Genomic DNA, 922,746 nt, shown 5'->3' with positions numbered 1-922,746 from the left:
CGGCACGATGCTGGCCGTGCAACTGCTGCGCCTGCCCGGGCAACGGCACATTTTAGTGATCGAACCGCGCGCCGAACTCGGCCGTGGCGAGGCCTACAGCGCGGTCGAGCTGGGCCATACCTTGAACGGCAATGCGGCGCGCATGAGTGTCGACCCGGATAACGCCGACGACCTGACTCAATGGCTTACCGATTACATCGGCGCTGGTGGCTGGCCGGAGTCGGACCAGCAGCACGTGCCGATCAGCGAGCTGTTCCCGCCGCGCGGGATTTTCGGGTTGTACGCGCAGCAGCGCTTGGCCGAGGCCAAGGCGCTGTCGACGTCCACCGTCGAGCATCTCCGCGCCGAAGTGGTCGACCTGCAAGTGGAGCCCGCCGCGACGCTGCTGACCCTGGATAACGGCCAGCAACTGCGTGGCGCCCAGGCGGTATTGGCCACCGGGATGTTCCCGGCGGCGCGCACGCCACAGACCGAATCCAGCGGCTTGAACGCCGCCGCGCTAGACCCGTGGGACGTGCAGGCCATGACCCAACTCGACCCCCGGTCGACGGTGCTGATCATCGGTTCCGGGCTGACCATGGTCGATGCCGTGGTGTCCCTGGAACAGGCCGGGCACCGGGGGCCGATCGAGGTGTTCTCGCGCCACGGTCTGCTGCCCCATGTGCGTCGACAGCCACCGGTCTGGGACGATTTTCTCGCCGCCGACCACTGCCTGCGCAGCCCTCGGCAGTTGCTGCGCGAGGTGCGTCGGCAATGCCGCATCGCGACGGCGCGGGGCATCGATTGGCAGGCGCCGCTGGACACCGTGCGCGCGCATATCGGCCGGTTGTGGAGCCAGGCCAGCGAACGCGAGAAGCGCCAGTTCGTGCGGCATGTGCGGCCGTGGTGGGAAAGTCATCACCACCGTTCGCCGCCGCTGAGCGCGCAGTTGGTGGCGCGCCTGCATGAAGAGGGGCGCCTGCGCATTCGCGCGGCGTCGTTCAAGGGCTTGGCGCCTGCGGTCAACGGGGTCAGCATCCGCTTGCGTCAGCGTGGCGAGCAAACGATCACCCAGGTCGCGGGCGCGGCGCTGATCAATTCCAGCGGCATCGAATACGACTGGCGCCGCGTGGCCCGGCCGTTGCCCCAGCAGTTGCTCAAGCGCGGGTTGATCCAGCCGGGGCCGTTGGCGCTGGGGATTGCGGCGGATGCGTCGGGTGCGGTGCTGGATGCCCAGGGCCAGGCCAGCCCGCGACTGTTCGCCATGGGCCCGCCGTTGCGCGGGATGTGGTGGGAGAGCACGGCGGTGACGGATGTGGCGCTTCAGGCCAAGGCGCTGGCGTTGAAACTGACAACAATCTAAAGGTGGGATGGGGCTTGCTCCTGATGGCGGTGGTTCAGTTAAAAACCTGTGTCTGATACACCGCTATCGGGAGCAAGCCCCCTCCCACCTTTTTGACCGCGCTCGGCTTCCAGTACCAGGTCAGCTATAGGGCCGCCTCGCCAATATCAAAAGCCAAATGAGATCTATCTGATCCATGGAGATCCAAATGTGGGAGGGGGCTTGAACTGGCCTAATGATTTTGGACACTTCAATCGGGCGCTATGATGGCGCCCAAATCTGAGGTGTTTGGATATGCGTAAATCTTATTCGAGTGAGTTCAAACTCAAGGCGGCCAGCATGGTGCTGGACGAGGGGCAGTCGGTTCCCGACGTCTGTGCCAGTCTGGATATTGGCCCGACTGCGTTGCGCCGCTGGGTCGATCAGGTTCGCAAAGAGCGGCTGGGCTCGACTCCGATTGGCGCCAAGGCTATTACCGCCGATCAACGAGAGATTCAGCAGCTCAAAGCGTTACTCAGGCAAAAAGACCTGGACATCGAAATCCTAAAAAAGGCCAGTGCTCTCTTGCTGTTGGACGCCAAAGATCATTCACGTTGATCTGTGAGCTGGACGAGCAGTACGGCGTTAACAATTGCTGTCGGGCGTTCGGTGTTAACCGCAGCAGCTTTTACGCCTGGCGTCAGCGCCAAGGCAAGGTGAAACCTGAGCGGGAAAAGCTCAAAGCCGCCCTGGTCGAGCATCACAAGGAGTCCAGAGCATCTGCTGGATCGCGCACTTTAGCTAAGGAACTGCAAGCCAAGGGGCATCGCGTCGGGCGGTACATGGCGCGCAGCCTGATGCGTGAAGCGGGCGTCATCAGTCGTCAACGCCGGCGGCATAAGTACAAATCATCCGGCGTGGAAGCGCTGGTAGCGCCGCATGTGCTCAAGCGCCAGTTTGATGTCACAGCGATCAACCAGGTGTGGTGTGGCGATGTGACGTATATCAAAGTCGGCAAGCGCTGGATGTATTTCGCGGCAGTTCTGGATCTGTTCGCTCGCCGGATTGTGGGGTGGTCGTTTTCGATGATTTCCGATGCCACGCTGACCTGCGAAGCGTTGCGAATGGCGGTCGAGTTGCGAGGCCGTCCAAAAGAGGTGCTGTTTCACTCCGACCAAGGCTGTCAGTACACCAGCCACAAATTCAGGAATGAAATGCGCAAGCATGGACTCCTGCAAAGCATGAGTCGCAAAGGTGAGTGCTGGGACAACGCCCCGATGGAGCGTTTCTTTGGGAGCCTTAAATCAGAATGGGTACCAGAAGATGGCTACAGCTCAGAGCATGAAGCCCGAGTGGATTTGCAGCGTTATTTGATGCGTTACAACAACGTCAGGCTCCACAGCTACAACGGCTACCGGTCGCCGGTAGCTATGGAGAAACTGGCGGCGTGAAACCTTAACTGGTGTCCAAAATTAGTTGACCAGTTCAAGCCCCCTCCCACATTAGGTTCGGTGGTGTGGAGTAGGCTGCGTTGCAGCGCCCTGGTTTCGGGGATGAGCAGGGCTGATTCGTGGCTGAATAAACGCGCTTCAAACTGTGGGAGGGGGCTTGCTCCCGATAGCGGTGTGTCAGCCAACGGCGATGTTGAATATGCCATTGCCATCGGGGGCAAGCCCCCTCCCACATTGGGTTCGGTGGTGTGGACTAGGCTGCGTTGCAGCGCCCTGGTTTCGACGATGAGCAGGGCTGATTCGTGGCTGAATAAACGCGCTTCAAACTGTGGGAGGGGGCTTGCTCCCGATAGCGGTGTGTCAGCCAACGACGATGTTGAATATGCCATTGCCATCGGGGGCAAGCCCCCTCCCACATTGGGTTCGGTGGTGTGGACTAGGCTGCGTTGCAGCGCCCTGGTTTCGACGATGAGCAGGGCTGATTCGTGGCTGAATAAACGCGCTTCAAACTGTGGGAGGGGGCTTGCTCCCGATAGCGGTGTGTCAGCCAACGACGATGTTGAATGTGCCATTGCCATCGGGGGCAAGCCCCCTCCCACATTGGGTTCGGTGGTGTGGAGTAGGCTGCGTTGCAGCGCCCTGGTTTCGACGATGAGCAGGGCTGATTCGTGGCTGAATAAACGCGCTTCAAACTGTGGGAGGGGGCTTGCTCCCGATAGCGGTGTGTCAGCCAACGACGATGTTGAATGTGCCATTGCCATCGGGGGCAAGCCCCCTCCCACATTGGGTTCGGTGGTGTGGACTAGGCTGCGTTGCAGCGCCCTGGTTTCGGGGATGAGCAGGGCTGATTCGTGGCTGAATAAACGCGCTTCAAACTGTGGGAGGGGGCTTGCTCCCGATAGCGGTGTGTCAGCCAACGACGATGTTGAATGTGCCATTGCCATCGGGGGCAAGCCCCCTCCCACATTGGGTTCGGTGGTGTGGAGTAGGCTGCGTTGCAGCGCCCTGGTTTCGACGATGAGCAGGGCTGATTCGTGGCTGAATAAACGCGCTTCAAACTGTGGGAGGGGGCTTGCTCCCGATAGCGGTGTGTCAGCCAACGACGATGTTGAATGTGCCATTGCCATCGGGGGCAAGCCCCCTCCCACATTGGGTTCGGTGGTGTGGACTAGGCTGCGTTGCAGCGCCCTGGTTTCGACGATGAGCAGGGCTGATTCGTGGCTGAATAAACGCGCTTCAAACTGTGGGAGGGGGCTTGCTCCCGATGGCGGTGTGTCAGTCAACGACGATGTTGAATGTGCCACTGCCATCGGGGGCAAGCCCCCTCCCACCGTTTGAACCGAGTTCAGTTTGAATATCAGCGGATGAAATGGATCTTGCCGCTGTCGTCATTGCCGATGTAGATGCCATACACCCCGGCCTGGCGTTCCTCGATATAGCGTTCGAGGATCTGCCGGATCGCCGGGTAGTAGATGCTGTCCCAGGGAATGTCCTCGGGCGCGAAGAACTGATAGTCGAGGGTTTCCGGCCCGAACTGGCCGGTGATCTCCAGCGCAATGGCGCGGAAGATGATGTACACCTCGCTGATCTTCGGCACGCTGAAGATCGAGTAGGGCGAGAGGATCTCCGCGCGCACGCCGCTTTCTTCCCAGACTTCGCGCAACGCCGCTTGTTCAGTGGTCTCGCCACCTTCCATGAAACCGGCCGGCAGCGTCCAGGTGCCGGGGCGCGGTGGGATCGCCCGTTGGCACAGCAGGTACTTGCCGTCCTGCTCGATGATGCAGCCGGCGATGATCTTGGGATTGATGTAGTGGATATAGCCGCAACCGCGGCACATCAGGCGCTCATGCGTATCGCCCGGTGGCAGCTGGTGACCGAGGTCACTGCCGCCGCATGTGGGGCAAAAGCTTGGCCTGAACACGGTCAGTGACCTATACGCGGTTCTTTGAGGGCGATGGGCAGGGTGATCTCGGGGATCTTGCCGGTCTCTTCCTGTTTGCGCTTGAGGTAGTCCAGGGCCACGGCGGCTGCCGCGCGCACGTGGTCGACGCAGGCCTGGTGGGCGGCGAGCGGGTCGCCGCTCTTGATCGCCTGGACCATGCGTTCCATTTCCTGATTGCTGGTGCCGCGACGGTTTGCCTGGGACACCGACGTGGCGCGCAGGTAGCTGATGCGCGCCTGCAATTGACGCAACTGGGTGGCGGCCACGTGGTTGCCGGAGCCTTCAAGCAACACGTCGTAGAAACCCTGCACCGAATCGATGACCTGTTGCAGTTCGCCGTCCTTGAGGGCCTTGCGGTTTTCCTCCAGGGCTTTTTCCAGGGCCTTGATGTCCTTGGCCTTGGCGCGCAGGGTGAACAGCTGCACGATCAAGCCTTCGAGCACGCAGCGCAGCTCATAGATGTCGACGGCGTCGGCCAGGGTAATGATCGCCACCTGGGGGCCCTTGGCATCGGCGAATTCCACCAGGCCTTCGGACTCCAGGTGACGCAAGGCTTCGCGCACCGAGGTGCGGCTGACGCCGAGGCGGTCGCACAGGTCGCGCTCCACCAGGCGGTCACCCGGCAGCAGCTGGAAGTTCATGATGGCGCTGCGCAGTTTCTCCAGCACGATTTCGCGCAGGGTGATCGGGTTGTGATTGACCTTGAAGCTGTCGTCGAGTGGCAGGCGTTTCATGGGGGCTGCTCTGAATGGGACGGTTAACGGGAGGCCTCGGCATCGGCTTCGGCGAAGGCTTCCCGGGCCAGCCGGAAGCTGTCCACGGCGGCGGGAACCCCGCAATAGATGCCGACCTGAAGCAGAATTTCGCGTATTTGTTCACGACTTAGCCCGTTACGCAAGGCGCCGCGCACATGCAGCTTGAGCTCATGGGGCCGATTGAGGGCCGAAATCATCGCCAAGTTTATCATGCTGCGTTCTTTAAGCGACAAACCCTCCCGGCCCCACACATGGCCCCAGCAGTATTCGGTGACCATCTCCTGCAGGGGGCGGGTGAAGTCGTCGGCGTTCTCGATCGAACGCTGCACGTAGGCCTCGCCCAGCACCTGGGTGCGGATCTTCAGCCCCTGCTCATACTTTGCGTTGCTCATTGCACACAGCTCCTCAGGCCAGGGTGGGCAGCGGGCCCAGCTTGCCTTTGTGATAGATCATCGGCGTGACCGGTTGCGCGGGCAGGATCAGGTTCTTCACGGCGCCGACGATGATCGCGTGATCGCCGCCGTCGTACTCGCGCCACAGCTCGCACTCGATGATCGCCGTGGCGTTGACCAGCAGCGGGTTGCCCAGCTCGCTCAAGTGCCACTTGATGCCCTTGGCTTTTTCCTTGCCTTTGCTGGCGAAGGCGTAGGCTTCGGCGGTCTGGTCGGCGGACAGCAAGTGAATCGCAAAGCGCTTGCTGTCACGCAGGATCGGGTAGGTGTCCGACGCATAGTTGGGGCAGAACAGCACCAGGGCCGGGTCGATCGACAGCGCGCTGAACGCGCTGGCGGTGATGCCGACGATGCCGCCGTCCGGGTCGAGGGTGGTGACCACCGTGACCCCGGACGGGAACGAGCTCATGACGTCTTTGTATATGCCGGGTTCGATCATGGTTGTGGACTCTTAACGCATCACAAAGGGATCAGGCATGGGCGCCTGGGAGAGGTTGATCCACACCGTCTTCAGCTCGGTGTAGGCCAGCACCGAATCGATGCCGCTTTCGCGTCCGTAGCCGCTGTTCTTGAAACCGCCGATGGGGGCCATGGCCGAGACCGCGCGGTAGGTATTGACCCAGATGATCCCCGAACGCACATCGCGCGCCAGGCGGTGGGCGCGCCCGAGGTCGCGGGTCCAGATGCCGGCAGCGAGGCCGAACTGCGAGTCGTTGGCGATGGCCAGTGCTTCGGCTTCGTCCTTGAAACGGATGACCGAGGCCACCGGCCCGAACACTTCCTCTTGCATGATCTTCATCGAGTTGCGGTCGCACTCGAACAGCGTCGGCTCATAGAACCAGCCTTCGCCAAGGTTCTGCGGGCGTTTGCCACCGGTGCGCAGGCGCGCGCCTTCGGCGATGGCGTCCGCCACCAGGCCTTCGACCACGGCCAGTTGCTGCGCGGTGGCCATGGGGCCCATTTCGCTGGCGTCGTCTTGCGGGTTGCCGATGCGAATGCGTTGGGCGCGCGCTACCAGGCGCTCAACGAATTCGTCGTAGATAGCGTCCTGCACCAGCAGGCGCGAACCGGAGACGCAACTCTGCCCGGATGCCGCGTAGATGCCGGCGATTGCACCATTGATGGCGCTGTCGAGGTCGGCGTCGGCAAAAATGATATTCGGCGACTTGCCGCCCAGTTCCAGGGAGAGTTTGGCGAAGTTCTCCGCGCTGCTGCGCACCACATGCCTTGCCGTGGCCGCGCCGCCGGTAAAGGCGATCTTGCGCACCAGCGGGTGGCGGGTGAGGGCGGCGCCGGTGCTGGGGCCAAAGCCTGTGACCACGTTGACCACGCCCGCTGGAATGCCGGCTTCGAGGGCCAGGCGCGCCAGTTCCAGGACGGTCGCCGAGGCATGTTCCGAGGGCTTGATCACGATGGTATTGCCCGCCGCCAGGGCCGGCGCGAGCTTGATCGCCGTCAGGTACAGCGGGCTGTTCCACGGAATGATCGCGGCAACTACACCCATGGGTTCATGCACGGTGTAGGCGAACAGGTCTGGCTTGTCCAACGGCAGGGTGCCGCCTTCGAGCTTGTCGGCCAGGCCGGCGGTATAGTGGAAAAACTCCGGCAGGTAGCTGACCTGACCACGGGTTTCGCGGATCAGCTTGCCGTTGTCGCGGCTTTCCAACTGGGCCAGTTGTTCCTTGTTCTCCGCGATCAGGTCACCCAGGCGGCGCAGCAGTTTGCCCCGCGCGGTAGCCGTGAGGCCACGCCAGGCGGGGCTGTCGAAGGCGCTTTGCGCGGCCTGTACGGCGCGCTCCACGTCGGCTTCGTCGGCGTCGGGCAGTTGCGCCCAGGGTTCGGCCAGGGCTGGGTTGAGGCTGTCGAAGGTCTTGCCGGACAGGGCATCGACCCATTCACCGCCGATGCACATCTGGAAGCGTGCGAGTGTCATGCAACGATCCCCTTAATGGGAGTGTTTTGGGCGTACACCGTGTCGAGGAACCCCAGCAGCAACTGGTTGACCAGGCGCGGTGACTCTACCGGCATCATATGCCGTTGCTCGGCCAGCACCGCTACGGTTGCGCCGGGAATACGATCGGCCAGTTGCCGGGCCATGTCCGGGGTCGAGCCAGGGTCGAGTTCGCCGGTGGCGACCAGGGTCGGTGCGCGCAACCCCGCGAGGTCGTCGGCACGGTACATGTCCTGGGTCGCAAACAGTTCATAGGTGGTCAGGTAACCCTGGGGGTCGTTGCCCGCCAGGGTTTCCCGCAGCGCGGCGATCTGCGCCGGGTTGGCCGCCTGGTATTCGCGGCTGAACCAGCGCGACAGTGCGGCTTCGGCATTCGCGTCCGGGCCGTGTTCGGCGGCCTGGGCGGTACGTGCGATCACGCCGGCACGCTGTTCAGGGCTGCGGTTGAACACACTGTTGAGTACTACCAGGCCCCGCAGGCGCTCGGGGTAATGCAAGGCAAACGCCCGCGCGACCAGGCCGCCCATGGAAAACCCGATCACGCTGGCCTGGGGCAGTTGCAGGTGATCGAGCAGTTCCAGCAACTGGTCGGCATAGCCGAGCAGCGGGGTGTCGGCGGCCGGGCGCGGGCTGGCGCCATGGCCGAGCATGTCATAGGTGATCACGCGGTAATTCGTGGCCAGGCCAACGACTTGCCCGCCCCACATTTCTTTATTCAGGCCCACGCCGTGGATCAAAACCACAGGCTGGCCTTGGCCGGTCGCCAGATAACTGGTGCCAGCCGGGGTGCGTTCAGCGGTGAGCCGAATCATGGAGCGCTCCTGCATGCTTTTTGTTGGGGTGGCCGGTCTTGCTTACTGGGCTTTTTCAGCCGCCAGCTCTTCCAGGTCGATATAACGGTTGCCGATGCGCGGATGCAGGCGGCCGCCATCGGCGCAACCGAGTACCACGACGATTTCGTCGGCACGCGGCGCATCTTCGATCTGCATTTCCAGGGTGATGTAGTGCGAACGCAGGCCTTCGTCGTCCTTGTGCATCATCGGGATCTGGATCGACGTGCCCGGGCCGCCGCGCTTGTTGGTAAAGCTCAGGTAGCTCTTGGCCTTGACCGCCTCACGGTAATGGTTGCCGAAGCGCAGGGTATGGATGATCGCGCTGGCATGTTCGATCTCGCCGTCGGCACCGACCACTGCCGCCTTGCCGTAGGCCTCGATTTTTTCCGCACCGCCGATGATGCCCACCAGGCGCTCGACCATCAGCGCGCCGAGGTCGGAGCAGTTGGCACGGATCTCAGGCTTGAGGTCTTCGACGAAACCACGACCCAGCCAAGGGTTTTTCAGCACCACGGCCAGGCCGACCATGGTCACCGGAGTGTCCGAGGCTTTGCCGCCTTCGATAAAGGTTTCTTCTACGTAGCTGACGATCTTGCGGATTTCGAAACTCATGGGCTGCTCCGTCTGGTGTGAGAGGTCTGCGTATGATGGTATACCATAATACGAGAATCGCAATAGACGTCAGCGCGTTCGAATGATCAGCGGTTGTGCGCCGGCCTCATCTGCGGATGCGGACAGTGACGCCAAGGTGGCGGGGTGTGCTGGAGTGTGCAGATGTACCTCAAGGCGACCGGCTGCGCGGCTGAGCTCAAGGTGGAGGCTGGCGTGGGGTAAGCGGCAGAGGCGGTGAGTGGCTCACCGCCTTGCATTGGCGGGGGTTAGAACTTGAAGCGGCCTACCAGGCCCTTGAGCTGACCGGAAATATCCGTCAGGCGGCCAGAGCCGGTCTGCGCCGAGTGGGCAAAGTCTTCCACTAGCTGGGCATCGGCATGGATCTGCGCGATGTGCCGGTTGATCTGTTCGGCGACCTGATGCTGTTCCTCGGCGGCGGTGGCGATTTGGGTGTTCTGGTCGCGGATCGAGTCCACCGAGCCTTGGATCTTGTCGAAGCTGTCGCGGGCCTGTTGGATGCGTTCCACACTGGTTTGCGACACCTGCAGGCTGCCCTGCATCTGCAGGGTGACTTCCTGGGTGCGGCGCGCGAGGTTGCCGAGCAGGCTGTCGATTTCGCCGGTGGAGTCGGCGGTGCGGCGGGCCAGGGCGCGGACTTCGTCGGCGACCACCGCAAAACCTCGGCCCTGGTCACCGGCGCGCGCGGCTTCAATCGCCGCGTTGAGCGCCAGCAGGTTGGTCTGTTCCGCGATCGAGCGGATGGTGTCGAGGATGGTGTTGATGTTCTTGCTGTCCTGCTCCAGCAACTGCATGGTCTGGGTCGATCTTTGCAGTTCTTCGCTCAATTTGAGCACGCTGCCGGTGGCTTCGCCGATATGCTGCTGGCCGTCATGCACGTCGCGGTAGCCTTCGTCGGCACTCGACGCGGCGGCGCTGCAGGAGCGTGCGACTTCGTTAGCGGTGGCGAGCATTTCGTTGAACGCGGTGCTCACCAGTTCCACGGCTTCACGCTGGCGGCCTGCGGCCTGGTTCAAGTTGTTGGCGACTTCGCGGGTGTCGGCGGCAGCGGTTTGCAGGTCGGATGAAGCACTGCCGATGCGTTGCACCAACTGGGCGATCATGCCCAGGAACTGGTTGAACCAACCGGCCAGGCTGGCGGTTTCGTCCTTGCCTTGCACCTTGAGTTGACGCGTGAGGTCGCCTTCACCTTCGGCGATTTCTTGCAGGCCGTCGGCGACGCCGCGAATCGGGCGCACGATCATGCTGGCGAAGCTGGCGCCGACAATCGCGAAGACCACGGCGAGTGCCGCTGCAATGGCCGCGATCAGCCAGGTCAGACGCGTGGCGTCGGCCATCACTTCGTCGCGCTTGATCAGGCCGATAAAGCGCCAGCCCAAGTCTTTGGAACTGACCACGTTGGCCATGTAGGCCACGCCATCGATATCGACTTGGGTCACCCCGTCACCGCGCTTGGCCAGTTCGGCGTAGTTGGTGCCGAGTTCGGCCATCGGCTTGAAGTTGTGCTTGGCATCACTGGGGTCCACCAGCACGTTGCCGTTGGCTTCCACCAGCATCAGGTAGCCGCTGTCGCCCAGCTTGATGTTGCGCACCAGCTCGGTGAGCTGCTTGAGCGAGACGTCCAGGCCGACCACGCCGAGCAGGGTGCCGCCGGCGTCGACCACGGTGTGGACCGTGCCGATCAGCACCACATCGTCCGGCGCCCAGTAGTAGGCCCCGGTCCGCACGGTGGTGCCCGGTGCGGCCACGGCGGCTTTGTACCAGGGGCGCACGCGCGGGTCGTAGTTGTTCAGTTTGGTGTCGTCAGGCCAGCTCGCATACCCGCCGTCGCTCAGGCCCAGGGACAGGTAGGCGGTGCTCGGATGGCTTTTGGCGAACTGCTCGAATATCGCCAGCAGCTCTTTATTGGTCGGTGTCAGCGCGATTTGCGCGGCGTCGGCACCGGCGTAGCTCTTCAGCTCCTTGGCCGCGACAATGCGCGGGTCCTTGGCCACGTACTCGACGTTTTGGCTGATGCCGTCAAAGAACTGCTTCATGCCGTTATCGATCTGACGGATCTCGCGGCCACTGCTGTCGAGGAAATTGGCCAAAGCCGCCTCGCGCAGGTTCAGCACCACCAGCACCGCCACCAAAATAACTGGCAGGCACGCGATGGCCGCAAACGCCCAGGTCAGCTTTTGCTTGATATTCATGACTTCTCCCGCGGGTATTTATAGTTTTGGCAAGGGGAAAACAGTAGCGTCGCATGTGTTTTTATGAGGGGTGCGGCCATGCGTACCCCTTATATCGACCGCCGGGGCACGCACTTGAGGCCCTGGGTGCGTTCAGCCGATACGGTCGCCGCCCAGCGCATCGCGCTGCATCGACTGCAGGTTCTTCTCGATGGTCTCGCAGATGGATTCCATCTGGATCTGATGTTCGCTGGAGTGAAACGGGCTTTGCAGGTCGGTGCCGATGCGTTCGATGGCCAGCAGCATGAAGCCCACCACCGTGGACGCCAGCGGGGTGAACCAGCCCAGGGCTTCCACCAGGCCCACCGGTACGATCAGGCAAAATAGCGAAATGAACAGGCGCGGGAAATACACGTAAGGGTAGGGCAGCGGGGTATTGGCGATGCGTTCCATGCCGCCCTGAGCGTTGGACAAATCCACCAAGGTCGACTCCAGCCGCGCCAGGCGAATACTGTCCAGGCGCCCGGCCTTGTACTCCTTGGCCAGCAGCGCCGCCGAGCCGGTGAGGATGTCATTGGCAAAGTTGTTGGTGGCGCCGTTGCGCGCAAATTCCTCGGCCGGGATAAACGCCCGCACCTCATCGGGGCACGGCAGGCCCTTGAGATGGGAGGCCAGGCAGTTCACGTAGGCCACATGGCGGCGCAGCAGGGTGGCCTTGACCGGGTTCGCGTCGCTGCCAAGGTCATCCAGCAGCGTCAGCACCTGCCGCGCGAAGCTGCGGGAATTGTTAACCATGGCGCCCCATAAGGTGCGCGCTTCCCACCAGCGGTTGTAGGCACTGCTGTTACGAAAACTGATCAGCACCACCAGCGCTGAGCCGAGCAAGGTCAGGGGCATCAGCGGCAGGTTGATCTTGGCGGTGAGAAACAGCATGAAGTCCACGGTGACGGCGACGTCCCACAGCAACAGCCAGAACAGGGCCCAGCCGACATACCCCATGGTTTTGATGATCAGGCGGTATTTTTCGATGATGGCGGCTTTCAAACGGAGACCTCGCGTCGAGCGATAAGCAACAGTGCCTAAGCTCGGACGGTGGTTTGCGGTGAAAGGTTCGCGGTCAAGGATGGTGCAGGCTGAATCGTTTCTCAGTGCTGAGCCAAAATGCTCGCCAGCAACCCAGGAAAGCGCGCCTCAAGCACGTCCGCGCGCAACGAATTCAGATGAGTGGTGCCGACGCTGCGGGTGTGGACCAGCCCGGCATCGCGCAACACGCGAAAGTGGTGGGACATGCTGGATTTCGGCCGCCCGCCGTCCAGTTCGCCGCAGGTGGCTTCGGGTACGCCGGCCAGGCAGCGCACGATTTCCAGGCGCACCGAGTCGCTCAAGGCGTAGAGCACGCGTTCGAGGGTCAGGTCTTGTTGGGCGGGGTGTTTGAAGGCTCGCATAAAACAAATGATAACAGGGCTGGCGTTGAATACCATAGTTCGAATACCATCGAACTATCGAATCACGCACTTGCCCCTGGAGGTTCCCGATGGCTGCTTTGTTTGAACCCTACACACTTAAAGACGTGACCTTGCGTAACCGCATCGCGATCCCGCCGATGTGCCAGTACATGGCCAACGACGGTATCGTCAACGACTGGCACCACGTTCACCTGGCCAGCATGGCCCGTGGCGGCGCCGGTTTGCTGGTGGTTGAAGCCACCGCAGTGTCCCCTGAAGGCCGTATCACCCCCGGTTGCGCGGGTATCTGGAGCGACGCCCACGCCCAGGCGTTCGTGCCGATGGTCAAGGCCATCAAGGCTGCAGGCGCGGTGCCGGGCATTCAGATCGCCCATGCCGGTCGTAAGGCCAGTGCCAACCGCCCGTGGGAAGGCGACGACCATATGCCGGCTTCCGATGCGCGCAGTTGGGAAACCCTCGCGCCGTCGGCCATTGCGTTCGGCGCCAACCTGCCTAACGTGCCGCGCGCCATGACCCTGGATGACATCGCCCGCGTGCGCCAGGATTTCGTCGACGCCGCCCGCCGTGCCCGCGACGCCGGTTTTGAATGGATCGAACTGCACTTTGCCCACGGCTACCTGGCCCAGAGCTTTTTCTCCGAGCATTCCAACCAGCGTACCGATGCCTACGGCGGCAGCTTCGATAATCGCAGCCGTTTCCTCCTGGAAACCCTGGCCGCTGTGCGTGAAGTCTGGCCGGAAAACCTGCCGTTGACCGCGCGTTTCGGCGTGATCGAATACGACGGCCGTGACGAGCAGACCCTGACCGAATCCATCGAGTTGGCCCGTCGCTTCAAGGCCGGTGGCCTGGACCTGCTGAGCGTCAGCGTCGGCTTCACCATTGCCGACACCCAGATCCCGTGGGGCCCGGCGTTCCTGGGGCCGATCGCTGAGCGCGTGCGCCGCGAAGCCGGTATTCCGGTCACCTCGGCGTGGGGGTTTGGCACGCCGCAACTGGCGGAAGGTGCGTTGCAGGCCGGGCAGGTGGACTTGGTCTCGGTGGGGCGTGCGCATCTGGCTGATCCGCATTGGGCGTACTTTGCCGCCAAGGAGCTGGGGGTAGAGAAAGCGTCCTGGACCTTGCCTGCGCCGTATGCCCATTGGTTGGAACGCTATCGCTGAGGCAGCCGCTCAGCAGGGCCTGTGGGAGATGTTGAGCCCCGGCGAGGCCGCGATAGTGGTGGGTCAGGCAGCAACAATGCTGGCAGAACCACCGTCATCGAAGCCTCGCTGGGGCTCGACATCTCCCACATTTGATCTCCAGGGCTGACAGAAAGTGTTCCTGCGCCCCCACCTTGCGGGCACCGTCGAGCCCCACATTTGATCTTCATGGCTGTCGAACGAGGGTGGGGCTTACAACGGCGTCAGCACATTCATCACCGTATCCAGCGCTACCCGCGTGTCGTCCAGTTGCACCAGCGAAGCATGCCGGGCGCCGAGGGCGTCGCGGTTCTGGATCGCGGTGAGGATCGCCTTGTGGCGGGGCAGGCTCAGGCCCTGGATATCCGGGCGGCGGTTGGTGATGTTGATCGACTCGCGCAGCGGCAGCGACAGCATGTTGCACATATAGGCCAACAGGTCGTTGCGCGTGGCGTCGGCAATTGCGCGGTGAAAGTCCAGGTCGGCCTGTAGCAGCGCGTCGTGGGTCTGCGCGGTTTCCATGCCGAGGTAGGCTTTTTCGATGGTGGTGATGTCTTCGTCGGTGGCCGTGGTCGCGGCCATGGCGGCGATTTCCGGCTCGAGGATGCGCCGCACACCGGCCAGGGTGTTGAAAAACTCGCTATGGGGCGTGGACTGCATCAACCAGGACAGTACGTCCGGGTCGAGCAGGTGCCATTTCAGCCGTGGCCGCACCACTGCGCCCACCCGTGGCTTGGAGTACACCAGGCCCTTGGCGCTGAGCACTCGCGTGGCCTCACGCAACACTGAGCGGCTGACCTTGTACTCCTCGCAGAGCGTGGCCTCCATGGGCAGTCTTTCTTCCGGCTTGAAGCGGCCGGAAACGATGTGCATGCCCAAGTCCTGGACGATCTGGGCATGCATGCTCTTGCGCGGCTTGGACGGCTGGTGATCCATAACGACAGGGATGCTCTGGCTAAATAGGCGGCATCATAGCATCCCAATTAGTGGGAATGACGTGGGACTTCGGCCCCACGGCAACCCACCAGGAAATCGAAGTCGCAGCCCTGGTCCGCCTGCAGCACATGGTCGATGTACAGCTGGCGATAGCCGCCGACGATCAGCTTCTGCGGGGGTTTCAGGTCGGCCATGCGCGCCGCCAGCTCGGCGTCGGGGATGTCCAGGTGCAAGCGCCCGTTGGCGCAGTCGAGTTCGATCCAGTCACCTTCCTGCACCGTGGCCAACGGCCCGCCGGCAGCGGCTTCCGGTGCCACGTGCAAAACTACCGTGCCATACGCCGTGCCGCTCATGCGCGCATCGGAAATCCGCACCATGTCGGTCACGCCCTGGGCCAGCAGCTTGGCCGGCAGGCCCATGTTGCCGACTTCGGCCATGCCCGGGTAACCCTTGGGTCCGCAGTTCTTCATGACCAGGATCGAGTTGGCGTCCACGTCCAGGTCCGGGTCGTTGATGCGCGCCTTGTACATGTCGAAATCCTCGAACACCACGGCGCGGCCACGGTGCTGCATCAGCGTCGGGCTGGCGGCCGACGGCTTGAGCACCGCGCCCAGCGGGGCGAGGTTGCCGCGCAGCACACAGATGCCGCCGTCGGCGCGGATCGGGTTGTCGAGGGTGCGGATCACTTCGTCTTGGCCATAGATCGGCGAATCCTTGGTGTTCTCGCCCAGCGACTTGCCGTTGACGGTCAACGCATTCGGGTGCGGGATCAGGTTGGCTTCGCCGAGACGGCGCAGTACCGCCGGCAGGCCGCCAGCGTAGTAAAACTCTTCCATCAAGAAACGCCCGGACGGTTGCAGGTCGACGATGGTCGGCATGCCGCGCCCCATGCGCGTCCAGTCGTCCAGATCGAGCTCGACACCGATGCGTCCGGCGATGGCTTTGAGGTGGATCACCGCATTGGTCGAACCGCCGATGGCCGCATTCACGCGGATCGCGTTTTCAAAGGCTTCCTTGGTGAGGATCTTCGACAGCTTCAAATCTTCGCGCACCATCTCTACCGCACGCATGCCGGACATATGCGCCAGCACATAGCGCCGTGCATCCACCGCCGGGATCGCCGCGTTGTGCGGCAGCGACGTGCCGAGTGCCTCGGCCATGCAGGCCATGGTCGACGCGGTGCCCATGGTGTTGCAGGTGCCCGCCGAACGCGACATGCCGCCCTCGGCCGCGAGGAAGTCATCCAGGCTGATGGTGCCGGCCTTGACCTGTTCGCTGAGCTGCCACACCACCGTGCCCGAGCCGATGTCCTGGCCCTTGTGTTTGCCGTTGAGCATCGGCCCGCCGGTGACCACGATGGCCGGCACGTCGCAACTGGCCGCGCCCATCAGCAGCGCCGGGGTGGTCTTGTCGCAGCCGGTCAGCAGCACCACGCCGTCGATGGGGTTGCCGCGAATCGCTTCCTCCACGTCCATGCTCGCCAGGTTGCGCGTGAGCATGGCGGTGGGGCGCAGGTTCGATTCGCCATTGGAGAACACCGGGAATTCCACGGGGAAGCCGCCGGCCTCGATCACGCCGCGCTTGACGTGCTCGGCGATCTGGCGGAAGTGGGCGTTACACGGGGTCAGCTCGGACCAGGTGTTGCAGATACCGATGATCGGTTTGCCGTGGAACTGATGGTCGGCGATGCCCTGGTTCTTCATCCAGCTGCGGTACATGAAGCCGTTCTTGTCGGCGGTACCAAACCACTGGGCGGAGCGCAGGCCAGGTTTTTTATCAGACATGATGGTTTCTCTTATTGTATGACTATATGTTCTCTATGAAGCTAAACATAAGCGCAAAATGTTAGGTTTGGAAGTGTTGTTTCGTAAATAGTACTACTATATAGTCAATCTCAACTGAGGTATTGCCCTGGCGGATTTTCGCGAGAGGCGTCCCCCGAGCTTCTATAAAAACAACAATCGGAGATCGACTCCCATGAGCCAGGAACTGCGGCTTATACGGCGCATCACGCTGAAACTGATTCCCTTCCTCGTCCTGCTGTACCTGATCGCCTACGTGGACCGCTCCGCCGTGGGGTTCGCCAAGCTGCACATGGGCGCCGACGTCGGCATCGGTGATGCGGCCTACGGCTTTGGCGCAGGCCTGTTCTTTATTGGCTACTTCCTGTTCGAGATCCCCAGCAACCTGATGCTCGATCGCTTCGGCGCACGGCGCTGGTTCGCACGGATCATGATCACCTGGGGCACCATCACCATCGGCATGGCGTTCGTGCAGGGGCCGCAGAGCTTCTATGTGATGCGCTTTCTGCTCGGCGCGGCGGAGGCGGGGTTCTTCCCCGGCGTTCTGTACTACATCACCCAGTGGTTCCCGGTGCGCCATCGCGGCAAGATCCTTGGGCTGTTCATCCTCTCGCAACCGATCGCAATGATGATCACCGGCCCGGTCTCCGGCGGCCTGTTGGGCATGGACGGCACCCTCGGGCTGCACGGCTGGCAATGGCTGTTCATCGTCATCGGCACCCCGGCGATCCTGCTCACCTGGCCGGTGCTGCGCTACCTGCCGGACGGCCCCAAGCAGGTCAACTGGATGAGCGAAGACGAAAAAGCCTGGCTCACCGGCGAACTGGCCAAGGACCTGCAAACATACGGCCAGACCCGCCACGGCAATCCGCTGCACGCCCTCAAGGACAAGCGCGTGTTGCTGCTGGCGCTGTTCTACTTGCCGGTGACCCTGAGCATCTACGGGTTGGGCCTGTGGCTGCCGACGCTGATCAAGCAGTTCGGCGGCACCGACCTGGTCACCGGCTTTGTGTCGGCGGTGCCGTATATCTTCGGGATCATCGGGCTGTTGATCATCCCGCGCAGTTCCGACCGTTTGAACGATCGCTACGGCCACCTGGCGGTGCTTTACGTACTGGGTGCCATCGGCCTGTTCTTCAGTGCCTGGCTGAGTGTGCCGGTGCTGCAAATGGCGGCGCTGTGCCTGGCGGCGTTCGCGATGTTTTCTTGCACTGCGGTGTTCTGGACCCTGCCCGGGCGGTTTTTTGCCGGGGCGAGCGCGGCAGCGGGGATTGCCTTGATCAATTCGGTGGGCAACCTCGGCGGCTATATCGGCCCGTTCGTGATCGGCGCGCTCAAGGAATACACCGGCAACCTGGCCTCGGGCTTGTACTTCCTGTCCGCAGTGATGGTGTTCGGCTTGCTACTGACCGGCGTGGTCTACCGTCTGCTGGAGCGCAAGCATGTGCTGCCGGCTGACCAATTCGCTGCGAGCGCCCGTGGCGCCACGCGTACTTAATCGATTATCAGGAGAAGCGGCATGCGTTTAGTTCAGTTCGAGTTGCGCAACGGTGAGCGTCGGGTCGGCGTGGTGGAGGGTAGCCAGGTGCGCGAAGTGCTCAGCGCGCACAGCGTGCGCGAGTTGGCGCTGGCCGCGATCGAAGCGGGCGTGGGCCTCGCTCAGCAGGTGCAGAGCCTCGGCCTGGGCGACAGTCACACCTACGCCGAGCTGCTCGCCGACCTGAAGATCCTGCCACCGCTGGACCACCCGGACCCGGCCCATATGCTGATCAGTGGCACCGGCCTGACCCACCTGGGCAGCGCGTCGGCGCGGGACAAGATGCACCAGCAGGGCGGTGACGACAGCGCGCTGACCGACACCATGCGCATCTTCAAATGGGGCGTGGAGGGCGGCAAACCGGCGGCGGGCCAGGCGGGCGTGCAACCGGAGTGGTTCTACAAGGGCGACGGCAGCATCGTCGTGCGCCCCGGCGCGGCGTTCCCGGTGCCGCCTTTTGCCGAAGACGCCGGCGAAGAGCCGGAGATCGGCGGGCTGTATGTGATCGGCCACGACCGCAAGCCCTATCGCGTGGGTTTTGCGGTGGGCAACGAATTCTCCGACCACGTGATGGAACGCAAGAACTACCTGTACCTGGCCCATTCCAAACTGCGCAGTTGCAGCTACGGCCCGGAGTTGCGCGTGGGCGAGTTACCGCAACATCTGGCCGGCACCAGCCGCATCCTGCGCAACGGCGAAGTGATCTGGCAGAACGAATTCCTCAGTGGCGAGGCCAATATGTGCCACAGCCTGGAAAACCTTGAGTACCACCACTTCAAATACAGCCAGTTCCTCAAACCTGGCGATGTCCACATTCATTTCTTCGGCACCGCGACCCTGTCATTCGCCGACGGTATACGTACCCAACCGGGCGATGTGTTCGAGATCAGCCAGGCCGAGTTCGGCGCGCCGCTGGTCAATCGTGTCGGCAGTGCTAACGCCGTCTTCGCACCCGGCGACGTCATCACCCTTTAAAGGAGAGCCACATGTCCCAGTTCCTTGGCCACAACTTCATCGGCGGCCAGCGCAGCGCCAACGGCAACCTCAAGCTGCAGAGCATCGATGCAGCGACCGGCGAAGCCTTGCCCCAGGCTTTCTACCAGGCGACCCCGCAGGAAGTCGACGCCGCTGCCAAGGCAGCGGCGGCGGCTTACCCGGCGTACCGCGCCTTGAGTGCAGCGCGCCGCGCGCAGTTCCTGGAGGCGATCGCCGATGAGCTGGACGCGCTGGACGATGATTTTGTCGAGCGGGTCTGCCGTGAAACCGCGCTGCCCGCTGCCCGTATCAAAGGCGAGCGCGGCCGCACCAGCGGGCAGATGCGTCTGTTCGCGACGGTGTTGCGCCGTGGTGATTTCTATGGCGCGCGCATCGACAAGGCACTGCCGGATCGCCAGCCGCTGCCGCGCCCAGACCTGCGCCAGTACCGCATCGGCCTGGGCCCCGTCGCCGTGTTTGGCGCGAGCAACTTCCCCCTGGCGTTTTCCACGGCGGGCGGGGATACCGCCGCCGCGCTGGCGGCCGGTTGCCCGGTGGTGTTCAAGGCCCACAGCGGGCATATGGCCACGGCCGAGTGCGTCGCCGATGCGATCATTCGTGCGGCCGAGGCCACCGAAATGCCGGCGGGCGTGTTCAACATGATCTTCGGTGGCGGCGTCGGTGAGGCGCTGGTCAAGCATCCGGCGATCCAGGCGGTCGGCTTTACCGGCTCGCTCAAGGGCGGGCGCGCCTTGTGCGACATGGCGGCGGCACGCCCGCAGCCGATCCCGGTGTTCGCCGAGATGTCGAGCATCAACCCGGTCATCGTGCTGCCCCAGGCCCTGCAGGCGCGCGCGCAAACCGTGGCCCGCGAGCTGACTGCCTCGGTGGTGCAAGGCTGCGGCCAGTTCTGTACCAACCCCGGCCTGGTGATCGGCCTCGCGTCGCCGGCTTTCAGCGCGTTCACCCAGCAGGTGGCGCAACTGATCGGCGATCAGCCGGCGCAGACCATGCTCAATGCCGGCACCTTGAGCAGCTATGACAAGGGTCTGCAAACACTGCTGGCGCATCCCGGCATCCAGCACCTGGCGGGTCAGGCGCAAGCCGGCAATCAGGCGCGGCCGCAGCTGTTCAAGGCCGATGTCAGCCTGCTGGTCGACGGCGATGAAGTGCTGCAAGAGGAAGTGTTCGGCCCCACCACGGTGTTCGTCGAAGTCGCCGACCAGGCCCAGCTCAGCGTTGCCTTGCACGGCCTACACGGCCAGCTCACGGCGACGATCATCGGCGAGCCGGCCGACCTGCAGCAGTTTGCCGAACTCACGCCGCTGCTGGAGCAGAAAGTCGGGCGCATCCTGCTCAACGGCTACCCCACCGGCGTGGAAGTGTGCGACGCAATGGTCCACGGCGGCCCGTACCCCGCGACGTCGGATGCGCGCGGCACCTCGGTCGGCAGCCTGGCCATCGACCGCTTCCTGCGCCCGGTGTGTTTCCAGAACTACCCGGACAACCTGCTGCCCGACGCGTTGAAAAACGCCAACCCATTGCGTATCCAGCGCCTGGTGGATGGCACGCCGTCACGCGACGCGCTGTAACGCGCACCTGAGAACAACAACAATCCAGGAGGCTTCATGTCGTTTCACGCCGTCACCGCGCACCGTGCGCAACTGGGGGAGGGCCCGTTCTGGGACGTGCCCACCCAGGCCCTGTATTGGGTCGACATCGCCGGCAAACAGGCGCTGCGCCTGATGGACGGGCAATTGCAGGCCTGGCGGTTGCCGGAGCATGTCTCCGCGTTTATCCCGTCTGAAAGCGGCGATGCGCTGGTGACCTTGAGCAGCGGCGTGTATCGACTGAACCTCGCGACCGAAGCCTTGCGCCTGTTCTGCGTGGCCGACCCGCACGCGGGCAACCGTGGCAATGAAGCGCGCTGCGACGCCCAGGGTCGCCTGTGGCTGGGCACCATGCAGAACAACCTCGGCGAACAGGGTGAAGACTTGCCCGTCACGCGACGTTCCGGCGGGCTGTTTCGCGTGGATGCCGATGCGCGGGTCACGCCGTTGCTGCACGGCCTGGGTATTCCCAACACCTTGCTGTGGAGCGCGGACGGCACCCAGGTGCATTTCGGCGACAGCCTCGACGGCACGCTGTATCGGCATGCAATCCAACCGAACGGCCAACTCGACCCTGCCCAAGTGTGGTTCGGCCCGCACGGGCGCGGCGCGCCGGACGGCTCGGCCATGGACAGCCAAGGCTATCTCTGGAACGCACGCTGGGACGGCAGTTGCCTGCTGCGCCTGACGCCGGAGGGTGAAGTGGATCGCATCATCGAACTGCCCGTCAGCCGCCCCACCAGTTGCGTGTTCGGCGGCCCCCACCTCACCACCCTGTACATCACCAGCGCCGCCAGCCCGCTTGATCACCCGCTGGATGGCGCGGTGCTTGCCATCGAGGTCGATGTGCCCGGTAAACCCTGTCACCGCTTTGCTGGCTGAACCCAAGACTTTAAAAACAACAACAAGGAGTCACCCGTATGAATCGTCGTCGTGGTTTGCGTTCCCTGTGCTGTGCCGCCGTCGCGGCCTCGGCCCTGAGCATGAGCGGCCTGTTGCTGGCCGCCGAAGAAGTGAAGATCGGCTTTTTGGTCAAACAAGCCGAAGAACCCTGGTTCCAGACCGAATGGGCCTTCGCCGAAAAAGCCGGCAAGGAACATGGTTTCACCGTGATCAAGATCGCCGTGCCCGACGGCGAGAAAACCCTCTCGGCCATCGACAGCCTGGCCGCCAACGGCGCCAAAGGTTTTGTGATCTGCCCGCCGGACGTGTCCCTCGGCCCGGCCATCGTCGCCAAGGCCAAAGCCAACGGCTTGAAAGTGATCGCGGTGGATGATCGTTTCGTCGACGCCAAGGGCAATTTCATGGAGGACGTGCCGTACCTGGGCATGGCCGCTTTTGAAGTCGGCCAGAAACAAGGCGCGGCGATGGCCGCCGAGGCGAAAAAACGCGGTTGGGACTGGAAAGACACCTACGCGGTGATCACCACTTTCAACGAACTCGACACCGGTAAAAAGCGCACCGACGGCTCGATCAAATCCCTCGAAGAAGCGGGCATTCCCAAGGACCACATCCTCACTGCCGCGCTCAAGACCCTCGACGTGCCCGGCAGCATGGACGCCACCAACTCGGCCCTGGTCAAGCTGCCCAGCGGCGCGAAAAACCTGATCATCGGCGGCATGAACGACAACACCGTGCTCGGCGGCGTGCGCGCCACCGAAAGCGCCGGGTTTGCCGCCGCGAATGTGATCGGCATCGGCATCAATGGCACCGACGCCATCGGCGAATTGAAGAAAGCCAACAGCGGCTTCTTCGGCTCGATGCTGCCAAGCCCGCACATCGAGGGCTACAACACCGCGCTGATGATGTACGAGTGGGTCACCAAAGGCACGCAGCCGCCGAAATACACGGCCATGGACGAAGTGACGCTGATCACTCGCGCCAACTTCCAGGAAGAACTGACCAAGATCGGGCTGTGGAAATGACCGGCGCGGCCTTGCGTTTCAATGGCATCGGCAAGGAGTTTCCCGGTGTGAAAGCCCTGGCGCAGATCAGCTTTGAAGCGCGGCCGCACTCGGTTCACGCGCTGATGGGCGAGAACGGCGCGGGCAAGTCGACGCTGCTGAAGATCCTTGGCGGCGCCTACATCCCGAGCAGCGGCAGTGTGCAGATCGGCGCGCAGACCATGGCCTTCAAATGCGCGGCCGACAGCATTGCCAGCGGCGTCGCGGTGATCCACCAAGAGTTGCATCTGGTGCCGGAAATGAGCGTCGCCGAAAACCTGTTCCTCGGGCATTTGCCGGCGCGCTTCGGCGTGGTCAACCGCCGGCGGCTGCGCGAGCAGGCGCTGGCCTGCCTCAAGGGCCTGGCCGATGAAATCGACCCGCAGGAGAAGCTCGGGCGGCTGTCCCTGGGCCAGCGTCAACTGGTGGAAATCGCCAAAGCGCTGTCCCGTGGCGCGCATGTGATCGCTTTCGACGAACCCACCAGCAGCCTGTCGGCCCGCGAGATCGACCGGCTGATGGCGATCATCACGCGCCTGCGCGACGAGGGCAAAGTGGTGCTGTACGTGTCCCACCGCATGGAAGAAGTGTTCCGTATCTGCGACGCGGTGACGGTGTTCAAGGACGGCCGCTACGTGCGCACCTTCGACGACATGAGCGCGCTGAGCCACGACCAACTGGTCACCTGCATGGTCGGCCGCGATATCCAGGACATCTACGACTACCGCCCGCGCGAGCACGGCGACGTGGCGCTCAAGGTCGACGGTTTGCTCGGCCCCGGCCTGCGCGAGCCGATCAGTTTTGACGTGCGCAAGGGCGAGATCCTCGGCCTGTTCGGCTTGGTCGGCGCTGGGCGCACCGAGCTGTTTCGCCTGCTCAGCGGCTTGCAGCGCGCCACGGCGGGGCAGTTGGAACTGTGCGGGCAAGCGCTGCAATTGCGTTCGCCCCGCGACGCCATCGCCGCCGGCGTACTGCTGTGCCCGGAGGACCGCAAGAAGGAAGGCATCATCCCGCTGTCCAGCGTGGCCGAGAACATCAACATCAGCGCGCGCGGCGCCCATTCCCGGTTTGGCTGGCTGCTGCGCGAGGGCTGGGAGCAGGGCAACGCCGGCCGGCAAATCAGCGCGATGAAGGTCAAGACCCCAAGCGCCGAGCAGAAAATCATGTACCTGTCCGGCGGCAATCAGCAGAAGGCCATTCTTGGCCGCTGGCTGTCGATGCCGATGAAGGTGCTGCTGCTGGACGAGCCGACGCGGGGCATCGACATCGGCGCCAAGTCGGAGATCTACCAGATCATCCATGACCTCGCGGCGAGCGGTATTGCGGTGATTGTGGTGTCCAGCGACCTGATGGAGGTGATGGGGATTTCTGACCGCATTCTGGTGCTGTGCGAAGGCACTTTGCGCGGCGAACAACGGCGCGAACACGCCACTGAATCCAACTTGCTGCAACTGGCCTTGCCGCGTGGCCTGGCGAACTGAGAGACGACTATGACGACCCAACACAACGCGTTGCCGACGGCACGCAAACCCTTGGATATGCGCGCGCTGCTCGACAACTGGGCGATGTTGCTCGCGGCGCTGGGGATTTTTCTGCTGTGTGCCTTGCTGATCGACAACTTCCTCTCGCCGCTGAACATGCGCGGGCTGGGCCTGGCGATTTCCACGGTGGGCATTGCGGCCTGCACCATGCTGTTCTGCCTGGCGTCGGGGCACTTCGACTTGTCGGTGGGCTCGGTGATCGCCTGCGCCGGCGTGGTCGCGGCGATAGTGATGCGCGACACCGACAGCGTCATGCTCGGCATCGGCGCGGCGCTGCTGATGGGCCTGATCGTCGGGCTGATCAACGGCATTGTCATCGCCAAGCTGCGGGTCAATGCGCTGATCACCACGTTGGCGACCATGCAAATCGTGCGCGGCCTGGCCTATATCTTTGCCGACGGCAAGGCGGTGGGCGTGTCCCAGGATCAGTTCTTTGTGTTCGGCAATGGCCAGCTATTTGGCGTGCCGGTGCCGATCCTGATCACCCTCGTCTGCTTCCTGTTCTTCGGCTGGCTGCTCAACTACACGACTTACGGGCGCAACACCATGGCCATCGGCGGCAACCCGGAAGCCGCGTTGTTGGCCGGGGTCAACGTGGACCGCACGAAAATCCTGATCTTTGCCGTGCATGGCCTGATCGGCGCGTTGGCCGGGGTGATCCTCGCGTCACGCATGACCTCGGGCCAGCCGATGATCGGCCAGGGCTTTGAGCTGACGGTGATTTCCGCCTGCGTACTCGGCGGGGTGTCGTTGAGTGGCGGTATCGGCATGATCCGCCATGTGATCGCCGGGGTGCTGATTCTGGCGATCATCGAGAATGCGATGAACCTGAAGAACATCGACACCTTCTATCAGTACGTGATCCGCGGCTCGATCCTGCTGCTGGCGGTGGTGATCGACCGCATGAAGCAACGCTGAGCAGCTTCCTCTGCATTAGCGGAAAAACTCGCCAGGGGTGGCGTCGAATTGTTGGCGAAACGCGTTGATAAACGCCGACGTGGATTCATACCCACACGCCAACGCCACATCCGTCACCCGCTCGCCTTGCTCCAGGGCGGGCAGGGCGCTGAGCAGGCGCAAGCGCTGGCGCCAGGCGCGGAAGGTCAGCCCGGTGTCACGCAAAAACAGGCGGCTGAGGGTTTTCTCACTGACCGCCAGCTTGCGGCTCCAATCCCCCAGGGTGGTGGGTTGCTCCGGGTGCAGGTTCAAGCTGCGATAGATCTGCCGCAAGCGCGGGTCCAGGGGTAACGGCAGCATCAAATCGACCTGGGGCGCCGCCGCCAGTTGGTCCAGTATCACCTGGGCGAGCCTGCCGTCCGGTCCCGCTTCGGCATATTCCACCGGCAGTTCACTGAAGCGGCGGATCAACTCGCGCAACAAACTGCTCACCGCCAACACCTGGCAACGTTCGTCCGCCCACACGGTGACGCTGCAATCCAGGTACAGGCTGCGCATCTCTGTGTGCGGCGAGCTGTAGACCCGATGCGGCATGCCCGCCGGAATCCACACCGCGCGCTGCGGCGGCGCGACGAAGCGGCCGACGCTGGTCTGGATCTCCAGCACCCCGGAAATCGCGTAGGACAACTGCACCCACGGGTGGCTGTGCCGGCGGGTCAGGGCGCGGTTGGGCAAGGATTCGGTGCGCCCGTACACCGGGCGTGGCAGGCTGGAAAGCCCGGGCACGCTGCGGCGGACGGTCTTGTCATGTCCTTTAGGCGGCATTTACTGGCTCATTGGCGTTAGTCGGTAATAAAGCGTTACGTTAGAGTCGTGATGACGCTCTTGGCAACCCCGGAAGATCCTGCTTATGACTCGCCCGCGCTTTCTGCCCGACAATTTCACCCTGACCCTGATCGCCACGGTGGTCCTCGCGTCCTTGCTGCCCGCCAGCGGCCAGACCGCCGTGGCCTTCGGCTGGGTGACCAACCTGGCCATCGCGCTGCTGTTTTTCCTGCACGGCGCCAAGCTGTCGCGCCAGGCCATCGTTGCCGGGGCCGGTCACTGGCGCTTGCACCTGCTGGTGTTCAGCCTAACCTTTGTGCTGTTCCCGCTGTTGGGCCTGGCGCTCAAGCCACTGTTGTCGCCGCTGATCGGCAACGACCTGTACATGGGCATGCTCTATCTGTGCGCGTTACCGGCCACGGTGCAGTCGGCGATTGCCTTTACGTCGCTGGCGCGCGGCAATATCCCGGCGGCGATTTGCAGCGCGGCGGCGTCGAGCCTGTTCGGGATCTTCCTCACGCCGTTGCTGGTGACGCTGCTGCTGAATGTCCACGGCGAGAGCGGTTCGACCGTCGACGCCATGCTGAAAATCAGCGTGCAACTGCTGCTGCCGTTCGTCGCCGGGCAGATCGCCCGCCGTTGGATCGGCGAGTGGGTCGGTCGCAACAAGGCCTGGCTGAAGTTCGTCGACCAGGGCTCGATCCTGCTGGTGGTCTACGGCGCGTTCAGCGAAGCGGTCATCCAAGGCATCTGGCAGCAGATTCCGCTGTGGGAACTGGGCGGCCTGGTGGTGGCCTGCTGCGTGTTGCTCGCCCTGGTGTTGGTGGCGTCCACGCTGCTGGGCAAGGCCTTCGGCTTTAATCAGGAGGACCGCATCACCATCTTGTTCTGCGGTTCGAAGAAAAGCCTGGCCACCGGAGTGCCGATGGCCCAGGTGCTGTTTGCCGGGGCGACCATGGGCGTGTTGATCCTGCCGTTGATGCTGTTTCACCAGATCCAGTTGATGGTGTGTGCGGCGTTGGCACAGCGTTATGCCCAGCGCCCGGAAAGCATTCCGGAACTGATGGGGCAGGTCGACCCGTGAGGGGGCTACGCTGATCCTGCCGAGGGCGATTTACCCCGGATGAGCGTCAACAGCCGACCGGGAAACCTATAGAATGTTCGGCGGCGGCGCTTGTCCTGGGTGGCCGTTCGATCATCGTCAGAGTGCCTCGCCCTTCAATGAGCCTTTCAACCGCAACGCCCCGTGCCAACTGGCAACCGGTCATCGCCCTCGCGCTGGCCGCCTTTGTGTTCAATACCACTGAATTTGTGCCCGTTGGCCTGCTCAGCGCCATCGGCGCCAGCTTTGATATGCCGATCGCCAGCGTCGGCCTGATGCTCACGATCTATGCCTGGATCGTGTCGCTGACCTCGCTACCGGTGATGCTGCTGACGCGCAACATCGAACGGCGCAAGCTGCTGATCGTGTTGTTCGGCCTGTTCATCGCCAGTCACATCCTCTCCAGCGTCGCCACCAGCTTTGGCCTGCTGATGGTCAGCCGGATCGGCATCGCCTTATCCCACGCGTTGTTCTGGTCGATCACCGCGTCCCTCGCGGTACGCCTGGCGCCGGCCGGCAAACAAGTACAAGCCCTCGGCCTGCTGGCCACCGGCACGTCGCTGGCGATGGTGTTGGGCATTCCCCTTGGCCGCCTGCTCGGCGAAGCGATGGGCTGGCGCACCACGTTCCTGGTGATTGCGGCATTCGCTGCGGCCCTGGTGTTCTGGCTAGCGCGGACCTTACCGCTGTTGCCGAGCCAGAACTCCGGCTCCCTGCGCAGCTTGCCGCTGCTGTTCAAGCGCCCGGCACTGGTGGCGCTCTACGTGCTCACCGCCCTGGTGATCACCGCGCAATTCACCGCCTACAGCTACATCGAACCCTTTGTCGAACGTGTCGCCGGCCTGAGCGGTAATGTCGTGACCCTGTTCCTGCTGGTGTTCGGCGGTGCGGGCATCATCGGCTCGCTGTTGTTCAGCCTGGTACACCGGTTCAGCCCGCATCTGTTCGTGGTGGGCGCGGTGTTCCTGCTGGCCGCGTGCCTGGCACTGATGCTGCCGTTGAGCGGGGCCGAATCCTACCTCGTCGGCCTGAGCGTGTTTTGGGGCATGGCGATCATGGGCTTCGGCCTGGCCATGCAGTCCAAAGTCCTGGTGCTCGCGCCGGACGCCACCGACGTGGCCATGGCGATGTTCTCCGGTATCTACAACGTCGGTATCGGCGGCGGCGCGCTGATGGGCAGTTGGGTCGGCAGCCACTTCGGCTTCGCCTGGATCGGCGCGGCGGGCGGCGTGTTGGCGGCGCTGGCGTTGATCGGCTATTGCCTGGCGATCCGGCGGTTTGGGCAGGGTGTCGCGCGCGACTAAAACCAGACAAATCTTACAAGGCGCCTTGGCGCCTGTTGCTACCGTCACCCAGGACCTCCCACATCCTGTGGTGACGGCGATTGCCACGCCCTTCGAGCAGGGCCGTGGCGTTTGAAAAGCAATGGAGTTGATTGTGCAAAAGCGTTTGACCGCAGAGTTTGCAGGTACCTTCTGGTTGACGTTCGGCGGGTGTGGCAGTGCCATTCTGGCGGCGGCATTCCCGGAACTGGGGATCGGTTTTCTGGGAGTGTCCCTGGCGTTCGGGCTCACCGTACTGACCATGGCCTACGCGGTCGGCGGCGTCTCGGGCGGGCATTTCAACCCGGCGGTGACCATTGGCCTATGGGCCGGGCGCCGCATTCCCAGCGTCGATGTGCTGCCCTACATAGCCGCTCAGGTCGCGGGTGCGATTGTCGCCGCCGCCGCCCTGTTTGTGATTGCCAGCGGGCAGCCAGGCTTTGAAGTGGGTGGTTTTGCCGCCAACGGCTATGGCCCGCTGAGCCCCGGCCAGTTCGACATGAAGGCGGCGTTGCTGGCCGAACTGATCGCTACGTTCTTCTTTGTGCTGATCATCATGCGCGTGACTGCGCCGGGCGCGGTTGCCGGTTTTGCGCCGATTGCCATCGGCCTGGCGCTGACCTTGATTCACCTGATCCTGATCCCCGTCACCAACACTTCGGTCAACCCCGCGCGCAGCACCGGGCCGGCGTTGTTCGCTGGCGTCGAGTACCTGGCGCAACTCTGGGCGTTCTGGCTGGCGCCAATTGCCGGTGGGGTGTTGGGTGCGTTGGCGGCGCGTGGGTTGGAGGAGCGCAGCCCGGCTTGAATCGAGAAAGGGGGGAATCAAGCGTATTCCCCCTGCTAACGGGGCCCGGCACGTAGCGAGAGACGACGCTGGCGCCCACTTGAAGACGCTGGCATCCGCCGGTTCACGCCTGTTCCTCGCCGCGCAACTGCACGCTCATCGCATCGCAACTCTGCGCCCAGTCGCTCAGCCACTGCGGCATGGGCGGCGAGGCTTCGTCCAACCCCAGCTCACGCACAAAATCCGCCGGGGGCAGGGTGCCCTTGGCTGAGCGGAACAGCCCGCGCATCACCACCACGCCGACCACCCGACCCTTGCTGACGAAACGGTGCTCCATCAGGCTCCACTTGTGGTCCCAGCCGAGCATGCGGGTGTGTACCTCGAACACCTCGAATAACTTGAGCTCGCGGCGAAACTTGCCCCAGGTATCGCCCACGATCGGCAGCGCCTTGTTGCGCAGAGCCACGCGAAACGCGCCGGTGCGCAAGACAAAATCCATCCGCGCAACGTCCGCCAGGGAAAAGTAGCGGCCATTGGTGACATGCCGGTTGAGATCCAGGTCCAGCGGCCACACCCGCATGCGCACCACGGTGGTAGCGAGGCCATCGGCAGGTTTGCGCCAGGGGCGACGGCAGAGCATGTACAGCAATCGAAACCAGAGATTCATAGAGACGCCAAACAGTTAATCAGTGGCAGCACTGTAAGGGCGCGAAATCGGCTAAGGTAGGTGCGCAAATGACTTATTACATGCCAAAAGCGCAAAAAAGGTCCATGAATGCACATTACCTTGCTCCTGGCCGATCACTGTTCTACCGCCAGCGCCACCCTGGCCCTGGAAATGCTCAGCGCCGCCAACCTGTTTGCCGACAGCCCGCCCTTCGAGGTTGTGGTCGCGTCCCTGGACGGCCAGGCCGTGAACGCCTGGGGCGGGCAGCGTCTGCAAGTGGACTGTTCGACTGCACAGATCGCGCAGACCGACCTGGTGTTGATCCCCGGCTTTCTCTTCACCTTAAAAGAGGCTTTGCCGACGTTTGCCGCCTTTGGCCCCTGGCTGCGCGAACAGCATGGGCGCGGCGCTGTGCTGGCTTCGATGTGTACTGCCGCCTTTGTGTTGGCTGAAGCCGGTGTACTGCAAGGTTTGCATGCCACCACTCACTGGGCCTTTGCCGAGCTTTTCCGGCGACGCTACGCGGACGTGATCCTCGATGACGCACAGATGCTCTGCGAAGAAAATCGCGTGATTACCGGTGGTGGTGCCAGTGCGGCGATGGACTTGATGCTCCACCTGATCCGCCGCTTCGGCTCGCCGGAACTGGCTCACACCTGTGGCAAATATCTACTGATCGACACGGTGCGCACGGTGCAGTCGGTGTACGCCATGTGGTCGTTGCCCAAGGGCCATGGCGACGCAGAGATACTGCGCGTGCAGCATTGGCTGGAGCAGCACTGCGCCCAGGCGCTGGTGATTGACGACGTGGCCCGGCGCTTTGGTTTTGGTGTGCGCAATTTCAAGCGGCGCTTCAAGGACGCCACCGGCTATACGCCGATCGCCTATGTGCAGACCCTGCGCCTGGAGCGCGCCAAGCAGATGCTGGAGTCGACGCGCATGACGCTCGAAAGCATCACCTACGCGGTGGGCTATGAAGACAGCAACTCGTTTCGGCGCCTGTTTCAGCAGCGGGTGGGGATGCTGCCGGCGGCGTATCGCAAGCGATTTCAAGCCAACAACCGATGAGCAGACGAAAAAAAACCGGCTGATCAGGCCGGTTTGGGGTGCTGCGCAAACAGCGCGGGGTCAGGCGTTGTTGCTGTGCAGGCGATCAGCGCCGCCTTCGGCCAGACCGCGTTCTTGCAGGCGATCAGCGCCGCCTTCGGCCAGACCGCGTTCTTGCAGGCGATCAGCGCCGCCTTCGGCCAGACCGCGTTCTTGCAGGCGATCAGCACCGCCTTCGGCCAGACCGCGTTCTTGCAGGCGATCAGCACCGCCTTCGGCCAGACCGCGTTCTTGCAGGCGATCAGCACCGCCTTCGGCGACACGACGTTCCAACAGCCGTTCAGCACCACCTTCAGCGACACGGTTGCCTTGCAAGCGATCCGCACCGCCTTCGGCGACGCGATTTTCGTTGAGGCGATCAGCGCCCCCTTCAGCGACGACAGGGTGGGCAAAAGCGTTTGCTGCAAGTACCGAGAAAGCGAGGCTAAGCAAGAGTTGGCGTTTCATGAGAGTGTGCTCCGAGTGTTTGATTAGGGTGTTGCCTGGTGTGGGTTTGATGTTACGCGTTGCCATTTTTAAGAGAACTTCATTGGGTTGATGGTGACTATCGACGCCAGCGATAGCCCGTGTGGGCGGGCTATCGTGGAGCGGTCACGGCATCTGCGGCAGTTCCAGGGGGCGCAGGTCAAACACCAGTACTTCGGCATCCTCACCGTGGCTCAGGTGGATCTGGCGCTCATCGCGCACGCGGGCACCGTCGCCTTCCTGCAGGCGCTGGCCGTTGATCTCGACGCTGCCACGGGCCACATGGATGTACGCGTGGCGGTCCGGCGCCACGTCCAGGCGTGCGCTTTCGTCGGCGTTGAACAGCCCGGCGTACACCCGTGCATCCTGACGCACGTGCAGGGAGCCGTCGGCGCCATCCGGCGCGATGATCAACTGCAAGCGGCCACGTTTCTGCGCTTCGCTGAAGTGCTCTTGCTGATAGCGCGGTTCTGCGCCGGCCACATTCGGCACGATCCAGATTTGCAGGAAGTGCACGCCACGGCTCTGGCTATGGTTGAACTCGCTGTGGGCTACGCCGCTGCCGGCGCTCATCAGTTGCACATCGCCGGGGCGGATCACCGAACCGGTGCCCAGGGTGTCCTTGTGTTCCAGGGCGCCTTCGAGCACATAGGAGAAAATCTCCATGTCGCGGTGCGGGTGCTGGCCGAAGCCACGGCCTGCCGCGACGCGGTCATCGTTGATCACCAGCAGGTCGGAAAAACCCTGTTCGGCGGGGTTCCAGTAGTTGGCGAATGAGAAGGTGTGGAACGACTTCAACCAACCGTGATTGGCGGCGCCGCGATCGGAGGCTTTGCGAAGGGTCAGCATGGTGGTGTCCTCAAGTCAGAGCGGGCTGCGAAATGCAGGGCGCTTGCGTTGAGAAGAAGGTTACTGGTTACTGAAATATTCATTAAGAAGCTGATATCTGAATAACTGTCGCGCTGAAGTTGACAGTCTCAGGCGTGGCATAATTGCCGCTGCCTTCCTTCCTGATGGACGTCTCTCTCTATGAACACCGTGGCCATGGCGCTGTTTCCAGACTTCCTCCTGCTCGACATGGCCGGGCCGCTTGAAGTGTTTTCGATTGCCAACCGCTACCTGCCAGCGGCGCAGCACTATCAGATCCTGACCATCGGCACCGAGCCCGGCCCGCTGCGTGCGTCCAATGGCGTGGTCGTCCAGCCCGACCTGCTGCTGGCCCAGGCGCACGAGGCCTATGACCTGCTGCTGGTGCCGGGTGGCCCCGGTGCCTATAACGAATGCCACCCCGACCTGTTGCCCTGGCTCATGGCCGCCGCCCCGCGCGCGCGGCGCTTCGGCTCGATCTGCACCGGCGCCTTTGTGCTCGGGCATGCCGGGTTGCTCGACGGCCACCGCGTGACCACCCACTGGCATTACACCGAGCGGCTGATCAAGGCTTTCCCCCAGGCCATCGTCGAAACCGACCGCATCTACCTGCAGGACGGCCGCCTGATCACTTCGGGTGGGGTGACGGCGGGCATCGACCTGGCGCTGTCGGTCGTCGCCCAGGACCACGGCAAGCAGGTGGCGGTGGACGTGGCCAAAGTGCTGCTGGTGGTGATGAAACGCCAGGGCGGGCAGGCCCAGTTCAGCCCGATGACCGCCGCCGTGGCGCCCCAGGAAACCGCGATCACGCGGGTGCAGAACCAGGTGCTGGCGCATCTGGACCAGCCGTTCACCATCGAATCCATGGCGGCGCTGGCGGGCATGAGTGCGCGGCACTTTGCGCGGCTGTTCGCCAAAGAAGTGCAGATGACGCCCATGGCGTTCCTGCAGGGCGCGCGCATCGACCGCGCCCGGCACCTGCTGGAAACCACCGACCTGCCGCTCAAGACCGTGGCCTTTCACGCAGGCTTCGGCAGCGTGCGACATATGCGCTTTCTGTTCAGTGAAAAACTCGGCCTTAACCCCACCCAATACCGACAGCAGTTCAGTTAACGACAGGATGTCCGTCTCGCGCACCCGATTGTCCGTATCGCTCCCCGTGCCAGCATTGCCCTGTCACGGCGAGCTGGCAAGATAACGGCAGGCCCATGGAAGAAGGATGCGCAGGCGCCCAAGCTCGGGTGTTTCAGCGCTTTTACGCAGATGAACAACGACCATGCGATGCGCTTTGGCCCCTACACCTTTCACCGCCAGCAGCGCCTGGTCAGCAAGGCGGGCATGCCTGTGCCGTTGGGCGGGCGCGCTCTGGATATCCTGGCGGTGCTGCTCGAAGCGCCCGGGCAATTTGTCCGCAAGGACACCCTGATCGCCCGCGTCTGGCCGTGCAGCGTGGTGGAAGAGAACAACCTGCGGGTGCATATCGCCGCTCTGCGCCGTGCATTGGACGGCCGTCGCTACATTCTCAATGACCCCCAGCGCGGCTATTGCTGCGTCGCACCGCTGCAGGATGCCGCCCGCCACGTGGCACCGCGGCACAACCTGGCGACCCGGCTCAGCCCGTTGATCGGCCGCGACGAACTCTTGGGTGCGCTGGTCCGGCGCCTGTGCGGGCAACGCCTGATGACCTTGACCGGAGGCGCCGGCGTCGGCAAGAGCAGCCTGGCCCTGGCGTTGGCCGAGCGCGTGTTGCCGCGTTATCGCGACGGCGTGTGGTGGCTGGATCTGGCCAGCGTCGACGCGCCCACGGCAATCCTGCGCCACGTGGCCCAGACCCTTGGGCTCGAGGCGTGTGACAGTGCCTCGGCGTTATCCCGTCAATTGGCCTCGCGCCAGTTACTGTTGGTGCTCGATGGTGCCGACGTATTGCTCGGTGCCTGCCGTCATCTGGCGCGCGCGCTGCAGGCCAGCGCGCCCGGAGTGACGCTGTTGTTGAGCAGCCGCGAAGCCTTGCGGGTGCCCGGTGAATGGGTGCAGCGCGTGCCTCGATTGGCGCTGCCGATGCCGTCCGCCTGGGGCAGTGTCGAGCAGGCGATGGCCTACTCGGCGGTGCAGGTGTTCGTTGCGCGTGTACGCGCCAGTCAGCAAGGGTTTGCCCTGCGCTCCCAGGACTTGCCGGCGCTGCGCGATATCTGCCGCCGGCTCGACGGTATCCCTTTGGCCCTCGAACTGGCAGCCGCCCAGGTCGACGCCCTCGGCGTGCAGGGCTTGCAGGTGCAATTGCGCAGTGGCCTGCAAGTGCTGGCGCGCGGTCGGCGCACGGCGGTGGAACGGCACCGATCCCTGGCGGCGGCCCTGGATTGGTCATACGAGCGCCTGAGCCTGCCGGAGCGCTGGATGTTCCTGCAACTGGGGCTGTTCAAGATGGCGGTGAGCTTGCCTGCGCTGACTCAGTTGATCGCCGGCACCGAGCTGGCCCACGCCGACTTGTCTTACCTGCTGCGGCGACTGGTCGACACCTCGCTGCTGAGCGTGGAACCCGGTCTCGGTCCCGAGCGTTATCGCCTGCTCAACAGCGTGCGCAGCTACGCCCTGGCGCAACTGCGCGACCCGCTGCAGGTGGCGCAGTTGCAGCAAGGGTATGGGCATTATCTGGGCGCGTTTTCAGGCCGGCCGTTTGTCTTGCAACTCGTCGAGCAGGCGGCGCACGCCGATTAGGTCCTGGGTGGCGAACCCTTCGGTGAATCGAGTGTAGACCGCGTTCAGCAGCTCGTGGGCCGCTTGCCGGCGGTCTTGGCGCTGCCACAGCCGCGCCAGTGCGGTCGCACTGCGTAACTCCCAGGCCAGGGCACCTTGCTGGTGCGCCAGACCCAACGCGTCGAGCAGCAGTGCTTCTGCCGCCTGGGGATCGTCGATGTGCTCGGCGCGCACCCGCAGAATCTCCGCAGTACACCAGCCGGCCGCGCCGTTTCTGGCGCGTTCGAACATCGCCGCGTCCACCGCAGTCGCGTTGAAGGTCACCAGGGTGTCTGCGACCAGGCCGAGCCCCTGCAGGTCTTCGTCTGGCGCCGTACCGGCGTAGTGTCGGGCCCAGGTGTGAAACAGCTGCACCGCGTGTTTTTGCGCTTGTTGCATCAACAGGTCCAGCAGTGAGCGCGCCGAGGTCGCGTCGCCGTTGTAGCGGGCAATGACCACCCCGGCCAGGGCCAGGGTGTAGCAGATCGAGGTGCCGTGGTTGATCTGCAGCGCCAGTTCCAGGGCCTGGTTCGCGGTGCGCCAGGCGCGCTCCGGGAAGCCCCGCAGCCACAGGATGCGGGCGAGGATCGTCAGTGAGGCCACGCTCTGGTCGTACTGCACGCCGAAGCCATGGGTGAACCGGTTCAGATGGCCGCTGTGGGCCATGCGCTGGATCACCTGTTCGGCATTGTGCTGGGCCATTGCCTGGTCACCTGCAAAGTGCTGGGCCAGTACCCGCAGGCGTTGGGCGCTGAGGTCGAGCAAGGGGGCGGCCTGGGGGCCGAGTTGATCGAAGTGCAGGCTTTGCGCAAGCGCCTGGCGATAGTTGCCGCAACACAGGTTGACCGCCATGTGGCCCGACACCGCACGCAACTGGCCGCTCAGGTCATTGTTCGCTTCGGCCAGGCGCCGCGCGCAGGCGAAGGCGTCAATGGTCTGCGGCGTACCGCCCTGGGTGTGATACGAAAAACTGCCCAGCGCCAGTTGCAACGCCATGTGCAGGTGCGGGTTCGGCGCCGGCGATTGCGCCAGCCGCGCGAGCGCCTTACCCACGTACAGCCCGTGCTCCCTCAACAGTGACAGCTCCTGCCACAACGGCATCGCGCTGACCGTCAGGCGAATCCCCAACAGGTGCGCACCCTGGTCGCCCAGGCCCCAATCCAGCGCGGTGCGGATGTCTTCGCGCAGGGGCGCATAGCGGTCGATCCAGGGCTGGGTCGCGGTCCGTTCCCAATCTTCCCGTGCCTGTTCCATCAAGGCCAGGCAGCGTGCGGCGTGGCGTTCGCGGGTGGTGTCGAGTTCAGCGGCCACGCTGAGCTTTTCCAGGGCGTAGGTCCGGGTGATGTCGAGCAGGCGGTAGACCATCTCTTCATCTGCGGGCTCGACATTGAGCAAGGACTTGGCCACCAGTTGGGTGATCGAACCCAGCACCTCGGCCGGTGCGATCTGCTCCCCGGCGATCACCGCCGCCGCGCTGGCCAGGCTGAAGCCGCCGCGAAACACCGCCAGGCGGCGCAGGCAGATCTGTTCGCAGGGCGAGAGCAGGTCGAAACTCCAGTCCAACGTGGCGCGCAAGGTCTGCTGGCGGGGCAGGGCGCTGCGGCGGCCACGGGTCAGCAGGCGAAAGTTGTCTTCCATCTGCACCAGCAGGCCTGGCAGGCCGAAGCGTTCGATCTGCGCCGCCACCAGCTCGATGGCCAGCGGGAGACCGTCGAGGCGCTGGCAGATATCAATCGCCAGCGGCAGTTCGGCTTCGCTGAGCGCGAAGCTGTCCTGATGGGACATGGCCCGTTCGATCAACAGTTGCAGGGCCGGATAGCCCAGGGCCTGGGCACGGTTGCCGGTGGCGGGCGGGCAGGCCAGCGGCTCCAGGCGCTGCACGTATTCACCCTCGGCACGCAGTGCTTCACGGCTGGTGGTGAGGATGTGCAGGTCGGGCGCATGGCGCAGCAGGGTTTCGCTGATCAGCGCGATGTCGTCGAGCAGGTGTTCGCAGTTGTCGATCACCATCAGCAACTGGCGCGCCTGCAGGCTGCGCGCCAGGGTGAGCAGCGGCGCGTGTTCGGCGGGTGTGAGGTCGAGCAGGGCGGCGAGGTTGGGCAGGATCATCGACGGCGCGCTGAGGGGCGCCAGGTCCAGCAGGCGAATACCGTCGCGGTAATGCCCGATCAACAATTCGGCGACGCGCAGCGCCACCGTGGTCTTGCCGATGCCCCCCGCGCCGGTCAGGGTGATAAAACGTTGTTGCGGCAATTGCTGCACCAGCTCATCGATCAGCGCCTGGCGGCCGATCATCCGCGTGCGGCGCAGCGGCAGGTTATGGGCCTGGCTTTGGGGAATGCCGTCGGCTGGAATCGTCATCGGTTCGATGCTCAGTGGCGCCACAAAACTGTAACCGCGCTGGGCCACGGTGACGATATAGCGCTGCCCGGCCTGGCCATCGCCGAGGGCCTTGCGCAACGCCGCCATATGCACCCGCAGGTTGCCGTCTTCGACCACGCTTGTGGGCCAGACCCGCGCGATCAGTTCCTGCTTGCTCACCACATTGCCGGCCTGTTCCAGCAGGATCAGCAGGATCTCCACCGCCCGCCGTCCCAGGCGCAGCGGCCGGCCCGCCTCCAGCACCAGGCGTTGACGCGGGTGGATCCGGTACGGGCCGAAGTGCACGGCCTGTTCGCTGAGGTCGCTCATGCCTGCGCATGCTCTGAGACAAGGGGCCGCCCAGCATATTCCACGCGTGCAGCGAGCACTAGGCCGCAATGACCTGCTTGTGGCGCAGTTGGTGATTGCGCCAGGTCATCGGGTTGACGCCTTCGCTGCGGGTGAACATATGGCAGAAGTGCGCCTGGTCGCAGAAGCCACATTCCAGGCTGATTTGCGTCAGGCTCAAGGAGGAACCGGTGATCAGCTCCTTGGCGCGCTGGATACGCTGTTGGCGAATCCATTCCTGCGGCGACAGCCCGGTGGTGCATTTGAAGGCGCGGGAAAAATGGCTGCGCGACAGTGCGCAGGCCTGGGCCAGGTCGGCAATCGTCAGGCTTTCGCCGAGGTTGGCGAGGATCAGTTGCTTGGCGATACGCTCGCGCCGGGAGCAGAGGCCGCCGGTCGCGCAAATGCTTGGAGCACAATGCTCAAGTCGGGCCATGACGAATATCCGTGGTCGATGGGAGCGTTCCCGGTGAATGGATGCAGTGTAGACGGCCTCATTCTTGGTACAGGGCCGTCCGGCTGACGAGTTAATCGTTGTTAATTTCGCCCGGTGCGGGTGAAAAAAAGACAGCACAGGTGTGCAATCGCGCTCGCCTGCCGCGTGCTTAGCTAGTGCTCTGCTAACTGTTTGGATACCGCCATGAACCGCAACGACCTGCGCCGTGTCGACATGAACCTGCTGGTGATTTTCGAAGCGCTGATGTTCGAGAAGAACCTGACCCGGGTCGCTGAAAAACTCTTCATAGGGCAACCGGCGGTGAGTGCGGCCCTGGGCCGTTTACGTGATTTGTTCGACGACCCGTTGCTGCTGCGCAACGGGCGCGGCATGGAGCCCACGCCACGCGCGATGGCGATACTCAATGAGCTGCAACCGGCCATGGACACCATCTCAAGCGCCGTCAGCCGCGCGAAGGATTTCGACCCTTCCACCAGCTGTGCGGTGTTCCGCATCGGCCTGTCCGATGACGCCGAGTTCGGCCTGTTCCCGCCGTTGCTCAGCCAACTGCGTGACGAGGCACCGGGGATTATCGTGGTGGTGCGCCGCGCCAATTACTTGTTGATGTCGTCGCTGTTGGCCAGTGGCGAGATCACTGTTGGCGTCAGCTACACCACGGATCTGCCGGCCAATGCCAAGCGCAAGAAACTGCGCGACATACCGTGCAAGGTACTGCGCGGCGATGGCGGCATAGCACCGCTGACCCTGGACGAATACTGCGCGCGGCCCCATGCCATGGTGTCGTTCTCGGGGGACTTGAGCGGCAATATCGACCTCGACCTGGCGCGTATCGGCCGGGCGCGCCGGGTGGTGCTGGCGGTGCCGCAATTCAGCGGATTGCGTGCGTTACTGGCGGGCACGCAGATCATCGCGACGGTGCCGGACTACGCGGCGTGTGCCTTGACCGAAGGCACCACGTTACGCGCACAAGACCCGCCGTTTGCCATCGACGCGGCGGAGTTGTCGATGGTGTGGAGCGGGGTGCATGACAACGACCCGGCGGAGCGTTGGTTGAGGAGCCGGATCAGCGCGCACATGTCCACTTTCCCTGTGTAGGCGCCCCCTGAAAGGTCGCCCCGCCAAACAGCACAAACATCCAATTCCGAATTGCGCGTCGCCGCCAAACTCCCCCCATCGCTCAGCTCTCAAGGGGGGAAGAACACACCATGAACCCAACACCCGAAACCAGCCCCGACGAAGTCGTCACCCTGATCGTCAAACACCGGATCAAATCCGGCAGCGAGGCTGACTACGAAGCCTGGCTACGGCGCATCGTGCGCATCGCCGGCGAGCGTCCCGGCCATCTCGGTGTCGACGTCGTGCGCGGTAAACAGGATGGCCTTGCGCTGTTCACCTGCGTGTTGCGCTACCGCTCCACCGACGACCTGCAACGCTGGCTCGACTCCCCCCAGCGGCACACCCTGATCGAAGAAGCCGCGCCGATGTTGGCCGACGGCGACCAAACCGAAATCGGTGCGGTCAACGAGTTCTGGTTCACGCCGCAAACCGACAGCGTCGCCAAACCGCCGCGCTGGAAACAGGCCGTGGTCACCCTGTGTGTGATCCTGCCGCTGACCCTGCTGGTGCCGATCGTGTGGGGGCCGATATTGCGCCTGCACCCGTTGCTGTCCAACTACCTGGTCGCCACCTTTCTGGTGACGGTGACCATTGTGGTGCTGGTGGTGTACCTGCTGATGCCGGCGGCTACCCGCTTGTTCGCTCCCTGGCTTGAAGCCTCTGTAAAGGAAACCCTATGAACGCCGATCTGATTCTGTTCAATGGCCAGTTCCACACCGTGGACCGTGAAAACCCGCGCGCCACCGCCGTCGCCATTCGCCAGGGGCGCTTCGTGGCCGTGGGCACCGACGGTGAAGCCATGGCCCTGCGTGGCAGCGCCACCCAGGTCATCGACCTCAAAGGCCGCACGGTGATCCCCGGCCTTAACGACTCGCACCTGCACCTGATCCGTGGCGGCTTGAACTACAACCTCGAACTGCGCTGGGAAGGCGTGCCGTCCCTGGCTGACGCGCTGCGCATGCTCAAGGATCAGGCCGACCGCACCCCCACGCCGCAATGGGTACGCGTGGTGGGCGGCTGGAACGAATTCCAGTTCGCCGAAAAGCGCATGCCGACCCTGGAAGAACTCAACCAGGCGGCGCCGGACACCCCGGTGTTCGTGTTGCATCTGTACGACCGCGCCTTGCTCAACCGCGCCGCCCTGCGCGTGGCCGGCTACACCAAGGACACGCCCAACCCGCCGGGCGGCGAGATCGTGCGCGACAGCCACGGCAACCCCACCGGCATGCTGGTAGCGCGGCCCAACGCAATGATTCTCTACTCGACCCTGGCCAAGGGCCCGAAACTGCCGCTGGAATACCAGGTCAACTCGACCCGTCAGTTCATGCGCGAACTCAATCGCCTCGGCCTGACCAGTGCGATCGACGCCGGCGGCGGTTTCCAGAACTACCCCGATGACTACGCGGTGATCGAGCAACTGGCCAAGGATGAACAGCTGACGGTGCGTATCGCCTACAACCTGTTCACCCAAAAGCCCAAGGAAGAACTCAGCGACTTCAAAAACTGGACCGGCAGCGTCACCCTGCACCAGGGCGACGACTACCTGCGCCACAACGGCGCCGGCGAGATGCTGGTGTTCTCGGCGGCGGATTTCGAAGACTTCCTCGAACCACGCCCGGACCTGCCGCTGAGCATGGAGCAGGAGTTGGAGCCGGTGGTGCGCCACCTGGTCGAGCAGCGCTGGCCGTTCCGCCTGCACGCCACCTATAACGAATCGATCTCGCGCATGCTCGACGTGTTCGAGAAGGTCAACCGCGATATCCCGTTCAATGGCTTGCCGTGGTTTTTCGACCACGCCGAAACCATCACCCCACACAACATCGAGCGCGTGCGCGCCCTCGGCGGCGGGATTGCGATCCAGGACCGCATGGCATTCCAGGGTGAGTACTTTGTCGAGCGCTACGGCGCCAAGGCCGCCGAAGCCACGCCGCCGATCAAGCGCATGCTCGCCGAAGGCGTGCCGGTCGGCGCGGGCACCGACGCCACGCGGGTCTCGAGTTATAACCCGTGGACCTCGCTGTACTGGATGGTCAGCGGCCGCACCGTGGGCGGCCTGGAGTTGCACGCCGAAGGCCTGCCGCGCCTGACCGCGCTGGAACTGTTCACCCATGGCAGCGCCTGGTTCTCGTCCGAACAGGGCAAGAAGGGCCAGATCAAGGTCGGCCAGTTGGCGGATGTCGCCGCGCTGTCGGCGGATTTTTTCAGCGTCGATGAAGAGGCCATCAAGTGGATCGAGTCGGTGCTGACCGTGGTCGGCGGCAAGGTGGTGTACGGCGCCGGCGACTTCGAAGATTACGCACCGCCGCGCGTGCCGGTGCTGCCGGACTGGTCGCCGGTGGTCAAGGTGCCGGGGCACTGGCGTCCGACTTCGGCGTTGCAAGCCCAGGTTCACCAGTGCAGCGGCCCGTGCGGCGTGCATTCCCATCGCCATGAAAAAGCACGCCTTTGCAGCGTGCCGGTCAGCGACTTCCAGGGTTTCTGGGGCGCGTTTGGCTGCTCGTGCTTTGCGTTTTAATCAACCCACCTCTTTTCACAAACAGGAGCTACTCCCATGACTTACAAACGCCTGAATAAAGATGACGCAGTGGTGCTGTTGGTGGATCACCAGACCGGTCTGATCTCCCTGGTGCAGGATTTCTCCCCCAACGAATTCAAGAACAACGTGCTGGCCCTGGCCGACGTGGCGAAGTTCTTCAACTTGCCGACCATTCTCACCACCAGCTTTGAAAGCGGCCCCAACGGCCCGCTGGTACCCGAGCTCAAAGCCCTGTTCCCGGACGCGCCGTACATCCCGCGCCCTGGCCAGATCAACGCCTGGGACAACGAAGACTTCGTCAAAGCGGTGAAGGCCACCGGCCGCAAGCAGATCATCATTGCCGGTGTGGTGACGGATGTGTGCGTCGCGTTCCCGACCCTGTGCGCCCTCGCCGAAGGCTTTGAGGTGTTCGTGGTCACCGATGCTTCCGGCACCTTCAACGAAACCGTGCAACAGGCTGCCTGGGCCCGTATGACCGCTGCCGGTGCGCAACTGGTGAACTGGTTCTCCGTCGCCTGCGAGCTGCAAGTTGACTGGCGCAACGACATGGAAGGCCTGGCCAACCTGCTGTCGCCGCGCATCCCCAACTACCGCAACCTGATGAACAGCTACTCGGCGTTCACCGCCAAGTAACCCGACCTCACGAATGTAGGTAATCAATGTGGGAGGGGGCTTGCTCCCGATGGCGGTGGGTCAGTCACGCATGCATTGGCTGACACCCTGCTATCGGGGGCAAGCCCCCTCCCACATTTGATTGTGTACACACATTAGGTTTGTGGTCACCGATGCTTCCGGCACCTTCAGCGAAACTGTGCAACAGGCTGCGCGCATTCCCAACTACCGCAACCTGATGAACAGCTACTCGGCGTTCACCGCCAAGTAACCCGACCTCACGAATGTAGGTAACCAATGTGGGAGGGGGCTTGCTCCCGATGGCGGTGGGTCAGTCACGCATGCATTGGCTGACACCCTGCTATCGGGGGCAAGCCCCCTCCCACATTTGATGGTGTTGGCACATTAGGCTTGTGGTCACCGATGCTTCCGGCACCTTCAACGAAACCGTGCAACAGGCTGCGCGCATTCCCAACTACCGCAACCTGATGAACAGCTACTCGGCGTTCACCGCCAAGTAACCCGACCTCACGAATGTAGGTAACCAATGTGGGAGGGGGCTTGCCCCCGATGGCGGTGGGTCAGTCACGCATGCATTGGCTGACACCCTGCTATCGGGGGCAAGCCCCCTCCCACATTTGATGGTGTTGGCACATTAGGTTTGTGGTCACCGATGCTCCGGCACTTTCAGCGAAACTGTGCAACAGGCTGCGCGCATTCCCCACTACCGCAACCTGATGAACAGCTCCTCGGCGTTCACCGCCAAGTAACCCGACCTCACGAATGTAGGTAATCAATGTGGGAGGGGGCTTGCTCCCGATGGCGGTGGGTCAGTCACGCATGCATTGGCTGACACCCTGCTATCGGAGGCCCCCTCCCACATTTGATGGTGTTGGCACATTAGGTTTGTGGTCACCGATGCTCCGGCACTTTCAGCGAAACTGTGCAACAGGCTGCGCGCATTCCCCACTACCGCAACCTGATGAACCGCTACTCGGCGTTCACCGCCAAATAACCCGACCTCACGAATGTAGGTAATCAATGTGGGAGGGGGCTTGCTCCCGATGGCGGTGGGTCAGTCACGCATGCATTGGCTGACACCCTGCTATCGGGGGCAAGCCCCCTCCCACATTTGATTGTGTACACACATTAGGTTTGTGGTCACCGATGCTTCCGGCACTTTCAGCGAAACTGTGCAACAGGCTGCGCGCATTCCCCACTACCGCAACCTGATGAACAGCTCCTCGGCGTTCACTGCCAAATAACCCGACCTCACGAATGTAGGTAATCAATGTGGGAGGGGGCTTGCCCCCGATGGCGGTGGGTCAGTCACGCATGCATTGGCTGACACCCTGCTATCGGGGGCAAGCCCCCTCCCACATTTGATTATGTACACACATTAGGTTTGTGGTCTCCGATGCTCCGGCACTTTCAGCGAAACTGTGCAACAGGCTGCGCGCATTCCCCACTACCGCAACCTGATGAACCGCTACTCGGCGTTCACCGCCAAATAACCCGACCTCACGAATGTAGGTAATCAATGTGGGAGGGGGCTTGCTCCCGATGGCGGTGGGTCAGTCACGCATGCATTGGCTGACACCCTGCTATCGGGGGCAAGCCCCCTCCCACATTTGATGGTGTTGGCACATTAGGTTTGTGGTCACCGATGCTCCGGCACTTTCAGCGAAACTGTGCAACAGGCTGCGCGCATTCCCCACTACCGCAACCTGATGAACAGCTCCTCGGCGTTCACCGCCAAGTAACCCGACCTCACGAATGTAGGTAATCAATGTGGGAGGGGGCTTGCTCCCGATGGCGGTGGGTCAGTCACGCATGCATTGGCTGACACCCTGCTATCGGAGGCCCCCTCCCACATTTGATGGTGTTGGCACATTAGGTTTGTGGTCACCGATGCTCCGGCACTTTCAGCGAAACTGTGCAACAGGCTGCGCGCATTCCCCACTACCGCAACCTGATGAACCGCTACTCGGCGTTCACCGCCAAATAACCCGACCTCACGAATGTAGGTAATCAATGTGGGAGGGGGCTTGCTCCCGATGGCGGTGGGTCAGTCACGCATGCATTGGCTGACACCCTGCTATCGGGGGCAAGCCCCCTCCCACATTTGATTGTGTACACACATTAGGTTTGTGGTCACCGATGCTTCCGGCACTTTCAGCGAAACTGTGCAACAGGCTGCGCGCATTCCCCACTACCGCAACCTGATGAACAGCTCCTCGGCGTTCACTGCCAAATAACCCGACCTCACGAATGTAGGTAATCAATGTGGGAGGGGGCTTGCCCCCGATGGCGGTGGGTCAGTCACGCATGCATTGGCTGACACCCTGCTATCGGGGGCAAGCCCCCTCCCACATTTGATGGTGTTCACACATTGGGTTTGTGGTGTGGCCACTGACAGGCTATAAATCAGCCCATCGTCCACCGAGAAGCGACAATGAATCCCTTCGAAGACATGCGCCTGTTTTGCCAGGTCATGGAATCCGGCAGCTTCACCGCCGCCGCCGAACAACTGGGGCTGTCCAAGCAATTTGTCAGCCGTCGTCTGATCCAGCTCGAAGACCGCCTCGGCGTGCGCTTGCTCAACCGCTCCACCCGCCGCCTGGATGTCACGCCCCTGGGGCAGAGTTACTACGAATCGGCCTTGCGCCTGCTCGGTGAAGTCGAGCAAGTGGAGCAGGGCATCGCCGGCCAGAACAGCGAGCCACGCGGCACGATTCGCCTGAGTGCGCCGTTGTCGTTTGCCATGGCCCACCTGGGCTGCCTGCTGCCGGCGTTTTTGCAGCGTTATCCGCAGGTGTCGGTGGAGGTCGACCTGAGCGACCGCCCCGTGGACTTGATCGGTGAAGGCTACGACCTGGTGTTGCGCATTGGCATTCTCGAAGACTCCACCCTGATCGCCCGGCGTATCGCCAGCGTGCAGCGTGTGTATTGCGCCAGCCCCGAGTACCTCGCGTTGCACGGTACACCGCGCAAACCTGACGACCTGGCCGACCACGATTGCCTGCCCTACGGCCACGGCCGCCAAGTGCAATGGCGGTTCCAGAGCAAGGGCAAGCTGCAGTCGCTGAACGTCAGCGGGCGCATGCGCGTGAACAACGGCGAGCTGCTGCGCGACACCGCTATCGCCGGCCTGGGCATCACCTACCTGCCAACCTTTATCATCGCCGAGGCCTTGAAGGATGGGCGCCTGGTGACGCTGCTGGAAGACTTCGCCCCCGACGCCCTGACCCTGTCGGCGGTGTACCCGCAGCACCGGCAGAGTTCGCGGCCGGTGCAGGCGCTGGTGGACTTTCTGCGCGAGCGCCTGGCTAGCGGCTGCTGACCCCAAGGTGCTGGACGGCTGTCACCCGCTGTTTATCCGGCCGTCACTGGCGGCGGCGAATACGTTCCGCTACCCGCCGAGGATCGTTGAAGGCAGGGCGGTTGCGGTGCCGGCGGTGCGTAATACCTTTCACTACCGCATTCAGTAGGGGCCGTCGCCGGCCCGGGCCTTGATCGTGGACTTCTGATTAGCCTCCCGCAGCGGTTGCAGCTCAGCGGCCGGAGATCGTGAAAGGGTTCGCTTACCTCCGCCTGGAGAAGGGGAGGTGCGGCGTTCACGTTATGTCCATTGCATTGGGTGGCGTGTCGGTCTGTCTGGGCGAACCCGCAGGATCAGGTACGAAAGCGCCCCACCAGCCCGCTCAGTTCGGCGGCCAACTTCGACAGTGCATGGCTTGCCGCGTTGGTCTGCAAGGCGCCCGCTGCCGATTGCGCCGACAGGTCGCGGATCGCCACGAGGTTGCTGTCCACCTCACGGGCAACCTGGGCTTGCTCTTCGGCTGCACTGGCAATCACCAAGTTGCGCTCATTGATCTGGCCGATGGCGGCGAAGATATCCTCCAGCACTACCCCCGACGCCTGCGTGATCTCCAGCGTGCCTTGCGCCCGCGCTGTGCTGCTGCGCATCGAATCCACCGCCTGTTCGGCAGTGCTCTGCACGCTCGCAATCATCTGCTCAATCTCGCGGGTCGACTCCTGAGTGCGGTAGGCGAGGGTGCGCACCTCGTCGGCCACGACCGCAAACCCCCGACCGGCTTCACCGGCCCGGGCAGCTTCGATCGCTGCGTTGAGGGCCAGCAGGTTGGTCTGCTCCGAGACGGCTCGGATCACGTCCAGCACCTTGCCGATGTTGCGCACTTCATCGGCGAGGTGCTGGATACGTTCGGCGCTGCCCTGAATCTCGGCGGTCATCGATTGCGTACCGCTGATGTTCTCGCGTACCTGCTGACGGCTTTTTTCTGACAGCGTATTGGAGGCGGTGGCCGCTTGCGAAGTAGACACCGCGTTGCGCGCCACTTCTTCGACCGCACTGGTCATCTGGTTAACGGCGGTCGCAGCCTGTTCCAGCTGCATGTCCTGCTGCTGGAGGCCGCGGTTGCTTTCTTCGGTGACGGCGTTGAGTTCTTCAGCGGCCGAGGCCAACTGCGTGGCTGAGTCAGCGATCTGGATCAGTGTTTCACGCTGGCTGGCCTGCATGCGTTGCAGCTCAAGGAACAACTCGCCAATTTCGTTGCGGCCAGGCGAGACGACCTCGCGGGTCAAATCGCCCCCGGCAATGCGCTTGAAGTGCTCGCCGGCCGCGCGCAATGGGCGCAGGACGGTGCCCGAGATGAATATCCAGCAGACGACAGCAAGCGCCAGGGTCAGCAGGATCAAGGCAATGGCCAGGGTTTGCGAAGTCTGTAGCCGCGCAGCCGCCTGCGTGTTGATCTCCTGAGCACGCGCATCCAATGCGCCGACCAGCTTCATGCGAATGTCCTGGAGCTTGGTCATGCTGTTGCCGGCATCGATGTTGACTTGAAAATACTGTTCGGCGGAGCGCGCGCGAGCGGCCGCGCGCTGACCGACGATGGCCGTGCCGTATTCGGCGAACGCACGCTTGAGATCTTCAGCGAGGGCCTTCAACTTCGGGTCACGCAAGTCTGTGGTAGAGGCATTGACCTTGGCGATGGCTTCACTCCAGATCGCCTCGCTGCGAACCAGCCTGGCTTCAGCGTCATCGAAACGCCCGCCGACGGTCTCGATGAACGCCGAGGACACGTTGGCGCTGGTACGGATTGCCAGCAGCAACGCATTGTTGATGCCGTCGATTTGTCGCGAGGTACGCCCCAACTCGTCAATCTGATCGTAGCTGAGTACCGCCGACCGCCAGCCGTTAAGGGTCGAAAACAACAGTGCAATGGCGAACAGCAGTAGCACCCCGATCATGCCGGTGCGAATTTTTAGATGGGCAAACATGGGAGTACTCCGCGGACCACTTGATTGATATTGATCGAACTATCCGCATTCATCCCCGGAACTTAAATGGCAGAAGTGGAAACCCGTTCGATTATCGAACCAAGCGTTCAAGGCGGGCGCGGGCGCGGCCTGAGTGGGGGTTGCGACGCAGCCCTTTCACCCGCTTCGCTGACAAACCGTATGGCATGCCCGCAAGGCTTCAATCCAGCAGGCGGCTGACCTCCCGCAGACGCACATAGGTGCAGCGTGCGGCGTTGCAAGGGCTTTAGTCTGACCGTAGATAACGTTGTATTTTTCCCAGGCCTGCGGTCAGATGGGCGCGGAAAATTGCTGGGTCAGGTTGGTCACTCATGCGCGCAGAACTCGCACACTATGGCGGTATTACCGTCATGATTCCGGCCGCGCTGGTCATCGCTGTGTGGCTGCGCTATTCGTCGCCGCTGGCGCTCAGGTGGTGGGTAGTCACCGTCACGTGCACCTATTCAATCGTGGCGTTCAGCAAGTTGCTGTTCAAGGGGTGGGGCGTTTCGTTTCAACACCTTGATATTGCCGTGCTCAGTGGGCATGCCATGAACACGTGCCTGATGGTCACGGTGGCAATGAGTTTGATTGCACGCCGGTTCAACCCGGCCTTTCGCTGGCCGGCGGCGATCGCCGGATTAATCGCCACCGGCTGGTTCAGTGCATATTGTGTCGCGCCGTATATTCACCCTCTGAACGAGGCGCTGGCGGGCGGGTTATTGGGCGCTGTGGCTGCGCTGGCTTTCTTGTGGCGAATAGACGTCGCGCCGGTCAATGTGCCGCCGTCGCTGATCGGCGCTGGGGTAGTGGTCGTGCTATTGAGTGCGCTGGCGCCCAAGTACAACGCCGAGCGCCTGCTTAACCATTTAGCCGTCAGCGTCTCGGGGGCGCAACACGCCCACCAGGAGCCCGCGTGGCGTGTCGGTTCCGGGCCGATCAAGGCCGAATAAGGCGCCACCCTCGCTGTTTCAAGGCATAGGCGCGCCTTGACTGGCCGTACAGGTTCACGAGTGCCCCTCGGCGCTGAAGATGTTCGCCAGTAACTCGTCGGTCTTGGCTTGCATGAAATGGCGGTCGCCACGGCTTTCTACGCACAGGCATACGGACAGGGCATTACTGACTTGCAACTTGAAGCGCCAGTCAGCGAAGACCATGGACAGTCCGGAGCCGGACTCGTCGAAGTCTAAAGAGTTGCCGGCATATAACACCTGCATACGCTCTACTACCGTTGTCGAGTTATCGACGTTGAGATGAATGTTTCCCGAAGAAGGGAATAGGCCAATACGCTCTACGAGTAACTTTGAACTTTTCATGGCCGTGCCCCGTCGCTATGTTCAGTGGGCACTTTATTCTGAAGAAGAACAAAAGTAAGCGAATGTTATTTTTAGTCAGCCAGTAGGCGGTTATGTTATTTATTGTCTGCCTCAATCGATGGTCGGATCTTGTCGCCTGTGAACATAATTGCCGGGCTTGTTTCAGAGTGCTGTGTGCTGGCGTTGATGTTTTCTATTCTTTGCTTTGGCTGATCAGTACTTTGCGGTGTGTGGGAGATGGCATTGTTTAATAAGGTTTTGATTGTGTGCGTCGGCAATATTTGTCGCAGCCCTATGGCTGAAAACTTGCTGCGTGCCGCACTCGCTTCGAGCGATATACAGGTAAGTTCGGCTGGGCTGGCGGCGCTGCATCAACACCCGCTGGAGGCCACGGCTTCACGGGTGCTGGAAGAGCATGGGCATACTTCTCAACCGCATCAGGCGCGCCAATTGACGAGCGCGGTGGTGAGCGATGCGGACCTGATTCTTGTAATGGAACAGTGGCAAATCGAGGAGGTGCTCAAACTCGCCCCCGTCGCTCGAGGCAAGGTTTTCCTGCTGGGGAAGTGGCAGTGTAATAGAGAGATCAAAGACCCTTACCGGCAAGGCAAACCCGCTTTTATACAGGCTTATGTATTGATCGAGCAAGCAACTGATGCGTGGGCGCAATTGTTGGCTGGTTGATGTTGTCTAGAGGTTATTTAAAGTCTGAGATGATCGCTTGAAGCCTCTACTGGAATATTGGGAAAGTGGTTCGTGAGTTGAGCGTCAAGTGTTGGGGCGGTTGTGTTGTCAGGTGCTAGTTAGCGTGTGTGTATCGAGTGTAGCCGTTGTACGTGCATGGAGCCGGGCGTCTTGCACCCTGTGCCATTCCTAGACTATTTGTAAGAAAAAGAACTGACTTATGCAATCAGCAACTGCGGTAACTTCACAGCATTCTGATGACACCGATTTGGACTTTATGGCCCTGGTGGGTACGCTGCTGGATCATAAATGGTTGATCGGTGGAATCAGTATTGCCTTTATGGCCCTTGGCGCAGCCTATTCGGTGTTGACGCCGCCGATCTATCAGGCGACCGCGTTAGTTCAGGTCGAGCCGAAGAAGGGCGACATGCTGGGCTTCTCGGATGTTGGCAGCCTACTGGGCAAAGAATCGCCGACGGTGACGGAAGTCGAACTCATCCGCTCCCGGATCACCATCGGGACCGCCGTTGATAATCTGAACCTGGACCTTGAGGTCAAACCCAAGCGTTTCCCGTTGGTGGGGGACTTTGTCGCCCGTCGTTTCAAGCCCGCTGGACAGGATGCTGTGGCTGCACCCTGGTTGGGATTGAGCAGCTTCGCCTGGGGTGGGGAGGAACTGAAGTTTTCCGAGTTGCGCCTTCCCGCCAATCTGCTGGGCCAGGAGCTGACGCTGACCGCCGGCAGCGCCGGCAGCTTCACGCTGTCGGACCAGGACGAGGCTATTTTGCTTGAGGGCCAAGTGGGTCGTTTCTACGACAGCAACGGTATCAAGCTACGTGTCGAACAGCTTCGCGCCAATCCAGGCACGTCTTTCAGCGTTGTCCGCTCACCGCGCCTGAGCAGCATTTTGCGCTATCAGAAATTGCTCGACGTGGCAGAACGCGGTAAGGAGTCGGGCATTATCGGGCTGGCGCTGGAAAGCGCGCGCCCTGGCGATGCGATTCAAGTACTCAATGAGGTCGCACGCATCTATGTGCGGCAAAATATTGACCGTACCTCGGCAGAAGCCGCGCAAAGCCTGGCGTTTCTTAAGGGCCAACTGCCGCAAGTGCGCAAGGATGTCGAACAGGCGGAAGCGGCGTTAAATCAATTTCAGATCCGCAACAAGACCATCGATATCAGCCTGGAAGCGAAAGCGATCCTGGATCAGATCGTCGCGTTGGACGCCAGCATCTCCGAACTCAAGATGCAGCAGGCGGAAATAGAACGTAAGTTCACCCCTCAGCATCCCGTGTACAAAGCGTTACTGACTCAATTGGCAGAGTTGACCGCGCGCCAGGATGAGTTGGCCAAGAAGGTCGAGAGCCTGCCCACCACCCAGCAGGAGCTGCTGAGCCTGACCCGCGATTTGAAGGTCAGCACCGAGATCTACACGCTGCTGCTGAACAAGTATCAAGAGTTGGACGTGATGCGCGCCGGCACCGTGGGCAATGTGCGGCTCATTGACACCGCCGATGTTGATTTGAGAAATCCGGTCAGGCCGCAGAAGGCGCTGATCATCGTGATTGCCACACTGCTTGGGGCCTTTGTCGCAATCGCATTGGTGATGTTTCGCAAAGCGCTCAACCGCGGCGTTACCAACCCCAATGACCTGGAAAAGCTCGGCCTTCCGGTCTACGCCGCGATCCCGTTCAGTACGATCCAAAAAGAGCTGGATCAAAAAAACTATCGTAAAGACCGGGTCGGTGAGGCACGACTGTTGGCCATGAGTCATCCGTCTGACCCCGCGATTGAAGGGTTGCGCAGCCTGCGTACCAGTTTGCATTTCGCCATGCTGGAAGCCGCTAACAATCGCCTGATGATCTCCGGGCCCAGCCCGCAGGTCGGCAAGACGTTTGTATCGGCGAACCTGGCGGCGGTGGTTGCCCATTCAGGGCAGCGGGTGTTGTTGGTCGACGTGGACATGCGCAAAGGCTACTTGCACAAGGTCTTCGGCGTGTCGGTTGAAAATGGCTTGTCTGACGTGCTGGCCAAACACTGCGAACTCACCGCAGCCATCCACCACACGGCAGTGGAAAACCTCGACTTCCTCGGGCGCGGGCAAGTCCCGCCGAACCCCTCTGAATTACTGATGCACGCCAATTTCAGCGCGTTCCTCGAACAGGTCAGTGCGCTGTATGACCTAGTGATTCTGGATACGCCACCGTTTCTCGCGGTGACTGACGCAACCATCGTGGGTCGTCAGTCGGGCACCAACCTGATCGTGGCTCGCTTCGAGGTGAACTCCGTGCGTGAAGTGGAGTTGACGATGCGCCGTTACCGGCAGAGCGGTATCGAGCTCAAAGGCGCGATCTTCAATGGCATCGAAAAACGCTCATCCGCCAAATACGGCTATGGCGCCTACAGCTATTACAACTACGACTACAAGTCAGACAGCGTTTGATCTTGCGCTACCGGCAATCGACGTCCAACGAGCAGCCTTTTCACCACTGGCCGCAGGTTCAAAGAGAAACGCTATGAAAGTTACAGTTTTTGGCATCGGTTATGTCGGCCTGGTCCAGGCCGCGGTACTTGCTGACGTCGGTCACGACGTGCTTTGCATCGACATCGACGTTTCGAAGGTCGAGCGTCTCAATCAGGGTCATATTCCGATCTATGAACCTGGCCTTGAGGCCCTGGTCAGGGACAACCATGCGGGCGGTCGCCTGAACTTTACCGCCGATGCCGTGGCCGCGGTCAAACATGGCGAAGTGCAGTTTATCGCCGTGGGTACGCCTCCCGACGAAGATGGTTCTGCGGACCTCAAGTACGTGCTGGCGGTCGCCGAAACCATCGGCCTGCATATGGACGCGCCGCTGACGATCATCGACAAATCCACGGTCCCTGTAGGGACGGCCGATAAGGTCAGCGCGCGTGTCGCGGCCATGCTGGCTCAGCGCGAGCGTAGCGACTTGACCTTCGATGTGGTGTCCAACCCGGAATTTCTCAAGGAAGGGTGTGCGGTCGCCGATTGCACAAGGCCGGACCGCATTGTCATTGGCACGGCCAGCCCACGGGCCGAAGCGGTCATGCGCGAGCTCTATGTGCCGTTCAATCGCAATCACGACAGAATCATCGTGATGGATGTACGCAGCGCCGAGCTGACGAAGTATGCGGCCAACTGCCTGCTCGCCACCAAGATCAGTTTCATGAACGAGATGGCCAACCTGGCCGAACGGTTGGGGGCCGATATCGAGATGGTTCGCCAAGGGATCGGCTCCGATCCGCGCATCGGCTATCAGTTTCTTTACGCCGGCGTCGGTTACGGCGGGTCGTGCTTCCCCAAAGACGTGCAGGCGTTGATTCAGACCGCCGACAGCATCGACTTCGATGCCACGCTGCTCAAGGCGGTGGAGCGGCGTAACGCCGAACAGAAACATACCCTGTTCAACAAAATATCCAGCCACTTCAATGGCGAGCTGGCGGGTAAGACCTTTGCGCTCTGGGGGCTGAGTTTCAAACCCAATACCGATGATATGCGCGAAGCTCCCAGCCGCGTGCTGATGGAGGCGTTGTGGCGCGCGGGGGCCAGGGTGCAGGCCTATGATCCGGAAGCCATGGAAGAAACCCAGCGCATTTATGGCGACCGGGACGACTTGCGGTTGTGCGGCACCAAGGAAGCCTGCCTCAAAGGCGCGGATGCGTTGATGATTGTCACCGAGTGGCAGGCATTCAAGGCGCCGGATTTCAACGCGATCAAACAGCAACTCAAACAACCGTTGATATTTGACGGGCGTAACTTGTTCGACCCCGGCAGCGTGCTGAGGAAAGGCATTGAGTACATTTCCATTGGGCGACCTCTCAACACGGTATAGGTCCTCCCATGAGTGTGCTTAAAAGAGTCGTCAACGGCATTGGCGCCAACTCGTTTGGTCAGGTGGTCAATCTGCTGATTCAACTGGTGAGTGTTCCGGTCCTGATCGCCAGTTGGGGGTTTGGCGCCTACAGCGAATGGGTCGTGCTGTCTGCGATCCCCACCTACCTGGCGTTATCCGATCTTGGGGTCACGACCGCCGCCTCGAGCAAGGTGGTGATATGGCATGAGCGAGGCCGGTTGAAGGTTGCCAGTGCGGTCTACAGCACCAGCTTTGCGTTTTTGCTGTTGGCAGGGGTTAGCGTGTTATTGCTGGCGGTTGGTTCACTGGCGTTTTTTGACCTTTTCAGTCTGCTCAATCTCAAGTCCATCAGGAGCGGCGATGGGGTGTTGATCCTCTCGGCGTTGACCGGGTACTCGTTGCTGTGCCTGCTGACCAACATGGTTTCGATACGTTACCGGGCATACAAGGCGTTGCCTTTGTCGTCCTTCATCATGAATGTGATCAGGATGCTGGAATGGTCCACCGCCTTACTGTGCGCGTATCTCACCCATAGCCTGGTTGCCACGAGCCTGGCGCTGTTGATCGTCCGTTTGAGCGGCATTGTCGTCAAGAATCTGCTTGCCGATCGACTGGGCATCAGCTTGTGTTTCCATCCCTCGGCGGTTGGGAAGAGGGCGTTTATCACCTTGATAAAACCCTCGCTGGCCTCTTTGGCCTTTCCCATCGGGCTGGCGCTGAATGTTCAAGGCCTGACGATTTTGTTGTCGATACTGCTGTCACCGGCCCATGCCGCGATATTCGGTCTGTACCGAACGATCTCAAGGGTGCTGGTGCAGTTTTCCACGGTGGTGAATCAGTCGATCTGGCCGGAAATCTCTTATGCATTTTCCGTCGGTGACAACCAGTTGGTCAGGAAAATGATTCGGTATGCGCTGAGGTTTTCACTGCCCATCGCCTGTGTGATGGGCGCGCTGATCGTGGTATTCGGCGGATCGATATTCGATGTCTGGTCGGGAAGAAAGGCGGATTACTCGGCGACCGTCATGCTGGTACTGATTGTCGGCGCACTGACGCATGTGGCATGGCAGGTGTATTGGGTGGCCATGATGGCAACCGCTTCCTACTCGTCGTTTGCAGTGGTCTTCATGCTGGTGTCGATGGCCAGCGTTCTGGCGGTTTTTTGCCTGGCTCAAGACTTCGGTCTGCTGGGTGTCTGTTATGTGCTGGTGGTCACCGAAGTGGTGTTGTTCTGCTTTGCCAAACGCGGGTTCTTTCGTCTTGAACAGAGGATGGCCCGTGTTAATTAACTACCTGTTCCAGCATCGAGTCAGGGTGAGCCCGTTCACGCTTGCCGGGTTGAAATACCTGGCCAAGCGAGTGCTGCTGCTCAGCCGCTTGATCCAGGCCAACCGCCGCCAGTGCCGGCTGCGTCGACAGGGCGCGACTATCGGTGCGCTGGTGATGATCAACGATGCGCAGTTTGAAGGTGCCGTCGGCCGTTTCAGCATCGGCGCGGGCAGCTTTATCGGCAAGCGCGCGTTTATCCAATTGCACGCACCCGTGAAGGTTGGCGGGCAGGTTGCGATCAATGACGGTGTGCGAATCCTCACGGGCACGCATGGCGTGGACGATCCCGCTTGGCGGTTGAAGGTCGCGCCGGTGGTGATTGGCGATTACGCGTGGATTGCCACGGGCGCGATCATCTTGCCGGGGGTGACCATCGGTGAAGGCGCCGTGGTCGGTGCGGGCAGTGTCGTTGTTCGCGATGTAGCGCCTTTCACTATCGTGGCGGGTAACCCGGCGGTCGTGATCAAACGTCGCGCCGCGTGCGCGTTCACCTACAGCCCGGTCAGATCGAGTGCCGTGGTTGAAGCCTGGATGGGTAAATAAGATGATCCTGGTCTCTCACCCGGTGGGTAATCAAAACGTTCGCGCTCTGTTGGGCGCGTTGAATCAACGGCGCTTGCTGCACTCGTTTCATAGCTCGCTGGCGTTGCATAAAGATTCATGGCTTTGCCGTCTTCCCGTCGTCGGCAAGGAGTGCCTGCGGCGCACGTTCGACATGGTCGACGGCGCGTTGCTGCACAGCTACCCGCGCTACGATGTGCCGCGCGTGCTCTGTGACAAGTTGAAGTGGTACAGCCTGACGCAACGCAACATCGGGATGTTCTGCCCGGAAAATGTGTACGCGCATATTGATCAGGCCAGCGCGGATTTCTTGTACAAAACCGCGCGCAAACCCAGGCAGGTGTACGGCTATGACGGTAAGTGCAAGGCCTTGTTCACCGCCGCCAGGGCGGTTGGCGGGATCACGCTGAATTATGAGGCGGCCTTCGGCTCCATTTCCTACGCGTGCATGATGCTGGACCATGAGCGCGAAGCGAACCCCGCGTGGCGGGCGAGCGTTCCGAACATCAGTGAAAATACCATTCGCAAGCAGACCGCCGAATTGGCGTTGGCGGATCGGATCATCGTGGCAAGCACGTTTGCCAAACGCACCTTGGGTGAGTCCGGTATCGCCCATCACAAAGTAGCGGTGACCCCCTATGGCGCGCCTGCGCCGATGGTCCACAAAGAGGTGGATGTGCGGGCCGGGGGGCCGCTGAAAGTGGTTTTTGTGGGCGCGCTGACCCAGCAGAAGGGCATCTCGTATTTTTTCGAGGCGCTGAAGATTGCGTCAGACAGCGTTGCCCTGGATGTCACCGTAATCGGTGCCGACTATGCGAATGGGCGCAACCAGGCGCTCAATACCGAGCTGAAGAAGTATCGCTGGTTCAGCTCGGCGCCCCACGATCAGGTCATCCGCCAGTTGCTGGCGGCCGACGTGCTGGTCTTGCCTTCACTCGCCGAGGCATTCGGCCTGGTGGTGGGTGAGGCACTGTCCACGGGGACAGCGGTCATCGTTTCGCAAAATTGTGGCGCGGCGGATTTGATTGTCGACGGTTTCAACGGGTACGTGGTGCCGATCCGTTCCGCCGAGGCCATTGCTGCCCGCCTGGTTGAGCTGGCCGGTGACAGTGAAAAGCTCAGTGCGCTGAAGCACAACGCGGTGTTCTCGGCGGGTAGAACGACCTGGGACACCTACGCCAAGGAGGTGCTGGATGCAATCCTTGGCCAACCCTGAGCCGTCCAGCCTGAAGGAACGCTACAGAAAACGCGTAGTCAGCGCGTTTGTACTGATCTATCTGTTTATTTTGTTTGAAGGGGTTTTGCGCAAGTGGCTGCTGCCGGGTCTGAGCTCGGCGATCTATTTCATCAAAGACCCGATTGTTCTCTATATCTACTGGTACGCGTTCAGGTTCGGTTTTTTTTCAAAGAACCTGCTGTCGGCGTACTTCGTGATGTTGCTGGTGGTGTTCTTTGTCCTGGTCTCCGCGTTTTTGTTGAGCAGCCCTGAAGGGCTGGTCATCTACGGCTATGGCGTCAGGAACTACTTGCTGTACTTCCCGCTGATATTCGTTGCTGGAAAAACCCTGCAACTGGCGGATGTCTACCGTTTCGCCCGGATCACGCTGTTCGCGGCGATTCCCATCAGCGTGCTGGTGGTCATGCAGTATTCGTCTGGACCGCAAGCCTACGTCAACAAAGGCATTGGCGACGATGACTTCATTTTCATGATCGCCGACGGCGTTGTCCGGCCGTATGGAACGTTCACATTCACCGCAGGGCACGTTGTTTACGTGTCCGCCTGCTTTGCCTTCCTGGTGGCGGCGATTTTCGACCGGGCCTTGTTTCGCGCGGTGTTCGCGAAACGATACCTGTTGTTCCCGGTGTCGGCAGCCTCGGTGGCGGTGATGTGTTTCTTGACGGGATCGAGGGCCATCTATGCGTATGCCGCCATTGTGCTGCTGGCGGCGTTGATGGTTGCCTTGATCAAGAAGTCGCAAAGAAACCTGTTGTCGCTGTTTTTCCTGGTGGCCGCACTGTTTGTCAGCTTGCTGATTTTCATGTCGTCCGACAGTTATCAGATCCTCGTCGAACGCAACCGGAGTGCCGTCGCCAGTGAAGGTTCGCCGGTTACCCGGGCGTTCTCCAGCCTGTATGCGTTCACCCGCGTAGTCGACGATGCGCCCCTCTGGGGGCACGGCATCGGCTCGGGTACGAATGCCGCCTCGGCGCTATTACGCGCGGGGCGTGAGCAAGGTGCGGGGTTTTTGCTGGCCGAAGATGAATGGTCGCGGATCATCCTGGAGTTGGGCCTTCCCGTCGGGGCGCTCTTTATCCTGTTCAGGATCTTCTTACTGATCTGGTTACTTCTGAAAGCCTATAAGGCGCTGATCAGGCAGGGCACGGGCGTTCCATTACTGCTGTGCGGTTTCCTGGCGCCGATTTTATTCAATGGGGTCATGACCATGCAGGGCACATTCCTGGCCTTTGGCGTGTTCTACGCCTGCCTGATTCTTGCCGCCTGCAAGAAGACTTGAATCAATTCAACGGATGAGCGGACAGCACTTGAAGTTATTAAGAATCATCTCTTCGGTTAAACCGGAAAAGGGCGGCCCCATCAACGCTGCCCGCGAAATTGACAAGATTCTGCTGCAGAACGGGCATCTCGTGGATGTCTTGACGCTGGATGCAGACTTTGCCGTCGACTACCCGGGCACCGTTCACTTCATGGGGCCGAGCCTGTTTGGGTATGGCGTAAACGCCAAGATCCGCGAATGGCTGGAACAGCACGCCAGTGACTACGACTTTTTCATCGTCAACGGTTTGTGGCAGTACCACGGGTTTATTGCGCGCCAGGTCCTGCACAAGTTGGGTCGGCCTTACATCGTTTATACCCATGGCATGCTCGATCCCTGGTTCAAGCACGCATATCCGCTCAAACATTTGAAAAAGTGGTTGTACTGGCCGTGGGGTGAATACCGCGTGCTGAGGGACGCCCAGCGTGTGGTGTTTACCAGTGAGGAAGAGAAAATCCGTGCGCGCGAGTCATTTTGGCTGTATCGCGCCAAAGAGACGGTCACCGCCTATGGCACCGCCAGTCCGCCCGCGGGCGGTGCAGTGCTGGCGCAGCGCTTTGTTGATGAGCATCGCGAGTTGACGGGTAAACGGGTGCTGTTGTTCCTGAGCCGCATCCACGAAAAAAAGGGTTGCGACCACCTGCTGCACGCCTTTGCCCAAGTGGCTGGCGAAGACGAACGCTTGCACCTGGTCATGGCCGGGCCCGATCAAGGCGGCTGGGTGCAGACGCTGCAAGCGCAGGCCGTGCAATTGGGGATTGCCCACCGCGTGACGTGGCCCGGCATGTTGCAGGGCGCAGCGAAATGGGGCGCCTTTTACGCCGCCGAGGTGTTTTGCCTGCCTTCCCATCAGGAGAATTTCGGCGTGGTCGTGGCGGAGGCGCTGGCCTGCGGCAAACCGGTGCTGATCAGCAATAAGGTCAACATATGGCGCGAAATTGAAGCCGATGCGGTCGGCTTTGTGAGCGACGACACGGTGGCGGGCGCCGTGCATAACCTGCGGCGCTGGTTGCAGCTCGACCCGCAGCAGTATGCGGACATGTCCGGGCGCGCCCGCCGCTGTTTCACCGAGCGCTTTCATATCCAGCGCGGTGCGCAGCGTTTGCTGGAGATCGTGCGGGAGTGCCTTGCATGATCCTCCAAGGCAATGACCCTTATCGTGCTGCTTCATTTTCATTGTCCCATCGGTTGCGGCGGCAACTGTGGAACATGGTCTATGTGCTGTTATTCCGCACCAGCCCGCGCACCTTTCATGGGTGGAGGGCGTTTCTGTTGCGGCTGTTCGGTGCCCGTCTTGGCAAAGGTGTGCATGTTTATCCGCGCGCCAAAGTGTGGGCGCCGTGGAATCTCGAGCTGGGTGACCATGTCGGCATTGCCGATGACACCAACATTTACAACATGGCGCTGATTTCTATCGGGCGCTACAGCGTGATTTCCCAGGGCGCGCACTTGTGCGGCGGGTCGCATGACTACAACAGCCGCAACTTTCAACTTTACGCCAAACCTATCGTGCTCGGAGAGCACGTGTGGGTGTGCGCCGAGGCCTTTATCACGCTGGGCGTGTGTATTGCCGATGGCGTCGTAGTGGGCGCCCGCGCGCTCGTCATCAAAAACATCGCGCAACCGTGGACCGTGCATGCCGGGCATCCGACCCGGCAGATCGGTCAGCGGACCCGGCATCTGCAAGCGCCTGCGCCACGACAAGGGAGTCAAGCCTGATGACCGCACCGTTTAACCTGCCTCACCTGCACGGTGGCTGACATGAACCGCGAAACCGTCAGTGTGATCATCCTCACCTACAACGAAAGCCTGCATATCGCCCGCGCGATCGAATCGGTGCGCGCCTTCAGCGACGAAGTGCTGGTGGTCGACTCGTTCTCCAGCGACGACACCTGCGAGATCGCCCGGCGCCACGGTGCCCTGGTGGTGCAGCATGCGTTCGTCAACCAGGCCAAGCAGTTCCAGTGGGCGCTGGATAACTTGCCGGTCACCGGTAACTGGACGATGCGCCTGGATGCCGATGAAATCATCGAGGCCGACCTGGCGGCGCAAATCAACACGCGGCTACCGACGCTGGACCAGGACATCACCGGCATCAACTTCAAGCGCAAGCATATTTTCATGGGCCGCTGGGTGCGCCATGGCGGCCGCTACCCGTTGCAGATGCTGCGGCTATGGCGCACGGGGCAGGGGCGCATCGAAGATCGTTGGATGGACGAGCACATCTCAGTGGCCGAGGGCCGCACCATCACCCTGGAAGGCGGGTTTGCCGATCACAACCTGCATGACTTGACGTTCTTCACCCACAAGCACAACCAGTACGCGACCCGGGAAGCGATCGAGATCATCAACTCGCGCCGGGGGTTATTTGCGGTGCGCCATGAATTGAATGAGGGGCACAGTTCGTTCCAGGCCAGGCTCAAGCGCCAGGTTAAAAACCGTGTGTATAACCGCGTGCCGTTTACCTTGAGTTCGACCGCGTACTTCCTCTGGCGCTACATCATTCAACTGGGTTTTCTCGATGGCCGCAGCGGCCTGGTTTATCACGTGCTCCAAGGTTACTGGTACCGCTTTCTGGTGGGCGCCAAGGTGCTTGAACTGGAAACCGCGATTGCTCACTTACACGACAAGGACGCAATTATCCGCGAACTTTCAACGTTGACCGGACATAACTTGACGCTGACCACACCGAAGTAACTGACCGTTTTTAACAAACACCCAAGTTCGGGTGTCGGCCTTCGTTCGCCTATTATTTGGGAGATAGACATGAAAAAAGTCGCGCTTATTACCGGGATAACCGGGCAGGATGGCTCTTACCTGGCGGAACTTCTGCTGGAAAAAGGCTACGTCGTGCATGGCTTGAAACGCCGCTCTTCGTCGTTCAATACCCAGCGCATCGATCACATTTACCAAGACCCCCAAGCCCCGCATAAAAACCTGATCCTGCACTATGGCGACCTGGCGGATGCGTCCAACCTGACGCGCATCATCCAGCAGATCCAGCCGGACGAGATCTATAACCTCGGTGCCCAATCCCACGTGGCCGTCAGCTTCGATTCGCCGGAATACACCGCCGACGTGGATGCCCTCGGCACCTTGCGCATCCTCGAGGCCATCCGCCTGCTCGGCCTGGAAAAGAAGACCCGTTTCTACCAGGCCTCCACGTCCGAGTTGTACGGGCTGGTGCAGGAAACCCCGCAAAAGGAAACCACGCCGTTCTACCCGCGCTCGCCCTATGCCGTGGCCAAGCTGTATGCCTACTGGATCACCGTGAATTTCCGCGAAGCCTACGGGCTGTATGCCTGCAACGGCATCCTGTTCAACCACGAGTCGCCGCGTCGTGGCGAAACCTTCGTCACGCGCAAGATCACCCGCGCCTTGACCAACATCGCCCTGGGCCTGGAGCAATGCCTGTACATGGGCAACATGGACGCCTTGCGCGACTGGGGCCACGCCAAGGACTACGTGCGCATGCAGTGGATGATGCTGCAACAGGACAGCCCTGAGGACTTCGTGATCGCCACCGGCGTGCAGTATTCGGTGCGCGACTTCATTCGCTGGTCGGCGGCGGAGTTGGGGCTGCGCTTGCGCTTTGTCGGGGCGGGCTTGGAGGAAGTCGGGGTGGTCGAGCACATCGACGGCGACCTGGCGCCCGGCATGCTGGTGGGCGACGTGATTGTGCGGGTGGACCCGCGCTACTTCCGCCCGGCGGAAGTCGAGACGCTGCTGGGCGACCCCTCCAAGGCCAAGCAGAAACTGGGCTGGGTGCCGGAAATCAGCGCCCAGCAGATGTGTGCGGAGATGGTGCGTGAAGACCTGAAAATCGCGCGGCGCCATGCGTTGCTGCGCCTGCACGGCCACGATGCGCCGATTGCCGTGGAGAACTGAGCATGGCACGTGATCTGAACGCGCGGATCTTTGTCGCCGGCCATCGCGGCATGGTCGGCTCGGCCATCGTGCGCCGCCTCTGGGCCTTGGGTTATACCCAGATCCTCACCGCCTGCCGTGATGAACTGGACCTGTTGGACCCGGTAGCGGTGCAGGCGTATTTCGCCGAACAACGGGTCGACCAGGTGTACCTGGCAGCGGCCAAGGTCGGGGGGATTCATGCCAACGCCACGTACCCTGCCGATTTCATCTACCAGAACCTGATGATCCAGGCCAATGTGATCCACGCCGCGCACACGCATGGGGTGTTCAAGTTGTTGTTCCTCGGCTCATCGTGCATTTACCCGGTGCTCGCCGCCCAGCCGATGACCGAGCAAGCGCTGCTCTCGGGCTCGCTGGAGCCGACCAACGAACCCTACGCCGTGGCCAAGATCGCCGGCATCAAACTGTGCGAAAGCTACAGCCGCCAGCACGGGCGCGATTACCGCAGTGTGATGCCGACCAACCTGTACGGCCCGGGCGACAACTACCACCCGCACAACAGTCATGTGATCGCCGGCTTGCTGCGCCGTTTCCATGAGGCGGTGCAGCGCGGTGATGAAGACGTGCTGATCTGGGGCAGCGGCGCGCCACGGCGCGAGTTTCTGCATGTGGATGACATGGCGGCCGCCAGCGTGCATGTGATGGAGCTCAGCCAGGCGCGCTACGGCGAACACACCGAGCCTATGCGCTCCCACGTCAACGTCGGCACCGGCGTGGATTGCACCATCCGCGAACTGGCGGAGGCGCTGGCGCGGGTCACGGGCTTCAAGGGGCGTTTGCGTTTCGATACCAGCAAGCCCGACGGGGCGCCGCGCAAGTTGCTCGATGTCAGCCGTATCAATGCCCTCGGCTGGGAAGCCTACGTGCCGTTGGAAGAGGGCCTGCGCGATGCCTACAACGCCTATCTCGCAGCCCTCGAACAGCCTCGGGGCCAGTGATGAAGATCCTCTTGTATGGCATCAACTACAGCCCCGAGCTGACTGGCATAGGCAAGTACAGCGGTGAACTGGCGCGTTGGCTCGCCAGCAAGGGCCACGAGGTGCGGGTGGTCACGGCGCCGCCGTATTACCCGCAATGGCAGGTCAGCGAGGGCTACTCGGCGTGGCGTTTTCGCACCGAGCAGGTCGACGGCGTGACCGTGGTGCGCTGCCCGTTGTACGTGCCGCGCAAGCCCACGGCGCTGAAACGCTTGCTGCACCTGGCGAGCTTTTCCGCCAGCTCGTGCCTGGCGGTATTGGGGCAACTGCGCTGGAAGCCGGACCTGGTCATCCTGGTGGTGCCCACCTTGTTCTGCGCGCCCCAGGCGTTGCTGTTGGCCAGGCTGTGTGGTGCCAAGTCGGTGCTGCATATCCAGGATTATGAAGTCGATGCGATGTTTGGCCTGGGCCTGGGCGGCAGCCCTTTACTGCGGCGACTGGCGTGGGGTGTGGAGCGCGGGTTGCTGCGGCGCTTTGATCGGGTCTCGACGATATCCAGCGGCATGCTCGATAAGGCCGCCGGCAAGGGCGTCGAGGCTCAGCGCCTACTGTTCTTTCCCAACTGGTCGGAGACCGAGCGGTTTCTCGATGTGCCGCGCAACGGCAGGCTGCTGGAGCGGCTCGGCGTGCCGGCGGGAAAGCGGGTGCTGTTGTACTCGGGCAACATCGGCGAGAAGCAGGGGCTCGAACTGATCCTCGATGCCGCCCAGGCCCACGCCCATCGCCCGGAGCTGGTGTTTCTGATCGTCGGCCAGGGCGCCGGCAAGGCCCGTCTGCAGCAGCGCGTAGAGCGCGAGGGCTTGCACAACGTGGTCTTCGCCCCGTTACAGGCCTATGAAGACTTGCCTGCGCTACTGGCCTCGGCGGACGTCCATTTAGTGATCCAGAAACGCGGCGCGGCGGATTCGGTATTGCCCTCCAAGCTGACCAACATTCTGGCCGTCGGCGGCCATGCAATCATCACCGCCGACCCCGACACCACCCTTGGTCGCTTGTGCGATGAGCATCCGGGCATTGCCGTGCGGGTCGAGCCCGAATCGGTCACCGCCCTGAATGAAGGGATCGAGCGGGTGTTGGCATTGCCTGCGTACAACGCGGTGGCGTTGAACTACGCCGCAGAATTTCTCGATAAAGAACGCATTCTCCAACGCTTCCTGGCACAGGTTTGACGCTTATGTGGCTTGATTTACCGACCTTCAATACGGTCGTGGCATCGACGCCGTTGGTGTCCATCGACTTGGTCGTGAGCAAACCCAGCGGCGATACGCTGCTGGGCTTGCGGATCAACCGGCCGGCCTATGGCTTCTGGTTCGTCCCTGGTGGGCGTATCCAGAAAAACGAAACCCTGGACAACGCCTTCCGCCGCCTGACCCGCGAAGAACTGGGCTGTACCTTTGAACGCGCCGATGCGCAGCTGCTGGGCGTGTTCGAGCACTTCTACGACGACAGCGTCTTCGCCAACGCCGGGAGCGGCCCGGACACCCACTATGTGGTGCTGAGTTATTGCCTGACCCTCGCCGAGGATCAGGTGCTGGAACCGCCCACCGAGCAGCATCGGCACTACCGCTGGTGGTCGCTCGATGAGCTGCGCTACAGCCCCCGTGTACACGAGAACACCCGTGCCTATTTCTGACCCTCTATCGAAGGACGCCTTCATGTTATTACCGGTGATCTTGGCGGGAGGTTCGGGTTCGCGCCTGTGGCCGCTCTCGCGGCAACTCAACCCCAAGCAGTTCTTGCGCCTGACCCATAAAAGCCTGTCGATGTTGCAGCAGACCATTGGCCGCCTGGAGGGCGCGGATGTTGCCTTGCCGCACGTGATCTGCAATGAGCAGCACCGTTTTCTGGTGGCCGAGCAATTGCGTCAACTGGGCATGGAGCAGGCGAGCATTCTGCTCGAACCCATGGGGCGCAATACGGCGCCGGCGATTGCGCTGGCGGCCTGCAAGGCGGTCGACGAGTGCCATGACCCGATCCTGTTGGTACTGGCGGCGGATCATCTGATTGAAGATGTTCCCGCGTTTCATGCCAGCCTCGCGGTGGCGCTGCCCCTGGCCGAGGCCGGCAAGTTGGTGACGTTCGGCATCACGCCGACCAGCGCGCACACCGGATATGGCTATATCGAACAGGGCGCGGCGGTGGGCGAGGGCGGTTATGCCGTGAAGCGTTTCGTCGAGAAGCCGGACGCCGCCACCGCTGCCGACTACGTGGCGCGGGGCGATCATTACTGGAACAGCGGCATGTTCATGTTCCGTGCCAGCCGTTACCTGGACGCCTTGGCACGTTTTCAGCCGGCGATTCTCGCGGCCTGTCGCGCGGCGTTGGCTGCGGGTAGCCAGGATCAGTTGTTCACCCGGGTCGATGAGGCGCTATTCGCCGCCTGCCCGGACGACTCCATCGATTATGCCGTGATGGAAAAAACCAGCGACGCGATCATGGTGCCGTTGCAGGCCGGTTGGAGTGATATCGGCTCCTGGTCGGCGTTATGGGAAGCCAGCGAGAAGACCGACGGCGGCAACGTGCTGCAGGGCGATGTGCTGCAACTGGATACCCGCGATACCTACGTGAACGCCGACAGCCGCCTGGTCGCCACGGTGGGCGTGCAGGACCTGATCATTGTCGAAACCAAGGACGCGGTGCTGGTGGCGCACAAGGACCAGGTGCAGCAGGTCAAGGGCATTGTCGACCAACTCAAGCGCGACGGGCGTCATGAACACCTCAATCATCGTGAGGTCTATCGGCCCTGGGGCATGTATGACGCCATCGACAGCGGCCACCGCTACCAGGTCAAGCGCATCACCGTGAAGCCCGGCGCCAAGCTCTCGGTGCAGATGCATCATCACCGTGCAGAGCACTGGATTGTGGTCAGCGGTACGGCCAAGGTCACCAATGGCGAGCAGACGTATCTGGTCTCGGAAAACCAGTCGACCTATATCCCGATTGGCCAGGTGCATGCGCTGGAAAACCCGGGTGTGATTGCGTTGGAGTTGATCGAGGTGCAATCGGGTTCCTATCTGGGCGAGGACGATATTGTGCGCTTTGAAGACAAGTACGGCAGGGCCTGAGGCTTTCTGACAATTAATAACATTTTCCCCCGTGTTAAATTGCCAGCCTTGTTAGTTTCGCGACCTCAATGTGTTGATACACGGGGGCTGGCGTCGAGAAATGTTATTTTCGAATGCATACGTTCAACTTGCCGGGTAATGGCCGGGCTGGAGTATGGCTGGTGCGCTGTTTACTTGAGTGGCACTATCAAGGCGTACTTCAGTGGCACACGCTCGTTTGCTGAATACTCACTATCGATAAGGAGTCTGATATGAGAAAACAACTGGCTATTATTGTGCTCAGTCTCTTGAGTACTTCTGCCATGGCTGCCGAGTTGCCGCTTGGTCTGAGTACCGCGGTGGTCGGCTCTGTGACGGTGGGGGAAACCCTGCTGATCGGCGCGGCCCTGGTCGCGGGCGTTGCCGCCGCGTCCAGCAGCGGTGGCAGCTCCAACGGTGGTACTACCACAGGCACTACAGGCACCACGGGTACCACCGGTACCGGCAACTAACAGAACGCCTTCCGCTTTATAAGACTGCTTGGAAACCCCGCCCAAGTAGTCTTTTTTTCTTGTCGTTTATCGTGAGTGTCTTAGTACTATGATGCGTATTTTTTCTGTGGTGGTCGTGGCCTCCGCATTGTTACAAGGCTGCATGTTTGCGCCCGGCCAATACATGGACATCGACGCAATGACCAAAGACGACGGTGCAGAAAGCAGTCGCGTGGAGTTGATCCCGATTACGCCAAAGTTGCTGGCCATGGACGCGGCGACTCAAGTGTCTTATGCGCTTCCCAAAGAACTACTCGATTATAAACCCGCGCCCTATTTGATCGGCCCAAATGACGCGTTGTACATCACGGTTTGGGATCATCCGGAATTGACCGCACCTTCCGGCCCGCAGCAGCAAATCGATGCCAACGGGCGTCTGGTCAATCCCGACGGCAATCTGTTCTACCCCTATGTGGGCGAAGTGGTTGCCAAGGGCCGCACCCTCGCGGCGCTGCGCAGCGAAATCACCGACAAGCTGCGTCAGTACATCGACAGCCCCCAGGTCGATATCAGTGTGCTGCGGTTTGCCAGCCAGCGAGTGGTGATCACCGGGGCAGTGCTCAAGGCCGGGCCTGTACCGATCACCACCATCCCAATGAGCGTCATGGAGGCCATCGGTGTGTCCGGCGTCGATCCGCTCAATGCCGACCTCTCGAACCTGACGCTGACCCGCGACGGCAAGCGTTACACACTCGACCTCGACACGTTGAATCTCAACCCGTCGCGCTTGAACGACATCTACCTCAAGGACGGTGACCAGTTGTACCTGCCCTACAACGACCGCAAGCGCATCTATGTGATGGGCGAGGTCATGCAGCCTCGCGCGTTGAGTTTCAAGACACGCAGCATGAACCTCACGGACGTGTTGGGCTCGGTGGGCGGCATCAACCAGAACACCTCGAACGCCGATGCGATCTACGTGATCCGTGGTGCGCAGAACCTGGACACGCAACCGGCCAAGGTCTTCCATCTGCAAGCCGGTTCCGCAGCGGCCATGGCCCTGGCCACGCGCTTCGATGTGCAGCCCCAGGACGTGGTGTTCGTCGGTCCCGCCAATATCACTCGCTGGAACCGGGTCATCAGTCAGTTGTTACCTTCCGCCTCGATCATCGGCACCGGTGCTTCCACCCAAAACAACCTGAGCGAAGCCAACAGCCGATAAGGGTGGAACCTGCGTGAACAGTGTGAAAATCGGTATTTACGTGTGTCTTGCGTGGCTGTTGTGCGGCTGCAATCCACTGATGCAGGCCTCGCTCGATACCTTCAAGGCGGCCGTCGTCGGGCCTGCGCCATTGGCGCTGAGCCAGGCCCAGGTGGACGCCGTGCCGTTTCCCCAGATCAAAGTGACCACGGTGTCCAGCGAAGGGGTGATGGCGATGATTCGCCAGCGCGATGACCTGCAGTTCTGGGTCGCCTCCGGCAAACAGGTGCTGTTGATGCGCGATGGCCTGGTAGTGCGCACCGTCGGGCTCGGTACTGATCTGGATGGCACGCGCTGGCAGGGGCAGTCGCCGTTCCAGCTGGGGCTGCACCGCGTGCCGGACGGCTACCGCAGCAGCCGGCAGATCGACCTGGTGGAGGGCTATCGCGTCGGCATCACCGTCACCAGCCGCCTGACCCGCGAGGGCATGGAGACGCTCGAGATCCTCGACAAGCCTTACGCCTTGCTGCGCGTCGATGAAGACATCGAAGCCGAGGCCCTGGGTTTTCGTGCGCGCAACCGTTATTGGGTCGACCCCACTGACGGCTTCATCGTGCAAAGCGAACAGCACCTCAGCCCCCGCCTCACGTTGAAAATCACCCAACTGCAACCCGCCCGCCAGGAGGCCCGATGACCGCTCGCAAACGCTGGGTGCTGGCGCTGTTGTGGAGCGGCGCCAGTGCCTGCCAGGCCGCCATGACGGTGAGCGGGCAAGTCCTGCACCCCGGGCCGATCACCCTGCCACCCGAGGCGCGCTTGCTCGACGCGATCACAGCGTCACAACCGGATGCCCAGGGCTATTGGCTGGCGGCGGCCTGGCTGCACCGGCCATTGATCGAGCCCCAGACCCGGCTCAAAGCCGGCGTGCTGTTTGACCTGGATACGTTGCGTCAGGCCGCATTGGCCGCCGGGCGCGACGGCAGGGCCGACGTCGCGGCGCGCGTCTATCGACAGGTGCAGGCCTTGCCGGTGACCGGCCGGCAACGCGCGGTGCTGGACCCGGTGGCCGTGGAGGTCGGCTTTGCGCCCAACCTGCGGGTCAGCGAGGGTGATCAACTGATCTACCCGGCCAGGCCCGCTAGCGTGCGCGTCCTGGGCGCCGTCGCGGCCCCTTGCACCTTGGCGTTCCAAGCGATGCGGGCGGCGCGCGACTACCTCGACGAATGCCCGGCGGTGGCGGGTGCCGATCTCGACTACGTGTGGCTGATCCAGCCCGACGGCCAGGTCACGCGCCTGGGCATTGCCCCGTGGAACCGCGAGACAGCTGCCGCGCCTGCACCGGGCAGCACATTGCTGGTGCCGCTGCGCAGCGACGACCTGGAACCGCCCACGCCTGAACTGAACCAACAACTGGCCGAGTTTCTTGCCACCCAACCCCTGGCTGAGGTCACGCCTTGAAATTATGTATTGCAGCCGTGCTGCTGGTGCCCTGTGGCGTCGCGCATGGCGATCCGCGTTACACCCAGAGTGATTTTGGCGGGGTCGGGCTGTTGCAAACCCCGACCGCACGCATGGCCCCGGCCGGCGAACTCAGCGTCAATGCCAACCGCACCGAACCTTACAGTCGCTACAGTTTTTCCGTGCAGCCGCTGGACTGGCTCGAAGGCACCTTTCGCTACACCGCCATCACCAACCGCCCTTATGGCGCCGAATCGTTCAGTGGCAGCCAGAGCTACAAGGACAAGGCCGTCGACGCCAAAGTGCGCCTCTACGAGGAAAGCCACTGGTTGCCCCAGGTCGCAGTGGGGATGCTCGACCTGGGGGGCACCGGGCTGTTTTCCAGCGAGTACCTGGTGGCCAACAAGCGGTATGGCGAATTCGATTTCAGTGCGGGCATCGCCTGGGGCTACCTGGGCAGTCGTGGCGATTTCGGCAACCCGTTGGGCGCGCTGAGTGATCGGTTCAACGAGCGGCCTACCGCCGAAGGTTCCGGCAACTTTTCCAACGGCTACTTCCGCGGCCGCCCCGCGCTGTTTGGCGGCGTCGCCTACCAGACCCCCTGGGCGCCGTTGAGCCTCAAGCTGGAATACGAGGGCAACGACTACCAACGCGAGCCCCGAAACAACAACCAGCGCCAGGACTCGCCGCTCAACCTCGGGCTCGTCTACACGGTGGCCGACGCCGTCGACGTGAGTGCCGCCTGGGAACGCGGCAACACGGCGATGTTCGGTATCACCCTGCACACCAATTTCGTCAGCCGCAAGGCACCGGTCAAAACCTACGACCCGCCAGCCCCCACGCTGCCCGCCCAGGCGCCGACCGTCGCCATGGATCAGGTGGATTGGGCCGCGGTGTCCAAGCGTTTGCAGGACAACGCTGGCTATAACGTCGAACGGATTGCCCAGCGCGGCCCAGAGTTATTGGTGTATGGCGAGCAGCAACGCTATCTCTACAGTGCCAAGGCCGTGGGCCGCGCCAGCCGTATCCTGGACGACAGTGTCAATGACCAGATCAGTTGGTTCACCCTGGTGAGCGAGCGGTACGCCATGCCGATCGAAGAAACCAGCGTGCCCCGCGAGACGTTCCGCGAGGTGGTCAACCAGCGCGAGACACTGCAGACCCTGCGTCGCCAGACCGAAGTCAACCCGCCTAGCGCCCAGGCGCAAACGCTGCTCTACACCCAACCGCCCAAGCCCTTGAGCTACGGCGTCGGCCTGGGATACAAGCAGAACGTCGGCGGGCCCGATGGCCTGCTGTATCAGATTTCCGCCGACCTCGACGCCGAATACCGCTTCAACCGCAACACCTGGTGGAGCGGCCTGCTCAGCGTCAACCTGCTGAACAATTACGATGGCTTCACCTACGACGCCCCCAGCGGCTTGCCGCGCGTGCGTACCGATCTGCGCAAGTACATGACCAGCTCCGATGTGACCTTGCCGACGTTCCAGCTCAACCATGCGGTGCGACTGGATCAGGATCTATACGGCATGGTCTATGGCGGATTACTGGAGTCGATGTATGCCGGTGTCGGCAGTGAAGTGCTGTACCGGCCGATGGGCCAGCGCTGGGCGCTTGGCGCTGATCTGAACTACGTGCGCCAGCGCGGATTCGAGCAGGACTTCAGCCTGCGCGACTACCGCACGGTCACGGGGCATATCACCGGCTACACCGACTTGCCGTTCAATACACAGGGGGCGCTGAGTGTCGGTCGTTACCTGGCCCGCGATTGGGGCGCCACCCTGGACCTGTCGCGCGAATTCAACAATGGCGTGCGGATTGGCGCGTGGGTCACCCGCACCACCGCGTCAAAAGAAGCCTTTGGCGAAGGCAGCTTCGACAAAGGCCTTTACCTGTCGATTCCGTTCGATGAGTTGATGAGCCTGTCGACGATGCGCCGCGCCAACCTGGTGTGGGCGCCGCTGACCCGCGATGGTGGTGCGCGGCTCAATCGCGCGTATTCGCTGCATACGATGACCGACGGCCGCGACAGTGACCTGTTCTACCGGAACTTCGAGAAAGTCACTGAATAGGCATGGAAGGGGGACGTGAAGTCCCCCTTTTTTTGTCTTAGTAAATGTCTTTGGACAGCAGGGTGAACGGCGTTTTCAGCAGGATCTTGATGTCCAGCCACAGTGACCAGGTGTTGATGTAGCGCAGGTCGATGTCGACGCGCTTTTGCATCTTCTCCAGGGTCTCGGTCTCGCCCCGGCACCCGTTGATCTGCGCCAGGCCTGTGATGCCGGGCTTGATACGGTGGCGCGCCATGTACGCGTGAATCTTCCCCGAGTAGTAGTCGTTGTGCGCAACCGCATGGGGCCTTGGACCGACCAGGGCCATGTGCCCTTGCAGCACATTGAACAACTGCGGCAGTTCATCGATGGACGTGCGGCGCATGAACCGCCCCACGGGGGTGATGCGCGAGTCGTGGCGGCTGGCCTGGCGTACCTCCTGGTCGTCATGCACACGCATCGAGCGGAATTTCCACACCTTGATCACCTGACCGTTCCAGCCGTGGCGGTCCTGCTTGAAGATCACCGGGCCGGGGGAGGTCAGTTTGATCAGCACGGCGAACAGCAACAGCAGTGGGCTCAGCAGGATGATCGCGAGCAAGGCCAGGCTTTTGTCCAGCAGCGACTTGCTCAGTGCGGCGGTCGGGCGGCTGGTCAGCGGGCTTTCATTGAGGAAAATCGCCGGCAGGCCATCCACCTCGGCCACGCAGTGATTGAGCAGCAGCATGTTATTGAGGTCGGGGACCCAAATGACGTCCACGCTGATCTCCAGCAGGTTGATGTACAGCGCCTCGATGTGGGTGGCTTCCTGCAGCGAATGGGTGATGTACAACCTGCGGATACCGTGCTGCGTGATCAACTGCGGCAGGTCCGGCAGCTCGCCGAGTATCTGCGATTGCACACCTGGGAAGGCGGTCGCCGTGGCACCGACGAGGCCGACCAGCGGCGAGCGTTTTTGCCGGGAAAGTGTTTTCGCAAGGTCGGCGGCAAGTTTGCCGGTGCCAATGATCAACGACTTATGCCGCTCGTGAAGTTGCCCGTGGTAATAGCGGGAAAGACTGTGGATGGGGATGTAACAGAGCGCCAGCACGGCATAACTGATTGCCGCCCACAGCAGCAGGATTTCGATGGGGAACAACGCATTGGCATTGCAGGCGATGCCCACCGCAATCAGTATCAGCAGGGTAAGTAACCAACCCATAAAAAGTCGGCCTAATCCCACGCCGTAATCATCTTTCTTGCTATAAACGTCACACAGCATATAGGCCGGAATCGAGGCTAATATGCTAAAAGCGGCCAAAACCCGGTAGTGATACTCCAGTTGGCCGGTCTTTAAAATAACCAATGCAAATAACAGCGCGACGACCAAACTTGAGGCCAGTGTCCACTGCCCCCAAAAGGTCAGACCTTTGGGGGTTAGGTTACGATGCATTCTCCGGTTATTTAGCATACTACTGCTCCCAGTGGTGACCACTCGCGGTGGTAGGCTTAAGCGAGACGTGGCGTTAAAGCGGCCAAATGACAGGCACACGTAAGCGCGCACAGATTGATATTAATCAACGGCAGGGGGCAGTAGCTGACGACTTATAACAGGCGCATAGCGGTAGTTAAGTGATTGTTGGGTGAGACGGATTGTTATAAAAAGGCAGATATACGAGCGTGATCAACGCCAAGATTGACGATTTTGGAATTATTGTTTTTTCAACGGAGTTGCTGGGAAAGCTCCATGGGATTTTTTATTCTCTGGGTCAAACAATAACCACGATTTCTCACCGAACGGAACAAACGCTCGCCATCGTTGATGCGCTTGAATTTCTCCTGAAGTCGGCTGAGGCACATTTCCAGGCCGCGGTACAACTCAGGTTCGCGACCAATATTGCGAATAAGTTCTTCTTTACTTACCACGCGTTCTTCATGGTGTAACATTTTTTTGATAAGTGCTGATTCAATGGTGGTCAGGGAAATGCGTAGGCCGCCCTTGCTCAACATTCGATCATGTTGCGTAAATATCCAGAAGTCGGGTGCCTGTACCGGAGGTTTTTCGGTGTGTGTCGCCAGTGTTTTTTGATGCCAGTCGGCGTCGCAAAGTTGAACATTGAGTTCAAGTTTATTGTAAGGTTGTAATGTTCTATAAATAACAGATTTCGCTGCGGTATTGGGACTGTCGAGTTTTTTGAACGCGGGGTAATGAGCCTGCTGTGGATTGAAATAATGGTTGGCAAGCGATGGTGTGTGGGTTGTCTGATCCTCTGTTGCCTGCGTTAGTGGCACCCAGGCGATGTCACCATAGAGTAACTCCGCGTTCGACGCAAAGTCGGGCAGCGGGATAAAAGCGGAGGGCGCGGTGGGTAGGTGTTTCTTGAGTGAGCTCATAGTGGTTACCATGGTCAGGTGGGTAGGAGTTATAAACTTTCAGGCGGCGAGTAGTAACTGCCCTGAAAGTGATTGAAAGGCAAGCGCTTAGCGAGTGTCGCACTGTCGGAAAACTCAACCTTGTCCGCAATGAACGAAATTCGGGTGGCGCTTATCAGCTCTAGCATGTGGTCATAGAGGCGGTCGAACAGGTCTGAGCGAGTATTCAAACTCAACCTCAGGGCAGCATCCGGAAATGGCATTTTTATATAGTCATAGAGCTTTAGTTCGATCAGCAGGTCAGCCTGCTTTGTATCCAGAGTGTAGTTATTGTAGGCGAGCTTGATACCACTTCGGTCTTTCAGGGCATAAAGCTGGCGCACCATCGCGCGGCGTTCTGTGGGGCCGGGGAGTGCGTCCAAGGGGTTCTCCACACTGATAACGAGTTGTTGTTTATAGCTTTCCAAGACATTCGCGACATGGATAAGTTCATTTAGCGTATCTTCGGACATAAGCGCCGATTGGTCGATGCGCAGAAATTTATGAGTCGCAGGCTGTGCCGAAGCAAGGGGGCGGTGACTGAGGTCGGCAGTCGTGCGCGGGGCGATGCGCAATAACGCGTCACGGTAGGCGCATTTAAGTTGCTCGCGATATATGGGGTGCAAATGCTCTGGAAGGTTGAGCAGATTACATGCGCTAGTTACGCGAATCTCATTGCCCCAAAGTGTGCAGCTTCGTTCAACTATCGCTTGCCTGAAGAGCTTGGGGTGCGCTATTTCGGCAGGCGATATTTTCTCGTTATTCACGATGCTAGCTCTCTTGGGCAGGGTGTAAATGATGGGCGGAAATGATTCCGCGGCTCAATTTATAGCCATAGCCACGGATGTTCTGAATGATGTTTTCGCCATAACATGCCTTGATTTTACTGCGCAGGCGGCTGATGGATTTCTCCAGGGCGCGAGAGTCGTAGAATTTGGTATTGAGTCCCATAACGCTGGCGATTTCATCATGACTGAGCAGCCGGCTATGGATCAGTGCCTCAAGGACTTTCATTTCGACGAAGGAAATCTCGAGTTTCTGGCCGTTGCCGTAAAGGCACATCCGATCCTGATCCATGATGAGTTTGCAGTAGTTCAAACGATACGTTTCATTGAGAAACGCCTCGACTAAACTCAACTTTTCCTCAGGCGAGGTGTCTGTCACTTTTAGACAGTAGTCCGCACCGGCCAAATAATATTTGGTTTTGCTTTGAGTTGAGGCGAACGTGATGAAAACAACTATTAGACAGGCCGGATTTTTAGTCCTGGTCTTTTTTATGATGTCCAGGGTTTGACTGCTGGCAGAAGGGGTGTCGATTTCTATGACAATGGCGCGATAATCGGCGTGATCTTCCTGATGACCGACTAGTTGACCGTAGCTGCGTGTATCGACTTTTAAATCATTCGGTACAGTGCGAACTATAAGTGCTCTGAAGTCCTCGGTTTTAGACGTAGTCCGTGCAATAGCGAGGACGTTGGAAAAATGCATCACCTACTCCCTTTTCTGGCATGCAAGGCCGACAGTTCAATCGCTGCTAGCGTTAGATACTAATCGAATTGATTCCGCCAAAACGTGACAAATTTTAACATTCGTCACTTTGTTCTAAAGGCTGCAGCGGGGTGATGGGGGCGTGTTGCGGGGCCGCATTTGCGCGGGTGTACACATATGCTAGTGCAGATTGTTAGTATGCGGTAAGTGTCTTAGGTCAATTGGTTTTTAGGCCTATGGTGATTTAATTTTTTCTATAAATGAGGCCGGGTGGCGGGGCGACGAATAGCCTGAAAATGCCAGCGCGGTGCCGTCGATTCCGCACTGGCATGAGTGATCCTGCCGGCTCCAATGACTGCTTAAGCTAATTCTAAAAAGGTATTTATTACCGCTTTTTAAGATCGTTTAGCTTGGTCACTCCCCCAAGACACTCATGGAGTGAGCCGCCGATGCTGCAATCAATCAACGCCTTGCCGCTGCTGGACCTGTCGCTGCTCGATGGCAGCCCGGCGCAGCGCGGCGCGTTTCTCGATGAGCTGCGTTTTGCCGCGCGGCACATCGGCTTCTTCTACCTCACGGGTCACGGTATCGATCCGGCGTTGCTGGCTCAGGTGCAACAGCAGGCGCGGGCTTTTTTCGCCTTGCCCGAGGCAGAAAAACTGGCCGTCGGCATGCTCAACTCCGCGCACTTTCGCGGCTATAACCGCGCAGCGTCGGAAATCACCCGCGGTCAGCCGGACCTGCGTGAGCAGTTCGACGTCGGTGCCGAGCGCGAACCCTTGGCCATCGATCAGCACCCTGCGGCCTGGGCACGCCTGCAAGGCCCCAATCAATGGCCGGCGGCGCTGCCCGAGCTCAAGCCCTTGGTGTTGGCCTGGCAGCACGCGATGACCCAGATGTCGTTGCGCCTGCTACGTGCATTCGCCCAGGCCTTGTCCCTGCCCGAGAACGCGTTCGACGCGCTGTACGGCGACACGCCCAACGAACATATCAAGCTGATCCGCTATCCTGGCCGCCATGCCGGGCAAAGTCGCCAGGGTGTCGGCGCGCACAAGGACTCCGGCTTCCTGAGTTTCCTGCTGCAAGACCAGCAGGCCGGTTTGCAGGTAGAAGTGGAGGAGGGCCGCTGGATCGATGCCGCGCCGCGCGCCGATACGCTGGTGGTGAATATCGGCGAATTGCTGGAGCTGGCCAGTAACGGCTATCTGCGTGCCACGGTCCACCGCGTAGTGTCGCCGCCGGTGGGCAGCGAACGCTTGTCCCTGGCATTTTTCCTCGGTGCGCAACTGGATGCGGTGGTGCCGGTGTACCAACTCGCGCCCCAACTGCTGCGCGATGCCCACGGCCCCACCAGCGATCCGCGCAACCCGTTGCTGCGCGACGTCGGCTGGAACTACCTCAAGGGCCGCCTGCGCTCCCACCCGGATGTCGCCCAGCGCTTCTACGCCGACGCCACGTTGCCCCACGCTCTGTCCGCCTGAGCAGGAGATCACTCTGTTGAAGACATCCGCACTTACCCTGGCGGCCTTGCTGGCCGCTTTCAATGTGTCGGCCGCCGATGCCTTGCGCGTCGCCGCCGACCCGATTCCCCACGCGCAAATCCTCGAATACGTGCAGAAGCTCGACCCGAGCCTGAAGCTGAACATTATCGAGATCCCCAGCGGCGTGAACTCCAATGAGTTGTTGGCCCATGGCGATGTCGACGCCAATTATTTCCAGCACCTGCCGTATCTCAAGTCCCAGGAACAGGCGCTCGGCCAGAAGTTCGCCGTGGCGGCCACCGTGCATATCGAACCGTTGGGGATCTATTCGCACCGCCACACCGGCTTCGACCAGGTGCCCGACAAAGGCACCGTCGCCGTGCCGAATAACGTCACCAACCTGAGCCGCGCCCTGTACCTGTTGCAAGCCAATGGCCTGATCACCCTCAAGCCGGGCTTCAACGATGCGTCCAAGGACCAGGCCACGCCCAAGGACATTGCCGAGAACCCCAAGCACCTGAAGATCCTGGAAATCGAATCGCCGCAAATTCCCCGGGCGCTGGAGGATGTCGACCTGGCGGTGATCAATGGCAACTTCGCCCTTGAAGCCGGGCTGCAACCGGCCAAGGATGCGCTGGGGCTGGAAAAGGCCCAGGGCAACCCTTACGCGAATATTCTGGTGACCACGCCCAAACTGGCGCAGGACCCACGCATCCAGCAACTGGCCAAGGACCTGCGCTCGCCGGCGGTGGCCAAGTTCATCAGCGAGAACTATGCCGGTTCGGTGATCCCGGTGGCGCTCGAATGATCGTCGTCGAGGGCGTTAGCAAAACCTACGCCGACGGCCAGCCGGCGGCGCTGGATAACGTGTCGCTGCAGATCGCCGACGGCTCGATCTTCGGCATCGTCGGCCGCAGCGGCGCGGGTAAAAGCACCTTGCTGCGCTGCCTTAACCTGTTGGAGCGGCCGACGTCCGGGCGCATCCTCATCGATAGCCAGGACTTGACCCGGTTAACGGATAAGGCGCTGCGCCAGCAACGCCAGCGCATCGGCATGATCTTTCAGGGGTTCAACCTGCTGCACTCGCGCAATGTGGCGGATAACGTTGCGGTGCCGTTGGAGATTGCCGGGCTGCCCAAGGCCGAGCGTGCCGTGCGGGTGGAGGAGTTGCTGGCGTTGGTTGGCTTGAGCGACAAGGCGGCGGCGTTTCCTTCGCAACTTTCCGGTGGGCAAAAGCAGCGCGTCGGCATCGCCCGCGCACTGGCCGCGCGCCCGGCGTATCTGCTGTCGGATGAAGCCACCAGCGCCCTGGACCCGGAAACCACGGCGTCGATCCTGGCGCTGTTGCGCGACATCAACCGGCAACTCGGGGTGACCATCGTGTTGATCACCCATGAACTGGAGGTGGTCAAGGCGATCTGCGACAGCGCGGTATCCCTGGCGGCGGGGCGCGTGGTGGAAAGCGGCACGCTGCTGCAACTGCAGGCCGACCCGTCATCGCGTCTGGGCCGCTCGCTGGCGCCCAGCCTGCACGTGGTGAGGGCCGTATGAAAACCGACTGGAATGAGGTGCTCCAACTGCTGCTCAACGCCACCGGCGAAACCCTCTACATGGTGCTGCTGGCGGGGCTGTTCACCTTGTTGATCGGCCTGCCGCTGGGCGTGTTGCTGTTTATCAGTCGCCCGGCTGGGCTGTTCCCGCTGCCACGGCTCAACCGTGTGTTAGGCGCGGTGATCAATCTGGGGCGTTCGTTGCCGTTTGTGGTGATGTTGATCGCGTTGATTCCGCTGACCCGCCTGATTGTCGGCACCACTTTGGGCAGCACGGCCGCCGTGGTGCCGATCACTATGGGTGCTTTTCCATTTTTCGCACGCATTGTCGAGGCCGCCCTGGACGAAGTGGACACGGGCCGCATCGAGGCGATCGTGGCGATGGGCGGCGATATCCGGCATGTGATTTTCAAGGTGCTGCTGCCCGAAGCCTTGCCGGCGCTGGTGGCCGGGGTCACGCTGACCCTGGTGATGCTGATCGGCTTTTCATCCATGGCCGGGGTGATCGGTGGCGGTGGTTTGGGCGACTTGGCGATTCGCTACGGCTACCAGCGTTTCAACAACCAGATCATGGTGGTGACGGTGGTGGTGTTAGTGGTGCTCGTGCAGGGCGTGCAAAGCCTGGGTGATCGCTGCGTGAGGTCGTTGGCGCATCGTCGATAGACGCTTAATGTTGATCACGGCATGCTCAACGGTCGCGCACGGCCTTGAGCAGCAGCGTTTCGAAGGCTTGCTGCACCCCTGGCCCATCACTGTGGGCCACGTTGAAACGCATCGAGTCACGCAGTGCCGGGTCGTAGCCGAACAACGCCCCCGGCGCTAGCACCATGCTTTGCTTCAAAGCCTCCTGGGCCAACTGCTCACCGTTCACCCCCGGCGGCAGGCGGGCCCAGATGAACATGCCGCCTTCATACGCCATCGGCAATTGGCAGCCGCAGCGCTTGAGCCATTGTTCGACACGCCCGCCGGCCTCCAGCAAGTGCTGCACCATGCGTTTGCGGTGCCGGGCGTAACTGCCTTCGCTGAGCAGGCGATAGACGATCTGCTCGAACAGCTCCGAGGTCACGCCGCCGCTCATCAACTTCATATGGGTCAGGTTGGCCGCCAGTTGCGGCGCGGCCACCACGTAGCTGACGCGGGTGTTGGCGCTGAGGATTTTCGAGAAACCCGACAGGTAGGTGACCTGGTCCAGCCCTGCGACGGCGGCCAGGCGCGGTGGCGGGTTGGGGTGCAGGTCGCCGTAGAGGTCATCCTCGATGATATGGCAGTGGTACTGCCGGGTCAGTTGCAGCAGGCGAAACGCCTGGTTGGGGCTGAAAGAATGCCCGGTCGGGTTATGCAACACACTGGTGGTGAGGTACAGGCTGGGGCGATGTTCGGCCAGTAACTGCTCGAGTGCGGCGAAATCGAAGCCATCGGGGCGACGCTCGATCGTCACCACCTTGACCCCGTGCAGGGCCAGGTTGGCGTGGAAGTTGAAGTAGCAGGGCGCGTCGAGCAGCACCGTGTCGCCCGGGCGGGCAAGCAGGCGCATGAGCATGTCCAGGCCTTGCAGGGTGTTGGGGGTGGTGATGATTTGCTCTACGGGCACCGACAGCCCTTCGGCATGCAGCTTGTGTTGCAACGCCTGGCGCAAGGGCAATAACCCGGCTGGCGTGCCCATCCCGGCAAGGCGCAGCGACGGCGCGCGCACCACGCTGCGCATGGCTTGGCGCAGCGTTTCGCTGTCCAGCCATTGCTCCGGTAAATGCCCGCCACCGGGGCGCCATTCGCCATTGACGCTGACCAAGGGCCGGCGCAGGACACTGAGCAGGTCCTGGGGCAACAGGTCGACCCAGCTCGACGACGCGGGGCGGGCGGTGTCCGTCGCCACAAAGTAACCACGGCCCTGACTCGACGTCAGCAGGTTGCGTCCGCGCAGGCGGTCCAGGGCTTCGTTGAGGGTGAACTTGCTGACGCCCAGGGTCTGGGCCAGTTCACGCACCGACGGCAACTTGCTGCCGGGCGCCCATTCGCCGTTCTCGATCGCCTGGCTGAACGCCTCGACGATTTGCTGCACCTTGGGTGAGCCTGCCCGAAAGGCGATGGCGGATACAAACATGCGGCTTCCTTGTCTTTGCCGGTGATTTTACCGGTGAAGTAGGGCTGGATTAGGCACGACTTTACCTGCCTTGTGCAATGCCGCTGCCCTAGACTGCCGACCATCTGGCCACTTTCTGGCTGTCTTCCCAAGGTCCAAGGCCATGACAACCGCGCTGACCCTCTCTTCGTTCCTCTACTTTCTGTTGTTTTGCGCCACCGTGACGTTCAGCCCCGGCCCCATGACCTTGCTGCTGCTGAGCCTGGGCTTGAAGGACGGCCTGCGCAGCTCGATCCCGGCGCAGATCGGCGCCAGTGTGGCGTACCTGATCTCCATCCTGATCTTTGCCGTGGGCTTCTCGGAATTGATCAAAGGCAACCTCGCCATCACCCAGAGTATCCAGATGGTCGGCGTCGCCTACATCCTCTACCTGGCCTACAAACAGTGGACCGGCAGCGGCGTGTCCAGCGGCGCGGTCGTTGCCGTGGAAGGCGGGCGCAGCCTGTTCGGCAAGGGCTTGCTGACCGGGTTTTCCAACCCCAAGGCGATCATTATGTTCAGCGCCGTGTTCCCACAATTCGCCGGGGCCGGGGAGCACAACTCGATGACGGACATCGCCATCCTCGGGTTGACCTTCCTGGTGCTGCAATTTGCCAGCGGCTGCCTGTATGGCTATTTCGGCCAGCGCATCAAGCCGGTACTGGAAAACCCCCGGCGGCGGGTATGGCTACAACGAATCACCGCGCTGCTGCTGCTGGGCGTCGCCGGGATGCTGGCACGGGGCTTTTCCGACTGACGACGGAGAGCTTATGAGCGGTAGTGGCGATATGACGTTGCCCTGATAGACTCCAGGCACTCACTCAGGATCGCACGCCACCATGCCAGCCGCCGGAGGAAATGGAGTTCCGCTCGCTACCCGCTTATACAAATCCCGCACGTTGGGGCTGACGCTTGGCTTTGCCTGTGTGGCGTTCGGCATGTATCCGCTCAACCCACCGCTTTGGGTGTGGGTGTTGATGGTGATCAACGGCTTTGTCTGGCCGCATCTGGCTTATCAATGGTCGCGCCGTACCGCCAACACATTGCGTTGTGAGCGCCGCAACCTGCTGTTCGATTCGTTTTGCGGCGGCTTCTGGGTCGGCGCCATGCACTTCAACCCATTGCCCAGCGTCACCACCCTGTCGATGATGACCATGAATAATGTGGCCATCGGGGGTACCCGTTTCATGCTGGCGGGTTGGGCGGCGCAGGCGTTGGGCGTCGGCGTGTCGCTGCTGATCTTCACCCCGGCGTTCATCAGCATGACCACCCAGGCGCAGCTATACGCCTGTTTGCCGATCCTGATGCTGTATCCGCTGGCCCTGGGCTGGATTTGCTATCGCCAGGCCGTGAGCTTGGCCGGGCACAAGCGCGAGCTATTGGCCCTGAGTCGTACCGACAGCTTGTCCGGCCTGCTCAACCATGGCGCCTGGAAGGACCATCTGGACATCGAGTTCCAACGCTGCCACCGCGAGCCACAGGGCGCGGTCATTGCCCTGATCGACATCGATCACTTCAAAGTGATCAACGACACCTACGGCCATGTCACTGGCGATATCGTCCTGTGCCAGCTCAGTAAAGTGCTGCGCCAGAACCTGCGCGCCACCGACCTGGCCGGGCGCTACGGCGGTGATGAGTTCTGCGTGATCCTGCCGGGCGTGCCGCTCAATCGGGCCACGGAAGTCATGGATGCCCTGCGTGATCGCTTCAATGCGCTGGCCTATGCCGAGGACCCGACCCTGCGTGCCAGCTTGAGCATCGGCCTGGCGCCTTATCAGCCCGGGCATGCCGATGCCACCAGTTGGCTCAACGATGCCGACCAGGCGTTATACGAAGCCAAGAGCAGCGGGCGCAACCGGGTCAGCGCGGTGCAGGGCCCTTGGTTGAGGTCGGTCTAGTGGGGTAGGGTGTGGCGTTCCCTTCCAATAAAAACAAGGATCGATTCATGCTCTTCACCTTCCCCCGTACTCTTTTGGCCGCGACCCTGGCCGTGTCCTTCGCGCTCCCGGCCTACAGCGCCGAACCCCACACACAGATCCAGGCGGCTGCCGAACAGTACCAGGCCGACGCGCTGAAATTGCTCGAGCGCCTGGTCAACATCGACTCGGGTTCCGGCTACGGGCCGGGCCTGACCCAGGTCAGCGACATCGCCGTCGATGAGCTCAAACAGCTGGGCTTCAGCATCGAACGCGTGCCGGATGCTGCGGCCAACAGCAGCCATGTGATCGCCACCCTCAAAGGCACCGGCAAGGCCAACATCCTGTTGATGGCCCACATGGACACCGTATTCAAAGAAGGCTCGGCCGCCGCACGTCCGTTCCACATCAAGGACGGTCGCGCCTACGGCCCCGGTGTGATGGATGACAAGGGCGGTATCGTCGCCGGTCTCTATGCGCTGAAAGTCCTGAAAAACCAGGGCTTCACGGACTACGCGCAGATCACCTTCCTGCTCGACGCCAGCGAAGAAACCGGTTCCGACGCCGCCTCAGCGCTGATCCGCAAAACCGCCAAGGCCCACGACGTGACCTTGAATCTCGAGCCCGGTCGCCCGGCGGATGGCCTGGTGGTCTGGCGCAAAGGCAGCGCCACTGCGGTGGTCGAAGTCAAAGGCAAAGCCGCTCACGCCGGCGTCGCCCCGGAACTGGGGCGCAACGCCGCGATGGAAGCTGCCCACCAGATCCTGCAACTGGGCCAACTGGGCGATGCAGAAAAGAAAACCACCATCAACTTCACCGTGCTTCAGGCCGGTGATCGCGTCAACGTGATTCCTGACCAGGCGACGGCCAAGGCCGATGTGCGTGCGGCGTTGCCGGAAGAGTTCGACCGCATCGAGAAAGACCTGGCGCGGGTATCGGCCAACAAGTTGATCCCCGAGACGCAAGTGACGACCAGCCTGCTGCGCGGTCTGCCGCCGATGCCACAGACGCCGGAATCGGACAAATTGGTGGCGATTGCCCAAGGCATTTATGGCGAGCTGGGGCGCACGCTGACCATTGAAGGCAGTGGCGGCGCGGCGGATGCGAGTTTGTCGGCCGGGGTAGGAACGCCGACCCTGGATGGGTTTGGGATTGTCGGTGGGAATATCCACACGCCCGAGGAATATGCGGAGGTGGGGAGTGTGGCGCCGCGCATTTATTTGTTGAGCCGTATGATCATGGAGTTGGCGAAGCGCTGACTTGAGGTTCCCAGGGAACGTTCTGTGAGGACCTGCTGATTGTCCTATGCATAGAACGAACAAGGTCGCGTTTACCGGCTAGTACCCCGGGATCGAGGGGCTTAGGGTGTAGGCACTTTGGAGGTACACCATGAAGAAACTCATCGGCATCTACACCAGCCCCAGCGCCCATTGGGTCGGCGACGGTTTTCCGGTGCGCACGCTGTTTTCCTACGACTCCCTGGGCAAGCACATCAGCCCATTTTTGTTGTTGGATCACGCCGGCCCGGCCGATTTCACCCCGACTGCACAACGTCGCGGCGTCGGCCAGCACCCGCATCGTGGCTTTGAAACCGTGACCATCGTCTACGACGGCGAAGTCGAACACCGCGACTCCACCGGGGCCGGCGGCACAATCGGCCCCGGCGACGTGCAATGGATGACCGCCGCCAAGGGCATCCTCCACGAAGAGTTCCACTCCGAAGCCTTCGCCCGTCGCGGCGGAGTGCTGGAGATGGTGCAACTGTGGGTCAACCTGCCGGCCAAGGACAAAATGGCCGACGCCGGCTACCAGACGATTGTCGACGGCGATATTCCGTTGCTGCCGCTGGCCAATGAGGCCGGCCAGCTGCGCCTGATTGCCGGTGAGTTCGCGGGAACAAAAGGCCCGGCACGCACCTTCACGCCCATCGACGTGTGGGACCTGCGCCTCAACGCCGGCAAGGCGCTGACCCTGGACCTGCACGCCGGACGCAATACCGCGCTGGTGATCTTGCGCGGTACGGTGCTGGTCAATGGCGAAGAAATCGCGCGCCAGGGGCAATTGGCACTGTTTGAGCGCGACGGCACGCAACTGTCCCTGGAGCCCAGCGACGACGCCAGGGTGCTGCTGCTCAGCGGTGAGCCGATCGACGAGCCGATCGTCGGGCATGGTCCGTTCGTGATGAATACTGAGCAGGAAATCCATCAGGCGTTTGCTGATTTTCACTCCGGTCATTTCGGGCAGATGCAGCGCTGAAAGGTTGACGCCAAGCCTAATGTGGGAGCGGGCAAGCCCCCGCATTTCGCTCCGCGCTATACCCCCACATCCCCATTTCATGCGATCTTCTCGGCATTCACCCTGGAGTCGTCTGGATGCCCTCATTTATCGCTGATCACCCCATGTTGTGCGCCCTGGCGCTGATTTTTATCGACATCGGTGTATGGCGCCTGATTTCCGCTGACCTGGCTAACTGGAAGCTGGCGGCGCGGCTGGTGATTTTTGCGGTGTTCAGCGCCGTGTTGTTCAACGACGGCATGAACCCGATGCTCGTCGCGCCGTATGCCGACAATACCGCGTTGCACCTGGCCGCCACCGCGTTGCAGATCGGTTGGTGGCTGTTCGCGGCGCGGACCCTGACGGTGTTGCTCGGCGCGGTGATGATGCAGCGCGTCGGCCATACCGGTCGCCTGTTGCAGGACCTGCTGGGCGCGGTGATTTTCCTGATTGCGATCATCGCCGCCATGGCCTACGTGCTCGACCTGCCGGTCAAGGGCGTGCTTGCCACCTCCGGTGCGGTGGCGATCATCGTCGGTCTGGCGTTGCAAAGCACCCTCAGCGATGTGTTTTCCGGGATTGTGCTCAACACCACCAAGCCGTACCAGCTCGGTGACTGGATTTCCATCGACGGCACTGAAGGCCGCGTCACCGATATCGACTGGCGCGCCACACGCTTGCAAACCTCCCAGGGCAGCATGGCGGTGATCCCCAATTCGCTGGCGGCCAAGGCCAAGATCATCAATTTCTCGCGCCCGGCGGACATGTTCGGCCTGTCGGTCTGCCTGCAAGTCAGCCCCCACGCGCGTCCGCAAACCGTGATCGAGGCGTTGGAGCGGGCGATGCAAGGTTGCCGGCCGCTGCTGGCTAAACCGGCGCCGAACGTGGCGTTCAAAACCTCGTCCAGTGGCGGCGTCGAGTATGAAATCAGCGGTTTTGTACCGGCGATGCTACTCAAGCGCGAAGTGCGCAATCAGCTGTACGACCTGGCTTTCCGGCACCTGCAAGCGGCAGGCGTCGGTTTGCTGTCGGCCACCGAAAGCAGCACGCCGCTGGCGCTGTCAGGTGCGCGGGCGTTGCTGGAGCGCTCGTCGATTTTCTCCACCTTGCGCCAGGAAGAGAAGGACACCTTCAGCCAGAATATGACCCTGCACAGCTACCGTGCTGGCGAGATGATCCTGCCGGCGGGGGAAGTCAGCGATCATTTGTTTATCGTCGAAACCGGCGTGGTCTCGGTGATGCTGAACAAGAGCGGGCACGCGTTCGAAGCCGGGCGCATGGGGCCGGGGGAAGTGATCGGCGAGGCCGGGATCTTGTCCGACGAGGCCACGCTGGCTGACTTCTGCGCCAAGACCTACTGCACGCTCTACCGCGTCGAGAAGGAATACCTCAAGCCCTGCCTGGATGCGCGGCATGACATCGGCGAAGCGATGAAAGCGCTGCTGGATTTTCGCGTACATACGGCGCAGACCCTGACCCAGGAAGCGCCGGTGGTACCGGTGAAGAAGGGCTTCCTGCAGTGGTTGCGCAAGCGCGGGTTGTAAAACGATCAGGCAAACGCCTCCCTCGCTGCCTGCTCGGTGGCGCCGGCCTGATGCCCGAGGATGGTCGGGTGCTGGGCGTTGACGATATCGTCCCCCAGGCACCCGCAGCGTTGTTCGTCAAATACGCGTTCAGCGCACCAGGCACGGGCGCTTGTTATCGAAGCTCCAGCCGGGAATCAGGAACTGCATGGCCACGCTGTCATTGCGCGCGCCCAGGCCCATGCCCTTGTAGCGTTCGTGGGCCTGGGCCACGGCGTCCATGTCGATCTCCACGCCCAGGCCCGGTTTGGCCGGCACCTGGATGTGACCGTCGACAATCGGCAACGGCGCCTTGGTCAGGCGCTGGCCGTCCTGCCAGATCCAGTGGGTGTCGATCGCGGTGATAGCGCCCGGTGCGGCGGCCGCCACCTGGGTAAACATCGCCAGGGAAATATCGAAGTGGTTGTTGGAGTGCGAGCCCCAGGTCAGGCCCCATTCGTGGCACATCTGCGCGACGCGCACCGAGCCTTGCATCGTCCAGAAGTGCGGGTCGGCGAGGGGGATGTCCACCGATTGCAGCTGGATCGCGTGGCCCATTTCGCGCCAGTCAGTGGCGATCATGTTGGTGGCGGTAGGCAGGCCGGTGGCGCGGCGGAATTCAGCCATGACTTCGCGGCCCGAATAGCCGTTTTCCGCGCCGCACGGGTCTTCGGCGTAGGCCAATACGTGATGTTGGTCGCGGCACAGGGCGATGGCCTCCTTGAGTGACCAGGCGCCGTTTGGGTCCAGGGTGATGCGTGCGTCGGGGAAGCGCTCGGCCAGGGCGGTGACCGCTTCGATTTCTTCGGCGCCGCGCAACACGCCGCCCTTGAGCTTGAAGTCGTTGAAACCGTACTTGGCCTGGGCGGCTTCGGCCAGGCGCACGATAGCGTCCGGGGTCAGGGCCGGTTCATGGCGCAGGCGAAACCAATCGTCTCCATCGGCTTCGCTGCGGTAGGCCAGGTCGGTCTGCTGGCGGTCGCCGATATAGAACAGGTAGCCGAGCATCTTTACCGCGTCGCGCTGCTGGCCTTCGCCGAGCAGGGCGGCCACTGGCACTTCGAGGAATTGGCCGAGCAGGTCGAGCAGCGCCGCTTCCATGGCGGTGACGGCGTGGATGGTGATGCGCAGGTCAAACGTCTGCAGGCCGCGCCCGGCGCTGTCGCGGGCGGCGAAGGTGCGGCGCATGGCATTGAGGATGCTCTGGTACTCGCCGATCGGTTTGCCGATCACCAGGCTGCGCGCGTCTTCCAGGGTTTCGCGGATGCGTTCGCCGCCCGGTACTTCGCCCACGCCGATGTGCCCGGCGCTGTCTTTGAGGATCACGATGTTGCGCGTGAAAAACGGCCCGTGGGCGCCGCTGAGGTTGAGCAGCATGCTGTCGTGGCCGGCCACCGGGATCACTTGCAGGTGGGTGACGATTGGGGCGTGACTGGCGTGGTGCTGGTGTTCTGTGTTCATGAAAACGCTTCCTTATTTGCTCAAGACGGGGGCGGGGTGCAGCACGCTCGGGCTTTGGGCGCCGGGCCGGGTCTTGGCGAAGAACACCAGGATCGCCGCGAGGATCGAGGTGCCGGCCAGCCCATACAAACCACCCTGGATCGACCCGGTGGTCTGCTCCAGAAACCCGAAGGTGGTGGGCGCGACAAACCCACCGAGGTTGCCGATGGAATTGATCAGCGCGATCACTGCCGCCGCGATGCGCGCATCCAGGTAGCCCTGGGGAATCGGCCAGAACAGTGACGACGCCGACTTGAACCCAATCGCAGCAAAACAGATGGCGACAAAGGCAAAGACCGGCCCACCGGTGGTGGAGAAAAACATCCCCGCGGCGGCAATCAACAGCGCCGTGGCCACCCACGCCTGCTGGTGCTTGTACTTGCCGGCCAGGGCCGCGAACGAGTACATGGCGATGATCGAAATCAGCCAGGGGATGGAGTTGTAGAAGCCCACCTGGATGTCACTCAGGTCGCCCATCTTCTTGATGATGCTCGGCAGCCAGAATGTGGCGGCATAGATGGTCAGTTGTATGCAGAAATACAGGGCGCAGAACAGCATGATCTGGCGGTCCTTGAGCAGCGTGCCCAGGCTCGGCTTGACCGTGGTGGCGGCGTCACGCTCGCGTTGTTCGCGCTCGATCTCGCCCACCAGCGCGTCCTGTTCTGCGCGGCTGAGCCATTTGGCATCGTGGGGTTTGGAGTCGAGCCAGAACCACACAAAAAAGCACAGCAGCACCGAGGCCATGCCTTCGATGATGTACATCCATTGCCAGCCGTGCAGGCCCAGCCCGTTGATTTGCAGCAGCACGCCGGACAGTGGGCCGGAGATCAGCGAGGCCAGGGCCGAGCCGCTGAGGAAGATCGCAATCGCCTTGCCGCGTTCCACCCCAGGCAGCCAGCGGGTGAAGTAGTAGATCACGCCCGGAAAGAACCCGGCCTCGGCCACGCCCAGCAGAAAACGCAGGATGTAGAAGTGGGTTTCGTTCTGGATAAAGGCCATCAGCGTCGCGGTGATGCCCCAGGTGAACATGATGCGGGTCAGCCAGATACGCGCGCCGACTTTTTGCAGCAGCAGGTTGGAGGGCACTTCGAACAAGGCATAGCCGATGAAGAACAAGCCGGCACCGAAACCATAGGCGGCCGCGCCGATGCCCAGGTCGTGTTCCATGTGGGTGCGTACAAAGCCGATGTTGACGCGGTCGATGTAGTTGACGATGAACATGATCACGAACAATGGCAGCACGTGCTGCTTCACTTTCTTGATCGCGCGGGCCAGGACGGGGTCGAGGGCGGGCGCAGCTGTCGCAGGGCTGGAAGAGGTCACGGGGTAGAACTCCCACGGATTATTGTTGTGCGGGGATGGGTTCAGGGCTGCCGGAGATGTCTGACAACTTGATAGACATCATACAACTGCTTTTTTCCATGTGGCAACGTAAATTTCGGCGGTATGAGCGCGCCGTTGGAGCTTTGTTTCCTAAGAATTAGGCTTCGTTGTGCTTTATTTCAACCACGTCGACGCAATCCAAGGCAAGCCTACTCTCACAAAAATCATGGCCAGACATAGTGGAATTTGTTTGTTGTCATACAAGTTGGTGGTGGATGGAGATGTTAGTATTGGCCGGGCCCAACCCATGGAATGACCGATGCACAACGACGCCCCCCGCAAGCGCTCCCAGGGCCTTGCCCATGACATCGTCACTACGTTGACCCAGCGCATTCTCCTCGGCCAAATGGCGCCGGGCGAGAAGTTGCCCTCCGAGTCGGCCATCGTTGGCGAGTACGGCGTCAGTCGCACGGTGGTGCGTGAGGCGTTGTCGAAGTTGCAGGCGGCGGGACTGGTGGAAACCCGGCATGGGGTGGGCACCTTTGTGCTTGAGCGGGACCAGCGCCAGGGCCTGCAACTGAACCACGACACCGCCGTCAGCGTGCGCGGCATCCTTGAGTTGCGCCTTGGCCTGGAAACCCAGGCCGCTGCCCTGGCCGCGTTGCGTCGCAGCGAGGCGCAGTTGCAGCTCATGCGCCAGGCCCTCGACGACTACCAGGCCTCGCTGGCCAACAACGACAGCAGCGTCGAACCCGACGTGCGCTTCCATCAGTTGATTGCCCAGGCCACTGGCAACAGCTACTTCACCGATGTGATTTATCACTTGGGTAACTCGGTGATCCCGCGCACGCGCATCAATGCCCAGGAGCGCGGCGATATCGACCTGATGAAGCTGGGCCAGTTGGCCAACCTGGAACACGAGGCGATCCTCAAAGCGATCCGCCGCCAGGACCCCGACGCCGCCCGCGCCGCCATGTGGTTGCACCTGAGCAACAGCCTGGAACGCATGACCGGCGAGTAGCAGGGGTATTTTCTTCAATACCCGGCTCGCCGGGGTGTTTACCGTGGCCCTTGTTCATCACTACAACAAGGAACCGCAATGAGCTTGATCCTTTCCATGGCCGCCTTCGCGTTGGCCACTTCCATCACGCCGGGGCCGGTGAATGTGGTCGCCCTCAGTTCCGGCGCACGCTTCGGGTTTGCCGCCAGCCAGAAACACGTGTTCGGCGCCGCCGCCGGCTTCACGCTGTTGCTGGTGTTGATCGGCCTGGGGCTGCATGAAGTGCTGGTGCGCTGGCCCATCCTGACCCAGTTGATCCAGTGGGGCGGGGTCGCCTTCTTGTTGTACATGGCCTGGAAGCTCGCGGTGGACGATGGCCGGCTGGACGCCGAAGGCACCGCAACGGCGCCGTCGATGTTGTACGGGGCGATCATGCAATGGCTTAACCCCAAAGCCTGGCTGGCCTGCGTGGCGGGGATGGGGTTGTTTGTCGCCGATGGCGACGCCAGGCAAGTATGGCTGTTTGCGGCGCTCTACCTGGTGATCTGCTACCTGTCGGTGGCCTGCTGGGCCTACGCCGGCACGTTTTTGCGGCGTTACCTCGGCAACCCGCAGGGCGTGCGGGTGTTCAACCGTTCGATGGCCGCGTTGCTGGTGGCCAGTGTGGGTTATTTGCTGATGGCTTGAGCAAGTCGCGGTATTGCCCCGGCGTGGCGGCGAAGTGTTGCTTGAAGGTGCGCTGGAAGTGCGCCTGGTCGGCAAAGCCGGCGGCCAGGGCCACGTCGGCGATCAGTTCGCCGTTGCGCAATTGAGTGCGGGCAAACTGGATGCGCCGGTTCACCAGAAACGCATGGGGCGTCAGGCCGTAATACAGCTTGAACGCGCGGATCAAATACGAAGGCGACAGCTCGGCCGCCAAGCAAATGTCTTCGAGTTTCAAGGCCTGAGTGCAGTGTTCGCGGATGTACTCAGCGGCGCGTTCCAGCTTGTGGTTGACCTCCCGCACCGGCGTGTTCGAAGGGTTCAGGCGCTGCTGCACCTCACTGAAGTAACTCACCAGCACGCTCTGTTTTTGCAACAGTTCGGCCTGCTCATCCAGCAGCACCCGGTACAGTTCGATCAGGCCGTTGTACAGCACCGGATCGCGGGTATAGGGCGTATTGAACGGTCGATAACCCAGGTCGGTGCTGAAACCCAACTGGTGTTGCAGGTCCGTCAGCCAGGGCGTGTCGAGGTAGAGCATGTGATACGACCAAGGCTGGTCGCGGATCGGGTTGCACGCATGCACATCGCCGGGGTTCATCAATACCACCGTGCCGGCACTGATCTGGAAGGTGTCCGCACCGTGGTGGTAGTCGCTGCACCCGGTGGTGATCGCGCCGATGGAGAAATGCTCGTGGGAGTGGCGGGTGTACGTGACCTTACGCCCATCGGCGATGGTCCGCGCTTCGATGAACGGCAAGCGCTCGTCGCGCCAGAAGCGCGGCGCTTGTGCGGGGTGAGTGGCAGTGTTCAGCGACATGGCGGTGGCTCCATCCCTCGAGAGATCGAGGGAGGATCATTGCACAGACGGCTGGGACCGTCAGCCTGGAAGTCCGATTTAGTCGCCAGTTGCAGGCTGCGTGGTATGCCGTGGAACCCGGTGCCTTGCTGGTCGATGACCGAAGGTCAGCAGGGTGTCGGGCGCAAGGTCTGCTTCAGGATGGCGTATCGATTGCTTAAAGAAATCAGTGGTGACGTCGATAGGCTGTCATCGCCCACAAGGACCGTTACCCGATGAAATGGCTGAAACTCACTGCCGTACTCACCTTGCCACTGCTTGGCGCCTGCTCCGACTACCACTACAAAAACTATCAGGGCGACTGGGCCCCGGAAAAACTCCAGCCTGTCGACCTCTCCAATGGCGCGCCCGACGCCGCGCTGGTGTACTTCGACACTTGGCGTGAACGTGAGCTGGGCGTGCCGTTTCACCGCCTGGCCCTGGCGATGGAAGTCGACGGTGTGCCATTGCCCGGCGCGGGTCGCCACTCGATTCTCAACGTCACCGGCGAACAAGCCCTGAAACTGGCCCCCGGCAAACATTCGCTACGCTGGTGCAACGTGTCGATGAATGCCCTCGGCACCGGTGGTGCGTTCTGCAACAACGGCGCGGACGACGTGGAGTTCAAGGCCGGCCAGCGTTACGTGGTGACCTACCGCCTGACCGCCAGCACCAAGGGCATCGGGCCCAACTACAGCACCCAATACCACACCTATTCGAGCATCAAGAACCTGGATACCCAGGAAATCATCTATCCGCCTGTCGGTACCGGCACGTTGATCTCCAACGAGTAAACGCCTGAAGCTCACAGCTGTTTAGACAGAAACACCCGGCTGCTGCCCTCGGGTTCACAGGGTATTTCGCCAAACCGCACCCAACCGTTCTTCTCATAGAACCCCGGCGCCTGGAAGCTGATGGTGTAGAGCACGGCATTGCGACAGCCCCGGCGTCGGGCTTCGTCTTCGAATGCGTGCAGCAATTGGCTGCCGATGCCTGCACCGCGCAACGTGGCGGGCAAGTGGAAGAGGTCGAGGAAGGCCATGCCGAATGCGCTCCGGCCGGTGATGCCGCCGAGCACTTGCTGGGTGTGCGGGTCTTTGACCAGCACCGTCAGCGGGCGTCGGTCATGGTAGCCGGTGGCTTGTTCGTTGAACGCCGCCAGGCCGTTGGCGAGGATGCGTTCGGCGTCGGGGTTGGGTTGGTCGCTGATTTCAATGAGGGGGTGCTGCATCGCGCCGGATTCCTTGTTGTGCTGAGCCTTGACTCTGTCCCTGGGGGCAGACTTTATGCTTTTTTCGCTGCGTCTGCCGCAGGATTTCCTACGCGAATTCCTGGGGTGTTTGCAGGTGTCGTTACCGTGGCGGTTGCCGGCTGCGACTTTTTGGGGGCGCGAATCGCGTTGCTGTTTTGGGTGAGCACGCAATCGGCCGATTGTTTCTTTGGCCTCGAGTGCGGCGGCCATCACGTCGAGACGACCTATCGCAGTCGCCTAGCTCGACAACGTATAAAACCCCAGCAGGGCGCCCAGCCCGGTAAAAATAACGCTGAGCGGCGCCCAGAAGGTCAGCACCTGTTTGAGGTTCTTTTTCAACGCTTGTTGAAAGGTGAGCGGTCTTGCGGTGATCACGTGGCAGTTCCTTCCCAGGACTTAAAATGAGCGGCGCCGATTGTTACTGAGCCTTTTGTTCGGTGTCGACAGGGGGCTCCTCCAGCGCAGCAGCGTCAGCTTTCGACCGCTGCTCCTGCTCCAATTGCTTTTCCCTGGCTTCCAGGCGCGCCTTACGATCGGCCTCGATACGTTCCTGTTCGTGGCGCTGCATCAACGCCTCAAGGTCCTTGGCCTGCTGGCGATTACGTTCTTCGAGTTGACGTAACTGCTCCCTGGACTGGCGCGCCTGCTCCTCGGCGCGTTCGTCGGCCTCCCGGCGTAACTGGTCGGCGGATGAGTTTCTGATGTGCTCGATGTCTTGAGCCGTGGCCCCGAATGAAACCGGCACCATCGCCATCATCGTTGCAGCGATCAAAGAGGAGGTTAGCAAGCGGCTGATATGCGTCCCGGACATCAAGGCATTCCGTGTCGATTCGTGGTGCCTTGTTGGACGCTGCAAAAAGGATAAGTTCCCAGGGTGGCTATTAAAAGGCCATCACCCTTGCGTGCCACGCCATCCCGCTGTGATCCGACGCCGAGGGTAGTACCGCGCGCCAGCCCTATGGCGTGCTGGCGGGGTGCTACTGGGGAGGATGAATCCGCCCCAGCCCGCCAGTTGCCTTACGCCCGCTGCCAGCCGACCATGTTATCGGGCGTGATCTCGAAATCGATGGCCTCGCGGTAAGGATCGCCAAGCGGGGCGTATTGGCCGTTGCCGGCTGCCTGGGTGGGTTGCCAGCTTTGGGTATTCGGATCGAAGACCTCGGCATCGTCCCCGGCGGTGCTATCCAAGGGGTTATGGCGTGGAGAGTCGTTATCGATGCTGTCCTGCACGCCGTTATCGTAGCCGCCCGGTTTGGCGATCAGGGCATCATCCCCTTTCGCAGGGCTCCGTGAGTTGTGGCTTGAATTGTCGTTAGTGAACCCGCTTGCGCCTGACACTGGGTAAAGCGCGGGGTATCGGTTGGAACCGCCGATGGAAGACATGAGTACACCTCGTTGATGGGGAATGAAAAGATCCGCCAGACCCCGGTCTGGTTGATCGCATCGGCAGGCTACCGAGTCATCAAGGGGCGCTCAATAAGGTGAATTCGGGCGGATGTAACCGGTTAAAACCGGCGCTGGGCGCATCCACAGAATGCGCGAGGTGGCTGTAGGGCGTGTCCGCGTCATCCTGCGCCGCGTCAGGCGTTGCGTCAGATGTTGGGCATGCCGATACGGGTTTTGCGGGTTGAAATACATTTGCCGATTGGGCGGTCGCTGACGGTTAGACGTTTCGACACATAAATGCGCCCCATGCGGCGCCGACCTAAAGGTCCATCACCATCTCGTGCCACGCCATCCCGCCATGATCCGACGCAGACGGTTGCACATAGCGGTAGCCCATGCGTGTGTACAACTCGACATGGCGGTCTTTGCACATCAAGTGAAGGGTCTGCTTACCCATCGCGCGCATGCGCTGCACGAACTCGCGCATCAACGCGCTGGAATAGCCCTTGCCCTGGTGCGCCGGGGCGACCACCACCGACATGATCACCGCATTCGGCGCCTCGGCCGAATGGCCGACCAACTCCTTGAACGCCTCGTCTGACATCACCACCTTGTGCGCGCAGCCGCTGTTGATGAAGCCCACCACCTCGCCATCTGCCTCCAGGATCAAAAAGCCTTGCGGGTACAACGCAATGCGCGTGGCGATTTTTTCCAAGGTTGCGGCTTCGTCGCCTTCGTAGGCGCTGATTTCAATGTCAAAGCAACGGGCGGCGTCGGTGGGGAGGGCGTTGCGGAAGGAGAGGGCGGGCATGCGGTTTCCTGGGGTGTTAAGCGAAGGGCCACATCATAGCGGGGTGTCAATAGCGTCGCCATCGCGGCCTCGCTGGGGTTCGTATATTGATAATAAAAGCGTGGAACTTGTCAGCGATGTATTTGCTGATAGTAGGAGGTCGTCCCGGTGAAAATGCAAGTTTGTTAACGTCTTACACGGCAACTGATAATGGTTGTAAGAACGTGAGTGGTTGATGAGTTAGAGTGTTTCTGAGTGCTGTAGGATTTGGTTCCTTTGCTCTCGATTGTAGTGTGTTTCTTTATTTTTTGTTGTTAAAACATTGGGTTGGAACGGTGTGTTGTATATTTTGCGTTTTTTGGGCATGAGTGAAAGTTTGATTGTTTGTCAGGATGGTACTTTTATTTCCATGTGTTAAATAGGCTTTGGAATTCTATGGGAGGATAGGGTAACTAACGACTGAGGAGGTCGGTCGTTTGTAGTTCTGTTTGTGGTTGTCCAGAAAAACTAATCTAAGGTTTATTTATGACGCTTTCTGTTTCACCCTCCTTTCCATGCTGTATAGACCCTGGCTTACTGAGTGCGCTGCCTGATCACTCGATTTTCTACGGGGGGGCCAAGAAGCCAAACTTCAGCACGGACGAAGCTGCAAAACATATCACGCGTGGTAGTTATAAGTTTCACGATAGAAACAGCGATGGACAGGTCGTGATCTCTTATCGTTTTGAGGGCAATCTGACCCCAGGGCAAAAAGAGAGAGCCCTGCAGGCGTTGCGCTCCTGGGCGGATCTGGCCAATGTGACCTTTGAGGAAAATGCCCAGAACGCGGACGGATTAATAACTATAAAGGATATACCCGATGCTCGCGGCGGTGTGGCGACATTCCCGTTGAAAAACTTCGCCAATGTATCGGCAGATATTGGTACTGAGGACGCAGAGAGTTATCCAAAGCTGGGCAGTGATTTTCCATTTGTCGCGGTGCATGAATTGGGCCATGCCATTGGCCTTGAACACCCTGGCGGTTACAACGGTGGTGGCAGTTACGATGACAACGCCGATTACACCGAGGATACCCGGGCGCGCTCTGTGATGAGTTATTTTTCCGAACTTCATCGGCCGGGTTATGATTTCAATCACCTCTTGCCTTCCGCGCCAATGATGGATGATATCGCGGCGATCCAGCGTGTTTATGGCGTAAATACCAAAACCCGAAATACCGATACAACGTATGGCTTCAACTCCAACAGCGAGCGTGATGCTTACAGTCTGAAAAGTGCTGACGACAAGCCGATTTTCTGTGTGTGGGACGGTGGTGGAGAAGACACTCTGGACTTTTCCAACTTCGTCCAACATCAGGTCATCAACCTCAATGCCGAAGCGTTCTCTGATGTAGGGGGGCTCAAGGGGAATGTCTCGATTGCCAAAGGCGTGACCGTGGAGAACGCCATTGGTGGCAACGGCAATGACAACTTGACCGGTAATCAGGCGAACAATCGCCTGAAGGGCGGCGGCGGGGCGGATACGTTGACGGGCGGTAGTGGCGCAGATACGTTCATCTACGCGCAGGCGAGCGACTCTACGCCCGAGGCGCCCGATATGCTTGCCGACTTCACCTCTGGCGTAGACAAGATCGATGTCTCTGGGCTACTCAAAAAGTCGGGAATTAAAGCGCTCAATTTTGGTGGTCTGAACGGACGGCCTGGTGATGCACTGCTGAGCTTCGACCATAAAAGTGGAATGGGAAGTCTTGCCATCGATCTGACGGGTAATGGCAAGTCAGATCTGTTGGTCAACAGCAAGGGTGAAATCAAGTCGGGTGATGTGCTGGGATACGACGGTAAACCGGATGACCCCACGCCCAAACCCAAGCCGCGTAGCCAGGACACCATTTATGGGTTCAACTCGACCAGTGGTCAGGCTGAGTCCACCCTCACCTCGTCGTCAGACAAACCTCGGTTCAAGGTCAAGGACGATGGCGGAATCGATACCCTGGATTTTTCGGGATTCACCCAGAATCAGATCATCGATCTGCATGCCGGGTCGTTGTCTGACGTAGGCGGGATGAAGGGCAGCGTGTCGATTGACGCGTCGTCCACCCTTGAAAACGCGATAGGAGGCACAGGCAACGACCTGTTGATCGGTAACCACGCGGGGAATCGACTTAACGGGGGCGGTGGCGCCGACAAGTTATGGGGGGGAGGTGGCGCAGACATCTACGTGTACGACAAGATCAGCGACTCCGCACCCGATAGCCCTGACCTGTTGATGGACTTTGCGTCGGGCGAGGACAAGATCGATGTGTCCAGGCTTATGCGCGATGCTGGCGTTAAAAAGTTGAACGTTGTGAATACACTATCGGGGAGCGCCGGCGACGCTGTCCTGAGGTTCAACGGCGAAACTGGCTTGAGTCGCCTTGGCATTGACCTGGCGGGGGACGGTAAGGTTGACCTGTTGGTGACTGCGTTGGGTGAGATCAAGCCAAGTGACTTGGTGGCGCATGATGAGAAGGAGCCTGATCCGAAGCCTGATCCGAAGCCGGAAAAAACTGAAGACACCATCTACGGCTTCAACTCCAACACTGGCAAGCCGCACATGACGCTGGTGTCTGCCAACGACAGACCCGAATTCGTCGTGCATGACAAGACCGGCAATGACACTGTCGACTTTTCCGGCTTCAGCCAGGATCAGACCATCAGCCTGCGCGGCGGTACACACTCCAGCGTAGGTGGAATGAAGGACACTATTTTTATCACGAAGAAAACGGTCGTTGAAAATGCCATCGGCGGAAGTGGCAATGACCGGATTATCGGAAACAAGGCTGATAATGTCCTGGTGGGTGGCGCCGGGGCTGATCACCTGCTGGGCGGTGGTGGCTGGAACACCTTCAAATACAACGCTGCTTCCGACTCTGCGCGTAACAGGCCAGACCTGCTGCTGGACTTCGCCACTGGCATGGACAAGATTGATCTGTCCGCCGTCGGACAGGGTGAAGGCATCACGCTGAACTATGTCGATAAATTCACCGGCAAGGCAGGTGACACCATGATCACATTCAACCCCACCACCGCGCGCTATCTGTTGGCGGTGGACCTGACCGGCGATGGTAAAACCGACTTTCTTATCAAGAGCACGCGTTTAATCAGCCCGGAAGACGTAGTTGGTCTGACGATGGAGAATGAACAATATATGTTGCGGCATGAGGGGGTGTTAGGCGCTTGAAAAAAATCAGAGGTGTACGTTAATCGAAAAGTATAAATCGGGGGGTGCGTGACCATCAGGTATTAACGATGGTCATGGCCCTCTTTTTATGCGTTTTTATTGAACTGGATGTTAGGCGCTAAACGCCCGTACATATCCGTTTCTTCGGTAACGGCCACTGATGGTTCCGCTCTTGCGGCGGCTCACTTTTGAAAAGCGCAAAAGTAAGAAAAACGCTCTTGCCGGTATGACTCATCCACATGGGTTACCAATCAGTTCACACACATAGATAACAGTTTTTAACTGACAGGGTCGATTTCGCGAGGATCTGACCATGCCCTGGAGAGAGCTCAAACCTATGGACCTCAACGTGATGTTCATCGTTGAGTATCTATCTGAAAAGCACAGCTTTAGCCGGCTGTGCCAGGACTACCCGATCAGCCGAAAGACTGGCGACAAATGGGTCGAGCGCTATGAACTGGAGGGACCCAGTGGGCTCGACGAACGTAGTCGCCGAAGGCACCACCAAACCTATGTGGTGCCGCTGGTTGTGAGGCAGGCAATTATTGAGCTTCGTTCGGTTGGCGAAACGATTCCAGGTCCTAAAAAGATCCAGAACGACCTGATGAAACGTTTTCCGGGGCAGCATTCGCCTCTTACGGGAGCGTTCCCCGTCGCGCGCTTCGAATACTTGGCGGCTCCATCAGCATCAAAACCTATGCGTCTTCCGAGACTGTTTTACGCAAGTTCTGCGCGGAGTGTGGTTCGATCCTTTTCTGCTCACGATCACAAGGTGAGTTTGCGAACTGGGTTTTGATAGCACTGGGCACACTCGACACGCGCTACGTGCCTCAAAAGCAGAAACACGTTCATGTCGATACCGCAGCCCCCTGGTACACACCATCCCACCCCGGCCCTAAGGTTGACTGACGGCGTTGAGTGGATTGGTGCCTCTTGCATCGCTCAACCTGTCCGCACGAATATTCTCTTTCGGTGAAAATGGCTCACTCCAAATCAGGGGCGATGAATGAAATATGTCGAGATTCAACAGATCGCACATCTGCCACCACAGATTCTTACCTTGGAAAAAGAAGCGATTGGGGAGGGTTTCAGGTTTCTCACTCGCCTGATTGCCGAATGGCACTCCAGGGCAAATCGCTTCGATGCGCCCGGCGAATGTCTGATGGCGGCATATTTGAACCAGCAACTGATAGGCATCGGAGGCCTGTCGGTTGATCCATATGCTGAGAACAATACGGCTAGACTGCGACGCGTGTACGTCGCAGCTTCGTCAAGGGGGAAACACGTCGGACAGACGCTGGTGAAAGCACTTGTTGAACATGCGGCTCTTCGGTTCGAGATATTGCGTCTTTCTACCGATACCTCTGAGGGAAACGCGTTTTATCTGCATTGCGGCTTCAGGCGTTCAGATGACGTGCACGCCACTCATGTCATGCTGCTTTAGAACGCCTGATTCAGACTGCACTCGGCCCGTCTTCACTACGTTGGTTGCTGGTCAAATCGGTGCTATTACGCAGCCAAGTGAGGTGGTCTGGTGGCCGACCTGATTCTGGTGGCCGGACTCGGTCAACTGTGGGAGCTGTCGAGCCCCCGCGAGGCTGCGATGGCGGCGGCACAAACACCGTCAAATCCAATTTCCCCCCAACTTTCAGTTCACCAAAAACCAGAAAACCCGCCACAGCGGGTTTCCTCATAACTCAAATCACATCAACTCACCGCAGGCGAATCAAACCCGCGTCGTTCCATCACCGTAAACACATCCGCCACATCCTGGACCATGATCCTGGCGGTATTGGCGGCGGTATTGATGTCGTGCTCGGCATAGTCGGACACATTGGAACAGGCCATCAGGTGCAGGTAGGCGAGCGCGGCATTGAGGCGCTCGCTGGCGCAGGCGTGCAACTCGCTGAGCGGGGCCGGGTAGTCGGTTGCGGTTTGGGACATAGGGGTGAAGCGGCGGGGCGGATTTTGATGGGTCATAAGGTTCGATTCTATTTGGGAAAAAAGAATGACCACCTTGCTGCTGCGAAACAGATTGGGTGGCAACTGTGCGCGGGTTCGCAGACCAGGAAGAATCACCCCCGGCAGACCCGAAGGTCTCCCACGCACAGCCGCCATAAAGCGAGACGCAGGCGGACTCCGCCTGATCGCCGCGCTCAAGCCAGGGCCGACAACGCATCGGCCTGGCTGTGCTGAGTCACGCAGGCGTTACCCCTGATCAGCGATGGGATTACTCGCTGGGTCCGACGTTTTGGATGTTCAGTTGCTGCAGCCGTGCGTCGAGTTGCGTGCCGAAGTTGTTGACCGCCTTCAAGTGTCCCGGGCTGTAGGTGTCATCCGGACGGTCCGGGCGGAAGTGGACGGACAGCGGCACCACGTTGCCCGGCGGGTTCAAGTTGTTATCGAAGTAGGGCTTGCCGTGGTGTGGGTTCAGATCCTTGATGCCGTTAGCTTCTGCCACGTCAAAAAAGGTATCCAGCGTGCGGTATGCATCCTCTTCTCTTACGCCCATGCGTATGGTTTCCCTGTCAGGCGCGCCTGCTTGGGGGCGCATACGCAACTCTTCGGGCGGTGCAGCGTTGAGCGGGCTGTTCAACGGCGAGTGCGGTGGAATTCCTATCATGGTCAATACTCAAAGGCTGTTGAAGTGAAAACGGCTATTAGCCGTTTCCCTATGTGGGCAGCCTTCAAATACGGTTCCGTCAGGCACGGGCGGCGATTGATGCAGGTTATGTCGCCCGCACCGCCGAGGGGCGGTCAACGCAGCGAGTTCAGCATTTTTTGCAACATCTCATCACGCTGCGCCAACTAGTGCGGTGTCGGTCGGTGCAATCGCCGGAATTACCGACGTCTGGAACGGCCCGGTCGTCGCCACCACGCGCTCTTTCGGCGCGAAGGCATCGGATACAGAGCGCTCGGTTGCGGCCGCCCGTGGCGGGGTGATGCGCGCAAACCCTTATGGATGCGAGGGAAATATATTTCGAAATGGCAATATAGTGGCTACAATCCGCGCCACGGGGGACTCGCCCCTGCTGGCTCTTCACGCAGCGTAAGCCGTTTAAACCTCACGCTGCCCAAGGGCCAATCCATGATCGATCGTTTCATGCAGTTGCTGGTGCCTGCGTCATTGGCGCTCTGCACTTCTTTCGCGGTGGCCGCTGATAGCGAACCGCTGTCTCCACGCTTTGACATCACCCGCTTTGAAGTCCGCGGTAATACGCTGTTGCCAGCCCTTGAGCTGGAGCAGAGTGTGGCGCCGTTCGTCGGCACCCAGCGCGATTTCAGCGATGTGGCCAAGGCCCAGGAGGCGCTCGAAGACGTCTTCCATCGGCACGGCTATCAACTGGTGCGCGTCAATCTGCCTGAGCAGGAGTTGAACGGCGGGGTGGTGGTGCTGGAGGTGGTGCAGGTGCGTGTGGGCACGGTGACGGTGACCGGCAATCAGCATTTCAGCGAGGCGAATGTGCGCCAGTCCTTGCCGGGCTTGCAGGAAGGTGGCTCGCCCGACCTGACGGCGGTGTCCAAGAGCCTGAAGCTGGCCAACGAAAACCCGGCCAAGCAGACCGTGATGAAACTCAAGAGCAGCCCTGCCGGCAACAGCGTCGACGCCGATGTTCAGGTGAACGACGAGTCGCCGTGGAGCGCCGCGCTCAACCTGGATAACGGCGGCGCGAAGGAAACCGGGCGCACCTACGTGGGCGCGGTGCTGCAAAACGCCAATCTGTTCGGCCGCGATCAGGTGATGAGCCTGCAATACACCACCACGCTGGAGAAGCCCGAGCGCGTCAGCGTCTACGGCCTTGGCTACCACCTGCCGCTGTATGCGCTGGGCGATTCCCTGGACTTTTTCACCAGCTATTCGGACGTCGACAGCGGGACTGTGACGGCGGGCATCTTTGACCTGGCGGTCAGCGGACGGGGTACGGTCTTCGGCTCGCGCTACAACCAAAACCTGGCGACGGTGGGCAATTACCAGTCCAAGTTGATCTACGGTGTCGACTATCGGGCCTATAAAAGCAGCCTGGAACTGTTCGATGTACAACTGGGTAACGACATCACCGTGCATCCCGTCAGCCTCGGCTACCAGGGCACTTGGGTGCGCGTGGATGGAGACGCGAACGTCGGGCTGTCGCTGCTGCACAACATTCCCGGTGGGCCCAAGGGCCAGCAGCGCGATTTCGACCTGGCGCGCGCCCATGCCAGGGATGACTACACCGCGTTGCGGTTCGCGACGAGCATCACCCAAATCCTGCCGGCTGCCTGGCAGTTACGCGCCGCGTTGAACGGTCAGTACACCAAGGATGCCCTGGTGCCGGGCGAGCAGTTTGGGGCGGGCGGGGCGTCGTCGGTGCGGGGCTTCCGTGAGCGCGAAGTGAGTAACGACTCGGGTGTGGTCGGCAACCTGGAAGCCTACACGCCGCCGCTGTGCCTGGGGGGAGGGAGCTGGCAGTGCCGCGCCCTGGCGTTCTACGACGTCGGCTACCTGACACGCAACGACGCACTGCCGGGCGAGTTCGAGCACGTCAACCTGAGCAGTACCGGCCTGGGCCTGCGCCTCATCTACCGGCGCAACCTCAACCTGCAAATGGACTACGGCCATGTGTTGCATGCCCAGGCCAGCGAAACCCAGCGTGGCGATGATCGCCTGCATGTCCGTCTCAGCCTGGCCTTTTGAGGGTGCCATGAACATCAAACTTACCTTAATGGCGCTGTCCCTGGCTGCGGCAACGAGTGCCATGGCGGCACCGGTCAACCCGGTGGTCGTCAACGGCCACGTGACATTCACCCAGGACGGCAATGCCCTGACCGTCACCAACAGCCCTAATGCAATCATCAACTGGTCGAGTTTTTCCATCGCCCAGGGCGAGCTGGTGCGTTTTCAGCAGCAGAGCAGCAGTAGCAGCGTGCTCAACCGCATCACCGGCCAAGACCCCAGCGTGATCCTCGGCACGTTACAGTCCAACGGGCGGGTGTACCTGATCAACCCGAACGGCATCGTGTTCGGTGGCGGTTCCCAGATCAATGTCGGTGGCCTGGTCGCGTCGAGCCTGGCGATTTCCAACGCCGACTTTCTCGCCGGTAACCGGCGCTTTGCCGCCGACGGGGCGGTCGGCCAGGTGAGCAACCAGGGCGCGATCACGACGCCGTCGGGTGGCCAGGTGTATTTGATTGCGCCGGATGTGAACAACAGCGGCATCATCACCACACCTCAAGGCGAAACGGTGTTGGCGGCGGGGCACTCGGTGCAATTGGTCGACTCCAGCAACCCTGGCATGCATGTGGTGGTGTCGGCGCAGAAAGACCAGGCGCTGAACCTGGGCACGGTGATCGCCCAGGGCGGCAACATTGGCATCTATGGCGCGCTGGTCAACCAGCGCGGCACGCTGAATGCCAACAGCGCCGTAGTCGGAGCCGGCGGCAAGGTAGTGCTCAAGGCCAGCGGCAGCACCTTGCTCGAAGCCGGCAGCACCACCACCGCCACGGGCGTTGATTACGGCGGTGATATCCAGGTGTTGGGCGAGCAGGTCGGTGTGATGGGCAATGCGCGCATCGACGCCAGTGGCCAGCGCGGCGGTGGCCGGGTGTTGGTGGGCGGTGACTACCAGGGCAAGAACTCGGCGGTGCTGAATGCCAAGCAAAGTTATGTGAGCAAGGATGCCCGGATTTCCGCCGATGCGCTGGCCAGTGGCGATGGCGGCAAGATCATCGTCTGGGGCAATGACACGACGCGGGTCTATGGCACGCTGTCGGCACGCGGTGGGGCGGCCTCGGGCAAGGGCGGTTTTGTCGAGACGTCCGGGCATTTCCTGGATGTGGCAGGCGCGCGGGTCGATACGCGCGCGGCCCACGGGACGGCCGGCGTCTGGCAGTTGGACCCGGCGAATATCCTCGTCACCTCGTTCCTCTCCGGCCCTTCGGCCTCGCTGGGCGACGTGTCGGCTTTCGCCAACGCCCCGGGCGCCGACAGTGAAATCGATGCCGATCTGCTGTCCAATGCAACGTCCAACGTTTTGCTGCAAGCCACCCACGACATCACGTTCTACACGGGCGTTAACAACACCAACGACGGTGTCAGCCTCACCGCCCAGGCGGGCAACAACATCAACGTCAACTCGCTGATCCATTTCAACGGGGATATCACCCTGGCGGCCAACCATAACGGCGCGGGCACGGCCAGTGGCAGCGGGCGGGTGTTCACCGAGGGCGTGCCCACCGCAGGCGGGCGCTTGACGATCACCGACGTCGACCGGCTGCCAGAGCCGGTGCCAGTGCCAGAGCCGGTGCCAGTACCCGCGTCAGTGCCGACGGAACCGGTCTCTGTTGCGTTGAACTCAACACTGTCCCTCCTCATGCTCCTCGGCACATCCGACTTGCCGGGTTCCAATGGTTCGTTCGGGATGAATTCCAGTAATTTGCCCAAGGCGCCCGACGACAAGTCGACCACAACCCCAAATAATGATTCCCAGGCCGTCAAAAATGACTCTCTTAAAAAAACCTTCTGCAATTGACTTGCTGCTGTTGCTGGCGCTGGTGAGTGCGGCGCCATGGGTTCAGGCCGCCCCGGCGGCCGGTACCGTAATTCATCTGAGCGGGCCGCTGTTCGTCAAGAAACTCGACGGCAGCATGCGCGTGCTGGGCGAACAGTCGGTGGTGGAAGTCGGCGATACGTTATCGACCCAGGGCAAGGGCTATGCGCAAGTACGCCTGCGCGATGAGAGCCTATTGACGTTGCAGCCGCGCACGACGTTGAGCGTGGACACGTTTGCCTACGATGTGGCTTCGCCTGCGACCGATGCAGTGGTGTTCACCCTGAAACAGGGCGGGTTGCGCTCGGATGGCGGGTTGCTGGGCAAGCGCAGCCAGGATCGCTCGACGTTGATCACGCCCGGTGGCCGTATCGGCCTGCAATCGGCCAGCGTGGTGGTGTATTACCAGCCGGCGGCAGTTGTCGCGACGCATGCTTCGACCCGGCTGAAAAGCCTGGCCGTGGGGTTGGCATCATCGGCTGGGCACACCGACTCATCTTACCGCGCCTTCGCCGCTGCGGTGTCGGCGCGTTATGCGTATCGCCTGGCCAATGTCCTGGCATCGGCCGAGTCATGGGCGGAGCAAGGGCGCGCTTCGCTCGCGGTGTTCTCGTCTGAGTTGCCGGCAAAGTCGCCAGTTCTCGCTCCGGGTTTATACGTGCAGGTTTTAGATGGCGTGATCAACATAACCAACGGCGGCGGAACGCAGAATTTCGCGCCCGGCCAGTTCGGATTCACGCCAGGCTTCACTACTGCGCCAGTGGTGGTACCGAAAAATCCCGGCATGCTGTTAACTTCGCCGCCCTCATTCACCGCGTCTACGCCTAAGGCGAATAGCGGTAGCGAATCGACTGACGTCAAATGTGAGGTGCGCTGAGCCCTATTGCGTGCGATATACCGATCAATGCATCTTGCCAGGGTCCATGCCACCCAACGCGCGGGCAGCCGCCTTGACCTCGACGCTCTGCTGCTCGCCCTTGGCATTTTCCACGGTCAAGGTCAGCGGCACTTGGTCGCCTTCCTTGATCTGGCCGGTCAGGCCCATCAGCATCACGTGATAACCGTTCGGGTCGAGCTTGACCGCTGTGCCCGCGGGCAGGGCGATTGAGTCCACCGGGCCCATGCGCATCACGTCGTCCTTCATGCTCATTTCATGGATCTGTACGTCCTTGGCCACCGGCGAGGCGACGCGCAGCAGTTTGCTGTCGCTGTCGGCCGTCACGGTCATGAACGCGCCGCTGGATGGCTGGCCCGGCACCGTGGCGCGCACCCACGCGTCGCTGACGTGGACCTGGGCGCTGGCGTGCGCGGCGAGACCCAGCAGGGACAGGCCGATCAGGGTGCGCTTGAGGTGTTGAACGGCAGTCATTAGCAGACCTCCATGACGGTGAGCAGGTCTTCTGCGCACTCTTTAGCGGTAAGGGATGCCGACAGGCCCAGGCGCAGGTTGCCGCGGGTGTCGAACACGAAACTGGTGGCGGTGTGAGACAAGGTGTAGGTGTCGCCGGCGGGGACCTTTTCATAAAAGATCCCGAACTCCTTGGCAGCCACGGCGATTTCTTCCGGGGTGCCGTACAGCGCTTCGAAGCTGGGGTCGAAGGCCTTGACGTACTTGTCGAGAATCTGCGGCGTGTCGCGCTCGGGGTCGAGGGTGATAAAAATCACCTGCATGATTTCGCCGTCGCGGCCCATCAGTTTCTTGGCCTGGGCGGCGCGGGCGAGGGTGGTCGGGCACACGGCCGGGCATTGGGTGAAGCCGAAAAATACCATCGGCATCAGGCCACGGAACGAACTCAGGGTGACGGTTTCACCCTGGGTATTCTTGAGCTTGAAGGTGCGGCCCATGATCTTGTCGCTCAAGTCCTTGCCGTACTTGAAATTCAACTTGGGGCTGTTGTCACAACCGGCCAGCAGGCCCAGACCCAACAGGCCCATGCCGGTCAGGACGTTGCGGCGGGTGAATAACGTATTCATCAACTGTGCATCCTGTGAAGCGCCTGCCTTGCTCTGGATCTATACACCAGGCGTTGAAAAGGAGTAAACGCGGAGGGCGCCAAGTCTACCAACCCTGGCCAGTCTGCGTAATCTGCGACGTTCTGCCACAGGGGGGGCGCCGCAGTGAGCGTGGCCGTCGTGTTCCTGATCAGCCTGCTCGCAGGCGGCTGCGCGCGTGGGATTGTTACAAGAAATGAAAAACTGAATGACGGTTTTAGCGACTGTTTCCCGGCCGCCCAACGCTATACCGTGCGCGCACCCGTTGAATGCAGCACCACCCGACCTACAAAGAACAGGGCTGGGCTGTGACGGGTCGCCTCAATTACTTTCAGGAGCCTTCATGAATCACAAGACTTGCATGGCGCTCGCCGTCTCCCTTGGCGCCGCGCAGCAGGTGGCTGCGTCGGGTTTTATCGACGACAGCAAAGCCACTCTCGACCTGCGCAATTTCTACTACAACCAGGACACTCGTAACGCCAAGGCCCCTACGGATAAGGAGTGGGGCCAGGCGTTCATGTTCAACTACCAGTCCGGTTTCACCGAGGGCCTGGTCGGTTTTGGCCTGGACCTGCAAGCCATGTACGGCCTGCGCCTGGACGCCTCGGGGCGCGCAGGCAAGGCCGGTGAGGACTACACCCCCGGCAGCGTTTTTCCGTTGTCCGATGGCAAGGCCGCCAACGACTTCAGCAAAACCGGCGCCACCGGCAAGATGCGCATCGCCCAGACCCAGTTCAAAGCCGGCACGCTGATGCCCAAGCTGCCCGTGCTGACCACCGAAGACGGCCGGCTGTTGCCGCAGACGTTCCGTGGCTATCAAGTGGACTCCAAGGACCTGGAAGGCTTCAACCTGATCGCCGGTAAAATCGAGCAGGTATTGGACCGTAACTCCAGCAACGGCCAGGGCATGTCCATCGCCGGTGCGAATGATCCGGTCAAGGGTAAGTCCAGCAACCAGTTCTACTACGGCGGGGTGGATTACGCCGTCAGCAAGCAACTGCAACTGCAGTACTACTACGCCACCCTGGAGAACTTTTACCAGCAGCACTTCTTGGGCCTGGTCCACAACTGGCAGTTGCCGGTGGGGCAGCTCAAGACCGACCTGCGCTATTTCTACAGCACCGCCGACGGCAAGAACGCCAGCGCCGCCGGGCGTGGCGAAGGTTATGTCAGCTCCGGGTATTACGGCGCGGGCGTCAACGCCGGCAAGGTCGACAACCGCCTGTGGAGTGCGCTGTTTACCTATGGCCTGTACGGCCATTCCGTGAGTCTCGGTTATCAGAAAACCACCGGCGAAAGTGACTTTCCCCATATCAACCAGGGGCAGGGCCGTTCGCTGTACCTGATTACCAACGCCCAGTCGCTGAAGTTCGTCAATGCCGGGGAGCAGGCCACGGTGGGCAGCTACGCCTACGATTTCAGCAGCCTTGGCATTCCGGGCCTGCGCTCGAGCGTGACCTATATCCACGGCAGCAACATCCAGGCGGCGCGTCGCGACAACAGCGAATGGGAGCGCGACCTGCGTGTCGATTACGTGATCCCCTCGGGCACGTTCAAGGGCCTGGGCCTGACCTGGCGCGGTGCGGTATGGCGCGGGAATGACACGGCCGACAAGGACGAGACGCGGCTGATCGTCAGCTACAGCATCCCGCTGCTGTAAACCGCGCAGCCGCAACGGCTTGATCGGTATCAAGGCCTGGCCGTGCGCCAGGCCGCACACTGAAGTCCCAACGGCCGGTCCCCTTGAGAGGCCACCATGCTTTACCCCCTGTTTCTAGTGGCTCACCTGTTCGCCGCGCTGATCTTCATCGGCACGGTGTTTTTCGAGGTGCTGATCCTGGGGCACCTGCACCGGCAATTGCCGGCGCGGGTGATGGTCTTGGTGGAGCAGGGCGTCGGCCAGCGTGCCCGGGTATTGATGCCGTGGGTGTTGCTGGTGCTGTTCGGCGCGGGCCTGGGCATGGTCTGGTTACGATACCTGCCAGTGCTGGCTGCGCCGTCGGCCTCTGCGTTTGGCACCTTGCTGACCCTCAAGCTGATCCTGGCCGCCAGCGTGCTCGTGCATTTTCTGCTGACCATGGCGCGGATGCGCTGGGGCTCGGTGAGTGCGCGTTATGTGCGCTGGGTTCATCTGAGCCTGTTCGCGCACATGGTCGCCATTGTGCTGCTGGCCAAGGGCATGTTTTACCTGAGCTGGTAGACGGGCGGGGCTGCGACCTTGACGCATATCAAGGTGCGTTGCCGGGTCGCACCGGACAATGCACCACCGCCGCCCGAACCGGAGTCTGTCATGCGCACCCCTCTTCATCCCGCTCGCTTTCGTCACGATCAAGGCGTGTTGGACCTGGCTTGCCAAACAGACACCCGCCGCTTCCATGCCGGTGTCGGCTCCCTCGACCTGTTGCGCGCCTTGCGCGACAGCCGTCTGCGCCAGCGGCCCCTGGCGCTGAACCTGCACTGGCCGACGAGCGACGTTGGCGGTGACTATTGGCACAGCCTCGCCCAGGAAATCCATCTGATCGGCTGCCAACTCGGCCGCCGCCAGCCGGTCGATCACTTTCACCTGCGCGGCACCACACCGGCGTTCGCCCAAGTGCAGCAGTTGATGGCGCTGTTGCATGAGCGCTTCAATTTTCTCGACCACGACCGGGGCGACTACTGCATCGACCTCGACCCCTGGCACATGGACTGGGCCACGATGGGCCTGCTCCGCGGACAAGGCTTCAACCATGCAAGCATCGGCGTGCCGGACGCCAACCGCGAGGGGCCGCTGTGCCAGGCGCGGTATCAGGACCCGGCGCCGATCGAGTCGCTGGTGGATGCGGCCCGCACCTTCGGGTTTCGCTCGGTGAACATCGACCTCGGCTACGGGCATGCATGGCAGACCCCGGCCAGTATCGAGCTGAAACTGGCCAGCCTGATCGCCCTGGAGCCGGATCGCTTGCAAGTATTCGATTACGCCCACGCGCCTTCGCGCTATCAATCCCAACAACCCCAGGCGTTCTGCAGCGAGTCGGATAAGAGCGCCATGCGCCGTCTCTGCTTTCAGCACCTGGCGGCGGCGGGGTATCACTACATCGGCCTGGGCCAGTTCGCCCGCGCCGACGATGACCTCAAGCAAGCCCAGGAACGCGGGCGCCTGAGCCGTAACTGCGAGGGCTTCACCCTGCACGGTTACTGCGACCACGTCGGTTTCGGCCTCGGCGCCATCAGCCAGATCGACACCCTGTGCGTGCAGAACACGGCCGATGCCCGCGAGTACCGCGAACAGTTGGGTAATGCTCAGCTCGCCACGCAGCGGGGCTGGTTTCGCGAGACTTCTGACCCGGTGCGCCTGCACGTGGCCGAACGCCTGGCCTGTGACCTGGAACTGGATGTGCAGGCGGTGGAACGGCGCTACGGACTGGTGTTCGCGCGCTATTTCGCCTACCTGTGGCCGCTGCTGGAAGCCCTGCACCGCGACGGTCTGATCGAGCTGTCCGCGACGTTCATCTGGTTGCTGCCGGCCGGCCTGCCGCACGTGGATGGTATCTGCGCACTGTTTGAACGGGCAGCGCTCGCCACCCCGGTCAGTGCCAACGACGAGGTGATCGACTATGAGTGCGTTTGAATTCGACCGTGCCCTGGTGCACAAATACGACCGACCGGGACCGCGCTACACCTCGTACCCGACCGCGCCGCAGTTCAACAGCGCCTTTGCCCTGGATGACTATCATCAGGCGGTCCGCGCCAGCCACCAGGTGGCCGCGCCCAAGGCGTTGTCGGTGTACATCCACATCCCGTTTTGCCAGAGCCTTTGTTATTACTGCGGTTGCCACAAGATCATTACCCGCAAGACCCACCGGGCCGTGGAGTACCTGGCTTACCTCAAGCGCGAGATCCAGATGCAGGCGGCGTTGTTCGAGCGTTCCCGGCGCCTGACCCAGTTGCACCTGGGCGGCGGCACGCCGACCTACCTGGACGATACGCAACTGGCCGAGTTGATGGCCTGCCTGGCCGAACACTTCACCCTGGATGACAGCGACGCCCATGAGTTCTCCATCGAGGTCGACCCGCGCACCATCAGCGTCGAGCGGATCAACACGCTGCGCCGCCTGGGCTTCAATCGCCTGAGTTTCGGCGTGCAGGACTTCGACCCCGACGTGCAGGCGGCGGTCAATCGCGTGCAAAGCGAAGCGCAGATTCTGCAACTGGTGGCCGCCGCCCGTGAGGCACGCTTCAAGTCGGTGAGCGTCGACCTGATCTATGGCCTGCCGCTGCAAACCGTGGCCAGCTTCGACGTGACCTTGAACAAACTGATTGCCCTGCGCCCCGACCGTGTGGCCGCCTACAGCTACGCGCACTTGCCGAGCCAGATCCGCGCCCAGCGCATGATCCGCCCCGAAGACATGCCCCCGCCGGCGCGCAAACTGGAACTGCTGGAACTGACTATCCGCCGCCTGACCGAGGCCGGTTACGTCTACATCGGCATGGACCACTTCGCCTTGCCCGACGATGAACTGGCGCTGGCCCGCGCCAACGGCACTTTGCAGCGCAACTTCCAGGGTTATTCGACCCATGCCGACTGTGACCTGATCGGCCTTGGCGTATCGGCCATCGGCAAGGTCGGTGACAGCTACAGCCAGAGCGTCAAGGAGCTGTCCCAGTACTACGCCCGGCTCGACGCGGGGATGCTGCCGGTGCAGCGCGGCTATCGGCTCAACCCGGATGACGTGCTGCGCCGTGAAGTGATCAACGGCCTGATGTGCGATGGCCGGGTCGACTTCCCACGGATCGAGGCCACCCACGGGGTGCGCTTCAACGACTATTTCGCCGAGGCATTGGTGCAATTGGATGAGCAGGTGGCGGACGGGTTATTGCTGATCCAGGCCGATGCGCTGCAACTGTTGCCCAAGGGCCAACTGATGGTGCGCAGCGTGGCCATGGCCTTTGACGCCTACCTGGGCGGCGCGCACAAAGGCCAGTTTTCCCGCACGGTTTGAGTGGATAGGGCTGTATGCCCTGTGGGAGCTGTCGATCGCCATTCCGCCCGCACCGAGATCCCCTTGTGGGCGCTGTCGAGCTGCGGCGAGGCTGCGATAGCGGACTGTCAGACGCCAAAAGTGTCAGCAGAACCGGCCCCATCGCAGCCTCGCCGGGGCTCGACAGCTCCCACAGTAGATTTCCATTTCCGCCCGCACCGAGTTCCCCTTGTGGGCGCTGTCGAGCTTCAGCGAGGCTGCGATAGCGGAGTGTCAGGCGCCAAAAGTGTCAGCAGAACCGGCGCCCTCGCAGCCTCGCCGGGGCTCGACAGCTCCCACAGTAGATCGCCATTTCCCCCCGAAGCGCGGTCCCCTTGTGGGCGCTGTCGAGCTTTAGCGAGGCTGCGATAGCGGAGTGTCAGGCGCGAAAAGTGTCAGCAGTACCGGCGCCATCGCAGCCTCGCCGGGGCTCGATAGCTCCCACAGTAGATCTCCATTTTCGCCCGCACCGAGATCCCCTTGTGGGCGCTGTCGAGCTGCAGCGAGGCTGCGATAGCGGAGTGTCAGGCGCCAAAAGTGTCAGCAGAACCGGCGCCATCGCAGCCTCGCCGGGGCTCGACAGCTCCCACAGTAGATTTCCATTTCCGCCCGCACCGAGTTCCCCTTGTGGGAGCTGTCGAGCTTCAGCGAGGCTGCGATAGCGGACTGTCAGGCACCAAAAGTGTCAGCAGAACCGGCGCCATCGCAGCCTCGCCGGGGCTCGACAGCTCCCACAGTAGATCGCCATTTCCCCCCGAAGCGCGGTCCCCTTGTGGGCGCTGTCGAGCTTCAGCGAGGCTGCGATAGCGGAGTGTCAGGCGCCAAAAGTGTCAGCAGAACCGGCGCCATCGCAGCCTCGCCGGGGCTCGACAGCTCCCACAGTAGATTTCCATTTCCGCCCGCACCGAGTTCCCCTTGTGGGAGCTGTCGAGCTTCAGCGAGGCTGCGATAGCGGACTGTCAGGCACCAAAAGTGTCAGCAGAACCGGCGCCATCGCAGCCTCGCCGGGGCTCGACAGCTCCCACAGGGGATTTTCATTTCAACCCATACCGGGTTCCATCGCTGGCGAGCAGGTGTCCGGCGCGATGTTCAGTGCGATGTGCCTTCGGCAAATTCAACCTTGTTGCCCACGTTGTACTTGCCCGACGGTTTGTTCATCGGGATGCGCTTGATCTCCTTGAGTGTCTGGCTGTCGTAGACGATCAACGCTCCATCGGTGGCCCAGATGCTCAGCAACAGGTAGCGGCCATCGCGGGTGAATTCGACGTGGGCGGCGGTCTTGCCTGGCATTGGGCGTAGGGTGTGGGCGATCTCCAGGGTTTGTTTGTCGATCAGGTGGATCGCATCGTTGTCCGGCCCGAAAAACACATCGCTCCACACGTAGCGCGAGTTCGCATGGCTGCGCATGAAAAAACCCGGGCCCAGGGTGGGGATCTGCTTGATCAGTTTCCAGGTCTTGAGGTCGATCACCGAGATTTGCCCCTTGCTGATATTGGGCGTGGCAAACACCCACTGGCCATTGCGCTGCCAATACGTGCCCGAACCCAGGTGCGGCATGCCGGACAGCGGGATGTCGGTGACCACGTGGCCGCTGTCCAGGTCGATGACCTGGCCGCCGCCGGCCTTGCGTGAGGTGGCGATCAGTTGGCGGTAGTCGGGGGAAAACGAAAAGTCATCGAGCACGTCCTGAGCCTGGATTCGCCGGGGTTCGAAGCTCGGCTGGGCGGCGGCATAGGACAGCTCCCAGACTTCATTCACGTCCTTGAGCGCCACGATAAAGCTGTTGCGCGGCGGTGCGGTGTACACCGCGCTGACCCGGGACGCGGTGTCCAGGGTCTTGACCAGCGACAGGTCGCGGGCATCCAGCACCACCAGGTTGCCTGGCAGGTAATTGCCCACCAGCACCCAGCGTCCGTCCTTGCTCACCGCGAGGTTGCGCGTGTTGAGTGCCACGCGGGTCTCGGCGATCAGTTTCAGGTTGTGCAGGTCGTACAGGCTGATCCAGCCGTCGCGCGAGGCGAAGTACACAAAGCGTCCATCCGGCGAAAATTTCGGCCCGCCGTGTACCGCGAAATGGGTCGGGAAGCGGTCCAGCACGGCAAAGGTGTCACCGTCGAGAATGTCGATGTGATGGTCGCCGGACTCCACCACCACAAACAGGTTGAGCGGGTCGGCGTGATGCGAAGGCGTGGTCGGCAAGCGGCTCAGGTCTGCCAGCAGGGTGTGGCTGTTACGGATGTCCTGCTCGTTCCAGGTTGCCGGTGTGGCGGGCGGTTGCTGCAGGAAATTCGCCAAGCCGTCGATCTGCGCGGCACTCAGTTGTGGCGCAAACGCGGCCATCTGACTGGCCGGGCGCCCTTGCTCGATGACCTTGCGCACTTCCTCGGGCTTGATCCGCCCCAGGCTTTCCGGGAGCAGCGCCGGGCCGCTGGCGCCAATGCGGTTGAGGCCGTGGCAGCTTGCGCAGTGACGTTGGTAGTCCTCGGCCGGCGTGCCGTGGGCGGCGGTGGCCCAGAGCAAGGGCACCAGCAGCAGGCGTTTCATACCGCCACCGCTTCGCGGGCCGGTGCCAGGCTGGCGGGGAAGTGCAGGGCGGCCCCGGCGAACAGGTTCACCACGTGGCCAATTACCGTTAGGGTCGGCACACCGGGTGCGCAGTCGGCGGCCATTGTCGGCAACTGGCGCAGGGTGCCACGCGCCACGTGCTGGTCGGCACGCGCGCCGTTGCTGATCAGCGCTGCCGGGGTATCCGCCGGCAGGCCTGCCGCCACCAGGTGTTCGGCGATCAGCGCGAGGTTCGACAGGCCCATGTAGAACACCAGCGTCTGGCTCGGCTCCGCCAGGCTGGCCCAAGGCAGCTTCAACGCGCCGTCGCGTTGCAGGTGCCCGGTGACGAAGCGGCAGGAGTTGACCAGGTCGCGGTGGGTCAGGGGGATGCCGGCATAGGCGCTGCACCCGGACGCGGCGGTGATGCCCGGCACCACCTGGCAGGGCACGCCGTGGGCCAGCAGGTATTCCAGCTCCTCGGCGCCACGGCCGAAGATAAACGGGTCGCCGCCCTTGAGGCGCACCACGCGTTGGCCCTGGTCGGCCAGTTCCACCAGCAATTCGTTGAGCTCATCCTGGGGCAGGCTGTGGCAGCCGCTGGCCTTGCCCACGTAATGGCGCGCGCAAGTCAGCGGGATCAGCGCCAACAACTCGGCGCTGACCAACCGGTCGAAGACCACCGCATCGGCCTGCATCAGCAGGCTCCAGGCGCGCAGGGTCAGCAGGCGCGGGTCGCCGGGGCCGGCACCCACCAACGCGACTTCGCCGGGGTGGAAGGGGCTGTGCAAACTGGCAGGTAAGGCGGTCGGAGTGTGCATGAGACGTCCTTGATACATCATCAGGTGGGCTGCCCCCGGTTGTGTCACCGGGTGGTCGAGCAAGGGATCAGGCTGCAAGGCTGCAGGGCGATCTCGGCGTCGCTGAGGTGGCAACCGGGGTCGGGGCCCCAAAGGTCGCCATCGGCCCAGGCGCGGGTGCGCGTATTGCCGTTGCAGATCGGCAGCCAACGACACTCGGCACATCGCCCGCCGATGGCCCGCGGGTGTTCGCGCAGGCGCAGCAGCAACGGGTCGGGTTGGTCGAGCCAGAGTTGGCGGAACGTGGTGTTGCGCACATTGCCCACCGAATGCTGCCACCAGTAAGTGTCGGGGTGGACCTCGCCGGTGTTGTCGATGTTGGCGACGCCGCTGCCCGAGGCATTGCCGCCCCAGTTGTGCAGCAGGTGTTCCAGTTGCGGGTAATGCTCGGGCAGATGCCGGTGGACCCATTGCAGCAACAGCACCGCGTCGGCGTCGTTGTTGCCGCTGACAAAATCGCTGTCGATGCCGTGCTCGATGTCATGCCAGGCCTGCTGGAATATCAGCATCATCGCATCGCGGCTCATCTGCCGGTGCGCGTCCAACTGGCGGCTGCGCTTGCCGCGCCCGCTGTAGTTGAGGTGCGACAGGTAGAACTTCTGTACATCGTAGTCACGCATCAGCGCCAGCAGTTGCGGCAACTGCCCATGGTTTTCCTGGGTCAGGGTGGTGCGCAGGCCCACGCGAATCCCGGCCTCGCGGCACAGGCGGATAGCGTGCATCGAACGCTGGAAACTGCCCTGCAACTGGCGGAACGCATCGTGGGTCGCCTGTAGGCCGTCGATGCTGATGCCCACGTAATCGAAACGCGCGTCGGCGATCTGCTGGATATTCTGTTCGTCGATCAGCGTGCCGTTGCTCGACAGCGCGACAAAAAAACCTTTGTCGCGGGCATAGGCGCTGAGCTGGAACAGGTCTGCGCGCAGCAGCGGTTCGCCGCCCGACAGAATCAGCACGCGCACCCCGGCCGCGTGCAAGTCATCGATCACCTGGAGCGCGGCCGGGGTGTCCAGTTCATCGCGAAACACACTGTCGGCGCTGGTGGCGTAACAGTGTTTGCAGGTGAGGTTGCAGCGCCGCAGCAGGTTCCAGATCACCACCGGCGGCCGGTCTTTGCCGGGCGGCGAGGTGCGGGGCGGCGGGCATTGTCCGGCCAGGGTACGCAGGTACTGACTGATCCGCAGCATGGGGCGCTCCTTCTAGTGGGCCGGCGTCAGGCGCAGGCCGGTTTTTTTCAGGATGCGGCTGCTCACCAGCATCTCGTCGGCGCGGCAGGCATCGCCGAGCAGGTAGCGCAGGTGCTCGCGGTAGCTGTCGATTTCTTCGCGGCTACGCCCATGCACCATGGCGAACAGGTTGTAGGGCCAGTCGGGACGGCGCGGGCGGCGGTAGCAATGGCTGACAAACGGCTGCGCCCCGATCAATTCGCCCAGGCGCGGCATTTGCTCGTCGCGCACATCCCACACGGTCATGCCGTTATGGCGATAACCCAGGCGGTAATGGTTGGGCACGGCGGCGACACGCCGGATCGCGCCCTCGGCCTGCAGGCGCTTGAGCAAGTCGAGGGTCGACTCGACGCTGATGCCCAACTGCTCGGCGAGCCAGGCCCAGGGATCGTCCACCAGCGGTAGGCCACCCTGGGTGAGGGCGACCAGGCGCAGGGCCAGGCGGTCGTCAGACCGGGAAATACAGACCGACATGGTAGGTTTGCTCCTTCGGCAGATTGAGCACCGCCAACCCCGTCAGGGTCTCGATGCGGGACAGCGTGGTGGCCAGTTCCGCCTCGGTGCCGCAGGCCAGCACGAACCACATGTTCCAGCGGTGTTCGCGGCGGTAGTTGTGGGCCACCTGGGGCAATGCGTTGAGTTGTTCGGCGACCGCCTCAAACCGCGCCTCGGGGACAGTCAACGCGGCCAGGGTGAAGGCGCCACCGAGGCGCTCGACATCGAACATCGGACCGAAGCGCGTCAGCACCCCGTCTTCGAGCAGGTCATGCAGGCGGTCGAGCACTTCACTCGGCTGGCTGTGCAGTTCCTGCGCCACCTGCTGCCAGGGATCGCGCACCAGTGGCAGGCCGTGTTGCAGTCGATTGATCAGGCGCCGGTCGAGATCATCCATGGGCCCACACCTGCGACGACGGCGGCGTAAAGCGCCCACCGCATTGCTTGAAGGCGCGGGTGCTGAACAGCAGTTGGTGCGGCAGGTCACTCAATTGCTGCTGTTCCAGCATCCGCTGGATATGCGCCGTGACCTCCTCGCGCTCGCGGCCATGCACCATGCAGAACAAGTTGTAGCGCCACTGCGGCAGCCGGCGCGGGCGCTGATAACACAGGTTGACGCCGGGCGCGCGGCCCAGGCGGTTGCCGACTTCATCCACCAGCGCATCGGGCACGTCCAGCACCAGCATGGCATTGGCGACAAAGCCCAGGGCGCGGTGATTGAGCACCAGGCCGACGCGGCGGAACAGGCCTTGTTCCTGCCATTGCTGCATCTGTTGCAACACTTGGTCATGGTGCGCGCCGATCTGTTCGGCGAGGTTGTCGTAGGGGCGCGAGACAAGAGGCAAGCCGCGTTCCAGGCATTGGCGCAGGTCGAGCATTTGCTCTTGGCTCAGTGGGACGATCATGGATGCGCTCCCAGGGAAAACCCGAGGTCGATGCGGTAGGCGGTGAGCATCGGCAGGTCCAGGGGGATGAGGCCGGTGTCTTGCTCCAGTTCGTCGAGGATGTGTTGCAGGTGCTGACGGTGCGGGCCAGTCAAGACAAACCACAGGTTGTAGTGATGCTCGCGGGCATAGTTATGGTTGACTTCCGGGTACTGGTTGACGCGTCGCGCCACCTGTTCCAGGCGGTCGACCGGCACCGCCAGGGCGGCCAGGGTGCTGGCACCGGCGCGGGTGTGTTCGAACACCGGGCCGACCCGCGACAGCGAGCCGGCCAGTTCCAGGCGGTGCAGGCACTTCATCAACTGTGCTTCGCTGCAGCCCAACACCTGGGCCATTTCGCGATAAGGTTCGGCGCACAGCGGCATGCCGTGCTGGTAGCGTTCGATCAATTGACGGCTGAGCAGGTCAAGGTCCATTTCAATACCCCATTTTTTGCGCGCGGCTGCTGAAGAAAATTCCACTGGGACTCAAGGCCGGCAAGGTCTTGAGCAAGGTCATGCGGTACGGGTCCCAGATCTGCACCTGCTCGCCGTCGCGCACCGACAGCCACAGCTGTTCGCCACGTCCGGTGAACTCCATGTGCAGCACGCCGGGGCCGGGGCGCAGGTCGGCCACCACGCGGTGAGTCTCGGTGTCGATCACCTGCACGCGGTCGTTGTCCGGGTAGGCGAAATTGACCCACAACTGGCGCCCGTCGGGGCGTGCGGTGACGAAAATCGGTTGGCCTGCCACCTCAATAGCGGCGGTCTGCTGCCAACTGCGCGCATCCATCACCAGCACTTGGTGATGGCCGACGGCGGGCACAAAGGCTTGGTTGTCGGCCACGGCCCAGCCTTCGAGGTGCGGCATCTTGTACACCGGCAGTTTTGCCTGGCCGCGCCCGTAATCCGCGAGCACGCGCTTTACGCCGCGCTCCGGATGCCACAGGTCGAGTTGGGCCATGCCGTCCTCACCGAACAGCCCGGCCATGTAGTAACGGCCGTCGGCGGTGATCAGCGCGTCATAGGGTTGCTCGCCAATGCCCGGGTACCGCGTGATCCGCGGGGTGTTGCCCTGGCTGAAATCGGCGCTCCAGATCTCGCCGCTGTCGAACAGGCTGAACACGAAGCGCTGGCCGGGCGCATCCACCAGGCCCACCACCCGCGAGCGTTTACCGTCGGCCAGGGGCGTGGCGGGAATGTCGGCGACCTGGGCCAGGGTCACCGCATCGAACACCTTGACCCCGCCGGGTTGGTAGTTGGAGACGGCAATCAGGCGTCCGTCCTGGCTGATGGCGCCGCCGATGCTGTTGCCGCCCTGGAGGATGCGTTTTTCAAGGCGTTGGCGCAGCAGGTCGACTTTGGTCAGGCCGCCATCGCGGCCGAAAATGTAGGCATAGCGCTGGTCGCGGGAAAACACCGCCGAGGCGTGGGACAGGTCGCCCAAGCCGTCGATCCGCCCCAGCTGGCTCATCCCGCTGGTTTCGATGATTTGCACACTGGCGCTGGCGCGTTCTATCACCAGGCCCAGGTCGCCAGTCCCGCGCAGCGGCGGTTGGGCACAGGCGCCGAGCAGCAGGCACAGCGATAGAAGAGTGGGACGCATCATGGTGCGGGGCTTCCTTGCAGGAGGCGTTCGACCAGCCAGGCGATCTCGCCGGCACTGAGCAACGGCGCCCAGCCGGGCATCGCGCGGGCAGGGCGGCCATAGGTAATGGTGGCGTTGAGGCTGTCGCGGCTGTGCCCGGCGAGGGCCGCCGGGGTGAGGGGCGGGCCCAGGCCGCCGGTGAGGTACAGGCCGTGGCAGGCGCCGCAGTCCTGGGTCAGCAGGTGTTCGAGGCGGGCGGCGTCCGGTGTGGCCAGCGCCCGCGCGGGAATCAGCAGGAGCAGCGCCATGGCCGTACCGATCGTCGATGCATTCATGGCGCGCTCCTTGTGCTTATTTCAAGGTCAGTACCCATTCGGCCAAGACCTTGGCTTCGTCTTCCGTCACCTGATTCGGCGGCATCGGAACCGGTCCCCAATTGCCCTGGGTGCCGTTTTTGATGCGGCTGGCCAGGGTCACGGCGGCGTCTTTCACACCGGCGTTCTTGGCCGCAACATCCTTCAAGGCCGGCCCCACCAACTTGCTGCCAACCATGTGGCAGCCGACGCAGGGTTTGCTGTTGAACAAGGCCTGGCCGTCTTTTGCAAGGGCCGGTTGCAGGCTGAATGCAGCGATGCAGGCCAGCAGCGCGAAGAGAGTATTTTTCATTGGAAGTCCTTGTGTTGATGGGGCTCAATAAATGTCGTGTTGGGTGTTGTAGACATTGAATTTTCCGGTCGGGGTGATCAGGCGCTTGTCCTTGATCACCGCCTTGAGCTTCAAGGTCTGGTCGTCGATCACCACCAGCGCCGATTCCTCGGTCTGGCCGTTCCACACCGAGAACCACACCTCGTCGCCGGCCTTGTTGTATTCCGGCTGCACCACCCGCAGCGCGCCTTGCTTGATGCCGGCGTATTCGGCGATCGGCAGCACGCTGTAGCCCTTCTCCAGATGGTCGATATCAAACACCGCCGCCGATTGGCTGAGCTTGGCGTCGGGGTTGAGGGTGGTGTCGACATACAAATGCCGGGAGTTGGGATGGGTCTTGATAAACAGCGAGCCGCCGCCCTGGCCCTTGAGCGATTCCACCTGTTTCCAGGCGTATTGCGGGTGGTTGATCGGGTCGGTGCCGATCACCGAAATACCGCCGTCACCCAGATGGCTGGTGGCCCAGACCGGCCCGTAGGTGGGGTGCACAAAGTTGGCGCCACGGCCTGGGTGCGGGGTCTTGCCGACCTCGACCAGCGCGGTGAGCTTGCGTTCCTTGGAGTCGATCACCGCGACCTTGTTCGAGTTGTTGGCCGCCGTCATGAAGTAGCGGTGCGTGCTGTCCCAGCCGCCGTCATGCAGGAACGGCGCGGCGTCGATGGTGGTGATGGTGAGGTTCTTGATGTCCTGGTAATTGACCAGCATCACCTTGCCGGTTTCCTTGACGTTGACGATGAACTCCGGCCATTCGTGAGAGGCGATGATCGCCGCGACACGTGGCTCGGGGTGGTATTCCTGCTTGTCGACGGTCATGCCCCGGGTGGAGACGATCTGTTTGGGCTCCAGGGTCTCGCCATCCATGATGGTGAACTGTGGCGGCCAGTAGGAACCGGCGATGGCGTACTTGTCTTCGTAGCCCTTGAACTTCGAGGTCTCCACCGAGCGCGCCTCGATGCCGACCTTGATCTCGGCGACCTTGGTCGGTTCGGCGGGCCACAGGTCGATCATGTCGATCTTGGCGTCGCGGCCGATCACCAGCAGGTAGCGGCCCGAAGCGGAGATCCGCGAGATGTGTACGGCATAGCCGGTGTCGATCAGTTTGACGATTTTCTTGCTGTCGCCATCAATCAACGCGATCTTGCCGTCGTCGCGCAGGGTCACGGAGAACAGGTTTTCCAGGTTGAGGCTGTTCAGCTGTTTCTTCGGCCGGTCTTCGGGCTTGACCAGCACTTTCCAGGTCTTGAGGGTTTCGGCCATGCCCCATTCCGGTGGGGTTGGCGCGGTGTGCTGGATAAAGCTGGCCATGTGGGTGATCTGGGTTTTGGTCAACGCATTGGAGGTGCCCCAGTTCGGCATGCCGGCGGGGGAGCCATAGGTGATCAATGCTTCCAGGTACGCCTGGCCACGGGACTGGGTGATGTCCGGGGTCAGCGGTTTGCCGGTGGCACCCTTGCGCAGCACGCCGTGGCAACCGGCGCAGCGCTCGAAGTAAATCTGTTTGGAGGTGTCGAAGTCGGCCTGACTCATGTCCGGCGCGCCGGCGCTTTTCACTTCTGTCGGCTGGGGTGCGCCATGGGCGCTCATGGGCAGTGCCAAGGCCAGCGCGCAACTCAGTGCGGCGAGGCTCAGGGTGAAGGGTTTTCTGTTGCGAGTCAGCATTCCATTTACTCCTCAGGCGGGACCTTTACGGTGCCTCGCAACGCGGTGCGGGGCGCAGGTTCTTCGTGCCGGCACAGACTATGGTGCCGTGCCGGAATACCCGCTTGACCGCGATCAAGTTCGCCGCAGGCGACGCTTGCCAGGTTGTCGCAGGCGCCCGTAGCGTGGCCGTCAAACCCGCTGTGGATGCCTGTCATGACTGAGCCCTTCTACCAACCCCTGGACAATGAACACCTGCTGTTCGAACACGCCTGGCGCCACCGCATGCCGGTGCTGATCAAGGGCCCCACGGGCTGCGGCAAGACCCGTTTCGTGCAGCACATGGCGCATCGTCTGAACTTGCCGCTGTACACCGTGGCCTGCCACGACGACCTGAGTGCCGCCGACCTGATCGGCCGCCACCTGATCGGCGCCGAGGGCACCTGGTGGCAGGACGGCCCACTGACCCGCGCGGTGCGCGAAGGCGGCATCTGCTACCTGGACGAAGTGGTCGAGGCCCGCCAGGACACCGCCGTGGTGCTGCACCCGGTGGCCGACGACCGCCGCGAGTTGTACCTGGAACGCACCGGCGAAGTGGTCAAGGCGCCGCCGTCATTCATGCTGGTGGTGTCCTATAACCCCGGTTACCAGAACCTGCTCAAGGGCATGAAGCCCAGCACCCGCCAGCGTTTCGTCGCGATGCGCTTCGATTACCCGGCCGTCGACGGCGAGGCGCGCATCGTCGCACGTGAGGCCCAGGTGGACCTTGCCCTGGCGACCCAGGTGGTGCGCCTCGGCCAGGCGCTGCGCCGCCTCGATCAACACGACCTGGAAGAAGTCGCCTCCACGCGCCTGCTGATTTTCACCGCGCGCCTGATCGCCGCCGGCATGCCCATTCGCGAAGCCTGCCTGGCGTGCCTGGCCGAAGCGCTGACGGACGACCCGCACACCGTGGCCGCCTTGATGGACGTGGTGGATGTGTACTTTGCCTGAACCCCGCCGCCTGCCGGGCGACCTGGCGATGTGGTTTTTCATCCTCGCCGAGTTGTCGGTGTTCGCGATTCTGATCCTCGCGTTTGCCGTGACCCAGGTGCTCAAGCCCGAGGTGTTTGCCGAAGGGCGCGCGCAACTGGACACCTCCACCGGGCTGGCGATGACCTTGAGCCTGTTGACCGCCGGGTTGTTCGCCGCGCTGGCGTTGCAGCAGGTGCGATTGCAGCGCTGGCGACGCGGCGCCGGTTTGTTCGTCGCGGCGCTGTTGGTGGCGTTGGTCTACGTGGCGATCAAGCTCACCGAGTACGCCCACCTGGGCGCTGCCGGACTGGGCCTGGAGCACAGCACGTTTTTTACCTTGTACTGGATACTGACCGGGTTTCATTTCCTGCATGTGCTGCTGGGCATGGTGATTCTCGCGTGGCTGGCGCTGGGCTGCTGGCGCGTCGGGCTGTCGGTCGGCGGGCTGGAGTCGGGGGTGCTGTATTGGCACATGGTGGATCTGGTGTGGGTGGTGCTGTTTCCGTTGGTTTACGTGATTGGATGAGGTGCTGATGACCGCTTCCCAAGGGTTGATCGTGTGTTGGGCTACGTTGGTGTTGCTCAGCGTCGGCACCGTGCTGGCCGGCGGCTCCGGGCTATGGCTGGCGGTTTTGCTGCTGGCGGTGGTCAAGGCGTGGATGATTGCCGATGGGTTCATGGAGTTACGGCATGCCCCCAGGTTTTGGCGCGCTCTGGTGCTGGGCTGGCCTGTCGTTTTGGTGTTGGTGGTGGGGCTTGTCTAGGCTCGGAGTGCCCAAGATCAAAAGCCAAAGCGAGGCGGCCGTATAGCCGACTTGATCCTGGAAGCCGGGCCCGGTCACCTGTGGGAGCTGGCTTGCCTGCGATGGCATCGCCTGGGTGGACCTGATGGACTGAGGTGTCTGCATCGCAGGCACCTGCGCTCCGCCTGCTTTGGGAAAATTCTTACGCCTCTCTCGGAAAGTCTCACCTGAGCAACACGTTAGTCGCGTGATTTGATTCCGGCCTTTTCAGGCAGGGATTGCAGACATGACTGACGCGTTTTGGGCCGCCCGCGAAGGCGACGCGCTGCTGCACACCTCAATGATGGCCGATGTTCTCGGCGGTGTGCTGGAAGTCGCGGCCTATGCCGCCATCACGTCCGTGGGCTGCCTGGCCGCCGGCGCGTTGATCGCTGCAGCGACCGGCGTGACCATCGCCACTGGCGGCGTTGGCTGCGTCGCCCTGGGGCTGGCGGTCGGCGCTGTGATGGGGATCACCGCCGGGCTCTCGGGGGCTGACGTGAAGATCTCCAGTTGGTGCGAAACCGCCGCCAACTGGGTTTTTCCGCCGGTGATCGAGGCCTTTATCAGCAGCGGCTCAGACGACGTTTTCATCAATGGCAAACCGGCCGCCCGGGCGGCCGGAAAGATGATGGCTCTGCCGGTCGCGCCCAGTGAGCCACCGGCGCCCAGTTTTCTGGACATGGCACAGGGATTTTTCTCACAACTGTGGCGCCCGACGGTCGCCACGCCCGCTGCCGGTACCGTGCCGTGTCCGCTGGACACGGTCGCCTGCACCAAGCACCCGCCCATGCCCGAGCAATTCATTGCCGAGGGTTCCAGTTCGGTCTTCATCAACGGGCAACCGGCCGCACGCAGCGGTGACCGCAGCACGTGTGACGCCAAGATCGGCAGCGTCGAGGGGCTGATTTCTGCCGATGTGCGTATCGGTGGCGACCCCGTCGTGGTGCGCGAAATTCGCAGTGGAAAGACACCGGGCGTCGGCTTGGCGATTGCCGCGCTGCTTGCGCTACGCGGCAATGTGAAAGGCTTTAGGAGCACATTGCCGTGCCTGGTCGGCGGCGCGGCGGTGGGCGGAGCCGTGGCCTATGGAACCAGCAAAATCACCTCGGCACTCAACAGCGCGGTCAACGGCACGCCCAACCCGGTGCATAGCCCGACCGGGGCCAAAATCCTCGGCGCCGAAGAAGAACTGGACTTCGTCCTGCCAGGCCTGCTCCCCATCGACTGGCAGCGCTTCTACAGCAGCCTCGATCAACGCCACGACGGCCTTTTCGGCGCCGGCTGGAGCGTTGCCTATGAGGTCGCCGTCGAGATCGATAAAGATGAATACCTCACCTACATCGACGAACAGGGGCGCCGCATAGACATCGGCTACCTCCCGTTGTCAGGCGGCGCCTTCAGCCCCGGCGAAGGCCTTGCGGTCAGGCGCAGCGCCGACGGCGCCATCCTGATCGAAAGTATCGACGGCCTGTATCGGCTCTTCGAGCCCGACCCTCTGAACCCTTCGCGGATGCGCCTGCATCTGCTGGGTGATCGTAACGAAGGGCGCATCTTTCTGGATTACGACGCCCAGGGTCGCCTGTGCCGCCTGCGCGACAGCCATGCGCTGATGCACGTCGACGTGAGCTACACCGTCGAGCATCCGCGGCGCGTGAGCCATATCGAGCGCCGTTACCTGCATCGGCAACATTTTGCTGGGCGCAGCGACGTGTTGGTCAGCTATCGCTACGACACCCACGGCGACCTGGCTGAAGTCCTCGACGCACAAGGCACGAGCCAACGACGTTTTGCTTACGACAGCGCGCGGCGCATGGTCGAACACCAACTGCCGAGTGGCTTGCGTTGCTTCTACCAATGGCGCGCAGTGCCTGGCCCGCAGGGTGAAGAATGGCGCGTCAGCCGGCATTGGACCGATGCCGGCGATGCATTCACCTTCGACTACGACCTGGATGCCGGTATCACGCGCGTCACTGATGGCCTGAAACGGGTCAGCACACGCTATTGGAACCCGCATTACCAGATCACCCGCTACGTCGATAACCTGGGCCATACGTGGCAGTTCGAATGGAGCGAAGATCGCCAATTGCTCGGCGCGATTGATCCGCAAAACGGCGAGTGGCGCTTCAGTTACGACGAATCCGGCAACCTGAGCACAGTGACCGATCCACTGGCCAGGATCAGCAACACCCAGTGGCTGGCGCATTGGGCATTGCCCGAAGTGGAAACCGACCCGGCGGGCAACCGTTGGCATTACCGCTACGACCGGCATGGCAACTGCATCGAAGAGATCGATCCGCTGGGCAACCGCACCCGTTATGTCTACGACGATTTCGGCCAGCCGGTGCAGATCATCGATGCCACCGACAAAATCCGGAAGCTGCACTGGGACGAGTGGAGCCAACTGATCGAGGAAGTGGATTGCTCGGGCTACGCCACCGGCTACCAGTACGATGCATTCGGCAATGTGGTGGTGCACACCAATGCTGAAGGTGAGTCGGTGCGCTATCAGTACAGCCGGCAAGGGTTGTTGCTGGAATGCCGATTTTCGGACGGGCGCCTTGAGCATTTCCAGCGCAACGCCAGTGGTTATCTGACGGGCTATGTCGACCCCGCCGGCAACATTTCCCGCTATGCCTACGACCGGCGCGGCCAGGTTAAACAACGCTGGGACGCGCATAACCGCTGCGTCACCTTCGACCACGATGCCTACGGGCGACTGCTGAAACTGACCAATGAAAACGGCGAAAGCTATCGCTTTGAGTGGGACGCAGCCGATCGCCTGGTGCAGCAACAAGACCTCGACCACAGTCGGCGCTGCTATGCCTATGACCCGCTGGATAACGTCGTCGCCGTCGGTTACCTGCCGGGAAGCGAAGGCGAGGCGGTAGACGCGCTGACACACCAGCTCCAACGCGACCCGCTCGGGCGCCTGGTCAGCAAAGTCACCGCTGACGGCACCACGGCCTATGAGCACGACCTGAACGACCAACTGGTCGCGGTCACCTTCACCGCTCTCGACGGTCGCGAGCAAGCACTTGGCTTTAGCTATGACGCGCTGGGGCAACTGCTCGAAGAACACAGCTCGGCGGGGTGTCTGCAACGCCATTACGACGAATTGGGCAACCTGACTCAAACCCACTTGCCTGACGGACGCTGGCTCAATCGCCTGTACTACGGCAGCGGCCATCTGCATCAGCTGAATCTCGACGGCCACGTCATCAGCGACTTCGAACGCGACCGCCTGCACCGCGAACTGCAACGCACTCAGGGTCAACTCAGAACAAATACCGACTATGACCGCAGTGGCCGGGTCCGCTCACGCCAGCGTCGCAGCATCGACCAACCGTGGCAGTTGCCGACATTGGTCGAAACCCACTACAGCTACGACCCCAGCGACAACCTGATCGGACGCCGCCGTACCGACCGCCAAGAGCACCTGGCCTACGACAGTAGCGGACGTATCCTCGTCAGCCAACAAATAGGCCGGATCGAAACCTATGCCTACGATGCGGCAGCCAACCTGCTCGACGGGCCACAACAAGGCGGCCTGGTACGGCATAACCGGCTGCTGACGTATCAAGACAAGCGCTATACCTACGACGCTTTGGGGCGAATGGTTGAAAAGCGTAGCGCTGTGCGTGGTTTGCAGCGTTTTGCCTACGACGCCGAAAGCCGGTTAGTTGAAGTACGCAATGACAACGGCAGCGTGGTCAGGATGGCCTACGACCCGCTGGGTCGGCGCATTGAAAAAACTGAACACGGCAGCGATGGCTGTCCGCTGGGCGAAACCCGGTTCACCTGGGATGGCCTACGGTTGTTGCAGGAGCATAAACACAGTCAGACCAGCCTCTATCTCTACGATGGCGACAGTTACGAGCCTCTTGCCAGGGTCGACGGTAACGGTGAATACCAACGCGTGCGGTATTACCACAACGACCTGAACGGCTTGCCGGAGCAACTCACCGAGGCCGACGGCCATGACGTCTGGCGAGCGACTTATCGGGTGTGGGGCAACACGCTGGAGGAGGTGCGGGAGCCTTACTTCATTGAAGAGCAGAATTTGCGGTTTCAGGGGCAGTATCTGGATCGGGAGACGGGGCTGCATTTTAATACGTTTAGGTTTTATGATCCGGATGTGGGGAGGTTTACGACGCCGGATCCGATTGGGTTGGCGGGTGGACTGAACCTCTATCAATACACACCCAACCCACTCACGTGGATGGACCCACTTGGGTTAAGTTGCTCGAGTGACGCAAAAAAACTTGGAGGACGCCTAGGCAAGGCTCCAAGCAAAGACTATCGAGCCCACCACGTTGTGATGTCCAACTCGAAAGATGCACGTATGCGCTGGTTGAGAAGACGAATGGACAGGCTAGGCATAGATATAAATCAAAAAGAAAACGGTATATGGCTGCCTGCTAATTCAAAAACGCGCCTGCCAAATACAAAAGCAACGGCTCACGCGGAAGAGGGTGTGCATGGTAACGCTTACAAAAAACACGTATGGGAGTCCCTAAAAGGGGCAAAGACTAAATCCGAGTTCGAGCAAGGTTTAAAGGCACTCAACCTTGAACTAAGCGGCGGAAAAATCTTTCCGCTGGTCAAATAGGAGACCTTTATGAAAGGACTTTTGTTCTCGTTGTTAAATGAATATCATAACAAATATGCTGAGCTCATGTCATTTGTAGAAAGTACGTACAAAACAAAAAAGTGGGGAGTGGGCGTCATGCCTTCATACAATCCTGCACCTTACATCTGCGAGCTACGAGGGTGCAAGCCTGGACGTTTACTTAAAAAAGATTCTGAGCCGGCTAAAGATAGGCATTGCTACTTTTTAGACGCAAATGAAAAAATTATAGCGGAAATACAATACGTCAAATATGTAAACTTTAAAGGTCGGTGGATTGTATATAGAAGGTTTTTTATTAATGAGCTAGACCGCATTGTAGAGTTGACATTCGGCAGTAATTTTGAGGATAGTGCAGAGGCCAATCTCGACTCGGCTTCTATTAATACCCTTAAAGTCAATCATGTAATAGCGCATTATAGCTTGCTCGATACAGGTGAGTACTTCGAAACATTCTACAAGTACGATGCAGACGTAGTCTCTTTTGTTACTGAAAACATATGGCGCGAGACCTTCACGACGCGAAATTATGAAATAAATAGCAAAAATGGCAACTTAACGATTTTTGAAAAGTTGCCGGACAATAGAAAGCTGCCAATATATTCAGAAAGCTGAACTGATCGTGCCACTTCACCATGCGGGCAGCGTGGGAATGGTATTTCTTGAACTAGTGGGGATGTTATTGCTTGTTTGCCTAACAGTTCAAACATATCCGTCCCCTTTACCCTGAGAATCGATGCCGTTTTCAAAGGCAAGGTAAGTAATGACCCGTCACTACGTCACATAAAAGTATCGAAAACAGGAGGGCGCCTACACGATGTGTATGATATTTAAACTAAAACTTGGTGGGTCTAACGACGAAAGCTGATTGGAAAAGAGGCACGCATCAGCGGCGTTATGGCGACTGGGGCAATGGTTATAAAGGAGTGTTATGGTGAGTGAAAAAATCACATCAAAGATATTATCCGGCGTTGAGCGGGAGGGATTAGTTCTTCCTACAAAAATGCTTTTCGAAAACGAGTTCATTGGTAGCTGCAAACTAAAAAACTCGAAACTCTCTGACCCAATTTTTGACCAGTGTGATCTGGAAAATTGCGAGTTTGAAAAAACTGACTTTTCCGGATCTCGATTCTTTAATAAAACAACTTTGATCAAGTGCGCGTTCAAGAACGTCGATTTTCAAACATCCAGTCTAAACGATAGTGAGTTTGAAAGCTGCACGTTTACAAGATGCAATTTTCGAGAGGCGTCACTTAAAGGCTGTCGCCTTAGCAACTGCACATTCATTCAGTGCAAAATTATTGATAACTCATTTAATGCGAAGAAGATTGCCAATATTAAATTTACTGGAAAACTCCAAGAGATATATTTCATATCCGATCAGCCGAACACTCCTCTTCTCGTCGACTTTGAACTTTGCAAGCTGGAGTATGTGACTTTCCAGAACTGTAATCTTGAAAATATCATTCCCCCTGCGGATCCCCAGCACATTTTTTTTAAAGACGTGTCTGCCCGCGCACAAAAGGCGCTCGCCCTCTTATCGTCTGAGCCAGACAATCGGGTCAATAAAATATTGAAGCGGCGATTGCAAAAGCTCACCGCTCAACGCGGGGCGGTTTTCAATATTGAGAGCCTTGAAGATTATGAAGGTCTAGAATTTACCACGCGATTTATTTCACTTCTTCAGGGGTCTTAGAAAGCTGAAAAAACAGCGGAAGCCTAAGAGGCTATTCAGAAATTATCTGAGCCTGAAGGTCAAACAGGACGGTTTAGTTAATAGCTATTTGTTTACTTCTCTGCCGACTTAACCGAGCGCAAAGAAGCATAAATAAATTTGTTCTGACGGGCATGAATTCCTCTCGCGCATGCTCGAAGGCAAGGCGCTGGCGGGTATGCGGACCAGTAGCATGGAAAACGAACTGCACTACGACTTCAGCGACACCGAATAACGACTGTTGGAATGCAATGCAAATGTGGGAGGGGGCTTGCTCCCGATAGCGGTGAATCAGTCACCCTATGCATCAACTGACGCACCGCTACCGGGAGCAAGCCCCCTCCCACATTTGGAAACGGATCCGAAAATTACTACGCTATTTAGGGGTTAACCCATGCTTTTTAACCAAACCTCACGCCTAGCCAAAATCACCAGCCCCCTCGGGCCGGACGTGCTGCTGCTCAATCAAATGGGCGGCGGCGAAGCGTTGGGAAGGCTGTTCACCTACGACCTGCAACTGACCTCCCTGGACGCCAACATCGACCTCAACCAGTTGCTCGGCAAGCCGATGAGCGTCGGCGTGCAACTGGCAGACGGCGGCGAGCGGCATTTCCACGGGATCGTCGCGCAGTGCAGCCAGAGCATTGACCAGGGCCAGTTCGCCAGCTACCAGGTGACGCTACGCCCGTGGCTGTGGTTGCTGAGCCGCACCTCGGACTGTCGGATTTTCCAGAACCTGAGCATCCCGCAGATCATCAAGCAGGTGTTCCGCGACCTGGGTTTTTCCGACTTCGAAGACGCCCTGAGCCGGCCATACCGCGAGTGGGAATACTGCGTGCAGTACCGCGAAACCAGCTTCGATTTCGTCAGCCGCTTGATGGAACAGGAAGGCATCTACTACTTCTTCCGACACGAACAGGACCGCCACGTGCTGGTGCTGGCCGATGCCTACGGCGCCCACACCACGGTGCCGGGATACGCGTCGATTCCGTATTACCCCAAGGACGAGCAGCAACGCGAACGCGACCACATGCACAACTGGCACCTGGCGCAGCAAGTGCAGCCGGGCTCGCTGGAGCTCAACGACTACGACTTCCAGCGCCCCAGCGCGAGCATCGACGTGCGCTCGGCCATGCCGCGCCCGCACACCGCCGGCGACTACCCGCTGTACGACTACCCCGGCACCTACGTGCAAAGCGCGGACGGCGAACACTACGCGCGCACCCGCATCGAAGCGCTGCAAACCCTGCATGAACAAATCGAATTCAGCGGCAACGCCCGCGGCCTCGGTTCCGGCCACCTGTTCAGCCTCACCGGCTTCAGCCGCCAGGACCAGAACCGCGAATACCTGATCGTCGGCATCCGCTACAACATCCATCAGGAAAGCCTGGAAAGCGGCGGCGGCTCAAACTCTGCGCAGTACGAAAGCAGCCTCACCTGCATCGACGCCCAACAAAACTTCCGCCCGCTGGCCAACACCTATCGCCCCATCGTCAAAGGCCCGCAGACCGCCCTGGTGGTCGGCCCCAAAGGCGAAGAAATCTGGACCGACCAGTACGGCCGCGTGAAGGTGCATTTCCACTGGGACCGCCACGACCAATCCAATGAAAACAGCTCGTGCTGGATACGCGTGTCGCAGTCGTGGGCCGGCAAGAACTGGGGCTCGATGCAGATCCCACGGATCGGCCAGGAAGTGATTGTGAGCTTTCTCGAAGGCGACCCCGACCGGCCGATCATTACTGGGCGGGTGTACAACGCGGAGCAGACGGTGCCCTACGATTTGCCGGAGAACGCAACCCAGAGCGGCATGAAAAGTCGTTCGAGCAAGGGCGGCACGCCGGCCAACTTCAATGAAATCCGCATGGAGGACAAGAAGGGGTTGGAGCAGGTGTATATCCATGCCGAGCGGAATCAGGACATCGTGGTTGAGGTAGATGAGAGCCACTCGGTGGGGCATGACCGCAACAAGCGCATCGGGCACAACGAGACGGTAACGATTGGCGCTAATCGCCTGCGCGTAGTACGCAACAACGACACCGTGCTGGTGGGCGGCGCCAAATCCGACTGCGCCGCCACGCGCTATACCCTCGAAGCTGGAGACAGTATTCGCCTGGTGTGCGGCGACAGTGTGATTGAGCTCACGTCAGACGGAGCCATCAACCTGACCTGTGGCTCGTTCAATCTGTTTTCCTCCGGCAGTAGCAAGATCCAGACACAAGGCAAACTGGATATCAACCAGGGCAGTGACAAGGGCACATCACCCGGTCAGCAGGGTGTGCGAGCCACTATCCATAACGCCGTCGAATCAACATTTGCGGACACGCCGGGCGCCGGCCAATAACGAGATACTTGCACCATGAACTACTTGATCAATGAAGCCCAATTCACCTTGCCCGATGCCGCCGTACAGGATGCCTCGATCAATATCCTCAAGTTCGCCCACCTGGGCACCACGCTGGTCGTCAGCCGTAGCCCGCTGGCGGACGGCGAAACGTTGCAAAGTAACTTCCAAGCGCAGCTAAAAGCGCTCGAACAACAGGAGAAGTACCTTCGTTACTCGCCAGTGCAAGCCATAAAGGTGGGGGCCGCACAGGATGTCGATGCCTATGAAGTGCAGAACAGTTTCAACAAAGGCAGCGACAGCTTTTACCAGTACCAGTTGGCGCTGCAACTACCGGGCACACGCCGCCTGATCGCGTTGAGTTACGTCAAGACCCAACCCCTCGGGCCCGCCGAAGCGGCTCACTGGGCAACGCTCAAGCGCACGCTTAACTGCTTCGCCGCACCCTGAATCAAACGGAGCCAAACCGACCGCTACTCAATCCCCCAAGAATACCCGACCACCCCGATCAACAATTCTTGATCGCCATCAAGCGGTTTTCACCCCCCACCTTCCTATCATGGCCACCGCCAAGCCATGAGGAAGCGACCATGTCAGAGACCTTCACCAAGGGCATGGCCAGGAACATCTATTTCGGAGGAAGCGTGTTCTTCTTCCTGATTTTCCTGGCCTTGACCTACCACACCGAACAAACCTTTCCCGCCCGCAGCAACGTCGACCAGCTCACTGACTCCGTGATCCGCGGCAAGGGCGTCTGGGAGCGCAATAACTGCGTCGGTTGCCACACCCTGTTGGGCGAGGGCGCGTACTTTGCGCCGGAGCTGGGCAATGTGTTCAAGCGCCGTGGGGGTGACGAAGGGTTCAAGCCGTTCCTGCACGCCTGGATGAAAATGCAGCCCCTTGGGGTGCCGGGGCGTCGGGCCATGCCGCAATTCAACCTCAGCGACCAGGAGGTGGACGACATGGCCGAGTTCCTCAAATGGAGCTCGAAGATCGATACCAATAACTGGCCACCGAACAAGGAGGGCTGAGCCATGCGCAGCGCCAATCCCTATCTGAAATTCCAATCCCAGGCCGTGGCCAAACCCTACTTTGTGTTTGCCTTGATCCTGTTCGTCGGCCAGGTGCTGTTTGGCCTGATCATGGGCCTGCAATACGTGGTGGGCGACTTTCTGTTCCCGTTGATCCCCTTCAACGTGGCGCGGATGGTCCATACCAACCTGTTGATCGTCTGGCTGTTGTTCGGCTTCATGGGCGCCGCCTATTACCTGATACCCGAGGAGGCCGACCGCGAACTGCACAGCCCCAAACTGGCCATCGTGCTGTTCTGGGTGTTTGCCGCGGCCGGGGTGTTGACCATCCTCGGTTACCTGCTGGTGCCGTATGCGGCGCTGGCCAAGCTGACCCATAACGAACTGTTGCCAACCATGGGCCGCGAGTTCCTCGAGCAACCGACCATTACCAAAATGGGCATTGTGGTGGTGTGCCTGGGCTTTCTCTACAACATCGGCATGACCCTGCTCAAGGGCCGCAAGACCACGGTCAGCATGGTGATGATGACCGGCCTGATCGGCCTCGCGGTGTTCTTCCTGTTCTCCTTCTACAACCCCGGCAACCTCGCACGCGACAAATTCTACTGGTGGTGGGTGGTGCACCTTTGGGTCGAAGGCGTGTGGGAACTGATCATGGGCTCGATGCTGGCATTCGTGCTGATCAAGGTCACCGGCGTCGACCGTGAAGTGGTGGAAAAATGGCTGTACGTGATCATCGCCATGGCCTTGATCACCGGGATCATCGGCACCGGGCACCACTTCTTCTGGATCGGCGCACCCGAGGTGTGGCTGTGGGTCGGCTCGATCTTCTCGGCCCTGGAGCCGCTGCCGTTCCTGGCGATGGTGATGTTCGCCTTCACCATGGTCAAACGTCGGCGGCGCCAGCACCCGAACCGCGCGGCCACCTTGTGGGCCAAGGGCACCACCGTGACAGCCTTCTTCGGTGCCGGGGTCTGGGGCTTCCTGCACACCCTGGCACCGGTCAACTTCTACACCCACGGCACCCAGCTCACGGCGGCCCACGGCCACCTGGCGTTCTTCGGGGCCTACGCGATGATCGTGATGACCCTGATCAGCTACGCCATGCCACGCTTGCGCGGCCTCGGCGAAGCCCCCGATGCGCGTTCGCAGACCATTGAAATCTGGGGCTTCTGGCTGATGGTGCTGTCGATGGTGATGATCACCCTGTTCCTCACCGCTGCCGGCGTGGTGCAGGTGTGGTTGCAGCGCTGGCCGGCGGACGGTGTGGCCTTGCCGTTCATGGCCACGGTCGAGCATTTGACCGCCTTGTTCTGGGCCCGGTTGGCCAGTGGCGTGGTGTTCCTGCTGGGGCTGCTCTGCTACCTGTACAGCTTCCGCCAACGCCAAGCAGTCGCCGGTGCGCCGGCACCGATTGTGTATTGATCGTCAATCCCTAAGAGGGCGGCCCGGCTGGTACAGCGGGCCGTTTTACGTTTGGAGCACACGTCATGGCCTTTACCCTGGAATTGGAAGAGTGGGTCGGCAGCGTCTGGCACCGCTTTATCACCCGCCGTGCCACTGTGGATTTCCCCGAGGCGCAGGTCGCGCTGACGGACCATCAGCGCAGCCTGGCCCTGTTGTTTCGCGCCCTGGGCGGCGCCGGCGGGATGGCGCTGGAGGCGGCCTGCGAGCGCGACCTGTTGCTGCGTCGCAACCTGTTGATGCGCATCGCCGGCACCTGCAAACAGGCGCCCTTGGCCTCTTGCGACGGCAACCGCCTGCGCTTGCCGGCGCGCCTCGCGGTGTTTCCCGACGCGGCGCTGAACCACGAGTTGTATCGCTGGCTGGCGTTGCTCGCGGCCCACGCCGGGCCGATGAGCCACTGGGCCCGCGACAACCAACGTTGGACCTGGTTGCTGTTGCAGCGCTACCCGGCGATGCTGCCGCGCTACCAGCGCCTGGTGGAGGCGCACCTGCAACTGCGCCCCGACCCGGCCAGCCTCAAACCCGATGAAGCCGCGCTGGAACGGGCCTTGCGCAAGGCCCTGCGCGAACCCGGCAGCGTGCGTCACTTGCCGCGCAGTGCGCGGGCCGCCTGGCCGTTGCCGTTATGGCTGTACCCGGCGCTGCAGTTGGACACTCCGCAAAGTACCGACGTGGAGGAGGAGGGCGACGACCTGTCAGCCCCGCCCGGCGAGCAGCAAGGCGGGCCCAAGCGCGCCACCCGCGTTGACGACGCGAGCCGCGATGGCGGCCTGTTGGTGGTGCGCCTGGAAAACCTGTTCAGTTGGAGCGAACACGTCGACCTCGATCGCTGGTCTGACGACAGCCAGGACCCGGACGCCGCCCGTGTCGCCGAAGACCTCGACCAGTTGAGCCTGTCGCGCCAGCGCGTGCGCAAGAGCGGCGGGCTCAAGCTGCACCTGGATCTGCCGCCCGCCGATGTCGACGACATCCCCTTGGGTGAGGGCATCAAGTTGCCCGAGTGGGACTACCGTCGGCAGTGCTTGCAGGCAGGCTTCGTCAACCTGCAATTGATGCAGCCGCGTTGCGCCGCGCCGCAACCCTTGCCCGCGCGGTTGCAGGCCCAGGCCCAGCGCCTGCGCCGGCAATTCCAGAGCTTGCGCACCGACCGCCAATGGAAGCGCCAGCAGCCTCAAGGGTCAGAGGTGGACCTGCAAGCCTGGCTGGATTTTCACGTAGAGCGCCAGCAGGGCGCCTGCGCCGAGCGCGGGCTATTCCTTGAGCAGCGCCACACCCACCGCGACCTGGCGTGCCTGTTGCTGGCCGATCTGTCGATGTCTACCGATGCCCATGTCAACGATGAGCAAAAGGTCATCGATGTGATACGCGACAGCCTGCTGCTGTTCGGCGAAAGCCTGGCCGGGGCCGGGGACCGCTTTGCGTTATATGGGTTTTCTTCGCTGCGTCGGCATCAGGTGCGTTTGCAGGTGCTCAAAACCTTCCAGCAAGCCTATGACGATCGCACGCGTGGCGCGATTCAGGGCCTCAAACCGGGTTACTACACGCGCATGGGCGCGGCCATCCGCCAGGCCACCCAACTGCTGGGCGCCTGCCCGCAGCGGCGCAAGTTGCTGTTGTTGATCACCGACGGCAAGCCCAATGACCTGGACCTGTATGAGGGCCGTTACGGCGTGGAGGACACGCGCCAGGCGGTGGTCGAAGCGCGGCGTCAGGGCTTGATTCCGTTCTGCATCACCATCGACAAACAGGCCGGCGACTACCTGCCGTACATGTTCGGCGCGCATGGCTTCACGCTGATCCATCGCCCTGAACAATTGCCGCTGCGCCTGCCGCAACTGTATCGGCAGTTGACCGAGGCTCAGTAAAAGTCCCTGGGTAACCAGAAGAACATCACTGCGCAGAACAGCGTCAGGCCCAGGCAGAACCACTGGAAACGCTTCAGTCGGCGCGCCAGGGTGCTGGCGTGGGCCTCGGGCAGCGGCGTGGCACAGCGCTCGCAAAGGTCGCGCTCCACGGCGTTGCCGTGCTGGCAGACCAGGCAGGTTTTCACTCGAATTGCTCTAGGCGCGGGCGGTCGAGAATCGCGATTTGCCGGCCGTCCTGGGTGATGATTTTCTCGTCGATCAAGCGTCGGATAATCCGCGAAAAGGTCTCCGGCTGGATCGACAGGTGCCCGGCAATCAATTGCTTGGCCATCGGCAGCTCAAAGCTGCAGTTGGTGCTTTGCAGGCGCACCAGTTGCGTGAGCAGGTAGCGCACCACGCGGTGGGTGGCGTTTTTCAGCGACAGGGTTTCGATCTCGTTGACCCGCTGGTGCAGGCGCACGCACAACGTGCCGAGCAGGGCGAAGGTCAGGCGGCTGTTGCTTTGCAGCAAACGCATGTAGGTGGCGTTGGACAACCGGTACAACTGCGTGGGGCACACCGCTTCGGCGCAGGCCACGTAGTTGGGCGTATCCATCAGCATCATGGCTTCGGCAAAGGTCTGCCGCTCGCCGATCACCTCGAACACCTTCTCCTGGCCGTCCGGGGTGAGGCGGTAGATTTTCACTGCGCCGGCGATCACGAAGTAGAACGCGTCGGCCGGTTCGCCCTGGCGAAACAGTGGTTCGCCTTTATCGACACTGAGCAATTGGCTGCTGCTCATCAGTTCGTTCAGTTGCACCTCGTCCAGGGGCTCGAACAAGTGGTGGCTGCGCAGGATTTGGTGATGAACGCGATGGAGCACCATCTTGACCTCGGGGAATGACGGGAAGGGATGCCCGAGGATAATCCTGTTGGCGTCGGTCGTACTTGATCCTCGACAAGGGCAACGCACAGGCAACGTTGCACGATCGTCGCAGTGATCGGTTGAGCACGTGCGCTATGCGCGGGCCGGTACGAGGCCGGGCGCGGCGTTGGCGAACAGTATGTCGTTCTCCAGGCGGATGTGTTCGCGCAGGTCGGCATGAAAGGCGCTCAGCTCGCGGTACAGGCTGCGCCAGGTGTTACAGGCCTCGGCCGGCGGGGTGATCTGGTTCGTCAGGCTTAACAGCTGCTCCAGCGCCTCGGCGTGCTGGTCGTGCTCGTAGCGCATCACCTGGATCGGCGTCGCCGCCTGGGGGCCCATGCCCATTTGCAGCATCGGGAACAGCACCTGCTCTTCCTTGAGCATGTGGCTCTCCAGTTCCTGCTGCATATCGTGCAGCAGGTCGGCCAGGCCGTTGGGGCATTGCAGGTGGTGGCCGTGGACCTGTTCGACGCGGCTCGCCAGGCGCACCAGTTCCGGCAATTGCTCGCGATGACGCGCGTGGTAGCGCGTCAGCAGATGGTCGATCAAGTGGTCCTGGGGTTGGGTGTTCCAGTCGCTCACGCGCATCGGGCTTTCCTCATCGGCGGTACGGATATACACCGGTGATTGCACGTGGCGTGCCAATTTCAACTGATTGAAAAATAACGATATATCCCGGAGCAAGGTAATCATGACCACAGGTTGTCAGGGTGTTGTGAACCCCAGGAGGGTCGAAATGACCGCGCCGCCCGACGGCATCCTCGGCCAAAGCCCGGTGTTGCTGCAGTTGCTCGACGAGCTGGCGCTGCTGGCCGAAACGCAGTTGCCGGTGTTGTTGCTCGGCGAAACCGGGGTCGGCAAAGAGTTGTTCGCACGGCGCCTGCATCGCCTGTCGCGCCGCTGCAACACGCCTTTGGTGCAGGTCAACTGCGCCGCGCTGCCGGAGGCGTTGGCCGAAAGCGAGCTGTTCGGTCACGTCAAGGGGGCTTTCTCCGGCGCCACCCACGACCGTGCCGGGCGGTTCGATGCGGCCAACGGCGGCACCTTGTTCCTCGATGAGGTCGGCGAATTACCCTTGAGCGTCCAGGCCAAGCTGCTGCGTACCCTGGAGAATGGCGAGATCCAACGCCTGGGCGCCGATCGGCCATTGCATGTGGACGTGCGCATCATCGCCGCGACCAATCGCCACCTACCGGACAGCGTGCGCGACGGCCTGTTTCGCGCCGACCTGTATCACCGGCTGTCGGTGTACCCGGTGCCGATCCCGGCGTTGCGCGAGCGCGGCGAGGACGTGTGGTTGCTGGCGCGGCATTTCGTCGAGCTCAGCCGTGAGCGCCTGGGCTTGCGTGACCTGCAGCTATCGCCAGCGGCGCAACGGGTGCTGCTCGATTACCCCTGGCCGGGCAATGTGCGCGAGCTGGAGCACGTGATCAGTCGCGCCGCGTTGAAACAGCTCAGCCGTGCTGAACCGCGCAGTTCGGTGATCTGCCTGGAGCCGCACGCCCTGGGCCTGGACGCGGCCGTCGTCGCGGCTGAACGCGCCTTGCCCGCGTCATCGATTGAGTCCTTCCAACCCTTAGCGGTGGCGGTGGACGAGTGCCAGCGCTGGAACATTCGCCACGCCCTGGAGCACTGCGCCGGCAATTGGGCGAGTGCTGCGCGCTTGCTTGGCGTGGACGCCAGCAACCTGCACAAACTGGCGCGGCGCCTGAAGCTCAAGTAGGGGGGTGCGGCAACGCGCCAGCCGTGCGCATCCGTCGCACCTGCGCCAGGCCCGACTTGATTCTGGTCAAGGGCCACTCGCCAGCATCGCTCCTACCATCCGTCCCATCTTCAGCCCGACGCCTCAAGGGACTCCATGACTCGCTCCGCGCGCTTGACACGCCACTGGCTGACTGTGCTGGTGGTGTTGCTCATCACCAGCTTCACCGCCCAGGCCCGGTCTTACGGCGACATCGAACAGCAGCGTATCGAGCGCACGTTTCCCGCCCAGGATGCGGTCTCCGCACCGGACGGCCCGTTTAAGGTGCGCACCATTTCGACGGCGGGCAAGCCCATCGGCTATGTGTTCCAGAGCCTGGATGTGGTGGCGATCCCGGCGTATTCAGGTAAACCGATCAACACCCAGGTGATCCTCGACACCGCCGGGGTGATCCGCGATGCCTACGTGCTGGAACACCACGAGCCGATCCTGTTGATCGGTATTCCCGAGATCAAACTGCACGAGTTCACCGCGCACTATTCCGGCGTCGATGTGCGCCAGCGCGTGGTAGTCGGGCGTTCCAGTGACCCGAAGGCGGTGACGGTGGACGCGATTGCCGGCGCGACCGTGACCGCGATGGTGGTCAATGAAGTGGTGATGCGGGCAGCCCGTGAGGTGGCGGTGTGGCTCAAGCTGATCGACGGCACGGCCGCTACCGCGCAGAAAGTTGCGCTGATCCGCACTGATCGGTTTGACCCCGCCACCTGGGCGCAATTGACCGGCAATGGCGCGATCCGCCGCCTGCTTTTGACCCGTGGCCAGGTCGACGCGGCCTTCAAGGACACCGCCGCCGAAGGCGCCGAGGCGGCGGACGAGACGTTCATCGAGCTTTATGTGGCCAACCTCAACCCGCCGAGCATCGGCCGTAACCTGTTGGGCGAGGCGCACTACCGCAGCTTGATGCAGGGGCTCAAACCCGGCGAACAGGCCATCGCGGTACTCGGCCGTGGGCTGTTTTCGTTCAAGGGCTCGGGTTACGTGCGCGGCGGGATTTTCGACCGGGTGCAGTTGCGCCAGTTCGGCAACGTGATCAGCTTCCGTGACCTCGACCACCAGCGCATCGACGATGTCTACGCCGAGGGCATGCCGGCTTTCGACGAGATGTCGATATTCATCGTGCGTCCGCAGGCCGGCTTCGACCCGGGTTCGGCCTGGACCCTAGAGTTGCTGGTGCGGCGCCAGACCGGTCCGGTCAGCGGCACGTTCAGCAGCTTCGAATTGCCTTACCAGATGCCCGAACAGTACCTGGAGCGGCCGCTGCCCACCGCCGCCGAACAAGCCGCGCTGGATGAGGCCAGCCGCCCGCTGTGGTTGAGCATCTGGTACCAGAAGCAGGCCCAGATCATCGTGCTCGGCGTCGCGCTGCTGCTGCTCACTGCAATCCTGTTCCTGCAGGACAGCCTGGCTCGGCGCCCGCGTCTGCTGCACTGGCTGCGCCGGGGTTATCTGCTGTTTACCGTGGGGTTCGTCGGCGGGTATGCGCTGGGGCAGTTGTCGGTGGTCAATGTGCTGACCTTCGTGCATGCGCTGGTGCAGGACTTTCGTTGGGAGTTGTTCCTCACCGACCCGCTGATCTTCATGCTCTGGGTCTTCACCGCCGCCAGCATCCTGCTGTGGGGGCGTGGGGTGTTCTGCGGCTGGCTGTGCCCGTTCGGGGCCTTGCAGGAACTGCTCAACGGAGCCGCGCGCCGTCTGAAGATCCGCCAGTTCGAATTGCCTTTCGCGGTGCATGAACGGCTGTGGGCGATCAAGTACCTGATCCTGCTGGTGCTGTTCGGCCTCTCGCTGGAATCCATGGCCACCGCCGAACGCTTTGCCGAAGTGGAACCGTTCAAGACCGCCATCACCCTCAAGTTCGATCGCCAGTGGTGGTTCGTGCTCTACGCCGTGGCGTTGCTGGTGATCAACCTGTTCACCCGCAAAGTCTACTGCCGCTACCTCTGTCCCCTCGGCGCCGCCCTGGCGATTCCGAGCAAGTTCCGCCTGTTCGACTGGCTCAAGCGTCGCCAGGAATGTGGCAACCCATGCCAACTGTGCGCCAAGGAATGCGAGATCCAGGCGATCCACCCGGACGGCCATATCAACGCCAACGAATGCCACTACTGCCTCGACTGCCAGATGACCTGGCACAACGAAAACAAGTGCCCGCCGCTGATCAACAAACGCAAGAAGCGCAACAAGGCGGCGCCCGTACAGATTCCCGTAGTGCAGATAAATCCCAACACTTGAAGGAGCAACCCATGAACGATACAGACGATAAACACGACGGCCTGACCCGGCGCAGTTTCCTCGGCACCGGTGCGGTGACTGGCGCTGTGCTGGCGGGTGCGTCGGCGCTCGGCGGCGCGGTGTTTACCCGTGAATCCTTCGCGGCGGCGGCCAAGGACGCCAAATCGAAAATCCATGTAGAACCCGGCCAGCTCGACGATTACTACGGCTTCTGGAGTGGCGGCCACCAGGGCGAAGTGCGGGTGCTGGGCATCCCGTCGATGCGCGAGCTGATGCGCATCCCGGTGTTCAACGTCGACTCGGCCACCGGCTGGGGCCTGACCAACGAGAGCAAGCGCATCCTCGGCGAGGGCGCCAAGTACCGCAACGGCGATTGCCACCACCCGCACTTGTCCACCACCGATGGCCGCTACGACGGCAAGTACCTGTTTATCAATGACAAGGCCAACAGCCGGGTGGCGCGCATCCGCCTGGACATCATGAAGTGCGACAAAATCCTCACCGTACCGAACGTCCAGGCCATCCACGGCCTGCGCCTGCAAAAGGTGCCCTACACCAAGTACGTGTTCTGCAACGCTGAGTTCATCATCCCGCACCCCAATGACGGCCACAGCTTCGACCTGCAGGATCGCAACGCCTTCACCATGTTCAATGCCATCGACGCCGAGAAAATGGAAATGGCGTTCCAGGTGATCGTCGACGGCAACCTCGACAACGCCGACATGGACTACACCGGCAAGTACGCGGCGGCCACCTGCTACAACTCGGAAAAGGCCACCGACCTGGCCGGCATGATGCGTAACGAGCGCGACTGGGTGGTGGTGTTCAACATCCCGCGCATCGAAGCGGCGATCAAGGCCGGCAAGTTCATCAGTGTGGACGGCGTCAAGGTGCCCGTGGTGGACGGGCGCAAATCCGAGGACGGCAAGGACAGCGAATTCACCCGCTACATTCCGGTGCCGAAGAACCCCCACGGCTGCAACACCTCGCCGGATGGCAAGTACTTCATCGCCAACGGCAAGCTGTCGCCGACCTGCACCATCATCGCCATCGACAAACTCGACGACCTGTTTAGTGGCAAGATCACCGACCCGCGCGGCGTGGTGGTCGGTGAACCGGAACTGGGCCTGGGCCCGCTGCACACCACCTACGACGGGCGCGGCTTTGCCTACACGACGCTGTTCATCGACAGCCAGGTGGTCAAGTGGAATATCGCCGAGGCCATCCGCGCCTATGGCGGCGAGAAGGTCAACTACATCAAGCAGAAGCTCGATGTGCAGTACCAGCCGGGCCACAACCATGCGTCGCTGACCGAAACCCGTGACGCCGACGGCCAGTGGTTGGTGGTATTGAGCAAGTTCTCCAAGGACCGCTTCCTGCCGACCGGCCCGCTGCACCCGGAGAACGACCAGTTGATCGACATCTCCGGCGATGAAATGAAACTGGTCCACGACGGCCCGGCCTTCGCCGAACCCCACGACTGTGCGATGGCGCGCCGCGACCAGATCAAGACCAAGAAAATCTGGGAGCGCAACGATCCGTTCTTCGCCGAGACGGTAGCCATCGCCAAGAAGGACGGGATCAACCTGGAAACCGACAGCAAGGTGATCCGCGACGGCAACAAGGTGCGCGTGTACATGACCTCCATGGCCCCGGCTTACGGGCTCACGGAGTTCACCGTCAAACAGGGCGATGAAGTCACCGTGACCATCACCAACATCGACATGATCGAAGACGTGACCCACGGCTTTGTCATGGTCAACCACGGCGTGAGCATGGAGATCAGCCCGCAGCAGACCTCGTCGATCACGTTCATTGCCGACAAACCGGGGCTGCATTGGTACTACTGCAGCTGGTTCTGCCATGCCCTGCACATGGAGATGGTCGGGCGGATGAAGGTCGAGCGCGCCTGACACAAGGACACAGCAGGACAAAGGTGGGAGGGCGCTTGCTCCCGATGGCGGTGAATCAGCCAAGGATGCATCAACTGATACACCCTCATCGGGAGCAAGCCCCCTCCCACATTTAGCCGCATTCAGTTTAAGGACATCACTGTGGCTCGATCACTCATCACCTTGATAGGGCTCGCACTGCTCTCGTTCGGGGTGAACGCTGGCGTGCGCCCCATCACCGACTTACCCCTGCAAGCCGACGGCCCCAACCACTGGCGCCTGCCTGCCGGCGAATACCGGGGCTCGTTTCGCATCGACCAACCGCTGCAATTGACCTGCGCCCCCGGCGCCCTCTTCCAGGCCGAAGGGCAGGGCAACGGCCTGCTGATCAGCGCGCCGGATGTCAGCGTCCAAGGCTGCACGTTCCTCGATTGGGGCGACGACCTCACGGCCATGAACGCCGGTGTCTTCATCCAACCCCAGGCCCGCGGCGCGCAACTGCTGGGCAACCGCCTGCAAGGCCAGGGCTTTGGCATCTGGGTCGACGGCACCCAGGACGTGAGCCTGATCGGCAACCGCATCCAGGGCGATACCTCGGTACGCTCCCAGGACCGTGGCAATGGCATTCACCTGTACGCCGTACACGGTGCCCGCGTCATCGATAACCACGTGCGCGACACCCGCGACGGCATCTACATCGACACCTCCAACGGCAACCTGCTGCAAGGCAACACCCTGGAAGATCTGCGCTACGGCATCCACTACATGTTCGCCAACGACAACCAGGTCCTGGGCAACACCACGCGCCGCACCCGCACCGGCTATGCCTTGATGCAAAGCCGCAAGCTGACGGTGATCGGCAATCGCTCCGAGCAGGACCAGAACTACGGCATCCTGATGAACTACATCACCTATTCGACCTTGCAGGACAACGTCGTCACCGATGTGCGCGACGGCTCCACCGGCGACACCATGATCGCCGGCGGCGAAGGCAAGGCGCTGTTCATCTACAACTCGCTGTTCAACCGCATCGAACACAACCGCTTCGCCCGCAGCGCGGTGGGCATCCACCTGACCGCCGGCTCCGAAGACAACCGCATCGCCGGCAACGCCTTCATCGACAACCAGCGCCAGGTCAAATACGTCGCCAGCCGCTTGCAGGAATGGTCGGCGGACGGCCGGGGCAACTACTGGAGCGACTACCTCGGCTGGGACCGCAACGGCGATGGCCTGGGCGATGTGGCTTATGAGCCGAACGACAACGTCGACCGCTTGCTGTGGATGTACCCCCAGGTACGGCTGTTGATGAACAGCCCCGGCATTGAGTTGCTGCGCTGGGTGCAACGTGCGTTTCCGGTGATGAAGTCGCCGGGAGTGATGGACAGCCACCCTCTGATGCAAGCCCCCACGCATAAGGAACCTGCATGATGAATGTCGTCGAGATCGAAGGCGTCAGCCAGTGCTACGGGCGTGCCACGGTGCTGCACGACCTGAACCTGAGCCTGGCCCCCGGGGAAGTGTTGGGGTTGTTCGGGCACAACGGCGCGGGCAAGACCACCGCGATGAAACTGGTCCTTGGCTTGCTGCGCGCCAGCGCCGGCGAGGTGCGGGTGTTCGGCCGTGCGCCGAGTGACCCCCACGTGCGCCGCTGGCTCGGTTACCTGCCGGAAAACGTCACGTTCTACGCACAGTTGAGCGGCGTCGAAACCCTGCGCCACTTTGCCCGGCTCAAGGGCGCGCCGATGCATCAGGTCGACCGCCTGCTGGACGACGTCGGCCTGACAGCGGCGGCGGGGCGGCGGGTGAAGACCTATTCCAAGGGCATGCGCCAGCGCCTCGGGCTGGCCCAGGCCTTGCTCGGCGAGCCACGCCTGTTGCTGCTCGACGAACCCACCGTGGGCCTCGACCCGTTCGCCACCCAGGACCTGTATCGCCTGCTCGACCGCCTGCGTGCGGCCGGCACCAGTACCATCCTGTGTTCCCATGTGCTGCCGGGCGTCGAGGCGCACATCAACCGCGCGGCGATCCTCACCCAGGGCCGCCTGCTGGCCTTGGGCAGCCTGGCGCAATTGCGCGCCGAGGCCGGCTTGCCGACGCTGATTCGCACCAGCGGCTTGCAGCGCGTCGAGCTGCTGCAACAACGCTGGAACGCCGCCGGCCATGTTACCCGGCGCTGGGGCGTCGAAGGGCTGCAAGTGGCGGCGCACAACGGCAGCAAGGTGCAACTGCTGCGTCAACTGCTGGCCGAAGACAGCCCCAGCGACGTGGAAATCCTGCCGCCGTCCCTCGAAGACATCTACCGGCATTACATGGACGGCGCGATGGTCACGGCACAGGAGGTGGCCTTATGAGCCCGATCTGGAACATGGCCCGCAAAGAATTTTGCGACGGCCTGCGTAACCGTTGGCTGTTGGCGATCAGCCTGTTGTTCGCGGTCCTGGCCATTGGCATCGCCTGGCTCGGCGCCGCCGCTGCCGGGCAACTGGGCTTCACCTCGATCCCGGCGACCATCGCCAGCCTGGCCAGCCTGGCGACGTTCCTGATGCCGCTGATCGCGCTGTTGCTGGCCTATGACGCGATCGTCGGCGAAGACGAGAGCGGCACCTTGTTGCTGCTGCTCACCTACCCCTTGGGGCGCGGGCAGATCCTGCTCGGCAAGTTCGTCGGCCATGGGCTGATCCTCGCGCTGGCCACGGTACTCGGCTTCGGCTGCGCGATGCTCGCCATTGCGCTGCTGGTCGACGACGTGGATTTCGCCATGCTGCTCTGGGCCTTCGGCCGGTTCATGCTGACCTCGGCCTTGTTGGGTTGGTGCTTTCTCGGGATGGCCTATGGCTTGAGCAGCCTGTGCGCAGAAAAATCCACCGCCGCCGGGCTGGCGCTGGGCGTGTGGTTCTACTTCGTGCTGGTCTTCGACCTGGCGCTGCTGGCCTTGCTGGTGCTCAGCAAAGGCCAGTTCAACCCGCAGGGGCTGCCTTGGTTGCTGCTGCTCAACCCCACCGACGTGTATCGGCTGATCAACCTTTCCGGTTTCGGCACGGGCACCCAGTCCGTGGGGGTCATGGCCCTGGGGTCGGACCTCGACGTGCCGCCGCTGGCCCTGTGGGCGTGCCTGCTGGGGTGGGTGGCCGTGCCGCTGGCGCTGGCCTATGGGTTGTTCCGGCGCCGTGCGGCGTAAGGACTTTTTATGACTGTTGGAGTGAGTGATATGGGTTTCAAGACACGGGTAGTCGCGGCCTTGCTGGTCGGCTTGTTGGTGACCGCCTGCGACAAGGTGCAGGAGTCGAGCTTCAGCGAAGCGCCGGTGGCGTTTCATCCGAACGACGAGTGCCACGTGTGCGGCATGGTGATCAACCCATTTCCCGGGCCCAAGGGCCAAGTGGTAGCGCGAGACGGGGTGAAGAAATTCTGTTCCACCGCCGAAATGCTCGGCTGGTGGCTGCAACCGGAAAACCGCCACGACGACGCCAAGTTGTACGTGCATGACATGGGCCGCAGCCAGTGGGATGCACCGGACGACAAGCACCTGATCGACGCCCGCACCGCGTACTACGTGATCGGCACCGGGCTCAAGGGCGCCATGGGCGTGGTGCTGGCTTCGTTTGCCGATGAGGCGAAGGCGCAGAAAGTCGCGGCGGACACCGGTGGCCGGCTGTTGCGTTTCGAGCAGATCGACCTGGCGCTGTTGCAGCAACCGATGCCGATGATGCACAGCGGGCATTGACCGCGAGGGGTATCAACCGGCTTGATACCCCATCAACTGCTCTTCGTTGAGGATTCGAATGGTGCGCTGGCGCACCTCGATCAACCCGCCTTCCACCAGCCGATGCAGAATCCTCGAAAACGTCTCCGGCTGAATCCCCAGCTTCGACGCCACCAGGCGCTTGGGCACCTGCAACACCACCTCGCTGTTGACGCCGTCGCGCTCCTGGAACAGGAAATTGATCACCCGGCGGCTGGCATTGGCCAGGGTCAGGGTGTCGATGTCCTGGAGGCGCTGATGCAGGTGAATACTCATGCTCGCCAGAATCGCCAGGCAAATGGCCGGCTGGTCTTCCAGCGCCCGGCGATAGTGTTGGCCTTCGATGCTCACCAGGACGCTGTCCTTGAGCGCGGTACCACTCACCGGGTACGCCTTGGCCTGGGTGAACAGCAGCGCTTCGGCAAACGTCTGGCCGGGGTGGATGACTTCCACCAGATGCTCCTGACCTTCGCCCGTGACCCGGTGCAGCTTGATTTGGCCGCTGACCAGCAGAAAGAACCGATCGGCGGGATCGCCCTGGTGCATGAGCGGAGTGTGATTGGGCAAGCGCCTGAGACTGGCCAGGGTGCAGACATCCTGAAAGGTTTTTTCAGGCAACCGGCTGAACAGGTGATGCCGGCGCAGGGTTAGAACGATTTGGGGATGGGTGAGCATAAGGGCCTCCACGGGTCATCAGGGTAGGGCGACCCAGGGTTTGGGGATATGCCTCGAAGGGGGTACCTCTTCCCGCGTTTGGCGAGTTTGGGTTAACGGGGCGCCCCAGTAGCCGGCCTGACCGGTCAAAAAAGTGGGAGGGGGCTTGCCCCCGATAGCAGTGTGTCAGCCACTACATGCATGACTGATGCACCGCTATCGGGAGCAAGCCCCCTCCCACTTTTTGATCTCCGTGGATCAGATAGAACTCGTTCTGCTTTTGTTCTAGCTCTGGTTTTTGATCTTGATCTTAGGCTCACCAAGCACTAGCGAGGTGCCGAGTGTTGGGGCAAGAGGCCTTTGGTTACGTTGGGCTGGGCCGGCATTCCGGCTTTTCCAAAGTGACCCGCTGTAAGAGCGGAACCACCCGCCGCCATGACCAAAAAAACGAATATGTACCCAATACCAAAGCAGCCTGGTCGGCCCGGAGGCCGCCAAGTTCACCCCGCCTGCCGCAAATGCTCCATCGCCCAAACCGCCGCCTCCACCCGCGACCGCAACCCCAACTTATGCAGCAAATTCTTCACGTGTACCTTCACCGTCCCCTCGGTAATCCCCAGCTTATGCCCGATCACCTTATTGCTATACCCACTGGCAATCGTGCGCAGCACCTGCCGCTCCCGCTCAGTCAACTCCACCGCCGCATGGGGTTGCGGCGAACGCAGGGCCTGGGCCAGCACCCGCGTCAACCCGGGGCTGATCACCAACGCCCCATGCAACGCGTCGCGGATGAACTCCACCACCAACTCCGGCTCCATGTCTTTGAGCAGATACCCGTTGGCATCCAGGCGCAGCGCATCGCGAATGTCATCCTCGGCATCGGACACGGTAAACAGCAGCACCTTGCCCGCATAGTTCATCGCGCGCAGGCGGCGCAGGGTTTCCAGGCCGTTCATCTGTGGCATGTTGTTGTCCAGCAGCACCAGGTCCGGTTGCAGGCTCTCGATCTGGTCCAGGGCTTCCTGGCCATTGCCGGCTTCGCCGACGACCTGCAAATCGTCTTCCAACTCGAGTATCTGGCGCATGCCGCGGCGCATCATCGGGTGATCGTCGACCAGCAGGATACGGTGGCGGGGGAGTGTGCTCATGGGAGGTTGCCTTGTAGAGGTTGCCCGAGAAATTCCGGTTGAAAGCGCATTTGCACCCGTGTGCCCTGGGGCTCGCGGGGGCCGATGTCGAGTTGGCCGTGCAGGCTGCGTGCACGTTCGTCCATGATGGTCAGGCCGTGGTGTTCACGTTGGTCGACGGCACCGCAAAAGCCACGGCCGTCGTCCTCGATGCTCAGGCTTACGGTCTCGCCCTCCTGGCGCAGTTGCAGCCAGGCGTTTTGCGCATGGGCGTGGCGCAGGCAGTTGGACAGGGCCTCGCGGGTGATTTGCAGCAAGTGAATCTGCTCGCTGGCCGACAATTGGAAGGCGAGGGCGTCGACGTGCAGGTGCACCTGGAATTCGCCGCGCCGGGAGAACTCTTCGGCGGTGTCCGACAGTTCCTGTACCAGCCCGGCATCGTGGATTTGCAGGCGGAAGGTGGTCAGCAGCTCGCGCAGTTGGCGGTAGGCGTTGTTCAGGCCGTCGCGCAGTTCGGCGGTGACGGTGGCCAGGGTCTCCACCGGCTCGCCACGGCGGATCAGGGTTTGCATGCGGCTGACTTGCAGCTTCATGTACGACAGCGCCTGCGCCAGGGAGTCGTGCAGTTCCCGGGCGATGATGGTGCGCTCGTCAAGCAGCAGCAAACGATGATCCTGTTCGCGCTGGCGTTTGAGCGACAGCGAGGTGCCGATCAGGTTGGCCAGGGCCTGGATCAATTGCTTCTCCCAGTCCTGCGGGGGATGGCCATCGTCGAAGTGGGCCTTGAGTTCACCCAGTTCCGAGCCCTGGTTGCTGATGCTGAATACCTGTGGCGGCGCGACGTTGTGTTTATGGCAGCTCGCGCAATCGCCGATGGCGCAGATGTTGCGGCTGTCGCCGCCGTGCAAGGCGAGCATCTGCTGGGCTGGTGCGAGGAAGTGGCCTTGCAGGCACAACGACAGGCGCAACCCCGGCAGGCGTTTCTGGAAGCGCCGGATCAGTTCGTCCAGGCCTTCGGCATTGGCCAGGCGCGTGGCCAGGCTGCGGCTGCTCTGGTAGAGCAGTTCGAGCGCGGCGTTGGCTTGTTGCAGGTTGAGGGTCTTGAGGCGCACCTGGCTTTCCAGGGTGCGGTGCGACGCCTCGATGGTCTCGGCCATGGCGTTGAAGCTCAGCGCCAGTTGGCCCAGTTCATCCTCGGAGCGGTGGTTGACCCGGGTCTTGAAGTCGCCGTCGCGAAAGCGTCGGGTGGCCTGTACCAGTTCCTGCAAGGGGTTGACCACGCCGTACTGCAATTCATACAGGCCGATCAACAGGATGATCAGCGTGCTGAACAGCGCCAGGCCCTGGATCCCTTGCTGCCAGCCTTGTTTTTGTTCGCTCTGTTGCTGCAACAGGCTGACGAATTGATTCATTTGCTCGACAAAGGCCGGTGCGCTGGCCTGGAACAGCGCCGCATCACCGCGCCCCAGGGCCGGGCGCAGCTCGTCGTTCCAGCGTTGCTGGATTTGTTGGTAGCTCTGCAGCAGGGCGCTGTTCGGGCCGTCTTCCAGCACCGCCTTGAGCGACTGGCTGTCGAGGCGCCCTTGCAGGCTCTGGGTGATGGCGTCGATCTCCGCAACCGGCGCGGCAGCGGCGAGTCGCCAGCTCAGGTGGTAGGTCTCCATGCGCACGGAACCTGCGGTGTTGATCGCGGCGGCGTCGCCCTGGCTGAACCAGGCGATCAGCCCCGCGCTCAAGGAACTGGCGAGGGCCAGAATGGCGATCAGGATCACGGCCAAGCCAGCGCGCGCGGGCAGGGAGCTGCGCAGCCAGTTAAACATCACGGCGTATTCGGAGGGGGGACAAAGCCTGCATGGCGGCACCTGAAAAGGAAAAACGAGCTGGAAAGCCGCAATCCCTGGCGCACTACCTCTAAAGAGTTGCCGGCAAACCCTCCCACGGGAAAACGCCGGCACAAGAGATCAATCCATTGATAAATAAAGACTTTCTCTTGTTATAGGGACTACCTCCTTAGAGGTATGTGCGGTCAGCATAGCCTTATACCCCCCAGGCCGACGTTGATCTGCGTCAAGTTCCACGGGGGTGTCGCCCCTAACCTGCGCTCATGAAATCACCTTCTGGAGCGCATACCGTGACTCAACCCCGTATAAGACAAGGCCTGGTGCTGGGCATGAGCACGCTGGCCTTCACCGTCTGCTTTATGGTGTGGATGATGTTCGCCGTGTTGGGCGTGCCGATCAAAGAGCTGCTGCAACTCAACGAAACCCAGTTCGGCCTGCTGGCCGCCACGCCGGTCTTGACCGGTTCCCTGGTGCGCTTGCCATTGGGCTTGCTGACCGACCGTTTCGGCGGGCGCATCGTGTTCTTCCTGTTGATGCTGGCCTGCGTCCTGCCGCTGTACCTGATCACCTACGCCACTGCCTATTGGCAGTTCCTGGTGCTGGGCCTGTTTGTCGGCCTGGCTGGCGGTTCGTTTTCGGTGGGCATCGCCTATGTCGCCAAATGGTTCGACAAAGAGAACCAGGGTTTTGCCATGGGCGTCTTCGGCGCCGGTAACGCCGGGGCTGCGGTCACTAAATTCCTTGCCCCGGCGCTGATCGCCCTTGGCACCTGGCACCTGGTGCCCAAGGTGTTCGGCGCGATCTTGTTCATCACCGCGCTGCTGTTCTGGTTCCTCACCAGCGAAAACAAGGCCCACCGCAGTGCCGGCGGCGCCACCTTGCGCGAGCAACTGCGGTGCCTGAAAGACCCGGCCGTGTGGCGCTACTGCCAGTACTACTCGATTGTCTTCGGCGGCTACGTCGGCCTGGCGTTGTGGATGACCAAGTACTACGTGCAGGAATACGGTTTCAACCTGCAAAGCGCCGCGCTGCTGGCCGCCTGTTTCTCCCTGCCCGGTGGCGTGCTGCGTGCGGTCGGCGGTTGGATGTCTGACCGCTGGGGCGCCCAGAGCGTGACCTGGTGGGTGTTGTGGGTGAGCTGGATCTGCCTGTTCCTGCTCAGCTACCCGCAGACCCAACTGCAAGTGATGACCGTCAACGGTCCCCTGGATTTCCATATCGGCCTCAACCCCACCCTGTTCACCGTGCTGCTGTTCGTGATGGGCATCGCCTTCGCGTTCGGCAAGGCCTCGGTATTCAAGTACATCGCCAATGACTACCCGCAGAACATGGGCGCGGTGTCCGGCATCGTCGGCCTGGCCGGCGGCCTGGGGGGCTTTGTGCTGCCGATTCTGTTTGGCGCCCTGGTGGACCTCACCGGCGTGCGCTCGTCCTGCTTCATGTTGATGTACGGCGTGGTCTGGGTGTCCCTGACCTGGATGTACTTCAGCGAAATCCGCAAACAACCGCTGCTGGGCCACACCGCCCAACGTCTCCAAGGAGAATGAACATGTCCATCGCGCAAAAGCCCGAGTCGGGCCCGGTGATTCACGACTGGCGCCCCGAGGACCCCGCGTTCTGGGGGGGCAGCGGCAAAAAAACCGCCACCCGCAACCTGTGGATCTCGATTCCCGCGCTGCTCCTGGCCTTCGCCGTGTGGATGGTGTGGAGCACGGTGATCGTGCGCCTGAACGCCATCGGCTTTAGCTTCACCACCGACCAGCTGTTCTGGCTGGCGGCGTTGCCCGGCCTGTCCGGCGCGACCTTGCGGGTGTTCTATTCGTTCATGGTGCCGATCTTCGGCGGACGCCGCTGGACCGCCCTGAGCACCGCGTCGCTGCTGCTGCCGGCGCTGTGGATGGGTTTCGCGGTGCAAGACCCCAACACCTCCTACAGCGTGTTTGTACTGATCGCCTTGTTGTGCGGGTTTGGCGGCGGCAACTTTGCCTCCAGCATGTCCAACATCAGCTTCTTCTACCCCAAGGCGCAGCAGGGCACGGCCCTGGGCCTGAACGCCGGTCTGGGCAACCTGGGCGTCTCGGTGATGCAGTTCTGCGTGCCGCTGGTGATCACCTTTGGTGTGTTTGGCGTGGTCGGCGGGCAAGCGCAGACCCTGCCGGACGGTAGCCAGTTGTGGCTGCAAAACGCTGGGTTCATCTGGGTGCCGTTCATCCTCACCGTCACCGTGGCGGCGTGGTTCGGCATGAATGACCTGTCCAGCGCCCGCGCTTCGTTCAGCGAGCAGGCGGTGATCTTCAAGCGCAAGCACAACTGGCTGATGTGCTGGCTGTACCTGGCGACCTTCGGTTCGTTCATCGGCTTTTCGGCGGCGTTCCCGCTGCTGATCAAAACCTCGTTTCCGGACGTGGTGGCGTTGAAGTTTGCCTTCCTCGGCCCGCTGGTCGGCGCGCTGGTGCGCCCATTGGGCGGCTGGCTGGCGGACAAATTGGGCGGCGCGCGGGTGACCCTGTGGAACTTCGTGCTGATGATCGTGATGGTGTTCGGCGTGCTGCACTTCCTGCCGCAGAACGGCCAGGGCGGCAGCTTCTACGGCTTCCTCGGCATGTTCATGTTGCTGTTCATCACCACTGGCGTGGGCAACGGCTCCACCTTCCGCATGATCCCGGTGATCTTCCGCACCCAGCACGAGAAAGCCAGCGCCGGTAAATCCGCTGCCGAGCGCGAGCAGGCCATCAAGGATGCCGGCAAGGAATCCGCCGCGGTGCTGGGGTTCAGTTCGGCCATGGGCGCCTTCGGTGCGTTCTTTATTCCCAAGTCCTTCGGCACGTCCATGGCCGCCACCGGCAGCCCGGCGATGGCCTTCTACATGTTTGTCGGTTTCTACCTGAGCTGCATCGTCGTGACCTGGTGGTGGTACGCCCGCAAAGGCTGCGCCACACCCTGCTAGTCCGACCTGAATTCGCGGGGCAACGCACCCCGCAGCACGCCTGATGAGGAAAGCACCATGAGTCACTTATTGGATCAACTGCGGTTCTTCAACCGCAAACAAAACGAATTCTCCGACGGCCACGGTGAGACTCGCAAAGAGTCCCGTGACTGGGAAAACGTCTACCGTTCGCGCTGGCAGTACGACAAGATCGTGCGTTCCACCCACGGCGTGAACTGCACCGGCTCCTGCTCGTGGAAGATCTACGTGAAGAACGGCCTGATTACCTGGGAAACCCAGCAGACCGACTACCCGCGCACCCGCAACGACCTGCCCAACCACGAACCTCGTGGCTGCCCGCGTGGTGCGAGCTACAGCTGGTACATCTATAGTGCCAACCGGCTCAAGTACCCGAAGATCCGCAAGCCGCTGCTCAAACTGTGGCGTGAAGCGCGCCAGACCCTGGCGCCGGTGGAAGCCTGGGCGAGCATTGTCGAGGACAAGGTCAAGGCCGACGCCTACAAGAGCAAGCGCGGCATGGGCGGTTTCATTCGCTCGAACTGGGAGGAGGTGAATGAAATCATCGCCGCCTCCAACGTCTACACCATCAAGCAATACGGCCCGGACCGCATCGTCGGCTTCTCGCCGATCCCGGCCATGTCCATGGTCAGCTACGCGGCGGGTTCGCGTTACCTGTCGCTGATCGGCGGTGTGTGCCTGAGCTTCTACGACTGGTACTGCGACCTGCCACCGGCCTCGCCGATGGTGTGGGGCGAGCAGACCGACGTGCCGGAATCGGCCGACTGGTACAACTCCAACTACATCATCGCCTGGGGTTCGAACGTTCCGCAGACCCGTACCCCGGACGCGCACTTCTTCACCGAGGTGCGCTACAAGGGCACCAAGACCGTGGCGATCACCCCCGACTATTCGGAAGTGGCCAAGCTCACCGACCTGTGGCTCAACCCCAAGCAGGGCACCGACGCCGCGCTGGCCCAGGCCTTCAACCATGTGATCTTCAAAGAATTTCACCTGGACAAGCCGAGCGCCTACTTCACCGACTACGCCAAGCGCTTCACCGACTTGCCGGTGCTGGTGATGCTCAAGCCCATGACCGGTTTCGCCCCGGGTGCAGGCTACCAGCCGGACCGCTTCCTGCGCGCCTCGGACCTCACCGGCAACCTCGGCCAGGACAACAACCCGGAATGGAAAACCATCGCCCTCGACGAGAGCGGCGAACTGGTCTCACCGCAAGGCTCCATCGGCTATCGCTGGGGCGAGAAGGGCAAGTGGAACATCCTCGCCAAAGAGGGCGGCGAAGGCCGCGCGATCGACCTGAAACTCAGCCTGATCGGTGACGACGTCGCCGAAGTCGCGTTCCCGTATTTTGCCGGCGAAGTCCAGGAGCATTTCCAGCACGTGGCCGGCGAGGCGGTGCAGTACCGCCGCGTGCCGGTGCACAACGTGACCCTGGCCGACGGCAGTGTGGCCAAGGTGGCGACCGTGTTCGACCTGTCGGCGGCCAACCTGGCCATCGACCGTGGCCTGGGCGGCCACAACGTGGCCAAGGACTACGACGACGCCAGCGTGCCGGGCACCCCGGCGTGGCAGGAAGCGATCACCGGCGTCAGCCGCGAGAAAGCCATCCAGATCGCCCGTGAGTTCGCCGACAACGCCGACAAGACCAAGGGCCGCTCGATGATCATCGTCGGCGCGGCGATGAATCACTGGTACCACATGGACATGAACTACCGCGGGCTGATCAACATGCTCATGCTCTGCGGTTGCGTCGGCCAGACCGGCGGCGGCTGGGCCCACTACGTCGGCCAGGAAAAACTGCGCCCGCAATGCGGCTGGCTGCCCCTGGCCTTCGGCCTCGACTGGAACCGCCCACCGCGCCAGATGAACGGCACCAGCTTCTTCTACGGCCACAGTTCGCAATGGCGCCACGAGAAAATGAGCATGCACGATGTGCTCTCGCCTCTGGCCGACAAGTCGCAGTTCCCCGAACACGCGCTGGACTACAACATCCGCGCCGAACGCGCCGGCTGGTTGCCCAGCGCGCCGCAGCTCAACACCAACCCGCTGCATATCTGCCGTGAGGCGGCCGCAGCCGGCATGACGCCGAAAGACTACGTGGTCAAGTCCTGGCAGGACGGCAGCCTGCGCTTTGCCTGCGAACAGCCGGACAGCCCGGTGAACTTCCCGCGCAACATGTTCATCTGGCGCTCCAACCTGCTCGGTTCGTCGGGCAAGGGCCATGAGTACATGCTCAAGTACCTGTTGGGCACCAAGAACGGCGTGATGAACGAAGACATCGGCCACAGCACCGAGTGCAAACCGACCGAGGCCGAATGGGTCGAGGACGGCGCCATCGGCAAGCTCGACCTGGTGACCACCTTGGACTTCCGCATGTCCTCCACCTGCGTGTATTCCGACATCGTCTTGCCGACCGCCACCTGGTACGAAAAAGACGACATGAACACCTCGGACATGCACCCGTTCATCCACCCATTGTCGGCGGCTATCGACCCGGCGTGGGAATCGCGCTCCGACTGGGAAATCTACAAAGGCATCGCCAAGGCGTTCTCGGCCATGTCGGTCGGCCACTTGGGCGTGGAACAAGACCTGGTTACCGTACCGCTGATGCACGACAGCGTCGGCGAACTGGCCCAGCCGTTTGGCGGCACCGACTGGAAAAGCGCACGCGTGGCCCCGGTGCCCGGCAAGAACGCGCCGAACATTGCCGTGGTGGAACGCGACTACCCGAACATCTACAAGCAGTTCTCGTCGCTGGGCCCGATGCTGGAAAAACTCGGCAACGGCGGCAAGGGCATCAACTGGAACACCGATGAAGAAGTCGAGTTCCTCGGCGAACTCAACCATCACGAAAACGATGCCGGGATCAGCCACGGTCGGCCGAAAATCGACACGGCTATCGACGCCGCCGAGGTGATCCTGTCCCTGGCCCCGGAAACCAACGGCAAGGTCGCCTTGAAAGCCTGGGCCGCACTGTCGGAATTCACCGGCATCGACCACAGCCACCTGGCGATCTCCAAGGCCCATGAAGCGATCCGCTTCCGCGACATCCAGGCGCAACCGCGCAAGATCATCTCCAGCCCGACCTGGTCTGGTCTGGAAGACGAACACGTGAGCTACAACGCCGGCTACACCAACGTCCATGAAAACATCCCATGGCGCACCATCACCGGCCGTCAGCAGTTCTACCAGGATCACCCGTGGATGCAGGCGTTCGGCGAGCAGTTGATGAGCTACCGGCCACCGGTCAACACCAAGACCATCGAAGGGGTGAAGGGCAAGCGCAGCAATGGCGAAACCGAGATCGTGCTGAACTGGATCACCCCGCACCAGAAGTGGGGCATCCACAGCACCTACAGCGACAACCTGCTGATGCTCACCTTGAGCCGTGGCGGCCCGATTGTGTGGCTCTCGGAAATCGACGCCAAGCGCGCCGGGATCGAGGACAACGACTGGATCGAGTGCTTCAACGTCAACGGTGCACTGACCGCCCGTGCGGTGGTCAGCCAGCGCGTCAAGGAAGGCATGGTGATGATGTACCACGCCCAGGAACGCATCGTGAACGTGCCGGGTTCGGAAACCACCAAGACCCGTGGCGGCCACCACAACTCGGTAACCCGCGTGGTGCTCAAGCCGACCCACATGATCGGCGGCTATGCCCAGCAGGCTTACGGTTTCAACTACTACGGTACGGTCGGTTGCAACCGCGACGAGTTTGTCGTGGTGCGCAAAATGGCCAAGGTCGACTGGCTCGATGGTTCCACCGGCGATGACTTGCCGCGCCCATTGCCGACTGATATCGAGGAGAACTGAGATGAAGATTCGCTCACAGATCGGCATGGTCCTGAACCTGGACAAATGCATCGGCTGCCACACCTGTTCCATCACCTGCAAAAACGTCTGGACCAGCCGTGAAGGCATGGAATACGCCTGGTTCAATAACGTCGAGTCCAAGCCCGGCATCGGTTACCCCAAAGAATGGGAAAACCAGGACAAGTGGAAGGGCGGCTGGGTGCGCAACGCCAACGGCTCGATCAACCCGCGCATCGGCGGCAAGTTCCGCGTGTTGGCGAACATCTTCGCCAACCCTGACCTGCCGAGCCTGGACGACTACTACGAGCCGTTCGACTTCGACTACCAGCACCTGCACACCGCGCCTTTGGGCGAGCACCAGCCGACCGCGCGCCCGCGTTCGCTGGTGTCCGGCAAGCGCATGCAGAAAATCGAGTGGGGCCCGAACTGGGAAGAAATCCTCGGCACCGAGTTCGCCAAGCGCCGCAAGGACAAGAACTTCGACCAGATCCAGGCCGACATTTACGGCGAGTACGAAAACACCTTCATGATGTACCTGCCGCGCCTGTGCGAGCACTGCCTCAACCCGGCGTGCGCGGCCTCGTGCCCGAGCGGCGCGATCTACAAGCGTGAAGAAGACGGCATCGTGCTGATCGACCAGGAAAAGTGCCGCGGCTGGCGCATGTGCATCAGCGGCTGCCCGTACAAGAAGATCTACTTCAATTGGAAGAGCGGCAAGTCCGAGAAGTGCATCTTCTGCTACCCACGCATCGAAGCCGGCATGCCTACCGTGTGTGCCGAAACCTGCGTCGGCCGGATTCGCTACCTCGGCGTGCTGCTCTACGACGCCGACCGCATCAGCGAAGTGGCGAGCACCGCCAACGAGCAGGACCTGTACGAGAAACAGCTGGAAATCTTCCTCGACCCGAATGACCCGGCGGTGATTCGCCAGGCCCTGGCCGATGGCGTGCCGCAGTCGGTGATCGACTCGGCGCAGCGCTCACCGGTGTACAAAATGGCCGTCGATTGGAAACTCGCACTGCCGCTGCACCCGGAATACCGCACCTTGCCGATGGTCTGGTACGTGCCGCCGCTGTCGCCGATCCAGAACGCCGCAGCCGCCGGCACCGTGGGCATGAACGGGGTGATCCCGGATGTCGACAGCCTGCGCATTCCGCTGCGTTACCTGGCCAACCTGCTGACCGCCGGCGATGAAAAACCGGTCAAGCGTGCGCTCAAACGCCTGTTGGCGATGCGTGCCTACAAACGCTCCCAGCAAGTCGACGGCGTGCAGGACCTGCAAGTGCTCGAAGACGTCGGCCTGAGCGTGGAACAGGTGGAAGAGATGTACCGCTACCTGGCGATCGCCAACTACGAAGACCGCTTTGTGGTGCCGAGCGCGCACCGTGAAGACGCCATGAGCGATGCGTTCGCCGAACGCTCCGGCTGTGGTTTCAGCTTCGGCAGCGGTTGCAGCGGCAGTTCCGACACCAACATGTTCGGCGCCAAGAAGGCCAACCGCCGCGACGTGCTGAAAACCGTCCAGATCTGGGAGGACTGAGCCATGCGCATTCTTAAAGTGATTTCGTTGCTGCTGGACTACCCCACCGACACCCTGGTGAACGGCCGCGACGAACTGGAACAGGCGATTATCGAGTCGCGGGAAATCAGCCCCAAGCAGCGCGGCGCGCTGTTCGAGTTGCTCGAGCTGATCTGCGCCAATGACCTGATGGATGGCCAGGAACACTACGGCGCGTTGTTCGGCCGGGGGCGTTCGCTGTCGTTGCTGCTGTTCGAACACGTCCACGGCGAGTCTCGTGACCGTGGCCAGGCCATGGTCGACATGATGGCCCAGTACGAAGAGGCCGGGTTTGCCATCGGCGTTAAGGAGCTGCCGGACTATATCCCGCTGTACCTGGAGTTCCTCTCGACCCGCGAAGACATCGAGGCCCGCGAGGGCCTGGCGGATGTGGCGCACCTGCTGGCGTTGCTCGCCGCACGCCTGGACGAGCGCGAGAGCGCCTATGCCAGTTGCTTCCGTGCGTTGCTGCAGATCGCCGGCGCCGAGCCGCACCAGGCCGTGGCCGAGCTGCGCGCCCAGGTCGCCGCCGAGCCGCGTGACGACTCCCTCGAAGCCCTGGACAAAATCTGGGAAGAGGAAGCGGTGGACTTTATGCAGGCCGAACAACAGGACCGTTGCAGCTCGATGCCCAGCGCGCCGGGTAAAGCCCGCGAAGAAAGCGCGGTGCCGTTGCACTGGGTGGATTTTCAGCAAGAAGGGCAGGCCGCAGTGCCAGCCGCGGAGGTGGGTAATGTCTAAGTGGAATTTGCTGGTTTTCGGGGTGTACCCCTATGTCGCCCTGGCGATCTGCCTGCTGGGCAGTTGGGCGCGGTTCGACCTGTCGCAGTACACCTGGAAGGCCGGCTCCAGCCAGATGCTCAACAACCGTGGCATGCGCGTGGCGAGCAACTTCTTCCACATCGGCGTGCTGTTCGTGCTGGCCGGGCACTTCGTTGGCCTGCTGACCCCGGCGTCGGTCTATCACCATGTGATCAGCACTGAAAACAAACAGTTGCTGGCGATGGTCTCCGGCGGCGTCTTCGGCCTGCTGTGCCTGGTGGGCTTGCTGATGCTGGTCAAGCGCCGCCTGAGCGACCCGCGTGTACGTGCCACATCGAGCCCGTCGGACATCCTGATCCTGCTGGTGCTGCTCGCGCAGTTGGTGCTTGGCTTGCTGACCATCGTCGCCTCCACCGGGCATATGGACGGTTCGGTGATGGTGATGCTCGCCGACTGGGCGCAGAACGTGGTGCTGTTGCGGCCGGTGGACGCGGCGGCTTCGATCGAGCCGGTCAGCCTGATCTACAAGGCGCATGTGGCGCTGGGCTTGACCCTGTTCGTACTGTTCCCGTTTACCCGCTTGGTGCATATGGTCAGCGCGCCGATCTGGTACTTGGGGCGTCGTTATCAAATCGTGCGGCAGAAGTATTGAGGAGAACGTCATGACAACTGGATGCGGATGTGGTGGCGGTAAAGGCGGCAGCGGTGGTTGCGGCTCGTCGGTCAAAGAACCGGTGGTGGCCGAGGTTGCGGCCCCGGCGCTGTTCGAGGAACTCAAGGCACCTGAGCTGATCGCCAGCAGTGAACAGGAATGGCCGATCATCAGCGTCAACGGCGTGCCCGTCACGCCGGAGGCCATGGCCCTGGAGTTGCAATATCACCCGGCGCAAAGCCGCGAAGAGGCGGTGTATCTGGCCGCCCGTGCGCTGGTGATCCGCGAGCTGTTGCAGCAGCGGATCGCCGAGCTGGGCCTGGCGGTGGAGATCGCCGCCGGCGAGAACGAAGAAGAAGCCGCCACGCGCTTGCTGCTGGAGCGTGAGGTCAAGGTGCCCGAGTGCGACGAGGCCACCTGTGTGCGTTACTTCGAGAACAATCGCGGGCGCTTTCACAGCGCGCCGTTGCTGGCGGTGCGGCACATTCTGCTCGAATGCGCGCCGGACGACGCCGAGGCGCGCCATTTGGCGCACACCCAGGCGGAAGCCCTGCTGCTGAACCTGAAAGACCAGCCCGGCCACTTTGCCGAGCTGGCCCTGCAGTATTCGGCGTGCCCGTCCAAAGCCCAGGGCGGTTCGTTGGGCCAGGTGAGCAAGGGCCAGACCGTGCCCGAGCTGGAGCGTCAGCTGTTTACCCTGGCGCCGGGCCTGGCCGGTAAGCCGCTGGAAAGCCGTTACGGCTGGCATGTGATCAATGTCGATCAGCGCATCGAAGGCCAACCGCTGCCGTATGAGGCGGTGGCGGTGGCGATCCGCACCCAGTTGCAGCAAGGTGTGTGGCAAAAGGCATTGGTGCAGTACCTGCAAACCCTGATTGGCGCGGCGGACATTCGTGGCATCGCGCTGCAGGGCGCCGACTCGCCGCTGGTGCAGTGACATGAGCCTGGTGGATGGGGTAGGCCGTTCGATCAATTACCTGCGCTTGTCGGTGACCGACCGTTGTGATTTTCGCTGTGTGTACTGCATGGCGAAAAACATGACGTTCCTGCCGCGCCAGCAGGTGCTGACGCTGGAAGAGCTGGAACGCCTGGCCGCGCTGTTCGTCGGCCAGGGCGTGCGCAAGATCCGCCTGACCGGCGGCGAGCCGTTGATTCGTCCGGGCATTGTCGGGTTGTGCCGCAACATCGCGGCGCTGCCGGGCTTGCGCGAACTGGTGATGACCAGCAACGGCTCGCAGTTGGCACGCCTCGCGCAGCCGCTGGTGGACGCCGGGGTCAAGCGCATGAACATCAGCCTCGACAGCCTCGATGCGCAGCGCTTTCGCGCGATCACCCGCAACGGTGATCTGCGCCAGGTGCTGGACGGTATCGAGGCGGCGCGAGAGGCCGGGTTCGAGCGGGTCAAGCTCAATTGCGTGGTGATGAAAGGGCGCAACTTCGATGAAGTGCCCGCGCTGGTGCAGTACGCGATCGACCAAGGCATCGACATCAGCTTTATCGAGGAAATGCCCCTGGGCGACGTGGGCCGTTCACGCGGCGAGACGTTCTGTGCCAGTGATGAAGTGCGCGCCGTGATCGCGCGTCACCATGCCGTGCTCGACAGCACCGAAAACAGCGGCGGCCCGGCGCGCTATGTGCGCCTGGCACGGCATCCGGGGACGCGCATCGGCTTTATCTCACCCAACTCCCATAACTTCTGCGGCAGTTGCAACCGCGTGCGCATGACCGTCGAAGGGCAGTTGCTGCTGTGCCTGGGGCAGGACAACGCGGTGGACTTGCGCGCTTTGCTGCGGCGTTATCCGTTGGACGATGGGCCGTTGATCGAGGCCTTGCACAAGGGGTTGAGGGGCAAGCCGCTGCGCCATGATTTCACCGGGGCAGGCGAGGTGCAGGTGGTGCGCTTCATGAATATGAGCGGCGGTTGACTGTGGGAGGGGCGGTGCGACGATTCGACTTGCTACCGATAGCGGTGTGTCAGTCAATACATGCATGACTGATACACCGCTATCGGGAGCAAGCCCCCTCCCACATTTTGATCTTCGTTCAGACTTGACCTTGATCAATGGCAGCCGAAACGCCTAGCCGTAATATCACTGCATATTGTGTTTTAAAGATTTATTAAATCTATATGTAGTGTCTGGAGCCTTCCAATGCAAAGCATGCTCAGCCCGCTGGTCAGTAACCGCCTGCACAAACGCGACGGCAGCCTCGTTGCGTTCGACGCCGAAAAAATCCGTCAGGCGCTGATCGCCGCCGGCAATGCTACCGGCGAGTATCAGGAAGCCGAGGTCGACCTGTTGCTCGGCGCGGTATTGGCGCGGCTGCGCGGCATCGAACGGCTGGATGTGGAGCAGATCCAGGACAGCGTCGAGCGGGTGTTGATGGATGCCGGGTACTTCCTGTCGATGCGCGCTTATATCGTCTACCGCGAACAGCACGGCCGCCTGCGCCGCGATCGCAAGACCCTGGTGGAAGTCGCCACCTCGATGAACGAATACCTCGACCGTGAAGACTGGCGCGTGCAGGCCAATGCCAACCAGGGATATTCCCTGGGCGGGCTGGTGTTGAACGTGTCGGGCAAGGTCACCGCCAATTACTGGCTGGATGAGGTCTACAGCCAGCAGATCGGCCGCGCACACCGTGAGGCGGATCTGCATATCCATGACCTGGACATGCTCGCCGGCTACTGCGCCGGTTGGTCGCTGCGCTCGTTGTTGCACGAAGGCCTCAATGGCGTGCCGGGCCGCGTGGAAGCGGGGCCGCCCAAGCATTTGAGCAGTGCCCTGGGGCAGATGGTCAACTTCCTCGGCACCTTGCAAAACGAATGGGCCGGCGCTCAGGCGTTCAGCTCGTTCGATACGTATCTTGCGCCCTACGTGCGCAAGGACCAGTTGAGCTACCCCGAGGTGCGCCAGGCGGTGCAGGAGTTCATCTACAACCTCAACGTGCCGTCGCGCTGGGGCACGCAGACGCCGTTCACCAACCTGACCTTCGACTGGGTCTGCCCGGAAGACTTGCGCGAGCAGGTGCCGGTGATCGGTGGTGAGGAAATGCCGTTTGCCTATGGCGACCTGCAAACGGAAATGGAGCTGATCAACCGCGCCTACATCGAAGTGATGCAGGCCGGGGATGCCAAGGGGCGGGTGTTCACCTTCCCGATTCCGACCTACAACATCACCCATGATTTTCCCTGGGACAGCGAGAACGCCGACCGCTTGTTCGAGATGACGGCGCGCTACGGTTTGCCGTATTTCCAGAACTTCCTCAATTCCGACATGCAGCCCAACCAGGTGCGCTCCATGTGCTGTCGCCTGCAACTGGACGTGCGCGAGTTGCTCAAGCGTGGCGGCGGGCTGTTCGGTTCGGCGGAGCAGACCGGCTCCCTGGGCGTGGTGACGATCAACTGCGCGCGCCTCGGTTACCTGTTCAAGGGCGACACCAGCGGCTTGCTGCAACGCCTGGACAGCCTGATGGAAATGGCCATGGAAAGCCTGGAGGTCAAGCGCAAGGTGATCCAGCACCATATGGACGCCGGGTTGTACCCGTACACCAAGCGTTACCTGGGCACCTTGCGCAACCACTTCTCCACCATCGGCCTCAACGGCATGCACGAGATGCTGCGCAATTTCACCGATGACACGCAGGGCACGCACACCGAAGAAGGGCGCGCGTTTGCCTTGCGCCTGCTTGACCATGTGCGCGCCACCTTGCTGCGCTTTCAGGAAGAAACCGGCCACCTCTACAACCTCGAAGCCACGCCGGCGGAAGGCACCACCTACCGCTTCGCCAAGGAAGACCGCAAGCGCTACCCGGACATTCTGCAAGCCGGCAGCGTGGATGCGCCGTACTACACCAACTCGTCGCAACTGCCGGTGGGCTTTACCCAAGACCCCTTCGAAGCCCTCGAACTGCAAGACGAACTGCAATGCAAATACACCGGCGGCACCGTGCTGCACCTGTACATGGCCGAACAGATTTCCTCGGCCCAGGCCTGCAAGCAATTGGTGCGCAAAGCGCTGGGGCGTTTCCGCCTGCCGTACCTGACCGTGACCCCGACCTTCTCGATCTGCCCGGTGCACGGCTACCTCGCCGGCGAACACGAGTTCTGTCCCAAGTGCGATGAAATCCTCGCGCTTGCTGCCCAGTCCTGAACCTGTTTTTCAACCCGCAAGGAGATTCACCATGCAAACATCCCAGCCACAACGTCAGCGCTGCGAAGTCTGGACCCGGGTGATGGGTTACCACCGGCCGGTGTCCGCGTTCAACCCCGGCAAACAGTCCGAGCACAAGGAGCGTGTTCACTTTACCGAAGCGGCTTGTGCGGCCGGGCGCCAATGAGTCGAATGCTACGGGTTGGGGGCATGGTGCCCCTGACCACCCTCGACTACCCTGGCATGCTCGCCTGCGTGCTGTTCTGCCAGGGCTGCGCCTGGCGCTGTCGTTATTGCCATAACCCGGACCTGATCACACCGCGCGGAAGCGCAGAGATCGATTGGCGCCGGGTTCTGCTGTTTTTGCAGCGCCGCCAGGACCTGTTGGACGCGGTGGTGTTCAGCGGCGGTGAGCCGACCCTGCAGGAAGGCTTGCCGGCGGCGATGGACGAAGTGCGCGCCATGGGCTTTCGCGTGGGCCTGCACAGCGCGGGGATCAAGCCGGCAGGCTTTGCCAACGCGCTGCGCCATGCTGACTGGGTGGGTTTCGATGTGAAGGCCCTGGTCGAGGACTATCAAATGATCACCCAGGTCAAAGGCAGCGGCGCCGCCAATTGGCGCAGTTTGGAGACCTTGTTGGCCAGTGGCGTGGACTACGAATGCCGCACCACGGTGCATTGGCACCTGATCGACCCGACGCGCCTGTTACGCCTGGCCCAGCGATTGCAAGCCAGTGGTGTCAAGCGCTTCGCCGTGCAGATGGTACGCACGGCGAGCATGCTCGATGAGCAACTGCCGATTGCTCCGGCACAGATGGCGTTGCCGGAGTTATGGGGGCGCATGCGCGAGTTGTTTCCGGCTTTTGTATTACGAGGGTGACCGATCGCCCTCCCAGGATTTTTAAAGATGTTGCCCGTTTCGGGCCGATATTCATCAAGGAATGTTTAGAATGACGCAGTTAACCACGGCACAACGCATTGTCATCGGCTTCGCGATTGCGCCGCTGGCTCTGGTCGGTTTGGTGTTTTACGCCTTGCACGACCTGGCAACCCTCAAGCAACAATCCGAACAGATCGTGCAGCAGGACTGGCCGAGAATCGCACCGATCATGGTGATCGCCACCGGCGTGCGCGATAACGGGCGCAACACCCGCGACCTGCTGATCGACCAGGATAACCAGCCGGCCCAGGAGGCCATCGGCACCACCCGGCAGCGCATTACCCAGGCGTTCGCCACCCTCGAGCCGCTGTTCGATACCGCCGAAGGCAAGGCGGCGTATGCCGCGTTGAAAACCCATCGGGAAACCTACGTCGCGGCCTTTACCCAGGTGCAGGCGCTGATCAAGCAGGGCGCCCGCGAGCAGGGCCTGGCCCAGCTCAAACAGCAGGTAGTGCCGGCCGAACTTGACGTGTTCAAGAGCCTCGATGCGTTGATGGCTATGCAGGGCCGGCTGTTTGTCGAGCGCGAGCAAGCTGCGCAAATCCTCTACGACGATGCGCGCCGCACGATGATCGGGCTGTTGCTGCTGTGCGTGACCCTGGTCGTGGCGGCCGCCGTGATCGTCACGCGCAGCGTCACCCGACCTTTGGGCGGCGAGCCGGACGAGGTGGCGCGGGTGCTCAACCATATCGCCCAGGGCGACCTGACCATCGACGTGCCGCTGGGCAACAGTGCCGACGGCAGCGTGATGCGCAACCTGCACCGGATGCAGCAGAGTCTTAACCAGATGGTCCGGCAGATCGCCGCCTCGGTGGATGGCGTGGCCAGCTCGTCGGAAGAGTTGAGTGCGGTCAGCAGCCAGACCAGCAGCAGCCTGCAGTTGCAGGGCCAGGAAATCGAACAGGCCGCCACGGCGGTGAATGAAATGACTGCCGCCGTCGACGAAGTGGCGCGCAACGCCGTGAGCACCAGCGAAGCCTCGCGCCTGTCGGAACAGACCGCCCAGCTTGGGCGGGCGCAGGTGCAGGAAACCGTGGCCTCGATCAACACCCTGGCCACCGGCGTGGTGGAAACCTCCGAACGTATCCAGCAACTCGCCGGCCGCGTGCAAGACATCAGCGGCGTGCTGGACGTGATCCGCAGCATCGCTGACCAGACCAACCTGCTGGCCCTCAACGCCGCGATCGAAGCGGCCCGGGCCGGCGATGCCGGGCGCGGTTTTGCGGTGGTCGCCGATGAAGTGCGCGCACTGGCCCATCGTACTCAGACCTCGACCCAGGAGATCGAGCAGATGATCGGCAACATCCGCCAGGACACCGAACACGCCGTGGCCGCGATGCACGACAGCAGCGAGCGGGTGCAGACGACCTTGGGCGTGGCGCAGCGTTCGGGGGAGGCGCTGGATGAAATCACCCGGTCGATTTCGCAGATCAATGAGCGCAATTTGATGATTGCCAGCGCCACCGAAGAACAGGCACTGGTGGCGCGGGAAGTGGATCGCAACCTGGTGGGGATTCGAAACCTGTCGCAGCAGGTGTTGCAGGGAGCTTTGCATACCGAGACGGCAGGGCATGATCTGGCGGGGATGGCGGGGGAGCTGCATCAGACGGTGGCGCGGTTTAAGGTTTAAGGGGGGGATACGGTGTGCATATCCGTTATTTAGGTAACGGCGGCTATTGGTTCCGCTCTTACAGTGGGTCACTTTTGGCAAACGCCCCAAAAGTAACCAAAAGGTCTTTGCCCCACCACTCGGCACCTCGCCTGCGTTCGGCCAGCGTGGTTTACGGGGCGCCCCATATCAAAAGCCAAAGCAAAGCAAAGCAAGGCGGCCTTATAGCCTACCTGATCCTGGAAGCCTAACTCGGTCAGAAATGTGGGAGGGGGCTTGCCCCCGATAGCAGTGTGTCAGCCAATACATGCATGACTGATCCACCGCTATCGGGGGCAAGCCCCCTCCCACATTTTGATCTCCATGGATCAGATAGACCTCATTCTGCTTTGCTCTTGCTCTTGCTCTTGCTCTTGCTCTTGCTCTTGCTCTTGCTCTTGCTCTTGCTCTTGCTCTTGCTCTTGCTCTTGCTCTTGCTCTTGCTCTTGCTCTTGCTCTTGCTCTTGCTCTGGCTCTGGCTTTTGATCTTGATCTTAGGCGCCCCGTAAAACCACGCTGGCCGAACGCAGGCTTGAATCCGTGGGTAACCCGGCAGGACGCCGGGTTAGCCGTCCTGGGCCAAGGATGGCCCATGACGGCGGCCCACGGATTCAAGCCTGCGTTCGGGCACACCGAGCCTAGGCGAGGTGCCGAGTGGTGGGGCAAGAGCCCTTTGGTTACTTTGGGGCTTTTCCAAAGTGACCCGCTGTAAGAGCGGAACCATAAGCCGCCGTTACCAAAAAAACGGATATGCACTCAACCGCCATCCCCGAAAAAACGGCACTCAACCCCACCCCCAAAACTGCAACCACCACCCACCTCCCACCAACCCAACACTCACCCCCACACACAACCACCCACCCCAACGCCGCAGCCCCCCAACCCCCCGAAGCTGCCGCCACCCCAACCACAAACACCACCCAACCGCCGCCATCAACAACACCGCCCGCGCCGATTGCACCCAAGCCAACCCCAACCCCTCATACCGCAACAACTTCACCGTGGTCGCCGACAACCCGAGGAACAACCCCGCACCCCCCAAGGGCGTCAGCGTCAGTACCAGGGGCCGAAACAGCGCACGATCACCCGCCACCCGCGCCGCCAGGCGCAGCAGCAGCCAGCAGCCACCCCCCAACACCCACGAGCTCCCCCCCAGATACAGCACAATGCACACGCCATCCAACCAACTGAAGCTGTCATTGAGCTGCGGATAATGGGTCAGCAGCCACCACGGCGCGTTGTCTTGCAATGGCCACAACCAGTCATGGCTGACCAGCCACGTCGCCAGGCTTTGTTTAAGCGCGATAAACCACGGACTGACGGTCCATTGAAAAGCCCCCATCGCCAAACCGATCACACCAAACAGCAACAGGCGCGCGTCCCACACCGAGCCTTGCTGATGGGGCGCCTGCAGGATCTCCTGATTGCACGAACGGGCGATCAGGTGCACCGCGCCACGTTGCCCACTGCAGCGGCCGCAAGCGTGGCACTCGCTGGCCCCTTGCAGGCGGCGGATATCCAACAGCGGCGCACAGTTGGGCAGCGGCAGGCGCGGTGCGTCGTTGGCTTTCCAGCGTTGCTCATCCACCGCGAAATGCACCGGCGCCAGGCGGGCGAGCAGGGCGAAGACGCCGCTGACCGGGCACAGGTACCGACACCACACGCGCTTGCCGCGCACGAACAACAGGCCGGTGATCACCGCAGCGAGGGTCGAGCCGCCGAGGATCAGCAAGGCGGCCTGGGCGTAGTCATACACGCTGATCAATTGGCCATAGAGGGTGGTCAGGCAAAAGCCCAGCGTCGGCCAACCACCCCAGCGTACCCAGCGCGGAATGCCGAGGCCGCGCCCGTGCTGGCTGGCCCATTCGCTCAGGGAACCTTCCGGGCAGAGCACGCCGCACCACAGGCGCCCGAACAGCACCATCGAGAGCAACACGAACGGCCACCAAAGGCCCCAGAAGATGAATTGCGCAAGCAGCGTCAGGTTGTTCACCAGGCGTGCCTGGCTGTCCGGCAACGGCAGCAGCGCCGGCAGCACCAGCAGCACGGCGTAGATCAACACCACGGCCCATTGCACGGCACGGATCAGCCGGGCATGGCGACGCATGCCATCGCCCAGGCGCTGCAGCCAGCTCATGCGGCGTGCCGCGAGCGGCGCAGGCCGTTGCCCACCCACAGCCAATAACCGAGCAGCACCAGCACGGTCACCAGGCTCGGCGCGGCGCGGTAGCCGACAAAGTCTGCCAGCAGCGCCCCCAAGCCGTGGCTGTCACTGAGCAGGGCGCTGCTGTCCCAGCGGCTTTCACCGAAGCTGGAATAGACCCACTCGGGCATGTCCATTGCCAGCAATTGCCCGCTGATACGGTCCACGGCCGCCACCAGCAAGGCTCCGCCCAACAGCAGCAACAGCGCTTCGCTGAAGGCGAAAAACAGCGACCAGGAAATGAAGCGCCGCGTACTGCGTAACAGCAGCACCGTGAGCCCCGCCAACACCAGGCCCAGCACGCCGCCGATGGCGAACAGGTTCAGCGCCGGGCCCTGCAGACGTGCGCCGGCACCGTATAGGAACACCACGGTTTCACTGCCTTCGCGGCTCACCGCCAACAGCGCGAGCAACAGCACGCCCCATCCGCCCTGGCGGGCCAGGCGTTCATCGGCTTCGCGTACCAGGGTGTGTTTGAGCGTGGCTGCGTGGCGATGCATCCAGAACACCATCTGCACCATCAGGCTGCTGGCCAATAACGTCAGCGCCGCTTGCAGCCATTCGCCCTGGGGGCCGGTCATGGCCTCACCGGCCCACAGCATCAGGCCGGCCAAGCCTGCGGAGCAAAACAACCCCAGGACCACCCCGGCCCACAGGAAACGCCCCAGGCGCGAATGCGCGGTCTGGCGGCTGATCCAGACCTGCAGAATGCCGATCACCAGCAGCGCCTCGACGCTTTCGCGCCAGACAATAAACATCGATTGATTCATCAACGGCTTCCGGGGCTATTGGGCGAGGATGCTGCCTTCGGGCAACTGTGGGTTGAACTCGTCAAAGAACGGATACAGCCCTGGCGTGAGCGGGTGGATCACCACGAAGGTGGTCACACCGGGCGACAACACTTTCTCCACGCGCAGCGGCGTGCTCTCGAATTCGGCCGGGCCTTGGCCGAGGTTGTGCAGCACGATCTTGAAGCGCTCACCGGCCTTGACCGTGAGTTGCGGAGGGATGAAGTGGCCGTCCTGCAGGCTCAGTTCATAGGTGGGCAACGGCGCTGCCACGGCCGCGCCGCTCAGCAGCACGCTGCCCAGCAGCAGGGCGCGGCGCATCAGTAGCCGCCTTTCTTGCCGATGCCGGCGTAGACGAATTCGTAATGCACTTCGCAGCGTTCGAACCACGGTGCGACGCCGGTTTCCTTGTCGGTATGGCGGCCCAGGGACTGGTGGCCGCTGGGCGGCAATACGCTGAAGGTCAGGGTGTATTTGCCCGGGCCTTGCAGCTTGACGTTGTCGCCGTAGTGCGGCCCGTCATTGGCGACCATGGCGTGGAAATCACCGGTGATCGGCGTGTCGCTGCCTTGCTTTTTCAAGGAAAAGGCCAGGTTCAGGTACGGCACGAAACTGCCCTCCTGGAAGCCTTGGGCATTGTCCGCCGTGGCGCGTACATCGGCTTCAAGGTGGACGTCGGAGTCGGCGGTGGCGCGCATCATGCCGGCGGGCGCCATCTCGATCGGTTGCAGGTACACCGCGCCGATTTCCAACCCTGGGCAGTGCTGCGGCTCGCCGATCGGGTACTCCTTGGCGAACGCCGCAGAGGTGGACAACAGCAGGATCAGGGACACTGAAGAAGGGATACGCATGGAGGCTTCCTGACGGGGGAGGGGAGAGAACCCGAGTCTAGAAAGGTTGACCGTAAACAATAATGATTCTTGTCAAGTTTAGGCGATATTTCATGTTGCCCGACCTTGACGGCGGTCAAGGCCATCCTGCCCTGCTCAGGTTAGGTTGGCGCTATTGTTCGCCGGTAGGGAACCTCGTCATGGCCAAGCCTTTTCCGCTGCACCCCAAGCACCCCGAACGCATCTGTTGGGGCTGCGACCGCTATTGCGCCACGACCGACCTGGCCTGTGGCAACGGCGCCGACCGCACCATGCACCCGGCCGAGATGATCGGTGATGACTGGTACGAGCATGGCGACTGGGGGCTCACCCCCGAGCCATCCGCCACGGACGAGCCGTCAGCGGCCTGAGCAGCGTTTGGGTTTCGTGCCTTGAGGCTTTGACGAGGGTTTTTCGCAGCAAATTCGATGGAACCCTGAGGTCGGATGCTTGACCTAACGCATAGACCTCAGGAGGTGAACCATGCAAATCGAATATATCTGGATCGCATTGGCAGTGATTCTGCTGCTGTTGGAATTGTGGGCGATCAACATTGTATTGCGCAGCACCAGCGGCTGGGAGACCAAGGGGTTGTGGTTGGTGGTCCTGATCTTTGTGCCGTTGCTGGGGCTGATCGCCTGGGTGATGGCGGGGCCCAAGCGAGAGATGCAGGAACCGCGTAAAAGCTAGGTGATATCCGCAAAAAACAGGCGCCGATGGGCTAATGCTGGTCAGTTAAGCGATAGAGCAGGTAACCGCTAACCCGTGGCGAGGGAGCGTTCTTCCTTAACTGACTGGCATTACGCCGATGGGCGCCTGTTTGCATTCAAGGCCGGCCGCTGTAGTCAGCCGTCGATATAAACGCAATGACTGGTTGTACGGCCGATGGGCGGTTACTCTTCCTACTCAGTTCAGGGAGAGGTAACCCCGATGTCGTTGATCACAACCATCGAAGACTTACGCAAGCTGGCGCAAAAACGCGTTCCAAGGATGTTTTACGACTACGCCGATTCCGGTTCTTGGACTGAAAGCACTTACCGGGCAAATGAAAGCGATTTTGCCCAGATCAAATTCCGCCAACGGGTGGCGCGCAATATCGATGAGCGCTCGATCCGCGCCACCATGATCGGCCAGGACATGGCCATGCCGGTCGCCCTGGCGCCCACTGGCCTGGCCGGGATGCAGCATGCCGATGGTGAGATTCTCACGGCCCGCGCCGCTGCGGCCTTTGGCCTGCGCTACACCTTGTCGACCATGAGCATTTGCTCCCTGGAAGACATCGCCGAACAGGTCGGCCAGCCGTTCTGGTTTCAACTCTATGTGATGCGCGACCGCGCCTTTATCGAACAGTTGATCGAGCGCGCCAAGGCCGCGGGTGTCGATGCGTTGGTGTTGACGCTGGACCTGCAGATCCTCGGGCAACGCCACAAGGACCTGATCAACGGCCTATCGGCGCCACCCAGGCTGACCCTGCCAAATATCCTCAACATGATGACCAAGCCGCGCTGGGTGATGGGCATGCTCGGCACCAAGCGCCATGGCTTCGGCAATATCGTTGGGCATGTCAAAGGCGTGGCCGACATGAGTTCGCTGTCGTCGTGGACCGCCCAGCAATTCGACCCGCGCCTGAGCTGGGACGATGTGGAGTGGATCAAGAAGTGCTGGGGCGGCAAGCTGATCATCAAGGGCATCCTCGATGTGGAAGATGCGCGCCTGGCCGCGAATGCCGGCGCCGATGCGTTGGTGGTGAGCAATCACGGTGGTCGTCAGCTGGATGGCGCGCCGTCGAGCATCAGCCAATTGCCGGCGATCGTCGAGGCGGTGGGCGAACGTATTGAAGTGTGGCTCGATGGCGGTATCCGTTCCGGCCAGGACGTGCTCAAGGCGATGGCATTGGGCGCCAAAGGCACCATGATCGGTCGCCCGCATTTGTACGGTTTGGGCGCGATGGGTGAAGTGGGGGTGACCAAGGCGCTCGAGATCATCGCCCGCGAGTTGGACGTGTCGATGGCGCTGTGCGGGTATAACGATATACGCAATGTGAATCGCGATATTTTGCTGCCTGGCACCTTTCCCCAAGGTGCGGGTTGAGCAAAAAAATCGTAAAAAAATAAAAAGAGTTGTCCACGAAAACCGTGGGTATCTCTGTGGATAACTTTGCGCGGGCCCGGCGGGGGTTGGCGATTCAGCCCAAGGTCAATATTTGATCAACTTCTGGCGCGGGCCAGCATAGGCTGGGTTTGCGCTTGACAGCCCCGTGCGAACCCAGTGCCGAAAACACACTTTATGAGTCGTTGGTGTGCCCAGTTGAGTGGGTGACAACCTGTGTCGGCATCTTCGCCTGCATCAGGTTGTCCAGTGCTTTGCGATAGCTGCGACCGGCCAGGCTCATGCTGTTGTTGTGGCTGGCGCCAGGCACCAGCAACAGCCGCTTGGGTTCCTGGGCGGCGGCAAATAGTTGCTCGCTGAACCGCGCAGGGACATAGAGGTCGTCCAGGCCGTGGACCACCAGCAGGGGCATATGGATGTCGGCAATCTTGTCGATCGAATCGAATTTCTGCGACAGCAGCCAGCGCACCGGCAAGGAGGTATTCGCCATGGCAGTGGCGACATCCGCCAGGGAAGTGAACGTCGATTCGATCACCAGTCCGCGCACGGGCAAGGGGGTTTGTCGGCCCAGTTCAGCGGCCAGGTCGATTGCCACCGCGCCGCCCAGGGAGTGCCCGTAGATCAGGCGTTTGCTTGGGTCGGGTTGCAACAGTTGGAAGCGTTCCCAGGCGATGCGTGCATCCTCGTACACCGTGGTTTCCGAGGGCAGGTCGCCCTGGCTCTGGCCGAAGCCGCGGTAGTCGATGGCCAGCACCGAATAGCCCAGCGCGTGCAATTGCTCGATGCGAAACAGCTGCCCGGTGAGGTTCCAGCGCACGCCATGCAGGTACAGGATGGCCGGCGCGTCCTTCTTGTCTGCCGGCCACCACCACCCGTGAATGTTCTGTCCCGACTTGAAACTGGCGGGCGTGAGCTCGAATTCCTGCACCGTCTTGGGTAAGCCGCTGTACCAACTGGCGGTGCCCGGTTCGATGCGAAACAGCAGCTCGCGCTCTTTGTGTTGCAGCACGGCGCAACCCACCGGCAACCCGAGGATCAAGATGGCCATGCACAGCAGGGGAAACCAGCGCAGGCCCAGGCGGGAGAGAAAACGAGAGGACATGAAGGTTCCAGGACAAAGGCGAGGCACGGGTTTTACCCGATGGCCACCGGGGGCAGGCATTAATTCGACGGCCGTCGGCGGGGATTGCTTGCAAAGTATTACGGCATTCAGGTGCCGTCCAGTCAGGCGATCGCCACCACCTGCACCCGATTGCGTCCATGGGCCTTGGCCTGGTACAGCGCCTGGTCGGCCTGGGACAGTAAGTGCGAGAGGTCATGGCCTGCCGCCGTGGTGGTCACGATGCCGATGCTCACACTCAAGAACCCTGGTGTCAGCAGGTCCAGTTCGGCAAACCCCCGGCGGATGCGCTCGGCCACTTCAAACGCACCGGCCGCATCGCTGTCGGCCAGCAGGCAGGCGAACTCTTCACCGCCGATACGCGCAAACACATCACCGCTGCGCAGCGTTGCCCGGGTTACCTGGCTGAAGGCGATCAGCACCTGGTCGCCCATGGGGTGGCCGAAACTGTCGTTCACGCGCTTGAAGTGGTCCAGGTCGCACAGCAACAAGGCTGCGCTGCGCTGGCGACGGCTGCTGTCGACTAGCAGTTTTTCGCCCTTGAGCATAAAGGCGCGGCGGTTGCTGGCGCCGGTCAGTGCATCGCTGAAGGCGGCGGCCTTGAAGCGCAACTCGGCGCGCTCCTTGACCATCGCCAGGGTGACGTAGGCAATGCCGATGGCATACAGCATCGATTCAAACAGCATGAACGAAAAAAACGGCACGCCTTCGCCCCCCGAGGCCTGGGCGTTTTTCAGCGGCAGGCCGGGGTCGGTGAGCGCGCGTATGGCGTAGAACGCGGTATGCAAAAGGGTCAGCACCAGGGCGGGGGCGTAGGCGACTTCCAGGGTCGCGCGGTTGCGCCATAGCTCCATGGCCGACAGCACGCCATAACTGGCCGCCAGCAGCGAATACAGGGTGACCCGCGCGGACAGCGAACCATAGAACTGCGGCAGCAGGCACATCAACAGCCACACGCCACACCCGGCAAAAATCCCCGGCAGGCTGGGCTTGCGTTGCACGAAGGTGCGCATGGCGGTCCAGTTCATCGCAGCGCTGAGCACTAGCACGACATTGCCCAGGATCAATGCGACAAAGTCCACGCCCACGCCGCGCACCACGATCAGCCCGGTGCCCAGGGAGGCGAGCAGCAGCATGATGCCGAGATAGCCCAAGGTTGGCTCACGGCCACGGCTCCAGGCATGCACGGTGAGCAGGCCCATCAGGCAGAACACGAACACGGCCACTATCAGTAGCGTCGGGATATGCAGCGACATTGCCTTGCCCTTGCAGAGACCTTTTGTGGGCGCGATTGTAGCGGTATGCGACCCGCTTGACGCTGACCTTGCCACCGCGACATGCTCCTGCTCCTTTGAGCAAAGGCCCGACCATGGACAACAGCCCCGTTCGCATCACCGCCGAAGAGACGCTTTCGGACAATTGGTACCTGCTGAAAAAATACAGCTTCGACCTACGCCGCCGCGATGGCAACTGGCAGGCCCAGACCCGCGAGGTGTACGACCGGGGCAACGGCGCGACCATCCTGTTGTACAACCGCGCACAGCGCACTGTGCTGCTGATCCGGCAGTTCCGCATGCCCACCTTCGTCAACGACTACCCCGGTTACCTGATCGAAGCCGCAGCCGGCTTGCTGGACAACGCCAGCCCGGAAGAACGCATTCGCCTGGAGGCGGAGGAGGAGACGGGCTATCGGGTGGGGCATGTGGAGAAGATCTATGCGGCGTTCATGAGCCCGGGGTCGGTGACTGAGCGGATTCACTTTTTTCTCGGCGAGTACCAACCGGGGGATCGGGTGGGCACGGGCGGTGGGATTGAAGAGGAGGGTGAGGATATCGAGGTGCTGGAATTGGGGTTTGAGCGGGCGCTGGCGATGGTGGAGAGTGGGGCGATTGTGGATGGGAAGACCATCATGTTGTTGCAGCATCTGGAGTTGCGGATGTTGAAAGAGGGGTGGTGAGGGTGGGGCGTGTAGATATCCGCTTTTTCGATAAAAGTAGCCAAAACTAGGCTCGGTGTGCCCCAGATCAAAAGCAAAGCGGCCTTGTAGCCGACCGGGTTCTGCGAGCCGAACTCGGTCAAAAATGTGGGAGGGGGCTTGCTCCCGATGGCAGTGGATCAGTCATGCATGTAGTGGCTGACACACCGCCATCGGGAGCAAGCCCCCTCCCACATTTTGATCTCCATGGATCAGATAGAACTCATTCTGCTCTGGCTCTGGCTCTGGCTCTGGCTCTGGCTCTGGCTCTGGCTCTGGCTCTGGCTCTGGCTCTGGCTCTGGCTCTGGCTCTGGCTCTGGCTCTGGCTCTGGCTCTGGCTCTGGCTCTGGCTCTGGCTCTGGCTCTGGCTTTTGATCTTGATCTTAGGCACACCGAGCCTAAGCGAGGTGCCGAGTGGTGGGGCAAGAGCCCATTGGTTACTTTGGGGCTTTTCCAAAGTGACCCGCTGTAAGAGCGGAACCATAAGCCGCCGTGACCTAAATAACGGATATGTACACGGTCACCCACCCCACCCCAACCCAGGCCAACCCCCGACTAGCGGCTATTGTCAGAAATTTCCCACAGGAGTACAAATGTACTCCATGACAACCCTAACCCCCCGCCGCGCCGCCATCCTGACCTTCATCCGCGACCGCATCGCGCAACAAGGCCAACCCCCCAGCCTCGCCGAGATCGCCGAGGCATTCGGCTTCGCCTCCCGCAGCGTCGCGCGCAAACACGTGGTGGCCCTGACCGAAGCCGGCTTCATCGAGGTCAACCCCAACCAAGCCCGTGGCATTCGCCTGCTCAACCAGCCAGCGCGGCCTGAATGGCTGGATATTCCAGTCCTGGGCCGAGTAGCCGCCGGCTTGCCCATCGGCGCCGATGCCGAAGTCCACAGCCGCCTGCAACTCGACCCGGCCACTTTCGCGAAAACCCCGGACTATCTGTTGCGGGTACAGGGCGACTCAATGATCGAAGACGGCATCCTCGACGGCGACCTGGTGGGCGTGCGCCGCAGTGCCGAAGCCGTGAACGGGCAGATTGTGGTGGCGCGCCTGGACGGTGAAGTCACCATCAAGCGTTTCGAACGCAATGGCGACAGCGTGCGCCTGCTGCCGCGCAACCCCGCGTATCAACCCATCGTGGTCGGGCCCGATCAGGACCTGGCCATCGAAGGCGTGTTCTGCGGCCTGGTGAGGCAAGGCTGATGGGCGCCGTCGTTGCCCTGGACGCGCTGTTCAATGGCGGGCGCGTCTGGAAGGGCCGGCCCGCCGCGCCACCGGCCAGCGTCCACCCCACGGGGCTGGCGGCGCTGGATGCGGTGCTGCCCACGGGCGGCTGGCCGGAGTCGGCCCTCAGCGAAATCCTGATGGCCAAGGACGGCGTGGGCGAACTGCAACTGGTGTTGCCAACCCTGGCGCGGTTGTCGGCGGCGGGGGAGCGCATAGTGCTGGTGGCGCCGCCCTACACGCCGTACCCCCACGCCTGGCAGAACGCCGGGGTGGATGTGCGCCAGCTCTCGGTGGTCCGCGCCGAGGAGCGGGATGCGCTGTGGGCGGTCGAGCAGTGCCTGCGTTCCGGCAGTTGCGGCGCGGTGTTGTGCTGGCCGCGCAAGGCCGATGATCGTGCCTTGCGGCGCTTGCAGGTGGCGGCGGAAACCGGGCAGACCCTGGCGTTTGCCTGGCGCGCCTTGAGTGAAGCGCTCAACGCCTCGCCGGCCGCCTTGCGCCTGGCGGTCGACGCTCGGCCCGCGCAAGTGCGGGTGCTCAAGTGCCGGGGCGGGCTGGCCCACCCGGCGCCGATTGCCCTGGTCGGGCACTGAGGTTGGCATGCGCTGGGTCTGTATTGTCTTTCCGCAATTGGCGCTGGACGCGGTGCAGCGCATGCATCCGGCGCCGCACGAGCCGCTGGCGCTGCTGGCCGGTACGCCGCAGCGGCGCGTCCTGCAAACCGTCAATGCGGCCGCGCACGCCTTGGGCCTGCGCCCCGGTCAATCCCTGACGGCGGCGCATGCCCTGGTCAACACCTTTGCCTGCGCCGAATACGACCCCGTGGAAATCGAACGCTGGCAGCAGTTTCTGGCGGCCTGGGCCTACCAGTTCAGTTCCCAGGTCAGCGTGTTTTACCCACGCGCCTTGCTGTTTGAGATCGAGTCGAGCCTGGGCCTGTTCGGGCCTTGGCCGCGCTTTGAGGCACGCCTGCGCAAAGAGCTGACCGAGCTGGGCTTTCGTCATCGCATCGTCGCCGCCCCCAACCCGGCGGCGGCGCGGGTGCTGGCGAACCTCTACAATGGCTTGGCCGTGGCCGATGATCAGGCATTGATGCAGGCCTTGGCGCCGCTGCCCATTGACCGCGCCGGCCTTGATCCGCAGGCCGCTATCGCCTTATCGCGCATGGGCTTGCGCAGCCTGGCCCAGGTGCAGGCGTTGCCCCGGCACACCTTGGCGCGGCGCTTTGATGCGGCGTTGCTCAAACACCTGGATGCCCTGAGCGGGCAGCGGCCGCTGGCCCTGGGGTTCTATCAGCCGCCGGACCGCTTCGATGTGCGCATCGAGCTGAACTTCGACGTGCAATCCCACCAGGCCCTGCTATTTCCGCTGCGCCGTCTGACCGGTGACCTGTCCGCCTTCCTCTGTGGCCGCGACAGTGGCGTGCAGCGTTTCGACCTGCACCTGGAACACGCCCAGGCCCCGGACAGCGTGATCAAGGTCGGCCTGCTCAGCGCCGAGCGTGACGCGGCGATGCTGTTCGAACTGGCCCGTGGGCGCCTGGAGCAGGTGCAAGTCAGCGCACCCGTGCGCGGTTTTCGCCTGGTGGCCCAGGACCTGCCGGTGTTCGTGCCGCAACGCCAGGACCTGTTCGATGACCGCCCGCAACAGACACTGCCCTGGGAGCAACTGCGCGAACGCCTGCGCGCGCGGCTTGGCGACGAAGCGGTGCAAGGCCTGCGCTTTCACGCCGACCACCGCCCCGAATGCGCCTGGCAAGCGGCGGCCGATAAAACCCCGTGCCCAACCTTGAACAACGTCCAGCGCCCCGGCTGGCTGCTCAACGAGCCGACCTTACTGGCCGAGCCGGGCGTGCAGATCCTGATGGGCCCGGAGCGCATTGAATCGGGCTGGTGGGATGGCGCCGATATCCGCCGCGACTATTACCTGATCCAGACCCGCGCCGGCCAGCAAGGCTGGGCCTACCGCACCGTGGGGCACAGCGATGGGTTGTGGCTGCAAGGCTGGTTTGCATGAGCTACGCCGAGCTGCATTGCCTGTCCAATTTCAGCTTCCAGCGCGGTGCCTCCACGGCGCTGGAGTTGTTCGAGCGGGCCAAGCGCCAGGGCTACAGCGCCCTGGCGATCACCGACGAATGCACCCTGGCCGGCATCGTGCGCGCCTGGCAGGCGGCGAAGGCCGTGGGCTTGCCGCTGATTATCGGCAGCGAGATGCGCCTCGAAAACGGCCCGAAACTGCTGCTGCTGGTGGAAGACCTCAGCGGCTACCAACACCTGTGCCGCTTGATCACCCTGGCCCGGCGGCGGGCGGAGAAGGGCCGTTATCGCCTGCTGCAAGAAGACTTCGACCAACCGCTGCCCGGCCTGTTGGCGCTCTGGATCGCCGAAGACCGCGACACCCAGGCCTCGATCCAATGGCTGCGCCGCACCTTCGCCGGGCGCCTGTGGCTGGCGGTGCATTTGCACTGCGGGCAGAATGATGCGCGCCACCTGGAGCAACGCCTGCAACTGGCTGCGACCTTGCAGCTCCCGGCAGTGGCCTGCGGCGATGTGCATATGCATGCACGCGGCCGCCGCGCCCTGCAAGACACCATGACCGCCATCCGTCACCACGTGCCGGTGGCCGAAGCCGGTACGCGCCTGCATCCCAATGGCGAGCGGCATCTGCGCAGCCTGCCGGCGTTACAGGCGCTGTATCCGCCGTCGTTGCTCGACGAAACCCTGGCCATCGCCCGCCGCTGTACCTTCGACCTCAGCCAACTGCGCTACCAGTACCCGCGTGAGCTGGTGCCCGCCGGCCATGACGCCCGATCCTGGCTGCGCGCCGTCACCGAAGAAGGCATCGCCCGGCGCTGGCCGCAAGGGGTCGACGCGAAGACCTTGCAGCAGATCAATAACGAACTGGAGCTGATCAGCGAGCTGGGTTACGAAAGCTATTTCCTCACCGTGCATGACATCGTGCGCTTTGCCCGCAGCCGTTCGATCCTGTGCCAGGGCCGGGGTTCGGCGGCCAACTCGGCGGTGTGTTTCGCCCTGGGCATCACCGAGATCAACCCGAGCCTGATGAACATGCTGTTCGAGCGCTTCCTGTCCAGGGAGCGTAACGAGCCGCCGGACATCGATGTCGACTTCGAACACGAACGCCGCGAAGAGGTGCTGCAATACGTGTTCCAGCGCTATGGCCGCACCCGCGCCGCACTGACGGCAGTGGTCAGCAGCTACCACGCTGCCGGCGCGGTGCGCGATGTGGCCAAGGCCCTGGGTTTGCCGCCGGACCAGGTCAATGCGCTGGCCGAGTGCTGCGGGCGCTGGAGTGACGATGCACCGCCCGTGGAGCGCTTGCGCGAAGGCGGTTTCGACCCCGACAGCCCGGTGCTGCGCCGCGTGCTCACGCTGACCCAGCAACTGATCGGCTTCCCCCGGCATTTGTCCCAGCACCCCGGCGGCTTCGTGATTTCCGAACACCCGCTGGACACCCTGGTGCCGGTGGAAAATGCGGCCATGGCCGAGCGCACCATCATCCAGTGGGACAAGGACGACCTCGACGCCGTCGGCCTGCTCAAGGTGGATATCCTTGCCCTGGGCATGCTCAGCGCGATCCGCCGTTGTTTCGACCTGCTGCGTCGCCACCGCAGCCTCGACCTGTGCCTGGCGACGATCCCCAAGGAAGACCCGGCCACCTACGCGATGATCAGCAAGGCCGACACCCTCGGCGTGTTCCAGATCGAGTCGCGGGCGCAGATGTCGATGTTGCCCAGGCTCAAGCCGCAAACCTTTTATGACCTGGTGATTGAAGTCGCCATCGTGCGCCCGGGTCCGATCCAGGGCGGCATGGTGCATCCGTATCTGCGGCGGCGGAACAAGGAGGAGCCCACCACCTATCCGTCGCCGCAGCTTGAAGCGGTACTCAAACGCACCCTCGGCGTGCCGCTGTTCCAGGAACAGGTGATGCAGATCGCCATGGTCGCCGCCGATTACGGCCCTGGCGAAGCCGATCAGTTGCGTCGTTCCATGGCGGCCTGGAAACGTCACGGCGGCCTCGAACCGCACCAGCAACGCCTGCGCACCGGCATGCTCAAAAACGGCTACAGCGAAGCCTTTGCCGCGCAGATTTTCGAGCAGATCAAGGGTTTTGGCAGCTATGGCTTTCCCGAGTCCCACGCCGCCAGTTTTGCCTTGTTGACCTACGCCAGTTGCTGGCTCAAATGCCATGAACCGGCGGCCTTCGCCTGTGCGTTGATCAACAGCTGGCCCATGGGTTTCTACAGCCCGGACCAGATCCTGCAGGACGCCCGGCGCCATCGCTTGCAGATCCGCCCGGTGGATGTGCAGGCCAGTGACTGGGAGTGCAGCCTGGAACCCATCGCCGGCGAGCAACCGGCGATTCGCCTGGGTTTGCGCATGATCGCGGGGTTTCGCGAGGAGGATGGGCGGCGTATCGAAGCTGCGCGCCAGCGCCGTGCATTCAGCGACATTGCCGACCTGGACCAACGCGCCGGGCTGGATACCCGTGCCCAGGCCTTGCTGGCGGATGCCGGAGCCTTGCGGGCCTTGGTCGGCAACCGGCACAAGGCGCGCTGGGACGTGGCGGGGGTACACAAGCAACTTGGGCTGTTCGCCGGCCTGCCCAGCCCTGACGAAGCGCGGGTGGAACTGCCAGCGCCGACGGTGGGCGAGGACCTGCAGGCCGATTACGCCACGGTCGGCACGACCCTCGGCCCGCATCCGTTGGCGTTGCTGCGTGAAGAGTTGCGCAAACGCCGCTGCCGCAGTTCCCTTGAGCTGATGGCGGTGGAGCATGGACGCACTGTCAGCGTCGCCGGGCTGGTGACCGGTCGCCAGCGCCCCGGCACCGCCAGCGGCGTGACCTTTGTGACGTTGGAGGATGAGTTCGGCAACCTGAATGTGGTGGTCTGGCGCGACCTGGCAGAACGCCAGCGCCAAGCCTTGGTAGGCTCGCGTCTGCTCAAGGTGGACGGGCGCTGGGAGGCGGTGGGCGAGGTGCGGCACCTGATCGCCGGGCGTCTCACCGATCTGTCGCCGTTGCTGGAAGGCGTTGCGGTGCGCAGTCGGGATTTTCACTGACAGAAGTTGGCCGGACCTCCGTGGATAAGCTATATGCAATGAAACGAATGATTGCCGACAAGCTCCAAGTTTTTATCAGCGGTGCAGCACCCCCAACCAACGCTTCTCTTCGCCAAGAGCCCACCGATGCGTTTTTTATCCAATACCCATGGCTGCGAAGGCTGGGGCGGTGAAATGGCCCAGCGAATCCGCGACTTCGACTGGTCTAACACCGACCTCGGGCCGATCGATCGCTGGTCCACCAGCCTGGCCTGTACCGTGCAGATGCTGCTGGCGTCGCCCGTGCCCATGGTGATGCTCTGGGGGCGGGCGGGTTACATGATCTACAACGACAGCTACTCGGCGTTTGCCGGTGGCCGCCACCCGTATCTGCTGGGCACGCCGGTGGAGCTGGGCTGGCCGGAAGTGGCCGACTTCAACCGGTATGTGGTGGATACCTGCCTGGCGGGCGGCACCCTGTCCTATCACAACAAGGACCTGGTGCTGTTGCGCAACGGCAAGCCGGAAGACGTGTGGCTGGACCTCTACTACAGCCCCGTCGCCGGCGATGACCAACAACCGGCCGGGGTGTTGGCGATTGTGGTGGAGACCACTGCCCATGTGATTTCCGAACGCTTGCGCGAGGAACTGACCCATAACCTGGAACAGCGCGTAGCGGCTGAAGTGCAGGCGCGCTCCGCCGCCGAGGAGCAGTTGCGCCAGTCGCAAAAGCTCGAAGCCATTGGCGGGCTGACCGGCGGCGTGGCCCACGACTTCAATAACCTGCTGCAAGTGATCGCTGGCAACCTGCACCTGCTGGCCCGTCATGAACCGGATAACCCCCAGGTACAGCGGCGTGTCAGTGCCGCCATCGCGGCGGTGGAGCGCGGTGCCAAGCTGTCCTCGCAATTGCTGGCTTTCGCGCGCCGCCAACCACTCTCACCGGCGGTCTACAACCCGCAGCGCATCTATGCCAGCCTCGGTGAACTGCTGCAACGTGCGCTGGGTGAAACCATTCAGATCGAGGTGCAACTACCCCAGGATTGCTGGTGCATCCATGTCGACCGCAACCAGTTGGAAAACGCACTGCTCAACCTGGCGATCAATGCGCGGGACGCCATGAAAGGCGAGGGCGTGATTCGCATCACAGGCGAAAATATCATCCTCAACCCGCGAGATTGCACCGGTAAAAGTCTGCAGCCCGGCGAGTATGTGCGCCTGGCCGTCACCGATATCGGCGTGGGCATGCCGAAGGCGATCCTGGCGCGGGTATTCGAGCCGTTCTTCACCACCAAGCGTGACGGCCACGGCACCGGCCTGGGCCTGAGCATGGTGTTTGGTTTCGTGCGGCAAAGCGGCGGGCATGTCGAGGTGTCGAGCGAGGAAGGCAAGGGCACCGTGGTGCACATGTATTTCCCGCGCAGCTTGGGTGAAGAAACCCCCGAGCCCCACGCCGAGCCTGTGCCACATGCCGTGGGCCAGGAAACCATCCTGGTGGTCGAGGACAACGAAGACGTGCGGGTGACCGTGGTGGAACTGCTGAAACAGGCCGGCTACACCGTGCTGACCGCCGAGGATGGCGACCGGGCGATGCAAGCCTTGCAGGGCGGTGTGCGGCCCGACCTGATTTTCACCGACGTGGTGATGCCCGGGCGGATCAAGAGTATCGACCTGGCCGAGTGGGCCCGCGCACAGTTGCCCCCGGTGCCGGTGTTGTTCACCTCGGGCCATACCCGCGACATCCTGTCCGGCACTCACCTGCTGAGCCCCGACATTCATCTGCTGAGCAAGCCCTATAGCCCCGAAGCGCTGACGCAACGGGTGCGCAGCGTGCTCACCGCGCCACAAGGTTGACCATGACTTCATCGCGCAACATCCCTCAGATCACTGCCCAACAGCTTGGGTTCGTCCGGGTTCGCGGCGCTCGCGAACATAACCTGCGTAACGTCGATGTGGATATCCCACGGGATGCCTTGGTGGTATTTACCGGCGTGTCGGGTTCCGGCAAGTCGTCCCTGGCCTTTTCCACGGTGTATGCCGAGGCCCAGCGGCGCTATTTCGAATCGGTGGCGCCTTATGCGCGGCGCCTGATCGATCAGGTCGGCGTGCCCGATGTGGATTCCATCGAAGGCCTGCCGCCCGCCGTGGCCCTGCAACAACAGCGCGGCACGCCGAGTGCGCGTTCGTCGGTGGGCAGTGTGACCACGTTGTCCAGTCTGATCCGCATGCTGTATTCGCGCGCCGGCAGTTATCCGCCGGGGCAGGCGATGCTGTATGCCGAGGACTTTTCGCCAAACCTGCCCCAGGGCGCCTGCCCGCAATGCCACGGCCTGGGCCGCGTGTATGAAGTGACCGAGGCGCTGATGGTGCCCGATCCCTCGCTGACCATCCGCCAGCGCGCAGTGGCGTCCTGGCCTTTGGCGTGGCAGGGCCAGAACCTACGCGACATTCTGGTGACCCTGGGCTATGACGTCGACATCCCGTGGCGCGACCTGCCGAAAAAGCAGCGCGACTGGATTCTGTTCACCGAAGAAACCCCGACCGTGCCGGTGTACGCCGGCTTCACCCCGCAACAGACCCGCGAGGCGTTGAAGCGCAAGTTGGAGCCGAGCTACCAGGGTACGTTCAGCGGCGCGCGGCGCTATATCCTGCACACCTTCAGCCACACCCAAAGTGCGCTGATGAAAAAGCGTGTCGCGCAGTTCATGCAGGGCAGCGCCTGCCCGGTGTGCGCCGGCAAGCGGCTGACTCAGGCGGCGTTGTCGGTGAAGTTCGCCGGGGTGGACATTGGCGAGCTGTCGCAACTGTCGCTGACCCAGTTGGCCGAGCTGCTGCGGCCGGTGGCGGCGGGGCAGGACACGATGACGCTGTCGGTGGAAAAACGCTTGGCCGCCCAACGCATCGCCGAGGATTTGCTCGAGCGGGTCAGCACCTTGACCGAGTTGGGCCTGGGTTACCTGTCCCTGGAGCGCAGCACGCCGACGTTGTCGTCCGGCGAGTTGCAGCGCTTGCGCCTGGCCACGCAATTGGGTTCGCAGTTGTTCGGCGTGATCTATGTGCTCGATGAGCCGTCGGCGGGGCTGCACCCGGCGGATGGCGAGGCGCTGTTCACTGCGCTGGCGCGTTTGAAAGCCGCCGGCAATTCGCTGTTTGTGGTGGAACACGACCTGGAAACCATGCGCCGCGCCGACTGGCTGATCGACGTCGGCCCGGCGGCCGGAGAACACGGCGGGCAAGTGCTGTACAGCGGGCCGCCGGCGGGCTTGGCGCAGGTTGCAGCGTCGCAGACCCGTGAGTATCTGTTTGCCGAACGGCGCCCGGCGAATCCTCGGCGCCGGGAAGCGAGCGGTTGGCTGAGCCTGGAGGGTGTGACGCGCAATAACCTCAAGGCGGTGAGTGTCGATTTCCCGCTGGGTTGTTTCACGGCGGTGACCGGTATTTCCGGCTCGGGCAAATCCAGCCTGGTCAGCCAGGCGCTGCTGGAGTTGGTGGGCAGTGGCCTCGGCCGCGTACTGGAAAGCGACGATGAGCCGAGCCTGGAAGATGACACCCCGCCAACCAGCGGCGGGCGTATCATCGCCGGGCTGGAGCAGATTCGCCGACTGGTGCAGGTGGACCAGAAACCCATTGGCCGCACCCCGCGTTCCAACCTGGCGACCTACACCGGGCTGTTCGACAACGTGCGCAAACTGTTCGCCGCCACGCCGGGCGCGAAGCTGCGTGATTACGATGCGGGGCAATTCTCGTTCAACGTCGCCAAGGGCCGCTGCGCGAACTGTGAAGGCGAAGGGTTCGTCAGCGTTGAGTTGCTGTTCATGCCCAGCGTGTATGCGCCGTGCCCGACCTGCCACGGCGCGCGCTACAACCCCGAGACCCTGGCGATCCAATGGCAAGGCTTGAACATTGCCCAAGTGCTCGGTTTGACCGTCGAGCAGGCGGTGGCGGTGTTTGCCGAGCAGCCAGGGGTGCTGCGTTCGCTGCTCGTGCTGCGCGATATCGGCCTGGGTTATCTGCGCCTCGGCCAACCGGCGACTGAGCTGTCCGGGGGCGAAGCGCAACGCATCAAGCTGGCCACCGAGCTGCAGCGCAATGCCCGGGGCGCGACCTTGTATGTGCTGGACGAACCGACCACCGGCTTGCACCCACGGGATGTCGACCGCTTGCTCAGCCAGTTGAATCATCTGGTCGAGGCGGGGCATACGGTGGTTGTGGTGGAACATGAAATGCGCGTGGTGGCCCAGAGTGACTGGGTGATCGATATCGGCCCGGGCGCTGGGGATCTGGGCGGCAAGGTGGTGGTCAGCGGTACGCCGCAACAGGTGGCGAAGAGCAAGAAAAGCCGCACCGCGCCGTTCCTCGCTCGAGAGCTGATCTGAGCATCGAAGGAGATTAACTGTGGGAGGGGCGGTGTTCATGAGAGCGGGGCTCACCGCCAGCACCAGGATGCTGCCTTTGATGATCATCGGCCACTAACCCCGCCGATCAAGCAAGGGAGTGAGGTCAATGTGGGAGGGGGCTTGCCCCCGATAACGGTGCATCAGTCACAGTATCTGTGCCTGACCCACCGCCATCGGGAGCAAGCCCCCTCCCACATGGGTTAGGCGGTGTTCATGAGAGTGGGGCTCACCGCCAGCACCAGGATGCTGCCCTTGACGATCATCTGCCACTAACCCCGCCGATCAAACAAGGGAATGCGGTCAATGTCCCAGCAGTTGGATCTGTTGCTTGGCCAGCTTCACCACATTCTCCACGGTAAACCCGTACTTTTCCTGCAACTTGGCCAGCGGCGCCGACGCGCCAAAGCTGTTCATCACCACTTTGGCGCCGGTCTGCCCGACATAACGGTCCCAACCCAACGGGCCGGCCTGTTCCACCACCACCCGCGCGGTTACCGCCGGCGGCAGTACGCTGTCGCGGTAGGCCTGGGGCTGCTCTTCGAACAGCTCCCAACTGGGCATCGAGACCACTTGCGCGGCAATGCCTTCGCTTTTGAGCTGTTCATACGCCGCCACCGCCAGGCTGACTTCACTGCCGGTTGCCAGCAGGATGACCTTGGGGTGTGCGGCGCCGGCCAGCACATAGGCACCCTTGGCGGCACCGGCTGCGGCCGCGTAGTGCGTGCGGTCCAGGGTTGGCAGCGGTTGGCGCGACAACACCATGCAGCTTGGCCGATGGGTCTGGGCCAGGGCGACCTTCCACAGTTCCAGGGTTTCATTCGCGTCGCCGGGACGCAGGGTCAGTAACCCCGGCGTGGCGCGCAATTGGGTCAGGTGCTCGATCGGCTGGTGCGTCGGGCCGTCCTCGCCGACGCCAATCGAGTCATGGGTAAACACGAACACCACCGGTAACTCCATGATTGCCGCGAGGCGGATCGGCGGTTTCATGTAGTCGCTGAACACCAGGAACGTCGAGGTATAGGGCCGCAAGTAAGACAATGCCATGCCATTGGCAATCGCGCCCATGGCGTGTTCGCGGACGCCGAAGTGCAGGTTGCGGCCGCTGTAGTCATCGGCACTGAAACGCCCGGCACCGTCGAAGGTGAGGTTGGTCTTGGTCGACGGTGACAGATCCGCCGAACCGCCCAGCAGCCAGGGGATTTGCCGGGCGAAGGCATTCAGCACTTCGCCGCCGGCGGCACGGCTGGCCACGCCCTTGGCGTCGCGGTCAAAGCTGGGCAGTTCAGCCAGCCATTGCTCAGGCATCTTCCCGGCGCGCATGCGTTGCAGCTCGTCGGCCAGTTGCGGGTCGAGGCAAGACAGGGTTTGCTGCCACTGCCGATGCAACGGCTCGGCACGCTCGCGCAACGCATCACGCAATACCGTGCGTGCCTCATCGGGCACTAGGAAGCTGGAGTCTTGCGGCCAGCCATACGCGGCCTTGGTCAGGCGAATTTCTTCCGCGCCCAACGGCTCGCCATGGGCGGCAGCGGTGTTGTGTTTGTGTGGCGAGCCGTAGCCGATCACGCTGTCGACCACGATCAGGGTCGGCGCGCCGGTGTTGCGCTGGAAGGTCTCCAGTGCCGTGCTCAAGGCGTGCAGGTCGTTGGCGTCGGTCACGTGCAAGGTGTGCCAGCCATAGGCCTGGAAGCGCTGGATCACGTCCTCGCTGAACGCCAGCTCGGTGTGGCCCTCGATGCTGATGGTGTTGTTGTCATAGATCCAGCACAGGTTAGCCAGCCGCAAATGCCCGGCCAGGGAGGCGGCTTCGCTGCTGATGCCTTCCATCATGTCGCCGTCACCGCAAAGGGTGTAGACGTTGTAGTCGAACAGCACCTGGCCGTCGTGGTTGAAGCGCTCGCCCAGCCAGCGCCCGGCCATGGCCATCCCGACGCTATTGGCACAGCCCTGGCCGAGGGGCCCGGTGGTGGTTTCCACGCCGGTGGTCATGCGGTACTCGGGATGGCCCGGGGTCTTGGAACCCATCTGCCGGAACTGCTTGATATCGTCCAGGCTGATCGCCGGCTGCCCCGAGCGCTTGCCCTGGGCATCGATCTCGACCACGCCGGCCAGGTGCAGCAACGAATACAGCAGCATCGACGCATGCCCCACCGACAACACAAAACGGTCACGGTTGGGCCAGTCGGGATGCTCCGGGTGATAACGCAGGAAGCGACTCCACAGCGTATACCCGACCGGGGCCAGGCCCATGGGCGTGCCGGGGTGGCCTGAGTTGGCCTTTTGCACGGCATCCATGGCCAGGGTGCGCAGGGTGTTGATGCACTGGGTGTCGACAGCGGTGGCGGCGTGATTCATGAAACCGGTCTCCCTCGGGTGGCGATTTACAGTTGAGGGCAGGGCGCGGCAAAGGTTTGATCCCGTCGCCGGTGTGGCGACGAACGGGACGGGTTTGCCCGCAAACATGACAAGACCCCTTGGAATGGGCTAGCTTCAAGGGCGTAGTCATTGATCAACTTGCGGAGGTAGGCCATGCCAGTGAAACACGACCTGTATCAGGACTTGGGTTTGAGCAAGGACGAAGTCGATGGGCACCGGGCGAAAAATCCTCGTCTGAACGCGCTGTTTGAGAAATACAACACCGTCGACGAATTGGTGGTGAGCGCTGAAAAGGCGGCCGGCAGCGATGAGGAGTTGAAGAAGTTAAAGGAAAAACGCTTGTTGGTTAAAGATGAGATCAAGGATTTGCTGCAGTAAAACGGGCGATCCATTCACTACTGAGGGAGCGCATCAGTCGCTCCCTTGCACATTTTTTCAGATTTGACTGAAAGACATCATCCCCGCCGATACTTATGATCCCCGCCGCCCACCCGGCTCTGGGGGCTTATTGGGCGCGAGGATTGCGCTGATGAACCGGGTGGGCAGCTTGTTTCAGGCCAGTAGCGCGTGAGTGCATTCGTCCATCGAGCGCTGCTGCGTCTCGGCATACAGCGTCAATTCATCAATCGTCTTGCGGCCCAGCGCCTGTTCGAATTCGGCCTGGTTCGAATTGGCCGCGTAGTGACTTTGCGCCGCATCCCCCAGGTTCGACTGGAAAATCCCCGCCGCACTGACCGGCAGAAAGTCCTCATACACCAGCGGCTCGACGTCCACGTGACCGGCGGCGATCAGTGCGTCCAGCGTGCGCGGTTGGTCGGCTTGGCCGCGTGCCGCCAGGCCTTTGTCGGTGGCGAAGTAGCGGAAGTAGGCCAGGCCTTGTTCGCGCATCTGCGTGTGGTCATCCGGGAAGGCCTGGAAGTGCTGTTCCATCAATTGCATGTAACGCGCGGCATTGGCCTCGTTGGGGAAGGCGCCGAGTGCGTCGCGGGCGGCGTTCAGCAGTTGGTCGTACAGCGTGCGGCCCTTGGGCGTGAGGGCGACGCCGCGTTGTTCGATTTCGCCGAAGCGCGCGCTGTGGCTGCCTTGGGCGTCGGTGAAGGCGATGGTTTCGTCGAGGGCCTTGAAGCTGGTCTGGCGCAGCAGGATCGGGCAGTCGCGACGCGGCGGGCCTTCGATCACCGCCTTGGGGGTGATGCCTTTGCCGGGCATGGCGGCCTGGACCTGGTCGATATCCAGGGTGCGCGGGGTCAGGTGATTGATGTGCGGGCCCTTGAAGGCCACCACGTCGGCGATCAGGCGGTGCTGCTCGCTCAGTTGCCGGTACTGCGCGGCGGTGACGGTGGCGGTGTGGTGCCAGCGGAAGGTTTCCAGGGCCTGGCGGATGAATGCCTCGGCGTCGCCAGTGTTGAGGCCGCCGTCGCGTTCGGCTTGTTCGATCAGGGCGAGGGCGCCAGGGGTGAAGATCGCGCGCTTGGCCAGGGCGGTTTCGGCGAAGGCGCGCAGTTCGGGGCTTTCGATCAGTTCCAGGCGCAGCAGCGAGGTGAACACGCGGAACGGGCTGGTTTGCAGCGCGCGTTCATGCACGGCGCGAAACGCAGTGGAATGCACCGGCACGCCGGCCGGGGTCAGGTCGTAGTAGCCCACCGGTTGCATGCCCATCACCGCGAACAGGCGGCGGATGGTCGTCAGTTCGGCGGCGGTACCCAGGCGAATGGCGCCGTGGCGTTCCATGTCCAGGCGCTGGATTTCGCCGGTCCGTTGCAGGTGTTGCGCCAGGCTCGGGTCAGCGTCGAGCACGCGGCGGTTGGTGTCGGCCACCAGCTCCATCAGCGCGCCGTACAGGGGCACTTCATCGCGGTACATGTCGGACATGGCCTTGGAAAAGCCTTTGCGGATGTCGTCGGGGCTGATAAACGCGGTGGTGGGCATAGAAAAATTCCTGGCTGCTGTAAGAGTAATGAATGCCGTTATCCCGATTCTGTTGGGCGCCGCAGGCCCGCGCAAACGAAGATTCCTCTGGACTTCATTCTGCAAACGAATGAGTGGGGTAAAACCGTCTTCATGTGCATCTGAGCGTGGATGGGTTCTACACTGGCCTGACGCGATGGCTGAGGGAGGATTGGATGAGCGCCACAATTGTGCAAACCACTGAAGGCCAGCGCCTGGCCGCCGAGACGGCCGAGCGCTGGCGCGAGTGGGGCCCGTACCTGAGCGAGCGCCAATGGGGCACGGTGCGCGAGGACTACAGCGCCGATGGCGATGCCTGGCGCTACTTCCCGCACGAACATGCGCGCAGCCGTGCTTACCGCTGGGGCGAGGATGGCCTGGCCGGGTTCAGTGACAAGGCGCAACGCTGGTGCATGGGCCTGGCGCTGTGGAACGAGCGTGACGCGATCCTCAAAGAGCGCCTGTTCGGCCTGAACAACGCGGAGGGCAACCACGGTGAAGACGTCAAGGAACTGTACTTTTTCGTCGACGGCGTGCCGAGCCATGCCTACATGCGCATGCTCTACAAATATCCCCACGCGGCGTTTCCCTACGCTGACCTGATCGCCGAAAACGCCCGACGTGGGCTGGCGGATGCCGAGTACGAAATCCTCGATACCGGTGTGTTTGAAGACAACCGGTATTGCGACGTCAGCGTCGAATACGCCAAGCACCAGCCCGACGATATCTTCATGCGCGTCAGCGTCCACAACCGCTCGGACCAGCCGACACGCCTGCAAGTGCTGCCCCAGGTCTGGGCGCGCAATGATTGGAGCTGGACCGTCGGCGCGCCGAAACCGCAGTTGCGGCTGGACGGCGACCGCGTGCTGGCGCGTCATCATGAATTGCCCGATCACCACCTCAGCGCCTGGGGCCAGGACGGCGTCGAATGGCTGTTCTGCGAAAACGAAAGCAACTTCCCCAAGCTCGACGGGCAACCGGTGCCGGGGCCGTTCAAAGATGGGATCAACGATTACGTGGTGACGGGGCAGGAAACCGCGATTCGCCGCGACACCGGCACCAAGGCGGCCGCGCGTTTCATCCTGGAATTGGCGGGCCTGGAGCGCAAAGATGTCTATCTGCGTTTTGCGCCCAAGGACGCGCCCCAGGTCAATGCGCGCAAGCTGTTTGAACAGCGCCGCCAGGAAGCCGATGACTTTTACGCCGCGTTGCAGCAGGGCATCGCCGATGCGGATGCGCGCAATGTGCAACGCCAGGCCCTGGCCGGTTTGCTGTGGTCCAAGCAGCTCTATTACTTCGACGTTAACCAGTGGCTCGACGGCGACCCGACCCAACCTGCGCCGCCGCCCGAGCGCCTGCAACGGCGCAATAGCCATTGGCGGCACCTGTCCAACTTCGACATTCTCTCCATGCCCGACACCTGGGAATACCCGTGGTACGCCTCCTGGGACCAGGGTTTTCAGGCGGTGGCCGTTGCGCTGATCGATCCAGGGTATGCCAAGCAACAGCTGTTGCTGCTGGTAAAGGACCGCTTCATGCACCCCAATGGCCAGTTGCCGGCCTATGAATGGCGCTTCGACGACGCCAACCCGCCGGTGCATGCCTGGGCCAGTTGGCGGGTGTATCAGCAGGACAAGGCGTTGACCGGCGTAGGTGACATGGATTTCCTGGAGCGGATCTTCCACAAGCTGCTGCTGAATTTCTCCTGGTGGGTCAACCGCAAGGATGCCGAAGGACGCAACCTGTTCCAGGGTGGGTTCCTGGGGCTGGACAATATCGCCTTGTTCGACCGCTCTGCCACGCTGCCGCCAGGCTACCAACTGGATCAGGCCGACGGCACGGCGTGGGTCGCGGCGTATGCGCTGGACCTGATGCGGATGGCTCTGGAACTGGCCAAACGCAATGTCGTGTACGTCGATATCGCGGTGAAGTTTTTCGAGCACTTCCTGTATATCGCCGGCGCTATCAACCGTGTCGACGACAGCGCCGAGGGCCTGTGGGACGAGCAGGACCTGTTCTTCTACGACGTACTGCACCGTCCCGACGGCCAGAACGAACCGGTGCGCCTGCGTTCCATCGTCGGCCTGATGCCGCTGTTCGCCGTGTTGGTGCTGGAGCAGCGCGAGCATGAAGGCCTCGAAGGCTTGCGTGAGCGGCTTTTGGGCTTCATGCACCACCGGCCGGAACTGGCCAAGCTGGTCTCGCGCTGGAACGAGCCGGGGCAGGGCAATCGCCTGCTGCTGGCGCTGTTGCGCGGTGAGCGCACCAAGGACTTGCTGCGGCGCATGCTGGATGACGATGAGTTTCTTTCGGCGTTTGGCGTGCGTTCGTTGTCCAAGGCCTTCGCCGAGCAGCCCCTGGCGCTGAAGATGAATGGCGACACGCTGTGCGCACGCTATCAACCCGGTGAATCCGATTCACGTTTGTACGGTGGCAACTCCAACTGGCGCGGGCCGTTGTGGATGCCGGTGAATTACATGCTGATCGAATCGTTGCGCGAGTTTCATCGGTACTACGCGGATAACTTCTCGGTGGAGTACCCGACGGGCAGTGGTTACCTGTCGTCCCTGGAAGAAGTCGCCGACAGCCTGAGCCAGCGCCTGAGCCGATTGGTCTTAAGGGATGAAAATGGCCTGCGCCCATCGATGGCGGGGTATGCGCAGTTGGAGGCGGACCCAGCCAGCCATGACCTGGTGTTGTTCCATGAGTATTTTCATGGGGAAACCGGGCGTGGGTTGGGGGCGTCCCACCAGACGGGGTGGAGTGCATTGGTGGCGTTGCTGTTGCATGTACCCACCACGCCTTGAATCGGGTAAATTTGCCGCCCCGACTTTTACAAGGATGTAGATCATGGCGAACGCTGCCACCGCTTTAAGCCCTGCCAACCTATTGAGTGCCGTGCTGATCAGCGCCAGTGTGTTCACCGCGAGCCTGTATGTCGATAGCGCCAGTGCCGCCTCAGCGAGGGCCGCTTGTTTGCGCTGCCAGGATTCAGAAAGTGCCGATGCAACCAAATGGGTCAAAAATGGCACGTACCGTCTGGAGGCCGTGACCCTGTCGCTAGACGATGAGGTCAGGGGCGCGGACCCAGATTCGGTGCGCAAAATGACCCGGGTCAAGCCTGCGGTGCTTGGCGCCGATGAGAACGATGCGCTGGTCGAAGAAACCATTCGTGCGATGGACATCGTCGGTGAAGCCGGGGATGTCGCGGTACTGGAGGCGCAGTGGCCCAACCTGACCGGTCGCGCGCGTTATGCGTACAGTATGTTTATCACTGAAGATCAACTCGTGGATTTCTACAACGTGTATGTGCGCGTTGGCCGCAACAAGTATGTGATTGTGATTGGCCGGGATGTGGAGTCCGGGGAGTTCCAGTTGAGGTCGGGTGAGGGGCGCCTCATCAACCGGTACGGTACCGAGGGCAAACCCCGGGATTTGGAACAGTTCAAGAAAGTCGACGCCGCTGCTGGCCGCTGATCGCCGGCCCTGGACCAGAAACGACAAATCCCGCCATTGGCGGGATTTGTCGTTTTAAAGCGTGCTCTACAGCCAGCGTTCTCAGGAAGGGAACAGCTCGCTCAGCTTCATCGCCAGCATCATGTCGCCTTCGGTGCGCAGCTTGCCGCTCATGAAGGCCTGCATGCCGTCGGTGGAACCGTCGACGATGCCTTCCAGTGTTTCGGCGTCCATGACCAGGGTCACCTGGGCGTCAGGGTTTTCGCCTTCTTTCAGTTCGCAGGCGCCGTCTTTGACGATCAGCGAAAAGTTTTTGCTGTCATCGATACGAAAACCGAACACCAGGTCCAGGCCGGCAGCAGCGGCTGGGTTGAATTTGGCTTTCATTGCTTGTACGGCTTTAGCTACGTCAGTCATGGTTTCGATCCTTTAGAGTGGAGTCCAGTGACCTTGGGGTCACGGTTGGCCGCAATTCATCGGAAAGTGATGAGCTGCGGCGCCTTCAACAGTTGCAAGTGGGTATGACTGTTGAAGGAAGCCAGTGCCACCTCGCGACCGCGGAATTTCAGCTGGTTGAGCGAGGTGTTAACAATTTGCCAGTTCAGTTCGAAGGCCTGGGCGGCAGGCATTCGGGTAATCAGGTGGAGCAGGGCGGTAATGGTGCCGCCGGAGGTAAACACGGCGATCTTGTGCGTATTGTCGGCCGCTTCCAGCAGACGCTGCAGGCCACCCTGGACGCGCTCGACAAACCCCAGCCAGCTTTCCAGCCCCGGCGTATCGTAAGTGCCGGCCAGCCAGCGCTCGATGATCAGCGCGAAGATGCGCTGGAATTCGCTGCGGTTCTGCGCGGCGTTGCGCAGGATGTCCAGGGCGTCGGGCTCAGTGGTGAGCAGGTCGGGGAGCAGGGCGCGGATGATCGCGTCGGCGTCGAATTCGTTGAAGGCGCTGTCGACTTCCAGGGCCGGAACCGGCAGGCCAAGGGCGCTGTACTGATCGAAGGCGGCCGTGGCGGTGTGCTGTTGGCGGCGCAGGTCGCCGGCGACGCAGCGGTCGAACGTCACACCCATGTCTGCCAGGTGGCGACCGAGGATTTGCGCTTGTTCCACGCCAACGGGCGACAGGACGTCATAGTCGTCTGCACCGAAGGAGGCCTGGCCATGTCGAATCAGATAGATGCTGCCCACGTCCGTTTTCCCGGTACGTTGAAAGTCTGGCGAGGTTATGAGGATGCCTGCGAGCTGTCAATGAAAAAACATACGCTTGTTTTAAAAGTGCGTTAGAGCGCTTGCCTGCTGGCGGTTTGAGCACTGGCCCCCCGGCGGTCCCGTCGGTATGCTTGGGCGATCCGCGCCTGGCGCCGTGCATTGTTAAGGAGACACATGGATTTTTTGGCTGAATACGCGAGCTTTTTGGCGAAGACCGTCACCCTGGTGGTCGCGATTCTGGTGGTACTGATCAGCTTCGCGGCACTGCGCAGCAAAGGTCGTCGCAAATCCGCCGGCCAGTTGCATGTCAGCAAGCTGAATGATTTCTACAAAGGCCTGCGTGAGCGCCTTGAATCGACCCTGCTCGACAAGGATCAGCTCAAGGCCCTGCGCAAGTCCGAAAGCAAAGCCGAAAAAAAGAACAGCAAAAAGAAACCCGAGGCCAAGCCACGCGTGTTCGTGCTCGACTTCGACGGCGACATCAAGGCCTCGGCCACCGAGAGCCTGCGCCATGAAATCACTGCCTTGCTGAGCCTGGCCACGCCCAAGGACGAAGTGGTGCTGCGCCTGGAAAGCGGCGGCGGCATGGTCCACAGCTACGGCTTGGCGTCGTCGCAACTGGCGCGGATTCGCCAGGCGGGCGTGCCGTTGACCGTGTGCATCGACAAGGTCGCGGCCAGCGGCGGCTACATGATGGCGTGCATCGGCGAGAAGATCATCAGCGCACCGTTCGCGATCCTCGGTTCCATCGGGGTGGTGGCGCAGTTGCCCAACGTCAACCGCCTGCTGAAAAAGCACGACATCGACTTTGAAGTGCTGACCGCCGGCGAATACAAACGCACTCTCACCGTGTTTGGCGAAAACACCGAGAAGGGCCGGGAGAAGTTCCAGGAGGACCTGGACATCACTCACCAGTTGTTCAAGAACTTCGTGTCGCGCTATCGCCCGCAGTTGGCAATCGATGAAGTGGCGACCGGGGAAGTGTGGCTGGGTGTCGCAGCCCTCGACAAGCAACTGGTCGATGAGCTGCAAACCAGCGACGAATACCTGGCCACCAAGGCCAAGACCGCCGAGGTGTTCCACTTGCATTACGCCGAGCGCAAGAGCCTGCAAGAGCGCGTGGGCCTGGCGGCCAGCGGTTCGGTGGACCGCGTGCTGCTGACCTGGTGGAGCCGGTTGACCCAGCAGCGGTTCTGGTAAGCCTCTTTGGGGTATAGGTAATACCTGTGGGAGGGGGCAAGCCCCCTCCCACATTTAGTTCGGTGTGGGTATCGGCTTGCGCATCAGCCTCCCCACCACCAGCGCTCCGAGCAATCCCAATAACCCTGCCACCCACAACACCCCGCTGAACCCTTCCACAAACGCCTGCCGCGCCAGCGGTTGCACCCTCACCCGCGCCGCCTCGGGCACCAGGCTCAGCGCCGCCGGCATATCACCCGCCACCACCCGCGAAGCAATTCCCGCCACCTGCGCCTGCCATTGCGGGTCGATACGTGCGCGCAACAACTGTTCGCTGTGGCTGCTCAGCAGTGCCCCATACACGCCAATCGCCAACATGATCGCGCTGAAGCGCATGGTGGTGCTCATGCCCGACGCCATGCCGGCACGCTCCCGTGGTACGCAGGCCATGATGTTTTTCTGCGTATCGCCATTGAGCAGGCCCGCCCCGGCACCCGTGACGGCTATCGCCAGGGCGAAGGGCAGGTAGCCGCCGACATTCAGCGCCCAGGCGCTCAGCAGGTTACCGCAGCCGACGAGGGTCAAGCCGCTTGCCATCATCGTCGCCGGCGCAAAGCGCCCCGCCAGGCGTGCGCCGATCCGTGGGCAAATCAGCATCGTCAGCGCAAACGGCAACATGCCCAGGCCCGAGGCAATCGCGGAGAAACCCAAGCCGTTTTGCAGGTAAAACGGCAGCAACGTCATCATCACTTGGGCGCAGCCGGCATAGGCGAACATGCCGAGCAGGGCGCCGATAAAACGCGGGTGGCAGAACAGCTGCAGGTCGACCATCGGTCGCTGCTGCAGACGCTCGACCAGCACAAAGATGCCCAATAGCAACGCACCGCCGAGCAGGCGCGCGTAGGTCAGCGGGCTGTCCCAGCCGATGCGGTTGGCCTCGATCAACCCCCACATCAAACACACCAGGCTGGCGCTGAACGCCAGGCTGCCCCACGGGTCGAGGCGTGCGGCCTGGGTATCGCGGGACTCGGGGATGGCGTGCAGCACCAGCGCCATCAGCGCCAGGCCCACCGGCAGGTTGAGGTAGAAAATCCAGCGCCAGCCCAGGTACTCGGTGATCAAGCCGCCCAGGGTCGGCGCGGCGGTCATCGCCACGCCCATGCACGCTCCCCAGAACGCCCAGGCCTTGGCCCGTTCCGCTTCGTCGTGAAAGGTGTGGCCGATGGAGGCGAGCGCCGAAGTGAGCAGCAACGCGGCACCGACGCCTTTGATGGCGCGGGCGATATCCAGCCATAGCGCGCTGGGCGCTGCGCCGCAGCCGAGGGACGCGAGGATGAAAATGCCCAGGCCCCAGATCAGGCTCTTCTTGCGGCCGAAGCGGTCGGCGATGCTACCGGCGGGCAACAATAGCGCGGCGAAGGCCAGCATATAGGCGCTGACCACCCACTCGATATCCGCGAAGTTGGCCCCCAGGTCGCGGGCGATGCTCGGCAGAGTGACGGCGACGATATTGGTGTCGAGCACGATCAGCGAGCAGACGCCGGAAGCGGTCAGCAGTGTCAGGCGTGGGCTGACCCGGCTCATAATGTAATTACCCAGCAGGCAATACGAAAAAGGCAGTTGACGGACATCGCAAGGGCTCTCTACTGTTGAAGTGCCTTGAGCTTATCCCCGCGCGCGGTTGCCTTTATTAGTCGCGGTGAAGCACTTCATTACCTTTGAGCTAATCCTTGTATGGATATCCGCCATTTTCGCTACTTCCTGGCCGTGGCCCGGCAGCGCAACTTCACCCGTGCCGCCGAGCAACTGGGCATCGCACCGCCGACCCTGAGCCGGCAGATCCAGGACATGGAAACCAGCCTGGGCACGCGCTTGTTTATCCGCCAGCAGCGCGAAGTCAGCCTGACCGAAGCCGGTGCCGCGCTGCTGGTCGAGGCGGAAGCCACCGTGCGTCAATTCGAATTCGCCCAGCGCAGCGCCCAGCGTGCCGGACGTGGCGAGACCGGTCACATCGAATTGGGCTATGTGGCCTCGGCGGTGTATTCCGGGCTGTTGCAGCGGCAAATGCACGGGTTCAGCCAGGCGTTTCCCGACGTGAGCGTGAACGTGCGCGAATGTGCGATGGCGACCTTACCCGGCGCGGTGGCGGATGGGCGCTACGACATTGGCTACGTCCGTTCGCCGATGACCCTGCCCGACGGCGTGGAGGCGGTGCGCCTGCACAGCGAAGGTTTCGTGCTGGCGCTGCCCCAGGATTCCTGGCTGCTGGGGTTGAAGGCTATCGGCTGCGAGCATCTGCAAAACGAGACGTTTATCCTGCCGGAGCAAATCAGCGGCACGCTGCACGTCGCCGCCCAAGGCGGCTACGCGCCGCGCCTGGGGCCGCAGCCGGGCGGGTTGGTCGCGGTGGTGGCGTTGGTGTCATTGGGGCAGGGCGTGGCCGTGGTGCCGGCGTCGGTGGTCGGGCATGTGAGTCTGCCGGGCGTGGTCTATCGCAGCATTCAGGGCAGTGACGCGGCGTCGTGGCTGTCGTTGATTCACCGGCGCTTTGAGCAAGCGCCGGCGGTGGCGCGGTATATCCAGCAGGTCAAGCAAACGCCAACCTGAGGCGTTACACCAGTCGCGGCTGCACGGAGTCCGCCAGGCGCGTGAGGATCAGGCAGCACGACACCGCACCGGCATCCAACACGCCCAGCGAGCGTTCGCCCAGGCGGCTGGCGCGGCCGATCTTGGCCACCAGGTCCTTGGTCGAGTCACGGCCCTGTGAGGCGGCGGTTTTCATCGCATCGAGCGCATCGTGGAAGGACGCCCCCCGCGCATGGGCGTGCTCAAACGCTTCGACCGCCGGGATCAAGGTGTCCATCAGGCACTTGTCGCCCACGCCGGCCTCGGTAATGTCCTGCAATGAGGTCAAGCCGCCACGCAGCAGGTGGGCGAAGGTGGCCGCGTCGATGTCTTCGCTGCTACGCACTTCATCGGCCATGCCGATAAACAGGCTGCCGTACAGCGGCCCCATGGAGCCGCCGATGCCTTCCATCAGGCTCAGGGTCAGTTCGTCCAGGGCTTCGGCAAGGCTCAGTTGGCGGCCTTCAATCGTGCGCCCGCAATGCGCGAAACCCTTGGCCATGTTGATGCCGTGGTCGCCGTCGCCAATCGCGCCGTCGACTGCGCTGAGGTACTCACGGTTGGCCACGATCACGCTGACCAGATCGGCGACGATGGCGCTGCCGTCGCGGGTGGAAAAATGCTCGCTCATGGTTCACTCCGCCTGGGTCATGCCGATGGAACGGCTGGGTTGGTCGATCAGGGTTTTCAGCTCAAAGTCGAGGCCGAGCAGGGTCAGGGTCACCCCCATCATTTCCAGGGACGTGAAGTAGTTGCCCACGTAGCAACGGTGGATCTTCAAACCCTTGGCGGTGAGTTGGCGTTCCACCTCGGCGTAGAAAATATACAGCTCCATCACCGGCGTGGCGCCGAGGCCGGAGACCAGCACCACCACGCTGTCGTCCTGGCTGAAATCGCGGTCGGCGAGGATCGGCGCGAGCATGCGCTCGGCCATGGCGGCGGCGGGTTCGATCGGGATGACTTCGATGCCCGGTTCGCCGTGATGGCCGATGCCCAGTTCCATCTGGCCGTCGGCAATCTGGAAATTCGGCTTGCCCACGGCGGCAATGGTGCAGGGGGTGAGGCCAATGCCGATCGAGCGGCAGTGGTCGACGGCTTTTTGGGCGACGCGGATCACACCGTCCAGGTCGTAGTGCTGGGCGGCAGCGGCACCGCCGATCTTCCACATGAAGATCTCCCCGGCCACGCCGCGGCGCTTGGCAATCTCGGCCTTGGGCGCGGACGCCACGTCGTCGTTGGCGACCACGGTGCGGATGCGCATGTCTTTGCTGGCGGCCATTTTCATCGCCAGCTTCACGTTCATGTTGTCGCCGGCATAGTTGCCGTACAGGCAGGCCACGCCTGCGCCATGGTCGGCGGCGCGGAAGGCGTCGAAGAAACTTTTGGCGGTGGGCGAGGAGAAAATCTCGCCGACGGCCACGGCGTCGACCAGGCCGGGGCCGACGTAGCCGAGAAACGCCGGTTCATGGCCCGAGCCGCCGCCGGTGACGATGCCGACGCGGCCTTGGCTCGACGGTTTGGCTTTGACGATGACCCGTGGATTGGCTTCGTATTGGCGCAATTGCGGGTGCGCGACCAGGATGCCGCGCAGCATGTCTTCGACCACTTGGTCTGGATCGTTGATGACTCGATTCATAACGCGGGTTCCTGTGTTCTTGTTTTATGGGTTCACAGCTGTTCAGTGTGGGAGGGGGCTTGCTCCCGATGGCGGCGTGACAGTGAGCTCATCAATTACTGAGCCACCGCTATCGGGGGCAAGCCCCCTCCCACATTGGGATGTGTGGTGTGCTTAGGGTTGGAGTACGACCTTGAGCGACTTGTCGCCACGCTCCATCACCGCAAACGCCTCCTTGAAGTCCGCCAGGGCAAATTTGTGGGTCACCACGTCACGCATGTCGATCTTGCGGTTGCCGATGAAGTCGATAGCGCGTGGGTACATGTACGGGCCCAGGTGCGAACCGAGGATGTCCAGTTCCTTGCGGTCGCCGATGATCGACCAATCCACCGTGGCCTCGTCGTTGAACACGCTGAACTCGACGAAGCGCCCCAGTTTGCGCAGCATCGCCAGGCCCTGGTTGACGGCCTTGTGATGACCGGTGGCTTCGATATAGATGTCGCAGCCGTAGCCCTCGGTAATCTCGCGGATCTTCGCCAGCACGTCCACCTCGGCCGGGTTCCACACTTCGTCGGCGCCCATGCGCAGGGCGAGGGCGGCGCGTTCGGGTTTCATGTCGAGCACGATCAGTTTTTTCGGGTTGCGCAGGCGTACCGCACCGATGATCCCCAGGCCCAGGGTGCCGGCGCCGGCGACTACCACCACGTCGTCGAAATCCACATTGGCGCGCTCCGCTGCGTGCAGCGAACAGGCCAGCGGTTCGATCAGGATCGCTTCGTCCGGCGCAATCGAGTCCGGTACTTTATGGATGATGCCTTCCTTGGTGAAGATCATGTACTGGGCCATGGCACCCTGCACATTGTTCTGGAAGCCATACAGGTCGTGCTTCTGGCACATCCAGTACTGACCGTGGTTGCAGAAGCGGCAGCCCCAGCACGGCACGATCTGCTCCGAGATCACTCGGTCACCGACCTTCACCCCGCGCTTTTCCGCGCCGGGGCCGAGAGCTACCACGCGACACACGAATTCGTGGCCGGGGATCATCGGCGGTTTGACGTAGCGCGGTTGCTCGGCGTCGCCCCAGAACGAGGGGGCGCCGCGATAGGTCTTGATGTCGCCCATGCAAATGCCACACAGCTCGACCTTGGTGAGGATTTCATCGGGGCCGGGGGTGGGCACGTCGACGGTTTCCAGGCGGTAGTCTTCCGGACCATGGCAGACCACGGCCTGCATGGTTTTCGGGATGATCGGGGCGAGTTGCTCGGGCGTGCGTTCGGTAACGGTGGACATGACAAAACCTCACGACAAAAAGATCAATTATTGAATGCTGTAGCCGCCGTCGATCACCATGTTGGCGCCGGTGATCATCTGCGCTGCGTCGCTGAGCAGGTACAACGCCAGCCCGGCGATTTCTTCCGGCTGGGCAAAGCGGCCCGTCGGGATCTGCAGTTTGGCCCGCTCGCCGACTTCGCCGGCCCAGGCCTGCTTGCCCAGAGCGGTCTCGACGATGGTGGGGGAGATGGCGTTGACGTTGATCTGCGGCGCCCATTCCATGGCCAATACCCTGGTCATGCCGACGATGGCCGCTTTGCTCGCGCAATACGCGACATGCCGGTCCAGGCCAATCACGGCGGCCTGGGAGGCCAGGTTGACGATGCGCCCGCTGCCTTGGGTGAGCATGTGCCGGGCACAGGCCTGGGCGACGAAGAAGCTGGCCTTGAGATTGATGTCGAGGGTGGTGTCCCAGGCGCTTTCGCTGACGTCGATGGCCTTATCCAGCAAGGCCACGCCGGCGCTGTTGATCAGGTAATCCAGGCGTTGGAAGTGCTCGAAAACCCGGTCGACGGTGTGTTGCACCTGGTCGATCTGGCTGAGGTCGACGGCAATGCCCAGATGTTCGGCGCCGAGGCTGGCGGCCACGGCCACCACCGCCGGGTCGCGGTCCAGCAGCGCCACGCGTGCGCCGCGCTCCACCAGCAGGCTGGCGCAGGCCAGGCCGATGCCGGCAGCGCCGCCGGTGATCACCGCGCAACGGCCGCTGAGGTCGAAGGCTTGGTTCCAGAATCCAGACATGCATGACTCCTCTTTCAATAGCACTGGAGATTCAATGTGGGAGGGGGCTTGCTCCCGATGGCGGTGTGTCAGTCACCTGATCTATCACTGTTACACCGCTATCGGGGGCAAGCCCCCTCCCACACTTGCTCCCACATTTGACTGTATTTCAAGCCAATGACTACTTGCCGCCGCTGACTTGTTGGTACAGCGCGTCGGCGTTGGCGTTGGTCACCGGTACCCACGGCAGGATGTAGGTCTTGGCGGTGCCGTCGGCCCATTTCACGTCCTTGGCATAGCGCTCCCAGATCACCGATTGCGGCTTGTAGTTCTTGCCGGCGAGGGCGCGCAACGCCACGTCCAGCGCGCCTTGGGACTGGGCCTGGGCGTCCTGCAGGAAGGTGGTGACTTCGTCTTTCTTCGCTGCCTGGATTGCATCCGGCATGCCGTCGATCGAAGTGACGGGCACGTCCTTGGATGTCAGTCCATGGGACTTCAAGGCCTGCACGGCGCCGAGGGCCATGTCGTCGTTCTGCGCAATCACACCGTTGATGCCTTTGGGGTGAGCGTTGAGCCAGTCTTCGGTCAGCGCCAGGGCCTGGGCGCGGTCCCAGTTGGCGGTTTTTTTCTCGATGATCTTGATGCCTGGGTGTTTGCCGAGCACTTCCAGCTCGCCTTTTTCCCGGTCGATCTGTGCCGACTGGCCGATCGGGCCCTGGATGATCACCACGTTGCCCTTGCCGTTGAGCTTGTCGACCATGGCCTGGGCCTGCAGGCGGCCGCCTTCCACGTCATCGTTGCCCACGTAAGGCACGGCGGCGTCGGCGACTTTTGTATTGGACGCGATCACCACCACGTCGTTGCTCATGGCCTGCTTCACGGTGCCGACGCCCGCCTTGGTGTCGATGGGCACGAACAGAATCGCGTCGTAGTGCTGGGTCACCATGTTTTCGATCTGGTTGTTCTGCGTCAGGGCGTCGTAGTTGCCGTCGAACACGGTCAATTGCACGGTGCCGTCCTTGACCGCCGGGTGTTCCTTGAGCTCGCGGACCCAGTTCTGCATGAACTGACCCTTGAGGCCGTAGACGGCTGCGCCGACCTTGTAGGTCTTGCCGTCGGCGGCCAGGGCGATACTGCTGGCGAGCAGGGAGAGGGCCGCCACGGCGGCCAGGGTGGTACCAAGTTTCATGAGGGGAACTCCGTTATTGTTGTAGTAGGGTCGTTCTCTAGCGTTTTTTCTTGCGCCACACGTCAATCAGTACTGCAAACACGATGATCAGGCCCTTGGCGACCTGCTGGTAATAGGACGACACGCCGAGCAGGTTCAGCCCGTTGTTGATCACACCGATCAGCAGCGCGCCGAACAGCGTGCCGACAATGCTGCCGGTGCCGCCCGACAGGCTGGTGCCGCCGATGACCACGGCGGCAATCGCGTCCAGCTCGTAGGACGCCCCGGCCTGGGGCAGGGCGGAAGTGGTGCGCGCCGACAACACCACGCCGGCCAGCCCTGCGAGCAGGCCCGAGACCACGTACACCGAAAACATCACCTTGCGCACGCCGATGCCGGAGGTGCGCGCGCTTTTTTCATTGCCGCCTACCGCGTACACATAGCGGCCGTAGGTGGTGTAGCGCAGCACCATCCAGAAGATCAGCGCGACCACGGCAAAGATGATGATCGGGATGCCGATCGGGCCGATCTTGCCGATACCCAGCGCCAGGTACGCGTCGGGCAGGTCGGTGATCGGGCTGCCGTCGTTGAGGATGAAGGTCATGCCCCGCGCAATGCTGAGCATGCCGAGGGTGGCCACGAACGGCGGGATCGACAGGTTGGCGACCATGAAGCCATTCACCACGCCGAGCATCGCCCCGGCGAACATCCCGGCGCTCACCGCCGCCAGCAGGCCGTAACCCTGGGTCGCGACCATGGCGCTGCACAGCCCGGCAAACGCCAGGATCGAACCCACGGACAGGTCGATGCCCTTGGTCAGAATCACGTAGGTCATGCCCACGGCGAGGATGCCGTTGATGGAGGTCTGGCGCAGGATGTCCATCCAGTTGCGCCAGGTCATGAAGTATTCGCTGGAAAACGCCATCACCACGCACAGCAGGATAAACACCAGCGGCAGGCCGAAGCGGTCCAGGGACAAACGCAGGCGGTGACGCGGCGTGGCGGTGAGGGGGGAGGCAAGGGTTTTGGCGTTCATGAGGCAAGACTCAGCAAGGCTTCCTGGGAAAGAGCGGTGTCGGTGCTGATGGTCACCAGTCGGCCGCCTTTGAATACCGCGATGCGATCGCTTAAGTGCAACAGTTCCGGCGCTTCCGACGACACCACGATGGCGGCGCCGCCGGCACGCACGAACTGGTCGAGCAGGTGGTAGATCTCCTGCTTGGCGCCTTCGTCGATGCCGCGAGTGGGCTCATCGCACAGCAGGCACACCGGTTCGGTCGACAGGCATTTGGCGAGCACGACTTTCTGCTGGTTGCCGCCGCTCATGGAGGCCACGGGCAGCTCCAGGGAGGTGGTCTTGATCTGCAGGCGCTTGACCATGTCCTGGGCCAATTGGGTTTCCTTGCGTGCATTGATCAACGACCAGCTCGACAGGCGTTTGTAGGCCGACAGCGCAATGTTTGACAGAATGCTGCTGCTCAGCACCAGGCCGCTGTCTTTGCGGTCTTCGGTGACCAGCGACATACCGGCATCGATGGTCGCCTTGGGCAGCCCGATCGGCATGGGTTTGCCTTGCAGGGTGACGCTGCCGGAATCGGCCACCGTCAGCCCATAAATGCAATTGAGGAACTCACTGCGCCCCGAGCCCATCAGGCCATAGATGCCGAGGATCTCGCCCTGGCGCAGTTGCAGGCTGATGTCGTGGAACTCGCCTTTGCGGCTCAGGTTGTCGACCTGCAGGCAGGTGGCGGCGGCGCACTCGCGGCCGACCTTGTGGTCGATGCGCGTCAGTTCCTGGCCGACGATGCCGCGCACCAAGTGGTCGCGGTCGATATCCGCCATGCGCCCGCTTTCCACGAAGGCGCCGTCGCGGAAGATGCTGTAGTCATCGGCGATCTGCGCCAGTTCGCTCAAGCGGTGCGACACATACACGATGCCGGCGCCACGGGCGGTGAGGCGGCGGATTGCCTTGAACAACGTCTGCGCTTCGTGCTCGCCGATGGCCGAGGTGGGTTCGTCCATGATCATCACCTGGCAGTCATGGCTGAATGCCTTGGCGATTTCCACCAGTTGGATTTGCGCCACGCTGAGGCGATGCATCGGGCTGCTGGCGTCGACGTCGAACTCCAGGCTTTCGAGCAGCTCGCGGGTGCGCCGGTTCAGCGCCTTGTTGTCGACGATGCAGCCGGCGCGGCGCGGTTCGCGGCCCAGCCAGATATTTTCGGCGACGCTCATGTAGGGGATGGGTTCCAGCTCTTGGGTGATCATCGCGATCCCCGATGCCAGGGCTTCACTCGGGCGGTTGAACTGCACCGCTGAGCCGTTGAGCAGGATGGTACCGGCGTCACGCGCGGTGATGCCCATCAGGATGCTCAGAAACGTCGACTTGCCCGCGCCATTGCCGCCGCACAGCGCGTGGACGCTGCCAGCCCGCAGAGAGAGGCGCCCGTCACGCAGGGCAGGGATACCGGCGTAAGCCTTGGCGACGTGTTCAGCCTGGAGCAGTAATGGCGTGGCCATCGGCGTGTCCTCGTGCTGTGAATTCTTATTAGGTCGCACAGTCATGTTTCGCTGTGAGCATATGTGTATCAAATGAAATTCTGATCAGTCAATCTCTTTCATGTAAAAGCTGTGATTCTCATCTTTAGCCTCAATAACGCCTTTTTAGACGGCTTTGACTGCAGAGTCAGTTAAATCATGCTTGACAGATGGGGGTGGTTGCCCGCGAAATGCCTGAACGATATTTCACTGACTGATCATATGATCGGTCATAAGCACGACCTCGGCAGCGGAGCCAGACGCCATGAACACACCTTTCCCGGTGGCTATCGGATGCGATGAAGCGGGTTTTGAGCTCAAAGAGTTGTTAAAGCGCCATATCAAAGCGCTGGGTCACCCGGTGACCGACTTCGGCACCCATTCCACCGCGCCAGTGCTTTACCCGGATATCGCCCTGGCCGTGGCCAATGCCATCAATGCCGGGCAGCAGCGCCTGGGGGTACTGGTGTGCGGCACCGGGATCGGCATGGCCATCTCGGCGAACAAGGTGCTGGGGATTCGCGCGGCCCAGGCCCATGACACGTACTCGGCGGAGCGTGCGCGCAAGAGCAACGATGCGCAGATCCTGTCCATCGGCGCGCGGGTGATCGGCGCGGAGCTGGCCAAGAGCATCGTCACCGCGTTCCTCGCGTCAGAGTTCGAGGCGGCGCGTTCCGGGGCCAAGGTCGAGCGCATCAATGCGATTGAGCGCAATGGGCATCAGTAGTAGACGTGGCGGGGCAAGAGTCGGGAGAATGCGCCTTTGACGCCGAAACGGAAGCCCGTCCCCATGAGTGACAGTACCCAGCGCATGGCCAGTGATATCGATCAGATGACCGAAGTGGCGATGCTCTATTACCTCGAGAACGTCACTCAGGAAGCCATCGCCAAGCGCTTTGACCTGTCGCGGGCAAAAGTCAGCCGCCTGCTCAAACGTGCGCGCGACGAGGGCATTGTCGAAGTGCGCGTGTTGCAGCACCCGGCGATGAACAATGAGCTGGAACGTGCCCTGGTGGAGCGCTTCAAGCTCGACCGCGCGCTGATCGCCGTCGACCACAGCGACCCCGACACCCAGCGCTCGGCCGTCGCCAGCCTGGTGGCCAATTACCTGAACAAGACGTTGAGCGACGGCATGATCGTCGCCGTGGGCATGGGTCGTAACGTTGGCGCGGTGGCTGATAACGTGTTCCTGCCGGTGACGCGCAATTGCACATTTGTCTGCGCCATCGGCGGTTCGCTCAAGGCCGGCGAATACATGAACCCCGATCATATCTGCCGGCGCCTGGCCCTGCGCTTTGGCGGCGAGAGTGAAAGTCTGTACGCGCCGGCCCTGGTGGCTAACCCGGAACTGCGCGGCGTGCTGATCAATAACGACACGGTGCGCTCGACCCTGGATCGCGCGCGGCGGGCGGACATTGCGCTGATCGGTATTGGCGACATGAGCGAGAACAGCAATATGGTTCGTATGGGCTGGTTCTCGCCCCAGGAAATTGCCCAGGCGCGGTTGTCCGGCACAGTGGGCGACATGATGGGTTATGACTTTATCGATATCCACGGGCAGCCGGCGGTCAACGCCATTCAGGGGCGGGTGATCGGGCTGACGGTGCAGGAGTTGTTCCGGATTCCGGATGTGGTGGCGATTGCCAGTGAGAACACCAAGGCGGCGGCGACGCTGGGGGCGTTGCGGTCGGGGGTGATCAATACCCTCGCGACCACGGTGACTAATGCTCATACCATATTGGCGCTGGATGAAGCGACCCGTAAAGCCTGACACGCCACGGGTCAACGTGTGGGAGGGGCGGTGCGACGATTCGACTTGCTCCCGATAGCGGTCTTTCAGATAAATATATGCTGGCTGATACACCGCCATCGGGGGCAAGCCCCCTCCCACATGGGGGGTGTGTGGGCTTTGGGGACAGGTTTTGTAATAGTTTTGTGTTGTAGGGAATTTGTGGTTCGACTGTAGGATTCAAGTCCTTTTGTTAATTCAGGACTTGCATGAACGCCCTCTCGGAGCCTCCCAGTCGTCTTTCCCCAAGACAACCGCTGTTGCTGTTCCCGCTGAAGCACCCCGTATTCCAACGGCTAACCCTGTCCCGGTCCTCTGACCGCGCTTTGCCGTGCCCGGCATTCTGAACACCGATAAAGAGACTCTATAAATGGAATGGTTAGCGGACCCCACGGCCTGGCTCGGCCTGTTGACGTTGATTGTGTTGGAACTGGTGCTGGGCATCGACAACCTGGTGTTTATCGCGATCCTGGCGGACAAGTTGCCACCGGAGCAGCGCGACCGTGCGCGGTTGATCGGGTTGTCCCTGGCCTTGCTGATGCGCCTGGGCTTGCTGGCGAGTATTTCCTGGTTGGTGACCCTCACCCAGCCGTTGTTCGAGGTGTTCGACAAGAGCTTCTCCGGGCGTGACCTGATCATGCTGTTTGGCGGTGTGTTCTTGTTGTTCAAGGCCACCATGGAATTGCATGAACGCCTTGAAGGCCATGTGGCGCAACGCTCGGGCAATGTGGCCTATGCGATGTTCTGGCCGATCGTCGCGCAGATCGTGGTGCTCGACGCGGTGTTCTCCCTCGATGCGGTGATTACCGCCGTGGGCATGGTCGATGAGCTGGCGGTGATGATGATCGCGGTGATCATTTCCATCGGCCTGATGATTGTCGCGAGCAAGCCGCTGACCCGTTTCGTCAACGCGCACCCGACGGTGATCATGCTGTGCCTGGGTTTTTTGATGATGATCGGTTTCGCCCTGACCGCCGAAGGCCTGGGCTTCCACATTCCGAAGGGCTACCTGTACGCGGCGATTGGTTTCTCGATCCTGATCGAGGTGTTCAACCAGATTGCCCGGGCTCGGCGCAAGAAGGCCGCGCAAGGCGTATTGCCCATGCGTGAGCGCACCGCCCATGCGGTGATGCGCTTGCTCGGTGGTCGCAGCCTGGCAGAGGAAGAGGTGGGCGAAGAGGTGGCCGACCTGTTGGGTGAGCCGGATATGACTCAGGGCCCGCTGTTTGATCGACGTGAGCGGGTGATGATCAGCGGCGTGCTGCAACTGGCCGAGCGGCCGATCCGCACCTTGATGACGCCACGGGCCACGGTCGACTTTATCGACTTGGCGGACGATCTCGACACTATCCGCCTAAAACTGATGCGTTCGTCCTACTCGCGGCTGCCGTTGATCCGCAACGGCGCTGTCGATGAGCCATTAGGTTTTGTACAAAAAAAGGAGTTGCTCAAGGAGTACCTGGCCGGCAACGAGCTGAACCTTGAGCACCTGGCGCGCCGGGCGATCAACCTGCTGGCGAGCTGCTCGATCCTCAACGCCCTGGAGCAGATGCGCCAGGCCTCGACCCACATTGCTTTCGTGATCAACGAGTGCGGTGATTTCATCGGCGTGTTGAGCATGACCGACATCCTTGAGTCCATCGCCGGTGAATTGCCGGACGCCACGGGTCATGCAGGTTTTCCGGGTGCCGTTGCCACAGGCGTAACCGCGTAGGCTCGGGTGTACTGCTCGAAGGCTTTTTTCAGCGCGTCTTCGCCAAGGCCGGGCAGGGCGTCGAGCAGTACCTGGTCGCGGTAGATCAGCAGCATCGGGATGCGGTCGACACGCGGATGCTTGGGGGTGTTGACGCAGTCAAGGATCATGACTTTGACCTGGCCCTTGTAACGCTCGCTGATTCGTAGGAACCGCGGCATCGCGTCACTGCACGCGGTGCAGTCATGTGAGATGAAAACGACAAACACAGGCTGCGGGGTACTCAGTTCCCGTTCAAACGCAGCCTTGTCCTTAACCACGGCGTTGACATAGTTCATGAGGGCTTCTCCCTGTTGTACATGCGCTTACGCTAGGTGGGGAGATCACCTACGTCTACTGTCAATCTTCACAGGTCACTCACACACCTGCCAACGCCCGTTCAAGGTGTGGGCGCGCGATAAAGGTGCACGGTAACGCCAGGGCGGTGCGCCCATGTGGACCTGTCACGGGGTGTGGGGCCTTGGGTAGCAAAGGGATTGCCGTTACTCGTGTTACGCCTTATGCCGCATCAATATGTATACCGCTGATTTAAAACGACTTTATTCCCAGCGTATTTTTCCATTACTGCGTATGGCACACTTTCTGCTGTCTATTCCGTTGTTACATACCAAGTTCCGGTATAGCGGAATACACAACTCCTGGAGTGCTTGTCATGCATCACCGACCTTCCGTGTTCAAAGCGTGTGTTTTTCTCTTCGCCGCATCGGCTGCCCTCGCAAGCACCGTGCAGGCGGCGGGCAGCAAGCTCGATGATGTGCTCAAGCGTGGGCATCTGGTCGTGGGTACAGGCAGTACCAATGCGCCGTGGCACTTCCAGGGAGCGGATGGCAAGTTGCAGGGGTTCGATATCGACATCGGTCGCATTGTGGCCAAGGGCTTGTTCAACGACCCAAGTAAGGTCGAGTTTGTGGTGCAGTCTTCCGACGCACGGATTCCCAACCTGCTGACCGATAAGGTCGACATGAGTTGCCAGTTCATCACCGTCACCGCCAGCCGAGCGCAGCAGGTGGCGTTTACCCTGCCGTACTACCGCGAAGGCGTCGGCCTGCTGCTGCCGAACAACAGCAAATACAAAGAAATCGAAGACCTGCAAGCCGCCGGCGATGGCGTCACCGTGGCCGTGCTGCAAAACGTCTACGCCGAAGAACTGGTCCACCAGGCGCTGCCCAAGGCCAAGGTCGATCAGTACGACAGCGTCGACCTGATGTACCAGGCGGTGAACTCCGGCCGCGCCGATGCCGCCGCCACCGACCAGTCTTCGGTCAAATACCTGATGGTGCAGAACCCTGGCCGCTACCGCAGCCCGGCTTACGCCTGGAGCCCGCAAACCTACGCGTGCGCGGTCAAGCGCGGCGACCAGGACTGGCTGAATTTCGTCAATACCGCGCTGCATGAAGCCATGACCGGTGTGGAATTCCCTACCTACAAGGCCTCGTTCAAGCAATGGTTCGGTGTCGACCTGCCGGAGCCTGCGATCGGTTTCCCCGTCGAGTTCAAGTGATTCGTGAAAACCGGGGCGCCGCGAACGGCGCCCCCATCAGGTACTGTCGACCATGAACTATCAGTTGAACTTTGCCGCCGTGTGGCGCGACTTCGACACCTTGCTGGCGGGGCTGTGGCTGGGCCTTGAGCTGGCGCTGCTGTCGATCGCCATCGGCTGCGTGATCGGCTTGCTGATGGCGTTTGCCATGCTGTCCAGGCACCGGGCGTTGCGCATCCTGGCTTCGGTGTATGTGACGGTGGTGCGCAATACGCCGATCCTGGTGCTGATCCTGTTGATCTACTTTGCGTTGCCGAGCCTGGGCATCCGCCTGGACAAGATCCCTTCGTTCATCATCACCCTGTCGCTGTACGCCGGCGCCTACCTGACCGAAGTGTTCCGCGCCGGGCTGTTGAATATTCCCAAGGGCTTGCGCGAAGCCGGGCTGGCCATCGGCCTCGGCGAGTGGCGCATCCGCGCCTATATCACCGTGCCGGTGATGCTGCGCAACGTACTGCCGGCGCTGTCGAACAACTTCATTTCGCTGTTCAAGGACACCTCGCTGGCGGCCGCGATCGCGGTGCCGGAGCTGACTTATTACGCCCGCAAGATCAACGTCGAAAGCTACCGGGTGATTGAAACCTGGCTGGTCACGACCGCGCTCTACGTGGCCGCCTGTTACCTGATCGCCATGCTGCTCCGTTACCTGGAACAGCGTCTGGCGATCCGTCGTTAGAAGAGGCTCGCATGTACCAATCCCCCAGCTGGCTGCATGAGTTGTGGATCGCCCGGGACACCCTCTGGGCGGGGTTCCAGGCCAGCGTCTATGTCTCGGCGCTGGCGATTATCTTCGGCACCCTGATCGGCATCGTCGCGGGGTTGATCCTGACTTACGGTAGATTCTGGATGCGCGCGCCGTTTCGCCTGTATGTCGACCTGATCCGTGGCACGCCGGTGTTTGTGCTGGTGTTGGCGTGTTTCTACATGCTGCCGGCGCTCGGTTGGCAGATCAGCGCGTTCCAGGCCGGTGCGGTCGGGCTGACGCTGTTCTGCGGCTCCCACGTCGCGGAGATCGTGCGCGGCGCGCTGCAAGCCATTCCCCGTGGGCAAATGGAAGCGGGCAAGGCGATTGGCCTGACGTTCTACCAGACCCTGGGCTACGTGCTGCTACCCCAGGCGCTGCGGCAGATCCTGCCGACCTGGGTCAATTCCTCCACGGAAATCGTCAAGGCCTCGACCCTGCTCTCGGTGATCGGCGTCGCCGAGTTGCTGCTCAGTACCCAGCAGGTGATCGCGCGCACCTTCATGACCCTGGAGTTCTACCTGTTCGCCGGGTTTCTGTTTTTTGTCATCAACTACGCCATCGAGTTATTCGGGCGCTACATTGAAAAGCGGGTGGCCTTGCCATGAACCAACCTCAAACAACCCAACCGCTGCTGGACATTCGCGGCCTGCGTAAACAATACGGCCCAGTGGAGGTGCTCAAGGGCGTCGACCTGTCCATGCAGCGCGGCAACGTGGTGACGTTGATCGGCTCCAGCGGCTCGGGCAAGACCACGCTGCTGCGCTGCGTCAACCTGCTGGAAGAATTCCAGGGCGGGCAAATCACCCTGGACGGCGAGTCCATCGGCTACCGCGACATCGCCGGCAAGCGCGTGCGCCATCCGGAGCGGCTGATCGCCCAGCACCGCGCCATGACCGGCATGGCATTCCAGCAGTTCAACCTGTTCCCGCACCTGACGGCGCTGCAGAACGTCACCTTGGGCTTGTTGAAAGTTAAGAAAATGCCTAAGGACGAAGCCGTGGCTTTGGCGGAAAAATGGTTGGACCGTGTAGGACTCTTGGAGCGCCGCAATCACTTCCCCGGTCAGTTGTCCGGCGGCCAGCAACAGCGCGTGGCCATCGCCCGTGCGATTGCGATGAACCCGAGCCTGATGCTGTTCGACGAAGTCACCTCGGCCCTCGACCCCGAACTGGTGGGCGAAGTGCTCAGCGTGATCAAGGGCCTGGCGGAAGAGGGCATGACCATGTTGTTGGTGACGCATGAGATGCGCTTTGCCTACGAAGTCTCGGACAAGATCGTCTTCATGAACCAGGGCCGTATTGAAGAACAGGGCTCGGCGAAGGACATCTTCGAACGCCCGCAGTCGCCGCGCCTGGCGGAATTCCTGAAAAACATTCGTTTTTAACTGTCAGTCAAGGAGCACTATTTATGAGCATTACGCGTTACGGCGCCGGCAGCACCGCCGGTGGTGGCCAGCCACGTCCTTTCGCCCGTGCGGTGGAAGCGGACGGCTGGCTCTACGTCTCGGGCCAGGTGCCGGCGGTGGACGGTGAAATCATCAACGGCGGCATCGTCGAACAAACCCGCCAGACGATGCGCAACGTGGTGGCGATTCTCGAAGAGGCCGGCTACGCGTTGAAAGACGTGGTGCGCGTCGGCGTCTGGCTGGAAGACCCCCGGGATTTCTGGAGCTTCAACAAAGTCTTCGGCGAATACTTCACCCCCGAACACGCCCCGGCGCGCGCCTGCGTGCAGGCCAACATGATGGTGGATTGCAAGGTCGAGATCGATTGCGTGGCCTACAAGAAAAAGGGCTAAATGCCCGCATCTCAAGACCACATCAAATCCAATGTGGGAGGGGGCTTGCCCCCGATAGCGGTGTATCAGCAACAGATGTGTCTAATGGCACACCGCCATCGGGGGCAAGCCCCCTCCCACAAGGGATCACCTTTCAGCGGACCGAAACTCCCATGACCGAAGACACCATCAAACGCCGCGCCAAAGGCCTGGACCGTGCATTCGATATCCTCGATTTTCTCAAGGAAATCGGCCAGCCCCTGCGCCCGAATGATATTGCCAGCGGCATCGGCAGCCCCAAGTCCACGGTCTACGAGTTGGTCGCCTCCTTACTGGAACGTCGCATCCTGGAAACCGTGGGCAAGGACGGGCACGTCTACCTCGGCCGCCAGCTGTACTTCCTCGGCCAGGCGCACCTGCGCCATTTTGACCTGACCCGCGAGGCCGACCATGCCTTGCAGGCGATCGTCAGCCAGACCCACGAAACCGCGCAGATGTGCCTGCTCAACGGGCGCAAATACACGGTGGCGCTGATGCGTGAAGGCGAGCGGCATTTCCGGATTTCCTCGGACATCGGCGAAAACGCGCCGATCCCGTGGACCGCGTCCGGGCGCCTGTTACTGGGGCACTTGAGCGACCAGCAGATCGTCGACCTGATCGACCCCGACGACTTCATCCTGCCGGACGGCCAGCGCTTGCCGCTGGAGACCTTCCTCGCGCAGATCCGTCAGGCCAGCACCGAGGGCTTCTTTTCCTTCGACAGCGTGGCCGACACCTTTACCCATTGCTTTGCCGCCCCGGTCCGGGACGCGCAGGGCGTGAGCATTGCGACCCTGTGCATCGTCGCCCCCCGGGCCGATGCCAGTCAAAACTACAATGACTACCGCCGGGTGTTGATCGAAAGCGCCAACAACCTGGCCCGTCGCATCAACGAATAGGAGCTGTTCATGTCTGCCATCAACGCCGTTGCAAAAGGCGCCGCCGCTGTCGGCGCCCATCTGGTCCGTGACGTCAGCCTGCCGGCCCTGGTGCTGCACCGCGACGCCCTCGAACACAACATTCGCTGGATGCAGGCCTTTGTCAGCAACAGCGGCGCCGAGCTTGCGCCCCATGGCAAGACCAGCATGATGCCGGCCCTGTTCCAGCGCCAGATCGCCGCCGGTGCCTGGGGCATCACCCTGGCCAGCGCGGTACAGACCCGCGCCGCCTATGCCGGTGGCGTGCGCCGTGTGTTGATGGCCAACCAACTGGTGGGCGCGCCGAACATGGCGTTGATCGCCGAGTTGCTGGCCGACGCGGACTTTGACTTCCACTGCCTGGTCGACCACCCGGATAACGTCGCCGACCTGGGCCTGTTCTTCGCCGCCCGTGGCCTGCACCTGAACGTGATGATCGAGTACGGCGTGGTCGGTGGCCGTTGTGGTTGCCGTAGCGAGCAGGCGGTACGCGACCTGGCCAAGGCAATCAAGGCCCAGCCGGCGTTGGTACTGACCGGTATCGAAGGCTACGAAGGCGTGATCCACGGTGAGCACGCCATCAGCGGCATCCGCGAATTCGCCGCGAGCCTGGTGCGCCTCGCCGTGGACCTGCAGAACAATGGCTCGTTCGACCTGGCCAAGCCGATCATCACCGCATCGGGATCGGCCTGGTATGACTTGATTGCCGAGTCCTTCGAAACGCAAAACGCCGCCGGTCGGTTCCTCAGCGTGCTGCGTCCCGGCAGCTATGTAGCCCATGACCACGGCATCTACAAAGACGCGCAATGCTGCGTGCTCGACCGGCGTAGCGACCTCAATGAAGGCCTGCGCCCGGCGCTGGAAGTCTGGGCCCATGTGCAATCGTTGCCTGAGCCTGGCTTCGCGGTGATCGCCCTGGGCAAACGCGATGTGGCTTACGACGCTGGTTTGCCGGTGCCGCTCAAGCGCTACAAGGCCGGGATTGTGCCGGCGCAAGGCGATGACATAAGCGCGTGCAAGGTCACAGCGGTGATGGACCAGCATGCGTTCATGAGCGTGGCACCGGGGGTTGAACTGCGCATCGGCGACATCATTTCCTTCGGGACTTCCCACCCGTGCCTGACCTTCGACAAGTGGCAGGTCGGTTGCCTGGTGGATGAGCAACTTCAGGTGATCGAGTCCCTGCATACCTGCTTCTAGACCGCGTCGCCTCTATCGTGAGCAAACCCGCTGCGACCTTTGGGTGTGCGAACACATTCAAAGGTGGGAGCGGGCTTGCCCGCGAAGGGGCCATCAGCCGCACCGGAGACAACAGGCATGAACACCACCCCTCGCATCGCCCTCATCGGCGAATGCATGATCGAACTGCAACACCGCGCCGACGGCAGCCTGCACCAGAGCTTCGGCGGCGACACCCTGAACGCGGCGGTGTACCTGCGCCGCGAGCTGGGGGCGCTCGGCAGCGTCGACTACGTCACCGCCCTGGGCGATGACAGCTTCAGCGATGCCATGTGCCAACAGTGGACCGCCGAAGGCCTTGGCCTAGACATGGTCCAGCGCCTACCCGGGCGGTTGCCGGGTTTGTACTGCATCCAGACCGACGCCAATGGCGAGCGCAAATTCCTCTACTGGCGCAACGAAGCGGCCGTGCGCGACTGCTTCACCACGGCAGCCGCTGCACCGATTTTGGCGGCGTTACCGGGCTATGACGTGGTGTATTTCAGCGGCATCACCCTGGCGGTGCTGGGTGAAGTTGGGCGTGAGCGTTTGTTGCACGCCTTGATCGAAACCCGTCGGCGCGGCGGTCAGGTGGTGTTCGACAACAACTACCGGCCGCGTTTGTGGGCCAGTATCGAGGCGGCGCGTGCGGCCTATCACAAGGTGTTGGCCGAAGTGGATATTGCCTTGTTGACCGAGGATGACGAGTACGCGTTGTTTGGTTATGCCGACAGCGAGCAGGTGTTCGCGGCGTATCCGGCAATCGCGGAAGTCGTGCTCAAGCGCGGTGCCGAAGACTGTTTGATTCGTTGCGCAGGTCAGCGCTTTGCCGTGCCAGCGTTGAAGGTCGAGACGGTGGTAGACACCACGGCGGCGGGGGACTCGTTCAGTGCGGCGTACCTGGCCAGTCGGCTCAAGGGTGGTTCGTCGCAAGAGGCGGCCTTGGCTGGGCATCGGCTGGCGAGCCGGGTTATCCAGGTGCCGGGGGCGTTGATTCCTCGGGGGTGAATGGCCGCCTGCGGCGGATCGGGGGCAAGCCCCCCCCACAGTTGAGCGCATTCTTCCAGATGAAATGCGCTCACTGTGGGAGGGGGCTTGCCCCCGATAGCGGCCTAAAGCCAACCCATCAATCCCGATAAAACACCTGCACCAAGTGGTACCCAAACTTGCTCTTGACCGGCCCATGCACCACCCGCAGCGGCTTCTTGAAGATCACCGCATCAATCACGCCGACCATTTGCCCCGGCCGAACCTCGCCGAGATCGCCGCCGCGCTTGCCAGACGGGCAGGTGGAATACTTCTTGGCCAGCACATCAAACGCTTCGCCCTTGGCGATGCGCTGCTTGAGCTGTTCGGCTTCTTCGCTGGTTTTCACTAGGATATGGCGGGCTTGGGCTTTCATGGTTCTCTACCAAGTGTGCGACGGCGCGCGATTATGCCTTAACTGAATCATCGACGCTGATCATGCTGCGAATTTTGGTGGCGAGCAGGTCGATGGAAAACGGCTTGGCGACCATGTCCATGCCGTCTTCCAGAAGGCCCTGGCGTTCGGTGGCTTTTTGCGCATAACCGGTCATGAACAAGATGCGCAGGCCCGGGCGATGCTGGCGGGCGATTTCCGCCAGTTGCCGGCCGTTCATGCCCGGCAGGCCAACATCGGTCACCAGCAGGTCCACGCGCAAGTCCGATTCCAGCAGCGGCAAGGCCGTGCGCGCATCCGCTGCCTGGTGCGCGGTGTAGCCCAGTTCATCGAGTACATTCACCACCAGCATACGCACGGCCGGGTCGTCCTCGACCACCACCACAGCCTCTCCGGCCAGGGCCACCGGCGCCTCACTGAGGCTGGTCGGCAGGCTGCTTTCCAGGGCGGTGCCGTGCAGGCGTGGCAAATACAAGCGCACGCAGGTGCCCTGGCCCGGTTCGCTGTGGAGGGTCACATGGCCGCCGGATTGCTGGGCGAAGCCATAGATCATCGACAGCCCGAGGCCGGTGCCCTGGCCGATAGGTTTGGTGGTGAAAAACGGATCGAAGGCCTTGGCCAGGATTTTCGGCGCCATGCCGGTGCCGTTGTCGCACACGCCGAGCATCACGTAATCACCGGCCTTGACCGGTTCCAGCGTGGTGATGTCGGTGCCGTCCAGGTAGCTGTTGGCGGTTTCGATCAGCAGTTCGCCACCTTCGGGCATGGCATCCCGGGCGTTGATCACCAGGTTGAGCAGGGCGTTTTCCAACTGGCTGGCGTCGGTGTTCACCGGCCAGATATCGTTGCCCAGTTGCACCTTGAGCGTGATGTGCGCGCCCTTGGTGCGCCGGAACAAGTCTTCCAGCGAGGCCACCAACTGGTTCGGATCGAGCGGGCGGCGGTCCAGCGACTGGCGCCGCGAGAACGCGAGCAGGCGATGAGTGAGGGCGGCGGCGCGATGGGCGGAGGCCACGGCGGCGTCGGCAAAGCGGCCGATGTCGTCGCTGCGCCCGTCGGTGATGTAGCGTTGCATCAGGTCCAGGCTGCCGATGATGCCGGTGAGCATATTGTTGAAGTCATGGGCGATGCCACCTGTGAGCTGGCCCACCGCTTCCATCTTCTGCGCATGGCGCAGGGCGTCTTCGGCGCGCTCGCGTTCGACCATCTCGTTTTGCAGGCGCTGGTTGGCCTCGGCGAGTGCCAGGGTGCGCTGGGCCACACGCTCTTCGAGGTTTTCGTTGAGGTGGCGCAGGCGTTGCTCGGTGCTTTGCTGGGCTTTGAGGCTGGCTTCGGAGCGCTGTTGCAGTTCCTGGGTGAACTGGCGGCGTTCGTTGGTTTCGATGGCGGTGACGAGGATGCCGGACACGCTGGCGCATTCATCGCGGATCGGGCTGTAGGTCAGGTCAAGCCAGATCTCGGTGTCGCGCTGGTTGCGCTGCAGGACAAAGCGCTGTTCGCTGAAGGATCGCACCTGGCCGCTGAGAACCGCGTCATAGATCGGTGCGGTGAAACTGTGCAATTCCGGCCAGGTCTGGTGCGCCGGTTGGCCCATCGCGTCAGGGTGCTTGTTGCCCGCCAGCAGGGCGAAGGCGTCGTTGTAGAGTTGGATGAGTTCGCTGCCCCACAACAGCAGCATCGGCATCGGCGAGTGGACGACAATATCCACGGCGGTGCGCAGGCTTTGCGGCCAATCATTGGCCTCACCGAGGGGGCTTTTGGCCCAGTCCAGCCGCGCAATCAATGCGGCGGCTTCGCTACCGGTGGATGTTTCCTTCATAAAAAGCCCTGAGCGTAACGCTTTGAAAAATGACAACACCCATTATCCGGTGGGACAACGATGGGTGACTACCCCCGAAAAATAGCATGCATTGGGGGTTTGTCTTCAAATGAGTGCGTTGGCGCTGAAACCTTTCACCTTAACGTGCCAGCTCAGGCCGGTCGCGAAACTGTGCCAGGGCCTCCGGGTTGGCCAGCGCGTCGGTGTTTTTCACCGGTTCGCCATGTACCACATTGCGCACCGCCAGTTCGACGATCTTGCCGCTGATCGTGCGCGGGATATCGCTGACGGTGAGGATCTTCGCCGGCACATGCCGTGGCGTGGTGTTGGCGCGGATCACCTGGCGGATCTGCTGTTCGAGGGCGTCATCCAGCTCGACGCCATCGTTGAGCCGCACGAACAGCACCACGCGCACATCGTCCTGCCAGCGCTGACCAATGGCCAGGCTTTCCAGCACCTGCGGGACTTTTTCCACCTGCCGATAAATCTCGGCGGTGCCGATCCGCACACCGCCAGGGTTGAGCACCGCATCGGAGCGCCCGTGAATCAGCAGGCTGCCGTTGGGCCGCTGCTCGGCGTAATCGCCCTGGGCCCACACGCCGGGGAATTGGCTGAAATAGGAGGCGCGCAGTTTTTTCTGCTGCGGGTCGTTCCACAGGCCAATGGGCATAGCGGGGAAGTGCCGGGTACACACCAGTTCGCCCTTTTCACCGACCAGCGGCCGCCCCTGGTCGTCCCACACCTCGATGGCCATCGCCAGGCTCTTGCACTGCATTTCACCGCGGCGCACCGGCAACACCGGATTGCCGATGACGAAGCAAGAGACGATATCGGTGCCGCCGGACATCGAGGACAGGCACACCTCGCGCTTGATCTCGCGGTACACGTAGTCGTAGCTCTGGGGCGACAGTGGCGAGCCGGTCGAAATCAGCCCTTTGAGACTGCCCAGGTCATGGCTCAGGCGCGGCTGCAGCCCGGCCTTTTCCAGGGTGACGAGGTACTTGGGGCTGGTGCCGAACACGCTGATCCGTTCCGCGTCGATCAGGTCGATCAAGCGCTCGGGGCCAGGGTGAAACGGCGAGCCGTCGTACAGCACCGCCGTGGCGCCGAGCGCCAGTACCGAGACCAGCCAGTTCCACATCATCCAGCCGCAGGTGGTGTAGTAGAACAGGCAATCCTCACGGGACAGGTCCGCGTGCAGGCCGTGTTCCTTGAGGTGGGTGAGCAGCACGCCGCCGGTGCCGTGGATGATGCACTTGGGCACGCCGGTGGTGCCGCTGGAATAGAGGATATACAGCGGATGGTCAAACGGCACCGCAACGAATTCAGGTGCGCCGCCGGGTTGGTAGAAGTCACTCCACAGCGCAACGTTGGCGGCGCTCCGATAGTCCTCGACCCGCGCCTGGGGCCGGGCATACGGCACGATGATCAGTTGCTGCAGGGACGGCAGGCGTTCGAGGATCTCGTTGAGCTTGGCGCTCTGGTCGATGGTCTTGCCGGCGTAGCGGTAACCGGCGCAGGTGATCAGCACCTTGGGTTCGATCTGGCCGAAACGGTCGATCACGCCTTGGGTGCCGAAGTCTGGTGATGAGCACGACCAGATCGCGCCCAGGCTGCTGGTGGCGAGCATGCCGACCAGGGTTTGCCAGGTGTTGGGCATGCACGCGGCGACCCGGTCGCCCAGCCCAACCCCGGCCGCCCGCAGGCTGCGTTGCAGGCCGGCGACGTGGGCGGCCAGTTCGGCGTAGCTCAGTTGCTCGCGCTGGCCGTCTTCGCCGATGGCGACTACAGCGGGGTGATCGTCGCGACGGCGCAGCAGGTGTTCGGCAAAGTTCAGGGTTGCGCCGGGGAACCACTGGGCGCTGGGCATCTCGGCGTCTTCGATCAACACCGCACTGGGCGGGCTGCGAAACTGCACGTCGAAAAACGCCACGAGCGCCTGCCAGAAGTCGGCTCGCTGATCGATGCTCCACTGGTGCAAGGCTGGGTAGTCGCTGAGCTGCACGCTGTAGCGGTCATTGATAAAGCGCCGGAACTGGTCCATCCGGGTGTGGCGGATGCGTTCGGGGGAGGGTTGCCAGAGGATCTCGGACATCAGCAAAGTCTCTTATTCTTGTACAAGTCTTCCAAACAATAGAGTTCCAATGTGGGAGGGGCGGTGCGCCGATTCGACTTGCCCCCGATAGCAATGGGTCAGTCATCAATGTGTTAACTGATACACCGCCATCGGGGGCAAGCCCCCTCCCACAGTTTTAATCTCCAGTGTCTGGTTTTATTGAGCCAGCCACCCACCATCGATATTCCACGCCGCGCCCCGCACTTGGGCACCGGCCTCGCTGCACAAAAACAGCACCAACTCGCCCAGTTGCGGCGGGGCCACGAACTCCAGCGACGGCTGCTTCTCCGCGAGCAAATCATGCTGGGCCTGTTGCGGGTCGACACCGTTGGCCGCGCGGTCATCGATCTGCTTCTGCACCAGCGGCGTCAGCACCCAGCCGGGGCAAATCGCGTTGCAGGTCACGTTGCTGGTGGCGGTTTCCAGGCCGACCACCTTGGTCAGGCCGATCACGCCGTGCTTGGCCGCCACATACGCGGCTTTGCCCACCGACCCCACCAGGCCATGCACCGAGGCGATATTGACGATGCGCCCCCAGCCCTTGGCCTTCATGCCCGGCAGGCTCAGGCGCGTGCTGTGGAACACCGACGACAGGTTGATCGCGATGATCGAGTCCCAGCGTTCCACCGGAAAGTCTTCCACCGCGGCCACATGCTGGATGCCGGCGTTGTTGACCAGAATGTCCACGCCGCCGAATTCGCGCTCGGCGTAGGTGATCATGTCGGCGATCTGCGCCGGGTCGCTGACGTCCGCCGGGTGGTGCCCAACCTTGCCGCCGAATGCCTGCACCTGGGCGATCACCGCGCTGGCGTCGCCGAAGCCGTTGAGGATCAGGTTGGCGCCGGCCTCGGCCAAACTCAAGGCGATGCCCAAGCCGATACCGCTGGTGGAGCCGGTGACCAGGGCGGTCTTGCCGTTCAAGTTCGTCATAGAAACCTCACACAATGCCGGTGGCGTAGAAAGTACCGATCACCACGAACACCGCGAGGGTCTTGATAATCGTGATGCCGAAGATGTCCTTGTAGGCTTCGCGGTGGGTCAGCCCGGTGACCGCCAGCAACGTGATCACCGCGCCGTTGTGGGGCAGGGTGTCCATGCCGCCGCTGGCCATGGCCGCGACCCGGTGCAGCACTTCAAGCGGGATATTGGCCGCGTGGGCCGCAGCAATAAAACTCTCGGACATCGCCGCCAGGGCGATGCTCATGCCGCCGGACGCCGAGCCGGTGATACCGGCCAGCAGGGTCACGGTGATCGCTTCGTTGACCAGCGGGTTGGGGATGCCCTTGAGCCAGTCCGCCAGCACCAGAAAGCCCGGCAGCGAGGCGATCACTGCACCAAAGCCGTATTCCGAAGCGGTGTTCATCGCCGCCAGCAACGCACCACTGACCGCGCTCTTACTGCCTTCGGCGAGCTTGCTTTTGATTGCTGACCAGCCGAACACCAGCACCATGACGATGCCCACCAGCAGCGCCGCTTGCACCGCCCAGATCGCAGTGAGCTTGGCGATTTCGGTGGTCACCGGCGTGCTCATGCCCGCCAGGCTGAGGCTGTGGGTCTTGCCGTACCACTGCGGAATCCAGTGGGTGAACAGCAGGTTCATCACCCCCACCAGGATCAGCGGCGACAGCGCGATCCAGGGGTTAGGCAGGCTCAGGTTTTCGGCGGTCTCCGGCTCGTTGCGCAGCTCGGTGCCGTAGCCTTCACCGGCCCGTTGCGCCTTGTTGCGCTGGCGCGCCAGGTAGAGCATGCCGGTGCAGAACACGAAGACCGTGCCGATCAGCCCCAACCACGGCGCGGCCCAGGCGGTGGTGTTGAAGAACGTACTGGGGATGATGTTCTGGATCTGCGGCGTGCCGGGCAGCGCGTCCATGGTGAAGGAGAACGCACCCAGGGCAATGGTCGCCGGAATCAGGCGCTTGGGGATATCGCTCTGGCGGAACATCTCCGCCGCGAACGGGTACACCGCAAACACCACCACGAACAGCGACACGCCGCCGTAGGTGAGCAGGGCGCAGACCAGCACGATCACCAGCATCGCCTGGCGCGTGCCGAGCAAACGGATCGCGGCTGCGACGATGGAGCGCGAGAAACCCGACAGCTCGATCAGCTTGCCGAACACGGCACCGAGCAGGAATACCGGGAAATACAGCTTGATGAAACCGACCATTTTCTCCATGAACACCCCGGTAAACGCAGGGGCGACGGCGGACGGGTCGGTGAGCAGGACGGCGCCGAGGGCGGCGATGGGGGCAAACAGGATAACGCTATAGCCACGGTAGGCAGCCAGCATCAGCAGCGCGAGGGCTGCCAGGGCAATGATCACACTCATGGTGTGTCTCCATCGGATTGTTATTTTTGTGGGGTGAAGCTGTGGAGGAAGGCTATAGCGAGATGTGTGCCATGTTCATAACCTATTGAAAAACATAGATATTCACGTACACATGAACAAACTTTCCAGATTTAGTCTCAATCTAGAGACAAAAACAGATCAAAGGTGGGAGGGGGCTTGCCCCCGATAGCGGTGGGTCTGCAAAGAATAGGCTGACTGAGGCACTGCCATCGGGGGCAAGCCCCCTCCCACAAGGATTGTCTTTGTATTGAGATTTGTGTCTCTTTATTGAGATGTGGCCAGGCCCAGCGCGACCATTTTCTTGTACAAGGTCGACCTGCCCAGCCCCAAGCGCTGGGCCGCGTCCACCACATTCCCGTCGCAGGCCTTGAGCGCCGCCCCAATCACCTGCCGATCAAAGCGCTCGCGCGCCGCCGCAAACGTCTCGCCCTCGACGGTCTCCAGCGCCCCGCGCGCCACCGGGCTGAACGTGCCGATGGCGGCGCGAATCTCTGCTGCATCCAGTACAAGGTCATCGCTCAACAACGCCGCGCGCTCCAGCACGTTGCGCAGCTCGCGGATATTCCCCGGCCACGCATGCTGCGCCAACAACGCCAGGGCCTCGCGATCCAGTTCGTGGTGGCTGCGCAGTTCTTCGAGGATCGCTTCGCTCAACGCCGGAATATCCTCCAGCCGCTCGCGCAACGGTGGCACCCGGATCGGCAGCACATTCAACCGGTAATACAGGTCCGCCCGAAACTCGCCGCGTTTGATCGCCGCTTCCAGGTCCATGGACGTGGCGGCAATCACGCGCACATCGCTGTGCAGCATCTCGTTGGAGCCGACCGGTTCGTATTCCTTCTCCTGTAACACCCGCAGCAGCTTGCTTTGCAGCGGCAGGGGCATGTCGCCGATTTCATCGAGAAACAGCGTGCCGCCCTGGGCGATCTGCAACTTGCCGGGGCGGCCTTTGCGATCGGCGCCGGTAAACGCACCGGGCGCGGTGCCGAAGAACTCGGCCTCGAGCAGGTCATGGGGAATGGCTGCGCTGTTGATGCTGACAAATGCTTTGTGCGCGCGTGTTGAGGCGCCGTGGATCGCCTGGGCCAGCAACTCCTTGCCGGTGCCGGTTTCGCCGAGCAGCAATACCGGCGACTCGGCGCTCGCGCTGCGCCGCGCACGGCGTTTGACTTCCAAACTGGCGGCGCTGGTGCCGATAAAGTGCGCAAAGGTGTACTTGCTCTGGCGCGAACGCAGCAGCGAGCGGGTCGACGCCAGCTCCTGCTGCATGCTCAGGTAACGCTCGATCAGCGGCGACAGGTTGCGCAGCTCATCGAACAGCGCAAAGCCGATGGCGCCGATCACCGCGCCGGCGTCGTTGTGGATCGGCAGGCGCATCACCACCAGCGGTCCCTTGGGCGTGTCCTGAATATCCAGCAGGATCGGCAGGTCTGTGCTCACCACCTGGCGTAGCAGGCTGTTGGAGATGACTTTTTCGCAGGGTTGGCCGATGGCTTCGTCGGCGCTTTTAAGGCCGAAGCGCTTAGCGTAGCGCTCGTTCATCCACACGATGTTGGCGTCGCGGTCGACGATCACCGTGCCTTCGCTGGACTGCTCGATGATCTCGAACAGCGACCGAATGGCCAGGCCGCGAACCTGTTGGTAGTCCTTGAGGCTGGTACTCATCTCGACAATCCGAGGGCGGCCGCCAGCAACTCCTGGGTGTAGGGGTGCTGCGGCGATGTGAATACGTCATGGCTGGCGCCACGCTCCACGACCTTGCCGTCTTTGATCACGATCATGTCGTGGGCCATGGCGCGGACCACGGCCAGGTCATGGCTGATAAACAGGTAGGTCAGGCCGTATTTGTCCTGCAGTTCGCGCAGCAACGCCACCACTTGCTTCTGCACCGTGCGGTCGAGGGCTGAGGTGGGCTCGTCGAGCAGCATCAACGCGGGCCTGAGCACCAGGGCGCGGGCGATGGCAATGCGTTGGCGCTGGCCACCGGAAAACTCGTGGGGGTAGCGATGCCGGCTGGCCGGGTCGAGGCCGACGTCCTTGAGCACCTGGATCACCTGCGCGTCACGCTCGGCAAGGCTGCACGGCGCATGCACTTCCAGGCCTTCGCTGATGATCTGCTGCACCGACATGCGCGGGCTGAGGCTGCCGTAAGGGTCCTGAAACACCACCTGCATCTGCTTGCGCCATGGGCGCATCTGCTGGTGATTGAGCGGGTCGAGGGCCACCCCCTGGAAGCGGATGCTGCCGGTGGAGTCCAGCAGGCGCAGGATCGCCTGGCCCAGGGTGGATTTACCCGAGCCCGACTCACCGACGATGCCCAGGGTCTTGCCGCGCTGCACGCTGAGGCTGATGCCGTCCACCGCGCGCAGGTAAGTCTTGCGCTGAAACAGGCCGCCGCCGAGGGGGAATTGCACGCTCAGGTCGTCCACCTGCAACACCGTTTCACGCGCTTCGCTGCACAGCGCCTCGCCCGCCGGTTCAGCATCCAGCAGCAAGCGGCTGTAGGGGTGTTGCGGCGCGGTGAACAAGGTCTCGCAGTCGGCCTGCTCGACGATCTCGCCGGTATGCATCACGCACACCCGCTGCGCCATGCTGCGCACCAGGTTGAGGTCGTGGCTGATCAGCAGCAGCGACATGCCCAAGCGTTGTTGCAAGGACTTGAGCAGCAGCAGGATCTTGCGCTGCACGGTCACGTCTAGCGCGGTGGTGGGCTCGTCGGCGATCAGCAGTTCCGGCTCGCAGGCCAGGGCCATGGCAATCATCACGCGTTGACGTTGGCCGCCGGAGAGTTGGTGCGGATAGGCCTTGAGCCGTTCCTCGGGCTTCTGGATACCGACCAGTTCCAGCAGTTCGAGGATGCGTGCCTGCGCCGCCTTGCCGCCCAGGCCCTTGTGCAACAGCAGGGTTTCGCCGATCTGCTTTTCGATGCTGTGCAGCGGGTTGAGGGAGGTCATCGGCTCCTGGAAGATTATGGCGATGCGGTCGCCGCGCAGCTTTTGCAAGGTGGCGGGCGACGCACCGATCAATTCCTGGCCGCGATAGCGCACGGAGCCGCGGGTTTGCGTGCCGGCTTCGGGCAGCAATTGCAGGATCGAAAGGGCCGTCACCGACTTGCCCGAGCCCGACTCGCCGACCAGCGCCAGGCACTCGCCGGGGCGTACATCCAGGCTCAGGTTGTGCACCACGGTCTGGCCGCTGAAGGCGACGCAGAGGTCGCGGATCTCGATCAGGTTGTCGCTCATACGGACTCACTCATGAACGGGGGTCGAAGGCATCACGCAACGCCTCGCCGATAAATACCAGCAGCGACAGGATCAGCGCCAAGGTGAAAAACGCCGTCAGGCCCAACCATGGCGCTTGCAGGTTCTGCTTGCCCTGGGCGATCAACTCACCCAACGACGCGCTGCCTGCCGGCATGCCGAAGCCGAGGAAATCCAGGGCGCTCAAGGTGGAAATCGCACCAGTCAAAATGAACGGCAGGTAGCTCAGGGTGGCCGTCATGGCATTGGGCAGGATATGCCGGCGAATGATCTTGGCGTCACCCAAACCCAACGCCCGCGCCGCCTTGACGTACTCCAGGTTGCGCCCGCGCAGGAACTCGGCGCGCACCACATCCACCAGGGCCAGCCAGGAGAACAGCGCCATGATCCCCAGCAGCCACCAGAAGTTCGGTTCGACAAAACCGGACAGGATGATCAGCAGGTACAGCACCGGCAACCCGGACCACACTTCCAGGAGGCGTTGGCCGAGCAAGTCGACCCAGCCGCCGTAGTAACCCTGCAACGCGCCGGAGGCGATGCCGATGCTCGCACTGATCACCGTGAGCGCCAGGGCGAACAGGATCGACACCCGCGCGCCGAAGATCACCCGCGCCAGTACGTCGCGCGACTGGTCGTCGGTGCCCAGCCAGTTCACCGCTGAAGGCGGGCTGGGGGCGGGGCGGGTCAGCTCGTAGTTGGGCGTGTCATCGCTGAACGGCACCGGCGGGAACAGCATCCAGCCGCCGTCCTGCTTGATCAGCTTCTGCACGTAGTCGCTGCGATAATCCGCCTGGAATGGCAATTGCCCGCCGAACTGCTGTTCGGTGTAGCGCTTGAACACCGGGAAATACAGCTCGTTCTGGTAGCTGAGCACCAGCGGCTTGTCGTTGGCGATCAACTCGCCGCCCAGGGTCAGGATAAACAGGCCGATAAACAGCCACAGCGACCACCAGCCGCGCCGGTTTTTCTTGAACCGTTCGAAACGCCGGCGGGCCACGGGAGACAGATTGAGCATCAGGCGTTCCTCGCGGCGAAGTCGATACGCGGGTCCACCAGGGTGTAGCAGAGGTCGCCGATCAGTTTTATCAGGAGGCCGAACAGGGTGAAGATAAACAACGAGCCAAACACCACCGGATAGTCGCGGGACACGGCGGCTTCGTAGCTCATGCGCCCGAGGCCATCGAGGGAGAAGATCACTTCGATCAGCAGCGAGCCGGCAAAGAACACGCTGATAAACGCCTGGGGAATCCCCGAAATCACCAGCAGCATCGCATTGCGGAACACATGGCCGTACAGCACGCGGCGTTCGCTCAAGCCTTTGGCGCGGGCGGTGACTACGTACTGGCGCGTGATCTCATTGAGGAACGAGTTTTTCGTCAGGATGGTCAGCGTGGCGAAGCCGCCAATCACCAGCGCCGTGACCGGCAAGACCAGGTGCCAGAAGTAGTCGGCGATCTTGCCCACTGTGCTCAGCTCGTCGAAGTTTTCCGAGACCAGGCCGCGCACCGGGAACCAGTTCAGCGACGTGCCGCCGGCGAACACCACGATCAGGAACATCGCAAACAGGAACGCCGGCATCGCATAGCCGATCACGATCGCGGTGCTGCTCCACACATCGAAGCTGCTGCCATGGCGCACCGCCTTGCGAATCCCCAAAGGGATCGACACCAGGTAGGTGATCAGCGTGGCCCACAGGCCGAGCGAGATGGTGACTGGCATTTTTTCCAGGATCAGGTCGGTGACTGTCGCGCCGCGAAAAAAGCTATTGCCGAAGTCCAGTTGGGCGTAGCTCTTGAGCATCAGCCACAGGCGTTCCGGTGCCGGCTTGTCGAAGCCGTATTGTTTTTCGATGTCCTTGATCAGTTTCGGGTCCAGGCCCCGGCTGGCCCGCGAGCCGCTGCTGAGGCCTTCGCCTGCGGAGCCGCCGATGGCACCGCCGCCGATGCCTTGCAGGTGGGCGATCGCCTGTTCCACCGGCCCGCCGGGCGCGGCCTGTACGATCACGAAGTTGACCAGCAGGATGATCACCAGCGTCGGGATGATCAACAGCAGGCGGCGCACGATATAGGCAAACATCAGTGGGCCCCTCCGCGTTTTTTAAGCTGCGCGTTCATTTGTTCGTTCGTCAGTGGTGTGGGGCTGATTTCCCACCAGGTTTCCAGGGCTTCGTCATTTTTCGCCTCGATGGCTGGGCGCCCGAAGCGGTTCCACCACGCGGCAGAGGTGCCGGGCGGGTAGTAGTTGGGGATCCACAGGTAGTTCCATTGCAGCACGCGGTCCAGGGCATGGGCGTAGGTGAGCATCTGCGCCTGGGTGTTGGCCTTGACCAGGCCTTTGATCAGGCTGTCGATGGCCGGGTCCTTGAGCACCGTGTAGTTGTTGGCGCCCGGGTCGAACGCGGCGGCGGAGCCGAAGTAGTTGTACAGCTCCATCCCCGGCGACATGGTGACCGGGAAACCGGTGACGATCATGTCGTAGTCCCGTGTCATCAGCCGGTTGACGTACTGCGAGGCGTCGATGCGGCGGATGTTCAGGGTGATGCCGATCTGTGCCAGGTTGCGCTTGTACGGCAGCAACAGACGTTCCAGGCCGGCCTGGGCATTGAGGAAGGTGAACGCCAGCGGCTCGCCCTCGGCGTTGACCAGCTTGTCGCCGTCGGGTTTCCAGCCGGCTTCTTCCAGCAGGGCCAGGGCTTGCAGTTGCTTGTCGCGGATCATGCCGCTGCCGTCGGTGACCGGTGCCTTGAAAACCTGGGTGAACACCTCGTCGGGCACCTGGCCGCGCAGGGGTTCGAGGATCGCCAGTTCTTCTGGGGTCGGCAATTGGCTCGCGGCCAACGGGCTATTGGAGAAGTAGCTCTGCTGGCGGATGTACAGGTTGCGCATCATCTGCCGGTTGGCCCATTCGAAATCCCACAGCATCGCCAGGGCCTGGCGCACGCGGCGGTCCTTGAACATCGGGTTCTGCACGTTGAACACGTAGCCCTGGGCCGGTTGCGGCATCTCTTTGGCCAGGTGCGCCCGTTGCAGGCGACCGTCATCCAGCGCCGGGCCGTTGTAGCCGATGGAGTAGCCGGTGGCGGAGAACTCGCGGTTGAAGTCATACGCGCCGCCACGCAGCACCTGGCGCGCCACTTCGGTGTCGCCGAAATATTCCAGGCTCAGGTGATCGAAGTTGTACAGGCCACGGCTGACCGGTAAGTCCTTGCCCCACCAGTCAGGGTTGCGGGTAAAGGTGATGGTGCTGCCCGCGTCGATCTTGCTGACTTTGTACGGGCCGCTGCCCAGCGGCGCTTCGTAGCCGCCGCCGTTGGCAAAGTCGCGGGTTTTCCACCAGTGCTCGGGGAACACCGGCAGGGTGGCGATATCCAGCGGCAGCGTGCGGTTTTCATCGCTGGAAAAATCGAAGCGCACCTGGCGCTCGCCTTCGACTTCGACGTGTTTGACGTCAGCAAACAGCGTGCGAAAGTGCAGGCTGCCCTGGGTCATCAGCAAATCGAAGCTATAGCGCACGTCTTCGGCGGTGATCGGTGTGCCATCGGCGAACCGTGCCTTGGGGTTGAGGTAGAAGCGCAGCGACAGGCCGTCGTCCGCACGCTCCATCTTCTCGGCGACCAGGCCGTAAACGGTGTACGGCTCATCCAGCGAGCGCAGTGCCAGCGGCGAATACACCCAGCCGTCGATCTGGGACACGCCGATGCCTTTGTCGATATACGGCAGCACATGGTCGAAGCGCCCGATCTCGATGGCCGAACGCCGTAGGCTGCCGCCCTTGGGTGCGTTGGGGTTGGCATAGTCGAAATGGGTGAAGTTGGCGGCATATTTGGCCGGTTCGCCATACACCGTCAGGTAGGGTTGCGGGGCTGCGATCACAGCGGTACTGGCCAGCAGCAGGGCCAGGGTGGAGCTAAATAGAGTCGAAAAAACCAGTCGCATTATCAGCCTTGAGCGCCGGGTGAAGAAGAATAGGGATTTGTACGCTAACGGCCTGTGCATCGCCAGTCATCCCATGCACAACGGCCCACCAAAAGGCGGGCCGTTGTTTCAAACATCAGCGCGGACTGAATCAGTCCTGACGGCTGGTGACTTCCAGCAGGTGATAACCGAACTGGGTTTTCACCGGGCCTTGCACCGTGTTGACCGGGGCGCTGAACACCACGGCGTCGAATTCTTTAACCATCTGGCCTGGACCGAACGAACCCAGGTCGCCGCCTTGACGGCTGGATGGGCAGGTGGAATTGGCTTTGGCAACGTCTGCGAAATCGGCGCCGCCTTCGATCTGGGTCTTGAGTTCATTGCACTTGTCTTCGGTGGCAACGAGGATGTGACGGGCGGTGGCTTTGGCCATGGGAATTAACTCCTTGAGTAAAAACGGTGAGCGTACCGGATTCAGGCGGTTATTTCCCGGCAAAGTTCCCCTGTTCGTGGCGGGCGTGCTTGATCTACGACAAGGGCAAAGCGCAGGCGGCGGCGCAAGATTGTCGCATTCATCCGTTCAGGAGCCGTGCTATGCAAGTGCTCGATCGACGCAAGGCCATGGCGATTCCCCCATTGTTTCGCCTGGCGTTCCGCCCGTTTTTCCTTGGCGCCTGCCTGCTGGCGGTGCTGGCAATTCCCCTGTGGCTGTTCGCCCTGAGCGGCGCCACCGGTACTTGGCAACCGGCCGGAGGCTGGTTGGCCTGGCACCGGCATGAGCTGCTGTTCGGCTTTGGCGTGGCGATCATCGCCGGTTTTTTGCTGACGGCGGTGCAAACCTGGACCGGCCGCCCCGGCGTCAGTGGCGCGCCCCTGGCGCTGCTCGCCGGTCTATGGCTGGCGGCGCGCCTGGGTTGGTTGGTTAACCTGCCATGGCCGCTGTTGGCGGTGCTGGAGCTGAGTTTTCCGCTGGCCGTGGCCGGGGTGATGGGCTGGACGCTGTGGACGGTCAGGCAAACCCGCAACTACCCGATTGTACTGGTGCTGGGCCTGCTCGCCGTGGCAGACGCGTTGGCGCTCTATGGGGTGCTGCGCCAAGACGAAGGCACGCAGCGCCAGGCGGTGCTCACCGGTCTGTGGTTGGTGGCGGCGATGATGGGGCTGATCGGCGGCCGGGTGATTCCGTTCTTTACCCAGCGTGGCCTGGGCCGGGTCGATGGGGTCAAGCCGTGGCCGTGGCTGGACCGCGTATTGCTCGGCGGTTCGATTCTGATAGCGTTGCTCTACGCCAGCGGGCTGGCGGTGTTCCCCAGTGGCTGGAGCGGCGCGCTGTTCGCCGTGCTTGGCCTGGGCCACCTGCTGCGCCTGGTGCGCTGGCATGACCGTGGCCTGTGGCGCGTGCCGCTGCTGTGGTCGCTGCACCTGGCATATGCATGGTTGGCTGTGGCCTGCCTGGGTATGGCGCTGTGGCATTTCGGCGCGCCGCTCAACCCGAGCCTGGCCGTGCATGCGCTGACGGTCGGCGCCATGGCCGGGATGATCCTGGCGATGCTGGCGCGGGTCAGCCTGGGCCATACCGGTCGGCCGTTGCAGCCGCCGGGCGGGATGACCCTGGCGTTTGCACTGTTGAACCTGGCCGCAGTCTGCCGGGTGGTGCTGGTGTTAATCTGGCCCGTGGCGGCGTTGTGGCTGGCGGGGATTTGCTGGACGGTCGGCCTGGGCCTGTACCTATGGCGTTATGCGCCGATGCTGTGGCACGCGCGGGTCGACGGGCATCCCGGTTAGGAGCATTGCATGCTGTATTCGTGGTTGTTGATCGTGCATCTGCTGGCGGCGATTGCTTTTATTGGCACGCTGTTTTTTGAAGTAATGATCTGGCACAGCGCCCGCGAGGAGTTGGCCTGGTCGGCGCGCTTCACTGCCGAACACGCCATCGCCCGGCGTTCGCGGCGGGTGCTGCATGGCGTGGTAGTGCTGCTGTATGGGGCGGGCATCGGCCTGGCCTGGCATTACCGGGGCATGCCCTGGAACAGTCATTTCGGACTGTTCCTGAGCCTGAAAATCCTGCTGGCCCTGAGCATCATCGGGCACTACCTGCTGCTGGCCTACTGGCTGACCCGCGAGCGCCTGAGCCCCAAGCGTGCGCTGTGGATACGGCGCAGCATTCTCGCGCACATGGTGGTGATCGTGGTCCTGGCGAAGTCACTGTGGTGAGCGGCCTGCGGCGCCATGCCGCGGCGGATTGTTGATCGTGATCAAGGGATAGAACCTGCGCAGTTCCCACACTGTGGCGAATTCTCTGGAGGTCCGTCCCATGCCCCTGTCCCTCGCGCAACTGCGCCGCAACTACACCCTCTACGGCCTGCGGGACGACGGTGAGCAGGACAATCCGCTGGTGTTGTTCGGTCAGTGGCTGAGCCAGGCACGCAAAACCGAAGTGCCTCCCGCCGAGGCCAACAGCATGGCCCTGGCCACGGTCGATAGCGAAGGGTGCGCCCATTGCCGCATCCTGCTGCTCAAGGGTTTCAGCGCCGAGGGCTTTGTGTTTTTTGGCAATTACCAGAGCGCCAAGGGCGATGAACTGGCGAGCAACCCCCAAGCGGCGATGACGTTTTTCTGGCCGGGCCTGGAGCGCCAGGTGCGCATTGAAGGCGCGGTCGAGCGCCTCGATCCGGCGCTGTCGGACGCCTATTTCGTCGCCCGTCCGGCCGCCAGCCAACTGGGCGCCTGGGCCTCGCCGCAGAGTCAGCCCCTGGCCCACCGCAGCGAGCTGGAAGGCTTGCTGCGTGAGGTCACCGAGCGTTTCGCCGGCCAGCAACCGCCACGGCCCGAGCATTGGGGCGGGTACTGCCTGAAGCCGCGCCGCATCGAGTTCTGGCAAGGCCGCCCTGACCGCCTGCATGACCGCCTCGACTACCGCCTGCGAGACGGCGCCTGGCAGCGCACACGGTTGGCGCCCTGACGAGGTACCTCCTTGGAGGAATAGGCCCTGCGCCCGTTGCGGCGCAGGCTGAGCGCATCTTTTTATATGGCTGGAGCCTTGATCATGGCCCATTTGACCCAACGCAGTTTTGTCTCCCTGAACATCGCCGTGCTGACCATCAGCGACACCCGCACCTTTGACACCGATACCTCCGGGCAGACCCTGGTGGACCGCCTGGAACGCGCCGGCCATGTGCTGATCGACCGTGGCCTGGTGATGGACGATATCTACCAGATCCGCGCCCGTGTCTCGCAGTGGATCGCCGACCCGCAGGTGCAAGTGGTGCTGATGACCGGCGGCACCGGCTTCACCGCCCGCGACAACACGCCACAAGCGGTGTTGCCGCTGCTGGATAAACAGGTGGACGGTTTTGGCGAGCTGTTCCGCCAGGTGTCCCTGGCGGAAATCGGCATGTCCAGCTTGCAGTCCCGTGCGCTGGCGGGCATGAGCAACGGCGTGCTGGTGTGCTGTGTGCCCGGTTCGCCCGGCGCGTGCCGTACCGCCTGGGATCAGATTCTGGTCGGTCAATTGGACAGCCGCACCGGCCCGTGCAACTTCGTTGCGCACCTCAAGCCCCAGTTCGAACAGACGCTTGGCGCCTGTGAGGCGCGGTCATGAACACCCGCGTGTGTGACAGCGGGTCGTTGATGCCGGTGGACGAGGCGATCGCGCAACTGCTGGCCCAGGCACCGCACGCGCCGTCCACCGAAGTGATCCCCCTCGGCCAGGCCGCCGGCCGCGTGATCGCCGAAGAACTGTTTTCCCCCCTCGACTTGCCGGGCTGGGACAACAGCGCCATGGACGGCTACGCCCTGCGCGCCGCCGATGTGCCGGATCAGGGCGGCTACCTGGTGTTGGCCGGGCGGATTGCCGCCGGGCACAGCAGCGACGTGCCGTTGCAGGCCGGGCAAACGGTGCGGATTTTCACCGGCGCGCCGTTGCCGCCCGGCGCCGACAGCGTGGTGCCCCAGGAGCGTTGCCGCGTTTACGGCCAGCGCATCTGGTGCCCGCCGCTGCGCCTGGGCGAACACGTGCGCAAGCGCGGTGAAGAACTGCAACGCGGGCAACGCCTGTTGCGTGTCGGCCAGCGCCTGCGCGCCCAGGAAGTCGGCCTGCTGGCGTCGGCCGGCATCCCGTGGGTCAAGGTCTATCGCCCCTTGCGCGTGTGCCTGCTGAGCAGCGGCGATGAACTGCGCGAGCCGGGCGAGTCATTGGCGCCGGGACAGATCTACAACAGCAACCGCCACCTGGTGACCGCGTTATTGCGCGGCTGGGGTGTGGAGGTGCTCGACTACGGGGTGATGGCCGACGCGCTGGCCGCCAGCCGCGACGCGTTGATCCTGGCGTCCTCCGAATGCGACCTGCTGCTGACCACCGGCGGCGTGTCGGTCGGCGAGGAGGACCATCTCAAGCAAGCCATCCAGGAGCTCGGTCGCGTGGACTTCTGGCGCCTGGCGATCCAGCCCGGCAAGCCCCTGGCGTTTGGCGAAGTCGCGGGCAAACCGTGGATCGGCCTGCCCGGCAACCCGTCCGCCGCGCTGATTACCACGTTGGTGGTGGTGCGTCCGTTCCTGTTGCGCGCCCAGGGTGTCGAGCGCGTATTACCGGTGCCGATCCAGGTGCCGGCCGGGTTTGAATGGCCCACCCCCAACAAGCGTCGCCAGTACCTGCGCGCGCGCTTGAGCCCGGGCGAGGATGGGCAATTGCGCGCCGTCCTGCACCCCCAGCAAAGCTCGGCAATGCTCACCGCCGCCTGCTGGGCCGATGGCCTGGTGATCGTCGAGCCCGAGCAAGTGCTGCTCAAGGACGCACCGGTGCCTTTCCTGTCTTTCGCCGAGTTTCAATGAGGAGTCTCCATGCAACTGGTCTGCCCGGCAGGCAACCTGCCTGCGCTCAAAGCCGCGGTGCGCCAAGGCGCCGATGCGGTGTATGTCGGTTTTCGCGATGACACCAATGCCCGGCATTTCGCCGGGCTGAACATGGACGACAAACAGTTCGACGCCGCCGTCGCCCATATCCGCCAGCACCAGCGCAAGCTGTATGTGGCGGTCAACACCTACCCGCAACCGAAGATCTGGTCACGCTGGCAGCGCGCCGTCGACCGCGCGGCCGATCATGGCGTGGATGCGCTGATCGCCGGCGACCCCGGTGTGCTCGGTTACGCCGCTGCGCGCCATCCGCAAATGGCGTTGCACTTGTCGGTGCAGGGCTCGGCCACCCATGCGGCGGCGTTGAAGTTCTACGTCGAACGTTATGGCATTCGTCGCGCGGTGCTGCCTCGGGTGCTGTCCCTGGCCCAGGTGCGGCAGGTGGCGGCGAGCAATGTGGTGCCGATCGAAGTGTTCGGCTTCGGCAGCCTGTGCATCATGGCCGAAGGGCGTTGCAACTTGTCGTCGTATATCACCGGCGAGTCGCCCAACCTGTGCGGAGTGTGTTCGCCGGCCAAGGCGGTGCGCTGGAGCGACGACGCCGATGGTCTCAGCGCACGCCTCAGTGAAGTGCTGATCGACCGCTACACCCCGGAGGAACCGGCCGGCTACCCGACCTTGTGCAAAGGCCGTTTCCTGGTCGGCGGCAAGCGCTTCCACGCCCTGGAAGAACCGACCAGCCTCGACACCCTGGACCTGTTGCCCGAACTCAGCGCCATTGGCGTGGCAGCGGTGAAGATCGAAGGCCGGCAACGCAGTCCGGCCTATGTGGAACAAGTCACCCGAGTCTGGCGTGCCGCCCTCGACGCCCACCGCAGCGCCCCGGCCAATTTTGTGGTCAGGGACCAGTGGCGCCAGGTGCTGGCCGGACTTTCCGAAGGCAGCCAGACCACCCTGGGTGCTTACCATCGCGCATGGCAGTGAGGAATTACAGATGAAACTCAGCCTGGGACCGGTGCTGTTTTATTGGGATAAGGAACACCTGGGGCGCTTCTATTCAGACATGGCCGGCTTGCCCCTGGACGTGATTTACCTGGGGGAAACCGTGTGCTCGAAACGCCGCGCGTTTTCGCTGGATCAATGGTTGGGCCTGGGCCGCGAGTTGCAGTCGTGCAGCCCGGCGCAGATCGTGCTGTCGAGCCTGACCTTGATCGAAGCCGCCTCCGAGCTGTCGAGCCTGCGCCGCCTGTGCGACAACGGCGAGGTGCTGGTTGAAGCCAACGACATGGGCGCGGTGCAGCTGCTGATCGAGCGCAAGCTGCCCTTTGTCGGCGGCCCGGCGCTCAACCTGTACAACGGCCACGCGCTGGTGCAATTGCTCGATGCGGGCATGCAGCGCTGGGTGCCGCCGGTGGAGTGCTCGCAAAGCCTGATCGCCGATGTGCTGGAGCAGGTGCGCGAACTCGGCCGACCGCTGCCCGAAGTGGAGATCTTCGCCTACGGGCATTTGCCGCTGGCGTATTCGGCCCGTTGCTTCACCGCCCGTGCGGAAAACCGGCCCAAGGACGATTGCCAGTTCTGTTGCATCAACTACCCCGATGGCATGGCCCTGACCAGTCAGGAAGGGCAACCGCTGTTCACCTTGAACGGGATTCAGACGATGTCGGCCGATGTCACCAACTTGCTCGCCGATTACCCTGGCTTGGTCGCGTGTGGCGCTGGCCTGTTGCGCCTGAGCCCACGGGCTGAGGGCATGGTCGGCGTGGTCCAGGCTTTCGATCAGGTGCGCCAGGGCGCGATGCCGCCGTTGTGCGTCGACGGCTGCAACGGCTACTGGCACGGCCAGGCCGGCATGCTGCGGGTCGAGGAGGTGGGCCTGTGTTGAGTCGCAAACAATGGCTGCTCAAGGGCGCCGATCGTTTGCTGCCGCTGGTGCGCCACGTGCCGTTCCGGGTGCAGCGCCTGGCCTTGCAGCAAGGCCTCAACCGCTGCCTGGCCGAGCCGTTGCGCGACGGCGGCTTCGACCTGCTGCGCGGGCGCTGGATGTGCCTGCGCATCCCCGACCTCGGGCTGTGCTGGTACCTGACCCTGGCGCGGGACGGTTTGCGCCTCGCCGAAAAAGCCGAGGCCCAGGTGACGATCAGTGGTAACTGGCGCGAGTTCTTGTTGCTGGCCAGTCGGCAGGAAGACCCGGACACCTTGTTCTTCCGGCGCCGCTTGGTGATTGAAGGCGATACGGAGTTGGGGCTGGGCTTGAAGAACCTGATCGACAGCCTGGACTCCGATGTGCTGCCGCCCTGGTTGTGGCGCAACCTGGAGCGGGCAGGGCGCGGGCTGGCGACCTGACGCGAGCGACCTATCCCTACGGATAGGTCACTGCCACGCGCTAAGGCGTCGGCACCAAAAACGCCGCCTCCAGCAATTGCCGGGTATAAGCATGCTGCGGGTTGGCGAAAATCGCCGGCGCATCGCCTTGTTCCACCACCTGCCCGTGCTTGACCACCATCAACTGGTGACTCAGCGCTTTCACCACGGCCAGGTCATGGCTGATGAACAGATAGGTCAGGTTGTACTTGGCCTGCAAACCGCGCAGCAGTTCCACCACTTGGCGCTGTACCGTGCGGTCGAGCGCCGAGGTCGGTTCGTCGAGCAGAATCAGGCGCGGCTTGAGTACCAGGGCGCGGGCAATGGCGATGCGTTGGCGCTGGCCGCCGGAGAACTCGTGGGGGTAGCGATGCCGCGATTGCGGGTCGAGGCCGACTTCCTTGAGCGCCGCGATAATCGCCGCTTCCTGCTCCGCCGGGCTGCCCATCTTATGGATACGCAGGCCTTCGCCGACGATCTCACTGACGCTCATGCGTGGGCTGAGGCTGCCAAACGGGTCCTGGAACACCACCTGCATTTCCCGGCGCAACGGGCGCACCTGTTGCTGGGTCAGGCGGTCGAGTTGCTGGCCTTCGAAGCGAATCCCGCCTTTGCTGGCGATCAGACGCAGGATCGCCAGGCCGAGGGTGGACTTGCCGGAGCCGCTTTCGCCGACGATGCCCAGGGTTTGCCCTTGGGGCAGGCTGAAATTGATGCCGTCCACCGCCTTGACGTAGTCGACGGTGTTGCGCAGAAAGCCTTTCTTGATCGGAAACCAGACTTTCAAATCATCGACTTCCAGCAACGGCGGCCCGGCTGCCGTGTCGGCCGGCCCACCGCTGGGTTCGGCGGCGAGCAGTTCCTGGGTGTAAGGGTGCTGCGGCGACTGGAACAAGGTTTCGCAATCGGCTTGTTCGACGATGCAACCCTGCTGCATCACGCACACCCGGTGGGCAATACGCCGCACCAGGTTCAAGTCGTGGCTGATCAACAGCAACGCCATGCCCAGGCGCGCCTGCAGTTCCTTGAGCAGTTCGAGGATCTTCAGCTGCACCGTTACGTCGAGGGCGGTGGTCGGTTCATCGGCGATCAACAGCTCCGGCTCGTTGGCCAAGGCCATGGCGATCATCACCCGTTGGCGCTGGCCGCCGGACAGTTCGTGGGGCAGGGCCTTGAGGCGTTTATGCGGCTCGGGAATGCCCACCAGTTCGAGCAACTCCAGGGTGCGTCGGGTGGCGACTTTGCCGGTCAGCCCCTTGTGCAGGCCGAGCACTTCGTTGATCTGCTTCTCGATGCAGTGCAGCGGGTTCAACGAGGTCATCGGCTCCTGGAAGATCATCGCAATGCGGTTGCCGCGAATATGCCGGATGGTTTTTTCTTTGAGGGTCAGCAGGTCCTGGCCGGCGTACTCGATGGTGCCGGCGGGGTGCCGCGCCAAGGGGTAGGGCAGCAGGCGCAGGATCGAGTGGGCGGTCACCGATTTGCCGGAGCCGCTTTCGCCGACCAGCGCCAGGGTTTCGCCGCGCTTGATGTCGAAGCTGACGTGGTTCACCACGCGCTGGTGATGCTCGCCGGTGACGAACTCGACGCAGAGGTCGCGGACTTCGATCAGATTGTCCTGATTCATCTCATTTCCTCGGGTCGAAGGCATCGCGAGCGGACTCGCCGATAAACACCAGCAAGCTCAACATGATCGCCAGCACGGCGAAGGCACTCATGCCCAGCCACGGCGCTTGCAGGTTGGATTTACCCTGGGCCACCAGCTCTCCCAGCGACGGCGAACCCGCCGGCAGGCCGAAGCCGAGGAAGTCCAGGGCGGTCAAGGTGCCGATGGCGCCGGTGAGGATGAACGGCATGAAGGTCATGGTCGAGACCATGGCATTGGGCAGGATATGCCGGAACATGATCGCGACGTTCTGCATGCCCAGTGCCCTGGCCGCACGCACATATTCCAGGTTACGCCCGCGCAGGAACTCGGCGCGGACCACGTCCACCAGGCTCATCCACGAGAACAGCAGCATGATCCCCAGCAGCCACCAGAAGTTGGGCTGTACGAAACTGGCGAGGATGATCAGCAGGTACAGCACCGGCAAGCCCGACCAGATCTCCAGGAAGCGTTGCCCGGCCAGGTCGACCCAGCCGCCATAGAAACCCTGCAGGGCACCGGCGATCACGCCGATGATCGAACTGAGCACGGTCAGGGTCAGGGCAAACAGCACCGACACACGGAAGCCGTAGATCACCCGTGCCAAGACGTCGCGGCCCTGGTCATCGGTGCCCAGCAGGTTGACCGAAGACGGCGGCGCAGGGGCCGGCACCCTCAGGTCGTAGTTGATGCTCTGGTAGCTGAACGGGATCGGCGCCCACAGCGTCCAGGCGTCCTTGGCCTTGAGCAGTTCCTGGATATACGGGCTCTTGTAGTTGGCCTCCAGGGGGAATTCGCCGCCGAAGGTGGTTTCCGGGTAGCGCTTGAGCGCCGGGAAATACCAGTCGCCGTCAAAATGCACCGCCAGCGGTTTGTCGTTGGCGATCAGCTCGGCGCCCAGGCTCAGGCCGAACAGAATCAGGAACAGCCACAGCGACCACCAGCCACGCTTGTTCGCCTTGAACCGCTCGAATCGGCGGCGATTGAGGGGGGACAGATTCATCTCAATGCTCCCGGCTGGCGAAGTCGATACGCGGATCGACCAGGGTGTAGGTGAGGTCACCGATCAGCTTCACCACCAAGCCGAGCAGGGTGAAGATAAACAGCGTGCCGAACACCACCGGGTAATCGCGGTTGATCGCCGCTTCAAAGCTCATCAGGCCGAGGCCGTCGAGGGAGAAGATCACTTCCACCAGCAAGGACCCGGTGAAGAAAATCCCGATGAACGCCGAGGGGAAACCGGCGATCACCAGCAGCATGGCGTTGCGGAACACGTGGCCGTAGAGCACGCGGTGGTTGGTCAGGCCCTTGGCCTTGGCGGTGACCACGTACTGCTTGTTGATCTCGTCGAGAAAGCTGTTTTTGGTCAGCAGCGTCATGGTCGCGAAGTTGCCGATCACCAGCGCGGTGATGGGCAAGGCCAGGTGCCAGAAGTAGTCGAGGATCTTGCCGCCCCAGCTCAATTCATCGAAATTGTTGGAGGTCAGCCCGCGCAAGGGGAACCAGTCGAAATAACTGCCACCGGCAAACACCACGATCAGCAGGATCGCGAACAGGAACGCCGGGATCGCGTAGCCGACGATGATCGCCGAGCTGGTCCATACGTCGAAGTGGCTGCCGTGTCGCGTGGCCTTGGCGATCCCCAGCGGGATCGAGATCAGGTACATGATCAGCGTGCTCCACAACCCGAGGGAGATTGACACCGGCATCTTTTCCTTGATCAGGTCGATGACCTTGGCGTCACGAAAGAAGCTGTTGCCAAAATCCAGGCGGGCGTAGTTCTTGACCATGATCCACAAGCGTTCCGGTGCCGACTTGTCGAAACCGTACATGGTTTCGATTTCCTTGATCAGCGCCGGGTCCAGGCCTTGGGCGCCACGGTAGCTGGAACCCGCCACCGCGACTTCGGCACCGCCGCCGGCAATGCGGCTGGTGGCGCCTTCGAAGCCTTCGAGTTTGGCGATCATCTGCTCCACCGGGCCGCCCGGGGCGGCCTGGATGATGATGAAGTTGATCAGCAGAATCCCGAACAGCGTGGGGATGATCAGCAATAGGCGGCGAACAATATAGGCCAGCATTTAATCGCCTCCGCTCGCCGGGTCGGCGCTCGTGTCTAGGGTGATGGCAGGTTTCACGTCGGGTTTCGCCCACCAAGTGGCGGTGCCGACGTCATAGCGCGGTGGCACCTTCGGATGGCCGAGGTGGTCCCAGTACGCCACGCGGAAGGTCTTGATGTGCCAGTTGGGGATCACGTAGTAGCCAAATTGCAGCACGCGATCCAGGGCCTTGGCATGGGCGACCAGGCTTTGGCGTGAGTCGGCGTCGATCAGTTCCTCTACCAGTTGGTCGACGGCCGGGTCCTTGAGGCCCATGTAGTTGCGGCTGCCGGGTTTATCGGCGCTGGAGGATTTCCAGAATTCGCGTTGTTCGTTACCCGGCGAGGTGGACTGCGGGAAGCTGCCCACCAGCATGTCGAAATCCCGCGAGCGCAGGCGGTTGACGAATTGTGAGACGTCGACCCGGCGGATCACCAGGTCGATACCCAGGTCCGCCAGGTTGCGTTTGAAGGGCAGCAGGATGCGTTCGAACTCGGTCTGCGCCAGCAGGAATTCGATGGTCACCGGTTTGCCGGTGGCGTCGACCATCTTGTCGTCGACGATGCGCCAGCCGGCTTCCTGCAACAGTTGGTAGGCCTCGCGCTGCTGGGTGCGGATCATGCCGCTGCCGTCGGTTCTGGACGGCGCAAAGGCCTGGGTAAAGACTTCGGCGGGGATCTTGTCGCGCAGCGGTTCGAGGATGGCCAACTCGTCCGGGCCGGGCAGGCCGGTGGCGGCCATCTCCGAGTTCTCGAAGTAGCTGCGGGTGCGGGTGTAGGCGCCGTTGAACAACTGCTTGTTGCTCCACTCGAAGTCCAGCAACAGGCTGATGGCCTTGCGCACGCGCACGTCCTGGAACATCGGCTTGCGCGTGTTGAACACGAAACCCTGCATGCCGGTGGGGTTGCCGTTGGGGAGCTCTTCCTTGACCAGGCGCCCTTCGGCCACCGCCGGAATGTTATAGGCGTTGGCCCAGTTCTTCGCGCTGAATTCCAGCCAGTAGTCGAACTGCCCCGCCTTCAACGCTTCCAGGGATACAGTGCTGTCACGGTAATAGTCGGTGATGCGCTGATCGAAGTTGTAGAAGCCTTGGGTGATCGGCAGGTCCTTGGCCCAGTAATCCTTGACCCGCTCGTAGCGAATCATGCGCCCGGCCTTGACCTCGGCCACCTTGTACGGCCCGCTGCCCAGCGGTATTTCCAGGTTGCCCTTGGTAAAGTCGCGAGTGGCCCACCAATGCTTGGGTAATACCGGCAGTTGCCCAAGGATCAGCGGCAATTCGCGGTTGTTGGTGCGCTTGAACTTGAACAGCACTCGCTGCGGGTCTTCGGCCACCACTTCGTCAACGTCGGCGTAGTAGGTGCGGTAGAGCGGCGAACCTTCCTTCATCAGCGTCTGGAAGGTAAACACCACGTCTTCGGCCTGGATCGGCTGGCCATCGTGGAAGCGTGCTTCGGGGCGCAGGTAGAAGCGTACCCAACTGTTGTCCGGGGCTTTTTCGATTTTGCCGGCCACCAGGCCGTATTCGGTGATGGGTTCGTCCAGGCTCTGCATGGCCAGGGTGTCGTAGATCAGGCTGATATTGTCCGCCGGCACGCCCTTGCTGATGTAGGGATTGAGACTGTCGAAACCGCCCATGCTCGACTCGCGAAAGGTGCCGCCCTTGGGGGCGTTGGGGTTGACGTAGTCGAAGTGCTTGAAATTGGCGGGGTACTTGGGCGGCTCGTTGTAGAGGGTCAGCGCATGTTGCGGGGCGGCGTGGGCCGCCGTGCATAGCAACAGACTGCCGAGCAGTGCAGTACGCAAAGACATCATTGGGCTTTCTCCGAAGCTTTCAGCCACCATGCGCTCAGGCCCAGGCTGTAGGGCGGCGTGGTGACAAAGGCGAACCGGTTGCGGTACGCCAAGCGATGATAGTTGAGGTACCAGTTGGGAATGCTGTAATGCTGCCACAGCAGGACCCGGTCCAGGGCCCGGCCGGCCGCCAGTTGTTCGTCGCGGGTCTGTGCCGACAGCAGTTGTTCGAGCAGGCGGTCGACCACCGGATTGGCGATGCCTGCGTAGTTCTTGCTGCCCTTGATCGCCGCCTGGCTGGAGTGGAAGTACTGCCACTGCTCAAGGCCGGGGCTGAGGGTTTGGTTGAGGGTCATCAGGATCATGTCGAAGTCGAACTGATCGAGGCGCTGTTTGTATTGCGCCCGGTCGACTGTGCGCAGGTGCGCGTCGATGCCGATACTGTTCAGGTTTTCCACATAGGGCTGCAGGATGCGCTCCAGGTTCGGGTTGACCAGCAGGATTTCGAAGCGCAGCGGTTGCCCGTCCTTGTTGAGCAGGCGTTGCCCGGACAGCTTCCAGCCACCTTCGCCGAGCAGGGCCAGGGCGCGGCGCAGGGTCTCGCGGGGTATGCCGTGCCCGTCGGTCTGGGGCAGGCTGAACGGTTGGGTGTAGAGATTGGCCGGCAGTTGGTCGCGGTAGGGCGAGAGCATCAACCATTCATGGCCGACCGGGACGCCGGTCGCCGAAAATTCGCTGTTGGGGTAATAGCTCAAGGTGCGTTTATAGGCGCCGCTGAACAGGGTGCGGTTGGTCCATTCAAAGTCGAACATCAGCCCCAGGGCTTCGCGCACCTTGGCTTGGCTGAAGGTCGGGCGCCGGGTGTTCATGAACAGGCCCTGGCTTTGGGTCGGGATCTGGTGGGCGATCTGCGCCTTGATCACATCGCCGCGGTTGATCGCCGGGAAGTTGTAGCCATTCGCCCAATTTTTGGCCTGGTGCTCGATATAGATATCGAACTCGCCGGCCTTGAAGGCTTCGAAGGCGACGTCGCTGTCGCGGTAGAACTCCACTTCGACCTTGTCGTAATTATAGAAACCCTGGTTGACCGGCAGATTCTTGCCCCAATAGTCCTTGACCCGCTCGAACACCAATTGTCTGCCCGGCGTCACTTTGCTGAGGCGATAGGGCCCGCTGCCCAGCGGTGGTTCGAAGGTGGTGGCCTTGAAATCGCGGTTTTTCCAGTAGTGCTGGGGCAGCACCGGCAGTTCGCCCAGGCGCAGGATCAGCAACGGGTTGCCGGCGCGCTTGAATACAAAACGGATACGGTGGCGGTTGAGGATGTCGACCCGCGCCACTTCCTGCAGGTTGGTGCGGTATTGCGGATGACCTTCGGTCAGCAGGGTGCGATAGGAAAACGCCACGTCATAGGCAGTGATCGGCTTGCCATCGTGAAAGCGGGCTTCCGGGCGCAGGTTGAACACCACCCAACTGCGGTCCTCGCTGTACTCCACCGACTGGGCAATCAGCCCGTAGCTGGAGGTCGGCTCATCGCCGGACGGCGCGTACTGGCCGGTGCCGACCATCAAAGGTTCGTTCAGCTCATTGACGCCGTATTGCAGGAAGTTCGGCGTGGAAACCGGGCTTGAGCCCTTGAAGGTATAGGGGTTGAGGGTGTCGAACGTGCCAAACGCCATGACCCGCAACGTCCCGCCTTTCGGCGCTGCAGGGTTTACCCAATCGAAGTGGGTGAATTTGGCCGGGTACTTGAGGGTGCCGAACTGCGCATAACCGTGGCTCTCGGTAATCGTCGCGTTCGCAGCAAAGCTCAAGGCCAGACTTATTAGTAGAAGGAGGGGACGCGTCAAGTCAGAGATCCGATCCAGGCAGCTTGGGCTTTATGATCGGTACAGTAACAGCTTGTTCCGGTTGGAAAAAGCCAGTTGGAATGATGGCGATCCTATGTGGGAGGGGGCTTGCTCCCGATGGCGGTGCGTCAGTCAGCTTATGTACCGACTGATGCTCCGCCATCGGGAGCAAGCCCCCTCCCACAATTGGCGCTCCAGTGTTCTTGCGGTGTCAGCGTGGCCCGGAAACCACGAGCATCTGCCCCGGCTTGAGCGCCATGCCAGTGCGTGGGTTCCAGCGCTTGAGATGTTGCATCTCAACGTTGAAACGCTTGGCGACGATATACAGCGAGTCGCCTTTCTTGACCTTGTACTGCACCGGTTTCTTGCTGTCGGCCTTGGCCACCAGCTTGCGCGTGTCCTGCATCACCAGGGTCTGGCCGACCTTGAGCGCCTGGCCGTTGAGCTTGTTCCAGCGCTGCAGGTCATGCACGTCGACCTTGTTGGCCTTGGCGATCAGCGTCAGGTTGTCGCCGTTGCGCACCTTGTAGTTGCGGGTACGGCCAGCCACGGACTGGGTCTCGACTTCGTCGAATACCGGCTTTTTCGGGCGCATTGCCAGCAATTCTTCAGGCTTCATCGCCGAAAGGCTGCTGGTCAACAGTTGTGCTTTGGAGCTGGGCACGAGCAAATGCTGGGGACCGTCCAGGGTGGTACGTTGTTTCAGCGCCGGATTGAGCTGGAACAGTTCGTCTTCGTCGATCTCGGCCAGTGCGGCGACCCGTGACAGGTCCATGCTTTGCTTGACTTCAACCACTTCGAAGTACGGCGTGTTGGCAATCGGGTTCAGGTTGACGCCGTAGGCCTCGGGGGCGAGCACCACCTGGGACAGCGCCAGGAACTTGGGCACGTAGTCCTTGGTTTCCTGGGGCAGGGGCAGGTTCCAGTAGTCGGTCGGCAGACCGAGCTTCTCGTTGCGCTCGATCGCCCGGCTTACCGTGCCTTCGCCGGCGTTATACGCGGCCAGGGCCAGCAGCCAGTCGCCGTTGAACATGTCATGCAGACGTGTCAGATAGTCCAGCGCGGCGGTGGTGGAAGCGGTGATATCGCGACGACCGTCGTAGGCGCGGGTCTGGCGCAGGTTGAAGTAGCGCCCGGTGGAGGGAATGAACTGCCACAAGCCGACCGCATCGCTGCGCGAATAGGCCATTGGGTTGTAGGCACTTTCAATCACTGGCAACAGCGCCAGTTCCAGGGGCATGTTGCGTTCTTCAAGGCGTTCGACGATGTAATGAATGTAGAGGCTGCCACGTTCGCCGGCGTTCTCCAGGAAGGACGGGTTGCTGGCGAACCACAGGCGCTGTTGCTCGATACGCGGGTTGACGCCGAGGCCGTCCTGCAATTGAAAGCCCCGACGCATGCGTTCCCAGACATCCTGGGGGGCTTCGGGGCTGGGCTTCTCTGAGAGCCAAATAGGTTTTTGCTTGATCTTGGCAGCAAGATTCGGTTTGGGTTGCACGGTGGATTGTGCAGCGAAATTTGTCGATTGGCAGCCCGCCAGAGTTGCGGAGACAGCCACCGCCACGGCTTGAGCCAGGCGGGTCAATGCGTCTGAATGATTGGATTTACGAGTAGATGACGACATTGGCTGGAAGTAAGTTCCGGGCAAAAATGTCGGGCGATTCTAGAAAGCGCTTTGGTTCCGGTCAACCATTCAGAAATTTCGTATCAGACGTGCGTCACGTTAGAACTTATCTTTCCAAGCCCTCAAGCTAGCAAATACCTCGGCTCCAGAGCGGTTGTCACGGCCATTCCGTTCGTCAGCTTTTTGTTTAACGGATGTTTCAGCGGTACGCAGGAACGGATTGGTGCGCTTTTCCAGGGCCAGGTTGGAAGGCAGCGTGATCTCGCCACGGGCGCGCAGTTGGTTGACGTTTTCCACCCGTTCGGCGATATCGGCGTTGTCTGGTTCCACCGCCTGGGCAAACCTGAGATTGCTCTGTGTGTATTCATGGGTGCAGTACACCAGGGTGTCGGCCGGCAGGGCGGCCAGGCGTTGCAGCGAGGTGTACATTTGCGCTGGCGTGCCTTCGAACAGGCGGCCGCAACCGGCGGCGAAGAGGGTGTCGCCGCAGAACAGCGCGCCCTGGTGATAGAAGGCAACATGGCCGAGGGTATGGCCGGGGACGGCGTACACGGCGAAGTCCCAGCCCAGCACCGTGATGCGGTCGTTGTCCTGCAGCGCGATGTCCCGTGCCGGGATCGTTTCGCTGGCCGGGCCGTAGACCTTGGCACCGGTCACACGTTTCAGTGCTTCGACGCCACCTACATGATCATGGTGATGGTGGGTGATGAGGATGTCGCTGAGCGTCCACTCCGGGTTCTGCTCGAGCCAGGCCAGCACGGGGGTGGCATCGCCGGGGTCGACCACGGCGCAGCGGCGGGTCTGGGGTTCCTGTAACAACCAGATGTAGTTATCGGTGAAGGCGGGCAGGGCACTGATCTGTATCATTCTTCGATTCGCCAAGCTGAACACATTGGTGCATCTTAGAACGTCTAGGCGAGTTGGAGAATGCAATGACTGATAAAGCGTTCGCCCAGGCCGATCCTGAATGGCTGGCCCTGATCAGCGCTGCCCGTGACTGGCTGTCCGGGCCGATCGGGCAATTTTTGCTGGATGAAGAACGGAGCATGCTCGAAGACGAGCTGGGCCGGTTCTTTGGCGGTTACCTGGTGCATTACGGTCCGTCGGCCCAGACGCCGCCGTCCGCGCCGCAGGTGCAGCGCAATGTGCGCCTGGGCGCGCCGTTGCCGGGGGTGGAGATCGTCTGCGAAGAGCAGGCCTGGCCGTTGAGCGAGCACGCTGCCGATGTGGTGGTGCTGCAGCATGGCCTGGATTTCTGCCTGTCACCCCACGGTTTGTTGCGCGAAGCTGCCAGCAGCGTGCGCCCAGGTGGCCATTTGCTGATTGTCGGCATCAACCCCTGGAGCAGTTGGGGCCTGCGCCATGTGTTCGCCCATGACGGCCTGCGCCAGGCCCGTTGCATCTCGCCTTCGCGGGTGGGGGACTGGCTGAACCTGCTGGGCTTCGCACTGGAGAAACGCCGCTTCGGATGCTATCGTCCGCCGCTGGCGTCGACCAAGTGGCAGGGCCGTCTGGCTGGCTGGGAGCGTCGGGCGGGGGCCTGGCAACTGTCGGGTGGCGGCTTCTATTTACTGGTTGCACGCAAGATCGTGGTCGGGCTGCGGCCGGTGCGTCAGGTGCTACGCCAGCCCATGGGCAAGCTGGTGCCGATGCCGATGGCCAAGGTCAACCGCAAGCAAAGCGAACCGTAAAACCCTCTTTTTGATTTCAGGCCGAATCATTCGGCCTCGGGATGCTGTCGGCCTATGCCCGGCGACCCGTTTTGATGGATGCAACCGATGACCGATAGCGTTGAACTCTTCACCGATGGCGCCTGCAAAGGCAACCCTGGCCCAGGCGGCTGGGGCGCCTTGCTGGTGTGCAAGGGCGTGGAGAAGGAACTATGGGGCGGCGAAGCCAACACCACCAACAACCGCATGGAGCTGATGGGCGCCATTCGCGGCCTGGAAGAGCTCAAGCGGCGTTGCGACGTGCTGCTGGTGACCGACTCGCAATACGTGATGAAGGGCATCAACGAGTGGATGGTCAACTGGAAGAAGCGCGGCTGGAAGACGGCGGCCAAGGAGCCGGTCAAGAACGCCGACCTGTGGCAACTGCTCGATGAGCAATGCAATCGCCATAACATCACCTGGAAATGGGTGCGCGGGCACATTGGCCACCACGGCAACGAGCGCGCCGACCAATTGGCCAACCGTGGCGTCGACGAAGTGCGGGGCTACAAGCAGAGCTGATGTCGGCTGACGTGTTAAGATTGCGCCTCTTGAAATACACCACACCGTTGAGAGCTGAACCCTGATGGCCATCCGATCTGTTGTACTCGATACCGAAACCACCGGCATGCCGGTGACTGATGGCCACCGGATCATTGAAATCGGCTGCGTCGAATTGATGGGCCGTCGCCTCACCGGCCGTCACTTCCACGTCTACCTGCAACCGGACCGCGAAAGTGATGAGGGCGCCATCGGCGTCCACGGTATCACCGACGAATTCCTCAAAGGCAAGCCGCGCTTCGCTGAAGTCGCCGACGAGTTCTTCGAATTCATCAACGGCGCGCAGTTGATCATCCATAACGCGGCGTTCGACATCGGCTTCATCAATAACGAGTTTGCCCTGATGGGGCAGACGGATCGCGCGAATATTTCCCAGCACTGCTCGATCCTCGACACCTTGATGATGGCCCGTGAGCGTCACCCGGGCCAGCGCAACAGCCTGGATGCCTTGTGCAAACGCTACGGCGTCGACAACTCCGGCCGTGAGCTGCACGGCGCGTTGCTCGACTCCGAGATCCTGGCCGACGTTTACCTGACCATGACCGGCGGGCAGACCAGCCTGTCCCTGGCCGGCAACGCCTCCGACGGTGCCGGTTCGGCGGAAGGTTCGGGCAATCGCCCTTCGGAAATCCGTCGCCTGCCGGCTGATCGCAAACCGGCGCCGATCATCCGCGCCAGCGAGCAGGACCTGGCTGAGCATGCAGCGCGTCTGGAAGCGATTGCCAAATCGGCGGGTGCGCCGGCGTTGTGGACCCAACTGACCCAGCAATAATCTGGCGGAGCGCTGTCAAACAATGTGGGAGGGGGCTTGCTCCCGATAGCGGCGTGCCAGTTCGCATTGATGCCACTGATCCACCGCTATCGGGAGCAAGCCCCTCCCACATTGGTGAGTTGCTGCTTTCAAAATCTTCATTCGCCACATCCGCTTACAGCTTCTACCCTGAGTGCATCACCCTCAGGACTTAAAGCACTCATGTACAAAGACCTGAAGTTCCCCATCCTTATCGTGCATCGCGACATCAAGGCCGACACCGTTGCCGGCGACCGGGTCCGAGGTATCGCTCAAGAGCTGGAACAAGAGGGCTTCGGTATCTTTTCTGCGGTGGACTACGCCGAAGGCCGGCTGGTGGCCTCGACCCACCATGGCCTGGCGTGCATGTTGATCGCCGCCGAAGGCGCCGGGGAAAACACGCATCTGCTGCAAAACATGGTCGAACTGATCCGACTGGCGCGTCTGAGGGCGCCGAACCTGCCGATTTTCGCCTTGGGTGAACAAGTCACCCTGGAAAACGCCCCCGCCGATGCGATGAGCGAACTCAACCAACTGCGCGGCATTCTTTACCTGTTCGAAGACACTGTGCCGTTTCTTGCCAGGCAAGTTGCCCGCGCCGCACGCACTTACCTTGATGGCTTGTTGCCGCCCTTCTTCAAAGCCCTGGTGCAACACACCGCCGACTCCAATTACTCCTGGCACACGCCCGGCCACGGTGGTGGCGTGGCCTATCGCAAAAGCCCGGTGGGGCAGGCGTTTCATCAGTTTTTTGGGGAAAATACGCTGCGCTCTGACCTGTCCGTTTCTGTGCCGGAGTTGGGCTCGCTGCTCGATCACACCGGGCCGCTGGCCGAAGCAGAAGCGCGCGCCGCGCGGAATTTTGGCGCCGATCACACCTTCTTTGTAATCAATGGCACCTCGACCGCCAACAAGATCGTCTGGCACTCGATGGTCGGTCGTGATGACTTGGTGCTGGTCGACCGCAACTGCCACAAGTCGGTGCTGCACTCGATCATCATGACCGGCGCGATCCCGCTGTACCTGTGCCCGGAGCGCAATGAACTGGGCATCATCGGCCCGATTCCCCTCAGCGAATTCAGCCCCGCGTCGATTCGCGCCAAGATTGAGGCCAGCCCGCTGACCCGTGGCCGGCCGGCGAAAGTGAAGCTGGCGGTGGTCACCAACTCCACCTACGACGGCCTGTGTTACAACGCCGAGCTGATCAAGCAGCAATTGGGCAACAGTGTCGAGGTGCTGCACTTTGACGAAGCCTGGTACGCCTACGCGGCGTTCCACGAGTTCTTCGACGGGCGCTATGGCATGGGCACTTCACGCACGCCGGACAGCCCGTTGGTGTTTACCACGCATTCCACGCACAAGTTGCTGGCGGCGTTCAGCCAGGCCTCGATGATTCATGTGTAGGACGGCGGCGCGCGGCAGTTGGATCGCGATCGGTTCAACGAAGCGTTCATGATGCATATCTCCACCTCGCCGCAATACAGCATCATCGCCTCGCTGGACGTGGCTTCGGCGATGATGGAAGGCCCCGCGGGGCGCTCTCTTTTGCAGGAAATGTTCGACGAAGCCTTGAGCTTTCGCCGCGCCCTGGCCAACCTGCGCCAGCACATCGCCGCCGAGGATTGGTGGTTTTCCATCTGGCAGCCGCCGTCCGTGGCCGGCATCGACCGGGTCGTCACGGCGGATTGGCTGTTGCAGCCGCAGGATGACTGGCATGGCTTTGGTGACATAGTCGAAGATTACGTGCTACTGGACCCGATCAAAGTCACGTTGGTGATGCCCGGCCTCAATGCCGGCGGCGCGTTGAGCGACTGCGGGATTCCTGCTGCGGTGGTCAGCAAATTCCTCTGGGAGCGTGGTCTGGTGGTGGAAAAAACCGGGCTTTATTCGTTCCTCGTGTTGTTTTCCATGGGTATCACCAAGGGCAAATGGAGTACCTTGCTCACCGAGTTGCTGGAATTCAAGCGCAACTACGACGCCAACGTCAGCCTCGCCAGTTGCTTGCCCTCGGTATTCGCCCAGGGCCCGGCGCGCTATCAAGGGCTGGGGCTGCGCGACCTGTGCGATCAATTGCATAGCTGCTACGGTAGCAACGCCACCGCCAAACACCTCAAACGCATGTACACCGTTTTGCCCGAAATTGCGATGAAACCGGCCGACGCCTATGACCAATTGGTCAGGGGGGAAGTGGAGGCGGTGCCCATCGATGCCTTGCCAGGGCGCATCGCCGCCGTGATGCTGGTGCCTTATCCGCCGGGCATTCCGTTGATCATGCCGGGCGAGCGCTTTACCGAGGCAACGCGTTCGATCATCGACTACCTGGCGTTTGCCCGCACGTTCGATAGCAGTTTCCCCGGTTTTGTCGCGGATGTTCATGGGTTGCAACACGAAGATGACGGCAGTGGTCGTTGTTACACCGTCGATTGCATTAAGGGTTAAGGATGTTTATGCAAGCTGTAATGAACCCGAAGTATCCAGGGCTCAGTGTGCGGGTCGCCGACGAGGGCTTTGACGCTTACGTGTGGGGCAATGATTTCAGTTTTGAGGTCAGCGCCTATGGCGTGCCGGAGATGGGCAAGCGGGTCGAACAGTGGCCCGTGGAGCGCATCCTGCCCTATCGTAAGTGCTACGGCATCGACCCGGAGGAGTTCGCCAGTTTTCGCGACGCGCCCGACAGCGCGATCTTCATGGCCTTTCTAGACGATCGAGCGGTCGGGCATGTTGTGGTGAGTACCAATTGGAACGGCTTCGCGCACGTTGACGAGCTGGCCGTGGCGTTGCCCGCGCGGCGTCATGGCGTGGCCAAGGCGCTGTTGGACGTGGCGCAGTTCTGGAGTCGCAAGAAAAACCTGCCAGGCATGATGCTGGAGACCCAGAACAACAACCTCGGCGCCTGCCGTCTGTATGAGCGTTGCGGGTATGTGATGGGCGGGATCGATCACCTGCGCTATCGCGGGATCGACCCGCAAACCCGCGAGGTGGCGATTTTCTGGTATCGCTTGTTCAAGACGGAAGTCGAAGCGGTCTGACGCGTTCAGCTCGCCAGCAGGCCTTCAGCTTTCTGCGTGACAATCTCCAGCAGCGCATTCAATGCCGGTGACGTCACGCCGTCCCTGAGGGTCAGCGCATACAGGCTGACCATGATCGGCGGCGATACCGGGCACGCGTCGAGCCCGGCCTCGCGGGCGCCGAACGCGGTGAACGGGTCGACAATCGCCAAACCTTCACCGGCCTCCACCATGCTGCGCATCATCTGGTAGGTCTGCACCCGCGTCTGCACCACCGGCAACGGGCGCAGGGCTTGCAGCTTGGCGTCGAGCAGGCGACTGAGCGGGTCTTGGCCCTCCAGCCCGATCATCGACTGCCCGGCCAGGTCCTGCAGGGCGATGTACTTCTGCTTGGGTTTGAGCCAGCCATGGGGCGCGAGCAATTGCAGTTTGCCCTGGGCCAATATGCTGCTTTGGATTTGCGGATGTTCGGGGTCGTGCAGGCTCAGGCCCACGTCGGCCTCGTGCAGCAACAGGCTCCTGACGATCTCGCGGGTCGGCTGGCTCGACAGGTTGCACGGCGTGTCCTGGAAGCGTCGGCGCAGCACGGCGATGCTGTGTGGCAGCAGTTGATTGGCCAGGGGCGGCGTACACAGGGCACGCAGGGTCGGCGCGTGATGGTGTTTCAGGCGGCTGGCCAAGCGTTGCACCGGCTCCAGCGCTTCATACACATGCGCGATTTGCGCCTGCAACTCCAGGGTTTCCCGGGTCGGTTGCAAGCGTCCGCGCACGCTGGCGAACAACATAAAACCCAATTGCTGCTCGGCGTCCTTGAGCGCCGCGTCCACATCGCCCACGGGGAGTTGCAACCATTCGGCGGCCGTGCCGAGGTGTCCGGTCTGCAAGATGGCCTGAATCACTTCGATATGACGTAAACGCATGGCCGGAGTCTAGGGTCAGCAGGGCCGGGATTCAATGGCTTGGGGAAAAACAACGGGAGCGTTGATTTGCGTCGACGAACGTTGGTCTTGCGCAACTGCAACAAGCAGGGCATATAACGAGCGTATCAACCGAGGAACAAGGGGGGCTCAGAATGCCTGTACCAATCGCAGTCGGTCACATGCGTACCCAAGGCGGCTTTACGCGGTGGGCAGTGCTGGTGGTGCTTGTCATCATCGGCTTGTTGGCCCTGGCGGTGGGGCCGCGGCTGTTTGGTGAGATGGCCCTGACAGAAATAGCCACGGCCAAGGCCCAGGTCGCCTTGCTGGGCAAGGCCGTCGAACAGTTCCATCAAGACACTGGCCGTTATCCGACCGATCAGGAAGGCCTGGGTGCATTGATCACGCCGCCTGCCGCCGACGCGAAATGGAAAGGTCCCTACATCAACGAGGAGCTGCTGACCGATCCCTGGGGAGTTGCCTATCAGTATCAGTATCCGCCGAGCCAACCCCAGCTCCCGTTCGACCTGTTCTCATTCGGCAAGGACCGGACGTTGGGCGGTGTCGGGGATAACAAGGATATTGCCTACGGAGACAATTGATTCATCTGGCATTACCCATCGACCTGATTAGAATGGCTCGTCTGATCATCAATGACCAATGCCGGTTACCCGGCACTTACAACAAAAACAGGTCTGGTCTCAAATGCCGATGCCCGCGAAACTTTTCGGGGTAACGGCCAGGCAACTGCTGGTCCTGGTGACCGTGGGGTGCGTGGCCGCTTATCTCTTGAGCAATCCTGACGACACTACGCCCGAAAACCTCGCGCTCGATGCGTTCATCCGTTCCCAGGAACAGGTGGGCGCGCAGGTGGGTACGGTGCTGGGCATCACGCTGGTCAGGCAGGTGGTGGCGTATCCCGCGTATGGTACGCAGGGCTACAAGCGCTTGATGTATGCCGTAGAGGGCGAGAAGGGGCGACTGATGGTCACGCTCAAACAGATTGAAGGGGACCCTGGGATTGAAGTGACGGAGGTTCGCCGTCCGTGATCGCCCGGCCCAGTCAATGCCGTCAATGGCCAGGACTGAGCTGGTACGCTCGGGGGGATCAAGCTTATTGCGCGCGGATGGTTTCCGATTCGCGGACGATAATGGTCCCCGACTGAATCAATCTGAATTCATCGCCGTCCAGTTTTTCTACACGGTCGCCAATGGCCAGCTTGTAGGTTGTGGTGGGCGCCGAGCCAGCCAGGCCGTCTAACGGCGGGATGGATTCCTGGAACTCATGCACCGAATAAACGCGACCTTCCGCGTCTCTGGCATGGAACTGTCCGACAAGTACTGCTGCCATCTGTTTAGAACCTCTGGAGATAAACACTCGATTTGCGGTTCTGTAGACCGTCATGGAGCGGGGTAGTTTACCTATGGAAAAAAAATACTATTCGCTGAGGTTTTCAGACGCTTCCTACGCGGGTGATTGCGAGGCAGACGCCGGTGGGGATAGCAAAACCTTCTGGTGAACGCGCCGCGAAGTCTCTATAACTACACACTCCTTTAGTCAAACGTCGGGAAACCTCAATGAGCAAGGTCTACACGATTGCCGTCCTGGTTGGCAGCTTGAGAAAAGAGTCGATCAACCGCAAGGTCGCCCTGGCATTGGCCGAACTGGCCCCCGCCAACCTCACATTGAACATTGTCGAAATTGGCGATTTGCCGCTCTACAACGAGGACATCGACGGGGCATCACCGCCCGCAGCCTACAGTACTTTCCGTCAACAAGTGCGTTCATCCGACGCAGTGTTGTTTGTGACCCCCGAATACAACCGCTCCGTGCCCGCTCCGCTGAAGAACGCCATCGATGTGGGCTCGCGCCCTTACGGGCAAAGCGCCTGGAGTGGCAAGCCGGGGGCGATCATCAGTGTCTCGCCGGGGGCGATTGGCGGCTTTGGCGCCAACCACCATCTGCGCCAGTCCCTGGTGTTCCTCGATGTGCCGTGCATGCAGCAGCCTGAAGCCTATCTGGGGGGCGCGGGCAATGTGTTTGATGAGGCCGGCAAACTGTCGGAGAAAACCAAGCCGTTTCTACAGGCGTTTATCGATGCCTACGGCAAGTGGGTAGAAAAACAGCACGGCTGATAAACGCTGGCAGCCCGCGATAGCGCCGTATCAGTGGAAGCTGTATTCACTGAATCACCGCAATCGCGGGCAAGCCCGTTGCCCTATGTTCAAATCAGCGCAACCAGTTGGTACGCGCCAACTCGATCACTTCATCCCCGCGCCCGCTCATCACCGCCTTGAGCATGTACAGGCTGAAACCCTTGGCCTGCTCCAGCTTGATGCTGGGTGGCATCACCAGTTCCTGGGTCGCCGTCACCACGTCTACCAGCACCGGGCCGTCATGGGCCAGGGCGCGGCGCAGGGCCGGTTCGAGGTCTTCGGATTGCTCCACGCGAATCCCCAGGATGCCCATGGCATTGGACATGGCCGCGAAATCCGGGTTTTTTAGCTCGGTGCCGGTGTCAAGGTAGCCGGCAGCTTTCATTTCCATGGCGACAAAGCCAAGTGACGCGTTATCGAACACGATGACTTTCACCGGCAGTTTCAACTGCGCCAGCGAGATGAAATCCCCCATCAACATGGTAAAACCGCCGTCGCCGGACATCGATATGACCTGCCGCCCAGGGAAGGCCGCCTGCGCGCCGATGGCCTGGGGCATGGCGTTGGCCATCGAGCCGTGGTTGAACGAGCCGATCAGGCGCCGCTTCCCATTCATCTTCAGGTAGCGCGCCGCCCACACGGTGGGCGAGCCCACGTCGGCGGTGAAGATCGCATCGTCGTCGGCCAGTTCGCTGAGCAGGCGCGCCACGTATTGCGGGTGAATCGGCCGGTTGGCCTTTGACGGTTGTGCCAGGTCGTCGAGGCCCTGGCGGGCTTTCTCGTAGTGCTTCAAGGAGGTTTCGAGGAAGCTGCGGTCGGTCTTGCGGGTCAGGTGCGGCAACAATGCGTCGAGGGTCTCGCTCACGTCAGCGGCGATGCCCAGGTCCAGCGTGGCGCGCCGGCCCAGCGCCTGCGGGTTGCGATCGACCTGGATGATCTTCGCGTCGGTGGGGTAGAACTGGCGATAAGGGAAGTCAGTGCCGAGCATGATCAACGTGTCGCAATTGAGCATGGCGTGGTAACCGGAGCTGAAACCGATCAGACCGGTCATGCCCACGTCGAACGGGTTGTCCCATTCCACATGCTCCTTGCCGCGCAAGGCGTGTACCACCGGCGCGCCCAAGGCATCGGCCAGGGCCACCACTTGGGCATGGGCGCCGGCGCAACCGCTGCCGCACAACAGGGTGGTTTTCTGGCTGCTGTCGAGGATTTCGCGCAGGCGTTGCAGGTCCTGTTCTGCCGGCAGGGTGCGCGGCGCATGCAGGGGCGGCCAGGGTTTTAGCGTGTCTTCCACTTCCAGCAGCGACACATCCCCGGGGATCACCACTACCGCCACGCCGCGGTTGAGGATCGCCGAGCGCATGGCCCGATGCAACACTTGGGGCATCTGCTCGGGGTTGGTCACCAGTTCGATAAAGTGGCTGCACTCCTTGAACAGTTCCTGGGGATGGGTTTCCTGGAAGTAGTTCAGGCCGATTTCCGAAGACGGAATTTGTGCGGCGATGGCCAGCACCGGCACGTGGTTGCGATGGCAATCGAACAGGCCGTTGATCAAGTGCAGGTTGCCCGGCCCGCAGCTGCCGGCGCACACCGTCAACTCGCCGGTGGCGGCAGCTTCGGCACCGGCGGCGAAGGCGGCGACTTCTTCGTGGCGCACATGCATCCACTCGATGCTGTCCATGGTGCGCAGGGCGTCGGTGAGGCCGTTGAGGCTGTCGCCGGTCAGGCCCCAGATGCGCTTGATGCCCGCCTGTTCAAGGGTGGTCGCCAATTGCTGGGCCAAGTTGATTTTCGCCATGAAGAACTCCAATCGTCAGTGAGGTTAAAAACTGCTGATCAGTAGAGGACAGTTCGATCACGGCGAATGCTCCGTGCTTAATGTGAAGATTGCGTCATGGTCGTGCGGTACTGGCGAGTGCGCCGGGCGATAAACCATTGGTCGCGGAGCAGCGCCATGCAGGGCGCGACGTTGGGGTTGGGGCGCTGGCCGCGGCTCAGGCGGCGCATCTGGTCACGCACCACGGCCAGGGTGGCGAGGGCGGCGAGAGGCTTGCGCTGCCAACTGATCGGTTTCAGTTGCGGATTGAGGTCGCGCCCTTCGCGCCAGTGTTTGATCAGTTGCGGTTCCAGGGTCAGGGCGGTGGCAATGCCGGCCATGGCGATCCCGCTGTCCAGGACTTGCTGCACCACCGGCAGGCGACGAATGCCACCGGTCACCATCACGGGCATTTTGGCGATGGTCGCCAGTTCGCGGGCCATTTCCAGGAAATACGCTTCGCGTGCCAGGGTCCGCCCGTCCCGGGCTTCGCCTTGCATGGCCGGTGCTTCGTAGCTACCGCCGGACAGCTCCAGCAGGTCGATGGGGAGCGGATTCAACAACTCGACCACGGCGCGCGCATCGTCTGCGTCGAAGCCGCCGCGCTGGAAGTCTGCCGAGTTGAGTTTCACCCCCACGCAAAATGAGGGGCTGACACTGGCGCGAACGGCCTTGATCACTTCAAGCAGCAAGCGCGCGCGGTTTTGCAGGGCGCCGCCCCAGTGATCGGTGCGTCGGTTGCTCAAGGGCGAGAGAAATTGGCTTAGCAAGTAGCCATGCGCGCCGTGGATCTGCACGCCGCTAAACCCCGCTTTCTCGGCCAGGCGCGCGCTGCTGGCAAAGCGCGTGATCACGTTCTGTATCTGGTCTTCGGACATGGCCCTGGGCTTGGCGAACATTTTCGAAAAACCACCCAGGTCGAGGGCTACGGCGGAAGGCGCCAAGGCTTGCTGGCGCAGGTTGGCCGGCGTCTGGCGCCCCGGATGATTGAGCTGCACCCAGAAGTGCACGCCCTTGTTTCGTCCGATGGCCGCCCATTCGCGAAAGCTGTCGAGCTGCTGCTCGTCTTCAAGGGCCACGCCGCCGGGGCCGGTCATTGCGCGGCGGTCGATCATCACGTTGCCCGTCAGCAGTAAGCCGGGCTCGCCATCCGCCCAGGCCTGGTACAGCTGCTTCAATTCACGGGACGGCGCTTGTTGGGCGTCCGCCATATTTTCCTCCATCGCGGCCTTGGCGATACGGTTGGCAAGGACTTGGCCGTTGGGCAGTTGCAAGGGTTCGAAAGGTGACATGGTTGACTCCTGAGCGGGTGAGGCCTCAGGCTAAGATTAAAGTTAACTTTAATGTCAAGCAGGCGTGACGATGAATATTGGCGAACTGGCAAAACAGAGCGGGCTGGCCGCGTCGCGTATTCGCTTTTATGAAGCCGAAGGGTTGATCAGCCAGGTGGGGAGGCAGGCCAACGGCTATCGGCGTTATGCACCCGAAGCGCTGCAAACCCTGCAACTGATCCAGAGCGCGCAACAGGCCGGGTTTACCTTGCAGGAACTCAAGGCATTGATGCCGGCCCCGGGGGAGCACAAGCGCGAGGAACTGATTGAGGCGTTGGAGCGTAAGGTGCAGCAGATCGAAGGGATGCAGGCGCAACTGGCGCACAGCAAGGCGCAGTTGCTGGGCGTGATCGAGGCGGTGCGGGCGCAGCCGGAAGGTGTGCCGTGTTCCATGGGGCAGAAGCAGGTGCTGGCGTCGATCAAAATCGATGTATAAAAACCAGGCGCCGGATAGATTTAGGCAAGCCAACTAACCATCACTGATCAGCATTGCAAAAAAGGGGGTGACCATAGATTTTCGACTTTTGCGTCGGGTCGCATCATGAGGTGCTGGCTCCGGAAAGGAATCGGGAGCACAGCATCGAAGATCAGGTGACGGCTTTGAATGTGGGGTTTATGGAGCGCTTACAGACCAATAGCGCCTGTCGTTTGATCAATCAGCATCTGCTGGAACACCCTCAACTGCTCTGGCCAATGTTGGTACGGACGGAAGGCTGGCTGTGTAGCCGAGAACAGTTGCGGGCGGAATTGGGTGGGAAGCGAGAAGGTGCAGGTCGATTATCAAAACCGTCAGTTGAAGTTGGAACTGAGGTTTGTAGGGTAATCGACCAGAATGATTTATTTTTTTTCGCGTCTTAAACGACACTATCCGTGTTCGAACAAGCTGCCCGTCTTGCGCAACATGGCTGTAGTTCGTTCCATGCGTCGGGCAAAGTCATCCAGTTCAATCTGATGCTTCTGCTCCGACGCGATCTGACCCACATGGCTGCTTGGTTGCAGGAGTTGTTCCGCGCCAGGCAAGAACGGTACCACTAGGCCAGTGGCCTTATCGATCACCTGGTAGCCGATGGTCGCCGCCCCAATGCCCGCCGCCAGTCCGCCAACACCACCTAATACACCACGGCGCTTGATGCCATACACCGTAGCCCCGGCAATCATCGCCACGCCCAATATGCGACCGGCCACTACGACTGGGGACAGATCACGGCTATTGTCATTGCCGAAATAGGTCATGCGGTAAAAGAAATAACCGGCCCACAACTCCCTCGACTTCAACTTGTCGTGCATGAACCAGGCCCGCGAGTCGTGTATCTGGTCATCGAACAACGCCACCAGTAGGGCCATCTCAGGGTCTGCACTGGACGTGCCTTGAGCATCACGGAACAGTTGCTTACTGCGCAGATCACCTGCCGTCTTGAGGGCGTCATGGTCCTTGGACTCGTCATTCTCGTTAAGTAAATAGATCGCATCGCGTAACACCACGTCGGTCACCGTGCCTTGCCAACTGGATTGCTCACGCTTCTGGCCGGTGTAGTCAGACTTGAATTCCTCGGCAGCTTGGCTGAGTTGGGTCTGATCAATCTGCGGCTCATAGATCCGTGGGCCGGGATACTGAGGGTTATCCCGCCGCATTTTCACGGCATCAGCCTCGTCTTTTTTATACTGTTCGCGTTCAGTAGTTTCCTGATAGGGCGCCGCCTCTTTGGCTTGGGTGAAAAAAGGCTGGCGCTTATAGCTGTCGTTATTACCTTGAGGATCATTGACGTAACGACCAATACGCCAACCGGTGATCCAGCCCAGTTGATCGGCCAGGGTGTCTTCTACGGTGGTGTTCAGACGCAGCGGCTTATAGGCCGAGTCCTCGACGGATTCGTCAGCCGCAATACCTGGTAGGGTTTTGAGGCGCCAGGCGTTGAAGCGCTCAATCAGTTGCTGACTGACCACAAACTCTGAGGAAGTCCCAGGCCCCATTTTTCGCCACAACCTCTCCGAGCTATTATTAAACGTGTCCGGCAGTACCTCTTCCGGTACTTGCAGAGGGGCACCCGCTGCAAAAGCAGCGGCATATAAGTCGTGCAAGACAATCTGCGACACCAGCTCATGGGTACCTTCACGAGCTTTGCCCTGGTCATTTTTCGGGTAGCCGCCGCCCACATCCGAGTGCACACCGGGGTACACCACTTCGTAGGTATTGGCCGGATACTGGCCGTTTTCGTTACGAATCGAGTCCAACGGAAAGCATGAGCGTTGCTCGAAGCCCGCGACAAAATGCCGACAACACTTGACCAGTTCCGGGAACCGCTGCGCATCCGGTAGCAACTGGGTGTTATCGGCCCAGTCCATATGCCCAGCAAAGAATGGGGCTACATGGGCAATACCCACCGAGGCCACCGTGTCCAGCACGCCAAGAAACTCGACGCTGACAGGTAAGCCCAACAGTTGCTGTTTTGGCAGTTCGTCCCCTTCTGGGGTGTCGAACAACTGACTCAACCAGGTAACAAAAGTGCGAGCCTCTGCCGCTCCCCGAGAGAAACCGTACACGTACAGTTTGACCGCCAGCACTTTAGGTTGGGCCTCGTCCTTGCGAGCTTGTAAAGGGGCCAGCAGCTCTTTCATGATTCGGCGGCGATTGCCTTCACCCAGGGCACTCATCAGCGGTGCCTTCCAGGTGCTCATGGCCTCGACCTTGGTCTTGGCGACAATGTCATCAATTCCGGTTTTATTGTTCAGAGCATAAGATAACGCGCTGGCCACCTGTACCAAGGCCCAGTTGATCCGGTCTTCCCCCCCAGTGGCATATTGCAGCCCGCTATCGCTGTAATCCAGTTCGCCAACTTCGGGGAATGGCGTGCCGACACCGGGCATGTAATACGAAAAATAACCCTGCCCCATCGCGTCTTTACCTCGTAGTGAGGCATGAAACAGCTTGGCGATATTAGTGGGATGACCATCCTGGGTGTCGCTCTTTTCGTTATTGTTGGTGCCATCGAAAAACAGACTGATATGCAGGCTATGACAACACGTAAAACGCTGTGTGCGACGCCCTTGAACGTCACGTTTTTGTTGAAACCGATTTTGCTCAGTAATTTGCTTATTGTAGTTATCTGTCACATCCGAAGTTTTCGTCGGAAAACGCCCCGCAGCAGGAAAAACTGGCGGCCCCCAAGCTTTGTCTTTTGAATTATTGTTCACTTCGGACATACGGCTGGCTCCTTCATTTGAGAGGGTTCTTTAATCGGGTAATACTCTGAGTTAAATGCCCAGCATGAGCTCGTAACCTTGATCTGGTTACAAACCAAAAAGTGCACCTTCAGGCCGCATCGCTCCGTTCCAGGCCACTCTGGAATATCCACGTTGGTGCTGTGGCGCTGATAGTTGGCTGCATGTTTGGCATAAACCTCTCTGAACTCATCTGATGTTACAGAGGGCATTTTTGCAGACGGCTCGGGATCGACCTCCCATTCAATCTGGGCCTTTAAGCCAGGACGCCATTTGACGGGCATGATGATGCAACACGAGTTTCCACCACCACCGTCCGCTCGGTAACCATTGACCGACATCCAGTTAATACCGTGCATGGTATGGTTGATGGCTTGCAGGTTTCCCCCAGCCATTTCATTGTTCGCTGAAGAACACCCAGATAACGCGAATCCCAACAAGTAAAACGAGACTTTTTGTATTATTTTTTTTATTGTCGATTGCATTGCTAGTAACTTCCCTGCTGATTGCCTTGAACGCGTAAATCATTAAAGCCACTTGTGCAAAGTGGCTATCCAGGCAACTTGGTTCCGCTTAAGTTCTGTTTCACATACTCGGTCAAATCGCCGAAATAATTTTCCTGACCCGCTTGCACAATAAGTGAGTGAATCAACGCGAAACGCCGCTCTCGGCTCTCATCCAGGAAATCAAAGTTTTTGCCATTTAACAGTTGCTGTGCATCGCTGATACAACCAAGCAGGTCAAATTGTTGATCGTTAATTTCCACGAAGGGAGTGACTTGGATATTGCTCTGATGGGTAAGCCTCGTGCCTTGTAACCACTGCGGCTGGTTATCCCGATCAAGCCAGCCCCAATAAGCAACGGCTTGCAGAAACTCGGCGCGCTGCTGATCGGTGAGGATCGAGGACATCAGCAGGGGAAAGATGCGTGAGTCGTAATACCGTAACAAACCGGTTTGTCCACCCCAAGCCAATTGCGAAAACCCTTGCAGGGTTTTACTCAAAACTTCGAAGGGCAATGACGAGATCACCACCATTAGGCGACCATCGGTGGCATGCTCCACCAACTGGTCCAGCCAGGCCTTATGTTGCCACTGCGTCAAGTCTAGACGCATCAACAGAGGGGCCTGATCCAACAGGTTTTGCTCTGGCGTGCCGGTGAACAACGAGAACCAGGGGACTTCTGGCGTTAGCATCTCCAAGGCAGGCACAGCACGGTGGCCCCATCCTGCTTGGTCGAGCAGTAGGTCAATCTGGCTTATGCCAATGTGGGCGCAAACATGTTCGATCTGTTCTTGCCATTGATTGGGCATCGTCATATCCATATTCCCTCGATTAATTATCGCGGATCAGTCCAGTCGAGGTTCTCGCGTCGGCGGGCAGACGCTCAAACGATGCGCCAAAGGCTGCACACATAAAAATCGAGAGTAAATAGGACATTTCCCAAAGATGGGAGCCTAGTCATGCAAAATATTTCATGGCGATCACACTGGAAACTACTCCCTGACGCAATTGCCACAAAGCAGCACTGATGTACTTAGCGTGTCAGAAAGTCGATGAATGCGAGTCGCATATTTTTCAAGCGCGAACCGTTACAAGTAGGCAGAATTTTGGCGGTTCATAACCACCAGTGCGGTGGTTCACTATCACTGGAATAAGTGGCTCACAACCACTGGAATACACAGTCAGTATCTTCGCCAGGCCGGCGTGCCGTTCACATCATCTGTTGTTCAGCTATCGCAAAACCTGAAGGGTGAATCGTGGTACTGCAACAACCGCAGGATCAGGCGCTCAAGGCGTCTGGCCCTGCTTCATATTGCGTATGGTGAGCGGCTATCGCCCAAGCGATACGCGCCAGTTTGTTAGCCAAGGCACAGGCCACGATATTCGAATGTCGTCGATCCGCCAGTTCTTTATCCAGCGCTTTGATTTGCTCATCCAGGTAGACGAAGTGATCGTGTAGGCGTTGTAACAATACCGTCAGACGAACGGGTAATTCATGCTCGGCCAAGACGCTCGCCAAACGCTTCATGATGGCCAATCCCTTGGGCAGGCTGATGCCAAACTCCAGCAGGAAACCGTGCATCTGATTAGCCGTTTTGGTGCGCTCACGCACCAACGATTCGCGCATCCGATGCAGCACAGACAGGGTTTGCTGAGATTCGGTTTTAGGCGTAACGAAGCGCATGGATGGACGAGAATCGGCTTCGCAAATCGCCTTAACGTCGACAAAGTCGTTTTTGTTGTCCTTGATGAAGGGACGAACAAACTGCGGAGAGATCAGCTTGGCCGTATGCCCCATCGCCATCAGTTGGTGAGCGACAAAATGCGACCCTGCGCAGGCCTCCATCACCACAACACAGCTCGGCACATTGCCGAAAAACCGCATCATCTGCGCCCGTGAGCATTTTCTGCGAAAGACCTCGCGGCCCGACTTATCCTGGCCGTGCAGGTGGAAAGTGTGTTTACCGAGATCGATACCGATCAGCGCTGACTCGCTCATGATAATGGCCTCCGAAAACAAAACACCCCGTGAAAGCGTAGCCCTCACAGGGTGTTGGGGGTGACCATCTCATTAGCCCTGGTATGCCAGGGCTTTTCACTGCGCTAACGCTTAACGTCGACGGAACAGCGGCAGCGGTTCGTCCGTTGCAGCCTGGTAGGTCACGGAGAAGTCCTTGAGGCTCTCCAGCGCTTCATACGGGTCTTTGTCGGCGCGCAGGGCGAAGGCATCGAACCCGCAGCGGTGCAGGTAGAACAGCTGGTCGCGCAGCACGTCGCCAATCGCGCGCAATTCGCCCTTGTAACCATAGCGGTCACGCAGCAGGCGCGCGTTGGAGTAGTTGCGCCCGTCGGTGAAGGCCGGGAAGTTCAGGGCGATGACCTGGAAGTGAGCCACGTCGTCACCGATCTCTTCGGCTTCTTCATCGGCGTCCAACCACACACCCAGGCCGCCGTCGCGGGCCTTGAGCGCATGGCCGTGCTCGCGCCACAGGGCCAGCGGCACGATCAGGTCGTCGCAGTTGGAGATGCCGTCGAAGGTCGCGTCCTTGGGCAACAGGTGCCAGGTTTCGTCGACGACTTCGTTGTTCTTAATGATTCGCTGCATAGACGCGCTCCTTGAACAGGTCAATGCCGATGCGCTGGTAGGTGTCGATGAAACGCTCATCTTCGGTACGCTGCTCGATGTACACATCGATCAGTTTGCCGATCACCTCGGGCATGGCTTCCTGGGCGAAGGATGGGCCGAGGATCTTGCCCAGGCTCGCATCGCGGCTGGCGCTGCCACCCAGGGACACTTGGTAGAATTCTTCGCCTTTCTTGTCCACGCCCAGGATGCCGATGTGGCCGACGTGGTGGTGACCACAGGCGTTCATGCAGCCGGAAATGTTCAGGTCCAGCTCGCCGATGTCGAACAGGTAGTCCAGGTCTTCGAAACGGCGCTGGATCGATTCGGCAATCGGGATCGACTTGGCGTTGGCCAGGGAGCAGAAGTCGCCGCCCGGGCAGCAGATGATGTCGGTCAGCAGGCCGATGTTCGGTGTGGCGAAACCACCTTCGCGCAGTTCGCCCCACAGGGTGAACAGTTGGCTCTGCTCAACGTCCGCGAGAATGATGTTCTGCTCGTGGGAGGTGCGCAGTTGACCGAAGCTGTAGCGCTCGGCCAGGTCGGCCACGGCGTCCAGCTGTTTATCGGTGATATCGCCGGGGGCGACGCCGGTAGGCTTGAGCGACAGGGTCACGGCGATATAGCCCGGCTTTTTGTGCGCCAGGGTGTTGCGTGTACGCCAGCGGGCGAAGCCTGAGTGCTGCTGGTCGAGCGCGGCGAGTTCGGCGTCCTGATTGCTCAGGGCCTTGTACTCGGGGTCGACGAAGTGCTTGGCCACACGGTGGACTTCGGCTTCGGTCAGGGTGGTCTGGCCGCCGCGCAGATGTTCCATCTCGGCGTCGACTTTCTGGGCGAACACCTCAGGGGTCAGCGCTTTGACCAGAATCTTGATCCGGGCCTTGTACTTGTTGTCGCGACGGCCGTAGCGGTTGTAGACCCGCAGGATCGCGTCGAGGTAGCTCAGCAGGTCCTGCCACGGCAGGAACTCGTTGATAAACGCGCCGACTACCGGGGTACGACCCAGGCCGCCACCCACCAGTACACGGAAGCCCAGCTCGCCAGCGGCGTTGTGGACCGGCTCCAGGCCTATGTCATGCACTTCGATAGCCGCACGGTCCGACGTCGAGCCATTGATGGCGATCTTGAACTTGCGCGGCAGGTAAGCGAATTCGGGGTGGAACGTGGTCCATTGGCGGACGATTTCACACCAGGGGCGCGGGTCGATCAGCTCGTCGGCGGCAACCCCGGCGAACTGGTCGGTGGTCACGTTGCGCAGGCAGTTACCGCTGGTCTGAATGGCGTGCATCTGCACGGTGGCCAGTTCAGCCAGGATGTCCGGCACATCTTCCAGCGCCGGCCAGTTGAACTGTACGTTCTGGCGGGTACTGATGTGGGCGTAGCCCTTGTCGAAGTCACGGGCAATCTTGGCCATCATGCGCGTCTGGCGCGACGTCAGTTGGCCATAAGGCACGGCCACCCGTAGCATCGGCGCAAAGCGCTGCACATAAAGGCCATTTTGCAGGCGCAGAGGGCGGAACTCTTCTTCGCTCAGTTCACCTGCTAGGTAGCGTCGGGTCTGATCACGGAACTGCTTGACGCGGTCCTCGATGATGCGCTGATCGTATTCGTCGTATACGTACATATAGGTCCTGTTCTCGGCAAATCTGCGCGCACGGCCGCGCACTCCCAACGGAGCCGGGGCACGATACCAGTTTGCGTTTATGCGCAAAAGTGATGTTTGAGTATATGCAAAGAACCAAATCGACTAATGGGTACGATTTTTAGCATACCCACATTTGTCATGCGGGCAATCATCGACTTTACTGTGGGCGAGTCTTAATGCAATCACCTATAAAACTGACAAGAGGCGATGCGATGAGCAATTCGACAAAAGCCCGTAAACCCGACAGTACTGTGGACGCCTGGGCCATTCTATTCCTGATCATTCTCGTGGTAGGGACTGCGGTGTTCTGGGTCGGCCACCAATAAAGACCGTTGACTGAGCCTCGAATGACTGTCTGATTGCCAGTATCATGGCGGCCAATGTTCAAGGCTTAAATAATAATGTTGAAGGTTTTGTTTACATGCGTGTGGTTGCTGGGGCCGGCGTTTTGCGGAGTGGTCCAGGCGGCGTCGGTGGTGTTTCTCAACCCGGGCATGTCAACGGAAACCTTTTGGGTCAGCTATACGCAATTCATGCAGGCCGCAGCCAAGGACCTCGGCCTGGATTTGCGTGTGCGCTATGGCGAGCGCGATCCCCGCAACACGCTGGAACAGGCCCGAGAGGTGCTGCAAAGCAGCGAGCGGCCCGATTACCTGGTACTGGTGAATGAGCAGTATGTTGCACCGCAGATTCTGCGCATGGCCCAGGGCAGTGGGGTCAAATTGCTGATGGTGAACAATGCGCTGACCGCCGACCAAGTGCGATTGTTCGGGGCCCACGATGGCATCAATTTGATTGGCAGTCTGGTAGCCGACGACGAACAGGCTGGCTACCTGATGCTCAAGGACATGTTGCGCCAGCGCGGTCGAGTTGCACCCGGCGAATCCCTCGACCTGTTGGCATTTTCCGGCATCAAGACCACCCCCGTTGCCCTCTTGCGAGAACAAGGCATGCACCGAGCGCTGGCCGAACATCCCGAGGTGCGCCTGCGTCAGTTGGTCTATGGCGAGTGGAGCCGCGAGCGCGCCTTCGAGCAAGCGACGCAGTTGTTCAAGCGCTATCCGCAGACGGCACTGGTGTGGTCGGCCAACGATCAGATGGCGCTGGGTGCTATGCAGGCGTTCCAGGACAGCGGGCGGTTGCCCGGCAAGGACGCGCTGTTCAGTGCGGTCAACAGCTCGCCGGAGATCTTGCGCGAGCGTCTAAGCGGCCGGTTGTCGTCCTTGGTCGCCGGGCATTTCACCGTGGGTGGGTGGGCCATGGTACTGATCCATGATGATGCCAAGGGCGTGGACATTGGCGCCCATGGCGGGCGCGACCGCCGTGAGGCGCTATTCCAGCTGATCGATGCCGCTCAGGCGCGGCGATTGTTGGGGCCCACACCGACGGTGAATTTTCGTGCACTGTCCGCCGTGGGCAAGCCCGCGTCCTATCGCTATCCCTTCAGCATGCAACTGCTGATGCGCTAAACCCCGGCCAGCAGCAACACCAGCTTGACGATGCCGAACAGGGTCAAGGCAAACACCGCCGTGAACAGAATGCCCAGAACCACAAAGTGGCTGGGCTTGCCATGGGTGAAGTCGCGGGCGCGGTTCTTGCCGCTCTGTACGCCAAAGGCGGCGGCGACGACGCTGTGTAGCATCTGCCACAGGGTAGGCGGCTTGTTGTTGGCTGGATCGTCCATACGTGCCTCGGCACAAGGTGTGTGAGGCAAGCATAGACAATCTGCGCGTGCTTAGTTGTCGTAACCCAGGTTCGGTGCCAACCAGCGCTCGGTCACGGCCAGATCCTGGCCTTTACGCGCGGTGTAGCTCGCCACCTGGTCTTTGTCGACCTTGCCCACGGCGAAGTATTGCGCCTGCGGGTGGGCGAAGTACCAACCGCTGACCGCTGCCGCCGGGAACATTGCGTAGTGTTCGGTGAGGAACACGCCGCTGCGACCGGCCTGCATCTCGCGGGCCTCGGGGTCCAGCAGTTGGAACAAGGTGCCTTTCTCGGTGTGGTCGGGGCACGCCGGGTAGCCGGGGGCAGGGCGGATGCCGCTGTACTGCTCTTTGATCAGCGCCTCGTTATCCAGTTGCTCGTCCTTGGCATAACCCCAATAGTTTTTGCGCACCTGCTGGTGCAGCCATTCGGCGCAGGCTTCGGCCAGGCGGTCGGCCAGGGCCTTGACCATGATCGAGTTGTAGTCGTCGCCCGCGTCCTGGTAAGCCTTGGCCACTTCCTCGGCGCCGATGCCGGCGGTGGTGATAAAACCACCCACGTAGTCGGTGATGCCGCTGTCTTTAGGCGCGACAAAATCGGCCAGGGAGAAGTTCGGCTTGCCGTCGGTCTTGATGATCTGCTGGCGCAGGTGGTGCAAGGTTGCCTGGGGTTTGCCGTCTTCGCCGTAGACTTCCAGGTCGTCGTCCTTCACCTGGTTGGCCGGCCAGAAGCCAAGCACCGCACGAGCGCTGATCAGCTTCTCGTCGATCAGCTTGGCGAGCATTTCCTGGGCATCGGCATACAGCGCGGTGGCGGCTTCACCCACCACTTCATCGGTGAGGATGCGCGGGAACTTGCCGGCCAGGTCCCAGGAAATAAAGAACGGGGTCCAGTCGATGTATTCGGCCAGCACCTTGAGGTCGATGTTGTCCAGCACCTTGGCGCCGGTAAAGGTCGGCGTGACCGGCGTGTAAGTGCTCCAGTCGAATTGCGGCTTCTTGGCGATCGCTGCCGGGTAGCTCAGGCGTTCGGTGCGCGCGCTGCGGTTCGAGGTGCGCTCGCGGACTTCGATGTATTCCAGGCGGGTTTTCTCGACGAAACCGGCCTTCAACTCCTTGGACAGCAGTTGCGTGGCCACGCCCACCGCGCGCGAGGCGTCGGTCACATAGATCACGGCATCGTTGCTGTACTTGGGCTCGATCTTCACCGCCGTGTGCGCCTTGGAGGTGGTGGCGCCGCCGATCATCAGCGGCAGGTGGAAGTCCTGGCGCTGCATTTCGCGGGCGACGTGGACCATCTCGTCCAGGGACGGCGTGATCAGGCCGGACAGCCCGATGATGTCGCACTTCTGTTCCTTGGCCACCTGCAGGATCTTCTCCGCCGGCACCATCACGCCCAGATCGACGATGTCATAGCCGTTGCACCCCAGCACCACGCCGACGATGTTCTTGCCGATGTCATGCACGTCGCCCTTCACTGTGGCCATGAGGATCTTGCCCTTGGCTTCCGGCTTGTCGCCTTTCTCCAGCTCGATGAACGGGATCAAGTGGGCCACGGCCTGTTTCATGACGCGTGCAGACTTGACCACCTGGGGCAGGAACATTTTGCCGGCGCCAAACAGGTCGCCGACGATGTTCATGCCGGACATCAGCGGGCCTTCGATCACTTCGATCGGGCGCGCGAACGACTGCCGGGATTCTTCGGTGTCTTCAACAATGTGCGTGGTGATGCCTTTGACCAGCGCGTGTTCCAGGCGCTTGTTGACTGGCCAGCCGCGCCATTCCTCGGTTTCGGCTTCTTTGACGCTGCCGTCGCCCTTGTACTTGTCGGCGATGGCGAGCAGGGCGTCGGTACCTTCCGGGGTGCGGTTGAGCACCACGTCTTCTACTGCATCGCGCAGTTCGGCGGGGATCTGGTCGTAGATCTCCAACTGGCCGGCGTTGACGATGCCCATGGTCAGGCCGTTGCGGATCGCATACAGCAGGAACACCGAGTGGATCGCCTCACGCACCGGGTTGTTGCCACGGAACGAGAACGACACGTTGGACACGCCACCCGACGTCAGCGCATACGGCAGCTCGTCGCGGATATAGGCGCAGGCGTTGATGAAGTCGACCGCGTAGTTGTTGTGCTCTTCGATACCGGTGGCGACCGCGAAGATGTTCGGGTCGAAGATGATGTCTTCCGGCGGGAAGCCGACTTCATTGACCAGGATGTCGTAGGAACGTTTGCAGATCTCTTTCTTGCGCGTTTCGGTGTCGGCCTGGCCGGCTTCGTCGAAGGCCATCACCACCACGGCCGCACCGTAGCGTTTGCACAGCTTGGCGTGATAGATGAACTGCTCGACGCCTTCCTTCATGCTGATGGAGTTGACGATGCCCTTGCCCTGGATGCACTTGAGGCCGGCCTCGATCACTTCCCACTTGGAGGAGTCGATCATGATCGGCACGCGGGAGATATCCGGCTCGCCAGCAATCAGATTGAGGAAGGTCACCATGGCCTTCTTCGAATCGAGCATGCCTTCGTCCATGTTGATGTCGATCACCTGGGCGCCGGCTTCCACCTGCTGCAGGGCGACTTCAAGGGCTTCGGTGTAGTTGTCTTCGCGGATCAGTCGGGCGAAACGCGCGGAACCGGTGATGTTGGTGCGTTCGCCGACGTTGACGAACAGCGACTGGCGATCAATGGTGAACGGCTCCAGGCCCGACAAGCGGCAGGCCTTGGGGATGTCCGGGATCTGGCGCGGTGCGTAACCGGCCACCGCGTTGGCGATGGCTTCGATATGCCCCGGCGTGGTGCCGCAGCAGCCGCCGACGATGTTCAGGAAACCGCTCTGGGCGAATTCCTCGATGACTTTGGCGGTTTGCGCCGGCAATTCGTCGTACTCGCCGAATTCGTTGGGCAGGCCAGCGTTGGGGTGCGCGGACACATAAGTGTTGGCCTTGTTCGACAGCTCTTCGAGGTACGGACGCAACTCGCTGGCGCCCAGGGCGCAGTTGAGGCCCACGGAAATCGGCTTGGCGTGGCTGACCGAGTTCCAGAACGCTTCGGTGGTCTGGCCCGACAGGGTGCGGCCGGAGGCGTCGGTGATGGTGCCGGAGATCATGATCGGCAGTTCGAAGCCCAGTGCCTCGAACACGCCCTGCACGGCAAAGATCGCCGCCTTGGCGTTGAGGGTGTCGAAAATGGTTTCGATGAGGATCAGGTCCGCGCCGCCTTCGATCAGGCCCTTGGTGGCCTCGGTGTAGTTCTCCACCAGTTCATCGAAGGTCACGTTGCGGTAGCCGGGGTTGTTCACATCCGGCGACAGCGAGCAGGTACGGCTGGTCGGGCCGAGCACGCCGGCGACGAAACGCGGCTTGTCCGGGGTCTCCAGGGTCTTGGCGTCGGCCACCTTGCGCGCTACACGGGCGCCCTCTACGTTCAGCTCGTAGGCGAGCGACTCCATGCCGTAATCGGCCTGGGACACTTGCGTGGCATTGAACGTGTTGGTTTCGAGGATGTCGGCGCCGGCATCCAGGTACGCCTTCTCGATGGAGGCGATGACGTCCGGGCGGCTGAGCAGCAACAGGTCGTTGTTGCCCTTGACGTCGCTAGGCCAGTCGGCAAAACGTTTGCCACGGTAGTCCTGTTCTTCCAATTTATAGCTCTGGATCATCGTGCCCATGCCGCCGTCGAGGATCAGGATGCGTTCCTTGAGGGCTTGGTGGAGGGCTTGCAGACGAGCGCTACGATCGGACATGGGACTACTCTGGTCAGGCATTACGGAGGGCGTGGATCATAGCAAACCTGTGTGGATTTGGAGCATGTGCAGGTTTTGCATGAATATCGTTCATGTTGGTGTGGGGGTTAGGCCGGTAGAATCCGCGGGATTTTATATTTTGGCTTTGTATCGGGACCAGGCTCATGCCGTATCGCATCATCATCAGCTTCGCTCTGTTGCTGATTGGTAGCACCGCACAGGCCCAAGATTCCGCCCCGGCGATTTCCTACACCCGTGATATCCAACCGATCTTCACTGAGAAATGCGTAGCGTGCCATGCCTGCTACGACTCGGCCTGCCAGTTGAACCTGGGCAGCGGCGAGGGCGCGGCCCGGGGTGCCACCAAGGTGTTGGTCTACGATGGTGATCGCAGTCAGGCGACCAAGCCGACTCGCCTGTTCTATGACGCGTTCGGCAAGGCCGCCTGGCGGCGCGAAGGCTTCAGTTCCGTGCTCGATGCCCAAGGCAATCAGGCCGCGCTGATGGCACGGATGCTCGAACTGGGCCACCGCCGCACGCCGTTACAGCCCAATGGCAAGCTGCCGGACGACATCGTGCTGGGCCTGAACCGCGAGAACATGTGCCCGCTGCCAGGGGAGTTCGACGCTTACGCCGACGCGCACCCCAATGAAGGCATGCCGCTGGCGGTGACCGGCTTGAGCGACCAGCAGTACCAGACCCTGCGACGCTGGCTGGCCTCTGGTGCGCCGATTGACCAGCGAGGCGTGGCGCCAAGTGCCCAGGAAGCCGCACAGGTGCTGCAATGGGAAAACCTGCTCAACGCCCCCGGCGCCCGCGAAAGCCTGGTCGCCCGCTGGCTGTTTGAACACCTGTTTATCGCGCACCTGTATTTCGAAGGCGGTGAGCCCGGGCATTTCTTCCAGTGGGTCCGCTCGCGCACCCCCAGTGGTCAGCCGATCGACCTGATCAATACCCGTCGCCCCAACGACGATCCCGGTACCCGGATCTACTACCGGCTGTGGCCGGTACAAGGGGTGATCGTCCATAAGACCCACATCACGTACCCGCTCAGTGCCGCGAAAATGGAACGGGTCAAAGCCTTGTTCTACAGCGGCGACTGGCAGGTCAGTGCCTTGCCGGGCTACGGTCCCGGCCGTCGGGCCAACCCGTTCGAGACATTCGAGGCGATTCCGGCCCAGGCGCGCTACCAGTTCATGCTCGATAACGCCGAATTCTTTGTACGCACCTTTATCCGCGGCCCCGTGTGCCGTGGGCAGATCGCTTCGGACGTGATCCGCGACAATTTCTGGGCGCTGTTCCAGGCGCCCGAACACGACCTGTACATCACCGATCCGCTCTATCGCGGCAGGGCCACGCCGTTGCTGGCGATGCCCGGGCAGAACGACGACGTGGGCAGTGTGCTCAGCCTGTGGCTCAAGTACCGTGACAAGCGCAACGAGTACGAAGCGCTGCGTCAGTACCGCTATGGCGAGTTGCCTGCGCCCGGTTGGTCGACCCTGTGGGCCGGCAACGACAATGCGTTGTTGAGCATCTTCCGTCACTTCGACAGCGCGTCGGTCAATAAAGGCCTGATCGGTGAAGTCCCGCAGACGCTGTGGTTGTTCGATTATCCGTTGCTGGAGCGCACCTATTACCAATTGGTAGTCAACTTTGACGTGTTCGGCAACGTCTCCCATCAGGCCCAGACCCGCTTGTACTTTGACCTGATCCGCAATGGCGCCGAACAGAACTTCCTGCGCCTGATGCCGGCCAATTCGCGGGACGATTTCCTCGACGATTGGTATCAGAACGGCGGCAAGGTCAAGTTGTGGATGGACTATGAGTCGATCGACGACGATAAACCCACCGGCCTGAAGCTGAATGAAAAGGACCCGAAACGCGATTTCGTCAATCAGTTGCTGGCCCGTTACGGCGACCTCAATGCCAGCCCGGACCCGCTCAATCGCTGTGTCGGCGCCTACTGCTCGCGGCCGGGCCTCGAACCGGTGCTGCGCGATGCCGAGCAGGCCCTGAGTCGCCTGACATCACGCCCGGCGGCGGGGCTCAAAGTTATCGACCGATTACCGGAAGCGACCATGCTGCGCATCGAAACCCGTAGCGGTCATCGTGAGGTCTACAGCCTGCTGCGCAACCGTGCTCACAGTAATGTCGCGTTCATGCTGGGTGAGGCTTCTCGCTATCAACCGGGCCTGGACACGTTGACGGTCTACCCCGGCGTGCTGAGCAGTTATCCGAACTTCATATTCAATATCCCGGCCGAGCAAGTGCCGGCGTTCGTCGCGGCCATGGAAAATGCCCGGGACGCCCAGCACTTCGAGAAAGTCGTCGATCGTTGGGGCATACGCCGCAGTCATCCGCAGTTCTGGGAGTACTTCCACGATCTGTCGACCTACATCCGCGAAACCACGCCGGTGGAAGAAGGTGTGCTGGATATGAACCGCTATGAAAACCTCTAACGGCGATGGCGAGGCTTTTCCGACAAAATTACTGGGGCTTTGTATCTGCGTAATATTTTGGCGTAAACTGCCAGCAAGCCTGTGAGGAGTTTCCATGACTGCCATAACCATTACCGACGCCGCCCACGATTACCTGGCTGACCTGCTGTCCAAGCAGAACACCCCGGGTATCGGCATCCGCGTCTTTATCACCCAGCCTGGCACCCAGTACGCCGAGACGTGCATCGCCTACTGCAAGCCAGGCGAAGAGAAGCCGGAAGATACCGCGCTGGGGCTGAAAAGCTTCACCGCGTATATCGATGCCTTCAGCGAAGCGTTCCTCGACGACGCGGTGGTCGACTACGCGACCGACCGTATGGGCGGCCAATTGACCATCAAGGCGCCGAACGCCAAGGTGCCGAACGTCAATGCCGACAGCCCGGTCAACGAGCGTATCAATTATTACCTGCAGACCGAGATCAACCCGGGGCTGGCCAGCCACGGCGGGCAGGTCAGCTTGATCGACGTGGTGGATGACGGTATCGCCGTATTGAAGTTCGGCGGCGGCTGCCAGGGCTGCGGCCAGGCGGACGTGACCCTGCGTGAAGGCATCGAGCGCACCTTGCTCGAGCGCATTCCGGAGCTCAAGGGTGTACGTGATGTGACTGACCACACGCAGAAAGAAAATGCCTACTACTGAGTAAGGCGTTCACTGCGAACTAAAAAACGGCGCCCCGTGAGCGCCGTTTTTTTATTTAATTTCAGTTGGTTACGACTTTTGTCTAACGCTAAAGATTAAGTGTGGGAGGGGGCTTGCCCCCGATAGCATCCTGTCAGTCTACTTATTAAGCGACTGATACACCGCTATCGGGAGCAAGCCCCCTCCCACAGTTTCTATATTTATTTATTTAAAACAGCGTGTTGATAACAACATATGATGTTTTAGATTAAGGTCGGTACAGGTGCGCATGCCCGGCCCGATACAGCGACGACGCGCTGAAACTGTCACTCGCCAGCACCCGACCCACCACAATCAACGCCGTGCGCCTGAAGCCCTTGGCCGCGACCTTTTCGGCGATGTCCGTCAAGGTGCCGACGGCCCAATCCTGATCCGGCCAGGTCGCACGGTGCACCACGGCAATCGGGCAATCCGCCCCGTAGTGCGGCAGCAGTTCGGCAACGATCTTCTCCAAGTGATTGACCCCCAGGTGAATCGCCATGGTCGTGCCGTGGCGGGCCAGGCTGTCGAAGTCTTCACCGGCAGGCATGCGGGTTTTGTCCGCATACCGGGTGAGGATCACGCTCTGGGCGATGTCCGGCAGCGTCAGTTCGGTCTCTAGCAGCGCTGCGCAGGCCGCTACGGCGGTGACCCCGGGGATGACCTGGAACGCAATGCCCAACTCGCGCAACTGCCGGATCTGTTCGCCAATCGCCCCATACAGGCTTGGATCGCCGGAGTGGACCCGCGCCACATCCTGGCCCTTGGCATCGGCGGCCTTGATCACATCGATGATCTGTTCCAGGTGCAGTTCGGCGCTGTTGACCACCTGTTCGGCCTGATGGCCTTCCAGTACCGCCGCCGGCACCAGCGACCCCGCATAGATGATCACCGGGCAACTGCGGATCAGCCGCTGGCCTTTGACGGTGATCAATTCCGGGTCGCCGGGGCCGGCGCCGATGAAGTAGACGGTCATGGAGAATTCCTGTGGAAAAGCGGGCGAGCATGAAGATTGCTCATGATCGGAAGCGGCGATTATCGCGATTTCAGTCGGCGCAGGCCAATGCCAACGTGGCTCGGGCGGACTTTTTGCGCGGGATCAGCAAGCGGGCAGGGGCGCCGCTGAGCTGTTCGGCCAGGGCCAGGGCAGCGCTTTCGGCGATGCCGTAACAACCGGTATGGGCAAAGGCGACGGCAGACCTATGGCTCAGGCGGCCTTCATACACCGCCAGTTGCGCGGCGCTGAAGCACTGCAGTGGCAGGTTCAAGGCTTGCGCCAGAGCAAGCAAGCCCGGTTCGTCTTGCTTGCGATCAATGCTGGCCAGCGCCGTGATGCGGTGGCGCTCGATACCGCCCTCGGCGAGGGCGGCGTCCAGCAGGTCGAGCAGGGCTTGCAGCGCGCAGCCGCGCTGGCAGCCCAGGCCGACCACCAGGTTCATGCCGAGTATCGATCGTCGCGATTACGGCGAAACAGCCAGGCGCTGATCAGGCCCAACGCCAGCCAGAACGCGACGTTGGTCAGTTGCGAGGCGATCTTGAACTGCGCTTCCAGAGCCTCAGGGGCCAACATCGAATGCACTTCAGGTTGCGGTGCGCCAATCACATGAGGCACCACGAGGATCGCCGCGCCCAGCGCTTTGAGCAGCCAGTTGCCTCCGAATACCAGCAGCGCGATACCGGCTGCGGTTGAGGCCGCAGTGCCGATCCACCAGATCTGCCGTTGCGCCAGGTCGGCGGCGGCAGTGCCCGGCAATTCCGGTGGCAGGCCCAGGGTTGGCGCCAGGACAAAGGTCGCGTAGCCGGCCAGGCCCCACAGCAGCCCTTGAGCCGTGCGGGTCGGCGCGCGCAGGGTGTAGAGACCGGCGAGCATCAGCGCGAAACCGACCGCCACCACCAGGTTGCCGCCGGTGGTGGACAGCACGCGTTGCCAGCCGTCTTCCGGTTCCCAGGCTTCGGCGTCATGGGTGTGCGCGGTTGTACCGGCGGCGTGCTCATGCACCACTTCCGTCGCGGCCGGGGCTTTTTCAAAGGTTTCCGCCTGCATGATCAGCGGGGCGACCCAGAAACTTTGCAGCAAGGTTAGCAACAGGGCGGCCAGCAGCCCGCTGAAACCTGCGGTTTGCGCAATACGCTTGATCATGTCGGCAGCTCTCAATGGCACGGGAACGCGGCGCTGTGGCGGGTATCGTGGGCGGCGTTGTGTACCGCTTCGATATGCGAGAACCCAGCGAAATACACCAGGCACGCGCCGAGGATCGACGCGCCGATGGCGGCGCTCAAGCGTTGGCTCAGGGTGGTGGTGCTGCTGGCGGTATGCGAGGTGCTGCTGATGATCGACATGGCGCGTCCCTTCAGGGTTTCAGGGTGACACGAGCGCATGAAAACCCCACGAGCCAGGCACGCAGAATTCAAACAGCGCCCGCCCACCGCGGGTTTGTTGGATGATTTTTTCGGGCCGGTCTCCGGGCTTGCGAGGGGGCTCTTGAACTGAGTCCTGAAAGCATCGCCTTCCCATGCACAAAGCACAGTGGCTGTGACGCTTCGCTCGCTTACCGTTGCGGGGGCAGCACCGGACTGGTCATATCGCTATGACTCACCGGTTTCCCGTTTCACCCTGTGAGGGGCACCCGAAACAAGGTGAGTAGGAAAGCATGCAGGGCGACGGTAGTCAAATTGACCGAGCCCCTGTAGCCTTGCACCTTCGAGGTTCTTCGGCCCAGGCCGAAGCTAAGAAGGGAACGCGGTTCAAGCCGCGGCTGCCCCCGCAACTGTGAAGGGTTTATCTGACTGCCACGCCACTGCCATCAAGGCGGGAAGGCGCAGCCAGCGCCGGTCGCAAGACCCGCAAGCCTCAAGCCAGGAGACCTGCCTCGTAACCGATTTTTCAATTCAACCGGGCGGGGTGATCCGGTGACGAAATCTGCTGCTGCGCGCTGCGCAGGGCCTATCGTCCCGTATGCCCGCCCCCAAGGGCATCCGATGAAAACACTGGCCAAACTCCCCGTCACCATCGTCACCGGCTTTCTCGGCTCGGGTAAAACCACCTTGCTGCGCCATATGCTCGATAACGCCCAGGGCCGTCGCATCGCGGTGATCGTCAACGAGTTCGGCGAGCTGGGCATCGACGGTGAAATCCTCAAGCAGTGCTCCATCGGGTGCACCGAGGAAGAAGCCAACGGTCGCGTGTATGAGCTGGCCAACGGCTGCCTGTGCTGCACCGTGCAGGAAGAGTTCTTTCCGGTGATGCGCGAGCTGGTCGCCCGTCGCGGCGACCTCGACCATATCCTCATCGAAACCTCCGGCCTGGCCCTGCCAAAGCCCCTAGTGCAGGCGTTCCAGTGGCCGGAAATCCGCAGCGCCTGCACGGTCGATGCAGTGATCACCGTGGTCGACAGTCCCGCTGTGGCGGCCGGCACCTTCGCTGCGTTCCCGGACCAGGTCGACGCCCAGCGCAAGCTCGACCCGAACCTGGACCACGAATCACCGCTGCATGAGCTGTTCGCCGACCAACTGGCCAGCGCCGACCTGGTGATCCTCAACAAGTGCGACCTGATCAGCCCCGAAGACCTGGCCCGCGTGCGCCTGGAAGTCGCCGAAGAGCTGCCGCCGGCGGTGAAGATCATCGAAGCCAGCAGCGGTCGTGTGCCGCTGGACGTGTTGATCGGCCTGGACGCCGGCTCCGAAGAGCACATCGACGGTCGCCACAGCCATCACGATCATCATCACGAAGGTGAAGACGATCATGATCACGATGCGTTCGACTCCATTTCCATCGACCTGCCCCAGTCCGACGAAGCGCTGCTGCTCGACGCCCTGACCCAACTGGTGGTGCAGCACGGCATCCTGCGCGTCAAAGGCTTCGCGGCGATCCCGAACAAGCCGATGCGCCTGCTGATCCAGGGCGTGGGCACGCGCTTCGACAAGCACTTCGATCGGGCCTGGAGCGCCGACGAAGCGCGCATCACGCGCCTGGTGCTGATCGGCCAGGATCTGGATGCGGCGGGCCTCGAAGCGCAATTGCGCGCCGCCCTCAGCGTTTAACCCATGCACCTGCTCAGGACCCAGCCCGGCGGTTTCGTCGCGGACGACAATATTGCCGACCTTGGGCAAACCCCCGCCGAGCTGGTGATCCTGTGCAGTGGCGACTCCAGCCTGGCGCTACTCGCTGAAGCGGCCCAGCAATTGCCCGAGGACTACCCCAGCTTTCGCCTGGCCAACCCGATGCAGGTGCAGAACCATGCGTCGGTGGACTTGTATGTCGATGAAGTGCTGCGCCACGCCAAGGTCATCCTGATTTCCCTGCACGGCGGGATCGGCTATTGGCGTTACGGCATCGAGCGTCTGGTGGCGTTGGCTGAGCGCGGGGTCACGTTGATCCTGGTGCCGGGGGATGATCGCCCGGACCCGGAGCTCAGCGGTCTCAGCACCGTGGATGCCGCAGCGCGCGAGCGCCTGTGGCAGTTCCTGCGCCAGGGCGGCCTGGGCAATGCGCTGGATTTTTATCGCTGCCTGGCCAGCGGCTACCTGAGCCGCGACTATGCCTGGGCCGAGCCGCAAACCCTGCCGCGCAGCGCGATTTATCACCCGCGTAAAGCCAATGCGTGCCTCAACGACTGGCAGTCGGACTGGAATTCCGAGTTTCCGGTGGCGGCCGTGCTGTTCTACCGCTCCCATCTACAAGCGGCCAATACCGGTTTTATCGATGTGTTCTGCCAGCGCCTGCTGGCGGCGGGCCTGAATCCGTTGCCGATGGCGGTGGCCAGTCTGAAGGAGCCCGGCTGCCTGACGGCGGTCGAGGATTGGCTGGATGAAGTGCAGGCATCGGTGATTCTCAACACCACTGGCTTTGCCCAGTCCAGCCCCGAGGCGCCACATTTGCGCCCGTTTCGCCGCAATATCCCGGTGATTCAGGCGATTTGCGCCCAAGATAATCAACCCGGCTGGCAGGCCAGCGAACAAGGTCTCGGCCCGCGTGACCTGGCGATGCACATTGCCTTGCCGGAACTGGATGGCCGGATCATCAGCCGGCCGATCAGCTTCAAGGACCTGGCCTGGCGTAGCGAGCGCAGCCAGTCGGATGTGGTGTGCTATCGCGCAGCGCCGGAGCGCATGGACTTTGTCGCTGAACTGGCGCGCCGTTGGGTCGAACTGGCGCGGGTGCCGAATGCCGATAAGCGCATCGCCCTGATCCTTGCCAACTACCCCACGCGCGACGGTCGCATTGGTAACGGTGTGGGCCTGGACACGCCGGCGGCGGCGCTGAATATCCTGCGGGCCTTGCAGGCCGAGGGTTATCCACTGCCGCAGGTCCTGCCGGAAAGCGGCACCGCGCTGATCCACCAACTACTCGGTGGCGTCACCAACGACCTGGACAACCTCGACCTGCGCCCGTGCCACCAAAGCCTGGGCCTGGACGACTACGAGGCGATGTTCAAGCGCCTGCCCGAAGCCAACCGCCAGGCGGTGCTGGAACGCTGGGGCACGCCCCACAACGACCCGATGTGCCGCGACGGCCGCCTGATGATCGCCGGCCTGCGCCTGGGCCTGACGTTTATCGGCATCCAGCCGGCCCGTGGTTATCAGGTAGACGCCAGTGCGGTGTACCACGACCCGGACCTGGTGCCGCCCCACGCTTACCTGGCGTTCTATTTCTGGTTGCGCCACACCTACGGCGCTCATGGCGTGATCCACGTCGGCAAGCACGGCAACCTGGAATGGCTGCCGGGCAAGGGTGTCGGGCTGTCGGAAAATTGCTGGCCCGACGCGCTGCTCGGGCCGCTGCCGAATATCTACCCGTTTATCGTCAACGACCCGGGCGAGGGCGCCCAGGCCAAGCGCCGCACCCAAGCGGTGATCATCGATCACTTGATGCCGCCGCTGACCCGTGCCGAAACCTACGGGCCGCTGCGCGACCTGGAGCTGTTGGCGGACGAATACTACGAAGCGCAGTTGCTCGACCCGCGCCGCGCCCGCGAGCTGCAAAAGGACATCCTCAAGCTAGTGCGCGAAACGCGTATCGACCAGGAACTTGAGCTGGACAGCGATGCCGACGCGGCCATCTGGCTGCCGCGCCTGGATACCTACCTGTGTGACTTGAAGGAATCGCAGATCCGCGATGGCCTGCATATCTTCGGCGAGTCGCCCCAGGGCCGCTTGCGCATCGACACGTTGCTCGCGTTGCTGCGTATCCCCCGTGGCGACGGCCGAGGCGCGCAATCGAGCCTATTGCGGGTATTGGCCAAGGCCTTCGAACTGGCTTTCGATCCGCTGGACTGCGCGCTGGCCGAACCTTGGACCGGTCGCCGTCCAGAGGTTTTGCAAAAGATCGATCCCCAGCTGTGGCGCACGGCCGGTGATACCCGCGAGCGTCTGGAGCTGTACGCCGCGTGGTTGATCGAGCACGCGCTGGAAGGGCCGCTGGAACAGTTGGAAGAGCCCGGTTGGGAGGACGTCAAGTCAGTCATCGAAAGCCTGCGCGGTGTCGTGGCGCCGCGCCTGGATGCGTGCGGCCCGGCGGAAATGCGCGGCTTGCTCGATGCCCTGGGCGGCCGCTTTGTACCGGCGGGCCCAAGCGGCGCGCCGAGCCGGGGCCGCCTGGATGTGCTGCCCACCGGGCGCAATTTTTTCAGCGTCGACGTGCGCAACCTGCCGACCACCACGGCCTGGCGCATCGGCTTCCAATCGGCCAACCTGATTTTGGAGCGGCATCTGCAAGACCACGGCGACCACCTGCGCCAGCTCGGCCTGTCAGTGTGGGGCACCGCCACCATGCGTACTGGCGGCGACGATATTGCCCAGGCCATGGCCCTGATGGGTGTGCGCCCGGTGTGGGCCACGGGCAGCCAGCGGGTGGATGACTTCGAAATCCTGCCGATCAGTTTGCTGGACCGCCCGCGTGTCGACGTGACCTTGCGCGTGTCCGGGTTCTTCCGCGATGCCTTTGCCAACCTGATCCGCCTGTTCGATGCAGCGGTACAGGCGGTGGCGGCGCTGGACGAGCCCGACGACATGAACCCGCTGGCCGCCAAGGTCCGCAGCGAGCGCCAGGCTCTGCTTGAGTCTGGCCTGGACGAAGCCGCAGCGGCGAAACAGGCCGGTTGGCGTATTTTCGGCGCCAAGCCCGGTGCCTACGGCGCGGGCGTGCAGGGCGCGATCGATGGTCGCCTGTGGCAGAGCCGCGAGGACTTGGCCGAGGTCTACCTGAACTGGGGCGGCTATGCCTATGGTGGTGCCGACGAGGGCACCGCCGCCCGCGAGCAATTCGCCCAGCGCCTGAGCCAGGTGCAGGCGGTGCTGCAGAACCAGGACAATCGCGAGCACGACCTGCTCGATTCCAACGACTACTACCAATTCCAGGGCGGCATGCTCGCGGCCGTGGAAACCCTGAGCGGCGATAAGGCCGCCAGCTACCATGGCGACCACAGCCAGCCGGACTTGCCGAAGATCCGCACCTTGAAGGAAGAGCTGAACCGGGTGATCCGTTCCCGCGCCGCCAACCCCAAGTGGATCGAAGGCGTGAAACGCCATGGCTATAAGGGCGCATTCGAGATGGCGGCGACCGTGGACAATCTCTTCGCGTTCGACGCCACTACCGCGCTGATCGACGATCATCAATACGCATTGCTCGCCGACGCCTACCTGCTCGACCCCGACACCCGCGCCTTTGTGCAACAGCACAATCCCGATGCCCTGCGGGACATGACCGAGCGTATGCTCGAGGCCCAACAACGCGGCATGTGGCAGGCGCCGGGGGCGTATCGCGAGGCGTTGGAAAACCTGTTGCTGGATATAGAAGAAGACAGCTGATGACTGATATTCCCCATTTTCCGCTGTCAGCCGTGGTCGGCGCCGACGACCTGAAGCTGGCGCTGTGCCTGACCGCCATCGACCCGAAGATCGGCGGTGTGCTGATCGAAGGCCCGCGTGGCATGGCCAAGTCCACCCTGGCGCGTGGGTTGGCGGACCTGTTGGCCAGTGGTCAATTCGTCACCTTGCCGTTGGGCGCCACCGAAGAGCGACTGGTCGGCACCCTGGATCTGGATGCCGCATTGGGCGAAGGCCGCGCGCAGTTTTCACCCGGCGTGCTGGCCAAGGCTGACGGCGGCGTGTTGTATGTCGACGAGGTCAACTTGCTGCCTGATCACTTGGTGGACCTGCTGCTGGACGTGGCCGCCAGCGGTACCAATCTGATTGAGCGCGACGGCATTTCCCACCGGCATTCGGCGCGCTTTGTGCTGATCGGCACGATGAACCCGGAGGAGGGTGAGTTGCGCCCGCAGTTGCTCGACCGCTTCGGTTTCAACGTGGCTTTGAGCGGGCAAACCGTGCCGGCCGAGCGTGGGCAGATCATCCGTCGGCGCCTGGACTTCGACAGCGACCCCGCAGCGTTCTGCGCGCAGTGGGCGCAGCCGCAGTCGGCGTTGCGCGAGCGCTGCACCCAGGCGCGGGCCTGCCTCGACAGCATTGCATTGGATGACGAGGCGCTGGCACAGATCACCGAGCGCTGCTTTGCCGCGGGCGTGGACGGTTTGCGCGCCGACCTTGTGTGGTTGCGTGGCGCCAGAGCGCATGCCGCCTGGCGCGGCGCGACGGCCATCGCCGAGGAAGATATCGAAGCCGTGGCCGAGTTTGCCTTGCGCCATCGCCGCCAGGCGCAATCCCCACCGGCAAGCCCACCCAACCATGAGGGCCAGGCGCCCCAAGCGTCCGACACCTCACCCGGCCAAGGCCAGTGGGGCGATATGCCTGCGCCGGCCTTGCCCACGGGCGCTCGCCGAGACGTGCCCGCCTGGCCAAAAAAGCCCTAGGCATCCGCCTCCGACCTGACGCGGGGGCGGATGCCCGGCCCAAGGCGGGGCCACTGGATAAAGGCAGGCACGGCAAGCCGCGCAGCGCGCAGCAGGGCGCGATCAACTGGCCGGGCACCTTGCTCGGGGGGCGGCCGCAGTGTCGTGAGGATCTGCGCTTGCACCTGCGCAGCCGCTCGGCCCAAGAGTTATGGTTGGTGATTGTCGACGCCTCGGCGTCCACCCGACGGCATCGTGCGTTGACCGATGCCAAAGGGTTATTGGCCCAACTGTTGGATGACGCCTACCGGCAGCGGGCGCGCATGGCATTGCTGACGGCGAGCGGACAGTCGCCGAAGTGGCAGGTGCAGGGCCTGAAAGCCGCGAAGAGCCTGATGGGTTGGCTGGATCAGCTCGGCGCGGGCGGCGGTACGCCGCTGTTGGCCGCGCTGAGCGAGGCGGAGCAATGGCTGGCGGCGCGCAGAAAACGCTACCCCACCGAGCAGCAGCGGTTGCTGGTAATGACCGATGGGCGGCTCAAGGAGATTGTCGCGTTGCCAGCGCTGGATTGCCCGGGGTTACTGATCGATATCGAGCGTGGGCCGATTCGGTTGGGGAGGGCACGAGAGCTGGCTCAGCGCCTCTATTTGGACTATCGACATATCGATAGTTTTTAGGCTCTAAAACCCAATCGGGAAGTGTCGCTCTTGTAAAGTCGAATTTTCCGACATTATTCAGCGATAACAAATCTTTACTCTCTGGGCTCTCGCGTCCAGGAGTAAAGGGAATGACTTCCAGCGTACTACCGAGCGTTTTTTTCGACCACGGCCGGCACACCCTGAACGTGCGCAACGTCGAAACCCGTTTCGACGTGTTGGCCTTTGAGGGCCAGGAATACCTGAGCCAACCCTTCACCTATCGCATAGAGTTCACCAGCACCGAACGTGACCTCGGCGCCGAAACCCTGCTCGGCCAGGCCGCCCGTTTCAGCCTGCACGCCCCACCGCAAAAACCACCGGCCTTGGGCTTCAGCGCGCCCGAGATCAAACCGCTGCGTACCCTGCACGGGGTGGTCACCGGCTTCAAACGCCTGTCCGGCTCCGCTGATGAAGCCCGCTACGAAATCACTCTGCAACCGCACCTGGCTCTACTTGGCCAAGGCCGACAATTTCGCATCTACCAGCATCAATCGGTACCGCAGATCGTCGAAAGCATCCTGCGCAGCCGCCACGATTTTGAAGGCCAGGACTTCCTTTTCAGCCTGGTGCGTGAATACCCCAAACGCGAACAGGTTATGCAGTATGGCGAGAGCGATCTGGCCTTCATCTCGCGCCTGCTGGCCGACGTCGGCATCTGGTACCGCTTCACCAGCGACGAACGCCTGAATATCGACGTGGTGGAATTTCACGATGACCAGCGTCACTACCAGTTTGACGTGGCGTTGGCCTACCGCCCGCAATCCGGGCTCAGCAGCAGTGGGCAGGACGGCGTGTGGGCCCTGCAATCGAGCCACCACGTGGTGGAACAGCACGTCAATATCCGCACCTACCATCACCGCGTGGCCAACGCTCACCTGAACGGTGACATCGACCAAACTCGCGGCGCCAACGGCACCTATGGCGAGGCTTATCACTACGCCGAACCCTACACCGTCATGGGCGATCGCTACGCCCATGACGAAGACCTGCAAAGCGAAAGCGGCTACTTCTACGCCCGGCTGCGTCACGAGCGTTACCTCAACGGCCAAACGCGACTCAGCGGCGTCAGCAGCAGCGCAACCCTTGCTCCTGGGCAGGTACTTAAAATATCCGGCGGCGCGCCACAGGCTTTCGCCCCTGGTGCGGTGATCACCCAACTGATCAGCCGCGCCGCTCGCGACGCCAGTTACGAAGTGACGTTTGAGGCCATTCCCTACTCGGAAACGGTGTGCTTTCGCCCGGAGTTACAAGACAAACCGCAAATCGCCGGCACCGTCCCGGCCCGCGTCACCAGCCCGCAGGCGCATGACCCCTACGGGCACATCGACATCGAAGGGCGCTACAAGGTCAATTTCCTGTTCGACCGCGACGCCTGGAAACCCGGTGAAGAAAGCCTCTGGCTACGCCTGGCCCGACCCTACGCCGGGGATACCCACGGCCTGCACCTGCCGTTGATTCCCGGCACCGAAGTCGCCATCGCCTTTGAACAGGGCGACCCGGACCGGCCTTACATCGCCCACGCGCTGCACGACAGCCAACACGTTGATCATGTGACTTTGCGCAATTACAAACGCAACGTGCTGCGTACTCCGGCGAATAACAAGCTGCGCATGGATGACACGCGGGGGCAGGAGCATATCAAGGTCAGTACTGAGCACAGTGGTAAGAGTCAGTTGAACCTGGGGCATTTGGTGGATGCTGCGAAACAAAAGCGTGGGGAAGGGTTTGAGTTGCGCACTGATGGGTGGGGTGCGATTCGTGGGGGGAAAGGTTTGTTTATCAGTGCGGACGAACAGAACCGGGCTCGGGGTGAACAACTCGACATGGTGGCTGCCATTGAGCAACTGAAAAGCGCGCTATCTCTGGCGCGCTCCCTGGCACAGGCTGCTCACAGTGCTGGAGTGCCGTCTAGCGATACCGACAGCCAACTAGAGTTACTTCAGGCACTCAAGGGATTGGCACAACCGGGAGTATTGCTACATGCACCGTCGGGTATCGGCGTACTCAGTCCTAAAGCCGTATGCCTGTCTTCCGGAGGGGAGAGCGTGGGCATTATGGCCGCACGTAACACGGACATCAGCGCCGGGCACGACATCACCGCAACCGCTGAAGGTGGTGTGAGCGTATTTGCGCAACGTGGCGACCTGCAACTCAAGGCGGCTCAAGGCAAAGTTGAACTGCACGCTCAGGGCAGTAACCTCCATGCGTTGGCAAAGACCGACGTTAAGATCGAAAGCGTCGAAGGCCGTATAGAAATCAAGGCCCCGCAAGAACTGGTGCTCAACTGTGGCGGTGCCTATATCCGTTTAAAGGACGGCGATATAGAGCTGGGAGCGCCTGGCAACATCTACCTAAAAGCTACCGATGTAAAAAAGTTTGGCAGCACCAGTCTCAATACTCCAGCGTCACCGTTGCCGACGGGTTACGCGGCTAGCTACACCTTGAAAGACGCAGCCCAGGCAGCGTTGCGATTCAGCCGCTACCGGATAACCACTCAGCAAGGTGAAGTATTCAATGGAGTAACCGACAAGCATGGCAAGACGATGAGCGTTCATACCGCGCTGCCGGGGAACTTGAAAATCGAGCTGCCAGAGACTGAAAAGTGGATCAGCTTTTCTGCCCCGTCGAAATCAAATTATCAAGGCATAAAATGCACCGCGGCCATGGATGATGGCGAGGTGTTGGAGGGCGAGTTTGATGGTGAAAACAAAGTAAGTTTTTATTCTTTTACGGGTAATTCTTGCATCAAGTTCGAGGTGCAATGCCCGGAGCATCAAGAAGACTTACCTAGCACCGCAGACAAACTGCTACGAGAGCTGGGGGAGTAAATAATATGGATGCTTTTTACCGGAACTATATGGCTCGACAAGATCATCAGGTTGACGATGATACTTTGGAGGGCGCTCTTGAAAGTTTTGAGGGGGCAGCGCTCAAGTTTTCTTCAGGATTTATAAATGATGCGAGGCAGCGTGATAACTACAGCAGCAATATTAAGCGAGTCAAGGCGCAGGTGTTGGCGCAAGTCAATGCGGGGAAAGTGTCAATAAAGGAGGCGGCGGAATTCTGCTACGAAGCACGAAATAAAATCATGGCGGAAACCAGGCAGAAAACCTCAATGCCCGGACGGGCTATTGCAGAGAAAAGGAAGGTTGTTTCTCCGGATTTAGAAAAGCTATTGGACGAAAAAGCCGGCAAAAAATTTGGTAAAAACTTTGCGGCGCTCAATGCTGAGCAAAAAAATGCCATGTATTACGAAATCGTAGAGTCTTCGGCGAGGCCTAACACGGGATTTAATACTTTAAATCGAGTGTTAAAAGTCTCAGGTAAGGTTTTGATTGTCGTGACGGTCGCTTATGCAACCTACGAGATCGCGAATGCAGAGAATAAGCAGAAAGAGTTGATCAAGCAGGGTATTACGATAAGCGGTGGTTTTGCAGGAACTACCTTGGCGAGTTTTGCCGTCTCTACCGTGTGCGGGCCCGGCGCGCCGTTTTGTGCAATCGGTTTAATGCTGGCGGGCGGGGTTGCCTCTGGCTGGGCGGCCTCGAAATTAGCGGACTCCCTCGACGATGAAATAGAAGAGTTTACTAAATGGAAAATCAATTAGATCAGCGTCAACTCTGGGCTGCACTCTCTCATTTATTTGTAGATGCCAATGTTGACTACAAACACATTGCAGGGGTGGCAAAGAATTACTCTGTTGAGGAGGTTGAGTTTGCTTTGTTTGAGAGAGTGGCTCCGGTATGCGTCAGTAATATGCTGGCGCCAGTGCCACCTGTTTGCTGGTATTTCGATAAGGAGCAGTTGGTGGCTGATATTGAATCCTTGGTCAAGAAGAGGGTCGAGCAGGGGGTGATCGGTAAATGTCTATCTGGTGTGATGGGGCGATTGATACGGATTGTTAGTGCAAAAGTGTGGGCCGAGCTAAAGGCTGAAATCGAAAGGGTCAAAAGTGAGGGGTAATGCGAATTTGAGAACTTTAAGTGTTGCCGGGTATAAGCCGCGACCAGGTATTGTTTTGGTTGAGTAGTCGGAGTAGCGGTTATTTGTTTTTTTATTATTCAGGATATTCATTTTTATTAATGGGTTTTTAGGCCGGGGTGGCGTGTTGTGAAGTGTGGGGTCGATTACCCCGATTGACTCAATTGATCGGGTGATTGCTCAGAGAATATAAATTTTTAAGGGGTTATATGAACGATCCAATGCACCGCACGGATACCCTCAATCCGAGCAAGGACTTCATCGGAGGGGAACAGAAACAGCATTGGATCGAACTCCAGTTGCTGGACGAGCAGGGTGCGCCCCTGGCGAACATGCCCTATCAGGCGATCAACGACGCCATCCGGGAGAGGTGCTTCCCCGAATGTGCGGGGCTCAGCGATGCTCAGGGCGTGATCCGTATTGAGGGGCTGCACCCGATTCCCATCACCCTGAAAGTGCAGGCCGATCCTTTGGCCGAGCTGCTGCAAACCCGTCGCTTGCGTGCCCTGCGTGCCGAACCGCCTCGGCCCGTAATCGGAGATCGGACCCCGCTGTATGGTCCGCAGCATTCGGGTTTCTCGCCCGTCGAGAAGCAGGCCCTCGCGGCAGGTCACTGCTACCACTACCTGCGTATCGGTCAGTTATGCGACCGATTACCGACCCTTGATCCGCCTTTGGAGGACCCGAAGCGGCCTCCGGCCTTTCACTTCCCGGACCCGGCATTCAGCGGTTTCACCGTTGAGTACGAAGCGCTGAATCGCCGTCACGTGTTGGAAGTTTACCCCTTCCGTGCCTGGTCTTTGGTTCTGCATCACCAACCCGAATACAGCATGGCCAATGCCTATAACCTTGGGCTGATGGCCAACCTGTCCTACAGCATTGTCGCCCAGAACATGTTGAAGCAACGACCGGGCACCGATCCCAGTACCGTCTCAGGCTCGGTGGAGGAGTTCTTTTTACGTCAGTGCCTGGACCTGTCGCGCACGCCGGTGATGATTGACTCCGGAGGGACGCGTCTGCCAGCACTGGTGGTAGACGTCCCCTTCAACCAGCGCTACACCACGGCGGTTATGCTGGATTCGCTGGAGGCCAAGCGCCCGTCGGGCACCTCCGAGATTCCGCGGCTCATCATCGAAAACACCCAGTTGTTCTATTGCATCAACCAGACTCAAGTGGTTGTGGCCTGGCGCGGGACACAGGAACCCAAGGACTGGCTGACGGATGTGCTGTACCGCCCGATGCCGGCCGATGGCAGCGGCTGCGACTTGAAGTCTGCGTGTACGCCTTTGACGGATGTCGGCAGTGTGCACTATGGGTTTTTGCATGCGTTTGAGGTGGCTAAGAAGCTGTTTTCTCAACGCTTTGATGACATTCAGAAAGCGTTAGCTAATAGAAAACTGTTCATTTGCGGCCATAGCCTGGGCGGCGCCCTGGCTCTGATCCACTCCGCCGAGCTGAAAGATCGCAACCCCCTGCTCTACACCTACGGTATGCCCCGTACCTTCACGGCCAAGGCACTGGAGCGCCTGAAAACGGTGACCCACTTTCGCCATGTCAACGACGCCGACACCATCACCAGCGTGCCACCCGAGGCGGAACTGGATAACTGGCTTTACGATGCCCTGGGGCCGCTGGGCCACGACCTAGGCTACATCTGGTCCGTGGGTGAACTGGTGGCCGGCAAACTGGTGCGCTTTGGCGACCCCTACTGGCATCACGGCCAAATCGCCATGTTCTACCGCGCTGACCAGCATGTGGAGTCGCGGGCCTCAAATAACCCCGTCGAGCGGAGTAGAGAAGGCCTGGGCGCGCCTTACCACACCACCATTCTTAAGCGTTTGCCGCACCGAGCCCGCCTCTACCTGGTGCCCAGCCTGAGCGATGAGTTCAGCCGCTTCGCCTGTGAAGAGCAGAAGGCCCTCATTCGCTCGATGAGCCGGGAAAGCCTGACGCGGTTCTTTCCGTCACACACTAATCCTGAACGTAGCACTCGCCGCAGTAACCCGATGGATCACTCGATGGTCGCTGCCTACTTACCCTTCTTGCACAACCAGTTGCTGGAGTTGAGCGATCCCGAACGGCCACTGGAGCGCAAGGCGCAACGGGCGAAGTTCGAGACGCAGATGCATGGGTTGGGCGTCCCCGAAGCGGAAAAGCACCGCAACGAGCAGTTCCTTGCCTTGCAGAAGTTGTTACCCATGGCCTTGCGCATGACTCAAGACCTGGAAGGCGGCCCTGAAGCCCTGCAGCGTTTCTGCCGAGAGCGAGAGTTCGGCGTGATGATCGAGATCACCCAAGCCTGAATCTACGCATCGGGGTGCGATAGCCACCCAACACATTAGCCATAAGGGAACACATAAAACCATGAACATTCTGATCCGCCCTGCGCAGGGTCCAGTGCAACACGTGAACTACCAGGCAGTCGAGGAAAGCGGGGGGTACAGCCAACCCACTCCCTCCCGTTACCCAGGTGCGATAACCGTCGAGTTTCCCGACGCACTGCTAGCGATCACGGAGGAACACAGCCTATGAATATTCGCCTAAGCCCCATGAGCGGCGCTTTGTTGCTGCTGCTCTGCCTAAACGGTTGCGCCCAGAACCGGACCTTGGCACCGCCACCGGGCGGGGAACAGGTCAGCGTCGTGGTGAAGGTCCCGCAGAACCTCACGGCGGAACCCATGCAGGTGATGTACCGCTCGGAGAAATGCCCGATCAAACGATCCGGGCCAGACTGGACCACTTATGAAGAGGACGGTTACTTGTCCACTACGGTTCAACCGCAACAGCAGGGGCAGAGCGGCCTATATGAGGCCAAGTTGCCCATCAATGGCGGTAGCCGATGCCAGTGGCAACTGAGTAATGTGACTTTTGGCGTCACCTACGCCAATACAACGCACTTTGGCGAGAATGTTAAAGCGGGCCCTGGGGGCGGGGTGATCGTGATGTTCGATAAGCATCTGCCACAACAACGTTCTGCTTTTCAGCCAACGATAGAAGTCAACGGTGACGTGCTGATCAGTAAAGACTATTACCCTTTGGTTAACGAGCAATTCATTGGTCGACATGAAACGCGCGCGTGGCTATTCGGTGAGGGTGAAATCTATTTGTATTATCGGGCCTCCGACGCTAGGAGGGTGACTTTCGAACCGCTGCTGCATGCCAACTATGCATTGTATTCGGTGGAGCCAAAGGTGCAGGGCGAGGGTTATACCCGCTATATCTACCCCGATGGCAGCGTGGTGGCTGATGGTCGTGACCCAAGCTTCAAGAAACTGCAATCCATTCGCCTGACTGCGGAGAAGGCTCGATGAATCGCATGTTTCCTTCTGTTCAGGCCTTACGATTAACGCTTAATGTTTTATCCCTGATGTCGGCTAACGTGAGCCTTAGATAAAACTTAGTCATGTATTTATATTGGGTGTTTGCGATGGTTTATTTGAATTTAATTGCGTGTGCTGGCCATTCTCGCTTTAAAAACATTGTGAGGGTTAGTCAGGGAAGTGGTTGTGCGAAGCGCTTAAAGTTCGGGTTTTTAGGGCTTGTTGCCGGACTGCATTCGGGCTGTGCGGCAATAGGGGCGGCAGTTATGAATGGCCCGACTTGCCCTTATCAAGGCGTTCAGCTGGATTTTCATGCAGCGACTGATTGGACACTGATCAAAGGGAGTAATGGACTGATTATTCCGTTAGCTATTATCGATTTACCTTTTTCTTTTGTTTTCGACACGTTGACTCTTGGGAGTGCATTAGAGGCTGACAACGGCGAGCTGAATTGTCCGCGAAAGTTTACGTAGCGATTGGGCACTGGCCAGCTAAAAGGTAGTGCGTTTTTGGGGCGAACTAATTTTTATTGGTCGAAATCAATCCTCTAACGAATATTTTGATCATTTTTATGGAAGCCTGTTTTTCAATGGGCGAGTTTTGGAAAATTTTATATATGTCACAAGGATTTGTTTTATTGGGTGATAAAACCACTCACGGTGGAGAAGTGATATCGGCCTCATCCACGATGATCGTAAATGGCAAGCGAGTAGCACTGGTCGGAGACAAAGTTCGTTGCCCGCTGCCGGGGCATGGCGTCAACAAGATTGTTGATGGCTGCCCGGACTGGTCTGAGGGTGATCGGGCGATGGTGGTCAACGGCTGCCGCTGTGAGTGCGATTGCCAGGTGATTTCCAGCGCTCCCGATTGTGGGGTGGGTTAGTCATGGGCTGGGATCGTCAGGCACCTCATGTGGTGGACGCTCCAAAACCGCCGGTGCTGGGCCGTTGGCTATTGGCTGCACTCATGGCGGTGCTGGTCTGCGTGCTGCTGTTTTTGCTGCATGCCTCCGAACGGATACCGTTACTGAATACGCTCAACATTTGGGCATTGTCCGCTTCGCCATTGGTGGTCTGGATCCTGGCGTTCGCTGCGCGTGCCCATGCCTATGGGACTGCGTTGAGCCATTGCCAGTTTCTGGAGGAGGAGGCGCAAAGTGCGCAGCGTTCCTGGCAGGGTTGGGCGCAGCGCTACCTGGCAGTGTCTGCCAGTTGCGTGCTGCTGCCTGATCAGGTGTCTGCGAGTGTATTAACTCAGGGTTCCTTTGATTTACCTCCCCGCACAGGGCAAGCACGGCGTATTGCGGCTTTGCCTGTAGGCTCGGAGCGTGCTCAAGCCGGATTGCAGATGTTGATTCAGGCATTGGTGCCGGCACTGCATGCGTTACCGACGGGGCAGGAACTGCGCGTCACCCTGCTGAGCGATGTCGATCCCTGCGAATATGAAGCCTTGCGCGATGCCTGGCAGCAGACCTGGACCATCACGATGAGCCGACCGCTACCCATAGCGCTCACCTTGGCTAGCGAATTGTCGTACCGGTGGATCGATGAATCGTTGAAGGCCGCCACCGCAGCCATTGAGTTGATTCTGGTGCTCCAGGTGCACGGTGATGACTCGTACTCCGACGGGCTTGCCGCCTTGCTGCTATGCCCGGACAGCCTGGCAATCGTCTTGGAGCTACCGATCACGGCTGGTTTGTTGCGGCCAATGCCATTGGATATCGACGCGCTGGACAGCGAATTACTGTTGTTTCTGCAAACCCAAGTGAGCGCTTGCCGGGCAACCGGCATGTTGGTCGACGCCGCCGACTGGCAGCCACTGACCGAAAAAATGCTTGCAGTAGCAGGCGCCCATGGTGCTTCGCTCAAGGCGGAGCGGCAGTGGACTCAGGAACGTCTGTGCGGGCTATCGGGCCCGCTCGGTCATTGGCTAGTAACTGCGCTGGGTGTGGAAATATCCCGGCATCAGCGCGAGCCTTTGTTGGTATTGGCACGAGAAGAATCCCAGCACTGGATGAGCACTATTACCACGGGAGAGTTGGCATGAACGTTTGGAGTAATTCATGGCGCCGCGCGGGGGCAGCAGTGTGGATCATTACGCTGGTAGCCGCGCTGGGCTGGGTGATCTGGCGTTATGGCGATCAGATCGGGCTAGCTGAGAATTACCACAAACTGTTGGTTTTTCTGCTGATTATCACCATTGCAATGGTGGGCTTTCTGGCACCACGGTTATTAGCGCATCTCAAACGACAAAACCACCGCGAGCAGGGGCGGGCGGATAAGGTCTATCCCCCGGCAGACTCACAGATGGTTTTGCCTCGCCAACCGATTGTTCATGTCTCAGAGATGCGCGCGCATTTACGTGACCACCACGGTATTTTCTGGCGCCGCAAAACCCGCCTGCTTCTCGTCATCGGCGAACCCACCGAAATCGAAGCCATCGCCCCAACCCTGGCCGATCAGCAATGGCTCGAAGGCCAAGGCACGGTCCTGTTGTGGGGAGGCAGTGCCCAGGCCGCGCTGGATCAATCATTCCCTAAGCACTGGAGTGGGCTGAGCCGCAGGCGTGCGCTGGACGGGGTGGTTTGGGCGTTGAACAAAACCCAGGCCGCCGACGATGCCGCGATGGGTAAAGGTGTACGCCAGGTGCGGCGCCTTGCCCGTGACCTGCACTGGCAGTTGCCGTTGTACCTGTGGCAGGTCTGCGAGAGTACATGGGCGCAGGACACTCGCAAGGCGCAGCCGGTGGGCTGCCGGTTGCCCGAGCGTTTCACGGCGGCGGCATTGGAAACCGCCCTGACGCGCTTGCTGGAGCCTTTGCGCCGCGAAGGCTTGGCGCAGATGAACGGTGTGATGAAGCATGATTTTCTGCTGCGCCTGTCCCGGGATTTACAGGGCGAGGGCATCGCCCGCTGGCGTCATACGCTGGCGCCTCTGGGCAGCGATTTTGCTCAGGGTGTGCCGTTGCGTGGGGTGTGGTTCAGCCTGCCGGTACAGCGCTCGCCGCATGATCAACAACAGGAGTGGTCGGTTGCCTCGGTGTGGCACGGCGTACTCGGCGATAACGCCGGTGGCCGCCGGCTGGGCTGGAGCGTGCCGCGCGTTGGCTATGCGCTGGTGCTGGGTTTGGCGACGTTATGGGGCGCCGGATTGTTGCTGTCGTTTGTCAGCAACCGTGCGCAAATCGCCCAGGTGCAAAGTTCGTTGGCGGCATTGCAGCAGACGGGCAGTAGCGACGAGCAACTCAGCGCACTCAACGATCTGATGCGCGAACTGGCACGCCTGGATTACCGCGCCGAACACGGCGCTTCTTGGTACCAGCGCTTCGGCCTGAATCAAACCCCAGCGCTGCTTGAAACGGTGTGGCCACGTTACGTCGAAGCCAACAACCGCCTGATCCGTGATCCGGCCGCCGCCGCTTTACGCCAGCAGCTCACCGCGCTGGTCAAGCTGGCGCCGGACAATCCCGAGCGCGCCGAACGCGCCCGCGATGCCTACGACCAGCTCAAGGCCTACCTGATGATGACGCGTCCGGACAAAGCCGACGCCAATCTTCTGGTCAAAACCCTGAGCAACGTGGAGCCCTTCCGCGCAGGGATAGCACCAGGCCTCTGGCAAACCCTGTCGCCCAATCTGTGGCAGTTCTACGCCGAGCACCTGGCTGAAAACCCGGCGTGGCGTATCGACACCGACGCGCAGCTGGTCGCACAAGTCAGGCAAATCCTGCTCGGTCAATTGGGCCAACGCAATGCCGAGGCCAACCTGTACCAACAACTGCTCGATGACGCCGCCAATCACTACCCGGCCTTGAGCCTGCACCAACTGGTCGGCGACACCGACGCCCAGGCCCTGTTCACCACCGACGCCAGCGTGCCCGGCGTGTTCACCCGTCAGGCCTGGGAGGGCCAGGTGCGCCAAGCCATCGATGCGATCGCCGAGGCGCGCCGCGAGGAAATCGACTGGGTGCTCAGCGACAAACCCGTCGATATCGACACCCACCTGAGCCCGGACCAGCTCCGCGAACGGCTCACTGAGCGCTACTTCCAGGACTACGCCAGCGCCTGGCTGGATCTGTTCAACAGCCTGCGCTGGCAGCAGGCCGCGAGCCTCGATGAGTCAATCGACCAATTGACGCTGATGAGCGATGTACGCCAATCGCCGCTGATTGCCCTGATGAACACGCTGGCCTATCAAGGGCAGGCCGGCACTCGCAACCAGGCCCTGGCCGACTCGTTGATACAGTCCGCGCAAAAGCTGATCGGGCAGGATAAGGCCCCGGCGATCGAGCCGTTGGTCCACGCATCCAAGGGCCCATTGGACGCCACCTTCGGCCCGTTATTGGCGCTGCTGGACAAGAACAACAATGACGGCCTCAGTCTCCAGGCCTTCCTCACCCGCGTGACACGGGTGCGATTGAAATTGCAGCAGATCAGCACCGCGCCTGACCCCCTGGAAATGACCCAGGCTCTGGCGCAAACCGTCTTTCAAGGCCGCAGCATCGACCTCACCGACACCCAATCCTACGGCAGCCTGCTGGCTGCGAGCCTGGGCGCGGAGTGGGGCGGGGCGGCGCAGACGCTGTTCGTGCAGCCATTGGAACAGGCCTGGCAACGCGTCTTGCAACCGTCCGCTGCCGGTCTCAATAGCCAGTGGCAGCGCTCGATCGTCAGCCATTGGAACGCTGCTTTCGCCAGCCGCTATCCCTTTGCGGCCACCACCAGCGACGCCTCGTTGCCGATGTTGGGGCAAATGATCCGCGCGGATTCCGGGCGTATCGCACAGTTTCTACAGCAGCAATTGAGCGGCGTGCTGCGCAAGGACGGCAGCCGTTGGGTAGCCGATCCACGCCACAGCCAGGGCCTGCGCTTCAACCCGCAGTTTCTGAGCGCCATCAATCAACTGAGCGACCTGGCCGATGTGCTCTACACCGACGGCGGCATGGGACTGAGCTTTGAACTGCAAGGCAAACCCGTGCGCGATGTGGTGCAAACCACCTTCATCCTCAACGGCGACCGGCACCAGTACTTCAACCAGAAAGAAAGCTGGCAGCGTTTCAACTGGCCGGGCCGCAGCGACTATCCCGGCGTGAGCCTCAGCTGGACCAGCGTGCACGCCGGCGAGCGGTTATTTGGCGACTACCCCGGCACCTGGGGCCTGATCCGTTTGCTGGAAAAAGCCCAGGTCACGCCGTTGGACGACGGTGACAGCCGCTACCGCCTGGCGCTCAAGGCGCCTGACGGCTTGAACCTGACGTGGCACCTGCGCACCGAATTGGATGCGGGGCCGTTGGCGTTGCTCAAACTGCGCAGCTTCGCGTTGCCGCAACAGATATTCCTCAATGAGGGCTGAGCCATGGAGTCGGTGAGGCGGCTCCTTGCCGGTCAGGAAGCGCCCGGCACATTCGGCCAAAGATCCGCCACCAGAAACAGCCGCTCAGCTTCCTCCCAATCCTCGCCGTTCTGAACCAGCCGCACCAGCAATTGAGCCGGAGCCATTGGCGCCAGGTCCGCCAGCCATCCTTGCATCTGTTCTTCGCTCCACACCGCTTCTGCCAGGTAATGCGCCGGCGCCAGCCACGCATGCCGGGGCAAGGGCTGCCAGCGACCGGGTGCACTGACGCTGACAAAGTCGCGCCAATCACGCTGATGCAGCCAGTGTCCACGCAAATGCTCTGGGTGAGCGCCGTGGGGCGGTTCAGCCTGGCCAGGCCAGGGATAGAGCAAATAGCCGCCGAGCCACAAGTGCGCATCGAACTGCTCGATGCCCAGCGCCGCCAACGCCTCGTGGCTCTCCGGGCGTGCCGAAATCGGCAATTGATGCTGGGCCAGGTGCGCCAGCTTGCGATCCAGCCGATCATGACAACCCGGCCCCAGCCACCGTGCGGTGTCCTGGCCGTTGCCGTCCTGCGGGCCGAGGTAGAGTTTGATCGCCAGCTCCAAGTGATGCACGCCATCGCCGTCGTGCAGCAGCATGTCCAGTTCACCCAGGGTATGCCCGGCGCGGCGGATCGGCAGATTAGCGGCCAACAGTTCCACGCCCGGCGCATGCTGCACCGCGAACTGCCACAGGCGTTCGTAGTAAAGGCCCAGGCGCCGGGTGCTTGCCAGGTTCAGCCAATGCTGCAGGGGGCTGCTGTCCTGGTCCAAGTGCCGCAGCCAGTGTTCGAGACGGTCGGGCGCCCGTACCCAGTCGCTGCCGGCCAGCGGATGGCGTTGCGGCCACGGCGTTTGCGCGAGCATGGGCGGGGCGAGCATCACCCACGCCAAGTCGCGCACCTCGGGATGGCGCAGTTGGCGGGGCAGGTTGTGCAAGTCGGGGAAGACGGTCATGGTCCGAGCATAGCCTTTTACGCAAGGTCGGGTGGCTGAGAAGCGTTGTCATCAAGGCTTCACAGCGACAAAGGATTTTGCCTGACGGGGCCTTTCGCCCATAATCGTTCTTTTTTGCCACACCCCCAATCCCGCAGGAGCCCCATGGAGCAATTTCGCAATATCGGCATTATCGGTCGCCTGGGCAGTACCCAGGTGCTGGACACCGTCCGCCGGCTGAAAAAGTTTCTGCTCGAGCGCCACCTGCATGTGATCCTCGAAGACACCATCGCCGAAATCCTCCCGGGCCATGGCCTGCAAACCTCGTCGCGCAAGATGCTCGGTGAAGTGTGTGACATGGTGATTGTGGTCGGCGGCGACGGCAGCCTGCTCGGCGCCGCACGGGCGCTGGCGCGGCATAACGTGCCGGTGCTGGGGATTAACCGTGGCAGCCTGGGGTTCCTGACCGATATTCGTCCCGATGAGCTGGAAGTTGAAGTGGCCAAGGTGCTCGACGGCCATTACCTGGTGGAGAACCGGTTCCTGCTGCAGGCCGAAGTGCGTCGCCACGGCGAAGCCATTGGCCAGGGCGATGCCCTCAACGATGTGGTGCTGCACCCCGGCAAATCCACGCGGATGATCGAATTCGAGTTGTATATCGACGGCCAGTTCGTGTGCAGCCAAAAGGCCGATGGCCTGATCGTCGCCACGCCCACCGGCTCTACCGCCTATGCGCTGTCGGCGGGTGGGCCGATCATGCACCCCAAGCTTGATGCCATTGTGATTGTGCCGATGTACCCCCATATGTTGTCCAGCAGGCCTATCGTGGTCGACGGCAACAGTGAGCTGAAAATCGTGGTTTCCAAAGACATGCAGATTTACCCGCAAGTCTCCTGTGACGGGCAGAACCACTTCACCTGCGCCCCCGGCGACACCATCACCGTGAGCAAAAAGGCGCAGAAGCTGCGGCTGATCCATCCGCTGGACCACAACTACTATGAAGTGTGCCGCACCAAGTTGGGCTGGGGCAGCCGCTTGGGGGGTGGAGGCGACTGATGCTCGATCCCGCGCGTAGCTACGACCTGATTGGCGATGTGCACGGTTGCGCCCATACGCTTGAGCACTTGCTCGACCAGTTGGGCTACCACAAGCACGCTGGCACCTGGTGTCATCCGTCGCGCATGGCGGTGTTCCTCGGCGACATCATCGACCGTGGCCCGCGGATTCGCGAGGCGCTGCACATCGTCCATGACATGGCCGAGGCCGGGCAGGCGTTATGCATCATGGGCAACCACGAGTTCAATGCCCTGGGCTGGGCCACGCCCGCGCCGCCGGGCAGCGGCAAGCAGTTCGTGCGCGAACACACGCCACGGCACGAGCGGTTGATTCACGAGACCCTGACCCAATTCGAGCATCACCCGGGCGACTGGCACGACTTCCTTGGCTGGTTTTATGACATGCCACTGTTTGTCGACGCCGGACGTTTCCGCGTGGTGCATGCGTGCTGGGATGACGGGTTCATCCAGCCGCTGCGCGCGACCTTTCCGGATGGCTGTATCGATCAGCATTTCCTGCAGGCCGCCGCGGTGCCGGGCAGTTTCGCCTGCAACGCCTTCGACCGCCTGCTGCGCGGCACCGACATGCGTCTGCCGGACGGTTTGACCCTGACCGGCGGCGATGGCCTGACGCGTTCGTTCTTTCGCACCAAGTTCTGGGAGGAAGACCCGAAAACCTACGGCGACATCGTGTTCCAGCCCGACGCATTGCCGGAGCCGGTGGCGCGTACACCGTTGTCGTCTTCTGAAAAAAATTCCCTGCTGCGTTACGGCGTCGACGAGCCTTTGTTGTTCGTCGGGCATTACTGGCGCAGCGGCAAACCTGCGCCGATCCGTCCGAACCTGGCCTGCCTGGACTACAGCGCGGTGCTGTACGGCAAGCTGGTGGCGTATCGACTGGATCAGGAAACCCGCCTCGATCCGGGTAAATTCGTATGGGTCGACGTTGAGCGACCCGAGGTGATTACATGAGTGCGGTGCCCGTATTACGCTTGCCGCTGAGCGTCGACCTGGGTGGCTTCGTCAAACTGCTGCAACGCATGCAGGTGCCCCATCGCGTCAGTGAAGAAGCGGGCGAGCAGGTGTTGTGGGTGCCCGAGACCATCAGCGACGACGTGCGCGTCTTGTATCAACGTTTTCCGGCCGGCGATCCGGACCAGCAACTGGATATTCCCGAGCAGGCACCGGTCACGCGCCCGGGGGTTGTTCAGCAAGTGCGCCATAGCCCGGTGACGGCGCTGGTGCTGCTGGCGAGCCTGATCGTCGGCGCGGTGACCTTGCTCGGTGAAAACCTGCAAGCCATGAGCTGGCTGACCTTCCTGCCGTTCCGGGTGATGGGTGAGTACATCCAGTTCACGCCGCTGGCCGATACATTGGCCTCGGGCCAGTGGTGGCGGCTGGTCACGCCGATGCTGATCCACTTCGGCATCCTGCACCTGGCCATGAATGGCATGTGGTACTGGGAGCTGGGACGACGCATTGAAGCGCGCCAGGGCAGTATCAACCTGCTGGGCCTGACGCTGTTGTTCAGCCTGGCCTCCAACTTCGCTCAATACACCTATGGCGGCCCGGGCCTGTTTGGTGGCTTGTCCGGCGTGTTGTATGGGCTGCTGGGACACTGCTGGATCTATCAACTCCTCTCGCCCAACCCGGCCTATCGCCTGCCCCGTGGGGTACTGGTGATGATGCTGGTGTGGCTGGTGCTGTGCCTGTCGGGGCTGGTCTCGATGATCGGTTTCGGCGAAATCGCCAACGCCGCCCATGTCGGCGGCCTGGCCATCGGTTGCCTGACCGGCTTGTTGGGCGGTTTGTACAGTCGTCGCAAATCCACTATTCGTTAAGGAAGAGCCTGAATGTCCTCTTTTGCTGAAATGATCGAAAACATCACCCCGGACATCTACGAGAGCCTCAAGCTCGCCGTCGAAATCGGCAAATGGTCCGACGGCCGCAAGCTCACCGCCGAACAGCGTGAGCTGTCGTTGCAAGCGATGATCGCCTGGGAAATCCAGAACGTGCCGGAAGACCAGCGCACCGGTTACATGGGCCCGCAGGAATGCCAGTCTAAGTCGACCACCGTGCCGAACATCCTGTTTAAGTCGGATGCGATCCATTGATTGAAATTGGTCGCGGTGCAGTCAGCAAAATGTCGGCGCAACTCGGTGAGCCGACTGTTCAATACGCGTTTCGTCTGGGCGATACCGAGGTGCCGGTCAACCCGTTGATCGGCACCCATGTGCGCCTGGAATACCTCGGTGCGATCCATTGCAGCCATTGCGGCCGCAAGACCAAGACCAGCTTCAGCCAGGGTTATTGCTACCCGTGCATGACCAAACTGGCCCAGTGCGACCTGTGCATCATGAGCCCCGAGCGTTGTCATTACGCCGCCGGCACCTGCCGTGATCCGGCGTGGGGCGAGCAGTTCTGCATGACCGACCATGTGGTCTACCTGGCCAATTCGTCGGGCGTCAAGGTCGGCATCACCCGCGCCACCCAATTGCCCACGCGTTGGCTGGACCAGGGCGCCAGCCAGGCGCTGCCGATCGTGCGTGTGTCCACGCGCCAGCAGTCCGGTTTCGTCGAAGACCTGTTCCGCAGCCAGGTGGCCGACAAAACCAACTGGCGTGCCTTGCTCAAGGGCGATGCGCAATCGGTCGACCTCAAGCAGGTGCGCGATGAGCTGTTCGCGTCTTGCGCCGACGGCCTGGTGAGTTTGCAGGAACGCTTTGGCCTGCAAGCCATCCAAACGGTTGCCGACATTGAACCGATCGAAATCCGTTACCCGATTGAGCAATATCCGACCAAGATCGTCAGTTTCAACCTGGACAAGAACCCGATTGCCGAAGGCACGCTGTTGGGGATCAAGGGCCAATACCTGATCTTCGACACCGGCGTCATCAATATTCGTAAGTACACGGCCTACCAGCTCGCCGTGCATCAGTAAAAGGATGCCATCCATGCGCACCGAACAACCGAAGATGATTTACCTGAAGGACTATCAGGCGCCGGACTACCTGATCGACGAGACGCACCTGACCTTCGAGTTGTTCGAGGACCACAGCCTGGTCCACGCGCAGTTGGTGATGCGCCGCAACCCCGAGCGTGGCGCCGGCTTGCCGCCGTTGGTGCTGGACGGCCAGCAGCTCGAACTGTTGAGCGTGAACCTGGCTGACCAGGAATTGACGGACGCCGACTATCAGTTGACCGACAGCCACCTGACCGTGCAGCCCACGAGTGAGGCCTTCACCCTCGACACCACCGTCAAGATCCACCCGGAAACCAACACCGCCCTCGAAGGCTTGTACAAGTCCGGCAGCATGTTTTGCACCCAGTGCGAGGCCGAAGGGTTCCGCAAGATCACTTACTACCTCGACCGTCCGGACGTGATGAGTACCTTCACCACCACCGTGATCGCCGAGCAACACAGCTACCCGGTGCTGCTGTCCAACGGCAACCCGATTGCCAGCGGTCCTGGCGAAGACGGCCGTCACTGGGCCACCTGGGAAGACCCGTTCAAGAAGCCGGCGTACCTGTTCGCGCTGGTGGCCGGTGATTTGTGGTGTGTCGAAGACAGCTTCACCACCATGACCCGCCGTACCGTGGCGCTGCGTATCTATGTCGAGCCGGAAAATATCGACAAGTGCCAGCACGCCATGATCAGTTTGAAAAAATCCATGCGCTGGGATGAAGAGACCTACGGCCGGGAGTACGACCTCGACATCTTCATGATCGTCGCCGTCAACGACTTCAACATGGGCGCCATGGAGAACAAGGGCCTCAATATCTTCAACTCCAGCGCCGTGCTGGCCCGCGCCGAAACCGCCACCGACGCCGCACACCAGCGGGTCGAGGCGATCGTCGCCCATGAGTACTTCCACAACTGGTCGGGCAACCGCGTGACCTGTCGCGACTGGTTCCAACTGTCGCTCAAGGAAGGCTTCACCGTGTTCCGCGACTCGGGCTTCTCTGCGGACATGAACTCGGCCACGGTAAAACGCATCCAGGATGTGGCCTACCTGCGCACTCACCAGTTCGCCGAAGACGCCGGTCCCATGGCCCACGCCGTGCGCCCGGATAGCTTTATCGAGATTTCCAACTTCTACACCCTGACGGTGTACGAAAAGGGCTCGGAAGTGGTCGGTATGATCCACACGTTGCTCGGCGCCGAAGGCTTCCGCAAAGGTAGCGACCTCTATTTCGAACGCCATGACGGTCAGGCCGTGACCTGCGACGACTTCATCAAGGCCATGGAAGACGCCAACGGCGCCGACCTCAGCCAGTTCAAGCGTTGGTACAGCCAGGCCGGTACGCCACGCTTGGCGGTGAGCGAGTCCTACGATGCGGCGGCCAAAACCTACAGCCTGACTTTCCGCCAGAGCTGCCCGGAAACGCCGGACAAGGTGGAAAAGCTGCCGTTCGTGATGCCAGTGGCATTGGGTCTGCTGGACGCCAAGGGTGCCGCTATTGCGTTGCGCCTGGCCGGTGAGGCAAGCGCTGCCAGCACGTCCCGCGTGATTTCGGTGACCGAGGCCGAGCAGACCTTCACCTTCGTCGATATCGCTGAACAACCGCTGCCTTCGCTGCTGCGCGGTTTCTCGGCGCCGGTGAAACTGAGCTTCCCATACACCCGTGATCAGCTGATGTTCCTGATGCAGCACGACAGCGACGGCTTCAATCGCTGGGATGCCGGCCAGCAACTGTCGGTGCAGGTGTTGCAGGAGCTGATTGGCCAGTATCAAGCGGGTCAGCCGCTGAAGCTGGATCAGCGCCTGATCGACGCATTGCGCACGGTATTGAGCGATGAAAGCCTGGACCAGGCGATGGTCGCGGAAATGCTCTCGCTGCCAGGTGAAGCCTACCTGACGGAAATCAGTGAAGTGGCCGATGTCGACGCCATTCACACCGCTCGCGAGTTTGCCCGCAAACAACTGGCCGACCACCTGTTTGAAGGCTTGTGGCTGCGTTACCAGGCCAACCGCGAACTGTCCAAGCAAACCCCGTATGTGGCGGCTGCCGAGCACTTTGCCCGGCGTGCCTTGCAGAACATTGCGCTGTCGTACCTGATGCTCAGCGGCAAGCCGCAAGTGCTGGCGGCGACGTTGGACCAGTTCGATACCAGCGACAACATGACCGAACGCCTGACTGCATTGGCGGTGTTGGTGAATTCGCCGTTCGAGGCGGAAAAAGCCAAGGCCCTGGCGACGTTTGCCGAAACCTTCAAGGACAACCCGCTGGTCATGGACCAGTGGTTCAGCGTGCAGGCCGGCAGCGTGTTGCCGGGCGGGCTGGCGCGGGTCAAGGCGTTGATGGAACATCCGGCGTTCACTATCAAGAACCCGAACAAAGTACGCGCGCTAGTGGGCGCGTTTGCCGGGCAGAACCTGATCAACTTCCACGCCGCGGACGGTTCGGGCTATCGCTTCCTGGCGGACCTGGTGATTCAGTTGAACGGCTTCAACCCGCAGATCGCCTCGCGCCAGTTGGCGCCATTGACCCGCTGGCGCAAATACGACAGCGCGCGGCAGGCGCTGATGAAGGCGGAGCTGGAGCGCATTCGTGCCTGCGGTGAACTGTCGAGCGATGTGTTTGAGGTAGTCAGCAAGAGCCTTGCGTAAACCACGCAATTAAAAAACGGCCGGTAGGCCGTTTTTTTTCGCCCCGGATAGTGGGTGGCCGAGCTGCTGCTGACATTTTCTGACAGGGTGCTCTGGTAAGCTGGCCACTTTCCTTTTCCGGTGGGCTCAATGTGTCGCGTACCACTCGTTTACTGACGTTGCTCCAGGCCCTGCGGGGCAAGAAGCGTCCGGTGACCGCCGCCGTGCTGGCGGCACAGTTGGAGGTGTCCGAGCGCACGCTGTATCGCGACATCGCCGAATTGACCGCGCTGGGGGCGCCGATTTTTGGCGAGGCCGGGGTAGGGTATGTGCTGCGCAGCGGGCTGTTTCTGCCGCCATTGATGCTCAACGCCGAGGAAACCGAAGCCATCGTGCTCGGCCTGCGCTATGTGGATCAGCGTGGCGACGACGTCTTGAGCCATGCCGCGGCCAATGCCTTGGCGAAAATTGCCGACGTGCTGGACCCTGCCGCCCAGGAAGCGTTGCGCAACCCGACGCTGCTACCTGGCCCGCCAGGGTTCGGCTACCCGGAAAACCGCGTACCGCTCAATGTGTTTCGCGAAGCCATTCGCAATCAGGCCAAATTGCATGTCGATTACGCCGATGCGAGCCAGACTCAGAGCCAACGGCTGGTCTGGCCCCTGGCGCTGGGCTTTCTCAATGAGGTGCGGGTGATCGTGGCCTGGTGCGAACTGCGGGGCGCGTATCGCACCTTTCGCACCGACCGCGTGGCGGCCGCCGAGGCTCGGGGCGAGCGTTATCCGGGGCGCCGCAGTGACTGGCTGCGGGCCTGGCGCAAGTTGATGGAGCAGCAGCAATCCTCGCCGTTTACTCCTGACAAAAACTGACACAGCCCTGGTTTAGCATCGCGTCATAAATCACCACAAAGGAGTTGTGACATGTCCCTCGCTGAACTGGCCCCGGCCATCGCGGCCTATATTGCGGCAACCAATGCCCGCGACACCTCGGCTGTTGCCCACTGTTTTGCCGACGACGCCAACGTGTTCGATGAAGGTGCGCACCAGGTCGGCACCGCTGCCATCGCACGTTGGATGGAAGACACCGCGCAGCGTTATCAGTCCCGGGTCGAAGTACTTAACGTGCAGCATCGTACCGGCAAGGTATTGGTCAACAATGTGGTTTCCGGTAACTTCCCCGGTAGCCCGCTGGAGCTGCGCTATACCTTTCGCTTGAATGAACAGGGCAAGATTTCACGGCTGGATATCTCCTTGTAAGTCATAATGGCGCGCATGACTTTCGACTCGCCTCTCGCTGCTTATCAATACGCCACTGCCCAGTTAGGCTTCGTCGCCGACGATGCCCAGCGCCGCGCGGTGGATGCCCTGCAAGCCTGCCACCAGGCCTTGCATCAGGGGCGTTCGCCGATCCTCGGGGTTTACCTCTGGGGGCCGGTGGGCCGGGGCAAAACCTGGTTGATGGACCAGTTCTACCTTAGCCTGCGCGTGCCCGCGCGGCGCCAGCATTTTCATCACTTCATGGGCTGGGTACACCAGCGTTCGTTCCAGCTCACCGGCACCCATGACCCGTTGCAAGCGTTGGCCCGTGAGTTGGCCCAAGAGGTGCGCGTGCTGTGCTTTGACGAGTTGTTCGTCAATGACATCGGTGACGCAATCATCCTCGGCCGCTTGTTCCAGGTGATGTTCGAAGAAGGCGTGGTGATGGTCTGCACGTCCAATCAACCGCCCGAGCAGCTCTATGCCGGCGGCTTCAATCGCGAGCGCTTCCTGCCGGGCATTGCGGCGATCAAGCAGCACCTGCAAGTGGTTGCCGTAGACGGTGGCGAAGACCATCGCTTGCACCCGGGCGTCGGCGTGCAACGCTATTGGGTCGATCAACCGGATGCACTGGCCGCGGTGTTCCACCAATTGAGCGAGGGCCAAGCGGTGCGCCACGGGGAGGTCAGTGTCGGTCATCGTTGCATTGTGGCGGTGCAGGCCAGCGACACGGTGCTGTGGTGCCGGTATGCCGACCTGTGCGAGCAACCTTTGGCGGCGATGGATTTCATGCTGCTGTGTGATCGTTTCAAGGCGATCCTGCTGGGTGAGGTCCCCAACCTGAGTGCGCAAAAGCGTCCGGGGCGCATCGCCCGAGGCACCGAGGACGGTGTCCAGCGGGTGGCGGCCGGTGATCGCGAGTTGCCCGAGTTGTCAGTACACGATGACAGCGTGCGGCGCTTTATCGCCCTGGTGGATGAATGCTACGACCGCAAGGTGCCACTGTTCATCGAGGCTAAAGTTCCGTTGGAAAGTCTCTATACCGAAGGCTATCTGGAATTCCCTTTCCGGCGAACCTTGAGCCGCTTGCAGGAGATGCAATTGCAGCGCTTTGGGGTGTAGGAAAAAGCCTCGTGCAAGGCCTATAGCGGCTTTCGATGCGGATAACCTTCGCGCTTTCCGGCAGCTTTTTGTCGCTAATCTCCTTCATCTAGCGCCTGCTCCACGCTTACAATCGTCCTCCTCAGAGGGAGCTGATTCCCTTGTTTGTCGTTATCGAGGAAGGAAATGGATACCCCTGACATCCTGGTGCTGCAAGCCAGCTACACCAATCCTGTGCATGCCGAGGCCATCGCCCTGGTGCTCAATCATTACGCTGAAGACCCTATGGGTGGCGGCCACAGCCTGCCAGCCGATCTGCTGCAACAACTGCCGGCTGAACTGGCCAAGCGCCCGCATGCGTTCAGTGTCTTGGCATTCGTGGGAGGCGAGCCTGCGGGGTTGGTCAATTGCTTTGAAGGGTTTTCCACCTTCGCCTGCCGCCCGCTGGTCAATGTCCACGATGTGGCCGTGATGAATCAGTTTCGGGGCCTGGGGCTGAGCCAGAAAATGCTGCAGAAGGTCGAGGAGATCGCCCGTCAGCGTGGCTGCTGCAAGATCACCTTGGAAGTGCTCGAGGGCAATGCTGTGGCGCAATCGGCGTACCGCAAGTACGGTTTTGACGACTCGGTATTTGATCCGGCCCATGGGCGTATGTTGTTTTGGAATAAGCCGTTGTAATAAGTCACAGGCCAAAAAGGCGCCATTCAATGGCGCCAAGTTAAACTTTGCCAACGGAGCAAAATGGCACAGGGTAATGTGAATTAAGTAACGCTTAAATTAACTTTTGGGTTGTGGCTCTGCACTTGATTGATCAATAGTATCACGCTTCAAAGTCTTGCCGTCGGCGGACGCTGTTTGTTCATTGGTGCCGTGAGTTTTTTGCTGCACGAAGGTGAAGTTGTTGTAGAACTCTTTCGATCGCTCCGATCCGCCTTCTGCGAAAGCGGCCGCAGAGTTCAGGGTTATCAGGCCAGCAAGCATCAAAGTCGAGAGTTTCATCAAGGTGTTCCCAGTCAGTGTGATCGGTGTCCGTTCGGTCCCTGATCGGAGTCATGGGGCGATTGTGCGGGCAACTTATTAAGCGGGTATTAACGTGGGAAGCACCGAAAGTTAACAATATCGTTAACTTTGGGTGAGGGTGGTTAGAGTTTCCAGTCCAGTGCCAAGGTTATCGAGCGAGGGTCCCCCCAGTACACGCCATTATAAAAGCCGACGCGTTCATAATATTTTTTATCGAACAGGTTGTTGACGTTAACCGAAGCCGAAACATGTTCGTCGAACTGGTAGCGCGACATCAGGTTGACCACGGTGTAGGCCTGCTGGGTGATCTTGGTGGAGTCGGTGAGCAGGTAGCCATCCTGGTCCCGACCGCCGATCGGCCGCTCGGCGAAGTCGTAGAAGTCGCTCTGCCAATTGACTGCGCCGCCCACCGTCAACCCGCGCCACGCCCCCGGCAGGCGATAGGCCGTCGACATTTTCAGCATGTTCATCGGCTGGTCGGTGTTGTTGCGCTGCTTATCCCCGTTGAGCGAATGGGTGTAGGTGTAGCCCGCCGTGAGGTTCCAGTCCGGCATGATTTCGCCCGATACCTCCACTTCAAAGCCTTGCACCTTGTTGCCTTTGCCGCCGGATTTGTAGAACTGCTCGCGGGTGACCGGGTCTGGCGGGGCCGCATTGTCGAGTTCGGCGACGTTATCCTGGGTGCTCCAGAAATACGCTGTGGACAGGTTCAAACGCTCATTGAGCAGGCTGCCCTTGAGGCCGATTTCATAGTTACTGCCGACCACCGGTTCGAGATATTTTTTGCTGGCGTCCCGCTCGTCCTGGGGGTTGAAGATATCGGTGTAGCTGGCGTACACCGTGTATTCCGGCGTCAGGTCGTAGAGCACGCCTGCGTAAGGTGTCCACATATCCGTGTGGGTCTGGCTGGATTTGGTTGAGGCGGTCAACTGGTTATCGAGGTTGTATTTGGGAGAGACGCTTTCGATTTCCCAACTGCCATATCGGCTGCCCAGTACTGCGTGCAACTTCTCGGTCAAGCTCAAGCGCGTGGCGAGGTAGCCGGCCTTCTGTTTTTTGCTGCTGTGTTCACCCTTGAGGCCGGTGGTGCGGTCGGCGAATTTGCCGATGCCGCCCATGTGCTTCCAGTCTTCGATGGTTTCGTAGCCTTGGGGTGTTACAAAACGTTGGAAGGGGGACGTGTCGCGCTGCTCGGATTCGCCGTAACCCACCATCAACTCATGTTCGCGCCCCAACAGCGAATAGGCGCCCGCCAGGTTAAAGTCCACCGCATCCATTTTCGAGGTGCCGACCATCTGGTTGGTCCAGGCCGTCATGCCGCTGCCATCGGCATTCGGAAAACCGGCGCCGCCGTAATATACCTTGCCGTCGGTATCGCTTTGCCGATGGGTGTATGCGGCTTTCAGGCGCCAGTCCGTCGACAGCTTGTGGTCGATGGAGGCGAAGGTGGTCTTGTCCTTCAGTGGCCAGGAACTCCAGTCGGCCGCGAGGTTGGCCGAGCGCGAAAGATTGGCCTTGCTGCCGTCGCTGTTCCAGTAGGGCAAGGTGCCCCAGGAAGTGCCTTGCACGTGTTTGTTCTGGTAGTCGAAGCCTACGGCTACCACGGTGTCGTCCGTCAGGTCGGCTTCCAGAATGCCGTAGCCCACTTCCCGTTGCAGCGCGTAGTTGTCGCGAAAGGATTGGCTGTCACGGTAAGCCATCACTGTGCGCCCGCGCAGCCGGCCGTCAAAGGCCAGTGGGCCGCCCACATCCAGGTAGCTGTAGTAGTTGTCATGGCTGGCGCCGCTGACGCCGGTCTTGGCTTGCCACTGAGCGGTCGGGCGTTTGCGGATCATGTTGACGGTGGCCGAGGGATCGCCGGCACCGGTGGTCAGGCCGGTGGCGCCGCGTACTACTTCGATACGGTCGTAGATGATGGTGTCCGAGTCGGACTTCATGCGCCCGAACGTATTGAGCATGCCATCCACTTGGAAGTTATTGATCGAATAACCCCTGGAGGAGTAACTGGCCCGGTCCGAATCCAAATGCTGAACCGTCACGCCGGTGGTCTGGCGCAAGGCGTCGGTCAGGGTATTGAGATTGAAATCGTCCATCTGCTGGCGGGTGACCACCGAAATGGATTGAGGGGTTTCCTTGATCGACAGGTTCAGCCGGGTAGCGGTGCTCATCGAGCTGGTGGTGTAGGCCCCGGTGTGCTCGGTATTGGCACCCAAGCCTTCGGCGGTGATGTTGGTGCTGCCTAGCTCCAGCGCGGGAGGCGGTATCTGTTCGGGGTCGGTTTCAGCCCGCAGGTCAGGGCTCAGCACCAGGCTGAACAGGCTGAGGGTAAAGGTCATGGAACGGGTAAGGGGCGCGAACATCGCGGAAGACTCCTTGTCGTCTTTGCGGCCTTCTCAGTAAGAAAAGACCTTGGCTCAAAGACGAAAGGAGGCGTGGAACTTTAGGTTTAAACGAGAATAATTGTTATCTTTCTGTTACGAAGCCTGTTTACTTGATCACCACGTCGGCAGTCTCGGCGGTCTTCGGTTTGATCAGGCTGAAGTCGATCAGGGCTTTCTGCTGGGACTCGTAGGGGTTGCCGATCAGCAACGGGCGCGGTTTGAAGCTGTCGCTGACCAGGCTTTTGCTGTGGTCCAGCCCATCGAAACTTAGACCGGCCAAGTCAGCCCAGGTGTGGATCAGCTGTGAGCTGCTGTAGGGCCGTTGCAGGTCACCGGCAAATTTCCAGTCGTGGCTTTCGCGCCATTTAGGTGAGGCGTAGGCCATGAATGGGATGGTGTACATCGGCGCCGTCGGCTTGCCTTCGTTACGGCCCAGGGTGCTGCGGCCTGCGGAGTCGAACACGTCTTCACCGTGGTCCGACAGGTACAGTAGGAAACCGTTGGGGTCGGTCTTGGCGTAGTCCTTGATCAGGCTCGATACCACGAAGTCGTTGTACAGCACCGCGTTGTCGTAGCTGTTGTAGACCGGCAACTGAGCATCGCTGATAGCGTCCGGAACGCCCTGGCGATCGGTGAACTTCTCGAAGGTTGGCGGATAGCGGTACTGGTAGCTCATGTGCGTGCCCAGCAGGTGGACCACGATGAGCTTGCGCTCGGCAGTGTCGGCCAGGGCCTTGGCGAACGGCGCCAGCACGTCACCGTCGTATTGGCGGGCGTTCTGGTTGCGGTTGTTGTTCAGGTAGACCTGCTCGTCGGCCTGTTCGGAAAAGGTCGTGAGCATGGTGTTGCGCTTGGTCATGGTCTGCTGGTTGGTGATCCAGAAGGTCTTGTAGCCGGCCTGCTTCATCATGCTGACAATCGACGGCGTCTTGAGGTAGAGGTCCGGGTTCTCTTCGTCGGCGAAGGTCAGGACCTGTTGCAGCGCTTCAATCGTGTAGGGGCGAGGGGTAATGACGTTATCGAACACCGCCAGTTGGTCACGCAGTTTGTCCAGTTCCGGCGTAGTACTGCGCGGGTAGCCATAGAGGCTCATGCGCTGACGGTTGGTGGACTCGCCGATCACCAGCACCAGGGTCGAAGGCTGGCCGGCCATGCTGTCCTTAAGGTTTTTCAACGGTGCGATCTGGCTGGCGCTGGTCAGCATGCCTTGCATGTTGTCCAGTTGCTCGGTGTAGCGGCGGTAGGCGACGATCATTTGCCATGGCACGGCCGGCTCGATGCGGGATTCGAAGCGGTCGATGGCCTGTTCCATGGTTCCGCTCGTGGCGATCTGCTTGACCAGCGGGTAGCCGACGACGGCCAGCACAATGGCTACCGCTGCCACTATCGACTGGCCGCGAGGCAGGTAAACCGGGCGCAAGCGCGTCCACAGGAAGATGGCGAAGGCGGTGTGCGCAATGAAAGCCAGCACGATCCACCAGGCGAAATATTGGGTGGCGTATTCGCCCGCTTCAGAAATGTTCGACTCGAACATGATGAAGATGACGCTCTGGGAGAATTCCTGCTGATAAATGAAGAAATAACCCAGGCTGGCCATGGAGCAAGCCCACAGCACTACACCGATCAGGGCGGCCAGCAGGCGTGTACGGTGTGGGAATAACAACATCGGCGCCAACCACAGTGCACTCATGAAGAAGGCTTGGCGAAAGCCACTGAAACCGGAAGTGCCGGTCAGTTGAATCAGCAGTTGGGTAATACCCGAGAAGTACCAGAAAAACAGGAACAGCCAACCCAAGCCGGCCCAATCAAAACCTTTCGCAGACGTAGTGCTGCGTTTGAACATCGCCATCCAGCGCTCCAACCCAATAATTTTTCAGCTGACGCGCAGGAACGCACGCAGCAGAGGCCGCCCTTGTGTGAGGCGGCCCTTCGGGCGCGAGTATCGTGATGGGCGTGTGAAAACTTTGTGAGTTTTTTGTAGGGATTGCCTCACAAAGCCGTTCAGCAGAGGGCGGGCTGTGGGCTGGAAGGCTTATCCAGCTGGCCTTGCAGGTGTGAGCGCAGGCGCAAGACTTCCTGTTGCAGTTGGTCGCGTTCGGCCTTCAATTGGCGCAACTCGTCACGACGGATGCTGACGTAGAGGGTCTGTGGCGGGCGGGTCATCTGTGCTGTGCTCATTGCTTACCTCGCAAATAGCCGGTAGATCGCGGTGCCAGAACGCATGATTCAAGGTTCTCGGCATCAGTCGGAGGCAATTCTGAATTCTTTTCAGTATCAATGGAACTTTTATATTTTTAGTGGTCGTGTGACTTTTGCGGGGGTGATGGTGAAATGCTGGCTACTTTTTTGTCATGAAACTACGCCGATCTGCGCTGGACTAACCCTCATTAGCCTCGTTGCGCTATAAACTATGCCACACATTTTTTAGTAGTTAGGAGCATCAGCACATGCAACTGGGGATTATTGGACTAGGCCGCATGGGCGGTAATATTGCGCGGCGCCTGATGCTCAATGGGCATACCACCGTTGTTTACGACCGTAACGAAGCATTTGTCAAAGGCCTGAGCGAAGAGGGCGCCACCGGCGTCGCCGATTTGAAGGCGCTGGTCGCCGGGCTGCAAAAGCCTCGCGCCGTGTGGGTGATGCTGCCGGCAGGTGACCCCACCGAAAACACCATCAATGAGTTGAGCGAGCTGTTGGACGACGGTGACGTGATCATCGACGGCGGCAACACCAACTACAAGGACGACGTGCGTCGCGCCAAGGCCCTGTCGGAAAAAGGCCTGCACTACGTCGACGTCGGCACCTCGGGCGGTGTCTGGGGCCTGGAGCGTGGCTACTGCATGATGATCGGTGGCGACACCGAGACCGTGCAGCGCCTCGACCCGATCTTCGCCAGCCTGGCGCCGGGCCTGGGTACCATCCCGCGTACCAAGGACCGCTCCGCCGCCGCTGACCCCCGCGCCGAGCACGGTTACATTCATGCGGGCCCTGCGGGTTCCGGGCACTTCGTAAAGATGATTCACAACGGCATCGAGTACGGGATGATGCAGGCGTTTGCCGAAGGCTTTGACATCCTCAAGACCAAAAACTCGGAAAACCTGGCCGAAGACCAGCGCTTTGACCTGAATGTTGCCGATATCGCCGAAGTCTGGCGCCGTGGCAGCGTGGTGTCGTCCTGGCTGCTGGACCTGACCGCCGACGCCTTGGCCACCGACCCGAAACTCGACGGCTATTCCGGCTCGGTTGCCGACAGCGGTGAAGGCCGCTGGACCATCGAAGCCGCCATGGAACAAGCCGTGCCGGTGCCGGTGTTGTCCACGTCTTTGTTTGCGCGTTTCCGCTCGCGCCAGCAGAGCACCTACGGTGACAAAATGCTCTCTGCCATGCGCTTTGGCTTCGGTGGTCACGTGGAGACTTCCAAAAAATGACCGATAACGGCAAGAAACCCAAGACCGAACCCGCTCCTCCCACCACGCTGTTTCTGTTTGGCGCCCATGGCGACCTGGTCAAGCGCCTGCTCATGCCGGCCTTGTACAACCTGAGTCGTGACGGGCTGCTGGGCAACGGCCTGCGCATTGTCGGCGTTGATCACAACGCCATCAGCGATGCCGACTTTGCCAAAAAACTCGAGGACTTCATTCGCACCGAAGCCGCGAGCAAGGTCAAGGGCAATGCCGACAACGCACTGGACCCACAGCTGTGGGCGCAGTTGGCCAACGGTATCAGCTACGTCGAGGGTGATTTCCTCGACGACGGCACCTACGCGGATATTGCCAAGAAAATCACCGACAGCGGCACCGGCAATGCGGTGTTCTACCTGGCCACCGCACCGCGTTTCTTCAGTGAAGTGGTGCAGCGCCTGGGCAGTGCCGGTCTGTTGACGGAAACCGACGATCACTTCCGCCGCGTGGTGATCGAAAAGCCGTTCGGTTCCGATCTGGCCACCGCCGAAGCCTTGAACGCCTGCTTGCTCAAGGTGATGAGCGAGAAGCAGATCTATCGCATCGATCATTACCTGGGCAAGGAAACGGTACAGAACATCCTGATCAGCCGTTTCTCCAACGTGCTGTTCGAAGCGTTCTGGAACAACCATTACATCGACCACGTACAAATCACCGCCGCCGAAACCGTCGGCGTGGAAACCCGGGGTAATTTCTTCGAAAAAACCGGCACCCTGCGCGACATGGTGCCCAACCACCTGTTCCAACTGCTGGCGATGGTCGCCATGGAGCCGCCGGCGGCGTTTGGCGCCGACGCAGTGCGGGGTGAAAAGGCCAAGGTGATCGGTGCCGTGCGCCCCTGGTCCGCAGCGGATGCGCGGGCTAATTCGGTGCGTGGGCAGTACGCCGCCGGTGAGATTGGCGGCAAGCAGGTGCCCGGCTACCGCGAAGAAGCCAACGTCGCGCCCGACAGCAGCACCGAGACGTTCGTCGCCCTGAAAGTGATGATCGACAACTGGCGCTGGGTGGGTGTGCCGTTCTACCTGCGCACTGGCAAGCGTATGAGCATTCGCGATACCGAGATCGTGATCTGCTTCAAGCCAGCGCCCTATGCGCAGTTCCGCGACACTGAGGTGAGTGAACTCAAGCCCACTTTCCTTAAGATCCAGATCCAGCCCAACGAAGGCATGTGGTTTGACCTGCTGGCGAAAAGGCCTGGGCCGACCTTGGACATGGCTAACATTGAGTTGGGGTTTGCCTACGAAGACTTCTTCGAAATGCAGCCGTCGACGGGTTACGAAACCTTGATCTACGATTGCATGACCGGCGATCAGACCCTGTTCCAGCGCGCCGACAACATCGAAAACGGCTGGCGTGCGGTGCAGCCGTTTCTCGATGCGTGGAAGGAAGATGACGGGATTCAGGCCTACAAGGCCGGTGAAGATGGCCCTGCAGCGGCTGATGCGTTGCTGGCCCGCGATGGCCGCGCCTGGCACTCGCTCGGATGAGTGATGCAACGAATCATCCCATCCGGTTTGTATTGAGTGATATGGACGGCACTTTATTGCGTCCGGATCACACCCCGACCCCGCGTACCCTTTCAACGGTTCGCGCTTTGCGTGAAGCGGGCGTGTTGTTCAGCCTTGCCAGTGGGCGTCCGCCCAAGGCCATGTTGAAGATGATCCAAGCGTTTGGCATCGACGTGCCGGTGGCGGGCTTCAATGGAGGCACGCTGGTCAACCCTGACGGAACTGTGCTGGTGGCGCACCGCCTGCCGGCGGAGGCGGCGCTGGTGACATTGGCGCTGTTTTCCGGGGAGCCGGACGTGGAAGTCTGGCTGTTTGCCGACGGCGAATGGCTGCGGCGCGACCCGCCTGGGCCGATGGTGGCGGTTGAAACCGCTGGCCTGGGGTATGGGCCGCTGGTGGTGGAGAGTTTCGAACCTTACCTGGATCGGGTCGACAAGATCGTCGCCGCCAGTCGCAACACGCAATTGCTGGTGGAGCTGGAATCGCAATTACAGCCCAAGGTGCAGGGCTTGGCCCAAGTATCGCGTTCGCAACCGATCTACCTGGATGTAACCGCCATGATGGCCAACAAAGGCGAGGCCTTGAAAACCTTGGCCGCGCACCTCGGGGTGCCTTTGGCACAGACGGCGGTTATCGGCGATGGTGGCAACGACCCGGCGATGTTTCATGTGGCCGGGTTGTCGATTGCCATGGGGCAGGCTGAAGAGGCCGTCAAGCGCCAAGCCGATGTCGTCACCGGCAGCAATCTTGAGGACGGTGCGGCGCAAGCGATCGAGCGGTTTATTCTCAAAGTGCCACACAAAGTGTTCGATACGCCAAGTTAGAGCATCGGCGTTTTAATACTGAACTGGCGAGCCCTGCCGTTTACAGCGCAGTGCTCGCCAGTTGCAGTTTCGAATTACTTCGGCATGGCCCAAGACTGCAGCTGGTGGCCATCTTTATCGAGCTCGGCGCGCGCCTGCAATAATAAGTCTTCTAGTTGCGCCGGGTCGGTGTAGGTACTCGATGACAGCTGCTTAGTGCCGATACGGGTATTGGTGCGGTCGATGACGCTCAGGCTGAGGGCGCCGTTGCCATCATGCCAGGCCACGCACTGGAAGGGCCGGAAAGCACGGTCTGCGATCAAAAGAGCTTCGTTGATGCGGAGCGGGGCGTTCATGTAGGTCTTCTCTCTAAATGCCCAATCAAGTGAGTGCCGTCGGTTGGGCTGACCGTGCGGCGAGTTACTTGTACTGATGCGCGATGGCGGGGTACGGGTCACATGTTAGAGCAACAAATTTCAACTTTCCGTGATTAGCGTCATGTAAGCGGCTGTTTTGAAAGCCGAATACGGCACTCATCGGGAACGGCTTTTTTTGTCGGAGCTGACGCTTGAGTGGCTTTTTGCCAAAACATATAGCAAAACGATACAAGGCAACTGTCAAGATTTTGATACTGTAACGTACAAGCATCACAAACCTTTGTTTATAAATAACTTTAGCAATTCTGGCGCCAAGGAATAGTCATGATTGGTACACCTGCGCAACGCCGCTTGCTCGTGGTCGACCCCTGTGATGACTGCCATGAGCTGTCGCCCGGCTTGTGTGCGGCGGGATGGCAAGTGGACAGCTGTACGTTGGCGGCCGTGGGTGATCGATCCTGCGATGTGGGTTTGCTGCGTTTGCAGCCGTATCACCTGGAGCGGCCCGAAGCCGTCAAGGAGCTGATTAGCCGCAGCGGCACTGAGTGGATCGCGGTGCTCACCCAGGATGTGTTGCGGCTGCAGAACGTCGGGGATTTTGTCTGCGAATGGTTTTTTGACTTCCATACCTTGCCGTTTGATGTGTCCCGGGTGCAGGTCACCCTTGGCCGCGCCTTTGGCATGGCAAGGCTGCGGGGCAAGGGCTATACCGCAGTGGACGAGCCCGAACATGAGCTGCTGGGCGACAGCCGACCGATCCGCGAGCTGCGCAAGTTGTTGTCCAAGTTGGCACCCACCGAGTCCCCGGTGCTGATCCGTGGCGACAGCGGCACCGGCAAAGAGCTGGTGGCCAAAACCCTGCACCGCCAATCCCAGCGCCATGCCAAGCCGTTTGTCGCGATCAACTGCGGCGCGATCCCCGAACACCTGATCCAATCCGAACTGTTTGGCCACGAAAAGGGCGCATTTACTGGCGCCCATCAGCGCAAGGTCGGGCGGATCGAGGCGGCCAACGGTGGCACTTTGTTTCTTGATGAGATCGGCGATTTGCCGATGGAGCTGCAGGCCAACCTGCTGCGATTCCTGCAGGAAAAACAGATCGAGCGTGTCGGCGGCAGCCAGCCCATCCCGGTGGATGTGCGGGTGCTGGCGGCGACTCACGTCGACCTGGAAGCCGCCGTGGCAAAGGGTACGTTTCGTGAAGACTTGTATTACCGTTTGAATGTACTGCAAGTGGTCACTGCGCCGTTACGCGAGCGCCACGGCGACGTCGCCATGCTGGCCAACCACTTTGCGCGCTTCTACAGCCAGGAAACCGGGCGCCGTCCGCGCAGTTTCAGCGAAGACGCGCTGGTGGCAATGGGGCAGCACCCTTGGCCGGGCAATGTGCGCGAGCTGGCCAACCGTGTACGTCGGGGCCTGGTACTGGCCGAAGGGCGGCAAATCGAAGCCGTTGATCTGGGTTTGCAAGGTCAGCAGGCAATTTCGTCGCCGATGGCTACACTGGAAGACTACAAACACCGCGCCGAACGCCAGGCGCTGTGCGATGTGCTCAACCGGCACAGCGACAACCTGAGTGTCGCGGCGCGTGTGCTGGGGATTTCCCGGCCGACGTTCTACCGGTTATTGCACAAACACCAGATCCGCTAGGGCGGGTAAACCGAAAAGCCCCGCAACGACCCTTATCGTTGCGGGGCTTTTCCTTGAGTGCGGTTTAGAAGTAGTACGGGAATTTCAGACTGAAGGTGAAGTTCGGCGCATCAGCCGTCATGCCAATGGCCAGGTTCGGCACGATCGTCAGGTTATCCGACGCTGCGATGGTCATGCCCACGTTGAAATAACCGGCGTTGGCATCGCTGGAGACCACCGATTGCCAATCCGAGCCGCTCTGCTTGACCTTGCTCTTGCGTTGCACGAGGTCGGACACCGAGAACGACATACTCATTTTCTCGTTGAGGGCGAAGGCGACACCGGCACCTAACTGGAAGCTGTCGCCCAGGCTAACCTTGCCGGGTACTGTCTGGTTGACGTTGGGGCTGATGTCGCTGAACGAATCCTCGAAGTTATGGGTGTAGGACAGCGAACCGAACAGCACCGCCGGGTCGAAGGTCTTGACCAGGGAGATGCCCGGCGTCACCGACCACACGCCGTTACCTGTCGGCAGGCTTTCCGGCACGGCGAGGTTAGAGTTGGTGGGCGATTCGATCAGCTTGATGCCATAAGGATCTTGGCCGGTAGGCGCCTTGACCCGTAACGACACCACTGCATCCGGCAGGCTGGCACTCTCGTCGAGGAATTTATACGCAATGCCGAAGTTCACATCGCCGATAGTCGGGTCCCGGGTAACCGAGCCTTCCGATGTGGTATTGGCGCTGCCGCCGGCACCGCCGGACTGGTACGTCGACTCGCGATACACCACCGGCACGTTCACATCGAACTGCCAACGGTTGTCCAAGTTGTAGCGTCCGGTCAGATCCACGGTCCAACTGTCCGACTTGATCCGGTCCAAGTTGATATTGCCGAGGAAGATCGAGTCCAGCGCCAGAAAGCCGTTAAGGGATAACTGGCGTGCGTCATAGCGGGCATAGGTGACGCCGGTTTCAAAGCTGAACTTGCCATTGCCAAAAAAGCCACTGGCCTCGTTGTACAAGTTGCTCACACTTTGTGCGGGCGCCGAGTCATCCTTCAGGCTTTGCCCGTAGGAACTGCCGCCGGCTGCACCGCCCGATGCCGCCGCCGCGCCCACCCCTGGCGTGTTGCCTGCCACGGTGGTGCCGCCTTTTCTCAAGTCGGCAGGCGACTTGACCAAGCGTCTAGGGGTGGGTGTTGCGGGTTGGTCTTCTACTTGTCGAACGCGTTGCTCCAGTACTGCCAGTGCTTTTTGCTGCACTTCATAACGTTGCTTGAGCTCCAGAAGTTCCTGTTTCAAGGTTTCGATATCGGTGTCCGGTGCGGCGTATAGCGCGGACGCCGGCAGGAGCGTACTCAAACAAACCACGGCACGTAACGATAACGATCGATGCATGAAATAAGCCGTCCCATTCTTAATGCGTAAGTGTCGTGGCTCAGCGTAGTTCAATAACCGGAAGGGCGGAGGCCTTTAAGTTGATCCAGGTTGAGGTTCTGCGTGATGTTGTTCAGGCCATTGTTTCCCAGGACCACATTGAGTTGGGTCAAGTTGTTCACGAAGTTGCTGTTCCCTTGAATAACCGTACCTTGCAGGACGTTACCGCCACCAATTTGCTGCACGACGTTGCCTTGGTTGTTGTTGGCCAGCAGCGCCATCTGCACGCCGCCGTTTTTGGCGCTCACCGTGACCTGGCCGGCGGCGGTGCTGCCGGTAATCGACTGGCCGGCCATTAGCGCCTGGCCTGACTGCACATAGTTGGCCGGCGCCAGGCCGCTTTTGTCGACGTTGATGTCGACGCCGTTGTTGGCTGTGTTGCCATCACCTGCTGCGCGGACGCTTTGAACCACGCCTTGGCCCGTGCCGAGGCCGGCGCCGCCGACGACAGTGCCCGTGCCGGTAGGCTGCTGGGTCGCGCCGCTGCCATCGTTACCGGTAATCTGCACGTAAAACTGCGGGGTGACGGTGGAGGCGTTGACTTGCATGTTGGCGGTGCCGGTTACGGTTGCACCGGCGGCGTTAGTCCAAGTGCTGCTCATCACAAGGCCAAAGCTGACAATCCGCCCCGGCATCACATAGCGGCCGCGCAGCTCGGACATTTCCGAATCCTTGAGTTCGATCGGCTTGAACGCCGACGAAGCATAAGCAGGTGCTGAGGCTGCCAGGCACATGACTGTCAGCCAACGGAGAGTGTTCATCGCTTGCTCCTGGAGCTTCCTACTCCTTATTGCGCTTCTAGAAGAAGTCGCTCTGGATAAAACCGAAGTCCATCAATTCACTGTCGCGGACCGGGCTGAAGCCGTTCACTTGGTTTTTGGCGGTCAGCGGCGTGGGCGGGTCGAGCAAGGCGTTGGCCTTGTCGTAGCCTTCACCCAGTACGGCGAATACGATGCCGTTCCAGCCCTTGATGAAATCGTCCTTGGCGTAGCGCTTGTGACCCAGCACAGGATCGCCGATATACACCCAGTCCTTGTCGGCGCGCTGCAATACCACGAAGTGCTTGTAGCCGCGAATATCGAGCAATACGACGACCGGCACTTTTACGGTGATCAGCACTTCTGGGGTGATCCGGTAGCCCTTGGCGCGCATGTGGATGCTTTCCAGGTAGCGCTTCATGTCGAGCATGGAGAAGCCCTGGGTGCGCACCAGGTCCTGGTCGGCGTTGACCAGCATGCCCTTGATGACGTGGTCTTCATCCACGTCCATCCAATAGGCTTGGCGCAGGATGGTCGCCAGTGCAGCGGCCCCACAGCTGAAATCGGTCTTCTGTTCCACCAGGTTGGCGAACTTACGCTCGCGGATGCTCTCGACCTTTTTGTAGATCAACCCACCGCCGGGCATGACCACGGCCATTTGCCCCGCCCAAGTCGGGCCGGTGAGTGCTAGCAGCAGGAAGAAGGCAACAAGGCGCATGATCGTATGACCTGTTGGACACTGGAAATAAAAAGGGCCTTGTTGCCAAGGCCCGATCTGGATCAGAAGCGAGTGGTGGATTGGACCACTACGTTGTTCTGACCTTGGTTGTTGCTGCCCGACAGAACGTTGGAGTTCGATACCCCAGAGCTGTAGTTCATCGAGTTGTTCACGCTGGCGTTGTTGACAACGGGTTTGGCGCTCCAGCTGTGGCCGCTGCTGACGTTGAGGGTCAGGTTGCTGGATACTTCCTGCACGCCATTGACGGTTGCGAGGCCGCCAGAGCCGTCTTTGTTCGACTGAATGACAGTGCTGTTGCTGGCTTGGTTGGAAGTGCCTGCTGCGGCGTTCAACTGAATGATGCCCGAAGCGTTGTTACCGCTATCGTTGAGGGAGGCATTGTTTTTGGTGCCGCTGTTGATCACCAGGTTACCGGTGTTCGATTGTGCGGAGTTCACGGAGGCGAACACGAAATCAGCATCGGCAGACTGGACGACTACGTCGTTTTTGCCTTGGTTGTTTTCACCACTGAGAACGTTGCCGTTGGCTACGCCACTGCTGTGGTTGTAGGAATTGTTGGCCGACGCGTTGTTTTTGGTTTTGTCATTGATCACCACGTTGCCATGGTTGCTTTGACCGTCATTGGCGGCTGCGGCAGCGACGGTTGGCGGTTTTGGATGGTGATAAGTCTCACCCGCTTGAGCAGCAACAGCCATGAGAGCAGCGAGAGCGAAAGCCAGTGGTTTAAGAGCCATTGTAGGTTTCATGGTGTATCTCCTTGCTTCTAATTAGTTGGTTAAGTGTTGGTACGGTGTAGCTAGCGACTCAGCTCCATCAGTTGAGTCGTACATTCAGGGTGTTAGCCACTCGGTTCCCCACCCCGGCGCTCTGGCTGACCTGTACCACTCCACGGCTGCCGGTGAAGGCCTGGTCGCTGGTAACGACCTGGCGGCTGCCAGTGGTAGGGGTCAACCCTGAGTTTGTTGCAAGCGCAACGTTCTGTTGCGACATGACACTGTCGTCGATGCTCTGCGGGCCAGCGTTAACGCTGATTCGCACGGCATTGATCATCTGGTTCTGGGCCCCGGCCGACTGGTTGACACTCAGTACACCGTTGCCATTGCTGAAGGAGGTGCCGTGGATCGCCGCTGTGGCATCCATGGCGCGGTCTGCGGCAGCGCCGCTGATTTTTTGCGTGACGGCAATGTTCGCCTGGGCGTTGTGGCCCACCGCGATCGCGACGTTGTTGCTCAGTTGTTGCTGGTCGCCTGCGGCCTGGTTGAGCGTCACGACGCCGCTGTATTGCTTGGCCGAGTTATCGATAGTTGCGTTATTACTGCTGTCGGCCATTGCCGCCGTGCAGCTGAGTACGGCGAGGAGCATCCAGGAAGCGTTCATTTCATCGCTCCTCCGATCATGCCGCCGAGATTGTTCAGCGGGGCGAGGCCGCTGGCTACCGCGCCGTTGACCGTGCCGGCGACACCGCCGCCGCTATGGCCGGCTGCGCTGCCGGCGCCCAGGCCGATGCCGCCGGCATTGATATTGGTCAAACCGGCCAGGTCGCCATTGGGCATGATGCTGCGAGTGATGCTGACGCCACTGCTCACACCGGCGAAGTCGTTGTCGCTGAGTTCACCGTTGGAGGCGCGGTAGATGGCTGCCGATGGATTGGCATTGACGGTGGTGGGGTAGGGGTCGGTGCCGCGTGTGCGGCCTATCGTATAAGGTTGGACCTGACGTTGAACGACGATCACACCATCGCCTGCCGCGAGCACTGGAAGGCTCACGCCGGTACTCAGTACACAGCTGATCAGCAGGAGGCTCAGTGAGCCTGGATTATGTGTGTCCACGGCAAAATTCCTTATTCGTAGCGCTGACCCTAAACAGCGCTGTAAGGAATAGAGCAGGAGGCGTGCCGCTTTAAATTTATTGTTGTTAATCAAATAGTTATGAAACTTAGCAGGCTAAGTGATGGCCACGCTGTTTCAGCGCTGATACAGCCTGCCGACGCCGGCCGGCAATTCGCGATATACCTGGCCCGCAGGCGGGGAGTTCGGGAGGTTGTATCAGTGATGTAACACTGCGTGTGACAAAACGATGAACCCGCGCAGGCCGGGACGTTCAGGACAGGGAGGTGTTTCAAAAATGGACACAGCAGACGCAAGCAAGCCCACTGATGCCGGCAACAGGCTCAGCCCTTGGGCGCTTTACGTGGAATGGAGTTGAGGACGGGATTGCCATCCTGGTTCTGGGTCAGGTAGACCGGCAAAACCTTGGGCAAGGAGGGCACGAGGTTGTTGACCTCGCTGATGTTGTAGATGCCGCCGATACGGATCGTCCCGGTGCCGGTATCGGCCAGCATCACGGGCTTGTTCAGGTAACGGTTGATCAGTGGTAAAGCATCGGCCAGGGCCAGGTTATCCAGGACCAATTTACCCTGGCGCCAGGCGAGGGCGCTGTCGTCGGGGTTGATCGAGCGCACACGCGGGGTGGTATCGCCCTGTTGATAGCTGGCTTGCATGCCCTGGGTCAGCGGCACGCTGCTGTGTGCCGGGTCGCTGGAAATCTGCACCGAGCCTTCGAGCAACATCACACGCACCTGATCTTCGTATTTCCATACGTTGAATTGGGTGCCGGTCACGCGCACCTGTCCGTCACCGGCCCTGACGACAAATGGATGGGCGCTGTCATGGCTGACCTTGAAAAACGCCTCGCCCTTGCTCAGCGTGACCTGGCGCTGGTCCTTGTAATTGGCGTAGACCAGTTCGGTGCCCAGGTTGAGCTCTAGCTGGCTGCCGTCGCCCAGCGTGACTTGGCGCAAACCATTGCGGGCTTCGAACCGTTCATAGGCACTTGGCAACCACCCCGCTTCCCAACCGGTGAACGCCGCCAGGGGCAGGGCAGCCAGGCACACCGCGGCTGCGACGGCATAAGTACGCAACCGGCTACGCGGTTTGAGCGGCACTACAACGGGGGCCGGGGCGTGGCGTGGCAAGTGATCGGCAACGTCCCAGATTTCCAGCATCGCTGCGTACTCGAAAGCATGCAGCGGGTGAGCATCGTGCCAGCGTTGAAAGGCCAGTCGTTCGTCCGCCGTGCAATCACTCGCATGCAGGCGCATACACCAATGCGCAGCAGCATCGGTGATGGCGTCATATTCGGCTTCTGAAACAGACTTTTCGGTCATTAATTCATCCTGATTTCCCACATTCTAACCTCCGGAGGCAGATGGCGAGAACAGCGATCATGGCTATTGCATATCAATTGCGCGTTATTCTCGTTGGGCACGCCTAAAACAGCTCTGTGACGGAGTCGCGGCCCACGGTAATGGGCGGCGAAGCGCGTCAGGCAGCAGATAGCTCAAGCGCCCGTTGACAGCAGGCACGGGAGGCGTTGTTTAATCGTTGGTCTGGATTCTTGTTGTCTCTTCCAATTACAAAATCGGAGCTACAGATGTCTGCCCAGTCCCCGATAGTGGATAGTTCTTCAGCGTTCATCGGTTTCAACGAGCTGGTGGGGTTGCTGCACGCGGTGTTTATGAAGCACGGCACGTCGCCGGAAGTGGCGCAGGTCCTCGCGCACAATTGCGCCAGCGCCGAGCGCGACGGCGCTCATAGCCATGGCATCTTTCGGATTCCCGGTTATGTCAGCACGCTGGACAGCGGCTGGGTCGACGGCAAGGCTACGCCGGTGGTCACGGATGTCGCTTCCGGCTTCGTGCGTGTCGATGCCGCGAACGGCTTTGCCCAACCGGCGCTGGCGGCGGCCCGTGCGTTGCTGGTGGACAAGGCCCGCAGCGCCGGTATTGCGCTGTTGGCGATTCACAATTCCCATCACTTCGCCGCGTTGTGGCCGGATGTCGAACCCTTCGCCGAGCAAGGCTTGGTGGCGCTGAGTGTGGTCAACAGCATGACCTGCGTGGTGCCCCATGGCGCCGATCGCCCGTTGTTTGGCACCAACCCGATCGCGTTTGCCGCACCACGCGCGGACGGCGCGCCCATTGTCTTCGACCTGGCCACCAGCGCCATCGCCCATGGCGATGTGCAGATCGCCGCGCGCAAGGGCGAACGTCTGCCGCCGGGCATGGGCGTGGACAGCCTGGGCCAGCCGACCCAGGACCCCAAGGCCATCCTCGAAGGCGGTGCTTTGTTGCCGTTCGGCGGGCACAAAGGCTCGGCGCTGTCGATGATGGTCGAGTTACTGGCCGCAGCCTTGACCGGCGGCAACTTCTCGTTTGAGTTCAACTGGGCCGATCACCCGGGTGCGCGCACGCCATGGACCGGCCAACTGTTGATTCTGATCGACCCGAGCAAAACCGCCGGGCAAAACTTCGCCGAGCGCAGCCAGGAACTGGTGCGGCAGATGCACGCGGCAGGGTTGCGGCGGTTGCCGGGGGATCGACGTCATCGCACGCGGGCGAAGTCGTTGGAGGCAGGCATTGAAGTGGATGCGCACGCATTGAATCAGTTGCGTGAGTGGGCCGTCTGAAAAACCACGTAGCCGCTGCCTCGCCAGGGCGCGGCAGCGGCTACGCAAGGTGCACAGTATTAGTTGCGACGACCGAGCAGCAGGCCGACCACCAGGCCAAAGCCTGCGGAAATCGCCACGGTCTGCCACGGGTGACCACCGATGTAGGTTTCGGTGGCATCCACCACCGGCTTGCTGCGCTCGCGCACATGGGACACCGAATCGAGGGCTTGCTTGAGCTTGATCGCGACCTGCTCGCGCAAGGTTTCACCTTCTTCGCCCACCAGGGACGCGCTGCTTTTGAGCAGTTTGTCTGACTCTTCGATCAGTGCAGTCAGTTCGCTGAACGCTTGATCCTTGATTTGATCTTCGACGACTTGGGCGGCAGATTTACGGGCCATTGGGTGACTCCTTGCAGGTAAATGTGACAGTGAACAATGGAGTGCCGGGTGGCAGCAAAAGTTGCAGTTTTTTTGCCAGCCGCTGTGGCATGCGAAATCCGAATCAGGAAACGTAGACCTACAGTGTAAGATGTCACCAATTTGTGCAGCAGGAAATTCAACATGAGCTTCAATCTCGCCAACAAGACCCTCGCCGAACGCGCCGAGCTGGAAGATGAAAAGTCCCGTCTCTATGACCTGTGGCAAAGCAACCTGGGCAAGGCCAAGGGCGAAGCCGCGCGCCTGTTCGGCGAGCGCGCTAAGCGCAAGGGCAAGTGGGCCGAATGGGTCCGCGCGGAACTCGACGGCATGTCGCCGCCGGAGTTCTCCAATATGGTGCGCAGCGAAGTCAACAAGCTGATGGCAGCGGCGAAGTAAAACTGGCGACAATCGCTTCGCGTACTTTCAGCACTATCGGATCCAGTTGAGCCTGGGTACGCCAGCCCAGTTCCACCGGGTAGCGCGGCAGCGCCAACGGGCAAGGCAGCACCTGCAGGCCTGTCATACGTGCGATGGCTTCGGCGGCGTGCCCGGGAATGGTCGCCACCGCCTGGCTGCCCTTGAGCAGAAACGGCAGCGCCGCGAAGTGGCTGGTGGACGCGCACACCTGGCGGCTCAGCCCCTGTGCCGACAGCCCTTCATCGGTAATCCCGATAAACCCGCCGGATGACACCAGCACGTGCTCGCGTGCAACGAACGCTTGCAGATCGATACCTTGCTGGCCTGGCGCCAGGCTGTGCGGGTCGACCAGGCAGCGGTAATCACCTTCCCCCAGCACTTGCCGGCTCAAGCGACGTTCGGCAAAACCGCCGGCGGTAATCGCCAGGTCGAGGCTGCGGTCGAGCAGGGCGGTGGCGACGATCTGGCTGTGGGTCTGACGGAAAATTACGCGCAATTTCGGCATGCGCCGGGCAATTTCCTCCATCAGGCGGCGGCCGTAGGCAATCTCGAAATCGTCGGATAAGCCCAGCACCACGGACCGTCCCTGATAGTGCTGGGTGTCCGGATGGGTCATTGCCAGGCTCTGCCGGCAGCGGTCCAGCGCCTCACTGATCACCGGCTTCAACTGATTGGCCCGCAAGGTCGGCGCCAGGCCGCGGCCGGTACGCACGAACAGTTGGTCGCCATACACTTCGCGCAAACGCCGCAGGCCCGCGCTGATCGCTGATTGGGTCACGCCCAGGCGCAACGCCGCGCGACTGGCGCTGGATTCATCGTGCAGGGCTTCAAAGGTTTTCAGCAGGTTCAGGTCGACCTGGGCGATATTTATATGGCTCATATCATTCAGCACTGAGGTGGGCTTTATTCATGATCCAAGCTGGCCGGAGAATGGGCAACCCCTCATTGTTCGGAGTGCTCCTGATGCCTGTTTCTACTGTGGCGGCTTTGCAAATCGGTTCCTTGCCCGGCGGCAAGGCCGATACCCTGGCGCAAATCCTGGCCTATGAAGACCCGATCCGGCGCAGCGGTGCGCAATTGGTGGTGATGCCCGAGGCGCTGCTGGGTGGTTACCCCAAAGGCGAAGGCTTCGGCACGCAGCTCGGTTATCGCCTGCCCGAAGGCCGCGAAGCCTTTGCACGGTATTTTGCCAACGCCATCGATGTGCCTGGCGCCGAAACCGAGGCGCTGGCGGGTTTGTCGGCGCGCACCGGTGCCAGCCTGGTCCTGGGTGTGATCGAGCGCAGTGGCAGCACGTTGTATTGCACCATGCTGTATTTCGAGCCGGCGGACGGCCTGGTGGCCAAGCACCGCAAGCTGATGCCCACCGGCACTGAACGGCTGATCTGGGGCAAGGGTGATGGCTCCACATTGCCGGTGGTCGACGCGGCGGTCGGGCGCATCGGCGGCGCGGTGTGCTGGGAAAACATGATGCCCCTGCTGCGCACGGCGATGTACGCCAAGGGTGTGCAGGTGTGGTGTGCGCCCACGGTGGATGAACGCGAGATGTGGCAGGTGAGCATGCGCCACATTGCCCACGAGGGTCGCTGTTTTGTGATCAGTGCGTGCCAGGTTCAGGCGTCGCCCGCGGCGCTGGGCGTTGAGGTGGCCAACTGGCCTTCAGACCGCCCGTTGATTGCGGGTGGCAGTGTGATTGTCGGTCCCATGGGCGACATCCTGGCCGGGCCGCTGCTGGGCGAAGCCGGGCTCTTGAGCGCGCAGATCAATACCGACGATCTGGTGCGCGCACGGTATGACTATGACGTGGTGGGGCATTACGCCCGGCCGGATATTTTCGAGTTGAGCGTGGATGAGCGGGCCAAACCGGGCGTGCGTTTCATGACCGACTGATCATATGGCCTGAGGTTTACCAAGTAGCGGTGTTCGGCAGATCCAGCGTCCCACGATCCACAAAGCGCAGGGTGCCGAACAGTCCACCGGCCAATTTTCCGCGCAGGACGTAGGGCAGGTTGTTCAAACTCTGGGTCTGGCTCAGGCCGAGGGTTTGCCGCAACACGGAAAATGCTGAAACGCTGACCGGCACGGTCAGAATGGCCTCGGAAAAGCGTGGGATGCTTCCGTGCTGATCACTCACCCCCGACGCCAGCGGCCGACCATTGACCTCCAGGTCCAGGGCCACGCCGTTGTAGTCGATCGCCGTTTCATTGGGGTTCTGCACCCGCAGTTTCACCGCGAAGCGCACTTCCAGGTCCTGGCTTTGCAGCGGTTCGATGCCCACCACGTTGATATTGACCGGGTCGCGGTTGGGGAACAGGGCGCAAGCGCTCAAGGTCAGCAGCAGTATCGATAGAACCATGAGCTTGCGCATACAAAGGTGCTCCTATTACGTGACGTCCGGGTCCTGCATCACTTTGAGGGTAGAGGACTCCGGATCAAATTCATCTTCTTCCAGCTCTAAGAACTCTTCCGGCAGGAAAATGTTCAGCAGGATTGCACAGAACGCGCCCACGGTGATCGGCGACTCGAAGATGTTGTGCAGCGCTTTGGGCAGGTCGCGCAACACTTCCGGCACGGCGGCGACTCCCAGGCCCATGCCCAGGGAGATTGCCACGATCAGCATGTTGCGTCGGTGCAGGCCGGCTTCGGCGAGGATCTTGATCCCGGCCACGGCGACGGTGCCGAACATGATCAGGGTCGCGCCGCCCAATACCGGCTTGGGCATCAGTTGCAGCACTGCGCCGATCATCGGGAACAGCCCCAGCAGCACCAGCAGGCCGGCAATGAAGTACGCCACATAGCGGCTGGCCACGCCGGTCAGTTGGATCACACCGTTGTTCTGGGCAAACGTCACCATCGGCAGGCTGTTGAAGGTGGCGGCCATCACCGAGTTGAGGCCGTCGGCCAGCAGGCCGGACTTGATGCGCTTGATGTACAGCGGGCCCTTGACCGGTTGTTGGGAAATCATCGAATTGGCCGTCAGGTCACCGGCGGCTTCCAGGGGCGAAATCAGGAAGATCACCGCCACCGGGATAAACGCCACCCAGTCGAATGAGAACCCATACTTGAACGGCACCGGCACGCTGATCAACGGCACGTGGGGCAATGCCGCCATATCCACGCGGCCCAGCCACCAGGCCACGACGAAACCCAGGGTCAGGCCGATCACGATCGAACCCAGGCGCAGGAACGGGTTGCTGAAGCGGTTAAGTACCACAATGGTCAGCAGCACCAGCGCGGCCAGGCCCATATTGCTGGCGGCGCCAAGGTCGTTGGAGCCAAAGCCGCCGGCCATGTCGGTGACTGCCACCTTGATCAGCGACAACCCCATCAGGGTAATGATGGTGCCGGTCACCACTGGGGTGATCAGCTTGCGCAATTTGCCGATGAACTGGCTGAAGACTACTTCGATAAACGCCGCAAAAAAGCAGATGCCGAAGATCGTCGAGAGAATCTCATCGGTGCCGCCACCCCGGGCCTTGACCATGAACCCGGCACTGAGAATCACGCTGATAAACGAAAAACTGGTGCCCTGCAGGCACAACAGGCCCGAGCCGATCGGGCCGAACGTGCGCGCCTGCACGAAGGTGCCGAGCCCGGACACGAACAATGCCATGCTCACCAGGTACGGCACTTCGCTTTCCAGACCCAGCACGCCGCCGACAATCAGGGTAGGGGTGATGATGCCGACGAAACTCGCCAACACATGCTGCAAGGCAGCAAACATCGCCGCAGTGAAATGCGGGCGGTCTTCCAGTCCATAGATCAGATCGGATTTATAGCGCGGGCGCGGGGCTTGAGCGTCAGACAAAGTGCGGGCTCGGGTCAGAAAATGGAGGCGCAGGATGCCAGAAACCGGTGATCGTCAGAAGTGTAAAAAAATATTTATGGAAGCCCTGCTCAAACCGCTGGCCCTGCCGATATCGTCTATAGGCCCACCCAACAATGACAACAAGTGGTGACCAAGGTCAGAGCCGCGTGTTGACGCCAGCTGATCATTCCGCTGCACGGATGCGCGCAGACACTCCTTCTTGAGAATACCTCTATGTCTCTTCGTCATCTGAATATTGCTCCTCGAGCTTCTCTCGGCTTCGCATTCATTGCGTTGCTGGTGGTTGTATTGGGCGTGTTTGCAGTCAATCGCATGACGCTGATCCGTCAGGCGTCGGTGGACATGAGCACCAACCAACTGCCCAGCGTGACCTACTTGGGCACTCTCACGGAAAACGTGCTGCGTATGCGTATCTTGTCGTTTCGCGTATTGGTTAACCGCGAACCGACCGCTTTGCAAGAGGCGCAAACGCGCATCGCTGCACTGATTGACAAGGTCAGAGCCGCACAGGCCGGTTACGCGGCGTTACCCTCCGTGCCTGAGGAAGCGGCCTTGTACAAGACGTTTGTCGGCACCTTGGACAATTACCTGACGGCCCAGGCCGAGATGCTGGCCCTGTCCAAGCAAGACAAGGTCGATGAGATGCGTACCTTGATCAACACGCGGATCAAGGACGGCACCGATCAGATGGGCGAGCAGTTGAACAAGCTGATCGCCATCAACTCCGCCGGCGCCAAGCAAGCCAACGTCCAGGCAGGCCAGAGCTACGACAGCGCGATCACCGGCATCCTCGTCGTTGCGGTGGCCGCCGCCTTGCTCACGGTGCTGTTGGCCTGGTTGCTGACCCGCAGCATCGTCACGCCGCTGCGCAAAGCTGTGGAAGTGGCGGAAACCATTGCCAGCGGCAACCTGAGCAAAGTCATTGAAGATGATGGCAAGGATGAACCGGCGCGGCTGATCAGCGCGTTGTCGACCATGCAAACCAACCTGCGCCAGACCATCCAGCACATCGCCGGTTCGGCCACGCAATTGGCCTCGGCGGCGGAAGAGTTGAGCGCAGTCACCGAAGAAGCCTCCAAAGGCCTGCAGCAACAAAATAATGAAATCGACCAGGCAGCCACTGCCGTCAATGAGATGACCGCCGCCGTGGAAGAGGTGGCGCGTAACGCGGTGTCCACCTCCGAAGCCTCCACACAGTCCAACCAAGCGGCCCGGGAAGGCCGTGACCGCGTGGTCGAGACCGTCGGCGCGATCCAGACCATGACCCAAGATGTGCAAAACACCTCGCTGCTGATCGAAGGCCTGGCCACCCAGGGTCGGGACATCGGCAAGGTGCTCGACGTGATCCGGGCGATTGCCGAGCAGACCAACTTGCTGGCGCTCAACGCTGCGATCGAAGCCGCCCGAGCCGGTGAAGCCGGGCGCGGCTTCGCGGTGGTGGCGGACGAGGTGCGGGCGTTGGCCCATCGCACCGCGCAGTCGACCCAGGAAATCGAGAAAATGGTCGCCGGTATCCAGAACGGCACCGGTGAAGCCGTGCAATCGATGCAACAGAGCAACCAGCGGACCCATAACACCCTGGAACTGGCCCGTGCGGCTGGCGTGGCACTGGAGCAGATCACCCAGTCGATCAGCCTGATCAACGAGCGCAACCTGGTGATCGCCAGCGCGTCGGAGGAGCAGGCCCAGGTGTCGCGTGAAGTGGACCGCAATCTGGTCAACATCCGCGACCTGGCGACCCAGTCGGCGGCCGGCGCCAACCAGACCAGCGCGGCCAGCCATGAGCTGTCGCGCCTGGCGGTGGATTTGAATGCGATGGTGGCCAGGTTCGTTATCTGACCAACTTTGCAATGCAATCCAAATGTGGGAGGGGCGGTGCGACGATTCGACTTGCTCCCGATGGCGCTGGATCAGTCAGTAGATGAGTTGACTGACCCACCGCCATCGGGAGCAAGTCGAATCGTCGCACCGCCCCTCCCACATTTGCGCTATGTTGTGTCAGAAGCTATTGCGCCCAGGCGCCTGGATTCACCAGGTTTTTCGGCTTCTGACCCGCTAGCGCCGCCAACAGATTATCCACCGCGCATTCGGCCATCGCTTCGCGCGTTTCATGGGTCGCCGAGCCGATATGCGGCGTTGCCACCACATTGTTCAACCGCAGCAACGGCGAATCGTGGGGCAGCGGTTCGCGCTCGAACACATCCAGCCCCGCCGCGCGAATCGTGTGTTGCTGCAAGGCTTCGACCAGCGCGGCTTCATCCACCACTTTGCCGCGTGAGATATTGATAAAGATCGTCTGCGGCCCCATCAGCGCGAATTCTTCAGCGCCGATCAACCGCTCGGTTTCGGCGGTGAGCGGCAGTGTCAGGCAGACGAAATCCGCTTGTTGCAGCAAGTCTTTCAGGCTGCGGTACTGCGCGCCGAACCGCTTTTCCACCTGCGGCTTGGGCGAGTGGCTGTGGTAGAGCACCGGCATGCCAAAACCAAAATGCCCGCGCTGGGCCAGCGCTTCACCAATGCGGCCCATGCCGATGATGCCCAGGGTCTTGCCATGCACATCGCTGCCGAAATGCGCCGGGCCGATGTTCTTGTTCCACTGGCCGGCACGTACCATATCGGCCAGTTCGACCACCCGGCGCGCGGTGGCGAGGATCAGCGCGAAGCCGGTGTCGGCGGTGGTTTCGGTCAGCACATCGGGTGTGTTGCTGAGCAGGATGCCGCGCTGGGTCAAGTACTCGACGTCGTAGTTGTCGACGCCGACGGACACGCTGGCCACCGCCTCCAACTGCGGTGCCAGGTCCAGCAGGGTGGCGTCCAGGCGCAGGCTCGCGCCGAGCAAACCGTGGGCGCCGGGGAGGGCGTCGCGCAGCTTGGCCAGGCCGGGCGCATCAAGCGCGTCGATCAGCGTGACCTCGGCGTGTGCATGCAGGCGAGCCATCAGCGGCGCGGAGAGTTTTTTGTACAACACGACAGACTTTTTCATCCGGTCTTCACCTTTAATTCGAGGGTATGCAACGGCGCGCGCTCACGGTCGCTGGCGCCGGGTTTGAGGAACATCGTCAGCACCACCGAGAACATCAACGCGCCGCTCATCAGCAGGTAAGAGGCGCCAGGTGAACCGGTGCTGCTATTGAGGTAACCCACCAGGTACGAGCCGCCGAACGAGCCGAGCGCGCCCATGCTGTTGATCAATGCCATGGCGCCGCCGGCGACGTTGGCCGGCAGGATTTCCGGGACAATCGCGAAAAACGGCCCATAGGGCGCATACATGCACGCCCCGGCAATCACCAGCAGCGTGTAGGACCACCAGAAGTGTTCGGCGCCGAGCACGTAAGACGCATAGAAAGCGATGGAGGCGATCAGCAACGGCGGCCACACAAACCGCTTACGCTTTTGCAGCTTGTCCGACCCCCACGACACCACCAGCATGCCGATCACCGCCGCCAGGTACGGCAGCGCCGACAACCAGCCGGCCTCGACCATGTCCATCTGCAGCCCGGCCTTGAGGATCGACGGCAACCACAGCACAAACCCGTACACGCCGATGCTCCAGCAGAAGAACTGCAGCGCGAGGATGATGACCTTGGGCGAACGGAACGCTTCGGCGTAGTTTTTCACCGCTTTGATCCCCACCTGTTCGGCGGCGAGGGCGGTTTCCAGAGCGCGTTTTTCGCTGTCGCTCAGCCACTTGGCATCCTTGGGCCGCTCATCGGCCAGGCGCCACCAGATAAACGCCCACAGCACCGCCGGCAGGCCTTCGACGATGAACATCCAGCGCCAGCTGAAATGCTGCACCAGATAGCCAGACACCACCGACATCCACAGCATGGTCACCGGGTTGCCGAGGATCAGGAACGTGTTGGCGCGCGAGCGTTCGGCACGGGTGAACCAGTGGCACAGGTACACCAGCATCGCCGGCATCACCGCCGCTTCGACCACGCCGAGCATGAAGCGAATGGCGATCAGCATGTAAGCGTTGGACACCACGCCCGTCAGGGTGGCCAGGCCGCCCCAGAGGATCAGGCTGACGAAAATCAACTTCTTCACGCTGCGTTTTTGTGCGTAGATCGCCCCCGGCACCTGGAAGAAGAAGTAGCCGAGGAAAAACAGGGCGCCGAGCAGGGACGACATGCCCGGTGTGATCATCAGGTCTTCAGCCATCCCGCTGGCGGCGGCGAAACCGTAGTTGGCGCGGTCCAGGTACGCCAGGCTGTAGGTGATAAAGACGATGGGCATGATGTACCACCAACGGCGGGTGGCGAGTTTCAAGGTATCCATGGGGTTGCTCCTGAGCTTGTTGTAGTTGTGGCAACAGGGAGTGGGTCAAGCAACGGATCGGGTCGGTAACTCCGCACGCGTGGGTAAGCCTTCCATATCGCCGCGGCTCTGCACGGCACGGCTGCCGATCCAGTTGCCGCGTTGTACCGCCTCACGGAAGCTGAGGTTCTCCAGCAGCGCGCTGATCATGCCGACAGCAAAGCCATCACCGGCGCCTACGGTGTCGACCACCTTGTCCACGCGCACGGCGGCGACAAAACCCTGGTCCATTTGGGTGCGGTAATAAGCGCCTTCCGGGCCGAGCTTGATGGCCACGGCTTCGGCGCCCTGGTCCAGGTAAAACGCGGCGATATCCGCCGGGTCGTCGAAACCGGTGAGCAGTCGACCTTCGCTCAAGCCTGGCAAGACCCAATCGGCTAGGCCTGCGAGGGCGTTGATCTCGCGGATCATCTGCGGCTGGCTGGCCCACAGCGCCGGGCGCAGGTTTGGATCGAACGACACGCTGCGCCCTGCCTTGCGCATTTGCGTCATCAGCTCGCAGGACAACTCACGCGTGGCCTCGGACAAGGCCGGCGGAATGCCGGTGGCGTGCAGGTGACGGGCGCCCAGCAGCGCCGGGCTTATGGCCGCGGTGGATAAGTGGCTGGCCGCCGAGCCCTTGCGGAAGTACTCGACCTGGGGATCAGCGCCGGTTTCTTCGCGGGACTTGAGCTGAAAACCGGTGGGATGCAGCGGGTCGACCGCCACGTGCCGGCAATCCAGGCCTTGTTGTTTGAGCGTGTCGAGCACAAAGCGGCCCAGGGAATCGTTACCCACCCGGCTCAGCCAGGCGACGTTGAAACCCAGGCGCGACAGGCCAATGGCGACATTGCTGTCGGCCCCGGCGATGCGTTTGTGGAAGTGGCCAACCTGGGCCAGGTCGCCGGTCTGGTCGGCGACGAACATCGCCATGGTTTCACCAAACGACAGGATATCGATCTCAGACATGGGCGTTCTCCGCACGGGGCTGGCCAAGCAGGGCGAGGGTGGTGACCTGCTGGGCGGTGACGTCGACCAGGTCATCGCCTTGCAATGGGAATTCCACCGCCCGGGTAATACCTTGAGTCATGTGGCCCAGCAGTTGTTCCCACAGATGCAGGTCGGTGGCGCCGGGCGGCAGTGCCACCAGCTTGCCATCTGGGCGACGGGCCACGGCCTTGCAATGCAGGTAGTCGACATGTCGGCCGAGCAGGCGGGCGGCGGTGAGGGCGGACTGGTCCTGCCAGTGCCAGTTGCCGATGTCGAAGGTCATCTTGACCGGCAGGCCAAGGCGCTCGACTTCGCTGAAGAAGCGCTGCAGCGGTTCGATGCGGCCGCCGTGCAGGGTCTGGTCGTTTTCCACCAGCAACTTGACCGGGTGGCGGTTGAGCAGGGCGTGCAGGCTTTGCAGGTCATTGGTGTCGGTGAAGTAGCCGAGAGAGACTTTCAGCCAGCGCGCACCAAAAGCCTGGGCGCGGTCAAGGGTGGCGGCGAGCTCGGCATTCGGCTGGGCGCGGCCGGCGACCCACAGTTCCAACGGCGATGAGAACACGCATTCCAGGCCCTGTTCGGCAGCCGCCTGGGCCAGTTGCGCGGGTTGCTCAATGGTCAGCAGTTCCTCGCGCCACTCTATGCGCCGGGCGCCGGCAGCCGCCAGCAGCGCGACAAAACTCAATTGGCCCTGCTGGCGCACGAGGTCGGCGCCGTAGCTGGAAAGGCTGATGGAGACGGGGTATTCATGCATTGTTGTGTCCCTCTGAAACCGGTTTCATTTTTTTCTGAAAAAAACACTTTCCTGTAGGAGCGAGCTTGCTCGCGAAAAACCTGAGAGCGCCGCGTTAAACCAGGATCGCTGCGTTATCGTTGGCGTTTTTCGCGAGCAAGCTCGCTCCTACAAGGGGTTGTGGAGCCTCGGATGATCAGTTCGGGCAGGAAGTCCAGGGTGCGCGTCGGCGCCCTGTCACCGCGCAGCCGCTTGAGCAGACAGTCGAAGGCGCTGGCGCCAATCGCCTGGGTCGGCTGGGCGAGGGCGGTGATGCCGTTGCCCACCAGCGGGTACCAGTCCAGGTCATCCAGGGCGATCAGGCCAACGTCCTTGAACAGGTTGCAGCCCAAGGCCTTGAGCGCGCGGGTGCAGGCCAGTGCGGCGATGCCGTTGGCGCAGAACAACGCTTTAGGTCCGGGTTTGGCGAGAAAGGTGCGCAGGCGGTTTTCCAGTGCGTCATCCAGTTCCAGCACCGCGCCGCTCAACGCCGGGCGGCGGGCAATTTCGGCCATGAAACTGTCAAGGCGCTCCAAGCGCGAGCTGGTGCCGTCGGTGGCCTCGCTGACCAGCAACACATCGCGGTAGCCCTGTTGCTCAAGGTGTTCCACCGCCATGCGCACCGCGGCCGGGTTATCCAACCCCACCAGGTCGCTGTGCAGCGGCGCGACCTTGCGGTCCACCAGCACCAGAGGCATTTCCCGTTGCAGCTCCAGCAATTGCTCAAGGTGATGGCCGAGGGTGTTCACGATCAGCCCTTCGATGTTGTACGAGCGCAGCGCCGCCAGATGCTGGCGCTCCTGCTCGTCATCGCGGTCGGTGTTGCACACCACCAGGCTGTAGCCGTGCTGGCGGCAGGCGGTTTCGACGCCGTGCATCACGGCAATGGAATAGGGGTTGCGGATATCGGCCACCAGCATGCCGATCAGACGCGTGCGGCCGCGTTTCAAACCACGGGCCATCTGGTTGGGGCGGTAGCCGAGTTGATCGATGGCCTGCTCGATGCGCAGGGCGATGGCGTCGGAGAGCAGGGCGCGGTCGTCGCCGATAAAGCGCGACACGCTGGCTTTGGACACGCCGGCGCGCTGGGCGACGTCAAGCATGGTCACGCGGCTGCGCTGGGCGGCAGAGAAACTGTTCACGGTCATCGACCTTCTATTTTTATTGGAATGACTGAAACCGGTTTCAGGAAACCACTAAAGTACGAAAGTCGTCAAGAAGTTGTAGGACAAAGCCAGATGATCGGTTGTTTACCCTTGGACAGCGATGTAGCACCGACGCAGTAATGGGCGTCCAGATGGTTTGTGCCGCGTCAACTGAACAGTCCCGCCGCAATATTGATCGAGAAGCCGAGGATCGCTGTGTTGAACAGAAACCCGATCAGCGATTGCCCCAGCACTACCTTGCGCATGGTACGGGTGGCAACGCCTACGTCTGCGGTTTGCACGGCAACGCCGATGGTGAAGGAAAAATACAAAAAGTCCCAATAGTTGGGGGTCAACAGCCCTTCGGCAAAGCGCAGCGCCGGCTCTTTGCCTGCCCAGGTGTAATAAAGCCGGGCGTAGTGAACGCTGAAGATCACCCCGATCAACAACCATGAACCGATGATCGTCAGGCCGGTAAAGCCATAGTGCAATAGGCGTTCGGATGAGCTCAGGTCCTTGCTGCCGACCAGTTCGAGGGTGATCGTGGCCAGGCTGGCGATGGCCGCAATGCACACCGTGAACAGCACCAGGCCGGCGTTTTCATCCTCGATCTCGGCGATGCGTTTGACGTCCTCAGCCTTGGCGCGGATGGTCAGCCACAGCATCAGGACCAAGTAGGTCCAGACCCCGGCGTTCCAGCCGATCAGGACTTTGCTCGCAAGTGTATCGGCGGGTACCAGGATGCCAACGGCAAGGCCCAGGACGGCGGCGCAAGAGAGGCGAGGGTGGGTGCGGGCGAGGAAGGGCATGGGTGCTCACAACAAGGGCGGTGGTGAGCACCATAGCGCATTTTTGCGCGGGTTATGGACGCTTGCGCACCCGCTTTATGACGACCACAAAGAACACCGGCACAAACAGCACCGCCAGCGTTGCGGTGATCATCCCGCCGATCACGCCCGTACCAATCGCTTGCTGGCTCGCCGAACTGGCACCGGTGGCAATCGCCAAGGGCACCACGCCGAGGATGAACGCCAGCGAGGTCATGATGATCGGCCGCAAGCGCAGCCGGGCGGCCTTCACGGTGGCGTCGAGCAAGTCTTCGCCCTGGTCGTACAGGTCCTTGGCGAACTCGATGATCAGGATCGCGTTCTTCGCCGACAGGCCGATGATGGTGATCAGCCCGACCTTGAAGAACACATCATTAGGCATGCCGCGCAAGGTCACGGCCAACACCGCGCCGAGCACGCCCAACGGCACCACCAGCAGCACCGACGTCGGGATCGACCAGCTTTCATACAGGGCGGCCAGGCACAGGAACACGATCAACAGCGACAGGCCCAGCAGCAACGGTGCCTGGGCACCGGACAGGCGTTCCTGCAACGACAGGCCGGTCCATTCCTGGCCCAGGCCCGCCGGCAGTTGGCTGACCAGGCGCTGGATTTCTTCCATTGCCTCGCCCGTGCTGTGCCTCGGTGCCGCTTCACCGGAAATGGCGATGGCCGGGTAGCCGTTGTAACGGGTCAACTGCGAAGGACCCTGGGTCCACTTGGCTTCCACGAATGCGGACAACGGCACCATCTTGCCGGCGTTGTTGCGCACGTTGATCTTCATCAGGTCTGCGACCTGGCTGCGTTGATCGCCCTCGGCTTGCACCACCACGCGCTGCATGCGGCCCTGGTTGGGGAAATCGTTGATGTAGGCCGAACCGATGGCCGACGACAGCACATTGCCCACGTCGGCGAAGGACACGCCCAGCGCGTTGGCCTGCTTGCGGTCGACCTGCAGTTGCACTTGCGGTGCTTCAGCCAGGGCGCTTTCCCGCACGTTGGCCAGGATCGGGCTTTTTTCGGCGGCCGCCAGCAGTTCGCTGCGCGCCGCCATCAATGCCGCATGGCCGACGCCGCCACGGTCCTGCAAACGGAACTCGAAACCGCTGCTGGTGCCGAGGCCGTCCACCGGCGGAGGCAGGATCGCATAGGCAATCGCGTCCTTCAGTTCGGTGAACGCGATGTTGGCACGGTCGGCAATCGCGGCGGCCGAATCCTCGCTGCTGCGTTGCGACCAGTCCTTGAGCGTGGTGAACGCCAGCGCCGCGTTCTGCCCGGAGCCGGAGAAGCTGAAGCCCATGATCATCGTGGTGTCGCCGACCCCAGGCTCCTCGGCGTTGTGCGCTTCGATCTGCTCGGCCACCTGCACCGTGCGGTTCTTGCTCGCGCCCGGCGGCAGTTGGATATCGGTGATGGTGTAACCCTGGTCTTCCACCGGCAGGAACGAGGAGGGCAGGCGACTGAACATCAACCCCAGGCCGATCAGCAGCACCAGGTAGATCACCAGGTAACGGCCGCTGCGCTTGAGGGCATACGCCACCCAGCCTTCGTAGCGATCGGTGAAGCGTTCAAAACGCCGATTGAACCCGCCGAAGAACCCGCCCTTGGCGTGGTGGTCATCCTTGGCGATCGGCTTGAGCAGGGTCGCGCACAGTGCCGGGGTCAAGGTCAGGGCAAGGAACGCCGAGAACAGGATCGAGGTGGCCATCGACAGTGAAAACTGCTGGTAGATCACCCCCACCGAGCCCGGCATGAACGCCATCGGCAGAAACACCGCGACCAGCACCAACGTAATGCCGACGATGGCCCCGGTGATCTGGCCCATGGCCTTGCGTGTGGCTTCTTTGGGCGACAGGCCCTCAGTGACCATGATCCGCTCGACGTTCTCCACCACCACGATCGCATCGTCCACCAGGATACCGATGGCCAGCACCATGCCGAACATGGTCAGCACGTTGATCGAGAACCCCAGCAACAGCATGGTGGCGAAGGTGCCCATCAACGCAATCGGCACCACCAGGGTTGGGATCAGCGTGTAGCGCACGTTCTGCAGGAACAGGAACATCACCGCGAACACCAGCGCCATGGCCTCGAGCAAGGTGTAGGCCACCTTGGTGATCGAGACTTTGACGAACGGCGAGGTGTCATACGGGATCTTGTATTCGACATTGGCCGGGAAGTAGCGCGACAGCTCATCCATCTTCGCCCGCACCAGGTTCGCGGTGTTCAACGCGTTGGCGCCCGGCGCCAGCTGGACGCTGACGGCGGTGGACGGCTTGCCGTTCAGGCGCGTGGAAAACTGGTATTCCTGGCTGCCGATTTCCACCCGCGCCACATCGCCGATGCGCACGGTGGAGCCGTCGGGGTTGGCCTTGAGCACGATGTCGGCAAATTCCGCCGGGGTCGACAACTGGCCCTTAACCAGGATCGCCGCGGTGATTTCCTGGGTCTTGGTACCCGGCAAATCGCCGATGCTACCGGCCGACACCTGGGCGTTCTGCGCGCTGATCGCGGCATTCACGTCGGCCGGGGTCAGGTTGAAACCGATCAGCTTCTGCGGGTCGATCCAGACGCGCATGGCCCGCTCGGCGCCATACAGCTGGGCCTTGCCCACCCCGTCGAGGCGCTTGAGCTCGTTCATCACGTTGCGCGCCAGGTAGTCGCTGAGCGCTACGTCATCGAGCTTGCCGTCGCTGGAGGTCAGGGTCACCAGCAGCAGGAAACCGGCGGAGACTTTCTCCACCTGCAAACCCTGCTGGGTCACCGCCTGGGGCAAGCGCGGTTCCACGGCCTTGAGGCGGTTCTGCACGTCGACCTGGGCCATTTCCGGGTTCGTGCCCGGCTGGAAGGTCGCGGTGATGGTGGCCGAGCCGAGGCTGCTCTGGGATTCGAAATACAGCAGGTGATCGGCGCCGTTGAGCTCCTGCTCGATCAGGCTGACCACGCTTTCATCCAGGGTCTGCGCCGAGGCGCCGGGGTACACCGCGTAGATTTCGACTTTCGGCGGCGCGACGTTGGGGTACTGCGCCACTGGCAACTGCGGGATCGCGAGGGCGCCGGCCAGCAGGATAAACAGGGCGACCACCCAGGCGAAGATCGGGCGGTCAATAAAGAACTGCGGCATTGTCAATGATCCTTATTGGCCGGAAGCCTGGGCGGGCGGCGTCGGGCTGTCATCCACCAGGACTTTTTCACCGGGACGTGCGTGTTGCACGCCCTCGACGACGATACGGTCACCGGCCTTGAGGCCGCTGCTGACGACCCAGCGATCATCGATCACCGCGCCCAGCTCTACCGGTTGCAGGCTCACCACCTGTTCGGCGTCCAACAACAGCACCATCGGGATGCCGGCGCTGTCACGGGTGATCGCGCGTTGCGGCACGCTGATACCTTGTTTGTCGACCGCCTGTTCCAGGCGCACGCGCACAAAACTGCCAGGCAGCAGGTCGAGGTCCGGGTTGGGGAACTCGCTGCGCAGGATGATTTGCCCGGTGCCGGGGTCGACGCTGATCTCGGCGAAGAGCAATTTGCCCGGCAGCGGATACAGGCTGCCGTCGTCCTGGATCAGCGTGGCCTTGGCCTGGTCCTGGCCGACCTGCTTCAAGCTGCCGGCGCGGAAGGCGCGGCGCAGGTCGTTCAGTTCACGGGTCGACTGGGTCAGGTCGGCGTGGATCGGGTCCAGTTGCTGGATGATCGCCAGCGGCGTGGCCTCGTTCTGGCCGACCAGCGCACCTTCGGTCACCAGCGCACGCCCGATGCGCCCGGAAATCGGCGCGGTGACGGTGGCGTAGCCCAGGTTCAGCCTGGCCCGTTCGACGGCGGCCTTGTTCGCGGCGACCTCGGCGTTGGTCTGGCGCAGGGCGGCGCGGGCGTTGTCGTAGTCCTGGCCGCTGATGGCGTTGCCTTCGACCAGTTGGCTGTAGCGCTGTTCTTGCAGACGCGCCTGGAACGCATTGGCCTCGGCCTTGCTCAGGTTGGCCAGGGCGCTGTCCAGGTCGGCCTTGAACGGCGCCGGGTCAATGCGAAACAGCACGTCGCCCTGTTTCACGTCACGGCCTTCCTTGAACACCCGCTGCATCACCACGCCAGCGACCCGCGCCCGCACTTCGGCAATGCGCGGCGCGGCGATGCGCCCGCTGAGTTCGCTGCTGATGGACAGAGGTTTGGCCGCAAGGGTTTCGATGCGCACGTTGGCCAGGGGCATTTCCGGCGCCTCGGCGGACGACTGGTCACACGCACTCAGGGCAAGTGTCAGGGCCAGCAGGCAAAACGGCGCAAACAGATTCTTCGACATGCTCTTATCCCAATATTGACTGGCGCATCCTAATGGCACCTGCGCCGTGGTGCTGTGAAGCTGTGTAGGTCGTCTGTGAAGAAATGTAAGGCGCGGCCCATGTTCGGCTGCGGGCGTATATCCTTGCACGACCTTGCAAACGCTGAAGATCAAATGTGGTAGGGGCTTGCTCCCACCCACAGGGGATTTGTGTAAGACCCATAACCGCATTATTTGGAAACACCATGCCCAACATCCTCCTGGTCGAAGACGACGCCGCACTCTCCGAGCTGATTGCCAGCTACCTGGAGCGCAATGGCTATCACGTCAGCGTGCTCAGCCGGGGCGACCATGTCCGCGAACGCGCGCGCCTCAACCCGCCGGACCTGGTGATCCTCGACCTGATGCTGCCCGGCCTCGACGGTCTGCAAGTGTGCCGCTTGCTGCGTGCCGACTCGGCGGGCCTGCCGATCCTGATGCTGACTGCCCGCGACGACAGCCACGACCAGGTGCTGGGCCTGGAAATGGGCGCCGACGATTACGTCACCAAACCCTGCGAGCCCCGCGTGCTGCTGGCCCGGGTACGCACGCTGTTGCGCCGCAGCAGCTTGTCCGAACCCCAGGTGGCCAACGACCAGGTCGTCATCGGCAACCTGTGCATCGACCTGTCGGAACGCACCGTGACCTGGCGCGAGCAGGCGGTGGAGTTGTCCAGCGGCGAATACAACCTGCTGGTGGTGCTCGCGCGGCATGCCGGTGAAGTGCTCAGCCGCGACCAGATCCTGCAACGCCTGCGCGGGATCGAGTTCAACGGCACCGACCGCTCGGTGGACGTGGCCATCTCCAAGTTGCGCCGCAAGTTCGACGACCACGCCGGCGAGGCGCGCAAGATCAAGACGGTGTGGGGCAAAGGCTATTTGTTCAGCCGATCCGAGTGGGAATGCTGAACCATGTTTCGTGTGCTGCTGCGTCTCTATCTGATCACGATCGTCACCTACAGTGCGGCGATCTACCTGATTCCCACGCTGGTGATCCAGGTGTTCGAGCACCGCTATGTGGACTACAACATCGAACAGTCCCGGGGCCTGCAGACACTCATCGTCAAGCAATACCAGCGGGCGCCGGTGGAGCGCTGGTCGCAGGTCACCGAGCAACTGGGTCGCGACTTCGCGCCGCTCAAGGTTGAACTGCTGCTGCACCAGGACGCCCGTTACACCCCCGAAGAAGAGCAACTGCTGGCGCAGGGCAAACCGGTTATCCGCCTGGGCGACTGGGGGTGGATGGCCGAGGTCAGTGCACCGATCAACCCGCAGTTCGCGGTCAAGCTGACGATCCCGCCGGACCCTCTGGACATGAACCTGCTGTACTGGTCGATGAACGTACTGATCGGTGCCGCGCTGCTGGCCTGCCTGCTGGTATGGCTGCGCCCGCACTGGCGTGACCTGGAACGCCTGAAAAGCACCGCCACGCAGTTGGGCAAGGGTAACTTTGGCGAACGCACGCGCATTCCGCCGAGTTCCAACATCGGCAGCCTGGCGACGGTGTTCGACACCATGGCCGACGACATCGAACACCTATTGAACCAGCAGCGTGACTTGCTCAACGCAGTCTCCCACGAACTGCGCACCCCGCTGACGCGCCTGGATTTCGGCCTGGCCCTGGCGCTGTCCGAAGACCTGCCCCAGGCCAGCCGTGAGCGCCTGCAAAGCCTGGTGGCGCATATCCGTGAGCTGGATGAGCTGGTGCTGGAATTGCTCTCCTACAGCCGTCTGCAAAACCCTTCGCAACTGCCGGAGCGGGTCGAGGTGGTGCTTGATGAGTTTATCGACAGCGTGCTGGGCAGCGTCGATGACGAGCTGGAGAACCCCGAGATTGTCATCGACGTGGTGCTCGACTGCAGCGTCGAACGCTTCAGCCTCGACCCGCGCCTGACCGCCCGCGCCCTGCAAAACCTGCTGCGCAACGCCACGCGCTACTGTGACAAACGCATCCAGGTGGGGGTCAAGGTCTGCCCCAAGGGCTGTGAAATCTGCGTGGACGATGATGGCATCGGCATTCCGCTGGACCAGCGCGAACGCATCTTCGAGCCGTTCTATCGCCTGGATCGCAGCCGCGACCGCGCCACCGGCGGGTTTGGCCTGGGCTTGGCGATTAGCCGGCGCGCCCTCGAAGCCCAGGGCGGCACCTTGACCGCGCAGGCTTCACCGCTCGGCGGCGCGCGGTTTCGTGTGTGGTTGCCCAGTGTGACTGATTAGAAAAACCGGGTGGGAAGGCGCACACTGTGCCCCCGCTTTACCCGAGGAGAGATTGGCAATGTCCGGTGTTCACACGTCTGCGCAACAGGGCTTTTCGACCCAGGCCGTCACTTACGCCCAGGGCCGACCGAACTATCCACGGCAACTCACGGGCTGGCTGGCTGACGTACTGCGCATCGACGCGCAGTCGACGGTGATCGACCTGGGCGCCGGCACCGGCAAATTCACGCGCCTGCTTAACGCCCTGGCGCCGAGCCTGATTGCCATCGAGCCCGTGCAGGCGATGGCTGCGCAGTTGGCCAAGCTGTTGCCGGATGTACGCCTGGTCAACGGCACCGCTGAATCCATTCCTCTGGCGTCCGCCTGCGCCGATGCGTTGGTCTGCGCCCAGTCCTTTCACTGGTTCTCCACCCAGGCCGCGCTCGCGGAAATCCACCGCGTGCTCAAGCCCAACGGGCGTCTGGGGCTGGTGTGGAATGTGCGCGATGAGTCGGTGGACTGGGTGGCGGCGATCACCGCGATCATCACGCCTTACGAGGGCGATACGCCGCGTTTTCACAGCGGTAAATGGCGCGAGGCGTTCACCGGCGAGTATTTTTCCGCCCCCGAAATGACGTGTTTTCCCTACAACCATGTCGGCAGTCCGCAGGAAGTGATCATGGATCGCGTCCTCTCCGTCAGCTTTATCGCGGCACTGCCCGCCGCTGAAAAAGCCGAGGTCACCGCGCAATTACGCAACCTGATCGCCACTCACCCGGCGCTGAAAGGCCACGATACAGTGGCCTTTCCCTATCAGACCCAGGCCTACGTTTGCCACCGACTGACGTAAAAGGCATAAAGTCAGATCATATTGATATAAGTGGTTATAAGAAAAATCGCTATCCTGCGGCCAGAATTTTAGAAGGCCGCGGGTAGCTGTGATGGATGTGGGTAACGTTGGTTTCGTAGTTGCAGGCCTGATCGTTGGTTTTATCGTCGGCATGACCGGTGTCGGCGGGGGCTCATTGATGACCCCGATCCTGCTGTGGTTCGGCATTAACCCGGCGACCGCCGTGGGCACCGACTTGTTGTACGCCGCGATCACCAAGTCCGGTGGGGTGTTGGTGCATGGCAAGAACAAGAACATCGACTGGACGATCACCGGCTGGCTCACCCTGGGCAGCGTGCCCGCCGTGCTGCTGACCCTGTGGTTCCTCGCCAGCCTGCATACCGACCCCAGCGCAATGAACGCCGTGATCAAACAGGCTTTAGGTGTGGTGCTGCTGCTGACCGCCCTGGCCATTCTGTTCAAGCATCGCCTGTTGGCCTTCGCCCAGCGCCATGCCGGCGATGATTACCACATGCACCCGCGCAACCTGAACGCGCTGACGGTGGTCACGGGGGCGGTCCTCGGCGCCATGGTGGCACTGACTTCGATCGGCGCCGGAGCCCTCGGCACCGTCGCATTGTTTATCCTTTACCCATTCCTCGCCACGCGGCGCCTGGTCGGCACCGAGATCGCCCACGCCGTGCCCCTGACTCTGGTGGCGGGCCTGGGTCACGCCGGCATGGGCAATATGGATTGGCACCTGCTGGGCTTTTTGCTGATGGGGTCGCTGCCGGGGATCTACATCGGCAGCCACATGGCCGGCAAAGTCCCGGACGGCGTGCTGCGTCCGTGCCTGGCGATCATGCTGATGACCATCGGCTATAAGCTGGCTTTCTAAGGTACGCGGTCGCGTATTGCCGCTGCTCACCGCCTCGATCAAGCCGGTGGCTTGAACAGCACCACCGCCGCGCGCAGCTTGTTGTTGCCGAATCGGCACATGCGCTCGAACTCCGCGTGGCTGACCGGCAGGTGCTGGCAGTCCAGAGGCTGGCGGTGCTGGCTGTGGTCCACATCCGGGTCGTGCAGGTAGACAAAGTCGTCGTCGCAGTCGGTGACCATCACCCAATGCGGCGACTTGGAGCGGGTCAGGCGATAGCTGCTGATCAGCACCAGCGGCTGCCCGCCGTCGCGCAGTACCCTGGGCAGATCCAGCGCGCCGCCGAGTAGTTGTTCGACCGTGCTGCTGGTCAACTCTTCCTCGAAGGCGTCATGCACTAAACGCATGACGTCCTTTTTATGCTGATCGCGCACGCCGTCGAGAAACAGCGGGCCGCGCACATTCACCTGCATCCGCACGCGAAAGCCCCGACGCCAGGCGGCCAGCGCCAGCCCTTGGGGGCTGCAACCGCCATGGCCGGCGGTCATGAACACGGTGGTCGCTTCACGCCAGATCTGCAGTTCTTCGCGGCGTGCGGCGACGCGTTCCGGCAGCAACGCGCCCATGGCCATCAGCAGGCAGGCTGCACCACAGGTGAAGTCGGTGGTTTGCTGGTAATACGGCACACGTTGCACGCGCGCATCCTGGTGCTGGACGATGCGTTTTTCCAGGCGCAGGGCGGGGGCGTGGTCTTCGTAGTAATCGTTGATCAACGCAAAGCGCCGGTAGCCGTTGCGCTCATACAGGGCGAGGGCGCCGGGGTTGTCGGTGCGTACTTCCAGGCGCAGGTACGCACAGTCGTGCTCCACCGCGCAGGCCTCGATGCGGCTCAGCAACTGCTTGCCCAGGCCCAGGCCGCGCGCAGGCTCGGCGATGGCGATGGAGTACAGCCGCGCCAGGGAGGTGCCGCGATGAAACAACGCCAGCGCATACCCGAGCAATTGCCCGTCCTGTTCGGCCACCAGCAACTCGGCGTGGGCGCGGCTGATCATCCATTGAAAACTGCGTGGCGACAGCCTGTCGGTGGTGAAACAGTGCTGTTCCAGTGCCACCAATGCCGGCACATCGCAGGGGGTTGCAACGCGAAAGAAAAGAGCCATATGACCGCCGTAAAAGTTACGTAACGAAACGGGACTTCTCTAAAAGATCGTGCTTAATAGAAAAGGTCGAGTTCTCTAAAGCGGATCAAATATTATGTCTGCGGTACAAAGTCATTGGCGTGAAGTATCCGAGCAAAGCGTCGCGGCGACAATAACTTCCAAAGGTTATTTTTCTGCTCCGCCCAGAGGGGCAAGTCAAGTGGTGATTATTGTCGAACGCAAGGAAGACTGGGCCTCCTACTTCCCCAGCGAAGACATCGTCACTGCCCAGGAGTACCTCGAACAAACCCGCGAAAGCGAGACCGGCAAGCGCGTGCAGGTGATCAACCTGTGCCGCAGCTACAAGTACCTGGGGCACGGTTACTACTGTTCGCTGCTGGCCGAAGCTCGCGGGCACAAGGTGATTCCATCGGTGCGCACCATCAGTGAACTGACCAAGAAATCACTGTATGGTCTGGCCCTGGACGACCTCGATAAAACCCTCGATAAAGCCTTGAGTCATCATCTTTACAGCAATACCGAAGGCTTTACGCTGACGCTTTACTTTGGTCGAACCAATATTGATCCGTTGCAGGAGTTGGCGCGCCAATTATTTGAAGCGTTCCCGTGTCCGATCTTGTTAGTTGAATTCAAAAAGAATAACGGCTGGCATATCGAAGGGGTCAAGTCCGGCGTATTACACAAACTACGTGATGACCAGGAAGATCAATTCGCCCACGCCCTCGACAACTTCAGCCGCAAGATCTGGCGTCAGCCGCGCTCGCGCCGATTGGCCCGCTATGACCTGGCGATCCTTCACGACCCCCAGGAGCAACTGCCGCCCTCCAACGCCAAGGCCCTGGAAAACTTCGTCCGGGTCGGTAAAGGTTTGGGCATCGATGTGGAACTGATCGAGCGCAAGGACTACGCACGTTTGGCCGAATACGACGCCTTGTTGATCCGCGAGACCACCAGCGTCGACAACCATACCTACCGCTTCGCCAAAAAAGCCGAAAGCGAGGGCCTGGTGGTGATGGACGACCCTGCATCGATCCTGCGCTGTACCAACAAGGTCTACCTCACCGACCTGCTCAACAGCCATCAACTGGGCATGCCGGCCACCGAGATTCTCTACAAGGAGCGACCGGAAGACTTCGAACGGGTCGGCGAGCGCCTCGGCTTTCCCTTGGTGCTGAAAATCCCCGACGGCTGTTTCTCCCGCGGGGTGATCAAGGTCGAAAGCCAGGAGGCCTTGCTCAAGGCCACCGCTGAACTGTTCGAGCATTCGGTGCTGCTGCTGGCCCAGGAGTTTTTCTACACCGAGTACGACTGGCGCATCGGCGTACTCAACCGCAAGCCGATCTTTGCCTGCCAATACTTCATGTCCAAGGGCCATTGGCAGATCTACAACCACAAGGCCATCGGCCAGGACATCAACGGCGAATGCCGCACCCTGGCGGTCCACGAAGCCCCCAAGGCCGTGGTGGAGTTGGCCGTGAAGACCGCCAACCTGATTGGCGACGGCCTCTACGGCGTGGACCTCAAGCAATCGGGCGACAAGGTGGTGGTGATCGAGGTCAACGACAACCCCAACCTGGATGCCGGTATTGAAGATGCCTACTTGCAGGACGACTTGTATGGCCTGGTGCTGGAGGAGTTCGTCCGACGCCTGGAGTTGAAGCGTCAGGGTCAGGTCTGGTGAGTCGCGATGATCCAGCGCTTTGAATTGATCGATGGAAAGTTGCGCAGCGGGGACAGTGACGAGGCCCCGATCATGTTGTTCAGCAACCCTGACCATGCCGAGCGCAACTGGCTGCGTGAGCACCACAAGCTGGATGAACACGCCCTGGCTTCGGCGCTCGACCCGGACGAAGTCTCGCGCATCGAATTTCACCCCGACAACCTGTTTCTGATCTGGAAGCGCCCGGAGAACTACTCCGGCGGTGGCAACCTGGTGTTTGAAGTGTCGTCCTGCGGCCTGCTGTTTTCACCCGGCCGGCTGTTGGTGATCGCCACCGATGAAACCCCGCTGTCCGGGCTCGGCGCGCGCCGTCCGTTGCACACGCCGCTGGATGTGCTGCTCGATCTGCTGCTCAACAACATTCACCACTACCTCGGTCACCTCAAGGTGATCAAGCTGGTCGCGCGGGAGCTGCAGCAACAGTTCAACGCGTCCATGAGTAACCATCATCTGATGCAGATGTTCAACCTCAGCGAAAGCCTGATCTATTACATCAACGCGCTGCACAGCAACGGCGCCGTATTGTCGCGGCTGCGCAACCATGGGGAGAAGGAGCATTTCAGCGCCGAGATTCTCGGCCTGATCGACGACCTGATCATCGAGAACCACCAGTGCTACAAACAGGCCGAGATCTATTCCAACGTGTTCTCCGGGCTGATCGACGCGCGTGGCAACCTGATGAACAACAGCATGAACAACCTGTTGCGCAAGCTGACGTTGATCAACGTGGTGTTCCTGCCGCTCAACCTGATCGCCAGCATTGGCGGCATGTCGGAGTTCAGCATGATGACGGCGGGTACGTCGTGGTGGGTGTCGTACCCGCTGTTTCTGTTGGCGATGGGCCTGGGCGCCGGGTTGATGGTGCTCGGGCTCAAGCGGATGGCAGGCGGCGCGAATGTGATGTGAAGCCCCACGCCTGTGGGCGCTGGCTCAGGAAGCGGGTTGCAGGGTGAGCACCTCGAACCCGTCCGCCGTCACCGCCACGGTATGTTCCCACTGCGCCGACAGGCTGTTGTCCTTGGTCACCACCGTCCAGCCATCCTTCAGGCCGCGCACCTTGGCGCTGCCCTGGTTCAGCATCGGTTCGATGGTGAACACCATGCCTTCGCGCAGCTCCAGCCCGGTGCCGGGGCGACCGAAGTGCAGGACCTGGGGTTCTTCATGCATCTGCCGGCCGATACCGTGGCCGCAGTATTCGCGCACCACGCTGTAGCCATTGGCCTGCGCATGGCTCTGGATCGCGTGGCCGACGTCGCCCAGGCGGGCGCCGGGTTTGACCTGGCGGATACCGGCCCACATGGCCTCGAAGGTCATCTCCACCAGGCGACGTGCCTTCGGCGAGACGGCACCGATCATGTACATCTTGCTGGAGTCGGCGATAAAGCCGCCTTTTTCCAGGGTGATGTCGATATTGATGATGTCGCCGTCCTTGAGGATCTGCGTGGCACTGGGCATGCCGTGGCACACCACTTCGTTGATCGAGGTGTTGATGGAGAAGGGGTAGTCGTATTGCCCGAGGCTCGCCGGGCGGGCTTTCAACTCGTGGCGGATGAAGGCTTCGACGGCGCTGTCCAGTTCCAGGGTGGAGCGCCCGGCGGCAACAAAGCCGTCGAGCATGCTGAACACCTGGGCCAGCAGGCGCCCGGATTCGCGCATCACGGCGAGCTGTGCGGTGGTTTTGATCATCAACTGCGCCCCCGGATCAGGTCGGGTTTGTCCAGCAACAGCTTGTTGATCAGCTCGTTGTAGGGCAGGTGAGGGTTGAGTTCGGCGAGCAAGCCGATCTTGATCCAGAACTCGGCCTGGGCGTTGATGGAACGGTCCATGGCCGCACTGGCCAGGCGCAGTTGTTCGTGTAGTTGGTCGCTGATCTTGACGATGCCCATGTGCTTCACTGTGTTAGATTGATATACGAAGCGTATACGTTTCGTATATCGCCCGTAAAGCCCCATCAGCTAAATGGCCCCTGGCCATTGACTTGCCGGGCGCCCGCCGGGTAATTTCGTCACATGACATTTCAAACCTTGCATCGCCAGCCAAACATTATTACCGCCATTCCTCATTTGGCGGGATAGCGCTCGGCTGCACCCACACCCGCCCTAGAGGCGGGTTTTGTTTTTCCGTCTCCAGGTGCCCTTACCCAAGCCAGGAGACACTCATGCGCACTTGCCCCGTCCCACTGACCGCTGCCCCGGGACTGCTTGAGCACTACGTAAAAAAAATCCTTGCCGCGCCGGTCTACGACGTGGCCGTGCGCACGCCCTTGCAAGTCGCCCCGGCGCTATCCCTGTTGCTGGACAACCACGTGCTGCTCAAGCGCGAGGACCTGCAACCGACCTTTTCTTTCAAGATTCGTGGCGCCTACAACAAGCTGATGCAGCTTCGCGCCGAGCAGAAGGCCTGCGGCGTGATCACCGCGTCGGCGGGCAACCATGCGCAAGGCGTGGCGCTGGCGGCGCGGGAGTTGGGGATCAAGGCGACGATCGTCATGCCCCGCAGCACGCCGGAGTTGAAGGTGCTCGGCGTGCGCTCGCGAGGGGCGCTCGCGGTGCTGCACGGCGAGAGCTTTCCGTTTGCCCTGGCCCATGCGTTGCAACTGGCCGAAGCGTGCGGTTGCACCTTTGTCTCGCCGTTCGACGATCCGGACGTGATCGCCGGCCAAGGCACGGTGGGCATGGAAATCCTGCGCCAGCAACCGGGCGCGCTGGACGCGATCTTCGTGCCGGTGGGCGGCGGTGGCCTGATCGCCGGGATCGCCGCCTATGTCAAATACCTGCGGCCCGAGGTGCGCATCGTTGGCGTCGAACCCGAGGGCTCCAGTTGCCTGTTAGCGGCCTTGCGTGCCGGCGAGCGCGTGGTGCTGCCCAGTGTGGACGGGTTTGCCGATGGCACGGCGGTGGCGCAGATCGGCGCCTATGGCTTTGAAATCTGCCGGGAATGGGTGGATGACGTCGTCACCGTCAGCAACGACGAACTGTGCAGTGCCATCAAGCTGATCTACGACGATACGCGCTCCATCGTCGAACCTTCCGGCGCATTGGCCGTGGCGGGCATTCGCAGCTATGTCGCGCAAAACCGTGTGCGCGGGCAGACGCTGGTGGCGATCAACTCGGGGGCGAATATCAACTTTGATAGTTTGCGACATGTTGCTGAAAGAGCGGCGGCGCACAGTGCTGGTTAACTCCCAAGGCCAGGGTTAAACGTTTAATCGGAGTTGTTCGCCGATGATGGGCGTCGAGTGAATTAAGGTGGGGCAAATTTATACAAGATTGTGTATTGCTTATGAGGAAAAGTTACAACAAGAACGGATTTTGCCGAGTAGGCTGATTGATTGTAAGCGTCTTCCAGGGTTGGTAGGACGTGGCAGGCGAGCGCCTGCAAGACTTATAACAATCGATTGGCAGTCTGGAAAGGAGAGGTTGACCATGCTTTCGGAATTAGAACTTCGCAGTATCATTGAAGGAAGTTTCCTGCCTAAACGGTGTGAATGCACCAAAGCTGAAGATGCCTCGCTGACGATCAAGGTGTATGACGACCTTGATCGTGATCGCGTGCATCTGGAAGTTAAAGGTATCAACGCTGACAGACTCGACAGCAGTCGAGCCATTTGCAACCTGATCACCGGGTTGCGCGAGGACCTTAAGCAATCGCATGCGCCCGCGCTGCAAAAAGCAGCAGGGCGCTCCCTCTATTAAATAGAGGCTGTTGGTATCGTCGATGGGTGGGCCTGGTCAATACCAGGCCCAATGTCGTTTATGCCCGCTGCCGCCTGTGATCGCGGGTTCATTCCAGTTGTTGACGATACGGCAGGTCCGGGCCCGTCTTGCCGCAGGTGAGCGCTGCCGCACGAATTGCAAAGCCCAGCATCGCGTCGATCTGTTCGCGGGTCAGGTGTTGCAGGCCCTCGACCGAATCCAACTGCTGCTCGGTCAGCCAGGCAATCAGCGCGGCCTGGAAGGTATCCCCGGCGCCCACGGTATCGGCCATCACCACCTTCACCGCCGGTTGCGACCAGTGGCCGTGCTGGCGGCTGAATACGCTGGCGCCATCGCCGCCACGGGTGAGGAATACCAACTGGCAGCGGTGTTGCAACCAGCCCTCAAGCACGCTTTCCGGCGATTGGTCGGGGTAGAGCAGGTGCAGGTCTTCATCGCTGACCTTGATCAGGTCGGCATGCTTGACCAGTTCGGCCACGCGGTCGCGCCACAGCTGGATATCCGGCTGCGGGTTGAGCCGCACGTTGGGGTCGAGGCTGATCAGACGCTTGCCGCTTTCGCGCTGGACCAGGGCCAGCAGGGTGTCGCCAATCGGTTGCACCACCAGGGAAAACGAACCCACATGCAGCCCACGAACCTCATCGCCCAGGGTCGGCAGGTGCGCGCGGGTCAATTGGCGGTCGGCACAGCCTTCGCCGCGAAAGCTGTATTGCGGCGAGCCATCGGCGCCCACTGCGACCATTGCCAGGGTGGTCGGTGCGGCGAATTCCACCAGGAACTGCGCGTTGACGCCTTCGTCCCTGAGCACCTGCAACAGGCGAAGCCCGAGGAAGTCGGTGGACACACCGCCGAACAGCGCGGCCTCGATGCCCAGCCTGCGTAGACCGACGGCGACGTTGAACGGTGAGCCACCGGCAATCGCCTTGTAATTGATCTTCGACGCCTGCCCGCTGGGATCTTCCTCACTGAAAAAATCAAACAGCGCTTCACCACACACCAGATACATAGTCGTTCGCTCTTAAAGGGTTGCCACGTGCTGCTGATAGCGCTCGTAGGCGTGTTGATAGGCGCTGACATTGTCGGCCACCGGCAGGGTACGGCTGGCCGGGTCGACGCTCACGCATTTCTCGCACAGGCTGGCCAGGGATTCGCCGGACTGGCTCCACGCGGCCTGGATCGCCGCGCCCAGGGCCGCCGCTTCGCTTTGTTCGGTGCAGATCACTTCGGTGTGCATGATATCGGCAACCATCTGCCGCCACACCGGGCTTTTCGAACCGCCGCCGATCAGGCGAATGCTCTGGCTGTGCAGGCCGGTCTGGCGCAACAGGTCCAGGCCGTAGCGCAAGCCGAAGGTGGTGCCCTCGACCACGGCGCGGCACAGGTTGGCGCGGGTGAGGTTGGTCATGGTCAAGCCATGCAGGCTGCCGGTGGCGTGGGGCAGGGCGGGCACGCGTTCGCCATTGAGGAACGGCAGCATGCTCACGCCGTCTGCACCGATCGGCGCCTGCTCGACCAGGGCGTTGAAGGCGTTAAGGTCGAGGTCGAACAGCTCGCGAATCACCCCGGTGGCGTTGGTCAGGTTCATCGTGCAGATCAACGGCAACCAGCCGCCGCTGGAGGAACAGAAGGTCGCGACCGACGCCTCGGGGCTCACGTTGGGCTGGTCGGAAAAGGCATACACGGTGCCCGATGAACCCAGGCTCATGGTGATCACGCCGGGGGCGATATTGCCGGTGCCGATGGCGCCCATCATGTTGTCGCCGCCGCCGCTGGACACGATGGCGTCGGGGTTGATCCCCAGGCGTTCGGCGATGGCCGGCAGGATCGTGCCGACGGCTTGGTCGGCTTCGATCAGCGTCGGCAAGGCGGCTTGCAGGCGGCCACTGGGGTCGATGTGCTGGAGCAGCGCCACGTCCCAGTCACGGGTGCGCACGTTGAAGTAGCCGGTGCCCGAGGCATCGCCGTATTCCGCGACGGCGCGGCCGGTGAGCCAGTAATTGAGGTAGTCATGGGGCAGCAGGATATGGGCGATGCGCGCGAACACCTCGGGGTGCTGCTCGCGGGTCCACAGCAGTTTGGACACGGTGTAGCCCGGCGCAATTGCCACGCCGAGACGCTCCAGCGAAGCGCTTTCGCCACCCAGGTACTGCAACAGTCGGTCGTTTTCCGTTGCGGTTTCGGTGTCGCACCACAGTTTGGCCGGGCGCAGCACCTGGCCGTGGTCATCGAGCAGCACCAGGCCGTGTTGCTGGCCGGACACGCCGATGCCGAGGATGGCCTGGCCGTCCACACCGGCCTGCTGCAAGGCGCGGTGGGTGGCTTCGGTAAAGGCGTCCAGCCACTCCTGGGTGTGCTGCTCGCGACGGCCATTGGCGCCGCTGATCAGCGTGTGTGCAGCGGCGCCCAAACCCAGCACCTTGCCGCTGGAGGCGTCGAGGACGATGGCTTTGGTGCCTTGGGTGCCGCAGTCGATGCCGAGGAACAGGTTTTGCTGGGTCATGATGATTTGCTCAGCAGTCTTATTTTTCGGATTGGCAATACAGTCAAAATGTGGGAGGGGCTTGCCCCCGATAGCGGTGTTTCAGTGTAAGTGTTCTTTACTGACCCACCGCTATCGGGGGCAAGCCCCCTCCCACAGGTTTAAGCCGGTTTCTTCAGGAGTTGCTGCAGTGTTTTTGTGACGCCGTTGTCGCGCAGGCTCGCATAGCACCGCTCGAACGCTGCCACAAACTCAGCCGACTTGGGAATAGCCGTGCCAAAAATCTCCTCCACCCCGAGCAACCGCCGGTTGATCATCCCGTCATCACTCACCAGCCCCTGGCAAAACTCGGCGCGTGGGTCCGGGATTTTGTAGGCCACGCCATTCTCATCGACACCCTTGAGGTACAACGCCCAGGCCGCCACCACCAGCGCGGCGCGCTCGGTCTCGCGGCCATCGGCGATCAGGCGATTGATCGTCGGCACGGTGAACTTGGGAAACTTCGACGAGCCATCGGAACACACGCGCTCCAACTGGTCGGCAATCGCCTGGTTGGAGAAGCGGTCCACCAGGGTCTGCTTGTACTGCGTGAGGTCGATGCCCGGCACCGGCGCCAGGTTCGGCGTGACGTCTAGGTCCATGTACGCGCGCATGTACGCTACGAACAGCGGGTCATTCATGGTCTCGTGAACGAACCGATACCCCTTGAGAAACCCCAGGTAAGTCAGCGCCAGGTGGCTGCCGTTGAGCAGGCCGATCTTCATTTCTTCATAGGGCGTTACGTCGGCGGTGAACTGCACGCCGACCTTTTCCCAGGCCGGGCGCCCGTTGACGAACTGGTCTTCCAGGACCCACTGCACAAAGGGCTCGCACACCACCGGCCAGGCATCGTCGATAGCGTGCTCATCGTGCAATTGCAGGCGATGCGCGGTGCTGGTCATTGGCGTGATGCGGTCGACCATGGCGTTGGGGAACGTCACGTTGGTTTTGATCCAGTCATGCAGATCGGCATTGTGCAGGGCGGCGAAGGCCAGCAGTGCCTTGCGCGTGACGGCGCCGTTGTGCGGCAGGTTATCGCAGGACATTACGGTGAACGCCGGAGTACCGGCGGCGCGGCGCTGGGTCAGCGCCGCGCAGATAAAGCCGAACACGGTTTTCGGTGCCTTCGGGTGCGCCAGGTCGTGCTGGATCTGGGGCAGGTGGGCCATGAACTCGCCGTTACTGTCGTCGATGCAATAGCCGCCTTCGGTGATGGTCAGCGAGACGATGCGGATCTGCGGGCTGGCCAGTTTGTCGATCAGCGCCTGGGCGCCGTCCTCGGCCAGCAGCATGTCGCTGATCGAGCCGATTACGCGCACGTCGGTGTCGTCGCTGTCGCCCAATTCATACAGAGTGAACAGGTAATCCTGACCGGCCAGGTCATCGCGGGCCTTGCGGTCCTCGGCGCGCAGGCCGACGCCGCAGATGCTCCAGTCCAGGCCCTCGCCGGTATTCATCAGCGCATCGGTGTAATACGCCTGGTGCGCGCGGTGGAAACCGCCGACGCCGATATGGGCGATGCCCTGGCGGGTATCGGCAATGGCGTAGGCCGGGATGTTCACTTCCGGCGCCAGTTGGGTGAGGTTCTGTTTATTCAGTTTCATCACAAATCTCGCGAAATCAGGCGGCGGCGCGCAGTGGGCGGGTAACGGCCACGCCGTCGGTGTCGAACAGATGGCAGTGCGCCGGGTCCAGGTGCAGGTGCAGCGTCTCGCCATACTGGCTGGCCATGTCGCCACGAATGCGCAGGGTCAGCGGCTCGCCGTTGGCGGTGATGACGTGGCAGAAGGTATCGCTGCCCAGGCGCTCGCCGACGTCGGCGGTGACGGTCAGGCTAGTCTGGCCCGGTGCGGCGAGTTCCAGGTGCTCGGGGCGAATACCCAGGGTCACCGCGCTGCCCACGCTCAGGGTGGCGCCGCTCAGCGGCAGGCTGATCAGCGTACCGGCGTCCAGTTGCACCTCGCAGCCCTGGCCCTCGACCCGCGTGACCTTGCCCTTGAGGAAGCCCATCTTCGGCGTGCCAAGAAACCCCGCGACAAACAGGTTGGCCGGCTGGTGGTAAAGGTCCAGCGGCGAGCCGACCTGCTCGATGCGGCCGCTGTTAAGCACCACCACTTTGTCGGCCAGGGTCATCGCTTCGACCTGGTCGTGGGTCACGTAGATCATGGTCGCTTGCAGCTCTTTGTGCAGGCGCGCCAGTTCCAGGCGCATCTGCACGCGCAGCGCGGCGTCGAGGTTGGACAGCGGTTCGTCGAACAGAAAGATCTTCGGGTTACGCACGATCGCCCGGCCGATCGCCACGCGCTGGCGCTGGCCGCCGGACAGTTGCTTGGGCTTGCGCTCCAGCAGCGGGCCCAGTTCGAGGATGCGCGCCGCTTCGTTGACTTTGCTTTCCACCAGCTTTTTGTCGACGCCCGCGAGGTCGAGGGCAAACGACATGTTCTTGCGCACGCTCATGTGCGGGTACAGCGCGTAAGTCTGGAACACCATCGCCAGGTCGCGCTTGGCCGGGGTCACTTCGGTGATGTCGCGGCCATCCAGTTCGATGGTGCCTTCGCTGACTTCTTCCAGGCCGGCGATCAGCCGCAGCAACGTGGATTTACCGCAGCCCGACGGGCCGACGAAGACCACGAATTCCTTGTCGTTCACTTCCAGGTCGATGCCCTTGATGATGGAAAAGCCTTCGAAGCCTTTTTGCAGATTCTTGATTTTCAGGTTGGCCATGGGATGGGCCTCCGCTTGGAATTTTTATAGGAAAGCCGTTATTTCACGGCGCCGAAGGACAACCCGCGCACCAACTGTTTCTGGCTGATCCAGCCAAAGATCAGGATCGGCGCGCAGGCCAGGGTCGAGACGGCCGACAATTTGGCCCAGAACAAGCCTTCGGGGCTGGAGTAGGAGGCGATCAGCGCGGTCAGCGGCGCGGCATTCGAGGAGGTCAGGTTCAACGACCAGAACGCCTCGTTCCAGCACAGGATCAGCGACAGCAACACCGTGGACGCCAGGCCGCCTTTGGCGATCGGCAGCAGTACGCGGACCATTTCCTGCCACAGGGTGGCGCCGTCCAGGCGGGCCGCTTCGAGGATGTCTTTGGGGATGTCCTTGAAGTAGGTGTAAACCATCCACACCACGATCGGCAGGTTGATCAGGGTGTAGATGATGATCAGCGCGATACGCGTATCCAACAAGCCGAAGCTCTTGGCCAGCAGGTAGATCGGCATCAGCACGCCCACCGGCGGCAGCATCTTGGTCGACAGCATCCACAGCAGCGTGCTCTTGGTGCGTTTGGTCTCGTAGAACGCCATGGAGTAGGCCGCCGGCACCGAGATCAGCAGGCATAAGGCGGTGGCGCTGAACGAAATCAGCACCGAGTTCCACGCATAGCTGAAGTAGTTGCTGCGCTCGTTGATGTGCAGGTAGTTCTCCAGCGTCGGCGTGAAGATGAACTGCGGCGGCGTGGCGAACGCATCGATCTCGGTCTTGAAGCTGGTCAGCACCATCCAGAAGATCGGGAAGAAGATCAGGATCGCGATGGCCCAGGCCAGGGTGCCGAGCAACAGGCTTTGCAGGCGGCGGGATTGTTGAAGCGTCATGGCGCGGCCCTCAAGGCTTATCAGTCAGGTTTTTGCCGATCATCCGCACCAGGATGATCGCCGCGATATTGGCGATGACCACGGCAATCAAGCCGCCGGCCGAGGCCATTCCCACGTCGAACTGCACCAGCGCCTGGTTGTAGATCAGGTAGGCGAGGTTGGTCGAGGCGTAGCCGGGGCCGCCGTTGGTGGTGGTGAAGATTTCGGCGAATACCGAGAGCAGGAAGATGGTTTCGATCATCACCACCACGGCAATCGGGCGCGCCAGGTGGGGCAGGGTCAGGTGCCAGAAAATCGCAATAGCGCCGGCGCCGTCGAGGCGTGCGGCTTCTTTTTGCTCCTGGTCAAGAGACTGCATGGCGGTCATCAGCAGCAAGATGGCGAAGGGCAGCCATTGCCACGAGACAATGATGATGATCGACAGCAGCGGGTAATGCGCCAGCCAGTCCACTGGCTGGGCGCCGAACAGCTTCCACACGTAGGCGAGAATCCCCGACACCGGGTGGAAAATCAGGTTCTTCCAGATCAGCGCACCGACGGTGGGCATGATGAAAAATGGCGAGATCAACAACACCCGCACCAGGCCGCGCCCGAAGAACTCACTGGCCTCCAGCAGGGCGCTGATCAACACGCCAAATACCACGCTGATCAACAGCACGCTGCCGACCAGCAACAGGGTATTGGTGGCGCCGGGCAGGAAGCCCGAGTCGGTGATGAAGTAGGTGAAGTTCTCCAGCCCCACGAACTGGTTTTCGCCGGGGTAGAGCAGGTTGTAGCGGATCAGCGAAAAGTACAGGGTCATGCCCAGCGGCACGATCATCCACAGCAGCAGCAAGGCTACCGAGGGGCTGACGAGAAACCAGCCGGGGTTGGCCAGGCGGCTTTTGCGCGGCTTTTCAGACGCGGCGGTTTGCACTTTGGCAGTGGTGGTATTCATAGGGTCAGAACCAGTCAGGTACATGCAGAACGAGAGTCGAAGCGCGGTAAGTGTGGGAGGGGGCTTGCCCCCGATAGCGGAGTGTCAGTCACAGAACCATCAACTGGTAGATCGCTATCGGGAGCAAGCCCCTCCCACATTTGACTGTGGTGAGCCAGGGTTACTTGGGGTAACCGGCCCGCTTCATTTCACGCTCGGTGGTGGTCTGCGCGGCGCTCAAGGCTTGATCCACCGTTTGCTGGCCGGTCAGCGCACCCGAGAAGAACTTGCCGACCTGGGTACCGATCGCCTGGAACTCAGGAATGGTCACCAGTTGGATACCGATATACGGCACCGGTTTGAGCGTTGGTTTGGTCGGATCGGCGACTTTCAGCGATTCCAGGGTGACCTTGGCGAACGGCGCGGCCTTCATGTATTCGTCGCTGTAGGTCGACTTACGCGTACCCGGCGGGACGTTGGCGATGCCGTCGGTCTTGGCGACCAAAGCGCCGTATTCCTTGGAAGTCGCCCAACTGCTGAACAGCTTGGCGGCCTCCTTGGCCTTGGAGCTGGTCGGGATGGCCAGGGACCAGGAGTACAACCACGAGGTGCCTTTGTCGGTCTTCTCGTGCGGGGCGAAGGTGAAGCCGACATGGTCCGCCACCTTGCTTTGGGTCTTGTCGGTGACGAACGAACCGGCCACGCTGGCGTCGACCCAGATCGCGCACTTGCCGCTGTTGAACAGCGCGAGGTTTTCGTTGAAACCGTTGCTCGACGCGCCGGGCGGGCCGGATTTCTTCATATTGTCGACGTAGAAGTTCAGCGCGTCCTTCCATTCAGGGCCATTGAATTCAGGCTGCCATTTCTCGTCGAACCAGCGCGCCCCGTAGCCGTTGGCCAGGGTGGTGATCAGCGCCATGTTTTCACCCCAACCGGCTTTGCCGCGCAGGCACAGGCCGTATTGCTCTTTGGTTTTGTCGGTGAGTTTTGCCGCGTATTCACTGATCTGCGTCCAGGTCGGGTGCTCGGGCATGCTCAGCCCGGCGTCCTTGAACAGGTCGGTGCGGTAATAGGTGATCGAGCTTTCCGCATAGAACGGTAGGGCGTACAGCGAACCCTTGACGGACAAACCGTCACGCACGGAAGGGAACACATCGTCGAGGTCGTAGGACGCCGGCAGGTCTTTCATCGGTTCCAGCCAGCCCTTGGCGCCCCAGAGTGCAGCTTCGTACATGCCGATGGTCAACACGTCGAACTGCCCGCCCTGGGTCGCGATGTCGGTGGTCAGGCGTTGGCGCAGGACGTTTTCTTCGAGCACCACCCAATTCAACTTGATGTCCGGATGCTCGGCCTCGAAGGTTTTCGAGAGCTTTTGCATGCGGATCATGTCGCTGTTGTTGACGGTGGCAATGGTCAGGGTTTGCGCGCCAAGGCTGACGGCGCTGAGGGTCATGCATGCCGTCATGCAAGAACAGGCAAGCAGTGTTTTTGCTGTGAACTTCATCGCGCACTCCTTTTCTGCGCCCAGGGGCTGCAGAAGGACAGTTATTGTTGTTGTGTCTTCCCACGCTGAGCCAGGAAGAGTGTGCGTTGATTACAGCCCTCAAGCGGGGGGTGTGACAAATCCTTGGGCGCACTGGGACTGATACTTTTTTGCACTCGCCCACAAAAAGCCGAAACGATTAAGCCAGGTTCTGTTCGGTGAGCCGCTGCACCGCCAGGCGCCGGTAGTGGGAAGGGGTCATGCCTTTAAGCTGCTGGAAGCGCCGATTGAAGTTGGAAATATTGTTGAACCCCGACTCGAAGCACACATCGGTGACGGCCTTGTCACCATCGGCCAGCAGTTCGCAGGACTTGCTGATGCGCAGGCGATTGACGAATTCGATAAACGTGCGCCCGGTGGCCTGCTTGAACACCCGCGAGAAATACGTCGGTTTCATCCCTAGGTAGTCGGCCACTTCCTCCAGTGACAACTCCCGCGCGTAATGCGCAAAAATGTAGTCCACCGCCCGGTTGGTGCGGTCGATGCTGTGTTCGTCGGCCAGTTGCGGCGTGGTCACGCCGGACAGCAGTTGGTAGTCCTCACACGCGCTCAACACCTCCAGCAGGATAAAGAAGTGCCCTAGGCGCGCCATGCCCTGGGCGTCCTCGATGCGTTGCATCAGGGCCATGGCCTGGGCGATGGTCTTTTTGCAGCGAAACTCGATGCCGGACTGCGCCCGCTCCAGTAGCGGCGCCAGGGTCTTGAGTTCGGCAAAAATGTGACTGCCGTTCTCCAGCAGCTCATCGGTGAAATTCACCAGCATGTCGCGCTTGGGCACCACTTCGTCTTCCTCGACCTGGCTGATCCAGTTATGGGGCAGGTTCGGGCCGGTGAGGAACAGGCTTTCCGGGTAGAAATTGCCGATATAGTCACCGATAAACACCTTGCCGGAGCTGGCGACGATCAGGTGCAGCTCGTACTCCTTATGGAAATGCCAGCGCACCAGGGGACAAGGGAAACCATGCTGGCGATAGATGATAGACAGACCGTTGTGATCGTCCATCAGCTCGTAGGAAGGGTCGGTGATTCGCGTTGCTCGGGTCATGCTGCCGTCGCTTTATTGTGGTTGCGATTTGAATAATGCCCCCTTGTGTGCGACCGCTGCCAGCGGCAAGTTGGTTGGAGCATCCCTGCATGCCATTTTTTCTGTCTGCTCTTCAATATATTTAACTGGTCTGTGCTATCAACAAATGCGTTTGCAGGCAGGCGTCGTGCCAGTCGAGAGGGCATGGTCGCTGGAATCAAAGAAGGTTTTTATCTGAAACAGAACACGAACGAGGGCTTGGTTATGATTCGTGATGCACTACCCAAGGACGCGAAGAGCATCGCTGATGTTCATGTCAGTAGCTGGCAACACGCTTATGTGAATTTGATGCCGGCTGATTTTTTGGGCTCGCTTACTGCGACATTGCCTAAAAGAGCGGCTCATTGGGCTCATGCAATTGAAAGCAAAGAGGCTGACGTTTTAGTGTCAGAGGTAGATGGAAACGTTATTGGTTGGATTTCAGTGGGTCCTTGTCGTGATGAAGATAAGCCCGCTGCGGCATCGGGAGAGGTCATGGCCATCTACGTTTTGGCAGAGTATTGGGGTAAAGGAATAGGCGCTGAGTTGTGGAAGTCAGGTTTAAAACGCCTGTTTGATCAGGGCTATAAAGATATTACTTTGTGGGTTTTATCTGCAAACGAAAGAGCTGTTCGCTTCTATCAGGGGCTCGGCGGAAGAGAAGAGCCTGGTAGCCGTCGCACGCTCGTCCGTGGTGGCGTGTCGCTGGATGAGGTGAGGTATGTTTGGGGAAGTTAAGGGTTAGGGAAGCCCCTGCCGACGTGTCGCGCAGAGGCGGCACGTCGAAATTACGATTTTTATGCGCTTCAGGCTGCGCGATTCCCTAAAGGTTACGGTTTTTTGCCTCGATCCACTGAGACATGTATTGCGTACTTTTGTGGGCGTGGTGACGCAGCATGCTGCCGGTGAAATTGTCCCGGCGATGGGCATCGAGGCGGCTGCGACAGTGTTCCAGGCACTCCACCAGTGCGGGGCCGTGGCGGTGCAGGTCATAGCGACGGGCCAGGAGTTGGCGGCCGTGTTCCTGGGCCTGGGTCCAGCGTTCGCGGTCCTGGTAAAGGCTCACGGCGGCATCGGCCAACGCCGTGGCGCTGTGGGCGATTGCCCCCGGCCACGGCTGCTCGTCGCCCATGGCTTCGGCGCCGACCGGCGTGGTGATGTTTGGTGTGCCGCAGAGCATGGCGTCCGCCAGTTTGCCCTTGATCCCCGCACCAAAGCGCAGCGGCGCCAGGCAGATGCGCGCAGCCGTCATCACTTGCAGCGCATCTTCGGCCCAGTTCATCACATGAAAGCCCTGGGCCGGGTTGTGCAGCGCGGTGGCCTTGGGCGGGGTGTAGGCACCGTAGACATGCAATTGGGCGCCCGGCAGTTGCTGGCGGATCAACGGCCAGACACTGTTCTTCATCCACAGCACCGCATCCCAGTTGGGCGCGTGGCGGAAGTTGCCGATGCTGAGGAAGTGCGCGCGCTCGTCAAACGGTGCGAACGCCTCGGTCGGCGGCTCCAGCATCAACGGGCACCAGTGGAGCAGGGCGGCGGGTACCTTGAACTGCTCGGTGAGCAGGCGGATCTCCATGTCGGAGATCATCAGGCTGATGTCGCAGCGATAGATGGCTGCGATCTCGCGCTTGGCCAGGTCGGTGTCGGCCATGCGCCGGAACTCGTCTTCCAGGCCCGTTGCAAACAAGGCGCTGAAGTCGTCGTTGTCCGGCTGGGCCTTGAGGTGCTCCTTGAACCGCAGCTGGCGTGCGTCGCGTAGGCTTTGCAGGTCGGAGGTTTCCAGCACCCGCAGGGCCGCGGGGCAGTGCTTTTCGACGCGCCAGCCGAACTGTTCTTCCATCATGAAACGGTCGAACAGCACGATGTCTGGGGCCAGTTCGCAGATAAAGTCATCGAAACTGCTGTTATTGAGTTCGATGGCGCATTCGGCGATTCCCAGTGCCGGTAGATCGGCTTTGTGTTCGCCAATGGTCGCCGGGCTGCTGAAGGTAATATCCCAACCTTGTGTCAGAAAAGTTTCGAGAATCTGCATCATATGCCCGCCTGCAGCCGAGGAACGCGGTTCCGGCCAGACATAACCAATGACCAGGACTTTGGTGGCGGGCTGATTCATCAACAACGGATTCCTTGAGCGGGGACGAAAAGCGCGCAATTAAACCACAACCGCCCGCGTGCCCGGCGTGGCATGACAATTTGTGTCAGGCGGTAGGTCGTCACGGCACTTTGTGGTTAACTTCCGCCTCTCGAATTCGTTTAATCAAAACCAGCATAAGGATTCCGTTCATGGCTCAAGTCACCCTTCGTGGTAATCCAGTCCAAGTTGAAGGCGAACTGCCGCAAACCGGCTCCAAAGCGCCAGACTTCACCCTGACCGCCGGCGATCTGTCGGAAGTGACCCTGGCCACCTTCGCCGGCAAGCGCAAAGTGTTGAACATCTTCCCAAGCGTCGACACCCCGACCTGCGCCACGTCGGTGCGCACGTTCAACGCCCAGGCCCACAATGTGAGCAACACGGTCGTACTATGCATCTCCTCTGACCTGCCGTTTGCCCAGAAGCGTTTTTGCGGCACTGAAGGCCTGGACAACGTGCAGAACCTGTCGGACTTTCGCAACGCTGATTTCGCCGTTGACTACGGCGTTTCGATTGCCGACGGCCCACTCCGGGCTCTGACCGCCCGTGCCGTCGTCGTGTTGGATGAAAACGACAACGTACTGCACAGCGAACTGGTGCCTGAAATCGGCCAAGAGCCAAACTACGATGCAGCCCTGGCTGTTTTGAAGTAACTGTTTCGGCGCATTACTGTCGTTTTGCAGTAACACGCGTGGTACATGATTGCGGCCTGGCCTAGTCCAGGCCGTTTTTATTTGCTGGTCAGATGTTTAGCGAAATAGCCGGCGGACTAAGCTCAACAGTTAAAAGTTGTAAGCCCAAGGTAAATAGCCGGTAAATGCGCTTTTCTTAAAGCGCCCCAGTGCTTATCTTTCAGCCTCCCAAAGAAGAAGCTCTCGCGCCCAATGGTTGATCACTCCATGCAATCCTCCCCCCGCAATTCCCGTCGCTGGCTGTTCGGCCTGCTTGTGCTGCTGGTTATCGCCGGCCTGTGCTGGAAATTCTGGCCCACCGGCGCTACCCATCCTGACGCGCCAGCCGGCCGTACCGGTAAAACGGGCATGGCGCGCCCGGGCTTCGGCGGCTCCACCGGCCCGGTGCCGGTGCGTGTGGCGCCGGCGGTGTTGGGGGAATTCCCGGTGTACTACAAGGCGTTGGGCACGGTCACCGCGCTCAACACCATCAATGTACGCAGCCGGGTGGGCGGCGAGTTGGTGAAGATCGCCTTTGAAGAAGGGCAGAGGGTCAAGGCCGGCGACCTGCTGGCGGAAATCGACCCGCGCAGCTACCAGAACGCCTTGCTCCAGGCCCAGGGCACGCTGATGCAGAACCAGGCCCAGTTGAAAAACGCCCAGGTCGACGTCGAGCGTTATCGCGGCCTGTATGCCCAGGACAGTATCGCCAAGCAAACCCTGGACACCGCCGAAGCGCTGGTCCTGCAATACCAGGGCACGGTCAAGACCAACCAGGGCGCAGTGGACGACGCCAAGCTCAACCTCGAATTCACCAAGATCCGCGCGCCGATCGCCGGGCGTGTCGGCCTGCGTCAACTCGACGTCGGTAACCTGGTGGCCGCCAACGACACCACAGCGCTGGCGGTGATCACCCAGACCCAACCGATCAGCGTGGCCTTCACCCTGCCGGAGAGCACGCTGGAAACCGTGCTCGCCCGTTACCACGCCGGCAACAAACTGCCCGTGGAAGCCTGGGACCGCAGCGACGCCAAGCGTCAAGCCACCGGCGTGCTGCAGAGCCTGGACAACCAGATCGACGTCACCACCGGCACCCTGAAATTCAAGGCACGCTTCGATAACAAGGACCAGGCGCTGTTCCCCAATCAGTTCGTCAACGTGCATTTGCTCGCCGACACCCTGCATAACGTGGTGCTGGCACCGTCGGCCGCTATCCAGTTCGGCAACGCCGGTACGTTTGTCTACAAGCTCGATGGCGACAAGAAGGTCAAGGTGCAGCCCCTGGTGGTCGGCGATACCGACGGCGACAACACGGTGATCAAGCAAGGCCTGGTCGCCGGCGACCGCGTGGTGCTGGAAGGCACCGACCGCCTGAAAGACGGCAGCGAAATCGAAGTGGTCAACGACAGCAGTCAAGTCCCGACCACCCCGACCGAGCACCTGCAAGGCAAGCCCGCCGCAAAAGGGGAGACCGGCGCTGACGCCGGCAAGGCGCAAAAGGTCGGTTCATGAACCTGTCGCGGCTGTTTATCCTTCGCCCGGTCGCCACCACGCTGAGCATGTTGGCGATTGTCCTGGCAGGGATCATCTCGTACCGCTTGTTACCGGTCTCGGCTTTGCCCCAGGTGGATTACCCAACCATCCGCGTGATGACCCTGTACCCCGGCGCCAGCCCGGATGTGATGACCAGCGCCGTCACCGCGCCCCTGGAGCGCCAGTTCGGGCAGATGCCCGGCTTGACCCAGATGGCCTCGACCAGCTCCGGCGGTGCGTCGGTACTGACCCTGCGCTTCAACCTCGATATCAATATGGATGTCGCCGAGCAACAGGTGCAGGCTGCGATCAACGCCGCGACCAACCTGTTGCCCAAGGACTTGCCGGCGCCGCCGGTGTACAACAAGGTCAACCCGGCGGATACCCCGGTGCTGACCCTGGCGATTACCTCCAAGACCATGCTGCTGCCCAAGCTCAATGATTTGGTCGATACGCGCATGGCGCAAAAGATCGCGCAGATCAGCGGCGTCGGCATGGTCAGCATCGCCGGTGGCCAGCGCCAGGCCGTGCGCATCAAGGTCAACCCCGAGGCCCTGGCGGCCAACGGCTTGAACCTGTCGGACGTGCGCACGCTGATCGCCGCGTCCAACGTCAACCAGCCCAAGGGCAACTTCGACGGCCCGACCCGCGTGTCGATGCTCGACGCCAACGACCAGTTGGTGTCGCCGCAGCAGTATGCTGAACTGATCCTGGCCTACAAAAATGGCGCACCGCTGCGTCTGAAGGACGTCGCGCAGATCGTCGACGGCGCCGAAAACGAACGCCTCGCCGCCTGGGCCAATGAAAACCAGGCCGTGCTGCTGAATATCCAGCGCCAGCCCGGCGCCAACGTGATCGAGGTGGTCGACCGCATCAAGGCCTTGCTACCGAGCATCACCGATAACCTGCCGGCGGGCCTGGATGTGACGGTGCTGACCGACCGTACCCAGACCATCCGCGCTTCGGTCACCGATGTGCAACACGAATTGCTGATCGCCATTGCCCTGGTGGTGATGGTGACTTTCCTGTTCCTGCGCCGCGTCAGCGCCACCCTCATCCCGTCCATCGCCGTGCCGCTGTCGCTGGTAGGCACCTTTGGCGTGATGTACCTGGCGGGTTTCTCCATCAACAACCTGACGCTGATGGCCCTGACCATCGCCACTGGGTTTGTGGTGGACGATGCCATCGTGATGCTGGAAAACATCTCGCGCTATATCGAGGAAGGTGAAACCCCGCTGGCCGCTGCGCTCAAGGGTGCCAAACAGATTGGCTTCACCCTGATTTCCCTGACCCTGTCGCTGATCGCCGTATTGATTCCGTTGCTGTTCATGGGCGATGTGGTCGGGCGCCTGTTCCGCGAGTTCGCCATCACCCTGGCGGTGGCGATCCTGATTTCCCTGGTGGTGTCCCTGACCCTGACGCCGATGATGTGCGCGCGCCTGCTCAAGCGTGAACCCAAGGAAGCAGAGCAGAGCCGCTTCTACAAGGCCAGCGGGGCCTGGATCGATTGGTTGATCGCAGCCTACGGGCGCAAGTTGCAGTGGGTGCTCAAGCACCAGCCGCTGACCTTGTTGGTGGCCATCGCTACCCTGGGCCTCACCGTGGTGCTGTACCTGGTGGTGCCCAAGGGCTTTTTCCCGGTGCAGGACACCGGGGTGATCCAGGGCATTTCCGAGGCACCGCAGTCGATTTCCTTCGCTGCAATGAGCCAGCGTCAGCAGGAACTGGCGAAGATCATCCTGGCCGACCCGGCGGTGGAAAGCCTGTCGTCCTACATCGGTGTGGATGGCGATAACGCCACCCTCAACAGCGGTCGCTTGCTGATCAACCTCAAGGCTCACGGGCAGCGGGATTTGAGCGCAGCCCAGGTGATCACCCGCCTGCAGCCGGAAATCGACAAGCTGGTGGGCATTCGCTTGTACATGCAGCCGGTGCAAGACCTGACCATCGAAGACCGCGTCAGCCGCACCCAGTACCAGTTCAGCATGTCGTCACCCGACGCCGAGTTACTGGCCTTGTGGAGCGAAAAGCTGGTGCATGCCTTGAGCCAGTTGCCGCAGCTCACCGACGTCGCCAGCGACCTGCAGGACAAGGGTCTGCAGGTGTACCTGGTGATCGACCGCGATGCCGCCTCGCGCCTGGGCGTCAACGTGTCGACTATCACCGATGCGTTGTACGACGCCTTCGGTCAGCGGCAGATTTCCACCATCTACACCCAGGCCAGCCAATACCGCGTGGTGTTGCAGGCCCAGTCGGGCGAGACCCTGGGGCCGGATGCGCTGAACCAGATCCACGTCAAGACCACCGCCGGCGGCCAGGTGCGCCTGTCGAGCCTGGCCCGCGTGGAACAGCGCCAGGCGCAGTTGGCGATTGCGCATATCGGCCAGTTTCCGGCGGTGATGATGTCGTTCAACCTGGCCCCGGGTGTCGCGCTGGGCAAAGGCGTGGAGTTGATCAACCAGACCCAGAAAGACATCGGCATGCCGGTGGGCGTGCAGACTCAGTTCCAGGGCGCGGCCCAGGCGTTCGAAGCCTCGCTGTCGAGCACCTTGCTGCTGATCCTGGCGGCGGTGGTCACCATGTACATCGTGCTCGGCGTGCTCTACGAGAGCTACATCCACCCCGTCACCATCCTCTCGACCCTGCCTTCGGCGGCGGTGGGGGCGTTGCTGGCGTTGCTGCTCAGCGGCAATGACCTGGGCATGATCGCGATCATCGGCATCATTTTGCTGATCGGTATCGTCAAGAAAAACGCGATCATGATGATCGACTTCGCCCTCGACGCCGAACGCAACCAGGGCCTCGACCCGCAGACCGCGATCTACCAGGCGGCGCTGTTGCGCTTCCGGCCGATCCTGATGACCACCCTGGCCGCACTGTTCGGCGCGGTGCCGTTGATGCTGGCCACCGGTTCCGGTGCGGAGCTGCGTCAACCCCTGGGCCTGGTGATGGTCGGCGGTTTGCTGGTGAGCCAGGTATTGACCCTGTTCACCACACCGGTGATCTACCTGTACTTCGATCGCTTGGGTCGGCGCTGGCGCAAAGAGCCGCAACGCCTGGAGCCGGTTGAGTCATGAACCTGTCCGGACCTTTCATTCGCCGGCCGGTCGCGACCATGCTGCTGAGCCTGGCGATCATGCTGCTGGGCGGCGTCAGCTTCAATCTGCTGCCGGTGTCGCCGCTGCCGCAGATCGACTTCCCGGTGATCGTGGTGTCGGCCAGCTTGCCCGGCGCCAGCCCGGAGGTGATGGCGTCTACCGTGGCCACGCCGCTGGAGCGCTCATTCGGCGCGATTGCCGGTATTACCACCATGAGCAGTTCGTCCAGCCAGGGTTCGACCCGGGTGATCCTGGCGTTCGATTCCGACCGTGATATCAACGGTGCGGCGCGGGAAGTGCAGGCGGCAATCAACGCCTCGCGCAACCTGTTGCCCAGCGGCATGCGCAGTATGCCGACCTACAAGAAGATCAACCCGTCCCAGGCGCCGATCATGGTGCTGTCGCTGACCTCGGACGTGTTGCAGAAGGGCCAGTTGTACGATCTGGCCTCGACCATCCTGTCGCAAAGCCTGTCCCAGGTGCCGGGCGTGGGCGAAGTGCAGATCGGCGGCAGTTCCCTGCCGGCGGTGCGCATCGAACTTGAACCCAAGGCGCTCGACCAGTACGGCATTGCCCTCGACGATGTGCGCAACACCATCGCCAATGCCAACCAGCGTCGGCCCAAGGGCTCCCTGGAAGACGCCGAGCGCAACTGGCAGATCCAGGCCAACGATCAGTTGGAAAAAGCCGAGGACTATGAGCCGCTGCTGATTCGCTACCAGAACGGCGCGGCCCTGCGCCTGGGCGATGTGGCCAAGATCAGCGACGGCGTCGAAGACCGCTACAACAGCGGTTTCTTCAACAATGATTCAGCCGTGCTGCTGGTGATCAACCGCCAGTCCGGCGCCAACATCATCGAGACTGTCAAGCGGATCAAGGCGCAGTTGCCGGCGTTGCAGGCGGTGCTGCCGTCCAGCGTCAAGCTGAGCCTGGCGATGGATCGCTCGCCGGTGATCACCGCCACCTTGCACGAGGCCGAAATGACCTTGCTGATTGCCGTAGGGCTGGTGATCCTGGTGGTGTACCTGTTCCTCGGTAACTTCCGCGCTTCGCTGATTCCAACCCTGGCGGTGCCGGTGTCGCTGGTGGGCACCTTCGCGGTGATGTACCTGTTCGGCTTCTCGTTGAACAACTTCTCGCTGATGGCGCTGATCCTCGCCACCGGCCTGGTGGTGGACGATGCCATCGTGGTGCTGGAGAACATTTCCCGGCATATCGACGAGGGCGTGCCGCCGATGAAGGCAGCGTACCTGGGGGCCCAGGAAGTCGGCTTTACCTTGCTGTCGATGAACGTGTCGCTGGTGGCGGTGTTCCTGTCCATCCTGTTCATGGGCGGGATCGTCACCAGCCTGTTCCGTGAGTTCTCGATCACGTTGTCGGCGGCGATCATCGTGTCGCTGGTGGTCTCGCTGACCCTCACCCCGATGCTCTGCGCCCGTTGGCTCAAGCCTCATATCAAAGGGCAACTGAGCGGTTTGCAGCGTTGGAGCCAGAACGTCAATGACCGCATGGTATCGGCCTACGCCACCAGCCTGGACTGGGTGCTGCGCCATCGGCGCCTGACCTTGCTCAGCCTGCTGATCACGGTAGGGGTGAATGTTGCGCTGTATGTGGTGGTACCAAAAACCTTCATGCCCCAGCAGGACACCGGGCAATTGATCGGCTTTGTGCGCGGCGACGACGGGCTGTCGTTCAGCGTGATGCAGCCGAAGATGGAAATTTTCCGCAAGGCCGTGTTGCAAGACCCAGCGGTGCTCAGCGTGGCCGGTTTCATCGGCGGCAACAGCGGCACCAACAACGCGGTGATGCTGGTTCGACTCAAACCCATCAGCGAACGCAAGGTCTCCGCTCAGGCGGTGATCGAGCGTCTGCGCAAGAGCGTGCCACTGGTGCCGGGCGGGCGACTGTTCCTGATGGCTGACCAGGACCTGCAATTCGGTGGTGGCCGTGACCAGACCAGTGCGCAGTATTCCTACATCCTGCAAAGCGGTGATCTGGCTGCGCTGCGCCTGTGGTACCCGAAGGTCGTGGCCGCTCTGCGCGCGTTACCCGAACTCACCGCCATCGACGCCCGCGAAGGCCGGGGCGCGGCCCAGGTTACGCTGATCGTCGACCGCGACCAGGCCAAGCGTCTGGGCATCGACATGAACATGGTCACCGCCGTGCTGAACAACGCCTACAGCCAGCGGCAGATCTCCACGATCTATGACAGCCTCAACCAGTATCAGGTAGTGATGGAGGTCGACCCGAAATACGCCCAGGACCCAATCACCCTGAAGCAGATGCAGGTGATCACCTCCACGGGCGCGCGGGTGCCGTTGTCGACCATTGCCCATTATGAGAGCAGCCTGGCAGACGACCGCGTCAGCCACGAAGGCCAGTTCGCCTCGGAAAACATCGCCTTCGACATGGCGCCCGGCGTGACGGTGGAACAGGGCACTGCAGCCATCGAGCGTGCGATTGCCAAGGTGGGCTTGCCGGAGGACGTGATCGCCAAGATGGCCGGCACCGCCGATGCCTTCGCGGCGACCCAGAAGGGCCAGCCGTTCATGATCCTTGGCGCACTGGTGGCGGTGTACCTGGTGTTGGGCATTCTGTATGAAAGTTACATCCACCCGCTGACGATCCTCTCGACCTTACCGTCGGCTGGCGTCGGGGCCTTGCTCTCCATCTACCTGCTGGGCGGTGAGTTCAGCCTGATCTCCTTGCTCGGGTTGTTCCTGTTGATCGGGGTGGTGAAGAAAAACGCGATCCTGATGATCGACCTGGCGTTGCAACTGGAGCGCAATGACGGCCTGAGCCCGCTGGAATCGATTCGCAGCGCCTGCCTGTTGCGGTTGCGCCCGATCCTGATGACCACGCTGGCGGCGATTCTCGGCGCCTTGCCGTTGTTGCTCGGCAGAGCCGAAGGCGCGGAAATGCGCCAGCCCCTGGGCCTGACCATTATCGGCGGGCTGATCTTCAGCCAGATCCTGACCCTTTACACCACCCCGGTGGTTTACCTCTATCTCGACCGCGCGCGCCATCGTTTCAACGCTTGGCGCGGCGTGCGTACCGATGCTGCCCTGGACTCTGCGCTATGACCGATTCGACCTTTGCCACATTGGCCATGACCCGTGGTTCCCGCGTCGCCAGCTTGCTGCTCTGCGGGGTGTTGCTCAGCGCCTGCGCCGTCGGCCCCGACTACACACGTCCGGCCGTCATCGAGCCTGCGCAGTTCAAACAAGCCGAGGGCTGGCGCCAGGCCACGCCGAGCGATGCCCTGGCCCGTGGCGCCTGGTGGGAACTGTACGGCGACCGTCAGCTCAATGACCTGGTGCTCCGGCTGAACAACGCCAACCAGACCGTGGCCCAGGCCGAAGCGCGCTTCCGTCAGGCCCAGGCGCTGGTGAGCAGTTCCCGTGGGGCGTTTTACCCGACGGTGGACCTGAGTGTCGGGAAAACCCGCGCCAGTCAGGGCACCGGCAGCAGCAGTGCCAGCCTCAGCAGTTCCAGCAGTGGCATCCGCGATACCCTTAACGCGCAGTTGGGCGTGAGCTGGGAAGCTGATGTCTGGGGCAAGTTGCGCCGGGGCCTGGAAGCCAAAGAAGCCAGCGCCGAAGCCAGCTCGGCGGACCTGGCCGCGATGCGTTTGAGCCAGCAGTCGGAGTTGGTGCAGAGCTACCTGCAACTGCGCGTCATGGATGAGCAGACCCGGTTGCTGCAAGCCACGCTGGACACGTACCAGCGCTCCCTGCAGATGACCGAGAACCAATACCGCGCCGGCGTTTCCGGCAAGGACGCCGTGGCCCAGGCGCAAACCCAGCTCAAGTCCACCCAGGCCAGCCTGATCGACCTGATCTGGCAGCGCGCCCAACTGGAAAACGCCATCGCCGTGTTGATCGGCGAGGCGCCGGCCAACTTCAACCTGGCCGTTAGTAAGGACATCCCGGCCTTGCCGCAGATCCCGGTGAGCCTACCGTCGCAATTGCTCGAACGCCGCCCCGACATCGCGTCCGCCGAGCGCTCGGTGATCGCCGCCAACGCCGATATCGGCGTGGCCAAGGCGGCCTATTACCCGGACCTGAGCCTGAGCCTGGCCGGTGGTTATTCCAGCAGCACCTACGCCGACTGGATCAGCCTGCCGAACCGCTTCTGGTCGGTCGGGCCGAAGCTGGCGATGACCCTGTTCGACGGCGGCCAGCGCTCGGCGGAAGTCGACCGCACCGTGGCCAGTTACGATGAAACCGTGGCCAAGTACCGCCAGACCGTACTGGATGGCTTCCGCGAAGTGGAAAACTACATGGTCCAGCTCAAGGTGCTGGAAGACGAAGCCGTGGTCAGCAATGAAGCGCTGGAGGCCGCGCGCGAGTCGCTGCGCTTGACCCAGAACCAGTACAAGGCGGGGCTGATCGCTTATCTGGATGTGGTGACCGTACAAGCCACCGCCCTGAGCAACGAACGCACCGTGCTGACCTTGCTGCAGACACGATTGGTGGCCAGTGTGCAACTGATCGCCGCGTTGGGTGGCGGTTGGGATGGGCAGACTCAGGCGGTTGAAAAGGAGTGACGCCGGGCCTGTTTTGAGTCGGTGGATTGGCGTCAAAATGCCGGTGATGGTCCTGGGATAAATAATCACCTGTTCAAGAAGCAGTCTCGCTACAATCCGCGACTTTTCCATCTGGCACGGGCTTTTTCAGCCAGTCGGTCTAGCGTCGGCCCATGCTTATCGGTAGTGACTTCTCCTCGCTGGACGCATTGCCAAGGCCAAGGGCCGCGCCATCTGTTTGTGGATGCTGGGCGGGGTATTGGCGATGGGAGAGGGCGTGTGGCCCAAGCACTTTTGTCGGCATGTTGGCGCTCAGGCTGCCGCCCACCCTCGGCTTTGACTTGGACATTACCGCGTTGATCATGGGCGTGGGCATCAGCAGCATGCATTACACCGGCATGGCCGCGATGCGCATGATGCCGGCATCCGTTACCGGCGGATGGCTTCAGGGCGGACATCCATCGCGCAGAAGCAGCGCAGACGCCTGACAAGCACAGCACTTGACGGGTATTCTTGGCGCCAACGCTAAACATTTGGTTGATTCAGGAGACTGTAGGCATGGACAAAGTCCTCATCATCACCGGGGGCAGTCGTGGGATTGGTGCTGCGACGGCATTGTTGGCCGCTCGCCAGGGCTATCGCATTTGCATCAATTTCCAGTCGGATGAAGAAGCCGCTCACCGCGTTCTCGAACAGGTCCGCGCGCTAGGCGCCCAAGCCATTGCGGTGCGCGCCGATGTGAGCATCGAGGACGAAGTGATCGCATTGTTCCACCGCGTTGACACTGAACTGGGTCGCGTCACGGCGTTGGTCAACAATGCAGGCACGGTGGGGCATAAATCTCGCGTTGATGAGATGTCCGAGTTCCGCATCCTGAAGGTCCTGAAGACCAACGTACTCGGGCCGATTTTGTGCGCCAAGCACGCGGTGCTGCGTATGTCGCCCCGGCATGGTGGGCAGGGCGGGAGTATCGTCAATGTGTCGTCGGTGGCGGCGCGTCTCGGTTCGCCGGGTGAATATGTCGACTACGCCGCCTCCAAGGGCGCGCTGGACAGCTTTACCGTGGGGTTGGCGAAGGAAGTGGCGGGCGAGGGCATTCGTGTCAACGCGGTGCGCCCCGGCTATATCTTCACCGACTTCCACGCCCTGAGCGGTGACCCGGACCGGGTCAGCAAGCTGGAGTCCGGGATTCCGATGGCGCGTGGCGGCCGACCGGATGAAGTGGCGGAGGCGATTGTCTGGCTGTTGTCAGACAAGGCCTCCTATGCCACCGGGACGTTCGTTGACCTGGGCGGCGGTCGTTGAGACCCCCGGCCATCAGGTTGGCAGAGGGCGCAGCACGTCATAGCCTTTAAGCGAGAACGCCTTGAGCAGGCTGGCTTCGGAGTTATCCAGAGTGCTGTAGCCGTCGTTGAAGAACCCATCGATACGCCCGTTGCGGGCATGGCTGCCGTTCAAGGTGCTGTCGTTCAGGTTATCGAGAAACCGCAGCACTTTTTCCATGTTGTGGGCCGCGTCAGCGCGTGCATCCGGGGCTGCGTTGGATGGGGTCCAATCACCGATCTGCGTCTTAAGGTCATCAGCGATCGCGTAACTGTCGCGGCCCTGCAGGAAACGCCTCATGACCGCGCTCTGTTCGATGATTTGCTCTGCCGAGCGATGGTCGCCGGCCGGTCGGCCGGTCGGACCGCGCATTGCGCGGACCTGTTTTTGTTCGGCCGCCTGCATGTAGTTGGGTGGAATGGGCAAGGGTGTAAGCCCTGCGGGTAAAGCAACGCGCATAAGGAATCTCCGATTCGAACCAGGAAAGGCGCCTCCTATGTGGTCCGTTCGGCCGTCTGGTTCCGGTTCAAAACGACCGCACAATCCGTCCCAAGGTCTCCATCGCTTTTTCCGATTCGTCGGACCACGGGCTGCCGTAGTTCAAGCGGATACAGTTCCTGAAGCGCTGGGTCGCCGAGAAAATCGGCCCCGGCGCGATGCTGATGCCTTGGGCCAACGCCATCTGGAACAACTTGAGCGAGTCCGTTTGTTCCGGCAGTTCCAGCCAGAGGAAATATCCGCCGGCTGGCTGGCTGACCCGCGTCTGCGCCGGAAAATATCGGGCAATGGCCGCGAGCATCGCGCTTTGCTGTTCTTCCAGTGCATAGCGTAACTTGCGCAAGTGCCGGTCATAGCCGCCGTGTTGCAGGTAGTCGGCAATCGCAGCCTGAGCAGGCATCGATGGGCATAGCGAGGTCATCAGCTTGAGGCGCTCGACCTTTTGCGCATAGCGCCCGGCCGCCACCCAGCCAATGCGATAGCCCGGTGCCAGGCTCTTGGCGAATGAGCCGCAGTGCATCACCAGGCCCTCGGTGTCGAAGGCCTTGGCGGGTTTCGGCGCCTGTTGCCCGTAGTACAACTCTGCGTAGACGTCGTCCTCGATCAACGGCACCTGGTGGCGGCGCAGCAGTTCCACCAGTGCCTGTTTCTTCGCTTCCGGCAGCGTGGCGCCGATGGGGTTCTGAAAGCTGGTCATGGTCCAGCAGGCTTTGATCGGGTAGCGCTCTAGGCTTTGCGCCAGGGCGTTGAGGTCGATGCCGTCACGCGGATGCACGGGAATTTCCACCGCTTTGAGTTTCAGGCGTTCCAGCACTTGCAGGCAGGCATAAAACGCCGGCGCTTCAATGGCCACCAAGTCGCCCGGCTCGGTGACGGCCTGCAGGCACAGGTTCAACGCTTCGAGGGCGCCGTTGGTGATCAGCAGCTCCTCCATCGGCAGCATCAGGCCGCCGACCATATAACGCAGGGCAATCTGCCGGCGCAGTTGCGGGTTACCCGGCGACATGTCGGTCACCACCAGGCGCGGGTCCATTTCACGGCCGGCACTGGCCAGGGAGCGGGCCAGGCGGGGCAGCGGGAACAGCATCGGGCTGGGAAAGGCCGAACCGAACGGCACGGTATTCGGGTCTTTGATGGAGTCGAGGACCGAGAACACCAATTCGCTCACATCGACTTCGGTGGACGCATGCACATGTTCACTCACCACCGGCTCGGAAAACGGGCTGGGCGCGTGGGTGTTGACGAAATAGCCGGAACGCGGCCGCGCCCGGATCAGGCCGCGCCGTTCCAGCAAGTAATACGCCTGGAACACCGTGGACGGGCTGACGCCGTAGGTCTGGCTGGCATAGCGCACCGAGGGCACTCGCTGGCCAGGGCCGAGCACGCCGGAGCGGATCAGTTCGGCAATGTCGTCGGCGAATTTTTCGTAGCGTTTCAGGGTGGCCAAATTAATCTTCTCGGGATGTACGCAGGGCGACATGTGGCAGCCGGCAAGCCAGCGGCCACATTTTATCGCTTATTCAGGCGAACCCTCAGCGGTTCAACGGCGCCACGAAACGGCTGTCGGCAGCGCTATAGACCCACGGTTCGTCGACGTCCGTGACCTTGAAACGCAGGGTCTGCGAACTGCTCGCCGGCTTGTCCGCCAGTAAGGCCACCGACACCGGCACATCGCTGATTTCCCCCGGTGCCAGGCTGATCTGGGTCTTGCCTTGCAACTGGAAGCCCTCGGCATCCACCAGCTCCAGGCGGTAGTCCTGGCGTTGCTGGGTCTTGTTGATGACCTTGAGGCTGTAGATGTTTTCGATCTGGCCCTGGTTGTTCTCGCGGAACATGCCACGGTCCTTGGTCACGTCCAGCGACACCATTGGCCGCTGCACCAGCGCCATGACCAGCGCGGCGATCATCACCAGCAGTACCGCACTGTAGCCGATCAGGCGTGGCCTGAGCAGGTGGGTCTTGCCGCCTTGTAGTTGATGTTCGCTGGTATAGCTCACCAGGCCGCGGGCGTAGCCCATTTTGTCCATGATCGAATCGCAGGCATCGATGCACGCCGCGCAGCCGATACATTCCATTTGCAGGCCATCGCGGATGTCGATGCCGGTGGGACACACCTGCACGCACACGTGGCAATCGATGCAGTCGCCCAGGCCGACGTCCGCCGGTTTGGCCTCACGCTTGCGCGGGCCACGGTGTTCGCCACGGGCCGCATCGTAGGAGATGGTCAGGGTGTCCTTGTCGAACATCACGCTCTGGAACCGCGCATACGGGCACATGTGCATGCACACCGCTTCGCGCAGCCAGCCAGCATTGATGTAAGTGGCGGCGGTGAAAAACACCACCCAGAACAGGCTTACGCCACCCAGTTGCCAGGTCAGCAGTTCGGCGGCCAGCGGGCGTATGGGCGTGAAGTAACCGACAAAGGTCAGCCCTGTCAGCACGCTGATGCCCAACCACAGCGTATGTTTGGCCGAGCGCCGCGCCAGTTTGTTCAGGCTCCAGGGCGCCGCTTGCAGCTTGATGCGCTGGTTGCGCTCTCCTTCGGTGACTTTTTCACACCACATGAACAGCCAGGTAAACGAGCTTTGCGGGCAGGTGTAACCGCACCACACCCGGCCGGCGAACACGGTGATCGCAAACAGGCCGAAGGCACAGATGATCAGCAGCGCCGACAGCAGGATGAAGTCCTGCGGCCAGAAGGTCGCACCGAAAATGTGGAACTTGCTTTCGGCCAAGTCCCACAGTACGGCCTGGCGACCGCCCCAGTTCAGCCACACGGTGCCGAAAAACGCCAGGAACAGAAAGCCTGCACCGGCGACGCGCAAGGTGCGGAACAGGCCGGTAAAACTACGGGTATGGATCAGGTTGTCGCTGGATTGGGCCTTCACCTTCTTCGGGTGTGCAGGCTCGTGGATTTCCACGGTTCGGACGGGGATTATTTCGCTCATGGTCGTTCGCTCATCAGCCTCCATCAGGCCGACGAACTATGCTCGCCGTGCTGTTTGCATAACAGACTCAGGTGTGGCGATAAAAAGCGGATCAGATGCGCCATTCAAGCGCGCCTGCGACAATGTGCTGCACCCCGTGGCGCGTGGGGCGCAGCTCGGTTCAGCATGTGCTGATACAGATCAATCAAATCACCGAATCACTGTCGCTCGCCCTCAGGTGTTTACGCCCGTCCTTGGCGCCGGCGACGGTCAGTGCGTCGGCCTCGACTTCGGTGATGTAGATCCGGTCGCCGTTCAGCGCCACGAAAGACATGGATTTTTCGCTGTCGGTGCTGACGGTGACTTGAGTCGCGGCCAGGCTTTGTTCCTGGCCGTTGTCATCGACCTTGAAGTAGCAGGTGTGGTTTTCGATACGTACAGGCATGGTGAGTTCCTTGTCATCGTTTGGTGATGGTTGGGGGGTAGCCTCCGGCCAGCGGCTCCTCCACCCGCACGGGCGGGTCTTGCGGCGGTTCTTCCTCGGGAGGCGGCGCCGGGTTTGGTTCGGTGGGCGGCAGGGTTGGCTTGTCGATATTCGGGTCGGGGGTTTCAGCGGGGATCGGGATATTCATCGGTGTGGCCTCCTTTGTGCTTTGCTCTATCGGTGGACAGCCGCCTGGGGGAATTGATTCCCCCGCCGATGGCGGCACATCCACCTGAACTTTTCACCTTCACCCGGGCTCGGACCTTATGTGGCCCTGCTCAGGGAGAGCGGTGCCGTATCAGAATTCGGATCAAGCAAAGAGCGTCCACAGGGCGTAAGGGGAAGATGCTCGATGACTGCTGAAACACTGACTCCAGACGATCGCGTACTGCCGCTGTCCCAGGCTTTGTTGCTGCCTCGCATAGCCATTGAAAGCACCATGCCGGTGATCGACGGCGGCGAATTTGCCGTCAAGGCCGTGGTCGGCCAGCGCATCAGCGTCACCAGCAAGGTGTTCGCCGATGGCCACGACACGCTCGCGGTGGTGATCCGCTGGCGCGCCTTGCAAGATGAAAGCTGGCACCGCGTGGTCATGGCGGATGTCGGCAACAACGGCTGGGAGGGCGCGTTTACCGTTACCGCCCAAGGCCCCCATGAATATTGCATCGAAGCCTGGATCGATACCTTTGCCAGCTTCTGCTACGAACTGCGCAAGAAACATGAGGCCGGCGTACCGGTCAGCCTCGAGTTGCAGGAAGGCCGCAGCCTGGTACTGCAGGCCGCCGAGCGCAGTGATAATCCGTTGCGCGAGCGCCTGATGCTGTTGCACCACGAGCTTTCCGGCCTGCTGGAAACCGAGCAGGTTGCCCTGTTCTTGCACGACGACAGTGCACACTTGATGACCCAGGCCGATCACCACGCCTACTTGAGCATCAGCACCGTCTACCCGATCGACGTGGAGCGCGAGCGGGCGCAGTTTGCCAGTTGGTACGAGCTGTTTCCCCGCTCGATCACCGACGATCCCGCGCGTCACGGGACGTTCAACGACGTGCACGCGCGCTTGCCGATGATCCATGACATGGGCTTTGACGTGCTGTACTTCCCGCCGATCCATCCGATCGGCCGCAGCCACCGCAAAGGCAAGAACAATGCGTTGAACGCCGGCCCGGACGATCCGGGCAGCCCCTACGCGATCGGCAGCGAGGAGGGTGGCCACGACGCGATTCATCCGCAACTGGGCAGCCGCGACGACTTTCGCCGCCTGATCAAGGCCGCCGCCGAGCACGGCCTGGAAATCGCGCTGGACTTCGCCATTCAGTGTTCCCAGGACCATCCGTGGCTCAGGCAGCACCCGGGATGGTTCAACTGGCGCCCTGACGGCACGATCAAATACGCGGAAAACCCGCCGAAGAAGTACCAGGACATCGTCAACGTCGATTTCTATGCCGCCGATGCGATCCCCAGCCTGTGGACCGAGTTGCGTGACGTTGTGGTGGGCTGGGTGGAAGAGGGCGTGAAGACATTCCGCGTCGATAACCCGCACACCAAGCCGCTGCCATTCTGGCAATGGCTGATCGGCGACGTGCGGTCCAAGTACCCGGAAGTGATCTTCCTCGCCGAAGCGTTCACCACGCCAGCGATGATGGCGCGCTTGGGCAAGGTCGGTTACTCCCAGAGCTACACCTATTTCACCTGGCGCAACACCAAGGCCGAGCTGGGCGAGTACCTGACGCAATTGAACGAGTCGCCGTGGCGCGAGTGCTTCCGACCGAACTTCTTCGTCAATACCCCGGACATCAATCCCGGCTTCTTGCATCAATCCGGGCGCCCTGGCTTTTTGATCCGCGCCGCGCTGGCGACCATGGGTTCAGGCTTGTGGGGCATGTATTCGGGCTTTGAACTGTGCGAAGCCGCGGCGGTGCCGGGCAAGGAAGAGTACCTGGACTCGGAGAAATACGAGATCCGCCCACGGGACTTCACCGCGCCCGGCAACATCATTGCCGAGATCGCCCAACTCAACCGCATCCGCCGGCAAAACCCGGCGTTGCAGACACACCTGGGGTTGACGCTCTACAACGCCTGGAACGACAACATTCTGTACTTCGGCAAGCGCAGCGTGGACGGCAGCAATTTCATCCTGGTGGCGGTCAACCTCGACCCGTTCAATGCCCAGGAAGCCCACTTTGAATTGCCGCTGTGGGAGCTGGGCCTGCCTGACGACGCCCACACCCAGGGCGAAGATTTGATGAACGGCCATCGCTGGACCTGGTACGGCAAGACCCAATGGATGCGGCTGGAACCGCAGATGCCGTTTGGGATTTGGCGGATCACTGCATCCTAAGCGTAGTGGGGATCGACATGGGGGAGGGGGCAAGCGCCCTCCCACATTGACCCGGTTCAGTCTGCAAGATTTTCGAGTTTTCAGGAGCTTCCAATGGCGAAGAAACCCAAGGCTGCCACCTTTATCAAAGACCCGCTCTGGTACAAGGACGCGGTGATCTACCAGGTTCACGTCAAATCCTATTTCGACTCCAACAACGACGGCATCGGTGACTTTCCCGGGCTGATCGCCAAACTCGACTACATCGCCGACCTTGGTGTGAACACCATCTGGGTCCTGCCGTTCTACCCCTCGCCACGTCGCGACGACGGCTACGACATCTCCGAGTACCGCGGCGTACACAGCGACTACGGGACCATGGCCGACGCCAGGCGCTTTATCGCCGAAGCCCATAAACGCGGGCTGCGGGTGATCACCGAACTGGTGATCAACCACACCTCCGACCAGCACCCGTGGTTTCAGCGGGCGCGCAAGGCCAAGCCCGGTTCGGCGGCGCGGGACTTCTACGTGTGGTCCGATGACGAGCAGAAATACGACGGCACCCGCATCATCTTCCTCGATACCGAGAAGTCCAACTGGACCTGGGACCCGGTGGCCGGCCAGTACTTCTGGCACCGTTTCTATTCGCACCAGCCCGACCTCAACTTCGACAACCCGCAAGTGATGAAAGCCGTGCTGTCGGTGATGCGCTACTGGCTGGACATGGGCATCGACGGCCTGCGCCTGGACGCGATCCCTTACCTGATCGAGCGCGACGGCACCAACAACGAAAACCTGCCGGAGACCCACGACGTCCTCAAGCAGATCCGCGCCGAGATCGACGCCCACTACCCCGACCGCATGTTGCTGGCCGAAGCCAACCAGTGGCCGGAAGACACGCAGTTGTACTTCGGCGACAAAAAGGGCGACGACGGCGATGAATGCCACATGGCCTTTCACTTCCCGCTGATGCCGCGCATGTACATGGCGCTGGCCCAGGAAGACCGTTTCCCGATCACCGACATCCTGCGCCAGACCCCGGAAATTCCGGCCAATTGCCAATGGGCGATCTTCCTGCGCAACCACGATGAACTGACCCTGGAAATGGTCACCGACAAAGAGCGCGACTACCTGTGGAACTACTACGCCGCTGACCGGCGCGCGCGCATCAACCTGGGCATTCGCCGGCGCTTGGCGCCGTTGATGGAGCGTGACCGCCGTCGCATCGAGCTGCTCAATAGCCTGCTGCTGTCGATGCCCGGTACGCCGACCCTGTATTACGGCGATGAAATCGGCATGGGCGACAACATTTACCTCGGCGACCGCGACGGCGTGCGCACGCCGATGCAGTGGTCCATCGACCGCAACGGCGGCTTTTCCCGCGCCGACCCGGCCAGCCTGGTGCTGCCGCCGATCATGGACCCGCAATACGGCTACCAGTCGGTCAACGTCGAAACCCAGGCCCAAGACCCGCATTCGCTGCTGAACTGGACCCGGCGCATGCTCGCGGTGCGCAAGCAGTCCAAGGCGTTTGGCCGGGGCAGCTTGAAAATGCTTTCGCCGAGCAACCGCCGCATCCTCGCCTATACCCGTGAATTCACCGGGGACGATGGCCGCACTGAAATCATCCTGTGCGTGGCCAACGTCTCGCGCAGCGCCCAGGCGGCCGAATTGGACCTCTCGGCCTTCGCCGGGATGGTGCCGGTGGAGATGCTCGGCGGTAATGCGTTCCCGCCCATCGGTCAGTTGAATTTCCTGCTGACCCTGGCGCCGTATGGTTTCTATTGGTTTGTGCTGGCGGCGGAAAACCAGATGCCCAGCTGGCATGTGGAACCGGCGCAAAGCATGCCGGACTTCACCACCCTGGTATTGAAAAAACGCATGGAAGAGCTGCTCGACGAACCGTGTCGCACCGCCCTGGAGCACACGTCGCTGCCGAGCTGGCTGCCCAAGCGCCGCTGGTTCGCCGGCAAGGACACGGCCATCGACAGCGTGCATATTGCCTATGGTGTACGGTTCGGCGACCCGCAGCACCCGGTGCTGCTCAGCGAAATCGAGGTGAGCGCCGGTGGCCAGGTCAGCCGCTATCAACTGCCGTTTGGCTTCCTCAGCGAAGACCAGTTCACCAGCGCCTTGCCGCAACAATTGGCCCTGGCCCGTGTGCGACGCGTGCGCCAGGTCGGGTTGGTGACCGATGCGTTCAGCCTGGAACACTTTATCCGTGCAGTGATCCAGGCCTTGCAGGTGGGCACAGTATTGACCACCAGCCAAGGCGAGTTGCGTTTTGAAGCCACGCCGCACCTGGCCAAACTGCAACTGAGCGATGAATCGGCAGTGCGTTACCTGGCCGCCGAGCAGTCCAACAGCTCGGTGGTGGTGGGCGAGAGCCTGGTGCTCAAGCTGATCCGTAAAGTCAGCGCCGGGGTACACCCGGAACTGGAGATGAGTGCCTACCTGACCGCAGCCGGTTACCCGAACATTTCGCCGTTGCTTGGTTCGATGATTCGGCGTGACGCCGAAGGTCAGGACAACCTGTTGATGATTGCCCAGGGCTACCTGAGCAACCAGGGCGACGCCTGGGGCTGGACCCAGAACAACCTGGAACGCGCCATACGCGACGAACTGGCCGAAGCCATCTCCGAACAGGAGCAGCACTACAACGCCTTGGGCGAGCTGGCGGACTTCGCCGGTTTGCTCGGGCAGCGCCTGGGTGAAATGCACGCGGTGCTGGCGGCGTCAACGGCCAACCAGGATTTCAACCCCGAAGTCACCACGGCCAAGGATGCCCAGGCCTGGGCCAAGGATATCGGTGCGCAGATCGAGCGCGCCCTGCAATTGCTCAAACTGCATCAAAGCCAATTGAACCCGGCCGATCAGGCGCGGGTCAGTGAATTGTTGGATCAGAAAAAAGCCATCGCCAGTCATGTCCAGGCGTTGGCGCAGGCCACGTTGGGCGGGCTGCGCATTCGCGTGCATGGTGATTTGCACCTGGGCCAGGTGCTGGTGGTGAAAGGCGACGCCTACCTGATCGACTTTGAAGGGGAACCGGCGCGGCCACTGCACGAGCGGCGCGGCAAGCACAGCCCGTATAAAGACGTTAGCGGTGTGCTGCGTTCCTTTGATTACGCGGCGGCCATGGCCTTGAATGTGCAGGGCGTGGACCAATCACCCGCGGCGCACGCCGCACGCCAGCGTGTGACCGAGCGCTACCTAAGTGAGGCGCGTCTGGCATTTATCAAGGTTTATCACGCGGCGACGGCTACACTGGCGCATGACTGGCAGGATGCCAAAGGCCAAGACGCTGCGCTGACGTTGTTCAGCCTGGAGAAGGCCGCGTACGAAGTGGCCTATGAAGCGGAAAACCGTCCGACCTGGCTGCCGGTGCCCTTGCAGGGTTTACACGGTTTGCTGAGCGGGCTCATACCTGGATCGAAATCTGTACGCGGTGGGGAGACGTCATGAGTTTTACGAATAAAGAACCGCTGCAGCCAAAACTGACTGCAATGCCGGCGTCCAAGGACGTCGAAGCGCTGGTGCGCGCCGAGCACCATGATCCGTTCTCGATTCTCGGGCCCCATGATGATGAGCAGGGCGGCCAGTTTATCCGTGCGTTCCTGCCGGAGGCCTTGAGCGTCGAGGTGCTGAGTCGCGACGGTGGCGAGCCGATCGGAAGCCTCGACGCGACCCCGGTGCCGGGCTTGTTTATCGGGCATTTCAGCAGTCGCCAGGCCTACTTGCTGAAGATCCAATGGGCCGGTGGCGAACAGATCACCGAAGACCCTTACAGCTTCCAGCAACTGCTGTTGGGGGAAATGGACCTGTACCTGTTTGCCGAAGGCAATCACCGCGACCTCAGCAACTGCCTGGGTGCCCAGGTGACCACGGTCGATGGCGTGCAGGGCGTGCGCTTCGCTGTATGGGCGCCTAACGCCCGGCGTGTTTCGGTGGTGGGCGACTTCAATATCTGGGATGGCCGGCGCCACCCGATGCGCCTGCGGCATCCATCCGGCGTGTGGGAGATCTTTATCCCGCGCCTGCAACCGGGCGCGGCCTACAAGTACGAAATCCTCGGCGCCCACGGCATCTTGCCGCTCAAGGCCGACCCGATGGCCCTGGCCACCCAGATGCCACCCGACACCGCGTCGAAAGTCGCTGCGCCGCTGCAGGTCGACTGGCAGGACCACGCGTGGATGCGGGCGCGCACCGAAAAGCAGAAGCCCACCGCGCCGCTGTCGATTTATGAACTGCACGTCGGCTCCTGGCAGTGCGAGCTGGACGAGGCCGGTGAGGTTGCGCGCCAGTACGGCTGGCGCGAACTGGCCGAGCGGCTGATTCCGTATGTGCAGCAACTGGGTTTCACCCATATCGAGCTGATGCCGATCATGGAGCACCCGTTCGGCGGCTCCTGGGGCTATCAAGCGTTGTCCCAGTTCGCGCCGACTGCGCGCTTCGGTTCGCCGCAAGAATTCGCCGAGTTCGTCAATGCCTGTCACCAGGCCGACATCGGCGTGATCCTCGACTGGGTGCCGGCGCATTTTCCCACCGATACCCACGGCCTCGCGCAATTCGATGGCACAGCGTTGTACGAATACGCCAACCCGCTGGAAGGCTTCCATCAGGATTGGGACACGTTGATCTACAACCTGGGCCGCACCGAAGTGCATGGCTTTATGCTGGCCTCGGCGCTGCACTGGCTCAAACACTTCCATGTCGATGGCCTGCGCGTGGATGCCGTGGCCTCGATGCTGTACCGCGATTATTCGCGCAAGGCCGGCGAATGGGTGCCCAACCGCTATGGCGGCCGCGAGAACCTGGAAGCCATCGACTTCCTGCGGCACTTGAACGACGTGGTCGCCCTGGAAGCACCCGGCGCGCTGGTGATCGCCGAAGAATCCACGGCCTGGCCGGGCGTCAGCCAGCCGACCCAACAGGGGGGCCTGGGCTTCAACTACAAGTGGAACATGGGCTGGATGCACGATTCCCTGCATTACATCCAGCAAGACCCGGTCTACCGCGCCCACCACCACAATGAACTGAGTTTCGGCCTGGTGTATGCCTGGTCCGAGCGCTTCATCCTGCCGATCTCCCACGATGAAGTGGTCCATGGCAAGCACTCGCTGATCGACAAGATGCCCGGCGACCGCTGGCAGAAATTCGCCAACCTGCGTGCCTATCTGAGTTTCATGTGGATGCACCCGGGCAAGAAGCTGCTGTTTATGGGCTGCGAGTTCGGCCAATGGCGCGAATGGAACCACGACCAGCAACTGGACTGGTACCTGCTGCAATACCCCGAACACCGTGGGGTACAGAAGCTGGTCGGTGACTTGAATCGCCTGTACCGCGAGGAGCCGGCGCTGTATGAGCAGGACGACGCGCCCCAGGGTTTCCAGTGGCTGATCGGCGACGATGCGATCAACAGCGTTTATGCCTGGCTGCGCTGGAGCAAGGACGGCCGGCCGGTGCTGGTGGTGGCCAACTTCACGCCGGTGCCCCGTGAAGCCTACAAGGTCGGCGTGCCGTTTGCCGGGCGTTGGAGCGAGGTGATCAACAGTGATGCGGACACGTATGCCGGTTCCAACTATGGCAATGGCGGGGGGGTGTTCACCGAAGATGAGCCGCGTCATGGGCAGCCGGTGTCGCTGTCGTTGAATTTGCCGCCATTGGGCGTGCTGATTTTACGTCCCCAAGACAGTTAAGCGCGCTAAGGTGCTGGATTCTATTGTCCGCGCTAGTGGCAGGGTGCCACAATGGCGCCTTTGTCGCGGCAGTCGAATCAGGCGGATTTCATGAATGGCCTTGGGCACAAGCAAGACCAGGATTGCGTTATAGAAGAGCAGGTGCGAACCGACCGTTTGCACCAGTTGTTTCGTCAGTCATTTGCCGCCATTCTCGGCAGCTTTTTTGCGGCGGCGATGCTCTGCTGGCTGTGCTGGGATCGTTTTGACCACCACGTCATGCAGGTATGGCTGGTGCTGCTGGGTGCATCATCGCTGCTGCGGGTGAAAATGTTCCTGGAGTGGTTTCGCAGCCCCAACAGCGAGCGCACGCCGGAACGCTGGGAGCGCCGTTACTGGATCACCTTGATGCTGTCCGCCAGCATCTGGGGCGCTGGTGCGTTTGCGGTGATGCCCAGTGACGACCGGATGTCCCAAGTGCTGGTGATACTGTTTACCGTGGGCATGTCTGTCAGCGCTGTGTCGTGCTATTCGGCCTATCGCTACATGACGATGGTGTCCATGGGCCTGGTGCTGCTGCCGTGCACGCTGTGGCTGCTGTTTCAGCCGTCGTCGATGCTGGGCGGGGTGGCGATTGCAGTGCTGGTGTTTTCTTCGTTTGTGGTCAGCGCCACGCGCAAGTTATCCGATGCCCTGGAAACAGCCTTCCGCCTGACTCGGCAAATGGAACGCGCCCACACTATTTCAACGCATGCCGCACAGACCGATGAACTCACCGGGCTGATGAACCGCCGTGCGTTTTTCGAGCATGCGCAGTCGTTGTACACCCAGTGTCGCCTCAACCAACAACCGCTGTGCGCGTTGATGATGGACATGGATCACTTCAAGCAAATCAACGATACCTACGGTCATCAGGCCGGTGACCAGGTGCTGCGGCAGATCGGCGGAGTGATCTGCGCGTCGTTTCGCCAGGCCGATGTCTTTGGCCGCTTGGGGGGCGAGGAGTTTGCGGTGTTGCTGCCCAATACGTCGCTGGAAACCGCTCGGAGTATCGCTGAGGAACTGATCAAGGCTATCTCCGGTATGGTGTTCGAACCTGTACAGGGCCTGACCGCCAGCCTCGGCGTGGCGTCGACGCATACTCAGGATGAGGACTTGCACGCGCTGATGAATAGCGCCGACAAGGCGCTCTATCGCGCCAAGGCCCTTGGCCGCAATCAAGTGGCCGTGGCGCAGTAAGGCTCAGTCCCTCAACAAGACCTTCGCCAGCGCCCGCGCCACCTGGTCGGCGGAGTAGGGCTTGGCCAGGAACTCGAACCCCTCGTAGCCGCTTTCCGCCAGTTCTTCGCTATAGCCTGAAGTGAGCACCACCGGCAGGTCGGCGCGACGTTGGCGTAGAACCTTGGCCATCGCCACGCCCGTCATGCCCGGCATCACCACGTCTGAGAAAATCGCGTCGAACCCCGTGGCGTCCGGACCGACCAGCGCCAGTGCCTGTTCGGCATCGGTCGCCCAGGTGGTCTGGTAACCGAGGTCCTGGAGAATCTGGTTGGCGAAACGGCCTACCTCCAGGTTGTCTTCCACGACAAGGATGTTGTGCAGGCTCGTACCGTGAACAGGTGCCTGGTCCCTGGGGCAGGGCTCGCACCGGGTGTCCTGCGGTTCAACCTCGGGCAGGTACAGGGTAAACACCGTGCCCTGGCCAAGACGGCTGGCCACGTCGACGTTGCCGCCGGACTGCTTGGCGAAGCCGAACACCTGCGACAACCCCAGGCCGGTACCTTTGCCCATGGCCTTGGTGGTGAAGAAGGGCTCGAAAATGCGTTCGAACGTCTCAGCCGCAATACCGCTGCCGGTGTCGGCCAGGACCACCGTGACAAACGGCTGGCGAGCTTCGGCATCACCACGGATACGCGGCAGCGCGTCCGCCGTGGCGACGCGCAGGGTCAGGGTGCCCTGGCCGTCCATGGCATCGCGGGCGTTGAGCGCGATATTGATCAGCGCGGTTTCGAACTGGCCTGAGTCGACCCGGACGTGGCACGGCCGCTCGGGCAATTGGACCTGCACCTGAATGCGTGCGCCGGTGACACTGTCGAGCATCTCGCCAATGTTTTTGACCCGCTGCGCCACATCGAAGACTTCCGGGTTCAGCGGTTGGCGGCGCGCAAACGCGAGTAACTGGCTGGTCAACTTGCTGGCGCGCTCGACGGTGTCGGACACCGCGCACATGTAGCGTTGGCGCCGCTCTTCGGACAGCCCGGGTTGGCGCAAAAAATCCACCGACGAACGAATGATGGTCAGCAGGTTGTTGAAGTCATGGGCCACGCCGCCGGTCAATTGGCCGATGGCTTCGAGTTTCTGCGATTGACGCAGTGCCGCTTCGGCCTGGGCCAGCGCCGTGGTGCGTTCCTCCACGCGCTGCTCGAGGGTGGCGTTCAATTCGGTAAAGGCCGCCAACCCCTCGCGCACGGCGGCGTTGGCGCGCACCCGTTCGATGTGGGCCCAGGACCGTTCGGTGACTTCACCCAACAGTGCCAGGTCATACGGCGACCAGGTCCGCTGCGTTTTGCTGTGAACCGTCATCAGTGCGGTGAGGCGACCGTCTTTGATCAGCGGCATGCAGATCGTGGCGGTGGCGCCCAGGGCTTGGAACGTCATGGCTTCTTGCGGAGGCAGTTCGAGCAGGTTGTTGCCGATCACCAGCGGCTCACCTGCTCGCAGGCAGTTGACTGCGGTTTGCCCGAAGGCTTGCAGGTGGTAGTGGCCCACGATGCTGGGGGAGCCGGGGGCCGTCCAGTTGTCACGGATGGTAAAGCCGTCTTCATCGGCGTCCATATCGGCGTAAGCGCAGATGGACACCTGCAGATGCTGCGCCAGCAGGCGGGTGGTGGCGGTCATGATGGCTTCGGCATCGGCGGCGTTCGCCACCGTGCTGCTGATGGTATCCAGCACGGCAAGGCGGCGCGAAAGGAACACCGTGGCCGTGGTTTCGGTCACGGTGTCGAGCAGACCGACGACCTGGCCCTGCGGGTCGCGGATCGGGCTATAGCAGAACGTGAAGTACGCCTGTTCCGGCGCCGCGCCACGTTCGATTATCAGGGGGAAGTGTTCGATGTAGGTCGCATGGCCCTGGAAGGCCGCATCGGCGATGGGGCTGATGGTGTCCCATACTTCGCTCCAGATCTCGCTGAACGGACGGCCCAGGGCATTGGGTTTATTGCCCAGGATCGGGATGAACGCGTCGTTATAGAGGGTCGTCAGTTGAGGCCCCCACACGATGGCCTGGGGGAAACTTGAGGCAAAGCACAGCGCCACGGTGGTCTTGAGCACATCCGGCCAGTGTTCCAGCGGCCCCAGGGGCGTATTGGCCCAATCGTGCTGGCGTACCCGCTCGGCCATGTCGCTGCTGCTTTGCAGCCAATTCATCATCGGGTGAACACCTTGTTTGCCACGGTCTGTTTTGGATACCTGAAGCGGTCAAGCTAACAAGCTACAGACCGGAATGATTGCTCCCAGTTCAGCGCAATTATCCCTGAGATGGCATTTTGATGCTCCATTCATCTGGATAGATATCCATCGCCGGTGTCCACTTATTGTTGTGTGCCGAAGACCCCCGTCCAATAAATGCCGGCATCGCTTTTCGGGTCCATGGCATAGGCGGCGCCCAATTCACGAAACTGCGGGTTCATCAGGTTGGCGCAATGGCCGGGGCTGGCGAGCCAGCCGTCCACCACCTTGCGCGGGGTGTCGAGGCCGGCCGCGATGTTTTCGCCGATGTTCTTCGCGCTGTACCCGGCCAGCTCGGCGCGGTCACCTGGGGTGCGCCCGTCGTGGTCCAGATGGTCGAAGAAATTGCCATTGGCCATGTTGCGTGTGTGGCTGTTGGCGGCGCTGGCCAAGGTGTCGCTCCACGACAGTGGCGTGGTGGCGGTAAACGCCTGGGGCCCACACTGGCGCGGTTGTGTACGGGCGGCGTTGATCAGGTTCAGCAGTTGCTTGCCTTCGGTCTGCCAATCGCCCAGGCCGCTGGATAACAGCGGGCGGGCGAGCACGATGCGCCAGTCCTGGCCGCTGTTGCTCACGCCGATATCGACGAATTGCGGGTCCAGCACCACGCGGCAGAAACTCTCGCGCACGGCTTTCATGGCGGCCAGCGCATCCTTGGGGCCGGACAGGCTGATTGCCTGTACGTTGACCATCGGGTACGCCGCCCGGGCCAAGGCCTGCTGCAAGTCGCCGACGTTGCTGGCCGGCAGCACCAGGCGCGTATCGCTGGCCAGCGGTGGCAGTTCCTGAGAGCCTTGGTCGCCGCAGCGTTGTACCTGGCTGCGGTAAGTGTTGATCTGTTGCACCAACTGACTTTCTTCATTCGCCATTGCGCTGGCGCAGTACACCAGGCTGGCGGCCAGCGTCGTCAGACTCATCATCAGTGACAGCACGCGCATGGACGTTACCCTTGAGCTTGAAAGCGCCCATGATGCGCGATGTAGGTGCGTCCATGCACCCGTTGGTCCGAACTTTTTTCCTCAGTTCATGAATGGCGAATGTTTACGGACCTGGTCGCACAAGGCGAAGGCCACCCACTGCCGCGCGGATAAGGTGAGGATGATCACCGTGCCATAGCCGACGATGTTCGGTTCACGTCGGCCGACACCGGTTCTGTCGCTGCCACGCCATGGCGGTGGCAAGCAGGATCAAACCGAATGCCAGGGCAAAGGTGGCGTGCAGGCCATCAGCCACGGATTGAGGCGTGGCCTGGGTGAGATCGGGGGTTGTCCAGGCGAACATCGCGCCCAATACCGACGCTCCGAAAATCAGGCCAAGGTTGCGTGACAGGTTCAACACGCCCGAGACCGTGCCTCGGTGTGCTGCATCGACCGCGCTCATCACCGCCGTGTTGTTGGCGGCCTGGAAGAGGCTGTAGCCCGCCGTCAGCGTGATCAGTGAGCCAAGGTAAGTGACCAGCCCGGATGTCAGGCACAGCGACAGGGCGCCGCTGGCCATGACGGCCAGCCCCGTGAGCGTCGCGGGTTGGCTGCCAAGCCGCTCAGTCAGGCGCCCCGCCGGAATGCCTGTGACCGCCGCCACACCGGGGCCGACGGCCATTGCCAGGCCCATCGCGGCCGGATCGAGATCCAATCCACGGGACAAGTAGAACGGCCCGACCACAAAGGTGGCCATGATGACCGCAGACACCAACGCGCTCATCGCCAGGCCGGCGCGCAATGATGCCGACTGCAATGACCGCCAAAAGCGCGCGCCGGTGGCTAACGGTACCGGTGGCTGATCAACGGGTAAGTAACGACAGGCGAGGGCGGCCGCCAGCAACCCCAAAGGCGCACCCACCAGAAACAGCGCCCGCCAGCCCCACGCACTGAGCAACAGGCCGCCCACGCCGGGGCCCATGGCGGTGCCGACGGCCGACATCGTGCCGAGCAAACCCATCACGCGTGCGGTACGCGCTCGGGTGACGGTGTCGCCCACCATCGCCAATGTCATTGCCATCATGATCGCTGCACCCAGGCCTTGCAGGGTGCGCGCTGCAATCAGCCAAGGCAGGGACGGCGCGGCACCGCATAACCCACAGGCCAACGCAAACAGCAGCAACCCGGCAATCAACAGCCGCCGTCGCCCCAGCCGATCGCCCAAGCGCCCCGCACTGACAATGACCGCCGTGATCGCCAGCAGGTAGGCCAGCACCACCCATTGCGTCGCGTGAAAGGACGCATTGAATGTCTGCGTGAGGCTAGGCAGGCCGACATTGGCGATGCTGGTACCAAGGGCGGCCAGCAACATGGACAGGGACAGGCTGACAAGACCGCCGCGTGAGGAGGTGTGCATGGAGATTCCTTGAATGAACGCAACTGTCACAAATCTACGGTGTCGCCTAACATGGCGGAAGGCGCATGAGTTGCACTAAATACCTGCATGTGACGCCTGATATGGAGTGCTGATGCCCGACCTCAACTTGCTGATCACCCTGGATGTATTACTCGCCGAAGGCAGCGTCGCCCGCGCGGCCAAGCGCTTGCGGTTGAGCCCTTCGGCCATGAGCCGGGCGCTGGCGCGCTTGCGTGACACCACCGGCGACCCGTTGCTGGTCCGCGCTGGCCGTGGCCTGGTGCCGACGCCACGGGCGTTGGAGTTGCGCAAACAGGTCAGTCGGCTGGTGCAGGACGCCCAGGCCGTGTTGCGCCCGGCGCAAGCTCTGGCGATGGCCCAGGTGTTGCGTACCTTCACCCTGCGCACCAGCGACGAATTCGTTGAACGCTTCGGCCCGGCGCTGCTCGACCGTATTGCCAAGGACGCCCCCGGCGTGCGCCTGCGTTTCGTCAATAAGACCGACAAAGACAATGCGCCACTGCGCGAAGGCAGCGTCGACCTGGAAGTCGGCGTGGTCGACCCCACGGCCAGCCCCGAAGTGCTGACCCAGGCGCTGTTTCGTGATCGCCTGATTGGCGTAGTGCGCAGCGACCATCCCCTGAGCCAGGGCGACGTCAGCGCTGCACGGTTTGCCGAGGGCCGACACATCTACGTGTCCCGTCGCGGCCAGGACCGTGGCCAGATCGACGACGCCCTCGAAGCCCAAGGCCTGACGCGGCAGATCGGCAGCATCGTCGCGAGTTTTTCCAGCGCCATCGCCTTGGCCCGCAACACCGACCTGATTGCCTCAGTGCCCGAACGCTATACCCCAGACCGCCGCGACCTGTTCTGTTTTGCGCTGCCGGTGTCGTTACCCGCATTCACCGTGGCAATGCTCTGGCACCCACGGTTGGACGCCGACCTGGCCCATCGTTGGCTGCGCGGCTGTTTGCGCGAGGTCTGTGGGCAATGACGTTGCGAATCTATCTGACCGGCGCAGCAGGCGCGGGTGTCACCACCTTGGGTAGGGCGCTGGCGTCTGCCCTGCAACTGCCGCATTTTGATGTCGACGACTATTACTGGTACCCCAGCGATCCGCCGTATACGCAAGCACGTCCGCCGAACGAGCGTGTCAGCCGGCTCGAACAGGCGTTGGCTGACGGGCGGTGGGTGTTGTCGGGGTCTTTGGATGGCTGGGGCGATGACGTGATTAAAGACGTTGGCTTGGTGGTGTTTGTCGACACCGCGACCGCTGTGCGGCTCGCGCGGGTCAAGGCGCGGGAAACCCAGCGCTTTGGTGCGCGCATTCTGCCTCAGGGCGATATGTATGCGACCCACCAGGCGTTTATGGCATGGGTCGCCGGTTATGAAACTGCCGCATTTGCCGGGCGCAGCCGGCCGCGCCATGAAGCGTGGTTTGCGCAGTTGCGACAGCCGTCTGTGCGGGTGGATGGCAGCCTATCGATCCCGAACCTGCTGCAACAGGTACAATCGCGCCTGCCTTGACGCGAAACCCCAGGAATTTGCATGTTCAGCCTTACCCGCTACACCACGCCGTGCCCCGAGCCGATCAACAGCCAGATCCTGCAGATGGTGGTGGACAACCTCACCGACATCAGCAGCGTCGCTTTGCCGCCGAGTAACCTGCTCTACAACATTTACCAATATGCCATCGGCTTTGAGGTGCATTTGTACCTGCAGGCGCTGGACGGGTCGAAGGGGATCGCGGTCGAACTGATCGTCGCGACGTCTGCGCAAGACCCGGACCACGTCATTGGCTTTTTGCTGTACTTGCCGGTCAAGGACGACCCTGACGCCTGTGGTGTGGCGTTCATGGCCGTACAGGCAGGCTTCAGGCGCCAGGGCGTGGCGCGGGGAATGATGCAAGACCTATTGGCGCGTTACCCTCACGCCGAATTGGCGTGCGCCGTGGAAAAAGTCCCGGCCTTCGCGGCGATGGGCTTTCAGGTGCGCGGCGCACGCGGCACGCAGGTGCTGATGAACACCCGCGACTACGCCACCGATGGCTTGATGGGCGTGCTGGACGTGGCCTCCATCTATAGCTCATTGGAGGTGCGGCAGATTCACACCTACCTGCTGCAAAAACACGGCAAACGCGCCATGGTTGATGCCGAGAAGCAGCGCGACCGGCACTTGGATCAACTGGCGCATAAGGTCCGGCTGTTTGTGCAGGGGCGAGGCTGAAAAAAGCCTTTCACCTGCCGCTGCGTGCCCCACGATTGACCATCGCCAGAATGGTCGCCAACAACTCCTGCTGCGCCTCTTCACGGCTGAGCTCACCGCTGGCCGCCGCGTGGGACAGGGCTTCTGCCGCCCCCAGCATGGCCCGCAGACCTGCCTGGGACACGCTACCGCTGGAGCTAAACGGGGCCAGTGCATTGCGGCACTTATCGAGAAAGATCGCTTCGTACTTGCGCTTGAGGGTTTCCAACTCCGGCGAACTGCTCAGCGCTGCAATGACCCCCGGAATTTCCCGACCTTGCAGTAACACGCAATCGACATAGGACGAGGCGATCACCCACGCGCGATTCTCCAGGGTCGGGCTGCTGGCTTCGATCGCGTCGGCAAACACCTGGTTCTGGCGCCCGTCGAAATCCTCATACAGCGCCGCCAGCAACCCTGCGCGGGTAACGAAATGGTCATAGACCACCGGCTTGGTCACGCCCGCCCGTTCCGCCAGGTGGCCGAGGGTCAGGGCTTCGGTGCCTGCTTCACGCACCAGTTGCCAGGCCACGTCCAACAATTGACGCAGACGATCTTCACGCGACAGGCGGCGACGTGGGGCAGGGGATTGACTGCTTGACATGCTTATATACCAAAAGTAACTTACCAAAGGTAACTTAAGCCCAGCATAAACCCAATGGGAGTCACTGTCATGCACGCACTGATCGTTGTAGCTCATCACGACCCGCAATCCCTCACCCACGGCCTGGCCGCGCAAGTCGCCGCAGGGCTGAGCGCGTCCGGCCATACGTGCGAAATCGCCGACCTCGCCGCCGAAGGCTTCGACCCGCGCTACAGCGCCGCCGACCAGCGCGTACACCGTACCCGCGCTGCACCACCGGCCGACGTCCTCGCCGAGCAAGCCCGCATCGACCGCGCCGACGCCCTGGTATTGGTGTTCCCCATTTACTGGTGGTCGCTGCCGGGCCTGCTCAAGGGCTGGGTTGACCGCGTGTTCGTCAACGGCTGGGCGATCGACTACGGCCCTGACACTCCGGTGGTGAAAAAACTGCGGCACTTGCAGGTCCACCTATTGGCACTCGGTGCCGCCGATCAAAGCGCGTTTGAACGCCATGGCTATGCCAAGGCCATGCACACGCAGATCGACTACGGGATCTTTGATTACTGTGGGGCGAAGGTGCTGACGTCAGCGTTGCTGCTGGAGTCGGAGAGTGGCGGCGCGCAGGCCCATTTGGGCACGGCGAATGCCTTGGGGCAGGGGTTGTTCGAGAGGGCGGCGGTCGCCGGGTGATTCACCCTTCGCGAAACAGGTCATGGGCATCGAGCAAGCGATACGCAATCTCCGGCCGTTTCTCCAGGCCTCGGCGAATTGCCGCCGGGATCGATTGCCGGGTCTTGCGGCACAGGCCGGGCAGTTCGTCGATGACGATCTGAATCCCGCGCATGCTCTTGACCTCGGTGTGCCCCGGCGCGACATGCACGCGGATACCCAATAGTGCATACATCCGCTGTTGCATGCGTTCCAGATCCTGCAGGCTTTGCAGGTCTTCGAGGCGTTCGATCAGGCGTTTTTCTTCCTGGCGCGTCAGGTTGAGGATGCGCAGGTCCGCGCCTGGGGTTTGCAGCAATTGTTCGCGATCACAGACACAGGCGCCGGGTGGGCAGGGTTGGCGAATGGTCATAATCAAGCCCTCCCCATCTCGACGCCGTGGACTCAGTAGGTCAGGGCAACACCCAGGCTGCCCAGTGCCTTCCAGTAGTCAGGATAGGTCTTGGCCACGCAGTCCGGGTCCTGAATACGAATACCCGAGACCTTCAGCCCAGCCAGGGCGAAGCACATGGCGATGCGGTGGTCGGCGTGGGTGTCGATCAGGGCATTGCACGCGGTGCCTGCCAATGCTGGATCGCTGGCCACCAGCAGGTCGTCGCCTTCGATGCGGGCCAGGCCTGGGCGGATCTGGTTGAGGCCGTCGTGCAGTGCCTGCACGCGGTCACATTCCTTGACCCGCAGGTTGGCCAGTTCGGTGAAGCGCACCGGGCTGTTGTTAAACGCGGCCAGAACGGCGAGCGTTGGGATCGCGTCCTGCATTTGCGAACCCACCACCGTGGCTTGCATGTTCGGGAACTGCGCGATCACTGCCTGGGCCTTGGCGTCCGGCTGGGTGAAGTGTTGCGCGGCGACGCCGATATCGATGTGGCCGCCGGTCAGCACTTCAGCCGCCCACAGGTAGGTGGCGGCGGAGGCGTCCGGTTCGATCAGGTAGTCATGGGCGGTGTAGCCGCTTGGGGCGACGCGCCAAGTGGTGTCGTCGACCACGTCGACCTGCGCGCCGAATGCCCGCATGCAATCAAGGGTCAGGTCCACATAGCCGCGGGCGCCGATGTCCTTGCCGGTCAGCGCCACCTCAATCGGCGCTTCGCCGCAGGCCGCGAGCATCAGCAAGGCCGATACGTATTGGCTGGACAAACCGCCGTCGATCTCAAAGCGCTTGGCCTGGACCTTGCCCGTACCGTGCACGGTGACCGGCGGGCAACCGGTCGGGCTGTCGACCTGGATGCCGTTCTGGCCGAGGGTGGCGAGCAGCGGGCCGATCGGGCGTTTGCGCATGTACTCGTCGCCGTCCAGCACCACGGTGCCTTGCACGGTGGCCACGGCGGCCGTGAGGAAGCGCATCGCGGTGCCGGCGTTGCCGAGGAACAGCGGCTGCGCGGGCAATTGCAGCTTGCCTTGGCCCGTGACCACGAAGGTGGTGTCGTCCGGCTCATCGATGGTCACGCCCATCTGGCGCAGGGCCACCGACATATGCCGGGTGTCATCGCTCTTCAGTGCGCCGCTGAGGCGGCTGGTGCCCTTGGCCAGGGCGGCGAGCAACAGGGCGCGGTTGGTGATGGATTTGGAGCCGGGGGGCGCGACCTTGCCATTGAGGGGGAAAGTGGGCGGTGTAACGGTCACGGTTTTCTGCGAACTCAAGGTACAAGGCTCCTGATTCAAGGCAAGGTGGTACGGAGTGGCCGACGGGCGGACCCGAATAATCGGGCATATACGCCAGGCTTGTCGAGGCTTAGCGCTTGGCGAGCCAGTAATCATGCAGCGCGCGCGCCGCCGGTTCGATTTCGCTGACGCGCTGCTGATGCGCCTGCACGTCGAGGTCCGCCGGCAATTCGAAGTTGTCCTGTTCGGCGCACCAGGAGATTTTCTCCAGCTGTGCGGCCTGTTCGGCGGGCAGTTCAGGCCATTTGCCAATCGCGGCGCCACGGATATAGCCAAAGCACCATTCTTCAGCGAGGGTCAGGGCCTGGCCCTGATGTTCAGTGTCGTCGAAGCGCGCCCGGAAACCCTCGGCATCGGTGGCCAGTTGGGCGGCACGGCTGTTCATATGGCGAACGCACAGGTCGAGGAACTGTTCGGCCTCCTCGGCACTTTCCCACTGCGGGTTCTGCCCACCCCAGATGGCCGGGAACCACTCGGCGATATCCACTTGTGCCGGGCTGGACACCAGTGCGCAGAAGTAGCCGTCGAGTTCGGCGAGGTTCAGTACCGAGTGGTCGTCACCGTACTTGAGCAGGGTTTCTTCGATCAGGTCGAAATCGGCGGGGGCCAGAGGTTGGGTGAGCATGGGGCGTATCCTTTAAACGTCGAGCGCCGCTGCTGCAGCGGCTTAAAGCGCGAAGGATGGCGCCTGAAGCGGTTTTTATCCAGCGTTTTCAAGGCCGGCACCCCGCCGCGCAGGAGTGTTGCCAGTCCCGTTTTTGGCTGATGCGCCGTTGCTCACCCTTGTTATAGTTCGGGCCTTATCACTCGCCAGTCAGGGATCACTGCCATGTCCGAATACCAAGCCTTCGTCGTCGAACTCATTGGCAACGTTGCCCATGTGCAGATCAACCGCCCAGAGAAGATCAACGCCATGAACGCGGCGTTCTGGACCGAGATCATCGATATCTTCCAGTGGGTCGACGACACCGACGCCGTGCGTGCCGTGGTGCTCAGCGGTGCCGGTAAGCATTTCTCGTCCGGCATCGACCTGATGCTGCTGGCCTCGGTGGCCAACGATTTAGGTAAGGACGTGGGCCGCAACGCGCGCCTGCTGCGGCGCAAGATCCTCGAACTGCAAGCCTCGTTCAACGCCGTCGACAACTGCCGCAAACCGGTGCTGGCGGCGATCCAGGGCTACTGCATCGGCGGCGCCATCGACCTGATCAGCGCCTGCGACATGCGCTACGCCGCCGAAGACGCACAGTTTTCCATTAAGGAAGTCGACATCGGCATGGCCGCCGACGTCGGCACCCTGCAGCGCCTGCCGCGCATCATCGGCGATGGCATGCTGCGCGAGCTGGCCTACACCGGCCGCCAGTTCGGCGCCGAGCAAGCGCGCAGCATCGGCCTGGTCAATCGCGTGTACCCCGATCAGGAAAGCCTGTTGGCCGGTGTACTGGAAATCGCGCAGGAAATCGCCGCCAAGTCGCCGATTGCCGTGACCGGCACCAAGGCTATGATCAGCTACATGCGTGACCATACAGTCAATGATGGTCTGGAATACGTTGCCACCTGGAACGCAGCTATGTTGCAATCCAACGACCTGCGCGTGGCCATCGCGGCCCATATGAGCAAGCAGAAACCCGAATTCGTGGATTGACTGACATGACCCCAGGCTGGATTACCACCACACTGCTGGACACCGACACTCCCGGCGGCTTGGCCGTCGCCCGTAGCCGCGACGGCTTTTTACACGACGCCAACGGCCCGCTGTTCCCCCGCGAATGGCTCAAGCGCCAGGACCTGGCCGTGTTCGCCGAACACGGCATTGGCCATCTCGACGGCGAGCCGGTGTACCTGCTGGAACTCAACGCCGCCAGTGACGTGCCTGGTTGCAGTTGGCAGGGCCTGCGCGGCTTTCTGCTGCAAGGTGATCACACCGTGTACAAAGTGCTGGGCTACGCCGCGCAGATCGGCACCTGGGCGCGGGAGCATCGTTTTTGCGGCAGTTGCGGCCAGGCCATGGTCCAGGTGCCCCGGGAGCGGGCGATGTTCTGCGAGGCCTGTGACCTGCGCAGCTACCCGCGCATCTCGCCGAGCATGATTGTGCTGGTTACCCGTGGCGATGAGGTCCTGCTGGCGCGTTCGCCGCGCTTTGTCGCCGGGGTCTATAGCACGCTGGCGGGGTTTGCCGAGCCGGGCGAGTCGGCCGAAGACTGCCTGATTCGCGAGGTGCGCGAAGAAGTGCAGGTGGAGGTCAGGAATATCCAGTACATGGGCAGCCAATGCTGGCCGTTTCCGCATTCGATGATGCTGGGCTTCCATGCCGAGTACGCCGGTGGCGATATCGTGCCCCAGGCCGATGAGATCGAGGACGCGCAGTGGTTCAACATCCACGACCTGCCGCCGTTGCCGGCGTCACGCTCGATTGCGCGTTACCTGATCGACCTCTACGTGGCCCGCCGCTTAGGCCACGCTGAACCAGTGCTGCCAGGCTAGGCGCACCGTCAGGCCGAGGACCACGGTGATAAACACCGGGCGAATGAATTTGGCGCCGCCGCTGATTGCGCTGCGTGCGCCAAAGAACGCGCCGCCCATCACCGAAACGCCCATGGCCAGCCCGACGATCCAGTCCACCGAGCCGTTGATGATAAACACCGACAGCGCCGCCGCGTTGCTGACGAAGTTCATGCTGCGCGCCACGCCGCTGGCTTTGACCAGGTCGATGGGGTGCAGCAGCATCGTGCTCACCGTCCAGAACGCGCCGGTGCCGGGGCCGGCCACGCCATCGTAGAAGCCCAGGCCGAAGCCTTGGGTGGCTTGCCATTTCTTCTTGATCGGTGCGTCGCCCTCCAGCGGCGCCTTGGGCGTGCCGCCGAACAACAGGTACAGGCCACAACCGAAGACGATCACCGGGAGCATCTTGTTCAGGGTTTCGGCAGGCAGGTAGTGGGCGACGATGGCGCCGGCCAGGGCGCCGACAAACGTACCGACGATGGCATGTACCCACTGGCGCGGGTGGAACAGCTTGCGCCGGTAGAACGTGAAGCTGGCGGTGGCCGAGCCGAAGGTGGAGCTGAGTTTGTTGGTACCCAGCACCAGGTGGGGCGGCATGCCGGCCGTGAGCAGGGCCGGGGTGGTGAGCAAGCCACCACCGCCGGCGATGGCGTCGATGAAACCGGCGATGAACGCGACGACGGCCAGGATGGCGAGGGTGGTGAGGTCTACGCTGAGTTCGAAGGGCATTTGGCAGGGCTTATAGTTGGCAGGGCGCTATGCGAGAGGCCGCCATCTTACTGCCTGATGTATGCAGATCCAAATGTGGGAGGGGGCTTGCTCCCGATGGCGGTGGGTCAGTTACACATTAGCTGACTGACACACTGCTATCGGGAGCAAGCCCCCTGCCACATTCAAACGGTGTCGGCCTGGCTATTTTTGGGTGCCCAGCCACTCCAGCGCGGTGCGCCAGATGCAGATCCCGAGGAAGTACGCCGACATCATCGACCACAACCCAAACGTCCACGGGTTGGTGTTCGGGTAATCCACCACCATCAAAAAGCTGCACAGCAACCAGATCGTGGTCACCGCGATGTTGATCGGCATGAAGCGCTTGACCCGGAACGGGTGCAGGAACTTCATCGGCGTCACGGTCAGCAGCGCCAGGCCAATCACCGTCAGCAACGTCACCCACGCGGCGGGCTGGATGATATACACGCAGAGGGCAACCACGTTCCAGGCGGCGGGGAAGCCGACGAAGTAGTTGTCCTTGCTTTTCATGTTCACATTGCAGAAGCAGAACAGCGACGACACCAGGATCACCGACACCGTGAACAGGTGGGTAAAGTCCGGCAGGTCGATATAGCGGTAGATAAACAGTGCCGGAATAAACACGTAGGTCAGGTAATCGATCACCAGGTCCAGCACCGAGCCGTCAAAGCTAGGCAGCACCGTGCTGACATTCACGCGGCGGGCCAGGGAACCGTCGACGCCATCGACCACCAGCGCCAGGCCCAGCCACAGCAGGCAGGCCTTGGGCGAGTTTTCCAGCAGCGCCAGTGTGGCGAGGAAGGCCAATACCACACCGGTGGCAGTAAAGCCGTGGGCGCCCCAGGCTTTCAGTCTGGCTACATGCAGGGTCGATATCACGGGCGGTTCTCCAAAGGGTGAAACGGGCCAGCCGACGCTGTGACAGCGTCGAGTCTGGCCAGGGAATGCAGGTATCGACCGGGAAGGGGGGGATAAGGTTCACCATCCCGGTAATTGCTTAGCGTAGCAAGCGTGGGACGTTTCGGCATCAGCCCTGGCGGAATACCAAGGCTTTCAAGCCACTTTGCCGATCGATATCCGGGAATTCCGGTGGGTTATCCAGCCGTTCGACAAAGCGCAAGCCCGGTGCTTCGCGGGTGACGCCGTCGATCAGGAAGTCCTCGCCAAACGCCGGGTCATTCATGCATGCCAGCACCGTGCCTTGTGGCGTGAGCAACTCCGGCAGGCGGCGCAGCACGCGCTGGTAATCCTTGGTCAGCAGGAAACTGCCTTTCTGGAAGGACGGCGGATCGATGATCACCAGATCATAAGGGCCGCTGTGAATGACCTTGGCCCAGGACTTGAATAAATCGTGGCCAAGAAAGGTCACGCGGCTCAGATCATGACCATTCAGGCGATGATTGTCGCGACCGCGGCTCAGGGCACCACGGGCCATGTCCAGGTTCAACACATGCTCGGCGCCGCCTTCGATGGCCGCCACGGAAAAACCACAGGTGTAGGCGAACAGGTTGAGTACCCGCAGCCCGTTGGCCTGTTCGCGCACCCAGTTGCGGCCGTAGCGCATGTCGAGAAACAGCCCGCTGTTCTGTTTTTTACCGAGGTCGATCAGGTAGCGCAGGCCGCCTTCGGTAATGGTCAGCTCATCGATGGCGTCGCCCACCAGCCATTCGGTGGTGCTTTGTGGCAGGTAGCGGTGTTGCAGGGCCACCTTGTGGGCGCCGTACTGCGTCCATTCGAACTGAACCAGCAACTGTTTCAGCGCTTCCAGTTGCGCTGCCTCCGGTTCCTTGAACAGCGCGACCAGCACCACGCCCTGCAACCAGTCCACGGTCAGTTGCTCCAGGCCTGGCCAGCAACGGCCGCGCCCGTGGAACAGGCGCCGGGTTTCAGTCGGTGCGTTGGCCAGGGCGGTCAGCAGGTGGGCGTGCAGTGTGGCGAGGGAGTCTGGGTTCATCGTTGAGCGTCGTTCATTGAGCGGGCGGCATTTTAAACACAATTGCCGTTAGTGAGGGTTATCCCAACGAATAGGGGGGGGCTGTACATATAGCTAGTCTTAAATCTTCTTGTATGTATGGACACGGACACCTTCCCCCCATTGCTCTGGTGCGACCGCAAGGACCTCGGCCATGATCATTTTTGCCGTTATTCCGCCGTTAGGGTGCTGGTTAAATAGTTTGATGCCAATGTATTAGGCGTTACACGTCAGGAAAAGCTCCAGATTCCTGGGTAGTTCCAATGAGCAAAGCCGCTCTATGGCGCTGATTTGCTCCAGGGTAAGCCGATAGTCGTATATGCAATCATCGTCTTTTGCCCAACCCATGATCGGCTTAAGGTCCGCGGCAGAAACTGGAATTTCCTTTTCAAAGGACGCGAAGTCCTCACCGTCAGGGACTCCCATAATCACATGCTTCATGGTTCTACTTTCCTTGTCGGGTCTGCTGCTTTGTTTTGAATACCAGTTTCGTGATCGAACTCACCAAGGTGCTTGCCGCGTTTATTGTATTTCTCGACTGCGCCATGCTGAAAATCCCATTCGTAAATTGTGCCGTTTCTGCTTTTCCATCGAGGACGTAAGGCTCCTCCACCTTGAACTGAAGTTTTCGATTTGGCCCATTTGGCATCTGGAAACGCTGGCAAGAAGTCAGGTTTTGGATGATATCCAGAGCCTGACATGCTCAGCGAGATATAAATCGGGTGAATCCCGGTGTTTGGAAACCAGATGATTGCGTCTTGGTAGTCTGGCGGATGCAACGGGTTGACCAATATCTTATCGGCCTGTTCGGTGGGTGGGTATACCCATGTCCCAGGCTTCAACGATGCGCCTTCCAGCGCTGGAATGCCCAGCACCGTATTAGGGTCTGCTGCTGGGGTCCAGATGATCTCAATTCCGTCCCCTATGTCCGCAACCAGTTGTTCACCACGCGCCTGCGCCTTGATCACTGGAATCCGCTGCCACTCCGTTTTCGTCCCGGTATAAAACCCATACATGCTCACAGCGCCATTTGGCAGGTGTTTCACATTGATCCGCACACGGGTGTTCCCTTGGCTCAACTGGGCATATTGTTCGGAGGTATAGAAGGCGCTGTCAGTGGAAGTATCGTCAGGTATCAGCAACGCAACGAAGCCGACAGACGTGGAGCCAGCTAACGCTAAAGTGCCTCCAAGGCGGGCTGCGAGGGTTGAAGCACTACCTGAACCGCCGACCCAATGCAGTACGGTACTTCCAGCAGTTACCGCTGGACCTGTGCCCAGTACCGCAAAGGTGCCGTATTGCTTGAGTGGTTCAACAGGTACAAAACCGCCGGGATTGTTATGGTTAATCAGCCCATCCGGCAATGCACAGGACTTGGCGAAGACAGAGCCCTTAAACAATGGTTGCGGTGGATTTTTAGGGACTGGCGGTGGCTCTTCACGAGGCGGTGGCTCTTTGATCTCTCGTCTTCGTTTGTCTTGTAAACGCCTATTGAGCCTCGCTTTCTCCTGCATTGCTTGGTCATAGCATACTTTGCAATGGTGGCCTTCCCAGCTCCCAGCGGTCATAAAGCTATCATCCGGCGATAAGTTTGCTGGCTAGGCTGCAATAGGAATGTGCGCGGATGATGTAGGAAAAATCCTAATATTGGTCAAGAAAGGTCTCTTCGAGAGTTTGACAGAAAAATCTGGATGATCACGTCAACTGTCGTATCTCGCCAGCCCCCGTGGCCCCTCTCCCGCGAAGCGTTGATCGCTTTTCGCAATCAAGGACAAGCACCTCGGGCCGCGCATCGTGCCAATCGTCGCCGACGAGGCCCGCACCTTCGGCATGGCCAACCTGTTCAAGCAGATCGGTATCTATTCCAGCGTCGGCCAGCGCTACGAGCCGGAAGACATCGGCTCGATCCTCAGCTACCGCGAAGCCACCGCCGGCCGCACCACCCTTGGCGGCGAAGGCCTGCAGCATCAGGACGGCAGCAGCCACCTGAGCGCCGCCAGCGTGCCCAACTGCCGTGCCTACGACCCGGCGTTTGCGGTGATCCTCGACCACGGCATGCGCCAGATGCTTGAGCACGATGTCGACGAGTTCTACTACGTGACCCTGATGAACGAAAACTACCCGCAGCCGAGCCTGCCGGACGGCGTGGAGGCGGCGATTATCAAGGGCATGTATCGCCTTGAAGGTTCCAGTGAAGCCCAGGTGCGCCTGCTCGGTGCCGGCACGCTGCTGCGCGAAGCCCAGGCGGCGGCGCGGTTGCTGGCGGACGACTGGTAAGTGACAAGCGAAGTGTTCAGCGTCACCAGTTTCAGCGAACTGGCCCGTGAGGCGCGGGAGGTGGAGCGCTGGAATCGCTTACACCCGCAACAGGTTCCACGCAGCAGTCATTTGGCGGACTGTTTGCCGCAGGGCGCACCGGTGGTGGAGGTGTCCGATTACGTGCGGGCCGTGCCGCAGATGATCGCTTCGTACCTCTACTCGCGCTACACCGTGCTCGGCACCGACGGCTTCGGTCGCAGTGATACGCGGGCGGCGTTGCGGGATTTCTTTGAGGTGGATCGCCATCACCTGGTGTTGGCCGCGCTGACGGCGTTGGTGGAACAGGGCAGTCTGGATCTGCAGGTGTGCCAGCAGGCGATTGAGTGCTATGGCCTCAGGCGGAGCGTGCAGCTTCCTGGGTCTAAATGTGGGAGGGGGCTTGCCCCCGATTGCGCTGGGTCAGTGCCCCATAAGCTGACTGACACACTGCTATCGGGGGCAAGCCCCCTCCCGCATTTTAGTGTTGTGGTGTGTTTTAGAGCGTGGCGATCAGGGCTGGCCCAAAGGCCTCTTTCAAGAACACGGGGGCGATATAGCGCTGGTAATGCGCCTCAGACAGCAGGAAAAACTCGCGGTCAATCCCATCGCGCAAATCCGCCAGGCTGTGCTCGCGAAACTCCGGCAGCAACACCAGGCCATATGCATCAAGCTTGGTAATCACCCGCGCACCCCGGGCAATCAACTGGTAGGCCCAGCAATACGGCGACTGGTGCGGCATAAAGCGAATCTTGCGGCTTTCCAGTTGCTGGCGCAGGCGCTGTGGGTCGAACACGTCCAGCTTGGAGGCCATCACCTGCACCAGCAGTTGCTCAAGGCGCAACCACACGGCGTGCTTTTCCTCGGCGTTGTAGCCATTCCACTGGATGACTTCATGGTGATAACGCTTGCACCCGCGGCAGACCAGGTCACCGTAAACGGTGGAGCACAGGCCGACGCAGGGGGTCTTGATGGTTTGATTGGGCATAAAAAAACATCGGCAGGTGAAACAACACGGCCCCTGCAGGGGCCGTTTTTTCAATCAGTCCCAGCTCAACGCACCGCCAGTCTGATACTCGATCACACGGGTCTCGAAGAAATTCTTCTCTTTCTTCAAATCCATAATCTCGCTCATCCACGGGAACGGGTTGGTCGTCCCCGGATACTCTTCCTTCAAGCCAATCTGCGACAGACGACGGTTAGCGATGAACTTGAGGTAGTCCTCCATCATCGCCGCGTTCATGCCGAGTACTCCGCGTGGCATGGTGTCGCGCGCGTATTCGATCTCCAGTTGCGTCCCTTGCAGGATCATCTGGGTCGCTTCTTCTTTCATCTCGGCGTCCCACAGGTGTGGGTTTTCGATTTTGATCTGGTTGATCACGTCGATCCCGAAGTTCAGGTGCATCGACTCATCGCGCAGGATGTACTGGAACTGCTCGGCCACGCCGGTCATTTTGTTGCGGCGGCCCATGGACAGGATCTGGGTGAAGCCGCAGTAGAAGAAGATGCCCTCGAGGACGCAGTAGTAGGCGACCAGGTTGCGCAGCAGTTCTTTGTCGGTGTCGACGGTGCCGGTTTCGAATTTCGGATCGGAGATGGAGCGCGTGTATTTGAGGCCCCAGGCGGCTTTTTTAGCGACCGATGGGATCTCGTGGTACATGTTGAAGATTTCGCCTTCATCCATCGCCAACGATTCGATGCAGTACTGGTAGGCGTGGGTGTGGATCGCTTCTTCGAAGGCCTGGCGCAGGATGTACTGGCGGCACTCCGGGTTGGTGATCAGGCGGTACACGGCCAGGACCAGGTTGTTGGCGACCAGAGAGTCGGCGGTGGAGAAGAAGCCGAGGTTGCGCATGACGATGCGGCGTTCGTCGTCGGTCAGGCCTTCGGGGTCTTTCCACAGGGCGATGTCGGCGGTCATGTTGACCTCTTGCGGCATCCAGTGGTTGGCGCAGCCGTCGAGGTATTTCTGCCAGGCCCAGTCGTACTTGAAGGGCACGAGTTGGTTGAGGTCGGCGCGGCAGTTGATCATGCGCTTTTCGTCAACGGCGACACGGGCGGAGGCGCCTTCGAGTTCGGCGAGGCCTTCGGCGATGTCGAGTTTGTCGAGAGCGGCCTTGGCGCGGATGATCGCGGCGGAGTCGTTGGCGGTGACGGCGCGGGCTTCGATGGCAGCGGCGGCGCCGGCACCGTCGAGGCGGTCCATGTTGGCTTCGGTGGCGTGGCCGGCGTTGGCGCCTTTGATCACCGCTGCACCGGTGTCTACGTTGTCGACTTCATCCCAACTCAGCATTGAAATACTCCTTCCTGGTCTGTGCTGACGGCGTGTGACCCCGTCCAAAAATAGGTGATTTGCAGGCTTCAAGGCATTGAAATACTGCGCATAGTGTGGTCGGCGTTTTACGGATTCGCACACTATGTAGTGGTTGTTTGTTGGTGTGGGCACACTATATGGGGTGTTACCAGGATGGTCAACGCACAAGGTGTGCGGTTTTAGGTCGCTGCCAGGCGCGCTTTTGGTAACAACGCCTGGGTTCGCTGGTTTTCGTTGCCCGCATAAACACCCAGTTGAAAAGATCATGGTGTCGCGCTGCGATATTAAATAGAATGAATCTCATTTGAGACTCAATCGCGCTGCGTAGGTTGCTTGCCATGAATGATGCTGTTGTCCCTTCGCGCGCCCCCGAACCGACGTTGTCGAGCCTGTATCGCGACCATCGCAGTTGGCTGGAAAGCTGGCTGCGTCGGCGCCTGGGCAATGCCTGGGACGCGGCGGACCTGAGCCAGGACACCTTTGTGCGGGTGCTCGCCAGTGCCCAGCCGCTCGCGCAGATGCAGGAACCGCGGGCCTACCTGGTGACAGTGGGCAAGCACCTGCTGGTCAATTTTCATCAGCGACGCAGCCTTGAGCAGGCTTATCTGACGGCACTGGGGAATCTGCCGCCAGCCTGCGTGCCGTCTCCCGAGCAGCGTTGGCTGGTGCTGGAAACCCTGCAAGCCTTGGACGAATTGCTCGACGGCCTGCCTGTGCGCGTGCGCCGGGTGTTCCTCTGGAGTCAGTTGGAGGGCCTGGGCTATCGGGAGATTGCCGAGCGGCTTGAGGTGTCGGAGCGCACGGTGAAGCGTTACATGGCGCAAGCCTATGAACATTGCCTGCTGGTGGACCTGTGAGTCGTGAGGTTGCGCGTGCGGCCGCTCAATGGCTGGCGCTGCTCGAGTCGGGCGCGGCCACCGAACGCGATCACGCCGCGTTGCAGCACTGGCGTGACAGCCATCCGCAGCACGAACACACCTGGCAGAAAGCCCAAGCACTGCGCCAGCGTTTCAGCGAGTTGCCCCAGGCGTTGGCGATGGCCAGTCTCGACCGCCCGCAAGCGGGGCGGCGAGCGTTGCTCAAGCGCGCGTTGGGCGTGGCGGCGCTGGCGCCGGCGGCCTGGTTGATCAGCCGCCAGTTGCCTATCGATAGCTGGCGCGCCGATCTGCACACCGCCACCGGCGAGCGCAGACGCCTGCCGTTGGCCGAGGGCGGCAGCCTGCAACTGAATACCGCCACGGCCGTGGATATGGACCCGGCGCAACGGCGCATTACGCTGGTGGACGGCGAACTGTCGCTGAACGTGCCGGGCGCACGTGCGATGACGCTACGCACCCGCTACGGCGAGGTGGTGGTCAGTCAGGCCGAGGTGTGCGTGCGCCAACTGGCCGCCGGCTGCCGGGTGTCGGTGCTCAAGGGCCGCGTGCAGGTGCGCGACGTGAACGGGCAACTGGCGACGTTGCAGGGCGGCCAGCAAGCGCCATTAAGCGCCGACGGGCTCGGCGCGTGGGTGCCGTTCGATGTGCTGCAACTGGGCTGGCGCGACGGTGTGCTGACCGCACAGAACCAGGCGCTGGGGGATTTTCTGCGCGAGCTGGCGCGCTATCGCCCAGGCGTGTTGCGCTGGGCGCCGAACCTGGAGACGTTGCGGGTGACGGGCAGTTTTCGCCTGGATGACACCGACCGCATCCTCAAGTTGCTGGCTTCGAGCCTGGGGCTCGAAGTGCAGGCGCGGACGCGGTATTGGGTGACGTTGGATAAAGCGCCGGCCTAGATCGGATGTACGTACCACACCTTTCAGGATCGGCAAGGCCAGAGCTTGTATATATCTGTATCGTCTAAATAAATGCTTATATATTCCTTTTAATGTCTGCTGGGCCGGCGCATTTTGAGTGCCTGCGCATTCGTGCGGATTGACCCAACAGCCAGAAGGAAAGCCGACATGACCATTAAAGCGATCAACGTGCGCAACCAGTTCAAGGGCGTGATCAAAGAAATTCTGCTGGGGGAAGTGGTGTCCGAAATCGACGTGCAAACCGCGTCCGGCATCGTCACCTCGGTGATCACCACCCGTTCGGTGCGTGACCTGGAATTGAAAGTCGGCAGTGAAGTGATTGCCTTTGTGAAGTCCACCGAAGTCTCGATCGCCAAACTGTGACGCCGACCTGATGTGGGAGCGCCGCTCCCACATGCATTCTGCCGAGGCCGCGCCCTAGCGCTGGCGCAGCGCACGTTCCATACGCTGCAGACCCTCTTCCAGCAACGCCCGCGGGCAGCCGAAGTTCAGGCGCACAAACTGCTGGCTGTCATCACCGAATTCGATCCCCGCGCTCAAACCGACCTTGGCCTGTTCAAGGAAGAACTGCTGCGGGTCGTCCAGGCCCAGGGCGCTGCAATCCAGCCACGCCAGAAAGGTGCCTTGGGGCGCGTGCATGACCACGCCGGGCAGGCGGTTTTTTACCGCGTCGAGCAGGTAGTCGCGGTTGGCTTGCAGGTACTGCACCAACGCCTCGAGCCATTCGCTGCATTGGCTGTAGGCCGCGCGGGTGGCTTCCAGGCCCAGGGGGCTGACGCTGTCGACCATGCCGCAGCGCGCCTGGTTGAAGCGCTCGCGCACTGCGGCGTTTTGCACCACGGCAAAACAGGTCTTCAAGCCAGCTACGTTGTAGGCCTTGCTCGCGGACATCAAGGTGATGGTGCGCTGCGCGATTTCCGGGCTGAGGCTGGCGGTGGGGATATGGCGACGACCGTCGAAGCACAACTCGGCGTGGATTTCATCGCTGATGATCAGCGCGCCCTGTTCCAGGCAGGCATTGGCCACGGCCAGCAGTTCTTCGCGGGGGAAGACTTTGCCCATCGGGTTATGCGGGTTGCTCAGCAACAATGCGCCAGCACCTGTTAGCGCCTGGCGCAACAGCGGCATTGGCGTGATGTACTCAGCGTTGATCAGCGCGAACGGCACTTCGATGCGCGGCAGGTTCCAGTTTCCGGGCGCCAGGCGAATCGGGCGATAGTTGGGAGTTTGCAGCACCACCGGTTGGCCGGGCTGCACAAAGGCATGCAGCGCCATGTTGAAACCGGGTTCTACGCCCGGCAGGAACAGCAGCTCGTCTGGCTGCACGCGCCAGGCGTACTTGGCCCACAGATCGGCGACGATGGCCTCGCGCACGTCCGGGCCGGCCACGCTGTAGCCGAGAATTTGCTGGTCGAGGCGTTGGTGCAGGGCCTGAAGCACGGCGGGTGGCGCGGCGATGTCCATGTCGGCGATCCACATCGGCAACACGTCTTGCGGGTAACGGTTCCACTTGGTACTGCCGGTGCCGAGGCGTGGGTGGATCGTGTCGAAATCAAAACTCATGGGGGCGCTCGTGTCAGGGAGTCAGGCGAAGAATGGCGCTGATTCTAGCGTCATTGGTCGCCTAGGCCAGCGCTGAATCGTTCCGTGACCGACAGGTTCTGTCTAAAAACGGCATTGCGCTGGGGATTACATCCGAGTCGGGCTATTTTGGTGCATCTCAATCACCCGAGTAGCCAAGGATGAAATACCAACCCTTCAGCCGTACTTTGATTGCCACCGCCCTGGTGTTGACGGTCAGCGGTGTGCAAGCTGCCTCCCAGGCCCCGGTGGCCGGTGAAAATGGCATGGTGGTCACGGCCCAGCATCTGGCCACGCATGTCGGCGTGGATGTACTCAAGGCCGGCGGCAACGCGGTGGATGCCGCCGTGGCCGTGGGCTATGCGCTGGCGGTGGTGTACCCGGCGGCGGGTAACCTGGGCGGCGGCGGCTTCATGACCGTGCAACTGGCCGACGGGCGCAAGACCTTCCTCGACTTCCGCGAAAAAGCCCCGCTGGCGGCCACCGCCGACATGTACCTGGACAAGGCCGGCAACGTCGTCGAAGGCCTGAGCGCCAAGGGCCACCTGGCCGTCGGCGTTCCCGGCACCGTGTCCGGGATGGAACTGGCCCTGAGCAAATACGGCACTCTCAAGCGCGCCCAGGTGATTGCCCCGGCGATCAAGCTGGCGGAAAACGGCTTCGCGCTGGAGCAGGGCGATATCGACCTGCTGCACACCGCCACCGGCGAGTTCGAAAAAGACAAGGACCTGCGGGCTATCTTCCTGCACAACGGCCAGCCGCTGCAGGTCGGCCAGAAGCTGGTGCAGAAAGACCTGGCCAAGACTCTCAAGGAAATCTCGGCCAAGGGCCGCGACGGTTTCTATAAAGGTTGGGTTGCCAAGGCACTGGTGGATTCCAGCCAGGCCGGCAAAGGCATCATCACCCAGGCCGACCTCGACAAATACAAGACCCGCGAACTGGCGCCCATCGAGTGCGACTACCGTGGCTACCACGTGGTTTCGGCACCGCCGCCGAGCTCCGGTGGCGTGGTGATCTGCCAGATCATGAACATCCTCGAAGGCTACCCGATGGCGGACCTGGGCTACCACTCGGCCCAGGGCCTGCACTACCAGATCGAAGCCATGCGCCACGCGTATGTGGACCGCAACAGCTATCTCGGCGATCCGGACTTCGTCAAGAACCCGATCGAACACCTGCTGGACAGAAACTACGCAACGAAACTGCGTGACGCAATCGATCCGAACAAGGCCGGCGACTCCCAGGCGATCAAGCCGGGTGTAGCGCCCCATGAAGGCAACAACACCACCCACTATTCCATCGTCGACAAGTGGGGCAACGCGGTCTCGGTGACCTACACCCTCAACGACTGGTTTGGTGCCGGGGTGATGGCGAGCAAAACCGGGGTGATTCTCAACGATGAAATGGACGACTTCACCGTCAAGGTCGGTGTGCCGAACATGTACGGGCTGGTCCAGGGTGAAGCCAACGCCATTGCGCCGGGCAAGGCCCCGCTGTCGTCGATGAGCCCGACTATCGTGACCAAGGATGGCAAGGCGGTGATGGTGGTCGGTACGCCGGGCGGCAGTCGCATTATTACGGCGACCTTGCTGACGATTCTCAACGTCATCGACTACAAGATGAACATCCAGGAGGCCGTCGACGCGCCGCGCTTCCACCAGCAGTGGATGCCGGACACCACCAACCTCGAGACCTTCGCGGTCAGCCCGGATACCCAGAAGATCCTCGAAAGCTTTGGCCACAAGTTCGCCGGGCCACAGGATGCCAACCACTTGGCGGCGATCCTGGTGGGCGCACCGTCACTGGGTGGCAAGCCGGTTGGCAACAATCGTTTCTACGGCGCGAATGACCCGCGTCGCAATACCGGCCTGTCGCTGGGCTACTAAACGCTGCAATCTACTGTAGGAGCGAGCAAGCTCGCTCCTACAGTATTTGTTTGACCGCCGCGAAGGCTTTGACGCGGCGCTCTTCCCAATTTCCCCTGATCACCACCACGGCCTGTTGATGCTGCTGCATCCAATCCTGGCTGCCCTGGAAAAATGCCCGACGATCCGCCAATTCCGGTTGGCAACGCTGGCCGTCGGCCGTCCATTCCACGTCTTCAGGGGACAGCAGCAGGTGCAAGTCGTAGTGGCGCGCCAGCAGTTCATCGTCAAGCCACGTCGGGTAGTCGCCGAACAGGGTCTGGCTCCAGAGTTTGTTGGTCAGCAGGTGCGTGTCGAGGATCAGCAGTGCAGGGCGCTCGGCGCGGGCGGCATCTTCCCAGGCCAGTTGACCACGGGCGATGGCCGGGATATCGGCCAGCGTGGTGTCACGCTGATGGTGGTCGATGAAATGCCGCACGTATTCGCCCACCATCAGCCCGCCAAAGTGCGCTTGCAACTGCGCGGCCAGCCAGCTTTTTCCGCTCGATTCGGGGCCGGCCAACACCACCACCTTCATGCGCGCAACGCCGGGTCGGCGCGCCATTCACGCCAGCCTTGCACGGCGATCAGGGTGAACAGCGCGTAGAGTGCGGCGGTGAGGTAGAGGCCTTTGTAGAGGAACAGCCCGACGAAAATCACATCCACGGCAATCCACAATGCCCAGCACTGCACGCGCTTTTGCGCCATCCACATCTGCGCCACCAGGCTGAAGCCGGTGAGGGCAGCGTCGAGCCAGGGTTGGGCAGCGTCGGTCCAGTGGGCCATCGCGGCGCCGAGCAACAGGCTGCCGACTGCGCCCATAGCCAGGCTGGTCATGATCGCGGGCCAGCCCAGGCTGGTGACTTGGCGCCCTGGCGTGATGTCCCCGGCGCGTCGGGTCCACTGCCACCAGCCGTAGACTTGCAGGGCGGCATAGACCACCTGCAACAGCATGTCGGAATAGAGTTTCACGTCGTAGAACACCCAGGTGTAGAGCAACACCATGACCAGGCCGATGGGCCAGCACCAGGGGTTTTGTTTGACCGTCAGCCAGACAGCGATCACCCCCAGCGCGGCGGCGAACAGTTCAAGCCCGGACATGGCGGTTCCTTGGGAGAGAGGGAGAGGGCGGGGATTGTAACCAATCTTCAAAACACAGGAAGGCAAATGTGGGAGGGGGCTTGCCCCCGATAACGGTGTATCAGTCAGCATATTTGCAGCTGACCCACCGCTATCGGGGGCAAACCCCTCCCACATGGTGAGCTGCGTCAGATCTTGAACTGACGCAGCAGGCTGTCGAGTTGCTCGCTCAACCCGCGCAAGTGCGCGCTGGCTACGCTGGACTGTTCCGCCGCCACGGCCGTGCTGTGGGATAACCCGGCGGCCTGGGTCACGTTCTGGTTGATGTCCTCGACCACGTGGGCCTGTTGCAGGGTGGCGCTGGCGATCGAGGCGTTCAGGCCATTGAGATTGAGCAGGGCCTGACCGATGGCGGTGAGGCTGGCACCGGCCTGGCCGGCCTGTTCGATGGTCAACTGCGAAGCGCTGTGGCTGTCGCTGATGACCTTGACCGCCGCTTCCGAGTGACCTTGCAGGCGCTCGATCATGGCCTGGATTTCAGCGGTGGATTTCTGCGTGCGTTGGGCCAGCAGCCGCACTTCGTCCGCCACCACCGCAAACCCGCGTCCTTGCTCACCGGCACGCGCGGCTTCGATGGCGGCGTTGAGGGCGAGCAGGTTGGTCTGGTCGGCAATGGAGCGGATCACTTCGAGTACGCCACCAATCTGCGTGCTTTCGCTCGACAGGGTACGAATCACCTCCACGGCCTGGCTGATGGTGGTGGACAGTTGGTCGATCTGCTGCAAACTGCTGTCGATGTTCACCTGGCCCTGCACGGCCTGGGCCTGGGCGTCGCGCATTTCGCTGGCGGCGTGCTCGGCGTTCTTGGCCACGTCCTGCACGCCGTAGGTGACTTCATTGATTGCGGTGGCCACCAGTTCCATCTGCTGCGACTGTTGCTGGCTGCGGTCATGGGCCTGGCTGGCGTTGTTGCCCATCTCCGTGGACGACTGGCCCAGCGCAGTGGCGCACATCTGCAACTGGCCGACGACCTGGCGCAGCTTGGCGGTGAAGTTGTTGAAGTGCTGGGACAGTTGAGTGACTTCGTCGCGGCCATGGGTGTCGAGGCTGCGAGTCAGGTCGCTCTCGCCGCTGGCGATATTGGCCATGGCGTTCACGGCCGCCTGCAGCGGGCGCACGATGCTGCGCACAATCAACGAGACCAGCAGGGCCATGACCACGGCGATGCCCAGGCCGATACCCGAGGCTTTCCACACTTGCACGTTGAATTCGGCTTGCACGTCATCCACATACACGCCGGAGCCGATGATCCAGCCCCACGGCTCGAACAACTGGATATACGAGGTTTTTTTCACCGGCGCTTCAGCACCCGGCTTCGGCCAGCTGTAATTGATGACACCGGCACCCTTGGCCTTGGCCAGGCTCACGAACTCGTTGAATATCGCAAAGCCGTTCGGGTCGCGAATCGACGAGAGGTTCTGACCATCGAGCTTGGGGTTGGCCGGGTGCATGATCATCACCGGCGTCAGGTCGTTGATCCAGAAGTAGTCGTCGTGGTTATAGCGCAGGCCACGCACCGCGCTCAGCGCTTGTTTCTGTGCCGCTTCACGGGTCATGACGCCGCTGGTTTCGAGGCTGTGATAAAACGTCAGGATTCCACTGGCGGTCTGTACGACGTGCTGGGTCTGCAGGCTTTTGGCTTGATAGAGGTCGCCATGGATCTGCTTGAGCATCAGCAAACCCAGGGTCAACAGCATCAGCACGGCGACTACCAGGATCAGCCAGAGACGGCGGCTGATCGACATATTGCGCAAACTGTTCATCGTCCTGTCACTCCGTGCTTTTTATAATTCTCGGCGTTGCATCGACTTTTACGCCTTGTCTGATAGGCTTTCGGCCTGAAATCGAAAAACCTGAGTACTGCCTGATTTTTCACGGAATTTTTGCAGACCGGCGTTGAATATCAACACCGGGCCTTTAGTGTGCTCATCGTCAGTGAATCATTAAAAAGACTAACGAGGCTTGCCGTAGAGCAAGACCTTTGGGGGAAGTATGGATTTGTGGACCGCCGCACAGGCGTTGATACTCGGCGTGGTAGAAGGGCTGACTGAATTTCTGCCGATCTCCAGTACTGGCCACCAGATTATCGTCGCCGACTTGCTCGACTTTGGCGGCGAACGCGCCATGGCGTTCAATATCATCATTCAGCTCGGCGCGATTTTGGCGGTGGTCTGGGAGTTTCGGCGCAAGATCCTCGACGTGGTCACCGGCTTGCCGACCCAGCGCAATGCGCAGCGATTTACCGTCAACCTGCTGATTGCGTTCCTGCCGGCCGTGGTGCTGGGGGTGATTTTCGCCGACCTGATTCACCACTACCTGTTCAACCCGATCACCGTCGCCACTGCATTGGTGTTGGGCGGCATCGTGATGTTGTGGGCGGAGCGTCGCCAGCATGAAGTGCATGCCGAAACTGTCGATGAGATCACCTGGAAGGACGCGCTCAAGGTTGGCTTTGCCCAGTGCCTGGCGATGATTCCGGGCACCTCGCGCTCGGGCTCGACCATCATCGGCGGCCTGCTGTTCGGCCTGTCGCGCAAGACCGCCACCGAGTTTTCGTTCTTCCTGGCCATGCCGACCATGGTCGGTGCGGCGGTGTACTCGGGCTATAAGTACCGCGACCTGTTCCAGCCGGCGGACCTGCCAGTGTTCGCCCTCGGGTTTGTTACCTCGTTCATCTTCGCGATGATTGCGGTCAAGGGCCTGCTCAAGTTCATCGCCAGCCATAGCTACGCAGCGTTTGCCTGGTATCGGATTGCATTCGGCTTGCTGATCCTGGCGACCTGGCAGTTCGGCTGGATCGACTGGGCTGCGGCCAAGGCATGATGATTCAGCACCCGCGCCTGAAGGCGCTGATCTTTGCGCTGTTATGCGCGGCGCCGTTAGTGGGCTCGGTATTGGTGTGGCATCGCGGCGAGACCGTGATGCCGCTGGTGGCCTATGGCGTGGTCAGCGTGATCGCGTTTTTCCTGTACTGGAGCGACAAGCGCAAGGCGCGCACCGATGCTCGGCGCATCCCGGAAAACATCCTGCACGCCGTCGAGCTGGCGGGCGGTTGGCCGGGGGCGCTGATTGCCCAGCAGGTGTTCCGGCACAAGACGCGCAAGGTGTCTTATCAGGTGCTGTTCTGGGTGATCGTGCTGTTGCACCAGGTGTTTTGGCTTGACCAGTTGTTCCTCAGCGGCACGCTGTGGTCAGTCCTCTAGCAACAACCCGATCTGCGTGCGCTTGGGCAACTTGCTCACCACCAACTGGTGGGAGCGCTGCAACAGGCCACGCAATTCCTCGGCGCCCAACGGGTAGGGCGTGTTCATGATGATCCACTGCGCGCGTGCCAGGTACGGCGCCGGGTGGATGCCCGGCCGGTCCACATGGCCCAGGAACAGTTCCTTGTCGACCTTGAACGCCAACGAGTCGCCTCGTAGATTCTGCACGGCGAACATCTTGTTGCCGGCAATCGAAAACACCCGCACGCCACCCCATTTGTAGTCCTCCCGCGCGCCGGGCAGGCTCAGGCAGAAGTGCGCCACTTGTTCTTCGGTCATGCTCATAACAGGCGGTCTCCACAGCTATTAAAGCCTTCTTCCAGATAATCGATCCAGGCGCGAATCGCCGGTAGCACGCCACGGCGATGTGGGTACACGGCCTGCAACCAGCCCCCCGGCAGCGACCATTGCGGCAGCAGTTGCACCAGTTGGCCGCTGGCCAGCTCTTCTTCGCAGTACATCATCGGCAGCACGGTAAAGCCCAGGCCCTTGAGTGCGCTGGTTTTGCGCACGATGAAATCATCGATGCCCAGGCGGGCTTCCATCACCAGGTCTTCGGCGTTGCCTTGGGGATCGAGCAGGCGCAGGTGGACCATGCGGTCGGCTTCCAAGGCGCCAAGCACCGGCAATTGCTTGAGGTCGTCGAGACTATCGACTTGTCGGCCACGCATGAGGTCCGGGCTGGCGACCAGCAGCGTCTGGGCCTGGCGCAGACGCTTGGTGACCAGCAGAGGGTCTTCGTCGCCGAGCTCGCGCACACGCAACGCCACGTCAATGCCCTCGGCCACCAGGTCGACCCGACGGTTGACCAGGGTCATTTCCATCTGGACCAGGGGGTGGGCAGCGAGAAAACCGACGACTAGCTCCGGCAGGATATTCTGGGCCAAGCCCACCGGGCAGCTCACCCGCAGCCGCCCACGGGGTTCGCTGGACATGCTGGCGACGGCCTCATCGGCCATTTCCGCTTCCAGCAGCATCGCCTGGCAATGGCGCAGATAACGCTCGCCGACGGCGGTCAGGGTCAGTTGCCGGGTGGTGCGTTGCAGCAGGCGCGCGCCAAGGCGTGCTTCCAGCTCGGCAATGCGCCGCGACAGCCGCGATTTGGGAATCCCCAGCAGGCGACCGGCCGCCGCGAAGCCGCCGGCTTCCACGACTTTGGCGAAATAGTAGAGGTCATTGAGGTCTTGCATGGCTGGCCTATTGTCCTGTCGATAGGACGAACTATCGCATTTTAACTATCTTATCGGCTATTGGTTTCATGCGTAGGCTTAACACCATCTAATCCGCACCGCTGACCCTATTTGGAGCTTCCCCATGAAACTGTTGCATATCGATTCCAGCATCCTCGGCGACAACTCGGCTTCGCGCCAGCTCAGTGCCGGCGTGGTCAAGGCCTGGCAAGCGGCCGAGCCGGGTGTGGAAGTGACTTACCGTGACCTGGCCAACGAAGGCATCAACCACTTCTCTGGCGCCACCTTGGCTGCATTGGGCACGCCAGCCGAATTGCGCGACGCTGCGCAGCAGCGCGAAGCCGACCTCAGCGCGTCGACCCTGGCTGAATTCCTCGCCGCCGACGCCGTGGTCCTGGCCGCGCCGATGTACAACTTCACCATCCCGTCCCAGCTCAAAGCCTGGATCGACCGCATTGCCGTGGCCGGCCAGACCTTCCGCTACACCGAAGCCGGCCCGGAAGGCCTGTGCGGCAACAAGAAAGTCATCATCGCCTCCACTTCCGGTGGCCTGCATGTTGGCCAGGCAACGGGCGTGGCCCACGAGGAATACTTGAAAGTGATGCTGGGCTTCCTCGGTATCACCGACATCGAATTCGTCCGCGCCCACGGCCTGGCGTATGGCGATGAGTTCCGCAGCAAGTCCCTGAGCGACGCCAACGTTGTCATCAACGAACAATTGTTCGCCGCCGCGTAAGGCTTGTGTAAATTTCGCTGTTGCTCGGTTTCAATCTGAAGCCGGGCGCCTAAACTCTGTATTCTGCTCGCCTGAACGCGACCGGAGTACGGAGTTTTTTCGTTGACGCGCTGTCTATACTTTGGCCCAGGTTATGCACGCATGGGTTTATCACTCGGTGCGAGTACCCAGAACCATGGACATCTTAAATAGACATGCCGGTTATCGCGCAGCAAAGGTGGACATCCTCATGATGCGTCTTTGTGCTGTTTTGGTTCTTTCCCTGCTCGGTAGCCTGGTTTCAGTGCACGCTGCCCCTGCGCCGCACCCGCATTGGAGTGTGGGCTTTCACCGCATGAGTTTTCTCGACCCGCTGGATCTGCAGCCGATGAAAGCCATCGCGTTCTATCCGTCCACCGACCTTGAGCACACCACCCGGGTGGGTGGCTATCATGTGGAGGCGACGGAAGATTCGAAGATCGCTATCGGCCGTTTCCCGATGCTGATGCTGTCCCATGGCAACACCGGTACGCCGCTGGCCCTGCATGACCTGGCGACCTCCCTGGCACGCAAGGGTTTTGTGGTGGTGGCGGTGCTGCACCCCGGCGACAACTACAAGGATCACAGCCGCCTGGGCACGGTGAGCAACTTGTATGGGCGGCCGATCCAGATTTCCGAAGCGATCACCGCGACCCTGGGCGACCCGATGCTGTCACCGTTCGTCAACGTCGACCAGGTAGGTGTCATCGGCTATTCGGCCGGTGGCGAAACCGCGTTGATCCTGGCGGGAGCCAAGCCCGATTTCGCGCGCCTGCGCCGCTATTGCCAGGAACGTCCGGAAGATCGCGACGCCTGCACCACCAAAGGCGAACTGGTGGTGGACCGTGATGACCTGCAGCCACAAGCCGATCCGCGCATTCACGCGTTGATGTTGATGGCGCCGCTGAGTTTGATGTTCGGCCGCCACACCCTGGCCGACGTCCACGTGCCGGTGCTGCTCTATAGCGGTGATGGCGACAAGCTGGTGGCTGTGGACAAGAACGCCGCCGCTTTGGCGCGCAAGCTGCCCGAGCCGCCGGACTTCAAGCTGCTGGCCGGGGCCGGGCATTTCGTGTTCATGGCGCCCTGCGACAGCGCTCAACTGGCGCTGATGCCGGCGATCTGCACCGATGCCGATGGCGTCGACCGCGAAGGCATTCACCGCGATCTGAGCTCCGAAGCCGGGCGCTTTTTCACTCAGACCCTCGGGCGGTCCACCCGTGCCGGCTTGCAAACGGCGGATCAGTAAGCGCGACGCTTGAGCAGCAAGGTCACGCCCAACGCAGTGAGCGACAGCAGCGCCGCGCAGAAGAAGATCCAGCCGTAGCCGAGGTTCAACGCCACCGCGCCCATCAATGGCCCGGCAATCGCCAGGGCCAGGTCGAAAAACACGGCGTATGCACTCAACCCGGCGCCACGGCTGCTGCTGGGCACTTGCTTGATCGCTTCCACGCCCAGCGCCGGGTACACCAGGGATAAACCAAAGCCCGTCAGCCCTGCGCCGACCAACGCCACGCCGGTAGACGGCGCGAGCCACAACAGCGTCAGGCCCAGGGTCTCGATGACCATGCAGGCAATCGCCGCCCTGAAGCCGCCAAAGCGGCTGATGGCTGAGATAAACACCAGGCGCGAAACGATAAAGCACACGCCAAATACCGTCAGGCAATAGGCTGCGCCTTTCCAGCCGCGATTGAGGTAGTACAGGGTGATAAAGGTGGTCAGGGTGCCATAGCCGATGGACGCCAGGCACAGGCTGGCGCCAAACGGTGCGATACGGCCGAACACCGCCCAGAACGGCAAGCGCTCGCCGCGCACCACCGGCACCGATGGTTTATTTCGGATCAGCACCAGGCCCAACGCCGCCAACACCGACAGGGCGATACCGAGGCTGCTGTAGCCATATTCGGCGACCATCACCACCCCCAGCGGCGCGCCAATCGCGATGGCGCCGTAGGACGCGATACCGTTCCAGGAAATCGAGCGCGCCGTGTGCTCGGCACCGACCTGGCCCATGCACCAGCTGATGGTGCCTACGCCAATCAGGCCCTGGGCCACGCCGAGCAACAAACGACCGACGATCAGGATGCCCAGGCTCAACAGCGGCAGGCTTTGCAGCAGTGTCGCAAGCAACGTCAATAGGCCGCTGACCAAGATGCCCGCCAGGCCCAGCACGATCGCACGTTTGGTGCCCACGGTATCGGACATGCGCCCGGCCATGGGGCGACTGAGCAGGGTGGCCAGGTATTGCGAACCGATGGTCATCCCGGCCACCACCGCACTGAAGCCCAGTTGCTCATGCACGTAGCCCGGGATCACCGCGATCGGTAGGCCGATGCAGAGAAAGGCGATGAAGCTATAGAAGACGATGGAGACGATCTGCAGGGTGATCGACACTGAGCTGGGGGCGGCGGCAGACATGAGCACTCGTTCGCGGGAGGGCGGTGAGGGCATCATCGCAAGGGCTTGGGAGAAAAGAAAGCAGGCTAAGTATTAAGCCGGCTGACCCGTACAGATACAAAAAGCCCCATCACAGTGGACGGGGCTTTTTCTTGCTGCTTGGCGCTAACAGCTAATCGCTGTGCTTAAAACACCACGCCTTGGGTGCGCAGGTAATCGTCGTAGGTGCCGCTGAAGTCGATCACGCCGCTGGCGCTCAACTCGATGATGCGGGTGGCCAGGGACGATACGAACTCGCGGTCGTGGCTGACGAAGATCAGCGTGCCTGGGTAGTTTTCCAGCGCCAGGTTCAGCGCTTCGATGGATTCCATGTCCAAGTGGTTGGTCGGTTCGTCCATGATCAGCACGTTCGGCTTTTGCAGGATCAGCTTGCCGAAGAGCATGCGACCTTGCTCACCACCGGAGATGACCTTGACCGATTTGAGGATCTCGTCGTTGGAAAACAGCATGCGGCCCAAGGTGCCGCGGATCACTTGCTCGCCCTGTGCCCACTGGCCCATCCAGTCGAACAGGCTCATGTCGTTTTCGAAGTCGTGGGCGTGGTCCTGGGCGTAGTAGCCCAGCTCGGCCGCGTCGGTCCACTTGATGCTACCGGCATCCGGCGTCAGTTCGTTGACCAGGGTGCGCAGCAGGGTGGTCTTGCCGATACCGTTCGGGCCGATGATCGCCACGCGCTCGCCAGCTTCAACCTGAAAGCTGAAGTCCTTGAACAGCGGCTTGCCGTCGAAGCCTTTGGCCATGCGATCGATGATGACCGCCTGGCGGTGCAGCTTTTTGGTTTGTTCGAAACGGATGAACGGGCTCACGCGGCTCGAAGGCTTGACCTCGGCCAGTTGGATCTTGTCGATCGCCTTGGCACGGGAAGTGGCCTGCTTGGCTTTCGAGGCGTTGGCCGAGAAACGGCTGACGAAGGATTGCAGTTCGGAGATCTGCGCCTTTTTCTTGGCGTTGTCCGATAGCAGTTGCTCGCGGGACTGGGTCGCCACGGTCATGTACTCGTCGTAGTTGCCCGGGAACAGGCGCAACTCGCCGTAGTCCAGGTCAGCCATGTGGGTGCACACGCTGTTCAGGAAGTGACGGTCGTGAGAGATGATGATCATCAGGCTGGAGCGCTGGGTCAGGATGTTTTCCAGCCAGCGGATGGTGTTGATGTCCAGGTGGTTGGTCGGTTCGTCGAGCAACAGCACTTCAGGGTCGGAGAACAGCGCCTGGGCCAGCAACACGCGCAGTTTCCAGCCTGGGGAGACTTCACTCATCGGGCCGAAGTGCTGTTCCAGGGGAATACCCAGGCCCAGCAGCAGTTCACCGGCGCGGGATTCGGCGGTGTAGCCGTCCATCTCGGCGAATTCGGTTTCCAGCTCGGCCACGGCCATGCCATCTTCTTCGCTCATTTCCGGCAGCGAGTAGATACGGTCGCGCTCGGCCTTGACCTTCCACAGCTCTTCGTGGCCCATGATCACGGTGTCGAGCACGGTGAATTCTTCGTAGGCGAACTGGTCCTGGCGCAGTTTGCCCAGGCGCACATTCGGCTCCAGCATGACCTGGCCACCGGACGGATCCAGGTCGCCACCGAGGATTTTCATGAAGGTCGACTTGCCGCAACCGTTGGCACCGATCAAACCATAACGGTTGCCGGCGCCGAATTTGACCGAGACATTCTCGAAGAGCGGCTTGGCGCCGAACTGCATGGTGATGTTAGCTGTGGAGATCAATTACTTTACCTATCAATAGCTTAGGGTGCGCTTATTTGAGCTGGGACCAATTTGGGACCAATCTGGAGCTCTTCCGATTCGCTCCAGTCCGAGCTTGGGTTGATCCAGCGCGCATAAGTCGAGAGCAGCATCTGCACGCTATGGCCGAGCTGCTGGGAAATGAAGGCGGGGTTCATGCCAGACATAATGCATATTGTCGCATAGGTGTGACGACAGTTGTATGGCGGTCGACGACGGATGTTCAACGCTTTGGGTGTTGGAATCCATCGCTGCGTAGGTCGGCCGTCTGACTCACGTACTCCGAATGCGTCGACGGCGGGAAAATCAACGGTGTTTCAAGCATCGTCCGAGCACACATCCGCACGCTTCGCTTATTTGGGGGGAGGGCGCCGTGAGGGCGGGAATGGTGCCTTCGTTCGTACAGCCATTGTTTACAGATTCACAAGCAAAAACTACTTATTAATACAGTTCCTGTTCCAGCAAAATTTGATACTGCACAGGCTTAAAGCCCTAGCAGGTTATCCAAAAGGGCAGCCTCATTTTGGTAAGACAGGAACCATGTCCATGCACCTCCTGCGTATCCTCATTAGTGCCAGTTTGTCCACCGTATTGCTTGGACTGATAGGTTGCGCACCTACGGCCATAGTGGGGCCCGCCGCCAGTACCGTGCGCTTCACTCATAACGAACCGGGTGCCGAGTGCCCGTTCTTGGGAGATGTTACGGGCAGTCAGGGCGACTTTCTGCGCGGCAGCATCACTGGGAACGCGAACCTGGAGCCCGTAATGATCTGAAAAATTAAGCCGTAGCGATGGGTTAGCGCCAGAACAGCGAAACGCCACATTCAAGTATTCAGCGGAGTGGCCGATATACTTGTATCTCTACACTATGATCGGGTGTGTAACATGATTGTTAATATTAACAGCTCATCCTCGGTACCAATGGCTCAAGCGGCTAGCATCAGCGGCGACAGCACCAAGCCTGCCGCTTCAAGCAGCACGGCCGCTAGCTCCTCAGCGAACGCTAAAACCACAGCGGGCGCTGGTGGGCAGTCTGCCTCGGGCACCCAGCAATCCGATACCGTAAAAGAGCTGAAGAAACAAATTCAGAAGCTACAGAAGCAACTTCAACAGCAGCAGCAAGCTTTGCAGAAGGTACAGTCCAGCAACCAAAGTGCTGAAGCCAAAGCCGCTTCTGCAGCATCGGCGCAATCGCAGATTGCGGCCACTTCGGCTGCGTTGCAGACAGCGACCGCTGCTTTGCTGCAGGCCGTAACCGCTGAAGGTGGCCAAAGCTCCGGATCGGTGGTCAACACTACTGCTTGAGGGTAAGCGCAACACTCATTGCTGATTCAAAAAGGCACGCACTTATGCGCGAGCAGCTCTGTAGTTGCGCTCCCCGGTTGTGTGTGCGTGAAAACGTCCTTCACGGAAACATTGCCGGCGCGATAAGAGGTTCAGCCAGCGCTTGGCACCCTCTTCGTAAGCGCCCGCACACCGTTGGCCGTCTGATGCCGTGGCGAATGGCGACGCTCGATAGCGTCGTCGCGCTCGGTTGCAGGCGTTCCGGAACAACCTGGGCCTTGAAGGGTTTTGGATGAGAACTTCGTTGCTCCATACCTGCGGTAGAGCAGAGTTGAGAGCGCAAATGCCTCAGGCGACACGGGTGTGGCACGCGAAAGATGGTTTCTCCAACGTCTCCGGCATGGCCAGCCATAACAGCGCCAATGCCAGCGTCGCGACGCAGGCGAGGGTCAGGAAGGCGGCGTTGTAACCGGCCTGTTGCACCACAAAGCCGGCCAGGCTGCTGCTCAGTGCCGCACCCAGGCCAAACACTGTGGACAGCGCGCCCAGGCTGACGTTGAAGCGCCCGGTGCCCTGAGTCAGGTCCTTGACGATCACCGGGAACAGCGCGCCGAAAATGCCGGCGCCGATGCCGTCGAGCATCTGCACTGCCACCAGCCAATAAGGGTCGCTGGACACCGTATAGAGCACGCCGCGCAGTGGCAGAATCATGAAGCCGGCCAGCAGCAACGGCTTGCGCCCCCACACGTCCGCCTTGGCCCCCACCAGCCAGGCCATCGGCACCATCACCAATTGTGCGGCGACGATGCAGGCCGAGGTCAGCGGCGTGGCCATTTGCAGGTCGATCTGTGAAAGCTTCTGACTGACCAGCGGCAGCATTGCCGCATTGGCCAGGTGAAACAGCGCGCAACAGATGGCGAACATCAGCAGCGGGCGGTTAGCCAGTAGCGCCTTCAGCCCGAAAGGCTGCTCATGGTCGCTGTGGTGGGCGGGGTCGAAGCCGCGGGCGACTTCATGGTCGATGGTCGCCGCCGATACGCAGCAGACCGCGACGATACTGGCGAGCGCCATAAACGCCATCAGGTAAAACACCACCACCGGCCCGAATAGATAAGCCAGCCCGCCCGCCAACAGGGCGGCCACGGCATTGCCGGCGTGGTTGAACGTTTCGTTGCGTCCGGTACGGCGAGTGAAGGCGCGCGGCCCGGTGATGCCTAGGGAGATCGCCGAAATCGCTGGGGCGAACACGGAAGCGGCGACGGCGCTGGCCGCCTGGGTCAGCGCCACCCAACCGAATGTGCTGACGTAGGGCAGTACCAGGCAACTGGCGGTCACCAGTAACGCGGCAACCGCGATCACTGCACGTTTACGGCGTGTTCGATCGATCAGCGCGCCCGCCGGGCCTTGGGCCAACAGGGCCGCGATGCCTGCCAGGGTCATGACCACGCCGATGCTGGCTGGGTCCCATTTATGTACCGCCAACAAGTAAATCGCCAGGTAAGGGCCGAGGCCATCGCGGACATCCGCCAGAAAGAAATTCAGGCTATCCAGGGACAAAGTGGTACGCAGGTCAGAATGATGGGGCATGGTGATCTTCGCGCGCGGCGTGTTTAGGGACTGAACATTCGATGGGGTAATGACCTACGGGCCTCGAAATAAGTTCGCCCCCTCCGAGGGTTTCATCTGACAGGCAATTGGCTTACTTTCCATAGCTCGCTGTAACTGACTCTCTGGAGAAGCAATGGACATGCCCTCAGCCCAGCAGGCGATTGCCAGCAACAAGCACGCCTGGGACGAATCCGCCAGACTGCACAAAGACACGGATACCTGGAGGGCGCTGCTGGACTCGGTCGCCGAGCCGGGTTTTTCGTGTCTGGATCGGACCCTCACCGCCTTGCTGCAAGACGTCGGTGTTGCCGGCAAGGATGTGGTGCAACTGTGCTGTAACAACGGGCGCGAAAGCTTGTCGTTATTCGGCCTGGGCGCACGCGCGGTAGTGGGCGTGGATCAATCCAGCGCCTTTCTCCAGCAGGCCCAGGAACTGGCCGTGCGTTCACCCCACAGCCCGGAGTTCATCGAAACCGATATCCACCATCTGCCCGAGCGCCTGCATGCACGCTTCGATATCGCCTTGGTCACCATCGGTGTATTGGGCTGGATGCCGGATGTAGCGCTGTTCATGCGCCAGGTCGCCACAACGCTGAAGCCCGGCGGCACCCTGGTGATGTACGAAACCCACCCGTTCCTGGAAGTGTTCGACCCACTGGCGGCCAATCCGCTGCTGCCGGCCAGTTCGTACTTCCAGCGTGAGCCTTTTGTGCTGCAAGAGTCGATCGTCTATGAAGGGCTGGGCGCTGTCGAGGGGCCGACGTCCTACTGGTTTGTACACACGCTGGGCTGCGTGGTCAGCGCAGCGATTGCGGCGGGGTTGCAGATCGGTCATCTGCAAGAGTACCCGCATTCAAATCGCGAAGAACTCTATGACCAGTACGAGGATCAGGCGGCCCAGTTGCCGCTGTGTTTTACCCTGACGGCGACCAAGCGCCTTCCCTGAACTGCCTGTCGCGCAAAAAAAAAGGTTCTTCACGGAATCTCGGGAAACACAGAAACAAGAACGCCGATTTGGTTGATGATGTTCGTGCGAGCAAACACATCTAACAAACCGGCGTTCTTATGCGAGATATTAATACTTTCCTTCCCTTTTGGGAGGGCTTTTCTGTCGTCAACATCAAGCCTGACGGCGATGCCCTTCAGATCGACCTGATCCCCCATGCCACCCGGTTCCCATGTTGTGGCGGCTGTCAAAAGCTCTGCTCAACCACTCATGAGTATTGCGAGCGCATCATTCGTGATTTGCCTATTCTCGGCCATGCGGTGCGCTTGAGCGTTTTGCTCCGGCGCGTTGGTTGCCGCGATTGTGGCAAGCGTATGGAGGCCGTTAGTTGGCTGGATCGCTATGCCCGCATGACCCGGCGCCTGGCAGAGGCCGTCATTCAAGCGTGCGAGCGCCTTCCAACGCTGCACGTGGCGCAGATGTTTGGCCTGCATTGGGAGACCGTTCGTTTACTGGAGCGTCGAGCCCTGCAAGCAGCATTAAGCGTTTTGCCAAAGGCGAAACCGCGACGCTTGGTCATGGACGAGTTCGCACTCTTCAAAGGTCATCGTTATGCCACCGTTGTCCTGGATGCGGATACGCGACGGGTGCTGTGGATCGGCGAAGGCCGTAGTCGGGCGGCGGTTAGACCCTTTTTTGAAGAGCTGGGGCCCGAGGGCTGCGCGCTAATCGAAGCGGTGGCGATGGACATGAACACCGCTTTTGATCTGGAGGTTCGTCACCACTGCCCCAAAGCGCGAGTGGTCTACGACCTCTTTCATGTGGTGGCCAAATATGGTCGAGAGGTAATTGACCGGGTTCGTGTCGACGAAGCCAATCGACTGCGCCATGACAGGCCTGCACGCAAAGTCATCAAGCAGGCGCGATGGTTACTGCTGCGCAATCCTGAGAACCTGAAAAACCCAGAGCAACAGGTTCATTTGCAGGATCTGCTGGCGGCCAACCAGTCGCTGATGACGGTCTATTTAATGAAGGCTGAACTCAAAACGCTCTGGACGCCGAGCACCGCCTGGGACTGGAGATCAGCTTGGAACCAATGGCTGCGTCACGCCCATGAAAGCGAGATACCTGCCCTGATGCAGTTTGCCAAAAGACTAAAGGGTTACTGGCGAGGCATCGTCAGTCGGGTTCGCTGGCCAATGCACACCGGTCAGTTGGAAGGAATAAACAATCGAATAAAGGTGATCAAGCGTATGGCGTATGGTTACCGGGATAGCGAATTCTTTTTCATGAAGATCAAGAGCGTCTTTCCCGGTAATCCGTGAAGAACCAAAAAAAAGCCCACCGGGGGAGGCGGGCCAAGGGATTCACTGGAGTAGGTAGGCTTCACCCTATAGACCCGAAAGTGAAGGTCTTGTGAAAATCCCATGGCAAGTTCAGATGGGCGCGGGGCTCAGGATCGACGCACGAATGTACGCATTGTCTGCCCGGGGCCGGTGCTGAATACCCACGGTCGCGGCATGCCTTCATCTGCTGCAATGAACACAAATTCGTCTCCTTCCAGGCGGTAGCTGGCCGGCAGTGCCTTGCCCGCGTCGTCACCCATGGCATCGATCCACGTGATGCTTTTGGGGTGGGTGGCGCTGTCCAGGAAGAATCGGCCGGCCAATAGCCGCTCGCCATCAATGGTGAGCACTTCAAAGTGGTCGCCGGTAATGATGGTGACTGCACCGGGCGCGCTGTGGGCGTCGGGAGGGTTGAGCACGCCGCTGTCTTCGAGCGCGATCTGCTCCCATGTGCCCTGCAGGGCGTGGTAGTCCGGGTCGGAAATAGATGTCATACAAATTCCTTTTTGTTGAGGCTTAATAGGTGATAGCGCGACCGAATGGTCAGAAAAAGCCCGGTATGCACAGGTTTATCTGTCGGAATTGTCGTGTTATCAGGCTTTTATCTCGATTTTTTCGTGCGCCAGCAGCTATTTAACAAACTTTTGACTACTCTTGTGACAAGAATATTCCTACTCGATGAACGCCGGTGGCAATGATCGCTTTTGAAGGGAAACAAACTTTAATTGCGTGGGATTTTTCGTCCGGCTGAGTGGTCAGATAGCAATTGGTAGGCCTGCTCTGTGGGCTTCAGGGCGTTGTCCCTGATCCTTTACTTGATTTTCAGGTTTTTGGCGGTGATGGCCGTTTAGTATCATTTTTAAGGTGCTTTCATTTTGAATCGAACGTCCCCGCATACTGCTTCTAGCTCTTCAGATGAAATCGACCTGCTTGAACTGTTTCACTCGATTTGGCAGCAAAAAAAACGGGTAGTGGGGTGTACGGTTCTGGCAGGCGTGCTTGGAGTCGGCTATGCCTTCCTGGCGCCGCGCACATATGAGGTCAGCAGTGTCTTGCGCCCGGCGGCGATCAACGAACTGGATGCATTGAACCGTTCCGAAGTCTACAAACTGCCACCGGCCGATGCGTTGTCGAAAGTGGGCGCGCAGTTGGACTCTTATGAGGCGAGGCTGGGCTTTTTCAAATCCCATGAGCAATTGTTCACCGCGTTCCAGAAACCTGGGCAAAGCCTGGAGCAGTCTTTTGAAGACTTCAACCGCAACTCGGTCAACTTGATTCTGCCGGACCCGAAGAAGGCCGACTCGTTGAGCAGTTATATCCGACTGGAGTTGCAGTATCCGGCCGATGTGGACGGTGTGGCGATTCTGAACGGCTTTGTCGACTACGCCATTGCGGCGGAGCGCGAACAGGTCGGTGCAGACCTCAAGGTGATCGTCAATAACCGCCTGAATGAACTCAAAGGCAAGATTGACGCCGCGCGCGCCAACTACGATACCGATAAGGAATCGAAGATCGCTAAGTTGTTGGAAGATGACCGCCTCAAGCGCGCCCAGTTGCAAGATGAGCTCAGTGCCCTGCGCCTGCAGATGAAAATGGAGCGTAACAACCGCCTGGCGGAATTGTCGGAAGCCATTGCCATCGCCAAGTCCATGGGGATCAAGACACCGACTACGCCGTCTTCCATGGCTGATGCTTCGCGAGGGGGCTCGAGCCAGGTGATGCGTACCGAAGTCAACAACCAGAAGATCCCGCTCTACTTCCTCGGCACCGAAGCCCTTGAAGCCGAGCGCGTTGCGCTACAACAGCGGACCAGTGACGACTTCACCAACCCTCGCGTCGCCGAGATCGGCAAGGAGTTGCAACTGCTGGAGGTCAACCGTGAGGTTGAGGTGCTGCGCAAGCGTGGGAATGAAGACATATTCCTGCAGGATGTTGAACCGCTTCGTGCCGAAGTTGCGCGCTTGCGCAACCTCAACATCGACATGAGCAACCTCAAGCTGGTCACCGTCGACCGCCGCGCCCAAGAGCCGTTGGCGCCGATCAAACCGAAAAAAACCTTGGTGATCGCCTTGAGCCTGGTCGCGGGGTTAATCCTCGGCTTGCTCGTCGCACTGGTCCGCCATTTTGTGCTGGCCCGGCGCGAAACCTTACCTTGTTCGACCTTGGAAGACGGGCGTTTTTCCCGTCGTGAGCGCAAGGATGACCAGCCGCTGCTGTAACGTTTAACGCGAGAGGGCTTGTCCCATGACAAGCCCGCATGTCCCCCTCCAAATACAATCAGTAGACAGCTTTTCACAATTCTTAGTTAACGTTTTGTTACAAACTGTGGCTAAATATTAGGTGATGGCTATGTGCCGGACGGTTATCCGTCGGTCGTGCCGCCTGTATTTGAATTGTGATTTCATGTGCTGCTATCCAACCTCGGCCGTTGTGGGCACGCAGGAGCAGCCGGTTTTCTTCTGACTTGTGACCAAATCCATTGAAACTTATCATTGTTGTCCTCTACGTTACCTCCATTGCGTATGTCCACCTGCGTGGCCGGGTGCGGCATAAACTGAGCCGCCAGCTTAGCGATCACTCCACGTTCCTGGCGCCCGTCAACTGTTTTCTCTACCTGTTCTCCAAGCTGCGCAGCCGACCGTATCTCTCACCCAGCGACTTCCCAGACCTGAGTCCACTGCAGGAGCATTGGGAAGAAATTCGCGAGGAAGCCCGGAATCTGATGCAGGCGGGCGCGATCAAGCGTTCGGACCGATACGACGACGTGGGTTTCAACTCGTTCTTCAAGTCTGGCTGGAAGCGCTTTTATCTGAAATGGTACGGCGACAGCCACCCCTCGGCGATGAAGCTGTGCCCGCGCACCACCGAGTTGCTGCAGAGCATTGGCTCGGTCAAGGCCGCGATGTTCGCGGAGCTGCCACCGGGCTCCAAGCTGGTGCGCCACCGTGACCCTTACGCCGGCTCCTATCGCTACCACCTGGGCCTGGACACCCCCAACGATCCGGGGTGCTACATCAATGTGGATGGCGAGAACTACTCCTGGCGTGATGGCGAGCCGGTGATGTTCGACGAGACCTATATCCACTACGCGGAAAACGCCACCCAGAAAAACCGCATCATTCTGTTCTGTGACGTCGAGCGGCCGATGAAGTACCGCTGGGCGGCCGCGTTCAATCGCTGGTTCAGCCGCACTGTCGTGGCGGCTGCAGGCTCGCCCAACGACGCAGGCGACAAGACCGGCGGCCTGAACCGTGCGTTTACCCGCTTGTACAAAATCCGCCTGCGCGGCAAGGAACTCAAGAAGCGCAATCGCACGCGCTACTACCTGGAAAAGTGGGCGATCTTCGCGGTGTTTGCGCTGATCTTCATCCTGATCTGAGGCTCGAAGCGGCGCGACTCACTGCGGTGGCGTCGCGCCCAACGTGTCCCACGTCTTCTTGCTGAGCTTCTGCCGATTGGCATAACCCGCCCACGGGTTCTCCTTCAAACCCTGCAACCGCTGTTGCAGGTTGGCGACCGTCCACTGCTGGGCGCCACGCAATCCCTTCAACTCATCGCGACTGAACGGCACCGACACCGGCAGGCCCGGGCGTGGGCCTGGCGTTCCCCACGCAGGTACCGCTGAGCACGCTCAGGGGCTGGGCTTCGGTGATGTCGTAGTCGCTGGCCGGGCGGGCGTGCCGGTCCTTTTCCTTGATCAGCAGCCACTGTTCCTTGTCGCCGTTGCCTTTGAGGTGGGTGCGTACCAGGACCCAGTCGCCTGAGAGCTTTTCGCCGACGAGGGTGAATTCCAGTTTGCCGGCGGCGTAGGTGGTGTGTGGGTCGTCGTGGGGTTGCCAAATGCCGCGGTCCCAGACGATCACATCGCCGGCGCCGTATTGGCCGGCCGGAATGCGGCCTTCGAAACTGCCGTAGCTCAAGGGGTGGTCTTCGACCTGCACCGCGAGGCGTTTCTGGCTGGGGTCGAGGCTGGGACCCTTGGGCACGGCCCAGCTCTTGAGTACCCCATCGAGTTCCAGGCGAAAATCGTAGTGCAGATTGCGCGCGTCGTGCTTCTGGACCACGAACGTCAGCGCAGGCTTGCGCGCTTCGCTGGATTCCACGTCTTCGATCTTGCCTGCTTTGGCCTTCTTCATAACCAGAACCATGATGTTGTCTTGAGTAAAGGCTGTGTTCCGTTGACTCGCAGGGCTCGGCGAAAGTTTCGGCGGGCGGATACCCAGACAGAACCAGTTACATCTGATGAGAAACTATTTAGTTACCAAAGCCGAACCCAAAGCGTAGCGTGGTATCGAAAGCACGTATTCCTCGTCCTAAGAGGCTTTGTCATGAACACCCGTGTGCGACATCTTGCAGCGTTGGCGCTAGGCCTGGTGCTTTGCGCCAGTGTCCAGGCGCAAAACCTGCCCGGCAGCAATGACGCCAACAATAGCCCGATCCACCGCGCCAATCCCAACAGTATGCAGGGCACCCAGCCCAATGCGCCGGCGGTTCGCGGCATCCAGACCGGGCCGGCCACGCGCACGCCGACCCTGGAAAACGGCGGCATCGGCAATCGCTATCCGCAACGCGAGGCCGTGCCCAGCCGCCCCGCGACCGAAACCAAAGCCCCCGCGGTTGACGCCAACGGCAATCGCCGGCCTTGAGTGCCGGTAAGGACCCCGTCTTATGTTTCTACGCAAAACCATGCTCGCCGCGTGTTGCGCAAGCACCTTATTGTCGCTGACGACGGTGTATGCCGCCCAGGCCCAGCAATTTCCCAGTGAACAAGGCAGCATCAGCGCCACGCCGATCGCCATAGGCCTGGATCACCCATGGGCTGTGGCGTTTTTGCCGGACAAACAAGGCTTTCTCGTCACCGAGCGTCCCGGCCACCTGCGGGTCGTCAGCCCGGACGGCAAGTTGTCTGCACCGCTGACCGGTGTGCCGCAGGTCTGGGCCAAGGGCCAGGGCGGATTGCTCGATGTGGCGCTGTCGCCGGACTTCAAGCAGGACCGCCTGGTGTACCTGTCGTATGCCGAAGGTGGCGGTGAGGGCGGCACGGCTGGCACCGCGGTTGGCCGCGGGCGGTTGGCGGATGACCTGAGCGGTTTGCACGACTTCAAGGTGATCCTGCGCCAGGAGCCCAAGCTCTCCACCGGCAATCACTTCGGCTCGCGCCTGGCCTTTGACCGTGACGGCTATCTGTTTGTCAGCCTGGGTGAAAACAACGACCGGCCCACCGCCCAGGACCTGGACAAGCTGCAAGGCAAGGTGGTGCGGATCTACCCGGACGGCCGCGTGCCGGATGACAACCCCTTTGTCGGCCAACCGGGCGTGCGCCCCGAAATCTGGTCCTACGGCCAGCGCAACCCGCAGGGCCTGGCGCTGAATCCGTGGAGCGGTACGCTCTGGGAAAACGAGCACGGGCCGCGTGGCGGCGATGAAATCAACATCATCGAGCGCGGCAAGAACTACGGCTGGCCCTTGGCGACCCACGGTATCAATTATTCGCTGACGCCGATCCCCGAGGCCAAGGGCAAGGCGGTTGAAGGCACTGTGGCGCCACACCACGTCTGGGAGAAATCCCCGGCAATCAGTGGCATGGCGTTCTACGATGCAGACCGCTTCAAGGCGTGGCAGCACAATCTGTTCATTGGCGCACTGGCGAGCCAGGAGCTGATTCGCCTGCAGTTCGATGGCGACAAGGCGATCCATGAAGAACGCTTGCTGGGCGGCTTGAATGCGCGGATTCGCGACGTGCGGCAGGGGCCGGATGGCTTTTTGTATGTGTTGACCGATGAGGATGATGGGGTGTTGTATCGAGTGGGCTTGAACCAGGATTGAGCAATAAGCCGCAAGCTTCACGCTTGCGGCTACAGGTTAGAGTCCCAACTCCGACAGCCCCGGATGATCATCCGGGCGCCGCCCCAGCGGCCAGTGGAACTTGCGCTCGCTGGCCTTGATCGGCATGTCGTTAATGCAGGCAAAGCGGTTGGCCATCAAGCCGTGCTCGTCGAACTCCCAGTTTTCATTGCCGTAGGAGCGGAACCAGTTGCCGGAGTCGTCATGCCATTCGTAGGCATAGCGCACCGCGATGCGGTTATCGCTGAACGCCCACAACTCCTTGATCAACCGGTAATCCAACTCCTTGGCCCATTTGCGGCTGAGGAAGTCTTTGGCTTGTTCACGGCTGTAGGCAAATTCGGCGCGGTTACGCCACTTCGTGTCCAGGGTATAAGCCAGGGACACCCGATGCGGGTCGCGGGAGTTCCAGCCGTCTTCGGCCAGGCGGACTTTTTCGATGGCCGACTCGCGGGAAAACGGCGGCAGGGGCGGGCGTGTTTCTGCTTGGGATGGCATTAGGCAGCTCCTTAAAACAATAAAAGTTGATCGAAAGTGCGAGGCCTGTGGGTTTAAAGTCCCAATACCGTTCGTGCCATGCATTGCGCCGTATCCGCCGCAGTTGCATCGCCCGTCACCAAGGCCACGGTAATCGCGCCATCGATCAGGATCAGCAGTTGCGCGGCCTGCTGTTGCGGGTCGGGCGTGCCATGGGCTTGACACAGTTCGAGCAGGTACTCGCAGAGTCTGTGTTTATGCGCCTTCGCCAGCAGGCGTACCGGGTGTTGCGGGTTGCCGGTTTCGCCGCTGGTATTGATGAACGCGCAGCCGCGAAAGTCCGCCGAACCGAACCAGGCCTTGAGTGCGCTGAACAGTGCGAGCAGGCGCTCGCCGCTGTCTTCACTGCGTTCCACCTCGGTGCGCAGCCAGTGCATCCAGCGCGCGTCGCGACGTTGCAAGGCGGCGATGACCAGTTCGTCTTTATTGGCGAAATAGCGGTAGATGCTTTTTCTCGAGACACCGGCGGTTTTCACCAGGAGGTCCATGCCGGTGGCAGCGATGCCATGGCGATAGATCAACTTTTCGGTAACGTCGAGAATGATGTCGCGGGTTTCGTTGTGATTTATATCGTTCATGCCGAGAACAGTAGAACGATCGTTCTTCTTGGTCAATCGGTATTTTCCATGCCGCACAACGAGACCTGAGCACCCCCATGGTGTAAGCTCTGGACCTCTTCGGATTCGACCCATTGCGAACCTTATGCCGTCGTTCTTCAAACGTTCTCTGTTGCCCAAACTGCGCGGTTTCCCACTCTCCACCGAGGCGATTGAGGTGCTGTCCGGCGCCGCTGAGTTTCGCCGTTGCCTGCTGGAGAAAATTCCCCAGGCCACCCGGCGTATCTACATCGTCGCGCTTTACTTGCAGCAGGACGAGGCAGGGCAGGAGATCTACGACGCCTTGCACGCGGCCAAGGCGGCACGCCCGGAGCTGGACATCGTGGTGGTGGTCGATTGGCTGCGCGCTCAGCGCGGGTTGATCGGCGCCGGTAAACAGCCGGGCAACAGCGCCTGGTACCAGGCCATGACCCAAAGCCATGCCACTGAGGTGCCGGTGTACGGCGTGCCGGTGCAGACCCGCGAACTGTTCGGCGTATTGCACCTCAAGGGCTTTGTGATCGATGACAGCGTGCTGTACAGCGGCGCCAGCCTGAACAACGTGTATTTGCACAAGTTCGACAAGTACCGCTTCGACCGTTACCACCTGATCCACAACGCACCGCTGGCGGATTCGATGCAACACCTGGTGGAGCACGGGCTGATCGCGTCCAAGGCGGTGCATCGCCTCGACTTGCCCAACCCGCCGACCACCCGCAGCCTGCGCAATGATATCGGCGACCTGCGCAGTCGCCTCAAGCACGCTGCCTACGACACCACGACCGGCCTGTTGCCCAACGGCCACCTGTCGGTCAGCCCCTTGCTCGGTGTCGGTAAGAACAACCCCTTGAGCCGGGTGATCCTCGAACTGATCGCCAGCGCCCAGCACCAACTGACCATTTGCACGCCGTACTTCAACCTGCCGCTGCCGGTGACCCGGGAAATCAACCGCGCCCTGGCGCGCGGGGTGAAGATCGACATCATCGTCGGCGACAAGACGGCCAACGACTTCTACATCCCGCCGAGCGAGCCGTTCAAGGTGATTGCGGCCCTGCCGTACCTTTACGAAATCAGCCTGCGCCGCTTCGCCAAGCGCCATCAGCCGATGATCGACAGCGGCCAGTTGAACCTGCATCTGTGGCATGACGGCGACAACACCTACCACCTCAAAGGCATGTGGGTCGACCAGCGTTATACGTTGCTGACCGGCAACAACCTCAACCCGCGCGCGTTCCGTCTTGATCTGGAAAACGCCTTGTTGATCGATGATCCCAAGAGCGAGTGGCTGGAGCCACGACGGACCGAGCTGGCGCAGATTTTCCAGCACACCACGCGCATCGACGGTTATCAGCAGTTACAGACCCTGGTGGATTACCCGCAAGCGGTCGGCAAATTCCTGCGTCGCGTCAGCCGGGTGCGGATTGAGCGGTTGCTGTATCGCATTCTGTAACACGGGGATCGCGCAACGAACTCTCTTGCTGCCTTCAAAGCCTTGAGAGTTCGCCTACACGCAACTGTGACCCAGGCGGGTATGTTTTCTCTCGACAGTTCTTAAGGACAAGAACTCTTGCCATTCACTGGTAGAGAGGAACTAGAAATGTCACCCGTCTCCCCAATTCTTCATGCCCATCCCTCAAATGTGCCGTCGCTGACTGTCGCGCCAGCGCCGATTAGCGGCCCTGTCCCCGAGACTGTTGTGCGCACCCGACGCGCGGCGGCGCCCGATCTACCGGCCATTACGGGCCCACAATGGACCTTGCCGCCGGCGCCGGTAACGTCGGCGGATGCCGATCGTCAGTTACACACCGCGTTGATTTCCTCGGCCTTGCGTCAGTTGCCGGACTCGACCGTCCCGATTCCCCATGGCGCCACGATTTATGCAGGTTTCGATGCCCTGCGCAGTGCCTTCAATACTGCCCAAATGCGGGCCTGGATCACCAGCAAAGGGCTGAGCCTTGATACCGTCGTGGTGAAACCGGACTCGATCAGTGGTTGGGTCGTCGATAACGGCGTAGCGACACAAAAGACCTTCACGTTGAGCGACACGTCCGGCTGGTGGCAGGTCAGCGCCAGGTTGCGCGCTGCGGCAGCCGCCTTGGATGTGACCGGCAACGGGCTCGCGTATGTGCATCCAGAGAGCGAAGGCTTGTCGCGCAACGCGGTCTTGCACGGGTACGGCGTCACCCCGCCGAACACTGCCGATGAACTGGGGGCGGTACGCCAGGCACTTTCGACAGCGGACTGGTCAGCCTTGTCGGCGCAGGTAAAAGGGCGTCTGGAACAACGCACCCTGACCGCCAGAAAAGCCATCGACGTCATGGACGAACGTGTGCATCTAGCGGGCAGCTTGAGTGACCTCGTGCGTCACCTATCCGATGAGGACGAGGTGCTGCTGTCCGGCGTGCAAACGCCGATCAGCTACACCTCGTCGCTGGCGATTGACGGCGCCGACAAGGCGGCGGTCAGCGAGGTGCTGGCGTCCCATGGATTGCCGGTGCCGAAGACGGCGCGGGAGGTGCGCAATATCCTGCGCTGGCTCGACGCTGCGCTGCCGCCGGCGCCGGCCCTGGGCGATTACGCGCCATTGATCACGCGCCAGTGGGCTCCTGGGGTATTGTCCGACGCCGATAAACGTTTCGTGGCTGAGTTGAGCGATGACGACACTCCTGGCAATAAGCCTGCGCTGAACCTGTTGCGTGTCCTGGATATCCGCGGGGTGCTTGCGCTCAACACCGCCGGCACCTTGCGTGCTGACGCCGATCGCTTCCTTGACGAGGTCCTGAGCAGCCCCGTGGTGTTGAACTGGGGCAGGGCCGTGGCGCGTAACCGAGATTTCCAGGGCGCGTCCGGCGCCGATCAACTCTCGACGCTCGAAGCCAAGCAGTGGGTGCTGGCGGCCATCATGCTGCAAATTGATCCCGACGCCCCGGGGCGCCCCGGGACGGTTGCTGGTTATGACATCTATCAACCTGCCAACAATGGCCGGACGCTGGCCTCGGTGCGCACCGATATCGAAACGCACCTGTGGAAAAAAACCGCGCTGGACCCCAAGGTCGCGCCCCTGTTAGCGCACCTGTTTCTGGCCGCTGCCGCCCCCGAGTTTCTGCTTCGGGATGTTCCATCCGCGCTGCGCATGGGCTCCGCAGAATGGGCGGACTTGCGCCTGGGGGTGACCTTTGCCGAGCGTCAAGGCGGCACCGGGAGCTCGCGCGCGATGAGTTACCAGGAGGTCATGGCGCTTGCCCGGTTGGATCCGCGCAATGCGCACGAGGCGGCCGTATTGGATAACCACGGTGTCGATGTATTGCTGGACTGGGGCCTGATGCAGGGGATCTACGCCAAGACGGCAGATGGTTGCTATACAGGGCAGCACTACCAGCAAGCCCGCGAAGCCTTTCAGGCCCAGCGCGAGCAACTGCTGCAAGCCCTAATGACGTTCAAGGCACCGCTGCCGACACGCCGGGATCAGGCGACTGCAAATTTGCAGAAGGTTTTCCCGGCGCTCAGCGGCCCACAGTTGCAAGCGTTGAAGGTCCACATTGCGGACCCGGACGAGCGCCGTAACATGAAGGTGTCGGAACCCAAAACCCGTTCGCTGATCGAGACTTATATGACCGGCGATCTGGTCAGAGACCGCTGGATGTTGCTGGACGCAGACATTCCTGGCGTCGTTGGCGGCGCAAGAACGCCCTTTTCAAACGCACGCCCCAGCCGCGCCGAACAAGCCGCCATCGTAAAAAACGTGCGCGCCTTGAATGCCAAGATCAACCGCTTGCCGAGTCTGCCGGGGCAAGTGGCGAGTGAAGTCGACACCTACCTGGGGAAGCTCAAGCAAGGGTTGGGCACCACCACCAAAAGGATGCTTGCGAACTTGCCCCTGGCTGATCGCCAGGCCCTGGAATATGGCACCGTCGAGCTGTTTGCCCTGCGCGAACACGTCGACGGGGTGCCCACGCTGGATCAGACATCTGCGCAAATCGAAGAGCGCCGAGGGCGCAAAGGCACGCTGATCCGCTGTGACTACAACGGGGTGATCAGCTACTTTGAAGTGTTCCCGGCCAAGATGCTGATCGTTAAGCGTGAGGATTTGCCCGACCAACTGACGCTGGGTGGCACCCTCCAGGAGACGCAGCGAACCTATGGGCGTTGGGCGCCCTCGACGGTTCGGTTGCAAAATGGCGCAGTGGAACCGTTCGATTTCACCGCCTACACCTGCGACGCCTTGCCCCGGTCGGGCGTGTCGTCCCCCGGCATCATTATCGACCGGTTGGGTGACACCTTGCCGGCCGCCCCTGCGTCCGCAGATGGCAGCGTCCAGGCGGCGGTCCCGAACAGCTTTGCGTCGCCGCGCAGCCAAGCGATTGTCGACCGGATCATGCAGGGCAATTTCATTCATCACCGCGACAGTGTGCTCAAGTATGCCCAGGGCCAATTGCCCCTTGAGCAACAGCGGGAAGTGTCGCAACGCAACGACAGCATTTTGCTGAGTATGATTCCGTTTGTCGGGGCCGTCGTGGACCTGGCCAAGGGCAATATCATCGAGGGCACGCGGGGGTTGTTGATCGATACTGTCGGCGCGTTTCTAGGCGGCGCAGGGGCGTCGGTGCGCGCGTTGGTCAAATCCACAAAGGCGGTTGCGCCCTTTGGCGCCAAGGCTTTTCGCGTGGCGGAAAAGGGGGTGACCGTGGTCAGCGCGTTTTTGAATCCGATCGATGGCGCTGCCGATCTGCTGGTCAATGGTGCAAAAGGCGTGCTCGCCTTGCCCCATGTGTTGAGCCACGCGCCGAATGTCTCGGCGTTCGCGAACATGCTTGTGGCGCAGGAAAAGCTCCGCGCCTTCTTTGGCGTGCGAGCGGCGTTGGATCGTTCCACGGCGACCCCCAATGGCTCGCCGCAGGCCACAGCTCATCAAGGGCACAATCATGGCGTGCCGGTTCGAGCGGTGCAGGCGGGCGAGCATTGGTACGCGGTCAATCCGCAGAACGGCTTGGCGGTCGGTACACCGCTGGACGGGTACCGACGGTTGGGCGAGGCCTCAATGGCTTAATTCAGGCCGAGTTTGCCGCGCAGGGTCGACAGGTCTTCCGCCAGGGTATTGACCGGGCCCACCAGGGCTTTGCGGTCGTTTTCCTTGACCTTGTCATAGGTCTGGAAGCCGCCATCCGCGGTCTTGTACTTGGCCAGGATCTTGTCCACGCTGGCGAAGTTTTTGTCGACCTTGGCCAGGAAGGCCTTGTCCTGTTTCTCGATCTGGCCGCGGAACAGATCGACGATTTTCTTCGCACCGTCGATGTTGCCCTGGAAGTCATACAGGTCAGTGTGGCTGTAGCGGTCTTCCTCGCCTGAGATCTTGGTGGCGGCGACTTCTTCGAGCAGGGCTGCGGCACCGCCCACGACTTTTTCTGGCGGGAAGGTCAGGCCGGCGACCCGGGCCTGCAGGTCTTTGACGTCTTTGTTCAGGCCGTCGGCCAGGGCGCCGAGGCCTTGGGTGGTGTTCTCGGCGAACAGGCTGTACTCGATACGGTGAAAACCGGTGAAATCATCGGCCTTCACGCCTTTTTCGTGGTCGTCGACACGCGAATCGATAGAGGCATCGAGGTCGCTGAACAGCTCGGCGATCGGCTCGATGGCCTCATAATGTACGCGGGTCGGCGCATACAGCTTCTTGGCGGTGGCCAGGTCGCCTTTTTTCACTGCGTCGGTGAACGCCTGGGTCTGGGTCGCCAGCTCAGCGATTTGTTCGGTGACGTAGATCTTGTAGTCCGACACCGGGCCTACCAGGTCCAGCGGCGCCGTGGCGGCGAAGGCAGCCAGGGGCGAGAGGGTGATTAACAACGACAGTGCGAGAGTCGACTTCTTCATGGGACGGTTTCCGCTTTAAGTGTTGGCAGGAGGTTGAACGTGCGTTGCAGCAAGTAGCGTGCGCCCGATGAAATCCTTCGGTCCCGTCGCACCCGGCAAGGTGAAGAAATACCCGCCGCCGACTGGCTTGAGGTACTCCTCCAGGGGCTCGCCGTTGAGCCGGGTTTGTACGCTGATAAAACCTTTCTCCAGGTCAGCCTGGTAGCAGATAAACAGCAGCCCCATGTCGAGCTGACCGTTTTTGTTGACGCCGTTGGAGTAGTTGAACGGCCGGCGCAGGATCAGGTTGGCCTGGGTCTGCGGGGTGCGCGGGTTGGCCAGGCGGATATGCGCATCGAGCTTGGTCAGCTTGCCTTGCGGGTCTGTGCTGTAATCGGGCACTTGGGCTTCGTGCTGGCCACCCATGGGCGCGCCGGTGGGCTTGATGCGGCCGATGATGCTTTCCTGTTCCTGCAGCGGCGTGCGGTCCCAACGCTCGACAAAATTGCGAATGATCCGCACCGCCTGGTAGCTGCCATTGGCGGCCCAGGCCGGCTCGTCGCTGCCGGGCTGCACCCAGACAATCTGGTCCATGGTCTTGGCGTCGTTGGAATTCGGGTTGGCCGAACCGTCACGAAAACCCAGGAAGTTGCGCGCACTCTGCGCGGGCTCGCCGGGGCGGGCGGGCGCCTGCGGCGGCACGCTGCCTTCCTGCTTCCAGCGCACCAGCAGCAGGTCGGGCAGGTTTTTCACGATGTCGCGCAGGGCGTGGATATTGGTGTCCGGGGTGTTGGAGCAAAATTGCAGGCTCAGGTCGCCGTGGCACTGCGCCGCTTCCAAGGCATCGTTGGGGAAGCCGAGCATGCGGATCAGGCGCTTGGGCTTGACGGCGCTGAGACCGAAACGCTCATCGAACAGCGATTCGCCGACCGATACGGTGATGGTCAGGTTATCCGGCGTGACCACCGGGCCGAGGATGCCCGAATCGGTGGGCGGCAGTTTCGGGTCGACCTGCGGCACGCTGCCGCCCGTCATCAGGAAGCTGATGCGTTCGTTGAGGGTGCGGAACAACCGCTCCAAGTCGGCGCGATCACTGGCCAGGACATCGAAGGCCACCAGCATGCCGCAGGCCGGACGCGGGGTGACGATGCCGCTCTGGTGCTTGCCGAAAAAATCGTGATGGTCCTGGGTCTTGTCGCTGCGCGGTGCGGTGGTCACTTGCTCGGCGGCAGCGGCCATGGCCGGGCAGCTCAAGGTGCTGCCGGCAATCGCGGCGCCGGTGGCGGCCATGCCCAGCAGGACGCGGCGGCGTTGAAGGTCTAACGGCTGTGAATCACTCATGTGTGCGCTCGTCTTTACTGCAGGCCGGAGAGGCCAAGGGCGGGGTCGATTCCATCGAGTGCGGCGGCCAGTGCCTTGGCCTTGTCGGCGATCTGCTTGCGCTGATCGGCGGTAACACTGTCGTAGCGGATGAATTGGCCGTCGACTTTCAAACCATTGAGCTGCGTCTCGAACGCTGCAAGGGCCGTATCGATGTTCGGCAGCAGGTCGGCGGCGGACTTGCTCAGCAGCGGACGCATCAGGTCCACGACCTTGCGCGCCGCGTCCAGGTTGGCGGCGAAACCGTTCAGGTCGATATGGCTGTAGCGTTCTTCTTCACCACTGGTGGCGCGCACATCGGCCAGGCTGTTGAGGTTGCGCACCACGATGCTCACCAGTTGCTCCGGTGGCAGCGACTGCGCCAGCAACTGTTGCTTGAGGCTGCTGACGTCGTTCACCAGGCGCTGCGCCAGTGGGGCCAGGCCCTCGAGGCTGCGTTGCTGGAACAGGCTGTATTCGAGGCGGTGGAAGCCGCTGAAGGCTGGGTCCTGCTCACGCTTTTCGAAATAATCGGCGCGGGCGTTGATCGCGTTATCCAGTTCCGCCAGGCGTTGCGACGCTGCGGCGAGACGCTGATAAGCCTCGCGGGCCGGCACGTACAGCGCCTGGGCCTGGGTCAGGTCACCGGCGTCGATCGCTTGTTGCAAGGCGGTCACGGCCTTGATCAGTGCGCTGGCCTGGGTGCTCAGGTACACACGAAATTCCGACAACGGACCGATAAACGCCACCATCGACGGCTTGGCCTTGGCTTGGGCGTCGGATTCAGCCGTGGGCGTCACATGCAGGGTGCCGCGCGGGTTGCTTAACAGGCCGCAGGTGATTGCATAGTCGCCGGGCAACAGCTTGGCATTGATCACCTGGCTCAGGCCCGGCGCGATGTTTTCGCGTTCTTCGAGCACCAGCACGCCGTCGAGGATTTCCCATTCCACCGCGCGGTCGGAGCGGTTGATGATGCGAAAGCTCGCGCGCCCGGCGGGAACGGTCAGCGCGTTGGGTTCGCAGGCGTGGCCATGAATGGTCACAACGATTTCATCGTGATGGGTCTGGCGCTTGGCTGCGGCCATTTGCGAGGCGTAGTAGAACAGGCCACCGGCGGCGATCATCACGACCACCGAGCCGGCCACCGCCCAACGTAAGGCGCGGGGCGGCGAGGCCGGTTGAGGAGTTGGGTTGGACAAGAGACGGTCCTTACTGGTGGGGAACGGAAGAGGGCGCGGCGACCGGCTTGGCGGGCGCTGCGGGCAGGAAGAACATCACCAGGGCCACCACCAGGTAGATCAGGTAGGCACCCAGGGCACTGACGGTCGGCGCGTCCTGATAGCCGAACATCCCGGCCAGCACCGAACCTACCGGGCCGTCCATCGGCAACGTGGCGCTGACATCGAACAGCACGGTTTGCAGGTGGTTCCACACGCCGGCTTCGTGCAGGGCCTGCACTGAATTGGCGAGGATGCCGGCGGCCACCACCAGGATGAACAGGCCGGTCCAGCGGAAAAACGCGCTGAGGTTCAGGCGCATGCTGCCGCTGTAGATCAGGAACCCGACGATGATCGCCAGCACCAGGCCGAGCAGGGCACCCAGCGGGGCGCCGGGGCCTTCACTCTGCTGGAACACCGCCAACAGGAAGAACACGGTTTCCAGGCCTTCGCGGGCCACGGCGAAAAACACCATCAGGATCAGTGCGGCGACCTGATGCCGCGAGCCGGCCAGGGCATGGTCGAGGGATTCGTGCAGTGAATGCTTGATTGACCGCGCGACCTTGCGCATCCAGAACACCATGGAACTGAGAATGCCCACGGCGACCAGGCCGACCACGCCTTCGAACAATTCCTGCTGTTTTTGCGGGAATTCGGCGCTCATCAGTTCCAGGCCGCCGCCGACCAGCAGGGCCAGGGCGGCGGCAAGGAAGACACCGATCCACACGGCGGGCATCCACTGGCCGCGGCCGGTTTGTTGCAGGTAACTGGCGATGATGCCAACGATCAATGCGGCTTCAATGCCTTCGCGCAACATAATGAGAAAGGGAACAAGCATTCGGCACCGAAGGGTCACTAGACAGGAAGCGAATTTGTAACATAATGATACTCATTGCTAAACAAGAAACGTTAGCCTTTGCTGAACGACGGCTGAACGGTGGTGGCAAAGCTCAAGCGCCCTTATGATGCACGCCACCTTTTGTGCCGTTGGATTGCCCCACACCCATGTCGGAAAAAGACACCATCTCCATCCATCTGGTGCGCGAAGCGCTGTTGCAGAGCTGCGCGCCGGGGGCGGCGACCATTGAGGCGTTGAGCAAGGTGGGCATTGCTCCCGAGCTGCTGCTGCAGCCCGGCGCACGTGTCTCGGCCACGACCTACGCGCGGCTGTGGCGGTTGCTGGCGCGGCGGTTGGACGATGAGTTTTTTGGCATGGACCCGCGCCCGCTCAAGTCTGGCAGCCTGGCGTTTCTGTGTCGGGTGGCCATGGCCCAACCGACGGTGGCGGCCGGGCTGGAAACCGGCTTGGCGTTCCTGTCATTGATGTTCGAGCATTTGCCTGCCCAACTGGTGCGCCAGCAAAGCCTGGCGGAAATCGTGATGCTCGAAACCGAGCCCGATCCGCGCCGAGCGTTCAGCTATTTCACGTATTGGATGATCGTCCACGGCGTCGCCTGTTGGCTGGCGGGACGGCGTATACCGATCCTGGCCATCGAACTGCGCTGCCCACAGCCGGATTTTTGTGACGATTACCGGGTGATGTTCTCCGACAACCTGCGTTTTGACCGGCCGCGCACCCGCATGATTTTCTCCGCCGATTGCCTCGATCTGCCGATCAAGCGCAGTGCCGAAGAACTCAAGCGTTTCCTTGGCCACGCGCCGGCCAACATCCTGGTCAAATACCGCGACCCCGACAGCCTGGCCACCCGCATCAAGCACGACCTGCGCCAGATGCCGCCCGACACCTGGCCGGAAACCGACGGCCTGGCCGCCAGCCTGTGGATCTCCGCCTCGACCCTGCGCCGCCGCTTGGCGGAAGAGGGGCAAACGTATCAGGGGCTCAAGGACAGCGTGCGTAAGGAGTTGGCCATCGTCTGGCTGGCCGAGCCGCAGATCAGCTTTGCTGAAATCGCGACGCGACTGGGATTCGCCGATGCCAGTTCGTTCTACAAGGCATTTCGCAAATGGGCGGGGTCGAATCCGGGGCATTACCGTAGCCTGATTCTCAATGACGACAACCAAGAAGCATCCTCATCGAAAAGCGTCTGACAGGGGTTGGAATTCGCAGCGGAGCTTTTTTTCCAAACATCAAGCATGCCCCGCACCTGTCCACGACAGCTCAATAATTCTCAATAAATTACATAATTTTTATGAATTTGTAACATTTTGATACGTATAATTGGCCCGCGAAAAAGCGCTGCATTGGCCTCTGAGTCGATTGCAACTTCAACACGCATGCTAATGGAATGATGGCGTTTTAACGCTGCCAGCCCGAATACGAATTTCCACCCGCCCAAGGAGCGTCCTGCCATGGATCCTGCCTATTCTCGGTGGGTCACGCATAGAAAAGCCAAACGTAATATAGCCGGTGCACGGTGTTTACTCCGTAATCTGCCTTACTGAGTAAGCGGTGCGCTTCTGCTTCTGCCTTTAGCATTTGTTTGTGTGACCTCACTCCGTCGTTTTGCCCATCCTCAAGAAGGTTGATTTGACTGCCTGCCTGGCAGCCTAGGCGCTGGCGCTCAAAAATGCGTTGGCCTGTGGTCATGAGTTCCCCTCAGAACGCTGTAGGAATCACTGAACATGAATAAGGTATTCCGTCACTACATCCCGGCTACGACGCTGCGGTTGCTGCCCAACCGCTGGGATCTGGTTGCACTGCCGATGGTGATCGGCTTCTTGCTGTTTTTCTCGATAGGCGCACGGGAAACCTGGGCGCCTATCTCCTCTTTGCAGAGTGAAGTCATCTCACTCGACCCGGCCAACCTGCCCGAATATGCGATGCGCACCACGCTGCGCATGCTCGCCGCGATGGCGGCGTCCCTGGTGTTCACCCTACTTTATGGAACGCTGGCGGCCAAAAGCCGGCGAGCAGAGAAGCTGCTGGTGCCCGTACTGGACATCCTGCAATCGGTGCCCGTGCTGGGCTATATCTCGTTCACCGTGACGTTCTTCCTGCTGCTGTTTCCAGGGCGAGTGCTCGGCGCTGAATTCGCGGCCATTTTTGCGATCTTCACCAGTCAGGCCTGGAACATGACGTTTAGTTTCTACCAGTCACTGCGCATGTTGCCTCGTGACCTGGAAGAAGTGTCCAGCAACCTGCAACTGTCCGGCTGGCAAAAGTTCTGGAAGCTCGACGTGCCGTTCGCCATTCCGGGGCTGGTCTGGAACATGATGATGAGCATGTCCGGCGGTTGGTTCTTCGTTGTGGCGTCCGAAGCCATCACGGTTGGGGACAAGACCGTGATGCTGCCCGGTGTGGGTTCGTACCTGGCGATCGCCATCCAGCAGCAGGACCTGCATGCCGTGGGCTACGTGATTCTGGCGATGATCGCGGTGATCCTGATTTATGACCAGTTCATGTTCCGGCCATTGGTGGCCTGGGCCGACAAGTTCCGCATGGAAAACACCGCGTCTCAGGCGGGCTCACCGGAGTCATGGGTGCTGAAGTTGATCCAGCGCACCCGGCTGGTCCAGCGCATCTTGCGGCCCATTACCCGGATCGTCGGGCGCATCGGCAACCGTCGCTTCAGTCTGCCGCGCTCAACGCGCACCGTAATGCAATCGAGCCCCGCCACGTCCCGGATCATCGATTGGCTGTGGGGCTCGGCGATCGCCGTGCTGACCCTGTACGCGCTGTACCACATCGCCCTCTATATGAGCAGCGAAGTGACGTTCGATGAGGTCGTCCATGTGCTCAGCTTGGGCTTGATTACCCTGGCACGCGTGGTGGTGCTGATCGTGGTCGCCTCACTGATTTGGGTGCCGCTTGGCGTGCTGATCGGTTTGCGGCCGCACCTTGCGGAAAAAATCCAGCCGCTGGCCCAGTTCCTGGCTGCGTTTCCGGCGAACTTGCTGTTCCCTGTGTTTGTGATCGTAATTCTGCGTTACCAGTTGAACCCGGATGTGTGGCTGAGCCCGCTGATCGTGCTGGGGACGCAGTGGTACATCCTGTTCAACGTGATTGCCGGCGCCAGCGCGTTCCCGAACGATTTCAGGGAAGTTGCCGCCAACTTCCGCATTCGCGGCTGGCTGTGGTGGCGCAAGGTCATGCTGCCAGGGATCTTCCCGTATTACGTGACCGGGGCGATTACCGCCTCTGGCGGAGCGTGGAACGCCAGTATCGTTTCCGAATTTGTTTCATGGGGACAAGACAAGGTCGTCGCCCACGGTTTGGGTGCGTACATCGCCCAGAACACGGCGGCAGGGGACTTCCCGAAAATCACGCTGGGTGTGGTGGTTATGTCGCTCTTTGTCGTGGCCTTCAATCGCGCGGTATGGCGACCGATGTACGCCATTGCTGAAAACAAACTCCGTCTGAATTAACGGGATTCGATATTCATGAATATCTATACCGAACACACCAATGCATCGCCCGAAATCTACTCGCTCAATAACGTGAGCCGGGCGTTCGGCAAGGGCAAAGAAGAGTTGCAAGTACTCAGCAATGTTGACCTGACGCTGCGCGAAGGCGAAATCGTGGGCATGCTGGGTCGCTCCGGATCGGGCAAATCAACGTTGCTGCGCATCATTGCCGGCCTGATCCAACCTTCAGCGGGCGAGGTCAGGTACAACGGCTCATTGTTGACGGGGCCGGCCGAAGGCGTGGCCATGGTCTTTCAGACCTTTGCACTGTTTCCTTGGCTGACCGTCCTCGAAAACGTAGAAGCGGGCCTTCAGGCGTTACAGGTCGAACGCAAAGAGGCACGCAAGCGCGCGCTGGCCGCGATCGACCTGATCGGCCTCGATGGATTCGAAAACGCCTATCCCCGTGAACTGTCGGGCGGGATGCGGCAACGCGTTGGCTTTGCCCGCGCCTTGGTGGTTAACCCCACATTGTTATTGATGGACGAACCCTTCTCGGCGCTGGATGTATTAACCGCCGAAACCCTGCGAACCGACCTATTGGATCTGTGGAACGACGAGCATCTGCCGATCAAGTCCATCCTGATCGTGACGCACAACATCGAAGAAGCCGTTTTGATGTGCGACCGCATTCTGGTGTTGTCGACCAACCCAGGGCGCGTTGTGGCGGAAATCAAGGTGCCATTCGCCCATCCGCGCAACCGACTGGATCCGACCTTTCGCCAAATGGTCGATGACATCTATGCGTTGATGACCGACCGGCGCAGCGCTGACGCCAGTACCGGCAAAGGCGAGCTGAAGATGGGCAGTCCGCTGCCGGAAGTCTCCACCAACGTCATGGCCGGCCTGATCGAAACCCTCGCTGCCGAACCCTATAACGGGCATGCCGGTCTGCCAGACGTCGCTGAACGGCGCCTACTGGAAGTGGACGACCTGTTCCCGATAGCTGAGATGCTGGAACACCTGGGATTCGCTGAACTCAAGGGCGCCGACATTACCCTGACTGAGGCCGGCAAGTTATTCGCCGAGTATGGCACCCAGGAGCGCAAAACCATCTTTGCCGAGCACCTGATCAAGCACGTGCCGCTGGCCGCACGCATTCGCCAGGTACTGCAGGAACGAAACGGGCACCGCGCGCCACGGGTGCGCTTCGAGCAAGAACTGGAAGACTCACTCACCGAGGCGTTTGTGGAGAAAACATTGGAGAGCGTGATCACTTGGGGTCGATACGCTGAAATTTTCTCATATGACGACCACACCGAGACGTTCAGCCTGGACGATGTTGAAGGCAGCGTGTAGCCCTTCTTTCGCCATTGCAGCGGTTCAGCGCAGGGCGGAGTAAGGCTCTGGTAGACAGATCATGGTTTTCGCCCTGGCAATTTGTGCAGGTGCATCTTTCGGCGGCCAAAGACCTTCAGCGTAATAACGCGCTCTTAGCCGCCCACGCTCTACTCGGCGACGTTCGTCTTCAAGCGCCTGCGCAGTTTCAAACCCGCGCAGGCGTTTGACTTGGAAAAGATCGCCAATCTCGCAGCGCCAGACACCGGGTAATTGACCAGGCTCTCCTTCTGTGAGCGGCGGACAACTGAGTGTCGTGAGTTCATAAAGCATCGAATGCCTCGCAATTCAAGCCCAAAAGACCCAGCCCAATATTGAATGAAATACGTTAGTTGGGATGGCTCTTAGGAAGTGTCTGATGGCGATTGGTAAGCGATGAGTAGTCCATTTCCCAAATTGATCTACGACACGCGAATTCATCGGGTAAATCCGCGACAGCGCTTGAGCCATTAATTAGATTACGACGCCATCTTCATTCAATCAGGAATGCACGTATGGCAAGCAATACGCCCACATCAACCGGCTCCCTTCGCCCACTGCTGCTGAGAGGTTTTTAATGTCTCAGCCTTACGCGTTCATCAATGATTGGCAACAAACCTCCGTTGAACTCAAGGCAAGATTGCGCTTGAGCCAGCACGCCGAAGCCAAGTTCGAGAGGCTCAATACGCATATCCGAAACGTCGTGGTGCTGCCGGAGCAGTTGGTCATCATCGGTGATGACTCCACGGCGTTGTGCAAGCCGGAAGAGCATCTGCTGATGCAATCCGCCTGGCGTATCCGCCACAGCGTGATGGCCGAAGGGGGAGATGCCTTTGCCTTGCAAAACTACGACTTGCTGCAGAAACTGCTGGGCTACGCGTCGCTCGGTATCGGCACGGCGGGGGATGCTTGGAACCGCCACTTGAAGGCGATCGTCAAAACCCTGGAAGAAATCGATGCCCTGCATAAACAGGCGTTGCGCCGAGGCGGTGGCGCAGCGCGGGATGAGTTTTTGGCGCGTCGCCAAACGCTGTTCAAAAAACTGGAAGCACAGATGCGCGGGTTCGCCCGTTATGGCACGGGTTTGCGTAATGAAGGTTCGATCAAGAAAATGCTCGGTATTTCCACCAAGAGTTATCTGCACACCGGGGAGATCAGTCGATATGCCGAGAGGATTGCGCGGATTTCCAGGGTGGCGAAAGTGCTCAAGGCTGGGACGCCGTTGGGTATTGCGTTGAGCGCTGCGTCCACTGGGCTGGAGATCAAGGAAGCCTGTTCCACGGGGAGGGAGGAGCAGTGCAGGAAGGCGAAGTATGTGGAAGTGAGCAAGCTAGGAGGAGGGGTTCTGGGGGGGATGGCAGGTGGGTCTATGGCGACAGCTTTATGCTTCACCGTACTACTCCCTACAACTGGGCCGGCATCATTGAGTTGCCTGTTAATCGCAGGTGGGACCTTGGGCGCGGTTGGGGGCAGATTTGGGGGTGCGTTCGGCGAGTATGTAGGAGAGAAAATTTATGAATATTGACCACTTATTCAATCATCCTCAGAAGATCTGGTTTGATGCGAGCATCATGTTTATTGCTCTTGTTTTCGACGTAGTAGGCATTTTTCTGATGTATCGACGATTGGATGAAATGGAGGACCGTTTAAATAAATGCAGCCTTGTCACTTCTAACAAACGGTTCTGGGGCGATTCGATACGAGGAAGAATGATTCGACTGTGTGCCGTCATCTCAGCGGTTGCCATGCCGTGGTGGAACATAAAGCGCGGTACCGTGGATCGGCAGCAAGTTCAGGATTTTCCTCGCGGCCTCAAGCGCGTACTTCAGGGGATGACCATTGGAGGCTTGATTTTTATAACGGTTGCCATATCCGACACATTGTATAAATGGCTAACACGCTGATCGGTGACAAAAAAAGCCCCGTGATCAAACGGACCACGGGGCTAACCATTGGCTGGGTGCGACCAACCAAAAGAACTCTTTACATTATTTGGCGCTGACGGGGGGAACCGCAGGCGCTGTAGGGGGCAGTTATGGGAGTTAGCTCGGTGAGTAAGTAGGAGAGAAACCATATGAGTATTGATTATTTTATTTATCGTCCGTTGAAACTCTGGTTTGATTTGGCTTTGTTTTTTTGGGTCTTCATCGCCTTTGTGGTTTTGATATACCTGGCTTATCGAAGACTCGACGAAATGGAAGATCTTCTAAACAAATGCAGTCTTATCACACCCAATCAACGTGTTTGGGGCAATTCGATTCGAGGAAGAATGATTCGACTATCTGCCGTCGCCGCAGCGGTTGTTCTACCAAGGTGGAATGTAAAACGAGGTGCAGTGGATTGGCAGCAGGTGCAAGCCTTTCCTCGTAACCTCAAGCGATTGCTTCAGGGAACCCTGCTTGTTGGAGTGCTTTTTCTAATGAGCGCCACCGCTGACATCTTGTATAAGTGGCTACATCAGTAACTGCGACATAAAAAAAAGCCCCGCGACCAAACGGACCACGGGGCTAAAAATTGGCTGGATGCGACCAACCAAAGGAGCTCTTTACATCACTTGGCGGTAGCGACGACGGTGTCCGGCTGCCAGCCGCCCCCCAACGCCTTGTAGATCGCCACAATCCCGCGATACAGGTCCACTTCGGCCTGGGCCTGGGAGTCTTCGGCGGCCAGGCGTTCGCGTTGTGCGTCGAGCAGCACGAGGAAGTCCACGGTGCCTTCGCGGTAGCGGATCGCGGCGAGGTCGGCGGCGGCGCGGCTGGATTCGCTTTGGCGGATCAGCGCAACCAGGCGCTGCTGACGCTTGCCGTAGTCGCTGAAGGCGTTCTCGGATTCTTCCAGCGCCAGCAGCACTTGCTGCTCGTAGTTGGCCAAGGCGCCATCGGCCTCGGCATCGGCGCCGCGCAAGCGCGCACGCACGCTGCCCAGGTCAAACGCGGCCCAGGTGATGCTCGGGCCAAGGGCCCAGGCATTCGCTGCCGATGAGCCGATCTGCGAACCGCGCCCGGCGGTGAAGCCGAGAAAGCCGCTAAGGCTGACCCGGGGGAACAGGTCGGCCTTGGCCACGCCGATGCGTGCGGTCGCGGATGCCAGTTTGCGTTCGGCACTCAGAATGTCCGGGCGCCGTTGCAGCAGTTGCCCCGGATCGCCTATCGGCAAGGCCTTGGCAATCGCCGGCAAGTCTTTCGGGCTCAGGTCCACGCTCAGCTTGTCGGGGCGCTGGCCGAGGAGGGTGGCGATGCGGTTACGCTCGCGCACTTGTTCGGCTTGCAGTTGCGGCACGCTGGCTTCCACCGCTGCGAGGCGGGCGTCGGCACGTTCCACGTCGAGTTGGTCACCCACGCCGGCATCACGCAGGCTGACGGTGATGGTGCGCGACTCCTGCTGGTTCTTCAGGTTGTCCAGGGCGATGCGCTCACGCAGTTGCGCGCCGCGCAGTTGACCGTAGGCGTCCACCAGTTCGGCAATCATCGTGACCTGCAGTTGGTACAGGTCGGCTTCGGCGGCCTGCTGGTCGGCGTCGCTGGCTTCCAGGTTGCGCTGGATGCGGCCGAACAGGTCGAGCTCCCAGGCCATGTCCAGGCCCAGGTCATAACGCTCGCTGTTGACGCGCTGGGTGGTCTGGCCGGGGATTTGCCCCTTCCCCACGTCACTGCTGACGCGGCTGGTGATGGTTGGCATCGCATCATTGCTGGCGTCATCGCGGATCGCGCGTGCCGACCGCAGGCGGGCAAACGCCACGCGCAGGTCGCGGTTACCGCTCAGCGCCTGGGTCACCAACTGGTTGAGGGTCGGGTCGTCGAACTGCTGCCACCAGATGCCTTCGAATTTGCCATGGTCGTACCGTTTGGCATCGGCGGCGGCCGTGATATTGGCGGCCTCCGGGGTCTGGGTTGTGTAGTCCGGGCCTACGGCACAGGCGCTCAGCGCCAGGACCAGCAAGCTCGGCAGAAAGACTTTCACACTCATTGCTGTGTCTCCAGCTTCAAGGCCTTGGCCGCTTTGCGCGCTTCGCTGCGCTCGACATGGCGACGGATCAGTACGTAGAACACCGGCGTCAGCAACAGACCGAAGAAGGTCACCCCGATCATCCCGGAGAACACCGCCACGCCCATGGCATGGCGCATCTCGGCACCGGCACCGCTGGACAGCACCAGGGGCACCACACCCATGATGAACGCGAACGAGGTCATCAGGATCGGCCGCAGCCGCAGACGGCAGGCTTCCAGCACCGCGGCGAGCGGGTCGAGGCCTTCCTGCTGTTTATCCTTGGCGAACTCGACGATCAGAATCGCGTTCTTACAGGCCAGGCCCACCAGCACGATCAGGCCGATCTGGGTGAAGATGTTGTTGTCGCCACCCGAAATGATCACCCCGGTGATGGCCGACAGCAGCGTCATCGGTACGATCAGGATCACCGCCAACGGCAGGCTCCAGCTTTCGTATTGGGCGGCCAGTACCAGGAACGCCAGCAACACGCAGAGCGGGAACACGAACAGCGCGGTATTGCCCGAGAGGATTTGCTGATACGTCAGGTCGGTCCACTCGTAGGTCATGCCGTTGGGCAGTTCATCTTTCAGCAGTTTTTCAATTGCAATCTGGGCCTGGCCGGAGCTGTAGCCCGGCGCGGCGTTGCCGTTGATTTCTGCGGTGATGAAGCCGTTGTAGTGCATCACGCGGTCCGGGCCCGAGGTGTCGCTGACCTTGATGAAGGTCGCCAGCGGGATCATCTCGCCTTTGTTGTTGCGCACTTTCAACTGGCCGATCTGGTCTTCATCCTGGCGGAACTGCTGCTCAGCCTGCACGTTGACCTGGTAGGTGCGACCGAAGCGGTTGAAGTCGTTGGCATACAACGAGCCCAGGTAGATCTGCAGCGTGTCGAAAATGTCGCTGATCGCCACGCCGTGGGTCTTGGCCTTTTCGCGGTCGATGGCGGCATCGACCTGGGGCACGTTGACCGTGTAGCTGGTGAACAGGCCGAACAGTTCCGGCGTGGTGCGGCTCTTGGTGATGATGTTCTGCACTTCTTTGTACAGTTCTTCGTAACCCAGGTTGCCACGGTCTTCGATCTGCAGGCGGAACCCGCCGATGGTGCCCAGGCCCTGTACCGGCGGCGGTGGGAAGATCGCCATGTAGGCTTCCTGGATGTCGCTGTACTTGCCGTTCAGCGCACCGGCAATCGCACCGGCGGACATGCTCGGGTCTTTACGCTCGTCGAACGGTTTGAGGGTCACGAACACGATGCCGCTGTTCGGGCTGTTGGTGAACCCATTGATCGACAGGCCCGGGAAGGCCACGGCGCTTTCCACGCCCGGCTGTTTCAGGGCGATGTCGGACATGCGCTTGATCACGTCTTCGGTGCGATCCAGGCTCGCGGCGTCCGGCAATTGGGCGAAAGCCACCAGGTATTGCTTGTCCTGGGCCGGGACGAAACCGGTCGGGGTGTGGGCAAAACCGAACCACGTCAGCACCATCAGGCCGGCGTACAGGAACAGCGCGATGCCGCTGCCGCGAATCACCCGGCGCACGGTGCCGACGTAGCCATGGCTGGCTTTCTCGAAGAAGCGGTTGAACGGCCGGAACAACCAGCCCCCCAACAGCTTGTCGAGCACCTTGGAGAAGCGATCCTTCGGCGCGTCATGGCTGCGCAGCAACACGGCGGCCAGGGCAGGCGACAAGGTCAGCGAGTTGAAGGCCGAAATCACCGTCGAAATCGCAATGGTCAAGGCGAACTGCTTGTAGAACTGCCCGGTCAAGCCGCTGATAAAGGCCGCCGGAATGAACACCGCACACAGCACCAAGGCCGTGGCGATGATCGGCCCGGTCACTTCGCTCATGGCCTTTTCAGTCGCCTGGAACGGCGCCAGGCCCAGCTCGATGTTGCGCTCGACGTTCTCCACCACCACGATGGCGTCATCCACCACGATGCCGATGGCGAGTACCAGGCCGAACAATGACAGCGCGTTGAGCGAGAAGCCGAACAGGTGCATCACCGCAAACGTACCGATCAGCGAGACCGGCACTGCCACCAACGGAATGATCGAGGCGCGCCAGGTCTGCAGGAACAGGATCACCACCAGCACCACGAGGATCAGCGCTTCGAACAGGGTATGCACCACCGCTTCGATGGAGCCGCGCACGAAGATGGTCGGGTCGTAGACGATGCTGAAGTCCATGCCTTCGGGGAAGTTCTTCTTCAGCTCCGCCATCTTGTCGCGCACTTCGTTGGAGATCTGGATCGCGTTGGAACCCGGGCGCTGGAAGATCGGGATCGCCACGGCCGGCTGGTTGTTGAGCAACGAACGCAGGGCGTATTGGCTGGAACCCAGCTCAACCCGCGCAATGTCCTTGAGGCGCGTGATTTCACCGTTATCGCCGGAGCGAATGATGATGTTCTCGAACTCTTCTTCAGTGACCAGGCGACCCTGCGTGTTCACCGACAACTGGAAGCTGGTGGCATTCGGTGCAGGCGGCGCACCCAGCGCACCGGCGGCCACTTGACGGTTCTGCTCGCGAATCGCGGTCACCACATCGGTGGCGGTCAGGTTACGCGACGCGGTCTTGTTCGGGTCCAGCCAGACGCGCAGGGAGTAGTCGCCCATGCCGAATAGCTGCACATCACCCACACCGCCCAGGCGCGCCAACTCATCCTTGATGTTGAGCAAGGCGTAGTTGGACAGGTAGAGCATGTCGTAGCGCTGATCCGGGGAGGTCAAATGCACCACCATGGTCAGGTCGGGGGAGGCCTTGTCCACGGTGATACCGATGCGGGTCACTTCCTCGGGCAGTTTTGGCTGCGTGCGCGTCACACGGTTTTGCACCTGCACCTGCGCGTTGTCCAGGTCGGTGCCCAGGGCGAAGGTGATGGTCAGGGTCAGTTTGCCGTCGGCGGTCGACTGCGAGGACATGTACAGCATGTTCTCGACGCCGGTAATGGCCTGTTCCAGCGGCGCCGCCACGGTTTCACCGATGACTTTGGGGTTGGCGCCAGGGAAGTTGGCGCGCACCACCACGGTCGGCGGCACCACTTCCGGGTATTCGCTGATCGGCAGTTGGAACAGCGAGATCGCGCCGGCGATCAGGATCAACAGCGAGAGCACTGCTGCGAAGATCGGCCGCGAAATGAAGAACTTGGAAAAATTCATCTTGAGTCGTATCCCTTAACCGCGTGGAGTCGCGACAGCTGCGAGCTTGGGCGCGGTTTTTGAAGGCGCCACTTGCTCCAGGTTGCTGGCTTCAAGCGCTTGTCGTTGTTGGGCCAAGGCGGCGAGGGTTTCCTTGCTGGCCATCGGGATGGTTTCCGGGGCGACCGGCGCGCCCGGGCGCACGCGCTGCAGGCCCTTGACGATAATGGTGTCGTCCTTGTTCAGGCCGCTGCGCACGATGCGCAAACCTTCGATCTTCGGCCCCAGTTCCACCGAGCGGTAGGCCGGCTTGTCGCCTTCCATCACCAGCACGAACTTCTTGCCCAGGTCGGTGCCGACCGCTTCATCGTTGATCAGTACGGCGGAGTAGGTGCCGCTGCCGACCAGTTTCAGGCGGGCGTACAAGCCAGGGGTGTATTCGCCTTTGCTGTTATCGAATACCGCACGGCCACGGATGGTGCCGGTGGCCGGGTTGACCTGGTTGTCGACGAAGTTCATCTGGCCCAGGTGCGGGTTGCCGGTTTCATTCGACAGGCCCAGGTACACCGGGGTGGTCGCACCACGGCGACCCTGGCGGGCGAGCTCGGTGTACTTGAGGTATACGCGCTCATCGGCATCGAAGTAGGCGTAGACCTTGTCGGTGGAGACCAGGCTGGTCAGCGCGGTGACGTCGGCGGTGACCAGGTTGCCGGCGGTGATCTCGGCACGGCTGGCACGGCCGCTGATCGGCGCGGTGACACGGGTGAAGCTCAGGTTCAGCTTGGCCAGGTCCAACTGCGCCTGGATGCCGGCAACGCCGGCGCGGGCTTCCAGGGCGGCGGTGGTGCGCGAGTCGGCCAGTTCGGCGGAGATCGCATTGCTCTGGCGCAGGCGTTCGCCGCGTTGTGCTTCGTTATCGCTGCGGCTGGCGGCGGCTTTGGTCTGTTGAAGCTGGGCTTCGAGGCGGCGCACCTCGGCCTGGAACGGGCGTGGGTCGATCTGGAACAGCAAGTCGCCTTTCTTCACGAGGGCGCCTTCGGTGAAGGCCACCTGATCGATCTGGCCGGACACCCGTGGACGGATCTGCACGGTTTCCGGTGCTTCCAGGCGACCGGTGAATTCGTCCCACTCGTTGACCGGTTGTTCAAGCACCTTGGCCACGCTGATTTTTGCAGGAGGCATGGCGGCCGCTTGGTCCGGGGTTTTGCCGCACGCGCTCATCACCGCCACGGCTAGAATCGCCAGGGGCAAGCGCAAGTGTTTGAGTGTCTGTTCCATGAGGTGCATCCGCCAATGTATTTGAGATGGGCGGATCATGCGCGGCGAGGTGCTAGGTCACGAATCGAATGAAGCAAAGATAACTATCATTCGGAATGATATAAGCGCGGGATGAGCCCTCTAGTCTGCGGGTTTCATTAGGCAGCTATCAATATGCTTGATGACAAAGGTGTGTTGCGCAGGCGCCAGGAACGTCGCGATGCCTACGCGGTGTTGTCAGTCGCCAACCGCCCAGGTCGTAATCCTCAAGCACCTCGCACGGCATGCCTGACACTTCGGGCCAGGTCGAAGCATGGCCGGGTGGCAATTCCTTACACTTGCGGTTTCTATTAGCCGTTGTGCTGCCACGCGAGGAAACGCCATGACTTCGTCCATCGATCCCGGCCTGCTGGCTATTTATGAAGCCTGGCACGCCACCGTTTGTGCCGGCGACCTGGCGGCTACGGCGGCGTTGTATGCCGAGCAGGCGGTGTTCGAAACGCCGCTGGTGCTGGCGATCTACCCCGACCACGGCAGCGGGGTGCTGGTGGGCCGAGGGGTGATCCAGCGGTTTATGGAAGACAGCAAGCGCCGCTTTCCCAATGACCTGGCTGAGTGGTATCGCAGCGACAAGGCCTTCATCAATGGCCGCAACTTGACGTGGGAATACCCGCGCAAGACGCCGACGGGTGAGCAGGTGGACCTGATGGAAATGATGGAGATTGAAAACGGCTTGATCACTTGCCACCGCGTGTATTGGGGCTGGTATGGCGTGCGCTTGCTGGCGCCGGTACTGGCGAAGGCGCGAGCGCTGTGAACCCGCGTGCGACGGTTGCCATCGTTGGCGGGTCGGTGACCGGCGTCGCGGCGTTTATCCAACTGGTGCGCACAGGTAACGCTCGGCGTATCGACATCATCGATCCCGAGGGGCTGGCGCACTCGATTGCCTTCAACGCCGACGAGGCCACGCTGTTGTGCAATACCTCGGTGCAGACGATGTCGGTGCTGGACGATGACCCGCACGACTTTCAGCGTTACCTCCAGGCGCAGGGCATCGACGCCGGCGAAGACGCGTTTGTGCCACGGGCCTGGGTGTCGGGCTACCTCAAGCAACGCTACGCCGAGTACCGCGATGTGGCGCAGGCCCGGGGCATTGAGCATCGGGTCGTGCGTGCAACGGTGCGGCGTATCCAGCCGGTCGCGCGCAGCGACTATCGCTTGGTGCTGGACGATGGCAGCGACCTTCGCGCCTGTGCCGTGCTGGTCTGCACCGGCAATGCCGCACCGTTCGTGCCGCCGCTGATCAGCCCGCATGCCGGTGCGCCGGGGATTTTCTCGACGCCATACCCGACCAAGGCCTGGTTGGACAGCCTGGGGAAACCGTCACGGGTCTTGGTGCTGGGCAGTCGTCTGTCGGCGGTCGACAGCGTGTTGCTGCTCTGCGGCGCGGGGCATCAGGTGCTGATGGCGTCGCCTTCCGGGCGTTTGCCCGGCGTGCGCACGGCCACCCCCAGGCGTTGTGCGGTGGCCCTGGATGAAACGCGATTCGCCCGCCTGGACCTGGAAAACCCCAAGCTGTACTGGCACTTGCTGCGCATCGTTGCGCGGTCGGCCAAGGCGATCAGTGGCCGCTCGCTGCGCGAACAAGTCGATCGCAGCGTGGAGCCCACCCAGCGCCTGCGCGGCGAAGTCGCCTTGGCCCGACGGGGCGCGACGGACTGGCAGAACCTGTTGGTGCAGTGCATGGACATGGCTGACGTAAAACTGCGCGCGGCACCGCCGGCGGTGCGCATGGCGGCGCTGCAGAACTGTTGGGAGGCGGTCGGGCGTTACCTGTTCGCGGTGCCCTTGCAGACCGCAACCACGTTGCTGCGCCTGATCGACGAAGGGCGCCTGCAACTGGCCGCGCACGTGCCGACAACCCTTGAGTGGCAAGGCCAATGGCAGGTTCACGACGCCCACGGGCACATCGAGGCGGTGGATGCGGTGGTGTGCGCCACCGGCTTTCATAAACAGTTTTTCCATGCCACCCGCGACGGCCTTGAGCTGCAGGTATCACCGACAACGCCGTGTACGCCGCCCTATGTGTCGCCGCAGTTGCAGGTCAGCCTGCCCGGCGGCGAGGCGCCGGAAAACATCTGGCTGCTGGGCGTGGCCTCCTACCTGGCGGCGCCGATGGTCAATTCGGTGTACCAATCGGTGCGCCAGGCCCGCGAGGTGGTGATGCTGCTCGCCGAGCACCCTTCATTCATCGACAACCACGCAACCGAGGCAGTGGCATGAAAGTGTATGGCGACAGAGGTTCGAGCAATACCCGGCGAGTACTGACCACCGCCGCTTACCTGGGGCTTGAGGTCGAATTCGTGTTCCTCGACCTGTTCAATGGCGAGAACCGCACGCCGGCTTACCTGGCGCTCAACCCCAACGGCACGATCCCGACCTTTGTCGACGGCGACGTGGTGCTGTTCGAAGCCTCGGCGATCATGATTTACCTGGCCGAACAGGCCGGTTCGTCATTACTGCCCGCAGGCAATGCCAAGTACGAAACGCTCAAGTGGATGTTCTGGGCCGCCGAGCATTTTCGCCGTGGGCCCACCGTGCTGATCGAGCAGCGGTTCATGGACCGCCTCAAAGGCCGCGCCGAAAACCCGACCCTGGTGGCCGACGCGCTGCAGGCGATCCACCGTTATACGGCCGTGCTCGACGGGCACTTGCGCACCCGGCGCTTTGTCGTGGGCGACGCGTTGAGCCTGGCGGACATCGACCTGGCGGCCCCGCTGAGTCATATCCCGCGCACCCAAACACCGTTCCTGGAATATCCCCATGTGGCGGCCTGGTACGCGCGGATCAATGCGCTTGCCGCCTGGCAGCAGAGCGGGGCGGCCCAGGAGCGCCGGATCGCCGAAATCGAGCGGCTGTTCAGCTCGCAACGGGTGCCGGCATAAGGGTTTTCCTGGCCGGGGTCACGGCATGCAGCGGCGCTTCGAGATGACGCAGATGCTCAATCCCTAAATGCAGCTTGAATGCACGCCAGCCCGGGCTGGTTACATACACCGCACGTGAGCCGACGGTTCGACGCAGCCAACCCTGCTGGCAGAAAGTCTCCAGCAGGTGGGTGCCGAGCGGCCCGGCGATGTGGTGTTGGCGTTCGGTCCAATCCAGGCAACGGCGGGCCTGGACGTGGTCGTGCAAGCATGGCTCGCCGGCCTGCGGGTTGAGTGACTGCAGCCACTCGATGCCGCACCGGGTGAGCACGTATTCGCGCTCGTTACGCTCAAGGATAAAACCCTGTTGCAGCATGCCTTGGGTCACCGCTACGCCGACCTGGCCGGCCAGGTGGTCGTAGCAACACCGGGCAAAACGCAACTCATGAGCCGAACGGTTGGGCAGGCTGCGCCACGAACTGGTTTGCGGCGCGACCGCCGCCAGGCTTTCCAGCACATGGGACACATCGGGACCGGCCAATTGATAGAAGCGGTTGCGGCCCTTGGTCTCGACGGTGAGCAAGCCGCCGTCGAGCAGTTTCGCCAGGTGCGAGCTGGCGGTCTGCGGGGTCACGCCAGCGGCACCGGCCAAGGCACCGGCGGACATTGAACTGCCATCTGCCAGGGTGATCAGGATCACTGCGCGCACGGGCTCGGCGATCAAGTAGGCGATGGATGAGATTTTTGGCTGGGTCATTCCGTCGAACTCCGTGCTGTGCCAAGTCATGTCGATTTTCAGGATGACATAAACATAAACACTTCGACACAGCTCGAAGCGTTTATCCCGGAAAGCTGCATATAGTCTCGCCGCCCCCTTTCAACGGACGCACGCGGTCATGACCCCCAACACCCGCTACCAACGCCAAGTACTGCTTGCGACGAGTCTGAGCTATGTGGTCGTGATCCTCGACACCTCGATTGTCAATGTGGCGGTGGAATCGATTTCCCGCACCTTTGGCTCGGGCATCTCCGGGCTGCAGTGGGTGATCAACGCATACACCCTGACCTTCGCCAGCCTGCTGCTGACGGGCGGCTTGTTGGGCGATCGTTTCGGTGCGAAGAAAATCTACGCGGTCGGCCTCGTCCTGTTTGCCCTGGCCTCGGCCTTGTGCGGCCTGGCCACCGATCTGCCGGAATTGGTCGGTGCGCGGGTCTTGCAGGGGCTGGGCGCCGCGTTGCTGGTGCCGTGCTCGTTGATGTTGATCAATAGCGCTTACCCGCAGACCCACCAACGCGCCGGCGCGATTGGGGTATGGGCCGGCTGCGGTGGCATCGCCATGGCGGCCGGGCCGCTGGTCGGTGGAGTGCTGATCGAGCTGTTCGGCTGGCGCAGCATCTTCATGATCAACGTGCCGATCGCCCTGGTCGGCGTGTGGCTGACCTCGCGCATCCCGTCTTCCGCACCGTTGGCGCCTGACCGCCACTTGGACATCACCGGGCAATTCGCCGCGATTATTGCGCTGGCGACCTCGGTGGCGGTGCTGATCGAAGGGGCGAAGCTGGGGTGGAACTCCGAATGGGTGTACGCCGGCGTGTTCGTGGCCTGTATTGCCTGGTGCGTGTTCTTCGTGACCGAGAGCCGCCACAAGGACCCGATGCTGCCGCTGCAGTATTTCCGCAACCCGGTGTTCTCGGGGGCGACGCTGCTGTCGCTGGTGTCGGCCCTGGTGTTCTATGGCCTGTTTTTCCTGCTGAGTGTGTATTTCCAGACCGAGCGTGGCTGGTCGCCGCTGGACACCGGGCTGGCCTTCCTGCCGTTGACCGCCATGGTCACCCTGGGCAGCTTCACCTGCGGCCGGCTGACCCGCGCGTATGGCGCCCGCGCCGTGCTGTGTGCGGGGTTTGGCCTGTACACCCTGGGATTTATCGGCCTGTTCGCCCTGGCCACTGACGCGCCGTACTGGCGTATCGCGCTGTGCTACCCGGCCGTGGGGTTCGGCGCCGGGATTATTACCCCGGCCGCTACCTCCGTGCTGATGAGCGTGGTCGAGCGTGCCAAGGCCGGGGTGGCGGCCGGCACACTCAATGCCAGCCGGCAAAGCGGTTCCGCCTTCGGTGTGGCGATCTTCGGCGCCTTGCTCACGTCGATTCAGCCCTTGGGCGAGGCCATCGACGTTGCCGTCAGCGTCGCTATCGGTTTGTCGCTGCTGGCCATGCTGATGGCTGCCCTGGTGTTGAAAGCGCCTGCGGCGCACCCCGTCCAAGGCTGATGGACCTGCACCCGTAAACACGATTGCCAGCACGTGTTCGTGACATTCGCGAGGCGTTGCTGTACCTGGAAAACATCATCAATAAGGACAACGATCATGAATGCGCGCTCTGCACTTGCAGTTGTCGATATGGCGGGAATCGGCATCGGTCCGGCTAACCTTAGCCTGGCGGCGCTGGCTCAGCCCAAAGCAAGCATTACCGCCGCGTTCTTCGAGCGCAGCAGCGAATTTCAATGGCATGCGGGGATGATGGTGCCCGAGGCCAAGCTGCAGGTGCATTACCTCAAGGACCTGGTCAGCCTGGTGGACCCGTCCAACCCGCTGTCATTCCTCGCTTACCTGGCGCAGAAAAAACAGCTGCTGAGTTTTATCAACGCGCAATTCGAGCAGGTGCTGCGCCGCGAGTTCAACCAGTACTACCGTTGGGCGTGCAGCCAACTGCCGAATCTGCATTTCAACAGCGAAGTGCGTTCGGTGACGTTTGATAACGGCCTGTTCCTGCTCAAGGGTGACACCTGGGTGCAGCCCGCGCGCCACCTGGTGCTGGGCACCGGGCAGCAACCGTGGATCCCGACGTGTGCGCAAGCGCATCTGGGCGATACGCTGTTTCATTCCGCGCAGTACATGACCCGCAAGCGCAGCCTCAAAGACCAGCGCGTGGTGGTGATCGGTGGTGGCCAGACCGGGGCCGAAATCATCCAGCATCTGCTGTCCGACACCGCCGCCTTGCCCGCCAGCGTGACCTGGGTCTCGCGGCGCTGGAATTTCTCGCCGTTGGATGAGTCGCCGTTTACCAACGAGCTCTACACCCCGCAGTACAGCGAGCACTTTTTCGCCCAGCCCGAGGCCGTGCGCCGACCATTGCTGGCCGAGCAGAAACTGGCGAGCGACGGCATTTCCCAAGGGTTGTTGCAGTCGATTTACCGCCGCTTGTACGAGCTCAAACATGTCTTGCAGCACCCCTGCCACGTTCGTTTGCTACCGGGGCGTGAGCTGACCGCGATTCACCAACGCCCCCATCACTGGAGCCTGTCGATGACGCACGGGCACAGCCAGGTGCAGGAGGAACTGAGTGCCGACACGGCGGTGCTGTGTACGGGGTATGCCTACCAGATGCCGGCCTGCCTGGAGGCGCTCGAATCACGGATTACCCGGCGCAACGGTGAGTACGTCTTCAACGATGACTATTCCGTCGCGTGGGACGGCCCGCAGGGCTCGGCCATCTACGTGCAAAACGCCGCCCGCAGCCAGAAAGGCATCGCCGACCCGAACCTGGGCCTGATCCCTTGGCGCTGCGCGAACATCATCAACAGCGTCAGCGGGCAAGCCCTGTATGACCTGGATCAGCCCGAGGCGTTCGTCCAATGGGGCGCCAACGCTGTATTCGACGAGGTCGGCGATGCGCGTTTCGATCGCCTGACCGCCCTCGCTAACTAGACCCAGGAACCCGATCATGGACCCCATCACACTTGCCCCCAACGGCAATGCCCCGGTGATTCGAGAAACCGAGGAGCGCGTAGCGCAGCCAGGCGTGCGCCTGTACCTGCATCATTTTGCCGGCAAGTTGGCCAACGCGCCGATCCAGTCATCGCGTTTCACCCTCGACCCAGGCAGCGTGACCGACAAAGACAAGCACGCCGTGAACGAAATCTGGTTTATCAGCGGCGGGGAGCTGGACGTCTTCTACGACGGCACCTGGCACGCGGTCAGAAATGGCGAAAGCGTGTATTTCGCGCCCTGGCGGCCGCATTTTGCGCGCAACAACGGCACCACCCAGGTCCAGGTGTTTTCGGTGTGGTGGGCATGAGCATGGAGCAGCACTTCGACCTGGTGATTGTCGGAGGCGGCATCATCGGTGCCTGGGCGTTGCATCATGCGACGCAACGCTATCCGCACTGGCAGATTCTGCTGATCGACCGCTACCGCATCGGCGACGGAGCCACCGCGCATTCGGCGGGCGTGCTCCTGGCCACCGGCCGCTCGGCCCGCGAACGGCGCCTGGCCGGGGAGAGCGCCGCGCTGTATCGGGCGTTGCGTGATCGCCTGGGCATCCGCACCACCCAAGCGCCGGTGTACTGGCTGGCCGAGCACAGCTTTAGCACGCACATCGAGCAGGCCCTGGTCGATGGGCCGGTTCAGCCTGCCGAGCTGTCGGTGCATGATCTGGCCTCACGCCTGGGCGCCTCACTCACGGTGGGCGCGAGCGAAAGCCTGCTGCGTGGCGGCACCGCCGAAAGCTACGAGCCGCCGTTGGTGGCGCGGTTGCTGATCAGCCACAGCCTGGCCAGTGCCCATGTGCGCTGCATCGAAGGCGTGGGCGTGCAGCAGATCGATGCGCTGGGCAGCGGCACGCGCATCACCCTGGCCGACGGTGCCACGCTGCGTGCCCGGCGCACCCTGGTCGCCACGGGGCCGTGGGTCAGCGAGCCGCCGTTCGGCGCGCTTGCCGCGCGCCATGGGCTGCGCGTGAAGAAGGTGGTGGCCTTGCATATCGACGGTGTGCCGCCGGCCAACGCGGCGGCGCTGTTCCTGCCGCAAGCCGACGCGTACCTGATGCCGTTGGCGGCACGTAACCAGTGGCTGTTCAGCTTTCGGTGCGATGAATGGGACGTAGCGCCGCGCAAGCATGCACTGGAAATCAACCGCCACGATATGCAAGTGGCCACGCGCACGCTGGCGCACTACCTGCCCGAGTTGGTGCCACGCTGTCGTGGCGGCCGGGTGTTCTGCGACAGCTACAGCCCCGACGGTGAGTCGCAGGTGAGCGTCGACGCCTCGCAGAATCTGGTGTTTGCCGGCGCTGGCAGCGGCGCCGGTTTCCGCCTGGCGCCGGGCATTGCCCGCGAAGCCCTTGAATTGATTGTCGCCCATTGGCCCGATGCGCCCGCTACCGCCAAACCCACCCTTTCTACTGTTTCGATGGATTGAAAAGATGACCGCTATCGCCGCGCAAACCTTCTTCCTGATGCCCATCCCGCCGACCCCGAACGGCCGGCTGCACCTGGGGCATATCGCCGGACCGTACTTGCGCATGGACATGCTGGGGCGCTACCTGCGCAGCCAGGGCCATCGTGTCGACGTGGTCTCGGCAGTCGACGGCTTTGACTCCTATGTGGTGTGGAAGGCGCTGCAAGAGCAGCGTGCGCCCGAAGCCGTGGTGCGTGACTACCATGCGCAAATCGCCCATGACCTGCGCGCGCTGGATGTCGAGGTCGATGACTTCCTCGACCTGGTGCAAGGCCCCTATGCGCAACAGCATGCGCGCAATGCCCAGCGCACGGTGGAGCGGCTGGTGGCGCTCGGGGTGACGCAAAGCGTGGTCGAACGCGTGCTGTATTGCCCGGACACCCGGCGCTACATGGCGGGTGCCTGGCTGCTGGGGCAATGCCCGTATTGCCGAGCGGGGGCAGGCGGCTACTTTTGCGAAGCCTGCGGCGCACTGTTTCGCCCGGAGGCCATGCTCAACCCGCAACCGCGCATGGGCGACAGCCCCTTGCACTGGGTTGAGGTCGAAAGCCTGTTTCTGAGCGTCGCCCACCCCGAGCAGTTGCTGCAACGCATGGCCGCCTGCGGTGCACCGGCGTCGATCATCGAGGTGATTGCGCGCTTCCTCGAACGCGAAAACGGCCAGGTACGGCTGACCGCACCGGGCGAATGGGGCGTCGCCTGGAGCCCGGACCGCTTTGGCAACCCGCGTGTGTTGTTCGAGTCCGGCTGGGAATATGCGCTGACCTGCGCTGATCGGTCCCAAGAGAACGCCCCCGAGCACGGCCATGCGATGTTGCGCAGCAGCGAGGTGACGACGCTGGTCAGTTTTGGCATCGACAACGCGGTGCTGCTGTTGGCCGGCAGTGTCGCGGTGATGGATGCCTTGCAGGATCACCGGTCGTTTGATTACGTGCTGACCAACTACTTCTACAACCTGCAAGGCGCGAAGTTTTCCACCAGCCGACTGCATGTGGTGTGGGCCGCCGATATCGTCGAAAAGACCCCGGCGACCAGTGACGCCGTGCGTTACTTCCTGAGCCGCGAAAGCCCCGAGCAGGGCGAAACCAATTTCGCCGTGGAGGAGTTTGTCGAGGTGGTCAACGTCGACCTGGCCGGGGCGCTCGACAGTCGTATCGACCTGGCGCTGGGCGCCCTCGATCACGCTCGGGTGCAGTCCATCGACCCTGCGCTGTTGCCGGGCCTGGAGGTGGCTGTCGCCCGGTTGGGACAGGCCTTCCGGTTGAACGCGGTGTCGGTGCGCGAGGCGTGGGCGGTGCTGCATCAGTGGATGCAACGCCCCGACCTGGACGTCACGCAGCCCGGCCACGCCTACCTGTGGCTCAAGGGCCTGGCGTACCTGGCCGCGCCGATCATGCCGCGCCTGGCCGAGTACCTGTGGCAGCGCCTGGGCCATGACGGGTTGCCGCTGATCCAGGCGCTCTATGCGGCCTCGCAGCCTCGGCTGCAGGCCTGGCTGCGCCCGCGCTTTGCGCCGCTGTCGCCGGCCGCATTGGCGCCGTGCTTGCCGGCCAGCGTGGTGCTTGCCGGGGCCGCCAGCGATGCATGAGTACGCCGACGTGATCGTGATCGGCGCCGGGACCACCGGCACCAGCGCGGCCTGGCACCTGGCGCGGGCCGGTGCGTCGGTCAGGTTGCTGGATAAAGGCGCGATTGCCAGCGGGTCGTCGGGCGCATCGCCGGGGATCGTGCGCGCTTATTATGCCGACCCCGCGCTCAGCCACCTGGCGGCGCAAGGTGTACGCGCCTATCGCGATTGGCAGCAGCGCTATCCCGGCGCATGCGGCTACCAGCGCACGGGGTTCCTGACCGGGATTGCCGAGCACGCGCAAGCGGCCGGCCAGGCCAACGTCGCCCACCTGCAGGCCGCAGGCGCTGCGCTTGAATGGCTTTGCACTGAGCAGGTGCGCGAGCGGGTGCCGGACCTGTACACCGACGGCCTGGCGGGTGCGGTCTACGAAGCGGACGCCGGTTACTGCGACCCGCGTCTGACCGCACGCAGCTTTGCCGCCGGTGCGAGCGCGATGGGCGCGGTGATCGAAGAGGGCCGGGCGGTGCGGCGGATTGTGCGCCAGGCCGGACGCGTCATCGGCGTGCAGACTGGCAGCGGGTTTATCGCCAGCAGCCACGTGATCAACGCCGCCGGACCGTGGGCCGCCGCATTGGCCGCCGAGTGCCGCGCGCCGCTGCCGATCCACGCCACACGGCACTGCGTGGGCATTGTCGAGGTCTGCGGTGCGGATCAGCCGATGCCGGGCTACTGCGACCGCGACGCCGGCTTCTACCTGCGCCCGGATCGCCCCGGCCGCTACGTGATCGGCGCATTGAGCGGCGCCGAAGGGGCGCCCATCGACCCGGATGCCTTCGACCGCACCTTCAGCGACACCCAGGTGTTGGCCTACCGTGACCGCGCCGCGCAACGCTTGACGCGTCTGCTGGGTGCGCAGCCCATCGGGCGCCGTGTGTCGTTCTTTGACGACACGCCGGATGGTAATCCGCTGCTCGGCCCGGACCCGCGCGTGCCGGGGCTGATGGTCGCGGCAGGGTTGAGCGGGCATGGCTTCAAATTTGCGCCGTTGTTTGGGCAGGCGAGCGCGCAGTGGGTGTTGACGGGGGAGATGCCGGCGGCGATGGCGCCGTTTGCGCCGCAGCGGTTTATCGACTGACGGGAAGCGCTCCGGCTGTTGGTGGGGCAACAGCCGTTCAATAAACTGTGCGATTTCGCAGGCCCAGGGCCAACGTAACCTATTGAATTAAAGGGTGTATTGGTTTGGCATGAATTGTGTTGTCAGTCAATTGGCACTGACCCGACAACGGGAGGAATAACCCCCACTTTTCAAAAGAAACCAGACCATGCACAACACCTTGCAACGCACGTTTATCGCCGGCGTGCTGGCAATAGGCACCTTGGGCGGGCTGCTGCCCGCCGTGGCCCAGGCGGCCAATGATCAACAGTTCATCCCGCTGGCGACCTACCGGGTCGGCGCCTATGCCTCCAGCGGCATCCCGTGGTGGGCGGGGGAGATCGACTACTTCCGCTATATCAACGAGGTCGAAGGCGGCGTGAACGGCGTCAAACTGGTCTGGCAGGAGTGTGAGACCGAGTGGAAGACCGACCGCATCATCGAATGCTACGAACGCTACAAGACCGGCCTGGACGGCGCGCCGACCGGCTTCTTTTTCACCCACAGCACGCCGGCGTCCTATGCGCTGATGGACCGTGCCGCTGTCGACCATATCCCGCTGATTGACGGTGCCGGCGGGCGTACCGAGTCGACCGATGGCCGCGTGTTCCCTTATGCCTTCCCGCTGTTGCTCAACTACTACGGCCAGGCGTCGGTGGGGATCAACTACATCGCCCAGCGCGAAGGCGGCCTGGACAAACTCAAGGGTAAGAAGATCGTCACGGTCTACCACGACTCCGCCTACGGACGTGAAACCCAGGCGGCGATGCAATTGCTCGCGCAAAAGTACGGCTTCGAGAATATCCAGATCCCGGTGGCGGACCCCGGCAACGAGCAGTCGACCCAATGGCGGCAGGTGCGCCAGATCAACCCGGACTGGGTGTTCCTGCGCACCTGGGGTGTGTCCACCCCGGTCGGCATCAAGACCGCCGTGCGTTTTGGCATCCCGGTGGACCGCCTGATCGGCGATGTGTGGGCCGGCTCCGAAGCCGACGTGATCCCTGCGGGCACCGCCGCCAAAGGCTACCAGGCGCTGGCGCCATTCCCCGGTGGCGACAACTTTGAGATCCACCGCAAACTCAAGCAGTTCATCCTGGACCCGGGCAAGAGCAACCTCAAAGACCCGAGTTACTTTGGCAAGGTCTACTACAACATTGGCCTGATCAACGCGGCCATTGCCGTCGAAGCCTTACGCACCGGCCAGGCCAAGTTCGGCAACCGTGGGTTGAACGGTGAGGAAACGCGCTGGGCGTTCGAGCATTTGGACATCGACGTCGCTCGCATCAAAGCCTTGGGCCTCGAAGGCTTGCTGGCGCCATTGAAGCTGTCCTGCGCCGACCACGAAGGCGGCGGTTCGGCCCGAGTGCAGCAGTGGGACGGGCAAAAGTGGCTGCTGGTGACCGACTGGGTCCAGGCCGACCGCGCCACCTTGCGCCCGTTGATCGAGGCCAAGTCCGCCGCGTATGCCCAGGAGAAAGGCATCGCGGCGCGTGACTGCGCGGCCGAGTAGCGCCTGGTCAGGCGACGGTGGCCGCGCAAGCCGGTTGAAATCACAGTCACGGTATTGAGCGGGGTGTCGTCCGTCGCCGTCTCGGCAAACGCGGGCATGTCAGCAATCATCCATTAGGCCTGGCACTGGCCCTTGGTATGCGTGCAGCTTCGTAAGCGCTTTGAGAAAAACTGAGGGGCGAGTCGCTTGCGCCTGAGCAAGATAGATAATATGTTAACGGTATAACTAAAAATAATCGGTGGAGGGGGTATGCCTGCCTTATTTCACGCTGGCGCTGAGTTCGCCAACTGGAACCGTGACTTGCGTGCGGTGTGCGGTAACTTCAGCACGATGATGTCCGATCAGCACCGCCTGTTTATCGGCAGCGTCCACGGCCAGGATGTCTGTGGTCTCGAAGTGGCGCATATCCGCACCAACGCAGGGTTGATCAGCCGCCACCGCACTCACGGCGATGGCGACGACGATCGACACTGCTTTCTGATCCTCCAGAGCAGCGGCCATCAGCGCATTCGCCAAAAACACCGGGTGCTCGAACTGGGGCCTGAAGACATCGCCCTGGTGGACTCGGCGCAGGCCTTCGAGATCGAACCTCAAGGCTTGGTGCAAAACATCTCGATTCATTTGTCACGCCAGGCAGTCAGCCTGCAACTGAGCCAGCAAGCGCTGTTTGGCAAGCTGGCGCGCAACAGCGTGGCCACTCATATGATTCGCACCTTGGTGCGCTCGCTGGCTGACGTGGAGTTGAGTGAGGGTTATGGCGGCCAAAGCGATGGCCCGGCCTTGGAGCAAGCACTGATCGGTTTGACCGCCGCCGGCCTGGACGAGCGGGCCGAGGGCCAACCCGGTTTCGCCTGCGTGGGCCATGATGATATCTACGGACTGGCCACCCGGCTGGTCGAAGCCTCGCTGCAAGAGACTGAACTGGGCCCTGAATATTTGGCCCGACGCTTGAACGTCTCGGTGCGCCAGCTCTACCGGCTGTTTGAGCAGCGTCACGAGAGTATTGCGCGCTACATCCAGCAACGTCGCTTGGAGCGGGTAGCTCAGGACCTGCGCGCCCAAGACCTGCGGCATGAGTCGATTACGCAAATCGCCTTCAAATGGGGGTTTGTCGACGCCGCGCATTTCAGCCGGGCCTTCAAGCGCCATTTCCAGTACGCCCCTCGGGACTTTCGCCAACACGCCTCCTAAGTGCCGGCCTGGCAGGGAATGCCAAGCGGTTTGGCAGACTCAGTCAAGTCGCAGGGCGTGGCAGGCCCTCTAATAAGGTGGCCTGGGCTGGGGTTGATACCGAGCCGCTTATTGCTGGAGAAAAATAAAAATGAGAACACGGAGCTTGCTGATAGGCAGCCCTTTACTGATGGCTGCGTTGTGCTCGGTAGTGTTGGCCGGTCCGGCTCAGGTCGATGGCCGGCGCATCATCGCCGCTGACCAGGAGCCGGGCAACTGGATGAGCCACGGCCGCACCTACGACGAGCAGCGCTACAGCCCGCTGGACAGCGTCAATGCGAGCAACGTCGGCCAGTTGGGCATGGCCTGGACGACGAAACTGGATATCGACAGCGGCACCGAAGCCACGCCGCTGGTGGTCGATGGGGTGATGTACACCACGGGGGCCTTCAGTATTGTCTATGCGATCAATGCCGCTACCGGCGAGTTGCTCTGGAAATACGACCCGAAGGTGCCGCCCGAAAACCTCAGCCAAGGTTGCTGCGGGCCGGTCAACCGGGGCGTGGCGGTCTGGCAGGGCAAGGTCTACGTGGGCAGTTTTGACGGACGCTTGATTGCCCTCGATGCGGCCAGCGGTCAGCCGGTGTGGAGCGTCGACACGATCATCGATCGTACCAAGAGCTATTCGATCACCGGCGCCCCGCGCGTCGTCAAAGGCAAGGTGCTGATCGGCAACGGTGGCGCTGAATTCGGCGTGCGCGGTTACGTGACGGCTTACGATGCCGAGACCGGCAAACAGGTGTGGCGTTTCTATACCGTGCCAGGCGACCCGAAACTGCCGCCGGAAAATGCGGCGATGGCCAAGGCGATGAAAACCTGGGACGGCGACGGCTGGGTCAAATGGGGTGGCGGCGGCACGGTCTGGGACTCCATGGCCTACGACCCGCAACTGGATCTCCTGTATGTGGGCACGGGCAACGGCTCGCCCTGGAACTATCAGTTCCGCACCAATGGCAAGGGCGACAACCTCTACGTGGCGTCGATCCTGGCGCTGCGGCCGGACACCGGCGAATACGTCTGGCATTACCAGATCACGCCGCAAGACCAGTGGGATTTCACCGCGACCCAACACATGATCCTCGCCGACATCAAGCTGGACGGCAAAGTGCGCAAGGTGATCATGCAGGCGCCGAAGAATGGCTTCTTCTACGTGCTCGACCGCACCAACGGCCAGTTGCTCTCGGCGAAGAATTTTGTGCCGGTGAACTGGGCCAGCGGCATCGACATGAAAACCGGCCGCCCGATCCTGACCGGCGCGGCCGACTATTCCAAGGAGCCGAAAGTGGTGCAGCCGAGCTTTCTCGGCGGGCACAACTGGCACCCCATGTCGTTCAGCCCGAAGACCGGCTACGTCTATATTCCGGCCCAGTACACCTTGGCCGAGCTGAAGGCAGCCAAGGCGCCGATGTTCCTGTCGAACAAGTCAGTGGTGAACTTCGGGCTGGATGTACCGGACTTGCCTGAAGACCCGAAAATCCTCAATAAAATTCGTGACGCCTGGAGTGGTGAGCTGATCGCCTGGGACCCGGTCCAACAGAAAGCGGCCTGGAAGCAGCCCTACATCAGCGCCGGCAACGGCGGCACGCTGGCCACGGCGGGCAATCTGGTGTTCCAGGGCACTGCCGACGGGCGCGTGGTCGCCTATCGCGCCGACACCGGCGAGCAGCTCTGGGAGCATCGGGCCAACTCCGGGGTCATGGCCGGGCCCGTCACCTACACCGTCAATGGCGAGCAATACGTTGCGTTCTCAGTCGGTTGGGGCGGGATCATTCCGCTGCTGACCGGGCCGTTGACCAATAAGGGCAAGGTGCGCGCCGAGTCGCGGGTGATTGCCTTCAAGCTCGGCGCCCACGGCGAACTGCCGCCGCCCAAGGTCGCGCCAGTGCTACCGACCACCCACCAGACACTCACGGCAACGCCTGAGCAACTGGTGCAGGCGCGCGGTCTGTTCAATGGCCTGTGCGCAGGTTGTCACGGCCTCAACGCCATCAGCGGCGGCGTGGTGCCGGACCTGCGCTACCTGAGTGACGACAAACACGCGGCGTTCCCGGCCTTTGTCAGCGGAGCGCTGATCACCAAGGGCATGCCGAATTTCTCCGACATTCTCCAGCGCGACGACATGGAATTGATCCGTCAATACCTGGTCAAGCGCAACCAGGATCTGCAGGCCGACCTCAAGGCCGCCGGGCACGTCGACACACACTGATCGCCTACGGTTTCACCCATGCCTGACGACGCCCCACGGCGTCGTCATGGCGAAGCTCTGCCTCCAATAAAAATAACGGGACACGCCATGAAAACACTTAGCACTCTGACCCTCAGCGCACTCTTCGCCAGCTTGGCCCCTTTGGCCCAGGCCGATGTAAAACCTGATCCGGGCGACTACACCGCGCTGCCCAAAGGCACCGATGTGGTGGTGTTGTACCAGCAGAACCCACGCGGGGATAAGGTGTATTCGGGCGGCAAAAAAGTCGCCGACAACCTCGACCTCGACATGACCGTCGGGGTGTTGCGTCTGATCCACTTCACCGAGTTCTTCAACACCGGGCTGACCTGGGACCCGCAAATCGTCATCCCCTTCGGCTACCAGAAGACCGGCGCCACCGACAGCAAGAACTCGGGGCTGGGTGATATCACCTTCGGTGGGACGGTGTGGACCATCGCCGACCTGGCCAAAAACGAACACCTGGGCTGGTCGGTGTTCGTCACCGCGCCGACCGGCAGCGAGAAGAACCAAGGCTTCGCCTTGAGCAGCAATCGCTGGGCGCTGGACTTTCAGGTCGGTTACATCAAGGGCCTTACCGATAAAATCACCTGGGACGTGATCGCCGAAACCGAGTTCTACGACGAGCAGCGCTCCACCGCCGCCAAAAAAGACCCGTTGCTGCAACTGCACAACCACCTGCGCTACAACTTCACCCCCGACACTTACGCCGCGATCTCTTATCGTCATAACTGGGGCGCGCGCGAAACACTCGACCATGAAACCCTGGCCACCAGCCGCAGCAATGGCACGCTCGGTTTTACCGTCGCGACCATGCTGGGCAAGCAGGTGCAGGTGATGGGGCAGTTGATGCATGACACATCGGTGCGTGAGGGCGTGAAGATTGATAACTCGCTGCAGTTTCGCCTGGCGTACTTCTACTGAATCAACGGCTGTCCGGCATGGACACGGTCCATGCCGGCGCTGGATCAATAGCGAATCATCACCGATTTGAGTTCGGTGTAATCCTCGATAAACGCTGAGCCGAATTCCCGGCCGATGCCCGATGATTTAACCCCGCCAAACGGCACAGCCGGGTCGAGCAGCGTGTGCATGTTCACCCACACCGTGCCGGCGTGGATGGCGGGCACCATGCGCAGGGCTTTGCCCAGGTCGTTGGTCCAGAGGCTGGCGCTGAGGCCATACGGTGTGTTGTTCATCAGTTCCAGCAGCTCGTCTTCGCTGTCATAGGGCAAGAACGTGGCGATCGGGCCGAAGGTTTCCTCGTTGAGCACGCTGTCGTTGATGCTGTTGGCGAGGATCACGGTGGGCTCGACATAACACCCAGGGCGATCCATGCACCGGCCACCGTGGATAATCGTGTTGTTTTCGGCACGCGCCTTGGCAAAAAAACCGTCGAGCTTCAATTGGTGCTGGCGGTGGGTGACCGGGCCGAATTCGGTGCGCTCATCCAGCGGCGAACCGATGTTCAGTTTGCCCAGACGCTCGGCCAGGCGGCTCATGATCGGCTCGATCTGCGAGCGATGGGCGAAAAAACGTTCAGCGGCGGCGCAGATCTGCCCGGAGTGCAGGAAGCCCGCTTCGATGATGCCGTTGACCGCCTTGTCGAGGTCCACATCACGCAGGAACCCCGCCGAGTTTTTCCCGCCCAGTTCCAGGGTTGCGCGGGTCAGCCCGGCACCCGTGGCCGCGCGGCCTACGGCGATGCCGGTCGGCACCGAGCCGGTGAACGAGACCTTATCGGTGCCGGGATGCTCGATCAGCGCCTGACCCACCGGGCCGCCGCCGGTCAACACGTTCAGGACGCCGGCGGGCAGGCCTGCGTCGACCGCCAGCTCGGCGACCCGCAGGATCGTCAGCGGGGTGAACTCACTGGGCTTGATAATGATGCTGCAGCCGGTGACCAGCGCCGAGGCGAGTTTCCAGATGGCGATCATGGTCGAGAAATTCCACGGCACGATGCCCACCACCACGCCCACCGGTTCGCGCAGGGTGAACGCGGTGTAGCGTTCGCCGGCGAAGGAGGGCAGGGACGGCGTGATGGTCTGGCCGCAGATCTTGGTCGCCCAGCCGGCGTAGTAGCGTAGAAAGTGCGCGGCCTGGTCCACTTCGAAGGCGCGGGAAATCTGGATGATCTTGCCCGATTGGCACGTCTCGATCTGAGCCAGTTCCTCGCGGTGTTGTTCCAGCAGGTCGGCGAGTTTGAGCAGCACGTTGCCGCGCACTGCCGGGGCGACCTGGGACCAGTGCTGGAAGCCACGGCGGGCGGACTCCACCGCCGCATCGACGTCGGCCGCGTTTGCATCGGCGACGTGGGCAATCACGTGGTCGGTGGCGGGGTTGATCACTTCGAGGGTCTGGCTGGACTGACTCTGCACGTAGCCGCCGTGGATAAACAGGGCATGGCTTCGACGCAAAAACGCTTCGACTTGGGGCAACAGGGGGATGTCGGTCATGGGGTTTTCCTGGTGGTGAACAAGAGAAAACCCTGAGGTTAAGCAAGGGCTGTCACGGCGGCTTGACTGTGACTGCCCGGCGCCATGTCTGTGTCTGCCAACGCCGCGTCTATTGCGGCTGACGGGCAGGATCAATACCCATGGAAAGTACAATTTTGCATCTGGAAGGTACATTTTCGCAGCGTGCCGCTCACCCCATACTGGGCCTGCAGCCGGTGCCGCTCCTCGATATTGGACAGCAGCCGGACATCCAATAATAAGCAGGGCCGTCCATGAAAAAGCCAAACCCGCTCCTCGAAGACCTCAAGTCCATTCTGCCGACCATTGCCGCCAATGCGTTCCAGGCGGAGCAAGACCGCAAGGTCCCCGACGAAAACATTGCGCTGCTAAAAAGCATCGGCCTGCACCGTGCTTTTCAGCCCAGGAAGTTCGGCGGCATGGAAATCTCCCTCCCGCAATTTGCCGATTGCATCGCCGTACTTGCCGGCGCCTGCGCGAGCACGGCCTGGGCGATGAGCCTGCTGTGCACCCACAGTCATCAATTGGCGATGTTTTGCGCCCAGTTGCAGCAGGAAGTCTGGGGCGATAATCCCGACGCCACCGCCAGCAGCAGTATCGCGCCGTTCGGCCGCACCGAAGAGGTCGACGGTGGCGTGTTGTTCAGTGGCGAGATGGGCTGGAGCAGCGGCTGTGACCATGCCGAGTGGGCGATAGTCGGCTTCCGGCGCAAGAACGCCGAAGGCACCCAGGACTATTGCTTCGCGGTGCTGCCGCGCAGCGACTATGCGATTCGCGATGACTGGTTTGCCGCCGGCATGAAAGGCAGCGGCACCAAGACCTTGATCATCGAGAACGTGCTTGTGCCGGAACACCGCATCCAGAAAGCCAAGGACATGATGGAAGGCAAGTCCGCAGGTTTCGGTCTGTACCCGGACAGCAAGATTTTCTACTCGCCGTACCGTCCGTACTTCGCCAGTGGGTTTTCCACCGTAAGCCTGGGGGTCGCCGAGCGCATGCTGGATGTCTTCCGCGAGAAGACCAAAACCCGCGTGCGGGCCTACACCGGGGCGGCCGTGGGCGCGGCGACGCCGGCGTTGATGCGCCTGGCCGAATCGACGCACCAGGTGGCCGCCGCCCGAGCCTTTCTCGAGAAGACCTGGCAGGAGCATGCCGAGCACAGCGAGCAGCATCGCTATCCGACCCGCGAAACCCTGGCGTTCTGGCGCACCAACCAGGCCTATGCGACCAAGATGTGCATCCAGGCCGTCGACCGTCTGTTCGAAGCTGCCGGTGGTAACGCCTGGTTCGAGCACAACGAACTGCAGCGCCTGTTCCGTGACTCGCACATGACCGGCGCCCACGCGTACACCGATTACGACGTCTGCGCGCAGATCCTTGGCCGCGAGCTGATGGGCCTCGAGCCCGATCCCAGCATGATCTGAGTCGCTCGCCCCACGCCCCATCACAATAATCAGGACTGCTTGTGCACGCAGTCCGGGAGTCTTGCATGTCTGATAAAAGCCCAACCCCCTTCGACCCACGTGCCTTCCGCCGCGCCCTGGGCAATTTTGCCACCGGCGTCACCGTGGTGACCGCCGCCGACGCCAGCGGGCGCAAGGTTGGCGTGACGGCCAACAGTTTCAACTCGGTGTCCCTGGACCCACCGCTGGTGCTGTGGAGCATCGACAAACGCTCCAACAGCCACGAGGTGTTCGAGCAGGCCAGCCACTTTGCGGTCAACGTGCTGGCGGCCGACCAGATCGACCTGTCGAATAATTTCGCGCGGCCCAAGGAAGACCGCTTCGCCGAAATCGAGTTTGAACCGGGCGAGGGCGGATCACCGGTATTCGCCGACTGCTCGGCGCGTTTTCACTGCGAAAAATACCAGCAAGTTGACGGTGGCGATCACTGGATCATGATCGGCAAGGTGGTGGCGTTCGACGATTTCGGCCGCTCGCCGTTGCTGTATCACCAGGGCGCCTATTCGATGGTCCTGCCGCACTCACGTATGACCCGGCGCGACGACAGCCAAGCGCCCAGCAGTCATTTTCAAGGGCGCCTCAGCCACAACCTGTATTACCTGATGACCCAGGCCGTGCGGGCCTATCAATCCGGCTACCAGCCTCGGCAATTGTCCACCGGCTTGCGCACCAGTGAAGCGCGCATGCTGATGGTGCTGGAAAGTGATGCCGGCCTGAGCACGCCTGAATTGCTGCGTGAGGTGGCAATGCCGGTGCGCGAGATCGACGAAGCCGTGGCCAACCTCAAGCGCAAGGCGCTGGTCAGTGACCCTGACGGCCGCGTGCGCCTGACCGCCGCAGGCCTCGAACAGGCTGAAGACCTCTGGTCGATTGCCCAGGAGCAGCAGGATAAGGTGTTCAGTGCATTCAGCGCGGAGCAGATCGATACCTTCAAAACCGTGTTGAAGCAATTGATCAGCCACGCTGGCTAGCCCCGAAAAGGCTCAGGAGCGGCGCAAGGCGGCTCCTGGTTCGATCAAAACGGCACCGCCACGGTCAGTTGGCTGTACACGTTGGTGCCATTCCCCCCCACTGGGTTGCCAGCGTTGTGCTGGTCCCGCTCGGGTTTGTACAGGCCCAGCAGCGGGGTGACGATCAGGTGCTCGCTCACCGCCCATTCGGCGTACAGGTCAAGCTCGCGGCCGTTCAGGTTTGGCATGCCGTGCGTGCTGACGGTCTGGTAATCGAAGAACAAGGCGCCGAGGGTCACGGCTTGGGCCGGCTTGACCTTGAGCGCGAGATGTTGGATCACCGCGTTGGTATTGAATGGCCCCGCGTAATTGCCGGCGACTTCGCCCTGCACCCAGGTGCCAAAGCCGCGATTGAAGCCCGAGAACATCGCGTCCCAGTTTTTCGAATAGCGTGTGTAGCGATATGTCAGGTCCGGCGACCACGGCAGGCTGGTGAAGGTGTAGCCGGCCTCGCTGTACCAGGCGTTTTGCGCACCGATGCGTGTGTCCTGCCAGGCATATTCGGCGGCGAAGTGCGCGTTTTCGATGCCGGCATTCCCGGCGCCGCGCAGGCTATAGAGGTTCATGCCGGCCCGTTGTTTTTGCAGGTCATTGGCGTAGCGCTCGTCGACGCTGATGCCGTGGATATAGGTCAACCCCAGGGTGCCCGGGGCGGCGCTGTATTCCAGGGTGCCGGCGGCCATTTCGGTGTTGGCCTGGGCGCGATTGTCCGACTGTATCCACATCAGGCTGCCATGCACGCCCTCCTTGCCGCCCAGGCGCAGCAGCGCGGTTTGATCGAAGGCATGGCGGGCCGCGAGGTAGTAGGCGCCGCCCCGATTGAATTCGCCGTCTGCCACGCCCTTGCCGAGGTTGGTGCCGTCATCGTTGATGATGAAACCATCGCCGAGCATGATCACCTGGCGCCCGAAGGACAGGTCCACGCCGTCCGTGCCCAACACCGGGAATAGTTCGCCAGAACGCCAGCCGGCGAAGGCTTCGTCAAATTGGCTGGTGCGTTCGCTGCCCGTGGTCACGCCGGAGGCATCGCCATCGCCCCAGGTGCCGGAACTGACCTGGTTGGCCGTGCCGTAGACGCTGCCCAGGCCGCCCAAGCGCTGCTCCAGGCTGACGCCATACTTGATGAAACCTTCGCGCCAGGTGGAACCGCCCGGGGTGCCGTCGTAGTTCTTGCGACTGTTGAACATCCCGTAGACGGCCAGGAAGTTGCCGCTTAGTCGCGTGTCGTCGTCCGCATACAGCTCGAAGGCCTGGACCGACGATTCGCCGATCAACAGCGCAAGGCCCATGCCGACGGCCTGGTACAGTCGGCGCGTGTTGTGTGTGTGCTCCATGGTCAGTGTCCCCAACTGGATGAGTGGAGGCGCATTAAGGCGAGCGGGGCCGGGCGGCGTCTTTCATCTGCGTGCCAGGCAATTGACCCAGGCCGCCAGCCGGCCGGCGGTGGCAGGGAGCAACAAAACCCAAGGCAGCCAGGGGCAAGACGCTCAATCGAGGCAGGGCGCACAGTGGCTCAACGTCTAAAAATCCGCTGCTTGAGGGGCTGCACCATGTTGATCAACGACCGGCTTAGCGCACATTTGAAACAGGGCACCGTGGGCTTTCCCACGGCGCTCGCCAGCACCATCGGCCTGATCATGGCCAGCCCGGTGATCCTCACCGCCACCATGGGCTTCGGCATCGGCGGCAGTGCCTTTGCGGTGGCCATGCTGATCGCGGTGGTGATGATGCTGGCCCAGGCGACCACCTTTGCCGAGGCGGCGGCAATCCTGCCCACCACCGGCTCGGTCTACGACTACATCAATTGCGGCATGGGCCGGTTCTTCGCCATCACCGGCACCTTGTCGGCCTACCTGATCGTGCATGTCTTTGCCGGTACGGCGGAAACCATCCTCTCCGGGGTCATGGCGCTGGTGAACTTCGAACACCTCAATACCCTGGCGGAGTCGGCCGGCGGTTCGTGGTTGCTGGGGGTGGGTTTCGTGATTGTGTTCGGCATCCTCAATGCTTTTGGCGTCAGCGCATTCGGCAAGGCAGAGATCATCCTCACCTTCGGCATGTGGACCACCTTGACGGTGTTCGGCGTGCTGGGGCTGATCGCGGCACCGGCGGTGCAACTGGACGGCTGGTTCGGCGCATCGTTGGTGGGCACCGACCTGATCACCATCCTGTCGCTGGTGGGCATGGCCATGTTCATGTTCGTCGGCTGCGAATTCGTCACGCCGTTGGCACCGGACTTGCGCAACTCGGCCAAGGTCATGCCCAAGGCCATGATGCTGGGGCTGCTCGGCGTCGCCAGTTGCATGTTCATCTACGGCGCGGCAATGAAGCGCCAGGTGGAAAACGTGCTGCTCGATGCCGGCAGTGGCGTACACCTGCTGGACACACCGATGGCGATTCCGAAATTCGCCGAACAGGTGATGGGCAGCATCGGCCCGCTGTGGCTGGGGATCGGCTTCCTGTTTGCCGGGGCCGCGACCATCAACACCTTAATGGCCGGGGTGCCGCGCATCCTCTACGGGATGGCGGTCGATGGCGCGTTGCCCAAGGTCTTCACCTACCTGCACCCGCGTTTCAAGACCCCGCTGCTGTGCATCCTGGTGGCGATGCTGATTCCGTGCCTGCACGCGTTGTACCTGGGTGGCAACACCGACAACATCATGCACCTGGTGCTGGCGGCGGTGTGTGCCTGGAGTTTCGCCTACCTGTTGGTGACGATCTCGGTGGTGAGCCTGCGCATCCGCCGTCCGGACCTGCCGCGCGCCTATCGTTCGCCATGGTTTCCGTTGCCGCAGATCCTGTCCAGCGTCGGCATCCTGCTGGGCATCTGGTTTATCACGCCGCCGGGGATGAACCCGGCAGACATCTACATTCCGTTTGGCGTGATGCTGGCCGGCACGGCGGCGTATGCGTTGTTCTGGACGTTGGTGGTGCAGAAGGTCAATCCGTTCAAGCCGGCGTCAGTCGAAGCGGTGTTGGCCAACGAATTCGCCCATGCACCGAGCCAGCCTCACACCGAGTATCAGCGCCATGCTGCGAAGCCTGTTTGAGCGGTTCAGTGCCCGGCGCGCCCCGGCGGGGTATCGCCCTGGAGTGACCCTGGAACACCTGCGCCGTAACCTTGGCCTGGCGCACTTTCAGCACACCGCTTCGACCGTGGCCGAGGCGGTCCTGCTCGATGGCCGCTTGCGCGTGGAGATCGTCGAACGCGCCGAGTCGCAGTTGCTGATGCACCTGGTGATGACTGAGTTCGTGCTGCGCCTACCTGCCTCGCGAGAGGGCACGGCAAGTGTTGAACTGCACCACACCGGAGCCGTTTGGCGCACCGGCATTCGTTGCCGGCAACGCAGCGGCGACCCCGCGCTGCAGGCGTTGTTACAGCCCCACGGGGCATTGCTCCAAGCGTTGATGCCGCTGGATTTCAAGCGTCTGCGCATCGATCTGCAGGCCCGTCAGTGGTGTGTGCGCCTGGAGCATATGGGCGGTAGCGAGGTGATTAACCGCATGCCCGCGTTTCGCCGCTATATCCCGCTGAGCCCCGATCAACGCAGCGGGTTGCTGGCGACCTTGCTCCATTTTCAGCGCCTGCTGGCGGCACTCTGATCGCAGGTTTTGGCACCATTAGTGCAATCGCTTTGGTTGAGACGGAGGTGTTGCGGGCGCTTAGATAACATGTTAACTATTGCCTGACAACAACAAAAAAACCAAGGTGGACACAACCATGAGCATGCAAGCGGTTGGACAAGATGGGCTCGACAGTTGGACCCGCGATCTGCGCTCGATCTGTGGGCACTTCCACACAGAACTGGCGTTCAATCGCTCGCTGTTTATCGGTGATATCTCGGCCTGTTCCCGTGGCGGGCTGCCCCTGGCCAACCTGCGCACCAACGCCGGCCTGATCAAGCGCCCCAAGGTCCGCGCCGACCACGATGACGACCAGCAGTGTTTCCTGGTCAGCCAACGCAGTGGCTACAGCCAGATTGCCCAGGACGGTCAGGTCATTCGGCTGGGCCCCGGCGAATTGTTGCTGATGGACTCGGTAGGCTCCATCGAGATCACCCCGTTCGGGCTGATCGAGCACGCCTCCCTGTGCCTGTCCCGCCATGAAGTGTGCAAGCAACTTGGCACCCGGCCACGTACCTTCGGCAAAATTTCTTCAAGCAAAGCCTGCGGACGCATGCTGCATGTGTTGATGGATCAATTGTGCACGGATGCCCTGGAGGGTGACGCGGCGGTGGCGGAGGGCCTGGCGTTGCAGTCGGCGTTGGTCTCGCTGCTCGGCTCGGCCTTTGCGCAGCAGGAGGAGGCGACCGACGACTGCGCGGCACTGCCGGGCGTCAACCTGCGCAGTTACGTGCAAAAAGTCATCGATGAGTCGCTCAGCCAGCCGGGATTGAGCCCGCTGGGCCTGGCCAATCGCCTGAATATCTCGGTGCGGCATTTGTACCGGCTGTTTGAAGCGCAGGACGACAGTGTATGCCGCTACATCCAGCGGGCGAGGCTCAAGCGCAGTGCAGATGACCTCGCCAATCCGTTCCTGCGCGGCGAGTCGATCACCGCGATTGCCTACAAGTGGGGCTTCACCGATTCAGCGCACTTCAGCCGCTCGTTCAAGAAGCAGTTCGAGGTCTCGCCCAAGGCGTTTCGCTCCAGCCACGTGCAGCAGGTGGCGCAGGGAGTGTGAGCGTTCAACGAAGATGAAGCGAAGAAGCTGCCGGCGAGCGCCGGCAGCCGAGGCTACTACGCGACGGCGAAGTAGTGTTTGACGAAGCTGGGGCTGACGATTTCCCACAGCACCGCAGTGCCTTTGGTCACGAACCAGCTGTCGCCGGCCTTGAAACGTGTCTGCTGGCCGGTGGTTTCGTCGGTCAGCAGCACTTCGCCGGTGACCACCGTGGCTTGTTCGGTAAACGGGTAGACCATGCGGAACTTGCCCTGGGTGGTACCGAAATAGGCGCTGCTGACCGGGTCTGTGGGCGCGCCGAAGGTCATCTTGCCGAAGGCTTTGCCGTCGCCTTCGAGCAACTGCGAGCCGAGGTCGGCCACGGTGCCCCAGGCGTCGAGTTCCGAAAGCTGGATGTCGTGTTTGAGGGGGGTGAGGGTCATGGCAGGTACTCCTGATGGGAAAAATTAGCGGCGACCGTTCCAATAGCCCGACAGTTGGTGCCAGGACTTGCCGGCGGTCAGCAACAGCGGGCGGATCGCGTCTTTGCCGAGGATGGTCGGGCGGCGGATCGAACTGAGCAGGTCGTAGCGCGCCGACCCTTCGCTCATGCCTTCGGCCAGCACCTTGCAAATGATGTGGCTGGGGGTCACGCCGAAGCCGGAATAACCTTGCACGTAGAAAGCGTTGCTACGGCCGGGCAGGGTGCCGACCTGGGGGAATAGGTTCGGGCTGCACGCCATCGGGCCGCCCCAGGCCAGGTCGATCTTCACGTCCTTGAGGTACGGGAAAATCTTCAGCATCAGGTGGCGGTTCCAGGCTTTCAGGTCGCGGGGGATATGCTCCACCAGCGGTGTGGCAGCGCCGAACAGCAGGCGGTTTTCGTTGGTGACACGGTAGTAGTCGATCACCGGGCGTATATCACTGTAGGCCCCGCGAATCGGGCTGATCCGCTGGATCAACTGTTCCGGCAACGGCTCGGTCATCATCTGGAACGCATAGGTATTGATGGTCGATCGGTGCAGCTCGGGTTCCAGTTTGTTGAGGAAGCTGTCACAGGCCCACAGCAGCTTGCTGGCCCTGACCGAGCCGCGCCCGGTACGCACGTTGATGCGTTCGCCATAGCTGACTTCCAGGGCCGGGCTGTTCTCGAAAATCCGCACGCCGTGCCCCGCCAGGGCCTTGGCTTCACCGAGCAGCAGGTTCAGTGAGTGAACATGACCACCGCCCATGTGCAGCAAGGCGCTGCTGTAGGCATCGGAACCGATGATTTGCTTGACGTCCGAGCCGCCGAGAAAACGAATTTCGTGGGCCGTACCGATCGACTGGAAGTCTTTTTCCCAGGCCCGCAGGGTCTTGGCCTGACGCGCGTTGAAGCCCATGTAGCCATAGCCGTGGCAGAAGTCGGCATCGATATCGTACTTGGCGATGCGGTCCTTGATGATACCGGCCCCCAGGTCGCTGATCTCGAAGATCCGGCGCAGTCCGTCCTCGCCCACTTCCTGTTTGATCTTTTCCAGGTCGTGGCCGATCCCGGCCATGATCTGCCCGCCGTTGCGTCCGGTGCCGCCAAAACCCAGGTAGCGCGCTTCCAGTACGACGATGTTGGTGATGCCTTTTTCCGCCAGTTCAAGGGCCGTGTTGATGCCGGAAAAACCGCCGCCGATGATCACCACGTCGGCGTCTATGTCCTGTTCGAGGCACGGGAAACTGAGGTTGTATTTCTTGGTGGCCGTGTAATAGGTGGGTGTTTCGATAGTGATCATGGCGCAGCCTGAAAGTGACGATGTGATGGTGTTTATTAAGGGCCATGGCGTCGCACTTGTCTTGATTCTGTGTGCCGCCGCTTTGATCCTGCGCGCCAGCGGCCTGGCGGCGGCCGCAAGTTATAGCGCGCAGTGAAGAGGACAGTGGTAGAGTTTCGTTAAAATATTAACTAACTGAGTTGTGATGCCCAGACCCATGCGTAAACTCCGACAATCCCTGACGTTGACCCTGTTGCAGGCCCGCGAAGCGGCCATGAGTTTTTTCCGCCCCTCGCTCAATGAGCACGGCCTGACCGAGCAGCAATGGCGGGTTATCCGCATTCTCAGCCAGCACGATGAGCTGGAAATCTATCAACTGGCCGAATTGGCCTGCATTCTCAAACCGAGCATGACCGGCGTGCTGGTGCGCATGGAGACTGCCGGCCTGGTGCATCGGCGCAAGGCTGAGCAGGACCAGCGGCGCGTACTGGTGACCCTGGCGGATAAGGGCAAGGCCAGCTTCGACTCCATGAGCCAGTGCATGGAGGAGAACTACCAGAAGTTGCAGGCGCAGTTCGGCGAAGAGAAGCTGCAGACGCTGCTGGGGTTGCTGGATGAGTTGAAGGCTATCAAGCGCTGAGTGCCAGCCCATCGCGAACAGGCGAATGGGCTGGTTGTGCTGAGGGCGCTGCGTGCAGGGGGTTAGTACACACCGCCGGACCGGAGTGGCGCCACGCCGGCCTTGAACGTTGCCGCGAGGCTTTGCAGGCCGCGCATCAGCACGGTCGTATCGACCCCGACGGCGATAAACGCGGCGCCCAATTCGATGTAGCGCCTGGCCAGGGCCTGGTCTGCGCTGAGAATCCCCGCCGCCTTGCCGGCCTGGCGAACTCGCGCAATGGCGTCTTCGATCGCGGCCTGCACGGCGGGATGCCCTGGGTTACCGCGATAGCCCATCGCCGCACTCAAATCCGCCGGGCCAATGAACACCCCGTCGACGCCTTCAACCTGCGCAATCGCCTCCAGATTGGCCAGGCCTTCGAGGTTCTCGATTTGTACCAGCAGGCACATCTGTGCGTCGGCCTGATCCAGGTAGCCGGCAATGCTGTTCCAGCGCGACGCACGGGCGAGGGCGCTGCCGACGCCGCGAATGCCCTGGGGCGGATAATGCATCGCGCGCACCAGTTCCCGCGCCTGCTGTGCGCTTTCGACCATCGGCACCAGCAGCGTTTGCGCGCCGATATCCAGCAATTGCTTGATCAGTGCGCTATCGCCGACCACCGGACGAATGATCGCTTGGCTCGCGTAGGGCGCGATGGCTTGCAACTGGCCGAGCATCCCGCGCAGGTCATTGGGCGCGTGTTCGCCGTCGATCAGCAGCCAGTCAAACCCGGCGTTGGCCGCCAGCTCGGCGCAGTAGGCATCGGCCAGGCCGAGCCACAGGCCGATCTGCGTCTCGCCGCTGCACAGGCGCTGCTTGAAGCGGTTGATGGGCATATCCATGGAACGGTCCTCCAGGGTCAGACAAAGCGGCAGGAGATCGAGCCCAGCATGTCGTAGTCGACATGGAAGGTGTCGCCGGGATTGGCCGCCACCGGGCGGGTAAAGGAGCCGCCGAGGATGATCTGCCCGGGCTGCAACGTCACGTCGTAGGGCGCCAGTTTGTTCGCCAGCCAGGCCACGCCTTTGGCCGGGTGGTTGAGCACGGCGGCCGACACGCCGGACTCTTCGATCACCCCGTTGCGGTACAACACGGCGGGCACTTTGCGCAGGTCGATTTCGGTCGGCCGCACGGCCCGCCCGCCCATGACCACGCCCGCGTTGGCGGCGTTATCGGAGATGGTGTCGAACACTTTACGGGTGGCGTGGGTCTGCGGGTCGATCTGTTGGATGCGCGCGTCGATGATTTCCAACGCCGGGATGACCCACTCAGTGGCGTCGAGCACGTCGAAAATCGTGCAGTTCGGCCCCTTCAGCGGTTTGCCCAGGATGAACGCCAGCTCCACCTCGACCCGTGGCACGATGAAACGCTCGAACGGAATGTCGGTGCCTTCGTCGAAGAACATGTCATCGAGCAGCGCGCCGTAGTCCGGTTCGCTGATGTTCGACGACACCTGCATGGCCCGCGAGGTCAGGCCGATCTTGTGCCCGACCAACTTGCGCCCGTCTTTGATTTTCTGTGCGACCCAGGCGCGTTGGATCGCGTAGGCGTCGTCAATGGTGATCGCCGGGTAGTCCAGCGAGAATTGCCGGACCTGTTCGCGTGAGCGCTCGGCTCGGTCCAGGTGTGCGGCGGCTTGCAGAATCTGCTGTTGATCGAGCATGACGAAGTTCTCTTACTGTGGGTTGACGATGGCCGCAGGGGTACGCAGGACCAAAAAGCCGCCAAGGGCGATAAACAGCGCCAGCACATACAAGGCCAGGCTGGCGCTTTGGGTGGTGTCACGCATCCAGCCGATCAGGTAGGGCGCGAGGAACGAGGCGATACTGCCGAACGAGCTGATCAGGGCAATGCCGGCCGCCTGGGTGCTGTTGGACAGGAAGGCCGGAGGCAGTTGCCAGAACATCGGCAGCGCCGCGCTGGCCCCCATGCCGGCGATCACCAGGCCGCACAACACCAGGGTCGGGTTGGCGGGCGACAGCCCGGCCACCGCGATACCGACGGCCGACATCAGCAGCGGCACACACAGGTGCCAGCGTCGCTCACGGTTGCGATCGGATGAGCGCCCGCAGCCGATCATGAAGAAACACCCGGCCAGGTAAGGCACCGCGCTGAGCAGGCCGACCTGGCTGTCACGGCCGATGCCGGCGCCGTGGATCAGGGTGGGCATCCAGAACGCCAGGGTGTTGACCGCGAGCATCACCGCGAAATAGATCGCCACCAGCAGCCAGACCTGCGGGTCACGCAGGATGCCGCCGAACGAGGTGATGGATTTGCGCTGCTCCTCACTGCTCAGTTGTGTACGCAGTTGCTGTTTCTGCAGCGTGCTGAGCCAGTTCACCGTCTCGAAGCTGTCCGGCAGGCATTTGAGCACCACCAGGCCCAGCAGGATCACCGGGGCGCCTTCGATCAGGAACATCCACTGCCAGCCGCGCAGGCCGCCAAAGTCATGGAAGTGTTCCAGGATCGCGCCGGACAACGGCCCGCCGATCACACCGGCCATTGGCACGGCAATGGCAAACAGCGCGGTGACTTGCGCGCGGCGACGGGCTGGGTACCAGCGGTTGAGAAACACCAGAATCCCCGGAAAGAAGCCGGCTTCGGCCACCCCCAGCAAAAAGCGCAGCACGTAGAAACCGCTGGAGCTTTCGATCCACAGCATGCTGGCGGACAGCAGGCCCCAGACCACCATCAGGCAGGCGATCCAGCGCCGTGGTCCGACGCGGTCGAGGGCGATGTTGCTCGGTACGCCGAACAACGCGTAGGCAATGAAAAACAGTCCGGCCCCGAAGCCGTAAACCGTGTCGCTGAAGTGCAGGTCGGTACTCATCTGCATCTTGGCGAAGCCGATGTTGATGCGGTCCAGGTGGGCAAACAGATAACAGATCAGCAGCAAGGGCATCAGGCGCCAGGTGACGAGGCTATGGGTACGCTGGTGTTCGAGCAGGGTGGTGCTGTTGGCGGTATTGGCTGTGCTCATGATGTTGTACTTTTTTTTGAGTGGCCGTTGGCGGAAGGCGGGCAGTGTTCAGCTCGCCTGGTTTTTCAAGAAGGCATGCACGTTGTTTTGCTTGAAGTTGAGTTCGGGGTGCAGCTCGATCATCTCGAACGACAGCGCCAGCAGACGCTGCGATTGCAGTTCGGCGAAGTGTTCGGTGATCACGTTGAACAGACGTTCGGCGACGGTTTTGCGCGTGTCCAGGTCGCGTCCGTGGCCGACCTTGAGGGTCATGTGGACGAAGGCGTAATCGTGCTTGCCGTCGGCCATGCGCCAGGTGTCCAGGCGCACGCCGCGGCTGCGGATGCCGCCCAGGGGGAACACACCGCTGTCGCCCAGCACGGTGTGGACCTTCTCGAACAGCGCGGGCAAGTCGGCCTGCTGCTCGATGTTGTCGGTGTATTCAGCAATGAAGTGCGGCATGGGTGTCTCCTCCCTTGATCGGTGACGCGGATCTGTCCTGTGGGAGCTGTCGGCCCCCACGTGGGTTCTTCGCCCTGGGTCAGAGGGGGAAAATGGCGTTGATCTGGCCGGTGCCGGAGCTGCCGAACGGTGGGGTGATGATCTCGGCCGGTTTGTTGTAGTCCGGGCCGCCCAGCAGGCCGAGAAGCATCGCGGTGTCGTGCATCTTGCCTTCGCCGAAGCAGTGCTCGGCGTAGTCCGGCAGCATTGCGCAGAACTCCTTGAAGCGGCCTTGCTTCCACATGTCCACCACATGCATGTCCATCTGCTTGTCGAATTCACGGGTCCAGTTGTGGATGTTGGCTTCGGCTTCGCGGTCGTCGGAGAAACGGTGGGAGAGGGAGCCCGAGGCCAGCACCAGGACTTTGCGGTCGCTCTTCTCGATCGCGCGGCGCACGGCGGCGCCAAACGTGAAGCTGTCTTCGAGGCGGTGCCAGGCGCACCAGGCGGCAATCGAGATCACGTCGAATTTTTGCTCGTCCGGCACGCCCATGTGCATGTAGCGCATCGGCACGAGGGTGCCGTATTCCAGCTCCAGGCTCGGGATGTTGTGAGCCATCGTGCGCACATCGGCCAGGTTGGCTTCAGCCGCGATCAGTTCCCCCAGTTCCGGGCAACCGGGGTAGTCGTACTCCATGTTCTTGATGAAGTGCGGCAACTCATTGCTGGTGTAGGTGCCCTTGAAATGCTCACCGCAGTTGACGTGATAGCCGCTGTTGACCAGCCAATGCACGTCGAAAACCACCACTGTGTCGGCGCCCAGTTCGCGGGCGCGGCGCCCGATTTCCTTGTGCCCGGCAATGGCGGCTTCGCGACAACCATGGTGCTTGCCGGGCAGTTCCGACAGGTACATCGAGGGTACGTGGCAGATCTTTGCGGCCAGGACGACTTCGCCCATGATGATTCTCCTGAATAATTGTTTTTGTCTTGGAAGCATTGTGTGGCGAGGGCGCAAGGGCTCTCGCCAGCGGTCTGACTCACACGCCCCAGCGCGGAATGTGATGACTGCCCATGGAGATACACACGTTCTTGATTTCGGCGAACACTTCAAAGCTGTACTGGCCGCCTTCGCGTCCGGTACCAGAGCCTTTCACCCCACCGAACGGCTGACGCAAGTCGCGCACGTTCTGGCTGTTGATGAACACCATGCCGGCTTCGATGCCGTAGGCCAAGCGATGCGCCTTGCCGATGTCCTGGGTCCAGATATAGGACGCCAGGCCGTACTCGGTCTCGTTGGCCAGTTGCAGCGCTTCGGCTTCATCCTTGAACGGGATCAGGCACACCACCGGGCCGAAGATTTCTTCCTGGGCGATGCGCATCGTGTTGTTCACATCGGCAAACACCGTGGGCTGGATAAACTGCCCGCGACTCAAGTGCGCCGGCAGGTTGGCCGGACGTTCCAGGCCGCCGGCGAGCAGGGTGGCGCCTTCTTCTATACCAATCTTGATGTAGCCGGTGACCTTGTCGTAGTGCGCCTGGGTGATCATCGAGCCGACCTGGGTTTTCAGGTCTTGCGGGTCGCCGACGATCAGGCGTTTGGCGCGGGCGGCAAACTCGGCGACGAACTGCGGGTAGACACTTTCCTGAATGAACACCCGGCTGCCGGCGGTGCAGCGTTCACCGTTGAGCGAAAAGATGGTGAACAGTGCGGCGTCGAGGGCGCGTTCCAGGTCGGCATCCTCGAAGATCAGCACCGGCGACTTGCCGCCCAGTTCCATGGAGTATTTTTTCAGCCCGGCGGTCTGCATGATTTTCTTGCCGGTGGCGGTGCCGCCGGTGAACGAAATCGCGCGCACGTCCGGGTGGCGCACCAGCGCATCACCGGCGGTGGCGCCGTAGCCCTGGATCACGTTCAGCACGCCTTTGGGAATGCCGGCCTCGACGGCCAGGCGCCCGAGTTCATTGGCGGTCAGCGGCGACAGCTCGGACATTTTCAGCACGGCGGTGTTGCCCAGTGCCAGGCATGGCGCGGTCTTCCAGGTGGCCGTCATGAACGGCACGTTCCACGGCGATACCAACGCACAGACACCCACCGGCTGGTACAGGGTGTAGTTGAGCATCTGGTCGTCCACCGGGTAGGTGTGGCCGTCCATGCGAGTGCAGACTTCGGCGAAGAAATCGAAGTTGTGCGAGGCCCGTGGAATCAACACGTTCTTGGTCTGGTGGATCGGCAGGCCGGTGTCGAGGGTTTCCAGTTCGGCCAGGTGCGGCACGTTGTGTTCGATCAGCTCACCGAGCTTGCGCATCAGGCGGGCACGTTCCTTGGCCGGTGTGCCTGCCCACTTTGGAAAGGCTTCCTTGGCCGCTGCAACCGCTTGCGCGACTTCTTCGGCGCCGCCGCTGGCAACTTCACCGATGGCTTCGCCGGTGGCCGGGTTGTAGTTGATGAAGGTGTCTTTGCTTTCGACCTCACGGCCGTTGATCCAGTGTTTGATCATGCTGCTCAAGCCTCTTTACCGGCGCTGAAGAATTGCGCCTCGCTGACAATTCGATTGACCAGGCGCCCCACGCCTTCGACTTCCACGATGACTTCATCGCCCGGCACCACGTCGGCCAGGCCTTCCGGCGTGCCGGTGGCGATCATGTCGCCGGGTTGCAGGGTCATGAAGCTGGACAGGTATTCGATCAGGTACGGGATGTCGAAAATCATGTCTTTTGTGCTGCCTTCCTGGCGCAGTTCACCGTTGATCCAGGTGCGCAGTTTCAGGTTGCTCGGGTCCGGCACGTCGGCGACATCGACGATCCACGGGCCTACCGGCGTGGTCGCGTCGCGGTTCTTCACCCGCAGGTTGGGGCGGTAGTAGTTTTCCAGGTAGTCGCGGATCGCGTAGTCGTTGCACACCGTGTAGCCGGCCAGGTAGTCCAGGGCGTCTGCGCGCTTGACGTTGCGCGCCGGCTTGCCGATCACCGCGACCAGTTCGCACTCGTAGTGCATGTAGGCGACATTGTCCGGGCGCCAGGTCACTTGGTTGTGGCCGGTGTAGGTGCCGCGCGACTTGATGAAGGCCAGCGGCTCGGTCGGCGGCGTGAAGGCCAGTTCGGCGGCATGGTCGGCGTAGTTCAGGCCGAGGGCGAACATGCTGCCGGTGGCCGGTGGCAGCCACTCGACCTGGTCTTCGGCGAGCAGGCGACCGTCGCCCAGGCGCACGGCGTTTTGGGCTTCGACCAGAACCTGATGCACGGCGCCTTCAAAGCGAATACGGGCGTGTTTCATGACAGTTCCTCTGCCTTGATGTGGTTGACCAGACGGCCCAGGCCGCTGATCTCGACTTCAACGGTATCGCCGGGTTGCACATCCACACGGCCTTCGGGCGTGCCGGTGATCAGCACATCGCCTTCGTGCAGGGTCATGAACTCGCTGATTTCGGCGATCAGTTGAGGAATATCGCGCACCCAATTGGCGGTCGAGTTTTGTTGGCGAAGCTCACCGTTGACGAACAGCTTGAGGCTCAATTGGTTGGGGTTGTCGATCTGGTCGCGCCCCACCAGTTCCGGGCCCAGCGCGCAGAACCCGTCGCGACATTTGGCTTTCACCGCCGGGCGGTAGTAGCTGTCTTCCGGCAGGCTGAACTCGTTGATGATGGTGTAGCCGGCCACATGCGCCATCGCGTTCTCGACGCTGACGCGGCTGGCGCTTTTACCGATCACCACGCCCAGCGCCGGGCCGGGCTGAAGGCGTTCGCCGGTGGGCTGCACGACGCTGCCGTCATGGCCATTGCGGGTGTTGGGGGTCTTGATGAACAGCACCGGTTTGAGCGGCGGCTTCTGGTAAGGCGCTTGCTCGAATTCGGCGATACGTTGGTTCAGCAACCCCTGATAGTTCAGCGCAACGCCGAACAGGGTGCCGTTCGCACCATCATGCAGAGCACGGCTCATGCTTTTCTCCTGGCAGTGGCGGGGCAGAGACTGCTCCGAGGCATATTCGTTAACCTGTTAACGTTATAATTAAGATGTTAACTATCGTCAAGCGTGGCAAACTCTTTCGCGCCTGGCGAGCCGCTGAAATCCGGTGCAGGATGGCCTCTGCAGGTTGGTTGATAGCCCAATAAAAAAGAGAAATCCGCGATGATCGATCGTAAACCGATCCCCAATATCAACATCGGTCAGGTCTACGACCAGCGCTACAGTGATGCCGAAGTGCACTACGACAAACTCGGCAACCTGGCGGAGTTTTTCGGTCGCAATATGCCGGTCCATCGGCACGATCGGTTCTTCCAGGTGCATTACGTGAAGAGCGGCGCGGTGCGTGTTTACCTGGATGACCAGCAGTATCTGGAGTCGGGGCCGATGTTCTTTCTGACGCCGCCGACGGTGCCCCACGCCTTTGTCACGGAGGCGGACGCCGATGGGCATGTGCTGACGGTGCGTCAACAGCTTGTCTGGGGGTTGATCGATGCCGACCCGACCTTGGTGCCCGGTTCGCAGTTGCCGGCGGCCTGTGTCGCACTGGCGCAGTTTCCACGCGAAGTCAGGCGGCTGGAGTTTCTGTTCGAAGCGCTGAGCGACGAAATCAACGCTGCCGGCGCTGGGCGCAGTGCGGCGCTGGACAGCCTGACCCGCTTGATCATGATCAGCTTGCTGCGGCTCTGCTCCAACTCCCTGCAAGCCCGGCCGGCGCGCCATGAAGACCTGCGGATCTTCCATCGCTTCAACGCGTTGATCGAGGACCATTACCTGCAGCACTGGCCGCTGTCGCGCTATGCCGACGGTGTAGGCGTCACCGAGGCGCGACTCAATGACGTCTGCCGACGGATTGCCGATCTGCCGTCGAAGCGGCTGATTCTCGAGCGGGTCATGCAGGAGGCCAAGCGGCTGTTGTTGTTCACCGGCAGTTCGGCCAACGAAATCTGCTACCAGCTGGGTTTCAAGGACCCGGCCTATTTCAGCCGGTTCTTTCAGCGTTACGCGCAGATGACGCCGGGGGAATACCGCCAGCGGCAATCGGGGTTGCGGTGAAGCCGCCATAGTCTGTTCTCGATGGGCGTCGGTGCGCTCATGATGGTTGCAGTCACTTCCCCGAAAAATGGCTTTTACGAGGAAGTGATTGCACATTTCACACGGCCGCGGTCACCACAAGGCCAGGCTGTAGCCGACGATGATCCGGCTTTCGTCGATGTCGCTGGTCAGGCCGTTACTTGAGCGCAGGCTGGCGTTGCGCAGGCGCACGTTGACGTTCTTCAGCGGGCCGCTTTGAACGGTGTAGACCAGATCGGTATCGCGCTCCCATTCGCGGCCATTACGCACGGTGGCGGTTTGCGCGTGGCTGCCGTCCACGTAGCGGGTCATGAACGTCAGCCCGGGTACGCCGAGGGCTGCGAAGTTATAGTCGTAGCGCGCCTGCCAGGCGTCGGTGTTGGCCTTGGTGAAGATATTGATGGTCACCAGATTGACTGAATACGGGTCTTGGCCCGGGAAGGCAAAGTCGCCGTCGCCGGAGAGGTTTTGATAGCCCAGGCCGAATTTGTGCGCGCCCACCGACAGGCTGAACATGCCGTTGAAAAAGCGGTTGTCGATCCGCCCGCCGTCAACCCTCGAAGGGCTGCGCAGCCGCGCGCTGCCTTGCTCGCGGGTGTCGAAATAGCGCAGGTCGCTGCGCAGGTTCACGTCTTCGGCCAGGGGCAGGTCATGCACCAGGCCGATGAAGTTCTGACGGTAGATGTCCTGCATTTGCGCGTAGTAATACGTCGCCGCCAGGTGCGGATTGATCGCGTAGGTGCCCCCGGCCAGGTCCAGGTGGCTGCTGGTGACGCCGCCGTAACTCATTGACTCGTTGTTGGAGGAGTCGCGCAGGTTGTGTTTTTCCAGGCGACCGACGTTCAGGGTCAGCCCATCGATGTCCTGCGAGGTGACCAGTCCGCCGTTATAGGTCGACGGCAGCAGCCGGGTGTCGTTGTAGGCCACCACGGGTAACAGCGGCTGCAAGGTGCCCAGTTTGAGCACGGTTTTTGACACCCGCAGTTTGGCGGTCAGGCCCAGCTCGCTGTAGCTATCAGCCGGTTCGCCGTCTGCGCCGGACGGCAGCAGCCCGGTGCCGCGCCGGTCTCGGCTGGAGTCGAGTTTCAAGCCCAGTTCTCCCAAGGCATCCACGCCGAATCCGACCACGCCGTCGGTGTAGCCCGACTCCATGCGCAATACAAAACCCTGCGCCCATTCGTCCGCCTTGTTCTGCGGCGCATTGCTCTGTCGAAAGTCGCGGTTCATGTAGAAATTGCGCAGGTCCAGAGTGGCTTTGCTGTCCTGGAAAAAATCGGCGTGGGCAACCAGAGGGGTAAACGCGGCGCACAGGCCAGCGCTTGCCGCCGTGCGAAAGAGGCACGAATGCATGAGGGGCGTTCCTTTTGTTGTTTTTGTTGGTATGGCCCTCTGCTAGGTCAGGGCTTGGGATATTGTTAACATGTTATCGTTAATCCGGATAGAGCGTTTCGCGGGTTTTTGCCAATTTGTTTCGAAGTTAATGATTTTTCAGCGGGCCTGATTGGCACGAAATGACAAGCAGCGTTGTCACACTCAGTCAAGCGGGGCGGGTGACGTTCGCCTGTAATGGCGCAGCGCAACGTTAAACCCCAATAGACCCCAAGAGGACGTGCCCATGTGGACCAAACCGAGCTACACCGATGTACGCATTGGTTTTGAAGTGACGATGTACTTCGCCAATCGATAACGCCCTGGAAGGCATGGGGGCGATGTACTGCCGTCCCGGGTTGCGCTTCAATCGACCGGCTGTTCGGTGGTAAAGTCGCCGCCATGAAACTGACCCGCTCAGACCGCTCGCTCATTGCCTGGACGTTGTATTTCTGCGTCCTGTTCAATGTGTTCGCCTGCGGTTTGGCGCACGGACAGACGATGGGCCTGGCGCTTAATGGCGTAGGCGGGCAGTTCTGCTCGTCCCAGAGCAGCCCTGCGCCGGCCTCGAAAGCGGATCCCGCCGATCTGTCCGCCAGTGGCTGGGCCGGGAGTTTTGCCTGTCCGATCTGCTCGTCCGTGACCTTGAGCATCGCGTTACTGTTCTGTCTGGGCTGGTTGCTGCGGATCGGGCAGGTACGCCGGCCTGGCCGCGAACAGCGCTGCAAGGCGCCCCCGCGTTATTCCTGGCCCTCGGCCAACCCCAGAGCGTCCCCCGCACTTTGCGCATGACCGCGTTTGTCTAAGCCCCCTTGTGCCTGTCGACCCCGGTCAGCTAGGCGTTGTGGGGGCTCCACGGTTAAAGGTGACACGGGAAGGAGCACACAATGGCTCATGTATTGGTACGCCTCAATCGCCGGCTACTGCCAGGATTGGTTGCGGCCGTTTACGCAAGAAGACACGCAAAGTCCGCAACTGCGCCAATCGGCCGGAGGTCGCCATGTGCGCGCTAGCCGTTCCATCGGGGGCTTCGCGATTGGTCAGCAAAGCCTCGCGTCTGCGTAATCAAGCGGACTTCCTACTGCCGTTTCCGGATTACCCAGGTAATGCGCGCAGTTTCGTACACCTGGATGCCCGACTGCTGCCTTACTGGCACACCTTGTTCGATGTGTGCCCCGGCTTGCTCAAGCTCGATCCGCCCGATGGCCTGAATATATTTCGCGGCTTCATGACCTGGGCCTATCGCAATCATCCGCCGTTGAACTGGACCTATTACCTGAGCGTATGCCGCTGGCTCCTGGGCTCCAAGTATCAGGCGCGGATCAACGAAGAGCACATCGAGTCGTTTATGTGCGCTGCGGCGGCACGCTGGATCAATAGCGATGACAGCCAGGCTCGGGGGCTGGTGTTGGCCTGGCAGGGCGCGCCGGAAAGGGTGTTCGATTGGAAGCAGGCGCCTCGTCCGGTGCCCGGGCTTGAAGCTGATCTGGAGGAGTTTCCGCCCCTGCCCTGGGACTTTGCCTGGTGCCCGTTGACCAGCAAGGGCGGCGTGGGATTTCGCCGCTGGCTGCCGATTCCTTGACGCGGTGTTGACCCAGGGCGACGCCAGTGAGCTGCGACAAAGCACCACACCTGATCAGCATTGATCGCGCGCGCCGCCAGCACCGCGGATCGGGTCGATTAGCGCGTGCGATGTGCCCGATTGTCGCAGTTGTCGCCCTGAGACTGTGCTCATAAAGTGTGCAGGCTTTGAGCGGAGGCAGACACTTCCACGGTAGCTCGAGGCGCGGCATTTGAACCCGTTCATGTGCCGGTTGCCAGGCCCTCTTCCCAGAGGGCTTTTTTTTGCCTGATAAACCCGCTCATCACTCGCCCGCGTGCCGGTTTGGCGTTCATGAGCCCGGTTCATCGGGTTCGGTGCTGCGCTCGTTGCCGTTGAACGAGGAGCCCCAGTGCGACAGCCCGCCACAGTCAGGAGGGGAGAGCGCCAAGGCGTGGTTCTTCATTGTGCAATGAGGCGCGGCCTGTGGTGGTTTGTCGCAGGTCAGGTGGCGCGCACTGGCATGCTAGATTCTGCGTCGACACGGCATTTTCCCTTGGCAGGGTTTTGGTCGCGTTACTGAGCGCCAGGAATCGCAAGGTTCCTGGCGCTCCTTTAATGTGTGTTCGAGCCTCAACCGGCGGTTACGGGCTCTGCACTGGCACCTCCACATGCCCCTACTTGACCTGCGCCTCCTCCAACAGCCAATGCGCAAATGCCTGGATGGGCGCGCGGCTCAGCTCTAGGGGTTCAGGTAACACGAGGCAAAAGGTCTTGGCCACATTCTTCTCCTGCGGCCATGGCGCAACCAGTCGACCTTGCGCCAGCTCTGCCTCCACGTACAGGCGCGGTACGAGTGCCACACCGAGACCAGCCAGTGCGGCCTCAATCAACATCGCATGCAAATCGTAGCGTGCGCCCATCGCTGGGTTGCTCAGCACAATCCCGGTTTCTTGGGCATAGCGCTGCCACGCATCCGGGTGCTGTCGTCGGTGTAATCGTGGCAGTGAATCCAGCGCCGTTGCCGGTTTGCCCTGATTCAGGAGGGCAGGGTGACAAACCGGAATGAGCACTTCCTTCAACAGGCGGTGCGTGTGCATGCCTGTCCAGGCCGGGTGCTCAAAATGGATGGCGGCATCAAAGCCGCTACCGGCAAGCACGAACGGTTCCATGCGTTCCGAGAGATGTACGCAGATATTCGCGTGTTGCTGGCTAAAGCCAGGCAACCGAGGGATTAGCCAGCGCAAAGCAAAGGTTGGGCTGACGGCGATATCCAGGCTGGCGCCGTTTCTGGGCTGGCCCATCAAATACTGGCTGTCCCTGTCGAGGCGGTCGAGTAGTTCGCGCACTTGCGCCGCGTAGCGCTCACCGTTAGGCAAGAGCCGCACGCGGTTGCCCACGCGCTCGAATAGGGTGACGCCCAGAAAGGCTTCCAGGCGGCCTATCTGCCGACTGATTGCGCCCTCGGTCAAGGCCAATTCATTGGCGGCACGGGCGAAGCTGCCATGGCGGGCTGCCGTTTCAAAGGCAATCAGGGCTGCATTACTCGGTAGCTTTCGACGCATGGTCTTTTCCTGTAGCCAAGGCAGCCACCTTGATGTTTAGTCACTGAAGGGTGCCGAAAGATCGTTTTATGGGGCTCTACCGTGCCACTAGCATGATGGAACATCAATCCATGAAGTGACTTTATGATTTACACAGTCGAATGCAACTACGCTGACCCTGCCAGCGAAGCCGAGTGGAATGGGTTTTACAGCCTGGAAAAACTGCCGGCGCTGATCTCGGTGAGCGGTTTCAGCGCTTCACAGCGTTTCGAAGCCTTGAGCGGCACTTGCCCGGCCTACTTGGCCTTGCATTCAGTCGACACGCTTACCGTATTGCAGAGCGACGAGTACCGCGAAAAAGGCGGTGGCACTTTTTCCGGCTGGCAGTCGCACATCACTGATTGGAGACGCAACCTCTATGCCGGGCAGGACCGGGCAGTTGCCGTGGGCGCGGACGAGTTCCTGTTGATCAGTGAACAAGGCCCTCACGTGTTGATTGAGTTAGGCCTTACGCCTGTAGCGCTGCACGCCGTTGCGTTGGACAAGACCCCTGCACACCGCTGGTTGGCCAAACTGGATTGCGTTCAGGCCAGGGCCTGCGATCTGCAGGGGCTGAATGTGTATCGCGCCATGACCGTGCAGTTACAGTCATGAGTAACGTGGACATCCCTCGCTGGAGACTCCCCAGCCAGCAAGTCGGCGAGTTTTCAATCACCGCCATCAGCGACGGCTACTTGGGGGCGAGCCTGGATTTTCTCGCCAACATCGCGCCAACGGAGGCGGTCCGACTTCAGTTAGCCGCCGGAATCAGCGAGCCAGCGTCAATCCATATCAATTGCTATCTGATACGTGGGCGTGGCCGAACGGTTCTGATCGACGCTGGCGCCGGCGGATTCAATCAATGGGGCGGCGAGTTGCTGGCCAATCTTGCATTGGCCGGCGTGCAACCCGGTGACATAGATACGGTTCTGCTGACTCACGCGCACCCCGACCACATCGGTGGCTTGTTGAACGCAGCGGGACAAATGGCCTTCGCCAATGCTGAGTTGGTTGTGCATCAGCGAGAGCTAGCGTTCTGGGAGGACGATGGCCACCTTGGCCAGGCCAGTGAACGCGCGCGTCGAAACTTTCTGTTTGCACGAAGGGTGTTCGATCAGTACCGAAAAAATCTGCGCCCGTTCACCGCCAATGACGTCCTGCCGGGCATCAGTGCGATGCCGTTGCCTGGGCATACCGTCGGGCATTGCGGCTACCGATTTGAGTCCGTGGCAGGCAGTCTGCTGATATGGGGCGATATTGTTCATTTTCCTCAGATTCAGATTGCGCGCCCTGATGTCACGATTGCCTTCGACCAGGACCCGCTGCTATCGGCGGCCACGCGAACGAGGCTGCTGGACGTTGCCAGTTCAGACAACTTGATGGTCGCTGGCATGCACTTGGGAGCGCTCGGCTTTGCTCATATCAAGCGCTCCGGGAACACCTACGCCATTGCTTACGAAACGTGAGTCAAGTATCGGCTGAGCGGCAAGGTGCCTAGAGAATCCGGGGCGCTTCAACCCCTTGTCGCGAACAGAACAGTTCTTGCGCACCCGGCTAAACATAGGTCGCAACTGTTGCAAGGCAAAACGTCGCAGACCGGTAGTCTAAGGTGATGCCCCGGGAGAATATCAATGACTCGACGCGCTTGCTTGGCCGCTTTATTGACGCTGACTGTTTCAACTGCATTTGGCGCGCCCAGTTACGATCATCTCTATGCGTTCGGTGACAGTTACTCTGACAATGGTGCGGGTCAAACCTTCACTAGACTATTGGCCACGCAGAAGGTCAAAGACGCACAGGAACTACCGGGCTCGTTGTACTGGAAGGGACGCTGGAGCAATGGCCCCACCGCCGTAGAGGAGCTGGCTCGCGCGTTGAAAACCGACCTGACCGACTACGCGATTGGCGGCGCTAAAAGCGGCAACGGCAACTACTACGCCTGGATGGAGCCATCTCGCGACACCGGGGTTTTTGGCCAAATCGCCGATCATCTGAACGCCGCGAAAACGCACAAAGCGGATCCGAATGCGCTCTATTTTATTTTCATCTCAGCAAACGATTTTTTTGAATGGGCCGACTTTTCGCACCCAGAATCGATTGACGTGCTAAGCCAGAACAGCGTGGCGAATATACAAAAGGCTACCCAGACGCTGATTGCAGCCGGCGCGAAGCACGTGATGGTCGTGGGGACTACGGATTTGAGTCATGTGCCGGCCGTGGTGCAGGGCAATCAGGTCAAGAACGCAACAGAATACCAGCAGATACTCGAACAAAAGCTGCCCGCCGTGTTAACAACACTGGCTAAAGCCCATCACGTCAGTATTAGTTACTTTGACCACCTGGCCTTCAGCAACAGGCTTCGTACAGCCCCCGATGTTGCGGGCCTGAAGGATCTGGATAGCCCGTGCCAAGCCACCTATCCGGACGTCAAGCCGGTGTGTGAACATCCAGATGCCCACTACTACTGGGATGAATGGCACCCGACCCGTAAAGTTCACACGCTGGCCGCCGAGGCGATGCTTGAAACGTTAAAGGCCAACCGCTGATGTTCTCTAACCGGCCTTAGCCGACGCGCGCGCAGGGTAAATCACGCAGCTAATCGCCCTTAGCGTTGGTGTCCGGAAGATGTGTCGCCCGGACGGTTAAAAACGTTAGGTGCCGCCTTCACCTCGAAGACCGAATTAGTGCCGGCCCTGGAGTGGGCCGCAAGTGCGACGCGCGCCAGTGCAGGAATCGATTTGGAGTGAGTGCGCGTCATAATTGAAGCGCGATGATTTTCAACCGTGCGCTGACTGATTCCGAGTTCTGCAGCAATGTTTTTACTCGGCTTCCCTGCAAGTACCATGTCCATGATTTGACGCTGTCGCAAAGTAAGACTGTCGATGCAATGGGTTGCGTTCTGAGTCCACGCCATTTTTTTGTTTGCGTCCTGCGAGTGCTCCAGAGCGCGCGCAACTATTTGCAGAACCTCGTTGCGACTAAACGGCTTTTCGATGAAGTCCGATGCACCGGCCTTCATCGCATTCACGGCAAGTGAAACGTCGTGGCTGTCGCTGATCATGACGGTTGGCAGTTCATCGCCATTGCTTCTCAGCCGGTGGATGAGTTCAAGGCTTTGCATTCCAGGCAGGTTCGCATCTACCAGCAAGCACGCGCGTAGGCCGGGAGAGTATGCCTCCAGGAACGCCTCGCACGAAGCATAGTCCTGAACTTGATAGTCTTTGGATTCGAGCAAACTGCGGATGGTAGTGCGAAAAAAATCGTCACGATCAACGACGAATATGATGGATGTTTCGGTGTCGGCGGTTTCGGCTTCCTCGCGGCATTCATCTTGGGCAATCACCAAACGCTGTTGTTCAAGCAGAGACGTAATGACGAAAATAATCTCTTTAAGTTTCGCTGGCTTGTTGAGCTGAGTACAGTGCTCAAAGGCTACGTCACGCGCGGTTTGATGAGAAATATCACCCGTGAGAATGATCGCAGGCATGCTGCGATGCAGTGTTTTGCGCAGTTGAGTGATGACTTGTAAGCCATTCAACGAGCCCGGCAAATTAAAGTCAGCGAGTATCAGATCAGGTTGCACGCCGCCTTGGGTGACGCTTTCCAGAGCGCTCAGCCCGTCAACAGCCATCTCCACTTGATAACCTTCGGACTTGAGTAGCATGCCCAGTAGTTCGAGGACCTCGACATCATCGTCGACAATCAGGATCATTTCACCGTCGTGCGCCAGGGCGTTCTCTTTTAGATCAGTTTCTAGCTGAGCATTTGGTAACGAGATGACGGGACGAGAAAAAGTGACATCAATGGAAAATACCGACCCTTTCGCTTGAATCGATTGCGCGCGCAGTCGATGTCCCAGCACCGAGCACAGTTGCTTAACCATAAGTAAACCTGGCGCATCTGCCTGGGCTGCGTGGTCGACAGGTACATAGCGATCCGGGGAGGGCACCGGCTTGGACGTCTGCGTCACGGTGCCGCAATTCCAGACTTCAATGCTGAGCCACCCGCCGTGCCGGCGGCAGCCCAAAAGTATGCGGCCTTCATGGGTGTGTTGCAGTGCATTGGACAGCAAGATACGCAGCATCTGCTCAAGCAGGCGCGGGTCACTTTCTACGATGAGTTGACAGGGTACTACCTTGAGTTTCAGACCTTTAGCGCCGGCTTTGTAGCTGAACTCATCGGCGAGCCGATCGAGCAAATCGCTGATGCGAAAGTCGGAGGGGTTTGCTCCATTAGCGTCTGTTTCAATGTGGTTGATATCCAGAAGCGCGTTAAGCATTCCGGAGATTGCCCCCACCGTTTCGCCCATTCTCGCGGTCAGTTTTCGAGGTTTCTCATCTTTAAGCATTCCCAGCAACAGACCCTGCAACAACTTAAGCGTCTGCAAAGGCTGGCGCAGATCATGGCTCGTCGATGCGAGAAAGCGTAACCGAGTGGCCGTCGCCTGTTTGGCTTGTTGCGTGGCCCTTTCGAGTGCCTGCGTCAGCTGTTTTTTTTCGCCCACCTCCGTAAAGGTGATGACCACGCCCTCAACACAATTGTGTTGCAGGTTGTAGGGCGAAATACGGCGGACAAAACTCATGCCATCACGTGACTCAACGTCTCGCTCCAAAACAACCCTGTCGCGCATGACGGTTCTGGCGTCATCCAGCAGATTGAGATCAGTGGCCATGGGGCGAAGGTCTGCCAGTGGTCGCCCGATGTCTTGGCTAAGGATATTGAACAGCGGCTGACTGGCGGGCGTGAACAAGCGGATATTCAGATCTGCGTCGAGCAGAATGGCTGCAATGTGGGTGCTGTGGAGTACGCCTAAAGCAACCTGTGAGGCAGCCCGTTGCTGTTCCAGTGAACGCCGCAGCTGTTCGTTTTCACTGTTAAGTGAGCGTAGGCGGTCAAGGGGCTCCGTGGTCATTTGAGGTGTAGATGCCTTTTTCTGGCCCCGTGTTGCAGCGTCAGCTAAAGGTGGTCGTGTAAGCACCTCGGGCGTGGCCGTTCCCGCATCGAGTGGACGGCGAACTGGCATTGTGATTTTCCGTATCACTGCGTTCCGAAGGAACACCTCTGTTTTGAGACTACACCCCTTTGAGTGCTACGCAATCTCGCATTCGTGCGGCTAGGCCGTTTAAGGCGTTTAAAGGTGTTTAAGGGCGTTTAAATTGCGTCAACAGATGGCCGGTTAAACGCTATCTCGACTTTGCTGGGGAGAGACCGTTGATTCCGTTGCCGTCAGCGCCAATATCTGCGATCAGCGGTTCGCTGTTAACTGCGTCGGCCTGCCTAACCACCGGAACCTGAGTAGTTTCCGAGCCTGCTGCGATATCCCGCAAACGAATACCGTGATCTACGCAGTTGCGCCTAGTCAGCCCCGACTCTTCAGATTAAAAGGAGCGCCACCATGAGAGGACTCATTTCAAAAAGGCCGGACGTGCCAATGAGTAGCCAGTAGCGCGGGGAGGCGTCAGTGTCGCGAATGAACTCGTAACTAGGCGCCTAAGTTGCATGGCTCTGCAGCGGACTTCGTAGCCCAAGGCAAGGTCAAGGCCGCTATTGAATGGCGCCCGCTGTCGGCGATCAACCCGCGTTTTTAGCGCCCTGAATGCAGTGGCGTTCCATCGCGGGCGATCATTGATTGGGGTGCTGTTTAAGAGGGTGAAAAACATGAACCGGTTGAATGCAGAGTCTGAACCGAGCAGTCGCCAGACCGCCGTGTTAACCGTGCGGCAGATGACGGAGGCTGACCGGCTTTCGGTTGCTGCCGGCGTGTCGTCTTTCGAGTTGATGGGCAATGCCGGAGCGGCTGTGGCGCGCGAAATCGGGTGCCGCTGGACTCCCAGGCCGCTGTTGGTTTTGTGCGGGCCTGGCAATAACGGCGGTGACGGGTTTGTCGTCGCGCACTTGCTGGCTGAAGCTGGCTGGCCAGTGCGGGTGGCAATGCTGGGTAGCCGGTTCAGTCTCCAGGCCGAGGCCAGGCAGCATGCACAGCGGTGGGTCGGGGAGGTCGAGGCATTGAGCCCGTCGGTACTTGAAGGGGCCGAATTGGTGGTGGACGCACTATTCGGCGCGGGTCTTAGCCGCCCACTGGAAGGGCAGGCGCTGGACACCCTGGCCGCCGCCGGACGCGGCTGCGTACCGATTGTCGCAATCGATACGCCCAGCGGTGTGATGGGCGACACCGGGGAAGCGCTTGGAGCCGTAAAGGCGGTGCTGACCGTGACGTTTTTCCGCAAGAAGCCAGGCCACCTGTTGCTGCCGGGGCGGGACTTGTGCGGCGAAGTCATTGTTGCCGATATTGGCACGCCCACGTCGGTGCTCGATGCCCTCGCACCGTTGGCCTTTGAGAATCATCCCGCGTTGTGGCTGGCCGACCTGCCGCGCGTTCATGCCGATTCCAATAAACACACTCGCGGGCATGCGTTGGTATTTGGTGGCTACCCGATGACCGGGGCCGCTCGCATGGCGGCCCGAGGTGCAGCAAGAGCCGGAGCGGGCCTGACAAGCATTGCCGTGCCTGAAATAGCGCTACCTGTCTATGCCGCGACGCTCAACAGCATCATGGTGCATCCCTGGGTGACGCCGGAAGACTTTGGTCATTTACTCAACGGCAGTCGTTTTTCCGCTTGGTTGGTCGGCCCTGGTGCCGGGGTCAACAAAGACACGTTTGGCCACGTCTTGGCGATGCTTGCAACGGCGCGGCCCACGGTGATTGATGCCGATGCCATTACGGTCTTTCAGGATGACCCTGCGGCCCTCGATCGTGCGATACAGGGCCCGTGCGTGCTGACGCCCGATGACGGTGAATTCCGCCGGATATTTGACCCCGCCGGCGACAAGCTAAGCCGTACCCGAGCAGCAGCCCTGCGCTGCTCGGCGGTGGTTGTGCTCAAGGGCAGTGACACCGTGATCGCGGCGCCTGATGGGCGGGCAATCATCAACAACAATGCGCCTGCATCCTTGGCCACTGCGGGTTCCGGCGCCGTTCTGGGTGGCATCATTCTGGGGTTGTTGGCCCAGGGAATGTCGGCATTTACGGCAGCGGCGGCGGGTGTCTGGCTGCACGGCGCGGCGGCGGCCGAATGTGATCCCGGATTATTGGCAGAGGATTTACCGGATTTACTGCCGATCGTTTTCCGTCGGTTGTACAGCTCTGTGGAGGCTTGTCAGGTACGCGACAGTGTTTTGCGAAATCGGTAGCCGTGAACCTTCGGCCCGAGTCTTTCACTTATTGATACAGGGCCTGGTCAGATGACGGACGATGCAGTAGAAAAAATTCTCGCGGCGCTCGGCGATGAACCACCCCACGAGCATTGGATAGAGGCGTTGAACAACGGCACCCATGTGCTGATTCGCCCGTTGCATCCACAAGACCGGCAACTTGAGTTCCAGTTCATGGGACAGTTGTCCGCCGAGTCGTTTCGAACGCGTTTTTTCGGGGTAATAGGGGCGGCGCAGGTGCCGCTCCTGGATCAAATGATGGACGTGGACTACCGCAACCGTACCGCTTACATCGCGATGATTCATGAGAATGGCCTGTTGTGTGAAGTTGGCATCAGTCGCTATGCCGTCGCAGCGGATGCCCAGCAGTGTGATTGCGCAGTGGTTGTAGCCGACCGTTGGCAGCGTCAGGGCGTGGGCACGCTGTTGATGCAGCACCTAATCGTTACGGCCCGGCAAAATGGTTTCAAAAAAATGATGTCGGTTCATCAGAGCAATAACTTTGGAATGCATCGCCTGGCTCGAAGCCTTGGGTTTCATGGCCGATACCCGGCGACTGGCGATGACGAAATTATTTACGAACTCGACCTGACTCCCGCCTTTGGGTAACGCCTCAGTGAACGAAGCCGGAGTGTGCATGATGCTGATCACTACCCATCAAACCAGGCCTGTGATGTCGTTTCCATTACTGCCCCAACCATCGGTAAAAACCGCTGATCACTGCGCCATTCGCGAGGTGTTTTTATCGTCGGAGTGTTCTGAGCAGGTGTGTGAACGCTTCGATGAATTAATCACTCACACCGTGCGCATTGCAAAGGGCGCTGAGCTTTATCACGCAGGGGTCAATGCGCGGTATCTATATTTTGTGCGGTCCGGCAGTTTCAAAACTGTTCTAGTCGGCGAACAAGGGTTCAGCCTGGTCACCGGATTCCCCATGTCCGCAGAACCGATAGGGCTGGAAGCAATTACCGGCGAACCGCACGTGTGCTCGGCAGTCGCCCTGGAAGACAGCGAAGTTTATATGATCTCTTATCAGCGCTTGGAACAGCTTGCCCGCGAGGTGCCCTCGTTACGCTTGAGCTTGAGCAGAATGCTTAGCCGAGAAATTACCCAGGGCCAGAGCAGGCTATACACGCTGTGGCACTACAACGCAGAAGAGCGTTTGGCAATCTTCATGTTGGGGCTGTCCAAGCGCTTTGCGCAGCGGGGGTACTCCGCGCACCGCTTTCTGTTGCGTATGTCACGTGAGGATATTGCCTTGTCCATTGGCGTAAGGTCCGAAACGATTTGCCGAGCCATTGCGCGTCTGCGCGAAATGAGCTTGATGGCGGTCGAAGGGCGTAGCGTCGAAATCATGGATTTGCCTCTGCTGAAAGCGCTTTGCCAGCGTGGTCAAACACCTGAGTCATAAGCGCCAAAGGCGCGCTCAAGGGGCCACCGATCAATTAAATGCCCGAGCATCACTGCAAAGAGCCACTAAGTAGTTTCCGAACCTCCTGTGCCCGCATGACACCTGCGCAGCGCGATCGCGAGCCTTTTCCACCCTCTCCCGGCGTGGGATGGCCCTCTGACAACGGCGTTGTAGTGCTACTCAAGATCGCTTGTAGGTAGTTTCCGAACTACTCTGTAGCCTGTCAGGCCGCTAACTTGGGGCTCTGCCATTGTGGAGCCGGGTGGATATTTAGGCGTTGCGCGGCCGCCGCACGCCCGGGCGACGTTCGGCATCGTCTGTGCCCTCAGCTCGAGTGGGTGTCATTCCTCCACTCAATCGGCCAGTCGCTGTGTCGTTGATGGTTACTGTGGCTCGCCCAACGCCCCTGAACAGGCCTGGCTAACCTGCTGCTCCGGCACGCGCTCATTGACCGAGCAAGGCTGCACCCCGGCTCGCCACGACAACCGAACAGGAAGCTGCGAGATGACGCAACGCCAGGTGACGCCCGAGAGCGGTGCAGTGAACGTCGGCGTGGTGACTGCCGTGCGCGGCAGCGTTGTGGATGTTCGTTTCGATGCGGTGCTGCCGCCCATCCATACCCTGCTGCGCGCCGGTGATGCCGGCCAGGTGATCATCGAGATTTTGGCCCAGCGCGACGAACACCACGTGCGTGGCATTGCACTGACGCCCACCCAGGGGTTGGCGCGAGGGATGAGCGTGCAAGACACCGCAGGCCCGTTAAAAGCGCCGGTGGGCAATCAGATCCTGTCGCGCATGTTCGACGTCTTTGGCAACACCATCGATCGCCAGCCCGCGCTGGATGCCGTGCAGTGGCGCTCCGTACACCAGGCGCCCCCGCCGCTGGTACGCCGCTCCACCCAATCCGAAGTGTTCGAGACCGGCATCAAAGCCATTGATGTGCTCGCCCCTCTGGAGCGCGGCGGCAAGGCCGGCTTGTTCGGTGGCGCGGGTGTCGGCAAGACGGTGCTGCTGACCGAGATGATCCACAACATGGTCGGCCACCAGGAAGGCGTGAGCATCTTTTGCGGCATCGGGGAGCGTTCACGAGAAGGCGAAGAGCTTTATCGAGAGATGAAGGCCGCCGGTGTGCTGCCCAATATGGTAATGATTTTTGCCCAGATGAATGAGCCGCCTGGGGCGCGCTTCCGGGTCGGGCATGCGGCATTGACGATGGCGGAGTACTTTCGCGACGACCAACACCGCGATGTGCTGCTGCTCGTCGACAATATTTTTCGTTTTATCCAGGCCGGTTCCGAGGTTTCCGGCTTGATGGGGCAGATGCCGTCTCGCTTGGGTTACCAGCCGACGATGGGCACTGAACTCGCGGCGCTGGAAGAGCGTATCGCCAACACTGACAGTGGCGCTATCACCTCTATTCAAGCGGTCTACGTGCCGGCTGATGACTTCACCGACCCGGCGGCGGTACACACCTTCTCGCACCTCTCGGCATCGATTGTCTTGTCGCGCAAACGCGCGAGCGAAGGCCTGTTTCCAGCCATCGATCCCCTGCAGTCCAGCTCGAAGATGCTCACGCCGGGCATTGTCGGCGAGCGCCACTACCGGCTCGCACAGGCTATCCGCCGCACGCTTGCCCAGTACGCTGAACTCAAAGACATCATCGCCATGCTCGGGCTTGAGCAATTGTCGCCGGATGACCGCAAGGTGGTAGCGCGCGCGCGTCGCCTGGAGCGCTTCCTGACCCAGCCATTTTTCACCACCGAGCAATTCACCAACATGCCCGGCAAGCTCGTCAGCCTGCAGGACGCGCTGGAGGGGTGTGAGCGCATCCTGGCAGACGAGTTCAAGGGCTTCCCGGAAAGCGCGCTCTACATGATCGGCGCAGTCGATGAAGCTAAGGCGAAGGCCACGCCTGAGACCCCCGAGGAGCGTAGTCATGCCGTTGATGACACTTAAAGTATTGCTGCCGTTCGAAATTTTCGCGGTTGAAAGGAACGTGTCGCGAATCGTCGTCGAGACGGTGCAAGGTTCGTTCGGCCTATTGCCCAGGCGCCTGGACTGTGTCGCGGCGCTTGTGCCAGGCATCCTCAGCTTTCAGAGCGAAGCCCACGGTGAAGTGTTCTTTGCGCTGGACGCAGGAGTGTTGGTCAAGACCGGACAGGACGTGGTGATCTCGGCGCGGCGGGCAGTGCGTGGCGATGATCTGTCCCGGCTACACGACGCAGTCGCGCAGGAGTTTCTGACACTGGATACGCAAGAAGTCGCCATGCGCGCGACCATGGCTCGCCTGGAGAGCGGTTTCATGCGCCGCTTCGCGTCATTACGCGATCGCCGGTCATGAAGCAGAACCCGAAGCGCCCACCGTCCACGCCTGTACCAGGCGACCCGACACTGGCCGAACAGGTCGGCGCCAAGGCCGCCCGTAAACTCAAGGCGCGCCGCAGCGCTACACCTGGCGTGTGGTTTGGGCTGGGCATGATGGGGTTGATCGGCTGGTCAGTGGTTGTCCCCACATTACTGGGCGCAGCCCTGGGACTGTGGCTCGACCAGCAGCACCACCCGTCCGGCGGCCGTTCGTGGACCCTGGCGTTGTTGGTGGCGGGGCTGACAATCGGCTGCTTTAACGCGTGGCACTGGGTGGCCAGGGAAGACCAGGCCATGCACGACGAACTCGATGAGAAGGAGCAGGATGATGATTGACTACGGCAACTGGGTACTGGCTGGGGCGGGCGCGCTGTTGGCCGGTGGCGCGCTGGGTGGAATTTTCTTCGGCGGGCTGTGGTGGACCGTGCGCCACGGCGCCTCGTCGCCGACCCCGGCACGCTGGTTCCTTGGCAGCCTCATCCTGCGAACCGCCGTCGTATTGCTTGGCTTCTATGTCGTCGGTGCCGCCCAACCTGTGCGCCTCGGGCTGTGCATGCTGGGTTTCCTGGTGGCGCGTGCTGTCGTCATGCGCGTCACACAATCGACCGCAATCACCAAGGCAGCGCATTCGCCGGGAGCACCGCCATGCGCCTGACGCCTGATGCGTGGATCTTTTGGCAGGATGGCTTCTTGAAGCTCAATGCCACAATTGTATTCACGTGGGCACTGATGGCAGTGCTGGTGTTGGGTGCAGCGCTGATCACACGCCGCCTAGCCACAGGCCACGAGCGTTCGCGCTGGCAAAACCTGCTGGAGATCGTGGTGACGGCAATTGTCGGCCAGATCAAGGATGTCGGCCTGAAGCATCCGCGCCGTTACCTGGGCTTTCTCGGCACGTTGTTCCTGTTTGTCGCGGCTTCGGCGCTGGGCACCGTGGTCCCTGGCTTTGAACCGCCCACCGCTTCGCTGTCGACCACCGTTGCATTGGCTTTGTGCGTGTTGGTGGCGGTGCCGATGTTTGGTATCTACAGCCAGGGACTTGGGGCTTACATGAAGTCGTACATGCAGCCGACGCCGATCATGCTGCCTTTCAACCTCATCAGTGAAGCCTCGCGCACGTTGGCCCTGGCGGTACGCCTGTTCGGTAACATGATGAGCGGCGCCATGATCATCGCCATCCTGTTATCGATCACGCCGTTTGTTTTCCCCATTGTGATGACAGTGCTGGGCTTACTCACCGGCATGGTGCAGGCCTACATCTTTACCATTCTGGCGGCGGTGTACATCGCTGCGGCCACCCGTAGCAGCACAGCGTCCACGAAGCCTGCACCGGCAGCGGGGTCCTGAGCCACTGCGACACCTCCTTCAACTCACATAAAGGCCCCTTATGGACTCTCTCACCTGGATCGCCATTGCTTCGATTGTCATGGCCGGCTTGACCACCGGCTTCGGTACCATGGGCCCGGCATTGGCCGAGGGCAAGGCGGTGTCCGTGGCGCTCACGTCACTGGCTCAACAGCCCGATGCGTCAGCGACCATCACGCGCACCTTGTTCGTCGGCCTGGCGATGATCGAGTCAACCGCCATTTACTGCTTTGTCGTGTCGATGATCCTGATCTTCGCCAACCCATTCTGGAATACCGCTATCGCGTCGGTTGCCCAGGCGGCAGGTAAATAGACCGTGCTCATCGACTGGTTCACCGTCGCCGCCCAAGTGCTGAATTTCCTCATCCTGGTGTGGTTGATGAAGCGTTTTCTGTACCAGCCGGTGCTGAACGCCATCGCTGCGCGAGAAGCGAAGATTGCTGCCGAGCTCAAAGACGCTGCCGACACCAAGGCCAAAGCCCACCAGCAGCAAGACGAGTTCGAGAAAAAGAACCAGTCTTTTGACGAACAACGGGCGGCCCTATTGAGTAAGGCCGTCGCGCAAGCAAACGATGAACGTGTGCGCCTGTTGGCCGAGGCGCGCAGTGCCGCAGACGCTGCACGTGAGATGAGCGCAAAAGCACTGTTGGCACACACGCAGGATCTGCACGCCAATTTAGTCCGCCAGACGCAACGACAGGTTTACGACATCTCACGCCGGGTGCTCGGCGACTTGGCGTCGGCCAGCCTGGAGCAGCGCGCTTGTGAGGTCTTCCTCCAGCGCCTGCATACGTTTGACGGACCTGCGCGAGACGAATTGGCTGCCGCCTTGAAGGCCACGTCCAACGACGAGCCAGCACGACTGCGCAGCGCATTCGACTTGCCGGCCGCGCAGCAGAGCTTGATCCAGTCGGCATTGGATGAGTGGGCCGGGCAGGCCATTGTGCTCAAGTTCGAGACCGCGCCTGAACTGGTCAGTGGTATTGAAATCAACGTGCAAGGGCTGACGCTGGCGTGGAGCATTGCTGACTACCTTCAAGCGCTGTCGTCAGATGTGCCAGAGCAACAATCCTCAACGGGGCGCACATGCCAATGATCGCGCCTGTCGACGCTACGCGGCAACACGCCGAGGAAGAGGCGTTCAGCCTTATCAGCCAACGACTCCGGGACTTCAAGCCGCATCTGACCCTGCATGAAGTGGGCACAGTGGTCAGCGTCTCCACCGGCATTGCCCGTGTCCAAGGGTTGCCGCACTTGGGGTTCGAGGAGCTGCTGACATTTCCCGGCGGTTTGTCGGGCATCGCGTTCAATCTGGACGAGGAGGGCGTCGATGTAGTGCTGCTGGGCGATTCGGCTCACCTGCGCGCCGGTCAGAAAGTCCGACGTACCGGGCGAGTGATGGACGTCGCAGTGGGCGATGCGTTGCTGGGGCGGGTGATCGATCCACTCGGCCGCGCCCTGGATGGTGGGGCGCAGCCTGCGACCCGATCGCGCCTACCCATCGAACGGCCGGCGGCGCCGATCATGGACCGTGCACCCGTGACCGAGCCGCTGCAAAGCGGCCTGAAAGTCATCGATGCGCTAATCCCCATCGGCCGAGGCCAGCGCGAACTGATCCTGGGCGACCGCCAGACCGGCAAGACGGCGATCGCCATCGATACCATTTTTAATCAGCGCGACAAGAACGTGTTGTGTGTGTATTGCGCCATTGGCCAGCGAGCGTCGGCCGTGGCCAAGGCGGTGGCCAACCTGCGAGAGAGAGGGGCGTTGGCCTACACCGTCGTGGTGGTCGCCGAAGGCAACGAAGCGCCGGGACTGTCCTATATCGCGCCCTACGCCGCCACCAGCATCGCCGAGCATTTTATGGAGGCCGGCCGCGACGTGCTGATTGTCTACGACGACCTGACTCACCACGCGCGCGCCTACCGCGAGCTGTCGCTGTTGCTGCGTCGGCCACCGGGGCGCGAGGCCTTTCCGGGCGATATTTTCTACATCCATTCGCGCATGCTGGAGCGCGCGACCCATCTGAACCAGGAACGCGGCGGCGGTTCGATGACAGCACTGCCCATCATTGAAACCGAAGCCCAGAACATATCGGCCTACATCCCGACCAATCTGATCTCGATTACCGATGGGCAGATCGTGCTGTCGCCGTCATTGTTTGAACTCGGCGTGCTGCCGGCCATTGATGTCGGCCAGTCAGTGTCGCGTGTCGGCGGCAAGGCTCAACGCCCGGCTTATCGCGCCGTGGCGGGCGCCCTCAAGCTGGCCTATGCGCAATTTGAGGAGCTGGAGACCTTTGCGCGCTTCGGTGCAAGGCTGGACGAGGACACGCGCCAATCCATCGTTCACGGCCAGCGCATCCGCGCCTGCCTGGGCCAGTCGGAGCTTTCACCGGTGACGGTGCCTGCTCAAATCGCGATTTTGCTGGCCTTGAATGCGGCACTCTTCGACCCGGTGCCGCTTGAGCGCATGACGGCTGCGCAGCAGGCTGTGGAGGCGGCCGCCGATGGCCTCCCGGCTGTTCTGGGCAAGCGCCTGGCCGATGCCGAGGCGCTCACCGACGCTGATCGCGAGCAGGTCACCGAAGCGGCGCGCCAGGCACTTGCGGCGTTTGTGCCTGCGCCCAAGGAGGTTTGATGGCTGCCACCATCACGGCATTGCGCCGCCAAATCAGCAGCGCCTCTGACCTCAAGTCCGTTGTCCGGGTCATGAAAGCCTCCGCCGCATCGGCCATCGGGCAGTACGAGCGATCAGTGGCGGCACTCGCCGACTACGCGCGCACCGTCGAACTGGGGTTGGGCGTTTGTCTGCGTGCGGTCGATCCCGCAACGATACACGCCCGGGCACCCCATGCACGGGATGAGGGTCACACTGTGCATGCGGTGGTATTCGGCTCCGATCAGGGACTGGTCGGGCGGTTCAACGACGAGGTGGTCGACTACGCAATCGCCCAGTTCGCGTCCTTGCCGGTGAAGGTTTGGGCGGTTGGTGAACGTGTGCATGAACGACTGCTCGATGCCGGTAGAGCGCCCGAAGGCGTGTTTGCCGTGCCTGGGTCGGTGGAGCAAATCACGCAACTGGTGGGGCAGGTCCTGCAAACAGTCCCGATGGCGGACAGCGAGGGCGCGGGAGAACCACAACGTGCCACGCTGATGCTTTTCTATAACCGGCCCAGCGGTAACGGCTATAGCCCGGTGAGCCAGCGACTGCTGCCCCTGGATGAGCAATGGCAACAGGCACTCGCTTTGCAACCCTGGCCCACGCCTCAATTGCCCGAAGTCCTGAGCGCGAACACACAGACGCTGCGTGCGTTCATCCGTGAGCACCTGTTCGTCTCGCTGTTTCGCGCCAGTGCCGAGTCGTTGGCCAGTGAAAACGCCAGCCGTCTTGCCGCGATGCAGCGCGCAGACCGCAACATCGGCGAACTGTTGCAAGACCTTGACGCCACCTATCACCGTTTGCGCCAAGCCGGTATCGACGAGGAACTCTTTGACGTGATTTCAGGTTTTGACGCCCTGTCGCCGAACGCCGATGCCGGCTCCCAGGGTTGAACCGACGGGGCGTGCTGTCGCATTGCGTCTCCCGCCTTGCCTTTGCCGCTAATCAGCCGTTGCTGTGCGGTATCGACAAGTGCCCGCGTGCCTGTACACGCGCCCCAAGTGTTATTCGATGATTTCATTGAGCGTGCAGTAATCCGTCCATTCCATCTCAACCATTTCTGACACTTCTCGATGGAACGCCAGGGTCATGCTTTTCAGCTCTTCGGGAGACTCCGAGATCATGGTCAGCGTCAGCTCCCATACCGCTATCCCAAGTCGTGCTGCCTCTTGCTCAAAGGCCGATTCGATACACACTTTCTTTTCAGCCTGACTCAGTCCCTGTACCGCTTCATTGAGGGAAGAGTCGCCTTTGAAGAATTTTGATAGCGCGAGTTCTTTGCGTAGCTCATCTGAGTTCATCAACGTCTCCGCGACTGCGATGGGGGCCGGCTTTTGCCGTGTAATCAGCGGGTATTGAAGCCACTCATGCGATCTCGGTCTCATCGAACCAGCTACGGATCGTCCGGGTGAAAAACAGATGCACGGTATCCCACCAACGTGTCCACCAATAGCCTTGCTCTGCGTCCACAAGGACGACCAATGGCCGCTCCCCCAGTTTATGTTCGGCGTCGAACAGATCTAGCCTTCCGATGACTGTGCCTGCAGTGATAGGGGCTTCGATCGGACCGTCAAACGCCAAGCGCATCTCGATTTTTCGACTTGCGTTTTTAGGCAGCGTGAGAGTCATGTCGTCGAGCAACCCCACGCTGATGGACGGTTGTTTACCCTTCCAGAGCGCAGCCTGTGCGAGTACTTCGCCGCCTTTCTTATAGGTTTGGGTGTCGTAGAAGCGAAAACCGTACCCCATCAGCTTTTCTGTTTCTTCCGCACGTTTACGGGTGCTACTGGCGCCCAGTACTGCACTGATCAAGCGTTGCCCATCCCGCTGTGCGGAGGCCACCAAGCAATACCCCGCCGCCTCTGTATGACCGGTCTTCAAACCGTCGTAGATGGAATTGCGCCACAACAGTGCGTTGCGGTTGGATTGCTGAATGCCGTTCCAGGTGAAGGTTTTCTTGGCGTAGAGAGGGTAGTAGGTGGTCCCTTCATTGATGACTTTCAGAGCTAAGGTCGCCATGTCTCGCGCGGAGGAGTAATGCTCCGGGTCCGGTAGACCGGTGGAGTTCATAAAGTGCGTGTTGATCAATCCCAGCGTTGAAGCGGTCGAGTTCATCATCCCGACAAACCCGCCTTCACTTCCCGCGATATGTTCGGCCAACGCCACGCTGGCGTCGTTGCCTGAATCGATGATCACGCCGCTCAGCAAGTCGTGAACCGAAGCAGAACTGCCAGGTTCGAGGAACATGCGTGAGCCACCAGTGCGCCAGGCGTTTTCGCTCACGACGACTTGGTCATCGGCGCTTATCCGCCCCGACTTGAGCTCACGTGTAGTGACGTAAGCCGTCATTAATTTGGTGAGGCTGGCCGGGGGGAGGCGTGCATCACTGTTGTGGCTGGTAATTACGCTGTCCGTTGCCGCGTCGATCAGTATCCAGGCTTCGGCACCCAGCTTCGGTGCAGCGGGGATCATTGCCCCCAGGGTTGCATTGGCAGCCAGCGCGTCGTTTGCCCAAAGAAGCGGTGGCGTTACACAAAGCACGGTCAACACACGCAGGAACAGCAGATATCTCACAAGCAAAAGGCCTTGGGTCAGCAATAAGTGCTGCCAAATTAGGCCTCGCAGGCGGGGCGCTCAAATTAACCAGTGTTAAGTTAAATTTAATGTTCAGGTACAGATCAATCGGTGGCTTGACCGATGAACAGCGGGCAATGAATCAATACGCATGTTCCCCTGTCCAGGGCGGCAGGGCGGATATCCAGTGTGTACCCGTGCAATTTGACGATGGCGGCGACTAACGATAAGCCTAAGCCGTGGCCAGGGTTTATCTGGCTTCCCTCACCGCGATAGAGCCTGCGAATGACATGTGTACGATCCGCTTCAGGGATGCCGGCACCATCGTCGACGACTTCAATCATGACCGATGAATCCTTGACGCTCCCGCGCAATTCGATATGGCCGCCCTCAGGGGTAAATTTAAGGGCGTTATCGAGCAGGTTGACCAGCGCTTCGAACAGCAACGAAGAGTCGCCGTACACCCTGGGACAATCGCTGGGAATGGCCAACGAAAGCGTTTGGGAGCGGTCCAGCGCCATCGGCTCATAAAATTCATGCGCCTGTTTCAACAGCGCCATGATCGGAAAGGGCGCAAATGCAGAACGACGACGAATATCCTCAAGCTCGGCAACCCGCAGCAGCCCTTGAAAACGCACCATGATCGACTCGCTCTCCTCAAACGCCTGGTTCAAGGCCTGCTCATGTTCACGCGCCAGCGGCAATTGCTGCAACTGATAGAGCCTTGCGCGCAAGCGTGTCAACGGCGTGCGCAAGTCATGGGCAATACCGTCGCAGACGCTTTTGACTTCATACATCAGTTGCTCAATATGATCGAGCATCGTATTGACGGCGCTGGCCAGCATATCCAGTTCATCGCGGCGTGCGGACAACGGCAAACGTTCAGACAGGTTGCCCGAGACAATACTTTCGGTACACAGCTGCAGGCGTTTGACACGCCGCAATGGCCGCCGCCGTAATAAACGCCAGCCAATCAATCCGGGGATAAGGGTTAATGACAACCCCCACATCAGTGCCTGCTCGATAATGCCACCCACGGCGGATATTGACCCTCCGTCACGGGCCAGAATGAGGATATGCCCGTCGGGGCGTCGTGCCATCAGGGCATAGCTGCTTCTGGTTTCGGTGCTGGGTAACGCAATGCTCAGGCCGCGCTCAAGGTAATGGACTTGGCCATCGTCGGGCAGGTTGGAGCGTAGTTTCAGCAGGTCGCCGGCGACGTGTTTGCCATCGGGTGCAAACAAGCCGTAGGCGTCGATCCCTGGCGTTGAAAAAGCCTCACTGGCAGCCAGCTCTGCGAGCAATTGGGTGTCGTCGATCTGTTGATAATAGTGGGCGCGTTGCAACAACGTCCGTTCAGCGACCGTTCCGAGATAGTGGGAAATTTCCCAGTACAGCACACCCGTAAAAAGTGCGCCCCAGGCCACGAAAAACACTGCGTAAAACCCGATCAGCCGACTTCCGGACGAGCGCCAATCCTCATTTTTGGGTAACGAGGACATAGCCGGCACCGCGTATTGTATGGATGACAGGCGAGTTTTCGTCGCTTTCCAGCTTTTTGCGCAGTCGACCGATGTGCACATCAATGATGTTTGTTCCAGGGTCGAAGTGGTATCCCCAGACGCCTTCAAACAGCATGGTGCGCGTGACCAACTGGCCGGCACTGCGCATCAGGTAATTGAGCAGCTTGAACTCGGTGGGCAGCAGTTGGATGTCTTCGTCATTTCGAGTCAGTTTGTGCTCTACCAGGTCCAGGCGCAGGTTTCCGCAACTGAGGTGGGGGTTGCTGGGGTCTGCGGCAGTGCGTCGAAGCAATGCATCCAGGCGTGCGACCATCTCGACCGCGGAAAACGGCTTGGTCAGGTAATCGTCGCCGCCCGCACGGAGCCCCAGGACGCGCTCATCCACATCGGACAGTGCGCTGATCATCAAGACCGGTGTTTGAATCCCAAGGCTGCGCAAGGTGCTGACAATTGTCAGCCCGTCAAAGTCAGGCAGCATGCGATCCAGGGTAATGGCGTCGTAGCCGCCTGCAATCGCCAAGGCCAGTCCGTCGCGGCCGGTAGCAGCCCACTTTGAGCTGAAGCCGTGGCGTTGGAGCTCAGCGACGATGATTTCAGCAGTCACCTGATCGTCCTCTATGACCAACGCACTACTCATGATGTCCTCCATTTGAACGTGTTTTCAGCGCTCCCGACTCAATGCCGACACCCAATGCAAGCGAACCCTATTGATCTAAGGCGCGCCCGAATACTAACTATTTCTTAACCCACCTTAACCTTCCCATCTCGCCAGCATGGATATATTCGCTATAACAGCCTAACGCGCTGACTTAGATGAGGGGGAAATAGTGACGACTTATCTGGCTTTCTTCTTGCTGACTTTTGCCTTGGTGTGCGCCCACACGAGCTGGATGACCCGAAAGAGAAAGCGCAGCGATGGCGCCTAGGCATTCGGGCTTGCCGGTTGCGTGCGTCGTCGCACGCTGCGTGGCCGGACGAAGAAGGGGGCCGGCTGATCGTGTTAATCCGACCATCAGCCGGCCTTGCACGTCCATATTTGAATAAAACGCTGGCGAGCGGTTGGCGCGCCAATCCAGGGATTCAGGGCGTGACACTGGCCATCAACCCACAGCGGGTAATCGCCAGCCTCCGGTGTGCGCCCCAGGCGCAAGGGTTGCAGCGGCGGCCAGCATGGCGAAGCGGTTCTTTACGCGCATGGGAATCTCTGCGTCTTGTTTGTTTTTATTCAGGGCGACTCCACAGTAGTTGATTGATCAGCACAGTCGCGAGCGGACAGTCCTACCCTGCATCAGATTGCCGGGGTAACTGCACGTGGAGTGGGTAGCAGGGGAAGATGATGGCTATAATCCTTTAGCCGCTGCTGGCTGGACCTGACCGTTTAACCCGGTAGTCTTGTTTTCTGGGTTTTATTTAACCTCAACAACGGGAATCCGCTCGGGTGATCAAGCCGATATTACTCATACGTCGTCGCTTTGCCTCGATCCGATGGCGTACTCGTGTGACGCTCTGGGCTGCTGCTACCCTCGCCGGGTTACTGGTTGTGCTGTTCGCCCGGCTGGCCGACCTGGCGCTGATGCAGTTCGTTCAACAAACCGCCGGCCGGCCTTGGCTGCCGTTTATCTACACGCCTTTGATCGGCATGTTTGTCGTATGGATGACCACCCGCTTTTTTGTCGGGGCACAAGGCAGCGGTATTCCTCAGGTCATTGCGGCTACACGGTTGGCCCATCAAGGTAAACCCGTGGATAAGTTGGTGTCCTTGCGCCTTGCTGTTGCCAAGATAGGGCTAGGTACTCTGGCGTTGACCGGTGGTTTTTCAGCCGGGCGTGAAGGCCCGTCAGTTCAAGTCGCCGCCTCGATCATGCATTTCTTTCACCGTTATCTGCCTAACGCTCGAATCATCCGCCCCGAAGACCTCATTCTGGCCGGTGGTGCAGCGGGTATTGCCGCCGCGTTCAACACGCCTTTGGCCGGTGTGGCCTTTGCGGTGGAGGAGTTGGGGCGTAAGTTGGAAACCCGTACCAGCGGGGTATTGCTCAGTACGATCATCTTGTCGGGGATGGTCGCGATTGCTTTGCAGGGCAACTACAACTATTTCGGGCATTTCGACGTGCAAGAGGTCAATCTCGATATCGTTATCCCGGTACTGGCGATTGGTATTGGCTGCGGCCTTATGGGAGGGTTGTTCAGTCGGATGCTCCTGTGGCCGCAGAGGTATCGCCGATTTTTCGTATGGGAATGGCGTCGCATGCACCCTGTCTGGTTCGCAGGTGGTTGCGGGATGATCGTGGCTATTCTCGGTTGGCTCAGTGGCGGGATGTCCTTTGGCAGCGGTTATGGGATCACATCCCAGATCATCGTGTCTGATATCGGTCTGCCCTGGCACGCGCCGATCACGCGTTTTCTCGCGACCGTAGTGACTTATTTTTCCGGTATCCCGGGCGGTATTTTTGCCCCGTCTCTGGCGGTAGGGGCTGCGGTAGGCGCCAACGTCGCTGAGTTCTTCGCTCTGGCGGCACAGCCCATCATTGCCTTATGCATGGTTGGCTTTCTGGCGGCTGTCACGCAATCGCCGATCACGTCCGCGATCATCGTGATGGAGATGATCGACAGCCATGGCATGGTGATCAGTCTGATGGCTGTTGCGCTGATTGCCAAAGCAGTCAGTGCCAGGATGGGGCCTGAGCTCTATCAACAGTTGGCGCGTGGCTTTCTGCAGTCGGAGGGCAATGACGCCGCCACGCAAAAAGCCAAACCATAGGCTGGGTCAGCGCAACTGCGCTGCGCCCTGGGTGAATGCCGCACTTGCTGGCCTCGCAAACATTACGGTAAGCCGTTACGCAGTAGTTGGTGCAGCGCATAGCGCTTGATCCTCGTCCCGGGATGTGATGTGGTGGCTAACACTGTAAAGACGATTACCCTTCGCCAACTATGGCGTTTGCAACGTATATTTTTTCCAGCATTTCGAGGTTTCATGCAAATCGAGTTACAGGAGATTAGCGACCACCTCTATCGTTTCGCCCCATTTGATACGCTGCCAAAGGAGTCGGTAGACGCCATCGCTCGGCGGGTAGAAGTAAGTTATTTCAAGGCCGGCAGTGACATCCTTGAAGCGGGTGCGATTATTCAGGACTTGCACTATGTGCGCAGTGGTGCCGTGGAGATCTACCGGCGTAATGGCGAACTCTACAACCGACTTGTCGAAGGCGACATATTCGGGCAAGCAGGTCTGTTGCGCAGTAACAAGGTGCGTTTTCCTGCCAGAGCATTGGAAGATAGCCTGATCTATTACATACCCGCCGACGTCTTCGCTGATCTGTGCGCGCAACATGATGCTTTCGCCGACTTTGTTGAAGCCGAGGGGCACTCCAGGCTCAAGACGGCCGTTGAGGCGCAGGGCCGTGCGAGTGAACTTATTCAGCTCAAATGCCGTGCCCTTATCTCACGACCCCTGGTGTGGATCGCGTCGGATGCTTCTGTCGGCGACGCGGCAAAAGTCATGACAGAGCAAAGTGTTTCTTGCGTGTTGGTGATGTCGCCTACGGGCTTGCAGCCGGCTGAAATCCAAGGGATCGTGACTGATCGCGACCTGCGCACGCGCGTTGTTGCTGCTGGCCGAAACGCTGATGAAACGAGCGCCAGCGACATCATGACTGCCGACCCGGTTGCGATCGGCGCCGATGACTCAGTGTTTGAAGCCATGCTGATGATGTTGCGCCGCAATATTCACCATTTGCCAGTCGTCCACCATGGCCATCCGATCGGTCTGATCAACCTGTCGGATATCATTCGCTACGAGTCGCACAGCAGTTTGTACCTGGTAAACAGAATCTCTAATCAGACCTCCGTCGAAGGCCTGAAATCGCTTTTGCGCGACCTGCGTGGAACCTACATCCGCATGGTGCGTGATGGCGCCACTGCACACATGATCGGCAGCGCAATTTCCGGCATTGGCCGGGCCTTTACCCAGCGTTTGCTGGAACTGGCAGAGAAGAAACTGGGGCCGCCTCCGGTGCCTTACTGCTTTATGGTGCTCGGTTCCATGGCGCGCGATGAGCAGTTGTTGGTGACTGACCAGGACAACGCATTGGTGCTTGACGACAGCTTCGATCCGATCCAGCACGATGCTTACTTTCGGGCCTTGGCAACGTTTGTGAGTGATGGCCTGGCCGCGTGCGGTTACAGCTACTGTAAGGGCGGGATAATGGCGACCAACGATCAGTGGCGTCAGCCCTTGAATGTGTGGCGACGTTATTTCGATCAGTGGATCGAGAAACCTAACCCGACGACGTTGCTCAATAGCTGTATTTTTTTCGACCTTGACGGTGTTTTTGGCCAGCTTGAGTTGGTACAAGAGCTAAAAACTCTGTGTGCTCGCAAATCCAGCGCACACCCTGTTTTTCTGAGTGCCATGGCTCGAATTGCGCTTGACCGGACGCCGCCATTGGGGTTTTTCCGTACTTTTGTCGTCGAGACAGACGGGCAGCACAAAAGGATCATTAATCTCAAGGGGCGGGGCACCGCTCCGCTGACTGACCTTATCCGCATCCATGCGCTTGCGTGCGGCAGTACCGCGCAGAATTCGTTTGATCGCATGGATGCGATAGCGAGCAGCAACGTCATCCCGCCTGAAGGATTAAAGCAACTTCGATATGCACTGGAGTTTCTGTCGATGGTGCGAATCCGACATCAGGCAGACGCGTTGGAGCAGGGTGCTGCGCTCAATAACTACGTCGAGCCCGAGCGTTTTTCCAACAGTGAGCGGCGTAATCTAAAAGAGGCGTTTCAGGTCTTGAGTAATGGCCAGAATTTCTTGCGATTCCGCTATCCTCCAAAAGGTCGCCTCGCGTCATGAAGCACATGAATGCGCAGCCCAATCGTAAAATGCTGGACTGGTCTTCCAGGTTTGAGACATTGGCGCAAAACGCCGTTAACAGCCGCTTGCGACAGTTCTATCAAGCCGGTGCAGTCTCAGCCCAGGCCTCCATTGAGAGTGTGCAACTGCTCGCAATGGATGTGGAAACCACCGGTCTTGATGCACACGCGCACAGCATTGTGAGCATCGGCGTGATGCCGTTCACACTACAGCGCATTTATTGCGGGAACTCACTTTACTGGGTGATAAACCCATCTTCCGAACTGAATGAAAAGTCAGTGACTTTTCATCACATAACCCATACCGAGATTCTCGATGCTCCCACCTTTGCACAGGTGCTAGATCCGTTGCTGACGGCTATGACCGGCAAGGTGATGGTCGTCCATTATCGCAATATCGAGCGCGCCTTCTTGGATCAGGCAGTCCGTAGATATTTAGGGGAGGGGCTGGACTTTCCAGTCATCGATACGATGCAGTTAGAGGCTCGACTGCATCGGCAAAAACTCGGTTGGTTTGCCCGACTCATGGGGCGCTCACAGCAATCCATACGATTGGCAGATAGTCGCAAGCGGCTTGGCCTTCCGGCGTACCATGCCCACCACGCTTTAACCGATGCCCTTGCGACAGCAGAATTGTTGCAGGCGCAGATCGCGACTCACTATTCAACGTCCACCCCGGTTGGCGAGTTGTGGAATTGACTCAGTTGCTCAACTGCTGGCGTTAACGCGCGAGGCTAACGCCATTTGATGAACCCTGCATTCAAAGCGCTTGGTTGATCCCGCGCTACCTCGCCTGACCTGGTGCGATCCAAATCCAAATCCAAGTGACGCCGCCAAGCGCACTGGGCAATGATGTCGATCAGGCAAGGCACGAGCCTCTAGACCGGGTGTTTGGAATCATTCAAAAGCCCATCCTTGCCGGGATCGGAGGCAATGTAGACCGTGCGTGACGGATAGGCAAAGTTGACGCCCAGTTCCTCGAACGCGTCGATTATTCCAAGATTGATGTCTTGCTGGACATCCATATAAACGTTGTAACTAGGGTCGAGCACGATGTAAACGGTCTCGAACTCTAACGCACTATTGCCGAAGTTTCGAAAGTGACAGCGATCGAATCGTGCTCTTTCTTGCTTGCGGATAATCTGTTCTATGCGTTGCGGCACGTCTCTAACTTGTTGCGGAGAGCAGTGGTAGGTCAACGCAATTTCGAACACGACTCGGCGTTCTTGAAGCCTTTTATAGTTTTGTATGGTACTTCCGATTATTGCGGCGTTCGCCATGACGATCTGTTCGCCCCCCAAGCGACGTATCGTGGCTGATATGGGCATTGGGTAGTACAGATACTGTCCGACGTTTTCTCAGAAAAAAGCCAATCGCCGCCCTGGCCAAGATAAAGCTGATCATTGCCAGTGAGGTAGCGACAATCCAGTTAGCTAACGCTATTCCCAGAAAGTTGTGGATGACGAAGAAACTATTGATTTGTTGGAACATATTGCCCTCGGTTTTAGCTTCAAGGTGCAAACGGATTGACGTGTTACACCTTGAAACTTGAAGCGAAAGTTACGTATGTCTTAGCTCAGGTTCACTAACGAGGCTCAGTCATCAATCCTTTCACGAGAGAGATACATCCCAACATCAGAACGATTGCGAAGGGCAAACCTGTGGAAACTGCCATCGCCTGCAGTGCTACCAGACCACCCCCCAATAGAAGGGCAATCGCAATCACGCCCTCGATGACCGCCCAGAACACACGTTGAGGCACCGGCGCATCAACCTTACCCCCGGCGGTGATCGTATCGATCACCAACGAACCGGAGTCCGAAGAGGTAATAAAAAACACGATGACCAGAATGATGCCCAGGAATGAACTGATCTCCTTAAGCGGCAGTTCTCCCAGCATGGCGAACAGTTTCAGTTCCAGCACAGCGTCCTTGACGCCCATCACGCCCTGTACCGTCGCTTGGTCAATGGCCGTTCCGCCGAACGTGGTCATCCACAGCACAGAAACCACTGAAGGAACGAGCAGGACAGAGATCAGAAACTCTCTGACCGTTCGACCACGACTGACGCGCGCGATAAACATGCCTACAAACGGCGACCAACTGATCCACCAAGCCCAATAGAAGGCCGTCCAGCCTTGGGTGAATTGAGTGTCAGTGCGTCCGAATGGGTTCGAAAGTGCCGGCAGGTATTCAACATACGTCACCAGGTTTTTGAAGAAACCCGTGAAGATGGCCAACGTCGGTCCCACTACGATGATAAACACCAGCAAGAGTAATGCGAGTCCCATATTGATCTGGGAAAGCATCTTGACACCCTTGTCCAAGCCGGCAAGGACTGACCAAAGAGCGATCAAGGTGATACCAACGATCAGCACGACCTTGCTGAGATTCGTCGATCGGATTCCGAAAAGGTATTCAATCCCTGCGGCAGCTTGTTCTGCACCAATGCCCAGCGAAGTCGCCAACCCGAATAGCGTGGCAAATACCGCCAGGATATCGATGATATGCCCTGGCCATCCCCAAACACGCTCGCCCAATAGGGGGTAGAAAATTGAGCGTATCGAAAGCGGTAAGCCCTTGTTGTAAGAAAACAACGCCAAGGACAGCGCCACTATCGCGTATATCGCCCAGGGATGGAGCCCCCAGTGAAAGATCGTGGCAGCCATCGCCAAATCGGCGGATGCCTTCATGTCGCCTGCAGCCCCTCCTAACGGCGCCCAGTCCGTGCGCACGCCGCTGGCATCGACTGTCACACCGCCCATGGACGCAGCGTAATGCGACATGGGTTCGGCTACGCCATAAAACATCAAACCAATGCCCATGCCTGCGGCAAAAAGCATTGAAAACCATCCGACGTAGCTATGGTCTGGCTTGGCATCTCTGCCGCCCAAGCGAACCTTACCCAGCGGAGAGAAAATCAACGCAATGCACAGCACGACAAAAACATTCGCAATGCTCATGAAGAGCCAGGCAAGGTGGCTGGTTAACCAGTTTCGGATAGAGCTGAAGAGGGGTTCAACTTCGTTCTGCAATGCCAGCGTCAAAACCACGAACAGTAAAATGGTGGCCGCTGAAATAATGAACACTTTGCCGTGGATATCGAGCGAGAACGAAAACTCTCCCTTGATGTTGTCTTGACCGATCACATAGTCAGTGTCGATCAGATTGGCAGCTCCGCTCGGTGCTGGAATACCGTCCTCACTGGGGACGTGAGGGATGTTTGGCCGATCATCCGTAGGCTTTTCAACCATGAGAATCTCCTTATTGGTGGCACGCCATGACGTGCAGTTGTCATTATCCCCGCTGTTCCTATGGTTAAACGAGATGTTAGCCGCTTTATCCTAACAAGCTTTGCGGACAAATCCGGTAAAACCTGTCTATTTCAAGGCCGCTTGGTCGAATAGGTGACCGCCACCGGACTTCTTTGCGGTTTCAAACTGTGTGATGTGCGTGCTCGGCTCCGAGCTCAAAGACACCTGCGACCTGCACATCCAGCCAGCAAAGCGCTTGGCCGTCGGTCACCCTTCCAACGGGCAAACCGTTATCTTTGAGGATTGGGCCCTGTTCAATATGGGCTTCGAAGTGGGCGTCGAATGGCCGCCTAAAGTGCCTTGGCGCTTGAGTGTCTGTTCCCGCGGCTCGTGGAACGCACTGAGCTTGAACGCGGGTATGAACAACGCTAGCGCTGATTGAGCATGGCCAGCATGCGTGGCGCGATAAAGCGATGGAACGGCGCCACCGGCAGCATATACAGGCGGCCCAGCCAGTTGTGCGGCTGGACCACGGTGGAGAGCACCACCCGACGGGTTCCTTGCGGGTCGAGAGGCATAAGGTTGATGGCCAGGTACACATCCAGGTGCCGGTCCTGGTCGACCAGCAAAACCTCGTCGGGGGTTTGCGAGACCAGGGTGAAAATCCCCACCCGGTCGCCGGGTCGATAGTCGGCGTCTGCACGCTCGAGATCGATGCGTGTCAGTCTGCCGAGGTCCTTGAGGCCAAACACCTGCACCAGTCGATTGCGCAGCGCCATCAATCGGTCGATCCAAATAGGTGTCCGGGCCATCAGCCGCAGTCCATGCCGCAAGGCGCTGCGCGCGTGGTCATCGGTCAAGGTGCTCTGGCAATCGATGAAACTGGCACCTGTGGCATGGCGGGCAATGCTTGAGTCGGGCGGGAGCGCGCAGCGGCTGACGCTGGAGTTCATAAGGTTTGTCCGAAGTTGTTATTTGGGTTCCACGAGGTGCGGAGCGCTCTTTAGCACTTCACACGAGCGCGCGATCAAGTGGGCCAGAAAGTGCAGGGCATCCTCAAGCGTTTTAATTGCTCAGTGCCGCGCACCAATGAAAGGCCCAGAGTGGCAGGGCGCTTTGGCGGCGGCTGAACGCAAAAAAGGCGCCCGAAGGCGCCAAGGGTTTCACCCTAACCGAGGGAGCCGGGTGAAGCCGTTCACAGCAAAGGTCGCGGTGGTAAGGCGCGACGGGAACGGAAGCGGGGTGCGCCGAGTGGTGGCGCGCACGTGTTAGTTGCCGAGCTTGACCTTGGTCCAGCCGCGGGTCATCAGGCGCTGCACGGGAATGGGCTGGTCGGGGATCGCGTACAGGGTCGCGAGCACTTCCTGGGGCGGGTAGGACGCCGGGTCGTTGCGGATCGCCTCGTCCACCAGGGGCATGGCCGCGGCGTTGGCGTTGCTGTAGCCGATGCTGTTGGTGACCTCGGCGATGATATCCGGGCGCATCAGAAAGTTCATGAAGGCATAGGCATTGTCGACGTTGCTCGCGTCCCGGGGGATGGCCACCATGTCGTAGAAACTGCCGGCGCCTTCCTTGGGAATGCTGTAGTCGATCTTCACCCCGTTGTTGGCTTCTTCAGCCCGGGCGCGCGCTTGCAGCACGTCGCCGGAGTAACCCACGGCCACGCAGATATTGCCGTTGGCCAGGTCCGAGATGTACTTGGAGGAATGGAAGTACGCCACCGAAGGGCGGATCTTCATGAATACTTCCTGGGCCTGGGCGATCTGTTGCTTGTCCTGGGAGTTCACCGGGAAGCCCAGGTAGTGCAGGGCCGCTGGCAGCATTTCGGTCGGCGAATCGAGGAAGCTGATGCCGCAGGCCTTGAGCTTCGCGGCATTCTCGGGGTTGAACAGCAGGTCCCAGGAGTTCAGCGGCGCGTCGGTGCCCAGTGCCTGGCGGACTTTCTCCGGGTTGTAGCCGATGCCGATCGAACCCCACATATACGGGAAGGCATGCGCGTTGTCGGGGTCGCTGGCGGCGGCATTTTTCAGCAGCACCGGGTTCAGGTTCTTCCAGTTCGTCAGTTTGGATTTGTCCAGGGTCTGGTAGACCCCGGCCTTGATCTGCTTGGCCAGGAAGCTGTTGGACGGGACCACGATGTCGTAGCCCGACTTGCCGGCCAGCAGCCGCGCTTCCAGGGTTTCGTTACTGTCGAAAACGTCGTAGGTGACGTGTATGCCCGTCTCGGCCTCGAACTTTTTCAGGGTGTCGGGGGCGATGTAGTCCGACCAGTTATACACACGCAGCACCTTGTCGGATGCCTGGGCGCCGCCAGCCATGGCGCCCAACAGGGACAGTGTGAGCAGAGTCCTGCCAAACCTTTTCATGCATCCAACTCCATTTTTTATTGTGGGGTAAAACACGACGGCCTAGGCCGTCGCCGGTGTTCGTTATGACTGTTGGGGTTGCGGCTGCCAGGCTTCGCTGGTGGTCTGGTCCATGGCTTCCTGGATCGCCCGCTTGCGGTTCATTTCGGCCTTGCGGCTGAAATACCAGACCATGAAGGTCACCAGCGACACCGCCAGCAGAATCAGGCTGGCCACGGCGTTGATCTCCGGCTTGACCCCCAGGCGCACGGCGGAGAACACCTCCATCGGCAGGGTGGTGGAGCCGGGCCCGGAGACGAAACTGGCGAGCACCAGGTCATCCAGGGACAAGGCGAACGCCATCATGCCGCCCGCCGCCAACGACGGCGCGATCATCGGGATGGTGATCAGGAAAAACACCTTGAGTGGTCGCGCGCCGAGGTCCATCGCCGCTTCTTCGATGGACAGGTCCAGCTCCCGCAGGCGCGCCGAGACGACCACCGCGACATAGGCCGCGCAGAAGGTGGTGTGAGCGATCCAGATGGTGACGATGCCACGCTCCATGGGCCAGCCGATCATCTGCGCCATGGCCACGAACAGCAGCAACAGCGACAGACCGGTGATCACTTCCGGCATCACCAGAGGCGCGGTCACCAGGCCACCGAACAGGGTCCGGCCCTTGAAACGGGTGACGCGGGTCAGCACGAAGGCGGCCAGGGTGCCCAGCGCCACGGCGGCCACGGCGGTGTAGCAGGCAATCTCCAGGGAGCGCGCCACCGAGCCCATCAATTGGGTGTTGTCCAACAGCCCCAGGTACCACTTGAGCGACCAGCCGCCCCAGACCGTCACCAGCTTGGAAGCGTTGAACGAATAGATCACCAGAATCAGCATCGGCAGGTAGATGAACAACAAGCCGAGCACCAGCATCAGGGTCGAAAAACTGAAACGCTTCATGCCCGTGCCTCCATTTCTTTGGCCTGGCTGCGGTTGAACAGCAAGATGGGAATAATCAGGATCGCCAGCATCACCACCGCCAGGGCGGACGCCACCGGCCAGTCGCGGTTATTGAAGAACTCCTGCCACAACACGCGGCCGATCATCAGGGTCTCCGGGCCGCCCAGCAGTTCCGGGATCACAAACTCGCCAACCACCGGGATGAACACCAGCATGCTCCCGGCGATGATGCCGTTCTTGGCCAGCGGCACGGTGATTTTCCAGAAGCTGTTGAAGTTGCTCGATCCCAGGTCCGAAGCGGCTTCCAGCAGGCTCTGGTCGTGCTTGACCAGGTTGGCGTACAGCGGCAGCACCATGAACGGCAGGTAGGCGTAGACCACGCCGATGTAGACCGCCGTGTTGGTGTTGAGGATTTCAATCGGGCTTGAGGTCAGGCCGCTCCACATCAGGAAGGCGTTGAGCAGGCCGTTATTGCTGAGGATGCCCATCCAGGCATAGACGCGGATCAGGATCGCGGTCCAGGTCGGCATCATGATCAGCAGCAGCAATACGTTTTGCATTTCCTTGCGGGTCTTGGAAATCCCATAGGCCATGGGAAAGCCGATCAGCAGGCACATCAACGTGCTGAGCAGGGCGATCTTCAGCGAGCCCAGGTAGGCCGAGATGTACAAATCGTCGGCGGCCAGCAGGCTGTAGTTACCCAGGTTCAGCAGCACCTGGAGTTTCTGGTCGACGAAGGTGTAGATTTCCGAGTAGGGCGGAATCGAGACGGCCGCTTCGGAGAAGCTGATCTTCATCACCAGGAAGAACGGCAGCATGAAAAACAGGAACAGCCAGAGGAAGGGAATGCCGATCACCAGCTTGCGACCGCTGGGCAGCACACGGATCAACGCTTGATTGAAAGTGCTCATGGTCGATGTACTCATGCCCGCAGTACCACGCCACTGTCGTCTTCCCACCACACGTACACGGTGTCGCCCCAGGACGGTCGGGAGCCACGGCGTTCGGCGTTGGCCATGAACGACTGGACGATCTTGCCGTTCGGCAGCTCCACGTAGAACACTGAGTGCCCGCCGAGGTAGGCGATGTCGTGGACCTTGCCGCTCGACCAGTTGTGCTCGCCGGTCGGCATTACGGTGGTGACCAGCAGTTTTTCCGGGCGGATCGCGTAGGTCACCGACTTGTCTTCCACCGAAGTGGCGATGCCGTAGCCGACGTAGATGTCGCGGTCCAGGTCCGGGCACTGGAGCACCGCGTGACCTTCGGCGTCGTCGACCACCTGGGTCTCGAAGATGTTGACGTTGCCGATGAACTCGCAGACCAGGCGGCTCACCGGGGTTTCGTAAATGTCCACCGGGCTACCGATCTGGGCGATCCAGCCCAAGTGCATGATGGCGATGCGCTGAGCCATGGTCATGGCCTCTTCCTGGTCATGGGTCACCATCACGCAGGTCACGCCCACGCGCTCGATGATCTCTACCAGCTCCAGTTGCATCTGCGAGCGCAGCTTTTTATCCAGGGCGCCCATGGGCTCATCGAGCAGCAGCAGTTTCGGGCGCTTGGCCAGGGAGCGGGCGAGGGCGACGCGCTGGCGCTGGCCGCCGGAGAGCTGGTGGGGTTTGCGCCGCGCGTACTGGGTCATGTGCACCAGCTTGAGCATTTCCTCGACCCGCGCCTCGATTTCGCTGGCCGGCAGGCGATCCTGCTTGAGGCCGAAGGCGATGTTCTGCGCCACGGTCATATGCGGGAACAAGGCATAGGACTGGAACATCATGTTGATCGGCCGCTCATAGGGCGGCATATCGGTAATGTCCACGCCATCCAGCAGGATGCGGCCTTCGGTGGGCCGTTCGAAACCGGCGAGCATGCGCAGCAGGGTGGATTTGCCGGAACCGGACCCCCCCAGCATGGCGAAGATCTCGCCCTGGTGGATGTCCAGGGACACATCGTCCACGGCCACGGTTTCATCAAACTTCTTGGTCACGCGGTCGATCTTCACCAGCACCTTTTGTGGTGGCTGATGACCTTCCAGAGCCTTGCGATAAATGCTGGAGGCGTTTGCCATGTGAAACTCCCAACAGGTCGTCGGGCCAATGCGGCCTGACTTAATAAGGTTGATTGCAAACCTGCGTCATCAATGCGGTGCAGGTTTATTCGGCGCTGCCATCCTGGCTGCCTGGGCTTGCTTGTTGTTGTTTGGGTGTTGCCGTTCACGCCGCACGGCGGGTGCACACAGGTGCGCGCGCCGCGTGGGCAGGGCGTGTCAATCGGTGAATCGAGTACTGGTGGCCCTGTGCGGGCCGCCTTGTGTTAGCGGTGCTGACGCTGCGCGGCGCGTTGCCGACAGGCATCGCCGAAGGCCTGGAAAATACTCAGGTAGACCGGGTTCGACAGGACCTGCCATTCCGGGTGCCACTGCACGCCAAACGCAAACGCCTGGCTGTGCTCCACCGAAATGGCTTCGATCAGGCCATCCGGGGCCACGGCTTCGACCCGCAGACCGTCACCCAGGCGGTCGATGCCCTGGCTGTGGATCGAGTTGACCTGGATCTCGCCGGTCAGGCCCATGGCCTCGAACACGCCGCCGGGCTGGATCGCCACCGGGTGCGCCGGGGCGTACTGGACTTCGAGGCGTGGGTCGTCGGCTTCGCGGTGGTCTCTATAGCCCGGCAATTCATGCACCTTCTGGTGCAGGCTGCCGCCAAAGGCCACGTTCATTTCCTGGAAGCCGCGGCAGATACCGAGGACCGGCACGCCGGCCGCCACCGCTGCCCGCAACAGGGGCAGGGTGGTGGCGTCGCGCTGCGGGTCATGGGCGGTGCCCGGCGCGCTGGGAGAGCCTTGATAGTGGAAGGGTTCGACATTGGACGGCGAGCCGGTAAACAGCAGGCCATCGACGTAGTGCAGCAGATCCTTGATCTCGCAGAGGTCCGCCAGGGAAGGGATGATCACCGGCAGCCCCAGGGCCGCGACGCTGACAGCACGCAAATACTTGTCGCCGCTGACATGGTAGGGGTGCAAGCCAATCTCTTTGAAGCATGCAGTAACACCGATCAATGGCTTGAGTGCCATTTTTATCACCTCGAAATTCACGCTGGAACGAGTTTTTCCAGAGCTTATCCATGTTGATTTTAATTAACAACCTTCATGTAAAAAATTATAGACGCATCGGGGTGTTGGTCTGCGTGTTTGCTTGGTTTTTGCCCTGTGTTTGCCTATCCAGTATCAATATAATTAACGAATAGCCCGCGCTTTTCGCTATTGACTTCACTTTATCTTTCGGATTGACTGCAGCTACGAAACAGCTTTGAACATAATAATTAACACAATAGGTGCATCATGTCGGTCCCACTGCGTACCGTTCAGCTCAACGAAGCCAACGCCTTTCTGAAGAAACACCCTGAGGTCCTGTACGTCGATCTGCTGATTGCAGACATGAACGGCGTGGTGCGCGGCAAGCGCATCGAACGCACGGCGCTGCACAAGGTGTATGAAAAAGGCATCAACCTCCCGGCGTCCTTGTTCGCCCTGGACATCAACGGCTCGACCGTGGAAAGCACCGGCCTGGGCCTGGATATCGGCGACTCCGACCGCATCTGCTACCCGATCCCCGACACCCTGTGCATCGAGCCCTGGCAGAAGCGCCCCACCGCGCAACTGCTGATGACCATGCATGAACTCGAAGGCCAGCCGTTCTTCGCTGACCCGCGCGAAGTGCTGCGCCAGGTGGTGAGTAAGTTCGACGACCTGGGCCTGACCATTTGCGCCGCGTTCGAGCTGGAGTTCTACCTGATCGACCAGGACAACGTGAACGGCCGCCCGCAAGCACCGCGCTCGCCAATCTCGGGCAAGCGCCCGCATTCGACCCAGGTCTACCTGATTGATGACCTCGACGAATACGTCGACTGCCTGCAAGACATCCTTGAAGGCGCGAAAGAGCAGGGCATCCCCGCTGACGCCATCGTCAAGGAAAGTGCCCCGGCGCAGTTCGAAGTCAACCTGCACCACGTCAGCGACCCGATCAAAGCCTGCGACTACGCGGTGTTACTCAAGCGCCTGGTGAAAAACATCGCCTACGACCACGAGATGGACACCACCTTTATGGCCAAGCCCTATCCGGGCCAGGCGGGTAATGGTTTGCACGTGCACATCTCGATCCTCGACAAAACGGGCACTAACATCTTTGCCAGCGAAGACCCCGAGACCAACGACGCCCTGCGTCACGCTATCGGCGGCGTGCTGGAAACCCTGCCGGCGCAGATGGCGTTCCTCTGCCCGAACGTCAACTCCTACCGCCGCTTCGGCGCGCAGTTCTATGTGCCGAACTCGCCGAGCTGGGGCATCGACAACCGCACCGTCGCCGTGCGCGTGCCGACCGGTTCGGCGGATGCCGTGCGCATCGAGCACCGGGTGGCTGGCGCCGACGCCAACCCTTATCTGCTGATGGCCTCGGTACTGGCTGGTATCCACCACGGCCTGACCAACAAGATCGAGCCGGGGGCGCCGGTCGAGGGCAACTCCTACGAGCAGAACGAACAAAGCCTGCCCAACAACCTGCGCGATGCCCTGCGTGAGCTGGACGACAGCGACGTCATGGCCCGGTACATCGACCCGCTGTACATCGACGTGTTTGTGGCGTGCAAGGAAAGCGAGCTGGCCGAGTTCGAGAACTCGATCTCCGACCTTGAGTACAACTGGTACCTGCACACGGTCTGACGGCCCTCCCACTTTTTGCGTTGAGCACACCCTATGACCAAGCATCGCAATGACTGGGAGCAGTACTTCCAGTCCCTGAACCTCGAAGGCCGGGCCTTTATCGACGGCGAGTACCGTTGGGCCGCCAGCGGCGAGACCTTTGACAGCATCAGCCCGGTGGACGGGCGTTTTCTGGCCAAGGTCGCCAGCACCGATGAGGCCGACGCCGACGCGGCGGTGCTCGCCGCGCGCCGGGCGTTTGAGTCTGGGACCTGGCGACTGCAAGCCCCGGCGGCGCGCAAGCGCGTGCTGATCCGTTTCGCCGATCTGATCCTCGAGCACCAGGAAGAGCTGGCACTCCTGGAAACCCTGGACATGGGCAAGCCGATCGGCGACTCCATGGCCATCGACGTGCCTGCCACGGCCAACGCGATCCGCTGGAGCGCCGAGGCCATCGACAAGCTCTACGACGAAGTGGCGCCCACGCCCCACGACCAGTTGGGCCTGATCACACGCGAACCCTGCGGCGTGGTCGCGGCCATCGTGCCGTGGAACTTCCCGATGATCATGGCCAGTTGGAAGTTCGCGCCGGCCCTGGCGGCGGGTAACTCGTTCATCCTCAAGCCTTCGGAAAAGTCGCCGCTGACCGCCATTCGCCTGGCCCAGTTGGCACTCGAAGCCGGCATTCCCCCGGGCGTATTCAACGTACTGCCGGGTTACGGCCACACCGTCGGCAAGGCGCTGGCCCTGCACATGGATGTGGACGTGCTGGCCTTTACCGGCTCCACCGGCGTGGCCAAGCAACTGCTGGTGTATTCCGGCCAGAGCAATATGAAACGGGTATGGCTGGAGGCGGGTGGCAAGAGCCCCAACGTGGTATTCGCCGATGCCCCGGACCTGCGCGCTGCCGCCGAAGCGGCGGCGGCCGGGATTGCCTTCAACCAGGGCGAGGTCTGCGTGGCTGGTTCGCGGCTGCTGGTGCAGCGTTCGATCCGCGAGCCCTTCATTGCGCTGCTGCTGGAGGCGCTCCAGGCCTGGAAACCAGGGCACCCCCTGGACCCGGCGACCAAGGTCGGCGCGGTGGTCGATCAGCGGCAACTGGACAACGTGCTGCGCTACATCGAGATCGGCAAGGAGCAGGGCGCCCAACTGCTGGTTGGCGGCCGGCGCACCCTGCAAGACACCGGTGGCCAGTACGTGGAGCCGACGATTTTCGACGGCGTGACCAATGCCATGACCATTGCCCGCGAAGAAATCTTCGGCCCAGTGTTGTCGCTGATCAGCTTCGACACCGAAGAAGAAGCGCTGGCGATCGCCAACGACAGCATCTTCGGTCTGGCGGCTGCGGTGTGGACCGCCAACCTCAGTCGCGCCCATCGCTTTGCTCGGGGTCTGCGCGCCGGCAGCGTGTGGGTCAACCAGTACGACGGTGGCGACATGACCGCGCCGTTCGGCGGGTTTAAACAGTCGGGCAATGGCCGCGACAAGTCGCTGCACGCCTTCGACAAGTACACCGAGCTCAAAGCCACCTGGGTGAAGCTCTAAGCCCAACTAACAACGGCGATTGCCAGCCCGCGCTGGCCAATCGCCAGGGAGTCCTAACCATGCAACCCCATGTAAACAGCTACTACGCCGCAACCCGCAACCACACCGGCGACTTCCCTGTGCTTGAAGAGTCGGTCGAGTGCGATGTCTGTGTCATTGGCGCCGGCTACACCGGCCTGTCGTCGGCGCTGTTCCTGGCTGAAGCCGGCTACAGCGTCACCGTGCTCGAAGCGGCCAAGGTCGGCTTTGGTGCCAGCGGGCGCAACGGCGGGCAACTGGTCAACTCCTACAGCCGTGACGTGGATGTTATCGAGCAGCGCTACGGCGAAAAGAGCGCCGAAATCCTCGGCAGCATGATGTTCGAAGGCGCCGAGATCATTCGCCAGCGCATCCAGCACTATGACATCCAATGCGACTACCGCCCGGGCGGGATCTTCGCCGCGCTGAACAAAAAGCAACTCAAAGGCCTGGTCGAACAGAAAAACAGTTGGGAGCGCTATGGCAACCGCAACCTGCAACTGCTCGACGCCAAGGACATCGCCAGCGAAGTGGGCTGTGAAAATTACATCGGCGGCCTGCTGGACAAGCAGGGTGGCCACGTCCATCCGCTGAACCTGGCCCTGGGCGAAGCCAGCGCCATTATTGGCCTGGGCGGCAAGATCTTCGAACAGTCGGCGGCCGTGGACATCACCTACGGCGAACCCAACGTGGTGCGCACGGCCAAGGGTGTGGTTCGCGCCAAGTACCTGCTGATCGCCGGCAACGCCTACCTGCAGCAAGATCTCGACCCAAGGGTGACCCGCAAAAGCATGCCCTGCGGCTCGCAGATCGTGGTCACTGAGCCGCTGTCGGAGAAAGTCGCGCGCAGCCTGATTACCCACAATTACTGCGTCGAAGACTGCAACTACCTGCTCGACTATTACCGCCTGACCGCTGACAACCGCCTGCTATACGGCGGTGGCGTGGTCTATGGCGCCCGCGAGCCGGACGACATCGAACAACTGATCCGACCGAAGATCCTCAAGACCTTCCCGCAGTTGAAAGACGTCAAGATCGACTACCGCTGGACCGGCAACTTCCTGCTGACCATGTCGCGTATGCCGCAATTTGGCCGTATCGAAAAGAACGCCTACTACATGCAGGGCTATAGCGGCCACGGTGTCACCTGTTCGCATTTGGCGGGCAAGCTGATCAGCGAAGTGATCCGCGGTGACGCCGAACGCTTCGACGCCTTCGCCTCCCTGCCACACATGCCGATGTTCGGCGGCCGCACCTTCCAGGCCCCGCTGACGGCCATGGGCGCTGCCTACTACGCCTTGCGTGACCGATTCGGTATTTGACCGGTCAGGTACATAAGCGCCGCGAGCCCCGGTCCATGCCGTCTTAGGCAGTGGCTGCGGGCTTGCTTTTTTTCTTGCGCTCGGGCGTATTCAGCGCGGCTACAGCTCTACCCACAAACGTGATTTAATAGCCGCCTTTCAGGTATCTGGGCCAGGCAGTCGGCGAACTTCGCAACATTGCCTGCCCACACCCGCCTCGGCTCCTGCAGAGCTATCGCAACCGATAAACGCCGCTTCAGTCACCCTTATATAAGGCAGCTATGGACACGGGCACCCGACTCAAACTCGTTCGCGAAAGCTACAAACTCTCCCAGCGCGAGCTGGCCCGGCGTAGCGGCGTGACCAACGCCACCATTTCCCTGATCGAACAGAATCGCGTCAGTCCCTCCGTCAGCTCCCTGAAAAAGCTGCTGGAAAGCATCCCCATGTCCCTGGCGGACTTCTTCACCTTTGACCAGCCACCACGCGAACACCAATACGTCTTCCGCGCCAACGAACAGCCTGACCTGGGCCGCGATGGCCTGCGCCTGCTGCTGGTTGGCGCACCGATCCCCAGTCGCCAGATGCGCTTTTTGCGCGAGCAATATGCCCCGGGCGCCAGCTCTGGCGAAGAGCCGATCGTGCATGTCGAAGGGGAGGAGTGCGGCCTTGTCACCCGTGGCACCGTCGAACTCACTGTCGATGGCCAGGTCAGCATATTGAACCCTGGGGATGGGTATTACTTCCCCACCACCTTGCCCCACAGGTTTCGCAATATCGGGCAGGATGAGGCGGAAATCATCAGCGCGAATACGCCGGCGAACTTCTAGGTCGGGGGGCGGCGTAAAGCGCCGGAACTGCTCGGGGGGGGGCAAGGCGCTGTTTACAAAAAAGCTCCCGTAGCGGCCCCCAAAATAGGAAAAGCCTCGTGGCTTTTTGGCACCGTGCTACCATCGACGCCATCACTCGTTGCAACATAATGTTGCAGTGAACACCAATACTCTGCCTTTCGCGGACTCATGACTCCCCCATTCGACTCGCAATCCGACTTGCCCATGATCCTGGTAGTGGACGATGAGCTACGTTCGCGCGAATCGTTGCGCCGGGTACTCGATCAGGAATTCCAGGTGCTGCTGGCCGAGTCAGCCGCGCAAGCACGTGAACTTCTTGAACAGCATGTGGTGGCGGTGATCCTCTGCGACCAGCGCATGCCCCATGTCAGTGGTATCGAATTTCTCAAGGAAGTGCGCGAGCGCTGGCCGGGGGTGGTGCGCATCGTGCTGTCGGGCTACACCGACTCGGAAGACATCATTGCGGGCGTCAATCAGGCCGGCATCTATCAGTACCTGCTCAAACCCTGGCTGCCTGAAAACCTGCTCAACACTGTGCGCAATGCGGTAGAGAGCCAATCGTTGCAAAACCATATGCAGCGACTGGACCTGGAACTGCGCGCCGGCACGCCAGCGCTGCGCCGCCGCAGCCGGGAAACGCTGGAGCGGGTGCGCGACACCTTCGATTTCTCGCGCATCGTGCGCAGCCCCGGGGGGCCGCTGGATGCCGTCTGTGAGTTGGCCGCACGGGTCGCCCGCTATGATTTGTCGGTGCTGCTGTTGGGCGAATCGGGCACGGGCAAAGAGTTGCTGGCCCGCGCCATCCATTACGCCAGCCCACGCGCGGGCAATGCCTTCGTCATGGAGAACTGCGCCGCGCTGCCCGACACCTTGCTGGAGTCCGAGCTGTTCGGGCACAAGCGCGGTGCCTTCACCGGCGCGCATCAGGATCACATCGGGCTGTTCCAGCGTGCCAATGGCGGCACCTTGCTGCTCGACGAAATCGGCGACACCTCGCCGGCCTTTCAGGTCAAGTTGTTGCGCGTCTTGCAAGAAGGCGAGCTACGCCCGGTCGGCGCCTCCAGCACGGTACGGGTCGATGTGCGGGTGATTGCGGCGACCCATCGCGATCTGGAACAGGATGTCGCCACTGGACGTTTTCGCAGCGACCTGTATTACCGGCTGTCCACGGTCAGCCTGGGTTTGCCGCCGTTGCGCGAGCGAACCGCCGACCTGATGCCCATCGCCAAAAAGCTGCTCGACGATGCCCGCCTGGAGCTGGACCTGCCAGACCTGCACTTTGCCGACGACGCCCTGGCAAGCCTGATTGGTTACCCCTGGCCCGGCAATATTCGCGAGTTGCGCAACGAAATCTACCGCGCTGCCGCGTTGTCGGAAGGCGCGCAAATCGCTGCGCATTCGTTTTCCTGGCGCGTCATGCAAGGCCAGGGCCAGGGGCGCAACACCAACGACATACGCCTCTCGCCACCCACGGGCACGTTGCAAGAACAACTGGACGCTATCGAAGCGACCATACTCAAGGAATCGCTGCTGCGACACCGCTGGAACAAAACCCATGCTGCCCGTGAACTGGGCTTGTCGCGCGTGGGCCTGCGCCAGAAATTGCGCCGTCTTGGCCTGGAGGAGGCCCGATGAATAGCCCATTCAGAGTGCTGTGGTTGCAATCGGGCGGTTGCGGCGGCTGCAACATGTCCTTGCTGTGCGCCGACACCCAGGACTTTTCCGCGATGTGGCGCAGTGCGGGGATCGAGTTGCTTTGGCATCCGTCGCTGTCCCTTGAAAGCGGTGATCAGGTGCTGGATATCCTCGATGACTGCCTGCAAGGTCGCACCCGCCTCGATGCCTTGTGCATAGAAGGCTCATTGCTGCGCGGTCCGAACGGCACCGGGCGCTTTCACATGCTGGCCGGGACCGATGCGCCGATGATCGACTGGGTGCGCAAGCTCGCGGCGGTGGCCCAATACACCTTGGGTATCGGCACCTGCGCTGCCTACGGCGGCATCACCGCTGCGGGCAGCAACCCGACCGACGCCTGCGGCCTGCAATTTGACGGTGAGCATCGCGGCGGCCTGCTGGGCGCCGATTATCGCTCGTTGCGCGGCTTGCCGGTGATCAACGTGGCCGGTTGCCCAACGCACCCTGGCTGGGTGACCGACACCTTGATGGCGCTGGCCGCCGGGTTGTTCGAGGCGGCCGATCTGGACATCCTCGGGCGTCCGCGTTTCTACGCCGACCAACTGGTGCATCAGGGCTGCACGCGCAACGAGTTCTACGAATACAAAGCCAGTGCGGAAAAACCCTCGGACCTGGGCTGCATGATGGAAAACCTCGGCTGCAAAGGCACCCAGGCTCACGGCGACTGCAATACCCGCCTGTGGAATGGCGAAGGCTCTTGCACCCGTGGTGGATTTGCCTGCATCAACTGCACCGCCCCGGGCTTCGAAGAGCCTGGCCACGCTTTTCAGCGCACGCCGAAACTGGCGGGCATTCCCATCGGGCTGCCTATCGACATGCCCAAGGCATGGTTTGTCGCCCTGTCGGCGCTGTCCAAATCAGCCACCCCCAAGCGCGTCAAGCAGAATGCGACTTCCGATCACCCGCTGATCGCGCCGTCGGTACGCACCCCACGCCGTTAGGAGTTTGCATGTCACGTTTGGTGGTCGGCCCGTTCAATCGGGTTGAAGGCGATCTGGAAGTACAACTGGAAGTGGAAGAGGGCCGTGTGCGGTCGGCGCGGGTCAACGCCACCATGTACCGTGGCTTCGAGCAAATCCTGCTGCAACACGCGCCGCTCGATGCCCTGACCTACGCGCCACGCATCTGCGGCATCTGCTCGGTGTCGCAATCGATCGCCGCCGCCCGCGCTTTGGCCGGGCTGGCCGGCGTACAGCCGCCGGACAACGGTCTGCTGGCACTCAACCTGATGGCCGCCACCGAAAACCTTGCCGATCACCTAAGCCATTTCTACCTGTTTTTCATGCCGGATTTCGTGCGCCCGGTGTACGCCGACCGACCTTGGTATCCAGAGGCGGTGGGGCGCTTTACCCCGCTGCAGGGCAGCCAGCAGCGCCTGGCGATTTCCGCGCGCAAACGCTGGCTGGATTTGATTGGCACACTCGGCGGCAAGTGGCCGCACACCGGCTCGATCCAACCGGGTGGTTCGACGCGCGCCATTGATGCTGCCGAGCGCCTGCGCCTGCTGACCCGCGTTCGCGAGTTTCGGCAGTTTCTTGAAGCCGAGCTGTTCGCCGCGCCGCTGGAGCGCATCAACGCGTTCACCAGCGAGGACCAACTCTGGGCCTGGCATGCCGAAGCGCCGGGGCAGGGCGATTTTCGGCAGTTTCTGCACATCGCCCTGGATACCGGGCTTGAGCATCTAGGGCCGGGGCCGGGGCTGTATCTGTCCTACGGGGCGTATCCGCGAGCCGATGGCTCGAGCGTGTTCCCGCGCGGCCTGTGGGATGGCGTCACCCAGTGTGCGCAACCGCTGGATCTGGACGCCATCCGTGAAGACAGTGCGCATGCCTGGCTCGACGACGCTGGCGGCCCGCGCCACCCGGCCGATGGGCAAACCCAGCCGTTGCTGGAAAAAACCGACGCGTATACCTGGAACAAAGCCCCCCGCCTGGCCGGCGCGGTGCTCGAAACCGGCGCCATTGCGCGTCAGTTGATTGCCGGCCAACCGCTGCTGCGCGATGCCGTGGCGCGCTGTTCGGCAACCGTTTATACCCGCCTGCTCGCGCGTTTGTTGGAACTGGCGCAGGTGGTGCCGCTGATGGAAAGCTGGCTGATCGCTCTGCGCCCCGGCGAGCCGTATTACCGCGCCGCCGCACTGCCCGACAAAGGCCGCGCGGTCGGCCTGACCGAAGCGGCCCGTGGGGCGCTGGGGCATTGGCTGGAGGTGGAGCACGGGAAAATCTCGCGCTACCAGATCATCGCCCCGACCACCTGGAACTTCTCGCCACGCGATGCCCAGGGCCAACCCGGTGCATTGGAACAAGCCTTGCAGGGTGCTCCAGTGTTACCCGGCGAAAAAAGCCCGGTAGCGGTGCAACATATTGTTCGCTCTTTTGACCCGTGCATGGTTTGCACGGTGCATTGAAAAGGAAATCCCATGGAACGCCTGACCATTTCCCTGGACCGTGGCCTCGCTGAGGAGCTGGACGCGCTGATTCGCGACCAGGGTTACCACAACCGTTCCGAGGCTATGCGCGACATTTTGCGCCGGCATATCGAGCAGGCGCGTCTGGAGCAGGGCCAGGCGCCGCATTGCGTGGCCAACCTGAGCTTCGTTTACGATCACCATTCACGCACCCTTACCGAACGGGTGATGGACCTGCAACACGCGCATCATCACCTGACCATTGCCAGCCAGCATGTGCATCTGGATCACGACAACTGCCTGGAAAGCCTGATGCTCAAAGGCTCGTCCGATGAAGTGCGCGATTTCGCCCATCGTGTGTGCGCCGAGCGCGGCGTGCGTCATGGCTCGCTGAACCTGATCCCGGTGGAGCCGGATGCGACCCACGAGCAGGCCCACAGTCACCTGCATCTGCACCCTAAAAGCTGACGACCATGGCCCGTAAACCGCCACCCGGCAGCCTCGACGAAGACGCCTGGATCGAAGTCATCGCCAGGATGGACGAGGTCTATTCCAAGCTGGTGCAAGACGAAATCGCCCTGGAAGAGAAGAACGTCGAACTGGAGCAGTCGCAACAGTTCATTGCCGGGCTGCTGTCGTCGATGTCCGACGTGTTGCTGGCCTGCGACCCCGAAGGGCGCATTGAAGAGAGCAACAGCGCGCTGCGCACGCTGGTTGGCCTCGATGAGCAGTCATTGTCCGGTAGCCCGGCCTATGCATTGTTGGCCGACCCGCACAGTGAAACCCAATTGCGCCAGACCCTCGCCAGCTTGCGCCATCCCAACGCCAGCGCCTCGCTGGAGGTCAACTTCAGGGATGCAAGCGGCGCGCCGGTGCCCGTGGACGTCAGTTGCACCGTGCGCAGCGCTGGCAACGGGCGCTTTATCGGGCATGTGCTGGTGGGGCGACCGCTGGGCGAACTCAAGCACGCGTATCGCCAACTGCACGAGGCCCACGAAGCGCTCAAGCGCACCCAACAACAACTGTTGCACGCGGAAAAAATGGCCTCGCTGGGGCGCCTGGTGGCCGGTGTCGCCCACGAACTGAACAACCCGATCAGCTTTGTGCTGGCCAACGCGCATGTACTCGACAGCTATGGCAAGCGCCTGCAGCAGTATTTACAAGCGGTCCACGACGGCGAGTCGCAAACCGGCCTTCAAGCCTTGCGCCGACAACTGCGCATCGATCCTCTGCTGAGCGATTTGCCGTCGTTGATCGAGGGCAGCATGGAAGGCGCGCAACGCACTGCCGATATCGTCAGTGCCCTGAAGCGCTTCTCGGCCGTGGACCGTGAAGCACTGGGCGAGGTCGACCTCAATGACGTCATTGAGCGCGCCATCCACTGGGTTTGTCGCGGCGTCGCGCCTGATCTGCAGGTGCATTGGCAGGCCGTTGACACGCCAGCGGTGCGCGGTAACGCCGGGCAACTGCTGCAAGTGCTGATGAACCTGATGCAGAACGCCTACGATGCTGCGCAAGCGGCCAACCAGGCCTTGCCGACAGTCTGGATCGATGTGACCCAGGCGCCGGGGTGGGTAACGCTGCGTTTGCGCGACAATGGGGCGGGCATCGCAGAAAAACACCTGAGCCAGGTGTTCGATCCGTTCTTCAGCACCAAGCCCGTGGGCAAGGGCACGGGCCTGGGGCTATCGATCAGCTACGGCATCATTGAGCGCTGCGGCGGTCGGATGGTGGCCGCCAATCACCCCGAGGGTGGTGCGCAGTTCACCGTGACACTGCCCGAAGCCGGGCCCGCCTGAGCCGATAAGCCGACACACAGGCTGGAAGCTCACTGTCCACTTATCTGTTCGGGTGGACAGTCATTGTCCAGTCGCATGTGCTGCGAGCGTCAGGCGGTCGATCAGCTACGCGCTTGTCTCTTCAAAAACCGCCTACGCAGCACCCGGCATGCAAACTGGCACAAGGCTTGTATGAAGTTTTTTAGTTTCTTCATACTTGAACCCATCGTTCTGGAGTTCGCATGCCCTTGCATCCTGTTTCACCGGCTCTTGCGCCTATGACGTTCAAGCGTCGCGTCCTGGCGATTTTCGCCGGCCTGATCGCTGCCAACCTGCTGGCCTGGGCCTGGGCTTTCACGGCCTTCCATGACTACCCGTTGCTGCTGGGCACCGCTTTTCTGGCCTACAGCTTCGGCCTGCGCCATGCCGTGGATGCCGATCACATCGCCGCCATCGACAACGCCACCCGCAAGCTGATCCAGGAAGGCCGACAAACCGCGAGTGTCGGCCTGTTCTTCTCGCTCGGGCACAGCACCGTGGTGATCCTTGCCTCGCTCGGTATCGCCCTGACGGCCACGGCGTTCAAAAGCGAAATCGAAGCCTTTCACGGTATCGGCGGGCTGATTGGCACTTCGGTGTCTGCCGCGTTCCTGTTGCTGGTGGCGCTGATCAACCTGCTCATCCTGCGCTCGGTGTACCAGGCGTTTAACCGAGTACGCCGCGGCGAGCGAATCGGCGAACAAGAAATGAGCGCGATACTCACCGGCGGCGGCCCGATTGCTCGGCTATTGCGCCCGCTGTTCCGGCTGATCAGCCGTCCCTGGCACCTCTATCCGCTGGGCCTGCTGTTCGGCCTGGGTTTTGATACGGCCACTGAAATCGGCCTGCTGGGGATTGCGGCGGTGCAAGCCTCGCAGAGCCTGCCGATCTGGTCGATTCTGGTGTTCCCGGCGCTCTTCACGGCGGGCATGGCGCTGGTCGATACCGCCGACAGCGTGATGATGACCGGCGCTTACCACTGGGCACTGGTCAACCCGGCACGCAAGCTCTATTACAACCTGACTATCACCTCCATGTCGGTGTTGGTGGCCTTGCTGGTGGGCGGGGTGGAGGTGCTCGGGCTGGTCGCTGCGCGTTGGGATCTGCACGGTGGCGTGTGGGACTTCATCACCGCGCTGACCGACAACTTCGGCATGATCGGCTACCTGATCGTCGGGATATTCATCCTGACCTGGACCGTTTCCGTGTTGTTCTACCGCTTCAAAGGCTACGACCGCCTGGACGTGACGCCCGCCTGAGCCTTCTCTTCCTTTCAATGGCTGGCGAGGTTCTCTCGCCAGTCACTTTCCCCGCCGGATACATAGTTTCCAGGCTGCATAAATAGTGGAAACAAACATTCCATTTCAGCTTTGTTACAGCGTGTATCGGTGCACTCGGTAAACAATAAAAAATTCTTTAAAAACATATGGATAAGTTAATTGGTAAGCAATTTATCCACGCCGCGGCGAAATGGCACAGGTCTTGTACTTACCAGATAACTGAACGTCATGGGTTATCCGCATGTTTCCAGCCGCCGTCGCAATCATGACCCAGGCTGCAGCCTCAACACCCCATAGAACTGATGGCCTTTGTAGCCGACGGCATGGCGCCTGATTCACCTGGTCAGGCACAGATTTCCAACACACCGAGTGCAGCCCCCGTTGAAGAACATTCGCGGGGAGGAGAAATAAAGTAATGGAAACGTTTTACGAGGTGATGCGCAGACAAGGCATCTCGCGCCGCAGCTTTCTCAAATTTTGTTCCTTGACCGCAACCTCGCTGGGCCTGGGCCCGGCATTCATGCCCAAAATCGCTTGGGCCATGGAGAACAAGCCGCGCACCCCCGTCCTCTGGCTGCATGGCCTGGAATGCACCTGCTGCTCGGAGTCATTCATCCGCTCCGCGCACCCGCTGGCCAAGGACGTGGTGCTGTCGATGATCTCCCTGGATTACGACGACACCTTGATGGCCGCCGCCGGGCATCAGGCCGAGGCGATCCTTGACGAGGTCATGACCAAGTACAAGGGCAACTACATCCTGGCCGTCGAAGGCAACCCGCCACTGAACCAGGACGGCATGAGTTGCATCATTGGTGGCAAGCCCTTCGTCGAGCAGTTGAAGCGTGTTGCACGCGATGCCAAGGCGATCATCTCCTGGGGTTCCTGCGCCAGTTGGGGCTGCGTACAGGCCGCCAAGCCCAACCCGACCCAGGCCGTACCGATTCATAAGGTCATCACCGACAAGCCGATCATCAAAGTGCCGGGCTGCCCGCCCATCGCCGAAGTCATGACCGGCGTGATCACCTACATGCTGACCTTCGACCGCATTCCTGAGCTGGACCGACAGGGCCGGCCGAAAATGTTCTACAGCCAGCGCATTCACGACAAGTGCTACCGCCGTCCGAACTTCGATGCCGGTCAGTTCGTCGAGTCCTGGGACGACGACGCCGCACGCAAGGGCTATTGCCTTTACAAAGTCGGCTGCAAAGGCCCGACCACCTACAACGCCTGCTCGACCGTGCGTTGGAACGGCGGCACCAGCTTTCCGATCCAGTCTGGCCATGGCTGCATCGGTTGCTCGGAGGAGGGGTTCTGGGACAAGGGCTCGTTCTATCAGCACCTGAGCGGTATCAACCAGTTTGGTGTTGAAGCGAACGCCGATGAAATCGGCCTGGCTGCCGGCGTGACCGTAGGCGCAGCGATCACTGCCCACGCCGCCGTCACCGCCCTCAAACGCGCCAGTAACGGCAAGGCGCCCACTACCTCGCCCGACGCCCCAGCGACAAAACAGGAATAAGCACCAATGAGCACCTATTCGACTCAGGGTTTCGACCTCAACAACACAGGCCGACGTATCGTTGTCGACCCTGTGACCCGTATCGAAGGCCACATGCGCGTCGAGGTTAACCTCGATGCCAACAACATTATCCGCAACGCCGTTTCCACCGGCACCATGTGGCGCGGCCTCGAAGTCATCCTCAAGGGCCGCGACCCGCGTGACGCCTGGGCATTCGTGGAGCGAATCTGCGGTGTCTGCACCGGTTGCCACGCGCTGGCCTCGGTGCGCTCGGTAGAGGACGCGCTGGGCATCCGCATCCCGCCGAACGCGCACTTGATTCGCGAGATGATGGCCAAGACGCTGCAAGTCCATGACCACGCCGTGCATTTCTATCACTTGCATGCACTGGACTGGGTGGACGTGGTGTCTGCGCTCAAGGCTGACCCTAAGCGCACCTCGGAACTGCAGCAGACTGTTTCGCCGGCTCACCCTTTGTCGTCGCCGGGTTATTTCCGCGACGTACAAAACCGCCTGAAGAAGTTCGTCGAAAGCGGGCAGCTCGGGCCGTTCATGAATGGCTATTGGGGCAACCCGGCGTACCAACTGCCGCCAGAAGCCAACCTGATGGCCGTGACCCATTACCTTGAAGCCCTCGACTTGCAGAAAGAGTGGGTAAAAATCCACACCATCTTCGGTGGCAAGAACCCGCACCCTAATTACCTGGTCGGCGGCGTGCCGTGCGCGATCAATATCGATGGCGATCTGGCCGCCGGTGCGCCGTTGAATATGGAGCGCCTGAACTTCGTGCGTGCGCGCATCGATGAAGCGCTGACCTTTTGCCGCAACGTGTATGTGCCGGACGTGCTGGCCATCGGCACCATCTACAAGCAAAAAGGCTGGCTGCACGGTGGCGGTTTGTCGGCGACCAACGTGATGGACTACGGCACCTACGCCAAGGTCAATTACGACGACAGCACCAACCAATTGCCGGGCGGCGCAATCCTCAATGGCAACTGGGACGAAATCCTCCCCGTGGACCCTCGCGACCCCGAGCAAGTGCAGGAGTTCGTGACCCACTCCTGGTACAACTACCCGGACAACGACAAGGGCCTGCATCCGTGGGACGGCATCACCGAGCCGAACTACGAGCTGGGCGCGAAGACCAAGGGCACCCGTACCAACATCGAAGAAGTCGACGAAAGCGCCAAGTATTCGTGGGTCAAATCCCCGCGCTGGCGCGGCCATGCCATGGAAGTCGGGCCTTTGGCGCGTTACATCCTGGGCTATGCCCACGCCCTTAAAGGCAACCCGCATTGCCAACGGGTCAAGGAGCAACTGGAAGGTTCGCTGCGAGCCGTCAACCACGACTTGCCAAAAGCCTTGGGCCTGGCGGAAACCAACCTGAGTGCCAAGCAACTGTTGCCAAGCACGATTGGCCGAACCCTGACCCGCGCCCTGGAAGCCGAGTACTGCGCAGAAATGATGGTCGACGACTGGAACGAGTTGATGACCAACATCCGCAACGGCGACCGCGCCACCGCCAACGTTGAAAAGTGGGACCCGTCCACCTGGCCGGCTGAAGCCAAAGGGGTCGGCATCGTTGCCGCGCCACGCGGCGCATTGGGCCACTGGATTCGGATCAAGGACGGCAAGATCGAGAACTACCAGTGCGTCGTGCCGAGCACCTGGAATGGCAGCCCGCGTGACGCCAAAGGCCAGATCGGGGCTTTCGAAGCCGCGCTGATGAACACGCCGGTGGCGATCCCCGATCAGCCTGTGGAAATCCTGCGAACGTTGCACTCCTTCGACCCGTGCATGGCCTGCGCCACCCACGTGATGAGCGAGGACGGCGCGGAGCTGAGCACAGTCAAGGTCAGTTGATCGCTTGTTCAACGCTGCAATTGGCAGGCGCTACGGCGCCTGCCCATCCAAAGGTGACGCTATGACCCAACCTACTCAAAGCCCCGTCGACCAGTCGGAATACGTGTACGAGGCGCCCGTGCGCCTGTGGCACTGGATCAATGCCGCCTGCATTGTGGTGCTGGCCATCACCGGCTACTTGATTGGCTCGCCGCTGGCCACCCAGCCGGGCGAAGCCAGCGAGCATTTCGTGATGGGCTACATCCGCTTTGCGCATTTCAGCGCGGCCTACATTTTCACCCTCGCCATGATCGGGCGCGCCTATTGGGCGCTGGTGGGCAATCATCATGCCCGCGAACTGTTCTCGGTGCCGCTGACCAGCAAGGCGTACTGGGCCGACATGAGCGCCTGGATGCGCTACTACCTGTTTATCGGGCCTACTCCAACACCGATGTTCGGCCACAACCCGCTGTCGCGTTTCGCGATGTTTTTCATCTTCTTGCTGACCTCACTGTTCATGATCCTGACCGGCTTTGCGCTGTATGGCGAAGGCGCGCAAATGGGCTCGTGGCAGGAACGCACCTTCGGTTGGGTGCTGCCGCTGCTGGGGCAATCCAACAATGTGCATGTCCTGCATCACTTGGGCATGTGGGTGATTGTGCTATTCGTCATGTCCCACATCTATGCCGCCGTGCGCGAAGAAATCAACGGGCGCCTGAGCTTGGTCGGGTCAATGATTTCCGGCTACAAGACTTTTAAAAAATGACCACATTGGTAGAAACCGCCATGAGTCCTCTCCAACCGACACTGCCGCAGATCACTGTGCTGGGCATCGGCAATCTTTTGTGGGCCGACGAAGGCTTCGGCGTGCGTTGCGTCGAAGCCTTGCAACAGCGTTATGAGTTCGCCGACAACGTGGCGCTGATCGATGGCGGCACGCAAGGCCTGTACTTGATCCAACATGTTCAGCAAGCCGATTACCTGCTGATTTTCGACGCCGTGGACTACAACCTCACGCCTGGCGAACTGAAGTTCATCGCCGACGACGATGTCCCCAAATTCCTCGGCATCAAAAAGCTCAGCCTGCACCAGACCGGCTTTCAGGAAGTGCTGATGCTCGCGCAATTGACCGGCCACTACCCAACACGGGTGTTGCTGATCGGTTGCCAGCCGGAAAACATGATGGACTACGGCGGCAGCCTGCGCGCCAGCGTCAGGGCCGCCATGGAAGGCGCGCTGGATGAGGCGCTGCGCGTGCTCGACAGTTGGGGCGCGGCGCCGCAAAAACGCGCTACGCCGCTCGCGGGCGAAGAGGCCGTGACACTGCCGCACCTTGAGCTGCAACGCTACGAAAACGAACGTCCGTCCGAACAGCAAGCCTGCCGGATCGGCGACGAACGCATCCTCGCCAGGCGCGCCTGATATGTGCATCGGACTGCCCATGCAAGTGATCGAGGCCGAGTTGGGCTTTGCCCGCTGCCGCGACCGCAACGGCGAAGAACGACGCATCGACCTCTCACTGGTCGGCCCGTGTGCGGTCGGCGACTGGCTGTTGATCTTTCTCGACGCCGCACGTGAACGCCTCGACGCCCAACGCGCCGCCGAAATCGACTCAACCCTGCGCCTGCTCGAAGAGGCCTTGTTCGGCACGGCCCCGCAGCCAGACAGCGCACCGGGTTTCAGCTTGCCCTCGGCAATGAGCGCCGGGCAACTGGCCGCCTTGCTCGGCCACGCATCGCCAACCCTTGAGCCTGCTGCGCTCACCCCACCTCAACAGTCAGTCAAGGACCCCACATGAGCGACTCCGCTGTTTTCATGGCGCCCATTCCCGCGACGCCCGCCATCCCGGCCTTGATCAGCCGGTTGGTGGAGCAGTTCGACGCGGCCTGGATCGACGCCGATAACCTCGACGCCTGGCTTGCCGAAGGCGGCGACTGCCTGTTGCTGCTGTGCGGTGACCCGGTACGCCATCCCGAATGCCTGGACGTGGCCGTGGTGTTGCCGGAACTGCGCATGGAAATTGCGCGCCGCCACCACGTGACCCTGCGCCTGGGCGTGGTCAGTCGCGCGGATGAAGACGCCGTCGCCGCGCGCTTTGCCGTGCGCCGCTGGCCGTCGCTGGTTTGGCTGCGCGATGCCGGTTACGTCACCACCTTCAGCGGCATGCTCGACTGGGACGAATACCTGCGCCTGGCGGACAGTGCCGTGAGCCAAAGCAATGCGCGCATCCCATTGCTGGCCGGTGCCCCGGTCAGCGCCTCCGGAGGTTGCCAATGAACCACGATGCCAATAACCGCGATGCGCAAAGCCACGCCGTGGAGTTCGATCCGCTGAACTACATCCCCGTGGTAGATATCGGCCCCGGCTCGCAACCTGACGATGAGGACGTGCTCGAATACATCAGCATGCCTCAGGGCATGTATACCCATAGCATTCCGGTGCTGCCCGAACCTGAAGAGCTTGCGGCGCTGCCCGGCGCTCGGCAAGCCTTGCAACAGCTGCTGCAATGCCTGCGCGACTGCAATAACGGCCTGACCACGCAAAGCGTCGACCTCAGTGGCCTGGAAATCGGCGACCGCAAGCTGCTCGACCAATTGCTGGGCGAAGGTGAAGTCAGCGCGATCATTGCCGCGCAGCCGTCGTTGCGCATCCAGGAATCGATCTTCGCCGGCGTTTGGCGCATCTACGGCCAGGGCTACGATCACGTCGAGGTGGGCGCGGCGCCCACACAACTGCGCGGCAATGCTCGCGCTGCGGCCCGGCCAGCGGATTTCGACTTGTCGTCCCCGTTGCCGCTCGGCGTCATGAACGCCCCGGCGATCCTGACCGAAGTCCAAGACCGCAGCCAACACTGGCAACCCGGCGATCAGGTGCATGTCATCAACCTGACCTTACTGCCGTTGTCCGAACAAGACATCGCGTTCCTCGACACCTATCTGCCCGCCGGCCCCGTGCGCGCATTGGCCCGTGGCTATGGCAATTGCCTGATCAGCGCGACCCGGGTCCAGAACTGCTGGCGCATCACGTACTTCAACTCACAGGATGCGCAAATCCTCGACACCATCGAAATCACCGACCTGCCGGAAGTGATCTGCGCCGCCCCCGAAGACCTGGCCGACTCGCTGGAGCGCTTCGAAGACGTTATCCAGTGGTTCGAAGGGCAGTGAGGTCAAGATGAACGAAAAAACCAGCTTCGAAGGCAGCTACGGCGGCGACAACGCCCGTATCAGCGACGCCACCCGCCTGGAATGCAAAATCTGCTGGTGGGTGTATGACCCGCGCGAAGGCGACCCGGTCTGGCAGATTGAGCCCGGCACGCCGTTCTCCGCATTGCCGGACCATTGGCGTTGCCCGAATTGCGATGGCGATGCTGAGCAGTTCATGGTGATCGATGAACCTGTCTGAGTGGCAAGACTGCCCGGCGCAACAGGCACGAACCCTGTGCGCGCACTTCCAGGGCATCGCCGATACACGCATGCGTGGGTTGCCGTTTCTCAATCAGCAACTGGTGGTCGAGGCGTTAGGTTTTAGCGCGCAAATCGCTGGGGAAAACGCGGCAACCGGGGTGCTCGGCATTCTGATCACCCCTTGGTTCATGAACCTGATCTGGGTGCCGGAGAACACCGATACAATCCTGGCCCAGGGTGCGTCAGGGGAGCATCAATTTGGTGGCCAGTGCCTGAGCTTTATTGGCGCAGACGGTGAAGACATTGGTGGCTACGAGAGCTGTTCGCTGTTTTCACCGATGTTTGAATTCGCCGATCAGGACGCGGCCCGGCAAACCGCCGAACAGGTGCTGGCGTTGTTGCGGGACGCGCCCGAACGCCCACCCGAACGCCCGGCCATCAGCCGCCGTGGCTTGTTGTTCGGACGCGGGTCCGGGGGCGCGCAATGACCGCCACGGCAACCCTGGCGCGGCTCAGCGGCTCATTGCGGGTGCGTCCCGGTCAGCAGCCCGCCATTGTCGGCAGCCGCCCGGCGTTGGCCGCCACGTTGTTGCGCGGCCAGCCGCCACAGACCGCCGCGCACCACTTGCCGTTGCTCTATAGCCTGTGCGGGCAAGCGCACCGTTTGACCGCAGAGTTAGCCGTCAACACCGCACTGCACGGCGAAACACCCATCGACCCAAACGCCCAGCGCATGCTGGAGGCCGAAACCCGCCGCGAGCATCTGCGGCGTATGCTGCTCGAATGGCCGCAGTTGTTGGGTAACCCGCCGGTGCGCCCCGATCTCAGCCAACTGCATGCCTGGGAGCACGCCCCGCAACAGGCGATGCAGGCCTGGCTGGGCGAATCGGCGGCGCAATGGCTGGAGCAATGGGACGCCGAGCCGTTCAGCGCGCTCAATGACTGGAGCCAACGCAGCGCGCATTGGCTGGCGCACGCCCTGGCCGAGTGCCGCGACGAGGCCCATGCCCTGCAACTGCCAGTGCATGCCCTGACACTGGCCGGCAACACCCAAGCGCTGCACGCGGTGGCCGAACAACTGCGGCAGGCCAGCGATTTCGCGTTGCATCCGGTGGCCTTAGGGCTACCCTGTGAGACGGGCAGTTGGACCCGCAAGCGCGAGGCGGAGCCACAACGCTACGCCAGCGTCTGGTTGCGGCTAGGTGCGCGTCTCGCCGAACTGGCGCGGCTCTCGCTGCCACAGTCCAGTGGCTTGGCACTCGGCGCATTGGCGCTGGGGCCCAACGAGGCGTTGGCCTGGAGCGAAACCTCGCGTGGTCTGCTGCTGCACCGGGTCTGTCTGGAGCGAATGAATGCCGGTGTGTTGATCAGCGACTATCAGGTCGTCGCGCCGACCGAATGGAACCTTCATCCCCAAGGCACGCTGGCCCAGGGCTTGGCGAAGCTGTCCGCCAGCGATCCGCGCACCCGACGTCGCGCTGAACTGTTGATGGCGGCCTTCGACCCCTGCATCGGCTTCACCCTCGAGCTTGAAGCCGCACCGAGCGAGGAGATTATTCATGCATGAAGTGAGTCTGGCGGGCGGCATTCTCAGCGCCGTCGAGGCGGCGGCCAGGCGCGATCCGTTCGTGCGGGTCAGCCGCTTGCGCCTGGAAGCCGGCAAGCTGGCTGGCGTTGAAATCGAGGCGCTGCGTTTTGCCCTTGAAGCACTGGCGCCAGGCACCTTATTGGCCGGTGCCTACATCGATATTGAACAACCCCCGGGCCAGGCCTGGTGCCTGGATTGCGCCATTAGCGTGCCGCTGACCGAGCGTGGCGCCGGCTGCCCGCAGTGCGGCGGTTTCTGGCTGCAACCTACCGGCGGTACTGAACTGCGCATCCTCGACCTGCAGGTCGAGGATCATTAATCGTTTGATTTTGGAGGTACACCATGTGCGTCGTCTGCGGTTGCGGAACCGGGCATTCACACGACAAGACCGAAGCGCCAGCCACCGATAGCGATGTGCGCGTCGACGCTACCGGCGACCTGCATTACGGCGCGGGTGAGGCGCGGGTTTCAGTGCCCGGCATGAGCCAGGCCCGCACCATCCGCCTGGAGCAAGACATACTCGGCGAAAACGACCGGCACGCCGCGCGCAACCGGGAAAACTTCACCGCCCACGGCGTACTGGCCCTCAACTTGGTGTCCAGCCCCGGTTCCGGCAAGACCACGCTGCTGTGCAGCACCCTCATGGCCCTGCGCCAGCGCCGCGCCGACTTGCCGCTGGCGGTGATCGAGGGCGATCAGCAAACCCGTCATGACGCCGAGCGCATCCGCGAAACCGGCGTGCCCGCGATCCAGATCAACACCGGCAAAGGCTGCCACCTCGACGCCCGGATGATCACCGAAGCCTACAGCCGCCTGCCGCTGCATGACGCGCTGCATGCAGCCGGTCACGCGCATCAGTCGCCTGTGCATAGCCACGTTGATCAGCAGCCTCACGCCCACGTTCATACTCAACAGCATCAACACAGCCACCGCGCCCATGACGCCAGCGAGCCGGCCGGCATGCTGTTCATCGAGAACGTCGGCAATCTGGTCTGCCCCGCGTTATGGGATTTGGGCGAGGCGGGCAAAGTGGCGATCCTGTCGGTGACCGAGGGCGAAGACAAGCCCCTCAAGTACCCGGACATGTTCGCCGCCGCGCGCCTGATGATCCTCAACAAGATCGACCTGTTGCCGCACCTGGATTTCGACGTGCAGCGCTGCCTGGACTACGCACGACAGGTCAACCCGCAGATCCAGATCATCCAGCTCAGCGCCCGCGACGGTACCGGGCTGGATGCCTGGCTCGACTGGTTGCTGGCCGGTGCCCCCGAGGTTGACCGACGCGCCGCGCGCATCGCCGAGCTGGAAGCTGAACTGGCCCGCCTCAAAGGTCAGACGGAGGCCCCGCATGCGTAGCGAAAAACTGCCCGGCGCGCAGGTCTGGCCGCCGGTGCTGGCCTGTGGCGCGTGGCTGAAGAACACCGCCTGCCTGGTGCAGGGCGATCAGGTGCTGTGGTCGCCGCTGCACGGTGACTTGGGCGACCCGCAAAGCTGCCTGGACCTGACGGCGTCGCTGGACGCTCTGTTGGCGTGCGCTGAAATCACGCCGCAGGCCATCGCCCACGACCTGCACCCGGATTTCTATAGCTCGCAACTGGCGGTGACGCTGGCCGAAAAACTCAACGTGCCCGCCGTAGCCGTGCAGCATCACCACGCGCACATTGCCGCGTTGATGGCCGAACATGGCCTCGACGGCCCGGTACTCGGGCTGGCGCTGGATGGCGTCGGCCTTGGCAGCGATGGCGCGGCCTGGGGCGGCGAGTTGCTCTGGGTGGCCAGCGATGCCTGGCGCCGGCTCGGCTATCTATTGCCACTGCCGCTGCCCGGTGGCGATGTGGCCGCCCGCGAACCCTGGCGCTTGGCCGCTGCGGCGTTGCACCTGCTGGGGCGCGAGGATGAAATCCTCAGCCGTCTCGGGCCGCTGGTCGGCCAACAAAGCGCCAACACGGTCGCGCAGATGCTCGCGCGCACTCTCAACTGCCCGCCGAGTAGCGGTGCCGGACGCTGGTTCGATGCCGCGGCCGGGATTCTCGGCATCAGCGTGCGTCAACAATTCGAAGCCGAAGCGGCCATTGCCCTGGAGCGTCTGGCCGCTGAATACCTGGCAGCCCACGCCGAGCCCGCCATCGACGGCCTGTGGCAGATCCGCGCTGACGGCGTGCTCGATCTGCTACCGCTGCTGACCCGTCTGTTCGAGCTCGCCGACGGCGCACGCAGCGCGGAGGGCGCGGCGCTGTTTCACCTGACGCTGGCCGCCGCGCTCGCCGACTGGATCGAGCGCCAATCCACCACGCTGCCGGTGCTGCTCGGGGGCGGTTGCTTTGCCAATCGCCTGCTCAGTGCCCGGCTCACGCAACGATTGACCGCCAAGGGCTTAGCGGTTTTCAGCGCGCAGGCCGTGTCTTGCGGCGATGCTGGGCTGGCCCTGGGTCAAGCCTGGGTTGCCGCGCACTGGCGCGACCCGCAGCGCCAACCCGCCTTGCCATTGGAGGAGTCTCAAGCATGTGCCTAGCCATTCCCGCACGCGTCATCGAGTTACGCGACGGCGGTAACGCCCTCGTCGACTTGGGGGGTATCCGCAAGGAAATCTCCCTCGCGCTGGTGCCGCAAGCCAAGCTCGACGACTACGTGATCGTCCACGTCGGGTACGCCCTTGGTTTGATCGACCCGCAAGAAGCCCTGCGGACCCTGGAAATGTTCGAAGAGCTGGACCGCCTGCAACCGGAAGCCCTATGAAGTACATCGATGAATACCGCGACGGCGAACTGGCGCAACGCATTGCCGAGCGTATCCGCAACGAAGTCCAGCCTGAACGCCAATACCGCTTCATGGAGTTCTGTGGCGGCCACACCCATGCGATATCGCGTTACGGCGTGAGCGATTTGCTGCCCGCCAATGTGCGCATGATCCATGGCCCCGGCTGCCCGGTGTGCGTCTTGCCGATTGGGCGTATCGACCTGGCGGTGAAGCTGGCGCTGGAGGACGGAGCGATCCTCTGCAGCTACGGCGATACCCTGCGCGTGCCGGCGTCCGGTGGCCTCTCGCTGCTGCGCGCCAAGGCACAAGGCGCGGATATCCGCATGATCTACTCGCCCAGCGATGCGCTGAAAATCGCCGAGGCCAACCCCGAGCGTGAAGTGGTGTTCCTGGCCATTGGTTTCGAAACCACCACGCCGCCGACCGCGCTGGTGATCCGCGACGCCGCCGCTCGCGGCCTGAAAAACTTCAGCGTCTTGTGCTGCCATGTACTGACCCCGGCGGCCATCGAGCATATTCTTGCCGCTCCCGGGCAAGATGCGGCGGCGGTAGAACTGGACGGCTTTGTCGGCCCGGCGCATGTGAGCATCATCATTGGCTCCGAACCCTACGCCGAGTTCGCCCGCCAATACCGCAAGCCGGTGGTGATTGCCGGTTTCGAGCCGCTGGATGTCATACAGGCGATTTTGATGCTGGTGCGTCAGGTCAACGAAGGGCGTGCCGAGGTCGAAAACGAATTCGTCCGCGCCGTGGGCCGCAATGGCAACAGCGCCGCCCTGACATTGATGGACGAAATCTTCGAACTGCGTGAGAGCTTTGAATGGCGCGGGCTTGGCGAGGTGCCGTTCAGCGCCTTGCGCATTCGCGCGGAATTCGCCGCCTTCGATGCAGAAAAACGCTTCGACCTGCATTACCGCGCCGTGGCCGATAACAAAGCCTGCGAATGCGGGCCGATCCTGCGCGGCCAGAAAAAGCCCACGGACTGCCGCCTGTTCGGCAGCGTATGCACCCCGGAAAACCCCATGGGTTCGTGCATGGTCTCCAACGAAGGCGCCTGCGCCGCTCACTATGCCTACGGGCGCTATAAAGACATCGAGGTTGTTGCAGTATGACCGGCCGCTCTCCCGTAAAACGCGGTTATGTACGCCCCCTCAATTTTCGCGACGGCGTGGTCGATATGGGCCACGGTGCTGGCGGTCGTGCGTCGGCGCAACTGATTGAAGAGCTGTTCGTTGCTGCGTTCGACAACCCGTGGTTGCGCCAGGGCAACGATGGCGCCGCCTTCAGCGTCGAACTCCAACCCGGCGAACGCATGGTCATGGCCACCGACGCGCACGTGGTGTCGCCGCTGTTTTTTCCCGGTGGCGACATTGGCAGTTTGTCCGTGCATGGCACCCTCAACGACGTCGCCATGGGCGGCGCACGGCCGCTTTATCTCTCAGCCAGCTTCATCATCGAGGAAGGCTTTGCCCTGGCCGACCTCAAGCGCATCGTCGAATCGATGGGCCGCGCCTCCCGTGATGCCGGGGTGCCGATCATCACCGGCGACACCAAAGTCGTGGAACGCGGCAGTGGCGACGGCGTGTTCATCAGCACCACCGGCATTGGCATTATCCCCAATGGGGTAGACACCGGCGGGCATCGCGCACGTCCCGGCGATGCGATCCTGGTGTCCGGCAGCATCGGCGAACACGGCGTGGCGATCATGTCCAAGCGAGAGGGGCTTGAGTTCGAAACCGAAATCCTCTCAGACAGTGCGGCACTGCATGGCTTAGTGGCGCAGATGCTCGCGGTCGCTCCCGACCTGCGCGTACTGCGCGACCCGACCCGAGGCGGTTTGGCGACCACGCTGAACGAAATTGCCGGTCAATCCGGCGTCGGCATGCTGTTGGACGAAGCGGCGATTATTGTTCAGCCACAGGTCGAAGCCGCTTGCGAACTGTTGGGCCTGGACCCGCTGTACATCGCCAACGAGGGCAAGCTCATCGCAATCTGCGCCGAAGAAGACGCCCAGCCGCTGCTCGACTGCATGCGCCGTAACCCTTTGGGCGAACATGCGGTACGTATCGGCACGGTGCTTGAAGACGCGCACGGTTTTGTGCAGATGCAGACCCGATTCGGCGGGCGTAGGGTGGTGGACTGGTTGTCGGGTGAACAATTGCCGAGAATTTGCTGAGCCCTTGAGACCTTGAGTCAGCAACGAACGGCGGCAACTGGAGGATGCCGCCATGCGGTGCAAGGCAGAACCTTGGGTTGATCTCGAGGACGATACCTGCGATGCGTGAGAGGTTGATGGGGCGCGTCATGCCAGAGGAGGCCGTTGGTGGCCACTAACCCCCCCCTAAATTGTTTACCTCTCAAGTACGACGAGGCTCGCCCTCGGCAATTTCGCGCATCAGACTCAGGTAACGACGCGCGCCCAGCCCCAGAGGTCGGTTCTTTACCCAGATGATGTCGACCCATAACCGCATCTGACTTGGCATGTTGTCAAACACCACCTCCGTCAATGCGCCCGAAGTGAGTAGCGGTTGTACCAGCGGCTGTGGAAGATAAGCCCAGCCCAATCCTTGCTGCACCAGATCCAGCGTTGCCAGATAACTGTCGCTGAGCCAAATCCGCCGCGACAGCACAACACGTGGGTCAGAGTCTGTAGGTCCTCCAGTCGCAACTATGATCTGCCGAACGTCCACCAGTTGCTCTTCACCCAAAGGGCTTTTCTTGCCGGCGGCCGCAGGATGATCTGGAGAGGCAACTGCGACTAACAACTGGCTCCCCGCTTCAAGAAACGTCTCCCGCTCGTCAAGCCCTGGTCGTTCAAATCCTAGTGCCAATTGCACACGTCCTTCATGGAGCATGCGAATCGCCTCCGGATGGGACGCGGAGCGAATCTCGATTTCAAGCGTGGGAAACTCTTTGGCGATAATGGACAGCGGACGATTCCACACGCCTGTTTGTAGCTCCGGCGCCATCGCAAGGACCAAGCGCCCCTCCAACCCCTGATGAAGCTGGAGAGCATGCGCGTCCAGCAGGTTTAACTGGCTCGCGACCTGCCTTGCCTGGGGCTCAAGTGCTTTGGCGGCTGCGGTCGGAATGGCTTTGCGGGTTGATCGGTCAAAAAGCAACAGATCCAGCTCTGCTTCAAGCTGTGACACCGCCATGTTGATAGCGGAGGGAACCCGGCCTAACTTTCGGGCTGCGGCGGAAAAGGAGCCGCTGTCCACGACCGTAAGGAAAATTTTAAGTGACTCGCTGGTAAACGCCATCGTGGTTGTCAGATTTTCTGATAATGATCGTCTTTATTTATCAGATTAATTAGCCTAATTTCCACTCCTATTACAAATTAAGTACGTGGGGAACACCATGTTAAATACCGACTTGATGGGGCATGTGGCACTGGTCAGTGGTGCTGGAAGTGAAGCTGGCATTGGTATGGCGATCGCTCGCAGGCTAGGTGCATCTGGGGCGAAGTTGATCGTCACCGCCAGCAGCAGCCGCATCGCGGATCGGGTTAAAGAGCTACGCCTCGAAGGGTTTGAAGTTGAAGGTCGGCCAGCTGACCTCACCGATGAAAGCCAGGTGCGTGAATTCGGCCTCTGGGCAGAGTCAGTCTGGGGGCGAGTCGATATCCTGGTGAATAACGCCGGTATGGCCATGCAAGGAAACCCTGAGGTTTTCTCGGAATTGGCAGCTATGGAACTGCATGAGTGGAATCTTTCACTGGCAAGAAACTTAACCACGGCTTTTCTTCTAACCCGAGCCGTTTTGCCAGGTATGCGGACGCGAAGTTACGGGCGCATTGTCAATATTAGTTCCACCACGGGCACCCGGGGGAGCAATCCGGGCGAAGCCGCTTATAGCGCCGCTAAGGCCGCGATGGTCGGTATGAACATGGGACTTGCACTTGAAGTCGCCAAGCAGGGGGTTACTGTAAACAGCGTGGCCCCCGGATGGATCACCACCGGCTCAACCACGCCCGTTGAAGCAGAGGCGGGGCGCTTCACCCCAATAGGGCGGGCGGGCAGCCCCCGCGAAGTGGCGGCGGCGGTTGCATTCCTGGCGTCGCCTGACGCCAGTTACATCACGGGTGAAGTCCTTGTGGTGGATGGCGGGAACTGTCTGGTCGAGAACAAAGCACCTCAAGCCTGATTTTAAATCACCTCGGTTTATCCTCTAAAGATGAGGGAGTTCAGCGGGATAAATTAATAATCCAAAGTAAGGTTTTCTGCGTTAACTGCAATATACCCGGGTATGAGTTAATCCACGCTAAAAATATTGATGGCGAGCGCCCGAGCTATAAGTTGTTGGGGCGCTGTTTCCTGCTATACGCAAACCGATAGGGGAATAAATGTGGCGATGGATTGTTTTCTATCTGGCTGGCGACGACTTTTAATCAATGTAATAGTTAATATAGGGTTTTGATCATGTCGAGAAGTGGAATTTCTGAATCAGCAATTGCTGCTTTTACTGCCTCCGAGCGTGCCCGTTTTATAGAAAACAACCCAACGTCAATGGCGCTGGCCCAGCGTGCCAAGGCGAATCTGTTCAACGGTGTTCCCATGCACTGGATGAGCGATTGGTCGATGCCGTCGCCGCTCTTCGTCCAGCGCGCCAAAGGCGCACGCTTCACCGATGTTGACGATCATGAGTACATTGACTTTTGCCTGGGCGACACCGGCACGATGTTTGGCCATTCACCCGATCCTATTGCCCGCGCCGTAGCCGAGCAGGCAAATAATGGCTTGACCACGATGCTGCCTGGCGAAGACGCGGTGCTCTGCGGCGAGTTGCTGGCTCAGCGATTTGGGCTGACTTATTGGCAGGTCACCGCCAATGCTACTGACGCCAATCGTTATGTTCTGCGCTGGGCGCGAGCTATCACCCAACGCAATGTGTTGCTGGTGTTCGACGGCTGCTATCACGGCACGGTGGATGACGTGATGGTGCGGTACCGCGACGGCAAAACAGTGCATCGTTCGGGTCTTGTGGGCCAAGCCTACGACTTGACCCAATACAGTCGATCTATCCCCTTCAACGATGTCGCCGCACTGGAAGCTGCGTTAGCCCAGGGCGATGTGTGCGCGCTGATGTGCGAGCCGGCGATGACGAACATAGGCATGGTCCTGCCCGATCCGGGATTCATGCAAAAGTGCCGAGAGTTGACCCATAAATATGGCAGCCTGCTGATCATTGATGAGACCCACACTATTTCTACCGGCATCGGTGGATGCACTCGCCAATGGGATTTGAAACCCGACTTTTTCGTGGTGGGTAAACCCATCGCAGGTGGCGTGCCTTGCGCTGTGTTTGGCGTGACCGAGCACGTTGCGTTGGCCATGCAGCACGCGCAGGAGACCATCAGCGAAGAGAGCGACGGGCATGGCCACAGCGGTATGGGAACGACGCTGTCCGCCAACGCATTGGCGATGCGTTGCATGCGCGTCAGTCTTGAAGAGGTCATGACAGAGGCTGCCTACCAGCACATGCTGCCCCTGGCCTCAAGACTGGCGCAGGGATTTCGAGCGTTGTTCAAGCGGCACCAACTGAACTGGTCTGTCACCGAGTTGGGGGCTCGTTGTGAGTTTCAATTCTGTGCCACCTCGCCCAGAACCGGTGCGCAAGCCGAGGCGGCTTTTCATGACAGCCTTCAAATGGCGCTGCACCTGTATCTAATCAACCGCGGAATCCTGATCACGCCTTTTCACAACATGACCCTGTGCTGTCCACAGACAAGTGATGCCGATATCGACAGGCTAATCGGTGAGTTGGATAGCGCGCTGACCACACTGCTTGCCATCCCTGGAGCTCGGGTTATCCCTTCATAACCGGATGTGTGACGCTCCCGTTTTTCTCAAATACTGCCAAGTCGCTTGAATGAGCGCTAAGAGGTTTGACATGCAATTTGCTGATAAAAAAGAGGCCGAAGATTATCTGGCCGCCCACCCTGAAGTACTGAGCATCGAGTTGTTCCTTATCGACGCAAATGGTGTGCCACGGGGCAAACTGTTGCATCGCGACGAGTTACTGGCGATCTACGAGAATGGTCGGCCACTGCCGAGTTCCATTCTCGCCTTGACCGTGCAGGGTGAAGACGTCGACGAGACAGGCTTGGTCTGGGATGTCGCTGACGCCGACTGCTGGACCTACCCTTTACCGGGAAGCCTGACCTTGCAACCTTGGCGCACCCATCCCACCGGCCAAGTGCAGGTGAGCATGCACCCGACCCAAGGTATTCCTGCCGCACCGGCCGACCCGCGACATGTACTGGTGAACACCCTCGAGCGGCTGAAAGCCGATGGATTCCATCCGGTAATGGCCGTTGAGTTGGAGTTTTACCTGCTGGACCAACAGCGCGACGTCAACGGTCGGCCGCAGCCTGCGTTGCAGACCAATGGTGTACGCCCTCATGCACCGCAGGTGTATGGCGTATACGAACTGGAGCAGCTTCAACCTTTTCTTGATGACCTCTACGCAGCGTGCGCGCTACAGGGTTTACCGGTACGAACGGCGATCTCCGAGTACGCTCCGGGCCAGGTCGAGTTGACGCTGGAGCATTGTTTCGACGCGCTCCAAGCCATCGATGAAGGCGTCCGTTACAAACGCTTGGTCAAAGGCGTGGCTAACAAGCATGGGCTGCAAGCGTGCTTCATGGCCAAGCCATTCAGCGATCAGGCCGGTAGCGGTATGCATTTGCACGTCAGCCTGGCCGACGAGCAGGGTCACAACTTGTATGCGAGCGAAGACCCACAGGGCACGCCGCTGTTGCGTCACTCCATTGGCGGGATGATGGCGACCTTGTTTGACTCGCTGGCGATATTTTGCCCCCATGCCAACTCATATCGCCGGTTCCAGACCGGTAGTTACGCACCGCTGGCCAAAAGCTGGGGCGTCAACAATCGAACGGTGTCGTTCCGCGTGCCCGGCGGCCCTGCGATAAGTCGGCACATCGAACACCGCATTTGCGGTGCCGATGCCAACCCCTATCTCGCCGCCGCCGCATTACTTGCGGGCATTCACCACGGCATCACTCATCAAAGCGATCCTGGCGCGGCGATTGTGGGCAATGGCTATGAACAGGCGACTGATTTTCTACCCACCGACTGGCTGACAGCGTTGCAGGCACTGGAGCGTTCCACCTGGGCACGCGAGGCGCTGGGCGCCGAATTCCTAAAGGTGTTCCTGGCGATCAAATGGCGCGAGTTCCGTCAATTCAATGCTGAAGTCGGAGAGCAGGACTGGCGCTGGTACCTCACCCACGCATGAGTGTTGGCCCGTCAGCATGCCTTGAGATGGACCGCTGAGGCACCGACTCCCGCTCGGCCGCCGTCGAAGCCAATAGGGTTGCGGACAATATACGGGTGGAAATCGCGCTGCAGGCGGCAGTCAAGACCCTAATTACATTGCCTGACGGTGTGGCGGCTGATGCTTGCGCTCGGTTACCAGTTAACGAGAGATAAATTATGAAGAACGCGCTCAAGTTTTATATCACGCAGATTAGTTGCCTCCAGCGACGAAACATCACCGCAAACCGGCCAGGCGAAATTGTTTGTCTGGTATTTGAACGCTGTCGAGCTGCTGGTCCACCTTTACTTGATGGGATTGGAATACTAAAAGGCCGCATGATTAGACCCGGCTGTCCGACGACGCCTAAAGACTATCAGGGTCGCCAAAAAACATCTGAATCCGCGACCGCAACCAACGCTCACCCGGATCATTGTCCTGCGAGCCTCGCCATGCCATGTGCAACTCGAACGAGCGCACCGGCAGTGGGGGTTCCTCCGCGCGCAAGCCGCCCGCTGCCGTCAGGGCCTCGGCGGCATAGTCCGGCACGATGGCGACGATGTCGGTCCCCGCAAGCAGGGTGCCCAGGCCGTTGAACTGCGGCACGGCCAACACCACGTGGCGTTTGCGGTCGAGCTTTTCGAGTTCTTCGTCGATAAACCCACTCAAGTCCCCGGCGAACGACACCAACGCGTGAGGGCGGGCGCAGAAGTCGTCCAGGCTGAGGGCGCCGGGCACGCTGTCGGCGCGCAGCAGCTTCGGCAGGCTGCGACGCAGCACCTTACGCTTGGCGTTGGCCGGCAGGTCGGCGGTGTAGCTGACGCCGATGGAAATTTCGCCGGAGGCCAGCAGGCCCGGCATCAGAATGTAATTGACGCGGCGCACCACCAGCACAATGCCAGGGGCTTCGGCGCGCAGGCGTTTGAGCAATTGGGGGAGCAGGGCGAACTCGACGTCGTCCGACAGGCCGATGCGGAACACGGCGGTGCTGGTGGCTGGGTCGAATTCGGCGGCGCGGCTGACGGCGGTGGAAATCGAGTCCAGGGCCGGGGACAGCAGGGCGAAAATTTCTACGGCGCGGGCCGACGGCTCCATGCTGCGACCGGTGCGCACAAACAGCGGGTCATCGAAGAGACCGCGCAGGCGCGACAGCGCCGCGCTGATGGCCGGCTGGCCGAGGAACAATTTCTCGGCGGCACGGGTCACACTACGCTCATGCATCAAGGTTTCGAATACGATCAAGAGGTTAAGGTCGACACGACGCAGGTCGTTACGGTTCATCTTGTGTCCTGGATGAGTCTTTAAACTTGACGAGAGCGGCCACACAGGAACCCTGCGGGCTCCGTCTCGGAGCATGACCGGCATGAATCTTACGGGGAAAGGCTGGTACTCTGCACCGGCTAATTGAGTTTTCCTACGATAGTTGAGGTCTATTCCTCAGTCGCGGAATCAATGACAGACATGTCGACTATTAATGGCGACCTGTGGTCTTACCGGGAAAGCCCAGATAGAGTTCAGGGCAATAGAGGTTACTTTGACGAGGTTTGCGATGTCCCGCACGATCCGTTTTCACAAGTTTGGTCCGGCTGAGGTGCTCAAGTGCGAAGAGCATGCAGCCGCGCAGCCCGCACCGGGCGAAGTGCAGGTGCGTGTCGAGGCAATTGGCATCAGTTGGTACGACATTTTGTGGCGCCAGAACCTGGCGTCTTCCCACGCACGTTTGCCGTCCGGCCTTGGCCATGAGATGGCCGGGGTCGTTGTGGCCCTGGGCGACGGCGTGGATGACTTGGCAGTGGGCGATAAAGTCGCCAGCTTTCCCGCCGAGAGCCCCAATGATTACCCGGTGTATGGCGAACAGATCGTCTTGCCCCGTTCGGCGTTGACCCGTTATCCGGATGTCTTGAGCCCGATCGAAGCCAGCGTGCATTACACGCCGCTGTTGATTGCGTATTTTGCGTATGTGGACTTGGCGCGGGTCAAACCCGGCCAGTTTGCCTTGGTGACCGACGCCAGCCACTGCGCCGGTCCATCCTTTGTACAACTGGGCAAGGCCTTGGGCGTGCGGGTGATCGCGGCGACCAAGGACAGCGCGGAGCGCGAGTACCTGCTGTCCCTTGGGGCGGAAAAGGTCATCGTCACCGAAGAGCAGGACCTGCTCATGCAAATTAACAAGTTCACCGACAACCGCGGCGTCGACGTGGTGTTCGATGGCCTGGGCGGCCCACAGATGTCGTTACTCGGCGATGTGTTGGCTCCGCGTGGCAGCCTGGTGCTGTATGGCTTGCAAGGTGGCAACCAGACGCCATTCCCGGCCTGTGCAGCGTTCCAGAAGAATATTCAGTTCTTTGTGCATTGCATCGGCAACTTCACCGGCAAACCGGAACTGGGCATCGTCCAGGACCAAGTGGCATTACAACGCGCGTTGCGCGATATCAACCAACTGACCGCCGATGGTGTGCTGATCCCGCTGAAAACCAGAGTGTTTCCATTCAGCCAGTTCGTCGAAGCGCACCGCTACATGGACGAATGCCCGTGCCGTGAGCGCGTCGCATTGCAGGTTGAGGCTGTTTGAGCTGTAGGAGTATTCGCAAATGAATACTCGGGCGTCTGAATGGATGGGGCAAATGCGCCATTTGTCAGGGCTTAACCCACGCAGGGTTTAAGCCCCCGTTTGGGCGCTAGGCCCCGCAAAATACGAGGTTTGCCCCCGATGCCGCGCTGAATTCCAGCGCGGCATCTGTGTGTGCGCGCAATTAACGGCTCGCCCAATTGCCATCTGAACTGGTTTCTTGCGGCGTTCTGTATCTGTTAATCATTATGCCATTGCCGATAATCGAGCCTTCACTGTCATCTCAAGGATTGAGCAATGATTGAATGTCTGATTTTTCGGCCTGATACGTATGAACTTAAATTATCGCGATGCATACCTGGGCGGCAGGGTGATGGCGTTGGGGTAGGTAATTCCAATTTATTGAAGTTGAATTCTTTAAGTTGGATCTTTCCTTTATGTCGGATGCGTCCTTAGTTTCTTGCTCAAGTCAGTGTAGGACGTTGTCGGAACGTTCCTAGGGTTGCCGGTGTGCCCTGGCGCAGGGGTCTCAAGGAGAGGCGGCGCGAAGGGTACACAATTGGCGTTCCCTGTCGATTTGTTACAGCGTGCTAAGGTTTATTTATCGTCACCCTTGAGCGGTGAACGACATTTCTACGCATCTAATGGGTCGAGCAAATAATCTCGGCAGTTACTTGAAACTGATATTTCAACTCAGGTAGTAGAACTATGAGCGCAACTCACGAACAAGCCATGAACTATGTTTACCAGCAAGTTCTGCAACGTTTGGTCGGGCACTTTACGCGCGCCGAACGTACCGCACTTCAATTATTGATCCAGCGAATTGTCGTCGCTGCCGGCGGCATGGAACAAGTAGGCGATTACAAAGTGTTGGTTGCCCATGGGGGCGGCGAGGTCAGCAGCTACACCCTGGCGCTGCTGCGTGCGGCGCAACTGACCATCGCCGGCCGTGCGCCCAGGACCTTTCACCTGCGCGTGGCGACTTTACGACATGTCGGCATGACCCAGGCCACGCTGGACAGCCTCCAGCGCGGCTATAGCACACTGTTTTTCCATGACGACCCGCGGGTTGAGTTGCTGATGGTGGAAAACCAGGAAGTGCAGCCGTTCAACCACCTGCGCGCGACCTCAAGTGCAGGCAGAGAGGTCAGTCAGCGCAATGTGTTGATGGTGGGGCACCTGACCTCCGGGGATATTCGTGCGACGCTGTGTACCGATACCTACCTGTCCCTGGGGGATTTCTACCAGCGTGTCAGCTCTTGGAGCGGTGGTGTGCATGCGCTGGTCAGCGGTGACTCGCCACGCAAGCAGAGCCAGTACCTGGCGTGGTTGAAAAGCGCGGCCCAAGCGGCCGGCATCAGCACTCCGCCCGGCAAACCGGCGTCGCTCACCGGGTTGTTCGCACGTATGGAGGAATGGAGTAACGGCTGTTATCAAAGCCTCTATGGCGAGCAATACGTTGCACATGAGAGCCCTGGCCGAGGAGGGCATCGCCATTTGGCCTACATCGGCATCGCCGACCTGTTTAACAACGTAGATGTTGCTTCGACCCCTCTGCTCACTGATTTCCTGAGCTATGTACCCGACCCATTTGGTTTTCAGTTCAGCCATCCTGCCTACCCCAGCCCGTTACTCATGGCTCACCTGCGGGGGTTGCAGGCCGAGTGCCTGCGCGAGCTGTCCTACGAGGACGGCGTGGCGGGTTTTATACGCCAGGCGATGGACTGCATGTGCCGCCAGCAAATTCCTGAACATCTGATCGCAGAGGCGGGCAGTGAGGACGGGCGCGCACTGTCGACTACCTACGCCCAAGCGTTCTTTGGCTTGGAGGAGGCCCCGTTGACCTGTCTGCTGTTTTCTCCCTTCATCCATCATGGTGAGCGGTTGGAGGGTTACCTGCGTGAATGCCATCCCGGCATGCTGGTGGCGCTCCCCGAGTTGCACAAGGCGCTCCAGGGCAAGCCGGCTGCCGAGATGCTGCACCAGTGGGCCATCGACACCAGCGGCTTGCCGCTGTCGTTGCTCCAGCACCTCTACCGCAAGCGCCCGCTGGAGGTTGAGCGTGGCGCTGACGCGCGCAAGCGCCGCGCCGCACGCCTGCTGACCAACGCCGAGGCGCGTGCGTTTCAGTTGTTCGGGCGCTAGTCGGGTGCGCCAGGATGTGTGTCCAGGTGGGCAGCCATGAACCTGCGAGGTGAACGGCAGGCGGATTTCGCCTATCAGGCGGTGTACCGTTACATGATCAACCTGATCAACGAAGTCAGCCTGGACATGCCCGTCAAACTGCCCTCTTTGCGCCAGCTGTCGACGCGCTTGAACGTGTCGATCTCGACGATTCAATACGCGTACTCGCTGCTGGAAAAGGAAGGGCGGGTGTATTCGGTAGCCAAATCGGGCTATTTCGCCTGGCCCGTGGCAGCCAATCCGCAGATGGCGGCTGGTGCCGATCTGCTGGAGCGCTTGTACACGGCGGCGCGGCGGCCCGGAATGGTCGTACTCAGCGGTGATGAGCCGGCGCTGCTGGGTGCGCTGGACGGCGCATTGCTGATGCTCGAACGCCAACTGGTGCGCCGGCACCCACGTCAGTTGCAACCCTGGTCGCAGCCTTGCGGCGTGTGGGAGCTGCGCACGGCATTGGCGGCGCGTTACACCTCATCGCCGACCCGCTGCTGGCAGGCCGACGACGTCTATATCGGTGCTGATCTGCGCGGCGTATTGGAAATTCTCATTGATGTGCTGGGGCTCCGGGGCGCCACGGTGATGGTCGAGTCTCCCTGCGACTGGCTAATACTGCGCCTATTGCAGGCTGTCGGCGTGCGCGTCATTGAGTTGCCCTGGCAGGTCGACGGCCGCCTGGACTTGGCGAGGTTCGAGCACCTGCTGCGCCATGAATCCGTCCACCTGGTGTTGCTGTCATCGCTGGTAGGCATGCCTTCGGGCAGCGCCATGCTCAACCATGAGCGCCTGCGGGTGGCGCAGTTGCTGGAAGAATATGGCTGCTGGCTGCTGGAGAATGACACCTTTGGCGAGTTGGGCTTTGCGCAGAACCATACGGCGCTGCGCAACCTGGTCAGCCCGGAACGGCTGATCGTGTTCTCGTCGTTCGAAAAAATACTCGGCCCGGAAGCGCCGTTCGGTTACGTGCTGTCACGCCACCTGAGCAGTGAACTGCAGCGCCAGTTCCTGCTGCGTTCATTTCGACTGTCGTCGATCCGCCAGCGCGCGATTGCCCACCTGTATCAAAGCGGGCGACTGGATCAATACCTGCAGACACTGCGCCAGCGCCTGCGCGAGCAGGCCGAAGCCATGAGCCAGCGCCTGGATCAGCGCCTGGCAGGGCGGGTGACTTACCGTATGCCGCTGGCCGGGGCGAGTTTCTGGCTGCACTCGTCGGCACCGGTGGACATGCGTCAGGTGTTCCAGCGCATGCTGGCGCAGCAGGTGGTGATTGCTCCGGGGGAGTTGTTCAGCCTCAGTGGCCTGCATCATCAGCAGCTACGGCTGAGCCACGTGTTCAACGGGCACCCGAACCTGGACGCCGCATTGGATGCGCTGGCGCAGGCCTTGCTGCAGGCGCAGACCTCCTAGCGTGTGAAAAATCTCTTGCTGTCGTGGGATCGATAACATCGCGCGGTAGTCCAACTCTCAGTAAACTGTCATTTTTTCCGAATCCTTCTTTCCGAGGTTTATGCATGACAATCAGTCCTTTTGCGGGCAAACCGGCGCCAGCCCAGTTGCTGGTAGATATCCCGCGACTGGTCACGGCCTATTACACCGGCCAGCCTGATGCAGCAATCTCCACCCAGCGCGTCGCCTTTGGGACTTCCGGGCACCGTGGCAGCTCGTTCGAACTGAGCTTCAACGAATGGCATGTGCTTGCCATCAGCCAGGCCATTTGCCTGTACCGCGAAGCCCAAGGTATCGACGGGCCGTTGTTTGTCGGCCTCGACACCCATGCGTTGTCGACGCCCGCAGGGGCCAGCGCGCTGGAAGTGCTGGCGGCCAATGGTGTGCATGTGATGCTCGCCGAGGGCGATGAATACACGCCAACCCCAGCCATTTCCCACGCCATCATCTGCTATAACCGCGGTCGCACCAGCGGCCTGGCCGACGGCATTGTCATCACGCCGTCGCACAACCCGCCACAAAGCGGTGGCTACAAGTACAACCCGCCTAACGGCGGCCCGGCCGATACCCACGTCACCAAGTGGATCGAGGCCAAGGCCAACGAACTGCTGGCCAATCGACTGGCCGGGGTTAAACGCATTACCCACGCGCAGGCGCTCAAGGCCGATACCACGCATCGCCATGATTACCTCAACCGCTACGTGGCCGACCTGGTCAATGTGATCGACATGGACGCGATTCGCAGCGCCGACCTGCGCCTGGGCGTCGATCCACTGGGCGGAGCGGGGGTGCGCTACTGGTCGGCGATTGCCGAGCACTATCGTTTGAACCTGGACGTGGTCAACACCGAAGTCGATCCTACTTTCCGTTTCATGAGCGTCGACTGGGATGGTCAGATTCGCATGGACCCATCGTCCAGCTACGCGATGCAAGGGTTGATCGGTCTCAAGGAGCGTTTTGACGTGGCCTTCGCCTGCGACCCGGACCACGATCGCCACGGCATCGTCACCCCGTCCGGCGGCCTGTTGGCGCCGAACAATTACCTGGCGGTGTCCATCGACTACCTGTTCCAGAACCGTCCCGACTGGCGCGCCGATGCGGCTGTGGGCAAGACCGTGGTCAGCAGCGGCTTGATTGATCGCGTCGCGGCGCGCATTGGGCGGCGCCTGTACGAAGTGCCGGTCGGCTTCAAGTGGTTTGCCGACGGCCTGTTCGACGGTTCGCTGGGTTTTGGCGGTGAAGAAAGCGCCGGCGCCTCGTTCCTGCGCAAGGACGGCACCGTGTGGAGCACCGACAAGGACGGTTTGATCCCGGCGTTGCTCGCGGCAGAAATGACCTCGCGCAAAGGCCAGGACCCAAGCCAGATCTACCGTGGCCTGACCGACGCCTTGGGCGAACCGTTCGCCATTCGCGTCGACGCCAAGGCCACTCCGGCGCAGAAGGCGCTGTTGGGCAAGCTGTCGCCGGAGCAGGTGACGTCCACCGAACTGGCCGGGGAGCGCATCCAGCAGATCCTCAGCCATGCGCCGGGTAATAACCAGGCGATCGGCGGCTTGAAAGTCATGACCGAAAACGGCTGGTTCGCCGCGCGGCCATCGGGCACCGAGGATATCTACAAGATCTACGCCGAGAGCTTCATCGGTGCAGATCACCTCAAGCAGTTGGTAGAAGAAGCGCAGGTATTGGTAGACGGTGCCATCAGCGCTAACTGACACACCTGCGTCAATGTAGGAGCGGGTAAGCCCGCTCCTACATTTCGCCTCGAGATCAGGCCAGGTCGACCAGCACGATCTCGCTGTCTTCTATCGCGGTGACGTGCAACAGCTGTTCATCTTCTACCGCGACACCGTCTCGAGCGTGTGCGCGCAGGCCATTGACCTCAATCACTCCCGTCGCGGGCACCAGATAAGCACGACGCCCGCTGTCCAGGCGGTATTCGGCACTTTCCCCGGCTTTCAGATTGGCGGCCACCAGGCGCGCATCCGCCCGAATGCGCAGGCTCTCGCTGTCACCGGCCTTGCCACTGGCCAGTGTCACAAAGCCCTCGCGGTCACCTTTCGGAAACGGCTTGGCGCCCCACGACGGCGGCAGGCCGGCCTCGTTGGGGATGATCCAGATCTGGAAAATCTTGGTGGGGGTGGCTTCCAGGTTGTATTCGCTGTGGGCAATCCCGGTGCCGGCGCTCATGACCTGCACGTCACCCGCCTCGGTGCGGCCCTTGTTGCCGAGGTTGTCGGCGTGGCTGATGGCGCCTTCGCGCACATACGTGATGATTTCCATGTCGCGGTGCGGGTGCTGGGGAAAACCGGTGCCGGGCGCGATGATGTCATCGTTCCAGACCCGCAGGTTGCCCCAGTGCATGCGCTTGGGGTCGTGGTACTCGGCGAATGAAAAGTGATGATGGGCGTCAAGCCAGCCATGATGGGCGCCGCCCAGGGCGGTGAAAGGTCGTAATTCGAGCATGATCGTCTCCCGTTGATGGCGCTTATCATCTAACAGCGCATGATCGATAAAAAGCGTAAAAAGTGCCTTATTCCTATCGATTTAATGGATTTGTTTCGGGCGCTTTGACTTTCACTTCATCGCCTAACTGCATGACGGCAAAGCAATTGGCTGGAACTGCGTGGCGATTCCGGCGACCATGGCGCACTCGTCAACACCCAGCTCATCGCAGGAGTCCGCGTGCCGCAACAACAGCCTGATCTGCCCCCTGAATTGCGCCCCCTGGCTGAAATGCCGTGGTTGAAGCGGCTCGCCGCCCGATTGTTCGGGCATGGTCTGACCCGCTTGCGCGCGCAGCACCGGTTCTCCTGGCTGCATGGGCAGGCCGATGGTTTTCGCAGTGGGCACGAGGCGGGCGTTGAGTACGGCTATCGCGAGGGCAAGGCCGACGGCATCGAGGAAGGCCGGCAAGTTTTGCTGATTCGCGACTTCCGCCCGCAAGAACACCGTGCGCCGGGGGTGGATGACAGCCTGTTCGATGATTGGCGGCTGCCCCTCACGGCCGATCTGAAAAAGCGTATCAAAGCCGATGTGGCGCGCTTGCTGCCGGCTCACGCGCAGCCCAGCGCCGCGCAATGGAAGATGATCTTCAGCGACACGCCGTCCACTTCAGTGATCGCCGGTGCCGGTGCGGGCAAATCCACCTCGCTGGTGTTGCGTATCCTGCTGCTCACCCATTACCTGGGCTTCGAGCTGAGCTCGATGACCGTGGTGACGTTCACCCGTGAGTCGCGCAAGGACTTCATCCACAAGCTCATGGAAATACTTAGCTTGTGGGGGCAGCCCATTGATATAAAACAAGCCCAGGCTGTAGTGCGGACCTTTCACTCGCGTATCCTGCCGATGGTGCGCAGCCTGCCGGGCTTCGAACGGTTGCAGGCGTTCGAGAACCTCAGCGCGGGCTTCGAGGACGCGGACAGCAACCCGTTCGACCTGCGCCTCAATGAGGCACAGCGCCAGCAGATGAACGCCTGCTACCACCGACTGCACGGCCAGCATGCGCGCTTTCGCGAACTGATTGCACCGCTGGCGCGCCATGGCTTGCAGCTCAAGGAGCTGGAGCGTGATCACCCCGACGTGCAGAAACGCATGGCGGTAACGGAACTGGCCGCCAAGCGCGATGAAGAACTGTGTGACGTGATTGAAGACCTGTGGTTTCGCGCGGGTGCCTGGCCCATCAAGGGGATTGAGCCAAGTCGCCAGACCGTAGAGATCAATGGCGCGCAGTTTCATTGCCATGGCTATATTCCCGAGCTGGATGCCTGGGTCGTGCTGGGCTTCGATTCACGGGAAAACGCCCAGGTCAGCCGCCCCAATGCCAAGCTGTCGGTACGTGCGGAGTGGTCGGTAAAGCGCACCTTATTTCAAGCATTCTGTCGTAAGCCTTTGATATGGTTAGATAGCTATGAGTCATCTAAGCGTCTTTTGAGCAGCCTGGCCGGTGACGCCAGCGCAGGGCCGGGGTTCGATTACAAGGTCAAAGGCGAGCTGGCGTCGGCGCCGTTGCTGGACTGCTTTGTCATGGCCGCAGGCTTCATCGAGAATCTCGGTCTGGATGTGCCCGGCGCTGTGGGCCAGATGAGCTTCGCCAAGGACGATCCGGACCGTTACTTCTTCGAGGCCCTGAGCATTTTCTGGAAAGCCCTGGAAGACCATCTGCTCGACCAGTCGCCGCCGATCATGACCTACAACCGCATGTTCTCGTTGTTTGGCGAAAACACCCCGGAAAACCTCAAGTTGCTCAGCGACCCCCTGTTGCGGCCGTTGTCACACCTGATGATCGATGAGTTCCAGGACGTCTCACCGCAGATCGTGTCCTGGCTGCGCGCCAGCCTGCGTGAAATCCGCAGCCGTGGACCGGCCATGCATGTAGGACGCGGCGCTCAGCGTTCGTCACTGTTATGCGTGGGGGATGATTGGCAGTCGATCTATGGCTGGCGCGGCAGTTCACCGAAGTATTTCATGGAGTTCAACAAGGAATTTCCGTCACCGAGTACCACCCGCGTCATGCTCGGCGAGAACTACCGCAGCCATCAGCACATCATCGATGCCGCCGAACACATTGTGCGCGCCGCGCCGGCGATCCCCGGCAAGAAGGCCAAGGCCTGCGGCGCACCCAAGGCGTTGGTGCCCGTTACGGTGTTGGAACGCGACGATGCGGCGCTGGGGCGTCGACTGCAGGAACACTATGAAAAGGGCGATTCGGTGTTAATGCTTTATCGAAAAAGCAGCGATAAACTATTGATTAAAGAGCATATTAACTCTGTAGTTAATGTTGATTCTAGTTTGCCGCCCGCAGCGCGCAGGCTCAAACAACTGACCTATCACAGCGCTAAAGGCCTGCAGGCGGATGCGGTTTTCCTGCTTGGGGATTGCCAGCATGTCACCCGTTCGCCTTACAAGAACCAGGTGTACCGGATGGCCGGCCTGGGCAAGGCTGGCGACACTGAACCGTATGACAACGCGCAAAAAGACGAAGTGCTGCGCCTGGCCTATGTCGGCATTACCCGCGCCATAAGCCATTGCTACTGGTATGTGGAAAAGCCCGAGGGCCAGGCTGTGAATGTACCGAAGGCATCGGAACGGGTAGACGCCAAGAAAGCGTTTTTTGACGATCAGCGCTAAGCCTCGTCTGGCACAGGCCCAGTGTGGGGGCGGGCTTGCCCGCGATAGCGGCGCATCAGTCGAAAAAACAGGCGACTGATACCCCTATAGTGAGCGAGCCTGCCTGCTTTGCGCGCTCAAGCCCTCAACAAATGCGGCGGCACAAAACACTCCAGCTCCGCTTCCACCGCCTCGATGATGCGCTCTACATCGGCGGCATTCATCACCGTGGCACAGGGGATGCCGGCGATGGCGATCAGCGTCTCGCCACTGGCGCGGTCGAACAGACGCGCGACCATACTACCGGGGGCATCCATACTCCCTTCGAAGCCCATGGGGTGAAAATGCCAGCGCATTAGTTGACAGGCGTTGGGGAATGTCACTTTGTTCATGTTGCCCACCTTGTTCATTGAGCGCTTCCTTTAGCTCGCGGCAGGGGCCAGGACCGTTACAGATCATGGCGAGTGAGAGTCTAAAAGTAGCACCCGTTTGCGCACGTCTGCGGAGTTTTTTCGTTCCGTTCGGCAGTTCTTTTCCTATAGGTTGACGTGGGTCATATCCTCGTCGCGGCCGGGCAAAAGGCCACTAGTCAGAGGTTCCGACGAACCATTGAAGGCCGCCGCTGGCCGCTGCCTGTATCGGTAAGCCGATTGATTCGGCGCTGATGGGGGCAGCAGGTCGCTCCAACATTTGTGTGTGTACGCGCACAAGACAACCCCTGACATCCGGCCTTAGTATCCAGCCTATCGAAACGAGGTAGGGGAACCCGGCATGCCGGCATGGCGCACGATAAGTTTATGGATGGACCAGTTGGACGACCCGCTTGTGGCGCGGCCTAGCTTGGAGCACGAGCTGGACGTCAACGTGGCCATCATCGGCGCTGGTTACACCGGCCTGTGGACGGCCTATTACCTCAAGCGCCAGGCGCCTGAGCTGAACATTGCGATCATCGAGGCGCAAACCGCCGGTTTCGGCGCGTCCGGGCGTAACGGCGGCTGGTTGATGGGCAACCTGCTGGGTGAAGACCGTTTGCTCGCCGACCTGGCGCCCGAGCACCGGCGTGCTTCGTTTGACCTGCTGCACGGTATTCCCGACGAAGTGGCCCAGGTGCTGGCCCGCGAGCGCATTGATTGCGACTACCGCAAGGGCGGCGCCCTCTACTGCGCCGCGCGTTACCCCGAGCAGGAAAGCAGCCTGCGTCTTTACCTGGACACGCTCTATGCCCAAGGCCTCACCGAGGCCGACTACCGCTGGCTCAGCCCGCAACAACTGGCCGAGCAGTTGCGTATCGCCAAGCCCTATGGCGCGGTCTATGCGCCGCATGTGGCGACGATCAACCCGGCCAAGTTGGTCCGCGGCCTGGCGCGGGTGGTGGAACGCATGGGGGTCGCGATCTACGAAAACTCGCCCGTGACCCATTGGCAGTCCGGCAGCCTACGCACTGCAAAGGCCGGCGTGCGCGCCGCTTGGGTGGTGCCGGCCGTCGAGGGCTACGCAACGACCTTGGCGCCGTTGGGCCGCTACCAACTGCCGGTGCAAAGCCTGATCGTCGCCACCGAGCCATTGCCCGCCAGCACTTGGGACGAAATCGGCCTGAGGCATGGCCAGGCCTTCGGCGAAAGCAGTCGCCAGGTCACCTATGGCCAGCGCTCGGCCGACAACCGCCTGGTGTTCGGTGCCCGTGGCGGTTATCAGTTTGCCGGCAAATTACGCGAGGACTTCGATTTGACCGACAGCGAAGTGGAGTTGCGTCGCTATTTGTTCGGCGAACTGTTCCCACAGTTGAAGAACGTGCGGATTACGCACTCCTGGGGCGGCAACCTCGGTATGTCGCGCCAGTTCCGACCGCACATGCTCTGCGATCACACCACTGGCATCGCGCTGTCCGGCGGCTACGGCGGGGAGGGCGTCGGTGCAAGCAACCTGGGCGGTCGCACCCTGGCCGACCTGATCCTGGGCCTGGATACGCCGTTGACCCATCAGCCCTGGGTCATCCGCGAACGCGGCCTGGAGGCGCTCAAGGCCTGGGAGCCGGAGCCGTGCCGATGGCTGGGTTACAACGCGATCATTCGCAGTTTTGTGCATGAAGACCAGGTATTGGCCAACCCCGATACCGCGCCCTGGCGCCGCAAACTGGCGATCGGCGTGGCCGGTTTCATGGAAAGTTTCATGCGCTGAGCCGCTCCAGCCACACCGGCGACCTGGCCAATCCAGATCCCTAAGGAATGCGCGCACCGCGAATCGCGCGGCCCGCCTACGGATTTTCCAGATCATGCCCCAACGACTGGATAAACAACGAGAACAACTCCGGCTGCGAGGAAATATCCAGCTTGGCGTACAGGTGCCGGCGATGCACTTTTACCGTGTCCGGCGAGATGCTCAGGCGCTCGGCCATGGCCTTGGAGGAGAACCCGCGCAATACCAAACGGGCGACCTCCAGCTCGCGGTCCGAGAGCACGCCGCAGCCGAAATGGCTCAGCGCATCGCGAATCTGGCTGGCCATCGCCTGCGCCGCCGGTACACGCTGGGTGCTTTGCTGCCAGTGCTGCTGCATCAACGGCAGCACCCACGCCGCCAACGTGGTCATCAGCCCGGTTTCCTCAGCGCTGAAACGCCGCTGCATGCCCAGTGAAAGCGACAACGTGCCCGCGCCGGGCAACTGCAGGATCAATTGCACCTCGTCTTCCAGCACGTTGTCCTGAAAGTAGTTGAGGAAGTATTCACTCTGGCGAAAATGGTCCGGCGCGACTTCCTCCAGGCGGTACACGCCGCTGGCATACCCTTCGCGACAAGCCTGGAAAAACGGGTCGAGCACGTACAGGCCGTTGAGGTACACCAGCATCGACGCCGGTTTGCTGCTGGGCTGGGCGTCGTATTCCTCAAGGGCCTGGGGCAGGCCATCGAGCGGGTAGAAAATCGCCAGGGCGTTATCGAACGGCAGGCATTGGTGCAGCAACAGCACCAGCTGTTTCCAGAATCGATCGGTGCCGATCTGTGACAGGGTGCGCCCCAGCCCCGCGTGCATGCCGACTTCCCGGAACAGGCTCATGTCACAGTCTCCCGTCATCAAAAGATCGGCCAAGGGTTCGGTTTTTAGCGGGTGTCGTCAAGGGGAGTACGCCAATAGGGGAATTGGCTGACAACACCTCTGGCTTTAACGTCGCCATCATTGAGTGGGAAACATATCCCACGACTTTCAGACTTTTCGTTTCTGCCTCACACCAAAAACAACGACAGAGGATAACGATATGAGTGCTTCCCCCGCGCCAGACGGCGTGCTCAAGCCCACCCTGAGCGTCTTCGATGTGGTAGCCATTACCGTTTCGGCGGTGACGCCTGCAAGCTCGGTGTTCGTGATCGCCCCGTTCGCCATTCAACAGGCGGGCAGCGGCGTGTTCCTGGCTTTTGTCATGGCCGCCTTGCTCGCGCTGATGTTCGCCTTTTGCTACGCCGAATTGGGCCGCGCCCACAACAGCGCCGGCGGAGAATACGTGTATGCCAAGCGGGTGTTCGGCGGCATGGCGGGTTATGCGACGTTCCTGACGGTGCTGGTGATGTTGCTGTTTATCCCGCCGGTACTGGCGACGGGCGCGGCGACCTACTTGAATAACGCCCTGGGCACTAAGTTCGACTCACAAACCGTCGCCCTGGTCATTGTGGTGTGCAGTTACGCCCTGGGCATCCTCAACATCAAGCTCAATGCCTGGATCACCGGCACCTGCCTGCTATTGGAAGTGGCGGCCTTGCTGGTGATCGTGTTCCTCGGCTTCGGCCATCCGGTGCAGCCGGTCAGCGTGTTGTTTGAGCCGCAGATCGTCGAAAACGGTATGTTGCACCTGGCGCCTTGGGCCCTGGTGATTGGCGCGGTCGGCATTGGCCTGTTTTCCTTCAATGGCTACGGGCCGGCGGTGCTGCTGGCCGAAGACATGAAATGCGGCGGCAAGGGCGTACACAAAGCGGTGTTGTGGTCCCTGGGGCTGGTGGTGGTGATTGAACTGGTGCCAATCACGGCGCTGCTGATTGGCGCGCCATCGCTGAGTGCGATGATCAGCAGCCCCGACCCCATCGGCTACCTGCTGACCAGCCACGGCAACGAAACCTTGTCACGCCTGGTCAGTGCCGGGATTTTTCTCTCGGTGTTCAACGCCATCGTCGCCATCGTGATCCAGATCGGCCGCGTAGTGTTCAGCAGCGGCCGCGATGCCCTGTGGACGCCGACCATCAACACGCTGTTCACACGCATTCACCCGCGCTGGGATTCGCCCTGGTTGGCTACGCTGTTCCTGGCGATCCCTTCGGCGCTGCTGAGTTTCAGCTCCAATCTGGCGGACCTCACCTCGTTCAGCGTGCTGCTGATCATGCTGGTGTACCTGATCGTGGCGCTAAGCGCGCTGATGAGCCGGGTGCTGCTGCATGAGCGCGCGCATCCGTATCGCATGCCCTTATGGCCGCTGCCGGCATTGCTGGCGGTGCTGGGCGCCGGGTATCTGTTGATGACCTTGATCGCTGAGGCGTCGGTGCGCGACATCATGGTCATCATCGGCTTGTTGGCGCTGTCGGTGATTCTGTATTGCATCAGTGGCCGGTCGAGTCCGGCGTATCAGAAATTGTAAGGAGTGGTTATGCGCGCACGTCAATTGGGCATCACGTTGGGGTTGGGCACACCCGGCGCGTTGAATGCCATCACCGATGTTCCCGGGGTCCGGGTCGGCCACAGCACGCTCAAGACCCGCGTCGACAGTAAACAGGTGTGCACCGGCGTCACGGTGATCCAGCCGCGTGCCGGCGAGGCGCGGCACCAGCCGTGCTTTGCCGGGTATCACGTGCTCAACGGCAATGGCGATGCCACGGGCCTGGAGTGGATCCGCGAAGCGGGGCTGTTGACCACGCCACTGGCGATCACCAACACCCACAGCATCGGCATTGTGCGCGACACCCTGATTGCCCTGGAGCGCGAGCGCCTGGCGGATCCGGCCGTGTACTGGTGCATGCCGGTGGTGATGGAAACCTACGACGGCCTGCTGAACGATATCTGGGGCCAGCACGTCAAGCCTGCGCATGTGCGCCAAGCGCTGGAGCACGCCGAGAGCGGCCCGGTGCAGGAAGGTGCGGTGGGCGGCGGCACCGGGATGATCTGCCATGAATTCAAGGGCGGGATCGGCACCGCGTCGCGTCGATTGCCGGCGGAGCAGGGCGGCTGGACGGTCGGGGTGCTGGTGCAGGCCAACCATGGTAAGCGCCAGGAATTGCGGGTCGACGGCTACCCGGTGGGCCGGCACTTGATGGAGATCGCGTCGCCGTTCGCCGAGCGGGGCACGCCGGGCATGGGCTCGATCGTGGTGATCCTGGCCACCGACGCGCCCTTGTTGCCCCATCAATGCCAACGCCTGGCGCAGCGCGCGTCCATCGGGATTGCGCGCACCGGCGGCGGCACCGAGGATTCCAGCGGTGACCTATTCCTGGCCTTCGCCACCGGTAATCAGGCGCTGCCCCCGGCGGATTACGGGCGCAAGGACCTGGCGTTCAGCACCGCGTTACAGATGGTCAATAACGATCATATTTCCCCGTTGTTCCTCGCGGCGGCGGAGGCGGTGGAGGAGGCGATCATCAATGCCATGCTGGCCGGTGAAAGCATGACCACCGATGACGGGGTGCAGGTGCCGGGTTTGGACGGCGAGACACTGTTGCAGGCATTGCGCCAGGCGGGCTGGAACAGTTGCCGATAATTCTGTGTATTTATAAAGGTGGTGGCTCTTTAATGTCGCCAATGACACCGTAACAATATATTGGATCCATTTAAATAAGTGCGCCGCTCAAGTTGAGCGGCTTTACCGCTATTTAATATTTAAATAACAGCGCGCTGCTTTTTGTAGGACAAAAGCAACTAGCCCCCTGCAAACATTGCACACGACTTGCTTAAGTTGCCGATGGGTCGGTTTTACTGCGCAAATAGAGGTAGACGAAAGATTTCAAGTTGTGTCAGTTTCGTGACGCCTTCAAAAGAGGCGAGTGATAGGACGATCTCGCCAGCGAGGTTCCTATCGACCCAAGACTGATGCACTTGCACACAAGGAAGTACGTTTATGTCAAAAGTAAAAGACCAGGCTATTGTATCTGCCGCGCAAGCCAGCACTGCGTATACGCAAATTGATAGTTTCAGTCATTTGTACGACCGTGGCGGCAACCTCACGATCAATGGCAAACCCTCTTATTCCGTTGACCAGGCAGCCACCCAACTGCTGCGCGATGGCGCCGCGTACCGGGACGTTGACGGCAACGGCAAGATCGACCTGACCTACACCTTCCTGACCTCGGCCTCCTCGAGCACGCTGAACAAGCATGGCATCTCGGGCTTTAGCCAGTTCAACAGCCAGCAGAAAGCCCAGGCCGCACTGGCCATGCAATCCTGGTCGGATGTCGCCAACGTCGCCTTCACCGAGAAGGCCAGCGGCGGTGATGCGCATATGACCTTCGGCAACTACAGCGGCGGCCAGGACGGCGCGGCGGCCTTCGCCTATCTGCCCGGCACCGGCGCGGGCTATGACGGCACCTCGTGGTACCTGACCAACAGCAGCTACACGCCCAACAAGACCCCGGACCTGAACAACTACGGCCGGCAGACCCTGACCCACGAGATCGGCCATACCCTGGGCCTGGCTCACCCTGGCGACTACAACGCCGGGAATGGCAACCCGACCTACAACGACGCGACCTATGGACAGGACACGCGCGGCTACAGCCTCATGAGTTATTGGAGTGAGAGCAATACCAACCAGAACTTCAGCAAGGGCGGGGTCGAAGCCTATGCCTCCGGGCCGTTGATCGACGATATTGCGGCGATCCAGAAGCTCTACGGCGCCAACTACGCCACCCGCGCGGGTGACACCACCTACGGGTTCAACTCCAACACCGGGCGTGACTTCCTCAGCGCCACCTCCAACGCCGACAAGCTGGTGTTTTCGGTCTGGGACGGCGGTGGCAACGACACCCTGGACTTCTCCGGTTTCACCCAAAACCAGAAGATCAACCTCAATGAGGCCTCGTTCTCCGACGTTGGCGGCCTGGTGGGCAACGTATCCATCGCCAAGGGCGTCACCGTGGAAAACGCCTTCGGCGGTGCGGGCAACGATCTGATCATCGGCAACAATGCCGCCAACCTGATCAAGGGCGGCGCCGGCAACGACCTCATCTACGGCGCTGGCGGGGCGGACCAACTGTGGGGCGGCGCCGGCAACGACACCTTTGTGTTCGGTGCCAGTTCCGATTCCAAGCCAGGGGTGGCGGACAAGATCTTCGACTTCACCAGCGGCTCCGACAAGATCGACCTGAGCGGCATCACCCAAGGCGCGGGCCTGAGCTTCGTCAACGCGTTCACCGGGCATGCCGGCGACGCGGTATTGAGCTATGCCTCGGGCACCAACCTGGGTACCTTGGCCGTGGACTTCTCCGGGCACGGCGTGGCGGATTTCCTCGTCACCACCGTGGGCCAGGCAGCGATCAGCGACATCGTGGCCTGATGCACGCGCGCGGTGCTTCGGCGCCGCGCTTCCAGGAGGGAGCATATACATGCCGCGTTTTTCTCATTTGATCGCCTGTGTCCTACAGGTGTTGTTCGTGTCGGCAGGAGCCCACGCAATGGCTAGCAGTCTTGTTTTACCCACCGCCGCCCAGTTGGCCGGACATTGGCAACTGCACCGAGAGGGTCAGGTCTGCGCCCTGGATTTGCTGGAGCAGGCCAACGCCTTGGGTGGCGACGTGGCATGTGTTGAGCAGTGGCTGGGGGACAAACCCCTGACGTGGTCACCGACACCGGACGGGATCTGGTTGATGAATGCCGAAGGCTCAGGGATTACCCACTTGAATCGCCAGCGCGACGGTGAATACCAGGCACGCACGCCATCCGGCGTTCTCGTGATATTGCAACGAATACCTTAGTTTCCAGTTATAACGCTATAACTCGAGTTTACTAGTTGGCCACCGCTTATTTAGGGGCTGGGGCAACTATTGCCGGTCATTGGGTTCAAGGAAGATCAAACACTATGGCGAAGCCCCAAGTCGTCGCGCCGTTATTCAAGGCGTTGGGTGAATATAAAAGTATTTTGATCAGCGTTGGCTGTTTCACGGCATTGATTAACCTGCTGATGCTGGTGCCGTCCATTTATATGTTGCAAGTGTATGACCGCGTGTTGTCCTCCCAGAATGAAACCACACTGGTGATGTTGACACTGATGGTCGTAGGCTTCTTCGCCTTTATTGGCTGCCTGGAAGTGATCCGCAGTTTTATCGTGATCCGCATCGGTAGCCAGTTGGAGCGACGCTTCAACTTGCGCGTATATAAAGCCGCCTTCGAACGCAATCTGCAGCGCGGCCAGGGGCATGCCGGGCAATCCCTCGCTGATTTGACCCATATCCGCCAGTTCATCACCGGACCGGCGCTGTTCGCGTTTTTCGATGCGCCGTGGTTTCCGATCTATCTGTTGGTGATTTTCCTGTTCAACGTGTGGCTGGGCGTGCTGGCCACGGCGGGGGCCTTGTTGCTGATCGGCCTGGCTTGCCTGAATGAATACCTGACCAAGAAGCCCCTGGGTGAGGCCGGCGGTTACTCCCAGCAATCCAGCCAATTGGCCACCAGCCATTTGCACAACGCCGACACCATCCAGGCCATGGGCATGCTCGGCGCATTGCGCAAGCGCTGGTTTGCCGTGCATTCACAGTTTTTGGGTTTGCAGAACACGGCCAGCGACACCGGCTCGGTAATCACCTCACTGAGCAAATCCCTGCGCCTGTGCCTGCAATCGTTGGTGCTCGGCCTGGGTGCGTTTTTGGTGATCAAAGGCGAGATGACCGCCGGGATGATGATCGCCGGTTCCATCCTGATGGGCCGGGTGCTCAGCCCGATCGACCAGTTGATTGCGGTGTGGAAGCAGTGGAGTTCGGCCAAGCTGGCCTATCAGCGGCTTGACGAGTTACTGCGCGAGTTCCCCCCGGAAGTCGCGCAGATGGCATTGCCCGCGCCCAAGGGCCAGGTGGGTTTCGAGCAGGTCAGCGCCGGCCCGCCGGGTCGACGCCTGGCGACGCTGCATCAGGTCAGCTTCAACCTGGGCGCCGGCGAAGTGCTGGGGGTGCTTGGCGCGTCGGGCTCCGGCAAGTCCACCCTGGCCCGTGTGCTGGTGGGCGTGTGGCCAACCCTGGCCGGCACCGTGCGCCTGGATGGCGCGGATATCCACCGCTGGGACCGTGACGATCTCGGCCCGCACATTGGCTATCTGCCCCAGGACATCGAACTGTTCAGTGGCAGCATTGCCGACAACATCGCGCGCTTTCGCGATGCCGACCCGCAACAGGTGGTCCAGGCGGCACAACAGGCTGGCGTACATGAATTGATTTTGCGCCTGCCCCAAGGCTACGACACGGTGCTGGGCGACAACGGCGGCGGCCTGTCCGGCGGCCAGAAGCAACGGGTCGCCCTGGCGCGTGCGCTGTATGGCGGGCCGCGGCTGATCGTGCTGGATGAACCCAATTCCAACCTCGACACCGTCGGTGAAGCCGCGCTGGCCAGCGCCATCGTGCAGATGAAGGCCCAGGGCAGCAGCGTGATTCTTGTCACCCACCGCTCTTCGGCCCTGGCCCAGGCCGACAAGTTGCTGGTACTCAACGAAGGCCACCTGCAGGCGTTTGGGCCGAGCCAGGACGTGCTGCGCGCGTTGTCCGGCCAGCAAGAGACGCCGAAGGAAAAAACCGGCGTCAGTTTCAGTCGTCAGTATCAAGCCGGAAGGAATCCAGGCGCATGAGCATGCTTACTGTTGAAAAACGCGACGCTGGTTTCTTTGTGCGCATGGGCTGGTGGCTGACGGTGCTCGGCGCCGGTGGGTTCTTCCTCTGGGCCAGCCTGGCGCCGCTGGACCAGGGCATTCCGGTACAGGGCACCGTGGTGGTCTCGGGCAAGCGCAAGGCGGTGCAGACCTTCAGCCCCGGTGTGGTCAGCCGGATTCTTGTGCGTGAAGGTGAGACGGTCAAACAGGGCCAGCCGCTGTTTCGTCTCGACCAGACCCAGAACCAGGCTGATGTGCAATCGCTGCAAGCGCAGTACCGCATGGCCTGGGCCAGTGTGGCGCGTTGGCAGAGCGAACGCGACAATCTCTCCGTCATCGTTTTTCCCGCCGAGCTCAGCGCCACTCCCGACCCCGCGCTGGCCTTGGTGTTAGAAGGCCAACGCCAACTGTTCAGCAGCCGCCGCGAAGCCTTGGCCCGTGAACAGGCGGGGATTCGCGCGAATATCGACGGCGCCAGGGCGCAGCTTAATGGCATGCGCCGCGCGCGCAGCGACCTGACCGCCCAGGCCCAATCCCTGCGCGACCAACTGAGCAATCTGCAGCCCTTGGCCGACAATGGCTACATCCCACGCAACCGCTTGATGGAGTACCAGCGCCAGTTGTCCCAGGTGCAACAGGACCTGGCGCAAAACACTGGCGAAAGCGGCCGCGTGGAGCAGGGCATCCTCGAATCGCGGCTCAAACTGCAGCAGCACAGCGAGGAATACCAGAAGGAAGTGCGCAGCCAACTGGCCGACGCGCAACTGCGCAGCCTGACACTGGAGCAGCAACTCACGTCCGCCGGGTTCGACCTGCAACACAGCGAAATCAACGCGCCGGCCGATGGCATTGCGGTCAACCTTGGCGTGCACACCGAAGGGGCGGTGGTGCGCGCCGGGGAAACCTTGCTGGAAATTGTGCCCCAGGGCACGCGGTTGGAAGTCGAGGGGCATTTGCCGGTCCACCTGGTGGACAAGGTAGGCACCCATCTGCCGGTCGATATTCTGTTCACCGCCTTCAATCAGAGCCGTACCCCGCGTGTGCCGGGGGAGGTCAGCCTGATTTCCGCCGACCAACTGCTCGACGAAAAAACCGGCGCGCCGTACTACGTGCTGCGTACCACCGTCAGCGAGGCCGCGCTGGAAACACTCCACGGCCTGGTGATCAAGCCAGGCATGCCCGCTGAGATGTTCGTGCGCACCGGCGAGCGCTCGTTGCTCAATTACCTGTTCAAGCCGCTGCTCGACCGCGCCGGCTCTGCGTTGACCGAGGAATGAACATGAAACCGCTGTTCATTGCCTTGCTGTTGACCTGTGCGCCTGCCCAGGCCGCCATGGGCCCGTTCGATGTGTACGAACAGGCCCTGCGCAACGATCCAGTGTTCCTCGGCGCGATCAAGGAGCGCGACGCCGGCCTGGAAAACCGCACCATCGGCCGCGCCGGGCTGCTGCCGCGGCTGTCCTACAACTACAACAAAGGGCGCAACAATTCCCAAGCGCACCTGCCTGACGGACGTGGCGGCAGCTATCGCGACGAGCGCAATTACAACAGCTACGGTTCAACCTTCAGCCTGCAGCAACCGCTGTTCGACTACGAAGCCTATGCCAACTACCGCAAGGGCGTGGCCCAGGCGCTGTTTGCCGATGAAAGTTTTCGCGACAAGAGCCAGGCGCTGTTGGTGCGGGTGCTGAGCTATTACACCCAAGCGTTGTTCGCCCAAGACCAGATCGAGATCGCACGCGCCAAGAAAAAGGCCTTCGAGCAGCAGTTTCAGCAGAACCAGCACCTGTTCCAGCAGGGCGAGGGCACACGCACCGACATTCTTGAAGCCGAATCACGCTATGAGCTGGCCACCGCCGAAGAAATCCAGGCGCTGGATGAACAGGACGCCTCGTTAAGAGAGTTGGGCGCGTTGATCGGCGTGCAGAGTGTCAACATCAACGACCTCGCGCCGCTCAATCAGCGCTTCGCCGCCTTTAGCCTGACGCCGGCCAACTACGACACCTGGCACGAGTTGGCGATCAGCAACAACCCGACGCTGGCCTCGCAACGCCAGGCTTTGGAAGTGGCGCGTTATGAAGTGGAGCGCAACCGCGCCGGGCACCTGCCGAAGATCACCGCGTATGCCAGTTCGCGCCAGCAGGAGTCCGACAGCGGCAACACCTACAACCAGCGCTACGACACCAACACCATTGGCGTCGAAGTCAGCCTGCCGCTGTATGCCGGTGGCGCTGTCTCTGCCTCCACGCGCCAGGCCAGTCGCGCCATGGAGCAGGCCGAATACGAGCTGGAAGGCAAGACCCGTGAAACCCTGATCGAACTGCGTCGCCAGTTCAGCGCCTGCCTGTCGGGCGTCAGCAAGCTACGCGCGTACCAGAAAGCCCTGGCCTCGGCCGAGGCGTTGGTGGTGTCGACCCGGCAAAGCATCCTCGGCGGCGAGCGGGTCAACCTTGATGTGCTCAACGCCGAGCAGCAGCTCTACAGCACCCGGCGCGACCTGGCCCAGGCGCGTTACGACTACCTGATGGCCTGGACCAAACTGCACTACTACGCCGGCAACCTGCGCGATACCGACCTGGCGCAAGTCGATGAGGCATTTGGGCCGGTGCGCAACCAGCCGTAGCGCCACCTGGGGCGTCATTGCGCTTTCTGGACAAGTCCAACAACAGAGAGGCACTACCGATGGGTATCTTTGATTATAAAAACCTCGGCACCGAGGGTTCCAAGGCGCTGTTCACCGATGCGATGGCGATCACGCTGTATACCTACCACAACCTGGATAACGGCTTTGCCGTGGGTTATCAGCACAACGGCTTGGGCGTTGGCTTGCCGGCGACGCTGGTCGGTGCATTGCTTGGCGGTTCCGACTCCCAAGGCGTGATTCCCGGTATCCCGTGGAATCCCGACTCGGAAAAAGCCGCCCTGGAAGCGGTACAACACGCCGGATGGACGCCGATCAGCGCGAGCACCCTGGGTTACGGTGGCAAGGTCGACGCCCGAGGCACGTTTTTTGGCGAAAAGGCTGGCTATACCACCGCGCAGGTCGAGGTGCTGGGCAAGTACGATGACGCGGGCCGTTTGCTCGAAATCGGCATCGGCTTTCGCGGTACGTCGGGGCCGCGGGAAAGCCTGATCAGCGATTCCATCGGTGATCTGGTCAGCGATCTGCTCGCCGCCCTGGGCCCCAAGGATTACGCGAAGAACTACGCCGGCGAAGCCTTTGGCGGTTTGCTCAAAACGCTTGCCGACTATGCCGGCGCCCATGGCCTGAGCGGTTCCGACGTGGTGGTCAGCGGCCACAGCCTGGGCGGGCTGGCGGTCAACAGCCTGGCGGAGTTGAGCGACCAGCAATGGTCGGGGTTCTACAAGGACGCCAACTATGTGGCCTACGCGTCGCCGACCCAGAGCGCCGGCGACAAGGTGCTGAATATCGGCTATGAAAACGACCCGGTATTCCGTGCGCTGGACGGTTCATCCTTCAACCTGTCGTCCTTGGGCGTGCATGACAAACCCCACGAATCGACCACCGACAACATCGTCAGCTTCAACGATCACTACGCCTCGACGCTGTGGAACGTGCTGCCGTTTTCCATTGCCAACCTGCCGACCTGGGTGTCACACCTGCCCAGCGGCTATGGCGATGGCCTGGCCCGGGTTCTCGGATCCGGGTTCTACGAGCAGATGAGCCGGGACTCTACGGTGATCGTTGCCAACCTGTCCGATCCGGCGCGGGCCACTACCTGGGTGCAGGACCTCAACCGCAATGCCGAGCCGCACAAGGGCAACACCTTCATCATCGGCAGCGACGGCAATGACCTGATCCAGGGCGGTAAGGGCGCGGACTTCATCGAAGGCGGCAAAGGCAACGACACCCTCCGCGACAACAGTGGCCATAACACCTTTCTGTTCGGCGGGCAGTTTGGTCAGGATCGGGTGATCGGCTATCAGTCAACCGACAAACTGGTGTTCACGGATGTGCAGGACAGCCTGGATTATCGCGAGCACACCAAGGTAGTGGGTGGCGATACGGTAATCAGTTTTGGCGCGGATTCGGTGACGCTGGTGGGCGTGAGCAATTGGTCGGGGGAGGGTGTCGTGATCGGTTGAAACCGCGTTGGCACGCGGTTCAAAGGGTGGGAGCCGGCGGGCTCCCACATGTTTGATCGGGGGCGGCAGTGAGGGATCAGTCTTCCTTGCGAACCGTGGCCACATCGCCGGCTCTGACGCGGATGTGCTTGCCGGCGATGTCGGTGAATTCATAAAAACCGTCGGCGGTATTGGTCTTCGGTATGTCTTTGGTTAAATACTGCGTGCCATTTTGCAATGTCACTACGGTTTGCGTCGCGCAACCGGCCAATACCAGAAAAGTGAGTGCAACCAGTGGCAGCCCCAAATTCTTCATGCTCATAACCCTTACCTTAACCCTGAAAAGTCCCGCTACCTGCGGCTGCGGGCCATAAATGTTACGCGATCAACTCCCCCATCTGATCACTTTTATGCAAAAAGTTGCGCGCGCCATTTATCTATTACCGATTGCAACAACGCGTCTACGACGGCAATCTGTATGCATAACCAGTATTTGATCGCTGCGGACCATGGCCGACCCCCTCGAAGACCCCCTGTATTACCTGCATAACTTCCGCCAGGTGCTCGATTGGCTGGGGCAACGCTATGCCGATTTGCTCGATGCTGACGAAGTGCATTTCATTCAGCAATTTGACAGGTTGCCGCAGGCGTCCCAGGCATTGCTGGTGCGCATGGTGATGCGCAAGGGCGTGCATTTTCGGGCGGGTAAGCTCAATTATCTGGAGATCGGCTGCCCGCATGCTGCGGCGCACCCGTTGAAGGCATTGGGTTGGATCGATGATCAGTGCCTGCTGGGTTTTGACGAACTGTTTGGGTTGCTGCAAAAGGGCGAGGTGCTGGGCGCGTTCCAGCCATGGATCGACCAGCCCAAGGGTAAGAAGACCGATTGGCTTGAGCAGTTGGCGCCGCAGTTCACTGAGCAGCGCCGCTTTGCGCACTGGTGCCCCGAGCTGGATGACGAGCTCTACAGCCTCACCGTGATGGACTTGTGTGATCGCCTACGGTTGTTGTTCTTCGGCAACCTGCATCAGGACTGGTCGGAGTTCGTGCTCGCGGACCTGGGTATCTACACCTACGAAAAGGTCGAGTTTTGTGCCGAGTCCCGTGGTTTGCGCAGCCGCGATGATGTGCTGGGGTTTCTGTTCCTGCACCAGTGCCAGCAAGCCTTTGAGTCCGCACAGGCGCTGCACAGTGTGCTGGCGCAGATCGCCACTTTGCAGACCGACAACCCATGGCTGGAAAAACGCCGGGCCAAGCTGTTGTTCCAGGTCGGCCAGTATTGCGAGCGCAGTGCCGAGTTGGCGCTGGCCGAGCAGATTTACCGCGCCTGTGCTTATCCTGGCGCACGCTCACGCTTGATTCGCGTGCTGGAGCGCCAGGAAGACTACGCCCAGGCCATGGCCCTGGCATGCGCCGCCCAAGAGGCACCGGAAAGTCCCACCGAGCAGCAACACCTGCTGCGTGTGTTGCCACGCCTGCGGCGCAAATTGGGCGCGCCGGCCTTGCCCAAGGTCAAGCCGCGCGAAGTCACGCGCCTGGACCTGGCGCTGCCACTGCCGGAACCCTTGATGTCGGTGGAGTATTGCGTGCAGGCCCATCTGAGCGAGCCCGATGCGCCGGTGTACTACGTCGAAAACGGCCTGATCAATTCGCTGTTCGGCCTGTTGTGCTGGGAGGCGATCTTCGCGCCGCTGCCGGGGGCATTCTTTCACCCGTTCCAGCGCGGGCCGGCGGATCTGCACAGCGAAGACTTTCATCAGCGCCGTGCGTCACTGTTCGCCGCCTGTTTCGAGCAACTGCGCGATGAACGCTACAAAAACACCATCCGCCAACGCTACGTGGACAAGTGGGGCATCCAGTCACCCTTTGTCTTCTGGAACCTGCTCAGTGAAGAGCTGCTGGAGCAGGCCTTGGCGTGCTTGCCCGCCGAACACTTGCACTACTGGTTCGAGCGGCTGCTGCTGGACATCCGCGCCAACCGCGCCGGTATGCCGGACCTGATCCAGTTCTGGCCCGCCCGGAAAACCTACCGCATGATCGAAGTCAAAGGCCCTGGCGATCGCCTGCAAGACAACCAACTGCGCTGGCTGGAGTTCTGTGGCGAGTACCAGATGCCGGTCACCGTCTGCTATGTGCGCTGGGCGCAGCCCGCTTGAGTTACACCGTGGCAGTACGCGCCCTGTGTGAGTTCACGGCCAAGGTCGGCGACCTTGACCTGCGCTTTACACCGTCGCCCAGCGCCCAGGAAGGCATCGCCGGTCATCGCACGGTCGCCTCCCGGCGCAGTGCGCATTACCAGAACGAAGTGGCCCTGGAAGGCGAATACGAAGCGCTCAAGGTGCGGGGCAGGGCGGACGGTTACGACCCGGACAGCAACCGCCTCGAAGAGGTGAAGACCTATCGCGGCGACCTCGACGCCCAGCCCGCCAACCATCGGCTATTGCACTGGGCCCAGGTCAAGGTCTACGGCTGGCTGATGTGCCAGAAGCTCGGGCTTGCGCACATCGATTTGGCGCTGGTGTATTTCGATATCGTTGGCGAGGGCGAAACCTTGCTGAACCAGCGCTTTGCGGCCGCCGATCTGCAACAGTTCTTCAACCAGCAATGCGCATTGTTTCTCGGTTGGGCGCGCCAGGAGATGCAGCACCGCGACGCCCGCAACCGCGCCGCGCAGACCCTGACGTTCCCTCACAGCGACTTTCGCCCCGGCCAGCGCTCCCTCGCAGAGTCGGTGTACAAGGCCGTCAGCACCGGACGTTGCCTGATGGCCCAGGCGCCCACCGGCATTGGCAAAACCGTCGGCACGATCTTCCCCATGCTCAAGGCCTTGGCCCCCCAGCAATTGGACAAGGTGTTTTTCCTCACCGCCAAGACCCCGGGCCGCAAACTGGCCCTCGACGCCGCACACGTGCTGTACGCCAGCAGTCCCGAGTTGCCGCTGCGCGTGCTGGAGCTGGTGGCGCGGGACAAGGCCTGCGAACACCTGGACAAGGCCTGCCACGGCGAATCCTGCCCGTTGGCCAAGGGTTTCTACGACCGCTTGCCCGCCGCGCGTAACGCTGCCGCCAAGGTGCGCCTGCTCGACCAGCGCAACCTGCGCGAGGTCGCCCTGGAGCACGGCGTCTGTCCGTATTACCTGAGCCAGGAAATGGCCCGTTGGACCGACCTGGTGGTCGCCGACTACAACTACTATTTCGACTTTGGCGCGCTGTTGTTCGGGCTGGCCCAACTCAACCAGTGGCGCGTCGCGGTGCTGGTGGACGAAGCCCACAACCTGGTGGAGCGCGCCCGTTCGATGTACAGCGCAAGCCTTGATCAGTACGCCCTCAAGACCGTGCGCGATATGGCGCCTGAGCCGTTGAAGAAGCCCTTGCAGCGCCTGAATCGTGAGTGGAACGCCTTGCACAAGGACCAGCTCGCGCCTTATCAAGCCTACGCGGCCAAACCCGACAAACTGCTCCAGGCCCTGAGCCTTTGCGCCAGCGCCATGGGTGACTACTTCAACGACCACCCCGAGGCACTCACCGGCGATCTGCAAGCCTTCTATTTTGAAGCACTGCAATTTGCCAAGGTCGCCGAGCTGTTCAACGAACATTTCATCTTTGATATCAGCCTGCGCCAACTGCGCGGCAAGCGCAGCGGCTCCACGTTGTGCCTGCGCAATGTGGTGCCCGCCGAATTCATCCGCCCGCGATTGACGGCGGCACGCAGCAGCGTGTTGTTTTCCGCCACGCTGAGCCCGCGTCACTACTACGCCGACCTGCTGGGCCTGCCGGCGGACACCGCCTGGGTCGATGTGGAATCACCGTTCAATGCCGCGCAATTGCGGGTGCGCATTGTCGATGAGGTCTCCACCCGGTTCGTGCATCGCCAGGCCTCACTGGAACCCATCGTAGAATTGATCGCCGAGCAGTTCGCCCGCCAACCGGGTAATTACCTGGCGTTCTTCAGCAGTTTCGATTATCTGCAACAAGTGGCGCTGTTACTCGCCGAGCGACACCCGCACATCGCACTCTGGCAGCAGTCACGCGGTATGGTCGAAACCGAGCGCCAGGCCTTTCTCGAGCAGTTCACCGAACACAGCCAGGGCGTTGGCTTTGCGGTACTGGGCGGCGCGTTTGGCGAAGGCATCGACCTGCCCGGCGCGCGCTTGATCGGCGCGTTCATCGCCACGCTGGGGCTGCCGCAACTGAACCCGGTCAACGAACACATGAAGCAGCGCATGGGCGCGATCTTCGGCTCCGGCTACGACTACACCTACTTGTACCCGGGCATTCAGAAAGTCGTGCAGGCGGCGGGGCGGGTGATCCGCAGCCAGCAGGACACCGGCGTGGTGATGTTGATCGATGATCGGTTCGGCGAAGCGCGGGTGCGGCAGCTGTTGCCACGGTGGTGGGCGATAGCGACTAAAGCGTGACGCCTGCGCCTGCCAATACGCGCACGGCTTCCAGGCCAATGCCTGAATAACCTCCGGTGACGATGGCAGTCATACCGTGCAAATCTTTACCCGCCAACGCTTGCAAAGCGGTTGTCGTGCCGTCGAATCCACTCTCGATAGGGCTTTGTGTATGGATCATAGGGCGCTCTCCATGAGGGGCGGCTATGTTCTCCCCTAGAGGCCGGACGCGAAACGGCCTAAAGTCCGTTTTTCTATCGCGATCGTCCGGAGATTTTTTATGGATAGCCTGTCCGAGGTGGTGGCACTGTTAAAGAGCCATCGTGCCTATTTCGCAGGCCTCAAGGCTGGCGGCGATTGGGCCCTGGATTTTCCGCCGCCGGAGGGCATCAAGTTCAACGCTGTGGTGGAGGGAAAGTGTTGGCTGGAAGTGGAGGGCATGCCGGTGCCGATCCCCTTGAGCGAGGGCGATTGCTTTTTGTTGACGCAAAACCGTCCCTGGAGGTTGTCCAGCAACCTGGCGCGGGAGGGCGTTGATGCGCGCGAGGTGTACCGTGACGCGGTGGGGGGTATTGCCCGTCTGGGTGAAACTGTTGATCTGTTCCTGATAGGCGGGCGTTTTAGCTACGGTGACGACGCCCGGCTCTTGCTGGAGGGGTTGCCGCCGGTGGTGCGCATCAGCGCCAGGTCCGAGCAGGCCAGCGTTTTGCGCTGGTGCCTGGAGCGCTTGGCTCGGGAATATGCCAGCCCGATGCAAGGCGCGGCGTTGATGACCGAGCATCTGGCGCAGATGATGCTGGTGCAGATCCTGCGCCTCTATCAGGCATCCATGGGCGCCAGCACCACGGGATGGTTGGCGGCGTTGAACGATCCGCGGTTGGCACCGGTACTGCAGCAAATACACGCCGCACCGGCACGCCGCTGGACCTTGAGCGACATGGCCGGTGTCGCGAGCCAGTCCCGTTCGACCTTTGCCCTGCACTTCAAGCAGCGGGTCGGGATGGCGCCCCAGGAGTATCTGACTCGCTGGCGCATGCACCTGGCAGTACAGGCCTTGAGCACTTCGGGCAGCAGCGTGTCCCGTATCGGCCAGTCACTCGGGTATCAGTCGGACAGTGCGTTCAGCAGTGCCTTCAAGCGCCTGATGAACTGCTCCCCTCGGGAATACCGCGAGCGAAAGGGCGCGCACCTCGATGTCTAAACCACCTCCAGATACGAGCTGTGAATCGCCCGCGCTAACTCGCGCACAGTGTCGATGAATTCCGTCAGGCGGCTGTGCAAGCCTTCTTCGAGGATTTCGTCGATCCCGGTATAGCGCAGCCGCGCTTCGAACTCGGCGGCCAAGCGCTGCGCGGTGCGTCCATAACTGCCCGGCAAATCCGCCAAAATATGGCTCAGTTCCTCAATGCAGGCATGCAACGAGCGCGGCACATCACTGCGCAACAACAGCAACTCCGAGACCGAGCGCGCATTCAACGCATTCGGATACAGTTCCGTGTACGCCTCGAATGACGACAGCGCGCGGAGCAGGGCGCTCCACTGGTAATAACCGCGCGCCGACAAGTCGCTGACTTCCTCCGATTCCTCGCCGAACATCTCGTAGCGCGCATCCAGCAGACGCAAGGTGTTGTCGGCGCGCTCGACAAAGGTGCCCAAGCGAATGAACCGATAGGCATCGTTGCGCATGATGGTGCCCGACGTCGCCCCGCGAAACAGGTGTGAACGCTGCTTGACCCAATCACAGAAGTGGCTGATGCCATGCCGCGCCAGCCCGCCGGCGGCGATGCTGCGCATTTCCAGCCAGGTGGCGTTGAGGTTTTCCCACATGTCGGCGGTGATACGCCCGCGCACGGCATGGGCGTTGCCCCGCGCGGCGCGCAGGCAGTTGTAGATGCTGGCGGGGTTTTCTTCGTCGAGGGCGAAGAAGTGCAACATGCGTTCGGCATCCAGTTGGCCGTGGCGCTCCAGGTAGTTATCCAGGGTGCCGCTGCTGAGCAGCGACATCGCCAGTTCGTCGAGGCCATCGCTGTGCCCGGCCTGGGGCATCAATGACAGCGAATAGCTGACTTCGAGCATGCGCGCCAGGTTCTCGGCACGCTCCAGGTAACGGGACATCCAGTACAGATCTGCGGCGGTTCTACTCAACATACTCAGCCCTCCACCACCCAGGTGTCCTTGGTTCCGCCGCCTTGCGACGAGTTGACGATCAACGAGCCTTCGCGCAACGCCACCCGTGTGAGGCCACCGGGTACCAGGCGGGTTTCCTTACCGGACAGCACGAACGGGCGCAGGTCGATATGCCGGGGGGCGATACCGTTTTCGACAAACGTCGGGCAGGTGGACAGGCTCAGGGTCGGTTGGGCGATATAGGCGTGGGGACGCGCCTTGATGCGTTGGCGGAAGTCCTCGATCTCGGCCGCCGTGGATGCGGGACCGACCAGCATGCCGTAGCCACCGGAGCCCTGGGTTTCCTTGACCACCAATTCCGGCAGGTGGGCCAGTACGTGGGACAGCTCATCGGGCTTGCGGCACTGGAACGTCGGCACGTTTTGCAAGATCGGCTCTTCGTCCAGGTAGAAACGGATCATTTCCGGCACGTAAGGGTAGATCGACTTGTCGTCCGCGACGCCGGTGCCGATGGCGTTGGCCAGCACCACGTTGCCGGCGCAGTAGGCCGCGACCAGGCCGGGCACGCCGAGCATCGACTCCGGGTTGAACGCCAGCGGGTCGAGGAACGCGTCGTCGATACGGCGGTAGATCACGTCCACGGCCTTGGGACCGTCGGTGGTGCGCATGAACACCTTGAGGTCATGCACGAACAGGTCGGCGCCTTCCACCAACTCCACGCCCATTTCCCGGGCCAGGAACGCATGCTCGAAAAATGCGCTGTTAAAGCGCCCCGGCGTCAGCACCACCACATTGGGGTTGTCCAGGCGGCTGGCGCTTTTCAGGGTTTTCAACAGCAGGTTGGGGTAGTGGTCTACCGGCGCGATGCGCTGCTTGGCGAATACTTCGGGGAACAGGCGCATCATCATTTTGCGGTCTTCGAGCATGTAGCTCACGCCGCTGGGGGTGCGCAGGTTGTCTTCGAGCACGTAGTAGGTGCCGTCGCCATCGCGTACCAGGTCCACTCCGGAAATATGCGAGTAGATGTCGCGGTGCAGGTCGAGGCCGACCATGGCCTTCTGGTAACCCTCGTTGCCTAGCACCTGGTCCGCCGGAATGATCCCGGCCTTGATGATGCGCTGGTCGTGGTAGATATCGGCAAGGAACATGTTCAGCGCATTGACGCGCTGGATACAGCCGCGCTCGATGACGCTCCATTCACTGGCGGGGATGCTGCGGGGGATGATGTCGAAGGGGATCAGGCGCTCGGTGTCCTGCTCGTCGCCATACAAGGTGAAGGTGATCCCGGCGCGGTGGAACAACAGGTCGGCTTCGCGGCGACGCTGGGCCAGCAGTTCCGGCGGCGTATTGGCCAGCCAGCGGGAGAAATCCTGATAGTGCGCACGGCACACGCCGTGTGCGTCATTCATTTCATCAAAGAAAGATTGAGCCATTCCAGTACCTTGTCAGTGCCGAGGGAAGCGCGGGGGGCACTGCCGCTTTGAAAAACGCATTTTTATGAGCCCGTGGCGCAGGGTGCCATCGGGCCAGGTCCTTACTTTCTTATGGGGTCGGCTCTGGGTCGGGGGGTAACGAATGCTCCTGTATCTGGGCATGGCAGGTGAACGATGAATGGATTAAGCAATGCCTGTGCCGAAACCGGCAAAGCGTCTCTATTCCCTTGTGGCGAGCGAGCTTGCTCGCGCTGGGCTGCGTAGCGGCCCCAAAAGACGGGAGCGCTGCGCACTCCAGCGCGAGCAAGCTCACTCACCACAATGGAGCGGTTTGCGCACTAGAACCGTGCACGAGCAAACTTGAACTTCACCCCAGCCACCGTTTTCCAAAGGGTTCAGCCCCGTAGGGAGCACTGATGTGCCCAGAATCATTTCACCCGACACCCCGGAATCGAACCTGACCGACCACAGTGAACACAACGCGAAGATCTTCGGCTCCCCCAAGGACCGCCTGGACTTCTATCGCCGCGAAATCCAGTACGAAACCTCGATTCTGGCCAACCGCACGGATGCGTATCTCACGGCGCAGTCGTTCCTGGTGATTGCCTTCGTGTCCGGCATGGGCAACCTCAACCCGGAATGGGGCAAGCTGTTCACCCTGGTGGTGCCGGCGTTCCTGGCCTTGCTCGGCATTCTCAGTTCCCTGAATGCCTGGCCGGGGATTCGTGCCGCTTACGAGATCATCGATCACTGGCACTACAAGCAGAGCGAACTGTTGCGCAGCGAGCCGCTGATGGGCATGGCCTACGACGAATCGCCGCTGTTTTCCGAGATGGAGTCATCCCACAAGGGCTATCGCAAGTCCCTGCTGTTTTCCATGCGCGCGCCGTGGCTATTCATGGTGTTCTGGGTGCTGCTCGGCGCCTATGCGTTTTACATCCAGGTGGATAATCCAGGCGCTTAACATTCATAGGAACTTTAACGGCCCACACAGAACCTTATCTTTATGCAGGCTGCGTTTTTCAAAGGAGCTGGCCTATGCGTACACAACCCAAGGTGGTTAGAGGAGGCGGTCATGTCAGCAGATCAGGAAGAAGATCAGGAAGAAGAGCTTAACGACCCCGGCAACGAAGACCCGGGGTCGCTGATGGATGATGCATAAGTGCCGCTCAAGGACCCGGATGAAGCGGAGGACGTTGAGTGACAGTGTTCTCCCTTAGCTGACAGGCATTAGGGCGGCTGGCCGCCCTTTTACCGTGCTGTGATGCTCAAAGCACCACGCTGCTGATCACCTGGGTAGCGTCATCGGGGTCGGTTACGGTGTGGAAGCCCAAGGCATGGTTCAGTTCACGTAACGGGGCGTTGGTCGCTTCATCAACCGTGTACATCAACGTGAAGCCGTTTTTTCGCGCGGCGGTCATCAGGTGCTGCATCAAAATGCGCCCTAGCCCCAGGTGCTGCCAAGGGTCAGCCACGGTGACCGCGCATTCACATTCATGCTCCTTGGCTGCGGCATACCGCGCGACGCCGATCTCGATCAGCTTGCCGTTCTCATGCACCAGAGCAATGAATGCCACACGTTGCTGATTGTCGACGTCCATCAATTGATCAAGCAGGGTCTTGCCGGGCTCGTTGATTTCACCGAGGAAGCGCGCGTGCCGGGACTCTCGGGACAAACCCTTGATGAAGTTATATTCGCGTTCCCGGTCGTCGGTCCTCAACGGACGGATCAACACATGGCGGCCGTCATCAAGCGCTTCGATCCAGTGTTCGTGCGGGACGGCCGCATAGGCGGGAGCGGCTTGCCGGTTGTGCTCTGCAATGGTGGGCATGGTAAAACCTCCGTGTTGGGGCGCCAGGAACAGCGCCCTGTTGCGTCGGTTCTACGCCTTTGCTCACCGGTCAATCTGATTTGGATCAGATGAAGCCCTGTTACTCGGCACCATGGCGATGACAGCCGGCGATAAACGTCTTGAGTTTCGGCATGTCGAGAATCTCGACATTGCGTGCGCTGATATGCACCAGGCCCAGTTTGCGCAACTGCGCAATACTGCGGCACACCGTCTCCAGTCGCAGGCCCAGGTAAGAGCCAATTTCTTCACGTCTCATGCGCAATACAAATGATCGCGGTGAATAGCCACGCGTACTCATCCGCATCGATAGATTCAATACAAATGCACAAAGCCGCTCATCGGCGTTCATATTGCCCATCTGCAATAGCATGCCGTGATCACGCACTATTTCGCGGCTCATGATTTTGTTCAAGTTATGTTGCAATGACGGTATTTGACCGGCCAGTCGCTCAAGTTGATTGAAGTGCAGAGGGCACACCTCGCTGTCTTCCAGAGCAATGGCATTGCAGGCATGGGCGTCGGCGCTGATGGCGTCGAGGCCGAGCATTTCCCCGGCCATCTGAAAACCGGTGACTTGTTCACGGCCGTCCATGGACAGTATGCAGGTCTTGAAAAACCCGGTACGCACGGCGTAGAGCGAGCGCAACGGATCGGCGGCGCGATACAGCGAAGCGCCTTTTTTCACTTTGAGACGTTGTGGAATCAGGGTGTCCAGGCGACCTACTTCGAGGTCGGTCAGGCCTATGGGCAAGCACAGCTCCAAAACGCTGCAACTGGCGCAGGTTGTTTTTAAATGTTGGACGTGTACAAGACGGGGTGTTGACTTCATTACACAAGCCTCTTGCACACCTATATTCCCTTTACTAAACATCCAAACATCGGAGAAAGATAGATGCACGTTTTATATAATTGAGCCGTTGATCGCTTTCGAGTGCAATGAGTCTAGCGCCGCCGTCGCAAAATGGATGCTTTTTGCATGCCCCTCGCTGCGAGTGCTACAGCGAGGGCGTGCCAACTATCGCGTGTGCGATCCGATGATCGTTCAGTCGAGCACTTCCGGTTTAACCATCCAGACGCTGCATGGCATTTTATACAGCAGCGTTTCGGCGGTACTGCCGAGCAGGCGTGACAGGCCGCGATGACCGACCCGGCCCATGACGATCACATCGACGTTATAGGCATCGGCATAGCTGGAGAGCACTTTCGCCGGGTTACCCAGGATCATATGGCGCTGTGCTGGCGGAATACCGTTGCGTGCGGCCAGGTCATTGAAGGCCTTGCCCTGTTCGTCGAACAGCCGTTTGGCGGCCACAGAAGAGAAGAACCCGGCGCCGCTACCAAACCCATACTCCTGGGCCCCCAGATCGGACAAGTCATGGGCGTAGATCACTTCTACCTCGGCATCACACGCTGTCGCCAATTTGACAGCTTCATGCAGGATGCGGTCGTTAAGGCTGTCGTAATGCTCGTCGTGATGGAACGGGTCGACGGCCGCTACGATCTTGCGCGGTAACGCGTGCTGGGCCCCGCTGACAAAATGCAGTGGCACCGGGCATTCGCGAATCAGGTGGACGTCCAACGGCGTAAATATCAAGCGCGATAACAGTGACTCGTGCTCCAGTGCCTTGATCACCAAGGCCATAGGCTCTTCTTTTAGACGAATCAGGAGTTCCTGTAGCGGGCTCTCCACCCAGGCCACTTCGGTGGTGACGGTCAGGCCGAGCTTGCGCAAGGGTCTGGCCTGATCTTCCAGCCACTGGTGATGGCGCTCAACGTAGCCAATACGCATCTGTTCCAGGGCTTGCTCGTTGACCAGCCCGGCGGTGGCCAGGCCCTCCAGATAGTCGAAGGCGAGGATGTGCAGCGCGGCGCCTTCAGCCTTGGCCAGGGCGGCGGCCCGGTCGAAGGCGGGGCTGTGTTCCATCAACGGCGAAACCAGCAACAAGTAACGTGCTTGAGCAGACATGGGCAATCTCCCTCGGGTAACCAGCAGGTAGCATCGGGCAGTGATGCTTGCCTCAGATCATGGCGCCGGGCGCCGGCGCCGGTTTGACTTGCATCAAGTCGCCTTGAGCCCAGGCAATGTCAGCGACATCCGGTCGGGTGCCGCGATCAATTGGGGGATTGTTGATCATTATCAACTTGCGCGGCGTCGTCGCGGTGCAGTCTGGGGGCCATTCAGGCTTTTTTAGGCGCAGGAGGTCACACCATGGCAACCATGAGAGCAGCTGTCTTCGTTGAAAAAAACCGCATCGTCCTCGACGACAAACCCATCCCCGAAGTCGGCCCACTGGATGCCTTGGTGCGCATCACCACCACGACCATCTGCGGTACCGACGTGCATATCCTGCGCGGTGAGTACCCGGTGGCCAAAGGGCTGACCGTGGGCCACGAACCGGTGGGCGTGATCGAGCGGCTGGGTTCCCAGGTGCGCGGTTTCGTTGAGGGCCAGCGCGTCATCGCGGGCGCCATCACGCCCAGCGGGCAAAGTTATGCCTGCCTGTGCGGGTGCGGTTCCCAGGACGGCCCCGACACCCGCCATGGCTTTCGCGCAGCAGGCGGCTGGAAGTTCGGCAATACCCTCGACGGCTGCCAGGCCGAATACGTGCTGGTCCCCGATGCGCTGGCCAACCTGTGCCCGATCCCCGATGGCCTGAGCGACGAACAGGTGCTGATGTGTCCGGACATCATGTCCACCGGCTTTTCCGGTGCCGAGCGCGGCGAGGTGAGCATCGGCGATACCGTCGTGGTATTCGCCCTCGGGCCGATCGGCCTGTGCGCGGTGGCAGGCGCACGGCTCAAAGGCGCGTCGATGATCATCGGCGTCGATGGCGTCAGCGAGCGCATGAGCGTCGCCCGCGGCCTGGGGGCTACCCATATCGTCGACTTCAAGAAAGGCGATGTGGTCGAGCAGATCCTGGCGCTGACCGATGGCCGAGGGGTCGACGTGGCCATCGAGGCCTTGGGCACCCAAGGTACATTCGAGTCGGCATTGCGCGTACTGCGTCCAGGGGGCCGGGTATCGAGCCTGGGTGTGTACTCCAGCGACCTGCGCATTCCCTATGATGCATTTGGCGCCGGACTGGGGGACTACAGCATCGTGTCGACCCTATGCCCCGGTGGCAAGGAGCGCATGCGTCGCTTGATGGCCGTGGTTGCCAGCGGCGGGGTGGATCTGTCGCCGCTGGTCACGCACCGTTTCAAACTCGACGATATCGAGGCAGCCTATGAGCTGTTTGCCCATCAGCGCGACGGTGTGATGAAAGTCGCGATCACGCCCTGAAGACACCTCTAGATGACGCAGACCCTAGGGCTGGCACATTAGCCGGCTAACGTCCCGTCAACCGGGGATTTCCAGGGTCGCCCGCAGGCCGCCGGTCGCCAGGTTTTCCAGGCGCACCTGGCCTCCCAGGCGCTGGGCGATGGTTTGCACGATGGTCAGGCCCAGGCCTGCACCGTGGGCATTGCCACGGCTGTAGAAACGCTCGAACAGCCGTTCGCGCTCGGTCTCGTCGATGCCGGGGCCTTGATCGTCGACGGTGAGGGCGAAACGCTCGGCGTTTTTGCGCAAGCCCACGGTGATCACGCCCTGATCCGGGGAGAAGTTCGCGGCGTTGGTCACCAGGTTGGTCAGGGCGATATTGATTGCGGCGGCATCGGTATTTACCGGGTACGGACCATCCTCGACGTCGAATACCAGTTCGAGGCCTTTGCTCAGCAGCCATGGCGTCAATTGAATCAGGGTTTCGCGCACCGTGGTCGCCAGGTCGACGGCCTGTATCGACGGTTGCACGGCGCTGGGTTCCAGGCGCGCCATGGTCAGCAATTGGTTGACCAGACGGCTGCTGCGGTCGACGCCGGCGATCAGAAAGGCCAGGGATTCGCGGCGTTCGGTTTCGGTGCCGGCTTCCAGCAGGTTCTGGGCATGCACGCGCAATACCGCCAGTGGCGTGCGCATTTCATGGGCGGCATCGGCAATGAAGCGTCGCTCGCGGCCGAGCATTTCCTGGATCTGCGCGAGCATGCGGTTCAGCGCCGCCTGCATCGGCTCAAGCTCCGTGGGCAGCGGGGTCAATTGCATCGGTTCGAGGGAGCCGGAATGCCGCGCGCGCAGGGTGGCGGCCATATCGGCCAGGGGCTTTAGACCCCAGCCGATTGCCAGCCAGACCATCGCGGCGAGAATCAGGCTACCCAGTACGTTGGGCCACAACGTATGCCGCACGATGCGCTGCACCAGGTCGGTGCGCACATCGTCGCGCTCGCCCACCCAGATCCGCAGGCCGTTGTCCTTGTCCTTGAGTACGAAGCCGCGCCATTGACGGCCATTCAGGTCGCTGACGTTGCTGAAGCCCGGCTGGCTGGGCGCCGGGACAAATGAGGGTGCGCTGGCGGTAAACACCAGCAGTTCGCCCTTGGTGTTCCACACCTGGAAGGCGACTTTGCTTTCATAGGGGTGCCCATCCACCTTGGGCACAGCTGCGCCCAAGGCTTTGTTGAAGGCACGGTACAGGTCTTCCTGGTCTTGGCTGGCCAGCGGCATGCTCATCACGCCCTGGAGCAGCCGGGCGTTCTGTGCCAGTTGTGCGTCATAGACTTCGGCGATTTCGTGGTTGCTGTCATGCAGATTGAGCACGCTGATCAGCAGCAGCCCGGCGAGCAGCAGGCCAATGATCAGGGTCAGGGTACGCCGCCGAATAGAAGTCATCCGCGCTCCTCCACCAGGTAGCCGACGCCGCGAACGGTGCGGATCAGCTCGCTGGAGAATTTCTTGCGCAGGTGATGGATATGCACCTCCAGGGTGTTGCTTTCAGCTTCTTCGTTCCAGCCGTAGAGCAACTGCATCAACTGGTCACGGGTCATGACGCGGCCAGGTGGCGACAGCAGTTCGTGCAGCAGTTGGTACTCCTTGGGGGTGAGCAGCACCGGTTCGCCGTGATAGCTGACTTGTTGCGTGCTCGGGTCCAGGCAGACGCCCGCGTGCTCGATCATGACCCGCGCACGGCCAGCACTGCGGCGCAGCAACGCGCGCAGGCGCGCCTTGAGCTCGGCCAGGTCGAAGGGTTTGATCAGGTAATCGTCGGCACCGGCGTCGAGCCCGGCGATACGGTCTTCGGTGGCGTCTCGCGCCGTGAGGATCAGCACCGGCAAGTTCGAGCCGCTGTCACGCAGGCGGCGCAGCACCTCCAGCCCATCCATGCGCGGTAGCCCGAGGTCGAGCACCGCCACGTCAAAGGTTTCGCTGAGCAGTGCATGCAATGCACTGCTGCCATCTTTGAGCCAGTCAACGGTGTAGCCCTCACGTACCAGCGCCTGGTGAATACCTTCACCCAATGCCTCGTCATCCTCGATCAGTAATAGGCGCATGGGGACTCCTGTCAGTTGAGTTTTTTGTTGATGTCGGCGAGCACGCTTTCGATCTCTTTGCGCCGTCCGGCATCGGCCGTTTCCCGGCCAGGTCGTGGGGCGGCGAGCAGCGCTTTTTGCAGGGCATCACGGGCTTCGCCGTAGCGTTTTTGCCGGTACAGGTGATCACCCCAGAAGTACAGACTATCTATGCCCGTCGGGTTCAGTTGCAAGGCCTGCTTGAGTAACGGTTCAGCCTTGTCGGCATCCCCAAAGCCGATCGGCCAGCCAGGCACCCGATCATACAGTGCGGCCAGGCTGGTATAGGCAGAACCTTGCAGGGCCTTGGGGTCGAGGGCGAGGGCTTTTTCCAGGTCGACCTTGGCCGCCTTGACCTTGCTCAACGCGCCAAGCCCACCCTGGGCACCGGCCCAACTGCTGCTGACAATCCCGGACCAAATCCAGGCCTCGGCTGCTTGAGGCCGCGCCTGGGTGAAGGCCGTCGCCTGGGAGGCGAGCTGCTCAAAGGCTTGGGGGCGCTGTTCCTCGGGCAGGTTGTATTGAATGTGCGCCCAGCGCGTCTGGATATCGGTCAGACGTTGCTGGTCGGCGGCGTCCAGCGCCCAGGTGAGCGGGCTCAGGGCGGTGAGCAGCAGCGCGGCGAAGAGGCGTTTCATTGGTTCAGATCCTTTTTAACGGGTTTATCGCTCAGGCGGCGTACCAGTGGCAGTTGTTTACGCAAACCACGGTCGACCAGATTCGGCAGCAGGCTGTTGAGGCGCACAAAGAAGCGCTCCGGCCAGCCCAGGTAAAGATCGCGGCGGTCGTTGGCAATCGCTTTGATCACGGCGGCGGCGACGCTGTGCGGTTCGTCGACGTTGGACTTGAGCGCATCGTTCAAGGCCTGCGCCGCCGGGCTGTTCATGCGGGTTTGGGTGGCGCGCGGCGCGACATACAACACACCGACGCGGGTGTCGGCCAGTTCCCGGCGCAAGGCTTCGGAAAACCCGCGCAAGGCGAACTTGGTGGCGCAGTAGGTGGCATAGCCGGGGTAACCGATCGAACCGTAAGTCGAGCCGACGTTCACCACCATCGCGCTCGCGGCGTGCTTGAGCATGGGCAGCAGCAGCTTGGTCAGGCAGATCGGCGCGGTGATGTTCAACGCGAGCATGCCGTTGATTTCGTTGTCGTCCAGCTGTTCCAGCATGGCGAAGTGGTTGACGCCGGCAGCGTTGATCAGCAGGTTGACGCCGCCGATGGCTTCAGCGGCGGCCAGCACCTTGCGCCGGTCGTTGAGGAAGGTCAGGTCGGCACCCACCCAGCACAGTTGCTCCGGGTACTGGGCCAACAAGGCTTCCAGCGGTGCGCGATGACGCGCCACGGCCAGCACGTGTGCACCACTGGCGCACAGCGCGGTGGCGATCGCCAGGCCAATGCCACCGCTGGCGCCGGTCAGCACCACACGGGCGTCAGACAGTTGCATGGGGAGCCTCCCCGATACGCGACAGGTTGCGGAACATGTCGGTGTAGAGGGCATACACCACCTTGGATGAATGGATCACGGCGGCCTGGTCGGCGGGGTCGTCCAGGCTGTTCATCAAGCGGCGATACGTCTCCATGTGTCCGATGTCCAGGGCACCGTGGGAGCTCAGGTAGCTGAACGCCGTCTCCGGCAACTGCAGGCGGTCACGGATGCTGCCGGCCGCGTGGGTGGCCAGGGCGATGCTGGTGCCTTCGAGCACATTGACCATGCCAAACAGGCCGACGGGGTTGTCACGGGCGATCAGGTCATAGAGGTAGCTGACCATCAACTCGATGGGCAAGCCGGGGCGGCCGTCACGGACCGCGTCTCGGTCGCCGCCACAGGCCGCGATGTCATCGAGCACCCATTGCTCATGGCCGTATTCATCCTCGATGTACTCGCCGACCGCCTTGCGCAGCCACTCCAGGCGCGAGGGCAGGCGCGCACCGCAGGCCATCATCAACGGCACGGTGTGTCGCACGTGGTAGTAGGCCTGGGCCAGGAACTCACGGTAGCTTTCCAGGCTGACTTTGCCTTCCAGTGCATCACGGATGATTGGCAGGCTGAACAGTGCCTGGCGTTCCTGTTGGGTAGCGTCTTGCAACGTGTCAAAAAAGTTCACGATGAAGTTTCCTCGTTGAGTGCAGGGGCAAGGCGGGATTGATAGCGCGCGACGATGGCGTCACGCCGTGGCCGACCATTGGCGGTGAGCAAGCCATTGGCGGCGGTAAACGGTTCTTCCAGGCGCGTCCAGCGATGCACCTGCGCGTAGTCGGGCAGGCCGCTGTTGGCCAGGGCCACGGCGGCGGCCAGTTGGGCATCGGTGCAGTCGGCACGATGCGGCCACAGCAGCGCATGGTTCTCCGGCAGGGCCTCGCCGTAGACAAAGGCCTGGGCGATGGCGCCGCCCTGGGTCAGTTCGGCCTCGACCCAGTCCGGGTTGACGTTGCGCCCGTAACTGGTGACGAATTGATGCTTCTTGCGGCCTTTGAGGTAGAGAAAACCGTCGTCATCGAACGCGCCCAGGTCGCCGCTGGGCCACCATTGTTCGGGCTGTTCGGTCTGGCCCAGGTAACCGAGCAAGGCCGAGCCCTTGATCAGCACTTCGCCGTCCTCGGCGAGGCGGATCTCAACATGCGGCAACGGCTGGCCGACACTGCCTGGCCGCTGTGCACCGGGACGATTGAGGCACACCACCGAGGCGCACTCAGAGAGCCCGTAACCTTCGAACACCGGCACGCCCAGTTGCTGCGCCCTTAGCAGTAAAGTCTTGGAGACCCGCGCACCGCCCACGGCAGCAAAGCGCAGGCCTTGCGGGCTGAACGCCTTCTGCTCGGCGGCGACCACCAGCATCAACAGCAACTGCGGCACCAGGATCAGGCTGTGGGGCTGGCGCACCGCCAGGCAGCCGAGCAATTGCGCAGCGTCCACCGCACTGGCGCCCTGGATGCCCAGGCTCTTTTGGCTGGGCAAGCTCAAGGTGGCGCCGGCATACAGCGCGGCGTAGCACCCCAGGTTCTCGAGCAGGATGGCAAGTGGCAATAATGCCAGGTGATGACGCGGGTCGCTGGTGTGGCTGGCCTGGTACAACTCGCGGGCCACCCGCAGCACGCTGTCGGTGCTCAGGCACACGCCTTTGGGCGTGCCGGTGGTGCCCGAGGTAAAGGTCACTTTGGCCGTGCCCAGGGGCATCGAAGGGCGACCTTCGAACGCGCGGCACCAAAAATCGCCGGTTTTGCGGTAACCGCCGGCGTGCAATTGGGCGTCCAGGTACGGTTCGGCGATCACGCGCTCGGCGTGGCTCTGTTCCAGGCAGTGGGCGCGCTGGGTCGGGCTGAAGAACGGCGGCAGGGTCAGGCAGGTCAAGCCTTCGAACAGGATCGCCAGGTCCCACAGCATGGCCTCGACGCCATTGTCCAGGGCCAGGGCCACCACCTTCACGCCTTCATCGCGCAGGCGTTCCTGTCGATAGGTCACCTCGGCGAACAGCGCAGTGTAATCCATCTTCAAGGTGTCTCCCCACAGGGCGACGGTGCCGTCATTGCGCTCGGCATAGCCGCGAAGAACAGCGTGGAAACGGCGGGTTTCAGGCGACATGGCTGGCGTCCTCAATTGTGGTAGGCAACCCCAGGCGCGAGAACAGGCCCATGTTGCGCAGATGGGTGAAGCCGGCGCGGATATTGCCGACATGCACCCAGGGTTGGCTTTCGTAATAACTGCCCCAGTGATGGCGCTCATCGCCCAGGCGCTGCGGGTCGGCGGCGCACAGGGTGACGGGCTTCAAACCGAGGCGATGGAAACTGTTGACCAGGCCGATATTGCCGGTGAACGCCACCCACTCCAGGCCGGCCATGGCCAGCAACCAGGTGATGGCGATGATGCTCAGGCGCGCACTGCCGGTGTCGCTGGCAGCCAGGTTGCCGACTTCGGCGATGGCCCGGCGGTCTACCGGTTGCTCGGCGGCGGCGCTGATCAGCGGATCGATCGGATGGTCCAGGTATCGCTCCAGGAACAGCGGCTCGTCGCTCGCCAGGCGCACACCGGCGACGGCACACAGTTGACCGTTGGCCTGGCTGACGCCAAACAGCTGCGGCATGAAATGACGGATATCGGCACCGTGGGCAATGCGAAAGCGCTGTTGGATGAAGGCCTCGAAGGCCGGGCGTTGAGGGTCTTGGGGCAGGGCGCGGGCAAGGGACAGCGGCGCACTGTCGGCTTGCCCGAACAACAGGGGCAAGGGAATCTTCCAATCAATACCGGGCATTGGCGTTATGCCTCCCAAGTGAAGTTGGGAGGAGTATCGAAGGCATTTCTTAACGAAGTCTGAAGGTGGTGAAAATGATCGTTTCAGCGATCTTCAGATTGTCTTAAGGCTAGCCGGGCAGGGTGACCGCGACTTTATCAAGGCCGGGTCCGGCCCCACCCCCAGCACAAGGTTCCTTTTCTATGACCGAAAACCTGATGACACCGCGCTATGCAAGGCTGTCGATGATTCTGCACTGGTTGATGCTGGCGTTGTTTGTCGGCGTATACGGTTGCATTGAAATCAAAGGTCTGTTGCCTCGCGGGCACGCACTCAAGGGGCTGTTCCTCGGCGCCCACGCGCTGTTCGGTATTGCGATTTTCCTGCTGGTGTGGCTGCGCCTGCTCGGGCGCCTGATGCCGCGTCCACCGATCGTGCCGCGCCCGCCAGCCTGGCAGACGGGGGCGTCGCACCTGATGCACCTGGCGCTGTACGGCCTGATGATCGTCACGCCGCTGCTGGCCTGGCTGATGCTCAACGCCGCGGGCAAGCCGATACCGTATTTCGAGTTTTCCTTGCCGACCCTGGTCGCGGCGGACCCGGACCTGGCCAGGCAGTTCAAGCACTGGCATGAATGGTTGGGCAGCGCCGGGTATTGGCTGATCGGCCTGCACGCCGCCGCCGGGTTGTTCCATCACTACTGGGTGCGGGACAACACCTTGGTGCGCATGCTGCCTAAACGCTACGAACGCTGAGATCGCGGCCAACTAGCTTGATGAAACGTTTCATCAGGCGACAAACGGGCTGCGCAAGCGCTTGCGTAAGTAAATGTATCTGATTAGAGTCGGTGGAAATCGGCTCTGATCCAAGGAGCGCGAATACAAAAATAATAAAATCAGGAGCTCATTCATGAGCCTCGAACCCTTGCTTGAGATGCAGGGCATCAGCAAAACCTTCAACGGTTTGCGTGTGCTCAAGAATGTCGGCCTGAAAGTCTACCCCGGCGAAATCCACGCCTTGATGGGGGAGAACGGCGCCGGCAAATCCACCCTGATGAAAATCCTCTCCGGCGCTTACCAGGCCGACCCGGGCGGCACCATCCGCATTGCCGGCCAGCCTGTCGCAACGTTCGATCCCGCCACCGCCAAAGCCCTCGGCATCGCCGTGATTTACCAGGAACTGAGCCTGTGCCCGAACCTGAGCGTGGCCGAGAACATCTACCTGGGCCGTGAACTGCGCCGTGGCTGGACCATCGACCGCCAGGGCATGCTGGCCGGTTGCGTGGAGGTGCTGCAACGCCTGGGCGCCGAGTTCACGGCGGCGACGCGGGTCAGCAGCCTGTCGATTGCCGAGCGCCAGTTAGTCGAAATCGCCCGCGCCCTGCATGCCCACGCCAAGATCCTGGTCATGGACGAGCCCACCACGCCGCTCTCGTCGCGTGAGACCGACCGCCTGTTCGCGCTGATCAAACAGTTGCGCGGCCAGGGCCTGGCGATCATCTATATCAGCCATCGCATGGCCGAGATCTACGAACTGTCGGACCGGGTTTCGGTGCTGCGCGACGGCCAGTACATCGGCGAACTGACCCGCGACGCGCTGTCGGCTGAGGTGCTGGTGAAGATGATGGTGGGCCGCGACCTCTCCGGTTTCTACAAGAAGGAGCACGCGGCCTATGACCCCGGCGCGGTGGTGATGCGCGTGCGCGACATGGCCGACGGCAAACGCGTGCGCAACTGCAGCTTCGACCTGCACGCCGGCGAAGTGCTGGGCATCGCAGGCCTGGTGGGGGCAGGGCGCACTGAACTGGCGCGGCTGATCTTCGGCGCCGACCCGCGTACCGCCGGCACCCTGGAAGTGGTGGGCAAGACGGTTACGCAACTGCGCACCCCGGCCGACGCGATTCGCGCCGGCGTGGTGTACCTCACCGAAGACCGCAAGGCCCAGGGCCTGTTCCTGGACATGAGCGTGGCCGACAACATCAATGTCTGTGCCTGTGTGCCGGACGCGCATGCCGGTGGCGTGCTCAATCGCGGGCATGCTGCGCAGCGCTCGAATGACGCGATCAAGTCGCTATCGATTCGCGTGGCGTCCGGCAAGGTCAACGTCGGCGCGTTGTCTGGCGGCAATCAGCAAAAGGTCTTGCTGGCGCGGTTGCTGGAGGTCAAGCCGCACGTGCTGATCCTCGATGAACCCACGCGTGGCGTGGACATCGGCTCCAAATCCGAGATCTACCGCATCATCAATCAACTGGCGCAGGCCGGCGTGGGCATCGTGGTGATTTCCAGCGAGTTGCCGGAAATCATCGGCACCTGCGACCGCGTGCTGATCATGCGCGAAGGCCAGTTGGTGGCCGAAGTCGGCGGGGCTTCGGGCCACGTCATTTCCCAGGAACGTATTATTGACCTCGCCACCGGTGGCGATCAGGTGGCTGCCCATGGCTGATTCGAACAACACAATGACCCTCCCCGTCATCGGCAAGGCCGAGCGCGTCCGGGAACTGATGCGCAGCGTCGGCATGCTGCCGGTGCTGGTCCTGTTGCTGGTGGGCTTTGCCCTGGCCAGTGAAAACTTCCTGACGGTGCAGAACCTGTCGATCATCACGCAACAGGCCTCGGTCAACGTGGTGCTGGCGGCGGGCATGACCTTTGTGATCCTGACCGCCGGCATCGACCTGTCCGTCGGCGCGATCCTCGCGGCGTCGGCCGTGGTGGCGTTGCAGGCCTCGATGTCGCCGCAGTTCGGCATGTTCGGGATTGCCGCCGGGATTGGCTTTGGTCTGTTGCTGGGCCTGGTCAACGGCGGGTTGATCGCGTTCATGCGCTTGCCGCCGTTTATCGTCACCCTCGGCGCGCTGACCGCCATGCGCGGCCTCGCACGTTTGCTGGCCGACGATAAAACCGTGTTCAACCCCGACCTGCCGTTTGCCTTTATCGGCAACGACTCGATCCTCGGCGTGCCGTGGCTGGTGGTTATCGCGGTGGCGGTGGTGGCGCTGTCGTGGTTCATCCTGCGCCGCACGGTGATGGGCGTGCAGATCTATTCGGTGGGCGGCAACCCGGAAGCGGCGCGGCTCTCCGGGATCAAGGTGTGGAAGGTGCTGCTGTTTGTCTACGCGATGTCCGGTGCGTTGGCCGGGCTGGGCGCCGTGATGAGTGCTTCACGCCTGTTCGCCGCCAATGGCCTGCAACTGGGGCAATCCTACGAACTGGATGCGATCGCCGCAGTGATCCTCGGCGGCACCAGCTTTACCGGCGGCGTCGGCACCATCGGCGGCACGCTGATCGGCGCACTGATCATTGCGGTACTGACCAATGGCCTGGTGCTGCTGGGCGTCTCGGATATCTGGCAGTACATCATCAAGGGCATCGTGATCATCGGCGCGGTGGCGCTGGATCGCTATCGCCAGTCCGGTGCGCGGACCTGAGTTCACTCCTACAACAATCACAAGAGAGACCCGCATGAACCTAAAACACATCTTTCCCGTCATTGCCTTGGCTGCCCTGATGTCCCAGGCCGTGGAAGCGCGTGAATTGAAGGCCCTGGGCATCAGCATGGGCTCGTTGGGCAACCCGTATTTCGTGACCCTGGCCGACGGCGCCACGGCTCGTGCCAAGGAGCTGAACCCCAGCGTCAAGGTCACGTCGGTGTCGGCCGACTATGACTTGAGCAAGCAGTTTTCGCAGATCGACAACTTCATCTCGTCCAAGGTCGACCTGATTCTGATCAACGCCGTCGACCCGTCCGCCATGGCCTCGGCGATCAAGAAAGCCCGCGACGCCGGCATTATCGTCGTGGCGGTGGATGTGGACGCCAAGGGGGTCAACGCGACCGTGCAGACCGACAACGTCGAAGCCGGCAAACTGGCTTGCCAATTCCTGGTGGACAAGCTCGCGGGCAAAGGCAACGTGATTATCCAGAACGGCCCGCAAGTGACCGCCGTGACCGACCGCGTCAAAGGTTGCAAGGCCGCCTTGGCCGCTGCGCCGCAGATCAAGGTGCTGTCCGATGACCAGGACGGCAAAGGCTCGCGAGAAGGCGGACTGAACGTGATGCAGGGCTACCTCACGCGGTTTGCAAAAATCGACGGTCTGTTCGCGATCAACGACCCCCAGGCCATCGGCAGCGACTTGGCGGCCAAGCAGCTTAAACGCGGCGGTATCATTATCACCTCGGTGGATGGCGCACCGGACATCGAGCATGCGCTGAAGACCGACACCCAGATCCAGGCGTCGTCCAGCCAGGACCCATGGGCCATGGCGCAGACGGCGGTGAACATCGGTAATGACCTTCTCAACGACAAGGCGCCCGCCGAAACGGTTACGCTGCTCACGCCAAAACTGATCACCCGCGACACCGTCGCGACGTACAGCGGTTGGTCGAGTAAACACTGAGTCACTGAGGGGAACAGCGCCGTGGTCACCATGGATGACGTCGCAAGCAGAGCGGGGGTGTCGACGTCAACGGTGTCCCATGTGTTGAACGGCACCCGCAAGGTCAGCCCGGCCACGGTGCAGGCGGTGCAGCGCGCGATCCAGGAACTGGGTTATATCCCCAACACCCTGGCGCGTTCGCTGGCGCGGTCGAGCACCAGCACGATTGGCGTGGCGATCTCGGCGCTGTCCAACCACTACTTCAGCGAAACCGTGCACGCGATCGAAACCGAGTGCGCCAAGCACGGCTACATGATGCTGTTCGTCGATACCCACGATGACCCGGAGCAGGAGCTGCGGGTGGTCACGGCGCTGCATCATCGGCGCGTCGACGGCATTGTGTTGGCGCCCTCGAACGGCTCGCTGGCCCTGGAGTATCTGCGCGCCAGCGAGATTCCGGCGGTGCTGGTGGATCGGATGATGAGTGAGCAATTCGATCAGGTCGGGGTGGCGAATACCCAGCCGACCCAAGCGCTGATCGCCCACCTGATCGCCCATGGGCATCGTCGAATCGGCTTCATCGCCGGGCGCGCGGGGTTCAGCACCACGGATGAACGGGTCGCCGGTTACCGCGCGGCATTGCACACTGCGGGGCTGGCGTTTGATCCGCAGCTGTTGGTCAACGGGGGCTCCAACACCGAGCCGGCACGCCAGGCCACGGTGCAGTTACTCGGCCTGGCAGCGCCGCCGACCGCGATCATGGCCGGCAACAACCTGATGACCCTCGGCGCCATGCAGGCCTTGCGCGATGCGCATATCGAGGTGCCGGCGCAGATGGCGCTGGTGGGCTTCGATGATTTTGATTGGGCGGATTTCTTTGTGCCGCGCCTGACGTTGATCGCCCAGCCGGTCCAGGCGCTCGGCGTTCAGGCGGTCAACCTGTTACTGCAGCGCATGGCTGCGCCCGCCGCCCCGACCCGGAGTGTGCGTCTGGAGCCGACCCTGCAAATACGTAACTCCTGTGGCTGTGATTGATTGGAATGACATGCGGATGAACAGTGCTGTTTCCCTCGGCATCGACCTGGGCACCTCGGAACTCAAAGCCATCCTGATGGACACCCACGGCGCCGTGCTGGCTCAGGCCGGCGTGCGCTTGAGCGTCTCGCGTCGGCACACCGGCTGGTCCGAACAGGCGCCGCAAGACTGGTGGCAAGCCTGTTTGCAGGCGCTGGATGTGTTGCGCGCGCATGAGTCGTTTGCCCGGGTGGCGTGCATCGGCCTGTCCGGGCAAATGCACGGCGCGGTATTGCTGGGGGACGACGACCGCGTGTTGTACCCGGCGATTCTGTGGGACGACTCGCGCGCGGTAGCCCAAGCGGCACAGCTCGGCCCAGGGTTCGCCGACGTCACCGGCAGCTTGCCGATGGCCGGGTTGACCGCGCCGAAACTGCTCTGGCTGCAACAGCATGAGCCCGAGGTGTTCAAGGCCATCGATTGCGTGCTGTCGCCCAAGGATTACCTGCGCCTGCGCTTGAGTGGGGAGCGCATCAGCGAGATGTCCGATGCGGCCGGGACGCTGTGGTTGGACGTGGCCAATCGTCAGTGGTTTAGCCCCATGCTGCGGGCCACCGGCCTGACACCGGAGCAGATGCCCAGGCTGGTGGAGGGCGGTGCGGCGAGTGCTGTTTTGACCGCCAGCGAGCTGGGTTTGTCTGCCGAGGTGGTGATTGCCGGCGGCGGTGGCGATAACCCGGTTGCGGCCGTGGGCATCGGCGCGATCAACGCGGGTGACGGTTTCATCACGCTGGGCACCAGCGCGGCGCTTGTCGCCATCACCGACCATGCGGCGGGCAACCCGGCCACTGCGGTGCATAGCTTCTGCCATGCGCTGCCTGAGCGCTGGTACACCATGGGCGCGATGTTGGCCGGCGCCAGTTGTTTGCGCTGGGTCACGCGCCTGACGGGCATGCCGGATGAACAGGCGCTGTTGGACCAGGTCCAGGCCCAGTTGCCCATCGGCCAAGCGGTGCCGCTGTCCACTCCGTTGTTCCTGCCTTACCTGGCCGGCGAACGCACGCCGCATAACGACCCCTTGTTGCGCGGCGGCTTCATGAACCTGGGCCACGACTGTACCCCGGCGATGCTCGGGTATGCGGTGATGGAAGGCGTGGGCTTTGGCCTGCTGGACGCGTTGCGCGCGGTGCAAGCGAGCGGCGCCGACGTCACCACTTGTGCGCTGGTGGGCGGCGGCGCGCGCAGTGAGTATTGGGCGCAGTTGCTGGCCAACATCCTGCAGCGGGAAATCTTCACGCTGCACGGCAGTGAGCTGAGCGCGTGCATCGGCGCGGCGAAGCTGGGGTTCCTGGCCATCGGCCAGGGCGCGGATTTGCTCGCGGCGGGCATGCCGGTCAAGGCTCGGTATGTGCCGGATGGGGCGCAACAGCCGGTGCTGGAGGCGCGTTATCGCAAGTTTCAGGGGCTGCTGGGCGCGGCCAAGGCCCTGCACGACTGACTTGACCCGGCGCAGGGCTCATGTGGGAGGGGGCTTGCTCCCGATAGCAGTGGTTCAGGCACTCGTGCAGTGACTGACACTGCGCTATCGGGGGCAAGCCCCCTCCCACATTCAGTCGGTCAGCGGCGGCAGGCGCCGCTTCACCGGGGTTTTCTTGACGATGGCGGTGTTGGTTTCGGCATAGGCATTGAGCCGATCCAGCAGGCTGTCGAGGTGGTCCATGGTGCGTACATGCAGGCGTGCGATGAAGCAGTCCTCACCGGTGACTTTGTCGCATTCGGTGAATTCGGGGATGGCCTGGATCTGCCGTTCCACTTCCTGCAACTGGCCGGGCAGGGGGCGGATGCGCACGATGGCTTGCAGCAGGTAGCCGAAGTGCTTGGGGTCGATGTCGACGGTGTAGTGGGTCAGCACGCCGCGTTCTTCCAGGCGGCGCAGGCGTTCACCGACGCTGGGCGACGACAGCCCGGTGATGCCGGCCAGGGCCTTGAGGGATAGCCGGGAGTCGTCCATCAAAGCGCCGATCAGTTGTTGGTCGATGGTGTCGATCATGGTATTTGCCTAATAAGTAAAGGTGATCCGAGTGTTTGGCCTTTCTTAGTCGCTGTCGCCTGCGTCAGTCAGCTTGCCATAATTGAGCCTCACTTGAGGAGTTTCAATCATGGACACATCCATCCGTCGCGGGTCGTGGGAAATGGTCGCCGCCATGCTGATCTCGGGCACCATTGGCTGGTTTGTCTTGGTGTCGGGCGTATCGGTGCTCGAAGTGGTGTTCTGGCGCTGCGTGATCGGGGCGCTGACGTTATTGCTGGTGTGCGCACTGCTGGGTTACCTGCGCCGGGACTTGCTCAGTTGGGCCGGGCTCGGCTTGGCGATGCTCAGCGGCGTGGCCATCGTCGGCAATTGGTTGCTGTTGTTCGAGTCCTATTCCCGCGCCTCCATCGCGATCAGCACGGCAGTGTACAACGTGCAGCCATTCATGTTGGTGCTGCTGGCGGCGCTGTTCCTTGGTGAAAAGATCAGCGTGCAGAAACTGGCGTGGTTGAGCGTGGCGTTCCTGGGGATGCTGGCGATTGTCAGCGCCCATGGCGATCAGCCAACCGGCGATGGGGATTACCTGGCCGGTATCGCGCTGGCCCTCTGCGCGGCGTTTCTGTATGCGATTGCCGCGCTGATCATCAAACGCTTGAAGGCGGTACCGCCGCATTTGATGGCGCTGATCCAGGTCACGACCGGCGCGTTGTTACTGGCGCCCCTGGTGCCGTGGAACAGTTTGCCGGTGGCACACAATGCCTGGGCGGCCCTGCTGACGCTCGGGGTGGTACACACCGGTTTGATGTATGTGTTGCTGTATGGGGCGATCCAGAAGCTGCCGACGGCCATCACCGGCGCGTTGTCGTTCATCTACCCGATTGCGGCGATCCTGGTCGATTGGATTGCCTTCGGGCATCGCCTGGGCTGGCTGCAATGGCTGGGAGTGGCGGCGATCCTGTTGGCGGCCGCTGGCTTGCAAAGGGGCTGGTGGTGGCGCGCAAAGACCGCGATGCAAGTGGAGTAATTGACCGCGAGCGCGCCATTGCAGCGCGCCCGCGGTTCGATCAATGCGGCGCGCGCGGGATGGTCTTGAGCAGGTCGTCCGGGCTGATGTAGCCGACCACACTGCCTGGCTGCGGCAGACCCAGGATGTGCCCCTTGATCTTGCCGATCACATGCATTTCGCAAGGCTTGCAGTCGAACTTCAAGGTCAGCACTTCATCGCCATGGATCAACTGCATCGGCGCGACCTTGGTCTTCACGCCCGTCACGCCCTTGGCCTGTTTGGGGCAAAGGTTGAACGAGAAGCGCAGACAGTGCTTGGTGATCATCACCGGCACTTCACCGGTTTCTTCGTGGGCTTCGAAGGCCGCGTCGATCAGTTTCACCCCGTGCCGATGGTAGAAGTCGCGGGCCTTTTGGTTATACACGTTGGCCAGGAACGACAGGTGCGCCTCCGGGTACACCGGCGGCGGGTTGGTTTGCGCCTTGCGCCCACCGCGTGGGTGAGCGTGGATGCGGGCCGCCGTCAGGGCTTCGATCACTTCGCGGCGCACGGCCTTGAGCTGCGAGTTGGGGATGAAGAACGCGTGCGGCGCATCCAGTTCGATGGCGGTGGCGTGGTATTCGGTGGTGCCCAGTTGGCCGAGCAAATCGCGCAGGGTGTCCAACGCCTGTTCCGGCTTGTTGGCCACGCCGAACGGGCCGGGGAGGGCGACGCTGGCGCTGATGCCTTCTTCGCTGGTGGCGGTCAGTTCCAGGCGTTCTTCGCGCAGACGGGCGACCCACGACAGGCCGATACGGCGCTCGGCAGAGGTCTTGAGCAGCGCCTGTTGCCAGTTGTGGTCGAGGTTGCGGTTCAACGGGTGGTTCGGCCGCAACTGATGCAGCCCGGCCGGCATTTCGTTGGGCTCGACGCGGTAGCGGTAGCGCTTCTCACCGTCTTCCTCGAACTCGCCCTTGGCCTCGGCGATATTGGCGCGGAAACCCACCACTTCCCGCTTGACCAGCACATTCAGGCCGTCGCCGTTGGACAGCGGCTCATGGGTGACCACTTGCAGGTCGCGCTTGCCGGCTTTTTCCACCACGCCCACCGGCAGGCCGGTGAAGGTCGGGGTGTCGAAGGCGCCGATGTCGATCTTGCGGTCGCTGACGAAGTAGTCGGTGCTGCCTCGGTGGAAGGTTTTTTCCGGGTCGGGCAGGAAGAAATGCGCAGTCCGGCCGCTGGAGGCGCGGGCGAGGGCCGGGCGGTCTTCGAGGATTTCATCCAGGCGCTGGCGGTAATAGGCAGTGATGTTCTTCACATAGCCCATGTCCTTGTAGCGACCTTCGATCTTGAACGAGCGCACGCCAGCATCGACCAGGTCACGCAGGTTGGCGCTCTGGTTGTTGTCTTTCATCGACAGCAGGTGCTTTTCAAAGGCGACGACGCGGCCTTGATCGTCTTTCAAGGTGTACGGCAGGCGGCACGCCTGGGAGCAGTCGCCCCGGTTGGCGCTGCGGCCGTTCTGCGCGTGGGAGATATTGCACTGCCCGGAGAACGCCACGCACAGGGCGCCGTGGATGAAGAACTCGATGGCGGCGTCGGTCTCATCGGCGATGGCGCGGATTTCCTGCAGGTTCAGCTCACGGGCCAATACCAGCTGGGAGAAGCCGGCCTGGTCGAGAAATTTGGCGCGGCCCAGCGTGCGGATGTCGGTCTGGGTACTGGCGTGCAGCTCGATCGGCGGGATATCCAGCTCCATCACGCCCAGGTCTTGCACGATCAACGCATCGACGCCGGCGTCGTAGAGCTGATGGATCAGCTTGCGCGCGGGTTCCAGTTCGTTGTCATGCAGGATGGTGTTGAGGGTGGTGAAGACGCGGGCGTGGTAGCGCCGGGCGAATTCGACCAACTGCGCGATATCGCTCACCTCGTTACAGGCATTGTGGCGGGCACCGAAGCTTGGGCCGCCGATGTAGATGGCGTCGGCGCCATGCAGGATGGCCTCGCGCGCGATGGCGACATCGCGGGCAGGGCTGAGCAATTCCAGGTGATGCTTGGGCAAGGACATAGTTTTTTTAGTCAGGCTTGTCACGGTCGAAGCGCGCATTGTAGCCGTGAAACGGTTGACCGGCACCTACCGCAGGGCTTGGCCTGCAGGGTGCAAGGCCAGTGGCTGCTGCGGATTCAGGCTTTGGCGGCCATCGCGGTAACTTCCACGCGCATGCCTTCCACCGCCAGGGCCGCCACGCCAACGGCGGCGCGCACCGGCCACGGCTTGGCGAAGAAGCGTGTGTAGACCTCGTTGAACGCTGCGCGGTCGGCCATGTCGGTGAGGTAGATGGTCAGGTGCATCACCCGGTCCATGGAACTGCCGGCGCGTTCAAGGGCGACTTTCAGGGCTTGCAGGGTGCATTCGCTTTGCAGCGTGATGTCGCCCAGTTCCAGGCTGCCATCGCTGCGGGTCGGGATTTGGGTGGAGACCAGGATGCCGTTGAAGCCGATCACGTCGGAGGAAATAGAGTCGGCATCCGGGTCAGGGGTGAAGCACAGGTCGTGGTTGGCCATGAAGGTCTCTTGGCAGGGAAAGGGGTCGCCAATTTAAACACAGGGGGTGCGAGGATCAGTACCCTTTGGCCTTGCAATGCTCGAGGAATGACGAGTATTTGACGTCAAGTAATATTTATTTTTCGTGTATCAAGTCACGTATTTATTGGCCGATAGCGCGGGAGAGCAACCCCCCCGATTCCACGCACGGCTGAGGCTACGTCATGTTCAATCAGGCACTAAAAACAGAACTGGCGGCCAGGAGGGCCGAAGTCACTGAATACCAAGGATTGATTGCCGCGCTCGAACGCTCCATGGCCGTCGTCGAGTTCGACCTGAACGGCAAGGTGTTGCGCGCCAACGACAACTTCATGAAAACCCTGGGTTACAACACGGCTCAATTGGCCGGCAAGACCCACCGTGATTTTTGCCCGCCGGCGCTGACCGGCAGCTCTGCCTATGCCGAATTCTGGCAGGAACTCAGGGCCGGGAAGTTCGTGTCGGGCACATTCAAACGCGTGGACGCCCACGGCAAGATCATCTGGCTGGAGGCCAGTTACAACCCGGTGCTGGATGCGCGCGGCCAGGTCTCGAAAGTGGTCAAGTACGCCCTCGACGTCACGCGCAAAGTCGAACAGGAGGCGGCGACCCGCAGCAAGCTGGCCGCGTTGGACCGTGCGATGGCCGTGATCGAGTTTGACTTGAACGGGCAAGTACTCGACGCCAACGAGAATTTCCTCACGGTCATGGGGTATTCACTGACGGAGCTCAAAGGCAAACATCACCGTATGTTTTGCGAACCGACCCAGGTCAACAGCCCTGAGTACGCTGACTTCTGGCGCCGCTTGAACAATGGTGAATTCTTCACCGGGCAATTCAAGCGCGTCGGCAAGCACGGCCGCGTGGTGTGGTTGGAGGCGAGTTACAACCCGGTGTATGACGGCGACGGCAAGCTGATCAAAATCGTCAAGTTCGCCAGCGACATCAGCGAGCGTGTCGAGAAGTTCGAGGAGGATTCACGCGGAGCCTCCCGCGCTTACCATATTTCCTCGGAAACCGAGCGATTCGCTGAGCACGGCACCCAGGTGATCCACGAAACCGCCAGTGAAATGCGCCGGATTGCCGATAGCATCGGCGCCTCCGCACGGCTGGTGGGGCAGTTGGGCGATCGCTCCGAGCAGATCACCGCCATCGTCAATACCATTCGCGGTATCGCCGACCAGACCAACCTGCTGGCGCTCAACGCTGCTATCGAGGCGGCGCGCGCGGGCGATCAGGGCCGTGGTTTTGCCGTGGTGGCCGATGAGGTCAGGCAACTGGCGGGGCGCACCAGCCGTTCCACCGCAGAGATTGCCGAGATGATCGGCTTGATTCTGTCGGAAACCCGTGACGCGGTAGCCAGCATGAACGCGACCCAGGAAGGCGCGCAACGGGGTGTCAGCCTGGCCGACCAGGCGGGTTCGGTGATCCTGCAAATCCGCACCAGCACCAGCGATGCGGTGCAAGCGGTGAGCATGTTTGCATCAAAGCTGGATGAGTCGGAGGTCGTTCCGAAAGCCGCTGTCGGCTGGGTCGGCTAGGCGCGCGCCCTGGGTCAGTCTCACTCGTCTACATCCATGAACTCTTTGGCCCAGGCCACGTAGCTCTCTGGCAGGGTGTAGGTATGGGTAAGCTCGGTGGCACTGAGGTTCGAGGTGCTGTGGGTGAGCTGGCGCTGGGCGCGAAGGCTGTCGTAGGTGGCCTTGATCGCCGCGAAGTAGGCGCCATGGCCGGCGACCACGATGCGCACGCCCAGGCTTGCCAGGCGCTGGCTGTCATTGAGCTTCGGATTGCCGTAGGTCACCAGCATCAAGGGCACCGTGAGTTTTTCGGCAATCTGCTCAAGGTGCTCGAAGTCGCTGATACCGACCATGCAGATCCCATCGGCGCCGGCTTTTTCATAGGCCAGGGTGCGTTCGATCACGGCCTCGGTCGGCAACACCGCTGCGTTAGTCCGGGCGATGATCGACAGTTCGGGGTCGACGCGCGCCTCAAGGGCTGCCCTGACCTTGCCGATGCCTTCCTCGATGGAGATCAGATCGGTCGATTTACGCCCGAATTGTGCCGGCAGCAGGGTGTCTTCAATCGTCAGGGCCGCCACGCCAGCGCGCTCAAGCTCCTCGACGGTGCGCATGACATTCAGGGCATTGCCATAGCCGTGGTCGGCATCCGCAATAAACGGCAACTGCGCGACGCGGCCGATCCGGGTGGCCTGTTCAACGAACTCACTCAAGGTGATCAACGCAAAATCGGGTGCCGCCAGTACCTGCAGCGAAGCGACCGAGCCCCCCAGGATGCCGACCTCGAAACCCAAGTCAGCGGCGATACGCGCAGACATCGGGTCGAACACAGAGGCTGTCTCAACGCACAGTGGCGCAGCAAGCAATTCACGGAAATTACGACGCAGAGCTGAGTGGGACACTTTTGGCATGATCTTTCCTGGTTCTGGCGATTGTCGACTGATGATCAATGCCTATTCATAGTCGTAGGAGATTACCACGCCGCCAAACCCAGGATTATGACGTTTCAGAATGGGGTATGCCCACGGCACATACTGTGGGGCGGGCGTCTTGGGCGGTGGCCCTGGCTTGAAGGTTGATGAAAATCAACTTTTGCGGCCTCCACTGATAAAGATCAAGTAGCCGCCGACCCGGAACGCTCAATCTGAAGACCTATCCACCGAATCAGTTGGCCGCGTGCCGAGGTGCCCCATGTTGCAGACTCAGCGTTTACTGTTGATTGCCCCTTCGTCCATGACCCGTACACCGGCGTTCGATCGTGCCGCCGCCCTGGCGCGCGCGATGCAGCTGCCGCTGCATATCGTGGCGTTCGACTATTTGCAGGCCCTGGCGATCGCCGGGCTGTTCGCGCCCGAACAGATCAACCGGGCGCGGGAAGCGTACCTGGACACTCATCGCCACTGGCTCACCGAGCAGGCCGACGTGATGCGCCAGCACGGGGTCGAGGTCACCAGCGAGGTGGTGTGGGTGCATCATCCTTATGAGGAAATCCTGCATTTCGTCAACGAGATGTCGCTGGCCCTGATCATCAAGGATGCCGAGGAAGAGCCCGCCTTGAAACGGGTGTTCTTCACGCCGCTGGATTGGCAACTGCTGCGCGACTGCCCGGTGCCGGTGCATCTGGTCACCGACGCGCGCCACCCGCTGCCACGCAAGGTGCTGGCGATTGTCGATGTGTTGCGCAGTGAGGACCAGGACCAGATCTTCAACGACCAGATTGTCGAAGCGGCGGTCAAGCTGGCTGAGCAATGCCAGGCACAGCTCGAGTTGCTGCATGTGTACGACTGGGCTGCTGTGTATGCCAAAGACATGGGCTTCGGCGCGGTGCCCCTGGCCGCCGGGCTCTATGAGGCGCTGAATGAAGCCCAGCATGAGGCATTTGCCGCGCTGGCGGAGCGCCAGGGAATTCCCGTCGAACATCGGCACTTTATTGAGGGCACGCCGCTCTTCAATATTTGCGACTTCGCCCGCGATCACCAGAGCGACATCATGGTCATGGGCACCGTGCAGCACTGGGGCTTGAACAAGCTGTTGGGCACTACCGCTGAAAGTCTGCTGCACCACGCGCCGTGCAGCCTGTGGGCGATTAAGCCGACGCGCAGCTGACAACCCCTCGCGTTGAGCCCGGGCAGGCTACGGGGTCAGCACGATTGCACCGTTAAATTGCCCTGTGCGTAGGTATGCCAACGCCTGATTCGCATCCTCCAGGGCGAAGCGGGTGACGTCGCAGTGGACAGGCGTCTGCTGCAAGGTTTGAAAAAACGCCGTACCGTCCTGCCGCGTCAAGTTAGCGACTGAACGCACGCTGCGCTCGCCCCATAGCAAGCGGTAGGGGAAGGCCGGAATGTCGCTCATGTGAATACCCGCGCAAATCACACAACCGCCCTTGACGGTCGCAGCCAGCGCCAGCGGTACAAGCGCTCCGACGGGGGCGAATATCAGGCTGGCATCCAGCAGGTGCGGGGGCGGCTGGTCCGAAGGCCCGGCCCACACGGCGCCCAATGAGCGCGCATAGGCCTGGCCTTCGATGTCACCCGGGCGGGTGAACGCGTACACCTGTTGGCCCCGGCCCAGTGCGACCTGAATCGCCAGATGGGCGGCCGCACCGAAGCCGTAAAGCCCCAGGTGGGGAGCGTCTGCGGCCATTTGCAAGGCGCGAAAACCGATCAGGCCGGCACACAGCAGGGGCGCGGCTTGAACGTCTGACAGCCTGTCGGGAATCGGCAGGCAAAAGCGTGCGTCCGCCACCGTGTATTCAGCGTAGCCGCCGTCCAGATTGCACCCGGTGAACTGCGCCCGGTCGCAGAGGTTTTCCCGGCCTGATCGACAGAAAGCGCACTCGCCGCAGGTCCAGCCGAGCCACGGCACCCCCACGCGGCGGCCGATCCAATGGGCGTCGACAGCGGCGCCCACGGCCGTCACTTCACCGACGATTTCATGGCCCGGCACCCGTGGCAGTTGCGCTTGCGGCAACTCACCGTCCACCAGGTGCAGGTCGGTGCGGCACACGCCACAGGCCAGGACTTTGATCAACAGCTGCCCGGCGCCGGGTGTCGGGACCGGGCGCTCCTCAAGTTGCAGCGGCTGGCCGGGGGTGTGCAGAACCATCGCACGCATAACAAATCTCCAGGTGTTCGAGCGGTGATGCCAGGTCGACCGACGGTTTCAGGCCCAGGCTCGTGACGTTGCGGCCGAGCGAGTAATAGACGAACGAAGAACATGCGCCTCCCGCACCTTCGCGCGGTATCCCTGACCCAGCGTTCTAATTGAGCTTAAGCGTCGGCCTGAAGACTTGATGTACATCAAGCCTCGCGCATTTGAGGCACCCAGAATCGACGAAGGATAATCCACTGGTCGAACCTTGGCGGAGGGACGTATGAGCGATTTTTTGAGTGCAGAGGCGCTGGACGGGTTGGATGCGTATTGGCGGGCGTCCAATTACCTGGCGGTCGGGCAGATCTACCTCAAGAGCAACCCGTTGTTACAGGCACCCCTGACCCTGGCGCACATCAAGCCGCGCTTGTTGGGGCATTGGGGCACGACGCCGGGGCTTAATCTGCTCTATACGCACCTCAATCGGCTGATCAACCAGTACGACTTGAACATGCTCTTCGTCGCCGGCCCCGGTCACGGCGGCCCGGCGGTGGTCGCGCAGACTTACCTGGAAGGCACCTACACCGAGTGTTATCCCTCGGTGGAGCGCAATACCAATGGCCTATTGCGGCTGTTTCGGCAGTTTTCCTGGCCCTACGGGATTTCCAGCCACGTCTCGGCCCAGATCCCAGGGTCGATCCATGAAGGCGGCGAACTGGGTTACTGCCTGGCCCACGCCTATGGCGCGGTATTCGATAACCCGGACCTGATCGTCGCCTGCGTGATCGGCGACGGCGAAGCCGAAACCGGCCCGCTGGCCGCCAGCTGGCACTCCAATAAATTCATCAACCCCGCGCGCGACGGGGCGGTGCTGCCGATCCTGCACCTCAACGGCTACAAGATCGCCAACCCCACGGTGCTCTCCAGGATCAGCGAAGATGAGCTGTCAGCCCTGTTGTATGGGTATGGCTACGATCCGTACTTCGTCGAAGGCGATGACCCGGCGCAGGTGCATCAGGCGCTTGCCCGTACCCTTCACACCATGCTGCTGAAAATTCGCGAGATTCAGCAGGCGGCGCGCCAGCCCCGGCGCTCCGAGGCGCCGGAGCGCCAGTTGTGGCCGGTGCTGGTATTGCGCACGCCCAAAGGCTGGACCGGGCCAAAGTTTGTCGATGGCTGTCGGGTCGAAGGCACCTGGCGCGCCCATCAAGTGCCGCTGGCGAACTTTCAGGCGCCGGGGCATGTGCAGCAGTTGGAGGAATGGCTGAACAGCTACCGCCCCGACGAACTGTTCGATGCCGACGGCGCCTTGCTCCCGGAAATCGCTGCGCTGGCGCCCACCGGGCACCGCCGCATGAGCGCCAACCCCCACGCCAATGGCGGGCTGTTATTGCGCATGCTCGACTTGCCACGCTTTGCCGACTACGCGGTAGCACTGCCGGCCCCTGGTTGCCAGCGCGCCGAGGCGACTCGGGCACTGGGGAGTTTTTTGCGCGACGTGATGAAAAACGCGCGGGGCGCCAGCAACTTCCGCCTGTTCGGCCCGGATGAAACCGCCTCCAATCGCCTGGACGCGGTGTATGAGGTCACCGCCAAGGCGTGGATGGACCCATTGGAGGCCGACGACCTGAACCTGGCCGCGGATGGTCGGGTCATGGAGATCCTCAGCGAGCACGTCTGTGAGGGCTGGCTTGAAGGCTATCTGCTCACCGGGCGCCATGGCCTGCTGTCGTGTTATGAAGCGTTCATCCATATCGTCGATTCGATGGTCAACCAGCATGCCAAATGGTTGAAAACCGCCGCCAGCGTACCCTGGCGCAAGCCGGTGGCTTCGCTCAACCTGCTGCTGACGTCCCATGTCTGGCGCCAGGACCACAACGGGTTCTCTCATCAAGACCCAGGCTTCATCGACCTGGTGGCGAACAAGAAGTCCGACGTGGCGCGTATCTACCTGCCGCCGGACGCCAACTGCCTGCTGTCGGTGGCGGATCACTGCCTGCGCAGCCGCAATTACATCAATGTCATCGTGGTGGGCAAGCAGCCGGAGTGGCAGTGGCTGAATATCGACGCGGCCGTGCAGCATTGCCTGGCGGGCATCGGCCGCTGGGACTGGGCCTGCCGTGATGATCAGGACCCGGACGTGGTCATGGCCTGTGCCGGCGACGTGCCGACCCTGGAAACCCTGGCCGCCGTGACGTTGCTGCGCGAGTACGTACCGGATCTACGGGTCAGGGTGATCAACGTGGTGGACCTGATGGTGCTGCAGTCGTCATCGCAGCATCCCCATGGGCTGGCGGATGCGGCCTTCGATGGGTTGTTCACCACCGACAAACCGGTGATTTTTGCCTTCCACGGTTACCCTGCACTGGTGCATCGGCTGCTGTACAAACGCACCAATCATGACAATTTCCATGTGCGTGGCTTCATGGAGGAGGGCGCCACCACCACCCCGTTCGATATGGCGGTGATCAACAACCTGGATCGCTACCGCTTGGCATTGGACGTCATCGAGCGTGTCCCTCGGCTGTGCGAACAGCGCCACATTGCACAGGCGCGGTACTGGTCGATGATGGAGAAACACAAGCTGTACCTGATCGAACATGGTGAAGACCTGCCCGAGGTACTTAACTGGCAATGGACACCGGCCACCTAGGGGCTGATGGACGGCGTTACTTGTTCTTCCAGTATTTCTGCATTTCGATAAACAGAAACGACGCCGTCCAGCTGATCAGCACCAGACCGGTCAGCGCTTGCACGCCGGTCAGGAACTTGAGGTTGCCGATGGGGGAGATGTCACCGAAACCGATGGTGGTGTAGGTCGTGAACGAAAAGTACACGCAGTCCATGAACGAACCATCGAAGTTGCCTGACAGGCTGCCCCATTCGCCGTCGCGGATCATCAGGTAGTAGGTCAAGGCGAAGCACCAGACTTCGATCGCGTGAGCCAGCAGGGCGCCGAATACGCCAATCATCATCCTTAAACGGCTCCTGACCTTGAAGCGCGGTAGCAAGTCGTTCAGGCGCAACAGGAATTCGTAATGAATGATCACGGCGATGATGACCACCAGCGTATTAATCAGCGTGACGGCCAGCATGGCGATCCTCAGTGGGTGGTTTCAGGGCGACGCTCAACCTGCGGCGACCGGTACGGGTTTCATTGGCAACAGCGCGGGGAAGTCCTCTGGCGTCAGGCTTTCCTTTTCCATCAATAGACGCGCGCCGGCCTCGAGGTCGGCGCGATGCGCCTGGAGTAGGGTTTTGGCGCGTGCGTAGGCCTCGTCGAGCAGGGCGCGTATACACAGGTCGACTTCTCTGGCCGTCTGTTGCGAATAATCTTTTTGCCCCGTGCTCTGCATCTGCTCACCCAGGTAGGTCATGCTTTGTCGCTCCAGCACTGACTGCCCCAGTTCGGCGCTCATGCCGAAGCGGGTAATCAACTGCCGGGCGATATCGGTTGCGCGGGCCAGGTCATCGGCGGCCCCGGTGGAGATCTGCCCATACATCAGAAACTCGGCGGCGCGGCCGGCCATCAGCACGACGATGCGGTCCTTGAGCATCTGGCAACTGATCAGAAAGTGGTCTTCTGTCGGGCGCTGCAGTGTGTAGCCGAGGGAGCCAATGGCGCGCGGCACGATGGACACCTTGTGTACCGGGTCCATGGCCGGCAGGTGACTCGCCGCCAGCGCATGGCCCATCTCGTGGTACGCCACCACCTGGCGTTCTTCGGGACGCAGCACGCTGCTCTTGCGTTCGACGCCCGCGATCAGGCGTTCCACGGCAGCGGTGAAATCGTCCAGGCCGACTGTGTCGGCGCCACGGCGAGTGGCGACAATCGCCGCTTCGTTGACCAGATTCGCCAGGTCGGCGCCGGTGAAACCGGTGGTGATGTCGGCAATGCGCTCGCTGTCGAGGGCCGCGTTCACGGTGATTTTTTGCAGGTGAACCTTGAGGATCGCCTGCCGCCCCTTGCGGTCAGGCCGATCGATCAACACCTGGCGGTCGATCCGACCCGCGCGCAGCAGCGCCGGGTCGAGCACTTCCGGGCGATTGGTCGCGGCCAGCAGCACCACGCCCTCGCGGGGGTCGAAGCCGTCCAGTTCGGCCAGGAGCTGGTTGAGTGTCTGTTCCTTTTCGTCATTGCCCCCCATTACGCCGACGCCACGCATTTTGCCCAGCGCATCCAGTTCATCGATGAAAATGATGCACGGCGCGGCCGCGCGCGCCTGTTCGAACAGGTCGTGGACCCGCGCGGCGCCGACGCCGACGAACATCTCGACGAATTCCGAGCCCGAGATCGAAAAAAACGGCACCCCGGCTTCGCCGGCGATGGCTTTGGCCACCAGGGTCTTGCCGGTGCCCGGCGGGCCCACCAGCAGCGTGCCTTTAGGAATATGCGCGCCCAAGCGCGAGTACTTGGCCTTGTCCTTGAGGAACGAGACGATCTCCACCAGTTCGGCCTTGGCGTCATCGATGCCCGCGACATCCGCAAAAGTGATCCCCGTGTCCCGTTGAACAAACACCTTGGCCCGGGACTTGCCGATGTTCATCAGCCCACCCAAGCCCTGTTTTTGCGCGACGCCGCGAAACACAAAGTGCCAGACCACCATGATCAGGATAAAGGGCAGTAGCCAACCCAGTAGACCGCTCAAAAACGTATTGTCATTGACCCCGGTGAAGCTGGCGCCCGACTGGGCCAGGTTCGTGGCTAACACCGGATCGATCCGCACCGTTGTAAACAGGTTGTGGCCGTCGATCGGCACTTTCAGCTTGCCGCTGATCTGGTCTTTCTCGACCTGCAAGTCGCTGACCTTTTGATCGTTCAACAGTTGCAGAAACTGACTGTACGGGATGCTTTGCACCGTGCGGTGTTCCGTCCACAGAAACTGCACAACGGTGAACACGACAAACGCGGTCAGAAAGTAAGACAGGTTCCACTGATGGTTCTTTTTCATAACATTGACTCAAAAAGAAGGCCCGCAACGCATATGCCCCGGTGGGCTCCCTGGGACATTCATCATTTCAGGCGAGCAACAGGTGATCCTCCACCCGCATGACACCCGGCACCGACCAGGCTGCCCGTTCCACGATTTTGCGCTCACTCCATAGGTGAACCTTGCCGTCGAGCCTGACAACGTCACCGTCGACCCTGACGTGAATATCCTTGGCGTCCACTTCAGCGTTGCGTTTGAGCGCATCTTCGATGTGCTTGCGGATATCGACGATGTCCACCCGGGGGCTCAGGGTCAGCCGATTATCCACCCCGAGTACGCCGGACAACTTGCGCACGGCCTTCTCTACGGCTTCCTTCTGGTACTGCCAGTCGACTTCGCCTTCAAGGGTTATCCAGCCGTTCTGAACGATGACTTTTACGGCATTCGCAGGCACGTCAGCACTCCAGTTGATGATGCTCAGGGCGCGGGCGGCAATGGTGTCGTCCGCCGTGCCGGCGCCTTTGTGCAGCCTGACCTGAATCTCCTCCGCCACGGCGCGCACACCTTTGACGCCTTTTACCGCACGCTCGGCGCTGATTTTCTGCACGTAGCTACTGACATGTCCGGTGAGCGTGACAACGCCGTTTTCCACGGCAACACCGATGCTGGCTGCATCGATCTGCGGTTGGAATTCAAGCTCTTCCATAATGGCTTTGCGCAAACTCAAGTCGCTCATGTGGGTGTCCTCAGTCGAGTGCGTGGCTTAGGGGGCCTTACCTGGCCGCTTACTGGTTTCTACGCCCGAACCGCGAAAAATTATTGAGCTATATCAACAAGGCCTGAGTGATTCGCTGATTGAGTGAAAGCCGGCCATTAGTTGACAAAGATCAGATCGCACGCTTCGTGGCGTCAGATACTCGACCGATGCTTTTCAGTCACAAAGCAGGGTGCCACTCTGCTCGCAAGGAAGTCGGGTGCAGTCAGGCGGTTACACGCGCTCAGGCCGAGGTATCTAATGCTGCCACTCAAACGTATTTTATTGATTGCACCCTCCGAGATGACGCGCACCCCGGCCTTTGACCGGGCCCAGGCACTGGCCAGGGCCGCCGGTGCGTTGTTGCACATTGTGGCGTTTGACTACGTCACGTCGCTGGCGATGGCGGGGTTGTTTGACCATGACGCGATGGCCCAGGCCAGGGAGGGCTACCTGCAGGTCCATCGCCACTGGCTGGAGCAGCAAGTGCGCTTTCAACGGCGCGCGGGGTTGCAGGTCAGCTGTGAAGTGGTGTGGGCCAAACCCAGCCTGGCGCAGGTGCTGGCGTATGTGAACGCGTTTCATGCCGACCTGGTGATCAAGGACGTCGAGCATGTGTCGGCGCTTGACCGGACCTTCCATCAACCCTTGGATTGGCTGTTGTTGCGCGATTGTCCGGCCTGCCTGCACCTGGTCACCGACGCCAGGCATCCGAAACCGTTGAAAGTCCTCGCGGCCATCGACTTGTCGCATCTTGAAGAGCTGACATACGGGCTGAACGAGCGCGTCCTCGAACTGGCGTCGACATTGGCACTCGCCTGCGATGCGCAACTGCACCTGCTGAATGTCAGCAACTGGTCGGTGGTGGGCGATACCACCACGAGTGTGCCAACCCAGAGCCTGGAGAGTAGTTTGGGCGACGCGATCAACGACGCACAGGCGGAAGCCTTCGACGCACTCGCCGAACGCTATAGCGTCGAGCAGAAACACCAACATGTGCTGACCGGGATTCCCCACAAAGTGATCAGCCAGTTCGCCCGGCGCAATGCTTTCGATGTGGTGGTGCTTGGCACGGTCTATCGCGACAGGCTTGACCGGCTGATTGGCAGCACCGCCGAGAGCGTGCTGAACCGCACCTCCTGCAGTTTGATGATCGTCAAGCCATCACCCTGCGTTGACTGAAACCGGCGATGCCATGAAGTCTCAAGGAGGCACCCATGCGCATGACGTTTCTGGGGGCGGCCGGCACCGTCACCGGCAGAAAGTACTTGCTGGAGCATCGACACCTGCACGCACTGTTTGGTTGTTCAGTGCAAAAATGAACGACCGCTTTATACCCAAGGATAGGTACTTTCCGACCTGCTGAAAATTATCGCAACGAGATACGCTTTGGCCGATTGAGACTTTTAAAAACACTGGAGCTTTTTTATGAACACCGATGAAAAGCTTAGGCAGCAAGTGATTGAAGAACTGCGTTGGGACTCGGCACTGAAAGCCGATCAGGTTTTAGTGCAAGTGTCTGATGGCATCGTCACGCTCACCGGCAACGTTGCCAGTCATGCCGAGCGGTGGCACGCGGAGCAGGCTGTCGCTCATGTTGCCGGTGTCGTGGATCTGATCAACCAGATCGATGTCGTGCTGCCCTCCAGCCATGTGCGCACGGACAGTGATCTCGTCGCGGCAGCCGTTGCCGCATTGCAATGGAACACCTCGCTGGCAGACCACCGCGTCAAAGTCAGCGTGGCGGATGGCTGGCTGGTGCTCGGCGGAGAAGTGGATTCTGAGCATCAGCGCCAGACGGCCGGTTATGCAGTGCGCTATCTGCAGGGGATCAAGGGGATCAGTAACGATATCGTGGTCAAGACGCAGGCCTCTGCACAAACCATCAAGACAGATATCGAGTCAGCGTTTCGACGCAAGGCCATCATCGACGCCCATGGTATTGATGTGCGCGTGGAGGGCGGGGACGTCACGCTATCGGGGATTGTCGGATCGCTCCCGGAACGGGAGATGGCGCGTTTGACTGCATCGAGCACTGCGGGTGTGCTGAAAGTTGTCGATAATCTGCTGGTAGCGCCTATCCGACCTGATACGCCTGGCTCGATATAACCGCGCGGGATTGCCCACAGTGTTGATGTTGATCATGGGATGAGTCCGTTGCGCTTACCATCGGCAGCCGCAACCGGCGTTTTTTCGCCGGCTGCCAGGGCGATGCGGGCGAGCTCGGGAATCGATTTGGCTTCAGTCCTGCTCATGATCGACGCTCTGTGCTTTTCCACTGTCCTTTGACTAATCCCTAAATCAGCCGCAATGTTTTTGCTCGGATGGCCGTCCAGAACCATCGCCATAATCTGGCGCTGACGTGCCGTGAGGTGGCTGATATGGTCAATGGCAGCCTTGCGAAGCACCTTGGAATCTTCGGTATCGACTTGATTGGCCAACGCTGCTGTCACACTGGTTAACAGCTGCTGATAACGAAACGGCTTTTCAATGAAGTCGCATACCCCCGCCCTCATTGCATCGACGACGTCTGCTACGCGGCTGTTGCAACTGATCATGAGAATGGGCAGCTCGTCACCCTGTGCTTTAAGACGGGCAACCACCTCGAGCCCGTTGATGCCCGAGGGGCGTGCCTCAATGATCAGGCAGCCCCTTTTGTCACCGGCATAACTGCCGAGAAACTGCTCAGCAGTGCAATAGTCACGCACCAGGTAACCTACTGACTCTAATACGCTGCGCAGGTTGTTGCGCAGCACCGCATCCTCGTCCACCACGTACATGACGGGTGGGTGCGAAGAGGGCATGGCGTGTGTGGTGGGTACTGCAGCTTTTGTACTTAATGCGGCGCCGAGGGTGGCGCGCAACACGTTCAAGCTCACAGGTTTGCGCAGGAGCACGCAATCGGCGGTCAGGGCTGATTGGGTAATCTGCTTTTTCGTATCGGCGGTCAGTATGATCGCGGGTGTGATTCGATTGAATTGACCGCGGATTTTTTGCACCAGTTGGACACCGTCCATGGACCGGTCAAGCGTGTGCTCCGTCAAAATCAGGTCCGGCTGAATGCCTGAACGCGCGATCCATTCCAACGCAGCGACGCCATCGCTGACCGCTACCGTCTGATAGCCCTGCGAACCTAGTCCGCAACTGAGCATGTCGCACAGCAGGGCGTCCGGTTCCACGATCAACAGCAGGCAAATGCGCGCCGTGCTCAACGCTCGAGCGCTCAGTTGTTTGTGCGCGCAGGGTTGAGTGACTGACGGGGGGGAGGGTTGGTCGAGTCCGAATCGACTCAACAACTTCTCCACAGTGGCATCCAATTGTTCGAGCACCCTGCGCGCAGGTGTCGTGGGGTCGAATTCACACGCCTCAAGCTGGCCCACAACGAGTGAAACCAACTGTGCTGTCTGGCGAAGTTTCTGATCAATGCCGTACAACCGTTCAGCGGAGGACGGGCAGTAGACGGATGCAGGGCCTGATGCCTGATGTGGCAACACATCTTCCGACAAGGATTGATTGACTTGCATGATTAGCCCTCCTGACAAGACACGGTGTCGTATTGCCTGTTGCGCAATCCTATGCAGTTTTTAAGGCGCGTTAATTGATCTATGTAAGTATTTACCGAGCCTCTACGAATCTAAATTCCTCAGTTTATTGCGAACAAACAGACCGCTCACGCTAAGCGTCTATATAAGGCGGCCTTTGGGTTTTAATTGTCGGTTTTTGCACCATCGAAGTGCGCTCGTAGCACCGTTAAAGTGCCAGCCCGCACTGAATGACGATGCCATCAGTAGTTTCCGACGCTAGCCACCCGCATGCATTCGGGCCACCGTAATGCCGGTTCATGGAGACGGCGACTGAACGTGGCCGGTTAGACGTTGGATAACTCAATCTCATTGGAAGGCAACCGTTATGGCTTATACGACTATCAATCCATACAACGGCGAGTTGCTCGCACAATTCGATACTCTGACGGCTGAGCAACTGGAGCACAAACTGGCGGCCGCGGCGCAGTGCTATGCGACGTGGAAAAACACAACGTATGCCCAGCGTGCATCGATCATCGCGAAGGCCGGTGAATTGATGCATCAGCGCTTCGATGCCCTGGCCCGTAAGATCACGCTGGAAATGGGCAAGCGAATCAACGAGGCCCGAGGCGAAGTGCAGTTCAGCGCCGATATCATGGCGTACTACGCCAAAAACGCCGAACGCTTCCTGGCCCCGCAAACGCTTGAGCCGACCCAAGGTGAAGCGCATATGGAGAGCAGTCCCATCGGCGTGATCTTCGGTGTCGAACCGTGGAACTTTCCCTTCTATCAGTTGGCTCGCGTGGCCGGCCCGCATTTGATGGCAGGCAACGTGCTGGTGATCAAACATGCCGGTTGCGTGCCTCAATGTGCGATGGCCTTTGAGCAAATCCTGCTCGAAGCCGGCGCTCCTGCCGGGCTCTATACCAACCTGTCGATCTCCCATGAACAGTCCAAACAGGTGGTCGATGACCCCCGTGTTCGTGGCGTTGCACTGACCGGAAGTGTCGCCGCCGGCCGCAGCCTGGCGTCTTGGGCCGGGCAGAACTTGAAGCCATCCTCCATGGAGCTGGGGGGCAGCGATGCCTTCATTGTGCTGGAAGACGCGGATCTGGATCTGGCTGTCAAATGGGCGATATGGGGGCGGATGTATAACTGCGGGCAGACCTGTTGCGCGGCAAAACGCTTCATTGTCGTGGATAAGGTGGCCGATGCGTTCCTGAAGGGCTTTCAGGCCGGGCTCGCGGCGCTGAAACCCGGCGATCCCATGGAAGAAGCGACGACCCTGGGTCCGCTGTCTTCGGAAGCGGCACTGTTGCAGTTGCTCGGGCAGGTTCGCACGGCGACCGATCACGGTGCCAGGATTCTGCTGGGTGGCACACGTATCGATCGCCCCGGCGCCTTTATGACGCCGACCATTCTCAGCGATATCGCCCCTGAAAACCCGGCGTTCCGGGATGAGTTCTTCGGCCCGGTGGCGCTGTTTTTCCGGGTCAAGGACGAAGACGCTGCGATCGCCTTGGCAAACGATTCTGACTTTGGCCTGGGCGGCTCTGTGTTCACACGCGACCTGGACAGGGGGCGTCGTGTGGCCAGTCGCGTGGAGACCGGGATGATGTTTATCAACAACATCAGCTGGAGCGATGCCGAGTTGCCCTTTGGCGGCATCAAGGACTCAGGCTATGGACGCGAGCTGGGCGACATGGGGATCCAGCAGTTCGTCAATAAAAAACTCGTGCGTTACGTGTCGGCTCAAGCTCCCGTCTGAAGCCTTGTCTTTTTTACATTCCGGGTGCCCGGCGATACGCGGGCGCCTTCAACGGAGCGCGCGATGTACGTCAATGTGGCTGTGCTGAAAGAAACCCACCCGCACGAACGACGTGTGGCCCTCGTGCCTGGCCTCTGCGCGAAGTTAAGTGCTTTAGGGGCAAAACTTCATATGCAGTCGGGGGCGGGTGACGCGAGTTTTTTGCCGGACGCGGCTTATTCGGACGTGTTGTTCGTGTCCAGCGGCGGACAGTGGCTGCATGAGGCCGATGTGCTTCTCGCGGTGCAGGCGCCTTCGCTTGAGGTCGTAGGCAAGATGAAGCCTGGGTCGGTACTCCTGTGTTTTGTGTATGCGCAGAAGAATCCGGCTTTGGTGCAGCGTTTATTGGAGCGCCAAGTCACGTGTTTTGCCATGGAGCGCCTGCCGCGCATCACGCGGGCTCAGTCGATGGATGCGCTTTCCAGTCAATCAGCGTTGTCTGGGTACTATGCGGTCCAACTGGGCTCGGTACAGATGTCTCGCATCCTGCCAAAAGTCACCACGGCGGCGGGTATCGTGGGGCCGGCGCGAGTGTTGGTCCTGGGATTGGGCGTGGCGGGGCTGGAGGCCATCGCGACCGCGCACCGCCTGGGCGCCGTGGTAGAGGGGTACGACGTTCGCCCGGAAACCGCGGAGCAGGCCAGATCCCTGGGCGCCAACTTTGTCGATGTGGGGGTCGATGCGCGAGGCAAAGGCGGTTATGCGCGGGAGTTGAGTGACGCAGAAAAAACGCAAGTGGCTCAAGTCTTGACTGAGCATATCCAACAAGCGGACCTGGTCATTACCACGGCGGCAGTGCCGGGGCGGCCCTCACCACGCTTGGTCAGTGCCGCACAGCTCGCCGGGATGAAGCCCGGTGCAGTGATCGTTGATCTTGGCGCCGAAGGCGGCGGCAATTGCGAAGGGTGTGTGCCCGGACAGACTGTCATGGTCGGCCAGGTAACACTGATGGCACCGTTGAATCTGCCCTCATCCTTGAGCCAGGACGCCAGCCTGCTATACGCAAAAAATCAGTTCAACTTATTGGCGCTGATGTTGAAGAACAACGTCATCAGCATCGACTGGGACGATCAGATTCTGGCGCAAACGGTACTCACCCACGCGGGCAAACTCATGCATGCGCTGAACCCAACGGATGCCGCAACCCAGGAGAAGACCTCATGAACAGTGCTGGCTTCGTCGGGCTTTATATTTTCATGCTCGCCGCGTTTGCCGGCTGGGTCATCATCGGCCGGGTCCCGGCCATTTTGCACACGCCGTTAATGTCGGGCTCGAATTTCATCCATGGCATTGTGGTGATCGGCGGGCTTATCGGGCTGCTCGATGCCGCGAGCGTGCCCGAACAAACGGCCGGTTTTGTCGCCGTGTTGCTGGGGGCGGGGAATGCCGCAGGCGGGTATGCCGTCACTGGCCGGATGCTGGCGATGTTCCAGACCAGCGCGCCGGAGCCCAAGCGGCGTAAAGCTCATCACTCTGCCACCCGGAAACCTGAAAAGGCTTGAGGTTTGATCATGTTGATTATGACGTCGCAGTGGCTGATTGGGCTGGTGTATTTCTTCGCGGCTTTTTTACTGATTTTCGGGTTGTGGCGCATGTCTTCGCCCGTCACGGCGGCCGGCGGCATTCATGTTGCCGGTTGGGGCATGGCGGCCGCCGTCATCGTGAGTTTTCTCTACGCATTCTCCGTGAGTGAGGCGGCCCGCCCACATTTGCCTGTTAACGTCAGCCTCGCGCTCGGCGCGCTGCTGTTGGGCGGTGGCGCAGCGTGGTGGAGTGGGCGCAAAGCGGCAATGACCGCCATGCCGCAGATGGTCGCGATATACAACGGCATGGGCGGGGGCGCCGCCGCCGCGATCGCCGCCATGGAGTTGTTCGGGAATCGAGTGTTCGACCTTTCCGCATTGGTCGGCACGTTGTTTGGCGCGTTGATCGGCGCCATCTCGTTATCGGGTTCCTTGATTGCCTGGGCCAAGTTGGATGGCCGCATCAACAAGCCATTGCGCATGAAAGGCCTGCAACTGATCAACGCCTTGCTGATGCTGGTGACGCTCTGCGTAGGCGCTTGGCTGATGGTCGTCATGCAGGCCGCACACGGTTCGTTAAACGACGTCCTGTGGTTGATCGGTGTGTTCTTCGGCTGTGCGTTGCTGTTCGGGGTGCTGATGACGTTGCCCATCGGCGGTGCCGACATGCCGGTGGTTATCTCTATCTACAACGCCTTCACCGGACTGGCGGTCGGCCTTGAAGGCTTTGTGTTGCAGGTTCCGGCCATGATGATCGCCGGCATGCTGGTTGGCGCTGCTGGCGTACTGCTCACATTGCTGATGGCCAAAGCCATGAATCGCACGGTCGCGCATGTGCTGTTTGCACGTTTTGGCGATCAGCCGGTTCGTAAAGGCGCAGCGATCGTGGGTGAGCTCAAGCCGACGGCGGCGAGTGATGCAGGCGTCGCCATGCGTTACGCCAATAAAATCATCATCGTGCCCGGCTATGGCCTGGCCGTCGCGCAGGGGCAACAAAAGCTCTACGAGTTCGTGAAGTTGTTGCAAGCCCACGGCGTGCTTGTGCGATTCGCGGTACACCCGGTAGCGGGGCGTATGCCGGGACAAATGGACGTGTTACTGGCTGAGGCCGGTGTGCCTTACGACCTGATATTCCAGTTGGATGACATCAATGCCGATTTCGCTGACACCGATGTGGTGTTAGTGATCGGCGCCAACGACGTGGTCAACCCCGCTGCACGCAGCGATAAAGCATCGCCCATCTATGGCATGCCGATCCTTGATGTGGACAAGGCTCATCACGTGTATGTGGTCAAGCGCGGGGAGGGCAAGGGTTATGCCGGTATTCAGAATCAGCTGTTTTACGCAGAAAACTGCAACATGGTGTACGGCGATGCGCAGGCCGTCCTGGTCAAGATGATCGAGGCGGTCAGAGGTTTGGGATAACGCGTTTTCGGGCTGGGCCAGGCCACCTTTCAGGCCGGCGGGCACCCCGCTCGCCGGTGGTGCTCTGCGGGCCGGGCTGCAACGGCGCCCAGGCGGGTCAGAAACAGCAGGCGTCATTAAATTAATCAGCGATCTGATGGTCCCAGTTCGGGAAATACACCCCAGGTCTATAGCGGCGTGTAGGGAATGCCCTACATGCGTCTCCAATCAATAGGGCAGTATCAGCATTGGCTGATGGCTCTTTGATATTCTTCAGGCTAGAGTGGTTAAAAGATTCTAACGAATCTTAGTTTCTGCGGCCTCGACCGACGCTGCGAGACACTTCATAAATGTGGAGTGCGCCATGAAAGTTCTAATCGCCGATGACTCATCCATGTCCCGCAAGCTGGTCTTGCGATCCCTGCCAGAATCACTGACCGAAGATATTCGCCAGGCCTGTAATGGTGCCGAGGTGATGGAGGCGTATCACGCCGGGTTGGTGGAGCTGCTGTTTCTCGACCTGACCATGCCGGTCATGGACGGCTTCCAGACGCTTGAGGCCCTCAAGCGTGAAGACGCCAATGTGGTGGTCGTAGTGATTAGCGCAGACATCCAGCCGCTGGCCAGGCAGCGAGTATTCGAGCTGGGCGCTGCTGCATTCGTCGCCAAGCCCGTTACAGCTGAAGCTGTACTCGATGCATTGCATCTCATAGGAGTGCTGTGATGGAAACCTTGGCCGCGCTCACCGAAGACCAACGTGATGCCCTGCAGGAACTGATGAATATTGCCATGGGGCAGGCGGCCGAGCGACTGGCCCTGCTGACCGATACCATGGTTACGCTTTCGGTTCCTTTCATTCACCCGCTGATTCGGGAACAGAACAAACTGTCGATTCCGGAGCATCTTCGCCGACGCTTCATGATTGTCACCCGCCAGTCTTTTCTGGGTGAGTTACGCGGCGAGGTGTTCGTGTGCTTTGGCTCGATGGGGGCCGATAAGCTGGCCGAGCTGCTGGGCTATAACGACGACGGCCCTGAGCAGCAGGAAGAGCTCATGTTAGATGTCACCAACATCCTGTCCGGCGCCTGCATCAGTGGCCTGGCCAGGCAGGTGGCGATACAAGTGAGCTATGACGCGCCGTCGATTCTGGTCCACAGAGAAGAGCCCACGAACGCACTGGATGAATTGAACCTGAACGAACACCTTGCGATGGTGTTAGAAATCCGTTTCGAGGTTCAGGCTCATCAATTCTCGTGCGACCTGCTGATCTGCATCACCGAACGTACAGCCGGTGTTGTCATTCGGGCCATCGATCGTTTGCTTTACGAGCTTTGAAAAGGGCGTCTTCATGACAGACAACAAGGCAATTTCCCGGGAAACCCTGGAGTCGATGCTCAAGGCGATCAATATGGGCGTGCTGCTGGTCGATCAGGACTGCAAGGTGCTGTTCTCCAACCACTTTATGTCTATCAATAGCGGCCGAAGTTCCCAGGAGCTGGTGGGGCGCACGCTGTTCGAAGCATTTCCGGAGCTGCCTGAGCGCTGGACCCGGCAGAAGATCAACAGTGTCTTCACGCTGCAAAACTTTGCTTTTACCTCCTGGCAGCAACGGCCGCACCTGTTCAATTTCGAAAGCACCCGGCCCATCAGCGGCATGGTCCGGCACATGTATCAGAACTGCACCTTCTTCCCCGTGCAGGACGCCGATGGCGGCAGTCTGGGTGTAGGCCTGGCCATCAGTGATACGACCGACACCGCGGCCCGCCAACTCGAACTGACGCACCTTAACGAGTTGCTAGAAGAGGAAAAGAGCGCCCAGGCACTGCTTATCGCACGGCTCGAAGACGCCCAGGCGCAGTTGCTGCAGTCCGAGAAGATGGCGGCGATAGGGCAACTGGCTGCGGGGGTGGCCCACGAGATCAATAACCCGATTGGCTTTGTTTGCTCCAACGTCAACAGCCTGCGCCGTTACCTCGTGGATATTTTCGCACTGCTCGATGCCTATGAGCAGGCCAGTGACGAAACACATGCCCATGCTCATCCTGAGCTCGCGGCCATGCGGGACAAGGCCGATTACAACTTCATGCGTCAGGACATCGACGAATTGCTCACCGAATCGGTCGACGGGCTGGACCGTGTCACTCGTATAGTCAAGGACCTGCGCGAGTTCTCCCATGTCGACAGTTACGAATGGCAGTTGGCCGATCTGCACAAGGGGCTGGATAGCACCCTCAACGTTATCTGGAACGAGATCAAGTTCAAGGCTCAGGTAATCAAGTACTACGGCGATATCGAACCCATCGAGTGCATGGGGTCACAGATCAATCAGGTTTTCCTGAACCTGCTCATCAATGCCAGCCATGCCGTCGGCGCCGACGGCGAAATCATCATCAGCAGTGGCAGGGAAGACGGCGGCGTTTTCGTCGAGATCACCGACAACGGTCATGGCATTCCTCTGGAAATCCAGAACCGGATATTCGAACCGTTTTTCACAACCAAGCCGGTGGGCATGGGATCGGGCCTTGGCCTGTCGCTGTCGTACAGCATCATCGTCAAGCACCATGGAAGGCTCACCGTCAGAAGTGAGCCGGGCAGGGGCAGTTGCTTTCGCGCGTGGTTGCCATTGCGCCAGCCCCTGGTTCAGGCCCACTTGGCCTCTGCTGTTGAAGGTAGCTGATCATGGACACCCCTTCCTTGAGCGAAAAACGCCACACCGTCATGCTGGTGGACGACGAAGAAAGTATCCTCAACAGCCTGCGCCGCTTGCTGCGCGGCAAGCCTTACGACTTGCTGCTGGCCACGAGTGGGGCGCAGGCGCTGAGTCTTTTCGAACTGCACCCTATAGACATGATTGTCTGCGACGCGCGCATGCCGTTTATGGACGGTCCGACCCTACTCCGGGAGGTGCATAAGCGCGATCCAACATGCATGAATATCCTGCTGACCGGTTATGCCGACATGAGCATGATCACTCAGGCAATCAGCGATGGGTATATTTTCCGCTACATCAGCAAGCCCTGGAATGATGAAGAGCTTCAGCTCACCCTCGATCAGGCTCTGGACCTGCAGAATGTGCTGCGTGGCCGTGACAACCCGAAGGCGCTCATTAGCGAATAGAACGAAAAATTGCGCGCGATCGGGCTATCACCTCAGCGCCCCCACGCAACGTCAGTTGATGTTCGCTGGCAGCTCATGGTTTTTGATAAATCGAAGGCGCCACCAGCTTGAGCGCATCGCTGACGCCGTTCAGGCTTTCCGAATGACTGATCATGAAATAGCCGCCACGTCGCAGAAATGGGAGGAGGCGGCTGACCACTTTTCGCTTGGTCTCCTGATCAAAGTAAATCATCACGTTGCGCAGGAAAATCACATCGAATTCGCCCAATTTGGGCAGGGTCTCGATCAGGTTGACTTGAACGAAACTGACCCGGTGGCGCAGGGTTTTGTCGATCAGGAAGGTGCCTTCCTGCTGGCCAATGCCCTTGAGGCAGTATCGACTGAGCAAGGGTAGCGGCAGCCTGTTCGCGCGTTCCATCGAGTAATGCCCGTTCCGGGCCTTGGCCAGGACCTGGGTGCTGATATCTGATCCGATAACCTCCCAGGGCGTACTGCGCAGGTGTTCGGCAAGGGTCATGGCCAGGCTGTAAGGTTCTTCGCCCGAGGAACTGGCCGCGCTCCACACCCTGAAGGTCTTGCCTGGCGATGCGAAGGGCAATACCCGTTCGCGCAGGAACTCGAAGTGCTTGGGTTCACGAAAGAAATACGTTTCGTTGGTGGTCAACAGGTCCAGGGCAAACTGCAGCTCGTCGGGGTTCTCCTTGCCCATTATCATTTTGAAATACGCGCCGTAGCTCTCCAGCTCATGGAACTGCAGGCGCTTGAACAGACGTCCAGCAACCAGGGCCTTTTTCATGGGAGACAAGTGGATGCCTGCCGCGCCATAGAGCCAGGACTGGAACTGGGTGAATTCGCGATCTTCAAGATTGATCTGTTTCAATCCGAACTCCTTGTTCGTGACTCACTGGGCCTAGAGGGTAGGGCTGTCGCCGGCGTCCGCCAGTTGAGATATTTCATCCACGGATAACACCTTGTCGACCTGCAACACGATGACGAACCTACCGGCGACCTTTGCCATGCCGCTGATAAAGTCAGGACGAATGCGTGCGCCAAAGCTGGGGGGCGGCGCGATCTCGTCCGCCGGAATTGCCAGCACCTCTGACACACTGTCCACCAGAAGCCCGATATCCTGGGCCTGGTGGTCTTCACTGCTGGTTTCGAGGATCACTACACAGCTGCGTCGGGTCACCTTCGTGCAGGGCTGTCCGAACCGTGCCTTGAGGTCCAGCACCGGCACCACGGCACCCCGCAGATTGAGCACGCCGCGCACGAAGTCGGGCATCATCGGCACCGGGGTCACGTGTCCGTACTCGATGATTTCCTTGATACCCAGGATATCTATGGCGAACATTTCGCCGCCCAGCAGGAGCGTCAGGTACTGCGCCTCCTGCTTTTGAATCGCAGCCGTTTGTCGGGTATTGGTTAACGCGCCCATGTCGCTCTCCTGCATGAAAAAGCATCGCGTCCGGTTTGCGCTTAGAACCGCGTGAACTCGCTTTCGTCGGGGCCTGCGCTCTTGAGGAAGGTTTTCTGCTGGACCGCTCGCGGTGCCCGCGCCACCGCGCGCGACACACTGCTTGCCGGGCTAGGCTTGCCAAGTGTGACGTTCGATGCCCGCTCACCCGCCTCCAGTGTGAAAAAGCTCATGGACTGCTGCAACTGTTCGGCCTGGGTACTCATTTCTTCGGCGGTAGAAGCGAGCTCCTCGCTGCTGGAGGCATTTTGCTGAGTGACCTGGTTGAGTTGGTTCATTGCCGAATTGATCTGCGACACGCCGGCTGCCTGTTCTTCGGAGGCGGCCGTGATTTCCTGGACCAGATCGGAGGTCTTGTTGATCGAAGGCAGCATCTCGCCAAGCAAACGGCCCGCCCGTTCGGCCATTTCGACACTGCTGGTGGATAGCTCGCCTATTTCCAGCGCGGCCACCTGGCTGCGTTCGGCCAGTTTGCGCACTTCGGCCGCCACCACTGCGAAGCCCTTGCCATGTTCGCCGGCTCGCGCCGCTTCAATGGCTGCGTTCAAGGCCAGCAAGTTGGTCTGGTAGGCGATGTCGTCGATGATGCTGATGCGTTGCGCGATTTTTTTCATCGCCTGGACCGTCTGCTGAACAGAGTCGCCTCCGTCCCCGGCTTCCTTGGCCGCCTTGCTGGCCATGCCGTCGGTTATCTTGGCGTTCTCGGTGTTCTGGTTGATGCTGGCACTCATTTGTTCGATGGATGCGCTGGTTTCTTCGACGCTTGCGGCTTGTTGGCTGGTGGTCTGGCTGATGGACTGGGCTGTAGCGCTGACTTCCTCCGACGCGCTGGCCAGACCGTCGGCGGCATTGCGCACCTCACCGATAATCTGCGAAAGCTTGCCGACCATTGCCTGCATCGCCGTGAGCACCTGCCCGGTTTCGTCTCTGGAACCCCCTTCGATCTTCACGGCCAGGTTACCTTCGGCCAGTTGGCTGGCGACATCCACGGCCCTTCTCAGCGGGTTGGAAATGATGCGTGAGATAAACAACGCCAGCGCGATGCCCACCAGCAGGGCCACGAGTACCGCGGCGATGATTGACAGTCGCGCGTTCGCGTAGATTTCGTTACCCCGTTGATTGGCTGCCGTCGCCCCGGCGTCGTTGAAGTCGATAATTTTTACCAGGTCGCTGGCGACTTGTTCGAAGTCGCGTTTCGAGTCCCCTTTGAGAATGGCGTTGGTCTGTTCCTTCGCACCCAGCCGGGACTCGGCCAACAGGTTCTTGCTGGTATTGAGGTAGTTGTTCCAATCGTTCTTGAATGTATCGAACAACGCCTGCTCAGCCGGGCTTGAGATCAGCTCTTTTTCATAGCGCGCGATGCGGGTATCGACTTCCTTGCGAGCATCGACGGCCTCCTGTTCATATTGCGTCTGTTCTGTCGGACTGTCGGCCATCAGATGGCGCAGTTCCTTGATCCGATAGTTGGCGACAAAAAAACGGATGCCAGAGGCAACCCGCACTGAGGGCAACCAGTTGTCGCGCATCTCAGTGGCAGTCTCGTTGACCATGCCCAGTTGGATGATGGCGAACCCGCCCGTCAGGGCCGTCAGCACCAACACCAGCAAAAACGACGTGATGAGCTTGGTGGCTATTCTTAAATCGTAGAACCATTTCATTGAAAGGCCTCTCCATGTGCGGTGCGGTCGGCTTAATTGCCGGTATTGTTATCGTTCAACGAATAAACAGCGGGCTGCCCGGGTTTACGCCGGGCACGTTTCCTGGTGGTCGGCGGGTTGATTGACGTTGACTCGTCTGCTGGGCGATGGCCGCTACTTCATTCACCATCGCCCGTCGTTCTGGCGTAGGCTCAGCAGCCCCAGCCCCAGCGGGGCGTGAGTCGCTCAATAGCGGGGCGCACACACCACCGGCGGCGGATATGAGCGGTAATCGGAAAAAAGCGCCTGCCTGAGGAAGGGGCTGCAAGTTGCCGTATGACGACATAAGTTCCTCCCTGAATCAGTAAACCTCGATCCTTCTCACATCCCTATCGGCCCAGGCCAGGATCAACTTGAGCGCAGAACAGGTCAGTCGTCGGCCAGTGGCAAAATAGTTCAGTTTTACAGGGGCGCTCAGTAACGGCAGTAATGTTGCACTGATCATTTATATAATCGGTCGTCGACCAGCGGCGGAAGCGCGTTATATACAAAGCCCGCAACCGCAGAGTGATAATCCTTAAGAATCACGAGTGCCTCCTAGCTTCTTTGTCCTATCCAGGCTTCTAAAGCCTTGGAACTCATAGGTTTTGCTATCAAGTAACCCTGCGCTTCAGAGCATCCCCACTGTGTTAAAAGCTCTAGAACTTCTTCGCTTTCTACACCTTCTGCAACGACTCGGTAGCCGAGGCCCTTCGCCAGCTCTATCAGGGTTTTAACCAGTTTCTTATCATTTTTATTGGTGCACAGCCCACTGATCAGCGACTGGTCAAGTTTAACGGTGCTGGCCGGAAGTTTCTTCAAATACGCCCAGTTACTGTAGCCGGTGCCAAAGTCGTCAACGGCGACCGCTACGCCAAACTTACGAACGCGCTCCAGTTGCCGGATGACTTCTTTCGGGTTGGTCATGAGCATACTTTCGGTAAGCTCAACTTCAAAGTCGGCAGGTTCCAGGCCGTGTTTTTCGACTTCATGAATCAGGGTGTCTACGAACTCGGCGCTTTCCATGTCACTGACAGTAATATTCATCGCTATCAGCAGGCGCAAACCTCGCGCTTTCCAGGCCGCCGCTTGCTGGATAATGGCTTTGAGCACCCATAACCCAATGGAGGCTATCAGCGCTGTTTTTTCAGCCAAGGGGATGAATTCAGCGGGACTGATGTTGCCGAGTACCGGATGCGTCCAACGTATCAATGCTTCTACCGAATGGCATGTTCCCGAGGGTAGTTTGATTTTTGGCTGATATACCAGACTGAACTGTCGGTCAGCGTTGACCGCCTCCGGCAACGCACTCAACAGCATAAAAGCCCGTTGTTGAGCTGCATCAAATTGCGGCTCATAAAGAAACCATCCGAGCTTGCGGTCACGGGCCTCATCCGCAGCGCTTACCACCAGGCGTAGCCAGTCCTGCTGGAGCTCTTGGGATTTTAAAATAGGCAGTACGCCAATCCCTACTTGCATGGGTATGGGGATGCCGTGACACGCAACCGGTGTTTTGAAGTTATGCAGAATATTTTCGCAAATGTGCTCAGGCGTCTGCTGCTCCTTGAGAATGAAGCCAAATCGCGTTGGGCTGATTTTATAAAGCAAGCAGGTATCGGGCAGCAGTTTTTGTAGGCGCGACTTTATGGCCAGGATCAGGTCTTGTGCAAAAGTATAACCCAGCGCTTTCACGATATCGTTGAGAAATTTCGGCGCAATGACGTCGATCGCATAAACCTCGCACGTACTTTTCACCCGGATCGTTTGATGGATATCCTCCTCAAACTTCAGTCGATTAAATAGCCCTGTGGGTGGGTCTACGAAGTTACGAGATCGCATATGACAGATACGCATCATGACCAGTTCCGCGAAGCCATTGAGCATGTCAACGTCGAGCGCGCTCATGGGTGTGCGGGCGGCGGTGTCGATGATGCAGAGACTTCCCAGGGTAAAACCATCTTCGGTAATAAGTGGCGCACCGGCGTAGTAACGAATATACGGCGCGCCAGTAACCAAGAGGTTGTCTTTAAACCGGGTATCAAGGCTGGCGTCCAACACCTCCAACCGCGAATTATCCAACGTCGAGTAGGCGCAAAAGGAAACCTCTCTTGGCGTTTGGGTTGCCTCCAGGCCAACCCGCGCGCGGAACCATTGACGATGTTCATCGACGATTGAGATCAGCGTGATCGGCGCGTTGAAATACGCAGAGGTCATTGCGACGATTTTGTCGAAGACTTCGTCGGAGTCGCCGCCCGCGGGGCAAAATTTCGCGACCTCTTTTAGCCTTTCAGCTTCATTCGACGGAATGGGAGCGCCTTCGCCCATGATGACCCTCGCAAGTGCTTGGTTCTGATTAACGGTATCAGACGGTGATGTCACTATGATATCATTTTTTCATTCGCTGGATCGCTCGAAGGTCTGCGCGTCGGCGGCCTCCCTTGATGCTCTCCAGCGAGCAGTGCCGGCTGTCGCTATCAGCAAGCACACGCGCGTTGATCGCTTGGCCAGACGCTGGATCGGTGCGCTCAACGATGCCGCGCAAGACCTGCAACGGCTTGCACCCATCACCGCACCGTCGCAGGTCAGCATAGACAACAAGTGACGCAAAACCAGCGTCGGTCCAAGTGCTTTGACCTGGATCATTTACTCGAATGCCTTCGCATTTATCGTGCTGTAGTTCTTTGAAGCTTGAGATTGAGCTACAGTTCGAGCAAAGCATTATTAGTTAGTCTGAAGACACACTCAAAACGATATATACAAGTTGGCGGTTAATCGCGATTGAATGGTTCCGTTCTCCTAGAAAAGGTCAATGTTCAGTCGTTTCCGACTTCCAGCGCTATGTAGAAGGTTGCTAGGCGTTTTACACGTCTTTCAAATGTCAAGTACTGTCAAAGACCTAGGTACAGGGACGTATGGCTCGCGACACACAGGCAATGGTTGACGACGATACGTTGCGAACCCTCGAGAGCGTGCTCGGCTGTCTGTCAGTTGCGGTTGTGGCGCTGGACCGAGCCGCTCGGGTTGTCGCTGGCAACCCCGCGTTCTCACACCTGCAAATTCATAATGGTATTTCTCCGACTGCCGGCGGCGAGTTTATCGCCCTCCTGCGGTCCGAAGACCAGGGTGTTTTTTACGCGGCACTGGAACAGGCAGCGGGGAAAACGCGAGTTGGTTTCTCGGCGCTGAGCAGGCTGTCGTGCGGGCTGGACATCGTCTTGACGCTGTGGCGCGAGGATTATTTTATTGTCGAGGTCATTGCCCGCCAGGGACCGTCAGCCGCGCAATCCGATACCGAAAGCTACTCGCAGATTCCGCTCAGGTCGATTTTCGATTCCTCCGGTACCGGCCTGGCGTTGGTGTCGTTGGACGGTCGTTGGCTACGGGCCAATGGCGTCATTTGCAGCCTGCTTGGGTATAGCGAAGCGCAGTTGCAAACCACCACGTTCATAGCACTGACCCACCCCGAAGACCGGGAGGTTGGCAAGCAGTTGATCGACGAACTCAAGCGCGGTGAAAGGCCTGGCGCGACGCTGCATAAACGCTGTATCCGTCGCGACGGGCGGGTGGTGTGGGTGCGGTTGACCGTGGGGCTGGTGCGCGATGATCAAGGGCAGCCAATCTGCTTTGTGTCCCAACTGGAGGACATCACCGAGAACTGGCAGCTTCGCGAAACACTGATGGGCAGTGAACTCAAATTTCTCACCCTCGCGGAAAATTCACCCAACATCATTGTTCGTTACGATCGCAACCTGCTGCGCACTTACGTCAACCCGACATTTTTGCTCTTGACCGGCATGTCTTATGACGAGTCGATAGGCGTCAGCCCTGACGCGGACGCGGGTGAGTATCTCAACCAACTTCGCCATGTCGTCGCGACGGGCGAAACGGCGCAATTCCTGGACAGTTGGACCTTCGCGGACAGTACTGAGTCTGTCAGTTGTGCGGTCAGCCTGACGGCCGAGCGCAGTCCGACAGGCGAGGTGGTCGGCGTGTTGGCGCTGGCCCACGACATTACGGAGTTGTGCAAGCAACAAGTCCTGGAAGATGCGCGCTTGGGCATTTTCGAAAAAATGTCGACGGGCGCCCCCCTTGAGGAAACGCTGGGGCTCCTTGTGGGTTATCTGCAATTGGCCTTGCCCCACCGGTCCTGCAGGGTGCAGCTCGGCACTGGCACTGTGATGAATAAGGCGTCTGCTGTCGGCTGGTCCGAACCGATCGTGGACAAACAAGGACACATTCTCGGCACTTTCGAGTTGTCCCAGTCTCCCGGCACCGGGCCGGATGAGAGCGACACGCTGCGCGTGCGCCAGACGTGTCACATTGCGGCGATTGCGATCGAACGCTGGCGATCAGAGTCGTTACTTCGGGAGCGTGAGCGTCGTTATCGTGACATTTTTGACCACACCCTGGACATGCTTTGCCTGCTGGAAATGACTGAGGTCGGTTGCCTGCGTTGTGTCGAGGTCAACCCCGCGTTGTTACGCGCGCTGGGCAAAGCTCATGCCGATGTTATCGGTGAGCCCCTGGAGCCGATCTTTGGTCGGTTGAGCGCGCAAAAAATCCAGGCGCTGTGCGAGCAATGCACGAGCGCCGGGCGGGTGGTTGAGTCCGATGAGGGCGTGATGCTTCGCAACGAAGTTCGTCAACTGCACGTTACTCTGGTGCCGGTAGCGGATTCGGGGCGCATGGCCCCGCAGATATTGGTGATCAGTCGCGACATTACCCTGTTGACAAGGGCCAGGCAGAAAGAACTCGGACGCCAGCACGATATCAGCGCCCTGGTCGAAAACAGCCCGGATGCTATCGCTCGTCTGAGTGCTCATGGCGAGGTGCTCTACGTCAATGCGCAACTGCGCAAATGGGTGGGCGGGGCCTGGCCGGAACTGATGGGAATGCCCATGGATGCGGTGGCGCCCCTGAACCACCAGTCTCAGCTGTTTCGCGAATTGGTGGCCCAAGTGATTCAGGAAAATAAAGCGACGGAGCAAGAGTTTTTTCTCTCGGGGTTGAAGGCCGCACCCAAAGTGGTGCTGATCCACTTTGTGCCAGAGGTCGACGGCCAGCGGGTCGTGAGTGTGCTGGCGGTGGGGCGCGACATTTCCAAGCTGCGCGCTGCCGAACGGCGCCTGGCCAACTCCAATGCACAACTGCGTGATCTATCGACCCGCCGCGAAACGGCGCGGGAAGAGGAGCGCAAACTGATCGCCAGGGAGATCCATGACGAGCTGGGCCAGCACCTGACGGCACTGCGCATGGGGATATCGCTGCTGAGGTTTCAGTTCGGCGCCTCCACACCGGAGCTGACCCCGCAGGTCGAGCGGCTGATGGTGCTGACCGATAAGACGATCCAGGTCGTGCGTGATGTCTCTACCAGCCTGCGACCCTCCGCCTTGAACCTGGGGCTGGTCTCCGGTCTTGAATGGCTGACAACCGAATTCGTCACCTTGACCCGAGTTCCCTGCGTGTTGCACCTGCCTTTGATTCCCCTGACGCTCCCCGATACGCACACCACCGCCGCGTTTCGCATCGTGCAGGAGTCGTTGACCAATATCGCGCGCTACGCCGAAGCGACACAGGTCAGCGTCACCCTGAGCCCGCAGGAAACGCACTGGCTGCTGGAGGTCCAGGATAACGGCAAGGGGTTTGACCCGGATGCCGTCACCCGCCAGACCTTGGGGTTGGCCGGGATGCGTGAGCGCGGCCTGATGTTGGGCGGCAAAGTGATCATTTTCAGCCATCCCGGACAGGGCACTACGGTGCAGGCGTTCATTCCGATGCACAAGGATACGTATTGATGATTCGCATGCTGATTGCCGATGACCACACCATCATGCGCGAAGGGCTCAAGCAGTTGTTCATGCTGGTCGCCGACGTCCAAGTGGTGGCCGAAGCCGAGAGTGGCGCGCAAGTGATCGAACTGTTGCGCCAGGTCGAGATCGACCTGCTGCTGCTCGACATGAATATGCCAGGTATCAGCGGCGAAATTCTGATTGCCCGCCTGCATGCCCAGTACCCGAATCTGCCGATCCTGGTGTTGAGCATGCATAACGAAATCCACATCGCGCAACGCGCACTGCGCGCCGGTGCGCTTGGCTACCTGACCAAGGACCGCGACCCCGAGACCCTGTTGATTGCCATGCGACGCGTGGTCAGCGGTCAACGTTACCTGGACCCTGGGCTGGCGGAGCAGATTGCCCTGCAGAGCAGCGGCTTGAAGCAACAGACCTACGTTGAAAGCCTGTCCGATCGCGAGTTCCAGATTCTGCGCTTGCTGGCTCATGGCATGAGCGTCAACCAGATTGCGGGGCAGTTGGTCATCAGCAACAAGACGGTCAGTACCCACAAGACTCGGCTCATGGAAAAAATGGGCTTCAGTTCTACGGCGGACATTGTTCGCTTCGCCATGACCCTGGGGATTTCATAGTCAGCGCCCTTGGGTAGGGATTTTCCTACCCGGGTTCCCGGTATCCCTACCCCAGAATAGGGATGGTCTGATGGCTGGCGTGCCATTACTGAGCCATCATCCTCCTCAAGCAATCTAACTGCCGATCAACCGGTGATGAGAGGCTTTGACTGGGAGACAGACCGTGAACGAACAGACCACACCCCCCTCGGCTGCTTTGACACTGTTTCCCGTGGCCTTGGCCGGTCTGCTCGGTGGGCTGGCGATCGCTTACAGCAATGGTTTCAGCGCCTGGGCAGTAGGGGCGGGGAGCGTGTTGTTGGCGTTGTGTATCGGCCTGGGCCTTTGGGCAAACAGGGGCTACCAGGCGCACTGGACCCGCCTGCGCCAGCAGCTCGATCAACCGGCAGAGACCTCGGCGACATTGGCCGTCGATAACGGTTTGGCAGATGTGTGTCTGAGCGTACTTCCGATCTGGTCCAGGCAGATTGAAGCGGCTCGACTGATCAGCGAAACGTCCATCCTCAAGCTCAGCGAACGTTTTGGCACGCTGTCATCAAACATCAGCAACAGCGTAGCCAGCAACGGCGGGCAAGACGCTTCCCAACAATTGGTCGACTTGCTGGAAGTCGGCCAGCGTGACCTCAACTCCATCGTTCTGGCCTTGCGCTCCGCGCTCTCGAATAAAGAGAACGAACTCAAAGAAGTCCTGCAACTCTCCGGCTTCACCGAGCAACTTCAGCAGATGGCCAAGTTTGTCGGTGACATCGCCAGTCAAACCAACCTGCTTGCCCTCAACGCTGCCATCGAAGCCGCCCGAGCCGGTGAGGCGGGGCGAGGTTTTGCGGTGGTTGCCGATGAAGTGCGCAAGTTGTCGAGCATGTCCGGCGAGACCGGGCGCAAGATCAGTGAAACCGTCAATACCGTCAACGCGGCCATTGCCCGCACGGTGCAAATGTCCCGCCACCACGCCGAACAAGACACCTTGACCCTCGCCGACTCGGAGCGCGTGGTCTCGCAGGTCATTGAACATTTTCGCGGTACCGCCCAAACCATCGTGCGCAACAGCCATGACTTGCAGCAGCAGAGCGCCAACGTCGCCGACGAGATTGCTCAGGTGCTGGTCGCCTTGCAGTTTCAGGATCGCGTCAGCCAGATGTTGACGCTGATTACCCGCGACCTGGGCAAGCTAGAGCAGCAACTGGACGAGCGCCAAGCATCAAGCCTGAGTGGGCATGCGCTCACCCCGATGGCCAGTGACCGTTGGCTGCAAGAGCTTTCAACGGCTTACACGATGCCGGAGCAACACGCCATTCATGGCGGCAACACGCACGCCAAGGCTGACGCCAGCGAAATCACCTTTTTCTAGAGGAGCTTTTCCGATGAGCAAAACCATTCTGATTGTCGACGACTCGGCCTCCATCCGGCAGGTGGTGAGCATCACGCTCAAAGGCGCGGGTTACGACGTGATCGAAGGCTGTGATGGCAGAGATGCACTGAGCAAGCTGGATGGACGCAAAATCCACCTGATTGTCAGTGACGTGAACATGCCAAACATGGACGGCTTCAGCTTCGTCAAGGCCGCCAAGCTGCTGCCAGCCTACAAGTTCACCCCGGTCATCATGCTGACCACCGAAGCCAGTGATGCGATGAAGCAGCAAGGCCAGGCGTCCGGTGCCAAGGCGTGGATGGTAAAGCCCTTTCAGCCCGCGCAAATGCTCACCGCCGTCTCCAAGTTGATCCTGCCATAGCGATGGCCAGCGACCGCTGACCAGGAGGTTTCCATGAAAAGCACCGTCCCGATGCTGCGTCGAATCCAGGTCATGGAAGGCCCCCTGACGATCTACACGGCCACTGAACAAAAAGACCTGTTGTTGTCGTTGTTTCCGCTGGCCCATGAGGTCGAGTTGGACTTGTCCAATGTCGACGAACTGGACAGCGCCGGTTTGCAACTGTTGATCCTCATCAAACGCGAGTCGCTCAAAGGGAGCACGCAGCTGTTGCTGAGCAACCCGAGTGTGGCCGTGATCGAAGCAATACGGCTCAGCGGTCTTGACGACTACTTCGCCAATCCGCCTTTCGCTCAGTCGCTTGGAGCATGATCGTATGAACATGGATGACGTGCTGCAGACCTTCATTGCGGAGAGTCGCGAGCTTTTGTTGCAAATGGAAGATGCGCTGCTGCAGATCGAGAAGTCGCCGCAGGACCTGGATACCATCAACGGCCTGTTCCGTGTGGCCCACACCATCAAAGGCTCGGCCGGCTTGTTTGGCTTGATGCCCATCGTTGAGTTCACCCATGTCGCCGAAAGCGTCCTGGATCGGGTCCGCAGCCTGGAAGTGCGCGTCGACGAGGCGTTGAGTGCGCTGTTTCTCGACGCCCGTGACCATATTGGCCAATTGATCGACCTGCTGGCCGAAGATGGCAACCTTGATCGATTGGACGAACCGTTGCAGGTCCAGGGCCAACGCCTGGGTGAGCGGCTCGCTCTGTATCTGGAAGGCTCGGTACCGACTGCTTCGCCCGCGCCTCAACATAATAGGCCTGCGGCGGATGACCGCGGCGACAGTCCCGGCCACTGGCATTTGTCCCTGCGCTTTGGCCCGGATGTGTTGCGCAACGGCATGGACCCCTTGGCGTTCCTGCGTTACCTGAGCACGTTGGGGCGTTTGCTACATACCGTCACCCTGTTCGAGGCGTTGCCACCGATAGCCTCAATGGACCCGGAAACCAACTACCTGGGGTTTGAGCTCGCGCTGGCCAGCGACGCCTCCCGGGAGGTCATCGACGGTGCCTTTGATTTTGTTCGCGATGACGCGCTCGTACAGATCCTCGCACCGCAAGCGACTGTCCAAGCGTGTCGCGCGCATCTCGACGCGTTGCCCGAAGACAACGCCGAGCTGCTCGAGCTGCTGGTTCGTTGCGGCACATTGACTGAATCCCAGGCCTTGCTCGTCGCTCAAGAGGGCGAGCAAGCACCGGCCGAGACGCACGGCGAGCTTGAGGCACCGCAGGATTCGATCACGCCGCTGATCAAGGCCGCCAAGAGCGCGGCGAGCAACGAAGGCAATCTGATTCGGGTCGACGCGGCCAAGCTGGATCAACTGATCAACCTGGTCGGCGAGCTGATCATTGCCGGTGCCGGCGCCAACCTGGTGGCGGTGCGTAGCGGGATTGGCGAGATGATCGAAGCCACCAGTCTGTTATCGCGGTTGGTGGAGGAGGTGCGTGACTCGGCACTGACCCTGCGTATGGTGCAGATTGGCGCGACATTCACGCGTTTCCAGCGGGTGGTGCGGGACGTCTCCAAAGAGCTGGGCAAGGACATCGTGCTGCACATCGGCGGTGGCGAAACCGAGCTGGACAAGACGGTCGTCGAGCGTATCGGCGACCCGCTGACGCATCTGGTGCGAAACGCCATGGACCATGGCATCGAGCCCGCGTCGATTCGCCTGCAACGGGGCAAGCCTGCCCAGGGCACGGTGCGCCTGAATGCCTATCACGAATCCGGCAGCATTGTAATCGAGGTCTCGGATGACGGCGGCGGCCTGGCCAAGGACAAAATCCTGGCCAAGGCCCGCGAGCGTGGCCTAGTGGGTGACGGCCAACAACCGGCGGATAAAGACATTCTGAATTTGATTTTCGAGCCGGGCTTTTCCACGGCCGACCAGGTCAGCAACCTGTCGGGCCGAGGCGTGGGCATGGACGTGGTCAAGCGCAATATCACCGCTTTGCGCGGCAACGTGAGTCTGGAGAGTGAAGAAGGGCAGGGCACGACGGTGCGGATTCGTCTGCCGCTGACGCTGGCAATCATCGACGGTTTTCTGATCGGGGTGGGCAAGGCCTCTTATGTCATTCCGTTGAACATGGTGGAGGAGTGCATCGAGCTGGCGCCCGGGCAGGGCGCCGAAACCGGCTACCTGGACCTGCGCGGCGATGTGCTGCCGATCCTGCGGTTACGGGACATGTTTGACGTGCAAGAGCCTCGAGGTAACCGCGAAAACGTGGTCGTTGTGCAATACGCAGGCATGCGTGCCGGCTTGGTGGTCGATCGCTTGCAGGGGGAGTTCCAAACCGTGATCAAGCCATTGGGCAAAGTGTTTGGTGAGGCCCATGGACTGGGTGGTTTCACCATCCTAGGCAGCGGAGCTGTCGCCCTGATTCTGGATATACCCAATTTGTTAGGACTCGTTGCCAAGGACGCCACCCACCGCTCAATCCAAAGTCCTTTATCGACTCAATGAAGCGTCATCAGGAGTTCCTCGCCATGACCGTTATCAGAAATATCATGTTGTTGGTTTTCACGGCAGTGCTGGGTGTTGTCGTGTTGGGTGGCACCAGTTTTTACCTGACCGATGAAATCAATACGAGCGCCAGCTATGCCAACGTCAACACAGTGCCGAGCTTGCTGGAGATCGACCGTGCCGCAGCGGCGTTCACCAACCTTCACGCCTTGGAATGGCAACGTTTGAACGGTCCTGAAAAAAATCTCGTGCCGAGTTACGCCGACAGCGTGGCACAGAACTTCAGTGTCATTGGCAAAGCCCTGGATCATTATCAGGCCAAGTTGATCTCCGACGACCATGACGCGTCACTGTTGACGCAACTGCGCGGCCACCTGGGTGAGTTTGCCACCTTGCAGGCGCATTTCGACAAGTTCATCGACAACGGTGATCAAGCCTCGGCCCGCGCATTGATTGAGGCGAGCCAGCCACTGCAGAACGCGGTGCTGACGGCGATCAGCGACCTGCGTGATTACAACCTGGAACTGGGGCGCAAGGGCCAATTGCTCGCCACCGCCACCGAGCAAAACGCGCGCTACATCATCCTGTTGGTGAGCGGCCTGACCCTGTTGGCTACCGTACTGATGGGAAGCTTGCTGGGGCGTAACCTGATGCGCCAACTCGGTGCTGAGCCTTCGGCGGTTCGAGCCTTTGCTGCACGGTTATCCGCCGGCGAGCTGAATGCCAAGGCGACGCTCAAGGCGGGTGACACCACCAGCCTGATGGCGAGCATGCAGCAGTTAGGGGCGAGCTTGAATGAATTGGTCGTGGAGATGGACCGTATGTCCAGTGAACACGATAAGGGCGACATCGACGTACAGATCGATGCCGGCCGCTTTCATGGCAGTTACCGTTCCATGGCCCAGGGCATCAACGCTATGGTCAACGGCCACATCGCGGTCAAGAAAAAAGCCATGGCCTGTATCCGCTCCTTCGGCGAAGGTGATTTGTCGGCGCCGCTTGAGCGCTTCCCTGGCAAAAAAGCCTTTATCAATGAAAATATTGAGTTGTTGCGCACCAATATCCTGGCGCTGATCAATGAAATGCAGCACATGTCCAGCGAGCACGAAAAAGGTGACATTGACGTCATGATCGACGTCGATCGCTTCTCGGGTTCGTACCGTGATATGGGGCGGGGCATCAATGAAATGGTCGGCGGCCATATCAGTGTGAAGAAAAAGGCCATGGCCTGTATCCGTTCATTCGGCGAAGGCGATCTGTCGGCACCCCTTGAGCAATTCCCCGGCAAAAAAGCCTTTATCAACGAGAACATCGAGCAACTGCGGGCCAATATCCTGGCGCTCGTCGACGACACCCGCCAGATCAGTGACAGCGCGCTGATCGGCAAACTGGACACTCGCCCTGACGTTACACGGCATCAGGGTGACTTCCGCCGCATCATCCTGGGTATCAATGGTTCGCTGGACGCGATCATCGTGCCGATTACCGAAGCCATGGATGTGTTGTCGGCAATGTCCGGCGGCGACCTGACCCGTAGCATCGACGGTGACTATCAAGGCAAGTTCCTAGAGCTCAAGCACTCAGTCAACGGTACCGTGGAAAAACTCTCGGAAATCATCGGCGAAGTGCGCGGCTCGGCTGACTCGCTGTCCAGTGCTTCTGAGGAGATCTCCGCCACGGCCCAAAGCATGGCTCAATCGGCGTCCGAACAGGCCGCATCGGTGGAGCAAACCTCGGCGTCGATGGAGCAAATGTCGGCATCCATTGCCCAGAACACCGAAAATGCCAAGGTCACCGACGGCATGGCAGGCAAAGCCAACAAAGAAGCCTCCGAAGGTGGTCGAGCCGTGAAGGACACTGTGGCGGCGATGAAGACCATCGCCGAAAAAATCGGCATCGTCGATTCCATCGCGTACCAGACCAATCTGTTGGCGCTCAACGCAGCGATCGAAGCGGCGCGTGCCGGCGAGCACGGCAAAGGGTTCGCGGTAGTGGCGGCAGAAGTGCGCAAATTGGCTGAGCGTAGCCAGATTGCCGCGCAGGAAATCAGTGAAGTGGCCAAGAACAGCGTGGCCTTGGCTGAACGGGCGGGCAACCTGCTTGATGAGATTGTGCCGTCGATTGCCAAGACATCGGACCTGGTGCAGGAAATTGCGGCCGCCTCGGAAGAGCAATCCATCGGCTCCGAGCAAATCAACAGCGCGATGTCGCAGATGAGCCAACTGACGCAGCAAAACGCGTCGGCATCCGAAGAGCTGGCGGCAACGGCCGAGGAGATGAGCGGCCAGGCCGAGCAGTTGCAGGAGTTGATGGGCTTTTTCACCGTACAGAGCAAGCGTGCCGGGCGGGCGGTCTCGATGCCCGTCGTCAGCCGTGCGGCGTCCACGTTTGACCAGGATAGCCGTTCGGCGGAGGGCGGTTTCGTCCGCTTCGGGAGTTGACCCATGAGTGCCTCAGCCGTTACGCCAGGCACTAGTGAGCCAGCGCTGCAAGTCGATGAACCCTTGCAGTACCTGACCTTCCTGGCTGCTCAGGAAATGTATGCGGTCAACACACTGAGTGTTCGTGAAATCATCGAATACAACCAGGTGACAACCGTGCCGATGATGCCGTCGTTCCTGCGAGGGGTCATTAACCTTCGCGGTTCGGTGGTGCCGGTCGTAGACCTCAAGGCGCGGTTCGGCAAGGGGGTGACGGTATTGGGCAACCGAACGTGCATCGTCATTCTGGAGGCGGCGAAGGAGGGCGAGTCCCAGGTCTTGGGCGTGGTGGTGGACTCGGTCAGTGAAGTGATCGAGATACTCGATATCGATATCAAGCCCGCCCCGGCTTTTGGCAACCATATTCGTACCGACTTCATCCGCGGGATGACCAAGGTGCGAGGCGAGTTTGTCACGCTGCTGCAAATTGAGCATGTTTTGTGTGTCGATGAGATGGCCGGCTTGATGTGACCGTGACGCATACGGCCGCGCCTCCAGGCGCGACCGGAAAGTAATTGATCCGAGGTGAATCATGGCGCTATCCATCGAAAGTCCACGCAATTCCACGGCCTCAAGCCCCAGCCAATACCTCACCTTTGAGCTGGGCAATGAGATGTTCGCCGTCGGTACGCTCAATGTTCGAGAGATCATCGAATATGGGCCGATTACGAGCGTGCCGTTGTTACCCCCCAGCATACGCGGCGTGATTAACCTGCGAGGCGCTGCGGTGCCGGTACTGGACCTGGGCGTGCGCTTTCGCGGCGAACGCACGGTGCAGACCTCAAAAACCTGCTTTGTGATCCTTGAGGTACAGACCAATGCCGTGCGCAAGCCGGTGGGGATCATTGTGGATGCGGTCAGCGAAGTCCTTGAAATCGCCGAGCAGGACATCGAACCCTCGTTGAATTTCGGTACCGATGTCAGGGCCGATTTTCTGTTGGGTATCGGCAAACTGGAGAGCGGTTTCGTACTGCTGCTGGACATCGGTCGGGTGTTGTCCCTGGAACAGGTCGATGCGCTGGCAAGCCTTGAATCCTCGGGCACGTCGTTATGAACGTGATTCTCTCCGACGCCGAGTTCCAGCAATTTCGCACCCTCATTCACCAAATCGCGGGCATCAGCCTGTCCGATGCCAAAAAACAGTTGGTAAGCGCTCGGCTCGCCAAGCGCCTGCAAGTGTTCAAGCTCAATACCTACGGCGCTTACTACAAGGTGTTGATGAAGGACAGTACGGAACTACAGGTGGCGGTCGACATGCTGACCACCAACGAAACCTATTTCTTTCGCGAGCCCAAGCATTTTGACTTCCTGCGCGACGTGGCGCTTCCCGAACTGCGCGGCAGCGGGCCTTTGCGCGTATGGAGTGGCGCCTGCTCAAGCGGAGAAGAGCCCTATACCCTGGCGATGGTCCTGGCGGACAACCTCGCCGGCCGGCCCTGGGAGATTGTGGCGTCGGACATCAGCAGCCGCGTGTTGGACAAGGCCCGCGAAGGGCGTTACCCCCTGGAAGCTATACGTGGGATACCCGAAGCACTGCTCAACAAATATTGCCTCAAGGGGGTCGGCGCCAACCACGGTTGCTTCATTGTCGACCCGGCGCTGGCGTCGCGGATCGATTTCCAGGCCATCAATTTGAATAATCCGTTGCCCAAACTGGGGATGTTTGACGTGATCTTCCTGCGCAACGTGATGATCTATTTTGACAGCGATACCAAAGTCCAGGTCGTCAGACGGCTGGTCAGCCACCTCAAGCCCGGCGGGTACTTTCTGGTGAGCCACTCGGAGAGCCTCAATGGCGTCACCGATGAACTGCGGCTGGTCAAGCCTTCAATCTACCGGAGGCCACATGCCCGACTCCCGTGAGATTTTCCTTAATCCCGGCGATTGGTTTTTCGGTGCAGGCGCGATTCGGCTACGTACAGTGCTGGGCTCGTGTGTGGCCTTGCTGTTCTGGCACCCGCGGCATTTGTTGGGGGGCATGTGTCACTACTTGCTGCCCCAGCGCGCAGCGGCGAATTCAGGTGGCCTGGATGGTCGCTACGGCGATGAGGCGTTCCAATTGTTGCTCGGTCGAATACACGCGAGTAACGCCAAGCCAGCCGAGTTCAGAATCAGCGTATTTGGCGGTGGCAACATGTTTCCAGGGCTTGTGCGTCCGGACAATCATTACGTCGGGCAACGCAATGTCGAGCAAGCCAGGTACCTGCTCGATTTACATCAGTTGCACTGCCAAAACTTCCACGTGGAAGGCGTGGGTTATCGGACCGTGGTGTTCGATCTCGCCAATGGCGACATTGCGCTCAACTACCTGGCCCTGCCGCAACCCCAAAGCAGCCCTCATGGAGAGCGTGCGACATGAGCCTTATCAAAGTGCTGATCATTGATGATTCCGCCGTGGTGCGTCAGGTGCTGACCGCGACCTTGGGACAAGACCCCGCGATTGAGGTGATCGGCGCGGCGGCCGACCCCGTGTTCGCCATGGACAAAATGAACAAGCAATGGCCGGATGTCATTGTGCTGGACGTCGAGATGCCACGGATGGATGGCATTACGTTCCTCAAGAAACTGATGGCAGAACACCCCACACCGGTGGTCATCTGCTCCACGTTGACCGAGAAGGGCGCGGCCACCACCATGCAGGCACTGGCTGCCGGTGCGGTCAGTATCGTGACCAAGCCACAACTCAATTTGCGCCAGTTTCTGACCGACAGTTCCGATGAACTGGCCGGTGCCGTCAAGGCCGCAGCCCGGGCCAACATGAAGCGTATGGTGCCGTCCGGGGAGCGAGCCCCCGTCAAGCTGAATGCCGACGTCATACTGCCGGCGAGCACTCAGGCAATGGCGCGCACCACCGAAAACATCGTCGCCATCGGTACGTCCACGGGCGGGACTCAAGCCCTGGAGCTGGTGTTGACCGCCTTGCCCAGGGTGTGCCCAGGCATCGTGATTGTGCAGCACATGCCCGAACACTTCACTGCGGCGTTTGCCGAGCGCCTCAATCGGCTGTGCGAGATCGAGGTCAGAGAGGCCAAGCATGGCGACCGAGTCGTCCCGGGTTGTGCATTGATCGCACCCGGTGGCCGGCACATGTTACTCAAGCGCAGCGGTGCCCAGTACCAGGTTGAAATTGTCGACGGCCCTCCCGTCAGCCGACATCGCCCGTCGGTGGATGTGCTGTTTCGCTCGGTTGCCCGCAGTGCCGGGGGCAACGCGCTGGGCATCATCATGACGGGCATGGGGGACGATGGCGCCCGTGGCCTGAAGGAGATGCACGATAACGGTGCCCGCACCCTCGGCCAGGATGAAGAGTCGTGTGTGGTGTACGGCATGCCCAAGGAAGCCTTCAAGCTGGGGGCGGTGGAGCGTGAATTGCCCCTTGAGCATATTGCTGCGGCGATTCTGCAATCCATGCATCAGCGTCGTTGACTGTTTCGGCTGTAGGCCTGGCGCGCCAAATGAAGGCGAGGAGGTTCGCGGGGCGGCTGTAAAAAATGCTAAGCCACCTGGGATACACGTGTGCTTGCGTTATAAACAGGTTACATACAAGCCTGACATTGTTCCGTAGGATGCACGCGCCAGGACGGCGCTATATGGCCGATAGCCAGTCTCTCCGGCTCTTAGCGCGGTACGTGCCCAGGAGGGGCCTTGTTTGCCCACCTGTTCGCTACCCAGCGTGCTTTGATTTATTCGACGGGACTTGCGTTTATATGTCGAAATTTGAAACTGGCGATTGTCCGGTCGCCTCCAGGCAATCGAAGAAAGTGATACTGGCGACAGTCATTGGCAATGGCCTGGTGATCTACGACTTCACGGTATACAGCTTTTCTGCCGTGATCATCGGCAAACTTTTTTTCCCATCGGACAGTTCCTTCGCCTCGTTGCTGATGGCGTTGCTGACGTTTGGCATCGGTTTCGCGATGCGCCCGCTGGGCGCAATCGTGATCGGCAACCTTGCAGACCGCAAAGGGCGAAAAGCCGGTTTGAATGTCACCAATTTATTGATGGCAGCCGGTACCGCCTTGATCGCTTTCATGCCGACTCATGCCTCTATCGGCGTCACCGCAACGGTGTTACTGGTCGTCTCGCGGTTGCTGCAGGGGTTCGCGACCGGAGGGGAGATCGGGGTGTCGTCGGTGGTGCTGATGGAGCTGGCGGCCCGCAATCAACGCTGCTATCTGGTCAGTTGGCGCTCTGCCAGCCAGGCTGCCGCAGTGTTGTTGGGGGCTGTCGTCGGTGCCGCAACGACCTCGTTGCTGACGCCCGAGCAGTTGTTGGCCTGGGGCTGGCGCATCCCTTTCGTGCTGGGGCTTTTGATCGCGCCGTTTGGGTGGTTCATTCGGCGCAATATGGTGGAGACAGCACGGCGCGGTATCCAGCTACCGTCGCTGCGTGTCTTGCTGAAAAGCCACCGACCCCAGCTATTGCTGGGGATTTTGATGATGGCAACCCCCACCGCAAGCATCTACCTGATGGTGCTCTATATGCCGACCTATCTGGTCCGCACGTTAGGCATGTCGCCGAAGATGAGCTTGCTCTCGGCGTGCTTTTCCAGTGCGGTGCTGTTCATCGCCGCGCCATTGTTTGCCCGGCTCGCCGATCGGCTGCCGCGACGCAAACCCACCCAATACGTGACGATGATCATCAGCATCCTGCTGGTTTATCCGGTATTTCTCGCCTTGACCCATGGTGTTGGCGAGCTGGCCTCTTTGCTGATTATCTGCGTCTATTCGGCTGTAGCGATGGGCAACAACGGTGTCGCCACCGTGATGATTATGGAGGCTTTTCCGGCGCATCATCGTGCCACTGGGATGTCGATGGTCTACAGCTTCGGCGTGACGATCTTTGGGGCGTTCTGTCCGTTTTTTGTGACGTGGTTGATCGGCATTACCCAGAACCCAATGGCGCCTGCCTGGTATCTGCTGGGTGCGCTATTGGTCAGCCTGTTCGCGTTAGTGAAGTTTCCATCCCGCTCGCCGGCTCACTGATCAATCCAGCCGGCGACGTTACGGTTACCCGGCATAACTTTGCCCATGCGCTGTGCCGCCATCAGGCGATGGTCCTGCGGCGCCAGGTCATAGCGGCGACGAAACGCGCGGGTAAACGCCGATGCGCTGTTAAACCCCAGGCTGTAGGCGATCTCAATCACCTGGCGGTCCGGATAGCGCACCAGTTCGTCTGCCGCTTCGCGTAGGCGGCAGTTGAGGATATAGCGACCCAATCCACCCTCATGCTGGAACAGACGGTAGAGCGTGGCGCGGGGTAGCTGCATGGCCATCAGCACGTACTCTGGCGTCAACCAGGGTTGATACAGGTTGTTTTGCACATAACGCCTGGCTTTATCGAACATCGCGCTGCGCGCTGCCGCCCGCGCGTGCCCACCCAGCTTGGCCTGTTTCGAAAATGCCGCGAGCATGAGTTGAACGGCAGTATCGAATGTCGACGCGGCCTCGGCGCTGGTCATAGCGGGCAGTTTTCTTGAAAACGCCTCGACATGGTCGATCATCAACTGGGTCATAGGCGTCGTATTCTCGAAGACCCGCCCGTGGATCGACTCGGCATGTGGCAGCGCCGCCTCCACGACCGGGCGCGCGACAAAGAAGGTCAATACGCGGCAACACCCCCGGCTCATTCTGATCGGCTGGTTCATGTCCATGGCAACGATGCTCGCGATGGCGGATGTGCCTTGTTCCTGTGGCCCGCCTCGAATGGACTCGATTGCGCCTTGGGTGAAGACCTGAAACACATAGTCCCGGACCTTGTCGGTCGAGATGCGTGCAATCGAACGCTCCAGCAACAAGGCGTCGCTCGAGCAGTCGGTAAAGACCCGATCACCCAATGTGTAGCGGTCAATGCTCGCGTTGAAGTGCGTGGTGGTTGCCTGGGAGGTAGGCAGCACGTCAATGACGTGCCCGACCCGATCACGCCAGGCCAGCAATTGGTTGGCAACCGGCTCGGCGCTGACCTCAAAGTGATCGTGGGCGTGCCTGGAGGCGAAGTGTTTAGGCGCGTATATGACTGAAGCTGATTTGTTCATGAATTCACTACAGCCCGGAAAGCCTAGGTTATCGACCCGTGAACAGGCGTTGGATCTACCCACTATATGTCCACGCTCCCTACCGGCAGCCCGTCAGAATGGGGTGTCGTTCTCCTTATAGCCGGTTTTTTCCTGAAAGTAATGACAATCCCTCTTTGTATCCAACTTGTTGCGTACTTTCAGGCGTCGGCAAGACCGGGGCAGGGCGCCTGAAAATAGTTGAAAAGTTGCAACGCAGGGTCAAGCCATCTGCAACGCGCTTGATAGATTGATACGAATTCGAATTTGACAGCGTTTATGTGCTTCGCACGCTGTGAAAGCGTGTGCTTGTTTCTCAAACAAAGTCCGGTCGGTATTGGCCTTGTTATTTTCGGCGCGATGATCTGAAAGGGCACTTTCAACCGGTGAGTACTTCAGGTGTTCACCCGATGGCCCCGACGTCTTGGCTGACACATGCTTGTCCGGCGGCATCAACGATGCGGCAGCCAGTTTTTACGCTGCAACGATGTATCAAACAACCTATTGAAGTAAGGAGTAACGGATGAGTTGCGCCGACTGGGAAGTAGGTTCGTTTGCGATCAATTTGACGCATCCTGCTGGCGCCAACCCTCGGGAAGGCGCGGCTTTTTCGCTCGCGCAAATCGAAGTGGATAAATTGAACAATATCCACGCCGAGTCCGGAGTGGATTGGCAGAAAGTAGCCGATGCCTGTGTAAAAGTGCTTCGAGAAGAGGGCAAGGATTTTAATGCCGCGGTCTGGTTGTTATGTGCCTGGACCACCCTGCAAGGCGTTTCCGGCCTGGCCACCGGCGTGCATATAGTGCGCGAAATGCTTGAGCTGTATTGGGAAACCCTGACCCCGCCGCCGGCGCGATTGCGTGCCCGGCGCAACCAGGCCGAGTGGATGCTCGAGTGGCTTGCAGTGAAACTTGAAGGCAGCTTCGAAGCGGTGCCCGGAGAGCAATTGGCGCAACTGCTCGAAGACTGGGACGCTATCGATAGCCATTGGCGCGATCGTGACGCCGATGGCCCAAGCTTTTTTGCGTTGCGTCGTCGTCTATCGCAGCTGCCGGTGCAAGCGAGTGCCGAGCCGACAGCCGTTGCGTCAGAGGCGGTGCTGCCGGCAGTCGATGCGCCTACCGCGATCCCGACGCCGGTTGCGCATGCCCCCTCGGCCCCTGTGCCGCCCCTGGTCCTCGCGCCGGTTCAGCCATTGGGCCGTCTTGAGAGCGATGAGGCCATCGAGAACGCGGTCAATAGCGTATTTGCCTCGCTGGCGCCGCTGCTGGGGTTCTGTCTGGAGTCTCGAGCGACCTTGCCGTTGCTGTTTCGCCTCAATCGCCAATTAGCCTGGACGACCCTGGAGCAAGCACCTCCTGCGCAATGCTACACGACGCGCCTGCCGCCGCCTTCGGACGCGGAACTCGAAGGTTTCAGTCGCTTGCAAAGCGCTGGCGAGCCGCTGGACATCGTGCGCTTTTGCGAAGGTCGGTTGACGAGTTATCCCTTTTGGCTGGACCTCAATCGGGCCAGTCATGCCGCGCTCTCACGACTGGGTTCGGCGGCGATGGCCGGTGCCGCCAGCCTGGCCCTGGAAACCCGGCATTTTCTGGCGCGCTTGCCGTCGCTGGTCGAGCTGACATTCGCCGACGGCCAACCGTTCGCCGATGGCGCAACCCGCAGTTGGCTCGAAGGTTTGGCACCGGCGACGAGCAGCGGCGCCACGGATGGGCTGCAGACGCTGATCGACGAGGTCGGGCGTGATGCCGCGCAAGGCCGTTTGAACGAAGCGTTGGCGCGGTTGCAGGCTGCCGTGCGAGAGGCTGGCAGCGGCCGCGAGCGGTTTCGCCTGCGCGCCGCCCAATGCCATTTGCTACAGCGTTTCGACCCTCGCGCGCAGTTGCGTGTGGCCGTGGATGTATTGCTCCAGGAAGCGACGGAGCAGGGCCTCGATCGTTGGGAGCCGGATCTGGTCCGGCCGTTATTGGAGTTGGCCCTGGCGCATGAAGACGGCGGTTCGAGAGCGTTGTGGGGGCAACAGTTGGCAGCAATGGATTTGCCGGCTTTCTGGCGTTTGGCCAGCGAGCCGGCAAGTTGAATGAGCAACAGGCAATACCTGGCAGGCGTGTGCATATCCATGCCATGAGTTTTCTAACGGCTGCGTTGAGCGAGTCCGGTAAACAGGAGTGAGATTTAATGGCTAGTGAAGGTTCGGTCGCGCCTAAAGAGCGCGTCAATATTGTTTACAGCTCTGACACCGGCGGCGCGCAGGAACAGGTCGAGCTGCCGCTCAAGCAACTGGTGATCGGCGATTTCACCTTGCGTGAAGACGATACGCCGGTTGAAGACCTCAAACCGATCCGCGTCGACAAAGACAACTTCACCGATGTGCTCAAGGGCCAGAACCTGAGCCTGCAGCTGGCGGTACCCAATCGTCTGGCGGAAAACGCGCCAGAGGACGAGCAGCTCCCGGTATCGCTGACCTTCCAGTCCATTCGCGATTTTGAGCCGGATGCCATCGTGGCCCAGGTTCCCGAGTTGCAGCAGCTGATCGCCCTGCGTGATTCGCTCAAGGCCTTGAAAGGGCCGATGGGCAATTTGCCGGAATTTCGCAAGCAGCTTCAGGCCCTGATGAACGATGACGGTGCCCGCGAGCGTTTGCTCTCGGAACTCGGCGTAAAGGACAAGGAATAACCCATGAGCGAAGAAAAGAGTCAGGCAGCGAACGCCACCGGCCAGGCGGTCGAGTCGGTTTCCCTGTTGGATCAGTTGGTGGAAGCGACTCGCGTCAAGCCGGGCGACGAGGCGTATGCCGTCACCCGTCAGGGCCTCGAAGCCTTTGTCGCCGAGCTGCTCGAGCCTGCCCGGCAGTCCGAGAAGGTCAGCGCCGGATTGATCGACGACATGATCGCCACGCTGGATGCCAAGCTGTGTCGGCAAGTCGACGCGATCATTCACCACCAGCAATTTCAGAAGCTGGAATCGTCCTGGCGCTCGCTGAAGTTTTTGGTCGACCGCACGGATTTTCGCGAGAACAACAAGCTGGAAATCCTCAGCGTTTCCAAAGAGAAGCTGCTCGAAGATTTCGAGGATGCGCCCGAGATCACCCGTTCGGGTCTGTACAAGGCGGTGTACACCGCAGAGTTCGGCCAGTTCGGTGGCCAGCCGTTCGGCTCGATCATTGGTAACTACGAGTTCAACCCGGGCCCGCAGGACATGAAGTTGCTGCAATCGGTCGCGGCCATTTCGGCGATGTCTCACACGCCCTTCATCGCCTCGGCCGGACCACAGTTCTTCGGCATCGACAGCTTTGCCGACCTACCCAACCTCAAGGATCTGCAAGCCGTCTTCGAGGGGCCGCAGTTCACCAAATGGAACGCCTTTCGCGAAAGCGACGACGCGCGTTTCGTTGGCCTGACGTTGCCGCACTTCCTGCTGCGCACGCCGTATGGCGAAGACACGATTCCCGCCAAGACGTTCCGCTACAACGAAAACGTCGGGGGTGGTAACCAGGACTTCCTATGGGGCAACGCCGCGTTTGCCTTTGCCAGTCGCCTGTCCGACAGCTTTGCCCAGTACCGTTGGTGCGCCAACGTCATTGGCCCACAGGGTGGCGGCACCGTCGGTGATTTGCCGATCTACAACTACGAGGCCATGGGTGAAACCCAGACCAAGATCCCGACCGAAGTGCTGATTTCCGAGCGCCGCGAGTTTGAGCTGGCCGAGCAGGGGTTTATCGCACTGACCATGCGCAAGAACACCGACAACGCGGCGTTCTTCTCCGCCAACTCGTGCCAGAAGCCCAAGTTCTTCGGTAATGACAAAGAAGGCAAGGAAGCCGAGCTGAATTACAAACTGGGCACCCAACTGCCGTACATCTTTGTAGTCAGTCGCCTGGCCCATTACATCAAGGTCATCCAGCGCGAAAACATCGGCACCTGGAAAGAGCGCGGCGACCTGGAGTCAGAACTCAACACCTGGATTCGCCAGTACGTGGCCGATATGGATAACCCCGCAGCCGGTGTGCGCAGCCGTCGTCCACTGCGTCAGGCGGACATTACCGTCAGCGACGTCGAAGGGGATCCAGGCTGGTACCGCGTCGGTTTGAAAGTTCGCCCGCACTTCAAGTACATGGGCGCGTCTTTCACGCTGTCGCTGGTGGGCAAGCTCGACAAGAGCTGATCGGAAGCGCGAATGGGCAACGCAGCCGTTGCCCATTCAGGTGTTCACCCGAGGGTCATTGCCTCGGCGTTTCCATAAGATGGATTCAACGCAGCGAGACAGGGCCAGAGGCTTTGATCGATGCCTGAAAACTAACTGATTAACCCCGGAGTACACGTTATGCCAATGCCATGCTACTTGAGTATCGAAGGCCAGAACCAAGGCAAGATCGAAGGTTCCAGCACCGTTACCGGTCATGAAGGAATGATCCTTGTTCAGGCCGTCGAACACCTGATCGATATTCCGAAGAATCCGCAGACCGGCCTGCCTGCTGGTAAGCGTGTTCACCAGGGCATGACCCTGACCAAAGAAATCGACAAGTCCTCTCCAAAGTTGCTGCAAGCCCTGACTTCCGGCGAGCAGCTCAAGTCTGTTGTGCTGGAGTTCTATCGGATCTCGCCTAAAGGCACCGAAGAAAAGTACTACACCATCACCCTGAGCAATGCCGTGCTCGTTTCGGCCCACACCTGGGTGCCAAACGTATTGAACCCTGAGTTCAAGCAAATGGGCCATATGGAAGACATCGGCATCACCTACGAAAAAATCGTCTGGACCTGGGTTCCGGACGGTATCGAAGCCGAAGACTCGTGGTTGGCGCCAAAAGCGTAAGCCAGGCTCGACTGTTCAATGCCGCCCTGTTCCAGGGCGGCGTTCTTGCTATCGCAGAAGGTACACCGCGTTGAGAGAAAAACGATTGCTGGAGCGCATCACAAGCCTGCAGGTCGAAACCGGTCGCACGCACCTGACCCAGGCGGAAGTGTTGACGCAGTCGATCGTCCAGCATCTGCAACGCATTTTGAATACCCGGCGCGGCAGCGTGCCTATCGACGCCGAGTTTGGCGTACCCGACTTCACCAATCTGGCCGGTTCGTTTGCGACCGGCGAGACCACGCAAATAATCGAGAACATGACTCGCATGATCGCCCGCTACGAGCCTCGCTTGAAATCGCCGCGCATCCTGGTCGCCGAAGGCGCCCAGGAAGTGTTGTCGCTGAGTTTCAGTCTTGAAGGCGTGGTGTCGATCGATGATCGGGACATTCCCATTCACCTGGCAACGCGGGTGTCTTCGGACGGTCGCGTGTCCCTGGCGATGCACTAAGTCATGCTCAACAGCCATTATCAAAATGAACTCAACCAACTGCGGCGTCTGGCCGATGAGTTTGCTCGCCGCAACCCGGCCCTGGCGCCGCTGCTGGGGGTAGACTCGGCCAATGACCCGGATGTCGAGCGCTTGCTCGAAGGCGTGGCGTTTCTTACCGGAATGGTTCGCCAACGGTTGGATGACGAGTTTCCCGAGTTCATTCAAGAGTTGGCGCAGCTGCTCTATCCCCATTACCTGCAACCCTTGCCCTGCCTGACGCTGCTGCAATTTCAGCCGCGTGGGGCATTGCAGGAGGTCTCGCGTATCGAGCCCGGATGCGAAATTGCCTCGGTGCCGGTCGATGGCCAGCGGGTGCGCTTTCGCAGCACTGCGGCGGTCGATCTGGAGCCGTTGCAACTGGTCGGTAGCCGCTGGGACGGCGCCGCCGGTGAAGAACGCAGCCTGGTTCTGGACTTCGCATTTACCACCGCCGATCCCAATAGCTGGCGGGCCGACAGCCTGCGTTTCTATCTGGGTGATGGCCTGGCCGATGGCTCCAAGTTGTTGCGTCTGCTGCAGCTCAACCTGCGTGAGATTCGTATCTGCGCCCAAGAGCAGCCGATGACCATCCTGCCGGCCAGCCATTTGCGTGGCCTGGGATTCGATGCGAGCAACACCTTGCTGCCGTTTCCCGATACCGCGCACCCGGCCTATCGTTGCCTGCAGGAATACTTCGCGCTGCCCGAGAAATTCCTGTTTATCGAGCTTTGCGGGTTCAAACAATGGCGAGCGAGAGGCGCCGACGGGCGTTTCAGCGTGCGCCTGATGTTCGAAAACCTGCCGGACTGGGCACCGAATCTGTCGGCCAACAGCTTTTTGCTGGGGGTGACGCCAGCGATCAATCTGTTCGCCCAGGACGCGCACCCGCTGCGCATCGACCACAAGCAAGTCGACTATCGCATCCAGCCTGCCGACCATGGCCAGCGCATGAGCATGCGGATTCATTCGGTGCTCAAGGTCAGTGCTTATTCCGCCGCAGGCGGCGAGCGGCTGCTAGAACCGTTCAATACCTTCTCGCAGCGCGACATGTATAACCTGCGCATCCGCGCCTCGAGCATCGATGCCCAAGGCTATGACCACTATCTGAGCCTGCCCTACAGCGAAGGCAAAGTGCCGGGCGAGATGACCTTGTCCATCGGCTTGCTCTGCACCAATGGCAAGTTGCCGGAAAGCCTGCGCCTGGGCGATTTGAACCAGCCAACCGACAACACACCGCCCAGGGTCGAGTTCAAGAGCATCCGTGGCATTACCCCGTGCCAGCCGCCCAAGTTCGACGACAAGTTGCTGTGGCGCATGCTCTCGCAGCTCAATGCCAACCACTTCCGCCTGGCCGATCGCGACTACCTGCGCGGCCTGCTCGCGCTGTATTTGCCGAGTGTCGGCGAAGGTGCCCAGGACGCCAACCAGCGCCGCATCGATGCCATCGAAAACGTCACCGTCAGTCACGAGCGGCGCTTTATTCGTGGGCTGCCGATCGAAGGCAGTGAGGTCCGGGTCGAGTGCCGGGGCGACTATTTTCTCAGCCCCGGCAATTTCTACCTGTTCGGTTGTGTGCTCGATGAGTTTTTCGCCGGCTGTACGGCCATCAACAGCTTTACCGCTTTCACGCTGTTCGACAGCGTCAACCACGAGACCTTGAAATGGCCAGCGAAGATCGGGCACCAACGCCTGTTGTGATCGATCCGCTGCTCGATGACGGCGGCGAGTTCGGGTTTTTCCAGGCCTTGCGCCTGTTGCGGTTACGTTTCCCGAGCGAAAAAGGCTTCGTCGACAACGTGCGGGTCCGGCCGCGTCTGGGGCTTGGGTTTCCGCTGCGGGATATCGAGGGGATCGAGCAGGACGGAGACGGTCGCTATCGGATCGAGGCGAACTTTTTCGGTCTGTATGGCGTCACCTCGCCGTTGCCGACGTTTTACACCGAAGACCTGATCGACGAGCAACTGCTGGGCCACTCAGCGGGACGTGACTTTCTCGACATCCTGCATGCCTCGCTCTATCCGTTGCTGTTCCGCGCCTGGGAAAAACACCGGATCTGGATCGACATTACCGAGCGGCGCGACGTCAAGAGCCTGCGCCAGCTGCAGGCGCTGATCGGCATTGCGGACGCGCGTCCGGAGCAGCGCGATCAATCCAACGATTTGCTGCGGTATGCCGGTTTGTTCAACCAGTACCCGCGCTCGGCCCTTGGTCTGCAGCAACTGGTCAAGGCCGTGCTCGGTGATGTCGCGGTGGAAGTCGTGCCGTGTGTCGAGACGCGTCTGCGCATCGACCGTGCGGCGCGCACTTACCTGGGCATGCAGTGCGGTGTGTTGGGCGAAAACAGCCTGCTCGGTCGTGAAGTCATGGACCGCAGCGGCACGCTGGATATCCGCCTGACGTCACTGAGTCGCGCGGATTTTCACGGGTTATTGCCGGGGCAAGCGCTGTATCAAAAACTTGAACGGTTGGTGGCGTTGTATCTGCAGACACCGCTACGCAGCCGACTGGTCATGCGGCTTGCGGCAGATAAGCAGCAGTGCGCTTCGCTGGGGGGCGGCTGGCAGCGGCTGGGCCTGGATACCTGGCTCGGTGACGGTGACACACAGGACGACGTTGTATTCATGCTGACGGCCGAACACGGACCAATGCTCGAAGAGAGGGCTCGCTAGATGATTCAGGTAGAACTCAAACCGCTGTTCGCACGGCTCAATGTGTACAGCACCAAGGCCCTGGAGAACGCGGCGGGCCAGACCCTGGCGCGCGCTCACTACGAGATTTCCCTGGAGCACCTGCTGCGCCAGTTGCTGGAAGATCCGGATGCCGATACGACGCGCATCCTCGCTCGATTCGAGATCGATCCGCTGCGCCTGCGTGCGTTGCTGGATGAGGGCCTGGCGCAACTGAAAAACGGCAACCCCGGGCGGCCGGTGTTCGCCGGCCTGCTCACTGAGTGGATTCAGGACGCCTGGCTGATTGCCTCGCTGGTGGTCGGCACCGGGCGGATTCGTGGCGGCTCGCTGTTGCTGGCGCTGGTATCGCGCCTGGGTTACTACACCGCCGGCACCCGTTATGGCGAACTGCTCAAGCCGATTTCCACCGATGCCCTGACGGCAGAGTTCGCTCAGCTGTTGGGCGGTTCCAGTGAAGGTCCGCTGGACAGCCTGCAGACCGGCACGGCCTCCGCTTCGCTGGGCAGTGCTGGCGGTGTTGCGCCCGCTGCCGAAGACAATATCGCGCGCTTTTGCGAGGACCTGACCGCCAAGGCAGCGGCGGGGCGCATCGACCCGATTTTCGGGCGCGATGATGAGATTCGCCAGATGATCGACATCCTCGCCCGGCGGCGTAAAAACAACCCCATCGCGGTGGGCGAACCAGGTGTGGGCAAGTCCGCCGTGGTAGAGGGGTTGGCGTTGTTGATCAGCCAGAATGAAGTCCCCGACTTCCTCAAAAACACACGCCTGCTCAGCCTGGATCTCGGTGCGCTGGAAGCAGGCGCCAGCGTCAAGGGCGAGTTCGAAAACCGCCTGCGCGGCGTCATCGAAGAGATCAAGGCGTCCACCACGCCGGTGATCCTGTTCATCGATGAAGCGCACATGCTGATCGGCGCCGGCGGCGCGGCGGGTGGCTCGGATGCGGCCAACCTGCTCAAACCCGCGTTGGCCCGTGGCGAGCTGCGCACCATCGCTGCCACGACCTGGTCGGAGTACAAAAAGTACTTCGAGAAAGACCCGGCCCTGGCGCGCCGTTTCCAACTGGTCAAACTGGACGAACCGAGCGTTAAAACCGCCGTGTTGATCTTGCGCGGGCTCAAGGGCCACTACGAAAAAGTCCACGGGGTCAGCGTGCGTGATGACGCTATCGTTGCCGCCGCCGAATTGTCGGATCGCTACATTACCGGACGTTTGCTGCCGGACAAGGCCGTGGACTTGCTCGACACCGCCAGCGCCCGGGTACGGATCGGCCTGGGCATCAAGCCTGCCGAGTTGGAGCGCATGGAGCGGCAGTTGTCCGGCCTGGCGCGTGAACAGAGCGCCCTGGAGCGCGACCGTGGCAATGGTTTCCCTGTGGAAGACCAGCGCCTGACCGATATCGCCGACGAACAGGCCGACATCGACGAACGTCGTGGTGCGCTGGAAGTCCGCTGGCTGGCCGAGCGTGACGCGGCGCTGCGCGTCCTTGAAGCACGCAAGCAACTGACCCTGCAAGAACAGGATCTGCCGGTTCCGGCCGAAGGCGAGGTTGCGCAGGTACTGGCCTCGCTGGAAGAACGCCAGGCCGAGCTGGATCAGGCCCGTGAAACCCTGGCCACGCTGCAAGGCGACGCGCCGCTGCTGTTCACCGAAGTCAGCCCCGATGCGATTGCCCAGGTCGTCTCCGACTGGACCGGCGTGCCGCTGGGCAAAGTGCTGCGCGATGCGGCGGGCGGCGTATTGGCCCTGGCCGACAACCTCAAGCTGCGCATTCGCGGGCAGGACACCGCCGTCGAGCAGATCGCAGAAATCCTCAAGGCCGCGCAATCCGGCCTGCGCGATCCGCAACAGCCGTTGGGCGTATTCCTGCTGGTCGGGCCCTCGGGTGTCGGCAAGACCGAAACCGCCCTGGCCGTGGCCGAGCATTTGTTCGGCGGCGAGCAGGCGATGATCTCGGTAAACATGAGCGAGTACCAGGAGAAGCACACCGTCAGCCGCTTGGTGGGCTCGCCCGCCGGCTATGTCGGCTTCGGCGAGGGCGGCATGTTGACCGAGGCGGTGCGCAAGCGTCCGTATTCGGTGGTGCTGCTCGATGAAGTGGAAAAAGCCCACCTGGACGTGGTGAACATTTTCTATCAGGTCTTCGACAAGGGCAGCCTGTCCGACGGCGAAGGGCGGCAGATCGATTTCTCCAACACCGTGGTGTTGCTGACCAGCAACCTGGCCACCGAAGAAATCCAGAACCTGTGCGTCGATGGGCGGCCCGACCCGGACACCCTGGCGGAAAAGATCCGTCCGACCCTGTCCCGGCATTTCAAACCGGCGCTGCTGGCGCGCATGACCATCGTGCCGTTCTTCACCCTGGGTGGCGAGCAACTGGCGGGCATCGTGCGCCTCAAGCTGGGCCGGCTCAGCGAGCGCCTGCTGGCGTCGTCGAAAGTCCGTTTGACGTTTGCAGACGAGGTCGCCGACGCCATCGCCGCGCGCTGCACGGAAGTGGAGAGCGGGGCGCGCAATATCGATTTCATCCTGCGCAAAAGCCTGACACCGCGTTTGTCTGACGTGTTGCTGGGGGCGATTGCCGATCAGCGTCCGCTGGCCGGCTTGCATGTGGCAGTGGATGCGCGCGGCGAGTGGGTCATTACCGCGCAAGAAGTCGATGCGATCAGGTCTTTACCCGAGCGTGAAGCGCTGCTTGAACCCCTAGAGTGACCGCTCGTTTACCGATTGAAGAACAAGGATTGATTGATGGCTCTCAATGATCACGCGCTCTGCACTTTCGCCAGCCTGGCACCCTCGCTGCTGCTCGAAACATTATGGGTGCAGCAGTGGCAGGGCGAGGAAAAGCTCTCTCAGCCCTATCGCTTCGAGGTTCGGCTGGCCACGATCAATCCGTTGTTCGACGACGAAGCACTGCTGGGCAACCGAGCGGTATTGACCCTGAGCGATGCGTTGGGGCAACCGCATCCCTATCAGGGCGTGGTCACGGAGGTGGATTATCTCGACGCCGATTCCCTGTATTTCTACTACCGCGTGGTGCTGGAACCGCGCTTTGTACAGTTGCGTCATTTCCGCTTTTCGGAAATCTGGTTGGACAAAAGTCTGCCGGAACTGATTCGCGACGTGCTCAAGTTGGCCGACCTTAATGTCGAAGGGCCGGGTATGACCGGGTTGCCCGGTTCGGCGTATGACTTCGATATTCGCCTGCCGCTGGCCGATGACCCGCTGACTCAGGCGACGTTTACCTGCCAGTTCGAAGAAACCAGTTTCGCCTTTATTTCACGTCTTCTTGAATATTTCGGCGTGTATTACTTCTTTGAACAGGGGCCTGACGGTGAGGCGCTGGTGTTCTGTGGCGACCGACTGTACCAGCCGCAACTCCCCAGTCTGCTGACCTATCGTCGTCAAGATTCGGAACTGGATGTAGGTCGGGTCCTGGCGGTAGCGCGTACCTTCGAGCGCAAACTCGTCCGGCAAGCGGCGGGGGTCACGCTCCAGGACTTTTCCGCGAGCAACGCGCAGTTGAAGTTAGAGGTCAACGCTTCGGTGGCAACTGCCAGCCTTGGCGCAGATGCCTCGACTGAACAACGAGAGGCCGTCTCTGGTTCGTCTGTATTTGTCGGCGAGCAAGGCTTGTATGGCGAGCACTTCGGTTCACTCGAACAGGGGCAATGGTTGGCGGATCGCCGCGCCCAGGCCATCGGTTGTCGTCAACGGGAGTTTCATGGCAGCGGTCGAGCCACGGGGTTGCGCGCCGGTTATCCGATGCTGTTAGTGGGCCACCCGCGTCCGACGTTCAATGCCAGTTATCAGGTTATTGAAGTTCACCATGAGGGTTGTCAGCCGTTGCCGGGCCTGGGGTCGGAGGGGGAAGGCCCTGGGCAAGGTATCAACACGCGTTTTATCGCGTTGCCCGGCGACGTGCAGTTCCGCGCACCCTGTGTGACACCTAGGCCTTATGTGCAGGGCGTGCTCAGTGCGGTGGTGGATGGTGATGAAGATACCGGGCGGCCGCTGCTCAATGAGCATGGTTGCTACAAGGTGAGTTTCCCGTTCATTCGCGGCGAGAAGAATGCAACCCGCGGTTCTGCCTGGCTGCGCATGGCGACAGTCTCCAATGGCTCAAGCCATGGCATGGCATTTCCACTACTCAAGGACACCGAAGTGCTGGTGTCTTTTCTCGGTGGGGATCCTGATCGGCCAGTCATCACCGGCAGCGTGCCCAACTCGGAAAATCCGGCGCGAGTCGCTATGGATAATGCGACACAGAGCGGTATCAATACCCCGGGTGGCCACTATCTGGCGATGGAAGACAGTGCATCAGGCCCGATGATGAGAATGGGCGCCCCCGTTGGCAATACGAAGTTGACCCTGGGTGAGGGCAGTGTCAGCGGCGCTCATCTTCAAACCGACAATCATATGCAGTTGGCATCCAACTCGTACAAGCACGAGGTTTCCGATATTTACTCCCATAGCATGGGAGGCGGATTCGGCATTTCGTTGAATGGCATGCAAAGTGCAAAATCACATGACGTCTTTCCTACTTTTTCGAAAACCGGGAAACTCCCGGATTTTCAGATCGCACCGACTCTGAAGCTTACGCCGTCCTGGTCAGTAAAAACGGACTCGACGATGGAACAGGTTTCTGCGTCGATAGGGTTGCTGAAGCAAAGCTTGAGCGTGCTGGGGTATGAGATTGCGGTCAGTATTGCCGGTCCCAAAACGTCACTTTGCCTAAGTCCTGCGGGGAGCGAGTTTAAAACGGGATTTAAGAGATTACAGGCAACTGACTTGGTAAAGGCAATTAACACAAAACTTCAAGGTGTTAATAAGACTGAGGAGTTTGTAAATAAAACCGTAAAATCAGGGACTCATGCCAATGAATCCGCTGTGTTGTTACGGCTCAGTTGTGGGCCACATGTTATTTCGTTAACCCCGGCAGGCATTATTATTTCCTCCAATATAGCTATCACCTTTGATGGGAGTGTGAATGTTTCAGGTGATCTCGTGGTGACTGGAAACACAACGCTTAAAAGCTGTGATGTGGTTCAAAGCATAGATGTCGGTGGGTGTGTTTCGGCGACATCTGTTTGGGGCGTAACGCTGCAGTCGCAGACTTCAACCCAGGGGCTAGGAATGGAGCCGGTGTTGATACCTCAAGCCGTAGTGGCTATTGCTAAATCAGAGGCTTTAAAACTTCTTAAAAAGACCGCAGACACAAGTGGAGTTCTTATTAATTCTGGGGCGGAGAAGCTTAATGAGGCGTCTCAAATCGCAATGAGGGCCGCCGAAGAGGCGTTTGTTTGAATTCCTTATTCACTTCATGGGTAACGGCTGAATGAACTATAAACTTGATGAAAGTAGCCTGCTGCTAACCGCTCGGCATTGCACGCCAACAAGTCAGTCGTTGGTCGTTACCGTGGGTTTTCTGATTGACAGCAACAGTGGTAGAGCACTGCCGGCAACCGAGTCCTGGAAGTGGATTGGGTCTAATTTTGTTGACGAGGCTTTTGATCGCGGTTTGAAAAAAAGCGTCGGCACGTTTGCCGTCCTTGGGCATGCATTTGCATTGAGTGAACAACAGAGCGAAGGCATGGCAGTACGCGTGCAGTTAGGCTCATGCGAGAAGACTTTGCATGTCTTTCCTCCGCGCACGTGGCGACAAGGTTTCACCGGTTGGACTGCTGACACGGTGGGGCGCTTGAACTCGGTGGCGATTGATTTTGAACAGGCGTTCGGCGGTATTGGTGATGCCAGCAATCCGAATGGGAAAGGCTATTACGTTGACCTTGAGCGAGGAGAGGGTGGTGCGCTACCTCAGGTAGAACATCCTGCGTTCCCGCTACTTAGTCCGATAGACCGTCCCCCACTGGCCAGCTTTTTGCCGATGTCGCCGCAATGTAAAGAGCGCACGGTATTCATCGGTACGCTGGACGAGCACTGGCAAACTCATCACGCACCATGGCTACCGGCGGATACTGATTTGCGTTGGTTCAATGAGGTTGCTGAGGATCAATGCCAGGCACATTACTGGCAAGGTGATGAGTCCTGGTCAGTTACCGGCATGCATTCACGCAAGGCGCAGATAACAGGCGCTTTACCAGGCCTGCGCCCGCGGCTGTTCATCGAACTCACCAGTAGCCCCCTCGATATTGCTGAAGTGGCCCTGGATCTCGACACCGTCTGGCTGTTCCCCAATGATGAATACCAGTTGCTGTTGTATCGAGCAGAGGTAGCGGTCACCGAAGTCGATGGTGAAGACATCGCCGCGATAGGCGTCGCTTGTGAGACGCGTACTGACCCGGTATTGAGTGCTACACAATGGATTGACAGGCTGTGGCCGAGAGCGCTGGCCGAGCCTGTCAGGATGGAGTCTACGCCAGTGCCGCCCGTGGATACTGACAGTGCATTACGCACTCTGCAGGCTGATGCTGATCGTATTTACAACGAAATACTCAAGATTCATCAGACCACGATCGAGATGGCGAAGAAGCTGACGGCACGAGTCGGTCAGACCTTTGATCCTTTAAAATATCCTCCTCCTGAGCGGCCGGACTTCGTGGCTCTGGTAAAACTTGGTTCTACAGCGCCGACTGCGCGATTCGATCCGGCTGCTCTAGAGGCGGATATCCGTGCCTCCATCACAAACGCCGAGGCACGGGCTAATCAATATGCGGAACAGATAGCCAAACGCCTTAACCGTAACGGCCAGTCGCTTAACGCTCATCTTGCTGCCGCAAAGGCCTCCAATCCACATGCTAAGTTGGACGCGGCCTCCATGGTTGCTCGACTGCCTGTGTCCGACGCACAAAAGGCCGACTATCAAGCCCGCATCGAGGAAGCCGTTGCCACCGCAAAATCGGTTGATACTAAAATCACCAACGCCGTCGCGGCAATGATGGAGCAGATCGCGGCAGGTTCAGCCCAGTTGCTCGAACCAGCTCTGCTCGCATCGCCGACCGTCTGGACGCGTGAGCTCATCGAAGTTGCTTATGCATCTGCTCAGTCCTTGAAGAAGCAACACTTCATTGGGCTGGATCTTTCTGGAATTGACCTCTCCAGAGCGGAGCTGGCAGGTACGCATTTTGAAACCTGTCAACTTCTCCTGGCAAACCTGAGCGGAGCGCAGTTACAAAGCTGCCTGTTTACCGACAGCGACCTGAGTGGTGTCGATCTGCATGACACGCAACTGCACACCGCTGTTTTTCAGCGTTGTCGCCTGGATGATGGCCGGTTCGCCGGTGCCCGGCTCGAGGCGCTTTATGCGACGGGGTGCAGCCTACTGCGGGCGCAATTGGCGCAGGCGTATTTACCGCAAGCTCAGTTTGTCGACTGTGTTCTCAGTCAGTCCGATCTGAGCGGCGCGGAGTTGACCGGTGCAAGTTTTCAAGACTGTTCGCTGGACGCGGTCCAGGCGGTCGATGCGCATATGAGTCGCTCTCGATTTCATGCTTGTACTTTGACTCAGATGCAACTCTCCGGTACGGATTTGCACGGTGCTTCCTGGTCGCAAGTGATTGGCAGCGGGGTGAACGCCAAGGCTGCGAAGCTGCAAAATTTCCGCCTGGATCAGAACTGTCAATTGCCCGGGATTTGCCTGGATCAGGCTGATATGTCTTGCGCTGGCCTGAACCGTTCGCAACTGCGTGGCGCCAGCCTGCGAGAGACGTGTCTGCACAAAGCGCTGATCAATTGCTGCGACCTGCGCGACAGCGATGGTCATCACCTCGATGCCCGCGAAGCCAACTTTACCGGCAGCGATCTAAGTGACTGCAGATGGCCGGGGGCGAACCTGATGGAAGCGCGTTTACGCAAGGTCGACTTGGATAAAGCAGACCTGAGCGGGAGCAATCTGTTCGGTGCCGTCACTGAGGCGGTGAAAGGCCAGGACGTTCAACTGGCACGCGCCCTGTTGGGGCGATGCCGTTTGAAAGAGGACCTTGCCCATGTCTGAATCTGCCCTGACCGCGCAGCAATTGCACGTGCTGATGGATGCGTATGAGCCATTACAGGATCTGAATCTGCGTGGCGGCGACTATCGTGGCATTGAGCTTACCCGCGCACGCCTAGAGCGCGTCGATGCGCGCGGAGCGGACTTTACCGGAGCCAGCCTGAAAGACTGCACTTTCGTCTCCAGCAACCTATGTGCGGCGCGCTTTGAGGGCAGCACTTTCACTGGCGTCAATCTGACTGACTGCTCGCTCGACCAGGCATGTCTGGTGGGGGCGCAAGTCGCAAATGGCGTGTGGTTGCGCTGCAAAGGGCAAGAGTTGGACCTCAGTCAGACCAGTGTCAAAGGGTTGTCAGTCATCGACAGTCAATTCCCCCAACTGCGGTTGAATGGCACCCACATGGCGACCAGCCAATGGTCCAGGTGCCTCTTGCCCTTCATGCAGGCCAGTGCGTCACGCTGGTCACAAAGCCGTTTGACCGATTGTCATTTTGATAGTCCGCGTCTGGCAGGGCTGGTTCTGCACCAATGCGCCTTCGACGGTTCCACACTGCTCGATGCTGACTTCACGGCCTGCGACTCGGAATCCGCGTCGTTTTATAAATGTCAGGGACAAGGCGCGCTCTTTACGAATGCTCGACTGTACAAGGCGATTTTCGCCGAAGGATGTTTCGCCGGTGCCGACTTCACCGACGCATGCCTGGACCTGTCTTGCCTCACCGGTGCCGACTTATCCGACGCTCAGTTGGTCCGGGTGTCTTTGCAGTACGCGCTGTGTGAAGCGCTACGTGCACCACGAGCGGCCTTCATCGACGCGAATCTGATGGGGGCCGATTTTCACGGCGCACAACTTTCCGATTGTGACTGGCACGGCGCGAATCGTGACGCGATCCGTCCAGAAGACAGCGAACGCCTGGCAGCGCAACGCTGGCAACCGACCTTATAGGAACCTGAGATGAACGAAGCACCGAATTTTATGGACAGTCACGCCGTGCTGCGTCACGGGCGGATCAATGCGGTCGAGGGCGAGCGTTTCGGCGTTGTCAGCGCTCAAGGTCATCGTTACTGGCTCAAGCCTGCCTTGGGCTGTCTGCTCCAGCCGGCGGTCGGGGACAGTGTGCTCATTTCGCTGGCCTGTGAAGAGGGTTACATCCTTAGCGTACTTGAACGCAATAAACCTCAACCCAGCGAATTGCGGCTATCGGGGGATGTGCTTCTGACGTTGCCCACGGGTGCTTTGTCGATTGAGGCCCGAGACGGCGTTGCGCTGGATGCAGGGGCGAGCCTGGCAGTGCGCGCTGACCGCGCGGCAGGGCATTTCGCCAAGGCTCAGTTGGGCGTAAACCACCTTGAGGTCACCGGAGAGCGTGTTGATCAGCACTGGATCGAGCGTAACGACAGCGCTGTTCGACACACGGAGCACGTTGCCCGTCATTTCGCTGAATATGGTGACAGTCGCCGTGCGGTGCAGGGCCATGAGGAGTTGCGTGCAGGTTCGTTGCGTCAGCGGGTCGACAAAGACTGGAGTCTGCGCGGCGAAACGCTGGATCTGTTTGCCGAAGTCACCATCGCCCTTGATGGTGAACGAATCAAGCTGGGATAGGGGATATCCAATGTACATGCTCAACAATGGAGGAGCCAAAGCGAACTCCACGGCCCCGGACGTTTGTAAGGTGCCAACGCCGGCTGGCCCGATGCCCATGCCTTTTCCCAATACCGCCGATACGTCCATGGCTGATCCTGGCGGGCTCGTCGTGCCTGTGCTGGTTGCCGGGTTACCGGCGATGAACTTCATGAGTAAGGTGCTCTTGAGCAGCGGCGATCAGGGCGGCGTGGGAGGAGGCATCATCAGCGGCAAGATCATGGGCGCGATGGCATTCCTCAATGGCAGTGCAAAGGTGATGGTGGGCGGCATGCCTGCCGTCCGGGTCACTTGCCAGACTGCCCATAACGGGACGCCGCCCAATACCGTGGGGATGGTGTCTGCCCCCAGCCAGACCCTTGTCATGGTGCTGTCATGAGGAATGCCGGCCTGTACCTGCTCGTCCTGTGCATCCTGCTCACCGCCTGCAGTTCCCAGGAACTCACCCCCGAGCAAAAGGCCCTCACCGCGCTCAAATGGGACTACACCGAAAACGCCATCGAGCTGAGCTTCACCGCCGATAACGACCTCAATCAGTACGACGGCCAGGCGCATAACCTGTTGGTGGTGATCACGCAGTTCGATCAGATCAGTGCGTTTTCCGCCTACACCGGCAGCTCCCAGCAACTGAGCAGCCTGCTGCTGATGAACAACGCGCCGCCCGGGATGATCGGGCTTACGCGGCTGTTTATCGAGCCGGGTCAGACCCGGCAGTTGAGCCTGCCGCGACTCGAGGGCGCGAAGATGGTCGGCGTCGCCGTCGGCTATGCGCACTTGGACCCGGCGCGCAGCGTCAAGCTCTACCAGATCGGCGTCGATGTGACGTCGACGGGGTTCTTCAGCAAGACCTGGACCGCCACACCGCGCCCCATCGCCATTGACCTGCTCGTCGGGCCCGATGCGCTGTTGCGCGGCAAGGAAAGTCGCCTGGCGTTGCCCAAGCCGGTGCAGCCCCGAGAGGGCGAGGTGCGCCTGCCCGGCGCACAGGACTGACCTGCTTGTCGTGAGCGTTGCAACGGCCACGCTTTTTCAATTTTTTGCCTGAAACCGAGCCCTATGAATATCGATCAGTTGTTGTATTGGCACCAGGGCTTGTTCCTCCAGCCTCAGCATTTCCAACAGAACGATGCCCGTATCGAGCATCGTCTTGCCCGTACCACGGGGTTGAACCATCCATACCCGTGGGGCCTGATCTCGCTGAAGATCAACGAGCCCGCGCTGGTTGCCAAACAATGCCTGCTCGATCAATTGTCGGTGCGCTTCGCCGAAGGCACGTTGGCCGAGTACCCGGGTAATGCGGTGCTGGAATCGCGCAGCCTTGACCTGGGCGAATTCAGTGGCGGCCGCACGCTGTTTGTGGGGTTGCGCCGCTTGCTGCCAGGCGAAGTCAACGCGCAAGTGTTCGAGACCCTCTCGGCCGGTTCTCGGGCGGAAGCGCGGTTTATCGTGGCGGCTGACCCGGAAGTGATCGGTGACCGTCTCGGCAATTCCCCGGAAGCGCGGGTGCGCCCGATGTCCTATGTGTTGCGGCTGTTCTGGGAGGATGAGCTGGAGCATTTGAGCGCCTACGAGCTGCTGCCGATTGCCCGCCTTGAACTGGACGGTGATCGCGTCCGGCCGGCCCAGCGCTACGTGCCGCCGTCGATCAATCTGGCGGCATCGCCGATGCTCCTGCAAACCTTGCGTGAAGTCCGTGACGAACTGGTCGGCCGGGCGCGGCAGTTGTCGGTGTACAAGCAGCCGGGAGAGTCGCGGCGCGGCGATCTCGACGCTGCGCAGGTCAACCATCTGATGGCCCTGGCTGTGCTGAATCGCTATGGCCCGTTGCTGACGCACTTGTTGGAAACACCACAGGTTTCGCCATGGGAGCTTTACGGCACCCTGCGCCAACTTGTCGGTGAGTTGAGTCTGTTTTCCGATGTCTGCGACATGCTCGGCGAAACGCCGGATGGCCGTCAGTTGGTGCTGCCGTACAAACACGAGGACGCGGGGGCTGCAACGATTGCACTGGTGGCCCTGATCGGCCAGCAGCTCAATGAAATCAGCATCGGCTCAGAGTTGCTGGTGCACCTGCAACTGCAGGAAGGATTTTATCAGGCCCCATTGCCAGACGCGTTTTTCGGCCCACGGCATCGTTACTTTCTGGTGGCGCGCAGTGTGGTGGATCCTGTGTGGCTGGCCGAGTGCCTGCCGATGGATGGCAAGCTCGGTGCGCTGAGTGTCATGCAAGGCCTGGTCAACCGCGCGTTGCCCGGCGTCGAGTTGATCTACCTGCAGGTTCCGCCCCAAGGGCTGCCACGGGTGGCCGGCGCGTTGTACTTCCGCCTGGAAACGCTGAGCGATGGTTGGGACACGCTACAGCAGGAGCGTCAGGCGGCGTTTTTCCTGCCCCAGCCGCCGGCTGACCTGAGTATCGACCTGGTGGTGGTGCGCACATGATCAATCCCCGCCTGGCTGACTGCTGGATGTCGAGTTTCGAGGCTGCCAAGCGCGGCTTCATTGATCCGGCACAGTCCTATGAGACGCTTGCGCCGGCGCTCATCGTGCTGCTCGATGGCGCGGCCAATCGGGCCCGCGAGCTGCATTTTGCCGAAGCCGAAGTGCGTGAGGCGTTGTTCGCGGTGGTCGCCTGGATCGATGAGGCGGCCATGTCTGGCGAATGGCCCGGGGCGGCAGAATGGCGGCGGGCGCCGTTGCAACGTCACTACTTTTCCACCAGTCGTGCCGGTGTCGAGTTCTTCCAGCGCTTGGAGGCGTTGCCCGAGGCGGCGGTCGGTGCCCGCGAGGTCTTCGGCCTGGCCTTGCTCGGCGGCTTCCAGGGGCGCTACGCGACCCGCCCGGGTGGTGAACTGATGCAATACCGCCGGCTCTGCCTGGAACGGATCATTCTCGATCGGCAGATGGTGCCGCTGGATGCCACCAGCCATCTGTTTGAACAACCCGAGGCCCAGTTGCCAACACGCCTGCGTGTGGTGCGCCGGGGCTTGCCCGGTATTTCGTTGCTGCTGCTGATCGGGGTGCCCTTGATTCTGTTGACCGTGCTTTACATCAGTTTCGATCTCTCGCTGGGTCGACAAGTCAGCCAATTGCTGGAGATGCGCTGATGTTGAAGAAAGCAGGGGTGTTGTTGCTCTGGGCGGTGCTGCTGGTATGCATCGTGCTGTTGCTCTGGGGCCTGGCGCTCTACCAAAACTGGCCATTGTGGTACGTGCCGGTGATTTTCATCGTTGCGCTGTTGCTGGTTTTTTGCCTGCGTGGGGTCGGGCGGCGCTGGTATGCCTGGCGCTTGCGTCGGCGGATGAACAGCGAATTGCCCCAGAGTCGTCGCGATGAGGCGCCGGCGCTTGATCAGGACTGGAACAGCGGCGTGCAGATGTTGCGCCAGTCGCGCCTGAGTCGATTGGGGTCACCGCTGTATGTGCTGCCCTGGTTCTTGACGCTGGGCGAGAGTGACAGCGGCACCCGGCGTTTGCTGGGCAACAGCGGGCTGACCTCGGCCATGCGTTCGACCCACGGTGGAAAGCCGGCTGCCTCGACTGGGGCCTTGGATTGGTGGTTCCTTGAGCGTGGCGTGATCATTGATCCCGCCGGCCGCATGGCCGAGGGCAACAGCGACGCGGGCCCGGAATGGCGACGGTTGCTTTACTGGCTGCTGCGTTCACGGCGCCGCGAACCCCTCAACGGTGTGCTGCTGGTGATCGACTGCCAGCGCTTGTTGAGCGATTCCGATGCGCGCCTGGCCGAGCAGGGACACAATCTGCGCCGCCGCCTGGATGACCTGGTGAAGGTCTTTGGTGCCCGTTTGCCGGTGTATTTCATTATTACCGGTGCCGAGGCCTTGCCGGGCTTCACCCCATGGGCGTCCGCTCTCACACCGCCCCAGCGTGAGCAGCCATTCGGCCTGCTCAGCCTGCAGCGCACGGGGGCGGCGCAGGTGTTTCTCGAAGAGATGTTCAGTGGGATTGGCCAGCGGCTGTTCGACCTGCGTATCGAATTGGGCGTGCGTGGCCTGCCTGATGAAGAGGCGTTCAGCCTGCCGGAGCGCATCGTTGATCTACGCTCGCGTCTCCAGCATCTGCTGTTACCCGCGTTTGACGCCAACCCCTACAGCGAGTTGCCGCTGCTCTGCGGGCTGTTCCTCACGGCCAACGGGCAAGAGGCTGACGGCACAAGCGAAGGCTGGTTCAGTCATGAGTTGCTGGGACAGCTGTTGCCGGCGCAACGCCATGCTTATCAGCCCATCGATAGTTGGCATCGCTGGCGCAGGCTGTTGGCGCATGCCGCAGTGCTTGGCTGGCTGGGACTGTGTGTCGGCTTTGGCGCCTTGCTGGTGTATGCCGACCACCACACTCAGGCAGTGCTTACCGAAGCGATGGACGAGCCGCCAGCGGCCGAGGACTTCGACGGCGGGCTGGAGACCGACCTGGATGCGCTGCGTCGCTTCCGCCAAGCGTTGATCAGCCTGTCTGACCAGCAGCAGGGCGGCTGGCATGGTTTGCTGCCGTTCTCACGGCATATCGAACAGGTCCAGGAGCACTACCGCTCTGACTACGTCAGGTTGTTCGACCACGAAATACGCACGCCAGTATTCGATGGTGTCATCTCGCAAAACCTGCGCAGCGCGTTGAACAGCGGCGATCCACGTCTGATTGCCGCGTATGCCGAATTCCTTGTGCGACGGATCAACCTGCTCGATGCCCGTCTGAACAATCAGTCGATGGATAACCTGCCGCTGCCGGGTTCCGAGGTGGGTTTCCTGAACTTGACCTACGGTTCCAAGCAAGCGACCAGCGCCGGGCAGTTGGTCACCCTGGGGAGCAGCTATCGCTCCTATCTGGAGTGGCAGACCGATATGGCGCAGATGCAGAGCCAGCGAACGGCCTTGCTGGGTCAGCTCGAAAGCATGGGGCTTGAGGGACGCCCCCTGACGTGGCTGAAAGCCTGGGCCGAACTGCAGGACAATCTGCCGCCGATCCGGCTGGCTGAATACTGGAGCGATAGCGATAACCCGGGGCTGAGTCTTTCCGGTGCTTATACGTCGCAAGGGCATACTGCGATTTTTGCTTTTATGGATGAACTCGGCCTCGCCAGCCGTGACAGCGCGCTGTGGGAGACACAGCGGGTAAAATTCCTCGATCAGTACCGAAGCGATACCCAGGATGCCTGGTATCGGTTTCTCCAGGGCAGCCTGCTCAGTGCGCAGACGCGCTTGAAAAATCGCGGTGATTGGCAACTGGCCCTGAGTGTCGTCGGTACGCCCAACGATCCGTTCCTGAAGCTGCTGCATCGCAGTGCCGAACGGTTCGCTCTGATCCCCGTCGAGCAACGCGCACCTTGGGCGAACCGGGCGGTGTCGCTCGATCGCTTGCTTGAACTGGCCCGTAACAACGATCTGCATGCCGAAGCGGGGGCGTTGGGCAGCCTGAAAATCACCAATGCGCTGGGGGGCGATGTGCTCAAGGGCGTGGCCAGTGGCGGTTCGATCGAGAGTGGCGTCAACGGCTTGCGCGACGAATTGACCCAAGCCCGCGCGTTGGCCAGGTTTCAGCAGTTGATGAAAGGTGTGGTGGCCGATCTGCAGAAAAGCGATGCGCAAGCGTTCCAGGTTGCCGTGGATACTTGGGGCTTCGGTGCCGATCCCTCGGTGAAGTCTGCGCCGCTGTGGGAAGCCGATAGCGTGCGCAGCGCCTTGATCCAGGCGCTGAAGGGGCCGGATCCGCGTGAAGATGTGGTCTGGTCGTTGGCGACCGGCCAGTTGGACTTCGCCTCGCATTACGCTTCCGAAGTGGCGGCCTGCCGCCTGCAAAGTGACTGGAGTGGGCAGTTGCTCAGTTCGATCCAGGGCGTGCAGGACCCGGTCATGCTTAACGAGCTGCTGTACGGCGAACGCGGTCAACTGCCGGCCTTTATGAGCGGGGCGGTGAAAACCTTCGTGCAACGCGATGTGCAGCGCTACAGCGGACGGGAAGCGCTGGGTGTGCAAATTCCGTTGACCGGTGCGTTCTACGCTTATGTCAGTCGTATGCAGCATGCGCGCAACGATCTGCTCGGTGCCGAGCGACAGAGTCAGGCCCAGCAGGCCACGGAGCAGCAAAGCCGGCAGGCACTCGAAGCCGAGCAGAAAGGCCTGGTGGCGCAACGGGCAGAGCTCAAGCAAAGCATTGCCACACTGCAGGCCACGGCGGCCGTGGTGGAATTGTCCGCCGCGCCGTCACAGGTCAACCTCGGCGCTCGCTCGCTGCCCCAGCAGACGCGCCTGACGCTGCAATGCAGTGGCCGTTCGACAGTGCTGGATAACTTCAACTTTCCCACCAGCGCCAGCTTCGTCTGGGCCCCCGGGGCCTGTGCCGATGTTGCCCTGGAGATCAGCTTCGCCAACTTCAAGCTGACCCGGCACTGGACCGGGGACCGTGCGTTCGTGGACTTCCTGCGGCTGTTCAACGGTGGGCAACACACCTTCAGCGCTGATGATTTTCCGGGCCAGCGTAACTTGATGGGCAGTGAGAATCTTATCGGCATTCAACTGACCTACCGCCAGGAAGGCGAACAGGTATTGATGGACAAGTATAGCCAGGCCGACCAATTGCAGCGCCAGGCCACCATCCTCGATGCACAGTTGAATGGCATCGCCGAACAGTTGACGGCGATGGATGCCCAGGCGGCCGCGACGAATGTGCGTCTGGCCGCGCTCGGTTCGCCCACCGAGCAGGGGGTCGCGAGTATTCAACCGCCGACCCAGATCGCCTGGTGCTGGACGCCCAGGCCCGTGGCAACGGGGCTGTCGGCAGGTGAAGGGATTCGCTTGGATCTTGGCACCTATGGCAACGAGACGCGCGTGAAGAACCTTGAGGCGCAACTGCTCACCTTGGGTTTGTCCAGCCGGCGCGAAGCCGCACAGACGATAACCGGCGACAAGGCCACGCGGTTGCTGGTGGTGGCGCTGCGTGACGACGCGGCGGCACAACGGGCGATTCGCGACATTTTGCGCAAAATGGGCGTGAGCGCCACACTCGACAGTGCAGCCGCCAGTAAGGTCGACCTGTGATGAAGAGCTGGCGTGCTTCATTGGCGCTGCGCATTACCTGTGTGCTGGCGCTGGTTCTCGCGTTGAGTTGGTGCGTGGCCGCCGGGCTTAGCGCGTGGCGCACGTATGAACAACTGCAAGGCAAGGCGCTGGACGATCTCAGCCAGCGCCTGGCCTTGCTCTCCAGTGTGGACAATGACGATTTTCGCGACGCGGAGGAGGGCGCCAGACGACTGATGACGCGCTGGAACAGCGGCGCGGCAAACGAGTTTGGCGGCAATATTTTCCAGCGCAGCACCCTGCATTGGGTGCTCAATCCGCCCGGGCCGGGCGTTGCGGACAACGCCGCGGCCACCGATCGGTTGGCCCGCGCCGCTTCCGCTGCCGAAGCATTCGGTACGGCCGGCCAGGCGATGACGGTCGATACGTTTTTCTATTTTCCCGACGCTGGGGCGGCTTTTTCCACGCAAGTCGATATTCCGTCGGGTTTCGCCCAGGCCCGAGCAACGCATTTGCGCGCGCTGTTCGACGGACTATCGGCAGATGGGCCTCAGGTTGTCTGGGACGGGCCCTATTACGAGCCGTCGCTGGGCCGCCAGTTGATCAGCGTTGCGGTGGTCGCCCGGGATGTATCGGGCAAACCCTTGTTCATGACCGGCTATGAATTGAAGCTCGATGAGCGGTTGGCCCGTATCGGGCAGTTGCTCAATGGCTATCCCACCCTGTTGCTGGATGCACAAGGTCAGCGTATTGCCGATCTTTCCGGCAATACGCTGGAGGCGGTTTCCCGCGACAGGCTTAAGCAACTGATCGCGGATTTGCCGGCCGCCGCCGGCTTCCCACAGATCGGTCGCTTCGACGCCGACACGCCGATGATCGTCGCTCACCTGCAGCAACCGGATTGGTATCTGTTGACGGTTTATCCGCAAGCGCAACTGCGCGCCGGCGCGTTGGGCCTGATTCTAGCCGAGGTACCTTTTGCGATTGTCGGCTTCATCCTCTTGGCCCTTGGTTTACTCTGGGTGTTGCATCGCCAGTTGGCGCAGCCGCTGGCCCGGTTTGCGCGGGAAATCGAAGAAACCGCTCGCGGCGACGACCTGTCGCGTCGTTTGCCAGAGGCGCGCGCCGATGAGCTGGGACGCTTCGCCAGGGCCTACAACCGCTTGCTCGATGCGTTGCAGGCCGAGCAGGCCGGGCTGGAGCACCTGGTGGAGGTGCGCACTCAGGAACTGCAGGGCGCCCGGGACATGGCCAACCAGGCCAACCAACTCAAGGGGCAGTTCCTGGCCAACATGAGCCACGAAATCCGTACCCCGATGAACGCCGTCATCGGCATGAATCACTTGCTGGCGGATACGCCGCTCACGGCTCAGCAGCAACATTTTGTCACGGCCATCCGTGAGAACTCCGAAGCCCTGCTGGCGCTGATCAGCGACATCCTGGACTTCTCCAAAATCGAGTCGGGTAACCTGAATATCGAGCAGGTCGAGTTCGATCTGACCGAAGTGCTGGAAGACGTCACCGAACTGTTGGCACCGCGCGCGGCGGAAAAAGGCCTGCGCATGATCTGTCATATTGCCACCAATGTACCGGGGCAAGTGATCGGTGATCCGTGGCGATTGCGGCAGATTCTGCTCAATCTCCTGAGTAACGCTGTCAAGTTCACCGCCAGCGGCTCGATTCGCCTGCTGGTCTGGCGGGGGGAGGACGACCAGCTTGGATTTCAGGTGATCGATACCGGCATCGGCATCGCGCCGTCCGCACAGCGTTCGGTGTTTGAGGCGTTTTTGCAGGCCGATGCCTCCACCACCCGAAACTACGGCGGTACCGGGTTGGGCTTGTCCATCAGCCAGCGCCTGGCTGGGATGATGGGTGGCGGTATCGAGTTGCACAGCCAACCGGATGTGGGTTCGACCTTCGCGCTGACCTTGCCCTTGCCGCAATGCCCGGCGCGTGCGGCCGACGCCCCACGGTTGTGGGGGCTGCGGACCCTGGTGGTGGATGAACACGCCGATGAGCGTGGGGCATTGATGGAGATGCTCGGCCAGTGGCAGATGCTGTGCCAGGGCGCAGCGTCTGCCGAAGAAGCATTGAGCCTGATGCACGAGCAGGCACAGTTGGGTGTCAGGTTCGACTTAGTATTGGTCAATTGGCGCCTGCCGATGGTCGATGGCGTCGAGTTCGCCGACCTGTGCCGTGCAGCCCCGGCGTTGGCCACCGCGCGTATCGTGCTGATGGCCTCGCAGGTGGAATCACTGCCGTCTGCCGATGAACTGCGCGCCCATGGCCTGGCCGCGTGCGTTGTCAGGCCGCTGCGTCGTCAGCATTTCTATCGGACCTTGTGCGAGGTGCAGAGCGGTGCAACGCCGACGCTCTGCGAAACCGCATCGCCGTTGCGCAGTCTGGAGCGGCATGACTTCGGCCTGGATGTCCTGGTGGTCGATGACATCGCCACCAATCGCGAGATTACTCAGTTGTTCCTGGAGCGTTTCGGCCATCGCGTCGTTCATGCCCGCGACGGTGTCGAGGCACTGGAAATACTCGGTCGGAAGATTTTCGATGCGGTCTTGATGGACGGGCAAATGCCGCGAATGGATGGCATGGAGGCTGTTCGTCAATTGCGTTCGGGGCAGTGCTCAGTGCTGGATGAGGATGTTTACGTGATTGCCTTGACCGCCAACGCCATGAGCGGTGACCGCGAGCGTTTCATCGAAGCCGGCGCCAACGAGTATCTCGCCAAGCCCGTGTTACCGATGCAGCTGTTCGATGCGATCACGCAAGTGATTGTGCGGCAGCAGGCACGGGGGATGGAGTTGCGCAGCGCAGAGCCCTCGGCACCGAGCCTGGCGAAGCCCGTGCCGACGCTGATGCCACTCCAGGAACAGGACCCACTCCGGGCCCCGCGTCTGCAGCGTTTATTCATGGCGGACTGCCAGGCCTTGCTGGTGCGGCTCAAGGAGGCGGTCGCGCAGGTCGATCACGCCGAGGCCGCGCGTATCGCCCATAGCCTCAAGGGGAGTGCCGGGCAATTCGGTGAAGCGGCGTTGGAGGCGTCGGCTGCGTTGATGGAACAGGCCGCCGCTGACGCGGATATCGCCACGATGCTCGCTGCGCTGTTGCAACTGGACATGCAGGGTCTGACCCTGGCTGCGCGTCAGCCCGGCCCCTCTGAAAAAACTGGAAAGCCTGACGATGTCTGAGTGCCGTTTACTGCTGGTGGATGATCACGCAATGATTCGCGAAGGGTTGTGTGCGCTGCTGGCCGATGTGCCTGAGCTGAGCGTGGCGGGCGAGGCCGAAGATGGTCAGCAAGCCGTTGCCATGTGCCGCGCCTTGCAACCTGACTTGGTGTTGATGGACCTGAATATGCCGTTGCTCGATGGCGTCTCGGCCCTGACCCTGATCGCCAGGCGCTGGCCGGCCATCCTGATCATCGCCCTGACTTCGACGGTCTCCGAACATAACGCCGCGCTGGCGCTGGAGGCCGGCGCGGTCGGCTATGTGCTCAAGCGCAGCCGGCGCGAAGACCTGCTCCAGGCCATCGCCCAGGTGCGCGCAGGGAAAATCTATATCGATTCCGGTCTCGATGCCGCTCAAGTCATGGCGCTACGCGGCGCCGGGCACGCGGCCAGCGGTGTCAGCCTGACCGGACGAGAACGCCAGGTCTTGAAGCTGGTCGCCGAAGGCGCGCGTAATCGAGACGTTGCCGAGATCTTGTGTATAGGCCTCAAAACCGTAGAGACCCATCGGCTCAACCTGATGAAAAAACTGGACGCACACAACGCTGCCGATATGACCCAATGGGCCTATCGGCTTGGCCTGCTTGGCGAGGATCAATAACCCGTGTTGGGCAACGGCGGCTGGCTTTTTGATTGGCGCGGGGACACCGGCGTAAGTCAGCCCGCGCGCTGAACAACATCATGACGAAGCATCAATTTTGAACAATTTGTAGACGACGACAAAAAACACCGGCACGAAGAAAATCGCAAGCAATGTCCCAGAGAGCATGCCGCCAATCACCGCCGTTCCGAGTGCGTGCTGTGCCCCGGCGCCGGCGCCACTGCCGAGGACCATGGGCAGTACGCCCAGAATGAAGGCAAGCGACGTCATCAGAATGGGGCGTAAACGCATCCTGACCGCTTCAAGCGCTGCCTCAATGAGCCCCTTGCCTTGCTCGTGAATCTCCTTGGCGAACTCGACGATGAGAATGGCGTTTTTCGACGCTAGCCCGATGGTGGTCAGTAAGCCGACCTGGAAATACACGTCGTTCATCTTCCACGTCAGGATGGCACCGACCAGTGCGCCGAGTACGCCTAAGGGGACAACCAGAATCACCGACATCGGTATCGCCCAACTCTCGTACAACGCTGCCAGACACAGGAACACAATCAGGATCGACAAGCCGTAGAGCAGCCCGGTGCGGCCCGTTGATGCTTTTTCCTGGAGCGACAAACCTGTCCACTCGTAGCCAAAGCCTGCTGGCAGTTGGGCCATGGCGTCTTCGACAATCGCCAGCGCCTCGCCGCTTGACGCTTTCCCCGGCATCGCCATGCCAAGTATCTCCACTGACGGCGAACCGTTGTAGCGCTCAAGCTTGGGCGATCCCGACGCCCAGTGCGCCGTGGCAAACGCGGTGAACGGCACCATGGTTCCTGCGCTGTTGCGGACATACCAGCGACCGATGTCCTTAGGCAACATACGGAACTGAGCATCCCCCTGGAGCATGACTTTTTTGACCCGACCCTGATCAAGAAAGTCGTTTACGTAAGTGCTCCCCCAAGCTGTTGAAAAGGTATCGTTGATATCGGACATCGAAAGCCCTAGCGTGCCTGCTTTGTGGTGATCGATATCCAGACGAAACTCTGGCGCGTCCTCTTGCCCGTTGGCCCGAACGGCGACCAATCGCGGGTCTTTGCTGAGAATGCCCAGCAGTTGGTTACGGGCTTTCATCAAGGCTTCATGGCCAAGGTTTGCGCGATCCTGAAGCATGAGGTCAAAACCCGTTGCGTTGCCCAGTTCCGATACCGCGGGTGGGGCGAACGGGATGATCTGCGCATCCCTGACCTTGGCGAAATAAGCCCATGCCCTGGCCGTCACGCTGTTGACGCTAAGGGATTCGTCACGGCGCTCGTCCCATGGCCGCAGCTTGATGAATGCCAGGCCAGTGTTTTGGCCATTGCCTGCGAAACTGAATCCGGAGACGGTGAAAATGCCCGCAACCGCCTCTTTCTCATCCACGAGAAAATGCTGCTCGACTTGTTTGAGCGCGTCATTGGTGCGGGCTGCAGTCGCGCCGGGTGGAAGCTGTATCAGCGCAAAGAGCGTGCCTTGATCCTCGTCGGGCAGAAAACCCACCGGGATTTTGAGGAAGGCGCCGACAACCAAGATCAGGAGCGCGGCGTAGATGAGCATATAGCGTTTGGGCCTGCTCAACATATGGTTCACGCCACCCTGATAATGGCGGCTGCCACGTTCGAAGGTCCGGTTGAACCAGCCGAAGAAACCGCGCTGGGTCAGCTCATGTCCACGATCGATCGGTTTGAGCAGCGTGGCACAGAGTGCGGGCGTCAGAATCATTGCGACGAGAATGGACAACACCATCGCCGACACGATCGTGATGGAGAACTGGCGGTAAATGACCCCCGTCGAGCCGCCGAAGAACGCCATAGGGATGAACACCGCGGCCAGCACCAGTGCGACGCCGACCAGCGCCCCGGTGATCTGCCCCATGGATTTGCGAGTTGCCTCCTTGGGCGACAGGCCTTCTTCGCTCATGACCCGCTCGACGTTCTCCACCACCACGATGGCGTCGTCGACCAACAGCCCGATCGCCAACACCATCGCAAACATCGTCAGGGTGTTGATGCTGAAGCCGAATACCGCAAGTACGCCGAACGTGCCGAGCAACACCACCGGAACGGCAATCGTGGGAATGAGGGTTGCGCGAAAATTTTGCAAAAACAGGTACATCACCAGAAATACCAGCACGATCGCTTCGACCAACGTGCGCACGACTTCTTCTATGGAAATGCGCACGAAAGGGGTCGTGTCATACGGTTTCTGTACCTGAACACCCTGCGGGAAAAAGGGTTTGAACTCCTCAATCCGCGCATCGATGGCCTTGACCGTATCGAGTGCGTTGGCTCCCGGAGCGAGTTTGATGGCCAGACCGGCAGCCGGTTTGCCATTGAACCGACTGGCGTTACTGTAGCTTTCGCTGCCCAGTTCGACCCGGGCGACGTCACGCAAACGCACCTGGGCGCCGTCGGTCTGCGTGCGCAGTAAGATGTCCTCAAACTCGGCGGCACTGCGAAGTTGAGTCTGAGAGGTAATGGTCGCATTGAGTTGCTGGTTGCCGGACGCCGGCAGCGCGCCGAGTTGCCCGGATGACACTTGCACGTTCTGCGCTTGGATCGCGTCCTTTACATCCAGCGGCGTCAGGCTGAAGTTTTCCAGCTTGTCGGGATCGAGCCATATCCGCATGGCATATTGCGCACCGAATAACGTGGTATCGCCAACCCCATCGACCCTTCCGATCGCGTCCTGGATGTTGGCCGAGACATAGTTCGATAGATCGGCACCATTCATTCGGCCATCTTCGGAGGTGAAGGCCAGGATATTCAGAAAGTTGGTGGACGATTTGACGACCTGCACGCCCTGTTGCTGAACCTGCGAGGGAAGTAGGGGAGTCGCCAGTGCGAGCTTGTTCTGCACCTGTACCTGCGCAGTGTCAGGGTCCGTGCCGTTTTCAAAGGTCAGCGTAATCGTGACGGAGCCATTGGATTCGCTCGTTGACGCGATGTAGCTCAGGCGATCCAGGCCCTTCATTTTCTGCTCGATGACTTGAGTGACCGTATCCTCCAGGATTTTTGCCGACGCACCTGGGTAGGTCGCGGTAATGGCGATGGCGGGCGGTGCAATAGTCGGGTATTGCGCAATGGGCAGCGTCAGGATGGACAACACACCGACAAGCATGACGATGATGGCCAGCACCCAGGCAAAAATCGGGCGATCAATAAAAAAACGTGCCATGGTATTTACCCGCTGCTCAATGAAGGTCGGAAGGTGCAGGTGCCTGCGTCACGGACGGCGCCTGCCACGGTACGGTCTTGACCGTCACACCAGGGGCCGCGCGCTGCAGCCCATCAATGACCAATTGATCACCGGCATTCAGCCCACTGCGAATCAGCCACTGATCCCCGATAGCCCGGTCGGTTTCCAGATCTCGTCGCTCGAGTTTGTCGTCCTTGCCCACCACGTAAGCCTGGGGTTTGCCTGTGCTGTCCCTTGATACCGCTTGCTGGGGAACCAGCAGGCCTTGATCCTTGACACCCTCTTCAAGGACCGCGCGGACATACATCCCCGGAAGCAGGGTGGCGTTGGGATTGGGAAAGATCGCGCGAAGGGTGATGGCCCCGGTGTCTTGATCCACCGTCACATCCGAAAATTCAAGCGAGCCCTCCAGGGGATAAAAGCTGCCGTCTTCGAGTCGCAGCCTGACTTTAGCCGCGCTTGCACCGCTTTTTTCCAGATCGCCTTGGGCCATTGCTTTCTTGAGGCGCAGGAGTGCGACGCTAGGCTGCGTGACGTCCACGTAGATCGGATCAAGCTGCTGGATGGTTGCCATGGCCGTGCTCTGACTGGCCGTGACCAATGCGCCTGGGGTGATACTGGATTTGCCGATGCGTCCTGAGATCGGGGCATCGACACGGGTGTAGGCCAGATTGATGCGACTGCTTTCAACATTGGCCCTGGCCGATGATACATCCGCCTCGCCTTCGCCCACGGAAGCCACAGCGTCGTCGTAATCCTGTCGACTTATGGCATTGACGGCGGACAGCTCCTTGTAGCGATCACGCTTGAGTCGTGTGGAGATGAGGGTTGCCTGGGCCTTGGCCAATGCCGCGACATTGTTTTCATAGGTGGCTTTGTAGGTGGCTGGGTCAATCGAGTAGAGCACCTGGCCCGCCTTGACGTCGCTGCCCTCGGTGAAGCTGCGCTTGAGCACGATTCCGTTGACCTGAGGCCTTACCTCTGCGATCAGAAACGGCACCGTCCGTCCAGGAAGCTCGGTGGTAAACACCACGCGTTGTGGCTGCACAGAGAGCGTACCCACTTCAGGCGTACCTGCAGCCGGTGGTGCGCCGCCTGGCGGTTTGCCACAGGCCGCCAAGACACTGATTGACGCGATGACCACCACTGACATGAGGCGCTTCGGGTATGCAAGGCACATAGCGTGCTCCAAGGACAAAAGACATTATTAACGATACCGAACTGTACGGTAATCTATTTTGACAGAAGCATTTGGTCAAGTAATAATGGTACACATTGGTATCGAAATAGGAGATTTCTTGTGCGGGTACTTACGGACAGCAAGCGGGATGCGATTCTTCAGGCCGCCGCAGACATTTTTCATGAGCAAGGGTTTGAAGGGGCTTCCATGGCAGGCATCGCCACGCGAGTGGGCGGTTCCAAGTCGACGCTCTACCGCTATTTTTCCTCCAAGGAGGAGTTGTTTGTTGCGGTGAGTCATCAGGCTGCCAAAGACCAGATTCTTCCAACCCTGGAAACATTGCTGGCAAGCACGGATCAGGAACTGGGTGGCGTACTTCGACGTTTTGGGGAGACGGCACTGGCGATTGTCGCGAGTGAACCCGCGATCAAAGCCATGCGCACAGTGATCAGCGAGTCAGGTCGCAGTGACATCGGCAAGCTCTTCTATGAAACCGGGCCACAGATCGCCATGCATGCCCTGGCTGATTTTTTCCGGGCCCGAATGCTCGCAGGTACGTTGCGTCAGGCTGATCCCCACGTGGCAGCTCGACACCTCATCGCGCTCTTCGAGTCAGAGACCATATTTCCTTGCCTGATGGGCATCAGGTCCGAGCTATCCAGTGCCGAGATCAAAGGGGCTGTTGACCGCGCTGTTGAAGTGTTCCTCGGTGGTTACGGCGGGGGGGATGGAAAAACAGCAACAGAAACCGAAACGATTACTTGATGGGTCCCCAGCCGCTGGTGGCGGGGGTCACTCAAACGCCATTTACTTGATAGGGCTGCGCAATGAAGAAATCTCTATTGTCTCTTGCAGTAACCGCGTTTGTGCTGGGCGGCTGCTCACTGATCCCTGACTATCAACGGCCCGCAATACCTACGGCTACACAGTACCCAACGGGCCAGTCGTATTCGCCAGCCACCGCTGCGGACACTGTGGCCGCTGACCTGGGCTGGCGCCAGTTTTTCAAGGAGCCTGGGCTTCAGCAACTGATTCAGCTATCGCTGGAAAACAACCGAGACCTCAGAGTCGCCGCACTCAATATCGAAGCGTACCGCGCCAAATACCGGATCCAGCGTGCCGACCTGCTGCCATCGATTTCCGCCGATGCCAGCGGGACCCGCCAGCGAACACCCGCCGATCTTTCGCAGACAGGGCGTACAACTACGTCAGGCCAGTATTCGGCGACACTGGGCATCAGTTCTTATGAACTGGATTTGTTCGGCCGCGTGCGCAGCCTCAGCCAAGAGGCGCTGGAAACCTACCTTTCCAGCGAAGAGGCCCGTCGCTCGACTCAAATCAGCCTGGTGGCAAGCGTTGCCAATGCGTACTTCACCTGGCAGGCGGATCAAGCACTGCTGGCGCTGACCCAAAACACCCTTGACGCCTATGAGCAAAGCTTGGACCTCACCACGCGCAGCAGCAAAGTGGGGGTGTCTTCCGCACTGGATCTGGCACAGGCTCGCACATCGGTAGATAGCGCTCGCGTGAGTCTGGCGACCTACCAGCGACAGGTCGCCCAGGATCAGAATGATCTGGTGTCACTGCTGGGCGCAGGCTTGCCCGACAATCTTCCGCTAGCCAAGCCCTTGGGGACTGACCTGCTGGCCACCGTACCGGTTGGTTTGCCGTCGGATCTGCTGACCCGTCGTCCAGACATTATCGAGGCCGAACATACGCTGAAGGCTGCCAACGCAGACATCGGTTCAGCTCGCGCAGCGTTTTTCCCGAGTATTACCCTGACAGCCGACGCGGGAACGTCCAGCAGCGAGCTGTCCGGCCTGTTCAAGGGCGGCTCCGGCAGTTGGCTATTCACCCCCAGTATCAGCCTGCCGATCTTTAACGCCGGCAACCTGCGGGCCAGTCTGGACTATTCGAAAATAGAGAAAGACATCAGCGTCGCTAACTACGAGAAGGCCATTCAAACTGCCTTCAAGGAAGTCTCTGACGGCCTGGCGTCGCGCAAAACCTACGTCGATCAGCTTCAGTCGCAGCGTGACTATGTTCAGGCCAGTCAGGACTACTACGTTCTCGCCGAGTGGCGATACCGTGTCGGGATCGACAGCAATCTTACCTTTCTGGATGCCCAGCGTTCGTTGTACAGCGCACAACAGTCCCTCATCAGTGACCAGTTGTCCCAGCTGACTAGCGAGGTCAACTTGTACAAGGCTTTAGGGGGAGGGTGGTATCCAAACTCGGTCGAGAAGACTTCGAAACTCAAAGGTTGAGCATTTGCGTCGTACTGCCCGCTTCAATGACGTACTGAGTATCGCCAACGCGCCTTCCTGCACATGCCCCAGGCAACTTGCGAGATGAGTGCCGGAGGTGGTCACCTTCAGGTCGTCTGCAGCCGAGCGGGTTGATTTTTGTCAACTCGGCCAGCGCCCGGCGACAGTCGGTGACCGCGTCGGCCGGGGTGTGACTTTGTTGATAAAAGTCAACCTGGTTGCGGGCAGTTCAGAGAAGCATGCAAGTACCGTCGACGTGAGAGGAGAGCACCCTGATGGCTCACCGTAAAATCGTGTTTCGCGCGGCTGCCCGCGAGAAAATCCCCAGTGGCGCCACCCAACTTTGATTTGAGTCGCTCTGATGGAGGCATGCACCCATGAACGTAACCAAGGCAATCGCCGGCCGGCGCTCGACACGTGACTACACGCCAGAACCGGTCGATGAAAAACTCATTTTTCGCTTGATCTATGCCGCCGCCCAGGCGCCCAGCGCGATGAACCAACAGCCCTGGACGTTCACGGTGATCCGCGACCAGGCGCTGCTGGAGCTGATTTCCCGTGAAGCGAGGGCCTGGACGCTCGCCACCACGCCCGCTGGAACGCACTCCAGCCACTTCCAAGCGTTGCTCAGCGAGGAGAGTTTTCAGATTTTCTACCATGCGCCGGTCCTAGTGCTGATCTCGGGCAACGCGCCCAATCAGTGGATTGTCGAAGACTGTGCCTTGGCGGCCGAGAACCTGATGATCGCGGCGCATGCCGAGGGGCTCGGGACGTGCTGGATCGGTTTCGCCCAAGGCTTTCTGAATACGCCGCAGGGTAAGCAGGCGCTGGGCCTGCCCGCCGAGTGGACGCCCGTCGCACCGATTATCGTGGGGCATCCAAAGTCGGTGCCCGCACCCGTCGTTCACAAGGCCCCAGAGATCCATTGGATAGGCTGATGCCCCAGGCAGGGCTACCGTTGATCCAGCGGTTGGCCGGTATCTCGGTTTTCTGACGTGGATCAGATCGCCCGCCAGGCGGGCTCCTATGCTCGGATTGAACCACTCATCGAGTGTCGAGGCGGCCCATGAATCGAGCATTACGTTTACTGCTTATCGGGCCCCGTCAGGCCGTGTATTCCCCCGCATTGTGGAGCCACTCGTGATGGATGCGCCTTGCCCGGCGCTGCTGGTGTTGAATGCGGGCTCTTCGACCCTCAAGTTTTCCCTTTACCTCGCGGCGGCGTCCGCTGCTCATTGCCTGGGCAGCGGCAGTATTGAAGTCCGCCGGGGCAGGGCGATGCTGGTTTACCAAGACTCCGGATCCGGCGCCGACCATCAGGAGCAATGGATCGCCGAGAGTTGCATGGACGCAGTCTCCTTGGGCAACCTAATGCGCTGGGTGGGCAGCCATACCCAATGGCGGATTGTCGGAGCGGCGCACCGGGTGGTTCATGGCGGCGCCCGGCGGGAAGTGGCTGCGCGGATCGATACCGCGCTGATCAGCGAGATACAAGGATTGATTCCAATGGCGCCCTTGCACCAGCCCCTGTGCCTCGCACCGATTCTCCATGTGGCCCGCGAACATCCCGAGCTGCCTCAGGTGGCCTGCTTCGACACGGCCTTTCACCACACGCTCGACCCGCTGGAAACCCTGTATGGCCTGCCCAGGGCACTGAGCGAGGAGGGCCTGCGGCGTTATGGCTTCCATGGCTTGTCCTACGAGTACATCGCCGGGGTCCTGGCCGATTATGACCCGCGCGCGGCCACCGGGCGCACCCTGGTCGCCCACCTGGGCAACGGTGCCAGCCTGTGCGCGATGCGTAACCGGATCAGTTGCGGCACCACCATGGGTTTTTCCACCCTGGACGGACTGTTGATGGGCACCCGCCCGGGCAACCTGGACCCCGGAATCGTGCTGTATCTGCTGCGCGAACGCGGCATGAGCGCGGAGGCGGTCGAACACCTGCTGTACCACGAGTCCGGATTGCTTGGCGTCTCTGGCGGTGTGGCGAGTGACATGCGCACGCTGCTGGCCAGTCATGCCGAGGGGGCCACGCAGGCCATCGAGTTGTTTGTACGGCGTGTCGTCAAGGAAATCGGGGCCCTGGCCGCAGTGCTGGGCGGGCTCGACGCGTTGGTGTTCACCGGCGGCATTGGCGAACATGCACCCGCCGTGCGTGACGCGATACTCGACGGTTGCGCCTGGTTAGGCGTAACCCGCAACCACGAGCATCCCACCGGAGCCTGCCTGACGACGCCGGACAGCCAGGTCTCCGCCTGGGTCATTAGCACTGATGAAAATGCAGTCATCGCTCGACACAGCCTGGCCTTGCTGCCGGCGGCGAGCGAGGCGCTTTAGCCACTATCGCCTTGAGGTGTCGACGTGTATGCATTCTTGCCACGCGAACTGCCAGAGCAGTTGCGCGCATTGACCGAGCTTGCGCTTAACCTGCGCTGGACCTGGAACCATACGCTCGACGAGCTATGGAAAAGCATCGACCCGCTGCTGTGGGAGCGCACCCATAACCCCTGGCTGATACTGCAGAACACATCGCCGCACCGGCTTGAAGAACTCTGTCGAGATGCGACGTTCTCGCAAACCCTCGCGCACGCCATCGAAGAGCACCGCCACTACCTCGGCGAGCCGGGTTGGTATGCGGAGCAGAAAACCGCCGGCGATTCCAAACGGATCGCCTACTTCAGCATGGAGTTCGGCCTGAGCGAGGCGCTGGCGCTCTACGCCGGCGGGCTCGGTGTGCTGGCCGGGGATTACCTGAAGACGGCGAGCGATATGGGGGTACCGCTGCTCGGGGTGGGGTTGCTCTATCAGGAAGGCTATTTTCGACAAACTATCGACGCGGCGGGGCGCCAGCAGGAGGCCTACCCCTATAACGACCCGACCAGCCTGCCGATCCAGCCGGCATTTGGGCATGACGGCGCCTGGTTGAAAGTCCCCTTGGCGCTTCCCGGCCGTACCCTGTTTTTACGCGTGTGGCAGGCCATCGTCGGGCGTACCAGCCTGTACCTGCTGGACAGTAATGATTTGCTCAATGGCGCCAGCGACCGTGGCATCACCTCGAAGTTGTACGGCGGCGGTTCGCAGATGCGCTTGCTGCAGGAAGTGGTGCTTGGCATTGGCGGCTGGGCCACACTCGAAGCATTGGCGATCAATGTCGATGTGTGCCACCTCAACGAAGGTCATGCTGCGCTGCTGGTGCTGGAGCGTGCCCGGCGCTTCATGCACCAGCACGGCACATCGTTCCAGGAAGCCTGGTGGGCGACGCGGGCAGGTAACGTCTTTACCACCCACACGCCGGTGGCGGCGGGCTTCGATGTGTTTCCCGCAGAACTGGTACTCAAGTATGCCCGAGGCTATCTCGACGACTGCCACCTCTCTTCGCGCGAACTGCTGGCGCTGGGCCGACGTAATCCGTTGGACGATGATGAACCCTTCAACATGGCTTTTCTGGCACTGCGTGGGTGCGCTCAAGCCAATGGCGTGAGCCGGTTGCACGGCGAGGTCAGCCGACAGCTATTTAGCGATCTGTATCCGCGCTGGCCCGTCCAAGAGGTACCGGTGGGGCATGTCACCAACGGTGTCCATGTCTCGTCCTGGGACTCAATGTGGTCGGATCATCTATGGACCACAAGCTGCGGCAAGGAACGTTGGCGCGGCGCGGTCGAATTGCTGCCGGCGACGGTCGCCAACAATGACGACGAGGCCTTGTGGAGCATGGCGGCCGAGCAACGCCGCGACCTGGTGAACTATGCGCGCAAGCGCCTGGCCTGGCAGCTTGAGCAGCGTGACGAGTCGGCGCAGCAGGTGGCGGAGGCCGCGCAGGTACTTGACCCTAACTGCCTCACCCTCGGGTTTGCGCGACGCTTCACCGACTATAAGCGCCCGAACCTGCTGCTGCATGACAGCGACCGCCTGGCGCGGCTGTTAACCAACGAACAGCATCCAGTACAACTGCTCATCGCCGGCAAGGCTCATCCCGCCGACGAGCAGGGCAAGCAACTGATCCAGGCATGGCTCGACTTCGTGCATCGCCCAGGGCTGCGCCGGCATGTGGTGTTCCTGGAAGACTATGACTTGGAAATGGCCCAACACCTGGTGCAGGGCGTCGATGTCTGGATCAACACCCCGCGTCGGCCGTGGGAAGCCTGCGGCACCAGCGGCATGAAGGTGCTCGTCAACGGCGGCTTGAACCTCTCGGAACTCGATGGCTGGTGGGCGCAAGCGTACCAGCCCGCCTATGGCTGGGCGATCGGGGATGACGCGCCGAGCAATGACGACGTCGACGCGGAGCGCTTGTACGGCCTGCTGGAAAACGAGGTAGTTCCCACGTTCTACGCACGCGATGCACAGGGTATTCCAAGGGACTGGGTGCAACGCATGCGCGCCAGCATGTCGCAACTGGGGCCGTACTACAGCAGCAATCGCATGCTGCAAGAATACCTGGAGCATCTTTACCAGCCGGCGATTCAGGCGTTCCGACGCCGTCGCGAGGATAACGCGGCACTCGCACGCACACTCCACGCCTGGCAGAAAGGGCTGGTGTCGGCATGGGGCAATATTCATTTCGGCACGGTCGACGGGCATCGCGACGGCGACTGTCTGTGCATCCGCGTGCCGGTGTATTTGGGTGAAGTTTCGCCTCAGTGGGTCAAGGTGGAACTCTATGGGGGCCTGTGCGGCGAGTATCCCGCAGAGTGCCTGCTGATGAATGCCGTCGATGTGATTCCGGGTGCGATCCAGGGTTACATCTATTCCATTTCGGTCGCCACGATGCGCCCGCTGGAGCACTACACCCCACGGGTTCGCGCCTGGCATCCGGAGGCCTTTGTGCCGGCGGAAAACCCGTTGATTGCGTGGCAGCGTTGAGGCGGATGCACCCTGCGACGCGCCTATTGCCAGTCGGGGCAACATCGGCACGTGAGGCCTTTCACGCAAGGCCTTCTTCGCGCAACGCTTTCTGCACCGCTGGACGCACCTTGACCCGGTCATACCAGGCGTGGAGGTTACGCAAGTGGTCAAAGTGGATGTCGGCCTTGTAATAACTGGTCAGCCAAGAGGCCTGGCCCCAGCCGGTCAATGCGAATAGATAGGCATCCGCCACAGTGAAAGCGTCGCCCATGAGGTATGGATGGGTACTTAATTGTTCGTCGATCCACGCGAAGCGCTTCTCTAACTTTGGCTTGGCAGTCTCGACGTATTGACCTGCGAGTGTCGCGTACAACAGCGGAATGTACCCCTTGTGAATTTCAGACGACAGGAAGTTCAGCCATTCCTGAAGTCGGTATCGATCGAGGGTGCCATGAGCAGGGACCAGTCCAAGCTCCGGTTTCAGGTCGCCCAAATACTGCACGATTGCCGGCCCCTCACGCAGGAGAGTGCCATCGTCCAGCTCGATGGCGGGTACGTAGCCCAGGCGGTTGACCTCGAAGTAGTTGGCGCCCGATACGGTGAGGTGCGTTTTGTGATCGACCTTGATCAGCGTGGCATCGAGACCCAGTTCATTCAGAACGATGTGGGGCGAAAGCGAGCAAGACGCGGGGATGTAGTACAACTTCATTGGCAAACTCCAGGACAGGGGGAGCGCTGTCAATCCAGTGGGAAAGCGCGCTTCAGCTGATTCTAGATGTCCGGTATAAAATAGGAAGAACGCACTATTTTGTAGTATAGGTACAAAAAATATACCTACACCCGACCAGGACTCTGACCATGAAAGACAACATCTCCGGCTGCTCGGTCGAAGAAGCAATGCGTTTGTTGGGTGGCCGCTGGCGCTTGCTTCTTGCGTCCTACCTGCTCGATGGGCCAAAGCGCTTTAATGCGCTGAGGCGCGACATTCCCGCTATTTCACAACGCATGCTGACCCTCGACTTGCGCGCCCTTGAGCAAGCAGGGTTGGTCAAACGAACGGTGTTCCCCACTGTGCCCGTGACGGTTGAGTACGAACTCACCGTTGACGGGCGACGGTTGGAACCGGTCGTTGAGGTAATGAAAGCGTTTGGGCTGTGGGTCAAGAGTCGCCCATGTGAGTAGATTGTGAGTATGTCCTCGGTCTTGAACACCGACTGAACTGACAGTGCGCCTGGTTGAGGCAATGGCTGCCCTTAGAGCGATGCCCTGGCAACGAAGATTTGCGGTAAGTCCCAGTTAGCCCTCACACGGCGCCCAGTCGCGCCATCTGTTCCAGAACAGTATTTACCTTGCGAATCGGCAACCGTCGCCGAGGCAACGTCGGCTCTGGCCGATACAAAATAAATCAGTACTCTTGGGCAGAATTCTGAACGACACTGTGAAGTGTTGCGTTGATCGCAAGGCGAATTCCCAATTCAGCTGCAAGACAACCAGCAACCGCGCCGGCGGCACCGAAAGGCGGAATATGAAAATCAATTCGGCGGAATTTAGAGTCCGGGAAGGTGACAAGGTCAATCTCCACAAGTGGCCGACCAAGGTGGAACCTTTCTACAAGTCAAAACAGCAATATCGCAAGCTTCTGAGAGCGCATGTTGCGCAATTGAGCGCGCAGCAACAGCTTCTTTACGCGTCCAATCGCTATGCCATTCTGCTGATTTTCCAGGCGATGGATGCGGCAGGAAAAGATGGTGCCATCAAGCATGTGATGTCAGGGGTGAATCCGCAGGGTTGCCAAGTATTAAGCTTCAAGCATCCTAGCGCGGCTGAATTGGAGCACGACTTTCTATGGCGAACCACCCGCAATCTACCGGAACGCGGGCGGATTGGCATATTCAATCGGTCGTACTATGAGGAGGTACTGATTGCGCGAGTCCATCCGGAGATTCTCCAAAGCGAGGGACTCCCCGATGCTCTTGAAAACAAGAGTACTGTCTGGCGCGACTGATATCGTTCGATCTCCAATTTGGAGCGCCACCTTTCAGGTAACGGAACATGCGTCGTCAAATTTTTTCTCCATCTTTCGAAAGAAGAGCAACAAAAGCGCTTCCTCGATCGCATCGATAAGCCGGAAAAAAACTGGAAATTCAGTGCGGCAGATATCGAGGAACGCAAGTACTGGAAAGACTATATGCAGGCCTACGAAAAATGTCTTAGTGCAACGAGCACGACTGAGACACCTTGGTATGTTGTGCCTGCCGACGACAAGAAAAATTCTCGACTGATCGTATCTCAGATACTTTCAGATGTGCTGGATGGGCTGAGAATGTCATATCCAAAGACCAGCGAGGAGCGTCATCAAGAACTGCTGAATATCCGCAAGCAGCTTCTGGAAGAATAACTAAGTTTGCCGTACTCGCTACCTGCCCAGGTGGCGAATGGGCGGTGTGACAGACCCAGCAACATCCCAAGTCAGCATGAGCTGGCTGATCGCCGCATCAAGGCTGGCGTGCGGCACGCCATCGCGGGCCAAGATCGAAACGCCTTGCAGGAAACTGTCAAACACCGTCGCCATCACCGCCGACTGGGTTTGCTCAGGCAATTGGCCGATGTGCACCGCGCGCTCCACACACGCCACGATCCCCGCCCGCGTGCGCAGCCGCGATTGGGTCAAGCCATGCGCCACCCGTGCGTTCTCCGGGCTGGGCGCGCTCATCACGCCCAGCGCCACCATGCAGCCCTTTGGGTGGCCGTCTTCACACTGCATGCGCACTGACTGGCGCAGCGCGGTCTCAATCGCCTGACGCGGCGGTAGGCTTTCATCCCACAGGCATTCGGTGACTTTGGCGTAGGTGTCCAGGTAGCGCTGCACGCACTCCTCGAACAGCGCCTCCTTGGAGCCGAACGCTGCGTAAAAACTCGGCGCGGAAATGCCACCACCCAGGCCGGCCTTGAGTTGGGCGAGGGAGGTGGCGTCATAGCCGTGTTGCCAGAACAGGTGCATAGCCTGTTCCACGGCCTGGTCGCGGTCGAAGGTGCGGGGGCGGCCCATTTGTGCCATGGCAGGTCTCCTGTGCAAAGGCATATAAATACTAGTCGATACATAAGTCATTGACAATGCGCGGAGCGCGCCTGCAATATTTGTATCGATCAGTATCTAAGTCGCTTTCCAAGGAGTTTCCCGTGCCCCCCTCACTCACCTTATCGGCCGAGTCCGAGCGCCTGCCCATCGGCGCATTGCTCGCCCTGGCGATGACCGGTTTCATCTGCATCGTTACCGAAACCCTGCCCGCTGGCCTGTTGCCGTTGATCAGCGAGGGCATGGCGATTTCGCCGTCCATGGCCGGGCAGATGGTCACGGCCTACGCGCTGGGGTCGGTGCTGGCGGTGATCCCCATGACCATCGCCACTCGGGGCTGGCGTCGGCGCAATGTGCTGCTGCTGACCATCGTTGGTTTTCTGCTGTTCAACTCGATCACCGCGCTGTCGTCCCATTACGGCATAACCCTGGTTGCACGCTTTTTCGCAGGCGTCGCAGCGGGATTGGCCTGGAGCTTGTTGGCCGGTTACGCGCGGCGCATGGTCGCGCCCCATCAACAGGGCAGGGCGCTGGCACTGGCGATGGTCGGCACGCCGATTGCGCTGTCGCTGGGCGTGCCGCTCGGCACCTGGCTGGGCGGGCTGGTGGGGTGGCGCACCACGTTTGGCCTGATGTCGGGGTTGACCTTGGTATTGATCGTCTGGGTGCTGGTGAAAGTGCCGGACTATGCGCCGCAACCCGCGCACCAGCGGCTGTCGCTGGGCAAAGTGCTGACCACGCCAGGCGTGCGGCCGGTGCTGGCGGTGGTGATCAGTTGGATGCTGGCGCACAACATTCTGTACACCTACATCGCACCGTTCGTGGCGCCAGCGGGGTTGGCGAGTCACGTCGACCGGGTGCTGCTGGTGTTCGGCATCGCCGCGTTGGCGGGGATCTGGATCACGGCCAGGCTGGTCGAGCCTTTGCTGCGCAAGACCGTACTGCTGAGCCTGGCGACGTTTGCGCTGGTCAGTGTGGGGTTCGGCTTGCTGGGGACTAGGCCTGAGGTGATCTACCTCGGTGTGGCGGTTTGGGGGCTGAGCTTCGGTGGCGCCGCGACCTTGCTGCAAACCGCGCTGGCCGATGCAGCGGGCGACGGTGCGGATGTGGCGCTGTCACTCAACGTGGTGGCGTGGAACAGCGCGATTGCCGGCAGCGGCGTGGTCGGCGGCGTGTTGCTGGACACATGGGGCGTGGCGGTATTTCCGTGGGCGATGCTGGGGTTGGGGGCGCTGGCGCTGGGCATTGCGTGGACGGCGCGGGTCCATGGTTTCAAGCCGGGGAAGCGGTCTGCCGATGGTCCGGCGGCGGTGGGGCATTAGTGTTGGCGCGACCTGCCATCACTTACGCCACCCTGGCCTGGCGGCGATCGGGCATCACCTCGGAGTTTGCGCTAATGGCGCCTGGGCGGCTTCGGCTTCCAGCTTTTCCCGGTCGGCCTTGCTGATGTAGTTATCCTTGGATTTGGGCGCCAATTTGGCGCTGGCCTTTTTCGCTTTGGCCTTGAACAACTGTTGGAGTTTTTTCTGGCGGTTCATGGGTTTTTTACCTGGTCTGTAAACGCGCGAATCATACCAGTTTAAAAAACCTGATCGTTGCGCCTGCCGGTCTTCGGGCAGGCGCTCAACGCATCAAAGGGCGACGGAGCTAGGCGCTTCTGCCTCAACCGGCCGGTGTTGTACAAACGTTGCCTTGACCCTTTTAGAGACCAGTATGTAGGGGACCCAGATAGCGGTGGACACCAATCCGCGGAGGGTTTCCTTGGCCGTGCTGTAGTCGAATATGGGTTCATCCACCAGAACAAACGAGCAAACCCAGGCATCAAATGGAACGTAAATAGCCGAGGTGATGAGCGTGACGATATAAATCCTGGGAAATAAATAGTGTTCGGAGAAGAACAGGTAAACCAAATAACCAAAGGCCGCGATAAAGACTGCATTCATGAGTGTTTCTGAAATCAGGATCGCGCCCCATAGGGTGTTATCCATCGTCGTGCCGGATGAGGTAATGGTACTAAACGAGCCATCTGCGAATATCGGGTAATACACCGTGATAATGGCATAGCTCAGACGCGCCAAGGCTATAAACAGCCCCAAGCCAACCACGACCAACCAACCGCCCAATCCCTTCAGTTGTTTACTTTTTTGCATGTTCGCTCCGCAGTTCAATAAAGTTTTCACGATAGACAGCCAGCCGTGGCGCGCCACGTGCTCTAAGGTCGATGCCTGCTTCAATGTCGAAACGAGCGCTCCAAAAACTCGCTGATCAGCCCCACCAACTGCTGTTGAATCACCGCCCGTGGCCGAGCCCCCTCACCATCCCGGCAAATCATGCCGTCGCCCGGCGAATCCGCTTCAATCAACGCCATGCCGCCCGGCTTGCAGATCGCCATGAAACTGAAGTGAGTGGCGTCGGCGAGCTCCACGTATTGCGTCGACACTTTCGGCAAGCGTTTGACTAAGGCGGCGGACTCCAAGTTAGGGTCCATCTCCTCCGACGGCACACCCCCCGCGATTACCAGCGCCGGCACTGGCAATGCCGCCAGGCTGGCGTGGGTGAAACCGCGCGACAGGCCCAGGTCCAACGACACAATGGCGGTGATGCGTTTGTCGCTCAGGTCAGTGGCCAGTTGGACCTTGCCGGCGGTTGTGCCTGCAGGGTCCATCTGCCGATAGCCCATGCAACCGCCAAGCTTCGGGTGGACGTTGCAGTCTCGATTGAACAGGTCTGGATCGAAACGGGCACCGGCGATTTCCAGCACGGTCCAGCCACCGAGTGAGTGGCCCACGGCGGCAATCTGGTTGTGCTTGACCGTGCCAAATTGCGTGGGCTGCGCAAGCACCGCGTCGATGGCACGGCTGAGGTCTTTGGGCCGTTGCCACAACTGCGCGGCGGCGGCGGGGCTGCGATCCTTACTGGTGGTACCAGGATGGTTGACCGCTGCCACGATGTAACCCTGATGGGCCAGTGCACTGGCCAGCCACACCTGGTTGCGCCAATTACCGCCGTAACCGTGGGACAGCACCACCAAGGGATGCTCGCCAGCAGCCGGCGGTGCGTCGGGCACGGCGAGAGCCCCGATGAACACCGCGTTGTCGGCGATCAGCTCGGGCTTGGCCGTGGTGGCGGCGGGGTACCAGACGGCCAGTTGCAGTGTGCGCTGGTTCTCGACATCGGGCAGGGTGGCGGTTTTAAAGCCGATCGGGTTTTCGTCAGCGAATGCAGGGGAGGTCAGGCAAAGCAGCAATATCGCGCAGAAAGCCGTTCTCATTGTTTTTATCTTCCATGATGGGATCGAAGGACCGTGGGGCTAAGGTAGTGCGTAGCGCCCATGATCCGGCGTGATCGTATCGTCTTTTGGGTCGCTGACCTACATCAAAAAACCTATGGAGAAATCGACCGCTGTGGCTTCTGTGGTGAGCGTGCGTTCCCCGCTCACCACAGCGGGAAATGGCAGCCTCAGGGTCATTAGAGACGAGATGTAATGACCACAGTGAACGAGCGCCATGTGGGCCCCCGTGTTGTCTGCTTTTCGATTGATACAAAGTAGATACTCGAAAGATCACGAATGAGAATTAGTGGCAAATAGGAATGACTGGTATATCATGCCCCGCGAATTCTTGGCAGGTTCGCCTTACCGTCCGCTCATCCATCAGGTCAAAAATCCATGCGTCGTACCCTGATTTCTCTCTGCGTGCTTCAGGCGTTTTCCCCTTTTACCTGGGCGCAGGTTGCTGGCACCGAAAATGCCAGCCTTGAACTGCAAGCCATCAATGTCACGGGCGATATGGACTCTGAGACGGCTCAAGGGCCGGTCAAGGGGTATCGTGCCACACGTTCTGCCAGTGCGACGCGCACTGACACCTCAATTCATGAGACGCCTCAGTCCATCAGCGTAGTGCCCAAAGACGTGGTCGAGGACATCGGTGCGACGCGTTTGCAGGAGGCCCTGGACTATGCCGGTGGCGTCGGCCGAGCGAACAACTTTGGCGGGCAAGGGCTTACCAATTTCACTGTGCGAGGCTTTACAACCGCAGAGTTCTACCGCAACGGTTTTCCGATTAACCGGGGCTATCCAAGCATGCCGGACGCCAACAGCATTGAGCGCCTTGAAGTGCTGCGCGGGCCGGCGACCATGCTCTATGGACGTGGCGATCCCGGCGGTACCTTCAACGTGGTCTCCAAGCAGCCTTTGCCTGAGCGTAAGGTCACATTGGGTAGCCAATTGGATGATCAGGGTATGAAGCGTGGCACCCTGGATGCTTCCGGTCCGCTGGATGAGCAAGGGCGTCTGGCCTATCGCCTGAACGTGGTAGGCGAGGGCGGCGACACCTTCCGCGACCATGTCTCAACCGAGCGCTATGGGGTAACGCCTGTGCTGAGCTGGCAGGTCAGTGACGACACCAAGGTGATTTTCGAAGGCGACTTCATGCGTAACAACCATCCGCTTGATCGCGGCCTGACCCGCTTCGCCAACCAGCGCGGTACGCCGTCCCGCGATACCTTCTGGGGTGAAAAATACGCCGGTAATCTGCACAACGATAACAACATGGCTCAGCTGCGTTTCGAGCATATGCTCAACGACAACTGGACCCTGGGCGGTGGTTTCCAATGGCTGGACGGTACGATGAAGGGTAATGCTGTTGAGGCCAACGGTGCTGCCAGCTTGAATGCCGACGGTCGAACACTTCAGCGTAACTTCAACTACCGCAATCTGGAATGGACCGACAAAGACTATCAGCTCAACCTGACCGGGCACTTTTCCACGGGTGGCCTTGATCACACATTGCTGACTGGCGTCGAATATGAAGACTATGACTACAAGTCGATCATCCAGCGCTCCAGCGCCGCATCGGGTGCTTTTCCAATCGATATCTTCAACCCGGTCTATGGCCAGCCACGTCCGGCGCTGACTCGTACACCGACCCACGATAAAGAAAACCTCAAGACTTACGCGGCCTTCGTCCAGGATCAAGTCGCGCTGACCGAGCGCTTAAAAGTCCTCGCCGGTGCGCGCTTTGAGCGCTTCGAGCATGAGTACGAATCCTACGTGTCAGGCGTCAAACCCTGGAACGCTGCCGACAATGCCGTCACCCCGCGCGTCGGTGTGATGTATGACCTCACTGACACTGTCGCGATCTACGCTGATGCTGCTCGCTCGTTCAAGCCCAACACAGGCGCCAGCCGGCAAGGCGGCGGGTTTGAGCCGGAGAAGGGCAAATCCTACGAAATGGGTGTGAAGTGGGAAGCGCTCGATCAGCAGTTGAGCGTCGACGCGGCGATCTACCAGATAGAGAAGAAAAATGTCCAGAGTGTCGATCCCGTTGACTCAAATTTCAATGTCGCCACGGGTCAGGTACGCAGCCGTGGTTTCGATCTGAATGTGGCCGGCAACCTGACGCCCGAGTGGCGCATGATCGGCGGCTATGCCTATGTGGACGCCGCGGTGACCAGGGACACTGCAGTGCGTACTGGAACGCGTCTGGCAAACATTCCGCGCAATAGCTTCAGCCTGCTCAACGTGTATGAGTTTCAGGATGGCGCGCTCAAAGGGTTGGGCCTCGGCGCAGGTGGGAAATACGTAGCCGAGCGTGCCGGGCAGACCGCCAATAACACGTTCTCGATGGACGCTTACACCGTCATCGACTTGCTTAGTTCCTACAAGGTCAACGAAAAGGTCCGACTCAATCTCGACGTGAAGAACCTGTTCAATCGTGAGTACGAAGAAGGCTCGTTCCTGAACTTCTATGCTTACCCCGGTGAGCCCCGGACGGTGCAAGTGGGGATCTCTTACACCCTGTAGCCAAAAATGAATTAACCGCTCAGTCCACTAGTCTAAGTGCTCAGGTTAAAGAAGAGGCACTACTATTGCACGGGTCTACGTTACAACGGTTACCTGCGCGGTTCGCTTTATCTCTAAGCGTACCTATGAGGGGGCCTCCAATTGGCGACTGGACCTGTTACGACCTGCCAGTTTGGCACAATAAAGTGCCTGGTCTCCTCTTAGGAGAGTGTTTTCGAAAGTCGAATCTCCTACTCGGTACGTAGCTATACCTATGCTAAGCGTCACGTTCAGTTGTAGCTGCCCGATCATGAAAGGCTCGCCCGCCACTTTCTTCCTCAGTCGCTCCGCCAGTCGCTCTGCCTCGTTGATATCCGTATCGGGTAAAACAATCAGGAACTCTTCCCCCCCCCAGCGTAACGCGCTGTCATGTTTGCGTATGGCGCTTGTCAAGCGCCGCGAGAGCAGAGTCAGCACGGCGTCTCCTGTTTCGTGTCCTAGAGTGTCATTAACCTGCTTAAAGTGATCAATGTCGCCTATTAGTAAGCTGTAGCACTCTTCCCTATTGGCGTCGGCATGAATTCGTTCCAATATCCGGCGACCTCCCCGACGATTGCCTAGTGCAGTCAGAGGATCGGTTTCGGCGAGGCGCTGCAAGTCCAGCGCTGCCCGTTCGCCAGTCATCGCGATATAACCGAAGTAGACCAGAATACTGGCCATCTGGTCGAAAGCCATGGACACGATGGAACTATCGTAAGCATTCGCCATGAGCATGCCTGCTAGTATCAGAACGGCGGAGATTCCGAGTATCACGATGTAGCCCGCGAAAGCCATCGCCACCAAGTATTGAGAGAAGATACGCCGATTGGCGGATAACAATATCTCATAAAGAGCGAGTGCTGATATCGCTGCAGAAATTAAGTAAATGAAGGGGAGCGTAACCTTTATTGTTACGCCCACATAGACGGCAAAGGTGTAGAGCGCGCTCGGTAGAAGGGGGAGCAGGGCCAGCCAAACTATAGGGACCGATCGACCATAAAACAGTCGTAGACCGGACCATGAGGTCACCAAGCTTGTCAGGAACAGAGACGTCACTATGAGACTGAGAAGTGGTGATGAATTCGACTTATTACCATAGTAAAAAGTGAGTGCGGTACCAAGGCCCGAGCTAAGCAACGCAACGCTCCAATGCCACAGATAACGAGCGTTACGTTGACTGATCAGCAACACTCCGAAAATCAATAGAATGGTAACGCGACTGATTGTACTGCTGAAGTAAAGCGTTTCGATGCTTAGCATGACGGCTATACCTTGCGTAAACCTAACGATGGAGCGTACCGCTCAAATGAAGGTCAGCTAACTCACCGGCATCAGAATCGGTAGCCCAGTCCTACTCCGGCTATCAGTGTGTTCATAGAGACGACGGAGTTGAAACCTTGTCCCTGGAATCGATATTCTGGACTGATCACGTAGCGCAGGCTGGTGCTGAATGACCAGTTCGCGCTCAGGCTGTAATCAAGCCCGGCGCTCAAAACTCCACTTGTAATGCCATGGACATTGAAGTTGGGAATCCCGGCAGCCGGCTTCACATCTCGAGTCCAAGCATGATTTATGCCTAGTCCGAAATAGGGGCTAAATTGTGCCTGAGGGTGTAAGTGGTATTGCAGCGTAAGTGATAGCGCGATATTGGAAATGGTACCTACATCGAAATCGCCCAGTCGCGATCTTCTGATCCGATAGTCGCGCTTAAATGGTCCGCCCTGGATCTCGACGGCCCAGTGTTCTGTCATGAAATAGCTGAGGTCCATCCCTATTATCGCTTGCCGTGGTGTTTCTACCTTCCCGCCAATGGTAGAAATCTCCGACCTCATATCGACAGGAGTGACCTCCAACACCATCATCCGTAGCAGCCATGGACTGGTTCCTTTCTCAAGTGTCAGTTGCGCGTCCTCAGCCGCACAGGCTGAGGACGCTAGAAGCCATAGCGTCCCAGAGATTACGATAGTGCAGACGTATCGCTGAACTGACATGGCTTGATTGCCTCCTCTACTAAGCGCCGGATTTATTGCGTTTTTCCCAAAACTGCCCGGCCAGTTCGCTTAGCGCGTTGGATAACTTTGCCACTAACATTACACTTTTAGAGTTGTTCTGAGCTATCTGTACATTGTCGATGGCAGTGTCGTGAATGTGCTTTATGCTCACATTTATATCCTCACTGACAGCCCCTTGCTGTTCGACAGCGGTAGCTATTTGGGTATTCATTTCGACGATCTTGTTTACACTTAAACCTATGTCAGTGAGAGCGTCTGCACCTTGCTGAGCAAGACTCACACTTAAGTGTGCCTGCCGACTACTGCTTTCCATTATGGTAACGGCGTAGTGCGAACTCGCTTGTAATGCGGCAATAATATTTTGTATGTCGGTGATTGAGTCTTGAGTTCGAGATGAGAGGCTTCGAACCTCATCTGCGACTACTGCAAACCCTCGGCCATGCTCCCCAGCTCTAGCTGCTTCAATTGCCGCATTTAGAGCCAGTAAGTTTGTTTGATCGGCTACTGACCTAACGACATCTAAAATGTTTGATATCTCAACGCTCTGAGTTTCTAGTTGACATATAACTTCTGTGGCTTTTTTTATTTCTTGCTCAAGCTCAGCGATATACTGACTTGTTTCGGCAACCTTACTTTGCCCTAACAACGTCTCTTCGTAACCTTTAGAGGCAGCATCGGCAGCGTGTTGTGAGTTATTGGCGACATCTTGGATGCTAGCGGTCATCTGTGTTATGGCGGTGGCAATTTGATCAGTTTCGGCTTGTTGTTTGTTAATCAAAGCCTTGCTTGACTCTATATCATCAAGCAGACTTGCAATATATTCGCTAATTTGATTTGATGCATCACCGATACGCCCAATAACAGCACCAGTTTCAGCTTGTGCCATTCTTAGAGCAAATTCGACTTCACCAAACTCATCGCTGCGTCCTGTGTATAGAACTTGACTAAGAGCATTTTCAGATATGTTTTTCCCCATTTTTACTAGTCGCCTCATTGGGAAAAGTAATGCCGCTATTGCAACCGAAATAAGCAGCCCACTCGTAAGCTCTGCTAAGATCAAGTTAAAAAATGGTACTGTTGTGGTTAGATTTAGCTCCACCATGCTTATAAGAATGCTTGTCCACACCAATATGATGAGCTTTGGGCTTAGGCCTATGGTCCATCTTCGAGATAGAGGTTTTCCATCTCTCAATTTTGAATAGACTTTTTCTGCTGCTTTAACATGCTCAGGTTCAGGCTTGGTTCTCACCGATTGATATTCGATTGTTGAACCATCTTTGGTAATGGGAGTAACGTAAGCACTGACCCAATAGTGATCGCCATTTTTGCAACGATTTTTCACTAAACCCATCCATGAACACCCAGCCTTTAAGGTTTTCCACATATTCTGGAATGCGGCGGGCGGCATGTCAGGATGCCTAACTATGTTATGCGGCTGGCCCAGGAGCTCCTCCACGGTAAAGCCACTAATTTCAATGAAGTCAGGGTTGACGTGAGTAATGCGGCTTTGATCATTTGTAGTGGATAGAATATTTATATTAGGAGGTAGCTCGTGATTACGATTTGTAACTGGTAGATTTAGCCGCATGGTTCCCCCTTGAATCTCAGTTTAAGTTAACTAAAAACTCAACTATTTTTCTCAGCCCGTCGTGGACGCTACCAGGCGAACGACACTGATCATCTATAGAATCCATTACGTTTATACAGCAATGGCTAAAGGCCACCTTTGCACGATTTATCTAAGTAAATCCTGAAAAAAACTTCCTGATTTGGCAAGATCTCCGGGCACCAATCGCCGAGCTTTTCAATGAGGCAAATGACCTTCGCCGATGCCGAGTACGCCGGTAAGCGCAAGCAGACCCGCAAGGAATTGTTCCTGATCGAGATGGATCGGGTCGTACCCTGGAAGGGTTTGATTGCCCTGATCGAACCTCATTAGCCGAAGGGCGAAGGTGGTCGTCCGGCCTATCTTTTGATGCCGATGCTGCGGGTTCATCTCATGCAGAATTGGTTCGGTTACAGCGATCCTGCGATGGAAGCCGCACTGTACGAGACGACGATCTTGCGCCAGTTTTCCGGTCTGAGCCTGGAGCGGATCCCAGATGAAACTACCATCCTCAACTTCCGTCGCTTGCTGGAAAAGCACGTGTTGGCCGCTGGTATTCTCGGCGTGATCAATGGCTATCTGGGCGACCGTGGCTTGTCGCTGCGACAAGGCACCATCGTCGATGCCACGCTGATTCATGCGCCCAGTTCGACCAAGAACAAGGACGGCAAACGCGACCCTGAGATGCATCAAACCAAGAAAGGTAACCAGTATTGATTCGGTGCCAAAGCTCACATTGGTGTCGACGATGAGTCAGGGCTGGTGCACAGCGTGGTGGTCACTGCTGCCAACGTCGCCGACATAACCCCAGTCGACAAACTGCTACACGGTGCTGAGAGCGTGGTCTGCGCCGATGCAGGCTATACCGGTGTCGAGAAGCGCGAAGCGCAAGATCGAGAAAGCCCAAGCCCAGGTTCGCGCCAAGCTTGAGCATCCATTTCGAGTGATCAAGCGTCAGTTTGGTTATACGAAAGTGCGTTTCCGAGGTTTGGTGAAAAACACTGTGTTGAGGCTGATGCCGATTTGACCCGCTTGCCGACGCGGGACTGCCCCTGATGGGTCAAGGTGACTTCGCCAGACGCTTACAGCTAATCGACACTGACAACCGTAAATCCCAGCTCTCAAAGTATCCTCAGCAATTTCCGACAATCCTCAAAGGCGGAAATCGGGCCTAAGGAGGAGGGCAGTCATTAGTCCTCAGCTGACCAGCTTCGAGCGACTGACGTGGCGGTCGTCTAGCAGCAGCCGTAGGTAGAGCGAGCACTCCTTCATGCACTCAAAGTCTTGAGGGGCACTGGGCGTAGAGTGTGAGAAATCCCGATGAAATGCGGGTTTGATCATGTCAAAGCCCATCGCAACACGTCTCGCAGAAGGTTCAACGGTGGTATTACGGTGAAGCCGGAAACCTCTGCACATGTCGGTGTACGATATTGTCTAAAATATTTCGGTCGAGAACGGAGCTAGCGCCCAATGAGTGATGCATTGCCAACTACGTTGATATGCCGGGATGCAGGTGATAGCAGCGGGGACATCGTCATAGATATCCCACCGGATAGACTAGCGGCAATGGGCGTCGGTTTGGGTGATTTCTTAAGCATCGAGTTGGTCGAAAGATCGATAGTGCTGAAGCCAATTTGTCGAATCAAAGCTGAAGGTCGGGTTGACTCAGCAGGCCGGTCGCTCGCCCAACTGCTCTAACAGTGTCACTAGATAACCGTATAAATCGTGTCTGAGTCTCAGGAGGCTTCGGTAGCGCTGAGATGGAAGAAAATATCCAAATGCGGGAACCATTCCGCAATTTAGATTTTTACTTCTCTGAAATTTCGATCTTCACTTCCGGGTACCCCGCGAGCTACTTGATTGAAGATCCATGACATGCCGCATCATTTAACATAATATACATTATGCGAATCGTCCTATACGGAGCTGGGGGGCTCTGGAGGCTTCCAGGATCACACGGCCTCTACAGGCCATAGCTTTCCTTCAGAAACGACAAAATGTTTCTGGATGAAATCGGCCAAACGCAGGCCACTGGCCTGAACATCTTGGACATACACAACAAAACCGCCGTTGATAGCCGCATCATGAATTGGTCCTTTCTTCGCTAGGCTTGCATCTTTCTTTTCATCAACTGTGATCAAAATCGAATTCAACGACGCAACCGCCAAAGACACATCAGCCTCGTCTTTTCTCAGGACTGTTTTTTTTCGCTGTTTCGCGGCATAGCCCGCCTGTACAAATTGCTGTGTTTTTTCACGCTGCCGCCAGTCTTGCTCGTCGTCAGATGCAAAGGTGCCTTGGCCAAAACCGCCATAACGAGAAGGTTCCTCAGGATTGTCTAAATCAGAGAAACCGAACACATAAGTGGTCGTAACCTTACGGCAATCAATACTGTTGCGGACGTACTCCTTCAAGGGCCGCTTATCGATACCATGCGACTCGTCCGGAATCTGAAGCAGCTCTAACTCGACCTCCCTCGTAATGAACAAGGAGAACTCTTCAGGAGGTAACTCAACACAAAGATCATACTGATTGTCGAAAAAGTAGTTCCATGTGCAGCTATCAATGGTTACAGGAATGGTCATAGAGTCCTCAGTATGGTTCGATCTCAAAAAGCACTGTAGCCTCGTTCTTCTCACGAACAAATAACAGAAAGGAATAACTAGACTAAATGCCTATTTAGTTGAGTTATATAAATCAGCTGTGATGCTCAAAGCCGAAATCGATCCACCGACTGCGACAATTTCCCCGCCAACGCAGACAACTCGTCCGTCGTCGAGGCTGTCGTGCCGATCACCTGGCTATTACGCTCCGACATACTGGCAATCATCTCCACTTGATGGGCAATTTCGTTGCTGGCCAGGCTTTGCTCGCTGATGGTGCGGGAGATGTCGTTGACCAATTCGGTGGTGTTGAGGGTGGCCTGGAGAATCTCGCGGATGGCGCGCTCGACTTCGGCGGTCACGGCCATGCCCTTGTCCACTTGAGTGACGCCCTCCTCCATGCTGGTCACCGCTTCCCGGGTGTTTTGCTGGATGCGACCGACCATGCTGGCAATCTCCTGGGTCGACGCGCTGGTGCGTCCGGCCAGGCTGCGCACCTCATCGGCGACCACCGCAAAACCGCGTCCTTGTTCACCGGCGCGGGCGGCTTCTATCGCGGCATTCAGGGCCAGCAGGTTGGTTTGATCGGCAATGCCCTTGATAACCTGGATAATGCTGTAGATCGCCTCGGATTCCTTGTCGAGCGTGCGGATCACCTGGGCTGATTGCTGCGCCGAGCGGGCAATGCCGTCCATGTCACTGACCACCTGATGGATCACCCGACCGCCGTCCTTGGCCAAGGCTTCTGCCTGGTTGGCCATATTCAGTGCGCGTGCGGCATGTTGGGTGATTTCCTCGATGCTGGCGGTCATTTCACTGGCGGCCGCCGCCATGGTGCTGGCGGCGGCGCTTTGCTGCTGACTACTGCCCGCCACTTCATGGCAACCCTGGCTCAGTTGCTCGCTCATGCCATTGACGCCGTGGGCATTACTGCGCACCACTTCGATCATGCCGCGCAAATCCCCCTGCATGGTGGCGAGGCTGCGTATCAGCGCGCTGGCCTCGTCCTTGCGATGGGGCACGACAATCGGCTCGCTCAAATTGCCGTGGGCAATACTGTCAGCGATTCGGCTCGCGGCCTGCAACGGCCCCATGATGCTCCGGGAGACCCATCGGCCCTGCACCAGGAGCAACAACAGGCTTGCGATCAACACCACAGCCAAGGTGAAGTTGGCGTTGCTGATGGTTAGCCGGGTGCCAATGCTGGTTTGCTGCGTATTGTTTTCGATCAGTTCGCTGAGGGTAGCCATTTGACCCTCCAACTGGCTGAACGCTGTATTGAAGGTCTCCAGTTCGCCGCGAGCGGCCTCCGGGTTGTCCAGCGCGAGTGCGACAATACGTTCACCGGCGTTGATATAGGTATCCAAGCTGGGTTTGATTTTTCCCAGGCTGGTCTTTAACGTTTCGCCCAACGGCAGCTTAAGGTTGTCCTCCAGCACCTGCCGAAAGTGCTCGGCATGCTCCTTGAGTGAACTGCTGACCTCGGCTTTGGTGCTAGTGCTTTTCCCCAACCCGACTAACATCGCCGACAACACGTCGGCGCGCAGTGCGTCGTGCATCATGTCGGCTTCCATGTGGTTGCGCAGCACCGTCATGATGACCTGATTGTCCTGCACCGCATCGGCCATACGGGTGTTTCCCAGGTAACCGGCCAGGCTCATGATCAAGGCGGTGATCAATCCAGTCGCAATCAATAGCCATAAGCGTAATTTGATCGTCATGCTAGTCATCCCCGTAGACTTTACAGTCGGTTGGGAACCCAACCACTTGACCGTCGTTGATATTGTTATCGGAATTGGCTCTCTGTATTGAAGCTCAATTGCACAGATCTGCGCAGTCGAACTCGAAGTCTTCCCCAGCTTGTTTGCGTGGGAGCGGTTCTTTAAGCTGGCCAACCTTTGCTTCACGCGGAACTGCTTATGCCTAAACGTATCGCCCACCTTGCTTTGCTGCTTGGTCTGATCACTGCCGTCGGCCCCTTCGCCATTGACATCTACCTACCGGCGCTACCGACCCTGGGCGCCAGCCTGCAGGCATCGCCGGCAGCGGTACAGATGAGCCTCACGGTGTTCTTCATGATCATCGGCGTCTGCCAGTTGTTTTATGGCCCGATCAGCGATGTGTTCGGGCGCAAGCCGCCGATCTACGCCGGGTTGCTTATCTTCGCCGTGGGCAGTATCGGCTGCGCACTGGCACCGAGCATCGAAGTGCTGATTGGTTTTCGCGCCGTGCAGGCGTTTGGCGCGTGCGCGGGGATGGTGATTCCCCGGGCGATTGTGCGCGACCTGTATACCGGCCATGAAGCGGCGCGGCTGATGGCGTTGCTGATGCTGGTGATGAGTGTGTCGCCGATCCTCGCGCCTTTGGCGGGCAGCCTGGTGATTACGCTATGGAGTTGGCGTGAAGTGTTTGTCGTGCTGGCGGTGGTGGCCGTGTTGTGCCTGGTCATGACCATCGTGCAATTGCCTGAAACCCATCCCGCCGAGCGCCGATTGGGCAAGACCTTGGGTAATGCCTTCAGCAGTTATGGGGCGTTGCTGCGCGACCCGGTGTTCATCGGTTTGTCGGTGGTGTGCGGGTTTGGCCTGGCGACGTTCTTTGTATTTATCGGCAGCGCGCCGTTCGTATACATCGAGTATTTCGGGCTGACCCCCACCCAATTCAGCCTGTGCTTTGCGCTGAACGCCGCGTCTTTTTTTGCCATGAGCCAGCTCACCGCCCGCCTGAGCGCACGCTTGGGCCTGGCGCCGCTGATTCGCTGGTCGGTGGTGGGCGTGGCCGTGGTGATGGTGTTACTGGCCGCTACGACGCTATGGGGCAGCCACCTAGGCTTGATGATGTCGCTGTTGTTTATCGGTTTCGGTTTCCTCGGCTTGCTGTTGCCAGCGGCCGGCGTGTTGTCCCTGGAAGAGCACGGCGCGGTGGCCGGCTCCGCATCGGCGTTGCTCGGGGCGATCCAGATGATCACGGCGGCCGTCTCCATGACCCTGGTGGGCGTCTTTGCCGATCACACCCCGGCGCCGATGCTGATCGGCATCGCGCTGTGTGCCGTTGCGGCGCTGCTGACCACGCTGTGGACCTTGCGCCGTCTGCCGGCGCACTTGCTGGCCGGTGCGCCGCCCTCCTCCTGAGCCAAGCCCGGCGACGACCGCGCGTTTTTCACCGGTCGCCGCCGGCTAAAGATCAAACCGATCCACCGCTCGCCGCCGCTCATTGTCGTCACGCACGTCGTAGTTCGCGGTGGTCTGGATATTGGTGTGGTGCGCCAGTTTCTGCGCGATGGACAGGTCATGTTCCTCAATCACCCGCGTGATGAAGGAGCGCCGGAAATCATGGGGCATGATCTTCACCCCCACCTGCTGACCGCGCTGGCGGGCGATGTAGTAAATCGCATGCTTGGTGATGCGTTCGCGGGTGATATGGCTGCCCCTGCGGATGCGGTTGAACAGGAAGGAATCGTCCTGCTCGCCTTCCTTGAGTTGTTCGCGCCGGAATTCGAGCCAGGCCTGCAATTTGGCGAAGGCCCAGCCCGGCGCGTATTTGATCAGTTCCTTGTTACCCTTGCCAATCACGCGCAGGCTGCGCTCGTCAAAGTTGATCTGTGCGAGGTCGAGGTTGACCGACTCCGACTTACGCATGCCCGAGCCGTACAAAATACCGATCACTGCAGCATCGCGCAGGCCCTGGGGCCGTGGGTCGGCGGCGCAGACGTCGATCATTTCGCGGATCAGCGTGCGACGCAGGTTGCGCCCCTGGCTCAGGCGTGTGCCGGGCGCGGCCTTGACCGTGCGCATTTTCAGCAGGTGTTCCTGGCTGATCAGACTCATGCGCCAGGCTTCGTTCATCACCCCGCGCACGGCGTTTACATACAGCGACGAGGTGTTGGGCGCGTAGCCGTCCTCGCGCAAGGCCGCAACCAGAGCGATCACGTGTTCGGGTTGCAGCAGGTGCCAGTCGATGTCTTCAAGGTTGATATCCTCGAAGCCGAAGCGGTCGGCGGCGTCCTGCAGCACGTAGCGCATGGTCAGTTGACTGGAGGGCGCCAGGCGGGTGAGGTAGAGGGTCAGCGGGTTGCGGATTGACTCAGTCAAAGTAGATCAGCCTTTGGATTAAATATCTCGAACAAGCCTTTGTTTATTCGAGATATTCATTGAATTGACGAGAGCCGAGTCTAACGCACCATCGGCCCCTGCACCCAATCACGGGGCGGTCTCTTCATCCCCGCTCGATTCCTGAGGCGGGGTCTGCGCCTGGCTCCATTCAGCATCCTGCTTCTGCATCAGCGCGAACCAGTGCTGGCGCATGAATATCAGGTAGGCCTGCGGTGCCTTGGCAAAATCCTTCTCGTCGCTGTAGCAACCTGGCAAAGGCAATTCAGTGCCCTGTTCCTTGTACTGGCTGACCAGTGCCTGTTGCCCGGCGATGCTGCAATCCTTGGGCAGCGGCATGCCACGCAGTGCTCCTGCTTCTTCGTCCCACCAGGCGGCGCCGACCCGGTCGACACCACGCAGGCGGTACTTCTGCGACTTGCCGACATGCATGATCAGCTTGAATTCATTGGGGCTCACATCACTGGTGCAGGTGCGCGTGTAGCCCACAGTGGCCTGGGTGGTGCCGTCGCCGGCAAGGTCGGTGACCTTGGTCGCCGCCATGTCGAAGCGCATCGCGGCATCGAATTCGCAGCGCTGCACGTCGTCGTAGAGCATCCAGAGGCGTTTGGGGCGGTCACCGTCGATCAAATACTGGGCCGCATAGACAAGCGCCGACTGGGTGCCGTCATCCTCGCGCTGGCTGATTTGCTCGGCCAGCACCAGTAGGTTCTTGCCCTGGCGGTCGTCCCAGGTATAGGCGGCGACCTGCTTGCCTTGCACTTCAACCCCCTCTGGCACTTGAGCGAGCGTGGTCAGCGGCACGCCCTCATCAGCGTATACGGGGGTGACGCAGGCTGCGCTCATCAACAATCCCATCAACACGGGCCGCCATTGGCCGCCTAAACGCTGCACGCTATTCATCCGAGTACCCTGGCAAGAGATGGCTTACTTTACCGGCACTTGAGGGGCAATGCAGAGAAGATTCTTCAATAAACATCAGTAACGGGGGATGCTATTACGTGCAGCGCCGATCCGGGTCCGCTCCGTTGAGCCCAGCGCCATGCAAAACGTTCCTATTCCGCCAAATTAGCAACGTCCTCAGTACGTTAGTCATTTAGCTGAACCCTAGCTGTCTACCTGTCAAATAAACGATTTTTTCATTAGGCTTTCATATTCGTTGAACATTTTTACGCTTAATCTTGGCCGCAGGACTTGAGAACGAGCCGCACTGTGCCGACTAACTTGTTGATTCCCCTTTACCTTTGTGGTTTTTGGTCTTTACTCTCGTATACACATGGAAGGTCTCAATAACCCACCAGGATGGTCGGATGAACACCATAATTCCACACCAGGTTTAACCACGCACCTGCCTTTTCGGCCAGTGACTGTTGTCTTTACGCTCCAAGTTGCTCAACCCCCGAGGTCATGAATCTTTGAAACCCTACCCTATTCATTGTGTGTCGATCGTTATCCCGGTCTACAACGAACAAGAAAGCCTGCCTGAATTGCTGCGTCGCACGACGGCAGCTTGCAAGCAACTGGCCTACGAATACGAAATCATCCTGGTCGATGACGGTAGCCGCGACAAATCCGCCCAATTGCTCGAAGACGCTGCCGCCGAAGACGGCAGCAACGTGGTCGCGGTGATCCTCAATCGCAACTATGGCCAGCATGCGGCGATCATGGCCGGTTTCGAGCAGTGCCGAGGCGACGTGGTGATTACCCTCGACGCCGACCTGCAGAACCCGCCGGAAGAGATCCCGCGCCTGGTGGAACAAGCCGCGCTGGGCTACGACGTGGTCGCCACCGTGCGCAACAACCGCCAGGACTCGGCCTTTCGCCGCTGGCCGTCGCGCCTGATCAACCTGGCCGTGCAGCGCTCGACCGGCGTCGCCATGACTGACTACGGCTGCATGCTGCGCGCGTACCGCCGCACCATCGTCGACGCCATGCTCGCCTGCCGCGAACGCAGCACGTTTATCCCGATCCTGGCCAACGGCTTTGCCCGTCACACCACGGAAATCCTCGTACACCATGCCGAGCGCGAACACGGCGAATCCAAATACAGCGCCATGCGCCTGATCAGCTTGATGTTCGACCTGCTGACCTGCATGACCACGACCCCACTGCGCCTGCTGTCCATCGTCGGCTTCGGCCTGGCGGGCCTGGGCGTTCTGTTTGCGTTTGCGCTGATCGTCCTGCGTCTGGCCTTTGGCGCTCAATGGGCCGGCGACGGCACCTTCGTGCTGTTCGCGGTGCTGTTCGTGTTCACCGGCGGCCAGTTCATCGGCATGGGCCTCTTGGGTGAATACCTGGGCCGCATGTACAGCGATGTGCGCGCCCGCCCCCGATTCTTTATTGAAAAAGTGCTGCGCAACCAACCGGCAGCACCGGCACCCGTAGTCGTCGTTGACGGCCTGGTGTCCTCCCATACCACCACTACTTCCCCTTCCGATCAGGTTTCGTCATGAATTCAAAAGCTGTTGTCTTCGCTTACCACGATATTGGCTGTGCTGGCATTGAAGCCCTGCTGACTGCCGGTTACGACATTGCCGCCGTATTCACCCATGCCGATGACCCCAAGGAAAACAATTTCTACGGTTCAGTCGCGCAACTGTGCGCCCGCAAAGGCATCCCGGTGCATGCGCCGGAGGACGCCAACCACCCGCTGTGGATCGAGCGCATTGCCAAGCTCAACCCGGACTTCATCTTCTCCTTCTACTACCGCAACCTGCTGAGCGAACCCCTGCTGGCCACCGCCCGCAAAGGCGCGTTCAACCTGCACGGCTCGCTGCTGCCGAAATACCGTGGCCGCGCACCCGCCAACTGGGTCCTGGTCAAAGGCGAAACCGAAACCGGCGTGACCCTGCACCGTATGGTCAAGCGTGCCGATGCCGGCGCGATCCTGGCCCAGCAGAAAGTCGTGATCGAGCGCTCCGACACCGGCCTGACCCTGCACGCCAAACTGCGTGACGCCGCCAGCAGCCTGCTGCGCGATGCCTTGCCGCAACTGGCCGCAGGCAAACTGACCGAAACCGCCCAGGACGAAAGCCAGGCCACTTATTTCGGCCGTCGCACCCCGGCAGATGGCAAGTTGGAGTGGCAAAAACCGGCTGAAGAGCTGTTCAACCTGGTACGCGCCGTGACTCAACCGTACCCGGGCGCTTTCTGCGCCGTGGGCGAGCACAAGCTGATCGTGTGGCAAGCCGAAGTGGTCCAGGGCAACGAAGGCCTGGCGCCTGGCCGCGTGATCAGCGTCAACCCGCTGCGCATCGCGTGCGCTGAAGACTCGCTGGTGATCAAGTTCGGTCAGCGCAACGACAACGGCCTGTACCTGGCCGGTCCGTCCCTGGCCAACGAGTTGGGCCTGGTGGACGGTTCGGTCCTGCGCGGCGCCGAGTCTGGCCGCAAGCCACGTCGCACCCGCGTGCTGATCCTGGGCGTGAACGGCTTTATCGGTAACCACCTGTCCGAGCGCCTGCTGCGTGACGACCGTTACGAAGTCTACGGCCTGGACATCGGCTCCGACGCCATCGAGCGTCTGCGCAGCCACCCGAACTTCCATTACGTGGAAGGCGATATCAGCATCCACACCGAGTGGATCGAGTACCACATCAAGAAATGCGACGTGGTCCTGCCGCTGGTGGCCATCGCCACGCCGATCGAATACACCCGCAACCCGCTGCGTGTGTTCGAACTGGACTTCGAAGAGAACCTCAAGCTGGTTCGCTACTGCGTCAAGTACAACAAGCGCGTGATCTTCCCATCGACTTCAGAAGTCTATGGCATGTGCCAGGACCAGTACTTCGATGAAGACACCTCCAACCTGGTGGTCGGCCCGGTCAGCAAGCAACGCTGGATCTACTCGGTCTCCAAGCAACTGCTGGACCGCGTGATCTGGGCCTACGGCGCCAAGGGCCTGAAATTCACCCTGTTCCGTCCATTCAACTGGATGGGCCCGCGCCTGGATCGCCTCGACTCGGCACGTATCGGCAGCTCCCGTGCGATCACCCAGTTGATCCTGAACCTGGTGGAAGGTACGCCGATCCGCCTGTTCGACGGTGGCGAGCAGAAACGCTGCTTCACCGACATTGCCGACGGCATCGAAGCCCTGGCGCGCATCATTGATAACGACAACGACGTGTGCAACGGCCAGATCATCAACATCGGTAACCCCGAAAACGAAGCGAGCATCCGCCAGTTGGGCGAAGAACTGCTGCGTCAGTTCGAAGCTCACCCACTGCGCAGCAACTTCCCTCCGTTCGCCGGTTTCCGCGACGTAGAAAGCAAGGCGTTCTACGGCACCGGTTATCAGGACGTGGCCCACCGCAAACCAAGCATCGAAAACGCCAAGCGCCTGCTGAACTGGGAGCCAACCGTGGAGATGAGCGAAACCATCGGCAACACCCTGGACTTCTTCCTGCGTGAAGCCATGCTCGAAATCGCGGACAAGCGCTGATGCAGGCAGGTCTTCGCATCGACGTCGACACTTACCGTGGCACTCGCGAAGGCGTGCCACGGTTGCTCGAGGCCCTGGATGAAGCCGGGGTGAAAGCGACGTTTTTCTTCAGTGTCGGGCCGGACAATATGGGGCGCCACCTGTGGCGCCTGATCCGCCCGCAATTCCTGTGGAAGATGCTGCGTTCCAACGCTGCCGGCCTGTATGGCTGGGATATCTTGCTGGCCGGCACCGCCTGGCCGGGCAAGCCGATCGGCCGTGACCTGGGGCACTTGATGCGCCAGGCCAAGGCCGCCGGGCACGAAGTCGGCCTGCACGCCTGGGATCACCATGGTTGGCAGGCCAACGCCGGACGTTGGAGCGACGCACAGTTGATCGAGCAGATTCGACGCGGTGTGGACACCTTGAGCGACATCCTCGGTGAACGTATCGACTGTTCAGCGGCCGCCGGTTGGCGCGCCGATGAACGCGTGGTGCAAGCCAAGCAAGGCTTCAACTTTCGCTACAACAGCGATTGCCGGGGCACCAGCCTGTTTCGTCCAACCCTGGCCGACGGCAGCGCGGGCACCCCACAGATTCCGGTAGACCTGCCGACCTTCGACGAAGTCGTCGGGCCGGTGGTGGCTGCCAAGGATTTCAACGGGTTCATCCTCGACCGCTTCGCGCAGTCGAAGCTGAACGTGTACACGATCCATGCAGAAGTAGAAGGGATTCTGATGGCCAATGATTTTCGCCAGTTGCTAGCCCAGGCAGGGCAGCGCGGCATCGATTTCAAACCGCTGGGCGACTTGTTACCGGCGGACGTCTCCACCCTGCCCCAGCAACAACTGGTGCGTGGCGCCCTGAGCGGCCGTGAGGGTTGGCTCGGAGTGCAGCAGGCATGATCCGCCGTTGGGCGCTGCCCCTGCTGTTGCTGGCATTCGGCGCATTTTATCTGTTGCCACTGGCCACCCATGGCCTGTGGATTCCGGATGAAACCCGCTATGCACAGATCAGCCAGGAAATGCTGCTGACCGGCAAATGGGCTTCGCCGCATTTCATGGGCATTCGCTATTTCGAAAAGCCGGCTGCCGGTTACTGGATGATCGCGCTGGGCCAGGCGATCTTCGGGCAAAACCTGTTCGGCGTGCGGTTTGCGTCGGCCTTGAGCACCGGGCTCAGCGTGCTGTTGGTGTACCTGGTGTCGCGCCGGTTGTGGAATGACCCGCACAAGAGCCTGGTCAGTACGGTGCTGTACATGAGCTTTGTCAGCGTCGCGGCGCTGGGCGGTTATGCCAACCTGGACCCGCAGTTCACCTTCTGGGTCAACCTGACCGGCGTGGCGCTGTGGTTTTGCTTCGACAGCAGCACACGCAGCGGTCGCGTCTGGTCCTGGGCGTTGCTCGGGGTTGCCTGTGGCATGGGCTTCATGACCAAAGGCTTCCTCGCGTGGCTGCTGCCGGTGCTGATCGCCCTGCCCTACGCGATCTTGCAGAAGCGCCTGCGCGACTTGCTGGGTTATGGCCTGGTTGCCGTCGCCGTGGCGGTTGCCATCAGTCTGCCCTGGGCACTTGCGGTGCATAGCCAGGAGCCGGATTACTGGAACTTCTTCTTCTGGCACGAGCATATCCAGCGCTTTGCCGGCGAAGACGCGCAACACGCCGAGCCATTCTGGTACTACCTGCCACTGCTGGTCGCATTCAGCCTGCCGTGGGTGGCGCTGTTGCCGTCCACCGTCAAGCAGGCGTGGCAGCACAAGCGCACGCCTAACATCGCCTTCCTGCTGCTGTGGCTGCTGATGCCGCTGGCGCTGTTCAGCCTGGCCAAGGGCAAGCTGCCGTCCTACATCATGCCGTGCCTGCTGCCGCTGGCGTTGCTCATGGGTAACGCGCTGAGCGACAAACTGGCGCAGGCCCAAGGCCGCGCCTTGCGCATCAACGGTTGGCTGAACCTGACCCTCGGTGTTGTGGCCTTGCTCGCGCTGACGTGGTTCCAACTGAAAACACCGCTGTACGAGCACGGCCAGGAAACACTCGGCCTGGTGCTGGTGTTCGCCTGCCTGTTCGGCTGGATCATCGTCAACCTGCTGCAGGCTGCACGCCCATTGAAATGGTGGGCCGCGCCGGCGCTGGGCAGTTGGTTGCTGGTGGCGTTGGCCCCGGCCGCGCTGCCCCATTCGGTGGTGTACAACAAGACCCCGGATCAATTCATCATTGACCACCTGCCGGACCTGCAGCCGACGTCCGCCCTGCTCAGCAATGACCTGGGCGCGGCATCGGCCCTGGCATGGCGCCTGCAACGCGCTGACGTCACCCTCTATAACACCGTCGGTGAAGTGAAATACGGCCTCGCCTACCCGGACGCCGCCCAGCGTAAGGTGGACCTGACCCAGGTCCAGCAATGGATGAGCGAAGCCCGCCAAAAAGGCGCGGTGGGTGTGGTGATGCGCGTCAAAGGTGACGACGAGATCGCCGAAGTGAACCTGCTGCCCCAGGACGGCAAGCGCTTTGAGCAAGGCAATCTGGTGATCCTGGTTTTCCCGCAGGCTGCGCCATGATCACCCTGTTCTTGTTGTTAGCCGCCTGCCTGCTCACCTGCATGGGCCAGGTCTCGCAGAAGTTTGCGGTGGAAAGCTGGCGCGACCAGCCTGACGGTTGGGCGCTGAAACTGCGCTCAGCCTGGTTATGGGCAGCGCTGCTGTGCCTGGGTTTCGGCCTGCTGGTCTGGCTGCTGGTGCTGCAGCGCCTCGAAGTCGGGATTGCCTACCCGATGCTCAGCCTCAATTTCGTATTGGTCACGTTAATGGCGCGCTTCGTATTCAAGGAGCACATCGACACTCGGCATTGGCTGGGCGTGGCGCTGGTAATTGCTGGCGTCGTGCTGCTGGGGCGCCAAGTATGAGCCGGGTGCGCGGGTTTACCTTTGCCCTGGGCAGTGTCGGCCTGGTCAGCGCCGCCCAGTTGGGGATGCGCTGGAGCATGACGCGCCTGCCCCTGCCTGACGAATGGCTCGGCGCGTTCAGCAGCAACGCCATCGATCTGGGCGCCCTCGGCGTGGTGAGCCTGGCGATCCTCGCTTATGCGCTGTCGATGCTGTGCTGGCTCTGTGCGCTCAAGGATTTGCCCCTGGGCCGCGCCTATTCGCTGCTCAGTATCAGCTACGCGCTGGTCTACCTGTTGGCCGCCAGCCTGCCGGTGTTCAACGAACATTTTTCGCTTTCAAAAACCCTGGGGGTGGCCTTGGTCATCCTCGGTGTACTGGTTATTAACTCTCGTCGTGCTAGCGCAGCAAGCCCCAGGAATGCCCCATGAAAATCAGTGTATTTGGTAGTGGTTACGTCGGTCTGGTACAAGCCACTGTATTGGCCGAAGTCGGTCACGATGTCATCTGCATGGACGTTGATCAAAACAAGGTCAAGCTGTTGCAGCAGGGCCATGTGAGCATTTTCGAGCCAGGGTTGGCGGCGATGGTCAAGGAGAACCTTGAAAGCGGACGGCTGAGCTTCACCTTTGATGAAAAGCTCGCCGTCGAACATGGCGAGGTGCTGTTTATCGCCGTGGGTACACCGTCGGATGAAGACGGTTCGGCCGACTTGAAATACGTGCTGTCGGTAGGCGATGCGGTCGCCCGCCATCGGATCGAGCCGGTGATCCTGGTGGAAAAATCCACCGTACCCGTCGGCACCGGCGACACCTTGCGTGCCCATATCGAAAAGGCCATGCACGGCACCGGGCGGTCCCTGGAGTTCGATATCGTCTCCAACCCGGAATTCCTCAAGGAAGGCTCGGCGGTTGCCGACTGCCGCCGCCCGGACCGGATCATCATCGGCTGCGAGCGTGAAGAAGTGCGTGAAGTCATGCGCGAGCTGTATGCGCCCTTCAACCGCAACCACGATCGCATCATCTTCATGGACCTGCGCAGCGCCGAACTGACCAAGTACGCCGCCAACTGCATGCTGGCCACCAAGATCAGCTTTATCAACCAGATCGCCGAGCTGGCCGAACACCTGGGGGCGGACATCGAAGCGATACGCCTGGGCATCGGCGCCGACTCACGCATCGGCTATCACTTCATCTACCCCGGCTGCGGCTACGGCGGCTCGTGCTTCCCCAAAGACATGCGCGCCCTGATCCACAGCGCCAAGCAGGCCCATTGCTCGAGCGACCTGCTCGAAGCCGTCGAAGCGATCAACCAGCGCCAGAAGAGCAAGCTGTATGAACGCATCAACGCCTTCTTCAAGGGCAACCTGCGCGGTAAGACCTTCGCCCTGTGGGGCCTGGCCTTCAAACCTAACACCGACGACATGCGCGATGCCCCGAGCCGCGTGCTGATCGAAGCGCTGTGGGCTGCCGGTGCCACCGTGCGCGCATTTGACCCGGAAGCCATGCAGGAAACCCAGCGAATTTACGGTGACGACCCACGGCTGATGTTGATGGGTACTCCGGAATCCACCCTGAGCGGCGCCGATGCGTTGATCGTCTGCACCGAATGGCAGCAGTTCAAGGCACCGGACTTCGACCTGATCTACGAACGTCTGAACACCCCGGTGATCTTCGATGGTCGCAACCTGTATGACGGCGAGCGCCTGGCGCGCAAAGGCTTCCAGTATTTCCCGATGGGCCGTGGCGACTCCTGCCAGTTACCGATTCCCCAGCAACAGTGGGTGCCACAAGTTGTGGAAGCCTGACCGGTGAAAGATCAAATGCCCCAGCTGATGAACGCAGCGATCCGGCGCCAGTCGTTGGGGCTGGCGCTACTGGCGTTGTTGTTATTCATTGCCGGCAACTGGCACCAGGCAATCATCGGTTTCGACTCGCGCTTCGTGGTCTTTGCCCAGGAGATGTTGCACCATGGGCCGAGCTTTTTCCCCACGACCTACGGGCAACCTTATGCCGATTACCTGGCGACCTCGACGCTGATGACGTGGCTGCTGTCCTTGCCCCTGGGCCAGGTCAACAGCTTTACGGCCTGGTTGCCGACGTCCATCGCTTCGGCGCTGATCGTCATGCTGGTGTACCGCCTGACGGCGCCCTACTCCCAGCGCTGGGGCCTGCTGAGTGTTGCGCTGCTGTTGCTCAGCAGCACGTTTATCAGCGAAACCCGCGCGGTGTCCCTCGACCAGATGCTCGCCGCAGTGGCCCTGACGGTGTTCTACCTGGGTTATGCGCATGATCACTTCGGCGCCGCCAAGCGCCTGCACTGGGTGTACCTGCTGTTGATCGTGGGCTTTACGATTCGCGGGCCGATTGGCCTGGTGATCCCCACGGGCGTGCTATGCAGCTACTTCCTGCTCAACCGCCAATGGCGCCAGCTGTTCAGCTTCGGCCTGTTGGCCCTGGCACTGCTGGGGGCGTGCGTTGGCCTGCTGTTGCTGCTGGCCAAGCTCAGCGGCGGCGAAGCGTTCATGCAGGACGTGATCCGCATGCAGTTCCTCGGGCGTATGGATGGCAGCGAAGGCTCCAGCGGTGCGCTGTATTACTTCACCAGTTCCGTGGGCAATTACGCGCTGGCTTACCCGCTGGCGCTGCTGGTGCTGCTGGTGATAGCGATTGGCGGGCGACGCCCACCTGATCCGGCGTTGCAGTTGGTGCTGTACTGCGCAGCGGCGGGCTTGTTGGTGATGCTCGGCTTGTCGATTCCCCAGGCAAAGAAGGCGCGTTATGTGCTGCCGATGTTGCCGATGGCAGCCATTATTGCGGCGTATCCGTTTCAAGTCGCCCACGGGCGGTTGTATGGCTGGCTGCGCGGTTTGATGCTGAGCCTGTGGACCGTGTTGCCCGCGCTGCTGATCGTCGGGCTATGGCTGGCGCGCCGGCGTTACCCGGAGCAGATGGCGCACATCGGCTGGGTGCTGGGCGTGCTGGGCGCGCTTCAAGTGCTGGCGCTGGTGGCGGTGTTCCAGGCACGCCTGCGCACGCTGGTACCGGCCCTGACCGCCGTGCTGGCGGTATGGACGACGTATATTGTGGTGGTCGAGCCAGTGGAGCGCAGCCTCTATGACACTCGCACCTTCAGCCTGCAAGTCCAGGCGCAGGTCCGCCAGCAACCGGCGCCCATCGTGCTGCATGCGCTGGGTAAGGATGCCAAAGCCATCAAGTTCATGGTCAACCTCGATTACGACAGGGTGCCGGTGTTCACCCAGCAGCCCGCCGACCTGGCAACATTGCAAGGTCCGGCGTGGCTGGTCATGAGCCAAGATGACTTTGAAGGGTTGCAGGACCCACGATTGCGCGCAATCACTCCGACGCTCACTGGCACGTTCGACAAGAATCCCTACGTGCTGCTGCACTTGGACAAAACCATTCAACCTTGACCGCGCCGGCGGCGGCCGGCCAGTTGAGTCCATTATTTTTGTATTTAACCTACATTAATATGCATTGGCGACCCTGCCTCGCGGTCGGCACACTACGCGGGTTCCTCCCCCAAATGCAGGAACTTTCAAGGGCTTGTCCGGGAAACCAGACAAGCCTTTTTTTGCCCGCCGTTTATGGAAATTGTGAATGCTCGCTCGCTGGTTACCCGCTGCCATCAATACCCGCCCTGCCGAATGGAGCCGCGCCGCGATCGGCATGGCCTTGGGCACTCTGCTCAGCGTGTGGGTCTGCGCGCAAGTGTTTGGCATGGAGGTCGCCCTGCACCTGCTCGGCCCTCTGGGTGCGTCGGCAGTGTTGCTGTTTGCCGTTTCATCCGGCGCGCTGGCACAGCCGTGGTCGATCATCGGCAGCTACCTGTGTGCCGGCGTAGTCGCGCTGCTCGTCGCACGGGTCCTGGGGCGCACCTTGGGCAGCGCCTGCCTGGCGGCGGGCATGACCGTGGTCCTGATCTGCTGGCTGCGTTGCCTGCACCCGCCGGCGGGAGGCCTGGCGATGACGCTGGTACTGGCCGATCCGGCCTCGACGGCTCTCGGCTGGCAGGAACTGCCCGCGGTGATGCTCGGCGCGGGAGCGTTGGTGACCTGTGCACTGGCCTATAACAATGCCACCCGCACGCGCTATCCCAAGGGCGCGACCGAGGCACCGAACACCTTCGTGAGCAAGGCGCAGGCAGCAAGAGACCCGGCAATCACGGCGGCGGACCTGAAGCTGGCGTTGGCCGACATGGAGCAGTTCTACGATATCGAGCCAACGGCGCTGGAACAGTTGATCCACGCCGCCGAGAGTCATGCCCGTCGTCGAAGTATCGGGCAAGTGCTGGCAACTCGCGTCGAATAGCGGTATCGCGAGCGCCCCGCATTAACGACGAGGGGCACAAAGAGTGCCCGCGCATGCGCCACGATTTTATCAACTACCCCGCTTCTGAGGCGGCGACCAGGCGACCAGGCGTGCAGTGCTGCGCTGTAGCGAGGCCCTGGCCGGCTATTTTCACGTTCCCGCGGGCTGATCGCCTGTTCTGCATAAATGCAAAAACGACCTGCATGATTCAAGGTTGTACTGGGCAAATTTGCACTGGTACGATCGCGAGAGGGTTCGTCCGCGAACATCTTGTTTAAAGAACAATAAAAGCAGGGAGTTACAGATGACTGCTCAGGTTTCATCCGAGGCAAGCCACGCCGACATTCTTCAGCAAGAGGTACTGGCCGACGTCCGCAACCATGTTGGCCACCTCACCCTCAATCGCCCCGCCGGCTTAAACGCCATCAACCTGAACATGGTTCGCGGCCTGGCCCAACAGCTTCAGGCCTGGGCAGATGATCCCCAGGTATATGCCGTGGTCCTGCGCGGTGCCGGTGAAAAAGCCTTCTGTGCGGGCGGCGATATTCGCTCGCTCTACGACAGTTTCAAGAACGGCGACACCCTGCACGAGGATTTCTTCGTCGAGGAATACGCCCTCGACCTGGCCATCCACCATTACCGCAAACCGGTACTGGCGCTGATGGACGGCTTCGTCCTCGGCGGCGGCATGGGCCTGGTGCAAGGCGCGGATCTGCGTGTGGTCACCGAACGCAGCCGACTGGCGATGCCGGAAGTGGCGATCGGTTACTTCCCCGACGTAGGCGGCAGTTATTTCCTGCCGCGCATTCCTGGCGAGCTGGGCATTTACCTGGGCGTCACCGGCGTGCAGATTCGTGCGGCCGATGCGTTGTATTGCGGGCTAGCGGACTGGTACCTGGACAGCACCAAACTGGCCGACCTCGACCAGAAACTCGACCAACTGTCATGGCAAGATTCCCCTCTCAAGGACCTGCAAGGCGTGCTGGCCAAGCTGGCCGTGCAGCAACTGCCGGACGCCCCGCTCGCCGCCTTGCGCCCTGCAATCGACCATTTTTTTGCCTTGCCGGACGTGCGCAGCATTGTCGAGCAACTGCAACAAGTGACCGTCGCCAACAGCCATGAATGGGCCTTGAGCACGGCCAACCTGATGCAAACCCGTTCACCGCTGGCCATGGCCGTGACCCTGGAAATGCTGCGGCGCGGGCGCCGTTTGCCGTTGGAGCAGTGTTTCGCCCTGGAACTGCACTTGGATCGCCAGTGGTTCGAGCGTGGCGACCTGATTGAAGGGGTCCGCGCGCTGATCATCGACAAAGACAAGAACCCGCGCTGGAACCCATCGACACTCCATGGGCTGGACGCGAGCCACGTGGAAAGCTTCTTCCACAACTTCACGCAGGTTGCGAGATAAGCCATGCAAGATATTGAATACACTGAAGAACAAATCATGATTCGCGACATGGCGCGTGACTTCGCCCGTGGCGAAATCGCCCCTCACGCCCAGGCCTGGGAAAAAGCTGGCTGGATCGATGACGCCCTGGTGGCGAAGATGGGCGAGCTGGGGTTGCTGGGCATGGTGGTACCGGAAGAATGGGGCGGTACCTATGTCGATTACGTGGCGTATGCCTTGGCGGTGGAAGAGATTTCCGCCGGTGACGGTGCCACGGGCGCACTGATGAGTATCCATAATTCAGTGGGTTGCGGGCCAATCCTCAACTACGGCACAACAGAGCAGAAACAAACCTGGCTGGCGGAACTCGCCAGCGGCCAGGCCATCGGCTGCTTCTGCCTGACCGAACCCCAGGCCGGCTCCGAGGCCCACAACCTGCGCACCCGTGCCGAACTGCGCGATGGCCAGTGGGTGATCAATGGCGCCAAGCAGTTTGTCAGCAATGGCAAGCGCGCCAAGTTGGCGATTGTGTTTGCGGTGACCGATCCGGAACTGGGCAAGCGCGGTATTTCCGCCTTCCTGGTGCCGACGGACACGCCGGGGTTCGTGGTTGATCGTACCGAACACAAGATGGGCATCCGCGCCTCGGACACCTGCGCCGTTACCCTCAACCACTGCAGCGTGCCTGAGGCCAACCTACTGGGTGAGCGCGGCAAGGGCCTGGCGATTGCGCTGTCCAACCTGGAAGGCGGGCGTATCGGCATTGCCGCTCAAGCCCTGGGCATCGCCCGTGCAGCGTTTGAAGCGGCGCTGGGGTATGCCCGTGACCGCGTGCAGTTCGACAAGGCCATCATCGAACACCAGAGCGTGGCCAACCTGCTGGCCGACATGCAAACCCGGCTGAATGCCGCACGCTTGCTGATCCTGCACGCCGCACGCCTGCGCAGTGCGGGCAAGCCGTGCCTGTCGGAAGCGTCCCAGGCCAAGCTGTTCGCTTCGGAAATGGCCGAAAAGGTCTGCTCCTCGGCGATGCAGATTCATGGCGGGTATGGGTATCTGGAGGATTATCCGGTGGAGCGCTACTACCGCGATGCGCGGATCACGCAGATCTACGAAGGCACCAGCGAGATTCAGCGGATGGTGATTGCGCGGGAGCTGAAGAACTACCCGCTCTGACTGACACACCACAAACCCACTGTGGGAGCTGGCTTACCCGCTCCCACAGTGGATCTGCAGTGTTTGTGAGGGCGGGTTATTTGTCCTTGAATTCAGGCGCGCGCTTGGCCACGAATGCCGCCATGCCTTCCTTCTGATCCTGCGTCGCAAACGCCGCATGGAATACCCGACGCTCAAAGCGCACGCCTTCCGAGAGGCTCACTTCAAACGCCCGGTTCACGCTTTCCTTGACCATCATGCTGATCGGCACTGACTTGCCGGCAATCAGCGTGGCGACTTTCAGCGCTTCTTCGAGCAGTTCATCGGCCGGGACAATGCGCGCTACAACCCCGCAACGCTCGGCTTCCACCGCGTCGATAAAGCGACCAGTCAGGCACATTTCCATAGCCTTGGCCTTGCCCACGGCGCGGGTCAGGCGCTGGGTGCCGCCCATGCCCGGCAGCACCCCCAGGTTGATTTCCGGCTGGCCGAACTTGGCGCTGTCGCCGGCGAGGATAAAGTCGCACATCAGCGCCAACTCACAGCCGCCACCCAGGGCGAAGCCGTTGACGGCAGCGATGATCGGCTTGCGACGGTTGGCCACGCGATCGGCGTCGCTGAACAGGTCGTCGATATAGATCTGCGGGTAGGTCAGCTCGGCCATTTCCTTGATGTCGGCGCCAGCGGCGAAGGCTTTTTTCGAGCCGGTGAGCACGATGCAGCCGATTTCAGGGTTGCGTTCCAAGTCATCCAGCGCCTGATTCAACTCGTTGATCAATTGTGCGTTCAGCGCGTTAAGGGCTTGCGGACGGTTAAGGGTGATCAACCCGACACGGCCCTGCACGTCGAGCAAAATAGTTTCGTAACTCATGTAGTGGCTCCTTAAAGATTGCGTGAGATGACCATGCGCTGAATATCGCTGGTGCCTTCGTAAATCTGGCAGACCCGCACATCGCGGTAGATCCGCTCCAAGGGAAAGTCGCTCAGGTAACCGTAACCGCCCAAGGTTTGCAAGGCGGCGGAGCAGACTTTCTCGGCCATTTCCGAGGCGAACAGCTTGGCCATGGACGCCTCGACCAACGCCGGCTTGCCGCTGTCACGCAGGGCGGCGGCGTAATGCACCATTTGCCGTGCGACGGCGATTTGCGTGGCCATGTCCGCCAGGCGAAAGGCCACGGCCTGGTGTTCGATCAAGGGCTTGCCAAAACTTTCGCGCTCGCGGGCATAGTCGCGCGCGGCTTCAAAGGCGGCGCGGGCCATGCCCACCGATTGCGAGGCAATGCCGACACGCCCGCCTTCGAGGTTGGCCAAGGCGATGCGGTAGCCTTCACCCTCCTCCCCCAGACGATTGGCGACCGGCACCTTGACGTCTTCGAACAGGATCTGGCAGGTATCCGACGCATGCTGCCCCAGCTTGTCCTCGACCCGCGCCACCGTGTAGCCCGGCGAATCCGTCGGCACGATAAACGCGCTGATGCCGCGCTTGCCCGCCGCAGGGTCAGTGACAGCAAACACAATCACGATGCCGGCGTTTTGCCCGGAGGTGATGAATTGTTTGCAGCCGTTCAACACGTAGTGGTCGCCTTCGAGGCGTGCACGGGTTTTCAGGCTGCTGGCATCGGAACCGGCCTGGGGCTCGGTCAGCGCGAAGGCGCCGAGCATCGCACCACTGGCCAGCGGCTTGAGAAATTGCTCTTTCTGCTGGTCGTTGCCGAACGTGAGGATCGGCACGCAACCCACCGAGTTGTGTACGCTCATGATGGTCGAGCAAGCCCCGTCGCCGGCAGCGATTTCTTCCAGGGCCATGGCGTAGGCCAGGTAGCCGGTGTCGCAACCACCCCACTGTTCCGGCACCAGCATGCCGAAAAAGCCCAGTTCGGCCATTTCACCGATGGCCTCCTTGGGAAAGCGGTGCTCGCGGTCCCACTCGGCCGCGAACGGTTTCAGGCGCTCCTGGGCGAATTGTCGGGCCGCTTCGCTGATTTGCAGTTGTTCGTCATTGGGTAGCATGGTCAATCCTTAATACAGGCATTCGACGGCCATGGCCGTGGCTTCACCACCGCCGATGCAGATAGCGGCGACGCCCCGTTTGAGACCCTTCTGGCGCAGGGCCGACAGCAGCGTCACCAGAATCCGCGCACCGGACGCGCCGATCGGGTGACCCAAGGCACAGGCGCCGCCATGAATGTTGACCTTGTCGTGGGGGATATCCAGCTTGCTCATGGTCACCAGGCTGACCACGGCAAAGGCTTCGTTGATTTCGAACAGGTCCACTTCGTTCAGGCTCCAGCCGGTCTTGCTCATCAGCTTGCGTATAGCCCCCACCGGCGCCACCGGAAACAGGCCCGGTTCATCGGCAAACGCCGCATGCCCACGGATCACCGCCAAGGGTTGCAGGCCGCGCTTGTGCGCCTCGGACTGACGCATCAGGAGCAAGGCCGCCGCGCCGTCGGAAATTGAACTGGAGTTGGCCGCCGTCACTGTCCCGCCTTCGCGGAACGCCGGTTTCAAGCTGGCAATCTTGTCCGGCTTGGCTTTGGGCGGTTGCTCATCATGCAGGACGGTTTTTTGCTCTTTGCCTACCGTGACCTGCACCGGGACGATCTCGGCAGCGAAGCTGCCATTGCTGATCGCCGCTTGCGCACGGGTCAGGGACGCAATGGCAAACGCATCCTGGGCCTCGCGGGTAAAGCCGTTATGTTGTGCGCAGTCTTCGGCAAAGGCGCCCATCAGGCGGCCTTTGTCGTAGGCATCTTCCAGGCCGTCGAGGAACATATGGTCCAGCACGCGGCCGTGGCCCATGCGGTAGCCGCTGCGTGCGCGGTCCAGCAGATACGGGGCGTTGGACATGCTCTCCATACCGCCAGCAATCACCACCTCGACGCTGCCGGCCAGCAGCGAGTCATGGGCAAGCATCGTCGCCTCCATGCCCGAGCCGCACATTTTATTGAGGGTGGTGCAGCGGGTGGCCTTGTCCAGCCCGGCGCCAAGGGCGGCCTGGCGTGCGGGGGCCTGGCCGAGACCGGCCGGCAATACACAGCCAAACAGCACTTCATCCACGGCATCGCTGGCGATACCGGCACGCTCGACGGCGGCGCGAATCGCCGCAGAGCCCAGTTGCGGTGCGGTCAGGCCTTTGAGATCGCCCTGGAACGCGCCCATGGGGGTGCGCGCGGCGCTGACAATTACGATGGGATCGGTCATGACGCTTCCTCTCTTACTTGGCTGCCATGCGCAAGGCACCGTCGAGACGGATCACCTCGCCATTGAGCATGCTGTTTTCAATGATGTGCCGGACCAGCGCGGCATATTCGCTCGGTTTGCCCAGGCGCGGCGGGAACGGCACACCGGCGGCCAGCGAGTCGCGGACTTCCGGGGTCATGCCAGCCATCATCGGGGTTTCGAAAATGCCGGGGGCGATGGTCATCACCCGAATGCCGAAGCGCGCCAGCTCCCGCGCGGCGGGCAGTGTCAGGCTGGCGATCGCACCTTTGGACGCGGCATACGCCGCCTGGCCGACCTGCCCGTCAAACGCCGCCACCGACGCGGTATTGATGATCACGCCGCGCTCACCGTCGGCATCCGCCGGGGTTTCTGCAATGGCCGCAGCGGCCAGGCGCAGCAGGTTGAAGCTGCCGATCAGGTTGACGTTGATCACCTGGGCAAAGCTGGCCAGCGCGTGAGGGCCGTTTTTGCCGAGGATCTTCTCGCCGCGCACCACACCGGCGCAGTTCACCAGCCCGTGCAAGCCACCAAAGGCGGCAACGGTGGCTTGCACGGCGGCTTCGGCAGCGGCTTCCTGGCTGATGTCCGCCACGGCGCTGCGGGCGTTGTCGCCCAGCTGTTTGGCTTTGGCCGCGACCGCGTCGCCATTCATGTCCACCAGCATCACCTTGGCACCGGCAGCGACCAGCATTTCAGCGGTGGCTGCACCGAGGCCCGACGCGCCGCCGCTGACCAGAAAAACCTTGTTTTCAATCTGCATCATTGTTTCCTTGAAAAGTGGATCAGGCCAACGCGGCTTGCGCCTTGGCGATTTCCTGATTACGCAAAATAAAGCGTTGCAACTTGCCGCTCGGGGTCTTGGGCAAGTCGCTGACAAATTCGATTTCCCGTGGGTAGGCATGGGCGGCGAGGCGCTGGCGTACATGCAGGCGCAGTTCCTCGGCCAGCTCGGGGGTGGCGCGGAACTGCTCGTTGATCACCACGAAGGCTTTGACCAGCTCGGTGCGCTCCGGGTCGGGCTTGCCGACGACCGCCGCTTCCACCACTGCCGGGTGTTCGACCAGCGCACTTTCCACGTCGAACGGGCCCACGCGGTAGCCAGAGGTGGTGATCACATCGTCACTGCGTCCGACGAAGTTGATGCTGCCGTCCGGATTGAGTTCGACGGTATCGCCGCTGAGGTAATACTTGCCGACAAAGGCCTTGGTCCGTGCGCCGTCATAGCCGGCGAACCAGCACATTGGCGATTGCTCGCGGTCGATGGCGAGAATCCCCGGCTGGCCGGCAGGCAACTCCTGGTGATCGTCGTCCAGCACCACGATGCGATGCCCCGGCGAAGCAAAACCCGCCGACCCGACATGCACCGGATGTTCCAGGCCGTGGTGGTTGCACAGCACCATGCCCAGCTCGGTCTGGCCGTAGTGGTCATGGATGGTCACCCCCAGGTTATCGGCAAACCAGCGGATCACTTCCGGGTTCAGCGGCTCGCCGGCGCTGCTGACGATACGCAGCTTGCCCTTGATCGAGCGGGCGAATTGTTCGCCGCCGGCAATCAACAGGCGATATGCGGTCGGCGAGCCGGCCAGGTTGGTGATCGCGTATTTATTGATGACCCGGCAGGTGCTTTCTAGGGTGAACGGGCCATCGTAGAAGGTAATCGGATGGCCCATGGACAAAGGCCCGGTCACGCCGAAATAGATGCCGTAGGCCCAGCCCGGGTCGGCGACGTTCCAGAACGCGTCTTCAGGGCGCAGGTCGATGGCGTCGCGGGTGTAGCTCTGGAACGCAACAATGGCCTTGAGTGGCACCGAGAGCGCTTTCGAAGGGCCGGTGGTGCCCGAGGTGAACATCAGCAGGAACGGCTCGTCTGCGCCCAGCAGCACCGGCTCGCAGTGGTTGGAGTAATTGGGCAGCTCGGCCCAGAAACTGAAATCACCGCGCACCAGGCCTTCGCCTTTGGCGCCAGTGACTGTCACGATCGTCGGGCAGCCTTCCACTTCGGCGAGTTTGGGCCGGTTCACCGCATCGGTGACCACCACGGCTGCGCCAGAGCTGCTCAGGCGGTGTTCAATAGCCTTGGGGCCGAAGGCCGTAAACAGCGGTTGATAGACGGCGCCGATGCGCCAGGTCGCGAGGACCACCACCAGCAATTCGGCGGTGCGTGGCAACAGGCCGGCCACCTTGTCGCCGCGTTTGACGCCCTGGGCCAACAGGAAATTGGCGAAGCGTGAAGCCTGGTCCTGCAAATCGCTGAAGGTGAACGTGGCACTGCGTCCATCCTTGCCTTCCCAGAACAGCGCAATGCGCCCTGGCAATGCATGCCGGTCGCAGCATTCCACGCAGGCATTGAGGCCTAGCAGGTTTCCGGCCAAGGTGCTGTCGACGGTGTGTTGGTAATCGAACTCGGTAGTGGCAGCCAAATAGTCACGCATCGCTTCAAATCCTTCGGTATTTTTATTTTCAGGACGTTTTTTCGGACAAGAACCGCCGAAATAGTGGCTCTAGAGCGCTGCAGCAGCAATGGTCAAAGCCACCAACATGCCTGACTGGTTTGGCCAATGCCTCTTGATCATAGACCCCGCCGATCAAGCAGTCGGCCCAAGCGATTGGACGCCCCGGCCGCCAGCTTCTAACCTGATGGCCGCGCCACCGACGAAGCCCCTCCCGATGATTGTTCGCCCCAAACCCAACCTCCTGGGCATTCTGTTCTCGCTCAAGGGCTCGATCGCCAAGCGCATCGCCCTGCGCAGCCTGTTGGTCACGTTGCTGGCCTCGGTGATCGTGCTGGTGGAAACCCTGCACCCGGCGTATTTCTCCAAGGTCAATGCCACGCCGTTCACCCTGCTCGGGCTGTCGTTGTCGATCTTCATGAGTTTTCGCAACAACGCCTGCTACGACCGCTGGTGGGAAGGCCGCAAGCAACTCGGGCAGATGATCATCGAAGTGCGCTCACTGATCCGTGAAACCCAGGTGCTCAGCGACCCGCTGGAACGGGCCAGCCTACTGCGCGGCCTCTGCGGTTTTGCCCATGGGTTGATCGCGCGCCTGCGCCTGGAAGATGAAGCCCAAGCGCTAAAGCCCTGGATCGAAGTCGACCCAGGCCACCCCAACCTTCCTGACCAGGTACTGCAACAGCTCGGCGCGCGGTTTTCCGGGCTGGCCGAACGGGGCGTGATCAGTGAATGGCGCTACACCCAACTGGAAACCCGGCTGGTCAGCCTGAGCCAGGTGCAGGCGGCGTGTGAGCGGATCAAAAGCACACCGCTGCCCTTCCCCTACACCCTGCTGCTGCACCGCACCATTTACCTGTTCTGCATCCTGCTGCCGTTTGCCATGGCCGAACCGCTGGGCTGGCTCACGCCGGTGTTCACCGCAATCGTCAGCTACACCTTCTTTGGCCTCGACGAAATCGGCGACGATCTGGAAGATCCCTTCGGCTTCGATGAGAACGACCTGCCCTGCAACGCGATCGTGCGGACGCTGGAACGCGAGATCCTCGCAGCCCTCGGCGAAACGGCCTTGCCGCCTGCCCTGGAGCCGGTGGAATACGTGCTGACCTGATGCGGGTTTGACACTCGCCGTGGTCTGACCGAAGCTGAGGGCTTTGCCATAGCTGCCTAAGCTCTCGGACGCCTGCATGTCAAAGTCACGCCGTTACTCCATCATCGGCCTGTGCGCCCTGTTGTTGATTGTGCTGATCACCTGGTATTTCTCCCATTCCACCCCGGTGGCCTTACCGCCCGCGATTGCCCATGGCTACGCGAAAGCCTTGAAACAGGCGCGTAACGGCGAACCTGGCGCCGCCCGCGTGCTGTATCAGCAATTGGCCCGGCCGGACCTTTCCGACGAGCGCCGCATCGCCTTGCATGCCGAACTGCCCAATTACCCGAGCCCTCAGGCACTGAAGCTCGCCGACAAGGATCTGGCCGATGACTCACCGCACGTGCGTGAAGCGGCGATTCACAGCATCGTCGGCCTGGTGCCTACGGGCCAGCGCACCTTGTTGCTCGGCCCATTACTCGACGATCCGCAACAAGACGTGCGCTTTACCGCCGCCAATGCGTTGCTCGGTCTCTCGCCCGACACCCTCGGCCTGTATTTCGGGCCCTTGCAGCAAGTGCTCGATGAGTTTGTGAAGAAGCTCAAGGCGCAACCTGAAACCGCCGAAGGTTGGCTCCAACTGGCGCGCCTGTATATCCACAGCGCGCTGTTGCCGCAGGCACAGAGCGCCCTGGAGCAAGCAATGCGCCTGCAGCCGGACAACCTGCAAGCCGTGGTTGCGCAAATCGAACTGCTGGACAAACAGGGCAAGACCGACGAGTCGCGCCAACTGCTGGCCCGCCAGTTGGCGGCGCATCCCGAATCCGCGTACCTGCAACACGCCCTGGGCATGTGGTTGCTGCACCACGGTGAGCGCGCTTACGCGTTGCTCGGCCTGTCGAAGGCGGTGGAGCTGGAACCGAACAATCAAGATTACCGTTACGACCTGGCCACGACCCTGCACGCCCAGGAGGAACTCGAAGCTGCCCAGCGCCAGTTGGAAGAAATCATCCAGCGCCACCCGGCCAATCGCAAGGCGCGGGTGCTGCTCGTTACCTACTGGACAGAAAGCGGCCAATTGCAGAACGTGCAAGTGCTGCTAGCGCAGTTGGAACAACAAAACCCGGATGATCCGGCGCTGCAGCAGGGGCTGTAGGCCAACGGCAGCGCGGCCCCAGCGCCGACACTACGTACAAATCCCGATAAGGTGGAACCCCGCTGACACGCCATGGTCAAGAAGCTATGGCGCGCTCGAACGAACGCGCACCTCTACTCGTATGTGACCTGAGGGCACTTCTTGTCTACATCCAACGCGCTATTAACCGAAAAAGCGGCCACTGGCATCGAAGGTCTTGATGACATTCTTTCCGGCGGTCTGTCCCGCAGCCATCTGTTTCTGCTCGAAGGCGAGCCAGGGACCGGCAAAACCACCGTTGCCCTGCACTTCCTGCAGGCGGGTGCGAAGAACGGTGAACGCTCGCTCTATATCACCTTGTCCGAAACCGAGCGTGAATTGCGCGAAGGTGCGATATCCCACGGGTGGGATCTGGATGACAATATCCATATTTTCGAGCTGACCCCGCCGGAAAGCCTGCTCAATGCCGACCATCAGCAAAGCCTGCTGTACTCTTCCGACCTCGAGTTGGGCGAGGCCACGCGGCAGATCTTTGAAGTGGTGGAACGGGTCAAGCCGACCCGCGTGGTGGTCGACAGCCTCTCCGAGATCCGCCTGCTGGCGCAAAGCTCCCTGCGTTATCGACGGCAGATCCTGGCAATCAAACACTACTTCGTGCGCTACGACGCCACGGTATTGCTGCTCGATGACCTGACCACCGAATCCCTCGACAAAACCGTACACAGCGTGGCCCATGGGGTGATTCGCCTGGAAGAACTGACGCCCAATTACGGTGCCGAACGCCGCCGCGTGCGCGTCGTGAAGTACCGTGGCCAAAAGTACCGGGGCGGCTTCCACGACTTCACCATCATGGGCGATGGCGTGCATGTCTTCCCGCGCCTGGTGGCGGCCGAACATCGCGGCGGCTACGTGCGCGAGACCCTGAGCAGCGGCATTCGCGAAATGGATGCCTTAATGGGGGGCGGAGTCGAGACCGGTTCCAGCAGCCTTATCCTCGGCCCGGCGGGCACCGGCAAGTCGCTGATCTCGATGGTGTTTGCCGCCGCCGCTGTGGCGCGGGGCGAAAAAGCCGCACTGTTCATCTTTGATGAGGAACTGGGCCTGCTCTTCGAGCGCATGAAAAACATGGGCATCGACCTCGCCACGCTGCAAGCCACCGGCAACCTGCTGATCGAACAAGTCGACGCGGCCGAGTTGACTCCCGGCGAGTTCTCACACCGCGTGCGGCGCTGCGTGGATGAGGGCGGGATCAAGACCGTGGTCATCGACAGCATCAACGGCTATCAGGCCGCAATGCCGGAAGAAAATGCGCTGATCCTGCATATGCACGAACTGCTGCTGTATCTCAACCGCCGTGGCGCCGCCACCTTCATGACGGTCGCCCAGCACGGCCTGGTCGGTGACATGCAAGCGCCCGTCGACATTACCTACCTTGCCGACACGGTCATTCTGCTGCGCTATTTCGAAGCGCTGGGCAAGGTGCGCCGCGCCATTTCCATCATCAAGAAACGCACCGGCCCCCATGAGTCGACCATTCGCGAATACCGGATCAGCAGCCAGGGCATGACCGTCGGCGAGCCGCTCGATAACTTTCAGGGCGTACTGCGCGGTATCCCGACGTACATGGGCGCCGGCTCGCCTCTGCTCAAGGATGAGGGCTAGTGACGGGTTTATCTCCACTCTCCGAGCGTGCAATCGTACTTGCGCCGATGGGCCGTGACGGCGCGTTGGCGTTGATGATGCTCAACGAGGCCGGTTACAGCGGCATGATCGCCACTAGCCTGACGGCCTTGTGCGGCGCACTGGAAGACGGTGCCGGCCTGCTGATTATTGCGGCCGAAGCCTTGCGCGGCGTGGACCTGGAGCCGCTGCTCGAACGTTTGCACCAGCAGCCTGCGTGGTCGGATTTGCCCATCGTGTTGATGACCCATCACGGCGGCAACGAGCAGAACGGCTCCTCGCACCTGAGCGGGTTATTGGGCAACGTCACCTTCCTCGAGCGGCCTTTCCATCCCGTGACGTTGATCAGCCTGGTCAGTGCCGCACTGCGCGGTCGGCGCCGGCAATACGATGCACGCGACCGGCTGATCGACTTGAGCGAAAGCGAACTGCGCTTGCAGCGCACGCTGGAGACCCTTGAGCAGCAAGTGGAAGAACGCACGGCGCAGTTGCGCAGCAATGAAGACGCGCTGCGCCAATCACAGAAAATGGAGGCCGTCGGCCAGTTGACGGGCGGCATCGCCCATGACTTCAACAACATGCTCACCGGGATAATCGGCAGCCTGGAGTTACTGCGAAGGCGCGTCTCGCGCGGCAAGCTGGACGACCTGGACAGCTTGATCGACCTGGGCGTCACCTCCGCCAACCGTGCCGCCGGCCTTACCCACCGCCTACTCGCGTTCTCCCGCCGGCAATCGCTGGATTCAAAACCCGTCGAGATCAACCAACTGGTGACCTCCATGGGCGAACTGTTGCAACGCAGTATCAATGAAAGCATTGCGCTGGATATGCGCCTCGGCGACCCGCTCTGGACCGCCGAGGCCGACCGCAACCAACTGGAAAGCGCCCTGCTCAACCTGGTGATCAACGCGCGCGATGCGATGCCCAACGGCGGCAATCTCACCGTGGAAACCAGCAACCGCCATCTCGACAGCGTGTTCACCGCCGCCTACGGCACCTTGCAACCCGGTGACTACGTTGAATTAAGCGTCAGCGACACCGGCTGCGGTATCCCGGAAAGCGTCATGGGTCGCGTCTTTGACCCTTTCTTTACCACCAAGCCGATCGGCCAGGGCACCGGCCTCGGCCTGTCGATGATTTACGGCTTTGCACGGCAATCCGGTGGCCACGTGACGATCCACAGCGAAGTCGAAAAAGGCACCACGGTCAGCCTGTTTCTGCCACGTTTCGTCGGCGAAATGGTGGTGGCCGAAGCGGTAAACCCCGCCCTGCTGCCATTTGCCGATGCCGGCGAAACGGTGCTGATCGTGGAGGATGACCCTGCGGTCAGGGTCTTGGTCTGCGCCGTGCTGAAGGAGCTGGGCTATGCCTATGTCGAGGCCGGCGATGCCAACACGGCCGTGCCGATCATCGAGTCCGACCAGCGCATTGACCTGATGATCAGTGACGTCGGTCTGCCGGGTATGAACGGCCGGCAACTGGCGGAAATCGGCCGGCAGATTCGGCCGGAACTCAAGGTGCTATTTATCACCGGTTATGCCGAACACGCGGCCGTGCGCGGCGGTTTTCTGGACCCGGGGATGCAGTTGATTACCAAGCCGTTTACCTTTGACCTATTGACGGCAAAGGTCAGAGAAATGATCCGTTCAGACGCTACAACGGCGAACCTATAGCCAGTAACAGGTAACAACAGGCAATAAAGCCACGGCGCGAAAATGGAATCAGTCGAGGGGCTTCGGTACGAAGGATTATCACTGGGACTCGGAATTTGCACCCAGTGGACTTCAATCCTGATGATAGAGCCGTAGCCTATGACGATTTCCAGCAGCCTCCTGCACACCCCCCCGCCGCCTCACGTTGCCGCCGACGCGCTCCAACCCGCTGCGCGGGGGCATGTGGAGTCCGGTCACGAAAGCGCCCCCCTCATTGCCACTGGCGATTCCCCGAGGGCCAGCGGCGACAGCGCGTTGGCGCAAAACTATGGCAAGGCCTTGCTGGGCTTCACCGGTGTTCCCACCAACGACAACGCCATCTTGGTGGATATTCCACCAGACTCAACATTTGGCCAGTGGTGGAAGCTGTTGGGCGAGGCCACTCAGTCCCCCGAGTTCCTTGACTGGCGGCGCCACGCCAGAGCCCTGCCTGGGTCGATCAAAATCCTGCCGCAAAGCGGTCAAGTCACCTACCGCGTGACCCCGGATGTTTCGCTCGATACGCCATTACAGATGCGTGCAAGCGAGGACAAGCACTGGTCGGCGGTGCGAGGGCCGTTAATGGATGCCGGACGGGTCATATCCGGCAGGAATAGGCCGTTCCCGCTCCCTTCGCCCGAGAGCGCCAACCGCGCGCCGGCCTGGCTGGTTGGGCAGTTCTACCAAGAGCCGACGCGAATTTCCCCTTCTGAATTCCAGCAACGCGCCACCGAACTAGAGCGCGATAAAACCTTTGCACAGCTTGATACGGCGGTGTTCCCTGGCCTCTATGACGAGCGCAGCGAGCACGCACTCGACACTCAGAAGGCGCTGCTGGGGAATATCAATAACCGACATCAAGCCGCTGTGCTGTTAAAGCATCTGGGGACAGCGCTTGCCTCAGGCACCCTTGAGTCGTCGCAGATCCCCGAGTATCTGCGGGAAAACACCTTCGAGCTGAACCCCCATTCCTCATACCGACAGGACCAAGGCTTGCAGGAAGGAGGCGTCGTCAGCCTGGCTGACTTTTTTGAACACCACGGCTTTGATAAACCCGGCGCTGCGCGAGAAGTGGAGAACCTCAGGCTATCTCTCCTCACTCCCACATCGCGAAGTCCCGCCAATGGCAACTATGGTGGCGCGCTGTCCTGGCCGCAGCCGATTGACACGGACACCCAGCGCCAACTATTGGCATTCTTGCAGCACGGCAATGTTGGCGATCTGAACCTGGGATCCAACCGCAATGTGCTGGAAGCATTGATGCAAGGTGTGGTGATCGAAGCCAACGAGTTTCGCAATCCGCGGGAACTGCTCGATCGACTCATCCAATGGCCCAAGGGCCAGGCGCTGGGGGCGGCCATCCAGGCCAAGTTCAACACACTGTCAGTCAAAGGCAGTGTCAATGACTGGTTAATGGCTGCCTTGAACCTGAATTACACCGATGCATTTACCCGGGCGACCTTGCCCCAGAAGCATATTTCAGGCTTTGACCTGGCCGGCCAGCAGCTTAAAGGCAAGCCTTTGTCAGAGACGGCCCAGCGCGTGGCCAACCATTTGTACTTCATCACAAAAGAGGCTTCGTCACCGGAAAAAGCCAGTATCCAGGCCTACCTGAAACTGGCATCCAAGGCGCCGGAATTGCTGGTAAAGGATATCCCAGCCGTGGTCACTCATGGCTCCCCTGCCCACGTCAGCTTCAGTACGGCGGTGGCCCGCATTGAGGCAGAGACCCCGGGCCGGGCATCAACGATGACTTACGGGGAAGTCATGGTGTACGCCGATATCGCCCCGGTTTCCCATGCTCAGCGTCAGATCGAATATGTCGCTCAGCATGACGCCCTGAAGGAATGGGGCCTGACCAACAGTATCGTCGCGCGTGTGATGTCGCCTGCGGATATGCAAACCATCACCGATGCCTTTAACCAACAGGTCGGCGAACTGAGAGCCGCTTCCGAAGCACAGCGCACGCCTGCGCCTGCGTCTCGCAAAGAGATGGCCCTGGCCGAATTGCGCAAGACGTTGGGCAATGACGCACGCCTGGAACTGAAGTGCATCGTACTGAGCACCTACGACAAAGATCGACCAGGGCCTTACTCGATATTGGACTTATACATGGAGAACATGCTGCACAACCCGCCCAAGGTGCCCTACCACCCCGCCAGGCGCAACGGCGCCTCACAACCCCCCAACCAGTGGGTGATTGAGCCCTACACAGCACCACGCAGAGGCCCTGGACGCTCTGCCGCCAACACGCCCAATTTCACCCTCGAAGAAGTCTTGAGCAAGACCCAGTCGCTGAAGAACATCAGCAGGGAATTCGTGAGTGAGTTCAAACAGTTTGGCCGCGCTCTGGACAGCAGCGTCGCCACGCAAGTCAAGCACTTGATCGCCCAGTTGCCGCTGGAAGACCGCCAGAATATCGAATACGGGAGCCTCTCGATCTTCACGGAGTTCAAGGGCGAATATCAGGCCAGCGGTATCGTCCGGGTACCGGCTGCCGAGGGTAACCCTGTGCTATTGAAAGTGATGCGCGACGGGATTGCCCACACCTATGAACTGAATGTCCAAAAGAACACGCTCACCAAACGCCGGGATCTCGGCGATTTCCAACCCGGTTATCAGCCTGGGTTTCATATAGAAGACGGAAAACCGCGTGATAACAGGACGCCTTACACGGACATGGTCCCCGTCACACTGTCCATCCCCGATGAAGGTAGCCCGCTTGTACGGCAACAGCTCGTACAAGAAAAAACCGACACCGGGGCGCCGTTGAATAGTTTCTCCAGCGCCAGAAGCGTGGCCATCGGTGCCACGGCGGCCAAGGTCAGCAGTGTATGGGGAGCGCTGGAAGCCGAGGCCCAAGGGGGCACGACGGTTGAGTCCGAGGTTCCGTTCTACAGGAAGTTGAACACGTTTCTGCTTAACTTGATCCCACTGCGCTCGGCGATCAAAAACTTCACAGATGGCAATATCGGCGACGGCATCGTTGACCTGTCACTCGACGTATTTGGCGTCATGACGGCCGGGGCGGCGACCGTGGGCAAAGCAGCGAAAGTGGTAACCAGCACCCTCTCTGCGGGTAGCAAGGCCTTGCGCATAGGAAAAACCCTGGGGCTTGGCGCGATCAGCCTGGTCAACCCGCTGGACGGTGCGGCGGATTTGCTGCGCGCTACAGGTCGCGGCGTGGCAAGTGCAGGCAAACGTGTCATCAGCGACGCGATTCAAGACATCCGGCAACTGCGAGGCACGCACACTGGCTACGACTTGGTCGCCGCAAGCAAACAGTACGACGCCGCCGCGATGGGCACCTTCAAGACTTCCGGCGAGACGCAGCAAGGTGCCGCTGTGCTCCAGGAAGGTAAATGGTATGCCTTTGATACTGCGACCCAGCGCCCGTTCGGCAAGGCACTGGACGATTTCCAAGCGTCCATTCGAGGCGGCACTCCGGCGCTTCGTGCGTGGCAAAACGTGCTGACGCCTCCCTCACCGGCGTCGATTCAAATCCGCAAAGATTGGGGAACGTTACTTGATCGTCACCAACGAGATGGGATGCCCAGCGCAGCCTTTAAGAATGGCTATGAAGAGGGCGCGCCGGAACGGATCAAGGGTTATGTCAAGGGCATGAAATCAGAAGACGTGATGAAGCTAGCACTCCGTCCGGACCGAACCGCAAGAGAGGTGGGCACATTAGTCCGGCAGCAGGAAAGGCTGGCTGTGCAGCACGGGCTCAACGGCACACAGTATTTCAACGCCCACGTAAATACTGTCGGAGGAACGTTCACCCCCGTACCTCAGGCCTTCTACCTTAGCCAGGTCAACCGTCTTTCCGAGGGCCAGTGCGCCGCCCTTGCTCGTACCTTCGCGTCAGCCAAGGCTCAAGGAAAAGAGCGGGTGTTCATCGACAACCTGTACATCGCCGCCGCTAATCCACGGAGCGAGGCGGCGCGAGTATTTACTCGCACATTAGGTGAGGTGCAAAAAAGCATCAGCACACCGACGATGTTTCACGCCGGTAATCCGCAGCGCCAGGTAACGTACCAGGACATGATTACGGAACTGGCCAACGCACCGGGCGGCAAGACAGTGATGATCGACTCCCCTGGCCATGCAATGCTGGCAGGGTCCGTGCCGGATGGCGACGCTAAGAAGTTCTTTTTTTACGACCCAAATTTTGGAGTGGCCGAGTTCTCAAGCGAGGCCATGATGAAGCGTGGCCTCGAAAAAATATTCAATGATAAGAAGCTGCCGGTCCAATACAAAACTTATAGCAATGCCCCCAAAAAACTTGAATTCAAGATCAGTGACCATAACGAGTCGTGGATAGGCACCGCGAGTCTTCATGACAGACCTATCAAACGGCTTTATGAAGACCCTATCCCGACGACTACCACTAACGTGAAGCCCCCCGCTCAGACCCACTACGTCCATATGTCGGAGTATACGGACGTCACCGTCACTGACCCGACGTCAATCATCAGCACCCGAGGTATTGGTGACTGTTCGACACTGGCAGTGCTTACCGACTTGAACGACGGTGTCTACCGGAAACGAACATTGATGCACTTCCCTGGCGGCACGCCGACGACTGAACAACATAGGGTGCTTAAACAACTGGAGGGGAAATTGGATCAGGGAAGCAAAGTGATTTATGTGGGCGGCGATAATGTCCGGAGCATCCCGGGATTAGGCATCGCACTGAAGCAAAGTCACGCCAGTGAACAAGTGGTGTTCAATATCGCAAACAAATACCCGGCCTCCACTACGATCGCAACGGCCAACCGCATTGACATAAAACCCGATGGATCATTTGAGCTCTTCGAGGGGAATAACCCAGCTCGGGTACTTGATCCGCAAGCAAAGGCCGAGGTGCTTGCCTGGTAACCCTGACTTCTCGCCGGTCAGGAGCGTCAGAGCCTATTCGAGGGTTGACTGACACACGGACGTGTCACACCAACAAGCGCTGGATATGCTCTTGCAGCGTATCCAGGTCAAACGGCTTGGCCAGGATCGGCGCCTTGCGGGTGATCGGGCTGTTGCAGTCGAGGATTTCCTGAGGATATCCGCTGATAAAAATCACTTTCAGTTCCGGGCGCAACTTGATCGCCGGCTCGGCGATCTGCACACCTGTGACGCCGCCAGGCAGGCGATAGTCAGTCACCATCAGGTCCAGGTGCGGTTTACTGGCGAGGATTTCAAACGCCTCCTCCCCATTGATCGCCTTCAATACCCGATAGCCCAGGCCTTTGAGGTATTCGTCCAGCACAAACATAATGGATTCGTCGTCCTCGACGATCAGAACAACGTCTTGTGCATCTTCACTCATGGGAAGCCTTTGTCCGGTCAATTGCTGCAATTACGACCATGCAGTCATGTAGAGGTTGCGTCGAAGTGACGATTGTTTTCACAGCGACGCTTCCAGAGGCAGGCACACCCGGAACAACGCGCCCTCGCCTATCTGGCTCTCCACCTCGATGGTGCCGCTATGGGCCGCGACGATCTGCTCGGAAATAAACAGCCCCAGGCCCAGGCCTGCGGCAACATGGCTGGCGGACACCCGCTCGAACTGCTGGAAAATCCGCTTCTGGTTGTCTGCGCTGATGCCGATGCCGTGGTCTCGTACCTCGATCCGTGCCATGCCCTGTTCACTATACACCCGCACTTCCACCGGGCTCTTGGCGCCATAGCGCAAGGCGTTGGTCAGCAGGTTGGACACGACCTGCTCGATGCGAAACTCATCCCAGCTACCTTCCACCGGGCCTTGGGCCTCCAACTGTATGGACGACTCGGCGGCGGCCACTTGCGGCGCGAAGTTTTCCAGCAGGTTGCGCACCAATTGCGTGAGGTCAAAGCGTGCCGGACGAATCGACAGTTTGCCGGTGCGGATGCGCGAGACGTCGAGCATGTCTTCGATCAGGCGGATAAGGCTATGGATCTGCCGCTCATCACGGTCGACCATGGCGTGCATCTTGTCCAGGGTAAACGCTGCGGCGTTGTCCCGGGCCAGGTGCATTTTGCGCAACTGGGTTTCGAGGATCAGCCCATTGAGCGGCGTGCGCACTTCGTGGGCGACGATCGACATGAAGTCATCGCGCATGCGTACCGCCTGCTCCAGCTCAGCCTGAGTGGCCTGCAGGCGTGCCAGCAGCAGCTCCTGTTCGCGACGGCTGTGCTCCAGCGCTTCCACCTGCAGCTTCATCGCCTTGCTTTGGCGGTACAGGTCGACGAACACATTGACCTTGCTCTTCACCGCATGGATATCCAGCGGCTTGTGCAGGAAGTCCACGGCGCCGCTTTCGTAGCCCTTGAAGGCATAGTTGAGTTCGCGGCCGGCGGCGCTGACGAACACAATCGGAATGTTCTTGGTTTTTTCGGTGCCGCGCATCAACTCGGCCAGCTCGAAACCGTTCATGCCGGGCATCTGCACATCGAGAATCGCCATGGCGAACTCGTGCTCCAGCAACAGGGACAAGGCCTCGTCGGCGCTCAATGCCTTGAAGACTTGACGGTCCTCGCGCTTGATCAGCGCTTCGAGGGCCAGCAGGTTTTCCGGCAGATCATCGACGATCAGCAGTTTGGCCTGGACAGTACTTAACATGGGGAAGATTCCAGGGAAGCCAGCAATGAGCCAATCCGGCTCAAGCTCAGAATATGATCAGGAGAGTGTAAGGCCAGGGCCGCCAGGGGCATCACGGCAATCCGGGCGTCCTTGGGGTCCTGGACCACGGTGGTGGCGCCGGATTGCTTGGCGTGGGCCAGCCCTTGGGCGCCATCCTGGTTGGCGCCGGTCAGCAAAATCGCCAGCAAGCCCTGGCCATAGGCATCTGCGGCCGAAGCGAACAGGTAATCGATGGCGGGCCGGGAGTGGTGTACCCGGTCTTCCTGGCTCAAAGACAGGCTGCGGTCATGCTCCACCGACAGGTGATAACCGGGGCTGGCGAAGTACAAGGTGCCCGGTTGGATCACTTCCTTGTCCTGCCCTTCGCGTACCGGAATCCGCAAACGCCGCGCAAACACTTCTGCCAACTGGCTACGGCGCTGGTCCGGCAGGTGCAGCACGGCAATGATCGGTAGGCTGAAGGTCTCCGGCAGATCGCCAAAAATACTCAGCAACGCCTCAACGCCGCCGGCGGACGCGCCGACGACGATGGCTTCAATCCCACAAATCGGGTTGGCGGCAGCGTCGTTCATGATTTTCGGTAGATCCGTTCCTGTTTGACCAAGGGCTCGAATTGCGTGCTGTAGGCGGAAAAATCCACGGTTTCCTTGCTGCCAAGCACAAGAAAACCACGATGACACAACGACTCATGAAACAATCCAAAGGCCCTATCTTGCAACTTTTTATTGAAGTAAATCAGTACATTGCGACACGAAATTAATTGAGTTTCTGAGAATACACTGTCAGTTGCCAGGCTGTGGTCGGCGAACGTGACATTTTCGCGCAACGTCTTGTCGAAGATCGCGTAATCGTAAGCTGCCGTGTAGTAGTCGGCAAATGAACGCTGCCCGCCGGCTTGCTGGTAGTTGGCGGTATAGGCTCGCACATTCTCCAGGGAGAAGATCCCCTGCTTGGCTTTATCCAGCGACGCAGGATTGATGTCCGTGGCGTAGATGATGGTGCGTTCCAGTAGCCCTTCTTCGCGCAGCAGAATCGCCATGGAGTACACCTCCTCCCCCGTGCTGCAACCAGCGATCCAGATCTTGATCGACGGGTAAGTCTTGAGCAGCGGCACCACTTCCTGGCGGATCGCGAGGAAGTGCGACGGGTCGCGAAACATCTCGCTGACCGGGATCGTCAAAAACTGCAGCAACTGCATGAACGCCGCCGGGTCGTGCAGCACGCGCTCCTGCAGCGCCGAAATCGTCGCGCAGTCAAACTGGCGCAGGGCATGGGCCACACGGCGTTTGACCGACGCCCCGGAGTAGTCGCGAAAGTCATAGCTGTACTTGAGGTAGATCGCCTCAATCAGCAAGCGCAGTTCAATATCACTGCTTTTTTCCAAAAAACTGCGCTCCACTTAAATACGTTCCATCTTCGGTAGCCATACGCGAATCAGCGAGAACAGGCGATCCAGATCAATTGGCTTGGCCAGGTAATCGTTGGAGCCGGCCGCGAGGCAACGCTCCTGATCGTCCTTCATCGCCTTGGCCGTCACTGCGATGATCGGCAGCTTCTTCCAGCGTGGGTCCTGGCGGATCAAGGCGGTGGCCTCGTAACCGTCCATTTCCGGCATCATCACGTCCATCAGCACCAGGTCGATATCGTCGATTTCATTGAGTCTGGCGATGGCTTCATGGCCGTTACGCCCGATCACCACCACGGCGCCTTTGTGCTCCAGGGCGCTGGTCAGGGCGAAGATGTTGCGCACATCGTCGTCCACCAACAGGATCTTGCGCCCTTCGAAGACCTTGTCGCGGCTGCGCGCGGTCTTGAGCATCTTCTGGCGCTCATGGGACAACTGCGATTCGACTTTGTGCAAAAAGAGTGTGACTTCGTCGAGCAGGCGCTCCGGCGAACGGGCGCCCTTGATGATGATCGAGCGCGAATACTTGCGCAGCTCGGCCTCTTCGTCGCGGGTCAGGTTGCGCCCGGTGTAGACGATCACCGGCGGGAACGAGCAGATATCCTCGGTGGCCATGCGTTTGAGCAGCTCGTTGCCGAGCATGTCCGGTAACTTGAGGTCGATGATCATGCAGTCGTAGATGTTGGTGCGCAGCAGATCGAGGGCTTCCTGGGCAAAGCCGACGGCGGTGATCTCGATGTCATCGTCGCCGATCAGGCGGGCAATGCTCTCACGCTGCAGGTCGTCGTCTTCTACCAGCAGGATGCGCTTGACCTTCTGGGTCAGCTTGGCTTCCAGGCGCCCAAACACGTCCTTGAGCTCTTCGCGGGTGGTGGGTTTCACCGCGTAACCGATGGCGCCCATGTGCATGGCAGCTTCGACGCGGTCTTCCACAGAAATCACATGCACGGGGATGTGGCGGGTATTGGCGTGTTCCTTGAGGCGTTGCAGCACCGTCAGCCCGGAATGATCCGGCAAACGCATGTCGAGCAAAATGGCGTCGGGGATGTATTCCTCGGCCAGGCTGTAACCCTCATCCGCGCCATGGGCCACCAGGCAGTGGTAGCCCAGCTCATGGGCGAGGTCGAACAGGATGCGCGCAAAATTCGGTTCGTCTTCCACCACCAGGATGCAACGCGTGGTGAACGGCGCTTTTTCGCGGTCGTCGGCAAACTGCGGGATCTGTGTGGCATCGGCCACCGGCAGCGGCGAGACAGCGATGGGCTTGGGCGCCGGGGCGGCAACGACCTGGCGCGGTTGTTCGGCCGGTGCAGCGTCTTCATCGCGTTCGACGTACTGCTCCGGGACGACCAGGGTGAAAATGCTGCCCTGGCCGGGTTCGCTGGTGACGCTGATATAGCCGCCGAGCAACGCGGCCAGGTCACGGGAGATCGACAACCCCAGGCCGGTGCCGCCGTAACGGCGATTGGTGGTGCCGTCGGCCTGGCGGAAGGCTTCGAAGATGCTTTCCTGCTGATCCGGGGCGATACCTATCCCGGAATCGCGCACGGTAAAGGCAATGCCCTCACCCGGTGCGCGGGACACCGACAGGCTGACCTGGCCCTGCTCAGTGAACTTGACCGCGTTGGACAGCAGGTTCTTGAGAATCTGCTCCAGGCGCTGGCGGTCGGTAAAGAGCAGGGTCGGCGTACCTTCCTGCACCTCCACCTGGAACCCCAGCTTGCGGTCGGCCGCCAGCGGCTCGAACATCCCGCGCAGGCCGTCGACCAGGCGCGCCACGCTGGAGTTTTCCGGGCGCATTTCCAGCTTGCCGGCTTCGACCTTGGAGATATCCAGGATGTCGTTGATCAGGTTGAGCAGGTCATTGCCGGCGGAATAGATCGATTCGGCAAACTTGACTTGCTCGGCGCTGAGGTTTTCCTGGGGGTTCTCCGCCAGCAACTTGGCCAGGATCAGCGAACTGTTCAGCGGCGTGCGCAGTTCGTGGGACATGTTGGCGAGGAATTCGGATTTGTACTTGCTGGAGCGCTGCAACTCTTCGGCGCGGTCTTCCAGTTCGAGCTGAGCCTGGTTGAGCTCGACGTTCTTGCGGTCCATGGCATCGCGCTGCTCGACCAGGGTCTGGGCCTGCTCGGCCAATTGCTCGTTCGTCTGCTCGAGTTCCGCCTGTTGCGTTTCCAGGTGGGTCTGGGACTCCTTGAGGATGCGCGATTGCTCTTCCAGTTCTTCGTTGGCGGTTTTGAGTTCTTCCTGCTGCACTTGCAGCTCTTCATTGAGCTGTTGGGTCTCGGCCAGAACTTCCTGCAGGCGCTGGCGATAGCGGGCGGCCTCAATGGAGGTGCCGATATTGCCGGCGATGAGTTCCAGCAACTCGACATCGCGGTCTTCCAACGGGCGCAGGAAGCCCAGTTCGACCACGCCGTTGACCCGGTCGTCATCACTGGTGGGCATCACCAGTACGCTTCGCGTCGGCCCCTCACCCAGGCCGGAACTGACCTTGAAGTAGTCGACAGGCACATCGTCCAGGCGAATCAGGCGATCGAGCTGGGCGGCCTGCCCAACGATGCCTTCGTCGCTATAGATCGCCTGCTCCTGCTGCTCCTGTTCGCGGGAGAAACCATAGGTGGCAACGCGTTTGAGGCCGCCGTGTTCTTCACGCACATACAGCGCCGCGACCGCCGAGCCCATGTACTGGGCAAAGAACTGCAGGATATTGCGCCCCAACAGGTTCAGGGTCAGTTGACCGAGCACCTGCTCGGCCAATTCAGTCTGGCCATTGCGCAGCCAGGCTTGCTGTTCCAAGCGTCGCGCAATCTTCTCTTGTGACGCGAGGTTTTCGCTATAACTATTTGATAGAGAAAGTAAATTTTTACGACCAATGTAGGCCAGGAAGCCACTCAACCCCAGCACGAACACCAAGTACAGGGTGACGCTGATGACGGTAGTACGAGTGACTTCTGCGTTGCGCGCGATCCGGAACTGTTGCTCCATCGCCACCGCTTCGTCGTATTCGTTACGAATCTCATCCGTCAGGCGTTTGCCCCGGCCAGCCTTCACCGCGCTGCGGTAATCACCGCTCTCGCGCTGCATATCAATCATCGACTGGGCGTATTTGTTCCACTCGATTTGCAGGGCTTCCAGGCGCTTGAGGCGGTCCACCTGCTGGGGGTTGTCCGCTACCAGCTCCTGCAAATTGCGCAAATCGGCAATGATCCGCGGCTTGGCCACTTCATATGGGTCGAGAAAATGCTCGTCGCCCGTGATCAGGAAGCCGCGCATGCCGGTTTCCAGATCAACCGTCAGCTTGGACGTTTCATTGAGGTTATTGATGACCCGGTCGGTGTGCTCTACCCATTGGATCACCGACAACAAATAAGTGATCAGGCACACGAAAAACACCGCGCTGAGAACGCCCACACCGAGGGGCAGTGCCACGTTGCGGCTCAACAGTGCACGAAAACTCTTTTCATCGACGGACGACGAGGGGGTCATGGGCATACCTTGGCCAAATACGGAAAAACCCGGAGTTTGCCCCAAAGTTGCCGTTGAACGCTATTTTTCTGCCATGAACGGGTGCAATCCGAAAAAAAATGCAGCAAAAGTGCCCTGAGCACCGTGCAACTTCCGTCGTCGTTTCAGTTGCTCACACTCTGCGCACCCTGATCCGGAACCTGGGTGGTCAGGTTTCACACAGAAGAAAGCGTCTTGGGAAAAGGGAAGCTCCGCGAAAAAGACGTTCACCTTCTTTTCAAAAAACGGTGCTCGCATGACTATTTCTTCTTTGCAAACCCGACCCAGCGCTTCATTGACATCCCTTTTCGCGCAAACGCCAGAACCTCTCGATACCCGGCCTGCCATGACGCTCACATCCGGCCACGACTCACCGGTGCCAACACTGCCGCCCGCCAGCGTCACCGTCGAGCAAAGCTCCAGCCTCAAGGCGAAGCTGGGGCATCATCACAACTTCAAAACACTCGGAGACAAACTTAACGAAATCGCCCGGCGGCTAGGGCCTGATGCCTCCCCTTCGGCGGTGCTGGCGGCCCTCAAGACAACACCTATGGACGTTCACCCCGACTCGGTTTATTACGCCGAAGTCGGCAGCAGCACCACATTGGAGACCTTCATCAATCGTCAGGGGAGATTGCTTTTACCCTATAGCCATTTATCCCTGACCGGTCTCTCGGACGCCGTGACCCACCAATCCCTGGCACACCCCTTGGGTAACCTGGGCGGCGCCCTCAGTTGGCCGGTCCCCCCGAGCGCCGACGTGCAACAACGCTTGCGCGCCAGCACCCAGAATTACACTGACCCCCTTGGGCAAAAACAACCGCTCAAGCAAACCACAGGCGGGATATTGGAGTTCTTGCGGCATCGAACCCCTCTCCCGCCAGAAGCGCTGACGACCCCAGTCGCTACGTTGAACGCCCTCATCAGTTCCCCAGAGGCACAATCGTTGGGCAGCGCGCTTCAGGAACAGATGCAGGGTATTGCTACCGATAGCAGCACGCTCGACTACCTCCTCGCTGCCGTGATACTGCAACTGGACCCTGAGTCCATCGCCGCCCCCCAACGCAACAGCGTTGCCGGTTTTGACCTGGCCGACGAAAAACTCAAGGGCAAGTCGGCCGCCGAGATAGTCGCTGCGCTGCGTCAACACTTGGTGGCAGACGGTAAAACCAGTCCTGAACTGGCAGGCGCAGCCGCCCACCTGCTACTGGCGGGTCGTGCGCCAGTATTCCTGATCAAGGACATTCCAAGCAGCGTGACCTATGGCAGTCCGGCCTGGGTCAATCTCGCGGTGGCCGCGACGACAATCGACACCAGCACACCTGGCCGGGTCGCCAATATGACCTTCGCCGAGGTCATGCTGGAGGCCGAACACGCAAGCGGCGCAGACGAGAACGTGACGGACGCCGCGCAGCGTAACGCCTTGACCGACTGGGGCGTGACCAATGGCATGCTGGAAAAAAAAGCCGACCGCCTATACACCTCCGACGACTTGAACGACCTGGTGACCCGTTTCAATGAGCGCCGATCGCTGATGTCGTCAGCGTCAGAGGCATTCGACAAAGACATCCCGTCGCGCAAAGAGTTGGCATTGGCCGAGTTGCGAAAGCGCTTTCCCGATCAGGAAGCGCTGTTTGAAGAAAAACTGATTCATGTGAGCCGCGTCCCCGGTGGCGATATCCGCCGCAGCAACCTGATAGTGGGCCCCCATTCGCTATTGGATATCGCCATGATGGACGTGGGACCCGACGCGGTTTACAGCACTCGCGACAGCCGCGTGCCTCTGGCGGCATTGAACGCCAAACCCAGCTTTGGTGTGGCGGAGGCGTTCGAGTCGCAATTCAACAGCGTCATTGAGGAAAAAAAGAGCGCGATCAACACCTATGTAAAGCACTTGATCGGCCAATTACCTGCCGACGACCGAAAGAACTTTGAAGAGGGCAAGGTTAGTTTTTTTCAAAAACATTCCCATAAACTGGGATTGGGCTTTTTCAACGACAAAACGGAGCTACCAAAAGGCGAACAATTGTTGGTAAGGATTGAGCGCGACGGGGTGACCCGCGCGTATGAGATCAACTTCAACGCCGGCGCTATCCGCAGTATTCCGCAGTGGCAAGCAACGCCTGACTCTTCAAGGACTGCGAATATCGTCTACGAAACAAAAGAGTTCTCGCCCAGCGCTGGTCAATCCCTGCTCAGCACTGAACAGGCCGCGTCTGGTCGATCACCCACTGATACCTTTGCCTCGCCGCGTGTTCACCTGATCGCCGACGCCTTTGTTGAGCACCTCAATCTCGATGATCCCGCTATCAAGCAACAGGCGCGCGGCCTCACCACGGACGACAAAAACCGGGACAGGGCCGAGACGGTTGAGAACTTCCTGTTAAACCTGATCCCTTTGCGCTCGGCTATCAGCCATTTCCGCAACGGCCATGTTGTTGACGGCTTGATCGATCTCAGCCTGGACGCATTCGGTTTTGTGACCGCAGGTGCAGGTGCGGCTGGAAAGGTGGTCAAGATCGCGGGCACCGCCGCTTCGACGGCAACCAGGGTGGCACGGTCGGCAAAAGTCATCGGCATGGCCACTGTCAGCGCGCTCAACCCGCTGGGCGGCGCGGGCGACTTGGCGGTTGGCGGGGCCCGCCTGGCCGGTGGCGGGCTCAAGTTCCTCGGCGCCAAAGGCCTCCAGAGCGTGAATGCCTTGCGCGGCGCTTCGGGCAGCTATGACCTGTTAAAAGCCGCCAGCAAAGACAATGTGGTCGCCGCAACGGGCACCTTGAAAATCGGCGAGCACAGTATCGACGGGGCCGCCGTCCTGAAAAATGGCCAATGGCACGCCTTCGACACCGAAAAAATGCGCGCATACGGTGGGCCGCTCCAGGGTTTCACACCCGCCACCGTGTCGGCGAAGGGTCAGCTCAACCAGAGTTTTACCGACTGGCTCTACAAGAAACTGGTGGGCGATGCATTACCGCTGCAGGCCCCGCCGAGTGTACTCGGTCAATATGTGCCCAAGGCGTTTGAAGATGCGTTGAGACGCGCCCAACGTCCCGAAAATATTTTCGACTTCAACGTAGGCTATACGAACGGGGACCCGCACAAGGTGCCTGGTTATTCATCCGATTTGAATGTCATTGAGCTACAGGCCATGGTCTCCCATGGGTGGATGAGCGCCAGCGACGTTGGCACCCTGAGCAGGCAGATTGAGCGCAAGAAAGTAAAGCTTATCCAGGAAGGCTTTATGCTGTTCCAGCGGGACATCCACGCCGCTGGCGGCTCCTTGACCCCAATGCCCCAGGAGTTTTACCTCAGCCAGGTCGACCTTGCGTCGCCAGGCGAGTGTGCGGGTATGGCCAATACCCTGGCGCTGGCAATGCACTCCGGCGAAGAAACCACCTACATGGGAAACATGTTCAAAGCCGCCGCCAATTCAAAAGACCCCTCGGCTGCACAGCTCATCCACAACCTCAAGGCTTTTCATGACCAGGTCAAACACCACGACACCTTCCATATGGGCAAGCAGCCCAGGCAAATTCCCTATCAGCAAATCACTAAAGAACTGACACATGCGGCGCCGCCAAGGAGCCTCAGGATTGCCACGACGGATCACGCGTTGCTTGCCGGCGTCACCGTCAGGAACGACAAGCCTGTCTGGTTTTACTTCGATCCGAATTTCGGGCTGGCCAAGTTTGACTCGGCCGAGGCGATGAAAAATGGCCTGGAGCGGACCTTGAACCGAGGCACCAGCCCGTTTCGGCACAGGGCGTTTGGCGCCAATCCGGGCTCACCTGAGTATCAGGTGAGCTATTTTGATGTCGGTGATATGGCCGCTTACCGCGATTCCGCAGAGGTCAGCCGTATGGCAACTGCACCGTTGTGAGTATTCGCAAAAACCTGACGGGACATTCTGCTTCGCCAAGGTCACAATGCCAGCAGCTTTTCGGAACTTGCTGGCATTGCCGCCACTCACTATTGGGTTGCGTTTAGACCTGCCACGCCCAGCACCTTCACTTTTTCAGGAATGTTCACTATGTCGGCCGTCACCTCAACCATTCTCGTAGTCGAAGACGACACCATCGTGCGCATGCTGATCGTCGACGTACTCGAAGAGCTGGGGTTTCGTGTACTTGAGGCTGAAAACGCCCAATCGGCGCTCAAATTCGTGAAAGAGACGGGCAATGTCATTGACCTGATGATGACCGATGTCGGCCTGCCGGACATGAATGGCCGGGACTTGGCCATCCTGGTGCGAGAACGGCGTCCGCAACTGCCGGTCCTGTTTGCCAGTGGTTATGCCGAGAGCGTCGAGGTTCCGCCCGGCATGCAATTGATCGCCAAGCCGTTCTCCATCGATCAACTGCGTGACAAGGTCAAAGCCATGCTTGGCACGGCCTGACGTTAGCGCTCCCCTCCAATGCCGCCCAGTTGGGCGGCATTTTTGCGTCAAGCAGTGCGTCATGCCGGGATTAACGTGACGTTCGACCGATAAAGTCGGAAACTCGACGCTTTGCCACGCCACTCAATAGCACTCCTCACAAGACCTCTGGAAGGACGCAACAACATGATTGGAAAACCGACGCGCCTGCTGTTGGCGAGCCTCTCGATACTCATGAGCACTGGCGCCTGGGCCGACTTTACGGCCACCCCCTCTGAAGCTCGGGCGATTGCCAAGGAAGCCTATTTGTATGGCTACCCGGTCGTGGAAATGTACAAGACGCTCTACACCCAGGCGGTCGACAAAGGCGGCGTCAACTACAAGGCACCCTTTAACCGTATCGGCAATACCGCCCAGGTCTTCACCCCCAAGGACACCGCGCTCGCCACGCCGAACCCCGACACGCCCTACTCCTTCGTCTGGATGGACCTGCGCAGCGAGCCGCTGGTGCTGACGTTGCCCAAGATTGAAGACAACCGCTATTACTCGGTGCAACTGATCGACCTCTATACGCAGAACTTCGCGTACCTGGGCACGCGCAGCACCGGCAACAATGGCGGCCACTACATGATCGCCGGGCCCGACTGGAAAGGTCAGCAGCCGGTCGACGTGGATCGCGTGGTGTACAGCGAAAGCAATATCGCCTACGCCCTGTACCGCACGCAGTTGTTTGACGAAAAGGACCTGAACAAGGTCAAGCAGATCCAGAATGGCTACAAAGTGCAGTCGCTCAGCAGCTACGTGAAACAGGCCGCCCCAGCCAAGGCGCCGAAGATCGATTGGCCCAAGCCGATGGCCAGCATGAGCGAAGGCCCGCAACTGTTTCGTTACTTGAACTTCATGCTCGCCTTCGCTGCGCCCCAGGACAGTGAGAAAGACCTGCTCGCACGCTTTGCCACCATCGGCATCGCACCGGGCGCGCCGTTCAAGGTCAACCAGTTGAGCGCCGAACAGCGTAAAGCGCTGGAAGACGGGATCGCCGACGCCAAGGCCGAGTTTGCAGCGTTCAAAAAAGACAAACTCGACACCCAGCAGGTTGCCATAGGCGACTTGTTCGGCAACCGCGATCACCTGAACAACAACTACTTGTACCGCTATGCCGGTGCCGACGTGGGGCTTTTCGGCAACTCCGCCGATGAAGCCACCTACTTCAATTACGTTGTCGACAGTGAAGGCAAGCCCGCCAACGGCGCTCGCCACAGCTACACCGTGCACTTCGCCAAGGACCAACTGCCGCCGGCCGATGCGTTCTGGTCACTGACCCTGTACGACACCAAGACCAAGTTGCTGGTGCCCAACCACAAGAAACGCTACGTGATCAACTCGCGGATGCTGCCCCACCTCAAGCTGGACGCCGATGGCGGCCTGACCCTGGCGCTGCAGCACCACGAACCGCCAAAAGCCGAGCAGAGCAACTGGTTGCCGGCACCGCCCGGCCCGTTCTACGCCGTGTTGCGGATGTACCTGCCAAAGCCCGAGGCGAATAACGGTCAGTGGAAACTGCCGCCGCTGACTCCACTGAAATAGTCCCAGGCACTGCGCGATTTACTGCTTTTTCAGTTTCACATAGGACTGGTGCAAGTCCGACGCCCAACCGTCGACCACGCTTTTTACGTCATTGGGCGTCATCACCTGCGAGTCGTTTTCCAGCGGCTTGCCGGTGCCCTTGCGTACCACCTCAGCGATCACCTTGCCGTTGGCGCCGTCGAGAAACTGCGCCTCGGTGCCCAGCACAGTGTCCTGGTCGCGGATGCCGGTGCCGGTGCTCACCGCCGCAGCCACCAAGGCGACCGGCACGAACTCATAAGGTTTCAGCCCCTGGGTTTTACTGCTGACCGCCGTGATCGCTGCGCGCACCACTAACACTCCGTTGCCTGGCCCTTGTGCAAGGGGCAATGACTTGCCGATTTCGCGCTTGAGGGCCTGATTGAAGTAGTCGTTGATGCCGCGCAACGTGCTCTCAGGGATTTTCGCAGTGGCTTGGGGCCTGGGGTAAAACTGGGTCGGTTCGATATACACCGCGTTGTAGCGGCCCAGATCCAGTGTCGGATCGACCCAGCGCATTACCTTGACGCCCGAAGGCGACTTGGCCGGCTTGAGGAGGCTGTAATCGGATAGGAATCCCGAATACTCATCCGGTTGCGTGACTTGGCTGGCACAGCCCACCATCCCGATCGTGGCGATGCAGAGCGTGCTGATCATTAGCCTTAGTTTCATCCTCGAACTCCTTGGCAGTCATCATCAGAACGTTGAGCTGTAGGTATAGCCAATCCTGTAAAAAACAGCGTTGAAAAACTCAGCCGCGCTCGCGAGGGATCAGGCTCTGCAACTGCGCGGCGAGGAAATTGGCGTTGAAGGCGAAGGTGTCCGGGTCTTTCAGGCCGTTGGTTTTTTTCCACAACCAGTCGTTTTTATCCGCCGGCAGCACCAGCGAGACGCTGCCGTGCCGGGCTGCGGTCAGGCCCATGACCGCCACCGAAATCAAGCCGGCGACGCCCATCACGTCCGGCACGAACTCGACGTTTTTGCCGGTGATCAGCACGGTGAGCTTTTCGCTCTTGAAGGGCGACGTCTCCACCGGAATGCTCGGGCCGCTGGCGACATACGCTTCGCGGTGGACTTCAAGCAAGCCAGCGGTATTGACCGGCTCCAGCCATTGTTCGATCTGCTGGAACAACTCGCCAAGCTTTAGCGCCCAGCGCGCCGATTGCAGCTCGAACTGCTGTTTTTTATGGGCTTCGCTGTCGGCGTAATGACGAAGCATCTCGCCCAGTTGCTGTACATCATCCATTGCGGTTTTCCTTGGGTGAGCCGTAGTGCGAACCACGATCATGGCAGATGCGGCGACTCACCGTGTGATTAACGCCGACGGAACAGCGGGCGTGGCTCGATCGCGCTGCGCCCATATTGCACGCTCATCCCCGCCAGCCCCTTCAGGGCGTCTTCAGCCGATTTGTCCGCGCGCACCGCAAATGCATCGAACCCGCACTGGCGCATGTGACTGAGCTGATCGCGCAGCACATCACCGATCGCCCGCAACTCGCCTCGCCAGCCCATACGCATACGCAACAGATAGGCCTGGCTGTAGGCGCGCCCGTCGCGAAAGCTGGGGAAATCCAGGGCAATCAGCGGCAGCGTGGCGAGCCAGGGCAGCACCTGTTCGACCTCATCATCCGGGCCCAACCACACGCCATGCCCCGGCGCATAGGACGCCAGCGGCAGGATCAGCGCACCGCCCGCCGGCACGTCATCACGCACCAATACCCACGGATCATCCGCAACCAGACGCGCTTCACCCTGCTCAAGTCTCAACAGATTGTTCATGCCGGCTGCTCCGCGTATACCCGCTCTTTGAACGGCTCCAGGCCAATGCGCTGCACGGTATCGACAAAGCGCTCTTCACTTTCGCGGTAGCGCACAAACGTGCTGATCACGCGCTCGATCACATCCGGAATCTCAGCGGCGCTGAACGAGGGGCCGATCACTTTGCCCAGTGAACTGTGTTTTCCCTGGGCCCCGCCGAGGGTGATCTGATACCACTCACTGCCATTCTTATCGACGCCCAGGATGCCGATATTGCCAATGTGGTGATGGCCGCAGGCATTGATGCAGCCGGAAATATTCAGGCTGATATCACCCAGGTCGTGCAGGTAGTCGAGGTTATCGAAGCGCTGTTGGATCGCCTGGGCGATGGGGATCGACTTGGCATTGGCCAGGGCGCAGAAGTCGCCGCCGGGGCAGGCAATGATGTCAGTCAGCAGGCCGATATTCGCCGCGCCCAAGCCGTGTTCACAGGCCAGGCGCCACAAGGCATGCAACTGATCCTTGGGCACATCCGGCAACACGATGTTCTGTTCATGGGCGATGCGTATTTCACCAAAGCCAAACCGCTCCGCCCACTGGGCCACGGCCTCCATTTGCTGGGCGGTAACGTCGCCGGGCGGCGCGCTGATGCCAGGTTTGGTGGACAGCACCACGCTGGTGTAGCCCGCGACTTTATGCGGCATGACGTTGCGGCTGACCCAGCGCGCAAAGCCCGGATTGTCGGCCAGCTCGGTGCCGTAGGCCAGGCTGGTATCGCTGAGCGAGGCGTAAGCCGGCGGCACGAAGGCCGATGCCACGCGGTCGTACTCGGCATCGGTCAACTGCGCCGGGCCATCGCGCAGGTACTGCCATTCTTCCTCAACTTCCCGGGAAAACGCCTCGATCCCCAGCGCTTTGACCAGGATCTTGATGCGCGCCTTGTACTTGTTGTCCCGCCGGCCATGCCGGTTGTACACGCGCAACACCGCCTCGACGTAGGACAGCAGGTGCCGCCACGGCAAGCCCTCGCGGATCTGCAAGCCTAGGATCGGTGTGCGTCCCAGGCCACCGCCCACCATCACGCGCAACAGCATGTCGCCTTGGTCGTCGCGGTAAAGGTACAGGCCGATGTCGTGCATCATGATCGCCGCGCGGTCTTCGCGGGCCGAGCAGATGGCGATCTTGAACTTGCGCGGCAGGAACAGGAATTCCGGGTTGATGGTAGACCATTGGCGCAGGATCTCCGCCAAGGGCCGTGGGTCCAGCAGTTCATCGGCGGCCACCCCGGCAAAGGCTTCGGTGGTGATATTGCGCACGCAGTTGCCGGAGGTCTGGATCGCATGCATGTCGACCTGGGCCAGGCGTTCAAGGATGTCGGGCACCTGGTGCAGCTCGATCCAGTTGAACTGCAGGTTCTGGCGGGTGGTGAAGTGGCCGTAGCCACGGTCGTAGTCGCGGGCGATGCTGGCCAGGGTGCGCATCTGTTCGGCGCTCAAAGTGCCATAGGGAATCGCCACCCGCAGCATGTAGGCATGCTTTTGCAGGTACAGGCCGTTCTGCAGGCGCAAGGGCAGAAACTCTTCTTCGCTCAAGTCGCCAGCGATATAGCGCTCGACCTGATCACGAAATTGCGCCACGCGCTCGAACACCAGCGCCCGGTCGTATGCGTCGTACTGGTACATATCACCGCCTCATCAGGGTTGGCCGCGTCCCAGGGCGCGACTTCTAGGGGGGCGACTATGCACCTGCGGCGCAGGGCGTAAAAGATTCAGGTGCTGGCATAAAAAGCAGATCAGATGGACTGTAAGTCGTGCTTTCACGTCGAATAATCTGATCCGTAGTAATGAGCTTTTTCTGAGACTGTTTTGTTTTACCCACACTTCCTACAGTGCCCGCCACTTGGAACCGTGGGAGGACTGAGCATGAGCACAGCAACAATCGGACAGGCTTATAACTATAAAGTCGTCCGCCAATTCGTGATCGCCACCATCGTATGGGGCGTTGTGGGCATGGCCATGGGCGTGTGGATCGCTTCGCAACTGGTCTGGCCGGAAATGAACCTTGATTTGCCCTGGACGACCTTTGGCCGGCTGCGACCGTTGCACACCAGCCTGGTGATCTTCGGGTTCGCCGGCAGCGCGCAATTCGCCGCCAGTTATTACGCAGTACAACGTACTTGCCAGGTGCGGCTGTTTTCCGACAGCCTCGCCGCGTTTACGTTCTGGGGTTGGCAATCGGTCATCGTGATCATGTTGATCAGCCTGCCGCTGGGCTACACCACCACCAAGGAATACGCCGAGATCGAATTCTCAGGCGCGGTGTGGATGACGGTCGTGTGGGTGGCCTACGCCATTGTGTTTTTCACCACGGTGGTGCGGCGCCAGACCCGGCACATCTACGTGGGCAACTGGTTTTTCGGCGCGTTTATCCTGGTGATCGCCATGCTGCACGTGGTCAACCACCTGGCGATTCCGGTGGACTGGTTCAAGTCCTACCCCGTGTATTCCGGTGCCACCGATGCGATGGTGCAATGGTGGTACGGGCATAACGCCGTAGGTTTTTTCCTCACCACCGGTTTCCTTGGGATGATGTACTACTTCGTGCCGAAACAAGTCGGGCGGCCGGTGTATTCCTATCGCCTGTCCATCGTGCATTTCTGGGCGCTGATCACCCTGTACATCTGGGCCGGCCCGCACCACTTGCATTACACGGCCCTGCCGGACTGGGCGCAGTCGCTGGGCATGGCGATGTCGCTGATCCTGCTGGCACCGAGCTGGGGCGGCATGATCAACGGCATGATGACCTTGTCGGGCGCCTGGCATAAGTTGCGCAGCGACCCGATCCTGCGCTTTTTGGTGTTGTCGCTGGCGTTCTACGGCATGTCGACCTTCGAGGGGCCGATGATGGCAATCAAGACCGTCAACGCCCTCTCCCACTACACCGACTGGACCATCGGCCACGTCCATGCCGGCGCGTTGGGCTGGGTGGCGATGATCACCTTCGGCTCGCTGTACCACATGATTCCCAAGGTATTCGGCCGCGAACAGATGCACAGCGTGACGCTGATCAACCTGCACTTCTGGCTGGCGACCATCGGCACCGTGCTGTACATCGCCTCGATGTGGGTCAACGGCATTACCCAGGGCCTGATGTGGCGTGCGATCAACGCTGACGGCACCCTCACCTACTCGTTTGTCGAGGCCTTGCAGGCCAGCCACCCGGGGTTTGTGGTGCGCTTTGCCGGTGGCGTGTTGTTCCTCAGCGGCATGCTGCTGATGGCCTACAACACCTGGCGCACCGTGCGGGTCGCCGACTTGCAGGTCGCGCAACTTGACGCGCGGATCGCCTGATGTGGGGCCTGCTGATGGTCGCGTGCCTGTATGGCGCGGTGGAGTACTGTTTGCGCGGTCAATCCGAGGAGACGCTGGATGAGGCCAGCCTGATTCCGTTCGCCGACGACCCGGAGGTGGCGCGCCGGGTGGAGTTGGCCACCGGCAAACAGATCCACGCGGTGGCACCGGAGCAAGCCAGGCCGGGCTGGGGCAATCGGGATATGTGAAACTGCTCCGGTGATTTGGCGCGCAACTGCGTATGACTAATCGGTGGCCGATGGGTAAGGTGATGCGATATTTCTTGTCAGGAGCATCGCATGCGCACCATCGGCCTGATCGGCGGCATGAGCTGGGAGTCCAGCGCCGAGTACTACCGCATCATCAACCAGCGCGTGCGCGACCAACTCGGCCCGCTGCGTTCGGCGCAATTGCTGATGTACAGCGTGGACTTCGGTCCGGTGGAGCAGGCCCAGCATGCCGGACGCTGGGACGACGCCGCGCTGATCCTGGAAGATGCCGCACGCCGCCTGCAAGCCGGGGGTGCCGAGTGTGTGGTGTTGTGTACCAACACCATGCATTTGGTGGCGCCGCGGATCGAAGCGGCCGTGTCGATTCCCTTTCTGCATATTGCCGATGCCGCAGGTTCGGCGGCCGTAGCCGCCGGCACGCTGACCGTCGGTTTACTCGGTACGGCGTTCACCATGGAACAGGACTTCCTCACGTCACGCCTCGCCGCCCAGGGCCTGAACGTGCTGGTGCCGAACGCGGAGGAGCGTCAGGCCGTGCACCGGATCATCTATGAGGAATTGTGCGTCGGCGTGATCAGCGAGGCGTCACGCCAGGTCTATCAGCGCGTGATTGCGTCCCTGGCCGCACGCGGCGCCCAGGCAGTCATCCTGGGCTGTACAGAAATCGGCCTGCTGATCAAACCCGAACACTGCGACCTGCCGCTGCTGGACACCACCGCGCTGCATGCGCAGGCTGCGGTGGCGTTCGCACTACAGGACTAAGCCGAGCGGCGCAGGCGCGCCATGCTCAGGGTGTCGACGAACACACCGTCGCGCAGGGCGTAATCGCGCAGCCGCCCTTCCACTTCGAAGCCGAATTTGCGGTACAGGTTGTGGGCCGCTTCGTTGTCGGCATACACCGTGAGTTCCACGCGGTGCAGGTTCATCCAGTTGTCGGCCACGTCCAGCGCGGCCGTCAACAGGCGAGAGCCCACACCTTTGCCTTGCCAGGCTGGCGTCACGCCCATGCCGAACGAGCCGACATGGCTCTGGCGCACGCGTAGGTACTGTTCCAGACCGAGTTGGCCGACCACTTCCCCGCCATGCAGCGCCACCAGTTGCAGGCGCCGCTCATTATCTGTCACCAGCTTGTTGCGCCACGCCTCGACGGACTGGAAAGGCATCTGTAGCACCTGACGGCACACGGCCGGCTCGTTGTAGAGCGCAGCGACGCCTTCAAGATGGGCCTCGGTAAAGCGCTGGATCACGATATGGGGTTCAGGTGCGTGCATTGTGTTTCATCCTTTGAAAGACACGTGGCAGGCCAGTGTAGGGGGCACGCTCGGGACATGGCTAGGACGCTGTTATCAGCACTCCGCTGCGCGGCGCCACAGCCGCGCAATATCCACCGCTCTCTCGCGCAACAAGCGCGGCGCCTCGCTGCAGGCCTGCTCCAGGCTCATCGGCCCGGACGGCAAGGCGAAAGCCGCATCCACGCCGTGGGCGTACATCTGCTCGTAGCCTTCACCCAGCGTGCCGGCGATTACGATCACCGGGACATGGTGGCGCTGGGCAATGCGCGCCACGCCGAAAGGCGTTTTACCGCGCAGCGTCTGGGCGTCGAAACGGCCTTCGCCGGTGATCACCAGATCGGCGCCGCGTACCGCTTCGTCGAGGCCGACCAGTTCGGCGACGACCTCTACCCCCGCACGGAACTGCGCACCGAGGAAGGCCTTGGCAGCAAACCCCAGGCCGCCGGCAGCGCCACTGCCGGGTTCGTCGCGCACGTCAGTGGGCAATACCTTGGCGCAGTGGTCGGCAAAGTGGCCGAGGGCCGCGTCGAGTTGTTCGACCTGCTGCGCACTGGCGCCTTTCTGCGGGCCGAAAATCGCGGAGGCACCATGGGCACCGCACAGCGGGTTATTCACGTCGGCGGCGATTTCAAAGCGCACCTGGGCCAGGCGCGGGTCGAGGTGTTCCAGGCTGATCCGCGCCAGATGGGCCAAGGCCAGGCCACCCGGGGCCAGGGCGTTATCCTCGGCATCGAACAACTGCACGCCGAGCGCCTGCATCGCACCGGCGCCGCCATCGTTGGTCGCACTGCCGCCAATCGCCAGGATGATGCGCCGGGCACCGGCGTCCAGGGCTGCGCGGATCAGTTCGCCGGTGCCAAAGGTAGTCGTGGAGCACGCGTCGCGCTGCCCCGGCGGGACCAATTGCAGACCGCTGGCTTCGGCCATTTCGATGAGTGCGGTGTGGCTGTCGGCGAGCCAGCCCCAATGCGCATCCACTGTGGCGCCCAAGGGGCCTTTCACCGACTGGCGCCGCAGCTCGCCCTGGCAGGCGGCGAGTACCGACTCCACCGTGCCTTCACCGCCGTCCGCCATCGGGCATTGGACCAATTGCGCCTCCGGCCAGACCTGCGCCAAGCCTTCGGCAATGGCCTGGGCGACACCTTCGGCACTCAGGCTGTCCTTGAACGAATCGGGGGCGATGATAATTTTCATGGGCTTTCTCCGGTTTTTATGACGCCCATGCTGCCAGTTGCCAGCGGCAATGACGCTGGTCCGATGCACAAGTACGAACCTGGCTTGTTGGTCATTCCGACAAAGTCTGGGGCAGCAACTGGACACCGAGGTACAGCGCGAGCATGCCGTCCAGGGTCAACGGGTCGACCCCGCTGAGTTCGGCAATGCGCTCCATGCGGTAGCGCAGGCTGTTGCGGTGAATGCCCAGCGCATCGGCACACGCCTGGCTTTGCCCGTCGTGTTCGCACCAACTGCGCAAGGTGGCCTGCAGTTGGCCGTTGTTGTCCTTGGCCAGCACTTTTCGCAGCGGGTTGAGCAATTCGTCCAGGGCATCGTCGTTGCGATGCCGCCAGAGCATCACCGGCAGGCGATAGCGGTTGAGGGTCAGCAGCCGCGAGTGCGGAAGTACGTCACGACCGTAGGCCAGCAAATCGCCCACACGCCGATAACAACGACGCAACCCCGCCAAACCATCGGCTTGCCCGCCGACCGCCACCCGCAGGATATTCCAGCCCAGGCCCTGGAGCTTTTCCAGCAGGCGTGGATTGTCCACCTGTACCGCCGCCGGCCGGCACCAGAGCAAGGAATACTGCGCGGAGCTGACGCACCAACTGTCTGGATAGCGCGACGTCAACCAGGCACTCAACGCCTCCGCCGTCTGCCCCGCACCCAACTCGAATAGATACGGTGTGCGCGCCATCTGCGGCTTGAGCCCCAGTTGCTGCGCCTCATCCACCAGACGCGGCGAGTCGCCGGTCTCGGCCAGCAGCAACGCCAGCAAATCGTCGCAGCGCTGGCGTCGCCATTGTTGCTCGGCTTGCTGATGACGGTGACTGACCAGCATTTCTGCCGTCATGCGCACCAGTTCGGCGTAAGTGCGCAGCCCCTCCGGTTCGCCGGTAATGCCGAGCACGCCGATCAGGCGCTGGTCGTGCATCAGCGGCAGGTTGATGCCGGGTTGCACGCCCTTGAGGTGTTTGGCGGTCTGCCCGTCGATCTCCACCACCCGACCATTGGCCAACACCAGTTGCGCGCCTTCATGCCGCGTGTTGATGCGCTCAGGCTCGCCGCTGCCGAGGATCAGGCCCTGGCTGTCCATGACGTTGACGTTATGCGGCAGGATCGCCATGGTGCGATCGACGATATCCTGCGCCAGGTCATGATCCAGCTCGAACATGGGGCTAATTTCCTTGAAAGCGAAGGTTGTTCATCGGCACAGCGCAAAGGATGCTTCACTGTGCGCGAGCACAAAGACAGCACCCCGCCAGGTGGCCGAGACTCATTGGGCGATCAACGTTACCCGCGCATCGCGAAAAATCATAATAAAGAGAGACTCCCATGTCACAGAGCGCCGCTGCCCCACTGGCCACCGATGACGATAAAAACGCCATCTACAAGCGCATTACCTTGCGCCTGATCCCCTTCATTTTCATCTGCTACCTGTTCAACTACCTTGACCGGGTAAACGTTGGCTTCGCCAAGTTGCAGATGCTCGATGCGCTGAAGTTCAGCGAAACCGTATACGGCCTGGGTGCCGGGATCTTCTTTATTGGCTACGTGCTGTGTGGCGTGCCGAGCAACCTGGCGCTGACCAAGTTCGGTCCGCGGCGCTGGATTGCCTTGATGATGATCGTCTGGGGCGCGCTGTCCACCTGCCTGCTGTTCGTCACCACGCCGACGCATTTCTATACGTTGCGCCTGTTTACCGGTGCCGCCGAAGCCGGCTTCTTCCCCGGTGTGGTGCTGTATCTCTCGCAGTGGTTCCCGACGTTCCGCCGTGGGCGGATCATGGCGTTGTTCATGTCGGCGATTCCGGTGTCCGGCCTGCTGGGCAGCCCGTTTTCCGGCTGGATTCTCAACCATTTCGGCACCGGCCAAGGCGGCCTCGCCGGCTGGCAGTGGATGTTCCTGTTGCAAGGCATCCCGACCGTGATTCTGGGCGCCCTCGCCTACTTCCTGCTCAGCGACAGCTTTGCCAACGCCAAGTGGCTCAAGCCGCATGAACGTGCGGTGCTGGAAGCCGACCACGCCACTGACTTGGCAAACAAGCCGAAAACCACCACCGACTCCCTCGCCGAAGTGTTCAAGAACCCGGCGATCTGGGCGTTCGGCCTGATCTACTTCTGCATCCAGAGTGGCGTCTACGCGATCAACTTCTGGCTGCCGTCGATCATCAAGAACCTGGGTTTCAGCGACAACCTGGTGATTGGCTGGCTCAGCGCGATTCCCTACCTGCTGGCCGCCGTGTTCATGTTGCTGGTGGGCCGCTCCGCTGACTTGCGCAAGGAGCGGCGCTGGCATTTGGTGGTGCCGATGTTGATGGGCGCTCTGGGCCTGGTGATCGCGGTGAATTTCGCCACCACCCCGGCTATCGCGATTCTCGGCCTGACCATCGCCACCATGGGCGCCCTCACCGGCCTGCCGATGTTCTGGCCGGTGCCCACCGCGATGCTCAGTGCGGGCGCGGCGGCAGGTGGCCTGGCGTTGATCAACTCGATGGGCCAGATGGCTGGCTTCCTCAGCCCGTATATCGTCGGTTTTGTGAAAGATGCCACCGGGTCCACGGATAGTGCGCTGTACCTACTGGCGGCGGTGATCGTCGCCGGCAGTGTGTTGGCATTGCGTATGACCCGGACCCTCAAGGTCTGACACGGGCGTACAGGTGGGGCAAGCCTGCTCCCACCTGTCATGCGGTGTTTACAACAGCCCGCCGCCGTTGATATCAATCACGGCGCCGGTCATAAAGCCATTCTCCATGGCCAATACATACCCCTCCGCCACTTCGTCGGCCTGCCCGACGCGCCCTACCGGCAATGTGCCCCCCACGCTGGCAAACATCGCCAGGCGCTGCGCTTCGTCCAACCCGGCATACGCCGGCGTGTCGATCACGCCAGGGCAGATCACATTGACCCGACGCGGTGCCAACTCCTTGGCCAATTGCTTGCCCAGGGCTTCAGTCGCGGCATTGATGCCGGTCTTGATGAACTGGCCGGGCGCAAATTTGCGGCCGAGTTGGCCGGAAGTCAGGCTGATGCTGCCGTGCTCGTCGAGGAACGGCAGCGCCCGTTGGATCGCGCGCAATGAACCCCAGAGTTTGACGTTGAAATTGTCTTGGGCTTCGTCCAGGTCGGTGTCGATCAGGTTTTTGGCGCGCACTGACGGGCCGGCGGTATAGACCAGATGATCAAAGCGCCCCACGGCGTCGAACAGGCGTTGCAGGGAGGCGCTGTCGGTGACGTCCACCGGTTCGCTGCGCACGCCGTTCTCGACGCCGGAGGACACCCGCCGTCCGGCCAGCACCACCTGTGCGCCATGCGCGGCTGCCGCCTTGGCCACCGCTGCGCCAATGCCGCTGCTGCCGCCGATAACGACGACAGTTTTGCCGCTGAGAGAATGGGTCATGAAGAAATGTCCTGCGTCAGAAAGTGAAGGTTCATCTTCCCAGCTTGGCAATCGGCGAAAAATCCCGGTAAAACGACAAGATATTTAAAGGATTTTTACAAATGAGCTCGATTCTCGACCTGGAAATCTTCGTGCGCACCGCCGACACCGGCAGCCTGTCGGCGGCCGCGCGCAGCCTCAGCCTCACGCCAGCCGCCGCGAGTATTGCGCTCAAACGCCTGGAAACCCGCCTGGGCATACGGCTGCTGGCGCGCTCCACCCGCAACATGCGCCTGACCGAGGAAGGCCGGCGCTACCTGGACAGTGTGCGCGTGGCGCTGGAAGCCTTGTCTGAGGGTGAGCAGGCGATCAAGCAACACGGCCAAAGCCTGAGTGGTTGGCTGCAATTGGCTGCGCCTTCGGATTTCGGGCGCAACGTGCTGTTGGGCTGGCTGGATGAATTCAAGCTGGAACACCCGAACATCCGCGTTCAGTTGTTGCTTAACGACAGTAACGCCGACCTGTTCCGCGAAACCGTCGACATCGCCCTGCGCTTCGGCGTACCCCGCGACTCCAGCCTGGTGGCGTTGCCGGTGGTGCCAGGCCACCGGCGCATCGCCTGCGCCAGCCCCGCCTATCTGGCGCGCCATGGCGCACCGAGCACGCCGGCACAGCTGACGCAACACAACACGCTGCGCTACATGCGCCAGGGACGGGCCAACAACACCTGGTACTTCCGCCAAGGCGCCGAGCTGCAGGAGGTCGACGTGACGGGCGACTATTTGAGCGACGACGGGGAAATCGTGCGGCGCTGGGCATTGGCCGGGCATGGCATTGCCTATAAAGCCAACCTGGATATCGCCAGCGACATCCAGGCCGGACGCCTGGTGCCGCTGTTGACCGACTGGCAGGGCGAACCCACGCCCTTCAACCTGATGTGCCCGCATCGCCTGCAAGTGTCGGAACGGGTGAAAGTGCTGCATCGCTTCCTCCAGGCACGTTGCCAGAGGCTGCTGAGCACATGAAGAAACACGCCCGGGGGCTTGTTCCAGAGCCTGCGAGTCTGGTATTGCATGGCACACGTTTTCCTGCCTTGAGGAGCTTTCCATGATTTACCGCACATTGGGCCAGTCCGGTTTGAAGGTCAGTGCCTTGACCTTGGGCACCATGATGTTTGGCGAACAGACCAACGCCGAAGACTCGCTGCGCATCATCGACAAGGCCTGGGACCAGGGCATCAACTTCATCGACACCGCCGACGTTTATACCGGCGGACGTTCGGAAGAGCTGGTTGGTGAAGCCATCGCCCGTCAGCGCCAGGACTGGGTGGTGGCGTCCAAGGTCGGCTTTGGCCCGCCGGACGGTTTGCCCAACCGCAGCGGTTTGAGCCGCAAGCGTATTTTCAACGCGCTGGAAGCCAGCCTTACCCGTCTCGACACGGATTACCTGGACATCTACTACCTGCACCGCGAAGACCACAACACCCCGCTGGAGGTCACCGTGTCGGCGATCGGCGACCTGATTCGCCAGGGCAAGATCCGTTACTGGGGCCTGTCCAACTACCGTGGCTGGCGCATTGCCGAAGTGATTCGCGTGGCCGAGCGCCTGGGCGTGGACAAACCGGTGATCAGCCAGCCGCTGTACAACATCGTCAATCGCCAGGCCGAGGTCGAGCAAATCACTGCCGCAGCCGCCTATGGTTTGGGCGTGGTGCCCTACAGCCCGCTGGCCCGTGGCGTGCTCAGCGGTAAATACGCACCCGATGTGACACCCGAGGCCGGCAGCCGTGCCGCACGCCAGGACAAGCGCATTCTGGAAACCGAATGGCGGGTGGAGTCGCTGCGCATTGCCCAGCAGATCCAGCAATATGCCCAAGGGCGTGGCGTGGGGATTGTCGAGTTCGCAATCGCCTGGGTACTGAACAACGCGGCCGTCAGCTCTGCGATTGTCGGGCCACGTACCGAGGCGCAGTGGGATGCCTACACCGGCGCGCTGGATGTGAAGCTCACGGCTGAGGATGAGGCATTTATTGACTCGCTGGTGACGCCAGGGCACTCGTCCACTCCCGGCTTCAATGATGTCGGCCATTTTGTCTCCGGCCGCATGTCGCTTACGTAACCCCCGGAAGATCGCGGCTCACTGCCCTCCCGCCGGGGGCAGTGAAAAATACCTGCATGAAACGCCCCAAAACAGAGCGCCGCTCTCACGCTAAAAGCACTATATTCCCCTGCTGAAATCCCCCTCTTTTGTATCCAACGGTTTTCGCGAGGACAGCGTGTCTAAAGGTGTTGTGTTATCGGTCTTGGCCTCGGTGCTGTTTGCCGTGATGTATTACTTCACGTCGCTGCTGACCCCCTTGAGTGGCCTGGAGATTTTCGGCTGGCGCATGTTACTCACCATGCCGTGCATGACGGTGTTCATGCTCGTCAGCGGCGAATGGCGACGGGCATGGGACGTGCTGCGGATGCTGGCGGCCAGGCCGCGACTGATTGGCGGCATCGTGGTGTCCTCGGCGCTGCTCGGCGCGCAATTGTGGTTGTTCATGTGGGCGCCGCTGAATGGGCGCAGCCTGGATGTGTCGCTGGGCTATTTCCTGCTGCCGCTGACCATGGTGCTGACCGGACGCCTGGTGTATGGCGAACGCCTGTCGCGGCTGCAACAGATCGCTGTCTTGTTTGCTGCCCTTGGGGTACTTAACGAGCTGTATCAGGCCGGTGGTTTTTCCTGGGCCACGCTGGTGGTGATCATCGGCTACCCGGTGTATTTCGTGGTGCGTAAATACCTGACCACCGACCATTTGGGCGGGCTGTGGCTGGACATGGCGCTGATGCTGCCGGTGGCGTGGTGGTTTGTGCAGAGCGGTGAACAGGGCTTTGTGGTGATGGAGGCCCACCCGAAGTTGTACGCATTGATTCCGATGCTGGGCGTCATCAGTGCCTCGGCGCTGGTGAGCTATATCATTGCCAGCCGTTTATTGGCATTCAGCCTGTTCGGGCTACTCAGTTATGTGGAGCCGGTCTTGTTGCTGGGGGTGGCGTTGTTGTTGGGGGAAGGTATCAAGGCGGGCGAATGGTTGACGTATATCCCGATCTGGCTGGCGGTGATGGTACTGGTGTACGAGGGCTTCAAGCACCTGGTGCGTCAGCGCAGGCCATGAGTGAACGAGCGGATGTCGGTGGTGGGGGCATCCATTCCCTCCGAGGCTATGTGGCGACTTAACCGATTCGCACCTGAGCCGTTGGTTGCTCAGGCGTGCCGAACTGCTTTTCCAGTAAGTCGGCCACGGTATTCAGTTGCTCCCTCCTTTTGCCGTAAATCGGGATGCTGCTCTGCACCTCATTGCCTATATCTTCCAAGGCGGCATCCATCACTTCTTTCTTAACGCCAAACAGATTGCCAAGCCGATTGTTTTGGTTCAGCTCAAGCAATGTCCCCGTGACCGGGTTCTTCGCGATTTTCTCGACCGAGTAAGCCACGTCTTCAGGAACGCCCAACTCTTTCAGCGCCGTCCCCAGGCCATGGCCAGGGTTTCTGAGCTGTTTGAGGAACTCATCGTAGAGCCCACTTCGATTATTGGCGCCCACATTGTCCAGGGCAACATTGCGCAGATTCGCGTTGTATCTCTCACGCGTCATCTTTACGAGCGGCTCGTTATTGTTCAGCCCGTTACGCACCAAGTACTGTCCGTCTGCGGCACCGCCATGCAGGTTGCCGTAAGCATCATAATTGTAAAGCACCTTATTTCCATCCGCGCGCGTCCCGACGTAGGTGGCCTTGCCGTCCGGCGACAGGTTGTAGAGCTGCGTATTGGTTAAGCCATTGACGGGCACCGGCGGGGTGCTGGCGTCTTTGTGCAGGCGCGTAAAGATGTCCCCCTTCTCATGCGCATAACTGCCGACCACCGTATCGGGATCGCCGGCGGCAAATTTTTCCAGCACCTGCTTGACCCGTTCCACTTGCTTTGGCGCCGCGTCACTGGCGAAGTGTGCGGCAAACGTGTCCCGCGCCTTTGGATCGCTGAGCGACGCCTTGAGCCAGGCAGTCATTTGCTCAGGGGTATTGAATGCGTGAAACGATTGGCCTTCTTTCTCCGGCAAATACATCAAAAAGTTCGGACCTTCGGCGGTCGCCGGCGTGCGCTTGACCATTACGAGGTCGTTGGATTGCGCGCCATCGACGGCGAAGGTAGACACCTGCACCCCAGGCGCTCCCGGCTTGTCGGGCCTGACGGCGGCATAAGCCAGCGCGCGCCCCCCGGTGCTCAGCGAACCGTTCTGGAACTCTGACTGCACACGGTCCATGTAGGTTTGAAACGCCAGGTCGACTGGGTCCGAGTCGCTGACCGAGCGGGTGCTGCGAGTGGACGCGACGGGCTGACTGTGCGTGTAAGGCGTAGACGTCTGTGGGTTTGCATAGGACGTATTGATCATAAAGAGGATCTCGGCGGCATGAACACTGAAGTACGGCATCCCTGCATCAAGGGGCAGGCTGTTTCCTGCAGTCCTGTCATCTTTGTGGGCGCTGGTCGAGATACGGTTCCGCACAAAAAAAGCCCGGCAGAGGCGACCTCTACCGGGCTTGTGGTGACGACAACGTGATCAGTCGGCGGTCAATACACCGCGACGCACCTGGTCACGCTCGATGGACTCAAACAGTGCCTTGAAGTTGCCCTCGCCAAACCCATCATCGCCCTTGCGCTGGATGAACTCGAAGAACACCGGGCCCATCAGGGTTTCCGAGAAGATCTGCAACAGCAGGCGTTTGTCGCCTTCAATGGACGAGCCGTCGAGCAGGATGCCGCGCGCTTGCAACTGGTCCACCGGCTCGCCATGGTTCGGCAGGCGGCCTTCGAGCATTTCATAGTAGGTATCCGGCGGCGCAGTCATGAAGCGCATGCCGATTTTCTTCAACGCGTCCCAAGTCTTGACCAGGTCGTCGGTGAGGAACGCCACGTGCTGGATACCTTCACCGTTGAACTGCATCAGGAACTCTTCGATCTGCCCGGCGCCCTTGGACGACTCTTCGTTGAGCGGGATGCGGATCATGCCGTCCGGAGCGCTCATGGCCTTGGAGGTCAGGCCGGTGTACTCGCCCTTGATATCGAAATAACGCGCTTCACGGAAGTTGAACAGCTTCTCGTAGAAGTTGGCCCAGTAGGCCATGCGCCCGCGATACACGTTGTGGGTCAGGTGATCGATGACCTTGAGGCCGGCGCCGACCGGGTTGCGCTCCACGCCTTCGAGGTAGACGAAATCGATGTCGTAGAGCGAGCTGCCTTCGCCGAAGCGGTCGATCAGGTACAGCGGCGCACCGCCGATGCCTTTGATCGCCGGCAGGTTCAGCTCCATCGGCCCGGTTTCGATATGGATCGGCTGGGCGCCCAGTTCCAGGACGCGGTTGTAGGCCTTTTGCGAATCCTTCACGCGAAACGCCATACCGCACACCGATGGGCCGTGCTCGGCCGCAAAGTAGGAGGCGATGCTGTTGGGCTCGTTGTTGAGAATCAGGTTGATCTCACCCTGGCGATACAAGTCGACGTTCTTGGAGCGGTGGGTCGCGACTTTGCTGAAGCCCATGATCTCGAAGATCGGCTCCAGGGTGCCGGGTGTGGGCGATGCGAACTCGATGAATTCAAAGCCCATCAGGCCCATTGGGTTTTCGTATTGGTCAGCCATGTTCGGCGCCTCTTCATTCTTGTGATGAACGGATGTCAATTGCCAGCAAGGATGAAGCAGGAGGGAGGCGCACACGAGAGACCTCGCACGCTACGGGCGAGGAAGTCACCAAAGATCAGGGGGGAGCCGAGTAGCTTCATGGTTACATCAGTCTCTGACGGCTGAGGCTTGCGTGAGCGCAAGTCCATATTCTTGTATGCGTAAACCGATTCTACACAGCGTAACAGTATTTGTCCGCCCTCTTATCAAATCCCCATTGGCCTGGCCGCAGCAAGGGGTTTGTTGCACAGGTAGATGCCAAGCAGGATCACCGCGCCGCCCAACAACATGGGTGGGGTCAGTTGCTCATCCAGCAACACCGCGCCGCAAATGACCGCGGTCAGCGGATTCAGGGCGATAAACACACCGGCGCGGGTCGCGCCGATTCGGCGAATACCGTCGTACCAGCCGATATAGGCCACCGCCGAGCCCACCACCCCGAGATACAACAGGCCGAGCAGTTGCGGCAGATGGACGGCGGCCAGCGCATTCAGAGTGATCCCGCCACTGATGAGGGTGGTGATCATCAGCATCCCCGTGCCCAGCAGAATCGACCAGGTAACCGTTTGCAAGGGGCCCAGGCGTTGGTTGAGCTCACGCGAACACAACGAGTACACGCCCCACCCCACCACGCAGCCGAAGATCAGCAAATCGCCGCGCCAGGCGTTGTCTACCGCCTGCAACAGTTGGGGGTTGCGACTGACAATCACCGTGCCCGCGCCGGCCAGGCACAAGGCAATCCCCAGCCACCTGGCTGCACCCAGGCGCTCCTTGAACAGCAACCATGAAGCCACGCCGATCACCGCTGGGTTCAAGGCGACAATCAAGGAGGCTCGCGATGCATTGATGTAATGCAGGCCGTAAAAGAAACACAGGTTGTAGAAAAAGATGCCGAAAAAACCCAGCACGGCCAGACGCACGAACTGCCTGGCGTCTGGGCGGCTCAGGCGCACGCGTGCGCAGGCCATAAAGGCCAATAGCGCAACACTCGCCAATAGAAAACGCAGTGTCGCTGCCAGCAGCGGCTCTAGGTCGGTGGCCAGATAGCGGCCGGCCACGAAAGTCCCGCCCCAGATCATGGTCACAGCGGCGAGCTTCAGGTAGGTCCAGTGGTCCGGAGAAGAGGTCATCGGTGGGTTGCTCTGTGGCTTGCGGGATTGGCGTATCCTCCAGCTAATGATCAATCATCGTAAAATGAGTAAATACTCATGACACTCACGCAATTGGAAATATTCTCCCGGGTCGCAGAACTGCAGGGGTTCACCAGCGCGGCCCATCGCCTGGGGATCAGCCAGTCCGCTGTGTCCCACGCCATCAAAGCCCTGGAGCAAGAGCTGGGCGTCGAGCTATTTCGACGCCATCAGTCCCAAGTTGAACTCAGCGACATCGGCCGGCAACTGCTGATGCGCGCCCGCACACTGCTCGGCGTGGCCGACACCTTGCAGCAGGAAGCCTGCGACGCGCGCGGGATGAAGCGCGGCACCCTGCGCATCGGCTCTTTCGGCCCCACCTCATCCAATCGCCTGCTGCCGCGCATTTTAAAGCGCTACCGGATGCAGTATCCGGGCATTGAAGTGCATGTCGACGAAGGCCCGGATCGCCAGGTGATCCAATGGCTGGATGAGCGGCGTATCGATGTAGGGTTTGTAGTGTTGGAGCACGAACGATTCGATACGTTTGCGCTATTCAAAGACCAGATGGTCGCCCTTTTGCCCGCAGCCCACCCCTTGGCCGAACGCTCATGCGTGGCGTTGAAGGCGCTGTGCGCTGACCCGTTCATCCTCACTGAAGCCGGTTCGCTGGAGCTGGTCTCGCGACTGTTCGACACGGCTCGGCTGAGCCCGAAGGTGCGATATCGCTGCTCGCAACTGCTCAGCACCCTGGAGGCGGTGAGCCGTGGTGACGGCGTCAGCGTGGTGGCCCAGGCGTCGTTGCCCGAAACGCCGGATGCGCGCTACACCGTGCGTCCGCTGTCTCCGCCGGTCAGCCGCGAAATTGGCCTGGCGGTGCTGGATCAACGCCAGTCGACGCCTGCGACCCTGGCCTTCATTCGCGTAGCGCAGAGCGTAGATTTCTCAGCTGCGGCGAGCTTAATCGGGCCCGGCCATCTATCATCGAGTTAATCGTGTGCCGCCCGGCACGCCCCATCCCACGACAGACCGTCCGCCCATGCCCCTGACCGTCAACGCCCCGAGAAAGCGCGCCACGCGCTATCTGATTACCGCGCTCAGCGCACTGCTACCGATCGGTGTGGGCGTGGTCATCCTGCATTGGCAGGCTGAACACACCCTGCAACAAAGTACCGCGCAGACGGCCCAGGAGGCGGTGCGCCAGTTCGACCTGATGCTCGACAACACCGCCCTCGCCGCCCAGGCGTTACTGCCGCTGGCCGGTCAGCCGTGTAACAACGGGGTAAAACTGGCACTGCGTGAACAGGTCACGCGCCGGCCATTTGTAAGGGCGACCACCTTGTCCTGGCAGGAAAACATCTATTGCAGCTCCCTGTTCGGCGGTGGTTACGAATCACCGGTCAACCCGGAAGATTATGTCAATGGGCGCTTATGGTTGATGAATGGCAATCCGGTCACACCGGATACCGCGCTGTTGGTATACCGCCTGGTCGACGGCGATAAAGGCGCATTTGCATCGATTGACGGCTATCACCTGAGCAACGCCCTGCGCCTGATCAGCCACAACGCAGAGCTCGTCCTACAGGTCGGGCCTCACTGGATGAGCGCTGACGGCAAGGTGCGCGACAGTGCGCTGCCGGTGTTTGCCGTGGCCCACCACCACCTGGCGTCCACGCGTTATGGCTACAGCGTCGACGCGGGCATGCCGGCCGGGGAAGTCTGGCGCTATCTGCAGGATCGTTACCCGGCGCTGTTCATCCTGGTGGGATTCTTTGGCGCACTGGCGGGTGCGTCGGCTCATTGGTTGCAAAAACGCTCGTCAGCCCCGACCCACGAACTGCACCGGGCCTTGGGTGCCAATGAGTTCATCGCCTATTTCCAGCCGGTGGTACGCGGCGATACGCGCGAGTGGGCTGGCTGCGAAGTCCTGATGCGCTGGAACCACCCCAAGGAAGGCCTGGTGCGGCCGGACCTGTTTATTCCACTGGCTGAGGACTGTGGCCTGATCGTGCCCATGACTCGCGCGCTGCTGCGCCAGACGGCGGCGCAATTGGCGCCGCATGCCGAGCGTTTCGCCCGCGGTTTCCATATCGGCGTGAATATCACCGCCCGTCATTGTCAGGACCTGGCCTTGGTGGAGGACTGCCGGGAGTTTCTCGCTGCCTTCACGCCTGGCCAGGTGATCCTGGTGCTGGAGTTGACCGAACGCGAACTGATCAAGCCTACCGACATCACCCGCCGCCTGTTCGATGCGCTGCACGAACTGGGGGTGATGATTGCAATCGATGACTTCGGCACCGGTCACTCCAGCCTGACCTACTTGCGTAACTTCAATGTCGACTACTTGAAGATCGACCAGAGCTTTGTCGCCATGATCGGTGTAGATGCACTCTCGCGGCATATTCTGGACAGCATCATAGAGCTCTCCGGCAAGCTCGACTTGGGCATCGTTGCCGAAGGCGTGGAAACAATCGAGCAATGTGAATACCTGGCAGCACAAGGCGTGGATTTCCTGCAGGGTTACCTGTTCGGGCGCCCGCTACCCTGCGATGAGTTCATTAAATCTCTGACCAGCCATTGAATAGCCATCTACCGCGCCGATGAAAGAGTGTTAATTAGCTAAAGACATGATTTACTCGTGGCGGATTAACTACTACAATTTTTCATACCTGTGCAGAACTCGCAGGAAGGCCTCTTTCTCGAGTCGCCTTACCGCTCTTGGCTTATAGCGTTATCTGCAGTTGATATCAGCCAAATACACTATTGGAGTAAATATTTTGTCCAGACTCGCCGAATTTCGCGCAGCAGAAAAAGCCCTTCAAGAGCAGCTTGCCCAGCTGGAATCCCTGAAGAACGACGCTGGCCTGAAGAAAGAAATCGAATTCGAAGAAAAACTGCAAGCGTTGATGAAGAGCTACGGCAAGGGCCTGCGCGACATCATTTCCATCCTTGATCCTAACCCAGGCAAGGCCGCAGCGAGCGCGACCGCACCAAAACAGCGCCGCGCGCGCGTGGTCAAGGTTTACCACAACCCGCACACCGGCGAACTGATCGAGACTAAAGGCGGCAACCACCGCGGCCTGAAAGCCTGGAAAGAACAGTATGGCGCCGCCACTGTAGATTCCTGGCTTCGCAGCTGATCGAAAAGGCATTTACAAAGAGCCCCGCAATAGCGGGGCTTTTTTGTTTAACGGTTCGAATGCGAACTTAAATAACATTTCACTTCGTTCAAAAATGTTGGGGACAGCGCCTTTCAAAGTTTCAGACTGTCGCGCACCGAACGGACTTCATCCTTGCTCGCTTCGTATGCTTGCGCCTGGCCCGCGTATGAAAAAACAAAGGCTTTATCGGTATCAACAGCGCCAACCAATGTTTGCGAGAGTACGTGCCGGCCGTTCTCGGTAATCACGCAAGTAGTTTCCAGCGCTTCAAGACGGCTCAATGTTGTAGGACGCATCTTGCTGCACACACTTTGATAGCCGCCCTGGGCAAAATCTTTCTGGATGGACTTGCGCATTTCCAGTAACACGCCCTCAAGATTGACCGCATGCCCGGCCTCGATCGGGGTACCCGTCAACTCCATGACCATCACTGTCGCGCCATTTTCATCATTCTTTATTGCCCGCTGCCGAGACACGTTTTGAGTGCTGGCTGGCGCCTCTTTATCAGTGACCACTTCTTCGATTTGCCAGCCACTGGGCCAGAGGACTTCCGGTTCGGCCGCCAGCACCAAGGGGCTACTCAACAGCAAACACAACGCGCTCAACAGCGGTGTACGACATTCGATCATTGCAAAAACACCCCAGGTTCAAGCGCCAAAGTTTGCGGCCCAGCCCCTGCGGGTCGCAAGGCCTGCGTGACCTTTTTCATTTGGCGCAGTGGGCGGGCCTTGCGTATCATGGCCCAGCTGCACGAATGCTTGCCGCAAGCCAAGGGAACGCACCTCTCATCTCAAACCGCGTTTGCCCCATTTTTTCTGGAGGGTCCATGAGCCTGCACGATCTGAACACTTTCCCGGGCGTCACCGCCCAACCTGACACCGCCACCTCGAACTTCGTGTTCAATCACACCATGTTGCGGGTCAAGGACATCACCAAGTCCCTGGATTTCTACACCCGTGTCCTGGGTTTCTCGCTGGTAGAAAAACGCGACTTCCCGGAAGCGGAATTCAGCCTGTACTTCCTGGCGCTGGTGGACAAGGCCCAGATTCCGGCGGACGCCGCCGAGCGTACCCAGTGGATGAAATCGATCCCAGGCATCCTGGAACTGACCCACAACCACGGCACCGAAAACGACGCCGACTTCGCCTATCACAATGGCAACACCGACCCACGTGGCTTTGGCCATATCTGTATTTCGGTGCCGGATATCGTGGCTGCGTGCGAGCGTTTCGAGGCCCTGGGTTGCGACTTCCAGAAGCGCCTGAACGATGGCCGCATGAAGAGCCTGGCGTTCATCAAGGACCCGGACGCTTACTGGGTTGAGATCATTCAGCCAGCGCCACTGTAAACATCCCAGGCCATAAAAAACCCCATGCTTACACATGGGGTTTTTCATTTCCGGGCCGGATTTTATGCTGGCGCCTAGCTACGGATCAGGTGATCAAAAGCACTCAGGGACGCCTTGGCGCCCTCGCCCACCGCAATCACGATCTGCTTGTACGGCACAGTGGTCACGTCACCGGCAGCGAAGATGCCTGGCAGTGAGGTTTCGCCACGTGCGTCGACAATGATCTCGCCACGGGGCGACAGTTCGACCGTGCCTTTGAGCCAGTCGGTGTTCGGCAACAAACCGATCTGCACAAAGATGCCTTCCAGGTCGATGGTCGTGAACTCGCCGTTGTCGCGATTCTTGTACACCAGACCAGTGACTTTCTGGCCATCGCCTTTAACCTCACTGGTCAGCGCGCTGGTGATCACGTCGACGTTAGGCAGGCTGAACAGCTTGCGCTGCAACACAGCGTCGGCGCGCAGCTTGCTGTCGAACTCAAGCAAGGTGACGTGGCTGACGATACCGGCCAGGTCGATGGCCGCTTCAACGCCGGAGTTACCGCCGCCGATCACCGCCACGCGCTTGCCCTTGAACAGTGGGCCGTCGCAGTGCGGGCAGAAGCACACGCCCTTGGCTTTGTATTCCTGCTCACCCGGCACACCCATTTCACGCCAGCGGGCGCCGGTGGCCAGGATCACGGTCTTCGACTTAAGCGTCGCACCGCTTTCAAAGCGAATTTCGTGCAAGTCACCGGCATTCTTCGCCGGCACCAGGCTACTGGCACGCTGCAGGTTCATGATGTCCACGTCATACTGACGCACATGGGCTTCAAGCGCGCTGACCAGCTTCGGCCCTTCGGTTTCCTGCACCGAGATAAAGTTCTCGATGGACATGGTGTCCAGCACCTGGCCGCCAAAACGCTCCGCCGCGACACCGGTACGGATACCTTTGCGCGCAGCATAAATAGCCGCCGCCGAACCGGCCGGGCCACCGCCGACCACCAGCACATCGAATGCCGCCTTGGCACTGATCTTCTCGGCGGCTTTTTCGATGCCGCTGGTGTCGAGCTTGGCGAGGATTTCTTCCAGGCCCATGCGGCCCTGGCCGAAGTTCACCCCGTTGAGGTAGACGCTTGGTACAGCCATGACCTGACGCTCATCGACTTCGGCCTGGAACAGCGCGCCGTCGATGGCCACATGATGGATGTTCGGGTTCAGCACGGCCATCAGGTTCAGCGCCTGGACCACGTCCGGGCAGTTCTGGCAGGACAGCGAGAAGTACGTCTCGAAGCTGAACTCGCCTTTGAGGGCGCTAATCTGTTCAATCACTTCGACACTGGCCTTCGACGGGTGGCCACCGACTTGCAGCAGGGCCAACACCAGCGAAGTGAATTCATGGCCCATGGGGATGCCGGCAAAACGCAGGCTGATATCGGCACCCGGGCGGTTGATGGAGAACGAGGGCTTGCGCGCATCGTCACCATCGGTTTTCAGGGTAATCAGCGTGGTGAGGCTGCTTACGTCCTGCAAAAGAGCCAGCATTTCCTGGGACTTCGCGCCGTCATCGAGGGAGGCGACGATCTCGATCGGCTGGGTGACCCGTTCCAGGTATGACTTCAACTGAGCTTTAAGATTGGCGTCCAACATACGGGCGATTCCTTTTGATTCGGTAAAAAAAACGCCCGAGCGAATCTCGCCCGGGCGTTTTTGAGGGCGGTTGCAGCTTACTTAGGTGCGGAATCCCGCCCTTGATGTGTCACAGACTTAGATCTTGCCGACCAGGTCCAGAGACGGAGCCAGGGTGGCCTCGCCTTCTTTCCACTTGGCTGGGCACACTTCGCCTGGGTGGGCAGCGACGTATTGAGCAGCTTTGATTTTGCGCAGCAGCTCGGAAGCGTCACGGCCAACACCGCCGTCGTTCAGTTCAACGATCTTGATCTGACCTTCCGGGTTGATCACGAAAGTACCGCGATCTGCCAGGCCGGCGTCTTCGATCAGCACGTCGAAGTTGCGGGAGATGGTCAGGGTTGGGTCGCCGATCATGGTGTACTGGATCTTGCCGATGGCTGGCGAGGTGTTGTGCCAGGCAGCGTGGGCAAAGTGGGTGTCGGTAGAAACGCTGTAGATCTCGACGCCCAGCTTCTGGAATTCGGCGTAGTTGTCAGCCAGGTCTTCCAGCTCGGTTGGGCAAACGAAGGTGAAGTCGGCCGGGTAGAAGAACACTACCGACCATTTGCCTTTCAGGTCAGCGTCAGACACGTCTACGAAGTTGCCGTTTTTGTAGGCGGTCGCTTTGAACGGTTTTACTTGGCTGTTGATGATAGGCATCGTTGACTCTCCGTCAGGGGTTAGTAAGTTGATGAGATGAATCCTACCCACTCTTGCGGCCGATGGCTCATTGGCAAACCTGATGCTCGCGATTGGCTTTCTCTATCAACTGACAGTATTAATAGAAGAAACCTCAAATCAGCGGCTGGGTGGCCAGGGTCATGCCAAGAAAGGGCGTCGCTTCAACATAGCGCATGGCGGATTTCATGTCGCTCCAGCCGACGTAACTCATCAACGACTTCAAATCCCAACCGCTGCGATGAGCCCAAGTGGCAAAGCCCCGGCGCAGGGAGTGGCTGGTGTATTGCTCGGCCGGGATGCCCGCGCGCTCCAGGGCCTGGCGCAACAGCGGGATCACGCTGTTGGGGTGCAACCCCGCCTCGCCCACGTTGCCCCAACGGTCAATCCCGCGAAACACCGGGCCGCGGACCAGCGCCGCGGCGCTGAGCCATTCGCTGTAGGCCTGCACCGGGCATAGCCGCAGCAATGCCGGGGTTTGGTAGGTCTTGCCAACGTTGTCGCGGTCGCTTTTGCTGCGCGGCAGGTACAGGCTGATGCCAGCCCCGGGCACGGCCTGAACGTGCTCGATGCTCAATCGGCACAACTCATCACTGCGAAAACCTCGCCAGAAGCCCAGCAGGATCAACGCGCGGTCACGTTTGGCGCGCAGCAGTCCGGCGGGGTCACGGGCTTCGCTCGCCGCTCGCGCCTCTCCTTCCAGGCATGCCACCACCTGCTCCAGGTGCTTGAGCTGCAACGGCTCTGCCTGCTTCTCGCGCGCAGGGTGCACGGCGCGAATCCCCTTGAGCACCTTGCGCACGACTGGCGCCTTGGTCGGATCGGGAAAGCCCTGGCTCGTATGCCACTGCGCCAACGCTGAAAGCCGCAGCTTCAAGGTATTCACCGCCAACACCCCGGCATGCGCCACGAGGTAACGCGCCACGTTGTCGCTGGTGGCGGGCAGGAATCCGCCCCAGCTCACCTCGAAGTGCTCGATGGCTGCTCGATAACTGCGGCGCGTGTTATCGCGGGTAGCGGCGTTGAGGTAACGATCCAGATCGCTCATGAAGGCCTTTTCGTACTGCTGAGGGGCGTACTCACGGCTAAAACCGCGCTGACACGGGATAATACGCCAATATCCCATCTGTTAGATCATGATTTTTAACCGATGACTATTGGTGTTATAGTATGTATATACATACCATGTACCACAGTACTAAATCGACGGAGACCCCATGGCTCGTGGCGGCATAAACAAAGCAGTCGTTCAAACGGCACGCCTGGCGATCCTCGCCCGCGGCGAAAACCCCAGCATTGATGCGGTACGCATCGAAATGGGTAATACCGGCTCGAAAACCACGATTCATCGCTACTTGAAGGAACTGGACGAGAGTGAAACGCGGCAAACCATCACCGAAGCGCCCATCGACGACGAACTGGGCGAACTGGTGGCGCGGCTCGCCCAGCGCCTTAAAGACAAAGCCCAGGAGCCGATTGACCTGGCCGTGGCGAAATTTGAGCAACAGAAAACCGCCCTGCTCGGCCAACTCGAAACGCTGCAAACAGCCCATAAGCAACTGCAGCAGCAATTCGATATCCAGGCCGCGGCCCTAGCCGACGAAAGCGCGGCCCTGCAAACCGCCAGCACCAGCCTGCAGACCGAGCAAACCCGTAACGCCGGGCTGAGCCAGGCGTGCAGTGACTACGAGTTACGCATCAGCGACAAGGACGAACAGATTCGCTCGCTGGAAGATAAACACCTGCACGCTCGGGATGCACTGGAGCATTACCGCAACGCAATCAAAGAGCAGCGCGAACAGGAGCAACGACGCCACGAAGGCCAGGTGCAGCAGGTTCAGGCGGAACTGCGCCAGGCCCAGCAGAGCGCAATGGTGCGCCAGGACGAGATCACCCAGTTGCACCGCGACAACGAGCGCCTGCTGATCGAGCATCGAGTAACCGTGAAGGAGCTGGCGGCATTGCAGGAGCAAGTGCGCAAGGACCAGGCGCAGCAACTCAAACTGAGCGAACAATTGAAGCAGATCGACAGCGAACGCGCCCTGCTTCAGGAGCGCCTGCGGGTCGCGGTGCAGGAGAGCCAGTCGCGCCAAGCCGCGCTGAGCGAATTTCAGCAGACCAACAAGACACTGGAGCTGGACCTGATCAAGGCCCAGACCAGCATTGAGGCGTTGCGCCTGACGGTCGCCATTGCAGCAACCGCCGAGGCAACGGCCAGCACCTGATCAGTCGGCCACGGGCGTGCGCATGGTGACGAACTCTTCCGCCGCCGTCGGGTGTACGCCAATGGTTTCATCAAAGTGCTGCTTGGTCGCGCCCGCCTTGAGCGCGATCGCCAAGCCCTGCACGATTTCCCCGGCGTCCGGGCCGACCATATGGCAACCCAGCACCTTGTCGGTGTCGGCGTCGACCACCAGTTTCATCAGGGTCTTCTCCTGGCAGTCGGTCAATGTCAGCTTCATTGGCCGGAAACGGCTCTCGAACACGGTCACCTTATGGCCTTTGCTCTTCGCGTCCTCCTCGCTCAGGCCGACCGTACCGATGTTCGGCAGGCTGAACACCGCCGTCGGGATCATCGCGTAGTCCACCGGGCGATACTGCTCCGGCTTGAACAGGCGGCGCGCCACGGCCATGCCTTCGGCCAGGGCCACCGGGGTCAACTGCACGCGACCGATCACATCGCCAATCGCCAGGATCGACGATTCGGCGGTCTGGTACAGGTCATCCACCTCGACAAAACCGCGCTTATCGAGTTTGACCCCAGTGTTTTCCAGGCCCAGGTTATCCAGCATCGGCCGGCGGCCGGTGGCGTAGAACACACAGTCCGTTTCCAGCACGCGCCCGTCTTTGAGGGTGGCCTTGAGGCTGCCATCGGCTTGCTTGTCGATCCGCTCGATATCGGCATTGAACTGCAGATCCAGGCCGCGCTTGGTCAGTTCTTCCTGCAGGTGCTTGCGCACCGCACCGTCAAAACCGCGCAGGAACAGGTCGCCGCGATACAGCAAAGACGTCTGCGCACCCAAGCCATGGAAAATTCCGGCGAATTCAACGGCGATATAGCCACCGCCCACCACCAGCACGCGCTTGGGCAATGCCTTGAGGAAGAACGCTTCATTGGAACCAATCGCGTGCTCATGCCCCGGAATCTGCGGAATCTGCGGCCAGCCGCCGGTCGCGATCAGGATGTGCTTGGCCGTGAAGCGCTCGCCATTGATTTCCACCTGATGCGGATCGACCAGTCGCGCATGCCCTTCGTGCAGGGTCACGCCGCTGTTGACCAGCAGGTTGCGATAGATGCCGTTGAGGCGGTTGATCTCGCGGTCCTTGTTGGCGATCAGGGTCGCCCAGTCAAAGTTCGCTTCACCCAGGGACCAACCAAAACCGCTGGCCTGCTCGAAATCTTCGGCAAAATGCGCGCCGTAGACCAGCAACTTCTTCGGCACGCAGCCGACGTTCACGCACGTGCCGCCCAGATAGCGGCTTTCCGCCACGCCCACTTTGGCGCCAAAACCAGCGGCAAAGCGCGCAGCACGAACACCGCCGGAACCGGCGCCAATCACATACAGGTCAAAATCGTAGGCCATTTCACTCTCCTCGGCAGGCAATCAGCATACCGACTTAGTTGGGGCTGAAAAACGAAAAAGCCACCCGAAGGTGGCTTTCTCTCACAACAGACGGGCAACCGTGAATCAGTAAGCCTTGCCGGTCTTGTAGAAGTGCTCGTAGCAGAAGTTGGTCGCTTCGATGTAGCCTTCGGCGCCACCGCAGTCAAAACGACGACCTTTGAACTTGTAGGCGATCACGCAACCGTCTTTGGCCTGCTTCAACAGGGCGTCGGTAATCTGGATCTCGCCACCCTTGCCCGGCTCGGTTTCTTCGATCAGCTTGAAGATGTCCGGGGTCAGGATGTAACGACCGATGATCGCGAGGTTCGACGGGGCATCTTCAGGCGCTGGCTTCTCGACCATGTCACGCACGCGGATCAGGCCATCGCCGATATCGTCGCCGGCGATAACGCCGTACTTGTTGGTTTCTTGAGGATCAACCTCTTGAACCGCGACGATGGTGCAACGGTACTTCTGGTACAGCTTGACCATCTGGGTCAGCACGCCGTCGCCTTCCAGGTTCACACACAGGTCATCCGCCAGTACCACGGCGAACGGTTCGTCACCGATCAGCGGGCGGCCGGTCAGGATGGCGTGGCCAAGGCCTTTCATCTGGGTTTGACGGGTGTAGGAGAACGAGCACTCGTCGAGCAGCTTACGGATGCCGACCAGGTATTTTTCCTTGTCGGTGCCTTTGATCTGGTTTTCCAGCTCGTAGCTGATGTCGAAGTGGTCTTCCAGCGCGCGCTTACCACGGCCGGTAACGATAGAGATTTCATTCAAGCCGGCATCCAGTGCCTCTTCGACGCCGTACTGAATCAGTGGCTTGTTCACCACCGGCAGCATCTCTTTGGGCATGGCTTTGGTCGCTGGCAAGAAGCGAGTGCCGTAACCGGCTGCTGGGAACAAGCATTTCTTGATCATATGGGTCCTTACAAAGGGCTGTGCGTACGGAATTCGGCGCAGTCTAATCAGGCCGCAGTCACCTTACAATGGGTCCTGCTGGCGTTGCGATGTCATCATAGAGAAAAAATGTCCGCGTAAGTTCCGCTAATCCTACGAAGAGCGGCACAAACGGCACGACAAAAACAACGTTGCCCTCTGGTTTAAAATGGGCTGAGACCCTTTTAGCACGCTTTTGCGCCTCAAACATTGACCTGGAATAACTTGGGCGGGGGCGCGACAATTGGCGCTATCATTACGCCCTTGAACCAGACCACGAGATTGTTAATAGATGTCAGAACCCAAAGGCGTAAACGGCTACCTGATCACGCAGCGTGCGGACGGTTGGCACTTGATCAACTTCCACGGAGACAGCGTTGCCGGCTCGTTCGCGACCGAACGCGAAGCTGTTGCGGTAGCCGAAGTGTTTGTAGATGAAGCGGGTCACGCGTCGAGCAAGCGGCCAAAGGGCAAGTAAGCCTGCAAGCCCTGCGCACAAAGCCCCGGTGACCGGGGCTTTTTTGTGTTTGTCATGTACCTACATGGCCGTTCGCTATAATCTTCCGCAAACGCCCCACGACAGTGTCCGCGCACCCCTCCAACATCCTGACGACGACCCCACATGAACAAGATTCTGGCACTCACCGCGGTACTGGCGCTCACCGGCTGCACCACCACCTCTGACGTTTATCTGAAAAACGGTGAACAGGGGCTGACGATCGACTGCTCGGGTGAAGCCAACTCCTGGGCCGGTTGCTATGAAAAGGCCGATGCGTCCTGCGCCGGCACTGGTTATCGCATCGTCGGCACCGAGGGCACGCCCGCCCTGAGCGAAGATGACAAGACCCTGGGCAAAGACGTGGGCAACTTCAAGAGCCGCAGCGTGGTCGTGGTCTGCAAGTAAGCGCTGCGGCCTTACATGTGAATTTCGGCAGACTTGATACCCAGGCTGCGAATCGTCTCGATCAGGTCATCCAGACGCTGGAACGACTCCACTTCATCCTGATCATCCACCAGGAAAAAGCTGCGACCGCCGCTTTTCTTGAAGAATACGATCCACTCTCCCAGATCAGCGGGATTCTGGATGATATGGGTGGCCGAGATCTGACCTTCGGCATGGCGGGCTTTGACGTGTTCACGTTTCATGACAGAGTTCCAGAAAAAGACAAATGCCGCGCAAACCCAGGGTTTGAGCGGCATTTTTTGTAGTGCATGGCCGACAGTTTAACGGATACCCTGCCCGATGAGCACGCCGTCTACTGTTTGACCATAGAGATTGACCCCGTCATTGGCGTGAACTTATGCACGACGGGACAACACGCAAAAAAAGCCTGACACCGCAATGGCAGGTCAGGCTTATTTATCGGATTCAAGCGTGCCGTGTGAAATGCACCGCCTCAACCGGAAATGCAGTCTTCCCCGGCCTTCTTCACATCGCCAGGACGGATCGGCACATTGGACATGCTCTCGTAGAGCTTTATGCTGCTGCCACTGGAGCGTTCTTCAATCTCGAAAATAGCCGACGGGCCAGTGGAGAATTTCTGCGGCACAATCACCTGCACGCCGTCTTTATGAGGCTCAATCTGCGGCGGCCGGCGGGTAGTCGACAATTTACGCACCACACAGGCGGCATATTCCTGCGGTTTTTTCCCTGAAATGACCGCCAAGGTCGGGGGGGTCTGCTTGATATCTGCAACCGAAGCACACCCAGCTATCGCCAAGGCCAGAACCAACACACTCCACTTCATATAAAACCTCCGATAAAGATCCTACGACAGCGGGGATGGTAATTTTCTCCCGCCCACGTAGGATTTATCTCTGATAACTCGGCAAATAACTGTTTTAAATTGTCGACGTCGTCGACGACGGCCCGATAATAAACGCGCTGGGGCTGATAAACTCTATCTTAACCTACGTATCGTTCTGATTTTTCAGAAAAAGCCCTTCTGGAGACACCCCCCATGAAATTCATCCACCAGCGTGAGCACCTCAACGAGGGAGACATTGTTGTCATCGAATGCTCGCAGACTTGTAATATTCGTCTGATGAGCGATGCGAATTTTCGCAGCTTCAAGAATGGCGGTCGTCATACCTACCATGGCGGCGCATTCGACAAGTTCCCCGCGAAAATCACCGCGCCCAGCACCGGTTTCTGGAACATCACCCTGGACGTTGTGACACGCCGCGCTATCAGCGTCACCCGCACACCTGCGCTGTCCCACAAGATCCGCATCGTTCGTCGCACCAACACCAAATTGAGCTGAGCCGAACACTCGACAGGAAAAAAGCTGTGACCACCACCAAATACGTCATCAAGTACAAGCTCAACGGCGAACGCCGCTTTGAGTTTGCTCAACTGCAAAGCAACAGCGTCGAAGAAGCCAAGCAGGTACTGGCGAAGATTCACGACGCCAGCGATGAGATCACTGACATCAACGTGAGCAAGGCGCTGTAAGCCCATGCCCGGCCCGACCGCCGACCTGTTTGCCGAAGACGCCCTGCAACAACCCGCAGGGCGCGAGCAGATTGGCGAACAGTCCCACGTTCTGAGGGGCTATGCCCTGCCCTACGTTGAACATCTTCTGCCAGCGTTGCGGCGTGTGCTGGCTCAGTCGCCGTTTCGGCAAATGGTCACACCCGGTGGTTTCACCATGTCGGCGGCCCTGAGCAGTTGCGGTGAGCTGGGGTGGACCACCGATCCCAGCGGCTATCGCTACACCGCGCTTGACCCGCGCAGCCGTCAACCCTGGCCAGCCATGCCCGAGACCTTGCGCCAACTGGCGGCACACGCAGCGGCCGACGCCGGGTTCAGCGAGTTTGTACCCGACGCCTGCCTGATCAACCGTTATGTGCCGGGGGCGAAGATGTCGTTGCACCAGGACAAGAACGAACGCTGCTACACCGCGCCGGTGGTTTCCGTGTCGCTGGGGCTGCCGGCGGTCTTCCTGTTCGGCGGCCATGCACGCAGTGACAAGCCGCAAAAAATCTCGTTTTTCCATGGCGATGTGGTGGTGTGGGGCGGGGTCGATCGCCTGCGTTTTCATGGCGTCATGCCGGTCAAGGGCGGCACGCATCCGATCATGGGCGCGCAACGCATCAACCTGACCTTTCGTACCGCCGGCTGATTTGACCGCAAGCTTCAGAGTGCCAGGCCACTGCGACACGACTAATCTGGCCGTGACCCGTCATGAGAACAGCCAATGAATAACGAACATGACGCCCGTTGGGCGGCAATCCTCGCCCGCGATCCCCAGGCGGATGCGCTGTTTGTCTATGGGGTGAAAACCACCGGCGTGTATTGCCGTCCCAGCAGCGCCTCGCGCTTGCCGCGCCCGGAAAACGTCGAGTTCTTTGATACGCCCCTGGAGGCCGAGACGGCAGGCTATCGCCCAAGCAAACGCGCGACCGGCGACCAGACGCAGCGCGCGGCGCGACACGCCGAGCTTGTCGCCAACGCCTGTCGGCAGATCGAACACGCCGAAACCCCGCCCAGCCTCGACCAACTGGCCCTGCAAGCTGGGTTGAGTCCGTTTCATTTCCATCGGGTGTTCAAGTCAGTCAGCGGTCTCACCCCCAAGGGGTATGCCAGCGCCCAGCGCTCACGCAAAGTGCGTGAGGGGCTCAAGGGACGCAACACGGTGACCGACGTGCTGTATGACGCAGGCTTCAATTCCAACAGCCGCTTCTATGAATCGGCGGATCAACTGCTTGGCATGAAGCCAAGCGATTACAAAGCCGGCGGCACGAATACTCACATCCATTTTGCCGTCGGCCAGTGTTCCCTCGGCGCGATTCTGGTGGCGCAAAGTCATCGCGGCGTGTGCGCGATCCTCCTGGGCGACGAACCGGACGCGCTGGTGCGTGACCTGCAGGACCAATTCCCCAAGGCCGAACTGCTCGGCGCCGACCCGGCCTTCGAACAGTTGGTCGCCCAGGTGGTGGGGTTTATAGAAGCCCCCGCCCTGGGCCTGGACTTACCGCTGGATCTGCGCGGAACGGCCTTTCAGGAACGGGTGTGGCAGGCCTTGCGCGACATCCCGGTGGGCAGCACCGCCAGCTATGCGCAGATCGCCGAACGAATTGGCGCGCCCACATCCTTTCGTGCCGTGGCCCAGGCCTGTGGCGCTAACCGCCTGGCAGTCGCCATTCCGTGCCACCGGGTAGTGCGCAGTAACGGCGACTTGTCGGGCTACCGATGGGGCGTGGAACGCAAACGCCTGTTACTGGAGCGCGAGCGCGACGTCTAAAACAACGGGGCGCCACTGCACGAAACTCAGGCTGCGTCCAGTGAATAAAACAGACTGGCCGGGTGCCAAGTGCCCTGCTAAAACAACGAAAAATCTTACTACCGCTGGAGACGCATCCCATGAGCACCTGGCCAGACACGCGCATTCTCGACCTGTTGGGCATCGATGTGCCGATCATCCAGGCGCCCATGGCCGGTGCGACCACTGCGCAAATGGTCATCGCCGCCAACGAGGCCGGCGCGCTGGGTTCGATGCCGGCAGCGGCGCTGAGTATCGAGCAATTGCGCGAGGCTTTGGCCACTGTCCGCAAGGCCAGCACGCGGCCAATCAATGTGAATTTCTTCTGCCACCAACCGCCCGAAGCGGACGAAGCGCGTGATCGGCGCTGGAAGGACCTGCTGCAACCCTACTACCGCGAACTGGGCGCCGACTTTGATGCGCCGACGCCAGTAACCAACCGTGCACCGTTCAACGAAGACGCCTGCCAAGTCGTCGAAGCATTTCGCCCTGAGGTGGTCAGTTTCCATTTTGGCTTGCCGGAAAAGTCCCTGCTCGACCGCGTCAAAGCGACCGGCGCCAAGGTACTTTCGTCGGCCACAACCGTCGAAGAGGCGATTTGGCTGGAGCAGCATGGCTGCGACGCGATCATCGCCATGGGCATTGAAGCCGGCGGCCACCGCGGCATGTTTCTCCGCGACGACCTCAATAGCCAGATCGGCTTGATGGCGCTGGTGCCGCAGATCGTCGACGCTGTCAGCGTGCCGGTGATCGCCGCCGGCGGCATCGCTGACGCGCGCGGGATCACCGCCGCCTTCGCTTTGGGCGCCTGCGCCGTGCAGATAGGTACGGCGTACCTGTTCACCCCCGAAGCCACGGTCAGCCCCTCGCACCACCATGCATTGCGCCATGCCCAGGCCAGTGAAACCGCGCTGACCAACCTGTTTACCGGCCGACCGGCGCGGGGCATCGTCAACCGGGTGATGCGTGAGTTGGGCGCGATCAACCCATTGGCCCCGGCATTCCCCAGGGCCGGCGGTGCCTTAATGCCACTCAAGGCCAAGGATGAAGCGGGCTTCAGCAACTTATGGGCAGGCCAGGCGTTGCGCCTGGGTAAAGAGATAGGCACCTATGAGCTGACCCGCGAACTGGCCAAACAAGCGCTGGCGAAGCTCAAATAGACCCAACCGCTGTGGCAACTTTGCACTGTACCGGCAATGGCCAACCGCTATATATTCCCCTACATAGCGGTTGAGCCTTCTACCTATAACAAGCCGTACATTTCCTAAGGAGCTGCTTCATGACGATTCGCGCTTCACGCCTGGCCCCCACCGCCCTGGCCACCCTGATTGCTGCCTGCGCTTTGGGTCCGGTCCACGCCGATGAAGTCCAGGTGGCCGTCGCCGCCAACTTCACCGCACCGATCCAGGCGATTGCCGCCGATTTCGAGAAGGACACCGGTCACACGCTGGTCGCCGCCTACGGCGCCACCGGGCAGTTCTATACCCAGATCAAGAACGGCGCGCCGTTCGACGTGTTCCTCAGCGCCGACGACAGCACCGCGCAAAAACTCGAAACCGAAGGCGATGCCGTCAAGGGGTCGCGCTTTACCTACGCCGTGGGCACCTTGGCGTTGTGGTCGGCGAAGGAAGGTTACGTCGACGCGAAAGGTGACGTCCTCAAGAAAAATGAATTCAAGCACCTCTCCATCGCCAACCCGAAAGCCGCGCCTTACGGCCTGGCAGCAACCCAGGTGCTGGCGAAGGAAGGTTTGACCGACAAGGTCAAGGACAAGCTCGTCGAGGGCCAGAACATCACCCAGGCCTATCAGTTTGTGTCCACCGGCAATGCCGAGCTGGGGTTTGTGGCCTTGTCGCAGATCTACAAAGACGGCAAAGTCACCAGCGGTTCGGCGTGGATCGTCCCAGCCTCCATGCACGACCCGATCAAACAGGACGCGGTGATCCTCAACAAGGGCAAAGACAGCGCCGCTGCCAAGGCGCTGGTCGAGTACCTAAAAGGACCGAAAGCCGCTGCCGTTATCAAGTCCTACGGTTACGAGCTCTAAATGCCGCTATCGAGTGCCGATTTTTCCGCGATCTGGTTGACCATCAAACTGGCGTCACTGACCACGGTGATCCTACTGGTCATCGGCACTCCGATTGCCCTGTGGCTGTCGCGCACCCGCTCGTGGTGGCGCGGGCCTATCGGCGCGGTGGTCGCCCTGCCGTTGGTGCTGCCGCCCACGGTCATCGGCTTCTACCTGCTGCTGACGATGGGGCCCCATGGTTACTTCGGCCAGTTCACCCAATGGCTGGGCCTGGGCACCCTGACCTTCAGTTTCGCCGGGCTGGTGATCGGTTCGGTGATCTATTCCATGCCGTTCGTGGTGCAGCCGTTGCAAAACGCCTTCTCCGCCATCGGTACACGCCCATTGGAAGTGGCCGCGACCTTGCGCGCCAATCCCTGGGACACATTCTTCAGCGTGATCCTACCCCTGGCCCGCCCGGGGTTTATCACTGCGTCGATTCTGGGTTTTGCGCATACCGTCGGCGAGTTCGGCGTGGTGCTGATGATCGGCGGCAATATCCCGGACAAGACCCGGGTCGTCTCGGTGCAGATCTACGACCATGTCGAAGCGATGGAGTATGCCCAAGCGCACTGGTTGGCCGGCGCCATGGTGGTGTTCGCGTTCCTCGTGTTGCTGGCGCTCTACTCCCGCCGTACCACCAAGATGGGCTGGAGCTGATGTCGATGATTGACGTGCGCCTGCACCTTGAGTATTCCGCCTTTGCCCTGGAGGTGGACCTGCATCTGCCCGGGCGTGGCGTCACCGCCCTGTATGGGCATTCCGGCTCCGGCAAGACCACCTGCCTGCGCTGCATTGCCGGGCTGGAACGTGCTGCGGACGGGTTTGTCCAGGTCAACGATGAAGTCTGGCAAGACAGCCGCAGCGGGCTGTTCGTGCCGCCGCATAAACGTGCGCTGGGCTATGTGTTCCAGGAGGCGAGCCTGTTCCCCCATCTGTCGGTGCGGGCCAATCTGGAATTCGGCCTAAAGCGCATCCCGCGTGCGCAACTTCGCGTCGACATGGCCCAGGCCACCGAACTGCTCGGCATCGGTCACCTGCTTGAGCGGCATCCGCAGCACTTGTCCGGCGGCGAGCGCCAGCGCATCGGGATCGCCCGCGCGTTACTGACCAGCCCGCGCCTGTTGTTGATGGACGAGCCGCTGGCCGCCCTCGACAGTAAACGCAAGAGCGAAATCCTGCCGTACCTGGAACGCCTGCACGACGAACTGGACATCCCGGTGCTCTACGTCAGCCATGCCCAGGACGAGGTGGCGCGCCTGGCCGATCACATCGTGTTGCTCCGCGAGGGCAAGGCCTTGGCCAGCGGCCCCATCGGTGAAACTCTGGCGCGACTGGATTTGCCCTTGGCGTTGGGCGACGACGCGGGGGTGGTCATCAGTGGCACGGTGAGCGCTTACGACGCGCACTATCAGTTGCTGAGCCTGCAACTGCCCGGCAGCGCCTTACACATGCGTGTCGCCCATGCCCCGCTGGCCTTGGGCAAAGCCTTGCGAATCAAGGTCCAGGCGCGGGATGTGAGCCTCAATGTGCAGGCGGAAGAACACAGCAGCATCCTCAATCGCCTGCCGGTGACGGTCATCCAGGAGATTGCGGCGGACAACAACGCCCACGTGCTGGTGCGCCTCGATGCGGGCGGCACGCCGCTGCTGGCACGGATCACCCGCTTCTCCCGCGACCAGTTGCAACTGCACCCCGGCCAGACGCTATGGGCACAAATAAAAGCAGTGGCGGTGCTGGCGTAAGCCACGAAACCCTTTTGGCACGAGCGCGCCCCGCTGCGGTCAGTCAGGCATACCGGCCTGATTTGTTGCCAAGGAATGCGCGCCATGCCCGATTTTGCATCGGCCGCCGACTTGCTGAACAAAACCAAGGTGGGTTAGCCTCTGCATCCCTTCTGATTTACCGGACGACCGCCGACGTGAACCGCTAAGCCTTCCAAAATGTATCTGCAACGAGCCGCCTGGCGTGCTTGTTGGCCTGTTCGACATTTTTTTTGGAGGTGCTGATGACTGACGTCAACCGGCTGCCCGTACTGGTTTCCCTGCAACACCTGTCCTTCCAGTTCGCCGATGGCGAAACCCTGCTGGACGACCTGAACCTGTCCATTGACCACACGCCCACTGGCATTGTCGGCCGCAATGGGCGCGGCAAAAGTATTCTGGCCAGGTTGATTGCCGGGAGGCTGGCGCCCACTTCCGGCAGCCGCGAGGGTTCTGCCAGCGTCGTGTATGTGCCGCAAACCCTGGTTATCGAGCCTGGCGACAGTATCGCCCACGTCACCGGCATCGCCCAGGCATTGGCCGCGCTTGAGCGCATGGCCCACGGCGCCGCTCGGGCCGACGACCTGGAACTGATCGACGATCGCTGGGACCTGGCCGAGCGTTTGCGCACCGCGCTGGATGTGGCGGGGCTGCAAGCACTTCATGCGCACACCCCAGCCCATCACCTCAGCGGTGGTCAGTTGGCCAGGGTTGCGCTGATAGGTGCGTTGTTGGCCTGTCCTCAGTTGCTGATTCTCGATGAGCCGACCAATCACCTCGACAGCGCCGGGCGTGATTGGCTGCTGCAGGTGCTGGGTGACTGGCGCGGCGGCCTGGTGGTGGTCAGCCATGATCGGCAACTGCTCAATGCCATGGGTCGCATTATCGAACTGTCGACCCTTGGCGCGCGGGCGTATGGCGGCAACTACGAAACCTATCGACAACAGCGCGATACGCAGCAGCACGCGGCTATCGCCGCCTGGGAGCACGCCCGCCTGGAGCGCAGCCGCGAGCGTCGGCGCCTGCAAAAAGACCACGACAGCCTGCAACGTAGCGCTGCCCGTTCACGCAAGCACGCTGAAACCGCGAATGTCGACCGCTTCACCAAGGCCCGCTGGAAAGGCGCCGCCACGCAAATCGTCGGCACGGTGCGCGGTGCCCATCGCGAACACAACGCCCGGCTGGAGGCGCAAGTGCGTCAAGCCTACGAAGGCGTGGCGGATCAGACGCCGACGCTGCTGGCCTTGCCCGGCTCGGCGTTGCCCAATGGCCGACAGGTCCTGACCCTGGTCGATGCCGAGCTTCCGTGGCTGGGCGCTCAAACCATCACGCTCAGCCTGATCGGCCCCGTGCGCGTCGCTGTGCGGGGGCCGAATGGTTGTGGCAAGTCGACCTTGCTCAAGCTGTTGGCGGGCCAATGGCCGGCCGTCAGTGGCGAATGCTCGGTGCATGTGCCCAGCGCCTATATCGATCAACACCTGGCCCTGCTGGACAACCAACGCTCCATCGTCGAGCAACTCAACCTGCTCGACACGCCACTGGCCGAGGCTGCGTTGCGTACCCGGTTGGCCTTGCTGCAACTGGACGCCTCACGGGTCACGCAACCGGCGGGCCGGCTCAGCGGCGGCGAACGTTTGAAAGCCGCGATGGCTATCGCCTTGTGGCGCGAGACGCCGGCGCAACTGCTGTTGTTGGATGAGCCCACCAATCACCTGGATCTGGAGTCGATCGTCGCGTTCGAACAGGCGCTGAAGGGATTTACCGGCGCAATGGTGGTGGTGTCACATGACGAGGGGTTCGTGCAGGCGATCGAGCCGACTCATACTTTAGTCTGGCAGAGCACTGGCTGGCGGCTGGTAGCTGTGTGAGATCATTGCGCCGGACATCAAAGCGCCTTACGGTGGTGGCCAGATAATCTCACCGAGGAACCCGGCCCCATGCTGCCTTCGTCCCAAAAGTCCTACGCCAACGCCGGGCTCGCCCATCAACAGCGATGGCGTGGCCGTGTCGGTATGCTGCTGGTGGCCAGCCTGTCGGTGCTGGCGGGGATGACCGATGCCATAGGCTTCATGGCCAGCGGCGACTTTGTCTCATTCATGAGCGGCAACACCACGCGCCTGGCGGTGGCGATCAGCGAAGGCGACCTGGGCCTGACCGGGCGCCTGCTGTTGCTGGTCGCAACCTTCATCGTCGGCAACGCGTTGGGTGTCATGGTCAGCCGTATCAGCCGACGCCACGCCCTGCCCTTGCTGCTGTGCATCGCGACGCTGCTCTGCGCCGGCGCGCTGTGGCCGTTCGACGACATGCTGCCCGCCTTGCTGGCGGCAATTGTGGCGATGGGCATGCTCAATGCCGCCGTCGAAGAAGTGAACGGATTGCCGGTGGGGCTCACCTATGTCACCGGAGCGCTATCACGCTTTGGTCGGGGGCTGGGGCGCTGGCTGCTGGGGGAGCGTCGCAATGGGTGGCGCGTGCAACTGATCCCATGGACGGGGATGTTTATCGGTGCAGTGATCGGTGCGCTGCTGGAGCATCGGATGGGCTTGAGTGCGCTGCTGGTCAGCGGGGCGCTGGCTGCAGTTTTGGGCGTGGTGTCACTGAAGATCCCCCGGCGCTGGCACTTGGGGTACATGCCGCGCTGATAACCAGGGGTGCTCGCCCGACGTTACGGCCTCGACGTCCGTGTACTGGTAAAGAGCCACCACGTCGAGCGAGCGGGTGAATCATAAGACAATGTCCAGCGTCTGTCCCGCCAGGCATGTCCTAAAACCACTAAGGCAACGGATTACAGACAAGTCGCGAGTGCGGCCAAACGACGCTTGGCGACCATAGAGTCATCAGCGGCGTAGTAATGCACGGAGGAACCGGCCCCTGTGCTGCGCACGTCGACAAAGTAGTCGCCGCCGGTGGTGTACACCGTGAAACCACCCGCCTCGATCGGCTCCTTGAAGCCGCCGGCGTCGACACCAAACACCGTCTCGTCCTGCCAGCCGAACTGGACACATTGGGCAACCACCAGCGCAGCCTTGTCCGAAGCCAAGGTCTTGTAGGGCGTGCCGGAGCGTGCCGCGTTCATTTTCGAGCCCGCGCAACCGCCCAGTGCAGCCAGTACCAATGCGCCAATTACCAGTTTCCGCATGCCATCGCTCCTTGGAAAAAAAACGCGACTCTACCATTAGCAGGCGACACTCACGGATTATTACGTCACCCTGTCGCCTACTTACGAGCTCGCTTCTACCTGGAAAACCGATGACACCCAATGCCGAACACTACAACCCATCCACCGACTATGCCGACAAGCTGATCAGCCGCATCGGCCAGACGCCCACGTGGATCGCCAAGCGCATTGGCGTGACGGACAAGCGGATTCGCTACATTCTCGACGGCGAGCGCACGGTGAAAGGCGAAAGTACTCCGATCCAGATGACCTACACCGAGCAGTTTGCGCTGGAGTGCCTGGCGGCCGAGGCCAAGGCGAAAAAGAAGCCGGCGCCGGCCGCAGAATGAATTTAGTTTCACTGTGACAGGGGAACGCGCCATGGATAATGGCCAGGCTCATTTTTAGAAGTTCCCTTCAGCCCGCCCTCCCGCGGGCTTTTTTTCGCCTACGCGTTTAGAGCCACCAGCGAAACAGGTAGAACAACGCCATGCTCAACAGCACGGTGAGCAGCACATTGCGCGTCCAGAACATCAGCGCCACCGCACAGATCCCGGCCAGCAGGTAGGGGTTGGCCGGGCTCAGGTTGAGCCGGTGGTCGGCGAAAAAAATGATCGGCCCACAGATCGCCGTGAGCATGCCCGGTACCGCAAACCCGAGAAACTCCCGCGCACCGCGAGTGAGGCGCACGGGCAGGCGCGGTTCGATAAACAGGTAGCGGTTAAGAAACACAATCAGTCCCATGCCAACAATCATCACGAAGATCATGCCTGCCCTACTCCCAGTCGCTTGCAGGCAAACCCTGCGCTCATGCCCAACAAACCCGACACCACCACGGCCGACTCCCATTGCAAGAAGCTCAAGCCCACCGAGCCCAACAGCGCCACCGCCACGCACACCACGGTGGGCACATCGCGCACCACGGGCGTGATCAACGCGATAAAGGTCGCGGCGATCGAGAACTCCAGGCCCAGGTGTTCGAGCCCTGGAATACTCTTGCCCAGGACGATGCCGGCGAGGGTGAACAGGTTCCAGGCGATATAGAACGTCAGGCCAACGCCCAGCGCGTACCAACGGTTGAAGGTTTCGCGGTCGTACTGGCTGACCAGGGCGAAGAACTCATCGGTCATCAGGAAACCCAGGCTCATGCGCCAGCGCGGCTTGAACGTCGACAAGGTGGGACGCAGATGCATGCCGTAGAGCAAATGTTGCGAGGTCAGCAGCAGGGTCGTGAGCAAAATGGAGACCAGGCTGGCGCCGCTCTTGACCATGCCGATTGCCACCAATTGCGCGGCGCCGGCAAAGACGATGGCGGAAAGACCTTGGGCTTCGAGCGGGGAAAAGTGCGCATCAATAGCCATTGAACCGGCCAGCAAGCCCCAGGGCGCGCACGCCAGGGATAGCGGAATGACAGCAATCGCGCCACGGGCGAATGCGTAATGAGGTAAGGCAGTAGGCATGGGAACCGCTCATCGACAGACAGTCGACAAGCATGCCAGCGCCCTGTGCAGGTTGTCTTGAACGATCTTGCTCAGGCCAGCTTGACGGACACCTGCTCCACCGAGTCTCGCGCTTCGCGCAGCTCATAGGCATCCTGGTTGAGGCGGTGGATGGTATTGAGCAAGCGCTGGCGCAGCACTTCATCGCCGAGTTTTTCGACGGCGCGCATCAGATCAAACGCCGCGGTTTCATTATTTTCCGCGACGGAATCGAGGGTCTTGCGCAGGTTGCGAGTGGCACGGGTCACGCGTGGTCTTCCTTCATCAGCTATGGGCAGGCACTTTAGGACATTTGTGTTTCATTTTAATTTCAATCACTTGTGGCGTGTTCCCAGACATTTGATCCATATCAGTTGAAACAGGATTTGACTGTAATATATGGAAATACGTATATTCGAATACACATATAAGCATAGGCCGTGGCCATGTCAGACCCTTTCTCCCCTCCCGCGCTGTTCAAATGCCTGGCCGATGCCACGCGCTTGCGAATGACCCTGTTGGTCCTGCGCGAAGGCGAACTTTGTGTGTGCGAACTGATCCATGCACTTGACAATAGCCAGCCGAAAATCTCCCGCCATCTCGCGCAACTGCGCAGCAGCGGATTGCTGCAGGATCGGCGCCAGGGGCAATGGATCTACTATCGCCTCAATCCGGCACTGCCCGCCTGGGTAACTCAGGTGCTGGACACCACCCTGCAAGCCAACCAGCCATGGTTGCAAAACGACGCGCAGCGTCTTGATGCAATGGGCGACAGACCACAACGAGCCAGCACCTGCTGTTGAACCACCGGAGCGTTTATCCATGCTTGTCGCAATAGCGATTTTTATCTTCACCATCGTCCTGGTCATCTGGCAGCCCAAAGGCCTGGGCGTCGGCTGGAGCGCAACCCTGGGCGCCATCCTCGCGCTGGCCTTCGGCGTGATCAGCCTGGCGGACATCCCGGTGGTGTGGCACATCATCTGGAATGCCACCGGTACCTTTGTCGCGCTGATCGTCATCAGCCTGTTGCTGGATGAGGCTGGATTCTTTGCCTGGGCAGCGTTGCATGTGGCCCGTTGGGGCCGTGGGCGCGGCCGGCGGCTGTTTGCCTATATGGTGCTGCTGGGCGCGCTGGTGTCGGCGCTGTTTGCCAATGACGGCGCGGCACTGATCCTCACGCCCATTGTGATGTCGATGTTGCTGGCGCTGCGTTTTTCCCCGGCGGCGACCCTGGCGTTCGTCATGGGCGCAGGGTTTATCGCCGACACGGCGAGCCTGCCGCTGGTGGTGTCGAACCTGGTGAACATTGTCTCGGCGGACTATTTCAAGATCGGCTTCAATGAATACGCGGCGGTGATGGTGCCGGTAAACCTCGTCAGCGTCGCTGCCACCCTGGCGGTGCTGCTGTGGTTTTTCCGCCGCGATATTCCGCAGACCTACGACCCGGCCGACCTGGCTGACCCGGCCAGCGCCATTCACGACCGCGCCACCTTTCGTGCCGGTTGGTGGGTGCTGGGCATCCTGCTGGTCGGGTGTTTTGCCCTCGAACCGCTGGGGATTCCCATCAGCGCCATCTCTGCCGCGTGCGCGGTGTTGCTGTTGGTGATCGCCGCCAAAGGCCACAAGATTTCCACGCGCAAAGTGCTCAAGGACGCGCCCTGGCAGATCGTGATTTTTTCCCTGGGCATGTACCTGGTTGTCTACGGGCTGCGCAACGCCGGACTGACCACCTATCTGGCGACCTGGCTCGACACCTTCGCCACCTACGGCGTGTGGGGCGCGGCCATGGGCACCGGGGTGCTGACGGCGTTGCTGTCCTCGGCGATGAACAACCTGCCGACGGTGTTGATCGGTGCGCTGTCCATCGAATCCAGCCATGCCGTCGGCGTGGTCAAGGACGCGATGATCTACGCCAACGTAATCGGCAGCGACCTGGGCCCAAAAATCACGCCCATCGGCAGCCTGGCGACCCTGCTATGGCTGCATATCCTGGCGCGCAAAGGCATCACCATCACCTGGGGTTACTACTTCAAGGTCGGGATTGTACTGACCTTGCCGGTGCTGCTGATCACGCTCGCCGCCCTCGCCTTGCGCCTTAGCCTCTGAAGGACATCCGTAATGAAAGTCTTGTTCATGTGTACCGCCAACAGCTGCCGGAGCATTTTGTCCGAAGCGATGTTCAACCACCTGGCGCCGCAAGGGTTTCAGGCGGTCAGCTCCGGCAGTTTCCCCAAGGGCCAGGTGCTGCCCCGCAGCCTGAGCACCTTGCAGGCGGCGGGCATCGGCACGCAGGGGTTGTACAGCAAGGGCAACGACGCCTTTGAAGGCAGCCCGCCGGATGTGGTGATCACGGTGTGCGACAAGGCTGCCGGTGAGTCCTGCCCCGTGTATTTCGGCCCCGCGCTGAAGGCACATTGGGGCTTGGAAGATCCTTCGGATGTCGACGGTGACGAGGCAAGCATCCAAGCCGCCTTCGACGCCACGTTGCGCACCATCGCCACGCGCTGCCGGGCGTTTTTCGCCCTGCCCTTCGCCGATCTCGACCCTGACGAACTGAAAGCAGAACTCGAACGCATTGCGCTGTTGCAGGCGCAGCAAGCATGACCACCCTGCCCAATCTGGACGCGTCGTTAATCACTTCACGCCCTGTCGAAACGCGTCAGCCCCCGCGCATTCTGCTGCTCTATGGATCGACCCGCGAACGCTCGTTCAGCCGCCTGCTGGTGGAAGAGTCCGCGCGTCTCTTGCAACACTTCGGCGCGCAAACGCGCATCTTCAACCCGAGCGGTTTGCCATTACCCGATGATGCTCCGCGTGAGCATCCCAAAGTGCAGGAGCTGTTGGAGCTGATGCAATGGTCGGAAGGCCAGGTCTGGTGCTCCCCTGAACGACACGGTTCGATGTCGGCGGTGTTCAAGGCACAAATCGACTGGGTGCCGCTGTCCTTGGGCGCGGTCCGCCCGACCCAAGGCAAGACCCTGGCGGTGATGCAAGTGTGCGGCGGCTCCCAGTCGTTCAACACGGTCAACCAACTGCGCGTACTCGGCCGGTGGATGCGTATGTTCACCATCCCCAATCAATCCTCAGTGCCCAAGGCGTTCATGGAGTTCGATGATCAGGACCGCATGAAACCCTCGGCGCTCTATGATCGCGTTGTCGACGTGATGGAAGAACTGGTGAAGTTCACCGTGCTGCTGCGTGATCGCCCGGACTTGGTAGACCGCTACTCGGAGCGCAAGGAAAGCGCGGATGAACTGTCGCAACGGGTCAATCAACGGTCGATCTGAGCCCTGCTGACGGCGTATGCTCACGTCCATCCCGTGACTGAGCCGACCCCATGAGCACCCTGCAACACGCCTGGCTGGGCAACTACGAAATCAACAGCGTCCATTGCACCGGCCTGACCTTTGCCCGCCACAGCCATGACGAATGCGTGATCGGCGTGAACCTTGTAGGCGAGGAAAAAGTGTGGCTGGACCGCCAGGAGTTCGCGGCCGGGCCAGGGTCCATCACCCTGTATAACCCAGGGCAGATTCAGGGCGGCGGTGCGGCGGACGGAGCGCCCTGGCAGTTTGTCAGCCTCTACGTCAGCGCGAACCAATTGGCCTGCGACCTGGGGCTGGCGCATGTAGAGTTCGATCGATCGCTGTGTTTCCAGCCGGATCTCGCACGGCGCCTGGCGGTTGTGGCGAAGGGCGCATCTAGCGGCGACGCGCGGGTCCGTGAGTTGAACGAAGACGCCTTGGTTGTATTGCTGGGCGAAGTGGTCAGCCTCAGCGGCGTGCGCGTGCCCGCCAGCGCGACAGCCGGTAAAAGCCTGATCGGTCGCGCCCAGGAAATGCTTGCCGAACAGTTGCATCAATCGCTGCCCCTGGACCACCTCGGCGAGGCGCTGGGGTTGTCCAAATTCCACCTGCTACGCACCTTTCAAAAAGAGACCGGGCTCAGCCCTCGTCAGTGGGCCATGCAATTGCGCACGCGCCGCGCCAAAGGCCTATTGCGCAATGGGATGGCGGCCGGCGAGGTCGCCCATCAGCTCGGTTTTGTCGACCAAAGCCACCTCAACCGGCATTTTCGCGCTGCCTATGGCATCACGCCTGGCCGCTATCAAAGTGTGGCGAAACGCTGAATAGCACAATCTGGTCCAAGACAACCTCTGCGTGCACCAGCACACTGCCCGCCATCATTTAATGGAGCACAGGCATGCTGGCGATCTTCTTCTACGCACTGGTATTGGGTTTTGTGTTTTGCCTCTCCCCCGGCGCTGTGCTGGCGGAGACCCTGCGCCGTGGCTTACAGCACGGTTTTACTCCGGCGCTGCTGGTGCAGGTCGGCTCGCTGGTCGGCGATGCGGTGTGGGCCGTGATCGGCCTGACCGGCATCACGCTGTTGATCCAACATGACGCCGTGCGCGTGCCGCTGACCATCGTCTGCGCGCTGTACCTCGCCTGGCTCGGCGTGCGCAGCCTGGGCGACGCCTGGCGTTTGCCCGAAGCCGACAGCGCACCGGCCGGCTCCGGTCAGAATGCGCTGGCCGTGGGCGCGGCCATTTCGCTGGCCAACCCGAAAAACATTGTGTACTGGGGCGCCTTGGGCAGCGCCTTGTCGGGCATCGTCGGAGCCACGCCCAGCCACGCGCAGACGCTGATGTTTTTCGCCGGTTTCATGCTGGCCTCGGTGTTGTCGTGTTTTCTGACTGCTGCACTGGTGAATCTGTTGCGCAAGAATGCCTCGCCGACCTGGCAGCGCATCAGTTATGGGGCATGCGGTGTGGTCTTGATCTATCTCGCCGTTCTCGCCGCGCAAGGGGTATGAAGTTATATATGGTCGACAACTTTCGAGTGTGTTTTATCTGAATAGACTCTGAACACTTCGCCATTTGATTAATCATGCGTTGACATTCTGTAACGGGCTAAGTAGATTGCCCCTGCCCGCAACTGGGGCCTTTTTTAAACCTCACAAAAGAAGCCAATGGACACAGTATCTAGTCGCTGTCCGAGCACCGCGTTGGCGGGCATCGGGCGCCAAATCCAGAATATGACAGGACTTGCCTTCCCGGTCCGGTAAGCTGCGCTAGAGCTTGTGCTCCATCGTAACTGCCTCGCCGGTCGCCCGTCCGGTCCCGAGGTGTTGTTATGACCTTCCAAACCTTTGTTGTAAATGATCTACGAATGCTGGCCACCGTCCTGCGCGCCAAGCTGTGCCGCGCGCCCGCAGGCTTTTCTGCTGCCCGCCCGGCCTTTGCTGCACCCTCCCCTCAAGTGCGTCCGGCCCATCCGCTGGCGCATTGGCGTGTCTGCCCAACGACCGGACGCCTGCAACAGCATTGGGCTCAAACCGACCCTCAGGACCCACAGAGGCGTATCGTTTTCAGCCTGACTGAAGCACGCCGGATGCTCGATCTATCCCTGAGCACTCGCGCCGCATAAATCGGCTGAAACAGCAACTTTCCGACTAATACCCTGGAGTTCTTTATGAACCTGTCCAGTAGTAGCCCGCTGCGCGAGTAGTAACTAACGCGTTATTTGCGGGCCCCTTGAAAGTTATTCAACACCTTATTTGAACCGATCGCGAAGTCCGCGGCTCGGCATGCTTTCGCTCGCCTGTCATCAGGTCAGTACCGGGTATGTTTTGTCGAGAATTGGCGACAGGAGTACACACCATGAGCGCCGTAAAAAAACCACCACAGCACAAGAAAAACCGCACCGACGCCGACACCCGCCTGTCGATGCGTGCCGCCCGCGAGGCCCACAACGGTCTGTCGGCCACCCTGGCCAATGTGCGGGCCACCCAGGATGGCCTGACCGAACTGGACGCCGCCGCGCGCCTGCAACGGCAAGGCCATAACGAAGTGGCCCATGACAAGCCGCCTCACGCCATCGTCCAGTTCCTGCAGGCACTGAACAATCCGTTTATCTACGTGCTGCTGACGCTGGGCGCGATCAGCTTCGTCACTGATTACTGGCTGCCGTTACAGGCCGGTGAAGAAGTCGACCTGACCAAAGTCATCATCATCATGACCATGGTCCTGCTCAGCAGCCTGCTGCGATTCTGGCAGGAGCACCGCTCGGCCAAGTCCGCCGAAGCGCTCAAAGCCATGGTGCGCACCACTGCCACCGTGTTACGCCGCGCACAAGTCGGCGCCCAACCGACACTACGCGAAGTGCCGATGCGTGAACTGGTGGCCGGCGATATCGTGCAGCTGTCGGCCGGCGATATGATCCCGGCCGACATCCGCCTGATCGAATCCCGCGACCTGTTTATCAGCCAGGCCGTGCTGACCGGCGAAGCCTTGCCGGTGGAGAAATACGACACGCTGGGGGACGTAACGCAGAAATCCGCCAGCCCCCTTGCCGTCGACCGGGGCAACTTGCTGGACCTGCCGAACATCTGCTTCATGGGCACTAATGTGGTCAGTGGCCGGGCGAAAGCCGTGGTGGTGGCCACCGGACCGCGCACCTACTTCGGCTCTCTGGCCAAAGCGATTGTCGGCTCCCGGGCGCAGACCGCGTTTGATCGCGGCGTGAACAGCGTCAGTTGGCTACTGATCCGCTTCATGCTGGTGATGGTGCCGATCGTGTTCTTCCTCAACGGCTTCTCCAAGGGGGACTGGGGCGATGCCTTCCTGTTTGCCCTGGCGGTCGCCGTGGGCCTGACCCCGGAAATGCTGCCGATGATTGTCAGCGCCAACCTGGCCAAGGGCGCCACTGCCATGGCCAAGCGCAAAGTGGTGGTCAAGCGCCTCAACGCGATCCAGAACTTCGGTTCGATGGACGTGCTGTGTACCGACAAGACCGGCACCCTGACCCAGGACAAGATCATCCTTGAGCACCACGTCAACACCTTTGGCCAGCGGGATGATGCGGTGCTGTCCCTGGCCTGGCTCAACAGCTATCACCAGAGCGGCATGAAGAACCTGATGGACCAGGCCGTGGTGCAGTTCTCGGCACAGAACCCCAAGTTCCAGGTGCCGTTTGCCTACAGCAAGATCGATGAATTGCCGTTCGACTTTGTACGCCGTCGCCTGTCGATTGTGGTCAAGGACGCCGCCGACGACCACCTGCTGGTGTGCAAAGGCGCCGTGGAAGAGATGCTGAGCATTTCCACCCATGTGCTCGAAGCCGGCGCCGCCGTGCCGCTGGATCAGCGACGTCGCCAGGAGTTACTGGCGATTGCCAATGACTACAACGAAGACGGCTTCCGCGTACTGGTGGTCGCCACCCGCAATATCCCGAACGCCGTGGCGCGCCGGCAGTACACCACCGCCGATGAGCGCAACCTGGTGATCCAGGGGTTCCTGACTTTTCTCGATCCACCGAAGGAAACCGCAGGCCCGGCGATTGCGGCGCTGCAACAGATCGGCGTCGCAGTGAAAGTGCTGACCGGCGACAACGCCGTGGTCACCAGCAAGATCTGCCGCCAGGTCGGCCTCGACCCAGGCCAGCCGCTGCTCGGTGCGGACATCGAAACAATGGACGACGCAACCCTGCTGCGCCGCGTGGAAGAACGCACGGTGTTCGCCAAGCTGACACCGCTGCAAAAGTCGCGGGTGCTCAAGGCCCTGCAAGCCAACGGCCACACCGTCGGCTTCCTCGGTGACGGCATCAACGATGCCCCGGCGCTGCGCGATGCCGACGTGGGTATCTCGGTGGACAGCGGCACCGACATTGCCAAGGAATCGGCCGACATCATCCTGCTGGAAAAGAGCCTGATGGTGCTGGAGGAAGGTGTGCTCAAGGGCCGCGAAACCTTCGGCAATATCATGAAGTACCTGAACATGACCGCCAGCTCCAACTTCGGCAACGTGTTCTCGGTGCTGGTGGCCAGTGCGTTTATTCCGTTCATGCCGATGCTGGCGATCCACCTGCTGCTGCAGAACCTGATGTACGACATCTCCCAACTGGCCTTGCCGTGGGACAAGATGGACAAGGAATACCTGGCCAAGCCGCGCAAGTGGGACGCGAAGAACATCGGCCGCTTCATGCTGTGGATCGGGCCAACCTCATCGATCTTCGACATCACCACCTTCGCACTGATGTGGTACGTGTTCGCCGCCAACAGCGTGGAGATGCAGACGCTGTTCCAATCCGGCTGGTTCATCGAGGGGCTGCTCTCGCAAACCCTGGTGGTGCATATGCTGCGCACCCGCAAGATCCCGTTCTTCCAGAGCACCGCCGCATGGCCAGTATTGCTGATGACCTGCGTGGTAATCGCCCTGGGGATCTACGTGCCGTTTTCACCGCTCGGCACCCTGGTGGGCTTGCAACCGCTACCGCTGGCGTACTTCCCGTGGCTGGTGGGCACCTTGCTCAGCTACTGCTGTGTGGCCCAACTGATGAAGACGATCTACATCCGCCGCTTCAAGCAGTGGTACTGATCACTCCCTCCGTTTAAGCGGTGGCGGCCGCCCGGCGGCCACCGTGTACTAAAAGGACTTCAACGATGCGCGTGCTGATCTGTGCAGGTCGTCATTACGCCGACACGAAAATGTCCCGCCAAGTGCTGGACGCTTACCACCGCCTGCGGCCGGTGCAGGTATTGATCCACGGCGGCAACCCATTCCTAGGCAGCGACATCGAGGAATGGGCGCGGGAAATCGGTATCGATGTGGTGCGTTACCCGCCCAATTGGCAACGCCACGGCAAGCAGGCGGAGCGCCAGCGCAACGAATTCATGCTGACCGACAGCCGCCCCAATGTGGTCATCGCCCTGCCAGGCGGTGATGACACATCCGAGCTGGTCTGCCAGGCCAAAGCCAGCGGAATTTCGGTGCTGACCGTAGAAAGCTGAATTCAAGCGAGGTACACCATGCACAAGAAACACCGTCAACACTCGAACGGGGTTGCCCGCTATCGCAGCGCTCGCCATACCCTCTTGTTGCTACCGCCCGCCAAACGACGCGCGCTGCGGCGCAATCTGATGTTTATCGGGCTGACGCTCAGCGTCATCCTCCTCATCAGCCTATTGTCGAAGGCCTTCGCAGCGGGGGGCGCCTACGTGGTCGACGACGGCGCAATCAATGCGCCGGGCGAATGCAACGTCGACGCCTGGTACAGCGCCCAGCGACACGACGGCAGTACGCACAACGAGACGCTGTCGCCTGCCTGCACCTTCAACGCCCTGCCTGCAATACAGTGGGGCGCGACACTGTCACGGGCCAACCGCGAGACTCAAGTAAGCCCGCAAGTGAAGGCACAGATGATGTCACGCCAGGACTTGGGTCTGGAGATGGCCGTGTCCGTCGGTGCCCACGTTGCCCTCGACCGGCGGCACGCGTTTGACGGCGCGGATTTCAACGTGCCGTTGACGTGGCAACCGCTGGGGGCCCTGCGACTGAACCTGAATGCCGGCTGGACCCATACGTATGACGACGGCGAGCAAAACCATCGCCTCACATGGGGCTCCAGCGTCGAATACCAGGTGGCGCATTCATTGACACTGATAGTCGAGCGCTACGGCCAGAAAGGCAGTGAGCAGGCCTGGCAAGCGGGCCCGCGATTCCACATTGGGCCGTTGGTCGACGTAGACGTCGTGGTCGGGCGCAGCCTGGTGGCTGAGCGCGCACAATGGTTGAGCACCGGCGCCACGCTGCGTTTCTAGGGATTCCCCCCTTCGCATCGGTGGCGCCTGCGGCGCCGCCCCTACCGGAACCCGATGACCGCCGGGCGGACACGTCTTATGATGGCGCCATCGCACCGCCAGAGAGCACGCACGTGAACCGTCTCGAACAGATTGCCCTGATGGCGACCTACAACCAGTGGATGAACCGCAAAGTCTATGACGCGGCCGCCAAGCTGACGGACGCCGAATTACGAATGGATCGCCGTGCGTTTTTCGGTTCGATCCTCGGCACGCTGAACCACCTGACATTGGGTGACACCGTGTGGCTCAAGCGCTTTGCCCAGCATCCCGCCGGCCATTCGGCGCTGGCACCGTTAAGCGCGATTGCCACCCCCACCGACCTCAAGCACCTGGCCTTCGCCAACCTGCGCGAGTTGACCACGCACCGCGCCTGGCTGGATCGACTGATCATCGACTGGGCGCAGAGCCTGCGCGAGCCCGACCTCGACCTGCGCCTGCAGTACCACAACATGCGCGGCATCGCGGCGGACAAACCGTTTTTCAGCCTGCTGCTGCACTTTTTCAATCATCAGACCCACCACCGGGGCCAGGTGACAACGCTGCTGACCCAAGCGGGACACGATGTGGGCGATACCGACCTGCTCGCGCTGATCGACTGAACTCAGCGGGCGCGGAACTCGGCGTAGGCCTGCAACAAGCGCGGAAAATCCTGCGGCGCGGGCAATTGTGCAAAGCCCTCGACCGCCGGCGTCGTGGCCCAAGGCAGTTTCTCGCTGGTCCAGGTTTCCATGAAAGGCTCGTAATCCCTGGCGCTATCCAGCAACGTCGCGCGCACATTGACGAATTCATCAATGCCATGGGGGCGTGTGAACAGCCAGCTCATGCAATGGGGGCAGAAGTAATGGCGGTCGGCGCCATGCATACCGCCGACCACGGGGCACCCTTGGGTCACGGTGAACGCACTGGCGGGAATCAGCGCACTGAGGGAGAACGCGCTGGCGGTCATCTTCTGACAACCGGTGCAATGGCAAGCCATGGTGATCACCGGGGCCTGGCTCACACTGAAGCGCACTCGGTTACAACGGCAACTGCCTTCATGGGGCAGGTTTTCGACGCTCATCCACTCACTCCTTTTTATGATTAGGCTCAAGCCAGGGTAACGTCGCGCCCAGGGGTTGAACAGGGCTGCAGGGCACAAACCGAACGCTGCGACCGGCGCGGGGTCGTAATTGAAGGTGTCGGGATTAATCGCAGCCCGCCCTCCCCGCGTGCATTGTGGGTCTACCGATGCGCGCCCCCCCAAGAAGGAGACGCTTACATGGTCATTCACTTCAAGGTCGCCGGGCACTTAGCCTGCGGCCATCACGGCGGCAACCTCCCCTCCAGTACTGAGCTGAACCGCGTCAAATGCCGTACCTGCCGCAACACCGAAGCCTATAAGGAAGCGCGACGCACCCAACGCAACGCCGCGCGCCGTGCCTCGCGGCGAGCCAGGAGCCACACCTCCAGCGACTGGCGCAGCGCTTGGGCACAACGCCTGACCGACCTGCCCGGGTTGCAACGCCTGCCACGCGGTTTCAGTGGCCAGCCCTTCGTATAGGCCAACATGCAGAAGCCCCGGTTGCGCTGGGGCTTTGTTCTGCTGGGCGAAGTGCGAGTGCCCTACACTCAGACACCAGCCTGCTTACTACTGAGCATCCACGCTGAAGTGCAGAGACAGCGTATCGGCGCACTTGTCATTTTTGAGGCCTGTTCCCCAACCCTCGGAATCTTCGGTTTCTCCCTGGGCACCTATGTAGATCACTGATCTATCGAGCTTTTTCATCCCCCTCTTTGTACAACAAAGGCGCCTTCGACCTTGCGCCCAAGCGCCCGGATCTATATATTCCCAACCCTGCTGCACCGCGCTACCGCCCGAATGGCGAAACTGGTAGACGCATGGGACTTAAAATCCCCCGCTCGTAAGGGCGTGCCGGTTCGATTCCGGCTTCGGGCACCATAGATATCAAGGGCTTGCATGATGAACTTCATGCAGGCCCTTATTTTTTTGTTCCGCAATTCCCTTTCTTCGGCGCCCTGCCGATCGAACACAAGCCATCGAAAACGTTTCAACTGCCAACCGATGTGTCAGATCGGTACGGTCATCGGGAAACCAACGCGGTAGTGTTGGATTATTGGCCGCGAACTCCGCGCGCCCTACTCTGCTAGAGTGACGCCCTCCGGTCGCAATGGAAGCATCGAAGAATGAACTAATGGAAGACCCTGGCAGGCGCCCTCAGGGTATCGATCAGCACTCAGGTCGTGGCCGCCGAAAACAACAACCTATTCCAAGCGCCACCGATGTCCGACATGCAGTTGGCCCAGGCGATAGCAACTTCATTCTAATACCGACCTTCGCGCGGGCTTCCGGCCAGGGCTTCTTGTGCCACCCTATCGAACGGATAGTTTTTCCGCATTACCCAATTCATATGTACCTACGTACATTGATGTCATTACGCCGCCAGCCGGCGTGATTACATTTATGGGCAGAGGGCGTTTCAGTGAAAGTTTTTGGTCTTGGCATTCTGATTCCTCTATGCGGACTCAGCTATTTAGGTAGAGGCGGCTGTAATGAGGTTGCGCTTTTTGCCAACATCCTTTTTTTATTCAGCGCTATAGCTCTGTACTTCTACCCATCGATATGTGCAATCGGCCATGTCAAGAAAGCCCGTGTATCGATATTCAAGCTGAACCTGCTTGCTGGCTGGACTGGCATCGGTTGGTTTGTAGCGCTTTACAGGGCTTTAGTGTTGCAGGTTACAGACAAATGAGTGTGCATCGGGTTTCTTGTATCTGCCCATCGTCGTGCCGCCATTGAGCTGGCTTTCTGCTTTTGCGACATCCTTTTCACCTGGCATTTACAGGACAGAGTGCAAAGTTGCCCTACTCCTTTGAAGAATTCCCTTTAGGTCCGCCCACAAGCGGGCTTTTTTTTGGTTCTTCACGGAATCTCGGGAAACACAGAAACAAGAACGCCGATTTGGTTGATGATGTTCGTGCGAGCAAACACATCTAACAAACCGGCGTTCTTATGCGAGATATTAATACTTTCCTTCCCTTTTGGGAGGGCTTTTCTGTCGTCAACATCAAGCCTGACGGCGATGCCCTTCAGATCGACCTGATCCCCCATGCCACCCGGTTCCCATGTTGTGGCGGCTGTCAAAAGCTCTGCTCAACCACTCATGAGTATTGCGAGCGCATCATTCGTGATTTGCCTATTCTCGGCCATGCGGTGCGCTTGAGCGTTTTGCTCCGGCGCGTTGGTTGCCGCGATTGTGGCAAGCGTATGGAGGCCGTTAGTTGGCTGGATCGCTATGCCCGCATGACCCGGCGCCTGGCAGAGGCCGTCATTCAAGCGTGCGAGCGCCTTCCAACGCTGCACGTGGCGCAGATGTTTGGCCTGCATTGGGAGACCGTTCGTTTACTGGAGCGTCGAGCCCTGCAAGCAGCATTAAGCGTTTTGCCAAAGGCGAAACCGCGACGCTTGGTCATGGACGAGTTCGCACTCTTCAAAGGTCATCGTTATGCCACCGTTGTCCTGGATGCGGATACGCGACGGGTGCTGTGGATCGGCGAAGGCCGTAGTCGGGCGGCGGTTAGACCCTTTTTTGAAGAGCTGGGGCCCGAGGGCTGCGCGCTAATCGAAGCGGTGGCGATGGACATGAACACCGCTTTTGATCTGGAGGTTCGTCACCACTGCCCCAAAGCGCGAGTGGTCTACGACCTCTTTCATGTGGTGGCCAAATATGGTCGAGAGGTAATTGACCGGGTTCGTGTCGACGAAGCCAATCGACTGCGCCATGACAGGCCTGCACGCAAAGTCATCAAGCAGGCGCGATGGTTACTGCTGCGCAATCCTGAGAACCTGAAAAACCCAGAGCAACAGGTTCATTTGCAGGATCTGCTGGCGGCCAACCAGTCGCTGATGACGGTCTATTTAATGAAGGCTGAACTCAAAACGCTCTGGACGCCGAGCACCGCCTGGGACTGGAGATCAGCTTGGAACCAATGGCTGCGTCACGCCCATGAAAGCGAGATACCTGCCCTGATGCAGTTTGCCAAAAGACTAAAGGGTTACTGGCGAGGCATCGTCAGTCGGGTTCGCTGGCCAATGCACACCGGTCAGTTGGAAGGAATAAACAATCGAATAAAGGTGATCAAGCGTATGGCGTATGGTTACCGGGATAGCGAATTCTTTTTCATGAAGATCAAGAGCGTCTTTCCCGGTAATCCGTGAAGAACCTTTTTTTTGCCTGCTACTATGCTGTCGATACGCTTTAGCGTTAGCGGAGACCACTCAATGCCCTCCCCAAAATACTCCCTCGCCCGAGTCAACAGATAACCCGGCCCAGCGCCGGGCATATTGTTTCTGCCAGCAGCCGTATTTCTTATTCAACAGTGTTTGCAAGAAATTCGCCCGCCTTACGAACAAGCTTCCGCCATTCATCCTCATTGATGAGACCGGCGTTCTTCATGCGGTCGGCCCCACTAAGCAACTTGAAATACTTGTCCTCAACGTCCTGTTCGTTTACAACCTGGTATAGAAGGTCCCTCCAGGCGTTTACAGCTGAACGACGCATTACAGATCACCTGATCATGTCTGAGAAATGGAACCTGAGGTCTCAAAAAACGTTCAACGACGTCACGTTCGACCAGCGCTCATGGCATTATGCCATCAACCATTCGAATTAGAGATCATTCACAGGCGCGACGTCACTCGTTTAGAAAATTTTCATATGGGGTGCATGCCAACGGTCGCGATCTACAGAGGCTGCGCTGATGGAGTTGACGCTGCTCGTCGAAAGCCAAGGCCACACGAATGCCGGCCAAAACGTCCGAGGCGCACTTGAGGTGATCGGGGAGAACGCCGGTGGTCACCTCTGAGGAACATCGATGCCGAACTCAGACCTGATGCCCTCGCTCAAAAACGACGCTAACCAGCTCACACCTGGTGTTTGTAGCGCAAGGCTTATAACTGGCCCACAAATACAGTACTCACACGTCAATGTTTAAGTACCGCAACATTATTTTTTGTGAATGTTTTTGCACCTGACCGCTTGAGTCATTGATATAGACGCGATGCCTCTGCGCCCGTCGACCTTTCTTTTATACCCGCTGAGAAGCATCCCGCTTTGACTCACTAACTCTGTAGCCAACCTAAAATCTTAGTTACGCGAAACATTAGCATTTACATCATTCCAGGCAACCCTAAAATCGGTACTTACACACTTTTTAGAACGCACGACTCCTTGCTTTAATTGAGGCACACCCCTTACGCTTCACGCCCGATAAAAAGCTCAGCTATTAGTGAGTACTGACCTTGCTCGCAGCGCGAGACGAGTATCAATTTCAATTAGAGAAACAAATATGAATCATGAACAAATAGCTGAAGACTCTGAAGACGAGGGATATAGTCAAGCCGCCCGCGCATCGGCAGCCTCCCGATGCACATGGATGAGCGTCATCGTCAATATTGCGCTCTCATTCACACAAATTGCAGTGGGCGTGATGTCAAAATCCCAGGGGCTTGTAGCCGATGGTATTCACTCGCTATCAGACCTGATCGCTGATTTCGTAGTGCTATTCGCCAGCCACAAAAGCAAAGAGGATGCTGACGAAGGTCATCCTTATGGGCATCTGCGTTTCGAGACTGCCGCATCCATGGTATTGGGAATACTATTGCTGATCGTGGGTGTCGGCATGATCGGATCTGCGGTGTTCAAGCTTGAAACCCCTGAGTCGATTCCAACGGTACACGTTGCCGCCTTGTGGGTTGCCATTGCAGCGCTGGTAGCCAAGGAGTTGTTGTTTCGCTTTATGCTGAGGGTCGCCAAAAAAGTTAAGTCTAGTTTGTTGGTTGCCAATGCCTGGCACGCAAGATCCGACGCGGCGTCCTCCTTGGTTGTCGGCATAGGCATCGTTGGTAATCTGGCGGGCTACCCGATTCTTGACCCCATTGCTGCGCTGGTGGTCGGAGGCATGATCGCCAAGATGGGTTGGACCTTCACTTGGGATTCATTACATGACCTGATGGACCGCTCTGCCGATGAGCAGGAAGTAGAAACCATTCGCAACACGCTCGAAAACATACCTGGAATTAAAGGGGTGCATGATCTACGAACTCGAAAAATGGGTGACATGATCATCGTCGACGCTCATATCGAAGTAGATGCCTCAATTACCGTTGCACAAGGTCATGCTATTGCGGTTTCAGCAAGGGAAGAGGTGATGCGGATACATCGCGTTTTGAATCTTATGACGCACGTAGATCCCTGGCACCGCCCTGACCTTGATCATTAACCCGGCGCGGCGCCTGTAGCGCGACGCGCCAAGATAGATAGTGCAAAAGCAACTCGTAAACCATCACAAAATTATCACACATTTTTCACCTACAACTTAAGCGCTAGCGTGCCGAACCAAACTTAAGACCAGGAAACGCTCTCAATTATTTTTATTCATGAGGCGCTTAACTAAAGTGGCTAAACATTGAAACAATATGCCGATAGTATTAACTCAAACTAGCGATTCTTAAGGGGATTCACATGACATCGGCAATTACGGGTTCGACACACATCACACAACCGCAACCTGCAGCATTCAAACCCCAAGTCCGGCCAGCCGTGCAGGCAGACAGCGACGGCGATCATGACGGTAGCACGCCGGGCGAAGTCGAACAGACCAAAGCAACCTCAGGATCAATAGGCACGCGAGTCAACACGACGGCGTAACGCTCAGTAGAGATAGGAGGGGGAAGCAACCCCCTCTGCGTCTTTGAGGGATGTCCATTAGGCCCGTGCGCGGGCCGTCTAGTTGGCCACTGCTACGCTTTCTAGACCCTCAAATGGACCTAATGGCTGGACTAATCACGGCCCCCTCGATGCGATGTCATCAATTAGAGGATTGCCAAGTTGCCCATATCCGAGCAGATCGCCGCAATGATCAGCACAGTGACTCGCCATGAGTGCATCGAGCTTGCGATCCGGTCGTTTGCCCATAAAAGCCTGTCATTTTTATCGAACTGCAATACAGTTTTTAGACCAACATTCGACGTGACCGGGCCAACATAAGGCGCGCCTAACAGCGCCCGATATACTAGGAACATAAAAGCGAAATGTGCGGTAAAAACCCAGAATCCAATGGCCTCAGCCTGAAATAAAGCTATACCTATATAGCTACCAATAAGGAGATCATCATGCTGTGGCTTAAGCTATTTTTCGTCACGCCCTCTAAATTCCGCAGCTTCGTCAAAGTTGATCAAAACGGCGTCTGCTCAGAGCTCATTCGATGCCAACAATCGCCTGCGGACACATGGGTGGAAGTGGATGAATTCTGCGTGAGTTGGCTCGGCAAGCCGTTACCTGATTATGCCTGCAAAGCGAGTCTTGCGGGAGTGAGTCTGCTATCAAAACGGCAGCCCTCTCCATAGGCCGTACCAGGGAGGTCGGCGGCTACCGGCATCAAGCAATCGATTTGAGAGACGCATTAAAAATGTTTGCCCGCGATAATCGACCAAATAGAGCCATGCTCAGATTCTCATGAAGGGCTTGCATATAAGAAGCGCCAAAAACAGCATCCAGCAAACAACCAGTAGTACCGTAACCGTAGTCCATCTAAGTCCCATGATCAAAATCCTTTTTTTGACTATTTCTTCTTTCACGCAAAGCAAAAAGATTAGGGCCGCCCCTATTTCCTAAGCTGCTATTGCGCCAGGGCGAACCAGCTAAGATCTTCGAGTGTTTCAAGCTCCACGCTACGTTGAGTAACGCGTAGAACAAAGGATCAGATATCATTCGCACTATCACGGATAGATCCCGAAAAAACAGCATGACATCGGCGAAAGAGCTTGCCTTCGTCGAGCATGAGCAAAACCAGTAAAAGCGCCACCTTTATACATAAAAAATCAGTCTTGTATGTAAGATTAATGGCCACTCGTCCAAACCAACCAGAATTACTTTAATTAAGTACCCTTATGCGTGCATTTTAGGCATTCAAAGCGCCCGGCAAGCACTCATCTGAATGACCATCTGGACTCACGGCCCATGTTGTTTGACGCGCCGGGCCTCGAAGAGACTTTGAGCTTGTTTACCTGGTTAACTGGCTGCAGTTTCTTCACCCATCTAAGTCCCGACGCAAGCTAAGCACTCGATGCTCGCTGTCGCTGCTATTGCTAATGCCCGTGCGATTCTGGCTTCGCACCGTAGAGATCAAGAGCTTGCCGGGGAATCTGATGCGCCCCTTATCTTTTCTGCACCACCATTTCTGACCTTGCTCCGCACCTCCCCAGCCACGGCGTCCAGCCGACCAACCCCATGCTTTTCTCCCGGCACTAAACAACCGCACGTTCGCGTTACCTGCCCGCAGAAGCAAAGCCCGGACGTCGTTGGCAGGGATGCTTCCCTGACGCCACGCTGCATTATTACCTTTTCAACAACAATCATTTCCAGGCTTTGGGATTTATCAAAATCGCCAACGGCATAAACTAGACCCAGCTTCCAAACAAAGCGACGAAGCGCCAATCCACAGGGTCCAAGCAAACCACCCTCCCGCGCCTCGTAGAGCCTTCGGCCATATGTACTCCGACTGAAGACGTAAATCGTTTGCATCGTTGGGACACTGAAAAAATGAAACTGTTTAAAATGTTGATTGCTGCTTCTTTTGTAATGCTGGGCAGCCAGATGGCGTTTGCCGATCAACCGGCCGTCGAGCAGTACAGCTACAGCTCGCACCTCGACATCGCCAAAGTGATTCACGTGGACTCTATCCCTGACAATGTCTGTGCGGTAGTGCCTGTCCAGATGACTTACCTGGACCACCAAGGCCATGAACACGTCATGCAATACAGTGTGATGGGTAACGGTTGTTCCAACAGCTGACCGAGTCCCAACAAAGCCTGCTTGATGGCAGGTTTGTTAAAACGCCCCACGGGGGCAAGCTGGGGGAAGTTCCCAGCATCATTTGCGCCCCCTGCATCGGTGATGCAGGTAGACCCCGCCAAGTGCGGGGTTTTTTGTGGCTCAACAAAACCAGATCACGCAAAGGAATGCCAAATAATGAAGCGGCTCTGCTCGATGAAAAAGCCTGGAACACGTCCAGGCCTTTTCGAGTCGAGCAGCACTCGGTTGCGTGCTGTCAGTCTGATTGATCGGGTGTGACGTTGTCCTGGGGTTGAACCAACAGATCCAAGGTACGCTCGCCCGTATCCTCCCGCGTTATGCCTCTATTCGACATGACCGTTTCCAGGTTCTTTACATGTATCGCTTTGTTCCACCTGACTGAGCTTACATCGTACCTAGCCGCCAGGGCTTTAACCTGTGCCAAACAAACTAAGGGGAGAGTCTCTTCATGGCTGACGCCCTCCGCAATAATGGCAACTTTCCACGCATCAACCTCCATCATGTGTTTGGCCCTGACTCTTCTGACGTTTTTGTGGCCACGCTTAATGTAATGTATCTCGTAATCAGTCTGCATAATCACCTGGCATTACCCTTTGATTATCACGCTTACGTTAAATACCCTGCGAAAGCGGCAGTCAGCTTTTGAAGTGACAATCAAGCCAGTGGTCCAGCTCAGAGGAGGAATGGCGCTCACGCGCAGGAACGCGAGCCAGGCTTTCCGCGACCCTGAGCCTATTTTCAGGCGTCGTGTCATAGCCCCTGGTTATTAAGAAGATCTCAATATACTCGGATGTACTAATGACTTTGTTATCGGTCACGAGCACCGCTTTCACGCTGGCTTTTCCGTGTAACTCGTTTGGATATGTATATTCCAATGGGATCACCTATTTTAAGAGGGAAACTATTTTCCCTACTTTTAATATGGCCCCGTTTTTGTAGACTGACTCAAAAGTCAGCTATTTTATTTTTTAATCGCGTTACATTTGTATGTCAAAAATGTAGCGCTCTTTATATGGCCCTTTAGTATTCAAAAGACAGCAAACCCACGTGTCGACAGCCAGGTAGTGCGATGTACCGAATCAACTTCGGTTTATTGAAACACTCCCCGGCATCCGGCACACTCCGGGGCTCTTGGAAAAAGGAATTTACCAATACCATTCTCATTGGAAGAACGAACTGGTTGCTCGCACTCAAGGACGTAGGCCCCACAGTGATTACCCGGCTTGAACAGATGGGCATCGAATCGCTGGACGCTCTCAGCCAATCACACGTGGCAGACATCCTGGCGCAGGCCTCTGCGGCATTAGGCTCGACATGCTGGAAGAACAGCCCTCAAGCCCGCGCCGCAATCACTGCGGCCGTGGCACTGGCGAGAAACGAGCGCGCACGCAACCCTCACGGGTAAGCGCGTTCAATCGCCTCCCGCAGGGGCTGCTTGTTGACTGCCTGGCGGATCTAGCGTGGTTTCATTGCAGACAGCACGATTGATTCGACGAGACGCCGAACGGCGACGCACGTGTGCTCGTTTGGCGTATTCCTCTCGTTGTAGAGCGCCGGGCCGCTGTCACTCTCCCAGACATCGCCATCCTTCAGAATCCGAAACGCCCAGATTTCCGGCCAGGCGTCTCGTCCCTGCTCGTCCAGCGTGTGCTTGCGAAGCACCACGCGACCAAAGGTGCCGCTGCCCTCATTGGCATAGAGCAGATTCGCTCTGACCAAACCGAAGTGGCCTTCAACCTGGAAGTAACCCTCTGGCGGAACGGAAAAGCTCGCGCCAAAACGGCTGTGCGTAGACGCAAAGAGTTCAGAAAGACGTGCTCGCAACCCTTCGGTGTACTGCGCAACGTCCTCGATATCCTGGACGACATGACCGATACCGTTCAGCGACTCTTCAGCATATGCATCAAACAACATGGTCCGGTTCCTTTTATGGCTGGATTAGCGTCGTGCCGGGTTGCCCTCAACCCGGGTTTCAACCTGCACCGAACCAGTTTGACGTGTCGGTGCCGGTCATCACTTGATCTGCGCTAAAGCATTGGCGAACTGCTGACCACCCGCAACGCCAGCCCTTCATACGCATCCAGCGTAATGGTGAATTCCCCCTCCTCCGTCAGGTCGCCCTCGACCCGTTCATTGATGATGTCCACCACCGGTCCCGGCGCGATATTGGGCAGGTGCAAGGTTTCGGTGAGCGGCGTGCTACCGAAGTTCAGCGCGGTGATTTGCGTGCCTTTGCCGGCCGGCAGTTCGTGGACCATGATCAGCAAGCCAGGATGTTCGACGTCCGGCACCAGGATTTGGCGACTGGCGGCGATATCATAGGCACGGCGCACGGCGAGGATTTTCTGCAATTGGGAAGCAAACGAGTCGGGGTCCTGCAATTGGCTGTTGAGGCTGCCGTACAGGCTTTTCGAACGTGGCATCTGCCCAGCGGATAGCTCGGCCTGCGGGTTCAGGTCCACCAGGTCGTAGGCACCCCGGTGAATCCAGCGGGTATCGCCATCAGCCATCAGGTGCGCGACCTCATCCGCCGCCAACGGCAATGCACCGACCAGGTCCCAGCCGGACAAGGCGAACACGCCGGGTTGCATGGCGTTGTACATCACCAAGAGCAAATGGATCTGGCGAATCTGCTCGATATCAGCCGGCGTGATCGCCTCCAGGTCACGAATGCCGAGGGCTGCCGTGATGATGCTGGCGGTGGTGCAGGACACGCCATTGGTGACGAACTTGAGGTTATACGGTGCATGTTCGCCGGCCAGGCGCTCGTACATCTGCTCACGGATATGCTCGCGCAGGATGTTGCCGGGAAAGGTCTGCCCCTGGTAGAGGAAGCTGTCATGGGCATGTAGGGTCCAGAAATGCACCAGTTCCAGGGTCAGCTCATCATGGTTTTGCAAGGCATGGATCAGCGAGCCGGGGTCGATGCCGAGGGTGTGCATCTGGCGCAGCATCAAGCGCAGGAACTCGGTATCGCCCATCAACAACGCATGCTGGTACGCCGGCCGGGTGATGAAGTCGTAGGAGAGATCAGCACCGCCGTGGGACATCGAGGCGATATCGTCCACGGTCAGGTTCAGTTCCTGGAAGCTGAAACCGCCGGCCTTGCGAATCGCGCCGCCGAGCAACTGATTACCGGTGATCGACAGCGGATGGCTTTCCGACCAGGCCGTGCCGTCGAGCTTGCGCTCGACACCGAGGAAACCGTTGGCGTCCAGGCGCAGGATCTTCGCGCCCATGACATCGATCGCGTGCAGCGCATCGCCAATGATCATCTGCTGCGCGGCGAAGGATGGATCGAGCCAGTTGAGCGACGGTTGGCCCTCCTTGAAGTAATGCAGGTAGACCCAGCGCCGCGGCTTGCCGTCGACACCCATGACCACGGGCGTGGTGCTCCAGTCGGTTTCCTTCACGCCAGGCTCGAAGAAAATCACCCGCTGCAACTGACCGACGATGTAGTGTTTATCGCGTAGCGCATCCACCTGCAGCGGGCTGAGGTTCTGCGCATCGCGCCCGTCGGCGACCTCCGGCAGCAACGGCCAGTCTTCCTCGCGGATTTCCACCATATGGTAGAGCCCTGGGTAATCCTCGTAAGCCATCTCGGCCAGGCGGAAATCCGCGCCCTTGCCCGTGTGCGACGGGATCACATCATCGATGATCACCGCGTTATGGGCGGCCGCCATGCGCGTCAGTGCCTGCAACTGCGCCTCGGTGCCCAACTGCGGGTCGATGTCGAAGCTGATGCGGTCGAAATTGCCATCGATGGTCGGCGTGTGTTCCGTCCCGGCCAGGCCGCCGGACTTTTTCAGCGGGCCGTTGTGAATGCCCTGGATACCGATCTTCGACAAGGCATGCCACAGGCTTTCATCGCCCAGCGCCTCCAGCACCGTGCCATTCTCACGCGTGACAATCGACGCCGGGTACGCGGTAAACCACACCGACGACAAGGCTGACGCATCACGCGGCCGGGTGTGCGCATACGGCTGTTGCCACAGGCGGCCTTGCCCCGAATAGAGCTTGGCCCGTTGCCGCGCCGCGTGCAGCATCGACTGTTGCACCAGCCAGTTCACATGATCGTTGTCCGCCGCCGTCATAAGCCCATTACCTGTCGTCGTGAAAAGGTTACTCGTAAGCATAGGAGCGGCGACCGGGGCTATTCGTTGCATCGCAATGCCGGCGACTAGCCCAACTGGCGGTACTGCCTGGGCGTAAACCCCGTCGACGCCTTGAACTGGCGGGTAAACGCACTGTGGTCGGTATAACCGCACTGCAGCGCCACCTCGGTGATCGGCAGGTCGCTTTGCAGCAAGCGGTGAGCCTGTTCCAGGCGCACTTTCTGGATCATCTGACGCGGTGTCAGGTGGAACACGCGCTTGCAGTAGCGCTCCAGTTGCGCCACGGAAATCCCGGCGATCCGTGTCAGTTCGCCCAAGGTGACGCGGCGGTTGAAGTGCGCGCGAATGTGCTCGTCCACAGCGGCCAGGCGTTGGTAGGCCGGGTGGGTTTGGCTGGCTGATTGCAGGTCGACCGAGATACCGGCCAGGCCGATGATCTGGTCGACATGGTTGTACAGCGGCCACTTGTGGGTCAGGCACCAGCCCGGTTCGCGGCTGCCATACAGATGCAATTCGAGCTGATCCGCCAGGACAAACCCCTGCTGCAGCACCCGCCGATCCTGTTCGGTATAACCCGGCCCCAGTTGCGCGGGGAACACCTCGGCGCTGGTTTTGCCCAGCAGCGGTTCTAGTTGCTTGAGCCCGCAACGCTGCACCAAGGTGCGGTTGGCGAGCACATAACGGGCGTCGAGATCCTTGATGAAGATCGCCGCATTGGGGATCACGTCCAGCATCGGCAACAGTTGCATGACGCCGCCCAACAACTGCTCGATGCTCTGCGGGCGATTCGCCTCACTCCCTTGGCACAGGGCTGCAAACGCGCTCTGCAACATCACTTCGGCCCTCCACTTTGCGCCTCGACGTCCAGCAGATTGCCGCATGCACAGGACGCTGTCGAGCGCGCAAAACTGTGCTGAATTCGTCATCCGACACGGCGCAAAACATCAATCGTCCGCCACGCCGATGCGTTCACGATAGCGCCACTGCCTGCCTATCCCGTCACTCACAGGAAGGCGCCCGCTGCGCCAGGCGCAGCCCTGAATGGAGCGTGTTATGAAACGACTGCACGTCATCGACTCTCACACCGGCGGCGAACCCACGCGCCTGGTGATGGATGGATTCCCCGCGCTGAGCGGCACCAGCATCGCCGCGCAACTCGACAGCCTGCGCACCCACCACGACCAGTGGCGCCGCGCCTGCCTGCTGGAACCACGGGGCAACGATGTGCTGGTGGGCGCGTTGTATTGCGCGCCGGTCACCCCAGGCGCCCTATGCGGCGTGATCTTCTTCAACAACGCGGGCTACCTCGGTATGTGCGGCCACGGCACGATCGGCCTGGTTGCATCGCTGCACCATTTAGGGCGCATTGCGCCCGGCGTGCATACCCTCGACACCCCGGTCGGGCCGGTGGCGGCGACGCTGCACGAGGACGGCGCCGTGACCTTGTGCAACGTGCCCGCCTACCGCTTTCGCCAACGGGTAGCGGTGGAAATGCCAGGCCATGGCGTGGTGCATGGCGATATCGCCTGGGGCGGCAACTGGTTCTTCCTGGTCTCGGAGCACGGCCAGGCGCTGCAGATGGACAACGTCGACGCCCTGACCGACTACACCTGGGCGCTGCTCAAGGCCCTCGAAACCCAGGGCATCCAGGGTGAACACGGCGCCCTGATCGACCACATCGAGTTGTTTGCCGACGACGACCACGCCGACAGCCGCAACTTTGTCATGTGCCCAGGTAAAGCCTACGACCGCTCGCCCTGCGGCACCGGCACCAGCGCCAAGCTCGCCTGCCTGGCCGCCGACAAACAACTCGCCCCGGGTGAAACCTGGGTACAAGCCAGCATCACGGGCAGCCAGTTCGAAGGCCGCTATGAATGGGACGGCGAACGCGTGAGCCCGTTCATCACCGGCCGCGCCTACATGACCGCCGACAGCACTCTGCTGATCGATGAGCAGGACCCTTTCGCCTGGGGCATCTGAGCCCTGCACTGTTTGACTGAGCATTCCAAGGAGTCAGTACCATGAGCGACAACATCTTCACCGGCTGCATCCCCGCGCTGATGACCCCGTGTACCGCCGCGCGCGAACCGGATTTCGACGCGCTGGTCGCCAAGGGCCGCGAATTGATCGATATCGGCATGAGCGCCGTGGTGTATTGCGGGTCGATGGGCGATTGGCCGTTGCTCACCGAAGCCCAGCGCCAGGAAGGTGTGGCACGCCTGGCGGCCGCCGGCGTACCGACCATCGTCGGCACCGGCGCGGTCAACAGCCGTGAAGCGGTGTCCCACGCGGCGCATGCGGCCAAGGTCGGCGCCCAGGGGTTGATGGTGATTCCCCGCGTGCTGTCCCGAGGGGCGTCGGCCACCGCGCAAAAGGCCCACTTCGCAGCGATCCTCAAGGCCGCACCCAACCTGCCGGCGGTGATCTACAACAGCCCCTACTACGGCTTCGCCACCCGCGCCGAGCTGTTCTTCGAACTGCGCCGGGAACACCCGAACCTGATCGGCTTCAAGGAGTTCGGCGGTGGCGCCGACTTGCGCTACGCCGCCGAATACATCACCTCCCAGGACGATAACGTGAGCCTGATGGTCGGCGTCGATACCCAGGTGGTCCATGGCTTCGTCAACTGCAACGCCACCGGCGCCATCACCGGCGTCGGCAACGCCCTGCCACGGGAGGTGCTGCAACTGGTAGCGCTGAGCAAGCAAGCCGCCAAGGGCGATGCCAAGGCGCGTCGCCAGGCACTGGAGCTGGAAGCCGCGCTGGCGGTGCTCTCGTCCTTCGACGAAGGCTGCGATCTGGTGCTGTATTACAAGTACCTGATGGTGCTCAACGGTGAGCGCCGCTACGCCCTGCACTTCAACGAAACCGATAGCCTCAGCGAGGCCCAGCGTCGTTATACCGAAAGCCAGTACACGCTGTTCCGCCAGTGGTACGCCAACTGGTCGGCTGAACAGAATGTCGCTTGAACCCCCAAGCGCCGACATCGCCGTGGTCGGCGCGGGCATCATCGGCGTCGCCTGCGCCTTGCAGTTGGCACGCCAAGGGCGCCAGGTCATCGTCATCGACCCGCAGCCACCCGGCATGGGCGCCTCCTATGGCAACGCCGGCCACCTGGCGACCGAGCAAGTATTCCCCATCGCCGATCTATCGATCCTCAAGCGCTTGCCCGCGATGCTGATGGACCCCATGGGCCCGCTGCGCCTGGACTGGAAATACCTGCCCCGCGCCCTGCCCTGGTTTGCGCGTTTGTTGCTGAACCTGCGCCCGGCCCGCTACCGGCGCACGGTCGCCGGGATTCGCGCGCTGAATGAAGCCAGCCTGGGCGCATGGCAGCGCTTGCTACAAGGCATCGACCGCCCGGAGCTGCTGCGCGAAGACGGCTCGTTGCTGGTGTTCGAACGGACGGATTCGCGGGGCGCCATCGACGCGTTACGCCAGCGGATGGAACAACAAGGCGTGCCCGTGGCGTTCTGGTCGAGTGAGGCCATACGCAACACCGCGCCGCAGTTGAGTGAGCACATCCAGGGCGGGCTGTTCTTTGCAGGCACCGGGCACTTCCTCGACCCGTATCGGGTGGTGTGCGAACTGGTGAACGCCGCCAAAGCCAGCGGTGTGCAATTCCTCACCCGCAAGGTGCTCGACGGGCAGATCAACACCCAGGGCGTTACGTTGATCACCGATCAAGGCCCGCTGGCTGCACGCCAGGTGCTGATCGCCTGCGGAGCGCACTCGGCGAAACTCACCGCCGCCTTGACGGGTAAGCACGTCCCGCTGGACACCGAACGCGGCTACCACCTGATGCTGCCCCACGAACATCAGCGCCTGCCCTTCGCCGTCACCTCCCTGGAGCGCAAGTTCATCATGACGCCCATGACCGACGGGCTGCGCCTGGCCGGCACCGTGGAGTTCGCCGGCCTTGAGCGCCCGGCGAATATGCAACGCGCCTGGCAGCTGCATCGCCTGAGCAAAGGGTTGTTCCGGCAAGACCTCAATGCGCAGGACGCCACGCCATGGATGGGGTTCCGGCCTTCCCTGCCGGACTCGCTGCCGATTATCGATCGGGTCGCAGATGGCAAGGTGTTGCTAGCGTTCGGGCATCAGCATCTGGGGTTGACGCAGGCAGCGGTGACGGCAGACATCATCGTGCAACTGGCTTCGGAGCGGCCGCTGCTGTCGGGCTTGCCCGAACTGGGGGGGTATCGGTTGGCGCGGTTCTAAGAGGCTTCGCGCCAAAAGTGCCGCGCTGAAAATCCAGAAATATCCTACAACTGTTGTAGGGCGTGTTGCGCATTAGCTGCACGGCGCCTTACCAACGCCGACGTGGCAAGGATTCCGCGCAGCCTCTCCCGCCTTCTCACGCCGGCTTTTCACAGCCAAATTCGCCGCAGGTCTTGGCTTCATACACTGAATAAACATCACGTAACTATTCGCCCCCCCTGAGCCAAAACGTAATTGATACAACCCCAAGCGGCCTTCTTCTGCATGAGCCCGCAGCCATGAATAAACACATTTCTCCCCCTGTAGTCAGTGAATGGTGCTGGGTTGGCAAACTGGCGCCGCCGTTGACGCTGCTCACGTCCTTACCTCGCCAGGCGCTATTGGCTTCCTTGCATGCCCGGACAAGGGGGCCTCTGGTGCTGCTGGTCGCGCCCGCCGGGTACGGGAAAACCACGTTGTTGATGCAATGGCGGCAAGCCCTGCTGTCGAGCACGCCATCGGCAACCGTCGCGTGGTTGTCTTTGGATGAGGCCGACAGCGACCCGAATCGTTTTCTGTCCTATCTGATCTTGACGCTGGATCGAGCGGGGCTTGATCTTGGCCATCTGACACGCCTGGCGCACGCCCAGTCGCTGGATGTGCAGCCGCACCGCACGATCACCGCCCTTCTCCACGCGCTCGCCCTGGAAAACCGCCGGGTTACGCTGTTTCTTGACGACTATCACGCAGCGGCAAATGCTGCGCTTGACGCCCTGGTACAGGCCTTGCTGGAACAGGCGGCGCCGTGGCTCGAATGGGCAGTATCCGCCCGCGCCCGCCCAGGCTGGCCGCTGGCGCAGTGGAAGGCCAACGGCTGGGTACACGAAGTGTTTGCCCAAGCGCTGAAATTCACCGAGGTCGAAACCGCCGAAATCCTCGGCCCCGCCGTTTCGCCGACCGAACAACAACACTTGCACGCGAAAACCGAAGGTTGGCCGGTTGCCGTACAACTGGCCCGACTGTGGTGCGCCAATGGCGACGCATCGGTGTACGGCCTGAGCGCCTTTTCAGGCTGTATCGCCGATATGGCCGACTACCTGACCGGGCAAGTGGTGCAGCGCCTGCCCCAAGACGGCCAGGACTTTTTGCGCGACATGGCCCTGCTGGAGCGCTTCAACGCGGAGCTGGCGGACGCTGTACGCGGCCGCAGCGACAGTGCGCAAAGGCTGGTGCAACTGGCCCATCTGGATGCCCTGTTGGTGCCCCTGGATGCGGACCGCCAGTGGTTCCGCCACCACCGGTTGCTCCAGGATTTTTTCAACCAAAGCATCGACGCCAGCATCGCGCGCGACATCCACTACGCCGCGGCCCAGTGGCTGGCAGGGGAAAAAGATTGGGTACAGGCAATCACCTATGCGCTGCGCGCCGGCGATACCCGACTGGCGGTGGAGCTGGTCGTGCGCGCCGGCAGTTGGGAGGTCGTGCTGCACAAAGGCATTCGCTATGCGCAGAGCCTGCTGGGCTTATTCGACGAGAAAATCCGCCGGGAGGAACCGGACTTGCTCCTGCTCCAGGCCTATCTGCACGCCAAACTCGGCGATCACGCGCTCGCCACGCAATTGCTGTACCTCGCCCACAGCAGGGTCGAGGATGACCCTCGCCTGGCGCGGGACTTTCACGTCATCCACACGCTCGCGAATGCCTACATGGATCGCTTCAAACCGCGCGATTGCGCAGGCACCGCAGGCGACGACGTACTTGCCCAGGGTACGCTGGAGTGCGTCCACGCCTTGCAGGCACTGAGGCAGGGGCAGTTGCCTTTAGCCCTGCAAAGCATCCGCTCGGCGCAGATCAAGATGCGCTTGGCCGCCAGCTCGCGGGGCGAGAACTATTGCCGTATCCACGAGGCGCAGGTCCTGGCCTTGGGGGGTCAGCTTTCGGCATCAGCGCAGATGGTCGATAACGCACTGGTCATTGCCGATAGTCAGTTTGGCAGCGAAAGCTCGGTCAGGGCGCTGGTGGGCTGCCTCAAGGCGCAGCACTTGTATTGGCAAGGTGCCTGGGCCGAGGCGACGCCCTGGTTTCGCGATGGCTGGGCGTCACTCAAACATACCGACGGCTGGCTGGAGATCGCGGCCACCACCGCCGAGGTGACGGGGCGCTGCGCCCTGCGAAATCTGGGCCTGCAACCGGCACTGCTGGAGCTTGAACACGCCGCCCAACTGGCTACCGCGCGCAACTGGCAGCGCCTGGAACGATTGGTCTGCGCCTGGCGAGTCGACTTATTGGTGCAAGGCGGGTCGTTGACCCAGGCGCGCCAGGAAGCACTGGCCGCCAACCTCGAACACGCCGCGAACAACGCCGAGGACTGGCGTAACCTGGAGGCGGCTACGCTGGCATTGGCCCGGCTTCAGTTCGCGACCGGTGCGTCCGGTGCCGCCCTCAATCGCCTGCAACACGGGGTCGGGGTGCTGCAGGCGCAAGGCTTGCGCCTGCCCGCATGGCGCCTGCAAGTGCTGACCCTGGCGGCTCACGGTAAAGGTCATGCGGTAGCGCTGGACGCAACCCTGGCGTCGATACCCGCAGCCGCCCTGCCTGGGCTGTTACTCGAGGCCGGACCTTGCGTACTCGCCGCCCTGGAAGCCTGCTCCGACAGCCATTCCAGGCACTCCACAGTGATCACCCGCCTGCGCGGATGGCGCGCCCATCCCGTTCGCCCACGCACGCCCTTCAGCGCCAAAGAGACACAGATCCTCGCCCTGCTCGCCGAAGGCCGATCGAACAAAGCCATTGCCCAGGCCATGGATATTTCTGAAAACACCGTGAAATTCCACCTCAAGCATGTATTCGCCAAGCTCGGCGTGGACAGTCGCACAGCCGCCATGGCCGCCGCATTGCGCCTGGGGATGCTGACGCCTTTTCATTGACCCACCCACCTACCCGTGCGGGTAGTCGATCGGCCCCGATCGTTGCCACCTACCCGCCCCGTGTGTAGTCGCCGCCGTGCGCCGCGCCCTAGCATCCCGTCAACACCAGTGAGACCCCTTCTCCTGGCGCCCATAACAATAAACACAACAGGAGATGCCCTGTGGGTACGGACGGCAAAACAGTGCGCGTGGCCACCGACGTCGGCGGGACCTTTACCGACTTGGTGTATTTCGAAAGCGATCCGGTCACCGGCGAACAGACCATTCGTACCGCCAAGGTCGACACCACCCCGCCGAACTTCGCCCAGGGCGTACTCAACGTCATCGGCAAGGCCGACGTGGACCTGAACACCGTGGACTTTCTGGCCCACGGCACCACGGTGGTGATCAATGCCCTGACCGAACGTCGCGGCGTCAAGACGGCCTTGATTACCACCCAGGGCTTTCGCGATGTGCTGGAGATTGCACGCGCCAACCGGCCGGACTACTTCAATCTCAAATGGGTAAAACCGGCCCCCTTCGTGCCCCGCTACCTGCGCCGCGAAGTCGCGGGCCGCTTGCACACCGATGGTCAGGAACGTCAGCCGCTTGACCTCTCGCAACTGCCACAAATCCTCGATGCCTTTCGTGCCGACAATGTGCAAGCCATTGCTATCTGCCTGTTGCACGCCTACGCCAACCCGGCCCATGAGCAGGCGGTACTGAACGAAGTGCGCAGGCTCTGGCCACAGGTATCGGTGGTGGCCTCCCATCAGATCACCCGTGAATGGCGCGAATACGAACGCTCCAGTACCACCGTGCTTTCAGCCTACGTGCAACCCATTGCTGCGCGTTACCTGGATGACCTGGCCGCTGGCCTGCGTGACAGCGGCTATAAGGCGCCCTTGTACATCATGCAATCCAACTGCGGCGTCGACAGTGTAGAGCACGCCCGCCAGACACCGATCACCATGGTCGAGTCAGGCCCGGCCAGCGGTTTTTGGGCCGCTGCGCAACTGGGACACCTGATCGACGAGCCGAACATATTGGGCCTCGACATCGGCGGCACCACGGCCAAATGTGCATTGATCCGTAACGGCCAGGTGTCGATCAAGACCGATTACTGGATTGAGCGCAACAGGATCAATGCCGGCTATCCGATCATGGTGCCCGTGGTCGACCTGGTGGAAATCGGCAACGGCGGCGGTTCCATCGCCTGGGTCGACGACTTCGACAAACTGCACGTGGGGCCACAGTCCGCCGGCGCGGTGCCAGGCCCCGCCGCCTATGGCAACGGCGGTACGCACATCACCACGACCGACGCCAACCTGATGCTTGGGCGTATCAACCCGGACTACTTTTGTGGCGGCCACGTGAAGGCTGACCTGCCCGCCGTTATGCATGGTTTGAACGCACTGGGTCAACGCCTGAGATTACCGGCGGATGAGATCGCCCGCGGCATCGTGCGCTTGGCTAACGACAACATGGTCAACGCCTTGAAACTGGTGTCCTTGAGCCGTGGCCACGACCCACGCGAACTGACCCTAATGGCCTTCGGTGGCGGCGGCGCGATGCACGCCGTCGCGCTCGCTCAGGAACTGGGCGTGAACAAGGTCATCATCCCGCGCAGTGCCTCGGTGTTCTCGGCCTGGGGCATGACGCTCTCGGACTTGCGCCGCGACCTGTTTATCAACCGCTTTGTGGATACAGCCCAGGCCGGCAACCTTGAGCAGGCGCAGCAGTTCCTCGACGAATTGAGCGGTACGGCTCGCGAGCAATTCGTCGCCGAAGCGATCCCCCCACAACACGTCGAGCTCCAGGTGCATTGCAAGCTGCGTTACCAGAACCAGGAACATGCAGTCGAGGTGCCTCTCAACCCGCACGAATGTCTCGACGCGGACTGGGCACTGATCGAGCAGCGCTTTCATGGTCTCTACGAACAGCACCACACCTATCGCCTGCAGGCCCCGCTGGAAATTATCGGTTTTCACCTGGTCGCCACGGCACAGATCGGCAAGTTGACGCCCCAAGCGCTACCGATCACCGGGCGCCACGTCAGCGCCGCCTGTAAAGGCCAGCGCCGTGTGGATTACGCCCAAGAGGGCTGCCACAACGCGAGCCTCTACGACTACGACTTGCTCGAACCGCTGATGACATTTTTCGGCCCGGCAATCGTTGAAGACGCCGGCACCACAGTGGTCGTTCACCCCGGCAACCGCGTACACGTCGACCGCCTTGGCAACCTGCACATCATGATCAACGGCTGAAGGAGCGCTGCAATGAGTACGCTTGATATCTTTACACGCGACATCATCCAGAACTCGCTCCAGGCGATTGCCGACGAAATGTTCACCGCCATGCGCAAAGCCGCGATGAGCCCGGTGATTTACGAAGTGCTGGACATGGGCACCGGGATTACCGACGCGCACGGCGAAATCGCGAGTTCCGGCGCAGGCATTCCGGCGTTTGTCGGCGTGCTGGACAAGGCCGTGAAGAAGATTCTGCTGCACCATCCGTTGCCGCAGGACATCGAGGACGGTGACGTTTTCATCAGCAATGACCCCCACGACGGCGCAGTGACTCACCTCAACGATGTGGTGCTGGCCATGCCGGTCTTTGCCGAGGGCCAGTTGGTCGCCTGGACCGCGAACATCGCGCACTGGAGCGATGTCGGCGGGCGCGTGCCGGGGTCGTTGTCAACGGAGGCGACGGACATCTTCCAGGAAGGTCTGCGCCTGGCGTCGGTCAAGCTGATCAGCCGCGGCCAGCCGATCCGCTCGGTGTTGCAGATCCTGCGCGCCAATACCCGGATGCCGGATTTCATGGAGGGCGACCTGTGGGCCGGGGTGGCTGCAGTGCGCGGTGGGGCAATGCGCCTGCGCGAGCTGACGAGCAAGTACGGTAGCGCGCTGTTTTTGCTGGCGATGAAAGACTTCATGGACCTGGGCGAGAAGGTCTCCCTTAAAGCCCTTGGCGCACTGCCTGCGGGGCAGTTCAATCTGGAAGAACCGCAGGATGACGGTAGCCTGTTCAAGGTCCGGATCGACATCCGCGCCACCGAAATGGTCATCGATTTGCGCGACAACCCCGACCAATGCCAAGGGCCGACCAACCTTAGCCGCGACGGCGCCGTCGTTGCGGCACAGATGGCCTTCAAGGCATTGACCGCCCCCCAAGGCATTACCAATGGCGGCACGTTTCGCCCTCTCAGGGTCTTGACCCGCCCCGGCTCGCTGTTCGACGCGCTGCCACCCGCCGCGGAAGGCTTCTATTTCGAGAACCTGATCCGGGTTCACGACCTGATCCTGTGCTGCCTGGCCCAGCGCTTTCCGGAGCGGTTGCCCGCCGGCAATTTCGCCTCGGTGTGCGCCACGATCATTGGCGGCGTGCACCCGGACACGGGGCGCCTGTTCACCCTGGTTGAACCGGAAATCGGCGGTTGGGGCGCCGAACCCGGGCGCGACGGCAACAACGCCGTCTACTCCGGGCTGCATGGCGAAACCTACAACTGCCCCGTCGAAGTCTGCGAGGCGCGCTATGGCTTGTATGTCGAGCGCATGGCCTTGAACGATGAACCCGGCGGGCATGGGCAATTTAGAGGCGGCCGAGGCGTGTGTATCGATTACCGGGTTCGCGCCGATGGCAGCTTCATGACCTGCGGCTACACCCGCTCGGTCGTTCCGCCCTGGGGCCTGGAACAGGGGGCGGAAGGCACGCCCAATTACGTCGAAGTCATCCGCAAGGACGGTCAACGCGAGCGCCACGCGATGGCCAGCGGCATCGCGTTGAGCGCGGGTGACTTGGTCAGGGTGCGTACCGGCGCGGGCGGAGGGTATGGCCCCGCCAGCCAACGAGATCCGGACGCGGTGCGCGACGATCTGAAGAACAGCTACCTCGATGCGGCGACCGCTCAGTCGGTATACGGCCTGGTGACGTGACTTCGGGGCGCCCCCCCGCCCCCGCCTGCGGCTCGGCCTTCAAGAACAACAACAACAAAAAGAGAGCACCCACATGAAACTGCAACACTCATCGCGCTTATGGGTAGGGCCCGCACTTGCCTTGGTTTTGGGGATCACGCCCCCGGCACACGGCGAACAGTTCATTGGCTTCGCCCAACCGGGCGTACCCGGACAGTGGGCCCTGGAATCGTTTCCCGTGTTCAGCCGCACGACAAAAGGCAGCGTGCGTGCGGGCAGCAATACCGTCCTGGCGTACTTTTCGGAAACAGGCTTTACCGGGACGCAGCGCGACCAATTGCAGTTTTGGGTCGGCGCCGATACGGGCTACAACAATGACAACAGCGCTCGCAACAACGGGGCGTGGGGCGTGGCGTCGCCGAACCTCGGCCTGGCCTATTACTACAACGTGGTGGAGCCCAAGAGTGCCTATGGCTCCGATGACTTCACCACCTTCTGGGTCAACCCGACGCTCTCCCTGGAGTTTCCCAACGGCAACGATGAAGGCACCGGTTACGGCGCGTTTGCCAACCGCTATGGCGCGAGCTTCAGCGTCGCCAACTACCTGCGCGTGGGTCGTTTTGCCGCCACCTTTACGCCGGCCGGCATCCACTACGCCGCGCGCAATCGTCACGCGAGCGATCTCGGCAACGGCGACCCGACACGCCTGCGTGGCGGCGTCAGCTTCTGGCTCGCCGACATCGCCGCGGGGTACCTGGTCACCGACGATGTGTGGCTGGGCGTCCATCACGCCTACCACATCAACAATCGCTCAGCGTCCGACTTCAAGGAATCGCGCGAAGGCAAAATCGGCCCGGCGATGACCTACACCGGTTTCAGCAAACAGGGGCTCTACCTGTCGGCCAACCTGAACGTTGACTACTACCACAGCGACAACCTGCCCTATTCCAATAGTTTGACCATGGCCCTGGTGAAGTTCTTCTAGTGCCATTCAACCCACCTATCGAGGAATACCGTGTGGACAGTTCAACCTTCAACATCGCCCCGCAAGACATTGCAGTGACCGTGCGCTGGCTCAACCCGATCGGCTGCCCAACCTTTGACGCGCCCATCGCTGAGCTGTTGCACCGCATCAAGCAGCCTTCCACTCAGGTGGAGGTGGTGTCGTTCGACATGACGCCCAGCCCGACGCACCTGGAATACCGCGCCTACGAGGCCCTTACGTATGAACGCAGCGTACACATCGCCCGCGATTGCGCCCGGGCAGGCGTGGACGCGTTAGTGCTGGGTTGCTTTTACGATCCGGCACTGGAAGACGCGCGGGAAATATCCGGTGAAACCCTGGTTATCGCGCCCTGCCAGGCGAGCCTGCAGGTCGTGGAACACCTGGCCAATCGCTTTTCGATCATTGTCGGGCGCACTAAATGGATCGAGCAGATGCGCGCGCGAGTACTGGGCTATGGCGCCGGTGCACGGCTGGCTTCGCTACGCCCGTTGGGCATGGGCGTCGACGAGTTCCAGCGCGATCACGCGGTGACCCGTCGCAAGATCATCGAGCAAGCCCACCGCGCAGTCGAAGAAGACGGCGCTGAAGCCATCATCCTCGGCTGCACCATCGAATTCGGTTTTTTCGAGGAGGTGCAACGCGAAGTCGGCGTGCCGGTGATAGATCCGGTGGTCGCGGCATTCAAGGTGGCCGAAGCGATGGCGGGTATGAAGCGCCGGTTTGGCTGGCGTCCGAGTCGAGTCGGTAGCTGCGAGCCGCCACCGGAAGCTGAAATCGAACGCTTCGGTTTGTTCCGCGAACCCGCGCCAATTGGCAACCGCGTCAAAGCCTGACTTGCAAAAGGATCGCCACCATGACTGATATTTCCTCCACGCGACACACCGATCACCCGGAACCTGCGCCGGATTCGCACACCTGCAACGTGGGCGACGTCTTCCGAGAATTTCCCCTGACCCGTACTCACCTACAGTGTTGCCTGGTGCTGTTCTTTGTCTTTGCGATTGAAGCCTGGGAGATGATGATCATTGTCTACACCGCGCCGCTGATTGCCGCCGAGTTTGGCCTGGACGCCCTTGGCGTGGGCCACCTGATCGGCGCGATGTTCATCGGCATGCTGCTGGGTGCGCTGGCCTGGGGCAAAGTTGCAGAACGCATTGGCCGTAAACGCGCAATCATCTGGAGCCTGGGGGCTTATGGCGTCATCTCCCTGGCCAGTGCGTTTGCACCCGATTACTCGACCCTGTATGCCCTGCGATTGCTGTCCGGGGTCGCCGCCGTGGGCATGATGGTGGTGACCTTCGCGCATTACCAGGAACTGTTGCCGGTGCGCCAGCGCGGCTCGCTGACGGTTTATCTCGCTTCCGGTTGGCCCATTGGAATGCTGCTGGCGTTGGGCGCCACGGTGTGGTTACTGCCGCAAGGCTGGCGCGCGATCATCGTCTTGAGTTCGCTCGGTGGGTTGTGGGCGATCGCCGTGGCACGCTGGGTACCGGAGTCGCCTTATTGGCTAGCCTCTACCGGCAGGCAACAGGAGGCCAGAGCGGCGATTGCCGTATTGAGCCAAGGGGCGGTGCGCATACCCGAGCACTGCGAACTGCAGGTTGATCGCAGTGCTTCGGGTCGCCAGCGTGACCTCTTCAGCCGCGCTCTGCTGAAGGTCAGCCTGCTGCAAATCACGGTCAACTTTACCTTCTCTTGGGGTTACTGGGGTTTGCAAACCTGGCTACCCACCTTGCTGCAGCAGCGCGGCCTGAGCTTGCCGCAGAGCTACGGTTTTATCGCGCTGTCGGCGTTGTGCATGATCCCGGGCTATATGGCCGCGTCGTATCTGACGGGGCGCTTTGGGCGCAAAAAAGTCATCGTGACGTTTATCAGCGCATCGGTGCTGGCGGGGTATGGTTTTGCCAATGCCCACAGCCTGGAAATGCTCTACCTGAGCAATTTCGCGTTGGCGTTCTTTAGCCTCGGCGCATGGGGGGTGTGGGGGGCATGGATCGGTGAGCTGTATCCCACCTCGTTACGGACTGTGGGTTACGGCTGGGCGATTTTCGCCCAGCGTGTGGCGAACGTACTGGCACCATCGCTGATCGGCGCGCTGATCGCCTACGGCACTTCGTTCAACCAGACGACCAGCATCATCAATGCTTTTCTTTTGGTCACGGTCATTCTTGCCGCGTTCATGCCGGAAACCGAAGGCGAGGCGTTGCGCTGAAACCGCCTGAGTTCAGCGTCGAATCCGACAACGTGAAGGGTTCGCCGCTGGCAGTGGTCGCCAAGGCGATCAGGCTGAATATTGCCAGGCGCATTCACGCGCCCGACACGGGTCGGGCGCCTATCAATCCGAATGGAAACGGAGTTCCCATGAGCAATAAACACTTGGAAAACCGCCTGGTTTTCCCCATGCAGCGCGGGCCTTATCAGAACAACGGTGCTTCGCCTTGGTATTGCACGCTTAAACTCGGCACCCCTGGCCAACCGCTCAAGTTCGCAATCGATTCAGGCACCAACATGAACTGGATCACCTCGGCATTTTGTCCGGCCAACCAGTGCGTGCATTCTGCCGGTGGCCGCTTTGACGCCCAGTCTTCCAGCACCTTTGCCTTTACCGATTGCCTGCAGCGGCCTTACAGCTTTGGCCCCTGGGGCACCCTGCAGGTGGAGTCCGCCTCGGACGTTTTGACAATGCCTTGCGGTACGCCACTGGAGACGCAACTGCTGCTAGCCACCGCCTACGACGGCGAACAATTCAAGCAACTCGATTGGGACGGCGGCCTGGGTTTACCTTGCAGCAGCGCTTACGTCGAGGGGCGCAGCTCCTTTTTACTCCAGGCATTAATGCGTGACGGCCAACTGTCTCCCGCCCATCCCTTCGTCGCATTTGATTGGGATAACCAAGCCCGCAACGGCACTTGCCAAATGGGCGGTGTGGCCCCCACGAAAACCCAGGGCCCGCACCTATTTTTGGCATGGTCGGTGTACAGCACCTTAGCCGGTGTGGAATACATCTGGTCGGCCGACCTGAAGTCCTACTCGGTCGGCTCGGAGCTCATGGCCAGTAACCTCAAGTTTGCGCTCGACTCAGGCTCTTCGCAGTTCAAAGGGGATGACGGTTTGATGCGCCGGACCCTGGCGCGTATTGCGCAGGGAGGAGAACCCGACATCGTGCTGGGGTTTGCCGACGGTGAGATCACCTTGGGCGCCAACCTCTATAACTGCCTGATCGAAGAAGGCCCACAAAAAGGCGAGCGTTTGCCTCAATTCGCACCATTGGGCCTGGCCGACCTGGTGCTGGTGGGGTCACTGGTGATGGAGCACTGCTACACGGTGTACGAGTATCAAGTCGTGAAATGCAGTCATCAGGTCTATTCGTTAGCCCCCGTAGGCATGTGGCTGTTCAATCGTGCTGAGGGTCCGCAGATCATCACGCGATCGTCATCGACATATTTCACACCTGGAGCGCGTTCAATCCCCAATGGAAAACTCGCCCTCCCGGGCCCTTCGATTGAAACCGTATCGATCGCCGGCACCTGGAAGAACGACTACGGCTCAGTCATGAATCTGGCGGTGTCGGGACAGCACATTTATGGCACCTATCACTCTTCGACAGGCTCAACGGGCAAGTATTCGGTGAGCGGCATTTCCTTGGGCGCAGGCCCTAACCGTGAAAAAAACCAACCCATCGCGTTGGCCATTAACTGGCGCGATCTTGGCGCCGAGCCCTGTGACCCCAGCTGGAACTGGACTTCCGGATTGAGCGGGCAGTTGAGTGTGACGACTACAGGCGAAGTGCTGACGTTGTCCCACCTGCTGGTCGCAAGCAGCGAGTTCCCTGAACTTGCCGCCCCGGGAACCTATGTCGACAAGCTGGTCTATCGGCGGGTAGAGAAACAACTATGCCTTGAGCCGCCTTCGCCATCGACGCTGTTACCCGTTGAAAATGCGCTGGCAGGCAGTTGGGTCGCGGGCGATGGAACGTCTTTGGTATTGAGCGTGCAAGGCGACAGCACGCAGCGCATGGGCATCGTTCGCGGGCGGCTGACGTGTCCGAGCAGCGGTGCTGATTCAGAGGTTCGCGGCTTTACCGACATCAATGCAGTCGCCAGCAAACTCCCGCGCCAATCCGTGAGCCTCACCGCCGCCGAGGCTGCGGACGCGAAGGTGCGTACCTTATGCGGCACCCTGCAATTGGCGGAAGACGTGCTTGATCTGCTGGTACTGGCCAGCGCTTCAGTTGCGCCTGCAAATGCCTACCTGGCGACACAGATCTCATCGATACGCTTCACTCGCGCTACTTGACCAACCTCTTTTCCTTCGACGGCCTGTAGCCAAAATAAGCGCTATAACACTTACTGAAATGACTCGGCGAAACAAACCCGCACGCCACCAGCACCTCCACCTGCGACAACTCGGTGTGTTGCAACAACCGGCGAGCCTCCGTCACCCGCAGTTCCATGTAATAGCGCTGCGGCGTGGTGCCCAATTGCTCCTTGAACAACCGTTCGAGCTGACGGCGGGAGCGGCCGGCGTAGGCGGCGAGCTGGTCGAGTTCCAGCGGTTCTTCGAGGTTGGCGTCCATCAGTTTCACCACCTCGCGTAACGGCGCGCTGACGCTGACGTTTTCCGTCGGTTTGATCCGCCGGTAGCGGGACTCCTCGAAGGCCAGGATATCCTCAATGCCTTCGACCAACGCCTTGTCGTGCAGGCCCTTGATCCAATCCAGCGCCATGTGGAACGCCCCGGACGGGCTGGATGCGGTCAGGCGGTCGCGGTCGATGACATACGGCTCGCTGGTGACGTGGGCAGCCTTGGAGACTTCCGCCAGCGCCGGACGATGTTCGGGGTGGATGGCGCAGCGGTAGTCCTGCAACAGGCCGGCGCGACCTAAAAACCAGGCGCCGTTCCACAAGCCGGCAAGGCTGACGCCCTGCTCGGCAGCACAGCGCAGCAGGTGGATGAAGTCGTCGCTGGCCTTCAGCTCGGTGCGAAAGCCGCCGCAGATCACCAGCAATTCCAGCGTTTGCAATGCCGCCACGTCGAGGCGTGCATCGGGGCGGATCACCAGGCCCAGGTCGCTGATGACTTCGCCGTCACCCCAACCAAAAGTGCGCGATGCGAACAGCTCGGGGCGCAGGAGATTAGCGGTGACCAGGGTGTCGAGGGTCTGGGTGAAGGCCGGCAGGGAGAAGTGCTCGAGCAGCAGGAAGCCGACGCGGGTGGCCGAGGCCGGATGGCCGGAAGGCTCATTGAGGTAGCGCAGGTTCTTGCCTTTCATGCCACCGCTGAATTGACGTCTTTCCATCGAGGGTTGGCCCTCTCTTATTGTTGAGGCTGTGGGCGCCATCTTAGGGCGAAATGCAGCGGCTGTCTCAGGTAGCGCGCCGTACCCTCAATGCCTGGCTCACACGCTGATCTTGATAAACCCGACTCTCTCCAACGCCCCTGACCAAAGCCTTGCGCAGGCATCTGATACGGTTTTTTCTTTGTTATCTGCGCCTGTATCGAAATGTCATCGAGGCGGACAATAGGGCCACTCCCGACACCCTTGTCGAGCGCGACAGGAATGTTCCTGCCGCCCCTTCCCTTCGGAGGCCTTATGACCAAGATGGCAATTTTCCTGTTTGGCTTTTTGGTGCTGACCATCGGTATCGGTCTGCTGGCGACCATCTCGCCCGTCTGACGTCAGCGCAGCCCCTCTCCAACAGCACAAAGGCTGACAGCAGGCGGGTGGACATGAAGATGGAGCGGCATGCAAACGGGGGTACATGTCTGTGACAGATACCTTATCCGTCTGGGCAGATCGACCTAAAATACATCGAGATACATTGAGTCTGCCCTTTCACAAGGCTTTCACAGATGAGCGTCTAATGTTGTTTCAGCTCCTAGAGAAACACCTTTTAGCCCGCACTCCCCATCGCGGGCTTTTCTTTGCCCGTGATTTAAGCCAGGCAAAAAAAAGCAAGCCACGCCTCATCAAGATGAATAGCGTGGCTTGCCCTGATAAGCCGTTACTTAACGCGGACCGGGACCACCTGGGCCGCCTGGGCCGCCGCCCTGACCGTGACCACCACCACCACCACCACCACCACCACCCGGCGGCATGAATATCCAGCAGCCCGACAGGGACGATAACAACGCGACAATCAGTGCCGCCTTAGTTAGATTATTCAACTTCATCACAGGACTCTCTATCCACAAGCTTTAATGCTCGATGGATAAGACCGCTCAAAATGAAGTGCGTCACGCCTATCGTGTAACTTGATGGTATTGATTGTGTTGTAAAGGCTACAAATACCTGGCCACTATAGACTGATTACCTGGAGCGGATCACTACCGTGGATGCGAGCATGTCGCCTAGACGCTTGCGTGAACCAAAGAAAATAAAAATCCAGTCCAGAACACTCAGAAAGGGCGTCGTGATATTGCGCATAAACGATTGCAACAGATTGCAGCTCAGGTAGCTGCGCTCATCGATCACCGACATCCCCAGCAGCTTTTTACCCAAGCTTTGACCGTTGGGCAGAGCGTCGGAAAACAGGTAGTACGTCGCAGCGGCGCCCACAGCCAGAACCCCTGACACGTCAGACGGAAAACCAAAAACCTCAGCCGTGCGCCCTACCGCGAATAACAGAAAGAAGGTCATCAGCGAATCGATGCACTGACCGCCCAAACGCCGCCCGAGACCGGCCAGGTTATTGGGCTTGCGGTATTCGTTTTGGGTATTGTTGCCTTCCATGGGGTGTTACTCCATTCGTTTTCAGGTCAGGTATTGCCAGAGGCAAAAAAGCCGGTGTCGATTTCGGTGATTGTTTTGGCAGGCGCAGTTTAAGACATTGAACGCGCCCTCGCTCTGGAAAATTTATCAACCACGGCGGGTTTCCTCTTCCCAAAACGACGCGAGGCTGAGCATCATTCCCCCCCTGAGTCCGCCCAAACTTTTTAATGCTAAGGCTGCCACGTCCGCCAAAGTCGAGTAATGAAATGCGCAAAGTCAAAATAATGTTCATGATTTGTTTCTGCCTGACAGTGTCCGGCTGCGACAAAGTTCGAGAACTCGTGAAGGCCAACGAACATAAAAACGAAATAAAAACCAACTTCACGCAAAGCCAGGCACTTCAAGACAATGGAAACAGCACGGAGGCCATTGAAAAATTTAAACAAATTGAAGCCGACCCGGCGGCCAGCAATCAACAAAAGGCATCCGCCTTACGCTATATATCCCTTAGGGAAGGTCTGAAGTAAGCAGCCGTTTTTAACGGCCTCGCTGTTTTAGGTTCAAAAAACGCCGACTTGCTCGGAAATCAGGCCTTTCCTCCTCTCAGTTCGCGTTTTTTTGCGAGATAGCACCTTTTCAAGGCTCATTGTCCGCATCACAGGCGCACCTCGCCTGCATTCAACAGCCGTTTTCGCATCATCCACAGGTTCGACAAGGCAAACAGTGTGGTCTGCTGCGCAGTGTTTTTAACCAAGCCTCGGAAGCGGACTTTCGTATAACCAAACTGGCGCTTGATTACCCGGAATGGATGCTCAACCTTGGCTCGTACTTGTGCTTTCGCGTATTCGATTTTGCGGCGCACACGACCGATCAGGCTCTTTTTTGCATGCTTCTTATAGCTGCTTGGGCGCGCGGCAATCGACCAGATCATCTCGCGATCCTGATGCTCGGGACGCTTTTCTACACCGGTGTAACCGGCATCGCCAGAGACGTAAGTTTCCTCGCCATGCAGCAACTGGTCGACCTGGGTCACGTCCGCCACATTCGCCGCCGTGCCCACTACGCTATGCACCAAACCGGATTCCGCATCGACACCGATGTGCGATTTCATCCCAAAAAAGTACTGATTTCCTTTCTTGGTCTGGTGCATTTCAGGGTCGCGTTTACCGTCCTCGTTCTTGGTCGAACTGGGTGCATGAATGATCGTCGCATCGACCACTGTACCTTGGCGCAGCAGCAAACCACGATCACACAAATAGCCGTTGATGACCTGCAAAATACCACCGGCCAGCTCATGCTTTTCCAACAGCCGGCGGAAGTTGAGGATCGTGGTTTCATCCGGAATCCGATCCAAATGCAGCCCGGCAAACTGGCGCAGAATCGTGGTTTCGTAGAGGGACTCTTCCATCGCCGGGTCGCTGTAGCCGAACCAGTTTTGCATCAGATGAACCCGAAGCATGGCCATCAACGGATACGCCGGACGACCGCCTTCGCCCTTCGGATAGTACGGCTCGATCAACGCAATCAGACCTTTCCAGGGCACAACCTGATCCATCTCAATCAGGAAACGCTCGCGGCGGGTCTGCTTACGTTTGCCTGCGTACTCGGCATCAGCGAAAGACATTTGCTTCATCGGGGCTCAACCGTTCAGTTCGTGGGACAGGCGTATTTCACCAGAGTTGGAAGTCTTTTTCAGAGTTTCCTTAGCTACTATGAGTTAGGTGACTACCCGCGCTCGGGAGACTATGCGGCAAAAGCAGCCAGCTATTACCCAGCGGGTTCCTACGACTATCTCGTCAATATGGCAGATGCGGATCTGATGCAAGGCAGAATCCCGACAGCTCGAGAGCGCCTGGAACAGGCGGTCAGAATCAACCCTCATCAGCTCGCGGCAAACAACGTACTGGGTCTCTTATACATGGGTGACAACGGCAAACAGTACGCCGACTTTGACAAAGCCCTAGTATTTAACCAAGCGGCTTTTGATATCGCACCAGGGCGAATAACTCAAATAGTTCTGGTACGAAATTTAATAAAGGTCGGCCAATATTCAACGGCGCAAACAAATCTGAATGAGCTAAAACTGAAACATCCAAATGACAACCGTCTCCGCTCGCTACAAAACGAGTTAGACGCCTCAAGGACTGAGCCAAAAAAGTAGCAGACGCTTACTAAACATTTACACGGCCGATCTTTTAGCCGAAGCCAGGGGCAAAAAGCCCAGCACTATCTGGGCCAGCTTCGAAACAACTACTCTGCGAGAGACTGAGCGCCTGGCGCTGCTTTCTTGAGTGCAAGCTTTGGATCGGGCACCTCCGACCAGCCCTTCTTCAAATACTCGTCAGCCACGATTTTACGTATCAAAAAGCAGTAAATAATGGGCAATCCGGCGATAGGGATCGCCATCCAAGGCGGACCGGCAAAAATACCCAAGCCTATGGCGATACCCCAGATTAGCAAATGCCGCCAAAGGCCGGCGAAGAGCAGATAGATCGCGCCGAGAAAGAATATCGCCAGAACCTGAAATGCATCGACCTCTTCAACTTGGTCACTGTCTGGCTTTTTGAAATAGCGGGCCATTTCACTGTCCTTGTGGGTATTAATGCGACGAATCTAACACTGGAAGCCAGATGCGAAAAGGCCAGCGCTCGATGCGCTGTTTTTATCGGCAGGAAGCATCATAGTGCCACTGTCGGAAACTAGAGGTCGGCCTTAGACGGGTCGGCGAGATCGTTAACCCCACGAAGTAACTGCCCCCGTCTGGTGCTGTTCTGCACTCTGGTTTCGATCAAACAAGCTTGGGGTTGCAGAACACGCCCCAAATCCCAGGCAATAAAAAACCCCGTAGACGTTAATCTACGGGGTTTCTAAGAGTGGAGGCCGAGGTCGGAATCGAACCGGCGTAGGCGGATTTGCAATCCGCTGCATAACCATTTTGCTACTCGGCCTCAAACGATCAATGCCCTGGTTGCTGGCACTCACCGCATACAAACTTGAGTGGGCTATGTAAAGCGCGCCTCTACTCTAACTCATTGAATACATTGAAGTTTTTATTGCTTCATTGCGTTCGATGGGCGCCATTATGTACTCATTTGCATTTGCCTGCAACCCCTTGATTTCAAAAAATATTCTGCCTTGGCATCAAGGGCTTGCGTGCGTGCCCTACTCCTTGATGACCTGCAATTGGTACTGCGGATCGGCCTTGATCTGCGCTTCGGTGAAGGGCAGCGGGCGGAGGTTTTTCTCGGAGAATGCGCGTGTCTGGTCCTTTGCGTATTTCGACGTGGGGTTGCTGGACAGGGAGAATGTCAGCACGCCTTGAGCCCGGGGGCCGTTGTCATCGAAGGTGACGATTTGCAGGTAGCTGCTGCCGCTGACCACTTCACGTTTGCCATCGGCGCGTGGCACGGTTTGCATGGCGTTGTAGATGCCAAGCTGTTGCGGCCCGCCGTGGATCGGGGTTTGGCCGCTGACTTGCAGATCGCCCCAGCGGCTGTCGGCGGTGAGCCTGTGTTTGCTGGCGTCGGCGGTCGAGGCCAGCATGGCTTCGCGCAAGGCCTTGGAGACGGGTGCTCGCTCGATGGCCAGGCCGCGAGGCGTGGTAAGGGGTTGGGCCGGGTCGAAGGTGACACGCCAGGCGTCGGGGGTTTGCTGCAGGTGTTGCATCAGGCAGATGAAATGCACCAGGCCCAGGCCACTGTCGAGGTTGGCGCGCTGGTCCCAGGTTTGCAGGCTGGCGCACAGCGGTTGCAGGGTGGCGGTGTCGGCGCCGAGGTGCTTGGCGCAGAATTCCAGCAGGTCAGGCATCACTTGGCTGGCGAGGTAGACCTGGTTGTCCATTACCATGTTTTGCAGGTCGGCGACGCTGATCCGCCGTTTGTCCAGGGATTGCAGGCGTTGCAGCGCGAAACGCGTGCGGGGGCCGAGGCCGATGTTGTCCTGGCTGATGACTGGGGAGAAACCGGTCAGCGGTGCCTTGGGGTTGACCATCCAGGCCGAATCGTTGGAATGCTGCACGTAGTCGCTACGTTCCAGTTGCGGCAACTGATCAGCCGCGAAGATCCCGGCTTGGGCAGCGCGCGGGTCGACGTCCCAGGCGCAGGCGCTGCGGGAGCCATCCAATATGATCAGTTGCAGGCCGGCCCGTGGGTCACTGCATTGCGCGAGCTTGGCCGCGCTGACGTTGGGCACCACCGACAGGTTCATGAACAGGCTTTGCCCCTGGTCATCTGCGGCCAGGGTGTTGACCCATGGGATGCCTTGCAGAGTGTGTACCGAAGTTTGCAGGTCCTTGACGCTGCCGGCGCGATTCATCGCGTACCACTGTTGCAGCACGCGGTCGTTACCCAGGTTGGCATCGCGCAGGCTGAAGGCGTAGCGGTTGTCCCAATCGAGCTTGCCAGGCCATTGCACCACCGGCCCGAATTGCGAACGGTAGACGATATGCGTCTGCCCTTTGAGGCTGCCATCCGCTTGTTTGACCTGCACGGTAAGCGTGGTTTTATCCAGCGCGATGGATTTGCCGTCCAGCAGGTAGCGCGTGGCATCCTTGGGATCAAGGGTCAGGCGATACACGCTGAAATGCTTGGACGTGTCGACGGTATGGGTCCAGGCCACATGCTGGTTAAAGCCGATATTCACCACCGGCAAGCCCGGCAGTGCGGCGCCCATTACATCCAGTTGGCCAGGGATGGTCAGGTGCATCTCATAAAAGCGCATGCCGCCGATCCAGGGGAAATGCGGATTGGCCAGCAGCATGCCACGCCCATTGAATGAACGATTCCGGCCCACTGCGACGGCGTTGCTGCCCCGGTCCAGGGTAAAGCGCTGTTGATGGGCGGCGGCCAGTTCAAAGGCTTTGGCGTCGCGCGGTACAGAGGCGGTGACGTTGGGCGGCGTTGCGCCGACAAGGGCTTCGGCGAATTGGCCGATGCCACCTTCCACCAGCAGCCTGCGCGTCAGCTTGACCACATCCTGTGGCGTGATCGGCCGCACCCACGCCGCCTGGCACTGCGCCGGAGCGCCCTGCTCTTTCAGATAACGGTTGTAGCCGGCGACGTACCCTTCGATACGCTGCCGGATCGGTGGGCTCTGCGCCGCCCAGAATGTGGCCACCGCATCTGGCGTATTCAGCCAGGTGAAGAACACATCGCTGGCAAGGTTGTTGCGCGCCTCCAGGGTCGATTGTTCAGGGCCAAAGAACCGGGCGCGCTCGCCACTCACCGTGACCACCTCGTTGGCCAGCAGGCACAGGTTGTCCTGGGCATAGGCGTAACCGATGCCGAAACCCAGGCCGCGCTCATCGCTGGCGCGGATATGGGGCACTCCGAAACTGGTCCGCCGGATGTCCGCCGCCGCCTGAACCACCGCCTCCCGCGCCGATGCGGCCAGGCTCACTCCCAACAACAGCCCCGCCACACACGCCCTGGACAACCCGTTGCATATAATCACGCAGACTCCACCGTCAGATTAAACCGCCTCACACAGGGCAATGACCCCAACCGTAAGAACGCAAAAACCCGCGAATAATTTAAGTGCGAAAGAGGCCGCATCATTTTTCTACGCCGCGATGGTGGCTAGCCTGACACCAGCACACTCCCAGCGCTGATTGCCACCGTTACACATTCTGACAACCTGCAGAGCCCGCAAGCGGAACACAAACACCTGTTTTCAACACCCAAACGAGCGCCTTCAGACAAAGGCGTTCGTCGGCAAGGACTGCCTCACCGTGTGAAAGAAGGTGCTCATCATGACGTCCGTTACCCTATCTTCCGGCTTACCCATTCAGCCGGTTTACCCCCTGCTGCCCGCGGCTTTACCTACCGACAGCATTGCCCTGGTCGAAGACCCGCCCGCGCAGCACGAAGCCGACAGCAATGACAACCGCCAGGCGCTCAAAACCGCACTGGCACATCGGCGCAACCTGCAAACGCTTGCCCGACAACTCAACCAGGCAGCCCGCTCACTGGCACCGGATGCCACGGGCGAGGCGGTGCTGCGCGCACTGCAAGAAACCCTGATGGACGTTGATCCCGACTCGGCGCTTCATCGTCAAACCCCGCTGGCGCACGAGCAAACAATCAGCCTTGAGACCTTCATCACCCGCCACGGCACGTATATGCCGGCCACGCGTGAAGACCTTTTCGACATGGCCGACGCGCTGATCAATCATTCGTTGTCACACCCTTTGGGCAACTTGGGCGGAGGCCTCAGTTGGGCATTGCCGCTCAGTGAGGAACACCAGCGCGTGGTGCACGATGTGGTGGCCAACAACACTGAGAAACTGCCGGGCCTGCCACTTTTCGATAGCCGGCGTGGCGCATTGGGGTATCTGCTGGAAGGCAACCCGCTATCCAGCGCCGAGTTACAGGACCCTGCCAAAGCGCTGGAAAAACTCCTCGATTCCCCCAAGGCACAGGCGCTGGGCCTGGCGATACAAGCCAAAGTAGACGGCATAGCGACCGACACCAGCGCAAACGACTATGTGCTGACAGCCATCCACTTGGGGCTGGACCCCGAGTCCATCGAACAGCCTCGCAGAAATACCGTAGCGCGCTTCAACCTCGCGGCCGATAGCCACTGGGGTATGTCGCCGGCAAGTGTGATTAGCGCGCTGGCCAAACACCTGAGCGACAGCGGCAAAACCTCTGCCGCTACCGCTGATCTCGGGGCAAGGTTGCTGTTAGCCCGGGTGGCGCCGCAATACTTGGTCAAGGACATCCCCGCCACGGTGGTGTACGGCAGCCAAGCGTGGGCCAACTTGTGCATCGCGGTGGCCGCGATTGAAGACCAGGCACCCGGCAAGACCCTGCACATGGATTTTACCGAGGTCATGCGCAACGCCGACTCAATCGCACCCGCAGGTGAATCGGCGCAGAAGGCCGCCTTGATCGACTGGGGTCTGGTGAACGGTTTTCTCGAAACCAAAGACGATTCGGCCTACGACGACGCCGAAATCGAGTACACCCGCGAAGCCTTCAATACCCAACAAAGCGCATTGAGCGCCGCTTCCGAAGGGGTGGGTTCGACACTGCCACGCCGTAAACAGATGGCTCTGGATCTGCTCAAAGCAACATTCGGTGATCGCGATGACTTTGAGGACCGGGTGTTGCGCATCGACTATAAATCCCACGACCCCAAAGCCCCCCGCTTCAGCCAAGCCTATTCGATGCTGGACATCACCCAACAAGGGCTGCAAATCGATGCGCAAGATTGGCAAGTCACAGGCGCGCGCGCGAACATCAATCTTGACGCTTTTGCGCAGTTCACCAATAGCCCGCAGTTCAATATTCCACAGGCTTTCGACACGGCATTCGCCAGCACACTGGACACTATCAAGCAGGTCAAAAAATACTCAATCATCAGTGCCCTTGACCGCTTGCCGCTGGCAGACCGAAGACGCTTCAATTATGGAAAAATCACGCTTTTCAAGGAAAACGACTACCGAACCAGTTTGATTCCTTTTGTCCAAGACAAGCTCTTTCACACCAGCCCAAAGATCCTCGTACACACCGAATATCAAAGCAGCCATCAGACATACGAGTTCGATAGCACGACCGGCATCATTTCCACGGTTGACCAGAGCAGGACCCGCCGGCCACACCAATATGTGTCGGATGAAGTCAACAAAATTGAAGCGTTCTCCCCCCATGGGTCAGCCTACAACTCCGACGGAGACGAAAAGACTCCGCGATACCCCACATTCAACACCTTTCGCAGCCAGCGAACCCACTATATCGCCGACGCTGTCATCAAGGCGCTAGGGTTTGATGACCCCGCAGTAAAGCAACACGCGGCAGGCAACACGCCGTCCGAGGCGAGACGCGCATGGGTGAGTTCAGCGACAGACGCACTGTTGAACTTGATCCCTTTCAGATCGGCCATCACAAACTTGCGCAACGGGAACTATAAGGACGGCGCCATTGACCTGGCGATTGATGTATTTGGCTTTGTCACGGCCGGGCTGGGCAATGCCGCAAGACTCGGCAAGGCAGTAGCGGGCGCGGGTTCAACCCTGGGCAAATTGGCGCAGAGCGGGAAAATCCTCGGTGTTACCGCACTCAATGCCTTCAACCCTTTGAGCGGCACCGGTGACTTGGCGGTGGGTGCCGGCAGACTCGTCACGAGTGGCGTCAGCGCCGGCGCGCAAGGCCTGCGCAAACTGCGTGGCGCGGCAAACAGCCAGGCCCTGCTCATCGCCAGCCAACGGTACGAGGCGGCTGCAACAGGTCTCTTCAAGGTCGGCACACATTCGGTGGAAGGCACTGCCGTGCGCCAACGTGGCAAATGGCATGCCTTCGATTCCGATACGATGCTGCCTTATGGCCCCACGCTCGACTCGTTTACCCCTACCCACACGCTGATGCCGCCATCGCCCAACCCCCAACAACCGGGGCGATCTGCGCGTGATCATCGCTTCAACCCGCTGAGCAGGCCGTCACGCCCGCCACTCAGTCGACCGCCGGCTGGGCAACCAGTCGAGCACGTGCGCAAAACAGACCATTTGCCCGACTCCGAGTACGTGAGCAGTCTCCGCGGCCGACCCAGCGAGGGTCACTTCACCCCCAGCCGAAAGCAGGCAACCCGTGACAAATTCACCCAGGAAATGCGCGATTTCTATACGCGCATGGCCGCCGACGGGCAGCCACCCCGCCCCGTTGTCCCGAATATCAGCGCCCCAAAAAGAACCCCCGACGTCATTGCGGATGCGTTTAGCACCGCGCCGGGCCTGGTATTTGGAGAATCCCACAACAACCTGGCCTCTTTCCGAACCTTGTATGACAACGTCGATTTGTTTGTTCAAAACAAGGTGAAAAAGCTATTCGTCGAAGGCCTCGTGTACGACAAAATAATGCGCTGGAAAGATGATGGCATGGGCAGGATCGGGCTCGCACACCGCCCCCCCAACCAACGCCCGACCCTGGGTGAACTGTTGAAAAAATTCGAAGATAACCAGATCGAAATCGTGCCGCTCGATCATTTTTACCTGACCCGGCACAACGACGAACGCCACCTGTTTGGCGCCATCAAGACACCTGAACAAGCCACACAACGACTCGAAGAGTTCAACTACTACGCCACCCGCACCATTGAGCAACACGCAGGCGGCGACAAGTGGATTGCCCTGGTGGGACGCCACCATGTCAATACCACCCAGAATGTTCCGGGGCTTTCCGAATTGACCGGCGGCACCGGTATTGCCGTGTATGAAAGAGCGGGACGGGGCACCTATGGCGTTCGGTCGGCAGACCCACGACCCGGCCCCTCAGGCACCCTCACTGCCTCGGATGAGTTGACCGGCGACCTACAGATTTTTGCAGGAGAACTTTGGCCCGCGTGACGGAAACAGAAACCATAAGGCCCGGCATAACCACTTCGGCAGAGGCGTTGCTGGCATAGCGCGGTTTCGCGAAAAGGCGGTTATCTATGGCGACGGCGATGTGACAAGGCGAATACCGACAAAATTTCTACATCCGGCACTTCATTATTTGCATCGCTCGTTCGTCTTATTTAGGTAAGAGCGCCCTCATTTTCCTGATCAGGCTCTGATAAGGAGTTTTTTGCATGTACAACTCGCAACTGCCCAAGGACGGACATTCACCGACCGCCGATGCCACTTATGGCAGTGGCGCTCAAGCGTTCGGTAACGCCCCCGAACAGCATGGCAATCAGCGCATTCGCCATTTGCTCAAGTGTTTTGGTTTGCGTACCAGCCTGATCCGGTTGAAGGTCATCGACGCCCTCCTCACCGCCGCCGGCAACCAGCGCACCCTCGGGGTACGCGGTGTACACAGCCATTTGCTGGAGCTGGGCATCCCGCTGTCGTTTCTCAGCGTGCGCGAGGTGCTCAAGCGCTTGTGCAGCGAAGGCGTGATCACCCTCAATGCCGATAAAAGCTACAGCCTCCATGAAGAGGCTGCCAAAGTACTCGAAGGCCGCGCCTGACCCACGCACGTGAATCAGAAGTTAGGCTTGACCTTGCGACGCATCACTCCATTGATCACTACCACAGTTACCGCCACCGCAATGGCGATGTACTGAAACGTTTTTTCGCTGATAACCCCGGTGTTCTGCAGGTAGGACAGGCCAAACATCGTACCCAGTACGACCAGGGAAATCAGAATCGAGTATTTCAAACGTTGCTTTTGGGTCATGACGGGTTCCTGAACCTTGAGAATGTATCCACTTTGTATCGCCGAACATGCCAAGCACATACCCGTTTGCGGGGATGGAATCGGGTCGGCAGAGTCTCATGTTACAGGCGATGAAAAACTTTGGCTTGTCCGTCGCCTGATTGAACCTGTGAGCACCCAAGAGGATTTTGAAATGTTCCGTCGAATCACACTGTTGATTCCCTTGTTGATCATCCTGAGCATGAGCGGCTGCATCATTTTCCCACACGGTGGCGGCGGCTGGCATGACCATCGTTACTATGGTGGCGGGCCCGGTTACTATCACCGCTAATCCCCTCTGGGCCTCGCTTTCCTGTCGGAAAGCGAGACCGCTTCCCTGAGCAACGATGTACCCATCGACCTCAAGGCCTGCGTTGCAACCCAGTGTCAGAGCCGGCACACAACGCCACCAGCCAATCGACAAACACCCGTACTCGCTGGGACAACTGGCGGTGTGGCGGGTACAACGCCGTCAGCGGCAATTGCGGTGGCTGGATCTCCCTCAACACTTCCACCAACCTGCCCGCTTGCAGTTGCTGCCTGGCGTGGTAGTACGGCGTCTGCACCAGCCCATAGCCCGCTTCGCAGGCAGCGAGGTAACCGTCGGCGCTGTTGACGGCCACCTGCTTGGGCAAGTCGACCCGACGAATCTCCTCACCCACCTGGAACTCCAAGCCGTAGCGCTTGCCACTGACGCTGGAAAAGTACTCGACCACTTGGTGGCCGGCCAGCGCGTCGAGATCGCCGGGCACGCCGAATCGTTGCAGATACCCAGGGCTGGCGCAGGTGACCTGATCCATCATCGCCAGGGGCCGTGCCACCAGTGACTCATCCAGGGCCAGCCCACCGCGCAGCACGCAATCCACGCCCTCGCGGATCAGGTCCACCGGGCGGTCGTTAAGGCCGATTTCCAGGTTGATCTGCGGGTAGCGTGCGGTAAATTCCGGCAGTGCCGGAATCACCAGAAAGCGCCCGATCCCCGCAGGCATATCAATGCGCAAGGTGCCGCGAGGGCTACGCCGCGTGTTGGAGAACACCGCTTCAGTCTCTTCAAGGTCCGCCAGCAGGCTGACGCAACGCTGGTAGTACGCGGCGCCATCCAGCGTTGGGCTGACTTGGCGCGTGGTGCGCTGCAACAACTGCACGCCAAGGTGCGCTTCCAGTTGCTTGATCAAGATGGTCACCGAGGCGCGCGGCAGTTGCAGGCTGTCGGCGGCCTTGGCGAACCCGCCCAACTCGACAATTCGTGTGAACACGCGCATGGCGTCAAATCGGTCCAAAGCCGGACGTCCTCGTGGATTATTTAGATTTTCTTAATAGTGATAGCGGTTTTAGCCGGTTTATCCCAGCGTTGTCGAGGACAACAATGCAGGCCTTTCCCCTCCAAGGAGCTGCACCCGATGTACACTCGACAACTCGGTAAAAACGGCCCTCACGTTTCCGCCATCGGCCTCGGCTGCATGGGCATGACGGACTTTTACACCACCGGCACCGACACCCAGGAAGCCATCAAGACCCTGCACCGCGCCTTAGAGCTCGGCGTCACCCTGCTCGACACCGCCGACATGTATGGCCCTCACACCAATGAGGCACTGATCGGCAAAGCCATCGCCGGCAAGCGCGAGCAGGTGTTCCTGGCCAGCAAATTCGGCTTCGTGCGCGACCCGGCTAACCCGGCGACGCGCGGGGTGAACGGTCGCCCTGAATACATCCGCGAAGCCATTGACGGCACCTTGAAACGCCTGGGCGTGGACACCCTCGACCTCTATTACCAGCACCGCATCGACCCCCAGGTCGCCATCGAAGAAAGCGTCGGCGCCATGGCCGAACTGGTCAAGCAAGGCAAGGTACGTTACCTGGGCCTGAGCGAAGTGTCCGTCGCCAGCCTGGAACGGGCCCAAAAGGTTCACCCGATCAGCGCCTTGCAAAGCGAATACTCGCTGTGGAGCCGCGACCAGGAAGACAACGGCTGCCTGGCAGCCTGTCAGCGCCTGGGCATCGCCTTCGTGCCGTACAGCCCACTAGGTCGCGGCTTTCTCACCGGCGCCTTGAAAAGCCCAGAGGATTTCGCCGCTGACGACTACCGTCGCTCCAGCCCACGATTCCAGGGCGAGAACTTCGCGAAGAACCTGCTGTTGGTGGACCAGGTGCAAGCCCTGGCCCAGGAAAAAGGCGTAACGGCCGGGCAATTGGCGTTGGCCTGGGTACTCGCGCAAGGTGATTACCTGATTCCTATCCCCGGCACCAAGCAACGCAAATACTTGGAAGAGAATGTGGCGGCACTGGACATCACCCTGACTGCTGCCGAATTGGCGGCGCTGACGTCGATCTTCCCGGTGGGCGCAACTGCCGGCCTGCGTTACACCGAAGCCGCAATGGACCTGCTGAACACGTAAGTGATTCGGGTCGAGCGCGCCGGTTCAGGGGCGCGCGGCAATTCTTGCACGACGGTGCCTAAAGCTCCCCACCGCCAGGCCGATACCCCTACGAAGCTCTAAAAAAGCCGCGTCGACAATAAACGCTTCGTAAGGACGACCCCCATGCCCTCATTGCGCTCCATTCAAGCCCGCTACACCCTGTTTCTGGTGCTGTTCGTCCTGGTGCTATTTGTGTTGACAGTGGTGGGCATCGGCCAGTTGGTCGCGCCCACGTTGCGCCATACCGAAGAACAAGTGGTGCTCAACCGCATCGCCGAAGTGGCCGAACAGATCCAGGGCGAGCTGAATAAGGTTCAGGCCCAGCAACGCAGCATCACCCAGACCATCCCCCTGCTCGACAGCGATGCGATCGACAAGGTGCTGCCTGGCCTGGTGGATCAATACGGCGAGCTGAAAGTATTCGGCGGCGGGATCTGGCCGCTGCCTAACCAACGCACCCCCGGACGCAACAAGCACAGCACGTTCTGGCACCGCGATGCGTCGGGCAAGCTGGCAGTGAACACCTTCTGGAACAGTGACCCCGCCCCCAACTACTACGACCAGAGCTGGTACAAAGGCGGCCTTGCCGCACCGCGCGGTCAATGTGCCTGGGCCGCAGCCTACAAGGACGACGCCAGCCAGGAGCCGCGCACCAACTGCGCCATGGCGATCCAGCGAGACGGCGCGGCGTATGGCGTGGCCACCATCGACGTGACCCTGGGCTTTTTCAATGACTTGGTGGCGAGCAAGGAAAAAGACATCGGCGGGCAAATGCTGATCGTCGAAGGCGACGGCAAGATCATCAGCAACAGCACGCGCATCAGCGGCCCGGTGGTATTGAAAAACATCAGCGAACTGAGCGGCGCCTCGGCGTTCGCCGCCCAGGTCAGCGCTGCCCTCGCCCACCGTGAGCAGAAACTACAACGCAGCGAGTTCGACAACCAGGGCGTCGCGAGCACCTTCTATATGCGCCCCATCGAAGGCACGCCGTGGTTCCTCGCCACCGCCCTGCCCACCTCGCTGATCACCGCCCAGCGCGACGATGTGCTCGGCTCCCTGGCCCTGCTGCAAATTCCCATGGTGTTGCTGCTGGTGCTGCTGGCGGCCTATGCGATCCACCAACTGGTGCAGCGCATGAAAACACTGAAAACCAATATCGACGCGCTCTCCAACGGCGATGCCGACCTGACGCGACGCATCACCATCCGCGCCGAAGATGAACTGGGCGCCATCGGCCACTCGGTGAACCGATTTATCGTTTACCTGCAAAACATGATCGGTGAAGTGACCCAAGCCACCGGCGCCATGTCGACGAGCCTGGAGCAATTGCAGCAGACCTCGGCACAAGCCAACAAGATCCTGGTGCGGCATGCCTCGGAGACCGATCAGACCGTCACCGCCATCACCGAAATGAGCTCCACCGCCGACACCGTCGCGCAAAATGCCGCGCAAACCGCCGCCTTCACCCAGCGCGCCAATGAGCATGCCGACCGTTCCCGCGTGGTGGTGGGCGAAGCCTCAAGCAGCGTCGGCGCCTTGATCGGCGAAGTCGCCAGCGCCACCCACACCGTGGAAAACATGCGCCAGGACGCCGCACGCATCACCGAAACCCTCGGCGTGATCGGCGCGATCGCCGGCCAGACCAACCTGCTGGCCCTCAACGCAGCGATTGAGGCGGCGCGGGCCGGCGAGCAAGGCCGTGGTTTCGCGGTGGTGGCGGACGAAGTGCGCGCACTGGCCGCGCGCACCCAGGCCAGCACCTCGCAGATCAACGAAATGCTCGCACGGCTGACCATCGGCGTGAGTTCGTCGGTGGCGGCCATGGAAAACACCCAGGCCAGTTGCCAGTCGGCAGCGGATGCCACGGCGCGGGTGAACATCGGCCTGGACGAAATGGCCGGTTCGGTCAGCCATATCAACAACCTCAGCACCCAGATTGCGACAGCCGCCGAGCAGCAAAGCGCCGTGACCGAGGAAATCAACCGCAGCATGGTTCATATCCGACATATGGTCGAGGAACTGGTGCAAAGCGGCCATGCCACTGAAACCAATACCCAAAGCCTGCTCAACGCCAATGGCCGGGTGATCGCGTTGATGAGTCGCTTCAAGGTGCGGTGATAAATTAATGAGACACTCCCGTGCAATGCATGGGAGTAGGTCTATTCTGACAGCTCCCGGCGCGTAGTTTCGCCACACAGGAGGTGTGCCATGCGCGCTGTCGAGCAGTCGGTCCGCTTGGCACGGATCAGTCAGGAACGCTTTATCCAAGCCCCAATCGATGCGGTCTACCGCTATGTGACCCAGCCGGATCGCTGGCACGAATGGCACCCCACCTCCCTCAGCGCCGACACCGGCACCACCGGTTCACTCCCCGCCGGCACGCGCTTTACCGAGGTGATCGACCTGCTGGGCGTGCGGGTTCCCATGAGCTACCGCGTACAGATCGCCCGTCCCCCGGAAGAATTCAAGGCGGTGTTCACCTCCCTGGCCGTCGACGGCTCGATTCATTACAGCCTGCAGGCCTTTCGTGACGGCACGCTGTTCAAGCGCGTGTTGACCTATGAAACCGAATTGCAACTCACCGGCTTGCACGAACGCATGGTTGAACTGTCCACAATCGCGCTGGACCAGCTCAAGCAGCGCTTGGAAAACCCCGCCTTCATCGAATGAATCAGCATCGCCAGGGGGGTTGCGTCGAGCTTCAGCGCGGCCGTAATGCGCCGAAGTATTGACTGCAAGCCTACCGGCTCAACGAGCAGACAGATCCGACACCCTCTTGACAAGGCAAAACCGCAACCTCTATTGTCTGACAACCTGACTACTAAGGTTTTCCCATGCTTGAGCTCCAGCGCCCTGACTCGCTCGTTGTACGGGTTGTCAGCGCCATCCGCGCCGAAATCGATTCTGGCCAATTGGCGCCCGAGTCGCGTTTGCCCACTGAACAGCAACTGGCTGAACAACTGAACGTCAGCCGTTCGGTGGTGCGCGAAGCCATTGCCCAGCTCAAGGCCGACGGCGTGCTGACGGCCAAGCGCGGCCTGGGCTCATTTATCTCGCAAAACCCTACGGGCACAGTGTTTCGCTTCCCGGAAAAAAACGGTCGCCGTCCGGACCTCGCGCAAATGTTCGAAGTGCGCCTGTGGATCGAAACCCAGGCCGCCTCGATCGCCGCCCAACGCCGTGACGCCGGCGACCTGCAACGCATGAAGAACGCCCTGCAGGAAATGCACGACAAGCGCGCCGACTTCGAGGCCGCCGCCCTCGCCGATGTCGAGTTTCACCGCGCCATCGCCGAAGCCAGCAAGAATGACTACTTTGTCGCCTTCCATGACTTTCTGCGCAGCCAGTTGGCCAGTGCGCGCAAAACCGCCTGGGAAAACTCGGCGTCGCGTTTTGCCAGTGGCTCGGCCGACGCCACCCAGGAACACCAGGCGCTTTACCAGGCCATCGCCGATGGTGATGCTCAAGCGGCCGCAGCCAATGCCGAAGCGCACCTGCGCGCAGCGGCCAAACGCCTGCAACTTGAGCTGCCTGCCACGAACTGAATGATCCAAGCTTTCTGCAGCGTGCCTCGGGCACGCCATTTTTTTAACAAAAACATTAGTCTGACAACCTGATAAGCAGACCGAAATGTGCAGCCCCTAGGTACTCCAAACCATGATTTATGACTTCTGCATCATCGGCGGTGGCATCGTCGGCCTGGCCACTGCGATGGAGCTGCTCAAACGCCAGCCCAACGCTTCACTGGTGATCCTGGAAAAAGAAGCCACGCTGGCCAAGCACCAGACCGGGCATAACAGCGGGGTGATTCACGCCGGCATCTACTACGCACCCGGTAGCCTCAAGGCCGATTTGTGTAAACGCGGCGCCGAGGCCACCAAACAGTTTTGCCGCGAGCACGGGATCAAATTCGAGGTATGCGGCAAGTTGCTGGTGGCCTCCACGCCTCTGGAAATGCAGCGGATGGAGGCACTCTATGCGCGCTCGCAGTTGAATCACCTGAAGGTCGAACGCCTGGACGCCGACCAACTGCGCCAGCGCGAGCCCAACATCATCGGTCTCGGCGGCTTGTTTCTCGACGCTACCGGCATTGTCGATTACCGCCAAGTCTGCGAAACCATGGCCCAGGTGATTCGCCGACAAGGCGGTGAAATCTGCCTGGAGCGCACCGTCACCGCGATTTCGGAAGACACCGACAAGGTCACCGTCAACACCCGTGGCGAAGCCTGGCAAGCCAGGCACCTGGTGGTCTGTGGCGGCTTGCAGTCGGATCGGCTGGCGACAATGGCCGGGGTCAAGATCGACCACCAGATCATTCCCTTTCGCGGCGAGTACTTCCGCCTACCGGCGTCGAAGAACAACCTCGTCAACCACCTGATCTACCCGATCCCGGACCCGGAACTGCCGTTCCTCGGCGTTCACCTGACGCGGATGATCGATGGCAGCGTCACGGTCGGTCCCAACGCAGTACTGGGCCTGGGCCGGGAGAACTACCGCAAGTTCTCGATCAACTGGCGCGACGTGGCGCAGTACGCCAGCTTCCCCGGTTTCTGGAAAACCCTCTGGCAGAACCTGGGTTCGGGCAGCGTCGAGATGAAGAACTCACTGTTCAAATCCGGCTACCTGGCGCAATGCCGCAAGTACTGCCCGTCGTTGAACCTCGAAGATTTACTGCCCTTTGAAGCAGGCATCCGCGCCCAGGCCGTGATGCGCGACGGCAGCCTGGTCCACGACTTTCTGTTCGCCCAGACGCCCCGCATGCTCCACGTCTGCAACGCGCCCTCGCCCGCGGCGACCTCGGCGATTCCCATCGGCGAAATGATCGCCGACCGCATGTTCACACCAAGCTGATACCGCTTCCCCGGCCTCACCCGGACCAACGCAACAAGCGTCACTTTGACAATAAATATAATGACTCAGAAGGAAGTACAGAATGACGGCGACACCCCATACCGCTGCCCCGGAAACGCCTGCACACAGCAAAAAACGCCTGCGCAAAGTCGCCGCCGCCACGATCTTCGGGTCGATGCTGGAGTGGTACGACTTTTACCTGTACGCCACCATGGCGGCCATCGTATTCTCGAAGATTTTCTTTGATAACAGCGACCCGAAAACCGCCTCGCTCATGGCCTTTTCCACCTTTGCCATCGGCTTTATCGCCCGGCCGTTCGGCGGCATTCTGTTCGGCTACCTGGGGGACAAATTCGGCCGCAAACAAGTGCTGGTATTGACCTTCTGCATGATGGGCGTGTGTACCACGCTGATCGGCCTGATCCCCAGCTATGCCTCCATCGGCATCTGGGCGCCGATCATCCTGGTGTTTATCCGGATCATCCAGGGGCTGGGCGCCGGGGCCGAGTTGTCCGGCGCGGCGGTCACCTCCTACGAGCACGCGTCGGAAGGCAAGCGCGGCAGCCAGGGCGCCTGGCCGGCACTGGGCCTGAACCTGGGCTTGCTGCTGTCTTCATTGACCGTGTACCTGCTGACCATCAACGGCAACGACTTCATGCTGGCAGGCGGCTGGCGCATCCCGTTCATCTGCAGCATCGCGTTGGTCGGCGTCGGCCTATGGGTGCGCAACAGCATTCCGGAAACCCCGGAGTTCAAGGAGTTGAGCCAGGCAGCTGCGGCCGCCAAGCCTTCGCCGCTCAAAGCGCTGTTCAAGAATGACCTCAAGGGGTTGGCCGTGGTGTTCTTCGTAGCCATTGGCTACAACGCCTTAAGCTATATCTTCAAGACGTTTTCCCTGGCCTACCTGACTCAGTTCAAAGGCGTCGATGTGCATGTCACGTCGCTGTCGGTGACCATTGCCAGCCTGATCGCCATCGTCGCGGTGCCGTGCTTCGGCTGGCTGTGCGACAAATGGAGCAGCAAAAAAGTACTGGTACTCGGCGGCGTCTGCTCGCTGTTGTTTGCCTACCCGTTCCTGGCCCTGCTCGATACCGGCGAAAGCTTGATGATCTACATTGCTATCGGCGTCGGTACCGGCCTGCTCGCCCCCATGATGTTCGCACCCCAGGGCTCGTTCTTAAGCCGTCAATTTCCCACCCAGACGCGCTCCTCGGGCTTCGGCACCGGCCGCGAAATCGGCACCGCTATCGCCGGCGGCCTGGCGCCGCTGGGCGCCTTGTCCCTAGTCGCCGCATCACCGACCCACGCTACGGGTGGCGTGGTGATTATCCTCGCGATCGCGGCACTGCTGGTGGTGGTGTTCGCCCTGTGCGACCAGGGCCGTAAACACTCGACCTTCAAGAACTGACCGAGAAACGTCGGCCAGACGTCGGCCCATGCCCCCGCACATGACCGACGTCAAGGCCGCCCTTCGCGTAACCGGATACCCTGAAAAACGAGAGATGAGCACTCACTCACCCCCGAAGAAACCCTAGGAGTACCCGTTGAAAACCCGCCACTGCCTCGTCGTCCTCTTTCTGATCACGACGTTGACGTTACTCGTTGATATCCCGGTCGATACCTGGCTGACCTCAGCGACCCTCAGCTTGCTGCTCGGCACTGCCGCCCTGGTGTACATGGCGACGTCCTGCATACTGGCCAGTCGTTGGTCGGTGGTGGAGAGCGTGTTTGGCGGCCTGGATCGCGTCTATGAGGTACACAAGTGGCTGGGCATCTGGGCGCTGGTGTTTGCCACGTATCACTTTGTGTTCAAGGCCAACCTGGATGTGTGGAACAGCGTGCCCATCATGGAGCTGCCCAAATACTGGACGCGCATGGTACGTCAGTTGAGCTACGTGGCGCTGGGCCTGATCGTGTTGTTGGCGTTGAACCGCAACATCCCTTACAGCGTCTGGCGCTGGTGGCACAAACTGTCTGGCCCGCTGTTCCTGCTCGTGATCCTGCACTGGCTGAGCTTCAAATCGCCGATCACCCTGGCCAGTCCATCGGGCGTCTGGTTGATGTTGTGCTGTGGCCTGGGTGTAATCGCGGTCTTCTATAAACTGGTGCTCTACCCCTCGGTGGCTCGTGCCGGCGAATACCGGGTGACGGCCGTCAACCGCGCCAACGGCGCCCTGCATTTGACACTGGCGCCGATTCACACAGGGTTCGACTTCAAGGCGGGGCAGTTCGCGTTCCTGGCGATGCAGGTCAAAGGACTGCGCGAGCCGCATCCGTTCACGATCGCCAGCGCAAACAGTGCGAACGGGCAGATTTCGTTCATGATCAGAGGGCTGGGCGATTACACCAACGCCCTGGCAGACTGCGCCAAGGTTGGCATGCGCGCCGATCTGTATGCGCCTTACGGGCGCTTCAAGCGCGTCGTCCAGGCCGAGCGGGAAATCTGGATCGGCGCTGGCGTGGGTATTTCACCGTTTATTTCCTGGCTGCAAGACCCCGCGGCCAAAGACTTCGGCAAAGCCACGCTGGTCTATTGCTTCACGCCCTCGCGCGCCTTCCCGCCCGCCGAGCAGGTGCAAACCATGGCCCGCTTACGGGGTGCGCAATTCGTCAGTAATGCCGGCGGCCTCGAGCGCTTGGCCGACACCCTGCGCCAGGCCGTGACCGAGACCGACCCCGACAAGGTGCATGTCAGCTTCTGTGGCCCCAAGGGTTTGCTGGTCAAGGTCCGCGAACTGATGAACGCCCAGCGGATTCCGCTGGCCAACCTGCATAGCGAACGGTTCGAGTTTCGCTGAAACAACCGAACGCGGATCAACCCAGCCCCCGAAGGGGGTTTGGCGGCGCACATAAACTGGCATGATAGCGCCCATCCGACGACCTTCTCTGACGTGCGAGACGCCCCATGAAAATCCCATTGCGACTGGCCCTGCTTTCAGCCCTGTTGACCACCGGCCTGGCCCAGGCGGCCGACCTGATCCCTATCGACGTACACCGCGACGCCAACTGCGGGTGCTGCAAGCAATGGATCAGCCATCTGGAAAGCCACGGTTTCAAGGTCAATGACCACGTTGAAGCCGATATGAGCGCGGTCAAACAACGCCTCGGCGTCGCGCCGCGCCTGGGGTCGTGCCATACCGCCGTGATCGACGGCAAGTTCGTCGAAGGCCACGTACCCGCCGAACAAGTGTTGGCGCTGCGCAAGCGCGATGATTTGCTCGGCATCGCCGCGCCGGGCATGCCCATGGGTTCGCCCGGCATGGAAATGGACGGCCACGGTGACGCCTACCAAGTCATTGGCCTGACCCGCGACGGCAAAGATGTGGTGGTGGCCGACTACCCGGCACACTGATCGATGCTGACGGGATACCTGGGGCTGTTTTTCGCGGCATTCGGCGCCGCCACACTCCTGCCCTTGCAGTCGGAAGCCGTGCTGGTGGGCCTGCTGCTCAGCGGGCATTACAGCCTGTGGTGGCTGCTGGGCATCGCCACGCTGGGCAATGTACTCGGCTCGCTGGTCAATTGGCTGCTGGGGCGCTCGATCGAGCACTTCAAGGCGCGACGCTGGTTTCCGGTCAACGCCAGGCAACTCGACAAGGCGCGCCGCCACTATGAACGCTGGGGGCATTGGACGTTATTGCTCAGTTGGGTACCGATCATTGGCGACCCGCTGACCTTGATCGCCGGGGTGATGCGTGAGCCACTGTGGCGCTTTTTGCTGTTGGTGACCCTGGCCAAGGGCGTGCGTTATGGCGTGCTGGCCGCGCTGACCCTGCATTGGGTGTTAATCCCCACTTAATCGCCTGCAAACAGCATCCGGGCACCCTACTCGGAGCCCCGCCATGCCTCTAATCCGCACCTTTTGCGTTGCCGGCCTGCTCGCCGTTGGCGCAGTGCCCGCGTTCGCCGCCAGCGAAGGCCCCCGCTACGGGCCTGAGCTGCAGGGTTTCCAATACCCCTACCCGGTTGAGCATTTCAACTTCCAGTCCCAGGGCAAATCCCTGCAAATGGGCTACATGGACATCCCGGCCACCGGCAAAGCCAACGGTCGCAGTGTGGTGCTGCTGCACGGCAAGAACTTCTGCGGCGCCACCTGGGAAGGTTCGATCAAGGCGTTGAGCGACGCCGGTTACCGCGTGATCGCACCCGACCAGATCGGTTTCTGTACCTCCAGCAAGCCCGACAGCTACCAGTACAGCTTCCAGCAACTGGCGATCAACACCCACCAATTGCTGGAACAACTCGGCATTCAGAAGGCCACCCTGCTCGGCCACTCCACCGGTGGCATGCTCGCCACCCGTTACGCGCTGCTGTACCCAGAGCAAACCGAGCAACTGGCACTGGTCAACCCAATTGGCCTGGAAGACTGGAAGGCCCTCGGCGTGCCTTATCGCAGCGTCGACCAATGGTACGCGCGCGAACTGCAGGTGAGCGCCGACGGCATCCGCAGCTACGAGCGCGACACCTACTACGCCGGCCACTGGAAGCCCGAATACGAGCGCTGGGTACAGATGCTCGCCGGCATGAACAAAGGCCCCGGCCACACCCAGGTGGCATGGAACTCGGCGTTGATTTACGACATGATCTTCACCCAGCCGGTGTACTACGAGTTCAAGGACTTGCAGATGCCGACCCTGCTGCTGATCGGCACCAGCGACACCACCGCCATCGGCAAGGACCTCGCGCCCCCGGCGGTCAAGGCGAAGATAGGGCACTACGAGGTGCTGGGCAAACAGGTGGCCAAATTGATTCCCCACGCCACGCTGGTGGAGTTTCCGGGCCTGGGCCACGCACCGCAGATGGAAGAACCGGCACAGTTCCACAAGGCCTTGCTGCAAGGGCTCAACGGCCTTTAATCCAACTTTATGAGAGGCACGCGAGAATGTCGCTACAGATCGCAGTCATTGACGATTGGCAGAACGTCGCCCGTGGTGTGGTGGATTGGTCGACCCTGGCGGCGGTCGGCCAGGTGCATTTTCTGCATGAGTATCCGGCAGACACCGCCACGATGATCGAGCGCCTCAAAGGCTTCGACGTGATCTGCGTGATGCGCGAACGCTCGACCTTCGATAAACCCCTGCTGCAAGGCCTGCCGAACCTCAAGCTGCTGGTGACCGGCGGCATGCGCAACGCCGCCATCGACCTCCCCGCCGCCCACGCCCTGGGTATCCAGGTGTGCGGCACCGACAGTTATAAACACGCGGCGCCGGAGCTGGCCTGGGCGTTGATCATGGCGTCCACGCGCAACCTGCTGGCCGAAGCCAATTCCCTGCGCGCCGGCCACTGGCAGGTGGGCCTGGGCGGCGACCTGCATGGCCAGACCCTGGGGATTCTCGGGCTGGGCAGCATCGGCCAGAAGGTCGCGCAATTTGCCCAGGTGTTCGGGATGCGGGTGATTGCCTGGAGTGAAAACCTCACACCGCAGCGCGCGGCGCAATCCGGGGTCACGTGGGTCAGTAAGCGCGAGTTGTTCGAACAGGCCGATATCCTCACCATCCATCTGGTGCTCAGCGAGCGTAGCCGCGGGCTGGTGGATGCCGAGGCGCTGGGCTGGATGAAACCGACGGCACGCCTGGTCAATACGGCACGCGGGCCGATTGTGGACGAACCCGCGCTGCTGCAGGCATTGAGCAACGGCCGCCTGGCGGGGGCAGCGCTGGATGTGTATGCCGAGGAGCCGCTGCCGGTGGACCATCCGTTGCGCCGTTTGCCGAATGTGCTGGCCACCCCTCACGTCGGGTATGTGAGCGAGCAGAATTACCGGCAGTTTTACCAGCAGATGATCGAAGATATCCAAGCCTGGGCCGAGGGCACGCCCATTCGCGTGCTCGGCTAACGCACCAACTCGGCGCACACGCACTACGGTGGCGAGGGCGCTTGCGCCCGTTGGCAACATCGCGGCCCTGTATCGGCGCCGCTTCGCGCCCAGCGTGAGCACGCTCCCGAGCCACCGTAGTAGTGCGCTAATGCGCAAACGCCTGCGCAGCTTTTCAATGTCGCATATTGTTACAAGTTTTTTGTCCTACAAAATTTCCACATAAACCCTACAGTCTTTAGGATTTGTCCTAGACTCATCACCGATGGGTCCGTTCCAAAACAAAAGCCCCGCAAAAAATCGAAACTTTAGAACTCTGCCGTAGGTCAGGTTTAGGGTTAGGCGTGCATAAGCGGTTCAGACCGAATGCCCGTCCATCCACTCTATTTCAGCTAACCGTGCAACTGGCACAAGCCTTGCCAGTTTGTATAGCGCTTGTGCGTCTGGCCGCAGGAAGCGGTCTTCGGAGCTAGTGGCAGCGGGCCACCAGCCAACCAACATGTGGGAGAGAACTATGATCAGTGCCGCAGTAGATACTCAGGGAGAGCGTTTTAGTAAATCGGCAGGGGGGCCAACATCGTTGGTCGATCTGCCCAACACTGTGCGGCCGATCGTGAGTCATAACCCCAATCGAAAGAAAGTCTTGTTCGTCACCTCCGAATTTGCCGACCTGGTTAAAACCGGCGGCCTCGGCGACGTCTCCGCTGCCCTGCCCCGCGCTATGGCGCACTTGCACGATGTGCGTGTGCTGATCCCCGGTTACCCGCAGGTGATGGAAAGCGACAACCCGATCCATATCATCGGTGAGCTGGGTGGCCACGCCGCGCTGCCGCCCTGCAAGATCGGGCGCATGGACCTCAAGGACGGCCTGGTTGTCTACGTACTGATCTGCCCCGAACTGTACGAGCGCGAAGGCACCCCGTATGGCGCCAACAACGGTCGCGACTGGCCGGATAACCACATTCGCTTCGCACGCCTGGGCCTGGCCGCTGCCGACATGGCCGCCAACCTCGCCCAAATCCACTGGTGCCCGGACCTGGTGCATGCCCACGACTGGCCGGCCGGCCTGGCGCCTGCCTATATGCACTGGCGTGGGTCACGCACGCCCACCCTGTTCACCATCCATAACCTGGCGTACCAGGGCGTGGTCAGCCTCGCCTCCACGCCGGAGCTGGGTATTCCACCCCATGCCCTGCAACAGGAAGGCATGGAGTTCTACGGCAAGATGTCGTTCCTCAAGGCGGGGATGGCCTACTCCAGTCACATCACCACCGTGAGCGCCACTTACGCCCAGGAAATCACCACCCCGGAATTCGGCTGCGGGTTGGACGGCTTTCTCGCCAGCAAGACCCAGCAAGGCCTGCTCAGCGGCATTCCCAACGGCATCGACGAAAGCTGGGAAGCCTCCACTGATACGCACCTGACCCACAACTTCAATATCGGCGACTGGGAAGGCAAGGCGCTCAACGCCGCCCACGTGCGCACCCTGTTTGGCCTGCATGACTCCAGCGGCCCGCTGTTCGCCGTGGTCTCGCGGCTGGTCTATCAGAAAGGCCTGGACCTGACCGAAGCGGTCGCCAGTTTTATCGTCGAGAACGGCGGCCAGATCGCGATCATCGGCCGCGGCGAGCCGGAAGAAGAACACGCCATGCGCGAACTGGCGCTGCGCTTCCCGGGCGAGGTCGGTGTGCGCATCGGCTTCAACGAAACCGACGCCCGTCGCATGTTTGCCGGCAGTGACTTTCTGCTGATGCCGTCGCGCTATGAACCGTGCGGCTTGAGCCAGATGTACGCCCAGCGTTTCGGCTCGCTGCCGGTCGCACGCAACACCGGCGGCCTGGCGGACACCATCGAAGACGGCGTCACCGGGTTCTTGTTCAACGAATCCAGCGTGGACAGCTACCGCGAAGCCCTGAACCGTGCGTTCAAAGTGTTCGCCTACCCAGGCCTGCTCAACGCCATGCGCTGCCGCGCCATGACTCAACCGTTCAACTGGTGCCAGGCGGTCGAACCCTACGCAGAACTGTATGAACAACTGGTGGCCAAGGCCTTGGGGAAATCGATTAAATAATCAAGGGAGGTCTTCATAGATGCCGTTACGGACTCTGGAAACCTGGCCCCACGGCGCAATCATGCTGGACGCGCAACACACGCGTTTCGCCTTGTGGGCGCCAGACGCGTTTTATGTCAGCGTTGAATTGGAAGATGGCAAGTCAATAGCCATGCTGCCCCAGGCAGATGGCTGGTTCGAAACGGAGATAAAGTGCCCCGCGGGCACGCGCTATCGCTACAACATCGATGGCGAAATGGATGTTCCCGACCCCGCGTCCAGGGCCCAGGATTCGGATGTGCACGGTTGGAGCCTGGTGGTCGACCCGCTCGCCTATGCATGGCGACACAACCACTGGCAAGGCCGGCCCTGGCATGAAGCCGTGATCTACGAACTGCATGTCGGTGCGCTGGGGGGCTACGCGCAAGTCGAAAAACACCTGCCGCGCCTGGCCGAGCTGGGCGTTACCGCGATAGAGCTGATGCCCCTGGCGCAATTTCCCGGCGAGCGCAATTGGGGCTATGACGGCGTTCTGCCCTACGCACCGCAGTCCTCCTACGGCAGTCCCGAACAGCTCAAGCAGCTGATCGACAGCGCTCATGAACACGGGCTCGCGGTCATCCTCGACGTGGTCTACAACCACTTCGGCCCCGATGGCAACTACCTGGGCCAGTACGCCAAAAACTTCTTCCAGGAAGATGTACACACGCCATGGGGCGCCGGTATCGACTTCGATCGGCGTGAAGTGCGGAATTTCTTTCTGGATAACGCGCTGATGTGGCTGCTCGACTACCGCTTCGACGGCCTGCGCCTGGACGCGGTACACGCCATCGACAATCCCGGCTTCCTGCATGAGCTGGCACAACGGGTGCGCCAACAGGTCGACACCGGCCGTCACGTATGGCTGGTGCTGGAAAACGAACTCAACCAGGCCAGCCTGTTGAAGCACGATTTCGATGCGCAATGGAACGACGACTTCCATAACGTGTTGCACGTGTTGCTGACCGGCGAAACCGATGCCTACTACAGCGACTTTGCCCAAACGCCTACCGCCAAACTCGCACGTTGCCTCGGCGAAGGCTTTATTTACCAGGGCCACACCACACGCCACGGGCATGCGCGCGGCGAACCGAGCAGCGGTTTGCCACCCACCGCCTTCGTCGCGTTTTTGCAGAACCACGACCAGATCGGCAACCGCGCCCTCGGCGAACGCCTGCACCAGCTCTGTTCGCCCCAGGCGCTCAAGGCAGCGACCACCTTGCTGCTGTTGTCGCCGATGATCCCGTTGCTGTTCATGGGCGATGAAGTCAACGCCAGCGAGCCGTTTCTGTTTTTTACCGATCACCATGGCGAACTGGCTGAAGCGGTACGTGAAGGTCGGCGCAATGAATTCGCCGACTTTGCCGCGTTCCACGACCCGGAGCGTCGCGCGCGGATTCCCGATCCCAACGCCCTGTCGACCTTTGAGCAGTCAGCGCCGTCTTTCGCCGAGAGCGCGCACGCCCAGTTCTACCGTCACCTACTGAACCTGCGGCACACGCATATCGTGCCGCATTTACCCGGCAGCATTGCGCTCGGTGCCCAGGTACTGGCAGACGGCGCCGTCACCGCGCGTTGGCGCCTGGGCAATGGCAGCCTGTTGCAGATCGACCTGAACCTGAGTGCTACGGCACTGGCTCACGCGGCTGGGCAGCACGTACTGTTCCAGACGCCGGCCCATGACCACACGCACCTGGCGCCCTTCAGCGCACGCGTTACCCTATCCCCTGTTGGAGAGCACTCTTGAGCGAAGCGAACCTGGAAATCCTCGCTGGCCGAGCGGGCCTGGCCGTCGATTGGATCGACGCAAACGGCCGCCCGCAACGTGTCAGCCCCGACGCCCTGCGCGCCGTCCTCAAAGGCCTGGGCCACCCGGCCGACAACGATGCCGAGATCAACGCCAGCCTGCGCGAGCTGGAGCAGGTACAACAGGACAAACACCTGCCGCCCTTGCTCACCGTCGACAGCGGCGAAGGCCTGGACCTGGCGCGCTACTTCGAGCCCGACACCGCCTGCCGGGTCAGCCTGGAAGGCGGCGAAGTCATGGAATTGCACCTCGACCGCGACGCGGTGCTGCCCGGCGTGATCGCCCTCGGTTACCACCAAGTACATATCGCCGACCAGACCTTCACCCTGGCCGTGGCGCCCCGCCACTGCTACAGCGTCGCTGACGCCGTCGACCGTCATACCCCGCGTGCCTGGGGCCTGAGCGCCCAGTTGTATTCCCTGCGCCGCCTCGGCGACGGCGGGTTCGGCGACACCTTGGCCCTGGAACACCTGGCCCGCTCGGCCGCCGAACGCGGCGCCGATGCCCTGGCGATCAGCCCGATGCACGCGATGTTCAGCGCCGACCCCGAGCGCTACAGCCCGTATTCGCCGTCGAGCCGGCTGTTTCTCAATAGCCTGTACGCATCGCCCGGCTGCATCCTGGGTGAGCGCGAAGTGCGCAATGCCATCGAGGCCTGCGGTTTGGCCGAGGAACTGCACACCCTCGAACAACACACGCTGATCGACTGGCCCGCCGCAGCCAAGGCCAAACAACGCCTGTTGCGTGCCCTGTATGACGACTTCCGTCACGGTCATCACCCGCAACACGCCGACTTCCTCAGTTTCCGCCAGGCCGGCGCTGAAGCCCTGGAAAACCACTGCCGTTTCGAAGCCATACAGGCCGTGCGTGCCGCCGCCGGGGAAGACCTCGACTGGCGCCATTGGCCGCAAGAATGGCGCAGCCCACAAAGCCCGGCGCTCGTACACTTCGCCGAAGAAAACCGCGACGAGATCGGCTTTTACGCCTTCGGCCAATGGCTGATCGCGCGCTGCCTGGAACGCGCGCAACAAGCCGCCCGTGGCAGCGGCATGGGTATCGGCCTGATCGCCGACCTGGCCGTCGGTGCCGACGGCGGCGGCAGTCAAGCCTGGAGCCGTCAGGATGAATTGCTCGCCGGCCTGACCGTCGGCGCGCCGCCGGACATCCTCAACCGCGCCGGCCAAGGCTGGGGCATCTCCGCCTTCGCCCCCGAAGGTCTCAAGCGCCACGGCTTCCGCGCCTTTATCGAGATGCTGCGGGCCAATTTCGCCCACGCTGGCGGCTTGCGTATTGACCACGTGATGGGCTTGCAGCGCCTGTGGGTGATCCCCATGGACGCCTCCCCGCAGGAAGGCGCCTACCTGTATTACCCGGTGGACGACCTGTTGCGTCTGCTGGCGTTGGAATCCCACCGCCACCAGGCCATCGTCCTCGGCGAAGACCTCGGCACCGTGCCCGATGGCCTGCGCGACAAACTCATCGGCCGCTCGATTCTCGGCATGCGCGTGCTGCTGTTCGAACAGGGCCACGACGGCCAATTCAAGCCGATCCTCGACTGGCCGGACAACGCCCTGGCCACCACCAGCACCCACGATTTGCCCACCCTCAATGGCTGGTGGCACAGCCGCGATATCGACTGGAACGTCCAGCTCGGCTTGATCGATGCGCCCACCGTCGAGCAATGGAGCGAGCACCGCCGGCACGAACGCCAGGCACTGCGCCAGGCCTTGAGCCAGGACCCGCAAAACTTCGTCGATGAAGTGCGCAATGAAACCGACCACATGATCGACGCCAGCGTGCGCTACCTGGGCCACACCCGTGCGCCGCTGGTGCTGCTGCCGCTGGAAGATGCCTTGGGCCTCGAAGAACAAGCCAACCTGCCCGGCACCACTGACACCCACCCCAATTGGCGTCGGCGCCTGCCCGGTGAGGCGGCCAGCCTACTCGACAATGCCGGTGCCGCCCGCCGCCTGGAGCTGCTGGCCGTGGCGCGCAATCAAGCCCATGAGCGTGACCGATGAAGGCCCTGCCCCTGCGCGCCACCCAGCGCCTGCAATTCCATAAAGGCTTCACCCTCGATGACGCGGTGCCCCTGGTGCCGTATTTCGCCCGGCTGGGTATCAGCCATGTGTATGCCTCACCGCTGCTCAGCGCCCGCGCAGGTTCGATGCATGGCTATGACGTCGTCGACCCGACCACCGTCAACCCGGAACTGGGCGGCGAAGCGGCGTTGCGCCGCCTGGTGGCCGCCCTGCGCGAGCACGATATGGGGCTGATCCTCGACATCGTGTCCAACCACATGGCCGTCGGCGGCGCCGATAACCCCTGGTGGCTCGACCTGCTGGAATGGGGCAGGTTGAGCCCCTACAGTGAGTTTTTTGACATTCAATGGCACTCGCCCGACCCGCTGCTCAAAGGCCAACTGCTCATGCCGTTCCTCGGCAGCGACTATGGCGAAGCCCTGCAAACCGGCACGCTGACCCTGCACTTCGACGCGGTACACGGCAGCTTTTTCGTCGAGCACTACGAGCACCGCTTCCCGATCTGCCCACGGGATTACGCGATGATTCTGGGCGCCGATGACCTGCTCAAACCGCTCGCCGACCGCTTCAGCGCCCTCGCCTACCAGGACGACGCCTATGCCGAGGCCGCCTGGCTCAAACACGCCCTGGCCGAACGCGCCACCCATAGCGCCGTGGAAAAGGCCATCGAACAGCGCCTGGGCGCCTTCGACGCACGCCAACCCGAAGGTTTCCAGCGCCTGCACGCGCTGCTGGAGCAACAGGCTTACCGCCTGGCTAGCTGGCGCACGGCGGCGGACGATATCAACTGGCGACGCTTCTTCGATGTCAACGAACTGGGCGGCCTGCGCGTAGAGCGCAGCGCCGTGTTCGAAGCCACCCACGGCAAGATCTTCGATCTGATCAACGAAGGTCTGGTGGATGGCCTGCGCATCGACCATATCGACGGGCTGGCCGACCCTCGCGGGTATTGCCGCAAGCTGCGCCGTCGGGTCGATGCACTGTCGCCCGAACGTCACCTACCGATCTTCGTCGAAAAAATCCTCGGCGAAGGCGAAACCCTGCGCCACGACTGGAAGGTGGACGGCACCACCGGCTACGAATTCATGAACCAGCTGTCGCTGCTGCAACACGACCCGCAAGGCTTCAAAGCGCTGGCCGAGCTGTGGACACGCCACAGCGAACGGCCGTCGGCCTTTATCGAAGAAGCCTGGCTGGCGCGCCAGCAGATCCTCAACGGTTCCCTCGCCGGCGACTTCGAAAGCGTGGCCCAGGCCCTGCTGCAAGTGGCCCGCGACGATGTGATGAGCCGTGACCTGACGCTCGGCGCGATCCGCCGCGCCCTGCAGGAATTGATCGTGCATTTCCCGGTGTACCGCACCTACATCAGCGCCCTTGGCCGCAGCGAGCACGACGACGTGTTTTTCCAGCAAGCCCTGGCCGGCGCGCGCAGCACCTTGAGCGAGGGCGACTGGCCGGTGCTGGACAACCTGGACAAATGGCTGGGTGGCCAGCCGTGGCGCAATCGTCCGATCGGCCGCGAGCGCAAACTGCTCAAGCATGCCTGCGTGCGCTTCCAGCAGTTGACCTCGCCCGCCGCCGCCAAAGCCGTGGAAGACACCGCGTTCTATCGCTCGGCGGTGTTGCTGTCGCGCAACGACGTGGGCTTCAGTACCGAACAGTTCAGCGCACCGCTGGCCGATTTTCACGCGGCCAATCAGCAGCGCTTGCAGGCGTTCCCCGACAACCTGCTGGCCACCGCCACCCACGACCACAAACGCGGCGAAGACAGCCGCGCCCGCTTGGCCGTGCTGAGTGAGTGCGCAGCCTGGTACGCCGAACACGTGGAGCAGTGGCGCACGCTAGCCGCGCCGTTACGCAGCGATGCCACCAGCCCGTCGGCGGGCGATGAATTGATCCTCTATCAGGCCCTGCTCGGCAGTTGGCCGCTGGACCTGCACCTGGATGACCAGCCGGCACTCGAGGCCTATCAACAGCGCCTCTGGCAATGGCAACAAAAAGCCCTGCGCGAAGCCAAATTGCAGAGCAGTTGGAGTGCGCCCAACGAGGCCTACGAGCAAGGCGTGGAAACCTTTCTCACGCGCCTGCTGCTCAGCGACGCAGGCCGCGCACTGCGCACGTCCATCGGCGCCGCCGCCCAGGCCATTGCCCCCGCTGGCGCACTCAATGGGCTGGCGCAATCCTTGCTTCGAGTCACCGTGCCGGGTGTGCCAGACCTGTACCAGGGCGATGAGTTCTGGGACTTCAGCCTGGTGGACCCGGACAACCGTCGCCCGGTGGATTTCAACGCACGGCAACGCGCGCTGGAGACCCTGCCAGACATGGGCGAGCTGTTGTTCAACTGGCATGACGGGCGCATCAAGCAGGCCTTGATTGCCCAGGTGCTGGCCTTGCGCAAGGCCCATCCTGAGGTGTTCCATCGGGGCAGCTACACGCCCTTGGACGTGGTCGGCCAACATGCCGAACACGTGGTCGCGTTCTGTCGCGAACACCAGGGCAAACGCGTGCTGGTGGTGGTGCCACGCTGGCCCCATCGCCTGCTGGAAAATGGTGTGCATCCGCAGGTCAATGCGCGGGTTTGGGGCGATACGCGGGTGAAATTACCGTTCGCCGCGCCAACCGAAAACTGGAAGGGACTTTTTCATACAGGCGCAGTCACACCAGACAAGGAGCTGTTAATCAGTACTGCGCTGGGGGATTTCCCGGTCAATGTCTTTATCAATCCTGATGATCAATAAAGCTGAAATTTTCTGCGAGGAGCATTGTGATGAGTACTGAAGACAAACGTGTTCGAGAATTCGCGTATCAGATCTGGGAATCGGAGGGCAAGCCGCAAGGTCAGGAGGCGCGCCATTGGGAGATGGCCCGCAAGCTGGCAGAGGCCGAAGCGCTGACGCCAAGCAAGCCCAAACCCGCCGCCAAGCCGAAAACCCCACCCAAGCCAGCAGCGAAAGCCAAGCCGCCGGCCCCGGCCCCAGGCAAACCCGCAGCGCCGGCGGCTAAAAAGCCGGCTGCCGCGAAAAAACCCAAGCCGTAAGCCCTGTGACCTCATGATCCTCCCGCCGGCAACCCCGGTCGGAGGTCGAGCACTTTCTGGTTCGTCAGCTGAACCCTAGTCAGCGGGGCCGCTTTTGGCCCAAAAAAAGACCTGTGCAGGAGCAACACAATGAGCAAAGCCGATAAAAACCCAGCGACGCCGGCCCCCGAGCCGTCGCGGATTCGCGAAGGTTTGCCCTTCCCCCTGGGTGCGACCTGGGACGGCCTGGGTGTCAACTTTGCGCTGTTCTCGGCGAACGCCACCAAAGTCGAGCTGTGCCTGTTCGACGACGCCGGCGTTGTCGAGCTGGAACGTATCGAACTTCCCGAATACACCGATGAGATCTTCCACGGCTACCTGCCCGACGCCCACCCTGGGCTGATTTACGGCTACCGTGTGTACGGCGCGTATGACCCGGCCAACGGCCACCGTTTCAACCACCACAAATTGCTGATCGACCCCTACGCCAAACAGCTGGTGGGCGAACTTAAATGGTCCGAAGCGCTGTTTGGCTACACCATCGGCCACCCCGACGACGACCTCAGTTTCGACGAACGCGACAGCGCGCCCTTCGTGCCCAAGTGCAAGGTCATCGACCCGGCGCACACCTGGGGCAACGACCAACCGGTGCGCGTGCCGTGGGACCGCACGATCATTTATGAAACCCACCTGCGCGGCATCAGCATGCGTCACCCCAGCGTCGGCGAAGCCGTGCGCGGCACCTGCGCCGGGCTGATGGAAGACGATGTGCTCAAGCACATCCGTCAGTTGGGTATTTCTTCCGTCGAACTGTTGCCGGTGCATGCCTTTGTCAACGACCAGCATTTGCTGGAAAAAGACATGACCAACTACTGGGGCTACAACAGCATCGCTTTCTTCGCGCCGGACCCGCGCTACCTGGCCAGCGGCAAGATCGCCGAGTTCAAGGAGATGGTCGCGCACCTGCACGAAGCCAAGCTGGAAGTGATCCTCGACGTGGTCTACAACCACACCGCCGAAGGCAACGAGCGCGGCCCGACCCTGTCGATGCGCGGCATCGACAACGCCTCCTACTACCGCCTGATGCCGGACGACAAGCGTTTCTATATCAACGACTCCGGCACCGGCAACACCCTGGACCTGAGCCACCCATGCGTGCTGCAGATGGTCACGGACTCCCTGCGTTACTGGGCCACCGAGATGCATGTCGACGGGTTCCGCTTCGACCTGGCGACCATCCTCGGCCGTTATCGTGACGGTTTCGACGAGCGTCACAGTTTCCTCGTCGCCTGCCGTCAAGACCCGGTACTGCGCCAGTTGAAACTCATCGCCGAACCCTGGGACTGCGGTCCCGGCGGCTATCAGGTGGGCAATTTCCCGCCGGGCTGGGTGGAATGGAACGACCGCTTCCGCGACACCGTGCGCGCCTTCTGGAAAGGCGATGACGGCCAACTGGCGGACTTCGCCGGACGCATGACCGCGTCGGGCGAAATGTTCAACCACCGTGGCCGCAGGCCTTACAGCTCGGTGAATTTCATCACCGCCCACGACGGTTTCACCCTGCATGACCTGGTGTCGTACAACGACAAGCACAACGAAGCCAACGACGAAAACAACCAGGACGGTAGCAACAACAACCTGTCGTGGAACCATGGCGTCGAAGGCCCCACCGACGACCCACAAATCAACGCCCTGCGCCTGCGCCAGATGCGCAATTTCTTCGCCACCCTGCTGCTCGCCCAGGGCACGCCGATGCTGGTGGCCGGGGATGAGTTCGCGCGTACCCAGCACGGCAACAACAACGCCTATTGCCAGGACAGCGAGATCGGCTGGGTCAACTGGGAACTGGACGATGACGGCAAGGCGCTGCTCAAGTTTGTGAAACGCTTGATCAAACTGCGCATGGCTTACCCGATCCTGCGTCGCGGCCGCTTCCTGGTGGGCGACTACAACGAAGAGATCGGTGTGAAGGACGTCACCTGGCTCGCGCCGGATGGCAACGAGATGAGCACCGAACAATGGGAAGACAGCCACGGCCGCTGCCTGGGCATGCTGATGGATGGCCGTGCCCAGGAGACTGGAATTCGCCGTCCGGGTGGCGATGCGACCCTGCTGCTGGTGGTCAACGCCCATCACGACCAGGTCAATTTCAGCCTGCCCCCCGTTCCGGAAGGCCAGTTCTGGACCTGCATGCTCGACACCAATGACACGGCGGTACGTGGTCAGGAGCGCTTTGATTTCCACCATGAATACGCCGTCACCGGGCGCTCGCTGCTGCTGTTTGAACTGCAGCACGAAGACGAGGTGTGACATGGCGTTGCATGCCCTCCTACAAGGCTACCGGGGTTATGCGGACACGCAGGCTCTGGGCGAGACCCTGAAGGCGTTGCAGGCAGCAGGCCTGGACCAATTGCCCTTACCCGGCAGTGGCCAGACCCTTGAGCGGTTCAGTCGCCTGGCCCAGGTGGCCGGACACGACCTGCGACTGTGCAAGTTGTTCGAAGGCCACACCGATGCCTTGGCAGTCATTGCGCAGCTGCGTAGCCCGTTGCCGCCGGAGGGCAGCATCTGGGGCATGTGGGCAGCCGAACCGCCGACGGCCAGGGTGCGGGCGCGGCGCAATGGCCACCGCCTGCTGCTGGAGGGGCGTAAAGCCTGGTGCTCCGGTGCGGCGGTGGTCAGCCATGGGTTGCTGACCGCCTGGGACGAGGAGGATCGCCAACAATTGGTCGCGGTGGACATGGGCCAGCCCGGCATCACCGTGACCGATGAGGGCTGGCATGCCGTGGGCATGGCGGCCACCGGCAGCGTCGACATTCTGTTCGCGGGGGCCACCGCGATTGCCGTCGGTGGGCCCGGCGACTACCTCGCCCGCCCCGGTTTCTGGCATGGCGGCGTCGGTATTGCGGCGTGCTGGTATGGCGCTGCACAACGCCTGGCTGAAGTGCTGCGCGAGCAGTGCAACAGGCGTCCCGAGCCACATGCCCTGGCGCACCTCGGCGCGGTCGACAGCGCCTTGAACAGTGCCGCCTGTGTGCTGCGCGCCAGTGCGCGGCAGATCGACCGCACCCCACTTGCCGATGCCAGGCAGTTGGCCCAACAGGTACGCGCGTCCCTCGAAGACACAGTTGAACAGGTCATGCGCCATGTCGGTCGCGCAGCCGGCGCGGGGCCTTTTTGCAAAGACCCGCACTTTGCCCAACTGATGGCGGATCTGCCGGTGTATATGCGTCAAAGCCATGCCGAGCGCGACCTGGCCGCCCTCGGCGAACAGGTCGCCGGCGAGCCCGCAGGGAGGTGGCAGTTATGAAAGCCAATCCGATCGTGGGCCAGGGCACGCCACTGCATCAGTGGCAGGCCTCGTCCCACATGGCCGAACTGGCGCTGGTCAGCGTCGAACAACTGGTGCCTGAAGGCCATCGCGCGGTGATCATCGCACCGCACCCGGATGACGAAGTGCTGGGCTGCGGCGGCCTGTTGCAAGGGTTGGCCGCGCTGGGTCGGGCGATCCAGCTGATCTCCGTCACCGATGGCAGCGCCAGCCACCCCGGCTCCCGACGCTGGCCGGTTGAACGGCTGAGTGTGGTTCGCCCGCAGGAGTCGGCGCAGGCCTTGCACCGCCTCGGCTTGCCGTTGCACCGCTTGAAATGGCTGCGCGCAGGGTTTACCGACGGCCAGGTCGCCGCCCGCGAAGAGCCGTTGGCCGCATTTATTCAGCGCCACCTCAAACCCAGCGACGTGGTGTTCACCACCTGGCGCGAAGACGGCCACTGCGACCATGAAGCCGTCGGCCGCGCCAGCGCCAAAGCCGCACAGGCGGTGGGCGTGACCTTGTACGAATTGCCGATATGGACCTGGCACTGGGCAACCCCGGAAGACAGCCAGGTGCCGTGGCATCGTGCGCGCAAACTGCCGCTGAGTTGCGCAGTTGTCGCGCGTAAGCGCCATGCCATTCACGCGTTCGCCAGCCAGTTGGAGGGCGACCCGCAGATCGGCTTACCGCCGGTGCTGGCACCGTATGTGGTCGAACGCTTGTTACAGCCTTTTGAAGTGGTGTTTGTATGAGCGTCGCGACACCGTATTTTGATCAGTTGTTTGCCGACAACGAAGACCCGTGGGCCTTTCGTCAACGCTGGTACGAGCGGCGCAAGCGCGCGCTGACTTTGGCCCTGTTGACTCGCCCACGTTACGCTTCAATTTTTGAGCCCGGCTGCGCCAATGGCGAACTGAGCGCCGAGCTGGCACCGCGTTGTGATCGCCTGCTGTGCTGCGACACCGCGTCCGCAGCGGTCGCGCTGGCCAAGATGCGCTTGCTCGGATTTGCCCATGCCCAGGTGCAGCACAGCCGGCTGCCCGAACAATGGCCTACAGACCGGTTCGACCTGATCGTGCTCAGTGAACTGTGTTACTACCTCGACGCCGACGACCTCGGCAGCCTGATTGATCGCGCCCTCGCCTCACTGACCGACGACGGTCAACTGCTCGCTTGCCACTGGCGCGCCCCCATCGACGGTTGCCCGCAAACCGCCGATCAGGTGCATGCGCTGCTCCAGCAACGGCTGGGTATGGAAAATGTGGCCCGTTACCACGACTGTGATGTTCTGCTCGACCTATGGAGCCGCGATCATGGCTCGGTCGCCACCCATGAGGGCCTGCGATGATCGGCATTCTGATCCCGGTACATAACGAAGAAGCCCTGTTGGCCGAGTGCCTCGATGCGGCAATGATTGCCGCCAGCCATCCGGGGTTGCAGGGAGAAAAAGTGCAGATCCTGGTGGTGCTCGACAGTTGCACCGATGGCAGTGCCAAGATTGCCCGAGCGTATCCGGTACATAGCCTGCACGTGCAGGCGCGCAACGTCGGCCATGCGCGCGGGGTCGGCGCGCGGCACTTGTTGAATCAGGCGGTGCGCTGGATTTCATGCACCGACGCCGACAGCCGAGTCGCCCCCGACTGGCTGGTGGCGCAGTTGGCATTGGGCGTTGATGCTGTGTGCGGAACGGTGACTGTCGACACCTGGAGCGAAGACTTCGACCCCGCGGCGCAGATTCGCTACCACCAGGCATACCAGGCGCGGGAGGGGCATCGGCATATCCACGGCGCCAACTTGGGTATCAGTGCGGGCGCCTATGTGCAGGCGGGTGGTTTCGAACCGCTGACCTGCCATGAAGATGTACAACTGGTGCGAAACCTGGAGCGCAGCGGCGCCTCCATCGCCTGGAGCCATACCCCGCAAGTGATCACGAGCGCCCGCCTGGACTGCCGCGCCGAAGGTGGCTTTGGCGATTACCTGAAGAGTCTGATGCAGGTCCCTTAAAAAATCGTAGTTACAGGATGTGAAAGCGGCGAATCCTTGACTATGCTGATGACGCCTTGCTGGCAATCCAGGGATGGAATGCCGAGTGAACACTGCAGCGCAGCCTGCGGCCAATAAAAAAGCGTCGTCCCGTCAACGGGCCACGACCCAGCATCAACTGACAAGGACGTGACTCCCATGAAGCCCGCCTCCCTGAGCGAAGGCCGCCGCGGCCCAGCGCAAATCTGGAACAGTGCCCCACAGTTGGCACAAATTCCCGCTATTTCTCCCCACTCGCTGGTTCCCGCGGGCGCGCGGGTGGTCATCATCGCGCCCCACCCGGGCGATGAAGTGTTGGCCTGTGGCGGTTTGCTGCAACGGCTCAGCACCCTTGAACACCCGATCCTGTTGATCTCCATCACCGACGGCAGCGCCAGCCATCCCGGCTCGAATGTCTGGCCGGCGAGCCGCTTGAGCGTGGTGCGGCCGCAGGAAAGCGTCGAAGCGCTGCGCCGGTTGGGCATGCCACTGCACAGCCTGAAGTGGATTCGCGGCGGGTTTCGCGATGACGCACTGGCCGCCAGTGAACACCCCGTGAGCCAACTCATTGCGCGCTACCTGCAGCCCGGCGATGTGGTCTTCACCACCTGGCGCAACGACGGCAACGATGACCACGACGCCGTCGGCCGTGCCAGCGCAAAGGCGTGCAGCCTGACCGGAGCGCGTCTGTATGAGCTGCCGATCTGGGCCTGGCATTGGACGGCACGGGAAGGTTCGATGATCCCCTGGCAGCGAGCACGCAAGGTACGCCTCGATACCTGGGGCGTAGCGCGCAAACTGCACGCGGCCCATGCCTATGCCAGCCAACTGGCCGGAGACCCAGAGATCGGGCTCGCGCCGATGCTCGCCCAGGGGCTGCTGGAGCGGATGCGCGAGCCTTATGAGATAGTGTTTGTCTAGGTCCAAACTCGTCTACACCTGTTATTTCTGACAGTAGCGGCGCCTTGGATGTGCGACTAAGGTGCAATCGAGAAAGCCATGCCAACCCTTTGCATTGGCCGATGTTTTCAGAATGGGGTAACCGGCAGTCCCTGATCCGTATCGCGTTCGTTGTTGCCATGGTCCGAACCGCGCCTGCTTGCCCAGGTGCCGGGCGATGCTTGCTTCGAACGAGGACGGGTCATGCGCACATCGATATCTTCCCTGTTGTGCCTGGGTATCAGCTCAATCATTGCCGTGATGGCATGGCCACTCGCCTCGTATGGCGCATGCACGGTCAACAACACCGCCGGCGACGACATCTCCACGTGCGACAGTGCCTCGGCGCCGGGCTTTACCGACACCGGCGGCAACAACACCCTGAATATCAGCGGCAGCGGCGCGATCAACGGCAATGTCACCTTCGGGGCGGGTAACGACCTGGTGGACGTGAATGGGCCGACGGCAGCGCTCAACGGTTCACTGAACCAAGGCGACGGCGCGAATATTTTCCGGCTGAACCAGGGCACCGTTACCGGCTCGGTCACCCAAGGCGCCGGCGCGGATGTGGTGCAGATAACCGGCGGGCAGGCGGGTGCGATCAGCCAAGGCGCTGGCATCGACAGTTTTGCCATGAGCGGCGGCACCATCGCGTCCCTGGCCCAAGGCGATGGCCTGGACACCTTCAACATGAGCGGCGGTACCATCAAGGCAGCCTTTGAAGATGGCGACCACGCCACGATGACGGGAGGCACCATCGGCCGGGTCGACATGAAGCTCGATGACAATGTGTTCGACATGCAAGGCGGCACCATCCTGGGCAACCTGGTCACCGGGTTCGGCAAAGACCATATTCTGGTCTCGGGCACCAGTTACATCGGCGGCAACATCAGTACCAGCGGTGGCAATGATGTGATTGAAGTCAGCGGCGGAGTGGTCAACGGGCAGATCCTCGCCAGCTTCGGTGACGACCAGTTGATCTGGCACGATGGCGGCAAGATCAACGGTTTGATCGTCATGGGTGCCGGCAACGACACCGCCCTGCTGACAAACCTCAACGAAACGCTGCTGTCCTCCAACCCGCTGGTGGATGGCGGCCTGGGCAACGACACACTCACGTTCGACCACACGCAGACCGACGTCCCGTCGCGCTACACAAGCTGGGAGCAGGTGCTGCTGGTGAATGGCTCGGACCTCAAACTCGGCGGCGCTTTCACACTGGGCGACAACGAAACCGGCACCGGCAGCATGACCCTCGACGGGTCCAGCAAATTGACCGTCACCACCGGTTCACTCAACCCCTTCACCGCCGGCCAATCAGTCACCTTGAACAACGGCGGCCTGATCGACATGACCACCGGCAGTACCAGTGCCACCGACAGCCTGACGGTGAACGGTAATTACAACGGCAACGGCGGCGGGCTCGCGCTACAAAGTGTACTGGGCAGCGACGGTTCACCCAGCGATTTGCTGGTGATCAGCACGGGCACGATCAGCGGCACCACCCCCATCAGCGTGAGCAATCTTGCAGGGCCGGGTGCCGAAACCGTGCAGGACGGTATCCAGGTAGTCCGGGCAATCAACGGTGCCAGCGGCGGCGGCACCCACTTCACCCTGGCAAACCAGGTATCCGCAGGCGCCTTCGAGTACTACCTGTTCAAAGGCGGCGACAAAGCGGGCTCGGGTGAAAACTACTACCTGCGCTCATCGGTGCCGGTGACGCCGCTGCCAGGCCCGGTGACGCCGTTGCCCGAACCGGTGGTAGGCACGCCTGAACTGCCCACCAATCCGGGCATCACGCCGATCCCGATCTACCGCCCGGAAGTGCCGATCTACGCGGTATTGTTTCCCGCTGCGCAACAAATCGTCCAGGCCATGCTGGGCACCTATCACGAACGCATGGGCGATCAGAGCCAGCAACAGCAGACCGGCACGTTTCCTGCCGGTTGGGGGCGTATTTATGGCAACAGCAGCCGCCAGAGTTTCGCCGGCACGGTGAGCCCTAGGCTGAACAGTTCGATGTCCGCGTTCCAGATCGGTACGGATGTGTATGCGAGCACCACCGACAACGGTGGCGTGCAGCGGGCCGGTTTCTTCGTTGGCCACAGCCGCTTGAAAGGCGACGTCAAGGGCTTCAACGGCGGCTGGCAGGACAAGGCCGCCGGCAACACCACCCTGCGCGGTGACAGCCTGGGCGTGTACTGGACGCTGATCGGCGCCAACCAGGCCTACCTCGATCTGGTGCTCATGGGCACCCGCTTCGATGGCAACAACGAATCGGACCGAGGGGTGAAGATGAAGACTCGCGGGCACAACGTCGCCGCTTCCGCCGAGGTCGGCTGGCCGTTGCAGATGACGACCGATTGGGTGGCTGAACCCCAGGCTCAATTGATCGTGAGCCGGACCAAGCTGGACAGTCAAAACGACGGCATCTCCGACGTAGCCTACAACGCCGACACCAGCGTCACCACGCGCCTGGGCATACGCCTGCGGGGCGACTATCAGCTGCGCGGCCTGCCGTTCCAGCCCTACGCGCGGGCCAACATCTGGCATACCGGCGCCGGGCAGAACACCGTCACCTTTAACGGAGTGACGGACATCGACACCGAACAGAAGTCCACCTCCCTGGGCCTGAGTCTGGGTGCCACGCTGGAGGTGGCCAAGGGCGTCAGCCTGTACAGCGAAGTCGGCTATAACCGCAACCTGGATAGCCAGATGCTCAACAGCCGACAAGGCACCGTGGGCCTGCGAATGGAATTCTGACGGCTAATAAAGAAGAACACGGTCACTGTGGCAAGGGCGCTTGCTCCCGCTGGGACGCGAAGCGGCCCCAACAGAGGGCACTGCTACGCAGTCCAACGGGAGCAAGCGCCCTCGCCACGGGCTACCGGTTACCGCTTTATCCCTTAACTGACCGGCAGTCATTCTAAAGGCTCCTTTTTTCACCGTATCGCCACGCAATAGCGTCGGCTTGACCGCCAGCCCGCTGGCGGTTGCGGCCTCACGCAACAGCGGCAACTTCGGATGATTTCGCGCGCTGGCGGCAAACTGCCACCCAGTAAAATGTGAAAATCTTGTTAAGTAATTCCCCCCAAAGCCTTTTTTGGCCGGATTCAATCTGCCACACTGATACGAATAGTTATCGATTCGCTTATCATTCGCCATAAAAGGCGCTCGGGGAGGCTCAGATTCATGTTCGTTCAACAACCTGTCGGCACGCGTTTTTCACCCAGTCTACTGGCATTGGCGCTCTGCCTCAGCGGCACCCAGACAACGCTGGCGGCAGACACCGAAAAAGCACCGGCACCGCTTGAACTGGGCGCCACCGAGATCAGCGGCGAGCAACTCGGCGAGACCACCGAAGGCACACAGTCTTACACCACCGGCGCCATGGCGACGGCCACCAAGTTGCCGTTGACCATGCGCGAAACCCCGCAGGCCGTGACCGTGATCACCCGCCAGCGCATGGACGACCAGGCCATGACCAGTGTCAACGATGTGGTCAAGAACACGCCCGGCCTGTTCCTCAGCCAGGCTGAAGGCCCGGGCCGTCAGACCTACAGCTCGCGCGGCTTCGACATCGACAACATGATGTTCGACGGCCTGCCCAGCGCCTACTCGGGCTACGCCAACAGCGTGCAGCCCAACCTGGCGATGTTCGACCGGGTCGAAGTGATTCGCGGCGCCACCGGCCTGGTCACCGGCGCCGGCAACCCGTCGGCAGCGATCAACTTTGTGCGCAAGCGCCCAACCGCTACGCCGCAGGTGTCAATCACCGGCGCCGCCGGCAGTTGGGATGACTACCGCATGGAACTCGATGCATCCAGCGCCTTGAACGACAGCGGTACCCTGCGCGGCCGTGTGGTCGGCTCGTACCGCGACGCCAACAGCTTCCGCGACAACGAAACCAGCGACCACGGCCTGTTCTACGCCATCAGCGAAGCCGACCTGAGCGAAGACACCACCGCCACCCTCGGCTTCTCCCGACAGGAAGACCAGACCAACTTCTTCTGGGGCGGCCTGCCCATCGGCACAGACGGCCATCACCTGAACCTGCCCCGCTCCACCAACCCCGGCAGCGACTGGGAAAACAAGGAGCTTGCGATCAACACGGTGTTCGGCGACGTCGAGCACCGCTTCGACAATGGCTGGAAACTCAACGTCTCCGGCTCCGCGTCGCAATTGGACGGCGTGTTCACCGGCAGTTACCAGTCGCGCTACCAAACCGAGCTGGCGCGCACCGCCTACCAATCGCACCAGGACAACAAACAATACGCGTTCGATACCTTCGCCAGCGGCCCGGTCGAGGCCTTCGGCCGCACCCACGAAGTGGTGGTCGGCACCAGCAAACGCGTTTACGACGCCACCTCCAAGGAATACAGCCCTTACGACACCAATTACCCGCTCAACGGCGCCAAACCCGACTTCCAGCGCAACGGCAAAACCCACAGCCTCACCACCCAGGACGGCGTCTACCTGACCACACGCCTGAACCTGGCCGACCCGCTCAAGGTCATCCTCGGTGCGCGCCTGGACTGGTACGACTACGACGACCGCCAAAGCCAAGACGGCGACTACAAAGTCACGCGCAACCTGACGCGCTATGCCGGGGTGATCTACGACCTCGACGAGCACCACTCGGTCTATGCCAGCTACACCGACATCTTCACCCCACAAAGCGAAAAAGACCTCTCAGGCAAGGTGCTGGAGCCGATCGTGGGCGAAAATTACGAAGTGGGCATCAAGGGCGAATACTTCAACGGCGCGCTCAACGCCAGTCTGGCGGTGTTCCAGGTCGACCAGAAAAACCGCGCCACCACCGCCGCCACCCAGGCCGGTTGCCCGGTGCTCACCTGCTATGGCGCAGCCGGCCTGGTGCGCAGCCAGGGTATCGACCTGGAACTGCAAGGCGCCCTCACCGAGAACTGGCAAGTCGGCGGCGGCTTCACCTACACCCGCGCGCATTTCATCAAGGACAGCAACCCCGCCAACGACAACCAGCGCTTCGACACCGATACCCCGGAGCGCCTGTTCAAACTCACCACGTCCTACCGCTTCCAGGGCCCGCTGGAAAAACTGCGCATCGGTGGCAACGTCTACTGGCAAAGCCGCATGTACAACGACATCGCCCTCACCAACGGCAGCTACTATCGCCTGGAGCAAGGCAGCTATGCGGTAGCGGATTTGATGGCCGGTTACCAAGTGAACAAGCACCTGGACCTGCAAGTGAACGCGAACAACATCTTCGACCGCACCTACTACTCGGCGATCGGCGCCAGCCCCACCTGGGGCTCCACCGACACCTACGGCAACCCGCGCAGCTTTGGCGTGACGGCGAAGTACAGTTTCTGACGGTTGCGGCGCCCACGGCTACCGGCTCGGGTAGCCGTTTTCGATCTTCAGGTTGGCGCAGAAGACGCACGAACGCAGGCTTCATCCGTGCGCTGAGAGAGGAGGACACGCCCCATTAGTAGAGCGATGCAAGCCCCTGCGCAACGCGGCGCTCACGCATCGCGGTTTCCGTCTCGCGCGTCGCCAGTTCGCCTTTGTACTCCATCTGGCTAAAAAACAGCCCGGCCACGTACTCCTGGGCAGGCACCGAGCCAGGGCTGTTGAACAATGGCACCAGATCAAGCGTGGCGGCGAAGTTCTCCTGGGTCAGGCTGTAGCGGCCCATGTAGTTACCGGACCACGGCGAATCGGCATCGACCATGTCGATAGATGCGTCGCGGAACGTAATGGCGGCGGCTTTCAGATCCTTGGATTGATTCAGCAGCAGGGTCAGCCGCTGAGTCTGCGAACTGCTGAGCTCGCCGGCCTGATTGAGCACCTTCAGCGCGCCATCGGCCTCCACCGTAAAGCCATATTTCTTGCCGGCTAAATCCGGATAAGTCGCTGCCAGCGTTGACTGGAACGTATTGAACGTGGCTTTCAGCGCGCTTTGCGCGCCTTTGGCGATCTCGACGAACCGAGGAAGCGCTCGCGATGCGGACCGACCGACCCAGGTATCGATAGCCTCCGGCGATTCCATAGATTCAACGTCTTTGCTGGGATGGTAGACGGCTGCAGGGCCGGCGCTGGCCAAGACGTCCTTCGCGACATCCGTCAGAGGCTTGGCCACGAGTATCGGGTCAGAGGGCGTAAGGCTGGTATTGGCGGGCGGGATATAGGTAGCGCTGACGGTAAGCACCATTTCATCGGTCCATGATTGATTGGTTCATAGAGGTTATCGACGGCGATGGGTCAAGCTTTAGGGCTCGGATTATCTTACCCCCTCAAGCGCCTTTATCCTCGACCTTCCCAGCCTGCTTGCCTTCTCCGGCATGACCGCCCACCCCTCCGACGCGTTGGCGGTAGTGCTGCAAACGTCGGAGTTGTTGTTCTACGCGATCAAGATCGTCGGGGCGGCGCATCTGTTGTATCTGGCGATTCAGCTGTGGCGGCCGACCCGCAGATGCAGGACGAATCGGTTACGGCCAAGGTGGGAATATGGGCGCTGGCGCGTCAGGAGTTTTGGTGGCGGCGGGTAATCCTGATGATGCGCACTATGAATTATTCTGACGGACTGCTTTCGGCCCAGAGTGTGTAAAAACGCTTCGTAAAAATTGAAGTGCGCGCGTCTACGTTAAATCTGAAATTTATCGGCACGTCAGCAGATGTGGATTTCGCTCAGATGCGCGATTTTTAGTCCGGTTTTGAGTGCCTGTGGCGTTCGAAAACGTTTTTACACAGCCTCGGTCGGCCGCCGCCGCTGGCGACAGGCACAAATCCGCCAAAAGCAGTCCTTGCGTGGGCGCTGAATGGGATGCGGTTTGCGTCTAAAGTGATGCGGGTTCGAATCTCTTCTTCACCGCCAAATCATTAAAACGCAAACCCATGATTTTCCGAGAGAAAGTCTTGGGTTTGTGGTTTTTCGCTTCCGAAAAAATGGCCTCATGGGACTGGCGCTCTATTTTGGTGTGAAATGTTGAGCCTTTCACTGGGTGTGCAGGGTGAATTTAATCCAGCCGCCGATCCTAGTCCCCTCCCCGGCTGCGCCATACAGTATTTGCATAACGCCGATCTTATGTAGATTTATAACGTGAATGTTGTGCTTATTAAGCCCATATTGACTCGGTATTCTGATCGCTGTGGATACGCCCAACCTGAAGCTGGTGAATTGTAGAAAATTCACAGGAAGGTTCAGTACTTCAACGCTATGATGAGCTCAATGAAAACCATAACGCTCGTGTCGGGTCGATTAACACCCAAAGCTCTTTCTGTGGGCTTGGTAGCATTCATCTTTTTGGTCTGTGTCATGCTGGTGTCCGCAATTGCTTGGCAGTTAAAGCAGTCGGCGGACGAACGATTGACGAATGCCAAAATTGCTGTCCGCAACATTGTTCGGGCCTCCGAGCAGCAGGCTCAAGATACCTTGCGTCAGGCTGAAAGCATTCTCAGCAACCTTGCAGAGCGCGTTGAAAATGACAAACTTAGCAACGAACAGAGAGTTCGTTTATCCAACGTAATGGCCAACAACGTTGAGGCAACTGACGGAATTCAAGGGTTGTTCATTTACGACGAGAATGGCGACTGGGTTGTTAATTCGTTCTCCTCAGAGACAGTCGCAAAAAACAATAGCGATCGTTCTTATTTTATCTACCACAGGAACCATCCGGGCACAGCCATCCATATAGGCGAGGTGATTTTTAGCCGCACTACCGGCGACATGATCATCCCTGTCAGCCGTCGCACTCAATACCCCGATGGCCGCTTCAGCGGCGTGGTTTTGGCGACGTTGCCCGTCGCATACTTTCAAAGTTTCTTTGAGCGTTTAGACGTAGACAAACAAGGGGTGATACTGCTTGCACTGAATAACGGTAATTTGCTGGCACGACGACCAATGATTGACGCGCTAATGACGACTAATATCGCAAAGGGAGAGCTGTTTAGTCGATATTTAATACACAGCGACGAGGGAACAGCAACCCTGACGTCCGTCGTGGACGGGATAGAACGCGTCTACGCATACAGCCGCATACGCGGCCTTCCGATCGTGGCTGCAGCCGGATTATCGTTAGATTCGGTATTTGCAACATGGTGGACTTACGTCTATCACGCATCAGTTATGGTGGGGCTTATAATTTTGGTGCTGACCAGCCTAGGCTTTCTCTTTTACCGACAAATTCAACGTTTGTTGGTTGCCGAAGAAGAACTGCGTCTTGCACATCGTGATTTAGAGCACATTGCTAAAACAGATAGCCTCACGGGGTTGCCTAACCGCAGGTGTTTCGACGTTAGATTGGCACACGAGTGGTCGAGAGCATGCCGCACTGGAAATAGCGTAGCGCTCATCGTTATCGATATAGATTGGTTTAAACAGTACAATGACCATTATGGCCATGTTCTCGGCGACGAATGTTTAAGGCACATCGCAGAGTTATTAAATAAAAATATAAATCGTCCAGCGGACCTCGCTGCCCGGTATGGTGGGGAAGAGTTTGTAATCCTGCTTCCAGAGACGGAACTGGCAGGTGCACTAAAGATCGCCGAGGAAGTGCGGTCAACAATAGAGGCTGCTAAAATTGAACACCGAGGCAGTACAGCAGGCATTGTCACCATCAGCGCAGGTGTCGCTTCCAACCATCAAGATGGCGTAATTGTCTCGACTGATTTGGTGGAAAAGGCCGACAGTCTTCTGTATCGCGCAAAAAAACGGGGGCGCAATCGAGTTGAACATCAGGCGCGAGAAGTCCTCGAAACATAGCGCGTCGCGGCTGCAGGTCCATTTAAATCAACAGCACAGAGTTCCTCTGATCATCGGCGTGCTATTCACTGAATAGCCGCGGATTTCTGGACGCTTCCGACACTCAGTTTTTAACTGTCAGCTTTTTTCCTAGAAAGATAGCAATGGGTCAATTACGGTCGTTGACGACAGATAGGTTGAACGCGGAATGCGAATAACACCGCTTATGTTCAAAAGGCCCCTACACTTTAGCCCGGTGTGGGGGGGCTTTTTTTTGTAGCGATGCAAACCAGCACTCCATAGCCTGATCGACCAGAAGCCCATGTAGTGGTTTTGCGTATCTACTGCCGCCTGCACGCCATCATTTCTTACAACGCAAAGTGGATCAGCCCTGCGTACTGAACCGCTGCGCTGCACGCCGCTCATACATCGCCACTTCCGTTTCTTACGTCGCCCGCTCGCCTTTGTAGGCCAGTTGATTGGCCTTGGCCCCTTGATATCCGACGGGTCGAAATCCCTGAGTAGAGGCGCCAGATCAATGGTCTTGGCGAAATTTTCGTTGGTCAGGCTGTAATAGCCCAGGCCCGACCAGACCGAATCGGCGTCCACCGTGTCGATGGAGGCATTGCGGTAGGCTTTCAGGACAGGGGATTGATTGAGCAAATCCGTCAGCCGCTGGGTATCCGAGCTGCTGAGCCGGCTGGCCGAATCCAGCACTTTCAGGCGGCCATCGGCCTCGACGGTGAAGCCGTATTTTTTGCCGGCCAAGTCGAGAGCGGTGGCCGACAGCGCTGAGTCGAATGCCTTGCAGGAGGCCTTCAGCGAATTGAACGCGCCGGTGAAATTTTCGGCGAATCGAGGGAAGTCTCGCGGCTGGAGCCGACCGACCCAGGTGTCGACCGCCTCCAGCGGTTCCAACGTAGTGCTTGCTGATCGCGCCCGTAGCCAATGGTCAGGTGTTTTCTGCGTCTGACAGGGCCTTGGCCACTACGGCAGGTAAGCTGCCGGGCGCCCTTATACGCATTTGCTTGCTCAAATTAAAACGACCGAACACCACCGTGATGTCAGAAACCGAGACGTCAAACTCTCGGGCGAGAAACTTAACCATGTGGTCAGTCGCCCTGCCTGCTACGGGTGCGGCGGTGACGCTAATCTTGAGTTGACTTCCTTTCGCCTTGCCGATGGCATCCTTTTTAGCGCTCGGCGTTCCAAGTATGTTCAGAACTAAAATCTCTCCATCCCACCCACAAAACGAGGACATCTCAAAGCCCCGGCCGGATGATTTCTTTTTGGTAATCGCTTTTGCTTTCTTCACATGGATCCCGCGTAGGTCGGATAAAAATGCCTAACGATAAATAGACATCAACGGGTGCATAACATTTTTGGGCGAACGTGCGCTGCCGCTCTGGCGTGCAGTGTTTACGAGGAGAGCGGAAGTAAAAACGGTTAGACACCCTTGCAGCAATTCCTTTTGCGAACGGTGTTTAGCAGTGGCGAGGGTAGCGCGGGGCTTGGAGGAAAGACAAGAGGGCCGCGGTCGTAGCACCGGCCCTTGAGGAAAAGACGAACGACTGCTTCTTGCCCGCCCTGGGCTATTGTGACCGGCAGAAATCGACCCAGAGCTGTTAGCACAGGCAGATATCGGCCATTCCGCCAATCTAATAAACCAGGGGCGATTCACCTTTATTTCAAACTTGGTTTGACGCCTATTCTTCTCACTTATTACTTGACCCATTCTGATTCATCAGGCTAGTTAATGCCGCCCTCTACCGACATTAATATGGAAATTATGAAGCCTCTTTACCTGTGTTCAATTCTGCTGCTTGCAGGCTGCGCCCCAGCGCCGAAATACCTTGTGCCTGCCGGGGCGCCTCACGCGCTTATCCGCAGCGAATTGGTGTCGATGGAGAATCATCGAAACAGCGTGTCTCTGGTCGAGGCGCCTCCCATCGGCTGCAAATACGGCAGAACCGTGGCGACTGCGCCGGGAGGGCAGCTGGTTTCCGTTTATAAGAATGTATCGACGCCGGAGGGTTTTTTTCCGATTGAAGCCGGCAAGCCGCTGCACTTGGTGATGCGCGGCGCGGCCAATGCCAATCGCTCGTGCAACATAGCGTTTGTCAGCGAATTTGCGCCGGGCGCACGTTACATAATCAAAGGAGGAATTGTCGACAGCCCGGGCGCGCTGAGCGGTTGTTACATTGACATATTCAATGTCGATTCGGGCGCGCGCGTCCCCACGGCCGATGAGCCGAAAATGGAGCGCAATTGTGCGTTGGACCGGCTGCCCACGCTCTAGTGGGGAATTGCACCCTACCTGACCACCCATTAGCGTTGCATATGCCCCCCCATTTGCGTTCGACTTAACCAATCATGTGCACCATTTTTGACCAGCAAGATTAGTGGAGACACGACCGGCAGAGAACGGCCGATAGCAGCGCTTCATGACAGGCTACTACCGGCCCAGGCTGTGTAAAAACGCTTTGCCAAAATTGAAGTGCGCGCTTTTACGTTAAATCTGAAATTTATCGGCAAGTGAGCAGATACAGATTTTGCATAGAGACGCGATTTTCGGGTCGTTTTTAGATGCCTATATCGCCGAAAATCGTTTTTACACACTCTGGGCCAGAAGCAGACATTCGGGACAGGCTAGCTATGTGCCATTTTCGGAATTTGTTGATGGGGCTGGGGGCTTCGTTGTCTCATTCTCCAAGGTCCCTCTCTAGGAGCCCTCACACGCCAGTCGTCGCTTCGGCGTAGCTAGGCTGGCTGATAACGCCCTTTTTTCAGCGCAAAAGGGCCAGCGCGAAAGTGGCTGCACAAACAGCAGCCATCCTATAGCCCGGCCTGGCTGACAGGGGTAACGCTGCGGGTGTGATAATCGCCCGACGAGTCCTGGATGCAGTAATTCGGGGACATCGGTTTTTCCTCGCCGGCTTTCAACTCAACCACCTCATTGCGGCACGTTGTCTGGAATGTTTGCGACTGGAATGCCTGCCGGACTTCATAGTCGGCGCCTGCGCGTGGCACGAAACTCACGGGCGCTGAAGAGCAACTGGACCCGGACGTGACGAACGCCACAAACACGATCAGCGGCTGCCCGGCCGGGACCACACGTTCATCGAAGTACCTGCGCGTCTCATCGATCTTCGCGCTGACCGGGGAGGTCGGCATGCCGATGACATTGTTTTGGTAGTCGGAAGGCCACATGCCGAAGATATCCGTGCTCTGACCGCTGGGCTCGATACGCGAAGGATTCCATCCTTGCGGCCGCTCGCGGGCGGCCAGCGCTTTTCTGTAAGTGTCGTTGAAATACTGCTCGCAACTTTGGCCGGATACGAAACCTGCGTATGCCCCTTGCCCGCTGATCAGGCGGATGCGCGCCGTACTGGCGGGGTCGTACTTGGCCATCTCGGCCGGGTTCTGGACATCGGTTTTCTTGAAGGTGCAGCCCCCGACAGCCAACGGCACGATGAGCAACAGCCCCAGGCGTGCGATGACAGTGCCCAAGCCGGTATGAATTGATGAGCGCTTGCTGGCGTCCTGCTTCATTATTTTCTCCCTGTTAGTGGCGCAACCTTGGTAATGACGGGGTTTGGGCAGGCGTTTGCCTTCAAAGTTCGCGGGTTCGCATTGGATTGGATTGGGGCAAAAAAAGCATGGCGGCGGCCTTTTCTCTCTCCCGATGTGTCACGCGTACAGTCTGCCCTGTTATTCTGATTCAGCAATCCGGCGTGTAGAAAAAATGCTATACGGCATTAAGTGACAGGAATGTTGGCTAATTGATAGTTAGGGAAAACTGAGTATGCGTCGCATAATAGCCAACGGGTTTGTGTTTGTCAGCATTGCGATACTCTGTTCCGGCTGCACATCTTATTCGTCCCAGCCGACAATCAACGAACCCGCTGAGCCCGAAACAAAAGAAATCATCTCCAGCTTCAGTTACGCAATAAACTCCCCATGGAAAGACAGTCGCTTCGGCAAGGACGCATACGCAGCGACACTCAAAGTTATTCCCGATGTACAGGATACGGGCTCCAGCCTTGCCGCCCCGACCCTGCCGGCATTAGAAATAAAGATCTCGGAGTTCTCATCTGGCGGCGCTTGCGGACAAGATTACTTGACGGGCCTGAGTCTGGGTTTGATCCCCAGTTGGTGTACGCGGACAAACCTTTTCAAGTTTGACTTTATATTGATTAAGGATCAGCGCTTTTGCAGGCAGAAAACCTACTCGATAAACTCCACGTCGTTTTCACATCTCACGATGATACCGTTTGCACTATTCAATACGGACAATCAGCCATTGGCGCTCTATCAGGCGGCGCTTAAAGATTTTCTTCGGATAGGTCAATGTGCGACGCGTTGAGAGGCATGTTAACAGGCTTTGTTTTGCGGCTACGAGGGGCTCATTCCAGGCGTTGGGACGTTCAAAATTTATCTCAGGTGAGCGGCAGCTTTTGGCCGAGGCTGTGTAAAAACGTTTTTGAGCGCGTCAGGTGCTCAAAACCGGACTGGAAATCACGTTTCTACGCGAAATCCACATCTGCAGACGTGCCGATATATTTCAGATTTAACGTAGACGCGGACACTTCAATTTTGGCGAAACGTTTTTGCACACTCTGGGCCGATTGCAGCCCTTCGTCAGAAGCAGAAATCGGCCACGAGCTCACGCTCTACCCACAACCGCTTTCAACCAAAAAGAGATGCCAGCCTTCTCCCACAGGCCCGTATTGCTAAAGTTCCCGACTCATCAGCCGACAGCCTTTGTTCCCATTTCACGGATGATTTTAATGTTCCGCTTTCTTTTTTCCGGCGTTGCTTTGCTCGCCGTCGGCGCCGTGTGCACGGCCCAAGCCCAGACGGTTACCACGCCGGAACAACTGCTGACTGAGTTCTCTCGTTGCAATGCGCATTTCTTCGAGAGCCTACGCGATGCCCGCCTGCCTGCAGGTACCTTGCGCCTGAGTGACTACGGCTCGGTCAAGGCACCGAGCATCATGAGTCCGCTGCAGGAAGGTGGCACTTACCAACACTTCGAAACGCCCCTGATCGTTAACGGTGTGCGTATGGTCGGCTATTACAACCAGGCCGAAACCATCAAGAACGTCGGCAATTTTCTGTTCTGGGGTTTTGTAGCCGATGGCTCGCCGCAAGAGGTGGCCGCAAAACTCAAGCCGCTGATCGTTGATAACGCACGCTTTGTTAGTCAAGGCAAAGCCATTACCCGCGCCGAAATTCGCCGCGTCGGTGACCCTATCGGCCAATGGCGCACCGAAGGACTGACCGGCCCCGGCGTCGCCACGCCGTTTGGGTTCGTAGACCGCGTGCTGATCGTCGACACGGGCGACTCGACACCGCCGCTCGCGGGACACACCACCGTGTTCTGTTCGCTACAAGGCACCGTGACCGCGCCGTTGTTGCAGGTCTATCGCCCTGACCTCAACGCTCATCTGCTCGACTGACAAGGATGCTTATCATGACTACTCGCTGGCCGGCACTGATCGTCTGCGCCGTCATCCTCACAGGTTGCGCAGGGATGCAGAACCCGCAAAAAGCCAACCTTGTCCACTGCACTAATCAGTTCAACGCGTCCAGAGCCGAAAACTACCCTCTGGTGCTGCAGGAAGGTGATCTATGCCTGCAGAAAAATACGCTGCCCGCCTCGCTGCAAAGTTTGATTTACGCGGTGCAGGCCGACGCCTACAGCAACCTCAAGCACTTTCCCGAAGCCGTGACCGCCAAGGAAAAATCCATGCAACTGGAGGTCAAGCCTGATCCGCGCGCCAACCTGGACCTGAGCGCCATGTATCGCGACGCTGGCAACCCGAAAAAAGCCCTTGAACTCGTGCAGTACAACCTTGACAACGGGATGGGAGAAGCTGGGAAGGGTTCCGGCGTCCACATGCCGACCTACTATCATTTGGGCCTCGCGCTGACAGACATGGGTCAGTACCGAGAGGCCGCTGAAGCATTCAGTACCGGCCTCCAGCGTCAGCCGGACTATGCCTGGGCCTATTATGCGCGGGGGATCGCGTATGACCATTTGGGAGACAGGGACGACGCAAAGGCCGACTTCATGAAGTTCTCGCAGATCGTCAACAAGAAGTACCTGCAGGAGGAGCACAAGGCGAAGCTCGCCGAGTACAAGATTTCCATGCCGTAATAGGAGCGCCAGCTTAGTGGCGAATGCGCTGGATCAGCGAGCGCGGGGTGACCGCTTGCGTCGCATCTCAGATGAGGCAACAGATCATCTCTGTTTCCGCCGGGCGACGAAGCGAACGGATGCCTGCGCAGGGCTTGACACATTTACTCACATCCCCTAAAGATGGACGCCTCATTCAGGGTGTGTCAGCTCATGCTTGCAACGTCTTCCGTTAACCTTTCCGTCATTGGCTTGATCGCCAAGGCGCAACGTTGCGTTGCGCGCGCCCTCAAATCGAAGAAACAGTCGCTCATGTGACCGGGGCGCGCTGTCCCGTCAGATGAGCTGACAGGACATTGAGCGCGACGGACACCCTGCCCTTGCACAATTCCCTCTGCCCTTCTGACGGTGACTCAATCGGGCAATCATCAGGAGAGAGTGCATGTCAGCGTTTCAAGGTATCTGGGTTCCCGTGGTCACGCCGTTTCATGACGGAGCCATCGACTTTATCGGCTTGCGCCGGTTGGTCGAGCATCTGCTGAAACAGCACGTGGCCGGGATTATGGTTTGCACCACCACGGGCGAAGCCGCGGCGTTGAGCCGTCAGGAACAACTGGCCGTGCTGGATGCGGTGTTGCAATGGGTGCCGGCGCACCGCGTGGTGATGGGCCTGGCGGGATATAACCAAATTGAGCTGTTGCAGTTCCAGGGCGAAATCCTCAAACGCCCGGTGGCCGGGCTGTTGGTGCCGGCGCCCAGCTATATCCGCCCGTCCCAGAGCGGCCTTGAAGCATTCTTCCGGACGGTGGCCGACGCCTCCAGTGTGCCGATCATTCTCTATGACATTCCCTATCGCACCGGCGCGAGCTTTGAACAGGCCACGCTGCTGAACATCGTCGCCCATCCGCGCATCGTGGCGGTCAAGGACTGTGGCGGCAACCTGGGCAATACCCTGGCGCTGTTGGCCAGTGGTACGGTGGATGTGCTGTGTGGCGAGGATATCCAGATCTTTAACGCGTTGTGCCTTGGCGCCAGTGGGGCGATCGCGGCGTCGGCACATGTACACACCGAGCAGTTCGTGGCGCTGTGGCAGCAGGTGCGGGATAACCAGTTGAGCGAGGCGCGGCAGACGTTTTTTCAGTTGCTGGCGCTGATCAATACGCTGTTTATGGAGCCTAACCCGGCACCGGTTAAGGCGGCGTTGGCCCTGCAGGGATTGATCGGGAGTGAATTGCGCGCGCCGATGCAGCGGGCCGGCGACGCCACCGTCAGCCGTCTGCAAGCGTTGCTGTGAAGCCGGCTGACTGAGTGCCCCGCGCCACCTGCAACCGGTGCAACGTGATCTTGCGCACCTGCTGCTTGCTCAGTTCGATATGCCGCGTGAGCAGCTGCTGCGCCTGCTCACCGCACCGTTGCAGGATCGCGTCGAGTATCTGCCCGTGCTCTTCGTAGGTCGCAGCGATCCGCGATGCCTGGGTAAAGTCGAGCCGACGGATGATGCGGATTTTTTCCGTAATGGCGTAGTGCATGCGCGCCATTTCGCGGTTGCCGGTGGCCTCTACCAGGGCGCAGTGAAAGCGCTCGTCCAGCTCGGACACCACCTGGGTGTCCTGCTGGCGTGCGCCCTCCTCCAGCTGCCAGATCGCTTGCAACCCTTGCAACAGCGGATGGCTCGGCGCATCCATCCGGCATAAGTGGCTGACCGCCGCCAGTTCCAGAATGATCCGCACGTCATACAGCTCTTCGAAGTAGCTGAAGTCGAACGGTTTCACCTGCCAGCCACTGCGAAAGTACACCTCCAGATAGCCTTCCTTCTCAAGACGATAGAGCGCCTGACGCACCGGGGTACGGCTGACGTTCATGCGCTCGGCCACTTCGCCTTCGCTGAAGCGGTCCCCCGGCAGCAGGCGAAAGTCGAAGATATCCGCCTTGAGCTGCGCATAGATCCGTTCGGCCAAGCTGTCGGGGCGCTCCCTGGTTTTTTTCAGCGTTGAACCCGGCATGCTTAGCCCCGGCTCGCGATAAAGGCGCGCCAGCCGCCGAATTCGGTGATATCGAGGGCGTCGGCCAGGGCCCAGGGCTCGCAGATAAAACCTTTGACGCTGCGCCCGTCCGCCAGGCTCAGGGTGCCGATGCCCAGGGGCGCGGGGATTTCGGCGACGAACTCGCCAAAGCGTGCGATGGGCATATCCCACAGCTCGATGATGATCGAGCGGCCGCTGTCCGCCTTGGCCAGCCCCGGTTTCGGCGGCACGGTGCCCGGCAGCGCGTACAGTCGATAGCTGTCGCCGGTCAGTGTTTGTTCGACCAACACCGCATTGCGCGTGGTCAGTTGAAAGTTCAGCGGCATGCCGCTCAGGTGCGCGCCAACCACCGCCACGCGCACGCTGCCGGGCGCGGGTGCTGGCGCGGCTGGCGCGGGTAACGCGCGCGCGGTGGCGCCCAGCGGCAGGCCGAGGCCCGCTTGCCAGCGCTTGCCCAAGTGGGCCAGTGCCGTGTCATGCCAGGCCGGCGCCAACAAGGTAATGCCGCAGGGCAAACCATCGGCGCGCAAGCCGGCGGGCAGCGCCAGCGCACACAGGTCCGCCAGGTTGGTGAAGTTGGTGTAGTAGCCGAACTGCGAGTTGTAGCGCACGGGCTCCACGGCCATCTCGGCCTGGGTGCGAATCGTCGGCGAGGTCGGCACCAGTAAGGCATCGAACCCTGCCAGCGTGTCATTGATGCGCCGGCTCAGCTCGGCCCGCAGGTATTCGGCTTTGTAGGCATCGCAGGCGCTGTACTTAAGCCCGTTTTCGACGATGCCGCGCACCACCGGGTTGATCGCATCCGGCTGCTGTTCAAGCATGCGTTGCAGGGCGACGGTGCGCTCGGCGACCCACGGGCCAAAATACAACTGGTCCGCCAGGGCCTTGAACGGGCTGAAATCCACCGGGGTGATCAGCGCACCCAACGCTTTGAAGCGCTCGACAGCCTGCTCGAATACCGCCTGGTTCTGGGCATCGCCGAAGAACTCCAGGGTCGCCGGAATGGCGAGCTTGATCGCGCTGCCCACCGCCACAGGCGCGGTATGCGGGTTGGCGCGGGAATAGGCGTCGCTGGCGTCGTAGCCTTCGGCCACTTGCGCCACGGATTCGGCGTCCTCCACGGTGAGCGCAAACACCGAGATGCAATCCACCGTGCGGCACGCGGGCACCAGGCCGGTATTGGACAGGCGGCCTTTGCTGGGTTTTAACCCGACGATATTGTTGAACCCCGCCGGCACCCGACCCGAGCCTGCGGTGTCGGTGCCCAGGGAGAACGCCACCAAACCCCGGGCGACCACCGAGGCGGAACCAGAGCTGGAACCGCCGCTGACATACGCCGGATTGAAGCTGTTGGCCACCGCGCCATAGGGCGAGCGGGTGCCCACCAGGCCGGTGGCGAACTGATCGAGGTTGGTCTTGCCCATCAGAATCGCACCGGCCGCACGCAGCCTGGCGACGACGCTCGCATCCGACGCCGGGGCGTAGGCAAATTCCGGACACGCCGCCGTGGTCTCCCAGCCGGCCGCGTCGATGTTGTCCTTGATCGCAAACGGCACGCCGTACAACGGCAGCTTGGCGATGTCGCCACCGAGCGCCGCCAGCCGCTCGCTCAATTGCGCCAACTGCGCCGTCAGTTGTTCAGGGCGCGCACGGACGATCCAGGCGTTGTCGTCAGCGGCGTATTGCGCGGCCAGGGTCAGCACGATGTCCGGGGTGAGCGTCCCGCTGCGATAGGCGTCATGCCATTCGCCGAGGGTCCAGCCGATAACGGTCTGCATAAGAGACTCCATCTTGTATCCAAGTTTGGATTTGTTTCTAGCAAACCCCAGGCCAGCGGCGCACGCCCAACGACTACGCGGGTTCGCGCCCAGGCCGCGCGGTAAGACTGCCCACGGATGGCGCACCGCCTATTCGCCCATGCGCCAAAAAAAGACAGCCGGCCGACCGCCCGGTTGCGACCCGTGCGATAGCAGCCTATGGTCCAAACCATGCTCTGCCGTTTGCTGTCCCCCCACCCTACACCCAGGTGACGACATGCCCACGCTTGCCCGCCCCGCCGTGCTTGAACTGATCGGCAACACCCCGCTCGTGCGGATCAGCCGCTTCGATACCGGCCCCTGCACGCTGTTTCTCAAACTCGAATCGCAAAACCCCGGCGGCTCGATCAAGGATCGCATCGGCCTGGCGATGATCGACGCCGCCGAACGCGACGGCCGCCTGCGCGCCGGCGGCACGATTGTCGAAGCCACCGCCGGCAACACCGGGCTGGGCCTGGCGCTGGTGGGCCGAGCGAAAGGCTACCGGGTGGTGCTGGTGGTGCCCGACAAGATGTCCACCGAAAAGGTGCTGCACCTCAAGGCCTTGGGCGCCGAAGTGCAACCTGCGTGACGTGATCGCGCGGCGCTTCGAAGACGGCCGCGTGATCAGCGTCAGCCCCGATGACACCCTGCTCACCGCCTTCCAGCGCATGCGCCTGGCCGATGTTTCGCAACTGCCGGTGCTGGTGAACGGCCAGGCACTGGTGGGGGTGATTGACGAGTCCGACATCCTGCTGGGCCTGCACCACGACGCTGCGGACTTTTCCATGATCGTCGCCAGCGCCATGACCGAGACCGTACACACCCTCGCCCCCAGCGCCAGCCTCGCCGAGTTGCAGGCGGAGCTGGATCGCGGCCTGGTCGCCATCATCGCCGACGCGTCGGGCTTCCATGGCCTGATCACCCGTGTCGACCTGCTCAATCACCTACGGAGATCCCTTGCATGAGTCAGCCCGATAAAAACGCGTTTGCCACCCGCGTGATCCACGCCGGGCAAGCACCCGACCCGACCACCGGCGCGCTGATGCCGCCGATTTATGCGAACTCCACCTACCTGCAAGACAGCCCCGGCGTACACAAGGGCTTCGACTATGGCCGTTCCCACAACCCCACTCGGTTCGCCCTGGAGCGCTGCGTAGCCGACCTGGAAGGCGGCCGCCAGGCGTTTGCCTTTGCCTCGGGGCTGGCGGCGATTTCCAGCGTGCTGGAGTTGCTGGATGCCGGCAGCCATGTGGTCTCCGGCAACGATCTGTATGGCGGCACCTTCCGCCTGTTCCACAAGGTACGCCAGCGCAGCGCCGGGCACCGTTTCAGTTTTGTCGACTTGAGCGATGTGCAGGCGTTTGAAGCGGCGTTGCAGGACGACACGCGCATGGTCTGGGTCGAGACGCCCAGCAACCCACTGCTGAGCCTGACCGACCTCAGCGCCATCGCCCGCATCTGCCGCGCCCGCGGCATCCTCTGCGTGGCGGACAACACCTTCGCCAGCCCGTGGATTCAGCGTCCGCTGGAGCTGGGCTGCGACATCGTGGTGCATTCCACGACCAAATACCTCAATGGCCACTCCGACGTGATCGGTGGTATCGCGATTGTCGGCGACAACCCCGAACTGGCCGAGCGCCTGGGCTTCCTGCAGAACTCGGTCGGCGCCATCGCCGGGCCGTTCGACGCCTTCCTGACCCTGCGCGGCGTGAAAACCCTGGCCCTGCGCATGGAGCGCCATTGCAGCAATGCGCTGGACCTCGCGACCTGGCTCGAACACCAACCGCAAGTGGCGCGGGTGTACTACCCAGGCCTGGTCTCCCACCCCCAACACGTCCTGGCTCGTCGGCAGATGCACGGGTTTGGCGGGATGATTTCAGTCGCATTGAACTGCGACCTGGCCGGCGCCAGGCGTTTCCTGGAGCACGTCAAGCTCTTCGCCCTGGCCGAAAGCCTCGGCGGCGTGGAAAGCCTGATCGAACACCCGGCGATCATGACCCATGCCAGCATCCCGGCGGCGACGCGGGCGCAGTTGGGCATCGGCGATGGGTTGGTGCGGTTGTCGGTGGGGGTTGAAGATGTGGAGGACTTGCGCGCAGACCTGGCGCAAGCCTTGGCATATATCTAATGAGGGAGGGGCGGCTTGCTCCTCATAGCGGTGGGTCAGTCTCCTGATTCAGCGACTGACAGATTGCTATCGGGGGCAAGTCGAATCGTCGCACCGCCCCTCCCACACTGGATACGGCGTCAGACTGACGTGATGCTCGCCCTGGTTTTTGGAGACGCCTCGTAGTCCGCCAATGACATCCTAATGTGGGAGGGGGCTTGCCCCCGATAGCGGTGGGTCAGGCTGACGTGACGTTGGCCCGCGCGCTATGCAGCTTCTTGTAGCTCTCGATCAAGCGCAGATGCCGATCCAGCCCTTCCAGCTTCATGCTGGTCGGCGTCAGCCCATAAAAGCGCACGCTGCCATTGACCGAACCGATCACCGCATCCATCCGCTCGTGACCAAACATCCGCCGGAAGTTGGCCTCGTAGTCCGCCAGTTCCAGGTCTTCATCCAGTTCCATCTCCAACACCGCGTTCACCGCCTGATAGAACAGGCCGCGCTCAACGGTGTTGTCGTTGTACTGCAGGAACATTTCCACCGCTTCCTTCGCGTCCTCATATTGTTGCAGGGCGAGGTAGATCAGCAGCTTCAATTCCAGGATGGTCAGTTGGCCCCAGGCGGTGTTGTCGTCGAACTCGATGCCGATCAAGGTGGCGATGTCGGTGTAATCGTCCAGTTCGCTTTCCACCAGGCGTTCGGCCAGGGCCTTGAGTTCAGCGTCATCCAGGCGATGCAGGTTGAGGATATCGGCGCGGAAAAACAGGGCTTTGTTGGTGTTGTCCCAGATCAGGTCGTCCACCGGATAGATTTCCGAGTAGTCCGGCACCAGGATGCGGCAGGCGGTGGCGCCCAGGTGCTCATACACCGCCATGTACGATTCCTTGCCCATGTTTTCGAGAATGCCGAACAGTGTCGCGGCTTCTTCGGCGTTGGAGTTTTCGCCCTGGCCGGAGAAGTCCCACTCGACGAATTCGTAATCCGATTGGGCACTGAAGAAGCGCCACGAGACCACACCGCTGGAGTCGATAAAGTGCTCGACGAAGTTATTCGGTTCGGTCACCGCGTGGCCTTCGAAGGTCGGCTGCGGCAGGTCGTTGAGGCCTTCGAAACTGCGGCCTTGCAGCAGTTCAGTGAGGCTGCGTTCCAGCGCCACTTCCAGGCTCGGGTGCGCGCCAAACGAGGCAAACACACCACCGGTACGCGGGTTCATCAAGGTCACGCACATCACCGGGAATTCACCGCCCAGCGAGGCATCCTTGACCAGCGCCGGGAAGCCCTGGGCTTCCAGCCCCTGGATACCGGCCAGAATACCCGGGTACTTGGCCAATACTTCAGTCGGCACATCCGGCAGGGCGAATTCGCCTTCGATGATTTCGCGCTTGACCGCCCGCTCGAAGATCTCCGACAGGCACTGCACCTGGGCTTCGGCCAGGGTGTTGCCGGCGCTCATGCCGTTGCTCAGGTACAGGTTTTCGATCAGGTTGGACGGGAAATACACCACCTCGCCGTCCGACTGGCGCACAAACGGCAGCGCGACAATCCCGCGCTCTTCATTGCCGGAGTTGGTGTCGAACAGGTGCGAGCCGCGCAACTCGCCATCGCGGTTGTAGATTTTCAGGCAATAAGCATCGAGGATTTCCGTCGGCAGCTCATCCTTGGGCCCAGGCTGAAACCAGCGCTCGTCCGGGTAATGCACGAACGGCGCGTTGGCCAGTTCTTCGCCCCAAAACTGATCGTTATAGAAGAAGTTGCAGTTGAGACGCTCGATGAACTCGCCCAACGCCGAGGCCAGCGCGCTTTCCTTGGTCGCGCCCTTGCCGTTGGTGAAGCACATGGGCGAATGGGCATCGCGGATATGCAGCGACCACACGTTCGGCACGATATTGCGCCACGAGGCGATCTCGATCTTCATGCCCAGGCCGGCCAGGATGCCGGACATGTTGGCGATGGTCTGCTCCAGCGGCAGGTCCTTGCCCACGATGTAGGTGCCGGCCTCAGAAGTGGCGTTGGGCATCAACAGCGCCTGGGCATCGGCGTCGAGGTTTTCCACCTCTTCGATCACGAACTCAGGCCCGGCCTGCACCACTTTCTTCACGGTGCAACGGTCGATGGAGCGCAGGATGCCTTGGCGATCCTTGTCGGAGATATCCGCAGGCAGTTCCACCTGGATCTTGAAAATCTGGTTGTAGCGATTTTCTGGATCGACAATGTTGTTCTGCGACAGCCGGATGTTTTCCGTGGGGATATTGCGCGTCTGGCAGTACAGCTTCACAAAGTACGCCGCACACAATGCCGACGAAGCCAGGAAGTAATCGAATGGCCCCGGCGCCGACCCATCGCCTTTATAGCGAATCGGTTGATCGGCGATCACCGTGAAGTCATCGAACTTGGCTTCAAGTCGAAGATTGTCGAGAAAGTTAACCTTAATTTCCATGCGGGATTACCAAAATAGCGAACTTCAAATTGGCCGCCATTATCCGGCATTTGCGTTTGAAGTCTTGTGCTTTCGCGTTTCGGCTGCCGACTGACAGGGCTGAATACAGGATTTAGACCGGTGCAATGTCGCTGTTTTGAATTGCCAGACAATCGGTCTTCAACTTATTTGAATGGTTGCCGATGTCCTACAAGCAATTCAGGGAGTAGTCGAATGCGCAACAACCAGCCAGTGACACAGCGCGAGATTACCCTCGCGCCTTCGCAGAAGCTCATTTCCGCAACCGATGTTGAAGGGAAGATCACTTACTGCAACGATGCTTTTGTCGATATCAGCGGTTTTGAACGCACCGACCTGATCGGCGCCCCGCAGAATATCGTGCGCCATCCCGATGTCCCCCCTGCCGTATTTGCCCATATGTGGCGCGCGCTCAAGCAAGGCCAGCCGTGGATGGGCATCGTCAAGAATCGCTCGAAAAACGGCGATCATTATTGGGTCAACGCTTACGTCACGCCGATCTTCGAAGGCAGCCGGGTGGTGGGCTTCGAGTCGGTCAGGGTCAAGCCGAGCGCTGATGAGATCCGACGTGCCCAGGCACTGTACCGCCGTATCAGCCAAGGCAAATCGGCGGTTTCACGCCGGGATGGTTGGCTGTCGACGTTGTTCGACAGCGCGCCCTATGTGGCCACCGGGCTTGCCGGCGCCGTCGGCGGGCTGTTCCTCAGCGCGCCGCTGGCCATGGCGGTGGCGGTAGCCGTTGCGGTGCCCGTGGGCATGATCGGCGCGCAGTTGCGTCAGCGCGCGACGTTGCGCTTGCTGGCGGGCGTCGAACCGTCGACCTCGGACGCGCTGATTGCGCAGATGTACAGCGATGAACGCGGCCCCCAGGCCCGCCTGGAAACCGCCTTCCTTAGCCAGAACGCCCGCCTGAAGACCTGCCTAACCCGCCTGCAGGACAGTGCCGAGCAACTCAGCGCGCTGGCTGGACAATCCAACCGACTGGCCACGGCCAGCTCGACCGGCCTTGACCGTCAACGCGTCGAAACCGAGCAGGTCTCGGCCGCCGTCAACCAAATGGCCGCGACCACCCAGGAAGTCGCCAGCCATGTGCAGCGCACCGCCGACGCCACCCAGCAAGCCAACGTGCTGACCGGACGCGGACGCGAGGTGGCCCGCGATACCCGCGAAGCCATCGAGCGCCTCTCCGCCATGGTCGGAGAGACCGGTATCACCGTGGCGCAATTGGCCCGTGACAGCGACGAAATCGGCTCTGTGGTTGACGTAATCAAAGGCATCGCCGACCAGACCAACCTGCTGGCCCTCAACGCCGCCATTGAAGCGGCGCGTGCCGGCGACATGGGCCGCGGCTTTGCCGTCGTCGCCGACGAGGTGCGCCAATTGGCACAACGCACCACGCACTCCACCACCCAGATCCATGGTTTGATCACCAAGCTCCAGGCGTCGTCCAACAACGCCGTGCAAAGCATGGAGCACGGCCAGCGCCAGGCGCAGGAAGGCGTGGCCCGGGTGCTTGAGGCGGACCAGGCGCTGGTCGGCATCAGCGAAGCGGTGTCCCACATCACCGAGATGACCACCCAGATCGCTGCCGCCACCGAAGAACAAAGCGCGGTGGCCGAAGAGATCAGCCGCAACATCACCACCATCGCCGAACTGGCCGACCAGACGTCGGTCCAGGCCCATCAATCCACTGACCTGAGCAAAGAACTGACCCACACCGCGGCCACCCAATACGCACTGGTTGAACGCTTCAACCGCTGACGGGGAATGCGCGCGCACCCACCTTCCAAATGCCACAGGCAACTGGAGGATGGGCGCCTTCAGCCCGCCTCGCCTCAACTCACCCCCAACTCCACCACCCCCGCATTCAACCGCACCGGCCACACCCGCAAGCGCTGGTGCGGTGCCTCCAGGCATTGGCCGTCCGCCAGGCGATAATGCTGTTTGTAGATCGGCGCAGCCACCACCAGGTCGCCTTTGATACTGCCGACCAGCCCGCGACCGATCACGTTTGCGCCGGACACCGGGTCGTGGTTGTCAATGGCGTAGAGCGTCTGGTCCGGTGCGTCCGGCAGGTAAAACAGCGCGATTTGCGCGCCGTCGTACCACACCACCACGCCGGAATTGCTCACCAGGTCGCTTTCGCTGCACACGCTTTTCCAGGTGGCAAGGTTTCGCTGGGTGTTGGACTGGCTCATCAGGCAAGCTCCTCGATGACGGGAATCAGGTTGAGTTCGGCGGCCATGATTGGCCGGCGCTGGCCGCGTTCGTGGACAAAATGGATGTCCGGGTCCGGGCGTTTGTCGTTGACGAAGGTGCGGAAGCGTTTGAGTTTTTCCGGGTCTTTGAGGGCGTTGGCCCACTCGCATTCGTAACGGTCGACCACCAGCTGCATTTGCGCTTCGAGCTCGGCGCCCAGGCCCAGGCTGTCGTCGAGGATCACGTCCTTGAGGAAATCCAGGCCCCCTTCCAGGCTTTCGCGCCACACCGAGGTGCGCTGCAATTTGTCGGCGGTGCGGATGTAGAACATCAGAAAGCGGTCGATGTAGCGGATCAGCGTGGCGTCATCCAGGTCGGTCGCGAACAGCTCGGCATGGCGTGGGCGCATGCCGCCGTTACCGGCGATGTAGAGGTTCCAGCCCTTCTCGGTGGCGATCACGCCGACGTCTTTGCTTTGCGCCTCAGCGCATTCGCGGGTACAGCCGGATACCGCAAACTTGAGTTTGTGCGGCGAACGCAGGCCTTTGTAGCGGTCCTCGATGAGCAGCGCCATTTTCACGCTGTCCTGCACACCGTAGCGGCACCAGGTGCTGCCGACGCACGACTTCACTGTGCGCGTGGATTTGCCGTAGGCATGCCCGGTTTCAAACCCGGCGTCGATCAGCTCGGCCCAGATGTCCGGCAACTCATGCAGTTGCGCGCCAAACAGGTCGATGCGCTGGCCGCCGGTGATCTTGGTGTAGAGCTCGTATTTCTGCGCGACGACGCCGATGGCGATGAGTTTTTCCGCAGTGATTTCGCCGCCGGGAATACGCGGCACCACCGAGTAGGTGCCGTTCTTCTGCATATTGGCCATGAACGTGTCGTTGGTGTCCTGCAACGGCACCAGCGAGGCGTCCATGATCGGCTGGTTCCAGCATGACGCGAGGATCGAGCCCACCGCCGGTTTGCACACATCGCAACCGGTGTGGCCACGGCCATGTTTGGCCAGCAATTCTTCGAAGGTGATCACCCCTTCCACGCGCACCAGGGCATACAACGCCTGGCGGGTATAGGCGAAGTGTTCGCACAGGCTCTTGTCGACGCTGACGCCACGGGCGACCAGTTCATGCTCGAACACCTGCTTGAGCAACCCGGCGCAACCGCCGCAACCGGTGCAGGCCTTGGTCTGCGCCTTGAGCAAGCCAAGGTCGGCGCAGCCGCTGTCGATGGCCGCGCAAATCGAGCCTTTGGTGACGTTATGGCAGGAGCAGACGGTGGCCGACTCTGGCAAGGCGCCAGGCCCGAGGGTCGGTGCGCCGGCGGACGACGGCAAGATCAGGCTGGCCGGTTCGGCCGGCAACGCGATGCCGTTCTGCATGTACTGCAGCAACGTGTCGTAGTAGCTGTTGTCGCCGACCAGCACCGCGCCGATCACCTGTTTGCCGCTGGCGTCCACCACCAGGCGCCGGTAGCTGGCGCTGGCCTCGTCGATGAACTGGTAGCTGCGCGCACCGGGCGTGTGTGCATGGGCGTCGCCAATGGAACCTACGTCCACCCCCAGCAGTTTGAGTTTGGTCGACATGTCCGCGCCGACAAAGGGCTCGGCGGTCTGCCCGCACAACAGGGCGGCAACCCCTCGGGCCATCTGGTAACCCGGCGCGACCAGGCCGAACAGGCTGCCGTTCCAAGACGCACATTCGCCAATCGCGTAGATGTTCGGGTCGCAGCTCAAGCACTCATCATTGATCACCACACCGCCGCGCGGGCCAATCTCCAGGCCGGCCTGGCGGGCCAGTGCGTCTTGGGCGCGGATACCGGCGGAAAACACGATCAGGTCGGTTTCAAGGAATTCGTCATTGGCAAAATTCATGCGGTAACGGTACTGCTCGCCCGCGCTGATCGATTGAGTGGCGCGGGACAAATGCACGCCCACGCCCAGCCGCTCGATCTGCGCCTTGAGCGCCAGCCCGCCGAAGTCATCCAGTTGCACCGGCATCAGGCGCGGCGCGAATTCCACCACATGGGCTTCAAGGCCCAGGCTTTTCAGGGCATTGGCGGCTTCCAGGCCCAGCAGGCCACCGCCGACCACCACCCCACGCCGGGCATTCGCGGCGGCGGCGCGGATGGCATCGAGGTCTTCCAGGGTGCGATAGACCAGCCGCGAATCGCCTTGCGCGCCGTCGATCGGCGGCACAAACGGATAAGAGCCCGTCGCCAGCACCAACGTGTCATACACCACGCTGCCTGCGGCGGTGATCACCTCACGGCGGGCGCGGTCGATTTCCAGCACCGGCACCCCCAGGTGCAGGGTCACGCCCGGCGTCTGGTACAGCGAGACGTGCGACAACGCCAGCGACTCGGCATCACGGCCGGTGAAGTATTCGGACAGATGCACGCGGTCATAGGCACGCATCGGCTCCTCGCTGAACACATGCAGCCGGTAGTGATCCAGTGCGCCGCGCTCGATCAGTTGCGCCACACAATGATGGCCGACCATGCCATTGCCGACGACGATCAGGGTTTTCAGCTGTTTCAGACTGGAGTTCATATCAAGCACCCGACAACGCTCATCACGGTTTGAAAAAAGCAAAAAAAAACGCCTGAAACCTTGCGGTTCCAGGCGCCTTTGCCTGTTCTTATGCGGGGTCGATCCGGACGTCTTCGCCGGTTCTACCGCTGGTGCCCATGACCTGTACGGCCTGTCGATCGTCGTTGACCGAGGTGGGATTGTTCCTGAGCTTGCAGGCTCTGTGCCAATCCGCCGTCATGCCCGCCGCAACGGCGGCAAGTGCCGCTCAACCCTGCCAGACACCGCGTGTTGTGCCTCCAACTGGTGCGCGCTGGCGTCATAAAAGTGCATTTTCCCGTGTAGCGCGGGCGCACAGGGCGCAACCAAGCCCGTCACAGCGGCGTGTGAAAAACCTGGCGCGTGACTTGCTAGGAACACACCAACCAAGCAGTCAACGCTGACTGCCCACTCACGACAAAGGCGCCGTGTGATCCCCGTTTCCAACGGAGGGTTACAGGGCGCTTTTTTTATGGGTGGGCAGAAAAGATCCGAGGATTACCCATGGCAAACCAACGTGTACGCAGCGTGTGTCCTTATTGTGGCGTGGGCTGCGGCATCGTCATGCACGTCGAGCACAACCGCGTGGTCAAGGTGATCGGCGACAAGGCCCACCCCACCAACGCCGGCCGGCTCTGCACCAAAGGCAGCACCTGCGGGCAAGCCATCGCCGAGTCTGGCCGCATGGAAAACGCCTACCTGCGCCAGGCGCGTGATCACGACCCGGTGCGTATCGGCATGGACAAGGCCATCAGCGAGACCGCCGGCCGCTTGCGCGCCATCCTCGACCGTGATGGCCCGGATGCGCTGGCGTTCTACGTGTCCGGGCAGATGTCGCTGGAAGCCCAGTACCTGATCAACAAACTGGCCAAGGGTTTTGTGCGCACCGCCAACATTGAGTCCAACTCGCGCCTGTGCATGGCCAGCGCTAGCAGCGGCTACAAACTCTCCCTCGGTGCCGACGGGCCGCCCGGCTCGTATGAAGACTTCGATCGCGCAGACCTGTTCTTCGTGATCGGCGCCAACATGGCCGACTGTCACCCGATCCTGTTCCTGCGCATGATGGACCGGGTCAAGGCCGGCGCCAAACTGATCGTGGTCGACCCACGGCGCAGTGCCACGGCCGACAAGGCCAACCTGTTCCTGTCGATCAAACCGGGCACCGACCTGGCGTTGCTCAACGGCTTGCTGCACCTGCTGGTGAAAAACGGGCACACCGACCCGGCCTTTATCGCCGCCTTCACCGAAGGCTGGGAGGCCATGCCCGGCTTTCTGGAGGACTACCCGCCGCACCGGGTCGCCGAACTGACCGGCCTGGCCGAAGCCGACATCCGCCAAGCCGCCGACTGGATCGGCCAGGCCGCCGAGTGGATGAGCTGCTGGACCATGGGCCTCAACCAAAGCACCCACGGCACCTGGAACACCAACGCGCTGTGCAACCTGCACCTGGCCACCGGCGCGATCTGCCGACCCGGCAGCGGGCCGTTCTCCCTGACCGGGCAACCCAACGCCATGGGCGGTCGCGAGATGGGCTACATGGGCCCCGGCCTACCGGGGCAGCGCTCAGTGCTGGTCGACGCCGACCGCGCCTTTATCGAGGCGCTGTGGAACCTGCCCGCCGACAGCCTGCCGCGCCAGGCGGGCAGTGGCACCGTCGCCATGTTCGAGCAGATGGCGGCCGGGCAGATCAAAGCCTGCTGGATCATCTGCACCAACCCGGTGGCCAGCGTGCCCAATCGCCAAACCGTGATCAAGGCGCTGCAAACCGCCGAACTGGTGATCACCCAGGATGCGTTCCTCGATACCGAGACCAATCGCTACGCCGACATCCTCTTGCCCGGCGCCCTGTGGGCCGAAGCCGAAGGGGTGATGATCAACTCCGAGCGCAACCTGACCCTGATGCAAAAAGCCGTGGAGCCACCGGGCGAGGCGCTGGCCGACTGGCAGATCATCGCCCGGGTCGCGTGCGAAATGGGCTTCGCCGACGCCTTCACGTATGCGTCCGCCGACGAGGTGTTCGAAGAGATCAAGCGCGCCTGGAACCCCGCTACCGGCTACGATATTCGCGGCGCCAGCTATGCACGCCTGCGCGAACACCCCCTGCAATGGCCGTGCGCATCGAACGAGGCCGCAGCGCGCAACCCGATCCGCTACCTGAATAACGGCATCAGCCAAGCCCTCAAGACCCATGCCGACGGCCGCCAACCCGCGATCGTTTTTGCCACCGAACACGGCAAAGCCCGGTTTTTCCCGCGCCCGCACCTGTCGCCGGCAGAAATGCCGGATGAGGTGTTCCCGTTCGTGCTCAACACCGGCCGCTTGCAACACCAATGGCACACCCTGACCAAAACCGGCAAGGTCGCCACGCTGAACAAACTCAACCCCGGCCCCTTCGTCGAAATCCACCCTGACGACGCCGCCAGTCTGGGCATCAAGCATAACGATCCGGTCGAGATACGCTCACGGCGCGGCCGCGCCGTACTGCCCGCGGTGGTCAGCGACCGCGTGCGTGCGGGCAGCTGTTTTGCGCCGTTTCACTGGAACGATGTGTTTGGCGACAACCTGGCGATCAACGCCGTGACCCATGACGCGGTCGACCCGATTTCGCTGCAGCCCGCGTTCAAGTTCTGTGCGGTGGCCCTGCAACGGGTCGAACTGATCGAGCACCAGTTCCTCGACGTAGCGGCACCGGCCGCCCACCCCGTGTCCCCTTTAGCAGAGGAGCTCGCCATGTCGCGCCTCGACGCCTTCGCCGACCTGATCGGCATCCGCAACCTGCCGTCGCCGTCATTGAGCGACAATGAGCGCACCTACCTCGCCGGTTTTCTCAGTGGCCTGCAATCCAGCGCCGCGCACCCGGCCGGCGGTGTCCCGACGCTGCCGGCGAATGCGCCCGTGGCCAAGGACGCCCGACTGTGGCTGGATGGCCTGCTGGGCGGCTTGTTCAGCCGCACCGAGGCCAGCGCCGTGGCAGCCGCGCACGCCCCTGATACGCCGGCCGTCACCTTGTTATGGGCCTCGCAAACCGGCAACGCCGAAGCCTTGGCCGAGCGTTTTGCCCAGCGCCTACGCGCCAGCGGCATCGCGGTGGAGCTGAGCGCGATGGCGGACTTCCCCGCGAGCAAACTGGCGCACACGCAAAACCTCGCGCTGATCAGCAGCACCTTCGGCGACGGCGACCCGCCGGACAACGGCGAAGGTTTCTGGCACGGCCTGACCCACACCGAGACCCCTCTGGAGTCGCTGCGCTTCGCGGTACTCGCGTTGGGTGATCCCAACTACGAGCAGTTCTGCCAGCACGGCAAACAACTCGACCGGCGCCTGCTGGAGTTGGGCGCCACCCGCCTGCTGGAGCGCGTCGACTGCGATACCGAATTCGAAGCACGCGCCGATGCCTGGTTCACGCAGTTCCTGCACACCCTCAACCCGGCAACGCCCGTAGTCCTCGCCACGCCCACCGGCAAACCCAAGCCGCATGCCTCACAACTGCTGCTCAACCTGCACCTGAACCCGCAAAGCCGCCACAAGGAAACCCGTCAATTCTCCCTGGGCCTAGCGGACTCCGGGCTGACCTACGAAGCCGGCGATGCCTTGGCGGTGATGCCGCGCAACTGCCCTGAACTGGTCAGCGAGCTGCTCGATCTGACCCGCTTGGGTTCCAGTGCCTGCGTAAATATCGACAAGCTCGGCGACGTGCCGCTGCACCAGGCCCTGACCGAGCACTTTGAAATTGCCCGGCCCAACAGCGAGACCCTGGCCTTCATCGCCGAGCGCAGCGCCAAGCCGGGCCTGAAACACCTGCTCGAACCTGAGCGCAAAACCGAACTGAAGGACTGGCTGTGGGGCCGGCAACTGGCGGACGTGCTGCACGAATACCCCATCGACTGCGCGGCGGACGAACTGCTCGGCACGCTCAAGCGTCTGCAACCGCGCTTGTATTCGATTGCATCCAGCGCCAAGGCGCACCCGCAGGAAGTCCACCTGACCGTGGCGGCCGTGCGCTACGGCAAGCGCAAGGGCGTGTCGTCAACCTTCCTCGCCGACCGCGCCGACAACGGCGAAGTACCGGTGTTCGTGCAGCCCTCCAAACACTTCCGCCCGCCTGCCGATGGCGACGTACCGATCATCATGATCGGCCCCGGCACCGGCGTGGCGCCCTTCCGCGCATTTTTGCAGGAGCGCCGGGCCCAGGGGCATCAGGGCCGCAATTGGCTGTTTTTCGGTGAACAACACGCGGCGAGCGATTTTTACTACCAGGATGAACTGCAGGGCATGCAGCGCGATGGCTTGCTCACCCACCTGAGCCTGGCGTTTTCCCGCGACCAGGCGCAGAAAATCTACGTGCAGGATCGCATCCGCGAACA

Annotated in this window: 790 protein-coding genes, 2 tRNA genes, 24 pseudogenes and 2 riboswitches (2 of these 818 only partly in view); of the genes and pseudogenes, 498 read left to right on the top strand and 318 right to left on the bottom strand. The window is 60.8% G+C overall.

Annotated features, from left to right (window positions below):
* The 3 genes from P3S72_RS18735 to P3S72_RS18725 all read left to right on the top strand — a co-directional run.
* A protein-coding gene (locus P3S72_RS18735) for an FAD/NAD(P)-binding protein (protein WP_276193553.1) crosses the window boundary here: on the top strand, nt 1–1,342 show its 3' portion. It extends 53 nt beyond the left edge of the window; only the last 1,342 of its 1,395 coding nucleotides appear in the window; its start codon lies off the left edge, out of view; its stop codon occupies nt 1,340–1,342.
* 273 nt (nt 1,343–1,615) lie between these two features.
* On the top strand, nt 1,616–1,918 hold the full coding sequence (locus P3S72_RS18730) for a transposase (protein ID WP_276193552.1): 303 nt from the start codon (nt 1,616–1,618) through the stop codon (nt 1,916–1,918).
* Nucleotides 1,915–2,751, top strand: a complete 837-nt coding sequence (locus P3S72_RS18725) for an IS3 family transposase (protein WP_276193551.1) — start codon at nt 1,915–1,917, stop codon at nt 2,749–2,751. Before P3S72_RS18730 ends, P3S72_RS18725 begins: the two co-directional genes overlap by 4 nt.
* A 1,357-nt stretch (nt 2,752–4,108) precedes the next feature.
* Here P3S72_RS18725 and P3S72_RS18720 read toward each other — a convergent pair.
* The 10 genes from P3S72_RS18720 to P3S72_RS18675 all read right to left on the bottom strand — a co-directional run bounded on the left by P3S72_RS18720 (nt 4,109) and on the right by P3S72_RS18675 (nt 12,930).
* Entirely contained in the window at nt 4,109–4,672 is a 564-nt protein-coding gene (locus P3S72_RS18720; protein WP_276193550.1) for an NUDIX hydrolase, read from the bottom strand.
* A gap of 2 nt (nt 4,673–4,674) precedes the next feature.
* Nucleotides 4,675–5,427, bottom strand: coding sequence for a GntR family transcriptional regulator (locus tag P3S72_RS18715; RefSeq protein ID WP_276193549.1), 753 nt, complete (start codon nt 5,425–5,427; stop codon nt 4,675–4,677).
* A gap of 23 nt (nt 5,428–5,450) precedes the next feature.
* The gene (locus P3S72_RS18710; protein WP_247407889.1) at nt 5,451–5,840 is read right to left on the bottom strand and encodes a carboxymuconolactone decarboxylase family protein; all 390 of its coding nucleotides are present in this window, start codon (nt 5,838–5,840) and stop codon (nt 5,451–5,453) included.
* Nucleotides 5,841–5,853: 13 nt separating this feature from the next.
* The gene (locus P3S72_RS18705) at nt 5,854–6,339 is read right to left on the bottom strand and encodes a flavin reductase family protein (protein ID WP_276193548.1); all 486 of its coding nucleotides are present in this window, start codon (nt 6,337–6,339) and stop codon (nt 5,854–5,856) included.
* A gap of 12 nt (nt 6,340–6,351) precedes the next feature.
* Entirely contained in the window at nt 6,352–7,833 is a 1,482-nt protein-coding gene (locus P3S72_RS18700) for an aldehyde dehydrogenase (protein WP_276193547.1), read from the bottom strand.
* On the bottom strand, nt 7,830–8,663 hold the full coding sequence (locus P3S72_RS18695) for an alpha/beta fold hydrolase (protein WP_276193546.1): 834 nt from the start codon (nt 8,661–8,663) through the stop codon (nt 7,830–7,832). The genes P3S72_RS18700 and P3S72_RS18695 overlap by 4 nt, the downstream gene beginning before the upstream one ends.
* Nucleotides 8,664–8,705: 42 nt before the next feature.
* Nucleotides 8,706–9,296: an amino acid synthesis family protein gene (locus P3S72_RS18690; RefSeq protein ID WP_065905755.1), complete on the bottom strand. Its 591-nt coding sequence runs from the start codon at nt 9,294–9,296 to the stop codon at nt 8,706–8,708.
* Between the two features lie 266 nt (nt 9,297–9,562).
* Nucleotides 9,563–11,506 (bottom strand): methyl-accepting chemotaxis protein, encoded by a 1,944-nt coding sequence (locus P3S72_RS18685; RefSeq protein WP_276193545.1) that lies wholly within the window; start codon nt 11,504–11,506, stop codon nt 9,563–9,565.
* Between the two features lie 132 nt (nt 11,507–11,638).
* Complete coding sequence (locus tag P3S72_RS18680; protein WP_276193544.1) at nt 11,639–12,529, bottom strand: bestrophin family ion channel; 891 nt, start codon at nt 12,527–12,529, stop codon at nt 11,639–11,641.
* Between the two features lie 101 nt (nt 12,530–12,630).
* Nucleotides 12,631–12,930, bottom strand: coding sequence for a helix-turn-helix domain-containing protein (locus P3S72_RS18675; protein ID WP_247405100.1), 300 nt, complete (start codon nt 12,928–12,930; stop codon nt 12,631–12,633).
* An 89-nt stretch (nt 12,931–13,019) separates the two neighbouring features.
* Here P3S72_RS18675 and P3S72_RS18670 point away from each other — a divergent pair, with 89 nt between their 5' ends.
* Nucleotides 13,020–14,111: an NADH:flavin oxidoreductase/NADH oxidase gene (locus tag P3S72_RS18670; protein WP_247405102.1), complete on the top strand. Its 1,092-nt coding sequence runs from the start codon at nt 13,020–13,022 to the stop codon at nt 14,109–14,111.
* 231 nt (nt 14,112–14,342) lie between these two features.
* Here the strand turns inward: P3S72_RS18670 and P3S72_RS18665 are convergent, their stop codons facing one another.
* Entirely contained in the window at nt 14,343–15,065 is a 723-nt protein-coding gene (locus P3S72_RS18665) for a FadR/GntR family transcriptional regulator (RefSeq protein WP_247405106.1), read from the bottom strand.
* A gap of 47 nt (nt 15,066–15,112) precedes the next feature.
* Nucleotides 15,113–16,849, bottom strand: a complete 1,737-nt coding sequence (locus P3S72_RS18660) for an IlvD/Edd family dehydratase (protein WP_276193543.1) — start codon at nt 16,847–16,849, stop codon at nt 15,113–15,115.
* A gap of 193 nt (nt 16,850–17,042) precedes the next feature.
* Between P3S72_RS18660 and P3S72_RS18655 the strand changes: the two genes are divergently transcribed.
* The 7 genes from P3S72_RS18655 to araH are packed head-to-tail and all read left to right on the top strand — an operon-like array spanning nt 17,043 to nt 25,391.
* The gene (locus P3S72_RS18655; protein WP_247408455.1) at nt 17,043–18,365 is read left to right on the top strand and encodes an MFS transporter; all 1,323 of its coding nucleotides are present in this window, start codon (nt 17,043–17,045) and stop codon (nt 18,363–18,365) included.
* Between the two features lie 21 nt (nt 18,366–18,386).
* On the top strand, nt 18,387–19,379 hold the full coding sequence (gene araD1, locus P3S72_RS18650; RefSeq protein ID WP_276193542.1) for an AraD1 family protein: 993 nt from the start codon (nt 18,387–18,389) through the stop codon (nt 19,377–19,379).
* Nucleotides 19,380–19,390: 11 nt separating this feature from the next.
* Complete coding sequence (locus P3S72_RS18645; protein WP_276193541.1) at nt 19,391–20,971, top strand: aldehyde dehydrogenase (NADP(+)); 1,581 nt, start codon at nt 19,391–19,393, stop codon at nt 20,969–20,971.
* A 36-nt stretch (nt 20,972–21,007) separates the two neighbouring features.
* Complete coding sequence (locus P3S72_RS18640) at nt 21,008–21,871, top strand: SMP-30/gluconolactonase/LRE family protein (RefSeq protein WP_276193540.1); 864 nt, start codon at nt 21,008–21,010, stop codon at nt 21,869–21,871.
* A gap of 38 nt (nt 21,872–21,909) precedes the next feature.
* Entirely contained in the window at nt 21,910–22,914 is a 1,005-nt protein-coding gene (locus tag P3S72_RS18635) for a substrate-binding domain-containing protein (protein WP_276193539.1), read from the top strand.
* Entirely contained in the window at nt 22,911–24,413 is a 1,503-nt protein-coding gene (gene araG / locus P3S72_RS18630) for an L-arabinose ABC transporter ATP-binding protein AraG (protein WP_276197955.1), read from the top strand. The genes P3S72_RS18635 and araG overlap by 4 nt, the downstream gene beginning before the upstream one ends.
* A gap of 9 nt (nt 24,414–24,422) precedes the next feature.
* Entirely contained in the window at nt 24,423–25,391 is a 969-nt protein-coding gene (gene araH, locus P3S72_RS18625; protein WP_276193538.1) for an L-arabinose ABC transporter permease AraH, read from the top strand.
* Between the two features lie 15 nt (nt 25,392–25,406).
* Here the strand turns inward: araH and P3S72_RS18620 are convergent, their stop codons facing one another.
* Nucleotides 25,407–26,195 (bottom strand): helix-turn-helix transcriptional regulator, encoded by a 789-nt coding sequence (locus tag P3S72_RS18620; RefSeq protein ID WP_276193537.1) that lies wholly within the window; start codon nt 26,193–26,195, stop codon nt 25,407–25,409.
* An 85-nt stretch (nt 26,196–26,280) separates the two neighbouring features.
* On the opposite strand from P3S72_RS18620, the gene P3S72_RS18615 reads away from it, so the two are divergent.
* From P3S72_RS18615 to aqpZ, 3 genes are all read left to right on the top strand, one after another.
* Nucleotides 26,281–27,279, top strand: a complete 999-nt coding sequence (locus P3S72_RS18615; RefSeq protein ID WP_276193536.1) for a bile acid:sodium symporter family protein — start codon at nt 26,281–26,283, stop codon at nt 27,277–27,279.
* A gap of 137 nt (nt 27,280–27,416) precedes the next feature.
* A complete protein-coding gene (locus tag P3S72_RS18610; RefSeq protein WP_276193535.1) occupies nt 27,417–28,601 on the top strand; it encodes a sugar transporter in 1,185 nt (394 codons plus the stop codon).
* Between the two features lie 121 nt (nt 28,602–28,722).
* Nucleotides 28,723–29,427: an aquaporin Z gene (aqpZ, locus tag P3S72_RS18605; protein WP_276193534.1), complete on the top strand. Its 705-nt coding sequence runs from the start codon at nt 28,723–28,725 to the stop codon at nt 29,425–29,427.
* Nucleotides 29,428–29,530: 103 nt separating this feature from the next.
* Here aqpZ and P3S72_RS18600 read toward each other — a convergent pair whose 3' ends face one another.
* A complete protein-coding gene (locus P3S72_RS18600) occupies nt 29,531–30,073 on the bottom strand; it encodes an acyl-CoA thioesterase (protein ID WP_276193533.1) in 543 nt (180 codons plus the stop codon).
* Between the two features lie 108 nt (nt 30,074–30,181).
* Between P3S72_RS18600 and P3S72_RS18595 the strand changes: the two genes are divergently transcribed.
* A complete protein-coding gene (locus P3S72_RS18595; RefSeq protein ID WP_276193532.1) occupies nt 30,182–31,141 on the top strand; it encodes a helix-turn-helix domain-containing protein in 960 nt (319 codons plus the stop codon).
* Between the two features lie 60 nt (nt 31,142–31,201).
* On the opposite strand, the gene P3S72_RS18590 is transcribed toward P3S72_RS18595, so the two are convergent.
* Together P3S72_RS18590 and P3S72_RS18585 are read right to left on the bottom strand one after the other, a co-directional pair.
* Nucleotides 31,202–31,627, bottom strand: coding sequence for a hypothetical protein (locus P3S72_RS18590; protein ID WP_276193531.1), 426 nt, complete (start codon nt 31,625–31,627; stop codon nt 31,202–31,204).
* A 144-nt stretch (nt 31,628–31,771) separates the two neighbouring features.
* The gene (locus P3S72_RS18585) at nt 31,772–32,494 is read right to left on the bottom strand and encodes a pirin family protein (protein ID WP_276193530.1); all 723 of its coding nucleotides are present in this window, start codon (nt 32,492–32,494) and stop codon (nt 31,772–31,774) included.
* A gap of 180 nt (nt 32,495–32,674) precedes the next feature.
* Here P3S72_RS18585 and P3S72_RS18580 point away from each other — a divergent pair, with 180 nt between their 5' ends.
* Nucleotides 32,675–33,625 (top strand): GlxA family transcriptional regulator, encoded by a 951-nt coding sequence (locus P3S72_RS18580; protein WP_276193529.1) that lies wholly within the window; start codon nt 32,675–32,677, stop codon nt 33,623–33,625.
* A 150-nt stretch (nt 33,626–33,775) separates the two neighbouring features.
* The gene (locus tag P3S72_RS18575; RefSeq protein WP_276193528.1) at nt 33,776–35,227 is read left to right on the top strand and encodes a winged helix-turn-helix domain-containing protein; all 1,452 of its coding nucleotides are present in this window, start codon (nt 33,776–33,778) and stop codon (nt 35,225–35,227) included.
* Here the strand turns inward: P3S72_RS18575 and P3S72_RS18570 are convergent.
* Nucleotides 35,174–37,936 carry a winged helix-turn-helix domain-containing protein gene (locus P3S72_RS18570; RefSeq protein ID WP_276193527.1) on the bottom strand — a complete coding sequence of 921 codons (2,763 nt, stop codon included), beginning with the start codon at nt 37,934–37,936 and terminating at the stop codon, nt 35,174–35,176. The genes P3S72_RS18575 and P3S72_RS18570 overlap by 54 nt on opposite strands.
* 58 nt (nt 37,937–37,994) lie before the next feature.
* Nucleotides 37,995–38,390, bottom strand: a complete 396-nt coding sequence (locus tag P3S72_RS18565; RefSeq protein WP_276193526.1) for an AraC family transcriptional regulator — start codon at nt 38,388–38,390, stop codon at nt 37,995–37,997.
* A 204-nt stretch (nt 38,391–38,594) separates the two neighbouring features.
* Between P3S72_RS18565 and P3S72_RS18560 the strand changes: the two genes are divergently transcribed.
* The 10 genes and pseudogenes from P3S72_RS18560 to P3S72_RS18515 all read left to right on the top strand — a co-directional run.
* The gene (locus P3S72_RS18560; RefSeq protein WP_276193525.1) at nt 38,595–39,506 is read left to right on the top strand and encodes a LysR substrate-binding domain-containing protein; all 912 of its coding nucleotides are present in this window, start codon (nt 38,595–38,597) and stop codon (nt 39,504–39,506) included.
* A gap of 110 nt (nt 39,507–39,616) precedes the next feature.
* Entirely contained in the window at nt 39,617–40,207 is a 591-nt protein-coding gene (locus P3S72_RS18555; RefSeq protein ID WP_276193524.1) for an antibiotic biosynthesis monooxygenase, read from the top strand.
* The gene (locus P3S72_RS18550) at nt 40,204–42,042 is read left to right on the top strand and encodes an amidohydrolase (RefSeq protein ID WP_276193523.1); all 1,839 of its coding nucleotides are present in this window, start codon (nt 40,204–40,206) and stop codon (nt 42,040–42,042) included. The genes P3S72_RS18555 and P3S72_RS18550 overlap by 4 nt, the downstream gene beginning before the upstream one ends.
* 36 nt (nt 42,043–42,078) lie before the next feature.
* Nucleotides 42,079–42,696, top strand: a complete 618-nt coding sequence (ycaC, locus tag P3S72_RS18545) for an isochorismate family cysteine hydrolase YcaC (protein ID WP_276193522.1) — start codon at nt 42,079–42,081, stop codon at nt 42,694–42,696.
* A gap of 139 nt (nt 42,697–42,835) precedes the next feature.
* A pseudogene (locus tag P3S72_RS18540) lies at nt 42,836–42,946 on the top strand (hydrolase); the annotation flags it as partial.
* 142 nt (nt 42,947–43,088) lie between these two features.
* A pseudogene (locus P3S72_RS18535) lies at nt 43,089–43,196 on the top strand (hydrolase); the annotation flags it as partial.
* 633 nt (nt 43,197–43,829) lie between these two features.
* Nucleotides 43,830–43,940 (top strand): annotated as a pseudogene (locus tag P3S72_RS18530) (hydrolase); the annotation flags it as partial.
* An 882-nt stretch (nt 43,941–44,822) separates the two neighbouring features.
* Nucleotides 44,823–44,933, top strand: a pseudogene (locus P3S72_RS18525) (hydrolase); the annotation flags it as partial.
* A gap of 197 nt (nt 44,934–45,130) precedes the next feature.
* On the top strand, nt 45,131–46,018 hold the full coding sequence (locus tag P3S72_RS18520; protein WP_276193521.1) for a LysR family transcriptional regulator: 888 nt from the start codon (nt 45,131–45,133) through the stop codon (nt 46,016–46,018).
* Nucleotides 46,017–46,166 (top strand): annotated as a pseudogene (locus tag P3S72_RS18515) (energy transducer TonB); the annotation flags it as partial. The gene P3S72_RS18520 and the pseudogene P3S72_RS18515, both read left to right, overlap by 2 nt.
* A gap of 184 nt (nt 46,167–46,350) precedes the next feature.
* On the opposite strand, the gene P3S72_RS18510 reads toward P3S72_RS18515, so the two are convergent.
* On the bottom strand, nt 46,351–47,976 hold the full coding sequence (locus tag P3S72_RS18510) for a methyl-accepting chemotaxis protein (protein ID WP_276193520.1): 1,626 nt from the start codon (nt 47,974–47,976) through the stop codon (nt 46,351–46,353).
* Between the two features lie 350 nt (nt 47,977–48,326).
* Between P3S72_RS18510 and P3S72_RS18505 the strand changes: the two genes are divergently transcribed.
* On the top strand, nt 48,327–48,947 hold the full coding sequence (locus P3S72_RS18505) for a hypothetical protein (RefSeq protein WP_276193519.1): 621 nt from the start codon (nt 48,327–48,329) through the stop codon (nt 48,945–48,947).
* A 54-nt stretch (nt 48,948–49,001) separates the two neighbouring features.
* On the opposite strand, the gene P3S72_RS18500 is transcribed toward P3S72_RS18505, so the two are convergent.
* The gene (locus P3S72_RS18500; RefSeq protein ID WP_276193518.1) at nt 49,002–49,211 is read right to left on the bottom strand and encodes a phosphomannomutase; all 210 of its coding nucleotides are present in this window, start codon (nt 49,209–49,211) and stop codon (nt 49,002–49,004) included.
* A 342-nt stretch (nt 49,212–49,553) separates the two neighbouring features.
* Between P3S72_RS18500 and P3S72_RS18495 the strand changes: the two genes are divergently transcribed.
* The 20 genes from P3S72_RS18495 to P3S72_RS18400 all read left to right on the top strand — a co-directional run bounded on the left by P3S72_RS18495 (nt 49,554) and on the right by P3S72_RS18400 (nt 71,487).
* Nucleotides 49,554–49,994, top strand: a complete 441-nt coding sequence (locus P3S72_RS18495) for a low molecular weight protein-tyrosine-phosphatase (RefSeq protein ID WP_276197954.1) — start codon at nt 49,554–49,556, stop codon at nt 49,992–49,994.
* A 220-nt stretch (nt 49,995–50,214) separates the two neighbouring features.
* Nucleotides 50,215–52,437 carry a polysaccharide biosynthesis tyrosine autokinase gene (locus P3S72_RS18490; RefSeq protein WP_276193517.1) on the top strand — a complete coding sequence of 741 codons (2,223 nt, stop codon included), beginning with the start codon at nt 50,215–50,217 and terminating at the stop codon, nt 52,435–52,437.
* Nucleotides 52,438–52,510: 73 nt separating this feature from the next.
* The gene (locus tag P3S72_RS18485) at nt 52,511–53,848 is read left to right on the top strand and encodes a UDP-glucose/GDP-mannose dehydrogenase family protein (protein ID WP_276193516.1); all 1,338 of its coding nucleotides are present in this window, start codon (nt 52,511–52,513) and stop codon (nt 53,846–53,848) included.
* A gap of 8 nt (nt 53,849–53,856) precedes the next feature.
* Nucleotides 53,857–55,158, top strand: coding sequence for a hypothetical protein (locus tag P3S72_RS18480; RefSeq protein WP_276193515.1), 1,302 nt, complete (start codon nt 53,857–53,859; stop codon nt 55,156–55,158).
* Entirely contained in the window at nt 55,148–55,741 is a 594-nt protein-coding gene (locus P3S72_RS18475) for a DapH/DapD/GlmU-related protein (RefSeq protein WP_276193514.1), read from the top strand. The genes P3S72_RS18480 and P3S72_RS18475 overlap by 11 nt, the downstream gene beginning before the upstream one ends.
* 1 nt (nt 55,742) lies before the next feature.
* Nucleotides 55,743–56,975, top strand: coding sequence for a glycosyltransferase family 4 protein (locus tag P3S72_RS18470; protein WP_276193513.1), 1,233 nt, complete (start codon nt 55,743–55,745; stop codon nt 56,973–56,975).
* Nucleotides 56,953–58,275 (top strand): O-antigen ligase family protein, encoded by a 1,323-nt coding sequence (locus P3S72_RS18465; protein WP_276193512.1) that lies wholly within the window; start codon nt 56,953–56,955, stop codon nt 58,273–58,275. The genes P3S72_RS18470 and P3S72_RS18465 overlap by 23 nt, the downstream gene beginning before the upstream one ends.
* Before the next feature lie 28 nt (nt 58,276–58,303).
* Nucleotides 58,304–59,449: a glycosyltransferase gene (locus tag P3S72_RS18460; protein ID WP_276193511.1), complete on the top strand. Its 1,146-nt coding sequence runs from the start codon at nt 58,304–58,306 to the stop codon at nt 59,447–59,449.
* Nucleotides 59,446–60,033 carry a putative colanic acid biosynthesis acetyltransferase gene (locus P3S72_RS18455; protein ID WP_276193510.1) on the top strand — a complete coding sequence of 196 codons (588 nt, stop codon included), beginning with the start codon at nt 59,446–59,448 and terminating at the stop codon, nt 60,031–60,033. Before P3S72_RS18460 ends, P3S72_RS18455 begins: the two co-directional genes overlap by 4 nt.
* A gap of 42 nt (nt 60,034–60,075) precedes the next feature.
* Nucleotides 60,076–61,011, top strand: coding sequence for a glycosyltransferase family 2 protein (locus tag P3S72_RS18450; RefSeq protein ID WP_276193508.1), 936 nt, complete (start codon nt 60,076–60,078; stop codon nt 61,009–61,011).
* 69 nt (nt 61,012–61,080) lie between these two features.
* Nucleotides 61,081–62,202, top strand: a complete 1,122-nt coding sequence (gmd, locus tag P3S72_RS18445) for a GDP-mannose 4,6-dehydratase (RefSeq protein ID WP_276193506.1) — start codon at nt 61,081–61,083, stop codon at nt 62,200–62,202.
* A gap of 2 nt (nt 62,203–62,204) precedes the next feature.
* Nucleotides 62,205–63,182 carry a GDP-L-fucose synthase gene (locus P3S72_RS18440; protein WP_276193504.1) on the top strand — a complete coding sequence of 326 codons (978 nt, stop codon included), beginning with the start codon at nt 62,205–62,207 and terminating at the stop codon, nt 63,180–63,182.
* Complete coding sequence (locus P3S72_RS18435) at nt 63,182–64,390, top strand: glycosyltransferase WbuB (RefSeq protein ID WP_276193502.1); 1,209 nt, start codon at nt 63,182–63,184, stop codon at nt 64,388–64,390. Before P3S72_RS18440 ends, P3S72_RS18435 begins: the two co-directional genes overlap by 1 nt.
* A 5-nt stretch (nt 64,391–64,395) precedes the next feature.
* On the top strand, nt 64,396–64,854 hold the full coding sequence (locus tag P3S72_RS18430) for a GDP-mannose mannosyl hydrolase (protein WP_276193500.1): 459 nt from the start codon (nt 64,396–64,398) through the stop codon (nt 64,852–64,854).
* A gap of 22 nt (nt 64,855–64,876) precedes the next feature.
* Nucleotides 64,877–66,286, top strand: coding sequence for a mannose-1-phosphate guanylyltransferase/mannose-6-phosphate isomerase (locus P3S72_RS18425; protein WP_276193499.1), 1,410 nt, complete (start codon nt 64,877–64,879; stop codon nt 66,284–66,286).
* Between the two features lie 251 nt (nt 66,287–66,537).
* Complete coding sequence (locus P3S72_RS18420) at nt 66,538–66,777, top strand: hypothetical protein (protein ID WP_276193498.1); 240 nt, start codon at nt 66,538–66,540, stop codon at nt 66,775–66,777.
* 88 nt (nt 66,778–66,865) lie between these two features.
* Nucleotides 66,866–67,978, top strand: coding sequence for a polysaccharide biosynthesis/export family protein (locus P3S72_RS18415; protein WP_276193496.1), 1,113 nt, complete (start codon nt 66,866–66,868; stop codon nt 67,976–67,978).
* Between the two features lie 13 nt (nt 67,979–67,991).
* On the top strand, nt 67,992–68,651 hold the full coding sequence (locus P3S72_RS18410) for a YjbF family lipoprotein (RefSeq protein WP_276193494.1): 660 nt from the start codon (nt 67,992–67,994) through the stop codon (nt 68,649–68,651).
* Nucleotides 68,648–69,415, top strand: a complete 768-nt coding sequence (locus P3S72_RS18405; RefSeq protein ID WP_276193493.1) for a capsule biosynthesis GfcC family protein — start codon at nt 68,648–68,650, stop codon at nt 69,413–69,415. Before P3S72_RS18410 ends, P3S72_RS18405 begins: the two co-directional genes overlap by 4 nt.
* Nucleotides 69,412–71,487: a YjbH domain-containing protein gene (locus tag P3S72_RS18400; RefSeq protein WP_276193491.1), complete on the top strand. Its 2,076-nt coding sequence runs from the start codon at nt 69,412–69,414 to the stop codon at nt 71,485–71,487. Before P3S72_RS18405 ends, P3S72_RS18400 begins: the two co-directional genes overlap by 4 nt.
* A gap of 37 nt (nt 71,488–71,524) precedes the next feature.
* Here the strand turns inward: P3S72_RS18400 and P3S72_RS18395 are convergent, their stop codons facing one another.
* The 4 genes from P3S72_RS18395 to P3S72_RS18380 all read right to left on the bottom strand — a co-directional run bounded on the left by P3S72_RS18395 (nt 71,525) and on the right by P3S72_RS18380 (nt 75,345).
* A complete protein-coding gene (locus P3S72_RS18395; protein ID WP_276193490.1) occupies nt 71,525–72,916 on the bottom strand; it encodes an undecaprenyl-phosphate glucose phosphotransferase in 1,392 nt (463 codons plus the stop codon).
* A gap of 251 nt (nt 72,917–73,167) precedes the next feature.
* On the bottom strand, nt 73,168–73,839 hold the full coding sequence (locus P3S72_RS18390) for a helix-turn-helix domain-containing protein (protein WP_276193489.1): 672 nt from the start codon (nt 73,837–73,839) through the stop codon (nt 73,168–73,170).
* A gap of 29 nt (nt 73,840–73,868) precedes the next feature.
* Nucleotides 73,869–74,624: a hypothetical protein gene (locus tag P3S72_RS18385; RefSeq protein ID WP_276193487.1), complete on the bottom strand. Its 756-nt coding sequence runs from the start codon at nt 74,622–74,624 to the stop codon at nt 73,869–73,871.
* 4 nt (nt 74,625–74,628) lie between these two features.
* Nucleotides 74,629–75,345 carry a winged helix-turn-helix domain-containing protein gene (locus tag P3S72_RS18380; RefSeq protein WP_276193485.1) on the bottom strand — a complete coding sequence of 239 codons (717 nt, stop codon included), beginning with the start codon at nt 75,343–75,345 and terminating at the stop codon, nt 74,629–74,631.
* A 449-nt stretch (nt 75,346–75,794) separates the two neighbouring features.
* Here P3S72_RS18380 and P3S72_RS18375 point away from each other — a divergent pair, with 449 nt between their 5' ends.
* The 4 genes from P3S72_RS18375 to P3S72_RS18360 are packed head-to-tail and all read left to right on the top strand — an operon-like array spanning nt 75,795 to nt 79,039.
* Entirely contained in the window at nt 75,795–76,826 is a 1,032-nt protein-coding gene (locus tag P3S72_RS18375; RefSeq protein ID WP_276193484.1) for a 2-oxoglutarate and iron-dependent oxygenase domain-containing protein, read from the top strand.
* Between the two features lie 13 nt (nt 76,827–76,839).
* Nucleotides 76,840–77,634, top strand: a complete 795-nt coding sequence (locus tag P3S72_RS18370) for a MetQ/NlpA family ABC transporter substrate-binding protein (protein ID WP_276197953.1) — start codon at nt 76,840–76,842, stop codon at nt 77,632–77,634.
* Complete coding sequence (locus tag P3S72_RS18365) at nt 77,631–78,377, top strand: ATP-binding cassette domain-containing protein (RefSeq protein WP_276193483.1); 747 nt, start codon at nt 77,631–77,633, stop codon at nt 78,375–78,377. The genes P3S72_RS18370 and P3S72_RS18365 overlap by 4 nt, the downstream gene beginning before the upstream one ends.
* Nucleotides 78,374–79,039, top strand: a complete 666-nt coding sequence (locus P3S72_RS18360; RefSeq protein WP_276193482.1) for a methionine ABC transporter permease — start codon at nt 78,374–78,376, stop codon at nt 79,037–79,039. Before P3S72_RS18365 ends, P3S72_RS18360 begins: the two co-directional genes overlap by 4 nt.
* A 25-nt stretch (nt 79,040–79,064) precedes the next feature.
* Here P3S72_RS18360 and P3S72_RS18355 read toward each other — a convergent pair whose 3' ends face one another.
* A complete protein-coding gene (locus tag P3S72_RS18355) occupies nt 79,065–80,477 on the bottom strand; it encodes a PLP-dependent aminotransferase family protein (protein WP_276193481.1) in 1,413 nt (470 codons plus the stop codon).
* A gap of 142 nt (nt 80,478–80,619) precedes the next feature.
* Here P3S72_RS18355 and P3S72_RS18350 point away from each other — a divergent pair, with 142 nt between their 5' ends.
* The 5 genes from P3S72_RS18350 (at nt 80,620) to P3S72_RS18330 (ending at nt 86,229) form a co-directional block, all read left to right on the top strand.
* Nucleotides 80,620–81,252: a LysE family translocator gene (locus P3S72_RS18350; RefSeq protein WP_276193480.1), complete on the top strand. Its 633-nt coding sequence runs from the start codon at nt 80,620–80,622 to the stop codon at nt 81,250–81,252.
* 82 nt (nt 81,253–81,334) lie between these two features.
* Nucleotides 81,335–82,393, top strand: a complete 1,059-nt coding sequence (locus P3S72_RS18345; RefSeq protein ID WP_276193479.1) for a diguanylate cyclase — start codon at nt 81,335–81,337, stop codon at nt 82,391–82,393.
* Nucleotides 82,394–82,440: 47 nt separating this feature from the next.
* Nucleotides 82,441–83,670 carry a M20/M25/M40 family metallo-hydrolase gene (locus tag P3S72_RS18340; RefSeq protein ID WP_276193478.1) on the top strand — a complete coding sequence of 410 codons (1,230 nt, stop codon included), beginning with the start codon at nt 82,441–82,443 and terminating at the stop codon, nt 83,668–83,670.
* A gap of 130 nt (nt 83,671–83,800) precedes the next feature.
* Nucleotides 83,801–84,667, top strand: a complete 867-nt coding sequence (locus P3S72_RS18335; RefSeq protein WP_276193476.1) for a pirin family protein — start codon at nt 83,801–83,803, stop codon at nt 84,665–84,667.
* Nucleotides 84,668–84,783: 116 nt separating this feature from the next.
* The gene (locus P3S72_RS18330) at nt 84,784–86,229 is read left to right on the top strand and encodes a mechanosensitive ion channel domain-containing protein (RefSeq protein WP_276193474.1); all 1,446 of its coding nucleotides are present in this window, start codon (nt 84,784–84,786) and stop codon (nt 86,227–86,229) included.
* Between the two features lie 129 nt (nt 86,230–86,358).
* Here the strand turns inward: P3S72_RS18330 and gudD are convergent, their stop codons facing one another.
* The gene (gene gudD / locus P3S72_RS18325; RefSeq protein ID WP_276193473.1) at nt 86,359–87,708 is read right to left on the bottom strand and encodes a glucarate dehydratase; all 1,350 of its coding nucleotides are present in this window, start codon (nt 87,706–87,708) and stop codon (nt 86,359–86,361) included.
* 12 nt (nt 87,709–87,720) lie between these two features.
* On the bottom strand, nt 87,721–89,070 hold the full coding sequence (locus P3S72_RS18320) for an MFS transporter (RefSeq protein WP_276193472.1): 1,350 nt from the start codon (nt 89,068–89,070) through the stop codon (nt 87,721–87,723).
* 319 nt (nt 89,071–89,389) lie between these two features.
* Here P3S72_RS18320 and P3S72_RS18315 point away from each other — a divergent pair, with 319 nt between their 5' ends.
* Both P3S72_RS18315 and P3S72_RS18310 read left to right on the top strand, forming a co-directional pair.
* Nucleotides 89,390–90,091: a FadR/GntR family transcriptional regulator gene (locus P3S72_RS18315; RefSeq protein ID WP_247396974.1), complete on the top strand. Its 702-nt coding sequence runs from the start codon at nt 89,390–89,392 to the stop codon at nt 90,089–90,091.
* 78 nt (nt 90,092–90,169) lie between these two features.
* Nucleotides 90,170–90,757 carry a LysE family translocator gene (locus P3S72_RS18310; protein WP_247396973.1) on the top strand — a complete coding sequence of 196 codons (588 nt, stop codon included), beginning with the start codon at nt 90,170–90,172 and terminating at the stop codon, nt 90,755–90,757.
* Here the strand turns inward: P3S72_RS18310 and P3S72_RS18305 are convergent.
* Nucleotides 90,699–91,592 (bottom strand): AraC family transcriptional regulator, encoded by an 894-nt coding sequence (locus P3S72_RS18305; RefSeq protein WP_247396971.1) that lies wholly within the window; start codon nt 91,590–91,592, stop codon nt 90,699–90,701. The genes P3S72_RS18310 and P3S72_RS18305 overlap by 59 nt on opposite strands.
* Before the next feature lie 254 nt (nt 91,593–91,846).
* On the opposite strand from P3S72_RS18305, the gene P3S72_RS18300 reads away from it, so the two are divergent.
* A complete protein-coding gene (locus tag P3S72_RS18300) occupies nt 91,847–92,404 on the top strand; it encodes a hypothetical protein (protein WP_253395060.1) in 558 nt (185 codons plus the stop codon).
* Nucleotides 92,405–92,415: 11 nt separating this feature from the next.
* Here the strand turns inward: P3S72_RS18300 and P3S72_RS18295 are convergent, their stop codons facing one another.
* From P3S72_RS18295 to P3S72_RS18275, 5 genes are all read right to left on the bottom strand, one after another.
* Complete coding sequence (locus P3S72_RS18295) at nt 92,416–92,841, bottom strand: GNAT family N-acetyltransferase (RefSeq protein WP_253395061.1); 426 nt, start codon at nt 92,839–92,841, stop codon at nt 92,416–92,418.
* Between the two features lie 258 nt (nt 92,842–93,099).
* Nucleotides 93,100–93,237 carry a hypothetical protein gene (locus P3S72_RS18290; RefSeq protein ID WP_276193471.1) on the bottom strand — a complete coding sequence of 46 codons (138 nt, stop codon included), beginning with the start codon at nt 93,235–93,237 and terminating at the stop codon, nt 93,100–93,102.
* 43 nt (nt 93,238–93,280) lie between these two features.
* Nucleotides 93,281–93,673 carry a hypothetical protein gene (locus P3S72_RS18285; protein WP_276193470.1) on the bottom strand — a complete coding sequence of 131 codons (393 nt, stop codon included), beginning with the start codon at nt 93,671–93,673 and terminating at the stop codon, nt 93,281–93,283.
* Nucleotides 93,674–93,879: 206 nt separating this feature from the next.
* The gene (locus P3S72_RS18280) at nt 93,880–94,245 is read right to left on the bottom strand and encodes a hypothetical protein (protein ID WP_276193469.1); all 366 of its coding nucleotides are present in this window, start codon (nt 94,243–94,245) and stop codon (nt 93,880–93,882) included.
* 322 nt (nt 94,246–94,567) lie between these two features.
* Complete coding sequence (locus tag P3S72_RS18275) at nt 94,568–95,059, bottom strand: GNAT family N-acetyltransferase (RefSeq protein WP_276193468.1); 492 nt, start codon at nt 95,057–95,059, stop codon at nt 94,568–94,570.
* A 504-nt stretch (nt 95,060–95,563) separates the two neighbouring features.
* Here P3S72_RS18275 and P3S72_RS18270 point away from each other — a divergent pair.
* The 4 genes and pseudogenes from P3S72_RS18270 (at nt 95,564) to P3S72_RS18255 (ending at nt 99,701) form a co-directional block, all read left to right on the top strand.
* The gene (locus tag P3S72_RS18270; protein WP_276193467.1) at nt 95,564–98,257 is read left to right on the top strand and encodes a M10 family metallopeptidase C-terminal domain-containing protein; all 2,694 of its coding nucleotides are present in this window, start codon (nt 95,564–95,566) and stop codon (nt 98,255–98,257) included.
* Between the two features lie 313 nt (nt 98,258–98,570).
* A pseudogene (locus P3S72_RS29580) lies at nt 98,571–98,882 on the top strand (helix-turn-helix domain-containing protein); the annotation flags it as partial.
* Nucleotides 98,876–99,166: pseudogene (locus P3S72_RS18260) on the top strand (GFA family protein); the annotation flags it as partial. The pseudogenes P3S72_RS29580 and P3S72_RS18260, both read left to right, overlap by 7 nt.
* Nucleotides 99,167–99,263: 97 nt before the next feature.
* Nucleotides 99,264–99,701 carry a GNAT family N-acetyltransferase gene (locus P3S72_RS18255; protein ID WP_276193466.1) on the top strand — a complete coding sequence of 146 codons (438 nt, stop codon included), beginning with the start codon at nt 99,264–99,266 and terminating at the stop codon, nt 99,699–99,701.
* 263 nt (nt 99,702–99,964) lie between these two features.
* On the opposite strand, the gene P3S72_RS18250 is transcribed toward P3S72_RS18255, so the two are convergent.
* Entirely contained in the window at nt 99,965–100,237 is a 273-nt protein-coding gene (locus tag P3S72_RS18250) for a fructose-bisphosphate aldolase (RefSeq protein WP_276193464.1), read from the bottom strand.
* Between the two features lie 250 nt (nt 100,238–100,487).
* Nucleotides 100,488–100,811, bottom strand: coding sequence for a hypothetical protein (locus tag P3S72_RS18245; protein ID WP_276193463.1), 324 nt, complete (start codon nt 100,809–100,811; stop codon nt 100,488–100,490).
* Nucleotides 100,812–101,345: 534 nt separating this feature from the next.
* On the opposite strand from P3S72_RS18245, the gene P3S72_RS18240 reads away from it, so the two are divergent.
* The 3 genes from P3S72_RS18240 to P3S72_RS18230 are packed head-to-tail and all read left to right on the top strand — an operon-like array spanning nt 101,346 to nt 105,661.
* Nucleotides 101,346–102,932 carry a ShlB/FhaC/HecB family hemolysin secretion/activation protein gene (locus P3S72_RS18240; protein ID WP_276193461.1) on the top strand — a complete coding sequence of 529 codons (1,587 nt, stop codon included), beginning with the start codon at nt 101,346–101,348 and terminating at the stop codon, nt 102,930–102,932.
* Nucleotides 102,933–102,939: 7 nt separating this feature from the next.
* Nucleotides 102,940–104,766, top strand: coding sequence for a filamentous hemagglutinin N-terminal domain-containing protein (locus P3S72_RS18235; RefSeq protein WP_276193459.1), 1,827 nt, complete (start codon nt 102,940–102,942; stop codon nt 104,764–104,766).
* Nucleotides 104,735–105,661, top strand: a complete 927-nt coding sequence (locus P3S72_RS18230; RefSeq protein WP_276193458.1) for a FecR domain-containing protein — start codon at nt 104,735–104,737, stop codon at nt 105,659–105,661. Before P3S72_RS18235 ends, P3S72_RS18230 begins: the two co-directional genes overlap by 32 nt.
* 24 nt (nt 105,662–105,685) lie before the next feature.
* Here the strand turns inward: P3S72_RS18230 and P3S72_RS18225 are convergent, their stop codons facing one another.
* Both P3S72_RS18225 and P3S72_RS18220 read right to left on the bottom strand, forming a co-directional pair.
* Nucleotides 105,686–106,153, bottom strand: coding sequence for a copper chaperone PCu(A)C (locus P3S72_RS18225; RefSeq protein WP_276193456.1), 468 nt, complete (start codon nt 106,151–106,153; stop codon nt 105,686–105,688).
* Entirely contained in the window at nt 106,153–106,758 is a 606-nt protein-coding gene (locus P3S72_RS18220; RefSeq protein WP_276193455.1) for an SCO family protein, read from the bottom strand. Before P3S72_RS18220 ends, P3S72_RS18225 begins: the two co-directional genes overlap by 1 nt.
* 361 nt (nt 106,759–107,119) lie before the next feature.
* On the opposite strand from P3S72_RS18220, the gene P3S72_RS18215 reads away from it, so the two are divergent.
* From P3S72_RS18215 to hemN, 4 genes are all read left to right on the top strand, one after another.
* The gene (locus P3S72_RS18215; RefSeq protein WP_276193454.1) at nt 107,120–108,436 is read left to right on the top strand and encodes an OprD family porin; all 1,317 of its coding nucleotides are present in this window, start codon (nt 107,120–107,122) and stop codon (nt 108,434–108,436) included.
* Nucleotides 108,437–108,532: 96 nt separating this feature from the next.
* Nucleotides 108,533–108,976: a hypothetical protein gene (locus P3S72_RS18210; RefSeq protein ID WP_247405576.1), complete on the top strand. Its 444-nt coding sequence runs from the start codon at nt 108,533–108,535 to the stop codon at nt 108,974–108,976.
* A 90-nt stretch (nt 108,977–109,066) separates the two neighbouring features.
* Nucleotides 109,067–110,386 carry a coproporphyrinogen III oxidase gene (locus P3S72_RS18205; RefSeq protein ID WP_276193453.1) on the top strand — a complete coding sequence of 440 codons (1,320 nt, stop codon included), beginning with the start codon at nt 109,067–109,069 and terminating at the stop codon, nt 110,384–110,386.
* A complete protein-coding gene (gene hemN / locus P3S72_RS18200; protein WP_276193452.1) occupies nt 110,373–111,758 on the top strand; it encodes an oxygen-independent coproporphyrinogen III oxidase in 1,386 nt (461 codons plus the stop codon). The genes P3S72_RS18205 and hemN overlap by 14 nt, the downstream gene beginning before the upstream one ends.
* A 1,107-nt stretch (nt 111,759–112,865) precedes the next feature.
* Here hemN and P3S72_RS18195 read toward each other — a convergent pair.
* From P3S72_RS18195 to nirS, 11 genes are read right to left on the bottom strand one after another with little or no spacing between them, the layout of a single operon-like run.
* Nucleotides 112,866–114,320, bottom strand: a complete 1,455-nt coding sequence (locus tag P3S72_RS18195; protein WP_276193451.1) for a cytochrome D1 domain-containing protein — start codon at nt 114,318–114,320, stop codon at nt 112,866–112,868.
* Nucleotides 114,317–115,141: a uroporphyrinogen-III C-methyltransferase gene (cobA, locus tag P3S72_RS18190; protein WP_276193450.1), complete on the bottom strand. Its 825-nt coding sequence runs from the start codon at nt 115,139–115,141 to the stop codon at nt 114,317–114,319. The genes P3S72_RS18195 and cobA overlap by 4 nt, the downstream gene beginning before the upstream one ends.
* A 44-nt stretch (nt 115,142–115,185) precedes the next feature.
* Nucleotides 115,186–116,367, bottom strand: coding sequence for a heme d1 biosynthesis radical SAM protein NirJ (nirJ, locus tag P3S72_RS18185; RefSeq protein WP_276193449.1), 1,182 nt, complete (start codon nt 116,365–116,367; stop codon nt 115,186–115,188).
* A gap of 12 nt (nt 116,368–116,379) precedes the next feature.
* The gene (locus P3S72_RS18180) at nt 116,380–116,880 is read right to left on the bottom strand and encodes a nitrite reductase (RefSeq protein ID WP_276193448.1); all 501 of its coding nucleotides are present in this window, start codon (nt 116,878–116,880) and stop codon (nt 116,380–116,382) included.
* Nucleotides 116,855–117,298, bottom strand: a complete 444-nt coding sequence (locus P3S72_RS18175) for an AsnC family transcriptional regulator (protein ID WP_276193447.1) — start codon at nt 117,296–117,298, stop codon at nt 116,855–116,857. The genes P3S72_RS18180 and P3S72_RS18175 overlap by 26 nt, the downstream gene beginning before the upstream one ends.
* Nucleotides 117,291–117,806: an AsnC family protein gene (locus P3S72_RS18170; RefSeq protein WP_276193446.1), complete on the bottom strand. Its 516-nt coding sequence runs from the start codon at nt 117,804–117,806 to the stop codon at nt 117,291–117,293. The genes P3S72_RS18175 and P3S72_RS18170 overlap by 8 nt, the downstream gene beginning before the upstream one ends.
* Nucleotides 117,803–118,261, bottom strand: a complete 459-nt coding sequence (locus tag P3S72_RS18165; RefSeq protein ID WP_276193445.1) for an Lrp/AsnC family transcriptional regulator — start codon at nt 118,259–118,261, stop codon at nt 117,803–117,805. The genes P3S72_RS18170 and P3S72_RS18165 overlap by 4 nt, the downstream gene beginning before the upstream one ends.
* 1 nt (nt 118,262) lies before the next feature.
* Nucleotides 118,263–119,432, bottom strand: coding sequence for a cytochrome D1 domain-containing protein (locus tag P3S72_RS18160; protein ID WP_276193443.1), 1,170 nt, complete (start codon nt 119,430–119,432; stop codon nt 118,263–118,265).
* Nucleotides 119,429–119,746, bottom strand: coding sequence for a cytochrome c (locus P3S72_RS18155; RefSeq protein ID WP_276193442.1), 318 nt, complete (start codon nt 119,744–119,746; stop codon nt 119,429–119,431). The genes P3S72_RS18160 and P3S72_RS18155 overlap by 4 nt, the downstream gene beginning before the upstream one ends.
* 16 nt (nt 119,747–119,762) lie before the next feature.
* Nucleotides 119,763–120,077 (bottom strand): c-type cytochrome, encoded by a 315-nt coding sequence (locus P3S72_RS18150; protein WP_276193440.1) that lies wholly within the window; start codon nt 120,075–120,077, stop codon nt 119,763–119,765.
* Between the two features lie 24 nt (nt 120,078–120,101).
* Nucleotides 120,102–121,700, bottom strand: coding sequence for a nitrite reductase (gene nirS / locus P3S72_RS18145; RefSeq protein WP_276197952.1), 1,599 nt, complete (start codon nt 121,698–121,700; stop codon nt 120,102–120,104).
* A 270-nt stretch (nt 121,701–121,970) separates the two neighbouring features.
* Between nirS and P3S72_RS18140 the strand changes: the two genes are divergently transcribed.
* The 11 genes from P3S72_RS18140 (at nt 121,971) to P3S72_RS18090 (ending at nt 136,598) form a co-directional block, all read left to right on the top strand.
* Nucleotides 121,971–122,747, top strand: coding sequence for a CbbQ/NirQ/NorQ/GpvN family protein (locus tag P3S72_RS18140; protein WP_276193439.1), 777 nt, complete (start codon nt 121,971–121,973; stop codon nt 122,745–122,747).
* Nucleotides 122,731–123,294, top strand: a complete 564-nt coding sequence (locus P3S72_RS18135; RefSeq protein WP_276193438.1) for a cytochrome c oxidase subunit 3 — start codon at nt 122,731–122,733, stop codon at nt 123,292–123,294. Before P3S72_RS18140 ends, P3S72_RS18135 begins: the two co-directional genes overlap by 17 nt.
* Nucleotides 123,295–123,301: 7 nt before the next feature.
* Complete coding sequence (locus P3S72_RS18130; RefSeq protein WP_276193437.1) at nt 123,302–123,532, top strand: cytochrome C oxidase subunit IV family protein; 231 nt, start codon at nt 123,302–123,304, stop codon at nt 123,530–123,532.
* 265 nt (nt 123,533–123,797) lie between these two features.
* A complete protein-coding gene (locus P3S72_RS18125) occupies nt 123,798–128,162 on the top strand; it encodes an RHS repeat-associated core domain-containing protein (RefSeq protein ID WP_276193436.1) in 4,365 nt (1,454 codons plus the stop codon).
* A 9-nt stretch (nt 128,163–128,171) separates the two neighbouring features.
* On the top strand, nt 128,172–128,795 hold the full coding sequence (locus P3S72_RS18120; protein ID WP_276193435.1) for a hypothetical protein: 624 nt from the start codon (nt 128,172–128,174) through the stop codon (nt 128,793–128,795).
* Nucleotides 128,796–129,114: 319 nt separating this feature from the next.
* The gene (locus P3S72_RS18115; protein ID WP_276193433.1) at nt 129,115–129,876 is read left to right on the top strand and encodes a pentapeptide repeat-containing protein; all 762 of its coding nucleotides are present in this window, start codon (nt 129,115–129,117) and stop codon (nt 129,874–129,876) included.
* A 412-nt stretch (nt 129,877–130,288) separates the two neighbouring features.
* Complete coding sequence (locus P3S72_RS18110; RefSeq protein ID WP_276193432.1) at nt 130,289–132,235, top strand: type VI secretion system tip protein VgrG; 1,947 nt, start codon at nt 130,289–130,291, stop codon at nt 132,233–132,235.
* Nucleotides 132,236–132,250: 15 nt separating this feature from the next.
* The gene (locus P3S72_RS18105; protein ID WP_276193431.1) at nt 132,251–132,685 is read left to right on the top strand and encodes a DcrB-related protein; all 435 of its coding nucleotides are present in this window, start codon (nt 132,251–132,253) and stop codon (nt 132,683–132,685) included.
* 140 nt (nt 132,686–132,825) lie between these two features.
* The gene (locus P3S72_RS18100; protein ID WP_276193430.1) at nt 132,826–133,266 is read left to right on the top strand and encodes a cytochrome c; all 441 of its coding nucleotides are present in this window, start codon (nt 132,826–132,828) and stop codon (nt 133,264–133,266) included.
* A gap of 3 nt (nt 133,267–133,269) precedes the next feature.
* The gene (locus tag P3S72_RS18095) at nt 133,270–134,691 is read left to right on the top strand and encodes a cbb3-type cytochrome c oxidase subunit I (protein WP_276193428.1); all 1,422 of its coding nucleotides are present in this window, start codon (nt 133,270–133,272) and stop codon (nt 134,689–134,691) included.
* Nucleotides 134,692–134,756: 65 nt separating this feature from the next.
* Nucleotides 134,757–136,598 carry a VWA domain-containing protein gene (locus P3S72_RS18090; RefSeq protein ID WP_276193427.1) on the top strand — a complete coding sequence of 614 codons (1,842 nt, stop codon included), beginning with the start codon at nt 134,757–134,759 and terminating at the stop codon, nt 136,596–136,598.
* Here P3S72_RS18090 and P3S72_RS18085 read toward each other — a convergent pair.
* The 3 genes from P3S72_RS18085 to P3S72_RS18075 form a co-directional block, all read right to left on the bottom strand.
* Nucleotides 136,592–136,783: a protein DnrP gene (locus P3S72_RS18085; RefSeq protein ID WP_276193426.1), complete on the bottom strand. Its 192-nt coding sequence runs from the start codon at nt 136,781–136,783 to the stop codon at nt 136,592–136,594. The genes P3S72_RS18090 and P3S72_RS18085 overlap by 7 nt on opposite strands.
* Entirely contained in the window at nt 136,780–137,463 is a 684-nt protein-coding gene (locus P3S72_RS18080) for a Crp/Fnr family transcriptional regulator (RefSeq protein WP_276193424.1), read from the bottom strand. Before P3S72_RS18080 ends, P3S72_RS18085 begins: the two co-directional genes overlap by 4 nt.
* A 132-nt stretch (nt 137,464–137,595) precedes the next feature.
* Nucleotides 137,596–138,090 carry a hemerythrin domain-containing protein gene (locus P3S72_RS18075; RefSeq protein ID WP_276197951.1) on the bottom strand — a complete coding sequence of 165 codons (495 nt, stop codon included), beginning with the start codon at nt 138,088–138,090 and terminating at the stop codon, nt 137,596–137,598.
* A gap of 169 nt (nt 138,091–138,259) precedes the next feature.
* Between P3S72_RS18075 and P3S72_RS18070 the strand changes: the two are divergent.
* The 7 genes and pseudogenes from P3S72_RS18070 to P3S72_RS18040 all read left to right on the top strand — a co-directional run.
* Nucleotides 138,260–139,225: pseudogene (locus P3S72_RS18070) on the top strand (sigma 54-interacting transcriptional regulator); the annotation flags it as partial.
* Nucleotides 139,226–139,360: 135 nt separating this feature from the next.
* Nucleotides 139,361–141,493: a NosR/NirI family protein gene (locus P3S72_RS18065; RefSeq protein WP_276193422.1), complete on the top strand. Its 2,133-nt coding sequence runs from the start codon at nt 139,361–139,363 to the stop codon at nt 141,491–141,493.
* Between the two features lie 11 nt (nt 141,494–141,504).
* A complete protein-coding gene (gene nosZ, locus P3S72_RS18060; protein WP_276193420.1) occupies nt 141,505–143,406 on the top strand; it encodes a TAT-dependent nitrous-oxide reductase in 1,902 nt (633 codons plus the stop codon).
* A 156-nt stretch (nt 143,407–143,562) separates the two neighbouring features.
* Nucleotides 143,563–144,813: a nitrous oxide reductase family maturation protein NosD gene (locus P3S72_RS18055; protein WP_276197950.1), complete on the top strand. Its 1,251-nt coding sequence runs from the start codon at nt 143,563–143,565 to the stop codon at nt 144,811–144,813.
* The gene (locus P3S72_RS18050) at nt 144,813–145,736 is read left to right on the top strand and encodes an ABC transporter ATP-binding protein (protein WP_276197949.1); all 924 of its coding nucleotides are present in this window, start codon (nt 144,813–144,815) and stop codon (nt 145,734–145,736) included. The genes P3S72_RS18055 and P3S72_RS18050 overlap by 1 nt, the downstream gene beginning before the upstream one ends.
* Nucleotides 145,733–146,563: an ABC transporter permease subunit gene (locus tag P3S72_RS18045; protein WP_276193419.1), complete on the top strand. Its 831-nt coding sequence runs from the start codon at nt 145,733–145,735 to the stop codon at nt 146,561–146,563. The genes P3S72_RS18050 and P3S72_RS18045 overlap by 4 nt, the downstream gene beginning before the upstream one ends.
* 30 nt (nt 146,564–146,593) lie before the next feature.
* A complete protein-coding gene (locus P3S72_RS18040; RefSeq protein WP_276193418.1) occupies nt 146,594–147,109 on the top strand; it encodes a nitrous oxide reductase accessory protein NosL in 516 nt (171 codons plus the stop codon).
* Nucleotides 147,110–147,121: 12 nt separating this feature from the next.
* Here the strand turns inward: P3S72_RS18040 and P3S72_RS18035 are convergent, their stop codons facing one another.
* The 3 genes from P3S72_RS18035 to P3S72_RS18025 form a co-directional block, all read right to left on the bottom strand.
* A complete protein-coding gene (locus tag P3S72_RS18035) occupies nt 147,122–147,802 on the bottom strand; it encodes a Crp/Fnr family transcriptional regulator (protein ID WP_253395131.1) in 681 nt (226 codons plus the stop codon).
* A 479-nt stretch (nt 147,803–148,281) separates the two neighbouring features.
* Complete coding sequence (gene narL / locus P3S72_RS18030; RefSeq protein WP_276193417.1) at nt 148,282–148,929, bottom strand: two-component system response regulator NarL; 648 nt, start codon at nt 148,927–148,929, stop codon at nt 148,282–148,284.
* On the bottom strand, nt 148,926–150,728 hold the full coding sequence (locus tag P3S72_RS18025; protein WP_276193416.1) for a HAMP domain-containing protein: 1,803 nt from the start codon (nt 150,726–150,728) through the stop codon (nt 148,926–148,928). The genes narL and P3S72_RS18025 overlap by 4 nt, the downstream gene beginning before the upstream one ends.
* A 311-nt stretch (nt 150,729–151,039) precedes the next feature.
* On the opposite strand from P3S72_RS18025, the gene P3S72_RS18020 reads away from it, so the two are divergent.
* From P3S72_RS18020 to P3S72_RS17965, 12 genes are all read left to right on the top strand, one after another.
* On the top strand, nt 151,040–152,296 hold the full coding sequence (locus P3S72_RS18020; RefSeq protein WP_276193415.1) for a nitrate/nitrite transporter: 1,257 nt from the start codon (nt 151,040–151,042) through the stop codon (nt 152,294–152,296).
* Between the two features lie 2 nt (nt 152,297–152,298).
* Entirely contained in the window at nt 152,299–153,696 is a 1,398-nt protein-coding gene (locus tag P3S72_RS18015; protein ID WP_276193414.1) for a NarK family nitrate/nitrite MFS transporter, read from the top strand.
* Nucleotides 153,697–153,753: 57 nt separating this feature from the next.
* Nucleotides 153,754–157,527 (top strand): nitrate reductase subunit alpha, encoded by a 3,774-nt coding sequence (locus tag P3S72_RS18010; RefSeq protein ID WP_276193413.1) that lies wholly within the window; start codon nt 153,754–153,756, stop codon nt 157,525–157,527.
* Between the two features lies 1 nt (nt 157,528).
* On the top strand, nt 157,529–159,067 hold the full coding sequence (gene narH, locus P3S72_RS18005) for a nitrate reductase subunit beta (RefSeq protein ID WP_017849323.1): 1,539 nt from the start codon (nt 157,529–157,531) through the stop codon (nt 159,065–159,067).
* Between the two features lie 3 nt (nt 159,068–159,070).
* Nucleotides 159,071–159,826, top strand: coding sequence for a nitrate reductase molybdenum cofactor assembly chaperone (gene narJ, locus P3S72_RS18000; RefSeq protein ID WP_276193411.1), 756 nt, complete (start codon nt 159,071–159,073; stop codon nt 159,824–159,826).
* A complete protein-coding gene (narI, locus tag P3S72_RS17995; RefSeq protein WP_247404564.1) occupies nt 159,819–160,499 on the top strand; it encodes a respiratory nitrate reductase subunit gamma in 681 nt (226 codons plus the stop codon). Before narJ ends, narI begins: the two co-directional genes overlap by 8 nt.
* Before the next feature lie 10 nt (nt 160,500–160,509).
* Complete coding sequence (locus P3S72_RS17990) at nt 160,510–161,436, top strand: peptidylprolyl isomerase (RefSeq protein ID WP_276193410.1); 927 nt, start codon at nt 160,510–160,512, stop codon at nt 161,434–161,436.
* A 1-nt stretch (nt 161,437) separates the two neighbouring features.
* Nucleotides 161,438–162,424, top strand: coding sequence for a GTP 3',8-cyclase MoaA (moaA, locus tag P3S72_RS17985; protein ID WP_276193409.1), 987 nt, complete (start codon nt 161,438–161,440; stop codon nt 162,422–162,424).
* Nucleotides 162,425–162,649: 225 nt separating this feature from the next.
* Entirely contained in the window at nt 162,650–164,650 is a 2,001-nt protein-coding gene (locus tag P3S72_RS17980) for a ribonucleoside triphosphate reductase (RefSeq protein WP_276193408.1), read from the top strand.
* Between the two features lie 31 nt (nt 164,651–164,681).
* Nucleotides 164,682–164,837 (top strand): anaerobic ribonucleoside-triphosphate reductase, encoded by a 156-nt coding sequence (gene nrdD / locus P3S72_RS17975; RefSeq protein WP_017849317.1) that lies wholly within the window; start codon nt 164,682–164,684, stop codon nt 164,835–164,837.
* Nucleotides 164,834–165,529, top strand: coding sequence for an anaerobic ribonucleoside-triphosphate reductase activating protein (locus tag P3S72_RS17970; protein WP_276193407.1), 696 nt, complete (start codon nt 164,834–164,836; stop codon nt 165,527–165,529). The genes nrdD and P3S72_RS17970 overlap by 4 nt, the downstream gene beginning before the upstream one ends.
* A 70-nt stretch (nt 165,530–165,599) precedes the next feature.
* Nucleotides 165,600–167,219, top strand: a complete 1,620-nt coding sequence (locus tag P3S72_RS17965; protein ID WP_276193406.1) for a methyl-accepting chemotaxis protein — start codon at nt 165,600–165,602, stop codon at nt 167,217–167,219.
* 802 nt (nt 167,220–168,021) lie between these two features.
* Here the strand turns inward: P3S72_RS17965 and P3S72_RS17960 are convergent.
* From P3S72_RS17960 to P3S72_RS17945, 4 genes are read right to left on the bottom strand one after another with little or no spacing between them, the layout of a single operon-like run.
* Nucleotides 168,022–169,374, bottom strand: coding sequence for a 4Fe-4S binding protein (locus P3S72_RS17960; protein ID WP_276193405.1), 1,353 nt, complete (start codon nt 169,372–169,374; stop codon nt 168,022–168,024).
* A complete protein-coding gene (locus P3S72_RS17955; protein WP_276193404.1) occupies nt 169,371–170,210 on the bottom strand; it encodes an FTR1 family protein in 840 nt (279 codons plus the stop codon). Before P3S72_RS17955 ends, P3S72_RS17960 begins: the two co-directional genes overlap by 4 nt.
* Nucleotides 170,211–170,225: 15 nt before the next feature.
* A complete protein-coding gene (locus P3S72_RS17950; RefSeq protein ID WP_276193403.1) occupies nt 170,226–170,549 on the bottom strand; it encodes a cupredoxin domain-containing protein in 324 nt (107 codons plus the stop codon).
* Nucleotides 170,549–171,079 carry an iron transporter gene (locus P3S72_RS17945; RefSeq protein ID WP_276193402.1) on the bottom strand — a complete coding sequence of 177 codons (531 nt, stop codon included), beginning with the start codon at nt 171,077–171,079 and terminating at the stop codon, nt 170,549–170,551. Before P3S72_RS17945 ends, P3S72_RS17950 begins: the two co-directional genes overlap by 1 nt.
* A gap of 179 nt (nt 171,080–171,258) precedes the next feature.
* Between P3S72_RS17945 and P3S72_RS17940 the strand changes: the two genes are divergently transcribed.
* The 3 genes from P3S72_RS17940 to P3S72_RS17930 all read left to right on the top strand — a co-directional run bounded on the left by P3S72_RS17940 (nt 171,259) and on the right by P3S72_RS17930 (nt 173,188).
* On the top strand, nt 171,259–171,468 hold the full coding sequence (locus P3S72_RS17940; protein ID WP_276193401.1) for a DUF3079 domain-containing protein: 210 nt from the start codon (nt 171,259–171,261) through the stop codon (nt 171,466–171,468).
* Between the two features lie 112 nt (nt 171,469–171,580).
* Entirely contained in the window at nt 171,581–171,787 is a 207-nt protein-coding gene (locus P3S72_RS17935) for a PLD nuclease N-terminal domain-containing protein (RefSeq protein WP_247406845.1), read from the top strand.
* 240 nt (nt 171,788–172,027) lie between these two features.
* Nucleotides 172,028–173,188 (top strand): alpha-hydroxy acid oxidase, encoded by a 1,161-nt coding sequence (locus P3S72_RS17930; RefSeq protein WP_276193400.1) that lies wholly within the window; start codon nt 172,028–172,030, stop codon nt 173,186–173,188.
* 193 nt (nt 173,189–173,381) lie between these two features.
* Here P3S72_RS17930 and P3S72_RS17925 read toward each other — a convergent pair whose 3' ends face one another.
* Nucleotides 173,382–174,308 (bottom strand): alpha/beta hydrolase, encoded by a 927-nt coding sequence (locus P3S72_RS17925; protein WP_276193399.1) that lies wholly within the window; start codon nt 174,306–174,308, stop codon nt 173,382–173,384.
* A 122-nt stretch (nt 174,309–174,430) separates the two neighbouring features.
* Nucleotides 174,431–175,582, bottom strand: coding sequence for a GGDEF domain-containing protein (locus tag P3S72_RS17920; RefSeq protein ID WP_276193398.1), 1,152 nt, complete (start codon nt 175,580–175,582; stop codon nt 174,431–174,433).
* 113 nt (nt 175,583–175,695) lie between these two features.
* On the opposite strand from P3S72_RS17920, the gene P3S72_RS17915 reads away from it, so the two are divergent.
* A complete protein-coding gene (locus P3S72_RS17915) occupies nt 175,696–176,283 on the top strand; it encodes an NUDIX domain-containing protein (protein WP_276193396.1) in 588 nt (195 codons plus the stop codon).
* Between the two features lie 230 nt (nt 176,284–176,513).
* Here P3S72_RS17915 and P3S72_RS17910 read toward each other — a convergent pair whose 3' ends face one another.
* Nucleotides 176,514–176,693, bottom strand: a complete 180-nt coding sequence (locus P3S72_RS17910) for a hypothetical protein (protein ID WP_276193395.1) — start codon at nt 176,691–176,693, stop codon at nt 176,514–176,516.
* A 202-nt stretch (nt 176,694–176,895) separates the two neighbouring features.
* Between P3S72_RS17910 and lexA the strand changes: the two genes are divergently transcribed.
* From lexA to uvrA, 6 genes are all read left to right on the top strand, one after another.
* Nucleotides 176,896–177,513: a transcriptional repressor LexA gene (lexA, locus tag P3S72_RS17905; RefSeq protein WP_276193394.1), complete on the top strand. Its 618-nt coding sequence runs from the start codon at nt 176,896–176,898 to the stop codon at nt 177,511–177,513.
* The gene (gene imuA / locus P3S72_RS17900) at nt 177,513–178,127 is read left to right on the top strand and encodes a translesion DNA synthesis-associated protein ImuA (protein WP_276193393.1); all 615 of its coding nucleotides are present in this window, start codon (nt 177,513–177,515) and stop codon (nt 178,125–178,127) included. Before lexA ends, imuA begins: the two co-directional genes overlap by 1 nt.
* Nucleotides 178,128–178,134: 7 nt before the next feature.
* Nucleotides 178,135–179,550 (top strand): DNA polymerase Y family protein, encoded by a 1,416-nt coding sequence (locus P3S72_RS17895; protein WP_276193392.1) that lies wholly within the window; start codon nt 178,135–178,137, stop codon nt 179,548–179,550.
* Complete coding sequence (locus P3S72_RS17890) at nt 179,526–182,618, top strand: error-prone DNA polymerase (RefSeq protein ID WP_276193391.1); 3,093 nt, start codon at nt 179,526–179,528, stop codon at nt 182,616–182,618. The genes P3S72_RS17895 and P3S72_RS17890 overlap by 25 nt, the downstream gene beginning before the upstream one ends.
* A gap of 126 nt (nt 182,619–182,744) precedes the next feature.
* Nucleotides 182,745–184,451, top strand: coding sequence for an ATP-binding protein (locus P3S72_RS17885; RefSeq protein ID WP_276193390.1), 1,707 nt, complete (start codon nt 182,745–182,747; stop codon nt 184,449–184,451).
* 2 nt (nt 184,452–184,453) lie between these two features.
* Nucleotides 184,454–186,973 (top strand): excinuclease ABC subunit UvrA, encoded by a 2,520-nt coding sequence (uvrA, locus tag P3S72_RS17880; protein ID WP_276193389.1) that lies wholly within the window; start codon nt 184,454–184,456, stop codon nt 186,971–186,973.
* Nucleotides 186,974–187,294: 321 nt separating this feature from the next.
* On the opposite strand, the gene tkt is transcribed toward uvrA, so the two are convergent.
* Complete coding sequence (tkt, locus tag P3S72_RS17875) at nt 187,295–189,349, bottom strand: transketolase (protein ID WP_276193388.1); 2,055 nt, start codon at nt 189,347–189,349, stop codon at nt 187,295–187,297.
* A gap of 174 nt (nt 189,350–189,523) precedes the next feature.
* Here tkt and P3S72_RS17870 point away from each other — a divergent pair, with 174 nt between their 5' ends.
* Nucleotides 189,524–189,748, top strand: a complete 225-nt coding sequence (locus tag P3S72_RS17870) for a DUF465 domain-containing protein (RefSeq protein ID WP_247404817.1) — start codon at nt 189,524–189,526, stop codon at nt 189,746–189,748.
* A 174-nt stretch (nt 189,749–189,922) separates the two neighbouring features.
* On the opposite strand, the gene P3S72_RS17865 is transcribed toward P3S72_RS17870, so the two are convergent.
* Complete coding sequence (locus P3S72_RS17865; protein ID WP_276193387.1) at nt 189,923–191,299, bottom strand: VOC family protein; 1,377 nt, start codon at nt 191,297–191,299, stop codon at nt 189,923–189,925.
* A 194-nt stretch (nt 191,300–191,493) separates the two neighbouring features.
* Here P3S72_RS17865 and P3S72_RS17860 point away from each other — a divergent pair, with 194 nt between their 5' ends.
* Together P3S72_RS17860 and P3S72_RS17855 are read left to right on the top strand one after the other, a co-directional pair.
* Complete coding sequence (locus P3S72_RS17860; protein ID WP_276193386.1) at nt 191,494–194,124, top strand: glucosidase; 2,631 nt, start codon at nt 191,494–191,496, stop codon at nt 194,122–194,124.
* 43 nt (nt 194,125–194,167) lie between these two features.
* On the top strand, nt 194,168–194,794 hold the full coding sequence (locus tag P3S72_RS17855) for a hypothetical protein (protein WP_276193385.1): 627 nt from the start codon (nt 194,168–194,170) through the stop codon (nt 194,792–194,794).
* An 81-nt stretch (nt 194,795–194,875) separates the two neighbouring features.
* On the opposite strand, the gene P3S72_RS17850 is transcribed toward P3S72_RS17855, so the two are convergent.
* Together P3S72_RS17850 and P3S72_RS17845 are read right to left on the bottom strand one after the other, a co-directional pair.
* On the bottom strand, nt 194,876–195,190 hold the full coding sequence (locus tag P3S72_RS17850; protein WP_276193384.1) for an SCP2 sterol-binding domain-containing protein: 315 nt from the start codon (nt 195,188–195,190) through the stop codon (nt 194,876–194,878).
* Nucleotides 195,191–195,246: 56 nt separating this feature from the next.
* Nucleotides 195,247–195,957 carry a histidine phosphatase family protein gene (locus P3S72_RS17845; RefSeq protein WP_276193383.1) on the bottom strand — a complete coding sequence of 237 codons (711 nt, stop codon included), beginning with the start codon at nt 195,955–195,957 and terminating at the stop codon, nt 195,247–195,249.
* 195 nt (nt 195,958–196,152) lie between these two features.
* On the opposite strand from P3S72_RS17845, the gene sohB reads away from it, so the two are divergent.
* Nucleotides 196,153–197,178, top strand: a complete 1,026-nt coding sequence (gene sohB, locus P3S72_RS17840) for a protease SohB (protein WP_247405249.1) — start codon at nt 196,153–196,155, stop codon at nt 197,176–197,178.
* Between the two features lie 54 nt (nt 197,179–197,232).
* On the opposite strand, the gene P3S72_RS17835 is transcribed toward sohB, so the two are convergent.
* Nucleotides 197,233–198,741 (bottom strand): MFS transporter, encoded by a 1,509-nt coding sequence (locus tag P3S72_RS17835; RefSeq protein ID WP_276193382.1) that lies wholly within the window; start codon nt 198,739–198,741, stop codon nt 197,233–197,235.
* Nucleotides 198,742–198,891: 150 nt separating this feature from the next.
* Between P3S72_RS17835 and P3S72_RS17830 the strand changes: the two genes are divergently transcribed.
* Nucleotides 198,892–199,764 carry a LysR substrate-binding domain-containing protein gene (locus tag P3S72_RS17830; protein WP_253395180.1) on the top strand — a complete coding sequence of 291 codons (873 nt, stop codon included), beginning with the start codon at nt 198,892–198,894 and terminating at the stop codon, nt 199,762–199,764.
* A gap of 4 nt (nt 199,765–199,768) precedes the next feature.
* Here P3S72_RS17830 and dhaL read toward each other — a convergent pair whose 3' ends face one another.
* The 7 genes from dhaL to P3S72_RS17795 all read right to left on the bottom strand — a co-directional run bounded on the left by dhaL (nt 199,769) and on the right by P3S72_RS17795 (nt 207,137).
* A complete protein-coding gene (gene dhaL / locus P3S72_RS17825; protein ID WP_253395182.1) occupies nt 199,769–200,413 on the bottom strand; it encodes a dihydroxyacetone kinase subunit DhaL in 645 nt (214 codons plus the stop codon).
* A 3-nt stretch (nt 200,414–200,416) separates the two neighbouring features.
* Complete coding sequence (locus P3S72_RS17820) at nt 200,417–201,418, bottom strand: dihydroxyacetone kinase subunit DhaK (protein WP_276193381.1); 1,002 nt, start codon at nt 201,416–201,418, stop codon at nt 200,417–200,419.
* A gap of 153 nt (nt 201,419–201,571) precedes the next feature.
* Nucleotides 201,572–202,687 (bottom strand): alcohol dehydrogenase catalytic domain-containing protein, encoded by a 1,116-nt coding sequence (locus P3S72_RS17815; RefSeq protein ID WP_276193380.1) that lies wholly within the window; start codon nt 202,685–202,687, stop codon nt 201,572–201,574.
* Between the two features lie 27 nt (nt 202,688–202,714).
* Nucleotides 202,715–203,470 (bottom strand): SDR family oxidoreductase, encoded by a 756-nt coding sequence (locus P3S72_RS17810; RefSeq protein WP_276193379.1) that lies wholly within the window; start codon nt 203,468–203,470, stop codon nt 202,715–202,717.
* A gap of 160 nt (nt 203,471–203,630) precedes the next feature.
* Nucleotides 203,631–204,638, bottom strand: a complete 1,008-nt coding sequence (locus P3S72_RS17805; protein ID WP_276193378.1) for a substrate-binding domain-containing protein — start codon at nt 204,636–204,638, stop codon at nt 203,631–203,633.
* Between the two features lie 37 nt (nt 204,639–204,675).
* Nucleotides 204,676–205,653 carry an ABC transporter permease gene (locus tag P3S72_RS17800; protein WP_247401276.1) on the bottom strand — a complete coding sequence of 326 codons (978 nt, stop codon included), beginning with the start codon at nt 205,651–205,653 and terminating at the stop codon, nt 204,676–204,678.
* Nucleotides 205,650–207,137, bottom strand: coding sequence for a sugar ABC transporter ATP-binding protein (locus tag P3S72_RS17795; RefSeq protein ID WP_276193377.1), 1,488 nt, complete (start codon nt 207,135–207,137; stop codon nt 205,650–205,652). The genes P3S72_RS17800 and P3S72_RS17795 overlap by 4 nt, the downstream gene beginning before the upstream one ends.
* Nucleotides 207,138–207,420: 283 nt before the next feature.
* On the opposite strand from P3S72_RS17795, the gene rpiB reads away from it, so the two are divergent.
* The 3 genes and pseudogenes from rpiB to P3S72_RS17780 all read left to right on the top strand — a co-directional run.
* On the top strand, nt 207,421–207,882 hold the full coding sequence (rpiB, locus tag P3S72_RS17790) for a ribose 5-phosphate isomerase B (RefSeq protein WP_276193376.1): 462 nt from the start codon (nt 207,421–207,423) through the stop codon (nt 207,880–207,882).
* 63 nt (nt 207,883–207,945) lie between these two features.
* Complete coding sequence (locus P3S72_RS17785; protein WP_247401298.1) at nt 207,946–208,926, top strand: sugar-binding transcriptional regulator; 981 nt, start codon at nt 207,946–207,948, stop codon at nt 208,924–208,926.
* A gap of 388 nt (nt 208,927–209,314) precedes the next feature.
* Nucleotides 209,315–210,610 (top strand): annotated as a pseudogene (locus tag P3S72_RS17780) (CBS domain-containing protein); the annotation flags it as partial.
* A 2-nt stretch (nt 210,611–210,612) separates the two neighbouring features.
* Here P3S72_RS17780 and P3S72_RS17775 read toward each other — a convergent pair.
* Entirely contained in the window at nt 210,613–210,975 is a 363-nt protein-coding gene (locus P3S72_RS17775; protein WP_276193375.1) for a thioredoxin domain-containing protein, read from the bottom strand.
* Between the two features lie 374 nt (nt 210,976–211,349).
* On the opposite strand from P3S72_RS17775, the gene P3S72_RS17770 reads away from it, so the two are divergent.
* The 8 genes from P3S72_RS17770 to P3S72_RS17735 all read left to right on the top strand — a co-directional run bounded on the left by P3S72_RS17770 (nt 211,350) and on the right by P3S72_RS17735 (nt 217,940).
* Nucleotides 211,350–212,198 carry a transporter substrate-binding domain-containing protein gene (locus P3S72_RS17770; protein WP_276193374.1) on the top strand — a complete coding sequence of 283 codons (849 nt, stop codon included), beginning with the start codon at nt 211,350–211,352 and terminating at the stop codon, nt 212,196–212,198.
* Between the two features lie 52 nt (nt 212,199–212,250).
* Nucleotides 212,251–212,913 carry an amino acid ABC transporter permease gene (locus P3S72_RS17765; RefSeq protein ID WP_010564617.1) on the top strand — a complete coding sequence of 221 codons (663 nt, stop codon included), beginning with the start codon at nt 212,251–212,253 and terminating at the stop codon, nt 212,911–212,913.
* Between the two features lie 11 nt (nt 212,914–212,924).
* Complete coding sequence (locus P3S72_RS17760; protein WP_276193372.1) at nt 212,925–213,587, top strand: amino acid ABC transporter permease; 663 nt, start codon at nt 212,925–212,927, stop codon at nt 213,585–213,587.
* Nucleotides 213,584–214,366 carry an amino acid ABC transporter ATP-binding protein gene (locus P3S72_RS17755; RefSeq protein ID WP_276193370.1) on the top strand — a complete coding sequence of 261 codons (783 nt, stop codon included), beginning with the start codon at nt 213,584–213,586 and terminating at the stop codon, nt 214,364–214,366. Before P3S72_RS17760 ends, P3S72_RS17755 begins: the two co-directional genes overlap by 4 nt.
* A gap of 23 nt (nt 214,367–214,389) precedes the next feature.
* Nucleotides 214,390–214,779, top strand: coding sequence for a RidA family protein (locus P3S72_RS17750; RefSeq protein WP_276193369.1), 390 nt, complete (start codon nt 214,390–214,392; stop codon nt 214,777–214,779).
* Between the two features lie 152 nt (nt 214,780–214,931).
* On the top strand, nt 214,932–215,696 hold the full coding sequence (locus P3S72_RS17745) for an IclR family transcriptional regulator (protein WP_247401380.1): 765 nt from the start codon (nt 214,932–214,934) through the stop codon (nt 215,694–215,696).
* Between the two features lie 9 nt (nt 215,697–215,705).
* Complete coding sequence (locus P3S72_RS17740) at nt 215,706–216,914, top strand: amino acid deaminase (RefSeq protein ID WP_276193368.1); 1,209 nt, start codon at nt 215,706–215,708, stop codon at nt 216,912–216,914.
* 117 nt (nt 216,915–217,031) lie between these two features.
* Entirely contained in the window at nt 217,032–217,940 is a 909-nt protein-coding gene (locus P3S72_RS17735; protein ID WP_276193367.1) for a sugar kinase, read from the top strand.
* A 118-nt stretch (nt 217,941–218,058) separates the two neighbouring features.
* On the opposite strand, the gene P3S72_RS17730 is transcribed toward P3S72_RS17735, so the two are convergent.
* From P3S72_RS17730 to P3S72_RS17680, 11 genes are all read right to left on the bottom strand, one after another.
* On the bottom strand, nt 218,059–218,334 hold the full coding sequence (locus tag P3S72_RS17730) for a peptidylprolyl isomerase (RefSeq protein ID WP_028622750.1): 276 nt from the start codon (nt 218,332–218,334) through the stop codon (nt 218,059–218,061).
* Between the two features lie 31 nt (nt 218,335–218,365).
* Nucleotides 218,366–220,171, bottom strand: a complete 1,806-nt coding sequence (locus P3S72_RS17725; protein WP_276193366.1) for a response regulator — start codon at nt 220,169–220,171, stop codon at nt 218,366–218,368.
* 139 nt (nt 220,172–220,310) lie between these two features.
* Nucleotides 220,311–222,266 carry an acetoacetate--CoA ligase gene (locus P3S72_RS17720; RefSeq protein WP_276193365.1) on the bottom strand — a complete coding sequence of 652 codons (1,956 nt, stop codon included), beginning with the start codon at nt 222,264–222,266 and terminating at the stop codon, nt 220,311–220,313.
* 177 nt (nt 222,267–222,443) lie between these two features.
* Nucleotides 222,444–223,217, bottom strand: a complete 774-nt coding sequence (locus P3S72_RS17715; RefSeq protein ID WP_276193364.1) for a 3-hydroxybutyrate dehydrogenase — start codon at nt 223,215–223,217, stop codon at nt 222,444–222,446.
* A 7-nt stretch (nt 223,218–223,224) separates the two neighbouring features.
* On the bottom strand, nt 223,225–224,616 hold the full coding sequence (locus P3S72_RS17710; RefSeq protein WP_247408507.1) for a GntP family permease: 1,392 nt from the start codon (nt 224,614–224,616) through the stop codon (nt 223,225–223,227).
* A gap of 285 nt (nt 224,617–224,901) precedes the next feature.
* On the bottom strand, nt 224,902–226,302 hold the full coding sequence (locus P3S72_RS17705) for a sigma 54-interacting transcriptional regulator (RefSeq protein ID WP_276193362.1): 1,401 nt from the start codon (nt 226,300–226,302) through the stop codon (nt 224,902–224,904).
* The gene (locus P3S72_RS17700; protein WP_276193361.1) at nt 226,299–227,879 is read right to left on the bottom strand and encodes an ABC transporter ATP-binding protein; all 1,581 of its coding nucleotides are present in this window, start codon (nt 227,877–227,879) and stop codon (nt 226,299–226,301) included. Before P3S72_RS17700 ends, P3S72_RS17705 begins: the two co-directional genes overlap by 4 nt.
* A gap of 10 nt (nt 227,880–227,889) precedes the next feature.
* Nucleotides 227,890–228,912, bottom strand: a complete 1,023-nt coding sequence (locus P3S72_RS17695) for an ABC transporter permease (RefSeq protein ID WP_276193360.1) — start codon at nt 228,910–228,912, stop codon at nt 227,890–227,892.
* Nucleotides 228,912–229,973: a microcin C ABC transporter permease YejB gene (locus P3S72_RS17690; RefSeq protein ID WP_253395218.1), complete on the bottom strand. Its 1,062-nt coding sequence runs from the start codon at nt 229,971–229,973 to the stop codon at nt 228,912–228,914. Before P3S72_RS17690 ends, P3S72_RS17695 begins: the two co-directional genes overlap by 1 nt.
* Nucleotides 229,973–231,832, bottom strand: coding sequence for an extracellular solute-binding protein (locus tag P3S72_RS17685; RefSeq protein WP_276193359.1), 1,860 nt, complete (start codon nt 231,830–231,832; stop codon nt 229,973–229,975). Before P3S72_RS17685 ends, P3S72_RS17690 begins: the two co-directional genes overlap by 1 nt.
* 130 nt (nt 231,833–231,962) lie before the next feature.
* Nucleotides 231,963–232,244 carry a peptidylprolyl isomerase gene (locus tag P3S72_RS17680; protein WP_276193358.1) on the bottom strand — a complete coding sequence of 94 codons (282 nt, stop codon included), beginning with the start codon at nt 232,242–232,244 and terminating at the stop codon, nt 231,963–231,965.
* 161 nt (nt 232,245–232,405) lie between these two features.
* Between P3S72_RS17680 and P3S72_RS17675 the strand changes: the two genes are divergently transcribed.
* From P3S72_RS17675 to P3S72_RS17640, 8 genes are all read left to right on the top strand, one after another.
* Nucleotides 232,406–233,596: an NnrS family protein gene (locus P3S72_RS17675; protein ID WP_276193357.1), complete on the top strand. Its 1,191-nt coding sequence runs from the start codon at nt 232,406–232,408 to the stop codon at nt 233,594–233,596.
* 9 nt (nt 233,597–233,605) lie between these two features.
* Nucleotides 233,606–234,025 (top strand): hypothetical protein, encoded by a 420-nt coding sequence (locus P3S72_RS17670; RefSeq protein ID WP_276193356.1) that lies wholly within the window; start codon nt 233,606–233,608, stop codon nt 234,023–234,025.
* A 100-nt stretch (nt 234,026–234,125) separates the two neighbouring features.
* Entirely contained in the window at nt 234,126–234,773 is a 648-nt protein-coding gene (gene pdxH, locus P3S72_RS17665; RefSeq protein WP_276193355.1) for a pyridoxamine 5'-phosphate oxidase, read from the top strand.
* Between the two features lie 84 nt (nt 234,774–234,857).
* Nucleotides 234,858–235,412: a molybdenum cofactor biosynthesis protein B gene (gene moaB, locus P3S72_RS17660; RefSeq protein ID WP_276193354.1), complete on the top strand. Its 555-nt coding sequence runs from the start codon at nt 234,858–234,860 to the stop codon at nt 235,410–235,412.
* A complete protein-coding gene (gene glp / locus P3S72_RS17655) occupies nt 235,409–236,641 on the top strand; it encodes a gephyrin-like molybdotransferase Glp (protein ID WP_276193353.1) in 1,233 nt (410 codons plus the stop codon). Before moaB ends, glp begins: the two co-directional genes overlap by 4 nt.
* A 9-nt stretch (nt 236,642–236,650) precedes the next feature.
* On the top strand, nt 236,651–237,646 hold the full coding sequence (locus tag P3S72_RS17650; RefSeq protein ID WP_276193351.1) for a peptidase U32 family protein: 996 nt from the start codon (nt 236,651–236,653) through the stop codon (nt 237,644–237,646).
* A 10-nt stretch (nt 237,647–237,656) separates the two neighbouring features.
* Nucleotides 237,657–238,547: a U32 family peptidase gene (locus P3S72_RS17645; protein ID WP_276193350.1), complete on the top strand. Its 891-nt coding sequence runs from the start codon at nt 237,657–237,659 to the stop codon at nt 238,545–238,547.
* Nucleotides 238,541–239,008: an SCP2 sterol-binding domain-containing protein gene (locus tag P3S72_RS17640; protein ID WP_276193349.1), complete on the top strand. Its 468-nt coding sequence runs from the start codon at nt 238,541–238,543 to the stop codon at nt 239,006–239,008. The genes P3S72_RS17645 and P3S72_RS17640 overlap by 7 nt, the downstream gene beginning before the upstream one ends.
* A gap of 40 nt (nt 239,009–239,048) precedes the next feature.
* On the opposite strand, the gene P3S72_RS17635 is transcribed toward P3S72_RS17640, so the two are convergent.
* The 7 genes from P3S72_RS17635 to gloB form a co-directional block, all read right to left on the bottom strand.
* A complete protein-coding gene (locus P3S72_RS17635) occupies nt 239,049–240,653 on the bottom strand; it encodes an ABC transporter ATP-binding protein (RefSeq protein ID WP_276193347.1) in 1,605 nt (534 codons plus the stop codon).
* A 1-nt stretch (nt 240,654) separates the two neighbouring features.
* Nucleotides 240,655–241,674 carry an ABC transporter permease gene (locus tag P3S72_RS17630; protein ID WP_276193346.1) on the bottom strand — a complete coding sequence of 340 codons (1,020 nt, stop codon included), beginning with the start codon at nt 241,672–241,674 and terminating at the stop codon, nt 240,655–240,657.
* 1 nt (nt 241,675) lies between these two features.
* A complete protein-coding gene (locus P3S72_RS17625) occupies nt 241,676–242,749 on the bottom strand; it encodes a microcin C ABC transporter permease YejB (RefSeq protein WP_276193345.1) in 1,074 nt (357 codons plus the stop codon).
* Nucleotides 242,750–244,582 carry an extracellular solute-binding protein gene (locus P3S72_RS17620; protein ID WP_276193343.1) on the bottom strand — a complete coding sequence of 611 codons (1,833 nt, stop codon included), beginning with the start codon at nt 244,580–244,582 and terminating at the stop codon, nt 242,750–242,752. It abuts the gene before it with no gap.
* Nucleotides 244,579–246,408 carry an extracellular solute-binding protein gene (locus P3S72_RS17615; RefSeq protein WP_276193341.1) on the bottom strand — a complete coding sequence of 610 codons (1,830 nt, stop codon included), beginning with the start codon at nt 246,406–246,408 and terminating at the stop codon, nt 244,579–244,581. Before P3S72_RS17615 ends, P3S72_RS17620 begins: the two co-directional genes overlap by 4 nt.
* Before the next feature lie 211 nt (nt 246,409–246,619).
* Nucleotides 246,620–248,032 (bottom strand): lytic transglycosylase domain-containing protein, encoded by a 1,413-nt coding sequence (locus P3S72_RS17610; RefSeq protein WP_276193340.1) that lies wholly within the window; start codon nt 248,030–248,032, stop codon nt 246,620–246,622.
* Between the two features lie 99 nt (nt 248,033–248,131).
* Nucleotides 248,132–248,899, bottom strand: coding sequence for a hydroxyacylglutathione hydrolase (gene gloB, locus P3S72_RS17605; protein ID WP_276193338.1), 768 nt, complete (start codon nt 248,897–248,899; stop codon nt 248,132–248,134).
* 65 nt (nt 248,900–248,964) lie between these two features.
* Here gloB and P3S72_RS17600 point away from each other — a divergent pair, with 65 nt between their 5' ends.
* The 5 genes and pseudogenes from P3S72_RS17600 (at nt 248,965) to P3S72_RS17580 (ending at nt 254,121) form a co-directional block, all read left to right on the top strand.
* Entirely contained in the window at nt 248,965–249,723 is a 759-nt protein-coding gene (locus P3S72_RS17600; protein ID WP_247399351.1) for a methyltransferase domain-containing protein, read from the top strand.
* A gap of 87 nt (nt 249,724–249,810) precedes the next feature.
* Nucleotides 249,811–250,263: a ribonuclease HI gene (gene rnhA, locus P3S72_RS17595; protein WP_069075857.1), complete on the top strand. Its 453-nt coding sequence runs from the start codon at nt 249,811–249,813 to the stop codon at nt 250,261–250,263.
* Nucleotides 250,264–250,333: 70 nt separating this feature from the next.
* Nucleotides 250,334–251,074, top strand: a complete 741-nt coding sequence (dnaQ, locus tag P3S72_RS17590) for a DNA polymerase III subunit epsilon (RefSeq protein ID WP_247399390.1) — start codon at nt 250,334–250,336, stop codon at nt 251,072–251,074.
* 201 nt (nt 251,075–251,275) lie between these two features.
* Nucleotides 251,276–253,531: pseudogene (locus P3S72_RS17585) on the top strand (Orn/Lys/Arg decarboxylase N-terminal domain-containing protein).
* Between the two features lie 20 nt (nt 253,532–253,551).
* The gene (locus P3S72_RS17580; protein WP_276197948.1) at nt 253,552–254,121 is read left to right on the top strand and encodes a GNAT family N-acetyltransferase; all 570 of its coding nucleotides are present in this window, start codon (nt 253,552–253,554) and stop codon (nt 254,119–254,121) included.
* 5 nt (nt 254,122–254,126) lie between these two features.
* On the opposite strand, the gene P3S72_RS17575 is transcribed toward P3S72_RS17580, so the two are convergent.
* Nucleotides 254,127–255,020, bottom strand: a complete 894-nt coding sequence (locus P3S72_RS17575; RefSeq protein ID WP_276193337.1) for a LysR substrate-binding domain-containing protein — start codon at nt 255,018–255,020, stop codon at nt 254,127–254,129.
* Nucleotides 255,021–255,172: 152 nt separating this feature from the next.
* Between P3S72_RS17575 and gspG the strand changes: the two genes are divergently transcribed.
* Nucleotides 255,173–255,619, top strand: coding sequence for a type II secretion system major pseudopilin GspG (gspG, locus tag P3S72_RS17570; RefSeq protein ID WP_276193336.1), 447 nt, complete (start codon nt 255,173–255,175; stop codon nt 255,617–255,619).
* 103 nt (nt 255,620–255,722) lie between these two features.
* On the top strand, nt 255,723–256,067 hold the full coding sequence (locus tag P3S72_RS17565; RefSeq protein ID WP_276193335.1) for a hypothetical protein: 345 nt from the start codon (nt 255,723–255,725) through the stop codon (nt 256,065–256,067).
* A gap of 64 nt (nt 256,068–256,131) precedes the next feature.
* On the opposite strand, the gene P3S72_RS17560 is transcribed toward P3S72_RS17565, so the two are convergent.
* Entirely contained in the window at nt 256,132–256,368 is a 237-nt protein-coding gene (locus P3S72_RS17560) for a hypothetical protein (RefSeq protein WP_247399382.1), read from the bottom strand.
* A 227-nt stretch (nt 256,369–256,595) separates the two neighbouring features.
* On the opposite strand from P3S72_RS17560, the gene P3S72_RS17555 reads away from it, so the two are divergent.
* Nucleotides 256,596–257,153 (top strand): NAD(P)H-dependent oxidoreductase, encoded by a 558-nt coding sequence (locus tag P3S72_RS17555; protein ID WP_276193334.1) that lies wholly within the window; start codon nt 256,596–256,598, stop codon nt 257,151–257,153.
* A gap of 94 nt (nt 257,154–257,247) precedes the next feature.
* Here the strand turns inward: P3S72_RS17555 and poxB are convergent, their stop codons facing one another.
* Both poxB and P3S72_RS17545 read right to left on the bottom strand, forming a co-directional pair.
* Nucleotides 257,248–258,972: a ubiquinone-dependent pyruvate dehydrogenase gene (poxB, locus tag P3S72_RS17550; protein WP_276193333.1), complete on the bottom strand. Its 1,725-nt coding sequence runs from the start codon at nt 258,970–258,972 to the stop codon at nt 257,248–257,250.
* A 77-nt stretch (nt 258,973–259,049) separates the two neighbouring features.
* Nucleotides 259,050–260,282, bottom strand: a complete 1,233-nt coding sequence (locus tag P3S72_RS17545) for an NADH:flavin oxidoreductase/NADH oxidase family protein (protein WP_276193332.1) — start codon at nt 260,280–260,282, stop codon at nt 259,050–259,052.
* 70 nt (nt 260,283–260,352) lie between these two features.
* Here P3S72_RS17545 and P3S72_RS17540 point away from each other — a divergent pair, with 70 nt between their 5' ends.
* Nucleotides 260,353–260,757 carry a MerR family transcriptional regulator gene (locus P3S72_RS17540; protein ID WP_276193331.1) on the top strand — a complete coding sequence of 135 codons (405 nt, stop codon included), beginning with the start codon at nt 260,353–260,355 and terminating at the stop codon, nt 260,755–260,757.
* A 428-nt stretch (nt 260,758–261,185) separates the two neighbouring features.
* Here P3S72_RS17540 and P3S72_RS17535 read toward each other — a convergent pair whose 3' ends face one another.
* The 6 genes from P3S72_RS17535 to P3S72_RS17510 form a co-directional block, all read right to left on the bottom strand.
* Nucleotides 261,186–263,522: a DUF2235 domain-containing protein gene (locus P3S72_RS17535; protein ID WP_276193330.1), complete on the bottom strand. Its 2,337-nt coding sequence runs from the start codon at nt 263,520–263,522 to the stop codon at nt 261,186–261,188.
* Entirely contained in the window at nt 263,510–264,025 is a 516-nt protein-coding gene (locus P3S72_RS17530) for a DUF3304 domain-containing protein (RefSeq protein WP_276193329.1), read from the bottom strand. The genes P3S72_RS17535 and P3S72_RS17530 overlap by 13 nt, the downstream gene beginning before the upstream one ends.
* 65 nt (nt 264,026–264,090) lie before the next feature.
* The gene (locus P3S72_RS17525) at nt 264,091–264,858 is read right to left on the bottom strand and encodes a DUF4123 domain-containing protein (protein ID WP_276197947.1); all 768 of its coding nucleotides are present in this window, start codon (nt 264,856–264,858) and stop codon (nt 264,091–264,093) included.
* Between the two features lie 464 nt (nt 264,859–265,322).
* Nucleotides 265,323–266,042, bottom strand: coding sequence for an IS110 family transposase (locus P3S72_RS17520; protein WP_276193328.1), 720 nt, complete (start codon nt 266,040–266,042; stop codon nt 265,323–265,325).
* 111 nt (nt 266,043–266,153) lie between these two features.
* Complete coding sequence (locus tag P3S72_RS17515) at nt 266,154–266,648, bottom strand: DUF934 domain-containing protein (protein ID WP_247397716.1); 495 nt, start codon at nt 266,646–266,648, stop codon at nt 266,154–266,156.
* Nucleotides 266,632–268,290 (bottom strand): nitrite/sulfite reductase, encoded by a 1,659-nt coding sequence (locus P3S72_RS17510; protein ID WP_276193327.1) that lies wholly within the window; start codon nt 268,288–268,290, stop codon nt 266,632–266,634. Before P3S72_RS17510 ends, P3S72_RS17515 begins: the two co-directional genes overlap by 17 nt.
* Before the next feature lie 422 nt (nt 268,291–268,712).
* Between P3S72_RS17510 and P3S72_RS17505 the strand changes: the two genes are divergently transcribed.
* On the top strand, nt 268,713–269,780 hold the full coding sequence (locus P3S72_RS17505) for an ABC transporter substrate-binding protein (RefSeq protein ID WP_247397722.1): 1,068 nt from the start codon (nt 268,713–268,715) through the stop codon (nt 269,778–269,780).
* Here the strand turns inward: P3S72_RS17505 and P3S72_RS17500 are convergent.
* Nucleotides 269,777–269,995: a DUF2970 domain-containing protein gene (locus P3S72_RS17500; RefSeq protein ID WP_247397725.1), complete on the bottom strand. Its 219-nt coding sequence runs from the start codon at nt 269,993–269,995 to the stop codon at nt 269,777–269,779. The genes P3S72_RS17505 and P3S72_RS17500 overlap by 4 nt on opposite strands.
* A gap of 51 nt (nt 269,996–270,046) precedes the next feature.
* Nucleotides 270,047–273,757: a methionine synthase gene (gene metH, locus P3S72_RS17495; protein WP_276193326.1), complete on the bottom strand. Its 3,711-nt coding sequence runs from the start codon at nt 273,755–273,757 to the stop codon at nt 270,047–270,049.
* Between the two features lie 164 nt (nt 273,758–273,921).
* On the opposite strand from metH, the gene P3S72_RS17490 reads away from it, so the two are divergent.
* Together P3S72_RS17490 and nfuA are read left to right on the top strand one after the other, a co-directional pair.
* Entirely contained in the window at nt 273,922–276,216 is a 2,295-nt protein-coding gene (locus tag P3S72_RS17490; RefSeq protein ID WP_276193325.1) for a fatty acid cis/trans isomerase, read from the top strand.
* Nucleotides 276,217–276,310: 94 nt separating this feature from the next.
* Entirely contained in the window at nt 276,311–276,895 is a 585-nt protein-coding gene (nfuA, locus tag P3S72_RS17485; protein ID WP_003190728.1) for a Fe-S biogenesis protein NfuA, read from the top strand.
* 247 nt (nt 276,896–277,142) lie between these two features.
* Here the strand turns inward: nfuA and cobM are convergent, their stop codons facing one another.
* The 4 genes from cobM to P3S72_RS17465 form a co-directional block, all read right to left on the bottom strand.
* A complete protein-coding gene (gene cobM / locus P3S72_RS17480; protein WP_276193324.1) occupies nt 277,143–277,889 on the bottom strand; it encodes a precorrin-4 C(11)-methyltransferase in 747 nt (248 codons plus the stop codon).
* A 70-nt stretch (nt 277,890–277,959) separates the two neighbouring features.
* Nucleotides 277,960–278,352 carry a cobalamin biosynthesis protein gene (locus tag P3S72_RS17475; RefSeq protein WP_276193323.1) on the bottom strand — a complete coding sequence of 131 codons (393 nt, stop codon included), beginning with the start codon at nt 278,350–278,352 and terminating at the stop codon, nt 277,960–277,962.
* On the bottom strand, nt 278,349–279,053 hold the full coding sequence (locus P3S72_RS17470) for a CbtA family protein (protein ID WP_276193322.1): 705 nt from the start codon (nt 279,051–279,053) through the stop codon (nt 278,349–278,351). The genes P3S72_RS17475 and P3S72_RS17470 overlap by 4 nt, the downstream gene beginning before the upstream one ends.
* 11 nt (nt 279,054–279,064) lie before the next feature.
* Nucleotides 279,065–279,253: a CbtB-domain containing protein gene (locus P3S72_RS17465; protein WP_276193321.1), complete on the bottom strand. Its 189-nt coding sequence runs from the start codon at nt 279,251–279,253 to the stop codon at nt 279,065–279,067.
* Between the two features lie 95 nt (nt 279,254–279,348).
* Nucleotides 279,349–279,559, bottom strand: a riboswitch (cobalamin riboswitch).
* Nucleotides 279,560–279,600: 41 nt separating this feature from the next.
* Nucleotides 279,601–279,801: riboswitch (cobalamin riboswitch) on the top strand.
* A 91-nt stretch (nt 279,802–279,892) separates the two neighbouring features.
* Here P3S72_RS17465 and cobW point away from each other — a divergent pair.
* The 13 genes from cobW (at nt 279,893) to P3S72_RS17400 (ending at nt 299,046) form a co-directional block, all read left to right on the top strand.
* The gene (gene cobW / locus P3S72_RS17460) at nt 279,893–280,954 is read left to right on the top strand and encodes a cobalamin biosynthesis protein CobW (protein WP_276193320.1); all 1,062 of its coding nucleotides are present in this window, start codon (nt 279,893–279,895) and stop codon (nt 280,952–280,954) included.
* 3 nt (nt 280,955–280,957) lie between these two features.
* Entirely contained in the window at nt 280,958–284,719 is a 3,762-nt protein-coding gene (gene cobN / locus P3S72_RS17455) for a cobaltochelatase subunit CobN (RefSeq protein ID WP_276193319.1), read from the top strand.
* Complete coding sequence (locus P3S72_RS17450; RefSeq protein WP_276193318.1) at nt 284,719–285,720, top strand: AAA family ATPase; 1,002 nt, start codon at nt 284,719–284,721, stop codon at nt 285,718–285,720. Before cobN ends, P3S72_RS17450 begins: the two co-directional genes overlap by 1 nt.
* Before the next feature lie 53 nt (nt 285,721–285,773).
* Nucleotides 285,774–286,376, top strand: coding sequence for a VWA domain-containing protein (locus P3S72_RS17445; protein WP_276197946.1), 603 nt, complete (start codon nt 285,774–285,776; stop codon nt 286,374–286,376).
* Nucleotides 286,377–286,486: 110 nt separating this feature from the next.
* Entirely contained in the window at nt 286,487–289,225 is a 2,739-nt protein-coding gene (vgrG, locus tag P3S72_RS17440; RefSeq protein ID WP_276193317.1) for a type VI secretion system tip protein VgrG, read from the top strand.
* 5 nt (nt 289,226–289,230) lie between these two features.
* On the top strand, nt 289,231–290,004 hold the full coding sequence (locus tag P3S72_RS17435; protein WP_276193316.1) for a hypothetical protein: 774 nt from the start codon (nt 289,231–289,233) through the stop codon (nt 290,002–290,004).
* Nucleotides 289,989–290,360 (top strand): hypothetical protein, encoded by a 372-nt coding sequence (locus P3S72_RS17430; protein WP_276193315.1) that lies wholly within the window; start codon nt 289,989–289,991, stop codon nt 290,358–290,360. Before P3S72_RS17435 ends, P3S72_RS17430 begins: the two co-directional genes overlap by 16 nt.
* A 227-nt stretch (nt 290,361–290,587) precedes the next feature.
* Entirely contained in the window at nt 290,588–292,681 is a 2,094-nt protein-coding gene (locus tag P3S72_RS17425; RefSeq protein WP_276193314.1) for a lipase family protein, read from the top strand.
* Between the two features lie 225 nt (nt 292,682–292,906).
* Nucleotides 292,907–293,689, top strand: coding sequence for a hypothetical protein (locus tag P3S72_RS17420; RefSeq protein WP_276193313.1), 783 nt, complete (start codon nt 292,907–292,909; stop codon nt 293,687–293,689).
* 116 nt (nt 293,690–293,805) lie between these two features.
* Nucleotides 293,806–294,171, top strand: a complete 366-nt coding sequence (locus P3S72_RS17415; protein WP_247403701.1) for a YceK/YidQ family lipoprotein — start codon at nt 293,806–293,808, stop codon at nt 294,169–294,171.
* Between the two features lie 56 nt (nt 294,172–294,227).
* Nucleotides 294,228–294,581, top strand: coding sequence for a PAAR domain-containing protein (locus P3S72_RS17410; RefSeq protein WP_276193312.1), 354 nt, complete (start codon nt 294,228–294,230; stop codon nt 294,579–294,581).
* Between the two features lie 2 nt (nt 294,582–294,583).
* Nucleotides 294,584–295,744, top strand: a complete 1,161-nt coding sequence (locus tag P3S72_RS17405; RefSeq protein ID WP_276193311.1) for a hypothetical protein — start codon at nt 294,584–294,586, stop codon at nt 295,742–295,744.
* Nucleotides 295,745–296,043: 299 nt separating this feature from the next.
* On the top strand, nt 296,044–299,046 hold the full coding sequence (locus P3S72_RS17400; RefSeq protein WP_276193309.1) for an ImcF-related family protein: 3,003 nt from the start codon (nt 296,044–296,046) through the stop codon (nt 299,044–299,046).
* 32 nt (nt 299,047–299,078) lie between these two features.
* Here P3S72_RS17400 and P3S72_RS17395 read toward each other — a convergent pair whose 3' ends face one another.
* Complete coding sequence (locus P3S72_RS17395) at nt 299,079–300,026, bottom strand: DUF1853 family protein (RefSeq protein WP_276193308.1); 948 nt, start codon at nt 300,024–300,026, stop codon at nt 299,079–299,081.
* 144 nt (nt 300,027–300,170) lie between these two features.
* Between P3S72_RS17395 and P3S72_RS17390 the strand changes: the two genes are divergently transcribed.
* The 10 genes from P3S72_RS17390 to P3S72_RS17345 all read left to right on the top strand — a co-directional run bounded on the left by P3S72_RS17390 (nt 300,171) and on the right by P3S72_RS17345 (nt 309,686).
* Nucleotides 300,171–301,061, top strand: a complete 891-nt coding sequence (locus tag P3S72_RS17390; RefSeq protein ID WP_003217892.1) for an NAD(+) kinase — start codon at nt 300,171–300,173, stop codon at nt 301,059–301,061.
* On the top strand, nt 301,061–302,032 hold the full coding sequence (locus P3S72_RS17385) for a metallophosphoesterase (protein ID WP_276193306.1): 972 nt from the start codon (nt 301,061–301,063) through the stop codon (nt 302,030–302,032). Before P3S72_RS17390 ends, P3S72_RS17385 begins: the two co-directional genes overlap by 1 nt.
* The gene (locus P3S72_RS17380; RefSeq protein ID WP_276193305.1) at nt 302,029–302,901 is read left to right on the top strand and encodes a rhomboid family intramembrane serine protease; all 873 of its coding nucleotides are present in this window, start codon (nt 302,029–302,031) and stop codon (nt 302,899–302,901) included. Before P3S72_RS17385 ends, P3S72_RS17380 begins: the two co-directional genes overlap by 4 nt.
* Before the next feature lie 12 nt (nt 302,902–302,913).
* Nucleotides 302,914–303,174 (top strand): DUF1315 family protein, encoded by a 261-nt coding sequence (locus P3S72_RS17375; protein ID WP_247395729.1) that lies wholly within the window; start codon nt 302,914–302,916, stop codon nt 303,172–303,174.
* Entirely contained in the window at nt 303,171–304,001 is an 831-nt protein-coding gene (locus P3S72_RS17370) for a DUF2797 domain-containing protein (RefSeq protein WP_276193304.1), read from the top strand. Before P3S72_RS17375 ends, P3S72_RS17370 begins: the two co-directional genes overlap by 4 nt.
* A gap of 13 nt (nt 304,002–304,014) precedes the next feature.
* Entirely contained in the window at nt 304,015–306,672 is a 2,658-nt protein-coding gene (gene pepN / locus P3S72_RS17365) for an aminopeptidase N (RefSeq protein WP_276193303.1), read from the top strand.
* A 131-nt stretch (nt 306,673–306,803) separates the two neighbouring features.
* Nucleotides 306,804–307,520, top strand: a complete 717-nt coding sequence (locus P3S72_RS17360) for a YafY family protein (RefSeq protein ID WP_276193302.1) — start codon at nt 306,804–306,806, stop codon at nt 307,518–307,520.
* 51 nt (nt 307,521–307,571) lie between these two features.
* The gene (locus P3S72_RS17355; protein ID WP_276193301.1) at nt 307,572–307,907 is read left to right on the top strand and encodes a nuclear transport factor 2 family protein; all 336 of its coding nucleotides are present in this window, start codon (nt 307,572–307,574) and stop codon (nt 307,905–307,907) included.
* A gap of 15 nt (nt 307,908–307,922) precedes the next feature.
* Nucleotides 307,923–309,029, top strand: a complete 1,107-nt coding sequence (gene zapE, locus P3S72_RS17350) for a cell division protein ZapE (protein WP_276197945.1) — start codon at nt 307,923–307,925, stop codon at nt 309,027–309,029.
* Nucleotides 309,030–309,194: 165 nt separating this feature from the next.
* A complete protein-coding gene (locus P3S72_RS17345; protein WP_276193300.1) occupies nt 309,195–309,686 on the top strand; it encodes a GNAT family N-acetyltransferase in 492 nt (163 codons plus the stop codon).
* A 99-nt stretch (nt 309,687–309,785) separates the two neighbouring features.
* Here P3S72_RS17345 and P3S72_RS17340 read toward each other — a convergent pair whose 3' ends face one another.
* The 4 genes from P3S72_RS17340 to P3S72_RS17325 all read right to left on the bottom strand — a co-directional run bounded on the left by P3S72_RS17340 (nt 309,786) and on the right by P3S72_RS17325 (nt 314,587).
* Nucleotides 309,786–310,007 (bottom strand): hypothetical protein, encoded by a 222-nt coding sequence (locus tag P3S72_RS17340; RefSeq protein WP_276193299.1) that lies wholly within the window; start codon nt 310,005–310,007, stop codon nt 309,786–309,788.
* A gap of 143 nt (nt 310,008–310,150) precedes the next feature.
* Nucleotides 310,151–312,388, bottom strand: coding sequence for a TonB-dependent siderophore receptor (locus P3S72_RS17335; RefSeq protein WP_276193297.1), 2,238 nt, complete (start codon nt 312,386–312,388; stop codon nt 310,151–310,153).
* Between the two features lie 127 nt (nt 312,389–312,515).
* Nucleotides 312,516–314,258, bottom strand: coding sequence for a phosphoethanolamine transferase CptA (locus P3S72_RS17330; protein WP_276193296.1), 1,743 nt, complete (start codon nt 314,256–314,258; stop codon nt 312,516–312,518).
* A gap of 152 nt (nt 314,259–314,410) precedes the next feature.
* A complete protein-coding gene (locus P3S72_RS17325) occupies nt 314,411–314,587 on the bottom strand; it encodes a DUF6026 family protein (RefSeq protein WP_276193295.1) in 177 nt (58 codons plus the stop codon).
* 269 nt (nt 314,588–314,856) lie between these two features.
* On the opposite strand from P3S72_RS17325, the gene gnd reads away from it, so the two are divergent.
* The 3 genes from gnd to P3S72_RS17310 are packed head-to-tail and all read left to right on the top strand — an operon-like array spanning nt 314,857 to nt 318,205.
* Entirely contained in the window at nt 314,857–315,840 is a 984-nt protein-coding gene (gnd, locus tag P3S72_RS17320; RefSeq protein WP_276193294.1) for a phosphogluconate dehydrogenase (NAD(+)-dependent, decarboxylating), read from the top strand.
* On the top strand, nt 315,837–317,360 hold the full coding sequence (gene zwf, locus P3S72_RS17315; protein ID WP_276193293.1) for a glucose-6-phosphate dehydrogenase: 1,524 nt from the start codon (nt 315,837–315,839) through the stop codon (nt 317,358–317,360). The genes gnd and zwf overlap by 4 nt, the downstream gene beginning before the upstream one ends.
* Nucleotides 317,357–318,205, top strand: coding sequence for an HAD family hydrolase (locus P3S72_RS17310; protein WP_276193292.1), 849 nt, complete (start codon nt 317,357–317,359; stop codon nt 318,203–318,205). The genes zwf and P3S72_RS17310 overlap by 4 nt, the downstream gene beginning before the upstream one ends.
* Before the next feature lie 74 nt (nt 318,206–318,279).
* On the opposite strand, the gene P3S72_RS17305 is transcribed toward P3S72_RS17310, so the two are convergent.
* A complete protein-coding gene (locus P3S72_RS17305) occupies nt 318,280–318,540 on the bottom strand; it encodes a hypothetical protein (RefSeq protein ID WP_253395286.1) in 261 nt (86 codons plus the stop codon).
* Between the two features lie 345 nt (nt 318,541–318,885).
* Between P3S72_RS17305 and P3S72_RS17300 the strand changes: the two genes are divergently transcribed.
* Nucleotides 318,886–320,211 (top strand): sigma-54 dependent transcriptional regulator, encoded by a 1,326-nt coding sequence (locus P3S72_RS17300; protein ID WP_276193291.1) that lies wholly within the window; start codon nt 318,886–318,888, stop codon nt 320,209–320,211.
* 64 nt (nt 320,212–320,275) lie between these two features.
* Here the strand turns inward: P3S72_RS17300 and P3S72_RS17295 are convergent, their stop codons facing one another.
* The 7 genes from P3S72_RS17295 to P3S72_RS17265 all read right to left on the bottom strand — a co-directional run bounded on the left by P3S72_RS17295 (nt 320,276) and on the right by P3S72_RS17265 (nt 326,288).
* A complete protein-coding gene (locus tag P3S72_RS17295; RefSeq protein ID WP_276193290.1) occupies nt 320,276–321,586 on the bottom strand; it encodes a hypothetical protein in 1,311 nt (436 codons plus the stop codon).
* Nucleotides 321,587–321,636: 50 nt separating this feature from the next.
* The gene (locus P3S72_RS17290) at nt 321,637–322,386 is read right to left on the bottom strand and encodes a hypothetical protein (protein ID WP_276193289.1); all 750 of its coding nucleotides are present in this window, start codon (nt 322,384–322,386) and stop codon (nt 321,637–321,639) included.
* A 37-nt stretch (nt 322,387–322,423) separates the two neighbouring features.
* Nucleotides 322,424–323,101 (bottom strand): C39 family peptidase, encoded by a 678-nt coding sequence (locus P3S72_RS17285; RefSeq protein WP_276193288.1) that lies wholly within the window; start codon nt 323,099–323,101, stop codon nt 322,424–322,426.
* A gap of 62 nt (nt 323,102–323,163) precedes the next feature.
* Nucleotides 323,164–323,868: a heme utilization protein gene (locus P3S72_RS17280; protein WP_276193287.1), complete on the bottom strand. Its 705-nt coding sequence runs from the start codon at nt 323,866–323,868 to the stop codon at nt 323,164–323,166.
* 67 nt (nt 323,869–323,935) lie between these two features.
* The gene (locus P3S72_RS17275; RefSeq protein ID WP_276193285.1) at nt 323,936–324,499 is read right to left on the bottom strand and encodes an adhesin; all 564 of its coding nucleotides are present in this window, start codon (nt 324,497–324,499) and stop codon (nt 323,936–323,938) included.
* Entirely contained in the window at nt 324,496–324,951 is a 456-nt protein-coding gene (locus tag P3S72_RS17270; protein ID WP_276193283.1) for a hypothetical protein, read from the bottom strand. The genes P3S72_RS17275 and P3S72_RS17270 overlap by 4 nt, the downstream gene beginning before the upstream one ends.
* A 341-nt stretch (nt 324,952–325,292) precedes the next feature.
* Nucleotides 325,293–326,288: a FecR family protein gene (locus tag P3S72_RS17265; RefSeq protein WP_276193281.1), complete on the bottom strand. Its 996-nt coding sequence runs from the start codon at nt 326,286–326,288 to the stop codon at nt 325,293–325,295.
* Between the two features lie 266 nt (nt 326,289–326,554).
* Here P3S72_RS17265 and P3S72_RS17260 point away from each other — a divergent pair, with 266 nt between their 5' ends.
* Nucleotides 326,555–327,589, top strand: coding sequence for an Ldh family oxidoreductase (locus P3S72_RS17260; protein ID WP_276193280.1), 1,035 nt, complete (start codon nt 326,555–326,557; stop codon nt 327,587–327,589).
* A gap of 59 nt (nt 327,590–327,648) precedes the next feature.
* Here P3S72_RS17260 and P3S72_RS17255 read toward each other — a convergent pair whose 3' ends face one another.
* On the bottom strand, nt 327,649–327,969 hold the full coding sequence (locus P3S72_RS17255; protein WP_253395303.1) for a DUF883 family protein: 321 nt from the start codon (nt 327,967–327,969) through the stop codon (nt 327,649–327,651).
* Nucleotides 327,970–328,131: 162 nt separating this feature from the next.
* Between P3S72_RS17255 and P3S72_RS17250 the strand changes: the two genes are divergently transcribed.
* Nucleotides 328,132–328,386 carry a hypothetical protein gene (locus P3S72_RS17250; RefSeq protein WP_017848398.1) on the top strand — a complete coding sequence of 85 codons (255 nt, stop codon included), beginning with the start codon at nt 328,132–328,134 and terminating at the stop codon, nt 328,384–328,386.
* On the opposite strand, the gene P3S72_RS17245 is transcribed toward P3S72_RS17250, so the two are convergent.
* Nucleotides 328,358–329,287, bottom strand: coding sequence for a LysR family transcriptional regulator (locus P3S72_RS17245; protein ID WP_276193278.1), 930 nt, complete (start codon nt 329,285–329,287; stop codon nt 328,358–328,360). The genes P3S72_RS17250 and P3S72_RS17245 overlap by 29 nt on opposite strands.
* Nucleotides 329,288–329,370: 83 nt before the next feature.
* On the opposite strand from P3S72_RS17245, the gene P3S72_RS17240 reads away from it, so the two are divergent.
* A complete protein-coding gene (locus P3S72_RS17240; RefSeq protein WP_276193277.1) occupies nt 329,371–330,297 on the top strand; it encodes a carbon-nitrogen hydrolase family protein in 927 nt (308 codons plus the stop codon).
* Between the two features lie 16 nt (nt 330,298–330,313).
* Here the strand turns inward: P3S72_RS17240 and P3S72_RS17235 are convergent, their stop codons facing one another.
* Nucleotides 330,314–330,775 (bottom strand): LEA type 2 family protein, encoded by a 462-nt coding sequence (locus P3S72_RS17235; protein WP_276193276.1) that lies wholly within the window; start codon nt 330,773–330,775, stop codon nt 330,314–330,316.
* A 15-nt stretch (nt 330,776–330,790) separates the two neighbouring features.
* Nucleotides 330,791–332,215: a nucleobase:cation symporter-2 family protein gene (locus P3S72_RS17230; protein WP_276193275.1), complete on the bottom strand. Its 1,425-nt coding sequence runs from the start codon at nt 332,213–332,215 to the stop codon at nt 330,791–330,793.
* Between the two features lie 234 nt (nt 332,216–332,449).
* Between P3S72_RS17230 and P3S72_RS17225 the strand changes: the two genes are divergently transcribed.
* Nucleotides 332,450–334,075, top strand: a complete 1,626-nt coding sequence (locus tag P3S72_RS17225; protein WP_276193274.1) for a methyl-accepting chemotaxis protein — start codon at nt 332,450–332,452, stop codon at nt 334,073–334,075.
* Between the two features lie 166 nt (nt 334,076–334,241).
* On the opposite strand, the gene P3S72_RS17220 is transcribed toward P3S72_RS17225, so the two are convergent.
* From P3S72_RS17220 to P3S72_RS17185, 8 genes are all read right to left on the bottom strand, one after another.
* Nucleotides 334,242–335,219 carry a D-glycerate dehydrogenase gene (locus P3S72_RS17220; RefSeq protein WP_276193273.1) on the bottom strand — a complete coding sequence of 326 codons (978 nt, stop codon included), beginning with the start codon at nt 335,217–335,219 and terminating at the stop codon, nt 334,242–334,244.
* Nucleotides 335,216–336,514 (bottom strand): MFS transporter, encoded by a 1,299-nt coding sequence (locus P3S72_RS17215; RefSeq protein WP_276193272.1) that lies wholly within the window; start codon nt 336,512–336,514, stop codon nt 335,216–335,218. The genes P3S72_RS17220 and P3S72_RS17215 overlap by 4 nt, the downstream gene beginning before the upstream one ends.
* Nucleotides 336,515–336,559: 45 nt before the next feature.
* Nucleotides 336,560–337,501, bottom strand: a complete 942-nt coding sequence (locus P3S72_RS17210; protein WP_276193271.1) for a sugar kinase — start codon at nt 337,499–337,501, stop codon at nt 336,560–336,562.
* On the bottom strand, nt 337,494–338,276 hold the full coding sequence (locus tag P3S72_RS17205; protein WP_276193270.1) for a TIM barrel protein: 783 nt from the start codon (nt 338,274–338,276) through the stop codon (nt 337,494–337,496). Before P3S72_RS17205 ends, P3S72_RS17210 begins: the two co-directional genes overlap by 8 nt.
* Nucleotides 338,277–338,389: 113 nt before the next feature.
* On the bottom strand, nt 338,390–339,442 hold the full coding sequence (locus P3S72_RS17200; protein ID WP_276193269.1) for a LacI family DNA-binding transcriptional regulator: 1,053 nt from the start codon (nt 339,440–339,442) through the stop codon (nt 338,390–338,392).
* Between the two features lie 164 nt (nt 339,443–339,606).
* Entirely contained in the window at nt 339,607–340,248 is a 642-nt protein-coding gene (locus P3S72_RS17195) for a DUF1345 domain-containing protein (RefSeq protein ID WP_276193268.1), read from the bottom strand.
* A gap of 52 nt (nt 340,249–340,300) precedes the next feature.
* Entirely contained in the window at nt 340,301–343,390 is a 3,090-nt protein-coding gene (locus P3S72_RS17190; RefSeq protein WP_276193267.1) for an efflux RND transporter permease subunit, read from the bottom strand.
* 12 nt (nt 343,391–343,402) lie between these two features.
* On the bottom strand, nt 343,403–344,560 hold the full coding sequence (locus P3S72_RS17185) for an efflux RND transporter periplasmic adaptor subunit (RefSeq protein ID WP_276193266.1): 1,158 nt from the start codon (nt 344,558–344,560) through the stop codon (nt 343,403–343,405).
* A gap of 224 nt (nt 344,561–344,784) precedes the next feature.
* Between P3S72_RS17185 and P3S72_RS17180 the strand changes: the two genes are divergently transcribed.
* The 4 genes from P3S72_RS17180 to P3S72_RS17165 all read left to right on the top strand — a co-directional run bounded on the left by P3S72_RS17180 (nt 344,785) and on the right by P3S72_RS17165 (nt 348,500).
* The gene (locus tag P3S72_RS17180) at nt 344,785–345,486 is read left to right on the top strand and encodes a response regulator transcription factor (protein WP_276193264.1); all 702 of its coding nucleotides are present in this window, start codon (nt 344,785–344,787) and stop codon (nt 345,484–345,486) included.
* Nucleotides 345,487–345,489: 3 nt separating this feature from the next.
* The gene (locus tag P3S72_RS17175) at nt 345,490–346,794 is read left to right on the top strand and encodes an ATP-binding protein (RefSeq protein WP_276193263.1); all 1,305 of its coding nucleotides are present in this window, start codon (nt 345,490–345,492) and stop codon (nt 346,792–346,794) included.
* Between the two features lie 58 nt (nt 346,795–346,852).
* Nucleotides 346,853–347,623: a class I SAM-dependent methyltransferase gene (locus P3S72_RS17170; protein WP_253395339.1), complete on the top strand. Its 771-nt coding sequence runs from the start codon at nt 346,853–346,855 to the stop codon at nt 347,621–347,623.
* 91 nt (nt 347,624–347,714) lie between these two features.
* Entirely contained in the window at nt 347,715–348,500 is a 786-nt protein-coding gene (locus tag P3S72_RS17165) for a sulfite exporter TauE/SafE family protein (RefSeq protein WP_017848418.1), read from the top strand.
* A gap of 38 nt (nt 348,501–348,538) precedes the next feature.
* Here the strand turns inward: P3S72_RS17165 and P3S72_RS17160 are convergent, their stop codons facing one another.
* Entirely contained in the window at nt 348,539–349,639 is a 1,101-nt protein-coding gene (locus P3S72_RS17160; RefSeq protein ID WP_276193262.1) for a peptidase C39 family protein, read from the bottom strand.
* Nucleotides 349,640–349,733: 94 nt separating this feature from the next.
* Here P3S72_RS17160 and P3S72_RS17155 point away from each other — a divergent pair, with 94 nt between their 5' ends.
* On the top strand, nt 349,734–351,320 hold the full coding sequence (locus P3S72_RS17155) for a RimK family protein (protein WP_247407095.1): 1,587 nt from the start codon (nt 349,734–349,736) through the stop codon (nt 351,318–351,320).
* Between the two features lie 6 nt (nt 351,321–351,326).
* The gene (locus P3S72_RS17150) at nt 351,327–352,265 is read left to right on the top strand and encodes a magnesium transporter CorA family protein (RefSeq protein WP_276193261.1); all 939 of its coding nucleotides are present in this window, start codon (nt 351,327–351,329) and stop codon (nt 352,263–352,265) included.
* Nucleotides 352,266–352,289: 24 nt separating this feature from the next.
* Here P3S72_RS17150 and map read toward each other — a convergent pair whose 3' ends face one another.
* Nucleotides 352,290–353,045: a type I methionyl aminopeptidase gene (gene map, locus P3S72_RS17145; RefSeq protein WP_276193260.1), complete on the bottom strand. Its 756-nt coding sequence runs from the start codon at nt 353,043–353,045 to the stop codon at nt 352,290–352,292.
* Complete coding sequence (locus P3S72_RS17140; RefSeq protein WP_247407098.1) at nt 353,045–353,245, bottom strand: ParD-like family protein; 201 nt, start codon at nt 353,243–353,245, stop codon at nt 353,045–353,047. Before P3S72_RS17140 ends, map begins: the two co-directional genes overlap by 1 nt.
* Nucleotides 353,246–353,517: 272 nt before the next feature.
* Here P3S72_RS17140 and ilvA point away from each other — a divergent pair, with 272 nt between their 5' ends.
* Together ilvA and P3S72_RS17130 are read left to right on the top strand one after the other, a co-directional pair.
* Nucleotides 353,518–354,540 carry a threonine ammonia-lyase, biosynthetic gene (ilvA, locus tag P3S72_RS17135; RefSeq protein WP_276193258.1) on the top strand — a complete coding sequence of 341 codons (1,023 nt, stop codon included), beginning with the start codon at nt 353,518–353,520 and terminating at the stop codon, nt 354,538–354,540.
* A 244-nt stretch (nt 354,541–354,784) separates the two neighbouring features.
* The gene (locus P3S72_RS17130) at nt 354,785–355,054 is read left to right on the top strand and encodes a DUF1652 domain-containing protein (protein ID WP_276193257.1); all 270 of its coding nucleotides are present in this window, start codon (nt 354,785–354,787) and stop codon (nt 355,052–355,054) included.
* 88 nt (nt 355,055–355,142) lie between these two features.
* On the opposite strand, the gene P3S72_RS17125 is transcribed toward P3S72_RS17130, so the two are convergent.
* The 8 genes from P3S72_RS17125 to P3S72_RS17090 all read right to left on the bottom strand — a co-directional run bounded on the left by P3S72_RS17125 (nt 355,143) and on the right by P3S72_RS17090 (nt 364,690).
* Nucleotides 355,143–356,081, bottom strand: a complete 939-nt coding sequence (locus P3S72_RS17125) for a carbohydrate kinase (protein WP_276193256.1) — start codon at nt 356,079–356,081, stop codon at nt 355,143–355,145.
* 12 nt (nt 356,082–356,093) lie between these two features.
* Nucleotides 356,094–357,575, bottom strand: coding sequence for a xylulokinase (gene xylB / locus P3S72_RS17120; protein WP_276193255.1), 1,482 nt, complete (start codon nt 357,573–357,575; stop codon nt 356,094–356,096).
* 140 nt (nt 357,576–357,715) lie between these two features.
* A complete protein-coding gene (locus tag P3S72_RS17115) occupies nt 357,716–359,197 on the bottom strand; it encodes a mannitol dehydrogenase family protein (protein WP_276193254.1) in 1,482 nt (493 codons plus the stop codon).
* A gap of 16 nt (nt 359,198–359,213) precedes the next feature.
* Complete coding sequence (ugpC, locus tag P3S72_RS17110; RefSeq protein ID WP_276193253.1) at nt 359,214–360,317, bottom strand: sn-glycerol-3-phosphate ABC transporter ATP-binding protein UgpC; 1,104 nt, start codon at nt 360,315–360,317, stop codon at nt 359,214–359,216.
* Between the two features lie 38 nt (nt 360,318–360,355).
* Nucleotides 360,356–361,186, bottom strand: a complete 831-nt coding sequence (locus P3S72_RS17105) for a carbohydrate ABC transporter permease (protein ID WP_027606403.1) — start codon at nt 361,184–361,186, stop codon at nt 360,356–360,358.
* Between the two features lie 10 nt (nt 361,187–361,196).
* Nucleotides 361,197–362,123 (bottom strand): sugar ABC transporter permease, encoded by a 927-nt coding sequence (locus tag P3S72_RS17100; protein ID WP_276193252.1) that lies wholly within the window; start codon nt 362,121–362,123, stop codon nt 361,197–361,199.
* Between the two features lie 160 nt (nt 362,124–362,283).
* A complete protein-coding gene (locus P3S72_RS17095; RefSeq protein WP_276193251.1) occupies nt 362,284–363,606 on the bottom strand; it encodes a sugar ABC transporter substrate-binding protein in 1,323 nt (440 codons plus the stop codon).
* Nucleotides 363,607–363,784: 178 nt separating this feature from the next.
* A complete protein-coding gene (locus P3S72_RS17090; protein WP_276193250.1) occupies nt 363,785–364,690 on the bottom strand; it encodes an AraC family transcriptional regulator in 906 nt (301 codons plus the stop codon).
* Nucleotides 364,691–364,933: 243 nt separating this feature from the next.
* Here P3S72_RS17090 and P3S72_RS17085 point away from each other — a divergent pair, with 243 nt between their 5' ends.
* The gene (locus P3S72_RS17085) at nt 364,934–365,446 is read left to right on the top strand and encodes a GNAT family N-acetyltransferase (protein ID WP_276197944.1); all 513 of its coding nucleotides are present in this window, start codon (nt 364,934–364,936) and stop codon (nt 365,444–365,446) included.
* Between the two features lie 85 nt (nt 365,447–365,531).
* Here P3S72_RS17085 and P3S72_RS17080 read toward each other — a convergent pair whose 3' ends face one another.
* Complete coding sequence (locus tag P3S72_RS17080; RefSeq protein ID WP_276193249.1) at nt 365,532–366,821, bottom strand: glycosyltransferase; 1,290 nt, start codon at nt 366,819–366,821, stop codon at nt 365,532–365,534.
* Between the two features lie 170 nt (nt 366,822–366,991).
* Between P3S72_RS17080 and tpx the strand changes: the two genes are divergently transcribed.
* From tpx to P3S72_RS17045, 7 genes and pseudogenes are all read left to right on the top strand, one after another.
* Nucleotides 366,992–367,492, top strand: a complete 501-nt coding sequence (gene tpx / locus P3S72_RS17075; protein WP_276193248.1) for a thiol peroxidase — start codon at nt 366,992–366,994, stop codon at nt 367,490–367,492.
* Between the two features lie 231 nt (nt 367,493–367,723).
* The gene (locus P3S72_RS17070) at nt 367,724–369,022 is read left to right on the top strand and encodes an MdtA/MuxA family multidrug efflux RND transporter periplasmic adaptor subunit (RefSeq protein ID WP_276193247.1); all 1,299 of its coding nucleotides are present in this window, start codon (nt 367,724–367,726) and stop codon (nt 369,020–369,022) included.
* Complete coding sequence (locus P3S72_RS17065; RefSeq protein WP_276193246.1) at nt 369,019–372,120, top strand: MdtB/MuxB family multidrug efflux RND transporter permease subunit; 3,102 nt, start codon at nt 369,019–369,021, stop codon at nt 372,118–372,120. The genes P3S72_RS17070 and P3S72_RS17065 overlap by 4 nt, the downstream gene beginning before the upstream one ends.
* Nucleotides 372,117–375,224 carry an efflux RND transporter permease subunit gene (locus P3S72_RS17060; protein WP_276193245.1) on the top strand — a complete coding sequence of 1,036 codons (3,108 nt, stop codon included), beginning with the start codon at nt 372,117–372,119 and terminating at the stop codon, nt 375,222–375,224. The genes P3S72_RS17065 and P3S72_RS17060 overlap by 4 nt, the downstream gene beginning before the upstream one ends.
* Entirely contained in the window at nt 375,221–376,690 is a 1,470-nt protein-coding gene (locus P3S72_RS17055) for an efflux transporter outer membrane subunit (RefSeq protein WP_276193244.1), read from the top strand. Before P3S72_RS17060 ends, P3S72_RS17055 begins: the two co-directional genes overlap by 4 nt.
* Nucleotides 376,691–376,801: 111 nt before the next feature.
* Nucleotides 376,802–377,091: pseudogene (locus P3S72_RS17050) on the top strand (MHYT domain-containing protein); the annotation flags it as partial.
* 136 nt (nt 377,092–377,227) lie between these two features.
* Entirely contained in the window at nt 377,228–377,974 is a 747-nt protein-coding gene (locus tag P3S72_RS17045; RefSeq protein ID WP_276193243.1) for an SDR family oxidoreductase, read from the top strand.
* A gap of 12 nt (nt 377,975–377,986) precedes the next feature.
* On the opposite strand, the gene P3S72_RS17040 is transcribed toward P3S72_RS17045, so the two are convergent.
* From P3S72_RS17040 to P3S72_RS17020, 5 genes are all read right to left on the bottom strand, one after another.
* Complete coding sequence (locus P3S72_RS17040; RefSeq protein WP_276193242.1) at nt 377,987–378,451, bottom strand: hypothetical protein; 465 nt, start codon at nt 378,449–378,451, stop codon at nt 377,987–377,989.
* A 67-nt stretch (nt 378,452–378,518) separates the two neighbouring features.
* A complete protein-coding gene (mapR, locus tag P3S72_RS17035) occupies nt 378,519–379,928 on the bottom strand; it encodes a GntR family transcriptional regulator MpaR (RefSeq protein WP_276197943.1) in 1,410 nt (469 codons plus the stop codon).
* Nucleotides 379,929–380,022: 94 nt separating this feature from the next.
* Nucleotides 380,023–381,438, bottom strand: coding sequence for a cytochrome c oxidase accessory protein CcoG (ccoG, locus tag P3S72_RS17030; protein WP_276193241.1), 1,416 nt, complete (start codon nt 381,436–381,438; stop codon nt 380,023–380,025).
* A gap of 184 nt (nt 381,439–381,622) precedes the next feature.
* Complete coding sequence (locus P3S72_RS17025) at nt 381,623–381,862, bottom strand: DUF3203 family protein (RefSeq protein ID WP_247399489.1); 240 nt, start codon at nt 381,860–381,862, stop codon at nt 381,623–381,625.
* Between the two features lie 13 nt (nt 381,863–381,875).
* Nucleotides 381,876–382,049 (bottom strand): hypothetical protein, encoded by a 174-nt coding sequence (locus P3S72_RS17020; RefSeq protein ID WP_247399487.1) that lies wholly within the window; start codon nt 382,047–382,049, stop codon nt 381,876–381,878.
* 204 nt (nt 382,050–382,253) lie between these two features.
* On the opposite strand from P3S72_RS17020, the gene P3S72_RS17015 reads away from it, so the two are divergent.
* The 4 genes from P3S72_RS17015 to P3S72_RS17000 all read left to right on the top strand — a co-directional run bounded on the left by P3S72_RS17015 (nt 382,254) and on the right by P3S72_RS17000 (nt 391,135).
* The gene (locus P3S72_RS17015; RefSeq protein WP_247399484.1) at nt 382,254–384,242 is read left to right on the top strand and encodes an alpha-1,4-glucan--maltose-1-phosphate maltosyltransferase; all 1,989 of its coding nucleotides are present in this window, start codon (nt 382,254–382,256) and stop codon (nt 384,240–384,242) included.
* Nucleotides 384,243–384,335: 93 nt separating this feature from the next.
* A complete protein-coding gene (treS, locus tag P3S72_RS17010; protein ID WP_276193240.1) occupies nt 384,336–387,683 on the top strand; it encodes a maltose alpha-D-glucosyltransferase in 3,348 nt (1,115 codons plus the stop codon).
* The gene (glgB, locus tag P3S72_RS17005) at nt 387,680–389,917 is read left to right on the top strand and encodes a 1,4-alpha-glucan branching protein GlgB (protein ID WP_276193239.1); all 2,238 of its coding nucleotides are present in this window, start codon (nt 387,680–387,682) and stop codon (nt 389,915–389,917) included. Before treS (P3S72_RS17010) ends, glgB begins: the two co-directional genes overlap by 4 nt.
* Before the next feature lie 51 nt (nt 389,918–389,968).
* Nucleotides 389,969–391,135, top strand: a complete 1,167-nt coding sequence (locus tag P3S72_RS17000; protein ID WP_276193238.1) for a GGDEF domain-containing protein — start codon at nt 389,969–389,971, stop codon at nt 391,133–391,135.
* Between the two features lie 3 nt (nt 391,136–391,138).
* On the opposite strand, the gene P3S72_RS16995 is transcribed toward P3S72_RS17000, so the two are convergent.
* The 3 genes from P3S72_RS16995 to P3S72_RS16985 form a co-directional block, all read right to left on the bottom strand.
* A complete protein-coding gene (locus P3S72_RS16995) occupies nt 391,139–393,325 on the bottom strand; it encodes a GAF domain-containing protein (protein ID WP_276193237.1) in 2,187 nt (728 codons plus the stop codon).
* 161 nt (nt 393,326–393,486) lie between these two features.
* Nucleotides 393,487–394,341: a CAP domain-containing protein gene (locus tag P3S72_RS16990; RefSeq protein WP_276193236.1), complete on the bottom strand. Its 855-nt coding sequence runs from the start codon at nt 394,339–394,341 to the stop codon at nt 393,487–393,489.
* A gap of 193 nt (nt 394,342–394,534) precedes the next feature.
* Nucleotides 394,535–395,737, bottom strand: coding sequence for an MFS transporter (locus P3S72_RS16985; protein WP_276193235.1), 1,203 nt, complete (start codon nt 395,735–395,737; stop codon nt 394,535–394,537).
* Between the two features lie 112 nt (nt 395,738–395,849).
* Between P3S72_RS16985 and P3S72_RS16980 the strand changes: the two genes are divergently transcribed.
* Genes P3S72_RS16980 through P3S72_RS16970 form a run of 3 tightly spaced genes read left to right on the top strand, consistent with a single transcriptional unit; the run spans nt 395,850 to nt 397,963 of the window.
* Nucleotides 395,850–396,731, top strand: coding sequence for a LysR family transcriptional regulator (locus P3S72_RS16980; protein WP_276193234.1), 882 nt, complete (start codon nt 395,850–395,852; stop codon nt 396,729–396,731).
* Nucleotides 396,728–397,264: an adenylate kinase gene (locus P3S72_RS16975; protein ID WP_276193233.1), complete on the top strand. Its 537-nt coding sequence runs from the start codon at nt 396,728–396,730 to the stop codon at nt 397,262–397,264. The genes P3S72_RS16980 and P3S72_RS16975 overlap by 4 nt, the downstream gene beginning before the upstream one ends.
* 21 nt (nt 397,265–397,285) lie before the next feature.
* The gene (locus tag P3S72_RS16970; protein WP_276193232.1) at nt 397,286–397,963 is read left to right on the top strand and encodes a GNAT family N-acetyltransferase; all 678 of its coding nucleotides are present in this window, start codon (nt 397,286–397,288) and stop codon (nt 397,961–397,963) included.
* A 10-nt stretch (nt 397,964–397,973) separates the two neighbouring features.
* Here the strand turns inward: P3S72_RS16970 and P3S72_RS16965 are convergent, their stop codons facing one another.
* Nucleotides 397,974–398,585 carry a TetR/AcrR family transcriptional regulator gene (locus P3S72_RS16965; RefSeq protein ID WP_276193231.1) on the bottom strand — a complete coding sequence of 204 codons (612 nt, stop codon included), beginning with the start codon at nt 398,583–398,585 and terminating at the stop codon, nt 397,974–397,976.
* A gap of 69 nt (nt 398,586–398,654) precedes the next feature.
* On the opposite strand from P3S72_RS16965, the gene P3S72_RS16960 reads away from it, so the two are divergent.
* Nucleotides 398,655–399,254, top strand: a complete 600-nt coding sequence (locus P3S72_RS16960) for an NAD(P)H-dependent oxidoreductase (RefSeq protein ID WP_276193230.1) — start codon at nt 398,655–398,657, stop codon at nt 399,252–399,254.
* A 1-nt stretch (nt 399,255) separates the two neighbouring features.
* Here the strand turns inward: P3S72_RS16960 and P3S72_RS16955 are convergent, their stop codons facing one another.
* The 3 genes from P3S72_RS16955 to P3S72_RS16945 form a co-directional block, all read right to left on the bottom strand.
* Nucleotides 399,256–399,645: a hypothetical protein gene (locus P3S72_RS16955; protein ID WP_247407964.1), complete on the bottom strand. Its 390-nt coding sequence runs from the start codon at nt 399,643–399,645 to the stop codon at nt 399,256–399,258.
* A gap of 32 nt (nt 399,646–399,677) precedes the next feature.
* Nucleotides 399,678–400,934, bottom strand: coding sequence for a 3-phosphoshikimate 1-carboxyvinyltransferase (gene aroA, locus P3S72_RS16950; protein WP_276193229.1), 1,257 nt, complete (start codon nt 400,932–400,934; stop codon nt 399,678–399,680).
* A gap of 91 nt (nt 400,935–401,025) precedes the next feature.
* Nucleotides 401,026–401,580 carry a UPF0149 family protein gene (locus P3S72_RS16945; protein WP_276193228.1) on the bottom strand — a complete coding sequence of 185 codons (555 nt, stop codon included), beginning with the start codon at nt 401,578–401,580 and terminating at the stop codon, nt 401,026–401,028.
* A 204-nt stretch (nt 401,581–401,784) separates the two neighbouring features.
* Between P3S72_RS16945 and P3S72_RS16940 the strand changes: the two genes are divergently transcribed.
* Both P3S72_RS16940 and nudC read left to right on the top strand, forming a co-directional pair.
* The gene (locus tag P3S72_RS16940; RefSeq protein WP_276193226.1) at nt 401,785–402,597 is read left to right on the top strand and encodes a crotonase/enoyl-CoA hydratase family protein; all 813 of its coding nucleotides are present in this window, start codon (nt 401,785–401,787) and stop codon (nt 402,595–402,597) included.
* Nucleotides 402,598–402,602: 5 nt separating this feature from the next.
* Nucleotides 402,603–403,436, top strand: a complete 834-nt coding sequence (gene nudC, locus P3S72_RS16935; RefSeq protein ID WP_276193225.1) for an NAD(+) diphosphatase — start codon at nt 402,603–402,605, stop codon at nt 403,434–403,436.
* Here nudC and P3S72_RS16930 read toward each other — a convergent pair.
* The 5 genes from P3S72_RS16930 to P3S72_RS16910 form a co-directional block, all read right to left on the bottom strand.
* The gene (locus tag P3S72_RS16930) at nt 403,404–404,183 is read right to left on the bottom strand and encodes a TSUP family transporter (RefSeq protein WP_247406856.1); all 780 of its coding nucleotides are present in this window, start codon (nt 404,181–404,183) and stop codon (nt 403,404–403,406) included. The two genes, nudC and P3S72_RS16930, sit on opposite strands and share 33 nt — an antisense overlap.
* Before the next feature lie 183 nt (nt 404,184–404,366).
* Nucleotides 404,367–405,083, bottom strand: a complete 717-nt coding sequence (gene pcsA, locus P3S72_RS16925; protein WP_276193224.1) for a phosphatidylcholine synthase — start codon at nt 405,081–405,083, stop codon at nt 404,367–404,369.
* Between the two features lie 148 nt (nt 405,084–405,231).
* Nucleotides 405,232–406,158, bottom strand: a complete 927-nt coding sequence (locus P3S72_RS16920) for a class I SAM-dependent methyltransferase (RefSeq protein WP_276193223.1) — start codon at nt 406,156–406,158, stop codon at nt 405,232–405,234.
* Between the two features lie 234 nt (nt 406,159–406,392).
* A complete protein-coding gene (locus P3S72_RS16915; protein WP_276193222.1) occupies nt 406,393–406,617 on the bottom strand; it encodes a hypothetical protein in 225 nt (74 codons plus the stop codon).
* Complete coding sequence (locus P3S72_RS16910; RefSeq protein WP_276193221.1) at nt 406,614–407,690, bottom strand: colicin E3/pyocin S6 family cytotoxin; 1,077 nt, start codon at nt 407,688–407,690, stop codon at nt 406,614–406,616. The genes P3S72_RS16915 and P3S72_RS16910 overlap by 4 nt, the downstream gene beginning before the upstream one ends.
* A gap of 250 nt (nt 407,691–407,940) precedes the next feature.
* Here P3S72_RS16910 and P3S72_RS16905 point away from each other — a divergent pair.
* Nucleotides 407,941–408,831 (top strand): annotated as a pseudogene (locus P3S72_RS16905) (hypothetical protein); the annotation flags it as partial.
* Between the two features lie 139 nt (nt 408,832–408,970).
* Here P3S72_RS16905 and P3S72_RS16900 read toward each other — a convergent pair.
* Both P3S72_RS16900 and P3S72_RS16895 read right to left on the bottom strand, forming a co-directional pair.
* Entirely contained in the window at nt 408,971–409,459 is a 489-nt protein-coding gene (locus P3S72_RS16900) for a DUF1289 domain-containing protein (RefSeq protein ID WP_276193220.1), read from the bottom strand.
* A gap of 54 nt (nt 409,460–409,513) precedes the next feature.
* Nucleotides 409,514–410,764 carry a ribonucleotide-diphosphate reductase subunit beta gene (locus tag P3S72_RS16895; RefSeq protein WP_276193219.1) on the bottom strand — a complete coding sequence of 417 codons (1,251 nt, stop codon included), beginning with the start codon at nt 410,762–410,764 and terminating at the stop codon, nt 409,514–409,516.
* A gap of 359 nt (nt 410,765–411,123) precedes the next feature.
* Between P3S72_RS16895 and P3S72_RS16890 the strand changes: the two genes are divergently transcribed.
* From P3S72_RS16890 to P3S72_RS16880, 3 genes are all read left to right on the top strand, one after another.
* On the top strand, nt 411,124–411,642 hold the full coding sequence (locus tag P3S72_RS16890) for a sigma-70 family RNA polymerase sigma factor (RefSeq protein WP_276193218.1): 519 nt from the start codon (nt 411,124–411,126) through the stop codon (nt 411,640–411,642).
* Nucleotides 411,639–412,559, top strand: a complete 921-nt coding sequence (locus P3S72_RS16885; RefSeq protein ID WP_276193217.1) for a FecR domain-containing protein — start codon at nt 411,639–411,641, stop codon at nt 412,557–412,559. The genes P3S72_RS16890 and P3S72_RS16885 overlap by 4 nt, the downstream gene beginning before the upstream one ends.
* A gap of 168 nt (nt 412,560–412,727) precedes the next feature.
* Nucleotides 412,728–412,943, top strand: a complete 216-nt coding sequence (locus P3S72_RS16880; RefSeq protein WP_003173733.1) for a TOBE domain-containing protein — start codon at nt 412,728–412,730, stop codon at nt 412,941–412,943.
* 54 nt (nt 412,944–412,997) lie between these two features.
* Here the strand turns inward: P3S72_RS16880 and P3S72_RS16875 are convergent, their stop codons facing one another.
* The gene (locus tag P3S72_RS16875) at nt 412,998–414,143 is read right to left on the bottom strand and encodes a PatB family C-S lyase (RefSeq protein WP_276193212.1); all 1,146 of its coding nucleotides are present in this window, start codon (nt 414,141–414,143) and stop codon (nt 412,998–413,000) included.
* A gap of 179 nt (nt 414,144–414,322) precedes the next feature.
* Here P3S72_RS16875 and ggt point away from each other — a divergent pair, with 179 nt between their 5' ends.
* Entirely contained in the window at nt 414,323–416,047 is a 1,725-nt protein-coding gene (gene ggt / locus P3S72_RS16870; RefSeq protein WP_276193211.1) for a gamma-glutamyltransferase, read from the top strand.
* Between the two features lie 37 nt (nt 416,048–416,084).
* On the opposite strand, the gene P3S72_RS16865 is transcribed toward ggt, so the two are convergent.
* The 3 genes from P3S72_RS16865 to P3S72_RS16855 all read right to left on the bottom strand — a co-directional run bounded on the left by P3S72_RS16865 (nt 416,085) and on the right by P3S72_RS16855 (nt 418,968).
* On the bottom strand, nt 416,085–416,603 hold the full coding sequence (locus P3S72_RS16865; protein ID WP_247396943.1) for an AAA family ATPase: 519 nt from the start codon (nt 416,601–416,603) through the stop codon (nt 416,085–416,087).
* Nucleotides 416,600–417,166, bottom strand: a complete 567-nt coding sequence (gene pnuC / locus P3S72_RS16860; protein WP_276193210.1) for a nicotinamide riboside transporter PnuC — start codon at nt 417,164–417,166, stop codon at nt 416,600–416,602. The genes P3S72_RS16865 and pnuC overlap by 4 nt, the downstream gene beginning before the upstream one ends.
* Nucleotides 417,167–417,333: 167 nt before the next feature.
* Nucleotides 417,334–418,968, bottom strand: a complete 1,635-nt coding sequence (locus P3S72_RS16855) for a methyl-accepting chemotaxis protein (RefSeq protein ID WP_276193209.1) — start codon at nt 418,966–418,968, stop codon at nt 417,334–417,336.
* 229 nt (nt 418,969–419,197) lie between these two features.
* Here P3S72_RS16855 and P3S72_RS16850 point away from each other — a divergent pair, with 229 nt between their 5' ends.
* Complete coding sequence (locus tag P3S72_RS16850) at nt 419,198–420,028, top strand: undecaprenyl-diphosphate phosphatase (RefSeq protein ID WP_247396937.1); 831 nt, start codon at nt 419,198–419,200, stop codon at nt 420,026–420,028.
* The gene (locus tag P3S72_RS16845; RefSeq protein ID WP_276193208.1) at nt 420,025–420,408 is read left to right on the top strand and encodes a DUF1294 domain-containing protein; all 384 of its coding nucleotides are present in this window, start codon (nt 420,025–420,027) and stop codon (nt 420,406–420,408) included. The genes P3S72_RS16850 and P3S72_RS16845 overlap by 4 nt, the downstream gene beginning before the upstream one ends.
* On the opposite strand, the gene P3S72_RS16840 is transcribed toward P3S72_RS16845, so the two are convergent.
* Nucleotides 420,397–420,753, bottom strand: coding sequence for an MmcQ/YjbR family DNA-binding protein (locus P3S72_RS16840; protein WP_276193207.1), 357 nt, complete (start codon nt 420,751–420,753; stop codon nt 420,397–420,399). The genes P3S72_RS16845 and P3S72_RS16840 overlap by 12 nt on opposite strands.
* Nucleotides 420,750–421,658: a LysR substrate-binding domain-containing protein gene (locus P3S72_RS16835; protein ID WP_276193206.1), complete on the bottom strand. Its 909-nt coding sequence runs from the start codon at nt 421,656–421,658 to the stop codon at nt 420,750–420,752. Before P3S72_RS16835 ends, P3S72_RS16840 begins: the two co-directional genes overlap by 4 nt.
* 124 nt (nt 421,659–421,782) lie before the next feature.
* Here P3S72_RS16835 and P3S72_RS16830 point away from each other — a divergent pair, with 124 nt between their 5' ends.
* Together P3S72_RS16830 and P3S72_RS16825 are read left to right on the top strand one after the other, a co-directional pair.
* Complete coding sequence (locus P3S72_RS16830; protein ID WP_276193205.1) at nt 421,783–422,394, top strand: FMN-dependent NADH-azoreductase; 612 nt, start codon at nt 421,783–421,785, stop codon at nt 422,392–422,394.
* 229 nt (nt 422,395–422,623) lie between these two features.
* Entirely contained in the window at nt 422,624–423,661 is a 1,038-nt protein-coding gene (locus tag P3S72_RS16825; RefSeq protein ID WP_276193204.1) for a dienelactone hydrolase, read from the top strand.
* On the opposite strand, the gene P3S72_RS16820 is transcribed toward P3S72_RS16825, so the two are convergent.
* From P3S72_RS16820 to P3S72_RS16810, 3 genes and pseudogenes are all read right to left on the bottom strand, one after another.
* A complete protein-coding gene (locus P3S72_RS16820) occupies nt 423,655–424,830 on the bottom strand; it encodes an MFS transporter (RefSeq protein ID WP_276193203.1) in 1,176 nt (391 codons plus the stop codon). The two genes, P3S72_RS16825 and P3S72_RS16820, sit on opposite strands and share 7 nt — an antisense overlap.
* 164 nt (nt 424,831–424,994) lie before the next feature.
* The gene (locus P3S72_RS16815; protein ID WP_276193202.1) at nt 424,995–426,581 is read right to left on the bottom strand and encodes an ABC-F family ATPase; all 1,587 of its coding nucleotides are present in this window, start codon (nt 426,579–426,581) and stop codon (nt 424,995–424,997) included.
* Nucleotides 426,582–426,601: 20 nt separating this feature from the next.
* Nucleotides 426,602–426,924: pseudogene (locus P3S72_RS16810) on the bottom strand (site-specific integrase); the annotation flags it as partial.
* A 560-nt stretch (nt 426,925–427,484) separates the two neighbouring features.
* Between P3S72_RS16810 and P3S72_RS16805 the strand changes: the two are divergent.
* Complete coding sequence (locus tag P3S72_RS16805) at nt 427,485–427,904, top strand: hypothetical protein (protein WP_276193201.1); 420 nt, start codon at nt 427,485–427,487, stop codon at nt 427,902–427,904.
* A 327-nt stretch (nt 427,905–428,231) separates the two neighbouring features.
* Here the strand turns inward: P3S72_RS16805 and P3S72_RS16800 are convergent, their stop codons facing one another.
* Nucleotides 428,232–429,470 carry an MFS transporter gene (locus tag P3S72_RS16800; protein WP_276193200.1) on the bottom strand — a complete coding sequence of 413 codons (1,239 nt, stop codon included), beginning with the start codon at nt 429,468–429,470 and terminating at the stop codon, nt 428,232–428,234.
* Nucleotides 429,471–429,624: 154 nt separating this feature from the next.
* Between P3S72_RS16800 and P3S72_RS16795 the strand changes: the two genes are divergently transcribed.
* Both P3S72_RS16795 and P3S72_RS16790 read left to right on the top strand, forming a co-directional pair.
* Entirely contained in the window at nt 429,625–430,437 is an 813-nt protein-coding gene (locus tag P3S72_RS16795; protein ID WP_276193199.1) for a class I SAM-dependent methyltransferase, read from the top strand.
* 119 nt (nt 430,438–430,556) lie between these two features.
* Entirely contained in the window at nt 430,557–431,762 is a 1,206-nt protein-coding gene (locus P3S72_RS16790) for an ISL3 family transposase (RefSeq protein ID WP_276192863.1), read from the top strand.
* A gap of 128 nt (nt 431,763–431,890) precedes the next feature.
* Here P3S72_RS16790 and P3S72_RS16785 read toward each other — a convergent pair whose 3' ends face one another.
* Complete coding sequence (locus tag P3S72_RS16785; RefSeq protein ID WP_276193198.1) at nt 431,891–432,277, bottom strand: TIGR03067 domain-containing protein; 387 nt, start codon at nt 432,275–432,277, stop codon at nt 431,891–431,893.
* Between the two features lie 381 nt (nt 432,278–432,658).
* Here P3S72_RS16785 and P3S72_RS16780 point away from each other — a divergent pair, with 381 nt between their 5' ends.
* Nucleotides 432,659–434,002 (top strand): Wzz/FepE/Etk N-terminal domain-containing protein, encoded by a 1,344-nt coding sequence (locus P3S72_RS16780; protein WP_276193197.1) that lies wholly within the window; start codon nt 432,659–432,661, stop codon nt 434,000–434,002.
* A gap of 260 nt (nt 434,003–434,262) precedes the next feature.
* A complete protein-coding gene (gene lpxO, locus P3S72_RS16775; protein ID WP_276193196.1) occupies nt 434,263–435,162 on the top strand; it encodes a lipid A hydroxylase LpxO in 900 nt (299 codons plus the stop codon).
* Nucleotides 435,163–435,180: 18 nt separating this feature from the next.
* Here the strand turns inward: lpxO and P3S72_RS16770 are convergent, their stop codons facing one another.
* Entirely contained in the window at nt 435,181–435,324 is a 144-nt protein-coding gene (locus P3S72_RS16770) for a hypothetical protein (protein ID WP_276193195.1), read from the bottom strand.
* A gap of 64 nt (nt 435,325–435,388) precedes the next feature.
* A pseudogene (locus P3S72_RS16765) lies at nt 435,389–435,874 on the bottom strand (DNA polymerase ligase N-terminal domain-containing protein); the annotation flags it as partial.
* 237 nt (nt 435,875–436,111) lie between these two features.
* On the opposite strand from P3S72_RS16765, the gene P3S72_RS16760 reads away from it, so the two are divergent.
* Entirely contained in the window at nt 436,112–436,429 is a 318-nt protein-coding gene (locus P3S72_RS16760) for a hypothetical protein (RefSeq protein ID WP_276193193.1), read from the top strand.
* 22 nt (nt 436,430–436,451) lie between these two features.
* Nucleotides 436,452–437,609, top strand: coding sequence for a PQQ-dependent sugar dehydrogenase (locus P3S72_RS16755; RefSeq protein ID WP_276193192.1), 1,158 nt, complete (start codon nt 436,452–436,454; stop codon nt 437,607–437,609).
* Between the two features lie 36 nt (nt 437,610–437,645).
* On the opposite strand, the gene P3S72_RS16750 is transcribed toward P3S72_RS16755, so the two are convergent.
* Both P3S72_RS16750 and P3S72_RS16745 read right to left on the bottom strand, forming a co-directional pair.
* A complete protein-coding gene (locus P3S72_RS16750; protein WP_276193191.1) occupies nt 437,646–438,125 on the bottom strand; it encodes a nuclear transport factor 2 family protein in 480 nt (159 codons plus the stop codon).
* A gap of 53 nt (nt 438,126–438,178) precedes the next feature.
* Complete coding sequence (locus tag P3S72_RS16745; protein WP_276193190.1) at nt 438,179–438,742, bottom strand: TetR/AcrR family transcriptional regulator; 564 nt, start codon at nt 438,740–438,742, stop codon at nt 438,179–438,181.
* 124 nt (nt 438,743–438,866) lie between these two features.
* On the opposite strand from P3S72_RS16745, the gene pssA reads away from it, so the two are divergent.
* Together pssA and P3S72_RS16735 are read left to right on the top strand one after the other, a co-directional pair.
* Nucleotides 438,867–440,210 (top strand): CDP-diacylglycerol--serine O-phosphatidyltransferase, encoded by a 1,344-nt coding sequence (gene pssA, locus P3S72_RS16740; protein WP_276193189.1) that lies wholly within the window; start codon nt 438,867–438,869, stop codon nt 440,208–440,210.
* Nucleotides 440,211–440,456: 246 nt separating this feature from the next.
* On the top strand, nt 440,457–443,807 hold the full coding sequence (locus P3S72_RS16735) for a hypothetical protein (protein ID WP_276193188.1): 3,351 nt from the start codon (nt 440,457–440,459) through the stop codon (nt 443,805–443,807).
* Here the strand turns inward: P3S72_RS16735 and efeO (P3S72_RS16730) are convergent.
* Genes efeO (P3S72_RS16730) through efeU form a run of 4 tightly spaced genes read right to left on the bottom strand, consistent with a single transcriptional unit; the run spans nt 443,804 to nt 448,015 of the window.
* Nucleotides 443,804–444,622 (bottom strand): iron uptake system protein EfeO, encoded by an 819-nt coding sequence (gene efeO / locus P3S72_RS16730; RefSeq protein WP_276193186.1) that lies wholly within the window; start codon nt 444,620–444,622, stop codon nt 443,804–443,806. The genes P3S72_RS16735 and efeO (P3S72_RS16730) overlap by 4 nt on opposite strands.
* A 15-nt stretch (nt 444,623–444,637) precedes the next feature.
* On the bottom strand, nt 444,638–445,942 hold the full coding sequence (efeB, locus tag P3S72_RS16725) for an iron uptake transporter deferrochelatase/peroxidase subunit (protein ID WP_276193185.1): 1,305 nt from the start codon (nt 445,940–445,942) through the stop codon (nt 444,638–444,640).
* 14 nt (nt 445,943–445,956) lie between these two features.
* Nucleotides 445,957–447,159, bottom strand: a complete 1,203-nt coding sequence (gene efeO / locus P3S72_RS16720; protein ID WP_276193184.1) for an iron uptake system protein EfeO — start codon at nt 447,157–447,159, stop codon at nt 445,957–445,959.
* A gap of 10 nt (nt 447,160–447,169) precedes the next feature.
* Entirely contained in the window at nt 447,170–448,015 is an 846-nt protein-coding gene (efeU, locus tag P3S72_RS16715; protein WP_276193183.1) for an iron uptake transporter permease EfeU, read from the bottom strand.
* Between the two features lie 167 nt (nt 448,016–448,182).
* Between efeU and P3S72_RS16710 the strand changes: the two genes are divergently transcribed.
* From P3S72_RS16710 to P3S72_RS16700, 3 genes are all read left to right on the top strand, one after another.
* Complete coding sequence (locus P3S72_RS16710; RefSeq protein WP_276193182.1) at nt 448,183–449,226, top strand: AraC family transcriptional regulator; 1,044 nt, start codon at nt 448,183–448,185, stop codon at nt 449,224–449,226.
* 534 nt (nt 449,227–449,760) lie between these two features.
* On the top strand, nt 449,761–451,503 hold the full coding sequence (locus tag P3S72_RS16705) for an ABC transporter permease subunit (RefSeq protein WP_276193181.1): 1,743 nt from the start codon (nt 449,761–449,763) through the stop codon (nt 451,501–451,503).
* Nucleotides 451,504–451,518: 15 nt separating this feature from the next.
* Nucleotides 451,519–452,841 (top strand): nitrate/sulfonate/bicarbonate ABC transporter ATP-binding protein, encoded by a 1,323-nt coding sequence (locus P3S72_RS16700; RefSeq protein ID WP_276193180.1) that lies wholly within the window; start codon nt 451,519–451,521, stop codon nt 452,839–452,841.
* Nucleotides 452,842–452,865: 24 nt separating this feature from the next.
* Here P3S72_RS16700 and P3S72_RS16695 read toward each other — a convergent pair whose 3' ends face one another.
* Nucleotides 452,866–453,153 (bottom strand): hypothetical protein, encoded by a 288-nt coding sequence (locus P3S72_RS16695; protein WP_276193179.1) that lies wholly within the window; start codon nt 453,151–453,153, stop codon nt 452,866–452,868.
* 283 nt (nt 453,154–453,436) lie between these two features.
* On the opposite strand from P3S72_RS16695, the gene P3S72_RS16690 reads away from it, so the two are divergent.
* The 3 genes from P3S72_RS16690 (at nt 453,437) to P3S72_RS16680 (ending at nt 455,323) form a co-directional block, all read left to right on the top strand.
* Complete coding sequence (locus P3S72_RS16690; protein ID WP_276193178.1) at nt 453,437–454,384, top strand: hypothetical protein; 948 nt, start codon at nt 453,437–453,439, stop codon at nt 454,382–454,384.
* A complete protein-coding gene (locus tag P3S72_RS16685) occupies nt 454,374–454,763 on the top strand; it encodes a hypothetical protein (protein WP_276193177.1) in 390 nt (129 codons plus the stop codon). Before P3S72_RS16690 ends, P3S72_RS16685 begins: the two co-directional genes overlap by 11 nt.
* 170 nt (nt 454,764–454,933) lie before the next feature.
* Nucleotides 454,934–455,323 (top strand): hypothetical protein, encoded by a 390-nt coding sequence (locus P3S72_RS16680; protein WP_276193175.1) that lies wholly within the window; start codon nt 454,934–454,936, stop codon nt 455,321–455,323.
* Between the two features lie 86 nt (nt 455,324–455,409).
* On the opposite strand, the gene P3S72_RS16675 is transcribed toward P3S72_RS16680, so the two are convergent.
* The 3 genes from P3S72_RS16675 to mexE are packed head-to-tail and all read right to left on the bottom strand — an operon-like array spanning nt 455,410 to nt 461,258.
* On the bottom strand, nt 455,410–456,825 hold the full coding sequence (locus P3S72_RS16675) for a TolC family protein (RefSeq protein ID WP_276193174.1): 1,416 nt from the start codon (nt 456,823–456,825) through the stop codon (nt 455,410–455,412).
* Nucleotides 456,822–460,001, bottom strand: a complete 3,180-nt coding sequence (locus P3S72_RS16670; RefSeq protein WP_276193173.1) for an efflux RND transporter permease subunit — start codon at nt 459,999–460,001, stop codon at nt 456,822–456,824. Before P3S72_RS16670 ends, P3S72_RS16675 begins: the two co-directional genes overlap by 4 nt.
* Before the next feature lie 15 nt (nt 460,002–460,016).
* Entirely contained in the window at nt 460,017–461,258 is a 1,242-nt protein-coding gene (gene mexE, locus P3S72_RS16665) for a multidrug efflux RND transporter periplasmic adaptor subunit MexE (RefSeq protein WP_276193172.1), read from the bottom strand.
* Nucleotides 461,259–461,619: 361 nt separating this feature from the next.
* Here mexE and P3S72_RS16660 point away from each other — a divergent pair, with 361 nt between their 5' ends.
* From P3S72_RS16660 to P3S72_RS16650, 3 genes are read left to right on the top strand one after another with little or no spacing between them, the layout of a single operon-like run.
* Nucleotides 461,620–462,054 carry a nuclear transport factor 2 family protein gene (locus P3S72_RS16660; protein ID WP_276193170.1) on the top strand — a complete coding sequence of 145 codons (435 nt, stop codon included), beginning with the start codon at nt 461,620–461,622 and terminating at the stop codon, nt 462,052–462,054.
* Nucleotides 462,051–463,520 carry an FAD/NAD(P)-binding protein gene (locus tag P3S72_RS16655; RefSeq protein ID WP_276193168.1) on the top strand — a complete coding sequence of 490 codons (1,470 nt, stop codon included), beginning with the start codon at nt 462,051–462,053 and terminating at the stop codon, nt 463,518–463,520. Before P3S72_RS16660 ends, P3S72_RS16655 begins: the two co-directional genes overlap by 4 nt.
* On the top strand, nt 463,517–464,182 hold the full coding sequence (locus tag P3S72_RS16650) for a glutathione S-transferase family protein (RefSeq protein WP_276193167.1): 666 nt from the start codon (nt 463,517–463,519) through the stop codon (nt 464,180–464,182). The genes P3S72_RS16655 and P3S72_RS16650 overlap by 4 nt, the downstream gene beginning before the upstream one ends.
* Here the strand turns inward: P3S72_RS16650 and P3S72_RS16645 are convergent.
* Nucleotides 464,157–464,918, bottom strand: coding sequence for a helix-turn-helix transcriptional regulator (locus P3S72_RS16645; protein WP_247406470.1), 762 nt, complete (start codon nt 464,916–464,918; stop codon nt 464,157–464,159). The genes P3S72_RS16650 and P3S72_RS16645 overlap by 26 nt on opposite strands.
* A gap of 139 nt (nt 464,919–465,057) precedes the next feature.
* Between P3S72_RS16645 and P3S72_RS16640 the strand changes: the two genes are divergently transcribed.
* The 10 genes from P3S72_RS16640 to P3S72_RS16595 all read left to right on the top strand — a co-directional run bounded on the left by P3S72_RS16640 (nt 465,058) and on the right by P3S72_RS16595 (nt 478,009).
* Nucleotides 465,058–466,431: an MFS transporter gene (locus P3S72_RS16640; RefSeq protein ID WP_276193166.1), complete on the top strand. Its 1,374-nt coding sequence runs from the start codon at nt 465,058–465,060 to the stop codon at nt 466,429–466,431.
* A 96-nt stretch (nt 466,432–466,527) separates the two neighbouring features.
* Nucleotides 466,528–467,868: a SidA/IucD/PvdA family monooxygenase gene (locus P3S72_RS16635; RefSeq protein ID WP_276193165.1), complete on the top strand. Its 1,341-nt coding sequence runs from the start codon at nt 466,528–466,530 to the stop codon at nt 467,866–467,868.
* A gap of 16 nt (nt 467,869–467,884) precedes the next feature.
* Entirely contained in the window at nt 467,885–468,238 is a 354-nt protein-coding gene (locus tag P3S72_RS16630) for a cupin domain-containing protein (protein WP_276193164.1), read from the top strand.
* Nucleotides 468,235–469,359, top strand: coding sequence for an FAD-binding oxidoreductase (locus P3S72_RS16625; protein ID WP_276193163.1), 1,125 nt, complete (start codon nt 468,235–468,237; stop codon nt 469,357–469,359). The genes P3S72_RS16630 and P3S72_RS16625 overlap by 4 nt, the downstream gene beginning before the upstream one ends.
* 4 nt (nt 469,360–469,363) lie before the next feature.
* Nucleotides 469,364–470,986: a methionine--tRNA ligase gene (locus P3S72_RS16620; protein WP_276193162.1), complete on the top strand. Its 1,623-nt coding sequence runs from the start codon at nt 469,364–469,366 to the stop codon at nt 470,984–470,986.
* A complete protein-coding gene (locus P3S72_RS16615) occupies nt 470,979–472,103 on the top strand; it encodes an FAD-binding oxidoreductase (protein WP_276193161.1) in 1,125 nt (374 codons plus the stop codon). Before P3S72_RS16620 ends, P3S72_RS16615 begins: the two co-directional genes overlap by 8 nt.
* A gap of 187 nt (nt 472,104–472,290) precedes the next feature.
* Nucleotides 472,291–473,631, top strand: a complete 1,341-nt coding sequence (locus P3S72_RS16610; RefSeq protein WP_276193160.1) for an ABC transporter substrate-binding protein — start codon at nt 472,291–472,293, stop codon at nt 473,629–473,631.
* Nucleotides 473,632–473,880: 249 nt separating this feature from the next.
* On the top strand, nt 473,881–474,822 hold the full coding sequence (feaR, locus tag P3S72_RS16605; RefSeq protein ID WP_276193159.1) for a transcriptional regulator FeaR: 942 nt from the start codon (nt 473,881–473,883) through the stop codon (nt 474,820–474,822).
* Nucleotides 474,823–474,952: 130 nt separating this feature from the next.
* Nucleotides 474,953–477,067, top strand: a complete 2,115-nt coding sequence (locus tag P3S72_RS16600; RefSeq protein WP_276193158.1) for a PQQ-dependent dehydrogenase, methanol/ethanol family — start codon at nt 474,953–474,955, stop codon at nt 477,065–477,067.
* An 87-nt stretch (nt 477,068–477,154) separates the two neighbouring features.
* Nucleotides 477,155–478,009: a transporter gene (locus tag P3S72_RS16595; RefSeq protein WP_276193157.1), complete on the top strand. Its 855-nt coding sequence runs from the start codon at nt 477,155–477,157 to the stop codon at nt 478,007–478,009.
* 44 nt (nt 478,010–478,053) lie between these two features.
* Here the strand turns inward: P3S72_RS16595 and P3S72_RS16590 are convergent, their stop codons facing one another.
* Nucleotides 478,054–479,541, bottom strand: coding sequence for an aldehyde dehydrogenase family protein (locus tag P3S72_RS16590; RefSeq protein WP_276193156.1), 1,488 nt, complete (start codon nt 479,539–479,541; stop codon nt 478,054–478,056).
* A gap of 272 nt (nt 479,542–479,813) precedes the next feature.
* Between P3S72_RS16590 and P3S72_RS16585 the strand changes: the two genes are divergently transcribed.
* Nucleotides 479,814–480,983, top strand: coding sequence for a p-hydroxyphenylacetate 3-hydroxylase oxygenase component (locus P3S72_RS16585; RefSeq protein ID WP_276193155.1), 1,170 nt, complete (start codon nt 479,814–479,816; stop codon nt 480,981–480,983).
* Between the two features lie 65 nt (nt 480,984–481,048).
* Nucleotides 481,049–481,993, top strand: coding sequence for a p-hydroxyphenylacetate 3-hydroxylase reductase component (locus P3S72_RS16580; RefSeq protein ID WP_276193153.1), 945 nt, complete (start codon nt 481,049–481,051; stop codon nt 481,991–481,993).
* A gap of 44 nt (nt 481,994–482,037) precedes the next feature.
* On the opposite strand, the gene P3S72_RS16575 is transcribed toward P3S72_RS16580, so the two are convergent.
* Entirely contained in the window at nt 482,038–483,366 is a 1,329-nt protein-coding gene (locus P3S72_RS16575) for a hypothetical protein (RefSeq protein WP_276193152.1), read from the bottom strand.
* 216 nt (nt 483,367–483,582) lie between these two features.
* On the opposite strand from P3S72_RS16575, the gene P3S72_RS16570 reads away from it, so the two are divergent.
* The 3 genes from P3S72_RS16570 (at nt 483,583) to feaR (P3S72_RS16560) (ending at nt 486,716) form a co-directional block, all read left to right on the top strand.
* Nucleotides 483,583–485,082, top strand: coding sequence for an APC family permease (locus P3S72_RS16570; RefSeq protein ID WP_276193150.1), 1,500 nt, complete (start codon nt 483,583–483,585; stop codon nt 485,080–485,082).
* Nucleotides 485,063–485,635, top strand: a complete 573-nt coding sequence (locus P3S72_RS16565) for a DUF3156 family protein (RefSeq protein ID WP_276193149.1) — start codon at nt 485,063–485,065, stop codon at nt 485,633–485,635. The genes P3S72_RS16570 and P3S72_RS16565 overlap by 20 nt, the downstream gene beginning before the upstream one ends.
* A gap of 118 nt (nt 485,636–485,753) precedes the next feature.
* Nucleotides 485,754–486,716, top strand: a complete 963-nt coding sequence (gene feaR / locus P3S72_RS16560) for a transcriptional regulator FeaR (protein WP_276193148.1) — start codon at nt 485,754–485,756, stop codon at nt 486,714–486,716.
* 56 nt (nt 486,717–486,772) lie between these two features.
* On the opposite strand, the gene P3S72_RS16555 is transcribed toward feaR (P3S72_RS16560), so the two are convergent.
* Both P3S72_RS16555 and P3S72_RS16550 read right to left on the bottom strand, forming a co-directional pair.
* The gene (locus P3S72_RS16555) at nt 486,773–487,138 is read right to left on the bottom strand and encodes a cupin domain-containing protein (RefSeq protein ID WP_276193147.1); all 366 of its coding nucleotides are present in this window, start codon (nt 487,136–487,138) and stop codon (nt 486,773–486,775) included.
* Nucleotides 487,139–487,162: 24 nt separating this feature from the next.
* Nucleotides 487,163–488,461, bottom strand: a complete 1,299-nt coding sequence (locus tag P3S72_RS16550; RefSeq protein WP_276193146.1) for an FAD-binding oxidoreductase — start codon at nt 488,459–488,461, stop codon at nt 487,163–487,165.
* On the opposite strand from P3S72_RS16550, the gene P3S72_RS16545 reads away from it, so the two are divergent.
* The gene (locus P3S72_RS16545; protein ID WP_276193145.1) at nt 488,460–488,597 is read left to right on the top strand and encodes a hypothetical protein; all 138 of its coding nucleotides are present in this window, start codon (nt 488,460–488,462) and stop codon (nt 488,595–488,597) included. The two genes, P3S72_RS16550 and P3S72_RS16545, sit on opposite strands and share 2 nt — an antisense overlap.
* 60 nt (nt 488,598–488,657) lie before the next feature.
* Nucleotides 488,658–489,080, top strand: a complete 423-nt coding sequence (gene hpaR, locus P3S72_RS16540; protein ID WP_108523997.1) for a homoprotocatechuate degradation operon regulator HpaR — start codon at nt 488,658–488,660, stop codon at nt 489,078–489,080.
* A gap of 62 nt (nt 489,081–489,142) precedes the next feature.
* Here the strand turns inward: hpaR and hpaI are convergent, their stop codons facing one another.
* The 8 genes from hpaI to P3S72_RS16500 all read right to left on the bottom strand — a co-directional run bounded on the left by hpaI (nt 489,143) and on the right by P3S72_RS16500 (nt 496,437).
* A complete protein-coding gene (gene hpaI / locus P3S72_RS16535) occupies nt 489,143–489,943 on the bottom strand; it encodes a 4-hydroxy-2-oxoheptanedioate aldolase (RefSeq protein WP_276193144.1) in 801 nt (266 codons plus the stop codon).
* Between the two features lie 17 nt (nt 489,944–489,960).
* Entirely contained in the window at nt 489,961–490,764 is an 804-nt protein-coding gene (gene hpaH, locus P3S72_RS16530) for a 2-oxo-hept-4-ene-1,7-dioate hydratase (RefSeq protein ID WP_108523999.1), read from the bottom strand.
* A gap of 12 nt (nt 490,765–490,776) precedes the next feature.
* Nucleotides 490,777–492,081, bottom strand: a complete 1,305-nt coding sequence (locus P3S72_RS16525; RefSeq protein ID WP_276193142.1) for an MFS transporter — start codon at nt 492,079–492,081, stop codon at nt 490,777–490,779.
* A 48-nt stretch (nt 492,082–492,129) separates the two neighbouring features.
* Complete coding sequence (locus P3S72_RS16520) at nt 492,130–492,522, bottom strand: 5-carboxymethyl-2-hydroxymuconate isomerase (RefSeq protein ID WP_276193141.1); 393 nt, start codon at nt 492,520–492,522, stop codon at nt 492,130–492,132.
* A 79-nt stretch (nt 492,523–492,601) separates the two neighbouring features.
* A complete protein-coding gene (hpaD, locus tag P3S72_RS16515; protein WP_276193140.1) occupies nt 492,602–493,459 on the bottom strand; it encodes a 3,4-dihydroxyphenylacetate 2,3-dioxygenase in 858 nt (285 codons plus the stop codon).
* A gap of 79 nt (nt 493,460–493,538) precedes the next feature.
* Complete coding sequence (gene hpaE / locus P3S72_RS16510) at nt 493,539–494,999, bottom strand: 5-carboxymethyl-2-hydroxymuconate semialdehyde dehydrogenase (RefSeq protein WP_276193139.1); 1,461 nt, start codon at nt 494,997–494,999, stop codon at nt 493,539–493,541.
* Between the two features lie 5 nt (nt 495,000–495,004).
* The gene (locus P3S72_RS16505) at nt 495,005–495,775 is read right to left on the bottom strand and encodes a fumarylacetoacetate hydrolase family protein (protein WP_276193138.1); all 771 of its coding nucleotides are present in this window, start codon (nt 495,773–495,775) and stop codon (nt 495,005–495,007) included.
* Nucleotides 495,772–496,437, bottom strand: coding sequence for a fumarylacetoacetate hydrolase family protein (locus tag P3S72_RS16500; RefSeq protein WP_276193137.1), 666 nt, complete (start codon nt 496,435–496,437; stop codon nt 495,772–495,774). The genes P3S72_RS16505 and P3S72_RS16500 overlap by 4 nt, the downstream gene beginning before the upstream one ends.
* A gap of 189 nt (nt 496,438–496,626) precedes the next feature.
* Between P3S72_RS16500 and hpaA the strand changes: the two genes are divergently transcribed.
* On the top strand, nt 496,627–497,517 hold the full coding sequence (gene hpaA / locus P3S72_RS16495) for a 4-hydroxyphenylacetate catabolism regulatory protein HpaA (protein ID WP_276193136.1): 891 nt from the start codon (nt 496,627–496,629) through the stop codon (nt 497,515–497,517).
* 111 nt (nt 497,518–497,628) lie between these two features.
* On the opposite strand, the gene P3S72_RS16490 is transcribed toward hpaA, so the two are convergent.
* Entirely contained in the window at nt 497,629–498,885 is a 1,257-nt protein-coding gene (locus P3S72_RS16490) for an OprD family porin (protein WP_276193135.1), read from the bottom strand.
* A 265-nt stretch (nt 498,886–499,150) separates the two neighbouring features.
* On the opposite strand from P3S72_RS16490, the gene pqqA reads away from it, so the two are divergent.
* From pqqA to P3S72_RS16475, 3 genes are all read left to right on the top strand, one after another.
* The gene (pqqA, locus tag P3S72_RS16485) at nt 499,151–499,222 is read left to right on the top strand and encodes a pyrroloquinoline quinone precursor peptide PqqA (RefSeq protein WP_108524256.1); all 72 of its coding nucleotides are present in this window, start codon (nt 499,151–499,153) and stop codon (nt 499,220–499,222) included.
* An 83-nt stretch (nt 499,223–499,305) separates the two neighbouring features.
* Nucleotides 499,306–499,695, top strand: coding sequence for a DUF2946 domain-containing protein (locus tag P3S72_RS16480; RefSeq protein ID WP_276193134.1), 390 nt, complete (start codon nt 499,306–499,308; stop codon nt 499,693–499,695).
* A gap of 208 nt (nt 499,696–499,903) precedes the next feature.
* The gene (locus P3S72_RS16475) at nt 499,904–500,485 is read left to right on the top strand and encodes a putative natural product biosynthesis protein (RefSeq protein WP_276193133.1); all 582 of its coding nucleotides are present in this window, start codon (nt 499,904–499,906) and stop codon (nt 500,483–500,485) included.
* A gap of 635 nt (nt 500,486–501,120) precedes the next feature.
* Here P3S72_RS16475 and P3S72_RS16470 read toward each other — a convergent pair.
* Nucleotides 501,121–502,008 (bottom strand): LysR substrate-binding domain-containing protein, encoded by an 888-nt coding sequence (locus P3S72_RS16470; protein WP_276193132.1) that lies wholly within the window; start codon nt 502,006–502,008, stop codon nt 501,121–501,123.
* 123 nt (nt 502,009–502,131) lie between these two features.
* Between P3S72_RS16470 and P3S72_RS16465 the strand changes: the two genes are divergently transcribed.
* The 3 genes from P3S72_RS16465 to P3S72_RS16455 all read left to right on the top strand — a co-directional run bounded on the left by P3S72_RS16465 (nt 502,132) and on the right by P3S72_RS16455 (nt 504,572).
* Nucleotides 502,132–502,641, top strand: a complete 510-nt coding sequence (locus P3S72_RS16465) for a sugar ABC transporter (protein WP_276193131.1) — start codon at nt 502,132–502,134, stop codon at nt 502,639–502,641.
* Nucleotides 502,638–503,492, top strand: a complete 855-nt coding sequence (locus P3S72_RS16460) for an MBL fold metallo-hydrolase (protein WP_276193130.1) — start codon at nt 502,638–502,640, stop codon at nt 503,490–503,492. The genes P3S72_RS16465 and P3S72_RS16460 overlap by 4 nt, the downstream gene beginning before the upstream one ends.
* A gap of 165 nt (nt 503,493–503,657) precedes the next feature.
* On the top strand, nt 503,658–504,572 hold the full coding sequence (locus P3S72_RS16455; protein ID WP_276193129.1) for an SGNH/GDSL hydrolase family protein: 915 nt from the start codon (nt 503,658–503,660) through the stop codon (nt 504,570–504,572).
* A gap of 59 nt (nt 504,573–504,631) precedes the next feature.
* Here the strand turns inward: P3S72_RS16455 and P3S72_RS16450 are convergent, their stop codons facing one another.
* A complete protein-coding gene (locus P3S72_RS16450) occupies nt 504,632–507,049 on the bottom strand; it encodes a response regulator (protein WP_276193128.1) in 2,418 nt (805 codons plus the stop codon).
* Nucleotides 507,050–507,684: 635 nt separating this feature from the next.
* Here P3S72_RS16450 and P3S72_RS16445 point away from each other — a divergent pair.
* The 12 genes from P3S72_RS16445 (at nt 507,685) to P3S72_RS16390 (ending at nt 517,932) form a co-directional block, all read left to right on the top strand.
* Entirely contained in the window at nt 507,685–509,217 is a 1,533-nt protein-coding gene (locus P3S72_RS16445; RefSeq protein ID WP_276193127.1) for an NAD(P)H-hydrate dehydratase, read from the top strand.
* A gap of 51 nt (nt 509,218–509,268) precedes the next feature.
* A complete protein-coding gene (locus P3S72_RS16440) occupies nt 509,269–509,847 on the top strand; it encodes a GNAT family N-acetyltransferase (RefSeq protein WP_247398834.1) in 579 nt (192 codons plus the stop codon).
* A gap of 28 nt (nt 509,848–509,875) precedes the next feature.
* On the top strand, nt 509,876–510,649 hold the full coding sequence (locus P3S72_RS16435; RefSeq protein WP_276193126.1) for a cyclic nucleotide-binding domain-containing protein: 774 nt from the start codon (nt 509,876–509,878) through the stop codon (nt 510,647–510,649).
* A gap of 504 nt (nt 510,650–511,153) precedes the next feature.
* Nucleotides 511,154–512,605 (top strand): F0F1 ATP synthase subunit beta, encoded by a 1,452-nt coding sequence (gene atpD, locus P3S72_RS16430; RefSeq protein WP_276193125.1) that lies wholly within the window; start codon nt 511,154–511,156, stop codon nt 512,603–512,605.
* Nucleotides 512,586–512,990: a F0F1 ATP synthase subunit epsilon gene (locus P3S72_RS16425; protein ID WP_247398843.1), complete on the top strand. Its 405-nt coding sequence runs from the start codon at nt 512,586–512,588 to the stop codon at nt 512,988–512,990. The genes atpD and P3S72_RS16425 overlap by 20 nt, the downstream gene beginning before the upstream one ends.
* The gene (locus P3S72_RS16420; protein ID WP_276193124.1) at nt 512,987–513,349 is read left to right on the top strand and encodes an AtpZ/AtpI family protein; all 363 of its coding nucleotides are present in this window, start codon (nt 512,987–512,989) and stop codon (nt 513,347–513,349) included. The genes P3S72_RS16425 and P3S72_RS16420 overlap by 4 nt, the downstream gene beginning before the upstream one ends.
* Nucleotides 513,342–513,668, top strand: a complete 327-nt coding sequence (locus tag P3S72_RS16415) for an ATP synthase subunit I (RefSeq protein ID WP_276193123.1) — start codon at nt 513,342–513,344, stop codon at nt 513,666–513,668. Before P3S72_RS16420 ends, P3S72_RS16415 begins: the two co-directional genes overlap by 8 nt.
* Entirely contained in the window at nt 513,659–514,360 is a 702-nt protein-coding gene (locus tag P3S72_RS16410) for a F0F1 ATP synthase subunit A (protein ID WP_247398850.1), read from the top strand. The genes P3S72_RS16415 and P3S72_RS16410 overlap by 10 nt, the downstream gene beginning before the upstream one ends.
* Before the next feature lie 40 nt (nt 514,361–514,400).
* Nucleotides 514,401–514,691: a F0F1 ATP synthase subunit C gene (locus tag P3S72_RS16405; protein WP_247398855.1), complete on the top strand. Its 291-nt coding sequence runs from the start codon at nt 514,401–514,403 to the stop codon at nt 514,689–514,691.
* A 3-nt stretch (nt 514,692–514,694) separates the two neighbouring features.
* The gene (locus P3S72_RS16400) at nt 514,695–515,474 is read left to right on the top strand and encodes a F0F1 ATP synthase subunit delta (protein ID WP_276193122.1); all 780 of its coding nucleotides are present in this window, start codon (nt 514,695–514,697) and stop codon (nt 515,472–515,474) included.
* Nucleotides 515,465–517,018 carry an alternate F1F0 ATPase, F1 subunit alpha gene (locus P3S72_RS16395; protein ID WP_276193121.1) on the top strand — a complete coding sequence of 518 codons (1,554 nt, stop codon included), beginning with the start codon at nt 515,465–515,467 and terminating at the stop codon, nt 517,016–517,018. The genes P3S72_RS16400 and P3S72_RS16395 overlap by 10 nt, the downstream gene beginning before the upstream one ends.
* Nucleotides 517,018–517,932: a F0F1 ATP synthase subunit gamma gene (locus P3S72_RS16390; RefSeq protein ID WP_276193120.1), complete on the top strand. Its 915-nt coding sequence runs from the start codon at nt 517,018–517,020 to the stop codon at nt 517,930–517,932. The genes P3S72_RS16395 and P3S72_RS16390 overlap by 1 nt, the downstream gene beginning before the upstream one ends.
* Nucleotides 517,933–518,043: 111 nt before the next feature.
* Here P3S72_RS16390 and P3S72_RS16385 read toward each other — a convergent pair whose 3' ends face one another.
* The 4 genes from P3S72_RS16385 to P3S72_RS16370 all read right to left on the bottom strand — a co-directional run bounded on the left by P3S72_RS16385 (nt 518,044) and on the right by P3S72_RS16370 (nt 521,773).
* The gene (locus tag P3S72_RS16385; RefSeq protein WP_247398310.1) at nt 518,044–518,340 is read right to left on the bottom strand and encodes a DUF6388 family protein; all 297 of its coding nucleotides are present in this window, start codon (nt 518,338–518,340) and stop codon (nt 518,044–518,046) included.
* Nucleotides 518,341–518,404: 64 nt separating this feature from the next.
* Nucleotides 518,405–519,637 (bottom strand): D-alanyl-D-alanine carboxypeptidase family protein, encoded by a 1,233-nt coding sequence (locus P3S72_RS16380; RefSeq protein WP_276193119.1) that lies wholly within the window; start codon nt 519,635–519,637, stop codon nt 518,405–518,407.
* A gap of 80 nt (nt 519,638–519,717) precedes the next feature.
* Nucleotides 519,718–521,115, bottom strand: coding sequence for a HAMP domain-containing sensor histidine kinase (locus P3S72_RS16375; RefSeq protein ID WP_276193118.1), 1,398 nt, complete (start codon nt 521,113–521,115; stop codon nt 519,718–519,720).
* A complete protein-coding gene (locus P3S72_RS16370; protein ID WP_247398301.1) occupies nt 521,093–521,773 on the bottom strand; it encodes a response regulator transcription factor in 681 nt (226 codons plus the stop codon). Before P3S72_RS16370 ends, P3S72_RS16375 begins: the two co-directional genes overlap by 23 nt.
* An 801-nt stretch (nt 521,774–522,574) precedes the next feature.
* On the opposite strand from P3S72_RS16370, the gene P3S72_RS16365 reads away from it, so the two are divergent.
* From P3S72_RS16365 to P3S72_RS16355, 3 genes are all read left to right on the top strand, one after another.
* Nucleotides 522,575–523,897 carry a chloride channel protein gene (locus tag P3S72_RS16365; protein WP_247398297.1) on the top strand — a complete coding sequence of 441 codons (1,323 nt, stop codon included), beginning with the start codon at nt 522,575–522,577 and terminating at the stop codon, nt 523,895–523,897.
* 213 nt (nt 523,898–524,110) lie between these two features.
* Nucleotides 524,111–525,991 (top strand): DUF294 nucleotidyltransferase-like domain-containing protein, encoded by a 1,881-nt coding sequence (locus tag P3S72_RS16360; RefSeq protein ID WP_276193117.1) that lies wholly within the window; start codon nt 524,111–524,113, stop codon nt 525,989–525,991.
* Nucleotides 525,988–526,710, top strand: coding sequence for a 3'-5' exonuclease (locus P3S72_RS16355; protein ID WP_276193115.1), 723 nt, complete (start codon nt 525,988–525,990; stop codon nt 526,708–526,710). The genes P3S72_RS16360 and P3S72_RS16355 overlap by 4 nt, the downstream gene beginning before the upstream one ends.
* A gap of 179 nt (nt 526,711–526,889) precedes the next feature.
* On the opposite strand, the pseudogene P3S72_RS16350 reads toward P3S72_RS16355, so the two are convergent.
* The 10 genes and pseudogenes from P3S72_RS16350 to P3S72_RS16305 all read right to left on the bottom strand — a co-directional run.
* Nucleotides 526,890–527,321, bottom strand: a pseudogene (locus P3S72_RS16350) (mechanosensitive ion channel family protein); the annotation flags it as partial.
* Nucleotides 527,248–527,502 (bottom strand): hypothetical protein, encoded by a 255-nt coding sequence (locus tag P3S72_RS16345; RefSeq protein ID WP_276198017.1) that lies wholly within the window; start codon nt 527,500–527,502, stop codon nt 527,248–527,250. The pseudogene P3S72_RS16350 and the gene P3S72_RS16345, both read right to left, overlap by 74 nt.
* Before the next feature lie 94 nt (nt 527,503–527,596).
* Nucleotides 527,597–529,264 (bottom strand): BCCT family transporter, encoded by a 1,668-nt coding sequence (locus P3S72_RS16340; protein ID WP_247398282.1) that lies wholly within the window; start codon nt 529,262–529,264, stop codon nt 527,597–527,599.
* A 223-nt stretch (nt 529,265–529,487) separates the two neighbouring features.
* Nucleotides 529,488–529,613 (bottom strand): annotated as a pseudogene (locus P3S72_RS16335) (Zn-dependent hydrolase); the annotation flags it as partial.
* A 79-nt stretch (nt 529,614–529,692) separates the two neighbouring features.
* Nucleotides 529,693–530,217, bottom strand: coding sequence for a DUF2867 domain-containing protein (locus tag P3S72_RS16330; protein WP_276193114.1), 525 nt, complete (start codon nt 530,215–530,217; stop codon nt 529,693–529,695).
* Nucleotides 530,218–530,532: 315 nt separating this feature from the next.
* A complete protein-coding gene (locus tag P3S72_RS16325; protein WP_276193113.1) occupies nt 530,533–531,630 on the bottom strand; it encodes a polyamine ABC transporter substrate-binding protein in 1,098 nt (365 codons plus the stop codon).
* Nucleotides 531,631–531,693: 63 nt separating this feature from the next.
* Nucleotides 531,694–532,563 (bottom strand): ABC transporter permease subunit, encoded by an 870-nt coding sequence (locus P3S72_RS16320; protein WP_247398273.1) that lies wholly within the window; start codon nt 532,561–532,563, stop codon nt 531,694–531,696.
* Nucleotides 532,560–533,441: an ABC transporter permease subunit gene (locus P3S72_RS16315; RefSeq protein ID WP_276197942.1), complete on the bottom strand. Its 882-nt coding sequence runs from the start codon at nt 533,439–533,441 to the stop codon at nt 532,560–532,562. Before P3S72_RS16315 ends, P3S72_RS16320 begins: the two co-directional genes overlap by 4 nt.
* A 44-nt stretch (nt 533,442–533,485) precedes the next feature.
* The gene (gene potA, locus P3S72_RS16310) at nt 533,486–534,628 is read right to left on the bottom strand and encodes a polyamine ABC transporter ATP-binding protein (protein ID WP_276193112.1); all 1,143 of its coding nucleotides are present in this window, start codon (nt 534,626–534,628) and stop codon (nt 533,486–533,488) included.
* A gap of 245 nt (nt 534,629–534,873) precedes the next feature.
* The gene (locus P3S72_RS16305) at nt 534,874–535,635 is read right to left on the bottom strand and encodes a gamma-glutamyl-gamma-aminobutyrate hydrolase family protein (RefSeq protein ID WP_276193111.1); all 762 of its coding nucleotides are present in this window, start codon (nt 535,633–535,635) and stop codon (nt 534,874–534,876) included.
* 267 nt (nt 535,636–535,902) lie between these two features.
* On the opposite strand from P3S72_RS16305, the gene P3S72_RS16300 reads away from it, so the two are divergent.
* The 26 genes from P3S72_RS16300 (at nt 535,903) to hypE (ending at nt 561,458) form a co-directional block, all read left to right on the top strand.
* The gene (locus P3S72_RS16300; protein ID WP_276193110.1) at nt 535,903–537,279 is read left to right on the top strand and encodes a glutamine synthetase family protein; all 1,377 of its coding nucleotides are present in this window, start codon (nt 535,903–535,905) and stop codon (nt 537,277–537,279) included.
* A gap of 33 nt (nt 537,280–537,312) precedes the next feature.
* A complete protein-coding gene (locus tag P3S72_RS16295; protein ID WP_276193109.1) occupies nt 537,313–538,803 on the top strand; it encodes an aldehyde dehydrogenase in 1,491 nt (496 codons plus the stop codon).
* A 59-nt stretch (nt 538,804–538,862) separates the two neighbouring features.
* Nucleotides 538,863–540,143, top strand: coding sequence for an FAD-binding oxidoreductase (locus P3S72_RS16290; RefSeq protein WP_247405779.1), 1,281 nt, complete (start codon nt 538,863–538,865; stop codon nt 540,141–540,143).
* A gap of 260 nt (nt 540,144–540,403) precedes the next feature.
* Complete coding sequence (locus P3S72_RS16285; protein ID WP_010563061.1) at nt 540,404–540,952, top strand: cupin domain-containing protein; 549 nt, start codon at nt 540,404–540,406, stop codon at nt 540,950–540,952.
* A gap of 189 nt (nt 540,953–541,141) precedes the next feature.
* Nucleotides 541,142–542,608, top strand: a complete 1,467-nt coding sequence (locus P3S72_RS16280) for a sigma-54 dependent transcriptional regulator (protein ID WP_276193108.1) — start codon at nt 541,142–541,144, stop codon at nt 542,606–542,608.
* Nucleotides 542,605–543,609: a HupU protein gene (locus P3S72_RS16275; RefSeq protein ID WP_276193107.1), complete on the top strand. Its 1,005-nt coding sequence runs from the start codon at nt 542,605–542,607 to the stop codon at nt 543,607–543,609. The genes P3S72_RS16280 and P3S72_RS16275 overlap by 4 nt, the downstream gene beginning before the upstream one ends.
* Before the next feature lie 8 nt (nt 543,610–543,617).
* Nucleotides 543,618–545,075, top strand: a complete 1,458-nt coding sequence (locus P3S72_RS16270) for a nickel-dependent hydrogenase large subunit (protein WP_276193105.1) — start codon at nt 543,618–543,620, stop codon at nt 545,073–545,075.
* 12 nt (nt 545,076–545,087) lie between these two features.
* Nucleotides 545,088–545,543 (top strand): nickel-responsive transcriptional regulator NikR, encoded by a 456-nt coding sequence (gene nikR / locus P3S72_RS16265; RefSeq protein ID WP_247404781.1) that lies wholly within the window; start codon nt 545,088–545,090, stop codon nt 545,541–545,543.
* Between the two features lie 5 nt (nt 545,544–545,548).
* Nucleotides 545,549–546,874, top strand: coding sequence for an ATP-binding protein (locus tag P3S72_RS16260; protein ID WP_276193104.1), 1,326 nt, complete (start codon nt 545,549–545,551; stop codon nt 546,872–546,874).
* A 221-nt stretch (nt 546,875–547,095) separates the two neighbouring features.
* A complete protein-coding gene (locus P3S72_RS16255) occupies nt 547,096–548,151 on the top strand; it encodes a HoxN/HupN/NixA family nickel/cobalt transporter (RefSeq protein WP_247404775.1) in 1,056 nt (351 codons plus the stop codon).
* A gap of 436 nt (nt 548,152–548,587) precedes the next feature.
* Nucleotides 548,588–549,688, top strand: coding sequence for a hydrogenase small subunit (locus P3S72_RS16250; RefSeq protein WP_247404772.1), 1,101 nt, complete (start codon nt 548,588–548,590; stop codon nt 549,686–549,688).
* Between the two features lie 6 nt (nt 549,689–549,694).
* Nucleotides 549,695–551,551 carry a nickel-dependent hydrogenase large subunit gene (locus P3S72_RS16245; protein WP_247404769.1) on the top strand — a complete coding sequence of 619 codons (1,857 nt, stop codon included), beginning with the start codon at nt 549,695–549,697 and terminating at the stop codon, nt 551,549–551,551.
* A gap of 61 nt (nt 551,552–551,612) precedes the next feature.
* The gene (cybH, locus tag P3S72_RS16240) at nt 551,613–552,296 is read left to right on the top strand and encodes a Ni/Fe-hydrogenase, b-type cytochrome subunit (RefSeq protein WP_276193103.1); all 684 of its coding nucleotides are present in this window, start codon (nt 551,613–551,615) and stop codon (nt 552,294–552,296) included.
* Nucleotides 552,293–552,952 carry a HyaD/HybD family hydrogenase maturation endopeptidase gene (locus P3S72_RS16235; RefSeq protein WP_346429957.1) on the top strand — a complete coding sequence of 220 codons (660 nt, stop codon included), beginning with the start codon at nt 552,293–552,295 and terminating at the stop codon, nt 552,950–552,952. Before cybH ends, P3S72_RS16235 begins: the two co-directional genes overlap by 4 nt.
* A gap of 1 nt (nt 552,953) precedes the next feature.
* Nucleotides 552,954–553,328, top strand: coding sequence for a HypC/HybG/HupF family hydrogenase formation chaperone (locus P3S72_RS16230; RefSeq protein ID WP_276193101.1), 375 nt, complete (start codon nt 552,954–552,956; stop codon nt 553,326–553,328).
* Nucleotides 553,325–553,807 carry a hydrogenase gene (locus P3S72_RS16225; protein ID WP_276193100.1) on the top strand — a complete coding sequence of 161 codons (483 nt, stop codon included), beginning with the start codon at nt 553,325–553,327 and terminating at the stop codon, nt 553,805–553,807. The genes P3S72_RS16230 and P3S72_RS16225 overlap by 4 nt, the downstream gene beginning before the upstream one ends.
* Nucleotides 553,804–554,697, top strand: a complete 894-nt coding sequence (locus tag P3S72_RS16220; RefSeq protein ID WP_276193099.1) for a hydrogenase expression/formation protein — start codon at nt 553,804–553,806, stop codon at nt 554,695–554,697. Before P3S72_RS16225 ends, P3S72_RS16220 begins: the two co-directional genes overlap by 4 nt.
* A 7-nt stretch (nt 554,698–554,704) precedes the next feature.
* Nucleotides 554,705–554,935, top strand: coding sequence for a rubredoxin (locus P3S72_RS16215; RefSeq protein WP_247408575.1), 231 nt, complete (start codon nt 554,705–554,707; stop codon nt 554,933–554,935).
* Entirely contained in the window at nt 554,922–555,425 is a 504-nt protein-coding gene (gene hybE / locus P3S72_RS16210; RefSeq protein ID WP_276193098.1) for a [NiFe]-hydrogenase assembly chaperone HybE, read from the top strand. The genes P3S72_RS16215 and hybE overlap by 14 nt, the downstream gene beginning before the upstream one ends.
* Nucleotides 555,422–556,504, top strand: coding sequence for a HoxV (locus tag P3S72_RS16205; protein WP_276193097.1), 1,083 nt, complete (start codon nt 555,422–555,424; stop codon nt 556,502–556,504). Before hybE ends, P3S72_RS16205 begins: the two co-directional genes overlap by 4 nt.
* Complete coding sequence (locus tag P3S72_RS16200) at nt 556,497–556,844, top strand: hydrogenase maturation nickel metallochaperone HypA (RefSeq protein ID WP_276193096.1); 348 nt, start codon at nt 556,497–556,499, stop codon at nt 556,842–556,844. Before P3S72_RS16205 ends, P3S72_RS16200 begins: the two co-directional genes overlap by 8 nt.
* Nucleotides 556,845–557,005: 161 nt before the next feature.
* Nucleotides 557,006–557,881, top strand: coding sequence for a hydrogenase nickel incorporation protein HypB (gene hypB, locus P3S72_RS16195; RefSeq protein ID WP_276197941.1), 876 nt, complete (start codon nt 557,006–557,008; stop codon nt 557,879–557,881).
* On the top strand, nt 557,874–559,037 hold the full coding sequence (locus tag P3S72_RS16190) for a carbamoyltransferase HypF (RefSeq protein ID WP_276193095.1): 1,164 nt from the start codon (nt 557,874–557,876) through the stop codon (nt 559,035–559,037). Before hypB ends, P3S72_RS16190 begins: the two co-directional genes overlap by 8 nt.
* Nucleotides 559,028–559,261 (top strand): HypC/HybG/HupF family hydrogenase formation chaperone, encoded by a 234-nt coding sequence (locus tag P3S72_RS16185; RefSeq protein WP_276193094.1) that lies wholly within the window; start codon nt 559,028–559,030, stop codon nt 559,259–559,261. Before P3S72_RS16190 ends, P3S72_RS16185 begins: the two co-directional genes overlap by 10 nt.
* A complete protein-coding gene (hypD, locus tag P3S72_RS16180; RefSeq protein ID WP_276193093.1) occupies nt 559,258–560,394 on the top strand; it encodes a hydrogenase formation protein HypD in 1,137 nt (378 codons plus the stop codon). Before P3S72_RS16185 ends, hypD begins: the two co-directional genes overlap by 4 nt.
* Entirely contained in the window at nt 560,391–561,458 is a 1,068-nt protein-coding gene (hypE, locus tag P3S72_RS16175) for a hydrogenase expression/formation protein HypE (RefSeq protein ID WP_276193092.1), read from the top strand. Before hypD ends, hypE begins: the two co-directional genes overlap by 4 nt.
* Before the next feature lie 181 nt (nt 561,459–561,639).
* On the opposite strand, the gene P3S72_RS16170 is transcribed toward hypE, so the two are convergent.
* Complete coding sequence (locus P3S72_RS16170; RefSeq protein WP_276193091.1) at nt 561,640–562,545, bottom strand: LysR family transcriptional regulator; 906 nt, start codon at nt 562,543–562,545, stop codon at nt 561,640–561,642.
* 97 nt (nt 562,546–562,642) lie between these two features.
* On the opposite strand from P3S72_RS16170, the gene P3S72_RS16165 reads away from it, so the two are divergent.
* The 3 genes from P3S72_RS16165 (at nt 562,643) to P3S72_RS16155 (ending at nt 566,542) form a co-directional block, all read left to right on the top strand.
* Nucleotides 562,643–563,428: an SDR family NAD(P)-dependent oxidoreductase gene (locus P3S72_RS16165; protein ID WP_276193090.1), complete on the top strand. Its 786-nt coding sequence runs from the start codon at nt 562,643–562,645 to the stop codon at nt 563,426–563,428.
* Between the two features lie 275 nt (nt 563,429–563,703).
* Nucleotides 563,704–565,104, top strand: a complete 1,401-nt coding sequence (locus tag P3S72_RS16160; protein WP_276193089.1) for an aspartate aminotransferase family protein — start codon at nt 563,704–563,706, stop codon at nt 565,102–565,104.
* Between the two features lie 70 nt (nt 565,105–565,174).
* The gene (locus tag P3S72_RS16155; RefSeq protein WP_276193087.1) at nt 565,175–566,542 is read left to right on the top strand and encodes a glutamine synthetase family protein; all 1,368 of its coding nucleotides are present in this window, start codon (nt 565,175–565,177) and stop codon (nt 566,540–566,542) included.
* A 384-nt stretch (nt 566,543–566,926) separates the two neighbouring features.
* Here the strand turns inward: P3S72_RS16155 and P3S72_RS16150 are convergent, their stop codons facing one another.
* Nucleotides 566,927–567,841 (bottom strand): LysR substrate-binding domain-containing protein, encoded by a 915-nt coding sequence (locus P3S72_RS16150; protein WP_276193086.1) that lies wholly within the window; start codon nt 567,839–567,841, stop codon nt 566,927–566,929.
* Between the two features lie 268 nt (nt 567,842–568,109).
* Between P3S72_RS16150 and P3S72_RS16145 the strand changes: the two genes are divergently transcribed.
* The 4 genes from P3S72_RS16145 (at nt 568,110) to pgm (ending at nt 574,468) form a co-directional block, all read left to right on the top strand.
* On the top strand, nt 568,110–569,132 hold the full coding sequence (locus tag P3S72_RS16145; RefSeq protein WP_276193085.1) for a zinc-dependent alcohol dehydrogenase family protein: 1,023 nt from the start codon (nt 568,110–568,112) through the stop codon (nt 569,130–569,132).
* A 705-nt stretch (nt 569,133–569,837) separates the two neighbouring features.
* Complete coding sequence (locus P3S72_RS16140) at nt 569,838–571,274, top strand: hypothetical protein (RefSeq protein ID WP_276193084.1); 1,437 nt, start codon at nt 569,838–569,840, stop codon at nt 571,272–571,274.
* A gap of 36 nt (nt 571,275–571,310) precedes the next feature.
* Complete coding sequence (locus P3S72_RS16135) at nt 571,311–572,717, top strand: PLP-dependent aminotransferase family protein (RefSeq protein WP_276193083.1); 1,407 nt, start codon at nt 571,311–571,313, stop codon at nt 572,715–572,717.
* A 104-nt stretch (nt 572,718–572,821) separates the two neighbouring features.
* Complete coding sequence (gene pgm / locus P3S72_RS16130; RefSeq protein WP_276193082.1) at nt 572,822–574,468, top strand: phosphoglucomutase (alpha-D-glucose-1,6-bisphosphate-dependent); 1,647 nt, start codon at nt 572,822–572,824, stop codon at nt 574,466–574,468.
* A gap of 55 nt (nt 574,469–574,523) precedes the next feature.
* Here the strand turns inward: pgm and P3S72_RS16125 are convergent, their stop codons facing one another.
* On the bottom strand, nt 574,524–575,219 hold the full coding sequence (locus tag P3S72_RS16125; protein WP_276193081.1) for a pirin family protein: 696 nt from the start codon (nt 575,217–575,219) through the stop codon (nt 574,524–574,526).
* 219 nt (nt 575,220–575,438) lie between these two features.
* On the opposite strand from P3S72_RS16125, the gene P3S72_RS16120 reads away from it, so the two are divergent.
* Entirely contained in the window at nt 575,439–577,883 is a 2,445-nt protein-coding gene (locus P3S72_RS16120) for a UvrD-helicase domain-containing protein (RefSeq protein WP_276193079.1), read from the top strand.
* A 116-nt stretch (nt 577,884–577,999) separates the two neighbouring features.
* Here the strand turns inward: P3S72_RS16120 and P3S72_RS16115 are convergent, their stop codons facing one another.
* The gene (locus P3S72_RS16115) at nt 578,000–578,272 is read right to left on the bottom strand and encodes a DUF1652 domain-containing protein (protein WP_247403740.1); all 273 of its coding nucleotides are present in this window, start codon (nt 578,270–578,272) and stop codon (nt 578,000–578,002) included.
* Nucleotides 578,273–578,633: 361 nt separating this feature from the next.
* On the opposite strand from P3S72_RS16115, the gene P3S72_RS16110 reads away from it, so the two are divergent.
* Entirely contained in the window at nt 578,634–580,040 is a 1,407-nt protein-coding gene (locus P3S72_RS16110) for an FAD-binding oxidoreductase (protein ID WP_276193077.1), read from the top strand.
* Nucleotides 580,041–580,116: 76 nt separating this feature from the next.
* Here the strand turns inward: P3S72_RS16110 and P3S72_RS16105 are convergent, their stop codons facing one another.
* Nucleotides 580,117–580,911, bottom strand: a complete 795-nt coding sequence (locus tag P3S72_RS16105; RefSeq protein ID WP_276193076.1) for a LuxR family transcriptional regulator — start codon at nt 580,909–580,911, stop codon at nt 580,117–580,119.
* A gap of 199 nt (nt 580,912–581,110) precedes the next feature.
* Here P3S72_RS16105 and P3S72_RS16100 point away from each other — a divergent pair, with 199 nt between their 5' ends.
* The 8 genes from P3S72_RS16100 to P3S72_RS16065 all read left to right on the top strand — a co-directional run bounded on the left by P3S72_RS16100 (nt 581,111) and on the right by P3S72_RS16065 (nt 591,781).
* Nucleotides 581,111–582,475, top strand: coding sequence for an APC family permease (locus P3S72_RS16100; protein ID WP_276193075.1), 1,365 nt, complete (start codon nt 581,111–581,113; stop codon nt 582,473–582,475).
* 9 nt (nt 582,476–582,484) lie between these two features.
* A complete protein-coding gene (locus tag P3S72_RS16095) occupies nt 582,485–583,588 on the top strand; it encodes a P1 family peptidase (RefSeq protein WP_276193074.1) in 1,104 nt (367 codons plus the stop codon).
* Between the two features lie 357 nt (nt 583,589–583,945).
* Nucleotides 583,946–585,379, top strand: coding sequence for a serralysin family metalloprotease (locus P3S72_RS16090; protein WP_276193073.1), 1,434 nt, complete (start codon nt 583,946–583,948; stop codon nt 585,377–585,379).
* Between the two features lie 49 nt (nt 585,380–585,428).
* The gene (locus P3S72_RS16085) at nt 585,429–585,797 is read left to right on the top strand and encodes a protease inhibitor Inh/omp19 family protein (protein WP_276193072.1); all 369 of its coding nucleotides are present in this window, start codon (nt 585,429–585,431) and stop codon (nt 585,795–585,797) included.
* Between the two features lie 104 nt (nt 585,798–585,901).
* Nucleotides 585,902–587,653 (top strand): type I secretion system permease/ATPase, encoded by a 1,752-nt coding sequence (locus P3S72_RS16080; RefSeq protein WP_276193071.1) that lies wholly within the window; start codon nt 585,902–585,904, stop codon nt 587,651–587,653.
* Nucleotides 587,650–588,951, top strand: a complete 1,302-nt coding sequence (locus tag P3S72_RS16075; protein ID WP_276193070.1) for an HlyD family type I secretion periplasmic adaptor subunit — start codon at nt 587,650–587,652, stop codon at nt 588,949–588,951. The genes P3S72_RS16080 and P3S72_RS16075 overlap by 4 nt, the downstream gene beginning before the upstream one ends.
* A gap of 2 nt (nt 588,952–588,953) precedes the next feature.
* The gene (locus P3S72_RS16070; protein ID WP_276193068.1) at nt 588,954–590,297 is read left to right on the top strand and encodes a TolC family outer membrane protein; all 1,344 of its coding nucleotides are present in this window, start codon (nt 588,954–588,956) and stop codon (nt 590,295–590,297) included.
* Between the two features lie 59 nt (nt 590,298–590,356).
* The gene (locus P3S72_RS16065) at nt 590,357–591,781 is read left to right on the top strand and encodes a lipase (RefSeq protein ID WP_276193067.1); all 1,425 of its coding nucleotides are present in this window, start codon (nt 590,357–590,359) and stop codon (nt 591,779–591,781) included.
* A 76-nt stretch (nt 591,782–591,857) separates the two neighbouring features.
* Here the strand turns inward: P3S72_RS16065 and P3S72_RS16060 are convergent, their stop codons facing one another.
* Complete coding sequence (locus P3S72_RS16060; protein WP_276193066.1) at nt 591,858–592,082, bottom strand: YgdI/YgdR family lipoprotein; 225 nt, start codon at nt 592,080–592,082, stop codon at nt 591,858–591,860.
* 187 nt (nt 592,083–592,269) lie between these two features.
* Between P3S72_RS16060 and P3S72_RS16055 the strand changes: the two genes are divergently transcribed.
* Both P3S72_RS16055 and P3S72_RS16050 read left to right on the top strand, forming a co-directional pair.
* Nucleotides 592,270–593,916, top strand: a complete 1,647-nt coding sequence (locus P3S72_RS16055; RefSeq protein WP_276193065.1) for a VRR-NUC domain-containing protein — start codon at nt 592,270–592,272, stop codon at nt 593,914–593,916.
* Entirely contained in the window at nt 593,913–596,177 is a 2,265-nt protein-coding gene (locus P3S72_RS16050; RefSeq protein ID WP_276193064.1) for an ATP-dependent DNA helicase, read from the top strand. Before P3S72_RS16055 ends, P3S72_RS16050 begins: the two co-directional genes overlap by 4 nt.
* On the opposite strand, the gene P3S72_RS16045 is transcribed toward P3S72_RS16050, so the two are convergent.
* Nucleotides 596,167–596,337 carry a hypothetical protein gene (locus P3S72_RS16045; RefSeq protein ID WP_247399924.1) on the bottom strand — a complete coding sequence of 57 codons (171 nt, stop codon included), beginning with the start codon at nt 596,335–596,337 and terminating at the stop codon, nt 596,167–596,169. The genes P3S72_RS16050 and P3S72_RS16045 overlap by 11 nt on opposite strands.
* A gap of 99 nt (nt 596,338–596,436) precedes the next feature.
* Here P3S72_RS16045 and P3S72_RS16040 point away from each other — a divergent pair, with 99 nt between their 5' ends.
* On the top strand, nt 596,437–597,357 hold the full coding sequence (locus P3S72_RS16040; protein ID WP_276193063.1) for an AraC family transcriptional regulator: 921 nt from the start codon (nt 596,437–596,439) through the stop codon (nt 597,355–597,357).
* On the opposite strand, the gene P3S72_RS16035 is transcribed toward P3S72_RS16040, so the two are convergent.
* Both P3S72_RS16035 and P3S72_RS16030 read right to left on the bottom strand, forming a co-directional pair.
* On the bottom strand, nt 597,354–598,304 hold the full coding sequence (locus P3S72_RS16035; protein WP_276193062.1) for an alpha-E domain-containing protein: 951 nt from the start codon (nt 598,302–598,304) through the stop codon (nt 597,354–597,356). The genes P3S72_RS16040 and P3S72_RS16035 overlap by 4 nt on opposite strands.
* A 2-nt stretch (nt 598,305–598,306) precedes the next feature.
* Entirely contained in the window at nt 598,307–599,716 is a 1,410-nt protein-coding gene (locus tag P3S72_RS16030; protein WP_276193061.1) for a circularly permuted type 2 ATP-grasp protein, read from the bottom strand.
* A gap of 418 nt (nt 599,717–600,134) precedes the next feature.
* On the opposite strand from P3S72_RS16030, the gene P3S72_RS16025 reads away from it, so the two are divergent.
* A complete protein-coding gene (locus P3S72_RS16025; RefSeq protein ID WP_276193060.1) occupies nt 600,135–600,680 on the top strand; it encodes a hypothetical protein in 546 nt (181 codons plus the stop codon).
* A gap of 304 nt (nt 600,681–600,984) precedes the next feature.
* Here P3S72_RS16025 and P3S72_RS16020 read toward each other — a convergent pair whose 3' ends face one another.
* The 3 genes from P3S72_RS16020 to P3S72_RS16010 all read right to left on the bottom strand — a co-directional run bounded on the left by P3S72_RS16020 (nt 600,985) and on the right by P3S72_RS16010 (nt 603,535).
* Nucleotides 600,985–601,548 carry a GNAT family N-acetyltransferase gene (locus P3S72_RS16020; RefSeq protein WP_276193059.1) on the bottom strand — a complete coding sequence of 188 codons (564 nt, stop codon included), beginning with the start codon at nt 601,546–601,548 and terminating at the stop codon, nt 600,985–600,987.
* Between the two features lie 100 nt (nt 601,549–601,648).
* Nucleotides 601,649–602,398 carry a helix-turn-helix domain-containing protein gene (locus P3S72_RS16015; protein WP_276193058.1) on the bottom strand — a complete coding sequence of 250 codons (750 nt, stop codon included), beginning with the start codon at nt 602,396–602,398 and terminating at the stop codon, nt 601,649–601,651.
* A gap of 213 nt (nt 602,399–602,611) precedes the next feature.
* Entirely contained in the window at nt 602,612–603,535 is a 924-nt protein-coding gene (locus tag P3S72_RS16010) for a universal stress protein (protein WP_276193057.1), read from the bottom strand.
* A 243-nt stretch (nt 603,536–603,778) separates the two neighbouring features.
* Between P3S72_RS16010 and P3S72_RS16005 the strand changes: the two genes are divergently transcribed.
* The gene (locus tag P3S72_RS16005; RefSeq protein ID WP_276193056.1) at nt 603,779–604,852 is read left to right on the top strand and encodes an NAD(P)-dependent alcohol dehydrogenase; all 1,074 of its coding nucleotides are present in this window, start codon (nt 603,779–603,781) and stop codon (nt 604,850–604,852) included.
* Nucleotides 604,853–604,909: 57 nt separating this feature from the next.
* Here P3S72_RS16005 and P3S72_RS16000 read toward each other — a convergent pair whose 3' ends face one another.
* The 7 genes from P3S72_RS16000 to P3S72_RS15970 are packed head-to-tail and all read right to left on the bottom strand — an operon-like array spanning nt 604,910 to nt 611,198.
* Nucleotides 604,910–606,274: an ATP-binding protein gene (locus P3S72_RS16000; RefSeq protein WP_276193055.1), complete on the bottom strand. Its 1,365-nt coding sequence runs from the start codon at nt 606,272–606,274 to the stop codon at nt 604,910–604,912.
* Complete coding sequence (locus P3S72_RS15995) at nt 606,271–606,933, bottom strand: response regulator (RefSeq protein ID WP_276193054.1); 663 nt, start codon at nt 606,931–606,933, stop codon at nt 606,271–606,273. Before P3S72_RS15995 ends, P3S72_RS16000 begins: the two co-directional genes overlap by 4 nt.
* 11 nt (nt 606,934–606,944) lie before the next feature.
* Nucleotides 606,945–607,589: a tetratricopeptide repeat protein gene (locus P3S72_RS15990; protein ID WP_276193053.1), complete on the bottom strand. Its 645-nt coding sequence runs from the start codon at nt 607,587–607,589 to the stop codon at nt 606,945–606,947.
* On the bottom strand, nt 607,586–608,395 hold the full coding sequence (locus P3S72_RS15985; RefSeq protein WP_276193052.1) for an SDR family oxidoreductase: 810 nt from the start codon (nt 608,393–608,395) through the stop codon (nt 607,586–607,588). Before P3S72_RS15985 ends, P3S72_RS15990 begins: the two co-directional genes overlap by 4 nt.
* Nucleotides 608,382–609,056 (bottom strand): iron-containing redox enzyme family protein, encoded by a 675-nt coding sequence (locus P3S72_RS15980; protein ID WP_276193051.1) that lies wholly within the window; start codon nt 609,054–609,056, stop codon nt 608,382–608,384. Before P3S72_RS15980 ends, P3S72_RS15985 begins: the two co-directional genes overlap by 14 nt.
* The gene (locus P3S72_RS15975; RefSeq protein WP_276193050.1) at nt 609,053–610,531 is read right to left on the bottom strand and encodes an AMP-binding protein; all 1,479 of its coding nucleotides are present in this window, start codon (nt 610,529–610,531) and stop codon (nt 609,053–609,055) included. The genes P3S72_RS15980 and P3S72_RS15975 overlap by 4 nt, the downstream gene beginning before the upstream one ends.
* Nucleotides 610,521–611,198 (bottom strand): thermostable hemolysin, encoded by a 678-nt coding sequence (locus tag P3S72_RS15970; protein ID WP_276193049.1) that lies wholly within the window; start codon nt 611,196–611,198, stop codon nt 610,521–610,523. Before P3S72_RS15970 ends, P3S72_RS15975 begins: the two co-directional genes overlap by 11 nt.
* Nucleotides 611,199–611,380: 182 nt before the next feature.
* Here P3S72_RS15970 and P3S72_RS15965 point away from each other — a divergent pair, with 182 nt between their 5' ends.
* The 6 genes from P3S72_RS15965 to xylB (P3S72_RS15940) all read left to right on the top strand — a co-directional run bounded on the left by P3S72_RS15965 (nt 611,381) and on the right by xylB (P3S72_RS15940) (nt 618,059).
* Nucleotides 611,381–611,932 (top strand): cytochrome b, encoded by a 552-nt coding sequence (locus P3S72_RS15965; protein WP_276193048.1) that lies wholly within the window; start codon nt 611,381–611,383, stop codon nt 611,930–611,932.
* Between the two features lie 154 nt (nt 611,933–612,086).
* A complete protein-coding gene (locus P3S72_RS15960; protein WP_276193047.1) occupies nt 612,087–613,619 on the top strand; it encodes a sugar ABC transporter ATP-binding protein in 1,533 nt (510 codons plus the stop codon).
* A gap of 13 nt (nt 613,620–613,632) precedes the next feature.
* Entirely contained in the window at nt 613,633–614,601 is a 969-nt protein-coding gene (locus P3S72_RS15955) for a ribose ABC transporter permease (RefSeq protein ID WP_247407449.1), read from the top strand.
* A gap of 34 nt (nt 614,602–614,635) precedes the next feature.
* Nucleotides 614,636–615,568, top strand: a complete 933-nt coding sequence (locus P3S72_RS15950; RefSeq protein WP_276193046.1) for an ABC transporter substrate-binding protein — start codon at nt 614,636–614,638, stop codon at nt 615,566–615,568.
* A gap of 21 nt (nt 615,569–615,589) precedes the next feature.
* Nucleotides 615,590–616,582, top strand: coding sequence for a LacI family DNA-binding transcriptional regulator (locus P3S72_RS15945; RefSeq protein WP_276193044.1), 993 nt, complete (start codon nt 615,590–615,592; stop codon nt 616,580–616,582).
* A 16-nt stretch (nt 616,583–616,598) separates the two neighbouring features.
* Entirely contained in the window at nt 616,599–618,059 is a 1,461-nt protein-coding gene (gene xylB / locus P3S72_RS15940) for a xylulokinase (protein ID WP_276193043.1), read from the top strand.
* A gap of 111 nt (nt 618,060–618,170) precedes the next feature.
* On the opposite strand, the gene P3S72_RS15935 is transcribed toward xylB (P3S72_RS15940), so the two are convergent.
* On the bottom strand, nt 618,171–618,611 hold the full coding sequence (locus P3S72_RS15935; protein WP_193040203.1) for an Lrp/AsnC family transcriptional regulator: 441 nt from the start codon (nt 618,609–618,611) through the stop codon (nt 618,171–618,173).
* Nucleotides 618,612–618,720: 109 nt separating this feature from the next.
* Here P3S72_RS15935 and P3S72_RS15930 point away from each other — a divergent pair, with 109 nt between their 5' ends.
* On the top strand, nt 618,721–619,617 hold the full coding sequence (locus P3S72_RS15930; protein WP_276193042.1) for a DMT family transporter: 897 nt from the start codon (nt 618,721–618,723) through the stop codon (nt 619,615–619,617).
* 40 nt (nt 619,618–619,657) lie between these two features.
* On the opposite strand, the gene P3S72_RS15925 is transcribed toward P3S72_RS15930, so the two are convergent.
* A complete protein-coding gene (locus tag P3S72_RS15925) occupies nt 619,658–621,646 on the bottom strand; it encodes a U32 family peptidase (RefSeq protein ID WP_276193041.1) in 1,989 nt (662 codons plus the stop codon).
* A 116-nt stretch (nt 621,647–621,762) separates the two neighbouring features.
* Nucleotides 621,763–622,143, bottom strand: coding sequence for a RidA family protein (locus tag P3S72_RS15920; protein ID WP_276193040.1), 381 nt, complete (start codon nt 622,141–622,143; stop codon nt 621,763–621,765).
* A 203-nt stretch (nt 622,144–622,346) separates the two neighbouring features.
* On the opposite strand from P3S72_RS15920, the gene P3S72_RS15915 reads away from it, so the two are divergent.
* Nucleotides 622,347–623,702 (top strand): PAS domain-containing methyl-accepting chemotaxis protein, encoded by a 1,356-nt coding sequence (locus P3S72_RS15915; protein ID WP_276193039.1) that lies wholly within the window; start codon nt 622,347–622,349, stop codon nt 623,700–623,702.
* Between the two features lie 20 nt (nt 623,703–623,722).
* On the opposite strand, the gene P3S72_RS15910 is transcribed toward P3S72_RS15915, so the two are convergent.
* The gene (locus P3S72_RS15910) at nt 623,723–624,592 is read right to left on the bottom strand and encodes an oxaloacetate decarboxylase (protein ID WP_276193038.1); all 870 of its coding nucleotides are present in this window, start codon (nt 624,590–624,592) and stop codon (nt 623,723–623,725) included.
* A gap of 280 nt (nt 624,593–624,872) precedes the next feature.
* Here P3S72_RS15910 and P3S72_RS15905 point away from each other — a divergent pair, with 280 nt between their 5' ends.
* Nucleotides 624,873–625,787, top strand: coding sequence for a universal stress protein (locus P3S72_RS15905; protein WP_276193037.1), 915 nt, complete (start codon nt 624,873–624,875; stop codon nt 625,785–625,787).
* Nucleotides 625,788–625,814: 27 nt separating this feature from the next.
* Here the strand turns inward: P3S72_RS15905 and P3S72_RS15900 are convergent, their stop codons facing one another.
* Nucleotides 625,815–626,798: a zinc-dependent alcohol dehydrogenase family protein gene (locus P3S72_RS15900; protein WP_276193036.1), complete on the bottom strand. Its 984-nt coding sequence runs from the start codon at nt 626,796–626,798 to the stop codon at nt 625,815–625,817.
* A 259-nt stretch (nt 626,799–627,057) separates the two neighbouring features.
* Here P3S72_RS15900 and P3S72_RS15895 point away from each other — a divergent pair, with 259 nt between their 5' ends.
* On the top strand, nt 627,058–629,427 hold the full coding sequence (locus P3S72_RS15895; protein WP_276193035.1) for a phosphoketolase family protein: 2,370 nt from the start codon (nt 627,058–627,060) through the stop codon (nt 629,425–629,427).
* 16 nt (nt 629,428–629,443) lie between these two features.
* Here the strand turns inward: P3S72_RS15895 and P3S72_RS15890 are convergent, their stop codons facing one another.
* The 3 genes from P3S72_RS15890 to P3S72_RS15880 form a co-directional block, all read right to left on the bottom strand.
* Nucleotides 629,444–629,869 (bottom strand): potassium channel family protein, encoded by a 426-nt coding sequence (locus tag P3S72_RS15890; RefSeq protein ID WP_276193034.1) that lies wholly within the window; start codon nt 629,867–629,869, stop codon nt 629,444–629,446.
* Between the two features lie 33 nt (nt 629,870–629,902).
* Nucleotides 629,903–631,726, bottom strand: a complete 1,824-nt coding sequence (ftsH, locus tag P3S72_RS15885) for an ATP-dependent zinc metalloprotease FtsH (RefSeq protein WP_276193033.1) — start codon at nt 631,724–631,726, stop codon at nt 629,903–629,905.
* Nucleotides 631,727–631,793: 67 nt separating this feature from the next.
* Entirely contained in the window at nt 631,794–632,441 is a 648-nt protein-coding gene (locus P3S72_RS15880) for a BON domain-containing protein (RefSeq protein WP_276193032.1), read from the bottom strand.
* Between the two features lie 279 nt (nt 632,442–632,720).
* Here P3S72_RS15880 and P3S72_RS15875 point away from each other — a divergent pair, with 279 nt between their 5' ends.
* Both P3S72_RS15875 and P3S72_RS15870 read left to right on the top strand, forming a co-directional pair.
* Nucleotides 632,721–633,641, top strand: coding sequence for a universal stress protein (locus P3S72_RS15875; protein ID WP_276193031.1), 921 nt, complete (start codon nt 632,721–632,723; stop codon nt 633,639–633,641).
* A gap of 246 nt (nt 633,642–633,887) precedes the next feature.
* Nucleotides 633,888–634,568: a BON domain-containing protein gene (locus P3S72_RS15870; RefSeq protein WP_276193030.1), complete on the top strand. Its 681-nt coding sequence runs from the start codon at nt 633,888–633,890 to the stop codon at nt 634,566–634,568.
* 32 nt (nt 634,569–634,600) lie between these two features.
* Here the strand turns inward: P3S72_RS15870 and P3S72_RS15865 are convergent, their stop codons facing one another.
* Nucleotides 634,601–635,983: a response regulator gene (locus P3S72_RS15865; protein WP_276193029.1), complete on the bottom strand. Its 1,383-nt coding sequence runs from the start codon at nt 635,981–635,983 to the stop codon at nt 634,601–634,603.
* A gap of 385 nt (nt 635,984–636,368) precedes the next feature.
* Here P3S72_RS15865 and P3S72_RS15860 point away from each other — a divergent pair, with 385 nt between their 5' ends.
* The 8 genes from P3S72_RS15860 (at nt 636,369) to P3S72_RS15825 (ending at nt 643,834) form a co-directional block, all read left to right on the top strand.
* Nucleotides 636,369–637,751 carry an NAD-dependent succinate-semialdehyde dehydrogenase gene (locus P3S72_RS15860; protein WP_276193028.1) on the top strand — a complete coding sequence of 461 codons (1,383 nt, stop codon included), beginning with the start codon at nt 636,369–636,371 and terminating at the stop codon, nt 637,749–637,751.
* A gap of 63 nt (nt 637,752–637,814) precedes the next feature.
* On the top strand, nt 637,815–638,954 hold the full coding sequence (locus P3S72_RS15855; protein WP_276193027.1) for an NAD(P) transhydrogenase subunit alpha: 1,140 nt from the start codon (nt 637,815–637,817) through the stop codon (nt 638,952–638,954).
* On the top strand, nt 638,951–639,292 hold the full coding sequence (locus tag P3S72_RS15850; protein ID WP_276193026.1) for an NAD(P) transhydrogenase subunit alpha: 342 nt from the start codon (nt 638,951–638,953) through the stop codon (nt 639,290–639,292). Before P3S72_RS15855 ends, P3S72_RS15850 begins: the two co-directional genes overlap by 4 nt.
* Nucleotides 639,293–639,301: 9 nt before the next feature.
* A complete protein-coding gene (locus P3S72_RS15845; protein ID WP_276193025.1) occupies nt 639,302–640,738 on the top strand; it encodes an NAD(P)(+) transhydrogenase (Re/Si-specific) subunit beta in 1,437 nt (478 codons plus the stop codon).
* Between the two features lie 343 nt (nt 640,739–641,081).
* Nucleotides 641,082–641,441, top strand: coding sequence for a response regulator (locus P3S72_RS15840; protein WP_247396059.1), 360 nt, complete (start codon nt 641,082–641,084; stop codon nt 641,439–641,441).
* The gene (locus tag P3S72_RS15835) at nt 641,441–642,052 is read left to right on the top strand and encodes a chemotaxis protein CheC (RefSeq protein ID WP_276193024.1); all 612 of its coding nucleotides are present in this window, start codon (nt 641,441–641,443) and stop codon (nt 642,050–642,052) included. The genes P3S72_RS15840 and P3S72_RS15835 overlap by 1 nt, the downstream gene beginning before the upstream one ends.
* Nucleotides 642,053–642,065: 13 nt before the next feature.
* Complete coding sequence (locus P3S72_RS15830) at nt 642,066–643,394, top strand: ATP-binding protein (RefSeq protein WP_276193023.1); 1,329 nt, start codon at nt 642,066–642,068, stop codon at nt 643,392–643,394.
* A gap of 2 nt (nt 643,395–643,396) precedes the next feature.
* Nucleotides 643,397–643,834: a response regulator gene (locus tag P3S72_RS15825; RefSeq protein ID WP_276193022.1), complete on the top strand. Its 438-nt coding sequence runs from the start codon at nt 643,397–643,399 to the stop codon at nt 643,832–643,834.
* A 73-nt stretch (nt 643,835–643,907) separates the two neighbouring features.
* Here the strand turns inward: P3S72_RS15825 and P3S72_RS15820 are convergent, their stop codons facing one another.
* The 4 genes from P3S72_RS15820 to P3S72_RS15805 all read right to left on the bottom strand — a co-directional run bounded on the left by P3S72_RS15820 (nt 643,908) and on the right by P3S72_RS15805 (nt 649,309).
* A complete protein-coding gene (locus P3S72_RS15820) occupies nt 643,908–644,714 on the bottom strand; it encodes a protein-glutamate O-methyltransferase CheR (protein WP_276193020.1) in 807 nt (268 codons plus the stop codon).
* A gap of 30 nt (nt 644,715–644,744) precedes the next feature.
* Nucleotides 644,745–645,269, bottom strand: coding sequence for a chemotaxis protein CheW (locus P3S72_RS15815; protein ID WP_247396053.1), 525 nt, complete (start codon nt 645,267–645,269; stop codon nt 644,745–644,747).
* A gap of 41 nt (nt 645,270–645,310) precedes the next feature.
* Nucleotides 645,311–646,966, bottom strand: a complete 1,656-nt coding sequence (locus P3S72_RS15810; RefSeq protein WP_346429956.1) for a methyl-accepting chemotaxis protein — start codon at nt 646,964–646,966, stop codon at nt 645,311–645,313.
* 576 nt (nt 646,967–647,542) lie between these two features.
* A complete protein-coding gene (locus tag P3S72_RS15805) occupies nt 647,543–649,309 on the bottom strand; it encodes a GGDEF and EAL domain-containing protein (protein ID WP_276193018.1) in 1,767 nt (588 codons plus the stop codon).
* A 55-nt stretch (nt 649,310–649,364) separates the two neighbouring features.
* Between P3S72_RS15805 and P3S72_RS15800 the strand changes: the two genes are divergently transcribed.
* The 15 genes and pseudogenes from P3S72_RS15800 to P3S72_RS15730 all read left to right on the top strand — a co-directional run bounded on the left by P3S72_RS15800 (nt 649,365) and on the right by P3S72_RS15730 (nt 665,097).
* The gene (locus P3S72_RS15800; protein WP_276193017.1) at nt 649,365–649,586 is read left to right on the top strand and encodes a hypothetical protein; all 222 of its coding nucleotides are present in this window, start codon (nt 649,365–649,367) and stop codon (nt 649,584–649,586) included.
* A 331-nt stretch (nt 649,587–649,917) separates the two neighbouring features.
* Nucleotides 649,918–652,779: a PAS domain S-box protein gene (locus P3S72_RS15795; RefSeq protein ID WP_276193016.1), complete on the top strand. Its 2,862-nt coding sequence runs from the start codon at nt 649,918–649,920 to the stop codon at nt 652,777–652,779.
* Complete coding sequence (locus P3S72_RS15790) at nt 652,779–653,408, top strand: response regulator transcription factor (protein WP_276193015.1); 630 nt, start codon at nt 652,779–652,781, stop codon at nt 653,406–653,408. The genes P3S72_RS15795 and P3S72_RS15790 overlap by 1 nt, the downstream gene beginning before the upstream one ends.
* 163 nt (nt 653,409–653,571) lie before the next feature.
* Nucleotides 653,572–654,756: a methyl-accepting chemotaxis protein gene (locus P3S72_RS15785; protein WP_247396049.1), complete on the top strand. Its 1,185-nt coding sequence runs from the start codon at nt 653,572–653,574 to the stop codon at nt 654,754–654,756.
* Nucleotides 654,757–654,769: 13 nt separating this feature from the next.
* Nucleotides 654,770–655,138, top strand: coding sequence for a response regulator (locus P3S72_RS15780; RefSeq protein ID WP_247396048.1), 369 nt, complete (start codon nt 654,770–654,772; stop codon nt 655,136–655,138).
* 33 nt (nt 655,139–655,171) lie between these two features.
* Nucleotides 655,172–655,489, top strand: coding sequence for an STAS domain-containing protein (locus P3S72_RS15775; protein WP_276193014.1), 318 nt, complete (start codon nt 655,172–655,174; stop codon nt 655,487–655,489).
* A 4-nt stretch (nt 655,490–655,493) separates the two neighbouring features.
* On the top strand, nt 655,494–657,632 hold the full coding sequence (locus P3S72_RS15770) for a chemotaxis protein CheA (RefSeq protein WP_276193013.1): 2,139 nt from the start codon (nt 655,494–655,496) through the stop codon (nt 657,630–657,632).
* Nucleotides 657,629–658,954, top strand: a pseudogene (locus tag P3S72_RS15765) (MCP four helix bundle domain-containing protein); the annotation flags it as partial. The gene P3S72_RS15770 and the pseudogene P3S72_RS15765, both read left to right, overlap by 4 nt.
* Nucleotides 658,931–659,953, top strand: a pseudogene (locus P3S72_RS15760) (methyl-accepting chemotaxis protein); the annotation flags it as partial. The pseudogenes P3S72_RS15765 and P3S72_RS15760, both read left to right, overlap by 24 nt.
* Before the next feature lie 123 nt (nt 659,954–660,076).
* Entirely contained in the window at nt 660,077–660,583 is a 507-nt protein-coding gene (locus P3S72_RS15755; protein ID WP_276193012.1) for a chemotaxis protein CheW, read from the top strand.
* Nucleotides 660,584–660,644: 61 nt separating this feature from the next.
* Nucleotides 660,645–661,166 carry a chemotaxis protein CheW gene (locus P3S72_RS15750; protein WP_276193010.1) on the top strand — a complete coding sequence of 174 codons (522 nt, stop codon included), beginning with the start codon at nt 660,645–660,647 and terminating at the stop codon, nt 661,164–661,166.
* Nucleotides 661,163–661,975: a protein-glutamate O-methyltransferase CheR gene (locus P3S72_RS15745; RefSeq protein ID WP_276193009.1), complete on the top strand. Its 813-nt coding sequence runs from the start codon at nt 661,163–661,165 to the stop codon at nt 661,973–661,975. The genes P3S72_RS15750 and P3S72_RS15745 overlap by 4 nt, the downstream gene beginning before the upstream one ends.
* Entirely contained in the window at nt 661,959–662,471 is a 513-nt protein-coding gene (locus P3S72_RS15740; protein WP_276193008.1) for a chemotaxis protein CheD, read from the top strand. Before P3S72_RS15745 ends, P3S72_RS15740 begins: the two co-directional genes overlap by 17 nt.
* The gene (locus P3S72_RS15735) at nt 662,468–663,538 is read left to right on the top strand and encodes a chemotaxis response regulator protein-glutamate methylesterase (protein WP_276193007.1); all 1,071 of its coding nucleotides are present in this window, start codon (nt 662,468–662,470) and stop codon (nt 663,536–663,538) included. The genes P3S72_RS15740 and P3S72_RS15735 overlap by 4 nt, the downstream gene beginning before the upstream one ends.
* Nucleotides 663,539–663,819: 281 nt before the next feature.
* The gene (locus P3S72_RS15730) at nt 663,820–665,097 is read left to right on the top strand and encodes an MFS transporter (RefSeq protein WP_276193005.1); all 1,278 of its coding nucleotides are present in this window, start codon (nt 663,820–663,822) and stop codon (nt 665,095–665,097) included.
* Here the strand turns inward: P3S72_RS15730 and P3S72_RS15725 are convergent.
* Complete coding sequence (locus P3S72_RS15725; protein WP_276193003.1) at nt 665,091–666,146, bottom strand: helix-turn-helix domain-containing protein; 1,056 nt, start codon at nt 666,144–666,146, stop codon at nt 665,091–665,093. The two genes, P3S72_RS15730 and P3S72_RS15725, sit on opposite strands and share 7 nt — an antisense overlap.
* Before the next feature lie 541 nt (nt 666,147–666,687).
* Here P3S72_RS15725 and tssA point away from each other — a divergent pair.
* From tssA to P3S72_RS15630, 19 genes are all read left to right on the top strand, one after another.
* Complete coding sequence (gene tssA, locus P3S72_RS15720) at nt 666,688–668,244, top strand: type VI secretion system protein TssA (RefSeq protein WP_276193002.1); 1,557 nt, start codon at nt 666,688–666,690, stop codon at nt 668,242–668,244.
* 98 nt (nt 668,245–668,342) lie between these two features.
* Nucleotides 668,343–668,840, top strand: a complete 498-nt coding sequence (gene tssB, locus P3S72_RS15715; RefSeq protein WP_247397917.1) for a type VI secretion system contractile sheath small subunit — start codon at nt 668,343–668,345, stop codon at nt 668,838–668,840.
* A 3-nt stretch (nt 668,841–668,843) separates the two neighbouring features.
* Nucleotides 668,844–670,328 carry a type VI secretion system contractile sheath large subunit gene (gene tssC / locus P3S72_RS15710; RefSeq protein ID WP_276193000.1) on the top strand — a complete coding sequence of 495 codons (1,485 nt, stop codon included), beginning with the start codon at nt 668,844–668,846 and terminating at the stop codon, nt 670,326–670,328.
* A 159-nt stretch (nt 670,329–670,487) separates the two neighbouring features.
* The gene (locus P3S72_RS15705) at nt 670,488–670,976 is read left to right on the top strand and encodes an Hcp family type VI secretion system effector (protein ID WP_020291465.1); all 489 of its coding nucleotides are present in this window, start codon (nt 670,488–670,490) and stop codon (nt 670,974–670,976) included.
* A gap of 70 nt (nt 670,977–671,046) precedes the next feature.
* On the top strand, nt 671,047–671,466 hold the full coding sequence (gene tssE, locus P3S72_RS15700) for a type VI secretion system baseplate subunit TssE (protein WP_247397922.1): 420 nt from the start codon (nt 671,047–671,049) through the stop codon (nt 671,464–671,466).
* A 3-nt stretch (nt 671,467–671,469) separates the two neighbouring features.
* Nucleotides 671,470–673,185, top strand: coding sequence for a type VI secretion system baseplate subunit TssF (gene tssF, locus P3S72_RS15695; RefSeq protein WP_276192999.1), 1,716 nt, complete (start codon nt 671,470–671,472; stop codon nt 673,183–673,185).
* Nucleotides 673,149–674,156 carry a type VI secretion system baseplate subunit TssG gene (gene tssG, locus P3S72_RS15690; RefSeq protein ID WP_276192998.1) on the top strand — a complete coding sequence of 336 codons (1,008 nt, stop codon included), beginning with the start codon at nt 673,149–673,151 and terminating at the stop codon, nt 674,154–674,156. Before tssF ends, tssG begins: the two co-directional genes overlap by 37 nt.
* Nucleotides 674,157–676,889 carry a type VI secretion system ATPase TssH gene (gene tssH, locus P3S72_RS15685; RefSeq protein WP_276192997.1) on the top strand — a complete coding sequence of 911 codons (2,733 nt, stop codon included), beginning with the start codon at nt 674,157–674,159 and terminating at the stop codon, nt 676,887–676,889.
* Between the two features lie 36 nt (nt 676,890–676,925).
* A complete protein-coding gene (gene tssI, locus P3S72_RS15680) occupies nt 676,926–679,484 on the top strand; it encodes a type VI secretion system tip protein TssI/VgrG (protein WP_276192996.1) in 2,559 nt (852 codons plus the stop codon).
* A gap of 31 nt (nt 679,485–679,515) precedes the next feature.
* The gene (locus P3S72_RS15675; protein ID WP_276192995.1) at nt 679,516–682,131 is read left to right on the top strand and encodes a DUF2169 domain-containing protein; all 2,616 of its coding nucleotides are present in this window, start codon (nt 679,516–679,518) and stop codon (nt 682,129–682,131) included.
* A complete protein-coding gene (locus P3S72_RS15670; RefSeq protein ID WP_276192994.1) occupies nt 682,124–683,074 on the top strand; it encodes a pentapeptide repeat-containing protein in 951 nt (316 codons plus the stop codon). Before P3S72_RS15675 ends, P3S72_RS15670 begins: the two co-directional genes overlap by 8 nt.
* A gap of 9 nt (nt 683,075–683,083) precedes the next feature.
* Nucleotides 683,084–683,731: a DUF3540 domain-containing protein gene (locus P3S72_RS15665; protein ID WP_276192993.1), complete on the top strand. Its 648-nt coding sequence runs from the start codon at nt 683,084–683,086 to the stop codon at nt 683,729–683,731.
* A gap of 10 nt (nt 683,732–683,741) precedes the next feature.
* Nucleotides 683,742–684,149 carry a PAAR-like domain-containing protein gene (locus P3S72_RS15660; protein ID WP_276192992.1) on the top strand — a complete coding sequence of 136 codons (408 nt, stop codon included), beginning with the start codon at nt 683,742–683,744 and terminating at the stop codon, nt 684,147–684,149.
* Nucleotides 684,146–684,763, top strand: coding sequence for a type VI secretion system lipoprotein TssJ (tssJ, locus tag P3S72_RS15655; RefSeq protein ID WP_276192991.1), 618 nt, complete (start codon nt 684,146–684,148; stop codon nt 684,761–684,763). The genes P3S72_RS15660 and tssJ overlap by 4 nt, the downstream gene beginning before the upstream one ends.
* A 63-nt stretch (nt 684,764–684,826) precedes the next feature.
* Nucleotides 684,827–686,209, top strand: coding sequence for a type VI secretion system baseplate subunit TssK (gene tssK, locus P3S72_RS15650; RefSeq protein ID WP_276192990.1), 1,383 nt, complete (start codon nt 684,827–684,829; stop codon nt 686,207–686,209).
* Nucleotides 686,206–686,874, top strand: a complete 669-nt coding sequence (locus P3S72_RS15645) for a DotU family type IV/VI secretion system protein (RefSeq protein WP_276192989.1) — start codon at nt 686,206–686,208, stop codon at nt 686,872–686,874. Before tssK ends, P3S72_RS15645 begins: the two co-directional genes overlap by 4 nt.
* Complete coding sequence (locus P3S72_RS15640; protein WP_276192988.1) at nt 686,874–690,815, top strand: type VI secretion protein IcmF/TssM N-terminal domain-containing protein; 3,942 nt, start codon at nt 686,874–686,876, stop codon at nt 690,813–690,815. The genes P3S72_RS15645 and P3S72_RS15640 overlap by 1 nt, the downstream gene beginning before the upstream one ends.
* The gene (locus tag P3S72_RS15635; RefSeq protein WP_276192987.1) at nt 690,815–693,994 is read left to right on the top strand and encodes a response regulator; all 3,180 of its coding nucleotides are present in this window, start codon (nt 690,815–690,817) and stop codon (nt 693,992–693,994) included. The genes P3S72_RS15640 and P3S72_RS15635 overlap by 1 nt, the downstream gene beginning before the upstream one ends.
* A complete protein-coding gene (locus P3S72_RS15630; RefSeq protein WP_276192985.1) occupies nt 693,987–694,634 on the top strand; it encodes a response regulator in 648 nt (215 codons plus the stop codon). Before P3S72_RS15635 ends, P3S72_RS15630 begins: the two co-directional genes overlap by 8 nt.
* A gap of 78 nt (nt 694,635–694,712) precedes the next feature.
* On the opposite strand, the gene P3S72_RS15625 is transcribed toward P3S72_RS15630, so the two are convergent.
* Together P3S72_RS15625 and P3S72_RS15620 are read right to left on the bottom strand one after the other, a co-directional pair.
* Nucleotides 694,713–697,826: an efflux RND transporter permease subunit gene (locus P3S72_RS15625; RefSeq protein WP_276192984.1), complete on the bottom strand. Its 3,114-nt coding sequence runs from the start codon at nt 697,824–697,826 to the stop codon at nt 694,713–694,715.
* 16 nt (nt 697,827–697,842) lie between these two features.
* On the bottom strand, nt 697,843–699,000 hold the full coding sequence (locus P3S72_RS15620) for an efflux RND transporter periplasmic adaptor subunit (RefSeq protein ID WP_276192983.1): 1,158 nt from the start codon (nt 698,998–699,000) through the stop codon (nt 697,843–697,845).
* Nucleotides 699,001–699,147: 147 nt separating this feature from the next.
* On the opposite strand from P3S72_RS15620, the gene P3S72_RS15615 reads away from it, so the two are divergent.
* The 5 genes from P3S72_RS15615 to glgP all read left to right on the top strand — a co-directional run bounded on the left by P3S72_RS15615 (nt 699,148) and on the right by glgP (nt 706,160).
* Nucleotides 699,148–699,792: a TetR/AcrR family transcriptional regulator gene (locus P3S72_RS15615; RefSeq protein WP_276192982.1), complete on the top strand. Its 645-nt coding sequence runs from the start codon at nt 699,148–699,150 to the stop codon at nt 699,790–699,792.
* A gap of 62 nt (nt 699,793–699,854) precedes the next feature.
* Nucleotides 699,855–701,294 carry an AdeC/AdeK/OprM family multidrug efflux complex outer membrane factor gene (locus P3S72_RS15610; protein ID WP_276192981.1) on the top strand — a complete coding sequence of 480 codons (1,440 nt, stop codon included), beginning with the start codon at nt 699,855–699,857 and terminating at the stop codon, nt 701,292–701,294.
* A 377-nt stretch (nt 701,295–701,671) separates the two neighbouring features.
* Nucleotides 701,672–702,232: a nitroreductase gene (locus P3S72_RS15605; protein ID WP_276192980.1), complete on the top strand. Its 561-nt coding sequence runs from the start codon at nt 701,672–701,674 to the stop codon at nt 702,230–702,232.
* Between the two features lie 205 nt (nt 702,233–702,437).
* Nucleotides 702,438–703,634: an acetate/propionate family kinase gene (locus P3S72_RS15600; protein ID WP_276192979.1), complete on the top strand. Its 1,197-nt coding sequence runs from the start codon at nt 702,438–702,440 to the stop codon at nt 703,632–703,634.
* Between the two features lie 24 nt (nt 703,635–703,658).
* The gene (glgP, locus tag P3S72_RS15595; protein WP_276192978.1) at nt 703,659–706,160 is read left to right on the top strand and encodes an alpha-glucan family phosphorylase; all 2,502 of its coding nucleotides are present in this window, start codon (nt 703,659–703,661) and stop codon (nt 706,158–706,160) included.
* Between the two features lie 61 nt (nt 706,161–706,221).
* Here the strand turns inward: glgP and gstA are convergent, their stop codons facing one another.
* Complete coding sequence (gstA, locus tag P3S72_RS15590; protein ID WP_276192977.1) at nt 706,222–706,851, bottom strand: glutathione transferase GstA; 630 nt, start codon at nt 706,849–706,851, stop codon at nt 706,222–706,224.
* 149 nt (nt 706,852–707,000) lie between these two features.
* On the opposite strand from gstA, the gene P3S72_RS15585 reads away from it, so the two are divergent.
* Both P3S72_RS15585 and P3S72_RS15580 read left to right on the top strand, forming a co-directional pair.
* On the top strand, nt 707,001–707,324 hold the full coding sequence (locus P3S72_RS15585; protein ID WP_276192976.1) for a helix-turn-helix domain-containing protein: 324 nt from the start codon (nt 707,001–707,003) through the stop codon (nt 707,322–707,324).
* 343 nt (nt 707,325–707,667) lie between these two features.
* A pseudogene (locus P3S72_RS15580) lies at nt 707,668–708,540 on the top strand (ADP-polyphosphate phosphotransferase).
* Between the two features lie 18 nt (nt 708,541–708,558).
* On the opposite strand, the gene P3S72_RS15575 reads toward P3S72_RS15580, so the two are convergent.
* On the bottom strand, nt 708,559–709,200 hold the full coding sequence (locus P3S72_RS15575) for a TetR/AcrR family transcriptional regulator (RefSeq protein WP_276192975.1): 642 nt from the start codon (nt 709,198–709,200) through the stop codon (nt 708,559–708,561).
* A gap of 122 nt (nt 709,201–709,322) precedes the next feature.
* On the opposite strand from P3S72_RS15575, the gene P3S72_RS15570 reads away from it, so the two are divergent.
* Entirely contained in the window at nt 709,323–710,540 is a 1,218-nt protein-coding gene (locus P3S72_RS15570) for an MFS transporter (protein WP_276192974.1), read from the top strand.
* 54 nt (nt 710,541–710,594) lie between these two features.
* On the opposite strand, the gene P3S72_RS15565 is transcribed toward P3S72_RS15570, so the two are convergent.
* The 3 genes from P3S72_RS15565 to P3S72_RS15555 all read right to left on the bottom strand — a co-directional run bounded on the left by P3S72_RS15565 (nt 710,595) and on the right by P3S72_RS15555 (nt 712,489).
* Nucleotides 710,595–710,756 (bottom strand): DUF2986 domain-containing protein, encoded by a 162-nt coding sequence (locus P3S72_RS15565; RefSeq protein ID WP_276192973.1) that lies wholly within the window; start codon nt 710,754–710,756, stop codon nt 710,595–710,597.
* Between the two features lie 93 nt (nt 710,757–710,849).
* Nucleotides 710,850–711,368, bottom strand: a complete 519-nt coding sequence (locus tag P3S72_RS15560; protein ID WP_276192972.1) for a DUF2569 domain-containing protein — start codon at nt 711,366–711,368, stop codon at nt 710,850–710,852.
* Nucleotides 711,369–711,448: 80 nt separating this feature from the next.
* Nucleotides 711,449–712,489 carry an alpha/beta fold hydrolase gene (locus P3S72_RS15555; protein WP_276192971.1) on the bottom strand — a complete coding sequence of 347 codons (1,041 nt, stop codon included), beginning with the start codon at nt 712,487–712,489 and terminating at the stop codon, nt 711,449–711,451.
* A 396-nt stretch (nt 712,490–712,885) separates the two neighbouring features.
* Here P3S72_RS15555 and P3S72_RS15550 point away from each other — a divergent pair, with 396 nt between their 5' ends.
* Entirely contained in the window at nt 712,886–715,021 is a 2,136-nt protein-coding gene (locus P3S72_RS15550; RefSeq protein ID WP_276192969.1) for a TonB-dependent receptor, read from the top strand.
* Between the two features lie 123 nt (nt 715,022–715,144).
* On the opposite strand, the gene P3S72_RS15545 is transcribed toward P3S72_RS15550, so the two are convergent.
* From P3S72_RS15545 to P3S72_RS15535, 3 genes are all read right to left on the bottom strand, one after another.
* The gene (locus P3S72_RS15545; protein ID WP_276192968.1) at nt 715,145–716,299 is read right to left on the bottom strand and encodes a GGDEF domain-containing protein; all 1,155 of its coding nucleotides are present in this window, start codon (nt 716,297–716,299) and stop codon (nt 715,145–715,147) included.
* 71 nt (nt 716,300–716,370) lie between these two features.
* Nucleotides 716,371–717,030, bottom strand: a complete 660-nt coding sequence (locus tag P3S72_RS15540) for an OmpW family outer membrane protein (protein WP_276192967.1) — start codon at nt 717,028–717,030, stop codon at nt 716,371–716,373.
* Nucleotides 717,031–717,049: 19 nt separating this feature from the next.
* On the bottom strand, nt 717,050–718,639 hold the full coding sequence (locus tag P3S72_RS15535) for a PAS domain-containing methyl-accepting chemotaxis protein (RefSeq protein ID WP_276192966.1): 1,590 nt from the start codon (nt 718,637–718,639) through the stop codon (nt 717,050–717,052).
* Between the two features lie 219 nt (nt 718,640–718,858).
* Between P3S72_RS15535 and P3S72_RS15530 the strand changes: the two are divergent.
* Nucleotides 718,859–719,657, top strand: a pseudogene (locus tag P3S72_RS15530) (IS5 family transposase); the annotation flags it as partial.
* Between the two features lie 952 nt (nt 719,658–720,609).
* Here the strand turns inward: P3S72_RS15530 and P3S72_RS15525 are convergent.
* A complete protein-coding gene (locus tag P3S72_RS15525; RefSeq protein ID WP_276192965.1) occupies nt 720,610–721,242 on the bottom strand; it encodes a hypothetical protein in 633 nt (210 codons plus the stop codon).
* A gap of 125 nt (nt 721,243–721,367) precedes the next feature.
* Nucleotides 721,368–722,981 (bottom strand): methyl-accepting chemotaxis protein, encoded by a 1,614-nt coding sequence (locus P3S72_RS15520; protein ID WP_276192963.1) that lies wholly within the window; start codon nt 722,979–722,981, stop codon nt 721,368–721,370.
* 198 nt (nt 722,982–723,179) lie between these two features.
* On the opposite strand from P3S72_RS15520, the gene P3S72_RS15515 reads away from it, so the two are divergent.
* Nucleotides 723,180–724,391, top strand: coding sequence for a multidrug effflux MFS transporter (locus tag P3S72_RS15515; protein WP_276192962.1), 1,212 nt, complete (start codon nt 723,180–723,182; stop codon nt 724,389–724,391).
* A 45-nt stretch (nt 724,392–724,436) separates the two neighbouring features.
* Here P3S72_RS15515 and P3S72_RS15510 read toward each other — a convergent pair whose 3' ends face one another.
* Both P3S72_RS15510 and P3S72_RS15505 read right to left on the bottom strand, forming a co-directional pair.
* On the bottom strand, nt 724,437–725,351 hold the full coding sequence (locus P3S72_RS15510) for a tyrosine-type recombinase/integrase (RefSeq protein ID WP_276192960.1): 915 nt from the start codon (nt 725,349–725,351) through the stop codon (nt 724,437–724,439).
* A gap of 108 nt (nt 725,352–725,459) precedes the next feature.
* On the bottom strand, nt 725,460–726,272 hold the full coding sequence (locus tag P3S72_RS15505) for a hypothetical protein (RefSeq protein ID WP_276192959.1): 813 nt from the start codon (nt 726,270–726,272) through the stop codon (nt 725,460–725,462).
* A gap of 512 nt (nt 726,273–726,784) precedes the next feature.
* Between P3S72_RS15505 and arnC the strand changes: the two genes are divergently transcribed.
* The 11 genes from arnC to P3S72_RS15450 all read left to right on the top strand — a co-directional run bounded on the left by arnC (nt 726,785) and on the right by P3S72_RS15450 (nt 739,563).
* The gene (arnC, locus tag P3S72_RS15500; RefSeq protein WP_276192958.1) at nt 726,785–727,822 is read left to right on the top strand and encodes an undecaprenyl-phosphate 4-deoxy-4-formamido-L-arabinose transferase; all 1,038 of its coding nucleotides are present in this window, start codon (nt 726,785–726,787) and stop codon (nt 727,820–727,822) included.
* A complete protein-coding gene (arnA, locus tag P3S72_RS15495; RefSeq protein ID WP_276192957.1) occupies nt 727,819–729,810 on the top strand; it encodes a bifunctional UDP-4-amino-4-deoxy-L-arabinose formyltransferase/UDP-glucuronic acid oxidase ArnA in 1,992 nt (663 codons plus the stop codon). Before arnC ends, arnA begins: the two co-directional genes overlap by 4 nt.
* Nucleotides 729,810–730,694, top strand: a complete 885-nt coding sequence (gene arnD, locus P3S72_RS15490) for a 4-deoxy-4-formamido-L-arabinose-phosphoundecaprenol deformylase (RefSeq protein ID WP_276192956.1) — start codon at nt 729,810–729,812, stop codon at nt 730,692–730,694. The genes arnA and arnD overlap by 1 nt, the downstream gene beginning before the upstream one ends.
* On the top strand, nt 730,691–732,346 hold the full coding sequence (gene arnT, locus P3S72_RS15485) for a lipid IV(A) 4-amino-4-deoxy-L-arabinosyltransferase (protein ID WP_276192955.1): 1,656 nt from the start codon (nt 730,691–730,693) through the stop codon (nt 732,344–732,346). Before arnD ends, arnT begins: the two co-directional genes overlap by 4 nt.
* Nucleotides 732,343–732,690, top strand: a complete 348-nt coding sequence (arnE, locus tag P3S72_RS15480) for a 4-amino-4-deoxy-L-arabinose-phosphoundecaprenol flippase subunit ArnE (RefSeq protein WP_276192954.1) — start codon at nt 732,343–732,345, stop codon at nt 732,688–732,690. The genes arnT and arnE overlap by 4 nt, the downstream gene beginning before the upstream one ends.
* On the top strand, nt 732,687–733,100 hold the full coding sequence (gene arnF / locus P3S72_RS15475; protein WP_276192953.1) for a 4-amino-4-deoxy-L-arabinose-phosphoundecaprenol flippase subunit ArnF: 414 nt from the start codon (nt 732,687–732,689) through the stop codon (nt 733,098–733,100). The genes arnE and arnF overlap by 4 nt, the downstream gene beginning before the upstream one ends.
* Nucleotides 733,097–734,476: a UDP-glucose/GDP-mannose dehydrogenase family protein gene (locus P3S72_RS15470; protein WP_276192952.1), complete on the top strand. Its 1,380-nt coding sequence runs from the start codon at nt 733,097–733,099 to the stop codon at nt 734,474–734,476. The genes arnF and P3S72_RS15470 overlap by 4 nt, the downstream gene beginning before the upstream one ends.
* A 15-nt stretch (nt 734,477–734,491) precedes the next feature.
* Nucleotides 734,492–736,102 carry a glycosyltransferase family 39 protein gene (locus tag P3S72_RS15465; protein WP_276192950.1) on the top strand — a complete coding sequence of 537 codons (1,611 nt, stop codon included), beginning with the start codon at nt 734,492–734,494 and terminating at the stop codon, nt 736,100–736,102.
* Nucleotides 736,103–736,289: 187 nt separating this feature from the next.
* Nucleotides 736,290–737,000 (top strand): HPP family protein, encoded by a 711-nt coding sequence (locus P3S72_RS15460; protein ID WP_276192948.1) that lies wholly within the window; start codon nt 736,290–736,292, stop codon nt 736,998–737,000.
* 304 nt (nt 737,001–737,304) lie between these two features.
* Entirely contained in the window at nt 737,305–738,408 is a 1,104-nt protein-coding gene (locus P3S72_RS15455) for an enoyl-CoA hydratase/isomerase family protein (RefSeq protein WP_276192947.1), read from the top strand.
* Nucleotides 738,409–738,411: 3 nt separating this feature from the next.
* A complete protein-coding gene (locus tag P3S72_RS15450; protein ID WP_276192946.1) occupies nt 738,412–739,563 on the top strand; it encodes an acyl-CoA dehydrogenase family protein in 1,152 nt (383 codons plus the stop codon).
* 76 nt (nt 739,564–739,639) lie between these two features.
* Here P3S72_RS15450 and P3S72_RS15445 read toward each other — a convergent pair whose 3' ends face one another.
* From P3S72_RS15445 to P3S72_RS15425, 5 genes are read right to left on the bottom strand one after another with little or no spacing between them, the layout of a single operon-like run.
* Nucleotides 739,640–740,413: an enoyl-CoA hydratase gene (locus P3S72_RS15445; protein WP_276192944.1), complete on the bottom strand. Its 774-nt coding sequence runs from the start codon at nt 740,411–740,413 to the stop codon at nt 739,640–739,642.
* An 11-nt stretch (nt 740,414–740,424) separates the two neighbouring features.
* On the bottom strand, nt 740,425–741,552 hold the full coding sequence (locus P3S72_RS15440) for an acyl-CoA dehydrogenase (RefSeq protein ID WP_276192943.1): 1,128 nt from the start codon (nt 741,550–741,552) through the stop codon (nt 740,425–740,427).
* A 9-nt stretch (nt 741,553–741,561) separates the two neighbouring features.
* Nucleotides 741,562–742,746, bottom strand: coding sequence for an acetyl-CoA C-acyltransferase (locus P3S72_RS15435; RefSeq protein WP_276192942.1), 1,185 nt, complete (start codon nt 742,744–742,746; stop codon nt 741,562–741,564).
* A gap of 13 nt (nt 742,747–742,759) precedes the next feature.
* Nucleotides 742,760–743,527, bottom strand: a complete 768-nt coding sequence (locus tag P3S72_RS15430; protein WP_276192941.1) for an SDR family NAD(P)-dependent oxidoreductase — start codon at nt 743,525–743,527, stop codon at nt 742,760–742,762.
* Nucleotides 743,528–743,549: 22 nt separating this feature from the next.
* Entirely contained in the window at nt 743,550–745,199 is a 1,650-nt protein-coding gene (locus P3S72_RS15425; protein ID WP_276192940.1) for an AMP-binding protein, read from the bottom strand.
* Between the two features lie 235 nt (nt 745,200–745,434).
* Between P3S72_RS15425 and P3S72_RS15420 the strand changes: the two genes are divergently transcribed.
* From P3S72_RS15420 to P3S72_RS15400, 5 genes are all read left to right on the top strand, one after another.
* Complete coding sequence (locus P3S72_RS15420; protein WP_276192938.1) at nt 745,435–746,328, top strand: bestrophin family protein; 894 nt, start codon at nt 745,435–745,437, stop codon at nt 746,326–746,328.
* 76 nt (nt 746,329–746,404) lie between these two features.
* Nucleotides 746,405–747,463 (top strand): tetratricopeptide repeat protein, encoded by a 1,059-nt coding sequence (locus P3S72_RS15415; protein WP_276192937.1) that lies wholly within the window; start codon nt 746,405–746,407, stop codon nt 747,461–747,463.
* A 141-nt stretch (nt 747,464–747,604) separates the two neighbouring features.
* The gene (locus tag P3S72_RS15410) at nt 747,605–749,104 is read left to right on the top strand and encodes an ATPase domain-containing protein (protein ID WP_276192936.1); all 1,500 of its coding nucleotides are present in this window, start codon (nt 747,605–747,607) and stop codon (nt 749,102–749,104) included.
* Nucleotides 749,104–750,795 carry an ATP-binding protein gene (locus tag P3S72_RS15405; RefSeq protein ID WP_276192935.1) on the top strand — a complete coding sequence of 564 codons (1,692 nt, stop codon included), beginning with the start codon at nt 749,104–749,106 and terminating at the stop codon, nt 750,793–750,795. Before P3S72_RS15410 ends, P3S72_RS15405 begins: the two co-directional genes overlap by 1 nt.
* Nucleotides 750,796–751,089: 294 nt before the next feature.
* Complete coding sequence (locus tag P3S72_RS15400) at nt 751,090–755,694, top strand: hypothetical protein (RefSeq protein ID WP_276192934.1); 4,605 nt, start codon at nt 751,090–751,092, stop codon at nt 755,692–755,694.
* Between the two features lie 64 nt (nt 755,695–755,758).
* Here the strand turns inward: P3S72_RS15400 and P3S72_RS15395 are convergent, their stop codons facing one another.
* From P3S72_RS15395 to P3S72_RS15375, 5 genes are all read right to left on the bottom strand, one after another.
* Entirely contained in the window at nt 755,759–756,136 is a 378-nt protein-coding gene (locus P3S72_RS15395) for a response regulator (protein ID WP_247398395.1), read from the bottom strand.
* 78 nt (nt 756,137–756,214) lie between these two features.
* Nucleotides 756,215–757,408 (bottom strand): hybrid sensor histidine kinase/response regulator, encoded by a 1,194-nt coding sequence (locus P3S72_RS15390; RefSeq protein WP_276192933.1) that lies wholly within the window; start codon nt 757,406–757,408, stop codon nt 756,215–756,217.
* On the bottom strand, nt 757,402–758,001 hold the full coding sequence (locus P3S72_RS15385; RefSeq protein WP_247398400.1) for a chemotaxis protein CheB: 600 nt from the start codon (nt 757,999–758,001) through the stop codon (nt 757,402–757,404). The genes P3S72_RS15390 and P3S72_RS15385 overlap by 7 nt, the downstream gene beginning before the upstream one ends.
* Nucleotides 757,998–758,813, bottom strand: coding sequence for a protein-glutamate O-methyltransferase CheR (locus tag P3S72_RS15380; RefSeq protein WP_247398411.1), 816 nt, complete (start codon nt 758,811–758,813; stop codon nt 757,998–758,000). Before P3S72_RS15380 ends, P3S72_RS15385 begins: the two co-directional genes overlap by 4 nt.
* 15 nt (nt 758,814–758,828) lie before the next feature.
* Nucleotides 758,829–762,326 (bottom strand): response regulator, encoded by a 3,498-nt coding sequence (locus P3S72_RS15375; protein WP_276192932.1) that lies wholly within the window; start codon nt 762,324–762,326, stop codon nt 758,829–758,831.
* A 274-nt stretch (nt 762,327–762,600) separates the two neighbouring features.
* Between P3S72_RS15375 and P3S72_RS15370 the strand changes: the two genes are divergently transcribed.
* The 3 genes from P3S72_RS15370 (at nt 762,601) to P3S72_RS15360 (ending at nt 768,306) form a co-directional block, all read left to right on the top strand.
* On the top strand, nt 762,601–766,224 hold the full coding sequence (locus P3S72_RS15370) for a hypothetical protein (protein WP_276192931.1): 3,624 nt from the start codon (nt 762,601–762,603) through the stop codon (nt 766,222–766,224).
* Between the two features lie 150 nt (nt 766,225–766,374).
* A complete protein-coding gene (locus P3S72_RS15365; protein ID WP_276192930.1) occupies nt 766,375–766,740 on the top strand; it encodes a response regulator in 366 nt (121 codons plus the stop codon).
* 165 nt (nt 766,741–766,905) lie between these two features.
* The gene (locus P3S72_RS15360; RefSeq protein ID WP_276192928.1) at nt 766,906–768,306 is read left to right on the top strand and encodes a DUF1254 domain-containing protein; all 1,401 of its coding nucleotides are present in this window, start codon (nt 766,906–766,908) and stop codon (nt 768,304–768,306) included.
* Nucleotides 768,307–768,324: 18 nt separating this feature from the next.
* Here P3S72_RS15360 and P3S72_RS15355 read toward each other — a convergent pair whose 3' ends face one another.
* From P3S72_RS15355 to P3S72_RS15340, 4 genes are all read right to left on the bottom strand, one after another.
* Complete coding sequence (locus P3S72_RS15355) at nt 768,325–768,996, bottom strand: DUF3313 domain-containing protein (RefSeq protein ID WP_247403298.1); 672 nt, start codon at nt 768,994–768,996, stop codon at nt 768,325–768,327.
* Nucleotides 768,997–769,075: 79 nt separating this feature from the next.
* Nucleotides 769,076–769,570, bottom strand: a complete 495-nt coding sequence (locus P3S72_RS15350; protein WP_276192927.1) for a hypothetical protein — start codon at nt 769,568–769,570, stop codon at nt 769,076–769,078.
* Between the two features lie 68 nt (nt 769,571–769,638).
* Nucleotides 769,639–770,103 carry a DUF934 domain-containing protein gene (locus P3S72_RS15345; RefSeq protein ID WP_276192926.1) on the bottom strand — a complete coding sequence of 155 codons (465 nt, stop codon included), beginning with the start codon at nt 770,101–770,103 and terminating at the stop codon, nt 769,639–769,641.
* The gene (locus P3S72_RS15340) at nt 770,100–771,764 is read right to left on the bottom strand and encodes a nitrite/sulfite reductase (protein WP_276192924.1); all 1,665 of its coding nucleotides are present in this window, start codon (nt 771,762–771,764) and stop codon (nt 770,100–770,102) included. The genes P3S72_RS15345 and P3S72_RS15340 overlap by 4 nt, the downstream gene beginning before the upstream one ends.
* A 240-nt stretch (nt 771,765–772,004) precedes the next feature.
* Here P3S72_RS15340 and ccoN point away from each other — a divergent pair, with 240 nt between their 5' ends.
* The 3 genes from ccoN (at nt 772,005) to P3S72_RS15325 (ending at nt 774,424) form a co-directional block, all read left to right on the top strand.
* Nucleotides 772,005–773,432 carry a cytochrome-c oxidase, cbb3-type subunit I gene (gene ccoN / locus P3S72_RS15335; RefSeq protein ID WP_276192923.1) on the top strand — a complete coding sequence of 476 codons (1,428 nt, stop codon included), beginning with the start codon at nt 772,005–772,007 and terminating at the stop codon, nt 773,430–773,432.
* Nucleotides 773,432–773,641: a cbb3-type cytochrome c oxidase subunit 3 gene (locus tag P3S72_RS15330; protein WP_247403285.1), complete on the top strand. Its 210-nt coding sequence runs from the start codon at nt 773,432–773,434 to the stop codon at nt 773,639–773,641. Before ccoN ends, P3S72_RS15330 begins: the two co-directional genes overlap by 1 nt.
* A 90-nt stretch (nt 773,642–773,731) precedes the next feature.
* On the top strand, nt 773,732–774,424 hold the full coding sequence (locus P3S72_RS15325; RefSeq protein ID WP_276192921.1) for an aspartate/glutamate racemase family protein: 693 nt from the start codon (nt 773,732–773,734) through the stop codon (nt 774,422–774,424).
* Here the strand turns inward: P3S72_RS15325 and P3S72_RS15320 are convergent.
* The 3 genes from P3S72_RS15320 to P3S72_RS15310 all read right to left on the bottom strand — a co-directional run bounded on the left by P3S72_RS15320 (nt 774,421) and on the right by P3S72_RS15310 (nt 777,346).
* The gene (locus tag P3S72_RS15320) at nt 774,421–774,933 is read right to left on the bottom strand and encodes a GNAT family N-acetyltransferase (protein WP_276192920.1); all 513 of its coding nucleotides are present in this window, start codon (nt 774,931–774,933) and stop codon (nt 774,421–774,423) included. The genes P3S72_RS15325 and P3S72_RS15320 overlap by 4 nt on opposite strands.
* A 75-nt stretch (nt 774,934–775,008) precedes the next feature.
* On the bottom strand, nt 775,009–776,148 hold the full coding sequence (locus P3S72_RS15315) for a glycerate kinase (protein ID WP_276192919.1): 1,140 nt from the start codon (nt 776,146–776,148) through the stop codon (nt 775,009–775,011).
* Between the two features lie 91 nt (nt 776,149–776,239).
* A complete protein-coding gene (locus P3S72_RS15310) occupies nt 776,240–777,346 on the bottom strand; it encodes a sugar diacid recognition domain-containing protein (RefSeq protein ID WP_276192917.1) in 1,107 nt (368 codons plus the stop codon).
* Nucleotides 777,347–777,507: 161 nt separating this feature from the next.
* Here P3S72_RS15310 and P3S72_RS15305 point away from each other — a divergent pair, with 161 nt between their 5' ends.
* The gene (locus P3S72_RS15305; protein ID WP_276192916.1) at nt 777,508–778,818 is read left to right on the top strand and encodes an MFS transporter; all 1,311 of its coding nucleotides are present in this window, start codon (nt 777,508–777,510) and stop codon (nt 778,816–778,818) included.
* A gap of 48 nt (nt 778,819–778,866) precedes the next feature.
* Here P3S72_RS15305 and P3S72_RS15300 read toward each other — a convergent pair whose 3' ends face one another.
* On the bottom strand, nt 778,867–779,571 hold the full coding sequence (locus P3S72_RS15300; RefSeq protein ID WP_276192915.1) for an SDR family oxidoreductase: 705 nt from the start codon (nt 779,569–779,571) through the stop codon (nt 778,867–778,869).
* A 101-nt stretch (nt 779,572–779,672) separates the two neighbouring features.
* Between P3S72_RS15300 and P3S72_RS15295 the strand changes: the two genes are divergently transcribed.
* The 3 genes from P3S72_RS15295 (at nt 779,673) to rarD (ending at nt 782,707) form a co-directional block, all read left to right on the top strand.
* Nucleotides 779,673–780,575: a LysR family transcriptional regulator gene (locus P3S72_RS15295; protein WP_276192914.1), complete on the top strand. Its 903-nt coding sequence runs from the start codon at nt 779,673–779,675 to the stop codon at nt 780,573–780,575.
* Between the two features lie 82 nt (nt 780,576–780,657).
* Nucleotides 780,658–781,668, top strand: a complete 1,011-nt coding sequence (locus P3S72_RS15290; RefSeq protein ID WP_276192913.1) for an aldo/keto reductase — start codon at nt 780,658–780,660, stop codon at nt 781,666–781,668.
* Between the two features lie 157 nt (nt 781,669–781,825).
* On the top strand, nt 781,826–782,707 hold the full coding sequence (rarD, locus tag P3S72_RS15285) for an EamA family transporter RarD (RefSeq protein WP_276192912.1): 882 nt from the start codon (nt 781,826–781,828) through the stop codon (nt 782,705–782,707).
* Nucleotides 782,708–782,765: 58 nt separating this feature from the next.
* Here the strand turns inward: rarD and P3S72_RS15280 are convergent, their stop codons facing one another.
* From P3S72_RS15280 to P3S72_RS15270, 3 genes are all read right to left on the bottom strand, one after another.
* Nucleotides 782,766–784,019: a DUF6543 domain-containing protein gene (locus tag P3S72_RS15280; protein ID WP_276192911.1), complete on the bottom strand. Its 1,254-nt coding sequence runs from the start codon at nt 784,017–784,019 to the stop codon at nt 782,766–782,768.
* Between the two features lie 129 nt (nt 784,020–784,148).
* Nucleotides 784,149–785,225: a 4-hydroxyphenylpyruvate dioxygenase gene (gene hppD, locus P3S72_RS15275; protein WP_276192910.1), complete on the bottom strand. Its 1,077-nt coding sequence runs from the start codon at nt 785,223–785,225 to the stop codon at nt 784,149–784,151.
* 245 nt (nt 785,226–785,470) lie between these two features.
* The gene (locus P3S72_RS15270; RefSeq protein WP_276192908.1) at nt 785,471–786,394 is read right to left on the bottom strand and encodes a DMT family transporter; all 924 of its coding nucleotides are present in this window, start codon (nt 786,392–786,394) and stop codon (nt 785,471–785,473) included.
* Nucleotides 786,395–786,472: 78 nt separating this feature from the next.
* Between P3S72_RS15270 and P3S72_RS15265 the strand changes: the two genes are divergently transcribed.
* The 3 genes from P3S72_RS15265 to P3S72_RS15255 all read left to right on the top strand — a co-directional run bounded on the left by P3S72_RS15265 (nt 786,473) and on the right by P3S72_RS15255 (nt 789,534).
* Nucleotides 786,473–787,387, top strand: a complete 915-nt coding sequence (locus P3S72_RS15265) for a LysR substrate-binding domain-containing protein (protein ID WP_276192907.1) — start codon at nt 786,473–786,475, stop codon at nt 787,385–787,387.
* A gap of 46 nt (nt 787,388–787,433) precedes the next feature.
* Nucleotides 787,434–788,975, top strand: coding sequence for an EAL domain-containing protein (locus P3S72_RS15260; protein ID WP_276192906.1), 1,542 nt, complete (start codon nt 787,434–787,436; stop codon nt 788,973–788,975).
* Nucleotides 788,976–789,171: 196 nt separating this feature from the next.
* Entirely contained in the window at nt 789,172–789,534 is a 363-nt protein-coding gene (locus P3S72_RS15255) for a histone-like nucleoid-structuring protein, MvaT/MvaU family (RefSeq protein ID WP_247402038.1), read from the top strand.
* Between the two features lie 113 nt (nt 789,535–789,647).
* Here the strand turns inward: P3S72_RS15255 and P3S72_RS15250 are convergent, their stop codons facing one another.
* The gene (locus tag P3S72_RS15250) at nt 789,648–790,184 is read right to left on the bottom strand and encodes a DUF4946 domain-containing protein (protein ID WP_276192905.1); all 537 of its coding nucleotides are present in this window, start codon (nt 790,182–790,184) and stop codon (nt 789,648–789,650) included.
* Between the two features lie 197 nt (nt 790,185–790,381).
* Here P3S72_RS15250 and gloA point away from each other — a divergent pair, with 197 nt between their 5' ends.
* Complete coding sequence (gloA, locus tag P3S72_RS15245) at nt 790,382–790,903, top strand: lactoylglutathione lyase (protein ID WP_276192904.1); 522 nt, start codon at nt 790,382–790,384, stop codon at nt 790,901–790,903.
* Between the two features lie 74 nt (nt 790,904–790,977).
* Here the strand turns inward: gloA and ahpF are convergent, their stop codons facing one another.
* From ahpF to P3S72_RS15230, 3 genes are all read right to left on the bottom strand, one after another.
* The gene (gene ahpF, locus P3S72_RS15240; RefSeq protein WP_276192903.1) at nt 790,978–792,531 is read right to left on the bottom strand and encodes an alkyl hydroperoxide reductase subunit F; all 1,554 of its coding nucleotides are present in this window, start codon (nt 792,529–792,531) and stop codon (nt 790,978–790,980) included.
* Between the two features lie 117 nt (nt 792,532–792,648).
* Complete coding sequence (gene ahpC / locus P3S72_RS15235) at nt 792,649–793,212, bottom strand: alkyl hydroperoxide reductase subunit C (protein ID WP_276192902.1); 564 nt, start codon at nt 793,210–793,212, stop codon at nt 792,649–792,651.
* A 133-nt stretch (nt 793,213–793,345) separates the two neighbouring features.
* On the bottom strand, nt 793,346–794,278 hold the full coding sequence (locus P3S72_RS15230; protein ID WP_276192901.1) for a site-specific integrase: 933 nt from the start codon (nt 794,276–794,278) through the stop codon (nt 793,346–793,348).
* Nucleotides 794,279–794,447: 169 nt separating this feature from the next.
* Here P3S72_RS15230 and P3S72_RS15225 point away from each other — a divergent pair, with 169 nt between their 5' ends.
* The gene (locus tag P3S72_RS15225; RefSeq protein WP_276192900.1) at nt 794,448–795,455 is read left to right on the top strand and encodes a DNA-binding protein; all 1,008 of its coding nucleotides are present in this window, start codon (nt 794,448–794,450) and stop codon (nt 795,453–795,455) included.
* On the opposite strand, the gene gorA is transcribed toward P3S72_RS15225, so the two are convergent.
* Both gorA and galU read right to left on the bottom strand, forming a co-directional pair.
* Nucleotides 795,456–796,814, bottom strand: a complete 1,359-nt coding sequence (gorA, locus tag P3S72_RS15220) for a glutathione-disulfide reductase (protein WP_276192899.1) — start codon at nt 796,812–796,814, stop codon at nt 795,456–795,458. It abuts the gene before it with no gap.
* A 105-nt stretch (nt 796,815–796,919) separates the two neighbouring features.
* Nucleotides 796,920–797,759: a UTP--glucose-1-phosphate uridylyltransferase GalU gene (gene galU, locus P3S72_RS15215; protein WP_003212579.1), complete on the bottom strand. Its 840-nt coding sequence runs from the start codon at nt 797,757–797,759 to the stop codon at nt 796,920–796,922.
* Nucleotides 797,760–798,069: 310 nt separating this feature from the next.
* Here galU and P3S72_RS15210 point away from each other — a divergent pair, with 310 nt between their 5' ends.
* Both P3S72_RS15210 and P3S72_RS15205 read left to right on the top strand, forming a co-directional pair.
* Complete coding sequence (locus P3S72_RS15210) at nt 798,070–798,255, top strand: hypothetical protein (protein ID WP_247402407.1); 186 nt, start codon at nt 798,070–798,072, stop codon at nt 798,253–798,255.
* A 144-nt stretch (nt 798,256–798,399) separates the two neighbouring features.
* A complete protein-coding gene (locus P3S72_RS15205) occupies nt 798,400–798,681 on the top strand; it encodes a YgdI/YgdR family lipoprotein (protein WP_247402404.1) in 282 nt (93 codons plus the stop codon).
* 11 nt (nt 798,682–798,692) lie between these two features.
* Here the strand turns inward: P3S72_RS15205 and P3S72_RS15200 are convergent, their stop codons facing one another.
* On the bottom strand, nt 798,693–798,923 hold the full coding sequence (locus P3S72_RS15200; protein WP_276192897.1) for a hypothetical protein: 231 nt from the start codon (nt 798,921–798,923) through the stop codon (nt 798,693–798,695).
* 251 nt (nt 798,924–799,174) lie between these two features.
* On the bottom strand, nt 799,175–799,525 hold the full coding sequence (locus P3S72_RS15195; protein WP_276192896.1) for a hypothetical protein: 351 nt from the start codon (nt 799,523–799,525) through the stop codon (nt 799,175–799,177).
* Between the two features lie 213 nt (nt 799,526–799,738).
* Here P3S72_RS15195 and P3S72_RS15190 point away from each other — a divergent pair, with 213 nt between their 5' ends.
* The 10 genes from P3S72_RS15190 to P3S72_RS15145 all read left to right on the top strand — a co-directional run bounded on the left by P3S72_RS15190 (nt 799,739) and on the right by P3S72_RS15145 (nt 808,515).
* Nucleotides 799,739–800,041 (top strand): DUF1883 domain-containing protein, encoded by a 303-nt coding sequence (locus P3S72_RS15190; protein ID WP_276192895.1) that lies wholly within the window; start codon nt 799,739–799,741, stop codon nt 800,039–800,041.
* A 26-nt stretch (nt 800,042–800,067) separates the two neighbouring features.
* Nucleotides 800,068–800,232: a hypothetical protein gene (locus P3S72_RS15185; RefSeq protein ID WP_276192894.1), complete on the top strand. Its 165-nt coding sequence runs from the start codon at nt 800,068–800,070 to the stop codon at nt 800,230–800,232.
* Between the two features lie 4 nt (nt 800,233–800,236).
* The gene (alkB, locus tag P3S72_RS15180) at nt 800,237–800,902 is read left to right on the top strand and encodes a DNA oxidative demethylase AlkB (protein WP_276192893.1); all 666 of its coding nucleotides are present in this window, start codon (nt 800,237–800,239) and stop codon (nt 800,900–800,902) included.
* 75 nt (nt 800,903–800,977) lie between these two features.
* Nucleotides 800,978–802,024 carry a bifunctional DNA-binding transcriptional regulator/O6-methylguanine-DNA methyltransferase Ada gene (gene ada, locus P3S72_RS15175; protein ID WP_276192892.1) on the top strand — a complete coding sequence of 349 codons (1,047 nt, stop codon included), beginning with the start codon at nt 800,978–800,980 and terminating at the stop codon, nt 802,022–802,024.
* Between the two features lie 119 nt (nt 802,025–802,143).
* Nucleotides 802,144–803,202: a nitronate monooxygenase gene (locus P3S72_RS15170; protein WP_276192891.1), complete on the top strand. Its 1,059-nt coding sequence runs from the start codon at nt 802,144–802,146 to the stop codon at nt 803,200–803,202.
* Nucleotides 803,203–803,321: 119 nt separating this feature from the next.
* The gene (gene modA / locus P3S72_RS15165; protein ID WP_276192890.1) at nt 803,322–804,089 is read left to right on the top strand and encodes a molybdate ABC transporter substrate-binding protein; all 768 of its coding nucleotides are present in this window, start codon (nt 803,322–803,324) and stop codon (nt 804,087–804,089) included.
* On the top strand, nt 804,090–804,770 hold the full coding sequence (modB, locus tag P3S72_RS15160) for a molybdate ABC transporter permease subunit (protein WP_276192889.1): 681 nt from the start codon (nt 804,090–804,092) through the stop codon (nt 804,768–804,770).
* Nucleotides 804,771–804,775: 5 nt separating this feature from the next.
* Complete coding sequence (gene modC / locus P3S72_RS15155) at nt 804,776–805,855, top strand: molybdenum ABC transporter ATP-binding protein (RefSeq protein ID WP_276192888.1); 1,080 nt, start codon at nt 804,776–804,778, stop codon at nt 805,853–805,855.
* Nucleotides 805,856–806,118: 263 nt separating this feature from the next.
* Nucleotides 806,119–807,741 (top strand): ABC-F family ATP-binding cassette domain-containing protein, encoded by a 1,623-nt coding sequence (locus tag P3S72_RS15150; protein WP_276192887.1) that lies wholly within the window; start codon nt 806,119–806,121, stop codon nt 807,739–807,741.
* A 69-nt stretch (nt 807,742–807,810) separates the two neighbouring features.
* On the top strand, nt 807,811–808,515 hold the full coding sequence (locus P3S72_RS15145) for a YoaK family protein (protein ID WP_276192886.1): 705 nt from the start codon (nt 807,811–807,813) through the stop codon (nt 808,513–808,515).
* A gap of 143 nt (nt 808,516–808,658) precedes the next feature.
* On the opposite strand, the gene P3S72_RS15140 is transcribed toward P3S72_RS15145, so the two are convergent.
* Nucleotides 808,659–809,012: a hypothetical protein gene (locus tag P3S72_RS15140; RefSeq protein ID WP_276192885.1), complete on the bottom strand. Its 354-nt coding sequence runs from the start codon at nt 809,010–809,012 to the stop codon at nt 808,659–808,661.
* A 110-nt stretch (nt 809,013–809,122) separates the two neighbouring features.
* Here P3S72_RS15140 and P3S72_RS15135 point away from each other — a divergent pair, with 110 nt between their 5' ends.
* A complete protein-coding gene (locus tag P3S72_RS15135) occupies nt 809,123–809,380 on the top strand; it encodes a hypothetical protein (protein ID WP_247405364.1) in 258 nt (85 codons plus the stop codon).
* Between the two features lie 106 nt (nt 809,381–809,486).
* On the opposite strand, the gene P3S72_RS15130 is transcribed toward P3S72_RS15135, so the two are convergent.
* The 3 genes from P3S72_RS15130 to P3S72_RS15120 all read right to left on the bottom strand — a co-directional run bounded on the left by P3S72_RS15130 (nt 809,487) and on the right by P3S72_RS15120 (nt 810,777).
* Nucleotides 809,487–809,798, bottom strand: a complete 312-nt coding sequence (locus P3S72_RS15130; RefSeq protein WP_276192884.1) for an AzlD domain-containing protein — start codon at nt 809,796–809,798, stop codon at nt 809,487–809,489.
* Nucleotides 809,795–810,490, bottom strand: coding sequence for an AzlC family ABC transporter permease (locus P3S72_RS15125; RefSeq protein WP_276192883.1), 696 nt, complete (start codon nt 810,488–810,490; stop codon nt 809,795–809,797). Before P3S72_RS15125 ends, P3S72_RS15130 begins: the two co-directional genes overlap by 4 nt.
* A 71-nt stretch (nt 810,491–810,561) precedes the next feature.
* On the bottom strand, nt 810,562–810,777 hold the full coding sequence (locus P3S72_RS15120; protein WP_003191339.1) for a hypothetical protein: 216 nt from the start codon (nt 810,775–810,777) through the stop codon (nt 810,562–810,564).
* 177 nt (nt 810,778–810,954) lie between these two features.
* Between P3S72_RS15120 and P3S72_RS15115 the strand changes: the two genes are divergently transcribed.
* The 11 genes from P3S72_RS15115 to P3S72_RS15065 all read left to right on the top strand — a co-directional run bounded on the left by P3S72_RS15115 (nt 810,955) and on the right by P3S72_RS15065 (nt 820,749).
* On the top strand, nt 810,955–811,311 hold the full coding sequence (locus P3S72_RS15115; RefSeq protein ID WP_276192880.1) for a metalloregulator ArsR/SmtB family transcription factor: 357 nt from the start codon (nt 810,955–810,957) through the stop codon (nt 811,309–811,311).
* Between the two features lie 19 nt (nt 811,312–811,330).
* Nucleotides 811,331–812,614 (top strand): arsenic transporter, encoded by a 1,284-nt coding sequence (locus tag P3S72_RS15110; RefSeq protein ID WP_276192879.1) that lies wholly within the window; start codon nt 811,331–811,333, stop codon nt 812,612–812,614.
* A gap of 12 nt (nt 812,615–812,626) precedes the next feature.
* On the top strand, nt 812,627–813,112 hold the full coding sequence (locus P3S72_RS15105) for an arsenate reductase ArsC (RefSeq protein ID WP_276192877.1): 486 nt from the start codon (nt 812,627–812,629) through the stop codon (nt 813,110–813,112).
* On the top strand, nt 813,109–813,795 hold the full coding sequence (arsH, locus tag P3S72_RS15100) for an arsenical resistance protein ArsH (protein ID WP_276192876.1): 687 nt from the start codon (nt 813,109–813,111) through the stop codon (nt 813,793–813,795). Before P3S72_RS15105 ends, arsH begins: the two co-directional genes overlap by 4 nt.
* A 50-nt stretch (nt 813,796–813,845) precedes the next feature.
* Complete coding sequence (locus P3S72_RS15095; RefSeq protein WP_276192875.1) at nt 813,846–814,637, top strand: AraC family transcriptional regulator; 792 nt, start codon at nt 813,846–813,848, stop codon at nt 814,635–814,637.
* A 74-nt stretch (nt 814,638–814,711) separates the two neighbouring features.
* The gene (locus P3S72_RS15090) at nt 814,712–815,323 is read left to right on the top strand and encodes a LysE family transporter (protein ID WP_276192874.1); all 612 of its coding nucleotides are present in this window, start codon (nt 814,712–814,714) and stop codon (nt 815,321–815,323) included.
* Between the two features lie 320 nt (nt 815,324–815,643).
* Entirely contained in the window at nt 815,644–815,937 is a 294-nt protein-coding gene (locus tag P3S72_RS15085; RefSeq protein ID WP_276192873.1) for a hypothetical protein, read from the top strand.
* Nucleotides 815,938–816,170: 233 nt separating this feature from the next.
* A complete protein-coding gene (mgtA, locus tag P3S72_RS15080; protein WP_276192871.1) occupies nt 816,171–818,885 on the top strand; it encodes a magnesium-translocating P-type ATPase in 2,715 nt (904 codons plus the stop codon).
* Between the two features lie 65 nt (nt 818,886–818,950).
* Nucleotides 818,951–819,298 (top strand): SLOG family protein, encoded by a 348-nt coding sequence (locus P3S72_RS15075; RefSeq protein WP_276192870.1) that lies wholly within the window; start codon nt 818,951–818,953, stop codon nt 819,296–819,298.
* Nucleotides 819,299–819,316: 18 nt separating this feature from the next.
* The gene (locus P3S72_RS15070) at nt 819,317–820,108 is read left to right on the top strand and encodes a hypothetical protein (RefSeq protein ID WP_276192868.1); all 792 of its coding nucleotides are present in this window, start codon (nt 819,317–819,319) and stop codon (nt 820,106–820,108) included.
* Between the two features lie 113 nt (nt 820,109–820,221).
* Entirely contained in the window at nt 820,222–820,749 is a 528-nt protein-coding gene (locus tag P3S72_RS15065) for a DinB family protein (RefSeq protein WP_276192867.1), read from the top strand.
* Between the two features lie 2 nt (nt 820,750–820,751).
* On the opposite strand, the gene P3S72_RS15060 is transcribed toward P3S72_RS15065, so the two are convergent.
* Nucleotides 820,752–821,210, bottom strand: a complete 459-nt coding sequence (locus P3S72_RS15060) for a GFA family protein (RefSeq protein WP_276192866.1) — start codon at nt 821,208–821,210, stop codon at nt 820,752–820,754.
* 198 nt (nt 821,211–821,408) lie between these two features.
* Here P3S72_RS15060 and P3S72_RS15055 point away from each other — a divergent pair, with 198 nt between their 5' ends.
* The 10 genes and pseudogenes from P3S72_RS15055 to P3S72_RS15010 all read left to right on the top strand — a co-directional run bounded on the left by P3S72_RS15055 (nt 821,409) and on the right by P3S72_RS15010 (nt 830,428).
* The gene (locus P3S72_RS15055; protein ID WP_276192865.1) at nt 821,409–821,690 is read left to right on the top strand and encodes a hypothetical protein; all 282 of its coding nucleotides are present in this window, start codon (nt 821,409–821,411) and stop codon (nt 821,688–821,690) included.
* A gap of 312 nt (nt 821,691–822,002) precedes the next feature.
* Nucleotides 822,003–822,089 (top strand) — tRNA-Leu (locus P3S72_RS15050).
* Between the two features lie 541 nt (nt 822,090–822,630).
* On the top strand, nt 822,631–822,900 hold the full coding sequence (locus tag P3S72_RS15045; protein WP_276192864.1) for a superinfection immunity protein: 270 nt from the start codon (nt 822,631–822,633) through the stop codon (nt 822,898–822,900).
* Nucleotides 822,901–823,160: 260 nt separating this feature from the next.
* The gene (locus P3S72_RS15040) at nt 823,161–824,366 is read left to right on the top strand and encodes an ISL3 family transposase (RefSeq protein WP_276192863.1); all 1,206 of its coding nucleotides are present in this window, start codon (nt 823,161–823,163) and stop codon (nt 824,364–824,366) included.
* A gap of 1,130 nt (nt 824,367–825,496) precedes the next feature.
* On the top strand, nt 825,497–826,429 hold the full coding sequence (locus tag P3S72_RS15035) for a cation diffusion facilitator family transporter (RefSeq protein WP_276192862.1): 933 nt from the start codon (nt 825,497–825,499) through the stop codon (nt 826,427–826,429).
* An 892-nt stretch (nt 826,430–827,321) separates the two neighbouring features.
* Complete coding sequence (locus P3S72_RS15030) at nt 827,322–827,555, top strand: hypothetical protein (protein WP_276192861.1); 234 nt, start codon at nt 827,322–827,324, stop codon at nt 827,553–827,555.
* Nucleotides 827,556–828,153: 598 nt separating this feature from the next.
* Nucleotides 828,154–828,267 (top strand): annotated as a pseudogene (locus P3S72_RS15025) (GAF domain-containing protein); the annotation flags it as partial.
* Between the two features lie 498 nt (nt 828,268–828,765).
* Nucleotides 828,766–829,002, top strand: a complete 237-nt coding sequence (locus P3S72_RS15020; protein ID WP_253400390.1) for a DUF2790 domain-containing protein — start codon at nt 828,766–828,768, stop codon at nt 829,000–829,002.
* A 469-nt stretch (nt 829,003–829,471) separates the two neighbouring features.
* On the top strand, nt 829,472–829,669 hold the full coding sequence (locus P3S72_RS15015) for a hypothetical protein (protein WP_247400640.1): 198 nt from the start codon (nt 829,472–829,474) through the stop codon (nt 829,667–829,669).
* A 505-nt stretch (nt 829,670–830,174) separates the two neighbouring features.
* Nucleotides 830,175–830,428 (top strand): annotated as a pseudogene (locus P3S72_RS15010) (helix-hairpin-helix domain-containing protein).
* Nucleotides 830,429–830,478: 50 nt separating this feature from the next.
* On the opposite strand, the gene P3S72_RS15005 reads toward P3S72_RS15010, so the two are convergent.
* From P3S72_RS15005 to P3S72_RS14995, 3 genes are all read right to left on the bottom strand, one after another.
* Entirely contained in the window at nt 830,479–830,937 is a 459-nt protein-coding gene (locus P3S72_RS15005) for a hypothetical protein (protein ID WP_276192858.1), read from the bottom strand.
* 113 nt (nt 830,938–831,050) lie between these two features.
* Nucleotides 831,051–833,117 (bottom strand): maltose alpha-D-glucosyltransferase, encoded by a 2,067-nt coding sequence (gene treS, locus P3S72_RS15000; protein WP_276192857.1) that lies wholly within the window; start codon nt 833,115–833,117, stop codon nt 831,051–831,053.
* A gap of 86 nt (nt 833,118–833,203) precedes the next feature.
* Nucleotides 833,204–833,971, bottom strand: coding sequence for an AraC family transcriptional regulator (locus P3S72_RS14995; protein WP_276197940.1), 768 nt, complete (start codon nt 833,969–833,971; stop codon nt 833,204–833,206).
* Between the two features lie 220 nt (nt 833,972–834,191).
* Between P3S72_RS14995 and P3S72_RS14990 the strand changes: the two genes are divergently transcribed.
* From P3S72_RS14990 to P3S72_RS14945, 10 genes are all read left to right on the top strand, one after another.
* Complete coding sequence (locus tag P3S72_RS14990; protein ID WP_276192855.1) at nt 834,192–835,118, top strand: 4-hydroxyproline epimerase; 927 nt, start codon at nt 834,192–834,194, stop codon at nt 835,116–835,118.
* A gap of 41 nt (nt 835,119–835,159) precedes the next feature.
* The gene (locus tag P3S72_RS14985; RefSeq protein WP_276192854.1) at nt 835,160–836,107 is read left to right on the top strand and encodes a dihydrodipicolinate synthase family protein; all 948 of its coding nucleotides are present in this window, start codon (nt 835,160–835,162) and stop codon (nt 836,105–836,107) included.
* On the top strand, nt 836,097–837,359 hold the full coding sequence (locus P3S72_RS14980) for an FAD-dependent oxidoreductase (protein WP_276192853.1): 1,263 nt from the start codon (nt 836,097–836,099) through the stop codon (nt 837,357–837,359). The genes P3S72_RS14985 and P3S72_RS14980 overlap by 11 nt, the downstream gene beginning before the upstream one ends.
* 278 nt (nt 837,360–837,637) lie before the next feature.
* The gene (locus tag P3S72_RS14975) at nt 837,638–840,265 is read left to right on the top strand and encodes a LuxR C-terminal-related transcriptional regulator (RefSeq protein WP_276192852.1); all 2,628 of its coding nucleotides are present in this window, start codon (nt 837,638–837,640) and stop codon (nt 840,263–840,265) included.
* Between the two features lie 161 nt (nt 840,266–840,426).
* Nucleotides 840,427–842,511: a hydantoinase/oxoprolinase family protein gene (locus P3S72_RS14970; RefSeq protein ID WP_276192851.1), complete on the top strand. Its 2,085-nt coding sequence runs from the start codon at nt 840,427–840,429 to the stop codon at nt 842,509–842,511.
* Nucleotides 842,512–842,523: 12 nt separating this feature from the next.
* Nucleotides 842,524–844,182 carry a hydantoinase B/oxoprolinase family protein gene (locus P3S72_RS14965; RefSeq protein ID WP_276192850.1) on the top strand — a complete coding sequence of 553 codons (1,659 nt, stop codon included), beginning with the start codon at nt 842,524–842,526 and terminating at the stop codon, nt 844,180–844,182.
* Nucleotides 844,183–844,255: 73 nt separating this feature from the next.
* A complete protein-coding gene (locus P3S72_RS14960; RefSeq protein WP_276192849.1) occupies nt 844,256–845,146 on the top strand; it encodes a hypothetical protein in 891 nt (296 codons plus the stop codon).
* Nucleotides 845,147–845,178: 32 nt separating this feature from the next.
* Entirely contained in the window at nt 845,179–846,000 is an 822-nt protein-coding gene (locus P3S72_RS14955) for an aspartate/glutamate racemase family protein (RefSeq protein WP_276192848.1), read from the top strand.
* Between the two features lie 20 nt (nt 846,001–846,020).
* Nucleotides 846,021–847,379: an MFS transporter gene (locus P3S72_RS14950; RefSeq protein WP_276192847.1), complete on the top strand. Its 1,359-nt coding sequence runs from the start codon at nt 846,021–846,023 to the stop codon at nt 847,377–847,379.
* Nucleotides 847,380–847,528: 149 nt separating this feature from the next.
* Nucleotides 847,529–849,463: an avidin/streptavidin family protein gene (locus P3S72_RS14945; RefSeq protein WP_276192846.1), complete on the top strand. Its 1,935-nt coding sequence runs from the start codon at nt 847,529–847,531 to the stop codon at nt 849,461–849,463.
* Here P3S72_RS14945 and P3S72_RS14940 read toward each other — a convergent pair.
* A complete protein-coding gene (locus P3S72_RS14940; protein WP_276197939.1) occupies nt 849,456–850,439 on the bottom strand; it encodes a GlxA family transcriptional regulator in 984 nt (327 codons plus the stop codon). The genes P3S72_RS14945 and P3S72_RS14940 overlap by 8 nt on opposite strands.
* 1,038 nt (nt 850,440–851,477) lie before the next feature.
* Nucleotides 851,478–851,900, bottom strand: a complete 423-nt coding sequence (locus P3S72_RS14935) for an RDD family protein (protein ID WP_276192845.1) — start codon at nt 851,898–851,900, stop codon at nt 851,478–851,480.
* A gap of 245 nt (nt 851,901–852,145) precedes the next feature.
* Here P3S72_RS14935 and P3S72_RS14930 point away from each other — a divergent pair, with 245 nt between their 5' ends.
* On the top strand, nt 852,146–852,406 hold the full coding sequence (locus P3S72_RS14930) for a hypothetical protein (protein WP_276192844.1): 261 nt from the start codon (nt 852,146–852,148) through the stop codon (nt 852,404–852,406).
* A gap of 128 nt (nt 852,407–852,534) precedes the next feature.
* On the opposite strand, the gene P3S72_RS14925 is transcribed toward P3S72_RS14930, so the two are convergent.
* The gene (locus tag P3S72_RS14925; protein ID WP_250690870.1) at nt 852,535–853,512 is read right to left on the bottom strand and encodes an IS5 family transposase; all 978 of its coding nucleotides are present in this window, start codon (nt 853,510–853,512) and stop codon (nt 852,535–852,537) included.
* A 21-nt stretch (nt 853,513–853,533) separates the two neighbouring features.
* Between P3S72_RS14925 and P3S72_RS14920 the strand changes: the two genes are divergently transcribed.
* Nucleotides 853,534–854,040, top strand: a complete 507-nt coding sequence (locus tag P3S72_RS14920) for a hypothetical protein (RefSeq protein WP_276192843.1) — start codon at nt 853,534–853,536, stop codon at nt 854,038–854,040.
* Nucleotides 854,041–854,129: 89 nt separating this feature from the next.
* On the opposite strand, the gene P3S72_RS14915 is transcribed toward P3S72_RS14920, so the two are convergent.
* The 3 genes from P3S72_RS14915 to P3S72_RS14905 form a co-directional block, all read right to left on the bottom strand.
* On the bottom strand, nt 854,130–854,459 hold the full coding sequence (locus P3S72_RS14915) for a hypothetical protein (RefSeq protein WP_276192842.1): 330 nt from the start codon (nt 854,457–854,459) through the stop codon (nt 854,130–854,132).
* Nucleotides 854,460–854,753: 294 nt separating this feature from the next.
* A tRNA-Cys gene (locus P3S72_RS14910) sits at nt 854,754–854,827 on the bottom strand.
* A gap of 214 nt (nt 854,828–855,041) precedes the next feature.
* Nucleotides 855,042–857,330, bottom strand: coding sequence for an acylase (locus tag P3S72_RS14905; protein ID WP_276192841.1), 2,289 nt, complete (start codon nt 857,328–857,330; stop codon nt 855,042–855,044).
* A 298-nt stretch (nt 857,331–857,628) separates the two neighbouring features.
* On the opposite strand from P3S72_RS14905, the gene P3S72_RS14900 reads away from it, so the two are divergent.
* The gene (locus P3S72_RS14900) at nt 857,629–861,219 is read left to right on the top strand and encodes a membrane-targeted effector domain-containing toxin (protein ID WP_276192839.1); all 3,591 of its coding nucleotides are present in this window, start codon (nt 857,629–857,631) and stop codon (nt 861,217–861,219) included.
* A gap of 224 nt (nt 861,220–861,443) precedes the next feature.
* Complete coding sequence (locus P3S72_RS14895; RefSeq protein WP_276192838.1) at nt 861,444–861,824, top strand: fe2+ zn2+ uptake regulation protein; 381 nt, start codon at nt 861,444–861,446, stop codon at nt 861,822–861,824.
* A gap of 14 nt (nt 861,825–861,838) precedes the next feature.
* Here P3S72_RS14895 and P3S72_RS14890 read toward each other — a convergent pair whose 3' ends face one another.
* Nucleotides 861,839–862,033, bottom strand: a complete 195-nt coding sequence (locus tag P3S72_RS14890) for a hypothetical protein (RefSeq protein WP_017846379.1) — start codon at nt 862,031–862,033, stop codon at nt 861,839–861,841.
* Between the two features lie 172 nt (nt 862,034–862,205).
* On the opposite strand from P3S72_RS14890, the gene P3S72_RS14885 reads away from it, so the two are divergent.
* Nucleotides 862,206–862,343, top strand: coding sequence for a hypothetical protein (locus tag P3S72_RS14885; protein WP_247399408.1), 138 nt, complete (start codon nt 862,206–862,208; stop codon nt 862,341–862,343).
* 70 nt (nt 862,344–862,413) lie between these two features.
* On the opposite strand, the gene P3S72_RS14880 is transcribed toward P3S72_RS14885, so the two are convergent.
* Nucleotides 862,414–863,331 (bottom strand): LysR family transcriptional regulator, encoded by a 918-nt coding sequence (locus P3S72_RS14880; RefSeq protein ID WP_276192837.1) that lies wholly within the window; start codon nt 863,329–863,331, stop codon nt 862,414–862,416.
* A gap of 120 nt (nt 863,332–863,451) precedes the next feature.
* Between P3S72_RS14880 and P3S72_RS14875 the strand changes: the two genes are divergently transcribed.
* From P3S72_RS14875 to P3S72_RS14760, 24 genes are all read left to right on the top strand, one after another.
* On the top strand, nt 863,452–864,447 hold the full coding sequence (locus P3S72_RS14875) for an aldo/keto reductase (protein ID WP_276192836.1): 996 nt from the start codon (nt 863,452–863,454) through the stop codon (nt 864,445–864,447).
* A 144-nt stretch (nt 864,448–864,591) separates the two neighbouring features.
* A complete protein-coding gene (locus tag P3S72_RS14870) occupies nt 864,592–866,586 on the top strand; it encodes a methyl-accepting chemotaxis protein (protein WP_276192835.1) in 1,995 nt (664 codons plus the stop codon).
* A gap of 90 nt (nt 866,587–866,676) precedes the next feature.
* A complete protein-coding gene (locus tag P3S72_RS14865) occupies nt 866,677–867,138 on the top strand; it encodes an SRPBCC family protein (RefSeq protein ID WP_276192834.1) in 462 nt (153 codons plus the stop codon).
* A 164-nt stretch (nt 867,139–867,302) separates the two neighbouring features.
* The gene (locus P3S72_RS14860) at nt 867,303–868,013 is read left to right on the top strand and encodes a FadR/GntR family transcriptional regulator (RefSeq protein ID WP_276192833.1); all 711 of its coding nucleotides are present in this window, start codon (nt 867,303–867,305) and stop codon (nt 868,011–868,013) included.
* 112 nt (nt 868,014–868,125) lie between these two features.
* The gene (gene lhgO, locus P3S72_RS14855) at nt 868,126–869,319 is read left to right on the top strand and encodes an L-2-hydroxyglutarate oxidase (protein ID WP_276192832.1); all 1,194 of its coding nucleotides are present in this window, start codon (nt 868,126–868,128) and stop codon (nt 869,317–869,319) included.
* A gap of 82 nt (nt 869,320–869,401) precedes the next feature.
* Entirely contained in the window at nt 869,402–870,727 is a 1,326-nt protein-coding gene (locus tag P3S72_RS14850; protein WP_276192831.1) for an MFS transporter, read from the top strand.
* Nucleotides 870,728–870,863: 136 nt separating this feature from the next.
* Complete coding sequence (locus P3S72_RS14845; protein WP_276192830.1) at nt 870,864–872,117, top strand: ferredoxin reductase family protein; 1,254 nt, start codon at nt 870,864–870,866, stop codon at nt 872,115–872,117.
* 107 nt (nt 872,118–872,224) lie between these two features.
* A complete protein-coding gene (locus P3S72_RS14840; RefSeq protein ID WP_276192829.1) occupies nt 872,225–872,671 on the top strand; it encodes a DUF411 domain-containing protein in 447 nt (148 codons plus the stop codon).
* Between the two features lie 3 nt (nt 872,672–872,674).
* Complete coding sequence (locus P3S72_RS14835) at nt 872,675–873,118, top strand: YqaA family protein (protein ID WP_017846389.1); 444 nt, start codon at nt 872,675–872,677, stop codon at nt 873,116–873,118.
* A 43-nt stretch (nt 873,119–873,161) separates the two neighbouring features.
* The gene (locus P3S72_RS14830) at nt 873,162–874,175 is read left to right on the top strand and encodes an alpha/beta hydrolase (RefSeq protein WP_276192828.1); all 1,014 of its coding nucleotides are present in this window, start codon (nt 873,162–873,164) and stop codon (nt 874,173–874,175) included.
* 26 nt (nt 874,176–874,201) lie between these two features.
* Nucleotides 874,202–875,155, top strand: coding sequence for a D-2-hydroxyacid dehydrogenase family protein (locus tag P3S72_RS14825; protein ID WP_276192827.1), 954 nt, complete (start codon nt 874,202–874,204; stop codon nt 875,153–875,155).
* 493 nt (nt 875,156–875,648) lie between these two features.
* A complete protein-coding gene (gene glgA, locus P3S72_RS14820) occupies nt 875,649–877,205 on the top strand; it encodes a glycogen synthase GlgA (RefSeq protein WP_276192826.1) in 1,557 nt (518 codons plus the stop codon).
* A gap of 19 nt (nt 877,206–877,224) precedes the next feature.
* On the top strand, nt 877,225–878,970 hold the full coding sequence (gene treZ, locus P3S72_RS14815) for a malto-oligosyltrehalose trehalohydrolase (RefSeq protein WP_276192825.1): 1,746 nt from the start codon (nt 877,225–877,227) through the stop codon (nt 878,968–878,970).
* A complete protein-coding gene (malQ, locus tag P3S72_RS14810) occupies nt 878,967–881,051 on the top strand; it encodes a 4-alpha-glucanotransferase (RefSeq protein WP_276192824.1) in 2,085 nt (694 codons plus the stop codon). The genes treZ and malQ overlap by 4 nt, the downstream gene beginning before the upstream one ends.
* Nucleotides 881,048–883,810 (top strand): malto-oligosyltrehalose synthase, encoded by a 2,763-nt coding sequence (locus tag P3S72_RS14805; protein ID WP_276192823.1) that lies wholly within the window; start codon nt 881,048–881,050, stop codon nt 883,808–883,810. Before malQ ends, P3S72_RS14805 begins: the two co-directional genes overlap by 4 nt.
* Nucleotides 883,811–883,839: 29 nt before the next feature.
* Entirely contained in the window at nt 883,840–884,109 is a 270-nt protein-coding gene (locus tag P3S72_RS14800) for a DUF2934 domain-containing protein (RefSeq protein WP_247407937.1), read from the top strand.
* 129 nt (nt 884,110–884,238) lie between these two features.
* Entirely contained in the window at nt 884,239–886,398 is a 2,160-nt protein-coding gene (gene glgX / locus P3S72_RS14795) for a glycogen debranching protein GlgX (protein WP_276192822.1), read from the top strand.
* A gap of 1 nt (nt 886,399) precedes the next feature.
* Nucleotides 886,400–887,398, top strand: coding sequence for an acyl-CoA dehydrogenase family protein (locus P3S72_RS14790; RefSeq protein ID WP_276192821.1), 999 nt, complete (start codon nt 886,400–886,402; stop codon nt 887,396–887,398).
* Nucleotides 887,395–888,153, top strand: a complete 759-nt coding sequence (locus P3S72_RS14785; protein WP_276192820.1) for a PIG-L family deacetylase — start codon at nt 887,395–887,397, stop codon at nt 888,151–888,153. Before P3S72_RS14790 ends, P3S72_RS14785 begins: the two co-directional genes overlap by 4 nt.
* The gene (locus P3S72_RS14780) at nt 888,150–888,749 is read left to right on the top strand and encodes an SAM-dependent methyltransferase (RefSeq protein WP_276192819.1); all 600 of its coding nucleotides are present in this window, start codon (nt 888,150–888,152) and stop codon (nt 888,747–888,749) included. Before P3S72_RS14785 ends, P3S72_RS14780 begins: the two co-directional genes overlap by 4 nt.
* A complete protein-coding gene (locus tag P3S72_RS14775) occupies nt 888,746–889,405 on the top strand; it encodes a glycosyltransferase (protein WP_276192818.1) in 660 nt (219 codons plus the stop codon). Before P3S72_RS14780 ends, P3S72_RS14775 begins: the two co-directional genes overlap by 4 nt.
* A 177-nt stretch (nt 889,406–889,582) precedes the next feature.
* On the top strand, nt 889,583–890,344 hold the full coding sequence (locus P3S72_RS14770) for a PIG-L family deacetylase (protein ID WP_276192817.1): 762 nt from the start codon (nt 889,583–889,585) through the stop codon (nt 890,342–890,344).
* Nucleotides 890,345–890,566: 222 nt separating this feature from the next.
* Nucleotides 890,567–893,125, top strand: a complete 2,559-nt coding sequence (locus P3S72_RS14765; RefSeq protein ID WP_276192816.1) for an autotransporter outer membrane beta-barrel domain-containing protein — start codon at nt 890,567–890,569, stop codon at nt 893,123–893,125.
* Between the two features lie 429 nt (nt 893,126–893,554).
* A complete protein-coding gene (locus P3S72_RS14760) occupies nt 893,555–895,714 on the top strand; it encodes a TonB-dependent siderophore receptor (RefSeq protein WP_276192815.1) in 2,160 nt (719 codons plus the stop codon).
* Between the two features lie 115 nt (nt 895,715–895,829).
* Here the strand turns inward: P3S72_RS14760 and P3S72_RS14755 are convergent, their stop codons facing one another.
* Entirely contained in the window at nt 895,830–896,555 is a 726-nt protein-coding gene (locus tag P3S72_RS14755) for a hypothetical protein (protein WP_276192814.1), read from the bottom strand.
* A 112-nt stretch (nt 896,556–896,667) separates the two neighbouring features.
* Here P3S72_RS14755 and P3S72_RS14750 point away from each other — a divergent pair.
* Nucleotides 896,668–896,896: pseudogene (locus tag P3S72_RS14750) on the top strand (LysE family translocator); the annotation flags it as partial.
* 676 nt (nt 896,897–897,572) lie between these two features.
* Nucleotides 897,573–899,108 (top strand): sensor domain-containing diguanylate cyclase, encoded by a 1,536-nt coding sequence (locus tag P3S72_RS14745; RefSeq protein ID WP_276192813.1) that lies wholly within the window; start codon nt 897,573–897,575, stop codon nt 899,106–899,108.
* A gap of 129 nt (nt 899,109–899,237) precedes the next feature.
* Here the strand turns inward: P3S72_RS14745 and P3S72_RS14740 are convergent, their stop codons facing one another.
* Nucleotides 899,238–900,005: a hypothetical protein gene (locus P3S72_RS14740; RefSeq protein ID WP_276192812.1), complete on the bottom strand. Its 768-nt coding sequence runs from the start codon at nt 900,003–900,005 to the stop codon at nt 899,238–899,240.
* 34 nt (nt 900,006–900,039) lie between these two features.
* A complete protein-coding gene (locus tag P3S72_RS14735) occupies nt 900,040–900,402 on the bottom strand; it encodes a DUF167 family protein (protein WP_247404021.1) in 363 nt (120 codons plus the stop codon).
* Nucleotides 900,403–900,867: 465 nt separating this feature from the next.
* Here P3S72_RS14735 and P3S72_RS14730 point away from each other — a divergent pair, with 465 nt between their 5' ends.
* Nucleotides 900,868–901,386, top strand: a complete 519-nt coding sequence (locus tag P3S72_RS14730; protein WP_247404017.1) for a hypothetical protein — start codon at nt 900,868–900,870, stop codon at nt 901,384–901,386.
* 536 nt (nt 901,387–901,922) lie between these two features.
* On the opposite strand, the gene P3S72_RS14725 is transcribed toward P3S72_RS14730, so the two are convergent.
* Nucleotides 901,923–902,639 (bottom strand): hypothetical protein, encoded by a 717-nt coding sequence (locus tag P3S72_RS14725; RefSeq protein WP_247404016.1) that lies wholly within the window; start codon nt 902,637–902,639, stop codon nt 901,923–901,925.
* Nucleotides 902,640–902,892: 253 nt separating this feature from the next.
* On the opposite strand from P3S72_RS14725, the gene P3S72_RS14720 reads away from it, so the two are divergent.
* The 4 genes from P3S72_RS14720 (at nt 902,893) to dapA (ending at nt 906,523) form a co-directional block, all read left to right on the top strand.
* Nucleotides 902,893–903,453: a hypothetical protein gene (locus tag P3S72_RS14720; protein WP_247404013.1), complete on the top strand. Its 561-nt coding sequence runs from the start codon at nt 902,893–902,895 to the stop codon at nt 903,451–903,453.
* A gap of 424 nt (nt 903,454–903,877) precedes the next feature.
* On the top strand, nt 903,878–904,549 hold the full coding sequence (locus P3S72_RS14715) for a hypothetical protein (RefSeq protein ID WP_276192811.1): 672 nt from the start codon (nt 903,878–903,880) through the stop codon (nt 904,547–904,549).
* A 14-nt stretch (nt 904,550–904,563) separates the two neighbouring features.
* Complete coding sequence (locus P3S72_RS14710; protein ID WP_276192810.1) at nt 904,564–905,250, top strand: tetratricopeptide repeat protein; 687 nt, start codon at nt 904,564–904,566, stop codon at nt 905,248–905,250.
* Nucleotides 905,251–905,671: 421 nt separating this feature from the next.
* Entirely contained in the window at nt 905,672–906,523 is an 852-nt protein-coding gene (gene dapA / locus P3S72_RS14705) for a 4-hydroxy-tetrahydrodipicolinate synthase (RefSeq protein WP_276192809.1), read from the top strand.
* On the opposite strand, the gene P3S72_RS14700 is transcribed toward dapA, so the two are convergent.
* Both P3S72_RS14700 and atzF read right to left on the bottom strand, forming a co-directional pair.
* Complete coding sequence (locus P3S72_RS14700) at nt 906,498–907,232, bottom strand: GntR family transcriptional regulator (protein ID WP_276192808.1); 735 nt, start codon at nt 907,230–907,232, stop codon at nt 906,498–906,500. The genes dapA and P3S72_RS14700 overlap by 26 nt on opposite strands.
* 2 nt (nt 907,233–907,234) lie before the next feature.
* Entirely contained in the window at nt 907,235–909,031 is a 1,797-nt protein-coding gene (atzF, locus tag P3S72_RS14695) for an allophanate hydrolase (protein WP_276192807.1), read from the bottom strand.
* Between the two features lie 256 nt (nt 909,032–909,287).
* Between atzF and P3S72_RS14690 the strand changes: the two are divergent.
* Together P3S72_RS14690 and P3S72_RS14685 are read left to right on the top strand one after the other, a co-directional pair.
* Nucleotides 909,288–910,017, top strand: a pseudogene (locus tag P3S72_RS14690) (pyridoxal-phosphate dependent enzyme).
* Nucleotides 910,014–911,180, top strand: a complete 1,167-nt coding sequence (locus tag P3S72_RS14685; protein WP_276192806.1) for a cystathionine gamma-synthase — start codon at nt 910,014–910,016, stop codon at nt 911,178–911,180. The pseudogene P3S72_RS14690 and the gene P3S72_RS14685 overlap by 4 nt, the downstream one beginning before the upstream one ends.
* A gap of 217 nt (nt 911,181–911,397) precedes the next feature.
* Here the strand turns inward: P3S72_RS14685 and P3S72_RS14680 are convergent, their stop codons facing one another.
* Nucleotides 911,398–913,596 (bottom strand): OsmC domain/YcaO domain-containing protein, encoded by a 2,199-nt coding sequence (locus tag P3S72_RS14680; RefSeq protein ID WP_276192805.1) that lies wholly within the window; start codon nt 913,594–913,596, stop codon nt 911,398–911,400.
* 213 nt (nt 913,597–913,809) lie between these two features.
* Between P3S72_RS14680 and P3S72_RS14675 the strand changes: the two genes are divergently transcribed.
* On the top strand, nt 913,810–915,375 hold the full coding sequence (locus P3S72_RS14675; RefSeq protein WP_276192804.1) for a PAS domain-containing methyl-accepting chemotaxis protein: 1,566 nt from the start codon (nt 913,810–913,812) through the stop codon (nt 915,373–915,375).
* 74 nt (nt 915,376–915,449) lie between these two features.
* Here the strand turns inward: P3S72_RS14675 and nirD are convergent, their stop codons facing one another.
* Both nirD and nirB read right to left on the bottom strand, forming a co-directional pair.
* Nucleotides 915,450–915,812, bottom strand: coding sequence for a nitrite reductase small subunit NirD (nirD, locus tag P3S72_RS14670; RefSeq protein ID WP_276192803.1), 363 nt, complete (start codon nt 915,810–915,812; stop codon nt 915,450–915,452).
* Complete coding sequence (nirB, locus tag P3S72_RS14665; protein ID WP_276192802.1) at nt 915,812–918,364, bottom strand: nitrite reductase large subunit NirB; 2,553 nt, start codon at nt 918,362–918,364, stop codon at nt 915,812–915,814. Before nirB ends, nirD begins: the two co-directional genes overlap by 1 nt.
* Nucleotides 918,365–918,886: 522 nt before the next feature.
* Between nirB and P3S72_RS14660 the strand changes: the two genes are divergently transcribed.
* On the top strand, nt 918,887–922,746 hold the 5' portion of the coding sequence (locus P3S72_RS14660; RefSeq protein WP_276192801.1) for a bifunctional nitrate reductase/sulfite reductase flavoprotein subunit alpha. The gene runs 196 nt beyond the window's last position; only the first 3,860 of its 4,056 coding nucleotides appear in the window; its start codon is at nt 918,887–918,889; its stop codon lies beyond the right edge, outside the window.

This window comes from Pseudomonas sp. D3, assembly GCF_029320995.1.
GTDB lineage: Bacteria > Pseudomonadota > Gammaproteobacteria > Pseudomonadales > Pseudomonadaceae > Aquipseudomonas > Aquipseudomonas paraveronii.
The sequence above is the reverse complement of the archived record's forward strand: the minus strand, read 5'-3'. Positions and strand labels throughout refer to the sequence as shown.

Excerpts from the sequence above, each read along its gene's own strand:
- P3S72_RS18730 (WP_276193552.1), top strand. The coding sequence starts at position 1,616 with ATGCGTAAATCTTATTCGAGTGAGTTCAAACTCAAGGCGGCCAGCATG.
- P3S72_RS18715 (WP_276193549.1), bottom strand. The coding sequence starts at position 5,427 with ATGAAACGCCTGCCACTCGACGACAGCTTCAAGGTCAATCACAACCCG.
- P3S72_RS18710 (WP_247407889.1), bottom strand. The coding sequence starts at position 5,840 with ATGAGCAACGCAAAGTATGAGCAGGGGCTGAAGATCCGCACCCAGGTG.
- P3S72_RS18705 (WP_276193548.1), bottom strand. The coding sequence starts at position 6,339 with ATGATCGAACCCGGCATATACAAAGACGTCATGAGCTCGTTCCCGTCC.
- P3S72_RS18700 (WP_276193547.1), bottom strand. The coding sequence starts at position 7,833 with ATGACACTCGCACGCTTCCAGATGTGCATCGGCGGTGAATGGGTCGAT.
- P3S72_RS18695 (WP_276193546.1), bottom strand. The coding sequence starts at position 8,663 with ATGATTCGGCTCACCGCTGAACGCACCCCGGCTGGCACCAGTTATCTG.
- P3S72_RS18690 (WP_065905755.1), bottom strand. The coding sequence starts at position 9,296 with ATGAGTTTCGAAATCCGCAAGATCGTCAGCTACGTAGAAGAAACCTTT.
- P3S72_RS18685 (WP_276193545.1), bottom strand. The coding sequence starts at position 11,506 with ATGAATATCAAGCAAAAGCTGACCTGGGCGTTTGCGGCCATCGCGTGC.
- P3S72_RS18675 (WP_247405100.1), bottom strand. The coding sequence starts at position 12,930 with ATGCGAGCCTTCAAACACCCCGCCCAACAAGACCTGACCCTCGAACGC.
- P3S72_RS18670 (WP_247405102.1), top strand. The coding sequence starts at position 13,020 with ATGGCTGCTTTGTTTGAACCCTACACACTTAAAGACGTGACCTTGCGT.
- P3S72_RS18665 (WP_247405106.1), bottom strand. The coding sequence starts at position 15,065 with ATGGATCACCAGCCGTCCAAGCCGCGCAAGAGCATGCATGCCCAGATC.
- P3S72_RS18660 (WP_276193543.1), bottom strand. The coding sequence starts at position 16,849 with ATGTCTGATAAAAAACCTGGCCTGCGCTCCGCCCAGTGGTTTGGTACC.
- P3S72_RS18655 (WP_247408455.1), top strand. The coding sequence starts at position 17,043 with ATGAGCCAGGAACTGCGGCTTATACGGCGCATCACGCTGAAACTGATT.
- araD1 (WP_276193542.1), top strand. The coding sequence starts at position 18,387 with ATGCGTTTAGTTCAGTTCGAGTTGCGCAACGGTGAGCGTCGGGTCGGC.
- P3S72_RS18645 (WP_276193541.1), top strand. The coding sequence starts at position 19,391 with ATGTCCCAGTTCCTTGGCCACAACTTCATCGGCGGCCAGCGCAGCGCC.
- P3S72_RS18640 (WP_276193540.1), top strand. The coding sequence starts at position 21,008 with ATGTCGTTTCACGCCGTCACCGCGCACCGTGCGCAACTGGGGGAGGGC.
- P3S72_RS18635 (WP_276193539.1), top strand. The coding sequence starts at position 21,910 with ATGAATCGTCGTCGTGGTTTGCGTTCCCTGTGCTGTGCCGCCGTCGCG.
- araG (WP_276197955.1), top strand. The coding sequence starts at position 22,911 with ATGACCGGCGCGGCCTTGCGTTTCAATGGCATCGGCAAGGAGTTTCCC.
- araH (WP_276193538.1), top strand. The coding sequence starts at position 24,423 with ATGACGACCCAACACAACGCGTTGCCGACGGCACGCAAACCCTTGGAT.
- P3S72_RS18620 (WP_276193537.1), bottom strand. The coding sequence starts at position 26,195 with ATGCCGCCTAAAGGACATGACAAGACCGTCCGCCGCAGCGTGCCCGGG.
- P3S72_RS18615 (WP_276193536.1), top strand. The coding sequence starts at position 26,281 with ATGACTCGCCCGCGCTTTCTGCCCGACAATTTCACCCTGACCCTGATC.
- P3S72_RS18610 (WP_276193535.1), top strand. The coding sequence starts at position 27,417 with ATGAGCCTTTCAACCGCAACGCCCCGTGCCAACTGGCAACCGGTCATC.
- aqpZ (WP_276193534.1), top strand. The coding sequence starts at position 28,723 with ATGGAGTTGATTGTGCAAAAGCGTTTGACCGCAGAGTTTGCAGGTACC.
- P3S72_RS18600 (WP_276193533.1), bottom strand. The coding sequence starts at position 30,073 with ATGAATCTCTGGTTTCGATTGCTGTACATGCTCTGCCGTCGCCCCTGG.
- P3S72_RS18595 (WP_276193532.1), top strand. The coding sequence starts at position 30,182 with ATGCACATTACCTTGCTCCTGGCCGATCACTGTTCTACCGCCAGCGCC.
- P3S72_RS18590 (WP_276193531.1), bottom strand. The coding sequence starts at position 31,627 with ATGAAACGCCAACTCTTGCTTAGCCTCGCTTTCTCGGTACTTGCAGCA.
- P3S72_RS18585 (WP_276193530.1), bottom strand. The coding sequence starts at position 32,494 with ATGCTGACCCTTCGCAAAGCCTCCGATCGCGGCGCCGCCAATCACGGT.
- P3S72_RS18580 (WP_276193529.1), top strand. The coding sequence starts at position 32,675 with ATGAACACCGTGGCCATGGCGCTGTTTCCAGACTTCCTCCTGCTCGAC.
- P3S72_RS18575 (WP_276193528.1), top strand. The coding sequence starts at position 33,776 with ATGAACAACGACCATGCGATGCGCTTTGGCCCCTACACCTTTCACCGC.
- P3S72_RS18570 (WP_276193527.1), bottom strand. The coding sequence starts at position 37,936 with ATGAGCGACCTCAGCGAACAGGCCGTGCACTTCGGCCCGTACCGGATC.
- P3S72_RS18565 (WP_276193526.1), bottom strand. The coding sequence starts at position 38,390 with ATGGCCCGACTTGAGCATTGTGCTCCAAGCATTTGCGCGACCGGCGGC.
- P3S72_RS18560 (WP_276193525.1), top strand. The coding sequence starts at position 38,595 with ATGAACCGCAACGACCTGCGCCGTGTCGACATGAACCTGCTGGTGATT.
- P3S72_RS18555 (WP_276193524.1), top strand. The coding sequence starts at position 39,617 with ATGAACCCAACACCCGAAACCAGCCCCGACGAAGTCGTCACCCTGATC.
- P3S72_RS18550 (WP_276193523.1), top strand. The coding sequence starts at position 40,204 with ATGAACGCCGATCTGATTCTGTTCAATGGCCAGTTCCACACCGTGGAC.
- ycaC (WP_276193522.1), top strand. The coding sequence starts at position 42,079 with ATGACTTACAAACGCCTGAATAAAGATGACGCAGTGGTGCTGTTGGTG.
- P3S72_RS18520 (WP_276193521.1), top strand. The coding sequence starts at position 45,131 with ATGAATCCCTTCGAAGACATGCGCCTGTTTTGCCAGGTCATGGAATCC.
- P3S72_RS18510 (WP_276193520.1), bottom strand. The coding sequence starts at position 47,976 with ATGTTTGCCCATCTAAAAATTCGCACCGGCATGATCGGGGTGCTACTG.
- P3S72_RS18505 (WP_276193519.1), top strand. The coding sequence starts at position 48,327 with ATGCGCGCAGAACTCGCACACTATGGCGGTATTACCGTCATGATTCCG.
- P3S72_RS18500 (WP_276193518.1), bottom strand. The coding sequence starts at position 49,211 with ATGCAGGTGTTATATGCCGGCAACTCTTTAGACTTCGACGAGTCCGGC.
- P3S72_RS18490 (WP_276193517.1), top strand. The coding sequence starts at position 50,215 with ATGCAATCAGCAACTGCGGTAACTTCACAGCATTCTGATGACACCGAT.
- P3S72_RS18485 (WP_276193516.1), top strand. The coding sequence starts at position 52,511 with ATGAAAGTTACAGTTTTTGGCATCGGTTATGTCGGCCTGGTCCAGGCC.
- P3S72_RS18480 (WP_276193515.1), top strand. The coding sequence starts at position 53,857 with ATGAGTGTGCTTAAAAGAGTCGTCAACGGCATTGGCGCCAACTCGTTT.
- P3S72_RS18470 (WP_276193513.1), top strand. The coding sequence starts at position 55,743 with ATGATCCTGGTCTCTCACCCGGTGGGTAATCAAAACGTTCGCGCTCTG.
- P3S72_RS18465 (WP_276193512.1), top strand. The coding sequence starts at position 56,953 with ATGCAATCCTTGGCCAACCCTGAGCCGTCCAGCCTGAAGGAACGCTAC.
- P3S72_RS18455 (WP_276193510.1), top strand. The coding sequence starts at position 59,446 with ATGATCCTCCAAGGCAATGACCCTTATCGTGCTGCTTCATTTTCATTG.
- P3S72_RS18450 (WP_276193508.1), top strand. The coding sequence starts at position 60,076 with ATGAACCGCGAAACCGTCAGTGTGATCATCCTCACCTACAACGAAAGC.
- gmd (WP_276193506.1), top strand. The coding sequence starts at position 61,081 with ATGAAAAAAGTCGCGCTTATTACCGGGATAACCGGGCAGGATGGCTCT.
- P3S72_RS18440 (WP_276193504.1), top strand. The coding sequence starts at position 62,205 with ATGGCACGTGATCTGAACGCGCGGATCTTTGTCGCCGGCCATCGCGGC.
- P3S72_RS18435 (WP_276193502.1), top strand. The coding sequence starts at position 63,182 with ATGAAGATCCTCTTGTATGGCATCAACTACAGCCCCGAGCTGACTGGC.
- P3S72_RS18430 (WP_276193500.1), top strand. The coding sequence starts at position 64,396 with ATGTGGCTTGATTTACCGACCTTCAATACGGTCGTGGCATCGACGCCG.
- P3S72_RS18425 (WP_276193499.1), top strand. The coding sequence starts at position 64,877 with ATGTTATTACCGGTGATCTTGGCGGGAGGTTCGGGTTCGCGCCTGTGG.
- P3S72_RS18420 (WP_276193498.1), top strand. The coding sequence starts at position 66,538 with ATGAGAAAACAACTGGCTATTATTGTGCTCAGTCTCTTGAGTACTTCT.
- P3S72_RS18415 (WP_276193496.1), top strand. The coding sequence starts at position 66,866 with ATGATGCGTATTTTTTCTGTGGTGGTCGTGGCCTCCGCATTGTTACAA.
- P3S72_RS18405 (WP_276193493.1), top strand. The coding sequence starts at position 68,648 with ATGACCGCTCGCAAACGCTGGGTGCTGGCGCTGTTGTGGAGCGGCGCC.
- P3S72_RS18395 (WP_276193490.1), bottom strand. The coding sequence starts at position 72,916 with ATGCTAAATAACCGGAGAATGCATCGTAACCTAACCCCCAAAGGTCTG.
- P3S72_RS18390 (WP_276193489.1), bottom strand. The coding sequence starts at position 73,839 with ATGAGCTCACTCAAGAAACACCTACCCACCGCGCCCTCCGCTTTTATC.
- P3S72_RS18380 (WP_276193485.1), bottom strand. The coding sequence starts at position 75,345 with ATGCATTTTTCCAACGTCCTCGCTATTGCACGGACTACGTCTAAAACC.
- P3S72_RS18375 (WP_276193484.1), top strand. The coding sequence starts at position 75,795 with ATGCTGCAATCAATCAACGCCTTGCCGCTGCTGGACCTGTCGCTGCTC.
- P3S72_RS18365 (WP_276193483.1), top strand. The coding sequence starts at position 77,631 with ATGATCGTCGTCGAGGGCGTTAGCAAAACCTACGCCGACGGCCAGCCG.
- P3S72_RS18360 (WP_276193482.1), top strand. The coding sequence starts at position 78,374 with ATGAAAACCGACTGGAATGAGGTGCTCCAACTGCTGCTCAACGCCACC.
- P3S72_RS18355 (WP_276193481.1), bottom strand. The coding sequence starts at position 80,477 with ATGTTTGTATCCGCCATCGCCTTTCGGGCAGGCTCACCCAAGGTGCAG.
- P3S72_RS18350 (WP_276193480.1), top strand. The coding sequence starts at position 80,620 with ATGACAACCGCGCTGACCCTCTCTTCGTTCCTCTACTTTCTGTTGTTT.
- P3S72_RS18345 (WP_276193479.1), top strand. The coding sequence starts at position 81,335 with ATGCCAGCCGCCGGAGGAAATGGAGTTCCGCTCGCTACCCGCTTATAC.
- P3S72_RS18340 (WP_276193478.1), top strand. The coding sequence starts at position 82,441 with ATGCTCTTCACCTTCCCCCGTACTCTTTTGGCCGCGACCCTGGCCGTG.
- P3S72_RS18335 (WP_276193476.1), top strand. The coding sequence starts at position 83,801 with ATGAAGAAACTCATCGGCATCTACACCAGCCCCAGCGCCCATTGGGTC.
- P3S72_RS18330 (WP_276193474.1), top strand. The coding sequence starts at position 84,784 with ATGCCCTCATTTATCGCTGATCACCCCATGTTGTGCGCCCTGGCGCTG.
- gudD (WP_276193473.1), bottom strand. The coding sequence starts at position 87,708 with ATGAACACAGAACACCAGCACCACGCCAGTCACGCCCCAATCGTCACC.
- P3S72_RS18315 (WP_247396974.1), top strand. The coding sequence starts at position 89,390 with ATGCACAACGACGCCCCCCGCAAGCGCTCCCAGGGCCTTGCCCATGAC.
- P3S72_RS18310 (WP_247396973.1), top strand. The coding sequence starts at position 90,170 with ATGAGCTTGATCCTTTCCATGGCCGCCTTCGCGTTGGCCACTTCCATC.
- P3S72_RS18305 (WP_247396971.1), bottom strand. The coding sequence starts at position 91,592 with ATGTCGCTGAACACTGCCACTCACCCCGCACAAGCGCCGCGCTTCTGG.
- P3S72_RS18300 (WP_253395060.1), top strand. The coding sequence starts at position 91,847 with ATGAAATGGCTGAAACTCACTGCCGTACTCACCTTGCCACTGCTTGGC.
- P3S72_RS18295 (WP_253395061.1), bottom strand. The coding sequence starts at position 92,841 with ATGCAGCACCCCCTCATTGAAATCAGCGACCAACCCAACCCCGACGCC.
- P3S72_RS18285 (WP_276193470.1), bottom strand. The coding sequence starts at position 93,673 with ATGTCCGGGACGCATATCAGCCGCTTGCTAACCTCCTCTTTGATCGCT.
- P3S72_RS18280 (WP_276193469.1), bottom strand. The coding sequence starts at position 94,245 with ATGTCTTCCATCGGCGGTTCCAACCGATACCCCGCGCTTTACCCAGTG.
- P3S72_RS18275 (WP_276193468.1), bottom strand. The coding sequence starts at position 95,059 with ATGCCCGCCCTCTCCTTCCGCAACGCCCTCCCCACCGACGCCGCCCGT.
- P3S72_RS18270 (WP_276193467.1), top strand. The coding sequence starts at position 95,564 with ATGACGCTTTCTGTTTCACCCTCCTTTCCATGCTGTATAGACCCTGGC.
- P3S72_RS18255 (WP_276193466.1), top strand. The coding sequence starts at position 99,264 with ATGAAATATGTCGAGATTCAACAGATCGCACATCTGCCACCACAGATT.
- P3S72_RS18250 (WP_276193464.1), bottom strand. The coding sequence starts at position 100,237 with ATGACCCATCAAAATCCGCCCCGCCGCTTCACCCCTATGTCCCAAACC.
- P3S72_RS18245 (WP_276193463.1), bottom strand. The coding sequence starts at position 100,811 with ATGCGCCCCCAAGCAGGCGCGCCTGACAGGGAAACCATACGCATGGGC.
- P3S72_RS18240 (WP_276193461.1), top strand. The coding sequence starts at position 101,346 with ATGATCGATCGTTTCATGCAGTTGCTGGTGCCTGCGTCATTGGCGCTC.
- P3S72_RS18235 (WP_276193459.1), top strand. The coding sequence starts at position 102,940 with ATGAACATCAAACTTACCTTAATGGCGCTGTCCCTGGCTGCGGCAACG.
- P3S72_RS18230 (WP_276193458.1), top strand. The coding sequence starts at position 104,735 with ATGACTCTCTTAAAAAAACCTTCTGCAATTGACTTGCTGCTGTTGCTG.
- P3S72_RS18225 (WP_276193456.1), bottom strand. The coding sequence starts at position 106,153 with ATGACTGCCGTTCAACACCTCAAGCGCACCCTGATCGGCCTGTCCCTG.
- P3S72_RS18220 (WP_276193455.1), bottom strand. The coding sequence starts at position 106,758 with ATGAATACGTTATTCACCCGCCGCAACGTCCTGACCGGCATGGGCCTG.
- P3S72_RS18215 (WP_276193454.1), top strand. The coding sequence starts at position 107,120 with ATGAATCACAAGACTTGCATGGCGCTCGCCGTCTCCCTTGGCGCCGCG.
- P3S72_RS18210 (WP_247405576.1), top strand. The coding sequence starts at position 108,533 with ATGCTTTACCCCCTGTTTCTAGTGGCTCACCTGTTCGCCGCGCTGATC.
- P3S72_RS18205 (WP_276193453.1), top strand. The coding sequence starts at position 109,067 with ATGCGCACCCCTCTTCATCCCGCTCGCTTTCGTCACGATCAAGGCGTG.
- hemN (WP_276193452.1), top strand. The coding sequence starts at position 110,373 with ATGAGTGCGTTTGAATTCGACCGTGCCCTGGTGCACAAATACGACCGA.
- P3S72_RS18195 (WP_276193451.1), bottom strand. The coding sequence starts at position 114,320 with ATGAAACGCCTGCTGCTGGTGCCCTTGCTCTGGGCCACCGCCGCCCAC.
- cobA (WP_276193450.1), bottom strand. The coding sequence starts at position 115,141 with ATGCACACTCCGACCGCCTTACCTGCCAGTTTGCACAGCCCCTTCCAC.
- nirJ (WP_276193449.1), bottom strand. The coding sequence starts at position 116,367 with ATGCTGCGGATCAGTCAGTACCTGCGTACCCTGGCCGGACAATGCCCG.
- P3S72_RS18180 (WP_276193448.1), bottom strand. The coding sequence starts at position 116,880 with ATGTCGGTCTGTATTTCCCGGTCTGACGACCGCCTGGCCCTGCGCCTG.
- P3S72_RS18175 (WP_276193447.1), bottom strand. The coding sequence starts at position 117,298 with ATGGATGATCTCGACCGGCGCCTGATCAATCGACTGCAACACGGCCTG.
- P3S72_RS18170 (WP_276193446.1), bottom strand. The coding sequence starts at position 117,806 with ATGATCGTCCCACTGAGCCAAGAGCAAATGCTCGACCTGCGCCAATGC.
- P3S72_RS18165 (WP_276193445.1), bottom strand. The coding sequence starts at position 118,261 with ATGGACCTTGACCTGCTCAGCCGTCAATTGATCGAACGCTACCAGCAC.
- P3S72_RS18160 (WP_276193443.1), bottom strand. The coding sequence starts at position 119,432 with ATGATGCGTCCCACTCTTCTATCGCTGTGCCTGCTGCTCGGCGCCTGT.
- P3S72_RS18155 (WP_276193442.1), bottom strand. The coding sequence starts at position 119,746 with ATGAATGCATCGACGATCGGTACGGCCATGGCGCTGCTCCTGCTGATT.
- P3S72_RS18150 (WP_276193440.1), bottom strand. The coding sequence starts at position 120,077 with ATGAAAAATACTCTCTTCGCGCTGCTGGCCTGCATCGCTGCATTCAGC.
- nirS (WP_276197952.1), bottom strand. The coding sequence starts at position 121,700 with ATGAGCGCCCATGGCGCACCCCAGCCGACAGAAGTGAAAAGCGCCGGC.
- P3S72_RS18140 (WP_276193439.1), top strand. The coding sequence starts at position 121,971 with ATGACTGAGCCCTTCTACCAACCCCTGGACAATGAACACCTGCTGTTC.
- P3S72_RS18135 (WP_276193438.1), top strand. The coding sequence starts at position 122,731 with ATGTGTACTTTGCCTGAACCCCGCCGCCTGCCGGGCGACCTGGCGATG.
- P3S72_RS18130 (WP_276193437.1), top strand. The coding sequence starts at position 123,302 with ATGACCGCTTCCCAAGGGTTGATCGTGTGTTGGGCTACGTTGGTGTTG.
- P3S72_RS18125 (WP_276193436.1), top strand. The coding sequence starts at position 123,798 with ATGACTGACGCGTTTTGGGCCGCCCGCGAAGGCGACGCGCTGCTGCAC.
- P3S72_RS18120 (WP_276193435.1), top strand. The coding sequence starts at position 128,172 with ATGAAAGGACTTTTGTTCTCGTTGTTAAATGAATATCATAACAAATAT.
- P3S72_RS18110 (WP_276193432.1), top strand. The coding sequence starts at position 130,289 with ATGCTTTTTAACCAAACCTCACGCCTAGCCAAAATCACCAGCCCCCTC.
- P3S72_RS18105 (WP_276193431.1), top strand. The coding sequence starts at position 132,251 with ATGAACTACTTGATCAATGAAGCCCAATTCACCTTGCCCGATGCCGCC.
- P3S72_RS18100 (WP_276193430.1), top strand. The coding sequence starts at position 132,826 with ATGTCAGAGACCTTCACCAAGGGCATGGCCAGGAACATCTATTTCGGA.
- P3S72_RS18095 (WP_276193428.1), top strand. The coding sequence starts at position 133,270 with ATGCGCAGCGCCAATCCCTATCTGAAATTCCAATCCCAGGCCGTGGCC.
- P3S72_RS18090 (WP_276193427.1), top strand. The coding sequence starts at position 134,757 with ATGGCCTTTACCCTGGAATTGGAAGAGTGGGTCGGCAGCGTCTGGCAC.
- P3S72_RS18080 (WP_276193424.1), bottom strand. The coding sequence starts at position 137,463 with ATGGTGCTCCATCGCGTTCATCACCAAATCCTGCGCAGCCACCACTTG.
- P3S72_RS18075 (WP_276197951.1), bottom strand. The coding sequence starts at position 138,090 with ATGCGCGTGAGCGACTGGAACACCCAACCCCAGGACCACTTGATCGAC.
- P3S72_RS18065 (WP_276193422.1), top strand. The coding sequence starts at position 139,361 with ATGACTCGCTCCGCGCGCTTGACACGCCACTGGCTGACTGTGCTGGTG.
- nosZ (WP_276193420.1), top strand. The coding sequence starts at position 141,505 with ATGAACGATACAGACGATAAACACGACGGCCTGACCCGGCGCAGTTTC.
- P3S72_RS18050 (WP_276197949.1), top strand. The coding sequence starts at position 144,813 with ATGAATGTCGTCGAGATCGAAGGCGTCAGCCAGTGCTACGGGCGTGCC.
- P3S72_RS18045 (WP_276193419.1), top strand. The coding sequence starts at position 145,733 with ATGAGCCCGATCTGGAACATGGCCCGCAAAGAATTTTGCGACGGCCTG.
- P3S72_RS18040 (WP_276193418.1), top strand. The coding sequence starts at position 146,594 with ATGGGTTTCAAGACACGGGTAGTCGCGGCCTTGCTGGTCGGCTTGTTG.
- P3S72_RS18035 (WP_253395131.1), bottom strand. The coding sequence starts at position 147,802 with ATGCTCACCCATCCCCAAATCGTTCTAACCCTGCGCCGGCATCACCTG.
- narL (WP_276193417.1), bottom strand. The coding sequence starts at position 148,929 with ATGAGCACACTCCCCCGCCACCGTATCCTGCTGGTCGACGATCACCCG.
- P3S72_RS18025 (WP_276193416.1), bottom strand. The coding sequence starts at position 150,728 with ATGTTTAACTGGCTGCGCAGCTCCCTGCCCGCGCGCGCTGGCTTGGCC.
- P3S72_RS18015 (WP_276193414.1), top strand. The coding sequence starts at position 152,299 with ATGTCCATCGCGCAAAAGCCCGAGTCGGGCCCGGTGATTCACGACTGG.
- P3S72_RS18010 (WP_276193413.1), top strand. The coding sequence starts at position 153,754 with ATGAGTCACTTATTGGATCAACTGCGGTTCTTCAACCGCAAACAAAAC.
- narH (WP_017849323.1), top strand. The coding sequence starts at position 157,529 with ATGAAGATTCGCTCACAGATCGGCATGGTCCTGAACCTGGACAAATGC.
- narJ (WP_276193411.1), top strand. The coding sequence starts at position 159,071 with ATGCGCATTCTTAAAGTGATTTCGTTGCTGCTGGACTACCCCACCGAC.
- narI (WP_247404564.1), top strand. The coding sequence starts at position 159,819 with ATGTCTAAGTGGAATTTGCTGGTTTTCGGGGTGTACCCCTATGTCGCC.
- P3S72_RS17990 (WP_276193410.1), top strand. The coding sequence starts at position 160,510 with ATGACAACTGGATGCGGATGTGGTGGCGGTAAAGGCGGCAGCGGTGGT.
- moaA (WP_276193409.1), top strand. The coding sequence starts at position 161,438 with ATGAGCCTGGTGGATGGGGTAGGCCGTTCGATCAATTACCTGCGCTTG.
- P3S72_RS17980 (WP_276193408.1), top strand. The coding sequence starts at position 162,650 with ATGCAAAGCATGCTCAGCCCGCTGGTCAGTAACCGCCTGCACAAACGC.
- nrdD (WP_017849317.1), top strand. The coding sequence starts at position 164,682 with ATGCAAACATCCCAGCCACAACGTCAGCGCTGCGAAGTCTGGACCCGG.
- P3S72_RS17970 (WP_276193407.1), top strand. The coding sequence starts at position 164,834 with ATGAGTCGAATGCTACGGGTTGGGGGCATGGTGCCCCTGACCACCCTC.
- P3S72_RS17965 (WP_276193406.1), top strand. The coding sequence starts at position 165,600 with ATGACGCAGTTAACCACGGCACAACGCATTGTCATCGGCTTCGCGATT.
- P3S72_RS17960 (WP_276193405.1), bottom strand. The coding sequence starts at position 169,374 with ATGAGCTGGCTGCAGCGCCTGGGCGATGGCATGCGTCGCCATGCCCGG.
- P3S72_RS17955 (WP_276193404.1), bottom strand. The coding sequence starts at position 170,210 with ATGAATCAATCGATGTTTATTGTCTGGCGCGAAAGCGTCGAGGCGCTG.
- P3S72_RS17950 (WP_276193403.1), bottom strand. The coding sequence starts at position 170,549 with ATGCGCCGCGCCCTGCTGCTGGGCAGCGTGCTGCTGAGCGGCGCGGCC.
- P3S72_RS17945 (WP_276193402.1), bottom strand. The coding sequence starts at position 171,079 with ATGCGTATCCCTTCTTCAGTGTCCCTGATCCTGCTGTTGTCCACCTCT.
- P3S72_RS17940 (WP_276193401.1), top strand. The coding sequence starts at position 171,259 with ATGGCCAAGCCTTTTCCGCTGCACCCCAAGCACCCCGAACGCATCTGT.
- P3S72_RS17935 (WP_247406845.1), top strand. The coding sequence starts at position 171,581 with ATGCAAATCGAATATATCTGGATCGCATTGGCAGTGATTCTGCTGCTG.
- P3S72_RS17930 (WP_276193400.1), top strand. The coding sequence starts at position 172,028 with ATGTCGTTGATCACAACCATCGAAGACTTACGCAAGCTGGCGCAAAAA.
- P3S72_RS17925 (WP_276193399.1), bottom strand. The coding sequence starts at position 174,308 with ATGTCCTCTCGTTTTCTCTCCCGCCTGGGCCTGCGCTGGTTTCCCCTG.
- P3S72_RS17920 (WP_276193398.1), bottom strand. The coding sequence starts at position 175,582 with ATGTCGCTGCATATCCCGACGCTACTGATAGTGGCCGTGTTCGTGTTC.
- P3S72_RS17915 (WP_276193396.1), top strand. The coding sequence starts at position 175,696 with ATGGACAACAGCCCCGTTCGCATCACCGCCGAAGAGACGCTTTCGGAC.
- lexA (WP_276193394.1), top strand. The coding sequence starts at position 176,896 with ATGTACTCCATGACAACCCTAACCCCCCGCCGCGCCGCCATCCTGACC.
- imuA (WP_276193393.1), top strand. The coding sequence starts at position 177,513 with ATGGGCGCCGTCGTTGCCCTGGACGCGCTGTTCAATGGCGGGCGCGTC.
- P3S72_RS17895 (WP_276193392.1), top strand. The coding sequence starts at position 178,135 with ATGCGCTGGGTCTGTATTGTCTTTCCGCAATTGGCGCTGGACGCGGTG.
- P3S72_RS17885 (WP_276193390.1), top strand. The coding sequence starts at position 182,745 with ATGCGTTTTTTATCCAATACCCATGGCTGCGAAGGCTGGGGCGGTGAA.
- uvrA (WP_276193389.1), top strand. The coding sequence starts at position 184,454 with ATGACTTCATCGCGCAACATCCCTCAGATCACTGCCCAACAGCTTGGG.
- tkt (WP_276193388.1), bottom strand. The coding sequence starts at position 189,349 with ATGAATCACGCCGCCACCGCTGTCGACACCCAGTGCATCAACACCCTG.
- P3S72_RS17870 (WP_247404817.1), top strand. The coding sequence starts at position 189,524 with ATGCCAGTGAAACACGACCTGTATCAGGACTTGGGTTTGAGCAAGGAC.
- P3S72_RS17865 (WP_276193387.1), bottom strand. The coding sequence starts at position 191,299 with ATGCCCACCACCGCGTTTATCAGCCCCGACGACATCCGCAAAGGCTTT.
- P3S72_RS17860 (WP_276193386.1), top strand. The coding sequence starts at position 191,494 with ATGAGCGCCACAATTGTGCAAACCACTGAAGGCCAGCGCCTGGCCGCC.
- P3S72_RS17855 (WP_276193385.1), top strand. The coding sequence starts at position 194,168 with ATGGCGAACGCTGCCACCGCTTTAAGCCCTGCCAACCTATTGAGTGCC.
- P3S72_RS17850 (WP_276193384.1), bottom strand. The coding sequence starts at position 195,190 with ATGACTGACGTAGCTAAAGCCGTACAAGCAATGAAAGCCAAATTCAAC.
- sohB (WP_247405249.1), top strand. The coding sequence starts at position 196,153 with ATGGATTTTTTGGCTGAATACGCGAGCTTTTTGGCGAAGACCGTCACC.
- P3S72_RS17835 (WP_276193382.1), bottom strand. The coding sequence starts at position 198,741 with ATGAGCCGGGTCAGCCCACGCCTGACACTGCTGACCGCTTCCGGCGTC.
- P3S72_RS17830 (WP_253395180.1), top strand. The coding sequence starts at position 198,892 with ATGGATATCCGCCATTTTCGCTACTTCCTGGCCGTGGCCCGGCAGCGC.
- dhaL (WP_253395182.1), bottom strand. The coding sequence starts at position 200,413 with ATGAGCGAGCATTTTTCCACCCGCGACGGCAGCGCCATCGTCGCCGAT.
- P3S72_RS17820 (WP_276193381.1), bottom strand. The coding sequence starts at position 201,418 with ATGAATCGAGTCATCAACGATCCAGACCAAGTGGTCGAAGACATGCTG.
- P3S72_RS17815 (WP_276193380.1), bottom strand. The coding sequence starts at position 202,687 with ATGTCCACCGTTACCGAACGCACGCCCGAGCAACTCGCCCCGATCATC.
- P3S72_RS17810 (WP_276193379.1), bottom strand. The coding sequence starts at position 203,470 with ATGTCTGGATTCTGGAACCAAGCCTTCGACCTCAGCGGCCGTTGCGCG.
- P3S72_RS17805 (WP_276193378.1), bottom strand. The coding sequence starts at position 204,638 with ATGAAACTTGGTACCACCCTGGCCGCCGTGGCGGCCCTCTCCCTGCTC.
- P3S72_RS17800 (WP_247401276.1), bottom strand. The coding sequence starts at position 205,653 with ATGAACGCCAAAACCCTTGCCTCCCCCCTCACCGCCACGCCGCGTCAC.
- P3S72_RS17795 (WP_276193377.1), bottom strand. The coding sequence starts at position 207,137 with ATGGCCACGCCATTACTGCTCCAGGCTGAACACGTCGCCAAGGCTTAC.
- rpiB (WP_276193376.1), top strand. The coding sequence starts at position 207,421 with ATGAACACACCTTTCCCGGTGGCTATCGGATGCGATGAAGCGGGTTTT.
- P3S72_RS17785 (WP_247401298.1), top strand. The coding sequence starts at position 207,946 with ATGAGTGACAGTACCCAGCGCATGGCCAGTGATATCGATCAGATGACC.
- P3S72_RS17775 (WP_276193375.1), bottom strand. The coding sequence starts at position 210,975 with ATGAACTATGTCAACGCCGTGGTTAAGGACAAGGCTGCGTTTGAACGG.
- P3S72_RS17770 (WP_276193374.1), top strand. The coding sequence starts at position 211,350 with ATGCATCACCGACCTTCCGTGTTCAAAGCGTGTGTTTTTCTCTTCGCC.
- P3S72_RS17765 (WP_010564617.1), top strand. The coding sequence starts at position 212,251 with ATGAACTATCAGTTGAACTTTGCCGCCGTGTGGCGCGACTTCGACACC.
- P3S72_RS17760 (WP_276193372.1), top strand. The coding sequence starts at position 212,925 with ATGTACCAATCCCCCAGCTGGCTGCATGAGTTGTGGATCGCCCGGGAC.
- P3S72_RS17755 (WP_276193370.1), top strand. The coding sequence starts at position 213,584 with ATGAACCAACCTCAAACAACCCAACCGCTGCTGGACATTCGCGGCCTG.
- P3S72_RS17750 (WP_276193369.1), top strand. The coding sequence starts at position 214,390 with ATGAGCATTACGCGTTACGGCGCCGGCAGCACCGCCGGTGGTGGCCAG.
- P3S72_RS17745 (WP_247401380.1), top strand. The coding sequence starts at position 214,932 with ATGACCGAAGACACCATCAAACGCCGCGCCAAAGGCCTGGACCGTGCA.
- P3S72_RS17740 (WP_276193368.1), top strand. The coding sequence starts at position 215,706 with ATGTCTGCCATCAACGCCGTTGCAAAAGGCGCCGCCGCTGTCGGCGCC.
- P3S72_RS17735 (WP_276193367.1), top strand. The coding sequence starts at position 217,032 with ATGAACACCACCCCTCGCATCGCCCTCATCGGCGAATGCATGATCGAA.
- P3S72_RS17730 (WP_028622750.1), bottom strand. The coding sequence starts at position 218,334 with ATGAAAGCCCAAGCCCGCCATATCCTAGTGAAAACCAGCGAAGAAGCC.
- P3S72_RS17725 (WP_276193366.1), bottom strand. The coding sequence starts at position 220,171 with ATGAAGGAAACATCCACCGGTAGCGAAGCCGCCGCATTGATTGCGCGG.
- P3S72_RS17720 (WP_276193365.1), bottom strand. The coding sequence starts at position 222,266 with ATGTCCGAGATCCTCTGGCAACCCTCCCCCGAACGCATCCGCCACACC.
- P3S72_RS17715 (WP_276193364.1), bottom strand. The coding sequence starts at position 223,217 with ATGACGAACTTGAACGGCAAGACCGCCCTGGTCACCGGCTCCACCAGC.
- P3S72_RS17710 (WP_247408507.1), bottom strand. The coding sequence starts at position 224,616 with ATGAGTGTGATCATTGCCCTGGCAGCCCTCGCGCTGCTGATGCTGGCT.
- P3S72_RS17705 (WP_276193362.1), bottom strand. The coding sequence starts at position 226,302 with ATGAGTACCAGCCTCAAGGACTACCAACAGGTTCGCGGCCTGGCCATT.
- P3S72_RS17700 (WP_276193361.1), bottom strand. The coding sequence starts at position 227,879 with ATGAGCGACAACCTGATCGAGATCCGCGACCTCTGCGTCGCCTTCAGC.
- P3S72_RS17695 (WP_276193360.1), bottom strand. The coding sequence starts at position 228,912 with ATGCTCAATCTGTCTCCCGTGGCCCGCCGGCGTTTCGAACGGTTCAAG.
- P3S72_RS17690 (WP_253395218.1), bottom strand. The coding sequence starts at position 229,973 with ATGTTTGCCTATATCGTGCGCCGCCTGCTGTTGATCATCCCGACGCTG.
- P3S72_RS17685 (WP_276193359.1), bottom strand. The coding sequence starts at position 231,832 with ATGCGACTGGTTTTTTCGACTCTATTTAGCTCCACCCTGGCCCTGCTG.
- P3S72_RS17680 (WP_276193358.1), bottom strand. The coding sequence starts at position 232,244 with ATGGCCAAAGCCACCGCCCGTCACATCCTCGTTGCCACCGAAGACAAG.
- P3S72_RS17675 (WP_276193357.1), top strand. The coding sequence starts at position 232,406 with ATGCAAGTGCTCGATCGACGCAAGGCCATGGCGATTCCCCCATTGTTT.
- P3S72_RS17670 (WP_276193356.1), top strand. The coding sequence starts at position 233,606 with ATGCTGTATTCGTGGTTGTTGATCGTGCATCTGCTGGCGGCGATTGCT.
- pdxH (WP_276193355.1), top strand. The coding sequence starts at position 234,126 with ATGCCCCTGTCCCTCGCGCAACTGCGCCGCAACTACACCCTCTACGGC.
- moaB (WP_276193354.1), top strand. The coding sequence starts at position 234,858 with ATGGCCCATTTGACCCAACGCAGTTTTGTCTCCCTGAACATCGCCGTG.
- glp (WP_276193353.1), top strand. The coding sequence starts at position 235,409 with ATGAACACCCGCGTGTGTGACAGCGGGTCGTTGATGCCGGTGGACGAG.
- P3S72_RS17650 (WP_276193351.1), top strand. The coding sequence starts at position 236,651 with ATGCAACTGGTCTGCCCGGCAGGCAACCTGCCTGCGCTCAAAGCCGCG.
- P3S72_RS17645 (WP_276193350.1), top strand. The coding sequence starts at position 237,657 with ATGAAACTCAGCCTGGGACCGGTGCTGTTTTATTGGGATAAGGAACAC.
- P3S72_RS17635 (WP_276193347.1), bottom strand. The coding sequence starts at position 240,653 with ATGAATCAGGACAATCTGATCGAAGTCCGCGACCTCTGCGTCGAGTTC.
- P3S72_RS17630 (WP_276193346.1), bottom strand. The coding sequence starts at position 241,674 with ATGAATCTGTCCCCCCTCAATCGCCGCCGATTCGAGCGGTTCAAGGCG.
- P3S72_RS17625 (WP_276193345.1), bottom strand. The coding sequence starts at position 242,749 with ATGCTGGCCTATATTGTTCGCCGCCTATTGCTGATCATCCCCACGCTG.
- P3S72_RS17620 (WP_276193343.1), bottom strand. The coding sequence starts at position 244,582 with ATGATGTCTTTGCGTACTGCACTGCTCGGCAGTCTGTTGCTATGCACG.
- P3S72_RS17610 (WP_276193340.1), bottom strand. The coding sequence starts at position 248,032 with ATGTCGTCATCTACTCGTAAATCCAATCATTCAGACGCATTGACCCGC.
- gloB (WP_276193338.1), bottom strand. The coding sequence starts at position 248,899 with ATGATACAGATCAGTGCCCTGCCCGCCTTCACCGATAACTACATCTGG.
- P3S72_RS17600 (WP_247399351.1), top strand. The coding sequence starts at position 248,965 with ATGACTGATAAAGCGTTCGCCCAGGCCGATCCTGAATGGCTGGCCCTG.
- rnhA (WP_069075857.1), top strand. The coding sequence starts at position 249,811 with ATGACCGATAGCGTTGAACTCTTCACCGATGGCGCCTGCAAAGGCAAC.
- P3S72_RS17580 (WP_276197948.1), top strand. The coding sequence starts at position 253,552 with ATGAACCCGAAGTATCCAGGGCTCAGTGTGCGGGTCGCCGACGAGGGC.
- P3S72_RS17575 (WP_276193337.1), bottom strand. The coding sequence starts at position 255,020 with ATGCGTTTACGTCATATCGAAGTGATTCAGGCCATCTTGCAGACCGGA.
- gspG (WP_276193336.1), top strand. The coding sequence starts at position 255,173 with ATGCCTGTACCAATCGCAGTCGGTCACATGCGTACCCAAGGCGGCTTT.
- P3S72_RS17565 (WP_276193335.1), top strand. The coding sequence starts at position 255,723 with ATGCCGATGCCCGCGAAACTTTTCGGGGTAACGGCCAGGCAACTGCTG.
- P3S72_RS17560 (WP_247399382.1), bottom strand. The coding sequence starts at position 256,368 with ATGGCAGCAGTACTTGTCGGACAGTTCCATGCCAGAGACGCGGAAGGT.
- P3S72_RS17555 (WP_276193334.1), top strand. The coding sequence starts at position 256,596 with ATGAGCAAGGTCTACACGATTGCCGTCCTGGTTGGCAGCTTGAGAAAA.
- poxB (WP_276193333.1), bottom strand. The coding sequence starts at position 258,972 with ATGGCGAAAATCAACTTGGCCCAGCAATTGGCGACCACCCTTGAACAG.
- P3S72_RS17545 (WP_276193332.1), bottom strand. The coding sequence starts at position 260,282 with ATGTCACCTTTCGAACCCTTGCAACTGCCCAACGGCCAAGTCCTTGCC.
- P3S72_RS17540 (WP_276193331.1), top strand. The coding sequence starts at position 260,353 with ATGAATATTGGCGAACTGGCAAAACAGAGCGGGCTGGCCGCGTCGCGT.
- P3S72_RS17535 (WP_276193330.1), bottom strand. The coding sequence starts at position 263,522 with ATGTCCGAAGTGAACAATAATTCAAAAGACAAAGCTTGGGGGCCGCCA.
- P3S72_RS17530 (WP_276193329.1), bottom strand. The coding sequence starts at position 264,025 with ATGCAATCGACAATAAAAAAAATAATACAAAAAGTCTCGTTTTACTTG.
- P3S72_RS17525 (WP_276197947.1), bottom strand. The coding sequence starts at position 264,858 with ATGACGATGCCCAATCAATGGCAAGAACAGATCGAACATGTTTGCGCC.
- P3S72_RS17520 (WP_276193328.1), bottom strand. The coding sequence starts at position 266,042 with ATGAGCGAGTCAGCGCTGATCGGTATCGATCTCGGTAAACACACTTTC.
- P3S72_RS17515 (WP_247397716.1), bottom strand. The coding sequence starts at position 266,648 with ATGCAGCGAATCATTAAGAACAACGAAGTCGTCGACGAAACCTGGCAC.
- P3S72_RS17510 (WP_276193327.1), bottom strand. The coding sequence starts at position 268,290 with ATGTACGTATACGACGAATACGATCAGCGCATCATCGAGGACCGCGTC.
- P3S72_RS17505 (WP_247397722.1), top strand. The coding sequence starts at position 268,713 with ATGTTGAAGGTTTTGTTTACATGCGTGTGGTTGCTGGGGCCGGCGTTT.
- P3S72_RS17500 (WP_247397725.1), bottom strand. The coding sequence starts at position 269,995 with ATGGACGATCCAGCCAACAACAAGCCGCCTACCCTGTGGCAGATGCTA.
- metH (WP_276193326.1), bottom strand. The coding sequence starts at position 273,757 with ATGTCCGATCGTAGCGCTCGTCTGCAAGCCCTCCACCAAGCCCTCAAG.
- P3S72_RS17490 (WP_276193325.1), top strand. The coding sequence starts at position 273,922 with ATGCCGTATCGCATCATCATCAGCTTCGCTCTGTTGCTGATTGGTAGC.
- nfuA (WP_003190728.1), top strand. The coding sequence starts at position 276,311 with ATGACTGCCATAACCATTACCGACGCCGCCCACGATTACCTGGCTGAC.
- cobM (WP_276193324.1), bottom strand. The coding sequence starts at position 277,889 with ATGACCGTCTACTTCATCGGCGCCGGCCCCGGCGACCCGGAATTGATC.
- P3S72_RS17475 (WP_276193323.1), bottom strand. The coding sequence starts at position 278,352 with ATGAACCTGGTGGTCGGCCTGGGCTGCCAGCGCGGCTGCGCGCTGCAA.
- P3S72_RS17470 (WP_276193322.1), bottom strand. The coding sequence starts at position 279,053 with ATGATCAAGCGTATTGCGCAAACCGCAGGTTTCAGCGGGCTGCTGGCC.
- P3S72_RS17465 (WP_276193321.1), bottom strand. The coding sequence starts at position 279,253 with ATGTCGATCATCAGCAGCACCTCGCATACCGCCAGCAGCACCACCACC.
- cobW (WP_276193320.1), top strand. The coding sequence starts at position 279,893 with ATGAAAACACTGGCCAAACTCCCCGTCACCATCGTCACCGGCTTTCTC.
- cobN (WP_276193319.1), top strand. The coding sequence starts at position 280,958 with ATGCACCTGCTCAGGACCCAGCCCGGCGGTTTCGTCGCGGACGACAAT.
- P3S72_RS17450 (WP_276193318.1), top strand. The coding sequence starts at position 284,719 with ATGACTGATATTCCCCATTTTCCGCTGTCAGCCGTGGTCGGCGCCGAC.
- vgrG (WP_276193317.1), top strand. The coding sequence starts at position 286,487 with ATGACTTCCAGCGTACTACCGAGCGTTTTTTTCGACCACGGCCGGCAC.
- P3S72_RS17435 (WP_276193316.1), top strand. The coding sequence starts at position 289,231 with ATGGATGCTTTTTACCGGAACTATATGGCTCGACAAGATCATCAGGTT.
- P3S72_RS17430 (WP_276193315.1), top strand. The coding sequence starts at position 289,989 with ATGGAAAATCAATTAGATCAGCGTCAACTCTGGGCTGCACTCTCTCAT.
- P3S72_RS17425 (WP_276193314.1), top strand. The coding sequence starts at position 290,588 with ATGAACGATCCAATGCACCGCACGGATACCCTCAATCCGAGCAAGGAC.
- P3S72_RS17420 (WP_276193313.1), top strand. The coding sequence starts at position 292,907 with ATGAATATTCGCCTAAGCCCCATGAGCGGCGCTTTGTTGCTGCTGCTC.
- P3S72_RS17415 (WP_247403701.1), top strand. The coding sequence starts at position 293,806 with ATGGTTTATTTGAATTTAATTGCGTGTGCTGGCCATTCTCGCTTTAAA.
- P3S72_RS17405 (WP_276193311.1), top strand. The coding sequence starts at position 294,584 with ATGGGCTGGGATCGTCAGGCACCTCATGTGGTGGACGCTCCAAAACCG.
- P3S72_RS17400 (WP_276193309.1), top strand. The coding sequence starts at position 296,044 with ATGCGCGCGCATTTACGTGACCACCACGGTATTTTCTGGCGCCGCAAA.
- P3S72_RS17395 (WP_276193308.1), bottom strand. The coding sequence starts at position 300,026 with ATGACCGTCTTCCCCGACTTGCACAACCTGCCCCGCCAACTGCGCCAT.
- P3S72_RS17390 (WP_003217892.1), top strand. The coding sequence starts at position 300,171 with ATGGAGCAATTTCGCAATATCGGCATTATCGGTCGCCTGGGCAGTACC.
- P3S72_RS17385 (WP_276193306.1), top strand. The coding sequence starts at position 301,061 with ATGCTCGATCCCGCGCGTAGCTACGACCTGATTGGCGATGTGCACGGT.
- P3S72_RS17380 (WP_276193305.1), top strand. The coding sequence starts at position 302,029 with ATGAGTGCGGTGCCCGTATTACGCTTGCCGCTGAGCGTCGACCTGGGT.
- P3S72_RS17375 (WP_247395729.1), top strand. The coding sequence starts at position 302,914 with ATGTCCTCTTTTGCTGAAATGATCGAAAACATCACCCCGGACATCTAC.
- pepN (WP_276193303.1), top strand. The coding sequence starts at position 304,015 with ATGCGCACCGAACAACCGAAGATGATTTACCTGAAGGACTATCAGGCG.
- P3S72_RS17355 (WP_276193301.1), top strand. The coding sequence starts at position 307,572 with ATGTCCCTCGCTGAACTGGCCCCGGCCATCGCGGCCTATATTGCGGCA.
- zapE (WP_276197945.1), top strand. The coding sequence starts at position 307,923 with ATGACTTTCGACTCGCCTCTCGCTGCTTATCAATACGCCACTGCCCAG.
- P3S72_RS17345 (WP_276193300.1), top strand. The coding sequence starts at position 309,195 with ATGGATACCCCTGACATCCTGGTGCTGCAAGCCAGCTACACCAATCCT.
- P3S72_RS17340 (WP_276193299.1), bottom strand. The coding sequence starts at position 310,007 with ATGAAACTCTCGACTTTGATGCTTGCTGGCCTGATAACCCTGAACTCT.
- P3S72_RS17335 (WP_276193297.1), bottom strand. The coding sequence starts at position 312,388 with ATGTTCGCGCCCCTTACCCGTTCCATGACCTTTACCCTCAGCCTGTTC.
- P3S72_RS17330 (WP_276193296.1), bottom strand. The coding sequence starts at position 314,258 with ATGGCGATGTTCAAACGCAGCACTACGTCTGCGAAAGGTTTTGATTGG.
- P3S72_RS17325 (WP_276193295.1), bottom strand. The coding sequence starts at position 314,587 with ATGAGCACAGCACAGATGACCCGCCCGCCACAGACCCTCTACGTCAGC.
- gnd (WP_276193294.1), top strand. The coding sequence starts at position 314,857 with ATGCAACTGGGGATTATTGGACTAGGCCGCATGGGCGGTAATATTGCG.
- zwf (WP_276193293.1), top strand. The coding sequence starts at position 315,837 with ATGACCGATAACGGCAAGAAACCCAAGACCGAACCCGCTCCTCCCACC.
- P3S72_RS17310 (WP_276193292.1), top strand. The coding sequence starts at position 317,357 with ATGAGTGATGCAACGAATCATCCCATCCGGTTTGTATTGAGTGATATG.
- P3S72_RS17305 (WP_253395286.1), bottom strand. The coding sequence starts at position 318,540 with ATGAACGCCCCGCTCCGCATCAACGAAGCTCTTTTGATCGCAGACCGT.
- P3S72_RS17300 (WP_276193291.1), top strand. The coding sequence starts at position 318,886 with ATGATTGGTACACCTGCGCAACGCCGCTTGCTCGTGGTCGACCCCTGT.
- P3S72_RS17295 (WP_276193290.1), bottom strand. The coding sequence starts at position 321,586 with ATGCATCGATCGTTATCGTTACGTGCCGTGGTTTGTTTGAGTACGCTC.
- P3S72_RS17290 (WP_276193289.1), bottom strand. The coding sequence starts at position 322,386 with ATGAACACTCTCCGTTGGCTGACAGTCATGTGCCTGGCAGCCTCAGCA.
- P3S72_RS17285 (WP_276193288.1), bottom strand. The coding sequence starts at position 323,101 with ATGCGCCTTGTTGCCTTCTTCCTGCTGCTAGCACTCACCGGCCCGACT.
- P3S72_RS17280 (WP_276193287.1), bottom strand. The coding sequence starts at position 323,868 with ATGAAACCTACAATGGCTCTTAAACCACTGGCTTTCGCTCTCGCTGCT.
- P3S72_RS17275 (WP_276193285.1), bottom strand. The coding sequence starts at position 324,499 with ATGAACGCTTCCTGGATGCTCCTCGCCGTACTCAGCTGCACGGCGGCA.
- P3S72_RS17265 (WP_276193281.1), bottom strand. The coding sequence starts at position 326,288 with ATGACCGAAAAGTCTGTTTCAGAAGCCGAATATGACGCCATCACCGAT.
- P3S72_RS17260 (WP_276193280.1), top strand. The coding sequence starts at position 326,555 with ATGTCTGCCCAGTCCCCGATAGTGGATAGTTCTTCAGCGTTCATCGGT.
- P3S72_RS17255 (WP_253395303.1), bottom strand. The coding sequence starts at position 327,969 with ATGGCCCGTAAATCTGCCGCCCAAGTCGTCGAAGATCAAATCAAGGAT.
- P3S72_RS17250 (WP_017848398.1), top strand. The coding sequence starts at position 328,132 with ATGAGCTTCAATCTCGCCAACAAGACCCTCGCCGAACGCGCCGAGCTG.
- P3S72_RS17245 (WP_276193278.1), bottom strand. The coding sequence starts at position 329,287 with ATGAGCCATATAAATATCGCCCAGGTCGACCTGAACCTGCTGAAAACC.
- P3S72_RS17240 (WP_276193277.1), top strand. The coding sequence starts at position 329,371 with ATGCCTGTTTCTACTGTGGCGGCTTTGCAAATCGGTTCCTTGCCCGGC.
- P3S72_RS17235 (WP_276193276.1), bottom strand. The coding sequence starts at position 330,775 with ATGCGCAAGCTCATGGTTCTATCGATACTGCTGCTGACCTTGAGCGCT.
- P3S72_RS17225 (WP_276193274.1), top strand. The coding sequence starts at position 332,450 with ATGTCTCTTCGTCATCTGAATATTGCTCCTCGAGCTTCTCTCGGCTTC.
- P3S72_RS17220 (WP_276193273.1), bottom strand. The coding sequence starts at position 335,219 with ATGAAAAAGTCTGTCGTGTTGTACAAAAAACTCTCCGCGCCGCTGATG.
- P3S72_RS17215 (WP_276193272.1), bottom strand. The coding sequence starts at position 336,514 with ATGGATACCTTGAAACTCGCCACCCGCCGTTGGTGGTACATCATGCCC.
- P3S72_RS17210 (WP_276193271.1), bottom strand. The coding sequence starts at position 337,501 with ATGTCTGAGATCGATATCCTGTCGTTTGGTGAAACCATGGCGATGTTC.
- P3S72_RS17205 (WP_276193270.1), bottom strand. The coding sequence starts at position 338,276 with ATGCATGAATACCCCGTCTCCATCAGCCTTTCCAGCTACGGCGCCGAC.
- P3S72_RS17200 (WP_276193269.1), bottom strand. The coding sequence starts at position 339,442 with ATGACCGTGAACAGTTTCTCTGCCGCCCAGCGCAGCCGCGTGACCATG.
- P3S72_RS17195 (WP_276193268.1), bottom strand. The coding sequence starts at position 340,248 with ATGCCCTTCCTCGCCCGCACCCACCCTCGCCTCTCTTGCGCCGCCGTC.
- P3S72_RS17190 (WP_276193267.1), bottom strand. The coding sequence starts at position 343,390 with ATGCCGCAGTTCTTTATTGACCGCCCGATCTTCGCCTGGGTGGTCGCC.
- P3S72_RS17185 (WP_276193266.1), bottom strand. The coding sequence starts at position 344,560 with ATGTCGAAGAATCTGTTTGCGCCGTTTTGCCTGCTGGCCCTGACACTT.
- P3S72_RS17180 (WP_276193264.1), top strand. The coding sequence starts at position 344,785 with ATGCCCAACATCCTCCTGGTCGAAGACGACGCCGCACTCTCCGAGCTG.
- P3S72_RS17175 (WP_276193263.1), top strand. The coding sequence starts at position 345,490 with ATGTTTCGTGTGCTGCTGCGTCTCTATCTGATCACGATCGTCACCTAC.
- P3S72_RS17170 (WP_253395339.1), top strand. The coding sequence starts at position 346,853 with ATGTCCGGTGTTCACACGTCTGCGCAACAGGGCTTTTCGACCCAGGCC.
- P3S72_RS17165 (WP_017848418.1), top strand. The coding sequence starts at position 347,715 with ATGGATGTGGGTAACGTTGGTTTCGTAGTTGCAGGCCTGATCGTTGGT.
- P3S72_RS17160 (WP_276193262.1), bottom strand. The coding sequence starts at position 349,639 with ATGGCTCTTTTCTTTCGCGTTGCAACCCCCTGCGATGTGCCGGCATTG.
- P3S72_RS17155 (WP_247407095.1), top strand. The coding sequence starts at position 349,734 with ATGTCTGCGGTACAAAGTCATTGGCGTGAAGTATCCGAGCAAAGCGTC.
- P3S72_RS17150 (WP_276193261.1), top strand. The coding sequence starts at position 351,327 with ATGATCCAGCGCTTTGAATTGATCGATGGAAAGTTGCGCAGCGGGGAC.
- map (WP_276193260.1), bottom strand. The coding sequence starts at position 353,045 with ATGATCAAAACCACCGCACAGCTCGCCGTGATGCGCGAATCCGGGCGC.
- P3S72_RS17140 (WP_247407098.1), bottom strand. The coding sequence starts at position 353,245 with ATGGGCATCGTCAAGATCAGCGACCAACTACACGAACAACTGCGCCTG.
- ilvA (WP_276193258.1), top strand. The coding sequence starts at position 353,518 with ATGCGCACTTGCCCCGTCCCACTGACCGCTGCCCCGGGACTGCTTGAG.
- P3S72_RS17130 (WP_276193257.1), top strand. The coding sequence starts at position 354,785 with ATGCTTTCGGAATTAGAACTTCGCAGTATCATTGAAGGAAGTTTCCTG.
- P3S72_RS17125 (WP_276193256.1), bottom strand. The coding sequence starts at position 356,081 with ATGTATCTGGTGTGTGGTGAAGCGCTGTTTGATTTTTTCAGTGAGGAA.
- xylB (WP_276193255.1), bottom strand. The coding sequence starts at position 357,575 with ATGACCCAGCAAAACCTGTTCCTCGGCATCGACTGCGGCACCCAAGGC.
- P3S72_RS17115 (WP_276193254.1), bottom strand. The coding sequence starts at position 359,197 with ATGAAACTGAATAAACAGAACCTCACCCAACTGGCGCCGGAAGTGAAC.
- ugpC (WP_276193253.1), bottom strand. The coding sequence starts at position 360,317 with ATGGCCAACCTGAAAATCAAGAATCTGCAAAAAGGCTTCGAAGGCTTT.
- P3S72_RS17105 (WP_027606403.1), bottom strand. The coding sequence starts at position 361,186 with ATGACGCTTCAACAATCCCGCCGCCTGCAAAGCCTGTTGCTCGGCACC.
- P3S72_RS17100 (WP_276193252.1), bottom strand. The coding sequence starts at position 362,123 with ATGAATACCACCACTGCCAAAGTGCAAACCGCCGCGTCTGAAAAGCCG.
- P3S72_RS17095 (WP_276193251.1), bottom strand. The coding sequence starts at position 363,606 with ATGAAGTTCACAGCAAAAACACTGCTTGCCTGTTCTTGCATGACGGCA.
- P3S72_RS17090 (WP_276193250.1), bottom strand. The coding sequence starts at position 364,690 with ATGACCCGAGCAACGCGAATCACCGACCCTTCCTACGAGCTGATGGAC.
- P3S72_RS17085 (WP_276197944.1), top strand. The coding sequence starts at position 364,934 with ATGATTCGTGATGCACTACCCAAGGACGCGAAGAGCATCGCTGATGTT.
- P3S72_RS17080 (WP_276193249.1), bottom strand. The coding sequence starts at position 366,821 with ATGAATCAGCCCGCCACCAAAGTCCTGGTCATTGGTTATGTCTGGCCG.
- tpx (WP_276193248.1), top strand. The coding sequence starts at position 366,992 with ATGGCTCAAGTCACCCTTCGTGGTAATCCAGTCCAAGTTGAAGGCGAA.
- P3S72_RS17070 (WP_276193247.1), top strand. The coding sequence starts at position 367,724 with ATGGTTGATCACTCCATGCAATCCTCCCCCCGCAATTCCCGTCGCTGG.
- P3S72_RS17065 (WP_276193246.1), top strand. The coding sequence starts at position 369,019 with ATGAACCTGTCGCGGCTGTTTATCCTTCGCCCGGTCGCCACCACGCTG.
- P3S72_RS17060 (WP_276193245.1), top strand. The coding sequence starts at position 372,117 with ATGAACCTGTCCGGACCTTTCATTCGCCGGCCGGTCGCGACCATGCTG.
- P3S72_RS17055 (WP_276193244.1), top strand. The coding sequence starts at position 375,221 with ATGACCGATTCGACCTTTGCCACATTGGCCATGACCCGTGGTTCCCGC.
- P3S72_RS17045 (WP_276193243.1), top strand. The coding sequence starts at position 377,228 with ATGGACAAAGTCCTCATCATCACCGGGGGCAGTCGTGGGATTGGTGCT.
- P3S72_RS17040 (WP_276193242.1), bottom strand. The coding sequence starts at position 378,451 with ATGCGCGTTGCTTTACCCGCAGGGCTTACACCCTTGCCCATTCCACCC.
- ccoG (WP_276193241.1), bottom strand. The coding sequence starts at position 381,438 with ATGAGCGAAATAATCCCCGTCCGAACCGTGGAAATCCACGAGCCTGCA.
- P3S72_RS17025 (WP_247399489.1), bottom strand. The coding sequence starts at position 381,862 with ATGCCTGTACGTATCGAAAACCACACCTGCTACTTCAAGGTCGATGAC.
- P3S72_RS17020 (WP_247399487.1), bottom strand. The coding sequence starts at position 382,049 with ATGAATATCCCGATCCCCGCTGAAACCCCCGACCCGAATATCGACAAG.
- P3S72_RS17015 (WP_247399484.1), top strand. The coding sequence starts at position 382,254 with ATGACTGCTGAAACACTGACTCCAGACGATCGCGTACTGCCGCTGTCC.
- treS (WP_276193240.1), top strand. The coding sequence starts at position 384,336 with ATGGCGAAGAAACCCAAGGCTGCCACCTTTATCAAAGACCCGCTCTGG.
- glgB (WP_276193239.1), top strand. The coding sequence starts at position 387,680 with ATGAGTTTTACGAATAAAGAACCGCTGCAGCCAAAACTGACTGCAATG.
- P3S72_RS17000 (WP_276193238.1), top strand. The coding sequence starts at position 389,969 with ATGGCGCCTTTGTCGCGGCAGTCGAATCAGGCGGATTTCATGAATGGC.
- P3S72_RS16995 (WP_276193237.1), bottom strand. The coding sequence starts at position 393,325 with ATGATGAATTGGCTGCAAAGCAGCAGCGACATGGCCGAGCGGGTACGC.
- P3S72_RS16990 (WP_276193236.1), bottom strand. The coding sequence starts at position 394,341 with ATGCGCGTGCTGTCACTGATGATGAGTCTGACGACGCTGGCCGCCAGC.
- P3S72_RS16985 (WP_276193235.1), bottom strand. The coding sequence starts at position 395,737 with ATGCACACCTCCTCACGCGGCGGTCTTGTCAGCCTGTCCCTGTCCATG.
- P3S72_RS16980 (WP_276193234.1), top strand. The coding sequence starts at position 395,850 with ATGCCCGACCTCAACTTGCTGATCACCCTGGATGTATTACTCGCCGAA.
- P3S72_RS16975 (WP_276193233.1), top strand. The coding sequence starts at position 396,728 with ATGACGTTGCGAATCTATCTGACCGGCGCAGCAGGCGCGGGTGTCACC.
- P3S72_RS16970 (WP_276193232.1), top strand. The coding sequence starts at position 397,286 with ATGTTCAGCCTTACCCGCTACACCACGCCGTGCCCCGAGCCGATCAAC.
- P3S72_RS16965 (WP_276193231.1), bottom strand. The coding sequence starts at position 398,585 with ATGTCAAGCAGTCAATCCCCTGCCCCACGTCGCCGCCTGTCGCGTGAA.
- P3S72_RS16960 (WP_276193230.1), top strand. The coding sequence starts at position 398,655 with ATGCACGCACTGATCGTTGTAGCTCATCACGACCCGCAATCCCTCACC.
- P3S72_RS16955 (WP_247407964.1), bottom strand. The coding sequence starts at position 399,645 with ATGACCATTCGCCAACCCTGCCCACCCGGCGCCTGTGTCTGTGATCGC.
- P3S72_RS16945 (WP_276193228.1), bottom strand. The coding sequence starts at position 401,580 with ATGCTCACCCAACCTCTGGCCCCCGCCGATTTCGACCTGATCGAAGAA.
- P3S72_RS16940 (WP_276193226.1), top strand. The coding sequence starts at position 401,785 with ATGTCCGAATACCAAGCCTTCGTCGTCGAACTCATTGGCAACGTTGCC.
- nudC (WP_276193225.1), top strand. The coding sequence starts at position 402,603 with ATGACCCCAGGCTGGATTACCACCACACTGCTGGACACCGACACTCCC.
- P3S72_RS16930 (WP_247406856.1), bottom strand. The coding sequence starts at position 404,183 with ATGCCCTTCGAACTCAGCGTAGACCTCACCACCCTCGCCATCCTGGCC.
- P3S72_RS16920 (WP_276193223.1), bottom strand. The coding sequence starts at position 406,158 with ATGAACCCAGACTCCCTCGCCACACTGCACGCCCACCTGCTGACCGCC.
- P3S72_RS16915 (WP_276193222.1), bottom strand. The coding sequence starts at position 406,617 with ATGAAGCATGTGATTATGGGAGTCCCTGACGGTGAGGACTTCGCGTCC.
- P3S72_RS16910 (WP_276193221.1), bottom strand. The coding sequence starts at position 407,690 with ATGCAGGAGAAAGCGAGGCTCAATAGGCGTTTACAAGACAAACGAAGA.
- P3S72_RS16900 (WP_276193220.1), bottom strand. The coding sequence starts at position 409,459 with ATGCCCAATCAAACCATCAAGACCCCCTGCGTCGGCCTGTGCTCCACC.
- P3S72_RS16895 (WP_276193219.1), bottom strand. The coding sequence starts at position 410,764 with ATGCTGAGTTGGGATGAAGTCGACAACGTAGACACCGGTGCAGCGGTG.
- P3S72_RS16890 (WP_276193218.1), top strand. The coding sequence starts at position 411,124 with ATGAATGATGCTGTTGTCCCTTCGCGCGCCCCCGAACCGACGTTGTCG.
- P3S72_RS16880 (WP_003173733.1), top strand. The coding sequence starts at position 412,728 with ATGACCATTAAAGCGATCAACGTGCGCAACCAGTTCAAGGGCGTGATC.
- P3S72_RS16875 (WP_276193212.1), bottom strand. The coding sequence starts at position 414,143 with ATGAGTTTTGATTTCGACACGATCCACCCACGCCTCGGCACCGGCAGT.
- ggt (WP_276193211.1), top strand. The coding sequence starts at position 414,323 with ATGAAATACCAACCCTTCAGCCGTACTTTGATTGCCACCGCCCTGGTG.
- P3S72_RS16865 (WP_247396943.1), bottom strand. The coding sequence starts at position 416,603 with ATGAAGGTGGTGGTGTTGGCCGGCCCCGAATCGAGCGGAAAAAGCTGG.
- pnuC (WP_276193210.1), bottom strand. The coding sequence starts at position 417,166 with ATGTCCGGGCTTGAACTGTTCGCCGCCGCGCTGGGGGTGATCGCTGTC.
- P3S72_RS16855 (WP_276193209.1), bottom strand. The coding sequence starts at position 418,968 with ATGAACAGTTTGCGCAATATGTCGATCAGCCGCCGTCTCTGGCTGATC.
- P3S72_RS16850 (WP_247396937.1), top strand. The coding sequence starts at position 419,198 with ATGGATTTGTGGACCGCCGCACAGGCGTTGATACTCGGCGTGGTAGAA.
- P3S72_RS16845 (WP_276193208.1), top strand. The coding sequence starts at position 420,025 with ATGATGATTCAGCACCCGCGCCTGAAGGCGCTGATCTTTGCGCTGTTA.
- P3S72_RS16840 (WP_276193207.1), bottom strand. The coding sequence starts at position 420,753 with ATGAGCATGACCGAAGAACAAGTGGCGCACTTCTGCCTGAGCCTGCCC.
- P3S72_RS16835 (WP_276193206.1), bottom strand. The coding sequence starts at position 421,658 with ATGCAAGACCTCAATGACCTCTACTATTTCGCCAAAGTCGTGGAAGCC.
- P3S72_RS16830 (WP_276193205.1), top strand. The coding sequence starts at position 421,783 with ATGAAACTGTTGCATATCGATTCCAGCATCCTCGGCGACAACTCGGCT.
- P3S72_RS16825 (WP_276193204.1), top strand. The coding sequence starts at position 422,624 with ATGATGCGTCTTTGTGCTGTTTTGGTTCTTTCCCTGCTCGGTAGCCTG.
- P3S72_RS16820 (WP_276193203.1), bottom strand. The coding sequence starts at position 424,830 with ATGTCTGCCGCCGCCCCCAGCTCAGTGTCGATCACCCTGCAGATCGTC.
- P3S72_RS16805 (WP_276193201.1), top strand. The coding sequence starts at position 427,485 with ATGATTGTTAATATTAACAGCTCATCCTCGGTACCAATGGCTCAAGCG.
- P3S72_RS16800 (WP_276193200.1), bottom strand. The coding sequence starts at position 429,470 with ATGCCCCATCATTCTGACCTGCGTACCACTTTGTCCCTGGATAGCCTG.
- P3S72_RS16795 (WP_276193199.1), top strand. The coding sequence starts at position 429,625 with ATGGACATGCCCTCAGCCCAGCAGGCGATTGCCAGCAACAAGCACGCC.
- P3S72_RS16790 (WP_276192863.1), top strand. The coding sequence starts at position 430,557 with ATGCGAGATATTAATACTTTCCTTCCCTTTTGGGAGGGCTTTTCTGTC.
- P3S72_RS16785 (WP_276193198.1), bottom strand. The coding sequence starts at position 432,277 with ATGACATCTATTTCCGACCCGGACTACCACGCCCTGCAGGGCACATGG.
- P3S72_RS16760 (WP_276193193.1), top strand. The coding sequence starts at position 436,112 with ATGAACACCCGTGTGCGACATCTTGCAGCGTTGGCGCTAGGCCTGGTG.
- P3S72_RS16755 (WP_276193192.1), top strand. The coding sequence starts at position 436,452 with ATGTTTCTACGCAAAACCATGCTCGCCGCGTGTTGCGCAAGCACCTTA.
- P3S72_RS16750 (WP_276193191.1), bottom strand. The coding sequence starts at position 438,125 with ATGCCATCCCAAGCAGAAACACGCCCGCCCCTGCCGCCGTTTTCCCGC.
- P3S72_RS16745 (WP_276193190.1), bottom strand. The coding sequence starts at position 438,742 with ATGAACGATATAAATCACAACGAAACCCGCGACATCATTCTCGACGTT.
- pssA (WP_276193189.1), top strand. The coding sequence starts at position 438,867 with ATGCCGTCGTTCTTCAAACGTTCTCTGTTGCCCAAACTGCGCGGTTTC.
- efeO (WP_276193186.1), bottom strand. The coding sequence starts at position 444,622 with ATGAAGAAGTCGACTCTCGCACTGTCGTTGTTAATCACCCTCTCGCCC.
- efeB (WP_276193185.1), bottom strand. The coding sequence starts at position 445,942 with ATGAGTGATTCACAGCCGTTAGACCTTCAACGCCGCCGCGTCCTGCTG.
- efeU (WP_276193183.1), bottom strand. The coding sequence starts at position 448,015 with ATGCTTGTTCCCTTTCTCATTATGTTGCGCGAAGGCATTGAAGCCGCA.
- P3S72_RS16710 (WP_276193182.1), top strand. The coding sequence starts at position 448,183 with ATGTCGGAAAAAGACACCATCTCCATCCATCTGGTGCGCGAAGCGCTG.
- P3S72_RS16705 (WP_276193181.1), top strand. The coding sequence starts at position 449,761 with ATGAATAAGGTATTCCGTCACTACATCCCGGCTACGACGCTGCGGTTG.
- P3S72_RS16700 (WP_276193180.1), top strand. The coding sequence starts at position 451,519 with ATGAATATCTATACCGAACACACCAATGCATCGCCCGAAATCTACTCG.
- P3S72_RS16695 (WP_276193179.1), bottom strand. The coding sequence starts at position 453,153 with ATGCTTTATGAACTCACGACACTCAGTTGTCCGCCGCTCACAGAAGGA.
- P3S72_RS16690 (WP_276193178.1), top strand. The coding sequence starts at position 453,437 with ATGTCTCAGCCTTACGCGTTCATCAATGATTGGCAACAAACCTCCGTT.
- P3S72_RS16685 (WP_276193177.1), top strand. The coding sequence starts at position 454,374 with ATGAATATTGACCACTTATTCAATCATCCTCAGAAGATCTGGTTTGAT.
- P3S72_RS16680 (WP_276193175.1), top strand. The coding sequence starts at position 454,934 with ATGAGTATTGATTATTTTATTTATCGTCCGTTGAAACTCTGGTTTGAT.
- P3S72_RS16675 (WP_276193174.1), bottom strand. The coding sequence starts at position 456,825 with ATGAGTGTGAAAGTCTTTCTGCCGAGCTTGCTGGTCCTGGCGCTGAGC.
- P3S72_RS16670 (WP_276193173.1), bottom strand. The coding sequence starts at position 460,001 with ATGAATTTTTCCAAGTTCTTCATTTCGCGGCCGATCTTCGCAGCAGTG.
- mexE (WP_276193172.1), bottom strand. The coding sequence starts at position 461,258 with ATGGAACAGACACTCAAACACTTGCGCTTGCCCCTGGCGATTCTAGCC.
- P3S72_RS16660 (WP_276193170.1), top strand. The coding sequence starts at position 461,620 with ATGACTTCGTCCATCGATCCCGGCCTGCTGGCTATTTATGAAGCCTGG.
- P3S72_RS16650 (WP_276193167.1), top strand. The coding sequence starts at position 463,517 with ATGAAAGTGTATGGCGACAGAGGTTCGAGCAATACCCGGCGAGTACTG.
- P3S72_RS16645 (WP_247406470.1), bottom strand. The coding sequence starts at position 464,918 with ATGACCCAGCCAAAAATCTCATCCATCGCCTACTTGATCGCCGAGCCC.
- P3S72_RS16640 (WP_276193166.1), top strand. The coding sequence starts at position 465,058 with ATGACCCCCAACACCCGCTACCAACGCCAAGTACTGCTTGCGACGAGT.
- P3S72_RS16635 (WP_276193165.1), top strand. The coding sequence starts at position 466,528 with ATGAATGCGCGCTCTGCACTTGCAGTTGTCGATATGGCGGGAATCGGC.
- P3S72_RS16630 (WP_276193164.1), top strand. The coding sequence starts at position 467,885 with ATGGACCCCATCACACTTGCCCCCAACGGCAATGCCCCGGTGATTCGA.
- P3S72_RS16625 (WP_276193163.1), top strand. The coding sequence starts at position 468,235 with ATGAGCATGGAGCAGCACTTCGACCTGGTGATTGTCGGAGGCGGCATC.
- P3S72_RS16620 (WP_276193162.1), top strand. The coding sequence starts at position 469,364 with ATGACCGCTATCGCCGCGCAAACCTTCTTCCTGATGCCCATCCCGCCG.
- P3S72_RS16615 (WP_276193161.1), top strand. The coding sequence starts at position 470,979 with ATGCATGAGTACGCCGACGTGATCGTGATCGGCGCCGGGACCACCGGC.
- P3S72_RS16610 (WP_276193160.1), top strand. The coding sequence starts at position 472,291 with ATGCACAACACCTTGCAACGCACGTTTATCGCCGGCGTGCTGGCAATA.
- feaR (WP_276193159.1), top strand. The coding sequence starts at position 473,881 with ATGCCTGCCTTATTTCACGCTGGCGCTGAGTTCGCCAACTGGAACCGT.
- P3S72_RS16600 (WP_276193158.1), top strand. The coding sequence starts at position 474,953 with ATGAGAACACGGAGCTTGCTGATAGGCAGCCCTTTACTGATGGCTGCG.
- P3S72_RS16595 (WP_276193157.1), top strand. The coding sequence starts at position 477,155 with ATGAAAACACTTAGCACTCTGACCCTCAGCGCACTCTTCGCCAGCTTG.
- P3S72_RS16590 (WP_276193156.1), bottom strand. The coding sequence starts at position 479,541 with ATGACCGACATCCCCCTGTTGCCCCAAGTCGAAGCGTTTTTGCGTCGA.
- P3S72_RS16585 (WP_276193155.1), top strand. The coding sequence starts at position 479,814 with ATGAAAAAGCCAAACCCGCTCCTCGAAGACCTCAAGTCCATTCTGCCG.
- P3S72_RS16580 (WP_276193153.1), top strand. The coding sequence starts at position 481,049 with ATGTCTGATAAAAGCCCAACCCCCTTCGACCCACGTGCCTTCCGCCGC.
- P3S72_RS16575 (WP_276193152.1), bottom strand. The coding sequence starts at position 483,366 with ATGGAGCACACACACAACACGCGCCGACTGTACCAGGCCGTCGGCATG.
- P3S72_RS16570 (WP_276193150.1), top strand. The coding sequence starts at position 483,583 with ATGTTGATCAACGACCGGCTTAGCGCACATTTGAAACAGGGCACCGTG.
- P3S72_RS16565 (WP_276193149.1), top strand. The coding sequence starts at position 485,063 with ATGCTGCGAAGCCTGTTTGAGCGGTTCAGTGCCCGGCGCGCCCCGGCG.
- feaR (WP_276193148.1), top strand. The coding sequence starts at position 485,754 with ATGAGCATGCAAGCGGTTGGACAAGATGGGCTCGACAGTTGGACCCGC.
- P3S72_RS16555 (WP_276193147.1), bottom strand. The coding sequence starts at position 487,138 with ATGACCCTCACCCCCCTCAAACACGACATCCAGCTTTCGGAACTCGAC.
- P3S72_RS16545 (WP_276193145.1), top strand. The coding sequence starts at position 488,460 with ATGGCGCAGCCTGAAAGTGACGATGTGATGGTGTTTATTAAGGGCCAT.
- P3S72_RS16550 (WP_276193146.1), bottom strand. The coding sequence starts at position 488,461 with ATGATCACTATCGAAACACCCACCTATTACACGGCCACCAAGAAATAC.
- hpaR (WP_108523997.1), top strand. The coding sequence starts at position 488,658 with ATGCGTAAACTCCGACAATCCCTGACGTTGACCCTGTTGCAGGCCCGC.
- hpaI (WP_276193144.1), bottom strand. The coding sequence starts at position 489,943 with ATGGATATGCCCATCAACCGCTTCAAGCAGCGCCTGTGCAGCGGCGAG.
- hpaH (WP_108523999.1), bottom strand. The coding sequence starts at position 490,764 with ATGCTCGATCAACAGCAGATTCTGCAAGCCGCCGCACACCTGGACCGA.
- P3S72_RS16525 (WP_276193142.1), bottom strand. The coding sequence starts at position 492,081 with ATGAGCACAGCCAATACCGCCAACAGCACCACCCTGCTCGAACACCAG.
- P3S72_RS16520 (WP_276193141.1), bottom strand. The coding sequence starts at position 492,522 with ATGCCGCACTTCATTGCTGAATACACCGACAACATCGAGCAGCAGGCC.
- hpaD (WP_276193140.1), bottom strand. The coding sequence starts at position 493,459 with ATGGGCGAAGTCGTCCTGGCCGCAAAGATCTGCCACGTACCCTCGATG.
- hpaE (WP_276193139.1), bottom strand. The coding sequence starts at position 494,999 with ATGATCAAACACTGGATCAACGGCCGTGAGGTCGAAAGCAAAGACACC.
- P3S72_RS16505 (WP_276193138.1), bottom strand. The coding sequence starts at position 495,775 with ATGAAACACGCCCGTATTCGCTTTGAAGGCGCCGTGCATCAGGTTCTG.
- P3S72_RS16500 (WP_276193137.1), bottom strand. The coding sequence starts at position 496,437 with ATGAGCCGTGCTCTGCATGATGGTGCGAACGGCACCCTGTTCGGCGTT.
- hpaA (WP_276193136.1), top strand. The coding sequence starts at position 496,627 with ATGATCGATCGTAAACCGATCCCCAATATCAACATCGGTCAGGTCTAC.
- P3S72_RS16490 (WP_276193135.1), bottom strand. The coding sequence starts at position 498,885 with ATGCATTCGTGCCTCTTTCGCACGGCGGCAAGCGCTGGCCTGTGCGCC.
- P3S72_RS16480 (WP_276193134.1), top strand. The coding sequence starts at position 499,306 with ATGAAACTGACCCGCTCAGACCGCTCGCTCATTGCCTGGACGTTGTAT.
- P3S72_RS16475 (WP_276193133.1), top strand. The coding sequence starts at position 499,904 with ATGTGCGCGCTAGCCGTTCCATCGGGGGCTTCGCGATTGGTCAGCAAA.
- P3S72_RS16470 (WP_276193132.1), bottom strand. The coding sequence starts at position 502,008 with ATGCGTCGAAAGCTACCGAGTAATGCAGCCCTGATTGCCTTTGAAACG.
- P3S72_RS16465 (WP_276193131.1), top strand. The coding sequence starts at position 502,132 with ATGATTTACACAGTCGAATGCAACTACGCTGACCCTGCCAGCGAAGCC.
- P3S72_RS16460 (WP_276193130.1), top strand. The coding sequence starts at position 502,638 with ATGAGTAACGTGGACATCCCTCGCTGGAGACTCCCCAGCCAGCAAGTC.
- P3S72_RS16455 (WP_276193129.1), top strand. The coding sequence starts at position 503,658 with ATGACTCGACGCGCTTGCTTGGCCGCTTTATTGACGCTGACTGTTTCA.
- P3S72_RS16450 (WP_276193128.1), bottom strand. The coding sequence starts at position 507,049 with ATGCCAGTTCGCCGTCCACTCGATGCGGGAACGGCCACGCCCGAGGTG.
- P3S72_RS16445 (WP_276193127.1), top strand. The coding sequence starts at position 507,685 with ATGAACCGGTTGAATGCAGAGTCTGAACCGAGCAGTCGCCAGACCGCC.
- P3S72_RS16440 (WP_247398834.1), top strand. The coding sequence starts at position 509,269 with ATGACGGACGATGCAGTAGAAAAAATTCTCGCGGCGCTCGGCGATGAA.
- P3S72_RS16435 (WP_276193126.1), top strand. The coding sequence starts at position 509,876 with ATGATGCTGATCACTACCCATCAAACCAGGCCTGTGATGTCGTTTCCA.
- atpD (WP_276193125.1), top strand. The coding sequence starts at position 511,154 with ATGACGCAACGCCAGGTGACGCCCGAGAGCGGTGCAGTGAACGTCGGC.
- P3S72_RS16425 (WP_247398843.1), top strand. The coding sequence starts at position 512,586 with ATGCCGTTGATGACACTTAAAGTATTGCTGCCGTTCGAAATTTTCGCG.
- P3S72_RS16420 (WP_276193124.1), top strand. The coding sequence starts at position 512,987 with ATGAAGCAGAACCCGAAGCGCCCACCGTCCACGCCTGTACCAGGCGAC.
- P3S72_RS16415 (WP_276193123.1), top strand. The coding sequence starts at position 513,342 with ATGATTGACTACGGCAACTGGGTACTGGCTGGGGCGGGCGCGCTGTTG.
- P3S72_RS16410 (WP_247398850.1), top strand. The coding sequence starts at position 513,659 with ATGCGCCTGACGCCTGATGCGTGGATCTTTTGGCAGGATGGCTTCTTG.
- P3S72_RS16405 (WP_247398855.1), top strand. The coding sequence starts at position 514,401 with ATGGACTCTCTCACCTGGATCGCCATTGCTTCGATTGTCATGGCCGGC.
- P3S72_RS16395 (WP_276193121.1), top strand. The coding sequence starts at position 515,465 with ATGCCAATGATCGCGCCTGTCGACGCTACGCGGCAACACGCCGAGGAA.
- P3S72_RS16390 (WP_276193120.1), top strand. The coding sequence starts at position 517,018 with ATGGCTGCCACCATCACGGCATTGCGCCGCCAAATCAGCAGCGCCTCT.
- P3S72_RS16385 (WP_247398310.1), bottom strand. The coding sequence starts at position 518,340 with ATGAACTCAGATGAGCTACGCAAAGAACTCGCGCTATCAAAATTCTTC.
- P3S72_RS16375 (WP_276193118.1), bottom strand. The coding sequence starts at position 521,115 with ATGTCCTCGTTACCCAAAAATGAGGATTGGCGCTCGTCCGGAAGTCGG.
- P3S72_RS16370 (WP_247398301.1), bottom strand. The coding sequence starts at position 521,773 with ATGAGTAGTGCGTTGGTCATAGAGGACGATCAGGTGACTGCTGAAATC.
- P3S72_RS16360 (WP_276193117.1), top strand. The coding sequence starts at position 524,111 with ATGCAAATCGAGTTACAGGAGATTAGCGACCACCTCTATCGTTTCGCC.
- P3S72_RS16355 (WP_276193115.1), top strand. The coding sequence starts at position 525,988 with ATGAAGCACATGAATGCGCAGCCCAATCGTAAAATGCTGGACTGGTCT.
- P3S72_RS16345 (WP_276198017.1), bottom strand. The coding sequence starts at position 527,502 with ATGTTCCAACAAATCAATAGTTTCTTCGTCATCCACAACTTTCTGGGA.
- P3S72_RS16340 (WP_247398282.1), bottom strand. The coding sequence starts at position 529,264 with ATGGTTGAAAAGCCTACGGATGATCGGCCAAACATCCCTCACGTCCCC.
- P3S72_RS16330 (WP_276193114.1), bottom strand. The coding sequence starts at position 530,217 with ATGAACTCCAGCGTCAGCCGCTGCGCGCTCCCGCCCGACTCAAGCATT.
- P3S72_RS16325 (WP_276193113.1), bottom strand. The coding sequence starts at position 531,630 with ATGAAAAGGTTTGGCAGGACTCTGCTCACACTGTCCCTGTTGGGCGCC.
- P3S72_RS16320 (WP_247398273.1), bottom strand. The coding sequence starts at position 532,563 with ATGAAGCGTTTCAGTTTTTCGACCCTGATGCTGGTGCTCGGCTTGTTG.
- potA (WP_276193112.1), bottom strand. The coding sequence starts at position 534,628 with ATGGCAAACGCCTCCAGCATTTATCGCAAGGCTCTGGAAGGTCATCAG.
- P3S72_RS16305 (WP_276193111.1), bottom strand. The coding sequence starts at position 535,635 with ATGGCACTCAAGCCATTGATCGGTGTTACTGCATGCTTCAAAGAGATT.
- P3S72_RS16300 (WP_276193110.1), top strand. The coding sequence starts at position 535,903 with ATGTCGGTCCCACTGCGTACCGTTCAGCTCAACGAAGCCAACGCCTTT.
- P3S72_RS16295 (WP_276193109.1), top strand. The coding sequence starts at position 537,313 with ATGACCAAGCATCGCAATGACTGGGAGCAGTACTTCCAGTCCCTGAAC.
- P3S72_RS16290 (WP_247405779.1), top strand. The coding sequence starts at position 538,863 with ATGCAACCCCATGTAAACAGCTACTACGCCGCAACCCGCAACCACACC.
- P3S72_RS16285 (WP_010563061.1), top strand. The coding sequence starts at position 540,404 with ATGGACACGGGCACCCGACTCAAACTCGTTCGCGAAAGCTACAAACTC.
- P3S72_RS16280 (WP_276193108.1), top strand. The coding sequence starts at position 541,142 with ATGACTCCCCCATTCGACTCGCAATCCGACTTGCCCATGATCCTGGTA.
- P3S72_RS16275 (WP_276193107.1), top strand. The coding sequence starts at position 542,605 with ATGAATAGCCCATTCAGAGTGCTGTGGTTGCAATCGGGCGGTTGCGGC.
- P3S72_RS16270 (WP_276193105.1), top strand. The coding sequence starts at position 543,618 with ATGTCACGTTTGGTGGTCGGCCCGTTCAATCGGGTTGAAGGCGATCTG.
- nikR (WP_247404781.1), top strand. The coding sequence starts at position 545,088 with ATGGAACGCCTGACCATTTCCCTGGACCGTGGCCTCGCTGAGGAGCTG.
- P3S72_RS16260 (WP_276193104.1), top strand. The coding sequence starts at position 545,549 with ATGGCCCGTAAACCGCCACCCGGCAGCCTCGACGAAGACGCCTGGATC.
- P3S72_RS16255 (WP_247404775.1), top strand. The coding sequence starts at position 547,096 with ATGCCCTTGCATCCTGTTTCACCGGCTCTTGCGCCTATGACGTTCAAG.
- P3S72_RS16250 (WP_247404772.1), top strand. The coding sequence starts at position 548,588 with ATGGAAACGTTTTACGAGGTGATGCGCAGACAAGGCATCTCGCGCCGC.
- P3S72_RS16245 (WP_247404769.1), top strand. The coding sequence starts at position 549,695 with ATGAGCACCTATTCGACTCAGGGTTTCGACCTCAACAACACAGGCCGA.
- cybH (WP_276193103.1), top strand. The coding sequence starts at position 551,613 with ATGACCCAACCTACTCAAAGCCCCGTCGACCAGTCGGAATACGTGTAC.
- P3S72_RS16235 (WP_346429957.1), top strand. The coding sequence starts at position 552,293 with ATGACCACATTGGTAGAAACCGCCATGAGTCCTCTCCAACCGACACTG.
- P3S72_RS16230 (WP_276193101.1), top strand. The coding sequence starts at position 552,954 with ATGTGCATCGGACTGCCCATGCAAGTGATCGAGGCCGAGTTGGGCTTT.
- P3S72_RS16225 (WP_276193100.1), top strand. The coding sequence starts at position 553,325 with ATGAGCGACTCCGCTGTTTTCATGGCGCCCATTCCCGCGACGCCCGCC.
- P3S72_RS16220 (WP_276193099.1), top strand. The coding sequence starts at position 553,804 with ATGAACCACGATGCCAATAACCGCGATGCGCAAAGCCACGCCGTGGAG.
- P3S72_RS16215 (WP_247408575.1), top strand. The coding sequence starts at position 554,705 with ATGAACGAAAAAACCAGCTTCGAAGGCAGCTACGGCGGCGACAACGCC.
- hybE (WP_276193098.1), top strand. The coding sequence starts at position 554,922 with ATGAACCTGTCTGAGTGGCAAGACTGCCCGGCGCAACAGGCACGAACC.
- P3S72_RS16205 (WP_276193097.1), top strand. The coding sequence starts at position 555,422 with ATGACCGCCACGGCAACCCTGGCGCGGCTCAGCGGCTCATTGCGGGTG.
- P3S72_RS16200 (WP_276193096.1), top strand. The coding sequence starts at position 556,497 with ATGCATGAAGTGAGTCTGGCGGGCGGCATTCTCAGCGCCGTCGAGGCG.
- hypB (WP_276197941.1), top strand. The coding sequence starts at position 557,006 with ATGAGCCAGGCCCGCACCATCCGCCTGGAGCAAGACATACTCGGCGAA.
- P3S72_RS16190 (WP_276193095.1), top strand. The coding sequence starts at position 557,874 with ATGCGTAGCGAAAAACTGCCCGGCGCGCAGGTCTGGCCGCCGGTGCTG.
- P3S72_RS16185 (WP_276193094.1), top strand. The coding sequence starts at position 559,028 with ATGTGCCTAGCCATTCCCGCACGCGTCATCGAGTTACGCGACGGCGGT.
- hypD (WP_276193093.1), top strand. The coding sequence starts at position 559,258 with ATGAAGTACATCGATGAATACCGCGACGGCGAACTGGCGCAACGCATT.
- hypE (WP_276193092.1), top strand. The coding sequence starts at position 560,391 with ATGACCGGCCGCTCTCCCGTAAAACGCGGTTATGTACGCCCCCTCAAT.
- P3S72_RS16170 (WP_276193091.1), bottom strand. The coding sequence starts at position 562,545 with ATGGCGTTTACCAGCGAGTCACTTAAAATTTTCCTTACGGTCGTGGAC.
- P3S72_RS16165 (WP_276193090.1), top strand. The coding sequence starts at position 562,643 with ATGTTAAATACCGACTTGATGGGGCATGTGGCACTGGTCAGTGGTGCT.
- P3S72_RS16160 (WP_276193089.1), top strand. The coding sequence starts at position 563,704 with ATGTCGAGAAGTGGAATTTCTGAATCAGCAATTGCTGCTTTTACTGCC.
- P3S72_RS16155 (WP_276193087.1), top strand. The coding sequence starts at position 565,175 with ATGCAATTTGCTGATAAAAAAGAGGCCGAAGATTATCTGGCCGCCCAC.
- P3S72_RS16150 (WP_276193086.1), bottom strand. The coding sequence starts at position 567,841 with ATGAACCGTAACGACCTGCGTCGTGTCGACCTTAACCTCTTGATCGTA.
- P3S72_RS16145 (WP_276193085.1), top strand. The coding sequence starts at position 568,110 with ATGTCCCGCACGATCCGTTTTCACAAGTTTGGTCCGGCTGAGGTGCTC.
- P3S72_RS16140 (WP_276193084.1), top strand. The coding sequence starts at position 569,838 with ATGAGCGCAACTCACGAACAAGCCATGAACTATGTTTACCAGCAAGTT.
- P3S72_RS16135 (WP_276193083.1), top strand. The coding sequence starts at position 571,311 with ATGAACCTGCGAGGTGAACGGCAGGCGGATTTCGCCTATCAGGCGGTG.
- pgm (WP_276193082.1), top strand. The coding sequence starts at position 572,822 with ATGACAATCAGTCCTTTTGCGGGCAAACCGGCGCCAGCCCAGTTGCTG.
- P3S72_RS16125 (WP_276193081.1), bottom strand. The coding sequence starts at position 575,219 with ATGCTCGAATTACGACCTTTCACCGCCCTGGGCGGCGCCCATCATGGC.
- P3S72_RS16115 (WP_247403740.1), bottom strand. The coding sequence starts at position 578,272 with ATGAACAAGGTGGGCAACATGAACAAAGTGACATTCCCCAACGCCTGT.
- P3S72_RS16110 (WP_276193077.1), top strand. The coding sequence starts at position 578,634 with ATGCCGGCATGGCGCACGATAAGTTTATGGATGGACCAGTTGGACGAC.
- P3S72_RS16105 (WP_276193076.1), bottom strand. The coding sequence starts at position 580,911 with ATGAGCCTGTTCCGGGAAGTCGGCATGCACGCGGGGCTGGGGCGCACC.
- P3S72_RS16100 (WP_276193075.1), top strand. The coding sequence starts at position 581,111 with ATGAGTGCTTCCCCCGCGCCAGACGGCGTGCTCAAGCCCACCCTGAGC.
- P3S72_RS16095 (WP_276193074.1), top strand. The coding sequence starts at position 582,485 with ATGCGCGCACGTCAATTGGGCATCACGTTGGGGTTGGGCACACCCGGC.
- P3S72_RS16090 (WP_276193073.1), top strand. The coding sequence starts at position 583,946 with ATGTCAAAAGTAAAAGACCAGGCTATTGTATCTGCCGCGCAAGCCAGC.
- P3S72_RS16085 (WP_276193072.1), top strand. The coding sequence starts at position 585,429 with ATGCCGCGTTTTTCTCATTTGATCGCCTGTGTCCTACAGGTGTTGTTC.
- P3S72_RS16080 (WP_276193071.1), top strand. The coding sequence starts at position 585,902 with ATGGCGAAGCCCCAAGTCGTCGCGCCGTTATTCAAGGCGTTGGGTGAA.
- P3S72_RS16075 (WP_276193070.1), top strand. The coding sequence starts at position 587,650 with ATGAGCATGCTTACTGTTGAAAAACGCGACGCTGGTTTCTTTGTGCGC.
- P3S72_RS16070 (WP_276193068.1), top strand. The coding sequence starts at position 588,954 with ATGAAACCGCTGTTCATTGCCTTGCTGTTGACCTGTGCGCCTGCCCAG.
- P3S72_RS16065 (WP_276193067.1), top strand. The coding sequence starts at position 590,357 with ATGGGTATCTTTGATTATAAAAACCTCGGCACCGAGGGTTCCAAGGCG.
- P3S72_RS16060 (WP_276193066.1), bottom strand. The coding sequence starts at position 592,082 with ATGAGCATGAAGAATTTGGGGCTGCCACTGGTTGCACTCACTTTTCTG.
- P3S72_RS16055 (WP_276193065.1), top strand. The coding sequence starts at position 592,270 with ATGGCCGACCCCCTCGAAGACCCCCTGTATTACCTGCATAACTTCCGC.
- P3S72_RS16045 (WP_247399924.1), bottom strand. The coding sequence starts at position 596,337 with ATGATCCATACACAAAGCCCTATCGAGAGTGGATTCGACGGCACGACA.
- P3S72_RS16040 (WP_276193063.1), top strand. The coding sequence starts at position 596,437 with ATGGATAGCCTGTCCGAGGTGGTGGCACTGTTAAAGAGCCATCGTGCC.
- P3S72_RS16035 (WP_276193062.1), bottom strand. The coding sequence starts at position 598,304 with ATGTTGAGTAGAACCGCCGCAGATCTGTACTGGATGTCCCGTTACCTG.
- P3S72_RS16030 (WP_276193061.1), bottom strand. The coding sequence starts at position 599,716 with ATGGCTCAATCTTTCTTTGATGAAATGAATGACGCACACGGCGTGTGC.
- P3S72_RS16020 (WP_276193059.1), bottom strand. The coding sequence starts at position 601,548 with ATGCCCACCATTGCAGAGCACAACCGGCAAGCCGCTCCCGCCTATGCG.
- P3S72_RS16015 (WP_276193058.1), bottom strand. The coding sequence starts at position 602,398 with ATGAAGTCAACACCCCGTCTTGTACACGTCCAACATTTAAAAACAACC.
- P3S72_RS16010 (WP_276193057.1), bottom strand. The coding sequence starts at position 603,535 with ATGTCTGCTCAAGCACGTTACTTGTTGCTGGTTTCGCCGTTGATGGAA.
- P3S72_RS16005 (WP_276193056.1), top strand. The coding sequence starts at position 603,779 with ATGGCAACCATGAGAGCAGCTGTCTTCGTTGAAAAAAACCGCATCGTC.
- P3S72_RS16000 (WP_276193055.1), bottom strand. The coding sequence starts at position 606,274 with ATGACTTCTATTCGGCGGCGTACCCTGACCCTGATCATTGGCCTGCTG.
- P3S72_RS15995 (WP_276193054.1), bottom strand. The coding sequence starts at position 606,933 with ATGCGCCTATTACTGATCGAGGATGACGAGGCATTGGGTGAAGGTATT.
- P3S72_RS15990 (WP_276193053.1), bottom strand. The coding sequence starts at position 607,589 with ATGAAACGCCTCTTCGCCGCGCTGCTGCTCACCGCCCTGAGCCCGCTC.
- P3S72_RS15985 (WP_276193052.1), bottom strand. The coding sequence starts at position 608,395 with ATGCAACTGTCTGACGCCCGTGTGGTGCTGACCGGCGCCAGCGGTGGC.
- P3S72_RS15975 (WP_276193050.1), bottom strand. The coding sequence starts at position 610,531 with ATGTCGCCTGAAACCCGCCGTTTCCACGCTGTTCTTCGCGGCTATGCC.
- P3S72_RS15970 (WP_276193049.1), bottom strand. The coding sequence starts at position 611,198 with ATGCCCGGTATTGATTGGAAGATTCCCTTGCCCCTGTTGTTCGGGCAA.
- P3S72_RS15965 (WP_276193048.1), top strand. The coding sequence starts at position 611,381 with ATGACCGAAAACCTGATGACACCGCGCTATGCAAGGCTGTCGATGATT.
- P3S72_RS15960 (WP_276193047.1), top strand. The coding sequence starts at position 612,087 with ATGAGCCTCGAACCCTTGCTTGAGATGCAGGGCATCAGCAAAACCTTC.
- P3S72_RS15955 (WP_247407449.1), top strand. The coding sequence starts at position 613,633 with ATGACCCTCCCCGTCATCGGCAAGGCCGAGCGCGTCCGGGAACTGATG.
- P3S72_RS15950 (WP_276193046.1), top strand. The coding sequence starts at position 614,636 with ATGAACCTAAAACACATCTTTCCCGTCATTGCCTTGGCTGCCCTGATG.
- xylB (WP_276193043.1), top strand. The coding sequence starts at position 616,599 with ATGAACAGTGCTGTTTCCCTCGGCATCGACCTGGGCACCTCGGAACTC.
- P3S72_RS15935 (WP_193040203.1), bottom strand. The coding sequence starts at position 618,611 with ATGATCGACACCATCGACCAACAACTGATCGGCGCTTTGATGGACGAC.
- P3S72_RS15930 (WP_276193042.1), top strand. The coding sequence starts at position 618,721 with ATGGACACATCCATCCGTCGCGGGTCGTGGGAAATGGTCGCCGCCATG.
- P3S72_RS15925 (WP_276193041.1), bottom strand. The coding sequence starts at position 621,646 with ATGTCCTTGCCCAAGCATCACCTGGAATTGCTCAGCCCTGCCCGCGAT.
- P3S72_RS15920 (WP_276193040.1), bottom strand. The coding sequence starts at position 622,143 with ATGGCCAACCACGACCTGTGCTTCACCCCTGACCCGGATGCCGACTCT.
- P3S72_RS15915 (WP_276193039.1), top strand. The coding sequence starts at position 622,347 with ATGTTCAATCAGGCACTAAAAACAGAACTGGCGGCCAGGAGGGCCGAA.
- P3S72_RS15910 (WP_276193038.1), bottom strand. The coding sequence starts at position 624,592 with ATGCCAAAAGTGTCCCACTCAGCTCTGCGTCGTAATTTCCGTGAATTG.
- P3S72_RS15905 (WP_276193037.1), top strand. The coding sequence starts at position 624,873 with ATGTTGCAGACTCAGCGTTTACTGTTGATTGCCCCTTCGTCCATGACC.
- P3S72_RS15900 (WP_276193036.1), bottom strand. The coding sequence starts at position 626,798 with ATGCGTGCGATGGTTCTGCACACCCCCGGCCAGCCGCTGCAACTTGAG.
- P3S72_RS15895 (WP_276193035.1), top strand. The coding sequence starts at position 627,058 with ATGAGCGATTTTTTGAGTGCAGAGGCGCTGGACGGGTTGGATGCGTAT.
- P3S72_RS15890 (WP_276193034.1), bottom strand. The coding sequence starts at position 629,869 with ATGCTGGCCGTCACGCTGATTAATACGCTGGTGGTCATCATCGCCGTG.
- ftsH (WP_276193033.1), bottom strand. The coding sequence starts at position 631,726 with ATGAAAAAGAACCATCAGTGGAACCTGTCTTACTTTCTGACCGCGTTT.
- P3S72_RS15880 (WP_276193032.1), bottom strand. The coding sequence starts at position 632,441 with ATGAGCGACTTGAGTTTGCGCAAAGCCATTATGGAAGAGCTTGAATTC.
- P3S72_RS15875 (WP_276193031.1), top strand. The coding sequence starts at position 632,721 with ATGCTGCCACTCAAACGTATTTTATTGATTGCACCCTCCGAGATGACG.
- P3S72_RS15870 (WP_276193030.1), top strand. The coding sequence starts at position 633,888 with ATGAACACCGATGAAAAGCTTAGGCAGCAAGTGATTGAAGAACTGCGT.
- P3S72_RS15865 (WP_276193029.1), bottom strand. The coding sequence starts at position 635,983 with ATGCAAGTCAATCAATCCTTGTCGGAAGATGTGTTGCCACATCAGGCA.
- P3S72_RS15860 (WP_276193028.1), top strand. The coding sequence starts at position 636,369 with ATGGCTTATACGACTATCAATCCATACAACGGCGAGTTGCTCGCACAA.
- P3S72_RS15855 (WP_276193027.1), top strand. The coding sequence starts at position 637,815 with ATGTACGTCAATGTGGCTGTGCTGAAAGAAACCCACCCGCACGAACGA.
- P3S72_RS15850 (WP_276193026.1), top strand. The coding sequence starts at position 638,951 with ATGAACAGTGCTGGCTTCGTCGGGCTTTATATTTTCATGCTCGCCGCG.
- P3S72_RS15845 (WP_276193025.1), top strand. The coding sequence starts at position 639,302 with ATGTTGATTATGACGTCGCAGTGGCTGATTGGGCTGGTGTATTTCTTC.
- P3S72_RS15840 (WP_247396059.1), top strand. The coding sequence starts at position 641,082 with ATGAAAGTTCTAATCGCCGATGACTCATCCATGTCCCGCAAGCTGGTC.
- P3S72_RS15835 (WP_276193024.1), top strand. The coding sequence starts at position 641,441 with ATGGAAACCTTGGCCGCGCTCACCGAAGACCAACGTGATGCCCTGCAG.
- P3S72_RS15830 (WP_276193023.1), top strand. The coding sequence starts at position 642,066 with ATGACAGACAACAAGGCAATTTCCCGGGAAACCCTGGAGTCGATGCTC.
- P3S72_RS15825 (WP_276193022.1), top strand. The coding sequence starts at position 643,397 with ATGGACACCCCTTCCTTGAGCGAAAAACGCCACACCGTCATGCTGGTG.
- P3S72_RS15815 (WP_247396053.1), bottom strand. The coding sequence starts at position 645,269 with ATGGGCGCGTTAACCAATACCCGACAAACGGCTGCGATTCAAAAGCAG.
- P3S72_RS15810 (WP_346429956.1), bottom strand. The coding sequence starts at position 646,966 with ATGAAATGGTTCTACGATTTAAGAATAGCCACCAAGCTCATCACGTCG.
- P3S72_RS15805 (WP_276193018.1), bottom strand. The coding sequence starts at position 649,309 with ATGGGCGAAGGCGCTCCCATTCCGTCGAATGAAGCTGAAAGGCTAAAA.
- P3S72_RS15800 (WP_276193017.1), top strand. The coding sequence starts at position 649,365 with ATGATATCATTTTTTCATTCGCTGGATCGCTCGAAGGTCTGCGCGTCG.
- P3S72_RS15795 (WP_276193016.1), top strand. The coding sequence starts at position 649,918 with ATGGTTGACGACGATACGTTGCGAACCCTCGAGAGCGTGCTCGGCTGT.
- P3S72_RS15790 (WP_276193015.1), top strand. The coding sequence starts at position 652,779 with ATGATTCGCATGCTGATTGCCGATGACCACACCATCATGCGCGAAGGG.
- P3S72_RS15780 (WP_247396048.1), top strand. The coding sequence starts at position 654,770 with ATGAGCAAAACCATTCTGATTGTCGACGACTCGGCCTCCATCCGGCAG.
- P3S72_RS15775 (WP_276193014.1), top strand. The coding sequence starts at position 655,172 with ATGAAAAGCACCGTCCCGATGCTGCGTCGAATCCAGGTCATGGAAGGC.
- P3S72_RS15770 (WP_276193013.1), top strand. The coding sequence starts at position 655,494 with ATGAACATGGATGACGTGCTGCAGACCTTCATTGCGGAGAGTCGCGAG.
- P3S72_RS15755 (WP_276193012.1), top strand. The coding sequence starts at position 660,077 with ATGAGTGCCTCAGCCGTTACGCCAGGCACTAGTGAGCCAGCGCTGCAA.
- P3S72_RS15750 (WP_276193010.1), top strand. The coding sequence starts at position 660,645 with ATGGCGCTATCCATCGAAAGTCCACGCAATTCCACGGCCTCAAGCCCC.
- P3S72_RS15745 (WP_276193009.1), top strand. The coding sequence starts at position 661,163 with ATGAACGTGATTCTCTCCGACGCCGAGTTCCAGCAATTTCGCACCCTC.
- P3S72_RS15740 (WP_276193008.1), top strand. The coding sequence starts at position 661,959 with ATGCCCGACTCCCGTGAGATTTTCCTTAATCCCGGCGATTGGTTTTTC.
- P3S72_RS15735 (WP_276193007.1), top strand. The coding sequence starts at position 662,468 with ATGAGCCTTATCAAAGTGCTGATCATTGATGATTCCGCCGTGGTGCGT.
- P3S72_RS15730 (WP_276193005.1), top strand. The coding sequence starts at position 663,820 with ATGTCGAAATTTGAAACTGGCGATTGTCCGGTCGCCTCCAGGCAATCG.
- P3S72_RS15725 (WP_276193003.1), bottom strand. The coding sequence starts at position 666,146 with ATGAACAAATCAGCTTCAGTCATATACGCGCCTAAACACTTCGCCTCC.
- tssA (WP_276193002.1), top strand. The coding sequence starts at position 666,688 with ATGAGTTGCGCCGACTGGGAAGTAGGTTCGTTTGCGATCAATTTGACG.
- tssB (WP_247397917.1), top strand. The coding sequence starts at position 668,343 with ATGGCTAGTGAAGGTTCGGTCGCGCCTAAAGAGCGCGTCAATATTGTT.
- tssC (WP_276193000.1), top strand. The coding sequence starts at position 668,844 with ATGAGCGAAGAAAAGAGTCAGGCAGCGAACGCCACCGGCCAGGCGGTC.
- P3S72_RS15705 (WP_020291465.1), top strand. The coding sequence starts at position 670,488 with ATGCCAATGCCATGCTACTTGAGTATCGAAGGCCAGAACCAAGGCAAG.
- tssF (WP_276192999.1), top strand. The coding sequence starts at position 671,470 with ATGCTCAACAGCCATTATCAAAATGAACTCAACCAACTGCGGCGTCTG.
- tssG (WP_276192998.1), top strand. The coding sequence starts at position 673,149 with ATGGCCAGCGAAGATCGGGCACCAACGCCTGTTGTGATCGATCCGCTG.
- tssH (WP_276192997.1), top strand. The coding sequence starts at position 674,157 with ATGATTCAGGTAGAACTCAAACCGCTGTTCGCACGGCTCAATGTGTAC.
- tssI (WP_276192996.1), top strand. The coding sequence starts at position 676,926 with ATGGCTCTCAATGATCACGCGCTCTGCACTTTCGCCAGCCTGGCACCC.
- P3S72_RS15675 (WP_276192995.1), top strand. The coding sequence starts at position 679,516 with ATGAACTATAAACTTGATGAAAGTAGCCTGCTGCTAACCGCTCGGCAT.
- P3S72_RS15670 (WP_276192994.1), top strand. The coding sequence starts at position 682,124 with ATGTCTGAATCTGCCCTGACCGCGCAGCAATTGCACGTGCTGATGGAT.
- P3S72_RS15665 (WP_276192993.1), top strand. The coding sequence starts at position 683,084 with ATGAACGAAGCACCGAATTTTATGGACAGTCACGCCGTGCTGCGTCAC.
- P3S72_RS15660 (WP_276192992.1), top strand. The coding sequence starts at position 683,742 with ATGTACATGCTCAACAATGGAGGAGCCAAAGCGAACTCCACGGCCCCG.
- tssJ (WP_276192991.1), top strand. The coding sequence starts at position 684,146 with ATGAGGAATGCCGGCCTGTACCTGCTCGTCCTGTGCATCCTGCTCACC.
- tssK (WP_276192990.1), top strand. The coding sequence starts at position 684,827 with ATGAATATCGATCAGTTGTTGTATTGGCACCAGGGCTTGTTCCTCCAG.
- P3S72_RS15645 (WP_276192989.1), top strand. The coding sequence starts at position 686,206 with ATGATCAATCCCCGCCTGGCTGACTGCTGGATGTCGAGTTTCGAGGCT.
- P3S72_RS15640 (WP_276192988.1), top strand. The coding sequence starts at position 686,874 with ATGTTGAAGAAAGCAGGGGTGTTGTTGCTCTGGGCGGTGCTGCTGGTA.
- P3S72_RS15635 (WP_276192987.1), top strand. The coding sequence starts at position 690,815 with ATGAAGAGCTGGCGTGCTTCATTGGCGCTGCGCATTACCTGTGTGCTG.
- P3S72_RS15630 (WP_276192985.1), top strand. The coding sequence starts at position 693,987 with ATGTCTGAGTGCCGTTTACTGCTGGTGGATGATCACGCAATGATTCGC.
- P3S72_RS15625 (WP_276192984.1), bottom strand. The coding sequence starts at position 697,826 with ATGGCACGTTTTTTTATTGATCGCCCGATTTTTGCCTGGGTGCTGGCC.
- P3S72_RS15620 (WP_276192983.1), bottom strand. The coding sequence starts at position 699,000 with ATGTCAGTGGTGGTCATCGCGTCAATCAGTGTCTTGGCGGCCTGTGGC.
- P3S72_RS15610 (WP_276192981.1), top strand. The coding sequence starts at position 699,855 with ATGAAGAAATCTCTATTGTCTCTTGCAGTAACCGCGTTTGTGCTGGGC.
- P3S72_RS15605 (WP_276192980.1), top strand. The coding sequence starts at position 701,672 with ATGAACGTAACCAAGGCAATCGCCGGCCGGCGCTCGACACGTGACTAC.
- P3S72_RS15600 (WP_276192979.1), top strand. The coding sequence starts at position 702,438 with ATGGATGCGCCTTGCCCGGCGCTGCTGGTGTTGAATGCGGGCTCTTCG.
- gstA (WP_276192977.1), bottom strand. The coding sequence starts at position 706,851 with ATGAAGTTGTACTACATCCCCGCGTCTTGCTCGCTTTCGCCCCACATC.
- P3S72_RS15585 (WP_276192976.1), top strand. The coding sequence starts at position 707,001 with ATGAAAGACAACATCTCCGGCTGCTCGGTCGAAGAAGCAATGCGTTTG.
- P3S72_RS15575 (WP_276192975.1), bottom strand. The coding sequence starts at position 709,200 with ATGGCACAAATGGGCCGCCCCCGCACCTTCGACCGCGACCAGGCCGTG.
- P3S72_RS15565 (WP_276192973.1), bottom strand. The coding sequence starts at position 710,756 with ATGAACCGCCAGAAAAAACTCCAACAGTTGTTCAAGGCCAAAGCGAAA.
- P3S72_RS15560 (WP_276192972.1), bottom strand. The coding sequence starts at position 711,368 with ATGCAAAAAAGTAAACAACTGAAGGGATTGGGCGGTTGGTTGGTCGTG.
- P3S72_RS15555 (WP_276192971.1), bottom strand. The coding sequence starts at position 712,489 with ATGAGAACGGCTTTCTGCGCGATATTGCTGCTTTGCCTGACCTCCCCT.
- P3S72_RS15550 (WP_276192969.1), top strand. The coding sequence starts at position 712,886 with ATGCGTCGTACCCTGATTTCTCTCTGCGTGCTTCAGGCGTTTTCCCCT.
- P3S72_RS15545 (WP_276192968.1), bottom strand. The coding sequence starts at position 716,299 with ATGCTAAGCATCGAAACGCTTTACTTCAGCAGTACAATCAGTCGCGTT.
- P3S72_RS15540 (WP_276192967.1), bottom strand. The coding sequence starts at position 717,030 with ATGTCAGTTCAGCGATACGTCTGCACTATCGTAATCTCTGGGACGCTA.
- P3S72_RS15535 (WP_276192966.1), bottom strand. The coding sequence starts at position 718,639 with ATGCGGCTAAATCTACCAGTTACAAATCGTAATCACGAGCTACCTCCT.
- P3S72_RS15525 (WP_276192965.1), bottom strand. The coding sequence starts at position 721,242 with ATGACCATTCCTGTAACCATTGATAGCTGCACATGGAACTACTTTTTC.
- P3S72_RS15520 (WP_276192963.1), bottom strand. The coding sequence starts at position 722,981 with ATGACGATCAAATTACGCTTATGGCTATTGATTGCGACTGGATTGATC.
- P3S72_RS15515 (WP_276192962.1), top strand. The coding sequence starts at position 723,180 with ATGCCTAAACGTATCGCCCACCTTGCTTTGCTGCTTGGTCTGATCACT.
- P3S72_RS15505 (WP_276192959.1), bottom strand. The coding sequence starts at position 726,272 with ATGAATAGCGTGCAGCGTTTAGGCGGCCAATGGCGGCCCGTGTTGATG.
- arnA (WP_276192957.1), top strand. The coding sequence starts at position 727,819 with ATGAATTCAAAAGCTGTTGTCTTCGCTTACCACGATATTGGCTGTGCT.
- arnD (WP_276192956.1), top strand. The coding sequence starts at position 729,810 with ATGCAGGCAGGTCTTCGCATCGACGTCGACACTTACCGTGGCACTCGC.
- arnT (WP_276192955.1), top strand. The coding sequence starts at position 730,691 with ATGATCCGCCGTTGGGCGCTGCCCCTGCTGTTGCTGGCATTCGGCGCA.
- arnE (WP_276192954.1), top strand. The coding sequence starts at position 732,343 with ATGATCACCCTGTTCTTGTTGTTAGCCGCCTGCCTGCTCACCTGCATG.
- arnF (WP_276192953.1), top strand. The coding sequence starts at position 732,687 with ATGAGCCGGGTGCGCGGGTTTACCTTTGCCCTGGGCAGTGTCGGCCTG.
- P3S72_RS15470 (WP_276192952.1), top strand. The coding sequence starts at position 733,097 with ATGAAAATCAGTGTATTTGGTAGTGGTTACGTCGGTCTGGTACAAGCC.
- P3S72_RS15465 (WP_276192950.1), top strand. The coding sequence starts at position 734,492 with ATGCCCCAGCTGATGAACGCAGCGATCCGGCGCCAGTCGTTGGGGCTG.
- P3S72_RS15460 (WP_276192948.1), top strand. The coding sequence starts at position 736,290 with ATGCTCGCTCGCTGGTTACCCGCTGCCATCAATACCCGCCCTGCCGAA.
- P3S72_RS15455 (WP_276192947.1), top strand. The coding sequence starts at position 737,305 with ATGACTGCTCAGGTTTCATCCGAGGCAAGCCACGCCGACATTCTTCAG.
- P3S72_RS15450 (WP_276192946.1), top strand. The coding sequence starts at position 738,412 with ATGCAAGATATTGAATACACTGAAGAACAAATCATGATTCGCGACATG.
- P3S72_RS15445 (WP_276192944.1), bottom strand. The coding sequence starts at position 740,413 with ATGAGTTACGAAACTATTTTGCTCGACGTGCAGGGCCGTGTCGGGTTG.
- P3S72_RS15440 (WP_276192943.1), bottom strand. The coding sequence starts at position 741,552 with ATGCTACCCAATGACGAACAACTGCAAATCAGCGAAGCGGCCCGACAA.
- P3S72_RS15435 (WP_276192942.1), bottom strand. The coding sequence starts at position 742,746 with ATGACCGATCCCATCGTAATTGTCAGCGCCGCGCGCACCCCCATGGGC.
- P3S72_RS15430 (WP_276192941.1), bottom strand. The coding sequence starts at position 743,527 with ATGCAGATTGAAAACAAGGTTTTTCTGGTCAGCGGCGGCGCGTCGGGC.
- P3S72_RS15425 (WP_276192940.1), bottom strand. The coding sequence starts at position 745,199 with ATGCGTGACTATTTGGCTGCCACTACCGAGTTCGATTACCAACACACC.
- P3S72_RS15420 (WP_276192938.1), top strand. The coding sequence starts at position 745,435 with ATGATTGTTCGCCCCAAACCCAACCTCCTGGGCATTCTGTTCTCGCTC.
- P3S72_RS15415 (WP_276192937.1), top strand. The coding sequence starts at position 746,405 with ATGTCAAAGTCACGCCGTTACTCCATCATCGGCCTGTGCGCCCTGTTG.
- P3S72_RS15395 (WP_247398395.1), bottom strand. The coding sequence starts at position 756,136 with ATGAGTGAAGATGCACAAGACGTTGTTCTGATCGTCGAGGACGACGAA.
- P3S72_RS15390 (WP_276192933.1), bottom strand. The coding sequence starts at position 757,408 with ATGTTAAGTACTGTCCAGGCCAAACTGCTGATCGTCGATGATCTGCCG.
- P3S72_RS15385 (WP_247398400.1), bottom strand. The coding sequence starts at position 758,001 with ATGAACGACGCTGCCGCCAACCCGATTTGTGGGATTGAAGCCATCGTC.
- P3S72_RS15375 (WP_276192932.1), bottom strand. The coding sequence starts at position 762,326 with ATGACCCCCTCGTCGTCCGTCGATGAAAAGAGTTTTCGTGCACTGTTG.
- P3S72_RS15370 (WP_276192931.1), top strand. The coding sequence starts at position 762,601 with ATGACTATTTCTTCTTTGCAAACCCGACCCAGCGCTTCATTGACATCC.
- P3S72_RS15365 (WP_276192930.1), top strand. The coding sequence starts at position 766,375 with ATGTCGGCCGTCACCTCAACCATTCTCGTAGTCGAAGACGACACCATC.
- P3S72_RS15360 (WP_276192928.1), top strand. The coding sequence starts at position 766,906 with ATGATTGGAAAACCGACGCGCCTGCTGTTGGCGAGCCTCTCGATACTC.
- P3S72_RS15355 (WP_247403298.1), bottom strand. The coding sequence starts at position 768,996 with ATGAAACTAAGGCTAATGATCAGCACGCTCTGCATCGCCACGATCGGG.
- P3S72_RS15350 (WP_276192927.1), bottom strand. The coding sequence starts at position 769,570 with ATGGATGATGTACAGCAACTGGGCGAGATGCTTCGTCATTACGCCGAC.
- P3S72_RS15345 (WP_276192926.1), bottom strand. The coding sequence starts at position 770,103 with ATGAACAATCTGTTGAGACTTGAGCAGGGTGAAGCGCGTCTGGTTGCG.
- P3S72_RS15340 (WP_276192924.1), bottom strand. The coding sequence starts at position 771,764 with ATGTACCAGTACGACGCATACGACCGGGCGCTGGTGTTCGAGCGCGTG.
- ccoN (WP_276192923.1), top strand. The coding sequence starts at position 772,005 with ATGAGCACAGCAACAATCGGACAGGCTTATAACTATAAAGTCGTCCGC.
- P3S72_RS15330 (WP_247403285.1), top strand. The coding sequence starts at position 773,432 with ATGTGGGGCCTGCTGATGGTCGCGTGCCTGTATGGCGCGGTGGAGTAC.
- P3S72_RS15325 (WP_276192921.1), top strand. The coding sequence starts at position 773,732 with ATGCGCACCATCGGCCTGATCGGCGGCATGAGCTGGGAGTCCAGCGCC.
- P3S72_RS15320 (WP_276192920.1), bottom strand. The coding sequence starts at position 774,933 with ATGCACGCACCTGAACCCCATATCGTGATCCAGCGCTTTACCGAGGCC.
- P3S72_RS15315 (WP_276192919.1), bottom strand. The coding sequence starts at position 776,148 with ATGAAAATTATCATCGCCCCCGATTCGTTCAAGGACAGCCTGAGTGCC.
- P3S72_RS15310 (WP_276192917.1), bottom strand. The coding sequence starts at position 777,346 with ATGTTCGAGCTGGATCATGACCTGGCGCAGGATATCGTCGATCGCACC.
- P3S72_RS15305 (WP_276192916.1), top strand. The coding sequence starts at position 777,508 with ATGTCACAGAGCGCCGCTGCCCCACTGGCCACCGATGACGATAAAAAC.
- P3S72_RS15300 (WP_276192915.1), bottom strand. The coding sequence starts at position 779,571 with ATGACCCATTCTCTCAGCGGCAAAACTGTCGTCGTTATCGGCGGCAGC.
- P3S72_RS15295 (WP_276192914.1), top strand. The coding sequence starts at position 779,673 with ATGAGCTCGATTCTCGACCTGGAAATCTTCGTGCGCACCGCCGACACC.
- P3S72_RS15290 (WP_276192913.1), top strand. The coding sequence starts at position 780,658 with ATGATTTACCGCACATTGGGCCAGTCCGGTTTGAAGGTCAGTGCCTTG.
- P3S72_RS15280 (WP_276192911.1), bottom strand. The coding sequence starts at position 784,019 with ATGCCGTACTTCAGTGTTCATGCCGCCGAGATCCTCTTTATGATCAAT.
- hppD (WP_276192910.1), bottom strand. The coding sequence starts at position 785,225 with ATGGCTGACCAATACGAAAACCCAATGGGCCTGATGGGCTTTGAATTC.
- P3S72_RS15270 (WP_276192908.1), bottom strand. The coding sequence starts at position 786,394 with ATGACCTCTTCTCCGGACCACTGGACCTACCTGAAGCTCGCCGCTGTG.
- P3S72_RS15265 (WP_276192907.1), top strand. The coding sequence starts at position 786,473 with ATGACACTCACGCAATTGGAAATATTCTCCCGGGTCGCAGAACTGCAG.
- P3S72_RS15260 (WP_276192906.1), top strand. The coding sequence starts at position 787,434 with ATGCCCCTGACCGTCAACGCCCCGAGAAAGCGCGCCACGCGCTATCTG.
- P3S72_RS15250 (WP_276192905.1), bottom strand. The coding sequence starts at position 790,184 with ATGATCGAATGTCGTACACCGCTGTTGAGCGCGTTGTGTTTGCTGTTG.
- gloA (WP_276192904.1), top strand. The coding sequence starts at position 790,382 with ATGAGCCTGCACGATCTGAACACTTTCCCGGGCGTCACCGCCCAACCT.
- ahpF (WP_276192903.1), bottom strand. The coding sequence starts at position 792,531 with ATGTTGGACGCCAATCTTAAAGCTCAGTTGAAGTCATACCTGGAACGG.
- ahpC (WP_276192902.1), bottom strand. The coding sequence starts at position 793,212 with ATGCCTATCATCAACAGCCAAGTAAAACCGTTCAAAGCGACCGCCTAC.
- P3S72_RS15230 (WP_276192901.1), bottom strand. The coding sequence starts at position 794,278 with ATGAGCGATCTGGATCGTTACCTCAACGCCGCTACCCGCGATAACACG.
- P3S72_RS15225 (WP_276192900.1), top strand. The coding sequence starts at position 794,448 with ATGGCTCGTGGCGGCATAAACAAAGCAGTCGTTCAAACGGCACGCCTG.
- gorA (WP_276192899.1), bottom strand. The coding sequence starts at position 796,814 with ATGGCCTACGATTTTGACCTGTATGTGATTGGCGCCGGTTCCGGCGGT.
- galU (WP_003212579.1), bottom strand. The coding sequence starts at position 797,759 with ATGATCAAGAAATGCTTGTTCCCAGCAGCCGGTTACGGCACTCGCTTC.
- P3S72_RS15210 (WP_247402407.1), top strand. The coding sequence starts at position 798,070 with ATGTCAGAACCCAAAGGCGTAAACGGCTACCTGATCACGCAGCGTGCG.
- P3S72_RS15205 (WP_247402404.1), top strand. The coding sequence starts at position 798,400 with ATGAACAAGATTCTGGCACTCACCGCGGTACTGGCGCTCACCGGCTGC.
- P3S72_RS15200 (WP_276192897.1), bottom strand. The coding sequence starts at position 798,923 with ATGAAACGTGAACACGTCAAAGCCCGCCATGCCGAAGGTCAGATCTCG.
- P3S72_RS15195 (WP_276192896.1), bottom strand. The coding sequence starts at position 799,525 with ATGAAGTGGAGTGTGTTGGTTCTGGCCTTGGCGATAGCTGGGTGTGCT.
- P3S72_RS15190 (WP_276192895.1), top strand. The coding sequence starts at position 799,739 with ATGAAATTCATCCACCAGCGTGAGCACCTCAACGAGGGAGACATTGTT.
- alkB (WP_276192893.1), top strand. The coding sequence starts at position 800,237 with ATGCCCGGCCCGACCGCCGACCTGTTTGCCGAAGACGCCCTGCAACAA.
- ada (WP_276192892.1), top strand. The coding sequence starts at position 800,978 with ATGAATAACGAACATGACGCCCGTTGGGCGGCAATCCTCGCCCGCGAT.
- P3S72_RS15170 (WP_276192891.1), top strand. The coding sequence starts at position 802,144 with ATGAGCACCTGGCCAGACACGCGCATTCTCGACCTGTTGGGCATCGAT.
- modA (WP_276192890.1), top strand. The coding sequence starts at position 803,322 with ATGACGATTCGCGCTTCACGCCTGGCCCCCACCGCCCTGGCCACCCTG.
- modB (WP_276192889.1), top strand. The coding sequence starts at position 804,090 with ATGCCGCTATCGAGTGCCGATTTTTCCGCGATCTGGTTGACCATCAAA.
- modC (WP_276192888.1), top strand. The coding sequence starts at position 804,776 with ATGATTGACGTGCGCCTGCACCTTGAGTATTCCGCCTTTGCCCTGGAG.
- P3S72_RS15150 (WP_276192887.1), top strand. The coding sequence starts at position 806,119 with ATGACTGACGTCAACCGGCTGCCCGTACTGGTTTCCCTGCAACACCTG.
- P3S72_RS15145 (WP_276192886.1), top strand. The coding sequence starts at position 807,811 with ATGCTGCCTTCGTCCCAAAAGTCCTACGCCAACGCCGGGCTCGCCCAT.
- P3S72_RS15140 (WP_276192885.1), bottom strand. The coding sequence starts at position 809,012 with ATGCGGAAACTGGTAATTGGCGCATTGGTACTGGCTGCACTGGGCGGT.
- P3S72_RS15135 (WP_247405364.1), top strand. The coding sequence starts at position 809,123 with ATGACACCCAATGCCGAACACTACAACCCATCCACCGACTATGCCGAC.
- P3S72_RS15130 (WP_276192884.1), bottom strand. The coding sequence starts at position 809,798 with ATGATCTTCGTGATGATTGTTGGCATGGGACTGATTGTGTTTCTTAAC.
- P3S72_RS15125 (WP_276192883.1), bottom strand. The coding sequence starts at position 810,490 with ATGCCTACTGCCTTACCTCATTACGCATTCGCCCGTGGCGCGATTGCT.
- P3S72_RS15115 (WP_276192880.1), top strand. The coding sequence starts at position 810,955 with ATGTCAGACCCTTTCTCCCCTCCCGCGCTGTTCAAATGCCTGGCCGAT.
- P3S72_RS15110 (WP_276192879.1), top strand. The coding sequence starts at position 811,331 with ATGCTTGTCGCAATAGCGATTTTTATCTTCACCATCGTCCTGGTCATC.
- P3S72_RS15105 (WP_276192877.1), top strand. The coding sequence starts at position 812,627 with ATGAAAGTCTTGTTCATGTGTACCGCCAACAGCTGCCGGAGCATTTTG.
- arsH (WP_276192876.1), top strand. The coding sequence starts at position 813,109 with ATGACCACCCTGCCCAATCTGGACGCGTCGTTAATCACTTCACGCCCT.
- P3S72_RS15095 (WP_276192875.1), top strand. The coding sequence starts at position 813,846 with ATGAGCACCCTGCAACACGCCTGGCTGGGCAACTACGAAATCAACAGC.
- P3S72_RS15090 (WP_276192874.1), top strand. The coding sequence starts at position 814,712 with ATGCTGGCGATCTTCTTCTACGCACTGGTATTGGGTTTTGTGTTTTGC.
- P3S72_RS15085 (WP_276192873.1), top strand. The coding sequence starts at position 815,644 with ATGACCTTCCAAACCTTTGTTGTAAATGATCTACGAATGCTGGCCACC.
- mgtA (WP_276192871.1), top strand. The coding sequence starts at position 816,171 with ATGAGCGCCGTAAAAAAACCACCACAGCACAAGAAAAACCGCACCGAC.
- P3S72_RS15075 (WP_276192870.1), top strand. The coding sequence starts at position 818,951 with ATGCGCGTGCTGATCTGTGCAGGTCGTCATTACGCCGACACGAAAATG.
- P3S72_RS15070 (WP_276192868.1), top strand. The coding sequence starts at position 819,317 with ATGCACAAGAAACACCGTCAACACTCGAACGGGGTTGCCCGCTATCGC.
- P3S72_RS15060 (WP_276192866.1), bottom strand. The coding sequence starts at position 821,210 with ATGAGCGTCGAAAACCTGCCCCATGAAGGCAGTTGCCGTTGTAACCGA.
- P3S72_RS15055 (WP_276192865.1), top strand. The coding sequence starts at position 821,409 with ATGGTCATTCACTTCAAGGTCGCCGGGCACTTAGCCTGCGGCCATCAC.
- P3S72_RS15040 (WP_276192863.1), top strand. The coding sequence starts at position 823,161 with ATGCGAGATATTAATACTTTCCTTCCCTTTTGGGAGGGCTTTTCTGTC.
- P3S72_RS15035 (WP_276192862.1), top strand. The coding sequence starts at position 825,497 with ATGAATCATGAACAAATAGCTGAAGACTCTGAAGACGAGGGATATAGT.
- P3S72_RS15030 (WP_276192861.1), top strand. The coding sequence starts at position 827,322 with ATGCTGTGGCTTAAGCTATTTTTCGTCACGCCCTCTAAATTCCGCAGC.
- P3S72_RS15020 (WP_253400390.1), top strand. The coding sequence starts at position 828,766 with ATGTTGATTGCTGCTTCTTTTGTAATGCTGGGCAGCCAGATGGCGTTT.
- P3S72_RS15015 (WP_247400640.1), top strand. The coding sequence starts at position 829,472 with ATGGCTGACGCCCTCCGCAATAATGGCAACTTTCCACGCATCAACCTC.
- P3S72_RS15005 (WP_276192858.1), bottom strand. The coding sequence starts at position 830,937 with ATGTTGTTTGATGCATATGCTGAAGAGTCGCTGAACGGTATCGGTCAT.
- treS (WP_276192857.1), bottom strand. The coding sequence starts at position 833,117 with ATGACGGCGGCGGACAACGATCATGTGAACTGGCTGGTGCAACAGTCG.
- P3S72_RS14995 (WP_276197940.1), bottom strand. The coding sequence starts at position 833,971 with ATGTTGCAGAGCGCGTTTGCAGCCCTGTGCCAAGGGAGTGAGGCGAAT.
- P3S72_RS14990 (WP_276192855.1), top strand. The coding sequence starts at position 834,192 with ATGAAACGACTGCACGTCATCGACTCTCACACCGGCGGCGAACCCACG.
- P3S72_RS14985 (WP_276192854.1), top strand. The coding sequence starts at position 835,160 with ATGAGCGACAACATCTTCACCGGCTGCATCCCCGCGCTGATGACCCCG.
- P3S72_RS14980 (WP_276192853.1), top strand. The coding sequence starts at position 836,097 with ATGTCGCTTGAACCCCCAAGCGCCGACATCGCCGTGGTCGGCGCGGGC.
- P3S72_RS14975 (WP_276192852.1), top strand. The coding sequence starts at position 837,638 with ATGAATAAACACATTTCTCCCCCTGTAGTCAGTGAATGGTGCTGGGTT.
- P3S72_RS14965 (WP_276192850.1), top strand. The coding sequence starts at position 842,524 with ATGAGTACGCTTGATATCTTTACACGCGACATCATCCAGAACTCGCTC.
- P3S72_RS14960 (WP_276192849.1), top strand. The coding sequence starts at position 844,256 with ATGAAACTGCAACACTCATCGCGCTTATGGGTAGGGCCCGCACTTGCC.
- P3S72_RS14950 (WP_276192847.1), top strand. The coding sequence starts at position 846,021 with ATGACTGATATTTCCTCCACGCGACACACCGATCACCCGGAACCTGCG.
- P3S72_RS14945 (WP_276192846.1), top strand. The coding sequence starts at position 847,529 with ATGAGCAATAAACACTTGGAAAACCGCCTGGTTTTCCCCATGCAGCGC.
- P3S72_RS14940 (WP_276197939.1), bottom strand. The coding sequence starts at position 850,439 with ATGAAAGGCAAGAACCTGCGCTACCTCAATGAGCCTTCCGGCCATCCG.
- P3S72_RS14935 (WP_276192845.1), bottom strand. The coding sequence starts at position 851,900 with ATGGAAGGCAACAATACCCAAAACGAATACCGCAAGCCCAATAACCTG.
- P3S72_RS14930 (WP_276192844.1), top strand. The coding sequence starts at position 852,146 with ATGCGCAAAGTCAAAATAATGTTCATGATTTGTTTCTGCCTGACAGTG.
- P3S72_RS14925 (WP_250690870.1), bottom strand. The coding sequence starts at position 853,512 with ATGAAGCAAATGTCTTTCGCTGATGCCGAGTACGCAGGCAAACGTAAG.
- P3S72_RS14915 (WP_276192842.1), bottom strand. The coding sequence starts at position 854,459 with ATGGCCCGCTATTTCAAAAAGCCAGACAGTGACCAAGTTGAAGAGGTC.
- P3S72_RS14900 (WP_276192839.1), top strand. The coding sequence starts at position 857,629 with ATGACGTCCGTTACCCTATCTTCCGGCTTACCCATTCAGCCGGTTTAC.
- P3S72_RS14895 (WP_276192838.1), top strand. The coding sequence starts at position 861,444 with ATGTACAACTCGCAACTGCCCAAGGACGGACATTCACCGACCGCCGAT.
- P3S72_RS14890 (WP_017846379.1), bottom strand. The coding sequence starts at position 862,033 with ATGACCCAAAAGCAACGTTTGAAATACTCGATTCTGATTTCCCTGGTC.
- P3S72_RS14885 (WP_247399408.1), top strand. The coding sequence starts at position 862,206 with ATGTTCCGTCGAATCACACTGTTGATTCCCTTGTTGATCATCCTGAGC.
- P3S72_RS14875 (WP_276192836.1), top strand. The coding sequence starts at position 863,452 with ATGTACACTCGACAACTCGGTAAAAACGGCCCTCACGTTTCCGCCATC.
- P3S72_RS14870 (WP_276192835.1), top strand. The coding sequence starts at position 864,592 with ATGCCCTCATTGCGCTCCATTCAAGCCCGCTACACCCTGTTTCTGGTG.
- P3S72_RS14865 (WP_276192834.1), top strand. The coding sequence starts at position 866,677 with ATGCGCGCTGTCGAGCAGTCGGTCCGCTTGGCACGGATCAGTCAGGAA.
- P3S72_RS14860 (WP_276192833.1), top strand. The coding sequence starts at position 867,303 with ATGCTTGAGCTCCAGCGCCCTGACTCGCTCGTTGTACGGGTTGTCAGC.
- lhgO (WP_276192832.1), top strand. The coding sequence starts at position 868,126 with ATGATTTATGACTTCTGCATCATCGGCGGTGGCATCGTCGGCCTGGCC.
- P3S72_RS14850 (WP_276192831.1), top strand. The coding sequence starts at position 869,402 with ATGACGGCGACACCCCATACCGCTGCCCCGGAAACGCCTGCACACAGC.
- P3S72_RS14840 (WP_276192829.1), top strand. The coding sequence starts at position 872,225 with ATGAAAATCCCATTGCGACTGGCCCTGCTTTCAGCCCTGTTGACCACC.
- P3S72_RS14835 (WP_017846389.1), top strand. The coding sequence starts at position 872,675 with ATGCTGACGGGATACCTGGGGCTGTTTTTCGCGGCATTCGGCGCCGCC.
- P3S72_RS14830 (WP_276192828.1), top strand. The coding sequence starts at position 873,162 with ATGCCTCTAATCCGCACCTTTTGCGTTGCCGGCCTGCTCGCCGTTGGC.
- P3S72_RS14825 (WP_276192827.1), top strand. The coding sequence starts at position 874,202 with ATGTCGCTACAGATCGCAGTCATTGACGATTGGCAGAACGTCGCCCGT.
- glgA (WP_276192826.1), top strand. The coding sequence starts at position 875,649 with ATGATCAGTGCCGCAGTAGATACTCAGGGAGAGCGTTTTAGTAAATCG.
- treZ (WP_276192825.1), top strand. The coding sequence starts at position 877,225 with ATGCCGTTACGGACTCTGGAAACCTGGCCCCACGGCGCAATCATGCTG.
- P3S72_RS14805 (WP_276192823.1), top strand. The coding sequence starts at position 881,048 with ATGAAGGCCCTGCCCCTGCGCGCCACCCAGCGCCTGCAATTCCATAAA.
- P3S72_RS14800 (WP_247407937.1), top strand. The coding sequence starts at position 883,840 with ATGAGTACTGAAGACAAACGTGTTCGAGAATTCGCGTATCAGATCTGG.
- glgX (WP_276192822.1), top strand. The coding sequence starts at position 884,239 with ATGAGCAAAGCCGATAAAAACCCAGCGACGCCGGCCCCCGAGCCGTCG.
- P3S72_RS14790 (WP_276192821.1), top strand. The coding sequence starts at position 886,400 with ATGGCGTTGCATGCCCTCCTACAAGGCTACCGGGGTTATGCGGACACG.
- P3S72_RS14785 (WP_276192820.1), top strand. The coding sequence starts at position 887,395 with ATGAAAGCCAATCCGATCGTGGGCCAGGGCACGCCACTGCATCAGTGG.
- P3S72_RS14780 (WP_276192819.1), top strand. The coding sequence starts at position 888,150 with ATGAGCGTCGCGACACCGTATTTTGATCAGTTGTTTGCCGACAACGAA.
- P3S72_RS14775 (WP_276192818.1), top strand. The coding sequence starts at position 888,746 with ATGATCGGCATTCTGATCCCGGTACATAACGAAGAAGCCCTGTTGGCC.
- P3S72_RS14770 (WP_276192817.1), top strand. The coding sequence starts at position 889,583 with ATGAAGCCCGCCTCCCTGAGCGAAGGCCGCCGCGGCCCAGCGCAAATC.
- P3S72_RS14765 (WP_276192816.1), top strand. The coding sequence starts at position 890,567 with ATGCGCACATCGATATCTTCCCTGTTGTGCCTGGGTATCAGCTCAATC.
- P3S72_RS14760 (WP_276192815.1), top strand. The coding sequence starts at position 893,555 with ATGTTCGTTCAACAACCTGTCGGCACGCGTTTTTCACCCAGTCTACTG.
- P3S72_RS14755 (WP_276192814.1), bottom strand. The coding sequence starts at position 896,555 with ATGGTGCTTACCGTCAGCGCTACCTATATCCCGCCCGCCAATACCAGC.
- P3S72_RS14745 (WP_276192813.1), top strand. The coding sequence starts at position 897,573 with ATGAAAACCATAACGCTCGTGTCGGGTCGATTAACACCCAAAGCTCTT.
- P3S72_RS14730 (WP_247404017.1), top strand. The coding sequence starts at position 900,868 with ATGGAAATTATGAAGCCTCTTTACCTGTGTTCAATTCTGCTGCTTGCA.
- P3S72_RS14725 (WP_247404016.1), bottom strand. The coding sequence starts at position 902,639 with ATGAAGCAGGACGCCAGCAAGCGCTCATCAATTCATACCGGCTTGGGC.
- P3S72_RS14720 (WP_247404013.1), top strand. The coding sequence starts at position 902,893 with ATGCGTCGCATAATAGCCAACGGGTTTGTGTTTGTCAGCATTGCGATA.
- P3S72_RS14715 (WP_276192811.1), top strand. The coding sequence starts at position 903,878 with ATGTTCCGCTTTCTTTTTTCCGGCGTTGCTTTGCTCGCCGTCGGCGCC.
- P3S72_RS14710 (WP_276192810.1), top strand. The coding sequence starts at position 904,564 with ATGACTACTCGCTGGCCGGCACTGATCGTCTGCGCCGTCATCCTCACA.
- dapA (WP_276192809.1), top strand. The coding sequence starts at position 905,672 with ATGTCAGCGTTTCAAGGTATCTGGGTTCCCGTGGTCACGCCGTTTCAT.
- P3S72_RS14700 (WP_276192808.1), bottom strand. The coding sequence starts at position 907,232 with ATGCCGGGTTCAACGCTGAAAAAAACCAGGGAGCGCCCCGACAGCTTG.
- atzF (WP_276192807.1), bottom strand. The coding sequence starts at position 909,031 with ATGCAGACCGTTATCGGCTGGACCCTCGGCGAATGGCATGACGCCTAT.
- P3S72_RS14685 (WP_276192806.1), top strand. The coding sequence starts at position 910,014 with ATGAGTCAGCCCGATAAAAACGCGTTTGCCACCCGCGTGATCCACGCC.
- P3S72_RS14680 (WP_276192805.1), bottom strand. The coding sequence starts at position 913,596 with ATGGAAATTAAGGTTAACTTTCTCGACAATCTTCGACTTGAAGCCAAG.
- P3S72_RS14675 (WP_276192804.1), top strand. The coding sequence starts at position 913,810 with ATGCGCAACAACCAGCCAGTGACACAGCGCGAGATTACCCTCGCGCCT.
- nirD (WP_276192803.1), bottom strand. The coding sequence starts at position 915,812 with ATGAGCCAGTCCAACACCCAGCGAAACCTTGCCACCTGGAAAAGCGTG.
- nirB (WP_276192802.1), bottom strand. The coding sequence starts at position 918,364 with ATGAACTCCAGTCTGAAACAGCTGAAAACCCTGATCGTCGTCGGCAAT.